This window comes from Cupriavidus sp. HE11, from assembly GCF_056097175.1.
The window spans coordinates 1,019,840-1,931,132 of the sequence record NZ_CP184464.1 but is presented as its reverse complement, the minus strand read 5'-3'; the positions used below and the strand labels follow the sequence as shown (position 1 = coordinate 1,931,132).

The following is a 911,293-nucleotide window of genomic DNA, read 5'->3' as shown; positions in this document are numbered from 1 at the left end:
TGGCTTCGCCCTTGCCGACCAGCGCGCCTTCAGTCACCAGCGCACGGCCCACGCGGCCCGAGATCGGCGACGTCACCGTGGTGTAACCCAGGTTGATCTGGGCCGTGGTCACGGCGGCCTTGGCGGCGGCGATGTCGGCATTGGCCTGGCCGGCGGCGGCCACGGCTTCGTCATATTCCTGCTTGCTGACCGCGTTCACGGCCACCAACGGCTTGTAGCGCTCGGCCTTCTGGCGCGCGGAAACCGCGTTGGCTTCGGCACGCTCCAGCTGCGCCTTGGCCGAGGCCAGTTGCGCCTGGTACGGGGCCGGATCGATGCGGAACAGCACCTGGCCGGCCTTGACCTCGCCACCTTCGGTGTAATTGCGCGACAGGACGATGCCTTCGACGCGGGCGCGCACTTCGGCCGTGCGCACGCCTTCGAGGCGGCCCGGCAGTTCATTGACAACGGCAACAGCGGACGGCGTGACGGTGACCACACCCACTTCCGGCGGCGGCATCGCGCCGCCCTGGGCGGCTTTCTGGCCACAGGCGGACAGCGCCAGTGCCGCGGCGGTAACGGCGGCGGCAACGGCTGCGCAACGGATACGTTGGGACTTCCTCATCGATAACCCCATGATGAAAATTTGAGATCTGCCGCACCGCCCCCAACGTTGGGCTGGACGCAGGCGCGCCCCGGGGGCGGGGCGCGGCGGCTAAATAAAGTGATGCTTGAGTCAGGCGGACCCAGGGCGAGCGGGTGACGGGTCACCGCAACCGGGCAAAAAACGGCTTGGCCGAAGTCCGGACAGGCGAGTAGTATAGATACATTCGCGCATGTATGTAAGTCCCGGTTACGAATTTAGCGCTGTTCGCAACACATGGCACCTGTTGTGTGCATTGGAATGTTCCGCCCCTGTGAGCACGATTGTTCCATTCAAGGTACGATGCGGCCGCCGGTGCGATTGAGCAATTTGGAAAGAGAAGCCCTTCGGCGCATTTGCGCGTCGGGATCAGGAGACCCGGACGGCCACCCACTGGCCCCGGGGAAAGAGGAAATGGTCAGACGTACCAAGGAAGAAGCGCTCGAGACGCGCAACCGGATTCTGGATGCGGCGGAAGCCGTGTTTCACGCCCGAGGCGTGGCACGCCCGTCGCTGGCGGACATTGCCGAGGCGGCAGGTGTCACGCGCGGCGCAATCTACTGGCACTTCAAGAACAAGAGCGACGTGTTCGCCGCCATGGCCGACCGCGTCAATCTGCCCGTGGAAGCGCTGTGCGCGCCGGAGCGGCTGGCGCTGCAGGAAGACCCGCTCGGCGGCATCCGCGATATCTGTGCCTTCGTGTTCCGTCAGACCGTTACCAATCCGCAGTGGCGCCGCGTGTTCGAGATCATCTTCCACAAGTGCGAGATGGTGGAGGACAACGGCGCCATCTTCGAACGCCAGCGCGCGTCGCACCAGGACGGCACGGTCAAGATGCGCGAGCACCTGCGCCTGGCGATGGAGCGCGGCCAGTTGCCGGCGGACCTGGACCTCGACCTGGCCGTGATGGCATTCCACGCCGCAATCGGCGGCGTGCTGGCCCACTGGCTGTTCTCCCCGACCGATTTCGACCTGAGCCGCGAGGCCGAGCGCCTGGCGGACACCTTCATCGACACGCTGCGCCTGTCTCCGGCATTGCGCGTGGGCTATGTGCCGCGCCCGATGGCCCCGCTGGACCAGGAAATGGCGGCACTGTGCGAGCGCCAGCCGCAGGCCGTCGCCGAATAGTCTCCCGCCGGCTCGGCCCGACTCAGCCCTTGAGCGCCTGGCGCCAGCGCGCGAGAAAGGCCTTCTTGCGCAGGGCGTCCTGCGCGGCCAGCAGCCCCGGCCCCACGCTGATCGGCTTGAGCGCATAGCCAAGCCGCTCAGCCAGCGCATTGGCGGTGTGTGCGCTGTCGGTATCGGTGCGGATGGTATAGAGCTGCGACGTGGATTGCCCCAGCAGCGCCTGGCCCTCGCGCGACAACAGGTAATCCAGCCACAGCCGCGCCGCATTGGGCCGCGGCGCCCGGCGCGCGATGAACGCCACGCGCGACATCACCAGCGTGTAGTCGCGCGGTGCGATCACGCCGATGCCGGCGCCGCGCTCCATCAGCGACAGCGCGTACGAGCCCAGCAGGTTGTAGCCCAGCACCAGTTCACCGCTGGCGATACGCTCGACCATGTCGGCCGTCGATGCCGACAGCTGCACCTGGGCACGCCCGAGCGCCTGTGCCAGATACCAGAATTCGCTGCCCATGCGCGCGTCCTGCTGCGCCAGCAGGTACCCCACGCCCGACCGCTCCACATCGTACGTCACCACCTTGCCGCGCCACTGCGGCGCATTCTCCTGCAGCAGGCGCGCCAGCCCGCTGCGGCTGCCGGGCACATGCGCCGTCGCAAAATGCTTGCGGTTGTAGACGATGACCGCTGGCTCGAACGTGGTACCCCAGGCCTCGTCGCGCCACACGGCCCAACTTGGCAGGCCCGGGCGTTCGGGCGAGTCGTAGCGCTGGGCATGGCCGTCGTTGACGAGCTTGATCTGCAGGTCCATGGCCGTGCTCCACAGCACGTCGGCATAGGGGGCATCGCGACCCGGCTGGGCCGGTCCCATGCCCGCGCTCTCGGCCAGGAAGCGGTCGTGCAGTTCCAGGGTGTTGAGGTCCTGATAGTGCACGCGCACGCCGGGATAGCGTGTCTCGAAGCCCTGCATCAGCGGCTGCACCACTTCCAGGTCGGTCGACGCGTAGATCGTCACCCCGCCCTCGCGCTGCGCGCGCGCAATGACGTCGGCGTAGTCGCCCGGATAGCCGTCCGGCACGCGCGGCGCGGGCTGCGCCAGCGCCGGCACCCCCACGGCCATGGCCCCGCCTGCCAGCAGCAACTGGCGGCGCATGGCGCTGGACGGTTCCGGCAGGGATGCGGGTGCAGCAGGCACCGGGGGCGTGGAAGGCACGGCGGACAGGAAGATGGTGTGCGGACGATGGGATGGCAGCCGGCAGACACCTGCGGGCAGGGCGGGGGTATTATAGGCGCCCGCGGCACGCACGGGCGGCCCGCGAGACACACGACAAGAGCGGGCAGAGGAGGTCCGGCATGCGCATCCTGCTGGTGGAAGATGAAGTGGAACTGGCCCGCTGGGTGGCACGCGCACTGGAGCAGGGCGGCTTCGTCATCGAGCACGTCGCCGATGGCCTGCAGGCCGACGCGCGGCTGATGGCCGAGGAGTACGACGCCGTGGTGCTGGACCTGCGCCTGCCCGGCAAGGACGGCCTGGCCGTGCTCAAGTCCATGCGCGGCCGCGACGACCGCACACCGGTGCTGATCCTGACCGCCCAGGACACGCTCGACGAACGCGTGCGCGGCCTGAACCTGGGCGCCGACGACTACCTGCCCAAGCCGTTCGCCATCGCCGAACTCGAAGCCCGCATCCTGGCCCTGATCCGCCGCAGCCGTGGCCGCGCGCATCCGCGCCTGCAATGCGGCACGCTGGTATTCGATGGCGAGACCCGCAGCTTCACGCTGGGCGGTGCGCCGCTGTCGCTGACGCCGCGCGAATCGACGCTACTCGGCGCGCTGCTGGCCCGCAGCGGCCAGCCGCTGACCAAGGCGCAACTGCTGGACAAGGTGTTCTCGCTCGATGCCGACGTGAGCCCCGACGCCATCGAGGTGCTGGTCTATCGCCTCCGCAAGAAGCTGACCGGCCACGGCGTCACCATCGTCACGCTGCGCGGCTTCGGCTATCTGCTGGAACCCGAAGCCACGGATCCGCCCAGGGCTGGAGCCTGACATGTGGCGCCGCCATCTGCGCCAGCGCGCCCGCCTGCCGGTGCGGCTGTGGCTGCGCGGAAGCCTGCGCCGCCAGCTGCTGATCCTGCTGGTGCCGGCACTGGCGCTGATGATGGGCGTCGACACCTGGTTCACCTACGGCACCCTGCGCGACGCCGCCAACACGGCATACGACCGCTCGCTGTATGGCTCGATCCGCACCATCGACAACGCCATCGGCATGGCCGGCGAAAGCGTGCAGCTCACGCTGCCCGACGCGGCGATGGAGATGTTCGAGACAGCCGCGCAGACCCATGTGTTCTATCGCGTGTCGATGGAGCGCGGTGGCAGCATCGAGACCGTGACCGGCTACGACGACCTGCCGCTGCCGAAGGGCGCGCTGGCCAACAATGTGCCGCGCTTCAACGATGCCGTCTACCACGGCGATCCGGTGCGCGTCGCCACGATGGCGCGTCCCATCTACCGCCCCGACGCGAACATGCGCGTCATCATCCAGGTAGCCGAAACCGCCGAGCCGCGCGCCGCGCTGATCGGCAACGTCTGGCGCAGCGCGCTGCTGCGCGATATCGCGCTGATCGTGCTGTCGGCCGTGATCCTGGTCGGCGGCATTACCTACGTGCTCAAGCCGCTGCAACGGGTACGCGACGATGTCCGCGCGCGCTCGCCCGACGATCTCGCGCCGCTGGCCTTCGACGTGGTACCGGTGGAGGTGCGGCCGCTGGTCGACGCGGTCAACCTGCACGTGTCACGCTCGGAAGCCATGGCGCAATCGCAGGCGCAGTTCATCGCCGACGCCGCGCATCAGCTGCGCACGCCGCTGGCGATTCTCAAGACGCAGGCGGAGTTCGCGCAGCGCCAGTTGCAGATGCGGCATGACGAGCCCGCCCGCGAAGCCGCCGCCGAAGCCGTGGGCGGCATCGTCACGCAACTGGAACAGGCGGCGCGCCTGACGAACCAGCTGCTGGCGCTGGCCCGCGTACGGCAGCCGGGACGCGATGGCGCCGCGCAGGACGACGAAGCCGGCATCATCGACGCCGTCACGGTGGCCGAGCAGGTCGCGCTGGACTACCTGCCCCTTGCGCGCGGCAAGCAGCAGGATTTTGGATGGGAGCGTCCCGCCGCGCTGACGCTGCCGGTACGCGCGGACGCCGCGCTGCTGCGTGAGGCGCTGGCAAACCTGGTACACAACGCGATCCAGTATTCGGGACGCGGCAGCCGGATCACGCTGTCCGCCGCGCAACGCGACGGCCGCGCACTGCTGGTGGTCGAAGACGACGGCCCCGGCATTCCGGAGGACGAACGCGAGAAGGTGTTCGCCCGCTTCTACCGGCGCGTGGAGAACACCGAACCCGGGTCCGGGCTCGGACTGGCGATCACGCGCGAGATGGCGGCCAGGTTTGGCGGCAAGGTGACGCTACGCGATGCCACGCAGGGCAGGGGACTGCGGGCCGAGCTGAGTTTCGCGCTGGCGGATACCTAGCGCTGCCTTGCTCCCCTCTCCCAGTCGTTCAGACCGGGGAAACAATGCGACCAGGCGCTCACTGCTTCATCGGTTTGCCCATCACCGCGCCCTTGCACAGGTCCTCGCGCTCCATGGCCGGCACACGCACCACGACGTCGAAGCCCTTGGCGGGCGAATCCGATTCGATGTAGCCGACACTGAGCACGCGCTGTCCCTGCCCGGGCAGCCAGCGCGGCACGCCGATATCGCGCCGCACATGACCGTTGCCCGCGATCAGCACCGCACCCTGGCTGGCGTACGGCTGCAGCGTCTGCGCCATCACGGCGTCGCGTGCGGCCTGCGCGTTCAGCATGCCCGGCAACATGGCCTGCGGGAAATGGCCGCAGTGACCGGCGTCGAGCGCCGCGGTCTGCGCGGCCACGATATCGGCCGGCAACGCGCCGTTGAGCCCCAGTGCGGCCTGCTGGTCCTTCGCAAACACATCGCCATAGCCGCCGCGCACGATCCTTGCCGCATCGGCGCGCGACAGGTTGGCCGCACGCAGGGGCAGGTTGTACTGCAGCGCCAGCGCCACCACGGGCTTGTAAAGCGCCCAGTCCCATCCACTCTTGCTGCCTGCCGCCTGCTCGATCAGATAGTCGGCATCGTGCGGCCGTTCGCGCCGGGCCCGGTCGATATCGGCCTGACGTTCGCGGTCGAACTGTTCCATGGCGATGGCCGGACGCCAGCCCGCTTCCACGGCACGCGTCAGCGCCTGCAGGCGCTGCTGCTGGGCGGGCCCGCTGTCATGGACTTCGCCCAGCAGCACGTATGACTTGTCCGCGAACTTCAGGCTGATCGCCGCCGGGGTTGCGTTGGGCGTGGTCGATGCGCAGCCGGTGGCAAGCGTCACGGCCGCCATGACGGCGAGCCAGGAAAAAGATGTGCGCATCATGGCCTGGCGGGCTCCGGTTGCGTCTGGGCCTGGGTGGCCCCGGTGGCGGCGGCGCCATTCGCGGCGGCCGGCGTTTCGGGTACGTAGACCATCGATCCATCCTTCATGCGATAGGCCACGCCGGCCTTGATGCCGTCGCCGGACCCCACCTGGCCGCTGGCCTGGTAACGCACGATCTTCTCGCCCTGGCGCGACACGATTTCCATGTTCGGCTTGCCCGGGTTGGAAATGATCGTCACGTCCTGGTGAGTGAACGGATTGAGCGGGTTCTGCGCGATGGTCACCAGCAAGGCGGCAATCACCACCAGGAACACGTCGATCAGGTTGACGACCGACAGGATCGGATCGTCGGCCTCGCTTTCCTCCAGGAACTTCATGCCTCGGACTCCCATTGCGGGTGCGACTGGCCCAGCCAGACCAGTTCCTCGGCCAGCCAGCGGCGCCGCACATTGACCACCCAGAACGTGATGCTGGCCGCGATCAGCGCCAGGATCACGGCCGAAAACGCGATGGTCAGGTTCTCGCCCACATTCGCCAGATTGCCACCGGACAGCCCCTTGAGCGCCGGCCCCATCGGGATCATCGTAGCCACCAGGCCCAGCATCGGCGCCACGCGGGTGGCGATGCGCGGGCGCTCCAGCAGCCGGTGGGCCGTGACGTCGAGCGCGTCGGGGTGGCTGACCTTGTGGCGGCGCGCCCAGGCCACCAGCGGATAGCCCCGCCCCGATTCGATGCTGTTGCGACCGCGCAGCCAGGCTTGCATCGCAAAATCGCCAAGTGCCCAGAAGGCGTAGAGGAACAGCAGGCCGATCAGCACCAGCGTCGGATACAGGAACAGCTGGCCGACGTCATACATCAAGGTTTCGAGCAGGGTGGGGGTCATGGTCGAACGCAGTTACTTATATCGATGCGATAAATGTTTGATGGCAAATCTTCTCCATCAATATTCTTTTCATAAATTCTTTGACATATTTCGCCTGATCGGCCGCTCATTCGCCGCCGCCAGGCAATGCCGCCGGCCCGCCAAGATAGCACTGGCGCGTCGACATGAAAGGCTGTCAGGGCCTGTGGTCTTTCGTGTAAGGCGTGGGGAAGACGCGGGGAAGGCGAGGAAGGCGGTGCGCGAAAGGGAAAGAATGGGGAAAAGCCAGGCGCTGGCGGCAGGCGCCCCTCCCGCGCATGGGGAGGGGGATGCACTCGCAGTGTCAGTCAGTGCGCAACCGCCTCGGGTTGCTTTTCTTCCAGCGGATTGCCTTCCGAGTCGATCTGCAGCGGGCCGGTGCCCGAGTAGCGGTCCAGCGCCAGATAGATCACCGGCGTGATGAACAGCGTGATGACCTGCGAGAACAGCAGGCCACCCACCACGGCCAGACCCAGCGGCTGGCGCAGTTCGGCGCCAGCGCCCAGCCCCAGGGCCAGCGGCAGGGCACCCATCACTGCGGCGAACGTGGTCATCATGATCGGGCGGAACCGCAGCAGGCACGCCTGGCGGATCGCCTTGCCTGGCGCCATCCCCTGCTCGCGCTGGGCCGCCAGCGCGAAGTCGATCATCATGATCGCGTTCTTCTTGACGATGCCGATCAGCATCAGCACGCCGATTGTTGCAATCAGCGACAGTTCGACGTTGAAGATAAACAGCGTCAGCAGCGCACCAATGGCCGCCGAGGGCAGGCCGGCCAGGATGGTCAGCGGGTGGATGTAGCTCTCATAGAGCACGCCCAGCAGCGTGTAGATGACCGCGATGGCCGCCACCAGCAGCACCACCTGCGTGGCCTGCGACGACTGGAACACGGCCGCGTCGCCACCCCAGCTGGTGAAGATCGACGACGGCATCTCGATGTCGCGGCTGAAGCGGTCGATCAGCTTCGAGGCATCGCCCAGCGCCGCGCCCGGGGCCAGGTTGAACGACACCGTCACCGACGGCAGCTGGCCCTGGTGGTTGACCGCAATCGGACCCACCCGGCGCTCGGTCGTGGCGAACGCCGACACCGGCACCATCTGCCCGGTCTTGCTGCGCACGTAGAGCTTGGAGAACGCGGTCTCGTCCACGCGATCGACGTCGGCGGCGGTCAGGATCACGTAGTAGTTGTCGATGGGGGTGTAGATCGTCGACACCTGGCGCTCGCCGAACGCCGTGTACAGTGCGGCGCGCACGTCCTGCATCTGCACGCCCATCGCGTTGGCCTTGTCGCGGTCGATGGTCAGCTGTGCCTCCAGGCCCGATTGCTGCGAATCGCTGGTCACGTCGCGGAACACCGGCTCGGCGCGCATCTTCGCCATCAGCTTGTCGCTGTACTCCTGCAGCTGCCCCGGCTTCACGCTCTGCAGCGTGTACTGGTAGCGGCTCTTGCTCTGACGGCCGCCCAGGCGCAGGTTCTGCACCGGCGAGAAATAGACCTGCAGGCCGGGCACGCCCGACACATCCTTGCGCAGCGATTCCACCACCTGGGGCATCTTCGGACGCTGGCCCAGCGGCTTCAGCTCGACGAACATGCGGCCCGTGTTGATGGCCGGCGACGGCCCGCCGCCAATCGACGCCACCACGCTCTTCACCGCCGGATTGGCACGGATGCGCTCGGCCGCGTCGCGCAGGCGCTCCGACATTGCTTCGAACGAAATGTCCTGCGGGCCTTCGGCATTGACCTGGATCTGGCCGATGTCTTCCTCGGGGAAGAAGCCTTTCGGGATCTTCACAAACAGCACGGCGGTCAGCACGAACGTCAAACCCGCCGCCACCAGCACCACGCGCCGATGCGCCAGGCACCAGTCCAGGCCGTGCGCGTACTTGTGCAGCGTCCATTCGAACAGGTCTTCGAACCACTGCGTGGCACGCAGGCCGATGGTCTGCTTCTGCTGCACATGATGTGCCGGCGCGCCAGGCGCGTGATCGCCATACGTGTGTTGCGACTCATCGATCGGCACGTTCTCGGCCGACAGGAAGCGCGCGCACAGCATCGGGATCAGCGTCAGCGACACCAGCGCCGACACCAGGATCGACAGCGACACCACGGCGGCGAATTCGTGGAACAGCAGGCCGATCACGCCCGGCATGAAGAAGATCGGGATGAACACCGCCACCAGCGAGATCGAGATCGACAGGATCGTGAAGCCCATCTCGCGCGACCCCACCAGCGCGGCCTTGAGCGGCGGCACGCCTTCCTCGATGTGCCGCACGATGTTCTCCAGCATCACGATGGCGTCGTCCACCACCAGGCCCACGGCCAGCGTGATGGCCAGCAGCGACACGTTGTCCAGGCTGTAGCCGAACGCCTTCATCAGCGCCACGGTGCCGATCAGCGAAATCGGCAGCGATACGGTGGGGATCAGCGTGGCGGCCGCGCGGCGCAGGAACAGGAAGATCACCATCACCACCAGCGCCACGGTCAGCGCCAGCGTGAACTGCACATCGTGGATCGACTCGCGGATCGAGTTCGAGCGGTCGTTCACCACGCTCACGTTGACCGAGCCCGGCATCTGCTGCACCAGGCGCGGCAGGGCGCCCTTGATGGCATCGACCACGGCCACCGTGTTGGCGTCGGGCTGGCGCAGCACGGCCAGCACGATCGACCGCTCGTTGTTGAGCCAGCTGCCGGTCTTGATCGTCTCGACGCTGTCTTCCACGTCGGCCACGTCGGACAGCCGCACCACGGCGCCGCTGGGCTGGCTGGCGACGATGATGTTGCGGAACGCGTCGGCGTTGGTCATCTGGCGGTTGGCCTGGATGGTCAGCGTCTGACGCGCACCATCGAGCGTACCCACCGGCGTGTTCGCGTTGGCGCGGTTGAGCGCCGTAGCCAGTTCGTCGAGCGTCATGCCCCGGGCGGCCAGCGCGTCGGGATGGGCGCGCACGCGCACCGAGAAGCGTTTCTGGCCGAAGATCTGCACCTGTGCCACGCCGGGCAGGGTAGCCAGCGTGGGCGAGATCAGGTTGTCGCCGAACGCGTTCAGATCGCCCAGGCTCATCGACGGCGAGTTGATGGCGAGCAGGATCACCGGCGCATCGGCCGGATTCACCTTGCGGTACGACGGCGGCACCGTCATTTCGATCGGCAGCGACCGTTGCGCGCGGAACAGCGCGGCCTGCACGTCCACGGCCGCGTCGTCGATATTGCGGTCGCTGTTGAATTCGATCGTGATGCTCGAATTGCCAAGCGTGTTCGACGAACTGATCACCGTCACGCCGGGGATCGTCGCGAACTGCTTCTCCAGTTGCGTCGCCACCGACGCGGCCATGGTCTCGGGGCTGGCGCCGGGCAGCGTGGCCGTGACCTGGATCACGGGCGAGTTGAAGCTGGGCAGGGCCGCGATCGGGATGGTCGGGTACAGCACGATGCCCGTGACGATGACGGCCAGGCACAGCAGCACCGTCATCACGGGCCGGCGGATACAGAGCTCGGACAGCGACATGGTCTTAGTGTCCGCTATTGGCCGATGCCGGTGCCGCGGCGGCGGGCGCCGAAGCCCCGCGCGGCGCGGCCTCGCGCACCAGCGTGCCCGGGCGCAGGTTCTGCGCGCCCTCGGTCACCACGCGGGCGCCCGGTTGCAGGCCTTCCACCACGGCGGCGGCGGCGGTGGTCACCACCACCTTCACCGGCACGCGCGCCACCTTGCTGTCGGGCTGCACGGTATAGACAAAGCGGCCTTCAGGCCCCGTCACCACGGCCTGCGGCGGCACGCTCAGCGCGTTCTTCAGCACCTGCACGGTCGCGTTCACATTGGCATAGGTGCCGGGCCACAGCCGGTGCTCGTCGTTGGGGAACATCGCCTTGACGCGAATGCTGCCGTACTGCGGGTCCACCGTGTTGTCGACGAACGTGACCTTGCCGCTGACCGGGGCCGGGTTGCCGTCGTTCGGCTGTGCCGACACTGTGACCGGGCCCGCCTGCAGCGCTTCGCGCAGCGCGGCCAGCTGGCGCTCGGGCAGCGTGAACATGACCGTGATCGGTGCAATCTGGGCGATCGTCACCATCGCAGGGGTGGTCGTGGTGTTGGCCGGCGTCACCAGCGACCCCGGGAACACGTTGATCACGCCGGTGCGCCCGCCGATGGTGGCGCGGATCTGGCCGTAGCTGGTGGCAACCTGGCTGGCCTCGATGGCGGCCTGGTCGGCCCGGATCGTGGCTTCGAAGCCGTCGACCTTGGCCTGGGCGGTATCCACCGCGCTGCGCGAGATGAAATTGCGCTGCAGCAGTTCCTGGCTGCGGGCCAGCGTACGGCGTGCATCGGACAGGTCGGCCTGGTCGCGCATCAGCTGGGCGCGCGCCTTAGCCAGGTTGGCCTCGTCCATGCGCGTGTCCAGCGTGAACAGCAGGTCGCCCGGCTTCACGGACTGGCCTTCCTTGATATGAACCGTGCGCACGGTGCTGGAAACCTGCGGACGCACGTCCACGGTCTGCATCGCGGTCACGGTGCCGTTGGCGTTCACCTCCACCGGCACGTCGGACTGCCTGACCACGGCGGTGCTCACCGTGGTAATGGCCGGGCCCTTGGCCGCCGGCTTCGGTGCCAGCCACGTTTTCCACCCAAACCAGCCTGCCAGTGCCAGTACTACCAGCCCTGCAATGGCCACCCAGGGCGATATGCGGCCGCGACCAGTCGAAGTGGACGCGCTCCAGTTGCCATCGACAAAGCCTTTCGGCTGGTCGATCCCGTCTGTTTTCATGTGAGGACCCTCAAATGCCGCATGGCGCGCTCCCCCAATGGCCCCGGCTTCTTGGATCCGGTCGTGCCCGCGCAAATCGCTACTAGTACCGCATTGCCCTTTCTAGGCAAAGTGCGATGTATTACAAGCCATTACAGCATCAACAGGGGAGGATGTCTGGACCAGAGGGAAGGGTCGGCCGAATTGCTTGTATCAGAAGCAAAACATTAGCAGAAAAGCATGACGACTCAACTTGGGACTAACGCGTGCTCAGGCGCGATGCGGGCGGCAAGTGGCGACTCATGCCCCGGTACGCTGGTTCAGGCACGCCATCGAGATCTGGCGTGGGCCCGGTGTCAGCAGCATGTTGTCCCCGGCGCGGATCACGCCCGGCTGTGTCACGCTGAGGTACACACCGGAAAAGCCACTTTGGGTCATGTCCCGCACGGCCTGCGCGTACCCCATCACCGCGTTGAGCTTGTAACAGGGTCGACGTGGCGATTCCACCACAAGTTCGACCTCGCCCACACGCAGGCGGTCCCCCACCCACAACGCAGCTTCGAGCAGCCCCTGGATGGTCAGGTTCTCGCCCATCGCACCAAAGGCCAGCGGCCGTTCGGCTTCTTCCACGCCGGCCTCGCGGCGGCGTGCATTCCACCATGTGTAGTGTTCGATCGGATAGGCATACACGGCTCGCCCCGCACCGCCGTGGACGGTGCGGTCGACCTGCTCGTCACCGGCCAGGCCCAGGCGATGCACGCCCACGGCAATCGGGTGATGCAGGGTACTCAGCGGATGCTTGCGGATGGCCGACATGACCACCGCCTCGGTGCCAGCCCCGGCCACTACCAGTGGCAAGGCCACGCCAACATTGATCGCCAGTACGCGGCCGACGGCCGTGCCACCAGCGCCTGCGGGATTGGGACGCGGATCGGATTCGGCCACGGGACGCCCTCCTTGCGTGTGCGGGGCCTGCGCGTATGCTCCGGTACGCAAGGCCACGCGCTGACGTTTTGAACCGAGTGTACCGGCTCGTCCGCTTGTTTGAAGGGGTGGAATGTGGGGAAACAGACGCACGCAGGCCTGGCGTGCGTCGGGGTGCGTGCCTGGGGTGGCTGGCGCCGGGGGAGCCCCCCGGCCGGACTCAGCGCGACAGCGCGGGCGTAAGCGCCTTTGGGTTGACGATGCTGTCGTGCTTGCCGCCCAGCACGTCGAGGATGTTCTGGAAGGCCGTGCGGAAGTACAACTCGTAGCTGTCGCGCTCCACATAGCCCAGGTGCGGCGTGCAGATGCAGTTTTCCATGCGCAGCAACGCGTGGCCCTGCAGGATCGGTTCGGACTCGAACACATCGATGGCCGCCATGCCCGGACGGCCCCGGTTCAGCGCCGCCACCAGCGCGTTTTCCTCGATCAGCTCCGCGCGGCTGGTGTTGACGAACAGGGCCGTGGGCTTCATGCGCTGCAGGTCGGCCAGCTTCACGATGCCGCGCGTCTCGTCGTTCAGGCGCAGGTGCAGCGACAGCACATCGCTGTCGGCAAAAAGCTGATCGACAGATTCGGCCACGTTCAGGCCGTCCTCGCGGGCGCCCTGTTGCGATGCCTCGCGTCCCCAGACCAGCACGTTCATGCCGAAGGCGCGGCCATAGCCGGCCAGCAGCCGGCCAATCTTGCCGTAGCCCCAGATGCCCAGCGTCTGGCCACGCAACACCTGGCCCACACCGAAATTCGGCGGCATGGTGGTCGACTTCAAACCCGACTGCTGCCAGGCCCCGTGCTTGAGACTGGCCACATACTGCGGAATGCGCCGCTGGGCAGCCATGATCAGCGCCCAGGTCAGTTCGGCCGGCGCCACGGGCGAACCCACGCCCTGCAGCACCACCACGCCTCGGTCGGTACAGGCTTCCAGGTCCACATGGCTGCCGGCCCGGCCGGTCTGGCTGATGATCTTGAGCTTGGGCAGCTTTTCGAGCAACTGACGCGTCACCCGCGTGCGTTCGCGGATCAGCACCAGCGCTTCCACGTCGGAAAGTCGCGCGGCAAGCTGGCCCACGCCCTTGACGGTGTTGTTGAAGACCTTGACGTCGTGTCCTTCCATCAGGGAAAAGCACGGCAGCTTGCGTACGGCGTCCTGGTAATCGTCGAGAACGGCAATCTTCATGGGTGACTCTTTGACCTCGGGGGCTTGGTGCGCGCGGCCACAGAATCAGCGCGCGACCGACAGTATTGTTGACTTCCCTGACGCAACATTGACAGATGACAGTCCCGCGGGCCACCCCGCGCGGCCAGGTTGCGCGGGTCGATTCTGGCATTCCGGCAGGGGAGACAATGCTGCGCAGCAAAAAACAGGGTGTCCGTACAGTGGTATTCTTGCCCGCCTCCGCGGCGCAACAGTGCGGTCGAGCCAAGCTCCCGCCCCCTGTTCGCCGCCGGACAATGCCCGACCGGACCCTGCCGCCCGCCAAAAGCGGGCAAAGCGCAACTGTAGCGCAGCCGCAGGGACCCCCGCGACCATTTGCGCGGAATCGGTCGTCGCCGAGTTGTAACGGGATGTGACGGTCATCCAGCGAGTGCGCCATGCCCAACGCGGCATGCCGCTCCGGCGCCCGCCTTCCCCCGAGACACCGGCAACGCCCTGGTCGGACATGACAGATTTCCCTTTTGCTTTGGAGCAGTCAGATGAACCACCCCACCATGCAAGGCACCCCGGCACTGAACGTGCCGACCTGGGTAAAGAACCAGAAACTGGTCGCCTGGGTTGCAGAAATCGCCTCTCTCACCAAACCTGACCAGATCTACTGGTGCGACGGCTCGCAGGAAGAATACGACCGCCTGTGCGAACTGATGGTGACCGCGGGCACCATGCGCCGCCTGAACCCGGCCAAGCGCAAGAACTCGTTCCTGGCCCTGTCCGATCCGTCGGACGTGGCGCGCGTGGAAGACCGTACCTTCATCTGCTCCGAGAAGAAGGAAGACGCGGGCCCGACCAACAACTGGACCGCCCCGGCCGAAATGCGCACCACGCTGAGCGGCCTGTTCGACGGCTGCATGCGCGGCCGCACCATGTACGTGGTGCCGTTCTCGATGGGCCCGCTGGGTTCGCCGATCGCCCACATCGGCGTGGAACTGTCCGATTCGCCGTACGTGGCCGTCAACATGCGCATCATGACCCGCATGGGCCGGGCCGTGTACGACGTGCTGGGCGCCGACGGCGAGTTCGTGCCGTGCGTCCACACCGTGGGCAAGCCGCTGGCCACCGGCGAGAAGGACGTTGCCTGGCCGTGCAACCCGACGAAGTACATCGTCCACTTCCCGGAATCGCGCGAAATCTGGTCGTTCGGCTCGGGCTACGGCGGCAACGCACTGCTGGGCAAGAAGTGCTTCGCACTGCGCATTGCTTCGACGATGGGCCGTGACGAAGGCTGGCTGGCCGAGCACATGCTGATCCTGGGCGTGACCTCGCCCGAGGGCAAGAAGTACCACGTGGCCGCCGCATTCCCGTCGGCCTGCGGCAAGACCAACTTCGCCATGCTGATCCCGCCCAAGGGCTTCGACGGCTGGAAGATCACCACCATCGGTGACGACATCGCCTGGATCAAGCCGGGCCAGGACGGACGCCTGTACGCGATCAACCCCGAAGCCGGCTACTTCGGCGTGGCCCCGGGCACGAGCGAGAAGACCAACTACAACGCGATGGCGACCCTGAAGGAAAACGTCATCTTCACCAACGTGGCGCTGACCGACGATGGCGACGTGTGGTGGGAAGGCATGACCAAGGAAGCCCCGGCGCACCTGATCGACTGGCAAGGCAAGGACTGGACGCCTGCCATCGCCAAGGAAACCGGCGCCAAGGCCGCCCACCCGAACGCCCGCTTCACCGCACCGGCCTCGCAGTGCCCGTCGATCGACGAAAACTGGGACAACCCGGCTGGCGTGGCGATCGACGCGTTCATCTTCGGCGGCCGCCGCAGCACCACGGTGCCGCTGGTGACCGAGGCCCGCAACTGGACCGAAGGCGTGTACATGGCCGCCACGATGGGCTCGGAAACCACCGCCGCGGCTGCTGGCCAGCAAGGCGTGGTACGCCGCGACCCGTTCGCGATGCTGCCGTTCTGCGGCTACAACATGAGCGATTACTTCGGCCACTGGCTGGCGCTGGGCAAGAAGCTGGAAGCCGCGGGCGCCAAGCTGCCGAAGTTCTACTGCGTGAACTGGTTCCGCAAGGATGCCGACGGCAACTTCGTCTGGCCGGGCTTCGGTGAAAACATGCGCGTGCTGTCGTGGATGATCGACCGCGTGGAAGGCCGTGGCGAGGGCGTGGACCACGTCTTCGGCACGTCGCCGCGCTACGCCGACCTGAACTGGGACGGCCTGTCGTTCACGACCGAGCAGTTCGACCTGGTCACCTCGATCGACCAGGACGCCTGGCAGAAGGAACTGGCCCTGCACGACGAACTGTTCACCCAGCTCAAGCACAACCTGCCGCAAGCCCTGGTGGACACCAAGTCGGCACTGGCAAAGCGCCTGGGCTGATCGCCCCGGTAGCGCAACGCTGCATCGAAAGCCGACCGGCCTTGCCGGTCGGCTTTTTTGTTTGCCGGTGCCAGGGCAAGTCAGTGGGGCAGGCGCGGGGGAGGCGGCCCCGCGTTACGCAACTACACCGGATCGTTCTCGATACCCAGCTGCTGGACCGCGTACTTGACCAGTTCCGCGCGGCCTTCGATGCCGAGCTTGCGTTTCAGGTTGAGGCGATGGGTTTCCACGGTGCGCACCGATACGCCAAGGCGCGATGCGATGTCCTTGTTGGACTGGCCGCGGCCGATGCCGTGGAGGATGTCGCGTTCGCGCGGCGTCAGGGCATCGAGCGGGCTGATGGCATGTTCGGCCATGCCCCGGGCGATGCGGGCGCTGTAGAACACGCGGCCGGCCAGCACGGTCCGGATGGCGGCCATCAGTTCGTCGGCCGGCGCGTCCTTGAGCACGTAGCCGCGGGCGCCCGCCCGGATAGCCTGACGCACATATTCCAGGTTGTCGTGCATCGATACCATCAGCACGGCCACTTCGGGGTAAGTGTCGTGCAGCGCCCCGGCCAGCGCGATGCCGCCCATGCCGCGCATGCCGATGTCGGTAATCACCAGTTCAGGCAGGTTTGCCGGGCCGGCGCCGGCCAGCCACGCCAGCGCGGCTTCACCATCGTCGGCTTCGCCCACCACCTCCAGGCCGGGCTGCAGCGTCAGGTGCATGCGCATTCCATCGCGCACCAGCGCATGGTCGTCGATCAGCAGGACCCTGGCCGGGGCATTGGAAGGAGGACGGACGGGATCGTCGTCGTGCACAACGGTCATATTGGTCATGACAGCGGAATATCGGAAGGAGGATTGACCACCGGCAGCATCGCCACGAGCCGCGTGCCCGACGGCATCGACATGATGTCGAACTGGCCGCCCAGCGCCGCCATGCGTTCACGCAGGTTGCGCAGGCCGATGCCGCGCTGCGGGTCGTGCTGCATGCGGGCCACGTCGAAGCCGGTGCCGTTGTCGCGCACGGTCAGGCGGGTGGCCGATGGTGAAAATTCGAGTTCGACGTCCACGCGCGAGGCATGCGCATGGCGTTCGACATTGGTCAGCGCTTCCTGCGCGATGCGGAACAGCGCCGTCGCCTGTTCGTCGGCCAGTTCGTGGGGCTGCCCGCTCTGTGTGACATCCACCTGCAGCGTGCTGCCGGCCTGCATCTCGCGCGCCAGGTGCTGCAGGGCCGCGTACAAGCCCAGGTCGTCGAGCAGGGCGGGTCGCAGGTTGCGCGAGACGCGTCGTACTTCATTGAAAGCGGAATCGAGCCGGTTCAGCGCCATGCCCAGGATGGGCGCCACCGACGCGCCTTCGGATGGCGCCAGGCGGATGCGGTTGGTGGCGGCTTCCAGCACCAGCTTGACCGACACCAGCAACTGGCCGATGCCGTCGTGCAGTTCGCGCGACAACCGGGCGCGTTCTTCTTCCTGCGACTGCACCACGCGCTGGGCCAGCTGGCGCAGCTTGGCGTCGGCCTCGCGGTGTTCGCTGATATTGAGCGCGAGCCCGCTGGCGGCCACCAGCAGGATGCTGACGGCGGCAATCACGCCGATCCAGGCCATGGTCTCGCGGATATCGGTCTCGGCGCGAGCATCGAGCTGGCGCAGCGTCTGCTCGACATCGTCCAGGTAGATGCCAGTGCCCAGCATCCAGTTCCAGCCTGGCACGGCCACCACGTAGCCAAGCTTGGGCACGGTCTGTTTCGACGACGGCTTCTGCCACATGTAGCGCACCGAGCCACCCCCTGACCTGGCCGCCGCCACCAGTTTCTGGATCGTGAGCGCACCCTGCGGGTCACGCATGAGCCACAAATCCTGACCTACCAGTTCAGGCTGGCGCGGATGCATCAGATTCCGACCTTGCAGGTCATAAAGGAAGAAATAGCCGTCCGGGCCGTAGTCGAGCCTGGCCAGCGCCTCCATGGCAGCCTGGCGCGTGGCGGCGTCGGTGCGGCCCGACTGCACCATCGGCGCGATGGCGCTCTGCGCCAGATCCACGTAGTGGCGCAGTTCGGTTTCCTTGCTTTGCAGGTAGGCGGCCTCCACCAGCGCGCGTTCGTGACGGGCCAGCGCGGTGGCCTGGAAGCGCACGGCCAGCGCAATGCCCAACATCGCGACAGCCAGGGGCGCCACGGCGAGCAAAAGTATCTTTTGGCGGAGTTTCATCTGAACCGGGGGTAAACACCGATGCCGGGAAGGCCGCTTGATTTCGTCGGTCTAAGTACTACTACGCAAGGGTGTTGCGTAGTTTCGCGCTTGTGCCGACATGGGCGGGTGTCAATACTACACGCCGGATTGCGCCCGGGCCTGCCCGCCGCGCAAATCCGACGCAGTAGGTGCTCCCCGGCCCAGGCGATCCCGCCCCCTGGGAGCACTGCCTGCCTGCACGACAAGATCCGGGTCCAGACGAGAACAGACCGGACGCCGCAGACATCCAGGAGACTCCCTTTCCACGCGATCGTCGGTGGCGCCATCCGGCACCGCCCCCGCTGCCCGGGCTCCCTGTCGCCGCAGGTTCTTTCAGCCGGTCTGAGGAGACCCTTCAACATGAATCGCATCGGACAACACCTGTTGTGGCTGGCCGTCGCCGTACTCGGCGCATTTGCCTTCGCCACTGTCGCGCTGTCGCGCGGTGAAGCCGTCAGCGCACTGTGGATCGTGGTTGCCGCGCTCTGCATCTACCTGATCGCCTACCGCTACTACAGCCGCTTCATCGCCGACAAGGTGATGCAGCTCGACCCCAAGCGCATGACGCCCGCGTGGCGCCACAACGACGGCCTGGACTACGTGCCGACCAACAAGGCGGTGCTGTTCGGCCACCACTTTGCCGCCATTGCCGGCGCCGGGCCGCTGGTGGGCCCTGTGCTGGCCGCGCAGATGGGCTACATGCCCGGCATGCTGTGGATCCTGGCCGGCGTGGTGTTTGCCGGCGCGGTGCAGGACTTCATGATCCTGTTCATCTCCACGCGCCGCGACGGCCGTTCGCTGGGCGACCTGGTGAAGTCCGAAATGGGCACCGTACCCGGCCTGATCGCCCTGTTCGGCTGCTTCATGATCATGATCATCATCCTGGCGGTGCTGGCGCTGATCGTGGTGAAGGCGCTGGCGGGCTCGCCGTGGGGCACGTTCACCGTGGCGGTGACCATCCCTATCGCCGTCTTCATGGGCATCTACACGCGCTACATCCGTCCGGGCCGCATTGGCGAGGTATCGGTGATCGGCTTCGTGCTGCTGATGCTGGCCATCATCGGCGGCCAGTACGTGCATGAAAGCGCCGTGCTGGCGCCGCTGTTCACCTACGACGGCAAGGCGCTGACGTGGATGCTGATCATCTACGGCTTCATCGCCGCCGTGCTGCCCGTGTGGCTGCTGCTGGCACCGCGTGACTACCTGTCGACGTTCCTGAAGATCGGCACCATCATCGCGCTGGCCATCGGCATCCTGATCGTGGCGCCGGAGCTGAAGATGCCGGCCTTCACGCAGTTCGCACAGGGCGGTGGCCCGGTGTGGTCGGGCAACCTGTTCCCGTTCCTCTTCATCACCATCGCCTGCGGTGCGGTGTCCGGTTTCCACGCGCTGATCTCGTCGGGCACCACGCCCAAGCTGCTGGAAAACGAATCGCATGCGCGCTTCATCGGCTATGGCGCAATGCTGGCCGAGTCGTTCGTCGCCATCATGGCCCTGGTGGCCGCGTCGGTGATCGAACCGGGCGTGTACTTCGCGATGAACAGCCCGGCCGCCGTGATCGGCACCTCGCCCGAGGCCGTGGCGCACGTGGTTTCCACCTGGGGCTTCGTGATCACACCGGACGTGCTGATCCAGACCGCCAAGGACGTTGGCGAAAATACGATCATCTCGCGTGCCGGTGGCGCACCGACGCTGGCGGTGGGTATCGCGCACATCCTGCACCAGGTGGTGGGTGGCCAGGCCATGATGGCTTTCTGGTACCACTTCGCCATCCTGTTCGAGGCGCTGTTCATTCTGACCGCAGTCGATGCTGGCACGCGTGCCGGCCGCTTCATGCTGCAAGACCTGCTGGGTAGCTTCGTGCCGTCCCTGAAGCGCACCGAATCGCTGCCGGCCAACCTGATCGCCACCGCGCTGACCGTGGCGGCCTGGGGCTACTTCCTGTACCAGGGCGTGGTCGATCCGCTGGGCGGCATCAACACGCTGTGGCCGCTGTTCGGTATCTCGAACCAGATGCTGGCCGCCGTGGCGCTGGTGCTGGGCACCTGCGTGCTGGTGAAGATGAAGCGCGGCCAGTACGCCTGGGTGACGCTGCTGCCCACCTGCTGGCTGCTGATCTGCACGCTGACCGCCGGCTGGCAGAAGCTGTTCGACGCCGACCCGAAGGTGAGCTTCCTGACGCACGCGTCGAAGTTCAGCGCCGCAATTGCCGAAGGCAAGGTGCTGGCACCGGCCAAGACGATGGAGCAGATGCACCGCATCGTCTTCAACGACTATCTGGACGCCGGCCTGTGCGCGCTGTTCATGTTCGTGGTGCTGTCGATCGTCTTCTACGGCTTCAAGACCGCCATGTCGGCCCGCAACCAGGGCAAGCGCACCGACAGCGAAACGCCGTTCGAACCGCTGCCGGCCCAGGCGTCGGCCGCCTCGCACTAACCGGAAGGAGCCACACATGCTGGATCAGATCGGAAACATGGGACGTTACCTGGGCCAGTCGCTGCGGCTGATGGTGGGCCTGCCCGACTACCAGACCTACGTGGCCCACATGGAAAGCACCCATCCGGACCGCGCGCCAATGACGTACGAGGAATTCTTCCGCGAACGCCAGGAGGCCCGGTACGGAGGCGGGCAGGGCAAGTGCTGCTGACGGCAGCCAGCGCCTGACACCGGAAAGCGGCCCTGCGGGGCCGCTTTTTTCATGCCCGTTCGCCGGCCGGACTTTGTGACGTATCATTGCGCGCTGTTGCGCCGGAGCATCGCTTTTTAACGGTTGGATACCGTTTCTGCAGCGGGTTACAGCACCTCACAACTGGTTACAGCAAGGGTAGGGCTGCTTCTCTACACTCCGTTTCCAGATACACACCACATAAGGAAAATACGATGTCTCGCCATCCTCTCCGCAACCTGACTCTGGCTCTTGCCCTCTCGGCGGCTACGCTGCCGGCGTTTGCAGGAGGTGATCTGAACAACGCGCTCGGCGGTGGCCTGGGTGGCGTGGCAGGTGCCGCTGTAGGTGGTGCGCTGGGCGGCAGCACCGGATCGATCATCGGCGGTGCAGTCGGCGGTGGCGCCGGCGGCGCCCTGACGTCGAATCGCCGCGAACGCACTGGTGCCATCATTGGCGGCGCCCTGGGTGGCGGCGCGGGTACCGCAGCCGGCAACGCCATGGGCGGCCGTACGGGCGGCCTGGTCGGCGCCGGCCTGGGTGGTGCAGCAGGTGCCGCACTGGGCGGCAATGTGTCGCGCAGCAACTCGTATGACGATGACCGCCGCTATTACAAGCGCGGCAAGCATCGCCACCACCACGACTAAGTCGGGGCGGAAAATCAGGAACGGGCCAGATGGCCCGTTTTCTTTTGGGCAATCAGGCGGATTTCCGTCCCGAGCGCCCATGAAAAAAGCCCGTACCGGTTGGTACGGGCTTTTTGCGGATTACCTGGCGAATCAGATCTTGGCGCCGTCCGAGTACACGTCGAACGACTTGGCGCCATCGGTGAACGTATCGAACTTGCCAGCCTTGGCGCCGTCCGTGAACGTGTCGAACTTGCCGGCCTTCGCGCCGTCGGTGTACGGGTCGAAGCGGGTAGCCTTGGCGCCATCGGTGTAGGGGTCGAACTTGCCGGCCTTGGCAAAGGCAGGGGCAGCGGACAAGGCAACAACGGCTGCAGCGATCAGGGCGATTTGGCGCTTCATGGCGAATCCTTCACTTTATTCGAGTGATGCCGCCATTCTGGATATTGCTGCGTCGCGGCATCGGTTAGTGGGATATTAGGCATTCCCCTGATATGAATAAATATCCGCCTCCACAATGATTGATTGTGGTTTCAACAATAAACTACCCGTACCGTGTAAAAGTTCACGGCGGAAGCGGGAGACTATGTCATGGATCGGCTGCAATCGATGCGCGTCTTCGCCAAGGTGGTCGAACTTGGCAGCTTCGCCCGTGCGGCGCAGCAACTGGAAATGTCCAACGCCGTGGTCACGCGCTACGTGGCCGATCTGGAAAGCCACCTCGGCACCCGGCTGCTGAATCGCACCACGCGTAGCCTGTCGCTGACCGACGCCGGCGAAACCTACCTGCAGCGCTGCGCGCAGATCCTTGAAGACGTCGAGGAAGCGGAATCGATCGTCACCGCCCGCAGCCAGTCGCTGTCCGGCACGCTACGGCTCGTGGCGCCGGTCATGTTCGGCCTGCACCTGCTGCCAAAGACGCTGGAACGGTTTCACCAGCGCTATCCTGACGTGGTATTCGACGTGCAGCTGTCCGACCGCGTGATCGACATCGTCGAGGAAGGGCGCGACGTCGGCGTGATGCTGTCCGACCTGGGCCTCGGTTCGCACCTGGTGGCCCGGCCGCTGATCTCCGCCGAAATCATCCTGTGTGCCTCTCCGGGCTATCTGCGCGAGCATCCGCCGCTGCGCACCGCGCACGACCTGACCAACCACCGCGCCATCGCCATGCGACTGCCAACGGCCGAGCACGAATGGACGCTGTCCGGCCCGGAAGGGGAGGTGACCGTGCCGATTCGCCCGGGCCTGCTCTGCAGCAATGCCGAACTGGCGCACCAGGCCGCGCTGGCCGACATGGGCATCGCGATGCTGTCCTCGTACCTGGCCCGGCCCAATATCGAAGCCGGCCGCCTGATGCACATCCTGCCGCAGTACCAGCTGCCGCGCCGCGATGTCAGCGTGGTCTACCCAAGCCGCAAGTTCCTGCCCACCAAGGTGCGCGCCTTCATCGACTTCCTGCTCGACGAAGGCAAGCAGCGAGCCGGCGAGAACCTCGTCAAGATCGCCAGCAAATAAAAATGGCGAGGCAGATGCCTCGCCATTTCGTTTGGCGCCGGGACGGCTTGCGAGTGCTTACTCTTCAGCTTCCGCAGTCTGCTTCGCCTTCTTCGCCGCAGCCGTTTTAGTGGCAGTCTTTGCAGCCGTCTTCGTCGCCACCTTCTTGGCAGGAGCGGTCTTGGTGGCAGCCTTCTTGGCCGGGGCCTTCTTGGCGGCGGTCTTGGCCGGCGCGGCTTCCGCTTCCTCGCCCTTGGCGGCCGACTTCGCCGCCGCGGACTTGGCTGCAGGCTTGGCGCCCGCCTTGGGCTCGCGTGCCTCGAACTCGAAGCCGATCTTGCCGTCCGGCTGCTTGACCAGGAACGCCTTGAAGTTACGGCCGGTACGCGACGACTTGAAGCCGGTCAGCAGGTCCGTCTTGCCCGCAGTCAGCAGCTTGCCGATCTGCTCGCGCGAGATTTCCTGCTGCAGGATGATCTTGCCGGTCGTGAAGTCGCAGGTCTTCTCGCTGCCCACGGCGTTCTCGCACACGTACTTCATGCCGTGCTCGTAGACCGAGCCATTGCACTTCGGGCAATGGCCCACCGGCGTCTGCTCGCTGAAGTCCACCGGCTCGTCGTCTTCCTCGTCGTTCTGCCCGAAGTCGAACTCCATCTTCCAGTGGCCTTCGTCGTCCTTGGCCAGCTTCAGGATCGCCGCAAACGGACGGCCCATCTTGCTGCGGAAGCCCTGCAGCGGACCAATTTCCTTCTTCAGCAGCAGTTCTTCGACTTCGTCGATCTCGAACTGGCGTCCGCCCGGGATCTTGCTGATCGAGAATTCGCAAGCCGTGCAGGCAAAGCGCCGGTAGTTTTCCTTGACCTGGCCGCCGCACTGCGGACACGGGGTGTCCAGCGTGGCGTAGTCGCCAGGGATCGTATCGCTGTCGTATTCCTTGGCGCGCTTGACGATCTGCTGCGTCATCTGCGCGATCTCGCGCATGAATTCGTCACGCTTCAGGCGGCCGCGCTCGATCTGCGACAGCTTGTGTTCCCATTCGCCCGTCAGCTCGGCCTGCGTCAGTTCCAGCACGCCCAGGCCGCGCAGCAGCGTCATCAGCTGGAACGCCTTGGCGGTCGGAATCAGTTCGCGGCCCTCGCGCACCAGGTACTTTTCGGTCAGCAGGCCTTCGATGATGGCGGCGCGCGTGGCAGGCGTGCCCAGGCCCTTGCCGGCCATGGCCTCGCGCAGCGCGTCGTCGTCCACGAGCTTGCCGGCGCCTTCCATGGCCGACAGCAGCGTGGCTTCGTTATAGCGGGCCGGCGGGCGCGTAGACAAGCCGACCGACTCGACCTTGTCGGTCTTGACGCGCTCGTCCTTCTGCACGGGCACCAGGTTCGCGTCCTTGTCGTCCTTGCCCTGGGCTTCGCGGCCGTAGATCACCAGCCAGCCCGGATTGACCAGCACCTTGCCTTCGGTCTTGAAATGGTGGCCGGCTACCTCGGTGATCCGCGTGGTCACCTGGAACTCGGCCGCCGGGAAGAACACGGCCAGGAAGCGGCGCACGACCAGGTCGTACAGCTTCTGCTCGGGCTCTGACAGGTTCTTCGGCGCCTGCAGCGTCGGGATGATGGCGAAGTGATCGCTGATCTTGCTGTTGTCGAAGATCTTCTTGTTCGGCTTCACCCAGCCTTGCGACAGGATCTTCTTGGCATGCGTCAGGTAGTTCGGCGAGCTGTCGGCCAGCATGTCCATGGTCTGCTTGACCGTGTCCAGGTAGTCCTCGGGCAGCGCGCGGGCATCGGTACGCGGGTACGTCAGCACCTTGTGCTTTTCATACAGCGCCTGCGCCAGACCCAGCGTGTTCTTGGCCGAAAAGCCAAAACGCGAGTTGGCCTCGCGTTGCAGCGTGGTCAGGTCGAACAGGGCGGGGGACTGCTGCGTCGACGGCTTCGATTCCTCGGTGACCGTGCCCGGCTTGTCGCGGCAGGCCGCCACGATGCTCTTGGCCTCGGCCTCGCTCCATAGGCGCGACTCGCGCGCCTCGGCATCGAACTCGTTCTTCTTGAACTTCGGATCGAACCAGCGGCCCTCGTACAGGCCGGCGGCCGCGATGAACTCGGCGCGCACTTCCCAGTAGTCGCGCGGCACGAAGTGCTTGATCTTCTCTTCGCGCTCCACCACGATCGACAGCGTCGGGGTCTGCACCCGGCCCACGGTGGTCAGGAAGAAGCCGCCGCCCTTGCTGTTGAAGGCCGTCATGGCGCGCGTGCCGTTGATGCCGACCAGCCAGTCGGCCTCGGAGCGGCATCGGGCCGCATCGGCCAGCGGCATCATTTCCTCGTCTTCGCGCAGCGCGGCAAACCCGTCGCGGATCGCCTGCGGCGTCATCGACTGCAGCCACAGCCGGCGCACCGGCTGCTTGGCCTTGGCCTGCTGGGCGATCAGCCGGAAAATCAGTTCGCCTTCGCGCCCCGCGTCACAGGCGTTGATCAGCGCGGTCACGTCCTTGCGCTTGATGAGGCGGTTGAGCACTTTCAGGCGCGATTCGGTCTTGGCGATCGGGCGCAGGTCGAAATGCGGGGGGATCACCGGCAGATTGGTGAAGCTCCACTTGCCCCGCTTGACCTCGTAGTCGTCGGGTGCGGCGATTTCCACCAGATGGCCAACGGCCGAGGACAGCACGTAGTTGTCGCTCTCGAAATACTCGTCGTGCTTGGCAAAGCCCCCGAGGGCGCGCGCAATATCGGCGGCGACCGATGGCTTTTCCGCGATGATGAGGGCTTTAGACATTCAACGGGTCCTTGCGGCGCCACTGCCGGATGGGCAGTTTGCGCCTCTTGAAATTCACAGCAAACTATGTAAACAGCACGCCTGGGCTTTGAGGCGCCAATAATAAGCGCGGTTCCGACGGGCTTGCAAGCAAACGCCGTCGCCCACCCTGACCATGCTCAATCGTTACCAGCACCCCCGGCAAGCAACCAGGGCAGCACTTCTGGAATGTCTGGTGCTGCGCCGGCCATGGTACCCGCGCGCATCAGCATCCGCTCCAGCACATCGAGGTGGGGCAGCACGGTTCCGTAAAACTGCGGTGCGCCGCCAGCAATGGGCTGAATCAATACAGTAGGAAAGTTTTCGATGTCGATGTCCTCTCCGAGATAGTCAGAGTGGGTTTCGACATCGATCCAGACGAAACAGTCGTCCGGATAACGTGTCGCCAACGCCGCAAAGCCGGGCAGATACTCCTTGCACGTGCCGCACCATGCGGCGCAAAGGCATGCCACCAGCCGTCCCTGCGGACGGGCACGGAGCGCCTGGCGCAGGGCAACAGCATCCTGCTCGGGGAAGTAAACGGCCATTGGAGTCGAAAAGTGAGGCAAAGGCGATACCGCGGATCATGCCAGACGCCGGAAACGGCTGCCTGGCAGGCGCTCGGCCGCGCCGGCCAGCTCCAGTTGCAGCAGCGCGGCGGACACCGCCTCGGCCGTCATGCCAGTGCCGTCGCACAACGCATCGAGCGTGACAGGATCATAGGCCAGCGCCGCCCCGAGCGCGTCGGCAACCGGCGGCGTCAGGGTAGTTGCGGCGGGGCCGGCCATGGCTCCGGCCGTTGCCCTGGCCTCTCCCCCGGCGGCATGTCCGGCCGCCGTCGATGATGCCACGGGCGTCAGATCGGCAAACTCCTCGAACACATCGGCCGCCGACTCCACCAGCTTGGCGCCCTGTCGAATCAGCTTGTGGCAGCCTCGCGATAGCTCGGCGTGGATCGACCCGGGAATCGCAAACACCTCGCGCCCGATCTCCGATGCCAGCCGTGCAGTGATCAGCGAACCCGACCGCTCGGCAGCCTCCACCACCAGCACGCCGCGCGCCAGCGCCGCAATGATGCGGTTGCGACGCGGAAAATGGTTCGGCAGGCCCGGGGTACCCAGCGGGAATTCGCTGACGATAGCGCCCCCGGCATCCACGATCTGGTGCGCCAGCTTGTGGTGCCGCGCCGGATAGACGATGTCGACGCCGGTGCCGACAACGGCCACCGTGCCGCCGGGCCCCTCCAGTGCGGCCGCATGCGCCGCGGCATCGATGCCAAGGGCCAGCCCCGACACCACGGTCAGCCCGGCATCGGAAAACGCTGAAGCGAATGTCTGTGCATTGCGCACGCCCTGCGCCGTGGCATGGCGCGCGCCGACAATGCCCAGCGACGGCGCCTGGAGGCGTCCGGCGCAGCCATTGACGTAAAGCACCAGGGGCGGATCGGCAAGGTCGAGCAGCCGTGCCGGGTAGCCGGCATCCGCCATCGTGACCAGATGGTGGCCGGGGGCATCGAGCCAGCGCAGCGTGCGATCGATCCGGGCGGACACCTCGGCATCGGGCGGCGCGGCGAGCGCACGCGCCACCGCCGGCTCCGCGGCATCGCGCAGCCTTGCAGGGTCTAGGGCCAGCACGGCCTGTGGCAGGCCGAAGGCTGCCAGCAGACGGCGGCCGGCCTGAGCGGAAACACCCGGTGTTGCCGTCAGCCGCACCCAGGCAGCCACTTCGGCTGGGTCGCGAGTCGAATCGGTCATCGAACAACGCGGCAGCGCGTGCTCGCGCACGCGCCGGCCGGTTATTGCGGGGTGGTGGCGAGGTCGCCCACCTTCATCACGCTGCTGGCATCGGTGACCAGTGCGTAGGCGATACCCGGGAAGACGCGATAGACGTAGGCCAGGCCATAGCGGTCGTCCGGCAGCGTGATGCTGCGGTTGCCGTCGGTCGGATCCGGGACCACGCCGCCCAGGCGCGACAGCGCGAGCACGTGCCCCGGCTCCAGGCCGGCATTCGAACCCAGGTTCAGCACCACCACCTGCTTGGCGCCGCCGAATTGCACGCCGCCATACACGGCCGCGATACGGGCCTGGACGTTGTTGTCAGGGGCATGCGGCACATAGCGCACCAGCTCGCGGGCCGGTTGCGGCAGCAGCAGCGAGCCCGTGCCCATTTCCTGCGGCGACTGGGTGGCCTGGACCGTGGTGACCGCGTCCGGGCCTTCCGGGCCGCGCATCACGCGTACGCTGCCCTGGTACTGGGCTTCGAAGCCGATCACGTCGTTGCTGACCGGGTCATGCACCGGCAAGGCCGGCTTGAACGCCTGCCAGTCGCTGCCGACCGCTGCGTCGGTCGATGCAAGGCCGCGCACGAAGCCGGTATCGCCACGCCCCATGTAGACGCGGGCATCGGACAACGCCACGATGCGGGCCGATGTGTCGATCGCATCCTTTTCCACAACCAGCGGACGCGTCAGGAACGGCTCGATATCGGACGCCGGGATGCTCAGGATGGCTTCGCCGTCCGAGCCCTCGCCGCGCACGCGCGGCGACAGGCGGGCATCGCCATTGGCACCCCCCGGTGCCGTGGTCGACAGGTACGCGCGGCCATCGCGCTGCACCAGGTAAAGGATCTGGCCAGGGTAGATCAGGTGCGGATTGCGAACCTGCTGGCGGTTCATGCCCCACAGCGCCGGCCAGCGCCACGGCTGGCGCAGGTACTGGCCCGAGATACCCCACAGCGTGTCGCCCGAGCGCACGGTGTACTGGCCTGGCGCATTCGGCGCCAGTTCGGAAACGGGGATACCCTGCTGGGCGGTCGCGTCGGCCTGGGCGAGCTGTGCCGCCGAGACGTTCAGATCGGCCGCCTGAACGGCCATGCCGGCCCCGGCTGTGATGCCGGCGACACATAGCATGGCGAGGGTGAACGCGTGCAGCCTGCGGCCCGACGCCGCCTGTTCTTTGGTAAGATCGCGCATTTTCCTGAGCCGGTCGGGAGAACGACCGGATTGACCCTAGGTAGAGCGTGCCTGCTGCGGCGCGCCTTGAATTTTTGTACTAGCGCCCCGATTCTGCATGGAAACCCCGCACGCCGCAACGGCGGTCGGGCAGTGGACAGCACCCGGCGTTGCGCCCGAGCATCATGGCCAAACTCGACATCCTCACCTACCCCGATCCTCGCCTGCATACCGTGGCCAAGCCCGTGGCGGTGGTGGACGACCGCATTCGCCAGCTCGTCCTCGACATGGCCGAAACCATGTACGACGCGCCCGGCATCGGCCTGGCCGCCACGCAGGTGGACGTGCACGAGCGCGTGATCACGATCGACATTTCGGAAACGCGCGACGAACTGATGGTGTTCATCAACCCGGAAATCGTCTGGGCCAGCGACAACCGCAAGGTCTGGGAAGAGGGCTGCCTGTCGGTGCCGGAAGTCTACGACCGCGTGGAACGCCCCGACCGCGTCAAGGTGCGCGCCCTCAACGAAAAGGGCGAGACGTTCGAACTCGATGCCGACGACCTGCTGGCTGTATGTATACAGCACGAAATCGACCATCTGAACGGCAAGGTATTCGTCGAATACCTGTCCCCGCTCAAGCTCAACCGCATCAAGAGCAAGCTCCAGAAGCGCGTCCGCTCGCGCATGTAAGGATGTAACAGTGGCGTGCCACGCGGGTGGCGTCTGCTATCGTTACAACTTCTGAAGACACATCACGTACCGGCCGCTATGCGGCCGGTGTCGTTTCTACCCGCGGATTTCTGTCATGACTCAAGCCCAGCCACTGCGCGTCGCGTTTGCCGGTACTCCCGAATTTGCGCGCGTTGCCCTTGAGGCCATCCACGCCGCCGGTTTTCCGGTGGTAGCCGTCCTGACCCAGCCTGACCGGCCTGCGGGCCGCGGCATGCAGCTGCAGGCCAGCCCGGTCAAGCAGTTCGCCGTGGACACCGGGCTGGGCCCCGTGCTGCAACCGCGCTCGTTGCGCCGCCATGGCAAGTATCCCGAGGAAGCCGGCGCCGCCGTGGACACGCTGGCGCAAATCGCTCCCGATGTCATGGTGGTGGCCGCCTACGGCCTGATCCTGCCGGCCGAGGTTCTCGATCTGCCGCGCCATGGGTGCCTGAACATCCATGCCTCGCTGCTGCCGCGCTGGCGCGGCGCGGCACCGATTCATCGCGCCATCGAGGCCGGCGACGCCGAAACGGGCATCACGCTGATGCAGATGGACGAAGGGCTCGATACGGGCGCAATGCTGTCGCGCGAATCGGTAGCAATCGGGCCACTGGACAGCACCGGCAGCCTGCACGACACGCTGGCCGCACTGGGCGGCCGCATGATCGTCGATGCCCTGCGCCAGCTGGCCGCCGGCAAGCCGCTACCGGGCACGCCCCAGCCCGAAGCCGGCATCACCTATGCCGAGAAGATCGCCAAGGACGAAGCGCCGCTCGACCTGACCCGTCCGGCCGCCGCGCTGGCAAGCCAGGTACGTGCCTTCAACCCGTTCCCGGGGGCCACGATCCAGGTGGGCGACACCGTCATCAAGTGCTGGCAGGCCCTGCCGCTGGCGGCCGCCACGAGCCTTCCCCATCCGCCGGGCACCGTGCTGGCATCGGACGCCGCCGGCGTGATCATCGCCTGTGGCGACGGTAGCGCGCTGCAGGTGACCGAATTGCAGAAGCCTGGCGGCCGCCGCCAGCCGGCGCAGCAGTTCCTGCAGGGCACGCCGCTGCCGCCGGGCACGCGGTGCGTGGTCGGCGATACGGCGGCGTAAGTCGCGGGTGAGCGACGAGAGTGGCGTTTGCGTCATTCGACATCGTAAAACCCTGCTATCCGCATTGAATTCCTGCGGTCCTGACCCTATCTAACGAACATCGCGACCCGCAGGGGCGGGTACGCGCCCTGATCGATCTCTCTGGAGACCAAACCATGTTCAACTGGGTCAAGACCTTCATGCTGATGGCCGCCATCACGGCGCTGTTCATCGTCATCGGCGGCATGATCGGTGGCCGAAGCGGCATGATGTTCGCGCTGCTGATCGCGCTGGGCATGAACTTCTTCTCCTACTGGTTCTCGGACAAGATGGTCCTGCGGATGTACAACGCGCAGGAAGTGGATGCCAGCACCGCGCCGCAGTTCTACAACATGGTGCAGGAGCTGTCCCAGCGTGCCGGCCTGCCGATGCCGCGCGTGTACCTGATCAACGAGGACGCCCCGAACGCCTTTGCCACGGGCCGCAATCCCGAGCACGCGGCCGTGGCCGCCACCACCGGCATCCTGCGTGTGCTGTCAGACCGCGAGCTGCGCGGCGTGATGGCGCACGAGCTGGCGCACGTGAAGCACCGCGACATCCTGACGTCGACCATCGCCGCCACCATGGCCGGTGCGATTTCGGCCCTGGCCAACATGGCGATGTTCTTCGGCGGCCGCGACGAGAACGGCAACCGTACCAACCCGATCGCCGCGATCGCCGTGGCCATCCTGGCCCCGCTGGCCGCATCGCTGATCCAGATGGCGATCTCGCGTGCGCGCGAATTCGAAGCCGACCGGGGCGGCGCCGAGATCAGCGGCGACCCGCAGGCACTGGCCAGCGCGCTGGACAAGATCCATCGCTTTGCGCAGGGCATTCCGTTCCAGGCGGCCGAGGAACATCCAGCCACCGCGCAGATGATGATCATGAACCCGCTGTCGGGTGGCGGCATCGCCAACCTGTTCTCGACGCACCCTGCCACCGAGGAGCGCATCTCGCGGCTGATGCACATGGCGCAGACGGGCAGCTATCCGGCCTGATGCCCGCGCCCGCCACGGGATTTGGCCAGTTTGACCGGCCAGGCCCCGACAACAGGTAAACTGCCCGCTGTGTCCCCATGGGACCGGCGGGCATTCTCGTATCCGCCACGTCCCGACGCCCATTGCGTCACTCTTTTCCACGTTGCCTGTCTGATTTTTCCGTATGCGCCTGCCTCACGAATCCCTTGCCTTCCAGATGCTCGGTGCCGCCGCGGCTGTTCGCGGCGTGCATGAAGGCACGGCCCTGCCGCAGGCCATCGAAGACGTTGCCACCCACCTGCGGCTGGACCGCGTGCGCGACGCCGCCACGCGCGGCGCCATCCAGGACCTGGCCTATCGCTCGGTCCGCCTGTTCGGCACCACGCGCGCCCTGGTCACGCAGTTGGTGACGCGGCCGCCAGGCGCACTGGTCGATTCCCTGCTGGCCGTGGCGCTGGCCCTGCTGATCGAGGGCGAGGAAGGCGATGGCAGCAAGGTGGGGCGCGGCGGCTATTCCGAATTCACCGTGGTGGACCAGGCCGTCAGCGCGGCGGCCTCCGAGCCCAAGACCGCGCACGCGCGCGGCCTGGTGAATGCCGTCCTGCGCCGGTTCCTGCGCGAGCGCAAGGCACTGATGCCGAAGATCATGCAGGACGAGGAGGCGCGCTGGAACCTGCCGTCCTGGTGGCTCGCGCAACTGCGCAAGGCCTACCCGGACCAGTGGACGACGCTGGCCGAGAGTGTCAACGAACGGCCGCCAATGACATTGCGCGTCAATCCGAAGCGCATTTCGGTGCAGGAGTATCTTCGGGACCTGGCCAACGCCGGCCTGGCAGGTACGGCGGTGGGCGACCAGGCCGTGCGCCTGGCTCGGGCCTTTCCGGTATCGCAGATTCCCGGTTTTGCCGAAGGCGACGTATCCGTGCAGGACGCCGGCGCGCAACTGGCCGCGCCGCTGTGCGAAGTTTCCGACGGCATGCGCGTGCTGGACGCCTGCGCGGCGCCCGGCGGCAAGACCGGCCACCTGCTGGAGCTTGCCGACATCCACGTGACGGCCGTGGAAAGCGACGCGCAGCGCGCCGCGCGCATCCACGACAACCTGGCCCGCCTGGGACAACGCGCCGAAGTGATCGTGGGCGACGCAAGCCGCCCCAAGGACTGGTGGGACGGCCAGCAGTTCGACCGCATCCTGGCCGATGTGCCATGTTCCGCGTCGGGCATCGTGCGACGCCATCCCGATATCCGCTGGCTGCGTCGCGAGTCCGACGTAGCCAGGCTGATGACCGAGCAGCGCCGCATCGTTTCGCAGCTGTGGCCGCTGCTGAAACCGGGTGGCATCCTGGTCTACGTGACCTGTTCTATTTTCCCAACGGAAGGCGAGGAGCAGGCGCTCTGGTTTGGTGCGCAGCTTCCAGATGCGATACGATTGCAGGCGCCGGGGCAACTGCTGCCCGGCATCAAGGCGCCTGAGACAACCGGCAGCGGGACCGCCGGCAAGGCAAGCCTGCCATCGGATCACGATGGCTTCTACTACGCCCGCTTCCAGAAACGCGCCTGATATTTCCACCAATGCCGAACCTGCAGCGCCTGCTCGTCCTACGTGCCCCCGGCTGCGCGGTGCGCGAATGGCCGGCAGCACCGCTGGCCGGCATCCTGCGCACATGGTACGCAACCTCGTTGCTGCTGCTGGCGCTGCTGGTGTACGTGCCCCATGCTGGCGCACAGCTGATTGAAACCACCGAAGCGCGCATCGACTACCAGGACGGCGGCTTCGAGCTGGGCGCATCGTTCGACTTCGATCTGCCGCCCGCGCTCGAGGACGCCCTGCACAAGGGCATCTCGCTCTATTTCGTTGTCGACTTCCAGCTGTCGCGCTCGCGCTGGTACTGGTTCGACGAAAAGCCCGTCAACACCGCGCGATCGGTGCGCCTGTCGTACCAGCCGCTGACGCGGCAATATCGCGTGTCGACCGGCGGCCTGCAACTACCGTTCAACCGGCTCAAGAGCGCGCTGCAGTTCATCCAGCAGGTGCGGGGCTGGCGCGTGTTCGAACGCCGGGATGTGAAGGCCGGCGAGACGTATCACGCCGAGACGCGCATGCGGCTGGATCTGTCGCAATTGCCCAAGCCGTTCCAGATCAACGCGGTGAACACGCGCGAATGGAACCTGTCTTCGGAGTGGAAGCGGTTCAACTACACGGTGCCGACCAACCTGGACGCACCGCCGCCGCCTCCGCCCCCGCCACCACCGGTGGCACCGCCCGCGCCACCGGCCATGCCGGGGTCCGCGCCGTCCGCCGCATCGGCGCCCTCCGCAGAGTTGCGCGCACCGTTCGCGCAAACCGTGTCGAACGTGCTGTCGCCCAACCAACTGGTCCAGCCGGCCAGCCAGCCATGAACGGCAATCCGTGGGATAGCCGTTTCCGCCGCGTGCTCTACCGCGTGGTGGTTGGCATCATCGTCTTCCTTGCGCTGGTGCTGGTGGGCCTGCTGGCCGGGGCATCGGCCAATACCGAATTCTTCGATCGCTACTTCACGCTGCTGTTCAAGATCAACCTCGTAGTCGGGGTGTTGCTGGTTTTGACCGTAGGCGCGCTCGCGTTCACGCTGTGGGTGCGATACCGGCGAGGCAAGTTTGGTACGCGGCTGATGAGCAAGCTGGCCGTGTTCTTCGGTGTGGTGGGTGTTCTGCCTGGCGTGCTGATCTACCTGGTGTCGCTACAGTTCGTCTCGCGCAGCATCGAATCGTGGTTCGACGTGCGCGTGGAGAATGCGCTGGAGGCGGGGCTGAACCTGGGCCGCTCCACCATCGACAGCCAGCTGGCCGACCTGCAGGGCAAGGCGCGGCTCATGGCCGACCAGCTCACGGGCGCGTCGAGCATGGCCACGTCGCTGCAGCTGAACCGGCTGCGCGAGCAGTACGGCATTCAGGAAGCGGCGATCTTCACCGGCAGCGGGCGCGTGCTGGCCACGGCGTCGAGCAGCTACGCCACGCTGGTACCCGATATTCCTTCGGGCGTGCTCGCCGAGCAGGCCCGCATGGCGGGTGGATATGCGGCCGTGGAAGGCGGCTCCGATCCCAGCGGCAGCGACAAGGCGCCGGTCAATCTCGACAGCAGCCATCTGTACCGGATCCGCGTCATCATTCCGCTGGGCCCGGCGCCCACCCAGACCACGGCCGACGACATGGCACAGGCGCCAGTCAGCGCCAGCGCGGCGGCCGCCGCAGCAGCAGCACGGGCCCGCACGCGGCTGGCGCCGCCGGGCAGCCGCTGGGCCGGATCGGGGCTATCCATCGAGCGTCGCCCCGAGGATGCCCCGGCCACCGGTTTCGGGCTGGTCGGCGACACCGTGCGCGAGGAACGCTACCTGCAGGTGCTGCACCCCGTGCCGGCAGTGCTGGCGCGCAATGCCGACGAAGTGCAGCGTGCCTACCAGGAGTACCAGGAAAAGGCGCTCGGACGCACGGGCCTGCGCAAGATGTACATCGGCACGCTGACGCTGACGCTGTTCCTGGCGGTGTTCATCGCCGTGATGCTCGCGCTGTTGCTGGGCGGCCAGCTGGCCCGGCCGCTGCTGATGCTGCTGCAGGGCACGAAGGAAGTGGCCGAGGGCGACCTCTCGCCCAAGCGCGAACTGAAGAGCCGCGACGAACTGGGCCAGCTGACGCAGCAGTTCAACCAGATGACGCGCCAGCTGTCCGAAGCGCGCATCGCGGTGGAAGACAACCGCGTGGCGCTGGAGCAATCGAAGGCGTATCTGGAAAGCGTGCTGCAGAATCTGACCGCCGGCGTGCTGGTGTTCGACCGCCGCTTCACGCTGATCACGGCCAATCCCGGCGCCGAACGCATCTTCCGTCAGCCGTTCGCGGGTGTGCTGGGCCAGCCCGTGGAGCAGATTCCGGGCATGGGCGACTTTGCCGAAATCGTGCGCCAGGCATTCTCCGAGCAGACCACGCGCGAGGTGCTGGGCGGCTCGCAGCACTGGCAGAAGCAGATCGAACTGCCCCAGGGCGACGAAGAGCAGCCGCTCACCTTGCTGGTGCGTGGTGCACACCTGCCGGGCGGCAACCGCGACGAGCCCGGCTACGTGGTGGTGTTCGACGATATTTCCGACGTGATCTCGGCCCAGCGCTCGGTGGCGTGGGGCGAGGTCGCGCGTCGGCTGGCGCACGAAATCAAGAATCCGCTGACGCCGATCCAGCTTTCGGCCGAGCGCCTGCAGATGAAGTTGTCGCCCAAGCTGGAACATGCCGACGCCGAAGTGCTAAAGCGCGGGGCCACTACGATCGTTAACCAGGTAGCGGCAATGAAACGCATGGTGGACGACTTCCGCGACTATGCACGTACGCCGCCGGCGGTAATGCAGTCACTGGCGCTGAACGCCCTGGCGGCCGAAGTCCTGCATCTGTACGGCATCGACGATCCCTCCGTGCATGAACATCCGGTGATTCATGCGGCGCTGGGCGCGGATCTGCCTGAAATAAAGGGCGATCCGACGCAGTTGCGTCAGGTGATCCACAACCTCCTGCAGAATGCGCAGGATGCGGCGGCAGACAACGTGGCGGCCGGTAGGGCGGCGCCCCATATCACTCTGCACACCGAGACTGTAGAATACAAAGATTCCGCCGGCGAAGATCGGCAAGCCGTCAAGTTGTCCATTACGGACAATGGTCCTGGATTCGCGCCACGCATCCTGAGTCGTGCGTTCGAACCGTATGTGACCACGAAAGCCAAGGGTACGGGTCTCGGGCTTGCGATGGTGAAGAAGATCATTGACGAACATGGCGCGCGCATTGAATTGCGCAATCGCATGAACGGTACCGAGATCACGGGAGCCCAGATCTCGATCCTGTTCGTTAAACTGGCTTAAATCTTGCGCGCCGGCGCCTCCGGTTAGCGCTGCGGTGGGGTTAAGAGGGGAAGTATGGCAACCATCCTCGTAGTCGATGACGAAATGGGAATCCGGGAACTGCTCTCGGAAATTCTCAGTGACGAAGGACATGTGGTCGAACTTGCGGAAAACGCGCAGAAGGCGCGTGATTTCCGTGCGAACGCCACACCTGACCTGGTGCTGCTCGATATCTGGATGCCGGATACCGATGGCGTAACGCTGCTCAAGGAATGGTCCGCGCAGGGCTATCTGACGATGCCCGTCATCATGATGTCGGGGCACGCCACGATCGATACGGCCGTGGAAGCCACGAAGATCGGCGCGCTGAATTTCCTTGAAAAGCCCATCGCGCTGCAGAAGCTGCTGTCTGCCGTGGAAGCCGGCCTGGCCCGCGGCATCGAGCGCCCACGCACCGCGCCCGCCGCGGCCGCACCGCTGACCGCCGCAGGCACACCCGAAGCGGCCACCGCGACTGTTGCTCCGGCGGAGGCACCTGCCGAGGCGGCCACCAATGGCAATCCGTCGCGCGGCGTACCCGAGGGCGAAATGCAGTTCTCGTTCGACATGCCGCTGCGCGAGGCGCGCGACCTGTTCGAACGCGCGTATTTCGAGTACCACCTGGTGCGCGAGCATGGCAGCATGACCCGCGTGGCGGAAAAGACCGGCCTGGAGCGTACCCACCTGTATCGCAAGCTCAAGCAGCTGGGCGTGGAACTGGGCCGCAACAAACCGGAACCGACCGAACAGTAAGCAGTGGCGCAGAAAACGCTTGACGAGGGCCAGCCCCCCAGTTATAGTTTCGCTTCTTTGGCCCGGTAGCTCAGTCGGTAGAGCAGAGGATTGAAAATCCTTGTGTCGGCGGTTCGATTCCGTCCCAGGCCACCAGATTCAAGAAAACGGACGCTTCGGCGTCCGTTTTTGCTTTCTGGCGCCGGTTTTCGGCATGCGCGCCTTCCGCCGATCATCTCCCCCCAAAAGCTGCGGCAATGGCCCCCGGAACAACCCCGGCCTGGGCGTGTGGGCGGCGATGCCCTGCGGCATCTGTCTGGCGCTGGGTCGCCCACTACGCCCACCTGGCCTAGTGTCTGTTGGCTAGCCGAACAACTCCTCGGCTACCGTCGGATGCAACGGCATGGTCGTCTTCAGGTGCGATGCCTTCGCACCGAGCCGTAGCGCCAGGGCCATTGTCTGGACGATTTCCGGTGCCGCTCCATCCATCAGGTGTACGCCCAGCACGCGGCCACTGCGCGCGTTGAACACGAGTTTGAACACCGACTGCTGCGGCACGCCGCCGAAGCGGCTTTCCAGCGAGACAAAGCGTTTGATCTCGGTGCGAATGCGGTCGGCCTTGCCGCCGGCTTCCTCGACGGCCTGAGACTCGGTCAGTCCCACCGCGCCAATCGCGGGCTCGCAGAACACGGCCGTGGGCAGGAACTCGAAGTCGGCCATGTCCCCGCGCCTGCCGAATAGCCGGTCGGCCAGCCAGCGGCCTTGCGCAATGGCTACCGGCGTCAGGTGTACGTTGTCGGCCATGCAATCGCCGATGGCGTGGATCGATCGCACGTTGCTGCGGAACTGCCTGTCCACCTTGATGCCACCCTTGTCGTCGCGCTTTACGCCAAGTTCATCAAGACCCAGTCCATCGACATTCGGCTTGCGGCCGATTGCCGCCAGCACCGCCTGCGTACGCACAGTCTGCGTACGGCCGCGATTGTCTTCCTGCATGTAACAAACATCGAACGCTCCGTTCGACTGCGACACCATTGTGACCTCTGCGCGGAAATGTATGCGTATGCCCTTGGCAATCAGCGCTTGTGCAAGCGCGCCGGCGATATCGTGGTCGAATTTCGGCAGCAGCCGGTCTTCGCGCACCAGCAGATCCACCTTCACGCCATAACGTGACAGGATCGATGCCATCTCCACGGCGATATAGCCACCGCCGATCACGACAATCGAAGCAGGCAGGGTCTGCCACGTGAACACGTCGTCCGAAGAACTGACCAGTTCGCCGCCGGGTACCGGCAGGTCGATCGGGCTGGCGCCCGTGGCGATCAGCGTCTTGCCGGCGCGAATGACTTCATTGCCGACGACGACATCGCCGCGCTCGTTGAAATGCGCCTCGCCGTGCCAGACCTCCACGCCAGCCTCGTTGAGCCGCTGCTTGTACGATGCGTTGAGCCGTGCCACCTCGGCATTCACGCGCACGATGGCATCGCGCCAGTCTTCCTTGCCACCCGTGTGCGACAGGCATGTGGAAAGGATCGACGCCCATCCCGCGCCATACGACAGCATTTTCTTTGGCACGCAGCCGCGATTGACACAGGTGCCGCCAACCGCATCACGCTCCACCAGGATCACGCGGGCCCCGTGCGTTGCGGCACGGCGCGCGGCAGCCACGCCCCCGGAGCCCGCGCCAATCACCACGAAGTCGGCTTCGCGCGCCTTGGGCCGCACATCACGTTTGCGCGGCACGCGCTCGACAACGGGTTCGGCGCTGGCCTCGCTGGCGCGCCGCCGTGTCTTCACGGTCCTTGCCTGGGTTGCGGTTTCGGTTGATGCCTGACGCTTTGTCATTCAATCCTCCTTGCCTGCGCGGCAACATCGCCGCATGCCAAACAATCGACCGGCGCCACGTGGCGCTTTTTGCTATGACGCCGGCAACAGGTCCTGCTGGATCGCGGGCCAGTCGCGCAGGAATTGCTCCGCGTCGCGCCGGCCCAGGTCATACGCATGCGTCATGGCTTCGGGCTTGGTGTAGTCCCAGCTCGAAATCGGCACGCGTTGTGACGGTTGCAGATACAGGCGGCGCTGGCCGCCCGTTTCGATAATGAAGCGGCGCGGACGCGGATACAGCCGCGTCACCAGCACCAGGACATTGCCCGGCGTGGCATCGAGCGCATCGACCGGCACGTTGTCGACCAGGCCGCCATCGAGCACCGCGTGGCCATTGCGGCGCAGCACCGGCGTAAAGGGCGGCGTCGACGCCGATTGCAATAGCAGATCGGCCAGATCCTCGGGCGATCCGCAGTCCTGCGCCAGCACGAATTCGGGATGGAAGCCCAGCTTGCGGCCCAGCCGCGGATGCAGCGTCTTCAGCAGGTGCTTGTCGATGTTGTACGCCAGCAAGCCCGCGGCCACCGCCAGGCGCGGGCCGGTCCAGAGCGGGATATGGGCCACGCCGATGCGAATCTCGGGCGCCTGCTGCAACCGGTGCAGGCGGTTGTCGCCAAACAGCGAGAGCAGGGCGTTTCGATAGATGCCGTAGTGCGGAAACACGCGCTCGCGCCGCAGCAGGTTGCCCCAGTACGCATTGCGCGAATTGTTGGCCAGCACCTCGCGGTAGTAGGCCATGGTCTGGTGCGAATCGTGCGCGTAGACCATGCACGCCGTGGCGGCGCCTGCCGAGATACCGGCGATGATGCGCGGCCGCAGGTGCAGTTCGGGCGCCACGGTGTCCCACCATCCGGCCTGCCACCAGCAGCGGTTGCCGCCGCCGGCAAAGACGATCTGGTCGAACGGCTGGGGATGGGAAGCCGGCATCGTGGTCACGGATTTCAAAGCAGCGCGTAGGTAGTGGTGGCCTGCACCGCGAGCTTGCCGTCCTGGCCGGTCAGTTCGATCTCGCCGAAGACCACGGTCTTGCCCAGGCGCAGCACATTGGCGCGCACCAGTACATCGCCGTCGATCACGGGGCGCATGAAGTTGGTGGTCAGCGTGACCGTGGTCATCGGCCGGAATTCGCCCAGGACGGCGGAGATGGCGACGATCATCGCGGTATCGGCAGCCGACATCAGCACCTGTCCGCAGACCACGCCGCCTGCATGGCGAAACGCTTCCTGGAAGGGCAGGCGCAGCGTCACGCCCGTGGCATCCGCGGCCTCGGCCCGCAGGCCAAGCTGGCGCACCCAGGGCGCCAGCACGCGTTCGAGCGTGGCATCGATATCCGCGATGGTAAAAATGGCAGGCACGTCCCGGTCTCCTCGGCGCGCGGCATGTTGTTTGCGCCAATGATACAGGGGGCCGGGAGATGTGGCTCCCCTCGCCCATGAAGTGGGAGAGGGGAGAAGCCGCTGCAGCCTTATGCCGCGTTGTCCGCCTCGGCGCGTGCCGTCGAGCGGCCGGCGTGCCAGCGCAGCACGCGCGGCACCACCACCACGGCCACCGTCATGGCCAGGATCGTGGCCGAGATCGGCTGCTTGATGAACAGGCTCCAGTCGCCTTGACCGATCGACAGCGCATTGCGCAGCTGCTTCTCGGCCATCGGCCCCAGGATCAGGCCGACGATCACCGGCGCGGTCGGGAAGTCGAAGCGGCGCATCGCCATGCCCAGCAGGCCGATCACGAACAGCAGCAGCAGGTCGAACCACGACTGGCGGATGCCGTACGCTCCCAGGCCGGCGAAGATCAGGATGCCGCCGTACAGCAGCGGGGTGGGCACGCGCAGCATGCGCACCCACAGGCCGATGGCCGGCAGGTTCAGCACCAGCAGCATCACGTTGCCGATGTACAGCGACGCGAGCAGGCCCCACACCAGGTCGCCCGAGGTCTGGAACAGCATCGGGCCCGGCTGCAGGTTGTAGTTCTGGAACGCCGCCAGCAGGATGGCCGTGGTGTTCGACGTCGGGATGCCCAGCGTCAGCAGCGGGGCCAGCGTGGCGGTCACGGCCGCGTTGTTGGCGGCTTCGGGGCCGGCCACGCCTTCGATGGCACCCACCTTGCCGAATTCTTCCTTGTGGTTCGAGAACTTTTTCTCGGTGGCATATGACAGGAACGTCGGGATCTCGGCGCCGCCCGCCGGGATCAGGCCGAACGGGAAGCCGATGACCGTGCCACGGATCCACGCCGGCACGGACCGCTTCCAGTCGGACTTGTTCATGTGCACCGAACTGAGCTTGTTGAACGAACCCTCCGGCTGCGGGAAGAACGCGTTGAACAGCGCCTCGCCCACCGCGAACAGGCCCACGGCCACCACGACGATGTCCACGCCGTCGTACAGCTCCTGGATGTCCATCGAATAGCGCGTCTGGCCCGACAGCGAATCCATGCCGATCAGGCCGATGCCCAGGCCCAGGAACAGGCTCGTCATGCCGCGCAGCAGCGACGAACCCAGCACGGCCGACACCGTGGTGAAGGCCAGCAGCATGATCATGAAGTACTCGCCCGGCCCGAACTGCAGCGCGACATCGGCCGCCACCGGCGCGAACATCGACAGCAGCACCGTGGCGATCGTACCGGCCACGAACGAGCCGATCGCGGCGGTTGCCAGCGCGGGGCCCGCACGGCCATTCTTGGCCATCAGGTTGCCTTCCATCGCGGTAACCATCGTCGACGATTCGCCCGGCGTATTCATCAGGATCGACGTGGTCGAGCCGCCGTACATGGCGCCGTAGTAGATGCCGGCGAACATGATCAGTGCGGCGGTGGGTTCCACCTTGGCCGTCAGCGGCAGCAGCATCGCCACGGTAAGGGCCGGGCCGATACCGGGCAGCACGCCGATGGCGGTGCCCAGGAAGCAGCCCACCAGGGCCCACATCAGGTTCAGCGGCGTGATGGCGACGGCAAAGCCGTGCATCAACTGGTTCAGGGTATCCATGTCAGTGTCTCCCGTAGGGCGTGGATCAGAAGCCCGCGACGGGCAGCAGCGGCAGGTTGATGCCGAGCAGGAAATCGAACAGCGCCCACATCGGCAGCGTCAGCAGCAGGCCGATCAGCGTATCGCGCACGATGCGGCGGCTGCCATAGCCGCGCGCCACGCACACCATCATCAGCGTGGACGAGAACACGAAGCCCAACGTGCCGATCAGCGCCATGTTGGCCACCAGTCCGGCGGCCACCCACAGGAAGCCCTTGAAATTGTGCGGTGCCGAAGGCAGCTCGGCATCTTCCTCGGGCATGTTCCTGAAGCCGCCGCGCACGCCCTGCCACAGCAGCAGCGCACCGCAGACGGCCAGGCCGATGGCCACCAGCGTGGGCACGAAGCGCGGCGACAGGCCGGCATAGCCCTCGTCGCCAGAAATGCCCGGTATGCCGGCGAAGAAGAACACGGACAACGCCAGGATGGCGACGCCGATCGATACGTGGGATGGTTTCATGGTGGGGCTCTCGGATGGTCCTGCCACCCGCGCGGTCACGGGGCCCGGTGACGTTATTGGTCTGGTTTTCGGTGTTGCGCAGGTGATGGCGGCACCGGGGCCCCGCGCCGTCCTCCGTGCGTGCCAATCATGGATCGGCAGCCGGGCGGGAACGACAGGGTGAAGCAAACTTCCGCGACTTGGGTTACGACTTCCCGTACTGCTGTCTCGTACTACGTTCTCGTACTTCTACTCATTCTTTGACTGCATCGGCGGCGATTACCACCGGCTGCCGAAAGGCGGGACCGGCGCTGCATGGCCGATATACGGCGTGGCCTGCGCCCGGTCCCTGGGGCGTCTTACTTGGCTACGCCCAGTTCACGCAGCGTGGCGCCCAGGCGCGTGGATTCGGCTTCCACGAACTTGCCGAACTCGTCGCCGGTCAGCAGGAACGGCGTCCAGTCGTTCTTCTGCAGCGCGTCCTTCCAGACCTGGTTCTCGGTGCCCTTCACCACGGCGTCGATCAGGGCCTTGCGCTGGTCGGCGTTGATGCCGGGCGCGCCGTACACACCGCGCCAGTTGTAGATCTCGACGTTCACGCCCTGTTCCTTCAGGGTCGGGATATCGGCGGTGCGATCCTTCGACGTCACGGCCAGGGCGCGCATCTTGCCCGTCTTGATGAACGGCAGGAATTCCGACACGCCGGCAATGCCCACGGTCACGTGACCACCCAGGATCGACGCCGAGGCCTCGCCACCGCCCTGGAACGGCACATAGTTGATCTTCTTCGGATCGACGCCGATATCCTTGGCGATCAGGCCGGCCAGGATGTGGTCGATCGAACCTTTCGAGCCGCCGCCCCAGCTGACGCTGCCCGGATTGGCCTTGAGCTGCGTGGTCAGGTCCTTCATGGACTTGATCGGCGAGCTGGCCGGCACCGTGATCACCATCGTATCGGCGAACAGGCGCGCGATCGGCGTGGCGTTCTTGAGCGTCACCGGCGGGTGGTTGGTCTCGATGGCACCAACCATCACGGCGCCCGTGACAACCAGCGCGTTCGGGTTGCCCTTGTCGCTGTTCACAAACTGCGTCAGGCCGATGGTGCCGCCCGCGCCGCCCTTGTTGTCATACGAAGCCGACTTGGCCGTACCAGCTGCCACCATGGCCGCGCCGATCGAGCGGCCGGTCTGGTCGTAGCCGCCGCCGGGGTTGGCGCCGATCATCACCTTGAGGTTGTCGACGGCATAGGCCGGAGCGGCCACCACGGCAGCAGCCAGCGCGGCCGATGCGGCGAAGACATGGGTAAAGCGGGCAAGCGTGCGAGGCATCGCGTGTCTCCTGTCTTATTGGAATGTTGGTTGTGCTTTTAAGTGTCTGGCGATTGACTGCTGTCCCTTGAAGACAGAGCAGTAGCCATGGCCTGAATTCTAGAAGCGTGAAACTGTCAAAACCCTGTCAAAACGTCTGCTTGAAGCTCGGGGTTTACGTGGTGTTGTCTGCTTTGTCTGCGTTGCCTTATGTCGAGACGAGGCGCGGCGCCTGTCGTTTTTTGGCATCGTTGCATCCGCCAGATCAGATCTGCACATCTTTGACTTGGCTCAGGTCGGACATCTCACTACGATTTGTCTCAGTTGCCTGCCGCACTGACTGCCTCGCGCAGCAATCGCGTCACGGCAGCCAGAAACAATGAAGAACAGATGACATGGACCCGCGCACAACGAGGCGCTGGCCGATTCGGGATATCCGGTTTTTTTCGGTTTTCGGGTGAAGTGACAAAAAAGAAGTCTCAGGGGTCAATCATGGATACAACGATCAAGGCGGCCGACGGCTGGCCGCCGGAACTCGACGCGGGGGCCGACCGCGGCCTGTGGAAAAGCACGGTTGCCGCCGCCAACCAGGCGCTGGAAGCAGCCAAGGGCATGCAGGCTGCCGTGGGGCAGACGCTCAAGCTGCAACACAAGATCATGGCGCTGCGTGACGAACTGCATCGCGCCGAGGCCGAGCGCGACATGTATCGCGACCTGCATGCGCGTACCGTCGACGAACTCAATCACACACTGGACCTGAGCCCTGCCGAATGGCAGCGCCTGCGCGCCGACAACGAGACGCTGCAGATCCGGCATCGCGCCTACAAGCTGCTGGTGCAACACTACGCGCGTGCCGGCACGCCGATCGAGCCCGCCACGTTCGCCGAGCAGCGCAGCCGCGTGCAGCAGCACATCCTGTTCCAGCGTCGCAAGGGCATTCCGGTGTCGGTCATCACGGCCGACGACATCGCATTCCTGTTGCGCTGACCGCGTCGTCGGAGGAGACGTCCATGAACTGCGTTATCCCTGGACAGTTTGCGCCACTGTATTGCCGGCCGGCGCATCAGCCGCGCACACCTGGTTACGGCCCGCTTGCTTGGCGGCATATAGACGGCGGTCGGCCATCGCCAACATGGCATCGAGTGTCTGGCAATCGTCGCTCACGGCTTCTGCGACGCCAATCGATACAGTGAAGTGAATGTGTCCGTCGCCCTCGCCAGGCGGCGGCGCATCGGGTGCCGGTGCCACAGGCGTGTCCTGCACGGCGGCACGCAGCCGTTCGGCCGTTGCCACGGCATCGGCCAGCGTGGTCTGCGGCAGCAGCACCGCGAATTCCTCGCCGCCCAGCCGCGCGGGCAAGTCTGCCTCGCGCAGGTTCCGGCGTAGCACACCGGCCAGCGCCACCAGCACGTCGTCGCCACTGGCATGGCCCCAGCGGTCGTTGACGCGCTTGAAGTAGTCGATGTCGAGCATCAGCATCGAAAAGGGCCCGCTTGAAGAGGCGTCGACCGGGGCGGCATTGGCGTCGCCAATGGCTGCGTCGCCGTTCCCACCGCCTGACCCCGACTCGCGCCGTCGCCGCGCCGATTCCCTGCCGAACGCCTCGCCGAAGTGCCGGCGATTCGCCAGCCCGGTGAGCGGGTCGGTCTCGGCGAGCCGCTGCAGCGTCTCGCCGGCCTCCACGTAATGCCGGAACAGCAGCGTCACCACCCGCAGCGTCACAAACATCAGAAGCGGCAGGGCCAGCCAGATCGACAACAGCGGGGCGCTGGTGCGTTGCAGGACTGCGCGCCACACATCGGCATCGCTGAAGGTCTCCACCAGCAGCCAGGTGCCGCGCTGCCCCACTGGCTGATAGATCAGGTACTGGCCATCCACGTGACGGATGCCGGCGCCTGCGCCGAACAGCTCCTGCACCGGAACCCGGCGCCAGGCCGTGCCCACATCATCAGGCCAGTGCATATCGATGCGGACGTTGTGCTGGCTCGACGCGATGATGCCGCCGCGATAGTCGATCAGGTACCGCGTGGTGCCGGCGTCGTCAGGCACGCCGATCAGATCGCGCAGGCGCCACAGTTCCACGTCGACGGCAACCACGCCACGAAAGCGGTCGGCCACGTAGACCGGAATGCTCAGCGTCGTGCGCAGCTGCGTGCTTTCGAACTGCGTGTACACGCGCGTCCAGCGAATCTCGCGGGAGCTGTCGCGCTCGGGCAGCACGTCGCGGTAATACGAGATGTCGCTGAATCGCTTGAAGAGTGCCGGCGCCTTGTCCGGCGGGAGCGGGGGATAGGTGACGTAAAGCCCGTTGCTGGAGATATAGCTCACCGTGCCATCGGCGTCCTTGCCATCGCGCAGGCGCAGGCTCAGGCCGAGCACATGGCTCAGTTGCCGCGCCGCGTAGAGGTCGGCGCGCAGATCGGCGTCGCGGCGATCGAAACCTTCAAGGTCGTCGAGCAGCGCTGGCGCTGCACCGATCACCGGCGCATCGCCAAGCGGCACCTCCATTTGCCAGACGGGGTCATTGCGCTGGGCAAAGGCGCGCTCCACGGCCGGATCGGCCGGCGCCACGCCACTGGCGTAGAGGGTGATCAATTGCTGCGCGTAGTCGCGCACGAAGACGAGCTTGGAGCGTTCGGCGGCGAATACCGCTTCGCCCCCCAGTGCACGCAATGTCAGGTCGTGCTGGCGCGATGACAGCACGCGTTCGCGCAACAGGTACAGGTCGCGCGCGCCGACGATAAGCATCAGCAGCATCGCCAGGCCGAAGCCGACGATCACCACGCGCTGCGGGTGCATCAGCGCCGCACGCGGTAGCCAGCGCGGCCGCGGCAGCAGTTTGCGCCATGACATCGAACGTCTCCCCGGCAAGGCCCGCCCAGGGGCGGGTAGTGAAACGGCGACTTTCGCCTGCAACATCGACGGCGGGACACGCCACGGTGTGGCGCGCCGGCTCAGTGTAGTGCAGCCGCGTGGCGCGTGCCATCATGAAAGCCTGCCAATCATCAAGGAGCGTTCTCATGCCACAGCACATCGGCATCGCGGCCTGTTCCGCCGAAGGGGCGGCACTGTGCTATCGCACGATCTGCATGGAAGGCGCCGGCCACCTCGGCGCGCACGGACATCCGGAAATTACGATGCATACGCCGTCGCTTTCCGCCTATGTGGCATGCCTCGATCGTGGCGACCTCCAGGGCGTGGCGAACCTGATGCTGCGCTCGGCGTACAAGCTGGCGGCAGCCGGCGCCGATTTCGTGATCTGCCCCGACAACACGATCCACGCGGCGCTGGGCCTGGTGCAGCCAACGTCGCCGCTGCCATGGCTTTCCATCGCCGACGTAGTGGCCGACGCCGCCCTGGAACGCGGCTTCCGTCGGCTGGGCATCACCGGCACGCGATGGCTGGTGGACAGCGAGGTCTATCCGGCGGCGCTGGCCACACGCGGGCTGGTGGCAGTGCGGCCTCCCGTGGAAGACCGCGCGGTGATCGACCACGTGATCATGAACCAGTTGGTACCTGGCATCGCCACGCCGGAAGGGATAGCCACGTTCCAGCGCGTGATCGACGGCCTGCGGGACAGTGGTTGCGACGCAGTGGTGCTGGGCTGCACCGAGATTCCACTGATCATCGACGATGGCAATTCGTCATTGCCGACGCTCGACTCCACGCGCCTGCTGGCGCGCGCCGCGTTGCGCCGCGCGGTGGCATCGTAGCTGAAACTTCAATCTTTGCGGCCTGACCAGGCCGGCAGAATTAGCCGATCAACGACGTTCCGTACGGAAGTACAGCAGCGCGATGGCGGGCAGGGCGAAGCCGATCCAGCTTGCCAGCGGCCAGCCGGCGCGCGCATAGGCCCAGGCACCCACCGACGAGCCGATGGCGCCGCCCACGAAGAAGATGGCCATGTAGAGACCATTCAGGCGGCTGCGATGTTCGTCGGACAGCGAGAAGATGGCGCGCTGGCCGATCACCAGGTTGGTCGACACAGCGAAGTCGAGCAGCACGGCGGCCACCGTCAGCGACAGCAACGACAGCAGCGAGCCCTCGGTGCCCACCCGGCTCAGCAGGAACGATGCCGCGCCCAGCGCAAGCGCCAGCGCGGTCATTTGCCGGCTGTGGCCACGGTCGGCGTAGCGGCCCGCCATGGGCGCGGCAATCGCCCCGGCCACACCCACCAGCGCGAAGATGGCGATGCCGGTTTGCGACATGTGGAAGGCTGGCCCGGCCAGGTACAGCGGCGTGGTGGTCCAGAACAGGCTGAACACGCCGAACATGGCGGCCTGGTAGGCGGCGCGGCGGCGCAGCACCGGCTGGGTACGCAGCAGATGGCGCATCGAGCCAAGCATCTGGATGTAGTTGACGCCTGGCGCAGGCTGGCGCTGCGGCAGCTTGCGCGCCAGCACGATGCCAAGCAGCACCATCGCCACGGCCGACGCGGCAAAGATCGCGTGCCAGCCGAACAGGTCCGACACCAGGCTCGATACCGGACGCGCAAGCATGATGCCCATCAGCAGTCCGCTGGTGACATTGCCGACCGCTCTGCCGCGCGCATGTTCGGGCGCCAGATGCGCCGCAAACGGCACCAGCACCTGCACCGCCACCGAGCACAGCCCGATCGCGCAACCTGCCACCAGGAACACGCCGGCATGCGTAGCCAGCGCCGCCGCCAGCAGGGCCATCGCGCAGCCGCCCACCAGCGTCAGCACAAGCTTGCGGTTCTCGACGATATCGCCCAGCGGCACCAGCAGCAGCAGGCCGACACAGTAGCCGATCTGGATCAGCGTGACGATCAGGCCGGCGATTTCCGGCGACAGCTGCAGCGCGCGTGCAATCGGCCCGACCAGCGGCTGCGCGTAGTACAGGTTGGCAACGATCATGCCGCAGGCCACGGCCAGCAAGGGCGTGATCCAGGCGGCAGGGGCAGCGGTAGGTTGGGCGGTGACGGCGGATGTGCTCATGGGGCGCGCTTGGGGCGGAGGTGGAGCAGGGCGCTCTCGGTCTACGCCCGTCGAAGCCGCCGATTCTACCGGGAGATAGATAGGGCCGTATGACGTGGGGGCTTTTGGCGGGCTCAGCCCTCCGCCTCGTCGTCGAAGCGGAATTCTTCCTGCACCGGGGCCGGATCGTCGCCCTGCTCGGCGGCCGGCAGCAGGGCGCTGACGCGCACGCCCAGCAGCCGGATGCGCCGCTCCAGCGGAATGCGCTTCAGGCACTCGGTGGCACCGCGCCGGATCATCGCGCCATCGGCAGTGTGGGCTGTCATCGTCAGGTCGCGCGTGACGGTATGGAAATCGTCAAAGCGCAGTTTGATGCCCACAGTGCGCCCCACGTATCCCTTGCGCCGCAGGTCGTCGGCCACCCGCATGCACAGCCTGGTGAACTGTTCCGACAGCATGGGGCGGTCGGTACGGGGATGCAGGTCACGTTCGAACGTGGTTTCGCGGCTCATCGACTTGGGCTCGGAACTGACCACCACCTGGCGATCGTCGCGGCCATGGGCCACTTCCACCAGCCAGCCTGCGTAGTTGCGGCCGAAATGGGCCTGCAGCAGCGCGAGATCGGCTTCGGCCAGGTCTCCCACCGTGTCGATGCCGATGGCCTGCAGCTTCTCGGCCGCCTTGGGCCCGATGCCGTTGACCTTGCGCGCGGCCAGCGGCCAGACGCGCGTGGGGATATCGGCAGGCGTCAGGATGGTCAGCCCGTTGGGCTTGTCGAGCTCGGAGCCGATCTTGGCCAGCAGCTTGTTCGGTGCCACGCAGATCGAGCATGTCAAACCCGTGGCTTCGTGAACGGCGGCCTTGATACAGCCGGCTACCTCGTGCGGCTCGCCTTCTATATCACTCAGATCGATATATATCTCATCGATACCGCGATCTTCTATTTGTCCGGTGAATGTTCTGACCGCTGCCTTGAACAGTCCGGAGTAGCGACGGTAGGCGTCGAAGTCCGTGGGCAGCAGAATCGCGTCGGGTGCCAGCTTCGCCGCCTTCATCATGCCCATGGCCGAAAACACGCCCAGGGCACGGGCCTCGTAGGTGGATGTGGTGACCACACCCCGGCCCACATAGTCGCGCAGGCGCGCATAGCGGCGCGATCCGTCTGGCAGCACCTCGGGCACCGCATTACGGCCGCCGCCGATCACCACCGGCTGCCCGCGCAGGTCCGGATAGCGCAACAGTTCCACCGAAGCGTAGAACGCGTCCATATCGAGATGGGCAATGCGCCGGGAGGCGTTCGGGGGCATGGCTGAGGAAAGGGAATCAATACTGTATAAACGTACAGTATAGTGGGGCGACCTTGTTTCCGAAATAGGGGTTGGCCGCCTCAACTATTCGCATGACGGATGATTACTGCCTATTTTTATGCGGCCTCATTTTTTGTATCGATGGATCGTTTGCTGGTGAACCGGCTGACCAGCAGACCCTCGGTCGCGTAGATCGCCAGCGAGATCCAGATCAGCGCATAGCCAATCTGCTTCTGTGCCGGAAATGGCTCGTGATAGAGCCAGATGCCCAGGCCCAGCTGGATCGTCGGCCCCGCGTACTGCAACAGGCCAAGCAGCGACAGCGGAATGCGGCGGGCGCCAGCGGCAAAGAACAGCAGCGGCACCGCCGTGACCGGGCCGGCCAGCAGCAGCAGGATCTGCGTACCCGTGGCTGCGCTGCGCGTGGTGTCGTGCCCGGTCAGTACCAGGAAACCCAGGGCCGCCGCTGCCAGCGGAAACAGGATCAACGTTTCCAGCGACAGACCTTCCAGCGCGCCGAGCGCACCGGTCTTGCGCAGCAGGCCATAGCCACCAAACGACGCCGCCAGTCCCAACGCAATCCACGGCAGTTGTCCCGCCGACCATGTCAGCCAGAGCACGCCAGCGGCCGCAATGGCGATCGACAGCCACTGCACCGGACGCAGCCGCTCGTGCAGCAGCAGTACGCCCAGCAGCACGCTGAACAGCGGGTTGATGAAGTACCCAAGGCTGGCATCCACGACGCGGTCGGCCGACACCGCCCAGATATAGAGGAACCAGTTGCAGCACAGCAGGCCGGCACTGGCCGCAAAGTTCAGGATCAGGCGCGGATTGGCCGCCACTTCGCGCAGCCAGCCGAAGTGCCGGCGCCACAGCAGTATTGCGCCCAGGAATACCAGCGACCACACCATGCGGTGCAGCAGGATTTCCAGCGGCGCCACGCCGTGCAGGGACTTGATGTAGAGGGGCAGCAGGCCCCAGATGATGTACGCCAGCAGGGCGTAGAAAATGCCAAGTTGCATGGGAATATTCCGGGTAGAAGTCCGGTTGTGGGGCGGATTCTACCGGGGTGTGGACCGGTGCGTGGCGCCATGAAAAAACCCGGCCGAAGCCGGGCTTTTCGAGTAACCGGAATGGCCTAGTGGCCAGAACGGCTCCGCTTACAGCTTGCGCGCGTAGCTGAATTGCGCGAATGCCTGCTCGGCCACGTTGAACCAGGCGGCCTCGTTGTTGCGGAAGACGCGCCAGTCGTCGAAGATCTTCTTGAACGACGGATTCTTGGCGCTTTCGTCGGCGTACGCTTCCTGCGTGGCCTTGAAGCAGGCTTCCATGATCTCCTTCGAGAACGGACGCAGCTTCACGCCGTTTTCGAGCAGGCGGGCCAGCGCCTGCGGGTTCACGGTATCGTACTTGGCCATCATGTTGGTATGCGCCTCGATGGTGGCCGTCTCCAGCGCACGCTTGTAGAGCGCCGGCAGCTTGTCGTACTCGGGTTGCGATGCGTAGAACGACAGCTGCGCGCTGCCTTCCCACCAGCCCGGGTAGTAGTAGTACGGCGCCACCTTGTAGAAGCCGAGCTTCTCGTCGTCGTACGGGCCCACCCATTCGGCAGCGTCGATCGTGCCCTTTTCCAGCGCCGGGTAGATGTCACCACCGGCAATCTGCTGCGGCACCACGCCCAGGCGCGACAGCACCACGCCGGCAAAGCCGGCCACGCGGTACTTCAGGCCCTGCAGGTCGGCCACGGTCTTGATTTCCTTGCGGAACCAGCCGCCCATCTGGGCATTCGTGTTGCCGCCCATGAAGTTGACGACGTTGTATTCCTTGAAGAACTCGCGCATCAGCTTCATGCCGTTGCCCTGCATCATCCAGGCGTTCTGCTGGCGTGCGGTCAGGCCGAACGGAATCGTCGTATCGAAGCACAACGTCGGGTTCTTGCCGAAGTAGTAGTAGCCGGCCGTGTGACCGATCTGCACGGTCTGGTTCTGCACGGCGTCCAGCACCTGCAGGCCCGGCACGATTTCACCGGCGGCGAACACCTTGATGTTGAACTTGCCGTCGGTCAGTTCCTTCACGCGCTGGCTCAGCAGTTCGGCCGCACCGTAGATGGTGTCCAGCGACTTCGGGAAGCTCGACGCCAGGCGCCATTCCACCGCCGGATTGCTGCCGATGACGGCGGGCGCACCCGGTGCGCTGGCCGATGCGGCGGGGGCTGCGGGCTTGTCTTCCTTGCCACAGGCGGCAAGCGCACCCGTGGCTGCTACGGCCGAAGCCTTCAACAGGAAGGAACGACGTTCCATGGACATCTCCTCTTTTATAGATATGTATGCGTGACTGCCTTGCACCCGATAATTGTGTTACGCGGAAGACAGGTCGGTCGATTATAGCGGTGGCGTTTTAAGCACGGACGCCCTGCCGGATGGGGGTTTTCGCTAGGAATTCAGCACTTCTGCAACGGTTTTGCCATGGCGCGGGGGCATGCTTCGGAGCGGTGCATCGCATCTTCCGCAATGTGGGAATCCCGACGCATTTCCAACGCTTTGTGACGGCATCGCGGGATTTTGTAACCCGGCTTGCTGTCAAAAAGTTCGCCTGTTAAAAACTGAGCCCTCCCACCCGGAGTTCGTCCACGCCGGTCCAGTTGTGTCCATGCTGCAATCCGTACTGCCTCCCTCCCGCCCATTCGCCCGCCGCCGCCTGACCTTTGCCGTCCTGGCCGCGTGGGGGCTCAGCGCATGCGCACAAACGGGCACTTCGGTGGCACCTCCGCCGATGATTGCGGAGAGTACGACCCAGCAGGTGACGTCCGCAGTCGCCGCAGGTGCCGTGCCTGTCACGGCATCCACCGCCTCCACCGCCTCCACGGCCACCGCCGTACCTGCTGCCGTACCTGCTGCCGCGCCAGTTGCTGCCGTACCCACCGCTGCGTCTGCCGATCCGCTGGCGGACCTGATCCAGTCGGCCAATGCCGGCAGCGAAGGGTCCAGTCCCGCCGAGGCCGGCGCCACGGTAGCCCAGGCCCCGGCCAACGAGAATCCGGACTTTGTCGGGCCGCCCGATTCACTGGCGCCGCCGCCCCCTCCGCCACCGCCCGTGGTGCTGTTTCCGCATCGGCTGGGCGAATTCCCGGCGCTGCCGCAGCACGACATGCAGGCAGCGGCACGCAATCCGGAAGACGCCGACATCACGCCCGAGACGCCATCCGACGCCCCGCCAGTGCTGCGTTCGCAACTTCCGGCTGACGATCTCGCGGGCGATTCGGTCTGGCGGCTCGGCTATAGCGGCCGCGCCGCCGTGGAAGACCGCTCCGGCACGCAGCGCGCGTGTCCGGGCGGCGGTACGCCATCGGCAGGGTTCGGGCAGGGTCTGGCGTGCACCAGCTCGGGCGAGGTCAAGATCCGCGAATCCGTGGCGGATATCGGCGGTGGCGCGCAGGTCCAGCTGGTTGCCCAGGCCAAGGGCACCAATGCCACGTCGATCAATGGCAATGCCGCAGCGGTGGACCCGTACGCGCTGGTGCCAAACTTCTATACCTCGGTCAGCGGCCTGTCCGGACTGACCGTGCTCGACGGCGCCAGCGTCTGGGCGGGGCGCCGCGACAGCAATCCGTTCCTGATGTCGTCCGGACTGCTGCCGCCGAATTCGCCGTCGATGCGTTTCGGCATCGACAACGCCAAACTGGGCGAATTCGGTGTGAGTTATCAATACACCGCGCGTAACGACCTAAATGGCGCCAAGCTTCCCAGCTATCACTCGGTGCTGTCGGCACCGATCGACACAAACGACAAGGGTTCGGTCCGCGTCGGTTTCACGCGGGTAGAGCCGCTGTCGCAAATCGAGGACACCGGCAGCGCGTGGTGGGCATCGGCCATGCATGAGCAGAAGGGCGTGCTGTACGGTACCAACCGGCTTGGCTTCCAGTACGGGCAGGGTTCGCGCACGGCCATGACCGGCTATTCGGGCATGGGCAACGCACTGTCGCGGGTACGCGTTTCGGAATCGATGGAGTGGAAGGGCCGGTCTGGCCTGGCCGGTTCGGTGGAATCGAGCCTGCAGCTCGATCGTTCCGGCGTCGGCACGCTGCAATGGGCCGCCACGCGCGTGCGGCCGGCCTTTGTCGCCAACGACCAGTTCAAGCTGACCTTCGAAGTGGCGCACGACCAGATTTCATCGGGGTTTGGCGTCGGTGGCCAGCGCACCGCATTCACGGTGGCGCCCACGATGACGCTGGGCAAGGCCACCGGCAACGCCAACCTGCGTGCGTTCTATACCTATAGCCGCGCCAACGACGTGGACGGCATCACCTTCGCGGCGCCGGCCGACGCCTGGGCTACGCAGACCAGCGGCTCGATCTTCGGCGTGCAGCTCAATCGGCGCTGGTAAGCCTGGCACGGCCTTTCCATCGGCCCCGGGACACCACGCGTAGCTCGGTCGGCAACGGCGGGCAAAGCCAGTGGAATAACAGCGTCGCATTCATAGCACCAAATATCTGAGCCAGAATAAACGCTGGAATATCGATCATACGAATACCAGTGAACGTATCTGTCAGCGCGCAGGCCAACGTCAGGGCCGGGTTTGCGAAGGATGTCGACGACGTGAACCAGTAGCCCGCCGTGATGTAGCCCGCCACGACAAACGGGACCAGCCCGGGCCGCGAGCGGCCGGTGGCAATGGCAAGGCCGATCAGGCCGAACGATGCCAGGCATTCGCTCCACCACATCGGCGCCCCCGTGCGCGCCTGCGTCGACATCGACAGCGCTGGCAGGCCGAACATCGCATGCGCGGCCATCACGCCCAGCACGGCACCTGTCAGCTGCACCAGCACATAGCCGGCCGCTTCGCGCGGCGACAGCCGGCCCTGGATCAGGCTCGACAGGCTGACCACCGGATTGAAGTGTCCGCCCGACACCGGCCCCAGTGATACCAGCAGCGCCACCAGCCCGGCCCCGGTAGCCAGGGCGTTGCAAAGCAGGGCCAGGGCGGTATCGCCTGCAGCCAGCCGTTCCGCGCGGATGCCGGAGCCAACGACGATAGCCACCAGCAGGGCCGTACCCAGTGCTTCGGCCACCAGGCGGCGCGCGATGTCGGGGGTGGAATGGGGGGCGGACGGGGAGGAAGAGGGCGCTGCAGCGGACATGCGAAAAATCGTCGAAATACGATCGCGCAGTGTTTCGCGGCAGGGGAATCCCCGTCAATGCAACGGGGCGATGTTGAGAAACTACCGCCGGTACCGAATCGGCCTGCCAGCGGCAGTTATTGCTGCATTTACTGCAGGTCGTTGCGCAGGATCAGCAGCCACGGCATGTGCGAGTTCGTAAAGCCGTCGAGCTGTCCGGCGTCGTTCAGGTCGATGACATCCATCGAGACGGATTGCTGGACGTTGCCGCCAATCGCCTTGACCACGTTGGCGGCACGATCTACCTCGACCACGATGTCGCAGTGCATGGGCGTGGTGCCAAAGCCGATTTCGGAAGGATCCGACAGGTATTTGTCGCGCCCCCGGCCTGCGCAGATCATGTCACCAGGACGTGGCACGGCCGGCACCGGCTCCACATGGAAGGCCGGGCGCGGCAGGATGCCATCGCGCGCATCCACCACGTACATCGAATGAGACTGGCCCGTCAGGAACTGGTCGTTGTCGAGGCCGGCCTTGCGCATCACCCAGGAAATGAACACGGCCGACCACGCCCACGCACCCTGCGTGACCTGGCGGCAATCGGGCGCCTCGCCGACGATGCCCCAGTAACGCTGGGCCATCCGGCATCCCTGCGGCGTGGCTTCCATGCCCGTGCCATCGGGAAAACGCAGGCACTGGCTGTCGCCGTCCTCTTCCATGTCGATATCGGCTGACGGCTGTACCGCCGCGCCATTGCCGCCGGCGCCATTGGCCGGCAGCGCCGCCGCCGGGGCGGGCAGGGGGCTCTGCGTCACGCAGGCCGTATCGTCACGGCCGATGCGCACCACCTGGCTGCCCCATTTGCGCCATTCCTGCCGGGCGATATCGACGATCCGTTCACGCGCCGTGGCGCCGGGCGGCGTGACCACGCGCTCGTAGTCCGGCAACGGCACCGCCTGTGGTCGGGCCGGACGCGGCGGCGAGGTACTGCAACCGCACAGGACGGCGAGCGCCACCACCGCCATCAGCCCCTGCCAGATACGCGTGCGCGCCTGTGGAGAATGCTGTGGAAGTTTGTGTGGAAAGCGCTGTGAATAAGGCTGTGGAAATGTGCGCTGCGGCAAGCGGAACGGCATGTCAGGCTCGTGATTCCTGATCTCGCGCAAGGCCTTGATCAGCCAAGCGTGGATGACATTTTCGCGTGGTTGCCACAGGCCTGTGAAGTGGCCGTGCCGGCTGTGCGATTCTCCACGCGGAGCTGGGGGAAAAATGGTGTGGATAACGTCCCCGCGCGCTGCGCACCTGCGCCGCTTTCGGGCTCTGGCGGCGGCACGGCGGGGTCATGCGAACCGGGCAACAGCTTGCCCGTCGGCATTACTGGTTGACGGCGTCCTTGAACTTCTGACCTGCCTTGAACTTCACGGTCTTCGCAGCTTCCACCTTGATTTCTTCGCCGGTGCGCGGGTTGCGGGCCATGCGCTCGCCACGTTCGCCCTTGCTGAAGGTACCAAAGCCGATCAGGCTCAGGGTCTCGCCCTTGGCCACGGCATCCATGATGGCGTTCAGGGTCACATTCAGGGCCTGCTCGGCCTTGGCCTTCGTCAGACCGTCCACGCCAGCTGCGATCGCGTCGATCAGTTCAGTTTTCGTCATGCTTCACTCCGTATCGAGTTGAAAAAACACTGACGTCCTGGCCGGAGGACTTGGCTGGAAGCCGCCCCGGCAAAGACGCCGCGGGCCACATCATACCGTGTCGGACACGCCGCACCGGGAACAGTTTGTTACCGGCACCTGGCCCGCAGGCCGCGTCAGGTCAAGGTTGGCGGGTTTTTTGCGGAAAAGGCGAGCGGCAGGAACAGCCGTATACGCCCTGGCGCCCAAGTGTCGGCAATCTGCCGTAAACGTCCCTGGATCTGCGTATACGCCTCAGGACGCGTTCTGGCGCCCGTGAGCATCCCGGAGGGGGTGATGGGACGTATACGCCCTCAGGGGCCCGCTCAGGGCGTATACGGCCTGCGCACGACGGTCAGGTGACGGTCAGGCGACGTATACCGCGCGGCCTGACCGTTTCGCCATGGATCACGGCACGTGCATGGGCGACAGCCCTGCCTCTTTTTTCATCGGGACCAGAAAAAGCAATCCAGGCGGCAGTCGCCGTGTCGCGATCGGATCTGCGGCGTATACGTCCCCGGCGGCAGTCCTCTGCGTATGGTTTACATCTTTCTTTCATGTATACAGATAGTAGTGATAGGTAAACCACCCCTGTTTCTGTGGATAACCCCGTATACGTCAATCGGATCAAGCGTTTACGTATACCGAAAGCACAGGGATGAAATGTTGGCCCGCGTGGATGACTCATCCTTCGGGATGGGATGAGGGGCGTATACCTGCCAAGTTGTTCGTATACGTTCCCCATGCCAGCCCCAGGCAGCCCACATCAAACCCATGCGCTTATCCACAAAAACAGGCCGGGTTATCCACACCGGTATACGTGGGCGACGCCGTAAACCTGTCGCTGCCCGCACGGGCGATGATGCGTATACCTGACACAGCCACGCGGGTATCATCCGGTTCGCGCCGGACTGGACCGGCCCACCACCGCAGGAACATCAGAATGTCGGACAAGGCCAAGGACGCCAACGAACTGAAGCCGGGCAAGAAGAAGACCGCCAGCGATCGAATCGAGGTGCGCCAGTCAGGCGTGCATGGCAGGGGTGTCTATGCGATTGGAGCGATTGCCGAGGGCGAGCGCGTGATCGAATACAAGGGCGAGCACATTTCCTGGAAGGAAGCGCTCAAGCGCCATCCGCACGATCCGACGGATCCGAACCACACGTTCTATTTCAGCCTGGACGACGGCAACGTGATCGACGCCAAGTTCGGCGGCAACCGTGCGCGCTGGATCAACCACGCCTGCGAGCCGAACTGCGAGGCGCGCGAGAAGAAGGGCCGCGTCTTCATCCACGCATTGCGCGATATCGCCGAGGGCGAAGAGCTGTTCTATGACTACGGCTTGGTCATTGACGCGCGCTATACGAAGAAGCTGAAGAAGGAATACGAGTGCCGTTGCGGCAGCCCGAAGTGCCGCGGCACGATGCTGGCGCCCAAGGAAAAGTCGGGCAAGTAACCGGCTCGGCCGGGATCCCGGCCGCTCAGGCGTTCAGGCGTTCAGCCCCTTCTGGCCATTCAGGCAGTGCAAGCCGCTCAGGCGGCGATGGTCCCGGGTGCCTCGCACGGGATCCGGATCACAAAGCGCATCGACGCGCGGCGCGCCGCCGAATCTGGCCCGGCCCCATCGTCCGGCCCCCCGGCCAGGGCCGTCGAGACCGATGCAGGCGCCGCAGCCGGCACATCTTCGATCCGGATCGTTCCCTGGTGCAGGGTGATGATCTCGTGAACGATGGCCAGGCCCAGGCCGGCCCCGCCAGGCGAAGCCTGCAGGGCGGGGGTTCCTGGCGTGTGGTCGCCACGGAAGAACCGCTTGAAGACTTCCTCGCGGCGGGCAGGCGGAATGCCGGGCCCGTTGTCTTCCACCATCACCACGGCCATGCCTCGGTGGCCCATGGCCTCGCCGCCGGCACGCACCGTAATGCGTCCGCCGGCCGGCACGTACTTCACGGCGTTATCGATCAGGTTGGACAGCGCTTCGCGCATCAGCAGCCGGTTGCCGCGCACCACGGCCGGGGCACCGCCGGTGAACGTGGGGCCGGGCAGCACCTCGAAACCCAGGTCCACGCGGCGCGCCAGCGCCTGCGGCACCCATTCGGCGCCAATCTCGAAAGCCATTTCCGCAAGGTCGAAGTGTTCGACCGGACCCAGCCGTTCCAGCGACAGTCCGGGCTCGGCGCGGGCCAGCGACAGCAGCTGGTTCGACAGCCGCACGGCACGGTCGGCGGCCGTCTGCACCTCGCGCAACGCATGCCGCGCCACGTCCAGCGAATCGGCTTCCACGGCGCGGTCGGCATGGAGCTTTACCGCGGTCAGCGGCGTGCGCAGCTGGTGCGCGGCATCGGCGATGAACTTGCGCTGGGCATCCAGGGCATCGCGCAGCCGTGACAGCAACGCATTCAACGCCCGGATCAGCGGCTCGACCTCGGCCGGCACCTGGGTTTCGTCCAGCGCCGCCAGCGACCGCGCGGTCTGGCGGTTCAGCTTGTCGGTGAGGATCTGCAGCGGCACCAGCTCTTCCTTGAGCACGTGCGACAGGATCAGGCTGCCAACCAGCAGCAGCAGGATCAGCGGCACCGACACCGACAGCAGGATCTCGTTGGCGGCCGTTTCGCGGCGGTCGAGCAGTTCGGCAACCTCGACCACGATCGGCCCGCGCGGGATCTGCGCCTCGGCAGGCGTGGTCGCCAGTTCGTCGGCAGCCGGGCTGGGCAGGTTCACCGGCAGCCGCACCGCCCGTACCTGGCGGCCGCTGAACCACGCATAGAACAGCCGTGCATCGTGCAGCGAGGTCTGGCCGGTGCCGTAGCCCAGCCAGGTGTCCATGCCACCGATCAGCCCGTCCGGGCCGTGGATGCGCCAGTAGATGCGATCCGTGCCTTCGGCCTCGACCAGCGTCTGGGCGATGATCGGGATGTCCTGCTCCAGTCGCGGGCCGGCAATGCGGATCTGCTGGGCGATGTTGTTGGCGACGCCATAGAGCGCACGATCGAAGACCTGCGTGGTGTAGTGCGCCGCGAGCCAGTACGACAGCGAACCGCTGGTCAGCACCAGTGCGAACAGCGGCGTTGCCAGTGCGCGCAGCAGGTGGATGCGCAGGCTCAGGTTCGATGTGCCGCGCGCCGCCGCGCCGCTACGGCTGCGTCCGCCGCGTGTGCGCTTGCCCGTGGCGCTCGCATCGCCAGGCGGGGCAGAAGAAGATTGCGAACGCGGCCACATGGCGGGTCAGGACTTCCGTTGAGGGCGGCCGCCACCCGGGCGGCGCATGCCGGCCAGGCTCAGTGGCCGGCGCGGATTTGTAGCAGGTAACCGAAGCCGCGCACCGTCACGATCTCCACGTCGGCATCCTCGAGCTTCTTGCGCACGCGATGCACGTAGACCTCGATGGCGGTGTCGCCCACCGTATCGCCGCCTTCGCCGGCAGGATGCGCAAAGGTGGCCAGGTGGTCCTGCAGCTGCGCCTTGCTGACCACACGGCCCTGCCGCTGCAGCAGCAGTTCCAGCACGGCAAACTCGCGCGGCGACAGTTCCAGTGGACGGCCGTCGACGAACATGCGGCGGTCGTTGCCCGACAGCCGCAGCCGGCCCAGCCGCACGTCGCGTTCCGGGGCGGCCTCGCCGTGCTGGCTGCGGCGCAGCAGCACGCGGACGCGCGCTTCCAGTTCGGGCAGGGCGAAAGGCTTGACCAGGTAGTCGTCGGCGCCGGCGTTCAGGCCCGACAGCTTGTCTTCGAGCTCGTCGCGCGCGGTCAGGATCAGTACGGGGGTGGTGCGATTGCGGGCGCGGTAGCGCGCCAGCAGCGTCATGCCGTCGATGCCCGGCAGGCCCAGGTCCAGGATGACCAGGTCGTGCTGTTCTTTCAGCAGATGGTCGGTGGCGTAGACGCCGTCATGCACCACGCGTACCTGGTGGCCGGCGCGGGACAACCCGGCTTCCACGCCGCTGGCGATTTGACGGTCGTCCTCGATCAGCAGGATACGCATGGCGGTACAGGTGACATTGAATCGGAAACAATGTTACCGATTGTACAGGGCAGGCCCAAGGCCTGCCTTTCAGTTGGCCTACAGCCGCGCGGGAACCGGTTTCAGCGCGCCAGGCCGGCGGCGGCCTGTTCGATGAAGCGGGCCAGGTCGATATCGCGCTGGGTCAGGCCGTTGGCGTCGTGGGTGGACAGTGTGATGTCCACGCGGTTGTACACGTTGAACCACTCGGGATGGTGGTCCACCTTGTCGGCTTGCAGCGCCACACGGGTCATGAAGCCGAAGGCGGCGTTGAAATCGGCGAACTTGAACGATTTCTGGATGGCGTCACGGTCCTGGACGGGGGTCCAGCCGGGCAGCGCCGCCAGCAGCGGCTGGCGGGCGTCTTGCGAAAGAGGCGTCATGATGGGCTCGATCTGAAGGGTTGTCTGTTGCAGCACTGGGAACACGACAAAAGCCGGCCCGCCCCGGCGCACGCCGGATAACCGGCGGCCGGGGCATTCCGGCATTGTTTCACAAAGCGGGACAGGTGGCGGGGCGCCGACGGGCCGTGGGCCAGGCCGCCTGGAAGCGGCCTTCACGGCGGCAAGCCGTCAGATATCGTCGCTGCTGGCCCAGCCTTCGCGGTTACCGACGTTGATGACCTGGTCGCCTTCGGCGATGTCGCCGGCGCCCAGCGTCGGCAGGGCACGCAGCGCCGGGTACATTTCGGTGAAATCCGGGCGCGTGGCGTCGAACAGCTGTTCGAAGCTGTCGATCACGAAGTACGTCTTCTGGAACGTGTCGATACGGTAGCGGGTGCGCATGATCCGGTGCAGGTCGAAGCCGATGCGGTTCGGGCTGGCCGAATCGAGGCTGTAGATCGACTCGCCCTGGCTGGACAAGATGCCCGCGCCGAAGATGCGCAGGCCCTGCGGCGTGCGGATCAGGCCGAATTCCACCGTGTACCAGTACAGGCGCGCCAGCATGTCCAGCGCGCCCAGCCGGGCGGCCTTGAGCCCACCCTTGCCGTACGCTTCCATGTAATCGGCGAATACCGGGTTGATCAGCAACGGCACATGGCCGAACACGTCGTGGAAGCAGTCGGGTTCCTGCAGGTAGTCGAGCTGTTCCGGCTTGCGCATCCACCAGCTGGCAGGAAATCGCCGGTTCGCCAGATGATCGAAGAACACTTCGTCGGGCACCAGGCCCGGCACGGCCACCACCTGCCAGCCGGTGGCGCGCATCAGCATTTCGTTGAGCTGGTCGAACTCGGGCACGCGGTCGCGCTCCATGCCCAGCGTGGCAAGGCCCTGCAGGAATTCGTCGCAGACACGGCCCTGCAGCATCGATGCCTGGCGGTCGTACAGCTTGCGCCACATCGCGTGGTCGGTATCGGTATAGCGGTGTACCGGCTGGGCGATGGTGAAATCGGGGCGCAGTTCCTGGCCGGACAGCAGGCCGGCGTCGAACTGTTCCTTGAGCTTGGCGGTCATCGTGCCGGCAAAGTTGCCGGTGTCGGGGGTGGCGGCCGAGGGCGTCATGCGTTACGTCTCCAACTTTGTGGTCTGGATTCCGATCGGATGCGGAATTTATGTATAGTCTATCGACCGCCCTCCGAAAAATGGCCGCAAAATCAGCGGATTCCGCAAATGCAGCGCATATAATCCGCACATAATCGCCACTCCATGCGGGATATATGCGTTCATGAACCAAGCCAGCCTCGACCCCTATGACCTGGCCCTGCTGGCCGCCCTCCAGGCCGACGGCCGCTCCACCCATCAGCAACTGGCCGAGCGCGTGCACCTGTCGCCCAGCCAGGTGGGGCGTCGGCTGGCCCGGCTGGAGGCCGATGGCGTCATCACCGGCTACCGCGTGAACCTGTCGCCGCAGGCGCTGGGGCTTGGGGTAATGGTCTTTATCAGCGTGAAGCTGGCGCACCATGGCGACACCATGGTCGAGCGCTTTGCCGAGGAAATCCTGCTGCTGGAAGAGGTGCAGGAGTGCTATTCGGTGGCCGGCGAGGCCGATTACCTGATCCGCGTGGTGGTTGCCGACCTGCCCACGCTGGCCGATTTCACGATGAAGCGGCTGATGCGCGTACCCGGCGTGGAGAGCGTGCGGTCGAACATCGTGCTGACGGCACTCAAGCGCGAGGGCCCGCTCCCGCTGTCTCATTTGCGCTAAACCGCAAGGCAGTTCTCCTGAAATGTGCAGAGGCTTGCGCTTGCCACCTGCGCATGTCACGCTCGCGCGGAGCCAATTCGGGAGAAGGCAGCATGATCGGGAGGATCGCCACGGCGGCCACGGCCACCGCAGCAGGTCTTGTATTGAGTGCGTTGACATGGGCGCCAGCCGTATCGGCCGCGCAGATCACGCGTTTCTCACCCGAAGGGGTGAATCCGCAGGTTCGCCAGGTGGCCATCCGGTTCGACGAACCGATGGTGCCGATGGGCGACCTCAAGGCCGCCGCGCCGGCATCGGTGTCCTGCGTGGGTGGGGTGGGTGGCAGCGGACGCTGGGTCAACGCCACGAACTGGGTCTACGACTTCGAGCGCGACCTGCCGCCCGGCGTGCGTTGCACGGTACAGATCACGCCTGCCCTCAAGAGCGTGGCCGGCAAGGCCTTCAGCGGCAAATCCGAATACCGGTTTGAAACGGGCGGCCCGATCGTGATCTCCGCACGCCCGTCCGGCGGCCAGGTCGAGGAAGACCAGGTCTTTGCGCTGCGTTTCAACGGCGCGGCTACGGCCGGATCGATCCGCGCGCATGCGTGGTGCCAGGCCGAGGGCCTGGGCGAACGCATCCCGGTGCGGCTGCTCGCGGGCAAGGAACGCGACAGCGTGATCGAGGCGCTGAACTGGAAGGAAGTGGTCAAGCGCGAAGGCGATGCCGTGCATCTGCTGGCCTGCCAGCAGCGACTGCCGGCCGGCGCCCGCATGCAGCTGGTGCTCGATGCGGGCATTGCCACGCCGTCGGGCCTGGCAACCACGGCGGCCCGCCGCTTCGACTTCCAGGTGCGCGACCCCTTTGCGGCGGGTTTCACCTGCGAGCGCGAGCGCGCCGAGGCGCCCTGTACGCCGCTGCGCCCGATGACCGTCACGTTCACCGCGCCGATTTCGCGCAAGGCGGCCGAAGGCATCGTGATGAAGACGCCGTCCGGTCCGAAGACCCCGTCGTTCGATCCGGACGACGCGCCCGATGCGCCGGTGTCCACGGTCACGTTCAAGGGCCCGTTCCCGGAGAAGGCCAGCCTGACAATCGAGGCGCCCAGGGATCTCAAGGACGAAAGCGGCCGTGCGCTCAGCAATGCCGACCTGTTCCCGATCAAGCTGACCACCGCCGCACTGCCGCCGCTGGCCAAGTTCGCCGCCGCGCCGTTTGGCGTGGTCGAGCGCTTTGCCGACCTGCCGCGCGGAAAATCGGCAAACGACTATCCGCCGCTGCTGCCGGTAACGCTGCGCAATGTCGAAGCCGACCTGCCGACGCTGGCCGTGCGTGCCGAGGCCGGCACCGTGGCGCGGCTCAAGGTCGATGACGACGGTGCCATCCTGCGCTGGTTCGGCATGGTCAGGCGCATGGACGAGAACAGCTGGACCAAGGAGCAGATCGCCGCCATCCGCGCCGGTCAGGCACCGTATTCCGTCCAGAGCCCGCGCAATGCGCCGTCCATCGAGACGCGTTCGGTGTCGCTGCTCGAAGGCGTGGCGGGTGCGAAGAAGCTGGCGATTCCGAAGTCCACCGACAACACGCCGCGCCCGTTCGAGGTGGTCGGCATTCCGCTGCCCGAGCCCGGTTTCCACGTGGTGGAGATTGCCTCGCCGATGCTGGGCGAGGCACTGCTTGGCAAGAAGGCGCCGATGTACGTGCGCACGGCGGCGCTGGTCACCAACCTTGGCGTGCATTTCAAGCTTGCGCGCGGCGAGGGTGACGGCGACATGAGCGGCCTGGCATGGGTCACCACGCTCGATGACGGCAAGCCCGTGCCCAATGCCAAAGTGGCCGTGCGCAGTTGCGAGGGCGAACTGCTGGGGCAGGGCACCACCGACGCCACCGGCGTGGCGCGCTTTGCCAAGCTGGCCGACCGTCGCTACAAGGACTGCGCCAACGGCATGAACGGCTATTTCGTGTCGGCCCGCATCGCCGCCGACCATGCCCAGGCACGCGGCAAGGCCGACATGGCGTTTGTGATGTCGGACTGGAATCGCGGCATCGAGACGTGGCGCTTCAACGTGCCCACCGATCTGAGCCCGAGGCAGACCGTACGCGCCCACACCGTGTTCGACCGCACGCTGCTGCGCGCCGGCGAAACGGTGTCGATGAAGCACCTGATCCGCAACGAGACCGCGCAGGGCTTTGCGCTGCCGCAGGCCATGCCGGCGAAGCTGCTGATCACCCACGAAGGCAGCGGCCAGAAGTACGAGATGCCGCTGACATGGCGCACCACCGCCACGGGCGGACGCAGCGCCGAGAACGCGTTCCAGGTACCGTCGTCGGCCAAGCTTGGCGTCTACGACGTGGCGCTGGTCTACGACAACGATCGCACGCTCGACAGCGGCAGCTTCCGCGTCGAGGCCTTCCGGCTGCCGGTGCTGTCCGGCACGTTGTCGGTGACCAAGGACCCCAAGGCCAAGGGCAACGCGCTGGTGGCGCCCGCCGAGGTGCCGGTCGGCGTGGAGATCCACTACCTGAATGGTGGCGGTGCCGCCGGCCTGCCGGTGCGCCTGTCCGCGCTGATGCGCAGCAAGGCGGTGAACTTCCCGGACTACGACGACTACGCTTTCAACCCGCCGCGCGTGCAGCAGCAGAGCAGCAGTGGCGACGAGGAAGACGACCAGGACAGCGAAGGCTCGCGCGACGAATCCGAAAAGCTCGTGGCCGACAAGTTGCCGCTGACGCTGGACAAGGACGGCAACGGCAAGCTGACCGTGAAGAACCTGCCGAAGGTGGACGCGCCACGCGACCTGGTGCTGGAGGCCGGCTTTGCCGACCCGAATGGCGAGATCCAGACGCTACGCCAGACCGTACCGCTGTGGCCGTCCGCCGTGGTGGTCGGCATTCGCGCGGCCAACTGGGTGTCGGTCAGCCAGAAGCTGGCCGTACACACCGTGGTGCTCGACACGCAGGGCAAGCTGGTGGCCGAGTCGCCGGTGCAGATCAAGGCGCGCGCCCGCATCACCACGTCGGCACGCAAGCGCGTGGTGGGCGGCTTCTACCGCTACGACAACCGCAGCGAGACCAGGGACCTTGGCGTGGTGTGCGATGCGCGCACCGATGCCCAGGGCCGCGCACGCTGCGAGGTGGAACTGTCGCAGGCCGGTGAAGTGGAGCTGATCGCCAGTGCGCGCGATGCCGATGGCCGCACCGCGCAAGCCGCCACCACGGTGTGGGTCACGCGCCAGGGCGAGCTCTGGTTCGGTGGCGAGAACCACGACCGCATGGACGTGCTGCCCGAGAAGAAGGCGTATGCGCCGGGCGATACCGCCGTGTTCCAGGTGCGCATGCCGTTCCGTCGCGCCACGGCGCTGGTGGCCGTGGAACGGGAGGGCATCCTCGATACGCAGGTGGTGGAGCTGAACGGCAGCGATCCTACGATCAAGCTCAAGGTCAAGCCGGAATGGGGCCCCAACGTCTACGTGTCGGTGCTGAGCCTGCGCGGCCGTCTGCGCGAGGTGCCGTGGTATTCGTTCTTCCAGTGGGGCTGGCGCCAGCCGCTGGACTGGTGGCACGCGTTCCGCAGCGAAGGGCGCGAGTACGTGGCGCCGTCGCCGCTGGTGGACCTGTCGAAGCCGGCCTTCCGGCTGGGACTGGCGCAGATCCGTGTCGGCAACGACGCGTACCGGCTCGACGTTGCCGTGACGCCCGACAAGGCCAGCTACCCGGTGCGCGGCAAGGCGCGCGTGACGGTGCAGGTCAAGCTGCCCGACGGCAAGCCCGCGGCCAATGGCGAGGTGGCACTGGCCGCCGTGGACCAGGCGCTGCTGGAACTGATGCCGAACACGAGCTGGAACCTGCTTGACGCGATGGTGCAGCCGCGCAGCTATGGCGTGGAAACATCGACGGCCCAGATGGAAATCATCGGGCGCCGCCACTATGGCCGCAAGGCGGTGCCGGCGGGCGGTGGCGGGGGCAAGAGTCCCACGCGCGAACTGTTCGACACGTTGCTGCTGTGGAATCCGCGCGTACAGCTCGACGGCGAAGGCAAGGCCACGCTGGAGGTGCCGCTCAACGATTCGCTGACCAGCTTCCGCATCGTGGCCGTGGCCGACCTGGGCGTGAACCGCTTTGGCAGCGGCAGCGCCAGCATTGCCGCGACGCAGGACCTGCAGATGATCTCGGGCCTGCCGCTACTGGTGCGCGAGGACGACAAGTACCGGGCGATGTTCACGCTGCGCAACACCACGCAGCGCGCGATGACCGTGGAAGCCACGGCACGCGCCACGCTGGTCGACGCGCAGACGCTGCCGGCGCAGACCGTGCAGATTCCGGCCGGCGAGGCGCGCGAGATCGGCTGGGATATCACCGCGCCCGCGCTGCTGGCATACAGCCGCAGCGGCACGATTCTGTGGGAGGTGGCTGCGGCCGAAAAGGGCACGGGCGGCGCCAGCGACAAGCTCAAGGTATCGCAGCAGATCGTGCCGGCCGTGCCGGTGACGGTGCAGCAGGCGATGCTGGCGCAGCTGACGCCGAACATGTCCGTCCCGGTGCAGGCGCCGGCCGGGGCGCTGGCCGATCCGGCCGGCAAGCTGCGCGGTGGCATGCAGGTGTCGTTGCAGTCGTCGCTGGCCGGCGGCATGCCCGGCGTGCGGGAATGGTTCCGCAACTATCCGTTCAGCTGCCTGGAGCAGCGCTCGTCGAAATCGCTCGGCCTGGGCGATGCCGCGGCCTGGGATGCGCTGATGGCGCAGCTGCCGGCGTACCTCGACACGAACGGGCTGGCGTCGTACTTCCCGCTGCGCAGCGATAGCCAGTCGGGCAGCGAAGTGCTGACGGCCTACCTGTTGGCGATTGCCGACGAGGCGTCGCGCGCAGGGCTGCCGATGCGCATCCCCGACGCACAGCGCGAGCAGATGGAGCGTGGCCTGATTGCCTTCGTCGAAGGGCGCATCGCGCCGCCGCGCTGGGCACCGTCGTCGGCGACGATGGATCTCGACGTGCGCAAGCTGGCGGCCATCGAGGCGCTGTCGCGTTCCGGCAAGGCGCAGGGCCGCATGCTGGGATCGATCCAGATCCTGCCCGACCAGTGGCCCACCTCGGCGCTGATCGACTGGCTGGGCATCCTGTCGCGCGTGCAGGACATCCCCGAGCGCGACAAGCGCATCGCCGATGCCACGCAACTGCTGCGCAGCCGCCTGACCGTGCAGGGCACGCGCCTGGTGTTCTCCACCGAGCGCACCGACAACTGGTGGTGGCTGATGTCGGGCGGCGATGTCAACGCGGCCAAGCTGCTGGCGCTGGCGTCGCAGCTGCCGGCCTGGAAGGAAGACGTGCCGCAGCTCGTGACGGGCCTGCTGGGCCGGCAGACGCGCGGTGCGTGGTCGACGACCACCTCCAATGCCTGGGGCGTGATGGCGATTCGCCGCTATGCGCAGGTGTACGAGAAGACACCCGTGGCGGGCAGTGCACGTGCCACGCTGGGCGAGGTGTCGCGCACGTTCGACTGGTCGAAGGCAACACATCAGGACGGCGTGGCAAGCGGCATGGTCGACCTGCCATGGCCGGCGGCTTCCGCCAGCGCGCCGCTTGCGCTGCAGGTGGAGCAGCAGGGCACGGGCCGGCCGTGGGCCACGGTGCGTGCGCTGGCCGCCGTGCCGCTGCGCGAACCGGTGGCGGCTGGCTATCGCATCCGCCGCAGCATCACGCCGGTGGACCAGGCGGTGGCGGGCAAGTGGTCGCGTGGCGACACATACCGCGTCAAGCTCGACATCGACGCGCAGGCCGACATGACGTGGGTGGTGGTCAGCGACCCGGTGCCTACCGGCGCGACGATCCTGGGCAGCGGCCTGGGCCGCGATTCGGTGATCGCCACGCGCGACCAGAAGTCGGCATGGTCCGATTACACCGAGCGTACGCCCGAGGCCTACCGCGAGTACTTCAGCTATGTGCCGAAGGGTGGCCTGTCGGTGGAGTACACGGTGCGGCTCAACAATGCCGGCGAGTTCGCGTTGCCGCCGACGCGCGTGGAGGCGATGTACGCGCCGGACGTGTTCGGTGAAACGCCAAACGCGAAACTGACGGTGGGAGCTGCCAAGTGAGCTGGATCGCCATGCGGATGCCCCCACGCGTGCGCGAATGGTGGATGGCCGGCGCGCTGGCCGGCATCACCTACGGTGTGCTGCTGTTCCAGGCGTCGCTGGAGCTGCCGCCCAATGCGCCGCTGGCCGGCCAGATCGCGTACCAGCCGGTCTGGAAGACCGCGATGGCGCTGCTGCTGGCGCGCGCGGCGTGGTTCCATCGCCCGCCCGGCGAGCGGCGCTGGCTGGTGATCGCGCTGGTCTTCTCGGGGCTGGGCGATTTCCTGCTGGCGTTGCCCGGGCTCAGGGTCTCGTTCGTCGGTGGCCTGGGTGCCTTCCTGATGGCGCACCTGGCCTACCTGCGGCTGTTCGTGCCGCTGGGCAGCGACATGCGTCCGCATCGGCTGGTGGGCTGCGGCCTGGTGCTTGGTGCCGCAGGCGCGTTGCTGGGACGCTTCTGGCCCAATCTCGGGCCGTTGATGTGGCCCGTGACGGTGTATATCGGCGTGCTGGCCGCCATGGCGTGCGCGGCACTGCTGGCGCGGTTGCCGACGCCGCTGGCGGCACTGGGCGCGCTGTTCTTTGTGGTGTCCGACGCGTTGATCGGCACGGCGAAATTCCTGTCGCCGTTCGACACGTACCAGCTGGGCATCTGGTGGACGTACGCCATCGCGCAGCTGCTGCTGGTGGCCGGCGTGGTGGCAGCGCGCGACTAGGGCGTTGGGTGCGGGCAAGGCAGGACGAAGCATGCGATTGAAGCGAAGTGCGTGGGTGGTGACAAGTCTGCTGCTGTGGTCGGCAGGCGTGGCCCATGCCGTGCCGGGTTTCCGCGAGGTGCGCGACAACTGGCGCAGTGCCGACATCGTCGTCACGGATCGGCACGGGCAGACCGTGGCGCGTGTGCGTGACGACTTCCAGGCACGGCGCGGCGACTGGGTGACGCTGGCCGATACGTCGCCGGCCTTGCGCACGGCCATCGTGCTGTCCGAGGACAAGCGCTTCTATGTGCATAGCGGGGTGGACTGGCAGGGCGTTGCGGCGGCGGCCTGGGCCAACCTCTGGAACACGCGCACGCGCGGGGCATCGACATTGACGATGCAGCTGGCGGGCTTGCTCGATGCCGATCTGCGTGCCGGCCGTGGCCGCAGCTTCGGCCAGAAGATGGGGCAGGTGGTCAGTGCGTCATCGCTGGAGCGGGGCTGGAGCAAGGACCAGATTCTTGAGGCCTACCTGAACCTGGTGCCGTTTCGCGGCGAACTGGTGGGACTGTCGGCGATGTCGCAGACGCTGTTCGGCAAGGTGCCGAGCGGGCTCGATGCGCGCGAGTCGGCGCTGGCCGTGGCGCTGGTGCGCAGCCCGAATGCATCGGCGCTGCAGGTGTCGAAGCGCGCGTGCGGCATCCTGCGTGACATGAAGGTTCCACGCGAGTGCGACGGGCTCGACGGCTTTGCCACGCTGGTGCTGGCAAAGTCGTCCGGCGCGGCGGGCGATGCGATGAACGCGCGCCGCGACGTCAACCTTGCACCGCATCTGGCACGCCAACTGGTGGCGCAGGCACGGGCCGCCATGCCGGCGGGCAAGCCGCTGCCGCCACGCATTGTGTCGACGCTCGACGCCGAACTGCAGCGCGTGGCGTCGGACAGCCTCGACCGGCATCTGCGCGAACTGGCGGGCCGCAATGCCGAGGACGGCGCCGTGGTGGTGATCGACAACGCCAGCGGCGACGTGCTGGCCTATGTGGGGTCGTCGGGTGCGCTGTCGGCGGCGGCGCAGGTCGATCATGCGGCCGCGCTGCGCCAGGCCGGTTCGACGCTGAAGCCGTTCCTCTATGCGCAGGCCATCGAGGAACGCAGGCTTACCGCCGCATCGCTGCTTGATGACCGGCCCGTCAACCTGCCGACCGGCGGCGGTCTCTACATTCCTCAGAACTACGATCATCGATATGCCGGCTGGGTCAGCCTGCGCGCCGCGCTGGGTTCGTCGCTGAACGTACCCGCCGTGCGCACGCTGGTGATGGTGACACCGCACCGCTTTCATCGGCGGCTGGTGTCGCTGGGCTTGCCGCTGACGCAGTCGGGCGACTACTACGGGTACAGCCTCGCACTGGGCAGTGCCGACGTGTCGCTGCTGTCGCTGACCAATGCGTATCGTAGTTTCGCCAATGCGGGCGCGTTTGCGCCGCCGCGCACGACGATGGGTGCGGCAACGCCGGCAAAGCGCCCGGTGATGATGCCCGAAGCCACCTATGTGATTGGTGACGTGCTGTCGGATCGCCATGCCCGCGCGCGCACGTTCGGGCTCGACAGTCCGCTGACCACGCGCTTCTGGACGGCCGTGAAGACCGGCACCAGCAAGGACATGCGCGACAACTGGTGCGTAGGCTGGTCGCAGCGCTACACGGTGGGCGTATGGGTCGGCAACGCCAGCGGGGCGAGCATGCATGACGTGTCGGGTGTGTCGGGCGCGGCGCCCGTGTGGCATGAGGTCATGGAGGCGTTGCATCGCGGCACGCCAAGCCGGCCACCGGCGATGCCGGCCGGCGTGGAACGCGTGGCGTTGCAGTTCGAGGATGAACTGGAGCCCGCGCGCGACGAGGTGTTCCTGGCGGGTACGGCCGTGCAGCAGATCCGCATCGGCAAACCCGGCAAGACACAAGGCACACCGGCGATTGCCAGCCCGGCGGACGGCACGATCTTCGCGCTCGATCCCGATATCCCGCCGGCCGCGCAGCGTGTCTGGTTTCATGCCGATGGCCTGACCGGGCAGACCGCCAATGCCGTGACATGGCGTATGGACGGCAAGCCGCTGGGGCGTGGCGGGCAGGTGGGCTGGCTGCCATGGCCGGGACGCCATCGCGTGCAACTGGTGGATGCCGGCGGCAAGGTCGTGCACGAGATCGGCATCGAAGTGCGCGGCGCCAGCGTGCGCGAGGGGAAGGCGCAGAAGGTGTCGCTGCAGCGCTGAGTCCGCCCGCACGGCCGGGCGCTACAACGGCGATTGCGGCAGCTCGCGCGCCTTGAGGAAATCGACGAACACGCGCAGCTTGGGTGGCATCAGCGCGCGGCTCGGATAGTAGAGATAGAAGCCCGAGAACGGGAGCGTCCAGGCATCGAGCACGGTGACCAGCGCCCCCGAAGCCAACGGCTCGGCGATGTGGTGCGGAAACTCGTACACCAGGCCCAACCCCGCCAGCGCGGCCTGATGGAGCATGGTCTTGTCGTTGGCGATCAGCGCGGCGTGCGTGTCCACGGTGAACGGCCGGCCGCCCGCACGTGAAAACTCCCAGCGGTACACCGACCCCATCGGCCCGAAGCGATATTGCAGGCAGGCATGCCGATGCAGGTCGTGGGGCGTTTCGGGCGTGCCGTGCGCGGCCAGGTAGCCGGGCGAGGCGGCCACCACCATGCGCAGCGGGCCGGTGACCGGAATCGCGACCATGTCCTGTTGCAGCGCTTCGCCCAGGCGCAGGCCGGCATCGAAGCCTTCGGCAATCAGGTCGATGAAACGGTCGTCGGTCACCAGGTCGACGCAGATCGACGGATACTCGCGCATGAATTCGGTCAGGATCGGACGCAGCGCAATGACCACGGCCGAGTGCGAGCTGGTCAGGCGTAGCGTGCCCACCGGTACGTCGCGCTGCTGACGCACATCGTCGGTGGCGGCATGGATCTCGGCCAGCGCCGGTGCCACGCGCGCCAACAGGGCCGCGCCGGCTTCGGTCAGGCCTACCCGGCGCGTGGTCCGTTGCAGCAGGCGCACGCCAAGCCGGTCTTCCAGATGGCGCACGGTCTGCGAGATTGCCGACGGGCTGACGCCGAGCGCGGCGGCGGCAGCCGTGAAGCCGCCGAGTTGCGCCACGCGCGTGAAGGCCGCCAGGGCGGGCAGGGAATCGGGATCGATTGTGAAGTCTGGCTTCATGATGCGTGCAGCGTAGCACGCTGTTTCCCGGCGCGCGGGATCGCGATACTGGCGCTCATCCGGTTGGGGCTGCCCTGCATGTTCGGGCACCGGCCGCGATGTGAAGTCCATGACGTGAACGACAAGGAGTCTTCCGATGACGGCAATGCGCAAGCTGGGGCAGGTTGGCCCCGAAGTCTTCCCCCTGGGCCTCGGCTGCATGGGTATGAGCGAGTTCTACGGCGCCCACGACGACGCTGAATCCATTCGCACTATTCATCATGCAATCGATAATGGAATCAACTTAATCGATACGGCTGATATCTACGGGCCGCATACCAATGAGGTGCTGGTTGGCCGTGCGCTGGCCGGGCGCCGCGACAAAGTGGTGCTGGCAACCAAGTTCGGCATCGTGCGCGACTCCGCCAACCCCGGCGCGCGCGGTGCCAACGGGCGGCCCGAGTACGTCCGAGCGTCCTGCGATGCAAGCCTGAAGCGGCTGGGCGTGGACCATATCGACTTGTATTACCAGCACCGCGTCGATCCGGACACGCCAATCGAGGAGACCGTGGGTGCGATGGCCGAACTGGTCAAGGCCGGCAAGGTGCGCTGGATCGGGCTGTCGGAGGCTGGCCCGGCCACCATCGAACGCGCCCATGCGGTGCATCCGGTCACGGCGCTGCAGAGCGAGTATTCGCTATGGACACGCGATGTGGACGAGAACGGCATCCTGGCTATCTGCCAGCGGCTGGGCATCGGCTTTGTCCCGTACAGCCCGCTCGGGCGCGGTTTCCTGACCGGCGCCATTCGCACGCCCGACGATTTCGCGCCGGACGACTACCGCCGCACCAATCCGCGATTCATGGGCGAGAACTTCGCGCGCAACCTGAAGCTGGTGGATGCGGTGCGGGAGCTGGCAGCCGCCAAGGGCTGTACGGCGGCGCAACTGGCGCTGGCCTGGGTGCTGACGCGTGGCGAGCAGGTGGTGCCGATTCCGGGCACGCGGCGCATCGGCAATCTCGACGACAACCTGGGTGCATTGGAAGTGACGCTGTCGGCGCAGGACGTGGCCGACATCGACGCGGTGTTCCCGCTGGGCGCAGCGGCGGGTACGCGCTACGCCGAGCAGGTGATGTCGCTGCTGTCGCGCTGATTGAAGGGGGCGACAGGGGGGCGAGGGGCCCGGCTGGGTGACAATGTCGGCCTTCGCTCGTTATTGCCTGTACAGGCCGACACCGATGACTGCCAAGCCGTCCGTTCCCCTGACCGCCCTGGACGCCGCTGCCACCGCGGCGCGCCTGCCATATCCCGAACTCGCCCGGGCCATTGCATCGATGCTGGGCGAACTGCGCGACGGTACCGCGATGGCGCCGCCGCGTATCGCGCTGCCCGTGGGCGACGCCGCGCGCGGGCAGGGCACGCTGCTGGTGATGCCGGCCTGCAACCGCGACATCGTGATGACCAAGAACATCACCGTGCATCCGGGCAATCCGCAGCGGGGCCTGCCCAATATCCTGGGCGAGGTGGTGGTAGCCAACGCGCATACGGGCGAACGGATCGCCATGCTCGACGGCCCGACCGTCACCGGGCGCCGTACCGCCGCCGTATCGTTGCTGGCGGCACAATCGTTTGCACAGGAAATAGACGGCGAATTGCTGATCGTCGGGGCAGGCGTGCAGGCGCAAACCCATCTGGAGGCCTTCGTGGCCGGTCTGCCGGTGCGCAAGGTCTGGCTGCAGTCCCGCACGCGCGACAAGGCCGAGGCGCTGGCCGCGCAGGCGCGTGCCCTGGGCGTTGAGGCCGAGGTGATCGACGATGTCGCGGCGGTGCTGCCCCGGGTGTCGATGGTGGTCACCGTGACGTCGAGCCGGTCGCCGGTGCTGCCCGATCTGGACAGCGGGCTCTGGACCGACCGTCATTTCGTGGCGGCGGTGGGCGCGTTCCGACCCGACATGTGCGAACTGCCGCCCCAGTTGTGCCAGATGGCTTCGGCGCAGGGCCGGCTGCTGGCGGACACGCTGTTTGGCATCGAGGACGAGGCTGGCGACCTGCTGCAGGCGGGTATCGACTGGAACACGGTGCAGCCGTTCGAGACGGCCATTCTCGAAGCCGAAGTGCTGCGCGCCCGAAGTGGCAGCCCGCTGGTGTTCAAGAGCGTGGGCTACGCGTTGTGGGACCTGGCTGCGTGCATCCTGGCCAGCCAGAAGTGACGCGGGCATGGCCCTGAGAAAAGTCCGAACGCTTGTTTGAGAAAACGGCTATGCAGCAATAAAACCACTCAGAAAGAGTGGTTTTTCATTTGTGAAACGGAACCGTTGTGCTGACGCGTCGTTTTGGATGCAAAAACGCTGAAATCGCACGCCGTCTTTTGGGTTAACCCTGTCTTTAGGGCATTTCTTCTATCATCCCGTCCCGTGTTTGAAACAGTCCGCGCAAGCCGCGCAGGATAATTGCCGCCAGCAGTGGCTGTATTCAGAAGAAAGAGGATGGAGTAAGAGGAACAATGAAAAAGATCTATAAGAACATGCTGATGGCGGGTGCCGCCATGGCAATGGCTGGCGCCGCACAGGCCCAGTCCGCGGGCAGTAACGTAGTGAGCCTTGGCTGGATGCGCGTGATGCCCACGGGCGACTCGCAGCTGCTGACGATCGATTCGATCGCTGGCCGTCCGGCCGGCGTGCAGCGCCCGAACACCGGTGCCAAGATCGACGGCGCGGACACCGCCGGCCTCACGTTCGGGCACTTCTTCACCGACAACATTTCGGCCGAATTCGTGGTGGGCATTCCGCCCCAGCACGATGTCAGCGGCGACCGGGGCTATGCGCAGTACGGCAAGCTCGGCGAAGTGCGTCAGTGGAGCCCGGCCATCGTGGCGAAGTGGCACTTCTTCGACGCCAAGACCAAGTTCCGCCCGTACGTTGGCGTTGGTGTGAACTACACCTGGTTCACCGGCGAGACCGTCACGAACCAGACCTTCGTGCAGCGCGAATTCGGCCCGGGCTCTACCATGACCGCGAGCGCCAGCTCGTCGTGGAACCCGGTGTTCAACGTCGGTGCGAACTACGCCATCACCGAGAAGTGGTTCGTTGGCTTCTCGGTGTCGTACGTGCCGATCTCGGCCACGGCCCACTTCACGACCACGCTGGCCAACGGCGCCAAGGTGGAGTCGCACACCAAGATCAAGATCGATCCGGTGGTGACCTACCTGAACGTCGGCTACAAGTTCTGATTCTTCGCGGACCAGACGCCGAATGGCGAAAAGGGCACCTTCGGGTGCCCTTTTTCATGGCCGGCGCCGGATCTCAGGCCACCGACTTCACCGGATAGCCGGCCTCCTCGATGGCCTGCTGCAGTGCCTGGCGATCCGCGCCCGATTCGACCTTCACGGACTGGGCCGGCACATCGGCGGCTACCTGCGCGGCCGGATCGACGGCCTGCACTGCGCGGGTGATCGCGCCGACACAATGGTTGCAGGACATGCCTTCGACCTGGAACTGGATCATGGTGTGACTCCTTCTGGATGATTGGAACCGGAAACGACTTCGGATGGAGTATGAACCTTCCCACCATGGGAAGCGCAAGCCCGCGCCGGTGACGCGGCAATAACGCGGGCGACCTTGACCTTCCAATGATGGTAAGGTCCACAGTACAGTTGTCGCGCCACGTGCGCCTTGCCGGATTCCGTCCATGTCCACGCCTGCGTCTTCCCTGAATCCCGTCCCGAACACCACATCGAACGCCACCCGGAATGCGCCCGGTGCGGCCGAGTGGCGCCTGCCCGTCGAGGGCATGACCTGCGCGTCGTGCGTGGGCCGCGTGGAACGTGCGCTGGCGAAGGTGCCCGGCGTGCATGACGTGGCCGTCAACCTTGCCACCGAGCAGGCCACGCTCCATGCCGAAGGCGGGGCTGCCCTGGCCGCCGCCGCGCAGGCGGTGGCCGATGCAGGCTACGAGGTGCCGCGCGACGAGATCGAACTGGAGATCGCCGACATGACCTGCGCGTCATGCGTGGGCCGTGTGGAGCGCGCGCTGCGTGCCGTGCCGGGCGTGCAGGACGCCCAGGTGAACCTTGCCACCGAGCGTGCCACGGTGACGGTGCTGCGCGGCACGGCCGATGCCACGGCGCTTGCCGCCGCCGTGACGCGCGCCGGGTATGGCGCGAAGGCGGTGGTCGATGCGGTGGCCGCTGCATCGGGTACGGACGCGCGGGCCGATTTCTGGTCGGGCCCGTGGCCCGTGGTGATCTCCGCCGCGCTGTCGCTGCCGCTGGTGGCCCCCATGGTGCTGGAATGGTTCGGCATCCACGCGATGCTGCCGGGCTGGCTGCAATGGCTGCTTGCCACGCCGGTGCAGTTCGTGTTCGGCTGGCGTTTCTACAAGGCCGGCTACAAGGCCGTGCGCGCCCGCGCCGGCAATATGGACCTGCTGGTGGCGCTGGGTACATCGGCGGCCTACGCGTTGTCGATCTGGCAGATGTTCGATGCCGAACCCGGCGCGATGCCTCATCTCTATTTTGAAAGTGCTGCGGTGGTGATCACGCTGGTGCGGCTTGGCAAATGGCTGGAGGTGCGCGCCAAGCGCCAGACGGCCGATGCCATCCGCTCGCTGGCCGCGTTGCGCCCCGACACGGCGCGGGTGGTCCGTAACGGCGCGGAGCAGACCGTGCCGCTGGCAGAGGTGCGCGTGGGCGACGAGATCATCGTGCGGCCCGGCGAGCGGATTCCCGTCGACGCCGAGGTGGTGACCGGCAGCAGCCATGCCGACGAATCGATGCTGACCGGCGAATCGCTGCCGGTGCCCAAGCAGCCAGGCGACCGCCTGACCGGTGGTGCGATCAATTTCGAAGGGCTGCTGGTGGCGCGCACCGTTGCCGTGGGTGCCGAGACAGTGCTCGCCAGGATCATCCGCATGGTGGAGCATGCGCAGGCGGCCAAGGCGCCGATCCAGCGCATGGTGGACCAGGTCAGCGCGGTGTTCGTGCCCGTGGTGCTGGGCATTGCGCTGGCGACGTTGCTGGGCTGGGGCGTGATTGCCGGCGACTGGAGCCAGGCGCTGCTCAACGCGGTGGCGGTGCTGGTCATCGCGTGCCCCTGCGCGCTGGGCCTGGCCACGCCGACCGCGATCATGGCGGGTACGGGCGCCGGCGCGCGTGCCGGCATCCTGATCAAGGACGCCGAGGCGCTGGAAGTGGCGCATCGCGTGTCGATCGTGGCCTTCGACAAGACCGGCACGCTGACCGTGGGCAAGCCCGAAGTGGTGGCGCTGCACGCCGTCGATGGCAACGACAACGCGCTGCTGGAAAAGCTGGCTGCGCTGCAGGCTGGCAGCGAGCACCCGCTGGCGCGTGCCGTGGTGACGCTGGCCGCGGAGCGCGGCATCACGGCGCCCGTGGCTGTCGACGTGCGCGCGCTGCCGGGCCGCGGCATTGCCGGGGTGGTGGCAGGACAGGCGCTGCAACTGGGCAGTGAAGGGCTGCGCGCATCGCTGAATGCCGATGCGGGTGCGCTGCAGGCCGATGCCGAACACCTGCGCGGCGAAGGGCGTACCGTGTCATGGCTGATCGATGCCCAGCAGCAGACCGTGCTGGGGCTGGTGGCATTCGGCGATGCGCTCAAGCCGGGCGCCGCAGCCGCCATCGCACGGCTGCGCGAGGCCGGCATCCGCACCGTGATGCTGACTGGCGACAATGCCGGCGCGGCGGCTCGTGTAGCCAGCGTGCTGGGCCTGGACGATGTGCAGGCCGAGGTATTGCCGGAAGACAAGGCTGCTCGCGTGACGGCACTGCGGGCGGACGGCAAGGCCGTGGTGGCGATGGTTGGCGATGGCATCAACGACGCGCCGGCACTGGCGGCGGCCGATGTCGGCATCGCGATGTCCACCGGCACCGACGTGGCGATGCACGCGGCCGGCATTACGCTGATGCGCGGCGATCCGGCGCTGGTGGCCGATGCGCTGGCGGTGTCGCACCGCACGGTGCGCAAGATCCGCCAGAACCTGTTCTGGGCCTTCATCTATAACGTGATCGGCATTCCGCTGGCCGTGGCGGGGCTGCTCAATCCGGTGGTGGCGGGTGCGGCGATGGCGTTCTCCAGCGTCAGCGTGGTCAGCAATGCGCTGCTGCTGCGCCGCTGGCATCCGCTGGCCGGCAAGCAAGCAAAGGAGTAACGATGAATATCGGCGAAGCGGCGGACGCCTCGGGCGTATCCGCCAAAATGATCCGGCACTATGAATCGATCGGCCTGGTCGATGCGCCGCCGCGCAGCGAGGGCGGCTACCGCCGCTACGACGAACGCGCGGTGCATACCTTGCGCTTCGTGCGGCGCGCCCGTAATCTCGGATTCTCGCTCGACGAGATTCGCAACCTGCTGTCGCTCTGGCATGATCGCGGCCGGGCCAGCGCCGACGTCAAGGCGCTGACGCTGCGGCATGTGGCAGAACTGGAGGTCAAGATTGCCGAGCTGGCCGCCATGCGCGACACATTGCGCGCGCTGGCCGAGGCCTGCAGCGGCGACGACCGGCCAGACTGCCCGATCCTGTCGGACATCGCATCGGACTGTCCGGCATGCCATTCCTGAGCGCGGACAAGCAGGCAGCAGCATAACGACAAGCAGGTCCCAACAAGGAGAGATTGGGATGAACGAACCTGTGACGGCCTTTGCCATGGCGTCCACGCCGGCGCCATCCATCGTGCCGACCGAATCGCGCCAGCGCATGCGCGATGGCACCGAACTGCTGCTGCGTACCTGGCTGCCCGACCCGCTGCGCTTTGCCGATCCCGTTGGTACCGTCCTGCTCGTCCACGGACTGGCCGAGCACAGTGGCCGCTATGGGCATGTGGCGGCCGCGTTGTGCGCACTGGGGCTGCGCGTGCGGGCCTATGACCACCGGGGGCATGGCGCGAGCGGCGGCCCGCGCATGGTGGTGCCGCATCCCGACAGCTATCTCGACGACCTGGCCGAAATCCACGATGCCGCAGTGCGGCAATGGCAGGAATTGCCGATCGTGCTGGGCCACAGCATGGGCGGGCTGGTGGCGGCGCGCTTTGCCACGGCGCGCGTGCGACCGGTCCGCGCCTTGATCCTGTCGTCGCCGGCGCTGGCGTTGAAGTTGTCCAACAGTATGCTCACGCTGCATCGCGTGCTGCTGGCGCTGGTGCCGCGTATGCGCGTGCCGAATCCCATCGACGCCCATCTGCTGTCGCACGATGCCGAAGTGGCGCGGGCCTATCGTACCGATCCGCTGGTGCAGGGGATGATCAGCGCCAGTGTGCTGGAGTCTTTCCTGCGCGGCATGGCCCAGGCCCAGGCCGATGCGCCAAGGCTGGAGGCGCCCATGCTGATGCTGGTGGGCGGCGCCGACAGCATCGTCGATCCGCAGGGCAGCCGCACCTTCTTCGACAACGCGCCCGAGGACCTGCGCGACATGGCCTGGTTCGACACCGGCTTCCACGAGATCTTCAACGAGGCCGAGCCGCTGCGTGGCGAGGTGTTCGCGACACTGGCCGACTGGCTTGTCCGGCACCTGGAGACTCCGGCAAAGCCCTGACGACGGGGGCTGCCAAGTCGTGCGATGATGCCCGGCATTCCACAAGAAAAACAAAAGGCCCTCAGGGCCAGCAAAGGAAGCAAGGGATATGGAGACGTACGACTACATCATCGTGGGTGCCGGCTCGGCCGGCTGCGTGCTGGCCAATCGCCTGACGCAGGACGCCGACGTCAACGTGCTGCTGCTGGAAGCCGGTGGCAAGGACGACTATCACTGGATCCACATTCCGGTGGGCTACCTGTACTGCATCGGCAATCCGCGCACCGACTGGCTGTACCGCACTGTGGAAGAGGCGGGCCTCAACGGCCGTTCGCTGGGCTATCCGCGTGGGCGCGTGCTCGGGGGCTGCTCGTCGATCAACGGCATGATCTACATGCGCGGCCAGCGCGAGGATTACGACGACTGGGCGCGCATTACCGGTGACGACGGCTGGCGCTGGGACAACGTGCTGCCGCTGTTCAAGCGTAGCGAGGACCATCATCGCGGCGCCAACGACTTCCACGGCGCCGGCGGGGAATGGCGCGTGGAAGGGCAGCGGCTGCACTGGGACATCCTGGAGCGGTTTATCGACGCGGCCGAGCAGGCCGGCATTCCGCGCACCGACGACTTCAACCGCGGCGACAACTTCGGCGTGGGCTATTTCGAGGTGAACCAGCGGCGCGGCATTCGCTGGAACACGGCCAAGGCATTCCTGCGCAAGGCGTCGGACCGGCCCAACCTGACCATCGTCACCGGGGCCCAGGTCAGCGGCCTGGTCTTCGATTCGCCGGACGGCCGGCGCTGCACCGGCGTGCAATACCTGGGCGGCGGCCAGCAGCTGGAAGCGCGCGCCACGGAAGAAGTGATCCTGGCCGCCGGCGCGATCAATTCGCCCCAACTGCTCGAACTGTCGGGCATCGGCCAGCCGGAACGGCTGCAGGCGCTGGGCATCCGCGTGCGCCAAGCCTTGCCCGGCGTGGGCGAGAACCTGCAGGACCACCTGCAGCTGCGCACGGTCATCAAGGTGCAGGGTGTGCGCACGCTCAATACGCGTGCGTCGAAGTGGTGGGGCAAGCTCGGTATCGGGCTGCAGTACGCATTCAACCAGAGTGGGCCGATGAGCATGGCGCCCTCTCAGCTGGGTGCGTTTGCGCGTAGCGACGACAGCCAGACCCGCGCCAACGTCGAATACCACGTGCAGCCGCTGTCGCTGGACAAGTTCGGCGAGCCGCTGCACGACTTCAACGCTTTCACTGCCAGCGTGTGCAACCTGCGGCCCACGTCGCGCGGCAGCGTGCATATCGATAATGCGGACTTCCGCCGCGCCCCGCTGATCGCACCGAACTACCTGTCGACCGAAGCCGACCGCAAGGTGGCCGCCGATTCGATTCGCCTGACGCGACGCATCGTGGCATCGCCGGCGCTGGCGCCATACCAGCCCAGCGAATGGCTGCCGGGCCCGGCGTTCCAGACCGACGAGCAGCTGGCGGAAGCGGCCGGCGCCATCGGCACCACGATCTTCCATCCGGTGGGCACCTGTCGCATGGGCACCAGCGACGACGCCGACGCGGTGGTCGACAACCGGCTGCGCGTACGCGGCATTGCCGGCCTGCGCGTGGTGGATGCTTCGGTCATGCCGCTGATCACATCTGGCAACACCAACTCGCCGACGATCATGATCGCGGAGCGGGCCAGCGACATGATTCGTGCCGACCGCAAGGCGCGTGCGAGCGGTGCAGCAAATGCACCGGAAATCGTCACGTCAGTCCCGGCGTAAGGGTCTTCCACGATACCTGGCGAAGCCGATGCCCGCAGACGTCGGTACGGCTTCGCACATCGGATTGCTGTCACGTCGTTAATGTATTACGCCTAGTGCAAACCCCGATGTTTTGCGACGCAGCAGGCGCACACAATAGTCGCCGGTATACGGTGCCGCAGCCTTCACTTCACGCACCGTCATCCACGGTAGCCGCACCGTTCCCACCTATACCTAAAGCGGCAAACATGGCGACAAAGCGCCGTAGTTCGAACCATTGTCAGTAGCCGGGCACAACCTGGCATGCAGCAAGAGGGCGGGCAGGAGACTATGACTCAGGAAATCATCCTGGAAACGAAGAACCTCACGAAGGAATTCAAGGGGTTCACTGCGGTGAGCGACGTCAACCTGCGCGTGCGTCGCGGCTCGATCCATGCATTGATCGGACCGAACGGCGCGGGCAAGACCACCTGCTTCAACCTGCTCACCAAATTCCTGGAGCCCACCACGGGCACCATCCTTTTCAACGGCATCGACATCACGCGCGAGAAGCCCGCACAGATTGCGCGGCGCGGCGTGATCCGGTCGTTCCAGATTTCCGCCGTGTTCCCGCACCTGAGCGTGCGCGAAAACGTGCGCATCGGCCTGCAGCGCCAACTGGGCACCGCGTTCCAGTTCTGGCGCAGCGAGCGGTCGCTCGACGTGCTCGACGCGCGCGCCATGGAACTGCTGGACCAGGTGGGCCTGACCGAGTTCGCCGAGACCACCACCGTCAACCTGCCGTATGGCCGCAAGCGCGCGCTGGAGATCGCCACTACGCTGGCGATGGAGCCCGAGCTGATGCTGCTGGACGAACCCACGCAGGGCATGGGCCACGAGGACGTGGACCGTGTGACGCAGCTGATCAAGAAGGTGTCGGCTGGCCGCACCATCCTGATGGTCGAGCACAACATGAACGTGGTGTCGTCGATTGCCGACAAGATCACGGTGCTGCAGCGTGGCGCCATCCTGGCCGAAGGCCCGTACGCCGAGGTGTCGAAGGACCCGCGCGTGATGGAAGCCTACATGGGCACCGCCGATGCCGAACTGCAGGGAGCGCACTGATGACCGCGAATATTCCCGCACTCGAAATCAAGGACCTGCACGCCTGGTACGGCGAATCGCACATCCTGCACGGCGTGGACCTGACCGTGAACCGTGGCGAGGTGGTGACGCTGCTGGGCCGCAATGGCGCGGGCCGCACCACCACCATGCGCGCGATCATGGGGCTGACCGGCACGCGCAAGGGATCGATCAAGATCAACGGTAACGAGACCATCGGCCTGCCCACGCACAAGATCGCGCACTACGGCATCGGCTACTGCCCGGAAGAGCGGGCAATCTTCTCCAGCCTGTCGTGCGAGGAAAACCTGCTGCTGCCGCCGGTGCTCAAGGGCGCCCGTGGCGGCGACACCCCGGGCATGAGCGAGGCCGAGATCTACGAGATGTTCCCGAACCTGCGGGAACGCAAGCAGAGCCAGGGCACGCGGCTGTCCGGCGGCGAACAGCAGATGCTGGCCGTGGGCCGCATCCTGCGCACGGGCGCGAACCTGCTGCTGCTCGATGAAATCTCCGAGGGCCTGGCGCCGGTGATCGTGCAGGCGCTGGCGCGCATGATCCTGATGCTGAAGAAGAAGGGCTACACCGTGGTGATGGTGGAGCAGAACTTCCGCTTCGCCGCGCCGCTGGCCGACCGCTTCTACGTGATGGAGCACGGCGCCATCGTCGAGCGCTTTGCCGCCAGCGAGCTGCAGGCCAAGATGCCGGTGCTGAACGAACTGCTTGGGGTCTGACCCACTGCGCCAGACCGGCGCCAGGGTCGCAATTTTCGGATCGTGTTGGATCGTATTTTTACGAGATGGCAGGAACGGGTGGCTGCTCGCCGCCGCAACTCAGGAGACAAGACATGAAGATGACTCGGCTGGCTGTCGCAGTGGCGGCAACTGTCTTTGGTGCGTTTGCAGGGGGCGCCTCTGCGCAGGTATCGAACGATACGGTGAAGATCGGCTACATCACCGACATGTCGGGCCTGTATGCCGACATCGACGGCCCGGGCGGCCTCGAAGCGATCAAGATGGCCATCGAGGATCACGGTGGCAAGGTGCTGGGCAAGCCGATCGAACTGGTCAGCGCCGATCACCAGAACAAGGCTGACATCGCTGCGTCGAAGGCGCGCGAATGGATGGACCAGCAGGGCCTGGACATGCTGCTGGGCGGCACGAACTCCGCCACAGGCCTGGCCATGAACAAGGTGGCGCAGGAAAAGAAGCGCGTCTACTTCAACATTGGCGCCGGCACGGCCCGCCTGACCAACGAAGAGTGCTCGCCGTACACGGTGCACTACGCGTATGACACGGTGGCGCTGGCCAAGGGCACCGGCAGCGCGGTGGTGAAGCAGGGCGGCAAGAAGTGGTTCTTCCTGACTGCCGACTACGCGTTCGGCCATTCGCTGGAAAGCGATACGGCAGCCGTGGTGAAGGCCAACGGCGGCACGGTGGTGGGCCAGGTGCGCCATCCGCTGTCGGCGTCGGACTTCTCGTCGTTCCTGCTGCAGGCGCAGGCATCGAAGGCTGACATCCTGGGCCTGGCCAATGCCGGTGGCGACACGATCAATGCGATCAAGGCGGCCAAGGAATTCGGCATCACCAAGACCATGAAGATTGCCGGCCTGCTGATGTTCATCAACGACGTGCACAGCCTGGGCCTGAAGAACACCGAAGGCCTGCTGATGACCGACAGCTGGTACTGGGACATGAACGACGACACCCGCAAGTTCGCGAATCGCTTCTTCGGCAAGATGAAGAAGATGCCGAGCAGCCTGCAGGCCGCCGACTACTCCGCCGTCAGCACGTACCTGAAGGCCGTGGAAGCCGCCAAGACCGACGACCCGGACAAGGTCATGGCCGAGTTGAAGAAGATGAAGATCAACGACTTCTACAACAAGAGCTACATCCGCGCCGATGGCCGCAACATCCACGACATGTACCTGATGCAGGTCAAGGCGCCGGCAGAGTCGAAGAAGCCGTGGGACTACCTGAAGGTGGTGGCAACGATCCCGGGCGACCAGGCGTTCACGACGGTGGCCGATTCGAAGTGCTCGCTGCTGAAGAAGTAAGCAAGGCAGGCGAACCCAGGATGGTTTGCTCCCCTCTCCCGTGCGCGGGAGAGGGGCAGGGGGGGAGGGTCAGCATATCAACATGCGAGGGTGGCAGATTGAGCCGCCAAGCCCTCTCCCCCGACCCCTCTCCCACTTGTGGGAGAGGGGAGACCCAGAAGGCAATTTAAGCCATGGATATTTTCGGAATTCCACTACCCGCCATGCTGTCCCAGCTACTGCTGGGCCTGGTCAATGGCGCTTTCTACGCGATGCTGAGCCTGGGGCTGGCCGTGATCTTCGGTCTGCTCAACGTGATCAACTTCGCGCACGGCGCGCTTTTCATGCTCGGGGCGGTGCTGGCCTGGGCGGGCATGGAATACGCCGGACTCAACTACTGGGTGATGCTGGTCCTGTCGCCGCTTGTGGTGGGCCTGGTGGGCGTCATCATCGAGAAGACGATGCTGCGCTGGATCTACAAGCTCGATCACATCTACGGCCTGTTGCTGACGCTGGGCATCACGCTGATCATCGAAGGTATCTTCCGCTCGATCTACGGGGTCTCCGGCCTGCCGTATTCGCCGCCCGACGCGCTGCAGGGTGCCACGGACCTGGGCTTCATGATCCTGCCGAACTATCGTGCATGGGTGGTGGCCGCGTCGGTGGTGGTGTGCCTGGCTACGTGGTTCACGATCGAGAAGACCAAGCTGGGCGCGTACCTGCGTGCCGGCACCGAGAACCCGAAGATGGTGGAAGCCTTCGGCGTCAACGTGCCGCTGATGGTGACGCTGACCTACGGCTTTGGCGTGGCGCTGGCCGCGTTTGCCGGCGTGCTGGCGGCGCCGGTGATCCAGGTATCGCCGCTGATGGGCCAGAACCTGATCATCATCGTGTTCGCCGTGGTGGTGATTGGCGGCATGGGTTCGATCATGGGGTCGATCATCACGGGCCTGGGGCTCGGTGTGATCGAGGGGCTGACCAAGGTGTTCTATCCGGAAGCATCGTCGACCGTGGTGTTCTTCATCATGGTGATCGTGCTGCTGCTGCGCCCGGCCGGGTTGTTCGGGAGGGAAAAGTGATGAGCGGACAAACTGGACAAACGGCTGTGGCCGTCGAGGCCAAGGGCTTCAAGGAAGGTACGGGATTGCAGAAGAAGGTGCTCTACAGCCTGCTGCTGCTGGGCCTGATCGTGGCGCCGCTGGCCGGCGCGTACCCGGTGTTCGTGCTGAAGGTGCTGTGCTTCGCACTGTTCGCATGCGCGTTCAACCTGCTGATCGGCTTTACGGGCCTGCTGTCGTTCGGCCATGCGGCGTTCTTCGGCGGTGCGGGCTATGCGGCCGGCCATGCCATGAAGGTGTGGGGCGTGACGCCGGAACTGGGCCTGCTGTTCGGCACGCTGTCCGGCGCGGCCATCGGCTATGTGGTGGGTTCGCTGGCGATTCGCCGCCAGGGCATCTACTTCTCGATGATCACGCTCGCGCTGGCGCAGATGCTGTTCTTCTTCTGCCTGCAGGCGCCGTTCACGGGCGGCGAGGACGGGCTGCAGGGCATTCCGCGCGGCAAGCTGTTCGGGGTGCTGCCGCTGGCCGACGACATGACGCTGTACTACGTGGCCCTGGTGATCATCGTGGCGGCCTTTGCGCTGATCGTGCGCACCGTTCACTCACCGTTCGGCCAGATCCTGAAGGCGATCCGCGAGAACGAACCGCGGGCGATCTCGCTGGGTTACGACGTGGACCGCTTCAAGCTGCTGGCCTTCGTCATCTCGGCGGCGCTGTCGGGCCTGGCTGGATCGATCAAGGCGCTGGTGCTGGGCTTTGGTACGCTGACCGACGTGCACTGGTCGATGTCGGGCTCGGTGATCCTGATGACGCTGGTGGGCGGCCTGGGTACGCTGTCGGGCCCGATCGTCGGTGCCTTTGTGGTCGTGGCACTGGAAAACAAGCTTGGCGATATCGGCACGTTCCTGGCGAACCTGACCGGCATGGGCTGGTTCAACGCGCTAGGCGAGTCGGTGACGATGGTGACGGGCGTGATCTTCGTGATCTGCGTGCTGACGTTCCGCCGGGGCATCATGGGCGAGCTGATCGCGCTGACTGGCCGCAAGTCGGACAAGCATTAGCCGGCGCCCCGAGTGAAGATGGGGCGACATGCCCGATTTTGGGGCTAGGGTTATTGCTGACTTGTTTCATACGCACCGGTTCGTTACATTGCATATACGGTTTTCGCAGGTTACTTGGAGGCGGAAGCGAGGAGACGACAGGCGCGCACCCGGTGTCGGGTAGCAGCAGCCAATACGATAAAGAGGCGTTGCTGGGTGATCCCCGGCAACGCCTTTTTCATTTCCAGCCCCCGGAAACCGCCGTTCACGACACCCGCCACGGCCGATGCGCCGGTCGATGCATGTTGGGCATGACCCCCCGCCAGCCCCCATGCGACAATGCCGGCCAGCTTTCCTGGCCGGCCATGTCCTCCCCATCCGATCCCCCGAATTCCTCAAAAGTGCAGTATCAGGTGCTTGTAGGCGTCAGTGCCGATGGTTTCGCCATCGACGCCTGGCTGGACGCCCGCGCGCCGCTGCCGGTGCCCGAGGCGCGCGCCCGGCGGCTGTCGCTGGACGCGTTGCTGGAGCAGGGCGGCCACGGTATCTGCCTGCTGGGCGGCGGCACCAGCGCGGTGCGCGATTGCATCGATCCCGGCGACTCTTCGGCGGCGCTGGCCTGCCTGATGCCGGTCACGCTCGTCCACAGCCTTTCGCTGGGCGGTCGCGTCGCCATGGCTGCCGAGTGGTGGCCGCCGGCCGCCGATGCTGCGGGCTGGCTCGAAGCCACCTGCCAGACGCTGGCCGACTGGTGCCGTGCCCATGGCATCCGCCATATCCGCCTGGCGCCGGGGCTGGTGGCCGACGGCGAAAGGGCGCCGCAGGGCTTCCAGCGCGATGCCGATGGCCTGTGGCTGCGCAGCCTGGTCCCGACGCCAAAACGGCTGGGCTGACGACCCTGGCGGCCGGGATGCCCTCGTAGCGGGTCTGGCGCCACCTGTCCCGCCTCTTTCGATTCCTTCGATCCTCTCCGCCCCCTTACTCTTTCGACCGTTCGGACTGTTCAACCATGGAGTTTGCATTTCTGGCCGCGGCCGCCTTTCTGGCCGGCATGATCGACGCTGTGGCGGGCGGAGGCGGCCTTGTGCAGGTGCCGGCGCTGTTCTCGACCTATCCCAATATGTCGCCGGCCACGCTGATCGGCACGACCAAGGTGGCGTCGCTGGCCGGGACATCCAACGCCGCCTTCCGCTTTGCGCGCAGGGTGCGGATCTACTGGGGGGCCACCGGTCCCGCGATGCTGGCAGCCTTCGTGTTCTCGATGGCCGGTGCGTGGACGCTGACGATGATTCCGGCCGAACCGCTGCGCAAGGCGCTGCCTTTTGTACTGCTGGTCCTGCTGGTCTACACGGTGGTGAAGAAGGATCTGGGCACCGAGCATGCGCCGACGCTGTCGGGCGGACGCGAACGGCTGGCGGCACTGCTCGCCGGCGCCGCGATCGGGTTCTATGACGGCGTGTTCGGGCCGGGTACGGGTAGCTTCCTGATGATCGTGTTCGTGCGCGTGTTCGGCTACGACTTCCTGCACGCGTCGGCTTCGGCCAAGATCGTCAACCTGGCTACCAACCTGGCGGCGCTGCTGCTGCTTGCGGCAAAGGGCCATGTCTGGTGGCAACTGGGCATCGTGATGGCACTGGCCAATGTGGCCGGCAGCCAGGTGGGCAGCAAGCTGGCGCTGCGTCACGGCAGCCGCTTCGTGCGCAAGGTGTTCATCGCGGTGGTCAGTGCGCTGATCCTGAAGACCGCTTACGACGCGTTCCTGCGCTAGGGCCGCGACGGGTCGGCAAGTCGCCTGAAAGGGCTGCCGGACAACGGAAACCCTCGACTGTTGCGCCCGTGCTGCTGCGGGTTAATCCGGCCTTTTCGTATCACATCGCTGTGTTAGACTCGATTCGCATTCCCGACCGAGCGGTCGGGGAATGCAACTGCGCAATCCGGGGGTAATGGCGCAGGACGGGAAAAAACGGGACGAACTTCGATGTTCCCGGCTGAGATCGGATGCCAGCGTTGCATCTGCCAAAGAGCCTGCCAGAGTGGGCCACAAAAAAACTGAAGGCATCCGTCGGCCGGAAGCCGGCGGATGCCTTTTTCCGTTTTTGGAATCGAAGGAGACAAGCCATGACGTTCAAGCGCGCCAGCTTGCTGGCACTTGCCGCCGCCAGTCTGTTCTCGGGCGCGGTCAGCGCCCAGGTAAAGGTTGGGGTCACGGTTTCGGCCACCGGGCCGGCCGCCTCGCTCGGCATCCCCGAGAAGAACACCTTCACGCTGTTGCCCAAGGAAATCGCCGGCAAGAAGATCGAGTACATCGTGCTTGACGATGCCACCGACACGACCACGGCGGTCAAGAACACGCGCAAGCTGATCAGCGAAGACAAGGTGGATGTGGTGGTGGGCTCCACCGTCACGCCCAATTCGCTGGCGATGGTGGACGTGGCGGCTGAAAGCGAAACGCCGATGATCTCGATGGCCGCCTCGGCCCGCATCATCGAGCCGATGGACAGCAAGCGCGCCTGGATCTTCAAGACGCCGCAGAACGACTCGCACATGGCAACCGCCCTGGCCGAGCACATGACCAGCAACAACGTGAAGACGGTGGCGTTCATCGGCTTCGCGGACGCCTATGGCGACAGCTGGGCGCAGGAATTCGCCAAGGTGGCGGAAATGCGCAAGATCAAGGTGGTGGCCAACGAGCGCTTTGCCCGTACCGACAACTCGGTGACGGGCCAGGTGCTGAAGATGATGGGCACCAATCCGGACGCCGTGCTGATCGCGGGCTCGGGCACGCCGGCCGCGCTGCCGGCCAAGGCGCTCAAGGAGCGCGGCTACAAGGGCAAGATCTACCAGACGCACGGCGTGGCCAACCCCGATTTCCTGCGCGTGTGCGGCAAGGATTGCGAAGGCACGTTCCTGCCGGCCGGGCCGTTGCTGGTGGCCGAGCAGCTGCCCGACAGCAATCCGGTGAAGAAGCCGGCCATGACCTACAAAGCGGCCTACGAGAAGGCGTTTGGTGGACAGGTGTCGACCTTCGGCGGCCATGCCTGGGATGCCGGCCTGCTGCTGCAGAACGCGATTCCCGAGGCGCTCAAGAAGGGCCAGCCCGGCACCAGGGAGTTCCGCAAGGCCCTGCGCGATGCGCTGGAGCAAACGAAGAATCTGCCCGTATCGCACGGCATCATCAACATGAGCCCCACCGACCACCTCGGCATGGACCAGCGCGCGCGCGTGATGGTGCAGATCGTCGATGGCAAGTGGAAGCTGCAGAAGTAAGCCGGCAGACGACCGGCTGGCAGGGGTCACACGCTGGGCAACGTAGCAACGCAGGGCGCATGGCAGACCATGCGCCCTTTTTTTGCCCCCGCGATTTCCCGCCACCCTCTAGGCATTGCGCGGTGGAGTCTCTAAGCTGAAGCTGCGGTAGCGGCAAGCACAGGCGCCAACCACGCGCGCACATAACACGGGCAGACAATGGACCTATCGATTGCGGCCATTCTGGCGCAGGACGGCATCACCTCCGGCGCGATCTACGCGCTGCTGGCACTGGCACTGGTGCTGGTGTTCTCGGTGACGCGCGTCATCTTCATCCCCCAGGGCGAGTTCGTGGCCTACGGCGCGCTGACGCTGGCCGCCATGCAGGCCGGCCATGCACCGCAAACCACGTGGCTGCTGCTTGCCATGGGGGTGCTGACGTTCCTCTACGATGGTGTGGCGGTGTTGCGCAGCCCAGAGCTGCGGCTGACCGCGCCGCGCCGGATCCTGATTCTGGCGGGCAAATACCTGCTGTTTCCCGGGGCCGTGCATGTCCTGGTGCAGCAGTACGGCGGCGAGCCACTGCCGATGCTGGTGCAGATCGCGCTGACGTTGCTGATCGTGATCCCGCTCGGGCCGATGCTCTATCGGCTGGCCTATCAGCCGCTGGCCGAAGCCAGCACGCTGGTGCTGCTGATCGTGTCGGTGGGCGTGCATTTCGCGCTGGTGGGGCTGGGGCTGGTGATGTTCGGCGCAGAAGGTTCGCGCACGAATCCGTTTTCGGATGCGCGCTTCGACGTGGGCAGCCTTAGCGTGTCGGGGCAGAGCCTGTGGGTGGTGGTGGTGTCCGGCGTGCTGATCGCCGCGCTGTACTTCTATTTCGAACGCACGCTGCAGGGCAAGGCCTTGCGCGCCACCGCCGTGAATCGGCTGGGCGCACGGCTGGTGGGCATCGGCACGACGCAGGCCGGCCGCCTGTCGTTCACGCTGGCCGCCGCAATGGGCGCGCTGTGCGGCATCCTGATCGCGCCGCTGACAACGATCTATTACGAGTCGGGCTTCCTGGTGGGGCTCAAGGGCTTCGTGGGCGCCATCGTCGGCGGGCTGGCGAGTTACCCGGTGGCGGCTCTCGGTGCGCTGCTGGTGGGGCTGCTCGAATCGTATTCATCGTTCTGGGCCAGTGCCTTCAAGGAGGTCATCGTCTTCACGCTGATCATTCCGGTGCTGCTGTGGCGTTCGCTGACGAGCAAGCACGTCGAGGAAGAGGAGTAAGCCATGACGATGCTGACCGACAAGCCGCTGGAGAAGAACGTGGAGTCGCAGAACGGGAATTCGCAGGGCAGGCCGCAATCGCGCCACGCAAGTCACCTGCGCGGTGTCATGCGCAACCGGTTGCTGGCGCTGGGCTTTGCTGTTGTCCTGGCGCTGTTGCCGGTGTTGCCGACGCCGGAGTTCTGGATCACGCTTGGTAACTACATCGGGCTGTACAGCATCGTGGCTATCGGCCTGGTGTTGCTGACCGGCGTGGGCGGCATGACCTCTTTCGGGCAGGCCGCGTTCGTGGGGCTGGGCGCGTACAGCACGGCGTACCTGACCACACAGTTCGGGCTGTCGCCATGGCTGGGGCTGATCGTGGGGCTGGTCATCACGATTGCGTCAGCCTACGTCATTGGCCTGATTACGATGCGCATGTCGGGCCACTATCTGCCGCTGGCGACGATTGCCTGGGGCCTGTCGCTGTTCTTCCTGTTCGGCAACCTCGAATTCCTGGGCAAGTACGATGGCCTGAACGGCATTCCGGTGCTGTCGTTCATGGGCGTCGAACTGCAGTCGGGCCGCTCGATGTTCTATCTGATCTGGGCCGTGGTGCTGCTGGCCGTGGTGGCGATGCAGAACCTGCTCAATTCGCGCCCGGGCCGTGCGATTCGCGCGCTCAAGGGCGGCGGCACGATGGCCGAGGCGATGGGCGTGAACACCGCGTGGATGAAGGTGGTGATCTTCGTGGTGGCGGCGATCCTGGCGTGCGTGTCGGGCTTCCTGTACGCGCATCTGCAGCGGGCCGTGAACCCGACGCCGTTCGGGCTCAACTACGGCATCGAGTACCTGTTCATGGCCGTGGTGGGGGGCGTGGGGCATGTCTGGGGCGCCGTGCTCGGCGCGGGCATCCTCACGATCCTCAAGGACGTGCTGCAAGGCCTGCTGCCCCGGCTGCTTGGCAGCACGGGCAACTTCGAGATCATTGTCTTTGGCGTGCTGCTGGTGCTGCTGCTGCAATACGCCCGTGACGGCATCTGGCCATTCCTGCGCAGGCTGATGCCATCGGGCCCGCCTGTGGTGGCGCCAGATCACGCAGAAGCACTGACGGTGCGGCAGAAGCCCGAAGCCGGTGAACTGATCCTCGATGTGTGCGCGGTGCGCAAGCAGTTCGGTGGCCTGGTGGCGGTGAACGACGTGAGCTTCCAGGTGCATGCCGGCGAAATCATCGGTCTGATTGGCCCGAACGGTGCCGGCAAGTCCACCACTTTCAATCTTGTGACCGGCGTGCTGCCACTCACGCGCGGCGAGGTGCGCTATCGGGGCGAGGTGATCTCGGGGCTGCCGTCGCGGGAGATCGTCAAGCGTGGTGTGGGCCGTACCTTCCAGCATGTGCATTTGCTGTCCACGATGACGGTGCTCGAGAACGTCGCCATCGGCGCGCACCTGCGCGGCGATTTCCGCGCACAGGGTGGCGTATCGGCGGCAATCCTGCGCATGAACCGCGCCGAGGAGCAGAAGCTGCTGTTCGAGGCGAAACGCCAGCTGGAACGCGTGGGCCTGGCCGACTGCATGTACATGGAAGCCGGCAGCCTGGCATTGGGCCAGCAGCGCATTCTGGAGATCGCGCGCGCGCTTTGCTGCGATCCCGCGCTGCTGCTGCTTGACGAGCCTGCGGCAGGGCTGCGCTACAAGGAAAAGCAGGCGCTGGCCGAACTGCTACGCAAGCTGAAGGGCGAGGGCATGAGCGTGCTGCTGGTGGAGCACGACATGGACTTTGTGATGAACCTGACCGATCGCCTGGTGGTGATGGAGTTCGGAACGCGCATCGCCGAAGGCGTGCCGGAAGACGTGCAGAAGAATCCGGCCGTGCTGGAGGCCTATCTCGGCGGCGTCGAGTGAGGAAATGAGATGAGTCTGATTCTGGAGGTGAAGGACCTGCACGTGCGCTACGGCAAGGTGGAGGCCGTGCACGGCGCCAATCTGCAGGTCCAGGCCGGCAAGATCGTCACGGTGATCGGGCCGAACGGTGCCGGCAAGTCGACCATGCTCAACGCGATCATGGGGGCGCTGCCGGTCAGTGGATCGTCCACCGGTACGGTGCGCTACCTGGGTCACGACATGGCCGGTATCCCCGTGGAGGGGCGGGTGGCACGCGGCATGTGCCTGGTGCCCGAGAAGCGCGAGCTGTTTGCCACGATGACCGTCGAGGACAACCTGCTCCTGGGTGCCTTCCGGCGCAAGCGTGCGGGCGAGCGCAACTACCTCGATCAGATGGACGTGGTCTATGACCTGTTTCCGCGCCTCAGGGAACGCGCGAAGCAGGAGGCAGGCACGCTGTCCGGCGGCGAACGGCAGATGCTGGCTGTGGGCCGGGCGCTGATGGCCAAGCCGCAACTGCTGATGCTGGACGAACCAAGCCTGGGCCTGGCGCCGCTGATCGTGAAGGAAATCTTCCACATCATCAGCAATCTGCGTCAGACCGGCGTGGCGACGCTGCTGATCGAGCAGAACGCCCGCGCGGCGCTGCAGGTGGCCGACTATGGCTATGTGGTCGAAACCGGCGACATGGCGATGGAGGGCGAGGCCGCCGCGCTCGCCAGCAATCCGAAGGTCATCGAGACGTATCTGGGGCTGGCGAAGAAAGCGGCCTAGCGTAAGCCAGGGGCAGGGCCAAGGCACGCCTTCGGCACGTATACATCGGTTTGGAAAATAACGGCGCCTAGATTGGCGCCGTTTTTATTCACGGAACCGATGTTGTTCACAAAACTATCCACAGTGTGGATAACTACTGGCGAACTAGCTCGGTGATATCGATTGCGGCGGCCGAAAGCAGCCATTCCCGGAACACTGCCAGGGCCCGATGTTCGCCTTTTTCACGTGGCGCACAGAGGAAATATCCCCGGTTCAGCGTGACCGGAAGATCGAATGGCGCCACCACCTGACCGGCCTGCAACGCATCTCTGACAAGGCATCGCTGCAAAACGGCCACGCCCATATCGGCCTTCACGGCCTCCAGCAGAATCGACACCTGGTCGAATCCGCGGGCAAGCGCGGGCGCAGCGTTGGGTACGCCCGTGGCGCGCAACCAGTTCTCCCAGTTCCTGGGGGCAGTTGTGTGGAAAAGCAGCGGCTCACCCATCAGGTCCGATGGACTTTTCCACAGATTGGCAGCCTGCCGTGCATGGGCCCGGGCGGGGTGGCAAACCGGCACCATTTCGCGGCCGATGACATAGTCGACCTGCAGGTGGGGCCAGTGGCTGGCTTCGCCGGTCAGGATCGCCGCATCGGGTTTTGCGCCGGAAAAGTCTTCGTCACGACGATAGGGGACGAAGTCGAGCCGGATATCGGGATGCTTGCGGTGGAAGTCGGGCAGGCGGGGCACCAGCCAGACGCTTGCGAGCGTGGGCACGGCAGACAACGTCAGGTGATGCTGGCGATCCTCGCCCAGCATGGCCGCACTGGCGCTCTCGATGGCAGCAAGCGGGCCGGTGATAGTGTCCAGATATTGGCGTCCCGCCTCGGTCAAAGTGAGTTTGTGGGCGTTGCGATGGATCAGCGGCTGCCCGAAATGGGACTCCAGCCGGGAGATGGCGCGGCTGATCGCCCCCTGTGTCACGCACAGCGTTTCCGCCGCTCGCGTAAAACTGCCAAGCCGGGCCGCCGTCACAAATGCGTGAAGCTCGGACATCGAAGGTGAGCGTATACGCATGGCGCTTGAGCATGAGCTTTGGTGATGGAAGCGTGCAATATAGTCGTTTGTGCAGGGCCGGTAAACTGTCGAAACTCCCCAGCTCGGTACCCCGATTCGAGAACGAAAATACGAGGAGTTTTACGCCATGAACCGAGCCCTGCCTGCCTGCGCCACGCGTCGTCGGCTGATGTTTTCCACAATGTTGTCCACAGCCGTAGCCGCCGTTTTTGGCGGCGTTGCGATGCCGGTGGCAGCACAATCCAACTATCCCAACAAGCCGATCCGTCTGGTCGTACCGTTCGCCGCGGGTGGTACTACGGATCTGTCGGCACGCCTGGTGGCCGAGTACGCGGGACGCGAGCTGGGCCAGACCATCGTGGTCGACAACAAGGGTGGGGCGGGCGGCTCGATCGGCATGGAGCAGGTAGCCCGGTCGGCACCAGATGGCTACACGATCGGGATGGCGACGGTCAGCACGCATGGCTCCAATCCGGCCGTATACCCCAAGCTGGGTTACGACCCGATCAAGGACTTTGCACCAGTGACCAATGTGGCGGCCGTCCCCAGCGTCTTTGCCGTGCATCCGAGCGTACCCGCCAAGAACATGCAGGAGTTTGTGGCACTCGCCAAGGCCAATCCCGGTAAGTACACGTTTGCGTCGCCCGGCGCCGGATCGCTCGGTCACGCAAACATCGAAAACTTCATGATGCTGGCCAAGATCGACCTGCTGCACGTGCCGTACAAGGGCGCGGGCCTGGCGCTGAACGACGCGCTGGCAGGGCAGGTGAACGCGATCACTGACAATCTGTCGACCACGCTACCGCACGTAAAGGCCGGCCGGCTGCGCGCGCTAGCCCTGCTGGGCGCGCAGCGCTCGCCACAACTGCCGAACGTGCCGACGTACGCCGAGCTTGGCTACAAGGATATGGGTGATGGCGGCTGGTTCGGTATCGTTGCGCCGGCGGGTACGCCCCAGCCCATCATCGACAAGCTGAACGCCGCGATCCACAAGGCGATGCTGAATCCCGAGTTCAAGCGCAAGATCGAGGAGTCGGGCGGCACGCTGGTGCCGACCACGCCGGACCAGTTCAAGGCGCAGATCCAGCAGGCCATGGCGCGCTATGCGCGTGTCGCCAAGGCCGCCAACATCAAGCTGGATTGAGCCATGGCGATGTTCGACACACCTTACCAGGCGGTACAGGGCGATGCGCCGGGCGGCCCGTTTACGCTTGCTCTACCGGAAGGGCCGGCACTGCCGCTGGTCTGCGATTCGCCGCATAGCGGTGTCCATTACCCGGCCGATTTCCTGGCAGCCGTGCCGCAGGCGCGGCTGCGTGGCGGCGAAGATACTCACATCGATACGCTGTGGGCGGCCATCCCCAAGGTTGGCGGCACCCTGATTGGTGCGACGTTCCCGCGCGTCTACATCGATCCCAACCGTATGCTGGAGGACCTGGACCCGGAACTGCTGGATGCGCCATGGCCGACGCCGCTGTCGCCGGGCGAGAAAACGCGCCTGGGCTATGGCCTGATCTGGCGGAAGGTGGATGCGGCCACGCCGATCTACGACCGGCTGCTCTCGGTGGCAGAGGTCCAGAACCGCATCGGGCGTTACTACCGGCCGTACCACGCGGCGCTGTCCGAAGCCGTGGAGTCCGCATACCGCCAATTCGGCGCGCTTTGGCATCTGAACCTGCACTCGATGCCGAACAACGCCTACGAGCGGCTCAAGATCAATAGCCCGCACCCGCTGGCGGACTTTGTACTGGGCGACCGTGACGGCACGACCTGCGAGCCGGGTATCGTGGATCTGGTGGAGCGGGAACTGAAGTCGATGGGCTACACGGTGTCCCGCAATGATCCGTACAAGGGCGTGCAGTTGATCGCCCAGATCGGAAGGCCGGCAGAGAGGCGCAACAGCCTGCAGATCGAGATCCGCCGCCCGCTGTATATGGACGAGGCGACCAAGGCGCCAAACGCAGGGTTCGCGACTCTGCAGCGTGATCTGGCATTGTTGTCGGAAAGCATCGCCGGCTATATCGGCAGCCAGATCTGAACCATGTTTCACGTGAAACAGTGGCGGTAGGGAAGGGCCCCGTGCAAGCGGGGCCTTTTCTTTTGGCTCCGCGATGGATCGAGTGTTTCACGTGAAACACACTTGGCCGTCCGCGGAGTACCGTTCACGCCATGTTTCACGTGAAACATGGCCGTGGGCAGAGTCCGCCAAACGATTGCCGCTATAATTCGTCATCCCGATTTTTCCCGCCCAGCCTCCCGGAGGAGGTGTCCCATGCTTTACCCGAAAGAATTCGACGTCATTGTCGTCGGCGGTGGTCACGCCGGCACCGAAGCTGCCCTCGCCGCCGCGCGCATGGGCTGCCAGACGCTGCTGCTCACGCACAACATCGAGACGTTGGGCCAGATGAGCTGCAATCCGTCGATTGGCGGCATTGGCAAGGGGCATCTGGTCAAAGAAGTGGACGCCATGGGCGGCGCGATGGCAGCCGCCACCGACGAAGCCGGCATCCAGTTCCGGATCCTCAATTCCAGCAAGGGCCCGGCCGTGCGCGCCACGCGTGCCCAGGCTGACCGCGTGCTGTACCGCAAGGCCATCCGCACGCGCCTGGAGAATCAGCCCAACCTGATGCTGTTCCAGCAGTCCGTGGACGACCTGATGGTGGAGGGCGACCGTGTTGTGGGTGCACGTACCCAGGCGGGCATCGATTTCCGCGCTCGTGCCGTGGTGTTGACCGCCGGTACCTTCCTCGACGGCAAGATCCATGTGGGCCTGGACAACTACACGGGCGGGCGTGCCGGCGACCCGGCTGCGGTATCGCTGTCGGCTCGCCTGAAGGAATTGAAGCTGCCGCAGGGCCGCCTGAAGACCGGTACGCCGCCCCGGATCGATGGTCGGACCATCGATTTCTCGGTCATGGAAGAGCAGCCCGGCGACCTGGACCCGGTGCCGGTGTTCTCGTTCCTCGGCCGCCCGGAGCAGCACCCGCAGCAACTGCCGTGCTGGATCACCCATACCAATAGCCGTACCCACGACATCATCCGCAGCGGTCTCGACCGGTCGCCGATGTACACCGGCGTAATCGAAGGGGTGGGGCCGCGCTATTGCCCGAGCATCGAGGACAAGATCCATCGCTTTTCGGGCAAGGAAAGCCATCAGATTTTCCTTGAGCCGGAAGGGCTCACGACTAACGAGTTCTACCCGAACGGCATTTCCACGAGCCTGCCATTCGATGTGCAACTGGATCTGGTGCATTCGATCCGGGGCATGGAGAACGCACATATCCTGCGCCCAGGCTACGCCATCGAATATGACTACTTCGATCCGCGAGGCCTGAAGGCGTCGCTGGAAAGCAAGGCGATTCAGGGTCTGTTCTTTGCCGGTCAAATCAACGGTACGACTGGCTACGAAGAGGCCGCGGCTCAAGGTCTGCTGGCCGGTATCAATGCAGGGTGCTTCGTGCGAGAGCGCGATGCGTGGACGCCGCGCCGCGATCAGGCGTATCTGGGCGTGCTCGTCGACGATCTGATTACGCGTGGTGTGACTGAGCCGTACCGCATGTTCACGAGCCGCGCCGAGTTCCGCCTGAGCCTGCGCGAAGATAACGCCGATATGCGTCTGACCGAAGCCGGCCGCGAACTGGGCGTGGTGGATGACGCACGCTGGGATGCCTTCAACCGCAAGCGCGACGCTGTTTCACGTGAAACAGAGCGCCTGAAGTCGACGTGGGTCAACCCGACACTGCTGCCCGAAGCTGACGCCGTACCGCTGCTGGGCAAGGCCATCGAGCGCGAGTACTCGCTGGCCGACCTGCTGCGCCGCCCGGAAGTCCGCTACGAAGCGCTGATGGCCCTGCAGGATGGCCGTTATGCACCGGAAACGCCGCTCGCTGACGATGCCATGCTGGCCGAACAGATCCGCGAGCAGATCGAGATCGGCATCAAATACCATGGCTACATCGCCCGCCAGGCTGCCGAGGTGGACAAGCTGGGCGCCAATGAAGCCACCAGGCTGCCGCTGGACTTCGACTACACGGAAGTCCGTGGCCTTGGCTTCGAAGTCAGCCAGAAGCTGAACCAGCACCGTCCGGAAACGCTGGGCCAGGCTTCGCGGATTTCGGGCGTCACGCCGGCGGCGATCTCGCTGCTGTTGGTCCATCTCAAGAAGAAGGGCATGGGACGCACGGCGCAGGCGAACGGAAAGGCCGGTGACGGCCAGGAGGCTGCCTGAGTGGGCGGCTACCGATACACCGTGGTCGACGAGGCCGCCCAACGCCAACGCCTGGAAGCCGGGCTTGCCGCCATCGGCCTGGCGCTGGCTCCCGCGCAGATCGAGACGCTGTTCGCGTACCTGACGCTGCTCCGCAAATGGAACAGTGTCTACAACCTCACCGCCATCCGTCATCCCGACGAGATGTTGACCCACCACATGCTCGATTCGCTGGCGGCAGTCCCCGCGCTGGCGGAGGCTGCCCGCAGTACATCCGTACCGGATGCTGCGCGGGGGCGGGTGCTCGACGTTGGCTCGGGCGGCGGCATGCCGGGCATGCCCCTGGCTATCGCCTGTCCGGATGTGTCCGTGCTGATGGTCGATATCGTGCAGAAGAAGACTGCGTTCCTCACGCAGTGCCGTGCGCAACTGCATCTGACCAACGCGGCCGCGCATTGGGGGCCGGTGGAGAAGATCGAAGATGCCAATGGCTATGCCGTCATTACGTCGCGCGCATTTGCCGAGCTGACGGACTTCGTGAACCTGTCCGGCCACCTGCTGGCGCCGGGCGGCAAGCTGCTGGCGATGAAGGGTGTTTATCCACAGCCCGAGATCGACCGGATGGAAGCTGCCGGCCTGATGCAGACGTGGCAAGTGGAATCGGTGCCGAAAATCGTCGTCCCCGAGCTGGACGCGGAGCGGCATCTCGTAGTGTTATCGCGGCGTTGAATCCGCAGGTTTGAATTTGGGAAGTGTTATTCGTCGCATGAATATGAATGGCACACACAGGGAGCTGCAAGCGCATATGGCCAAGGTATTTGTGATCGCAAACCAGAAGGGCGGCGTCGGCAAGACCACCACCACGGTGAATCTGGCCGCCGGTCTGGCCGCGCAGGAGCAGCGTGTGCTGCTGGTCGACCTGGACCCGCAGGGCAATGCCTCGATGGGTTCGGGCATCGACAAGCAGTCGCTGGAACACAGCGTGTACCAGGTGCTCGTGGGGCTGGCATCGGTACAGCAGGCCACCCGGCGATCGGAGTCGGGTCGCTACGACGTGCTGCCGGCCAACCGCGAACTGGCCGGTGCCGAAGTGGAACTGGTGGAACTGGACCAGCGCGAGCGGCGCCTCAAGCAGGCGCTGGCCGAGGTGGACGACCAGTATGACTTCGTACTGATCGACTGCCCGCCGTCGCTGTCGCTGCTCACGCTGAATGGCCTGTGCGCCGCGCACGGCGTGATCGTGCCGATGCAATGCGAGTACTTCGCGCTCGAAGGGCTGTCCGACCTGGTCAACACGATCAAGCAGGTGCATGCCAATCTGAATCGTGACCTGAAGGTGATCGGCCTGCTGCGCGTGATGTTCGACCCGCGCGTGACGCTGCAGCAGCAGGTGTCGGCGCAACTGGAGGCCCACTTCGCGGAGAAGGTATTCAAGACCGTGATCCCGCGCAATGTGCGGCTGGCCGAGGCACCGTCTTATGGCATGCCGGGCGTGGCATTCGATGCGTCCTCGAAGGGCGCCAAAGCGTATCTCGATTTCGGCGCGGAGATGATCGCGCGCGTACGCCAGCTCGGTTGAGCGGCACGAACAGACAGGGAAGGGTGGCGAGCATGGTGACCGCTAAGAAGAAGGGTCTGGGCCGGGGGCTGGAAGCACTGCTCGGCGGGCCGGCCGAGATTGTCGAAACCGCGAAGCAGGATGGCGCGCCGTCGGTGCTGAGCGTCAATCAGCTCCAGCCCGGCAAGTACCAGCCGCGCACCCGCATGGACGAGGGCGCGCTGCAGGAACTGGCGGCGAGCATCCGTGCGCAGGGGCTGATGCAGCCGATCCTGGTGCGCCGCGTGGCGGAGCCGGATCGCTACGAGATCATCGCCGGCGAACGTCGCTTCCGTGCGTCGAAGCTGGCGGGGCTCGACAAGGTGCCGGTCCTGGTCAAGGACGTGCCCGACGAGGCCGCCGCCGCGATGGCGCTGATCGAGAATATCCAGCGCGAAGACCTGAATCCGCTGGAAGAGGCGCAGGGCATCATGCGCCTGATCCGCGAATTCAGTTTCACGCACGAACAGGCGGCAGAATCGGTCGGCCGTTCGCGCAGCGCGGTTTCGAACCTGCTGCGCCTGCTGAACCTGGCGTCGCCGGTGCAGACCATGCTGATGGCGGGCGATCTCGACATGGGCCACGCGCGCGCGCTGCTGGCCGTGGACGGCGCCAACCAGATCACGCTGGCCAACCAGATCGTGAACAAGCGGCTGTCGGTACGCGAAACCGAGAAGCTCGTCGCGTCGACGCTGAAGCCGTTCGACCTGAAGTCGCTCAAGCAGAAGCAGGGTAACGGTACCCGCGATGTGGCACGGCTCGAAGAAGAGCTGTCGGACACGTTGGGGCTGGCCGTACAGATCAAGCTGGGTGCACGGGGCAAAGGCCAGCTGACCATCCACTTCAGCACCAACGACGCACTCGATGGCGTGCTGACCCGCCTGCGCGAGCCGGCTGCCAGCGCCTGACGTCAGGCCCGGCCGGGTTCCGTATACGTTTACGCGGTATACGGCAATCGTTTTGCCGATGATATTGCCAGGCTGTCGACAGCGCGCGACAGCCTGCAGTCCATGCACCGTGCCGCAGCATGAATCTGCGCGATAACCGCACGGCGCACCGGAGATGACCTTTCGGAATACACGCCCTAAGGGACGCAAGCGCTGGCCGATTCGCCATCATGCACGCGCCAGCGTGCGCAATCCAATTACGTTACGCATCATTGCCGCGCAATTTCGCACCATCCATCATGAATGCGTGATAGCAACCGTTGTGCGAAATTCGCTGCAAGCTAACTGAAAGCAGATTGACTCGTGTTGCTGATTGCTAATAGAATCGTGCGGTTTGAATTCTGGCCGGACGCAAAAAGTTCCGGCCTGGAACGAGGCTAGGCAGGTGGTGGTACGAGACCGTCAGCAGGAAAAATCGCAAGCCGGCACGGCATCCCGCGACAATCGTCGAGATGATGATTGGCGTGATGACTGGGATGATAGCGCCGCGCGCGAAGATGAAGCTGTCGATCCGCTGTCGCATGCCGAAGCGGTGACACTGCTTGGCGAGCGCGCGTTGCGCCCGTCGCGCATGACACCGGGCAAGGTCGTGCTGGCGCAGGTCGTCGTGACGCTGCTGTCGGCCGTCGCCTGGGCGGTGTTCGCGCATGAGCATGCACCGTCGGGCTGGTCGGCCTTCTTCGGCGGCATGGCGTGTTTTGTCCCCAGCGGCTTCTTTGCGCTGCGTCTGTATATGTCGCGCAAGCAGCCGTCGGTCGGCGGTCTGGTGGCCGGCGAGGCAATCAAGGTCTTCGGCACGATGGCACTGCTGGTGCTGGTGATCGTGCTGTACCGCGATCTGCGCTGGGTGCCGATGCTGGTCACGTTCCTGTTGGCGCTCAAGACTTATTGGGTGGCGCTCGCGATCCGCTAAGCGGAGATACGCGAATCCCGTCGCCCTTGGCAATGCATGAAGCAGGGCCACGGCGTGGGGTTCGGTCTCAGATGAGGCACCCATCCGGAATATCAAGTGGTTTTACGCGCAGGGCGTCACAACGGTGAAGCGCTGCGTGAGTAAGGTTTTGCCCAGAACAATAGCGCGGGCTTGCCCAGGCGGTGACCGGTCACTTGACCGAAGGCCAAAGCAAGACGCATACCGGGTGACCGCCCAAGCGGTTGCCGGAAACAAAGATTTCGCAATATACCGATCGTTTCGACATGTCAGCTGAAGCTACCCAAGGCGCTGGGCACACGCTCACACCCTCAGGCTATATCGCCGAACACCTGCAGAACTTTAATTCGGTCGGCGGCAAGCAGCATTCCGTCGTCGATTTCAGTGTGCTCAACTACGACACCGTGTTCTGGTCGGTGCTGTGCGGCGTCATCGCCTTGCTGTTCCTGTATGTTGCCGCCCGCCGTGTCACGGCCGGCGTGCCGGGCCGCTTCCAGGCCTTCGTGGAAATGATCGTCGAGATGGTCGACGACCAGGCCAAGGGCATCATTCACGGCGACCGCTCGTGGATCGCTCCGCTGGCGCTGATGGTGTTCTGCTGGATCACCATGATGAACGCGATCGACCTGATCCCCGTGGACTGGGTTACCGGCCTGAACAACGTGCTGGGCATCTTCCACATCCATCTTCCGCACCACCGCGCCGTGGCCACGGCCGACCTGAACGGCACGCTGGGCATGTCGTGCTCGGTTCTGGTGCTGATGATCTACTACAGCTTCAAGATCAAGGGCGCAGGCGGCTTCATGCACGAGCTGTTCTCCGCACCGTTCGGCGCCAAGTGGTACCTGGCCCCGTTCAACCTGATCCTGAACATCATCGAATTCCTGGCCAAGGCCGTGTCGCTGGGCATGCGGTTGTTCGGCAACATGTACGCCGGCGAACTGGTGTTCCTGCTGATCGCCTTGCTGGGTTCCATCTGGACGTTCAGCGCCGACCTGTCGGCCCTGGGCTTCGTCGGACACGTGGTTGCCGGTACCGTATGGGCCATCTTCCACATCCTGATCGTGCTGCTCCAGGCATTCATTTTCATGATGCTGACGCTGGTGTACATCGGCCAGGCTCACGATCACCACTGATTTTCCGGTTCTTCGTTTTTTGGTTTTTTGGTTCTAAGTCTCTCTAAATTAAAGGAGTCATCATGCAAGCATATCTCGCCAACATCCAGGGTCTGACCGCAATCGGTATCGGCATCATCATCGGTCTGGGCGCTATCGGCGCCTGCCTGGGTATCGCCCTGATGGGTGGCAAGTACATCGAAGCCTGCGCACGTCAGCCCGAGCTGATGAACCCGCTGCAAACCAAGATGTTCCTGCTGGCTGGCCTGATCGACGCTGCATTCCTGATCGGTGTGGGTGTTGCAATGCTGTTCGCCTTCGCCAACCCGCTGCTGTCGGTCATTCAGTAAGTCTTTTCGGTCTGCATGATGCTGACGGGCGGCGCAGGCCTCAGTCCGATGGCCTGGCCGCCCTTGTGCATTTATCTGTAGTTTGATTACCGAAAGGAACACACCATGAATCTGAACGCAACGTTTTTTGCGCAGATGGTCGTGTTCTTCATCCTGTGGTGGGTTGTTGCCAAATTTATTTGGCCGCCGCTGGTGAAGGCGCTCGACGAACGCGCAAAGAAGATCGCCGATGGCCTCGCCGCTGCCGAAAAGGGCAAGGCGGAGCTTGAGCTCGCCAACAAGCGTGTGGACCAGGCCATGGCCGAAGCCCGCACCGAAGGCGCACAACGTGTGGCCGACGCTGAAAAGCGCGCCCAGGTTGCCGCTGACGAGATCAAGCAGAACGCCCAGGCAGAAGCCGCACGCATCATCGCCCAGGCCAAGGCCGAGGCAGAGCAGCAAGTGACCCGCGCCCGCGAAACGCTGCGCGACCAGGTCGCCGTGCTTGCCGTGAAGGGTGCAGAGCAGATCCTCAAGCGTGAAGTGAACGCGCAGGTGCATGCAGACCTGCTCAATCAACTCAAGGCTGAGCTCTAATCATGGCTGAAACCGCAACCATTGCCCGTCCCTACGCCGAGGCGCTGTTCCGCGTCGCGAGCGAAGCCGGTGCAGGCAACCTGGGTGCATGGTCCGAGCTGGTGTCGGAGATGGGGCAGGTTGCCGCCAACCCCGACATGCAGGCGCTCGCCACCGATCCGAACGTCCCGGGCGAAAAGCTCCAGGAAGTGTTCCTGTCGGTGCTGAAGAGCCCGGTGAACGATGAAGCGCGTCGCTTCGTCAACCTGCTGGTGGAAAACAACCGCCTGACGGTGCTGCCGGAAGTCGCCGAACAGTTCCATGCGCTCAAGAATGCCCGCGAGGGTTCGTCCGACGTCGAGATCATCAGCGCTTTCCCGCTGGACGATTCGCAGACGAAGGAACTGGTCGCCGTACTCGAACGCAAGTTCGGTCGCAAGCTGTACGCAAAGGTGGCGGTAGACCCGTCGCTGATTGGCGGCGTGAGCGTCAAGGTCGGCGACGAAGTGCTCGACACCTCCGTGCGCGCGCGCCTGGCTGCCATGCAAGCCACGCTGACCGCCTGACTGCAACGGCCGACGGATTGAAGAATTAGGAGCATTGTGATGCAACTGAACCCCTCAGAAATCAGCGAGCTGATCAAGTCCCGCATCTCGGGTCTTGGCGCCGACGCTGAAGTGCGCAACACCGGCACGGTGATTTCCGTGACCGATGGTATCTGCCGCGTGCATGGCCTGTCCGGCGTGATGCAGGGCGAGATGCTGGAATTCCCGGGTAACACGTTTGGCCTGGCACTGAACCTCGAGCGTGACTCGGTGGGTGCCGTGGTGCTGGGCGATTACGAACACATTTCGGAAGGCGATACGGTCAAGTGCACCGGCCGCATTCTGGAAGTGCCGGTTGGCAAGGAACTGCTGGGCCGCGTGGTCAACACGCTGGGTCAGCCGATCGACGGCAAGGGCCCGATCAACGCCAAGGAAACGGACGTGATCGAGAAGGTGGCTCCGGGCGTGATCGCACGTCAGTCGGTGAGCCAGCCGGTGCAGACCGGCCTGAAGTCGATCGACGCCATGGTGCCGATCGGCCGTGGCCAGCGCGAGCTGATCATTGGCGACCGCCAGACCGGCAAGACCGCCGTGGCCGTCGATGCCATCATCAACCAGAAGGGCAAGGGCGTCTTCTGCGTGTACGTGGCAATCGGCCAGAAGGCTTCGACGATCTCGAACGTGGTGCGCAAGCTCGAAGAGCACGGCGCCATGGAATACACGATCGTCGTGGCCGCATCGGCTTCGGACTCGGCCGCCATGCAGTACCTGGCTGCCTACGCCGGCTGCACGATGGGCGAATACTTCCGCGACCGCGGCGAAGACGCGCTGATCGTTTATGACGATCTGACCAAGCAAGCCTGGGCCTACCGCCAGGTGTCGCTGCTGCTGCGCCGCCCGCCGGGCCGTGAAGCCTACCCGGGTGACGTGTTCTACCTGCACTCGCGCCTGCTGGAGCGTGCAGCCCGCGTGAACGAAGACTACGTGGCCAAGTTCACGAACGGCGCCGTCACCGGCAAGACCGGTTCGCTGACCGCGCTGCCCGTGATCGAAACGCAGGCCGGCGACGTGTCCGCGTTCGTGCCGACCAACGTGATCTCGATTACCGACGGTCAGATCTTCCTGGAAACCGACCTGTTCAACGCCGGTATCCGTCCCGCTATCAACGCCGGTATTTCGGTGTCGCGCGTGGGTGGTGCCGCTCAGACCAAGGTCATCAAGAAGCTGTCCGGCGGTATCCGTACCGACCTGGCCCAGTACCGTGAACTGGCTGCGTTCGCGCAGTTCGCCTCGGACCTGGACGATGCCACCCGCAAGCAGCTGGAGCGCGGCCGCCGCGTGACGGAACTGCTGAAGCAGCCGCAATACCAGCCGCTGCAGGTGTGGCAACTGGCCGCGTCGCTGTATGCCGCGAACAATGGCTTCCTCGACAACGTCGACGTGAAGGACATCCTGCCGTTCGAAAAGGGCCTGCACGACCATCTGAAGACCAAGTTCGCCGACCTCGTCAACCGCATCGAAGATACCAAGGATCTGTCGAAGGACGACGAAGCCGCCCTGCGTGCAGCGCTCGAGGATTTCAGGAAGTCCGCCGCGTTCTAACCGCGTGATTCCACGGACCGCGCCGTAGCTGCCGCAAGGCATGCGGCGCGGCACGAATGGAGAGGAAAGATATGGCCGGAACGAAAGAGATTCGAACCAAGATCAAGAGCGTGCAGAACACGCGAAAGATCACCAAGGCGATGGAAATGGTCGCCGCATCCAAAATGCGCAAGGCGCAGGAACGGATGCGCAACGCCCGTCCGTACGCTGAAAAAGTGCGCAATATCGCAGCGCACTTGGCCACTGCCAACCCCGAGTTCAAGCACCCGTTCATGGTGGAGCGCGATGTAAAGCGCGTCGGCATGATCGTGGTGACGACCGACAAGGGTCTGTGCGGCGGCATGAATACCAACGTGCTGCGAGCCGTGACCAATGAACTGAAGACCCTGCAGAACCGTGGCGTGGACGTGCAAGCGACCGCCATCGGCACCAAGGGCATGCAGTTCCTGGGTCGCATTGGCGCCAAGGTGGTCTCGAACGTGGTGCACCTCGGTGACACCCCGCATCTGGAAAAGCTGATCGGCGCGATCAAGGTCCAGCTGGATGCCTTTACCAACGGCGAAGTCGATGCGGTGTACCTGGCTTATACCAGGTTCATCAACACGATGAAGCAGGAGCCGATGGTCGAGCAACTGCTGCCGCTGGCCGCAGACAAGCTGAGCCAGACCGAAGATGAAAAGCGCGCCTACTCGTGGGATTACATCTACGAGCCCGACGCCCAGACGGTTGTGGAAGAGCTGCTCGTCCGCTACGTCGAAGCGCTGGTGTACCAGGCCGTGGCCGAGAACATGGCGTCGGAGCAATCCGCGCGCATGGTGGCCATGAAGGCGGCTTCCGACAATGCCAAGAACGTGATTGGTGAACTGCAGCTGGTCTACAACAAGACCCGCCAGGCAGCGATCACGAAGGAACTGTCGGAAATCGTCAGCGGCGCAGCTGCGGTCTAAGGCGTCAAGAATTCAAGCTATCGGAGATACGAAATGAGTATCGGAAATATTGTGCAGTGCATTGGCGCCGTGGTGGACATCGAGTTCCCGCGTGACGCAATGCCGAAGGTGTACGACGCACTCGTGCTCGAAGAGGGCAACGACAAGTCGTTCGCCGAGAAGGGTCTGACCTTCGAAGTGCAGCAACAGCTCGGTGACGGCGTGGTGCGTACCATTGCCCTGGGCTCGTCGGACGGCCTGCGCCGTGGCATGTCGGTGAAGAGCACCGGCGCCCCCATCTCCGTGCCGGTTGGCCACGGTACGCTGGGCCGCATCATGGACGTGCTGGGTCGCCCGATCGACGAAGCCGGCCCGATCGCCGCTGACGAAAAGCGCGCGATTCACCAGAAGGCACCGAAGTTCGACGAACTGTCGCCGTCGGTTGACCTGCTGGAAACCGGCATCAAGGTGATCGACCTGGTGTGCCCGTTCGCAAAGGGCGGCAAGGTGGGCCTGTTCGGTGGCGCCGGCGTCGGCAAGACCGTGAACATGATGGAGCTCATCAACAACATCGCCAAGCAGCACAGCGGTCTGTCGGTGTTTGCCGGCGTGGGCGAGCGTACCCGTGAAGGGAACGACTTCTACCACGAAATGAAGGACTCGAACGTGCTCGACAAGGTGGCCATGGTGTTCGGCCAGATGAACGAGCCGCCGGGCAACCGTCTGCGCGTGGCGCTGACCGGCCTGACGATGGCCGAGCGCTTCCGTGACGAAGGCCGTGACATCCTGTTCTTCGTCGACAACATCTACCGCTACACGCTGGCCGGTACCGAAGTGTCGGCACTGCTGGGCCGTATGCCTTCCGCCGTGGGCTACCAGCCGACGCTGGCCGAAGAAATGGGCAAGCTGCAGGAGCGTATTACGTCGACCAAGACTGGCTCGATCACGTCGATCCAGGCCGTGTACGTGCCTGCCGATGACTTGACCGACCCGTCGCCGGCTACCACCTTCCTGCACCTGGACTCGACCGTCGTGCTGTCGCGTGACATCGCCGCGCTGGGTATCTACCCCGCCGTCGATCCGCTCGATTCGACCTCGCGCCAGCTGGATCCGCAAGTCGTGGGTACGGAACACTACGAAGTGGCCCGCCGCGTTCAGCAGACCCTGCAGCGCTACAAGGAACTGCGCGACATCATCGCGATTCTGGGCATGGACGAACTGTCGCCGGAAGACAAGCTGGCCGTGTCGCGCGCTCGTAAGATCCAGCGCTTCCTGTCGCAGCCGTTCCACGTGGCCGAAGTGTTCACGGGTTCGCCGGGCAAGTACGTGCCGCTGAAGGAAACCATCCGTGGTTTCAAGATGCTGGTGGATGGCGAGTGCGATCACCTGCCGGAACAGGCCTTCTACATGGTCGGTGCGATCGACGAAGCCTTCGAGAAGGCCAAGAAGCTTCAGTAAGCGGCGTCTTTCGCCTTTGCGTCAAAGCGTGGCTGCCGTGCCCCGGCAGGCAGCCGCAACCGGCGCGAAGGCGAAGATCGTGCTTCCTGATTTGCGGGAAGCCAACGCTTTCTGGAGAAAGGATCTTATATGGCAACCATTCTTGTAGACGTCGTCAGCGCCGAAGCGTCGATCTTCTCCGGTCAGGCGAAGTTCGTGGCGCTGCCGGGCGAGACGGGTGAACTGGGCATTCTGCCGGGCCACACGCCGCTGATCACCCGCATCCAGCCGGGTGCGGTGCGCATCGAGAAGGAAGACGGCAACGAGGAATTCGTGTTCGTTGCTGGCGGTATTCTCGAAGTGCAGCCTCAGCACGTGACCGTTCTGGCCGACACCGCCATCCGCGGTAGCGACCTGGACGAAGCCAAGGCGCAGGATGCCAAGCGTGCCGCAGAGGAACTGATGCAGAACCAGAGCAGCGATCTGGATCTGGCTCGCGCCCAAAGCGAGCTGGCCGTGGCCGCCGCGCAACTGGCTGCAATCGCCCGCTTGCGTCGTAAGAAGTAAGCAATACCTGCAGTCGCCACGCTGTTGTTTTTCGGCGTGGCAAATGAAAAAGGCAGCCGATCAGGCTGCCTTTTTTGTCTTCCGGACGCTATATTTCGTTGCCTGGACCACAAAAAAAAGCGCGCGGGCCGGGGAGGCTCCGCGCGGACGGGAAAATCCCTTCGAGGGGTCAATTCGAAGGAACGGGTTCGGTCCAGGATTCACTTACAAGCGCAGCGGAACTTCATGTCCGCATCATTGGCGAGTTTCCAGTTATCGGAATCTCAAGCCACGCGCTACCGGTCTTCCTGGTAGTCCGGATCAGTCGATTTTGATCGGCTGGTCCGGATAAATCGGGAACTGCTCAGGCTTTCTTCCACACCCCTTATTTTTCAAGGCTTTAGCGGCGGGGGTGCCTCACACCAAGCGCTGGTCTGTCAATGCATTGTGGGGGAAACTTCTGGGGATGGCAGTAACAAAATGTATCCTTTTGCAAGAAGATGAAAGGCCGGGCGGAAAAAATCCGGCGTTTTGGACACTTTTATTCGTTTTTGAAAGCGTTTTCACAACGCCAACTAGCGATTTGCCTAGTCAAAAATGTTAAGACATTACCGGCGTAGTGTACTGAATGCATTACGTTTTTTCGGCTAGCGCTTAATACCTTCCCCACTTTCGTGGGATGTCCGAAATGGGCCCCTGAAAAGTGTGTTCGGTGGCGCATTCAGCGTTACGATTGGAAACGGTTCCAAGGGCATATTCCGACACAGTCAAAGAGTCCCGGCACGCGCACCACAGACGCTACACTGGCGGACGTTCGTCATTCCGCCAGAATTCCCCGCCATGGCCATTGATCCCCAGCTGCAAGCCTATTACCGCCAGATGGCGGAAGTGTATGCCGGCCAACCCGTCGCGCAGAGCGCCGTCGAGCGTCGCGCCCGTTTTGTGGACGTGGCTGCGCGCTCGCAGTTGCCCGACCCTGAAGGCCTGGCGGTCACGGATCTTGATCTGCCGGTGGAGGGCGCATCTCTGGCCGTTCGGCTATTCCGTCCGGTCGACGTCGACCATCCGCGACTGATCGTTTATTTTCACGGCGGCGGCTGGGTCGTCGGATCGCCGTCAACCCATCACACCGTGGCGGCCTTGCTGGCGGCCGATACTGGCTGCGCAGTCGCCAGTGTCGACTACCGGCTTGCACCTGAGCAGGCATTCCCGGCGCCTTGCGACGACGCCATTGCAGCGGTCCGGTGGCTCGCCAATGCACGTGAGGACTTTGGATTCGCGCCTGGATTCCTTGCCGTCGCCGGCGACAGCGCAGGCGGCCACCTGGCTGCCGTCGCCGCGCGGCATCTCAACGATGAAGCCGGCAGCCACGTGGTCAACGCCCAGCTGCTGATCTATCCGGTGGCCGCGCCAGTGCTGACAACCGAGAGCTACCGCGCTTTCGCCGATGGCCCGGGCCTGACCCGTGACGAAATGGCGTGGTTCTGGACCCAGTACATCGGTGCCGATGCCCTGGCGCTCGGCGCCGCACATACCGACCCGCGCATCCACCTGATGGCGACCCCGCCGCGCCATCTTCCGCCTGCCAGCGTGGTCATCGTGGCATCCAACGACGTGCTGCGCGACGACGGCCTGGCCTACGCCGATTTCCTGGTGCGCCACGATGCGCCCGTGGTCACGATCGAGGCCAGCGGCATGACCCACGGATTCGCCCGGCTGCAGCCCGACGCCCTGCGTGCGCGCGAGTGGATGCGTCGCGCGGCCCAGGCCTTTGTCGCCGCGTTCGACGAAACCTGACGTACGCGTGCCGGAAGCTGGCACGGATATGACGGCCATCATCCCCCGGGGCGGCTGCTCGCGGCGGCGTTCCCGTAGAATGGCGGTCTTACGAGGATGACCATGACCGTACTGCAGAACGACACCTTCCTGCGCGCGCTGCGCCGGCAACCCACCGAATACACGCCGCTCTGGCTGATGCGTCAGGCCGGCCGCTACCTGCCCGAGTACAACGCTACGCGCGCTCGCGCGGGCAGCTTCCTGGGGCTGGCGAAGAACCCGGCGTATGCCACGGAAGTCACGCTGCAGCCGCTCGACCGTTATCCGCTCGATGCCGCGATCCTGTTCTCGGACATCCTGACGGTGCCCGACGCGATGGGCCTGGGCCTGTCGTTTGCCCAGGGCGAGGGCCCGCGCTTCGCCCATCCGCTGCGTACCGAAGCAGATGTGGCAAAGCTGGCGGTGCCGGACATGTCGTCGCTGCAGTACGTATTCGACGCGGTCAGCGAGATCCGTCGCGCCCTGGTGCAGGATGGCGCCCAGCGCGTGCCGCTGATCGGATTTTCGGGCAGCCCGTGGACGCTGGCCTGCTATATGGTCGAAGGCGGCGGTTCGGACGACTTCCGCACCGTCAAGGCCATGATGTACGCCCGGCCCGACCTGATGCACCGGATCCTGGAGATCAACGCGCAAGCCGTCTCTGCGTATCTGAATGCCCAGATCGAGGCAGGCGCGCAGGCCGTGATGGTGTTCGACACCTGGGGCGGCGCGCTGGCCGACGGCATGTACCAGACGTTCTCGCTCGCCTATATGCGCCGCGTGCTGCAGGGCCTGAAGCGCGAGCACGATGGCCAGCAGATTCCGGTGATCGTGTTCACGAAGGGCGGCGGTATCTGGCTGGAGCAGATCGCGGCCATCGAACCCGATGCGATCGGTCTGGACTGGACGGTCAACCTGACCCAGGCGCGCCGCCGCACCGAGGGCAAGGTCGCGCTCCAGGGCAACATCGATCCCACCGTGCTGTTTGCGTCGGAATCGGCAATCCGCGAGCAGGTGCGCGGTGTGCTCGATAGCTACGCGGCAGGTGGCGGCAGCGACGGCCATGTCTTCAACCTCGGGCATGGCATTTCGCAGTTCACGCCGCCGGAAAACGTCTCGGTGCTGGTGGACGAAGTGCACAGCCACAGTCGCAAGCTGCGCAGTGCGAAGGTTGCACCTGCCGCCTGACCTGGGCGTTTTCCCCGCGACGCAGCGATGTGATGGGTATTTGCCGCGCTGTGCCGCAGCAGGCGCTGCGTGCGTCCTGTCAAGTAAACTATTTAGCGATATTTCGCCAAAAAGGTGCTAGGCGCTTGTTCTCAAGGCTTGACTTATGCACACCGATAGGTTTGCGGCACTGCACGAGCGGGTTACCCCTTAACTCAGTTGGGGGGTCTTTGCAAGTCCTTGATTCATAAGGCTTTGAATGTTCTGCAATGGTGGGTGCAAGGTCGATGAAAGCCTTGTGCCAGGCGCCTTGCCGGGAAGTTGGTGCGACTTTTCAACAAAGTTATCCACAGGGCCGATCGAAGGGGTGGAAAACCATCCGTGGATCATCGACTTAGGGTCACATTTGAAGTTTTACTTTAAGTTGATGTTGCGCCGCACACAGACACTCGCCCCCGTTCTCTGCTCCTCGCGCATGCACAATGACAGCGCAACCGGGCTGCACCATGCAGGGGTCTGCGCATGACCTCGCGCGTGCCCGATTCCGCTCAAGCGGGCCTTGACCCGCAACTTGTAGCGTCCTCCCCACACGTATCCTCCGTTCGCATTGTTCGCGTCGCCCTGGACACGCCAGCCGACGACTGTTTCGACTATCTGGCCGATGCCGGCGTGACGCCTGGCGAACTCGTGGTGGTGCCCTTTGGCAAGCGCCAGGCGGTCGGGGTGGCGGTTGCGCTTGTGGATAACTCTGACGTGCCGGAGGACAAGCTCCGTCCTATCGTCCAGCGGATAGGCTGGATGTCGCCGTTGTGTGCCGAATGGCTCGCATTGGCGCGCTTTGCCGCTCGCTACTACCATCGCCGGCTCGGCGAAGTGATGCTGCCGGCGCTGCCGCCGTCGCTGCGGGAGTCAGACACCTGGGAGCGCCTGGGGCAGCGCGCGCGCACTACGCAGTACCGGGTACGCCCGGGCCACGCCGAAGCATTGCGCGAGGCCGCCCCGCCGCGTGCGCGCACCGTTCGCGCGCTGGCGGACGCCCTGATCGACGCGCAGGACTGGGTACGCCTGGCCGATGCCCGCGAACTCTGCACGGCGGCACCGGCACGGCTGGATGAATGGACGGACGCCGGCTGGCTCGAATGCGTGCATGCCGATCGGCCGCTGCTGGAAACGGATACGACCCGCGAGGCGTCCGTCGCGCCCAACTTGCATGCGGAGCAGCAGCTGGCGGTGGATGCCATCGCTGCCGTACAAGGCTATGCCGCCTTCCTGCTGCATGGGGTGACCGGCAGCGGCAAGACCGAGGTCTACCTCCATGCCATGGCACAGCGGCTGGCTGCCGATCCCAAGGCCCAGATGCTGATGCTGGTGCCTGAGATCAATCTCACGCCGCAACTGCAATCGCGCATTGCCGAACGCTTTCCGCATCTGCCGCTGGCCGTGCTGCACAGCGGGCTGGCCGACCAGGAACGCAGCCTGCAATGGCTGGCGGCCCATCGCGGCGAGGCCCGCATCGTACTGGGTACGCGCATGGCGGTGATGGCGTCGCTGCCGCGGCTGAGCCTGATCGTGGTCGACGAAGAGCACGATACGTCCTACAAGCAGCAGGAGGGCCTGCGGTACTCGGCACGTGATCTGGCCGTCTGGCGCGCCAACCAGCTGGGCATCCCCGTGGTGCTGGGTTCGGCAACGCCCTCCATGGAGACCTGGTATCGGGCGGAACAGGGCGCGTACCGCAAGCTGGTGCTGCGCGAGCGCGCGCAGACCGATGCGGCCTTGCCGGTCGTGCGTCTGATCGACCTCAATCACGAGCGGCAGCGTCAGCGCACGCTGTATGAAGGCCTGTCGGTGCCGCTGCTTGATGCGATCCAGCAACGACTGGACCGCGGCCAGCAGAGCCTGCTGTTCCTGAACCGGCGAGGCTATGCACCGGTGCTTGCCTGCGACAGTTGCGGCTGGCTTTCGGGGTGTCCGCGATGCTCGGCGTACCTGGTGCTGCATCGCCCCGAGCGGCGCCTGCGCTGCCACCACTGCGGTCTGGAATCGCCGGTGCCTCATCATTGCCCCGATTGCGGCAACGTGGATATTGCGCCACTTGGGCGCGGCACGCAGCGGATCGAGGAAGCATTGGCCGCACGCTTTCCACAAGCCCGCGTCGCCCGTATCGATGCCGACTCCACGCGGCGCAAGGGCAGTGCCCAGGCGATGTTCGACGAAGTCCATGCGGGCGAGGTCGATATCCTGGTGGGCACGCAGATGGTGGCGAAGGGGCACGACTTCCAGCGCGTGACGCTGGTCGGCATCGTCCATCCGGACGCCGCGATGTTCAGCCACGACTTCCGCGCCGCCGAGCACCTGTTTGCATCGCTGATGCAGGTGTCCGGTCGGGCGGGCAGGGCGGGGCTGGGCGGCGAAGTCCTGATTCAGACCCGCTACCCGGACGCCCCCGCATTGCAGGCTCTGGCGCGCCATGACTATGATGGATTCGCGGCCAGCCAGTTGCGCGAGCGGCGGCAGGCCGGGTTGCCCCCATTTGCCTACCAGGTGCTGATTACCGCCGAGCATGGCCAGCTGGAACGGGCGCTGGCGTTTCTGCAGGCGGCGCGTGAACAGGCCGATACCTGCGCGATGGCGCCCGAGGTGCAACTGCATGACCCGGTGCCGATGTCGATGGTCCGGTTGTTCAACAAAGAACGCGCCCAGATGCTGGTGGAGGCGGGCTCCCGTCCCGTCTTGCAACGCTTCGTGAGCGAGTGGGTGCCAACTTTCGATGAAGTTGGCACGCGTGTGAAGGGGGTGCGCTGGCAGTTGGAAATCGATCCGCTGCGGATCTGAGGGCCCGCCGAAGCAAGCGGAAATGTTGCGTCAGTGCAACCTTTTCGGGGCGGTAGAACTAAGTGGTTGCACTAGGTTGCACCTAGTAAATCTCCGAGAGTAAGATCGCGCCAGCCCGGTAGTCTGGCCGGTACGCTCGCGCGTATCGTCGGCACTGCCAACCGTCTTACCAAGATCCGCTGGAGAACTGCCCGCATGGCCACCACCACCCTTGGCGTCAAGCTTGACGATGCTTCGCGCGAACGCCTCAAACGTGTTGCCCAATCGATCGACCGCACGCCGCACTGGCTGATCAAGCAGGCGATCTTTACGTACCTGGAGCAGGTGGAACGTGGTCATCTGCCGCACGAGACCGGTTCGGCCGGGCTGGCCGACGGCGACGGCACCGACGCCGGCGATGCCGCGCACGGCGACGCCATGCCGCAGCCGTTCCTGGAATTCGCCCAGAGCATCCAGCCGCAGTCGGTGCTGCGCGCAGCCATTACCTCGGCCTACCGCCGCCCCGAAACCGAATGCGTGCCGGTGCTGCTGGAGCAGGCCCGCCTGCCGCAGGCCCAGGCCGACGCCGCCATCAAGATGGCCAAGGCGCTGGCGCAAAAGCTGCGCGAGCAGAAGGTAGGTACGGGCCGCGAAGGCCTGGTGCAGGGCCTGATCCAGGAATTCTCGCTGTCGTCGCAGGAAGGCGTGGCGCTGATGTGCCTGGCCGAAGCCCTGCTGCGCATCCCCGACAAGGCCACGCGCGACGCGCTGATCCGCGACAAGATCAGCGGCGCCAACTGGCAGTCGCACCTGGGCCAGAGCCCGTCGCTGTTCGTCAATGCCGCTACCTGGGGCCTGCTGCTGACCGGCCGCCTGGTGGCAACGCACACCGAAGCCGGCCTGTCGAAGGCGCTGACGCGCATTATCGGCAAGGGCGGCGAGCCGCTGATCCGCAAGGGCGTGGACATGGCCATGCGCCTGATGGGCGAGCAGTTCGTGACCGGCGAGACCATTTCCGAAGCGCTGGCCAACGCCCGCAAGTACGAAGCCGAAGGCTTCCGCTATTCGTACGACATGCTTGGCGAAGCGGCGATGACCGAGGCCGACGCGCAGCGCTACCTGGCGTCGTACGAGCAGGCCATCCACGCCATCGGCCAGGCATCGCGCGGCCGGGGCATCTACGAAGGCCCGGGCATCTCGATCAAGCTGTCGGCGCTGCACCCGCGCTACAGCCGCGCCCAGCACGAGCGCGTGATCTCCGAACTCTATGGCCGCCTGAAGAGCCTGACGATGCTGGCCCGCCAGTACGACATCGGCATCAATATCGACGCCGAGGAAGCTGACCGCCTGGAAATCTCGCTCGACCTGCTCGAACGCCTGTGCTTCGAGCCCGAACTGGCCGGCTGGAACGGCATCGGCTTTGTGGTGCAGGGCTACCAGAAGCGCTGCCCGTTCGTGATCGACTACCTGATCGACCTGGCCCGCCGCAGCCGCCATCGCCTGATGATCCGTCTGGTCAAGGGCGCCTACTGGGACAGCGAAATCAAGCGCGGCCAGGTGGACGGCCTGGAGGGCTATCCGGTCTACACGCGCAAGGTCTATACGGACGTGTCGTACGTGGCCTGCGCGCGCAAGCTGCTGTCGGTGCCGGACGCGATCTACCCGCAGTTCGCCACGCACAACGCGCACACGCTGTCGGCCATCTACCAGATCGCCGGGCAGAACTACTATCCCGGCCAGTACGAATTCCAGTGCCTGCATGGCATGGGCGAGCCGCTGTACGACCAGGTGGTGGGCGCCAAGGCCGACGGCAAGTTTGGCCGCCCGTGCCGGATCTATGCCCCGGTGGGTACGCACGAGACGCTGCTGGCGTACCTGGTGCGCCGCCTGCTGGAAAACGGCGCCAACACGTCGTTCGTGAACCGGATCGCCGATGAAACGATTCCGCTCGACGAACTGGTGGCCGACCCGGTGACCGTGGTCGAGCAGATGCACAAGACGGAAGGCACGATGGGCCTGCCGCATCCGCGCATTCCGCAACCGCGCACGCTGTATGGCAACTCGCGCGCCAATTCGGCCGGTATCGACCTGTCGAACGAGCACCGCCTGGCGTCGCTGTCGTCCGCGCTGCTGGCGGGTACCAGCGATGTGCTGCGCGCCGACCCGCTGCTGGGCGCCGATGTGGACCGTGCCGATGCCAGGACAGAACCGGTGCTGAACCCGGCCGACCACCGCGACGTGGTGGGCCATGTGAGCGAAGCCACGCCGGCCGAGATCGAAGCCGCGCTGACGGCTGCCGTCAATGTGGCGCCGATCTGGCAGGCCACGCCGCCCGAGGTGCGCGCCGCCGCGCTGGAACGCGCCGCGGACCTGATGGAAGCCCAGATGCAGTCGCTGATGGGCATCATCATGCGCGAGGCTGGCAAGACGTTCTCGAACGCCATTGCCGAAGTGCGCGAGGCCGTCGACTTCCTGCGCTACTACGCCGTGCAGGTGCGCGAGACGTTCTCGAACGACACGCACCGCCCGCTGGGTCCCGTGGTCTGTATCAGCCCGTGGAATTTCCCGCTGGCGATCTTCACCGGCCAGGTTGCCGCCGCGCTGGCCGCCGGCAATCCAGTGCTGGCAAAGCCGGCCGAACAGACCCCGCTGATCGCCGCCGCTGCCGTGCGCTTGCTGCGCGATGCTGGCGTGCCGGCCGGTGCCGTGCAATTGCTGCCGGGCCGTGGCGAAACGGTGGGTGCCGCGCTCGTGGGCGATGCCCGCGTCAAGGGCGTGATGTTCACCGGCTCGACCGAAGTGGCACGCCTGCTGCAGCGTAACGTGGCGGGCCGCCTGGACGCCGCCGGCCGTCCGATTCCGCTGATCGCCGAAACCGGCGGCCAGAACGCGATGATCGTCGACTCGTCGGCGCTGGCCGAACAGGTGGTGGGCGACGTCGTGAACTCGGCGTTCGATTCCGCCGGACAGCGCTGCTCGGCACTGCGCGTGCTGTGCCTGCAGGAAGACGTGGCCGACCGCATCCTGGAAATGCTCAAGGGTGCGATGGGCGAACTGACGCTGGGCAACCCGGATCGCCTGTCGACCGACGTCGGCCCGGTGATCGACGACGAAGCGCGCGGCAATATCGTGCGCCATATCGAGGCCATGCGTGCCAAGGGCCGCCGTGTGCACCAGGCCGACCTGGGTGCCGCGCAATCGGCGGCCTGCCGCAACGGCACGTTCGTGCCGCCGACGCTGATCGAACTCGATTCGATCGAGGAACTCAAGCGCGAGGTGTTTGGCCCGGTGCTGCATGTGGTGCGTTACCCGCGCTCGGCACTGGACACGATGATTGGCCAGATCAATGGCACCGGCTACGGGTTGACGTTGGGCATCCATACGCGTATCGACGAAACCATCGCGCATATCGTTGACCGTGCGCATGTGGGCAACCTCTACGTGAACCGCAATATCGTGGGTGCCGTGGTGGGCGTGCAGCCGTTTGGCGGCGAAGGCCTGTCCGGTACCGGCCCCAAGGCCGGCGGCCCGTTGTACCTGCATCGCCTGCTGTCGGTCTGCCCGCAGGATGCGGTGGCCAATGTCGTGCGTGCATCGGATGTCAACGGCGGCGCCGCAGACGCGCCGGCATCGCCCGAACTGGCCGCGCTGAAGGCGTGGGCGCAGTCGGCACAGCCGGAACTGGCTGCCGCCTGCGACCGCCTGGCGGCCGCATCGGCTTCGGGCCTGTCGGTGACGCTGCCCGGCCCCACGGGCGAGCGCAATACGTACTCGCTGCTGCCGCGCGAGCGCGTGCTGTGCCTGGCCCAGCAGGAATCCGATCTGGCGCTGCAACTGGCGGCCGTGCTGGCCGTGGGTTCCGAAGCGTTGTGGACTGACACACCTGTTGCAAAGGCGCTGTTGGCGCGCCTGCCTGCCGCAGTACAATCGCGCGTCCGCGTGGTTTCCGACTGGCTGGGCACGGACATCGCCTTCGATGCCGTGCTGCACCACGGCGATTCCGACCAGCTGCGCACGGTCTGCGAACAGGCGGCCACGCGTCCCGGCCCGATCGTCGGCGTGCAGGGCCTGGCCCAGGGTGAACCGAATATCGCGCTGGAGCGTTTGTTGATCGAGCGTTCGCTGTCCGTCAACACGGCGGCGGCGGGCGGCAATGCAAGTCTGATGACGATCGGCTGAGGCCACGGGCCACTGCGGATTGTCAGCAAAGTGTGTGGCGGGGGCCGGCGATCCCGACCCTGCCGCGCAACCCAGGAACGGAACGGTGCTGCCAACGCCGATCCGCAAATATGCCGACACCGGCACCATATGGCACCCTATGGGACCCAAGGAGAACTGATGAGCTCGACATTCCGCAAGACGGCCATGGCCGTTGCAGGCCTGACCGCTGCCTCGGCCGCTTTCGCCCAGGCACAGGAAATCAAGCTGGGCTACGCCGGCCCGCTGACCGGCGGCCAGGCACAGTACGGCAAGGACATGCAGAACGGCATCGTCCTGGCAATCGACGACATGAACGCCACCAAGCCGAAGATCGGTGGCAAGGAAGTCAAGTTTGTCCTGATCTCCGAAGACGACCAGGCCGATCCGAAAACCGGTTCGGTGGTGGCCCAGAAGCTGGTGGACGCCGGCATCCAGGGCATGCTCGGCCACTTCAATTCGGGTACCAGCATTCCCGCGTCGATGGTCTACAACCGCGCCGGCATTCCGCAGATCGCCATGGCGACGGCGCCTGAATACACCCGCCAGGGTTTCAAGACCACGTTCCGCATGATGACGTCCGACACCCAGCAGGGTTCGGTGATCGGTGCCTTCGTGGTGAAGAAGCTGGGCGCCAAGAACATCGCCATCGTCGACGACCGCACCGCCTACGGGCAGGGCCTGGCCGACGAGTTCGAGAAGGCGGCCAAGGCCGCCGGCGGCAAGATCGTGCGCCGCGAGTTCACGAACGACAAGGCCGTTGACTTCAAGGCCGTGCTGACCAACATCAAGCGCAGCAACCCGGACGTGATCTTCTACGGCGGCGCCGAGACCCAATCGGCCCCGATGGCCAAGCAGGTCAAGGAACTGGGCATGAAGGCACCGATCGTGTCGGGCGAAATGTCCAAGACCGACAACTTCCTGAAGCTGGCCGGCCCGGCTGCCGAAGGCACCGTGGTGTCGCTGGCCGGCCTGCCGCTGGAACAGATGCCGGGCGGCAACGCCTACGAGAAGAAGTACGAGAAGCGCTTCGGCTCGAAGGTCCAGACGTACTCGCCGTACGCCTATGACGGCGCCACGGCGATGATGACCGCCATGATCAAGGCCGGCTCGGCCGATCCGGCGCGCTACCTGCCGGTGCTGGCCGCCACGAACATGCAGGGCGTGACCACCAAGACCCTGGCCTACGACGCACGCGGCGACCTGAAGGACGGCGGTATCACCGTCTACAAGGTCCAGGGCGGCAAGTGGACCGTGCTGGAAACGGTCGGCGGCAAGTAATCGCCACGATTGCCACAGCTTTGATGCATTTCCTGTAGTACTTCAGCACGCCGGACGGCTTTCCTACGGACGGCGTGTTCTGAACGGGTAGCACTGACGCCACCCGGGCCTGGCCCGTGGTGGCGTTTTTTATGGTGTCTGCCCATGGGCATGGGTCTGTTCTGCCCTGGAAGACCCCAGTCCCCGCCACCGTCAACCCAAATCAGACCCCTTTCCGCCCCTGTTCTCTTCCAAGCGAGTCACGCCAATGGCGCATAATTCCGCTTTTGCCGAATTCTGAAGGAGCGGGCCGTGCAGGATGTCCGTTACGAGCACGCGATCGCGCTGGCCAATGCCGGGCGCCATGACGAGGCGCTGCAGATTGCCGACCAGCTGTGGGAGGCACACCCCGAAGTAGTGGATTACGCCGCGTTGCGCGCACAGATCCAGTCCGACCGTGGCGATGTGGCTGCCGCGCTGGCTGCGCTGGACGAAGCCATGGCGCGTCTGCCCGAATTGCCGCTGGCGCCGATGCACCGCTGGGCGTCGCGTGGCGCGCTGGTCCATATGTATGGCACCTTGCTGATGCGCGACGGACGCGACACCGAGGCGCAGCCGTGGCTGCACGAGGCGGCACGCCGCAACGGGCTGGCCACCGGCGAATGGGCCGCGCACTTCTATGCGGGCTTTGTCGCGTTCCGGCTGAACGACTTCGCGCTGGCCGGCCGTTACTGGCACGACCTGCTGTACCGTGCCCCCGACCTGGGTGCCGGCGACATCCTGCCGCTGGTGCAGGATTACGTGGCACGCAGCGATGCCGCCGAGCTGCTCGGCGAGCCGCTGCTGCGCATTTGCCTGGGGCGCATCGCGCTTGATTCCCCGGAACTGCTCGACCTGACGCCTGCGCAAGGCGATGCACTGGCGGCCGCCCAGGCCGAGCGCGTGCTGGCCGAACAGCCCGATCACGCCGAGGCACGGCGCCTGCGCGCGCCGCTGCGGCTGGGTTCCGAACCCGCCGCTGCGCTCGACGATCTGGAAACCTATCTGCGCCAGCGCCCCGATCCGCTGGCCCAGGTGCGCGCGCTGACGTGGCGCCACCAGGCCAATGTGGCCGCCGGTGCCAGCGCCCCGGCGCAACCGGCATGGACCGGCTTTGCCGTGACGGCCGATGCCGACGACGGCGCCCTGTACTTCCATGCGGCCACCGCGCTGGGCAGCTTCATCGATGAGGTTCCCGCCTCGCAGGCGGCGCTCAAGCCGATGCTGGAAGCCATGTGCCGCAAGGGGCTGTCCTGCTTCGAAGCGTATTTCGAGACCGGCGAGGGCGATGCCCAGGGCCACGGCGGCAACGCCGACCCCCATCTCTATTCGCTGCTGTGCCGCCTGATGGCGCGCACGCTGCCGGCCGGCGCCGCGAACCTGGAAGAAAAGGTTGCGCTGCACCGCAAGGGCATGGCGGCCAGCGACTTTATCGATCACTGGATCGACCTGCTCGACGCCTACGCATCGGCCGGCCAGCACCAGCAGGTGGTGGATATGGCGGGCGAGGTGCTGAACCGGTATCCGGTGGAGCGCAATCCGGCGGATGTCAGCTGGGCCTTCAGCCGCCTGGTGGCGGCCTGGGCGGCGATCGGCGGGCGCGAGGCCACCGAATCGGCCAGCGCCGCGCTGGCGCATATGGATGCCCGGCTCGATGCGCTGCCCGTTGAGGCCCGCACCGAAGGCGCCCATGCGATGGCCCATGCACGTGCCCATTACGGCACGCTGCTGCAGACCGGCATGGGATCGATGGACGAGCACGACAAGGCCGATGCCATCGCCGAACTTGAGGCACTGCAACGGCGCTCGCTGCTGATCGACGACGCCTGGGTGTCGGGCCGTTTCGGCCAGATCTGGCGCGACCTTGGTGACCATGAGCGGGCCATGCCGCTGCTGGAGCAGGCTGTGCAACTGGGCGAGGGCGATGCGCGTCAGCAGGCACCCGCGCGCGTGCAGCGCGCCAGGCTGCTTGTGGACCTGGAGCGCCATCCCGAGGCGCTGACCGACTTCCAGATCGCCTTTGCCGCGCGCGACGACTGGGACGCGCAGACCTGGCTGGCCGCCGTCCAGGCCGCTCTGGGCATGGGCCAGCGCGAAACGGCGTTGGGATGGTTCGAGCGGGCACGCGTGCTCGACGCCGAAAAGGGCGGCACGCGTGGCTTGTACGCCAAGGTGGAAACGGCACTGAAGGCCACGCGGCCCAAGTGGAAGCTCTGGGGTATTTGAACGCCCGGCCGGAGAATGTGAGCCACCGCACGCGGGACAAATCTGATTTTGCAAGTCCTACAAAAGCGCTATCGGAGACGATGGCGCTTTTTCATTGGAGAAGGCGAGAGTTGTCGGCATGTTCTGGAAAGTGTCGGACAAGCACTTACATTTCCTGACGTGTCCTTCCGTTACCATGTCGCGCATGAACGGATTGAGCCAACTATTTCCCTCGCTGCCGCTGGCGCCGGGCGGACTCTTCTGGGTAGGCCTTGCGCTGGTTGGCGCGGGCCTTGCCGGTGAAGTCTGCCGCCGCTGGCTGGGCTGTCCACGTATCGTCGGCTACGCGGTGGTAGGGCTGTTCGCCGGCATGCTCGGGCGCAGCATCGTCGACGACAACATGATCGCGCAGACCCGCGTGCTGATCGACATGGCGCTGGCTCTGGCGCTGTTCGAGCTGGGTCACCGTCTGTCGTTGTCATGGCTGCGCGCCAACCCGTGGCTGCTGATCACAAGTGCCGCCGAAAGCCTGCTCACCTGGGGCCTGGTGTCCACGGTGCTGCAGTGGATGGGGGCGTCGCCAGGGGTGGCGATCCTGGCCGGCGGTATCGCGGTCAGCACCTCGCCCACCATCGTGCTGCAGCTCAAGAACGAACTGCGTGCCGACGGGCAGGTGACCGAGCGGCTGATGGCAATGTCCGCGCTCAATTCGATCTACGCCGCGGCCATCGTGCAGGTGGCTACCGGCTGGCTTCATTCCGAATACGGCAACCTCGGTGCGGCGCTGCTGCATCCGCTGTACCTGCTGGTGGGCTCGTGTCTGCTGGCGTGGATGGTGGGCAAGTTCGGCCATGCCATCTACGCGCGCATGTCCGCCGACGACCACTACAGCTTCCTGGTGCTGGTGGGACTGGTGTTGTTCACGCTGGCGCTGACCCGGGTGCTGAAACTGTCGATGCCGCTGACGCTGATGCTGGCCGGCGTGGTGTTCAAGCACCAGGACCGCCAGCCGCATGTGTGGCCCACGCACTTCGGCAGTGCAGGCAGCCTGCTGATCATCGTGATGGTGGTGTCGCTGGGCCTGCCGCTGACCGCCAAGGACTGGGTAGTGGGCGGATCGCTGGCCGTGGCGCTGGTGGTCTTCCGCCACATTGCCAAGCTGGCCGGTGTGGTATCGCTGGGATCGTTCTCGGGGCTGAGCCTGCGCCAGTGCGCGGCGCTGGGGCTCGCGCTGGCGCCGATGTCCGGGCTGGCTTATCTTTTGATGAGCGACGTTGCCCGCCTGTACCCGGGCACAGGGGCGCCGCTCGCATCGATCATCCTGTGCGCGCTCGCAATCGAGCAGCTGCTTGCCCCGATCATCGCGGCATGGGCGCTGCGCTACGCCGGCGAGTCGCGTGACCATGGAGGAGGGCGCTGATGTCGCTCGAACCGTTCAAGCATTCCGATGCACTGACCTTTGGCGTCGAGCTGGAACTGCAGCTCGTCAACCGGCACGACTATGACCTGGCGCCGTTCGCGCCAGACCTGATCCGCGCGCTGAAAGGCGCCCAGCACGCTGGCGATATCAAGCCTGAAATCAGTCCGTCGATGATCGAGATCAGCACGGGCATCTGCCGCAACTACGCACAGGCGCTGGAGGAGCTGACCGTGATGCGTGACCTGATGGTCAATGCGTCGCGCGGGCTGAACCTTGGCATCTGCGGCGGCGGCACGCATCCGTTCCAGGTCTGGTCGGATCGCACGATCTCGAACTCGCCGCGCTACCAGTACATTTCCGAGCTCTACGGTTACCTGGCGAAGCAGTTCACGGTGTTTGGCCAGCACGTTCACATCGGCTGCCCGAGCGCGGACGAATCGCTGTTCCTGCTCCACGCGATCGGGCGCTACGTGCCGCACTTTATTGCACTGGCCGCGTCGTCGCCTTACGTGCAGGGTGTGGATACCGGCTTCGCGTCGGCGCGCCTGAATTCGGTGGCAGCGTTCCCGATGAGCGGACGCGCCCCGCACGTGCTGACCTGGGACGGCTTCAGGGCGTACTTCGACAAGATGCGCGCCACCGGCGTGATCGAGAGCATGAAGGACTTCTACTGGGATATCCGTCCCAAGCCGGAGTTCGGCACGATCGAGGTGCGTGTGATGGACACCCCGCTGACCGTGCAGCGCGCCTGCGACATTGCCGCCTATATCCAGGCGCTGGCGCGCTACCTGTTGCTGTCGCGGCCATTCATGCCGCAGGAAGACGACTACCTGGTGTACACGTTCAACCGCTTCCAGGCTTGCCGTTTCGGCCTGGAAGGCGAGTATGTGCATCCGAACGAACTCACGCGGATGCCGATCGCGGACCATATCCTGTCGATCTGCGATGCGCTGGAGCCGCACGCCGAGGCGCTGGGGTCGCTCCAGGCGCTGGCCAATATCCGCGCCCAGGCGGCGGCACGCGACAACGATGCACGCCTGGTGCGCACGGTGAACGACGAGGCGCACAGCCTGCGCGACACGGTGCGCCGCACTTGCGAGTTGTGGGAATCCTGAAGCGCCGCCCGGGCTGACGCAGGGCGGCGCCTGGCAGGCGTGCCGAAAGCGGCCCGCCCTAGATGCCGTGCGGCACGCTCTCTCCGTCGCGGCCGCTTGCCAGCCCCAGCTGCTGGTTGGCCGGGACGGCAATGTCGATCAGCTTGGGCCGTGGCAGGTTCAGGCTGCGCATCATCACGATGAACTCGTCGCGTGTGCGGCCGGCCACCCGGCTGTTGGTGGCGCGCTCATGGCCGATCGTCGATTCGGTGCGGCCCTTGTAGTCGTGCGCGGGAAAGACGCGCGTGTCGTCGGGCAGGCGGAAAAGCTTCTGCGTCAGGCTGTCGAACAGCGTGCCGGCATCGCCCGACTGGAAGTCGGTGCGGCCACAGCCGTCGATCAGCAGCGCGTCGCCGGTGAAGATGCGCCGCGTCACGCCCTCGGGCGATGACTCCTCCCACAGGTAGCTCATGCTGCCGGCGGTATGGCCGGGCGTGTGGATCGCGCGCAGCACCTGGCGACCGAACGGAATCGTATCCCCATCGATCAGTTGTTTCAGCGCAGGCTTGATGTCGCAGCCCGAAGGCGCCGCCGTGCTGGCGCCCGTCAGCTGGGCAAGGTGGCCGGCCGACGTGATGTGGTCGGCGTGTGCGTGGGTTTCCACCACCCAGACGAGCTTGGCGCCAGTCTGCTCCAGCAGCGCAAGATCGCGGGCGTACTGGCGATCGACGGGGTCGATCAGCACGGCCTCGTGCGTGTCGGCATCGATCAGCAGGTAGGTGAAAGTGGACGATGTTTCGTCGAACAGCTGGTGAAAGGTCTGCATGGCAGTATTTTTCTGGCAAACCGAAAGTGCTTCCATGATACGTCGCCGGCGAGCGCCGGCAACCGGAATCCACTGCATCAGCACTCGACGATGTTGACGGCCAGCCCGCCGCGCGCGGTTTCCTTGTACTTGGTCTTCATGTCGGCGCCGGTCTCGCGCATCGTCTTGATGACCGAGTCCAGCGACACATAGTGCGTGCCGTCGCCGCGCAAGGCCATGCGTGCCGCGTTGACGGCCTTGACCGATGCCATGGCGTTGCGCTCGATGCACGGAATCTGCACGAGGCCGCCCACCGGATCGCAGGTCAGGCCCAGGTTGTGCTCCATGCCGATCTCGGCCGCATTTTCCACCTGCTCCGGCGTGCCACCCAGCACCGCGGCCAGCGCCCCGGCTGCCATCGAGCAGGCCACGCCGACTTCGCCCTGGCACCCTACCTCGGCGCCGGAGATCGACGCGTTGAGCTTGTAGAGCAGGCCGATGGCGCCGGCGGTCAGCAGGAAGTCGACCACACCCTGGGCGTTGGCGCCGGGGACGAAGCGGTCGTAGTAGTGCAGCACGGCGGGAATGATGCCGGCCGCGCCATTGGTCGGCGCCGTGACCACGCGGCCGCCGGCGGCGTTCTCCTCGTTGACGGCGATCGCGTAGAGGTTGACCCAGTCCATGACGGACAACGGGTCGGAGAGCGTGCGCTCGGCACGCAATGTCAGGTGTCGATAGAGTTCCGGCGCGCGCCGCTTGACCTTGAACGGGCCGGGCAGTTCGCCGTCAGTCCGGCAGCCGCGTGCCACGCACAGCTGCATCACGTCCCAGATATGCAACAGACCGTCGGTGACCTCGTTCTCCGGGCGCCATGTCAGCTCGTTTTCGAGCATGAGCCGGGCAATCGACTTGCCGCTGGCATGGGCCATGTCGAGCATCGCCCGCCCCGTACGGAACGGATGCGGCAACTGCTTGCCGGCGGCCAGCACCTGGGTATTGGGCGCGCCGGCGGTGACGACAAAGCCGCCGCCTACCGACAGATAGCGCGCTTCGCGCAGCGATACGCCATCGGCGTCGTAGGCGTGGAACTTCATGCCATTCGGATGCTCGGCCATCGCCTCGCGCCGATAGAACACGATGTGCTCGCGTTCCACGAACGGTATCGCGTGCTGGCCCAGCAGCGACAGCTGCTTGCTGGCACGCAGCGCCGCCAGCCTGCTGTCGATCGCGTCGGGGTCGACCGTGTCGGGGGATTCGCCCATCAGCCCCAGGATCACGCCCTTGTCGGTGCCGTGCCCTTTGCCGGTGGCGCCGAGCGATCCGTAAAGCTCCACGCGCACACTGGCCACCCGGGGCAGCAGGCCATCGCGCTCCAGGCCATGCGCGAACATCAGGGCCGCCCGCATCGGGCCCACCGTGTGAGAGCTCGACGGGCCAATGCCCACCTTGAACAGATCGAAGACGCTGACTGCCACGGCTGAACTCCAGTGTTGTTACCGGTTCGGGCCCACGAAGCCCGTGGACCGTTGGCCCGCTAGGCCGGCTTGTCCTGATCGGAACGCCCCGGATGACGCCATAGTGCGCCGGGTACGGCGGAAGCGGAAGCGTCGGGGGCGTGCTCTTTCATCTTCACGCTGATGGAGCCGTCCGTTTCGAGAATCGCGAAATGCACGTCTTCCACGCGGGCGCAGCCATTGCGGCGCAAGATCTTGTGCAATTCGTGCGTGCTGATGCGTTCGCGGCGCATGACTTCCTCAAAAACCTCGCCCTGGTGGATCACGATCTGCGGGCGGCCGTCGACAAGCATCTCCACCGGCCGGCTGCGCCACGTCACATACCCAAGCAGCGAGTCGGCCGCGAACAATGTGGCCGCCAGAATCAGACCGGCCAGCACCGAGTTGTCGCCGGCGTTCATCGCGTTCTGCACCGCATTCGAGATGATCAGTAGCAGAACCAGGTCGAACGGCGTGAGCTGCCCGATCTGCCGCCGGCCCGAAATGCGCATCAGCACCAGAATCGCGCCATAGACGATCAGTCCGCGCAGGACGAATTCCCACCAGGGCGCGCTGAGATTCCACATGAATGAGGCCTCCGCTCAAGGGCGGCGCCGGACGCCGACGCCTGCTTTCCCGAGCATAATCCGTCGGCGGCATCCGCGTGTATCGGATGCCGCCTGACAGGCCGGGCACTCACTCGTCGGCGTACTCGCTCATCGGCACGCACGAGCAGAACAGGTTGCGGTCGCCGTACACGTTGTCGGCACGGCCAACCGGCGGCCAGTACTTCTGCGTGCGCAGCGATGCCACCGGGTATGCGGCTTCCTCGCGCGTGTACTTGCGGCTCCACTCGTTACCCACCACCACGGCGGCGGTGTGCGGGGCGTGCTTGAGCGGGTTGTCCTCGCGATCGAAGCTGCCGTCTTCCACGCGCGCGATCTCGCCACGAATGGCGATCATGGCGTCGATGAAGCGGTCGAGCTCGTGCAGCGATTCGCTCTCGGTCGGTTCGATCATCAGCGTGCCCGGTACCGGGAAGCTCATGGTCGGGGCGTGGAAGCCATAGTCCATCAGGCGCTTGGCCACGTCCTCGTTGGAGATGCCCGTGGTCTTCTGCAGCGGACGCAGGTCCAGGATGCATTCGTGTGCCACCAGGCCGTGCTGGCCCGTGTACAGCACCGGGAAGTGCGGCGACAGGCGGCGCGCCACGTAGTTGGCGGTCAGGATCGCGTTCTCGGTGGCGGCGGTCAGCCCGGCCGAGCCCATCATCGCGATATACATCCACGAAATCGGCAGGATGCTGGCCGAGCCGAACGGCGCGGCCGAGATGCCGCCGATGCCGTTGTCGTCGCGACGATAGCCGACGCTGTCCTGGTTCGGCAGGAAGTCGGCCAGATGCGCACCCACTGCTACCGGACCCACGCCCGGGCCGCCACCGCCGTGCGGAATGCAGAACGTCTTGTGCAGGTTCAGGTGCGACACGTCGCCACCGAACTGGCCCGGTGCGGCCACGCCCACCATCGCGTTCATGTTGGCGCCGTCGACATAGACCTGGCCGCCATGCTTGTGCACGATGTCGCAGATCTGCTGCACGCCCTGCTCGAACACGCCATGCGTGGACGGGTACGTGATCATGATCGCGGCCAGGTTCTTGCTGTGCTGCTCGGCCTTCTTCGCCAGGTCGTCCAGGTCGACGTTGCCGTTGTCGTCGCAGGCCACCACCACCACCTTCATGCCGGCCATCTGGGCCGACGCCGGGTTGGTGCCGTGTGCCGACGACGGAATCAGGCAGATGTCACGATGGCTTTCGCCACGGCTGGCGTGGTACGCGTGGATGATCAGCAGGCCCGCGTACTCGCCCTGCGAGCCGGCGTTCGGCTGCAGGCTCACTGCGGCGTAGCCGGTGGCGGCGCACAGCATCGCTTCCAGCTGGTCGATCATTTCGCGATAGCCGACGGTCTGGTCCAGCGGCGCGAACGGGTGGATGTTGCTGAACTCGGGCCACGTCACCGGAATCATCTCGCTGGTGGCGTTGAGCTTCATCGTGCAGGAGCCCAGCGGGATCATCGTGCGGTCCAGCGCCAGGTCCTTGTCGGCCAGCGAACGCAGGTAGCGCAGCATCTCGTGTTCGGCGTGATGCGTGTTGAACACCGGATGCGTCAGGTAGGCGCTCTGGCGCGCCACCTTGGCCGGGAAGCCGTCGCCCACCGACGCCTCGATCTTGTCGAAGTCGGGTACCGGCTTGCCGTGCGCGAAGATTTCCCACAGCGTGACCACGTCGTCGCGCGATGCGGTTTCGTCCAGCGAGATGCCGATGTGCGATGCGCCGGCGTGGCGCAGGTTGATGCCGCGCTGGGTGGCCGTGGCGTGGAACGCCTCGGTGTTGAAGCCGGTTTCCAGCGTCAGCGTGTCGAAGAACGTCTCGTTGACCGGCGCCAGGCCCAGCATCTTCAGGCCGGCGGCCAGCGTGGCGGTCAGGCGGTGCACGCGTTGCGCAATGCGTTTCAGGCCCTGCGGGCCGTGGTAGACCGCGTACATCGACGCCATCACGGCCAGCAGCACCTGCGCGGTGCAGATGTTCGACGTGGCCTTCTCGCGGCGGATATGCTGCTCGCGCGTCTGCAGTGCCAGGCGATAGGCCTTGTTGCCCTGCGCGTCGATCGTGACGCCGACCAGGCGGCCCGGCATCGAACGCTTGAATTCATCCTTGACCGCCATGTAGCCCGCGTGCGGACCACCGAAACCAAGCGGCACGCCAAAGCGCTGCGAATTGCCCACGGCCACGTCGGCGCCCCATTCGCCCGGGGCGGCGATCAGCGTCAGCGCCAGCAGGTCGGCGGCGGCCACCACGCGGCCACCGGCCGCATGCACGGCATCGGCGATGGCGCGGTAGTCGGCCACATCGCCATTCACCCCCGGGTATTGCAGCAGCACGCCAAAGGCATGCGACTGCGCGGCGTCGGCGGCGGGGCCAACCTTCACCTCGATGCCCAGCGGCAGCGCGCGCGTGCGTACCACTTCCAGCGTCTGCGGCAGGACGTCGTCGGCCACGTAGAACGTGTTCGACGCATGCTTGTGCACGCGCTGCAGCAGCGTCATGGCCTCGGCGGCCGCCGTGCCTTCGTCGAGCATCGACGCGTTGGCGATGTCCAGGCCCGTCAGGTCCGTGATCATCTGCTGGAAGTTCAGCATCGCTTCCAGGCGGCCCTGCGAGATTTCCGGCTGGTACGGCGTGTAGGCGGTGTACCAGGCCGGGTTTTCGAAGATGTTGCGCAGCACCACGCCCGGCGTGAGCGTGTTGTAGTAGCCCTGTCCGATGAAGCTCTTCAGCACGCGGTTCTTGGCGGCCAGGCCGCGCAGGCGGGCCAGTGCGGCTTCCTCGGTCAGCGGGGCGGTGAACTCGCCCAGCGACATGCCGTCGCGGCGGCGGATGGCGGCGGGCACCACGGCGTCGATCAGCGCGGCGCGGCTGTCGAAGCCCAGCACCTTGAGCATGTGTTGCTGTTCGGCGCTGTCGGGACCGATATGGCGGGCGGCGAAGGCGTCGCGCGCCTCCAGTTCGGCCAGCGTGGGCCGTGTACCTTGGGCGGCGGCATTCATGGGAAACGGGGCGTTCATGGCAAGGAATCTCGGGGAGCGGGCGGCGGGCAGGTGGTCAGACTGCCCGCCGCGCGTGGCATCAAACAGTCAGCGCCATCAGGCGCCGACGCTGGCCTTGTAGGCGTCGGCGTTCATCAGGCCGTTCACGTCGTCGGCGTTGGCTGGCTTCAGCTTGAACAGCCACGCGTCGAAGGCGTTGGCGTTGACCGATTCCGGCGACGCCGAGGCGGCGTCGTTGACGGCGATCACTTCGCCAGCCACCGGGGCGTAGATGTCGGAAGCCGCCTTGACGGACTCCACCACGGCCAGGGCGTCGCCGGCACCAACCGACTTGCCGACTTCGGGCAGTTCCAGGAAGACGATGTCGCCCAGGGCATCCTGTGCGTGGTCGGTAATGCCGATCGTCAGCGTGCCGTCGGCTTCGACGCGCACCCACTCGTGCGACTCGGTGTACTTCAGGTCAGCGGGGAAGTTCATGAGGTTCTCCGTCAATACAGTTTGTTTCTTGTTTCATTCACCCAGGTCCGCAGCAGGTTGGGCTCGAGCGGACGGGTGGAGGGGCGACCGTTTGATGTGAAGCCGGGCGATGCCTCAGCTCACGAGTGCCTTGCCATTACGCACAAACGGCAGTTTAACCACAGTCGCGGTCAGTTTGCGGTCACGAATCTCGACCTGGACGTCGGTGCCGGGCGCCACGTCCTTCGGCAGGCGGGCAAACGCGATCGACAACTGCAGGCTCGGGCTGAACGTGCCGCTGGTGATTTCACCAGCTCCGGCGGCGGTGATTACCTTCTGGTGCGCACGCAGCACGCCGCCCTTGTCGCGCAGGATCAGGCCCGCGAATGTCTGTTTCTGGCCGCCGGCCACCAGGGCCTGCTTGCCGGTGAAGTCGCGCTCGCTCTGCAGGTCGACCGTCCAGGCCAGGCCGGCGTCGAGCGGCGACGTGTTGATATCCATGTCCTGGCCATACAGGTTCATGCCGGCTTCCAGGCGCAGCGTGTCGCGCGCGCCCAGGCCAGCCGGGCGCACGCCCGCCGCGGACAGCTTTTCCCAGATGCCGGCAACGTTTTCGGCCGGCACCACCAGTTCGAAGCCGTCTTCGCCGGTGTATCCGGTGCGGGCGATCATCAGCTCGCCCATTTCGGGGTCCTGCACCACAAGCGCGTTGAACGGCTTGAGTGCGTCGGCGGGCTGGGTGGAGGGGAAAGCCTGGTAGACCTTGGCGCGCGCATTGGGGCCCTGCACGGCCACGATGGCCAGCTTGCCGGCGCCGGCCGGCGCAACGTCGCCACGGCGCGGCGTGATCGTCACGCCGCTGCCGGTGGCCGCGTTGCGCGACTGGATCCATTCGATGTCGCCGATGGCCGTGCTGGCGTTCACCACAAGGCGGAAATGATTCTCGGCAAAGAAGTAGACGATCAGGTCGTCGATGACGCCGCCCTTGTCATCGAGCATGCAGGAATACAGCGCCTTGCCCGGCGTTTGCAGCTTGTCGACGTTGTTGGCCAGCAGGCCGCGCAGGAAGGCGCGCGTCTGGGCGCCGTGCAGGTCGACCACGCACATGTGCGACACGTCGAACATGCCGGCATCGGCACGCACGGCATTGTGTTCCTCGATCTGCGACCCGTAGTTGACCGGCATGTCCCAGCCGCCAAAGTCGACCATGCGGGCGCCAAGGGCGCGGTGGATAGCGTTGAGGGGCGTGGCCTGGAGCGTCATGGATATCCTCGGGGGCGGTTCGAAAACGAAAAAAGGGTCATCCGCCGCAACGATCGGTGCACCAATGTGCAACCAATCCGCTGCGGCGGATGACCCCTCTGTCCTCGATACCTGAGAGATTACGAAGCGTCGGCGTGCCGCGCGCTTCGTGCGCCCCTTCGGTGGACATGCTCACCCTGCGTCAGGGCAGTGGCGGATGTCGCTCTCCAGAGTGCGGCATGCATCGTGTGCATGTTGCATGCCGATCCGGTCGGTCCATGGTGCCTGAGAGTTTTTGGGTAGTTCCCCTTCGGCGGCGCAGTCGCTGCGCGCTCTCCCGGCCGGATGCGCGAGAATGTACGGGACCGGTCTGCCTTTGTCAAACGCAAGCCTGACGCCGGCCACCGGCCACGCCCCCGGATCTGGAACTTGTTGCCGGCCGGTTATCGGTGGTCCTTCGTCACGACGTTACCGATCACACCGCCCACGGCCGCACCGCCCAGCGTACCCAGCGCACTGCCGTCGGTCAGCACGGCACCGCCCAGCGCACCGGCGCCCGCGCCAATGGCCGTGTTCCGCTGCTTCGGCGTCATGTCCGCGCAGCCGGCAAAGCCCACCAGCGTCACGCCGATCAGGGCAACTTTCGAAAGGGTGCGAAGCGTCTTCATGATTGGCTCCTTTGTTGTCATCGAGCATCGTTTCCGATTTGTGGATCTGTCCCGAACCGGTCGCGCCACGCGCAAGACCCGCGCGGTCCTGCCCGACAAGAGGCAAGCTCCATGCCCCGGGATCCGCCGTTTTACGATTGTTACCAGCCTGAAACGCCTCTTGTCGGACGCCGCCCGACAACCGGTCCAGGCCTGAAGCGCGTGTTAACATCGACGCCTTTGGCGCGCAGCCCCTCAGGTGCGCCTTGAGCCATCCCGCCCGCAACGTTCCCCCTGCCTCATGACTCACGGACTCAATGCCGCGCAATCCGAAGCGGTTCGCTATCTGGACGGCCCCTGCCTTGTGCTGGCGGGCGCCGGCTCGGGCAAGACGCGCGTGATCACGCAGAAAATCGCCCACCTGATCGAGGACAAGGGGTTCGAGCCACGTCACATCGCGGCCGTCACGTTCACGAACAAGGCGGCGAAAGAGATGCAGGAGCGCATCGGCAAGCTGATGGAAGGCAAGACCACGCGCGAAGGGAAGCGCATTCCACTCAAGCAGCTGACGGTTTGTACGTTTCACTCGCTGGGCGTGCAAATCTTGCGCATGGAAGCCGAGCATGTCGGGTTGAAGCCACAGTTCTCGATCATGGATGCGGACGACTGCTTCGGCCTGATCCAGGAGCAGCTCGGCACGACCGACAAGAAGCTGATTCGCAGCGTGCAGGGCACGATTTCGCTGTGGAAGAACGGCATGGTCGATCCCGAGACGGCACTCGCGCAGGCCGCCGATGCCGACGAACACCAGGCCGCGATGGTCTATCGCAACTACGTGGCCACGCTGAATGCCTACCAGGCGGTGGACTTCGACGACCTGATCCGGCTGCCCGCCGAGCTGTTCGCGCGCGACGAGGCCGTGCGCCTGAAGTGGCAGAACCGCCTGCGCTATTTCCTGGTCGACGAATACCAGGACACCAACGCGTGCCAGTACCAGCTGCTGAAGCTGCTGGCGGGTGGCTCGCACCTGCGCGCGCCGGCATTTACGGCGGTGGGCGACGACGACCAGGCCATCTACGGCTGGCGCGGCGCCACGCTGGACAACCTGCGGCTGCTGCAGACCGACTTTCCCGACCTCAAGGTGGTCAAGCTGGAGCAGAACTACCGCTCCACGGTGCGCATCCTCGAAGCGGCCAACGCGGTGATCGCCAACAATCCGAAGCTGTTCGACAAGAAGCTGTGGTCGGAACACGGCATGGGCGATCCGATCGCGATCCACCCGATGAACGACGAGGAGCACGAGGCAGAGTCGGTGGTGTTCCGCCTGTCTGCGCACAAGTTCGAGCGCCGCGCACAATTTCGCGACTACGCCATTCTCTATCGCGGCAACCACCAGGCGCGGCTGTTCGAACAGATCCTGCGCCGCGAGCGCATTCCGTATGTGCTGTCGGGCGGCCAGAGTTTCTTCGACAAGGCCGAGATCAAGGACATCTGCGCCTATCTGCGCCTGATCGCCAACCCCGACGACGACCCCGCGTTCATCCGCGCCATCACCACGCCGCGCCGTGGGGTGGGCAACACCACGCTCGAGGCGCTGGGCACGTTTGCGGGCCAGGCCAAGGTGTCGCTGTTCGAGGCGGCAATGATGGGCGGCATCGAGGCCAAGCTGCAGCCGCGCCAGCTGGAGCCGCTGCGTACGTTCTGCGAATCGATGGTGCGCCTGGCCGACCGCGCGGCGAACGACCCCGCCACCGTGGTGCTGGACGATCTGATGGAAGGCATCCATTACGAGGCCTACCTGTACGACACCTTCGACGAACGGCAGGCGCAGTCGCGCTGGACCAACACGCTCGAATTCCTGGACTGGCTCAAGCGCAAGGGCACCCGTCCCGAGGCCGAAGGCGAGGGCGAGGCCACCGGCTTTGACACGGCCGACGGTTTTGGCGACGAAGGCAAGAACCTGCTCGAACTGACCCAGACCGTGGCGCTGATGAGCATGCTCGAAGGCCGCGAGGAAGACCCGGATGCCGTGCGGCTGTCGACGCTGCACGCGTCGAAGGGCCTCGAATATCCGCACGTGTTCCTGGTGGGCGTGGAAGAGGGCATCCTGCCCCACACGCGCGAGGACGAAGACCTGGGCGACGAGAAGATCGAGGAAGAACGCCGCCTGATGTATGTGGGCATCACGCGTGCGCAGCGCAGCCTGCAGATCAGCTGGTGCAAGAAGCGCAAGCGGGCACGCGAAACCTATTCGGTCGAACCGTCGCGCTTCATTGCCGAGATGAAGCTCGAGGAAGCCCCGGCACCGCAGGACAACACGCCGGCGATGAGTCCGAAGGACCGGCTCGCCGGCCTGAAAGCCTTGCTCAACAAGCCCGCCGCGGGCTGACTTGATACAAGGCTGACAAGACACATAGGCACGCGCTCACTAGGATTGGCGGCGCGTGGAAACGTCTCTCGGACGTTCCTGCGACACACCGCGCCCGCCCTTCGGTTGCGGTGTGGCTGGGCGCATGCGAGCCCGGCTTCTTCCCTGTTGAACGCTCCCGGATGCGGCAGCACCGGGGGCGTATTTTTCTCCCCGGGACCTTGCCCTGCGTGAACCTGCGCAGCGCCCCGCCCCGCGCCTCCTTGTGCGCTTCGCTGCACGTATCAAAATTGATACAAAGCCGGCATCGCCTGTAATCTCCCGACTGGTACATTGGCCGATCGGATGTCCCGCGTATTCCTCACTTTTTTCCCATGGACCTGTCGCCCAACCTGCCCATTCGTCTGCTGATCGTCGATGACGATCCCCAGATCCGTTCCATGCTGGCCGAATACCTGGCCACGTTCGGCATGGAGGCGGAGGGCGCGGAAGGCGGCTCAGCGATGCGCGCGGCAATGGGCCGGCAGGAATACGATCTCGTGATCCTGGACCTGTCGCTGCCCGGCGAGAACGGCCTGACGCTGTGCCGCGAGATCCGCGAGCAGAGCAACCTGCCCGTGATCATGCTGACCGCCCGTGCCGAGCTGGCAGACCGCGTGGTGGGCCTGGAGGTGGGTGCGGACGACTACGTGACCAAGCCGTTCGAAATGCGCGAGCTGGTGGCCCGCATCCACACCGTGCTGCGGCGCAGTCGCGGCGAGGTGCGACGCACGACGCCGGCCACGGCGGGGCACGAGATGCGCTTTGGCTGCTGGCGCCTGAATGCCACGTTGCGCCAGCTGGTCGATGCCGAAGAGACGGTGGTGCCGCTGTCCAACGCGGAATTCCGACTGCTGCTGACGTTCATCGAGAATCCGAACCGGGTGCTCGACCGCGAGATGCTGATCAACAATGCACGCGGCCGCGACCTGGACGTCTTCGACCGCAGCATCGACCTGCTGGTATCACGGCTGCGCCAGAAGCTGCGTGACGATCCGCGCGATTCGTCGCTGATCCGCACCGTGCGTGGCGAAGGATACGTCTTTACCGGCAACGTGGAGCACTGAAGGCATGGCTGCTGCGATCCCGCCGTCAACCGGCGGTGCTTCGGCGATGCGGCCCGAACCGCGCGCCGTGGAACCGGCCAGACGCCGCCGGTTCAACTCGATGTTCATGCGGTTGTTCTTTGTCATGACCGCCATCATGCTGGCCGTGCACGTGCTGGGCGTGACCGTGATCGAGAGCGTGTTTCCGCGCCCCGGATCGGAACGCTACATGGAGCGCATGCGCCGCGCGGCCTCCGATGCAGAGGCGGCTGGCCAGCTGCTGCCCAACGGGCCGCCCCCGCATCCGCTCGAAGGCGTCTTCATGCCCGACCGGCCGCCTGGCCCGCCGCCCGGCATGCGAGGCAATGAGCCGTTCGATTTCGATGGCCCGCCGCTGCGCCCCGAGGCCTTCGGCGAGCGCCCGCCATTCAGTCGCCCGCCCGGCCCGCCGAAGGGATTCCATATCCGTGGCATCTGGCCGCCGCACCTGGGCCTGATCTTCCAGCTTGCGGCCATCCTGATCGCGTCATGGGTGGGTGCCCGCCTGCTGGCGCGGCCGGTGCAGCAACTGGCCAGCGGCGCGAACCGCCTGGCGCAGGACGTGCACGCGCCGCCGCTGGACGAGGACACCGGCCCAGCCGAAGCCCGCGATGCCACGCACGCACTGAACCTGATGCAGCAGCGCATCCGCACCCAGCTGGCGCAGCAGTCGCGCTTTCTGGCAGCGGTATCGCACGACCTGCGCACGCCGCTGACGCGCATGAGCCTGCGCATCGAACGCATCGAGGACAACGACGTGCGCTATCGCCTGCGCCAGGATCTGGCCGAGATGAATGGCCTGATCGATGCCACGCTCTATTACCTGCGCGAGCGCGACGATGGCGCCGGCCCGCGCCAGCGCGTGGATGTGCTGGCGCTGCTACAGGCCGTGGTCGACGATGCCCAGGAGATCGGGCAGGACGTGCGCCTGTCTGGCGAAGCGGCACCGCTGCTGGCCTATCCGACCGAACTGCGTCGCGCCGTGGTCAACCTGGTGGAAAACGCGCATCGCTATGGCGGCGCCGCGCACATCATCCTGACCGACAGCCCCGAGCGCGTATCGATCGATGTCTGCGACAACGGCCCCGGCATTCCGCCGGCCGAACTGTCGCGCGTGCTTGAGCCGTTCTATCGCGTGGAATCGTCGCGCAGCCGCGCCACCGGCGGCGTGGGCATGGGCCTGTCGATTACCGCCGATATCGTGGCGCGCCACGGCGGTGACCTGAAGCTGTCCAACCGCGTCGAAGGCGGCCTGCGCGTCAGCATCACGCTGCCGCGCGCCTGACGCTGCGGCGGATACTGACGCCCTTGCTCAGGCGCGCTGCGGCAGGCCGCTCTTGCCGATCGGTGCCAGCTGCACGTACTGCGAGCCGCGCAGCCCGCGCGTGAAGTCCAGCGTGAAGTCGCCCACGTCGATACGGGCCTGCAGGGCACGCCGCAATTCGGTCGTGCCCGATCCCTTCATGCCCGCAGCCGATCGCGCCAGCCAGGCCGCGCCGATATAGCCGGCCAGCGTGGCGGGCGAGGGCGGCTCGTCGAGATACTGCTTCATGCGGGCCACGTGCTCCTTCACCACACGCAGCGTCGACTCCTGCGGACCCGGGGCAATCTGCGTCACGACCATGCCGCCCGCGTAGTTGGCACCGAGGATTTCGCGCGCCGACGACGGGCTGACCGCCGAGAGTCCCACCAGGAAGCCGTACCAGTTCTGCGCTGCCAGCGCGCGGCCCAGGCTGCCATAGGCCAGCGTGTCGCCTGCCACGATCACGGCGCCGGGCCGGGCGGCGGCAATACGTTTCGCGCTGTCGTCGAAGTTGCCGGTCAGCGCTACCGCGCGCGTCGAGATGTCTTTTTCCAGACGGGCCAGCCATGGCGTACCGGCGCCAAGCGTGCCCGCCGCAAAGTCGGGTGACACGGCCAGCGCGATGCCCGACAGTCCGTAGCTGCGCAACTGATGCACGGCGGCGTCCAGCTCGGCCTGGTAGTCGGCGCGCGTGAACCACACGTTGTCGGCCGCCATGGTCAGCCCCGACAGCGGCGCCACGATCTGCACCCCACGCCGCGTCAGGTCGGCAGAGCCTGCCAGCGTGGGCAGCAGGCTGTCACCGGGCCCGAACAGTACTTCCGCGCGTTCATTGTCGGCCAGCGCCACGGCCTGTGCGACGGCCGCGCGCGGGTTCGAAGCGTCGGCGTCGCGCACCACATGGACGATGCGCAGGCCGCCGTTGCTGGCCGGCGACGCATTGAAGGCATCGAACATCACCTTGGCGCCCGCCAGATAATCGCGCGCCTGATCGGCCTGCGGGCCCACGCGGTCTACCAGATGACCCACCACAAGCTGGCGGCGCAGCACCTGGCCGGCGGGCTGCGCAAACGCGGGCAGCACGGCGGCGGAAGTCAGGGCGCCAAGCATCTGCAAGGCGCGGCGGCGGCCCGGGAAAGCGGGCAGACACGCGAGGGTCGACTGCGGCGAGGCTGGGCGCATGGCAGTGGAAAGATCAAGTGGGACGGGATGTGCTTCGGAAAGCGAATACGGGCGGGACTTCGAGAGTCGGACCCGAGACTATCGGCCCTTCATGACGCTTCCGTGACTTTCACCAGACTTGAGGCCCCCCGTTGGCGGGGCTGGCAGGTGTAGGGTTGCCGTGATCTTGATGCGCATCAAGGTTGTTGCATCGGGCCAGGCATAGGATCGATCGTCATTCCGCCCACAAATCGAGTCTCCGCATGTCCGCCCCCATTCCAGACGTCGCCGGCACGGCTTTCGACCGCCGCGCGCTTGCCGATTTCCGCAGCCTGGCCGGCCGCATCGACGGCAACGGCCCCCGCTATACCTCGTATCCCACGGCCGACCGCTTCCACAACGAAGTTGGCGATGCCGGCTACCGGACCGCGCTGCAAGCCTGCCGCGCCGATTCGCCGGCCCCGCTGTCGCTGTATCTCCATATCCCGTTCTGCGAGAACATCTGCTACTACTGCGGCTGCAACAAGATCATCACCAAGGACCACAGCCGCAGCGCGCTATACGTCGATTACCTGTCGCGCGAGATGGCCATGGTCGCCGGACGCCTGGGCGAACGGCGCGCCGTGATGCAATCGCACTGGGGCGGCGGTACGCCGACCTTCCTCGATCCCGATGAAATGCGCCGTGTGATGGCAGCGCTGCACGAGCATTTCGTGCTGCTGCCCGAAGGCGAGCATTCGATCGAGATCGATCCGCGCCGCGTAACGGACGAGCGAATGGACCTGCTGGCCGAACTGGGCTTCAACCGGATCAGCCTGGGCGTGCAGGACTTCGATCCCGAGGTGCAGGAAGCCGTGCACCGGGTGCAGTCCTATGAAGAAACGCGCGCCGTGGTGCTGGCGGCGCGCCGCCTGGGCTTCCAGTCGGTCAGCGTCGACCTGATCTACGGATTGCCACACCAGACTACCGCACGCTTTGGCGAGACTATCGAAAAGGTGCTGGAACTGCGGCCGAACCGGCTGTCGGTCTACAGCTACGCGCATCTGCCGCACGTGTTCAAGCCGCAACGCCGTATCGATGCCGCAACACTGCCGCCGGCCGCCGAGAAGCTCGATATCCTGGTGTCGACCATCGAACGGCTGACTGCCGCCGGCTATGTCTACATCGGCATGGATCACTTTGCGCTGCCCGACGACGACCTGGCGGTGGCCCAGCGCGAAGGCCGCCTGCAACGCAATTTCCAGGGCTATGCCACGCATGCCGGCTATGACCAGATCGGGCTGGGGGTGTCGGCCATCGGCGCCGTGGCCGGGCACTATGTGCAGAACGCCCGCACCACGGACGAGTACTACGCTGCCATCGACGCAGGGCGCCTGCCGGTGGTGCGCGGCTTCGAGATGTCCGCAGACGATCATCTGCGCAAGGCCATCATCGGCGCGCTGATGTGCAATGGCACGCTCGATATTGCCGAGGTGGAACAGACGTACGGCATCGACTTTGCCGCCACCTTCGCGGCCGAACTGGCCGATCTGGACAAGCTGGCCGTCGATCACCTGGTGCGCCGAACGCCGGACCGCATCGACATCACCGAACTGGGTCGCCTGCTGGTACGCCGTGTGGCGATGGTGTTCGACCGCTACCTGCGTGACGATGCCGCGCGCCCGCAACCGGCGCCGAATGCCGCAAACGATGCCAGGGTGATACCGCTGGTACGCTATTCACGCGTGGTCTAGCGTCGCAGATTCGCCAGAAACTAAAAAGCCCGCGAATGTCTCGCGGGCTTTTTGCTGGGCCAAGGCCCGGTATCGGGCCTTGGCCTGGACTTCCTGCAAAGCTTATTTCGCTGCGTTGGCCATGTAGTCCGATGCGGCGATCACGTCTGCATCCGGGCCGGCGTAGCCACCCTTGGGCGGCATCACACCCTTGCCCTTGAGCGCGTAGTTGTGAACCACGTCCATGCCTTCCTTCAGGCGCGGGGCCCAGGCTGCCTTGTCGCCAAACTTCGGCGCACCAGCCACGCCAGCTGCGTGGCATGCGGCGCAAACCTGTTCGTAGACCTTCTTGCCGGTGTCCGCCGATGCCGCGGCTGGCGCGGCAGCCGGTGCGGCCGGTGCAGCGGCTGCCGGGGCGGGAGCCGCAGCTGCGGCGGGTGCCGGTGCTGCTGCCGGAGCTGCGGGCGCCTCCGGGGCCGAAGCCGCAGCCTGGGCGGTGGCGCCCTGGGCCGGGGCAGCCGGCTCGGGGAACTTGGCGCCGCCGGCATCGGCCATGTAGACCACGGCGCGTCCCAGTTCGTAGTCGCTGAGATCGTCCGGCGACGTGCCGGCGCGGGCAGGCATCGCGCCCTTGCCGTTCAGCACCGACTTCAGCAGGCCGTCAAAGCCCTGGCCGATACGGGCCGTCCAGTCGCCGGCCGTGCCGTACTTCGGCGCACCAGCCGCGCCCGTGGCGTGACACGCGGCGCAAACTTCCTTGTAGACCTGCTCGCCCGTCTTGAAGACGCGCGGGGCATTGGGGTCCTTGATCTCGAGTGACGCTACCGGCGCGATACGGCTGTTCACCGCTTCCACGCTCTGGGTGGAGCCGGCGCCCTCGCGGGTGCCATGTCCGACAAAATTGACCAGCAGGATGATGACGATAATCGGCACCAGAAAGGCGGCGATCACAACAGCGATAAGCTGCTTAGGGGTCTTGATTGGCGACTCGTGGTGGTCGTTTTGATGGACGTCACTCATACAGAACTCTCGATTTTGCGGGAAACCTATTGCACAGCACGTGGGGGCGGCTTGCTTGTCTGGCCCTGTCTTCGGGGATGAATCTGTCGGTCTTCGCGTCCGGGGCCGTCTCCTGCCCCGCTACGTCTCTGGTACGACGCAAATAGCTGCCGATTATAGACCCAAGACCCGGCCCACGGGGCCAAAAGCGACGGCTCAGAGACCTGTGAAAACCCGGGTTTCGCAGCCCCCGGCGCATCCCGCATGGACGGGCACCAACAAGTCGGGTATCCTATGCGACTTTCCGACGACGGCACTCGCTGTTGTCAACGCAGCTCACATCGCGCCCGTAGCTCAATGGATAGAGTACTGCCCTCCGAAGGCAGGGGTTGCTGGTTCGATCCCAGCCGGGCGCGCCAAGAATTTTTCCCGCCTTGATTTCCCGCTGTACCTCCCCGTACGCCACGGTTCAGGACCGGTACCGGCCAGGTCTGCTCGCCTCTTTCCCAGGCCGAGAGTCCCTTGCCACTTGCGGTTAGCCGACACTGCTTCCCCTATCTGGCGGCCATTCGCACCGGGCCCGCAATCCGTTTCCGGATGTCGGGAGCCGGGTCTCTGGCAATCGGCGGGCTCGGCGTCGTTCCGCCCGAAACGCAGTTTCCCGGTGGCTGGGATGGAGGCTATTGGGCACGGAAACAGGGGAAAGGCGGGGAGTTCTGCGACTGAATGACCGGGAAGGAAATCGGCCGTTGCGATGCGTTCGCAACGGCCGCTTTGCGTTACCGTCCCATCCGCCGTTGATAGCTTTGCGTGATCCGGTTGACCAGCCCCGGATCGCGCGAATCCGCCGCCTGGAATTCCACGCGCACGCTGCCGTCAGCCTGCTGGCGGATCATTGCCGCTACGGGGGTACTGCCGTAGTAGCCGGTGATATTGCCGGTTGTCGGTTCCTGCGTCTGGACTGCCACGCCCTGGTCGCGCATCGCATCGGCCGCCGCATAGAACGAGCGGTCGTAGCTGGTGGGTCCGGGCACGGGCCCGGGGGGATATCCGTAGTAGCAGCCGGCAAGCAGCAGGGCCGTCCAGAGGGCAAGGATCAGTGGCAGGCGTTTCATGGCATCCCCAATTATTTTGTCGGCGCCGAGCTTCCGTTCTAGCACCAGGCCGGGGGCGCCGGATATTGGGCGGAAGGCCCGGATGCGGAACGGCCCGGCAGGCGCCAGGCCCAATGGACAGGGAAATCGATGCGCGGCGCGTCGGGACAGTGGCAGACAGGATGCAAGATGAGTGAGAAGACCGATTACCAACTGATGACGCTGGCCAATGGCAGGCCAGTCAAGATGTGGACGGTCGGTGTGCCCGTCGAGGAAGACGCACGCCGCCAACTGCAGAACACCGCACGCATGCCGTTCGTGTTTCGCCATCTGGCCGTGATGCCGGATGTACATCTGGGCAAGGGATCTACGATCGGCACGGTAATTCCTACCCAGGGGGCGATCATCCCCGCTGCAGTGGGAGTCGATATCGGCTGCGGCATGATGGCAGCGCGCACCACGCTCAAGGCGAAGGACCTGCCCGATTCATTACACGGGCTGCGTGGCGCCATCGAGCGTGCGGTGCCGCATGGCCGCGCGCCGGGCCGGCGGGCCCCAGGCGCCTGGGGCGATCGTGCGCCCCATCACGTGGACGAAATGTGGAGAACGCTGGTGCCGGGCTTCGAACGCATCTGCGAGAAGTACCCGAAGCTGGCGCGGACCAACAACCACGTTCATCTGGGAACGCTCGGCACGGGAAACCACTTCATCGAAGTCTGTCTCGACGAGAGCGACACGGTCTGGTTCATGCTGCATAGCGGATCCCGGGGCGTGGGCAATGCCATCGGCACGCAGTTCATTGAACTGGCGCAGCAGGACATGCGTCAGCACATCGCCAACCTGCCCGACCGCGACCTGGCGTACTTTGAAGAGGGCAGCAAACACTTTGACGACTACGTCGAGGCCGTGGGCTGGGCGCAGGAATACGCGCGTCGCAACCGCGAAGTCATGATGGCCGCCGTCATCGGCGCCGCACGGGCGGCGATCGGCAAGCCGTTCGATGTGGACGAGCACGCGGTGAACTGCCACCACAACTATGTGCAGAAGGAGCGCCACTTCGGCGCGGACATTTTCGTGACGCGCAAGGGCGCGGTGTCGGCGCAGAAGGGCCAGCTCGGCATTATCCCGGGATCGATGGGCGCGAAGAGCTTTATCGTACGCGGCCTGGGAAACGCCGAAAGCTTCTGTTCCTGCAGCCACGGGGCCGGCCGCACCATGAGCCGCAACGAGGCCAGGCGCCGCTATACGGTGGCGGACCAGGTCAAGGCCACCGCGCACGTCGAATGCCGCAAGGACGCGGACGTAATCGACGAGATTCCGATGGCCTACAAGGATATCGACGCCGTCATGGCCGCCCAGAGCAGCCTGGTAGAGGTTGTCCACACGCTGCGGCAGGTGGTTTGCGTGAAGGGGTAGGGTGGCCGGCCCACTTGCCTGTTCATTCGATGCGTCGGCCTGGCTCGGCAGTGACCATGCCGCGCCCGCTGCGATCCGCGCCGATGTCTCTCCCCCGCCGCCTCAAGAGTGCAACAGATTGTGCCGGCCGCCCGGTCATAAGCACGCACACCATCGCCGCAACCGTTGCAGCGAAGCCGTTCTGCGGCGCCTGGCGCGTGCCTTGCATGACTGACTTTTCCCAGGAAGATCTTCAATACGAAGAAGGGAGGGTCATCATGCCCACGCTTGCCGCCGACCACATCGACATGCTGCGCAAGGCCGTGCGCGGCAAGGTACTGCTGCCGCACGACGCCGGCTACGACGTCGCGCGCACCGTCTGGAATGCCACCGTCGACCGGCGGCCCGCGGTCATCGTCCAGTGCACGGGCACGGCGGACGTCATGCAGGCCGTCAACTTCGCGCGCGATCATGGCCTGGCGATCGCCGTACGCGGCGGTGGTCACAACATTGCCGGCAGCGCCATCTGCCATGACGGGCTGGTTGTCGACCAGTCGGCGCTGCGTAGTGTCCATATCGATCCGCGCGACAACGTGGCCTGGGTCAGCCCCGGCGCCACGCTGGGTGATTTCGACCACGAGGCGCAGGCCCTGGGCCTGGCCACGCCGCTGGGCATCAACTCGACAACTGGCGTGGCCGGGCTGACGCTGGGCGGCGGCTTCGGCTGGCTGACGCGCCAGTACGGCATGACCGTCGACAACCTGCTGGGCTGCGAGGTGGTGACAGCCGATGGTCAGCGTCGCTGGGCCGACGCCAACCATGAGGCGGAACTGTTCTGGGCCCTGCGCGGTGGCGGCGGCAACTTCGGCGTGGTCACGCTGTTCGAGTTCAAGCTGCACGCGGTGGGCCCGCTGGTGACGGCCGGGCTGATCGTGTTTCCGGCCGCGGAAGGCAAATCGGTGCTGCGCCAGTACCGTGCTTTTGCGGAATCGGCCATGCCCGAAGACATGAACGTCTGGGTTGTCCTGCGCAAGGCGCCGCCGCTGCCGTTCCTGCCGTCGTCGGCACATGGTGCCAATGTGGTGGTGCTGGCGGTCTTCCATAACGGCGACCCCGGCAAGGCCGAAAAGGCGATCGATCCGCTGCGCGGGTTTGGTCAGGCCATAGGCGAGCATGTCGGGCAGATGCCCTATGCGGCGTGGCAGCAGGCGTTCGATCCGCTGCTGACGCCGGGCGCGCGCAACTACTGGAAGTCGCACAACTTCACGCGGCTGGACGACGCGGCCATCGACCTGATGACCGATTACGCGGCGCGCGGGCCATCGGCCCATGCCGAGATCTTCATCGGCCAGGTGGGCGGCGTTGCCAACCGCGTGGCGCCCGACGCCACGGCGTACCACCATCGCGATGCCCGCTATGTGATGAACGTCCATTCGCGCTGGGACCGCACCGACGAGGACACCACCTGCATCAGCTGGGCGCGCGATTTCTTCAACGCCACGGCGCCCTATGCCACTGGCGGCGTGTATGTGAATTTCATGACGGAGGACGAAACCGCGCGCGTCAGCGCGGCCTACGGCCACAATTTCGACCGGCTGGCGCGCGCCAAGCGGACGTACGATCCGCAGAACCTGTTCTGCTCGAACCAGAACATCAAGCCGGCGCCGTGACACGATCCGGCGCACACCGTCGCGCCATGCGTTGCTATGATGCGCCGCATGGCCGACGACCTGTTCATCCCTCACCACGAATACGAGATCACCGCAATCCGCGCGCAGGGCGCGGGCGGGCAGAACATCAACAAGGTGTCCAATGCGGTACACCTGCGCTATGACGTGCGAACGTCGTCGCTGGCCGCCGATCACAAGGACCGGCTGCTGGCGCTGCACGACCACCGCATCACGCGCGACGGGGTCATCGTCATCAAGGCGCAGCAGCACCGCAGCCTGGAGATGAACCGCGAGGAAGCCGTCCGCCGCCTGCACGAACTGGTGCGCAGCGTGGCCGAGCCGCCGCGCATCCGGCGGGCCACGCGGCCTACCCGCGCGTCGAAGGTACGGCGGCTCGATGCCAAGGTCCAGCGCGGCCAGATCAAGGCGCTGCGTGGGCGGGTGGTCGATTAGAGGTCCGCCTCTGAACTCGAACAAATATTTCAAACGGACGAAGAGTGGGCGGGACAATGCGGCGATAGACAGGCATGCTCTGGCATCACGCTGCCCAGCCATTTCCGATCTCGACAAGGGAAGCCCCATCCATGTCATCCGTCACTGCCGCCGCCGCCCTGGAACCGATCCCGCGCGACCCGGGCTGGCCCATCGTCGGCAACCTGTTCCAGATCACGCCCGGCGAAGTCGGCCAGCATCTGCTGGCGCGCAGCCGCCATCACGACGGCATCTTCGAGCTCGACTTTGCTGGCCGGCGCGTGCCATTCGTGTCGTCGGTGGCGCTGGTGGCCGAAGTGTGCGACCCGGCGCGCTTTCGCAAGATCATCGGCCCGCCGCTGTCGTATCTGCGCGACATGGCCGGCGACGGCCTGTTCACCGCCCATAGCGACGAGCCGAACTGGGGCTGCGCGCATCGCATCCTGATGCCCGCGTTCAGCCAGCGTGCGATGAAGGGCTACTTCGACGTGATGCTGCGCGTCGCCAACCGGCTGGTGGACAAGTGGGACCACAAGGGGCCCGACGCCGACATTGCCGTGGCCGACGACATGACGCGGCTGACGCTCGACACCATCGCGCTGTCCGGCTTCGGCTACGACTTCGAATCGTTCGCCAGCGAGCAGCTGGACCCGTTTATCGTGGCGATGGTGGGTGCGCTGGAGGAGGCCATGCGCAAGCTCACGCGGCTGCCGGTCCAGGACCGTTTCATGGGCCGCGCGCATCGCCAGTTCGCGGACGATGTGGCCTATATGCGCAACCTGGTGGACGACGTGATCCGCCAGCGCCGCGCCGCGCCCCGGCCGGGCATGGACCTGCTGAACCTGATGCTCGAGGCGCGCGACCCCGAAACGGATCGCCAGCTCGACGACGCCAATATCCGCAACCAGGTCATCACATTCCTGATCGCCGGCCACGAGACCACCAGCGGCCTGCTGACCTTCACGCTGTACGAACTGCTGCGCAATCCGGCCGTGCTGGCCCAGGCCTATGCCGAGGTGGATGCCGTGCTGCCCGGCGATGCCCCGCCCGTCTACGCCGACCTGGCACGCCTGCCCGTGCTGGACCGCGTGTTGAAGGAAACACTACGCCTGTGGCCCACCGCGCCGGCTTTCGCGGTGGCGCCGTTCGACGATGTGGTGATCGGCGGCCGCTACCGCTTGCGGCAGAACCGTCGCATCTCGGTGGTGCTGACGGCGCTGCATCGCGATCCGAAGGTGTGGGAAAACCCGGAGCGGTTCGACATCGACCGCTTCCTGCCCGAGAACGAGGCGAAGCTGCCCGCGCATGCCTACATGCCGTTCGGCCATGGCGAGCGGGCCTGCATCGGCCGCCAGTTCGCGCTGACCGAGGCCAAGCTGGCACTGGCGCTGATGCTGCGCAACTTCGCGTTCCACGACCCTTACGACTACCAGTTCCGGCTCAAGGAAACACTGACGATCAAGCCCGACAATTTCGTGCTGCGCGCCCGGCGGCGGCGTCCGCACGAGCGGATTGCCGTGCCGGCCGTTGCCGGGGAGGTGGCCGACGCCGCGCAGGCCGACGTGCGCGGCAACGGCCAGAACATGACCGTGCTGTGCGCGTCGAGCCTGGGCACTGCGCGCGAGCTGGCCGAGCAAATCCACGGCGGCGCCGTGGCGGCCGGGTTCGACGCCACGCTGGCCGATCTGGACGATGTGGTGAATGCCTTGCCCACATCGGGCCTGCTGGTCGTGGTGGCGGCCACCTACAACGGCCGCGCTCCGGATTCCGGTCGCCGGTTCGAAGCGATGCTCGATGCCGGCAGCGCCAGCGGTTACCGCGCCGAAGGCCTGCGTCTGGCGCTGCTGGGTTGCGGCAATTCGCAATGGGCGACGTACCAGGCCTTCCCGCGCCGCGTGTTCGACTTCTTCTCGGCCGCCGGCGCCGTACCGCTGCTGCCGCGTGGCGAAGCCGATGGCAACGCCGACTTCGACCAGGCGGCAGAGCGCTGGCTGGCGCAGCTGTGGCAGGCGCTGCAGGCCGATGGCGCCAGCGCGGGCGGCATCAGCGTGGACGTGCAGTTGCGCAGCGTCGATGCCATGCGCGCCGACACGCTGCCGGCCGGCACGCAGACCTTCACGGTGCTGACCAATACCGAACTGGTTGGCGATCCGGCCGGGCTTTGGGACTTCGCCATCGAGGCGCCGCGCACGTCGACGCGCGACATCCGGCTGCAACTGCCGCCGGGGACCACCTATCAGACGGGCGATCATGTCGCCGTCTGGCCACAAAACGATGCCACGCAGGTGATGGCGCTCTGCGAACGGCTCGACCTCGATCCCGATGCCATGGTCACGCTGTCGGCCCCGCAAGGTGCCGGGCGCGGGCTGCCAATTGGCGAAACGCTGCCATTGCGGCAACTGCTGACGCACTTTGTCGAGTTGCAGGATGTAGTGTCGCGCCAGACGCTGCGGTCGCTGGCCCAGGCCACGCGCTGCCCGTTCACGCGGCAGGCGCTGGAGCAACTGGCCGCGGACGATGCCGATACCGGCTACGCCGCCCAGGTGGCCGCGCGGCGCCTGAACGTGCTCGATGTCCTGGTCCGCTTCCCGGCCATCACGCTGATGCTCCCGCAACTGCTGGCCTGCACGGTGCCGATGCGGCCGCGCTTCTATTCGATTGCGTCGTCGCCGCTGGTCTCACCCGACGTCGCCACGCTGCTGGTGGGTACGGTCTGGGCGCCGGCGCTGTCGGGGCACGGCCAGTTCCGGGGTGTGGCATCGACATGGCTGCAGGCGCTGCCGCCAGGCGCACGCGTGTCGGCGTCGATCCGCACGCCGAATCCGCCATTCGCCCCGCCAGCCGATCCGTCGGTGCCGATGTTGCTGATCGGCCCCGGTACTGGCATCGCGCCGTTTCGGGGCTTTCTGGAAGAACGCGCCGCCCAGCGGGCGGCCGGGCAGCCGCTCACGCCGGTGCAGTTGTATTTCGGCTGCCGCCATCCCGGGCACGACTGGCTGTTCCACGACGAAATCGCAGCCTGGGCCGAAGCCGGCGTTGCCGAGGTCCACACCGCGTATTCGGTGCTGGCGGGCAAGGCGCGCTATGCGCAGGACCTGCTCTGGCAGCGGCGCGCGCAGGTCTGGGTACAGCTGCAGGCCGGGGCGATGGTCTATGTCTGCGGCGACGGCCGCCGCATGGCGCCTGCCGTGCGGCAGGTGCTGATCGAGATCGGCGCGGAGCAGGGCGGCATGACCCCCGAGGCGGCGTCGGACTGGTTCGCCGGTCTGGTCGCGCAGGGCCGCTACCGGCAGGACGTGTTCAACTGACAACCCCTGGAGCGCCGGGTTGGTGCCGGGGGTGACCCCGGCGCTTGGCAGGATTCCGCTGAACATTGTCCGTCGGCCGCCTGGCCGGGGCCGTACGCTGGAAAGCATCCCATTTCCAGAATCCGGAGACTCCGATGGCTTCCCCTGCGATGCGGCAAGCGCGCGTGCTGGCGCTGTGCCAGGCCCTGTTCACGTCCGCCATATCCGTCGACCTGACACTGACCGGGCTGGTCGGCTATACGCTGGCGCCCGCCAAGGCGCTTGCCACGCTGCCGTTCGCGCTGATTACCGTGGCGGGCGCGGCCACGGCCATGGGCGTGCCGTTCGTGATCGAGCGCTTCGGGCGCCGCTTCGCGTTCTGCCTGGGCGGCGTGGCCTGCATGCTGGGCGGATGGGTGTCGGTGGCGGCCATCTGGCGCCATGACTTCTGGCTGTTCTGCGTTGGCACGGCGCTGGTGGGCGTGTTCCAGTCGTTCGCCCGCTTTTACCGGCTGGCCGCCGCCGATGCCGCGCCCGCGCCAGAAAAGCCCCGTGTGATCTCGGTGGTGCTGACCGGAGGCGTGGTCGCTGCCGTGTGCGGCCCCGCCATCGCTGCGTGGAGCGCCGACATGATGCTGCCGACACCGTTTGCCGGGTCCTACGCGGTGGTGGCGGTCTTCGGCGCGCTGACCGTGATGCTGCTGATGCTGGCGTACCGCGAATCGCCGGCCGCCCTGGCCGCCGCCGCGGCGGACACCCGGCCCGCGCGCCCGCTGGGCGAGATTGTCCGGCAGCCGGTATTCCTGGCGTCGTTTGCCAACAATGGCATCGGCAACGCCGTGATGATGTTCGTGATGACGGCCACGCCGATTGCGGCCATCGCCTGCAACCACACCATCACACAGGGCGCGCAGATCATCGAATGGCACCTGGTGGGCATGTACGCGCCGTCGTTCTTCTCGGGATGGTTGCTGCAGCGTTTCGGCAATCCGGTGATGCTGGTGGCCGGCATCGCGCTGTCCGCAATGGCTGCCGTGGTGGCGCTGTGCTCGACGTCGCTGGCGGCGTTCTATGTGGCACTGCTGTGCCTGGGCATGGGCTGGAACTTCATGTCGGTGGGTGGCACGACGCTGCTGGCCGGCAGCTACCGGCCCAGCGAACGGGCGCGCACGCAATCGGTCAGCGAGTTTTCCTCGGCGGTGCTGACTGCAATCGCCACGCTGGCGGCGGGTCAGGTACTGACGGTCTGGGGCTGGCAGGGGGTGAACCTGGCGGTGCTGCCGGCGCTGGGCGTCGCGTTGGTCGTGACGCTGGCGTGGCAGCGCCGGGAACGGGCGGCGGCGATGGCGGCGGCAGTATGATCGTGGCAACGCAAGCGCCAGCCCTCTGCCCCGACCCCTCTCCCGCAGGCGGGAGAGGGGAGCGCACCAATCACCCATCACGCAACACATCATGCACCTCGTTCCAGACCCGCCGCGCGTCGTGGTGATCGTCGCGCCAGATCCATCTCAGGAACTCGACGTCACCGGACCGACGGCGGTCTTCAGTACGGCGAACAAGCTGTGCGGCCGCGACCAGCCGGCGTACGAGGTTCACGTGGCCAGCGTCAGCGACGATGCCATCGTGCATACCGAATGCGGGCTGCGCTTGCTGGCCGAGGCGCCGTACCACCAGATCGCCAGCCGGACCGGCAAGCCCATCGATACGCTGCTGATCTCCGGCGGTGCTGGCTCGCGCGCCGCGGCCGATGATGCGCGGCTGATCGGCTGGCTGCGCGAGCAGGCCGGCACGGTACGGCGCATGGGTGCCGTATGCACTGGTGCCTTCGCGCTGTGCCGCACCGGCCTGCTCGACGGCCAGCGCGTGACCACGCATTGGCGGCACGCCGAACGGCTGGCACAACGCCACCCGGAACTCACCGTGGATGCCGATCCGATCTGGATTCGTGCAGGACGCTTCTACACCTCGGCCGGCGTCACCGCTGGCATGGACCTGTCGCTGGCGCTGGTCGAGGAAGACCTCGGGCATGCGGTGTCGCTGGAAGTGGCGCGCGAGCTGGTGATGTTCCTGCGCCGTCCCGGCAGCCAGGCGCAGTTTTCCACCGTGCTGCGCGCACAGGCCGCGCAAAGCCCGGAACTGCGTGCGCTGCAGACGTGGATCGCGGATAACCTCGGTCGTGATCTGTCGGTCGGCGTGCTGGCCGAACAGGCGGCCATGAGCCCGCGCAACTTCGCGCGGGTCTTTGCCAAGCAGGTAGGAGAAACGCCAGCACGCTACGTGGAGCGGCTACGCGTGGAAGCCGTGCGGCGGCTGCTGGAAGGCACCAACCGCCGGCTGGAGGCGATCGCGCATGCCACCGGGTTCGGCAACGCCGATGTCATGCGGCAGGCGTTCCTGCGCCATGTGCAGACCACGCCCGAGCGCTATCGGGCTGCGTTCCGATCTGACGGGATGGCGGAAGGGGAAGACGGGCTGGCGGCGTAGCCGTACTGGCGACGCCGCCGGCCGTACCCGCGTCAGCGGGCGTTCTGCAGCGCGGCGATACGCGATTCGATCGGCGGGTGGCTGGAGAACAGCGCCATCCACGACTTGCCGCCCGAGATGCCCATGGCCTGCATGTTCTGCGGCAGGCCGTCTGCGTCCAGGCCGCCCAGGCGACGCAATGCGCCCACCATCGGCACGGGCGTGCCCATCAGGCCTGCCGCGCCGGCATCGGCGCGGTACTCGCGGTGGCGCGAGAACGCTGCCACGATAATGCTGGCCAGGATGCCGAACACGATCTCGCAGACCACCACCGTGATCATGTAGCCGATGCCGGGGCCGCTCGATTCCTCGTCATTGCGGCGCAGCCACGAGTCGACAAAGTAGCCGACCACGCGTGCCATGAAGATCACGAACGCGTTCACCACGCCCTGGATCAGCGTCAGCGTGACCATGTCGCCATTGGCGATGTGGGCCACTTCGTGCGCCAGCACGGCCTCCACCTCGTCGTGCGACATCGATTGCAGCAGGCCCGTGGATACGGCCACCAGCGAGCTGTTCTTCGACGCGCCCGTGGCAAATGCGTTGGGCTCGCCGTCGTAGATGGCTACCTCGGGCATCGGCAGGCCGGCGCGCGTGGCAAGTTTCTGGACGGTCTGCACCAGCCAGAGTTCGGTGCTGGTGCCCGGATGGGTGATGACCTGGGCACCGGTGGACCACTTGGCGATGGTCTTGGACATCAGCAGCGAGATGAACGAACCGCCAAAGCCCATCAGCGCGGCAAAGGCCAGCAGCATGCCGAGGTTCAGCCCGTTGGACGTCAGGAAGCGGTTCACGCCCAGCAGGCTGGCCGTGATACTGAGTACGAGCATGACGGCGATGTTGGTCGCCAGGAACAGGAAAATACGTTTCATGGTTGTGGGGCAGTACAGGTAAGGACGCGGACGGGCCGCAGGCGCGCACGGCACGCATCCGGCGTGCCAGGCGACAAGGGTAGGCGCGGCAATGTCGGCCGCGCGCAAGCGGGATCAGCCGCGCGGCGGGCGCGGCAGCAGGGGCAGGTCGGGATCGGGCAGCGCAGCGGCCGCGTAGCGCGGCACGGCGCCACGGGCGGCCGATGTCACCACGCGCGGCAGGGGCGCGGGCAGCAACTGCTCGGCAAAGTCGGCGCCGGGCGGCGTAGGCTCTGCCTGATCGGCTGGACTGGAAGTGTCGGACGATGCCGGCGTGGCGGAAAAGTCAGCCTGGTCGGCGGCCACCGCCACGTTGTCTTGCGCTATGGCGGCCACATGAGGCGCCTGCACCATGTCGGGGCCTACCGTGGACATGCCAATGCCGGCCCAGGCCTGCAGCGGCAGGAAGGCAAGCAGCACGATCATCAACAGGAGGCGAAGCGGATGCACGGGGGCGGGTGACGCACAAGACAGGAAACGATGGCGTCGATTCTACAGGATGGCGCGCCGGCCGGCAGGGCGCCCGATGCGCGCGCCGGTGACTATCCGACGATTCTCAAGGCGGCACGCGTGCCCCACCAGGCCGCTTCCTCGAACACCGACAGGCCGGACAGGTCGGCGTGTGCGAACAGCACCGGGCCATCGGCTGCGCGCAAGGCGGCCAGACCCGCATTGGCAAGGAAACCTGGCACCGGCGTCGCCATCGCATGGCCGCGCGCGGTGATTTCCACGGCGTCGGCGTGGCGCCAGAATTCGCGTCCGTAGACAGCCTGCAGGTCGGCGACGGCCAGATCCATCAGCGCGGACGGCGACGCCTCCACCAGCCAGCGCCGAACGGCATCGGGGCTGCTGCCGGCGGCCAGGCCGGCCTGGGCATCGAGCGGCGTATATGCGGTGAACGCGGTTTGTGCCGGGCGCGCCTGGCGAATCCACTGGTGCGTGGCGACCACATAGCCCAGCCCGCGCGAGCCATGGACGACGTTGTCCCACGCCAGCGGCACGCCCGCCTGTTCTTCCGGAAAGCCGCGCAGGCGGAAGGTCGAGACCAGCCACGGCGCGTGGTGCTGCAGGTGAATGGCGGGATCGAACCCCAGTGGCTGCAGCGGCATCAGGTGCGCGGCCACGTGCAGGGGCATGGCGCAGATCACGCGGCGCGCCACGATGCGCGACAGTCTGGGCGGCCGGCCAGGGCCATCGGGCCATTCGGCACACAGCACGCTTGCGCCCGCGCCGTTCGTGTCCGGCTCGATCCGAACCGCCATGCCGCCGCGCCGCCACGGGCGCCCGGCGCCCATGCGCGCATCGATCCGGGCCATCAGCCGCGTGACCAGCCCGTGCAAGCCATCGGGCCAGGTCAGCACGGCGCCATCGGCCGCATTGCTGGCATGCCCGCCACGGCTGGCGAAGTAATGCAGCCCGGCCCAGGCGGAGACCACGTCGGCCCCGGCGCCATAGTCGTCGCGGCAGCAGTAGTCGGCATACCAGTGCAACGTGGGCGCGTTGTAGCCCTGCGCGGTCAGCCATTGCCGGAAGGTCTGGCAGTCGAGCGCCAGCCAGGCCGCGTCGCGCGACGACTGGGCCAGCGGAATCGCGAACACCTTGCGGCCGTCGCTGCCCACGGCAGTGCGCAGCTTGTCCACCTGCGCGAGAAAGCGCGCGTGCTGGTCGTGGTGGGTGTCGCTGTCGGGCAGCAGGCCGTCCTGCCATGTACCGTCGAAGAACAGGCGCTCTTCGGGGGCATGCACCAGCGCGCGTTCGTCGAAGCGTGGCCGGGCATCGAACGGGTCGCGCTCGATCACGCCCACGTCGGCCAGCATCTCGCGGACGTGGGTGGATTCGGCCGAAGGCAGCGGCAGGTAGTGCGCGCCGCGCGGAAAGCCGATGTCGCCGAATTGTCCGCCCGAGGCATTGCCGCCAAACTCGGGGCCGTCGAGCATGACGAAGTTGCGCAGGCCGGCGCGCGACAACTGCCAGGCCGCCGACAGGCCACCGACGCCACTGCCCAGGATCGCCACATCCACGCGCTGCTCGCCCACGGGCGGTGCCCAGCGGTGCGCGTCGCGCAGCGCGTGCCCTTCGGCCATGCCGGGCCGCAACACCACCGGTGTTGGCTCGTGCAGGCCAAGCCCGGCCAGAAAGTGCGCGGCATCGTTGCCGATGCGCTCGCAGCCGGCCAGCGCGGTGCCGGCCGCGGCAATCAGGAAGCGACGTCGATCCATGGCCGTTGGCGGTTACCGGATCACGTTGCGCCAGTCCCGCTCGAAGTCATGCACCAGCGTCTGTTCGTTGAGCCGGTTCGCCTGGCCTTCGCGCGGCGCCATGTCGGCAGGGAAGCTGAACATCAGCTTCGTGCTGTCGGCATCGAGAAATTTCAGCGGCACGTCGTAGCGCGCGGGCGGCGTGTAGTCGGCGCGCTTGCCGGCCAGGATAAAGCCCCATTCACCGAATGACGGTACATAGGTGTGGTACGGCCACGTGTGCAGGCCGGCTTCGCGCAGCGTGGCGGCGATATCCCAGAACGAGCGCGGCGCGTAGTAGGGCGAGGTGGACTGCACCACCGCGTAGCCCTTCTCGGCCAGGTGGCGCGACAGCAGGCGGTACATCGGCACCGAATAGAGCTTGCCGAGCCCGAAGTTCGACGGATCGGGCAGGTCGACGATGATCGCGTCGAAGCTGTCCTGGCTCTGCTCCAGCCATTGCGCGGCGTCGGCGTTGACCACCGTCACGCGCCGGTCGGTCAGCGACCCCTGGTTCAGCGCGCGCAATGGCTCGCTGCGCGAGAACAGCGTGGTCATGGCGGGGTCCAGATCCACCAGCGTCACGTGCTCGATCCCCTGGTACTTGAGGATCTCGCGCAGGGCCAGCCCGTCGCCGCCACCGATCACCAGCACGCGGCGCGCCCATGGCAGTGCCTGCAGCACCGGATGCACCAGCGCCTCGTGATAGCGATGCTCGTCGCGCGACGAGAACTGCAGGTTGCCGTTGATGTACAGCCGCAGGTCGTCCTTCCAGCGCGTGATCACCAGTCGCTGGTAGGGCGTGGTCTCGCTGTGGATGATCTCGTCGCCGAACATGCCGCGCTCGGCCCAGCGCGTCAGGTGCGTGGAGCCGGCAAAGCCCGCGGTCAGCAGCGCGAACACGATGCCGGCCCGCATCGTGCGCAACGTCGTGCCCTGGATCTCGTTACGGAAGATGCGCAGCGTGAACAGCGCCACGGCCACGTTGAGCATGCCGAACAGGAAGCCCGTGCGCGACAGCCCCAGGCGTGGCGCCAGCACGAGCGGAAACACCAGCGAGACGGCCAGCGCGCCCAGGTAGTCGAACGTCAGCACGCGGCTCACCAGCTCGCTGAACTGGGTCTTGCGCGCATTGAGAATGCGCATCACCAGCGGGATCTCCATGCCCACCAGCAACCCGATCACGAACACCAGCGCGTAGAGCGCGGTGCGGAACGGCGCGGACAGCCAGGCGAACACCACGAACAGCAGCGCCGCAGAGATGCCGCCCAGCAGGCCGACCAGGATCTCGATGTCGATAAAACGCGACAGCACGTCCTCGTCCTTCACATACCGCGACAGCCAGGAGCCCACGCCCATGGCGAACAGGTAGCAGCCTATGATGGAAGAGAACTGGAGGATCGAATCGCCCAGCAGATAGCTGGACAGGGCGCCGGCAATCAGTTCGTAGCCAAGCCCGCAAGAGGCTACGATCAACACCGACAGGACTAGGGTACGGTCGCGCATGGGGCGGCGGCGTGCAGCAGGAGATGGGCCGGTACGCAACAGCGTCCGGCAATGTCATAAATACTGGTATTGGGAAAAATGCGACTGCGGATATACTTTGCCGCTATCTTAATGCGGCATCGCATCGGCAGGGCGGGACCACCCCAAACACACGTCAGAAACGACCCGAAACATGCTACCAATCTATGCCTACGTCGAGCATCTGCTGGCAAGCCTTGTGCTGCTGGTCGTGTTCGTCGGAGTCTACACCAGGATCACGCCGTTCCACGAGTTCACGCTGATCCGCCAGGGCAACGTGGCGGCCGCGCTGTCGCTGGGCGGCAGCACGCTTGGCTTCTGCTTCACGCTGTCATCGAGCATCCAGCATAACGACACCTTCCTGATGTTCCTGGTGTGGTCGCTCGGAGCGATGGTGGTGCAGGCCGTGGTCTACGCCGCGCTGGCGCGCGCGCTGCCGGACATGGACGCGGCCATCGAATCGAACAACATCGCCATGGGCGGCCTGATGGGCACGATCTCGGTCACGGTCGGGGTGCTCAACGCGGCCTGCCTGTCCTGACGCCTGGCGGGCGCGCGGCAAAGCATTCACCCTTCGAGAGGTGCTGAAATGAGTATCGGGTCATTTATCAAGAAGCAGTTCATCGACATCCTCCAGTGGACCGAGGATACGGACGGCGTGCTGGCCTGGCGCCACCCGATGGAGGACATGGAGATCCAGTACGGCGGCAGCCTGACCGTGCGCGAATCGCAGATGGCGGTCTTCGTCAACGAAGGCAAGATCGCCGACGTGTTCGGGCCCGGCATGTACAAGCTGACCACCCAGACGCTGCCGGTGCTGACGTACCTGAAGAACTGGGACAAGCTGTTCGAATCGCCGTTCAAGTCGGATGTCTACTTCTTCAGCACCCGCCTGCAGATCGGCCGCAAGTGGGGCACGGCCCAGCCGATCACGATCCGCGATGCGGACTTCGGCATGGTGCGGCTGCGCGCGTTCGGGCTGTACTCGTACAAGATTGCCGACCCGAAGCTGTTCTATACCGAGATCAGCGGCACGCGCGCCGAGTACACGCGCGACGAGGTGGAAGAACAGCTGCGCAACCTGCTGATCGCCACCATGACCAGCACGCTGGGCGCGTCGTCGATTCCGTTCCTGGACATGGCGGCCAACCAGACGCTGATGGCGCAGGCCATCCGCGACAAGCTGGTGCCCGAGTTCGCGCGTTATGGCGTGGCGCTGGACAACTTCGCGGTGACCAACGTGTCGCTGCCCGAGGAACTGCAGAAGGCCATCGACACGCGTATCTCGATGGGCATGATGGGCGATATGGCGAAGTACACCCAGTACCAGGTAGCCAGCTCGATCCCGCTGGCGGCGCAGAACGAAGGCGGCGTGGCCGGCCTGGGCGCAGGCCTGGCGGCCGGTGCGGCGATGGGCCAGGCCATGGCCGGTGGGCTGGTGGGCGGCGTGGCGGGCATCCCGGGCGTGGCGGGCGCTACCCCGGCGGCTGCGGCTGCGGGCGCTGCAGCCGGTGCGGCGGCCGCCGACGACCCCGCCGCACGGCTGGGCAAGCTCAAGGAACTGCTCGACAAGGGCCTGATCTCGCAGGTGGAATTCGATTCGGCCAAGGCGGAGATCCTGAAGAAACTGGTCGGCTGATTCCGGATGCAAACGGTCAACTGTCCGGGCTGCGGCGCGGAGGTCAGCTTTCGTTCGTCCGCCGCGGTCATGGCGGTCTGCGAGTACTGCCACACCACCTTGCTGCGCGAGGCCGACCAGGTGCGCGACATCGGCAAGATGTCGGCCGTGCTGGAGGACTACACGCCGCTGCAGCTCAACACCAGCGGGGTCTGGCAGGAGCAGGGCTTCACGCTGGTGGGCCGCATCCAGCTGCGCTATGACGCCGGGCTGTGGAACGAGTGGTACCTGCTGTTCGACGATGGCAGCGACGGCTGGCTGGCCGATGCATCGGGCCAGTACATGCTCACGCGGCGCGTGCCGGCGGAGGACGCCAGGAAGGCATCGGTTAGCCGGGCACCTGCCTTCGAGCACCTGCGCCCCGGCGAGCCGATGTACTACGGCAACCTGCGCTTCGAGGCCAGCGACGTGCGCGCGGCGCGCTGCACCGGCGGCGAGGGCGAGCTGCCGTTCCAGGTGGGCGCCGGCTGGACCGCCCAGGTGGCCGATTTCCGCGCCGCCGACAAATTCCTGACGCTCGACTATGCCGATGGCTACCCGCCCGCGTACTACACGGGCGACATGGTCACGCTGCCGCAGCTCAAGGCCCAGTTCCTGCGCGAAACCGATGCCATCAGCGCCACCGCCGACCGCTATCGCGGCAAGGCCGTGCCGCTGTCGTGTCCCCACTGCGGCAGCCCGATCAGCTGGCGCCCCGGCGTGGCGAACTTCGTGGTCTGCCCAAGCTGCCATAGCGAGGTGGACTGCACCACGTCCACGGCCATCGTGCTCGAAAAGCACGCCGAGATCGAGGCGCTGCAGACCAGCCTGACACCGGGCGAGGTGGGCCAGATCGACGGCAAGCCCTATACGGTGCTGGGGCTGGTCCAGTGCATCGACGATGACGACGAAGATGCGTCGACATGGGTCGAGTACCTGCTGTTCAACGAGCAGAGCGGGCTCATCTGGCTGGTGGAGCAGGATGCCGGCTGGGACCGCGTGCAGGTGCTCGATGTCTGGCCCGATACCTCGAAGCCGGCCGCGGTGACGCTGGCCGGGCAGAAGTACGAAAAGGGCTTCCACTACAAGAGCACGGTGCTCTATGCCGCCGGTACGTTCAACTGGCGCGTGCAGGCTGGCGACGCCACGTGGCTGACGGAATACGGGCCGCCCGTACGACGCCTGACGCGCGAGGCGTCGCCGACCGAGATCGTCTGGACCCGCTCGACCATGGTCAGCCGCATGCAGCTGGCGCAATGGTTCAAGGGCAACAAGGCGCTGGTCGCGCTGAAGAACGAGCGCGACGGCAAGCGTGCCGCGGCGCCGGCCGGTGATCTGGCCTATTGCCGCAATACGGCCTGGGGCGTGGCCGTCGTCATGTGGCTGCTGAACGGGCCGCTGGCGCTTTTTGGCAACGGCAACTTCACGGGGCTGATGATGGGCACGCTGCTGCTGTGGGCGCCGCTGTGGGTGGTGCAGTACGTGACCGATCCGGAGTCGCGCAGCCGTGACCGCGATGTCGGCGGGGATGCGGATGGCGACGGCGATTAAGAGAGGCTGATACGTGCGTTTCCTGTTCCTGGTCTACGGAATCATCATCCTGTTCGGCGTCACGTTCTACACGATGGCGTCGATGGGCGATTCGTCCTCGTCGGGCAAGGGGGGGCGCTCGTCGGCACGCGGCTGGAGTGGCTCCAGCGGCAGCGGCTGGTCGTCCGGCGGTGGCCACAAGTAAGCGACGAGCCCGCCATGAACGCCCCAAAGCCGATCTGTCCACCCGTGCTGGGCCACCATCTGCTGCTCGACATGCAGGGGGTGGCTGCGCCATTGCTGACCGACGCCACGCTGATCGAGCGCGTGCTGCGCGATGCCGCGCACGCCGCCGGCGCCACGCCGCTGGACGCACGGCTCCATCATTTCGGCCCCGGGCTGGGCGTCACGGGCGTGCTGCTGCTCAAGGAATCGCATATCAGCATCCACACCTGGCCCGAGTACGGCTTCGCCGCGGTGGATATCTTCATGTGCGGCACGGCCCGGCCGGAACTGGGCGTCGATGTCCTGGTGCGGGCGCTGTGCCCGGCCAACTGGCACGTGCGAGACCATGCGCGCGGCCCGGGTACTGCACGTCCGGCCTGACGGGTCTACACTATCGCTGAACCCTGTAATTGCTACAGGGATGAATCACCGATTCCAGTGCGGAGACCTGACCATGCGCATCGGCGAACTGTCGCGCCATAGCGGCTGCGACGTGGAAACCATCCGGTACTACGAGCGCGAAGGGCTGCTTGATGCCCCGCAGCGCGAGGACAACGGCTACCGCCGCTATGGCGATGGCCATCTGGTGCAACTGAATTTCGTGCGCCACTGCCGCTCGCTGGGCATGAGCCTGGCCGATGTGCGCCGGCTGCGGGATTTCCAGCGCAATCCGTCGCTGGCCTGCGACGACATCGACACGTTGCTGGATCGCCAGATCGAGCAGATTCACGCCCAACGTGTGGCGCTTGAGGCTCTTGAGGGCCAGCTCCGCGCCTTGCGCCACACCTGCGAGAACCCGAATCCGCATCCGGCCAGCGAATGCGGCATCCTCCAGAACCTGCAGCAGGCCGCCGAAGGCGCTGGCTGCGAGTGCCACCCGAGCCACGTACGGCACTGAACCGCCTGGCAGTTCACGCACGGTGAGTCCCTGCGAGAGCAGGGGATGTTTCTCATCGGCCATGTCGGGATGGCTGTGCTAGCATGGCCGTTCGCGTCCGAGAGACGCCTTTTTCCGAAATTTCCTACGATGTCTCGCCACTTTCCGTCCGCCGCCCTTGTCCTGGTTCGCACTATGCGACCGGCGCGCGCGCGCACGGTGGCGCAGCCCATCACCGCCACCCGCCGGATCAACGCCCCGCTTGATCCTGCCCGGTTCCCGGCCTGACCGACCCCACTCCTGAGCAGCAAGGGTCCGGTGCCGAACCGGGCCCGAGCCACCACGCTTTTCCGCTGTAACACCACCGGCGCCTGTGCGCGCCGGCCCGACCGATTTCCCAACGGCTGCCGCCTGCGCCGGATCGTTGTACCGACACGCGGCCGCCGCTTTTGCGAGAGGCACTGCCATGGCAAAGACCAAGAACCCGACCCTCTACCTGACCGAACTGGACGTGACGCGCCTGGAGGGCATCGCCAGCCGCGCCGGCACCGCCGAGCTTGACGAGATGCTCGACGAACTGCTGGCCCGCGCAGCCATCGTGTCGCCCGATGCCATTCCCAAGGATGTCGTGACGATGAACTCGCGCGTCGTCTGCACCCTGGAAGGCGAAGCCGCGCCGCGTGAGTGGACGCTGGCTTATCCCGACGACGCCGACCTGGCGGCCGGCCGCCTGTCGGTGCTGTCGCCGATCGGTCAGGCTCTGCTGGGCGCGCGCGCCGGCAAGACCGTGGACTATCGCCTGCCCAATGGCAACGCCCAGCGCGTGACCATCGTCAGCATCGCCTTCCAGCCCGAGGCCAGCGGCCACTACACGCTCTGAGCCCCTCTGCGCCTTGCGCGCGCTGCGAGTCCGGAAGCCTCGCAGCGCCTGTCACCTGCCCGTGCGCGTACCGCAGGGTAGGTGCCCAGTTCCGTACCGCGGAATAGCCCGCCTGGCGGCCATTCGGTCGCCAACCCCTACCGTTCATCCACAGACCCGGCATTTCACGGCGAGCAACGCACCATTCGTCGCAGCGGTATTTCTCGTAGAAGTGCTAGCCACTAACCTTCAGTCCGTGCTCGCATCGCTACACAGATAGCGCGTCCGGGCAGTTGTCAGCTGTATCCATAAAAAAGTTGTGAATCAGTTGAAGGAGTCCCAGATGAACGCCAAACGTATCCTTGGCGGCGCTCTCGTGCTCGCCGCGTTTGCCGCGTCGGCCGCTATCGCCGCGCCCGCCACGACCAAGAAGGTCGGAAAGTTCGACGTGTATGCCGATGCCGCGCGCCAAGGCAAGTTCGACACGTACAGTGAAGGCTCGAAGATCGGCAAGTACGATTTCTTCAGCGACGGCCAACGCAAGTTCGACACCTACACGGACGGTGCCCGCCAGGGCAAGTTCGACAGCTTCGGCGAAGGCGCACGCAGCTTCAGTGGCGAGATCTCCGGCTCCGCGCTGGACAACTCGCGCAACGGCGATCTGTACGGCTACAAGGTCTGATGACCTGTCAGTCCGCCAGAACGCAAATCGGCGGTTCCGGGTCACCCCCGGGCCGCCGATTCTGATTTCCGGTTTCTCTCCCACCTGCGCGACCGACCTCCTCCTTCTCTCTCAAGTCGCGCAGGTGATTTTTGCCCCGCCTGCAGTCCTCGTCGTTCCCCTCGTAGTACTTTCCTGATTTTTCCGAAGTACCGTCAGAGTTGCCGCTGCGCGAACGTGTCGCACTTGCGGATGTCTCCGGTCGTCAGGCCCTGGCGCAGCCAGCGCACGCGTTGTTCGCTGGTGCCGTGCGTGAACGCCTCGGGCACCACATAGCCCTGCGACTGCTTTTGCAGCCGGTCGTCGCCGATGGCGGCGGCAGCCTTCAGGCCCTGTTCGATATCGCCCGGTTCCAGCAGCTGCTGGTTGAGCTTGCCGGCCGTGGCGGCCCAGACACCGGCCAGGCAGTCGGCCTGCAGTTCCATGCGCACGGAAAGCTGGTTGGCCTGCGCCTCGCCCATGCGGCGGCGCGCGGCGTCCACCTTGTTCGATACGCCAAGCAGGTTCTGTACGTGATGGCCGACTTCGTGCGCGATCACATAGGCCTGCGCAAAGTCACCGCCGGCGCCAAAGCGCTGGCGCAGTTCGTTGTAGAACGACAGGTCGATATAGACTTTCTGGTCGGCCGGACAGTAGAACGGCCCCATGGCCGACTGCCCCGTGCCGCACGCGGTGGGCGTGGCACCGGTGAACATCACCAGCGTGGGCGGTGCATAGCGGCGGTTCAGGTCGGTTTCGAAGATGTGTTCCCAGGTGCGCTCGGTATTGCCCAGCACCTTGCGCGTGAACACGGACAACTGGTCGGCGGCGGGCGGCCGGTGCGGCTGCGCCTGCGATTGCGGTGCCGGTTGCTGCTGGCCCTGGATCACCGACGCGCCCTGGAAAATCAGCGACGGATCGATGCCAAAGAAGTACGACGCGGCCAGCGCAATGATGACCGTGCCAATCCCGATCGACTTGCCGCCGATCGGCAAGCCGAATCCGCCACCTCCACCGCGGCGGTCCTCCACATTCTGGCTTTCGGCTTCGTCATCGAGACGCATCTTGTTACGCTCCGTCGGCGGTTCTGTTATGCCGATGGAGTATAGCAACGGCAATGGCAACCGCGCCTTGCGCCCCGGCGGCACGCACGTATCGCGATGTCAAAAAAAGCGCCGCCCGCGCCAATCGGGCTGGATCGGCGCGGGCGGCGGGTTGGACAGGGGGTCAGCCCGTCCTACGCAAGGGAAATCGCGATGTGTCGTGCAGTCGTCAGACGGTGGCCGATGCGGGGGCCCTGCTGATGTCCAGCGCGGCCACTTCCGTGCCTACCTCTGCGACGCGCAGCAGGTTGGTCGTGCCGCCCTGGCCGAACGGCATGCCGGCCGCGATGGTGATCTGGTCGCCCGGTGCGGCATAGCCTTCCACCAGCGCGGCGCGTGCCGCGGCCTCCACCATCTCGTCCACGCTCTGCACGTCCGGGCTCACCGTCGAATGCACACCCCATGTGATGGCCAGCCGGCGTGCGATGTCCAGGTTCGGCGTGATACTGACGATCGGTGCGCACGGCCGTTCGCGTGCGGCGCGCAGTGCGGTGGCCCCAGACGACGTGTACGTCACCGTGGCCTTGGCGCCGATGATGTGCGTGACCTCGCGCAGCGCGGCGCAGATTGCGTCCTGGCGCGTGGAAAGCGGCACCTCGTGCTGGGCGTCGATCATGTTGCGGTAGAGCGGATCGCGCTCCACCTCGGTGATGATGCGATCCATCATCGACACGGCCGGCACCGGATGGCGACCGTTGGCCGACTCGGCCGACAGCATCACCGCATCGGCGCCGTCGTAGATGGCGCTGGCCACGTCCGAGGCCTCGGCGCGCGTGGGCACCGGCGAATCGATCATCGATTCCAGCATCTGCGTGGCGATCACCACCGGCTTGCCCAGCTGGCGGCAGACGCGCAGGATGCGCTTCTGCACGCCGGGCACGCGCTCGGGCGGCAGTTCCACGCCCAGGTCGCCACGCGCCACCATCACGGCATCGGACACGCGCACGATCTCGTCAAGCTGCTGCAGCGCGGCCGGCTTCTCGATCTTCGACAGCACGCCGGCACGCGTGCCGATGATCTCGCGCGCCTCGACGATATCCGACGGCCGCTGCACGAACGACAGCGCAATCCAGTCGGCGCCCAGTTCCAGCGCGAACGCCAGGTCCTTGCGGTCCTTGTCGGTCAGCGCGGGGATCGGGATCACGGCGTCGGGCACGTTCACGCCCTTGCGGTCGGACAGCGTGCCGTTGTTGGCCACGCGCGTGGTGATGCTGCCTGCCGACACCGACTCGATGTTCAGGCGCACCTTGCCATCGTCGATCAGCAGCGACTGTCCCGAGCTGGCGGCCTTGAACAGCTCCGGGTGCGGCAGGTAGACGCGCGTGCCGTCGCCGGGTGTGGGGTCGCTGTCCAGCACGAACGTGTCGCCGGTGCGCACCGCAACCTTGCCCACGGCAAACGTGCCGATGCGCAGCTTGGGGCCCTGCAGGTCGGCCAGGATTGCGATGGGGCGGCCGGTCTCGGCCTCCACCTGGCGCACGGCGTCGTAGCGGGCGCGATGGTCATCGTGCGTGCCGTGGCTGAAGTTCAGGCGGAACACGTCGGCTCCGGCGTCGAACAGCTGGCGGATCACCGCGATGTCCGAGCTGGCCGGGCCCAGGGTGGCCAAGATCTTCGCTTTGCGCTGGCGTCTCATGAAAGTCTCCTTCTCCATCCTCTTTTATGCTGCAGCTCGCGATCTCAGACGATCAGGATCGCGCGGAAATCGTTGACGTTGGTGCGGGTCGGGCCGGTCACGATCAGGTCGTCGATACCGGCAAAGAAGCCGTACCCGTCGTTGTTGTCCAGGTGGGCGCGGGCCGACAGGCCACGTGCGGCGGCGCGCGTCAGCGTGTCGGGGCCCAGCAGCGCACCGGCGTTGTCTTCGGAACCATCGATGCCGTCGGTGTCGCCGGCAATCGCATGTACGCCGGGCAGGCCGTCCAGTGCCACGGCCAGCGACAGCAGGAATTCGGCATTGCGGCCGCCCCGGCCGTTGCCGCGCACCGTGACCGTGGTCTCGCCGCCGGACAGGATCACGCACGGCTTCTGGAACGGCTGCCCGTGGGCGACGATCTGGCGGGCGATGGCCGCATGCACTTCGGCCACGTCACGGGCTTCGCCTTCGATGCTGTCCGACAGGATGTGCGCGGTCAGGCCCAGTTCGCGCGCGCGGGCCGCAGCGGCTTCCAGCGACTGCTGCGCGCTGGCGAGCGTGACGCTGCGGTGGCCGTCGAAGCGGGCATCGCCGGGCTTGGGCGTTTCACCGGCGCCAGACTCCAGATGTGCGCGCACGTTGGCGGGCAGGTCGATGTCGTACTTGGCAATGACCGCAAGCGCGTCGGCGCACGTGGTGGCGTCGGGCAGCGTGGGGCCGCTGGCGATCAGCGTCGGATCATCGCCGGGGATATCGGAAATCAGCAGCGTTTCCACGCGGGCCGGTGCGCAGGCCAGGGCCAGGCGGCCACCCTTGAGCGCGGAAAGATGCTTGCGCACGCAGTTCATCTCGCCAATGCTGGCACCGCTGCGCAGCAGCGCCTTGTTCACGGCCTGCTTGTCGGCCAGCGTGATGCCGGGCGCAGGGGCGGCCAGCAATGCCGAGCCGCCGCCAGAAATCAGGCAAAGTACGAGGTCATCGGCAGTCAGGCCCTGCACCAGTTCCACCATGCGCTGCGCGGCCTGCTGGCCTGCGGCATCGGGCACGGGGTGCGCGGCCTCTACCACTTCGATGCGGTGGCAGTCGGCGCCATGGTCATAGCGCGTGACCACCAGACCCGACAGTTCGCCTTGCCAGTGCGCGTCCACGGCCTGTGCCATCGCGGCGGCGGCCTTGCCTGCGCCGATTACCACGGTGCGGCCCTTTGGCGGCTGCGGCAGGTGCGGCGGCAGGCAATGGCTGGCACTTACAGCGGCCACTGCCGTATCGAACAGGTCGCGCAGCAGCGTGCGGGCCTGGGCGGGGTTGCGATAGTCGGTCTGCCGCTGTGGCGAAAGCAGGGCGGCGTTGGCGTCGGTGGCGAACATGCGAATCCTGAGGAATCTTGGGGAAAAACGATGCAGTCGCCTTCACGCGAAGGCGACTGCAATACTGCTATTGCACTAGCAATTACTTCGCGGCCTTGGCGATTTCGTGATTCGACATGATCTCGATCGCGCGGCACAGCGCCGAGTGGTCGAGCTTGCCGAAGCCGTTGGCGGCGCATGCGTTGAACAGTTCCTGCGCGGCCGACGTGTTCGGCAGCGACACGCCCAGCGCCTTCGCGCCCTGCAGTGCCAGGTTCAGGTCCTTCTGGTGCAGTTCGATGCGGAAGCCCGGATCGAACGTGCGCTTGACCATGCGCTCGCCATGCACTTCAAGAATCCGCGATGCCGCGAAGCCGCCCATCAGGGCCTGGCGCACCTTGGCCGGATCGGCGCCAGCCTTCGAGGCGAACAGCAGCGCTTCGGACACGGCCTGGATGTTCAGCGCCACGATGATCTGGTTGGCCACCTTGGTGGTCTGGCCGTCGCCGTTGCCGCCCACCAGCGTGATGTTCTTGCCCATCAGGTCGAACAGCGGCTTCACTTCGTCGAACGCTTCCGACGGGCCGCCCACCATGATCGTCAGCGACGCGGCCTTGGCACCCACTTCGCCGCCCGACACCGGGGCGTCCAGGTACGACGCGCCCAGCTTGTTGATGCGCGCGGCAAAGTCCTTGGTGGCGATGGGCGAGATCGAGCTCATGTCGACCACGATCTTGCCGTAGGTGGCTTCCTTGCCGGCGGCCTTGTAGGCGGCGGCAATGCCCTTTTCGGCGAACAGCACGGCTTCCACGTGCGGGGTGTCCGGCACCATGACGATCACGATGTCGGCGCGCTTTGCCACTTCTTCGGCGCTGGTGCAGACGGTGACGCCTGCGTCGACCAGGGCCTGCGGGGCCGGGTTCACGTCATGCACGAACAGCGTGTGGCCGGCGGCGCGCAGGTGACCTGCCATCGGGGCGCCCATGATGCCCAGGCCGATAAAGCCGACGTTGCGTTGGTTTGCCATGTTGATGTCTCCAGAGGATCAGATTGAGATTGTTTTCTCCCCTCTCCCATGAATGTGAGAGGGGCGGGGGAGAGGGCCAGCCGTTCAAATTGCCACTATCGGCAAGCAGGGCCTTGTTGCCCTCTCCCCCAACCCCTCTCCCGCCTGGCGGGAGAGGGGAGCAATTCAGCGGTACTTCAAATGCCGTGTGCGGCGCGCCAGCCCAGGCCGGCTTCGGTCGTGGTCTTCGGCTTGTATTCGCAGCCGATCCAGCCCTGATAGCCGATCTCGTCAAGGAAGCGGAACAGGTACTGGTAGTTCAGTTCGCCGGTGCCCGGTTCGTTGCGGCCGGGGTTGTCGGCCAACTGCACATGCTTGATCTTCGGCAGGTTGGCGCGGATCGTGTTGGCGATCTCGCCCTCCATGCGCTGCATGTGATAGATGTCGTACTGCACGTAGAGATTGGGCGCGTTGACCTGGCCGATCAGGTCGACGGCCTGCTGCGTGCGCGACAGGAAGAAGCCGGGAATGTCGAACGTGTTGATCGGCTCGACCAGCAGGTCGATGTGTTCCTTTGCCAGCGCGTTGGCGGCAAAGCGCAGGTTCTCGACCAGCGTCTCGTTGGCCTGCTCGCGCTTGACGTTCTGCGGCAGGATGCCCACCAGGCAGTTCAGTTGCCGGACACCCAGCACCTTCGCGTACTTGATGGCCTCGCCCACGCCGTCCTGGAATTCACCCACGCGATCCGGGTGGCAGGCAATGCCGCGCTCGCCGGCTTCCCACTTGCCGGCCGGCAGGTTGTGCAGCACCAGGTCCAGCTGGAAGCGGCTCAGGCGGTCGGCGATCTGGTCGGCGTGAAAGGCGTACGGGAACAGGAACTCCACGCCACGGAACCCGGCGCGGGCGGCGGCCTCGAAGCGGTCCAGGAAACCCACTTCGTTGAACAGCATCGTCAGGTTGGCTGCGAGCTTTGGCATTGTGATGTCTCTCTCGGTGTTGGGAAAAACGGTGGCCCAGCCGCCCCGGTGGAGCGGGGCGGAGGGCGTACTGCGGAAACGGCTTGTGATTGCGGCCTTGCGCCGCAGACTTACGCGGTGGTGGCCTCTTCGGCCAGGATCGCTTCTTCGGCGTCTTCCAGGTCTTCGATCGGCTCGAACTCGTTGATGTTGTCGATCTCGGTGCCCATCGCGATATTGGTCACGCGTTCCAGGATCACCTCCACGACGACCGGCACCGAGAACTCGGCCATCAGGTCGCGCGCTTCGGCAAAGGCCGGGGCGATGTCTTCCGGCTTGAACACGCGGATCGCCTTGCAGCCCAGGCCTTCCACGACCTTCACGTGGTCCACGCCATAGCCTTCCAGTTCCGGCGCGTTGACGTTGTCGAAGGCCAGCTGCACGCAGTAGTCCATCTCGAAGTTGCGCTGTGCCTGGCGGATCAGGCCCAGGTACGAGTTGTTCACCACCACGTGGATGTACGGCACCTTGAACTGCGCGGCCACGGCCAGTTCCTCGATCATGAACTGGAAGTCGTAGTCACCCGAGATGGCAACGATGTCCGAGTCCGGCGAGGCGGTCTTCACGCCGATGGCGGCGGGAATCGTCCAGCCCAGCGGGCCGGCCTGGCCGCAGTTGATCCAGTGGCGCGGCTGGTTCACCGACAGGAACTGCGCGGCGGCGATCTGCGACAGGCCGATCGTCGTCACGTAGCGCACGTCGCGCGGGAAGTACTGGTTCATCTCGCGGTACACGCGCTGCGGCTTGACCGGCACGTTGTCGAAGTCGCTCTTGCGCTTCATGGTGCGGCGGCGCTTCTGCACGTCGGCCACCCAGGCCTTGCGGCACGGCAGGCGGCCGGCCATCTTCATTTCGCGGGCCACTTCCACGAACAGTTCCAGCGCGGCCTTGGCGTCCGAGACGATGCCCAGGTCCGGGCCGAACACGCGGCCGATCTGCGTGGGCTCGATGTCCACGTGCACGAACTTGCGGCCCTTGGTGTAGACGTCGACGCTGCCGGTGTGGCGGTTGGCCCAGCGGTTGCCGATGCCCATCACGAAGTCCGAAGCCAGCAGCGTGGCGTTGCCGTAGCGGTGCGACGTCTGCAGGCCCACCATGCCGGCCTGCAGCGGGTGGTCATCGGCCAGCACGCCCCAGCCCATCAGCGTCGGCACGACCGGCACGTTGACCAGTTCGGCAAACTCGACCAGCAGTTCGTTGGCGTTGGCGTTGATCACGCCGCCACCGCAGACGATCAGCGGGCGCTCGGCCTGGTTCAGCATGCTGATGGCCTTCTCGATCTGCGCGCGGCTGGCGGCCGGCTTGTACGGCTGCAGCGGCTGGTACGTTTCCGGATCGAATTCGATCTCGGCCACCTGCACGTCGAACGGCAGGTCGATCAGTACCGGACCCGGGCGACCCGAGCGCATCAGGTGGAACGCCTGCTGGAACACCTGCGGCACCAGCGCCGGCTCGCGCACGGTCACGGCCCACTTGGTGACGGGCTTGGCAATCGATTCGATATCGACGGCCTGGAAATCCTCCTTGTACAGGCGGGCGCGCGGCGCCTGGCCCGTGATGCAGAGGATGGGAATCGAGTCGGCCCAGGCCGAGTACAGGCCCGTGATCATGTCGGTGCCGGCGGGGCCCGAGGTACCGACGCAGACGCCGATATTGCCCGGTTCTGCACGGGTATAGCCCTCGGCCATGTGCGAGGCGCCTTCCACGTGGCGGGCCAGCAGGTGGCGGATCGAACCGGCCTTGCGCATGGCCGAGTAGAACGGGTTGATGGCGGCGCCAGGCACGCCGAACGCGGTGGTGATGCCTTCCTTTTCCAGTACGGCGATGGCCGCGTCGACTGCTCTCATCTTCGGCATGTCTCTCTCCAAAACGCTTAAATGAATGGGTGGGATTCGTTCTGGCGTTGATCCTATGCCCGCAGCGGGTGGGGATAAACAGAAGGGCGATCAGTTGATTCGATACCTGCCGTAAGGAATGCCGCAGCAAATGCCGCGCCAATGTGCATCTGGAGATACATATGGAGGGTACGGCAAGCCACTCCCCCGATACGTGGGGTTGGGGCAATTTGCTACGGTTTTCCCCTATCGGGGGCAACGGCGCCCGGGTCAAAATAGCGGGTTTGGAATTGCCTTGTCCCGCCATGTACACACGGCTGCCGACCACCTACGAACTGATGGAAGCGTTGCAGACCGCGCCGGCCGAAAAATCGCCGGACGGCCGGCTGGCAATGGTGTTGTGGGCCGGCTTTGTCCTGGCGCTGGTACCGACGCTGGTGGCGGGCGGGGCGCTGGTCTGGTGGCATCAGGTGCTGGCGCAGACACCGCCGGCCTGGCTGCCGCAGGCGTTTCACGTGCTGCTGGCCGTTAGCGGCGTGTTCTATGCCGGCGCATGGCTGGCGCGGCTGCTGGCCGGCCGTGATGCACTGCGTCATCCGATGCGCTGGCTGACCCGCCGAGTCGATGCCCAGAGCGCGGTCGAGAATGCGTTGCTGCTGCGCCTGGGCCGGATTCCGGCGCTGCAGCTGCGCGCGCGCGAACGCCGCGTCCTGCTCCAGGCGCGGCTGTGGGAAGGGGGCGCGCGCACGGTGGCGCTGGTCCTGGCACTGGCCCCGGCCGCCGTGGTGCTGGCCGATGGCCTGGCGGTGATGGCCCCCGGCCATGGGCCGACGCTGGTGGCGCTCTATGGCGTGGTGCTGGTCGGCGGCGGCGCGCTGGCGCTATTCGCCCAACTGCAATGCAGCGCGCCCCTGCGGCGTCTGGCCCACGTGCTGGGCGAGGCCGCCGAGATCAGCGAAAAGCTTGGCCGCTAGGCCGGGCCGCGTTTGTCCGGCGCCACCTCCGGCGTCATCCATAGCGTGAGACGGATGCACGGCATCGCCGTGCGGGGATGCGCACCATGGCGTCAATGCCTCACAATGTGACGGCAGGAGACAAATGGCGTTATGGACAAACTCAAACAAATCGAAGCATTCATCGCCGTGGTGGAACACGGCAGCATGGCCGCCGCGGCGCTGACGCAGAACGTGACGCCGGTCATGATTGGCCGGCGCATCAACGCGCTGGAAGCGCGCATCGGCGTCAAGCTGCTGCACCGGTCCACCCGTCGCATCGTGGTGACGGAGCAGGGCGCGGCGTTCATGGAGCAGTGCAAGAAGGCGCTGGCCGACCTTGACCGCGCCGAGATGCTGATCGCCGAAGGCAAGCACAAGGCCACCGGGCACCTGATCGTCTCGGCGCCGGCCGCCTTTGGCCGCAAGCACGTGGCGCCGCACGCGCCGGCTTTCCTGGCGGCCAATCCCGAAGTCCAGATCTCATTCAACCTGACCGACCGCGTGGTGGACCTGGTGCGCGAGGGCTATGACCTGGGCATCCGCATCGGCGGCGCCATCGACCCGAATTTCGTGGCGATCAAGCTCGCCACCAACAAGCGCGTGGTGTGCGGCACCCCCGCCTACTTCGCCAAACACGGCGTCCCGCATACGCTGGAAGACCTGGAAAAGCACAACTGCCTGGCGTTCAACCTGCAGGGCGGCCAGCAGCGCGGCTGGTACTTCCAGCAGAACGGCAAGACCGTGACGGTGCGGGTCAGCGGCAATCTCGACTGCAACGACGGCGAACTGCTGCACCGCTGGACCGGCGAGAGCCTGGGGCTGGGATGGCGGTCGACGTGGGAAATCCTGCCTCAACTGGAAAGCGGCGAACTGATCACCGTGCTCGATGAATTCGCGCTGCCCGACTACGACATCCTGGCCGTGTACCCGCAGCAGCGGCCCGTGCCGGCCAAGATCCGCTTCTTTATCGAACACCTGAAGCAGGCGTTCGCCAAGCCGGGCTACTGGACCGAGCGCGGCAGCAGCTGGACAGACGCCGCGCTGCGGCAGTCGGCCTGAGGGCAGGGACAGCTACAGGGAAAAGGAACGGGAAAGGGAAAAGGAGAGGGGTAGGGCAGGAAATCAGGCGGACGGCACCGAAACAACCGGTGGCCGGAAACGGGAGCCCCAAAAGAAAAAGCCCGCAGCCATTGCGGTCTGCGGGCAGCCCTTCTTGCGAAGGACGGGGAGAGCTCATGAAGTGCGCCCCCGCAACTTCATGGCGAGAGGAATCATGCGCCTCCCACCCCGTCCTCGTCCTTGATGGCGATCAATCCGATTGCACTGCGGCGGGACTGTCTCAGGCCAGCAACGCGGCAACCAGATCCTTGCTGCGCGCAGCGGCCGGTGCTTCCTCGAAATGCAGCGCGCTTTCGACGTGATTCAGGTGTTCCACCATCAGCGCCACGGCGCGCTCGGCGTCGCCCGCCTTGGCGGCATCGATGAACGCACGGTGTTCGTCCGACGAACACGTGGCATCGCGCCGGCTTTGGTACAGCATGGTGATGACCGCGCTGCGCATCGACAGCTCACGCATGATTTCGGTCAGCACATTGTTGCCCGCCACTTCGGCCAGCACGATATGGAAGTCGCCCAGCAAGCGCGTCCGCGTCTGCGCATCGTTGCCGGCCAGCGACTTGCGCTCGGCCACCAGATGCTTCTCGATGCGCTTGTAGTCGGCTGGCGTGGCGCGGGCCACGAACTCGCGCGCCAACGCGGCTTCCAGGATGCGCCGCACGGCAAAGACCTCGCGCGCTTCTTCGGCGCTGGGCTTGGCGACGAACGCGCCCTTGTCCGGCACGATCTGGATGACCTTGTCCTTGGACAGCATCAGCAGCGCCGCCCGCACCTTGGTACGGCTGACGCGGTAGACGCTGGCCAGCGCTTCCTCGCGCAGCTTGGTACCTGGCGGCAGCCGGTGGGAGACGATGGCCGCGACGATATCGTCGGCAATCGCCTCGGCGGTCATGTCTGGATCGATATGCTCGGGCATGGTGTGCGCGTCTCTTGCCGGACCTGCGCGTTGACTGGGATGGCGTGATTCTAGCGCCCCGAGGCCACCCCGGGCAGCGGCGCTGGCACCGGGACTTCCCGGACGCCATCCACCACGGCCGACAGGCCTTCGTCCAGTTCGCCAACCGGGATGGTGCCGTTGAGCACGCCGTGGGCACGTTCGCGGTCGATATCGTGCTCCCAGGCCGCCACCACGACGGTAGCCACGCAATTGCCGATCAGGTTGCCAACGGCGCGGGCGATGCCAATGAACCAGTCCACCGACAGCACCAGCACCAGGCCGATGGCGGGAATGGCCGGGTGGGCCGACAGCGTGGCCGCCAGGATCACGATTGCCGAGCCCGGAATGCCGTGCGCCCCCTTCGACGTGACCAGCGCCACGGCCAGGATGCCGAGCAGGTCGCCCAGCGCCAGCGGCGTATTGGTCGCCTGCGCGATAAACACGGCCGCCAGCGTCAGGTAGATCGAGAACGCGTCAAGGTTGAACGAGTAGCCGGTGGGTATCACCAGGCCCACCACCGACTTCTTGATGCCCATGTATTCGAGCTTCTTCATGACCTGCGGCAGCACGCTGTCCGACGACGCCGTGCCCAGCACCACCAGCAGTTCGGCGCGCAGGTAGCGGATCAGCTTCAGCACCGAGAAGCCGCACAGGCGCAGGATCAGCCCCAGCACGCCCAGCACGAAGATCGCCACGGCGCCGTAGAACAGGATCACCAGGAAGCCCAGCTGCTTGAGCGACCCGATGCCGTACTTGCCCACGGTGAACGCCACGGCGCCCAGCACCCCCAGCGGCGCCAGCTTGATGATGAAGCCCATCATCTTGAACAGCGTGGCCGAGAAGTTGTCGATCATCCGCACCAGCGGCTTGCCCGGTTCGCCCACCACCGACAGCGCGCAGCCGAACAGCACCGATACAACCAGCACCTGCAGCACGTCGCCGCTGGTGAACGCGCCCATGATCGTGTTCGGGATCAGCTTCATCAGGAAGTCCACCATGCCGGCGCTCTTCACCTTGTCGGCCGACTCGATGTACGCCGCCATGGCCGAGATATCAAGGCTGCGCGGATTCACGTTCATGCCCGTGCCCGGCTGGAACACATAGGCCAGCACGATGCCCAGCGCCAGCGCGATGGTCGTCACGACTTCGAAGTAGACCACCGCCTTGATGCCCACGCGGCCCACCTTCTTGAGTTCGCCGGCGCCGCAGATGCCTGCCACCACCACGCAGAACACCACCGGCCCAATCAGCATCTTGATCAGCTTGATGAAACCGTCGCCCAGCGGCTTGAGCTTGGCTGCGAATTCGGGAAAGGCGAGCCCCAGAAGGGTGCCGAGCGCCAAGGCAATCAGTACCTGGCCAAACAACGAACGGGTGAAGCGCGTGTGCAGGCGGCCAGCGGCGCGCTGCGTGGGTACGGCATGCTGCATTGTTGTCTCCGTGCCGGGCGGGTCCGTGGCGCATCGGTTGCCATCGGCCTGCCCTGATCTGGTTCAGGGGTGCCCGCCGTCACATGCCTGCCGACGCCGGGCTGGATGCACCTTCCGGAAAGACCGGCGGCCAAACTGCCCGCCTGCCTTGCCCCACGCGGAAAGCCCCCCTGTTGAGGCGGAATCCACGCAATCCACTTGTCCGGACCGGATTGTCCGCGGCGGATTGTCGGTGCGTGGAGGCCAATATAGTGCATATCATTTTTGTATGCAATTTTTGAATTCACTGTGCTACTATGAATCGCACAGAATAGAGAGCACGGCCCCGGGCGCCCGCCCGGACTGGCAGGTTTGCCAGGCATCCCCGGACCGGCTCAGGCACCACCAGCAGGAGAGACACGCACATGGCAGCAACCCCTACGCCGTTGTCCGCTGACACCGGCACCCGCATCATGGCCTGGGCCGACAGCCTGGCCGTTCATACCGACCAGCCCGGGCTGCTCACGCGCACGTACCTGACCGACGCCCACCACGGCGCGGCCGCGCAGTTGACCGAGTGGATGCAGGCGGCCGGCATGACCGTGCGCCGCGATGCCGCTGGCAACGTGATCGGCCGCTACGAAGGCACCGAACCCAATGCCCCTGCATTGCTGACCGGTTCGCACTTCGACACCGTGCGCGACGCCGGCCGCTTCGACGGCAACCTGGGCGTGATCCTGCCGATTGCCTGCGTGGCCGAGTGGAATCGCCAGGGCAAGCGCTTTCCGTTTGCGCTGGAAGTGGTCGGGTTTGCCGAGGAAGAGGGCGTGCGCTTCAAGGCCACGCTGCTGGGCAGCCGTGCCATCGCCGGCACGTTCGACAACAACGTGCTTGACAACGTCGATGATTCCGGCAAGACCATGCGCGAAGTCATGCGCGCCGCCGGCTTCGACGCCGCCCAGCTGCCGGCCGCCAAACACGATCGCAGCAAGGTGCTGGCCTTTATCGAGGTGCATATCGAGCAGGGCCCGGTGCTGCTGAACGAAGGCCTGCCCGTGGGCGTGGTCACCGCGATCTCGGGTGCCACGCGCTTTATCGTCGAACTCGAAGGCCTGGCCGGCCACGCCGGCACGGTGCCGATGGACATGCGCCGCGACGCCGCGATGGCCGGCGCCGAGATTGGCCTGTTCATCGAGAAGCGCTGCGGCGGCAAGCCGGGCCTGGTCGGCACGGTGGGCCAGTTCAACGTGCCCAATGGCGCCACCAACGTGGTGCCGGGCCGCGCGACGTTCTCCATTGATATCCGTGCCGGCATCGACGCCGAGCGCGAGGCTGCCGTCAACGACGTGCTGGCCGAAATCGAACGTGTCTGCGCGCGCCGCAACGTGCGCGTGCAGATCCGCAAGACGCACGAGGCGGCCAGCGTGCCGTGCGCGCCGTGGCTGCAGTCGCAATGGGCCGCCGCCGTGGAGCGCCAGGACGTACCCGTGCGTCACCTGCCCTCCGGTGCCGGCCATGACGCCATGGCCATCGCCGCCATCGCCGATGTGGCCATGCTGTTCGTTCGCTGCGGCAACGGCGGCATCAGCCACCATCCCACCGAGACCATGACGGCCGAAGACGCCCAGACCGCGGCGCGCGTGTTCGCGGACTTCGTCGAACACTTCCACCGTCCTCAATAAGCCCACCCGGCAACCAGAAAACTCCGAGATACAGAGATGACCGCACGAGACAACATGAATCCCATCGAATCCACGCTGACCCAGTACATCGACCAGCACCGCCCGCAGCAGGAAGCGTTCCTGGCCGAACTGGTCAAGGTGCCCTCGGACAACCCCGCCGGCGACTGCGAGGCCCACGGCAAGCGCGCCAAGGAACTGCTGGAAGGGCTGGGCTTCAAGGTGGAGGCGCACTCGGTGCCTGACGAACTGGTCAAGGCGGCCGGCATGATCAGCGCCACGAACCTGCTGGTGCGCAAGACGTTCGGCAGCGGCGGCCCCACCATCGCCATGAACGCGCACGGCGACGTGGTGCCTCCGGGCCTGGGCTGGACCAAGGACCCGTACGGCGGCGAGATCGCCGACAGCGAGCACGGCCCGGTCATGTACGGCCGCGGCGTGGCGGTGTCGAAGTCGGACTTCGCCACCTACGCCTACGCCGTGCTGGCGCTGCAGGAAGCCGAGAAGCAGGGCGCGAAGATCAACGGCACCGTGGAACTGCAATTCACGTACGACGAGGAAACCGGCGGCGACATCGGCCCGAAGTTCCTGCTCGACGAAGGCTTGACCAAGCCCGACTACGCGATCTCGGCCGGCTTCTCGTACGGCATCACGTCGGCGCATAACGGCTGCCTGCATGTGGAAGTGACCGTCAAGGGCAAGCAGGGCCACGCCGCCATGCCGCACACCGGCGTCGACGCCATCGAAGCCGCCACGCATATCCTGCACGCGGTGTACGGCCTGCGCGCCGAGCTGGCGACGCGCAAGAGCAAGGTGCCGGGCATCGACACCGCCACGCTGAATGTCGGCCTGATCAAGGGTGGCATCAACACCAACGTGGTGCCTGACCTGGTCACGTTCCGCGTGGACCGCCGCATGATTCCGGAAGAGATCGGCTTCGACGCCGAAGGCGAGCTGCGCGCCGTGGTGGAAAAGGCCGCCAAGGACCGTCCGGGTATCGAGGTCAAGGTCGAGCGCATCATCCTGGCCGAGCCGCTGTCGGAACTGCCGGGCGTGGACAAGCTGATCGGTGCACTGAAGACGCGCGCCGAATCGGTGTTCGGCGTGGAGATCCCGGTGCAGGGTGTGCCGCTCTACACGGATGCGCGCCACTACACGAGCCGTGGCATCCCCACCGTGCTGTACGGCGCCGGCCCGCGCACGCTGATGGAAGCCCGCGGCCACAACTCCGACGAGAACCTGCGCCTGAACGACCTGAACCGCGCCACCAAGGTGGTGGCCCTGGCGCTGTCCGACCTGATGGGCTGAGCCATCGGCTTCGGCAACCCCGCAGAACCCTGTAGCACCCCCTTGTTGTGATGATGGCCCGCTGGCGTTTGCCGGCGGGCCTTTTTTCATCGGAGGCGCGAGTCGCGCGTGGCTATTCGGCCAGATTTTCTCCGGGCACGGCCAGGCTCACCAGCCAGCGCCGCACCACGGCTTCCTCGTCGGATGTCAGCCCCGCACGCAACTGCCGGTCGACCTCGCCCGCGCGTACCTTGCACTGCGCCAGCAGCGCCTTGCCGGTCTCGGACAGCGCGATGGTCTGGATACGCCCATGCACCGGATGCGGCTGGCGCACGATTGCACCCATCTTCTCCAGGTTGCCCATGATGACGCTGACGGTCTGCGGCGTCAGCAGCGCCAGCCGCGCGACATCGGCGCCGGAGATGCCGGGATAAGCCCCGAGCATGGTCAGCACAAAGAACTGGGGCAGGGTGACGCCCAGATCGGCCAGCGCGCGCTCCATATGCAACCGGTTGGCCGCGCTGGCCTGCCGCAGCAGGTAGGCCAGGTAACCGCTTTCGCCACGCTTGCCTTCGCCCGGTGCCGGAATCGCCACGGTGTCGGCCGCCTTGCTGTCCGGTTTCGCCGGGTTCTTCCCCGCGTTCTTGCCGTCGTTTTTCCCTTTGCCCGGCAGGGTCTTTGCCATGATATCAGAGCTCTTACATTAATCTTCGAACTCTGACATCTTACCCGAAGGAGTTCGACATGGATTTCCAGGCTTTCACGCAGACCGCGCCCGATGTGTACGCGTCGCTGGGTGGCGTCAGCAAGGCGGTGACCGCGTCCGGCATGGACAAGGCGCTGACCGAACTGGTCAAGCTGCGCGTCTCGCAGATCAACGGCTGTGCCTTTTGCCTGCAGTTCCATCTGAACATCGCGCGCAAGCTGGACATCGACCCGCGCAAGTTCGACCTGCTGGCCGGCTGGCGCGACGCCGGGATCTATGCCGAACGGGAAATGGCCGCGCTGGGCTGGGCCGAAGCCCTGACACAGCTGACCGATCCGTCGGCCCGCGATGGCGCGCTGGCCCGGGCGCAGGCCGTGTTCGACGAGAAGGAACTGGTGTTCCTGGCCGCGACCATTGCCTCGATCAATGCCTGGAATCGTATCGCTGTCGGGCTGCACTTTCCGCCGCCGCCGGCCGAAGCCAGTCGGAGCCAGGCATGAGCGCGACCGTCGCCGGACAAGTCCCCGGGGAAATCGCCGGGCAAATCCGGATCCGCCGCCTGGAAACGGCTGCCGAGGTGGCCGACGCCTTTCCGCTGATGCACCAGCTGCGCCCCCACCTGGCCGATGCCGCCGAGCTGGTCACGCGCTGGCGCCGCCAGACCGGCGACGGCTACCACCTGGCCGGCCTGTGGGACGACGGCAGGCTGGTGGCGCTGGCCGGTTACCGCTTCGCCGACAACCTGATCGTCGGTCACCATATGTATGTGGATGATCTGGTCACCGACGCCAACGCACGCAGCGGTGGGTACGGCCGGCAGCTGATGGACTGGCTCAAGGCCGAGACCGAGGCGGCCGGGTGTACCCAGCTTGTGCTTGATACCCCGCTTACCAACGTGCTGGGGCATCGCTTCTACTACCGCAACGGCCTGCTGGCGCGGGCCCTGCGCTTCTACTTTCCGATCGACTGATCCGATTCACCTGAGCGAAACATGGCAACCCTGCTTCACCTGAACGTCAGCCCGCGTGGCGACGGCTCCACCAGTCGCCGCGCGGGTCAGCTCGTGCGTGCGGAACTGGCCGCCCTCCATGGCGAACTGACCGTGATCGAGCGCGACCTGGCCGCCCAGCCGCTGCCCCCCATCGACGCCGCCTTTACCGACGCCAACATGGCGGTGGCCGCCGGGCGCACCGACGCCGATCCGGCCGCGCTGGCGCTCTCGGAAACGCTGATCGCCGAGTTGCAGGCCGCAGACTTGGTGCTGATCACATCGCCGATGCACAACTTCACGGTGCCGGCATCGCTGAAGACCTGGATCGATCTCGTCGTCCGGTCAGACCGCACGTTCGCCCGTACGCCGCAAGGCAAGCAGGGCCTGCTGCGCGACCGCCCGGTGCTGGCCGTGGTGTCGTGCGGGGGCCGGTTCTCGGACGACGCCGCGAGCCAGCGCGACTTCTTCAGCCCGTACCTGACCTACGTGCTGGAAACGATCGGGCTGAAGCGCGTGGAGATCCTGCGCATGGAAAGCACGTCGCGCGGCCCCGAGCATGTGGCGCGCGCCTTCGACAAGCTGCAGTCGTGGTGCGCCACGGCCGTGCCGGCGCTGCTGGCGCAGGGGTTGCCTGGCGACTAGCGCAGGGCGTCGGGGTCGGGCAGCGTCGTGTCGCCCGCGCCCAGCGGGCGCTGCATCAGCACGGTGTCGATCCACTGGCCGTGCTTGAGGCCCACCGATTCCAGCCGGCCGACGGTGCGAAACCCCAGCCGTTCATGCACGGCCACCGATCCCGCCCCTTCGCCGCTGGATGTCAGCGCCACCACGGCCACCATCTGGCGCCACGGGCCGGTCTCGCAGCGCGCGATCAGCTCGGCCAGCAACGCACGGCCCAGGCCTTCGCCGGTATGGCGATGGTCGATATAGATCGAGTCCTCGATGGCGAACCGGTAGGCACTGCGGGCGCGGTAGCTGGACGCATAGGCGTAGCCCAGGATCTCGCCATCGCGCTCGGCCACGATGTAGGGCAGGCCCTTGCGCAAGACCTCGGCAAAACGCAGCCGCATGTCGTCGGCCGTGGGCGCGACCTCCTCGAACGAGGCACGGCCGTGCTGCACATGGTGCGCGTAGATGGCGTGGATGGCGGGAACGTCGGCGGGCGTGGCATCGCGCAGGCTGAACGGCTTGCGGACGGGAATGGCAGTGGCTTCGGGCAGGGCGGACACGGTTTCTCTGAATAGTGCAGGGCAGCGCCGGCAGGGTGCCGGCGGCCCTGAAAGACGGGTGGTCATGCCCATGCACGATGCATGCCCGCCACATCCCGTACCTTACCGCGCCAGCGTGGTGCGTGCGCGCGGCACGGCTGTATAGTGCGGGATATTCGAACGCACCGAAAGCAGGCAGAAGGAGCCGCCATGATCACGATCTACCACAACCCCCGTTGCTCCAAGTCCCGCGAAACGCTGGCACTGGTGGAGACGGCGGCGCAGCGCCTGGGCGAACCGGTGGAGATCGTCGAATACCTGAAGGCGCCCCCCACGCTGTCCACGCTGCGCCAGTTGCATACGATGCTGGGCGTGCCGGTGCGCGAGATGATCCGCGACGGCGAGGCCGTCTACAAGGAACTGGACCTGGCCGATTCGGGCCTGACCGACGCCGAACTGCTGGCGGCGGTGGCCGACAACCCGATCCTGCTGCAGCGTCCGGTGGTGGTGCGCAACCGCCGCGCCGCGATCGGGCGCCCTCCCGAGAACGTGTCGCCACTGCTGAAGTGAGCCGCCCGCTGTTGCGGCGCACAAAATAGAACCGGCCTCCCCAAGGGAGGCCGGCCGGTCAGTTGGCGATTCGCTTCAGGCGAGTCGTCGTTATTCAACACCCAGCCAGTGCATGGCCTCCTGACCGAAACTGATGCCTGCCAATACGAACAGCAGCACGATCGCGGTGACCGCGCTCACATAGATCAGCGCCTTGGCGACTTCGGCATCTTCCGTTGAGGAATGGAAATGCGAAACGACGTTGGTACGCGCGTGGGAGCGATGCGGCCAATGCAGCCTGCCTGACAGGTCCTTGAGATGAAGGTCTGGATGGAAACGCATGGTCATACCTCCTCGGCATGCCGCCGCGCATCGGGGACGGCCGCTCTCGTGGCCCGATCAGGCCATCGCACGCTTCCAATATAGGAGACGCCGCGCAAATGTGGTGCCCTTGTCGCCACTGCCGGCCGCCAATGGCCGCCGGTGCTTGTGGGCTAGCGCACCGATTTGCCCGGACCTCCCGATGGATGTGAGGCATCGCTTTCGCTGGGACCCTCTTCAGGCAACGCGTCAGGCGATGATGCAAGCGCCGCCAGGCGCGCTTCGCGCGTGCGCAGTTCTGCGAGCATGTTGCAGAACAGGGCGCCTTGCTCCAGGGCATCGTCCAGCGCCACGTGGGTATGCGGCAACGGATCGTGCCAGTGTTCCGGAAAGGCGGCCTTGACCGACTTCCGGTACGGCCGGCCCGTCAGCGCGAAGCCCAGCGTCTTGATGTCCAGCGCAGCCCAGCCAAACGGCGAGCGGCCGGCAAATCGCATCATGTACCAGAACATCCAGGTGAAATCGAACCCTGCCGGAAAGGCGATGAAGACCGGCTTGCCCGGCAGCTTCTCGACCCACTCCACGTAGCGCGGCAGCACGTCCTCGGGGCGTTCCAGGTCGCGCCGGCAGGCTGCCCAGGCAGCGGGCTGGGTCTTCCACCACTGCATCTGCACCGGATGGCCCGCCGCGCCGGGCAGGGTCTCCAGGTTGGCCGAGAACGTGCTGATGACGGTCTTGTCCGCCAGCATGGCGGCGGATGCGAACGACAGCATCGAATGCGGTCCCGGAATCGGGCCGTCGGCCTCGACGTCGGTGCTGACGTAGATCTCAGGGCGCGCGTCTGGCGGCTGCTTCTTGGCCATGCGTCAGGCCGCGTCGATCAGGTGGTCGGCCACAAACGGGTTGTTGCGGCGCTCCTCGCCGAACGTCGACGCCGGGCCGTGCCCGGGAACAAAGGTGACGTCGTTCCCCAGCGGCCAGAGCCGCGTGCGGATCGAACGGACCAGGTCGGCATGATTGCCGCGCGGGAAGTCGGTACGGCCGATCGATCCGGCGAACAGCACGTCGCCGACGATGGCCAGCCGGTTTGCGCGGGAGAAGAACACCACGTGACCCGGCGTATGGCCCGGGCAGTGGTAGACCTCCAGCGTTTCGCTGCCGAAGGTGACCGTGTCGTCGTTCTGCAGCCAGCGGTCGGGCTCGAAGACTTCCGCCTGTCCAAAGCCGAAGCGGCGCGTCTGCTCGGGCAGCTGTTCGATCCAGAAACGCTCGTCCTCCTGCGGGCCTTCGATCGGCACGCCGTACTGGCGCGCCAGCGCGGCGGCGCCCGCGCAGTGATCCACGTGGCCATGGGTCAGGAAGATCTTTTCCAGCGTCACGCCCTGTTCGTTGATGGCTTCGGTGATGCGGCTCAGGTCGCCACCTGGATCGCAGACGGCGGCGCGCTGCGTGGCTTCATCGATCAGCAGCGAACAGTTCTGCTGGAAGGGCGTCACGGGGATCAGAATGACTTTCATTTTTGTGATCTATCAGCCTGTTCTGGCGGGTGCTTTCGTGGGGGTCAGGGTCGCCCGGAGGGTGGTCCATTGTAGCCGCCGATAGCGACCCCGACAGATCGTGCAACGTTTGAATCGAGCCCGAAAATCGTCTGAAAGTTACGTTGTGCGCACTCTGATTTCGCGCCGCGGCAATCGGCGCAATCCCTTGCCAGGCGGTGGATTGCGGGGAATTGCACGGCGTTGTAACAGATTTCGTAACAAAATCAAGGCACTAGCTTGAAACGACCGGTGTTAGACTTCGCGCCATGTCCAGTCTGCCCCTTTTTCGTCCGGGGTCCGTGCGCGAAGCAGCGCCCGGGTCCAGCCGCTTCCTGCGTCAGTGCGCGATCATCGTATCGGCGCTGCTGCTGGCTGCGTGCGCGACGCCGCCGGGCGGCGACACCGACAACGCCACGAACACCACTGGCGCACTTTCCACGAAGGCGGCCAAGACGGCGCGGTCCAACGCCAATGCGAAGACCGACGATCGCGGCAACTGGAACCTGTTCGGCTGGCAGGACGAGAACGCCCCGTCGCAACCGTCGATCGACGGCCTGCGCGCTGACATGGGTACGTTCGAGCAGCGCGGCATGGCATCGTGGTACGGCAAGGGCTTTCATGGCCGCAAGACGGCCAACGGCGAACGCTTCGACATGCGTGCCATGACGGCGGCGCACCCGTCGCTGCCGCTCGACAGCTGGGTACTGGTGCGCAACCTGCGCAACAACAAGGTGGCCGTGGTCCGTATCAACGACCGTGGCCCGTACCACGGCAACCGGATCCTCGACCTGTCCTACGCTGCGGCCAAGCGCCTGAGCTTTGTCGACCACGGCGCCACGCAAGTGGAAATCCGCCGGCTGTCGCGCACCGAGGTGGCGGCGCTGGGTCCGAACCTGGAAGCGGGTGGCATGGAAGCCGGTGACGGCAGCGGCGCCGACGAGGTGCCCGATACCGCCAACACACTGGTGCCGGCGAAGTCGAAGGCCAAGGCCAGGCCCGGCAAGACTGCCGTCAAGCACAAGCACAAGTAAGGCGATGCGGACCGGCCGGAACCCGATTCTCGCGCTCCCGTCCTCCCGCCCGCTGCTTCCCTCGCAAGTAAGAAAATTCTCAAAAGGCACGATCTCCCGGATCGTGCCTTTTTGTCTTTCAGGCGTCCCCGTCTTCCGCACCGTCCGCGCGCTGCGCCAGCGCCAGCTTGTACAGCGCATCGGTCCTGGCGCCGGTAATGGCCGCGGCCAGCTTGGCGGCGCGCTTGGCTGGCAGCTCCGCCAGCAACAGCTTCAGCACGCGCTGGGCCTCGGCATCGGGCGCATCGGCGTCGCCGCCTTCGGCGCGGCCAGCCCCTTCCACCACCAGTACGAATTCACCCTTGCCGCGCGTCGCTTCGGCGGCCAGCCAGGCAGGCGCCTCGGCCACGGTCAGCATCGGCGTTTCTTCAAACAGCTTGGTCAGTTCGCGCCCGATCAGCAGCCGGCGCGTGCCAGGCAGGCCGGCTGCCAGTGCGGCAAGGGTTTCGGCGATGCGGTGCGGGGCCTCGTAGAACACCCATGCGTGATCGAGCGTCGCCAGGCCGGCGACGGCGTCCTGGCGGGCCTTGGGCTTGCCGGGCAGGAATCCGACGAACGTGAAGCGGCCTTCGCCGGCTTCGAGCATGTCGCCAGCCACGGAAAGCGCCGTCACGGCCGCGCTGGGCCCCGGCAGGGGCACCACGTTCAGGCCGGCCTTGCGCACGGCTTCCACGAGCCGGGCGCCGGGGTCGGAAATGCCGGGCGTGCCGGCATCCGATACATACGCGATGCGCTCGCCGGCCGACAGCCGTTCGACGATGCGTACGGCGGCCTCGCGCTCGTTGTGCTCGTGGACGGCCACCAGCGGCCGCTGCAGCCCCACGCGCGACAGCAGCTGGCCGGTGTTGCGGGTGTCCTCGCAGGCGATGGCGTCGGCCAGGCCGAGCACATGCAGCGCGCGCAGCGACAGGTCGGCCACGTTGCCAATGGGCGTGGCCACCACGTAAAGGGTGCCGGCAGGGTACGTCTGGCCGGCGGCCAGCTGGGTCCAGTCACTCATGCTTGAGAACTTCCGTTGAATCACTCATTCAAATCCACCACGCAAGCCAACGTGCGCACGACGACGCAACGCGGCGCGCTGGCCGAAGACCGCGCGCTGGCCTATCTTCAGCGGCAGGGGCTTGCGCCGCTCGTCCGCAATTATCGCTGCAAAGGCGGCGAGATCGACCTGATCATGCGTGCCGCCGACGGTACGCTGGTGTTTGTGGAGGTCCGGCAGCGCCGCGGCCGCGGGTTTGGCGGGGCGGCGCAGAGCATCACGCCGGCCAAGCAGCGGCGCGTGCTGCATGCGGCGGCACACTACCTGTCCGCGCTGGACGACGTGCCGCCATGCCGCATGGACGTGGTGGCCATGGACGCCGGCCGGATCGACTGGCTGCCAGGCGCGTTCGATCTTACGTCGGCCGACGGGAACAGTGGCGCGGGCGCTGCGTCATAATGCGCGGGATAGTGCAGATGTCACCAGACCATGAGTATTGAAAGTATCGAGCAGCATTTCCTGGACAGTGCCGACACCAAGCGGCAGGCCGCCACGCTGATGGCGCCGCATATCGACGCCGCCGTGGAGCGGATGGTGACGGCGCTGACCAGCGGCAACAAGATCCTGGTGTGCGGCAACGGCGGGTCCGCTGCCGACGCCCAGCACTTTGCCGCCGAACTGATCGGGCGCTTCGAGCGCGAGCGCCCGGGGCTGGCCGCCATCGCCCTGACCACCGACAGTTCGATCCTGACCGCCATCGGTAACGACTACGACTTCTCGGTGGTGTTCTCGAAGCAGGTGGAAGCCCTGGGCCAGCCCGGCGACATCCTGCTGGCACTGTCCACGTCTGGCGATTCGGCCAACGTGGTGGCCGCCATCCAGGCGGCCCACCAGCGCGACATGGGCGTGGTGGCGCTGACCGGCAAGGGCGGCGGCCGGATTGCCACGCTGCTCGACGAATTCGATATCCACCTGTGCGCGCCCAGCGACCGCACGGCCCGCATCCAGGAAGTGCATCTGCTGACACTGCACTGCCTGTGCGATGGCATCGACGAAGCGTTGCTGGGCGAAGCATGAAGCCCGGGCGGCCCGGAACGGAACAAGTTATCCCCGGATATCCACAACGCTGCCCACAACCTATGCACAGGATTCGCCACGTCTTCCACAGCCTTATCCACAGGCATGGCGAAAACCTGAAACCGCAACCTGTTTCACGCATCCTTACGGCATCCACCCAGAACCCAAGAACCGCATGACGAACGTGACCACCCAAAAGAAGACCTCTCCCGCCCGCCTGGCCCGTACGGCCGTCACAGTGGCCGCACTGCTGGTGTCGGCCACGCAGCTCGCCGGTTGCTTCCCTGTACTGGCCGGCGCCGTGGGCACCGGCGTGGTGATGGCCACCGATCGCCGTCCGACCGGCACGCAGGCCATCGACCGTGGCCTGCAGGTGGAGATCGACAGCACGCTGAGCCAGCGCTACAGCGACAGCCAGGCGCGCGTGAGCACCACCGTGTTCAACCGCAAGGTGCTGCTGACCGGCGAGGCCGCGAATGCCCAGATCAAGCAGCAGATCGAGCAGTACGTGCGTGGGCTGTCGAATACGCGTGACGTGGTCAACGAGCTGGAAATCACGGCTTCGCCGGACTTCATGACCCGCAGCAACGACACCTACCTGACCAGCAAGGTCAAGACGCTGCTGGTGACGGCCGACGGCGTGCCGGCCAACTCGATCAAGATCACTACCGAAAAGGGCGTGGTGTACATGCTTGGCGTGGTCACCAATGCAGAAGGCGACAAGGCCACCGACGTGGCCCGCAACGCCAGCGGCGTGCAGAAGGTGGTCAAGGTGTTCGACTACGTGAGCGAAGCCGAGCGGGCACGCCTGGACCAGGCCGCCTCGTCGCAGAACGGCAACGCGGGCAGCGACGCCGTGGGTACGCCTGCGCCGGTGCAGGCCGTACCGGGCAGCCAGCCGAACGCGCCGGTGACGTCGGATGCGCCGGCATCGATGGGCACCTCGGGTGCCACGACCAGCCCCGTTGCCGCGCCGGTGTCGTCGCCGGTGGCGCTGCCGCCGGGCCGCAATCTCCCCTGACTTATCTAAGGAAAGTGCCATGACACCCCTGTCGCGACTCCCGATCTCCCTGCGTTGGATGGCCGGTATCGCGGCGGGACTGTGTGCCGCGCCGCTGCTGGCGCAGACGCCGGCAGTGGCGCCGGCGCCGTCATCGGCACCCTCGGCACCCATGACCACCGGCCCCGCCGACGCCGGCAAGATGACGATCGAGGTCCAGCGGTCGCGCACCGAGCAGGCGCGCAACCAGGCGGCATCGTGCGCCGTCTGCCATGGCCCGGACGGCAAGCCGCCGGCCGATAGCCAGGTGCCCCGGCTGGCTGGCCGTCCGCAGGCAGAGCTGGTCGAGCTGATGCTCAACTTCAAGAATGGCAAGCGTCCCGGCACCGTGATGCCGCAGATTGCCAAGGGCTACAGCGACCCCGAGATCATCGCCATCTCCGCGTGGTTCGCGGACCAGAAATAGACCGATGCACCGACGATCCGTACTGAAGGCGGCGCTGGCCGCGACGGCGCTGGGCGGACTGACCGCGCGCCAGGCACGTGCCGCCGCCCCGGCGAAGGTCGTGGTCATCGGCGGCGGCTACGGCGGCGCCACCGCCGCGCGCTACCTGCGCACCTGGAGCCGAGGCGCCGTGGACGTGACCCTGGTGGAGCCCGATGCCGCCTTCGTCTCGTGCCCGCTGTCGAACCTGGTGGTGGCCGGCTACCGCCAGATGGCCGACATCACCGTGCCCTACGACACGCTGGTCAGGCGCCACGGCGTGAAGCACGTGCGCGATTCGGCCTCGGCCATCGACCTCGGCAAACGCACGGTGCGGCTGGCCGGCGGCGCGACGCTGCCCTATGACCGGCTGGTGCTGTCGCCGGGCGTGGAAATGCAGACCGGGGCAATCGACGGGCTGTCGGCGCCCGGTGGCGATCAGATCGTCCATGCGTGGAAGGCCGGCCCGCAGACCGATATCCTGCGCCGGCAGCTGGCCGCCATGCGCGACGGTGGCACGTTTGCCATCACGATTCCGCTGGCGCCGTACCGCTGCCCGCCTGGGCCGTACGAGCGCGCCTGCCTGGTGGCCGACTACCTGAAGCAGCACAAGCCGCGCAGCAAGGTGCTGGTATTCGATGCCAATCCCGATATCACGTCGAAGGGCGCGCTGTTCCGCCAGGTCTGGCAGACCCGCTATGCGGGCATGATCGAGTACCGGCCCCAGCACGAGACGGTGGGCATCGACCCGGCCACCCGTACCATCCGCTTCGACGTGCAGGACGACGAGCGCGTGGACGTGGTGAACCTGCTGCCGCCGCAACGGGCCGGCGCCATTGCGGTTGCTGCCGGACTTGCCACGGCCAACGGCCGCTGGTGCGAGGTGGATTTCCTGACGATGGCGTCGCGGGTGGCGTCGGACGTACATGTGCTTGGCGATGCCGTCCAGATTGCGCCACTGATGCCCAAGTCCGGCACCATGGCAAACCAGCACGGCAAGGTGGCCGCCGCCGCCATCCTGCAACTGCTGGCCGGACGGGCCCCGGATCCGTCGCCGCTCTATACCAATACCTGCTACAGCTTCACGTCGTCGACCGAGGCTATCCACATCGCCAGCGTGCATCGCTACGATCCCGCCGAGCGGACGATGCTGACGGTGCCGGGGTCCGGCGGGCTGTCCACGGCACCGAGCGCACTGGAAGGCCAGTACGGCCTGGCCTGGGCCCGCAGCATCTGGGCCGACATGCTGGGGTAGGCCGGGGCTACCGTGCGGTGTGGCGCCAGCGCCACGATCAAAAACCGCAGGATCGTGCAATGCGTAGCCGGCGCGGGCTGCTACGCTAGCCGTGCCGAACGTCCATGCCCCCTGTCTGGCCACAATCAGGACGCGGCCTTCTCTCAACGATCATGCAAGCCAAAGACCGTCTGCTCGCCCTCGCCATCATCGTGGTCTGGGGTGTCAATTTCGTCGTCATCAAGGTAGGCCTGTCCGGCGTGCCCCCGATGCTGCTGGGTACGCTGCGCTTCAGCCTGGTGGTGTTCCCGGCCATCTTCTTCATTCCGCGCCCGCGCATTCCGTTGCGCATGCTGGTGGCCTATGGCGCGTCGATCAGCCTGGGGCAGTTCGCGTTCCTGTTCTATGCCATGGCCGTGGGCATGCCGGCCGGGCTGGCGTCGCTGGTGTTGCAGTCGCAGGTGTTCTTCACCGTGGCCATTGCCGCGCTGTGGCTGGGTGAGCCGGTACGCTGGCACAACCTGGCCGGCATGGCGATTGCCGCCGGCGGGCTGGCACTGATCGGCAGCGCCGCGGCGCACGGTCCCGGCGGCATGACGGTGGCGGGCTTCCTGCTGACGCTGTGTGCGGCGCTGTGCTGGGCAACGGGCAATATCGTCAGCAAGAAGATCGGCCCGGTCGACCTGCTGGGGCTGGTGGTGTGGGGCGCGCTGATCCCCATCGTGCCGTTTGCGCTGCTGTCGCTCTGGTTCGAAGGCCCGGCCCGCATCGCCGACGCGCTGACCCATGTCTCGGGCAACGCCTTATTCGCCGTGGCCTACCTGGCCTTTGCCGCCACGCTCTTCGGCTACACCATGTGGGGCCGCCTGCTGACGCGCTACCCGGCAAGCAAGGTGGCGCCGCTGACGCTGCTGGTACCGGTGGTGGGGCTGTTGTCGGCCCACCTGCTGCTGGGCGAGGACCTGGCTGCCGCGCAATGGGCCGGCGCCGTGGTGGTCATGGCCGGCCTGCTGCTGAACGTGTTCGGCAACCGGCTCTGGCCGGGCCGGGCACTGGCACGCCGATAGCGGCCAACTGTGGCGCAAGCGCCAGCCAGACTGCGGGTTAACCCGCAATAGGGCGACATTTCCCACCCGTTTTGCGCATATGGTTATCACTGTCGCATCCGTATACGCGCCTTGACTTCAGGCAAAATAGCGGACTGGCCGCATATGCCCGGGAGCCCTCAACGATCACCGCAGGGCGCTCCTGAGAAGCCCGCCCCAACGGCGGCCAGCGCGCGCCGCGCCGTGGAGCAATCCGAGCGCGGGCATTTGCCGTCCCCACGGCTCTCATACAGTTTGGAGCACAACACATGAAGCAGTTTGTCATCGCCGCCGCGCTGCTGGCCGCCGCCGCGTCCGCGCACGCCGCCGTCGACGCCGCCAAGGCCCAGGCCATCGCCAACAAGAACGCCTGCATGGGCTGCCATCAGGTAGACAAGAAGCTGGTTGGCCCGGCCTTCAAGGACGTGGCCGCCAAGTACAAGGGTGACAAGGATGCCCTGACCAAGTTGTCGGCCAAGGTGAAGAACGGCGGTTCGGGCGTCTGGGGCCCGGTGCCGATGCCGGCCAACGCCGCCGTCAGCGACGCCGATATCAAGACCGTGGTGGAGTGGGTTCTGGCCGGCGCACCGGCCAAGTAATCCAGGCTCTCGCCTGGGCGGGCGGCTGGCAGTGCCGGCGGCCCGCCACGTTTAACGTATTCGCATAATGCATGCATGGGCCGGCGACGCACCGGCACGGCAGGGGTCGACAGGAAACCGGGTAGTACGGAACACAGCAAGATGAACGCAAAACGACGAGATGTACTGCGGATGACCGCCGTATTGTCGCTGATGGCCGCCACCGGCCTGATCAGCGAGGCACAGGCCGCGGAATGGAACAAGACCGCCTTTGACGGCAAGAGTGTGGCCGACGTGATCAAGGCCCTGGGCGGCAGCGGCACCGAGAAGAGCAGCGCCATCACCTTCAACGCCCCGGACATCGCCGAGAACGGCGCCGTGGTGCCGGTGGCGGTGACCAGCAACATCCCGGACACCGAGCAGATCGCGATCCTGGTGGAAAAGAACCCGAACACGCTGGCGGCCGATTTCACGATCCCGGCCGGCACCGAGCCGTTCGTGTCCACGCGCGTGAAGATGGGCCAGACGTCGGTCGTCCATGCCGCGGTCAAGGCCGGCGGCAAGTGGTACGTGGCATCGAAGGAAATCAAGGTCACGCTGGGCGGTTGCGGCGGCTGAACGCCGCTGGACCGTTGCACCGTTCGAGACCAGATTTCCAGATAACTGCTGACAGGAGAAGCACATGGCAGACCCGATGCGCGTTCGCGCCACTGAAAACGGCGGCGTCGTAGACGTCAAGATTCTGATGAAGCACGACATGGAAACCGGCCAGCGCAAGGATTCGGCCGGCAAGATCATTCCGGCCTGGCATATCCAGACCGTGGTGGCATCGTGCAAGGGCAAGGAAGTGTTCCACGCGCAGTTCGGCGCGGCCGTGTCCAAGGACCCGTTCCTGAACTTCAAGTTCAAGGGCGGCGCCAAGGGCGACAAGGTCACGGTGACCTGGGTCGACAACCGCGGCGACAAGCGCACCGACGAAGCCACCATCGCCTGATGGCCTGAAACTGGCCTGATACGGGCGAAGGAGAAGCAGTATGCGTCGAGCATTCATTCGTGCCACGGCGGCCCTGGCCGCCATCGGGCTGTCGGCCAAGGCCGGAGCCCAGCAGGCCCCGGCGGCTTCGTCGGGCAAGGGCCGCGTCAAGGTCGTGTACCAGTTGTCGGACGGTATCGACCAGGCCGTGCGCGCCATGTCGAACCTGCGCAACCACCTGAACGGCGCACCCGACACCAGGATCGTGGTCGTGGCGTTCGGCTATGGCGTGGACTTCCTGGTGGAAGGCGCCAAGGATGCGCGTGGCAACACGTTCGAGGCCGCCGTGGCGGCGCTGACGTCGTCGGGCGTGGAGTTCCGCGCCTGCCGCAACACGCTGACCGCGCGCCGGATTTCCGAGCAAAGCCTGCTGATGGACGCCAAGGTGGTGCCGGCGGGCGTGGTGGAAATCGCGCGCCTGCAGTTCGACGAAGGCTACGCCTATATCAAGCCGTGATGGATCGGGGCGGCCGCTGCGGATCGTCGCGGGCCGCCCGGGTTCACTGACAAGCCGTCCGGCAACGAGCCGCCGGACCCGCACAAGAAGGCCGTCCGTCCGCCAGCCATGCGGCGCGATGGCGAGGAGAATCCCCCAATGGTTACCGTGCGCAACATCCGCCGTCTGCGCCGCACCGTGGCCCCCGCGCTGGTGGCGCTGGGCGCCGTGGCTGCCGCCGTCACCGCGACGCTGTCCGGCCCCGCGCTGGCGCAGGACAACACCGCCGAGGAAATCGCCAAGTACCGTCAGATGCTGGCCGAAGGCAATCCTGCCGAGTTGTGGGAAGCCGCCGGCGAGGAACTGTGGAAGAAGCCTGCCGGCCCGAAGAACGCATCGCTGGAGCAATGCGACCTGGGCAAGGGCCCCGGCGTGACCAAGGGCGCCTACGCCGAGCTGCCGCGCTACTTCAAGGACACCAACAAGGTGATGGACCTGGAGCAGCGCCTGGCGTACTGCCGCGTGACGCTGCAGGGCCTGACGCAGGAAGAGGCCACGAAGAACCACTTCGCATCGCAGGGCAAACCTTCGGACATCGAGCGCCTGGCCGCCTTCCTGACCGGCGAATCGCGCGGCGTGAAGATGAACGTCCAGCTGACGCACCCCGAGGAAAAGCGCGTCTACGCCCTGGGCCAGAAGATGTTCTTCTACCGTGCCGGCGCCTATGACTTTGCCTGCGCCACCTGCCACGCCGTGGACGGCCAGCGCATCCGCCTGCAGGACCTGCCGAACCTGATGACCCAGAAGGGTGCTCAGGCCGCGTACACCACGTGGCCGGCGTACCGCGTGTCGCAGGGCGAGGTCCGCACGATGCAGCACCGCCTGTACGACTGCCTGCGCCAGCAGCGATTTCCCGAACCGGCCTACGGCTCCGACGTGATCACCGCCCTGACGATGTTCCTGGCGAGGAACGCCAACGGCGGCACGTACGACGGCCCGAACATGAAGCGCTGAGCACGGAGCAGAACAACATGAAGACACTCCATACGATGGCCGCCGCCGCGCTGGTGCTGCTGGCCGCCTCGGGCGCGCATGCGCAGACCGCCGCCAAGGGCGCCAAGGCCGACAAGCCGGTGAAGGTTTCCGACGCCGACGTGCGCCAGATGATCGAATCGTCGTTCACGTCGAAGGGCCCGGCCACGGTCGAGGGCGTGATCAACCAGGACGCCACGCAGAAGGCCTGCAGCCAGTACCCGGATCGCCTGCACGTGCCGGCCGCCGTGGCGAAGAAGGTAGAGGCCGCCGAGCTGAAGCAGGTGAAATACCCGGCCGACAACAACTTCATCGGCGACTGGAAGGAAGGCGAGAAGATTGCCCAGAATGGCCGCGGCATGCAGTTCTCGGACCAGGTGGGCGCGCCCAACGGCGCCAACTGCTACGCCTGCCACCAGCTGACCAAGGCGGAGATCTCGTTCGGCAATATCGGGCCGTCGCTCTACAACTACGGAAAGCTGCGCGGCAACTCGCCCGACGTGGTGCGCTACACGTGGGGCAAGATCTGGGATTCAAACGCGTACAGCGCATGCTCGAACATGCCGCGTTTTGGCCACAAGGGCATCCTGACCGAACAGCAGATCCGCGACGTGATGGCTCTGCTGCTGGACCCGGCCTCGCCGGTCAACCAGTAAGGGCGGCGTGATGCGCGCGCGGCGGGTGGCGACGATGTGGCTGCTGGCCGTGCTCGGCATGGCCGGCGCACTCGCCCATGCCGCCGAGGTGGGTGACACCATCCACCTGCCCGACGTAAAACTGCTCGACGGCCGCACGGTGCCTGCCTCGCAATGGGCGGGCAAGCCGGTGGTGATCGAGTTCTGGGCGTCGTGGTGCCCGTTCTGCGCGCTGCAGAATCCGCGCCTGCAGGCGCTCTACGACAAGACGCGCGGCACCAGGCTGCAGGTGCTGACCATCAGCATCGACAAGCAGCCGCAGGACGCCGTGGCGTACCTGAAGCAGCGCGGCTATACATTCCCGGCGGCGATGGATTCGGATGCGCTGCGCCGTGCCTTCGGTGCCCGCAAGGGCCTGCCCGAGCTCTACGTGCTCGATGCCCAGGGGCGTGTGGTGCAGAAGGAAGTCGGCGAGATGATCGACGACGACGTGGCCGCGCTGGCGCGCTACGGCAAGCCGTAGCCGCGCGCTGCGGATCAAACGGATAACAGCATGAACCGACGCGAGTTCCTGCAGGTGCTGGCCGTGGCCGGCGCCGGAGGCATGACATTCCCCGGCGGCGACGCCCAGGCGGCCCAGGCTGCCGCGCGGCTTTATGACGTGCCGCGCTTCGGCAACGTCCACCTGCTGCACTTTACCGATTGCCACGCGCAGTTGAAGCCGGTGCATTTCCGCGAGCCGAACGTGAACCTGGGCGTGGCCGAGTGGGCCGGCAAGCCCCCGCATCTGGTGGGCGACGCATTCCTGCGCCAGTACGGCATCGCGCCGGGCAGCGCCACCGCGCACGCGTTCACATACCTCGATTTCACGGAAGCGGCGCGCCGCTACGGCAAGGTGGGCGGGTTTGCCCATCTGTCGACGCTGATCCAGCGCATGAAGGCCAGCCGGCCCGGTGCACTGCTGCTGGACGGTGGCGACACCTGGCAGGGATCTGCCACGGCGCTGTGGACCAGGGGGCAGGACATGGTCGATGCCGCGCTGCAGCTTGGCGTCGACGTGATGACGCCGCACTGGGAAATGACGCTTGGCGCGGACCGCGTCAAGCAGATCGTCGACAACGACTTCAAGGGCAAGGTGTCGTTCCTGGCCCAGAACGTGAAGACCAACGACTTCGGCGACCCGGTCTTCGATCCTTACGTGATTCGCGAGATGAATGGTGTGCCGGTGGCCATCATCGGCCAGGCGTTCCCGTACACGCCCATCGCCAACCCGCGCTACCTGGTGCCGGACTGGACCTTCGGCATCCAGGAAGAGAACCTGCAACAGGTGATCGACGAAGCGCGCGGCAAGGGTGCGAAGGTAGTGGTACTGCTGTCGCACAACGGCATGGATGTCGACCTGAAGCTGGCGTCGCGCGTGCGCGGGCTCGATGCCATCCTGGGCGGCCATACCCACGACGGCGTGCCGGCGCCGGTTCCGGTGAAGAACCCTGGCGGCGTCACGCTGGTGACCAATGCGGGGTCGAACGGCAAGTTCCTGGGCGTGCTGGACTTCGATGTACGCAACGGCAAGGTGACCGACTTCCGCTACAAGCTGCTGCCGGTCTTCGCCAACTTCCTGCCGGCCGATCCGAAGATGAACGCGCTGATCCAGAAGGTGCGTGCGCCCTACGAGAGCAAGCTTGGCGAAGTGCTGGCGGTGAACCGCGGCCTGCTGTACCGGCGCGGCAACTTCAACGGCACCTTCGACCAGCTGATCCTGGATGGCCTGATGGCCGTGCAGGACGCCCAGATCGCATTTTCGCCAGGTTTCCGCTGGGGCACCACGCTGCTGCCCGGCGAGAACATCACGATGGAAGCGCTGATGGACCAGACGGCCATCACGTACCCCTACACCACCGTGACGCCGATGACCGGCGAGACGATCAAGACCATCCTGGAAGACGTGGCCGACAACCTGTTCAACCCCGACCCGTACTACCAGCAGGGTGGCGACATGGTGCGCGTGGGCGGGCTGCAATACACCATCGACCCGAACCAGCCGATCGGCAAGCGCATCACCGACATGCGCCTGGCCGGCCAGCCCGTGGATGCCGGCAAGACCTACAAGGTGGCCGGCTGGGCCCCCGTTTCGGAGGAAGCCCGCCAGACCGGCGGCGCCCCGATCTGGGACGTGATGGCCCAGTGGCTGCGCGCCAGCAAGGAAGTCAGCGCCCGCCCACTGAACCTGCCAACGGTGCGCGGCATGGATGGAAATCCAGGCATGGCAGCCGCCTGAATCGAGGACAAAGTGTTGGATCGATGCGATTGAAAGGCCGCTCGGGATTCGGCTACAATCAGTCGCGATGGGCCGATAGCTCAGCTGGGAGAGCGCTGCGTTCGCAATGCAGAGGTCGGGAGTTCGATCCTCCTTCGGTCCACCAGGATTTCTCTTGTAAAACAACGCACTACGTCGAAAGATGTCGTGCGTTGTTTTGCTTTGGGGGCCAGGAAAATCCATCGCCGGGAGCCATGCCCTGATGGACTATTTGCCGCGCGGAGATTTCGAACACCTGTGCCTGGCATGACGGCGAAACCGATGTGCCAGCGGGGAATGAGACGGCTCCGCGTCCCCCAGGAAATGCTACCGTTCCACCTATCGCCCACCCTCTGTCTTCATCCATGCGCGAACCGCACGTCGCCCCCGCCATTGGCGCCGATACCCTTGATGCCGAAGCCCGCCACCTGGCCGGGCGGCGGTCCACGCTGGTCAGCGTTTTCGTCAATATCGGCCTGACGATTGCCCAGGGCGCCATCGGCATCATCGCCGGCTCCCAGGCGCTGGTTGCCGATTCGCTCCATTCGCTGTCCGACCTCGTATCCGATTTCGTTGTGCTGTTTGCCGGCCATCACAGCCGCAAGGGGGCCGATGCCGACCATCCGTACGGGCATCAGCGGTTCGAGACGGCGGCTTCGCTGGCGCTGGGCGCGCTGCTGCTGGCGGTAGGCGTGGGCATGCTGTGGGCCGCGATTGGCAAGATCCAGCATCCGGAGGGGGCGCAGCCGGTGCAGACGGTGGCGTTGTGGGTGGCGCTGGGTGCGCTGGCCGCCAAGGAGGGGCTGTTCCGCTACATGTTGCGGGTGGCAGAGCGCGTCAGGTCGAGCATGCTGGTAGCGAATGCGTGGCACGCGCGGTCCGATGCTGCGTCGTCACTGGTGGTGGCGCTGGGCATTGGTGGCAACCTGCTTGGGTATCACGTGCTCGATCCGGTGGCGGCCATCGTGGTGGGGTTGATGGTGTCGCGCATGGGCCTGCGATTTGGCTGGGATGCGATGAACGACTTGATGGACCGCGCCGCCGACGAGGACGTGGTCGCCAGTTTGCGCGACGCGATGCAGGATACGCCCGGGGTGCTTGGTCTGCATGACCTCAAGACGCGCAAGATGGGGGACATGATCCTGGTCGACGTGCATCTGGAGATCCAGGCGGACCTGACGGTCGAGCAGGGGCACGCGATTGCCACCGAAGCGCGCCGCCGCGCGATGGAGCGCGACGACGTGCTGAACGTCATGACGCATGTAGACCCGGTCAGGGTGCCGCGCACCCAGCCGGCGCCGGCCGAGTCAGCGTAGGTCGCTGCGCCGGTACAGGCTCAGGCCCACGGCCAGGAACGCCAGCATGCCGGCGCAACCCCGGTTGATCCATTGCACCGCGCGCGCCGACAGGGTGCGGACGGCATGGCGGCCGCCGAAGGCGTAGATCGCCATCATCACGATATCCATTAGCGCCGCGATCACGGCCAGGATCACGTACTGGATAGCCACCGGCTTGTCCGCGTGGACGAACTGCGGCACGAAGGCCGAGGTGAACAGGATGGTCTTGGGGTTCGACAATGCCACGAACAGCGCTCGCAGGAAGGCGGCGCGTCCGCTGGCCGAGGTGGCGTCCGATGTGGCAACCAGTTCCCGCGTGGGGGCCCGCCACATCGAGACCGCCAGATAGAGCAGGTAGGCCGCGCCGATCCACTTGATGGCGGTAAACAGGTGCTCGGATGCCTGCAGCACGGCGCCAAGCCCGCAGCCCACGGCGCCAATCAGGATCAGGTCGGCCAGCGCGGCGCCGGCGATGCCGCACGCGGCCACGCGCATCGGACGGGTGGCGCCGTTGCTCAGGGCCAGCAACATCGTCGGCCCGGGCGTAACCATGACCGCGGCCACGGCAATCAGGTACAGAAACAGGGTTGTGCTGTCCATCGAAGTGCTCCGGCGGCTCGGCATTGGCGAGGCGCCAGTGTGAGCCGATTCGCGCCGATATGCACGCGCTTCCTGTGGACAACTACGTGAACAAGTCTGTGGGCTGGTCTGGGGGCGACCTGTGGGGCGGCTGTGGGACGTATACGTACAACATGACACGTATACGTCGACGGCCGCGCGCCGCGCCGCAATTACCCACGGCCATCCACGTATACGCCGCACGGTTTCCCAAAGGGTTATCTGTTTGATAACACCATGATCCGAAAGGGAAAAACAGGGTTATCCACGGTCAGGCCCTAGTGTTAACCATTACTACTACTATTTATGTATACGTAAACAATACCGGTATACGTATACGGACCATTGTGCGGAGCGAGCCAGTGCCGGGTGTCCACGGACGTTGCGCTATCGCAATACCCCTCCAGAGCGTGTCCCGGCTGGCAGGAGCCCCATCCTAGAATGTCGGCTTCCCTGCACTGCACGCTGCAATGTCCCGATGAACCGTCCTGCGTCCGATATCCAGCCCATCTCGTTGCAGTGGGCGCTGGCCCTGACCTTCGTTGCCTGGTTTGTGGAACTGATGGTGGCGACGTTGCTGCGGCCGATGCTGGTCCGCAGTGGCCTGGAGGTATCGGCGGCGGCATCGCTGGTCCGCATCCTGGCATGCGGCATCGTGTTCAGCGTGTTGCTGCACCAGAGCGGGCTGACCTATCGGCGGCTGTTCCACGATAGCCGGTCAAGCGCAGTCGCTACCGTTGGTCTGCTGGGACTGCCCATCCTGATGACCGTGCCGCTGATCGTGCTGCTCGACGGCGTGATGATGACGGCGCTCGAAAAGGTGTTCCCGCTGTCGGCCAGCGAGGTGGCGATGTTCGAGTCGATGACCGGCGGCCTGGGCAACTGGGTGCTGTCCTGTGCCATCGCGCCGATGGTCGAGGAGATGTTCTTCCGCGGCATCCTGCTGCGCGGCATGCTCAAGCGCTATGCCACGGCCGATGCCATCGTCTACTCGGCATTCGTCTTCGGCCTGATGCACCTGAACGTCTACCAGTTCGTGATTGCCTTTGCCGTGGGCATCCTGGCCGCCGCGTTCTACGTGCGCACCGGTTCGCTATGGCCCGGCATCGTGCTGCATGCCGGCATCAATACGACGATTACCGTGATGAGCGAGGCCGGCACCGACGCCGGTACCGAGTATTCGTTGTGGACGTGGGGCCTGGCTGTGGCCGCTGGCGTGGTGGGTGCGGTGGCGTTGCGCCGGATGTTGTGGGGGCCGGCGCGGGGACAGCAGGCCGGTGCGGACGAAGCGGACGATGCGGACCCGGAGGGCCCGCCGCCGGACGCCGCGTAATCCCCGCGGATGCCGCGTGACATGATCCGCCCTAGCGAGGCACCTTGAACGCCTTGCGCGCACGCAGCACCGCAGTGCGCGTCGAGCAGCCGTCCATATGGTCGTTGACCAGCCCCATGGCCTGCATCAGCGCGTACATCGTGGTCGGGCCGACGAACTTCCAGCCGCGCTTCTTGAGATCCTTCGACAACGCCGTCGATTCCGGGCTGATCGCCATCGTGCGCAGCACTTCGGGCGTCAGTGTCTTCGGCCGGCTTTTCGGGTCGGGTTCGAACTTCCAGAAATAGGCGGCTAGCGACGGCTCGGTCTTCAGCAGTTCCTGCGCGCACTTCGCATTGTGGATGGCGGCTTCGATCTTGCCGCGATGGCGCACGATGCCGGCATCGCCCAGCAGCCGCTCCACGTCGCGCTCGGTAAAGCGCGCCACCTTGTCGATCTCGAAATTGGCGAAGGCCTTGCGGAACGCCTCGCGCTTGCGCAGGATGGTCAGCCAGCTCAGGCCGGACTGGAAGCCCTCCAGGCACAGCTTCTCGAACAGGCGCCGGTCGTCGTCCACCGGAAAGCCCCACTCGTTGTCGTGATAGTGGCAGTAGTCCTCCAGATCACCACACCAGCCGCAGCGTACCTGGGTCTGCGGCACGGACTTCGTCGTCATTCGCCTTCGCTCCTTTGTCGATGGCGCGCATCGGCGCCGCAGCGATCATGCGCCCGGAACACCACGCCGTAAAGACCGCAACCGGCTGCTTCCGGACATCCAACTGACAAACCGGTGCCAGGATTGCGGGCACAAAAAAAGCCAACCCGGAGGTTGGCTTTCGTGCGGCGGCAGGCTGGCAGGTCAGTCCAGCTTCTTGCCCGTGCGGTCGTGCATGAACACCAGTGCCACGAAGCTGATGGCGGCGGCGGCAATCACGTAGAAGGCCGGGGCCAGCTTGTTTTGGGTCGACTCGATCAGCCACGTCACGATCAGTGGGGCGAAGCCGCCGAAGATCGTCACGGCGAAGTTGTAGGCCAGCGACAGGCCGGTGGAGCGCACTTCGGTCGGGAACTGCTCGGCCAGCACGGCCGGTGCCGGGCCTGTGAAGGCGGCCAGCAGGATGCCCAGCACGATCTGCACCTGCAGCAGCGTGGCGGTGGTGGGCGACACGTTGAGCCAGTGGAACAGCGGATAGGCCAGCACCAGGATAGCCAGCGCCACCACGCTCAGCATGCGCTTGCGGCCCACGCGGTCGGACAGCATGCCCATCAGCGGGCACAGCACCAGGATGATGGCGCCGCAGATGGCCGTGGACTGGAACGTGGCGCCCAGCGGCAGGCCCAACTGCTGCTTGGCGTACGACGGCATGTAGAACACCAGCACATAGGTGCAGACCGTCCACAGGATGGTCACGCCCAGGCCGGCCAGCACTTCGCGCGGATGGTCGCGCAGCACCTGCGACAACGGCGAGAACTTCACGTTGTTGGCGCGGCGCTCGGCCTGGCGCTGCTCGAACTCGGGCGGTTCCTCCAGGTGCGAGCGGATATACATGCCCACCGGGCCGATCAGCAGGCCGAACAGGAACGGAATGCGCCAGCCCCAGGCATCGATCTGGGCCTGGTCCAGGCCGTTCGTGACCAGCGCGCCCATGGCGGCGCCCAGCATGAACGAAATCCCCTGGCTGGCCTGCTGCCAGCTGGCGTAGGCGCCGCGCTCCTCGTCGGGTGCATGCTCGATCAGGAACGCCGTGGCGCCGCCGACTTCGCCACCAGCCGAAAAGCCCTGGATCAGGCGTGCCAGCACGATCAGCGCCGGTGCCCACAGGCCGATCGACTCGTAGGTGGGGGCCAGGCCGATGATGGCCGTGCCGAGCGCCATCATCAGGATGGTCAGCGTCAGCGCTGCCTTGCGGCCCACGCGGTCGGCGTAGACGCCCAGCACGATGGCGCCTACCGGACGCATGAAGAAGCCCACGCCGAACGTGGCCACGGTCAGCAGGAACGATGTCAGGTCGTTGCCGGTGGGGAAGAACAGCTTGGCGATGATGACCGCGAAGAAGCTGTAGACGGTGAAATCGAACCACTCCAGGCCGTTGCCGATGGTCGCGGCGATGATCGCGCGTCGTCGGGTGGCTTTGGACAGGTCGTTGGCGGATGCTGCGGTAACGGACATGAGGCTGGCTACAACGATGAAAGAACCGGTGGATGCCCCCGCCAGTGTGCCCCGGCGGTGACGCAAGCCAGCATCTTAAGCGATTCCTTACATCAATTTGTCATACGTGCGTTCTGGGGAAGGTTGTCAATGCATCACCTGCTACCCTTGGTCCCGGGCCGCGCCGCGCTATCCGGCGCCGTGCCCGTGATGGTTGGGCGTGCGTGGCGTCTGGGTGGGTGCCGCCAGATCGAGCGGGGTCACGTCCCGTGCCGGCGCCGCACGCTTGCGCGTGAACCACAGCCAGGCGGCGCTTGCCAGCCAGCCGATGACGAACACGGTGTCGCCGGCGTGGTTGAGCAGGGCGGGCGCGGAGGGGGTGCCAAACACGTCGGCCAGCATGTCGGCCGGCAGGCGCGCGATGATCCAGAGCAGCACGGCCGGGCCGCTGCCGTAAACGCCGGGCTGCCACCACAACGCGTGGGGCAGGGCGTGCAGGGGATCGAATCGCTTGGACACGGGCTTTCTCCGGCGGACGCGTGAGTCGCATCTCTGGAGCTCATCATAGGCCGATTCATGTTACGGCCGCTGTCGGTGTTGCGGGAAATCGCGCGGAGTGTGTGCGGTATCCAACGCCCAGCACGCGCGGCGCGCCTGACCTTCAAGTTTTTTGCAGGACTTGTCCGCAAAAGCCATGCGTCACGGCGTGACATCTTTGCCAGACTGCATCCATTGGATCAATCCGCTGAACGGCCCTACGCCATGACTACCCTGTTGCCCGCCATCTATGTGTCACACGGATCGCCGATGCTGGCGATCGACCCCGGCCCCACCGGCGCCGCGTTCGACGCGCTGGGCACCCGCCTGCGCGCGCTCAGGCCCAAGGCCGTTCTGGTGATTTCCGCGCACTGGATCTACAGCACGCTGGCCGTCAGCACGCGTACCCGGCAGGAAGCCTGGCACGACTTCGGCGGCTTTCCGCGCGAGCTGTACGCGCTGCGCTATGACGCGCTGGGATCGCCCGACCTGGCCGCACGCGTGAAGTCGCTGATCGAGGCCGCCGCCATTCCCGGCGCAGGCTTTGTGGCGGAAGACGAAGATCGTCCGCTCGACCACGGCGCCTGGATGCCGCTGCGCCACTTTTTCCCCGATGCCGATGTGCCGGTGGTGCAACTGGCCTTCAACCCGTACCTGAGCCCGGCCACGCAGATCGAGATCGGCCGTGCGCTGGCGCCGCTGCGCGAGGAAGGCGTGCTGGTGATCGGTTCGGGCAGCTTTACCCATAACCTGCAGGAAGTGTTCGGCGGCGGCGCACGCAAGGCCCAGCATGGCCCGGAGACCGAGCCCTATGTGGACGCCTTCCGCAGCTGGATGGCCGACGCGCTGAACGAGGCGCTGGCTACCGGCGACGTGAGCCGGATTGCCGACTACCGCACCCAGGCGCCGTTTGCGCGCCGCGCCCATCCGACTGACGAGCACTTGCTGCCGTTCTACGTGACGCTGGGCGCTGCCATGGGGCCGGAAGCCACGGCCAGCAAGGACGCCAGCGTGACCCGCGTGGCCGACGAGGTTACCTACGGTGTGCTGGCGATGGACACCTTCGTGTTCGACGGCATTGGCACCGGCCACGCGCCGTTGCCACTGGCGGCCTGATCCGCGCGTGATCCGCGTGTGACCCACGCGGTGATCCTTGCTGGCGCCGGTCAGGTCGTCAGGTAACGCCGCGCCGACCGCGCGCCGAACAGCGCGATATAGCCCATCGTCAGCGCCACCACGGCGATGCCGGCGCGCAGGTTTGCCAGGTGCGCCACGCCGCCGATCATCACCGGCCCCAGCAACAGGCCCACATAGGCAAAGCGCGCCACGCGCGCGATGGCTTCGGCCGCGCTTACGCCAGGCAGGCGCGACGCCGCCACGAAGAAGATCGGCACCATGTTGGCGGCGCCCAGGCCCATCAGGCTGAAGCCAACCAGCACGGCCAGCGGCCAGGGTATGGCAATCGCCAGCGCGATGCCGGCAAAGCCAAGCCAGGCGCTGCCGGTCAGCGTGCGTGCATCGCCGAAACGGGCACGCAGGCGGTCGCCGCCAAAGCGGCCGCAGGCCATGCCGCCCGAGAAAGCCGCGTAGCCGAAGCTGATCCATGCCAGCGGTGCCTCGGCTATCTCGCGCATATAGACGGTAGTCCAGTCGTACATCGCGCCTTCGCCCACCAGCCCCAGGAACGCCATCAGGCCCAGCAGCCACAGCCCGCGCGTGGCGTGTTCCTTGTGATGGTCGGCCGTGGGCAGCACCGGATGGTCGGCCAGCAGGCCCCGATGCGTGCCGAGTGCCACCGCGGCTGTCATGGCCGCGATCAGTGCGGTATGCAACAGCGGCGGCACCTGCAGGCTCAGCATCAGTCCGCCGAATGCCGCACCGATCATGCCGCCCAGGCTGAACATGCCGTGCAGTGCCGACATCACGGGCCGCGTGCTGCGGCTGGCCTCGACGGTGGCGGCCTGCGCGTTCATGCCGACATCGAACATCGCATTTGCCATGCCGAACACCAGCAGCGCGGGCAGCAGCAGCGCAAAGCTGGGCATGGCAAGGATCAGCAGCGTCATGCAGGCAAACGCGACGCCGCCGAGCATCGATGCCCGCGCGCTGCCCATCTTGCCCACCCAGCGCCCCACCGGCCCCATGACCAGGATCGCACCGCCGGCCACGGCCAGCATGGCGAGCGACAGCATCGCGTCGGACAACCCGAAGCGGGCCTTGATGGTGGGAATGTGGACCCCCCAGGTGGCAAAGGTGGCGCCGTTGGCAAAGAACAGCGCCATGGTGCCGCGCGTGGCGCGCGACACGGCCGACGGGGAGGGGGCGGGAACGGAAACGGGAGGCGAAGTGGTTTCGATCGAGTAATCGGACAGCAGGACAACCGGATACAGCCGGTACAACAAGACAACAAGTTGGAAGCACTCACGCGGGTGCGGCGCCGGGGCGCAGCAGGCCGCGCTGGTGCAGCGCGAAGGCAAACGCGCCGAGCGCGCCCACGGCCAATGCCACCATGACCCACAGCATCAGCCAGTAGCCGCCGGCCACGCGCCAGAGCAGGGCGCCAATCCACGGCGCGGCCGCCTGCATCAGCAACACCGGGGTCATCATTAACCCGTTCAGCGTTGCATAGTGATGACGCGAGATCAATTCGGGCATCGCCATCGCGCGCAGCATGGTGTTGACGCCATTTGCGCAGCCATAGCCGACGGCCGCCAGCATCAGCCAGTAGCCGTCGCCAAGCGTCAGGCACAGCAGGCCCAGGCTCATGACGATATATACCGGCATCGACAGCCGTACCGGATGATCGATGGGCAGCCGCGCCATGGCCAGGCGGCCCGCCACCTGGGCCGGCCCGATCAGCGCCGCGACGACCAGTTGCTGGCCTACCGGCATGCCCTTCTCGGTCAGCATCGGAATGAGGTGGGCGCCCAGCAGCGAAGCAATCACGGCGGTGGCCGTGAAGGCCATCACCACGGCCCAGAACACCGGCTGGCGCAGCGTGGTGCGTGTGATGCTGGGCGAGGCGGTGCCAGCCAGCGGCGTGCTGGTGTGGGCGCCGGTGTGTGCATAGCTCGGATGCACCACGTAGCGCAGCCTGGCGTGGAGCGGGGCGCAGACGAACAGGTTCAGTGCCGCGAAGATGACCAGGGTTTCGCGCCAGCCCAGATGCAGCACCAGCCACTGGCCAATCGGGATGAAGATGGTGCTGGCAAAGCCGGCAAACAGCGTTACCTGGACGATCGGCTTCTGGTAACCGTCGCCGAACGCCTGCCGCAGCACCACGAACGCCGGCTCGTAAAGCGTGGACGCCATGGCAAGCCCCAGCGGAATCCACATCAGCAGGAACAGCGTCGGCGACGGACACCAGGCCCACAGCACCAGTCCGATGGCGGCAAGCACCGACCCGATCCCCATGACCTTGCGCGCCGGCACGCGGTCGAGCAGGCGCCCCACCGCAAACGAGCACATCGCCCATACCAGCAGCCCCAGCGAGAATCCGCCGGCCAGGAACGGCTTGTCGTAGCCCAGCGTGTCATGCATCGGGCCGATGAAGACGGTGAACGTGAAGTAGAGCGTGCCCCAGCTGATGATTTCGGTGATGCCGAGCGTCCAGACGATCTGGCGGGGCGAGAGCGGCGCCGGCGGCGCGGCAGGCGGTGCTGCGGAGGATTCGGGGGCGGCGGAAGCGGTCATGGCGCGCCCGGCGCAATTGGGGGGCGCCGGTGGCGATGCGGTCAGTGGAGCAGAAATTGTATCGGCGCCGCCGCTGGTGAGGGAAGGCGCACGCCGGGGGGTATCACGGGCCTGTCAGCCCCCCGAATGGGTGCCGTCCGGCGGGCCCTTCAGTTCGACGGTGTTGCCGTCGGGGTCCTTTACGTAGATCGACGGTCCCTCGCCTTCGGCCCCATAACGGCGTTCGACCGGGCTGGTATCGACATCATGAATATTCATGTGCTTAAAAATCGCATTGGAATCGAACGGATCGATACGCAGGCAGAAGTGATCGAGATTACGGCCTTCCGTACCCGGCCCTGCGCCGCCTGCCCGGCCGATGGGGCCGTCCAGCGATACCAGGTCGATCAGGCTGCCGCCGGCCCGCAACTGGGTGAGGCCGAAGGCGGGCTGTTCCTTTTCCACGGTGCAGCCCAGCACATCGACATAGAAGCGCACCATCCGCGCAACGTCGGCGGTGCGCAACACCAGGTGGTCGATGCCCCGGATCGCGAACATGGCGTTCAGTCCCGTGTGTGGTTACTTGTGCAGGCCGTCGTACTCGATGACCTTGAGGCTGGCCAGGTCCACGCCGTCCAGGCAGCGCACGTTCACGGCCGCCGTAGGGTTGCCCTGCGGGTCGGTGGCCTCCGAGTACGGCCCGATGCCGCAGGTGGGGCAGAACCGATGAGCGATCTTCATCGTGTTGAAGCGATAGGTCGACGCGTTCTCGTCCGGCGTTTTCAGCCGGAAGTTGGTCTTGGGCACGAACCAGAGCAGGTGGCCGCGCCGGCGGCACATCGTGCAGTTGCATTGCAGCACTTGCGTCAGCTCGCCGTCCGCCTCGAAGGCGACGCGGCCGCAGTGGCAGCTTCCCTGGTACGTGGTCATGGTGTCTCCGGTTCGTTGGCTTGTTCGCCGGCTGGCCCGATCACTGGTCCGGGATCAGCCGCTTGCCCAGGCTTACCGCCGCATCGCGGCCATAGCCAAGGCGATCGTAGAACGCCAGCACGGCCTCGTTGGTGTCGCGCACCAGCAGGTTGATCTTGGGGCAGCCGCGCTCGGCCAGCAGGGTCTCGGCATGCGCCATCAGCATACGCCCGTAACCGCGCCCCTGAAACTCCGGATGCACGGCCAGGTAGTAGACCCAGCCGCGGTGGCCGTCGTAGCCGATCATCGCCGTCGCTACCAGCCGCCCGTCCACTTCGCCCACGCGGAACAGCTCGGGCTGGGTGGTCATTTTGCGCGCGATGTCCTTGTGCGGGTCGTTCCACGGCCGGGTCAGGCCGCAGGCGTTCCACAGGTCGACAACGGCGGATTCATCGGTGGGGCGGTAAGGGCGGAGCTGCATGGCATGGCTGCGGGTTTGGTGAACGCACAGTGTAGCCATGGCAGTGGGCCGTGCAAATCAAGCGCGGTTTCGCCCCTCTCCCTTGATTGGGAGAGGGGCGCATAACGGGCTGCGCCCCATCAGGCCGCCTGCTGGCCCGCCTGCGGGTCGCGGAACAGCTTCAGCAGCCGGTCCCACTTGCCGCGCGCGGCCTTCAGGTTGTTGTCCTTGACGTGGCCAAAGCCGCGGATGTCGTCGGGCACATTTGCCAGCTCCACGGCGGTGCCGTGGTTGGCGGCCGTCAGGCCCTTCGACAGCTCGTCCAGCAGCGCGCGGTACTCGCCGATCAGCGCACGTTCGGTGCGGCGTTCCTCGGTCTTGCCGAAGATGTCCAGCGCACCGCCGCGCAGGCCCTTGAGCCTGGCCAGGATGCGGAACAGCGTCATCGTCGACGGACCAAAACGGCGCTTGACCAGGTTGCCCTTGTCGTCGCGCTTGGCCGTGGTCGGCGGCGCCAGCCAGAAATTCAGCTGGTAGTCGCGGCCCGGCTCGCCTTCGAACTGCGCGCGCAGCTTGTCGAGGAAGACCGGGTCCGTGTACAGGCGCGCCACCTCGTACTCGTCCTTGTACGCCATCAGCTTCGCCAGGTTGCGTGCGGCGGCCTCGGTCAGCGGCAGGGGCTTGCCGGCACCCACCAGCGCGCTCTCGGCCGCGCGCACGCGGTTCACGGCTTCGCGATACTGCCCGGCGTAGGCTGCGTCCTGGTACTTGGTCAGCAGGTCCACGCGATTGGCGATCAGCTTTTCCAGCAGCGCGCCGCTCGACGTCGGCAGCTTCACCACATCGGCGCCTTCGGTCTGCGTCTTGAGCTTGCCGGTCAGCGACAGCACGTGATCGGGGTCGTGCGCCATATGGCGGCCCCAGTCGAACGCGGCCTTGTTCTTGTCGACCGACACGCCGTTCAGTTCGATGGCGCGCTCCAGCGCTTCGAGCGTCAGCGGGATCCAGCCCTTCTGCCATGCATAGCCCAGCACCAGCGGGTTGGTGTAGATGGTGTCGCCCAGCAGTGCCACGGCCAGTGCGCTGGCGTTGATGAAATCGCACTGCTCGCCCACGGCGTTACGGATGTCCTGCTCCGCCGACAGGCCCGGGAACTGCCACTTCGGGTCCTTGATGAACGCGGCGGTGGGCGTTTGCGCGGTGTTCACCACGGCGCGCGTGCGGCCCGACTGCGTCTTCGAGATGACTTCATCGGTGGCCGACACGATGGCATCGCAGCCGATCACCAAGTCGGCCTCGCCCATGGCGATGCGCGTTGCATGCAGGTCGTCGGGCCTGGCCGCGATCTGCACGTGCGACAGCACAGCGCCACCCTTCTGCGCCAGGCCAGCCATGTCGAGCACGGTCACGCCCTTGCTTTCCAGATGCGCCGCCATGCCCAGCAGGCCGCCGATCGTCACCACGCCGGTGCCGCCCACACCCGTTACCAGGATGCCGTAGGCGCGCCGCATGTCCGGCAGCGCCGGTAGCGGCAGGTCGGGCAGGCCGCTCATCGACACGCCATTGGCCTTGGGCTTGCGCACCTGTGCGCCTTCCGCCGTGACAAAGCTCGGACAGAAGCCGTTCACGCACGAGAAGTCCTTGTTGCACGACGACTGGTTGATCTGGCGCTTGGTGCCCAGCTCGGTTTCCAGCGGTTCCACCGACAGGCAGTTCGACTTGACCGAGCAGTCGCCGCAGCCTTCGCAGACGGCGTCGTTGATGAACGCGCGGCGTGCCGGGTCGGGGAAGGTGCCGCGCTTGCGGCGGCGGCGCTTCTCGGTGGCGCAGGTCTGGTCGTAGATCAGGATCGTGCAGCCGGGCACTTCGCGCAGTTCGCGCTGGATCGTGTCGAGCTGTTCGCGCGGATGCACGGTCAGCCCTTCGGGCAGCTTGATCGCGCCGTTGTACTTCTCCGGCTGGTCCGTGACGATGACGATCTTCTTCGCGCCTTCGGCGGCCACCTGGTACGCGATGTCCTGCACCGACAGCTGGCCGTCCACCGGCTGGCCGCCGGTCATGGCTACGGCGTCGTTGTAGAGGATCTTGTAGGTGATGTTCACCCCGGCCGCGATCGATGCGCGGATCGCCAGCAGGCCCGAGTGGAAATACGTGCCATCGCCCAGGTTGGCAAACACGTGCTGGTCGCCGGCAAACGGCGCCTGGCCGATCCAGGCCACGCCTTCGCCGCCCATCTGGCTGAACGTGCTCGTGTTGCGGTCCATCCAGACCGTCATGTAGTGGCAGCCGATGCCGGCCAGCGCGCGCGAGCCCTCGGGCACGTTGGTCGACGTGTTGTGCGGGCAGCCCGAGCAGAACCAGGGCTTGCGTTCGGCGGTCACACGCGGCGTGGACAGCGCGCGTTCCTTGGCATGGATGATCGCCAGCCGCGATTCGATCCGCGCGCGGATATCGGCGGGCAGGTCGAACTTTTCCAGGCGCGTGGCGATGGCCTTGGCGATGATCGCCGGCGACAGCTCGTAGTGCGCCGGCAGCAGCCAGTTGTTCTGCGGGATCGACCATTCGCCGCCCGCGTTGTCCTTTTCGTCGAACTTGCCGTAGACCTTGGGGCGCACGTCGTCGCGCCAGTTGTACAGCTCTTCCTTGAGCGCGTACTCCATGATCTGGCGCTTCTCTTCGACCACCAGGATTTCCTGCAGCCCTTCGGCAAAGGCGCGCGCGCCGTGTGCTTCCAGCGGCCAGACGCAGCCCACCTTGTACAGACGGACGCCCAGCTGCGCGCAGGTGGCGTCGTCGAGGCCCAGGTCGGACAGCGCCTGGCGCGTGTCCAGATAGGCCTTGCCGGCGGTCATGATGCCGAAGCGGGCGTGCGGCGAATCGATCTCGATGCGGTCGATCTTGTTGGCGCGCACGTAGGCCAGGCCGGCGTACCACTTGAAGTCGAGCAGCCGGGCTTCCTGTTCCAGCGGCGGGTCGGGCCAGCGGATATTGAGGCCGCCCTGCGGCAGGATGAAATCGTTGGGCAGCACGATCTGCACGCGGTGCGGATCGAGTTCGACCGAGGCGGACGACTCCACCACATCGGTCACGCACTTCATGGCGACCCACAGGCCCGAGTAGCGGCTCATGGCCCAAGCGTGCAGGCCGTAGTCCAGGTATTCCTGCACGTTGGACGGATAGAGCACGGGCAGGCCGCAGGCCTTGAAGATGTGCTCGGACTGGTGCGCCAGCGTGGAGGACTTGGCCGAGTGATCGTCGCCGGCCAGCACCAGTACGCCACCGTACTTGCTGGAGCCGGCGGAGTTGGCATGCTTGAAGACGTCGCCGGTGCGGTCGACGCCGGGGCCCTTGCCGTACCACATGCCGAATACGCCATCGAACCTGGCGTCCGGATACATGTTGACCTGCTGCGAGCCCCAGACCGACGTGGCGGCCAGGTCCTCGTTCAGCCCGGCCTGGAACACGACATTGTGCGCCGCCAGGTGCTTCTTGGCCTTCCAGAGCGATTGGTCGAGGGCGCCGAGCGGGGACCCGCGATAGCCGGAAATGAAGCCGGCGGTATTCAGGCCGGCGGCACGGTCGCGTTCCTGCTGCAGCATCGGCAAGCGCACCAATGCCTGCGTGCCGCTGATGTAGATGCGGCCACGCTCCAGCGTGTACTTGTCTTCGAGGGAAACGTTTTCGAGCGCGCGGCGGATGGCGTCGCTGACCGGTGGGGTCAGGGGGGCATTCATATGTGCTCCTCTTTGGGCCCTGCCTGGGGCATGCTGTCGGGATCACCGACACATCATTTATGGGCAGCCGTTCGTGGTCTCTTGTGGAGGCGTTGAGCGGCCGTGTCTCTGCGCGGCATGGTAGCACCGGCGTGCAGGCCGCGGTACCGTGCGATGCAGCATAAAGTGCGCCAGATACCCCCGTGCTTTCCCGTATACGCCTATGCTGCACGTGTACACTGCGGTGCATCCAAATGGCGCGCGTCCGTGAACGATGATGTCTGCGCGCCACACGCCGGGAAACCCGCCATGGTGCAACCCGGCCCATCCAGAAGAACCGAACATGACCAATTCTCCCCGCCAGGGTGCCACCCTGGCCGTGCTGATCGACGCCGACAACGCGGCGCCCGCCATCGTCGAAGGCCTGTTGGCCGAAGTGGCCAAGTACGGCGTGGCCGCCGTCAAGCGTATCTATGGCGACTGGACGCGCCCGAACCTGTCGGGCTGGAAAGACCGCCTGCTGGCCCACTCGATCCAGCCGATCCAGCAGTTCCGCTACACCGTGGGCAAGAACGCCACGGACAGCGCGATGATCATCGACGCGATGGACCTGCTCTACACGGGCCGCTTCGACGGCTTCTGCATCGTGTCGAGCGATAGCGACTTCACGCGCCTGGCGTCGCGCATCCGCGAGCAGGGCCTGACCGTCTACGGCTTCGGCGAGCGCAAGACGCCCAAGCCGTTTGTGACCGCCTGCGACAAGTTCATCTACGCCGATGTGCTGCGCGGCGATGCGGATACCGATGCCGAAACCGAGGCTGCGCCGGCCAAGCGCCGCAGCACGCAGGAACTGCGTCAGGATTCGCGCCTGGTGCGGCTGCTGCAAAGCGCGTCGCAGGCCGTATCGGACGAGGACGGCTGGTCCACGCTGGGCGGCATCGGCAACTACATCGCCAAGCAGGCGCCCGAGTTCGACTCGCGCAACTATGGCTACGGCAAGCTGTCCGAGCTGGTCGCCGCGACCAACCTGTTCGAGGTGGAAGCGCGTAACGGCGGCAACAACAAGACACTCTGGGTACGGCTGAAGAAGCGCGGCAAGAATGAAGGCCAGCAGGGCGGCCAGCAGGGTGCCCAGGCAGGCGGTCAGGCCCAGCCAGCCAGCCAGCCGCAGCCGTCACAGCCGCAGCCGCAGCCGCAGGCCCAGCGTCCCGCACCTGTGAAGCCGGCGCCAGCGCCGCTGCCCGCCCAGACCGTGGCGCAGCCGGTGCCGCCTGTGGAAACGCCCGCGCCGGTGGTGGATATGGACGCCATTCCCGAACCCGCGCCTGCGCTGTGGGCCGACGACGATGAAGCCGCCGGATCGGCCTCGACGCTGATCGCGGAAACCGTGGAAGCCGTCGACGAAAAGCCGGCGCCACGCGGCAAGCGCGCCCGGCGCCCCGACGTGAAGCTCAGCGAGACCCCGTGGCCGATCGACCAGTCGGTATTCGCCGCGCCGGGTACGACGGTGCTGGCTGCACAGGTGACGGAGCAAGCGCCGGCTCCGGTGGCGGAAGCTGCCGATGTGGTGGACGACTCCGCCGATATCGCGGAGGCCAGCGTGGAAACCAACGCCGAAGCCAAGGCCCCCGCCAGAAAGAAGCCCGCCGCGAAGAAGGCCGCGCCGCGCAAGCGCGCGCCCGCGAAGAAAGCGGCCAAGGCTGCGGAGTAAGCGCTATCGGGCCTGGACGCGCTGGCCCTTTCCCCCGACCCCTCTCCCGCGGTGCGGGAGAGGGGAGAACACCGAGGGCATTGCGCGGTTTCTGCTGGTTTGCTCCCCTTCCCGCTGTTGTTCAGACCGGACACATGGCTGACAGGTGTGCGGGAGAGGGGCTGTGGGAGAGGACAGCGTTTGAAGACCTGCAGCGCGGCCAGGCTAGCGCGAGCGAGCCCTATCGCACCAGCTGATTGATCTCGATAATCGGCATCAGCACGGCCAGCACGATCAGCAGCACCACCACGCCCATTGTCAGGATCAGCAGCGGCTCCAGCAGGCTGGTCAGGAACAGCGTGCGGCGCTCCAGTTCCTGGCCTTCGCCGGTGGCCGCGCGCTCCAGCATCACTGGCAGGTTGCCCGTGGCCTCACCCGAACGGATCAGGTGCACCAGCACCGGCGGAAACTGGTTCTGCGCGGCCAGCGCGCGGGCCAGCGAGGCGCCCTCGCGCACGCGCGTGGTGGCGTCGTCGACGTTGTTCTTGAGCGCCACGTTGGTCAGCGTTTCGCCCGCAGCCTGCAGGCTGCGCAGGATCGGCACGCCGGCCGATACCAGGATAGCCAGCGTGCTGGCAAAGCGCGCGGTGTTGTAGCCGCGAATCAGCTTGCCCACCAGCGGCGCGGTCAGCAGCCAGCGATGCCATGACAGCTTGATATCGGGCTGCTTCAGCAGGCTGCGGATGATCGCCGCGATCACCGCGAACACGGCCACCGCGGCCCACCACCAGTTGCGCACGAAATCTGACAGCCACAGCATGACGATGGTCAGCGTGGGCAGCTTCTGCTTGGTGTTGGCAAACACGCTGACCACCTGCGGCACCACGTACGACAGCAGGAAGATCACGATGGCAAACGCCACGACCGTGACGATGGCCGGATAGGTGAACGCCAGCCGGATCTTCGACGTCAGCTGGTTGCGCGTCTCGATATAGGTAGCCAGCCGCTCCAGCACCACGCCAAGGTGACCCGAGTGCTCGCCCGCCGACACCAGCGCGCGATAGATGTCCGGAAAATCCTTCGGATGCTGGGCCAGCGCCACGGACAGCGAACTGCCGCCCATGACCTCGGCGCGAATGCCGGCCAGCAATTCATGTACGTACTGGCGCTCGGCCTGGTCGGCCAGCGCGCCCAGCGCTTCGTCGAGCGGCAGGCCCGACACGATCAGGCTGGCAAGCTGGCGCGTGAACAGCGCCTGTTCCTGCGTGGAAAGCCGCCGCACGAACATGGTGCTGCCGCTGCGCTGGGCCAGGCCGGCGCCGGCCAGCGGATCGACGGTAAGCGGGGTCAGGCCGCGCGCACGCAGTTGCGCGCGCGCCTGCTTGGGACTGTCGGCCTCGATCACGCCCCGGTCGGCGCGGCCAGAGGCATCGGCGGCTTCGTAGCGATAGGCGGGCATGCTGCGGTCCCCGGCTTATTCGCGTGTCACGCGCAACACCTCTTCCAGCGAGGTGGCGCCGCTGTCGATCCAGCGCTGCGCGTCGCCGCGCATCGTGTGCATGCCCTTGGACAGCGCCACCTGCTTGATCTCCGATTCCGGCTGCTGGCGATGGATCATCGTCTGGATCTCATGGTCGACGGTCAGCAGTTCATAGACCCCCATTCGGCCCTGATAGCCCGAATGGCCGCATTTGTCGCAGCCCACCGCGTGCCACACGCGCTGCAGCGGCTTGCCCTGCGCGCGCAGGGCATCCGTCTCGGACGGCGTGACCTCGATCACTTCCTCGCGCTTGCAGTGCGGGCACAGGCGCCGTACCAGCCGCTGCGCCAGCACGCCAAGCAGCGACGACGACAGCAGGAACGGCTCGATGCCCATGTCCACCAGACGCGTGACCGCCGATGCCGAATCGTTGGTGTGCAGCGTCGCCAGCACCAGGTGGCCGGTCAGCGATGCCTGCACCGCGATCTGCGCGGTCTCCAGGTCGCGGATTTCGCCGATCATCACCACATCCGGGTCCTGGCGCAGGATCGCGCGCAGCGCCTTGCCGAACGTCATGTCGATACGCGGGTTGACCTGCGTCTGGCCGATGCCGTCGAGGTCGTACTCGATCGGATCTTCCACGGTCATGATGTTCGTGGTGTGCGAATCGAGCCGCGACAGCGCTGCGTAGAGCGTGGTGGTCTTGCCGGAGCCGGTCGGGCCCGTCACCAGCACGATGCCGTGGGGCTGGCGCACCAGGTGGTCGAAGCCGCCCAGCGTCTCGGGCGCCATGCCCAGCTTGGCCAGGTCCAGCCGGCCCGCTTCCTTGTCCAGCAGACGCAGTACCGCGCGCTCGCCGTGGCCGGTAGGCAGCGTCGACACCCGCACGTCAACCGGACGCCCGCCCACGCGCAGCGTGATGCGGCCGTCCTGCGGCAGGCGCTTCTCGGCAATGTCCAGCTGCGCCATGATCTTGATCCGCGAGATCAGCGCGCCGTGCAGCGCCTTTTTTGGCCGAACCACGTCGCGCAGCGTGCCGTCCACCCGGAAGCGCACCACCGACGCCGATTCGAACGGCTCGATGTGGATATCCGAAGCCTGCTCGCGCGCCGCCTGGGTCAGCAGCGCGTTGATCATGCGGATGATCGGGGCATCGTCTTCGGATTCGAGCAGGTCTTCCACGGCCGGAATGTCCTGCATCAGGCGCGACAGATCGACCTCGCCCTCTACCTCGCCCACCACCTGCGCGGCCGAGCCGTCCTGGCGGTTGTAGGCGTCCGACATCGCGGCGTCCAGCGCGGCCGGTTCCAGCACGCGCAGGTGCAGCGCACCATGCACGCGTGCCACTTCGGCCAGCGCGGCCGGCGACGTCTTGCGGCTGACCCAGACTTCGAGCCCGTCGGGGCGCTGGTGCGCGATCAGCAGCGGTGCCTCGCGCGAGAACGAATACGACACGAGCCGCGCCGCCATCGGCGACGGCGGCTCCAGGGGCGCTTCGGCTCCGGTGGCGGAAGGGGCGAGTGTTTCGGTAGCCATGGCGGTGATGCTCAGCTCTGCGGGGCCTGACGCTTCGCGAACGATTCGTCGTTGAACGACAGCGGCCTCGGCGTCACCGACTGGGGTGCCTGCTGGGGCGCCTGCTGCGGCACGGGCTGCGGTGCATTCGGGCCAGGCGCCTGGTCCAGCGGCAGCGGACCCTGCTGCAGGTAGCCGCCACGCGGATCCACGAACGGCGTGGTCGGCGCGTTGGCCGGCGGCAGCACCGGCGTGACCGCGTCATTCACGATCATGTTAGGCGACACGAAGCCTTGCTGCTGCGTGCGCATGTAGTCGTAGCGGTCCTGCGTCAGGCGATCGGTGGCGGCAGTCGTGCGCATCACATACGGGCGCAGGAACACCAGCAGGTTGGTCTTGGAGCGGTTCTTGTTCTCGTAGCGGAACAGCGAGCCGATCCACGGGATGTCGCCCAGCAGCGGCACCTTCTGCACGCCGTCGCCGTAGTTGTCCTCGATCAGGCCGCCCAGCACGATGATCTGGCCGTCGTCCACCAGTACGTTCGTCTCGATCGAGCGGACGTTGGTGGTCGGGCCCGATGCGTTGGCCAGCGTGCCGGCGACCACCGACGACGATTCCTGGTAGATCTGCATCTTGACCAGGCCGCCTTCGCTGATCTGCGGGCGCACGCGCAGCGTGATACCGACGTCCTTGCGGTCGAAGGTCTGGAACGGCGTCACCGTGGCGCTGCTGCCGGTCTGCGAATACGAGCCGGTCGTGATCGGAATGTTCTGGCCGATCAGGATCTTGGCCTCTTCGTTCTCGAGCGTGATCAGGTTCGGCGTGGACAGCAGGTTCACGCTGCCGTTGGTGCCCAGTGCACGCAGCAGCGCGCCAAGGCCCAGGGCCTTGTTCACGACACCAAGGTTCAGGCCGCCCGCCGTGGGCAGCAACTGCTGGATCGCCGCCAGGCCGGCAGTCTTGTTTTCGCCGTAGAGCACGCCGGCCGCGGTCAGGTTGACGATGTTCTGGCCGCCGGTGCCGAAGTTCGTGCCGGCAAAGCCGGTGACGCTGCCGCCGTTATTGACCAGGCCCTGCCACTGGATGCCGAGTTCGCTGGCCTGCGTGGAGGTGACCTCGACGATCATCGATTCGATATAGACCTGCGCGCGCCGCGCGTCCAGGTCCTCGATCACGCCGCGCAGGTTGCGGTAGACCGGCTCGCTGGCCGTGATGATCAGCGAATTGGTCGACGGATCGGCCTGGATGATGCCGCCCGTTGTGGGCTGCTGGTTCACGGCGAACGACGACGAGAACGCGTTCGACCCGCCGCCCATGCTGCCAAAGCCCGACGAGCCCGAGCTGCTGCGGTTGTAACCGCTGCTGCTGCCACCGGTGTACTGGCCGCCCTGCGGCAGCGAGGTGGTCTGCGACGTAGCGCCCGCTGCGCCGCCAACAGCGCCTGCCTGTCCGCCCTGCGTCGAACTCGTAAAACTGCTATCCGCCGCGACAATGGCGCGCAGCGTGGCCGCCAGCTTCACCGCATCGGCGTTCTTGAGCGGCACCACCCAGATATTGCCGGGGCGCGCGTAGGGCTGGTCGATCTTCTCGATCAGCTGGCGCGCTTGCTGCACGCGGGCGCGGCTGGTGGCGCGGATCATCAGCGAATTGCTACGCGGCTCGGCCACCACGGTCGTGCGCAGCGACGCATCGCCGGCCGCCGCGCCGCCACCGGCACCGCCGGCCGTCGACGGGTCGAGCAGCTTCTGCAGCACCAGGGCCGCATCGCTCGCCACAGCATTCTTGAGCGGGATCAATTCGACTTCGCCCGATGCCGGCGCATCCACGGCCGCGATGATGCGGGCCAGCCGGCGCAGGTTGTCGGCGTAGTCGGTGATCACCAGCGTGTTGTTGGCCGGATAGGCGGTGATGGTGTTGTTGGGCGCGATCATCGGCCGCAGCACCGGCACGAGGTTATTGGCCGACTCGTAGTTCAGCCGGAACACCTGCGTCACCACCTGGTCGCCCCGGCCCGCCCCGGCGCCGATCATGGTCGGCGAGCCCTGCAGCTTGGCATCGGCTTCCGGTACCACCTTCGTGAAGCCGTTGGATTCCACCATCGCGTAGCCCTGCATGCGCAGCACCGAGCCCAGCGTTTCCAGCGCCTGGGCGCGCGATACGGGCTGCTCGGTCACCAGGTTCACGGTGCCCTTCACGCGCGGGTCGATCACGAAATTCTTGCCCGTGGCCTGGCCCACGGCCTTCACCACCGATTCGAGGTCGGCATTGACGAAGTTCAACACCACCTGGTCACGGTTGTTGCGCGGTGTGATGTCGTTGGGTTGCGGTACCGGCTGCTGCGGCTGGGCCCACACCATGGCGGGCGACAGCAGCGACAGGCTGCACAGCAGCGCGGTGGCGCGGGCGCAGACGGTACGAACGAGGTGGTGGTGTGCTTGCGTTGTCATCATCGGTTTCAGGCTTGAGCTTCGGCAGCTTCGGCAATCAGAAGCGCAGCCTTGTCACGTTGTTTTCTGTTCGTCCCAGCAGGCTTAACAGGCCCGCCAGCTGGGTGGCCGCCTCGGGGTCGGCGTGGGCCGTGCCTTCGAAGCGGGACTGCCGGCCGAGTGTGCCGCTGCCCTCCAGGTGCAGCGGTCCGGCCGTGGTCTTCAGTTGCAGGCGGCCGTCGGCGCCGGTCAGGTCGACCTCCGCACGATAGCTGCCCAGCGGGCGCAGGCGGCTCACCGCCGCCGACATCTGATCCAGCTGCAGGGTCAGACGTCCGAATTTCTGGTTGCCGGCAAACTTGCCTTGCAACGCCGTCCAGTCGATCCGCATCGTGCCGTCAGGCCGCAGCGTGTTGAACGGGGCGCCAATGCCTTCCAGCAGCGACGCCGGCAGGCGGATGCCGCCGGACTGCACGGTCCAGCCGGCGGGCGTCACCGCCACCGTCACCGGCGCGGCCATCGCCATGTCCTGTTCCAGCACGATGCGCAGCGTGCCCGTCAGCAATGGCCAGAACGCCACGTCCCAGGTCAGCCGGCCCGGCAGCACGGTCGATGTCTGGCTGCCCGCGCCGGCCGACAACGCCAGCGTGGCGCTGCCATGCCACAGCGAGCCCGCCGCATCGGCCAGCAGCACGCGGCGGCCGCTTTCCGTGGCGATGCGCTCGGCCATCCAGGTGGCTGGCAGCGACGCCATCACGGTGACCACCACCGTTGCCACGCCGAGCAGCGCCCAGCGCAGCCATTGCCAGCCGCGCGACGCGCGCGCGCGGCGGCGGGGCAGGCGCAGGGCCTCCAGGCGCGCCATCAGTTGCGGCCACCGGCGCCAGGGCCTTGCAGCGTTGCCGTGACGTTGACCAGCGCCGTGGCGCCGACATAGCTGATGCGGGCGTCGGTGACCTTCAGCCGCTGCTGGGCGCGTACGTCCTGCAGCCAGCTGGCCACCGCCCCAAAGGCCACCTTGTCCAGCTGAACCTGCACGGCGTTGTCGCCCGTGGCCGCCAGGCGCGTAGCCTTCAGGCCGTGTTGTCCGAGGTTGTCCTGCAGCGCCTGGGTCAGCGCGTCGCCGCGCAGCGACGGTGCCGGGCTGGCCTGCAGACCGCGTGCTTCCTGCACCAGCGTTTCCATTTCCGCCAGGTCGGCGCGCTGCGCCGGCAGGTTGCGCATCAGGCGGTCGCGGCCGGTCGCGGCCGGCTCCCACAGCACCAGGTAGCCGAACACCAGCACCAGCACCACCGCGCCGCCGCCAAGGATGGCCTGTTCGCGGGGGTTGCGGGCGCTCCAGAAGGTGTCGAACCGTTCGCGCCAGGCGTCGGGGACACGCGGGCGCAGCCTGCCCAGGCGGCCTGCGGGCGTACCCGTTGCAGCGGTGCCAGCGGCCGGGCGATTGGCGGATTTACCGAATTTCATGCGCCGGCCCTGCCTTGCGCCGGGTTGTCGGCGCGCGATTCGGTCTTGATCGTCCAGCGCGAGCCGGGCGGTGTCGGGGTGCCGCCCGCGCGGACGGAGGCGTCCGGCGGTGACTTGTCTTCTTCCATCTGCAGGCCTGCTTGCCGCGCCGCATTGCGCAGCGCATTGGTATTGGTACCCGCCTTGAGCGTGACGTAGAGCGCGCCGGCGCGATAGTCGAGCTGCAGCAGCGCGTCGGGCGGCAGGTCATGGGCGGCGCGCGCAAAGCCATCGGCCAGCGGCAGGAAATCGCTGGGCGTGCTGCGGCCGTTTGCCGTGCGCAGCTGTTCCATCTGGCGACGCATCAGCAGCGGTGGCTCCGCCACCGGCGGCACGTTAGGGAAGGCGGTATGCAGGAGATCGATCTGGGCCGCGTCGATGCGCCGGGATTCGTTGCGCAGCATCAGCCATTGGGCGTTCATGCCGATGATCTGCACCAGTACCAGTCCCACGACCAGGGCCACCGGCAGACGCCAGGCCAGCACGTTCCAGCGGTCCATGCGGCCCTGGGCGAATTCGAACTGCGCCAGGTCGAGCTGCGGATCGCGCAGGCACGTCTCGGCGCCAGCCAGCCAGATGCGCCAGTTTTCGGAAATCCGCGATGCGCGTGCGACAGGCCGCTGCGTACGCAGCGCGGGTACCGGAGCATGGGCCAGCGCGGCAGGGTCGCCATGCCATTCGCCGGACGGAGCCAGCGCCTGCCAGGCGCCAAGGGCCTGGTCATTGAGCAGCAGCCCGTAGCCGTCGTAAGGGCCGGTGCGTACCGTCAGTTGCCAGAGGCGCGCGGTGTCCGCGGCCGCGGGCGGCGGCGCGGCGGCGTCCAGCAGCGAGGCAGACTGGGCTAGCGCCGAGGTCGCGGCTTCCACTACCAGCGTGGCGGGCTGGGCCGACTCATCGGTGGTGGCCGGGACTTCGGGGACGGACGGCTGCGGCGCGGGCGCCGGGGCAAGGCCGTCGGCCAGGGCCGGTTCAGGGGTCTCCGGGGCTTCAGCCGGAACCAGGGCCGGAGCGGCGGCCTCCGTCAGCGGCAGGCACAACTGGGCCGGCAGCACGCTGCGGCGGCGGTGCTTGTGTTCGGTGAACTGGTCCAGCGCGGCGCGCAGCCAGGCGCGGTCGGTGACCATCAGCAGGCGGCGGCGCGGACCACGCGCCGGGGCGGCCGGATCGAGCGCCGGCCCCAGGGCGATATGGCATGGCGCCGCGTCCGTCGCCAGCATGTCTTCCGCCAGGTTCGGCAGGGCCAGCCTCAGGCGGGCCGGCGGCAACGGCGGCACCATGGCCGCCGTGAGCAGCACATCGCTGGCGGCCAGGATCAGGACCAGGCGGTCTGCCGCGGGCATTTCCGCGGCCAGGGCGTGGCCTTCGCGCAACAGCTCGGGCGTCGGGGAAGGGCTGCCGGCGCGGGTTTTTTCCGCGGAGGCGCGTACCAGCGCAAAAGGCATCGCGCCAAACTGCCACGGTTGCGGCTGGTCATGCGGCCGGTGCGGCAGGCGGACGTAGAGCGTGGTACTCAAGATTTCCCTGTTATCTATGGCGAAGATGCGCTGGAGGCGCGTGGCTGGCCGGTCAGCCGCCCGTTGGCGCCCCGTGCCACGCGTCGGGACGGGCTGGGGCGGACTGGCGGGCACAATCTGTGGCCCGGCGGCAGTTGGCTGCACCGGACCCGGCTCGGCGCAGCAGCATACCTTGCCTGTGTGACTTACGCGCGTCAATAGCGGTCCGACTGATTCTGCAGAACGATGCGCGCCTACACGCACCCGGGCAAAAACGGCTTGCGGCGCGACCCCGTTTCAGCGTTGCTCGGGCATGGCGTCCGCGTCGCGGACCCAGATGATCCGGGTGGTATTGCCACTGCCGAAGACGTCTTCGCGCTTGACCAGCGATACCTTCAGGCGCCGCGCGCGTTCGTGCCGGACCAGCCCGTAAATCAGGAAGTAGTGGGTACGTACATCAACCACGTCGCCGGGGGTGACGGCCTGCGGGGCGATGCTCTGCAATTGGGACGTCACGTCGCCGGTGTTGTTGAAGTAGCTGCGGTCACGCTGGCGCACCAGTTCGCGCGCCCGGTCCAGTGGCAGTTTGTCTATGACGGCGGACAGGACTTCGGCCTCGGCGGTATTGGCATTGACCTTGGTACGTTCCGGCAACACTGTGACAAAGGGTTCCATCGCCGCCACCATCGCCGGCGTATAGCCGGGCACGGCGAGCAGGTCTTCCACACTGTCGGGCGGGCGTGGCGCGGGCTGGCCGTTGGTGGGGACCCCCCGGGCCGCACGCAGGAAATACTGCGCCGTTGGCTCGGCCAGGCCGGCGTTCATGCCGAGCGTTTGAAGCAGTCGTCTGAAGGCCAGCAGCGACGGCTGGTCGATATTCGCCACGCGGCCGGTGCCGTCGGCCTGCCAGATATAGAGGTTGGTCAGGTTGAAGCGCGCCTGCGCGTCGAGGATGCGCCCGGAGACGAACGATGTCTCGCCGCCTTCGGACGTGCTGACGCCGGCCCCCAGGAAGTCGGACAGCCGGGTCTCGGCCACGGGCACCGACCACGGTTCGCCCAGGTAATCCACCTGCGAGCGGCGCTGGTCGTCGCGCAGGATCAGGCGCGACCAGTCCACCGCGGCGCGTTCGATCCAGGCAGCCTGGGCCACCAGCCGCTGGTTTTCGATCGAGCGGATCTGCACCTGCTGGCGCCACAACATGCCGGATACCACCACCACGGCCAGCGTCACCATCAGCAGGGCCGTTACCACGGCGGCACCTTGCTGGCGGCCGGGCCGCGTACGGAGCGACAGGGGGAAGGGCGCGCGCGTCATCACATCCCCGTCATGCAGATTTTCTGGAACTGGCGCGTCGCATCGCCATCGCCCATGCGCGCAAAGACTTTCAGTTCGACGGCACGCACGGCGACGGTGTTCGAGATGGTGCCGATCCCGGCCTGCGCGTCGCTGGCACCGGAGGCGGCGGCAGCGGCCTCGGTCGCGTTGGCTACGGCGCTGCCTTGCAACAGCGCGGTGCGCACCCGGCCCGTATCGACCAGCCAGCCCACCGGCTCTACCCAGGCGCGCGCCGACAGCTGGTCGGCATCGCCAAGCAACGGGCGGATCTGCAGGCCCGCGCTGCCCGGCTGGCGCAGGGCCAGCAGCGCGCTCTGCACGTCATTGCGGGAATAGGCGGCACGGCTGGCCGCGCGCACCACGGTATTGCCGTCGAGCCGGTAGGCCACCACCTGCCAGGTCGGCGGCTGGCCTTCGTCGCGGCGGTCGCGCACCAGCAGCAACTGGTTGGGGCCGATTTCCACCGGACTGGCCTGCAACTGGGCCGGCTGGGCCAGGTGTTCGCAATCGGACTGGAACTGGCCGTAGAGCACCTTCAGCGCATCGAGCCGGGCGTCGTGATCGGTCAGCCGTTCGCGGCTGCGGGTCAGGGAATCCAGTGCGCGCCAGCCGATGACGGCCATCACGGCCAGTAGCGTGATGGCGACCAGCATTTCCAGCAGCGTGAACCCGCGCTGGCCGCCGGACCGGAAGCGGCGCTCAGAGGACATTGCGGGTCTCATTGGGTACCAGCGTGACCAGCCACGCCAGTCGCACCGACTTGTTGCCGGCGGACGGATAGACCGCGACTTCCACGCGGCGGAACGACGGATTGGGGGTGCCCGAGACCGATTCCTCGCACCACAACGCCACGCCGCCCTGAGGGCAGTCGTAGCCGCGTGTGCCCGGTTCGGGCCAGGTCTTGGAAAGCCGCAGTGTAGCCAGATGGTTCTCGGCGCTGAATTCGGCCAGCATGCGCTGCTGCAGCGAGGCGCTCGACTCGACCATCGACCCCATCGCCCGCATGGCGGCGGTGAGCGCCACCGCCAGGATGGTCAGCGCAACCAGCACCTCGATCAGCGTGAAGCCCCGGGCGCGCGGGTGACGCGTGCGTGTGGTCATTGCGTCACCGTTGCCACGTAGCGGCCGCTACCGTCGCCGTTCACGTCCACGCGGATATCGCCGCGCGTCAGCACCAGCCGCTGGGGTTCGTCGATCAGTTCGCGTCCGAAGATCAGCCGCACGGGGCCCGTGCCAAGCTGGCGTCCACCCTGGACGATGACCGCGCCGTCCAGCGGAATGCGCCAGCGGCCCGGCGCGAAGACGTCGGTGCGCATCGGCACCCAGCCCTGCGGTGTGGATTCAAGAAAACGCCAGCCGGTGGCGTCGCCTTCCCAGGCCAGCGGCCGGGCGCCCAGCTGGGCGTCTTCCTGGGCCAGTTCGAACAGGCGCGCGATGCGCTGGCCATCGTCGAGCACGCGGCCGCGATCATTTGGCGTGGCGTTGACCGCCACAAGGGAGATGACGATGCCGGCGATCACCATGACCACCAGCAGTTCAAGCAGCGTGAAGCCGTGCAGCCGGCGGCGCTGGAGTAGGGCGGCCTGGCCGCGCGGCGTCGCCGGAGTCATGAAGGGCAGGGGACGGGCTTATTCCCAGTTGCCGATATCGGCGTCGTTGCCGCTGCCGCCGGCCTGGCCGTCGGCGGCGAAGCTGAATACATCGATCTCGCCGCGCACGCCCGGGTTCAGGTACTGGTACGGATGGCCCCACGGGTCCTTGGGCAGCTTTTCCAGGTAGCCGCCGCCCTTCCAGTTGTTGGGGATGGGCTCGGTCGTCGGCTTGTTGACCAATGCCGCCAGACCCTGTTCGGTGGTCGGGTAGCGGCCATTGTCCAGGCGGTAGAGCTTGAGCGCCTGCATGATCGAGGAGATGTCCTGGCGCGCGGCAACGATACGGGCCTCGTCGGGACGGCTCATGATCTTGGGCACCACCAGTGCCGCCAGCACGCCCAGGATCACGATCACCACCATGATTTCGATCAGGGTGAAGCCGCGGGCGAGGCGGCGACGGCGTTGCGTCCGGGGGGCGGCAGTCTGGGTGACGGTTCTGCGCATCGGTTGTGTGCCTTGATGGTCGGGGTATGGCCGGAGAGTATAACCCCCGCCAGATGACCGTTTGGTGTGCCGCCGGGGTATCAGGACCGGATTAATGTACCAAGGTGCAACTGCAACAAAAATCTTGCATTGCAGATGCACGTTATCTATGATTCCAGGCACGATGCAACTGACCCGATTCTCAGACTATGCCTTGCGCCTGCTGATGTATGTATCGCGCGGCGACGGCACCCGTCCGATCACGATCGCTGAAGTCGGCCAGCAATTCGAAATCTCGCACAACCACCTCGTCAAGGTGGCAGCGCGGTTGTCGAAGCTGGGCTGGATTTCGGCCACGCGTGGGCGGCATGGCGGGCTGCAACTGGGGCCGGGCGCAGAAAAGCTGTCGATCGGCACGATCCTGCGCGAGCTGGAAGGACACAAGTCGGTGATCGACTGTTCCGATCCGCCATGCGCCTTGAACGGCAATTGCCGTCTGAAGCGTGCGCTGGATCAAGCCGAAGAGGCGTTCTACCAGGCGCTTGACGGCGTCACGCTGGCCGAAGTCTCCGGCAACAGCCGGACGGCCGAGTCGATTATCAGCCTGCATCGAGATTTCCTGAGCCGGCGCGTGGCCTGAGGCAGCGGGGCGAGACCCCTGCCGCAGTCTGTCGCCGGCTTTATTGTGCGCAAAAACATGCATTCTAAATGCATGAATTCACAGGAGTTTTTGCTGATGTTGTCCGCTGCTTCCCGCCCCTATATCGATGCCAGCGTCCCCGTGCTGCGCGAGCACGGTCTTGCCATTACCACGCACTTCTACCGCGAGATGTTCGCGGCGCGCCCCGAGCTGAAGAACCTGTTCAACATGGGCAACCAGGCCAATGGCTCGCAGCAGCAGTCGCTGGCGTCGGCTGTGTTCGCCTATGCCGCCAACGTCGACCGAGCCGATGTGCTGGCGCCGGTGGTGGAACGCATCGTCCACAAGCACGTGGCCGTCGGCCTGACGTCGGCCCACTATCCGATCGTCGGCAAGTATCTGCTCGAAGCCATCGCGGCGGTGCTGGGCGATGCCGCCACCCCGCCGCTGCTGGCGGCCTGGGACGAGGCTTACTGGCTGCTGGCCGGCGAACTGATTGCCGCCGAGGCGCGCCTGTATGACCGGAATAACGTCAAGGCCGGCGAACTGCAGCGCGTGCGCGTGATCGCCCGCGAGCAGGAAGGCGACCAGGTGGTCTCGCTCACCCTGGGCGCTGACGACGGCAAGCCGCTGCGCGACTTTGCGCCGGGTCAGTACATCAGCGTCGAAGCCATCCTGGCCGACGGCCAGCGCCAGCTCCGCCAGTACTCGCTGTCTGGCGAGCGCGGCCTGCCCACGTGGCGCATTTCGGTCAAGCGCGAAGACGGCAACGCCGAAACGCCGGCCGGTGCGGTCTCTAACTGGCTGCATGACAACGCTCATGTCGGTACCACGCTGCATGTCAGCACGCCGTGGGGCGAGTTTGCGCCGGCCATCGACGACCGCCGTCCGATCGTGCTGATGTCCGCCGGCATCGGTGTGACGCCGATGGTATCGGTGCTGCGCACGTTGGCCAAGGAAAATCCGCACCGCCCGGTGTTGTTCGCCCACGCGGCACGCCATGGCCGCCATCACGCACATCGCGGCGACCTGACCTGGGCGCGCGAACGGATGCCGAACCTGCGTACCCATATCAGCTACGAGACCCCGCAGGCAGCCGATGTCTCGGGCCGCGACTTCGACCATGCCGGCACGATGCCGATTGCTTCTGTGCTGAAGGCCGAAGACACCGCGGCATTCAACGACGCGCGCTTCTACCTGTGCGGCCCGCTGGGCTTCATGCAGGCCCAGCGCCACGCGCTGATCAACGCGGGGATTCCGGTGGGGCACATCCACCGCGAAGTGTTCGGTCCCGACCTGCTCGACGACCTGCTCTGATCGGCCCCGATCCGGGCCATCTGTCGGGTCGGCACGACTGACAGACAATCGACGCATGCGTCTGGTACGCTAGGCGACCTCTTGAATTCTGCCGCCTGGCGTACTGCTCGTGCCAACCCTGACCCGGCCTGCCCTCCGCTTCGACCTTTCGGCCCCCTGGCTGCCCCGCGCAGCCAGTCTGTTGCTATTTGTCGCACTGTGCGCGCTGGTCACGCACTGGGTGTTGGTGTTCAGCGCGATGCGGACGATTCCCGTACCCAAATCGGCGCGTATCGCCCAGACCGAGGCCGTGGAAACCGGCGCGGTGGCGACGCTGTTTGGCGGTAGCGCGCAGTCGGGTGTGCGGGATATCCAGCTGATCGGCGTGGTGGCGGATGTCGATGGCGTGGGCCCGGCGGCGGCCATCCTGTCCCTGGATGGCGGGCCGCCCAAGGCCGTGCGCGCCGGTGCCTCGCTCTCGCCGCAGATACGCCTGACCGAAATCCATGGCCGCAATATCGTGATCGAGCGCAACGGCGTGCGCCAGGAAATCGCGCTGCCGCTGCAGAACACCGTCTCGGTCGGCCGTCCGGGCAATGCCCCGGCGGCGCCGCCGTCCGGTGCGGCTGCTCCGCTGTCGACGCCGATGCCCGCTCCGGTGCAGTCGGCGCCGCCACCGGTTGCCAGTGCGCCGGTGCAGCCGGCACCGCAACAGCCGCCGCAACAGTTCCAGCAGGGTGCCCCGCAACAGCAGGGCTTTGCGCCGCAGGACTTTCAACAGGTGCCCCCGCACGGCGCCGAGAACCAGCTGCCAAAAGACTAATCAAATCGTAAAAATACGATTTCGGATCATTGCGCAATCTTTGACTGTATTGCGGCGGTTTACGCCGCTAGTCGATTCTGTGAGGCCCGTAACATCGTATTAAAAGTGCCAACTTGGCGTGGTTGTCTGCGTTCTAATCCGTACATGCCCAACGTGATGAAAAGGAGCACAGACATGCAACGCAATCACAAGACGCACATCCTCAAGAGCTTTATCGCCGCCTCGGCCGTGTTCATGGCCGCGGGTGCCGCCTTTGCACAAACCACGCCGGCCCCGGCTGCGCCGCAGGCTGCTCCGCAAGGTGGCCCGGCACCTCACCACCGCATGGGCGGCCCTGGCGAGCATCACCATGGCGGCATGATGTGGATGAAGTCGGTCGACACCGACGGCGATGGCATGATCTCGAAGGCCGAAGCCGACGCGCTGTTCAACAAGATCGACACCAACCACGATGGCAAGCTCGACAAGAACGAGCTGGCTGCCTATCGCAAGACTGCCTGGGAGCAGCGTCGCGCCGAGATGAAGGCCGAGTTCGAGGCCAAGTTCAAGGCTGCGGACAAGAACAACGACGGCGCGCTGACGCGTGACGAGTTCAAGGCCGCCTTCCCGCGCATGGCCGATCGCTTCGACAAGCTCGACGCGAATCATGATGGCAAGGTGACCATGGCCGAAATCCAGTCGGACATGCAGAAGATGCACAAGGACCGGATGGACCGCATGCAGCGTCGCGGTCCGGGCGGCGCCTCGGGCCCGTCCGTCCCGTCGCCGAGCGGCAACTAAGCCATTCTTCGGCAACTGCAAGAACGCGGCCTTCGGGCCGCGTTTTTTGTTGGCTGGCACCATCCTTGCCTCGCCCCACGTGACGCAAGCGCCCGCTGTATATGACTGCAGTACTTGTCCTTACATGAAATAAATTGCGGACTTGTGCACGACTTGTTAAATTTGCGCAAAAAAATTGCCGACAAACATATTGCGGAGCAACAAAACGTGAGCAAGGTGGAGCTGGACAAGATCGACCGGAAAATTCTGGAGGTCCTGCAGACCAACGGGAGGCTGACCAACCTGGAAGTGGCGGAGCGCGTGAATCTGTCGCCGAGCCCCTGCCTGCGTCGCATCCGTCGGCTCGAGGAGATTGGCGTGATCCGCCAGTACGCGGCGTTGCTCGAACCGAACAAGATCGGCCTGGGCCTGCTTGCCTATATCAATGTGCGGCTGGAAAAACAGGGTGGCACGCCCAAGGGCAAGGCGCCGCTGGACCTGTTCCGGGCGGCAATCCAGACTTGGCCGGAAGTGGCGGCCTGCCATGCCATGACGGGCGAGATGGACCTGCTGCTCAAGGTCTACGTCGAAGACATGGAGCACTTTGCGCGCTTCATGCAGGAACAATTGCTGGCACATCCTTCGGTGATCGATGTGCGTTCCAGCTTTGCGCTGGAGTCGATCAAGGACACCACGGCGCTGCCCGTGGCCGGCGGGGCCTGACGGCGGTTCACGCCGTACATCGGCCGCACCAAACAGAAACGGCGCACCTTGCGGGTGCGCCGTTTTGCATTGTGATCTCCGAGCCGGATCAGGCGGTGCCCTTCTGTGGCACCAGCGAGCGCCAGAAGCGCAGGCCGAAGCGCCGGACATCGCGCAGGTTGCGACGAACCAGGTAGTCCAAATCAGCCACCTGCTCGTCGATGGCCTCGGTCAGGCGGCTCACCGTGTCGGCGGGCGGCAGTTCCAGGTAGGCATCGGCTTCGCCATAGGCGTACTGCACCTTCATGCCGGCCTTCTTGGCGATGTGCATCATTGCGGCGTTGCGCGACAGGCAGTGCATGTACAGCGTGCGGACGCTGGTATTGCGGCCATGCATGGCGGCGCGCTGGAACAGGGCGCTGCCGATGCCGCGGCCCCGGGCGCTCTTCGACACCGACACGCCGAACTCGGCGACCCGGCCCTGGGCGTTGTCGCGCAGGTTTGCGAAGTGGCCGACGCCAACCAGTTCCAGGTGCTCGTCATAGACGCCAAACACGCTGTCGTGGTCGAAATCGATGCTCTCCACATAGGCCTCGATCACGTGGTTGCCAACCGACTGGCCGAAACGGAGCAGGCGATCTTCCTCGCCCAGGGCGAGAAAATGCTTTTGCAGGCGCGAGCGATGATGGGCAGCCAGCTCGCGCACCAGGGTGGTGTGACGCTGGGTTGCCTGGCTCGCTTCGGCTGCGCGGCGAAGATCTTCGTCGGTGACTGCGCCGACGGCCTTGCTCAGTTCGAGCGGGTTCACTTGGTTTCCTTCTTCAGTGATCGGTATAAAAATAGCACCATCGCAGTGGTCGGCCCTGCACTTGCATCAAATGCCGTGCGGTGGGAATCCGGTTTGTGATCCACAATGCTGGATTCGGGCAAACACTAGGTTGCTGCGACGCGAAAAGTATTGTAGTGGAATTGTCAGTCTCGCGTAAGCTTCTGGGCCGCCTAACCACGGCACGTAAGCGGCGCCAATCAAAAAGTACTGATAATTCAACAGGTTATATGCGCGGCTGGGACGTCGCAGGTGCATGGGTTGTGGATTTGCTGCAACGCCGCACCGGCTGGCTTGTCTGTCGCATCGGTCCCCTACGGGAAAGACAAAGCCCCATTCATGAACGAACCACCGATTGTTGTGATCTATGCGCATCCCGCGCCCCGACGCTCGCGCGTCAACCATCCTCTTGCCGAAGCCCTTGCCGAATTGCCCCATGTGGCGGTGCGCGAGCTCTACAACCTCTATGTCGACTATGACATCGACGTCGTAGCTGAACAGCGGCTGCTGTCGACTGCCGAAACCGTGGTGTTGCTGTTCCCGGTGCGCTGGTACAGCGTGCCGGCCCTGATGAAACTCTGGCTCGACGATGTGCTGGAGATGGGCTGGGCCTATGGCCCGGGCGGCACGGCGCTGCGCGGCAAGTCGATGCTGGCGGTGGTCAGTGCGGGCGGGCAGGCGGATGCCTACGGTCCAGACGGCGCCCACGGTCATCCCATCAGCGATTTCCTGCTGCCGCTGGAACAGACCGCCCTGCAGTGCGGCATGAGCTGGATGCCCCCGATTGTGCTGCACGATGCCGACCGGGCAGACACCGACGCCGTGGCGTTGCACATCGAACACGTGGCGCGCCATCTGGCTGCGCCGCCATTGCCTCCGGAAACACAGGAATGGCCGGCATCCGAGGCCACCGGGGAGGACGCGCAATGAATCAGCATGACTTTCTGATTGCCCTGCTGGTGTTCCTGGTGGCGGCCGTGGTGGCCGTGCCGGTCGCGCGTCGTTTCCAGCTGGGCGCGGTGCTGGGCTACCTGATCGCGGGCGCCGCCATTGGCCCGTTTGCCTTGCGCCTGGTGACCAATGTCGAGTCGATCCTCCATTTCTCGGAGTTCGGCGTCGTGCTGATGATGTTCGTCATCGGGCTGGAGCTGGAGCCGCGCAAGCTCAAGGCCCTGAAGCAGAGCATCTTTGGCTATGGTTCGATACAGATGGGGACGTGCGCGCTGGCCCTCGGCATCGTGGCGGCGCTGTTCGGCGCGCCTTGGCAGGTAGCCATTGTCGCGGGCCTGGGCCTGGCGCTGTCGTCCACGGCGATCGCATTCGCCACGCTGGCCGAGCGCAACCTGATGCAGACCGGTGCCGGGGCGGCCAGCTTCGGCATTCTGCTATTCCAGGATATCGCGGCAATTCCGATGATCGCGCTGCTGCCGCTTCTGGCCGCGGATGGCGCGGGCGCCACGGCCCATGGGCCCGAGAACTGGCAGACTGCCGCGAAGGCCGTGGCCGTGATTGGCGCGGTCGTGGTGGGTGGGCGCTACCTGGTGCGGCCGGCGTTGCGCGTGATTGCCCGGACCGGCATGCGCGAGATGTTCACCGCGTTCTCGCTGCTGCTTGTGGTGGGTATCGCGCTGATGATGGATGCCGTGGGCCTGTCGATGGCGCTGGGCACCTTCGTGGCCGGCGTGCTGCTGGCGGACTCGGAATATCGCCATGCGCTGGAGGCCGACATCGAGCCCTTCAAGGGCCTGCTGCTGGGTCTGTTCTTCATGGCGGTGGGCATGTCGATCGATTTCGGCATCCTCGCGCAGCAGCCGGGCAAGGTGATGGGCTTCGTGGTGGCGTTCGTGCTGGTCAAGACGGCCGTGCTGACGATGCTCGCGAAGCGATTCCGGGTGTCGCGCGGGCAGTGGCTGCTGTTTGGCCTGCTGATCTCGCAGGGCGGCGAATTCGCGTTCGTGGTGTTCGCCGAGGCCCGCTCGGTGGGCCTGCTGCCGAAGGACACCGAGGCGTTGCTGGTGCTGATCGTGGCGCTGTCGATGGTGGCCACGCCGCTGTTGCTGCTGTTGTTCGACCAGTTGCTGGCGCCGCGCCTGAACGCGATGTCGAAGCGGCCCGATGACGAGATCACCAATCATCACAATCCGGTGCTCATTGCCGGGTTTGGCCGTTTCGGCCAGATTATCGGGCGCCTGCTGTATGCCCAGGGGATTGGCGTGACCGTGCTGGACCATGATCCCGACCAGATCGAATTCCTGCGCCAGTACGGTTTCAAGATCTTCTATGGCGATGCCACGCGCATGGACCTGCTCGAAGCCGCCGGCGCCGGCGAGGCCAGGATCCTGATCGTTGCGATCGAGGACCTGGACGACAACCTCGGGCTGATCGACAAGGTGCGCCACCGCTGGCCCGACCTGAAGATCTACACGCGGGCGCGGCACGTGTCGCACGTCTACCAGCTCATGGATCGCGGCATCGACGCCAACAGCTACGAGCGCGAGATGTTTGAAGGTTCGCTGATGTTGGGACGCAAGGTGCTGGAAGGGCTGGGCTTCGACCGGGTGGAGGCGCGCAGTGTGGCGCTGCGCTTCCGGCGCCACAATATCGAGGCTATCGACCGCTTCTACCCGTACTACAAGGACCAGAAGAAGCTGGTGTCCCTTGCCAAGCAGGCGCGCGACGAACTTGAGGAAATGTTCCGGCAGGACCGCGACCAGCGCCGCAAGCAGGAAGATGCCGAATGGTCCTGACGCCGGGCCGGGTCAGGAGGGGCAGGCCGGGGCGGGGCCCCGCTCAGGCCTGGCTGGCCGGTCCGGGCCGCCCTGGCTGGCCGGCGCCCGGCATACCCGGAGCCAGGCCGTTTTCGAGCAGTCCGACCACCATCTCGGCAAACGCCGCGTATGACAGCCGGCCACCGGGCTTGAGCCACGTGAACGTCCAGTTGATCATGCCGAATACGGTCATGGTCAGCGCGGTCTGGTTGTCGCGCGTCACGCGCTCCGGATAGGCACGTTGCAGCAGGCGGGCAAACGCCGCCACGACATCGCGCTCGCGCTGCAGGATCTGGTCGCGCTGCTCCTCGGCCAGGAACTTCACATCGTTGATCAGCGCGATATGGCGCGTCTGCGAGGTCTCGTACTCGGCCAGGAAGGCGCGCAGGAGATGGCCGAATGTCTCGCGATGGCTGCGCGACTGGCGCATGCCTTCAGCCTCCACATCGGTGACGATCTGCATCAGCTGCCGGGTGTAGCGGTCCAGCAGGTCGAACAGGATCGCTTCCTTGCTTTCGTAATAGTGGTAGAGCCGGGCCTTGGACGTGCCGCAGGCCGCGGCGAGGTCGGCCATCGATGTGCTGGGATAGCTGGAGGCGGCAAAGGCGGCGGCCGCCAGGTCGAGAATCTGTTCGCGTTGCGCCTCGAAATCGGGCGCCTTGGTTCTTGCCATAGGGGTCGGATCGATCCGCCTGTTGTTCTGTTATCGGTACGGCGTCAATCGGTGCTGGCAGCAAGGTGGTTGCGGCGGATATCGCAGGATTCGAGGCTTTGCGGGTCGCCGCGCAACTCCAGCTGCCCGGTGCTGACCAGTTCGCGGCAGCGCCAGAAGACGAACCAGTCGCTGGCAAGCAGGCCTTCGATGGCGCCCATCACGCTGCCCACCACCTGCGCGGCTGGCGTCCAGTCGTCGGGGCCGCGCTCCAGGATCACGTCGTCGACGTTGTGATAGGCCGCCGGCACCAGCGTATTGCCCTTCCACAGCCGCACATCGGCGTTTTCCTTGACGTTCTGCTGCCACTCGTAGCCCAGCCGGCCCAGGCGCAGCACCGATACCGGGGCGATGGTCGAGAAGCGTCGCGCCAGGCGGGCGGCCGGATACATGCCGATGGCGGTCAGGCTGCCGTGCGTGGGGGCTTCCAGTTCGCGCAGGTCCATCGCCACTTCGTTGATGCGCTGCGGTGCCTGATAGAGGTGGAAGACCACCCGGCGCAGCATCAGCTGGTCGGAGGCGCTCTGGCCGTGCCAGATGGCAACTTCCATGTCGTCGCGGCGCAGTTGCTGGAGCTGGTCCAGCGCCTGGCGCATCTCCGCGCCGAAGTCGATATCGGTGTGCGGCGCCACGCGCTGCCAGAAGCCCGAGCGGATCAGGCCGGTGCTGTCGATATCGGCGATCGGACCCACGGCGAGGTCGTCGCGCAGGACGACCACCGGGTCGGGGCGGGCCGCCTGGGCCAGTGCCTGGCGCAGCGTGTTGCCCGCGACATCGCCGTTGACGACATGTATGTATTGCATGACCGTGATTGTATAGGGTGCGACGGGTGCCGGACCTCCGGACGCGGCCGCCGCCACCGCCTGCAGGCGGCCGCTTGGCGGGTGATGCAACGCCTGAAGCGTGTTCCGCCATTGTAATCACGGCTCGCCACCGGCCGGGCATCGGCGGCTGTCTGACATGTGGGATTCCCGCCATAGCCTCGACACCCTTGACACCGGTCATTTGCCCAGGTCAGCCGTCAGCGTTCGTCGTAGCTGACCACCACCCGCGGCGTCAGCGCGCGGGCCTGGCATGTCAATACAAAGCCCTTTTCCATCTCCCACGGTTCGAGCGTGTAGTTCTTTTCCATCTCGACCTCGCCCTCCAGCACCTTGGCGCGGCAGGTACAGCAGACGCCGCCCTTGCAGGCATAGGGCAGGTCCAGCCCGGCGGCCAGCGCGGTGTCCAGCACTTTGGCGTCGGTCAGCGGCAGGCGCATCTTGTGCTGCTTGCCGTCCAGCACCACCACCAGTTCGGCGGTGCCGGCCTGGTCGGCATGGGCCGGCGCGGCGCGCCGGGGCTGGGTCAGCGGCACGCCAAAGCGCTCGGCATGGATCTGGTGCGGGTCCAGGCCGGCGGTTTTGAGGGCTTCCTCTACTTCGTCGATCATTGACGCGGGGCCGCATACGAAGGCGGCGTCGATATCGTCCACGGGCAGCAGGGTCTGCAGGAAGGCGGTCACGCGCTCGCGGTCGAGCCGGCCATGCAGCAGATCCACCTCCTGAGGCTGGCGCGACAGCACGTGGTACAGCGTGAAACGCGACAGGTACTGGTTCTTCAGGTCTTCGAGCGCCTCGGAAAAGATGATCGTGTCGACGCTGCGATTGCCGTAGACCAGCGTGAAGCGGCTGCGCGGTTCCACGGCCAGCGTGGTGCGGATCAGCGACAGCACAGGCGTGATGCCGCTGCCCGCCGCAAACGCCACATAGTGGCGCGATGCCTCGGCATCGAGCGGCACGTGGAAGCGGCCATCGGGCGTCATCACATCGAGCACCTGGCCGGCGGCAACGGTGTCGTGGACCCACGTGGAGAACACGCCGTCGTCCACCAGTTTCACGGCCACGCGCAGTTCGCCGCGGTCGTCGTAGTCCTGCACGCCGCAGCAGATCGAGTACGAGCGGCGCACGTCCTTGCCTTCGACGGGGGCCTTGATCGTCAGGAACTGGCCTTGCGTGAAGCGGTAGGCATCGCGCAGTTCCGGCGGCACCTCGAAGGCGATGGAGACCGTGTCCGGGGTCTCCGGGCGAACCTGTGCCACGCGTAGCGGATGGAACTGTGGGGTCATGGGCCGGCGGTGCTCAGTAGGGTTTGAAGTAGTCGAACGGCTCGCGGCAATCCAGACAGCGATAGAGCGCCTTGCAGGCCGTGGAGGCAAAGCGCGACAGCTCCTGCGTATGGACGCTGCCGCAGCGCGGGCATGCAACGGTGGGTACAACGGGTGGAGCTATGGCAGGCGCCCGCGGCTGGCGCGGCACGAAGCGCAGCGGCCGCACGTTGCCGACACGCGGCGCCTGGCTGGCGCACTGGCCCGGGGGCGCAATACCGAACGCGCGCAGGCTGGCGCGGCCGGCTTCGGTGATCCAGTCGGTGGTCCACGCCGGGGCCAGCACGGTGCGCACGCGCCACGGCGACAGCCCGGCCGCTTCCAGTGCGCGTCCGACGTCTTCCTCGATCTGCGACATGGCCGGGCAGCCCGAATACGTGGGCGTGATGATGGCCTCGACGGTCTGGCCGTTATCGGCCAGCACCACGTCGCGCAGGATGCCAAGGTCGCGGATCGACACGACCGGGATCTCCGGGTCGGGCACGGCTTCCAGGGCAGCCCAGGCGCGGGCCAGCCGATCCTCGGGCGATGCCGGGCATTCGGCGGGCGCGGCGTCATCGCGCCGCGCGAAGGTTGGTGCGAACGGGGATGTTATCGGCGTGGGATGCGTGCGCATGGTCGGTCACCCTCGCGTTACCACTGCGCACCCGGATGGGCCCGCGCCAGGCCCTGCAGTTCGGCCAGCAGGTAGCTCATATGCTCGGAATGCACGCCTTGCTTGCCGGTGGACACGAATGCCGACGGCGCCGGGCGCTGCAGCGTGGCGTCGTCGAGCGTGTCGGCAACCGTGGCTTCCCAGGCTTCGCGCAGGCTCGACGTCAGCGCGCCCACGCCTTGCGCGGCCACTTCCTGTTCCACGGCATCGACGGCGAAGCACTCGTTCATGTACGGCAGCAGATGGTCCAGCGCGCGCTGCATGCGCGCATGCGATGCCTCGGTGCCGTCGCCCAGCCGCACCACCCAGTCGGCGGCGTGGTGCAGGTGGTAGCGCACCTCCTTGGCCGACTTGGCCGCGATGGCCGCCAGGTCGGTGTCGGTGCTCAGTTCCAGCGCCGGCCAGAGTTCGGCCATCAGCGCGCTGTACAGGAAGTTGCGCATGATGGTGACCGCATAGTCGCGGTCGGCGCGCGCCGTGCCGGCCAGCGGGCCGTGGTGCGGCAGTTCCTGCAGCGTCCAGTTGCGGAATTCCGGTTCGCTGCGCCAGTAGGCGTAGTCGTCCTCGTGCCGCACGCGGCCGGTCAGCCGGCCTTCCAGCGCGCCGGCATGGCTGTACAGCAGGCGCGCCTGGCCGATCAGGTCGAGGCTGATGTTCGCCAGCGCGATGTCTTCTTCGAGCGCGGGGCCGTGGCCGCACCATTCGGCATTGCGCTGACCCAAAATCAGCGCGTTGTCGGCCAGGCGCAGCACGTATTGCAGGGGGGCCGTCTGCGCCAGTGGCAGGCGCGCCAGGGCGATGCCGTCGGCTACGTTGGTTTGCGTCATGGGGCCGGCCTTACATATGGTTCACTTCGTCGGGCAACTGGTAGAACGTGGGATGGCGGTAGATCTTGTCGGCCGCCGGGTCGAACAGCTCGGCCTTTTCGGCCGGCGCGCTGGCGGTGATGGCTGCCGATGGCACCACCCAGATCGACACGCCTTCCTGGCGGCGCGTGTAGACATCGCGCGCCATGTGCAGCGCCTGCTGGGCGTCGGCTGCGTGCAGGCTGCCGCAGTGCTTGTGTTCCAGGCCCTGCTTGCTGCGGACGAATACTTCCCACAGCGGCCATTCCTTCTGTTGTGACATGGTGGTCTCCGGGTCTGCTGGTCTGCCGGCGGTTTGCTGGTCTGCGCCGGGTCGATTCAGGCGGCCTTGGCGGGCGCTTCGCGCCGGGCGCGTTTTTCGGCATGGGCCAGCGCCGCCTCGCGTACCCAGGCGCCGTCGTCGTGTGCCTTTACGCGCGTTGCCAGCCGTTCGCGGTTGCAGGGGCCGTCGCCGTTGATCACGCGCCAGAATTCTTCCCAGTCCAGCGGGCTGTAGTCGTAGTGGCCGCGCTCGGCGTTCCAGACCAGCCCCGGGTCGGGCAGCGTCACGCCCAGCACCTTGGCCTGCTCGACCGTGGCGTCGACAAACTTCTGGCGCAGGTCGTCGTTCGAAATGCGCTTGATGCCCCAGGCCATGGTCTGGGTGCTGTTGGTAGACGCCGCGTCGGGCGGCCCGAACATCATCAGCACCGGAAACCACCAGCGGTCCACGGCGTCCTGCACCATGGCGCGCTGGGACTCGGTGCCGCGCATCATGCTCAGCAGGGCGTCAAAGCCCTGGCGCTGGTGGAACGACTCTTCCTTGCAGATGCGGATCATGGCTCGCGCGTAGGGGCCATACGAGCAGCGGCACAGCGGGATCTGGTTCATGATCGCCGCGCCATCCACCAGCCAGCCGATCACACCGACATCGGCCCAGGTCAGCGTGGGGTAGTTGAAAATCGACGAGTACTTGGCCCGGCCGGTGTGCAGGCCGTCGACCAGTTCGTCGCGCGATGCATTGAGCGTTTCCGCCGCGCTATACAGATAAAGGCCGTGGCCGCCTTCGTCCTGCACCTTTGCCAGCAGGATGGCCTTGCGCTTGAGCGACGGCGCGCGGCTGATCCAGTTGCCCTCGGGCTGCATGCCGATGATTTCCGAATGCGCGTGCTGCGAGATCTGCCGTACCAGCGTCTTGCGGTAGGCCTCGGGCATCCAGTCCATCGGCTCGATCTTGGCGTCTTCGGCGATGCGCGCATCAAAGGCGGCCTGCCTGGTTGCCTGGTCGGCGTCGGCCGATGTGGGCGCAGGCTGCGGCTGGCCCGGCAGGTCGAGGCTCTGTGTGTACATCACGTCTCCTTGACTTTCGTCTTTGGCGGGGGCCGACCTGCTTGTTGTGCCGGGCGCGATATGACTTCGATTGGCGCGGGATGTTGTAGGGTCGGGCAGTCTGCTAAATATAAATATAAACCGACCGGTCGGTCAATTTAACTGTGCGGCGATGGACACGTGAGTCCGGCGCCACGTGTAGTATCGAACCTCCACGTCTTAATTGAGGGCAACGCTATGTCGAGCAAGGCTTACAGCAAGATCGCGGTGGCTGTGGATGGCAGCACCACGTCGGACCTGGCACTGCAGGAGGCGATCCGGACGGCCAGCGGCGGTGGGGGTACCGTGCTGGCGCTTTATGTGGTCGACAACGGGGTAATGCTGTTCGATGCAGGTTTCTACGATCCCACCCAGATCGAGCGGGCCTTTGTGGATAGCGGCAAGAAGGCCCTGGAAGCCGCCAGCCGCGTACTCGGCAATGCTGGCGTGACCTTCGAGACCAAACTGGTGACCGATCCGGCCGTCATTGGCGATATCGCGGGGTCGATCAATGCGGCGGCCAGCGAGTGGGGTGCGGATCTGCTGGTGATCGGCACGCACGGCCGCCGTGGCGTGCGCCGCCTGGTGCTGGGCAGCGTTGCCGAGGCCGTGATTCGGCAGTCGACGACCCCGGTACTGCTGGTACGCGGCAAGGAATCCGCCGACTGAAGGATGGACGCTGCGAAGGTGCGGTGGTCAGCCGGCAAACCGGAAATGGCCGCCGCGCAGCACGATCTCGCGCGCTTCGGTCAGCTCGAACAGCGATTCGGCGAGCTGCTCGATGCGCTTGCGATTACTCGTGAAGGCGCGCACCAGGTCTTCCTCGCGCGCCGATTGTGCCCCGCAATAAGCCTCAAGCGCCTCTGCCGTGACCGAGTATTGCGACCGGTTGCCGTTCACGGTGGCGGGGCAGGACAGCGTCAGGCTGGCCCCGCAGTAGGTGGGAACGGTGCTGGGGAAGGTGATATCGACCATGGCGTACCTCGTCTTGCCGGGAACGGGGAAATCGCGAATATCCCTTCAATATAGGCAATCGCGGGTTCCAGGCAAGGCGGCTGGCCGGTGTCTCAGGGCAAGCCCCGATCCGCGTCAGCCGGCGCGGGCACCCGGCAGCCGTATGCGCCCTGCCTCTGCCTGTTCCGCCGCCAGCGCACGCAGGCCGGCAACGGTGCGATGGGCGCAGTCGATATGCGCATCCGCGTAGGTGCACTGTTCGGCCAGGAAGTGTTCAAACGGGGCATCGGAGGGCGTCAGCGGCGCCATGCGCGCGGAGGCAACTGCCGCACTGACCCCGGTGCGGCCGGGGCGCACAGCCACCTCGGCCAGCCGGGCTTCCAGGTCCGTCAGCAAGAACTGGATGGCGGCGCCGGGCGCGGCATGCACTTCGCCGGATTCCGTGCCCGCCCGGACCAGACCGGCCAGCGAAGCCATACGGCGTGCCGTGACATGCAAGGCCGCGTGGGCCGCACCCAGCCGTGGGTCGAGGTCTGCGGCGCACTGCGCCAGCGTGTCTTCGGCTCGGGTGGACGCCCGCCCGGCGGCCACGCGCAAGGCTTCCAGACGCATGCGGGCCGGCGTGACGCTGCGGGCGGTGCTGATGGCGGCACGCAGGTAGACCGCATTGACGGACAAGGCATCCAGGCTATGCCGATAGGCGCGCGACAGCTCGGCGCGCGGTGCCAGCACGTAATAGCTGGCAAGCGCGATCAGGCATCCGATCGCGGTATCCATGCCGCGCAGCGCCGCCACGTGGCTGCTGCTCGACGCGGGCTCGCCCAGCCAGGAAAAGAGGATCACCGCCGGCGTCAGGCAGAAGGCAAAGCCACCCGCGCTGCCGGCCAGGCGCAGCGCGTAGGCCGCCGCCAGGAACATCGCGCTCAGGCCAAGCGCCAGCGTCGGGCCCGGATGGGCCAGGCCCACCACGCAGGCCAGCAGCGCGCCGGCCAGCGAACCGGCAAAGCGATGGAACGAGATCTGCCGCGTGGTCTGCAGGCGCGGACTCAGCACCATGATCACGGTCACGGCCACCCAATAGCCATGGTCGACCTGCAGCAGTTGCGACGGCAACAGGCTCAGGCCGCCGGCAAAGGCCAGCCGCAGCGCGTGGCGCGTCACGCGGGCATCGCGCGCGGCGATGTCGGCCAGCGTATGGCCCACCCGGTCGACGATGCCCGCCAGTCCGGCATTCGGCCAGACAAACGACTCGCGCCAGCGATCGAACGACGGATGCTGGGCCAGCGCCGCCAGCGCGGACTGGTAGGCCGGCGGCGCGCCGGCGTTGGCGCGCTGGCCGATCAGCCGGCGCACATCGCGATCGAGCATGGCGCTCAGGGCGGGCAGGTCGGGCGCATGCCGGGCCAGTGCCTGCCGTACCTGCGCCTGCGTATCGGCCAGGCAGCGCGCGGCATACACCAGAGGCAGGCTGTGTTGTTCGCCCGCGCGTTCGCGCAGCTCGCCGGCGACGATCAGCAGGGCGAAGATGGCGTCAGCCACGGTCACGGCATAGGCGTAGTGCAGCATCCCGACCGGATCGACCATGCCGCGCCGGCCGATGACTGCAGCGCGCGCCGCTTCGATCCGCAGGCGGATTTCCTTCTTGTATAGCGAGGTGTCTTGCAGCCCCGGTGCCGCCAGGTGTTCGGCAAAGCGCTGCAGTGCGTCGTATGCGGCGGTGATCTCGGGCCGGGGACGCGCATCGCGCTGCGAGGGAATCAGCACCAGCGAGATCAGGCACGCAAATACGCCACCGCGCAGGTAGTCCACGCCCGCCGTCCAGGCATGAACAAGTACGGATGCCTCGGCCACCGGCTGCAGGCAGGCGGCAATCAGCACCACATAGAGCAGCTTGAAGCACAGCGCGGCGGCCGGGCCTCGTATTTCCGCCAGCCCGGCGATCAGGCCGGCGCAGACGACGACGGCCAGTGCGGCAAGCGGCGAGGTCGCCAGGCTGGCGCCGATCACACTGGCGACGGCCCCGCCGATGCCAACCGCGCCAAGCCCGCGCATGCGTGCGCCAGCCGTGCCTTGACGGTCGGCCAGGCATGTCCAGATCGACGCAGTGGCCGACCAGAGATAGCCGTTGTCACCGGTCAGCCAGGCAATGCCAGCCAGCGCGAAGAACGACAGCGCATAGACCACGCCGCGCTGCAGGAACGCGGAATCGGGCCAGAAAGAGAGGGAGCGCGGGACACGGCGCATGATCGGGGGCGGTTTGGTGGATGTCTCAGGGTGAGTACGGATTCCACTCTACGGGGACTATTGTTGCGTCGCAACATTTCCGTAGATTCGAGGCACTTTGCCCGGCAGTAGTGCCGCATCGCACCAGGGGCGGGAAATGTGATGCAAGACGGTGCAATTGTCACATTTCCGAAGTTCTGCGATTGAAAGAACTTCAGTCGGGGCGAGATTCCCCAGATTTTGGGTAAAAAAAACCCGCGCAGGTTGTGCGCGGGTTGGAATCCACCGAGGTGGTGGAGGAGACAGACTTCACTATACACGACTTGTTGCGACGCACCAAGTGGCTTCGAAAGAAATGCCTGCAAGACAGCACAATATCCGTTGTTGTCGTACAACAAGCGCGAGATTGCTTATCGAAAGAGGTAGGCAATCCACACGGCCGCCGCCATGCCGACGACATCGGCGAACAGGGCGCACCCCAAGGCGTGTCGGGTATTTCGCACATTGACGCTACCGAAATAGACCGCCAGCACGTAGAAGGTGGTTTCGGTCGATCCCTGGATGATGGCGGCCAGCCGCCCCTGGAAGGAATCCACGCCGTAGGTGGTCATCACGTCCACCATCAGGCCGCGGGCACCGGCGCCGGAGAGGATTTTCATCAGCCCCACCGGCAGCGCGGGGACGAAGTCGGTGTTGACGCCAAGCCACGTGAAACCGGCGGTCAGCCCGTGCATGACCACGTCCATGCACCCGCTGGCCCGGAAAAGTCCGATCGCCACAAGAATCGCGACCAGATAAGGAATGATCTGCACGGCCACGCCGAAGCCTTCCTTGGCGCCGTCGATAAAGGCGTCGTAGACATTGACGCGCCGGATCGCGCCACACACCAGGAACAGCGTGATCAGCGACAGGATGAAGCCGCTGCCCGCCAGTGCTGTCATCTGGCTGACCTGCTCGGGCGGGGCGTGACGCAACCAGGCGAACAGGCCGGCCACCGCAAGGCCAGCCACAGCAAAGGCGGCCAGTACCGCCGGCTTGAGCAGGTTCAGCCGCTGCACCCAGGCCACGGCCAGCAGCCCGGCCAGGCACGACGCGCCGGTGGCAAGCAGCGTGGGCAGGAAGATGTCGGCGGCGTTGAAATTGACCAGGCCCTGCTTGACGGCCATGGCCTGGCGAATGGCAATGACCGATGTCGGGATCAGCGTCAGCCCGGCCGTGTTCAGGACGATGAACATGATCTGGGCGTTGGTGGCCGTGTCCGGCTGGCGATTCAGCGACTGCAGCTCGCGCATCGCGTTCAGGCCCAGCGGCGTGGCTGCGTTGTCCAGCCCCAGCATGTTGGCGGACACATTCATCATCATCGCGCCCTGAGCCGGGTGCCCCTGGGGCACGCCCGGAAAGAAATGGCGCAGCAGTGGGTTCACCAGCCGGGCGAACAGGTCGATCACCCCGGCGCGCTCGCCAATCCGCATGATGCCGATCCACAGGCTCATCACGCCGACCAGGCCCAGAGAAATCTCAAATGCCGTGCGGGAGCTGTCGAAAAGGCTGGTCAGCAGGGCGGGAAACACCGTGGTGTCGCCGCCAATGAGCCGCACGCAGGCGGCCAGGAAGGAAAGTAGGAAAAATCCGAGCCAGACGAGGTTCAGTGCCATCGACGTAAGTAAGGCCAGTGGAAGGCTCCGCCTCGTGGGTCGCGGCGAAGCCTCGCATCATAGCCTGCCGGTCTCACCCGATGTCGGCTCCGCGCTCCGCCAACAGCGCCCGCAGGATCGAACGATGGCAGTGCGCCTCATCCTCGCAATAGCAACCCAGCGAAAAATTCGTCTGATGAGAGAAGGCGGCCAGCAGATCCAGCGTGCGGCTGGCATCCGGCTGGTTCATCTCGGCCCGAAAGTGTTTTTCGAAGGCGCGCCAGGCCTTGGGGTCATTGGCCGCCTGCGCTTCCTGGGCTTGCGACACCAGTTCGGCAGACGGGGAGAGCACCGGATACCAGACGTCATAGAAATCGCGGCTGGCAAACTCGGCTTTCGGCACACCGCGCGGCGGACGCCGGACGGTGCCCATGCGGAGCCCTTCGTCCCTGGTGCGCGGTTCGCCCAGCCTGACGATGCGGATGGTCATCGCAATATCTCCAGGATTACGCCGTGACGGCTTGTTTCAGCCCCAGATCGTGAATCATGGTGTCACGCATGACGAATTTCTGCACCTTTCCCGTCACAGTCATCGGCATTTCCTCAACAAAGCGGATGTAGCGCGGAATCTTGTAATGCGCGATCTGGTCACGGCAGAAGGCGCGGATATCGTCCTCGGTGGCAGTCTGTCCGGGTTTGAGCACGATCCACGCGCAGACTTCCTCGCCGTATTTGGCGTCGGGCACGCCGAACACCTGCACCGCCTGGACCTTCGGATGGCGGAACAGGAATTCTTCGATCTCGCGCGGATAGATGTTCTCGCCGCCACGGATCAGCATGTCTTTTACGCGTCCGACGATGTTGCAATAACCGTCAGCGTCGATGGTCGCCAGGTCGCCGGTATGCATCCAGCCGTCGCGGATGGCCTCGCGCGTCCGTTCGTCGTCATCCCAGTAGCCCTGCATCACGGAATAGCCGCGGGTGCAGAGTTCGCCGGTTTCGCCACGCGGCACGATCTCGCCCATGGCATCGACCACCTTGCATTCCAGATGCGGCTGCACGCGGCCAACCGTGGCGACGCGCTTGTCGAGCGGATCGTCGGTAGCGCTCTGAAATGACACCGGGCTGGTTTCCGTCATGCCGTAGGCAATCGTCACTTCGGCCATATGCATGTCAGTGACTACTCGCTTCATTACTTCGATCGGGCACGGGGCGCCGGCCATGATGCCGGTGCGCAGGGTCGAGAAATCGAACTGGCGGAATTCCGGATGATCGAGCTGGGCGATAAACATGGTCGGCACGCCATGCAGTGCGGTGCATCGTTCGTCGGAAACGGCCTGCATTGTGGCCAGCGGATCGAATGCCTCACCGGGAAATACCATGCAGGCACCGACAGAAACACAGGCCAGTACTGACAGGACCATGCCGAAGCAGTGGTACAGCGGCACGGGGATGCACAGGCGGTCGTCCGCGCCCAGGCGCATCGCCATGGCGACGAAGCGCCCGTTGTTGACCACATTGTGATGGGTCAGCGTCGCACCCTTCGGGTTGCCCGTGGTGCCGCTGGTGAACTGGATATTGATGGCGTCGTGCGCAGCGAGCTGGCCGGTGATGGCATCGAGCGCACCGGGCGCTGGCGGCTGAAGCAGGCTTGCATAGTTGAGCATGCCGGACGTGATGTCGTCGCCCATGCGGACCACTGACTGGAGGCAGGGCAGGCGGGCTGCGTTCAACTGGCCGGGCGTTGCCTCGGACAATTCCGGGGCCAAGGCCTGCAACATACCTATATAGTCACTGGACTTGAAGCGCGTGGCCGTAATCAGCATCCGCACGCCGGCCTTGTTTAGCGCGTACTCGAGTTCTGCCTGGCGGTATGCGGGGTTGATATTGACCAGGATCGCGCCAATGCGGGCGGTCGCGAACTGCGTAACCAACCACTCGGCCCGGTTGGGCGACCAGATGCCTACCCGGTCGCCTCGGGCAATGCCCCGGGCCAGCAGGCCGGCGGCAAGCTGGTCGACCTGATCGGAAAACTCCTGCCAGGTCCAGCGGATGGACTGCTCCCTGAAGATCACTGCGTCACGGCTGGGGTTTGCCGCGACGGCGCGCGCCAGCAGCGCGGGGATCGTGTCGTCGGACAGCGGGATATCGGTCGCCCCAACCACGTGTGAACGGTCGACGGGCACGGATTGCTTCATGAGTGTCTCCTTCAGCAGCGTCTTCTGACAGGTTGGCTGCCAGCTTAGGACAGTTCCGAAACCAAGGCTGTCGCCGCCGTGACAGTTGCGCTGATTCGGGCACCTTGAACTTTTTTCCGAAAGGGCTTGCGCACCTGCCGAAAGCCATCTAATATTCGCCCCCTCGCAACACGAAGCGCACTGCAAACGCAGCAGCGACAAGGGTTTGCGGGGTCAGCAGGGGGTTGGGGTTGCGAGGGTTTGCAGCGCTGACCGGCAGAAAAAAGTTCTGCAAAAACTGTTGACGAAACGTTGAATGCTCTGCATAATCTCGTTTCTCCGCTGCAACGAAATGACGAAACGTCAGCGACGCAGCGACAGCGAACGGCAAAGCCGGCGCTGAAGTTCTTTAACAACCAAACAACCGATAAGTGTGGGCGCTTGATGGCGAACGCCACGGAGACCTCGGTCTGCGTGATGCTTCAAAAGTTATCAGTGCTCGCACAGTAAAACATGTTGGTTTGCGTCGCGAGACGTGAGCCAGTCAGTTTTCTGAGAGTGAGCGACCGCTCGAAAGAGCGAGGTGCTTCGGCACCACACAGAGATTGAACTGAAGAGTTTGATCCTGGCTCAGATTGAACGCTGGCGGCATGCCTTACACATGCAAGTCGAACGGCAGCGCGGACTTCGGTCTGGCGGCGAGTGGCGAACGGGTGAGTAATACATCGGAACGTACCCTGTTGTGGGGGATAACTAGTCGAAAGATTAGCTAATACCGCATACGACCTGAGGGTGAAAGCGGGGGACCGAAAGGCCTCGCGCAGCAGGAGCGGCCGATGTCTGATTAGCTAGTTGGTGGGGTAAAGGCCCACCAAGGCGACGATCAGTAGCTGGTCTGAGAGGACGATCAGCCACACTGGGACTGAGACACGGCCCAGACTCCTACGGGAGGCAGCAGTGGGGAATTTTGGACAATGGGGGCAACCCTGATCCAGCAATGCCGCGTGTGTGAAGAAGGCCTTCGGGTTGTAAAGCACTTTTGTCCGGAAAGAAAACGCTCTGGTTAATACCTGGGGCGGATGACGGTACCGGAAGAATAAGCACCGGCTAACTACGTGCCAGCAGCCGCGGTAATACGTAGGGTGCGAGCGTTAATCGGAATTACTGGGCGTAAAGCGTGCGCAGGCGGTTTTGTAAGACAGGCGTGAAATCCCCGAGCTCAACTTGGGAATTGCGCTTGTGACTGCAAGGCTAGAGTATGTCAGAGGGGGGTAGAATTCCACGTGTAGCAGTGAAATGCGTAGAGATGTGGAGGAATACCGATGGCGAAGGCAGCCCCCTGGGACGTCACTGACGCTCATGCACGAAAGCGTGGGGAGCAAACAGGATTAGATACCCTGGTAGTCCACGCCCTAAACGATGTCAACTAGTTGTTGGGGATTCATTTCTTCAGTAACGTAGCTAACGCGTGAAGTTGACCGCCTGGGGAGTACGGTCGCAAGATTAAAACTCAAAGGAATTGACGGGGACCCGCACAAGCGGTGGATGATGTGGATTAATTCGATGCAACGCGAAAAACCTTACCTACCCTTGACATGCCACTAACGAAGCAGAGATGCATTAGGTGCTCGAAAGAGAAAGTGGACACAGGTGCTGCATGGCTGTCGTCAGCTCGTGTCGTGAGATGTTGGGTTAAGTCCCGCAACGAGCGCAACCCTTATCTTTAGTTGCTACGCAAGGGCACTCTAGAGAGACTGCCGGTGACAAACCGGAGGAAGGTGGGGATGACGTCAAGTCCTCATGGCCCTTATGGGTAGGGCTTCACACGTCATACAATGGTGCGTACAGAGGGTTGCCAACCCGCGAGGGGGAGCTAATCCCAGAAAACGCATCGTAGTCCGGATCGTAGTCTGCAACTCGACTACGTGAAGCTGGAATCGCTAGTAATCGCGGATCAGCATGCCGCGGTGAATACGTTCCCGGGTCTTGTACACACCGCCCGTCACACCATGGGAGTGGGTTTTGCCAGAAGTAGTTAGCCTAACCGCAAGGAGGGCGATTACCACGGCAGGGTTCATGACTGGGGTGAAGTCGTAACAAGGTAGCCGTATCGGAAGGTGCGGCTGGATCACCTCCTTTCCAGAGGCTTGTGTTCACAAGTCAAGCGTTCACACTTATCGGTTGTTTGCTGTTACAGCCAAGGGTCTGTAGCTCAGGTGGTTAGAGCACCGTCTTGATAAGGCGGGGGTCGTAGGTTCAAGTCCTACCAGACCCACCAAGTTATCACGCGGGGGATTAGCTCAGCTGGGAGAGCACCTGCTTTGCAAGCAGGGGGTCGTCGGTTCGATCCCGTCATCCTCCACCACTTACCTGGATCAAGGATCGGGGTAACGAGATTACTTGGTTGGTAGCCAAATGAAAGCATTCAATGCTGAGTGCTTTCATTTGGCATTGCCAAGCGACGCAAGTCGGCTGTTCTTTAACAATATGGGATGTAGTAAAGGTGTCGCGAAGCGTTGATGAGACGCTGCAGTACAAACGCGATACCGGGTTGTGATTGTATCAACCAAAATGTATTTAAGTGATCGAAAGATGACTTGGAATACGGCACAAACGCGAGAACTCAGACCTGTAGCCAGCGTGGATAACGGAAGCGTTAGACACACTCGTTATAGGGTCAAGCGAACAAGTGCATGTGGTGGATGCCTTGGCGATCACAGGCGATGAAGGACGCGGTAGCCTGCGAAAAGCTTCGGGGAGCTGGCAAACAAGCTTTGATCCGGAGATGTCCGAATGGGGAAACCCGGCCCGAATGGGTCATCCCTGACTGAATACATAGGTCAGGGAAGCGAACGCGGCGAACTGAAACATCTAAGTAGCTGCAGGAACAGAAATCAACCGAGATTCCCAGAGTAGTGGCGAACGAAATGGGAAGAGCCTTGCACTCTTTAGCAGAACTGTTAGCAAAACGGGATGGAAAGCCCGGCCATAGCAGGTGATAGCCCTGTATGCGAAAACAGATTTGTGGAACTAGGTGTGCGACAAGTAGGGCGGGACACGTGAAATCCTGTCTGAAGATGGGGGGACCATCCTCCAAGGCTAAATACTCGTGATCGACCGATAGTGAACCAGTACCGTGAGGGAAAGGCGAAAAGAACCCCGGGAGGGGAGTGAAATAGATCCTGAAACCGCATGCATACAAACAGTCGGAGCCTGGAAACGGGTGACGGCGTACCTTTTGTATAATGGGTCAGCGACTTACATTCAGTGGCAAGCTTAACCGATTAGGGAAGGCGTAGCGAAAGCGAGTCCGAACAGGGCGTTGAGTCGCTGGGTGTAGACCCGAAACCAGATGATCTATCCATGGCCAGGTTGAAGGTGCGGTAACACGTACTGGAGGACCGAACCCACTAACGTTGAAAAGTTAGGGGATGAGCTGTGGATAGGGGTGAAAGGCTAAACAAATCTGGAAATAGCTGGTTCTCTCCGAAAACTATTTAGGTAGTGCCTCGTGTCTCACCTTCGGGGGTAGAGCACTGTCATGGTTGGGGGGTCTATTGCTGATTACCCCGCCATAGCAAACTCCGAATACCGAAGAGTGCAATCACGGGAGACAGACATCGGGTGCTAACGTCCGGTGTCAAGAGGGAAACAACCCAGACCGCCAGCTAAGGTCCCCAAATATAGCTAAGTGGGAAACGAAGTGGGAAGGCTAAAACAGTCAGGAGGTTGGCTTAGAAGCAGCCACCCTTTAAAGAAAGCGTAATAGCTCACTGATCGAGTCGTCCTGCGCGGAAGATGTAACGGGGCTAAGCTATATACCGAAGCTGCGGACGCGCGTAAGCGCGTGGTAGGAGAGCGTTCTGTAAGCCTGTGAAGGTGTCTTGTAAAGGATGCTGGAGGTATCAGAAGTGCGAATGCTGACATGAGTAGCGATAAAGGGGGTGAAAGGCCCCCTCGCCGTAAGCCCAAGGTTTCCTACGCAACGTTCATCGGCGTAGGGTGAGTCGGCCCCTAAGGCGAGGCAGAGATGCGTAGCTGATGGGAAGCAGGTTAATATTCCTGCACCGTCGTATGATGCGATGGGGGGACGGATCGCGGAAGGTTGTCCGGGTGTTGGAAGTCCCGGTCCCTGCATTGGAGAAGGCGCTTAGGCAAATCCGGGCGCGGAATTCAAGGATGTGGGGCGAGCGGCTTTATGCTGCGAAGCAATCGGAAGTGGTTCCAAGAAAAGCCTCTAAGCTTCAGTCATACGAGACCGTACCGCAAACCGACACAGGTGGGCGAGATGAGTATTCTAAGGCGCTTGAGAGAACTCGGGAGAAGGAACTCGGCAAATTGGTACCGTAACTTCGGGATAAGGTACGCCCTGGTAGCTTGACTGGCCTGCGCCAGAAGGGTGAAGGGGTTGCAATAAAATGGTGGCTGCGACTGTTTAATAAAAACACAGCACTCTGCAAACACGAAAGTGGACGTATAGGGTGTGACGCCTGCCCGGTGCCGGAAGATTAAATGATGGGGTGCAAGCTCTTGATTGAAGTCCCGGTAAACGGCGGCCGTAACTATAACGGTCCTAAGGTAGCGAAATTCCTTGTCGGGTAAGTTCCGACCTGCACGAATGGCGTAACGATGGCCACACTGTCTCCTCCCGAGACTCAGCGAAGTTGAAGTGTTTGTGATGATGCAATCTCCCCGCGGCTAGACGGAAAGACCCCATGAACCTTTACTGTAGCTTTGCATTGGACTTTGAACCGATCTGTGTAGGATAGGTGGGAGGCTTTGAAGCGTGGACGCTAGTTCACGTGGAGCCGTCCTTGAAATACCACCCTGGTTTGTTTGAGGTTCTAACCTTGGCCCGTGAATCCGGGTCGGGGACAGTGCATGGTAGGCAGTTTGACTGGGGCGGTCTCCTCCCAAAGTGTAACGGAGGAGTTCGAAGGTACGCTTGGTACGGTCGGACATCGTACCTAAAGTGCAATGGCAAAAGCGTGCTTAACTGCGAGACCGACAAGTCGAGCAGGTGCGAAAGCAGGACATAGTGATCCGGTGGTTCTGAATGGAAGGGCCATCGCTCAACGGATAAAAGGTACTCTGGGGATAACAGGCTGATACCGCCCAAGAGTTCATATCGACGGCGGTGTTTGGCACCTCGATGTCGGCTCATCTCATCCTGGGGCTGTAGCCGGTCCCAAGGGTATGGCTGTTCGCCATTTAAAGAGGTACGTGAGCTGGGTTTAAAACGTCGTGAGACAGTTTGGTCCCTATCTGCCGTGGGCGTTGGAATCTTGACGGGGGCTGCTCCTAGTACGAGAGGACCGGAGTGGACGTACCGCTGGTGTACCTGTTGTCTCGCCAGAGGCATCGCAGGGTAGCTATGTACGGAAGAGATAACCGCTGAAAGCATCTAAGCGGGAAACTTGCCTGAAGATGAGGATTCCCTGGAGGCTTGACCTCCTTGAAGGGTCGTTCGAGACCAGGACGTTGATAGGCTGGGTGTGGAAGCGCAGTAATGCGTTAAGCTAACCAGTACTAATTGCCCGTAAGGCTTGATCCTATAACCAGTGTGTTTGACCTGGTTGGACGAGAGTCCGCGTGTGCCGAAGGCATACAAACACAACCTCTTTACTACACCCAGATTCGCTGCGCTGACCTCGGTCAGTGCGGCAACCAGTCATGCCTGGTGACCATAGCGAGTTGGAACCACCCCTTCCCATCCCGAACAGGACCGTGAAACGACTTTGCGCCGATGATAGTGCGGACTACCCGTGTGAAAGTAGGTCATCGCCAGGCTCTTATACCCAGAACCCCCAAGCCCAAAAGCTTGGGGGTTTTGCTTTTGCGCGAAACAAACGCGAAGGCGCCGAATCGGCCTCTCAGAGCCGCTGGAAGCCGCTTCCGGCGTGCCCTATAGGGTGAGAGCGTCGATTTCAGATCGATGATTCTGGTCCGCATACGCAGCCTTCCGGCCACGTAATGCAGGCTTCTGGAGCAAACCGCAAAGTTGCTTCCTTCAACGGAAAGCACTTGACAGCACCAGCAAGTTACACCATAATCACAAGTTCTCTGCGGAGAGGTGCCCGAGTGGCTAAAGGGGGCAGACTGTAAATCTGTTGGCTTACGCCTACGCTGGTTCGAATCCAGCCCTCTCCACCAGAATGCAAGACAACAACCTGGCGAAAGCCGGTGAAGCAGGAAGTAACCGGGCGGGTGTAGCTCAATGGTAGAGCAGAAGCCTTCCAAGCTTACGACGAGGGTTCGATTCCCTTCACCCGCTCCAGTCTCCAGGTTGCCGTCGCAAAAGTAAGTCAAGATTCGCCCATGTGGCTCAGTGGTAGAGCACTCCCTTGGTAAGGGAGAGGTCGGCAGTTCGATCCTGCCCATGGGCACCACCAATCCCGCACTGGCAATTGCTACCGAGACAGGAGTCGCGAAATGGCAAAGGAAAAGTTCGAGCGGACCAAGCCGCACGTGAACGTAGGTACGATTGGTCACGTTGACCACGGCAAGACGACGCTGACGGCAGCGATTGCCACGGTGCTGGCTGCGAAGTTCGGCGGCGCCGCCAAGAAGTACGACGAAATCGACGCAGCGCCGGAAGAAAAGGCACGCGGCATCACGATCAACACCGCACACGTGGAATACGAGACGGCCAACCGCCACTACGCCCACGTTGACTGCCCGGGCCACGCTGACTATGTGAAGAACATGATCACGGGCGCTGCGCAGATGGACGGCGCGATCCTGGTTTGCTCGGCAGCTGACGGCCCGATGCCGCAAACGCGCGAGCACATCCTGCTGGCCCGCCAGGTTGGCGTGCCGTACATCATCGTGTTCCTGAACAAGTGCGACATGGTGGATGACGCCGAGCTGCTGGAACTGGTGGAAATGGAAGTGCGCGAACTTCTGTCGAAGTACGACTTCCCGGGCGACGACACCCCGATCATCAAGGGTTCGGCCAAGCTGGCGCTGGAAGGCGACAAGGGCGAGCTGGGCGAAGTGGCGATCATGAACCTGGCCGACGCACTGGACTCGTACATCCCGACGCCGGAGCGCGCCGTTGACGGTACGTTCCTGATGCCGGTGGAAGACGTGTTCTCGATCTCGGGCCGCGGTACCGTGGTGACGGGTCGTATCGAGCGTGGCGTGGTCAAGGTCGGCGAAGAAATCGAAATCGTGGGTATCCGCCCGACGGTGAAGACGACTTGCACGGGCGTGGAAATGTTCCGCAAGCTGCTGGACCAGGGTCAGGCTGGCGACAACGTGGGTCTGCTGCTGCGCGGCACGAAGCGCGAAGACGTGGAGCGTGGTCAAGTTCTGTGCAAGCCGGGCTCGATCAAGCCGCACACGCACTTCACGGGTGAGGTCTACATCCTGTCGAAGGACGAAGGTGGCCGTCACACGCCGTTCTTCAACAACTACCGCCCGCAGTTCTACTTCCGTACGACCGACGTGACTGGCTCGATCGAGCTGCCGAAGGACAAGGAAATGGTCATGCCGGGTGACAACGTGTCGATCACCGTCAAGCTGATCGCCCCGATCGCCATGGAAGAAGGCCTGCGCTTCGCTATCCGCGAAGGTGGTCGTACCGTCGGCGCCGGCGTTGTGGCAAAGATCCTCGACTAAGCAATTAGTCGAACTGGCGGACGCGATACCAACCGGTCGCGTTCGTTTGCCAGAGGGGTTGGCTTGAAGCCGGCCCCAAAGTTGTTTTAGGGGTATAGCTCAACTGGCAGAGCGTCGGTCTCCAAAACCGAAGGTTGGGGGTTCGATTCCCTCTGCCCCTGCCAAATCAATCAGCCGCGTCGCGAGGAACACTCGTGACGCGGCTTAGTCTCGTTTGCGAAACATGGCTAATCCCAATGTCGAAACCGTAGGTGCCTCGAGCGGCAAGTGGATGCTCGCGGTAGCGGTGCTCCTGGTGGTTGCCGGAGTCATCGGTTTCTACGCGCTGGCTCAGCAGCCGTCGTACGTCCGTGGCGCCGCGCTCTTTGCTGGCCTCGCCCTTGGCGTCGTCGTGGCGCTGGTCTCCGCGCCGGGCAAGGACTTTGTGGGATTCGCGCGTGAATCGTACCGGGAAGTTCGCAAGGTCGTCTGGCCGACGCGCAAGGAAGCCGGTCAGATGACGGGCCTCGTGTTTGCCTTTGTGGTGATCATGGCGCTGTTCCTGTGGTCGGCCGACAAGCTCATCGAGTGGGTGATCTTCTCCCTTGTCCTGGGCTGGAAATAAGAGGTAGCACATGACGGATAACGCTCAGCAGGAAACCACGGCCGCAGAATCGCCTTCGTCGAAGAAGCGCTGGTACGTGGTACACGCCTACTCCGGCATGGAAAAGAGCGTGCAACGCGCGCTGCAGGAGCGCATCGAGCGCGCCGAGATGCAAGACAAGTTCGGTCGCATCCTGGTGCCTTCGGAAGAAGTTGTAGAAATCAAGGGTGGTCACAAGTCGGTGACCGAGCGTCGTTTCTTCCCCGGCTATGTCCTGGTGGAAATGGAAATGACCGACGAAACCTGGCACCTGGTGAAGAACACCAGCAAGGTGACTGGCTTCGTGGGCGGTGCACGTAACCGTCCGAGCCCGATTTCCCAGCGGGAAGTCGACAAGATCATGACCCAGATGCAGGAAGGGGTCGAGAAGCCGCGTCCCAAGACGCTGTTCGAAGTGGGCGAAATGGTGCGCGTCAAGGACGGCCCGTTCACCGACTTCAACGGCAACGTCGAAGAAGTGAACTACGAAAAGTCGCGCCTGCGCGTGACGGTCACGATCTTCGGACGCGCAACGCCGGTCGAGCTCGAGTTCGGCCAGGTCGAGAAGGTTTAAGGATTTTCTCCGCTGCGGCCCGTCAGGGTGGCAGCGGATGGATAGGGCGGCCGCAAGGCCGGCTCGAAGAGGAGCGTGAGGTCGTGCCCCGGCATGGCGATAGCGCGTTACGACTCAACAGGATCTGATTTCCGCAACAGGAACGGATCCGGATTGGAGTAAAGATGGCCAAGAAGATCATTGGCTTTATCAAGCTGCAGATTCCGGCTGGTAAGGCAAATCCCTCCCCGCCCGTTGGTCCCGCACTGGGTCAGCGTGGTCTGAACATCATGGAGTTCTGCAAGGCGTTCAACGCCCAGACCCAGGGTATGGAACCCGGTCTGCCGGTGCCGGTGGTGATTACCGCCTTCGCCGACAAGAGCTTCACGTTCGTGATGAAGTCGCCGCCGGCGACCGTGCTGATCAAGAAGGCAGCAGGCATCACCAAGGGTTCGCCGAAGCCCCATACCGACAAGGTTGGCAAGATTACCCGCGCCCAGGCTGAAGAAATCGCCAAGGCGAAGAACGCTGACCTCACCGCCGCTGACCTCGACGCCGCAGTGCGTACGATCGCAGGTTCGGCGCGTTCGATGGGCATCACCGTGGAGGGTCTGTAAATGGCTAAGGTTTCCAAGCGCGTCGCCGCCAACAAGGCGAAGATCGAGCGTACCAAGTTCTACCCGATCGACGAGGCCCTGGGCCTGGTGAAGAGCTGCGCTTCGGCGAAGTTCGACGAGTCGATCGACGTGTCCGTGCAACTGGGCATCGACGCCAAGAAGTCGGACCAGGTTGTTCGCGGTTCCGTCGTGCTGCCGGCTGGTACCGGCAAGAGCGTCCGCGTGGCCGTGTTCGCCCAGGGCGAAAAGGCCGAGGCCGCCAAGGCTGCTGGCGCTGAAGTGGTCGGCATGGAAGACCTGGCCGAGCAAGTCAAGGCCGGTAACCTGAACTTCGACGTCGTGATCGCTTCGCCGGACACGATGCGTATCGTCGGTACGCTGGGTCAGATCCTCGGCCCGCGCGGCCTGATGCCGAACCCGAAGGTTGGCACCGTGACGCCGGACGTGGCCCAGGCCGTGAAGAACGCCAAGGCTGGTCAGGTGCAATTCCGTGTCGACAAGGCCGGTATCATCCACGCCACCATCGGCCGCCGTTCGTTTGACGACGCCGCTCTGAAGAGCAACCTGAGCGCCCTGCTGGACGCCCTGGTCAAGGCCAAGCCGGCAACCAGCAAGGGTGTGTACCTGCGCAAGGTGGCCGTGTCGTCGACGATGGGCGTTGGCGTCCGTGTCGAACAGACCTCGCTGGCAGCCTGAGCTGACGGCAATCCTCTGACCGGCTCCCGATAACACCGGCCAGGGTAAGAATTGGGGATCGCGGCAATGCCACGGTCGTCGCAAGGCTTTGGGCAGTGGCATCCGTGGCGCGCATGGCGCGCGGCAGGTGCCGCTGGTTATCAAAGACCGCTGGTGTTCACACCGCCTCTGGCAGCGTGGACTTAATCGGTCGGCACATGCGGGGCTTGCCCCGATGGCAGCCGGCCCGCCAGCGCAGATGGCGCACCCGAAGGGATTGATGACGCCGGAGCAATCCGGTGGATTCGGGCCAATCGGACGCCGTTCGTTTGGACTGATGCGCCGTTCGGCGGGTAACTGTCGGATACGCATCGTTTTGGAGCTTAACCGTGCCACTCAATATTGAAGATAAGAAGGCCGTCGTTGCTGAGGTCTCGGCGCAAGTCGCCAAGGCCCAGACCATCGTCGTGGCCGAATATCGCGGCATTGCGGTTGGCGATCTGACCAAGCTGCGTGCCAACGCTCGTCAGCAAGGCGTGTACCTGCGCGTTCTGAAGAACACGCTGGCTCGCCGTGCCGTCGAAGGTACGCCGTTTGCAGGCCTCGCAGAGCAGATGACCGGTCCGCTGATCTACGGTATTTCCGAAGATGCAGTGGCCTCGGCCAAGGTTCTGAACGACTTTGCCAAGACCAATGACAAGCTGGTCCTGCGCGCTGGGTCGTACGACGGCAAGGTGCTCGACGCTGGTGCTGTCAAGGCCCTGGCTTCGATCCCGGGCCGCGAAGAACTGATCTCGCAGCTGCTGGGCGTGATGCAGGCGCCGGTGTCGGGCTTCGCCCGCCTGCTGGCCGCACTGGCTGCCAAGAACGCCGAAGGCGCTCCCGCGGAAGCGGAAGCCCCGGCCGCCTGAGCTGCCGCATAGACAGATCGCAATACCGATCCCGAATCAAATCTAGTAGGAGTAATCCAAATGGCAATCACTAAAGACGACATCCTGGAAGCCGTTGGCGCGATGTCCGTGATGGAACTGAACGACCTGGTCAAGGCGTTCGAAGAGAAGTTTGGCGTGTCGGCTGCTGCCATGGCTGTGGCTGCTGCCCCGGGCGCTGGCGGTGCTGCCGCTGCTGAAGAAAAGACCGAATTCAACGTGATTCTGGCCGAAGTCGGCGCCAACAAGGTTGGCGTGATCAAGGCCGTGCGCGAGATCACCGGTCTGGGCCTGAAGGAAGCCAAGGACCTGGTCGATGGCGCACCGAAGCCCGTGAAGGAAGGCGTGGACAAGGCCGCTGCAGACGAAGCCAAGAAGAAGCTGGAAGACGCCGGCGCCAAGGTCGACGTCAAGTAAGTGGTACCGCGCGTGCCTCTGTGGCACGCGGCAGGGGCTGGCAAAGGGAAATTCCCGGCGCCAGCCTTTTTGCGCTTCTGCGGAGGTGTTCGATCAGGCACCTGAAAGCGGCGCAAACCGGCCCGGATGGGTGAAATGTGAATTAGGATATGCTCGGGCAGGCGACAATCCATCGCTGGCTCAGCAGAAGCCAAACATCAGTGGCACACTAGGTGGTTGCTGATGTTTGTCTTCTGAACCGACTGCAGAAGACAAGTTTGGTCGGGTGTCCCCCGGACGTGTGCAGGCATTGCGCCGTGCAATGACCACACCGTCCGCAGCGTGCGGGCACCGTCAGCCAGAGGTTGGTAGCGGCCAACCGCCAAATCCCCTCCCAGTCGCTGAACACCTCAGGCGCCGGCCAGGTCCAGCCAGCCCTGCGATGATTCGGAGATCCCATGGCGTACAGCTTCACCGAAAAGAAGCGCATTCGCAAATCCTTTGCGAAGCGCGCGACGGTTCATCAGGTTCCATTCCTGCTTGCCACACAGATTGAATCCTACACCCAGTTCTTGCAAGCGGAAACGCCGACCGCGCGTCGCAAAAGCGAGGGTCTGCAGGCCGCTTTCAACGCGATTTTCCCAATCTCCTCCCATAACGGGCTTGCCCGTATGGAGTTTGTCTCGTATCACCTGTCCAACCCGCCGTTCGACGTCAAGGAATGCCAGCAGCGTGGCCTGACGTTCCATTCGGCCCTGCGCGCCAAGGTTCGCCTGATCATCAACGATCGCGAAAACCCGGGCAAGGTGAAGGAAGTGAAGGAGCAGGAAGTCTACATGGGCGAAATTCCGCTCATGACGTCGACCGGTTCTTTCGTGATTAACGGCACCGAGCGTGTCATCGTTAGCCAGCTGCACCGTTCGCCGGGCGTGTTCTTCGAGCACGACAAGGGCAAGACGCACAGCTCGGGCAAGCTGCTGTTCTCGGCACGGATCATTCCGTACCGTGGCTCGTGGCTCGACTTCGAATTCGATCCGAAGGACATCCTGTACTTCCGCGTCGACCGCCGCCGCAAGATGCCGGTGACGATCCTGCTGAAGTCGATCGGCCTGACGCCGGAACAGATCCTGGCGCACTTCTTCGTGTTCGACAACTTCACGCTGCAGAGCGAAGGCGCGCAACTCGAGTTCGTGCCCGAGCGCCTGCGCGGTGAAGTCGCGCGCTTCGACATCGCCGACAAGAACGGCCGCGTCGTCGTGGAGAAGGACAAGCGTATCAACGCCAAGCACATTCGTGACCTGGATTCCGCCGGCACCAAGCTGATCAGCGTGCCCGAGGACTACCTGCTGGGTCGCGTGCTGGCCAAGAACATCATCGACCCGGATACCGGCGAGGTGATTGCCAACGCCAACGACGAGCTGACCGAGTCGCTGCTAGAAAACCTGCGCGAAGCCGGCGTCAAGCAGATCCAGACGCTGTACACGAACGATCTGGACCAGGGTCCGTACATCTCGCAGACGCTGCGCGTGGACGATACGGCCGACCAGACGGCCGCGCGTATCGCCATCTACCGCATGATGCGTCCGGGCGAGCCGCCCACCGAGGACGCCGTGGAAGCGCTGTTCCAGCGCCTGTTCTACAGCGAAGAGTCGTACGACCTGTCGCGCGTTGGCCGCATGAAGGTCAACAGCCGTCTGTCGCGCCCGAGCGGCGAGGGCAGCATGGTGCTGCAGGACGAGGACATCCTCGAGACGATCAAGATCCTGGTGAACCTGCGTAACGGCAAGGGCGAAGTCGATGATATCGATCACCTGGGCAATCGTCGCGTGCGTTGCGTCGGCGAACTGGCCGAAAACCAGTTCCGCGCCGGCCTGTCGCGCGTGGAGCGTGCCGTCAAGGAACGTCTGGGCCAGGCCGAGACCGAGAACCTGATGCCGCACGACCTGATCAACTCGAAGCCGATTTCGTCGGCGATTCGCGAGTTCTTCGGTTCGTCGCAGCTGTCGCAGTTCATGGACCAGACCAACCCGCTGTCGGAAATCACCCACAAGCGCCGTGTTTCGGCCCTTGGCCCGGGCGGTCTGACGCGCGAGCGCGCCGGCTTTGAAGTCCGTGACGTGCACCCGACCCACTATGGCCGCGTGTGCCCGATCGAAACGCCGGAAGGCCCGAACATTGGTCTGATCAACTCGCTGGCACTGTACGCCCGCCTGAACGAATACGGCTTCCTGGAAACGCCGTACCGCAAGGTGGAAAACAGCAAGCTGACCGACCAGGTGGATTACCTGTCGGCCATCGAGGAAGGCAAGTACGTGGTGGCGCAGGCCAACGCGACCGTTGACGGCGAAGGCAACCTGACCGACGAACTGGTGTCGGCGCGTGAAGGTTCCGAGCGTGAAACGCGTATGGTCACGCCGGACCGCGTGCAGTACATCGACGTGGCGCCGTCGCAGATCGTGTCGGCCGCAGCATCGCTGGTGCCGTTCCTGGAACACGATGACGCGAACCGTGCACTGATGGGCGCGAACATGCAGCGTCAGGCCGTGCCTTGCCTGCGTCCGGACAAGCCGCTGGTGGGTACCGGCATCGAGCGTACCGTGGCAGTTGACTCGGGTACGGCCGTGCAGGCGATGCGTGGCGGCGTGGTGGACTACGTCGACGCGATGCGCGTGGTGATCCGCGTGAACGACGACGAAGCCGTGGCCGGCGAAGTTGGCGTGGACATCTACAACCTGATCAAGTACACGCGTTCGAACCAGAACACCAACATCAACCAGCGTCCGATGGTGAAGGTTGGCGATATCGTTGCCCGCGGCGACGTGATCGCTGACGGCGCCTCGACCGACCTGGGCGAGCTGGCACTGGGCCAGAACATGCTGGTGGCGTTCATGCCGTGGAACGGCTACAACTTCGAGGATTCGATCCTGATCTCGGAGCGTGTGGTTGCCGAAGACCGCTACACCTCGATCCACATCGAGGAACTGTCGGTTGTCGCCCGCGACACGAAGCTCGGACCTGAAGAAATCACGCGCGACATCTCGAACCTGGCCGAAGCGCAACTGGCGCGTCTGGACGAGTCGGGCATCACGTACATCGGCGCCGAAGTGGAAGCCGGCGACGTGCTGGTGGGCAAGGTCACGCCGAAGGGCGAGACCCAGCTGACGCCGGAAGAGAAGCTGCTGCGCGCGATCTTCGGCGAGAAGGCTTCGGACGTGAAGGATACGTCGCTGCGTGTGCCGTCGGGCATGAGCGGCATCGTGATCGACGTGCAGGTCTTCACGCGTGAAGGCGTGACGCGCGACAAGCGCGCCCAGTCGATCATCGACGACGAACTGAAGCGTTACCGCCTGGACCTGAACGACCAGCTGCGTATCGTGGAAGGCGATGCCTTCCAGCGTCTGGAGCGTCTGCTGCTCGACAAGACCGTCAACGGCGGTCCGAAGAAGCTGGCCAAGGGCGCCAAGCTGACCCGCGAGTACCTGGCCGACCTGGACAAGTACCACTGGTTCGACATCCGTCCGGCCGACGAGGAAGTAGCTGCCCAGCTGGAAGCCGTCAAGGAAGCCATCGAGCAGAAGCGTCACGAGTTCGACCTGGCCTTCGAAGAGAAGCGCAAGAAGCTGACGCAGGGCGACGAACTGCCGCCGGGCGTGATCAAGATGGTCAAGGTGTACCTGGCCGTCAAGCGCCGTCTGCAGCCTGGCGACAAGATGGCAGGCCGTCACGGTAACAAGGGTGTGGTGTCGAAGATCGTGCCGATCGAAGACATGCCGTACATGGCCGACGGTACGCCGGCGGACATCGTGCTGAACCCGCTGGGCGTGCCGTCGCGGATGAACGTGGGCCAGATTCTGGAAACCCACCTGGGCTGGGCCGCACGCGGTCTGGGCCAGCGCATCGGCGACATGCTCAAGGCTTCGGCCAAGGCGCAGGAACTCCGTCCGCTGCTCGCGCAGATCTACAACGAGAGCGGCAAGGCCGAAGACCTGGACAGCCTGAGCGATGCCGAAGTGCTGGAACTGGCAGGCAACCTGAAGAAGGGTGTCCCGTTCGCCACGCCGGTGTTCGACGGCGCGCACGAAGCCGAAATCCGCCGCATGCTCGACCTGGCCTACCCGGACGAGATTGCCAAGGAGAAGGGCCTCACGGCGTCGAAGCAGCAGGTCACGCTGCACGACGGACGCACCGGCGAAGCGTTCGAGCGTCCGGTCACGCTGGGTGTGATGCACATGCTGAAGCTGCATCACCTGGTGGACGACAAGATGCACGCCCGTTCCACCGGCCCGTACTCGCTGGTGACGCAGCAGCCGCTGGGCGGTAAGGCCCAGTTCGGTGGCCAGCGTTTCGGTGAGATGGAAGTGTGGGCACTGGAAGCCTACGGCGCGTCGTACGTGCTGCAGGAAATGCTGACGGTCAAGTCCGATGACGTGAACGGCCGTACCAAGGTGTACGAAAACATCGTCAAGGGCGAGCACTCGATCGATGCCGGCATGCCGGAGTCGTTCAACGTGCTGGTGAAGGAAATCCGCTCGCTGGGTATCGACATCGATCTGGATCGTTACTGATCCGCAGATTGATACGGGTGCCAGCCTCGGCGGGCACCCACCAGCGCAGGTTTCCCACAGGATTGAATGCCGCTGCCCCGGACAGACTCCGGGCCGGCGGCGAAACAAGGAGTTGCAATGAAAGCATTGCTCGATCTCTTTAAGCAGGTTCAGCAGGAAGAGCAGTTCGACGCGATCAAGATCGGCCTGGCCTCGCCCGAAAAGATCCGTTCGTGGTCGTACGGCGAAGTGAAGAAGCCGGAAACGATCAACTACCGTACGTTCAAGCCGGAACGCGATGGTCTGTTCTGCGCCAAGATCTTTGGCCCGATCAAGGACTACGAGTGCCTGTGCGGCAAGTACAAGCGCCTGAAGCACCGTGGCGTGATCTGCGAGAAGTGCGGCGTGGAAGTGACGCTGGCCAAGGTGCGCCGCGAGCGCATGGGCCACATCGAGCTGGCTGCGCCGACCGCGCACATCTGGTTCCTGAAGTCGCTGCCGTCGCGTCTGGGCATGGTGCTCGACATGACGCTGCGCGACATCGAGCGCGTGCTGTACTTCGAAGCGTTCGTGGTGCTGGAACCCGGCATGACCCCGCTCAAGAAGAGCCAGATCATGTCGGAAGACGATTACCTGGCCAAGTGCGACGAGTACGGCGAGGGTGAATTCGTGGCAATGATGGGTGCCGAGGGCATCCGTGAACTGCTGCGCGGCATCGACATCGAGAAGCAGATCGAACAGATCCGCGCCGAGCTGCAGGCCACCGGTTCCGAAGCCAAGATCAAGAAGTTCGCCAAGCGCCTGAAGGTGCTGGAGGCGTTCCAGCGCTCGGGCATCAAGCCCGAGTGGATGATCCTGGAAGTGCTGCCGGTGCTGCCGCCCGAACTGCGTCCGCTGGTTCCGCTCGATGGTGGCCGTTTCGCCACGTCGGACCTGAACGACCTGTATCGCCGCGTCATCAACCGTAACAATCGTCTGAAGCGTCTGCTGGAGCTGAAGGCCCCTGAAATCATCGTGCGCAACGAAAAGCGCATGCTGCAGGAAGCCGTCGACTCGCTGCTGGACAACGGCCGTCGCGGCAAGGCGATGACTGGCGCCAACAAGCGTCCGCTGAAGTCGCTGGCCGAGATGATCAAGGGTAAGGGCGGTCGTTTCCGTCAGAACCTGCTGGGCAAGCGCGTGGACTACTCGGGCCGTTCGGTCATCGTGGTGGGTCCGACGCTGAAGCTGCACCAGTGCGGTCTGCCCAAGCTGATGGCGCTCGAGCTGTTCAAGCCGTTCATCTTCCACAAGCTGGAAACGATGGGCATCGCCACCACCATCAAGGCGGCGAAGAAGGAAGTGGAAAGCCAGACGCCGGTGGTGTGGGACATCCTCGAAGAGGTGATCCGCGAGCACCCGGTGATGCTGAACCGTGCGCCGACGCTGCACCGCTTGGGTATCCAGGCGTTCGAGCCGGTGCTGATCGAAGGCAAGGCCATCCAGCTGCACCCGCTGGTCTGCGCGGCATTCAACGCCGACTTCGACGGTGACCAGATGGCCGTTCACGTGCCGCTGTCGCTGGAAGCCCAGATGGAAGCCCGCACGCTGATGCTGGCGTCGAACAACGTGCTGTTCCCGGCCAACGGCGATCCGTCGATCGTGCCGTCGCAGGACGTTGTGCTGGGTCTGTACTACACGACCCGCGACAAGATCAACGGCAAGGGCGAAGGCATGACGTTTGCTGACATCAGCGAAGTCATCCGTGCCTACGAGAACAAGGAAGTCGAGCTCGCATCGCGCGTGAACGTCCGTATCACCGAGTACGAAGTGGTGGACAAGGACGCCGACGGCGACGCACGTTTCGCACCCAAGATCACGCTGCAGGCCACCACGGTCGGCCGCGCGATCCTGTCCGAGATCCTGCCGAAGGGCCTGCCGTTCTCGGTGCTGAACAAGCCGCTGAAGAAGAAGGAAATCTCGCGCCTGATCAACACGGCATTCCGCAAGTGCGGTCTGCGCGAAACCGTGATCTTCGCTGACAAGCTGCTGCAGTCGGGCTTCCGCCTGGCTACGCGCGCCGGTATCTCGATCGCCATCGACGACATGCTGGTGCCGCCGCAGAAGGAGAAGATCATCGCCGACGCGGCAGCGAAGGTGAAGGAATACGACAAGCAGTACATGTCGGGTCTGGTGACCGACCAGGAGCGTTACAACAACGTCGTGGACATCTGGGGTGCCGCTGGTGACCAGGTGGGCAAGGCGATGATGGAGCAGCTCCAGCACGAAGACGTGGTCGATCGTACGGGCGCTACCGTCAAGCAGGATTCGTTCAACTCGATCTACATGATGGCGGACTCGGGTGCTCGCGGTAGCGCGGCCCAGATTCGTCAGCTGGCAGGTATGCGTGGCCTGATGGCAAAGCCGGATGGCTCGATCATTGAAACGCCGATTACGGCGAACTTCCGTGAAGGCCTGAACGTTCTGCAGTACTTCATCTCGACCCACGGTGCCCGTAAGGGCCTGGCCGATACGGCACTGAAGACCGCGAACTCGGGTTACCTGACCCGCCGTCTGGTCGACGTGACGCAGGATCTGGTCGTGGTGGAAGACGATTGCGGCACCACCAACGGCGTGGCCATGAAGGCCCTGGTCGAAGGCGGTGAAGTGATCGAAGCCCTGCGCGACCGTATCCTGGGCCGTGTGACCGTTGGCGACGTGGTGAATCCGGAAACCCAGGAAACCGCGATCGAGAACGGCACGCTGCTGGACGAAGATCTGGTCGAGCTGATCGACAACATCGGCGTGGACGAAGTCAAGGTCCGTACGCCGCTGTCGTGCGACACGCGCTACGGCCTGTGCGCCATGTGCTACGGCCGTGACCTCGGCCGCGGCGTGCTGGTGAACTCGGGCGAAGCAGTGGGTGTGATCGCTGCACAGTCGATTGGTGAGCCGGGTACCCAGCTGACCATGCGTACGTTCCACATCGGTGGTGCGGCATCGCGTGCGGCAGTGGCATCGAGCGTGGAAGCCAAGGCCACCGGTACGGTGCGCTTCACGGTGACCATGCGTTACGTGACGAACGCCAAGGGCGAACTGATCGTGATCTCGCGTTCGGGCGAGGCACTGATCACGGACGACCACGGCCGCGAGCGCGAGCGCCACAAGATCCCGTACGGCGCCACGCTGCTGGTGCAGGACGGCCAGGCCATCAAGGCTGGTACGCAGCTGGCCACGTGGGACGCACTGACTCGTCCGATCGTTTCCGAGTACTCGGGCACGATCAAGTTCGAGAACGTGGAAGAAGGCGTGACCGTTGCCAAGCAGATGGACGAAGTCACGGGCCTGTCGACCCTCGTGGTGATCGACGCCAAGCGCCGTACGGCTGCCACCAAGGGTCTGCGCCCGCAGGTGAAGCTGCTCGACGCGAACAACCAGGAAGTCAAGATTCCGGGCACGGACCACTCCGTGACCATCGGCTTCCAGGTGGGCGCGCTGATTACCGTGAAGGACGGTCAGCAGGTGCACGTGGGTGAAGTGCTGGCACGTATCCCGACCGAATCGCAGAAGACCCGCGACATTACCGGTGGTCTGCCGCGAGTGGCCGAGCTGTTCGAAGCCCGTTCGCCGAAGGACGCCGCCGTGCTGGCGGAAGTCACCGGTACGGTGTCGTTCGGCAAGGACACGAAGGGCAAGCAGCGCCTGGTGATCACGGACCTGGACGGCAACGCCCACGAGTTCCTGATCGCGAAGGAAAAGCAGGTGCTGGTGCACGACGGCCAGGTGGTGAACAAGGGCGAAATGATCGTGGAAGGTCCGGCGGATCCGCACGACATCCTGCGCCTGAAGGGCATCGAAGAGCTGGCGCACTACATCGTGGACGAAGTGCAGGACGTGTACCGTCTGCAGGGCGTGAAGATCAACGACAAGCACATCGAAGTGATTGTTCGTCAGATGCTGCGCCGCGTGCAGATCCAGGACGTGGGCGATACCAAGTTCATCCCGGGTGAACAGGTGGAGCGTTCGGAACTGCTCGACGAGAACGATCGCGTGATCGCCGACGGCAAGCGTCCGGCTATCCACGAGAACCTGCTGCTGGGTATTACCAAGGCGTCGCTGTCGACCGACAGCTTCATCTCGGCGGCATCGTTCCAGGAAACCACGCGCGTGCTGACCGAAGCCGCGATCATGGGCAAGACCGACGACCTGCGTGGTCTGAAGGAAAACGTGATTGTGGGTCGTCTGATCCCGGCCGGTACCGGCCTGGCCTACCACCGTGCCCGCAAGGCACGCGAGGCAGCCGAGCGCGAACGCGCCCAGGCGATCAGCGACGAAGAGCAATCGCTCTTCATCGAGCCGCCGGTGGTGCAAGCCACCGAGGGCGACGGCGACGCAGTCTGATCGCGATCCTCGCAGTTACCGCTGCAATGAAAAACCCGGCTCGATCGCGCCGGGTTTTTTTTCGTCCGGAGCCTTTGGCTTGGTGTGGATCAATCCACCGGCTCGCCAACGGCGCTACGGTAAGGGAGCCTTGACTTCTGCTGCACGACAGCCTCGATCATGCCGCTCCGGATGCCTGCAACCTCGATTTTCCGCCTGCTGAGCGCCGTTGGTTGCGCCGGCATGATCGCAGCGGTGCCCGTGGCCCATGCTTTCCAGCTGGACCTTTCCCCGAAACCGCCGCAGACCGTTGAAGACGAGCGCGATCAGCGCTACGAGCAGCGTCGCGACTGCGCCGCCGGCAAGGCCGATGCCCGCCAGTGCGCCATGCTTGAGCAGCAGGCGCGGCAAAAGCAAGTCGATGCAGTGCGGCGAGATACGTCGCCGGCGGGCATGCCTCCGCCCGTGAATCCCGACACGCTAAACAGGCGCGACAATCCGCTTTCCGATGGACGTGAATAGGCGGCTACCCGCATCAGCGCGTCAGGCACCGGCCGACGAAGCGGGCGCGATCATGACGACGAGGCTCCCCACGTCGATCAACGGTTCGTCGCCGATCAGGATGCTGCCCCCGAAAACCACCATGTTTGAACGTAGCCGCTCGATCCTGACGTCGAGGGTCAGGACCGTGTCGTACGGAATGGGCCGGTGCAGCGTGACATCGCGCATCAGTCCCACCAGTGCGTGGGTCGGCGCATCGCCCGTCTGGCTCAGATAGAAAAGCGTCACGCCGGCCTGCCCGAACGACTCGATTGCCAGCGTGGCCGGATAGGCCTGCGGCGGCTGGCGCCCAAGTATCGGGGATTCCCGGTTGACGACCTTGGTGGCCCGGATGCGCTCGCCCGGTCGGTATGCCGATACCGTATCAAGCAACAGAAATGGATACCGATGCGGCAACAGCCGGGCGATATCACGATGCGTCAATGCCGGTGCCGCCGCGCTCACCTCGGGCGCGCCGAGTCGAGCCGGATCGTCGGAGCCAACGCCGCACACAATGGTTGCCCGGACACGCGCATCCCCTGCGACGCAGGCGACGGCTTCGCAAGTTAGCTCGCTACCTGAATCGCCACCGCCAATCGCGCAAAGGGTGACTTCCAGAGCCACCACGTCGCCGGGCACGACCACGCCGAGGTATTGCACGCGCCTGACGGCAATGGGCCGGGCCGGCTCGCCCAGCGTGCGGCGGGCCAGTTCCGCAGCCATCGTCAGCATCCGGTCGAGCATCAGCGCGCCAGGGTAGACCGGGTTTCCGGGGTAGTGGCCCAGCGCGAACAGGTCGCTGCCGCTCACGAACAGGGTTTCACGGACGGTAGGGATGGAATCGGTGACGGGGCTCGATGTTGGCATACGGGGTGTGCGAATGGGCGGGGCGCAGGTTGCCGGATCGTAGTCCACCTCCGGTGGAGAACCCTTGCGCTATCGCAACTACGCCGGGGTTTGCGAAACGGCCGTGGGCGGTGGGCGACAGGACGACGAATCGGCCAACCGTACCCATCGCATTTCCAGTCGCATCCCCAAAGGCGCACGGGCACGCAGTGGCACATTGATCTCGTCGTTACTACTCAAACTACCCACGGAGGACCTGAACGATGCTTGCCAGGACTGTAGTTGCCGCCATGCTTGCCAGTGTGTCTGGCACGTTGTGCGCCATGACTGCCGAAGCGCTGCAACGCGCAGACGCGCTTTACCAGGCCAATTGCGCGGTCTGCCATTCCGCCAGCCGGGGCGGTTACGTCGGGCCGGCCCTGCACAAGGACAGGCTCGTGCAGAGCGAGGCCGCGCTACGTGGCGCCATCATGACCGGTATTCCCGACACGCTGATGCCGCCGTTTCATTCGCGCATGTCCGATGCGGACATACGGCTGGTGGCCGAGTACATCCAGACCCAGCCCGTGGGCAAGCCGGAATGGTCGATGCAGCAGATTCGCGACAGCCTCGAAGTGCTCGTCGACGAATCCGCGCTACCGTCGAAGCCTACCTATCAGATCGGCTCGGTCTACGACCTGATGGTGGTCATGGCGCGTGGCCGCTATGGGCGCGGCACAGGCGCCGACAATGCGAAGACCGTCTTTCTGGATGGCACGACGAACAAGGTGGTTGGCGAAATTGCTACGCCGATCGCTCCCCACATCATGGAGTTCAGCCCGGTCGACGAGCGATGGTCCTGGCTGAAGAGTGACGATGGCCACGTCTACAAGATCGACCTCTACTCGCTCAAGGTCGTGCGCAAGGTCAAGACGGGTTTGACGGGGCCCGGTATCGCCGTGTCCATGGATGGCAAATGGCTGGCGGCCAGTTCGTTCGTGCCGAACCTGGTGGTGATTCTGAAGGCCGACACGCTGGAGCCCGTGAAGTACCTGCGGCTCGAAGGCAAGGATCCTGACGGCAAGTTCATCCAGTCGGCGGGCGGCCCGGTCATCGGTAGTCGCATCAACAACAAGTTTGCCCTGACGCTGCGCCAGGCCGGCCAGATCTGGATCGTCGATCCGGACCGGGAAGGCATGCCGGTGACGAGGCTGGAAGGCGTAGGCCGCATGCTGCACGACACGTTCCTGACGCCCGACGGGCGGTACTCGATGGTGGCGTCCTACGGCGATCACAAGATCGTGGCGATCGATCTCAAGGAAGACAAGGTGGCACGCGATATCCCGGCGGGCTGCCAGCCGCATGTGGGCTCCGGTGCCGTGACCCCGGTGAACGGGCGGATGCTGGCGTTCGGCACCAATATCGGCAAATGCGACAAGGGCGATGTCGTGACGGTGTGGGATACGAGCGACTTCTCGGTGGTGAAGAACATCAAGGTGGATGGCCCTACCGAATCGCCGGCCGCGCACCCCGATGCGCCGTATGTGGCCGTGGATATCGTCTCGAAGGACAGGAAGGCCGCGCACATCCAGCTGATCGACAAGCAGTCGCTCGAAGTCGTGCGCACCCTGGATGCCGGCGGTCATGCGTTCTTCCCCGAGTACACCCGGGACGGCAAGTACATGTATGTCAGCGCGGGTTACTACGGTGACCGACTGCGCGTGTACGACAGCAAGTCCCTGGCACTGGTGGCCGAACACAGGATGGAAAGCCCGGCGGGCATCTTCTCGCGTGCGCGCACGCAGTGGATCTCGGTCGGTTTGCCGCCGACGAGAAAGCACTGAGGAGAGTGGCCATGATCAAGCATCGAGGGAACAAGCTGGCCGCGTTGCTCGCCCTGTTGGCGGCCTCCACGGTCGCGCATGCGGCAACTGGCGCCACGGCCACGGCCACCGCGCCGGCTGCACCGTCCACGCCAGCCGCACCAAAGCTTGCCGATCAGGTGGCGGCCATCCTGCCGCTGTGCGCGTCGTGCCATGGTATCGACGGCATCAGCAGCGTCGGCCTGTATCCCAATCTTGCGGGACAGAAGCCGGAGTATCTCGCCAAGCAGTTGCGCGACTTCAAGGCCGCGCGGCGGGACGACGCCGTGATGCGCCCGATGGCCGAGCCGCTGGATGATGCCGCCATCGAAGCGTTGTCGCGGCATTTCGGCACAATGCCCGGCGCGCACTGAGGCGTCACACGGCCAGGCTGGCCGGTGCATTGGTGCCGGGTTGCTGCGAACGGCAACGGGTCACCGCCAGCCTGAGCCTGGCCATCGCCTCGCGGATCTGCGTAACGTTCTGCGATGCATAGCCAAGCAGCAGCACGCGGCTGCCGGACGCTGGAATATGCCCGCAGGCAGCCTCGTCCATGCGGTATAGCCTGACACCCTGCGCCAATGCGCTGTTGGCGATGTCGGTCGCATTCGGCTCGTCGGCCGGCAGGTGCAGTGCGACATGCATGCCTGTGCCGGTGCCACTGATCTGGCAACGGGCTCCCCAGACGTCGCGCAACCCCAGAAGCAGCGCGTCGCGCTGTTCTCGATAGCGACGGCGCAGCCGGTACAGGTGGCGGCTGTAGTCACCGTATTCGAATAGTCGGGCAAGCACGGCCTGTTCCAGCCAGGGGCATCCGTGATTGAGCAGCGCCTTGCGATGCGCGATGGCCTCCGTCAGCCACGGCGGGCACGCCATGAAGCCGAGCCGCAGGCCCGGCCCGAGCACCTTCGAGAACGAACCAATATAGACGACACGCGCGGGATCGAGCGCCATGAGCGGAGGCGGTGGTGCGCTGTCGTAGGCGAAGTCGCCGTCATAGTCGTCCTCGATGACGCAGGCGCCAACGTTTGCAGCCCAGTCGAGCAAGGCCCGCCGGCGGTCCAGCGACATCGTGTAGCCGAGCGGGTACTGATGCGATGGGGTGGTGTACGCCAGTTGCACCGGCGCATCCGGCAGCGCATGCGTGCATAGCCCGTCTGCATCGACGGGCACGGCGATCCGTACCGCGTGCGTGAGTTGGGGCAAGTTGCAGAAGCCCGCATAGCCGGGCGATTCCACCACGACGCGGTCGCCGTGCTGAACAAGTTGCGCGGCAAGCAGGTGCAGCGCCTCCTGGACACCGGCGACGATCAGGATCTGCGTGGGATCGACCGCCAGCGCCCGGGTGGCCGCCAGGTAATCGGCGATCTGCATGCGCAGTCCCCAGAGGCCTTCCGCCGACGGGTATTCGCTGATCGCATGCCGCATCTGGCGCAGCAGCGGGTTCGACAGCATCGCCCAGCGCCGGGCCGGAAACGCATCGGGCGCGGGACGCCCGATCTTGAAATCGAAGCTTACGGGACAGCGGGGCGGCGCGGCATGCACACCGGGCGGGAAGATGCCGGCGCCCGCCGGCGACGATCGCGATGAACGGGGCAGCGCATCGGGCTTGCTCGGCGTTGCAGCGGCCGTTGCCGGAGCTGTCACCGGCAGCGACGACGCACGGGGAATCGCCTCCGCCACATAGAAACCGCGACCGGGCTCGCCACGCAGCAGGCCGGCATCGGTCAGGCCTTCGTAGGCGCCGACGACGGTGTTTCGCGAAACACCCAGCATGGCAACCAGGCAGGCGATGGACGGGAGCCGGTCGTCTGGCTGGAGCCGGCCGGACAGGATCATGTGTTCCACCTGCCGCATGATCTGCCGCTTGTACGGCGCCGACCCATCGCGCAGGATCTCGATCGGCAGGGAAAAGGAATGGCGCTGCATGTGGCTGTATTGGGGACCTCGCCAGCCATCGTATGGCCGGTGCGCCGGACCATGCTTGTGCTGGCGCAAGACTATCGGCGGCGTGGCCGATTCCCGGGTGACGATTGGCGGCAGTGCCACACCGGCGCATACACATTCCGTCCGACGCGGCATGGAGTGGTATGGTTACGCCTTTCCCGGCTTTCCGATCTATTGCTGTCCCATGTCGCGCGCCCTGGCGATCCTCAAAGAAGTCTTCGGCTACCACGCATTCCGTGGTACGCAGGCGGAGATCATCGACCATGTAGCGGACGGCGGCGATTGCCTGGTGCTGATGCCCACGGGCGGTGGCAAGTCGCTCTGCTACCAGATTCCGGCGTTGCTGCGCCAGCAGGCCGGGCAAGGCGTGGGCATCGTGGTGTCGCCGCTGATCGCGCTGATGCAGGACCAGGTGGCGGCGCTGACCGAAGCCGGCGTCCGCGCGGCGGTGCTGAACTCCACCCTGAGCAGCAGCGAGGCCTCGGCGGTCGAGCGCGACCTGCTGGCTGGCCGGCTGGACATCCTCTATGTGGCGCCGGAGCGGCTGATGACGCCGCGCTTCCTGGATCTGCTGGACCGGACCCGCGTGGGTTTGTTCGCCATCGACGAGGCGCACTGCGTGTCGCAATGGGGCCACGACTTCCGGCCGGAATATATCCAGCTGTCGGTGCTGCACGAGCGCTTCCCGAATGTGCCGCGCATTGCGCTGACGGCCACGGCCGATGCGCTGACGCGTAACGAGATCATCGAGCGGCTGGCGCTCGACGATGCGCGGGTCTTCATTTCCAGCTTCGATCGTCCGAACATCCGCTACCGCATCGTCGAGAAGGACAACGCGCGGAACCAGCTGCTGGCCTTCATCAAGGCCGAGCACATGAATGGCGATGGCGGGCACGACAGCGGCATCGTCTATTGCCTGTCGCGCAAGAAGGTGGAAGACACCGCGCAATGGCTGGCAAGCCACGGCATCAATGCGCTGGGCTACCACGCCGGCATGGATGCGCAGGTGCGGCAGCATCACCAGGCCCGCTTTCGCGAGGAAGAGGGCATCGTGATGGTCGCCACCATCGCCTTTGGCATGGGCATCGACAAGCCCGATGTGCGGTTCGTGGCCCACCTGGACCTGCCGAAGAGCATGGAAGGTTACTACCAGGAAACCGGCCGGGCCGGCCGCGACGGGCTGCCTGCCAACGCCTGGATGGCCTACGGGCTCGGCGATGTCGTGCAGCAGAAGCGCATGATCGATGAGTCGGAGGCCGATGATGCCCACAAGCGCGTGTCATCGTCGAAGCTCGACGCGCTGCTGGGCCTGTGCGAAACGGCGGGCTGCCGGCGCGTGCGCATCCTGGCCTATTTCGAGGAATCGGCAGGCCCCTGCGGCAACTGCGATACGTGCCTTGAGCCGCCTGCCACCTGGGACGGCACACGCGAGGCGCAGATGGCGCTGTCGTGCGTGTACCGCACGGCACAGGCCAGCCGCGTGCATTTTGGCTCGACCCACCTGATCGACGTGCTGCGCGGCAATGCCAGCGAGAAGATCCGCCAGTGGGGCCACGACAAGGTGTCGACGTTCGGCATCGGCAAGGACCTGTCGGTGGCCGAATGGCATGCCATCTTCCGGCAACTGATCGCGCACGGCCTGCTGGTGATCGACCACGGCGGCCACGGCGCACTGCTGCTTGGCGATCCGGCGCGGTCGGTGCTCAAGGGCGAGCAGTCGGTCACGCTGCGGCGCCAGGTCAGCAAGCCGGGCAAGTCCGGCGAGCGGGCAGGGCGCGGCGGTCCTCGTACCGATCACACGGCCACGATGGATGCCGATACGCTGTCCAACTGGGAGGCGTTGCGTGCCTGGCGCACGGCTACCGCCAAATCGCACGGCGTGCCAGCCTATGTCATCTTCCACGACGCCACGCTGGCCGAGCTGGCGCGTAGCGCGCCGGAATCGCTGGACGAACTGGCCGAGGTGCCCGGTATTGGTGCATCCAAGCTCGAGCGATACGGCGAGGAAATCCTCGAAACGCTGCGCGAGGTCTGAGCGCGCCAGCCCGCTGCGGGCTGCCAGAAGGTATACGTCGCGTATACCCCTTGACCGTTGCCAACTGGCCTGCTAGAGTGCCAGATTCGAGTTTTTGGCTTTGGATTTCGCGCGTCCCTCGGAATTGTGCCTTCAGCGGCGCAGCCAGGCAGGCGGCAGCGGGATCCGGGCGAGCTCGCGCTCTTTGGCAAGTCTGTCACTTCACAGCCCTTCCTTCAGAGCGTTCTGCTCGCCTTTCCCGTCCAAAACCCGTAGTTGCCCCTTGGCCAGCGTCTGGCACAGGGGTGTTTTTGTAAAACCAAGCTGGATTGAACAATGCCAACTATCAACCAACTGGTTCGCAAGCCGCGCGTCTCTGAAGTCATCAAGAGCAAGAGCCCGGCGCTTGAGAACTGCCCCCAGCGTCGCGGCGTGTGCACCCGTGTGTACACCACGACGCCGAAGAAGCCGAACTCGGCACTGCGTAAGGTCGCCAAGGTGCGCCTGACCAACGGTTTCGAAGTCATTTCGTATATCGGCGGTGAAGGCCACAACCTGCAGGAACACTCGGTCGTGCTGATCCGCGGCGGCCGTGTGAAGGATCTGCCGGGTGTGCGTTACCACATCGTCCGTGGTTCGCTGGATCTGCAAGGCGTGAAGGACCGCAAGCAGGCCCGTTCGAAGTACGGTGCAAAGCGTCCGAAGGCTGCCTAAGCTTCTACGCAAAGCAATATCCGACAGCCGTGACAGGACGTCATGGAGTTGTCACCAGGCGGCGGTACAACGGAGCGTTTTTTGTGCGCCGTGCCGTCGAGTAAGTGGTCACCCGGCGAATTTGTCCAGCCAGTAGCGCTGGCAAGCTAGTTGGTGGCCGGAGAGCGGAAATATTTATCCCGCCTCTCAACTGAATCTTAAGGAAAGAAGATGCCACGTCGTCGTGAAGTCCCCAAGCGGGACGTTTTGCCTGATCCGAAGTTCGGTAACGTTGAAGTTGCCAAGTTCATGAACGTGCTGATGCTGGACGGCAAGAAGTCGGTTGCCGAACGTATCGTTTATGGCGCGTTCGACCAGATCGAAAAGAAGGCAGGCAAGGCCCCCATCGAAGTGTTCTCCGTTGCCATCAACAACGTGAAGCCGGTGGTGGAAGTGAAGAGCCGTCGCGTGGGCGGTGCAAACTATCAGGTTCCGGTCGAAGTCCGTCCGTCGCGTCGTTTGGCATTGGCGATGCGTTGGCTGCGCGAGGCCGCGAAAAAACGCAGCGAGAAGTCGATGGCGCTGCGCCTGGCAGGTGAGCTGATGGAAGCTGCAGAAGGCCGTGGTGGCGCAATGAAGAAGCGCGACGAAGTACACCGCATGGCCGAAGCCAACAAGGCGTTCTCGCACTTCCGCTTCTAAGGCGCGCGAAAAACGCTGTTGGTTGCCGGGCGGGCTGTGTTTTCACACATCTCGCCCGTTTGTGTTAAAGGCGCAGGTCATGAGATTTCTGCGCCTCATGGACGAATAGAGGATTAAAGTGGCTCGTAAGACTCCTATTGAGCGCTACCGTAACATCGGTATTTCGGCTCACATTGACGCGGGTAAAACCACCACGACCGAGCGGATCCTGTTCTACACCGGTGTGAACCACAAGATCGGTGAAGTGCATGATGGCGCGGCCACCATGGACTGGATGGAGCAGGAGCAGGAGCGTGGCATCACGATTACCTCCGCTGCTACCACCGCCTTCTGGAAGGGCATGGGCGGTAACTACCCCGAGCACCGCTTCAACATCATCGACACCCCGGGCCACGTGGACTTCACCATCGAGGTGGAGCGTTCCATGCGCGTGCTGGACGGTGCGTGCATGGTGTACTGCGCAGTGGGTGGCGTGCAGCCGCAGTCGGAAACCGTCTGGCGTCAGGCCAACAAGTACGGCGTGCCGCGTCTGGCGTTCGTCAACAAGATGGACCGTACCGGCGCGAACTTCTTCAAGGTCTACGACCAGCTGAAGACCCGCCTGAAGGCCAACCCGGTGCCCGTCGTCGTGCCTATCGGCGCTGAAGACGGCTTCCAGGGCGTGATCGACCTGCTGGAAATGAAGGCGATCATCTGGGACGAAGCCAGCCAGGGCGTGAAGTTCGAATACAAGGACATCCCGGCCGAGCTGCAGGACGTCGCTGACGAATGGCGCGAGAAGATGGTCGAGTCCGCCGCCGAAGCCAGCGAAGAGCTGATGGAAAAGTACCTGGGCGGCGAAGAGCTGACCCGCGCCGAGATCGTCAAGGCGCTGCGTGACCGTACCATCGCTTGCGAAATCCAGCCGATGCTGTGCGGCACCGCGTTCAAGAACAAGGGCGTGCAGCGTATGCTGGACGCCGTGATCGACTTCCTGCCGTCGCCGGTCGATATCCCGCCGGTCAAGGGCGTGGACGAAAGCGACGACGAGAAGAAGCTCGAGCGCAAGGCCGACGACAACGAGAAGTTCTCGGCACTGGCATTCAAGATCATGACCGACCCGTTCGTCGGCCAGCTGATCTTCTTCCGCGTCTACTCGGGCAAGATCAATTCGGGCGACACCGTGTACAACCCGGTGAAGCAGAAGAAGGAGCGTCTGGGCCGTATTCTGCAGATGCACGCCAACCAGCGCGAAGAAATCAAGGAAGTGCTGGCAGGCGACATCGCCGCTGCCGTGGGCCTGAAGGACGCCACCACGGGCGACACGCTGTGCGATCCGGCTGCGCCGATCGTGCTCGAGCGCATGGTGTTCCCGGAGCCGGTGATCTCGCAGGCTGTCGAGCCGAAGACCAAGGCTGACCAGGAAAAGATGGGTATCGCCCTGAACCGCCTGGCCGCTGAAGATCCGTCGTTCCGCGTGCGTACCGATGAAGAATCGGGCCAGACCATCATTTCGGGTATGGGCGAGCTCCACCTCGAAATTCTGGTCGACCGCATGAAGCGCGAATTCGGCGTGGAAGCCAACATCGGCGCGCCGCAGGTGGCTTACCGCGAAACCATTCGCAAGAAGGCCGAGGACATCGAAGGCAAGTTCGTCAAGCAGTCGGGCGGCCGCGGCCAGTACGGTCACGCCGTGATCACGCTGGAACCGCAAGAGCCGGGCAAGGGCTTCGAATTCGTCGACGCCATCAAGGGCGGTGTGATTCCTCGCGAATACATCCCGGCGGTCGAGAAGGGTATCGTCGACACGCTGCCGGCCGGTATCCTGGCTGGCTTCCCGGTGGTGGACGTGAAGGTCACGCTGACGTTCGGTTCGTACCACGACGTGGACTCGAACGAAAACGCGTTCCGCATGGCCGGCTCGATGGCTTTCAAGGAAGCCATGCGCAAGGCCAGCCCGGTTCTGCTCGAGCCGATGATGGCCGTGGAAGTGGAAACGCCGGAAGACTACACGGGTACCGTGATGGGCGATCTGTCGTCCCGCCGCGGCATCGTGCAGGGCATGGACGACATGGTTGGCGGCGGCAAGATCATCAAGGCCGAAGTCCCGCTGTCGGAAATGTTCGGTTACTCGACCGCGCTGCGTTCGGCCACGCAAGGCCGCGCCACGTACACCATGGAATTCAAGCACTACGCTGAGGCACCGAAGAACATCGCCGAAGCAGTGATGACGGCCAAGGGCAAGTAATAAAGCTTCGCCGCCATGCATGATCTGCGTGGCGGCGCAAAGAATTGAATCTGACTGTATTCCATTAGGAGCTGAAACATGGCAAAGGAAAAGTTCGAGCGGACCAAGCCGCACGTGAACGTAGGTACGATTGGTCACGTTGACCACGGCAAGACGACGCTGACGGCAGCGATTGCCACGGTGCTGGCTGCGAAGTTCGGCGGCGCCGCCAAGAAGTACGACGAAATCGACGCAGCGCCGGAAGAAAAGGCACGCGGCATCACGATCAACACCGCACACGTGGAATACGAGACGGCCAACCGCCACTACGCCCACGTTGACTGCCCGGGCCACGCTGACTATGTGAAGAACATGATCACGGGCGCTGCGCAGATGGACGGCGCGATCCTGGTTTGCTCGGCAGCTGACGGCCCGATGCCGCAAACGCGCGAGCACATCCTGCTGGCCCGCCAGGTTGGCGTGCCGTACATCATCGTGTTCCTGAACAAGTGCGACATGGTGGATGACGCCGAGCTGCTGGAACTGGTGGAAATGGAAGTGCGCGAACTTCTGTCGAAGTACGACTTCCCGGGCGACGACACCCCGATCATCAAGGGTTCGGCCAAGCTGGCGCTGGAAGGCGACAAGGGCGAGCTGGGCGAAGTGGCGATCATGAACCTGGCCGACGCACTGGACTCGTACATCCCGACGCCGGAGCGCGCCGTTGACGGTACGTTCCTGATGCCGGTGGAAGACGTGTTCTCGATCTCGGGCCGCGGTACCGTGGTGACGGGTCGTATCGAGCGTGGCGTGGTCAAGGTCGGCGAAGAAATCGAAATCGTGGGTATCCGCCCGACGGTGAAGACGACTTGCACGGGCGTGGAAATGTTCCGCAAGCTGCTGGACCAGGGTCAGGCTGGCGACAACGTGGGTCTGCTGCTGCGCGGCACGAAGCGCGAAGACGTGGAGCGTGGTCAAGTTCTGTGCAAGCCGGGCTCGATCAAGCCGCACACGCACTTCACGGGTGAGGTCTACATCCTGTCGAAGGACGAAGGTGGCCGTCACACGCCGTTCTTCAACAACTACCGCCCGCAGTTCTACTTCCGTACGACCGACGTGACTGGCTCGATCGAGCTGCCGAAGGACAAGGAAATGGTCATGCCGGGTGACAACGTGTCGATCACCGTCAAGCTGATCGCCCCGATCGCCATGGAAGAAGGCCTGCGCTTCGCTATCCGCGAAGGTGGTCGTACCGTCGGCGCCGGCGTTGTGGCAAAGATCCTCGACTAAGCAACCTTCCTGGGACATGCCCGCGGGCATGTCCCCTATAATCCGGGCTCACTGCCCATCGCTCTTTTAAGGAACAATCATGCAGAACCAGAAGATCCGTATCCGCCTGAAGGCTTTCGACTATCGCCTGATCGACCAGTCGGCCGCCGAAATCGTGGATACCGCCAAGCGTACCGGCGCGATCGTCAAGGGCCCGGTGCCCCTGCCGACCCGCATCCAGCGCTTCGACATCCTGCGTTCGCCGCACGTCAACAAGACCAGCCGCGATCAGTTCGAGATCCGTACTCACCAGCGCCTGATGGACATCGTCGATCCGACGGACAAGACCGTCGACGCGCTGATGAAGCTCGACCTGCCGGCCGGCGTGGACGTCGAGATCAAGGTGTAAGTATGTTTCGGACCGCTCCGGCGGCCTGATCCAGCGAAAGCGGCGAACTTCGGTTCGCCGTTTTTGTTTTGTGGGCCGGCGCCGTGCCTGGCGTCCCGAACGTCCCTGTTCAGCCCCGTCCGCGCCGCCGCAACGTCTCGGCCGGGCACTCTCCGAATGCACGCCGATACTCGGCGCTGAACCGCCCCAGGTGGGCAAAGCCCCAGCGCAACGCTGCGGCCGTGACCGACGACAGCGTCGCGTCATTAAGCAGATCCTGCCGTACCCGTTCCAGCCGCACCGTGCGCAGATAGGCCATCGGGCTCAGGCCGCGATGCTCGCGGAATCCGGCATAGAGGCTGCGCAGGCTGACGCCAGCCATCTCGGCCAGCTGCGCCGGCGTCAACGCGGCGTCGGCATGTGCATGGATATATTCCTCGACCACCTTCACATGGCGCGGTGCCAGGGGCTTGCCGTGCTGGCGCAGCGTGTCCGACAGGCTGTGCGGCTGGCAGGTCAGCAGCGTACCGATCACCAGTTGTTCGAGCTGGCACGCCGTCAGCGGATGGCTGGCTGCTTCGGGCGCGCGAGCCAGCGTTTCGGCCAGGTACTGGATCAGCGCGTGCCAGCCAGCGCCGCGCCAGGCCATGTCCAGTTGAAAACGCAGCGGCTGGTACGGCTTGTGCCCCAGGTAGGCGGAGCAGACCCGCTCCAGCGCGCTACGCTCGATGCGGACGATCAACTGGTCGTTGTCGGCGCTCCAGCGCATGCGCAGCGGCTCGCTCGGGGTCAGCACCGAGGCCAGGCCGGGATCGGAAACGATGTGCTGGCCGCCGCAATGGATATCGGCCTGGCCGGCCATCGGCATCTGCACCAGCAGAAAGTCGCCAAGCGGGCCAGGGTCGATCGTCACGTCGCCGCCGTAGGCCAGCCGGTTGAACGAGACCGCCCCAAGCGGCGCGTGATGCATCCGCGCGTGCAGTGCGCTGCCATGCAGGGTAAGCCGATGGGGTTTGAAGACGGCGCCGACCCGGGCGCGCGTGGTGTCGAGATCGTCGGAATCGAACACGAGTCGCGCGGGGTCGTGAAGCAGGGCGCCTGCCAGCGGCGGCGCGGCCGGGGCAGTGGGGGGCAGCTGCAGCATGTCTCGCTCCTGGCGGGCCGGCCCGGGCGCTGCCGCCTTTACGGGGGATTGGCCGTCCCCGGCACAGCGTGCGCACCACATGATCCCGGCGGCAATTCCGCCGGCTGGCACGGTGCGCGGCGGCAGAATCGCTGCGCACCACTATAGCGGATTCGCAAGTCCCCCCGTCGCGCGGCTTGAACAGCAACGCACTTTCCTGCACTAATCGGATAGTCGCTGCAGCCGGCGGCTAGTTTGCTGCACTGCGGGTCTCCGATCATGAAGACAAGGGCGGAGGCCCGCAGCGGCCATATCCACCGAACCCACAGGAGCAAGAAAGCATGGGCCAGACCATCCAGATCGAGACCCAGGACGGCAGTTTCAGCGGTTACCTCGCCACCCCGGCGGCCGGCAAGGGCCCCGGCATCGTGCTGTGCCAGGAGATTTTTGGCGTCAATGCCACGATGCGCCAGGTGGCGGACTACTACGCCGAGGAAGGCTATACCGTGCTGGTGCCGGACCTGTTCTGGCGCATCGCACCGGGCATCGAACTGACGGACCGGGGCGCCGACTTCCAGCGCGCGCTCGGGCTGTACCAGCAATTCGACGAGGACAAGGGCGTGCAGGACGTCGGTGCCGCCCTGGCCGCGTTGCGCCAGCGCCCCGAATGCGTGGGCCAGACCGGTGTGCTGGGCTTCTGCCTGGGCGGCAAGCTGGCCTACCTGGCGGCATGCCGGTTGCCCGACGTGGCCTGCGCGGTGGGCTATTACGGCGTGGGCATCGAGCACGCGCTGGCCGAGGCCGACAAGATCCGTGGCCGGCTGGTGCTGCATGTCGCGGAGCGCGATGGCTTTTGTCCGCCAGAAGCGCAGGCGCGCATCCGCGCGGCGCTGGACGGCCGCGCCAATGTCGAGCTGTATGTGTACCCGGGTATGGACCACGCCTTTGCGCGCGCCGGCGGCGAGCACTTCGACAAGGCATCGGCGCTGATGGCGCACCAGCGGTCCATCGCGGCACTGCGCGCCGAAATGGGGCCGCACTACGACTTCTCCGGGCTCTGGGACAAGCACTGCGAATACGAATTCGCCACCCGCGACGTCGACGCCACCATGGCCACGATGGTGCCCCAGCCCTACGTCAACCACATCCCGACGATGACCGGCGGCGTGGGCCATCGCGAGCTGAAGCGCTTCTACCAGCATCACTTCGTCCACAGCAATCCGCCCGATACCGCGCTGATTCCGCTGTCGCGCACGATTGGCGCCAGCCAGGTGGTGGACGAAATGCTGTTCTGCTTCACCCACACCTGCGAGATCGACTGGATGCTGCCCGGCGTGCCGCCAACCGGCAAGCGCGTGGAGGTGCCGCTGATCGCCATCGTCAAGTTCCGGGGCGACAAGCTCTATCACGAACACATCTACTGGGACCAGGCCAGCGTGCTGGTGCAGATCGGCCTGCTGGACCCCAAGGGTTTGCCGGTGGCCGGTGTGGAAACGGCGCGCAAGCTGCTCGACGAGACGTTGCCGTCCAACACGCTGATGGCGCGCTGGCAGCAAAGCGAAGGCAAATAGCCACCGCCCGGGTGGCACCGCCAGGGCGGCACGCCAGAGGCCGTCCGGCATCTCAACAGGAGACACCATCATGAAGGGCTTGCAGGACAAGGTTGCCGTCATATCCGGCGGGGCCACGCTGATCGGCGCGGGCGTTGCCCGTGCCTTTGTGGAAGCGGGCACGCGCGTGGCGATCCTCGATATCGACGCCGAAGGCGGCGAGCGCGTGGCCGCGGCGCTGGGGCCCATGGCGATGTTCATCCATGCCGACATCACGCAGGACGATCGGGTCAGCGGCGCCGTGGCGCAGGTGGCGAAACGCTTTGGCCAGATCGACTTCCTGGTCAACCTGGCCTGCACCTACCTGGATGATGGCTTCCGGTCCACGCGGGCCGACTGGCTGGCAGCGCTGGACGTGAACGTGGTCTCGGGCGTGATGCTCGCGCAGGCCGTGCATCCGCACATGCGTGCGCGTGGCGGCGGCGCCATCGTCAATTTCACAAGTATCTCGTCACGCGTGGCGCAGACCGGACGGTGGCTGTACCCGGTGTCGAAGGCGGCCATGGCGCAGCTGACGCGCAACATGGCGATGGACCTGGCGCCCGACCACATCCGCGTGAATTCGGTGTCGCCAGGCTGGACATGGTGCCGGCTGATGGACGAAGTGAGCGGTGGCAATCGCGCCCGCACCGACGCCGTGGCAGCACCGTTTCACCTGCTGGGCCGTGTTGGCGAGCCCGACGAGGTGGCGCAGGTGGTGTTGTTCCTGTGCTCCGATCACGCGAGCTTCGTGACCGGCGCCGACTACGCGGTAGACGGCGGCTACGCCGCCATGGGCCCAGAGCAGAACGTGCCCGCCATCGGCAAGCTCGCCGGCTGAACCCCTTCGAACATAGATCACGGAGACAACCATGAGCCAACGCATTGCCATCGTCGGGGCCGGCCAGTCCGGATTGCAGATGGCCCTGGGCCTGCAGGCCAGGGGCTATCGGGTGACGCTGCTGTCGAACCGCACGCCGGAGCAGATCCGCGCGGGCAAGGTGATGTCCAGCCAGTGCATGTTCGACCGGGCGCTGCAGACCGAGCGCGAACTCGGCCTGAACTGGTGGGACGATGCCTGTCCGCCGGTGGAGGGCATCGGACTGGCCGTGCCGCATCCCGAACAGCGCGCCGCGAAAGCTATCGACTGGGCCGCGCGGCTCGACCGTCCGGCGCAGGCCGTAGACCAGCGGCTGAAGATGCCGGCGTGGATGGAAGCGTTCGTGGCGCGCGGCGGGGATCTGCGCATTGTCGATGTCGGCGTCGACGAACTGGAGGAACTGACCCGCGAGCACGACCTGGTGCTGCTGGCGGCCGGCAAGGGCGAGATCGTCAGCCGTTTCGAGCGCGACGCCGCGCGCAGTCCCTTTGCCACGCCGCAACGTGCGCTGGCGCTGACGTACGTGACCGGGATGATGCCCAGCACGCCGTTCTCGCGCGTCTGCTTCAACCTGATTCCCGGTGTGGGCGAGTACTTCGTCTTTCCGGCGCTGACATTGTCCGGCCCATGCGAAATCATGGTGTTCGAAGGGATTCCCGGCGGCCCGATGGACCGTTGGTCCGACGCCCGCACCCCCGATGCGCACCTTGACGAGAGCCTGCGCATCCTGCGCACCTACCTGCCCTGGGAAGCCGAGCGGTGCGAACATGTGGCGCTGACCGACGCCAACGGCATCCTGTCCGGCCGCTTCGCGCCTACCGTGCGCAAGCCGGTCATGACACTGCCTTCGGGCCGGGTGGTCTTCGGCATGGCCGACGCGGTGGTCGTCAACGATCCCATCACGGGGCAGGGCTCGAACAACGCGGCCAAGTGCTGCAAGGTCTATCTGGACGCCATCCTGGCCCATGGCGACGGCCCGTTCGACGCCGACTGGATGAACGCTACCTTCGATACCTACTGGCAGTATGCGCAGTCCGTGGTGACCTGGACCAACTCGCTGCTTACGCCGCCACCGCCGCATATCCTTGGCCTGCTCGGCGCAGCGGGCCAGTCGCCGGTGCTGGCCGCCCGCATCGCCAACGGCTTCGACAATCCGCCCGACTACTTCCCGTGGTGGACCGACGCTGCGGCGTGCCAGCAGCTGATCGACCAGCAACTGGTCAAGGCGGCCTGAGATGGCGCCGCCGATCATGGAGCGCGCCGCCGCACCGTCTGCTGTCCCGGATCCGCGCGCCTTGCGTCGGGTTTGCGGACGCTTTGCCACCGGGGTGGCCATCATCGGCGCATGCGGGCCCGAGGGCAGGGCGGTTGGCCTGACCATCAATTCCTTCGCCTCGCTGTCGCTGGACCCGCCGCTGATTCTATGGAGCCTGGCGAGGCACTCGCCGAATGCCGGCCTGTTCGCGCCGGGCGGCGCGTTCGGCGTCAGCATCCTGCGCGCGGGCCACGGCGAACTGGCACGCCGCTTTGCGACGCCCCAGCCCGACAAGTTCGCCGATGTGCCGCACTGGCGATGCCCGGCCGGGGTGCCCTATCTGGACGAAGCACTCGCCACGCTGTCATGCAGCGTCCAGCGGGCCGATGCGCTGGGCGATCACCTGCTGATCGTCGGTGCCGTCGAAGGTTTTTCGGCCTCCGAGGGCGATCCGCTGGTGTTCTACGGGGGCGATTTCGTCCGCCTGGCTGCCTGAATTGCCTGCTTCGGCGGCTATCGCGTCGCCGCAAGTCGGCTTCGCGCCGCAATTTCACTAAATTCTGACGCCAGACGCACGGTCCGGCGCGGAATTCGGCAAATCATCTTGCCCTTTCCAAACTGCTGGGTTATATTGTAAGGCTACCCGTTTCTCCGGGTAGTGGGGGCCGTTTTGGTCAGCGCAATCCTTTTCGCGCAACCCGCAAATCGCACAGTTTCGTGTATCAATCAGCCCCGGCCAATCGCAGCTGGGAATGGAGCAAACCATGAGCCTTGGCCTTGTAGGTCGCAAGGTTGGCATGACCCGTATTTTCACGGACGACGGTGATTCGATTCCCGTTACCGTGGTCGAGGTCGGCGACAACCGCGTGACGCAAATCAAGACGGACGAGACCGACGGTTATACCGCGGTTCAAGTCACCTTCGGCAGCCGACGCGCAAGCCGCGTCACCAAGCCGCTGGCGGGTCATCTCGCCAAAGCCGGCGTGGAAGCTGGCGAAATCATCAAAGAATTCCGCATCGATGCAGCCAAGGCTGCCGAACTGCAAGCTGGCGGTTCGCTGTCGGTCGACCTGTTCCAGGTCGGTCAGAAGATCGACGTGCAGGGCGTGACCATCGGTAAGGGCTACGCCGGTACCATCAAGCGCTACCACTTCGCTTCGGGTCGTGCCACCCACGGTAACTCGCGTTCGCACAACGTGCCGGGTTCCATCGGTATGGCGCAGGATCCGGGCCGCGTGTTCCCGGGCAAGCGCATGACGGGTCACCTCGGTGACGTCACCCGCACGGTGCAAAACCTCGAGATCGCCAAGATCGACGCAGAGCGCAAGCTGCTGCTGGTCAAGGGCGCCATCCCCGGTTCCAAGGGCGGCAAGGTCATCGTGACCCCGGCCGTCAAGGCCAAAGCTTAAGGAGCGCATGTAATGGAACTCAAGCTCCTCCAGGACAACGGTCAAGTCGGCGCTGGCGTTGCAGCCTCGCCGGAAGTGTTCGGCCGTGACTACAACGAAGCTCTGGTTCACCAGATCGTCGTTGCCTATCAGGCGAACGCCCGTAGCGGTAACCGCAAGCAGAAGGACCGCGAAGAGGTCAAGCACACGACCAAGAAGCCGTGGCGCCAGAAGGGTACGGGCCGTGCTCGTGCCGGTATGTCGTCCTCGCCGCTGTGGCGTGGCGGTGGCCGTATCTTCCCGAATTCGCCGGAAGAGAACTTCAGCCAGAAGGTCAACAAGAAGATGTTCCGTGCCGGTATGCGCTCGATTTACTCGCAGCTCGCACGTGAAGGTCGTATCAACGTAGTGGACGGTTTCGCTGTCGACGCACCCAAGACGAAGCTGCTGGCCGACAAGTTCAAGGCCATGGGCCTGGACTCGGTGCTGATCATCACCGACAGCCTCGACGAAAACCTCTACCTGGCTTCGCGCAACCTGCCGAACGTGGCAGTCGTGGAGCCGCGTCACGCTGATCCGCTGTCGCTGGTGCACTACAAGAAGGTGCTCGTGACGAAGGCAGCTGTCGCGCAGATCGAGGAGTTGCTGAAATGACGCAAGTAGCCAAGAACGATCATCGTTTGATGCAGGTGCTGCTCGCGCCGGTGGTTTCCGAAAAGGCAACCCTGGTCGCCGACAAGAACGAACAGGTTGTGTTCGAAGTGGCTCGCGATGCCAACAAGGCAGAAGTGAAGGCCGCCGTCGAACTGCTGTTCAAGGTCGAGGTGCAGTCCGTTCAGATCCTGAACCAGAAGGGCAAGCAAAAGCGCTTTGGCCGCTTCATGGGCCGTCGCAACCACGTCAAGAAGGCATACGTGGCGCTGAAGCCGGGTCAGGAAATCAATTTTGAAGCGGAGGCCAAGTAATCATGGCACTCGTCAAGACCAAGCCGACTTCCCCGGGTCGTCGCTCGATGGTGAAGGTGGTCAACAAGGACCTTCACAAGGGCGCCCCGCACGCTCCGCTGCTGGAAAAGCAATTCCAGAAGTCGGGTCGTAACAACAACGGTCATATCACCACCCGCCACAAGGGCGGTGGTCATAAGCACCACTACCGCGTGGTCGACTTCAAGCGCAGCGACAAGGACGGCATCGCCGCCAAGGTCGAACGCCTGGAATACGATCCGAACCGCAGCGCAAACATCGCGCTGGTGCTGTTCGCCGACGGCGAGCGCCGCTACATCATCGCCACCAAGGGCATGGTAGCTGGCCAAGCTCTGATGAACGGCTCGGAAGCCCCGATCAAGGCCGGTAACAACCTGCCGATCCGCAACATCCCGGTTGGTACCACGATCAACAACGTGGAAATCCTGCCTGGCAAGGGCGCGCAAGTTGCCCGTGCTGCTGGTGGTTCCGCCGTGCTGCTGGCCCGTGAAGGCCTGTACGCTCAGGTTCGTCTGCGCTCCGGTGAAGTGCGTCGCGTGCATATCGAATGCCGCGCCACCATCGGTGAAGTGGGCAACGAAGAGCACAGCCTGCGTGTGATCGGCAAGGCCGGTGCCACGCGCTGGCGCGGTATTCGCCCGACCGTTCGCGGCGTGGTGATGAACCCGGTGGACCACCCGCATGGTGGTGGTGAAGGCAAGACTGCTGCTGGTCGCGACCCGGTTTCGCCGTGGGGTACCCCGGCCAAGGGTTACCGTACCCGCAGCAACAAGCGCACGGACAGCATGATCGTCCAGCGCCGCCACAAGCGCTAATCGGTAGGTAGGAGCTAAAGATATGACTCGTTCCGCAAAAAAGGGTCCGTTCTGCGACGACCATCTGCTGAAGAAGGTAGAAGCAGCTGCAGGCGGCAAGGACAAGAAGCCCATCAAGACATGGTCGCGTCGTTCGACGATCATGCCTGATTTCATCGGGCTGACGATCGCCGTTCACAACGGCCGTCAACACGTGCCTGTGTACGTGACGGAAAACATGGTTGGCCACAAGCTCGGCGAATTTGCGATCACTCGCACGTTCAAGGGCCATGCGGCTGACAAGAAAGCGAAGAGGTAAGGTGCCATCATGGAAGTGAAAGCGATTCATCGCGGTGCCCGTATCTCCGCCCAGAAGACGCGCCTGGTTGCTGACCAGATCCGCGGTCTGCCGATCGAGCGCGCGCTCAACATCCTGACGTTCAGCCCGAAAAAGGCTGCCGGGATCGTTAAGAAGGTGGTCGAATCGGCCATCGCCAACGCCGAGCACAACGAAGGCGCCGACATCGACGAACTGAAGGTCAAGACGATCTTCGTCGACAAGGCAACCTCGCTCAAGCGCTTCACCGCACGGGCGAAGGGCCGCGGCAACCGCATCGAGAAACAAACCTGTCACATCACTGTGACGCTCGGCAACTAAGGAGTCACGATGGGACAGAAGATTCATCCGACTGGCTTCCGTCTGGCCGTCAGCCGTAACTGGGCTTCGCGTTGGTACGCCAACAACACGAAGTTCGCCGGCATGCTGAAAGAAGACATCGAAGTTCGCGAGTTTCTGAAGAAGAAGCTCAAGAACGCATCGGTTGGCCGTGTTGTGATCGAGCGTCCGGCCCGTAATGCACGTATCACCATTTACAGCTCGCGTCCGGGCGTGGTGATCGGCAAGAAGGGTGAGGACATCGAACTGCTGAAGGCCGAGCTGCAACGTCGCATGGGTGTGCCCGTGCACGTGAACATCGAGGAAATCCGCAAGCCGGAAACCGATGCGCAGCTGATCGCCGATTCGATCACGCAGCAGCTCGAGCGCCGCATCATGTTCCGTCGCGCCATGAAGCGCGCGATGCAGAACGCCATGCGTCTGGGTGCCCAGGGCATCAAGATCATGAGCTCGGGTCGTCTGAACGGTATTGAAATCGCACGTACCGAGTGGTACCGCGAAGGCCGTGTGCCCCTGCACACCCTGCGTGCCGACATCGACTACGGCTTCTCGGAAGCCGAAACCACCTACGGCATCATCGGTGTCAAGGTGTGGGTCTACAAGGGCGATCACCTGGGCCGCAATGACGCGCCTGTGGTGGAAGAGCCGCAAGAAGACCGTCGTCGTCGTCCGGGTCGCCCGGAAGGCCGCCGCCGTGAAGGCGAAGGCCGTCCGTCGGGCAACCGCCGCGGTGGTGCCGGTGCTGGTCGTCGCGCTGCGCCTGGCGCAGACGCGAAGAGTGGAGAATAAGAATGCTGCAACCTAAGCGTAGGAAGTATCGCAAGGAGCAGAAGGGCCGCAACACGGGTAAGGCTACCCGTGGTAACGCCGTGTCTTTCGGCGAATTCGGCCTGAAGGCAATGGGCCGTGGCCGTCTGACCGCTCGCCAGATCGAGTCGGCACGTCGTGCGATGACCCGTCACATCAAGCGTGGCGGCCGCATCTGGATCCGGATTTTCCCGGACAAGCCGATTTCGAAGAAGCCTGCCGAAGTCCGTATGGGTAACGGTAAGGGCAACCCGGAATACTACGTGGCTGAAATTCAGCCGGGCAAGATGCTGTACGAAATGGATGGCGTGAGCGAAGAGCTGGCACGTGAGGCGTTCCGTCTCGCCGCCGCCAAGCTGCCGATCGCCACGAATTTCGTGGTGCGTCAGGTCGGTACGTAAGGAGATTGGGATGAAAGCATCCGAACTGCGCGGCAAGGACGCCGCTGGCCTGAACCAGGAGCTCTCCGAGCTGCTGAAGGCCCAATTTAGCCTGCGCATGCAAAAGGCCACCCAACAGCTGCAGAACACCAGCCAGCTGAAGAAGGTGCGCAAGGACATCGCGCGTGTGCAAACCGTGCTGACCGAGAAGGCGAACGCGAAATGACCGAAGCTGCGAAGACTGAAGCAAAGCTTCACCGGACCCTCGTGGGCCGTGTCGTGAGCGACAAGATGGACAAGACCGTTACGGTCCTGATCGAAAACCGCGTCAAGCACCCCCTGTACGGCAAGTACGTGCTGCGTTCGAAGAAGTACCACGCACACGACGAAGCCAACCAGTACAAGGAAGGCGACAAGGTTGAAATCCAGGAAACGCGTCCGCTGTCGCGGACCAAGTCCTGGGTGGTTTCCCGGCTGGTAGAAGCTGCGCGCGTCATCTAAGTACAACAGTACTTTGCTGACTTGCAAGTCCAGGGTTATGTTGCTATAATCCTGGACTTCCGCTTTATTGCGTTCGCCTTAGCAGTATCACCCGGGCGGGCCTGTGGGGCGAGCAAGGGCTGGCATCCGGTAGTTTTGGGTGCGGGCACTACCGACTTCCAAGTTGATCAACCCAAGCGGTGCTGGCGCAATGCCTGGCTCCGACGGGACCAAGACTGACCGATGGGCTTCATATCAGAAGACCTGACGGATTAAGTTGGGAAGATAACACCATGATTCAGACAGAAAGCCGGCTCGAAGTGGCCGATAACACCGGTGCGCGCGAAGTGCTGTGCATCAAGGTACTGGGTGGGTCCAAGCGCCGCTACGCGAGCGTGGGCGACATCATCAAGGTGACCGTGAAGGACGCAGCGCCGCGCGGTCGCGTGAAGAAGGGCGACATCTATAACGCAGTCGTCGTGCGTACCGCCAAGGGCGTGCGCCGCGCTGACGGTTCGCTCGTCAAGTTCGACGGCAATGCCGCCGTACTGCTGAACAACAAGCTCGAGCCGATCGGCACCCGTATCTTCGGGCCGGTGACTCGTGAACTCCGTACCGAGCGCTTCATGAAGATCGTGTCGCTCGCTCCGGAAGTGCTGTAAGGAGCCGCCATGAACAAGATTCGCAAAGGCGACGAAGTCATCGTGCTGACCGGCAAGGACAAGGGCAAGCGCGGTGCCGTCCAGGCAGTGCAAGGCGACAAGGTCGTGGTTGAAGGCGTGAACGTTGCCAAGAAGCACGCTCGTCCGAACCCGATGCTGGGCACCACCGGTGGCGTGGTCGACAAGCTGATGCCGCTGCATATTTCCAACGTTGCGCTCGTGGATGCCAATGGCAAGCCGTCGCGTGTCGGTATCAAGGTCGAAGACGGCAAGCGCGTGCGCGTGCTGAAGACGACCGGTGCCGTCCTGGCCGCTTGATTCTGGGCACAGATAGGAGTTGAGCATGACAGCACGTCTGCAAGAGTTTTACAAAGAACAGGTTGTGCCGGCGCTGATGAAGCAGTTCGGCTACAAGTCGGTCATGGAAGTGCCGCGTTTCACCAAGATCACCCTGAACATGGGTCTGGGCGAAGCGATCAATGACAAGAAGGTCATTGAGCTGGCAGTCGGTGACCTGACCAAGATCGCCGGTCAGAAGCCCGTTGTGACGAAGGCCAAGAAGGCCATCGCCGGCTTCAAGATCCGTCAGGGCTACCCCATCGGCGCGATGGTGACCCTGCGCGGTGAGCGTATGTTCGAATTCCTGGACCGTTTCGTGACCGTGGCCCTGCCGCGCGTGCGTGACTTCCGTGGCGTTTCGGGCAAATCGTTCGACGGTCGTGGTAACTACAACATCGGTGTGAAAGAGCAGATCATTTTCCCCGAAATCGAGTACGACAAGATCGACGCACTGCGTGGTCTGAACATCAGCATCACGACGACGGCTAAGAACGACGAGGAAGCCAAGGCTCTCCTGAACGCGTTCAAGTTCCCGTTCCGTAATTAAGGGGTAACCGTGGCTAAACTGGCTCTGATTGAACGTGAGAAGAAGCGCGCAAAGCTCGTGGCGAAGTACGCCGACAAGCGCGCAAACCTCAAGGCCATTATTGACGACCAAGAAAAGTCGGAAGAAGAGCGTTATCTGGCGCGCCTCGAGCTGCAGAAGCTCCCGCGCAACGCTAACCCGACTCGCCAGCGTAACCGCTGCGCGATCACCGGTCGTCCCCGCGGTACCTTCCGCAAGTTTGGCCTGGCGCGTAACAAGATCCGCGAAATCGCCTTCAAGGGCGAAATCCCGGGTCTGACGAAAGCCAGCTGGTAATTACGCACAGGCTACAGGAGAAACAGTATGAGCATGAGCGATCCTATCGCCGATATGCTGACGCGCATTCGCAACGCCCAGGGCGTGCAGAAGGCGTCGGTGGTCATGCCCTCGTCCAAACTGAAGGTTGCGATCGCCAAAGTCCTGAAGGACGAAGGCTACGTCGACGACTACTCGGTTCAGGAAGATGGCGGCAAGGCGCAACTGACCATTGGTCTGAAGTATTACGCCGGCCGTCCGGTGATCGAGCGCATCGAGCGCGTTTCGAAGCCGGGTCTGCGCGTGTACAAGGGCCGCAGCGACATCCCCCAAGTGATGAACGGCCTGGGTGTGGCGATCATCTCGACCCCGCAGGGTCTGATGACCGACCGCAAGGCACGTGCCACTGGCGTGGGCGGCGAAGTTCTCTGCTACGTCGCGTAAGGAGCAAACATGTCCCGTGTAGGTAAGGCTCCCATCGCGCTGCCGAAAGGCGCGGAAGTTAATGTGGCGGCTGGCGTGCTCTCCGTTAAGGGCCCGCTCGGTACGCTGACCCAGCCGATTCACAGCCTGGTGAAGGCCAACGTTGCCGATGGCACGCTGACTTTCGAACCGGCTGACGAATCGCGTGAAGCAAACGCCCTGCAAGGCACCATGCGCGCCCTGGCGGCAAACATGGTCAAGGGCGTGACTACCGGTTTCGAGCGCAAGCTGCAGCTGGTTGGCGTGGGTTACCGCGCTCAACTGCAAGGCGCCGCGCTGAAGCTCCAGCTTGGTTTCTCGCACGATGTGATTCACGAAATGCCGGAAGGCGTGAAGGCCGAAACGCCGACGCAGACCGAGATCGTGATCAAGGGTGCTGACAAGCAGAAAGTCGGTCAGGTTGCCGCGGAAGTTCGCGCGTACCGTCCGCCCGAGCCCTATAAGGGCAAGGGTGTTCGCTACGCTGACGAGCGCGTCATCCTGAAGGAAACCAAGAAGAAGTAAGGGGTCCAGAGATGAACAAGAAAGACGCTCGTTTGCGCCGTGCACGTCAGACCCGCGCGAAAATCGCGGAACTGAAGATCAATCGTCTGACCGTGTTCCGTACGAATACGCATATTTACGCTCAGGTGTACTCGCCGTGCGGCACGCAAGTGCTGGCTTCGGCTTCGACCGCCGAGGCAGAAGTGCGCAAGGAACTGACTGGCAGCGGTGCTACCGTTGCCGCCGCCACCCTGGTGGGCAAGCGCGTTGCCGAAAAGGCAAAGGCTGCTGGCGTGGAAACCGTCGCGTTCGATCGTGGTGGCTTCCGCTTCCACGGCCGCGTGAAGGCCCTGGCTGATGCCGCGCGTGAAGCCGGCCTCAAGTTCTAAGCGCTCAAAGAGAGATACGTCATGGCAAAGATGCAAGCAAAAGTCCAACAGGACGAACGCGACGACGGCCTCCGCGAGAAGATGATCTCGGTCAACCGTGTCACCAAGGTGGTGAAGGGTGGCCGTATCCTCGGTTTCGCTGCGCTGACCGTGGTGGGTGACGGCGATGGCCGCATCGGCATGGGCAAGGGCAAGGCCAAGGAAGTTCCGGTGGCCGTGCAGAAGGCAATGGACGAAGCCCGTCGCAAGATGGTCAAGGTCTCGCTGAAGAACGGCACGCTGCAACACGAAGTTGTTGGCCGTCACGGCGCCGCCAAGGTGCTGATGATGCCCGCCAAGGAAGGTACTGGCGTGATCGCCGGTGGTCCGATGCGCGCGATCTTCGAAGTGATGGGTGTGACGAACGTTGTGACCAAGTCGCACGGTTCGACGAACCCGTACAACATGGTTCGCGCCACCATCGATGGTCTGACCAAGATGAGCACGCCGGGCGAAATCGCCGCCAAGCGTGGCAAGTCGGTCGAAGACATCCTCGGCTAAGGTGAACGAAATGTCGCAGAAAACCGTAAAAGTGCAACTCGTGCGTAGCCTGATCGGTACGCGCGAGGATCATCGCGCCACCGTACGTGGCCTGGGCCTGCGTCGCCTGAACTCCGTTTCGGAGCTGCAGGACACGCCCGCCGTGCGCGGCATGATCAACAAGGTCTCGTACCTGGTCAAGGTTCTGGCCTGATCGGGACTCGGAGAGCAACATGCAACTGAACAACCTGAAACCGGCCGACGGTTCGAAGCACGCCAAGCGTCGCGTCGGCCGCGGTATCGGCTCCGGCCTGGGCAAGACGGCTGGTCGTGGTCACAAGGGTCAGAAGTCGCGTTCGGGCGGCTTCCACAAGGTTGGCTTCGAAGGCGGTCAAATGCCGCTGTATCGTCGCCTGCCGAAGCGTGGTTTTACCTCGCTGACCAAGGCCTTCACCGCTGAAGTGACCCTGCGCGACATCGAACGCCTGGAAGCTGCCGAAGTGGACCTGCTGGTCCTGAAGCAAGCTGGCCTGGTGGGCGAGCTGGTCAAGAGCGCAAAGGTCATCAAGGCCGGCGAACTGTCCCGCAAGGTGACGATCAAGGGTCTGGGCGCCACCGTTGGTGCCAAGGCTGCGATCGAAGCCGCTGGCGGCCAGATCGAAGCGTAATTACGCAGTAGCATTCGCAGCATAGGCGAAGTCACAGTCGGAGCATCGTTTGGCCACGGCGAAACCCAATGCAAGCGCGCAGGCCAGGAACACGGCTAAGTACGGCGATCTCAAGCGCCGGCTTATGTTCCTGGTGCTGGCCCTGATCGTCTACCGCATCGGTGCACATATTCCGGTGCCGGGAATCGATCCGGACCAGCTTGCGAAGCTTTTCCAGAGTCAGTCGGGTGGCATCCTCGGGATGTTCAACCTGTTCTCGGGCGGTGCGCTGTCGCGCTTTACCGTCTTCGCGCTCGGCATCATGCCGTACATCTCGGCGTCGATCATCATGCAATTGCTGACGATCGTGCTGCCGCAGCTGGAGTCGCTGAAGAAGGAAGGGCAGGCAGGGCAGCGGAAGATTACGCAATACACACGCTACGGCACCGTGGTTCTGGCCACGTTCCAGGCGTTGTCGATTGCGGTGGCACTGGAGTCGCAGCCAGGGCTGGTTATTGATCCGGGTCTGATGTTCCGGGCCACGGCGGTAATCACGCTGGTGACCGGTACGATGTTCCTGATGTGGCTGGGTGAGCAGATTACCGAGCGCGGTCTGGGCAACGGTATTTCGATCATCATCTTCGGTGGTATCGCGGCGGGCCTGCCCAATGCGATCGGCGGACTGTTTGAACTGGTCCGTACGGGTTCCATGAGCATCATCGCGGCGATCCTGATCGTGGCGATCATTGCCGGTGTGACCTACGCCGTGGTGTTTATCGAGCGTGGCCAGCGCAAGATCCTGGTGAACTATGCCAAGCGTCAGGTCGGCAACAAGGTGTACGGCGGTCAGTCGTCGCACCTGCCGCTGAAGCTGAACATGGCAGGGGTGATTCCGCCGATCTTTGCATCGTCGATCATTCTGTTCCCGGCGACGATTGCAGGCTGGTTCACGTCTGACTCGACGGGTGCGGTTGGCCGGTTCATCAAGGACCTGGCTGCCACGCTGTCGCCGGGCCAGCCGGTCTACATCCTGCTGTATGCGACTGCAATTGTATTTTTCTGCTTCTTCTACACGGCTCTGGTCTATAACAGCCGTGAAGTGGCAGACAACCTGAAGAAAAGTGGAGCCTTCATTCCGGGCATCCGTCCGGGCGAGCAAACGACGCGCTATATCGACAAGATCCTGGTGCGCCTGACGCTGGCTGGTGCGATTTACATCACACTGGTCTGCCTGTTGCCGGAATTCCTGGTGCTGCGCTGGAACGTTCCGTTCTATTTCGGCGGAACCTCGCTGCTGATCATCGTGGTTGTCACGATGGACTTCATGGCACAGGTGCAGTCCTATGTCATGTCGCAGCAGTACGAGTCGCTGCTGAAGAAGGCGAATTTCAAGGGTAACCTGACCTTGCGCTAGCGAAGCGGCGGGGTCGGGACGGGCACCAGGTATGGCAAAGGACGACGTCATCCAGATGCAAGGGGAGGTCCTGGAAAATCTCCCCAACGCGACGTTCCGTATCAAATTGGAGAATGGCCACGAAGTACTCGGGGCACATCTCCGGCAAGATGCGAATGAACGACATCCGGATTCTTCCGGGTGACAAGGTGACGGTTGAGCTGACTCCATATGATCTGTCTCGCGCACGTATCGTCTTCCGGACGAAGTGAAGCGAACTGGAATTGAAGGAAGAGGAAAATCATGAAAGTGCTGGCTTCTGTTAAGCGCATTTGCCGCAACTGCAAAATCATCAAGCGCAACGGTGTCGTGCGCGTGATCTGCTCGTCGGATCCCCGCCACAAGCAACGCCAAGGCTAATCGGAAAGAGGATTGACGAATGGCACGTATCGCAGGGGTTAACATCCCGAACCACAAGCACACCGAAATCGGCCTGACGGCTATTTATGGTGTCGGCCGCTCGCGCGCCCGCAAGATTTGCGAGGCCACCGGTGTACCGTTTGACAAGAAGGTCAAGGATCTGACCGACGCCGACCTGGAAAAGCTTCGTGACGAAGTGGGCAAGGTCACGGTCGAGGGTGACCTGCGTCGTGAAACCACGATGAACATCAAGCGTCTGATGGACCTTGGTTGCTATCGTGGCATGCGTCACCGCAAAGGTCTGCCGCTCCGCGGCCAGCGTACCCGCACCAACGCCCGTACCCGCAAGGGTCCGCGCAAGGCCGGCGTGGCACTGAAGAAGTAAAGCCGAAGGCAGAGGAATAGACGAATGGCAAAAGGTCCGAACAACGCCGCCCAGCGCGCGCGTAAGAAGGTCAAGAAGAACGTTGCCGACGGCATTGCGCACGTCCACGCTTCGTTCAACAACACCATCATCACGATCACCGACCGCCAGGGCAACGCCCTGTCGTGGGCGACCGCTGGTGGCCAGGGCTTCAAGGGTTCGCGCAAGTCAACCCCGTTTGCAGCCCAGGTTGCCGCCGAGAACGCCGGCCGCGTGGCGCAAGACCAGGGTATCAAGAACCTGGAAGTGCGCATCAAGGGCCCGGGCCCGGGTCGCGAATCGGCTGTCCGTGCGCTGAACGCGCTGGGCATCAAGATTTCGGTGATCGAAGATGTGACGCCGGTGCCGCACAACGGCTGCCGTCCGCCGAAGCGCCGCCGTATCTAAGCGCCAGGCTTGCCGGAGATGCGATCAGGGTCTTACCCCGTATCTCCGGACTGTGGTAGTATCCCGCGTTGGCCTGCTGCAATTTTTTGCGGCGGGCTTTCGTTTTGCGTCCGCGCCTTGAGACTGCTGTCTCGGCGAGGGCGATATCGTCATGCTTTTGCGTTGCCTCCGCGTGGTCTGGCCATTGCGGATGAAGAACCATAAGCCCACCGTCCGTCACAGTAGGTGACGGACTCGCGGCGCGTCCTGATGGCGTCGCGATCGATCAAAGGAAGATAAAGTGGCACGTTATACCGGCCCGAAGGCCAAACTTTCCCGCCGCGAAGGCACCGATCTGTTCCTGAAGAGCGCACGTCGCTCGCTGGCCGACAAGTGCAAGCTGGACAGCAAGCCGGGCCAGCATGGCCGCACCTCGGGCGCCCGTACGTCCGACTACGGCAACCAGCTGCGCGAAAAGCAGAAGGTCAAGCGCATCTACGGTGTGCTGGAGCGTCAGTTCCGCCGCTACTTCGCTGAAGCCGACCGCCGCAAGGGCAACACCGGCGAAAAGCTGCTGCAACTGCTGGAATCGCGTCTGGACAACGTCGTGTACCGCATGGGCTTCGGCTCGACCCGCGCTGAAGCGCGCCAACTGGTGTCGCACAAGGCGATCCTGGTGAACGGTCAGCCGCTGAACGTGCCGTCGGCCCAGGTCAAGGCTGGTGACATCGTGTCGATCCGCGAACAATCGAAGAAGCAGGTTCGTATCGCCGAAGCCCTGTCGCTGGCCGAGCAGTCGGGCTTCCCGACCTGGGTTGCCGTGGATTCCAAGAAGTTCGAAGGCACGTTCAAGCAGGCTCCGGATCGCGCCGATATTTCGGGCGACATCAACGAAAGCCTGATCGTCGAACTGTATTCGCGTTAATCGCGGACCGAGATTCGAACGGTTCAGCGCTTGCCTTATCCACAAGGCTTCGCTTTCAGCCCGGCGCGCCATGCGGCGCGCCGGGCTTATTGCCCATCATGCGATGGGTTTTCTCAGGTTCCAAACGTCAGCCTTATCGGTGTAACGAGCCGAGGGTATTGAAAAGGACAACCTAATGCAAACAGCACTCCTCAAGCCAAAAATCATCGCCGTCGAACCGCTGGGCGACCACCACGCCAAAGTCGTGATGGAGCCGTTTGAACGCGGTTATGGGCATACGCTTGGTAACGCGCTGCGTCGCGTCCTGCTGTCGTCGATGGTCGGCTATGCGCCGACTGAGGTCACGATCGCTGGGGTCGTCCACGAGTATTCCACCATCGATGGCGTTCAGGAAGACGTCGTCAACCTGCTCCTCAACCTGAAGGGCGTGGTGTTCAAGCTGCACAACCGCGACGAAGTCACGGTATCGCTGCGCAAGGATGGCGAAGGCGTGGTCACGGCGGCCGATATCGAGCTGCCGCACGATGTCGAAATCATCAACCCGGGTCACGTCATTGCCCACCTGTCCGCAGGCGGCAAGCTCGACATGCAGATCAAGGTCGAGCAAGGCCGCGGCTACGTGCCGGGCAACGTGCGCAAGTTCGGCGACGAGTCGGGCAAGGTGATCGGCCGTATCGTGCTGGACGCCTCGTTCTCGCCGGTGCGCCGCGTTTCGTACGCCGTGGAATCGGCTCGTGTGGAACAGCGTACCGACCTGGACAAGCTGGTGATGAACATCGAAACCGACGGCGTGATCTCGCCGGAGGAAGCGATTCGCCAGTCGGCCCGTATCCTGGTAGACCAGCTGTCGGTGTTCGCCGCGCTGGAAGGCACCGAGTCGGCAGCCGAGGCTGCTTCGAGCCGCGCACCGCAGATCGATCCGATCCTGTTGCGCCCGGTGGACGACCTCGAACTGACGGTGCGTTCGGCCAACTGCCTGAAGGCCGAAAACATCTACTACATCGGCGACCTGATCCAGCGTACCGAGAACGAACTGCTCAAGACCCCGAACCTGGGTCGCAAGTCGCTCAACGAGATCAAGGAAGTCCTGGCTTCGCGTGGTCTGACGCTCGGCATGAAGCTCGAGAACTGGCCGCCCGCAGGTCTGGAGAAGTAATTGGCGGGTGGAGCCGTCGCAAGGCGGCTCCACTGTCAACGCGCCGCTGGCAATTCCGCCTGCGGCACCGTAGCAATACCGGCCCGCGCACGAGCCCGCTTCCAGCAGGCCAAGGCGATAGAAGAGCTGGTCAAACACTGTAATCGAAAGGAATCATCATGCGTCACCGTCATGGTCTGCGGAAACTGAACCGCACCTCGTCGCACCGTCTCGCGATGCTGCGCAACATGTCCAACTCGCTGTTCCAGCACGAGCTGATCAAGACCACCCTGCCCAAGGCCAAGGAACTGCGCAAGGTTGTCGAGCCGCTCATCACGCTGGCCAAGAAGGACACCGTTGCCAACCGCCGTCTGGCTTTCGCCCGTCTGCGCGACCGCGACATGGTCACCAAGCTGTTCACCGAACTGGGCCCGCGCTACGCCACCCGTCCGGGCGGCTACACCCGTATCCTGAAGTTCGGTTTCCGTCAGGGCGACAATGCGCCGATGGCGCTGGTCGAGCTGGTGGACCGTCCGGAAATCACCGAAGCCCCGGCTGAAGAAGCTGCGGAATAAGTGATGACCGATCCCGTCCCCGCTGACGGGTAATCGGACACGGCACTACAATCGAGCCAGGCTTTTGCCTGGCTCTTTTGTTTTGTGCCCGTATCCACGCATGACACTCTCAGACTCCTCTCATGGCGCCAAGGCCCCGGAACCGGCAGAATCGGTCTGGATGGCGATGACCAACCTGCCTGACGAGGCATCCGCCGCCCGCGTGGCGCGCGCCGTGCTGGAAGCCAGGGTAGCGGCCTGCGTGAACCGGCTGGCACCGTGCCAGTCCGAGTATTGGTGGCAAGGCCAGCTGGAGCAGGCGCAGGAATGGCCGCTGCTGATCAAGACCACGCAGGGCCAGTATACGGCGCTGGAAGCCGTGATCCGCGCCGAGCATCCCTATGACGTGCCAGAGCTCATTGCGTGGCCGCTGGCGGCCGGATTGCCCACTTACCTGGGGTGGGTCCGCGCGGAAGCCACCGGGGTGCCAGGCAGGCCCTGAAGCCAGAACAACAAGTATCGGAACAACTCATGGGAATGTCGGGGATCAGCAGGAACGGAACATGGCTGGACGGTGCCACGCGCGCCTTCGGGGCACGCTCCGATGCGGCGCAGGGCGCGCTTCAATGGGGGCGTGCGTTGCGTCATATTGTCGCAACCGTCCTGGTGCTCCTTGTGTGCCTTGTGACCTGGAGCGGTGCCCGCGCAGCGACGGAAGACGACTTCCTGCCACCCGAACAGGCGTTCAAGTTTGCCGCCCGGCAGATCGATCCCCAAACCATCGAGGTCCGGTTCGACGTCGCGGATGGCTACTACCTGTACCGCGAGCGCTTCGCCTTTGCCGCGCAGCCCGCCGGCGTCAAGCTGGGCGCGCCGGCCATGCCGCAGGGCAAGGTCCATTTCGACGAGACCTTCGGCAAGGACATGGAGACCTACCGGGGCGCCGTCGTCGTCAAGGTGCCGGTCGAGCAGGCGCCAGCCGATGGACGCTGGACGCTGGTGGTGACATCGCAGGGCTGCGCGGACAAGGGGCTGTGCTACCCGCCGATGGAAAGCGTGTACAAGGTTGGCGGGTCGGCGCTGGGCAATCTTTTCGGTGACCGCAGTGCGCCCGCCCGGTCGACGCCCGCCGCACCCCAGGCGGATACTCCCGCGAACGAGATACCGCGGTCATCTGCGGTACGCGGCGCCCAGATCGACGAGAACGATCGCATTGCCGGTGCGCTGGCGAGCCGCAGTCTCCCGCTTATCGGCGCGCTGTTCTTCGGGCTCGGACTGCTGCTGACATTTACGCCCTGCGTGCTGCCGATGGTGCCCATCCTGTCGTCGATCGTGGTTGGCGAGCACGTGACGCGGGGCCGCGCCTTTGTCGTGTCGCTGGCCTATGTGCTGGGCATGGCCGTGGTCTACACCGCCGTGGGCGTGGCGGCCGGGCTGGCCGGCGAAGGTCTGTCGGCCGCGCTGCAGACGCCGTGGGTGCTGGGCCTGTTTGCGCTGCTGATGATCGGGCTTTCCTTGTCGATGTTCGGCCTCTATGAACTGCAACTGCCCCAGCGCTGGCAGACCCGCCTGACCGAGTCGTCCAATCGCCGGCAAGGCGGCCAGGTTGCCGGTGCGGTGGCGATGGGCGCCCTTTCGGCACTGATTGTCGGGCCGTGCGTGACCGCGCCGCTGGCGGGTGCCCTGGCCTATATCGCCCAGACCGGCGATGCCTTGACGGGCGGCGCCGCGTTGTTGGCGATGGCGCTGGGCATGGGCGTGCCGCTGCTGCTGGTGGGCGTGGGCGCCGGCAACCTGCTGCCGCGTGCGGGCAAATGGATGGAGGCCACCAAGCGCTTCTTCGGCTTCCTGCTACTCGGCGTGGCGATCTGGATGGTCACGCCTGTGCTGCCGGCCTGGGTGGTAATGCTGGCCTGGGCGGCCTTGCTGCTTGTCGCGGCCGTGTACCTGGGTGCGTTTGACGCGCTGGGGCCGGATCCGCGCGGGTTGCTGCGCTTGGGCAAGGGTCTCGGATTGCTGGCCGCGCTGGCCGGCGCGATCCAGATCGTGGGTGTGGCGTCCGGTGGACGCGATCCCCTGCAGCCACTGTCGCATCTGAGTGGCCTGGCCGGGGCGCAGGGCCAGCCGGCCACCAAGGACGCGGTGCGCTTTGATCGCGTGCGCAGCGTGGCGGAACTGGACGCGCGCGTTGCGCAGGCCGCTGCGGCGGGCCGGCCGGTGCTGCTCGATTTCTATGCGGATTGGTGCGTCAGCTGCAAGGAAATGGAAAAGCTGACGTTTCCCGACGCGAAGGTCAAGGCCCGCCTGTCCAACGTCGTGCTGCTGCAGGCCGACGTCACGGCCAACAACGCCGATGACAAGGCGCTGCTGAAGCGCTTTGGCCTGTTCGGCCCGCCGGGGATCATCCTGTTCGGAGCGGACGGGCGCGAGCGGCCTGTGCGCGTGATCGGCTATCAGTCGGCGAACCGCTTCCTGGACAGCCTGGAGCGCGCGTTCGGCAAGGCGCCGCAGACCTGAGTACGCTCCGATGGGCGTCGGGCCGGGCGAAGTCTATCGATCCAGCCAGCGCCCCAGCGCCCAGATACCTCCAATGGTGGCCACCACGCCGCCCATCAGGCCGATCGACCACCAGAAGCCGTCCGGCTCCTGCAGCCACGGCATGCGCGCGAAATTCATGCCGAACACGCCGGTAATCAGCGTCAGCGGCATGAACAGGGCGGTAATGATCGTCAGCGCCCGCATGGTGCGGTTGGTGCGGTGCGCCACCGCCGAGAAATGGATCTGCACGGCCGACTCGATCGAATCCTCAAGCCGCCGGGCGTGCGCCAGCACCCGCATGATGTGCTCCATCAGGTCGGTCAGTCGCACGAGCAGCACTTCGTCACGACTGGCGGCACCGGGGTCGCCGTCGCCGGTGCTGTAGCGGTTGTCGAGCAGGCTGTCGCGGAATTCCTGCAGCGCGTCGCGCTGCTCTTCGCTCAGGTTTTCAAGTCGGCGCAACTGGATACGTGCGTCGAGCAGGCCTTCCCAGCTCGAAAAGCTCTGCCGGGCGCTCAGCAGCGCGCGCTGCCAGCGGTCAAGTTGCCGCGTGAGCGGCGTCCGCAGATCCAGGTAGCGGTCCACCATGGCGTTCAGCATCCGCAACATCAGGTCTTCCGGCCGAGTGGGCGGTCGGACGCCATGCATCAGTGACGCGGCACCGTTGGCGCGCGCGGCGCGGACTGCGGCGAGCCGCAGGTGTCCAGCAGCCGTTGCCTGACCTGGTCGATGGTGCGCGACGGCGACGGGCGTACCGTGACCAGCACGTTGTCGAACACGAAAAAAGCCACCGGCTGGGTGTCGATGCGCGCCAGTGCGGGCAAAAAGCCGGGTGCGTACTTGCGCGATGCCTTGCGAGGCGCCGGCATCGGCACGGCCGTCGCGCCGGCCTGTTGCGGCGTAGCGACAGTCGGCGTGGTGGTCGTGGCAGTTGTGGCGGTGGTCGAGGCCGTTGTGACTGCCATGGCGGTATCGCCGGCTGCACCGGCCTGCGCGGCGTCCGCCTCGGCAAACTGCCGGCTGGTCTCGAAGGTCAGCTTGCGGAAGATCACCATGTCATACGCATTGGTCGTGTCAAAGAACGACGGATGCGCAGGATTGGTGGCGTCGGCCAGGTGCAGGTCCAGAATGGGCGCACCGGTCAGTGCCACCAGACGGTCACGCCACGCGCCAGGCGCGGGCGTTACCTCGTCGGTGGCGAAGTCGGCCCAGACAAAGCGCGCCGCGGCATTGCCGGAGAGAAAGTCGCGCGCGGCGTCCAGCGTCGCGAGCGGGTGTACCTGGCTGGCCGAGAAGCCGAGTAGCTGCATGCGGCGATGTCGGCCGGTCAGCCGGCGGTCTTCAGCAGGCGCGCGGCATCGCGTGCAAAGTAGGTAAGGATGCCGTCGGCGCCAGCGCGGCGGAACGCCAGCAGCGATTCCATCATGACCTTGTCGTGATCCAGCCAGCCGTTCTGGGCGGCGGCCTTGAGCATCGCGTATTCGCCACTGACCTGGTAGACGTAGGTCGGATAGCGGAACTCGTCCTTCACGCGGCGCACGATGTCCAGGTACGGCATGCCGGGCTTCACCATCACCATGTCGGCGCCTTCCATGATGTCCTGGCCCACTTCGCGCAGCGCCTCATCGGTGTTGGACGGGTCCATCTGGTAGGTCATCTTGTTGCCCTTGCCCAGATTGGCGGCCGAGCCGACTGCATCGCGGAACGGGCCATAGAAGGCCGACGCGTACTTGGCCGAGTAGGCCATGATGCGCGTATGGATGTGGTTGGCTTCTTCCAGCGCGGCGCGTACTGCACCGATACGGCCGTCCATCATGTCCGACGGCGCGACGATGTCCACGCCGGCCTCGGCCTGGACCAGCGCCTGCCTGACCAGGATGTCGACGGTGATGTCGTTGATGACATAGCCGTTCTCGTCCAGCACGCCGTCCTGGCCGTGGCTGGTGTACGGGTCGAGTGCCACGTCGGTCAGCACGCCGAGTTCGGGGAAGCGGTCCTTCAGCGCGCGCACGGCGCGGGGCACCAGGCCTTCGGTACGGGTGGCCTCGATGCCATCGGGGGTCTTCAGCGACGGATCGATGACCGGGAACAGGGCGATCACGGGAATGCCCAGCTTCACGCAGTCTTCGGCCACCGGCATCAGCAGGTCCACCGACACGCGTTCCACGCCGGGCATCGACGCCACGGACTCGCGCTTGTTCTGGCCGTCCAGGATGAACACCGGATAAATCAGGTTGTCGGGCGACAGGCGGTTCTCGCGCATCATGCGGCGCGAGAAGTCATCGCGACGCATGCGGCGGGGACGGTACTCGGGGAACGTGGACATGGCGGAATCGGGGGGAGGAGAAAGTCGTGGACGAATGCGTGGCGCACGTCACCGCAGCGGGCTGCGGGCAATGACGAAACACGTGCGCCAAAAGAAGAAAGAACTTTTGTGCGTGCCCGCTATCATACTCGCGGACACTCTGTGTTGCTTCGCGCAGCGCGGTGTCCCCCGCTACTCCTCCCTGAGCGGGTACCCGCCCTGAACCGGTGGGAAAGTTCGTCCCCGTTGCTTGCAACGGGGCTTTTTTTTGCCCGGTCCGGGTACGGAAGACGAGAAATCTGGCGTACCTACGCCTGCGGGGCGCCGGCGGCAGCCTCGGGCGGCAGGGCCTCGGGCAGTGCCAGCCATCCTGCCACCACGCGCTGGGCTTCCTCGATGCCGCGCCGCTTCAGGCTGGAGAACAGCTGTGCGGTCATGGCCGGCGGATTGTCCATCTGGGCCGCGTAGTCGGCCAGCATGCGCTTCGTTTCGCGCAGTGCCGTGGCGTTTTCGCTGTTGGTCAGCTTGTCGGCCTTGGTCAGCAGCACATGGATCGGCTTGCCGGTGGGCAGGAACCACTCCACCATCTGGCAATCGAGGTCCGTAAACGGGCGGCGCGCGTCCATCATCAGGATCAGGCCGGCCAGCTGGGTGCGGCTCTGCACGTAATCGGACAGCAGGCCTTGCCAGTGGTACTTGGCGCTGCCCGAGACCTCGGCGTAGCCATAGCCCGGCAGGTCGACCAGGAACCCGAGCGGATCGGTCGCCTTGACCGGGGCGACGGTGAAGTAGTTGATATGTTGCGTGCGGCCAGGGGTGCGGGACGAAAACGCCAGCCGCTTCTGGTTGCACAGCGTGTTGATGGCCGTCGACTTGCCGGCGTTGGAACGCCCGGCGAACGCCACCTCGGGAACTGCCGTGGCCGGCAGGTCGCGCAGATGGTTGACGGTATCGAAGAAACGGGCCTGTTGTAGAAGGGACATGCGCAAATACGTGGAGCTGGCGGGCAGGGCGCTGGCAAGGGGCCAGTGCAGACGTCGCCACAGACACTGACCTAAGTCAATCCGGAAAGCGATTTATTGTACAATAACCCGGTTTACGGTCTCCTGAGCGGGTGACGTGTGGCATCCTTGCCGGATGTCATCGGCGAACTCTGAAAAAGGATCGGGCATATTGTCCTCGATCAAGAATAGGACGTCGCGCATACGCGTTACCGGCTCCTGCCCCATGGCGCTTCCTCACCGCCGGGCAGGGGGATAAGGACGACCGGCATGCATTACGGTGTTCATAACAAAATCTCACAAGGTGTAAGGATGAACCGCATTGCGAAACTTTTGGGAGTCATGGCGCTGGCAGTTCCGCTGGGCGCGATGACAGGGCTGGTATCTGCCGCAGAGCAGGCCCCCGCCAAGGCGGATCCCGCCAAGGGCGAGACGCTTTACACGCAAGGTGTTCCCGATCGCAATGTCCCGGCATGCTTCTCCTGCCACGGTACAGCCGGCAACAGCACGGCCGCCGTCAATCCCAAGCTGGCGGGTCAGCAGGGCGATTACGTTCACAAGCAGCTCGCTGATTTCAAGGCCAAGTCTCGCGATAACGCCATCATGTCGCTGTACGCCCAGGCACTGAGCGACCAGGACATGAAGGACATCGGCGCCTACCTTGCCAAGCAGCAGCTCAAGCCGGCCACGGCCAAGAACAAGGTAACGATCGAGGAAGGCCAGAAGATCTACCGCGGGGGTATTGCCGCCAAGGGCGTGCCGGCCTGTGCAGGCTGCCACGGGCCGACCGGCGCCGGTATTCCGGCACAGTATCCGCGCATTGGAGGCCAGTATTCCGAGTACACCGAAGCGCAACTGGTGGCATTCCGCCAGGGCACCCGAAAGAACAATTCGGTCATGAGCACGATTACCGCCAGGATGTCGGATGCCGAGATCAAGGCGGTGGCGGACTACGTCGCCGGCGTCCGTTAAGTCGTATCAGGCCCGCCTGTCAGGAGATTCCCTCGGGGGATGAACCGGACGCGTGGGCAACAATCGAAGAGGGTGGCCTGCTTGCCAAAGCATGTCCACCCTTTTTTATTTTCAGCGGCACCACATCGCGTCACACCGGCGCGCAACACTGGCGCCGACCACAAATAGCGCCAAACCGGCTTTCAGGCTTTACCGCACATGTCGACCCCATCCACTTCAGGGCTGCACCTGAAGACCCAACACCGCGTGCTGCGCGATGCCGTCGAACTGCTGTCCTCGATGCGCTTTGCGATCACGCTGCTGACGGTGATTGCCATCGCCAGCATCATCGGCACCGTGCTCAAGCAGAACGAACCGTACCCGAACTATGTGAACCAGTTCGGGCCGTTCTGGGCGGACCTGTTCCATACGCTGTCGCTGCAGAAGGTGTACAGCTCCTGGTGGTTCCTGCTGATCCTGGCGTTCCTGGTGATCTCCACGTCGTTGTGCATCGCGCGCAACGGACCGAAGATGATCGTGGACATGCGCTCGTGGAAAGACCACGTGCGCGAGCGCAGCCTGCGGGCATTCCACCACCGCGGAGAGTACGAGGCGCCGCGCGGCCGCGCGGAAGCCGTGGCCCGCCTGGGCGCGCTGCTGCGCAACCGCGGATTCCGCGTCAAGCCAGTGGAGCATGATGGCGCGACGCTGCTGGCCGCCAAGGCAGGTGCGGCCAACAAGCTTGGCTACATCCTGGCGCACACCGCCATCGTCGTGATCTGCGTGGGCGGCCTGCTGGACGGCGACATGCTGATCCGCGCGCAGATGTGGTTCGGCGGCAAGACGCCCATCGCCGGCAACGCCATCATCAGCGAGATTCCCGCCAGGCACCGCCTGTCGCCGGCCAATCCCGGATTCCGCGGCAACGCGTTCGTGCCCGAGGGCGCCACCGTCTCCACGGCCATCCTGAACATTGCCGATGGCGCGCTGGTGCAGGATCTGCCGTTCACGATCACGCTCAAGAAGTTCACCGTCGACTACTACTCCACCGGCATGCCGAAGCTGTTCGCGTCGGACGTGGTGGTAACCGACCGCGCCACGGGCAAGCAGACCGCGGCGACGATCAAGGTCAACGAGCCGTTGATTGTCGATGGCGTGGCGATCTACCAGTCCAGCTTCGAGGACGGCGGCTCGAAACTGAAGTTCGTTGGCTACCCGATGACGGGCAGCACGCACGGCACGTTCCCGATCGCGGGCACCGTGGGCGGCAACGTGGAGCTGACCGGTACGGGCACGGCCGCGGACCAGGACAGCCTGACCGTCGAATTCAGCGATTTCCGGCAGATCAATGTCGAGACCGTCACTGACGCTTCGGGCAAGGCCGATGTGCGCGGTGTGGCGCGCAAGTCGTCGCTGGGGGCGCTGGAGCAGCACCTGGGCGCGGCGGCCAGCCTGGACAAGGAGAAGAACCTGCGCAACGTGGGTCCGTCGGTCCAGTACAAGTTGCGCGACCGCACCGGGCAGGCGCGCGAGTTCAACAACTACATGCTGCCGGTGCAACTCGACGGCCAGACCGTGTTCCTGGCCGGCATGCGCGATTCGCCGAGCGAACAGTTCCGCTATCTGCGCATTCCCGCCGACGACCAGCGCAGCGTGGCCGACTGGATGCGACTGCGCGCCGCGCTGCAGAGCAGTGGCATGCGCGGCGAGGCTGCGCGCCGCTTTGCGGCCGTGTCGATGCCCGGCGACGACAAGGCGGTGCTGCGCAAGCAACTGGCGGAAAGCGCCCAGCGGGCCATGGACCTGTTCGCTGGCGCCACGCGCTCGTCGCCCGATGCGCCGCCGGGAGGCTTTACCGCCATTGCGGCCTTCCTCGAAAAATCGGTGCCGCAGGGCGAGCAGCAGAAGGCAGCCGATGTCCTGCTCAAGATCCTCAACGGCTCGATGTGGGAACTCTGGCAATTGGCGCGCGAGCAGGACAAGCTGCCCGTGATTCCCAACGACGCGCAAAGCGGCCAGTTCCTGCAGCAGGCCATCAACGCACTGTCGGACAGTTTCTTCTACGCGGCGCCCGTTTTCCTGCAGCTCGACGACTTCCAGGAGGTCAAGGCCAGCGTGTTCCAGATGACCCGTGCGCCGGGCAAGAACATCGTGTATCTTGGCTGCCTGCTGCTGGTGCTGGGTGTGTTCTCGATGTTCTATATCCGCGAGCGCCGGGTCTGGATCTGGGTCAAGGACAAGCAACCTGACGACGCAGGAAACTCCGCCGGCAGTCACGTGCTGATGGCCATGTCCACGCAGCGCCGCACGATGGATTTCGAGAAGGAATTCGTCACATTGCGCGACGACGTCGGCCGTGCCGTGGGCGCGGAAGTGACGCCTGCGCAAGCGGACGGCACCGCGCCGATGACGCACTCGGCACCGCGATCCGACGCATCAGGGCCGGATGATAAGCAGGGGCCGTCGCTATAGTAGAAAGAGGGCTTTCCGGCGGCCGGAAGTGCGAGATTCCCGGCCTGCCGCGCCACGTTGATACCGCAGACATTACAGGTGCGTTGCACCGCAGAGCAGGAACGCCATGTCCTCCAATCTCAACCACGCCTCCTCAGGCCTGACGCCGCGACAAAATGCCGCGGCTGGCAATGTGCCGAATGACCCGGCACAGCTGGAAGCCGATTTCCTTGAACCCTCGTTCCTGCGTCGGCTGACTTGGGTCGACTGGGCGTTTGCGCTGCTGCTGGTACTGGGTGCCGGGTTTGCGCTGGCCCGCTATGGCCACTGGATGAACGTGTACGACAAGGCCGTGCTGATTGCCGCCGTGCCCACGTTCGCGCTGCTTGGCTGGCACTGGAAGGCGGTGCGGCCGCTGATGCTGGGTATCGCGGTGCTGTCGCTGCTTGCCATCCAGATGTACCAGGGCAACCTGGCGCGCGCCGAGCAGGCGTTCTTTCTCAAGTACTTCCTGTCGAGTCAGTCAGCCATCCTGTGGATGAGCGCACTGGTGTTCCTGTCAACGCTGTTCTACTGGGTCGGGTTTGCCTCGAAATCGGACACCGGGTCGAGCATCGGCAGCAAGCTGTGCTGGGCGGCGGTAGTGCTGGGTTTCACGGGCCTGATGGTGCGCTGGTACGAGTCGTACCTGATTGGCGCAGATATCGGCCACATTCCCATCTCGAACCTCTACGAGGTCTTTGTCCTCTTCACGCTGATCACCTCGCTGTTCTACCTGTACTACGAGCGCCGTTACGCCACGCGGGCGCTGGGGTCGTTCGTGATGCTGGTGGTATCGGCGGCCGTGGGCTTCCTGCTCTGGTACACGGTCAGCCGCAATGCGCAGGAGATCCAGCCACTGGTGCCGGCGCTGCAGAGCTGGTGGATGAAGATCCACGTACCGGCCAACTTCATCGGCTACGGCACGTTTGCGCTGGCCGCGATGGTGTCGGTGGCATACCTGCTCAAGCAGCGGGGCATCCTGGCTGAGCGCCTGCCGTCGCTGGAGTTGCTTGACGATGTGATGTACAAGGCCATTGCAGTAGGCTTTGCCTTCTTCACGATTGCCACGATCCTTGGCGCACTGTGGGCGGCCGAGGCCTGGGGCGGCTACTGGAGCTGGGACCCGAAGGAAACCTGGGCGCTGATCGTCTGGCTCAACTACGCGGCATGGCTGCACATGCGGCTGATGAAGGGCCTGCGCGGCACGGTGGCCGCCTGGTGGGCGCTGGTGGGCCTGCTGGTCACGACCTTTGCGTTCCTGGGCGTGAACATGTTCCTGTCCGGCCTGCACAGCTACGGCGAACTCTGATTCGTCGTCGGCCCCAAATCAAAAGCCTGTCCTTGCGACAGGCTTTTGTTCTTTCCGGACCGGCCGATGTGCACGGCATACCTCATCAAAAGTTTACTAAAGGGCACTTAACGCCCGAAGGCGCCACTTTTTTTCGGGCCAAACGGAATAAGGACGTCACATCGGGTGTTTACTGAAGGTACACGGCGCCGACGGTCGGCACCGCCCCGGAGAAGGAGACCTGAAGATGAATACTCGCCACACTGCTGTATCCGCACTTCGTCCGTTTGTCATCGCCGCTGGCGCCGCAACGATCCTGCTGGCTGGCTGTTCCGGCATGGGCATGGGTTCGGGGGCAGGCGAAATGCCACCGACCGTGAAGGTGACCAACGGCGTGCTGACCGATCCGCAGGGCCTGACGCTCTATACGTTCGATCGCGATCCCGCCAACGGAGGCAAGAGCGCCTGCAACGGCATGTGCGCCACCAACTGGCCGCCGCTGCTGGCAGAGCCGGGCAAGTCGGCATCGGGCAGCTACTCGATCATCACGCGTGACGACGGTACGCGCCAGTACGCCTACAAGGGCATGCCGCTGTACCGATTTGCCAAGGATGCCAAGCCGGGCGACCGCGCGGGTGACAACCTCAACAACGTCTGGCACGTGGCGAAGCCCTGATTCCCGGGGGGCTGAACGCACGGCAACCACGGCATGGATGGATTCGAACGCCAGCTGGTGGCGCTGGCGCCGCGACTGCGGCGCCACGCGCGCGGCCTGACCGGCGACGCCGCGCGGGCCGACGACCTGGTGCAGGACACGCTGGAGCGTGCCCTGCGCTACCGCTGGCGCTTCCGCCTGCGTCCCGGATCGCTCTGGGGCGACGGCGCCGACGGTCTGTTGCCGTGGCTGCTGACATTGATGCACCGGTTGCGCCTGAACGGGCTGCGTCGCGCGGATCTGATCAGCGTGACCGACGAGCCGCCCGACGTAGCCGTTCCCGGCGACGATCCGGGCCTGCGCCGCGACCTGCTCAGGGCGCTGGACGCGTTGCCGGAAGCGCAGCGGGCGGTGTTGCTGCTGGTCAGCCTGGAGCAGTTTTCGTACGCGGAAGCTGCCCAGGTACTTGAAGTCCCCATCGGCACGGTGATGTCACGCCTGAGCCGTGCACGTGAACAGATGCGCCGTCTGCTCGATGGCGGCGCGAAGGACGTTGCGGCGCCGAGTGTGCTGCAACGGGTGAAATGATGAGCCCCCAGACACCGGTGAGCGAAGCCGATCTCCACGCCTATGCCGATGGCCAGCTGCACGGCCCGCGCCGCGCGGAGGTCGAGGCGTACCTGGCCGCCGATGCCGAGGCGGCAAGCAAGGTGGAAGCCTGGCGGCAGCAGGCCGCCGCGCTGCACGCCGGGCTGGATGGCGTGCTCAACGAAGCCGTGCCGCTGGCTGCGCTGCCGCGTCAGTTGCATGCCCAGGGTGGCCGTGCCACCCGCGTGCGCCTGGCGTGGCCGATGGCGCTGGCCGCCAGCCTGTGCGCGCTGGTGGTGGGCGCCGCTGGCGGATGGTATGCCCGCGACCGTGTCGGCGCCGATGCCGTGGCAGCGGCGCCGATGGAGCGCTTTGCGCGCGAGGCGCTGGCCAGCTACGTGGTCTATGCGCCAGAGGTCAGGCATGTTGTCGAGGTGCCCGCCAGCGACGAGGCCCATCTGATCGCCTGGCTGTCAAAGCGGCTCGGGGCGTCGCTGCAGGTGCCCGACCTGCATCCGCAGGGCTTCCGGCTGATTGGCGGGCGCCTTGGCGCGTCCGAGGGCGGCCCGATGGCGATCCTGATGTACGAGGACGACGCCGGCACGCGCGTGTCGCTGCAACTGCGGCGCATGGCGCAGGGCACCCCCGACACTGCGTTCCGGCTTGAACGGATGCCGCCACACACCACTGCCCGGAGTCCCGCCGGGCACGCCACGATGGCGTTCTACTGGGTCGATCGCGACCTGGGCTTCGCGCTGGCGGGCCCGCTGGAGCGCGAACGGCTGCTGGCGCTGGCCCAGGTGGTCTACCAGCAATACCAGCGGGGATAGCCGCCCCGCACGACCCGCCAGACAGCCGGGCGGCTCCGCACCTTCCCGTGGCTTTTGATGTCCAATGCTGCAAGTCCTACCCAACGCTGCGAAACATGCTGATTCCTTCTCCCAAATGGTTGCGCGGTGACGATATCGCCGCGTCGGAAATCACGCCCGAACGGCTGTACCGGTCGCGCCGGCGCCTGCTGGCGATGGGCGGTGCCGCGGCAGCCGCCGGCCTGGCCTCGCCCTGGTTTGCGCGCCAGGCATTCGCGCAGGAGGCACCGGGCAAGCTGCCGAAGCTGCCTGCCACGCTCAACAGTGCCTACGCCGTGACCGAAAAGCGCACGCCGTACACGGACGTCACCACTTACAACAATTTCTACGAGTTCGGCACCGACAAGTCCGACCCGGCGCGCAATGCCGGCACGCTGCGGCCGCGTCCGTGGCAGGTGACCGTGGAAGGCCTGGTCAAGCATCCCAAGGTCTACGATCTCGACGAACTGCTGAAGCTCGCGCCGATGGAAGAGCGCGTCTACCGCCTGCGCTGCGTCGAAGGCTGGTCGATGGTGATTCCGTGGATCGGCTATCCGCTGGCCGAGTTGATCAAACGCGTCGAACCGCAACCGGGCGCGAAGTTCGTGCAGTTCATCACGCTGGCCGACAAGAAGCAGATGCCGGGCCTGAGCAGCGGCGTACTCGACTGGCCGTATAGCGAAGGCCTGCGCATGGACGAGGCGATGCATCCGCTGGCGCTGCTGACATTCGGTCTCTATGGCGAGGTGCTGCCGAACCAGAACGGCGCGCCGGTACGGATGGTGTTGCCGTGGAAATATGGCTTCAAGAGCGCCAAGTCGATCGTGAAGATCCGCTTCGTCGACAAGCAGCCGCCCACCAGCTGGAATCTGGCCGCCGCCAACGAGTACGGCTTTTATTCGAACGTGAATCCCGACGTGGATCACCCGCGCTGGAGCCAGGCCACCGAGCGCCGCATCGGCGAAGACAAGGGCGGCGGCGGGTTTTCCGCGCTGTTCGCCCCCAAGCGCAAGACGCTGCCATTCAACGGCTACGGCGCGCAGGTGGCATCGCTGTACCAGGGCATGGACCTGAGGAAGAACTTCTGATGGCCGAGCGCGATTCGCGTGCGGCGTCGCCGGTACGCGCATCCCAGGCCAGCCAGCGTTCGCCGGGCGGTCTGGTGATGCTCGCACCGGCGAGCGTGAAGAAACTGAAGGTGCTGGTCTGGCTGCTGGCGCTGCTACCGTTCCTGCGCCTGATGTACCTGGGCACGACCTCGCAGTTTGGCGCCAATCCGCTGGAATTCGTGACCCGCTCGACGGGCACCTGGACGCTGGTGATGCTGTGCGTGACGCTGGCGGTCACGCCGCTGCGCAGGATCACGGGCTGGCACTGGCTGCTGCGCCTGCGCCGCATGCTGGGCCTGTTTGCGTTCTTCTACGCGGTGCAGCATTTCCTGCTCTGGCTGGCGGTGGACCGTGGGTTTGACTTGGCCTACATGATCAAGGACATCGGCAAACGGCCATTTATCACGATGGGTTTCGCCGCGTTCGTCCTGATGACTCCGCTGGCCGCCACGTCGACCAATGCCATGGTCCGCTGGCTTGGCGGCAAGCGCTGGCAGTTGCTGCATCGATCGATCTACGCCGTCGCCGTGCTGGCTATCCTGCATTACTGGTGGCACAAGGCCGGCAAGCACGATTTTGGAGAAGTTTCGATTTATGCGGCCGTGGTGTTCGTGCTGCTGGCCACCCGGATCTGGTGGTGGCTGCGCCGGCCGCGCACTGTTGTTGCGGCACCATAGAAAAAGGGCGACACCGCAGTGTCGCCCTTTCTTTATTGCGGCCTGAACCGAAATCAGGCGTTCAGCAGGCGCTCGGCGCGGAACAGGTCGGCCGGCAGTTCGCGTTCGCGCACCAGGTGCACGGTGTCGCCGTCGACCATCACCTCGGCCGCGCGGCCGCGCGTGTTGTAGTTCGAGCTCATCACGAAGCCGTACGCACCGGCCGACATCACGGCCAGCAGGTCGCCCGGCTGCACCGCCAGTGCGCGGTCGCGGCCGAGCCAGTCGCCCGATTCGCATACCGGACCCACCACGTCGTAGGTGATCGTGGCATCCGCACGCGGCGCCACCGGCTCGATGCGGTGGTAGGCCTCGTACATGGCCGGGCGGGCCAGGTCGTTCATCGCGGCATCGACGATGCAGAAGTTCTTGGCCGCGCCGGGCTTCAGGAACTCCACGCGTGTCAGCAGCGCGCCGGCATTGCCCACCAGCGAGCGGCCCGGCTCGAACAGCACCTCGCGGTGACCATGGCCGCGTGCGGCCACGCGATCGATCAGTGTCGTGGCAAAGCCGGTGATGTCCGGCGGGGTTTCGTCGTCATAGGTGATGCCCAGTCCGCCGCCCACGTCGATATGTTCAAGCTTGATGCCCTCGGCCTCGAGCGCTTCGACCACGTCCAGCACCTTGTCCAGTGCTTCCAGATACGGCGCCACTTCGGTGATCTGCGAGCCGATATGGCAATCGATACCGGTCACTTCGAGATGCGGCAGTGCAGCGGCGGTGCGGTAGGTGGACAGCACGTCCTCGAACGCCACGCCGAACTTGTTGCCCTTGAGGCCGGTGGAGATATAGGGGTGGGTCTTCGCGTCGACGTCCGGATTGATGCGCAGCGACACGCGGGCGCGCTTGCCCAGGCGGCCGGCCACGGCGTTCAGGCGATCCAGTTCCGGGATCGATTCCACGTTGAAGCCGCGCACGTCGTGCTCGAGCGCCAGCGTCATGTCGGCTTCGCTCTTGGCCACGCCCGAGAACACCACCTTGCGCGGGTCGCCGCCGGCGGCAATCACGCGCAGCAGTTCGCCGCCCGATACGATGTCGAAACCGGCGCCCAGCTTAGCGAATACCTGCAGCACGGCCAGGTTGGAATTGGCCTTGACTGCGTACTGCACGTGCGCGTTACGTCCCTTGCAGGCGGCGGCATACGCGTTGTACGCCGTGGTCAGCGCGGCGCGCGAATAGATGTACGTGGGCGTGCCGAATTCGTCGGCAATGCGGGCCAGCGGTACTTGTTCGACGGTCAGGGTGCCGTCTTCACGGCGATGGAAAAAATCAGTCATGTTCTGGCTTGCACTCAGCGTGCGGAGGGGGCGGAGCTGCCCTTTGCGGGTTCGGCGACGGCGGGCGTGGACGTGGCGGGCTCGCCCATCGGACGCGCCGCGGGCGGGGTAGCGCCCGGCTGGCCCAGGCCCGGATCGGACACCGTGGGCGGCGTGGGCTCCGCCGGTACGCGGGGCATATAGAGCGGGCCGCGAATGCCGCACCCGGCAAGGGGCATCGCGAGCAGGGCGGCAAAGGCCGATACAATCGCACCACGACGCAGCATCGGGGAGTCTTTCATTGTCTGGATGGCTTTCGGATGGCTGCGGAAAGCGCACGGCTTTCCCGTTTTCCATCAATCTGATTTGCCGGTCCGAATACCCGTGGAAACGGGCTGCCGGCGGCCTTGGAGTGTAGCATGCCCCCCCTCAACGAGACCGAGTTCCTGGCGCTGGCCGGTGCGGCCCTGGACAAGCTGGAAGCAGATATCGAAGCTGCCGCCGACGCCGCCGACGCCGATGTGGAAATCAACCGTACCGGCAATGTGATGGAACTGGAGTTCGAGGACGGTTCCAAGATCATCGTCAACAGCCAGGCGCCGATGCAGGAACTGTGGGTGGCGGCCAAGGCCGGTGGTTTCCATTTCCGCCACGATGGCGCCCGGTGGGTGGACACCCGCAGCGGGGCCGAGCTGTACGCGGCGCTGTCGGGCTACATGAGCCTGCAGGCGGGCACCACGCTGACGCTGAAGTAAAGCGCACGCGGCGCAACAAAAAACCGGCCACCAGGGCCGGTTTCTTGTTGCTGGCGAACGCCTTCAGGCGCCGCCGAACATTTCCAGGATCTTCTTCTTTTCCTGCTCGGTGTCCTGCGGCGGGCGCGAGCTTTCCTCCGGCTTGCCGGGCCACGGATCGCCCAGGCCCACCGACGCCACCCCGGCGCCGGCCGCGTTCTCTTCCAGCGTCCAGTCGCCGGCCGCCATGACCACGCCTTCGGGCGGCTGGCGATCCGGGCTTTCGGGGACGCCCTTGAGTGCCTTGCTCATGTAGCCGACCCAGATCGGCAGCGCCAGGCCACCACCGGTCTCGCGCACGCCCAGGCTCTTGGGCTGGTCGTAACCCATCCACGCGATCGCCACGAGCTTGGGCGTGTAGCCTGCAAACCAGGCATCCACGGCATCGTTGGTGGTACCGGTCTTGCCGGCCAGGTCGTTGCGGCCCAGGCGCTGCTTGGCCGGGTTGGCCGTGCCGCTGCGCACCACTTCGCGCAGCATGCTGTCGGCGATGAAGGCGGTGCGGGCGTCCAGCACGCGCACGGCGTCTTCACCGGCCTTCTGCGGATGGGTCTCGGAAATGACCTTGCCGCGCGAGTCTTCCACACGCTGGATCAGGTACGGATTCACGCGGTAGCCACCGTTGGCGAACACCGAGTAGGCGCCGGCCATCTGCAGCGGCGTCACGCTGCCGGCGCCGAGCGCCATCGGCAGGTAGGCCGGATGCTTGTCGGCCTCGAAGCCGAAGCGCGTGATGTAGTCCTGGGCGTACTGCGTGCCGATCGCGCGCAGGATCCGCACCGACACCAGGTTCTTCGACTTGGCCAGCGCGCGGCGCATGGTCATCGGGCCCTCGAACTTGCCGTCGTAGTTCTTCGGCTCCCAGACCTGGCCGCCGGTGTCCGGGCCGATCGTCAGCGGTGCATCGTTGATCACCGTGGCCGGCGAGAAACCCTTTTCCAGTGCCGCCGTGTAGATGAACGGCTTGAAGCTGGAACCGGGCTGGCGCCAGGCCTGCGTCACGTGGTTGAACTTGTTGCGGTTGTAGTCGAAGCCGCCCACCATCGAACGGATCGAGCCGTCCTCGGGGCTCAGCGAGATGAACGCCGCGGCCACCTCGGGCAGTTGCGTCACCGACCACGAGTTGTCCTTCGGATCCTGTGTCACGCGGATGATCGCGCCAGGGCGGATCTTGACCTTGGGCTGGGCATTGGCCGACAGCGACGGGGCGATGAAGCGCAGTGCCGTGCCTTCGATGGTCGCCACCTCGCCGGACAGCAGCGTCGCCTTCACCTGCTTCGGCGTGACGCCGGTCACCACGGCAGAACGCAGGTCGTCGCTGCCCGGATGCTCCACCAGGGCGTCGTCGATGGCCTGCTCGCGCTCGGCCGCGTCGGACGGCAGGTCGATGAATGCCTCGGGGCCGCGATAACCGTGCTTGCGCTCGTAGGTCATGATGCCGTTGCGCACGGACTCGTAGGCGGCGTCCTGGTCGGCCTTGTTCAGCGTGGTGTAGACGGTCAGGCCACGCGTGTAGGTCTCTTCACGATACTGCGCGTACATCAGCTGACGCACGATTTCCGCCACATACTCGGCGTGCGTGGAGAATTCGTTCCCCTCGCTGCGTACCTTCAGTTCCTCGCGCACGGCCTGGTCGTACTGCTCGGGGGTGATGTAGCGCAGGTCGCGCATGCGCTGCAGGATGTACTCCTGGCGCACCTTGGCGCGGCGCGGATTCACCACCGGGTTGTAGGCCGACGGCGCCTTCGGCAGCCCGGCCAGCATCGCGGCCTCGGCCGGGGTCACGTCCTTGATCGACTTGCCGAAGTAGACGCGCGCCGCACTGGCAAAGCCATAGGCGCGCTGACCCAGGTAGATCTGGTTCATGTACAGCTCGAGGATCTGGTCCTTGGTCAGGTTGGCCTCGATCTTGTACGCCAGCAGCATCTCGTAGATCTTGCGCGTGTAGGTCTTCTCGCTCGACAGGAAGAAGTTGCGCGCCACCTGCATCGTGATGGTCGACGCACCCTGCGACAGCCCGCCACGCAGGTTCGCCAGGCCGGCACGCATCACGCCCACGAAGTCGACGCCACCGTGCTCGTAGAAGCGGTCATCCTCGATGGCGAGCACGGCCTTCTTCATGACGTCGGGGATATCGGTGATCGGCACGAAGTTGCGGCGCTCTTCGCCAAACTCGCCGATCAGCACGTTGTCGGCGGTATAGATGCGCAGCGGAATCTTGGGCCGGTAGTCGGTGATGGTGTCCAGCGACGGCAGGTTCGGCGCCGCCACGACCAGCGCATAGCCCACCAGCAGTGCAACGGCTACGAGACCGGCAGCAAGCAGCCCGAATACCCAGAACGTGATGCGCGCCCACAACGGACGGCGGACGGGAAGGGACGGCTTCTGTTGTGCTGTGGCCATAAGGGTTTACCTAACAAGAGTGCCCGGGATTATATCGTCGGTACCTGACTGCTCCCGCGGGGCTGTGCCGCGAAAGTCGCTACCGCGCTGTTACAAGATGTAATGTCGTTGAGATCAGTCTGTCACGTGCTGCAGGACGCAGGCGTGGCGCGGGCTGGCGGGCGATGCCTCAGGGCGGGGTGCGTGTTGCGGCGGAGAGCGGAAGTTGGCGCGCACCGATCGTGTCAGGACGATGCCACCCGATGGCGGGGTTGCAGACCGTCGGATTTTGGCAACGGATTCGTGAGGACCTTCCGAAAAAGAAAGCGTGGTCAAACCGGCACATTGCCAGCGCCTCCGGATTTTGTAAGAATCCACGAACATAAAAGAGCAAACGTTTCATCCAAGAAACTGGCTCGCACCATTAGAGCGGACATGCCGTGGGCGAGTTCAAATGTCAGGGGGTCAACCTTGCGACGGGGCATCTTGTCGGGTCTTCTGCGCCGGACTACGGTCGGCGTGGATATTGGTTCGTCCAGCGTCAAGGTCGTTGAGCTGTCCGTTGGGGCAGGCAAAAACGACTATCGGCTGGAGAAATGCGCCAGCGAACTGCTGGACCGCAACGCCGTTGCCGATGGCAACGTGGTCAACATCGAAGCCGTCGGGATCGCGCTCAAGCGCGCGCTTGGCAAGGCCGGCATCCGCACCAAGGACGTAGTCCTGGGCGTGCCGTCCATGCTGACGGAATCCCAGACGGTCAGTCTGCCGGACAACCTGTCCGAAGACGAACTCTATTCGCAGGTCGAATCCGAGGCGCACCGCCTCTATCCGCCGTCCCAGGCGGTGAATTTCGACTTCGCGGTGATTGGTCCCAGCGAAACGGAAGGCGGCATCGGCGTACGCGTCACGGCCGCCAACAGTGATCGTGTCCAGGAGCGTGTGACGGCCGCCGAGATGGCGGGCCTGAAGCCGCAGGTGATGGACGTGGAAGAGTACGCCGTGCAGCGCTCGGTCGTGCAGATGCTCGGCGTCCCCGCCAGCCTGAACGAAACCGATGCCAAGGACCTGCCCGTGGTGGCCGTGGTCCATCTGGGCGGCAGCCGCTCCAAGGCCATCTTCTACCAGGGCTGGAAGGAACTCTACGAGCAGCCGCTGAACAGCTATGGCGACCAGCTGACGCAAAGCGCCGCACGCATGTTCACGCTCGATGCGCTCAAGGCCGAAATCAAGAAGCGCAAGAACACGCTGCCCGAAGCGTGGCGGGGGCAACTGCTCAAGCCGTCGCTGGAAGCGCTGGCCATGGAGGTGCAGGGCGCCATCGGCAATTTCATTGCCAGCTCCAGCCTCGGCCGCGTCGACGAGATCCTGCTTTCCGGCGGGCACGCGTCGCTGCTTGGTGTACAGGCGGCGATCCAGCAACAGACGCAGATCACGACCACGCTGGCCAATCCCTTCGCAAACATGACGACCGCAGGCAAGGTCAACGAGCGCTATCTTCAGCGCGACCTGCCTGCCTACATCGTCAGTGCGGGACTGGCGCTGCGCGGCCTGCAATAAGCCACCGGGGGGACTCGCATGTCCACGACGACGAATACCATTCCGTCGGTCAACCTGCTGCCGTATCACGAGGCGCGCAAGGCAGCCCGGCGCAAGAAGGTCTACAGCATGCTGGGCGGTGCGGCGGGCGCAGGTGCGCTTGTCGTGCTGATCGGCGGCTTCTACATCGATTCGAAAATCGATGAGATGACCCATCTCAACCAGACGCTGGCGACCGAGAACTCCCGCATGGACGGGCAGATCAAGGAAGTCATGACGCTCAAGAAGGATATCGAGGCACTGCTGGATCGCCAGCGCGCCATCGAAAGCCTGCAGGCCGAGCGCAACCTGCCCGTGCAGCTGCTGGAAGAGCTGGTGCGCCAGGTACCCGAAGGCGTGTACCTGACCTCGCTCAAGCAGACGGGCGACACCTTTGTCGTCGCTGGCGTCGCACAGTCCAACGAACGCGTGTCGGAACTGCTGCGTAACATCAGCCAGGTGCAATGGCTGGATCGCGCGGAGCTGGTGGAGTCGAAGGCGATCGTGATGACCAACAACCTGCGTGAACAGCGCCGGCTGTTCGATTTCTCGATGCGTTTCGCCTATCGTGCGCCGGAGCCGCCGGCTGACAAGAAGAAGGCAGGTGCACCGGCAGCTGCGGCCAAGCCGGCGAAGGGCAAGGTCTGATCATGGCGCTGAATTCCAATATCTCACTGCAGGACCTGACCACGCAGTTCCGCGGGCTGAACCTGAACGAGCCGGAAACCTGGCCGGCCGCGCCGCGCGTGCTGTTCTCGGTCCTGGCTGCCGTTATCGTGCTGGGGCTTGGCTGGCAGTTCTACTGGAGCGACAAGAGCGACGAGCTCGAGCGCAAGCACGCCGAACACGAGCAGCTGAAGCAGCAGTTCAAGTCGAAGGTGTCGCAGGTAGCCAATCTCGAAGAACTGCGCAAGCAGAAGGCCGAGGTCGAAAAGCGCGTGGCCCTGGCCGAACGGCAACTGCCGAACAGCACGGAAATGGATGCGCTGCTGGCAGACGTCAACCACGCCGGCGTGGCGCGTGGCCTGCAGTTCGAGCTGTTCAAGCCGCAGGCGGCCACCATCAAGCCGTACTTTGCCGAAATCCCGGTCAACCTGAAGGTCACCGGCCGCTATCACGACGTCGCACTGTTCAATGCCGACGTGGCGGCCCTGTCGCGGATCGTTTCCATGCGTAACTTGAACATGTCGGTCGGCAAGGACGGCACGCTGTCGATGGAAGGGGTGGCGATGGCCTATCGCGCACTGGATCCGGACGAGCAGGCCGCGCAGCGCAGGGCTGCCGCCGACGCCGCCGCGAAGAACAAGAAGGACAAGAAGGGAGGCGCCAAGTGAGCCGCCTGACCCGACGTCCACCCGCCGCGCTGCATACGCTTGCGGCCGCCGCGCTGGCCGTGGTGGCACTGGCCGGCTGCGGCCAGAGCGATGACGATGACCTGCGCCAGTGGATGACGCAGACGCGCGCCGCCAAGGCGCCAGCGCCGGAACCGTTGCCCGAGGTCAAGTCGTACACGCCACGCGAGTACGGCGGGCGCGCGTCGCCGGAGCCGTTTGCGCAGACCAAGATTGGCGATCTGAACAAGACGATGTCTGAGTCGCCGGAGGCCGGACGGCGACACGAGCCGCTTGAAGACTATCCGCTGGAGAACTTCAAGATGCTCGGCATGCTGAAGAAAAACGGCGAGACCTACGGTGTCGTACGCGTAGATAACAAGATCCATCACGTCAAGGTGGGTCAGTATCTCGGCCAGAGCTATGGCCGGGTGGTCCGCATCAGCGATCAAGAGATCGTGTTGCGCGAATTGGTTCGGGAAGGGGTCTCAGATTGGAAAGAGAAAATGACCAGCCTGAAGCTGGAGGCATCCGCATGATCACGGCACGTTGGGTCCGGGCGCTTGCGGGCGCTTCAGCGATGGCGCTCGTGCTGGCCTCTCCGGCCGCACTGGCACAGAACAACCAGCTCAAGCAGGTAGACGCCAACGTGGTTGGCGAGCAGACCGTCTTTACGGTCGACCTGCAGGGTCCGCTATCTCAGAAGCCGGCGGACTTCACGACGCAGAATCCGGCAAAGATCGCGATCGATTTCTTCGATACCGGGTTTGCGAAGGGGCGCGCGCAGTACGAGTACTCGGGCAAGCTGCTCAAGAGCGCCAACGTGATGCAGATCGGTGACCGCACCCGCGTGGTGCTGAACCTGGCCCGCAACGCCACGTATCGTACGGAAATGCGCGGCAACCAGTTCGTGGTGCTGATGGATAACGTGGCGCAATCGGTGGCCGCTGCCGTGCCCACGTTCGCGCCGACGGCGCCGGCGATGCAGCCCGTGGCGGCAAACCGTACGCTGATCCGCAACATCGACTTCCGCCGCGGCACCGATGGTGCCGGCCGGGTGGTGGTGGACCTGTCGTCGCGGGAGTCGGGCGTCAATATCCAGCAGCAGGGCCAGCACCTGGTGGTGGACTTCCTTGGCACCGGACTGCCAAACGATCTGCGCCGCCGCTTCGACGTGACCGACTTCGGCACGCCGGTACAGGCCATGCGCGCCAGCGATGCCAACGGCTCGGCACGGCTGACGATCGAGCCACGCGGCAACTGGGAGTACAGCTCGTACCAGACTGACAACCAGTTCGTGGTCGAGGTGCGCCAGGTCAAGGAAGATCCGAACAAGCTGATCTCGGGGCAGGGCTACCGGGGCGAGCGCCTGTCGCTGAACTTCCAGAACATCGACATCCGCTCGCTGCTGCAGGTCTTTGCCGACTTCACGAACCTGAACATCATCACCAGCGACACGGTGCAGGGCAACCTGACGCTGCGCCTGAAGGATGTGCCGTGGGACCAGGCGCTGCAGATCGTGCTCGATTCCAAGGGCCTGGCATCGCGCCGTAACGGCAACGTGCTGTGGGTGGCGCCCAAGGCCGAACTGGCCACGAAGGAAAAGCTCGAGCTGGAAGCGCAGCAGCAGATCAACGAGCTTGAGCCGATCCGCAGCCAGGTATTCCAGCTGAACTACCAGCGCGCCGACGACGTTCGCCGCATGCTGCTGGGCCTGCCAGTGGCCGGTGGTGCCGGCGGCGGTGGCGCTGCCACCCCGGCGATGGGTGGCGCAGGGACTTCCGCCATCACGCGCATGTTGTCCAAGCGTGGCTCGCTGACGGCAGACCCGCGTACCAACCAGCTGTTCGTGTCGGACATCGGTTCGAAGCTCCAGGAAGTGCAGGTCTTCCTGCAGAAGATCGATATCCCGGTACGCCAGGTGATCATCGAGGCACGTATCGTCGAGGCTAGCGACACCTTCAGCCGTAACCTCGGTGTCAAGCTCGGCTTTGCGTTGCCGAAGTCGGGCAGCTCGCTGAGCACCAACTACGGCAACTCGCTGCCGGGCGCCACGAACGACCTCTCGCCGGCGCTGAGCCTGCCGGCCGCGGCCATCAATGGCGCGAACCCGGCTACCGCGGCGTTCAGTATCTTCAATGCTGCTGCGGGCCGGTTCCTGGACGTGGAACTGTCCGCGCTGGAAGCCGATGGCAAAGGCAAGATTATCTCCAGCCCGCGTGTCGTGACCGCCAACAACATCAAGGCGCTGATCGAGCAGGGTACCGAACTGCCGTACCAGTCCGCCACGTCGAGCGGCGCCACGTCGGTCCAGTTCCGCAAGGCCAACCTGAAGCTGGAAGTCACGCCGCAGATCACGCCGGAAGGCAATGTGCTGCTGGACGTCGACGTCAACAAGGACAGCGTCGGTATCCAGACCGTCAGCGGCTTCGCCATCGACACCAAGCACGTGCAGACGCAGGTGCTGGTGGAGAACGGCGGCACCGTGGTGATCGGCGGGATCTACAGCCAGGACGAGTCGAACACCGTCAACAAGGTGCCCTGGCTGGGCGACATCCCGGTGCTGGGCAACCTGTTCAAGAACAACGCCAAGGTCAACAACCGGACCGAGCTGCTGGTGTTCCTGACGCCGCGTATCCTGAACGACAGCGTATCGTTGAAATAACACCGTCCGGGTGCAGCAGGGGGCCCGGATGCAGTAGACTGGCAGGCCGCGTCGGCATCCGACGCGGCCTTTTTCCTTTTCGCGGCATCGTTGGCGGTACCGACGGCCAGCCGGAACCGGACCGCAATGATGCACAATGGCGTATGAATCACGCCAGCGAGGTGGCCCGGGCGGCGTGCCAATGCCCCGAGCCTTTTCGCGCAAGACAGTCCAGTGACAGCCAATCGCCCGAATCTTTTCTTTGTTGGCCTGATGGGCGCCGGCAAGACCACCGTCGGCCGCTCGGTGGCCCGACGTCTCGATTACCCGTTCTTCGACTCGGATCACGAGATCGAAGCGCGTTGCGGCGTGAAGATTCCGGTGATTTTCGAGCATGAGGGCGAGGCCGGTTTCCGGGACCGCGAGGCGCAGGTCATTGCAGAACTGACCGGCCGCACGGGCATCGTGCTGGCCACAGGCGGCGGTGCGGTGCTGCGCGAGACCAACCGCGAGGCCCTGAAAGCCAACGGAACGGTGGTCTACCTGCGCGCCAGTCCGCATGACCTGTGGCTGCGCACGCGCCACGACCGCAACCGCCCGCTGCTGCAGACCGAAGATCCCAAGGGCCGGCTGGAGGCGCTTTACGCCCAGCGCGACCCGCTTTACCGCGAAGTGGCGGACTTCATTATCGAAACCGGCAAGCCGACCGTGGCACAGCTTGCTAATATGGTTCTCATGCAACTTGAAATGGCCGGCTTTACGTTTCCGCCCGCGGAAACCGCCCCCGACACCGAAGTGGTGGCAGGGCAGCCGGCGCAGGACACCCATTCATGATCACGCTGGAAGTCGACCTCGGGGCGCGTAGCTACCCGATCCACATCGGCGGCGGCCTGCTGGACCGCGCCGACCTGCTGCAGCCGCATGTGCGCGGCCAGCATGCCGTCATCGTCACCAACGAGACGGTGGGCCCGCTCTATGCGGCCCGCGTCGAAGCGGTGCTGGCTGCCCTGGGCAAGACCGTGCGTACGGTGGTGCTCCCGGACGGCGAGCGCTTCAAGCAGTGGGAAACGCTGAACCTGATCTTCGACGCCCTGCTACGGGCGGGCGCCGACCGCAAGACCACGCTGATCGCGCTGGGCGGTGGCGTGGTGGGCGACATGACCGGCTTTGCCGCCGCCTGCTACATGCGCGGCGTGCCGTTCGTGCAGATGCCGACCACGCTGCTGTCGCAGGTGGATTCGTCGGTCGGCGGCAAGACCGGCATCAACCACCCGCTTGGCAAGAACATGATCGGGGCGTTCCATCAGCCCAACGCGGTGATCGCCGACATCGACACGCTGAAGACCCTGCCGCCGCGCGAGCTGGCCGCAGGGCTGGCCGAAGTCATCAAGCACGGCGCGATTGCCGATGCCGGGTATTTTGGCTGGATCGAGGACAACATCGCGGCGCTCAACGCATGCGACACCGGTCTGATGGCCGAGGCGGTGCGCCGCTCGTGCGAGATCAAGGCCGCCGTGGTGGCGCAGGACGAGCGCGAAGGCGGCCTGCGCGCCATCCTGAACTTCGGCCACACGTTCGGCCATGCCATCGAAGCCGGCATGGGCTATGGCGAATGGCTCCATGGCGAGGCGGTGGGCTGTGGCATGGTGATGGCGGCCGATCTGTCGCATCGCCTGGGGTTCATCGACGTCGAGACCCGCGCACGCATCCGTACGCTGACGCAGGCGGCGCTGCTGCCAGTGGTGGCGCCGGATCTGGGTATCGACCGCTATATCGAACTGATGAAGGTGGACAAGAAGGCCGAAGCCGGCAGCATCAAGTTCATCCTGCTGCGCAAGCTTGGCGAGGCCTTCATTACCACCGTTCCGGACCCGGACCTGCGTGACACGCTGCGCCACGCCATCCTGAAACCTCCCGCAGAGGCACCGGTCGCGTAAGCGCCTGGTTATGCCTTGCAACCCTGAACCAGCAACGGAATAACGGATTGCCCGCATGACCACCACCGCTCCAGCGACCGATCTCGAAGCCCATCTCGCCCCCTACGCCGCGCGCTCCGCAAAGACGCGCGGCCGGGTGCATGCCGAACCGGCCTCGTCCTCGCGCAGTGAATTCCAGCGCGACCGCGACCGCGTGATCCACAGCACGGCGTTCCGCCGGCTCGAATACAAGACCCAGGTCTTCGTCAACCACGAAGGCGACCTGTTCCGCACGCGGCTGACGCACAGCCTGGAGGTGGCGCAGATCGCCCGCTCCATCGCGCGCAACCTGCGGCTCAACGAGGATCTGGTCGAGGCGATCTCGCTGGCCCATGACCTGGGCCATACGCCGTTCGGCCACGCCGGACAGGACGCGCTGAACGGCTGCATGAAGAACCATGGTGGGTTCGAGCACAACCTCCAGAGCCTGCTGGTGGTCGACGAACTGGAGGAGCGCTACGGCGGCTTCAACGGGCTGAACCTGACGTTCGAGACGCGTGAAGGCATTCTCAAGCACTGTTCGCGCGTCAATGCGGCGGCGCTGGGCGAGCTGGGACGGCGTTTCCTGGAGGGGGCACAGCCTTCGCTGGAGGCCCAGCTGGCCAATCTGGCCGATGAAATCGCCTACAACAACCACGATATCGACGATGGCCTGCGCTCCGGCTTGCTGACGCTGGAGCAACTGGACGAAGTGCCGATGTGGGGCCGCCACCGCGCCGAGGTGGTAGCGGCGTTCCCGGGTATCAACGGGCGCCGGGCGATCAACGAGACTGTTCGGCGCATGATCAATACGCTGATCGTCGACCTGATCGAGACCACGGGGCGTAATATTGCCGCCGCCAATCCGAAGTCGATCGACGACGTGCGGGCGGCGGGGCCGCTGGTGTCGTTCAGTCCGAAGATCCACGAAGAAGCCGCCGCGCTGAAGCGCTTCCTGTTCCGGCATCTGTACCGGCACTACCTGGTCATGCGCATGTCGGCCAAGGCGCAGCGCATCATCACGGACCTTTTCGGCGCCTTCATGCAGGATTCGCGTCTGCTGCCGCCCCAGTACCAGGCAGGCCATGGCGCCGACCAGCCGCGCCTGATTGCCCACTACATCGCCGGCATGACGGATCGCTATGCCATCCGCGAGCACCGGCGCATCTTTGCCGTTAGCGAGAGCAACTCGATCGCCTGACCTAAAAACGGGGACAGATCAGGTTATGATGCGGGCATCTTTCAACCGGGATGCCCGATGGCCCGCCTTCCCCGTTTCTCTCCCGCCGGCTTGCCCGCCATGGTGTTGCAGCGCGGCAACAACCGCCAGCCCGTGTTCCTGGGGACAGACGACTACCTGCATTACCTCGATTGCCTGCGCATGGCGGCACGCGAGCATGAACTGGCCATTCATGCCTATGCGCTGCGCCCCAACCATATCCATCTGGTAGCTACCCCCAAGGGCCCCGATTCGCTGAGCCTGACCATGCAGGCGGTAGGGCGTCGCTACGCCCGACATTTCAACCGCGTAGCCGAGCGTACCGGCACCCTCTGGGAGGGACGCTTCCGCTCGGCTGTCATCGAGGCTGATACCTGGCTGCTTCCAGCCATGCTCTATGCGGAGGGCAATGCCGTACGGGCCGGCGAAGTCATCGCGCCTGAGGCTGACCGGTGGAGCAGCTACCGCCATCACGCCGGCTTCGAGTCCAATCCGATTGTGAGCGATCACTCCATCTACTGGGATCTTGGCAATACGCCATTCGAGCGGCAGTCCAACTACCGCGCGCTGACGGCCGAGGGTTTGTCGGGCCGCACGCTCGCCACACTGCAGAAGCACGCCCACAGCGGCTGGCCCCTGGGTAGCGACGCGTTCCTGGCGCAACTTGAACGTCATGCGACGCGACGCGTCCAGCCGCTGCCTAAAGGCCGACCAAGAAAGTTGGTTATTTCGGATGCTGAAGCGGCGGAGAGCGAGTCCGCGTAGTTGTGCTGATATTGCGCACCAATATGGTGCTAATGTGAGTCAAAACTAATGTGTCCCCATTTAAAATGGAGGTCGCGATGGTGCAATATTTAATGTGTTCTGACCCCATTTAATATTTTTGCGAGGCTCGGACGATTCTCTTATAGTTGCTCCACCCACAGTCATTGTGCGGCGCGTCACGCTCGTGTACGCCGCTGCGGTCCCAGCTGTCTGCCACGCCCGATAAAGAGGCCCCCTGCAACAGCCACCCCGTTCGGTCTATGCCCTTGCTGGCTGCGCAGCCTTCACCGGAATTCAGCCCGTGGACCACTCGCAACAATCTTCCGACCTCGCCGCCCGCCCGCAGGCCCAGGGCCTGTACGACCCCACCAACGAGCACGACGCCTGCGGCGTCGGCATGGTGGCGCATATCAAGGGCAAGAAATCCCACGAGATCATTTCGCAGGGTCTGAAGATCCTTGAGAACCTGGACCACCGGGGCGCAGTCGGCGCAGACGCGCTGATGGGCGATGGCGCCGGTATCCTGATCCAGGTCCCCGACCAGTTCTACCGCGAGGAAATGGCCAAGCAGGGCGTGACACTGCCGCCCGCTGGCGAATACGGCGTCGGCATGATCTTCCTGCCGAAGGAACACGCCTCGCGCCTGGCCTGCGAGCAGGAGCTCGAACGCACCGTGCGCCTGGAAGGCCAGGTCGTGCTGGGCTGGCGCGATGTGCCGGTGGACTGCAACATGCCGATGTCCCCGACCGTGCGCACCACCGAGCCGGTGATCCGCCAGATCTTCATTGGCCGTGGCCGCGACATCATGACCACGGACGCGCTGGAACGTAAGCTCTACGTGATCCGCAAGACGGCCAGCCACGCCATCCAGGCGCTCAAGCTCAAGCACGGCAAGGAATACTTCGTGCCGTCGATGTCGGCCCGTACCGTCGTGTACAAGGGCCTGCTGCTGGCCAACCAGGTGGGCGAGTACTACCTGGACCTGCAGGATTCGCGCGCCGTGTCGGCCCTGGCCCTGGTGCACCAGCGCTTCTCGACGAACACGTTCCCGGCCTGGGAACTGGCCCACCCGTACCGCATGGTCGCCCACAACGGCGAAATCAACACGGTCAAGGGCAACGTGAACTGGGTGAACGCACGTACCGGCGCGATCTCGTCGCCGGTGCTGGGCGACGACCTGCCCAAGCTGTGGCCGCTGATCTATCCGGGCCAGTCGGATACGGCATCGTTCGACAACTGCCTCGAACTGCTGACGATGGCCGGCTACCCGCTCGTCCACGCGATGATGATGATGATCCCGGAAGCCTGGGAACAGCACACGCTGATGGACGACAACCGTCGTGCCTTCTACGAGTACCACGCCGCGATGATGGAGCCGTGGGACGGCCCCGCCGCCATCTGCTTCACCGATGGCCGCCAGATCGGCGCCACGCTGGACCGTAACGGCCTGCGTCCGGCCCGCTTCTACGTGACCGAGGACGACTTCGTCGTGCTGGCCTCGGAAGCCGGCGTGCTGCCGTTCCCCGAGTCGCGCATCGTCAACAAGTGGCGCCTGCAGCCGGGCAAGATGTTCCTGATCGACATGGAGCAGGGTCGCATCATCGACGACAAGGAACTCAAGGACAACCTGGCGAACGCCAAGCCGTACAAGAGCTGGATCGACGCCGTGCGCATCAAGCTCGACGAGCTGGATGCCAAGCCCGAAGACGTGGCCGCCGAGAAGAAGCCCGTGTCGCCGCTGCTGGACCGCCAGCAGGCGTTCGGCTACACGCAGGAAGACGTCAAGTTCCTGATGGCGCCGATGGCGCTGGCCGGCGAGGAAGCCACCGGCTCGATGGGCAACGATTCGCCGCTGGCCGTGCTGTCGTCGAAGAACAAGACGCTGTACCACTACTTCCGCCAGCTGTTCGCCCAGGTGACCAACCCGCCGATCGACCCGATCCGCGAGAACATGGTCATGTCGCTGGTGTCGTTCATCGGCCCGAAGCCGAACCTGCTGGAACTGAACAACATCAACCCGCCGATGCGTCTCGAAGTGTCCCAGCCCGTGCTGGACTTCAAGGACATCGCCAAGATCCGCAATATCGAGCACTACACCGGCGGCAAGTTCCGTTCGTACGAACTGAACATCTGCTACCCGGTGGCCTGGGGCAAGGAGGGCATCGAGGCCCGCCTGGCATCGCTGTGCGCCGAAGCCGTGGACGCCGTGCGTTCGGGCTACAATATCCTGATCGTGTCCGACCGCCGCGTCGACGACACCCAGGTTGCGATTCCCGCGCTGCTGGCGACGTCGGCCATCCACCATCACCTGGTGGAAAAGGGCCTGCGCACGTCGGCCGGCCTGGTCGTCGAAACCGGTTCGGCCCGTGAAGTGCACCACTTCGCGCTGCTGGCCGGCTACGGCGCCGAAGCCGTGCACCCGTACCTGGCCATGGAAACGCTGGCCGACATGGCCTCGGGCCTGTCGGGCGACCTGTCGCCGGAAAAGGCGGTCAAGAACTTCGTCAAGGCAATCGGCAAGGGCCTGTTCAAGGTGATGTCGAAGATGGGCATCTCCACGTACATGTCGTACACGGGCGCCCAGATCTTCGAAGCCATCGGCCTGTCGCGCGAGCTGGTGCAGAAATACTTCCACGGCACGCCGTCGAACGTCGAGGGCATCGGCATCTTCGAAGTGGCCGAGGAAGCCCTGCGCCTGCACACCGACGCGTTCGGCAGCAACCCGGTGCTGAGCAGCATGCTCGACGCCGGCGGCGAGTATGCGTTCCGTATCCGCGGTGAAGAACACATGTGGACCCCGGATTCCATTGCCAAGCTGCAGCACTCGGTGCGCGCCGACGATGGCAAGGGCCAGTACCAGACGTACAAGGAATACGCGAACATCATCAACGACCAGAGCCGCCGTCACATGACGCTGCGCGGCCTGTTCGAGTTCAAGGTCGATCCGGCCCGCGCCATTCCGCTGGAAGAAGTGGAATCGGCCAAGGAAATCGTCAAGCGCTTTGCTACCGGCGCCATGTCGCTGGGCTCGATCTCGACCGAAGCCCACGCAACGCTGGCCGTGGCGATGAACCGCATCGGCGGCAAGTCGAACACGGGCGAAGGCGGCGAGGACGAGAAGCGCTACCGCAACGAACTGCGCGGCATCCCCATCAAGCAGGGCGACTCGCTCAAGAGCATCCTGGGCGACCACGTGGTGGAGAAGGACCTGGAACTGAAGGCCGGCGATTCGCTGCGCTCGAAGATCAAGCAGGTGGCGTCGGGCCGTTTCGGCGTGACCGCCGAATACCTGGCATCGGCCGACCAGATCCAGATCAAGATGGCGCAGGGCGCCAAGCCGGGCGAAGGCGGCCAGCTGCCGGGCCACAAGGTGTCGGACTACATCGGCAAGCTGCGTTACTCGGTGCCGGGCGTGGGCCTGATCTCGCCGCCCCCGCACCACGACATCTACTCGATCGAGGATCTGGCACAGCTGATCCACGACCTGAAGAACGTGAACCCGGCGTCGGACATCTCGGTGAAGCTCGTGTCCGAGGTGGGCGTGGGTACCGTGGCTGCCGGCGTTGCCAAGGCCAAGGCCGATCACGTGGTGATCGCCGGCCATGACGGCGGCACCGGCGCATCGCCGTGGTCGTCGATCAAGTACGCCGGTTCGCCGTGGGAACTGGGCCTGGCCGAAACGCAGCAGACGCTGATGCTGAACGGCCTGCGCAACCGCATCCGCGTGCAGGCCGACGGCCAGATGAAGACCGGCCGCGACGTGGTGATTGGCGCGCTGCTGGGCGCCGACGAATTCGGCTTCGCCACGGCACCGCTGGTGGCCGAGGGCTGCATCATGATGCGCAAGTGCCACCTGAACACCTGCCCGGTGGGCGTGGCCACGCAGGATCCGGCGCTGCGCAAGAAATTCCAGGGCAAGCCCGAGCACGTGGTGAACTTCTTCTTCTTCGTTGCGGAAGAAGCGCGCGAGATCATGGCCCAGCTGGGTATCCGCACGTTCGACGAACTGATCGGCCGTGCCGACCTGCTCGACATCCGCAACGGCATCGATCACTGGAAGGCGCGCGGCCTGGACTTCAGCCGCATCTTCTTCCAGGCACCGATCCCGGCCGACGTGCCGCGCTATCACACCGACGTGCAGGATCACGGCCTGTCGGTGGAAGCCGGCAAGGCGCTGGACCACACGCTGATTGCCAAGGCGCGCCCGGCAATCGACAAGGGTGAGCGCGTGTCGTTCATCCAGCCGGTCAAGAACGTGAACCGCACGGTGGGCGCGATGTTGTCCGGCGTGGTGGCCAAGCAGTACGGCCACGATGGCCTGCCTGACGACACGATCCACATCCAGTTCCAGGGCACGGCCGGCCAGTCGTTCGGCGCGTTCCTGGCGCATGGCATCACGATGGATCTGGTGGGCGACGCCAACGACTACGTGGGCAAGGGCCTGTCCGGTGGCCGCGTGATCGTGCGCGCACCGCACGAATTCCGTGGCGACCCGACCCGCAACATCATCGTGGGTAACACCGTGCTGTACGGCGCGCTGGCCGGCGAGGCATTCTTCAACGGCGTGGGCGGCGAGCGTTTCGCGGTGCGTAACTCGGGCGCCACCGCCGTGGTGGAAGGCACCGGCGACCATGGCTGCGAGTACATGACGGGCGGTACGGTGGTCGTGCTGGGCGGCACGGGCCGCAACTTCGCGGCCGGCATGTCGGGCGGCGTGGCCTACGTCTATGACGAGGACGGCCTGTTCGACAAGCGCTGCAACACGTCGATGGTGGCGCTGGAAGCCGTGCTCGCCTCGGCCGACCAGCAGAAGGGCCAGCCGGAATCGCAATGGCACAAGTTCAACGGCACCCGCCAGCTGGACGAAGTGATCCTGCGCAACCTGATCGAGCAGCATTTCCGCTACACCGGTTCGGAGCGCGCCAAGGCGCTGCTGGCCGACTGGACCACGGCACGCCGCAAGTTCGTCAAGGTCTTCCCGACCGAGTACAAGCGCGCCCTGGGCGAGATGTTCGAAAAGGAACAGGCAGCCCGCGACAGCGATCGCGAAGCGGTAGCCGCCTGACCGGCAGCCACACCACGAGAGGCGCCGCCGCCACGGCTGCGGCGCCAACAAGATACTGACCCCACGCGAGGCCGGCCCGGCCGCCTCGCGCCAGCAAGACCAAGGATGCAACATGGGTAAGGCGACAGGCTTTCTCGAATTTCCGCGCCAGAACGAAGGCTACGAACCCGTAGTCAAGCGCGTGAAGCACTACAAGGAATTCGTGTTCGCGCTCTCCGACAGCGAAGCGAAGGTCCAGGGTGCCCGCTGCATGGACTGCGGTATCCCGTTCTGCAACAACGGCTGCCCGGTCAACAACATCATTCCCGACTTCAACGACCTGGTGTATCGCCAGGACTGGAAGTCGGCGATCGAAGTCCTGCACCAGACGAACAACTTCCCCGAGTTCACGGGCCGCATCTGCCCGGCACCGTGCGAGGCTGCCTGCACGCTGGGCATCAACGAACTGCCGGTGGGCATCAAGTCGATCGAGCACGCGATCATCGACAAGGCCTGGGAAGAGGGCTGGGTCGCGCCGCAGGTGCCGAAGCACAAGACCGGCAAGACGGTGGCCGTGGTGGGCTCGGGCCCCGCTGGCATGGCGGCTGCCCAGCAACTGGCGCGCGCCGGCCACGACGTGACCGTGTTCGAGAAGAACGACCGTGTCGGCGGCCTGCTGCGCTACGGCATCCCCGACTTCAAGATGGAGAAGGACCTGATCGACCGCCGCATCGAGCAGATGCAGGCCGAAGGCGTGACCTTCCGCGCGGGCGTGATGGTGACCGACGGCGCGCTGCCGGCCGGCATCAAGAACTACGCGCGTGAAACCATCTCGGCACAGGCGCTGATGGACCAGTTCGACGCCGTGGTGCTGGCGGGCGGTTCGGAAGTGCCGCGCGACCTGCCGGTGCCGGGCCGTGAACTGGCCGGCGTCCACTACGCGCTGGAATTCCTGATCCCGCAGAACAAGGAAGTGGCTGGCGACGGCGTCAACGACATCCGCGCCGAAGGCAAGCACGTGATCGTGATTGGTGGCGGCGATACGGGTTCGGACTGCGTGGGCACGTCGAACCGCCACGGCGCCGAATCGGTCACGCAGTTCGAACTGCTGCCGCAACCGCCGGATGAAGAAAACAAGCCGCTGGTGTGGCCGTACTGGCCGATCAAGCTGCGCACGTCGTCGTCGCATGACGAGGGCTGCTCGCGTGACTGGTCGGTGGCGACCAAGGAGCTGATCGGCGAGAACGGCAAGGTCACGGCACTGAAGGCCTGCCGCGTGGAGTGGAAGGACGGCCGGATGCAGGAAGTGCCAGGCAGCGAGTTCGTGCTGAAGGCCGACCTGGTGCTGCTGGCGATGGGCTTCACGAACCCGGTGGGCTCGATGCTGGAAGCCTTCGGCGTGGACACCGACGCTCGCAAGAACGCCAAGGCATCGACCGAAGGCGAGCGTGCCTACCACACGAACGTGCCGAAGGTCTTCGCTGCCGGCGACGTGCGCCGTGGTCAGTCGCTGGTGGTCTGGGCCATCCGCGAAGGCCGCCAGGCCGCCCGCTCGGTCGACACATTCCTGATGGGCCATTCGGAACTGCCGCGCTAAGCTGCCAGTTCCGGCCCTGGCTGGAAAAAACCCCCGCGTGCCGGAAGGCAGCGGGGGTTTTGTTTTGGACGATGGCTCGGAAAGCTCCTGCCTACAGCAGGCACCCCATCAACACCGCCCCCTCCCCGTAAGCCGCCAGCTTGGCAGCATGCCTGCCGGCCGCCAGCGGGGCGTACCCGAGCCTGCGCCAGTATCCGTCGGCCGACTGCACGGCGATGAGTCGTGACGACCGCAGCCCGGCCTTCGTCGCCACGTCGCGCGCCGCATCGTGGAGTTGGGAGGCCAGTCCCGTGCCGCGCCCGATTGGCGCAACGGCCATGTCGTGGATAAACCACGTCAGCCGTTCGGTATCGGGCCAGTCGCAAACAAGCTGGCCGTTCCAGGGTGGCAGCGATGCCTCGGGCCAGGCGTGGGTGAAGAGATAGGCGGCCAGCAAAGGATCGGAATGGCCGTTTTGCGATGGCGAGGACACGGCCGCAATCCAGCAGGTGGAAGGAGACAACGCAAGCCGGCTTTGCAGGGCATCGGCGGACTCGACCAGCGCTTCGCCGTAGCACTGCGCCTGGATGGCGAGTACGGCGGGCAGGTCGGCGGCACGCATGGGCCGCAAGACGAATTCAGGCATCAACCGATTATACGGGCGCTCACATTGGGGTCCGCCCGGAGAGCGTTTACGCGGTCTGGGCGCTGCCACGCAATGTCCCTACAATTTCCTCAAACTAGATAAGAAGAGACTGCCTCGAAATCCTTTCAGCCGATTTGGTGCCGTAGCGGTGGGGTACGGCCCGGAGGAAATTGATGCCCGAAGTACGCAAATGCATGCGGCTTTGGCGAGGTATAGCGAAGTTGCCAATACTCGCTGCCAGATGGTCGGGGTGTACGGTTGCCGTGGCGCTTTGCACGGCGACGGCCCTTGCTCAACCTCCCGCTGTCGCCCAGCTTGCCAGCATTCCGCCTGCCGCTCGCGCGGAGCCGCCGAGTCGCCCGGTGTCGTTCCCGGCCCGGCCGCTGCGCATGATCGTGCCGTTCCCCGCCGGCGGCGTTGCCGACGCCGTGGCGCGTCTTGTGGCGGAACGGCTATCCCAGAGGCTTGGCGTGCCGGTCGAGGTGGACAATCGCCCCGGCGCAGCAGGCACCATGGCCGGCGATCTCGTCGCCAAGGCCAGTTCCGACGGCCATACGCTGCTGTTCCATCAGGCGAACATGCTGATCCAGCCCGGGCTGGAACCGGTCCCCTATGACGTGATGCGCGACTTCACCCCCGTGGCGCGGGTGGCCGCGACGCCGTTGTTCCTGGTGATCGATGGTCATTTGCCGATGACTACGCCCCAGCAATGGGTCACGGCGGTGCGGTCAAGCCCGGCGTCGTACAGCTACGGCTATGGCCAGGCGGGCAGCCCATCGCACCTGTATGCCGAGTACGCCGTGCGCGGCATGCCGCCCAGCGTTCCGCTGGTGGTAGCCAAGGGCGAGAGCGCAGTCGTGCAGGAAATGCTTGCGGGTCGAATCAGCGCCTGCTTTTGTTCCTGGGCCGCCGTGCAGACTCACGTGCGTTCGGGGACACTCAGAATCCTGGGCGTGACCGGGCCGGTTCGCTCGCCGCTGTCGCCGCAGGTACCGACGCTGCAGGAAGCCGGCATGGAAGGGTACGGCGCGCTTGCCTGGTATGGGGTGATGGCGCCGGCCAAGACGCCGCGCGCCATCGTGGCGCGACTGGCTACGGAGCTGGACAGTGTGACCAACGAACGCGGCGTGCAGGCCCAGTTGATGGCCGCCGGCCTGACCCCGGTGCGCGACTCGCCCGACGCCTTTGCCACCGCCATCCGCGCAGAATCGGTGCAGTGGCAGGCGATCCTGCGCCAGACCGGGCCGCGCGCCGAACCCTGAGCGCGCGCCCGGCCGCTCCGACCTGTGCCGGGGTGGCGTCACACCTTTGTCTCGGATTGTTGTCGGCTGTGCAATGGTGAGATCACCACACAGGACGGCGACCGATAGGTAGTAGCCCTTATAATGGCCGCCTGTTCAAATCCGGTGACATCGTGACCGCTAACGTGCCGAACCCGTCTGGCCAGGCCTTTACAGGCCCCAACGTCGTCGAACTCGCGGATGTCGATTTTGCATACGCGGCTGGCGACAAGCCCATCCTTTCCGGCCTTTCCATGCGTTTTCCGCGCGGGAAAGTGGTGGCCGTCATGGGCGGGTCGGGCTGCGGCAAGACCACGGTGATGCGCCTGGTGGGCGGCATGGTGCGCCCGCAACGCGGCCGCGTGACGTTCAACGGCGCCGATATCGACGCCATGGACCAGACCGCGCTGTATGCGGTGCGCAGGCAGATGGGCATGCTGTTCCAGTTTGGCGCGCTGTTCACTGACCTGTCGGTATTCGACAACGTCGCATTCCCGCTGCGCGAGCACACAGACCTGCCCGAATCAATGATTCGCGACCTGGTGCTGATGAAGCTCAACGCGGTGGGGCTGCGCGGGGCGCGCGACCTGATGCCGGCCCAGATCTCGGGCGGCATGGCGCGGCGCGTGGCGCTGGCGCGGGCCATTGCGCTGGACCCGGCGCTGCTGATGTACGACGAACCGTTCGCGGGGCTGGACCCGATCTCGCTCGGGCTGACGGCCAACCTGATCCGCGACCTCAACGACGCGCTGGGCGCCAGCACCATCATCGTCTCGCACGATGTGCAGGAAACCTTCCAGATCGCCGACTACGTCTATTTCATCGCGAACGGCAAGATTGCCGCCGAAGGGGCACCCGACGACCTGCGCGCGTCGAGCGATCCGTTCGTGCGCCAGTTCGTACACGCCGAGGCCGATGGCCCGGTGCCTTTCCATTACGCCGGCCCCACGCTGGCCGAAGATTTCCTGGCCGGAGGCGCGCGTTGACCGGCTTCTTCACTACCATCGGCGCCGCGGTGCGCCAGTTCGTGGGCGGCCTGGGCCGCGCCACGCGCATGTTCCTGTCCGTGCTGGCGCTGTCGCCGGCCCTGCTGCGCCGTTTCCGGCTGATTTCGGACCAGGTGTTCTTCGTCGGCAACCTGTCGCTGGTCATCATCGCCGTATCGGGCCTGTTTGTCGGCTTCGTGCTGGGCCTGCAGGGGTACTACACGCTGAACCGCTATGGATCCGAGCAGGCACTGGGCCTGCTGGTGGCGCTGTCGCTGGTGCGTGAACTGGGGCCGGTGGTGTCGGCCCTGCTGTTCGCGGGCCGCGCCGGCACCTCCCTGACCGCCGAAATCGGGCTGATGAAGGCCGGCGAGCAGCTGACCGCCATGGAAATGATGGCCGTGAACCCGTTGCAGCGCGTGATCGCGCCGCGCTTCTGGGCCGGTGTCATCGCCATGCCGATCCTGGCTGCGATCTTCAGTGCCGTGGGTATCCTGGGCGGCTACCTGGTTGGCGTGCAGCTGATCGGCGTGGATGCCGGCGCGTTCTGGTCGCAGATGCAGGGCGGCGTGGACGTGCGCGCCGACGTGCTGAACGGCGTGATCAAGAGCTTTATTTTTGGCATTGCGGTGACGTTCATCGCGCTGTACCAGGGATTCGAGGCCAACCCGACGCCCGAGGGTGTCTCGCGCGCCACCACGCGGACCGTGGTGATGGCGTCGCTGGCCGTGCTCGGCCTGGATTTCCTGCTGACCGCGCTGATGTTCAGCTGACAAGCATTCGACAAGAGACTCGCATGAAGAAAAATTCGCTCGACTACTGGGTGGGGTTGTTCGTGGTGGTGGGATTCGCCGCCCTGCTGTTCCTGGCGCTGAAGGCCGGCAACATGAGCAGCCTGTCGTTCCAGGATACCTACGCGGTCACCGCGCAGTTCGACAATATCGGCGGCCTGAAGCCGCGTGCGCCGGTCAAGAGCGCCGGCGTGGTGGTGGGCCGTGTGGCGTCGATCAACTTCGACGACAAGCAATACCAGGCCACCGTGACGATGAACCTGGAAAAGCGCTACGAATTCCCGCGGGACACGTCGGCCAAGATCCTGACCTCGGGGCTGCTCGGGGAGCAGTACATCGGGCTGGAAGCCGGCGGTGACGACAAGATGCTGGCGCAGGGCAGCAAGATCACGATGACGCAGTCCGCCGTGGTGCTGGAAAACCTGATCGGCCAGTTCCTGTACAACAAGGCGGCCGATGCCGGCGCCGGCGGCAACAGTGGCAGCGCGCCGGCCGCGGCCCCGTCTTCCTCCTCGTCTTCGACGAAAGCGTCTGGCTCGGGTGCGGCGGCCCTGCCAGCCGCGCCGGGAATGGGCGGTAGCAAATGAGTACTTTTCATCGCCTGGCCGCGGCATCGCTGGCCGCGCTGGCCCTGGCCGGCTGTGCCACCGGGCCCAGCGCCAACCCGGCAGACCCGCTGGAGCCGTTCAACCGCGGCGTTTCCACGTTCAACGACAATCTCGACAAGTACGCGCTGAAGCCGGTGGCCGAAGGCTACCAGGACTACGTCCCGTCGCCGGTGCGCACGGCGGTGGGCAATTTCTTCTCGAATGTCAGCGATGTCTACTCGGCGGCCAACAACCTGCTGCAGGGCAAGCCGTCGCGGGCCGCGGAAGACACGATGCGCGTGGCAATCAACAGCGTGCTGGGCCTGGGCGGCCTGATCGACATCGCCACGCCGGCCGGCCTGCCGAAATACAAGGAAGACTTTGGCCAGACCATGGGCGTGTGGGGTGTGCCGCCGGGGCCGTACCTGGTGCTGCCGTTGTTCGGGCCAAGCAGCGTGCGGGACGGCACGGGCATGGTGGTGGACCGCTTCATGGACCCGACCACCTATATTTCGCCGTGGTACGCCAGCCTGTCGGTGTCGACCGTGCGCGTGGTTGACGGCCGGGCCCAGCTGCTTGGCGCCACGAACTTGATCGAAGCCGCCGCGCTGGATAAATACGCGTTCCTGCGCGATTCGTACCTGCAGCGCCGCGAATACCTGATCCACGACGGCAATCCGCCGTCGCAGGACGACGAGGACCAGCCGCAGGAGCCCCAGCAGAAGGTGCCGCAGGACCAGGATGGCGGCGGCAAGGCCGCGCCGGCCAGTTCGGATACCAGGGAGGGCTGAAGCGCGTGGGCAGCCCGCGAGGTCTGCCTGCCAGCCTTGGCCGGGTCATGGCCTGGCCGGGCCTGTGAGCGCGCTGTGAGCCCTGAAACAAAGTGTATGAAAGTGGCGTTTGAGTCATGCGTGTGTACCATGCCCCGCTGACGCCTGTGTTTCAATGATTTCCGATGGTGGTGCATTGTTGCCCTGTCGGATGGGCGTGAATCTGCCGATACCCTGCAGGTGCCGTCCCGGAAAGAAAGGATAAATTCACATGATCAAGCGACTGTTGCTCCCCTTCCTTACTGTTGTCGCCTTTGCCGGTGCCAGCGCCGCGCAGGCCCAGCAGGCTGACGCCTCGACGCCGGATGGCCTGGTCAAGGGCGTGGTGAACGAGGTGATGTCCACGGTGCAGGCCGACAAGGACATGCAGGCTGGCAATATCGGCAAGATTACCCAGCTCGTCGAGCAGAAGATCCTGCCGCACGCCAACTTCACGCGTACCACGCAGATCGCCATGGGCCGCAACTGGTCGAAGGCCACGCCGGAACAACAGAAGGTGATTGCCGACGAATTCAAGACGCTGCTGATCCGCACGTATGCCGGTGCCATCGCCCAGATCCGCGACCAGAAGGTGCAGTTCCGTCCGTATCGCGGCACGGCTGACGACACCGATGCCACGATCCGCACCCAGGTCATCAACAAGGGCGAGCCGATCCAGATGGATTACCGCCTGGAAAAGACCCCCGAGGGCTGGAAGGTCTATGACATCAACGTGCTGGGCGCCTGGCTGACCGAAGCGTACAAGGGCAGCTTCAACACCATCGCCAACCAGCAGGGCGTGGACGGCGTCATCAAGACGCTGCAGGACCGCAACCGCCAACTGGCCAACGCCAAGAGCTGAACGGCCAGTTCATGTGATTCTGGTTGCGCTGCAGCACGGCGCGGCCAAACTGGTCTACAATGGTCGGACGCTCCCGCCCCCGGGCGGGAGTTTTCATTTTCGACACGCCCGTCTCACGTTTCCAGCGCCTTTCATCCATGCCCGCCCTCGGCTCCTCGCTGACCAACCGCAACGCCGCCATCGTGCTGCGTGACGGCCTGTCACGCGTGCAGCAAGGCGACGTGACGGTGGATTGCAGCGCGCTGACGCAGGTGGATTCCTCCGCCGTGGCCGTGCTGCTGGCCTGGCAGCGGGCTGCCGCCGCGCGCGGACAGTCGCTGGCCATTGCCGGCGCCTCGCCGCAACTGCGGTCGCTGGCCAGCCTCTACGGGGTCGATGGCCTGCTGGGCCTGGCCGCCGCCACCGCTACCCACCCGGAACACCACCACCACCGACATTGAACCGGCATCCGTCGCCGCGCGTGCCATTGCGTGCGGCCATGCGATGCCACGGCGTCGGGCCGAGGGCCTGGCGCCGCGCCGGGCAAAGCGGGGGAACCCCCGCATCCCCTATAATTCCGGGTTGTTCGTCCCCAAGTCGCCCCCAAGTGTCCTGACACAATTCCACAGGTGCTGCGCGGCTAACCTCAGGGGCGCTCCCCCAAATCCAGGTAAGGCTGACCGCCAAGCGGCCCCATCCCAAGACATTCGGCCATGAAAGCCATCGAAATTACCGATGTCCGCAAGCGCTACCGCAACCTGCAGGCGCTCAAGGGTGTCAGTTTCAGCGTCGAGCGCGGCGAATTCTTCGGCCTGCTCGGTCCCAACGGCGCGGGCAAGACCACGCTGATCTCCATCCTGGCCGGCCTGAATCGCGCCGATTCGGGTACGGTCAGCGTGCTGGGCCACGACGTGGTGGATGACTACCGGATGGCGCGCCGCATGCTGGGCGTGGTGCCCCAGGAGCTGGTTTTCGATCCGTTCTTCACGGTGCGCGAGACGCTGCGGCTGCAGTCCGGTTATTTCGGCCTGAAGCGCAACGACGACTGGATCGACGAGATCATGGCCAACCTCGATCTCACCAACAAGGCCGACAGCAACATGCGCCAGCTTTCGGGCGGCATGAAGCGCCGCGTGCTGGTGGCCCAGGCGCTGGTGCACCGTCCGCCCGTGATCGTGCTGGACGAACCCACCGCCGGCGTGGACGTGGAACTGCGCCAGACGCTGTGGAAGTTCATCTCACGGCTGAATCGCGAAGGCCACACGATCATCCTGACCACCCACTACCTGGAAGAAGCCGAGGCGTTGTGCGACCGTATCGCCATGCTCAAGTTCGGCGAGGTGGTGGCGCTGGACCGCACCAGCAGCCTGCTGAACCAGTTCGCGGGCCTGCAGCTGGTGCTGACGCTTTCGAAGGGCACGCTGCCAGCCGAACTGGAAGCGCTGCGCACGCCGGGCAACCCGGGCGAGCGCGCGCATCGCCTGCGGCTGTCGGGCTACGAGGCCGTGGAGCCCATCCTGGCCGCGCTGCGCGCTGCCGGTTGCGAAGTCGAAGACATGGAAATCAGCAAGGCAGACCTGGAAGACGTGTTCGTGCAGATCATGCGCCGTGAAGGCCAGATGCCCGGCAGTACGCCGAACGCCGCCATGGAGGCCGCGGCATGAAGAATCCCGTGGAGGTCAACATGGCCCAGCGCGAGGAACAGCGCCTCGCGTCGATGGGTGTCGGCGGCCTGGTCGGCTTCCGCACGCTGCTCTACAAGGAAGTGCTGCGTTTCTGGAAGGTGTCCTTCCAGACCGTGGCCGCGCCGGTGCTGACCGCCGTGCTGTACCTGCTGATCTTCGGCCATGTGCTCGAAGACCGGGTGCGCGTCTACGACCAGATCAGCTACACCGCCTTCCTGGTGCCCGGCCTGGTGATGATGAGCGTGCTGCAGAACGCATTCGCCAACAGTTCGTCGTCGCTGATCCAGTCAAAGATCACGGGCAACCTGGTGTTCATCCTGCTGCCGCCGCTGTCGCACTGGGAAATGTTCGGCGCCTACGTGGTGGCGTCGATCGTGCGTGGACTCTGCGTGGGCCTGGGTGTGCTGCTGGTGACGGCCTGGTTTGCGAACCTGCATTTCGCGCATCCGCTCTGGATCCTGGTGTTCGGGCTGGCCGGTGCCGGCATCCTGGGCACGCTGGGGCTGATCGCCGGTATCTGGGCCGAGAAGTTCGACCAGCTGGCCGCGTTCCAGAACTTCCTGATCATGCCGGCCACGTTCCTGTCCGGCGTGTTCTATTCGATTCATTCCTTGCCGCCGTTCTGGCAGGCCGTGTCGCACGCCAACCCGTTCTTCTACATGATCGATGGGTTCCGCTTCGGCTTCTTCGGCGTGTCCGACGTGCCGCCGCTGCACAGCCTGGCCGTGGTGGCCGTGGCGTTCGTGGTGCTGGCCGCGCTGGCGCTGCGCCTGCTGCGCAAGGGTTACAAGCTGCGGCACTGATTTGCCGCAAATCACCGAATTCACAGAGACAGACATGCTGCCTACTCCGGAACAAGTCAGGGACTACATTGCCCAAGGATTGCCCTGCGAACATCTGCACGTGGAGGGCGACGGCCAGCACTTCTTCGCCACGATCGTGAGCGGGGAGTTCGAAGGCAAGCGCCTGATCCAGCGGCACCAGCGCGTCTATGCGGCGCTGGGCGACCGCATGCGTGCCGAGATCCATGCGCTGTCGATGAAGACCCTGACGCCGGCCGAATGGCAGGCCGACGGCGCCAGGTAAGGCGCGTCGACACTCCAACAGACAACACCCCGGCGGATGCAAGCCCGCCGGCTGACAAGACAGAAACATGGACAAATTCCAGATCCAGGGCAACGGGCCGCTCAAGGGCGAAGTCCGCGTCTCGGGCGCCAAGAACGCCGCGCTGCCCATCCTGTGCGCCGGCCTGCTGACCGCCGATACCGTATCGCTGTCCAACGTGCCGGACCTGCAGGACACGCGCACGATGCTCAAGCTGCTGCGCCAGATGGGCATGCAGGCCGACATGGAAAGCGGCGTGGCCACGCTGAACGGGGCCGACATCAATTCGCCGGAAGCCTCCTACGACCTCGTGAAGACGATGCGTGCGTCGATCCTGGTGCTGGGCCCGCTGGTGGCCCGCTTCGGCGAGGCCCGCGTGTCGTTGCCGGGCGGCTGCGGCATTGGCGCCCGCCCCGTGGATCAGCACATCAAGGGCCTGCAGGCCATGGGTGCCGAGATCAACATCGAGCACGGCTTCATCCATGCCCGCGCCGGCCGCCTGAAGGGCGCCCGCGTGGTGACGGACATGATCACCGTGACCGGTACCGAGAACCTGCTGATGGCCGCGACGCTGGCCGAAGGCGAGACCGTGCTGGAAAACGCCGCCCGCGAGCCCGAGGTGACCGATCTGGCCGAACTGCTGGTCAAGATGGGCGCGAAGATCGACGGCATCGGCACCGACCGCCTGATCGTGCAGGGCGTGGACAAGCTCCACGGCGCACAGCACAGCGTGGTGGCCGACCGCATCGAGGCCGGCACGTTCCTGTGCGCCGCCGCCGCGACGCTGGGTGACATCGTCGTGCGCGACATCCCGCCGCTGATCCTGGACGCCGTGCTGGTCAAGCTGCGCGAGACCGGTGCCACGATCGAGACCGGCGACAACTGGATCCGCCTGGCCATGCCGCAACGCGCGCAGGCCGTGAGCTTCCGCACGTCGGAATACCCGGCCTTCCCGACCGACATGCAGGCCCAGTTCATGGCGCTGAACGCGGTGGCCGAAGGCACGGCACGCATCACCGAGACGATTTTCGAAAACCGCTTCATGCACGTGCAGGAGCTAAACCGGCTGGGCGCGAACATTACGGCCGAGGGCAATACGGCCGTGGTGACCGGCGTGCCGCGCCTGTCCGGCGCCAACGTGATGGCCACCGACCTGCGGGCATCGGCCAGCCTGGTCATCGCCGGCCTGGTGGCAGATGGCGAAACGACGATCGACCGGATCTACCACCTGGATCGCGGCTACGACCGCATGGAAGACAAGCTGTCGGCAGTCGGCGCGAAGATCCGCCGCATCGCCTGAGCCAGAAACAGCCGCCTCAAGCCGCCTCAAGCCGCCCCGAACCTAGAAGAATTGACGATGAGCCCCGCATTCAACGCCTCGCCCAACCAGCTGACGCTGGCACTGTCCAAGGGCCGCATCTTTACCGAAACGCTGCCGCTGCTGGCCGCGGCCGGCATCCAGGTGACCGAGGATCCCGAGACCTCGCGCAAGCTGATCCTGCCGACTTCGGATCCGGCTGTGCGCGTGATCATCGTGCGTGCATCGGACGTGCCGACCTACGTGCAATACGGCGCGGCCGACTTCGGCGTGGCCGGCAAGGATGTGCTGATGGAACACGGCATGACCGGCCTGTACGCGCCGATCGACCTGAACATCGCGCGCTGCCGCATGTCGGTGGCGGTGCCGGCCGGGTTCGACTACGCCAAGGCGGTACGGCAGGGCGCGCGCCTGGCCGTGGCCACCAAGTACGTGCAGACGGCGCGCGAGCACTTTGCCAAGAAGGGCGTGCACGTCGACCTGATCAAGCTGTACGGCTCGATGGAGCTGGGCCCGCTGGTGGGGCTGTCCGATGCCATCGTCGACCTGGTCAGCACCGGGGGCACGCTGCGTGCGAACAATCTGGTCGAAGTGGAAGAGATCGTGCAGATCTCGTCGCGGCTGGTGGTCAACCAGGCCGCGCTGAAGCTCAAGCGGGAACGGCTGACGCCGATTCTCGAAGCATTCGAACGTGCCTCGGCGGCGCTCGCCTGAGGTACGCACAAGTTGAACCCGACCGGGAATCCGTCAGGGATTCTGCGAGGACAAGCAGTCATGAACGAAACCGATATGGAAAACCTGTCGATCCGCCGGCTCGACTCGACCGAGCCCGGTTTTGCCGATGCCCTGCGCCAGGTGCTGGCGTTCGAGGCGTCGGAAGACGAGGCCATCGATCGCGCCGCGGCCGACATCCTGGCTGACGTGCGCCGCCGTGGCGACGATGCCGTGCTCGAATACACGCGCCGTTTCGACCGCCTGGAAGCTGCCTCGATGGGCGCGCTGGAACTGTCGCAATCCCAACTGGAAGCGGCGCTGGAAGACCTGGAGCCGAAGCGCCGGGCCGCACTGGAGGCCGCCGCCGCACGGGTGCGCGCCTACCACGAGAAGCAGAAGATCGAATGCGGCAGCCATAGCTGGGAATACACCGAGGCCGACGGCACCATGCTGGGCCAGAAGGTGACCCCGCTGGACCGCGTGGGCCTGTACGTGCCCGGCGGCAAGGCGGCGTATCCGTCGTCGGTGCTGATGAACGCGATTCCGGCACGCGTGGCCGGCGTCAAGGAAGTGATCATGGTCGTGCCCACGCCCGGTGGCGTGCGCAACGAACTGGTGCTGGCCGCCGCGCAGATCGCCGGCGTGGACCGTGTGTTCACGATCGGCGGCGCGCAGGCCGTGGGCGCGCTGGCGTTCGGTACCGCCACGCTGCCGCAGGTGGACAAGATCGTCGGCCCGGGCAATGCCTATGTGGCTGCCGCCAAGCGCCGCGTGTTCGGCACGGTCGGCATCGACATGATCGCCGGCCCGTCCGAGATCCTGGTGATCTGCGACGGTACGACCGATCCGGACTGGGTGGCCATGGACCTGTTCTCGCAGGCCGAGCACGACGAGCTGGCACAGTCGATCCTGCTGTGCCCGGACGAGGCCTACCTGAACCGCGTGGAAGAAAGCATCCAGCGCCAGCTGCCGACGATGCCGCGCCGCGAAGTCATCGCCGCTTCGCTCGCGGGACGCGGAGCGCTGATCAAGGTGCGCGACATGGAAGAGGCCTGCGAGATCGCCAACGCCATCGCGCCCGAGCACCTGGAGATTTCCGCCGAAAACCCGCGCCAGTGGAGCGAGAAGATCCGCCATGCAGGCGCCATCTTCCTGGGTCGCTATACCAGCGAATCGCTGGGCGACTACTGCGCGGGCCCCAACCACGTGCTGCCCACCTCGCGCACCGCGCGCTTCTCGTCGCCGCTGGGCGTATATGACTTCCAGAAGCGTTCGAGCCTGATCGAGGTCAGCGAGGGTGGGGCGCAGATGCTGGGCCAGATCGCCGCCGAGCTGGCCTATGGCGAAGGCCTGCAGGCGCATGCCCGATCTGCCGAGTACCGTTTCAAGCGTTAAGAAACCACTTCAAAATGATTCTGGCGTCGTTGCGCGGCCTTGCCGTACTGCTTGTGCTGTCTGCGGCCGCGCGCCTGGCCAGAACCGCTTCGCTTCATTGTGAAGCGGTTTCCTGAAATGCCCGCAAAGCACGAAACCATAGGACCATCATGTCAGCCGTAGACCCATCCCTGATCGAACGCATCATCCGTGACGACGTGCGCGCCATGGGCGCCTACCATGTCGCCGATTCGCACGGACTGGTGAAGCTCGACGCGATGGAGAACCCGTACCGGCTGCCGCCCGACCTGCGCGCGCAACTGGCCGCGCGGCTGGGCGAGGTGGCCCTGAACCGTTATCCGGTGCCGAGCAGCGAAGCGCTGCGCGCGCAACTGAAGTCGGTCATGAAAGTGCCGGCCGGCATGGACGTGATGCTGGGCAACGGATCGGACGAACTGATCAGCATCATTTCGCTGGCCGCGGCGAAGCCGGGCGCCAAGGTGCTGGCGCCGGTGCCGGGCTTCGTCATGTATGCAATGTCGGCGCAGTTTGCCGGCCTGGGGTTTGTCGGCGTGCCGCTGCGCGCCGATTTCACGCTGGACCGCGCCGCCATGCTGGCCGCGATGGCCGAGCACAAGCCCGCCATCATCTACCTGGCCTACCCGAACAACCCCACTGGCAACCTGTTCGACGCCGCCGACATGGAAGCCATCGTGCGCGCCGCGCAGGGCGAGGTTTGCCAGAGCCTGGTGGTGGTGGACGAGGCCTACCAACCGTTTGCCCAGGAAAGCTGGATGCCGCGCCTGACCGAGTTCGGCAACCTGCTGGTGATGCGCACGGTGTCAAAGCTGGGCCTTGCCGGTATTCGCCTGGGCTACATGGCGGGTTCGCCGGAATGGCTGGCGCAGCTGGACAAGGTGCGCCCGCCGTACAACGTCAACGTGCTGACCGAAGCCACCGCGCTGTTCGCGCTGGAGCATGTGGACGTGCTGGACGATCAGGCCGCCCAACTGCGCGCCGAGCGCACGAAGCTGGCCGACGCCATGGCAGCCATGCCCGGTGTGACGGTCTACCCCAGCGCCGCCAACTTCCTGCTGGTGCGCGTGACGGATGCGGCACAGACGTTCGAGCGAGTGCTGGCGCGTAAGGTATTGATCAAGAACGTGAGTAAAATGCACGCATTGCTGGCCAACTGTCTGCGCGTGACGGTCAGCACCCCCGAAGAAAACGCGCAGTTTCTTGAGGCTTTCAACGCCTCGTTGCAGGATTAACCCCACCATGCGTGTTGCAGAGGTCACCCGCAATACCTCGGAAACGCAGATCCGCGTTTCGCTGAACCTTGATGGCACCGGCCGCCAGAAGCTGGCTTCCGGCGTGCCGTTCCTCGACCACATGCTGGACCAGATTGCCCGGCATGGCATGTTCGACCTGGAGGTCGAGGCCACGGGCGACACCCATATCGACGACCACCATACGGTGGAGGACGTCGGCATTACGCTGGGCCAGGCCGTGGCGCGCGCCATCGGCGACAAGAAGGGCATCACCCGCTACGGCCACAGCTACGTGCCGCTGGACGAATGCCTGTCGCGCGTGGTGATCGACTTCTCGGGCCGTCCGGGCCTGGAATTCCATGTGCCGTTCACGCGCGCCCGGGTGGGCAGCTTCGATGTCGACCTGACGATCGAGTTCTTCCGCGGCTTCGTCAACCACGCCGGGGTGACGCTCCATATCGACAACCTGCGCGGCATCAATGCCCACCACCAGTGCGAGACGGTGTTCAAGGCCTTTGGCCGTGCGTTGCGCATGGCGGTGGAGCTGGACCCGCGTGCGGCCAACCAGATTCCATCGACCAAGGGTACGCTCTGACCCATACTGTCTACTGACCTGAACCACTGACCTGCGCCCCCATAAAAGCAGGCGTGCCGGCTGGTTGCGGCGACGCTGACAACCTTCGACACACCCGCATCCGATGGATACGCTCAAGTCTTTCATCTCGCTGCTGGCGCTGATCAATCCGATCGGGGCGATCCCGTTCTTCATCAGCCTGACCAGCCAGCAGACAGAGGCGGAAAAGCTGAAAACGATCAAGACGGCGTCGATTGCCGTGGCGATCGTGGTGGGATTGTCGGCGTTGCTGGGCCAGCAGATCATTGAGTTCTTCAATATCTCGGTGGCGTCGTTGCAGGTGGGCGGCGGGCTGATCATGATCATGATGGCCATGAACATGCTGAACGCCCAGACCGGCCGCACCAAGGCCACGCCCGAGGAAGAGGACGAGGCCGAGGCCAAGACCAGTATCGCGGTGGTGCCCCTGGCGCTGCCGCTGCTGACCGGGCCGGGGTCGATCAGTACCGTGATCGTGTATGCGGGCAAGACGCACCACTGGTACGAGCTGCTGATCCTGGTGGGTATCGGCGTGGTGCTGGGCCTGGTGGTGTATGGCACGTTCCGTGCGGCGGATCCCATCGCACGGGTGGTTGGCAGGACCGGGATCAATATCGGCACGCGCCTGATGGGCTTGATCCTGTCGGCGCTGGCCGTTGAATTCATTGTGGACGGGCTGAAGACATTGTTGCCTGTTTTGAAATCATGACTACCATAGCAATTGTGGATTACGGCATGGGCAACCTGCGCTCGGTGGCGCAGGCTCTGCGTGCCGCGGCACCGGAAGCGGACGTGCAGGTTGTGGACCGCCCCGAAGCGATCCGCGCGGCCGACCGCGTGGTGCTGCCGGGGCAGGGTGCGATGCCCGACTGCATGGGCGCCCTGGGGGAATCGGGCCTGCAGCAGGCCGTGCTGGAAGCCGCGGCGTCGAAGCCGATGCTGGGGGTGTGCGTTGGCGAACAGATGCTGTTCGAACGCAGCAGTGAAGTCAGGTCGGGTGCGGACAGCACGCCGGCGCTGGGCCTGATGCCGGGCGAGGTGATCCGCTTTGAACTGGAAGGGATGACGCAGCCCGATGGCTCGCGCTTCAAGGTGCCGCAGATGGGCTGGAACCGCGTGCGTCAGGCGCTGCCCCATCCGATGTGGCAAGGCATCCCGGACGACAGCTGGTTCTACTTCGTACATAGTTATTATGTGCAGGCGCAGGAGCCCGCGCATATCGCCGGCGAGACTGAGTATGGCGTCGTGTTTACCAGTGCGGTGGCACGCGATAATATTTTCGCCACGCAGTTCCACCCGGAGAAGAGCGCCGCGATGGGTTTGCAGCTATACCGGAATTTCGTGCACTGGAATCCGTAAAGCGTCAGAAGCACCTGTTACCAGAAGCGCCACAAGATCAACAGCGATACCTGTCGTTCAGAGCCACCGACCCAGACTGCATCCACTGCAAAACTGACATGACCTGAGCGCCCGCGCAGCCGCGCTGGCATCGCTGCCCTTTTCCTTTTTACACAACCACCACGCTCGTTACGCTATGTTGCTCATTCCGGCCATCGACCTGAAGGACGGTCAGTGTGTACGCCTCAAACAAGGCGATATGGACCAGGCTACCGTCTTTTCCGAAGATCCCGCCGCCATGGCACGCCACTGGGTGAACCAGGGCGCGCGTCGCCTGCATCTGGTCGACCTGAACGGCGCTTTCGTTGGCAAGCCCCGCAATGAGGCGGCCATCAAGGCCATCATCGCCGAAGTGGGCGACGAAATCCCCGTGCAGCTCGGCGGCGGTATCCGCGACCTTAACACCATCGAGCGCTGGCTCGACGACGGCCTGTCATACGTGATCATCGGCACCGCTGCCGTGAAGAACCCCGGGTTCCTGAAGGACGCCTGCTCGGCGTTCGGCGGCCACATCATCGTCGGGCTCGATGCCAAGGACGGCAAGGTGGCCACCGATGGCTGGAGCAAGCTGACCGGCCACGAAGTGGCGGATCTGGCACGCAAGTACGAAGACTACGGCGTGGAAGCCATCATCTACACCGACATTGGCCGCGACGGCATGCTGCAGGGCATCAACATCGACGCCACGGTCAAGCTGGCCCAGTCGATGTCGATCCCGGTGATCGCCAGCGGCGGCCTGTCGAACATGGCCGACATCGACCAGCTCTGCGCCGTGGAACGGGAAGGCGTGGAAGGCGTGATCTGCGGCCGCGCGATCTATTCGGGCGACCTGGTCTTCTCTGACGCCCAGGCGCACGCAGACAAGCTGGGCGCCGAGTAACGCCGCCAGGCAGGCCGCCACAACCAGCCGCTCCCGGGCAAGGGGGCGGCAGGCAAGGAATCACATGCTAGCCAAACGTATCATCCCCTGCCTGGACGTCACCAACGGGCGGGTGGTCAAGGGTGTCAACTTCGTCGAACTGCGCGATGCGGGAGACCCTGTGGAAATCGCTCGCCGCTACGACGAGCAAGGTGCCGATGAAATCACATTTCTCGACATCACCGCGACCAGCGATGGGCGCGACCTGATCCTCCACATCATCGAGGCCGTGGCTTCGCAGGTGTTCATTCCGCTGACGGTTGGCGGCGGCGTGCGTGCCGTGGAAGACGTGCGCCGGCTGCTCAATGCCGGTGCGGACAAGATCAGCGTGAATTCGTCCGCCATCGCCAATCCGCAACTGGTTTCGGACGCCACCGGCAAATATGGCTCGCAGTGCATCGTGGTCGCCATCGATGCCAAGCGCAGCTCGGCCCCGGGCGAGCCGGCCCGCTGGGAAGTCTTCACCCATGGCGGCCGCAAGGCCACCGGCCTGGACGCCGTGGAATGGGCGTGCGAGATGGCGCGCCGCGGCGCGGGCGAGATCCTGCTGACCAGTATGGACCGTGACGGCACGAAGAGCGGATTCGACCTGGAACTGACGCGCGCGGTCAGCGACGCAGTACCGGTACCCGTTATTGCGTCAGGTGGCGTGGGCGGCCTGCAGGATCTGGCCGACGGCATCAAGCTCGGCCACGCCGACGCCGTGCTGGCTGCCAGCATCTTCCACTATGGCCAGCACACCGTTGGCGAAGCAAAGGCATTCATGGCCCGCGAGGGCATCCCCGTCCGGATCTGATCATGGCAAAGAAGTGGTTGAACAAGGTGAAGTGGGACGACAACGGCCTGGTGCCGGTGATCGTCCAGGAGACGGGCTCCAACGACGTGCTGATGTTCGCGTTCATGAACCGCGAGGCGCTGCAGCGTACGGTAGAGCTGGGCGAGGCCGTGTTCTGGTCGCGCTCGCGCAAGCGCCTGTGGCACAAGGGCGAAGAGTCGGGCCACGTGCAGAAGGTGCATGAAATCCGCCTGGACTGCGACGAGGACGTGGTGCTGCTGAAGGTTACCCAGGTCGACAGCATCGCCTGCCATACCGGCCGGCACTCGTGCTTCTTCCAGAAATTCGAAGGCGATGTCGAGTCGGGCGACTGGCATACCGTTGAGCCGGTGCTCAAGGACCCGTCCACGATCTACGCCGGCAAGCCATGAGCCAGGACAACCAGACGACCGGCCTGGCTGGCTCGGCAGACATATTGGCCCGCGTGGCCGCCACGCTGGAATCGCGCAAGCCCGAAAACGGCGGCGATCCCGACAAATCCTATGTGGCCAAGCTGTTCAGGAAGGGCGATGACGCCATCCTGAAGAAGATCGGCGAGGAAGCCACCGAGACCGTGATGGCCGCCAAGGACGCCCGTGCGGCCGGCCTGGGCGACGAAGCCGTCGGCAAGGTGATCTACGAAGTGGCCGACCTGTGGTTCCACACGATGGTGCTGCTCTCGCACATCGGGGCCACGCCGGCTGACGTGGTCAACGAACTGGCGCGCCGCGAGGGGCTGTCGGGGCTGGTCGAGAAAGCCAGTCGCAAGGAGTAGCATTGAGCCTATGGCCGCCCGGAAATGTTCCGGGCACGGCATACGCGCTGTAACGCTGGAGGGCACGATGGCGACGGACTACACCACGCAGGTGACCACAACCGCTGATGCGGACAAGCTCGACGGATTGCGCAAGCTGACGCACATCCTTTACGCGCTCTATGCGATCCACTGGTTTACTGGCGGAATTACGGCGCTGATCGCGATCATCGTGAACTACGTGAAGCGCGACGATACTCGCGGTACGGTCTATGCCTCGCACTTCGCCTGGCAGATCCGCACGTTCTGGTGGTCGATCGTCTGGTACGTGGTGGGCGGCTTCATGTTCGTGACAGTGTTGCTGTTCCCGGTGGCAATCGCCGTTTTCTGCGTTTTGTCACTGTGGATACTGTATCGTATCGTCAAGGGCTGGCTGTACCTGAACGACCGCAAGCCGATGTACCCGGGCGAGGCGTTCTGAGGCCGGACCGGCAAGATCAAGAGAAAAGTGGCAGCAGGGCGGCACGATTTCCTGCAATGTGCTGACAGGCTGCAACAAGAACTTCATGAAATCCCAGGACAATTGCATTTTCTGCAAGATCGTGGCCGGCCAGATCCCGTCCAGCAAGGTGTATGAGGACGACGATCTGCTGGCGTTTCACGATATCCATCCCAAAGCGCCGGTACACTTTCTGGTAATTCCGAAATCGCATGTGGATTCGCTGGCTGAATGCGGACCCGGCGATGCGGGTGTGCTTGCTAGAATAATGCTCAAGGTGCCCGAACTGGCACGCCTGGCCGGCTGCGACAACGGCTTCCGTACGGTGATCAACACCGGCACGGACGGCGGACAGGAGGTGTCCCATCTCCATCTGCACGTACTTGGCGGCCCGCGCGACCAGTGGAAGTCACCGGCGTTCTGAACGGCAATCCAGGACAGCCAGGGCATGAGAAAGGGGCTGGGACAGTGATGTCCTGGCCAGATGTTGCGTCGGGTACCGTCGCCCCGGCGCAGCCTTTGAAGGACGGAACTACGGGGCCGGGCGATCAAATTCCGACGCCCGCGGCTTTATCAGGAGCAAGAAATGGGTTCGTTTAGCATTTGGCACTGGCTGATCGTGCTGGTGATCGTCATGCTCGTCTTCGGTACCAAGAAGCTGCGCAACATCGGCCAGGACCTGGGTGGTGCGGTAAAGGGCTTCAAGGACGGCATGAAGGACGGTAACGCGGAGGAACCTGGCGCCAAGCCGGCCGCGGCCAAGGAACTGCGCGACACCACCACGATCGACGTGGAAGCCAAGGAAAAGCAGCGCCAGGAATAATCCGCCGGCTGATCTTTCCTTGTCAGTCATCCTCCCGGCGGCCGCGCACGGCGCGGCCCGCCTGTCCTGTGTCTCAGTTCCGGTTTTCGCATGATCGATCTCGGCATTTCCAAGCTGGCACTGATTGGCGCCGTGGCGCTGATCGTGATCGGCCCCGAGCGTCTGCCGAAGGTGGCGCGCACGGTCGGCGCACTGGTCGGCCGCGCGCAGCGCTATATCAATGACGTGAAGGCCGAAGTCAGCCGCGAGGTGGAGCTCGAGGAACTGCGCAAGATGCGCACGGAATTCGAGAACGCCGCGCGCGACGTCGAGCAGACCATCCACAAGGAAGTCAACGAACACACCCAGGCGCTGAACGAGGCGCTGGGCGGTGTGGAGGCTTCCGGTACATCCGGCTCCGATGCCAGTGGCATCAGCGCCGGGTACGTGCCCAGCTGGGACAGCGCGCACAAATCGCACAACGGCCGCAAAAGCTGGCGCGTCAAGCAAGGCGCCCGGCCGGTCTGGTTCAAGCGTCAGCAGAACGTGCGCGTCTGGGTGCAGTCGGGCGCAGCCCGCGTGAAGCGCCATCGCCCGGCCAGCGGCCGTAACCGTTCCTTCTTCGAGTAAGCATGGCGGGCACCCAAGACCCCAACGATCCTAACGATCCCAACGGCGAGTCCCAGCAAGAGACTTTCATTTCCCACCTGATCGAGCTGCGCGAGCGGCTGGTGAAGGCGGTGGCCGGGGTCATCATCGTCTTTCTCGGCCTGGTTTACTGGGCGGCGGAGATCTTCAACCTGTTCTCCAAGCCGCTGACGCAGTCGCTGCCCAAGAACGGCCGCATGATCGTGACCGATGTCACCGGCTCGTTCTTCGTGCCGATGAAGGTCACGATGCTGGTGTCGTTCCTGATCGCGCTGCCGTGGGTGCTCTACCAGATCTGGCGCTTTGTCGCGCCGGGCCTGTACCAGCATGAGAAGAAACTGATCATGCCACTGGTGAGCAGCAGCTATCTGCTGTTCCTGTGCGGCGTGGCATTCGCGTACTTCCTGGTGTTCCCGACGGTGTTCCATTTCATGGCGCACTACAACGCGCCACTCGGGGCCGAGATGTCGACCGACATCGACAAGTACCTGAGCTTTGCAATGACCACGTTCCTGGCATTCGGCATCACGTTCGAGGTGCCGGTGGTGGTGATCGTGCTGGTGAAATTCGGCGTGGTGGAGCTGGAAAAGCTCAAGCAGATCCGCCCGTACGTGATTGTTGGCGCATTCATCATCGCCGCCGTTGTCACGCCACCTGATGTGATGTCGCAACTGTTGCTGGCCGTGCCGCTGGTCATGTTGTACGAACTGGGCTTGCTGATGGCCCGTTTTGTGACCAGGCAGCCGCTTGGCACCCCCGCCGAAGGCGAAACGCAGGCTGACTAAGTTCCTGAGCAGTTGTTAACGGGCTGTATCCCCACGGTCTGAATGCTGCGTTTCGCACCAAAATGGTGAATTTCACGTTGTTTGCTGTTGCTTCGTCACAACAAGAAGCGTCGGTAAACCGTGTTTACGGCGAAAAAGACTTCTGACGCGCTGGGGGGGTGACACATAATACGACGCAGACGTGAAGGTTAATGCGTCGCCCAAGCACTTGGGCAACCAAGATTTCCCAATCAGTTGACAAGGAAAGTGTCGATATGAAGATGAAACTGTTTGCAGCTGCCGTTGCCGCTCTGGCCGCCGGCGGTGCCTATGCCCAGTCGAGCGTGACCCTGTACGGTGTGGTTGACGCTGGCGTTGAGTACCAGAACCACGCGCCGAACGTCGCCGGTCAGACTGGTAGCCATGATGTGGTCCGTCTGAACTCGGGCAACATGTCGGGCAGCCGTTGGGGCCTGCGTGGCGTGGAAGACCTGGGCGGCGGCCTGAAGGGCGTGTTCGTCCTGGAAAGCGGTTTCAGCGTTGACACCGGCAACTCGGGCCAAAACGGCCGTCTGTTCGGCCGTCAAGCCTTCGTTGGTGTGCAAAGCCAGTTCGGCACGCTGACCCTGGGTCGCCACCAAACGCCGTTCTATGACTTCGGTCTGGCCTTCGACCCGATGGCCATCTCGACGAACTACTCGATCACCAACCAAGGTGTTGAGTTCCAAAGCCGCGCCGACAACTCGATCAAGTACACCGGCACGTTCGGTGGCCTGACCGGCTCGCTGCTGTACAGCACCGGCGCCAACACGGTTGCTGGTACGCAAACGGCTAACCAGTACGGCGGTTTCTCGGGTGAAGTCCCGGGTTCGTACAAGACCGGCCGTGAGTACAGCGCCAGCCTGATCTATAACGGCGGTCCGTTCTCGATCGGCGCGGTCTTCGACGAAACCAACCAAGGACAGAACCCGTACACGACCACCCTGGGCAGCGCCAAGATCCAGCGCGCTTCGGTTGCCGGTTCGTACGCTTTCGGTCCGGCCAAGGTGTTCGCTGGCTACCGTTACGCACACGCTCTGCAAGGCGCAGTTCTGCCGGGTGCAGTGCTGGCTGGCCAAACGGCCGCTCAGCCGGGCGTAAACGTGTCGAACCTGTACTGGCTGGGCATGGGTTACCAGCTGACCCCGGCTCTGTCGCTGACGGGCGCCGCTTACTACCAAGACTTCCGCAACACCAAGGCTGATCCGTGGTCGTTCGTGGTGTCGACGGACTACGCTTTCTCGAAGCGTACCGACGCATACTTCAACGTCGCCTACACGAAGAACAAGGACGGCTCGACCCTGGGCGTAGCTTCGGCGAGCTCGGGCGCAGGTGGCTCGGGCTTCGGTACGACCAACGGTTCGTACAACCAGTTCGGCGCTGTGGTTGGTGTTCGCCACAAGTTCTAATTTGACGCGGGTGTAAGCCCGCTTCAGATTCGGCTTGATCAAAACGCCGGCATCCGCAAGGATGCCGGCGTTTTGTTTTGTGACGCGGGACGCCCCGCATCACAAGCGACGCGCTCGGCGTCAGACCCGGCCGATCGTTCCCGATGGCATTTGTACAGCATTGGGCGGGAGGGAAGATCCCCGCGCAATTCGGTCTCGTGTTGCGTTCCTGTCCTGCGCCCTTGTCACAGGCCTCCTGCCAGATGGTGCACAGCTGGTGCGAGGCGAGATCGATTGCCGCGACCGTGGTCGCATCATCGGTTCGCAGCCCATATTGCAGGTCGTATCGATTACCGGCAGGCACCTGCCAGAATACAAAAAAGCCCCAGCCATCACTGGCGGAGGCTTTTGCAATGAAGCTGTAACGCTTTGGCCCGGCTGACCGTCAGCCAGCCGAAGGGCGGCTGCGAAGCCGCCTGCAAACCATCACTCTTCCTCATCCAGCGGCATGGCGCGGCGCGGCGGAGGCGGGCGCTTGCCGATCATCACGGCGAGTTCGGCCGGCTTGCCGCGGCGAATGACCTTCATCTTGACTTCGGCGCCGGGCTTGAGCTGCGCGATGGCATTGAGTAGCGCAGTCGTATCGGAAATCACCTGGTTGTCGACCGATACCAGTACGTCGCCAGGCTTCACGCCGGCCTTGTCGGCAGGGCCGCCCTGGACAACGGCCGCGATCAGCGCGCCTTCCTTCGCGTCCAGGCCAAACGATTCAGCGATCTCGGGGGTCAGGTCCTGGGGCTCCACGCCGATCCAGCCGCGCGTCACACTGCCAGTCGAGATGATGGATTCCATCACCTGCTTGGCGGTCGACACCGGGATGGCGAAGCCGATACCGAGCGAACCGCCCGAGCGCGAATAGATGGCGGTGTTGATGCCCAGCAGGTTGCCCTGCGCGTCCACCAGCGCGCCGCCCGAGTTGCCCGGGTTGATGGCTGCGTCGGTCTGGATGAAGTTCTCGAAGGTATTGATACCCAGGTGGCTGCGGCCCAGCGCGGAAACGATACCCATCGTCACGGTCTGGCCCACGCCAAACGGATTGCCGATGGCCAGCACCACGTCGCCGACCTTCACGTTCTCGATGCGGCCCAGCGTGATCGCAGGCAGATCCTTGAGCGTGATCTTCAGCACGGCCAGATCGGTCTCGGGGTCGGAGCCGACGACCTTGGCGTTGGCCTTGCGGCCATCGGTCAGCGCCACCTCGATTTCATCGGCGCCATCCACCACATGGTGGTTGGTTAGAATGTAACCCTCGGCGCTGACAATCACGCCCGAACCCAGGCTGGACACCGGCTCCTGGCGTTCCGGCAGCCGATCGCCGAAGAAGAACCGGAACCACGGATCCTCCGCCTGCGGATTGGGTGACCGCTTCGTGCCGTTCTTGCTGGTGAAGATGTTGACCACGGCGGGCATGGCTTCCTTGGCGGCATCGCTATAGGAACCCTGTGCCGCAGAGCCGGCCACGCTTGGCACCACTTCCTTCAGTGCCACGATGGGCGACCCCGACTGCACGGCCACCCGCCCACGCTGCAGCCACTCGGGTTTGAGCGTGGCTACCACGAACCACACGGCCAGCACGACCGTGACGGCCTGAGCAAAGAACAGCCAGAATCGGCGCAACATATCGGAGTTTTGACCAGAAAATGAAAACCAAAGAGCTGGAATTGTACTTGAACGACCTGCTGGAAGTTTCCCGCTTCAAGGACTATTGCCCGAACGGGCTCCAAGTGCAAGGTCGACCCGAAGTCACCCATATCGTCACTGGCGTAACAGCTAGCCTCGCGCTGATCGACGCAGCCATCGAGGCCGGCGCCGATGCAATCCTGGTGCATCACGGTTACTTCTGGAAGAACGAAGATGCACGGGTCATCGGTCAAAAACACGCAAGATTGAAGAAGCTTCTTGCGGCCGATATCAACCTGATGGCCTTTCACCTGCCATTGGACAATCACGCAGAATTGGGCAATAACGCGCAACTGGGCCTGCAGCTGGGCGTCGCACCCAACGGCCGTTTCAGCGACGATCAACTTGGCTGGACAGGCACGCTGCCGCAGCCGATGCCGCTGCATGCGTTCGCCGCGCACGTAGGCGGCGTGCTCGATCGCGAGCCGCTGACCATTGGAGATCCGGATCAGATGATTCGAAGCGTGGGCTGGTGCACGGGCGGCGCGCAGGGGTATTTCGCGGCCGCCGTGGCGGCCGGCGTGGATGTTTACCTGAGTGGGGAAGTGTCCGAGCCCACTACGCATCTGGCGCGCGAGAGCGGTGTGGCCTATATCGCGGCCGGGCATCACGCAACAGAGCGCTATGGCATCCGGGCCGTGGGCGAACATCTGGCGCAGCGCTTCGACCTGCGCCATACCTTCATCGATATTCCGAACCCGGTCTGAGCGCCCGGGTCCGGAAACGTCAGCAATCCAGGTCAGGCACCATCAGGCGCCCGGGGCCTTCAGGCTGTCGCGGATTTCGCGCAGGAGCTTGATGTCCTCGGGTGTTTCGGCCGGCTTCGGGGCTTCCTGCTCCTTCTCCCGCATGTTGTTGAACGCGCGGACCATCATGAAGATGATGAATGCGAGGATGACAAAGTTGACCACGATGGTCAGGAAATTGCCGTAGGCGAACACGGGCACGCCGGCCTTCTTCAAGGCATCGAGCGTGTGCGGCACGCCCGGGGGCGGCTCGGCCAGCACGACAAACATGTTGGAAAAATCGAGTTTGCCCACCACGCGGCCCACCAGCGGCATGATCAGGTCGTTGACGACAGAATCGACGATCTTCCCGAACGCAGCGCCGATGATCACACCCACGGCCAGGTCGATCACGTTGCCACGCATCGCAAAAGTTCGGAACTCGCTCATCATTCCCATCGGTTTTTCTCCAATTTGTTGTTCCAGATTAACGTTTGTGTTTGACAAAGCCTGCATCATCGCAACCTCGAGTGCAAGTCTGGATGCCGCATCAGAACGCTTTCCGCAGCGATCCCACATCCGTTCCCATGACCGATTATCGGCGCCACGGCTATCAGTAGTTCGCCTATCGTCGCCAGATGTGCCTCAGGTATAATTTTTTGTTGACGCAGGATTCAATTGATGACATCCCCTGGGGTTTGGAATGAGTGACCAGCAAGACGTGAAGAACGTAGACAAAGGTCGCCGCAATTGGTTGATCGCGACATCCGTCGCGGGCGGCGTAGGAGGCGTTGCAGTAGCAGTACCGTTTGTCAGCACCTTTGCACCGTCGGAAAAGGCCAAGGCCGCCGGCGCGCCTGTTGAAGCCGACGTTGGCGGCCTGAAACCCGGCGAGATGATGACGGTTGAATGGCGGGGCAAACCGGTCTGGATTCTGCGCCGTACCCCTGAAATGCTTGCCTCGCTCAAGAAGACCGATGCAGAGGTAGCGGATCCCGATTCCGACGTTCCCTTCACGATGAAGACGCCGGACTATTGCAAGAACGAGACCCGCTCGCGCGCCGAACACAAGGACCTGCTGGTCGTGGTCGGCATCTGCTCGCATCTTGGCTGCTCTCCCTCCGGTCCGTTCGCCTCGGGTTCCAACCCGCAGCTTGGCGCAGACCCTGGCTTCCTGTGCCCGTGCCACGGTTCCACCTTCGATCTTGCAGGCCGCGTGTTCAAGAACAAGCCTGCACCGCAGAATCTTGACGTACCCCCGTACCAGTTCCTGTCCGACACCAAGATCGTGATCGGCAAGGACGAGAAAGGAGAAGCGTGATCATGGCGGCCGAAAAAGAAGTCAAGACTACCGGGCTGCTGGGCTGGATCGACGCCCGTTTCCCTGCGACCCAGCTCTGGGAAGACCACCTCTCCAAGTACTACGCACCGAAGAACTTCAACTTCTGGTACTTCTTCGGATCGCTGGCGCTGCTGGTGCTGGTGATCCAGATCGTCACCGGTATCTTCCTGGTGATGAACTACAAGCCGGACGGCACGCTGAATGCCGCCGGCATTCCCGTGGCGTTCGCCAGCGTGGAATTCATCATGCGCGAGGTACCGTGGGGCTGGCTGGTGCGCTACATGCATTCCACCGGCGCCTCGGCATTCTTTGTCGTGGTGTACCTGCACATGTTCCGCGGGCTGCTGTACGGCTCGTACCGCAAGCCGCGCGAACTGGTCTGGATCTTCGGCTGCCTGATCTTCCTGTGCCTGATGGCCGAAGCGTTCATGGGCTACCTGCTGCCCTGGGGCCAGATGTCGTACTGGGGCGCGCAGGTGATCGTGAACCTGTTCTCGGCAATTCCCGTGATCGGCCAGGACCTGTCGCTGTTCATCCGCGGTGACTATGTGGTGAGCGATGCCACGCTGAACCGCTTCTTCTCGTTCCACGTCATTGCGGTGCCGCTGGTGCTGCTGGGCCTGGTGGTGGCGCACATCATCGCGCTGCACGAAGTGGGTTCGAACAACCCGGACGGCGTGGAAATCAAGGCGAAGAAGGACGCGAACGGCGTGCCGCTGGACGGCATCCCGTTCCACCCGTACTACTCCGTGCACGACCTGCTGGGCGTGGCCGGCTTCCTGATCCTCTTCTCGGCCGTGATCTTCTTCTTCCCGGAAGTGGGCGGCTATTTCCTGGAAGCCAACAACTTCTTCCCGGCTGACCCGCTGAAGACGCCGCCGCACATCGCGCCGGTGTGGTACTTCACGCCGTTCTACTCGATGCTGCGGGCTACGACGTCGAACTTCCTGCCGATCCTGTGGCTGTTCTTTGCGTTCGTGCTGGGCATGGTGTTCCTGCGCAGCAAGGATGTGCGTATCAAGATCGGTTCGGTGGTCATCCTGGTCATCCTGGCCGCAGGCTTCAAGTTCATCGACGCCAAGTTCTGGGGCGTGCTGGTGATGGGCGGCTCGGTCATCGTGCTGTTCTTCATGCCGTGGCTGGACTGCTCGCCGGTCAAGTCCATCCGCTATCGTCCCGCTTTCCACAAGTCGATCCTGGTCGTCTTCGTGGTGGTGTTCCTGGTCCTGGGTTATCTGGGCGTGCAACCGCCGTCGCCGGTGGGTGAGAAGGTGTCGCAGCTCGGTACGCTGCTGTACTTTGCCTTCTTCCTGACCATGCCGCTGTGGAGCCGTGCCGGCACGTTCAAGCCGGTGCCGGAGCGCGTCACGTTCCATCCGCACTAAGACGCTGCGCGACCCTACAAGAGGACAAGGACACAAGATGAAAAAGTTGCTTTCGATCTTCGCACTGGTCGGCGCATGCCTTGCCGCGCTGCCCGCGATGGCCTCAGAAGGCGGTTATCCGCTGGAACCGGCTCCGCTGGACACTAGCGACGTCTCGTCGCTGCAGCGTGGCGCCAAGCTGTTCGTCAACTACTGCCTGAACTGCCACGGCGCGTCGATGATGCGCTACAACCGGCTCAAGGACCTGGACCTGACGGACGACCAGATCCGTCAGAACCTGCTGTTCTCGGCCGACAAGGTTGGCGAAACGATGACGATCGCCATGCCGCCGAAGGATGCCAAGGCCTTCTTTGGTGCCATTCCGCCGGACCTGTCGGTTATCGCCCGCGCCCGCGGCAACGACTGGCTCTACACCTACCTGCGTACCTTCTACCGCGACGACGCGCGCGCCACGGGCTGGAACAACCTGGTCTTCCCGAGCGTGGGCATGCCCCACGTGCTGTGGGAACTGCAGGGCCAGCGCGCGCCGAAGTACGTCGAAGCGGAAGAGCACGGTGAAAAGGTGCACAAGCTGGCCGGCTGGGAGCAGATCACGCCGGGCAAGATGAGCACGCAGGAGTACGACCAGGCCGTGGCCGATCTGGTGAACTACCTGAACTGGATGGCCGAGCCGGCTCAGAGCCACCGCAAGCGCCTGGGCGTCTGGGTGCTGCTGTTCCTGGGCGTGTTCACCGTGTTCGCATGGCGCCTGAACGCCGCGTTCTGGAAGGACGTGAAGTAAGGCCGTGGCCGCGCGGGGCCCCGTAGTTGTAACCGAATATGTAACAACGCAGGACTCGCCGCCCAAAGGGCCGGCGCGGAAGTTGCAGCAGTGCAGCACCGCGCCGGCCCTTTTATTTTGCGCTCTCCGGGGAGAAAGTGCCCCAAAGGACGCTCATCGGCCCGGCTGGCTATTTGTAACTAATTTGCTTTTCAATGGGCCGTTCTGACAGAATGTTTGCCCTGTCCAGACCTAGCACCGCCAAGTTCGTCAAATTTCCATAGATTTGGCGCACTTCACACCCAAGGAATTCAACCATGATGGTGTTGTATTCGGGTACCACTTGCCCGTTTTCCCAACGTTGCCGCCTTGTCCTGTTCGAAAAGGGCATGGACTTCGAGATTCGCGACGTTGACCTGTTCAACAAGCCGGAAGACATTTCGGTGATGAACCCGTACGGCCAGGTGCCGATCCTCGTCGAACGCGACCTGATCCTGTACGAATCGAACATCATCAACGAATACATCGACGAGCGCTTCCCGCACCCGCAGCTGATGCCGGCCGATCCGGTGCAGCGCGCCCGCGCCCGCCTGTTCCTGTTCAACTTCGAAAAGGAACTGTTCACCCACGTCTACGTGCTGGAGAACGAAAAGGGCAAGGCTGCCGAGAAGAACCACGAGCGTGCCCGCGCCGCCATCCGCGACCGCCTGACGCAACTCGCGCCGATCTTCGTCAAGAACAAGTACATGCTGGGCGAAGAGTTCTCGATGCTGGATGTGGCCATCGCCCCGCTGCTGTGGCGCCTGGATCATTACGGCATCGAACTGTCGAAGAACGCCGCGCCGCTGCTGAAGTACGCGGAACGCATCTTCAGCCGCCCGGCCTACATCGAGGCACTGACCCCGTCTGAAAAGGTCATGCGTCGCTAAGACGGACCCGACGCCACCGCACAAGCGTAATGCCAGAAACTTCCACCAAGCCCTACCTGATCCGCGCCATTTACGAATGGTGTACCGATAACGGCTTCACGCCGTATGTCGCAGTCTTTGTCGACGGCAATACCAACGTGCCGCGCGAGTTCGTGAAAAACAACGAAATCGTGCTGAACGTGAGCTTCGATGCGACCAGCGGCCTGGACATGGGCAACGAGTGGATTACCTTCAGTGCACGCTTTGGTGGCGTCTCGCGCAAGATCGACGTGCCCGTGGAAAACGTGCTGGCGATCTACGCACGCGAAAACGGCCAGGGCATGGCATTCCCGGTGGAACGCAGCGTCCCCGAAACCCAGGCCGCCACGGAGCGTGAAAACAGCCCGCCCCCGAAACTGGCCCCGGTAGACGCCGACACGCCAGCACCGGTCACGGCGGAAGAGGGCGCAGAGGGCTCGGACGACGACCCGAACCCGCCGCCCGTACCGCGCATCGGCGGCAAGAAGCCTTCCCTGAAGGTGGTCAAATAAGCCATCGCCAAGACACACCGCATGAAGTAGAATCGCGGTCTGCACCAAACATGCCGGCTTAGCTCATCAGGTAGAGCAGTTGATTTGTAATCATCAGGTGGCGGGTTCGAGTCCTGCAGCCGGCACCAGATTCATGTGAAAAAGCCACGCGAGAGCGTGGCTTTTTTTCGTTTTACGCTTCTCGCGCAGCTACGATCTTCCGAAGCTTCTCGTTTTCCGCGTGGCCATCCAATCCAAAGTGGATATTCCGATGGCAAGTAGGGCAAATGCCCCCGACGTGTAACGGATGGTCCGGACCGCCGTCTGAGACGCGATTGATGTGGTGTGGCTCGAGGTATGGACTCCCGTCCTTCTTCTTGAACGGCGCAGGTGCGTTGCATAGCTCGCAATGTCCCGCCGCTCGAGCCAAAACGTAACGCTTCACCTGGGCGCTGCGATGGTAAATCGCTCTTATGGCCTCCTTCGGGGCAATGCTGCCTGTCGGTACTGTGCAGGCGCTCAGTGCCTTTGCGCGTAGGGCCGCGAGGTCTTGGGGTTCAGAGTCAGAATTTTCAAAGGCGCGACCGTCATCTTCTAGGTCTTCTTCTCGCTCAAAACGCATCGGCAAATCCACGGGAACGAGGCAAAAAACGATTACGTCGCGTAATTCACCTTTTCGATCAGGGCCCCGCTCAACGGCGTGGGAAGCATAGACAAATTCGCCCAGATAGATATATGGCTTGCCTTTCCCGGTGTACTCAAATAAGTGGAGAGCCTTGCCCTTCGAGGTATGGGTGGTAATCGCACGGTTGCCGCCGCTCAGCGTCATGGGGCCAACTTGACCCTCACCGGAATATCGGAAATAACCGTCGTTGGTGAATCCGTCGCGATAGCCGTATTTCTCGCCACTGGTTCCAGTAAAAAGGAATATCGCGGGCGACTGGTCGGATGGCGCGATGCCGCTTTGCCAACTGCCTCCGAACCGTCCAGTGATCTCTTCACGCCGGCTATAGGCTTTGCCTACTACGAAGTGTGGCAGTTCCAGGGGCGAATTTGGGGGCGATCCGGTGGTCGGCATTGATAGTTGCCTCATTCTGATTGGTTATCAGAATTTTCTCAAAGCAAGCCATCTAGTCAACCCTACCACTGCGGCTCCAACCGCTGCTCGACCCGAGCATCCCTTCAGTTTGCCCACCCTCATCCGATAACGCTAAAGCAGACAAGTCCCCTCCAGGGTTGCGGCGTCTGGTGCGATGGATGGGGCGGTCAACCTCGAAGCTATGGCATCAGCGCTTGTCTCGCGCATAATCGGCGTCACGCCAAATCGACCCTTTCCAAAAAGGGCAATACATAGCTGGTAGTTCTTTGTTGGGTACAACAGGAGAGGTCAAACATGCAAAGCAAACTGGCAGGCCGTCGTCCGGTGCGACTGGCCCTGGCAAGTCTCGTCGCCACGTTGGCCGCTTGCGGCGGTGGCGGTGACGATAGTGGTGGATCGGTGGTGCGCGTTTCCGAGGCATCCACGCTTTCGACGCAGGCCGTCAGCAGTAGCGTTACCGCCAGCCCCACGCGGTGGATGCCGTCGGTCACCGACACATGGCAGCTTCAGCTGCAAGGCACGATCAACACCAGCTACAACGTCGCGGTCTACGACATCGATCTGTTCGATACGCCGCAAGCCACCATCAATGCGCTGAAGGCGCAGGGCAAGCGGGTGGTGTGCTATTTCTCGGCGGGCAGCAGCGAGGATTGGCGCCCCGATTTCTCGAAGTTCAAGCCGGCGGATATGGGCAATGCGTTGGACGGCTGGGCCGGAGAGCGTTGGCTCGACACACGCTCGGCCAACGTGCGCGCCATCATGCAGGCCCGCATGGACCTGGCGAAGTCGAAGGGTTGCGATGGCATCGATGCGGACAACGTCGACGGCTATACCAACAACCCGGGTCTGCCGCTTACGGCTGCCACGCAGCTCGACTACAACCGCTTCCTGGCCGACCAGGCGCATGCCCGGGGCCTGGCCATCGGGCTGAAGAATGCCGTCGCCCAGTTGAGCGACCTGGCGCCGTCGTTCGATTTCGCGGTGAACGAGCAGTGCTTCCAGTACAACGAGTGCAGCGGCTATTCGGCCTTTACGGTGCAGGGCAAGCCCGTGTTCAACGTCGAATATCAGTCGAAGTGGAAGGATGCCGCCACGCGGCAGAAGCTGTGCGCCAAGGCGCAGGCGCTGAACCTGCGGACGCTGGTGCTGCCGCTCGCGTTGAACGACAAGTTCCGCTACAGCTGCGACTGACCGTTTGAATATTGAAGAAACGACTACAAAGTAGTCAGGGGCGGGCGGCTTCGCGGCTGTCCGCCTTTTCCGTTTCCCGCCACGCCAGGAACAGCCGCGTATCGAACTCCAGCTGGTGATACTGCGGTTCCATATGCTCGCAGAGCCGGTAGAACGCCTTGTTGTGGTCTGATTCCTTCAGGTGCGCCAGTTCGTGCACCACGATCATGCGCAGGAATTCGGGCGGCGCTTCCTTGAATAGCGACGCCACGCGGATTTCCTTCTTCGCCTTCAGCTTGCCGCCCTGCACGCGCGAGATGGCCGTATGCAGGCCCAGTGCGTGCTGCGCGGTGTCCAGCCGCGCGTCATACCCCACCTTGTGCAGCGGCGGGGCGCTGCGCAGGTATTCCTGCTTGATTTCGGCGGTGTAGTCGTCGAGCGCGCGGTCGGTCTGGATCGTGTGACGCGCGGGGTAGCGGCGCGCGATGTGGTCGCCCAGCGTGCCGGCAGCCATCGCGGCGCGCACCTGGTCGAGCACATTGGGCGGATAGCCGCCCAGGAATCGCATCGGGTCCTTGACGCCCGGCCGCCAGCCTTCGGTCATCTTAGTGATGGTGATGGTGGTGATGCATCCAGCTGTTATCCATCGAATGCACGAAGGACTCCACGGCATCCTTGTCGCCGGTGGCGTGGCGCATCATCTCGCCGCACTTGCAGAAGCCCTGGTACGGGGTGATGTGCGAGCACGCCGAGGTCTTCTGCAGATACAGTGTGACGGGTTTTGCGCACTTCTTGCACTTGAACTTGAGAGTCAGGGCGGGTTTGCTCATGGGAATCCGGATGAAAACTGCGTCGATGCAAAACCCGCCATTGTACCGGCCGCGCCCATTGGCTGCCGGGCAGGGCGCAGTGGGCGTGATGCGGGCTCGATGTGGGCTCGATGTGGGCGCGATGTGGGTTATCGGCGCAATCCGGCCCGGTCCGTTTGCTACACTCCCGCCATTCGCCGCATTCCAACCGAATCCAACCGACACGCTCCATGGCACAGTACGTTTTCACCATGAACCGCGTGGGCAAGATCGTTCCGCCCAAGCGTCACATTCTCAAGGACATCTCGCTGTCCTTCTTCCCGGGTGCCAAGATCGGCGTGCTGGGCCTGAACGGCTCGGGCAAGTCCACGCTGCTGAAGATCATGGCCGGTCTCGACAAGGAGATCGAAGGCGACGCCACGCCGATGCCGAACCTGAACATCGGCTACCTGCCGCAGGAACCGCAGCTCGACCCCGAGCAGACCGTTCGTGAATCGGTGGAAGAAGCGCTGGGCGGCGTGTTCGAAGCCCGCAAGAAGCTCGACGAAATCTACGCGGCCTATGCCGAGCCGGACGCCGACTTCGACGCGCTGGCGGCCGACCAGGCCAAGTACGAGGCCATCCTGGCCGCCAGCGATGGCAATAACGTCGAACTGCAGCTGGAAATCGCCGCCGACGCGCTGCGCCTGCCGCCGTGGGACGCCAGGATTGGCAACCTGTCGGGTGGTGAAAAGCGCCGCGTGGCGCTGTGCCGCCTGCTGCTGTCGCGCCCCGACATGCTGCTGCTCGACGAACCCACCAACCACCTGGACGCCGAATCGGTGGACTGGCTCGAACAGTTCCTGACGCGCTTCCCGGGCACCGTGGTGGCCGTCACCCACGATCGCTACTTCCTGGACAACGCCGCCGAGTGGATCCTGGAACTGGACCGCGGCCATGGCATTCCCTGGAAGGGCAACTACAGCTCGTGGCTGGAGCAGAAGGAAGACCGCCTGAAGCAGGAAGAGGCCACGGAGTCGGCCCGCCAGAAGGCGCTGAACAAGGAACTGGAGTGGGTGCGCCAGAACCCGAAGGGCCGCCAGGCCAAGTCCAAGGCGCGTCTGGCCCGTTTCGACGAGCTGAACAGCCAGGAATACCAGAAGCGCAACGAAACCCAGGAAATCTTCATCCCCGTGGGTGAGCGACTGGGTAACGAGGTTATCGAGTTCGACAACGTCAGCAAGGGTTTTGGCGACCGCATGCTGATCGAGAACCTGAGCTTCAAGGTGCCGCCGGGCGCCATCGTCGGCATCATCGGCCCGAACGGCGCCGGCAAGTCGACGTTCTTCAAGATGCTGACCGGCAAGGAACAGCCTGATAGCGGCGAGATCAAGATCGGACCGACGGTGAAGATGGCGTTCGTGGACCAGAGCCGCGACGCGCTGGATGGCAGCAAGACCGTGTTCGAGGAAATCTCGGGCGGCTCGGACATCCTGACCGTGGGCCGGTACGAAACGCCGTCGCGCGCGTATATCGGCCGCTTCAACTTCAAGGGCGGTGACCAGCAGAAGACCGTGGGCACGCTGTCCGGTGGTGAGCGCGGCCGTCTGCACATGGCCAAGACGCTGATCGCCGGCGGCAACGTGCTGCTGCTGGACGAACCGTCGAACGACCTTGACGTGGAAACGCTGCGCGCGCTGGAAGACGCGTTGCTGGAATTCGCCGGCTGCGTCATGGTGATCTCCCACGACCGCTGGTTCCTGGACCGTATCGCCACCCACATCCTCGCCTTCGAAGGCGATTCGCATGTGGAGTTCTTCCCCGGCAACTATCAGGAATACGAAGCCGACAAGAGGAAGCGCCTGGGCGAAGAAGCCGCCAAGCCGAAGCGCATCCGCTACAAGCCGATTACTCGCTGATTGGCGAAAGTGTTGGTTTTCTCCCCTCTCCCGCGCGCGGGAGAGGGGCGGGGGAGAGGGCCCGGCGGTTCAAACTACGACACGCCGGCAAGCAGCACCTCCATGCCCTCTCCCCCAACCCCTCTTCCACCCATGGGAGAGGGGAGCAACCCCGACGCATCGAATCAACCCCTCACCAGCCTCACCAGCGTGATCTCCGACGGCGCGCCAAACCGCTTTGGCGGCCCCCAGTAGCCCGTTCCGCGGCTCACGTAGATCCACATGCTTTCATGCCGGTTCAGCCCATGCACATAGGGCTGCTGCATCGGCACGAACAGGTTCCACGGCCAGAACTGCCCGCCGTGGGTGTGCCCCGACAGTTGCAGGTCGAATCCGGCCGCGGCGGCAGCCGGCGCCGAGCGGGGCTGGTGCGCCAGCAGCACGCGTGCCGCGGCATTGGCCGGCGCACCGTGCAGCGCGCGCACGGGGTCGCTGCGGTGGCTTTCGATAAAGCCGCCGGCAGTGAAATCGGTCACGCCGCCAAGTACCAGCGACGCATCGCCCCGGGCCACCACCACGTGCTCGTTCATCAGCACGCGCAGGCCCAGCCGGGTCAGTTCCTCGATCCACGGCTCCGCGCCCGAGTAGTACTCGTGGTTGCCGGTCACAACGTAGGCCCCGTGCGGTGCCGATAGCCGTGCAAACGGCGCCGTGTGGGCCGACAGCTCGCGCACCGAACCATCTACCAGATCGCCGGTAATGGCGATGGCGTCGGGCTTCAGCCCGTTCACGCTGTCGACGATGCGGTTCAGGTAGGGCGCCTTGATGGTCGGCCCCACGTGGATATCGCTGATCTGCGCGATCGTAAAACCTTCAAATTCTTGCGACAGGTTGGCGATCGGCACATCTACCTTCTTCACCCGCGCCAGGCCGCGCGCATTGAAGTAGCCGATCACGGACACGGCAACCGCCAGCCCCACCACCGCCGACGCACTGTAGAACGCCAGGCCGGCTGGCTGCCAGCGGGCCAGCATCGCCACCAGCAGGAAGATGTCACGCGCAAACGTCAGCACCAGCAGCGATGAGAAGAATCCCATCGCGAGCATGCCGATCCAGCTCAGCTTGTCGGCCCATCCGCTGGCCAGCCGCCGCGCCATCAGTGCGGCCGGAATCAGCAATGTCGAGGCAATCAGCCACAGCACGGCCAGCATATGGATGGCGGCCGGCAGGGGCAGTGCAGGCAGCAGCCGCGCGCCGATATAGGCATGCAGCGCGGCAACGATGGCGGTAGGAACCAGCAGGGAACGGCGGGAGCGCCTGGTACTCATGGCAGGGGGCGTCAGAGTCGGATTCAAGTGTAGGTGAGGCTGCGCAGGCGGGGCTTCAAGGGTCTGTTTCAAACGAAAAAGGGATCATGCACCACTTTAAGGCGTGCTTGTGATCTGTCCGGTTTCCGCGGGTCCGATGAATGTTTTCGCCGCACATTGTTCCTGCAACCGCACTAATTTAGATTCATCTGACGCCGAACGCTGGAGATTCCATGTCCTTTGCGAAGCCCGCCCGTCTGGGCCAGACGTTGCTTGCCGCGGCGCTGGTTGCCGCGCTGCCGCCGGCGGTGCTGGCGACCACGTCCGCCACCAAGTCCGCCACCACCCCCAGTGCCGCGCAGAAGCTGGCGCCACTGAGCTGGCCGCGCAATTTCGAGGTGGCTGGCGATCACGTGGAGCTCTACCAGCCCGAAATCGAGAAATGGGACGGCAACCGGATGTCGGGCCGTGCCGCCGTGGCCATTGGCGCCAAGGACGGCACGCCGGTCTATGGCGTGGCGCGGTTCTCGGCGCAGGCCGATATCGACAAGCCGTCGTCGCTGGTGCAACTGACGAATATCCAGATCGACAGCGTGGACGTGCCCACCCGCCCCGACGCCGCCGACAAGGTGCGGCAGGCGTTGATCAACCGGCTGTCGCCGCAGGGCCTGACCGTGCCGCTGGAAGAACTGCAGGCCAGCTACGCGGTGTCGCAGCAGCTGGCGAAGGCGCAGCGCGTGCCGGTGAAGAACGACGCCCCGCAGATCCTGTTTGCGACCACGCCCACGGTGATGGTGCATGTCGACGGCGACCCGGCATGGCGCCAGGTGGCCGGCACATCGTACGAGCGCGCCATCAACAGCCGCGCGCTGCTGCTGCGCGATCAGGGCGGCGAACTGTGGCTGCAGGCGGCCGGCTACTGGTATCGCTCGGAATCGGCCGGCGGCACGTGGGAGCCCGTTGCCAGCCCGCCCGCCGCGTTGGTGGGTGCGGCCGGCAAGATGACGGCGTCGAAGGACGAGCCAAAGCCTGATCCGATGATGCCTGCCGACGGCAAGAAGCCGTCGCGCGCGCCGGCGGTGCTGATGGCCACGCAGCCGGCCGAACTGATCCTGACATCGGGCGAGCCGCAGATGACGCCGGTGGGCGGCACCGGCCTGCTGACGATGTCGAACGCGGATCATGCGGTGTTTATCGATCCGTCCGGCAATCAGACCTATGTGCTGATCTCGGGCCGCTGGTTCCGCGCCGCGATGCTCAATGGGCCGTGGGAATACGTGCCCGGCGCGCAACTGCCGGCCGAGTTCGCGAAGATCTCGCCGCAGGACCCGAAGGCAAACGTGCTGGTATCGGTGCCCGGCACGCCGCAGGCCCGCGAGGCCGAGATCGCCGCGACGATCCCCCAGACGGCGTCGGTGTCGCGCACCAAGGCCGTCACGGCGGTGACCTACGATGGCACGCCGAAGTTCGAATCGATCACCGGCACGTCGCTGCGCTACGCGGTCAACACCGGCACGCCCGTGATCGAGGTCGATCCATCGCACTACTACGCAGTGGTCAACGGCGTCTGGTTCACGGCCAGCGCGCCGGGCGGCCCCTGGCAGGTAGCCATCGAAGTGCCATCGGCCATCTACACCATCCCGCCCAGTTCGCCGCTTTACTACGTGACGTACGTGCGCATCTACTCGGTCACGCCCACCACGGTGGTGGTGGGCTATACGCCGGGCTACCTGGGCGTGGTGGTCAACCCGGACGGCACCGTGGTCTACGGCACCGGCTATGTCTATCCGCCGTACGTTGGCACGTATTACTACGGCTATCCCGTGACCTATGGGTATGGCGCGGGCTTTGGCATCGGCATTGCCGAAGGGTTTGCGTTCGGATTCGCGGCCGGCGCCATCTGGGGCACTGCCGCGCCGTACTGGGGCCCGTACTGGTATGGCGGCGGCAGCTTCGTCAATGTCAACCAGGCGAATTTCTATGGCCGATGGGGGCAGGGCACGGTGACCCATGCCGAAGGCTGGAACGCCTGGACGGGCACGCAGTGGCGCGGTACGGCCGGTGCCGGCTACAACCCGGCCACGGGCGCGCGCTTCCAGGGCAGCCAGGGCGCCGCGTTCAATCCGTATTCGGGCAACTACGCGGCGGGGCGGCAGGGATCGTTTGCCAATCCGTCAACAGGGCGCGAGGGCGCCGCGCGCGGCGGCGTGGCTGGCAACGAATACACGGGCAACTATGCGGCAGGCCGGCAGGCGGCCGGATACAACGCCCAGACCGGGCGCATCGGCGCAGGCGAGGCGGGCATCGCCGGCAATACGCAGACCGGCCAGTACACGGCCGGCAGCCGTGGCTTTGTTGCCAATCCGAACAAGGACAATGCCGTGGTCTGGAACAACGGCAACGTCTACGCGGGCCATGACGGCAACGTCTACCAGCACACCGACGACGGCTGGCAGAAGCACACCACCAATGGCTGGGAACCCGTGCAGCAGAACAGCGAAATGCAGGGGCGCCTGGATCAGCAGCGCCAGGCGCGGCAGGCCGGGCAGCAGCGCTTCAGCAGCGCGGCGGCGCAGCAGTGGCAGGGGCGGTTTGCGGGAGGCGGCGGAAGGTTTGGTGGCGGTGGTGGCGGTGGCCGGTTCCACGGGGGATTCCGGCGATAGGGGCTCCTCGCCCATTGTTTGCGCCCGTCTCCCGCGCGGGAGAGGGCCGGGAGAGAGGGCAAGGCGGTTCAAATGATGGCCATCGCCCTTTGAGCCGCCCGCCTTCTCCCTGAACTTCTCTCACAAGTGGGAGAGGATGCCCATCAGCTTCAGCTTCAGCTTCAGCTTCAGCTACGCGGCGACCACTCGCCCTTGCGGACGCCCATCGCTGTCACCAGCCCATAGGCGGTAATCCCCAGCGCAACGCCCAGGAAATGGCCATCGAGGCCCATCCCTGCCACGTTGGCGAGCACCCAGCCGCCGCCGGCGGCCAGGCCGATCCGGCTCAGGCCGGCGACGATCGGCCAGCGCATGCGCGCGGCACCCAGCGACGCGAAATAGAGCGCCATGCCAAGCCCGAACCCGCCGAATGCCGGGCCGACCCACGACAACGCGCGCGCCGCGATGGCAGCCACTTCCGCATCCTTGGTGAATAGCGCGGCGAACTGCGCCGGCGCCAGCCCAACCGCCGCGCCGACACTGCCCGCCAGCAGCAGCGCCAGCAGCGCCCCCACCCAGGCAGTGCGGCGCGCCGTGTGCCAGTCGCCAGCGCCCACCGAGCGGCCCACCAGCGCCGTCAGGGCCGAGCCTACGCCGAAGGCCAGCGGAATCATCAGGAATTCCAGCCGCGCCGAAATGCCATAGGCTGCCACGGCGGTCGTACCGTAGTGGCGCAGTTGCGCCGTGACCAGGATCGTCGTCAGGTTGGCGACCGACGCCAGCGCGCAGGCGATCAGGCCGACCGCCAGGATCCGGTGGAACAGCGCGCCCGACAGCTTCACGCGCAGTGTCGGCACAAAGCCCGCGCCACCGCGCATCACCACCCAGGCCATCATCAGCGCCGCCGCCCACGATGCCACCGCCAGTCCCGCGCCAATCCCGGCCAGGCCCATGCCCAGCCCTTCGGCAAACCACCATGCCAGCACCGGGAACACGATCCACATGCCGGCCAGCACGCGGGCGGCCAGCGCGTGGCGGCCGCCACCGCGCAGCACCGACGCCAGCGTGTTCGCCAGCCACGCCGGCACCGCACCGAGGCCGAACAGCCAGATTGCATAGGTTGCTGCCGCGTCGGCCGCCGTGCTGCCGCCCACGGCGCCAAACACCTGGCGCGGGAAGCCCGCCAGCGCAATGGCGAAGGCCAGGCCGGCCGTCACCGCGATGATCATCGCGTGCATCACCAGCGACGATGCGTCGTCGCGCTTGCCGGCGCCCAGCGCACGGGCGATGGCCGACACCACGCCGCCGCCCATCGCCCCGGCAGACATCTGCTGCAGCAGCAGCGCGAACGGCAGCACCACTGCCCAGCCGGCCAGCGCCGCCGTCCCCTGGCGGGCGGCCAGCCAGGTTTCGATCAGCTGGGAGCCGGCCTGCAGGAAGGCCACGAGGCTGGTGGGCGCCGCGAGCACGGCAATGCGCCGGGCGATCTCGCCGTTCGACACCGGTTCGACGGCGGCGCGCGCGCCGTCCAGGGTCAATGCGTCAGGCTTGCTCATCGGCGGCCTCCGCAACGGGTTGTCCGCCAAAGCGTTCGCGCAGATACCGGCCGGCGCCGGGGCCAGGCCGCACGCGCAGGTCGTCGACGGTGATCGTGCTGCCATCGGCCCGGGTCAGGCACCCCGCCACGATTTCGCCGCCATCGCGCTTGTCTTCCAGCACGGTCAGCGGGCCCTTGTCATCGGCCAGCCAGCGGTCGGCCCAGGCCTTGAGCGACACGTAGACCGGAAAGAAGTCGCGTCCCATCTCGGTCAGCTGGTACACCTGCCGCGCGCCACCACCGGGCGCCGGCACCTTTTCCAGCAACCCATGCTCGACCAGGGTCTTGAGCCGCGCGCTGAGGATATTTGGCGCAATGCCCAGGTGCTTCTCGAATTCGTCGAAACGCGAGCTGCCGTAGTAGACCTCCCGCATCAGCAGGATCGCCCACCGCTCGCCCAGCATCGCCATCGACCGCGCCACCGGGCACGGCATATTGGCAAAGTCCGTGTGTGCCATCGTCTCCTCTTTTTACTTTTGATATGCAAGTAAAAGGGATGATAGCTTGCGATTTGAAAGTCGGCAGGCGATTTTTGTCAGGCTTGTGCGAATACCGGCAACCCGGTCACGGCCTCGCGCAGGAACCCGATCAGCGCCCGCGTGGCCATCGACAGGTGCGGGTTTGGCGTGGTGATGATGTAGAGCCGGTTGCCCAGCCCTTCGGGTTTCCAGTCGGGCAGCACCGGCACCAGCGTGCCCCGGCGCACATCGTCCCAGCCCATGTAGACCGGCAGCAGGCTGATGCCGTGGCCCTGGCGCACCGCGTTCATCAAGAACGGGAAGTGTTCGGATTGCAGGTAGGGCGTGATCTCCACATCGTGCCGTTCGGGCCCGCATGCCGAATCGCGGCCCAGGGTCAACAGGAAGCGTCTCGAAGTGTAGGGCGGGCACAGGAAACGGCACTCGGCCAGGTCCGACGGCTTCTGCAGCGGCGGCGTGCGCGCCAGGTATTCGGGCGACGCGCACAACTGCCAGCGGATGGCGCAGACCTCGCGCGCCACGGTGTCCAGCGGTGGCACCGACGTCACCTTCAGCGCTACATCGATCTCGGCCGCAATCAGGTCGGTGACGCGGTTGGCGAAGAACACGCGCAGCGAGATGCCCGGATGCAGTTCGGCAAAGCGCAGCAGCAGCGGGGCGATAAAGGCGTCGCCCAGGCCGGTGGGCACGCTCACGCGCACATGGCCGCGCAGCGTCTTGCCCAGGCTGTCGATCTCGGCCTGTGCGGCGGCCATCTCCTGCAGAATGCGCAGGCCGTGCTCGTAGAGCGACTGGCCCGCATCGGTCATCTCCAGCCGACGCGTGGTCCGGCGCAGCAGCATGGCGCCGGCCTGCTCCTCCAGTTGCCCAAGCTGCCGGCTGATCTGCGACCGGGTGACACCGCGCCGGCGCCCGGCTTCGGCCAGGTTGCCCGCTTCGACGATATCCACGAAGGCCTGCACAAGGTTGAGGTCCATGCGACGATTCTGAAAGCAATGTCAAGTTTGACGCAACATTGTGATTCGGTCAGATGGGATTGTCGATGCCAGCGCGCCTCGCTAAAGTGACCAGTCATCGGTGCAGAAGGGTCGTAATCCTTCGCCACCCGCCGTACTGGAACGCACCCGCCTGCCATACAAGGAGCCCCCGCATGCCCGCAGACCTCTGGTTCGAATCGTTGCAGCGCCCCGGCGCGGAGGTGCTGGACCGCGGCATGCGGCTCGCGGGCGGGCTGCGGCGGCTGGGACTGGAAGAAGGCGGCGTGGTGGCGGTGCTGCTGCGTAACGATCCGGTGTTTGCCGACGTGGTGTTTGCCTGCCGTACCGCCGGCACCTATTACTGCCCGATCAACTGGCATTTCATGGCCGAGGAGGTGCGCTACCTGCTGGAAGACAGCGGCGCGGGCGCGCTGATCGTCCACGCCGACCTGTTGCCGGCCGTGCAGGCCGTGGTGCCTGCCGGCATTGCGGTGCTGGTGGTCGGCGGCACGCATCCCGATGCCATCGAATACGAGCCGTGGCTGGCTGTGCAGGCCGCCTACGATGGCCCGCGCGTGGCGCCGCGCGGGCATCTGGCCTATACGTCCGGTACCACTGGCAGGCCCAAGGGCGTGCTGCGCCAGGCGGTGCCGCTGGCTGACCTGGAAGCGCAGCAGGAACGCCTGCGCTCGCTGATCCGGCAGGCGTACGGCATCGTGCCCGGCTGCCGCGCGCTGATGTCCGCACCGCTCTATCACAGCGCGCCAAGCGTCTACGTGCAGAACGCGCTGCAGATGGCCGATCGGCTGGTGCTGGCGCCGCGCTTCGATGCCGAGCAGGTGCTGGCGCTGGTGGAAAAGCACCGTATCGACGTGCTCTACCTGGTGCCGATCATGTATGTGCGGCTGCTGAAGCTGCAGCCCGAAGTGCGCGCCAGATATGACCTGTCGTCTATCCGCTTTGTCGCGTCCACCGGCTCGCCGTGCTCGCCGGAGGTCAAGCGCGCCATGCTCGACTGGTTCGGCCCGGTGATCCACGAAACCTACGCGTCGAGCGAGGCCGGGCTGGTTACGGTGGCGACGCCCGACGATGCCGCGGCCCGCCCCGGGACGGCGGGGCGCCCGGTGGATGCAGGCAGCGTGCGCATCATCGACGAACAGGGCAAGCCGTGCGCGCCGGGCGAAGTGGGCCTGGTCTACGTGCGCCAGCCCGCCTATCCCGACTTCACCTATCTGAACAACGACAAGGCCCGCCGTGCGATCGATATCGACGGCCGTGTCACGCTGGGCGACATGGGCTACGTCGATGCCGACGGCTACCTGTTTATCTGCGACCGCGCGTCGGACATGGTCATCTCGGGCGGCGTGAACATCTATCCGGCCGAGATCGAGCACGAACTGGTGCGCTATCCGGGCGTGGCGGATTGCGTGGTGTTTGGCGTGCCCGACGACGAATACGGCGAACGCCTGCACGGCGTGATCGAGCCGGTGGCAGGCGCCGACGTGCAGTCTGCGGCGGTGATCGAATGGCTGCGCGGCCGGCTGTCCGGCTTCAAGGTGCCGCGCTCGATCGAGATCGTCGAGCGGCTGCCGCGTGACGAAACCGGCAAGCTCGCCAAGCGCCGGCTGCGCGACCAGCACTGGGCAGGCCGCCAGCGGCGCGTCTGATCACGACCTGCCCCACGGTTTCTGTTTGCTCCCGCTTGCGGGGGCAGAGCAGGCGAGAGGGCAGGCGTTGGCATTGCGATTCCATTCCTATAAAGCAGGAGACAACCATGCACCGTATCGCCATCAGCTTCTGTGCCGCCTTGCTGGGGGCCGCGTTTGCCGCCCCGGCCCTGGCCGCCTATCCCGACCGGCCGATCAAGCTCGTCGTCCCGTACACACCGGGTGGTTCGACCGACCAGTTTGGCCGGGCGATGGCCGAAGGCATGGCGCGCGAACTGAAGCAGCCCGTGGTGGTGGAGAACCGCCCCGGCGCCAATACGATGGTCGGCACGCAGGGCGTGGCCCGCGCGCAGCCGGATGGCTACACGGTCCTGATGGGCAGCAGCGCCAGCATGGTGCTGAACCCGATGCTCTACAAGAAGACCGGCTATGACCCGAAGGACTTCAAGGTCATCCTGATCGGGATCGAGGTGCCGCTGGTGGTGGTGACCAACAACCAGGTGCCGGCCGGCAGCATCAAGGACTTTGCCACCTATGCCAGGGCCGCGGGCGGCAAGCTCAACTATTCGTCGGTGGGGCTCGGCAATCCGTTGCAGCTGGCGACGGAGATGCTGAAGTCCGAACTGGGCATCGAAATGACGCATGTGCCGTACAACGGCAGCGCGCCGGCGCTGGCGTCGCTGCTGGCGAATGACACGCAGTTGATGGTGGACGTGGTCAGTACTTCGCTGCCCCATATCAAGGCCGGCAAGCTGAAGGCGCTGGCCGTGACGGGGCGCTCGCGGCTCGAAGTCCTGCCCAATGTGCCCACCGTGGCCGAAAGCGGGTATCCGAACTTCCACGCCGCCACATGGTTCGGCCTGGCCGTGCCGGCACAGACGCCACCGGAGGCGGTGGCGAAACTGCAGGCCGCCGCGTCGCACGTGCTGACCGAGACGCCGTTCCGCAACACGTTCAATGCGCTGGGACTGATCGTGCAGCAGCCGCGCAGCCAGGCGGAGATCGACCGCTATGTGCAGGCCGACCGCGAGAACTGGGGCAAGGTCATCCGTGCCAACAGCATCAGCCTGGACTGAAGCCAACGGCGCGGGGAAGGTGCAGGACCGGTCGCGGCGACGGACGGGGAGCGTATAGTGGAGGGCGTTTTGCCACGCCCCCGCCTGCTTCCCGCCTGCTTTCCGCAGCGACGCCATGACCGATCCTGTCGACCCGCCTGATTCGAACCCTCCCGATTCCAATTCGCCATCCGAGCCCGCGGCGCGTCGCGACCGGCTTGGCGAACTCCGTTTTCACGCGCGTCGCGCGGCGCACCGCAAGACGCGCCAGGTGGGGCGGATCTCGCGCGTGTCGATGCGCTATGCGGTGTTCATGTGCGGCGCGGGCGGGGTGGCGCTGTTCTCGATGGTCTTTGCCTACATTGCCGAAGTCGCTCTGCGCTGGAATGCGAAGCTGACCACGGCCACGCCGTGGCTGGCCTTCGTGATGCTGCCATTCGGGCTGGCCGCGCTGCGCTGGCTGACGATCCGGCTGGCGCCGCAGGCGCGCGGCTCGGGCATTCCGCAGGTGATCGCGGCCGTGACGCTGCCGCCGGCCGGCGTGGCGCAGACCGTGCTCGTGTCGTTCCGGCAATCGATGTGGAAGGTGCTGCTGACCGCCGGGGCACTCCTGGCCGGTGCATCGGTGGGACGCGAGGGGCCGTCGGTCCAGGTGGGCGCCGCCGCCATGCTGGCCTGGGGGCAGTGGTGCCAGCAGAAGCTGCGCTTCCGCATCGGCTTTCATCCGAGTTCGCTGATCGCGGCCGGTGCGGCGGGCGGCCTGGCCGCGGCATTCAACACGCCGCTGGCCGGGGTGGTCTTCGCCATCGAGGAACTGGGGCGCGGCACGGCCGTGCGGTGGGACAGGCTGGTGCTGTCCGGCGTGCTGACGGCTGGCTTCCTGTCGCTGGCCGTGCTTGGCAACAACCCATACTTCAGCGTCAAGGTGCCGATGCTGGTGCTGCACGACGCGTGGGGCCCGGTCATGTTGTGCGCGGTGGTCAACGGCGTGATGGGCGGGCTGTTCGCCAAGCTGCTGATTCGCGGCGTGCCCGGGCTGGTGCCCTCGGCATGGCGTGGCTGGACGACTGCGCATCCGGTGTGGGTGGCCTTCCTGTGCGGGCTGGTCGTGGCGGCGGTGGGCTGGGCCACTGCCGGTGCCACGTTCGGTACGGGCTACGAACAGGCGTCCGGATTGATCAACGGCGAGCCGCACAGCACGTTGTGGTTCGGGGTGGCGAAATTCGTGGCGACAGTGGTGTCGTACTTTGCCGGCATCCCGGGCGGGATCTTCACGCCGTCGCTGGCTATTGGCGCAGGCATCGGTGCCAATATTGCCGATTTCGTGACCCATTTCATGTCAGGCATGGCCGAGCCGCGCGTGCTGGCGCTGGTGTCGATGGCGGCCTTCCTGGCGGCAGCCACCCAGGCCCCGATCACCGCCAGCGTGATCGTCATGGAAATGACGCGCACGCAGGACCTGACCATTTACCTGCTGGCGGCATCACTACTGGCGTCGTTCCTGTCGCGCCAGTTCAATCCGCATCCGTTCTATCACCACATGGGCCATGCTTTCCGCCGGGAGGCGATGGCGATCGCCCGCAAGGAAACCGCCACGTGACGTGCGGAAAACGGGTCGGATAGTGGCGCAAACTTCTCTCCAGTCGTGACGTAACAGGCGGTTACAAACTTCCCTTGGCGGACGCTCGCAGAAGTGTGGGTTTGGCATCGAAGCGCCGTAGCGGACGCATGCGCGATGTCTTAACATCTGCTGCGCATTGACCGGCGGCAGTAGATCGGCCGGCAGTGCATGTGTACCGGCGGCACAGATCTCGTCGGCCAGGCATTCGATGCATTTCGGGGGGAGCAGGAGATGGCCACACAACGTCCGGGCGGCACGCGCCCGTCCACGCCGCGCACTGGCGCACCGCACACCGCGCACACCAGCAAGTCCCGCGACAGCGCCCAGGGGCTCGACCTTGCCGCGGACACTGCCATCTGGCATACACGTGGCCTGCAGACCAACAGCCGCATGCGCGCTCCGGTAGCCCGGCGCACGGCGGCGCCACGCCAACTGCCGCCGAGTCCGGTGCCGAAGCTGATCCTGTGGGCGGTGCTGATCGGCGTCGCGCTGGTATGCTTCCATGCCGTGAGGCGTATGTTCTGACCCCGCCTGTCGACCCGGCATCACACCGTTGATGCCGCGTATCCCCGGCAGGAACCCTCGGGACGGAGCCGGCTCCAACGCGGAGCCGTTTTCAGGAGTGTGTTTTGAGATTTCCATTTGCCGGGCTGGCCGTTGCCGCCCTGCTGGCGACGTCCGTCGCCCAAGCCGCGGCGGCTGCGCCCGCCGCACCGGTCGCACAGGCAGCGCAGCCTGCCGCCAAGGCCCCGAGTGCCGCTGCGGCAGCCCTACTCGACGGCAAGGACCGTTTCTCGACGATGCTCGACACGCTCGAGATCGGCAGTCCGTTGCCCGCGTTGCCCGATTGCGCAGACCACCGCACCCCCGACGGCAAGGACGTGACCGCGTACTGCGTGGAATTGCGTGGCGACGGCGTGATGCGCCAGGTCGGGGTGCCGCGCGACCAGCGGCCCGCGTTCATGGACGGGCCGCGCCTGGTGGCACTGGTCGATGGCAATGCGCTGGTCGGTGTCATCGTGCCGACCGACGGCATCCGGTCGCAGGACGCCGCAGCCCAGGCGCTCAATGCCCGCTACGGCAAGCCGTTCCGCCAGGAAATGGTGGACATGAAGGACACGGCCGGCAAGAGCGTGCGGAGCATCCACGCGGGCTGGATGCGCAAGCCGCTGACCGTGGAGCTTTACGCGATTCCCGAGAACCCGGCCGAAGGCACCATCGAACTGCTGCTGCCGCAGGCGCGCGCGCTGATGGCAAACCGCGATGCCGAAGTGGCAAAGTCGTTGGCGCCGCCGCCTGCCCCGGCGGGCAAGGGCGGCAAGTCCGACAAGGCGGAGAAGGCCGCCGAAAAGACGGACAAGGCCGACAAGAAGGCCCCGGCCAAGCCGGTCAACCCGGGTAGCTGGTAAATCGGCGGCCAGGCGGCCAGGCGGCAGGGCAGCAGCCTGCCGCCAGATCCGCGGGACGCGCCAGCGTCAGAGGCCTTCCATCACCTTGTCCAGGCCGCGCACCACGCCGCGCACGGTGTGGACCTTGCGGATGGCCAGCAGCGCGCCGGACACATAGGGCTTGGAGCCGTCGCCGGCTTCGTGCCTGAGGTGCAGGCGCTGCCCATCGGCACCGAAGATCACCTCGACACCAAGCTGGTATCCCGGCAGCCGCACGGCATGCACCTGCGTGCCGGACATCGTGGCGCCGCGCGTTTCCTGCGGGCCGTTGACCTGGTCCACTGGCACGGCCTGTGCCGCCTGCTTGATCTGACCTAGCCGAAACGCCAGTTCGCGCACCGTGCCGGACGGCACGTCGACCTTGCCAGCCTTGGCGTAATCGATGATTTCCCAGTGGTCGAGGTGGCGCGCCGCCATCTCGGCAAACTTCTGCAGCAGCACCACCGTGATCGCGAAGTTGCCGCAGGCCAGTACGCCGCGGTCGGCCTTGCGCGCGGCGGCGTCGATCTCGGCGTAGTCGTCATCGGACAGGCCCGACGTACCCACCACCACATGCGCGCCGTGCGCCAGGGCCTGCAGGATGTTGTGCTTGGCGATGACCGGCTTGGTGTATTCGACGTAGACGTCGTACGGCGTCTTGCCCAGTTCCTCGATGCTGGCCGCCGCCACGCCCGGCGTGTCCTTGTGGCCGGTCAGGCCTGCCAGCGTCTGGCCCGCCGCGCCGCGCGACAGCCCGGCCACCAGCGTCATGTCGGCAGCATGCGCCACGCCGCGTGCCAGTTCGCCGCCGGCCCAGCCCGTGACGCCGCCTACGGCAACGCGAATGGTTTCACTCATAGTTGTTCTCCTGAATCCATGGCGAGGGAGGCAAGCATAGCGCGCCCGGTTCAGGCGCGCTGGCTGCGCCTTCGCGCACCTTTGCGCCCTTGCACCTTCGCGTCCAGGCGAATCGGGGGGTTAGCCCGCCGCGCGCCGCCGGTCGATCTTGCGGGCCAGCACGATCGACGTGGTCGTGTGGTTCACGCCGTCGAGCATGCCGATCTCGTCGAGCAGCTTGTCCAGCCGCGCGTGGGTGTCGCACCGGATCACGGCCATATAGTCCACCGGCCCGCTGACCGAATTCAGTTCCTCCACCTCGGGAAACCGCTGCAGCGCGCGCACCACGGCCGGCGCCGCCTTTGGCTGCACCGACAGCCCGCAGAACGCCAGGATCGCGTTGTCCTCCATCTGGCTGCCCAGCCGCACGCCGTACCCGGCGATCACGCCCGTGCGTTCGAGCCGGGCGATGCGCGCCACCACCGTCGTGCGCGCGATACCCAGCGCGCGCGACAGGTTGGCCGCGCTTTCCCGCGCATTGGCCTGCAGCAAGGCCAGCAGGTGCCGGTCGGTCTGGTCGAGGTCTGCCATGGTCGTCGATGACGATTCGTCAAATTGCTATGTCAATACGACCGATTATGCCGGGGTTTCGTCAATCTTGTGGCTACAAAACGTGCGCGCGGCTGCCCATACTTCAGTCACCAACAACAAGTTTCTGACGGAGTCAGCCATGCAGGCTTCCACGCTCGGTCCCGCCTCGGTGCGCGACCTGACTCTCGCCCCCCGTCCGCTTTCGGTGGTCGTGCTCGGGGCCGGCAAGATCGGCCGGGTGATCGCCACCATGCTTGCCGATACCGGTGACTACCGCGTCTGCCTGGTCGATCACGACGCGCACCGGCTCGATGGCGTGCCGCGCAACATCGAGGTACGGGCCGGCGACCCGACCGAGCCGGGCACCTGCGCGGCGCTGCTGGCCGGGGCCGACGCGGTGATGAACGCGCTGCCGTTTCACGCCGCCATCCATGTCGCCACGGTGGCCGCGCGCCTGGGCGTGCATTACTTCGACCTGACCGAGGACGTGGCGGCCACCCATGCCATCCGCGCGCTGGCCGGTGGCGCGCGGTCGGTGCTGATGCCGCAATGCGGGCTGGCGCCGGGTTTCATCGGTGTGGTCGGGCATGACCTCGCGCAACGCTTCCTGCGCGGCGGCGGCGAACTGCACGACCTGCGCATGCGCGTAGGGGCGCTGCCGCGCTACCCCAGCAATGCGCTCAAGTACAACCTGACGTGGAGCACCGAGGGGCTGATCAACGAATACTGCAACCCGTGCGAGGCCATCGTGGACGGGCGTCGCGTGGAGCTGCCAGCGCTGGAGGGGCACGAGACCTTCGCACTGGACGGCGTGGAGTACGAAGCCTTTAATACCTCTGGAGGACTGGGCACGCTGCCCGACACGCTGGCCGGCCGTGCGCGCCAGGTCGACTACAAGTCCATCCGCTATCCCGGCCACTGCGCACAGATGAAGCTGCTGCTGAACGACCTGCGGCTGCGCGAGCGGCGCGAATGGCTGCGCGAGATTTTCGAGCACGCCATTCCGGTGACCGCTCAGGACGTGGTGGTGGTGTTCGCCAGCGCCACCGGCCATCCGCCCGGCGCGCGGGGCGAGGGCAAGCGCGGACCGCTGACGCAGGCGTCGTTTTCCGCGCGCATCGGCGGTATGGACGATTTCGCGGGCATCGGCCATGTCAATGCGATCCAGCTGACCACGGCGGCCGGTATCTGCACCGCGCTGGATCTCGTGGCGACCGGCGTATTGCCGCAGTCGGGATTCGTGAAACAGGAAGCCATGCCGCTCGACCGCTTTCTGGCCAACCGCTTCGGCCAGCATTACGCGCGGCACCCACTACAGGAGACGCTCGCATGAAAGCGCAGGAATTCGCCGAATGCTGGCAGGCCATGGGCCTGCCGCTGCCATGGGCCGCAACCAGCGCGGCCGCGCCGGGCACGCTGGCCGTAAGCTCGCCGATCGACGGCGAGGTGTTCGGCCAGTTGCCGGTGTGCTCGTCCGCCGATGCCGATACGCGCATCGCCCGCGCGCATGCGGCGCAGAGTGTCTGGGCGCTGATGCCGGCGCCGGCGCGCGGCGAGGTGGTGCGCCGCCTGGGCGAGGCGCTGCGCGTCCACAAGGCGGCGCTGGGCCGGCTGGTGTCGCTGGAGGCCGGCAAGATCCTGCAGGAAGGGTTGGGCGAAGTGCAGGAGATGATCGATATCTGCGACTTTGCCGTGGGCCTGTCGCGCCAGTTGCATGGGCTGACGATTGCCTCGGAGCGCCCCGCGCATGCGATGCGCGAGACCTGGCATCCGTACGGACTGTGCGGCGTGATCTCGGCGTTCAACTTCCCGGTGGCCGTGTGGGCGTGGAATGCCGCGCTGGCACTGGTGTGCGGCAATGGCGTGGTGTGGAAGCCTTCGGAAAAGACGCCGCTCTGCGCGCTGGCCGTGCAGGGCCTGCTCGACCGCGTGTTCGATGACCATGCACCGCAGCTTGCGGGCCTGTGCTGCGTGCTGATGGGCGGACGCCAGCTGGGCCAGGCGCTGGTGCAACATCCGTCGGTAAGGCTGATGAGCGCGACCGGCTCCACGCGCATGGGCCGCGAGGTCGGCATGGCCTGCGCCGCGCACTTCAAGCGCGCCATCCTGGAACTGGGCGGCAACAATGCCGCCATCGTCGCGCCATCGGCCAACCTGGAACTGACGATCCGCGCGATGACGTTTGCCGCAGCCGGCACGGCCGGGCAGCGCTGCACCACGTTGCGCCGCGCGTTTGTGCATGCTGATCTGATCGAGGCAGTGACGCAGCGCCTGCGTCAGGTGTATGCGCGCCTGCCAGTGGGCGATCCGCTGCAGGACGGCACGCTGGTCGGGCCATTGATCGATGCGGCTGCCGGCGATGCCATGGCTAACGCGCTGGCCAGCTGCCGCGCGCAGGGCAACGTCGTGCATGGTGGCGAACGGCTGCTGGCCGACCGCTTTCCGCGTGCCTGCTACGTGCGGCCGGCGCTGGTGCTGACCGACACCCAGCATGACACGATGCTGACCGAAACCTTCGCGCCCATCCTCTACCTGATGCCATATACATCGCTGGATGAAGCCATCGCGCTGAACAACGCGGCATCGCATGGCCTGTCGTCGTGCATCTTCACGGAGTCGTTGCGCGAGGCGGAGATGTTCATGTCGGCGGCGGGCAGCGACTGCGGCATCGCCAACGTCAATATCGGTACCAGCGGCGCGGAGATCGGCGGTGCGTTCGGCGGCGAGAAGGCAACGGGCGGAGGCCGCGAATCGGGATCCGATGCGTGGAAGGGCTATATGCGCAGAGCCACCAATACCATCAACTATGGCGACAACTTGCCGCTGGCCCAGGGCATCCGTTTCGACGTGTGAACGGGCTGGCCGCTTACATGCATGGAGTCGTTGCGAATCGTAACAAGCGTTACAGCGCCTTGACGCTGTATTACCGGACCCACCCGTATAACGTTCTTAAGGACAGCGCATTGAGATGACGCAATGCCTGGGACAAAAAGGACGTTGTGATGAAAACGAAAGCGATGGTATTGGGTCTGGCAGTGACTGGCGCGGCCATGCTTGGCGGCTGCGCGGTGTATCCCACGCCGTACGGGCCTGAAGTCGGCCCGGCCCCGGTCGCGGTAGCGCCGGCGCCGGTGTACGTATCACCGCCGGCGGTGGTGGTGCGGCCCGCGTATGGCTACTACGGTGGCGGGTACTACGGTGGTTACTATGGTCGCCGGTACCGGCACTGGTAAGCAGCGGCGCGTGAGCGCCTGAAGAATGATCCTCTCTTCCACGCGTGGGGGAGGGGAGGAAAGCAAGGGGCAAAGGTCAGTCGCTCGCGCTGCCGTTCAGCCCGCCCCATCCCGGCGCGAGCGTTTCTCCGATATCGCGCAGATCCACCAGGTCGAGCACGCGGCCGACAGTATGGTCGACCAGCTCGGCGATGCTTTGCGGCTTCTGGTAGAACCCGGGCACTGGCGGAAATACGATGCCGCCCATCTCGGTAACCGCAGTCATGTTGCGCAGGTGGGCCAGGTTCAGCGGGGTCTCGCGCACCATCAGCACCAGCTTGCGACGTTCCTTGAGCGTAACGTCGGCGGCGCGGGTGATCAGGTTGTCTGACAGGCCATGGGCCACGGCGGCCAGCGTGCGCATCGAGCACGGTGCCACGATCATGGCGTGGGCACGGAACGATCCGCTGGCAATGGTTGCGCCGATATCGCGCACGTTGTGAACCACATCGGCCAGCGCTTCCACTTCCGCGCGGCCGATGTCGAGTTCGTGCTGCAGGTTCATGATGCCGGCGGGCGACATCAGCAGGTGCGTTTCCACACCGCTCACATCGCGCAGCACCTGCAGGAGCCGGACGCCGTAGACGGCGCCGGTGGCACCCGTGATGGCGACGATCAGCCGTTGCGGCGCGCCGCCTTGATTCACAGGCATGGCAGTTCCAGACAGGCTCAGGCCTTCAGCAGCGATTGCAGTTCGCCGTTCTGGTACATCTCCATCATGATGTCCGAGCCGCCGACGAACTCGCCGTTCACGTACAGCTGCGGAATCGTGGGCCAGCTGGCGTATTCCTTGATGCCCTGGCGGATGGCCTCGTCTTCGAGCACGTTGACGGTGGTCGGTGCGTCGACGCCGCAGGCCTTCAGGATCTGGATCGCACGGCCCGAGAAACCGCACATCGGGAACTGGGCGGTGCCCTTCATGAACAGCACGACGGGGCTGCCCTTCACGATCTGGTCGATCTTCTGTTGTACGTCACTCATGATGAAAACGGTCCGGTTGCATGGGGGATCATCGGATTTTACCGGAATCGCGCGCCGGCATCAGGTAGGGGTATCAGCCAGTCGCCGGCCAGCTTTCAGCCGGGCAGCCGGCCGCCGCTGCAGCGCTCGTTACCGCCCAGGTCGCGTGCCGTGAAGACCTCGGCAAAGCCGGCGCTGGTCAGCAGGTGGCGGGTGGCGTAACCCTGGTCGTAGCCATGCTCCATCAGCAGCCAGCCCTTCGGCAGCAGCCGCTGCGTGGCGCCGGCGACGATGGCCCGCAGGTCGGCCAGGCCGTCCTCGTGGTCGGTCAGGGCGTCGATCGGCTCGAAACGCAGGTCGCCTTCGGCCAGGTGCGGGTCGCCCGCCGCGATATAGGGCGGATTGCTCACGATCAGGTGAAACCGCTGCCCCAGCGGCAGCGCGTGATACCAGTCCGACACCAGGAAGCGGATATTGTCGGCCTGCAGCGCGCGGGCGTTGTCCTGCGCCACCATCAGGGCGCCGCGCGAAATGTCGGTGGCCCAGACCTCGGCGTCGGGCCGCTCGCGGGCGATGGTCACGGCCAGGATGCCCGAACCGGTGCCCATGTCCAGCACGCGCGGCGTGTGGATGCCGGCCAGGCGGGCCAGCGATGCCTCGGCAGCCACTTCGGTGTCGGGGCGCGGAATCAGCACATCGGGCGTGACGCGGAACGTGCGGCCGAAGAACTCGCGTTCTCCCAGCAGGTAGGCCATTGGCTCGCCGGTCAGGCGGCGCGCCAGAAACGTGGAAAATGCATCACGTTGTGCGTCATTGAGATGGTCCTGGTCGCGGGTGATCAGCTGCGTGCGCGTGAGCCCGGTGACATGGGACAGCAGCATGCGCGCCTCCAGCGCCGGCAGGCCGGCCATGGCGGCAAGCGTCTGCGCTTCGCGCAGGGTGGGCGTGGACGGCAGGGGCGGAAAATCGCCCGGAGGATTCGAGGACATCGGCGGTACGTCTGGGACAATCGGCGGCCGGTTTGCAAAAAACCCCGCCGGGCCTGGGCCTGGCGGGGTTCTGCGTGGCTCTGCTTTCAGGCGCCTAGTGTAAGCCCAATCGGGCCTTATTTCCGCGCGCGCCTGCGTAGGGCTATTACTTGTTGACGGCGTCCTTGGCCTTGTCGGCCGTGGTGTTGACGGCGTCCTTGGTGGCTTCCTTGGCGTGGGCCATGGCGTTGCCGGCGTCTTCGCGGGCCTTGTCGGCGGCGGCGGAGACATCCGAGGCCACGCCGCTGGCGGCGGCCTTGGCGGCGTCGGCGGCGTTCGAGGCCGCAGCTGCGGCGTCGCTGGCAGCGGCCTTGGCCGATTCGGCGGCGTTCTGCATGGCGCTGTCAGCGTTGGATTGCGGAGCCTCTTCCTTCTTGCCGCAGGCGGCAACGGAAATGGCGGCGGTAAGCATCAGCACGGCGAGCAGCTTGTTCATGATTTCGTCCTTGTGTGTCTGTTGGAGGAGTGACATCCACCCAGACTTCGATGCCCCAATCCGTCGTTGCTGCAATGTCTTGCAAAAGTGACGTATTGGGGTGGTCTGGTCGAAATCGATTATAGACACCGCTTTTTTACAAGCCAGTGCTGTTTCAAGCATTTACCTAGGTTACAAACTTCGGCGGCACCCGGATTCGGTCAGGATTCCTCGCCCAGCGCCGCCAACTGGTCGGCCTGGTGCTCGGCGGCCAGCGATCCCACCAGCTCGTCGAGATCGCCGTCCATGATCATGTCGATCTTGTACAGCGTCAGGTTGATGCGGTGGTCGGTGACCCGGCCCTGCGGGAAGTTGTACGTGCGGATGCGGTCGCTGCGGTCGCCCGAGCCAATCAGGTTGCGACGCGTGCTGGCTTCCTTGGCCTGCGCCGCGCGCAGTTGCCCGTCCTTGATCCGCGCGGCCAATACCTTCATGGCTTTTTCCTTGTTGCGGTGCTGGCTGCGGTCGTCCTGGCATTCGACCACGATACCGGTGGGCAGGTGGGTCAGACGCACGGCGGAGTCGGTCTTGTTCACGTGCTGGCCGCCTGCGCCCGACGCGCGGAACGTGTCGACGCGCAGGTCGGACGGGTTGATTTCCACCTCGCCCACTTCGTCGGCTTCCGGCATCACGGCCACGGTGCAGGCCGACGTGTGGATGCGGCCTTGCGCCTCGGTGGCGGGCACGCGTTGCACGCGGTGGCCGCCCGACTCGAACTTGAGCTTCGAGAACGCGGCAGCACCGGCAATGCGCACGATGACTTCCTTGTAGCCGCCCAGGTCGGACTCGGATTCGCTCATGACTTCCACCTGCCAGCGCTGGCGTTCCGCATAGCGCGTGTACATGCGCAGCAAGTCGCCCGCGAACAGCGCGCTTTCCTCGCCGCCGGTGCCGGCGCGGATTTCGAGCAGCAGGTTGCGGTCGTCGTTGGGGTCCCTGGGCAGCAGCAGCGTCTGCAGGGACTTTTCCAGGCCTTCGAGCCGGTCTCGCGCGGCGGCGATCTCGTCGGCGGCAAAGTCCTTCATCTCGGGATCTTCCAGCAGTGCCTGCGCGGTGGTCAGGTCGTCCTGCGCCTGGCGATACTGCCCGTACTGCTCGGCCACCGGCGACAGTTCGGCATGTTCGCGCGACAGCTTGCGGTACTGGTCCATGTCCGCCGTTGCCGTTTCGCTGGCAAGCAGGGCGTTGACTTCATCGAGTCGCTCGGCCAGCTGGTCGAGCTTGTGGAGCATGCTGGGTTTCATCGGTAGCGGAATCGGGATGCTGGGGAACGCGGTGGCGCGGCCACGGCGCGGATCGGCGGGCGGATGCCCGGCTGCGCCGGCGGACGCCAGCGCGACATGGACGGCGCGGCTAGCGCTCGGAGTGACTGCTGTGGCGGAACAGACCCGGCACCAGGCGCAGCAGCGCGTCGCGGTCTTCGCCCTGGGTGTGGTTCAGCGCGTGCGTGGGGCCGTGCAGGAACTTGCGGGTCAGCGCGCCGGACAGTGCGTCGAGCACGGCGGCCGGATCGTCGCCACGCGCCAGCATGCGGCGGGCGCGCTCCAGTTCGGCCTGGCGGATGGCTTCGCCGCTGGCCTGCAGGTCGCGGATCACGGGCACCACGCTGCGGGTTTCCAGCCAGTGCATGAAGTTCTGCACGCGCGATTCGATGATCGCCTCGGCCTGCGCCACGGCAGCCTGGCGCATCGCGTTGCCTTCGCGTACCACGGCGCCCAGGTCGTCGACGGTGTAGAGGAACACGTCGTTCAGGCGCGCCACCTCGGGTTCCACGTCGCGCGGCACGGCCAGGTCGACCATCATGATCGGGCGGTGCTTGCGGCGCTTGACCGCACGCTCCACGGCACCCAGGCCGATGATCGGCAGCGAGCTTGCGGTGCACGAAACGACGATATCGAATTCATGCAGGCGCTCGCCCAGGTCCTGCAGGCGGATGGCCTGCGTGGTCAGGCCCTGCCCGGCCAGCTGCTCGGCCAGCTTCTCGCCGCGTTCCACGGTGCGGTTGGCTACCACCACCTGGCGCGGCTTCTGCGCGGCAAAGTGCGTGGCGCACAGTTCGATCATCTCGCCCGCGCCGATGAACAGCACGCGCTGCGTCGACACGCTTTCGAAAATCCGCTGGGCCAGACGCACGGCGGCGGCAGCCATCGATACGGAGTGCGCGCCGATCTCGGTCTGGCCGCGCACTTCCTTGGCCACCGCGAACGTGCGCTGGAACAGCTGGTTCAGGTACGTGCCCAGCGCGCCGGCTTCGCCAGCGGTGCGCACCGCGTCCTTGAGCTGCCCCAGAATCTGGGTTTCGCCCAGCACCATCGAGTCGAGCCCGCTGGCCACGCGGAAGGCATGGCGCACGGCTTCGGACTGGGGCAGGGCGTACAAATGCGGCGCCAGGTCGCCTGCGGGCACGTTGTGATGCTGGGCCAGCCAGCGCAGCGTGTGCTCGAACCCCTCCTGACCCGGCTGCAGCACATCGGTGGCGCAGTAGATCTCGGTACGGTTGCAGGTGGAAAGAATGGCGGCCTCGGTGCCATTGCGCCCAGCCAGGTGGGTGCGCAGCGCGCCAAGTGCGGGTTTGATCTGCTCAAGCGGAAACGCCACACGCTCGCGGAGCGAGACGGGTGCCGTGGTGTGATTGATACCGATCGCGAGCAGTTGCATTTGTGGGGTTGGGTTGCCATCCGGAACGGTGCCGGAAGCGCTGGTCATTATACCGCCACGTTACAAAGTTGCAGGGAACCCCGAGCGCCGTCGGGCAACTGCAGTATCGTTACGCCACATCCACTTTTGCTGTGGATCAAAAGACATGGGAGTTGTGATGTTCGGACTGGCAATAGTGGGCGCAGTGGTGGGATTCGCCGGACGGCTGTTGCACCCGGCCGGCCGCGTCGTCACCGTGCCGGCCGCGCTATTGCTGGGCGTGCTGGGGGCGCTGGGGGCGTTCTACGGCGGGCGCGCCGCGCATCTGTTCACCGATGGGCAGATCCTGGGATGGGGCGCCGCCATTGCCGGCGCCGCGCTGCTGGTGGCGGTCTGGGGCGTGGCCCGCCCGCGCCGGTAATTTCAGAACGAACCAAATTGGCGGGAATCGGAATTTCGACCCGATGTGCCCCGTCAGGCCCTTGCATCCAGGAACCGGCGCAGGATGGCACTGGAATAGTGGCTGGCCACGTCGCGCAAGAACGACGAGAAATCGACATGTGCCGTATCGTCCGCGCGGTCCGAGACGGTACGCATCAATGCGTAGGGCACGCCATATTCGTAGCAGATTTGCGCCAACGCGGCGCCTTCCATCTCCACGGCCAGCAAGTCCGGCAATGCCTGTCGCAAATTGGCAACGTCCGCTGGCGCGTTGATGAACTGGTCGCCACTGGCAATCATGCCGACGTGCAGGCGCGGCTGGTCGACGCCAAAACGGGCCAGTACGCCATCAGGCACCTCGGTGGCGAGATCGTCGCGCAGGAACTGCTCGGCCGCTCTGCGTAGCGCAGCGGTGAGTACGGGGTCGGCCGGAAATTCGGCCTGGCCCAGCAACGGCACCTCATAGCGCGGAAACAGCGGGCGGGCGTCCAGGTCGTGCTGGATGGTGCGGTCGGCCACGACGATGTCCCCAACCTGCACGTCAGCGCCCACTCCGCCTGCAAGCCCCGTAAATACGATCTCGTCGACGCCAAATTCCCGGATCAGCGTAACCGTGGTGGCCGCGGCCGCCACCTTGCCGACACGCGCCAACACCAGCACCACGGGCTGGCCGTGCAGCGTGCCGCGGTAGTAGTCGCGCATGCCGATGGTCTGCATGGTGGCGCGTGCGTCTTCGTGGCGCATGGCGGCGATCAGGCCGTCAACTTCGTGATGCAGGGCGGCGAGGATGCCGAGAGTCATGGTGCTGTGGGGAACGGAATCGAAAACGGCGCCAGCTTACCGGCGACCGGATCGATGCGAAAGCCGGGGCGAACTGTGGGCAGCGTACGACATTCGAACATGACAATCGTGTCCGATTGTGTGCTCCGCAATACATGGCGTTACAATCCGTTGCGTTTAATGCGAGTCATTCGCATTCTTATTTTCAATAAGCAACGAGAGAGAAATCCATGTCAGTCTGCGCCCGGGGCCGCGTTCGCCGCTCGCACGTCCTTCAGATGACCACCCTTGCACTGAGCATGCAGGCCGCCAGCCTTGCCATTGCCCAGGAACAGGTGCCGGCCGCCGAGCCGGCCCACCACAGCCTGCCCGTGGTGACGGTCAGCGGCAGCAGCGGCGTGGAATCGCCCACGGGCCCGGTGCAGGGTTTTGTCGCCAGGCGGGCGGTGACGGCCACCAAGACCGATACGCCGATCATCGAGACGCCGCAGTCGATCACGGTCATCACGCGCGACCGCATGGAATTGCAGGGCGCGCAGTCGGTGGCGCAGGCGGCCGGCTACACGGCGGGCGTGACCACAGCCGGGTTTGCCAATGACAACCGCACCGATACGATCAAGATCCGCGGAACCGATTCCACCCAGTACCTGGACGGCCTGCTGAATGCCGTGGGCTTCTACAACAACACGCGCCCCGACCCGTACGCGCTGGAGCGCATGGAAATCCTGAAGGGGCCGTCGGGCATGCTGTACGGCCAGGGCGCCGTTGGCGGCATCGTCAACCTGGTGTCGAAGCGGCCGCAGGCCGAGGCGGCGCGCGAGATCGGCGTGAGCTTCGGCAACTACAACCGCAAGCAGATCCAGGCCGACTTCACGGGCCCGATCGATGCCGATGGCAAGTGGCTGTACCGCTTCGTGGCGATGGCCCGCGACAGCGATGCGTCGGTGGATTACGTGAAGGACAACCGCTATTTCATCGCGCCGTCGCTGACCTACCGGCCGAACGCCGACACCGAGTTCACGCTGCTCGCCAATTTCCAGAAGGACGACAGCGGCACGATGATCGGTTTCTTCCCGTGGCGCGGGACGCTGATCGAGAACCCGGCCGGCCAGATCCCGCAGAATTTCTTTGTCAGCGAGCCGGGCTTCGACAAGTACACGGCCGAACAGCACGCCGTGGGCTACCAGTTCTCGCACCGCTTCAACGACACCTTCACGGTGCGCCAGAACCTGCGCTACTCGCACAGCACGGTGGACTATCGCAGCATCTACACCACCGGCTTCACCGGCGCCACGCATGGCTGGGTACCGGGCAGCGACACCATGCTGCGCCGCGTGCTGTACATGAACCAGCCAACGCTGAACCAGTTTGCCGTGGACACCCAGGGGCAGGCGAAATTCCGCACCGGCCCGGTCGGCCACACGTTCCTGGCGGGCATGGACTACCAGAACAGCGAAAGCACGGGCCGCACCAATGCCAATGCCAATGGCTCGGCCGCGCCGATCAACGTGTTCAACCCGGTCTACGGCAACTACGTGGCGCCCACGGCCTTCCGCGACGTGCCGGCCGCCAAGCAGATCCAGACCGGCGTGTACCTGCAGGACCAGCTCGAATGGAACAAGTGGTTGCTGATGCTGGGGCTGCGTTACGACTGGTCGCGCGCGGCGCAGGACAACACGCCGTCGGGGTCGCGTGACGACAGCGAACTGACCAAGCGCTTTGGCCTGATGTACCGCTCCGACTTCGGCCTGAACCCGTATGTCAGCTATGCCGAGTCGTTCCAGGGCCAGGCTGGCTTCAATGTCGACGGCACGGCATTCAAGCCGCTGCGCGGCAAGCAGTGGGAGGCGGGTATCAAGTACCAGCCGCTGGGCAGGAACATGACGCTGACGGCGGCCGTGTTCGACATGCGCGAGGAAAACCGCAAGGTGGCCGGCGTGGTCAACGGCATGGCGGGCACGGTGCAGATCGGCGAGGCCCGCACGCGCGGCGCCGAACTGGAGGCGCTGGTGTCGATAGGCCGGCTGGACCTGGTCGCCGCCTACACGTTCCTGAATGCCAAGACGATCGAAGGCTCGGCTGCCGAACAAGGCCAGCGGCTTGCCAGCGTGCCGGCCAACACGGCGTCGCTGTGGGCCAACTACCGCTTCAGCCTGTTCGACATCCCCGGCTTCCTGGCGGGTGCCGGCGCGCGCTACAACGGCCCGAGCACCGACGGCACGGGCAACAACCGCGTGGGCGGCTTCACGGTGTTCGATGCCGTGGTGGCCTATGATCGCGGCCCGGTGCGCGTTTCGCTGAACATGAACAACGTGTTCGGCAAGCAGTATGTCTACAGCTGTATCGCGCGCGGCGACTGTTTCTTCGGCACGCAACGCTCGATCATCGGCAACGTGACCTACCGCTTCTGACGGGATGGTTTCCGGCCCGGCGGCACCCCCGGGAGACTTCGGCGTGCCGGTTTGCTAGCATGCAGTCCATGCCGACTCTCTTGGGGATCGCCGGTTGGAAACTTTCACTTCTCGCCGCACCATCCAGCAGGCGCTGGCCGACTGGCGTGCCCAGGGCCGCCTCGGCGCCGCCGACCTGCTGGCCGCCTGGGCGCCGACGCTGCCCGGCCGCGCGCACTGGCATCTCTGGCTGGATCGGGCGCTGCTGATCCTCGGTACCGCGCTGCTGTGCGCAGGCGTTATCGTCTTCTTCGCCTTCAACTGGGCGTCCCTCCATAAATTCGCCAAGTTCGGTCTGCTGGCCGGTCTGCTGACAGTGCTGGCCGGGTTTGCCGCATGGCGTCCCGCCGGCGACATGGCGGGGCGGGCGGCGCTGGGCGGCGCGCAGATCGTGTCTGGCGTGCTGATGGCAGTGATCGGTCAGACCTACCAGACCGGCGCCGATGCCTGGCAGCTGTTCGCGCGATGGACGCTGCTGGCCGTGCCCTGGGCGCTGGCGGCACGTGCCGCGCCGCACTGGTGGATCGTGCTGACCATTGGCAACGTGGCGCTGCTGCGGTTCTGCAGCGTGCGGCTGGGCATCGGCGGCATGTTCGAACTGCTGTTCTCGGCGCGATTCGCGCGCGAAACGATGATGTTTCTGCTCGGTGCGTCGATCCTGCAACTGGCCGTGTGGTACCTGCTGGCGGCCCGGGCCGGACGCTGGGGCTTCCAGGGTGCCACTGGCCCGCGGCTGCTGGGCCTGCTGGCCTGTGGCTATGCGGGATGGGTGGGGCTGATGAGCGTGCTGACCGACCACGTGAATGCCACCGGCCTGCTGGTCAGTGCCGTGGCGCTGGTTGGCCTGGCGGCCTGGTTTCGCTGGCGCGCTTTCGATATCGTGGTGCTGAGCCTGGTGTGCCTGACCGGCATCGGCGTGATCATCTCGGCCGTGGGGCGCTGGCTGGTGGACTTCCACGGCGACTTTGGCGCCTTCCTGTTGCTGGCCTTGCTGACCATCGGCCTGGCCGTGGCGGCGGCCACGTGGCTGCTGCGTGCATGGCGCGAGACGTCGGGGAGCCCCGCATGAGCCAGCCCCAGATCGACCGGACGGCACAGGCCGAACGCCCGCTATGGCGCCTGCTGGCCGCGCGCGGCGCGGTACAGGGCGACTATGCGCCGACGCTGCGCACCCCGTGGCCGATCCGCCTGCTGATGGGCGGCGCAGGCTGGCTCGGGGCACTGTTTTTCCAGATGTTCCTGATCGGCACCGTCTTCGCCACCACGCGCGGCAACGGCCCGGCCATGGCCGTGACCGGCTTGGTGATGATCGGTATCGCCATCGCGCTATACCGCGTGACCACGCGCGAAAGCGGCCGCATTGCGCTGGGGCAGTTCGCGCTGGCGCTGAGCCTGGGCGGGCAGGGCATGGCGATTGCCGGCGTGGGCGAGGCGCTGGGGTTCCATCGTTTCCTGGAGACGGCGCCGTTCTGGTTGGGCGTGGCGCTGTTCGAAGTGGTGCTCTTCGCGATGGTGCCGGACCGGTTGCACCGCTTCCTGGCGATGCTCGCCGTGTGGACTACGCTGGGCATTGCCGCGTGCGTGGCACTGGGCGACCTGATGGCGCCGCGCTGGACCGCGATCCCGATGGCGCTGGGTCCGATGACGGCCCTGGCATTTGCCGCGCTGCTGGCATTTGTCGTGCGCGAGGATCGGCTCGCGGCGGCGGGGCGCCTGCAGATGGTCGAGCCTGCCGCCGATGCCACGCTGCTGACGGCGCTGCTGGGCGCGCTGGTGGTGACCGGTTTCGCACATCCGGCCGATCTGATTTTCGGGGTCGACACGCCCTGGCGCGCCCAGGGCGGATGGCTGGCCGGCGCGCTGATCGGGGCGGCGCTGGTGGTCATGGCGCTGCTGGAGTGCAGGCGGCTGGCGTGCAGCGTGCCGGTTGCTGCGGCCGTGCTGGCGGTGACCATCGCGTTCAGTGCATTGATGGTCTACGCCCCGGCGGTAACGGCCGGCGTGCTGGCACTGGCCGTGGCGCTGCGGCGCGGCTCGCTGCCGTGGCTCGGACTTGCCGTCGCCACGGTGCTGATCGGCTTTGTCTGGTACTACAGCACGCTGCAGTGGACGCTGCTGGCAAAGTCCGCCACGCTGGTGGCCGCCGGCGCGCTGCTGCTGGCAGCCCGCGTCGCGCTGGGCCGCATTGCCAACCAGGAGGTCGTGGCATGAAGCGCTGGATCGTCGTGGGATGGCTGCTGGCGGTGGGCATTGCCCTGGCGGGCATCGCCGGCAAGGAACGGCTGATGGCACGCGGCGACGTGGTCTACCTGCGCCTGGCCCCGGTAGACCCGCGCTCGCTGATGCAGGGCGACTACATGGCGCTGAATTTCTCGGTCGCCAACGAGGTGCGCGTGGCACATGGTACGGAGCAGACCCGTCTGGCACGCGAGGAAGTCATCGTGATTCGCCGTGACGACCGCAACGAAGGCCACTTCGTTCGCCTGCACAAGGGCGGGCAGCTGGCCGCCGACGAGCGGCTGCTGCGTGTGCAGAATGTGCCGGCGCGCTGGGGCGGCAGCGGCGTGCAGGTGTCGACGGACGCGTGGTTCTTCCAGGAAGGGCAGGCCGAACGGTTTGCCAGGGCGAAATTCGGCGAATTCCGCGTGGATGCCGACGGTCAGGCGTTGCTGGTGGGCATGCGCGACGAAGCGCTGCGCGGGATGTAGCCGGGCGGTCATGGCCTGCAGCCGACCGGCTGCTGGTTGGACAGGGGCCCCCCTTTGTGGCATAAGAGGTCTTTCGCCCCCGATTCCTCTGCTGCCCCAGCTGCCTTGCACTCCGCAACCATGATGTTCGCCAACAGCCTTCTTTCCAGCCCGTGCGGTGCCATGCACCGTGGGCAGGAACGCGCGCTGTCGCTGCATCGGGCCCTGGGCCTGCTGACTCAACGAGTGGCTCGCGCCGGCCTTTTCCAGGCCGTGCGGGGCGCTCGGCCATCACTTCCACAGGTCTGAGCCCTCCCGTACGGCACCTTGCCAGATGTGGTCCCCAACGGACCACCCCGTCAACGTGAACCCTGGAGTCGCCATGCCACCCATCTATCGCCATACCCTGCTCGCCATGCTGGCCGTTGCCGTGCTGTTCGTCGTACTCGACTAGCAGGGGGCCGTCATGAAGCCATCGTTCATTGCCAGATGGGGAGCCAGGCCGTGCGGATCGACGTAGAGGTCGGCGCGCACGACATCCGGCAACAACTCGAAATCGTCCACGGCCGGCTAGGCCAGCACGGCGCCACGCATACGCAACTGAAGCTTGCGGCCATGCAGGGGCTGCGACTGCGGCTGCGCAAGGCCGACGGCGAGTACTACGTCTATGTCGAGGATGAAGTCCATCAGCGACTGGCCGGGTACATCGTGTTCAACCGGCTGATCGAGGTCGACCGCCGCGCCGACCGCCACCTGCGATCGCCGCACGCCAGGATCCTGGCCGACTACCAGCGCCGGGGTATTTCGAGCCTGGTCTACCGGATGTTGCTGGAGCGCGGCGTCTGCCTGGTCAGCGGCGCCAGGCAATCTGCGGCAGCCCATGCGCTGTGGCGGTCGCTGGCCCGGCGCTATCCATGCGGGTATGTCGACGTGCGCGACAAGGCCCTGACCTGGCTGGGCACCGCGGTAGATCCGCAGCGCTTCGACGACCTGCACACGCGCATGCTGCTGCTGGGCAAGGGATGGACGCTGCCCGACCTGGCCCGCGCCATCAGGCTGGGCGGGGCGTCCGATGCCCCTGCCTGGAACCCCTGAAATGAAAATCGCCCGCAACCATCACGGCTGCGGGCGATCTCGACCACGCGGGCAGGGGAGGAAGCCGCCCCGCGCGGCTTAGACGTTGAACAGGAAGTTCATCACGTCGCCGTCGTGCACCACGTATTCCTTGCCTTCGGCGCGCATCTTGCCGGCTTCCTTGGCGCCCGTCTCACCCTTGAACTGGATGTAGTCGGCGTAGGCGATGGTCTGGGCGCGGATGAAGCCGCGTTCGAAGTCGGTGTGGATCACGCCGGCGGCCTTCGGGGCGGTGTCGCCCACGTGGATCGTCCAGGCGCGCACTTCCTTCACGCCTGCCGTGAAGTACGTCTGCAGGCCCAGCAGAGTGAAGCCGGCGCGGATCACGCGGTCCAGGCCCGGTTCTTCCATGCCCAGGTCGGCCAGGAATTCGGCCTTGTCGGCGTCGTCCAGGTCGGCGATCTCGGCCTCGATGGCGGCGCACACTGCCACCACCGGCGAACCGGTGGTCTTGGCGTATTCGCGCACGGCGTCCAGGTGCGGGTTGTTCTCGAAGCCGTCTTCACGCACGTTCGCCACGTACATGGTGGGCTTGGCGGTGATCAGGCAGAACGGGCGCAGCGCTTCCCACTCTTCCGGGGACAGGTCCAGCGTGCGCACGGCCTTGGCCTGGTCCAGCACGGCCTGGGACTTTTCCAGCACGGCCACCAGGCGCTGGGCTTCCTTGTCGCCAGCGCGGGCCGGCTTGATGTAGCGCGCCAGGGCCTTCTCGACGGTAGCCAGGTCGGCCAGCGCCAGTTCGGTGTTGATGACCTCGATGTCCGACAGCGGATCGACCTTGCCCGCCACGTGGATCACGTTGTCGTCCTCGAAGCAGCGCACCACATGCGTGATGGCGTCGGTTTCGCGGATGTTGGCGAGGAACTGATTGCCCAGGCCTTCACCCTTCGATGCACCGGCCACCAGGCCTGCGATATCGACGAACTCGACCGTCGCCGGCAGGATGCGCTCGGGCTTGACGATTTCCGCCAGCTTGGCAAGGCGCGGGTCCGGTACTTCCACCACGCCCACGTTGGGCTCGATGGTGCAGAACGGATAGTTTTCGGCGGCGATGCCGGCTTTCGTCAGGGCATTGAACAGCGTGGACTTGCCGACGTTGGGCAGGCCGACGATGCCGCATTTGAGGCTCATGGGAAACCTTTAGAAATCAATGGGTTGCAGTGCGTCTCTGCGCGGCGGATGGGCGGTCGGACAAGCGAACTGCGATGCCGGGGCAGAGTGGGTCAGGCGGACAGGACCAGCAGATCGGGGCTTTGCTCAACGATCTGTGCTGGATGCGGTCGCCGGAAAACCGCCATTGTAACCCTGCCGGACGCTGCTCTGGCACGGTACGAAGGCCCGGGGCCGGAGCCGCCCGGTGCGAGAAGATACGTACGCATCACATGTGGCGTGCCTGGTGGTTTCACGGGCAGTGCCTGCGTCTGCCAATGATCGACGGCACACACCAGAGTTCCGCGGCTTGGTTCGCTATCCCTCATAACGACCAGCTTTCCGGCGATTCCCAAAGATCACACCGCCTAGAATTCGTTCCTTGTCGTGCGCGATACCGCACGCCGATTATGTCGGGCGGTTCTACGGATTCATTGGTGATTCTTGATGCAGTTGGGCCAGAAAGGTGCGGACTATGTCGAGGGACTATCGAAGGGAACTTGATGGACTGAGGGCCCTGGCGGTATTGGCGGTCATCGTGAACCACCTGGAACGGCAGTGGCTGCCAGGTGGCTATCTTGGCGTGGACATATTCTTTGCCATTTCCGGATATGTCATCACCGCGTCGCTGTTTTTCAGAAACGATCGCGGCCTGCGCGATTTGCTGCTGAATTTCTACGCCCGGCGAATCAAGCGACTTGCGCCGGCGCTTATCGTTTTCGTGCTGGCGACGTCGGTCGCCATCGTCTTGTTCGATCCGCGTCCGTGGGGGCATCTGAAAACCGGCGCCGCCGCACTATTTGGCCTGTCCAATATCTACCTGATCGCGCAGGCGGCCGATTATTTCGGCGATTCGGCACAGCTCAATGTCTTCATGCATACATGGTCCCTCGGCGTGGAGGAACAGTTTTACGCGGTATTCCCGTTCATGGTGTGGCTGCTGGGTTTCGGGCAAGGCAATGGCGGCCGGTCGGGCCGGCTCCATTGGGTGCTCGGGGTGCTTGCCGTGCTGTCGCTGGCGGCATTTGTCTGGTTCGGCAACAGCAAGCCAATCCTGTCCTATTACTCGATGCCCACGCGTTTCTGGGAGCTTGCGGCAGGTGCCCTGGCTTTCGGATTGTTGAACCGGAGCGACACCAGCGTGTCGGCGCAGACCATGGGCCGGGTTGCCGCACTGGCCCTTGCTGGCATGGTGGCGGTGCTGTTCGTGCCGGAGACGTATCACGCGCTGTCGACGATCGCGGTGGTGGCGGCCACCGTCGCGTTCATCGTCGCCGTTCGGCGCGATACGGCCGTGTATCGCCTGCTCACGCGCCAGCCGGTGGTCTATATCGGCCTGATTTCGTACTCACTGTATTTGTGGCACTGGGGCGTGATTGCCGTGAGCCGGTGGACTGTCGGCGTGCACTGGTGGACCGTGCCATTCCTGCTGTTGGCAATGTTCGGGCTGGCGGCCATCTCCTATCACTGCATCGAGCGTCCGCTCCGTGCGGCAACGTGGTCGCTCAGGCCGGCGATCACGGTCGGCTACGGGCTGGCAGCCTCGACTTGCGTCTTGCTGGTGCTGGTGCTCGTCCTGAAACCGATGAGCGGCCGGTTGTATGCCGGCACGCTGCCGGCGATGGCGGCGGTGGGTACGGCAACGCTGACCGACCCTTATTCGGTAAAGGGCACCGATTCGGTCTGGATGGGCGAGCCATGCGTATTGTCGGATAACAACCAGGTGGGGAAGGCAATACCGCGAGGCCGCTGCACGCTGGGCAATTATGAAAATGCCAGCAAGCATCTCCTGGTAATTGGAAATTCGATGTCGACCGCCTTTATCCAGGCGTTCGATGACCTGGTGCTGCGGGACGGATACTCGGTCACGCTGGTGTCGTCGTGGGGGGCTTCGCCGGTGCGGGAGATCGCCAATCGAGGCGCATGGGACCGCGCCAACGACGATTACTGGGCGCGTGTGGTGCCGGAGTCAATCCAGGGCCTCAGGTCGGGCGACTGGGTGTTCATGATCAACGACGTGGCTGAATTATCTCCGAAGGTGGTGACACCGGAGAGTATCCAGACCCTGCAGACTTTATCGAATGGCCTGGAGGTCTTTTCCGACAATCTGGCCAGCCGGGATATTCATCTCGCCGTGCTTCACGGCAATCCGTTTGCCAGGGATGCGAACTGCGAACCGGTATCGGCCGTCCGGCAATGGTTTTCGCCGTTCGATACCGTTTGCAAGTTCTATACGAAGGCCGACACCCTGAAACGGCGCGAGAATCTCGACCGCGTATTGCGGGGCCTGGAGGCGCGGCAAAAGCTCAAGGTCGTGGATCTGATCGATATCTTCTGCCCCGGTGATGTCTGCAGTTACAACGCGGCGAACGGGCAGATCCTGTATCGGGACGTCTGGTCCCATCCGTCGGTGGAAGGGGCCCGGCTCTCCAGCGCGTCCATCCGGCAGGTCTTCATGGCCGACGTTCATTAGGCGGTGGTTCGGATTCCCCGCGATGGCGCGGCGGACAGGGATCGGGGGCGGTCGGGATCTGGCGGCGGTGCGGCCTGGCGTCGCGTTGCCAATGCAGCACCCGTCACGTCGCTATAATCCAGCCATGTCCGGACCTGCCGTGCCGGCGCCTAGCGCCGCCGCCCAATAGATGTCGTCGAATCCTTCTTCCCGCTTCCAGATCGCCGTGGTCGGCGGTGGCATTGTCGGCAAGGCCTGTGCGCTGCTGCTGGCCCAGCAAGGCATGCAAGTGGCGCTGGTGGCGCCGCGCCCCGCGGGCGATACCGCGCGCACCGGCGAAGATGACTGGGATAGCCGCATCTACGCGTTCTCCGCCAGTTCGCAGGCGCTGCTTGAGCGGCTGCGGGTCTGGGAAGCGCTGGATCCGGCGCGCGTGCAGCCCGTGCGCGACATGCGCGTCTATGGCGACGAAAGCGCCTGCGAGACCGATCCCTCGCCGCATGGCGACCTCCATTTCTCGGCCTATGCCGCCGCCGTGCCGCAACTGGCCTGGATCATCGAATCGGGTCATGTCGAGCGTGTGCTCGATACCGCGCTGCGATTCCAGCATCAGGTCAAATGGTTCGACGACACGGCCGGGCAACTGGAGCGCGATGTCGACGGCGTGACGCTCACGCTGGCTGGCGGCGAGCGCGTGCGTGCCAATTGCCTGGTGGGCGCCGACGGCGCGCGGTCGTGGGTGCGCCAGCAATGTCATATCGGCACCACGCAGCGGCGCTACCGCCAGCTGGGCGTGGTCGCCAATTTCCGCTGCGAGCTGCCGCACCAGGAAACCGCGTGGCAGTGGTTCCTGGGCTGCCCCGAAAAGCTGATGGCCGACGAGGAATCGGCCAATGGCGAGATCCTGGCGATGCTGCCGCTGCCCGGCAACCGGGTGTCGATGGTGTGGTCGGCCGACGAGGCCCATGCCCGCGACCTGCTGGCCCTGACACCCGAAGCGCTGGCCGCCACGGTGGCCCAGGTCGCCAGCGGCGCCGTGGGCGCGCGGTTCGGCGCGCTGCGCTGCATCACGCCGGCGCAGGGATTTCCGCTGGTGCTGCAGCGGGCAGATCACTTTGCCCAGCCACACGTGGTGCTGGTGGGCGATGCGGCGCACGTGGTGCATCCGCTGGCCGGGCAGGGCATGAACCTGGGTCTGCGCGACGTGGTGGAACTTGGGCGGGTCATGGCCGACAAAGAGTCGTTCCGTCATGAGGGCGACTTGCGCCTGCTGCGCCGCTACGAACGGGCCCGCGCCACCGACCTGCTGTCGCTGACCGCGGCCACGGACGGCCTGCACCGGCTGTTCTCGCTGCCCGGCACGCCGGCCCGTGTGATGCGCAATCTGGGGATCCGCGCGGTGGGCAGCCAGGGGTTGCTCAAGCGGCTCCTGATTGGCCGCGCGCTCGGCTAGCCCGGCAGGCGCGGCCCGTTCCACCCGGATCGCCCGGATACACCGAATCCCCGGAAAGCGCGACAATCTCGCCATCCGGCCGCACGGTATGCGGCCAATCCCGCTTTCGGCGATTTACCGATGACACGCAAAGCCGGCACACTGACCGGCATATCGTTACCTGGAGTCAATATGTTGCAACTGTTCCGCCGCCGATCCGCCCGCGTTGCCGCGATCGCCGCCTTTGCCAGCGGTGTGGCCGCAGCGGGCTACGCCCTTCACGCGCTGGCCGCGGACGAACCGGGCACGGACAAGATCAGGCAGTCGATCCAGAAGATGCTGGGCGGCCGTGCCGAGGTGAAGAGCGTGACCAAGGCGCCGGTGCCGGGCCTGTACGAGGTCAACGTCGGCGGCCAGCTGGTCTACACCGACTCCACCGGCCGCTACATCATCAATGGCGAGCTGATCGATACCAAGACCAATACCAACCTGACCGAAGAGCGCCTGGCCGAGATCAACAAGATCAAGTGGTCGGACCTGCCGCTGACCCGCGCCATCAAGTGGACCAAGGGCGACGGCAGCCGCACCGTGGCCGTGTTCTCGGACCCGAACTGCGGATACTGCAAGAAGATCGAGCAGACCTTCCAGCAGATGGACAACATCACCGTCTACACCTTCCTGTACCCGGTGCTGTCGCCGGACTCGTCGGTCAAGGCCAAGCAGGTCTGGTGCTCGACGGATCGCACCAAGGTATGGCGCGACTGGATGCTGAACCATGTGGCGCTGGTGGGCAACGGCAGCTGCAAGACGCCGATCGACGACAACCTGGCCCTGGGCCAGAGCCTGAACATCTCGGGCACGCCGGCGGTCTTCTTTACCGACGGCACGCGTATCCCGGGCGCGGCAGACGCCGCCACGCTGGAGCGCAGGCTCGCAAGCCTCAAGAAATAACCAGGACGCCGGGCCCCGCCGGCTGTCAGGAACGGCCGGCACTGCCCGGCCGTTTTTCATTTCCGGACGCCCCTGTCCGGACGCCCCTTTTGCCCATCCACAAAAACACGGGAGACACCATCATGACGTTCCAGGCATTGCTGCTGACCCAGGCCGACGACAAGTCCACGCAGGCGCAGATCGCACAGCTTGAAGAAAGCCAGTTGCCCGAGGACGGCAACGTGCTGGTGGCCGTCGACTATTCGACGATCAACTTCAAGGACGGGCTGGCGATTACGGGCCGCTCGCCCGTGGTGCGCAAATGGCCGATGGTGGCTGGCATCGACGGCGCGGGCACGGTGCTGGAGTCCGGCGATCCGCGCTGGAAGACGGGCGACCGCGTGGTGCTGAACGGCTACGGCGTGGGCGAGGCGCACTGGGGTTGCCTGGCACAGCGGGCCAGGCTCAAGGGCGAATGGCTCGTGCAGCTGCCCGATGCGTTCACCACGCGCCAGGCCATGGCGATCGGCACGGCCGGCTACACGGCCATGCTGTCGGTGCTGGCGCTGGAGCGCGGCGGCGTCAACGGCCCGGTACGGCCCGGCGATGGCGACGTACTGGTGACCGGCGCCTCGGGCGGCGTGGGGTCGGTGGCAATCGCCATCCTGTCGAAGCTCGGGTATCGCGTGACGGCATCGACCGGCAAGGCTGCCGAGGCCGACTTCCTGCGCGCGCTGGGCGCTGCCGACGTGATCGACCGCGCCGAACTGAGCGCGCCGGGCAAGCCCTTGCAGAAGGAACGCTGGGCGGCCGTGGTGGATTCGGTGGGCTCGCATACGCTGGTCAACGCCTGCGCCCAGGTGCGCTACGGCGGTGTGGTCACGGCATGCGGGCTGGCGCAGGGCATGGATTTTCCGGCATCGGTGGCGCCGTTCATCCTGCGCGGCGTGACGCTGGCCGGCATCGACAGCGTGATGGCAGCGATGCCGCTGCGCGAGACCGCATGGCAGCGGCTGGCCCAGGACCTGGCACCCGACCGCCTGCAAGCCATCACGCGAGAGATCCGGCTGGGCGAGGCTATCGAGGCGGGTCGCAAGATCATGGAAGGCGGCATGCGCGGGCGGGTTGTCGTCGATGTGAACGGCTGACGCGCGCGGCTCGGAGAAATCGCACGTCCCCGGCGGGTCCGGGGTGTGACGCTACAATCGTGACCATGACGCCGATCCGCTACGCCATCGCCCCGCTTCAACCGGAAGCCCATCTGTTCGCCGTTACCGTGACGGTGGATGTCCCCGACCCGGCCGGCCAGGTCTTCACGTTGCCCGCGTGGATTCCGGGCAGCTACATGATCAGGGACTTCGCACGCAACATCGTCCGCATCCGTGCCGATGCGGGCCGCGTGAGCGTGCCGCTGACCAAGCTCGACAAGCAGACCTGGCAGGCCGCGCCGCTGCCGCCGCAGGCGGGACCGCTGACGCTGAGCTACGAAGTCTATGCATGGGACCTGTCGGTGCGCAGCGCGCATCTCGACACCACCCACGGCTTCTACAACGGCAGTTCGGTGTTCCTGCGCGTGGTGGGGCAGGACGAGCATCCGTGCACGGTCGATATCCATCCGCCCGCCGGCGAGGCCTATGCCGACTGGCGCGTCGCCACGGCGCTGCCCGAAGCACGCGGCCCGGGCGGTGCCCGCCGCTACGGGTTTGGCCGCTACCAGGCATCCGACTACGACGAGCTGATCGACCACCCGGTGGAGATGGGCACATTCGCGCTGGGCACCTTCCGCGCCTGCGGCGCCCAGCACGACGTGGTGTTCACGGGCCGCGTGCCGCAGCTGGACATGGCGCGCATCTGCCGCGACCTGAAGCAGATCTGCGAGGCGCAGATCCGCCTGTTCGAGCCCCGTTCGGCCCGCGCGCCGTTCCTGGACAGCAACCGCCGCTACGTCTTCATGACGATGGTCACCACCGATGGCTATGGCGGCCTGGAGCACCGTGCCAGCACGGCCCTGATGTGCGCGCGCAACGATCTGCCCGTGCGCGGCAACAGCGAGACCAGCGAGGGCTATCGCACGTTCCTGGGCCTGTGCAGCCACGAGTACTTCCATACGTGGAACGTCAAGCGCATCAAGCCGGCCGCGTACGTGCCGTACGACCTGACGCAGGAAACCTACACACCGCTGCTGTGGCTGTTCGAGGGCTTTACCAGCTACTACGACGACCTGATCCTGGTCCGCACCGGGCTGGTCACCGAGCAGCAGTATGTGGACATGCTGGCCAAGACCTGGAACGGCGTGCTGCGTGGCAACGGCCGCACCAAGCAGAGCGTGGCCGAAAGCGCCTTCGATGCCTGGACGAAATACTATCGCCAGGACGAGAACGCGCCGAATGCCATCGTCAGCTACTACACCAAGGGTTCGCTGGTGGCGCTGGCGCTGGACCTGACGATCCGCGAGAAGACGCGCGGCCGCCGGTCGCTGGACGACATCATGCGGGCGCTGTGGCAACGCTTTGGCCGCGACTTCTACGCGCCGGGCACCACGCAGCGCGGCGTGACCGAGGCCGAGGTGCATGCGCTGTTCGACGATGTGACCGGCCTGCGCCTGGGCAAGCTGCTGCGTGCGCTGACCGAGGGCACCGACGAGATCGGCCTGGCGGCGCTGTTCCGCGGCTTCGGCATCGTGGCCGAGCCGCAGAAGCCGGGCGGCAGCGCCGCGCTGGGCATCAAGACCCGTACCGACGACGGCTGGGTGCGCGTGAGCCAGGTGCTCGATGGCAGTGCGGGCCAGCGGGCCGGCGTGTCGGCGGGCGACCTGATCGCGGCCGTGGACGGCCTGCGCGTGGCGCCGGGCCAGCTCGACAAGCTGCTGTCGCGCTACCGCCCGGGCGACCGGGCCGAGCTGCACGTGTTCCGGCGCGACGAGCTGCAAGTGCTGCCGGTGACACTGGCGCGCGAGCCGGCCTCGCAATACAAGGTCAAGCTGGAACCTGGCAAGCATGCGGGGCGAGCGCGCTGGCTGGGCCAGTAACCTGCCTGTCACGGCGCCGTGTCCATCATGATGACGGCGCCCGCCCCCCGCCTGCCCCCAATTTATCCGTATCTGCCCGGCTTCTAGCCCCCGCCCCATGGAATACGCGCACGACCCCCGCACATTCCTGTTTTCGCATTACATCTACCGTGGCCTGAGATCGGCGACGGGTGTGATCGGCCTGACGCTGATCGCCATGCAGTTCATGGACCTGCCCAGTGCCATGGTGGTATCGGTGGGTGCGCTCTGCACGAGCCTGATGGACCTGCCCAGCCCGTTGCCGCACAAGTTCAACGAAATGCTGGCGAGCGTGCTGCTGTGCACGGCGGTGACCGCGCTGGTGGCGCTAGCCACGCCATTCCCGCGCGTGATGCCGTTCGTGCTGGTGCTGGTCACGTTCCTGGCCGGCATGATGACGGTCTACGGCAACAAGACCATGCCGCTGCAGTTCTCGATGCTGTTCGTCATGACGCTGACGATCAACGAGGAATTCGTGGTGCGCAAGGCGCTGGAGCACTCGGCGTTGTTCGGGGCCGGCGCCCTGGGCTACCTGCTCTATGCGATGACCGTCAGCTGGATCATGGAGCGCCGTACGAGGCAGCAGATTCTGGCGGAATCGCTGTACGAGATGGCGGGGTACCTGGAGATCAAGGCCGCCTTCTACGACGCAGGCACCGACTACGACGAGCAGTTCAACCGGCTGGTGCGCCAGCAGATCGTGGTGGCCGAGCGCCAGCAGGCCGCCCGCGACATGGTGCTGCGCGGCAACAAGACGCCGCACGACGGGCTGCTGGTGCAGGTTCACCTGCGCATGCTCGACATCTACGAATACCTGCTGTCGACCAATACCGACTACGCGCTGCTGCGCCAGACCTTTGGCGGCACGCCGGTGCTGGACGGGCTGCGCCGGCTGGTGCTGGGCCTGTGCAAGGACCTGGAGGAAATCGCCTACGACGTCACGCGCGGCCGGCCTTCGTACAGCGCGTTCGACTATCGTCCCGACCTGCGCAAGGTGGAGGAGGAGATCGAGCAGCTGCGCCATCACCATGTGTCGCCGGCGGCGATGAACGCGCTGCGCGACACGCTGGAGATGATTCGCGGTGCCATCACGCTGGTGGGCCAGCTGCACGAGGCATCGCGTACGCCGGTGGAGCCGGCCCAGGTGCTGCCGGGATCGGACATGACGCCGTTCCTGACACGGCAGAAGTACGAATTCGGCGTGGTGCGCGACAACCTGCACTGGCGCTCGCCCGCCTTCCGCTTCGCGCTGCGCATCACGATGGCCGTGGCCGTGGGGCTCTGGCTGGGCGACCGCCTGCCGTATGCGTCGCACAGCTACTGGATCCTGCTGACCATCGTGGTGATCCTGAAGCCGAACTTCAGCATGACCAAGCAGCGGTACAACGACCGCCTGATCGGCACGCTGATCGGCTGCATTGTCAGCGTGGGCATCCTGCGCTGGGTGCACGAGCCGCTGCTGCTGATCGGCATCCTGTACCTGGCACTGGTGGCCAGCGCCGCGTTCGTTCAGATCAAGTATCGCTATACGGCCATTGCCGCCTGTATCCAGGTGCTGATCCAGATTAACCTGCTGATCCCGGGCAGCCAGACCGTGGTGGGCGAGCGGCTGGTGGATACGGTGATCGGCGGCATCATCGCGTCGATTTTCAGCTTTGTACTACCAAGCTGGGAATACCGGGCGATTCCGAAGCTGGTCGAGAACGTGCTGCAGGCCAACCGCCGCTACATCGCGGCCACGCGCGACCTGCTGACGCGCAAGGCCAAGGACGACTTTGCCTATCGCGTGCAGCGCAAGCAGTTCATGGACAACCTGTCGGCGCTGATCGGGTCGTTCCAGCGCATGCTCGACGAACCGCGCAGCCGGCACCGCGCCGTGGACAACCTGAGCCGCTTTATCGTGCAGAACTATCTGGTGGCGGCGCACGTGGCGGCCGCGCGTATCCAGGTGCGGCAGCACTACGGCGAACTCGATGTGCCGGCGGCCGAGACCGCGATCGAGCAGGCTACCAATGCCGCGCTGCGTTCGCTGACGCTTGCCAGTGAACGGTTGGCAGGCGAGGAACGGCACGGCCCGCGCGGCGCGGGCTTTATCCGGACGCCGGCCGAGACGGCGGTGGCTGGGGTGGGGCTGGTGCATGAAACCGTGCCGGCGTCGGCCACGGCTGGCGCGCCCGCTCCGGCGCAGCAGGTGTCGGACGACGAAGCCAGCGAACGCCGTGCCCGCATCGCCGATTCGGCGGATCGTCGCAAGGCCGACGTGCTGGCGCAGGCCGCCGCCGCCGGCGAGATTGGCGCCAACGAACCGCTGCAGAAGACGCAGGACCAGCATGCGGCCTCGTCGGCCAGCGCGTCGGGCCGCGCCTCCAATGCGTTGCTGGAACGGCGCCTGCGTGCGCTGCGGGAAGATGCGGCCAAGATCGCGCTGCGAACCGGCGCCATTGGGCGGGCGATCAGGGTGCCGCTGAAGACGTGAGGTGCCGGCGGCCGCCGGTTGATTCTTGCGGCGGCGGGCATGCCTTGGACGTCGGGCGTCGGAGGACTTGCTTTGGGCGGTTGGGGCTTGCCTCGGGCGGTAGGGGCTTGCCTCGGGCGGTGACGGTTTTCTCCCCTCTCCCGCAGGCGGGAGAGGGGCGGGGGAGAGGGCAGGCGTACGGAGTGCTAACCAGGCTAGCCAAGTACGACGCGCTTGCCCTCTCCCCCAACCCCTCTCCCGCGAGCGGGAGAGGGGAGCACGCTTACAGCGCCTGCGCGCGCTGCGGGAAGATGCGGCCAGGATCGCGCTGCGAACCGGCGGCCCAGATTGCGCTGCGAACCGGCGCCATCGGCCGGGCGATCAGGGTGCCGATGAAGACGTGAGGTGCCGGCGGCCGCCGGTTGATTCTTGCGGCGGCGGGCTTGCCTTGGACGTCGAGCGTCGGAGGACTTGCTTTGGGCGGTAGGGGCTTGCTTTGGGCGGTAGGGGCTTGCTTCGGGCGGCGACGTTTTTCTCCCCTCTCCCGCGAGCGGGAGAGGGGAGTAGCCCTCAGGCACGCAAGAGGCCAACATCTCCCGCAGGGGGGGAGGGGGCAGAGGGCCAGGCCTCACTCGGCTGCTGCGCCCCCAGCATTTTCTTCTTCCGGCAGCGTCAGCATCCCACTGTTGAAGGAATAGCCGTACACCTCGCCGTAGCGTCCCCAGTCGATGGCGATCTTGAGCACGCGTTCGGCTTCCTCGGGCTTCAGCAGGGTCTCCATCGCACGCAGGATGGCCTCTTCGCCGACTTCGCCGTTCTCGCTGTGCTCCAGTTCGCGCCGGATGTGCGCGGCCAGCGCCACGTGGGTCAGCAGCTGCTTGCCGAACAGCACCTTGCGCTCGGGCGGCTCGGTCTCGTAGTAGCTGCGGCCCAGCGCCGTGGCCGTGATGTCGCCACGCTCGATGGCTGCCAGGCCCAGCAGCTGCATTGCTTCGCAGGCGGGCAGCAGGTCGTCGTCGGTCAGGCCGGCTTCCTCGGCCAGGTGCGGCAGGTCGGCGCGGCCGAAGAATGGCGACTCGTGCAGCAGGTCGAGCACGGCTTCCATCTGGCTGATATCGGCGTCCGGCAGGCGATAGCCGATCTGCGCGGCGGCCATGGCCGGCACGCGCGGCCCCAGTGCGGCGGGCGACGTCATCAGCGTGTAGACCTCGTCGATCAGTGCACGCACCTGGGCGTCGTCGCGGTTGCGCGGGCGCGGGAACGGCACCGGCACCTCGGCGCGCACCCGGCCCGGATCGCTGGACAGGATCACGATGCGGTCGGCCATCATTACCGCTTCCTCGATGTTGTGCGACACGATCAGGATGCTCTTGATATTGGCGCGGCCCGATTCCCAGAGGTCAAGCATTTCGTCGCGCAGCGTCTCGCCGGTCAGCACGTCCAGTGCCGAAAACGCCTCGTCCATCAGCAGCAGGTCGGGTTCGGTCACCAGCGCGCGGGCGATACCCACGCGCTGGCGCATGCCGCCCGACAGCTCGCGCGGCAGCGCGCTGTTGAAGCCGGACAACCCGATCATGTCGATGGCCGCCTCGGCGCGGCGCGTGCGTTCGGCCTTGGCGACGCCCTGGGCTTCGAGCCCAAGTTCCACGTTCTGCTGCACGGTCAGCCAGGGGAACAGCGCGAACGACTGGAACACCATCGCGATGCCCTCGGCCGTGCCAGCCAGCCGCTGGCCGCGAAAATGCACCTCGCCACGGTCGGCGCCCACCAGGCCGGCCATGATGCGCAGCAGCGTCGATTTGCCCGAGCCGGACTTGCCCAGCATGGCTACGATCTCGCCCTCGCGCAGGGTCAGGTTCACGCCTTCGAGCACGGCGCGGTCGGTGTGGTCGGCGGTGCGGAACATCTTGCCCACGCCGCGCAGATCGATCACCGGACGGGCGTTGTCTTGCAGTGCCATCGTAAATTCCTTAATTCCGGTCGTTCATGCCGGCTTCACAGCCGGGTGCGCGCCTGCGCCAGGTCGTAGAGCCGGTTCCACAGCAGCCGGTTGAAGCCCACCACGAACAGCGCCATCACGCCAATGCCCAGGGCAATGCGCGGAAAGTCGCCGCGTGCGGTCATCTCGGCGATATAGCTGCCCAGGCCCGTTGCCACCAGCGTACGGTCGCCCCAGGTCACGTATTCGGACACGATGCTCGCATTCCATGATCCGCCGGCCGCCGTGACCAGCCCGGTCAGCAGGCTCGGAAACACGGCCGGCACCAGGAAGCGCCGCCACATCAGCCAGCCCTTGAGCCCGAAGTTGCGCGCCGCCAGCCGCAGTTCGGTGGGAATGCCCGACGCGCCGGCCACCACATTGAACAGGATGTACCACTGCGTGCCGAAGATCATCAGCGGACTGAGCCAGATCTCGGGGTTCAGGCCGAATTTGGCGATGGCCATCACGGCCAGCGGGAACATCAGGTTGGCCGGGAAGGCCGCCAGGAACTGGGCGATCGGCTGGGCGATCCGGGCCAGCGACGGGTTGAGCCCGATGCGGATGCCTACCGGCACCCAGACCAGCGCGGCCAGCGCGATCAGTACGATCACGCGCAGCATCGTCAGCGTGCCCAGCCACAGCACGTGCGCGGCCTCGGCCCAGCCCACCTCGCTGTGCACGAAATGGAACACGCGATACAGCGCGGCCAGGGCGATGACGATGATGACGGCGTCGCGCAGCCGGTCCAGCCACGGCGCCCAGCGTACCGGCGCGGCTGGCAACGCCACCACATTGCGATGGCGCGCGCTCCAGGCCAGCGTGCGGCCGGCCAGCGCGGCCGTCCGTTTCAGCAGCGCATGCACCCAGGCCGAGCGGCGCAGCAGGTTGAGCAGCCACGACTGCGGCACGGTGTCCTGTGCCAGCGTTTCGAAGCGGAAGCGGTCGGCCCAGGCCACCAGCGGGCGGAACAGGAACTGGTCGTAGAGCACGATGCCGACCAGCATCGCCAGGATCGCCCAGCCGATGGCGGCCAGGTTCTGCTGCTGGATCGCCAGGGCGATATACGAGCCGATGCCGGGCAGGCGGATATCGTGGCCGGACACGGCAATGGCTTCTGACGCCACCACGAAGAACCAGCCGCCCGACATCGACATCATCATGTTCCACAGCAGGCCCGGCATGGCATAGGGCACCTCGAGCCGCCAGAACCGCTGCCACGGCGACAGCCGGAACATGGCCGCCGCTTCGAGCAGGTCGCCGGGGATGGTGCGGAACGACTGGTACAGGCTGAACGCCATGTTCCAGGCCTGCGAGGTAAAGATCGCGAAGATGGCCGCGCATTCCACGCCGGCCAGATTGCCGGGGAACAGCGCGATAAAGCCAGTGACGGTGATCGACAGGAAGCCGAGCACGGGGATCGACTGCAGGATGTCCAGCGCCGGCACCATCACTTTTTCGGCGGTGCGGCTGCGCGACGCCAGCGCGGCAAAGGCGAACGAGAACACCAGCGAGGCGCCCAAGGCGGCCAGCATGCGGATGCTCGTGCGCATCAGATAGTAGGGCAGCCACGCCACGTCGAGGTGGATTTCCAGTGACTCGCCCGGCTGATAGGGCACGTCCATCTGGCGCGCGGCATAGGCCACGATGACGATGGCGGCCAGGATGATCGGCAGCAGCGCGAAGTCGAAGCGGTTCGGCGGGGCGGTCAGCAGCGGGCCGACGTAGCCGGGCGCTTGATTGTTTTGCGTTGGTGGCATGGGCACGGCCTCGGTGGTGTGTCATGCGCCATGCCCTCTCCCCCGACTCCTCTCCCGTACTGCGGGAGAGGAGAGAGCGTCACCAGTGAATCACATGCAGCGGTTTTGCTTCCCTCTCCCGCAGGGCGGGAGAAGGCAGAGGCCACCAGTGAACCGGATGCAGCTGTTTTGCGCCCGGCTCCCGCATGACGGGAGAGGGGCTGGGGGAGAGGGCAAAGGCATCGTATGCTGACGTCCTAACGCCCAACCGGGCTAGGTAGTTTACCTATGGATGAAACGAATCATGACAGCATCGACGGAAACCTGGCAGCTGGTGGCCCACGGTCGCGTGCAGGGCGTGGGCTACCGTGGCAACTGCGCAGACCGGGCAAGGGCGCTGGGGCTGGGCGGATGGGTGCGCAACCGCATGGATGGCACGGTGGAAGTCATCGCCACGGGGTCGCGCGAGCAGCTCGAAGCGCTGCGGCTGTGGATGGAGCAGGGCCCGCCGGCCGCGCAGGTGTCGCGCGTCGACGTGAAGACGGCGCCACCCGAAACCTTCGATGGTTTCGAATGGCGCCCGACCGCTTAGGTTTTCTGCCAGTCGATTCCGGGCCGCCCGTGGCGTTCCAGCCAGTCGTTGGCCTGCCTGAAATGCCCGCAGCCCAGAAAGCCGCGATGGGCCGATAGCGGTGACGGATGTGGTGCTTCCAGCACACAATGTGTCTGGCCTTCCAGCAGGGCCCGCTTGGCCTGGGCATGGCTGCCCCACAGCATGAAGACGAGGTTGGGCCGCGACATGGCGAGCGCGTGGATCAGGCAGTCGGTCACGGCTTCCCAGCCGCGTTTGGCGTGGCTGGCCGCATTGGCCTGCTCCACGGTCAGCACCGTGTTCAGCAGCAGCACACCCTGGCGCGCCCAGCCTTCGAGGTTGCCCGAGGCACGCACCGGATCGCCACCATATTCGGCGGCGATCTCCTTGAAGATATTGCGCAGGCTCGGTGGCACCTTGATGCCATCGGGCACCGAGAACGCCAGGCCATGCGCCTGCGGCATCTCCACTCCGCCAACCGTGCCGGTGCCGTGATACGGGTCCTGTCCCAGGATGACGACCTGTACCGCATCGGGCGGCGTCAGGTGCAGCGCGTGGAAGACCGCATGCGGGAATACCGGCTTGCCGGCGGCGCGCTCGCCGTCGACGAATTCGCACAGCGATGTCCAGTCGCCATTGCCGATGCATGGCGCCAGCAGCTTGCGCCACGCGGCGGGCAGGGCGTCGACCTGGTCTTGCAGGCAGTCGATGGAAGGGGCGGGTTTTGAAGTTTCGGTGACGAAGAGGTCAGCTTGCATCGGACGCGTCGGTAAGTCGGTAGCCGCGAGCGGCCTTGCTGAGATCCATGGGGGCCAGCGGTGCCACGTGGCCCAGGCGCTGGCTGAAGGCGCGCAGCGCGGCTTCGGCGCGCGCGTCGTCCTGGTCAGACTGCGCGCCCTCGCCCGGCAGCCATTCGAGTTCCAGTTCCTGGATGTGCTCGGTCTTGGCGGTGCCGGGGGCGCTGATCGTGCCGGTATCGATGGCGGCCTCGATCCGCTCGCCGTCCTGCTCCACGATCCACGTGCGGCGCACGAAGTCGGTACGGAAGACCGGCGCGAGCCGGTCTGCCAGCGGGGCCACCACGGCGCGTGCCTGGGCGTCGAAGTGGTCCAGCTCGATGGCTTCTCCGCCAATTTCGGTTTCCCACTCGTGCCGCGCGGCCAGGCCGCCGCCGCTCTTGCCGGCGGTCTTCAGCGTCTGCAGCCATTGGCTGTCTTTCCGGCGCAGCCGCAGCGCGGCGCGTGCGCGGGCCAGGTCGCGTGCGGGCGTGTCCAGGTAAACGTTCAGCATTGTGACTTCGCCACGCGCCTCGCCATGGGCGTCGAGCCACGCCGCCACGGCCGCTAGTGCGGCATCGGGCAGGGCCAGCTTCAGTTCGATCTCTTTTGCCATCGCCGTGCTCAGTCGTGGGTCAGTCAGTCGCGGATGAATCGTCGTTCAGCCAAACAGCCGCGCCAGTTCCACGCCCGGCTCGGGCGCGCGCATGAACGCTTCGCCCACCAGGAAGGCATTGACGTTGGCATCGCGCATGCGCTTCACGTCGGCAGGGCCCAGGATGCCCGATTCGGTCACCACCAGGCGGTTGTCCGGCATGTGCGGCAGCAGGCCCAGCGTGTTGTCGAGCGACACCTCGAACGTGCGCAGGTTGCGGTTGTTCACGCCCACCAGCGGGGTCTGCAGCTTCAGCGCGGCGTCGAGTTCGTCGTCGCCATGCACTTCCACCAGCACGTCCATGCCCAGTTCCAGCGCGCAGTCTTCCAGTTCGGCCATCAGGCCGTGGTCCAGCGCGGCCACGATCAGCAGGATGCAGTCGGCGCCCCAGGTGCGTGCTTCATAGACCTGGTACAGGTCCATCATGAAGTCCTTGCGCAGCGCCGGCAGGTCGCAGGCGGCGCGCGCGCGCTTCAGGTAGTCGGCGTGGCCCTGGAAGAAGTTCACGTCGGTCAGCACGGACAGGCAGGCCGCGCCGTGCGTGGCGTAGCTCTCGGCGATGGCTTCGGGGACGAAGTTCTCGCGCAGCACGCCCTTGGACGGCGACGCCTTCTTGACCTCGGCGATCACCCCGGCGTGGCCGGCGGCAATCTTCTCGCGCAGCGCGCGTTCGAAGCCGCGCGGGGCCAGGCCGGGCTCGGCGCGCAGGCTCTCGGCCTCGGCGCGCAGGCTCGGCAGGTCGCGCTTCTTGCGCGCCGCGTTCACTTCGTCGGCCTTGACGGCCAGGATCTTTTCGAGAATGTCGGACATGGCGATTTACTTAAATTGCTGCGTGGCGCGCACGAACTGATCGAGCTTCTCGCGTGCGGCGCCGCTGGCGATGGCCTCGCGCGCGCGTTGGATGCCGTCTTCGATCGAACTGGCGACGTTGGCTGCATAGAGCGCGGTGCCGGCGTTCAGCGAAACGATCTCGCGTGGCGTACCCGGTACGTTGCCCAGTGCTTCGAGTAGCATTTCCTTTGATTCAGTGGCGTCGGCCACCTTGAGGCCACGGTTCGAGATCATCGACAGGCCAAAGTCTTCCGGATGGATCTCGTACTCGCGCACCTCGCCATCCTTCAGCTCGCCCACCAGCGTGGCAGCGCCCAGCGATACCTCGTCCATGCCGTCCTTGCCGTAGACCACGATCGCGTGCTGCGCGCCCAGGCGCTGCATCACGCGTACCTGGATACCCACCAGATCCGGGTGGAACACGCCCATCAGGATGTTCGGCGCATCGGCCGGATTGGTCAGCGGGCCCAGGATGTTGAAGATCGTGCGCACGCCCATTTCCTTGCGGATCGGCGCCACATTCTTCATGGCCGGGTGGTGCGTCGGTGCAAACATGAAGCCGATGCCGGTTTCCTCGATGCACTGGCCCACCTGCCCGGGCGTCAGCATGATGTTGACGCCCAGCGCCTCCAGCACGTCGGCGCTGCCTGATTTGGACGAAACGCCACGGTTGCCGTGCTTGGCGATCTTTGCGCCCGCAGCGGCCGCCACGAACATCGACGCGGTGGAGATATTGAACGTGTGCGACCCGTCGCCGCCGGTGCCGACGATATCGACGAAGTTCTGGCGGTCCTTCACATCCACATGGTTGGCAAACTCGCGCATCACCTGCGCGGCGGCCGAGATCTCGCCGATGGTTTCCTTCTTCACGCGCAGGCCGGTCAGGATGGCGGCGGCCATCACGGGGCTGATCTGGCCCTGCATGATCTGCCGCATCAGGTGCAGCATCTCGTCATGAAAGATCTCGCGGTGTTCGATGCAGCGCGTCAGCGCTTCCTGCGGCGTGATGGACATGGCGGATTCTTCAGTATTGTGGGCGGCTGGATGGTCGGCGGAGTAGGCTGAGAAGTCGGTGCGCCTCATCGGGGCGCCTTGATGAAGTTCGCCAGCAGCGCATGGCCGTGCTCGGACAGGATCGACTCCGGGTGGAACTGCACGCCTTCCACGTTCAGCGTCTTGTGGCGCACGCCCATGATCTCGCCGTCCGGCGTCCAGGCCGTGACTTCCAGGCAGTCGGGCAGCGTTTCGCGCTCGATGGCCAGCGAATGATAGCGCGTCACGTCGAAGTGCTTCGGCAGGCCCGCGAACACGCCTTTCTGCGTGGTTTCGATCGTGCTGACCTTGCCGTGCATCACCTGCTTGGCGCGGATCACCTTGCCGCCAAACGCCTCGCCGATGGCCTGGTGGCCCAGGCACACGCCCAGCAGCGGCACCTTGCCGGCGAAGTGCTTGAGCACATCCACCGAGATGCCGGCTTCGTGTGGGCTGCACGGGCCCGGCGACACACAGATATGGTCAGGCTTCAGGGCCTCGATCTCTTCGATCGTGATCTCGTCGTTGCGATAGGTGCGCACGTCGGCGCCCAGTTCGCCAAAGTACTGCACGAGGTTGTAGGTGAACGAATCGTAGTTGTCGATCATCAGCAGCATGTCATCTCTCCCGGGGGCTCAGAGGTCGGCGTCCAGGCCGTCCTGGACCTGTTCGGCGGCACGGATCACGGCGCGCGCCTTCGCCTCGGTTTCCCTCCATTCGGCCTCGGGGTCCGAGTCCGCCACGATGCCGGCCGCGGCCTGCACGTAGAGATTGCCGTCCTTGATCACGCCCGTGCGGATGGCGATCGCCAGGTCCATCTCGCCGCCGAACGACAGGTAGCCCACGGCGCCGCCGTAGATGCCACGCTTGCGCGGCTCCAGTTCGTCGATGATCTCCATCGCGCGCACCTTGGGCGCCCCGGACAGCGTGCCGGCCGGGAAGGTGGCGCGCAGCACGTCGAGATTGCTCATGCCTTCGCGCAGCGTGCCTTCCACCGAACTGACGATGTGCTGCACGTGCGAGTACTTTTCGATCACCATCTTGTCGGTGACCTTGACCGAGCCGGTCTCGGCGATGCGGCCGATGTCATTGCGCGCCAGGTCGATCAGCATCACGTGCTCGGCGATCTCCTTCGGGTCGCTGAGCAGTTCGGTGGCAAGCTGGGCGTCGCGGTCCGGCGTGCTGCCGCGCGGACGGGTGCCGGCCAGCGGGCGGATCGTGACGATGCGCGCGGTCTCGGTGTCGCCGTTCTGGGGCGTGCCGACCTTGCGGGTTTCCTGGCGCACCAGGATCTCGGGCGACGCGCCCACCACCTGGAAATCGCCGAAGTTGTAGAAATACATGTACGGCGACGGATTCAGCGAGCGCAGCGCGCGGTATAGCGACAGCGGCGAGTCGCGGTACGGCTTCATCAGGCGCTGGCCCACCTGCACCTGCATCATGTCGCCGGCCATGATGTATTCCTTGGCCTTGTGCACGGCCGTCAGGTAGTCGGCCTTGGCGAATTCGCGATACACCTCGGTCTGCACCGACGGGCTGGTCACCGGCACGTCCACCGGCTGGCGCAGCTTCATGCGCAGTTCGCGCAGGCGCTGGCGGGCGCGGGAATAGGCTTCGGGCGTGGTCGGGTCGGCGTAGACAATCAGGTAGAGCTTGCCGGACAGGTTGTCGATCACGGCCAGTTCTTCGCACAGCAGCAGTTGAATATCGGGCAGGCCCAGGTCGTCGGGCATCTGCTTGTCGGCCAGCTTCTTCTCGATATAGCGCACGGCGTCATAGCCGAAGTAGCCGGCCAGGCCACCGCAGAAGCGCGGCAGGCCGGGGCGCAGCGCCACCTTGAAGCGGCTCTCGAACGTGGCGATGAAGTCCAGCGGGTTGCCTTCGTGGGTTTCCACGACCTTGCCGTCGGTGACCACCTCGGCGCGCTGGCCGTAGGCGCGGATCAGCGTGCGCGCATGCAGGCCGATGAACGAATACCGGCCGAAGCGCTCGCCGCCCACTACCGATTCCAGCAGGAAGGTGTTCACGCCGCGCGTCTGCGACTGCGCCAGCTTCAGGTACAGCGACAGCGGGGTTTCCAGATCGGCCAGCGCCTCGGCGATGATCGGGATGCGGTTGTAGCCCTGGTCGGCCAGCGATTTGAATTCCAGTTCGGTCATGTCGATCCTCTACTTGCGGCGCCGGCCAGTATGGTCGGGTCAGGCGGCACCGGGATGTCGTCAGCGGGATGGGAGGGCGACAAGCTGCATCAACCCGCCTCCCCCAGGGGGCGGACCGTGGCGCACACGTGAATCGATGAGGCTGCACACGGCCAGGGGCGGCGCGTGGCACGTTCTCGAGGCTAACCGTAGCACAGGCGCAAGCAGGAGCAACCGGAACTACGGCGCTGGCGGAAGGATCTGCCGGGGAAGCCGGTCGTCAGGACATCGGGACCGGTCCGGCGGAGCCTGGGCGGGGGGAGATCCGCAGTCTGCGGAAGTCCGGGCGACCCAGGCCCGTCAGGAAACTCGCGAACGCACTTTACGCCTGTTCAGAGGCGCGCCAGCGACGCCAGGGCCAGGCCTGCCGATCACTGCCAGAAAAGATGCGTTTGCGGTTGAGGAACATTGATTGTTCAGCGGGGATTAACCGTGATGGTTTGACCGGTGTGCAGCAAGAATCGCTGCGACGCGGGCAATGTCGGCGACTATACCATCGGCGTCGACGCCTTGTACAGGGTTCCCATGGTTGTAGCCATAGGGCATCAACAGCACACCCATGCCCGCCGCGCGGGCCGCGCGGGCGTCGTTTTCGGAGTCGCCAATGGCCAGCACGGCCGCCGGATCCATGCGGAACGCCTCGGCCACCTTGAGCAGCGGATACGGGTCGGGCTTGCGCAGCGCAAAGGCATCGCCGCCGTAGACCAGCTCGAAATACTGGGCCAGGCCGGTCTTGGCGAGCAGCGGCTCGGTGAAGTTCCACGGCTTGTTGGTCACGCAGGCCATGCGCAGGCCAAGCGCCTTCAACGCCGCCAGGCCTTCGCGCACATTCGGGTAGACATTGGAGAACTGGCCGTTGATGCGCACGTACTCGCGGTCGTAGAGCGCGTAGGCGTCGGCAAACAGGCCGTTGGCGTGCAGCGGGCTGAAGCGGGCGTCCAGCACGCGGCGGATCAGGTTTTCCGACCCCTTGCCCACGAAGCTGACGATCTCCTGGGCGGACATCGGCTCCACCGGGCCCAGGTGCGGATGCTGGTGCACCAGGGCCAGCAGCATCGCGTTGACCGATGCATGGAAGTCGCCAGCGGTATCGACCATGGTGCCGTCCAGGTCGACGATCACCGCCTGGATGCCGCGCCAGTCGGTGCGGCGCAGGATTTCGCTCGTCATCGTCCGGGCCCGCCTTACTTGCCGACCTTGGACAGCACGTCGCGGAACGTGCCGATGATGCCCTTGTAGCCGCCGTCGGCGTCAGGCTTGCCGAACACGGCGGAGCCGGCCACGAAGGTGTCGGCGCCCGCGGCGGCGATCTCGGCGATGTTGTCCGGCTTCACGCCGCCGTCCACTTCCAGCAGGATCTGGCGGCCGGTGCGGGCCGTGTAGGCGTCGATCCGGGCACGCACGGCGCGCAGCTTGTTCAGCGTCTCGGGGATGAACGACTGGCCACCGAAGCCCGGGTTGACGCTCATCAGCAGGATCACGTCCAGGCGATCCATCACGTGGTCCAGGTGGTGCAGCGGCGTGGCCGGGTTGAACACCAGGCCGGCCTGGCAGCCGTTGTCGCGGATCAGGGCCAGCGAGCGGTCGATGTGATCGCTGGCTTCCGGGTGGAACGTGATGATATTGGCGCCGGCCTTGGCAAAGTCGGGAATGATGCGATCCACGGGGCGCACCATCAGGTGGACGTCGATCGGGGCGGTCACGTGCGGGCGGATGGCCTCGCAGACCAGCGGGCCCACGGTCAGGTTGGGCACGTAGTGGTTGTCCATCACGTCGAAGTGGATCCAGTCGGCACCGGCTTCGGTGACGCGGCGCACTTCCTCGCCCAGGCGGGCAAAGTCGGCGGACAGGATGGACGGGGCGATGCGGTAGGTGGGCTGGCTCATGGCTGTTCGGGCGCTGGATTGAGGCTCTGAAGGCGGCGGATGCGGGGTGATCCGCGAGAATGGCGCGTATTTTACGCCCGTCGGGCCCGATCCTGCCCGACAGCGCGTGCTTGCCCCTGCCAAGCCCTTGCCGCACAATGCGACACACCCGGCCGCGCCCCCCAGCGGGACGCCGGCCTGCCGACCATTCTCATCCGTCGAACAATGAGCGAGTACGCTTTTTCCGTGGCCGTGCGCACCCAGTACATGGCCGACCAGTCGGACCCGGACCGCGGACGCTACGCGTTCGCCTACACCATCACCATCCACAACATCGGCGAAGTGGCCGCGCAGCTGATCTCGCGCCACTGGATCATCACCGACAGCGACAACGCCACGCAGGAAGTGGCCGGGCTGGGCGTGGTGGGCCACCAGCCGCTGCTCAAGCCGGGCGAGCACTTCGAGTATTCGAGCTGGGCCACGATCTCGACCCCGGTGGGATCGATGAAGGGCGACTATTTCTGCGTGGCCGAGGACGGCCACCGCTTCGAGGTGCCGATTCCCGAGTTCGCGCTGGTGCTGCCGCGCATGCTCCACTGAGCTGGCGCGGGCAGGGCAGGACGGGCGGCGCGCGGAACCTATGCGTCCGGCGCCTTGTCCGTCACCTGCGGCGCCTTGCCGGCGCGCGACGGGTGGTCCTGCGGCGCACGGGTGGGACGCGGATGCTTCTTCGCGGTGCCCATCGTCCAGACCACGATGAAGATCAGCAGCAGCAACGCCAGGCCGGCTTCGGCTGCCAGCAGCAGGGTGGGATGGTTTTCGAAAAACTGGCTCATCGCGTTGGGGCAGTCTGTGACAGTCGGCGGGTCGGGTTGAGATTGTAGGCAAAGAACGAACAAGATGGCATATCCGTATTCCCCGCGCGCGCCGCGTGCGTCTTCCCGAGGCTGGCTGGCGCTGGCGGCCTCCACCCTGGGCGCCGCGCTGCTGGCCGGCTGCATGAGCGGCGGCCCGATCCGCGTGCAGCAGGGCGGCACGGCCGGCACCCCGGCACCGTCGACATCGCCGAACGCCGGCAAGCTGCAACCGGCCACCTGGGCCGAGATCGGCGGCTGGAGCCAGGACGACGTGCGCGCCGCCTGGCCGGCCCTGCAGGCCAGCTGCCAGGCGCTGAAGAAGAAGCCCGAATGGAGCCGCGTCTGCGCCACCGGCCTGATGGTGGACGCCGGCGACCTGGTCGCCATGCGCGCGTACTTCGAAACCAACTTCCAGCCGTTCCGCGTGGTCAACGTCGATGGCACCGATAGTGGTCTGATCACCGGTTACTACGAACCCATCCTGCATGGGTCCCGCACGCGCCAGGGCCAGTACCAGGTGCCGCTGTACCGCCGCCCCGCGCAACTGCGCGGCGCCATGCCCCCGCGCGCCGACCTGCTGCAGATGCCGGCGATGCGCGGCAGCGAACTGGTCTACGTGGACGACGCCGTCGAGGCGGCCTTCCTGCAGATCCAGGGTTCGGGCCGTATCCGCCTGCCAGACGGCACGATGATGCGCGTCGGGTTTGGCGGCACCAACGACCAGCCGTTCCGCTCCTTCGGCAAATGGCTGCTCGACCGCGGCGAGATCACGCCCGCGCAGGCGACGATGCAGGGCATCAAGGCCTGGGCGCGCAACAACCCGGCGCGCGTCGACGAAATGCTGAACGTGAATCCGCGTTTCGTGTTCTTCCGGGAGCTGCCGCCGAACAATGACGGCCCGGTCGGCGCGCTCGGTGTGCCGCTCACCGCGGAACGCTCCATCGCCGTCGACCCGGCCACGATCCCGCTGGGCGTGCCGGTCTTCCTGTCGACGACCCGTCCGCTATCCACCGAGCCGATCCAGCGCCTGATGTTCGCCCAGGACACCGGCTCGGCCATCAAGGGCGGCGTGCGCGCCGACTTCTTCTGGGGCGCAGGCGACGCCGCCGGCGAAACCGCCGGCCGCATGAAGCAGGGCGGCCGCATGTGGGTGTTGATGCCGCGCAGCTGATGGCTGTCGCTGGCCCACGGTTATCTCCCCTCTCCCGCAAGGCGGGAGAGGGGCTGGGGGAGAGGGCCGGGCGCTTCCATTCGTGTCGTCGGCAAGCAGCACCTCAACGCCCTCTCCCCTGATCCCTCTCCCGCGCGCGGGAGAGAGGAACCAGAAACCTTCGGCGATCCACCTTCGGCGATCCGCCACCTTCCTCCCTCCCAATCCCTCTCCACGCCCAGGGTCTTTCGCCATCCCCGCGTTTCCGTTTCGCATTTCCCCAACACCGCTCTCGCATTCCGTCACGCTGTGACGCATCCCTCGGGCCGAGTTCCGTGTGAACTGTCATCGGCTTGACTGCCATCAATCCTTGGTCATCGCATTTTCACGATGATGGGCACATCCGACGTGCACCAGCACGCCACCGCATTCCCCACTCTCGCTGAGCAGAGACATGAAGGCGAAACACAGGATGTTCCCCGCAATGGCGGCGCTGCCGCTGTTCCTCTGGATGGCTCATGGCCAGGCCGAAACGGCGCCACCGCCGAATCCGGTTCCTACCCTCACGGCGGACGAGTTCAACCACGCCAGACAGATCTACTTCGAGCGGTGCGCGGGCTGCCACGGCGTGCTGCGCAAGGGCGCCACGGGCAAGCCGCTGACGCCTGACATCACGCGTGCACGCGGTACCGAATACCTGAAGACGTTCATCAAGTACGGCAGCCCGGCCGGCATGCCGAACTGGGGCACGTCGGGCGACCTGTCCGATCCCGAGGTGGACCTGATGGCGCGCTACGTGCAGCTGGAGCCGCCGACTCCGCCGGAATTCTCGCTGGCCGACATCGAGAAATCGCGCAAGGACATCGTGCCCGTGGCAAAGCGGCCCACGCGCAAGATGAACAACTACAACCTGGACAACCTGTTCTCGGTCACGCTGCGCGATGCGGGCGAAGTGGCGCTGATCGACGGCGATTCCAAGAAGATCATCAATATCGTCAAGACCGGCTACGCGGTGCATATCTCGCGCATGTCGGCGTCGGGCCGCTACCTGTACGTGATTGGCCGCGATGCCCGCCTGAACCTGATCGACCTGTGGATGCCGGTGCCCGACAACGTGGCCGAGGTCAAGATCGGCCTGGAAGCGCGCTCGGTGGAGACGTCGAAATACAAGGGCTTCGAAGACAAGTACGCCGTGGCGGGCTCGTACTGGCCGCCGCAGTACGTGATCATGGAAGGCGACACGCTCAAGCCGCTGAAGGTAGTGTCCACGCGTGGCATGACTGTCGACAACGAGTACCACCCCGAGCCGCGCGTGGCGTCGATCGTGGCCAGCCACTACCGGCCCGAGTTCGTCATCAATGCCAAGGAAACCGGCAAGATCCTGATGGTCGACTATTCGGACCTGAAGAACCTGAAGACCACCACGATCGATTCGGCCAAGTTCCTGCATGACGGCGGCTTCGATTCCACGGGCCGCTACTTCCTGGTGGCCGCCAATGCGTCGGACAAGATTGCAGTGGTCGACACCAAGGAAGACCGCCTGGCGGCGCTGGTGGACGTGGGCAAGACCCCGCACCCGGGCCGGGGCGCCAACTTTGTCCATCCGAAGTACGGCCCGGTCTGGGCCACTAGCCACCTGGGCGACGAAACCGTCAGCCTGATCGGCACCGACCCGGTGAAGAACAAGGCCAACGCCTGGAAGGTGGTGCAGACGCTCAAGGGCCAGGGCGGCGGATCGCTGTTCATCAAGACGCATCCGAAGTCCCACAACCTGTGGGTGGACACGCCGCTGAATCCCGACACCAAGCTGAACCAGTCGGTGGCCGTGTTCAACACCCAGAAGCTCGAAGGCGGCTACGAGATCCTGCCGATCGCGGAGTGGGCCAACCTGAAGGGCGAGGGCGCCAAGCGCGTGGTGCAGGCCGAGTACAACAAGGCCGGCGACGAGGTGTGGTTCTCCGTCTGGGGCACCAAGGACCAGGAATCGGCGCTGGTGGTGGTCGATGACAAGACGCGCAAGCTCAAGACCGTCATCAAGGACGCGCGCCTGATCACGCCGACCGGCAAGTTCAACACCCATAACACCCAGCACGACGTCTATTGATGTCCGGGCAGCCGGCGCCCGGCGGCGCTGGCTGCCTGTCCGGAATCCGACATACCAGGAGAAAGCACATGCATCCCGCAAAAGTGATGGTTGCCGCCTTGCTGGCGGCGGCAATGCCGCTGGCCGCCCACGCCAGCGCCGACCTTGCCAAGAGCAAGAACTGCATGGCCTGCCACAGCGTCGACAAGAAGCTGGTTGGCCCGGCGTTCAAGGACGTGGCCGCCAAGTACAAGAGCGACAAGGACGCCGCGGCGAAGCTGTCGCAAAGCATCCTGAAAGGCAGCACCGGCAAGTGGGGCCCGATCCCGATGCCGGCCAACGCGGTCAGCGATGCCGATGCCGGTGCGCTTGCAAAGTGGGTGCTGACCCTCTGACCTCCAACCCCTTGAACCCTTGATTCGCCGATCCATGGCCCGATCCATCGCATGGCACCTGGTGCTGCTCGGCACGCTGGCCGCGCCGGCCGCGCTGGTGCATGCGGAGCCGTCCGCGGTACGCCAGGCGCAACTGGCGCGCTGGTTGCGCGACGACTGTGGTGCCTGCCATGGCATGACGTTGCAGGGCGGGCTTGGTTCGCCGCTGACGGCCGATGCACTGGCCGGAAAGCCGCGTGACGGCCTGGTGGCAACTGTGCTGCAAGGCCGGCCCGGCACCGCCATGCCGCCGTGGCAACCGTTCATGACGCAGGAAGAAGCCCAATGGCTGATCGACAGACTCCAGGCGGGCAAGCCGCCGCCCGTGCTCCCCACATCGTCCGCCAGCGCATTGCGCGACTGATCCGCTTCACGGCGGCTGCGCTGGGGGTGTCATGCCTGATGGCTGCCTGTGCCGGCTTGCCTGCCGAACCGGCACCCATCACGCGTGGCACCGGCGACCTCGGCGTGGTCATCGAGCGCGCCGCCGGCCGGCTGCAGGTGGTGGAAACCAGCGGCATGACGAGCCTGGGCACCATCGACGGCCTGGGCGACCTTTCCCACGCCAGCGTGGTGTTCTCGCGCGATGGGCGGTACGCCTACGTCTTTGGCCGCGATGGCGGCCTGTCCCGCGTGGATCTGCTGGCGCAACGCATCACGCATCGCGTGAAGCAGGCCGGCAACAGCATCGGTGGTGCCATCCTGCAGAACGGCAACGTGGTGGCTGCGCAGAACTATGCGCCGGGCGGCATCAAGCTATTCGACGCCGGGACGCTGGAGCTGCTGTCCGAGATTCCCGCCATCGGTCCCGATGGGCGCCGTTCCAAGGTGGTGGGGCTGGCTGACCTTCCCGGCCAGCGCCTGGCGGCCAGCCTGTTCGAGGCAGGCGAAATCTGGGTCATCGACGCGTCGGATCCGCGGCAGCCGCAGGCCACGCGCCTGCCCGCGGGCCGCGAGCCGTATGACGGCCTGGTGACGCCGGACGGGCGCTGGTACCTGGCCGGCCTGTTCGGCGAAGACGGCCTGTCGCTGGTGGATCTGTGGCAGACGCCGCCCGCCGCGCGCAAGGTGCTGTCTGGCTACGGCCGGGGCGAGGCGCCGCTGCCGGTCTACAAGATGCCGCATCTGCGCGGCTGGGCCATGGCGCAGGGGCAGGCGTGGCTGCCGGCCATTGGCCGCCACGAACTGCTGGTGGCCGACCCAGCGCGCAACTGGCAGGAACAGGTACGCGTGGCCGTGGCCGGGCAGCCGGTATTTGCGATGGCCCGCCCCGATGGCCGCCAGGTGTGGGTCAACTTCGCCTTTCCGAAGAACGACTCGGTGCAGGTGGTGGATACCGCCACGCGGCAGGTGGTGAAGACGCTGACGCCCTGCCATGGCGTGCTGCACATGGAGTTCACGCCCAAGGGGGAGGCGCTGTGGCTGTCCTGCCGCGACGACAATCGCGTGGAGGTCTACGACACCACAACGTTCCGGCGCATCGCCACGCTGGCGGCCGATCAGCCGAGCGGCATCTTCTTCACGGTGCGCGCACAGCGCATCGGCATGTAATCGCCCTATGTGCCTGCCATAACTGCCATGTTCGACGAGCAACGTTTCTACGACTGTATCCAGCGCGATTTCCCGATCGTGCCGCGCCCGTTCCAGAGCGCGGGCGCGGCGCTGGACCTGAACGAACGCACGGTGCTGAGCCTGCTGGCGCGCGACCTGGGCGCCGGCCGCGTGAGCCGGATCGGCGCCGTGTTCGCGCCCAACGTGATCGGCGCCAGCACGCTGGCTGCGCTGGCGGTGCCGCCAGAAGCGCTGCCCAGGGTTGCGGCGCGCGTCAATGCCTACGGCGCGGTCAGCCACAACTATGCGCGGCTCGGCCACCGCTACAACCTCTGGTTCGTGGCCGGCGCACGCACTCGCGCCGCGCTGGACGTCGTGCTGGGCAGCATCGCCGACGACGTCGGCCAGGCACCGCTGGACCTGCCGATGGAGCGCGAGTACCACATCGACCTGGGTTTTTCGATGTCTGGCGCGCACGACACGCCGCGCGGCAGGCGCACGCCTGCGCCGGCGTCGACGCATCTGGACGAGGACGACTGGCGCCTGGTGGCGGCCCTGGAAACGGGGCTGCCGCTGACGCCGCAGCCGTTCCACGCGCTGGCCCGGTGCAGTGGGGTGCCGCTGCACCGGGTGCTGGCGCGTATTGCGCAGTGGCATGCCAGCGGGGTGATACGCCGCTTTGGCGTGATCCTGCATCACCGCCGCTTTGGCTATCGCCATAACGCCATGTGCGTGTGGAATGTGCCCGATGCCCGCGTGGATGCCATCGGCACGCGGCTGGCGCGCGTGGCGCCGGTGTCGCTGTGCTACCGGCGCACACGCTGCCAGCCCACCTGGCCATTCAACCTGTTCGCGATGGTGCATGCGCGCAGCGAAGACGAACTGCAATCCGCGCTGGAGCATTTCGACCGGCAGGCCGGCATGGGCACGCTACCGGGCAGGGTGCTGCGTAGCGGCACGTGCTTCAAGCAGTGCGGCACGCGCTATAGCTGGGAGGCGCCGCTGGCATGACCCAACCCGCCATTGTCGATGCGCCCGCTGCCGTCGACTCCCTTGATGCCCTCGACCGGCGCATCGTCAACGCGCTGCAACGTGGGCTGCCGCTGACGCCCCGTCCCTATGCCGATGCCGCCGCTGCGCTGGATATCGACGAGGCCACGCTGATTGCCCGGCTGCGGGCGCTGCTGGCGCGGGGTGTGCTGACGCGCTTTGGCCCGCTGTTCCAGATCGAGCGCGCGGGCGGCCAGTTCGTGCTGTGTGCCTGCCACGCCCCAGCCGACCGGCTGGACGCAGTGGTCGCCGCCATCAATGCCTTCCCCGAGGTGGCCCATCACTACGCGCGCACGCATCACCTGAACCTGTGGTTCGTGCTCGCGGTAGCCGATGCTGGCGACGTACCCGGCGTGCTGGCCCGTATGACGGCCAGCGCCGGCGTCGAGATCCTGCCCTTCCCGAAGGAACGCGAGTTCTTCGTCAATCTGTACCTACCGGTGTAGCGACCATGCCCCTCGCCCCCAGCATTCCCCTTGCCACTGCAATCCGCGCCAGCGACCTGGACGCCATCGACCGCGCGCTGGTCCAGGCCACGCAGGCCGGCCTGCCGCTGGTGCCGGCGCCATGGCAGGCGCTGGGCGACCGGATCGGCATTCCGGAAGACGAGGCGCTGGCCCGTTTTGCCGCCATGCACGAGCGCGGCGTGCTGCGCCGGGTGGGCGCCGTGCCGAACCACTACGCGCTGGGCTGGCGCGCCAACGGCATGACGGTGTGGGATGTCGATGACGCACGGATTGCCGAGCTTGGCGAACGCGTGGGCGCGTTGCCATGCGTCAGCCATTGCTACCAGCGGCCGCGCCGGCTGCCGGACTGGCCCTACAACCTGTTCGCCATGGTCCATGCACGCACGCGCGAAGAGGCCGCTCCGCACATCGCACAAATACGAGATTTGCTGGGCCAGGCATGCCGGGCGCGCGACGTGCTCTGGTCCACCCGCATCCTCAAGAAAACCGGCCTGCGCCTGCGGGCTTCCGGAGATTGACACATGTTCAGACTTTCCCGCTTCATGGAAGCATTGCGCGATGGCGGCCCGGTACCGGCATCACGCCGCGCCGGTGGCCCGGTGGTGATCTGGAATCTGGTGCGGCGCTGCAACCTCAACTGCAAGCATTGCTATTCGACGTCGGCCGATACCGATTTCAAGGGCGAGCTGTCGACCGCCGAAGCCATCGGCGTGCTCGAACAGCTGAAGGCAGCCGGCGTGCCCGCGCTGATCCTGTCTGGCGGCGAGCCGTTGCTGCGGCCGGACCTGTACGAGATTGCCGCACACGCCAAGCAGATGGGCTTTCATCTGTCGCTGTCGTCGAACGGCACGCTGCTGGACACCCGGCACGCCGCCAGGCTGCTGGTGGCCGGCTTCGACTACGTGGGCGTGAGCCTGGACGGCATGGAGGCCACGCACGACCGCTTCCGGCGCTGCCCCGGCGCGTTCCGGCAGGCGCTGGATGGCCTGCGGGTGGCCCGGCAATGCGGTCTGCGCGTGGGCGTGCGCATGACGCTGACTGAAGCCAATGCCGACGAATTGCCCGATGTGGTGGCGCTGACCGAGGCCGAAGGCATCGACAAGTTCTATTTATCGCATTTCAACTATGCCGGACGTGGCAGCAGCCATCGCGGCGACGACGCGCACCATGCCCATACGCGCGTGGCCGTGGATTGGCTGTTCGACCACGTGTGGGACCGCGCCCAGGAAGGCCGGGCTGGCGATTTCGTTACAGGCAACAACGATGCCGATGGCGTGAGCCTGTTGCACTGGATTGCGCGGCGCCAGCCCGGGCGGCTGGCCGACATGCGTCAGCGCCTGGTCAACTGGGGCGGCAACGCCACGGGCGTGGGCGTTGCCAATATCGACAACCTTGGCAACGTGCATCCGGACACGATGTGGTGGCACGTGTCGATCGGCAATGTCCGCGAGCGTGCGTTTGGCGATATCTGGGCCGACCGCAGCCATCCGCTGATGCGCGGGCTCAAATCGAGCCCCCGGCCGCTGGAAGGGCGCTGCGCCACCTGCGTGCATCGCGACATCTGCAACGGCAACACGCGCGTGCGCGCCTATGCCGTCAGCGGCAATCCATGGGCCGAGGACCCGGGCTGCTATCTGTCCGATGAGGAGATCGCCGAACCGCTCGGCCGGGAGGTGGTTGCATGAAGCGCCTGATTGCGGGGATGGCGATGGCCGCCTGGGTGTGGTCAGGCGCCCATGCTGGCACGACGCCCGGTGCGGTGGCCGACGTGGCGGCCACCTTCCGGCAGCACTGCGCGGCCTGCCACGGCGCCGACCGCCTGGGCGGCATGGGCCCGGCGCTGCTGCCCGAAAGCCTGGAGCGGCTCAAGCCCGATGCCTTGCGCGATGTGCTGCGCAATGGTCGGGCGGCCACGCAGATGCCGGGTTTCGCCGGTCAGTTGCCAGAGGCCACGCTGGACCAGATCGCCACGTGGCTGCGCACGGCACCGGCGCAGGCGCCGCACTGGGAGGCGGCGGATATCCGCGCATCGCGCGTGGTCCATCACGCGCCGGGCAGCCTGCCGGACAAGCCGGTGTTCCGTGCCGACCCGTCCAACCTGTTCCTGGTGGTGGAGTCGGGCACCCACCACCTGAGCGTGCTCGATGGCGACAGGCTGGAGCCGATCCACCGCTTCCAGACGCGCTTTGCGCTGCACGGCGGCCCCAAGTTCAGCCGTGACGGCCGCTATGTATATGTGGCCAGCCGCGACGGCTGGATCAGCAAGTACGACCTGTGGAACCTGACGCTGGTGGCCGAGATCCGCGCCGGCTTGAATACGCGCAATGTGGCGGTCAGCGACGATGGCAAATGGGTGCTTGCCGGCAATACGCTGCCGCAGACCATGGTGCTGCTGCGTGCCGATGACCTGTCGCTGGCGCGGGTGTATCCGGTGACCGGGGCGAACGGCAAGGCATCGCGCGTATCGGCGGTTTACGATGCCGCGCCGCGCGGCTCGTTTATTGCGGCGCTGCGCGACATCCCCGAAGTCTGGGAGATTCCGTACGCGACGCTGGAGCCGCGCGTGATTGCGCTGGACGATGTGCTCGACGATTTCTTCTTCGACCAGTCGTATCGCCATATTCTTGGCGCGTCGCGCGGCGGCGCCGGGCAGGTGATCGATCTCGATGCCGGCCGCAAGGTGGCAGACCTGGCACTGTCCGGCATGCCGCACCTGGGCAGCGGCATCACCTGGCAGCGTGACGGGCGCGACGTGATGGCGTCGCCGAACCTGAAGCAGGGCGCGCTGAGCGTGATCGACATGCAGACGTGGCAGACCGTTGCCACGATCTCCACGAACGGGCCGGGGTTCTTCCTGCGCAGCCACGAGGCCACGCCCTATGCATGGACCGACGCAATGATGAGCCCGCGCCGCGACACGCTCCAGGTCATCGACAAGCAGACGCTGAAGGTGGTGGGCAGCGTCACGCCGTCGCCGGGGCGCACGGCGGCGCATGTGGAGTTCACGCGCGACGGGCGCCTTGCGCTGGTCAGCCTGATGGAAGACGAGGGCGCCATCGTGGTCTACGACGCCGCCACGCTGAAGGAAGTTAAGCGATTACCGATGGACAAGCCGGTGGGCAAATACAACGTGTTCAACAAGACCACGCGCTCGTCGGGCACGAGCCATTGAACCGGGAGAAGGCATGATGACACCGTGGAACATCGACGTGCGGCGTGCAGCGCAAGGCGCCGACGGCAGGAAGACAGGCAAGGTCTGGCTGGTGGGTGTCGGCCCGGGCGATCCGGACCTGGTGACGGTCAAGGCCGCGCGGGCATTGTCGGAAGCCCAGGTCTGGCTGATCGACGATCTGGTGCCGGAGATGATGGGATGCTACGCAAGCCCGGGCACCGAGATCATCTCCGTTGGCAAGCGCGGCGGGCGCTGCTCGGTCAGCCAGGCCAGCATCCACGCCCAGACGCTGGCGCACGCGCTGGCGGGCCGCTGCGTGGCGCGCGTGAAGGGGGGCGATCCGCTGATGTTCGGCCGGGGCGGCGAAGAGGCGGCGTTCCTGCGCGGGCATGGGATCGATGTCGAGGTGGTCAACGGCATCAGCAGCGGGCTGGCCGCCGCCCAGGCGCTGGGCATCGCGCTGACGCATCGCGCCCATTGCCACGGGGTGACGTTCGTGACCGCGCACACGCGCGGCGATGGCGAACCGGACTGGCGCGCGCTGGCCGCCAGCGGCACCACGCTGGTGATCTACATGGGCATGCATCGCATCGCGTTGATCCGTGCGGCGCTGCTGCAGGCGGGGATGCGTCCTGACATGCCGGCGGGCGTGGTGATGCACGCCAGTTGCGCCGATCAGCGAAGCTGGACCGGCACGCTGGGCACGCTGACCGATGCGGTGGGGGCCGGGCTGGCGAGCCCGTCGATCATTCTCGTGGGCGAAGTGGTGGCGACGGCCCTGCGTCGCCCTGCCGTTTGCTTGCCTCTCCCGCGAGCGGCAGAGGGGCCGGAGGAGAGGGCGGGCATTTCAGGTTGTGACTTCGCCGTTTGAACGGCCTTGCCGACTTCCCAACCCCTCTCCCACAACGCAGGAGAGGGGTGGCAGTCACCGGAGTGCCACCGCTTTCGCAGGCACCTGCTCCCCGCCACGCACGTTTCTTCCATCCCCATTACAATAGCCGCCTGATCACCCAACACAGAGGTATTGGTCCCATGCGCCATTGATGCCGCCGTCGACAAGACGGCCAGTCTCCACCCGCCCCCGCAAGCTGGGGGAGTTCCTGGCATCTCTGGAATGTACGCATGACCGATCCCTATCTCAGGCTCGAAGGCCTGTCCTATGTCCTGCCCGACGGCAGGACGCTTTTCTCCGATCTCGACGAAATTTTCGACCAGCGCCCCACTGGCCTGGTCGGCCGCAATGGCGCGGGCAAATCCGTGCTGGCGCAGATGCTGGCGGGGCAGCTACTGCCAACGCGCGGGCGCTGCGTGTGCGCGGGCAGCGTGCGCTATCTGGCCCAGCAGGTGTCGCCGCCAGCGGATGCCACGGTAGCCAGCCTGGCCGGGGTGCAGCACACGCTCGACGCCCTGGCGCGCATCGAGGCGGGCAGTAGCGCGCCCGAGGATTTCGATGCCGTAGGCGGCTGGGATGTGCGGCAGCGGCTGCAACAGGCACTCGAACGCAATGGCCTGGGCCATCTCGACGCCGGCATGACCGCAGATGCACTGAGCGGCGGCGAGGCCATGCGGGTGGCGCTGGCCGGCGCGATGCTTTCCGATGCCGACTTCCTGATCCTGGACGAGCCCAGCAACCATCTCGACCGTCCGGCGCGTCACGCACTGATCGAACAACTGCGCCAGTGGCCGCGCGGGCTGCTTGTGGTCAGCCATGACCGGGCGCTTCTGGATACCCTGCCGCGCATCGTGGAACTGTCGTCGCTGGGCCTGCGCAGCTATGGCGGCAACTTCACGTTCTATGCGCAATGCAAGGCGGATGAGCGGCAGCACGCGATCGACCAGCTTGAACAGCGCAAGCTTGACCGCAAGCGGGAGCAGCGGTCCATGCGCGACCAGCGCGAGCGCCAGGAGCGGCGCCAGGCGCGCGGCAATCGGGAAGGCAAGACGTCGAACCAGGCCAGGATCCTGCTGGGCGGCCAGAAGGCACGCAGCGAAGTCTCGGCAGGCAAGCTGCGGCAACAGCAGGCCGCCAGCCAGGCCAGCCTTGACCAGCGCGTGCGCGAAGCCGCGCAGCAGGTGGAAGACGCGGCGCGCATCACGATGCACGCCGTGCCGGGCGCGCAGGCCGAGTGGGCCGGCAGGGCCGCACACCGACGCGTGGCCGAACTGGATGCCGTGGCGCTGCCGTTCGTGTCGGGCGCCACCCGCCGCGTCAGCCTGATCGTCACCGGACAGCAGCGCGTGGGCGTGGTCGGCCCGAACGGCTGTGGCAAGTCCACGTTGCTCAAGACGCTGGCCGGCCAGCTTGCGCCGCTGGCGGGCGCCTGCAGGCAGCCGGCCGATACGGTCTACCTTGACCAGCAATTGGCGAATCTCGATCCGGGGCAGTCGGTGCTGGCGCAGTTCCAGGCCGCCAACGGCACGTCGACCGAAGCCAACCTGCGCATGCTGCTGGCCCATCTTGGACTCGATGCACAAAAGATCGTCGCGCCCAGCGGCGCGCTCAGCGGCGGCGAACGGCTGAAGGCGGCGCTGGCCTGCACGCTCTACGCCGACCCGCCGCCGCAACTGCTGCTGCTCGACGAACCGAGCAATCACCTGGACCTGCCATCGGCACAGGCCCTGGAAGCCATGCTATGCGGCTACCAGGGCGCACTGGTGGTGGTGTCGCACGACGATGCCTTCATGGCCGGCCTGGCATTGACCCACCGGCTGGCTGCCACCGACGAAGGCTGGCAGCTCGATGCCTGGTAAGCGAAACCCGGGGCGCAAAAAAGCCGCCGGGCCCTGACAGGCGCCCGGCGGCTTCATTGCGGCGTTACAGCATTACTGGCGAGCGAGACGGCCTTCCGGAACCTCGCGGGCCGGGCCGCGCGAGAGCAGTCCCAGCACCACTTGCAGCGCAAAGGTCAGGGCACCCACCAGGAACACCACGTCGCCGAAGGTGCGTACCCAGCGCAGCGTCTGCAGGATCGGCTGCTGGACGAACGCTTCGCTGCGCGCGTACCAGAGGCCCTGGCTGATGCTGGCCAGCGCCTGGATGATGCCCACCGGCAGCAGGCTGGTGCCGATCATCAGCACCAGGCCGCCGTTCAGGCCCCAGAACGCGATCGACATCATGCGCGGGCTCAGCTTGTAGTCCGGGCGGACATAGCGCAGCACCAGCAGCGTGAAGCCGAGCGCCAGGAAGCCATAGACACCGAACAGCGCGGCGTGCGCGTGGACGGGGGTGGTATTCAGGCCCTGCACGTAGTACAGCGAGATCGGCGGGTTGATCATGAAGCCGAAGACCCCGGCGCCGAGCATGTTCCAGAACGCCACGGCAGTGAAGCACATCACCGGCCAGCGCAGGTTGTTCATCCACGGGGCGCGTTCCTTGAGGCGCCAGTTTTCCCAGGCTTCGTGGCCCAGCACGATCAGCGGCATGACTTCCAGCGCCGAGAACGTGGCGCCGATGGCCATCACGGGTGTGGTGGTGCCGGCAAAGTACAGGTGGTGGAACGTGCCCGGAATGCCGCCAAGCATGAACAGCGATGCCGAGGCCAGGCTGGCCGCCGTCGCCATCGGGCGCGATACCAGGCCCAGCGTGGAGAAGATGAAGGCCAGTGCCGTGGTGGCGAATACCTCGAAGAAGCCTTCCACCCACAGGTGGACCACCCACCAGCGCCAGTACTCCATCACCGTCAGGCTGGTGCGCTCGCCGTAGAACAGGCCCGCGCCGTAGAACAGGCCGATGGCAACCACGGACGACGTCAGCAGCGCCAGCAGGTTCTTGTCGCCGCCGCTACGCGCCTTGAGCGCCGGGGCGATGCCGCGCAGCATCAGCACCAGCCAGATCACGATCCCGGCCAGCTTGCCGATCTGCCACAGACGGCCCAGGTCCACATACTCGTAGCCCTGGTGGCCCAGCCAGAAGTTCAGGTTGGCCGGCATCTTCTGCGCGATGGCCAGGTAGTTGCCGGTGAACGAGCCCACCACGACCACCACCAGCGCCCAGAACAGGATGTCGACGCCCAGCCGCTGGTACTTCGGGTCCTTGCCGCCGTTGATCAGCGGCGCCAGGAACAGGCCCGCCGCCAGGAAGCCCGTGGCGATCCAGAACAGCGCGCTCTGGATATGCCAGGTGCGCACCAGCGAGTACGGGAACCACTGCGACATGTCGATGCCGTAGAACTTCTGGCCCTCGACCGTGTAGTGCGCAGTGAAGCCGCCGATCAGCACCTGGAAGGCGAACAGCGCCACCACCAGGAACACGTACTTGCCCAGCGCGCGTTGCGACGGCGTCAGCGCAAAGGTCGACAGCGGATCGCGGGCCGGTGCGGGCGGCAGCGGCTCTTCCTTGCCGCGCAGGAATGCCCACGCCCAGATCAGCAGGCCCACGCCGGCCAGCAGCACCACCACGCTGGCCACCGACCAGACCACGTTCTCGGCGGTCGGGCGATTGTCGATCAGCGGCTCATGCGGCCAGTTGTTGGTGTAGGTGGCGGTGTGTCCGGGGCGGTCGGTGGCGGCGGCCCATGCGGTCCAGAAGAAGAAATGCGTCAGTTGCACGCGCCGCTCGGGCGACGGCAGCGTGTTTTCCTTCATCGCGAAGCTCACCCGGCTCTTGTGCAGTTCGGGGGCGTCGGAGAACAGGCGCTGGTAGTAGTCGGCCGTCATCTCGATGGCCTTGGCGCGGCGCGGCGACACCGTCAGCACGTTGCTGGCGTCGGTGTGGTTGCCGCGGTACTCGGCCTTCAGGTGCGCGCGCAGCACGGCCTGGTCGCCGACGTCGAGCGCGGCAAAGTCCTTGCCGAAGCGCTCGCGCGCGGCCAGGTCCAGCCAGGCCGTGAGTTCGCGGTGCAGCCAGTCGGCCGTCCAGTCGGGCGCCTGGTAGGCGCCGTGGCCCCAGATGGAGCCAATCTGCATGCCGCCCACCGACTGCCATGCGGTCTGGCCGTCAAGGATGTCCTCGGACGTGAACAGCTTCGTGCCGTCGGCGGTGACGACCTGCGCCGGGATGGGCGGCTGCTGCCGGTAGACCTCGGAACCGTAGTAGCCAAGGAGAGCGAACGTGACCGCCAGCACGGCGATCAGCGTGAACCATAGTTTCTTGTAGGGGCCCATGATGGGTGCGTATCGGTACGCGTGTATGGGTTGGCAGGATGCGAGATGGCTCGCGGGTCAGTGATCGCGATCAGTGCGCACGCGCGGCGTTCTCGAACAGCACGTTGTTTTCCAGGTGGATGTGTTCCATCAGGTCTTCGCGGAACGTGCGCAGGCCCAGGTACAGCGCGCGCCAGGTGTTGCAGGCGGCGCGCGGCAGCGTGATGTCGTGGGTCAGGTCGGACAGCCGTTGCAGCGCGGCGCCGTGGTCGTCGTGCTCCATGCGCATGACCGTGATCGGCGCCGACGCCATGGCGCCCATGCCGCGCGACAGCATCGGGAACAGCACCTGCTCTTCCTTCTGCATATGGCTCAGCAGTTCCTGCAGCATCACGCTCAGGTGATCGGCCAGGCCTACCGGGCATTCGGGCCGGTCGCCATGCACTTCCTCGACCCGGCGCGCCAGGCGGATCAGTTCCGGCAGTTGCTCGCGGTGGCGCTCGTGGAAACGCGCCAGGATGAAGCCGATCAGTTCCTCGGCCGGCGCTTCGCTCCAGTCGTGGCCGTCGGCCGGGGCCTGGGCCTGGAGCGCCTGCAGGCGGGCTTCGATCGCGGTGGCGTCGAGCCCCTTGGCCTGCGCGGCATCGCGCAATGTGTGCGATCCGCCACAGCAGAAGTCGAGGTCGTAGTCGTGAAAGATCTTCGTCGCACCGGGGATCCGACGGGCCAGCTGGCCCAGAGACTGGTCTTGCATGCTCATGATTTGCTCCTTCTCAATAAAAGCCGACGTCTCTTGTGCGAATCTCGTGCCCAACAGAAAGATTCAAAGATTCAATGATTTACCTGTCGGTAGGGTTTTTTGGACCGCGAGCCGGCATGGTGAATCGAACCTGAGTGGGGTGTTTTTGACCATGATTTGCGAGCTACTACAGGCCGACCTGTGCGCGGATCTGCCGCAGGCGGTACGGATGCAGAGACTGGTGGGCAGCCTGCGCGCGCATTTCCGTTGCGGCGCCGTGGCGCTGCTGCGACTGGAGGAAGACCAGCTCCGGCCGGTGGCCGTCGACGGACTGGTACGCGACGCGCTGGGGCGCCGCTTCGCGGTGAGCCTGCATCCACGGCTGGCGGCCATCCTGGCGCGCCGTGGCGTGACGTGCTTCCACCACGACAGCGCGCTGCCGGACCCTTACGACGGCCTGATTGACGAACACGTGGGCGAGCCGCTGCCGGTGCATGACTGCATGGGCATCAGCCTCGAAGCCGAAGGCAAGACGTGGGGCGTGCTGACGCTCGATGCGCTGCAAGTGGGCACGTTCACCGATGCCGCGCAGGTCGAACTGCAACGGCTGACGCCGGTGGTCGAGGCCGCCATCCGCATCACGCGGCTGGAGGCGGAGATCCGGGCGCTACGGCAGGGGCGGATCGACGAGCCCGCCGGCGACGTGGTGCGCGACGATGGCGAGATCATCGGCCAGAGCCAGGCCATCAGCCATCTGCTGCACGAACTGCGGGTGGTGGCCGATTCGGAGTTGCCGGTGTTGCTGCTGGGCGAGACGGGCGTGGGCAAGGAATTGTTCGCGCACCGCCTGCACCGGCTGTCGCGGCGCCGCAACCGGCCGCTGATCCATGTGAACTGCGCGGCGTTGCCGGAATCGCTGGCCGAGAGTGAACTGTTCGGCCATGCGCGCGGCGCGTTCTCGGGCGCCACTGGCGAGCGGCCAGGCCGGTTCGAGGCCGCCGATGGCGGCACGCTGTTCCTGGACGAGGTGGGCGAACTGCCACTGTCGATCCAGGCCAAGCTGCTGCGCACGCTGCAGAACGGCGAGATCCAGCGGCTTGGCTCCGACCGGCCGCGGCGCGTGGATGTGCGCGTGATCGCCGCAACCAACCGCCATCTGCGCGAACACGTGCGCGATGGCTCGTTTCGCGCCGATCTCTATCACCGGCTGTCGGTGTACCCGATCCCCATCCCCCCGCTGCGCGAGCGCGACAACGACGTGCTGCTGCTGGCCGGCCATTTCCTGGAACTGAACCGGGCGCGGCTGGGGCTGCGCAGCCTGCGCCTGTCCGCCGCCGCGCAGGACGCGCTGCGGCGCTATCCGTGGCCGGGCAATGTGCGTGAACTGGAACACGTGATCAGCCGCGCGGCGCTGAAGCTGGTCAGCCGGGGCGCCAATCGCGTCGACATCCTGACGCTCGACGCCGACCTGTTCCGCGACCTGTTCGATGCCGATGGCGTGGGCGGCGGGCTGGCACCGGCCGCCGTGGCGCCCGTCGAACCCGCGCCTCCGGTAGTGGTGCCGGCCGTTTCGCTGCGCGAGGCGGTGGATTCGTGCCAGCGGCGCTGCATCGAACAGGCCCTGCTGACACAGGACGGCAACTGGGCGCAGGCTGCGCGCCAGCTTGGCGTGGATGCCAGCAACCTGCACAAGCTGGCCCGCCGGCTGGGCTTCAAGCGCGAGACGCGCCGCGCTGCCCGCGCAGGCTAGCGCGGGCGGTTATCGACGATGCGCCGCGCCTTGCCCACCGACCGCTCGACGCCGCCTTCCGGCAGGATCTCGATACCCGCCGTGACGCCGATATACGCCTTGATGTCGTGCGTCAGCTGCTCGCGCGCATGGGCCGCCACCGACGGCTCGGCGCCATGGGCGCATTCCACGCGCACGATCAGGGTATCGAGCGGCCCCTCCTTGCCCAGCACGCACTGGTAGTGCGGCGCCAGTTCGGTGTGCTTGAGGATCAGTTCCTCGATCTGCGACGGAAAGACGTTCACGCCGCGCACGATCATCATGTCGTCGGTGCGGCCCGTGATCTTCTCCATGCGGCGGAAGGCCGCCCGCGCGGTGCCCGGCAGCAGGCGCGTCAGGTCGCGCGTGCGATAGCGGATGACCGGCATCGCCTCCTTGCTGAGCGACGTGAAGACCAGTTCGCCGAATTCGCCGTCGGGCAGCACGTCGCCGGTATCGGGATCGATGATCTCCGGATAGAAATGGTCTTCCCAGATGGTCGGGCCGTCCTTGGTCTCGGCGCATTCGTTGGCCACGCCAGGGCCCATCACTTCCGAAAGGCCATAGATGTCGACGGCCGAGATGCCCATGCGCTTTTCGATCGCCAGGCGCATCTCCGGCGTCCACGGCTCGGCGCCGAAGATGCCGATGCGCAGCGACGTCGACGCCGGGTCGATGCCCTGGCGCTCCAGCTCGTCGGCAATCGCCAGCATGTAGCTGGGCGTCACCATGATGACCTCGGGCTTGAAGTCCTGGATCAGCTGCACCTGGCGCTCGGTCTGGCCGCCGCCGAACGGGATGGCCGTCAGGCCGGCCTTTTCCACGCCATAGTGCGCGCCGAGCCCGCCCGTGAACAGCCCGTAGCCGTAACTGATGTGCACCTTGTCGCCGCGCCGGGCGCCCGATGCGCGGATCGAGCGCGCCATCACCGTGGCCCAGGTATCGATGTCCCGCAGCGTGTAGCCCACCACGGTGGGCTTGCCGGTGGTGCCCGACGATGCGTGGACCCGCGCCACGCGGTCCTGCGGCACCGCGAACATGCCGAACGGGTAGTTGTCGCGCAGGTCCTTCTTCGTGGTGAACGGAAAACGCGCCAGGTCGGCCAGCGACTGCACCTGGTCGGGATGCACGCCCGCCTCGTCGAACTTGCGCCGGTACACCGGCGAGTTTTCGTAGGCATGGCGCAGCGACCATTTCAGGCGCTCAAGCTGCAGGGCTTGAAGTTGCTGCCGGCTGGCAGTCTCGATCGGCTCCAGGGGCAGATCGGTGAGGCGCGTACTCATGATGTCTCCACGTTTCCGGGATGGGTGCGCTACGTTGGCGCAGGGTACCGCGTTTGTCTGGTATCAGGCCTCGGCTGGCGGGATGACGTGCCCCTTGATCTGGGCCGACTTGCCGCGGAACATCGCCACCGGCTCGCCGGCGCGGTTGGTCACCTTGATGTCGTACACGCCATGCCGGCCGGACAGGATCTGCTCCACGGCCTCGGCGGTCAGTACGTCGCCGCCGTGCACGGGGCGCAGGAATTCGATGCTGCAGCCCGACGCCACGGTGTTGATGTTATGGCTGTTGCAGGCGAATGCGAAGGCGGAATCGGCCAGCGTGAACATCAGTCCGCCGTGGCAGATGGCATGGCCGTTCAGGAACTCGGGCCGTATCGGCATCGACAGGCGCGCGTAGCCGGGCCGGACCTCCTCGATCACCATGCCCAGCCAGCGGCTGCAGGCGTCGGACTCGTACATGGCATGGGCGGTGGCCTGGGCCAGGGCCTGGGGGTCTTGGTTCAAGCGGGTCTCCTTGCTCGCGGGGGAACGGGATCAGGCGCCCTTGAAATGCGGGGCGCGCTTTTCAAGAAAGGCGTTCACGCCTTCGTTGTAATCGTGGGACTGGCCGAGCTGGCGCTGCAGGTCGCGTTCGAGGTCCAGCTGGGCGTCGAAGCTGTTGGTGGCGCTGGCGTGCATCGACTGCTTGATGGCCGCCAGCGCACGCGTGGGCTGTGCCGCCAGGTGCGTGGCCAGCGCGAGGGCCTGTTCCATGAGCAGGGGATCGTCCATCGTCTCCCAGATCAGGCCCCATTTTTCGGCTTCCTCGGCACTGAGCTTGTCGCCGGTCATCGCCAGCCCCAGAGCACGGGCCATGCCCAGGCGCTTGGGCAGCAGCCAGGTGCCGCCCGAATCGGGCACCAGGCCGATCTTGACGAATGCCTGGATAAAGCTGGCCGACCTGGCTGCCAGCACCATGTCGCAGGCCAGCGCCAGGTTGGCGCCGGCGCCGGCGGCCGTACCGTTGACCGCGGCGATCACGGGCAGCGGCATTGCCTGCAGGCGGCGCACGAGCGGGTTGAACCAGGTATCGATCAGTTCGCCGAGATCGGTGGCGTGGCCGGGCGTGAAGTCGAGATCGGCCAGATCCTGGCCCGCGCAGAAGCCACGGCCGGCGCCGGTCAGCAGCAGCGCGCGGGCACCGCCGGCTTGCGTCTGATCCAGCGCATGGACCAGCGCGCGATGCATGTCGCGGGTAAAGCTGTTGAGCTTGTCGGGCCGGTTGAGCGTGACAACGGCCACATCGCCGTGCCAGCGCAGCAGGATGGGGCCGGATTCGAGACTCGCACGCGCGGGGGCGTGCGCCGGGCTGGCCGGGCTAACCGGGGTTGGGGGCATGGTGGTCTCCTGCGCCATTTGTTCTTCGGGTCGGTATGCGGATCTGTTGCCGCGACGGGTCGCACGGCCATTGTAGATAGTGGCGTGCATTCGTTAAATTAACCGACCAGTCGGTCGGCAAATAGTAGTAGGGATGCCGGCAGGGCGCAAGAGGTGGCCGCCCGCCTTGACCAGCTTCACGGCGGCGGGCGAGTATCGATCCGCTTCTGTATAAGACAGATCACTGATTCCTCTCATCGCAAGGAGAAGACATGTCGTACGAGAACATCCTGGTGGAGACGCGTGGCCGCGTCGGGCTGGTGACGCTCAATCGCCCCAAGGCCCTGAACGCGCTCAATGACGCACTGATGGACGAACTGGGCACCGCGCTGACCGCGTTCGACGCGGACGAGGCCATCGGCTGCATCGTCATCACGGGCAGCGAGCGCGCCTTTGCCGCCGGCGCCGACATCGGCATGATGGCGAAGTATTCCTATATGGATGTCTACAAGGGCGACTACATCACGCGCAACTGGGAAACCATCCGCCGCATCCGCAAACCGGTGATCGCGGCGGTGGGCGGCTACGCGCTGGGTGGCGGCTGCGAGCTGGCGATGATGTGCGACATCGTGATTGCGGCCGACAGCGCCCGGTTCGGCCAGCCCGAGGTCAAGCTTGGCACCATGCCGGGCGCGGGCGGCACGCAACGCCTGCCGCGCGCAGTATCGAAGGCAAAGGCCATGGACCTGTGCCTGACCGCCCGCATGATGGACGCGGCCGAGGCCGAGCGTGCCGGCCTGGTGTCGCGCGTGGTGCCGGCCGACAAGCTGGTCGACGAGGCGGTGTCGGCGGCCGAGACCATCGCCAGCTATTCGCTGCCGGTGGTCATGATGATCAAGGAGTCGATCAATGCCGCCTATGAGACAACGCTCAACGAAGGCGTCCACTTCGAGCGGCGTTTGTTCCACTCGACCTTCGCCACCGAAGACCAGAAGGAGGGTATGGCCGCGTTTGTGGAGAAACGGGCACCCGATTTCAAGCATCGGTAAAACTTGAGTCGGGGAATACCCGAGGCAAGTTGAGGGGTATTGGTCGGTCCGGTAAATATTTATCGGGCCGATTTTCCTTTGTGATCAATGGTTTGAGCGGCATATCCCGAATATCTCTCCATGAGTTCGTGACATGCGTGTTGCAAAGGTCGCAGATCAGGCCTAATATTCGCCCCCTCGCAACACGAAGCGCACTGCAAACGCAGCAGCGACAAGGGTTTGCGGGGTTGGCAGGGGGTTGGGGTTGCGAGGGTTTGCAGCGCAGACCGGCAGAAAAAAGTTCTGCAAAAACTGTTGACGAAACGTTGAATGCTCTGCATAATCTCGTTTCTCCGCTGCAACGAAATGACGAAACGTCAGCGACGCAGCGACAGCGAACGGCAAAGCCGGCGCTGAAGTTCTTTAACAACCAAACAACCGATAAGTGTGGGCGCTTGATGGCGAACGCCACGGAGACCTCGGTCTGCGTGATGCTTCAAAAGTTATCAGTGCTCGCACAGTAAAACATGTTGGTTTGCGTCGCGAGACGTGAGCCAGTCAGTTTTCTGAGAGTGAGCGACCGCTCGAAAGAGCGAGGTGCTTCGGCACCACACAGAGATTGAACTGAAGAGTTTGATCCTGGCTCAGATTGAACGCTGGCGGCATGCCTTACACATGCAAGTCGAACGGCAGCGCGGACTTCGGTCTGGCGGCGAGTGGCGAACGGGTGAGTAATACATCGGAACGTACCCTGTTGTGGGGGATAACTAGTCGAAAGATTAGCTAATACCGCATACGACCTGAGGGTGAAAGCGGGGGACCGAAAGGCCTCGCGCAGCAGGAGCGGCCGATGTCTGATTAGCTAGTTGGTGGGGTAAAGGCCCACCAAGGCGACGATCAGTAGCTGGTCTGAGAGGACGATCAGCCACACTGGGACTGAGACACGGCCCAGACTCCTACGGGAGGCAGCAGTGGGGAATTTTGGACAATGGGGGCAACCCTGATCCAGCAATGCCGCGTGTGTGAAGAAGGCCTTCGGGTTGTAAAGCACTTTTGTCCGGAAAGAAAACGCTCTGGTTAATACCTGGGGCGGATGACGGTACCGGAAGAATAAGCACCGGCTAACTACGTGCCAGCAGCCGCGGTAATACGTAGGGTGCGAGCGTTAATCGGAATTACTGGGCGTAAAGCGTGCGCAGGCGGTTTTGTAAGACAGGCGTGAAATCCCCGAGCTCAACTTGGGAATTGCGCTTGTGACTGCAAGGCTAGAGTATGTCAGAGGGGGGTAGAATTCCACGTGTAGCAGTGAAATGCGTAGAGATGTGGAGGAATACCGATGGCGAAGGCAGCCCCCTGGGACGTCACTGACGCTCATGCACGAAAGCGTGGGGAGCAAACAGGATTAGATACCCTGGTAGTCCACGCCCTAAACGATGTCAACTAGTTGTTGGGGATTCATTTCTTCAGTAACGTAGCTAACGCGTGAAGTTGACCGCCTGGGGAGTACGGTCGCAAGATTAAAACTCAAAGGAATTGACGGGGACCCGCACAAGCGGTGGATGATGTGGATTAATTCGATGCAACGCGAAAAACCTTACCTACCCTTGACATGCCACTAACGAAGCAGAGATGCATTAGGTGCTCGAAAGAGAAAGTGGACACAGGTGCTGCATGGCTGTCGTCAGCTCGTGTCGTGAGATGTTGGGTTAAGTCCCGCAACGAGCGCAACCCTTATCTTTAGTTGCTACGCAAGGGCACTCTAGAGAGACTGCCGGTGACAAACCGGAGGAAGGTGGGGATGACGTCAAGTCCTCATGGCCCTTATGGGTAGGGCTTCACACGTCATACAATGGTGCGTACAGAGGGTTGCCAACCCGCGAGGGGGAGCTAATCCCAGAAAACGCATCGTAGTCCGGATCGTAGTCTGCAACTCGACTACGTGAAGCTGGAATCGCTAGTAATCGCGGATCAGCATGCCGCGGTGAATACGTTCCCGGGTCTTGTACACACCGCCCGTCACACCATGGGAGTGGGTTTTGCCAGAAGTAGTTAGCCTAACCGCAAGGAGGGCGATTACCACGGCAGGGTTCATGACTGGGGTGAAGTCGTAACAAGGTAGCCGTATCGGAAGGTGCGGCTGGATCACCTCCTTTCCAGAGGCTTGTGTTCACAAGTCAAGCGTTCACACTTATCGGTTGTTTGCTGTTACAGCCAAGGGTCTGTAGCTCAGGTGGTTAGAGCACCGTCTTGATAAGGCGGGGGTCGTAGGTTCAAGTCCTACCAGACCCACCAAGTTATCACGCGGGGGATTAGCTCAGCTGGGAGAGCACCTGCTTTGCAAGCAGGGGGTCGTCGGTTCGATCCCGTCATCCTCCACCACTTACCTGGATCAAGGATCGGGGTAACGAGATTACTTGGTTGGTAGCCAAATGAAAGCATTCAATGCTGAGTGCTTTCATTTGGCATTGCCAAGCGACGCAAGTCGGCTGTTCTTTAACAATATGGGATGTAGTAAAGGTGTCGCGAAGCGTTGATGAGACGCTGCAGTACAAACGCGATACCGGGTTGTGATTGTATCAACCAAAATGTATTTAAGTGATCGAAAGATGACTTGGAATACGGCACAAACGCGAGAACTCAGACCTGTAGCCAGCGTGGATAACGGAAGCGTTAGACACACTCGTTATAGGGTCAAGCGAACAAGTGCATGTGGTGGATGCCTTGGCGATCACAGGCGATGAAGGACGCGGTAGCCTGCGAAAAGCTTCGGGGAGCTGGCAAACAAGCTTTGATCCGGAGATGTCCGAATGGGGAAACCCGGCCCGAATGGGTCATCCCTGACTGAATACATAGGTCAGGGAAGCGAACGCGGCGAACTGAAACATCTAAGTAGCTGCAGGAACAGAAATCAACCGAGATTCCCAGAGTAGTGGCGAACGAAATGGGAAGAGCCTTGCACTCTTTAGCAGAACTGTTAGCAAAACGGGATGGAAAGCCCGGCCATAGCAGGTGATAGCCCTGTATGCGAAAACAGATTTGTGGAACTAGGTGTGCGACAAGTAGGGCGGGACACGTGAAATCCTGTCTGAAGATGGGGGGACCATCCTCCAAGGCTAAATACTCGTGATCGACCGATAGTGAACCAGTACCGTGAGGGAAAGGCGAAAAGAACCCCGGGAGGGGAGTGAAATAGATCCTGAAACCGCATGCATACAAACAGTCGGAGCCTGGAAACGGGTGACGGCGTACCTTTTGTATAATGGGTCAGCGACTTACATTCAGTGGCAAGCTTAACCGATTAGGGAAGGCGTAGCGAAAGCGAGTCCGAACAGGGCGTTGAGTCGCTGGGTGTAGACCCGAAACCAGATGATCTATCCATGGCCAGGTTGAAGGTGCGGTAACACGTACTGGAGGACCGAACCCACTAACGTTGAAAAGTTAGGGGATGAGCTGTGGATAGGGGTGAAAGGCTAAACAAATCTGGAAATAGCTGGTTCTCTCCGAAAACTATTTAGGTAGTGCCTCGTGTCTCACCTTCGGGGGTAGAGCACTGTCATGGTTGGGGGGTCTATTGCTGATTACCCCGCCATAGCAAACTCCGAATACCGAAGAGTGCAATCACGGGAGACAGACATCGGGTGCTAACGTCCGGTGTCAAGAGGGAAACAACCCAGACCGCCAGCTAAGGTCCCCAAATATAGCTAAGTGGGAAACGAAGTGGGAAGGCTAAAACAGTCAGGAGGTTGGCTTAGAAGCAGCCACCCTTTAAAGAAAGCGTAATAGCTCACTGATCGAGTCGTCCTGCGCGGAAGATGTAACGGGGCTAAGCTATATACCGAAGCTGCGGACGCGCGTAAGCGCGTGGTAGGAGAGCGTTCTGTAAGCCTGTGAAGGTGTCTTGTAAAGGATGCTGGAGGTATCAGAAGTGCGAATGCTGACATGAGTAGCGATAAAGGGGGTGAAAGGCCCCCTCGCCGTAAGCCCAAGGTTTCCTACGCAACGTTCATCGGCGTAGGGTGAGTCGGCCCCTAAGGCGAGGCAGAGATGCGTAGCTGATGGGAAGCAGGTTAATATTCCTGCACCGTCGTATGATGCGATGGGGGGACGGATCGCGGAAGGTTGTCCGGGTGTTGGAAGTCCCGGTCCCTGCATTGGAGAAGGCGCTTAGGCAAATCCGGGCGCGGAATTCAAGGATGTGGGGCGAGCGGCTTTATGCTGCGAAGCAATCGGAAGTGGTTCCAAGAAAAGCCTCTAAGCTTCAGTCATACGAGACCGTACCGCAAACCGACACAGGTGGGCGAGATGAGTATTCTAAGGCGCTTGAGAGAACTCGGGAGAAGGAACTCGGCAAATTGGTACCGTAACTTCGGGATAAGGTACGCCCTGGTAGCTTGACTGGCCTGCGCCAGAAGGGTGAAGGGGTTGCAATAAAATGGTGGCTGCGACTGTTTAATAAAAACACAGCACTCTGCAAACACGAAAGTGGACGTATAGGGTGTGACGCCTGCCCGGTGCCGGAAGATTAAATGATGGGGTGCAAGCTCTTGATTGAAGTCCCGGTAAACGGCGGCCGTAACTATAACGGTCCTAAGGTAGCGAAATTCCTTGTCGGGTAAGTTCCGACCTGCACGAATGGCGTAACGATGGCCACACTGTCTCCTCCCGAGACTCAGCGAAGTTGAAGTGTTTGTGATGATGCAATCTCCCCGCGGCTAGACGGAAAGACCCCATGAACCTTTACTGTAGCTTTGCATTGGACTTTGAACCGATCTGTGTAGGATAGGTGGGAGGCTTTGAAGCGTGGACGCTAGTTCACGTGGAGCCGTCCTTGAAATACCACCCTGGTTTGTTTGAGGTTCTAACCTTGGCCCGTGAATCCGGGTCGGGGACAGTGCATGGTAGGCAGTTTGACTGGGGCGGTCTCCTCCCAAAGTGTAACGGAGGAGTTCGAAGGTACGCTTGGTACGGTCGGACATCGTACCTAAAGTGCAATGGCAAAAGCGTGCTTAACTGCGAGACCGACAAGTCGAGCAGGTGCGAAAGCAGGACATAGTGATCCGGTGGTTCTGAATGGAAGGGCCATCGCTCAACGGATAAAAGGTACTCTGGGGATAACAGGCTGATACCGCCCAAGAGTTCATATCGACGGCGGTGTTTGGCACCTCGATGTCGGCTCATCTCATCCTGGGGCTGTAGCCGGTCCCAAGGGTATGGCTGTTCGCCATTTAAAGAGGTACGTGAGCTGGGTTTAAAACGTCGTGAGACAGTTTGGTCCCTATCTGCCGTGGGCGTTGGAATCTTGACGGGGGCTGCTCCTAGTACGAGAGGACCGGAGTGGACGTACCGCTGGTGTACCTGTTGTCTCGCCAGAGGCATCGCAGGGTAGCTATGTACGGAAGAGATAACCGCTGAAAGCATCTAAGCGGGAAACTTGCCTGAAGATGAGGATTCCCTGGAGGCTTGACCTCCTTGAAGGGTCGTTCGAGACCAGGACGTTGATAGGCTGGGTGTGGAAGCGCAGTAATGCGTTAAGCTAACCAGTACTAATTGCCCGTAAGGCTTGATCCTATAACCAGTGTGTTTGACCTGGTTGGACGAGAGTCCGCGTGTGCCGAAGGCATACAAACACAACCTCTTTACTACACCCAGATTCGCTGCGCTGACCTCGGTCAGTGCGGCAACCAGTCATGCCTGGTGACCATAGCGAGTTGGAACCACCCCTTCCCATCCCGAACAGGACCGTGAAACGACTTTGCGCCGATGATAGTGCGGACTACCCGTGTGAAAGTAGGTCATCGCCAGGCTCTTATACCCAGAACCCCCAAGCCCAAAAGCTTGGGGGTTTTGCTTTTGCGTGAAACAAACGCGAAGGCGCCCATTGACGGCAAAATGCCCGTCCCCGTTTCTGTCCCCGTTTCTGTCCCCGTTGCCCTCCCGCCCCGCTGCAAATGCCCGGCCGCGCGCGCCCTGTCCATCGAACTAGTTCGAAAAGCACAGCCCGTCATGTTGGCTGTTGTATTCAGGGTACCCGAGCATTCCGGGTACTCCGCGCATCTGATATGGTCTGCCCCAAGCGCTGAAAAATTCAGCACGAAGCAGTCAGCAATACCAATCCTCGGCACCAAATAGCCAGGATGTTGGGATTTCGACGAACGGGTAAGTATCAGGTATCAGGGTCCAGGGGGTTATCGTGGCCATGAAGTTTCGGCCAGCACTGGCTTGTGTGGTGAGCGCGTTCGTGCTCGCCGGTTGTGCATCATCGACGGTCGCACCGACCGATTCATCAAAGTTGGCTGCCGTTTCAGACGGCAATTGCGCGACGTTCGCAGAAAAAGGCTTGTTGAAGGCTGCCGTTCGGAGCCAGCCGGCCGATCAGCTGGAACTCGCCAATCGCGCGGCGAATGCCGCGGCGGAAGCGGAGTCCGGAGGCGACGGCGAGGCGGAAGCCGATGCTGCGTCGTTGCCGTTGCTGACAGACTTGCCGCTGTTCTCCGCATCTTCCGTTCCCAGTACGCTCCCGACCGGCTGGCAACCCTGGAAGGTTAATCGCAACAAGACGCCCACACGATATTCGCTGACCGAAGTCGACCAGCGCACGGTGCTGCATGCAGAGGCGGATGGGTCTGCTTCTGGGCTCTATGTCCCGCTGACGCAGCGCGATCCCGGGACGCTGCGCTGGATGTGGAAGACGCGCGATGTGATTCGTGTCGCGGATAACGCGGTGGGCCATCGCGAGGATGCGCCGCTGCGAATTTTCGTGGCGTTCGACGGTGATCGCAGCACGTTGTCGCTGAAAGACCAGTTGATGTACGAAATGGCGCGCATTACCACCGGCCGGGAAATGCCGTACGCCACGCTGATGTACATCTGGGGCGGCAAGCGTCCGGTAGGCAGCGTTCTGAACAATCCTCACACTGACCGCGTTCGCATGATCATCGTGGACTCGGGCACACGCCATACCAACGAATGGCGGTGTCACGAGCGCGATCTGCGCGCCGACTATCGCAAGGCGTTCGGCGCCGATCCGGGAAAGATCCTGGCGGTTGGCCTGATGACCGATACCGATAACACCAGGAGCCGCGCCGAAGCCTGGTACGGCGATATCGCGCTGGACTGAGCTCGCCCCCGCCGCCGGACCGAGGCTTGCGAGGCGTCACCCGACGCTCAGGTCTTCCAGCGCCAGCAGCGCGAAGGTGGCAAGCCAGTGCGTCGCCACGTAGTGGCCCTCCACCGCCTGCGGCAGCGACACCTCCAGATGGTCGGACCACGCCCGCACGGCCAGCGGCTGCAATGGGGGCGGCAAGGCCGGTCCCAGCAGGCGCCAGCACCAGGCGCGGGACAGGTTCAGCCCGTCCAGATGGGACATCTTCGGATCGGTCCGGTCCGCGACGGACACCGGCGTCAACCAGGTGCCAAGCTCGGCCTGTCCCGGCGAGAACAACTCCCACCATTCGGCAAAGCCACAGTCGTCCATTACCTGTTGCATCAGCACGGCCTCCATCAGGCCGCCTGACAGGAATTCGTCGCCGCCCGGCTCGTAACGGGCCGGGTAGCGCAGGTCGTGCGCGAACCAGCGATGGGCCCTGCGCACGATCGACTTGCGCAGGGCGGGGTGCTGGTCCTGCCTGGCGTAGAACAGCGCCATGACCAGCGCAAACGCGCTGTTGAAATGGGTGCCGGTGCGAACCGGGAAATCGGCGACGTCGATGTAGTCCATCAGGCGTTGTGCCAGATGGTTGGCCAGCGGTGCACAGGCGGCGGCCCATCTGGCGGCCTGCGGGTCCTTGAGCCCCAGCGCGCCCAGTTCGGCCTGCAGCCGTAGCACCCACGCCCAGCCGTACGGCCGCTCGAAGGTCCGGGAGCCCGGCCGCTCGAAGTACGCCAGTTCCGTGGCAAAGGCCTCCGGGCGAAACTGGGTGTCAAGTGTCTCGCGAATGCGGCCGGCATCCGCCAGGTTCGGGCGCAAGACCAGCAGCCGCACCAGCAGCCAGTGCATGTGTACCGACGAATGCCAGTCGTAGCTGCCGTAGAAGACCGGGTGATTGACGGCGGGCGCGGCCAGGTCGTTGGCGTCCACCATCAGGTGGTCCACCTTGTACGGGTACGGACGCACGATGTTGTCGAGCGCCACCTGGGCAAATCGCGCCGCCGTGGTGTCATCCAGCAGCGTATGGGGCATCGTGCGTCGCCTGGAAGGTCAGTCCGTGCCGGCTCAGGCCGGCGCCAGCCATTTCTCCACCAGCTTGACGAAGAACGTGGAGCCCACGGGCAGCAGTTCGTCGTTGAAATCGTAGCTGGGGTTGTGCAGCATGCACGGGCCCATGCCATGGCCGGCTTCGCGATGCGAACCTTCGCCGTTGCCGATGAACAGGTAGCAGCCCGGCTTTTCCTGCAGCATGAACGAGAAGTCCTCGGCGCCCATGGTCGGTTCCACGTTGCCGTCGACGTTGTCCGCACCCACCAGCTCGCTGGCGATACCCACCGCGAATTCGGCTTCCGCCGCACTGTTGATGGTGGGCGGGTAGTTGCGGCGGAATTCGAAATCGATCGTGCAATCGAACGCCTGGGCCACGGCGCGCGACACCTCTTCCATGCGTCGCTCGATCAGGTCCAGCACCTCCACGGTGAACGTGCGCACCGTGCCGCCCAGCCAGACTTCATTAGGCACGATGTTGGTGGCATCGCCGCCATGAAACTGCGTGACCGAGATCACGGCGGTGTCGATCGGGCGCTTGTTGCGCGTGATGATGCCCTGCAGCGCCGACACGATCTGGGCGCCCGTGAAGACCGGGTCGCAGCCGTTGTGGGGCATGGCCGCGTGCGCGCCCTTGCCGCGCACGGTGATCTTGAACTCGTTGCTCGACGCCATCAGCGGGCCGGCCGTGGTGCCGAACGAACCGACCGGCATGCCCGGCCAGTTGTGCATGCCGAACACGGCATCGCACGGAAAACGGTCGAACAGCCCGTCCTTGATCATCTCGCGGGCGCCGCCGCCGCCTTCTTCGGCCGGCTGGAAGATCAGGTGAACCGTGCCGTCGAAATTGCGGTGCTCGGCCAGGTAGCGTGCCGCACCGAGCAGCATCGCCGTATGACCATCGTGGCCGCACGCGTGCATCTTGCCCTCGTGCTGCGAGCGATGACCGAAGGTGTTTGCTTCCTGCAGCGGCAGCGCGTCCATGTCGGCGCGCAGGCCAATGGTTTTGGCGCTTTTGCCATTGCGGATGATGCCGACCAGGCCGGTGGTGCCCAGGCCGCGGTGGACTTCGATGCCCCAGGATTCCAGGTTCCTGGCCACCACGTCGGCGGTGCGCTGTTCCTCGAAACACAGCTCGGGATGCGCGTGGATGTCACGTCGGATAGTGCGGATTTCGGCTTGCGCCTGAAGGATTTCGGGGATGAGCTTCATGATGCCGGTCCGGGCAAATGGGGCAATTGGATACCCCCGATCATACGACGCCTATCGTAGAAGCGCCAAAACAAGGCGTTCCAGGCACCTGCCGGCGACGCCGTTCGCATGCCGGTGCACGGTGCCGGAGCGGGCATACATTTGCCGGGACAGGCGCACGGGCAGGCGGCCATCGGCAGGCCGGCAGTGGCGCAGCGCACCATGGCCAATGCCCTCCGGGCGGGTGGGTTTCCCCGCATGGCGGACGTCTTGTACTGCTGGAACAGTTCATGCTTGAAGTGCCCGGCCGGTCGCGCGCCACGTTGCCCAGCAGAACGCCGCACCAAAATGCGGCGCTCCCGCGGGGACATTTGAAGACGAGCGCGACTGATCCTTATCGTCATTTCAAGACTTCCCACTGGGAGAATCGTGCGATGTCCCTTCGTCACGTCAAGAAGGCTGTCGGCAAGGCGGTCGGTGCTGTCCTGCTGACCGGCGCCCTCGGTCTCGGCCTGGCCGGCCAGGCCCAGGCGGTCGATCTCAAGATCGCCATGAGTTCGCCGCCGACCTCAATGGATCCGCATTTCTACAACCTGTTCTCGAACATCAATGTGTCCGAACACGTGTTCGAGACGCTGATCAAGCTCGACCCCGACAGCAAGGTGGTGCCGGGGCTGGCCGAGTCGTGGAAGCTGGTCAACAACCTCACGTGGGAGTTCAAGATCCGCAAGGGCGTGAAGTGGCATGACGGCACCGAACTGACCACCGACGACATCGCGTGGTCGCTGGACCGCCCGGCCACCATCGTCAACAGCCCGGGCAAGTTCGATGTGTACACCAAGGCGATCATCAACAAGAAGATCATCGACAAGTACACGATCCAGCTGACCACGAACCAGCCGTACCCGCTGATGCTCAATGACCTGACGTCGGTGTTCATGGTCCAGAAGAAGGCCACGCAGGGCCTGTCTTCGGACGACTTTGCACAGGGCAAGGGCATGATCGGCACCGGGCCGTTCAAGTTCGTCAGCTATGCGCGCGACGACCGGGTGGAACTGGTGAAGAACCCCGACTACTGGGGGGCCAAGCCGGCCTGGGACAAGGTGACGCTGCGCTTCATCCCGAACCCGGCCACGCGCCTGGCCGCGCTGCTGTCCGGCGACGTGCAGGCCATCGAGAACGTGCCCACGCCCGACCTGCCGAAGGTGCGCACCGATCCCAAGCTGTCGGTCTTCTCGAAGATCTCGCACCGCGTGATCTACCTGTACTTCGACGTCAAGCGCGACAAGTCGCCGTTCGTGACGACCAAGGACGGCCAGCCGATGGACAAGAACCCGCTGAAGGATGCGCGCGTGCGCATCGCCATCAGCACCGCCATCAACCGGCAGGGCATCAAGGACCGTCTGATGGAAGGCCTGTCCGAGCCGACCAACAACCTGGTGCCGCCCACGCTGTTCGGTTACAACCCGGCGCTCAAGACGCTCAAGTACGATCCGGAGGCGGCCAAGAAGATGCTGGCCGAGGCCGGCTATCCGAACGGTTTCGGACTGACGCTGCATACGCCGAACAACCGCTACGTCAACGACGAGAAGATCGCGCAGACCATCGCGCAGAACCTGACCCGCATCGGCATCAACACCAAGGTGGAAGGCATGCCGATGGCCACGTACTCGTCGAAGGCGATCAAGCATGAGTGGTCGTTCGGCCTGGTGGGCTGGGGCGCCCAGACCGGCGAAGTCAGCTCGCCGCTGCGCGCGCTGGTGGCGTGCGAAGACTCGAAGAAGGGCTTCGGCACGACCAACTGGGGCGAGTACTGCAATCCGAAGATGGATGCGGTGCTGGAAAAGGCCCTGGCTACCGTGGATGACAACGAGCGGTCCAAGCTGCTGCAGGAAGCCACGGCCATCGTGGTGCTGGACGGCGGCATCATCCCGGTTCACCATCAGGTGACCACGTGGGCCACGCAGAAGGGCATCACGTACGTGCCGCGTACCGACGAACGCACCTACGCGCACCTGTTCAAGCCTGCCCAGTAAGCCAGCCGGACAGGGCGGCGCCGCCAATGGATGGCGGCTCCGGTATGATCGCGGCCCCGGTCGTCCACGAGACGCCGGGGCGATGTTCCCACGATGTCCCCCGTGGGCCGCGAACCCGCCGGCAGTGCGCCACCGCGCGCCGGTGAAAGGATAGGCGTCTGGAAAATGCTGGTCTTCATCATCCGGCGACTGATGCAGAGCGTGGTTGTGCTGCTGGTCATGTCGTTGCTCGTGTTTCTTGGCGTTTTTGCGATCGGCAATCCGATCGACATCCTGATCAGCCCGCAGGCCGACCAGGAAGACATCAAACGCACCATTGCCGCGCTCGGCCTCGACAAGCCACTCTGGGAACAGTACTGGATCTTCCTGCAGAACGCGCTGCACGGAAATCTGGGTACGTCGTTCGCGCATGGCACGCCGGCGCTCAAGCTGATCTTCGAACGCATGCCGGCCACGCTGGAACTGGCGGTGTGCGCCATCCTGCTGGCTATCCTGCTGGGCATTCCGCTGGGCCTGTGGGCGGGCCTGCGGCCGAACGGCGTGGCCGGCAAGACCATCATGACCGTCTCGATCCTGGGCTTCTCGCTGCCCACGTTCTGGGTGGGGCTGATGCTGATCATGGTCTTTGCCGTGCAGCTGGGCTGGCTGCCGTCGAATGGCCGGGGCGAGACCGTCAGCGTGCTCGGCGTGCCGCTGAGCTTCCTGACCGTCGACGGTATCCGCCACCTGATCCTGCCCGCCGTGACGCTGTCACTGCTGAATATCGCCATGGTGATCCGGCTCACGCGCGCCGGCACCCAGGAGGCGATGCTGCAGGACTACGTGAAGTTCGCCCGCGCCAAGGGGTTGTCCAATACCCGTATCGTCGGGGTCCACGTTCTTAAGAATATTCTGATCCCGATCGTCACCGTGATCGCGCTGCAGTTCGGCTCGATCATCGCGTTCGCGATCGTGACCGAATCGATCTTCGCGTGGCCCGGCATGGGCAAGCTGATTATCGATTCGATCCAGTTGCTAGACCGCCCGGTGATCGTGGCCTACCTGATGGTGATCGTGACGCTGTTTATCCTGATCAACCTGATGGTGGACATCGTCTACAGCATGCTCGATCCACGCGTGCGCATTGCCGACAACAAGGGCTGAGCCATGAGCACATCGACCGTCCCCCAGCAAGCCCCGACCCAGCCGAAGCCGGCAGCCAAGGACCAGACCCCGTGGCGCCGCTTCGCGCAGCAGTTCTTCGAAAGCAAGCTCGCGGTGGTGGGCCTGGTGACGCTGCTGCTGATCATCCTGATCGCGATCTTCGCCCCGCTGCTGGCACCCCAGAATCCCTATGACCTGGCTACGCTGGACGTGCTCGACGCGCGCCTGGCGCCGGGCGAGCAGGCCGGCAGCGGCATGACGTTCCTGCTGGGCTCCGACGAGCAGGGCCGCGACATGCTGTCGGCCGTGATGTACGGCCTGCGCATCAGCGTGGGCGTGGGCGTGGTCAGCACCGTGATTGCCCTGCTGCTGGGCGCCACCCTGGGGCTGCTGGCCGGCTTTGTCGGCGGGCGCACCGAGGCGTTCATCATGCGTGTGGCCGACCTGCAGCTGTCGTTCCCGCCGATCCTGCTGGCGCTGATTCTTCTGGCGTTCTTGCGACCCGGCATCGGCAATATCGTGATCGCGCTGGTGGCGGTGCAGTGGGCCTACTATGCCCGCACCACGCGCAGCGCGGCGCTGGTGGAGCGGCGCAAGGAATATATCGAGGCGGCCACCTGCCTGGGGCTGCCCCCGCAGCGCATCATGTTCCGGCACCTGCTGCCCAACTGCCTGCCGCCGCTAATCGTGATTGCCGCACTGCAGGTGGCGTCGGCCATCACGCTCGAAGCCACGCTGTCGTTCCTGGGGCTGGGCGTGCCGGTCACGGAGCCGTCGCTGGGCATGCTGATCGCCAACGGACAGCAGTACATGTTGTCCGGCAAGTACTGGATCAGCTTCTTCCCGGGTATCGCGCTGGTCGTCACCATCGTGGCGATGAACCTGGTGGCCGACCAGTTGCGCGACGTGCTGAACCCGCGCCTGCAGACGCAGTAAGACACCAGGAGAGCCGATATGACCCAGCCAACCCTGGTCGTAGAAAATCTAAAAACGCAGTTCTTCACGCGCGCCGGCGTGGCAAAGGCCGTCGACGACGTGTCTTTCTCGGTGGGCCGTGGCGAAATCATGGGCCTGGTCGGTGAATCAGGCTCGGGCAAGTCGATGACCGGCTATTCGATCATGGGATTGATCGATCCGCCCGGCAAGGTGGTGGATGGCCGCATCGCCCTGACCAGCCGCGACGGCGTGACGCGCGACCTGCGCGCCCTGACACCGGCACAGCAGCGCGACGTGCGCGGCAATCGCATCGCCATGATCTTCCAGGACCCGATGATGACGCTGAACCCGGTCCTGCGCATCGACACACAGATGATCGAGGCCGTGCGCGCGCACGACGACGTCAGCAAGGCTGCCGCCCGCGAGCGCGCCCGCAACGCGCTGGCGCGGGTGGGCATTCCGTCGCCGGACGAGCGCCTGCAGGCCTATCCGCACCAGTTCTCGGGCGGCATGCGCCAGCGCGTAGCCATCGCCATCGCGCTGCTGAACAAGCCCGACCTGATCATCGCCGACGAGCCAACCACGGCGCTCGATGTGACCATCCAGGGCCAGATCCTCTATGAAATGCAGACGCTGTGCCGCGAGTCGGGCACGGCGCTGATCTGGATCACCCACGACCTGTCCGTGGTGGCCGGCCTGGCCGACAAGGTCTGCGTGATGTACGCGGGCAAGATCGTCGAATCGGGCGATGTGCGCCAGGTGCTGGAGCGTCCCCATCATCCGTACACGCACGGGCTGATCGGCTCGGCGCCGTCGCGCAATCCGCGCGGTGCGCCGTTGCGGCAGATTCCGGGCATGACGCCGTCGCTGCTGAACCTGCCCGGCGGCTGCTCGTTCCGCAATCGCTGTCCGTACGCCACCGACGTGTGCAAGAACGACCCGCCACTGGCTATTTCGCCAGACGGCCGGCAGTTGCGCTGCTTCCACCCGGTGCATGCCCAGCAGGAGGCCGCATGAGTACGCCCGTGATCGATACGCCGAAGGCCACCGCGGTGGACGCGCCGCCCGACGCCGCCACGCCACCCGCGCCGTTGCTGGAGTTGCGCGGGGTGTCCAAGCGCTTCGTCAAGTCGCTCGACGTGGCGGCGAAGATCGCCAATGTGTTCGGCGCGAAGCAGAAGATGGAAGTGGTGCATGCCGTCGACAAGGTCGACCTGGCGATCCGCACCGGCGAGGTGGTTGGGCTGGTCGGCGAGTCGGGCTGCGGCAAGTCCACGCTCGGCCGCATGGCGGTGGGGCTGCATTCACTGACCGAGGGCGAGCGGCTCTGGCGCGGCACCGACCTGGACCGCCTGCCGCCCGACAAGCGGCGCGAGAAGCAGCTGGCGATCCAGATGATTTTCCAGGACCCCTACGCGTCGCTGAATCCGCGCCTGCGGGTGCTCGATATCGTCGGCGAGGCGCCCGTCGTGCACGGCATGGTCGAGAAGGGCGCGCAGAAGGCCTATGTGGAAGACATGCTCGTGCGCGTGGGGATGGACCCCACGGTGCTGCGGCGCTTTCCGCACCAGTTCTCGGGCGGACAGCGTGCGCGCATTGGCATTGCCCGGGCCCTGGCCGTGAAGCCGGAATTCCTGGTGTGCGATGAATCGGTGGCCGCGCTCGACGTGTCGATCCAGGCCCAGGTGCTGAACCTGTTCATGCGCCTGCGCGAAGAGCTGAACCTGACCTACCTGTTCATCAGCCACGACCTGGGGGTGGTCAAGCACATCAGCGACCGCGTGGTGATCATGTACCTGGGGCGCGTGGTGGAGTCGGCACCAACCGAGGAAGTGTTTGCGTCGCCCAACCATCCCTACACCCAGGCGCTGCTGGCCGAGGCGCCGAAGCTGGAGGTTGGCAAGAAGACCTATGTGGCGATCCGGGGCGAAATCCCGTCGCCGCTCAATCCGCCGCCGGGCTGCCATTTTCACCCGCGCTGCCCGCATGCGATGCCGCGCTGCAAGGAGGAACAGCCGGTGCTGAAGGAGATTGCGCCGCTAAGGTGGTCGGCGTGTCACCTGAATGACATGGCGTGAAGCGGCGGGCGGCGTTTTCTCCACTCCCCGTGACTTCCTGTTGCCTGTGCCAGCCCGGCCGGTCCTGTCCACGTCGGGTTTGCAATTGCTTTGGGCGAACACTAATGTGGATTGCGGCATGATCTGAAAGTCCGCTAGCCCCGCGTTGGCCGTGGGCGGGCAATTCAGTCAGTGTGCTGCCCTGTCCGTCCCTGGTAACAAGAAGGAGAACGTCATGAATAGGAAGACGCTGTTGGGCCTGGCCGTGATGATGGCGGTAGCCGGCGCTGCGCGGGCGCAGCCTGAAACCAAGGTGGATGTGACCCGAGGGCCCGAGAATATGACGGCCACAGGGACCGCGACGACGACGGCCAAGGTTGTCAAGATTGTGCCGGTGACGAGAACCGTCACGCTGAAAACGGACAAGGGCAAGGAAATGGACGTGGTGGTAGGCGAGGAGGCCAGGAACTTCGACCAGATCCATCTCGGCGACGTGGTCACGGTGGAGTACAAGGAAGCCCTGACGCTCAGCCTCAAGAAGGGCAGCGGGCCGCTATCCCGGCATGAGCGCGCGATCTCCGACCGCTCCGTGCCTGGCGCGAAGCCCGGTGGGACGATGGGCCGGGAAGTCACCGTCACGGCAGACGTTGTCGCGGTGAATGCCGATGCCAGGACCGTGACTGTGAAGGGCCCCAAGGGACACACGGTAGACCTGATGGTCGAAGACCCGGAACGGCTCGCGAAGATAAAGAAGGGGGACCGGGTCGAGGCCGTCTATACGGAGGCCACGGCGATTTCCGTGCGGCCTGGCAAATAGCGTCACCCGGTAGCTGCTCCCCTGTGAGCGCAGGGCTCGCAGGGGATTCCCGGCGCCGTCCTTCCCGTCAGCGAATGACCACGCCCCGCGAGTTGATGATCGTCATTTCGACGAATTTCGATCCCACGTGGCTGTCCGGACCGAACTGGACGATAAAGCCGCCCAGGTCCACGTTGCGCATGCTTTCCAGCGCCATGACGAAGCGCTCGCGGGTCAGGTCCTTGCCGGCGCGGCGCAGGCCTTCCACGAATGCCTTGGCGGCGATGAAGCCCTCGATGCTGGCGTAGTCGAAATCGTTCTGCTTGCCGGCGGCCTGCAGCAGGCGCAGGTATTCGCGCACCACCGGCAGGGTGGCGTTGCCCGGATGCGGCATCACCTGCGAGATGATCACGCCGCTGCCCTGCGGGCCCACTTCCTTCGCCAGCGCCTGCGTGCCCACGAACGACACGTTATAGAACTGCCCGCTGTAGCTGCGGCGCAGGGCTTCCTTCACGAAGGCACCCGCCGTGCGGTAGGCGCTGATCAGCACCACGGCATCGGGCTTGGCCTTCATGGATTCCTGCATCGCATCGCCGATTTCCACGGTGTTGCGGACCACGGTGGACTGCGCCACCAGCTTCACGCCACTGTCGGCAGGCAGCGCCTTGATGGCGTGCTCGATGCCCGCCAGGCCGGCCTTGCCGTAGCCGTCGTCGTTGTAGACCACGGCAACGCGCTTCAGGCCCGTGGTGCGGATCTGGCGCACGATGGCGGCGGTCTCTTCCTCGTAGCCCGCGCGCACGTGGAAAACGTAGCGGTTGGATGGGTCGCGCAGCGTCTGCGCGCCGCTGAACGGGGCGAAGAACGGAATGCGGGCCTGGGCGACCAGCGGCAGCGCGGCCTGGCTGGTGGGCGTGCCCACATAGCCAAACAGCGCAAAGACGCGGTCTTCCTCGATCAGCTTCTTCGTGTTCTTGACGGCCTCGTCGGGCTCGTACGCATCGTCCAGCGCCTTGAGTTCGATCTTGCGGCCGAACACGCCGCCATGGCTGTTGATGTAGTCGAAGTAGAGGCGCGCGCCGGCATTCATCTGCTTGCCCAGCACGGCCGTGGGGCCGGTCAGCGCGGCCGATTGTCCCAGCAGGATCGTATCGGCGGTTACGCCGGTCTCGGCAGGCGTGGTATTGGCGGCAAACGCGGCGCCTGGTACGCCGCTGGCCGCGAGCGCGGCCGCCATCATCAGGCCGACCAGCTGCCGGCGCTTGACCCCAGAAGTGAAACCCATGTGAATCCCCGTCAAAAATCCGTAAAACGTTCTTCGTTGCTTCTTTGCTGCTTTCGGACCCCGCGGATGCCGTCCGGATCTTGTGCCGGTACGGCTCCCGGCCCTGCGGGGCCGGACAGTCCACGGCCTTGGCCGGACTGCGCCGGCACATCATAATCGAATACAATCGGAGCCAAACAATTTCTCCCGGTCAGCAATGTTTGGCCGACGCCACTGCGCCACAGTCACGCCGTTGACAAACGCCACGCCGTCGGCCCGCCCAATGCGCCGTACCGGGCGCCCCACCCGCCGTATCTGACTGCCGAAGCCCACCATGGCCACCCGCATCGTCCGCGCCGCCTGCCCCCACGATTGTCCCGATACCTGTGCGCTGCTTGTCACCGTCGAGGACGGCCGCGCCGTCAAGGTGGCCGGCGATCCGGAACATCCCACCACCGGCGGCGTGCTCTGCACCAAGGTGTCGCGCTACGCCGAACGCACCTACCACGCCGACCGCCTGCTGACGCCGTTGCGCCGTGTCGGCAAGAAGGGCGAGGGCAAGTTCGAGCCCATCTCGTGGGAAGCCGCGCTCGACGAGATCGCCACGCGGCTGGGCACCATCGCCGCGCGCAACCCCGAGGCGATCGTGCCGTACAGCTACGCGGGCACCATGGGCCTGGTGCAGGGCGAAAGCATGGCCGCGCGGTTCTTTCACAAGCTCGGTGCGTCGCTGCTCGATCGCACGATCTGTGCCAGTGCCGGCGCCACGGCGCTGCGCTACACCTATGGCGCCAGCGTCGGCATGGACATGGAGCACGTGGTCGATGCCAGGCTGGTAATCATCTGGGGCGGCAACCCGATTGCGTCGAACCTGCATTTCTGGACCCGCGCGCAGGAAGCCAAGCGCCGCGGCGCCACGCTGGTGGCGATTGATCCCTACCGCTCGCTGACGGCCGAAAAGTGCCATCGTCATATCGCGCCGATGCCGGGCACCGACGGCGCGCTGGCGCTGGCGATGATCCACATCCTGATCCGCGACGACCTGCTGGACCACGACTACATCGCGCAGCACACGGTCGGTTTCGATGCGCTGCGCGAGCGCGCGATGGACTATCCGCCGGCCCGTGCGGCCGAGATCTGCGGCGTGCCGGTGGAAGACATCGAATGGCTGGCCGGCCTGTACGGCCAGCTGGCAGTCAAGGAACGCCAGGCCGTGGCAATCCGCCTGAACTATGGCGTGCAGCGCGTGCGGGGCGGCGGCCAGGCCGTGCGCGCCGTGGCATGCCTGCCGTCGCTGGTCGGCGCCTGGCGCCAGCCGGCGGGCGGCCTGCAGCTGTCCACGTCGGGCTTCTTCCCGGTCGATACGGCTTCGCTGCAGCGCCCGGACCTGCTGCCCGGCTGGCCCAGCCTGCCCCGCACCGTGAACATGAGCACGATCGGCGATGCGCTGCTGGACGACGGCACGCGCGGCAACGGCCCGAAGATCGAGGCCGTGGTGGTCTACAACAGCAACCCGGTGGCGGTGGCGCCCGAGTCGGCCAGGGTGGCGCAGGGTTTTGCACGCGAAGACCTGTTCACGGTGGTACTGGAGCACTTCCGCACCGATACGGCCGACTATGCCGATATCGTGCTGCCCGCCACCACGCAGCTCGAACACGTGGACGTGCACAAGACCTACGGCCACGTCTACTTCATGGCCAACAACCAGGCCGTGGCGCCGCTGGGCCAGGCATTGCCGAACACGGAGATCTTCCGCCGGCTGGCCGCGCGCATGGGGTTTGCCGAGCCGTGCTTTGCCGATTCCGACGAGGAAATCGCCAGCCAGGCCATCCTGCGCGACGACAAGCGAGCCGCCGGCATCAGCTGGGACACGCTGAAGGCGCGCGGCTGGCAACGACTCAATATCGACGCGGCGCCGTTTGCCAACGGTGGCTTCCCGACGCCTTCGGGAAAATGCGAGTTCTATTCGGAAGCCATGGCGCGCGACGGGCTCGATCCGCTGCCAGCCTATGTGGCGCCGTACGAGACCCCGTCGTCGGCGCCGGAACTGGCGGCACGGTATCCGCTTGCCATGATCTCGCCGCCGGCTCGGAATTTCCTGAACAGCTCGTTCGTCAACGTCGACAGCCTGCGCAACACCGAAGGCGAGCCGCACCTGGATATTCATCCGGCGGACGCCGCCGCGCGCAACATCGCCCATGGCGACCTGGTCCGTGCCTACAACGACCGCGGCAGCATGCAGGCGCGCGCCCGCGTGACCGATCGCGCCAAGCAAGGCCTGGTGGTGGGCCTGTCGATCTGGTGGAAGAAGCTGGCCCCGGACGGCAAGAACGCCAACGAACTGACCAGCCAGCAGCTGACCGACCTGGGCCGCGCGCCGGTCTTCTATGACTGCCTCGTGGAAGTGGAGGCGGTGCGGGCCGAGGCCCTGGCATCATGAACCGGTGGCCGGCCCGCCGGCGCCTGGCGGGGATCCTCGCGATACTCGCCCTGGCGGTGCTGGCGGCCGGCTGCGATACGGTCGGCTATTACTATCAGTCGATCGGCGGCCACCTGGGCGTGATGGCTTCGGCGCAGTCGCTGGACGATGCCATCGCCACCGCCAACGGTGCCAATGACCAGAAGCTGGCGCAGCGGCTGGAACTGGCGCGCCGCATCCGCGATTACGCATCGCGCGAACTGAAACTCCCCGACAACGGCAGCTATCGCCGTTACGCCAATTTGCACCGGCCCTATGTGGTGTGGAGCGTGTTCGCCACCCCCGAGCTGTCGCTGGACCTGCACCAGTGGTGCTTCCCGATTGTTGGCTGCATCACGTACCGGGGCTACTACAGCCAGGACGATGCCGATCACTATGCCCAGGGATTGCGCCGCGACGGCTTTGAAACCTACGTGGCAGGCATCCCGGCCTATTCGACGCTTGGCTATTTCGACGATCCGCTGCTCAATACCTTTGTCTACCAGCCAGAGGGCGAACTGGCCCGGCTGATCTTCCACGAACTGGCACACCAGGTGGTGTACGTGCGCAACGACACCGCCTTCAACGAGTCGTTTGCCACGGCCGTGGAAGTGGCCGGCGTGGAGCACTGGCTGGCGCAGGAAGGATCGGCCGACGCGCGCGCCAGCTACAAGATCTATGACGGCCGGCGCCGCCAGTTCCGCGCGATGCTGCTCGGCACCCGCGACAAGCTCGTGGCGCTGTACAAGTCGCCGCTCGACGACGAAGCCAAGCGCCAGGGCAAGGCGCGCATTTTCGACGAACTGCGGCAGGAGTACGCGGCGCTGAAGGTCGAATGGGCCGGCTATACCGGCTACGACCGATGGTTCGATCAGCCGCTGACCAATGCCCACCTGGCCGCCGTGGCCACGTACCAGCAATGGGTGCCGGCCTTTACCGCGCTGCTGGCGCAGTGCGGCGGCGACTGGGAGCGCTTCTATGCCGCCGCGCGCAAGATTGGCGACCTGCCGCCTGCCGAGCGCGAAGCCGCGCTGCGCAAGCTGGCGCCGCCGGCCACCGAAGTCACGCCACTGACCGCGCGTGGCAGCACCGGCACCGCAGCCGATACGCCAAAACCCTGACGCGGGAGTTTCCCGATGGTGGCACGCGCCCCGCATGCGAAAATGGCGGCCATGTCTCATGCCCCCAAGAAAACCGGCAATCTGCCGCGCGCAACCGCCGCCGCCACGCTGAGCGACGACGGCCCCGCGCGCTCGCACGTGGCCGAGCGCCAGGAAATGCGCCGCCGCCAGATCCTGGATACCGCCGCGCAGCTTTTCTACACGAAAGGCTATCCGGGCATGACGATGAACGACCTGTGCCAGGCGCTGGGCGTGACCAAGCCGGCGGTCTACTATTACTTCGCCGACAAGTACGAGATCTTCGACATCCTGTGCCGCGAATCGGCGCAGACCTGCCTGCCGGTGATTCGGGAAACGGCCAACCCGGCGTTGCCGGTGCGCGAGCGCCTGCACGCCTGCCTGCTGGAAATGGCGCGCCGCTGCGTCAGGTGCCATGTGGCCGCGGCGCTGAGCTTCCGCGACAACCAGTACCTGAAAGACGACACGGTCGAGTGGCTCAACAGCATGGCCCGCGAGTTCTACCGTGACCTGTACGTGCTGCTGGAGGAAGGGCGCGCCGCGGGCGTGTTCGCGTTTGGCGATGCACGCGTGACGGCGCATTCCATGGGCGGCGTCATCGGCTTCATGTACACATGGCATGAGCCGGGGCGCATGGATCCGGAGTTGCTGGCCCACGAGCTGGCGCAGAACATGATGAAGCTGGTGCTGCCGCCGGCTTGATCGGCAGCAGGGCCTGCGGCTTTCTCCGCCAGTTTCATCAGGGTATTCCCTCGATCCCACCAATGGGTGGCGCATAATTCACGATTTCGACGGTCCAATTCGTGGAGGACTTCGTCTAACGGGTTGTCTTCGCATGGGACACGCGTTTAGCATTCCCAAAAAATCGAACGACCATTCAGAAATTCAGGAGACGGTATGGAAAAGCTGTGGCTGAAAAACTATCCGGCAGGCGTACCGGCAGAGATCGACGCCAGCCAGTTCCGTTCGCTGGCCCAGTTGCTCGAGCATTCGTTCCGTACCTACGCCGACCGCCGTGCGTTCATCTGCATGGACCGCGCCATCACCTATGGCGAACTGGACCAGCTGTCGCGCCAGTTCGCGGCCTGGCTGCAGTCGCGCGGCCTGCGTCCCGGCGCACGCGTGGCCATCATGATGCCGAACGTGCTGCAGTACCCGGTGGTGCTGGCCGCCGTGCTGCGCGCCGGCTACGTGGTGGTCAACGTGAATCCGCTGTACACGCCGCGCGAACTGGAGCACCAGCTCAAGGACAGCGGCGCCGAAGCCATCGTCATCCTTGAGAACTTCGCGGCCACCCTGCAGGCCGTGCTGCCGGCCACACCGGTCAAGCACGTGGTGGTGGCCAGCATGGGCGACATGCTGGGCGGCCTGAAGGGCACCATCGTCAATTTCGTGGTGCGTAACGTCAAGAAGATGGTGCCGGCCTGGGAACTGCCCAACTGCGTGCGCTTCAACGACGTGCTGGCCGAAGGGCGCAGGATGGAACTGAAGCCCGTGAGCACGGGCCCGGACGACATCGCGTTCCTGCAGTACACGGGCGGTACCACGGGGGTGTCGAAGGGCGCCACGCTGCTGCACCGGAACATCGTGGCGAACGTGCTGCAGTCCGAGGCCTGGATGCAGCCGGCGCTTGCCAAGGGCGCCCATATCGACCAGGTGGTGACGATCACCGCGCTGCCGCTGTACCACATCTTCGCGCTGACGGTCTGCTGCCTGCTGGGCATGCGCAGCGGCGGCCTGAGCATCCTGATTCCGAATCCGCGCGACATCCCGGGCTTTATCAAGGAACTGCAGAAGTACAAGTTCCACATGTTCCCGGCCGTGAACACGCTGTACAACGCGCTGCTGAATCATCCGGACTTCGGCAAGGTCGACTGCTCGGGCCTGCGCGTCGCCAATGGCGGCGGCATGGCCGTGCAGGAAGCCGTGGCGAAGAACTGGCTCGCCAAGACGGGCTGCCCGATCATCGAGGGCTACGGCCTGTCGGAAACCTCGCCGTCGGCTACCTGCAACCCGACCGATTCCGACGCGTTCTCGGGCACCATCGGGCTGCCGCTGCCTTCCACCGAAGTATCGATCCGCGACGACGACGGCAATGAACTGCCGCTGGGCCAGCCGGGCGAGATCTGCCTGCGCGGCCCGCAGGTGATGGCCGGTTACTGGAACCGCCCGGACGAGACCGCCAAGGTCATGACCCCGGACGGCTTCTTCAAGACCGGCGACATCGGCGTGATGGACGAGCGCGGCTACACGAAGATCGTCGACCGCAAGAAGGACATGATCCTGGTGTCGGGCTTCAATGTGTATCCGAACGAGGTGGAAGGCGTGGTCGCCGAATGCCCGGGCGTGCTCGAGGTGGCGGCCGTGGGCGTGCCCGACCAGCACTCGGGCGAGGTGGTGAAGCTGTTCGTGGTCAAGAAGGACCCGGCCCTGTCGGAAGCCGACGTGATCGCGTTCTGCAAGGACCGCCTGACCGGCTACAAGCGCCCGAAGTATGTCGAATTCCGCACCGAGCTGCCGAAGACCAACGTCGGCAAGATCCTGCGGCGCGAGCTGCGCGACAGCCGCAAGGCTGCCTGAACGCTCAGGGCCAGGTGTCCGTCGTCAGCACTCGTTCGACGGCGCCATCTGCGGCTGGGTCGATCCATCAGGATAGTTCAGCCGCACGCACGTGCCGGGTTCCAGCCCCGGCGCGGCCGGGCCGTTCACTTGGGCCACCGTGCCATCGGTGGTCCGGACCTTGTACTGGTACAGGTCCATCTGCACGGGCGGAGGCGGCGGATTGAGCAGCCTCGACAGGTCTACCGAGAACCCCACGCCCACACCGCCGCCGCCACCCCCACCGCCTGCGGCCACGCCGCCCACTCCCATCCCATAGCCGCCGTAGCTGCTGCCTTGCGGCACATCCACACGTGACAGGAAGGTTTTCTCGGTCACATGGCCAAGCTTGATCGTGGCGTTGACCGGCGTGATCTGCGGGCCGGCCGGTGTGCTGCTGCATCCCGCGCCAAGCGTGGCCAGCGTGGCTGCGCACAGTGCGGGCATCCATCGGATTGCGGGAATTGCGATACGGGTCATGGCGTGGTCGTCAGGCTGGACTTGAGGCGGCCCAGCAGTCGGAAAAGGGCGCGCCGATCGGTTTCGGCAAGTCCGGAGAACATTTGTTCCACCCACGTTTCGTGCGCGCGCGCCATGCGCGAGAACGCCTCGCGCCCCGCCGGCGTCAGGCGGATCAGATAGGCCCGGCGGTCCGTGGGCAGCGCCTCGCGCGTCACCAGGCCTTCCTGCTGCAGCTGATCGGTAATGCCCGTGACATTGCCGCCGGTCACCATCATGCGGCGCGACAGTTCGCCCATCTTGAGCCCTTCGGGATGGCGGTCCAGTTGCGACATCAGGTCGAAGCGGGGCAGCGTCACCGCAAAGTCCTGGCGCAGCCGCGAGCGGATATCGCCCTCGATCAGCGTGGTGCAGGTCAGCAGGCGCAGCCAGAGCCGCAGCGCCTCGTGGTCCGATTCGCCGGCGCTGGTTTCCAGGTCAACCGGGGTGTCATCGGCGGCGCCGCTGGCGGCGGAAGGAATGGGCATCGGGATCGGGGCAGCTCGAACATTTGATGCCTCAAGTATATGCGCTGCCCGGCGATCTCCCTATTGCCCGTACTTGCGGATGGCGGTGCCGGTCAGTCGACCTTGGCGCCCGAATCCTTGACGACCTTGGCCCACTTGGTGGTCTCCGACCGGATCAGCGCGGCGAACTGCTCGGGCGTGTTGCCCACCGGGTCGGCACCCTGTGCCATCAGCCGTTCGCGGACGGCCGGCGTGTTCAGGCTCTTCGCCACTTCCTGCTGGATGCGATGGATGATCTCCGGCGGCGTGCCTGCCGGCGCCAGCAGGCCAAACCACGAGCTGGCCTCGAAGTTGGGCAGGTTGGCCGCCTGTGCCACGGTGGGCACGCCAGGCAGGGCCGGTGACGGCTTGGCGCTGGTCACGGCCAGCGCCTTGAGCTTGCCCGCCTTGATCAGCTGCATCGACGAGGGCAGGTTGTCGAACATCACCTGCATCGTGCCGCCGGACAGGTCGGTCAGGGCAGGGCCGCTGCCGCGGTACGGGAAGTGGACCATGAAGGTCTTGGTCTGCGTCTTGAACAGTTCGCCGGCCAGGTGGATCGACGTGCCGTTGCCGCTCGACGCCATGTTGAGCTTGCCCGGGTTGGCGCGCGCATAGGCAATCAGGTCGTTGACGCTATTGATCTTGTTCTGCTGGGCGAAGGCGGGATTGACCACCAGCACGTTGGGCACCGCTGCCACCAGTGTGATCGGCGCGAAGTCCTTGATCGGGTCGAACGGCAGCTTGCCGTAGAGCGACTGGTTGATGCCGTGCGTGCCAACCGTGCCCATCAGCAGCGTATAGCCGTCGGGGGCCGACTTCGCCACGATGTCCGAGCCGATGTTGCCGCCCGCGCCGGGTTTGTTGTCGACCACCACGTTCCAGCCCGGCAGCTTCGACAGTTCGGCCGATACCGCCCGCGCCATGATGTCGGTGGTGCCACCGGCCGGGAAGGGCACGACCAGCCGGATCGGGCGGGTCGGGTAGGCATCGCTGGCCGTGGCCGTGGCGGCGGCCAGCGGGCCCAGGGCAACCGACAGGAGCAGGGCGAGGGTGCGCCGGCGAGGTTGATGCATGGCAATGTCTCCAGGTAAGGCGGCCGGGTGTTCCGGTCTGCAGGCCATTCTAGTCGGGCGCGCGCCACTTCGCGGATGAGGTGAAACCCGTTGAGACATTCACGGCGGGCCATGAAAAAAGGCGCCCGGAGGCGCCTTGAAGAAAAGGAACAATGTCGAACTGCGTGAAGCTTCGATCAGAACTTGTGGCGGATACCCACTGCCACGCCGACCTGGCTGGTCGAGCCTTGCTGCAGGAAGTAGCCGTTGGCGAAGCTCACTGCCGAGGTGTCGAAGTTCAGGCCCGAATTCTTCACGTAGCCGGCCGTCAGGTAGACGTCGGTGCGCTTCGAGAAGTTGTAGTCGGCCACGAAGCTGATCTGCCACGGGTTCTTCGGGTTGTTCGAAGCCAGGGCCGGGCCGCCGATCGTCGGATTCGGCGCGCGCAGCTGGGTGATGTCGTCGTAGAAATAAGCCAGCGTCAAGCCCAGCGGTGCGGTGACCTGGTAGTTCAGGCCCACCCAGTAGTAGTTGTCGCGCTGCAGTTCGGTGCCGTCGGAGCCGGTGACGCGGCCGTAGCGGTAGCCTGCCATCAGCTTGGCCGGACCCCACGAGTAGCTGCCCGCCGTACCGATCTTGCGCGAGCGGCCCGGAGAGCCGATCTGGGTTGCGGGGCGCCATTCGTCATAGGCCACGGTCAGGCCGAACGGGCCGCTCAGGTACAGCACGCCGGCACCACCGCCCGCGTTGTTGTTGAAGTTGCCCGGCACTTCGCCAGCACCGCCGCCGGCCAGCGCCGTGGTGCCGATGGCTGCCACGCCCGTACCGAAGCTCCAGTGGGCTTCGGCGGTAACCGGGCCGAACACGGCCGTGTACTTGGCGGTGTTGTCCGAACGGAAGTTGGTACCCAGCTGGGCCACCACCGGTTCGTAGATCGTTGCGTAGCCGGTCGGCGAGAAGTTCGCGAACATGTCGAACATGGTCGTGTACTGGCGACCGAAGGTCACGCGGCCGTAGCTGTCGCTCTGCAGGCCCACGAATGCCTGGCGGCCGAACAGACGGCCACCCTGTTGCGACTTGCCGTCGTCAAGGCCGAAGCCGCTTTCCAGCACGAACAGTGCCTTGAGGCCGCCGCCCAGATCCTCGGTGCCGCGCAGACCCCAGCGCGAGCCGGACAGGCCGCCACCGGTCTGCAGGCCCACGCGGCTGCCGCCGCCCGGTGCCGATTGCGGAATGCCGCTGGCATTTGCAGTGGTGGAAAGGCCTGGTGCCAGATGGTTGTTATATTCGATTGGCAGGTCGACGACGCCGTACAGGGTCACGCTGGTTTGCGCATTTGCAGCCGTGGCAAAAGCGCTCATCGCGGCAAGCGCGAGTAGCGATTTTTTCATGCTGGGTGATCTCCACTTAAGAATTATTAGTTGAAGCTATGCGGAAGGACCTCCTGTCAGCCCTCTTCATCCTTCCGTGCTTGACTTCCTTGGAAGCTGCCGACCACTCTAGCAAAGTCACTATTTTTTTGACCCTGTGGTAAACGTCTTGTCTGGTTTTCACAACTCAGGGTTATTGGGGACCCGGGCTTAGCGAATTCGCTTCATTGCAGGTGAATGCGCAAACCTGCACAAAATCGCACGGGTACAATGCGGGAAATCCCGGTGCGCCATCGAGGTAATGCTCTACTTGTCAGTGGGGCACGCGCGTATGGCGCCCGCAGACCTTTCATTGACACCTATGGATACGTTGATCCAAGAATTCGATGTCGCGCTGCGCGCGATTGCCGGCGCGACCCGCGCGGGCCGCGACAATCCCGCTGACCGGCTGACGCCCGATACGGAGCAGATGAGCGCAGAGGAACGCCGCCATGTGGCCGGACTCATGCGCATCAACCATGTGGGCGAGGTCTGCGCGCAGGCCCTGTACCAGGCGCAGAAGCTGACGGCGCGCAGCGCACCGGTGCGCGCGCAGATGGATGCCGCGGCGCGCGAAGAGGAAGACCACCTGGCATGGTGCGCCGAGCGTCTGCGCGAACTGGGCTCGCGGCCGAGCCTGCTCAACCCGCTCTGGTATGCCGGCGCCTTTGCCATCGGCGTCGTGGCGGGCCGGGCGGGCGACCGTATCAGCCTGGGCTTCGTGGCCGAGACCGAACGCCAGGTCGAGCATCACCTGACCGGGCACCTGGACCGTCTGCCGCCCGCCGATGGCCGCTCGCGCGCCATCCTCGAACAGATGCGCGACGACGAGATCCGCCACGGCGATGCCGCGCGCGATGCCGGCGGCGTGCCGCTGCCCGGCCCGGTGCGCGCACTGATGCGCGCCGCTTCGAAGATCATGACCACCACTGCCTATCGTATCTAGCGCCAGACGATCTGGCGCCGGCGACGAGGGCGCATTGCAAATGGCGACGGGCGTGTACGCATCGTTGCCATTTTCATTTTCGCGCAACGGTTGATCGTTGCCTCTCACAGCTGTGGAAAACTGCCGCCAGCCCTTGTTTGGGCGGGGCTGGCGGCAAAACGTTGTATCCTTCCCGACGGCGCGGAACTGGATGCGATTCCCGCCATCGGCAGTCCTCCCTCAGATAGTTCTCAGGTGGTTTCTCTGCTTTCTTCCCCAAGTGCTTCATTTCATTAAGGATTCACTGTTGCGGTGCGTGAAGTTGACGCGCTAAGTCTTTGTTCTGATTAAAAAAACCCTGTTTTTTGCCCCATGACGAGCCTTGACCCGCCAAAATGCTTCCTCTAAAGTGGGAAATAGTGTGAGGAAGTGTATTTTTGTGTGAAATACCGCCCTGTCTCTGCGATGATTCGCATCTGACCGGACGGTTGCGGACAAGGACGAATCGACCTGCCAATGGCTGAAAAAGCCGGCGGTTACCGGGGGAAAGAGCTTGTTTCAGGGAGCATCGGCACTATCGCTGGATGCCAAGGGCCGGATGTCCATTCCGGCCAGGCACCGCGAAGCGCTGCAAACGCAGGCCGAGGGCCGGGTAACGCTGACCAAGCACCCGGATGGCTGCCTGTTGCTCTTTCCAAGACCCGAATGGGAGGTTTTCCGCGGCCGCATCGCGGCGCTGCCAATGGATGCCCACTGGTGGAAGCGGATCTTTCTCGGCAACGCCGCCGACGTGGATATGGACGGCGCGGGCCGTGTGCTGATTGCACCGGAGCTGCGCAGTGCCGCCATGCTCGACAAGGAAGTGATGCTGCTCGGCATGGGCAGCCATTTCGAAGTCTGGGATGCCGCTACGTACGCCGCCAAGGAACAGGCGGCGATGGCGCAAGGCATGCCGGACGCATTGAAGAATTTCTCTTTCTGAAGAGGTCATGACCCCTACCGAAACGCCGGGGACCACCGCCCTGCGCCATCGCACCGTGTTGCTGGACGAAGCCGTCGACGCGCTCGTCTGGCGGCCCGACGGCGCCTACGTGGACGGCACCTTCGGAAGAGGCGGTCACAGCCGTGCCGTGCTGGCGCGGCTGGGGCCGGCCGGCAGCCTGGTCGCGTTCGACAAGGATCCGGCAGCAATCGCAGAAGCGGGCACCATCAAGGATGCCCGCTTCTCCATTGAGCACGCGAGCTTTGCGGAGATGGGCGAACGGCTGGCCGACCGCCCGCCCGTGGCTGGCGTGCTGCTCGACCTGGGCATCAGCTCGCCCCAGATCGACGAGGCGGCGAGGGGATTTTCCTTTCGTTTCGAGGGCCCGCTGGACATGCGCATGGACACCACGCGCGGCGTCACTGCCGCCGAGTGGCTTGCACAGGCGGACGAGCAGGACATTGCCAGGGTGATACGAGACTATGGGGAAGAACGGTTTGCTGTACAGATTGCAAAGGCGATTGTTGCTCGCCGGAGCGAACCCGGCGATGGCGGACCAGTCGCCACTACTTCAGAGCTTGCCGCGCTCGTGGCGAAAACCGTCAAGACACGTGAGAAGGGTCAGGACCCTGCGACCCGCACCTTTCAAGCTCTACGGATTCACGTCAATCAAGAGCTTGCGGACCTCGAAAGAGGCCTGAAGGCGGCGTACGAGCTGCTGCAGGTCGGAGGCCGCCTCGTGGTGATCAGCTTTCACTCGCTCGAGGACCGCATCGTCAAGCGGTTCATGCAGGCGCACGCCCATCCGGATCGCGATGCCGACCCGGCGCTGCGCCGCGCACCGCTGCGCGCGGCCGACTTGCCGCAGCCGACGATGAAGCTGCTGGGCCGCTTCAAGCCCGGCGCCCAGGAAGTGGCCGATAACCCGCGGGCGCGCTCGGCGGTGATGCGCGTGGCAGAGAAACTCGGAGGCCAGTCGGCATGAACCGCCTGACCTTCTTCCTGCTGGCCGCGCTGATGCTGTGCGCGCTGTCGCTCGTGAGCGCGCAGCACCAGGCCCGCACGCTGTTCGTGGCGCTGGAACGCGCACAGTCCGAGGAAAAGCAGCTCGACATCGACTGGTCGCGCCTGCAGTACCAGCAAAGTTCGCTCAGCAAGAGCGCACGCATTGCCGATTCGGCGCGTGCGCAGCTCAAGATGGCGCCGGCCATGGCCGGGCGTACCCAATACCTGCAGGGCGTGGTGCTGCCTGATACCCCGCCCGACGCCCAGCAACCCGCTGGGGGAGCCGCCAAATGAGCCTGGCCCGTCCGAGCCTGAACCGCGCCCGCGCCGGCAACAAGCCGCGCGGCGAAGCCGCGCGTCCGCGCACCGGACAGTTCTCGGCCAGCCCGGTACTGGGCTTGCGCCTGCCGATGTGGCGCTCGAAGTTCGTGGTGTTCCTGATGTTTGCCGCGTTCCTGGCGCTGGCCGCGCGCGCGATGTGGATCCAGGGCCCGGGCAACCAGTTCTACGAACTGGAGGGCAAGAAGCGCTTCCAGCGTACGCTGGAGCTGCCGGCCACGCGCGGCAAGATCCTGGACCGGAATGGCCTGGTGCTGGCCACCAGCCTGCCGGTCAAGGCGATCTGGGCCGTGCCCGAGGACGTGCCCGATCTCGACCCGCAGCGCATGCGCCAGCTGGCCAAGCTGCTGGACATGTCCGAGAAGGACCTCCGCGCCAAATTCAATGAAGACAAGAGCTTTGTCTACCTGAAGCGCCAGGTGCTGCCCGATGCCGCGGACAAGATCGCCGCGCTGAAGATCGAAGGCGTGCACCAGACCCGCGAGTACAAGCGGTTCTACCCGGAAGGCGAGGCGATGGCGCACATCGTCGGCTTTACCAACGTCGAGGACAAGGGCCAGGAAGGCGTGGAACTGGCCCGCGAAGGCGTGCTGGCCGGCAGCCCCGGCGCGCGCCAGGTGATCAAGGACCGCCTGGGCCGCGTGGTGGAGGACGTCGGCATCCTGAAGACGCCGCGCGACGGCCAGGACATGCAGTTGTCGATCGACGCCAAGATCCAGTACCTGGCCTACAACGAGGTCAAGGCCGTGGTGGAGCGCAACAAGGCCAAGGCTGCCAGCGCCGTGGTGCTCGACGCCCAGACCGGCGAGGTGCTGGCGCTGGCCAACTGGCCCACGTACAACCCGAACGACCGCAGCCGCCTGTCGGGCGAGCAGCTGCGTAACCGCGTGCTGACCGACACCTTCGAGCCGGGATCGATGATGAAGCCGATCACGATCGGCCTGGCGCTGCAACTGGGCCGCGTGACGCCGGCCACGACGGTGGTCACGACCGGCAAGTTCAATTTCGAAGGCGCCACGATCTCCGATACCCACAACTACGGCACGCTCACGGTGGGCGGCGTGATCCAGAAGTCGAGCAACATCGGCACGACCAAGATCGCGATGATGATGAAGCCGCAGGAGATGTGGGACATGTTCACCAGCGTCGGCCTGGGCCAGGCGCCGAAGCTCGGCTTCCCGGGCGCGGTGGCCGGCCGCGTGCGGCCGTGGAAGAGCTGGCGCCCGATCGAGCAGGCCACCATGTCCTACGGCTATGGCCTGTCGGTGTCGCTGTTCCAGGTGGCGCACGCCTATACGATCTTTGCCCACGACGGCGAGCTGATCCCGGTGTCGATGTTCAAGACCAATGGCCCGGTGACCGGCGAACGCATCCTGACGCCGCAGATCGCGCGTGAAGTGCGCGGCATGCTGGAAACCGTGACCGCCCCGGGCGGCACGGCGCCGGAAGCCCAGGTGATGGGCTACCGCGTGGGTGGCAAGACCGGTACCGCATACAAGCACGTGGGCCGCGGCTACGACCGCAGCAAGTACCGCGCGTCGTTCATCGGCCTGGCGCCGATGTCCAACCCGCGCGTGATCGTGGCGGTCAGCGTCGACGAACCGACCGCCGGCAGCCACTACGGTGGCGCCGTGGCCGGCCCGGTCTTCTCGGCGATCACCGGCGGCGCGCTGCGCTCGCTGAATGTACAGCCCGATTCGCCGATCCGGCAGCTGATGGTCACCGACAAGGTCCAGGAAAGCGAACCACCCTGGAGCGCTACGCCATGACGGCCAAGCCGCTGCTCCCGATCGAGGTGTCCACCCAGGCCAGCAACGCGCTGGCCTGGCTGCATGCGCACGCGCCGGCCGGTGCCAGGCTGACTGGCGACACCCGCCGCCTGCAGCCGGGCGACGTGTTCTTTGCCTATGTGCTGGGTAACGAGCGCCTGGCGACCGATGGCCGTCCGCATATCGACAAGGCCATCGCCGCCGGTGCGTCGGCCGTGATCTACGAGGCCGATGGCTTCGACTGGCCGCACGGCGACACCGTCCCGCACCTGCCGATGTCGCAACTGCACTGGCTGGCCGGCCCGATTGCGGCTGGCTGGTATGGCATTGGCGCGCGCAACGTGGCGGTGACCGGCATCACCGGCACCAATGGCAAGACATCGTGCGCGCAGTGGCTGGCGCGCCTGCTGCAGGCTGCCGGCACCCCGTGCGCGACGATCGGCACGCTGGGCACGGGCTTTCCCGATGCACTCCGGATCACCGGTTTCACCACGCCCGACGCCGTGCAGCTCCAGGCCAGCCTGGCCGAGCTGAACGATGCCGGTGCGCGCGCCATCGCCATGGAAGTCTCGTCGCACGGCCTGGAGCAGGGCCGCGTGGCCGGCACCGGGTTTGGCGTGGCGGTGCTGACCAACCTGACGCAGGACCACCTCGACTACCACGGCACGATGGCCGAGTACGAGGCGGCCAAGGCCATGCTGTTCCAATGGGACGGCCTGCGCACGGCGGTGATCAACCGCGACGACGCCATGGGCGGCCGCCTGCTGGCCGGCAATGCCGCCGCCGTCAGCGCGCCGCAGGTGATCGAATATGGCATCGATGGCAAGGCCGGCGCCACGGCGGCACGCGGCCAGTGGCTGCGTGCGACCGATGTGCGCGCCACGGCCTCGGGCACGGCGTTTCATGTCGATGGCAGCTTCGGCAGTGCCGACGTGACCACGCCGATGATCGGTGCCTTCAACGTCAGCAACCTGCTGGCGGTGCTGGGCGCCGCGCTGGCGCAGGGCGTGGCCTGGGGTGCCGCCATCGCCGCGCTGCGCAGCCTGACCCCGGTCGATGGCCGCATGGAACTGTTCGGCGGCCACGACGCGCCGCTGGCCGTGGTCGACTACGCCCACACGCCCGACGCGCTGGTGCAGACGCTGACCGCGCTGCGCCCGGTGGCCGATGCCCGCCAGGGCCGGCTCTGGTGCGTGTTCGGCTGCGGCGGCGACCGCGACGCCACCAAGCGCCCGCTGATGGGCGGCGTGGCCGAGCGCCTGGCCGACGATGTGGTGCTGACCAGCGACAACCCGCGCAGCGAAGATCCGCTCGATATCCTCGGGCAGATCGCCGACGGCATGCAGGATCGCAGCCGCGTGCGGCTGATCGAAGACCGCGCCGCGGCCATTCTTTACGCAATCAAGCACGCCGCCCCGGCCGACGTGGTGCTCGTGGCCGGCAAGGGCCATGAAGCCACGCAGGAGATCCAGGGCCGCAAGCGGCCGTTCTCGGACCGCGAACATGTGCGCCTGACCCTGGGCACGCGGGGGGTGTCGGCATGAACGGACACCAGATGACGAATTTGCAGCAAGCCGCCGGCTGGATGGCCGGCGCACGTATTTCCGGCGATGCCACGCGCACGTTTGCGCGCGTGCATACCGACAGCCGTACCGTACAGCCGGGCGACCTGTTCGTGGCGCTCAAGGGCGACCGCTTCGACGCCCATGACTTCCTGCCCGATGTGGTGGCGCGCGGCGCCGCCGCCGTGCTGGTGAGCCGCGAGATCGACCTCGACGTGCCGGCGCTGATCGTGCCGGACACGCGCATCGGCCTGGGCGAACTCGGTGCCGGCTGGCGCCGCCAGTTCACGCCGCCGACGGTGGCCGTGACCGGCAGCAACGGCAAGACCACGGTCAAGGAAATGATCGCGGCAATCTTTGCCGCGGCCGTGGGCGAGGACGACCGGCTGGCGACGGGCGGCAATCTGAACAACGATATCGGCCTGCCGCTGACGGTGCTGCGCCTGCGCGCGCACCACAAGCTGGCGGTGCTGGAACTGGGCATGAACCACCCGGGCGAGACGGTCTACCTGGCCGGCATCGCCCAGCCGACCGTGGCCGTGATCACCAACGCCCAGCGCGAGCACCAGGAATTCATGGTCAGCGTGGAAGCGGTGGCGCACGAGCACGCCAGCGCCATCGCCGCGCTCCCGGCCGATGGCGTGGCCGTGTTTCCGGTGGATGCCGAAAGCGGCGGCGAACATGCCGCGATCTGGCGCCAGGCCGCCGGCAAGCGCCGCGTGCTGGCGTTCGGCACCGATGCATCGGCCGATGTGCGCGCGACCGTGACGCTCGAAGACGGCGTGCAGGTGCTGCACGTGACGGCGCCGGGAAAGACGTTCGACCTGCGGCTGCAGCTGCTGGGCGCGCACAACGTGCGCAATGCGCTGGCGGCAACGGCATGCGCGCTGGCGGCCGGCGTGGCGGTGGACGCGATCCAGCGCGGCATCGCGGGCTTCTCGGCCGTGAAGGGGCGCCTGCAGGTCAAGCACACGCCGGCCGGCACGGTGGTCATCGACGATACGTACAACGCGAATCCCGATTCCATGCGCGCCGCCATCGACGTGCTGGCCGGGTTTGCGGCCCCGCGCGTACTGGTGCTGGGCGACATGGGCGAAGTGGGCGACCAGGGCCCGGCGTTCCACACCGAGATCGGCGCCTACGCACGCGAGCGCGGCATCGAGACGCTGTGGACGCTGGGCGAGCTGGCGCCGCATGCCGTGCAGGCATACGGCCCGGGCGCACGCCATTTTGCCGGCGCGGAAGACCTGGTGCAGGCGCTGAAGGAAGACAAGGAGGGCGTGGTAGCTGGTGCAGCCGCCGTGCTCGTGAAGGGATCGCGCTTCATGCGCATGGAACGGATGGTCGATGCGCTTGTCGCATCACCTTCCGCTCACTAAGAAAGAAAGACGATGTTATTGGCACTGGCCCAGTGGCTGCAAAACGATTACAGCTTCCTGCGGGTCGTTAACTACCTGACCTTCCGCGCGGTGATGGCCAACCTCACCGCGCTGGTGATCGGCCTCGGTTTCGGGCCGTGGGTCATCCGTCGCCTGACCGAACTGAAGATCGGCCAGGCCGTGCGTACCATCGGCCCGCAGACGCACCTGGTGAAATCCGGTACGCCTACCATGGGCGGCGTGCTGGTGCTGATCTCGATCTGCGTGTCGACGCTGCTGTGGTGCGACTGGGGCAACCGCTTTATCTGGGTGGTGCTGCTGGTTACGCTGGGCTACGGCGCCGTGGGCTGGGTCGACGACTACCGCAAGGTGGTGTATCGCGACCCGCGCGGCATGTCGAGCCGCGAGAAATTCTTCTGGCAGACGCTGATCGGCCTGGTAGCCGCCGTGTACCTGGCGTTCTCGGTGACCGAGGCCAGCAACGTGCGCGTCTGGAGCCTGTTCCTGAGCTGGATCGAAGGCGGCATGTTCGCCGACGTGCCGTACAAGACCAACCTGATCGTCCCGTTCTTCAAGGAAATCAGCTACCCGCTGGGCGTCACCGGCTTCATCGTGCTGACGTACCTGGTGATCGTGGGCTCCAGCAATGCGGTGAACCTGACCGATGGCCTGGACGGCCTGGTGATCATGCCCGTGGTGCTGGTGGGCGGCGGCCTGGGCGTGTTCGCCTACGTGATGGGCAACGCGGTCTACAGCAAGTACCTGCTGTTCCCGCATATCCCGGGGGCCGGCGAACTGCTGATCTTCTGCTCGGCGATGGCCGGCGCGGGCCTGGCCTTCCTCTGGTTCAACGCGCACCCGGCGCGCGTGTTCATGGGCGATGTCGGCGCGCTGGCGCTGGGCGGCGCGCTGGGCACCATCGCCGTGATCGTGCGCCAGGAAATCGTGCTGTTCGTGATGGGCGGCATCTTCGTGGTGGAAACGCTGTCGGTGATGCTGCAGGTCACGTGGTTCAAGTTCACCAAGAAGCGCTATGGCGAAGGCCGGCGCCTGTTCCGCATGGCGCCGCTGCACCACCACTTCGAACTGAGTGGCTGGAAGGAAACGCAGGTCACCGTGCGGTTCTGGATCATCACGATGCTGCTGGTGCTGATCGGTCTGTCGACGCTGAAGCTGCGCTGAGACGTCCCCGAAAAACTGAAGCTCTCTATATAAAGACAGGAAATCGAAGTGTTCGGCGTGTTGCAGAAACCTCATGTGCTGGTACTTGGCCTCGGTGAATCGGGGCTGGCCATGTCACGCTGGTGCGGCCTGAACGGCTGCCGCGTGCGCGTGGCCGACACACGCGAGGCGCCCGCCAACCTTGCCTTCCTGCAGGCCGAACTGACCGCGGCGCAGTTCGTGGGCGGCCCGTTCGCCGAAAACCTGCTCGACGATATCGGCCTGGTGGCGATCAGCCCGGGCCTGTCGCCGCTGGAAGCCGGAACGAAGGCGCTGCTCGATGCCGCCCAGGCGCGCGGCATCCCGGTCTGGGGCGAGATCGAACTGTTCGCCCAGGCGCTGGGTTACCTGGAAGCCACGTCGGGCTATGCGCCGCGCGTGCTGGCCATCACCGGCACCAACGGCAAGACCACGACCACGGCACTGACCGGCCGCCTGATCGAACGCACGGGCAAGACGGTGGGTGTGGCCGGCAACATCAGCCCGTCGGCGCTGGACAAGCTGTCGGCCTGCATCGCCAGCGCCACGCTACCCGATGTCTGGGTGCTGGAACTGTCGAGCTTCCAGCTGGAATACACGTTCTCGCTGGCGCCGCATGCGGCGACGGTGCTCAATGTCACGCAGGACCACCTGGACTGGCACGGCAGCATGGAAGCCTACGCCGCCGCCAAGGCCCGTATCTTCGGCCCGGCCGGCAAGGGCTGCGTGCAGGTGCTGAATCGCCAGGACAAGCTGACGATGGACATGGCCCGCCCGGGTGCCAAGCCGGTGACCTTCGGCACCGACCTGCCGGAAACCGCCGGCAGCTACGGCGTGCTGCGCGATGGCGGCATGCCGTGGCTGATCGTGGCCGAGCCCGATCAGGAAGCCGAGGCGGAGCAGAAGCCGCGCCGCCGCAAGAAGGAAGAGGTGGCCGAGGAAGCCGTGCCGGTGCGCCACAAGCGCCTGATGCCGGCCGACGCCCTGCATATTCGCGGCCTGCACAACGCCACCAACGCCATGGCGGCGCTGGCGCTGTGCCGCGCCATCGACCTGCCGCTGAACGCGCTGCTGCATGGCCTGCGCGAGTATCGCGGCGAGCAGCACCGCGTGGAGTGGGTCGCCACCATCGATGAAGTCGAGTACTTCGACGACAGCAAGGGCACCAATGTGGGCGCCACCGTGGCCGCGCTGAACGGGCTGGACAAGCACGTGGTGCTGATCGCAGGTGGCGAAGGCAAGGGCCAGGACTTCTCGCCCCTGGCTGCACCGGTGACGCAATATGCACGCGCCGTGGTGCTGATCGGCAAGGACGCCGGCGCCATCCGCGAGGCGCTGGCCGCCACGGGTACGCAGATCGTTGACGCCGCCTCGCTGGAAGAGGCCGTCGAGAAATCGGCGGGCCTGGCCGAGTCGGGCGATGTCGTATTGCTGTCGCCAGCCTGTGCCAGCCTCGACATGTTCCGCAATTACGTGCATCGCGCGCAGGTGTTCCGCGGCGCGGTGGAAGAACTGGCCCTGTCCCGGGGGATCATGCCATGAGCGACTCGCAGGTCAAGCGCAGCGGATTCATCGGCGCCACCATCGGCAATGCCTGGGGTGGCCTGCGTGACGCGGTGTCGGGCGTCAAGCCGACCCGTTCGCGCATGATGGAGTACGACCAGCCCCTGCTCTGGGTGGCTATCGTGCTGCTGACGTTCGGCCTGGTGATGGTCTATTCGGCATCGATCGCGCTGCCGGACTCGCCGCGCTACGCCAACTACCGCGAGGTGCATTTCCTGGTGCGCCATGCGTTCGCGCTGTTCATCGGCCTGTCGGTGGGGTTGGCGGCGTTCCAGGTGCCGGTCAAGGTGTGGGACAAGTACGCGCCCAAGCTGTTCATCATCGCGCTGGTGCTGCTGGTGCTGGTGCTGGTGCCGTTCGTGGGCAAGGGCGTGAACGGCGCACGGCGCTGGATTCCACTGGGCGTCATGAACTTCCAGCCGTCGGAACTGATGAAGCTGGCCGTGGTGCTGTACGCGGCCAACTACACGGTGCGCAAGCAGGAATGGATGCAGACCGTCAGCAAGGGGTTCCTGCCGATGGGCGTGGCCGTGGTGGTGGTGGGCATGCTGCTGCTGCTGGAGCCCGACATGGGCGCGTTCCTGGTGATCGCGGCCGTCGCCATGGGCATCCTGTTCCTGGGCGGCATCAACGGCAAGCTGTTCGCCGGGCTGGTGGGCGTGGCCGTCGGCGCGTTCGCGCTGCTGATCACGGCATCGCCGTGGCGTCGCGAGCGGATCTTTGCCTACCTGAACCCGTGGGAAGAGAGCAACGCGCTGGGCAAGGCGTATCAGCTGACGCACTCGCTGATCGCCTTTGGCCGTGGCGAATGGACCGGCGTGGGGCTGGGCGGCAGCATCGAGAAGCTGCACTACCTGCCCGAAGCGCATACCGACTTCATCCTGGCGGTGATCGGCGAGGAATTCGGCTTTATCGGCGTGCTGGTGATGATCGTGCTGTTCTACTGGCTGGTGCGCCGCTGCTTCAACATCGGCCGCACGGCGCTGCAGCTCGACCGCACGTTTGCCGGGCTGGTGGCGAAGGGCATCGGCGTCTGGGTCGGCTGGCAGACCTTCATCAACATGGGTGTGAACCTGGGCCTGCTGCCCACCAAGGGGCTGACGCTGCCGCTGGTGAGCTACGGCGGTTCGGGCATCTTGATGAACTGCGTGGCGCTGGCGATTGTCTTGCGAATCGATTACGAGAATCGGGTGCTGATGCGCGGAGGCAAGGTATGACCGACCGCACCCTTCTCGTCATGGCCGGCGGTACCGGGGGCCACGTGTTCCCGGGGCTGGCGGTCGCGCGTGCCCTGCGCGACGAGGGCTGGCGTGTGGTCTGGCTGGGCAATCGCTCGGGCATGGAGGCCACGCTGGTGCCCCGGCACGACATCCCGATGGAGTACATCCAGTTTGGCGGGCTGCGCGGCAAGGGCCTGGTGACCAAGCTGCTGCTGCCGCTGAACCTGCTGCGCGCGTTCTGGCAAAGCATCGGCGCGTTGCGCCGCGTGAAGCCCGACGTGGTGCTGGGCATGGGCGGCTACATCACGTTCCCGGCCGGGATGATGGCGTCGCTGCTGGGCCGGCCGCTGGTGCTGCACGAGCAGAATTCCATCGCCGGACTGGCGAACAAGGTGCTGGCCAAGGTGGCGGATCGAGTGCTGTGCGCGTTCCCGGACGCGTTGCCGGACAGCGAATGGACCGGCAACCCGGTGCGCGCCGAACTGGCGGCGATCCCGGAACCGGAGTCGCGCTACGACCATCGCACCGGCCCGCTGCGCATCCTGGTGGTGGGCGGCAGCCTGGGCGCGGCGGCGCTGAACGACGTCGTGCCGAAGGCGCTGGCTTTGCTGCCAGAGGCCACCCGGCCGACGGTCAGGCACCAGGCCGGGGCCAAACAGATCGACCAGCTGCGCGCGAACTACGTGGCGGCGGGCGTGGCCGGCGAGACCGTGCCCTTTATCGACGACATGGCGGCGGCCTATGCCGACGCCGACCTGGTCATCTGCCGCGCTGGCGCGATGACGGTCTCGGAAGTGGCGGCCGCCGGAGTGGCCGCGCTGTTCGTGCCGTTCCCGCACGCGGTGGACGACCACCAGACCACCAACGCCAGGTTCCTGTCGAAGCAGGGCGCGGCGTTGCTGGTGCAACAGAACGCATTGACCGCGGAGGGCCTGGCGCAAACGATCGCCGGGCTGGACCGCGGCCAGTTGAAGGACATGGCGCGCGCTGCGCGCAACCTGGCCAAGCCTGAGGCAACCCGGCGAGTCGCCGAGATCTGCCGTCAGATGGCAGGCGAAAAATGAAACGGAAGCAATGAAGCATATCGTCAAGAACATCCACTTCGTAGGAATCGGCGGGGCCGGCATGAGCGGCATCGCGGAGGTCCTGCTGAACCTGGGCTACAAGGTCTCGGGCTCCGACATGGGCAGCAACGCTGCCACGCGGCGCCTGGCCTCGCTCGGCGCGCGCGTGTGCCACGGCCATGACGCCGCCAACGTGGAAGGCGCCAATGCCGTGGTCGTGTCGACGGCCGTGACCAACGACAACCCCGAAGTGCTGGCCGCCCGTGCCAAGCGAATTCCCGTGGTGCCGCGCGCCGTGATGCTGGCGGAACTGATGCGCCTGAAGCAGGGCGTCGCCATTGCCGGCACGCACGGCAAGACCACCACCACCAGCCTGGTGGCATCGGTGCTGGCCGAGGGCGGGCTCGATCCGACCTTCGTGATCGGCGGCCGCCTGAATTCGGCCGGTGCCAACGCGCGCCTGGGCACCGGCGACTTCATCGTGGCCGAGGCTGACGAGTCGGACGCATCGTTCCTGAACCTGTTCCCGGTGATGGAAGTCATCACCAATATCGACGCCGACCACATGGACACGTACGGGCACGACTTTGCCCGTCTGAAGCAGGCGTTCGTGGAGTTCACCCAGCGCCTGCCGTTCTACGGCATTGCCGTGCTGTGCGTGGATGACCCGAACGTGCGCGAGATCATGCCGTTCGTGTCGAAGCCCGTGGTGCGCTACGGCTTTGCCGAGGACGCCCAGATCCGCGCCATCAACGCCCGCGCGGTGGACGGCCAGATGCATTTCACCGTGCTGCGCCAGCTCAACGGCCACGCCGAGCCGCCGCTGGACGTGGTGCTGAACCTGCCCGGCCTGCACAACGTGCAAAACGCGCTGGCCGCCATCGCCATTGCCACCGAACTGGAGGTGCCGGACGCCGCCATCGTCAAGGCGCTGCGCGAATTCCACGGCGTAGGCCGCCGCTTCCAGCGCTACGGCGAGGTTGCCACGCCCGACGGCGCCGGCACGTTCACGCTGGTGGACGACTATGGTCACCACCCGGTGGAAATGGCCGCCACGCTGGCCGCCGCACGCGGCGCGTTCCCGGATCGCCGGCTGGTACTGGCCTTCCAGCCGCACCGGTTCACGCGGACGCGCGACTGCTTCGAGGATTTCGTGAAGGTGCTTGGCACCGTTGATGCGCTGCTGCTGGCCGAGGTGTATGCCGCCGGCGAGGCACCCATCGTGGCTGCCGACGGCCGCGCGCTGACCCGCGCGCTGCGGGTTGCCAACAAGGTAGAACCTGTCTTTGTGGAACAGATCGAAGATATGCCCCAGTCGATCCTGGATGCCGTGCGACCTGGCGATGTGGTCGTGACCATGGGCGCCGGCACGATCGGTGGCGTACCGGGACAGCTGGTGTCGCATCAGACGGGAGGCCAGCAATGAGCTTCGTGGCCCATCCCAACATCGATCCGAAGTCGCTGGGCAAGGTTGGCGTGCTGCTGGGCGGCCGTTCGGCCGAGCGCGAGATTTCGCTGATGTCCGGCAACGGCGTGCTGGCGGCACTGAAGTCGCGCGGCGTGGACGCCCATGCTTTCGATCCTGCCCTGCAGTCCGTGGCCGAGCTGGCAGCAGCCAAGTTCGACCGCGTCTTCATCGCGCTGCACGGCCGTTACGGCGAGGACGGCACGATGCAGGGCCTGCTGGAGCAGCTGGGCGTGCCTTACACGGGCAGCGGCGTGCTGGCGTCGGCGCTGGCCATGGACAAGCAGGCCACCAAGCGCCTGTGGATGACGCACGGCCTGGCCACCCCGCGCTTTGCGATGTTGTACGCCAATACCGATTTCGACGCCGTGGTGCGGGATCTGGGCCTGCCGCTGATCGTCAAGCCGGCGCGCGAAGGGTCGTCGATCGGCCTGACCAAGGTCACCGAAGCCGGCCAGATGCGCGAGGCGTTCGAGAAGGCGGCGGGGCTCGATGCGGACGTTATCGCCGAGACTTTCATCGATGGCGACGAGCTGACCTGCCCCGTGGTGGGAGAGGGCGCAACGGCCGAAGCGCTGCCTGTTATCAAGATTGTCGCGCCCGAGTCGAACTACGACTATCAAAATAAGTACTTTACTGACGTTACCCAATACCTGTGCCCGTCAACTTTGCCGGAAGCGCTGGAGAACGAAGTACGGGCTTTGGCCGTCGAAGCGTTTCGCGTGCTGGGTTGCCGTGGCTGGGCCCGCGCTGACGTGATGCTGACCCGCGACGGCCGCCCGCACCTGCTCGAAATGAACACGTCGCCCGGCATGACTGGCCATTCGCTCGTGCCGATGGCGGCGCGGGCGGCTGGCATCAGCTACGAGGATTTCGTGATGCAGGTGCTGGCCGCCGCCACGCTGGACCTGCATCCGAACGAGCACTGGAAACCCGAATAACCGCAACACCAACCGGCTGACCGCCCGACCAAACGACCATGTGGCACAACGCGCGCCTGCTCAACCTGATCGCCTCAGCGCTCTATGCGCTGGTGGCGCTCATGGCGCTTGGCGCCGGCCTGCTGTGGCTGGCGCAACGGCCCGTGTTCGCCATCACCCACGTGGAACTGACGTCGCTGGACGGCAGCCAGCTGCGCCATGTGAACGCGCCGAGCGTGCGGGCCAACGCGCTGAACAAGCTGTCGGGCAACTTCTTCACGCTGGACCTGAACGCCGCGCGCCAGGCATTCGAGTCCGTGCCCTGGGTGCGCCATGCCAGCGTGCGCCGCGAATGGCCGAACGGGCTGGCGGTGCAGGTGGAAGAACACGAGGCGCTGGGCACGTGGGGCGGATCGGACAGCGGCAGGTTGATCAATACCTACGGCGAGGTGTTCGTGGCCAACACGGCCGAAGCCGAGGAAGACGCGCAGCTGCTGGCGCTGGACGGCCCGCCGGACAGCGAGGAAGACGTGGTCGAGAAGCTGGAGACCATGCGCGAGTGGTTCAAGCCGATCAAGGTCGAGCCGCTGGCGGTGGCCCTGTCCGGCCGCTATGCCTGGCGCGCGAAGCTGTCCAACGGCATGGTGATCGAGTTCGGGCGCGAGCAGAACGACGAGGATCGCGCGTCCATGGAGGCGCGGGTCAAGCGCTTCGTGGCGTCGTGGCCGCAGCTGACGCAGCAGTGGGGCAAGCAGATCGAGTACGCCGACCTGCGTTATCCCAATGGTTTCGCCATCCGCACGGCCAGCGTGCGCTTCCTGACCGATGCCCAGGCGCAGGCCGCGGCCAAGGCAGCGGCCAAGGCGGCAGCGGGTGCGGCAGGTTCCCAGGCGGCTTCGGCCGGCAACACCAACAACAATCCGACGCGACTCAAGAGTAAGAACGCGGAGAAAACTCGATGAGCAAGGAATACAAGGACCTTCTGGTCGGTCTCGACATCGGCACCTCGAAGGTGGCGGCCGTGGTGGCGGAACTGCGCCCCGACGGCAGCTATGAGGTCATCGGGATGGGCCAGTCAGAGTCCAAGGGTTTGAAGAAGGGGGTCGTGGTCAACATCGAGGCCACCGTGCAGTCGATCCAGCGGGCGCTGGAAGAGGCCGAGCTGATGGCCGATTGCAAGATTGCGGAGGTGTTTACGGGCATTGCCGGCAGCCACATCCGCAGCTTCAACTCCAGCGGCATGGTGGCCATCAAGGACAAGGAGGTCACGCAGACGGACGTGGCCCGCGTGATCGAGACCGCCAAGGCGGTGAACATCCCGACCGACCAGCAGATCCTGCACATCCTGACGCAGGAATTCATCATCGACGGCCAGGAAGACGTGCGCGAGCCTATCGGCATGAGCGGCATCCGCCTGGAAGTGAAGGTGCATATCGTCACGGGCGCGGTCAGCGCGGCGCAGAACATCGTCAAGTGCGTGCGCCGCTGCGGCCTGGAAGTGCATGACCTGATCCTGCAGCCGCTGGCGTCGAGCCTGGCGGTGCTGACCGAGGACGAAAAGGAACTGGGCGTGGTGCTGGTCGACATCGGCGGCGGCACCACCGACATCGCCATCTTCAGCGAAGGCGCGATCCGCCATACGGCCGTGATCCCCATCGCCGGCGACCAGATCACCAACGACATCGCCATGGCGCTGCGCACGCCGACGCCCGATGCCGAGGACATCAAGATGCAGTACGGCATTGCCAAGCAGGCGATTGCCGACCCCGAAGACATGATCGAGGTGCCCGGCGTGGGCGACCGCGGCACGCGCACGCTGAGCCGCCAGGCGCTGGCCGCCGTGATCGAGCCGCGGATCGAGGAACTCTATTCGCTGGTGCACCAGGTGGTGCGCGAATCGGGCTACGAGGAACTGCTGTCGTCGGGGGTGGTGATTACCGGCGGCACGGCGATGATGCCGGGCATGGTCGAGCTGGGCGAGGACATTTTCCTGAAGCCGGTGCGCGTGGGCGTGCCCGAGTACCGCGGCAACCTGCACGAGGTGGTGAAGAGCCCGCGCTATTCGACCGTTATGGGTCTGCTGCAGGAAGGCTGCGTGCAGCGCATGCGTGGCCGCAAGGTGGCCGTGCAGAGCGGCCAGGTGAAACAGGTGTGGACGCGCATGAAGGAATGGTTTGTTGGCAACTTCTGAGCCACAAGCGTGTCAGGACTTTTTTAAGTGTGACGATCTTGTTGCAGTCAGCCGAACGGATCGTGGCACGTTGAGCAGGTCAAGCGGTTTTTCTTGCTTTATTGGCTAGTAGTTCTTTGATGGTTTCTTGTTCAGAAACCAAGGGTTGCGGCGGGGAGGCCGCAGCGTTTGGGGACTGATTTTTCTCGGAGGCAGTGATGGACTTTGACATGATCGAAACGGAGATTCAGGACGGCACCATCATCAAGGTGGTGGGCGTGGGCGGCGCGGGCGGCAATGCCGTGCAGCACATGATCAGCCGTGGCGTGCAGGGCGTGGAATTCATCTGTATGAACACCGATGCCCAGGCGCTGAAGCGTTCGACCGCTTCGCGCGTGCTGCAGCTTGGCAATTCCGGCCTGGGCGCTGGCGCCAAGCCTGAAGTGGGCCGCAACTGTGCCGAGCAGGCGCGCGAGCAGATCGCCGACTCGCTGCGTGGCGCCCACATGGTCTTCATCACTGCCGGCATGGGCGGCGGTACCGGTACCGGTGCCGCGCCGATCGTGGCGCAGGTGGCCAAGGAAATGGGCATCCTGACGGTGGGCGTGGTCAGCAAGCCGTTCGACTTCGAAGGCGCACGCCGCGCCAAGGTGGCCGAACATGGCTCGGGCGAACTGGAATCGTCGGTGGACTCGCTGATCGTTGTGCTCAACGAGAAGCTGTTCGAGGTGATGGGCGACGACGCCGAGATGGACAAGTGCTTCCAGTGCGCCGATGACGTGCTGCACAACGCCGTGGCCGGTATCGCCGAAATCATCAATGTCGATGGTCTGGTGAACGTCGACTTCGAAGACGTGAAGACGGTGATGGGCGAGCAGGGCAAGGCCATGATGGGCACGGCAACCGTGTCTGGCGTGGATCGCGCCCGCCTGGCCGCCGAGCAGGCCGTTGCCAGCCCGCTGCTGGAAGGCGTGGACCTGTCCGGCGCGCGTGGCGTGCTGGTCAACATCACGGCTAGCCGTTCGCTGAAGCTGTCGGAAACCAAGGAAGTCATGAACACGATCCGCAGCTACGCCGCGGAAGATGCAACCGTGATCTTCGGTACGGTGTACGACGACTCGATGAGCGATGCCCTGCGCGTGACCGTGGTGGCTACGGGCCTGGGCCGTTCGGCCAAGAAGCAACAGCCGATGACGCTGCTGAAGACCGGCACGGATAACATCCCGGTGCAGATGATGGCGGGCCTGACGGCTGCGCCGGCGCATGCATCGCCGGACTACAGCAATCTGGATACCCCGGCGGTGTGGCGCAGCTCGCGTGAGTCGGCATCGGCCCACGTGGCGGCACTGCAAGAAAAGGGTGTGGATACGTACGACATCCCGGCCTTCCTGCGCAAGCAGGCGGACTAAGTTGGGAACCGGCAGGGCAGCGGCAACCGCCGCGCGCCTGGCAGGCTGTCAGAGGTCCGTCACGCATCGCCTGGGCGCTCCCTATCCGCCCGGCGTTTGCCTGGACTGACGCAACCCGTCAGCGCGTGCGGCTGCGCCGCGCCACGCCGCATGTTGTCCGTCGCATCCCGTTGCCGGGCAGGCAGGCCATCGGCCGCCTCCCCGGACTGGTTTCCCGCCCCCGGCGGCGGGATGTCTCCGTCCGCGCGGCGCGTTTACCCACCGCGCCGCGCGGCGTTTTGAATCCCAGGTATTTCCTGCTGCACCCGCATGCCGCGCCGCTTGGTGGCGGCGGCATCCGCCCCTATGATGCAGGCAGGTTTTCGATCCACAGCAGACACGCTAGAGGACTGTTCAAAATGATCGCCGTTGGCCAGCGCGTCCCCGACGCCACGTTGTACGAATTCTTTGAAACCGAGACCGGCGGCTGCGCGCTCGGCCCCAATGCCTTCCCGGTGGCCGATCTGGTCAAGGGCAAGAAGATCGTGGTGTTCGGCCTGCCTGGCGCGTTCACGCCTACCTGCTCGGCCAAGCATGTGCCGGGCTTCGTCAAGCTCAACGACCAGCTGCGTGCGGCTGGCGTGGACGAAGTGTGGTGCCATTCGGTCAACGACGCCTTCGTGATGGGCGCCTGGGGCCGCGAACAGAAGACCGACGGCAAGGTCCGCATGATGGCCGACGGCGCCGGCCAGTGGGCCAAGGCGCTGGGCCTGGATCAGGATCTGAGCCAGCGCGGCCTGGGCGTACGCGCCAAGCGCTATGCCATGGTTATCGACGACGGCGTGGTCACGCATCTGGCCGTCGAGGAACCTGGCGAATTCAAGGTCAGCAGCGCCGAAGCCATTCTGGAAGCGTTGCGCGCCTGACACGAAGCGTGTCAATAAAAGTGATGTATTGGGCGTCTCATTAACAATGCATAACACCCGGACACAAAGTGGTGCAGCGCAATACATCCAGAAATGGTAGTATCGCGTTATTGGAAATTACGCCCAATAGCTTTTAATAATAGTTGAGGCCGTCATGCTCAAACAGCGCACTATCAAATCCGTGGTGAAGACGGTCGGCATCGGTTTGCACTCGGGTCGCAAGGTGACGCTGTCGCTGAGGCCGGCCCCCGCCGATACCGGCATCGTCTTTACGCGCGTCGATCTGCCGGAAGCGGTGGAAATTCCCGTGGCCGCCAGCGCCATTGGCGATACCCGCCTGGCGTCGGTCCTGCAGAAGGACGGCGCTCGCGTTTCGACCGTCGAGCACCTGATGTCGGCTTGCGCCGGCTTGGGCATCGACAACCTCTACGTCGACGTCGACGCCGAGGAAATCCCGATCATGGACGGCAGCGCGGCTTCGTTCGTGTTCCTGCTGCAGTCGGCAGGCATCGAGGAACAGCCGGCCGCCAAGCGTTTTATCCGCGTCAAGAAGGCAGTGGAAGTGCGCGAGGGCGACAAGCTGGCCCGCCTGGAGCCGTTCTTCGGTTTCAAACTCGCGTTCACGATCGACTTCCGTCATCCGGCCGTCGACAAGACCGGCCAGACGTTCTCGATCGACTTTGCCGATACGAGCTATGTCCGCGAGATCGCGCGAGCCCGCACCTTCGGCTTCGCCCACGAGGTGGAAGCGCTGCGCGAGATGGGCCTGGCCCGTGGCGGCAGCCTGGATAACGCGATCGTGCTCGACGAGCACCGCATGCTGAACAACGAGGAATTGCGCTACGGCGACGAGTTCGTGCGCCACAAGATCCTCGATGCCATCGGCGACCTGTATGTGGTGGGCCATCCGTTGATCGGCTCGTACATTGCCCACAAGTCGGGCCATGGCCTCAACAACCAGTTGCTTCGCGCATTGCTGGCCGACCAGGAAGCCTACGAGATCGTGACCTTCGACAAGGTCGAGGAAGCGCCGACGGCCTTCCTGCCGCAAGTCCAGCCAGCCTTCGCCTGATCGTCGACAGTCGGATCTGACAGCACGCAAAAAGCCCCCGTTCGAAAGAGCGGGGGCTTTTTGTTTGGGCCGGAGTCAGGCAGGCAGGGGCTTCGCCGGTTTGGGTCCCGCAACGGCCAGCACGATCCCCAGTGCGACACCAAGCACCGCCGCAAACAGGATCTGGGAATCGGGCGGCAGCAGGAAGGTCAGCCCATGGGCGGGTATCCAGAACAAGGGAATGGTCTTCTTGAATACAAAGCCCCATTGCGTCTGCCAGTCGAGTGCCTTCAGGTGTTCCACGACGGCGATCGGCCGGCACAATGCCCGCAAGGATCCCTGATATCGGGCGATATGCATGTCAGTGATCTTGTGGGCGGTCATCATCACTGGCGAGAACGTCAGGTTCATCAGGGTGCTGATAATCAGTGCGCCCACCAGTTTCAGCATCGTGAACCCGCCTGCCATGGCCGCGACGATGCCTTCGATGCCCAGGTATTCCGCAAAATAGGGCGAGCCGACGGCAAAGACCTTGAAAGCCATGCTGATAAAGAGGCCGAGAATTCCCCAGACAACCATTCTCGGCACTATGCCGAATCCCTTCCCCAGATAACGCCCGGTGCGAATGCGCTGCCCGATGACTTCGCCCAGCGTCGCCAGGATGCCAAACTTGATAAACGCCATCACCATGCCATGCTGCCCGTTGAACGTCTTGTAGGCAGCGAGCCATTCGGGGAAAACGGCAAACGGCAGAAGTATCAGGCAGAGCAGCGCCACCAGCGCCAGGTCCTGTGTTTTCATCGGAAGCGCCTCTGAATCCGGACTGGGCCCGGGTTATTTGAGAAAGCGCTCGGCCATTGCGCACCAGTATGCGGCGGCAGGCACCAGGCATTTGTCGTTGAAGTCGTAACCCGGGTGATGCACCATGCAATACCCCGGCTCGTCGCCGCTGCCGATCAGCATGTAGCTGCCGTTCGGGTTGGCCTCCAGCATGAAGGCGAAGTCCTCGCTGCCGGGCAGTTGAGGCGCATCGGTATGTACCTTGTCCATGCCGAACACATCGCGCGCCACCTCGGCGGCGAACTCGGTGGCCTGGTCGTCGTTGACCAGCACCGGGCTGCCGTTCACATGCATGACTTCGGCGCTAGCGCCAAAACTCTGCGCCTGCATCTGGGCAACTTCGCCAATCCGCTTGAGCAGCAACGTGCGGACGGCTGGATTCAACGAGCGAACGCTCAGTTTCATGAGCGCCTTGCTGTTGATAATGTTCGGCGCCTCTCCGGACTGGATGCTGCCGATGGTGATTACCGCCGCTTCAAAAGGCGAGACATTGCGCGAGACAATGCTCTGCAGCGCCGTGCCGATATGGCAGGCGACCAGCGTGGCATCGATGGTTTTCTCGGGAATCGCACCATGGCCGCCGACGCCGGTGATTTCTATGTGGAGCGTATCGGACGACGCCATGAACGCGCCTTTCCTGAAATAGAACTCGCACTCCTTGAATCCCGGCATGTTGTGCATCGCGAAAATGGCATCGCAGGGAAACTGCTCGAACAAGCCGTCATGCACCATGACTTTCCCGCCGTAGAGCAATTCTTCTGCAGGCTGGAAAATCAAATGCAGCGTGCCGTCGAAATTCCGTGTCCTTGCCAGATACTCCGCGGCGCATAACAGGATCGCAGTATGTCCGTCATGGCCGCAGCCATGGAATTTGCCGGGAACGGTGCTGCTCCATTCCTTTTGACTGTTTTCGGTCATCGGCAATGCGTCCATATCGGCGCGGATGCCCAGGCGCTTGCTGCCGGTGCCGACCTTCAGTGTGCCGACCACCCCGGTTTTGGCTAAACCGCGATGAACTTCGTAACCCCAGCCTTCTAGCATTTCTCCTACGAGATCACTGGTCCGGGTTTCCTCGAAACCGATTTCCGGGTGCTGGTGGATCTGTCGTCGAATGCGGACGAACTTGTCCTCGCTTTCGGCAATGGCTTTCAGAATGCTCTGGTACATGGTGCTTCTCCTTTGAACGATGCAAAGGGTCGTGATGTACGCCCGAGGCCATTCTATGGGCCGGAAGGATTTGTCAAATTGCTCGACGTCATGCTTTTGCCCGCGGCAAACATGACGTGCATGGCAGGACAGGCATTTTAAAAATGCGGGGAAATATCAGGATTTGCGATGTCCGCCGTATTTGCGCCATCGACGCAAATAGCGTGGATTATCGTGAAGCGGAAAAATAAAACGATTCAGGAATTTTGCTGCTTCAGCGATGACGCGCCAGCAATGCCTGGACGGCATCCTTCAGCGGTGAATCCTCGAGGTCGTGCGCCAGCGCGTCCATGCTCTGCAGCCCGGCCTGCGACAGGTTCTGCGTGCGCGGCTTGCGCTCGGCCGGACCGGTGTCCCAGTCGCCGCGGCCCACCTCGGGTTGTACCCGCACCCGGATTGAAGTAACCTGCGAGCCTCGTTGTTGCAGCCGGGTAAGCAATGTGGGAACCACTTGCCTGACCCGCGCGGCGGCCGCTCCATGGGCGGCCAGCAACAGCAGCGTCTGCTCCGCCTGCGGGCCCCGGTTGTCGGTCTTGATGCCGCCCACCGCAATGCCGCTGCGCAGGGCGGGTGGCAGCAATGCAAAGACTTCCGCTTCCAGTGACGCCAGTTGCCGCGCGGTCTGCATCAGCGCGGAAACCGGCCCGGACTTTGCCAGCCAATCGTTGAGAGGCTTGGCGTTCGGGGTCTGGAGAGCGTGGTGGGTGAACAAGCGCATGCGCGCATTCTAGCGCGCAATCCTTGCCCGTCCGAGAGCCGGGATGCGATGCCTGCATGCGCGCCGGTGCCTTCTGGCGCCGTCCTTTGGGAATTGGGGAACGGTCATGCAGATCATCGTGCTGCATCCGCGCGAGCCGCGGGTGTTTCGCTTTCAATTGACGCGGGCGCGCGTCGTGCTCTCGGGCCTGGTGCTGTGCGCGCTGGTGGCGGCGGCTTCGTCGGGGCTGACCTGGCTGGTGGCCCGCAACGCGTCGGCGCCGGAAATCACCCGTCAGACGCGCGACAACGCCTTCCTGCGCGAGAACCTGGCCGTAATGGCCACCCGGCTGGGCGAACTGCAGGCTCAGATGGTGCGCCTTGACGCGCTCGGCGAGCGCGTGTCCGGCCTGGCCGGCATCTCTCCCCGGGATTTCGATTTTCGCCATCGCCCGGCACGCGGCGGCCCGGCCAGCCCGGCCCAGTCCAGCGACCTGACGATGCCCGAACTGCGCGACGAACTGGCGCGGCTGGGCCGGCAGGCCGACCATCGGGCCGACTATTTCGACGTGATCGAAACCGCGCTGATGGACCGCCAGCTGCGCGAGCGGCGTCAGCCCAGCGTGCTGCCGGTGGCGTCGGGCTACGACGGATCGGGCTTCGGCACGCGCATCGATCCCTTTACCGGCCGCCGGTCGCAGCATGATGGCGTGGACTTCGTCGCGCCCACCGGCACGCCGATCGTGGCCGCCGCCGGCGGGGTCGTGGTAGCGTCGGAATGGCACCATGAGTACGGCAACATGATCGATATCGACCATGGCAACGGCCTCAAGACCCGCTACGCCCATGCGTCGAAAGTGCTGGTAAAGGCAGGTGACCTGGTCCGGCCGGGCCAGCTGATTGCCCGGGTGGGCAGCACGGGCCGGTCTACCGGCGCGCATTTGCATTTCGAAGTCCACGTGAACGGCGTACCCCGCAATCCGGGCGGTTTCCTGACCGCTGCGGCGCCCGCTCCGGCCCAGGCGCCCCTGGCTGCAGCCCCGGTGCCGACCGACCGGACGGCCACCCGCTGATGGTTACGTACCGCCGTGGGGCCACGCGGCCGGAACATTGAAGCCGGCGCGCCTGTCCCAACCTGCTGCACAGGCCGCCAGTCAAGGGGGCCGGGCTGTAGTACCTGTACGGAATCCGTGCTGGCGACAGGTCCGGTCAGGACATCGGCACATGATAAACTCGGCGTTTTGCGCCAATCTACCCATTCCTCGCGCGGGTTTGGCGGGTCTCGTACCGGTCTGCCGCGCAGGTGAAAGCACTCGATGATCACGGGCCTTCTCAAGAAAGTCTTCGGCAGCCGCAATGAGCGGCTGATCAAACAATATCGCCACACGGTCACGCAGATCAACGCGCTCGAGCCGAAGTTCGAGGTGCTTTCGGACGACGAACTGCGTGGCATGACGGAGACGTTCCGCCAGCGCCATGCCGGCGGGGAATCGCTCGAATCCCTGCTGCCTGAAGCCTTTGCCGTGTGCCGCGAAGCCAGCAAGCGCGTGATGAAGATGCGCCACTTCGACGTCCAGATGATTGGCGGCATGGTGCTGAACGACAACAAGATCGCCGAAATGCGTACCGGCGAAGGCAAGACGCTGACCGCCACGCTGGCCGTGTACCTGAATGCGCTGACCGGCAAGGGCGTGCACGTGGTGACGGTGAACGACTACCTGGCCCAGCGCGACGCCGAGTGGATGGGGCGCCTGTACAACTTCCTGGGCCTGTCGGTGGGTGTGAACCTGTCGCAGATGCCGCATGACCAGAAGCAGGTGGCCTACAACGCCGACATCACGTATGGCACGAACAACGAGTTCGGCTTCGACTACCTGCGCGACAACATGGTCTACGACCCGTCGCAGCGCGTGCAGCGCCCGCTGCACTACGCGATCGTCGACGAAGTGGACTCGATCCTGATCGACGAGGCGCGTACGCCCCTGATCATCTCGGGCCAGGCCGAGAACCAGACCGACCTGTACCAGCGCATGAACGGCATTCCGAAGCTGCTCGAGCGCCAGATCGGCGAGGAAAAGGCCGACGGCACGGGCGTCGAGAAGCCGGGCGACTACTACGTGGACGAGAAGGGCCACCAGGTCTACCTGACCGAGGCCGGCCACGAGAAGGCCGAGCAGATCCTGGCCGCGCAAGGGCTGATCGGCGAGGGCGAATCGCTCTACGCGCCGCAGAACATCACGCTGATGCACCACCTGTACGCCGCCCTGCGTGCGCAAAGCCTGTTTCATCGGGACCAGCACTATGTGGTGCAGAACGACGAAGTGGTGATCGTCGACGAATTCACGGGCCGCCTGATGACGGGCCGCCGCTGGTCCGACGGCCTGCACCAGGCTGTGGAAGCCAAGGAAGGCGTGACGATCCAGCAGGAAAACCAGACGCTGGCGACGATCACGTTCCAGAACTACTTCCGCATGTACGAAAAGCTGGCCGGCATGACCGGTACGGCCGATACCGAAGCGTACGAATTCCAGGAAATCTATGGCCTGGAAGTGGTGGTGATCCCGACCAACCGTCAGGCCCAGCGCAAGGACCTGCAGGACCAGATCTACAAGACGTCGAAGGAACGCTACGACGCCGTGGTGCGCGATATCCGCGATTGCTACGACCGTGGCCAGCCGGTGCTGGTGGGTACGACGTCGATCGAGACGTCCGAGTACCTGTCGGACCTGTTGAACAAGGAAAAGCTGCCGCACCAGGTGCTGAACGCCAAGCAGCACGAGCGTGAAGCCGAGATCGTGGCGCAGGCGGGCCGTCCGAAGATGATCACGATCGCCACCAACATGGCCGGTCGCGGTACCGACATCGTGCTGGGCGGCAACGTCGAGAAACAGGCGGGCTTCATCGAGGCAGATCCGAACCTGTCGGACGCCGAGAAGGCCGCGAAGATCGAGCACCTCAAGGGCGAATGGCAGTCGCTGCACGAACAGGTCAAGGCATCGGGCGGCCTGCATATCGTGGGCACCGAGCGCCACGAGTCGCGCCGGATCGACAACCAGTTGCGCGGCCGTGCCGGCCGCCAGGGCGACCCGGGCTCGTCGCGCTTCTACCTGTCGCTGGACGACCAGCTGCTGCGCATCTTCGCCGGCGACCGCGTGCGCGCGATCATGGAACGCCTGAAGATGCCCGAGGGCGAGCCGATCGAGGCCGGCATCGTCACGCGCTCGATCGAATCGGCGCAGCGCAAGGTGGAAGGCCGCAACTTCGACATCCGCAAGCAGCTGCTGCAGTACGACGACGTTGCCAACGACCAGCGCAAGGAAATCTACAAGCTCCGCAACGACGTGCTGGAAGCCAAGGACGTCGGCGACATGGTTGGCAACCTGCGTGAAAGCGTGATCGTCGAGATGTTCCGCGATTACGTGCCGGCCGAGAGCATGGAAGAGCAGTGGGACATCACCGGGCTGGAGCAGCGTCTGCGCGACGACTGGAGCCTGGACGTGCCGCTGGCGAAGACCATCGAGGGCGCGCAGAGCATCGAGGACGAGGAGCTGCTGAACCTGATCCTGAAGACGGCGCGCGAGACCTACGACGCCAAGGTGGCGCAGGTCGGCCGCGATTCGTTTGCAGGCTTCGAGCGCTCGGTCATGCTGCAGAGCATCGACACGCACTGGCGCGAGCACCTGGCCGCGCTGGACCACCTGCGCCAGGGCATCCACCTGCGCGGCTACGCACAGAAGGATCCGAAGCAGGAATACAAGCGCGAGTCGTTCGAACTGTTCGCCCGCCTGCTGGACGTCATCAAGAACGAAGTCACGCGCGTGGTGTTCAACGTGCAGATCCAGTCGCCCGAGCAGCTGGAACAGGCATCCGAGGAAATCGAGGAAGGTCTGTCGCACCTGGCCAACGTGCAGTACAAGCACGATGAATTCGCCGAGGGTGGCGAGCCGGTGGAAGAGGTTTCGCATCGCAGCAGCACGGCCGCAGCCGCGATGGCCGCGATGGCGGGTAGCGATGTGGCGCTGGCCGGCATGCCCAAGGTCGGCCGCAACGACCCGTGCCCGTGCGGATCGGGCAAGAAGTTCAAGCAGTGCCACGGCAAGCTGAGCTGAAGCCAGCCCGTCACTGCCGGTGACGCGCCGATGCGGCGCGGCACCGACCGAATCCCTGGACATGCCCGCTTGAGCCTGCCGCTCAAGCGGGCATGTTCATCAGGTGCATCACACAATTTGCAGCAAAGGAAACGAACATGCCCGTGAACTTGCCCCTGCCGCAGGCAGAAAACCTGAAATCCGTTGCTGGCGTAGAACTCGGCTGGGCCGAGGGCGGCATCCGCAAGGCCAATCGCAAGGACGTGCTGGTGGTGAAGGTTGCCGACGGCAGCACGGTGGCGGGCGTCTTCACGCAGAACCGCTTCTGCGCAGCGCCGGTGCAGGTTTGCCGTGAGCACCTGGCTGCCGGCGCGGGCATTCGCGCGCTGGTGGTCAATACCGGCAATGCCAACGCCGGCACCGGCGAGCCGGGCCTGGCCGCGGCTCGCGCCACGTGCGACGCGCTGGCGAAGCAACTCGGCATTGCCGCCAACCAGGTGCTGCCGTTCTCGACCGGCGTGATCCTGGAGCAACTGCCGGTGGATCGCCTGACCGCAGCGCTGCCCACGGCCATCGCCAATGCGCGTGCAGATAACTGGCTGGCCGCTGCCGAATCGATCATGACCACCGACACGCAGCCGAAGGCCGCGTCGCGCACGGTGCAGATCGACGGCAAGACCGTGACCCTGTCGGGCATCAGCAAGGGCGCCGGCATGATCCGCCCGAACATGGCGACGATGCTTGGCTTTATTGCCATGGACGCTGCCGTGGCGCAGCCCGTGCTGCAGAAGCTGGTGTCGCACGCGGCCGATCATTCGTTCAACAGCATCACGATCGATGGCGATACGTCGACCAATGACTCGTTCGTGCTGATCGCCTCGGGCAAGTCCGGCGCCAGCGTGACCGGCGCCGATGGCGCGGCCTTCGAAGCGCTGCGCGACGCCGTGACGTCGCTGGCCCAGGAACTGGCCCAGATGATCGTGCGCGATGGCGAAGGCGCCACCAAGCTGATGACGATCCGCGTGGAAGGCGGCAAGGACGTGGCCGAATGCCGCCAGATTGCCTATGCCGTGGCCCATTCGCCGCTGGTCAAGACCGCGTTCTACGCGTCGGACCCCAACCTGGGCCGTATCCTGGCTGCCGTCGGCTATGCCGGCGTCAACGACCTCGATGTGAACCGCGTCAACCTGTGGCTGGACGACGTCTGGGTGGCACGCGACGGTGGCCGCAACCCCGAATATCGCGAGGAAGACGGCCAGCGCGTGATGAAGCAGGCCGAGATTACGGTGCGTATCGCGCTGGGCCGCGGCAATGCCGAGGCCACGGTGTGGACCTGCGACCTGTCGCACGATTACGTGTCGATCAACGCCGATTACCGTTCGTAAGTCGTAAAACCTTCAAGTTTTCGCCTGTCGTCTTTCGTATCCTGTCTTTCGTCTGAGAAGAAGCGCCCCATGTCCGACCTTGCTGCCCGCCTCGACAACTTCCTTGCCCGCCTTGAACAATGGCTGCCGCCCGAACTGACCGAGGCGGACTGGAAGGAGGCGGTGGCATTCCGCTGGCGCAAGCGGCAGAGCCTGTTTGGCAACATCGGCTATCTGCAGGCGATCCGCCAGCTGCCGCCGATTCACCTGACGGACCTGAAGAACATCGATCGCCAGAAAGACGCGATCGTGGCCAACTCGCGCCAGTTCGTCAAAGGCCTGCCGGCCAACAACGTGCTGCTGACCGGCGCACGCGGCACGGGCAAGTCGTCGCTGATCAAGGCCATCCTGAACGAATTCGTGCAGGACGGACTGCGCCTGGTGGAAGTGGACAAGGACGACCTGGGCGACCTGGGCGATATCGTCGAGAAGCTGGCTTCGCGCCCGGAGCGCTTTGTGATCTTCTGCGACGACCTGTCGTTCGAGGACGGCGAGTCGGGCTACAAGTCGCTGAAGTCGGCGCTCGACGGCTCGGTGGCCGCGCAGTCGGACAACGTGCTGATCTATGCCACGTCGAACCGGCGCCATCTGCTGCCCGAGTACATGAAGGACAACGAGACGTACCAGCACACGTCCGATGGCGAGATCCATCCGGGCGAGGTGGTGGAAGAGAAGATTTCGCTGTCCGAGCGCTTCGGCCTGTGGCTGTCGTTCTACCCGCCGAAGCAGGACGAATACCTGGCGATCGTCGGACACTGGCTGTCGCACTTCGGCTGCACGCCGGCCGATATCGAGGCGGCGCGTGGCGATGCGCTGGTCTGGGCACTGGAGCGCGGTTCGCGTTCGGGCCGGGTGGCCTGGCAATTTGCGCGCGACTGGGGCGGCAAGCATGGCAAGCCGTTCGTGGCTGACAAGGAATAACGGGCAATGACGGCGCAGGTGGAAACCGTGACGACGGCCGACGGACAGACGCGCAAGGTCACCGAGGTGGCCGTGGGCGTGATGATCCAGCCCGATGGCCGCTTCCTGCTGGCCCAGCGCCCGGCGGGCAAGCCGTACGAGGGGTACTGGGAATTCCCTGGCGGCAAGCTGGAACCGGGCGAATCCGTCGAGGACGCGCTGGCGCGCGAACTGCACGAGGAACTGGGGCTCGACATCCTGCGCAGCGAACGCTGGCACACGCTAGAACATGATTACCCGCATGCCTATGTGCGGCTGTATTTCTGCAAGATCACCGACTGGCGCGGCGAACCGGTCGGCAGGGAAGGCCAGGCATTTTCCTGGCAGGCGGTGCCCGTGGACGTTGGGCCGCTGCTACCGGCGACGATCCCGGTCGTCGACTGGCTGGCGCAGGAATCCAGCGCCAGCTGAATGCAGGTAAAGCATGCCCGGCCAAAAGCCGGGCATTTTCGTTAACCATCCAGAAAACGAATCAGGAGGCTCCATGCAACGTGTCGATCGTATCGATGACGCTGTCTCGTTGCCCGAACTGACACTGCGCGGCATCATCCTTGGTGCCCTTATCACGGTGGTGTTCACCGCTTCCAACATCTACCTTGGCCTCAAGGTGGGGCTGACGTTCTCGTCGGCCATCCCGGCCGCCGTGATCTCGATGGCCGTGCTGCGGCTGTTCCCCGGCGCCAATATCCTCGAAAACAACATGGTGCAGACGCAGGCTTCGGCTGCGGGCACCTTGTCGTCGATCATTTTCATCCTGCCTGGCCTGGTGATGCTGGGGCACTGGCAGGGATTTCCGTTCTGGCAGACGCTGGCGATCTGCGCGGCCGGCGGCATGCTGGGCGTGATTTTCAGCATTCCGCTGCGCCATGCGATGGTGGTGCAGAGCGACCTGCCGTACCCCGAAGGCGTGGCGGCGGCCGAAATCCTGCGTGTGGGCAGTGCCGGGCAGGACGCCTCGGGCAAGAAGCAGGCGACCGGCCTGGCCGACCTGATGGCCGGTGGCCTGGCGGCCGGACTGTTCAGCTTTGCCGCAGGTGGCCTGCGGGTGCTGGCCGAAGGCGCCAATGCCTGGCTGGCGGCGGGCGCATCGGTGGTGCGGCTGTCGATGGGTTTCTCGCTGGCACTGGTCGGTGCTGGCTATCTGGTAGGCATCGTCGGGGGGCTGGCGATGCTGCTGGGCCTGGTGCTGACCTGGGGGGTCGCGGTGCCGTGGCTGACCGCCATCACGCCGATGCCGGCGGGCGCGACGCTGCAGAGCTTTGGCACGTCGATCTGGAGTACGCAGGCGCGCTTTATCGGCGCCGGTACGATCGGCATCGCCGCGATCTGGACGCTCGGTACGCTGTTCAAGCCGATGGTGGAAGGCGTGCGTGCATCGATGGGCGCGCTGCGCGGCGGCCCGGCTGGTGCCGGTGGCCAGATGCCGCGCACGCAGCGCGACATGCCGGCGGCCTGGATCGGCGCCATCACGCTGGTGCTGCTGGCAGTGCTGGCCGTGACGTTCGGACATTTCCTGGCGCCTGCGCCGCTGGACAGCAGTGCCACCTGGAAGCTGGTGGCATGCGCGGTGCTGTTCGCTTTCGTCTTCGGCTTCCTGGTGGCGGCCGCGTGCGGCTATATGGCCGGCCTGGTCGGTTCGTCGGCCAGCCCGATTTCCGGCATCGGCATCATTGCGGTGATCCTGGTGTCGCTGCTGATCCTGGGCCTTGGCACGCTGGAGGGGCTGCTTGATACGCCCGAAGGCGGCAAGTTTGCGATTGCGCTGGCGATCTTCACAACATCGGCGGTGGTGGCCGTGGCATCGATCTCGAACGACAACCTGCAGGACCTGAAGACCGGCTGGCTGGTCGGGGCCACGCCGTGGCGCCAGCAGGTGGCACTGCTGATTGGTTGCGCGGTGGGTGCGGCGGTGATCCCGCCGGTGCTGGAACTGCTTTATCACGCCTACGGATTCGCCGGCGCGCTGCCGCGTGCCGACATGGATCCGAACGCGGCACTGGCCGCGCCGCAGGCCACGCTGATGACGGCGATTGCCACGGGCATTTTCACGCACCAGTTGAACTGGACCATGATCCTGATCGGTGTCGGCCTGGGCGTGGTGCTTATTGCCATCGACGAAATGCTGCGGCGGCGCGGCGGCACGGCGCGCCTGCCGGTGCTGGCGGTGGGTATCGGCATCTACCTGCCGCCGACCATCAGTTCGGCGCTGGTGGTGGGCGCGGTGCTGTCGTGGTGGCTGCTGCGTACCGAGCGCCGCCGTGCCGAGGCGCGCGGCGACGACGTGAAGACGGTGCTTGAACACGCCGAGCGGCGCGGCACGCTACTGGCATCGGGCCTGATCGTCGGGGAAAGCCTGGTCGGCGTGGCGCTGGCCGCGGTGATCGGCCTGTCAGGCAGGGAATCGCCGCTGGCGCTGGTGGGCGAGGGGTTTGCCACCACGGCGCAATGGCTGGGGCTGGCAGCGTTTATCGCCGTGTGCGTGGGGTTCTGCCGAAGGGTGCTGGCGGCGCGGTAACGCGCCTGCGGTTGCTTTGCGATCCCTTCTCCCGCCATGTGGGAGGGGGGAGCAAACCAGGCGACGAGTGGTCAGTCTTCCTCGTCCGCCGGCAGGTCTGGCGACGGCGTTTCGTCCGGCTTGCCGCCGATGACGTATTTCTCGGATGCCCAGGCGCCCAGATCGATCTGCTTGCAGCGATCGGAGCAGAACGGGCGGAACTTGTTTTCCGGCACCCAGGCAACATCCTTGCCGCAGGTGGGACACTTGACGACGGCTGGCATCGCGAACTTCAGAAGTTACAGAGTTTGAGCAGGAAGGGGATGTCCGCGTCGACCGAGCGCGGCCGCATGTCGCCGTCCTGCTGGGTAAAGCGCACCCAGAGCATGTACTTGTTGGCGCTCATCTCGGGGATGAAGGCCAGCAGCGATTCGTCCAGGTACACCTGCATCAGCTGGTAGCTGCGGCCAGACAGCATCTGTTGATAGCTGCCGCCCGTGGCGATGACCTTGCCGCTCTGGCCTGACTCGCGCAGCAGGCGCAGCACCATGGTCGCGCCCATGCGCAGCGAGGTCAGCGGCCGGGCCCACTTGAGGATATCGGCGCGGCGGTCTTCGGCGGGACGGTGTTGCCAGGCGTAGTACGCCGGCAGGTCGAATTCGCAGGTGCCGCCCGGAATGATGGCGCGGCTGCGGATGCTGGTGAGCCACTCGTTGTCGGTCAGCAGCTGACCGGCCTTGCCAACGGTCTGGTTCAGCGCGGCAATGCCCTGTTCGACTTCGGTGACGACGGCGACCAGCGCATCCTGGTCGATATGCGGATTGGCACGCAACGGCGCCAGGGCCTGGCGCTGACGCTCCAGTTCCTTGATCAGGTCGGTCTTGAGGTCGGCACGGCCGGCCACGTCGATGATCTCGAAGATCGTGGTGATGGCAACGTGGTGCTGCAGCGGATGTTCCTGCCCGAGGAAATAATCCAGCCGATCGAACAGGTCTTCCAGGCGCAGGAGCGTCCTGATGCGTTCGTTGAAAGGATATTCGTACAGGATCAAGTCGTTATCCGTGCTGCGCGCCGAATGGCGGTTCGTAGGCGAGGGCGCCCGGCGGTCATGCGGCCGGTTTCTCTGCGCACGCTGGTGGCCCAGTCGTAGCTCAGAGGCCGGGAGCCGTCACTCGGTGCTTTTTCCCCGGCATGTTTCAGCGCATTCTATGCGAGTCGGAGCCCAAGGACAAATCGAAAGTTCCCCGGACTACCCAGACCGAACAGCCCCGGCGCCGCGAGATACCCAACCGGGTGATCCTTGGGTCGTCTCAGGCGCCGGCCGGGCTCGCCGACAGGCGGCGATACAGCGCATCGAACCGCGCCACCTGCGGCGCGAGTGCTTCGGGCGGGCCATCGTTATCGATCACGTCGTCGGCGACGGCCAGGCGTGCCGCCCGGGTGGCCTGCTTGTGCATGATGGCCAGTACCTGGTCACGCGTGAACCCGTTGCGGCCCATGACCCGCGCCACCTGCGTTTCTTCCTGGCAGTCGACCACCAGAACGCGCCCGACGCGCGCGCGCCACGTACCCGATTCCACGAGCAGTGGCACTACATAGATCAGATAGGGATGCGCGCCCGCAGAACGGACGGCGGCGGCGCGCGCTTCGGTCAGCTGGCGGATCAGGGGGTGGGTGATGCCTTCGAGCCGGGCTTTGGCCGAAGGATCGGAGAACACCAGCGCGCGCATCGCGTCGCGGTCCATCGCGCCATCGGAGCGCAGGCAGCGCGGGCCGAAGGCTTCCACCAGCGGTGCGATGGCCGCGCCGCCGGGCGCGGTGATCTCGTGGGCGAGCAGGTCGGTATCGATCAACGCGGCACCGCGCCCGGCAAACATGTCCGCGACGCGGGTCTTGCCGGAGCCGATACCGCCTGTAAGGCCGATTTCCAGCATGGGGGCAGGCAGGGGAGTCATTGGCGAATGGTGCCAACGATACCAGTTTTGGATCTCCTGATTGCGATGCCGGCGGTCTGGCGACCCTAGTGGCCCGCGATCAGGCCCAGCGGCAGCACGTCCGGGCCCAGGAACAGCACGATCAGCCCGGCCCCGGCAATGTACGGGCCGTACGGGAACGGCGTGTCCCGGCCCTTGCGCTGGACCACCAGCATCAGGCCGCCAATGACGGCGCCAACAATCGACGACATCAGAATCAGCGCCGGCAGTGCCTGCCAGCCAAACCAGGCGCCCAGCGCGCCCATGAGCTTGAAGTCGCCATTGCCCATGCCAGCCTGTCCGCGCACCAGCGTGAACACCAGGTTGACGGTCCACAGCACCATGTAGCCTGCGGCGGCACCGATCACGGCGTCGGCCAGCGGCGCAAACCAGCCCTGCAGGTTCAGCAGCAGGCCCAGCCATAGCAGCGGCAGCGTGATCTGGTCAGGCAGCAGCTGGGTATCGGCGTCGATCAGGAACAGCGCCACCAGGGCCCAGATCATGACGATGGCCGCCAGGGCCTGCACGGTCGGGCCGAATTGCCACATCGCCAGCGCGGTCAGGGCCCCGCTCACGGCCTCCACCAGCGGGTAGCGGACGCTGATCGGCGCCTTGCACGACGAACACTTGCCGCGCAGGAACAGGTAACTGACGACCGGGACGTTCTCCCAGGCTGCGATCTGGTGCCCGCAGTGCGGGCAGGCCGAGCGCGGCACCATGAGGTTGTAGCGCCCGGGATGCGGCAGCGGCTCGTCGCGGAGTTCGGCAATGTAGTTGGCCTCTTCGTAATCCATCATCTTCGGCAGGCGATGGATCACGACATTGAGGAAACTGCCCACGAGCAGGCCCAGCAGGCCGGCCGCGACGATCAGGAAAGGCGCCGGCAGCGCCGCCAGCGAATCGAGCGTGGCGGCGCCGGCCGGTCCAAAAACTGCATGCATGCGAAATACCCGTTGTTAGACCACCTGGCCAAGCTTGAAGATCGGCAGATACATGGCGACCACCATGCCACCGATCAGCACGCCCAGGATCACGATGATCAGCGGCTCGATCAGGCTCGAAATGGCGGCCACGGCGTCGTCTACCTCACGCTCGTAGAATTCCGCCACCTTCAGCAGCATGTTGTCCAGCGCACCCGATTCCTCGCCGATCTGCGTCATCTGCAGCACCATGTTGTCGAACAGGTGCGTGGCCTGCATGGCGTTGGTCAGGCTGGTGCCGATGCGCACGGCCTGCTCGATTTCACGCGTGGCATCGTAGTACAGCCAGTTGCCGGCCGCGCCGCCGACCGACTCCATCGACTCCACCAGCGGCGTGCCGGCCGCGAACATCGTGGCCAGCGTTCGGGTCCAGCGTGCGACCACGGCCTTGCGGAACAGGCTGCCGAAGATGGGCATCTTCAGCAGCATCTTGTCGTGCCAGCGCTGGACTTTTTCTGATTTTTTGCGGGCCCGGAAGTAGAAGATGATCGAGAAGACTGGCGCGCCGACGATCAGGTGCCAGTACGCGACAAAGAAATCGGACATGCCGATCACCACCTGCGTCGGGGCAGGCAGCGCCGCGCCAAAGCTCGAGAACACGCCCTTGAAGGCCGGGATCACGAACAGCATCAGCACCACGGTCACGGCAAAGGCCACGGTCAGCACGGCGATCGGGTAGATCATTGCCGACTTGATCTGGCTCTTCAGCGCGATGCTCTTTTCCATATACAGCGACAGGCGCTCGAGCAGTGCATCGAGAATACCGCCCTGTTCGCCGGCATCGATCAGGTTGCAGTACAGCGCGTCGAAGTACCTCGGATGGCGTCGGAAGGCCTGCGCCATGCTGCTGCCGGCCTCGATGTCGAAGCGGATGTCGTTCAGCAGCTGGGTGAAGTTCGGGTTGGAGTGGCCGCGCGCAATGATGTCGATCGATTGCAGCAGCGGAATGCCGGCCTTCAGCATGGTCGACAGCTGGCGGGTGAAGTACGCGATGTCCTTCTCGGTAATCTTCTTGCCGCGCGCCGCCTTGCGCTTCTTCATCTTGACGACGGTCAGGCCCTGCTTGCGCAGGGTGGAGGTTACCTCCGCCTGGCTCTCGGCCCGCTGCTCGCCCTTGAAGGCCTTGCCCTTGCGGTCCTTGGCCTCCCACTCGAAGATGTATTGCGTGGGCGCCTTCCGCCCTGTCCTGGCCCGTGACGGCGCTGCCGTCCGGGCGCCCGCCGCTGGTGCGCGCGTCGCCATGATTTGACCCCCGAAATAATGCTATTGCTATTGTTTTTGGGCCCCGCAACCCGATGCGGATGCCCGTTTGCGCGGCCGGCTTCATGCCTTGTACTGCCCCGGCCGCGCGCCTGGTCAGTACCGCCTTGATCCGTTGCTAGGAGTTCGTGGTCGCCAGCACTTCTTCCAGCGACGTGACCCCCTGTTTTACCTTCTGCAGGCCGGCTTCGCGCAACGATAGCACGCCCTCTTTACGGGCCTGTTCGGCGATCTGCAGGGCCGTGCCATGCGACAGGATGATCTGCTGCATGGCTTCCGAGATGGGCATGACCTGGTAGATACCGCAACGCCCCTTGTAGCCGCTGCCGTTGCAGCGCTCGCAGCCCACCGGGTGGTAGGGTTTCCAGCTGCCATCGACATCGCCTTCCGTAAAGCCGGCATCGAGCAGCACCTGCGGCGCCAGTTCGCCCGCGCGCTTGCACGTGCAGAGCCGGCGGGCCAGGCGCTGCGCGGTGATCATCAGCACCGACGACGCAATGTTGAACGGCGCCACGCCCATGTTCATCAGGCGGGTCAGCGTGGTCGGCGCGTCGTTGGTGTGCAGCGTGGACAGCACCAGGTGGCCCGTCTGGGCGGCCTTGATCGAAATGTCGGCGGTTTCCAGGTCGCGGATTTCGCCGACCATGATGATGTCCGGATCCTGCCGCAGGAACGACTTCAGCGCGGCCGCGAAGGTCAGGCCCGCCTTGTCGTTGACGTTCACCTGGTTGATGCCCGGCAGCTGGATTTCCGCAGGGTCCTCGGCTGTGGAGATATTGATGTCGCCCTGGTTCAGCATGTTCAGGAACGTGTAGAGCGACACGGTCTTGCCGCTGCCGGTGGGGCCGGTGACCAGCACCATCCCGTACGGGCGCTTGATGACCTCGAGCAGCAGTGCCTTCTGCTGGGGCTCGTAGCCGAGCTGGTCGATATCGAGCTTGTCGGTGGACGAATCCAGAATCCGCATCACGATCTTCTCGCCGAACAGCGTCGGCAGGGTCGATACGCGGAAGTCGATCGCCTTCTCGATGATCTCCTTGCTGTCCTTGTCCTTGGGCACGGAGATCAGCAGCTTCATCCGGCCGTCCTGCGGCACGCGCTTTTCGGAGATGTCCAGCCGCGACAGCACCTTGATACGGGTGGCGATCTTGTCGCGGATGTCCAGCGGCGGGCGGGCAACTTCCTGCAGCACGCCGTCCACACGGAACCGGATGCGGTAGAAGAATTCGAACGGCTCGAAATGCAAGTCGGACGCGCCGCGATTGAAGGCTTCGTTCAGCAGCTTCTGCAGGAAGCGCACCACCGGCGCGTCGTCGATCTCGTTGCCCGGTCCCTTGCGCGCGGCAGCCGCGGCCGACGGGTCGTATTCGATCATCTTCTGCGCGGTCGGCGTGACCGGCGAGATGTTCTTGAGCGTGCCAAGCGCCTCGCTGGCGGCTCGCACATGCTTCATGAGCTTGTCGTGCTCGACCACGACCGTTTCCACCGGCAGGTTCATCTTCTGCCGGATGGCCTCGACGCCGGCCTGGTTGGCCGGGTCGGACATCGCCACGATCAGCCGGTTCTCGCGCCGGCCCAGCGGCAGCAGCCGGTGGGCGTGGAATTCGCGGTTGCCGGCCAGCGCCGGCGGCACGCGGCCGAGGTTGTATTGCGACAGGTCCAGCAGCGGCAGCTGGTATTTGTCGGCGGCAAAGATCGCCACGTCGTGGGCGGACATCGTGCCGCTGCCAATGATCTCGTCGATCAGCTGCGTTTTCTTTTCCCGTGCCGATTGCTCCAGCTGGGCGAGCAGCGCCGGTGCGATCCGCCGGCTCTGGGCAAGCGCAAGACCTAGTGTCATGGCGAAATACGATACAAGGTGCGCAGGCTGCCGAAGGCTGGTCGGAAAACGGCGGGCGGCGCGGTTGACAGCGGCGGGACGGCACAGGGCGCGGGTCCCAGGATCGGGGCAGTTTGCCGCCGGGGTCACTTTTTGTAAAGCTGGCTCGCGTGCGCGTTGGCGTTTGCGCGACACGGCTGCAACCCTACTTGCGCGGGGGACGGAAACGGAGGTGATCCGGCCGGGTGGGGAGGGAGAAAGGTGGGGGACAAAAACAAAAAAGCCGCACATTGCTGTGCGGCTTTCTGCTGATACCTGTGATGCGCGGCGTTGCCGTACATCGAAATCTGGTCGGGGTGAGAGGATTCGAACCTCCGGCCTCTACGTCCCGAACGTAGCGCTCTACCAGGCTAAGCTACACCCCGATTTCTGTTGCCGGCTGACGTTGCGTCGTCAGCAGCAAAGAACAAAATTCTAGCGGCGTTTCTTGAGGTTGGCAAGCACCATCTCAAGAAAAAGTGCTGGCCGCCGTCAGCTCTGTCGCTGCAGCGAGAATGCGCACAGCTCGATCAGCGTGTTCTTGAGCGGCGAATCCGGGAATTGCATGGCGGCCCGCTCGGCGGCTTCGGCCTCGTGGCGGGCCGCCGCGAACGTTACATCCAGCGCCCCGCTGGCGTGGATGGCCGAGAAGACGGCGTCGAAGTGCTCGGTGCCGCCTTGCACGATGGCGTCGCGCGCCAGTTCCCGCTGCTCGGTCGTGCCGTGCTCCAGCAGGTGCAGCAGCGGCAGCGTGGGCTTGCCTTCACGCAGGTCGTCGCCGGCGTTCTTGCCCATCTGCTCGGCGCTGGCCGTGTAGTCGAGCATGTCGTCGATCAGCTGGAACGCCGTGCCGATGCGTCGGCCATACTCGGCGGCGGCTTCCTCCATGGCGGCATCGGCGCCGGCCAGCACGGCGCCCAGTTGCGCCGAGGCCTCGAACAGCTTGGCCGTCTTGTACCGGATCACCTGCAGGTAGCGCTCTACCGTGACGTCGGGGTCGTGCATGTTCAGCAGCTGCAGCACCTCGCCCTCGGCAATCACGTTGGTGGCGTTGGAGAGAATCTCCATGATGCGCATGCTGCCGGCGTCCACCATCATCTGGAAGGCGCGCGAATAGAGGAAATCGCCCACCAGCACGCTGGCGGCGTTGCCGAACACGGCATTGGCGGTCTGGCGGCCGCGCCGCAGCTCGGATTCGTCCACCACGTCGTCGTGCAGCAGCGTGGCCGTGTGGATGAACTCCACCACCGCGGCCAGTTCGTGATGGCGATGGCCCTCGTAGCCGAACGCGCGTGCCGACAGCAGCAGGATGACCGGGCGCAGGCGCTTGCCGCCCGCGCTGATGATGTATTCGCCAATCTGCTCGACCAGCGGGACTTCGGACGACAGGCGACGGCGGATGACGGCGTCAACGGCGCGCATGTCGGCAGCGACCGGGGCAAGCAAGGCAGTGGCGGAAGACTGGGACAAGATGAGATCACCGTTTCGCAAAACCGGTGGATTATATGCGATGCAGGTGTGACTATGGCCCTCGGTGGAGTGCGATGGAAGGGAATGTCAGGCGTGCCGGCGCGCGGGCGTGGGCCTGGGCATGCGCGCATCTATAATGCCGCCATGGACAAGCCCCATGCATCCCGACGGCATGTCCGCCGCACAGCCTGGTGGGTGGCGTTCGCTGCCCTGGCCGGGTTCCTGCTGGCCGACCTGACCTGATCCCTCGCACGAAGCGGGAAGTGCGCTGCCCGCCCCAGCAGGCGCCCAGCGGGCTATCTTCTTGTTTTCTTTGCGCTTTTCCGTAAACCGGATTATAATTTGCGGTTCCTTCGGTCGCGCTTCATGCGCGCGCCGTCTGCGGCGCACGAAACGGCGCCGGCTCCGGGCCTCCCGGAGCAGCATTCATCGTTTCAATCAACATCGAGAGGTTCGACAATGTACGCGGTCGTAAAAACCGGCGGCAAGCAATACAAGGTTGCTGCTGGCGAAAAACTTAAAGTAGAACAGATACCGGCTGACATTGGCGCAGAAATCACGCTGGACCAGGTGCTCGCAGTGGGCGCTGGCGACCAAATCAAGTTTGGTACGCCGCTGGTGAGCGGGGCTTCCGTCAAGGCTACCGTTATCGCCCAAGGTCGTCACGACAAGGTGAAGATCTTCAAGATGCGCCGTCGCAAGCACTACCAGAAGCGTCAGGGCCATCGTCAGAATTACACCGAACTGCGCATCGAAGCCATCGTTGCCTGAGCCCCGGCTCGGACACAGGTTTCATCGCATCAGGTCAACAGGAGTTAAGACATGGCACAGAAAAAAGGCGGCGGCTCTACGCGGAACGGACGTGATTCGGAATCGAAGCGTCTGGGCGTGAAGGTGTACGGTGGCCAGGCCATCAACGCCGGCGGCATCATCGTTCGTCAACGCGGTACGCGCGTGCACGCTGGCGACAACGTGGGTGTTGGCAAGGACCACACCCTGTTCGCGCTGGTGGACGGCCACGTGCAGTTTGCCGTCAAGGGCGCTGCCAAGAAGCAGCAAGTCAGCGTCGTTCCGGCGGCCTGATAACAGCCTTTGCAGCACGAAAGGCCCCGCAGCACATGCGGGGCTTTTTTTATTTTCGGCTCGCCGGCAAAAACGCTTCTGGCGTCGTTGCGCGGCCTTGCCGTAACATTTGTATTATCTGCGGCCACGCGCCCTGGCCAGAACCGCTTCGCTTCGTTTCCTGGCGTTTCGCGGGCGCAAGCCAGATCCTCATCGGAAGACCAACATGAAGTTCATTGACGAAGCCCGTATCGAAGCGATCGCCGGCAATGGCGGCAACGGAAGCGCTTCGTTCCGGCGCGAGAAATTTGTGCCCTTCGGTGGCCCCGATGGCGGTGACGGCGGCCGTGGCGGCAGCGTGTTCGCGCAGGCCGACCGCAATATCAATACGCTGATCGACTTCCGCTACGCCAAGAAGCACGTGGCGCGCAACGGCGAGAACGGCCGTGGCGCCGACTGCTATGGCGCCGCCGGCGAAGACGTCACGCTGCGCATGCCAGTGGGAACGCTGATCACCGACATGGATACCGGCGAAGTCATCGCCGACCTGACCGAGCACGGCCAGCGCGTCTGCCTGGCCGAAGGCGGCATGGGCGGCTGGGGCAACCTGCATTTCAAGTCGAGTACCAACCGCGCGCCGCGCCAGCAGGTCGACGGCAAGCCGGGCGAGCGCCGCATGCTCAAGCTCGAACTGAAGGTGCTGGCCGACGTGGGCCTGCTGGGCATGCCCAACGCGGGCAAGTCCACGTTCATCTCGCATGTGTCGAACGCCCGCCCGAAGGTGGCGGACTACCCGTTCACCACGCTGCATCCGAACCTGGGCGTGGTCCGCGTGGACCATGAGCAGTCGTTCGTGGTGGCGGACATTCCCGGCCTGATCGAAGGCGCCGCCGAAGGCGCCGGCCTGGGCCACCAGTTCCTGCGCCACCTGCAGCGTACCGGCCTGCTGCTGCATATCGTCGATATCGCGCCGTTCGACGAGAACGTCGACCCCGTTGCCGAGGCCAAGGCCATCGTCAACGAACTGAAGAAGTACGACGAGACGCTGTACGCGAAGCCGCGCTGGCTGGTGTTGAACAAGCTCGACGTGGTGCCAGACGACGAACGCGCCACACGGGTGAAGGACTTCATCAAGCGCTACAAGTGGAAGGGCCCGGTGTTCCATATCTCGGCGCTGACCGGCGAGGGCTGCCGCGAGCTGGTCTATGCGATCAAGGACCACCTGGCTGCGCTCAAGGCTGAAGAGGCCGCCGCGCTGGCAGAGCCCGACATCCGGCTGGATGACCGTCTGCACAACGTCGACCGGGGCGACGAGCAGGCGTAAGCTGTCACACCCCAACACAATAACCACGGCTCGGAGACAGGAAACCCGTCATGCAATCGGTCATCGCCCAGGCAAAACGTATTGTCGTCAAAGTGGGTTCGAGCCTGGTCACCAACGACGGCAAGGGGCTGGACCATGACGCCATAGCGCGCTGGGCGGCCCAGATCTCCAAGCTGCGCGGCACTGGCAAGGAAGTGGTGCTGGTCAGTTCGGGCGCAATCGCCGAAGGCATGCAGCGCCTGGGCTGGTCGCGCCGGCCGAAGGAAATCCACGAACTGCAGGCCGCCGCCGCCGTGGGCCAGATGGGTCTGGCGCAGGTCTACGAAAGCCAGTTCGGTCGCTACGGCATCCGCACGGCTCAGGTGCTGCTGACCCATGCCGACCTGGCCGACCGCGAACGCTATCTCAATGCGCGGTCCACGCTGCTTACGCTGCTGAGCCTGGGCGTGGTGCCGATTATCAACGAGAACGACACCGTGGTCACCGACGAAATCAAGTTTGGCGACAACGACACGCTCGGCGCGCTGGTCACGAACCTGATCGAAGGCGATGCGCTGGTGATCCTGACCGATCAGCGTGGCCTGTACACGGCCGATCCGCGCAAGGACCCGAATGCCGAATTCGTCGACGAGGCGCTGGCCGGCACGCCGGAGCTGGAGGCCATGGCGGGCGGCGCGGGCACGTCCATCGGGCGCGGTGGCATGCTGACCAAGATCCTGGCGGCCAAGCGTGCCGCCAAATCCGGCGCCCACACGACGATTGCGTCGGGCCGCGAGCAGGATGTGCTGGGCCGCCTGGCGGCTGGCGAGGCCATCGGCACGCAACTGCTGGCGCCCACGGGCCGGCTGACCGCCCGCAAGCAATGGATGGCCGACCACCTGCAACTGCGCGGCCGCGTGGTGATCGATGCCGGCGCCGTCGAAAAGCTGACGGCCGGCGGCAAGTCGCTGCTGCCCATCGGCGTGACGGAAGTGCAGGGCGAGTTTGCGCGTGGCGAAGTGGTGGCCTGCGTCGACAATGCCGGCCGCGAGGTGGCGCGAGGCATCACCAACTATTCCAGCGCCGAAGCCCGGCTGATTGCGCGCAAGCCGTCGTCGGAAATTGAGACGGTGCTGGGCCATCTGAACGAGCCCGAGCTGATCCATCGCGATAACCTCGTGCTGATCTGACGCACTTTAGGTATCCGGAAGCGGCCAGATCGGGCCGTAACCCATGAAAAAAGGCGAGTCCCCACGGGTACTCGCCTTTTTTTTGTGCCCGGAGCGCTGGTCAGTGGCTGGGCGCGTAGGCCTTCAGGTCGCGAACCATCTGTTCCGGCTTGCCGGCCACGGTGCGGCCCTCGCAGAAATAGTCCGTTGCCAGCGTGGCCGCGTAGGCGTTGCGGGCGCGGGTCTGCATGCGGATCCACAGGTCGCGGTCTTCGCCCAGGTTCGGCACCCACTCCGTGGCGCCCTTGGGCAGCGTAGCGTAGATGCGGCGCTCGAACGCGTCGCAGCGCATGCCTTCGTAGCTGACGTTGCGGCCGCCGCCGGCACTGGTGATTACCACCGTGTAGCGCACCACGCGGTCGGGGCCGACCGAAATCGACTTCGGATCGACCATGAACCGGAAGTCGGACGAGTCGTTGACCTTGAACGGGATCAGGTCCGCGTCCTGGGGCAGCGCCGGCAGCGCCGCCTGCACTTCCTTGAATGGCCGGTCCTCGAAGGGATTGATGAAGCCGCTGTCGGACGCCTTCTGTTCTTCCTCGGGCATGCCCTTGCCAGTGGTCTTGCAGCCGGCAAGCGCCAGGCAGGCTGCCGCCAGCAACAGGCCGGAGCGAAGGCCCCGGCCGCTGAAACTAGTCATCCATGACTCCGTTTGTTGGTCGCCGGCTGGTCCGGCGAAAGAGTGGTTTCGGGCGCTATGGCCGCGGTATCCAGGGTCGCCGTGTCACCGGTGGCGTGGTCGCTGTCGGCCGTGGCTGCCTGCAGCGCCGCTGGCGCGGCATCCGGCTGCCGGGGCGGGCGCACGCCTTCGCCATGCCGGCCGTGCCCCATATGGTGATGGCCATACGGGCTCAGCGGCACGCGTCCACGGTTCAGGAACCGCGACAGTTCGGTCAGCGCCAACTGGTAGACGTCGCGCTTGAATTCGATCACGGCGTCCAGCGGCACCCAGTACTCGCTCCAGCGCCAGGCATCGAATTCCGGATGGTCACTCGCGCGCAGGTGGATGTCGCAATCGCGACACACCATGCGCAGCAGAAACCAGATCTGCTTCTGGCCCTTGTAGTGGCCGCGGATCTCGCGGCGAATGAACTTGTCCGGCACCTCATAACGCAGCCAGTCGCGCGTGCGACCGACGATCCTGACGTGCTCCGGAAGCAGCCCGACTTCTTCTTGCAGCTCGCGGAACATGGCCTGTTCCGGCGTCTCGCCGTACTTGATGCCACCTTGCGGAAACTGCCAGGAGTGTTCGCCGATTCGCTTGCCCCAGAAAACCTCGTTACGTGCGTTGATGAGGATGATGCCGACGTTCGGGCGAAAGCCTTCACGATCGAGCATGACTGCACCTCGAATCCTTTAGAATTACGTCGATTATAAGGGATGCGCGCGCATCGGCCCGACCCCGGGAATGCTGGTTTTCCCGACCAGATGGGCAGTTTCAGGCGCGTCCCCCCGTGAACCGAAAGCCCTTTGCTGCCGTCCGGCGGCGCGGCCGATCCGGCCCGCCACGACCAGCCTTACGAGAAACCAACGGATGAAAGCCTCGCATTTCTTCATTTCCACCCTCAAGGAAGCCCCCGCAGACGCGGAAATCGTGTCGCACAAACTGATGATGCGGGCCGGCATGATCAAGAAGCTGGGCGCCGGCATCTACAGCTATATGCCGGTGGGCTTGCGCGTGATCCGCAAGGTGGAGAACATCGTTCGCGAGGAAATGAACCGCGCCGGCGCCGTGGAACTGCTGATGCCGGTGGTCCAGCCGGCCGAGCTGTGGCAGGAAACCGGCCGCTGGGACAAGATGGGCCCCGAGCTGCTGCGCCTGAAAGACCGCCACGAGCGCGATTTCGCCTTGCAGCCGACCTCGGAAGAGGTGGTCACCGATATCGCCCGGGGCGAAATCCGCAGCTACAAGCAGCTGCCGGTGAACTTCTACCAGATCCAGACCAAGTTCCGCGACGAGCGCCGCCCCCGCTTCGGCATCATGCGCGGCCGCGAATTCACGATGAAGGACGCCTATTCGTTCGACCGTGACGTCGAGGGCCTGAAGGTCTCGTACAAGAGCATGTACGACGCCTACCAGCGCATTTTCACGCGTTTCGGCCTGGAATTCCGTGCCGTGGCGGCCGATAACGGCGCCATCGGCGGCTCGGGCTCGCACGAATTCCACGTGATTGCCGACACCGGCGAAGACGCCATCGTCTACTGCCCCACGTCGGAGTACGCCGCCAACATGGAAGCCGCCGAGGCGCTGCCGCTGACGGCCCAGCGCGCCGCGCCGGCCGAGGCCCTGGCCAGGACGTCGACGCCGGGCAAGGCCAAGTGCGAGCACGTGGCCGAATTCCTGGGCATGCCGCTGGACCGCACGGTCAAGTCGATCGTGCTGGCCACCGATGGCGATGCCGGCGCGCAGATCTGGCTGCTGCTGATCCGTGGCGACCACGAACTGAACGAGGTCAAGGCATCGAAGGTGCCGGGCCTGGCCGAATTCCGATTCGCCACCGAGACCGAGATCGTCGACGCCTTCGGCTCGCCCCCGGGCTACCTGGGCCCGATCGGCACCAAGAAGCCGGTCAAGGTGGTGGCAGATCGCACCGTGGCCAACATGAGCGATTTCTGCTGCGGCGCCAACGAGCGTGACTACCACTACACCGGCGTGAACTGGGGCCGCGACCTGCCCGAGCCGGCCGTGGCGGACCTGCGCAACGTGGTGGCTGGCGATGCCTCGCCGGATGGCAAGGGCACGCTGGAAATCTGCCGCGGCATCGAGGTGGGTCACGTCTTCATGCTGGGCACCCGCTATTCGGAGTCGATGAATGCGGTGTTCCTGGACGAAACGGGCAAGAACCAGCCGATGCAGATGGGCTGCTATGGCATTGGCGTCACTCGTATCCTGGGCGCGGCCATCGAACAGAACTACGACGAGCGCGGCATCATCTGGCCGGCTTCCATCGCCCCGTTCGCGGTGGTGGTGTGCCCGGTCGGCTATGACCGCAACGAAGCCGTGAAAGCCGAGGCGGACCGCATCCATGCCGAACTGCTGGCAGCCGGCGTGGACGTGATCCTGGACGACCGCGGCGAGCGCCCGGGCGTGATGTTTGCCGACTGGGAGCTGATTGGCGTGCCGCACCGCGTGGTGGTGGGCGACCGCGGCCTCAAGGAAGGCAAGGTCGAATACCAGGGCCGCCGCGATGCGCAGGCTACCCCGGTGGCCGTGGCCGACGTGGTGGCGCACGTGCGCAACCTGCTGTCCAGCTAAGCGACGGTCGAAGCGTCATGCGCGCCGCTGGCCTGCCGATGTCCCGCCGCTGGGCTGCCGCCCTGGCTGGCGGCGTGTTTTGTGCCGTGTTGTCCACGGCAGCCTGCGCCGGCGCGCAGAAGGAAGAGGCGCTGGCCGATTCCGTGCGGGGCGCGCTGGCTGCGGCGATTGCCGACAACCGGCCGGTGCGTCCGACGTTTGCGTCCGGCGGCGAGAAGCTCGGCTACCTGAAATGGCTGGGCGAGATGTCGCGGCGGCTGGAATCGCGGATGCCCGATCCGCAGACGCGCGTCGAACTCATCGAAACGGTCTATTACGAAGCCAAGCGTGCCGGGCTGGAGCCGTCGCTGGTGCTGGGTCTGGTGCAGGTGGAAAGCGGGTTCCGCAAGTACGCCATCAGTTCGGCCGATGCACGCGGGCTGATGCAGGTGATGCCGTTCTGGGTACGCTCTATCGGCGACGGTGACACGCGCAAGCTGTTCCACCTGCAAAGCAACCTGCGCTACGGCTGCACGATCCTGCGCCACTATCTGGATCGCGAGAACGGCGACCTGTTCCTGGCGCTGGGCCGTTACAACGGCAGCCGGGGCCGCCCCGAGTATCCCAATGCGGTGCTGGGTGCCTGGAAGCGCTGGCAGTATTCCGAGGCCACGGTCACGATCGCCGGCGATCCTGACGGCGCGGCGCCTGCGGCCACGGCGCCGGCACGCCGCACGCTGCCGCCCGAATCGCCCGCGCGCAACCCCTTCTCGCCGCAGCGGCTGGCGAATCCGTCATGACACGTGAGTCCCGCGTAGGGTATCGCGCCACATCTCCCGAACTCGAACTATGGCTGAAGCGCCATATCGAGCAGGGCTTCGATGCCGAATCGCTGGTGCTGTCAATGTTGCGGTCGGGCTACGACGCCACGTTCTCGCGCGATACCGTCAATGCCGCGCTGGGCCACCGCCCGCCGCCCAGGCAGGCGCCGGCACCCGCGCCGGTGGTGACCCGGCATGCGGGCCAGCCTGCGGCGTCGGCAGTTCCGGCTGCTGGGGCTGCAGCGGCTGCAGCAGCCACGCCGGCGTCCGGCAGCAACGCCTTCCGCCACGAAGGGCGCGAGATGCCGATCCTTTTCGCGCTGGAGGCGCCGCGCATCCTGCTGCTGCAGAATCTGCTCGATGGCACCGAGTGCGACGCGCTGATCTCGCTGGCGCGCGACCGCCTGCAGCGCTCTCCCGTGGTGAATCCGGACACCGGCGATGAAAACCTGATCGACGCCCGCACCAGCATGGGCGCGATGTTCCAGGTGGGCGAGCATGCGCTGATCCAGCAGATCGAGGCCCGGATCGCCGCCATCACCGGCTTGCCGGTCGAGCATGGCGAGGGCCTGCAGATCCTCAACTACAAGCCCGGCGGCGAGTACCAGCCGCATTTCGATTTCTTCAATCCGCAGCGTCCCGGCGAAGCGCGCCAGCTGCGCGTGGGCGGCCAGCGCGTGGCTACGCTGGTGATCTACCTGAACAGTCCGCCGGCCGGGGGCGCCACGGCGTTTCCACGGGTTGGCCTGGAGGTGGCGCCGGTCAAGGGCAATGCGGTGTTCTTCCGTTACAAGCAGCCCGATGGCACGCTCGATGACCGTACGCTGCATGCCGGACTGCCCGTGGCGTCCGGAGAGAAGTGGATTGCCACCAAATGGCTGCGCGAGCATCCGTATCGCAGCCGGGGCTGACCCGCTTCTGGTTCGACCCGGCGCTGCCCGTGGTCGAAAGCCGGCGCGCCTGCGATAGCCAGGCCGCCTACCTTCCGCATTCGCATCCCACGCTGTCGGTCGGCGCCGTCGACGGCGGCGCCAGTGTCTTCGGGCATGACCAGTACAACGTCCGGCGCGATACCCGGCTGGCGCCGGGCGCAGTGGTGTGGGTGCCCGCCGGCTGCGTGCATGCCTGCAACCCGGTGCCCGACGGGCGCTGGAGCTACCAGATGATCCACATCGACGCGGCATGGGCCGATGCGGTGCTGGACGAGGCGGGCCGGGCCCGCGTGCGGCGGGTTCACGTCACCGATGATGCCGCGCCGTACGCGCTGGTCTGCGCGCTGAACGCGATGCTGTTTTCTGACGCCGAAGTGGTGGAGAAGGAGGCGGCGCTGGTGGCATTCGTGGGCGACATGCAGGGCTGGCTGGCTGAGGATGGGCAGGGCATGGCGGCAGATGGGCAGCCTGCGGACGGCCCGCTTGATCGCGTGACCGCGCTGCTGCACGACCGCCATGGCGACGCGTTGCCGCTGGCCCGGCTGGCCGAGGTGGCGGGGATGAGCCGCTATCAATTGATTCGCCATTTCCGGGCGCGGTTCGGCATGACGCCGCATGCGTTCCAGATCGATCTCCGCATCCAGCACGCGCGGCGGCTGCTGCGCCGTGGCGATGCCCCGGCCGATGTGGCCCAGCAGCTTGGGTTTGCCGACCAAAGCCACTTTCATCGCGCATTCCGCCAGCGCGTGGCGCTGACCCCGCGCGCGTATCAGCGGGCGGGCTAGGCAGCTTTCAGGTCTCCGGGGCCTCCGCGCCCCGCGCAATTTTCTTCAATCCTTGCTGCGCCGGTGCCGCCAGACTGCCCGCCTTGACACGTGTTCAATGGCAGGGAGGCTGGGATGGGATTCGATCAGGCGTCGTGGCAGCAGTTTGCGGTGGTGGCCGGTGCGCACGGGCTGGCGTTGCTGAGTCCGGGGCCGGACTTCTTCCTGGTGGTCAGGGCGTCGATGGTCGACGGCGTGCGCAGCGCCATCGGCGTATGCCTGGGCATCGCGCTGGGCAACGGCGTCTATATTGCGCTGGCGCTCGCGGGACTGGCTGCCACGGCCGGCATGCACGGCCTGTTCGGCGCGCTGCAATGGGCCGGTTGCGCCTATCTGGCGTGGATGGGATGGAAATTCCTGCGTGCACGTGGTGCCGTGCGGCTGCCCGTCGATCCCGCCGATCCCGTCGATCCCGCCGGCCCCGCCGATATTGCCGATGCACCCCGTACATCTGGCGCAATGCCCGGCCACGCGTATCTGGCGCAGGTTGGCTCGGGCTTTCTGTCGGCTGTTCTCAATCCCAAGAACGGGCTGTTCTACGCCAGCCTGTTTGCCGTGCTGGCGGGGCGGTCTACGCCGCTGACCACGCAGACCGCCTATGGGGTGTGGATGTTCGCAACGGTACTGCTGTGGGATATCGCCGTGGCGGCGGCCGTGCGGCATCCGGCCGTGATGGGGCGGTTTGTACGGTCGGTGCGTACCGTCGAACGGGCTACCGGCGTGGTGCTGTGGGGGATGGCCGTCGCGGTCGCCATCCATGCCGCTGGGCGCTAGCGCGGCAGCGTGACCAATGCCGTACCGGCACTTTTCGCCCTAACTGTATCGGTACTGTACTGAGCAGTGTCCCTAGACTGAGCGCCTGTTTTCGATTTTCAGGAGCGCCGTCATGGCTCTGACCCTTCCCCCCGAACTTGCCGCCAGTACCGGCGCGTTGATGGCCTACAGCGCCTTCGTGCTGGTCTCGTCGATCACCCCTGGCCCGAACAACACGATGCTGCTGGCTTCGGGCGTCAACTTCGGCCTGCGCCGCACGGTGCCGCATCTGCTCGGCATCTGCATCGGCATGGTGGTGATGATGGTCATCGTGGGGTTGGGCCTGGGCTCGGTCTTCACGGCGTTTCCGTGGACGTGGAGCGTGCTGCGCGTGGCGGCCACGGCCTATCTGGTCTGGCTGGCGTGGAAGCTGGCCACGGCCGGTGGCCTGCAGGACCGCGAGGTGGCGCGGCCCATGACTTTCCTGCGCGCGGCGGCGTTCCAGTGGGTGAATCCGAAGGCGTGGGTGATGGCGGTTGGCGCGTGCAGCGCCTATGTGCTGCATCCCAACCTGTGGACCAATGCGGCCCTGATGGCGGTGCTGTGCGGGGTGGTGAACCTGCCAAGCATCACCACGTGGGCGGTGTTTGGCGCGGCGTTGCGCCGCTGGCTGGCGAATCCGCGCGCGCTGCGCGTGTTCAATGTGACGATGGCGTTGCTGCTGCTGGCATCGCTCTGGCCCATCCTGGGCGCCCACCCGCACTGAGCGCAGTGCGGGCAGACGGGGCTTCAATGGCCCCGGTATCGTTCAGACCAGGGCGCGGATGGCGCCCAGGTTGCGCCAGTAGCCCTTGACGTCCATGCCGCAGCCAAAGACGTAGCGGTCGGGCACCTTGAAGCCGCAGAAGTCGGGGTGCATCGGCTTGAGCTTGGTCAGCGTCTTTTCGCACAGCACGGCGGCGTGGAATTCCTTGGCGCCCATGTCCATGATGCGCTGGCGGATGGCCGCCATGGTCTCGCCTTCGTCGAGGATGTCGTCAAGCACCAGCACCACGCGGTCCTTGACCGATTCGCGCGGCGCCACGCGCCACTGCATCTCGCCGCCCACCGTCTTGTTGTTGTATCGCGAGAGGTGGATGTAGTCGAATTCCAGCGGGAACTGCAGCTTGGGCAGCAGCATGCCAGTGAAGACCACGGCGCCGCCCATCACGGACAGCACCAGCGGGAAGTCGTCGCCCATCTTGTCGGTAATCTCGCTGGCCATGCGGTCCAGCGATTGCTGCACCTCTTCGGCGCTGACGATTTCCTCGGAGCTGGCCCAGAGTTCGCGGGCCTGTTCGGCGGTCATCATGATCGGTGTCCTGTTACTTGTCTTTTGCGGGAATCAGTGTCGGCAGCGGGTCAGCGGTTGAAGAGGCCCTTCATGCCGCCCTTCATGGCACCCATCTGGCGCATCATCTTCATCATGCCGCCGCCCTTGAGCTTCTTCATCATGCCCTGCATCTGGTCGAACTGGTTCAGCAGGCGGTTCACTTCCTGTACCGGCACGCCGGCGCCCGCCGCGATGCGGCGCTTGCGGCTGGCCTTGATCAGTTCGGGCTTGGCGCGTTCGGCGGCCGTCATGCTGTTGATGATGCCCTCCATGCGGCGCACCTGCTTTTCGGCCTGGTCCATGTTGGCGCCCTGCGCCTGCTGCGCGAACTGGGCCGGCAGCTTGTCGACCAGGCTGCCCAGGCCGCCCATCTTCTTCATCTGGCCGATCTGCGCCTTGAAGTCCTCAAGGTCGAAACCGCCGGTCTTCTTGATCTTCTTGGCCAGCTTCTCGGCCGCTTCCATGTCCACGCCGCGCTGGGCTTCTTCCACCAGCGCGAGGATGTCGCCCATGCCCAGGATCCGCTGGGCCATGCGGTCCGGATAGAAGGGCTCCAGGCCGTCGAGCTTTTCGGCCACGCCGACGAACTTGATCGGCCGGCCGGTGATGTGACGTACGGACAATGCGGCACCGCCCCGGGCGTCGCCGTCCAGCTTGGTCAGTACCACGCCGGTCAGCGGCAGGGTGTCGTTGAACGCCTTGGCGGTGTTCACGGCGTCCTGGCCCAGCATGGCATCGACCACGAACAGGGTTTCGGCGGGCTTCAGTTCGGCGTGCAGCGCGGCGATTTCCTGCATCATCGCCTCGTCGATACCAAGGCGGCCGGCCGTATCGACGATCAGCACGTCGTGGTAGTGCTTGCGGGCCCAGTCCAGTGCCGCGCGGGCAATGTCCACCGGCTTCTGGTCGGGCTGCGACGGGAAGAAGTCCGCGCCCACCTGTTCGGACACGGTCTTGAGCTGGGCGATAGCGGCGGGACGGTACACGTCGCACGACACCGTCAGCACCTTCTTCTTCTTGTTTTCCTTGAGCCACTTGGCCAGCTTGCCGGACGTAGTGGTCTTGCCCGCACCCTGCAGGCCGGCCATCAGGATCACGGCGGGCGGCTGGACGTTCAGGTTCAGCTCGGTAATCTTCGGGTCGGCAATGGCGTCGTCGCCACCGATGATTGCGGTCAGCTCGCGCTGCACCACGCCCACCAGGGCCTGGCCCGGGGTCAGGCTTGTGACCACGTCCTCGCCAAGCGCCTTTTCCTTGACGCGGGAGATGAAGTCACGCACGACCGGCAGCGCCACGTCGGCTTCGAGCATGGCAAGGCGCACTTCGCGCAGCATCTCGGCGGTGTTGGCCTCGGTCAGTCGGGCCTCGCCGCGCATGGTCTTGACGACCCGCGCCAGGCGTTGTGTGAGGTTATCCAGCATGGCAGAAAAGGGGAGGAAATCGGCTTGAATGCGGGGCGCAGCCGGCTCGGGGCAGGGGCGGTGTGGCGGGAATCCCATCGCCAGAACCACCCTTGATGGCACTAAGGTAAACTGCGCAAATGGTCATTGTACTGTATGCCTTGACGGCAATTCTCTACTGCGGCCTGGCCTTTCACGGCTGGGCGACGCGCAACCCGCAACTGGCGGCAGCCGGCGGGGCCACGGTCGGGCCATCCGGGCGTCCTGGCGCCGGCGCCACGGCCGTGCTGATGCCATCGCCCACGCCCAACGGCGGGCGTACAGACGGCCAGCCCGCCTGGTGGCATGGGCTGGTCATGGCCGCACTGGTCAGCCACGGCGTGTTGCTGCACGAGACCATCTTCCCGGCAGACCACATGATGTTCGGGTTTGCCTTCGCGCTGTCGGCCATGCTCTGGCTGGGGGTGGGCATCTACTGGATCGAGAGCTTCTTCTTCTCGCTGGCCGGGCTGGGGCTGATCGTGTTTCCGGTGGCGATGCTGGCAAGCCTGATGCCGCTGGCGTTTCCGGGAGCGCAGATCCTGGGCTACGCGGCGCGGCCGCTGTTCAAGCTGCATTTCGTGATTGCCAACGTGGCCTACGGCCTGTTCACGCTGGCGGCCTTCCATGCCTTCCTGATGCTGCTGGCCGAGCGCCGGCTGCACGGCTTCACCCGGCCCGCGGCGGGCGAGCCCGCGTCCGGGCAGTGGCTGGGCCGCTGGCTCGACCTGCTGCCGCCGCTGCTGACGCTTGAAAAACTGCTGTTCCGCCTGATCGCTGCCGGCTTCGTGCTGCTGACGCTGACCATTGCGTCGGGCTTCCTGTTTTCCGAGCAACTGTTCGCCCGGGCGTTCCGGGTGGATCACAAGACCGTTTTCGCGATCATTTCCTGGCTGATGTTCGGCGGCATCCTGATCGGCCGGCATTTCCGCGGCTGGCGCGGCCGCACGGCATTGCGCTGGGTCATTGCATCGTTCGGCATCCTGTTGCTGGCCTATGTGGGCAGCCGCTTCGTGATCGAAGTGGTGCTGCACCGGATTACCTGACCGGGCTCCTTCGCCCCTTCTCCATCGTCCCTTCCCCAGGCCAACCCGTTCCTGTATTTCCGATCCATGGCAAGAATCTTCATCCTGCTGGCTGTCGTGCTGGGCGTTCTCTGGTGGCTGCGCGAGCGCGCCAGTGCGCGCCAGGACTCCGGGCCGGCGCGGCGCGATGCCGCTGGCGGCCGCGAACCGGCCAGTCCGGACGCCAGCCAGCCGATGGTGCAGTGCGCCCATTGCGGCGTGCACCTGCCGCGCACTGACGCCATTGCCTGGCAGGGGCAGCACTACTGCCGCCGCAGCCACCTTCCGGATTCGGCCGGCGAAGGCGGGGCATGATGCGGCGGGCGTCGGTCTGGTCCCGGCTGAGCGGCTGGCATACGCTGGTCGATCTCTGGCGCCAGCCCGAACCGCCCGACTTCCACTGGCGCCTGCTGCGCTATTTCTGCTGGACCCGCGCGGCCGTGGCCGTGCTGCTGCTGGGCTACGCCTGGCTGCCGCTGGAGCGCGCCGCTGCCGGCGTGGCCGTGACCGACCTGGCGGCCACCGCGCGCACGGCGGCCGCCATCCCGGTGGTGGTGCCGTATCTGTGCATCGCGCTGGTGACGCTGCTGGGCACGCTCTGGCGACGCCATTTCCATGTGCGTGTGCGGGTGCAGGTCATCGTCGACCTGGCGCTGCTGGCCGCCATCTATGTGGTGCTGGGCCGCAGCGGCAATCATGGCGAAGGTCTGGCGATGATCTTCCTGCTGCCCGCGCTGGAGGCTGGTGCGCTCACCAGCCTGATGTTCGCGCTGCTGACCGCCGCGGTGTCGGCCATGCTGGTCATGGCAAATCCGTTCGTCCAGACCCTGCTGGTGCGCCAGGCCGATGCCAACCTGCTGGGCTCCGGCCTGTTCGGCCTGGTGTTCATGATCGCCGCGCTGCTGATGTATATGCTGGCAAACCGCCAGATCGCGCAGGAGCAACTGGCGCTGGCACGCGAGCAGGAACTGCGCATGCAGCAGCTGGTGAACCGGCTGATGGTCAACGACATGCAGGACGGCGTGATGCTGGTGCGGGCCCACGGTGCCGTGGTGGCCGCCAACCCGGCGGCATTCGTGCTACTGGGCGTGCAGCCGCACGAGCGGGTCAGGCAGGGACAGGTGCGGGCCGGCGAGCGCGAGAACGTGCTGTTCGACCTGCGGCGGATTCCGCGCCTGCAGCCACTGATGGAGATGTTGCGCGACTGGATCCAGCGCAAGGACGATGTGCCGCGCATTCTGCAGTTGCTGCCGCTGCCATCGCGCCCGTCGGCCAGCCGCACACCGATGCTGCACACCCGCCTGCGCCTGCGCTTCGTGCTGCCTGGCCTGGCGGGGTTGCGGGCCACCCTGAACGGCGTGTCGTCGCTGGGCGGCGATACCACGGGCCTGCACGACATGTCCGCCGAAGGCGCCGCGCGGCTGCGCCTGGCAATTGCCCAGAACGAGGCCATGGCCTGGAGCCCCGAGGACGAAACCCTGCTGCGCAGCGAAATGCGCGACACGGTGCTGGTGCATATCGAAAGCTGGGAACGGATCGCCGAACAGGTGCAGCAGGAAAAGCTGGCCGCGATGGGCCGGCTGGTGGCCAGCGTGGCGCACCAGATCCGCAATCCGCTGGCTGCCATCAGCCAGGCCAACGAACTGCTGGCCGATTCTGGCGGCGGCGAGGGCTCGTCGATCGATGCCCGGCTGCTGCGCATCATCAGCGACAACGTGCGCCGGCTGGACCAGGTGGTGTCCGACGTGCTGCAGCTGTCGCGCCGCCCCAAGGCCGGCCATAGCGCGGTGGAGCTGGGCCACGCGCTGCCCGAGATCGTGGATCGCTGGCGCCTGGAGATGCGCTCGCGCGCCGGTGCCCGCGCCGAGGTCAATCCCAATGCGGTGCGCGTGGTCGTGGACCTGCAGGGGCCGGTAATCTTCGACGCGTCGCAGCTGCAGCAGGTGCTGGGCAACCTGCTGGACAACGCCTGGCGCTACTGCAGCCGGTTGCCGGGATCGATCCGCCTGCTGGCCCACGCGCTGGACCAGCACCACGCCGAACTGATCGTCTGGAACGATGGGGCCGAAGTCACGCGCGAGCAGCAACGCAGCCTGTTCGAGCCGTTTTTCACCAGCAATCCGCAGGGCACCGGGCTGGGCCTGTTCATGGCGCGCGAACTGTGCGGCGCGAACGACGCCCAGGTGCGCTATGGCGCAATCGTGCTCGATGCGTTGCTGGATCGCACCGGGATGCTGGGCGGCGGGGCTCGCGATACACTGCCGGCCAAGGCATTCGTGCTGACGATGCGCATCGAGACCCCCGACGTGGTCGACGCGGCCATCGCCGGCTAGTTCGCATCACACAACAACAACCGGACATTCCATCGTCATGCCAGCCAGACCGCCCGCCCCCGCCCCGATACTTGTCATCGACGACGAGGCCGACCTGCGCGAGCTGCTGGACATTTCGCTGCGCCGCATGGGCCATGACGTGGTGATGGCCGGTTCGCTGGCCGAGGCGCGCCTGCGCCTGGCCGAGCGCCGCTACAGCCTGGTGCTGACCGACATGCGCCTGGGCGACGGGCTGGGCATCGACATCGTGCGCCAGTTGTCGGCATCGCCCGAGCGGACGCCGGTGGCGGTGATCACGGCCTACGGCAGCGCCGACAACGCCGTGGATGCGCTGAAGGCCGGCGCGTTCGACTACATTGCCAAGCCGGTCTCGCTGGATCAGCTGCGCACGCTGATCCTGAACGCGCTGGGCCGCCAGCAGCGCGCGCCGGCCGATGGCGGCAGCCCGGCCGAGCCGCCGGAGCTGGCCGACCGCGCGGCGCAATTGCTGCCAGGCGTGTCGGCGGCCGTCAACGAGGTGCGGCGCTCGCTGTCGCGGCTGGCGCGCAGCATGGCGCCCGTGGTGATCAGCGGGGAGTCCGGCAGCGGCAAGGAGCGCGCCGCGCGGGCCATCCACGCCATCAGCGCCCGGTCGGCGCATCCGTTCGTGGCCGTGAACTGCGGCGCGATTCCGGAAACGCTGATGGAGTCGGAGTTCTTTGGCTATGTGAAGGGCGCCTTCACCGGCGCCGATGCCGAGCGCGGCGGGTTCTTCCAGGCCGCACATGGCGGCACGCTGTTGCTGGACGAAGTGGCGGACCTGCCGCTGGCCATGCAGGTCAAGCTGCTGCGCGCGCTGCAGGAACGCCGCGTGCGCAAGATCGGCGCCAGCAAGGAAGACAGCGTCGACGTGCGCGTGATGTGCGCCAGCCACAAGGACCTGGCGGCGATGGTGGCGGCCGGACTGTTCCGGCAGGATCTGTATTACCGGCTCAACGTGCTGGAACTGCGCATGCCCACGCTGCGCGAGCGCGGCGAGGACGTACCCGTGCTGGCGCACGCGATCCTGGAACACCTGGCTACCCGCTATGGCGACGCGCATCCCAAGCGGCTGTCACGTGCCGCGCTGGAACGGCTGACGGCGTACCCGTTCCCGGGCAACGTGCGGGAACTGGAAAACCTGCTGGAGCGCGCCTACGCGTTTGCGGAAACCGACGAAATCGCCGTGGCCGACCTTGGGCCGCTCGACGCCGGCATGGAGCGCGCGAGCCTGTTGCAGACCGGCATGTCGCCCATGCCGGCTGGCGCGCCCGTGGCCGCACCGGCCGGCTATCACGCCTGGGGCAGCCCGATGACCTGGCCGGCCGCCGGCGCTGCGGCACCGGGTGGCGCAAATCCGGAACTGGCGCCCGAGCCAGGCGCGGATGACGGCGAAGCCGGGCAGGGCGACAGCGTGGCGGCCGACCCGCTGGGCGCGGCGCTGGCCGACCTCGATTTCCCGATCGACCTGCCTGCGCGGCTGGAAGCCGTGGAGCGCGAGCTGATCCTGCGCGCGCTGCGCCAGACCGGCTTCAACCGCACGGCGGCCGCGCCGCTGCTGGGCCTGAACTTCCGTCAGCTTCGGTACCGCATCCAGCAACTAGGTATTCGCGACGAACGCGATGGCCGGGACGGCCGCGATGCCGCCGACGATGGCGAATCGGTGGCCGAGGGCGAGGGACGCGGCGATGCGTGACGCTACCGGCGCCCACGACTTCATGCCTGACGCCGAAGGCTGGGTGCCCGCCGCCCGGCACGTGCCGTCGCCGAATTTCGATGCGCGGCCCGATGGCGCGCCGCTCGACGTGGTGGTCATCCACAACATCAGCCTGCCACCCGGCCAGTTCGGCAGCGGCGACATCGAGGCGTTCTTCCAGAACCGGCTCGATGCGTCGCGCCATCCGTTCTTCGAGACCATCCGCGATGTGCGCGTGTCGGCCCACTTCCTGATCGCCCGCGACGGCGAGCTGGTGCAGTTCGTGGCCTGCACGCAGCGCGCGTGGCATGCGGGACAGTCTGCGTACTGCGGACGCCAGCGCTGCAACGACTTCTCGATCGGCATCGAGATCGAGGGCGCCGACGACCAGCCGTTCACGCTGGCCCAGTACGACACCGCCGCCGCGCTGGTGACCGCGCTGCGCGCCGCCTACCCGATCCAGGGCATTGCCGGGCACAGCGATATCGCGCCCGGACGCAAGACCGATCCGGGCCCGCATTTCGACTGGCATCGGTTCGCGACGCAGGCGGACCTGCCTGCGGAATTGCTGCCGTATCGGCACGGATGACCCAGTCTGTGTAGGGATAATCACTGTGTTGCACAAACGCCGCAAAACGCGCGGCGGCCTCAAGACGGTGAATGTGGCGCCAACAAAACCCCGAACCCCGCAGGTTGTCATCGCACTGAAAAATACCTGTGCAGTTACGTGAACGCCGCTTCATTTCGGCGCAATGGCGGCTACAATCGCGCCCCCGGCGGTTGCAGGCGCGCCCCATCCTGGGTCACCTATCGGTGATCCATTCCCATTAAAAAATTTTCGAAATTTTGTGCGCCACCGAACGTGACGCCGCGAAGCCTTGAGGCAGCGCGCTTTGCGGGAATGTGGCGCCGCCGCACCGGACCGCCCAGACCCCACGCCGCGCTTGTCAAGACTGGTCATGCTGTCTCTTTTCACTATACTTAGGCCCAGTTTCGAACGGCACCACAACATCTAGTGGTGCCGCCGGGGGACCGGCCCGGAAGTGCAGAAAACGTCGCGGCAGCATGCGGCATTTAATGCAGATGGGTTAGTGGGCCGGCGCAGTACCGAAAGTCCCTAGCAAAGTGTCCGCACGAGCAGTTTGGTTCGCATCTGGCATGGCCTGAATCAAGTGACTTATAAAGCGCATTTTGCTAGGGACTTTGTCGTCTCAGTACAAGAACAGAAGTATTCATTTCAGGGTTAATACCGGAGTTACCTCATGCAAACGGCCCAAAACGAACAACAAACCACCGGCGTGACTGGCGCAACTGGAATTGGTGGCGCAGCAGCCGGTAGCTCGCAGCAGAGCCCTGCCGCTGCAGGTGTTTCGTATCAGGACTACAAGCTGATCCGCCGTAACGGCTCGGTGGTGGCGTTCGAACCGAACAAGATTGCCGTGGCCGTGACCAAGGCTTTCCTGGCCGTCAACGGTGGCCAGGGTGCGGCATCGGCTCGCGTGCGCGAGCTGGTGGAGCAACTGACGCAGTCCGTGGTGCGCGCGCTGGTGCGCAGCCGCCCGAACGGCGGCACCTTCCATATCGAAGACGTGCAGGATCACGTGGAACTGGCGCTGATGCGCTCGGGCGAGCATGAGGTGGCCCGTGCCTACGTGCTGTACCGCGAAAAGCGCACGCAGGAGCGTGCCCAGGCCAACGCGCAGGCCGTGGCCCGCGTGCAGGAAGCCGGTGCGTCGTTCAACGTGACCGACAACGGCGCAACCCGTCCGCTGGACCTGGTGGCGCTGCACGCGCTGATCGACAACGCCTGCAGCGGCCTTGGCAAAGCTGTCAGCGCCGAGCCGATCCTGAAGGAAACGCTCAAGAACCTGTACGACGGCGTGCCGATGACGCAGGTCTACGATTCGGCCATCCTGGCCGCGCGTACGCTGATCGAGAAGGACCCGGCCTACAGCCAGGTGACCGCCCGTATCCTGCTGCACACGATCCGCAAGGAAATCCTGGGCGCCGAAGTGACCCAGACTGAAATGTCGACGAAGTACGCCGAGTACTTCCCGAAGTTCATCGCCCGCGGCATCGAAGCCGAGCTGCTGGACGAAAAGCTGGCCACGTACGACCTGACCCGCCTGGGTGCCGCGCTGGACGCCTCGCGCGACTTCCAGTTCAACTACCTGGGCCTGCAGACGCTGTACGACCGCTACTTCCTGCACGTTGACGAAGTGCGCATCGAAATGCCGCAGGCCTTCTTCATGCGCGTGGCGATGGGCCTGGCGCTGGAAGAAAAGGACCGCGAAGCCCGCGCCATCGAGTTCTACCAGCTGCTGTCGTCGTTCGACTTCATGTCGTCCACGCCGACGCTGTTCAACTCGGGCACGCGCCGCTCGCAGCTGTCGTCGTGCTACCTGACCACGGTCTCGGACGACCTGGAAGGCATCTACGAAGCCCTGAAGGAAAATGCGCTGCTGTCGAAGTTCGCCGGCGGCCTGGGCAACGACTGGACCAACGTGCGCGCACTGGGCTCGCACATCAAGGGCACCAACGGCAAGTCGCAGGGCGTGGTGCCGTTCCTGAAGGTGGTCAACGACACGGCCGTGGCCGTGAACCAGGGCGGCAAGCGCAAGGGCGCGGTCTGCGCGTACCTGGAGACGTGGCACCTGGACATCGAGGAATTCCTGGAGCTGCGCAAGAACACCGGCGACGACCGCCGCCGCACGCACGACATGAACACGGCCAACTGGATTCCGGACCTGTTCATGAAGCGCGTGATGGAAAACGGCGAATGGACGCTGTTCTCGCCGGCCACCTGCCCGGACCTGCACGACAAGGTCGGCAAGGCATTCGAGCAGGCCTACCTGGGCTACGAAGCCAAGGCTGCCAACGGCGAACTGAAGCTGTTCAAGAAAGTGCCGGCCATGCAGCTGTGGCGCAAGATGCTGGGCATGCTGTTCGAGACCGGCCACCCGTGGATCACGTTCAAGGACCCGTGCAACATCCGCAGCCCGCAGCAGCACGTGGGCGTGGTGCATAGCTCGAACCTGTGCACGGAAATCACGCTGAACACGAACGAAAGCGAAATCGCCGTGTGCAACCTGGGTTCGGTGAACCTGGTGGCCCACCTGAAGCAGCAGGCCGACGGCACGTACGTGCTGGACCACGCCAAGCTGCAGAAGACGATCCGCACCGCGATGCGCATGCTCGACAACGTGATCGACATCAACTACTACGCGGTGGAGAAGGCGCGCAATTCGAACCTGCGCCACCGTCCGGTGGGCATGGGCATCATGGGCTTCCAGGACTGCCTGCACGTGCTGCGCACGCCGTACGCCAGCGACGCCGCCGTGAAGTTTGCCGACACGTCGATGGAAGCGGTCTGCTACTACGCGTACCACGCATCGACCGAACTGGCCGAAGAGCGCGGCCGCTACAGCACCTACCAGGGTTCGCTGTGGGACCGTGGCATCCTGCCGCAGGACTCGCTGAAGCTGCTGGCCGACGAGCGCGGCGGCTACCTGGACGTGGACCTGTCGTCGACGATGGACTGGGACAGCCTGCGCGCCCGCATCAAGCAGCACGGCATGCGCAACTCGAACTGCATCGCGATCGCCCCGACCGCGACCATTTCGAACATCATCGGCGTGTCTGCCTGCATCGAGCCGACGTTCCAGAACCTGTACGTGAAGTCGAACCTGTCGGGCGAATTCACGGTGGTGAACGACTACCTGGTGCGCGACCTGAAGGACCGCGGCCTGTGGGACGAAGTGATGGTTGCCGACCTGAAGTACTTCGACGGTTCGCTGGCCCGCATCGACCGCATTCCGCAAGAACTGCGCGACATCTACGCCACGGCCTTCGAAGTGGAGCCGACCTGGCTGGTGGAAGCCGCAAGCCGCCGCCAGAAGTGGATCGACCAGGCCCAGTCGCTGAACATCTACATGGCCGGCGCATCGGGCAAGAAGCTGGACGACACGTACAAGCTGGCCTGGCTGCGTGGCCTGAAGACCACGTACTACCTGCGCACGATCGCTGCCACGCACGTGGAGAAGTCCACCGTGACGCGCGGTTCGCTGAACGCGGTGTCGTCGGGTGCCGACGGCCAGTCGGGCATCGACGCGGCCGCCGCCGCGGCCCCGGCCATGCCGGAAGCCGAAGGCGCGGTCTGCACGATGCGTCCGGGCGACCCCGGCTTCGAAGAGTGCGAAGCCTGCCAGTAAGACATTGAGTCACCCTCGGGCTGTCCCCCTTTCCCGCCGCGCGGGAGAGGGGCCGGGGGAGAGGGCGAGCGTATCGAATGCCGACGCGCAGCCGCCAAGCCGCCCCTAATCGAATTTTCGGAGAACACAACATGCTGAGCTGGGACGACGACGTTCAAGCCACGCCGCAAGCTGCCCCGCAGCCTGCCCTGCAACCCGCCGTGCCGTCCGCCACGGTCGACCAGCAAGGCGTACTGCCGCCGGCCGCCACGGCGCCGTCGGGCATCCTCGGCAACAACCCGAACGCCGCCGCCGCCCAGAGCACGCGCCGCGTGAACGCCGCCGACAAGCGCGTGATCAACGGCGCCACCGACGTGAACCAGCTGGTGCCGTTCAAGTACAAGTGGGCGTGGGAAAAGTACCTGGCCGGCTGCGCCAACCACTGGATGCCGCAGGAAATCAACATGTCGCGCGACATCGCCCTGTGGAAGGACCCGAACGGTCTGACCGAGGACGAGCGCCGCATCATCAAGCGCAACCTGGGCTTCTTCGTGACGGCCGACTCGCTGGCCGCCAACAACATCGTGCTGGGCACCTACCGCCAGATCACGGCGCCGGAATGCCGCCAGTACCTGCTGCGCCAGGCCTTCGAGGAGGCCATCCACACGCACGCGTACCAGTACATCGTGGAGTCGCTGGGCCTGAACGAGGCCGAGATCTTCAACGCGTACCATGAAGTGCAGTCGATCCGCGACAAGGACGAGTTCCTGATCCCGTTCATCGACACGCTGACCGATCCGTCGTTCAAGACCGGCACGCCGGAGAACGACCAGAAGCTGCTGAAGAGCCTGATCGTCTTCGCCTGCATCATGGAAGGCCTGTTCTTCTACGTGGGCTTCACGCAGATCCTGGCGATGGGCCGCCAGAACAAGATGACCGGTGCCGCCGAGCAGTACCAGTACATCCTGCGCGACGAATCGCTGCACTGCAACTTCGGCATCGACCTGATCAACCAGATCAAGCTCGAGAACCCGCACCTGTGGACGCCCGAGTTCAAGGCCGAGATCACCGAGCTGTTCAAGAAGGCCGTGGACCTGGAATACCGCTACGCCGAGGACACCATGCCGCGCGGCGTGCTGGGCCTGAACGCGCCGATGTTCAAGGGCTACCTGCGCTACATCTGCAACCGCCGCTGCCAGCAGATCGGCCTGGAGCAGCTGTTCCCGAACGAGGAAAACCCGTTCCCGTGGATGAGCGAGATGATCGACCTGAAGAAGGAACGCAACTTCTTCGAAACGCGTGTGATCGAGTACCAGACCGGCGGCGCGCTGTCGTGGGACTGATTGGTGGGTACTACGTACCAGGCACCATCGATTGAAGGGTCGGCTGCACGGCGGTAACTACATGCATTGAACAGTCCACGCAGCCAGGACGGGTGAGGAGCGGCCATCGGGTGAGAACCCGGTGGCCGTTTTTCTTTTGGGGCGGCGGGGTATCGGGGGCCTGGTATGGGGGTCGGGCCGGAAACCGGGCGAGCTCCCGGTTTCCATCGGCTTAATCCGCCGTCGCGCCCGACCGCTTCACCACGGCCGACCACTTCCTGATTTCGCCGTCGACGAACTTGCCCGTCTCGGCCGGCGTCATCGGCATCGGTTCCGAGCCGCGGTCGGTGATGAACTTGTGCAGTTCGGGCGATTGCAGCGCCTTCACCGTCTCGGCATTGAGCTGGGCGACGATGGCCGGCGGGGTGGCGGCGGGGGCCATCATCACGGCCCAGCCAAGCGCCTCGAAGCCCGGCACGCCCTGTTCGCGCACGGTGGGCACCGATGGCAGCTGCGGCACGCGCCTGGCCGTGGTCACGGCCAGCGGCAGGGCCTTGTTGGTCTGGATCAGCGGCATGGCGGCCGTGACCGAGTCCACCATCAGCGGAATCTGGTTGCCCAGGAAGTCGGCCTGCGCGGGGCCGCTGCCCTTGTACGGGATATGGACGATAAAGGTGCCGGTCTGCGCCTTGAGCATCTCGGCGGACAGGTGCTGGGTGCCGCCGATGCCCGCGCTGGCGTAGCTGTACTTGCCCGGCGCGGCCTTGGCCTTGGCGATCAGGTCGCGCAGCGACGTGAAGCCCGATTGCGGCGTGGCAAGGAACACCAGCGGCACCGAGAACACGCCCGACACCGGCGCAAAGTCCTGGCGCGGGTCGTAGTTGAGCTTTTTGTACAGCGTCTGGTTGATTGCCATGGCGCTGCCGGCCATCACGATCGTGTAGCCATCGGCCGGGGCCTTGGAGGCCACTTCCATGCCGATATTGCCGCCGGCACCGGCGCGGTTCTCCACGATCACCGACTGGCCCAGCTGCTTGCCGAGCTTCTCGGCCAGGGCGCGGGCAAAGATGTCGGTGGCCTGTCCGGGCGGGAACGGCACGATGAGCTTGATGGGGCGGTCCGGCCACGCGGCGTGGGCGGTGCTGGCGGCGGCCAGCAGCAGGGCGGCCAGCGCACGAGGGGCGAATGCCGGGCTGGCGAGAGGGCGCAACGACTTCAAGGGGGATCTCCTCAACTGGTTGGAAAGGCTGTGACGTCTTTGTCCGTGGCGTCTTGTTGCTCTTTTGACCAGATTCTACGCGTGCTTCGCTTTCAGAATTGGCTCAAAGACGCCCGGCAAATGGCCGCATACGATCGTTCGCGGATCTCAACCAAGGAGAACGACACGATGCGAGCCGTTGTAGTGCAACAGCTGGGCGATGTCCCGCGCTTTACCCAATTCCACGATCCGGACCTGCGTGCCGGGGAAATCCTGGTGCGCGTGTGCGCGGCGGTGATCCGCCCGGCAGACCTGGCTATCGCACGCGGGCACCATGCCTGCATGCCGCTGGAACTGCCCTATGTCTGCGGGCGTGACGGCGTTGGCTACCTGGCCGATGGGCGGCGCGTGTATTTCCGCGCCGGCCGCAGCCCGTTCGGTGCGATGGCCGAGTTCGTGCCGGCCGAATGGGTGGTGCCGGTGCCGGACGCGGTGGATGCCGCCGCCGCAGCCGCGCTGGTGGGGCCGGCGCTGGCGGCCTGGCTGCCCCTGGCGGCGCGCGCGGACCTGGCCCCCGGCGAGACGGTGCTGATCCTGGGGGCGTCGGGGCAGGCTGGCAGGCTCGCGGTGCAGTCGGCGCGGCTGCAGGGCGCCGGGCGCATTATCGTGGCGGCGCATCGGATCGATCTGCCGGCGATGACCGAAGCCGACGCGCAGATCGATCTCGGCCAGGCGCCCAGCCTGCTGCAGCATGCGTTTGCCACCCATGCCGCCGATGGCATCGACGTGGTCCTGGATTTTGTCTGGGGCGAGACGCTGGAGCTGCTGCTGTCCGCGCTGGTCCAGGCCGGTGGAGAGCCGGCCCTGCCGGCCGACCACGGCACGCGGGTGGTGTCGGTCGCCGACAGGCGGGCAGGCAGCGTGATGCTGGCGCCTGCGGCGCTGCGCGACTCACGTGCGGTGCTGATGGGGTGCGGCCCCGCCAATCATCCGCCGGCGGAAGACCTGCGGTTCCTGGTGGAGGATGTGCTGGGCTGCATGCACGCCGAATATCTGACGATCGACGCGCCCGAGCAGGTGCCGATGCGCGACGTGGAGGTGGCCTGGCGACGCGCGGGCGAGCCCGGATTGTGTGTGGTGCTGACGCTCGACTGAGCTGGCCGCCGGCCCGGCGGGGCGCCGGGCGGTGGCTCAGGGGGTGCGCGCAAGCGCGATCAGGCGGCCTTGCGCTGATCGGCCTGGACGGCGCCTTCGGCCTTGCGCTGATCGGCCTGGACGGCGCCTTCGGCCTTGCGCTGATCGACCTGGACGGCGCCTTCGGCCTTGCGCTCGCCGCCGAGCGCGTCGGTCAGGTCGGCCAGCATGTCCGCGAGTTCGCCGGCCATCAGCGCGAAATCGGCGTCAAAGCGCTCGTTCTCGTCGTGGAGCGTGGCGTCGGCCTGTTCCTTGATCACGTCGAGCGGATTGACGCGCTTGACCGCCAGCGCATCGGTCAGCACAAACGATACGCGGTCGTTCCATGTCATGGCCAGCCGTGTGCAGCGCTTGCCGGCTTCGATATGACGACGCAGGTCCTCGGGGTCGAGCGGATGGCGCACGTAGCGCACGGTTGCCTTGGTCTCGCTGCTCGATTGCAGCTCGATTTCCTGGTCGACCGTGAAGCCGGCCGGCGCCGTGTCGGTGGCGAGCCACTCGGTCATGGCCGCGACAGGCGAGAGGTTGACCTGCAGGCCAACCACGGGCAGCGGATCGATGGCCTTGAACAGCATGCCGCGCACTTCATCGGCCTTGGCCGTGCCGGCCGCGTCGATCGCCAGCCAGCCGTTGACCGGGTCGATCCACACGCGCGTGTCGCGGCGGATGGCGAAGGCGCGCGGCAGCAGTTCCTCCGTGACCTGTTCCTTCAGCTCCTTCAGCTGCTTGCGGCCAGGCTTGAAGCCCTGCTGCTCTTCGATCTCGGCGGCACGCGCCTTGGTCACCTGATTGACCACGGTGGTGGGCAGCAGCTTCTTTTCGGTGCGCAGCACCAGCAGCATCTGCTTGTTGACGCAATGCACGAGCTGGTCGTTGTCGCGCGGCGACGCCCAGCCCTGGGTCTGCATTTCAAGGCTGGTGCCCGGATAGAACGCGTGTTTGGCCAGGCAGGCCTCCACATCTTCGGCACTCAGCGTCCACGGGGCGGAGAAACGATGAATCTGGAGATTCTTGAACCACATGAGAATTCGGCCTCGCGTACGGGTTGGAAAATTGGCAAGGGACGAATTCTAACGGTTGGAGGCGGGGGTGAAAGCAAGAAAAACGGCGCCCATGTTACGGAATGCAAGCGTTCCGCAACCTGGGCGCCTTGTGCTAGGCCGCCGGTTGGCGCCCGGTGGGCGCCAGGCCCATCTGTCAGATATTCAGCTTCGAGATCTTCGTGCCTTCCAGGCTCAGGCCGGCCATCAGGCCAGCGTTGGTCATGGCAAAGCCGATGATGGGCTGCTGGGCCGTATTGGTGTCGATCTGGCCGTTCGCGCCGATCGTGGCCAGTGCCACGGTGGCGTCGGCGCCAACCTGCCAGCCGCTGCTGCGCACGAACTTGTCGTAGGCGTCCTGCGTCATGAACATCAGGACGAAGGCCTTGGACTGTGCGCCGATCTGCCAGCCGACCGATCCAGAAATGGCCCGGTAATAGCCGTGGTCCGCACCGCCGGAACGCAGCACGCCGTCGCCGTACTCGCCACCGACGATAAAGCCCGCCGACAGCAGTTTCGGGAAGATCAGGATGCCCTTGGCCTTGGCGCCCAGGTCCCGCGCGCCACTGGCGGTGGAATAGAGGCGGTTCAGCGTGTCGGTGGCGCCCGTGTCGATCTCGCGCCGTTTGGACGCCGCGTCGCCCGAGTCTTTGGGGCCGGTGAAGCTACATCCTGTAAGCGACAGGGCGCCCACGGAAAGACCGGTGAGGCCGACAAGCCCAGCGCTGCCGGCGGACAGGAAGGTTCGACGTTTCATTATTTCCTCCAGGAGGGTTCATGTGTTGCAACCGCCTCTAAAGCATAGGCGCGCAAGGCACATCCGCAAATGCGATTTTGTCTGACAAGGAGGGTAGGGGACTCTGACATGACCTCGTCATACTTTCTTGCAAATCCGGGGAACTTGTTCCGGAACCCGGCCGTTAACATACCGGTCTGTCGAGCATGCATAAGCCAACCGCGTTCAAACTCATGTCCTTCCAGAAGTCCCCCCGCCAGGCCAATTCCCAATCGTCGATTTCGCGTGCTGCAGTGCAACGCTCCCGTGGCTGGGTGCGTGCCGGCGCGCTCGCCACGCCCCTGGCCGCGTTGCTGTTGGCCGCATGTGCTTCCCAGCCCGCGGTAGAGACGCCCGAGGCCCAACAGGCAACTGCGCAGATGAATTCCGGCTGGCAGGCCGAGCGCGCCAAATATATGGATTGCGTGCAGGACCGCGCCAATGACGGCGCCAAGGGCAAGGGCACGTCGAAGGATGTGGCGGCCGGGGCGATCGATGCGTGCAAGGGCCAGCTGAAGGTCATGCACGATGCCTTCCAGTCGTACCTGTCGGCGCAGATGAGCAGCGCCCACGGCCAGACCAGCGCCCGCCAGGCCGCCGAGCGCGTGACCACCGATACGCGCGAGAAGGCCCGCACCTACCTGACGCGCTACGTCGAAGTGGAACGCTACAAGGCCGGCCAGCGCTGAGCCGGTGGCAGCTTTCCCGTCATCTCTCCTTGAAACGCGCCCTGCGTTTCAAGGATTCAAGGTTTTCACGATCTACAGCATTGCCAGCGGCTGCGCGTGACGCGGCGGCGGAAACAGCTTGTCCAATTCGGCCAGCTGTTCCGGCGTCAGCGTGATGTCCAGCGCGCCAATGTTGTCGCGCAGCCGGTCGCGGTGGCCGGTCTTCGGAATCGCAATGATGTCGTCCGATGCCAGCAGCCAGGCCAGCGCGGCCTGCGCTGGGGTCATGCCATGTTGCTCGGCAAAGCGCTTCAGGCCAGCGTTGCGTAGCAGCCGGGCCTGCTCGATGGGCGAGTAGGCCATGACCGGCACGTTGCGTTCGCGCAACCATGGCAGCAGGTCGAACTCGATGCCGCGCCGGCTCAGGTTGTAGAGCAGCTGGTTCACCGCAACGGCGTCGCCGCCCGGGGTGTCCCAGAATTCCTCCATATCGGACAGGTCCAGGTTGCTGACGCCGAAATGGCGGATCTTGCCGGCGGCCTGCAGCGCCTGGAACGCCTCGATGGTGTCCTCGAACGGCACGTCGCCGCGCCAGTGCAGCAGGTACAGGTCCAGATGGTCGGTGCCCAGCCGGCGCAGGCTACGCTCGCACGCGGCCACTGCGCCCTTGCGGCTGGCGTTGTGCGGATAGACCTTGCTGACCAGGAACGCGTCGTCGCGGCGCCCGGCCAGCGCCTCGCCGATCAGCGATTCCGACAGCCCTTCGCCATACATCTCGGCGGTGTCCACCAGCCGCAGCCCCATGTCCAGGCCCATCTGCAGCGTGGCGATTTCTTCGGCACGCGTGGCGCGGTGGTCGCCGATATTCCAGGTGCCCATGCCCAGCGCGGGAACGCGCTCGCCGCCGGGCAGCGTGACTTGCTTCATGCGATGCCTCCGGTATCGGGAAACTTGCCCTCCACACTAGTGAACATCGCCACGCGGCACAAGCACGCCGCCCGCACGGCACTTTTTACCTGGCTGCAGCAATCGCCGCCGCGCGGGCGCGCCCGGGGGATCAGCGGTGCTGGTGCCGGAACTCCTGCGTCTTGCCGCCATAGCCGTAGGCGGCTGCGCGCGCGTCGATCACATGGATATACGACACCGGGTTGACGTCGCCGATCAGTTCCGACAGCGCCGCGTACGACTGGCGCAGGTACTCGGCCTTCTCGGCCTTGGTGTTGGTCTCGTCGGTCACGCTGATGTCGAGCTGGAAGGCGTTGCGCCCCGTGTCGTATTCCGACAGCGGCTTGCCGCCGATAAACCACTGCTCGCGCGGAATGAACGTCACGGTGGTGGCAATCACGGGGGCTTCCTTGCCCAGCACGCGCTGGGTCAGTTCACCCACCACGGCCACGGCGCGGCGCGTCAGTTCGGTATCGGGATGGCCGGAAATCTGCAGGGAAACGTGGGGCATGACAGGCTCCTTTCGGGTTTGGATTCACGTTGCGGCGCGCGTGTGTATCTGGGTGTTTGCGTGCTGCGGTGATGTCATCGTAGGTGCTGCCTTGAAATCGGAAAAGCGGGAATATACGATGTCATCTATCGGAATAGCCGAAACTTTAAATCATGCGTGGATTCGAAACGGACCAGCTCCGGACCTTTGTTGCCGTGGCCGAAAGCGGCAGCCTGTCGGCCGCAGCGCCCCGGCTGTTCCTGTCGCAATCGTCGGTCAGCGAGCAGTTGCGCAAGCTGGAGGAGCGTGCCGGCGTGCCGTTGCTGACACGCGGCAAGAAAGGCGCGGCCGTGACGCCGGCGGGTGCGCGGCTGCTGGACTATGCCCGGCGGATCCTGTCGCTGAACGAGCAGGCGCTGGCGGAACTGCGCGGTCAGACGCTCGATGGCGAGCTGCGGCTGGCGGTGACCGACTATTTCCGCCCCGGCGAGATCGCCGGCATGCTGCGGCGGCTGCGTGACCGCTATCCCTACCTGAAGCTGCACGTCACGGTCATGAAGAGTGCCGCCATCGAGGCGGCGGCCGAGATGGATGCGTTCGATATCGGCCTGAGCATGCGGTTGGTCGGCGCGCGCGGCACGGAGAAGACCGCTGGCGGTGCGCGTGGCGGCACGGTGCTGCGACGCGAGGCGCTGGCCTGGGTGGCCGCGCCGGAAATCTCCGAAATTCCACAGACCACGCTGCCGCTCGTGCTATTGCCCGATACCTGCTCGATGCACCAGTTCGTCGTGCAGTTGCTGATGCGGCGCCGACGCGAATTCGAGATCGCGCACTCGGCCTCGGGCGTGGCAGGCCTGCATCTGGCACTGGCCGCCGGGCTCGGCGTGTCGTGCCTGAATGCTTCGGCCATCGGTCCCGGCGTGACACCGCTGGATGCCGCGGGCGTGGCCAGCTGGAAGCTGCCGGCATTGCCGGCTGCGGAGTTCTATCTATTAGGGGCGCGCCGGGGCGAGAGCGAATTCATCGGCCAGGCGCGGCAGGCGCTGGCAGAGCAATTTGGCTGAACGGCTACGTCAATTTGCCGGGCCTGGGCCGTGTGCTCAGGTCTCGCTCCACTGCCGCAGCAGGTTGTGATAGCAGCCCACCAGGCTGCGGCGCGCGCGCTCGTCGGCGTTGGTCTGGTTGAGCGTCTGGATCGCGTTGTCCATGTCGAACAGCAGGGCGCGCTGGCCGTCGTCGCGGATCAGGCTCTGGATCCAGAAGAAGCTGGCTACCCGCGTGCCGCGCGTGATCGGCGTCACCTGGTGCAGGCTCGTGGCGGGGTAGATCACCATATCGCCAGCGGCCAGCTTGACCGAATGCACGCCGTAGGTATCTTCCACCTGCAATTCGCCGCCGTCGTAGCTGGCGGGGTCCGACAGGAACAGCGTGGCGGACACATCGGTGCGCAGCTTGCGCCCAGTGTGCGGATGGATGCGCACGCCGCCGTCCACATGGGCGCCGAACGTCATGCCCTCGCTGTAGCGGTTGAACATCGGCGGATAGACGATGTTCGGCAGCACCGCACTAATAAATAGGGGATGGCGTTCCAGCGCGGACAGGATCAGGTGCTGGCACTGCGCCGCCACCTCGGATCTTTCGTCGATCTGCTGGTTGAACTTGACCGGCGCGCCGGAGTAGCCGGCCGACACGCGGCCGTCCACCCATGCATCGCCGGCATGTTCCAGCTGGGCCAGTACCACGGCCACCTGCTCGGCGTTGAGAACCTTCGGAATACGAACCAGCATCTGAGGAATCCGGTTGAAGCCGCCGGGGCCGGCCGTGGCAGGCTAGCCAGGCGCGGCGTGCGGCTCCGGCGGCGCTTACATGCGATAGGTGAACGACAGCATCGCGGTACGGCCCGTGCCCGGCACCGACCGGCCGCCGTCCGACTGGATCAGCGCATCGTAATACTTCTTGTCGAAGATGTTGAACAGATTCAGGCGCACGTCGTACTTGGGCTGGTGATAGGCAATCATGCCGTCCCAGCGCACAAAGCCGCCAACCTGCACTGTATTGGTATTGTTGGCATAGCGCTGTGACATGTAGAACGCGCCGCCACCCACTTCCCAGCTTGGCAGGATGGAATAGCTGGTCCAGGCCGTGGCGGTGTGCTTGGGCGTGTTGGTCGGCACCATGCCCTGCGTGCCGGCCGCGATTCCGCTCTTGATCTCGGCGTCCAGGTAGGTATAGCCCGCGAACACCTGCCACTTCGGCGTGATGCGGCCGGTCACGCCGGCACGGAAGCCATCCACCTGGATCTTGCCGGTCAGCGCGTACGTGGTGGCGTCGATCTGGCTGCGCGCGTTGTCCTTGGTGATGCGGAAGATGGCCGACGTCACCGACAGGTTGCCGCTCATCAGGTCCCACTTGCCGCCAGCCTCGTAGGCCTTGTTCTTCTCGGGGTCCAGCGATTGCTGGCCCACCGTGCCCACCAGCTGTTCCAGCGACGGGTTGAACGAGGTGCCGTAGGAAATGTAGTACGACTGCGCCTCGGTCGGCTGCCAGATGCCGCCCAGCCGCACGCTGGTGAAGTGGACGTCCTGGCTGGCGTTGGGCAGCACCGTGCTGCCGGCCGTGTTGCTGGAATTGATCGAGTTGCTGATGCTGGCGATGTACTTGTCGTAGCGCAGGCCGGCCACCGCCTTCCATTGCTTCGAGAACTCGATCGAATCGTTCGCGTAGACCGCCACGGTGTTGGCCGAGCCGCCCTGCAGGTTGCCGGTGCTGGAGGCCACGTTGCCCGGCGAGTCGCGGTACGGCGGGTCGATGACCGGCGTGCAGGCCACGTAGCCGGACGTGCCCGTGGCCGGGTTCAGCGCCGTGCTGCCGCAGCTGCCGTTGCGGTAGTAGTTCTGGTTGTTGTAGCCGTCGTGGCCGAACTCCAGGCCGGTCAGCAGCGTGTGCTTGACCGGGCCCGTATCGAACTTCGCGGTCAGCTCGGTCTGGTTGAAGATCGAGTAATCGCGGATGTTGCGGTCATGGCTCTGCTGGCGCACGTACAGCTGCGACAGCGGCAGGTTGGTCGTGGTCAGTGCGGTAAATGCGCCGGCCGCGTTGATCGATCCCACGGCGTTCGGCGCGGTCTCGCGCGCATCGGTTTCCACATAGTTGAACGCGGTGACGTTGCGCAGGCGCAGGTTGGGCGAGAACTTGTGGTCGATGGCGCCATTGAGCGACACGATGTTCTGGCGCGTGCGGTCGTTGTTGAAGCCGTAGTACGTATTGCGGTCGACATTGACCGGATGGCCGTTGATGGCGGGCAGGCCGTAGTCGGGCATGTCCTCGTTGTGCTGGAGCAACGCCGAAAGGGTGATCTCCGTCGAGGTACCGATGCCAAAACGCCACGATGGCGCGATGCCGAAATCCTGCACGGTCATCTCGTCGCGCGTGCTCGGCTTGCCGTCCTGGGCCATGGCCGAGATGCGGAACGCCGAGGTGTCGCCGGTGGGCGTGTTCACATCCGCCGTGGCGCGCACCAGACCGTTGGTCGTGACCGATCCGGTGACCTCGGTGGCGGCCTGCAGCTTCGGCTTCTTGGTGACCTGGTTGATCACGCCGCCCGTGGAGCCGCGCCCGAACAGCATCGACGACGGACCCATCAGCACTTCCACCTGGTCCAGCGCGAAGGTGTCGCGGTAGTACTGGCCGCGGTCGCGGAAGCCGTCCAGGTAGATGTCGGTGCGCGCCGAGAAGCCGTTCAGGTTGATGTTGTTGCCGATCTGGCCGCCTTCGGCGCCGCCGATGGTGATGCCGGGCACGTTGCGCAGCGCATCGGCCAGCGAGCTTGCCCCCTGCGATTCCATCAGCGCCCGGTTCACGATGGTCACCGATTGCGGCACGTCGCGCAGGTCAGCGGGCAGCTTCGACAGCTGGCTGCCCGTGGGGTTGAAGTCGTCACGGGCGGAGGATCCCTGGACAGTCACCTCGCGCAGCGTCTGGGGCACGGATTCGCCCTGCTGCGGCGTCGATGTGGCGGTCGAGGGGGCAGGGGCTGCGACGGGCGCTGCGGGCGCCTGTGTGGCGGGCTGGACGGCCTGCTGCGCGAAGGCGGCGGGTGCGGCAAAGAGGGCCACCAGCGCGGTGGCCACAGGGGTGCGACGGAGCATTGTCAGTTCCAGTGCGCCCCGTACTGCCGGGCCCTTTACCGGCTTCACCACCGGGGCTAAATGTTCGGGCGATCGGGAATATAAATAGGAACCATTCGCGTTGCAATCTCGCCGCAAACACGTTGCGCTGCGCTCACAGACACGCTACATGGTGGTCAGATGTCTGCAAGTTCAAACATCGAATGCGGCCTCTGGCACATGCAGGGCAGCGACGCGCACATTGCATGCGCGATATGTCAAATTTGGCAAGATTTGGACACCTGCAGGCGGCTCGCATGTCGCGGGCCGCCTGCAGACATTTGACCACCCGGGCCGGTGATCTCATCCAAAAAAGTTTCGGACGGTGCGCTGGCGGAGTCATGAGCCGGACCTGAAGTCCGTGCCACCCGCGCGCCTTGCTTCGACCGATTAATCGGCCGTCATGTTGGCGTTCTTGGCGATACGGCCAAGGCGTTCGCGCTCCGACTTGATGAAGGCCACGAAGCTCTCCACCGAACCACCGGCCGGCTCGATACCGTTCTGGATCAGGCGCTCGCGAATCTCGGGGTTCTGCATGCCGGCGGTCAGCTCGGCGTTGAGCTTCTTGATGATGGCGGGGTCGGTACCCTTCGGCGCGAAGATGCCGGCCCAATGGCCGATGCGCACTTCAGGCAGGCCCTGCTCGGCCGTGGTGGGGATGTTCGGTGCCGCGGGCATATGCTTGTCCCACGTCGCGCCCAGCGCCTTGAGCTTGCCGGCCTTGATCTGCGGCAGCACCACGATCGACGCCTCGGACGTGGCGGCCACCTGGTTGCCGATCACGGCGGTGATGCTCTCCGATCCGCTCTTGTACGGCACCACGGTCAGCTGCGCGCCTTTTTCCTTAAGCATTTCTTCGACGAAATGCGGCGTGCTGCCGCTGCCGGCGGTGGCAAACGGCACGCCACCCTGCTTCTTCGAATACTCGACCAGTTCCTTCACGTTGTTCACCGGCAGCGACGGCGATGCCACGATCACCGACGGGCTGACGGCGATCAGTCCCACGGGCACCAGGTCGTCCGGCTGGTAGGGCATCTTCGTGCGGATCAGGCTGTTGGTGACCGTGCCCACGGCACCCACCAGGAACGTGTAGCCATCGGGCTTGCTCTTGGCCACGTAGTCGGCGCCCACAATGCCGCCCGCGCCCGGACGATTCTCGATCACCACGGGCTGGCCAATCCGCTTGCTGACGGCCTCGGCACCGGCACGCGCCACGAGGTCATTGGCGCCACCGGCCGTGAACGGCACGACGAACTTGATGACGTGGCTGGGCCACGCATCGGCGGCGTGTGCCGTGGTGGCGATCAGTGAGGTGGCGGCGAGTGCCAGCGCCAGCGTACGGGCGCGAGGGGAGAAATGCATGCTTCGTCTCCGGTAGTTGTTGTAAAGAGGATCGGGGAGTCGATCTTACCGAAGGAAGCTGTCAGTTTGCTGAATGGGCGGCGGGCGGCCGCTTGCTGCCTGTGCCCTGTCTTGCCTGGCCTGCCGTGCCTCTTCTCTCTCCCATACGGGCGGGGAGAGAGGCACGCCCGTGATGGCATCAGAACGTCACTGCTGGCGCACCCAGGTCTGTGTCCGGCCGATCAGGCTGATGCCGATGAAGCCGCGCACATTGAGCTTCTTGCCGTCGTCGGCCATCGACATCTTGCACTTGTAGAGCTTGCCGGTTTCGGGGTCCAGGATTTCGCCGCCGGTCCATTCGTTGTCGCCGGTCTTGCGCAGGCCGGTGAGCAGGGTCATGCCGATGATGGGCTGGTCCTTGCGTGCATCGGTGCATTTGTCGCAGACCTTGGGCGGGCCTTCGGTCGGCACCAGGCTCTTCACGAGCTTGCCGCTGTACACGCCATCCTTCTCGGCAATCTCGATCACGCCGCGCGCCTTGCCGGTGGTGTCGTCGATGGTGTTCCATGTGCCCGCCGGCGTGGCTTGCGCCATCGCAAAGGTGCTGGCGGTGAGTGCGGCGGCGAACGCGGCGGCACGGGCGGTGTGGCGAAGCAGGGCGCGGGGGTCGGTCATGCGCATGAAGATCTCCAGTTCAATGTCGCGATGGCGGATTCACCAGATCGCGGCGCGGTTTTTTCCGGTCGGCAAGGTTGTGGCCAGGCTGCAGGTCTGACACGCAAGTCGTACACGACGTGCAGGATGTCGGCACCGGACCAGGACGATTGCAGCGGTTCGCAATGAACCGCGTTCCTGCTGGCCGGCATCGGCATCGCGCGACGCCAATCTACTGGCGCCTGTCGTTCGCTGCAATCTCCCGTATCCGTTTGCGTACGCACCAGAGCGTAACGCACCACCACCTGCAATCGCCCGCCTGGCGGCGGCTGGCCTGGATTTTGTCCTGCAACAAGCACCGCGCGGGAAGCGTACCCGAGACATTCCTCTAGCCGGCCTGCCCGATGGCGCAACCGCGCCACACCGGCGCGTCACCGACGCCGGTGGACGCGCAGCAAAGCCCTGGCGACGGCATCGGTAGGAACCCGGATACGCGCGTGAGACAGCGGCTCATTGCTCATGCCTGGCAGATGGTTGACCTGGCAGCGGATTGGCGGCGACGTGTGGGGCGCGCCAGACGCCGATGATCGATCTGCCGACCGATCCGCCGAGCGATGCGAAGGCCGATGGGAGGGCGATGGGCGGGCGATGGGAGGGTGGGTCGACGGCTGGTGCGACGAACATCGCGGTGGCCATGGCGCGCAGCGATCGTTCGACCAACGACACGACGCGATGGTGGACGAGTGCGGTGTCGCGACCACCGGTTCGTACGTGCGCCGACACATCATCGATCGTGCGACTGACGTCAAAACGCAGGTGTCGATGTACGTCGAACAGAGAAACCGTTGCGTAGGCGCATCACTCTTTCGTCGTGCTCGCGCAACTGTCTGATCGACGCACGCGAGACCGGCCGAAGCATCGACGCGATCGTCGCGTGATTGGTCTGTCGCAGTGGCCGCACGCGTCGCGCAATCGCACCGAAGTGTGATCGTCGACGTCCGTACTCACGCTGCGCGATGTGGCTGTCGAGCGCGTCTTCGTCTGTGTGTGCGTGTGTCGGAAAGCCACTATTCATGCGGGTTTCCAGTCAGTACCAGGCAATGCGAAGCGGCGCGAAGATGTCGTGGACGGGCACGCCGCGCATGCCGTTTGAAGGCGCGCACGCGGGGTGCGGGTACGCGTTGCGCAGCACTGTCGCGAGGTGGTCTCCGACCATCGAAACACACGCGTGATGGAACTTCGTTTGGTGTGCGCGCGTCATGATGAGAGAGCGTATCGATGGTGTCGTGATCGCAGTGCTCGCGTGAATTAGATCGATTCGTTCTTGCGCGCAAGTTTTTTTGCACTTTTTTCTTAACATCATCGAACAAACGAATTATGATTCGCCTTGACAAGAGTCTCACTTCATTGCATCGATGTGTTTGACGAAGCGAGCGTCGCAAGAAGGCAAGCAAGAAGCAACGATGACGCGATGCTTCGTCGCAGTGAATGCGGGTAGCCGAGGAGCACCAGAACTTTGACGCAGACCGGGCCGATCAGGCTTCTTACAACGCGTGCAGTCTCCTGTAGCCCAGTGACGGGATGGGCAAGCTACCCCCGTGGAATTGATGTCTGCAGTGCGCGAGGCCAAGCCCGTGCTGCAGGCTTGCTGACCGATATCTCCTCTATTCAGGCAGCGCGCCGCCACGATGGGCGGCGCGGGCCGATCGAATATTCCAGGGCACGGCATGCCCCGGAAATCCGCCTGTACGCTGGCTTTGCAGCCAGCGCGCGGATTTCGCGCTGCCGTGAAGACACCGCGTTGCGCGACACGGGTCGCGGCGGTATCCCTGCTACCGAATTCATTAGCGTGCGGTTCAAGCTGTCGTGCGCCGATGAATCGCTCGCTCGATTGGGGCATGCATCCATGCGCCTCGGATCGGTCGGGTCGTCCATTTAGGTCATTCGACATTTCACGCTAGTGAAGGAGTTATCCATGGCAACTGCTGCAAAGAAAAAGCCGGCCGCCAAGAAGGCTGCCAAGCCGGCCGCCAAGAAGGCCGCTGTGAAGAAGGTCGCCGCCAAGAAGGCTGCACCGGCCGCCAAGAAGGCTGCTGTGAAGAAGGTTGCGACGAAGAAGGTTGCTGCCAAGAAGGCTGCTCCGGCTGCCAAGAAGGCTGCAGTGAAGAAGGTTGCCGCCAAGAAGGTCGCAACCAAGAAGGTCGCCGCCAAGAAGGCAGCACCGGCCAAGAAGGCTGCAGTGAAGAAGGTTGCCGCCAAGAAGGTTGCAACCAAGAAGGTCGCCGCCAAGAAGGCAGCACCGGCCAAGAAGGCCGCAGTGAAGAAGGTTGCTGCCAAGAAGGCCGCACCGGCCAAGAAGGCTGCTGCTGCCAAGAAGCCTGCTGCGAAGAAGGCTGCCGCCAAGCCTGCTGCCAAGAAGGCCGCTGCCAAGCCTGCTGCCAAGAAGGCCGCTGCCAAGCCTGCTGCCAAGAAGGCTGCTGCCAAGCCTGCTGCGAAGAAGGCTGCTGCCAAGCCGGCTGCGAAGCCCGCTGCGAAGAAGGCTGCCAAGAAGGCTGCCAAGCCTGCCGCTGCTCCTGCCGTTGCACCGGCTGCTGCCGCACCCGCCAAGACCGCGCTGAACCCGGCAGCGGCCTGGCCGTTCCCGACGGGCAACCGTCCGTAATTGCCTCGCCTTCGTGCGAGCGATCACAACCGGGAAACGCCTGGGCACGCATTGCGTGCCACACTGACCGGATACGCCGTATCCGGTCCGCAAGACAACGAGTCTTGCCAACCCGCCGATGGCATCCGTGCCCGGCGGGTTTTTTATTCGCTCTGGCGGCCGCGCCAAATGAAAAACGCCGCGGCCCAAGGGCACGCGGCGTTTCTTTCTGACAGGTGTGTAATGTTCTTCAGTGCGAGACGCGTGTCACGCCACCTGAAGACAGCAGGCGCACGCGGTCGCCGGGACGGAACACCTCGTCGGCTTCCTGCGTGATGGCGCGCATGTCGCCGTCTTCGAGCTGCACCGTGATCTCCAGGCCGCGGCGCTGCGTGATGCGGTTCTCTGCCGCACTGCCGACAATGCCGCCAAGCACGGCGCCGAGCAAGCCTGCTGCCACCGATCCTCCGCCGCTGCCGATGGTGCTGCCCGCCGCGACACCGCCGATGGCACCGCCGGCCAGCGTGCCGGCTCCCGTGGAGCCGCCCTGGATCATGACTTCGCGCACACCCTGGACCACGCCATAGCGCACCGTCTGCTCGCGCTGCGCCTGGCCCGGTGAATAGACGCTGCCGGAGTTGGAGTAGTTGGCACAGCCGCTGACCAGGGCCGCGGTGGCCAGCACCACGAGACCACCGATTCGAAGGATCTGATTCATCGCAACTCCCGTCTGTGAATGCCGCGCCCTTCGTGCTCGTCCGGTGTGCGCGGTTCACCGTTTCATCTTAGGCGTATTGGTAGCCGAACGCCGCCGCAAAGCGGCTGCCGATCTCCTCACGCGAAATCCAGTGATTCTGGGGGCCCTGCTGGGCAATCTTGAGCGCACCCATCAGCGATGCGAGGCGGCCGGTGGTTTCCCAGTCCATGCCCTGCTCGATGCCGTAAAGGAGGCCGCCGCGGAAGGCGTCGCCACAGCCGGTGGGGTCCACCACGCGCTCGGCCTGCACGGCCGGGATGGCGTACTGCTGGCCATCGGCAAAGATGCTGGCGCCACGTTCGCCGTGCGTCACGATGAACGCGCGAACCTTGGCGGCCACTTCGGCGCTGGTCCAGGCGGTGCGGGACAGCATGACCTGTGCTTCGTAGTCATTGACCGTCACGTAACTGGCGAGTTCAATGAACGCCCGCAGATCCTCGCCGTTGAACAGCGGCATGGCCTGGCCCAGATCGAAGATGAACGGAATGCCTGCCTCGGCGAACTGCTGTGCATGGTGCAGCATGCCTTCGCGGCTGTCCGGTGCCACGATGCCCAGTGCCGGGCGCTTGCCGGCGCCGAGCGCGTCCTGCACGCTGTTGATCTGCGACTGGCCCATGGCGCCCGGGTGGAAGGCGGTGATCTGGTTGTTGTCCAGGTCGGTGGTGATCATCGCCTGCGCCGTGAACGTGTCGGGCAGCGTGCGGATGTGGTCGGTGGAAATGCCCAGGTCGCGCAGGTACTGCAGGTACGGGCCGGCGTCCTGGCCCACGGTGGCCATCACGAACGGATCGCCGCCGAGCATCTTCAGCGTATATGCGATGTTGCCGGCGCAACCGCCGAACTCGCGCCGCATGCCGGGAACCAGGAACGAAACGTTCAGCATGTGGATCTGGTCCGGAAGAATGTGTTCACGGAACCGGCCGTCGAACGTCATGATGGTGTCGTAGGCGACGGAACCGCAGATCAGGCTGGACATCTCTTCTCCAAATGGCCCCGCGACGGGCCGCAACAGATACGTTAAATAATTCCGCCCGTGCATGACGGGCGGAAGCGCTTGTACAACTGTGTTCTACCGCACAGATTATTTCAGTGCAGCCAGAGCAGCGTCGTAGTTTGGCTCCTGCTTGATTTCAGGCACCAGTTCGCTGTACTTGACGGCGTCGTTCTCGTCGACGACCACCACGGCACGCGCGCAAACGCCGGCCAGCGGGCCGCTCTTGATGTCCACGCCGTAGGCGTTCTTGAAGTCGGCGCCGCGCATCGTCGACAGCGTCACCACGTTGGCCAGGCCTTCGGCGGTGCAGAAGCGGCCCATGGCGAACGGCAGATCGGCCGAGATGGTCAGCACCACGGTGTTGGCCAGGCTGCTGGCGGCCTCGTTGAACTTGCGTGCCGATGCCTGGCAGACGGGCGTGTCCAGGCTCGGGACGATGTTCAGCACCTTGCGCTTGCCTGCGAAGTCAGCCAGCGTCACGTCCTTCAGGTCCTTGCCGACCAGCGAGAAGGCCGGGGCCTTGTCGCCAGCATTGGGAAACTTGCCGCCAACTTCGATGGCGTTGCCGCCAAGGGTCACATTGCTCATGGTTGCTCCTGTCAGAAAAGTACAGCCCGCCGGCCCGGTGCATTGCCGGCCGGCGTGGCGAGGGGGGCGTTGGAATTCAGGGGTAGAAGATCAGCACGCGGTAATTGGCAGCCGCCTGCTGCGTTCGGAATCGTACCCGAACCGGCAGTTCGCTGCCCGCGCGCAGGCCCGTGGCGGCAAAGCCGCGCTGGACGGGCTCCAGGTATTCGGCTGGCAGCAGCACGCGGCGCAGCAGTAACTGGTCCTGCAGATCGGTCATGACGAGCTCGATCGCCGGCAGCGCCGTGGTGGCGCGGCCCTGGTTGCGCAGGGTCACCGCCAGCAGGTAGACGTCGCTGGCCTCGTCCTGCTTCTGCAGTTGCGAGCTGTCGATGCGTAGCGCGTCGAGATCGCGCCACGGCGGCACATCGCAGCCGAATGGTGCGCAGGCCGCTTCAAGTACCGGGCGCAGCGCCGGCATGCTGCCGGCAATCTGGCTGCGCGCCAGATAGATGCCCTGCACCAGGATGCCGAGCCCAAGCACGACGGCTGCCGCACGCATCCAGGTGCGCCGGCTGCCCGGCATCGACACCTTTGCGCTGGGCGCGCGTGCCTGGTCTCGCTCGCGCGTATGACGCAGGAAATCAGGCGCGAAGACCGGCCCGCTGGCTGCCGTGCCGGACGCCGTGGTGGGCGTGCCCTGGTTCAGCCAGTGGCGCGTGGTGGTCTCGCGTGCCACGGCGTCGGGGGTGCCATCGCGCAACGTGACGCCGAGGTCGTGTTCGATGACGTCCTTGGCCTGCGCGGCCCAGGCTTCGGCTTCGGGATCGGCCGGATCTTCGGCACGCAGGAAACCACTGGCGCTGGGCACCGGGTCGGCCTGCGGGAACGGCTCGGGTGCAGGCAATGCATCGCCGGACATACCGGGCGACGCATCGGCAGACACATGGGTCACATCGGATGCTTCCGATGTGACAGTCGAATCGGTCGAATCAGTCGTGTCAGACGTTTCTTCCGCGCGCGCGTCATCCGACACGGTATCGGACAACGCTTTCGAATCTGCGGACGCAGTCGCGTCGGGCGTTGCGGCACCGGCTTCGGCCATGGGCCGGGTCGATGGCGCGTCGGCGGGGCGCAGCGGCGGCCAGCTGGCCTTGGCGCTGTACGCGCCGTAGGGCGGCATGCCGGACGGGTTCTTCGGCGCGAATGCCGCGGCCGGGTCCAGCGAGGAGTGCGATGCCTGGGATGCGTGCGATGCGTCCGGTGCCGTCGACTGCGGCGCCAGCATCGGCTCGTCGTCGAATGCCGAGTGATTGAGCGTCGGCCATGGCAGCGGCGGTTCGGTCAGCGGGGTTTCCGCTTCCGGCGCCGTGTCGGCTGATGCGGGTGTCGATGCTTCGGACACCAGTTCTACGTTGGCTTGCGGCGCTTCAGTCTCGATGGCCGCAGCTTCGGCGGTCTCCGGCGCGACGGCATGCCCGACTTCCGGATCGGGTTCGGGTTCCGGTTCGGGTTCGGGCGAGATTTCAGGGCTGGCGGTGCCGCCATCCGCAATCGCTTCCGCCGCTTCGGCATTCACGCGATCCTCTGCAGCCGCGTCCTGGCGATCTTCGCCGGTGATATTCCCGGCAACGCTCGCGACGCTCGTCTCCTGCACCGGCGCCTCTTCGTCGGGCGACGGCTCCGACATCATCGTCGTCGGCGAATCAAGCGCGGGGACTTCATAGCCCGGATCAAAGCCCGGCTGGAACGGCGTGTCGTCTTCGCGCGCGCGGGCCGTTGCCTGCGTCTGCTCGGCATGGGCCAGCGCGGCGGCCATCGTCACGGCAGGCGCAGCCGGTGCTGTCGGCGTAGCCGGCGTGGATGCCTTGGCCGAAGCCGCAGCGGGGGCGGGCACCTCGATCAGGTGTTCGCGTGCATCGAAGACGGTGTCGCATTGTCCGCAGCGAACCAGGCCCTGGCGCAGCCGCAACTGATCCGCAACGAGCCGGAACGCGGTGCGGCAGGCCGGGCAGCGCGTGACGAGCTTGGCGGCGGCCATGATGACGAATCAGGAACGGTTGGCAGTCAACGGGCGCGTGCCGTGCAGGCAGACCCAGCCTTCCTCGCTGCGCCAGACCGACATGGCGAGCCACGGCGCGTAGGCGGCGGCCACTTCATCGGCCTGCCGTTCCAGCACGCCGGACAGCACCAGCCGGCCGCCCGGACGCACGCGCGCCGACAGCATCGCGGCCATCAGCTTGAGCGGATTCGAAAGAATGTTGGCTACCACCAGGTCGTAGGTGGCTTCGGATACCGATTCCGGCAGCGCGAAGCTTGCTTCCACGTGGTTGCGTTCGGCGTTGTAGCGCGATGCCTCGACCGCGTTCGGGTCGATGTCGATGCCGATTGTCTCGCCCGCGCCGAGCTTCCTGGCCACAATGGCCAGAATGCCCGAACCGCAGCCGTAGTCGAGTACGGTCTCGCCGGCCTGCACGTGCTGCTCCAGCCATTGCATGCACAGGCGCGTGGTCGGATGGCTACCCGTGCCGAAGGCCAGGCCCGGATCGAGTTCCAGGATGACCGCGTCGGGCTCCGGCGCCTCGTGCCACGACGGCACGACCCAGATCTTTTCGCCCACGCGGATCGGTTCGAATTGCGACTGGGTCAGGCGTACCCAGTCCTGGTCTTCCACCGCGCGCAGCGTGAACGCCGGCACGGGGTCGACATTGAGCGCGTTCGCGGCAGCGGTCACCACCAGCGCGGGGTCGGTCTCTTCGTCGAAGAGCGCCACCACGCGCGAGCGGTTCCACGCCAGCCGCGTCGGCTCCAGCCCGGGCTCTCCAAAGAGCGGTTGCTCGTCGGGCGTATCGGCGTCGGCGTCTTCCACCGATACCGACAGCGCGCCGAGGTCGAACAATGCATCGGACCAGGCTTCTGCCTGATCCTGCGCAATTTCGATCACACATTCCTGGAATGCCACGGATTTCCTTTAAGACTGCAAGCCGGGCCGGTCAGGCCCCCGCTTCAGGGTTTCTGGCCCTGGGCGTTGGCCTTCTGGGCCAGGCGGTGTTCAAGATAATGGATGCTGGTGCCGCCTTCCACGAAGTTGGCGTCGAGCATCAGTTCGCGGTGCAGCGGCACGTTGGTCAGGATGCCATCCACCACCATCTCCGACAGCGCGATGCGCATGCGGGCGATGGCCTGGTCACGCGTGGCGCCGTACGTGATGATCTTGCCGATCATCGAGTCGTAGTTGGGCGGCACGAAGTAGCCATCATACGCGTGCGAGTCCACACGGACACCGGGGCCGCCGGGCATGTGCCAGGCGGTGATGCGGCCCGGCGACGGCGTGAACTTGAACGGGTCCTCGGCGTTGATCCGGCATTCGATCGCGTGACCGCGCAGTTCCACGTCCTTCTGGCGGAAGCGCAGCTTCTCGCCGTAGGCGATGCGGATCTGTTCCTGCACGATGTCGATGCCCGTGATCATCTCGGTGACCGGGTGCTCGACCTGCACGCGCGTGTTCATCTCGATGAAGTAGAACTCGTTGTTCTCGTACAGGAATTCGAACGTGCCGGCGCCACGGTAGCCGATCTTCTTGCAGGCATCGGCACAGCGGTCGCCGATACGCTCGATCAGGCGGCGCGGAATGTGCGGTGCCGGCGCTTCCTCGATCACCTTCTGGTGGCGGCGCTGCATCGAGCAGTCGCGCTCGCCCAGCCAGATGGCCTGCTTGTGCTGGTCGGCCAGGATCTGGATTTCCACATGGCGCGGGTTCTCAAGGAACTTCTCCATGTAGACCTCGGGGTTGCCGAAGGCACGGCCGGCTTCCTCGCGCGTCATGTTGACGGCGTTGATCAGCGCAGCCTCGGTATGCACCACGCGCATGCCGCGGCCACCACCGCCACCGGCGGCCTTGATGATCACCGGGTAGCCCACGCGGCGCGCGGTTGCCAGGATTTCCTTGGGATCGTCGGGCAGGGCGCCTTCCGAACCCGGCACGCACGGCACGCCCGACTTGATCATGGCCTGCTTGGCCGACACCTTGTCGCCCATCAGGCGGATGCTGTCGGACGTCGGGCCAATGAACACGAAGCCGGACTTCTCCACGCGCTCGGCAAAGTCGGCGTTTTCCGACAGGAAGCCGTAGCCCGGGTGGATGGCCTGGGCGTCGGTGACTTCGGCTGCCGAAATGATGGCCGGCATGTTCAGGTAGGACAGCGGCGACGGGGCCGGGCCGATACAGACGGCTTCGTCGGCCAGCTTGACGTACTTGGCTTCCTTGTCGGCTTCCGAGTACACCACCACGGTCTTGATGCCCAGCTCGCGGCAGGCGCGCTGGATGCGAAGGGCGATTTCGCCGCGGTTCGCGATCAGAATTTTTTCAAACATGGTCTCTCTCTGCGAGAACAGGGGCGGGCCCGCGCACGCCTGGATGGCGTATCGGGCCAACGCATGCGGCAGGAGCCCCCCGGGGGCCCGCCTGCCGCGCCAGCCGGCTGACGGCTTAGCCGATCACGAACAGCGGCTGGCCGTATTCCACAGCCTGGCCGTTTTCGACGAGGATTTCCTTGATCACGCCAGCCTTGTCGCACTCGATTTCGTTGAGCAGCTTCATGGCTTCGATGATGCAGACGGTCTGGCCTTCCTTGACGGTATCGCCCACGTTCACGAACGGCGCGGCACCCGGCGACGGCGCGCGGTAGAACGTGCCGACCATCGGCGACGTCACCACGTGGCCGGCCGGCAGTTGCGGGGCGGCTTCGGCGGCGGCCGGGGCGGCAGCGCCGGCCATGGGAGCAGCGGCGGGCGGCAGGGCCTGAAGCTGGGGCATGGCAACCGGCGCCAGCACCTGCGGCGGTTGCTTGACGATGCGAACCTTGCCGTCGCCCTCGGTCACTTCGAGCTCCGAAATGCCGGATTCGGCCACCAGGTCGATCAGCGTCTTCAGCTTGCGCAGGTCCATCTTCTTATCCTCCAGAATCGGGTTGTCCGGTCACCTTCATGTCAGGGAAGGGGACGGCGGCGGTCAGTCATTGTTGATTTGGCCTGCCACGCAAGCGTGCCAGGCCGCGGTTGTCTCGCTCTTGCAGATGCGGTGCGGGCGTTAGCTGTCCTGTTCCTGCGCCAGCGCGTATTCCAGCGCCAGCAGGTATCCCTGCCAGCCCAGGCCGCAGATCACCCCGATCGCCTGATCGGAAAAATACGAGTGATGGCGGAACGGCTCGCGGCGATGCACGTTGGACAGATGTACCTCGACAAAGGGGATTGCCACGCCGGCCAGCGCATCGCGCAGCGCCACGCTGGTATGCGTGAAGGCCGCGGGATTGATGATGACGAGATCTACCCCTTCGCCGCGCGCGGCATGGACGCGATCCACAAGGGCGCCCTCATGGTTGGACTGGAACGTGTCCAGCCCGATACCTGCGGACGCCGCGCGTTTTGCCAGCGCGTCGTTGATGTCGGCCAGCGTGGTATGTCCGTAAGTCTGCGGCTCGCGCGTGCCCAGCAAATTCAGGTTCGGACCATGCAGAACCAGCACTTTGCGGTAACGGGCGGAGCGGCTGACGGTAGGGGTAGAAGACACGGCGGCTCGACCAGTTCAACGAAATTGCGCGGAGATTACCGTAGCTTAGAGGGATTTGTCTAGCTCGGGATACAAGGCTGAATGTCGCCTCTAAGACATTTCTGACCCGAAAAGCGACGCTTTAGCCACAAAACTGGCGTTGATGGGGGTTTGCCCGCACGTTGGCAGTGGGTTGGGCGGGTTTTGGCCGGAGATCGGCTCAAATTCCCGCTATTTGGCTAAACCCGTCGTTGCCAGGCTATCAGGCGCCCGGCAATTCCTTGCGTAGTTCGTCGGCGTGGACGCGGCCCATCTTGCGGTACTTCACGCCGCCCTCGGGCGTGATGATGACCGTATAGGGCAGGCCGCCCTGCGCATTGCCAAAGCTCTTTGCCAGCTCGGTACCGGTAAAGCCGGCCACGGCCAGCGGGTACTTGACCGGCACTTTCTTGAGGAATTCCTGGATGTTGCTGGCCGAATCGATGCCAATGCCGATGAATTCGACGTTGCGCTGGGCGTATTCGCCATGCAGGGCGGTCAGCTCGGGCATCTCTTCCACGCAGGGGCCGCACCACGGCGCCCAGAAGTTGACCACCAGCGTCTTGCCGCGAAACTTCGACAGATCCAGTTCCGTGCCCGACGGATCGGGCATTTTTGCCTGAAACAGCGATTCAACGGCCTGGTCGGACGCCTGTTTGGGCGCCAGCGCAAAATTTGCCACCAGGACGCCAGCGGCCGCGGCCACGATGGCCACGACGATCCAGATAACGAGGGATGAGCGGGGAGCGGGTGTGGAGCCGGGCGTCGATGCAGTCATGTTCGGGTGGCGTTGATGACAGTTCTATATAGATAGGGGCGATGGGCCGGTCCGGGAATCAATGGCCGCCGGTGATCTCGCTGACCAGGTTGCGGACGGCGTTGGCGTCGGCCCGGGTCACGCGGCCGCTGGCATCGGCCCGCGCCGCGCCGCGTTCATCGTTGGCATCATACAGCGCGATATGGATGCCGACCGGCGCACCCAGCGTGGCGCGGATCTCGCCGGCCAGCTGGCGCGCCTCGCGCAAGGCCGGCCACTGGCCGCGCCACAGGAAGCTCAGCGTCTCCACGTCGGCCCGACCGGCAAAATGCCGGCTCTCGCTGGTCTCGAAATCCACGCCGGCGTTGAGCAGGTGCAGCGCCACGTCCTTGGGGCTGTCGCAGAAGCACTGTATATAGACGTCGGAATGCTCGGTGGCCGTGCCGTTGAGCACGGCGCCCACTAGGTACGGGCGGAACGGGGCCAGGTCTTCCATGGCAAACAGCGCCAGCTGGCGCAGCAGGGCCAGGATGCGCGGCTGCTCCTCGCTGTGGAACAGGGCCTGATAGGCACGCACCTCTTCCTCGATCATGTCATTGTCGGGCAGCCATTCGCCGGCCACGCGGGTGTCGCCAAGCAGCTGGCGCGCGGCCTTGCGCTTGGCGGTGGCGTAATCGGCGCCATCTTCGGCGATCATGCGCGCAGCGGCCTGGGCGATTTCCTCGCGCAGGCGGGCGGGGTCGGAGGGGGTACGTCTGGACATGGTGTCGATGATACCCGCATGGCCGTTCGACGAAGTCTGTGGCACGGTGGCGCAGCCCGGGGAACCCCGCGCATGCAGGTACAATCAGAGCCTTCTTTCCAGTGCCGCGCGGCCCGGCCGCCGCGGCCCCACGCTTTCCCGAAGCTCCCATGCATATTCATATCCTTGGCATCTGCGGTACGTTCATGGGCGGCCTTGCGGTCCTGGCGCGACAGGCGGGTCACCGCGTGACCGGCTGCGACGCCAATGTCTATCCGCCCATGAGTACCCAGCTCGAGGCCCAGGGCATCGACCTGATCGAGGGGTTCGATCCGGAGCAGCTGTCGCTGAATCCCGACCTGTACGTGATCGGCAACGTGGTGTCGCGGGGCAACCCGCTGATGGAAGCCATCCTGGACCGCAACCTGCCATACGTGTCGGGCCCGCAATGGCTGGGCGAGCACGTGCTGAGCGGCAAGTGGACGCTGGCCGTGGCCGGTACGCATGGCAAGACCACCACCACGTCCATGCTGTCCTGGCTGCTTGAGGATGCCGGCTACAACCCCGGCTTCCTGGTGGGCGGCGTGCCGCAGAACTTCGGCATTTCCGCCCGGCTGACCGAGTCCGACTTCTTCGTGATCGAGGCCGACGAGTACGACACCGCCTTCTTCGACAAGCGCAGCAAGTTTGTCCACTACCGCCCGCGCACGGCCATCCTGAACAATCTGGAATACGATCACGCCGACATCTTCCCCGATCTTGCGGCGATCGAGACCCAATTTCACCATCTGGTGCGTACAGTGCCGGGGCAGGGCCGTCTGGTCGTGAACGGCAACGAGCCGGCGCTGGCCCGCGTGCTGGAGCGCGGCTGCTGGAGCGAGGTGGAGCAGTTCGGCATGGGCGACTGGCGCGAGGGCGATGCCCGTACGGCCGCGCCGGCCGGCAAGGACGCCTTCGACGTGTACTTCCGTGACGAGCTGCAGGGCACCGTGGTCTGGGACCTGCAGGGCACGCACAACCGTATGAACGCGATTGCCGCAATTGCCGCCGCGCGCCACGTGGGCGTGCCGCCGGCCCAGGCCATCGAGTCGCTGGGCCGCTTTGCCAACGTCAAGCGCCGCATGGAAGTGCGCGGCGTGGCTAACGGCATTACGGTGTACGACGATTTCGCGCATCACCCGACCGCCATCCAGACCACCCTCGACGGCCTGCGCCGCCGCGTGGGCAACGCCCGCATCCTGGCCGTGCTGGAACCGCGTTCCAACACGATGAAGCTCGGCGTGATGGCCGCCCAGCTGCCTGCCAGCCTGGAAGCCGCCGACCTGGTATTCGGCTACGGCGCGCCGTCCGGCAAGGATGCGCTGGGCTGGAACCTGGGTGACGCGCTGGCGCCGATGGGCGACAAGGCCGCCGCCTTCCAGGATCTGGGCGAACTGGTGGCTGCGGTCACCGCCGCCGTGCAGCCCGGCGACCAGGTACTGGTAATGAGCAATGGCGGCTTCGGTGGCGTCCACCAGAAGCTGCTCGACGCCATCAAGGCCCGCGCCTGACAACGGTAGGACATCACATGCTGCTGTACCTGCACGGTTTCCGCTCCTCGCCGCAGTCGATGAAGTCGCGGCTGGTGCAGGACCGGATGCGCGCCTGGGGGCTGGAAAAGTATTTCGCCTGCCCGATGCTCAACGTGTCGCCGTCCGAGGCGATTGCCCAGGCGGAGGCCGCCATCCGTGGCGCCCGCGCCGGTGGCGAGACCGATATCGCCATCGTCGGGTCGTCGCTTGGCGGCTTCTACGCGCGCTGGCTGGCCGAAAGGCACGGCTGCCGCGCGGTGCTGCTCAATCCGGCCATCCATCCGTGGACCGACCTGGAGAAATACCTGGGCGAGCAGCCGCTGTACCACGGGGGCGGCTCGGTCGTGGTCCGGCCCGAACACCTGCAGGAACTGCTGGCGCTGCGCGTGGACGCCATCACGCGGCCCGAACGCTATTACCTGCTGGCCGCCACTGGCGACGAAGTGCTCGACTATCGCGAGATGGTCGAGGCCTGCCAGGGCGCCAATATCCGCATCATCGAAGGCAGCGATCACGGCATCAGCGAATTCGAGGACTACGTCGACGATGTACTGGCCTTCTGCGGCTATGTACCGGGCGGAAAACTCCAGGTATGACGGCCGCGAGCGGCCTCAAGGGCCTGCGCGCCGCCTGGCACGCCCATCTGCCGCATGACGCGGCCATTCCGCTGAACCAGCGTCGCTGGATTGCCGGCGAGGGCTCGCTGACGGCGCGGCTGATGTCGGCATCGTCGCGCTTTTGCGTGCAACGTCTGGCGCAGGCGCCGCAACTGCCGTTTGCCGACGAATGGCGGGCGCTGGGCCTGATCCGCCCGGTACCGGCCATCACGCGCGAAGTGCTGCTGATCTGCGACGATGTGCCGGCGGTGTTTGCCCATACCATCGTCGATCCTTACCGGGCGCGGCGCGACTGGCCGTTCCTGCGCGGGCTGGGCAACCGTCCGCTGGGCGGTGCGCTGTTCGTGGACCCGCGTGTGCGGCGCGATCCGTTCCAGTTCGCGCGGCTTTCCATCAACCACCCGCTGCGCCAGGCGCTGCAGCGGGTGTTGCCGGCGTTTGCGTCGGTGCCGATGCTGCCTGCGCGGCGTTCGGTATTCCGGCGCGGCGGCGGCGCCATGCTCGTGACAGAGGTTTTTCTGCCAGACCTGCTGGCACGGGCGGCGCCTGCCAACATTGGCGCGGGCGGCACCAGACTGCCCCGTCGTATCGACACACACAGCAAGGAAGAGAGACAAGCATCATGAAATTGGAAGGACGGGTCGCCATCATCACCGGTGCAGCCGCCGGTATCGGGTTTGCCACGGCGGAGCGCTTTGCCGCCGAAGGCGCGAAGCTTGTGCTTTGCGATGTGAATGAAACGCGCGTGCGCGAGGCCGCCGAACGCCTGGCCGCCACCGGCGCCACCATCGACGCGCACAAGGTCGACGTGACCAGCCGCGACGAAGTGGATGGCGTGGTCGCCGCCACGCTGGCGCGCCATGGCCGCATCGACATCCTGGTCAACAACGCCGGCATCACCAAGGACGCGCGGCTGGCGAAGATGACCGAAGCCCAGTTCGACGCCGTGATCGACGTCAATCTCAAGGGCGTGTTCCACTGCGCCCAGGCCGTGGCCGCCGTCATGACGGAGCAGGGCAAGGGCGTGATCCTGAACGCGTCGAGCGTGGTCGGCCTGTATGGCAACTTCGGCCAGACCAACTACGCGGCCAGCAAGTTCGGGGTGATCGGCTTCACCAAGACCTGGGCCCGCGAACTGGGCCCGAAGGGCGTGCGCGTGAACGCGGTCTGCCCGGGCTTTGTGAATACCGAGATCCTGCAGAGCGTGCCGGAAAAGGTGCTCGACGGCATGAAGGAGCATTGCTGGATGCGCCGCCTGGCCGAGCCGTCCGAGATCGCCGCCATCTACGCATTCCTTGCCAGCGACGACGCCAGCTATGTGAACGGCACGACGATCGAGGCCAGCGGAGGCATGTCGCTCTGACCCGCCCGGCCCGGCTGGCCTTTTCTGGCCCGGAAGTGCCGCCGTTGCCGCAAGGCGCGGTGCGGTATCATCCCGGGTCGTATATCCGCCCGGACAGGTCGTGTTTTGCGCGCTGTAGCGCACTCCACGCCGGCCTGTCCCGGCACTTCTGAAAGTATCGATCCATGCAGTTGCTGTTCGAAGAAGGCGGCGAGATTCGCGCCGGCACCGTACTTGCCCAGCAGGGCGAGGCCTACCAGGTAGAGTTGCCTGCGGGCAAGCGCACCAAAGTCAAGGCCAAGGACGTGCTGCTGCAGTTTGCCCAGCCTTCGGCAATCGAAATGGTGCGGCAAACCGGCGAACTGACCGCCGAGATCGATCTCGACTTCCTCTGGGAGTGTGCGCCGGCCGAGGAATTCGGCTTCGGCGAACTGGCCGCCGAGTACTACGGTGCCGATGCCGGCGCCGTGCAGCAGGCTGCGCTTGCCATGGCGCTGCATGGCAATCCCGTCTATTTCCGCCGCAAGGGCCGCGGCCGCTACATGCGCGCCCCGGAAGACCAGCTCAAGGCCGCGCTGGCCGCGGTGGAGCGCAAGAAGCAGCAAATGGTGGTGCAGGCCGAGTACGAGGAACAGCTCAAGGCGCGCAAGCTGCCCGACGCGTTCCGCGGCAAGGTGCTGCAACTGCTGTTCAAGCCGGACAAGAACAGCCTTGAATACAAGGCCATGGATGCCGCCTGCACGGCGCTGGGCATGACCCCGATGCGGCTGATGGTGGCGGTGGGCGGCGTGGAAAGCCCGCGCGCGCTGCACGAGGCCAAGTTCCTGGCCGAGTGCTTCCCGAAAGGCACGGGCTTCCCCGATGTGGACGTGCCCGAGCCCGCCGGCGACCTGCCCGTGGCCGACGTCCAGGCATTCTCGATCGACGACGTCACCACCACGGAAATCGACGATGCGCTGTCGGTGACGCGCACCCCCGACGGCAAGCTGCGGGTGGGTATCCACATTGCCGCCCCGGGGCTGGGTATCCGGCGCGGCGAGCCGCTCGACGCCATCGGGCGCCACCGCCTGTCGACCGTGTACTTCCCGGGCGACAAGATCACGATGCTGCCCGACAGCGTGGTGGACAAATACACGCTGCAGGAAGGGCGCACCTGCCCGGCCCTGTCGCTGTACGTGACGGTGGACATGGACGGCCCCGACGGCGTGGAGATCCTTGGCAGCGAAACGCGCGCCGAGCTGGTGCCGATCGCCGCGAACCTGCGCCACAACCTGCTTGAGGACGTGGTGACCGAACAGGCGCTGGCCGCCGGCACGGGCGACTATCCGTTCCGCGAGGCGCTGACCGAGCTGTTCCGCCTGGCCAACCACCTGCATGACGAGCGCCAGAAGGCGCGACTGGCAAGCGGCCTGCGCCCGGAAACGCACAACCGCGCGGACTTCAACTTCTATATCGATCCCCTGGCGGGTGGCGGCGAGCGCGTGCGTATCGAGCAGCGCCGCCGCGGATCGCCGCTGGACAAGATCGTGGCCGAGCTGATGATCCTGGCGAACAGCACGTGGGGCAAGCTGCTGGCCGATCACGGCGTGCCGGGCATCTATCGCACGCAGAAGGCCTGGGGCATGCACCGAACGCGCATGCAGACCTACCCGGCGCCGCACGAAGGCCTGGGCGTGGCGCAGTACGCGTGGAGCACGTCGCCGCTGCGGCGCTATGTCGACCTGGTCAACCAGTGGCAGATCCTGGCGGTGGCCCAGCATGGTGTCACGGCCAAGCTGGTGGCGCCGTTCAAGCCCAAGGACGCCGACCTGCTGGCGGCCGTGGCCGATTTCGAGGGCACCTATGCCGCCTATGCCGACCACCAGTCGACCATGGAACGCTACTGGTGCCTGCGCTGGCTGGCCCAGGAGAACCGCGACAAGCTGATGGCGACCGTGCTGAAGGACGGCGCGGTGCGCTTCACCGAGATTCCGCTGGTAACGCGCGTGCCGGAACTGGCGCACGCCAACCGCGGCACCCAGGTGCTGCTGGAAATTGCGTCGACCGACGAGATTTCGCTCGAAGTGTCGTGCCGCGTGCTGGAAGTCTTCGCCGGCGAGGGCGAGGTACCCGAGGAAGAGCTCGAGGGCGACAGCGACGACGACCAGCAGGAAGGCCAGCAGGAAAGCCCGACGGAGGGTCAGGAACTGGCCGAGGTTTCCGCCGAGGCGGCGGCCGAGGCGGCTGCCGAAGATGCCTCGGAAGCTGCAGCCGAGGGTGGCGCCAGCCCGGAGGCGGGCCCGGATGGCGACGATGCGTCGGCGCCACGCGACACCGGCGCCAACCCCCCCGTCTGAGTCCTTCGGTAAACGGGGCGGCTCCCGTACAATCGAAGTCGGTTCCGGCCCCCCTCCGCCGTGGGGTGGCCGGTTTTCGAGCGAGCCCCCCCATACCGACCGCCCAGGTTCCTGACCCATCGTGAACGCCGTTCTCCCAGCTTCCCGCCACATGCATCCGCGCGACTGGTGGCAATCCAGCAACACGCTGGTCAAGGCGCTTGCCGTGTCCGTGGTCATCCATGCGGTGCTGCTGATGGTGCGGATTGCCGCGCCGGAGGTGTTCGAGATCAAGCGTTCCGATCCGCAGCTCGACGTGGTGCTGGTGAACTCGAAGTCCGCCGAGAAGCCGCGCAACCCGACCGTGCTGGCGCAGGCCAACCTCGACGGCGGCGGCGACCACGATGCGCAGCGCGCCACCACGCCGCTACCGGCGCAGACCGAATCGAAGGAAGGCGACCTCATCAAGCTGACGCAGCGCCGGCTGCAGGAACTGGAGGAAGAGCAGCGCCGCCTGATGACGCAGGCCCGCGAGGCCGCGCCATCGGTACGCAGCCAGCCCATGAAGCCGGGTGAGCAGCGCACCGACACCCCGACGCGCGGGCAGGACGAGCGCACCTCCACCGACGAGATGGCCAAGCTCGAAGCCGAGATCGGCCGCAACCTGGAGCACTACGCCAAGCGGCCCAAGCGCATGCAGCTGACGGCCACCAGCGCCCAGGGCGTGGATTACGCGCAGTATTACGACCGCCTGCGCCGCAAGATCGAGGCGCGCGGCACCAGCGATTTCCCGCAGAAGAGCGGCAAGCCTCTCTATGGCCAGCTGATCCTGGTGATCAATGTGAACCGTCAGGGCAAGCTGGGCTACAACCGCGACGGCTACAACATCGAGTCCATCGACGTGGCAAAGAGCTCGGGGGATCCCGCGCTCGACCGCCAGGCCGTGGCGATCGTCCGCGCTGCTGCACCGTTCGGCGCCTTCACGCCCGAGATGCAGGCGAAGCAGGACATCCTCGAAGTCATTTCCACTTTCAAGTTCACACGCAGCGGGCTCGACGTCCGGCTGCAAGGACGCTGATGACCGCAGAACAGCAATCCGCCGACCGCTACGTCGTGGTTGGCAACCCCGTATCGCACAGCCGCTCGCCGGCCATTCATGCCGCGTTCTCGCGCCAGACCGGCGAGGCCGTCGAATACGATCGCCTGGAGGCGCCGCTCGACGCGTTTGCCGACACCGTGCGCAAGTTCCTGGCCGACGGCGGCCATGGCTTCAACGTCACCACGCCGTTCAAGCTCGAAGCCTATGACCTGGCGGATCGCCTGACGCCGCGTGCGGAAGCCGCCGGCGCGGTCAACACGATGTGGATCGAGGACGGAATGATCCATGGCGACAATACCGACGGTGTCGGCCTGGTGCGCGATATCCAGGACAACCTCGACGTGCTGCTGGAAGACAAGCGCATTCTGGTGCTGGGCGCCGGTGGCGCGGCCATGGGTGCGCTGCTGCCGCTGATCGAATGCCGCCCGGCGCGGATCGTGGTCGCCAACCGCACGGCGCAGAAGGCCAGCGACATGGTCGAGCAGTTCGTGGAAGCGGCCGACCAGTACGGCGTGGAACTGTGGGCTGGCGGTCTGGATGCGTTGAACGCGCTGTCCGAGGACGAGGGCTGCGACGTGGTCATCAACGCATCGGCCAGCAGCCTGCAAGGCGAACTGCCGCCGGTGCCCGACTACCTGCTGGGCGAGGGCGTGCTGGCCTACGACATGATGTACGGCGCCAAGCCGACCGTGTTCCTGGCCTACGCGGCCAAGTGCGGCGCCCGCACGTCCGACGGGCTGGGCATGCTGGTGGAGCAGGCCGCCGAGGCATTCTACAACTGGCGCGGCGTGCGTCCGAGCACCGCCCCGGTCCTGGCCGAGCTGCGCGCCGCGCTGCAGGCCGAAGCCACCCGCTGATCCCCGCGCGGAGCCGACTTGGCACGCCAGCGAAGCGGCGCCGCGCGCGCACCTGCCAAGGTATCCGGCGCGGCCAGTCCGCTGCGCTGGATCGGCTATCTGGGCGAATGCCTGATCATCGGCGTGCTGGCGCTGCAGCTGTACTTTTTCCTGCAGATTGCCGCCTGGCAGTACCTGAATCCGTCATCCACGTCATTCATGCGCGCCGAACGCTGGCGCCTGTGCGGCTTCAATTTCTGGAGCTGCTCGATCGACCGCAAGTGGGTGGGGTATGACCAGATGTCGCGCAATATCAAGCGCGCGGTGATTGCCAGCGAGGATGCCGACTTCGTCAACCATCCCGGCTACGAACTCGACGCGATGCTGGACGCGTGGGAGCGCAACAAGAAGCGCGGCCATATCGAACGTGGCGGATCTACGATTACCCAGCAGCTTGCCAAGAACCTGTTCCTGTCTTCGGAGCAATACTACGTACGCAAGGGCCAGGAGCTGGCTATCACGTGGATGCTCGAATTCTGGCTCGACAAGCAGCGGATCTTCGAGATCTACCTGAATTCGGTGGAATGGGGCGAGGGCGTGTTCGGCATCGAGGCCGCCGCGCAGCACTACTTCCACACCTCGGCGTCGAAGCTGACCGTGGGCCAGGCCGCGCGGCTGGCGGCGGCGCTGCCAGCGCCGAAGTGCTTCGACAAGAAGGAATACTGCGCCAACGTGCGCGTGAACTTCCGCGTCAAGGCATCGATCATCGCCCGGCGCATGGGCGCGGCGACACTGCCGGATTAGCGGCGCGGGGGAGAGGCCGGCAGTCCAGATTGCGACAGGCCGGCAGGCGGAACGGCCCTGCCCTCGCCCCTGACCCCCGTCTTGCGTCGGGGGACGGGGAGAGCTGACGCCCGTTCAGCTGAGCCAGCCCTTGCGCTTGAAATACACCAGTGGAATTGCCGCCGACACGGCCATCAGAGCGATGGCCCACGGGTAGCCGATGGCCCAGTCCAGCTCCGGCATGAGCTTGAAGTTCATGCCGTAGATGCTGGCAATCAGCGTGGGCGGCATCAGCGCCACCGACACCACCGAGAACAGCTTGATGATCTTGTTCTGGTTGATGTTGATGAAACCGACCGTGGCATCCATCAGGAAGTTGATCTTGTCGAACAGGAACGCGGTGTGGTTCTCGATCGAATCGATGTCGCGCAGGATCTGGCGCGCCTCGTCCTGCTGTTCGGCAGACAGCAGCTGGCTGCGCATCAGGAACGACACCGCGCGGCGCGTATCCATGACATTGCGGCGGATGCGGCCGTTCAAGTCTTCCTCGCGTGCGATGGTCTCAAGCACGTCGGCCGCGGCGGCATCGGTCACGTTCTCGGCCAGCACGCGGCGGCTGGCTTCTTCCAGCCGCTCGTAGATCTCCTCGATCGAATCGGCCGAATACTCGGCGTCGGTCGCGTAGAGATCCATCAGCACGTCCTTGGCGTTGCGAACCGAACCGGGCCGCATCCGGGCGCGCAGCCGCACCAGGCGGAACACGGGCAGGTCTTCGTCGTGGATCGAGAACAGGACGTCGCGCGTAAGCACGAACGCCACGCGCACGTTGCGCGAGGCCTCGTCTTCCGCCAGCAGGAAGTCCGTGCGGATATGGATATTCTCGTCCTCGCCCTCGAAATAGCGCGCCGATGCCTCGAGGTCACCGAGGTCTTCGAGTTCCGGCAGGACTACGCCGTAGGCTTCCTTGATCCATGCCAATTCCTCGTCGTCGGGGCTGACCACGTCGATCCAGATGGGCTTGTGCTGCAGCAGCTCATTGCGCTCGTCGACCTGCTCCTGGGCGAGCCGACCTTTCTGCAGGACGAACAGATTGATCATCCCTTGGATTCCTTGTTACTGATTGCGCGATGTCCGGAAACAGGCGCAGGCAAGGCATCGCCAGCAAAGCGACCATGGGGCGGCCGGCAAGCGTGATCGCGCTGCGTGCGGATGGCGGATGCCGGGTCCGTTGCAAGGCGATGACGTTTGCCTGTTGCCTGTATCTGGCTGGCAAGCCGGGGGAGGGAAGATCCGCAGCGCGCGGCAGCCGGAAGGCGGCCGCAGGAGGAACGGAAAGACACACTCACCCGCAGGTGTCTGCGGGCAAGTACGGCGACGAGCAAGGCAATGGCCCCGCGCGGATCGGCGTTACGCAGCCCGCAGTGACATGGCATCCGGCGATGACGCGGCCTGGCCGCTACAACCCGAACACCCGATGCTACTGCCCACGTAGTTTCTCCGGGATTCTGATGGCCGCGAGTGTAATCCAACGCGGGGGGGCTTGTTAAGCGAAATCTCTGCACCGGTGTTGCTCAAAGGCGCCGACGCAGCAGCGGGGCGAGCATCACGGACGACAGCGCCGCGAACATCAGCACGATGGCCGCGTAGTCCTGCCAGTGGGGCGTCTCGCCCAGCAGCCACATGCCCGAGAACACGCCTACCACTGGAATGAACATGATCGACAGGCTCGACACCACGGGCGGCAGGCTGCGTGCCAGCGCGAACCAGACCAGGTGGCAGTACGCGAATACCACCACGGCGTTGTAGCCGATGGCGGCCCATTCGATGCCGGTGGGCATGCGCCAGCCAGTCTCGAACAGCAGCGAGCCGATGGCCAGGAACGGCAGCGTGACAGCCAGCATCCAGAAGGTCAGCGCGCCGATCGGCACATCGATCTGCGTGCGCTTCATCAACTGGGTGCCGAAGCCCCAGCCGGCGGCCGCCACCAGCATCAGCAGCGTGCCGGCCGGGCTGCCGGTCAGCGCGGCGATCTCGCCCGACAGCAGCAGCACGGTGCCGGTCAGCGCGCAGGCAATGCCGATCCACGCCGACAGCGCGATCCGCTCGCGGAAGATCATCAGGCCCCAGACCACGGCCCAGATCGGCATGGTGTAGCCCAGGATGGCGGCCCGGCCCGACGACAGCAGCTTGACCGCGCAGATTGCGAACAAATGCCAGATCACCATGTTCGGGATGGCCAGCTTGACCACTGTTGCCCAGGCCTGGCGCGGCACCCGCAGCGAATCGCCGCGCAGCTTCAGGGCAAGGCCCAGCGCCACCAGCCCGCCGGCCATGCAAAGCAGCCGGAATCCCATGGCCGGGAAGTGCGCGACGCCGACTTTCATGATTGGCCAGTTCAGGCCCCAGGCGATCGTCAGGATGACGAGCAGGATGAGACCGCGGCGGTCAAGGTGCATGGCTCTGGTGAAATGGCGACCTGATGTGATGGGGTCGCTTCTTTTAAGCGGAAGCTCCAGACAATAGCACGCCAGCAGGTAGAATGCCGCCCACGCCATACGGCGCGCCGCGGTATGCCTCGTTCGCCCCGCCGCGCCAACCGGCCGGTGCCTACCCGCGTTATGCTGTGAAGACTGTCGAACACAGCCGGGCCGCCGGCTTCACCCGAATACCGAGCATCCCATGACCTTTACCGAGCTGCTGTCCAATGCCTGGCAGCGAAACGATTCCCTGCTGTGTGTCGGGCTCGATCCGGACCCGGCCAAGCTGCCGCTGTCGATGACCGGCACTGGCGGCGCAATCTTTTCGTTCTGTCGCGAAATCGTCGATGCCACGGCCGACCTGGTCTGCGCCTTCAAGCCGCAGATTGCCTATTTCCACTCCCAGCGTGCCGAGGACCAGCTCGAGCAGCTGATCGAGTACATCCACGACGCCCATCCCGGGATTCCCGTGATCCTCGACGCCAAGCGCGGCGATATCGGCTCGACGGCCGAGCACTACGCGATCGAGGCCTTCGAGCGCTACAAGGCCGACGCGGTGACCGTCAGCCCGTACATGGGTTTCGATTCGATGTCGCCGTACCTGGCGCATCCGGGCAAGGGTGTGATCGTGCTGTGCCGTACGTCGAACCCCGGCGGGTCGGACGTGCAGTTCCTGCAGGTCGACGGCAAGCCGCTGTACCAGGTGGTGGCCGAGGCCGCGCGCGAGCGCTGGAATACCAATGGCCAGATGGGCCTGGTGGTGGGCGCGACGTTCCCGAACGAAATCGCCAAGGTGCGCCAGATCGTGGGCGACATGCCGCTGCTGATTCCTGGCATCGGCGCCCAGGGCGGCGACATCGAGGCCACCGTCAGGGCGGGCCGCACGGCCGATGGCACCGGCATGATGATCAATTCCTCGCGCGCGATCCTGTACGCCAGCCGCGACAAGGATTTTGCCGCCGCAGCCCGCAACGTTGCGCTGCAGACGCGCGAGACGATCAACCGTTACCGCCACGGCTGATCGCTGCCTTCTTCCCTTGCCCGGCCGGGTGAGGGAAGAAACGCCGCCGGTATTCCGGCGGTATGGTCTTTATTCCTCGTTCCGGATCATCTCGATCAGCCCGCGCATGGCGTGCTCGGCCGCCTGACGGCGGATCTGGGCGCGGTCGCCCTTGAAACGCTGGGTTTCGGTGCGGGTGGTGATGCGGTTGCTCCAGCCGAAGCACACCATGCCCACCGGCTTTTCGGGCGAGCCGCCGTTCGGCCCGGCCACGCCGGTAATCGACAGCGATACCTGCGCGCGGCTGTTCAGCAGCGCGCCCTCGGCCATGGCATGGGCCACTTCCTCGCTGACCGCGCCGTGGTCGCGAATCAGCTTGGCGGGCACGCCGATCATGGTGGTCTTGGCTTCGTTCGAATAGGTCACGAAGCCGCGCTCGAACCAGCCCGACGACCCCGAGACATCGGTGATGGCCGCCGCCACCAGCCCGCCCGTGCAGGACTCGGCGGTGGCCAGCATGAGCGAACGTTCCGCAAGGGTGGCTCCGGCCTGGATGGCGAGCTGGTCAAGCAGGCGGCTGACGGACATGGCGACGGTTCCCGGAAATCCTGATGCAGTGGTGACGAAAGGGGTGGGCGCTCAGAACGAGCGCCACAGGGCAAAGACGAGCAGCGTGTAGAACGCCGCAAAGATATCGTCGAACATCACGCCGAATGCCCCCGTGAAGCCGGGCCCCTTGAGCGTGCGGTCGTAGTAGCGGATCGGCGCCGGCTTGACGATATCGAAGAAGCGGAACCACAGGAAGGCCGCGAACTGGCCCCAGAAGCCGGTGGGCATGACAAACACGAGCACCAGCCAGAAGGCCACGATCTCGTCCCAGACCATGCTGCCGTGGTCGTACACGCCCATGTCCCGCGCGGTGCGCAGGCAGGCCCAGATGCCGACCAGGAACCCACCGGCAATAATCCACAGCCACGTATTCGGCTCGATCCACATCGAGATCACGACGTACGACAGCCAGCCATACAGCGTGCCGACCGTGCCCGGGCTCACCGGCGACAGGCCGGAGCCAAAGCCCAGCGCGATCAGGCGGGCAGGATGGCCGAGCATGAAGCGGGAGGTCGGGCGCATGACCTTGGCGGTCTGGCCGGCTTCCAGCGTGACGGGCTCGGCAGGATTGGCGGGGTCGCGCGGCGCGGCCCCGGGTGGGTAAGCGGACATCAAGAACCTGGCTCGACTTTCTAGTGATATATGGCGCGCAAGCTTGCAACTCTCCCTGTTGCACGCATGGCTGGCATCATGACACGGCTTTCGGGCGATGTGTCAGGGGGCGCTGAAATGATCGAACGACGTGCCAGTGAACGTGAACGGGTCGCCATTGGCGTCGACGATGCGCAGGCCGGCTTCCGATGTGATCGAGCCGGCACGGGTAAGCGGCAGGCCGAGTTGCCGGCCGATGGCGGCGATGGCCTCGCGATTGCCCACCGGGGCGGTGAAGCACAGTTCATAGTCGTCGCCGCCAGCCAGCACGCATTCGCGCTGCAGTGGCAGCGGCTGTGCGCCAAGGATCTCGGATCGGGGCAGCGCGTCGACATCCACGATTGCGCCCACAGAGGAGCGCGCCAGGATATGGCCCAGGTCGCCAATCAGGCCATCGGAAATATCCAGTGCAGCATGCGCCACACCGCGCAGCGCCATGCCCAGCGCCACGCGTGGGGCAGGCGTATCCATGCGTGGGCGGATCACCGTGAAATCAGGCTCGGGCAGCAGCCATTCGCCGCGGCAGTCGCCCAGCGCCAGCCGTGCATCGCCAAGCGTGCCGGAAATCCAGATATCGTCGCCAGGGCGCGCGGCGTCGCGGCGCAGCGCCTGGCGCGGCGGCACGTCACCAAATACCGTGATCGACAGCGTCAGCGGCCCCTTGGTGGTATCGCCGCCGATCAGCTCGCAGCCGTGGTCGTCTGCCAGTGCCAGCATGCCCCCGGCAAATGCTTCGAGCCAGGCCGGATCGGCTTCCGGCAACGCCAGCGCTAGCGTGAACGCGCGTGGCTCGGCGCCCATGGCGGCGAGGTCCGACAGGTTCACCGCCAGCGCCTTGTGTCCAAGTGAGCGAGGCGGCACGTCCGGGAAGAAATGGCGGCCACTGACCAGCATGTCGGTGCTGATGGCGAGCTGGTGGCCCGGCCGGGCGTCGATCAGCGCGCAGTCATCGCCCACGCCCAGCGCGGCCTTTTGGACGGGGCGCGTGAAGAACCGGCGAATCAAATCGAATTCGGACAGGGAAGCGGGGGTGGGATCTGGCATGAGGTGGGAGCATACCGGCTGGTCAAGCCCATCGGCATGCGGCATATTGTACCGAAACGCAAAGGTGCCCCGCGCAAAACGCCCATTGTGAAATAGTTTTTCACAATATAAAATGCGCCATCCTTTAGCGTGCAAATCAAAAGCGCGTACAAGCGGAGACAACGGGTTCGTGGAGCCGGCCCGTGATCTCCCAGCGTTATTCAGTGCGGCTCCACCGATCGGAAGATGCGCAGATGACAAGCCCTCAGCAGTCCCCGTCCCAAGACGATCTGAAACAGCAGCAGCGTGAGGCGCTGCGCAAGGCCGCACTCGAATACCACGAGTTTCCGACCCCCGGCAAGATTTCCGTCACCCCGACCAAGCCGCTGTCGAACCAGCGCGACCTGGCCCTGGCCTATTCGCCGGGCGTGGCCGCCGCTTGCGAGGAAATCGTGGCCGACCAGGCCAATTCGTTCCGCTACACCGCGCGCGGCAACCTGGTGGCCGTGATCACCAACGGTACCGCCGTGCTGGGCCTGGGCGACATCGGCGCCGCAGCGTCGAAGCCGGTGATGGAAGGCAAGGGCGGCCTGTTCAAGAAGTTCGCCGGCATCGACGTCTTCGACATCGAGATCGACGAAAAGGACCCCGAAAAGCTGGTGGACATCATCGCGTCGCTGGAGCCGACGTTCGGTGGTATCAACCTCGAAGACATCAAGGCGCCGGAATGCTTCTACGTGGAGCGCAAGCTGCGCGAACGGATGAAGATTCCCGTCTTCCACGATGACCAGCACGGCACCGCCATCGTGGTGGGCGCGGCAGTCATCAACGGCCTGAAGGTCGTGGGCAAGGACATCTCCAAGGTCAAGCTGGTGGCATCGGGCGCCGGTGCGGCCGCACTGGCCTGCCTGGACCTGCTCGTCGACATGGGCCTGCCCATCGAGAACATCTGGGTGACCGACCTGGCTGGCGTGGTCTATGAAGGCCGCACCGAGCTGATGGACCCGGAAAAGGCGCGTTTCCAGCAGAAGACCGACAAGCGCAAGCTGGCCGAAGTCATCGACGGCGCCGACATCTTCCTGGGCCTGTCCGCCGCCGGCGTGCTGAAGCCCGAGATGGTGCAGAAGATGGGCGAGAACCCGCTGGTGCTGGCGCTGGCCAACCCGAATCCGGAAATCCTGCCGGAACTGGCCAAGGAAGTGCGTCCGGACGCCATCATTGCCACGGGCCGTACCGACTACCCGAACCAGGTCAACAACGTTCTCTGCTTCCCGTTCATCTTCCGTGGCGCGCTCGATTGCGGCGCCACCACGATCACGCGTGAAATGGAAATCGCCGCCGCCAATGCCGTGGCGGAACTGGCGCGCCAGGAACAGAGCGATATCGTGGCCTCGGCCTACGGTATCCAGGACCTGTCGTTCGGCCCCGAATACCTGATCCCGAAGCCGTTCGACCCGCGCCTGATCGTCAAGATCGCACCGGCCGTGGCCGAAGCCGCCGCCAAGTCGGGCGTGGCCGCGCGTCCGATCGAGGACATGGACGCCTACCGTCTGCAGCTGCAGCAGTTCGTCTACCACTCGGGCACGCTGATGAAGCCGATCTATGCGGCCGCGCGCAAGGTGGAGATGGAAAAGAAGCGCATCGTCTTTGCCGAGGGCGAAGAAGAGCGCGTGCTGCGTGCCGTGCAGGTGATCGTCGACGAAAAGCTGGCGAACCCGATCCTGATCGGCCGTCCGGCCGTGCTGGCGCACCGCATCGAACGCTTCGGCCTGCGCCTGCGCATGGGCGTCGACTTCACCGTGGTCAACCCCGAGCACGACGACCGCTTCCGCGATTACTCGGACGCCTACTACCGCATGATGGCGCGCGAAGGCATCACGCAGCAGTACGCCAAGCTGGAAATGCGCCGCCGCACCACGCTGATCGGCGCGATGCTGCTCAAGAAGGGCGAGGCCGACGGCATGATCTGCGGTACGGTCAGCACCACCGCGGCCCATCTGCGCTACATCGACCAGGTGCTGGGCGGTACCAACTGCGTCTACGCCGCGATGAATGGCCTGGTGCTGCCGGGCCGCCAGATCTTCCTGGTGGACACGCACGTCAACATCGATCCGACCGCCGCCGAGCTGGCCGAGATCACGCTGATGGCCGCCGAGGAACTGAAGCGCTTCGGCATCGAGCCGAAGGTTGGCCTGCTGTCGCATTCGAACTTCGGTACGTCGGAAGCCCCGTCGGCCCGCAAGATGCGCGAAACGCTGGCCATCCTGCGCGAGCGCGCGCCCGATCTGGAAGTGGACGGCGAAATGCACGGCGACAGCGCGCTGGACGAAAAGCTGCGCGATTCGCTGGTGCCGGATGGCTCGCTCAAGGGCGAAGCCAACCTGCTGGTCTGCCCGAACATCGACGCGGCCAACATTTCGTACAACCTGCTCAAGGTGGCAGCCGGCAACAACGTTGCCATCGGCCCGATCCTGCTGGGCGTGAAGGCGCCGGTTCACATCCTGACGCCGTCGGCAACGGTGCGCCGTATCGTCAACATGACGGCGCTGGTGGTGGTGGACGCCGCCGCCAAGGCCTGATCGGCAGTTTTTACCGGCGGCCGTTTCTGGCCGCCGGAGCCAAGTGGTGCAAGAGCCGGGTTCGCCCGGCTTTTTTCATGTCCGTGTCAGATTGCCGTCTGCGCGGTTAGTATGCGCACACATATCAATAACATGTTGAAACAATTGAGGAAATTCGGGCCGCCAGGGTGCGGGGATTGATTAATGATGGACTTGCGCGTAACCTTACGCCTTTGAATGCGGACGCTCGCCTGGGCGTGCCGGCAGCCGCTGGGCGTCCATAAAGAGACTGAAGCGATGCCGGAATGACCCGCCATCAACTTTCGCCAACGATTCATTCACTATCGTGGGTTCCCGGATTTCACAAAGCCAGTCGCAGCGGCAGTCACATTGGCAGTCCCTGAGCCTGGCGCGAAGCCTGGGCCACGTGTTGGCCGGCGCGGCGCTGTCGATGGCGCTGGCCCTGTCGCCGCAAGGCGCGATGGCAAGGCAGTCGCCCGACGTGTCCGGGGTGGGAACCACCGACGTGTCCGGGGTGGGAACCATCCAGGCACAGCAGTTGCCCAACGATGCGCGGCAAACGATGGACCTGATACAGGCAGGCGGCCCGTTCCCGTATGACAAGGATGGTTCGCGGTTCGGCAACTACGAACGCATCCTGCCGCAGCAGCCTCGTGGGTATTACCGCGAATACACCGTCAAGAACAGCAAAAGCCGGAATCGGGGAGCCAGGCGGATAGTTTGCGGTGGCGATCAACGCGCCGCCAACGACTGCTATTACACGGAAGACCACTACAACAGTTTCAAACGGATAACCAAATGATGACTGACATTTTCGGATTGGGCGACGCCCTTGCCGCCCGCGAGGAGCGCGGCGCCGGAGATGGCTGGCAAAGGGCTCACCATCAGGCCCAGAACCTTTATGACAATGTGCTGATGATGCCGCGCCAGGATCTGACGCCCCGACTTCCGCCCACCTGTGCCCCTGTCATGGCTACATGGGCTGACGACGGCACCAACGAGGGAGCCATGAATCTGTTCAAGACGGTGCGCCCCAACATCGTCCAGTCGATCCGCGCATTCCGCGTGCCCGAGCTGGCCCAGGCAGCCGCCGCGCTGAATCAGCATTTCCTGTACGCAAACTGTGCCGACTGCGCCAGCAAGGCCGAGATCCTTGAGCGCATTGCCACCGAGTTCACGTTCCCGAAGCATTTCGGCAAGAATTTCGATGCCTTGTCCGACTGCCTGACCGACATGATCCACAAGTCGGGGCCGCAGCCGGGTTTCGTGATCGTGCTCGAAGGCCTGCCGATTGCCCAGAAGTTCGACAAGGAGGCACGCGAAGTGCTGCTGGACGTGTTCCGCGACGCCGCCGAGTTCTGGAGCGAGCGCAAGGTGCAGTTCCGGGTGTTCTACTCGTTCGCCTGACCGTCTCGAACGGACTATCCGATTAAAAAAGCCCGCTGGTGTCAGCGGGCTTTTTGTTTGTGGCCTGGTCGGCCGTACATACGTACGGGGCGTCAGGCTGCGGGTGGTACCTGGCCGTTCGGCGTCAGCCGGTCGATCAGCTCCGGCAGGCCTTCGCTGAGGTTGGCCGCCACATCATCCGACGACATCCCGGTGGTCTCGGCCAGCGACTGCAGTGCGCCGGTGTTGCCCAGCGCGGCCGACAGGTCGTTGGCGCTGACGGCCTGGTTGGTGCCGGTGCCGATCCAGGAGTCGACCTGCTGACCCAGCCCGGCCTGGGCCAGGATGTCGCGCAGCGCACCGATGCCGCCCGAGGCCGCACCCATGGCCTGGGCGGATGCGCCGGCTTCGCCTTGTCCGCCGAGCAGGCCGCCCAGCAGCGAACCGAGGTCGAGCCCGCCCGGTGCCGGTGCGCTGCCGCCGCCCAGCATGCCGCCGAGCACGCCGCCCAGGCCACCAAGCCCGCCCAGCGGGCTGTCACCGGCATCGGCCGGCGCCACGCTGCCGTCGGCGCCCTGGCTCTTGTGCCGCATCGCCAGCATCGCCAGCAGGCCCAGGGCCATCATCAGCTTCGGATTGATGCCGCCGGACTGGCCTTCATGCTGCTGGCCGCCAAGCTGGCCGAGCACGCCACCGAGTACGCTATCGAGTAGTCCCATCTTAGACTCCTTATCTCAAAATCCGCCAAGAATGGCGTTCAGCGTTGCCAGGCAAGCCAGCCCGGCCGTTTCCGTGCGCAGGATGCGCGGTCCCAGTGACACGCCGATAAAACCGGCACGCCGCGCGGCGTCTTCCTCGTCAGGGGAAAGTCCCCCCTCGGGGCCGATCAGCAGTGTCACGCCTTCCGCACGCCAGGCGTCGCGGTGGGCGTGGGCCAGCTCCGGCAACGACCCCGTGGCGCGTGGCGACAGCAGCAGCCGGGCACCCGTGGCCGGCGCCGCCGCCAGCCACGCTTCAAAAGTAGCGACCGGCGCCAGCGCCGGCAAGCGATTACGGCCACATTGCTCGCACGCAGCTTGCACCAGCGCCTGCCAGTGCGCCTGCCGCTTGAGCGCCCGGTCGCCCGACAGGCGCACCACCGAGCGGCTGGCCTGCAGCGGCTGGATGGCGGCCACGCCAAGTTCCACGGCCTTTTCGATCAGCCAGTCCATCTTGTCGCCGCCGGCCAGGCCTTGCGCCAGCGTGATCGCGAACGGGGTTTCGGCCTCGGCGGCGTCATGGGCACCGATCTGCGCCGTCGCGTGACGCTTGCCGATCTCGCCGAGCGTGGCGGCATGGCTGCCGCCCTGGCCGTTGAACAGCGTGATGGCGTCGCCGGGGGCCAGGCGCAGCACCTGCACATGGCGGACCACGGTTTCGGGCAAATCAAGTACGGCATCGGCGGCCAGCGCCGCATCGACAAAGAATCTGGGTGGCATCAGGGGGTGGGTTTGGCGTCCGGAGCCTTGGCCAGCGGCGTGGCAAAGCCCCATCGGTATCCATCGGGATCTTCGACCATGCAGTATCTGTCGCCCCAGAACTGGTCGGCGGGCGGCGTGACGCTGATGGCACCGGCGCCGGTGGCGCGGGCGTACATGGCATCGACATCCTCGCAATACAGGTAGAACGTCTGCGGTGCCTCCACGCCCATCGAGCGCGGCGTGCGGGCCGTGCTGCCCCAGGCGCCCTCGGGCGCGAACATGATGACGATCTGGCCCTGGTAGTGCATTTCGGCGTGCGTGGGCACACCGTTCTCATCGACGACATGCCCGGCATCGAAGCCGAATGCCCTTTGGTAGAAATCAAGGGCGGCGCGTCCGCTGGCGACCGTGAGATAGGGCGTCAGCCAGGGCGTGTTGGGCGGTCTGGACATGCGGGTCTCCCGGATGGCACGAAGGCCCCGCGCGCGCGGCAGCGGCGGGGCGTTTGTGCATGTTACGCGGGACGGCCTGCGCTGTCGAAGATCGCCTGCAAATGGCGCGGATGGTTGAACAGCGCCGGGTGCAGCCCGGCGTGGTACGCCCGCAGCGCGCCATCGAGTTTCCACTGCTGCAGCCGCGCCGCAATGCGCTCCGGCGGATGGGCGGCAATGTCCAGCGCATCGCTGGCAAGCGCGATTCCCCACAGCGCACCGTACGCCGGCACGAACGTGGCAAGCGGCGCCACGTGGCGGAACACCTGGCGCAGGCGCGACAGCAGCAGTCGCGCCGCCTCCGTCCGGTGCCAGGGCGGGCCCAGATGCAGCGACATCGCACCGCCGGCGGTCAGGCAACGCCGCGCCGTCTGCAGGCCGTGCGGCGAGAAGAGGGCGGCGGCCGGGCTGCCATCGTCGGCTTCGGTCAGGTCGTAGACAATCAGGTCGAACTGGCGCCCGGCGCGCGCAAACGCTTCCATCAGGCCCAGCCCGTCGCCAATCGCCAGATGCAGGCGCGGATCGCCCGGTTCGTCGAGGGCGCCCCGGTGAATGCCGGGCAGCCATTCGCGCGCCAGGCGCACCACTTCAGAATCGAGTTCGGCCACTACCACTTCCCGCATGGTGGGAATTCGCAGCAGTTCGAAGGCCGACCCGCCGTCTCCGCCGCCCACCACCAGTGCGCTACGTGGCGAACCGTGCACTGCGGCCATCGGCACGGTCATCAGTTCGTGCTGGATATATGCGTCAGCTTCGGTGCTCATCACGCGGCCATCCAGCCGGAAAATGCGACCAAAGCGCGCGTTCTCGCCGATTTCCACCTGCTGGTGCGGCGTACGCGCCGCCGCCAGCACGGCAATGTCGCCCAGCGTGGTGCCCGCGCCGGGCACCAGCCATTCGGTCCACGTCTGAGACCCCCTTCGAGCCGCGTCTGCGCGCCCGGAAATGCCGCCTGCTTCTGCTAAAATTGCGGTTTTCCCGCCGTCAGGTTCTCGCATGTCTGCCCTCGCCCATCCCGCCACCAGTCCTTTTGCCAATCAACCCGTCAAGCTGATGGCCGATGCCATCCGCGTGCTTGCCATGGATGCCGTCCAGCAGGCCAACTCCGGTCACCCCGGCGCGCCGATGGGTATGGCGGACATCGCCGTGGCGTTGTGGGGCCGGCACCTGAAGCATAACCCGGTCAATCCGCACTGGGCCGACCGTGACCGCTTCGTGCTGTCTAACGGCCACGGATCGATGCTGATTTATGCCTTGTTGCATCTGACCGGCTACGACCTGCCGGTGGCAGAGCTGCGCAACTTCCGCCAGCTGCACAGCAAGACCGCCGGCCACCCGGAATACGGCATCACCCCGGGCGTGGAAACGACCACCGGCCCGCTGGGCCAGGGCATCACCAACGCGGTGGGCATGGCACTGGCCGAGCGCCTGCTGGCCGAGGAATTCAACCGCCCGGGCTTCGACATCGTCAACCATCACACCTACGTGTTCATGGGCGACGGCTGCCTGATGGAAGGCATCAGCCACGAGGCCTGCTCGCTGGCCGGCACGCTGAAGCTGAACAAGCTGATCGCGCTCTGGGATGACAACGGCATCTCGATCGACGGCGACGTGGTGCACTGGTTTGCCGACGACACGCCGAAGCGCTTCGAAGCCTACGGCTGGAACGTGATCCGCGGCGTGGACGGCCACGACGTGGTGGCAGTGGACAACGCCATCGCCCAGGCCAAGGCCAGCGACAAGCCGACGCTGATCTGCTGCCGCACGATCATCGGCAAGGGCGCCCCGAACAAGGAAGGCGGCCACGACGTGCACGGCGCCCCGCTGGGCGGTGCCGAAGTGCTGGCCACGCGCGAGGCGCTGGGCTGGGCCCACGCCCCGTTCGAACTGCCGGAAGACGTCTACACGGCCTGGAACGCCAAGGCCACCGGCGGCGCGCTGGAAAGGGCCTGGGACGCGCTGTTCGACGCCTACGCCGAAGTGCATCCGTATGAAGCCGGTGAATTCAAGCGCCGCATGCGCGGCGAGCTGCCCGGTTCGTTCGATGCCGCCGTCGATGCCTTCATCGCCAAGTGCGAGGAAAAGGCCGAGACGATCGCCACGCGCAAGGCCAGCCAGAACACCATCGAGGCCTTCGCGCCCGTGCTGCCGGAATTCCTGGGCGGCTCGGCCGACCTGACCGGCTCGAACCTGACCAACTGGTCGGGCACCAAGGCCGTGCGCTTCGATGCGTGGGGCAACCACATCAACTACGGTGTGCGCGAGTTCGGCATGAGCGCCATCATGAACGGCATCACGCTGCACGGCGGCTACGTGCCCTATGGCGCCACGTTCCTGACGTTCTCGGACTACAGCCGCAATGCACTGCGCATGGCCGCGCTGATGAAGATCCGCACGCTGTTCGTGTTCACGCACGATTCGATCGGCCTGGGCGAAGACGGCCCGACGCACCAGTCGATCGAGCACGTGGCCAGCCTGCGCCTGATCCCGAACATGGACGTCTGGCGTACCGCCGACACGACCGAAACGGCCGTGGCCTGGGCCGAGTCGATCCGCCGCACGAACGGCCCGAGCTGCCTGATCTTCAGCCGCCAGAACCTGCCGTTCCAGAAGCGTGACGACGTCACGCGTGCCAACATCGCCCGCGGCGGCTACGTGCTGCGCGATGCGAAGAACCCGCGCACCAAGCGTCCGGACGCCGTGATCCTGGCGACGGGCTCGGAAGTGGGCCTGGCCGTGGGCGCCGCCGATGCGCTGGCCGCCGAAGGCGTGCATGTGCGCGTGGTATCGGTGCCGGCCACGACGGTGTTCGACAAGCAGGACGCCGCCTACAAGGCCAGCGTGCTGCCGGCAGGCGTGCCGCGTATCGCCGTGGAAGCCGGCGTGACCGATTTCTGGTGGAAGTACCAGGTCCAGGCGGTTGTCGGCATCGACACGTTCGGCGAATCGGCCCCGGCCGGCGTGCTGTTCAAGCACTTCGGCTTCACGGTAGACAACGTGGCGGACACGGTTCGCGCCACGCTCGCCCAGTAATTTCCGCCCGCGCGGTCAGCCGGTGCGATGCGCCGGCGACCGGCGCCGGCCACCGGCTTTATCGATTGCACTCTAGGAGATAGACATGACCATCAAGATCGGCATCAACGGCTTTGGCCGTATCGGACGCATGGTGTTCCGCGCCGCCGCCGCGAACTTCAAGGACATTGAAGTCGTTGCCATCAACGACCTGCTGGAGCCGGACTACCTGGCCTACATGCTGAAGTACGACTCGGTCCATGGCCGCTTCGATGGCGAAGTGTCGGTGGAAGGCAACACGCTGGTCGTGAACGGCAAGAAGATCCGCCTGACCGCCGTGAAGGATCCGTCGGAACTGAAGTGGGGCGAAGTCGGTGCGGACGTGGTCATCGAATCGACCGGCATCTTCCTGACCAAGGAAGGCGCGCAGAAGCACATCGACGCCGGCGCCAAGAAGGTGATCATGTCGGCCCCGTCGAAGGACGACACCCCGATGTTCGTGTACGGCGTGAACCACGAGACGTACAAGGGTGAAGCGATCATCTCGAATGCCAGCTGCACCACGAACTGCCTGGCCCCGGTGGCCAAGGTGCTGAACGACAAGTGGGGCATCAAGCGCGGCCTGATGACGACCGTGCACGCCGCCACGGCCACGCAGAAGACCGTTGACGGCCCGTCGAACAAGGATTGGCGCGGTGGCCGCGGCATCCTGGAAAACATCATCCCGTCGTCGACCGGCGCTGCCAAGGCCGTGGGCGTGGTGATTCCGCAGCTGAACAAGAAGCTGACGGGTATGTCGTTCCGCGTGCCGACGTCGGACGTGTCGGTGGTCGACCTGACCGTCGAACTGGAAAACCCGGCAAAGTACGAGGAAATCTGCGCCGAGATGAAGGCCCAGAGCCAGGGCGCGCTGAAGGGCGTGCTGGGCTACACCGAAGACAAGGTTGTTGCCACGGATTTCCGCGGCGATGCCCGCACCTCGATTTTCGACGCCGAAGCCGGTATCGCGCTGGACGGCACGTTCATCAAGGTCGTGAGCTGGTACGACAACGAATGGGGTTATTCGAACAAGTGCCTGGAAATGGCACGTGTCGTTGCCAAGTAATTGGCATTCGCCTCATGAAAAACGCGCCTTCGGGCGCGTTTTTTTATTGCTGGCCGGTGCCGGGTTCAGGGCGTCAGCGGTTTCGCATCGACGGTATCGCCATCCACCAGGAAATGTCCGCCAGCCACATGGTGGATGGTGCGAAGGTTGTCATGGCCGGTAAAGTGCCAGCGGCCCTCACTGAACACGCGGCTGTCGGCTTGGGCGGCAACCACTTCGCCCAGGAACAGGTCGTAGCCGGCCTGGATGGCGGGCTCGGGCAGCAGCCGGCATTCGAGCCAGGCGGCGCAGCCTTCCAGCAATGGCGCACCGACCACGCTACCGGCAAAGGTCTGCAGTCCGTAGGCGGCAAACTTGTCGATGCCTTGCTGTTCGAGCATGGTCAGGCCTGAGCTGGAGCCGAGCGCCTGGGTGATATCGACCTGGCTGACCGTGGGTACCTGCAACGCGAACTCGCCGCTGGCTTCCAGCAGCTGGCGCGTCCAGGTGGCCTTGTCCAGCACCACCGCCACCTTGGGCGGCGCGAAATCGAGTGGCATCGCCCAGGCGGCAGCCATGATATTGCGCTGGCCGTCGTGGGCCGCGCTGACCAGTACCGTGGGGCCGTGATTGAGCAGCCGATACGCTTTGGCGAGATCAACGCCGAGACGAGGGGAGGTCATGATGCGAATCCGAAAATTCCGAGGTAATGTGCGTGGGCGCAAGGCAGGATCGAGCCCCTTCAGGTGAATATAGCGGGGTTCGTACGCGTCAGGGTCGCGGTTTTTGACATTATCTGTCTCGAAGTTGTCAAAAATCCGCTGATTACCAATCCGCGTAGTGCAAGAAATGCTGAATTTGCTTTTCCCTGCCGTTTTTTTCTCTTACACTCGGAAGAATCTGTTGATATCTGATGTGCAGCCAGTGAAAGTGGTGGGGCCATCGAAGCGCGAGACATTACAACCGGGCCTGATCATGGTGAACGTGGATACCAAGCTGCTGGTGATTTTTACCGAGCTGCTGAGCAAGCGGAACGCCACTTATGTGGCGGAGAAGATGCATATGACGGCGCCCGCCGTGTCGCACTCGCTTGGCCGCCTGCGCGAAATCTTCGACGACCCCCTCTTCATCCGTGTGCCCCACGGCCTGACGCCGACGCCGCGTGCGCTGGAGCTGGGTCCGAAGATTCGGGACATGCTCGACCTGTGGTCGTCCATCAATGAAGGCGATGCGGACAATTTTGATCCGGCGGTTGCCACCGGCACGCTGAGCATCGGCTTTGCGGCCGAGCTGGGCGATACCGTGTTCAACCGTTACGTGCTGCGCATCAAACAACTCGCGCCGGACCTGCATATCCGGCTGGTGGAATCGCACTCGTGGGAAAGTGATGTGGCGTCCATGCGCGCCAACGAGCTGGACCTGGCATTTTCTCCGTTCCCGACGCGCCATCCGGAAATCGTCGAGGAAATGGTGACGTCGCTGAACCTGTGGGTCTGCGCGCGCAAGAATCATCCGCTGCTCAAGAACGATTGCACGCTGGAGCAATACCTGGAGTGCAGCCATATCTTCATGGCGCATTCGGGTGGCGCGGGCCGTCCGGCGCCGGCGCTGATTCCGCTGGACTACGCGCTGCAGCAGCGCGGCCTGAAGCGCAATGCCACGCTGACGGTGCATTCGTGGCGCGCCCAGGCCGAACTGGCCGCGCAGACGGACATGATCTTCACGGTCAACGCACTGACCAAGGACATGGCTTGCGAAACCTACGGCCTCAAGGCGTTCCCGCTGCCGGCCGAGCTGAACACGACGCTGGGCCTGAACATGTTCTGGCATCGTAGCCGCAATACGCATCCGATGCTGGTCTGGGCGCGCCACCTGTTTCGTCAGGTGGTCGGAGAATTCGTAGGCCTGCCGCAAGTGGCCGCCGCCCGCAATCTGCGGGTGGTGACCGAGGCCGAACAGGACAACCTGCCTCAGGAATAACCGGCCTCCAGAACGGAGGGCCCCAACAAAAAACCGGCGCCATGGCGCCGGTTTTTTGTTGCCTGCATGGTCGGGGCCGGTACATGCCAGCCCCGCGCGGCTTATCGTTTGGGTCTGTGGGGACAGTCGTTCTTGGTGCAGTTGCCATACAGCGACAACGCATGTTCCTGCAGGGCAAAACCGCGCTCGCGCGCAATGCTTTGCTGGCGCTGCTCGATGTCGCCATCGAAGAATTCCTCGACGCGGCCGCAGTCCAGGCACACCAGGTGATCGTGGTGCTTGCCTTCATTGAGTTCGAAAATCGCCTTGCCCGATTCGAAGTTGTTGCGGGACAGCAGGCCCGCCTGTTCGAACTGGGTCAGAACGCGATAGACCGTGGCGAGACCGATATCCATGTGCTCGTTGAGCAGGATCCGGTAGACGTCTTCCGCGCTCAGATGGCGCTGCTCGCTGGTCTGGAAGATTTCAAGGATCTTCAGGCGGGGGACGGTCGCCTTGAGGCCGATATTTTTGAGGTCCGCCGGACTCGGCATGGGCGTGACTCCCTAGAGTACAATGTCTGGATAGTTGAATCATAAGGGTTTTGGCGACAAAAGTCGCCCCGGTGCCATGGCGCCCGGCCGCCACTCGCAAGGTGGCGTACCCGCGATGCGCCTGGCCGTGCCGGCCGCCCCGTCTTTTTGCGGAGCGTCGGGTCCGGCACAGAACCATTCCCGTCTGGAAGCGAGATACATGCGTTCATTCCGTTCGTCCGCCATGCGCCCGGCGCTGGTGTCTTCCCTGCTGGCCGCCGCGCTGCTGGCTGGCGCCTGCTCGGCCTACGACAGCACGTCGCGCAAGGTGGCAGAGGCCATCACGCCATATCGCATCAACATCGTACAGGGCAACTTCGTGTCCCGCGAGGCGGCTTCGCAACTGCGCGAAGGCATGACGCGCGACCAGGTACGCTTCCTGCTGGGCACGCCGCTGCTGCAGGACGTGTTCCACGGCAATCGCTGGGACTACTATTTCTCGTTCCGCCGGGGCAGCACGCCGGTGGTGCAGTCGCGCCAGTTCACGGTGTTCTTTGACGAGGACAAGCTGGTCAAGTGGCAGGGCGACGATTTGCCGTCGGAATACGAGCTGATTGCGGAAATTGACGGCATGAAGGCTGCACAACGCAACCAGAAGATCGGTTTGGCGACGGCCAGCGCCAGTGCGCCGAAGGACGCTTCCGCACCTGCTGCCGCCGCCGCGTCGGCACCCGAGGCGACGCCGGCACCGGCGGCTGAATCGACGCCTCCCGCCTCCGAACCGGCCGCCCAGGCACCGGCCACGAGCGCCACCCCGGACAAACCGGCCAGCTGACCCGGAACCGGCTCCCGCCGGTTGCCGCCAATCGCATTCGCGCGCCCGGCCGGTCTGGCCGGGTTGCAGTCTTCCCAGTCTTTCCGACACCGCAACGCCACGTCATGAAAATCGCCATCGCAGGTGCCTCCGGCCGCATGGGCCGCATGCTGATCGAAACCGTTCTGAACACCGACGGCGTCACGCTCGCGGGCGCACTGGAGCATGCATCGTCGCCCGCGCTGGGCCAGGATGCCGCCATGTTCCTGGGCCGTGCGACGGGCATCAAGATCTCGTCCGATATCGAGGCCGTGCTTGGCGCCGCCGATTGCCTGATCGACTTCACGCGCCCCGAAGGCACGCTGGCCCACCTTGACGTGGCAAAGCGCCTGGGCAAGAAGATCGTGGTCGGCACCACGGGTTTCGACGCCGCCGGCAAGCAGGCCCTGACCGACGCCGCCAAGTCGATCGGCGTGGTATTCGCGTCGAACTTCAGCGTGGGCGTGAACGCCACGTTCAAGCTGCTGGAAGTGGCGGCCAAGCTGCTGTCGACCGGTTATGACATTGAAGTGATCGAGGCGCATCATCGCCACAAGGTCGATGCCCCGTCGGGCACCGCGCTGACGATGGGCGAAGTGATTGCAGGCGCCCTTGGTCGCAACCTCGACGATTGCGCCGTGTACGTCCGCGAAGGCCACACGGGCCCGCGCGATCCGAACTCGATCGGTTTCGCCACCATTCGTGGCGGCGACATCGTGGGCGATCACACCGTGCTGTTCGCCGGCATCGGCGAGCGGATCGAGATCAGCCACAAGTCTTCGAGCCGCCAGTCGTATGCCGATGGGGCGGTGCGCGCCGCCCGCTTCCTGGCCGACAAGCCCAGCGGCCTGTTCGACATGCAGGATGTGCTGGGCCTGAAGTAACGCGCTGTTTTTCGCGGCTCGCCCTGGCGGGCCGTTTGCGCCTTTGGGCGCCACCGTGGCGGGCCGGAATCATGGTCGGCCACGGTTATAATCGTCTCTTTCGCCTATCCGATCCCCCCGGCCGTCCGGCGCGCCAGTCGCCGCGCGCGACCGTTGCCCTGACCGTCGTCCCGACCATGCAAGACAAATATCTTCCGTCCGCCGTTGAACAAGCCGCCCAGCAGCACTGGCAAGCGATCGATGCCTACAAGGTATCGGAGCACGCGGTCGGGCCTGACGGCAAGGAAAAGCAGAAGTTCTACGCCTGCTCGATGCTGCCGTATCCGTCGGGCAAGCTGCACATGGGCCACGTGCGCAACTACACCATCAACGACGTGATGGCGCGCTACCTGCGCATGAATGGCCGCAACGTGCTGATGCCGATGGGCTGGGATGCGTTCGGCATGCCGGCGGAAAACGCCGCGCTGAACAACAAGGTGGCGCCGGCCGCCTGGACCTACGACAACATCGCTTACATGAAGAAGCAGATGCAGTCGATGGGCCTGGCGATCGACTGGTCGCGCGAGGTTGCCACCTGCAGCCCCGACTACTACCGCTGGAACCAGTGGCTGTTCCTGAAGATGCTGGAAAAGGGCATCGCCTACCGCAAGACCGGCACCGTGAACTGGGACCCCGTGGACCAGACCGTGCTGGCAAACGAGCAGGTGATCGACGGCCGTGGCTGGCGTTCGGGCGCGGTGGTCGAAAAGCGCGAAATCCCGATGTACTACCTGCGCATCACCGACTACGCGCAGGAACTGCTGAGCGACCTGGACGGCCTGGGCTGGCCCGAGCGCGTCAAGATCATGCAGCAGAACTGGATCGGCCGCAGCGAAGGCGTGCGCTTTGCCTTCCCGCACCAGATCCAGGGTGCCGATGGCAAGCTGATCAATGACGGCAAGCTGTTCGTGTTCACCACGCGCGCCGACACCATCATGGGTGTCACGTTCTGCGCCGTGGCTGCCGAGCACCCGCTTGCCACCCACGCCGCCGCCAACAACCCCGAACTGGCCGCGTTCATCGACGAATGCAAGCACGGTTCGGTCATGGAAGCCGACATGGCGACCATGGAGAAGAAGGGCATGCCCACCGGCCTGAAGGTCACGCATCCGCTGACCGGCGAGCAGGTGGACGTGTGGGTCGGCAACTACGTGCTGATGAGCTACGGCGATGGTGCCGTGATGGGCGTGCCGTCGCATGACGAGCGCGACTTTGCGTTTGCGAAGAAGTACAACCTGCCGATCAGGCAGGTCATCGACGTCAAGGGCCAGCCTTATTCGACCGACGCCTGGCAGGAATGGTACGGCGACAAGGAGCATGGCACCTGCGTGAACAGCGGCAAGTACGATGGCATGGGCTATCAGGCCGCCGTCGACGCGATCTCCGCCGATCTGGCCGCCAAGGGCCTGGGCGAGAAGAAGGTGACCTGGCGCCTGCGCGACTGGGGCATCTCGCGCCAGCGCTACTGGGGCACGCCGATTCCGCTGATCCATTGCGATAGCTGCGGCGTGGTGCCGGTGCCCGAGAAGGACCTGCCCGTGGTGCTGCCGGAAGACCTGGTGCCGGATGGCAGCGGCAATCCGCTGAACAAGGACCCGCGCTTCCTGGAGTGCTCCTGCCCGTCGTGCGGCAAGCCGGCCCGCCGCGAGACCGACACGATGGACACGTTCATCGACTCGTGCTGGTACTACATGCGCTACACGTGCCCCGATGCCGGCACGATGGTGGATGGCCGCAACGACTACTGGATGCCGATGGACCAGTACATCGGCGGCATCGAGCACGCGATCCTGCACCTGTTGTACGCGCGTTTCTGGACCAAGGTCATGCGCGACATGGGCCTGGTCAAGTTCGACGAGCCGTTCACGAACCTGCTCACGCAGGGCATGGTGCTGAACGAGACGTTCTACCGTGAAGACGCGTCGGGCAAGAAGACCTGGTACAACCCGGCCGAGGTCGACGTGCAGACCGACGAGCGCGGCCGTCCGCTGGGCGCCACGCTGAAGGCCGACGGCCAGCCCGTGGTGATCGGCGGCGTGGAAAAGATGTCGAAGTCGAAGAACAACGGCATCGACCCGCAGGCGCTGATCGACCTGCATGGCGCCGATACCGCGCGCCTGTTCGTGATGTTCGCCGCGCCGCCCGAGCAGCAGCTCGAGTGGAGCGGTTCGGGCGTGGACGGCGCGTCGCGCTTCCTGCGCCGCGTGTGGAACTATGGCTACGCCAACGCCCAGGCGATTCGTGACGGCGCGGGCACGCAGCCCACGGCTGCCGATGCCGACCTGCGCCGCGAACTGTACACGGTGCTCAAGCAGGCCAACTACGACTACGAGCGGATCCAGTACAACACCGTCGTGTCGGCTACGATGAAGATGCTGAACGCACTGGAAGATGCCAAGGCGGCGTCGCCGGCCGCGCGCCGTGAAGGCTTCAGCATCCTGCTGCGGGTGCTGTATCCGGTAGTCCCGCATATCGCGCACGGTCTGTGGGCCGAACTCGGTTACGCGGCCGAAGCCGGCGACATCCTCGACGCGGCCTGGCCCCAGGTGGACGAAAGCGCCCTGGTCCGCACGGAAATCGAGCTGGTGCTGCAGATCAACGGCAAGGTCCGTGGCAGCCTGACGGTGTCGGCCGATGCCGACCGCGCCGCCATCGAGGCCGTGGCCGCCGGCAGCGAAATCGTGGCGAAGTTTGCCAATGGCGCCGCGCCCAAGAAGATCGTGGTGGTGCCGGGCCGGCTCGTCAACGTGGTGCTCTGAGCCACATAGCCAGGAAGACACAAGCAATGGATCGACCGGACATGGGACGCCGCGGATTTCTCGCCATCGGTGCTGCAATGGCGGCGGCCGGCTTGCTGGCCGGCTGCGGCTTTCACATGCGCGGGAACGCCGATTTCGCGTTCAAGCGGCTCTACATCGGCATTCCGGCCGGTACGCTGATGGGTGCGGACCTGCGCCGCAATATCCGCAACGGCTCGGACACCAAGGTCGTGGAGGAGCGCGAGGAAGCGGATGCGTTGCTGGACGTGCTGGCCGATACGCGCGGCAAGTCGATCCTGTCGATCACGGCTCAGGGCGTGGTGCGCGAATACCGGCTGACGCAGCGCTTCAGCTTCCGGCTGCGCGATGCTGCGGGCAAGGAACTGATCGCCCCGTCGACGCTGGTCCTGACCCGCGACCTGACGTACAACGAAGCCAATACGCTGGCCAAGGACTACGAAGAGCAACAGCTGTACCGCGACATGCAGAAGGACATCGTGCAGCAGCTGATGCGCCGTCTGGCGTCGGTCAAGGCGATCTGAGCGCGGCTGCGCGCAGACCGGATCGCAGGCACAGGGCAATACGATGCAGCTCAAGCTCGACGGACTCGATGCACACCTGAAGCAGGCACAGGCCAGGGGCCTGGCGCCGCTCTACGTGGTGCATGGCGACGAGCACCTGCTGGTGCTCGAGGCGGTGGACCGCCTGCGTCGCGCCGCGCGGGAAACGGGCTACACCGAGCGCGAGGTGCTGGTGGCCGAGCGCGGTTTCCAGTGGGGCCAGGTCACCGAGGCCCAGCAGTCGATGTCGCTGTTCGGTGATCGCAAGATCGTGGAACTGCGTGTGCCGTCGGGCAAGCCCGGCAAGGACGGCGGCGAGGCGTTGCGCGCCGTGGCGGCCCAGCCGTCGCCCGACGTCGTGATGCTGGTCACGCTGCCGCGGCTCGACTTCGCCACGTCGAAATCGGCCTGGTTCCAGGCGCTGGAATCGGCCGGGGTATCGATCAAGGTGGATGCCGTGGACCGCACGCGGCTGCCCGCCTGGGTGGGCGAACGCCTGGCCCTGCAGCAGCAGCGCGTGGAGCCGGGCGAGCCCGGCCGGCGTTCGCTGCAGTTCATTGCAGACAAGGTGGAAGGCAACCTGCTTGCCGCGCACCAGGAAATCCAGAAACTCGGACTGCTGTACCCGGCCGGCGTGCTGACGTTCGACCAGGTACACGATGCGGTGCTGAATGTGGCCCGCTACGACGTATTCAAGCTGTCCGAGGCGATGCTCGGCGGCGATGTGCCGCGCCTGACGCGCATGCTCGAAGGGCTGCGCGGCGAGGGCGAGGCCACGGTGCTGGTGCTGTGGGCGCTGACCGAGGAAATTCGCGTATTATCCAAGGTCCGGCAAGGGCTGGCGGCCGGCAAGCCGGCGGGCGTTCTGATGCGCGAACTGCGCGTCTGGGGCCCGCGCGAGCGCCTGGTGCCACAGGCCGCGCAACGGCTGTCGATGCCGCAGCTGGAGGCCGCGCTGGCCATGGCCGCGCGGCTGGACCGCCAGGTCAAGGGCCTGGCCGACCTGCCAGGCGTGGGTGGTGCGGCGGGCAGCCTGCCAGCCGAGCCGTGGGACGGCCTGCTGCAGCTGGCGCTGATGATCGCGCGGCCAGCCTGACGTCCCGGACCCAGGCAGCGCACCAACCAGAATACTGCCGGCGAGCCGCGCCGGCGACTCGACATCGCGGCACCCACAGTAGACCGGGCTGGGCCCGGACACCATCATGACCGAGTTCGATCTCCACGCTTACATGAACCGCGTTGGCCAGCAGGCCCGCGCGGCATCGCGCGCCATGGCGCGTGCCTCCACGGCCGACAAGAACCGTGCGCTGCTGACGATTGCCGCGGCCATCCGGCGCGATGCCGGCAAGCTCAAGGCCGTCAACGCCCGCGACGTGGAACGTGCGCGCGCCAACGGCCAGGATGCCGCCTTTGTCGATCGCCTGACGCTGTCGGACAAGGCCATCGACACCATGGCTGCCGGGCTGGAACAGATTGCCGCGCTGCCCGACCCGATTGGGGAGATCAGCAACATGAAGTTCCGTCCCACGGGCATCCAGGTGGGACAGATGCGTGTGCCGCTGGGCGTGATCGGCATCATCTACGAATCGCGTCCCAACGTGACCATCGACGCCGCGGCGCTGTGCCTGAAGTCGGGCAACGCCACGATCCTGCGCGGGGGCTCGGAAGCGATCGAATCGAACACGGCATTGGCCGCGCTGGTGGCCGAGGGCCTGGCTGGCGCAGGACTGCCGGCCGAAGCCGTACAGGTCATCGAGACGACCGATCGCGCTGCCGTGGGCCGCCTGATCACGATGACCGAGTACGTCGACGTGATCGTGCCGCGCGGCGGCAAGAGCCTGATCGCGCGCCTGATCGAGGAAGGCCGCGTGCCGATGATCAAGCACCTGGACGGCATCTGCCACGTCTACATCGACGTCGACGCCGATGTGGAAAAGGCCGTGCGTATCTGCGACAACGCCAAGACGCAGCGTTACGCGCCGTGCAACACGATGGAAACGCTGCTGGTGTCGCGCCAGATTGCCGCCACCGTGCTGCCGCCGCTGTGCCGCATCTACCAGGAAAAGGGCGTGGAGCTGCGCGTCTGCGCCGATACGCGTGCCACGCTGGAAGCCGGCGGCTTCAGTGGGCTGGTGGACGCCACCGAAGAAGACTGGAGCCTGGAATACCTGGCGCCGGTGCTTGCCATCCGGACCGTCGACGGCCTGGACGCCGCGATCGCGCACATCAACACCTACGGCTCGGCCCACACCGATTCGATCGTGACCGAGAACTACAGCACCGGCATGCGTTTTATCCGCGAGGTGGATTCGGCCAGCGTGATGATCAATGCGTCGACGCGCTTTGCCGATGGCTTCGAGTATGGCCTGGGCGCTGAAATCGGCATCTCGAACGACAAGCTGCACGCCCGTGGCCCGGTGGGGCTGGAAGGGCTGACGTCGCTCAAATACGTCGTGTTCGGTCACGGCGAAGTGCGTACATAAGGGAAGACGGGAACGCAGATGCTCTGGGTCAAGGCCTTCCATATACTGTTCGTCGTCTCGTGGTTCGCGGGACTGTTCTATCTGCCGCGCATCTTCGTCAACCTGGCGATGGAAACCGATCCGGCCAGCGTGCGCCGTCTGCTGCTGATGGCGCGCAAGCTGTTCCGTTTCATGACCATGCTGGCGGTGCCGGCCGTGGTATTCGGGCTATGGCTCTACCTCGGCTATGGCATCGGGCGCGGCGCGGGGCAGGGCTGGATGCATGCCAAGCTGGCGCTGGTGCTGGTGCTGATCGGCTACCACCACGGCTGCGGCGTGCTGCTGCGCAAGTTCGAACGCGGCGCCAATACCCGCTCGCACACGTTCTATCGCTGGTTCAACGAGCTGCCGGTGCTGGTGTTGCTGGCGATCGTGATTCTGGTTGTCGTAAAGCCGTTCTAAGCTGTCGGGTTCCTACTGTTTTCGATGAGGTCGTGATGAGCAAGCAGGTCGAGTACTTTCTGGCGCCGCAATCGCCGTTCGTCTACCTGGGCCATGCCCGCTTTGTGGAAATCGCCAACCGCCACCAGGCGCAGGTGCTGCTGAAGCCGGCCGATCTGGGCAAGGTCTTCTCGGTGTCGGGCGGCCTGCCGCTGGCGCAGCGCCCGCCGCAGCGCCAGGCGTACCGGCTGGTCGAACTGGAGCGCTGGAGCCAGTTCCTGGGCATCCCGCTGAACCTGCATCCGACGTACTTCCCGGTGTCGGGCGATGCGGCGGCCAAGCTGATCATCGCAGCCCAGCTGGCGCACGGCACGGCCCGGGCGCTGGCGCTGACCGGCGCCATCACGCGGGCCGTCTGGGCCGAGCAGCGCAATATTGCCGATGCGGCCACGCTGGCGCAGATTGCCGACGAGAACGACCTCGACGGTACCAGCCTGCTCAAGGCCAGCGAAGGGCAGGCCGTGCAGGCCGCCTATGCGCAGAACACGCAGGATGCGATTTCCGCCAACGTGTTCGGCGCCCCGTGGTTCGTCCATGACGGCCAACCGTACTGGGGCCAGGACCGGCTCGATTTCCTCGACCGCGCCCTGGCGGCAGGCTGATCGGCAAACCGGATCCACGCCTTACCCGTCCGCGTTGCGGACGTTTTTGTTTTCAGGAATGACTCGCCATGACCCAAGCCTTCTTTGCTCCTTGCCCGCGTGGCCTTGAACCGGCACTGGCCGAGGAGCTGCGCGAGATTGCGCAGTACCCGGCCGTGGTGGCTGCGGCGCCGTTCGAGGTGCATCGCGAAATGCCGGGTGGCGTGACGTTCTCGGGCGAGATGGCCGCGGCCTATGCGGTCAACCTGCATTCGCGGATTGCCAGCCGTGTGCTGCTGCGCGTGGCACAGCGCGGCTACCGCCACGAGGACGATATCTATTCGCTGACGCGCCAGCAGCGCTGGGAGCAATGGTTCTCGCCCGACGAGACGCTGCGCGTGGACATTACCGCCCACAAGTCGCAGCTGCGCAGCCTCAATTTCACGGCGCTGCGTGTCAAGGACGGCGTCTGCGATGCCATGCGCGAGCGCCTGGGCGCCCGCCCCAGCGTCGATACGGTCAGCCCCGACGTCCGCATCTACGCGCACCTGACCGAGACCGATTGCACGCTTTACCTGGACACCACGGGCGAGCCGCTGTTCAAGCGCGGCTGGCGCATGGAAAAGGGCGAGGCGCCGCTCAAGGAAAACCTTGCCGCCGGCATTCTGCGCCTGGCCGGCTGGGTGCCCGGTCAGACCAACCGGCCGTTCTTCGATCCGATGTGCGGCAGCGGCACGTTCCTGGTGGAGGCCGCACAGGTGGCGCTGGGTATTGCGCCGGGTGTGGGCCGCACGTTTGCGTTTGAATGGCTCAAGGGCGCGGACACCAGGGCTTGGCAGGCATTGCGTGCCGATGCGCAACGCGCGCGCGAATCCGCCGCCAGCCGCACGGCGGAGCTGCAGATCGCGGGCTCCGATATTTCGACCGACATGCTGTCCATGGCGCAGGCCAACTGGCGGCGCGCCGGGCTGCCCGACGATGTGGCGCTGAAACAGGTGGATGCCCGCTTCGTGCAGCCGCCGTTTGCCGAACCGGGCCTGATGATGATGAATCCGCCGTACGGCGAGCGTATCGCGGTGCGCGGCAATCGGCGCGATGCCATGCAGGACGCCCCGCCGGACGAAGCGGAAGAGGCGGCCGCCAACCAGTTTGCCAGCGCCTTTGCCACGACGCTCAAGCAGAATTTCGCGGGCTGGCAGGCCTGGGTGTTCACCGGTGACCTGACCATCCCCAAGCGGTTGCGCCTGAAGGAATCGCGCCGCACGCCGCTCTACAACGGCAATATCGAATGCCGGCTGTTCCGCTTCGACATGGTTCGTGGCGGCAATCGGGACGGGCAGAAGGACGGCCCGAAGGAAGATCCGAAGAAGGATTGATGCAGGGGAAGCGGCTTCTCCTTTTCCGCACGCTTTGGCGGAAAGGAGCAAGCCGCGCGCAGCTTATGCGAGCTTGTTGCGGCCGGTCATCGCCGTGCCGTTGCGCGAGAATTCCGACAGGAAACTCTGCAGGCTGACCACCGGTTCCTGCAGCATGTGGCGCGGCAGGTCGAACAGCGCGTAGAAATATTCCTCGTTGCCCTCGCAGCGCTCTGCGGGCAGGCAGTACTGTTCCCAGTCCACGCAGGCCGGCGTGTACATGCCGTTGCCGGGCCAGAAGAACGGCACGATACGGCCCTCGCGCAGCCCCTCGATCAACGCCGCCGGCGCCTCGTATGCTTCGGCCGATTCCACCTGGCTCATCAGTCCGGCGCGGGTTTCGATCACCATCAGCGTGGCATGGCCCTGTGCGGTCAGCAGCAGCATCCCCACCGGGTTCGGAAACAGGTAGTACTCGATGAAGCCATAACGCGCGGCCGTCTGGCGTACACGGTCGGCCATGATCGGGTCCGACAGGAACGAGTACGAATGGCGCGTGAGCAGGTCGCGCAGCGTGCGGGAGATCGACGCAAAGTACTGCTGCTGCAGCGCATCGATTTCGTCGTTCAGGCGCGCGACCATGTTCGGATCGTGCTTCTTCACGTAACGGTCGATCAGCCCGTGATTGAAGCCCTGCACGGCGATGCTCTCATCGGCGGTGCCGGTCAGCAGAATGGTCTTGCACGGCAGGTCTTCCAGCGCCTGGCAGAATTCGAGCCCGTCCATTTGCGGCATGGAGTAGTCAACCACCACCACGCCCGGCTGCAGGAAGCGATGCACGTCGTGGATCTGCCGATGGATGCGGTCGACATCGAGCTGCACCGTGCGGCGTTCGGACAGGAAGGTCAGGTCGTCGTGCGTGACACGCACCGGCAGGAATGCCGGATGGCGCGTGGCATACGCTTCGCGAATCCATGTCAGCGCGTCGCGCGGATCAGTGAAGCTGACCACCGCGCGCGATGCATCCATCTGGAAAGCCAGGCTGTCGATAAACGACTTGCTATCGTCCACCAGTACCGTCAGTACGGGGTGATGGAAAACCGACAGGTTCCGGTCGTGCGCGGGGAATGTCATGGTGCGATCAAATCTGGCCGCCGGCCGCAAGGGGGAAAAAGAACGGGGCAAGCCAGTATAGCGCCTGCATCTGCATGCGCAACCAGACCACGCAAAAGGAAACGGCCAGCGTTGGTTGCTGGCCGCACTACTTCGATTTTATTGATTACAGGTCTGCGCGTTGCTTTATTCACTCGGCAGAACTGCGGGCCTGACGGCCACTACCGGACATTAACGGCAGCTTATTCCACGGCCTTGAACATGTCCTCAACCACCTTCTTGGCGTCGCCGAACACCATCATGGTCTTGTCCATGTAGAACAGCTCGTTGTCCAGGCCCGCGTAGCCGGCGGCCATCGAGCGCTTGTTCACGATGATGGTCTTGGCCTTGTAGGCTTCCAGGATCGGCATGCCGGCGATCGGCGATTTCGGGTCCGTCTTGGCAGACGGGTTGACCACGTCGTTGGCGCCCAGCACCAGCACCACGTCGGCCTGGCCGAATTCGCTGTTGATGTCCTCCATCTCGAAGACCTGGTCGTACGGCACCTCGGCTTCGGCCAGCAGCACGTTCATATGGCCCGGCATGCGGCCCGCCACGGGGTGGATGGCGTACTTCACCGTCACACCGTGCTCGGTCAGCTTCTCGGTCAATTCTTTAAGTGCATGCTGCGCACGGGCCACCGCAAGGCCGTAGCCCGGCACGATGATCACGGTTTCGGCGTTGCTCATCACGAACGCGGCGTCGTCGGCCGAGCCGGACTTCACGTTGCGCTGCGCCTGCGCGCCAGCCGGGCCGGCCGACGATGCCTCGGCACCGAAGCCGCCCAGGATCACGTTGAAGAACGAGCGGTTCATCGCGCGGCACATGATGTACGAGAGGATGGCACCGGACGAGCCCACCAGCGAACCGGCGATGATCAGCATCGGATTGTTCAGCGAAAAGCCGATGCCCGCCGCCGCCCAGCCCGAGTACGAGTTCAGCATCGACACCACCACGGGCATGTCGGCGCCACCGATCGGAATGATGATCAGTACGCCCAGCACGAAGGCGATCGCCAGCATGATCAGGAACGGCAGCCACGACTGCGACATGAAGAAGATCACGCCGAAGCCGATCATGGCGATGGCCAGCAGCAGGTTCAGCCAGTGCTGGCCGGGGAACACCACCGGCGCGCCCTGGAACAGGCGGAACTTGTAGCGGCCCGACAGCTTGCCGAACGCGATGACCGAGCCCGAGAACGTGATTGCACCCACAAAGCAGCCGATGAACAGTTCGATACGGTTGCCCAGCGGAATCAGGTGCGTGCCGGCCGGCGTGATGCCGAACGCGGCGGGCTCCGCCACGGCGGCCACGGCGATGAACACCGCAGCGAGACCGATCAGCGAGTGCATCGCGGCCACCAGCTCGGGCATCTTGGTCATCTCGACCTTGCGTGCCACGTAGGCGCCAATACCGCCGCCCACCACCAGCGCGCCGAAGATCAGCGCCAGGCCGGTGCCCACCGACGATTGTGCAGCGCCCACTGCCAGGAACTCGTTCTTGAGCTTGACGATCAGCACCAGCGTGGTCACCACGGCAATTGCCATGCCGATCATGCCGAACGCATTGCCCTTGCGGGCCGATGCCGGATGCGACAGCCCCTTCAGGGCCTGGATGAAGCAGACCGACGCCACCAGGTACAGCAGCGTCACAAGGTTCATGCTGATGCCTTCCATCACGCACCTCCCTTGGCGGCTTCGGCACCGGCCTTGGCGCGGGGTTCCTTCTTCTTGAACATCTCCAGCATGCGCTGGGTCACCAGGAAGCCACCGAACACGTTCACCGCGGCCAGTGCCACGGCCAGCGTGCCCATCACGCGGCCCACGCCGCCTTCGGTCAGGCCGGCTGCCAGCATGGCACCGACGATGATGATGGCCGAGATTGCATTGGTCACGGCCATCAGCGGGGTGTGCAGCGCGGGCGTGACCGTCCACACCACGTGGTAACCCACGTAAATTGCCAGCACGAAGATGATCAGGTTGATCACCGTGTGGTTCACCATCTCCATCGACTTCTCCTCCGTTGCTTTTGAATACTGCCGAGCGTCGCGTCCGCGCAGGCGGGCTGAAACTGCAGGATCAAACTTGCCGGGGACGCGGCGGGCCGTGGCGCAGGGCTCGTTGCGCGCCGCGGCATCATCAGACGGGAATGTCAGGCGGCCTGTTGCCTGACTACCTGGCCGTCCTTGCACATCAGGCAGGCGGCAACGATGTCGTCTTCCAGGTTCAGCGTGTAGCGGCCGTCCTTGTCGACGATCAGCTTGAGGAAGTCGAGCACGTTGCGCGCGTAGAGCGCGGACGCGTCGGCCGCCACCATGCTGGCCAGGTTGGTATGGCCGATCAGGACCACGCCGTGGCGTTCCACCACTTCGTCGGCCACGGTCAGCGGGCAGTTGCCGCCTTGCGCGGCAGCCAGGTCGACCACCACGGAACCGGGCTTCATCTGCTTGACGGTGTCCTCGGCCAGCAGCACCGGGGCGCGGCGGCCGGGGATCAGGGCCGTGGTGATGATGATGTCGGCCTGCGTGGCGCGCTGGTGCACCAGTTCGGCCTGACGGCGCATCCAGTCGGCAGGCATCGGGCGCGCATAGCCGCCCACGCCCTGCGCGATCTCGCGCTCCTCGTCGGTCACGAACGGCACGTCCAGGAACTTGGCGCCCAGCGATTCGATCTGTTCCTTCACGGCGGGGCGCACGTCGGAGGCTTCGATCACGGCGCCCAGGCGCTTGGCGGTGGCGATGGCTTGCAGGCCCGCCACGCCGGCGCCGAGGATCAGCACGCGGGCGGCCTTGACGGTGCCGGCGGCGGTCATCAGCATGGGCATGAAGCGCTGGTAGTGGTGCGCGGCCACCAGCACGGCCTTGTAGCCGGCAATGTTGGCTTGAGACGACAGTACGTCCATGCTCTGCGCGCGCGTGGTGCGCGGTGCGGCTTCGAGCGCGAACGCCGTGACGGCAGAGGTAGCCATGCGGGCGTTGTTCTCGACGTCGAACGGATTGAGCATGCCGACCAGTACCGAGCCGGGCTTCATCTGCCCGCGCTCGGCATCGTCGGGTGCACGCACCTTGAGCACGAGTTCGGCGCCCAGCGCATCGGCTGCGGAGCCTACGCGGGCGCCGGCCGCCTCGAACGCGGCATCGGGAATGCTGGCACGTACTCCGGCGCCGGCTTGCACCGTCACCTGATGGCCTTGCGCTACGTACTTCTTGACGGTCTCCGGGGTGGCGGCGACACGAGTCTCACCTGCCCGCGTCTCAAGCGGGATACCGATATGCATCGTCAATTTCTCCTGTCTGGCGTCGTTCGTAATCTGGTCGGGTCAACGTCCTCGCCCGTTGATGCATTGCAAAAGATGCGTCAATTTTTGCGCAGCTTACCCGAAACTTACGTTCGGTGGTGACTCACCGGTCGGGTATATGTGCTTTTACAGAGACTCATTTTTTCCGCTCATGAAATGGCCTGTTTGATGCACATCGTATTACCTTGAATATTTGCTATTGATGAAATGACATCGGCGTCACCTGCATTCTTGATGCCGATTTGATGCGCGGCTGCGTATCGTGGCGTTCACGTCTCTTTCGAGGCGTTTCTCCCACTACGCCCACGTTTTTTCATCGATGATTGCAACCCGCCTGATGACCTCGGCGCCGGCCACGCTGGCCGCCGCCATCCTGCTTGCCGCCCCGTTTTCCAGTGCATTCGCGCAACAGGCTTCCCCCGACAATGCCCAGCCGGCATCGCCGCATACGTTCACGGCCAACGTGTCCGTGGTATCCGATTACCGCTACCGCGGCATCAGCCAGACCGACCGGCGCCCGGCCATCCAGGGGGGCTTCGACTATGCCCACGAGAGCGGCTTCTACGTCGGCAACTGGAACTCGAGTATCAGCTGGCTTGGCGATGCCGACGCGTCTGTGTCCGCGCCCGTCGAGATGGATTTCTATGGCGGCTTCAAGAACACGTTCAAGCTGGCCGACCAGGAATTCAACTACGACCTGGGCGTGCTCGAGTACTACTATCCGGGCGGCTACACGGCTACGCGCCCCTACACCACCGAGCTGTATGCCGGCATCGGGTGGGGGCCGGTCTTCCTGAAGTACTCGCACGCCGTGACCAACCTGTTCGGGTTTGCCGACAGCAAGAACAGCTACTACGTCGACCTGACGGCCAACCTGCCGCTGAATGTGTGGGGACTCACGCTGAACGCGCATGTCGGCTACCAGGGCGTGCAGCATTTCAGCGATGCGTCGTACAGCGACTGGAAGATCGGACTGACGAAGGACCTGGGCAACGGCTTCGCGCTGGCCGTCGCCTATATCGACACGAACGCCAGCAAGGCCGCCTACACGAACACGCGCGGGCGCTATCTGGGCAAGGCCACGGCTTTCGCGTCGATCACGAAGACATTCTGAGCGCCCCAGGCCCGCCAGAGCGCCTGCGTCTTTACGCGTTCTTAATGGCGGGCCGGCCAAACGCTGCATCAAATTGAGGCCGCTCTCCCTAGCATGGAGCCATGTTCAACAGACGATCCGCCCCGCGCGGATCCTCGCTTCATGCGACAGTCATCGAGTCTCGCCATGGCCTTTGCATCGGTTCCGCGACGCCGTGTCATTGCCCAGGATCCATGGATTCGCCTGCGGCTGGCCGTCTCGTCGTCACAGGTATTCGCGCTGCGCCAGACACTGCATCGCGCGATTGGCAACATGGCGCGCATCTACGTGGTGGAAGTGGACCATCGCAACGGCGAGACCACGCTGCACGTGGAGGTGGAACGCGGTGACCGCGACGCCGCCATGCACGCCATCATGGCGGCCTTGCCCGCAGCCGAATTCGGCGTGGCCACGGTGCTCGGAGACGACCATGGCACGCATTGACCCGCAGCGCGGCGCGATTGCCGATGGCCTCTGGCTGCCGATGGTCACGCCGTTGCGCAATGACCAGGTGGATCTGGATGCAGCGCAGCGCCTGGCGTCGCACTACGCGGCAGCCGGTGTCGATGGCCTGATCGTGCTGGGCACGACAGGCGAAGGCGGCCTGCTGACCGATGCCGAACGATTCATGCTGACGGCGGGCGTGCTCGAAGCTGTCGACGGCACGGTGCCAGTGATGGCAGGTGTGGGCGGCGTAGCTACCCACGCCGTATGCGAGCAGGTGCGCCGGCTCGACCGCCTGCCACTGGCCGGCTACCTGGTGCCCCCGCCGTATTACCTGCGCGTATCGGACGAAGGCATCGCCTGGCATATGCGCAGCGTGGCGGCCCAGACCGGCAAGCCGCTGATGCTCTACAACGTGCCCCGGCGCACCGGCTGCACGATTTCCCCGGAACTGGCGTGGCGCCTGGCCGCCCATCCGCAGATCGTGGCCGTCAAGGAATGCGACTCCGCCGGCATGCGCACGCTTGCCATGCAGGACCTGATCGGCGTGTATTGCGGCGACGATGCGTCGATGCTCGACCACCTGCTGCGCGGCGGCCAGGGCATCGTGCCGGCTGCGGCACACGTGCGGCCCGACCTGTTCCTGCGGCTGCTGCATCTGGCGCGCACCGGCCGCGACGAGGCCGCCCGGGCACTGTTCCGGCAGCTGTCGCCGCTGGTAGGGCTGATGTTCGCCGAGCCCAATCCCGCCCCCGTGAAGGCCGCGCTGGCGCTGGCCGGCATGACCACGGCAGAAGTGCGCCGCCCGCTGACACCGGCGTCGAAGTCACTTGTGGCCCGCATCGACGCGGCCATCGCCTTGCTGCCCCCGATGCTCACGGCCGAGGCCGCCTGAAACTCCGCGCGCAATGCACGTTCCAACGGCAACCGGTAAAATGCCGGATTGCTTAAAAAATGTGCATCATGTCACGTGAATGGATTGCCAGCGTCACCGTTGCCGCCGTCATTGAACGCGGCGGCCGCTTTCTGCTGGTGGAAGAGGAAACGGCCGATGGCCTGCGCCTGAACCAGCCCGCGGGCCACCTGGAGCCTGGCGAGAGCCTGATCCGCGCCGTTGTCCGCGAAACGCTCGAAGAAACCGCCCACACGTTCGAACCGCGCGCGCTGCTTGGCTGCTACATGAGCCGCGGCCGCTCGTCGCGCGACGGTGGCGATACCACCTACATCCGCTTCGGGTTCACGGGCGACCTGGGCTCGCTCGACGCCGGCCGCCAGCTGGACACCGGCATCGTCCGCACCGTCTGGATGACCGCCGAGGAACTGCGTGCCTGCGCCGACCGCCATCGCTCGCCGCTGGTAATGGCCTGCGTCGACGACTACCTGGCCGGCAAGCGCTTTGCGCTGGACCTGCTGCACACCCATCCCACCGCCATCGCCAGCGCTACCGACGTGGCCGTGGCCGCAGCGACGGGGCAGTCACCGGGGGCAGCACTGTGAGCGGCAAGCGAGTGGTGGTGGGCATGTCGGGCGGCGTGGATTCGTCGGTCACGGCATGGCTGCTCAAGCAGCAGGGATACGAGGTCATCGGCCTGTTCATGAAGAACTGGGAAGACGATGACGACAGCGAGTATTGCTCCACGCGCCAGGACTGGCTCGACGTGGCATCCGTGGCCGACGTCATTGGCGTGGACGTGGAAGCCGTCAACTTCGCCGCCGAATACAAGGACCGCGTGTTCGCCGACTTCCTGCGCGAATATTCGGCCGGCCGTACGCCGAACCCGGATGTGCTCTGCAACGCCGAAATCAAGTTCAAGGCCTTCCTGGACCACGCGATGTCGCTGGGCGCCGAACTGATTGCGACGGGCCACTATGCGCGCGTGCGCCAGGCATCCAACGGCAAGTTCGAATTGCTCAAGGCATTCGACCACACCAAGGACCAAAGCTACTTCCTGCACCGGCTGAACCAGGCACAGCTATCGCGCACGATGTTCCCGCTGGGCGAAATGCCGAAGACCCGCGTGCGCGAAATCGCCGCCGAAATCGGCCTGCCCAACGCGAAGAAGAAGGACTCCACCGGTATCTGCTTTATTGGCGAACGCCCGTTCCGTGACTTCCTGAATCGCTACTTGCCGACCAAGCCCGGCCCGATGGTGACCGACGAAGGCAAGGTCGTTGGCGAACACATCGGCCTGGCGTTCTATACCCTGGGCCAGCGCAAGGGCATCGGCCTGGGCGGCAGCAAGGACGGCAGCGGCGACGCGTGGTACGTGGCCCGCAAGGACATGGCGTCGAACACGCTCTACGTGGTGCAAGGCCACGACCACCCGTGGCTGCTGAAACCCGAACTCGACGCAGCCGACCTGTCGTGGGTAGCCGGCGAACCCCCGCTCGCCGGCGCAACGATGGCCGCCAAGACGCGGTATCGGCAGAGCGACGCCCCCTGCACGGTCATCAAGGCCGAAGACGATGCACTGCGGCTGTCATTTGCCGAGGCGCAGTGGGCAGTGACGCCTGGACAGTCCGCCGTGTTGTATGACGGGGAGGTTTGTCTGGGTGGGGGGATTATTCGGTAGGGGGAAAGGGCCAAGGCACCTTTCTTTGTTGTAGAAGGCTTGCTTGGTTCGTTCAGCACCGGGTATCCACGACAAATATCGCACCATGAACTCTAGCGACCTCATTGAAACCAGCAAATTCCTCAGCTATGTGCTTCGGCACGAGCCGGAAGCTGCAGGGCTTCAACTCGATAGCGAAGGCTGGGCCGATGTCTCGGCGCTGATTGAGGGCGCCAGGCTACGGGGGCGCACCCTTGAAGTTTCGCTAATTGTCGAAGTCGTCAATACTAGTGACAAGAAGCGCTTCAGCTTGTCGCCTGACGGCCAGCGTGTTCGCGCGGTACAAGGACATTCAACGGTCAGCGTCCAGCTCAAACATGCGGAAAAAGAGCCGCCCGACTTTCTTTACCACGGGACGGCGACTCGTTTCCTGCCTTCCATCATGGAGCATGGCCTGGTCCCCGGATCTCGCCATCACGTCCATCTTTCGGCCGACCGGGAAACCGCCATCGCCGTGGGAAAGCGGTATGGTAGTCCGGTGATATTGAAAATCGCGGCTTCCAAGATGAGGTTGGAGGGGATTAAGTTCTTCCAAGCCGAGAATGACGTCTGGCTGACGGATTGGGTGGCTGCCAGATTTATTGATCAAGACAGTTCGGATTTATAGTTGGGCGATTCGACCTGAGCGGCTTCCATCCAGGTAGTGAAATTATCATAAGAGAGGTTTTCCCACGGCAGCGTCTTTGGCGTGGCATAGTCGTATACGAAGACAGACGGATCACCCGACGTGTCCGTCCCGTCAAAACACGCCAGCACCACCCACCCATCGTTATAGAAGCCAGTCTGATCGTCGATCATGGCGAATGGGATTGCGTACCCAGGCTTTGCAGGTAGTTGACCGCCGCGCCTTGCAGCATGCCGGCCGTGCTGCCGGTGACATTGGCGCCTGCGGCGGCGGACAAGGCAGTGACGATATTGCGGCCCGCTCCACCTACCCCCCAGGTAGCGTTGTCCTTGAGCACCTGGCTCAATTGACTGATCCGGGCCGGATCACGTTCCGCCTCTGGCTTCTTGAATTCCCGATCGAGTTCCTGCTGGGCAGCAGTCGCCTCCTTCGCCCGATTATTCAAAAACGCCCCGGTCTCCCGCTGCAGCGCACCGACGATCTCGAAGCCGGCCTTGATCTCCTTCTCGTTGAAAATTGGCTTGAGCGCGTTGGTGCCGTCGACTTCGCTGGAGACATCACGGTTGAGGCTGGCCAGGCTTTCGTCGATCGATTGGCCGGTCAGGGCCTGTTGCTGGTCGCCATTCCCGATCGTCACCGCCGCACCGCTGATGCCGCTGCGTGTGGTGCTGCGCGAACTGCCGCTGGCGCCCAGCACCACCGGCGGCGCAGCGCTGATGCCGCCGAGAGACGGCAGGTCGCTGCCAGGGACCTTCTCGCCGCCGGTGGCGGCCTGGCCCTGCTGGTCCGTCCCGACGGCGTTGCCATTGCCAGTGTTGCCGCCACCGGCATCGGTGCTGCCCGCGCCCTCGCTGGAATCGCGCGATGAAAAGCCGGCGCCGAGGCTGAAGCCACTGGCCTTGTAGTCAGCCCGGTTCTCGATGTCGGCGGTGGTCAGGGTGCCTGTATCGAAGCGGTTGAGCCCGGCGGCTACCGCTGGCTTCGTCGAGGTGATGACGCCGCCCTTGAGCGCCGTGTTGCCGCCAACCCGTATGTCGAAGCCCCCGTCGCCAGCCCGGATGCCCGACTGCTCTGTCACGCTCGCGTAATTGCTATCAATCTTCTGCTGGCCAACATTCAGGCTGCCCGATACGGCGCCGCCGCCGAATGTCAGGCTGCCGCCCAGGCTCCGGTCCTTGCTGCGGTAGCCGTGCAGGTCCTGCAGGCTTTCGATATTGAGGTTGCCGCCGATGCCGGCCACGACGCGGTTTCCGCCCACCACCGCGCCGGCCAGCGTCGTGTCGCCGCCGGATTCGATCACCAGCGTCTTGCCGGCGTTGACATGGGTATTCCGCCATGTCACGTCCTGTCCGGATCCGTTGCCCCGTGATCCGCTCGCGCTGACCGTCACGCCGACCTGCGCCGGCCCCTTCGCGCCAATCTGCGCCGATACGCCCACCCCTGCGCTGGAGCCGCTGCTTTTGCGGTCCATGTCCGAGGTGTTCTTCGCCGCGAGCAGCGCCACCTTGCCGTCGGCTTTCAGGCCGAGATTGCCTCCTGCGCTGACATCGCTGCCACGAATCGTCAGGGTCGAATCGACTCCCGCTCCGGTCGCACGAATGCGTACGTCCCCGCCTGCTGCGATGGTCGATCCGGCGGCCTTATCGCTGCGGGTCGTGGTCCGGCTGTCGTTCCGGCTGATGCCGAGCGACACGGAAACGCCGATGCCACCGGCTGCCTTGGGATCCGCCTTGATCGCGTCAGCGGTGTTCTTCGCTGCCAGTGCGGTGGTGACCCCTGCCAGCGCCTTCATGCGGGAATCGGACGTCTGGCCCGCCGCGCGCGACATCTGCTGCGCGGTCTGTGCCATCGAGATCACTGGCGAAGTCACTGCCACGGTCAGGCCCGATTGCCGGAATCGGCTCTCCTCGACGCTGTGGTCGGTCTCGCGTGCCGCGACGATTTCGATCTTGCGCGCCAGGATGTCGACATCGCCCTTGGGTGCCAAGACGTGGCTGCCGGCTTGCCGATAGGCGTTTCCGGCGACGATGGTGACGTCGCCGGCGGTCGCGCCCACGGTCGATGCCGCCGCCGAGGTCCGCGTGCTGCGTGCATCCGTGCTCTGCTGCTGGGTGCCGAGCGTGACCGCCGCACCGCCGCCATGCAGCAGGCCGCTCTTCTTCGTCTCCGTGAAGTGGGTCTCGGTCGCGGTGTTTTGCGCTGCACCGATGTAGATGTCGTGCTTTGCGAGCAGCGTCGTGCCGGCGTCCGAAACCACCTGGCTGCCAATCACATGGAGGTCGTTGCCGGCGTGCACGTCGACGGTGTGGCCGCTGAATGTCGTCGCCTGGGCGGCCGTCTGCGTCAGGCTGTCGCGCGTGGTGGTGCGCGACCGACCCAGCAGGCCGCCGCTTCTGCGCTGTCGGCCTTCGCCAAGGTGGTTCGTGGCTTGGCCCGCCGTCAGGCGCACATCGCGGCCGGCCACGGCGGCCACCGCGCCCCGGTCACTCGTGACCTGAGCCGCGCGCGCGGTGAGATCCCGGCCGGCGGAGAGCGTTACGTCGCCGCTGGTCTGAATCGCCGTGCCGACTTCCCGCGTGCTGGATTGCCGTAGATAGTTGTTTGCATTGCGGACGCTGTTTTCCTCGACGTTTGTCCGCACGGTGTCGAGATGCAGATCACGTCCGGCCGCGATCACGGTCTTGCCACCCTCGCCAGCGTTGGCGATCTGCGCGCCTTGCAGCTTCACATCGCGTCCGGCCATCGCCGCCAGCTCGCCACCAGGCCCTGTCACGTAGAGGCCGGCGACGCGGTCGACGTGGGTGCGTGCGAAGTGGCTCTGGCCCGATGCCCTGGTATCGCTGCGCGTGGTGGATGCGACGATCAGGTCGCGGCCAGCCATCGCAGCCAGCGATGCGCTGGCGTCAATCGTGCCTCCGGTGTTGTCGATGTCCTCGCGTGCCTGCAGCGCGACGGACTGGCCCGTGATCCGGCCGCCCAGGTTGCGCAAGGTCTCGCCGCTGATACGCACCGCCGAGCGGCCCGCGATCGTGCCTTGGTTGGAGAGATCCGATTGCAGTTGCAGGTTGACCACGTCGGCGGCGATGAGCGTGCCATCGCCCTTGAGGTCGCCCGGGCGGGTGCGCACGTAGACCTGCGGCACCAGCGCGGTGGTGTGGGTGCCGTCGGGCAGGGTGACGGGGCGCTCCACCAGCCAGACGATGTCGCTGGTCAGTTGCGCCATCTGCTCGGCTGACAGCGCCACGCCGGGTCGCAGGTTCCACTGCAGGGCGACTGTCGCGCCTTCGCTCAGCAGCGCGCGGTACTGCGCTTCGTCGCTGGCATGGCCTTCGAGGAAGCGCCGGCCTGTCAACTGGCCGATCTGCTCGCGCACGAGTTTCTGTTCGTGGAAGCCATCGCCAAGGCGCTTCTGGATACTGGCCGGGTCGATGCCGAGCTGCCCAAGCAGGTAGTCCGACGACAGCCACTGGCGATAGTCGGCAAAGCGGGGGTCAGTCTCGATCAGGTAGCCACGAGAATCCGGCGCGGGCCGGAACAGCGTGCTGGCGGGAATATCGGTTCCGGGCGCCACCGTGCGGATCACGCTGCGTCCATCGCCGGTATCGAGCGGGATCTCGGTGATGGGGCGGGGGCCGTCCGTGCGGCGGTCGTCGATAGTGCGTCCACTATCCGTGAGGCCAACGTGCTCGCGCGTGGCGGCCACGCCCAGCTTGATCGACGTCACCACGTCGGCTGGCGTGTAGGCGACTTCGGGGTCCCAGTTTCTCTCGTGGTGCCTCTTGAAGCCCCCTCGCCACCTCGAATAGCTGTACCGACTCGTCCCTTCGCGCTGCAAGACGTGCTTGCCTTCGGCGTCGAGCGTCTGCAGCCGGTCAAGCGTGCCTGTCAGGGCGCCGCCGGCAAGAATCTGGCTTTTGTCGTTGACCAGATCGTCGCCGTCGAGCCACATCGCCCCGCCCGAGCGGATGATGGCCGGCGCGCTTTGCGTGACGCGGTCCTCATGTTCGGTCGAGGTGATGTCGTACTGCGTCCAGGCCGTGACCTCGCTGCCATCCCTGGCGCGATAGCGTCCAGCCTTGCTCCAGTTTTCCCACGTGAATTCGCTGGCGTCGTACTGATCGGGATTGCCCCGAGGCTGGATCGTCTGGTTGCGCGTGGGACCCTTGACCTGCACCCGTTCGGTGGCGAAATGGGTGTTGGTGTTTTGCAACTGCCCCGCGCTCAGGCTTAGCCCGCCGAGCGATTCGATGGTCGCGCTGTCGTTGCGCACTTGTTCCGCGCGGCCCGTGGCGTGTCTGTCCGCATCGAGCGATCTGCCGATATTGAGTGCCTCCGCGTCGGCGCCTGCGCTGAAAATCAGCGCCTGCTCGCGGTTGACCAGTTGCCTTGCGCCAATGTCCAGCCGTTCGCGGGCGGCGATGGTGGCCGCGCTGACCTGCCCATCCGACGCCTCTTCGCGGTTGTGCACGGTGTCGGCCTGGATGGCCAGATGATTCCCATACAGCCGGCCGCTGCCCACGTTGTCGACCGTGTGCGCACCAATGCGCGTGCTGGCGCCGTCGATCAGTCCGCGGTTCGTCAGGGTGGCGCTGGCCGTAAGGCGCGCGCGTCCTCCAGTGATTTCGCCCGTCGCTGTGTTGTCGATCGATTGCGCGCGCAGGTCCAGATCGCTGGCTTGCACCGTGCCCCGATTGCGCAGCGCACCGGTAGCTGCAAGGTCGGCCTTTCCGGCGGCGGCGATCTCGCCCTGGTTATCGATGTCGCTGGCCTCGACGGTCAACGTTCCGGCCGATTGCATCCGCCCGGCATTGTTCAGCGCCCCGGCACGGATGCTCAGCGTGCCATCCGTGGCCGCAAGCGCTCCGTCGGTGTTGTCGAGCGCGTGGCCTTGCGTGTCGATCGACGCATGCGCGCCCACGATGGCACCTCGCGCATTCGACAGACCGGCACCGGCCACGGCAAGTTGGCCCTGCGCCTGAAGCGTGCCGTCTTCGTTATCGACTGTGCCTTGGGCCGCCAGCGAGAGGTTGCCGGATGCCGACGCGATCACGCCCTGCGCGCGGTTGGACAGGGTGCCCGCCTGCACGGATGCGTCGCCGTTGGCGATGATTTCGCCGCCCGCGTTGTCGAGCGTCCGCCCGACCGTTGCCGATAGCGCGGCGCCGGCGATGATCTGGCCAGCATGGTTGTCGAGCGTGCCGGCACCCACCATGAACTGCGAGGTATTGCTGCCGATGACGCCGCCCGTGTTGTCGAGTTGGTCCGCGACCCGCAGCGAGCCGTCTTCGGCGGCGCCTTGCAACAGCTTGCCGCCCCGGTTGGAGAGCGACCCAGCCGACACGTCGAGCGCGCCGCCCACGGATAGCTGGCCGTTGTCGTTGGCAAGATGGTCTGCCTGTAGCGTGGCCGCAGCGCCGATTGTCAATGCGCCGCCACGATTGAGCAGATCGCCGCCAAGCGTCGTCAGGTTGCGCAGCGCGATGTGCCCGCCATCGTTGTCGAGCCCTGCGGCGGCTTGCAGGTCCGTCGCACCGCCAGCACGGATGTGGCCGGCCTCGTTGTTGAGGTGGCCCACGATGCGAACGACGCCGTCGGCCAGCAACGTCGGCGCGTCGGGCGACGTGGCGGCGGTATTGTCGGCCGGCACATCTGGCGTTCCACCGGCGTCGTCGGACCCGCCATCGGCGGTGCCAGCCTCGGGCGATCCAGGAAGTGGGCCTTCGCTGGCGCCTTCCGCGCCATCGTCCTCTGCCGCCGCGGCACCGATCCGTCCGCCGTCCCGATTCGACAGCGTTCCCGCATGCAACGCCAGCGCCTGCAGGCCGGTTTGCTCGATGTTGCCGCCCCGGTTGTCCAGCGATGCGGCCCCGACGTCGAGACGCAGGGCGTTCAGCGTGCCGCCCCGGTTGTCGACGTCGGCAGGGGTGTCGATCCGCAGCGTGCGCGCCGCGCTGATCGTGCCGGCGTTGCGCACGCCACCGTCCGCGGCGATCCGCACATCGTGCTGCGACTGCAGCGTGCCCATATTTTCGAGCCGGCCGTCGGCGGTCACCACGAGCTCGCCGGCCTGCGCGCCGATATGGCCCACATTGCGCATCCCCAGCCCGTGTTCGGTGCCCACCAGCGCGATCTTGCCGGCATACATGCCGCCCAGCGCGCTGACGTCGAGTGAGTAGCCAGGCGCTGGGCCGGTGCCGGCGATCCGCCGGATTTCAACGGTGCCGGCGGTCCCGGCAGTCCCGGCAGTCACCTCGTTGGCCCCGGTTGTCACTTGCAGCTGGTTGGCCCAGATGCCGGCATTCACGCGCACGGCCCGCCCAATGATGTCGGTGTAGTCGGCGCGGCTGCCGTCCATGCCCGCCCCGGTGATGTCGACGATGCCGCGCTGCACGCGGTAGCCGTCCAGGTTGCCGCCATTCAGGATCGGCGTGCCGGTGGTCAGCGTCACGCGATTCGCGTTCAGGAAGCCGCAGCCGTCGCAGGTGATGCCGGCCGGATTGGCGATGACGACCTGGGCGCGGCCGCCCGCCACTTCCATCGGTCCGCGCAACTGGCTGGGGTTGCTTGCGTTGACCTCGTTGAGGATCACGCGCGCCTCGCCGCCTGCCAGCCACGGGTTGCCCTGCACCCATCCACCGAGCTGCGTCTGCGCGTTGGTGCGCGAGTTGTTCAGGATCGCGCCATTTGCATGGACGTCGAACTGGCCATAGGTATTTCGCGAGACGCCGGCCGCGCTGGGCGTCTGGATGTTGACCAGCGGCGTGCCGTTGGGCGCGGTGAGCACGGTGGGCTGCTGGGTGCGCGGGGCGCCGGGATCGGCAACGATCTGGGCATTGGCCGAGGGCAGTGCGAGAAGAACGGCCAGCGCCAGCGGCCGCAGCCGCAGCCGGATGATGGTGTGATGCGATGGTTTCATGACCCTGATTCCCTGGAAGATCGCCGCGAGGTCAGTACGACCAGCTGACGTTGAATCCGGCCGTGGTGCTGGCCGTGAGGAAGCCCGCGGGCTTGCGAAGCGGCTTGCCGACGAACGCATCGGCATAGAGACCCTTGAAGCCGCCGCGTATGCCGATGACGGCACCGGCCAGGCGTGTTCCCGCCAGGAATTGCGCGGACGGGCCGCCGACCTGCCCGTAATCGGCGCCGGCATACAGTTCGAGCCCGCTTTGCCAGAGCGACCAGCCGATTTCGTTGCGGAGGAACCACCCCCGGTCTCCGATCAGCGTCGAACTGCCGTCGAAGCCGCGCACGGTGTAGCGATTGCCGATCGAAAAGCGGTCCTGGGGCACCAGCGGCGTGAGGTTCCATTGGGCGCGGAGGGCGCCGGTGTAGCGGACGCGCTGTCCGCCCAGCAGGAACGGCAGGTGCGCCTGGACGTCTGCGTTGAGGATCTCGGGGCGCGATGTGCCCTCATCGAACTGTTCCTCGGGTGCCCGCAGGGATTCGAAGGCGCCAGTGCCGCGCCGGTATCCGACATTCAGGTCGAGCGAGGCCGGGCCGATGAACTCGCGGTGGGTCAGGCCGATTTCCCAGCCGGCCATGCGGCGGCGCTGGACCTCGATCTCGGTGTCGTCGATGTAGTTGCTGGAATTGCGTGTCCAGCCGCGCAGCCAGGCCGTGGTCTTGCGGACGGCATCGCGATGGAGCAGGCGCGACAGCCGGACCTCGGCGTTCTGGCTCTTGCCGCTGTAGCGATAGCTCTGGCTGGCTCCGGCCACGGACTGGTAGTAGTCGTTGCCGCTGGCGGTGATGCCGAGCTGCCAGTATCGATAGGGCACCGAATAGTGGACGGTATAGCCCTGTGTGCCACGCGCACCGGGATCGCCGCCGCCAAGGTCGTGGTTCAGGCTGGCGTAGAACAGGTCGTTGAGCGTCCACCAGTCGTCGAATGAAAGCGTGGCGCTGCCGAGGTACTTGCCGGTCTGCCGGCTGCCCGAGTCGTCGACGGCCACGCTGAAGCGCAGCGGCATCCCCTGGTGCCAGCGGATCACCAGGTCGCTCTCGCCGGGCCGTGCGTCGGCGCCGACGGCGGGCACGATCTGGATGTCCGCCTCGGCGGTGGGTACGCGCTTGAAGTTCTCCAGGCCCTGTTCGATGTCGCGCAGATTCAGGATGTCGCCGGGGCGGGCCGGCAGGGCGTTCCATTGCGTGGCGCGCGGGCTGGAATCGTCGGTAAAGCGGATCGCTCGGATACGTCCCGGAATCACGGTCAGCGTAAGCGTGCCGGACGTCAGGTCCTGCGGTGCGGCCAGTACACGGGTGGTGACGTAGCCCTGCTGTACCAGCGCGTTCTGGATGCGCGTGATGACGATATTGATGCCGTGGGCGCCCAGGCAGCGGCCAGTGGCGGCGTCGCCCGGCGCGTCGGCGGCAACGATGGCCCACTGGAAGCGATCGGCAGTGTCGCCGTCCAGCGAGATCCGTTCGATCCTGAAGCAGGGCGTTTCATCGCTGGGCAGCGTGTCGGCGACGGTGGCTGCCGGTCGCTCCAGCCGGGCTTCGGGCTCCGCCTCCATGCGTTCGCGCAGGGCGCGCTCGCGGTCCTGCTGGCGCAACAGTTCGGGGGTAGCGGGCGATGTTGCCGCTGGGCGCGGGCCGGGCTGCGCCAGGACAGGACCGGGCAGGGCCGTCGGCAGGCCGAGTGCGATGAGCTGGACCAGTGGCGCGAGCGCCGTGAGCACGCCTGGCGCGCGCAGCCGCCATCGCGCACGCGAGTGACCTGTATCGAGATGTCTTGTCGTGACCCTGTGATGCCCCACAATCCCGCTCCGACGTTGGATCGGCGCAAGATGAGTGTGCTTGTCGGAAGGGTGGTGGACGTTGCGTCCACTGACCGTCCACGCGCCAGATCAGCGCGGGACGTTAGCGGGGAGCGCGATGGCCGGAAATCATAGAAATCTTGAAGATTTCCGGCGAACAGTAAAAATACGTCTACCGTTGTATCGCGCTGACGATGTGTGTCAGAAATGCGGCACTTTTTGCCGCAGGGTCACGCCGCCGGCGGTGCCGTGTCGATGAACGACTGGCGTTTCTCGATCTTGTCCTGGAACGCCACCAGGTTGGCGTACTGGTCACGCCAGGCGATGTCGGGGAAGCGGAAGTCCAGGTAGGCCAGTGCGCAGCCTACGGACACGTCGGCCAGGGTGTAGTGGATGCCGGTGCACCACGGCTTGTCGGCCAGGCCCTTCGACATGGCGGCCAGTGCGGCGTCGATCTTGCCGCGCTGGCGTGCGACCCAGCTTTCGCTGCGTTCGGCGGGCTGGCGCTGGGTGCCTTCCAGGCGAACCAGCAGGGCGGCGTCCAGCAGGCCATCGGCCAGCGCTTCCCAGCAGCGCACTTCCATGCGCTCGCGGCTGCCCTGCGGAATCAGGCGGCTGACGGGCGACAGCGTGTCGGCGTACTCGGCAATCACGCGTGAATCGAAGATCGCGCCACCGTCTTCCATGATCAGGCACGGTACCTTGCCGAGCGGGTTGAACTGACCAATGATGGTGTCGGGCGACCAGACGTTCTCCTCGATCATCTGGTAGTCGATCTTCTTCTCCGCCAGCACCACGCGCACCTTGCGCGCATACGGGCTGGTCTGGGACGCATACAGCTTCATGTTCTCCCCTTGAGCTTGTTATGAAGTGCATCGGCGCTCGGTGGCACGGGGTGCGCTGGCAGGCGCGGCGGCGTGCCCGATGGACTTCATAACAGGCTAACGGATGGGCGAGCGGGAGTATACATGCGGAGTGTCGGGAATGCGCCATCAATGCGGCCTTGCGCACGCTTGGATGGCTGGCGCCCACAGCGACCCGCACAGCGCCATGGGGCGATGGTAAAATCCCGCGTTGCGCGTTTGGCGCGGCGCTTGCGCCGTCTGCCGAACCGGCCCTTGCATCGGCAGGGCGATGCGGCGGATTCGCCGCATCAGGGCCTTGTCGCGTGGTTCCCAGCGCCCCCGCTCGAACCTCCACATTCCTCTTTTCTCCCGGTTGCCAGCATGTCCACGTCTTCCCTTTCGCCGCTCTCCGCCCTGTCTCCCATCGATGGCCGCTATGCCGCCAAGGCCGATGCACTGCGCGAATGGCTGTCCGAGGCGGCTTTCATGCGCAATCGCGTGAAGGTCGAGGTCAACTGGCTGATCGCGCTGGCCCAGGCCGGCCTGCCCGACGTGCCGAAGTTCTCGGCCGCTTCGGAAGCGAAGCTGCAGTCGCTGGTGGACAACTTCACCGAGGCCGACGCCGCCCGCATCAAGGAAATCGAAGCGGTCACGAACCACGACGTGAAGGCGGTCGAATACTGGCTCAAGGAGCAGGTCAAGGGCAACGCCGAGCTGGAAGCCGCCAGCGAGTTCATCCACTTCGCCTGCACCTCGGAAGACATCAACAACACGTCACACGGCATGATGCTCAAGGGCGCCCGTGACGGCGTGATCGTGCCGGCGCTCAAGCGCGTGCTGGCCCGCCTGGTGGAACTGGCGAAGCTGAACGCCACGCAGCCGATGCTGTCGCGTACGCACGGCCAGCCGGCCAGCCCGACCACGCTGGGCAAGGAAATCGCCAACGTGGCAGCCCGCCTGGCACGTGCCATCGAGCGCGTGGAGCGCGTGGAACTGCTGGGCAAGATGAACGGCGCCGTTGGCAACTACAACGCGCACCTGTCGGCCTACCCGTCGTTCGACTGGGAATCGTTCTCGAAGCAGGTGATCGAGCAGCGCCTGGGCCTGACGTTCAACCCGTACACCATCCAGATCGAGCCGCACGACTACATGGCCGAACTGTTCGATGCCATCGCGCGCGCCAACACCATCCTGCTGGACCTGAACCGCGACGTGTGGGGCTACATTGCGCTGGGCTACTTCAAGCAGAAGACCAAGGCCGGTGAAATTGGCTCTTCGACGATGCCGCACAAGGTCAACCCGATCGACTTCGAGAATTCGGAAGGCAACGTGGGCCTGGCCAACGCCGTGCTGCGCCACCTGTCGGAAAAGCTGCCGGTTTCGCGCTGGCAGCGTGACCTGACCGATTCCACCGTGCTGCGCAACATGGGCGTGGCCTTCGGCTACAGCCTGCTGGCCTACGAGGCCTGCCTGCGCGGCCTGGGCAAGCTGGAAACCAACCCCGAGCGCCTGAACGAAGACCTGGACAACTGCTGGGAAGTGCTGGCCGAGCCGGTGCAGACCGTGATGCGTCGCTTTGGCGTGCCCAACCCGTACGAGCAGCTGAAGGAACTGACGCGCGGCAAGGGCATCTCGCGCGAGGCACTGCAGACGTTCGTGCAGGGCCTGGCGATTCCCGACGACGCCAAGCAGTTGCTGATGGAAATGACTCCGGCCAGCTATATCGGCAAGGCCGTGGAACTGGCAAACCGCATCTGATCGCCGTCACGGGCGTTGCGGTATGCCGCGGCGCCGCAAGGCTGCAGCAAAGGGCTGACCCCGAGGGGTCGGCCCTTTTTGTTTGGCGCGCAAGTTTCGAAAGAAATTACCCGGCTGATACCAGCGGCCAATGCCGCACGGCTCCCGGTGGCGTTACGATCGGTTCCCGGGCGCAGGGTGCGACATCTCGACACATCAAATGATTTGAACAACTTCATGAAGTTCGGCGCTTCCAACGCAGGGCCGGTCACCTAATAATGCGAGAATTGGCAGCGAATGACCGGACCGCTACTGCAACAGACTGTCTTGGCGCCGACATAGCAGAATAAGTAATAAAGATCGAAGGGATTGACTGACATGGGTTTCAAAGCATCCGGGCCGGGGGGCCAGGCGACGTACACGGCCACCGCCATCGGCCTGCACTGGCTGATTGCCTTCGGCATCTTTGCCGCGTTCGGGCTGGGCCTGTACATGACGGGCATTCCCGGGCTGACGCCGACCAAGCTCAAGCTGTTCTCGTGGCACAAATGGCTGGGCGTGACGATTTTCGTGGTGGCCGTGCTGCGCGTGCTCTGGCGCGCCACCCACGCTGCCCCGCCCGTGGCACCCGGTACGCCGGCCTGGCAGGCCAGGGCCGCCGCCGCGGCGCACCATCTGCTCTACCTGCTGATCCTGATCGTGCCGATCACGGGCTATCTCTACAGTTCGGCCGCCGGCGTGCCGGTGGTGTACCTGGGCCTGTGGAAGCTGCCGTCGCTGATCGAGGCCAGCGACACGCTGAAGCCGATCCTGAAGTTCGCCCATGTCTGGCTGAATTACCTCATGGCCGCGATCGTGGTGGTGCATGCCGCCGCGGCCATCAAGCACCAGTTGGTGGATCGCGACGGCACGCTGGCCCGCATGATCCCCTTCCTGCGCTGATTTGCCGTTGTTCTTCGACCGCTTTGCCTGACCAACCGGCCGTGATGGCCAGTCACCACTGGAGTTCCAGATGAAACGCATGTCCCGTCCCGGCACGATCTTCGTGGCGGCCGCCCTGGCAACGGCTGGCCTGGCCGCCAATCTGGCATGGGCGCAGATCGATGCCGCAAAGAGCACGGTCACGGCCACCGCCAAGCAGATCGGCGTGCCGATGGAAGGCAAGTTCAGGAAGTTCGACGCCACCGTCGACTTCGATCCGGCCAAGCTGGCCACGTCGTCGGCCAAGGTCGAGATCGACGTGTCGACCTTCGAGATCGGCGATGCCGAGACCACCAAGGAAGTGAAGGGCAAGGACTGGTTCGACGCCGGCAAGTATCCGAAGGCCGTGTTCCAGTCGACCAGCATCAAGGCCGGCGCCGCCGGCAAGTATGACGTGGCCGGCAAGCTGACCATCAAGGGCAAGACGGTGGATGTGACCGTGCCCGCCACGTACAAGCAGGAAAACGGCAGCCAGGTGTTCGATGGCGTGCTGCCGATCAAGCGCACCACGTTCAACATCGGTGACGGCGAGTGGAAGGACACTTCCGTCGTGGCCGATGAAGTCCAGATCAAGTTCCACCTCGTGACCCCGGCAAAGAAGGGCTGAGGCAGGCTTTGCCGCGCTCACAGCTCCTTGGCCGTTTTTTTACCGACCTTCCTCTCCAACTTCTTGACGGGAAACCCAACATGAAAATCCGCACCCTGATCGCCGCCGTTGCAGCAGCCTCCGCCGCCCTCGCCGCCGGTACCGCCATGGCCAACGCCACGACGTACAACATCGACCCGACCCATACCTACCCGAGCTTCGAAGCCGACCACCTGGGCGGCCTGTCGAAGTGGCGCGGCAAGTTCGACAAGTCCAGCGGCGTTGTGACGCTGGACCGCGCGGCCAAGGCCGGTACGGTCGACATCAAGATCGACGCCGCATCGATCGACTTCGGCAACAGCAAGCTGAACGAGCACGCCAAGAGCCCGGAAATGTTCGACGTGCAGGCCTTCCCGGATGCCACCTACAAGGGCAAGTTCTCGAAGTTCAAGGGCGACGTGCCGACCGAAGTGGATGGCGTGCTGACGCTGCGCGGCGTGTCGAAGCCGGTCAAGCTCGAGATCAAGGAATTCAAGTGCATCCAGCACCCGATGCTCAAGCGTGAGGCTTGCGGCGCCGACGCCGTGGCCCAGTTCAACCGTGCCGATTTCGGTATCGACTACGGTGCCAAGTACGGCTTCAAGCAGGACGTGAACCTGGCGATCCAGGTGGAAGCCGTCAAGGCCGACTGATCACGTTACGACACACTTCTGGCGGAAGTTGCGCCAGTGGAGAAATTGTCATTTCTCCAATACATAGTGGAAAAATGAGCCAGCAGCGTTGCTGGCTCATTTTTTTTGTGGTTTGCATACCCCCCTTCATTCCGCAAGTGGATTGTTGTACGGTTCAGAATTGCCACAGTACAATGGTTTGCCGCAGTCCCACCCTCAGGGGCGGCGTTCGCCCCGGTCTCCGCCGGCTGGCGCGCTCGTCCCCGCAACAGGTCACGCGCATCGATATGAGCATTGGCTGCATTCCCTGATTGGTTGTTTCGCCGCAAGACCCTTGCATTGAGCTGTACCCGGCCGACGCCCGCGGGCGCCGTGTCCCGCAGCGTTTCTCGGATTTCCCTGGCGCGATACCGTGTACTCCAAAACGCAAATCGATCCGGTAGTTAGCTTCCGCAACTCGCAGGGCGAGCAGGTGCGGGGCACGATCATCAATCTCCAGCGCAAGTCGCTGGTGATGGAAATCTACAATCCCTACTCGATTGTCCAGGTCAGCGAAGTATTGAGCGAGCTGAGCGTGCGCATGGGCGCGAAGAACGCGTACCTGGGCAAGGCTGTGGTCATGAGCCTGGTGAACACCGGCCTGACGGCCGTGGTGTCGCTGACGCTGATCGACGAGTGGCGCGAACTGACCGACGTGAACGATGCACCGAAATCGGTCGCACGCGAAGCCGAGATGTTCGTGCAGGACTGGGATACGCGCTTCAACATCCGCCGCGACTACCAGATCGTGGTCAACGAGATGCGCGCGTATCTGTCGGAAGTGTCGCGCTGGGTGGAACAGGTGGACCTGACCGAGTCCCTGCCCAAGCGGGAAGGGCGCCTGCGCGAGGACGTGTTCTACGAACTGGCCACCCCGCTGATGGGAAAGGTGAAGACTTACCTCGACTGGCTCGAGGACGAGGCCCAGCGCGTGGATCAGGAACTGGCGCCGGTGCACCGCACCTATGCCCAGGCCGCGCTGCACCCGTTGCTGCTGCGCGCGCCGTTCGTGTATCGCACATTTACGAAGCCGCTCGGCTACGCGGGCGACTACGAGATGGTGAACCAGATCCTGAGCGATCCGCAGCAGGGTCCCACCACCTACTTCCAGATCGTCAACACGGCATTCCTGAAGGCGGCGGTGGCTACGGCGCACCGCAACCGGATCGACCTGCTGGTGGATTACCTGACCCGCCAGGCCGAACGGGCCCGGGCCGAAGGGCGGCAATTCCGCGTGCTCAACGTGGGTTGCGGGCCGGCATTCGAGATCCAGCGCTTTGTCCGCGAGTATCCGAACCCCGAGCTGCTGTCGTTCCAGCTGGTCGATTTCAGCGAGGAAACGCTGGGCTACACGCGGGCGTCCGTGGAGCGTGCGGCCGCTGGTGCGGGCCACAAGGTATCGGTCGAGATGGTGCACCAGTCGGTGCACGACCTGCTCAAGCGCCGCATTACTGCGGACGACCCGAGCGTGCGCGAGTTCGATGCCGTCTACTGCGCCGGGCTGTTCGACTATCTGTCCGACAAGGTCTGCGCGCGCCTGCTCCAGTATTTTGCTTCGCGCTCGAAGCCGGACGGCCAGCTGCTGGTGACCAACGTCCACTCGGACAATCCCGAGAAATTCGGGATGGAACACCTGCTTGAGTGGTATCTGATCTATCGCGACGAGGCCGGGATGTCCTCGCTCTTGCCGGAGAACTCGCATGCCCACCGACTCTATGTCGATGAAACCGGCGTCAATGTCTTCGCCGAAGCCACTGTCCGTTGAGGTTTCGGACGCCGAAGACGCGGCACCCCCCGCCAAGGTCATGAGCTCGAATCAACTTTACGCCGGATACCAGTCCGAGCTGGCCGATTTTCGCCTGGCGTTCAGCCGCGGCGGCGCCTACACGGCCATCGCACTGGTACTGCTGGGCGTGGGGCTGGACTACGGCCAGTATCCGCATTTCCAGCTGCCGTTCGCGATTGCGCGCGTGGTGGTCTCGCTGATGATCGCCGGTGTCATCGTGGCGTTGTACAGCCAGGCCGGCCGGCGTTTCGCGCCGTGGCTAACCATGACCTGGCTGCTGCTGCCGCAGATCATGATCGCCTGGATGATCTCGCGCACCGAAGGCGTCGAGTCGCCGTACTATGTGGGCCTGAACCTGGCGATCTTCGCATCGGGCATCGCGCTGCCATTCGGGCTCTGGCAAAACCTGGTGTTTGGCGTCCTGTCGTACGTGCTCTACGCGGCCGCATGCCTGCTGCATCCGGGCGGTGTCGAGCCGATGGGCACATTTATCGTCAATTCGCTATTTCTGCTGTTTGCGGCGGCGGCCAGCGGCGTGTACACGTTCTTCAATGAACGTGCACGCTTCATGCTGTTCCGGCTGAAGGCCGAGGTGGCGGACAAGAACACCGAGCTGGAAGTCATCAACCGCAAGCTGGTCGACATCAAGGGCCAGATGCTGCAGCAGGAAAAGATGGCGGCGATCGGTACGCTGGCCGCCGGCCTGCTGCACGAGGTCAACAACCCGGTGAACTTCTGCCTGATGGCTATCGAGGTGGCCATGGAAGAGCCGGCAGCCAAGTCGGAGCCGATGCTGCAGGAATGCCTGGTCGACGCCAAGCAGGGCATGCAGCGCATCCAGCATATCGTGTCCGACCTGAAGACCTTCGCGTATCGCAAGCCTGGCGCCGAGGTGGAAGGCACGCCATTCCTGTTCGAAAAGGCTCTGGATTCGTCGCAACGGCTGACTGCGCACGAACTGCGCGGGGTCAAGATGACGCGTGAAATGCCTGAAGATACGCTCGTAATGGGCGACGAAGCGGCGATCATTGGCGTCCTGATCAACCTGTTCTCGAACGCTGCGCTGGCGATGCGCAAGGCCGGCACCAAGGACCCGGCCATCCATACGACCGTGCGCTGGCAGGACAAGCGCCTGCACGTAACGGTCAAGGACAACGGCCCCGGCATTGCCGCCGAGCATCTGGCGCGCGTATTCGAACCGTTTTTCACCACACGCGAGGTGGGGCAGGGCCTGGGCCTCGGGTTGTCGATCAGCTATGCGGTGATCGAGCGCCACGAAGGCGTGCTGTTTGCCGAAAGCGAAGTTGGCCACTGGGCCGCGTTCAGCTTCGACCTGCCGCGTGCGGAGTAATGCTGTCATGACTGATACCACGCAGACGCGCCCCACCATTCTCTACGTCGATGACGAGGAGATGGCCTGCAAGTATTTCGCGCGGGCGGTCGGTAGCGAATACGAGGTGCTGTCGGCTAGTGGCGCCGACGAGGCAGTGGGCATCCTGCGCGCGCACCATGCGCGAATTTCGGTGCTGGTGACCGATTTCCGCATGCCCGGCCGCGACGGCGGCGATCTCCTGCGCCAGGTGGCGCAGGAGTATCCACAGATCGTGCGCATCCTGGTCACGGCCTATGCCGACAAGGACATGCTGCTGGAAACCGTCAATTCCGGCGAGGTATTCCGCATCCTCGAAAAGCCGATTGGCGTGGCCGATGTGCGCGAGATCCTGCGGCTGGCGGGCGACCGTTTCCGCGAGCGCGCGGTGCGCCAGCAGCGGTTGATGGCGATCGACGAGACCCTGGCCTTCCTGGCACACGAGCTGAACACGCCGCTGGCGGCCATCGCCAATTTCGCGCTCGGCATCGGGTCGCGGGTCGGCGGCGAGTACAGCGAGCAGCGCCAGCAGGAAATTGGCCGGGCGGCCAGTGCGATGCACGACAACGCCCAGTATTGCCTGGCGGTGCTGTCGTCATTTCTCCAATCGGTGCGCAGCAGCGCTGGTGGCGCCACGCCGAAGCCGGGTATTGGGCAGGAAGTCAGCGCGGGTGCGCTGGTGGCATCGCTGCTGGATACCTATCCATTTGCCGATAACCAGCGTAGCTGGGTACAGGTGGAGCTGGAGGGCGACTTCCCGGTGCCCACGCTGCCCAACTGCGTGGCGCTGGTGCTGTCGTCGGTCATGAGCAACGCGTTGCGCGCGTTGGCCGATGTTGGCGCCCCGTCGCTGCGCTTCGTGGTGGTGGCGGGCGACCGTCCCGAGATCCGCATTGCCGACAACGGCCCGGGCATCCCGCCCGAGATCATGGGACGCCTGCTGGTGGACCCCGTGACCACGCACGCATCGGCGGGCGGCAGCGGGATGGGCATGATTTTCTGCAATCGCGTGATGCAGTCGTTTGGCGGCGGCATCCGGATTGCCTCGGCATCCGGAGCGGGCACCACCGTAACCCTCGATTTCCCCAATTTCAAGAATCGTATGCACAGGAGTGATCGATGAGCGAACTGAATACCACGCAGGCACCCCCGGCGATTCTGTTCGTCGACGACGAAGCGACTGCGGTCAAGTATTTCCAGCGGGCCATCGGCCAACTGGCGCCGGTGGTGACCGGCCAGTCCGTGGAAGAGGGCAAGGCCATGCTGGACGCCCACGCCGACAGCCTGGCCGTGCTGGTGTCCGACCAGCGCATGCCGGGCGAGTACGGTAACGAACTGCTGCGGTATGCGCGCGAGCGCTATCCGCATATCGTACGGATCCTGACCACGGCCTATTCCGAGCTGGACCAGACCGTCGAGGCCGTGAACCAGGGCCAGATCCATCGCTATATCAAGAAGCCGTGGGACATTACCGCGCTGCGCATGGAACTGAAGCAGGCACTGGAGCTGTCCGGGCTGCGCAAGGAGCGCGACCAGCTGGTGCGCGAGAAGCTGATGGTGCTGCAGAAGCAGACCGTGGCGTCGCGCGTGGGCATGATCCACGCGCTGTGCGCCAGCCTGATCGGTCCGGGCCGCTTCCAGCCTGTGGAAACCTATCTGTCCGGCACCTATCTGGCCGGGGCGCAGAACGCCGAGCCCGACTGGCAGCGCCTGGACTACGCTGACCTGGTGGGCGCGGAAAGCCAGCGCAGCGGATCGTTCGGCCATGCCGTGGCGACCACGCTGTCCAGGCTGCGCGGCGCTGGCCGGTCTGCTGGCGATGCCGCGGCGGTGCTGGCCGAAACGCTGGGCGCCTCGGTACGCCGCGACGGCGATGTTGTCACATGGACGTCGGCCGCCACGCTGAACGAATTTGTGTCCCGCCCCGTGGCCGAAGTGGTATCGGCCGAGCATGCCGGATGGCTGGCCGTGCTGCTGTGGCTGGAAGAGGCCGGTGGCGCGCTGCAACTGGTGCGCGAAGGCGACGCGATTGCCGCACGCGCCGGCACCCGGGCAGATTCGTTCGCCTCGGACCGCCTCGCGGTGTGGATCGAGCAATTGACCGAAGCGTAGGCGTAGGTTGCACCGCTCTCCCCCGTTGCATGTATTCAGAGCGGGGAGGGGAGCTAACCAGACAAAGAAAAAGGCACCCGAAGGTGCCTTTTTTGTTTCTGCCTGCTCAGGCCGTCAAGCCTGCGCCCCGAAGTTCGGGTCGTTGCGGTCGGTGACGTCGCCTTTCTTCTCGCCCTTGATCAGGTCTTCGCGCTTCACGCCCAGCCACATGGCCAGCGCCGCAGCCACGAACACCGACGAATAGATACCGAACAGGATGCCCACCGTCAGGGCCAGTGCGAAGTAGTGCAGCGTGGGACCGCCGAAGAAGAACATCGACAGCACCATCATTTCGGTCGAACCGTGGGTGATGATGGTCCGCGACATCGTGCTGGTAATCGCGTGGTCGATCACCTCGTGCGTGCTCATCTTGCGGTACTTGCGGAAGGCCTCGCGGATCCGGTCGAAAATCACCACCGACTCGTTCACGGAGTAGCCCAGCACCGCCAGAATGGCCGCCAGCACCGACAGCGAGAATTCCCACTGGAAGAACGCGAAGAAGCCCAGGATGATCACCACGTCGTGCAGGTTGGCGATGATGCCGGCTACCGCGAACTTCCATTCGAAGCGGAACGACAGGTAGATCACGATACCGGCCACCACGCACAGCAGCGCCAGCAGGCCGTCGGTTGCCAGTTCCTTGCCCACCTGCGGACCCACGAACTCCACGCGCTGCAGCTTCACGTCGGGGGTGGCCGCCGTCAGGGCGCCCATCACCTGTTCGCTTTGCTGTGCCGACGTCACCTGCTTGCCGTCCGGACCCTTCTGCAGCGGCAGGCGGATCATCACGTCACGCGAGGTGCCGAAGTTCTGCACCTGCACGTCGGTGTAGCCAAGCTTGCTGACCTGGCCGCGGATCTTTTCCAGATCGGCGGTCTGCGAGTAGTTGACCTCCATCACCGTGCCGCCCGTGAACTCGATCGACAGGTGCAGGCCCTTGTGCCAGAGGAAGAAAACAGCGGCGGCAAACGTCAGGAAGGACACCACGTTGAAGATCAACGCGTGCTTCATGAACGGAATGTCGCGCTTGATGCGGAAAAATTCCATGATGTGTTCCTGATATGTCCTGGCTTACTTGGCGACCGGGGTGTCGGTGCCCGGCTTCCAGATCTGGCCGATAGCCAGGCTCTGGAGCTTCTTCTTGCGGCCATACCAGAGGTTGACCAGGCCGCGGTTGAAGAAGACCGCCGAGAACATCGAGGTCAGAATACCCAGGCAGTGCACCACGGCGAAGCCGCGCACCGGGCCCGAGCCAAAGGCCAGCAGCGCCAGGCCGGCGATCAGCGTGGTCACGTTCGAGTCCAGGATGGTGGCCCAGGCGCGGTCGAAGCCGACGGCGATTGCCATCTGCGGCGACGCGCCGGCGCGCAGTTCCTCGCGGATCCGCTCGTTGATCAGCACGTTTGCGTCGATCGCCATGCCGAGCACCAGCGCGATAGCGGCAATGCCGGGCAGCGTCAGCGTGGCCTGCAGCATCGACAGCACCGCGATCAGCAGCAGCAGGTTGATGCCAAGCGCCGCCACCGAGAACACGCCGAACAGCATGTAGTACAGGATCATGAACGCGGCGATGGCGGCAAAGCCGTAGGCCACCGAGTCGAAGCCCTTCTGGATGTTGTCGGCACCCAGCGACGGGCCGATCGTGCGCTCCTCGATGATTTCCATCGGGGCGGCCAGCGAACCGGCGCGCAGCAGCAGGGCCAGGTCATTGGCGGCTTCGGTCGAATACGAGCCGGTGATCTGGAAGCTGGAGCCGAGTTCGGACTGGATCGTTGCCACGGTCAGTACTTCGCCCTTGCCCTTTTCGAACAGCACGATGCCCATCGGCTTGCCGATGTTCTCGCGCGACACGTCGCGCAGCACACGGCCGCCCTGGGCGTCGAGCTTGATGTTCACGGACGGGCGCTGGTTCTGGTCGAAACCGGCCGAGGCGCTTTCGATGCGGTCGCCGGTGAAGATCACCTGCTTGCGCAGCATGACCGGGGCGCCGTTGCCTTGGGTGAACAGTTCGTCGCCAAACGGCACGGGATCGCCCGGACGCGGGTTGCGCACGGCCGGGTCGGCCAGGCGGGCTTCCAGCGTGGCGGTGCGGCCGATGATGTCCTTGGCCTTGGCGGTGTCCTGCACGCCCGGCAGCTGCACGACGATACGGTCGGAGCCTTGCTGCTGGATCACGGGTTCTGCCACGCCGAGTTCGTTCACGCGATTGTGCAGCGTGGTGATGTTCTGCTTGACCGCGGCGTCCTGCACGGTCTTGCGGGCGGCGTCGGTGAACACGCCCACCACGTTGGTGCCGTCGATCGAGAAGGCCAGTTCGCGCAGGTTGTCGCCCAGGATGCCGCGTGCGCGGTTGGCGTCGTCGGCGTTGCTGAAGCGCACGGTCAGGCGATCGCCGTCACGCTCGATGCCGCCGTGGCGCACGTTCTTGTCGCGCAGCAGCGTGCGCGCGTCGCCGGACAGGCTGTCGAGCTTCTTGTCGACGGCGCCCTTCATGTCCACCTGCAGCAGGAAGTGCACGCCGCCGCGCAGGTCCAGGCCCAGGTACATCGGCAGCGCGTGCAGCGCGGTCAGCCAGCGCGGCGAGCCCGACAGCAGGTTCAGCGCCACCACGTACGTGGGGTCGTTGGCGTCCGGGTTGAGCGACCGGGACAGCACGTCCTTGGCCTTGAGCTGCTCGTCGGTGGTGCGGAAACGCGCCTTGACCGAGCCAGATTGGCCGGCGACGTCAAAAAAGACGCCGTCCGGCTGCAGCTGGTTCTGCGCCAGGATTTCCTCCACATGCTTCTGCATGGACAGGTCGACCTTGACCGTGGCCTTGGCCGACGAAACCTGGACAGCGGGGGCCTCGCCGAAGAAGTTCGGCAGGGTGTAGGTGATGCCGATGGCGAGAGCCATCAGGATCACGATGTATTTCCAAAGCGGATAGCGATTCATCTTTGGCCAGTCATTGCAGTTGGCATGCCGACAAGTCGCGCACAAGGCGCGCCGGTTCGGCCGGACCGGTTGGCAAACAGCCGCCCGGCAGCCCTGTCACGAGTCCCGAAGGACCGTGGGGGCTGGTGCAGGCGGCTGCGCAGGGCAGGGTCGGCGGAGCGTCTGGCGCCACACGACACCTGCCGGGATCAGGCTGGAGAGACCGTCCGGGATCAGAGCGACTTCAGCGAGCCCTTCGGCAGCACGGTGGTCACGGCGTTCTTCTGCACGGTGATTTCCGTGCCTTCGGCTATTTCCAGCGTCACATAGCTCTCGTTGACCTTGGTCACACGGCCCAGGATACCGCCGGCGGTCACGACTTCGTCGTTCTTGGCCAGGGCTTCCAGCATGGCCTTCGATTCCTTCTGGCGCTTCATCTGCGGGCGGATCATGATGAACCACAGCACCGCGAACATCAGGATGATCGGCAGGAAGCTCATCAGGCCACCGGCCGCGCCGCCGGCACCGGCGGTCTGCGCAAAAGCGTTCGAAATCAGCACGTTACTTCTCCGTCACAAAGGTCAATCAGGGAATCGGGCATTCTATCACCCGGTTGTTGTCCCGCCTTGGCATTCTAGGGCGAATTACGGGTTTGTTCGGGGTGCTTTCAAAGTACTTTGCGTACGTTGCAGAAAACACCTGAAGGCTTCCGTTGCGGGCAGTTATTCGACCAGCAGGCCGCCAAAAGTTCGGTTGCCTGTCTGGTTTTCAGAACATTCTCTATTTGGTGCCGCGGGCGCGGTTTTCAGCGAACTGGCGGCGGAACGCCTCGAAGCGGTGTTCCTCGATGGCCGTGCGCATTTCGCGCATCAGTTCCAGGTAGTAATAGAGGTTGTGGATCGTGTTCAGGCGGGCGCCCAGGATCTCGCCCACGCGGTGCAGATGGTGCAGATAGGCGCGCGAGAAATTGCGGCACGTGTAGCAGCCGCACTGTTCGTCCAGCGGGCGGGGGTCGTTGCGATGTGCCGCATTGCGGATCTTGACGTCGCCAAACCGGGTGAACAGCCAGCCGTTGCGGGCATTGCGCGTCGGCATGACGCAGTCGAACATGTCCACGCCATGCGCCACGCCGGCCACCAGGTCTTCCGGTGTGCCCACGCCCATCAGGTAGTGCGGCTTGTGGGCCGGCAGGCGCGGGCCCACATGCTCCAGCACGCGCATCATGTCTTCCTTGGGCTCGCCCACGGACAGGCCGCCGATGGCGTAGCCGTGGAAGTCCAGTTCGGACAGGCCGGCCAGCGATTCGTCGCGCAGGTCCTCGAACATGCCGCCCTGGACGATGCCGAACAGCGCGTTCGGGTTGGCCAGGCGGTCGAATTCGTCACGCGAGCGCTTGGCCCAGCGCAGGCTCATGCGCATCGAGCAGGCCGCTTCGTCATGCGTGGCCGGGCGGCCGTCGATCTCGTAGGGCGTGCATTCGTCGAACTGCATGACGATGTCCGAGTTGAGCGTGCGCTGGATCTGCATCGAGATCTCGGGCGACAGGAACAGCTTGTCGCCATTTACCGGCGACGCGAACGTGACGCCTTCTTCGGTGATCTTGCGTAGTTCTCCAAGCGAAAATACCTGAAAACCACCCGAATCGGTCAGGATCGGCTTGTCCCAGCCGATGAACTTGTGCAGGCCGGCATGGGTATCCACCACGTCCAGGCCCGGGCGCAGCCACAGGTGGAACGTGTTGCCCAGGATGATCTGGGCGCCGATCTCGTTCAGCTCCAGCGGCGACATCGCCTTGACCGATCCGTAGGTGCCCACGGGCATGAAGATTGGCGTTTCCACTACGCCATGGTTTAGCGTGACGCGGCCACGTCGCGCGTTGCCATCGGTGGTCAGCAGTTCGAAGTTCAGCATGTTCGGTTCTCGAAATCGGTCAGTCGCGGCGGGTCAGCAGCATGGCGTCGCCGTAGCTGAAGAAGCGGTAGCGTTGCGTCACGGCATGGCGGTAGGCGGCGCGGATGGCCTCCACGCCGGCCAGCGCGGACACCAGCATCAGCAGCGTCGACTTGGGCAGGTGGAAGTTCGTGATCAGCGCGTCCACCGCGCGGAAGCGGTAGCCGGGGGTGATGAAGATGTCGGTGTCGCCGGTGCCGGGGCGTAGCGTGCCATCCTCGGCCGCGGCCGATTCCAGCGCGCGCAGCGACGTGGTGCCCACCGCGATCACGCGTCCGCCACGGGCGCGCGTGTCGCGTACGGCTTCGGCCAGTTCCGGAGTGACGGCGTACCACTCCGAGTGCATCTTGTGCTCGGACAGGTCTTCGGTACGCACCGGCTGGAAGGTGCCGGCGCCCACGTGCAGCGTCAGGAAGGCGCGGCGGATGCCGGCTGCGTCGAGCCGCGCGAACAGTGCATCGTCGAAATGCAGGCCGGCCGTGGGTGCGGCCACGGCGCCCGGATTGCGCGCGTACACGGTCTGATAGCGCGTTTCATCATAGGCGTCGGGATCGTGCGTGATATACGGCGGCAGCGGCAGGCGGCCATAGCGTTCGATCAGGTCGAGCGCGGGCTCCGGAAAGCGCAGCGTGAAGAACTGGTCCACGCGCGGGCCCACGGTGACCGTGAAGGCGCCATCGGCCAGATGCAGCGGGCTGCCTTCGGCCGGGGTCTTCGACGCGCGCACCTGGGCCAGCACGGTGTGGCTGTCCACCACGCGCTCGACCAGCACCTCGATGCGGCCGCCGCTGGGCTTCTGGCCGAAAAAGCGCGCCTTGATCACGCGCGTGTCGTTGAAGACCAGCAGGTCGTCCGGGCTCAGGTATTCGAGGATGTCGCTGAACGCGCGGTCCACCAGCCGCACCGCGTCGGCGGTGTCTTCCGGGGCTGTTCGCTCCACCACCAGCAGGCGGCTGGCGGTGCGGTCGGGCAGGGCGGACTGCGCGATCAGCTCGGGCGGCAGCGGGAAATCGAAATCGGACAGGGTCAGCATTGCGGTTCAGCGGGTATTCGGGGGGTAAAGCGCCAGGCAATACGCGGGCGGGGCAGCACTCCGGAACGAAGTGCCGCCGCAGGCATCGGTACGGCATGGGTACAATCGGCGAATCCGATATTGTAAGGCTTGGGCGCCCGGCTTCGCCCGATGCCCGCTTGTGACCCCTATATTCCCGCGCTGATGCCAGGCACTGCCACCGACCCGATCGACGATCCTGCCCCGACGGCCGCCCAGTCCACCTCGTCCGCTGCGCCCACGCCGTCCCCCGCCAAGCCGGCGCGACGCGGCCCGGCAAAGGCCGGGACCGGCAGTGACGCCAAGGGGGATGCCAAGGCCGGCGACAAGCCCGATGCCAGGGCCAAGCCGTCGTCGGCCGTGGCCCGGCTGGCCAAGCTGGGCCTGCGGCGGCCGGTAGACCTGGTGCTGCACCTGCCGCTGCGCTACGAGGACGAAACCACGCTGGAGCCGATCCGCGACGCCATTCGCCGTGCGGGCATGGGCCTGGCTGCCCAGGTGGAGGGCGAGGTGGTGTCGAACGAGGTGACGTTCCGCCCGCGCCGCCAGCTGGTGGTGAAGGTTGCCGACGAAACGGGCGAACTGACGCTGCGCTTCATCAATTTCTACGGCAGCCAGACCAAGCAGATGGCCGAAGGCGTGCGGCTGCGCGTGCGCGGCGAGATTCGCGGGGGCTTCTTCGGCGCCGAGATGGTCCATCCCACGGTACGGCCGATCATGCCCGACGAACCGCTGCCAGACCGGCTGACGCCGGTGTATCCGGCCACGGCGGGCATTTCGCAGGCCTATCTGCGCAAGGCCATCGGCGGGGCGATGTCGCGCACGCCGATGCCCGAGACCTTGCCCCAGGCCATCCTGCGCGGGCCGCTGGCGCCGCTGAAGCTGACGCCGCTGATCGACTGCCTGCGCCTGCTGCACAACCCGCCGCCGCAGGAAAGCGAGGCAGCGCTGGCCGACCGCTCGCATCCCGCCTGGGTCCGCATCAAGTTCGACGAATTGCTGGCGCAGCAGATCTCGCTGCGCCGCTCGCAGGCCGCCCGCAAGGAGAAGAACGCCCCGTCGATGCCGCGCCGTGCCGACGGCCTGCTGACGCGCTTCCAGGCGGCGTTGCCGTTCAGGCTGACCGGCGCCCAGCAGCGCGTGGTGGAGGAAATCGCGGCCGACATGGCGCTGCCGCACCCGATGCACCGGCTGCTGCAGGGCGACGTGGGCAGCGGCAAGACCATCGTGGCCGCGCTGGCTGCCTGCCAGGCCATTGATGCCGGCTACCAGGCGGCGCTGATGGCGCCGACCGAAATCCTGGCCGAGCAGCACTACCGCAAGCTGTCGGCGTGGCTGGAGCCACTGGGCGTGCCCGTGGCATGGCTGGCGGGCAGTCTCAAGACAAAGGCCAAGCGCGAGGCCGTGGCGCGGGCCGAATCGGGCGAGGCGCGGCTGGTGATCGGCACGCACGCGCTGATCCAGGACGGGGTGAAGTTCGCCAACCTGGGCCTGGCCGTGGTCGACGAGCAGCACCGCTTTGGCGTGGCGCAGCGGCTGGCGCTGCGCGGCAAGGCTGCCGAAGGCGAAGCGCCGGCGCCCGTCGACGAGAAAGTGCCGCACCAGTTGATGATGTCGGCCACGCCGATCCCGCGCACGCTGGCGATGACGTACTACGCCGATCTCGACGTGTCGGTGATCGACGAATTGCCGCCGGGCCGGACGCCGATCGTGACGCGGCTGGTCAACGATGCCCGCCGCGACGAGGTGATCGAGCGCGTGCATCACGCGGCCGCCGAAGGGCGCCAGGTCTACTGGGTCTGTCCGCTGATCGAGGAAAGCGAGGCGCTGCAGCTGCAGACCGCCGTGGAAACCTTCGAAACGCTGGTGGCGGCGCTGCCCGACCTGCGCGTCGGGCTGGTCCACGGCCGCCTGCCGCCGGCCGAGAAGGCCGCCGTGATGGATGACTTCAGCGCCAACCGCCTGCAGGTACTGGTGGCGACGACCGTGATCGAAGTGGGGGTGGATGTCCCCAACGCATCGCTGATGGTGATCGAGCATGCCGAGCGCTTCGGCCTGGCGCAGTTGCACCAGTTGCGCGGCCGGGTGGGGCGCGGCAGCGCGGAATCGGTCTGCCTGTTGATGTACCAGGCGCCGCTGTCACCCACGGCGCGTGAACGCCTGGCAACGATGCGCGAGACCACCGATGGCTTCGAGATCGCCCGGCGCGACCTGCAGATCCGCGGCCCAGGCGAATTCCTTGGCGCGCGGCAGTCGGGCGAGGCCATGTTGCGATTTGCCGACCTGGAAACCGACGCCTGGCTGGTCGACTATGCCCAGGAGGCGGCCGAACAGATGCTTGAACGGTTTCCGGAGGCGGTTGAGGCACATTTGACGCGCTGGCTTGGCGGGCGCGAGCACTTTCTGAAGGCGTAGATGCTGTCAGGCCGGGTCGTCTGACGGGTCAGAAAAAGTGGTTCATGACCGACATTGCTTCGACGATCTGACAGACGACGCAATCGAAGCTAAAATCTATCGCCTAACCGGATTTGATTGATCATGACGCTCACCGAACTCAAGTACATCGTCGCCGTAGCGCGCGAGCGCCATTTTGGCCGGGCGGCCGAGGCGTGCTTCGTTTCGCAGCCGACGTTGTCGGTTGCCATCAAGAAGCTGGAAGACGAGCTGACCGTGCAGATTTTCGAGCGCGGCACGTCCGAGGTGTCGGTGACGGCCATCGGCGAGCAGATCGTGGCGCAGGCCCAGCGCGTGCTGGAACAGACCATGGCGATTCGTGAAATCGCCAAGCAGGGCAAGGATCCGCTGGCCGGGCCGCTGCGTGTGGGCGTCATCTACACGATCGGGCCGTACCTGCTGCCGGCGCTGGTCAAGCAGATGATCGACACCGTGCCGCAGATGCCGTTGATGCTGCAGGAAAACTACACGAACAAGCTGATCGAGCTGCTCAAGCAGGGCGAGATCGACTGCGCGATCATGGCCGAGCCGTTCCCGGATTCGGGCCTGACGGTGCGCCCGCTCTACGACGAGCCGTTCGTGGTGGCGGTGCCGCGCGGGCACAAGCTGGCCGAGCAGGCCAAGGTAGACCCGGACGAACTGAAGCAGCAGACCATGCTGCTGCTGGGCAGCGGCCATTGCTTCCGCGACCATGTGCTGGGCGTGTGCCCGGAGCTGTCGCGCTTTTCGCAGGCGGCTGACGGCATCCAGAAGACGTTCGAGGGCTCGTCGCTCGAAACCATCCGCCACATGGTGGCCAGCGGCGTCGGCATCACGGTGCTGCCGCGCACTTCGGTGCCCGATCTCAAGCCGCGCAACGACATGCTGTCCTATGTGCCGTTTGCCGAGCCCGTACCCGACCGCCGCGTGGTGCTGGCCTGGCGCAAGAGCTTCACGCGCCTGCCCGCCATGGAGGCGCTGGCAAATGCCGTGACGGCCTGCGAACTGCCTGGCGTGCGCAAGCTCGGCAGCACGCAGGCCGAAGAGGCCGTAGCGGCCTGATTTCGCCGGCTTGATCTGCCGGCATGATTCGCTGGCCTGGGCAATGTCATCGAACGGCAGGGGAGACCCTGCCGTTTTGCATGAAGCGCCTCACTCATCACAAAAATGCAATTCCATCAGCTCGGCAAGGTATAGCTATCGCCTATTTGATAGGTTTAAATTATCAAATAGTCACATCGATAGCGTAAGAATAGACTTCTTCCATCGGTCGCAGCGCACATCAGGCGGATGTGCCGGACCCTCGAAACAGATGTGGAGAATCGTCATGGCAATGTTGAATCTTTTCGTCAGCGAATTCCGGCAACTGAAGGCCGACGCGGCGCGCGATGGCGATGCCGGACGGCTGCACCGCAAGGTGTTGCGCAAGGAAATCGGCATGGCCGTCGTGGCGCTCGGCGCCATGGTCATGTTCCTCGACGCGGCGCAGGGGCTGTCCGTCCTTGTGACTTGAACCTGATACGATAATGGCCGCTGCTCGTCCGTGTAGCGCGGGCGGTCGATCCTCGTGGCCAGACCAGAATGGAGCTTAGAAAAATGGCAAAGAAGAATGAGATGAGCGTGAACATCGGTATTTCGGACAAGGACCGCAAGAAGATCGCGGAAGGCCTGAGCAAGCTGCTGGCTGACACCTACACCCTCTATCTCAAGACCCATAACTTCCACTGGAACGTGACGGGCCCGATGTTCAACACGCTGCATACCATGTTCGAGACGCAGTACACCGAACTGGCGCTGGCGGTTGACGCGATTGCCGAACGGATTCGCGCGCTGGGCTACCCGGCGCCGGGCACCTACAAGGAATACGCAAAGCTGTCGTCGATCGCCGAGGAAGAGGGCGTGCCCGAGGCCACCGAGATGATCCGCAAGCTCGTGGAAGGCCAGGAAGCCGTGGTGCGCACCGCCCGCTCGCTGTTCGCCGTGATCGACGCCGCCGGTGACGAGCCGTCGGCCGACCTGCTGACCCAGCGCATGCAGACGCACGAGAAGACCGCGTGGATGCTGCGCTCGCTGCTGGCCTGATTCCGGCCATGCCACACACCGGTTGATCCGGTACGACGCGCCCTCGGCATGCCGGGGCGCGTTTTTGCTTTGTATTGCCCGAAGTATCGTCAGAAGTCCGCCGCCATGTCCCATCCGTCCGCCGCCCCTCATCATCCGAGCCGTCTCGCGCTGTATGCGCGACTGGTGCGCATCGACAAGCCAATCGGCACGCTGCTGCTGCTGTGGCCCACGCTGTGGGCGATGTGGATGGCTGCCGGCGGCCCGCCGTCCTGGCAGATTTTCTGGATTTTCTTCGCCGGCACTTTCCTGATGCGTTCGGCGGGCTGCGCCATCAACGACTGGGCCGACCGCGATTTCGACAAGCATGTGAAGCGCACCAAGGAGCGGCCGCTGACCGCCGGCCTGATCGCCAGCTGGGAAGCGCTGGCCGTGGCCGCCGTGCTGGCACTGATCGCGTTCGCGCTGATCCTGCCGCTGAACGGGCTGACCAAGTGGCTGGCCGTGGTGGCGGCAGTGCTGGCCGGGACCTATCCGTTCTTCAAGCGGTTCTTCGCGATTCCGCAGGCGTACCTGGGTATCGCCTTCGGGTTTGGCATTCCGATGTCGTTTGCCGCGATCCAGGGCGAGGTGCCGTTCGTGGCCTGGCTGATGCTGCTGGGCAACGTGTTCTGGGCCGTGGCGTACGACACGGCCTATGCGATGGTCGACCGCGACGACGACCTGCTGCTGGGCATGAAGACGTCCGCCATCACGTTCGGGCGCTTTGACGTGGCCGCGATCATGATCTGCTATGCGGTCTTCCTGGGCCTGATGGCCTGGGCCGGTGCGCTGCTGGGCCTGGGCTGGGCCTACTACGCGGGGCTGGCGGCCGCAGCGGTGCTGGCCTGCTACCACTACACGCTGATCCGCGAACGGGACCGCATGAAGTGCTTTGCCGCATTCCGGCATAACAACTGGCTGGGAGCCTGTGTGTTTGCGGGAACGTTCGTGGCTTACCTGCTGAAGTAACCCCGATTGTTTCGCCCCTCTCCCGCACGGCGGGAGAGGGGTGCAAGAAACGTCAATCCTTGCCGAAATCCGCGCCCATCTCGCGTCCGCGCGCGGCGGCGGCGTGCATGGCCTTGACGAAGGCGTCCTTCATGCCGCTGGCGTCCATGGCCGTCACGGCGGCATAGGTCGTGCCGCCCTTGGACGTAACGCGCTCGCGCAGCGTGGCTACGGGCTCGGGCGACTCGGCAGCCAGCGCCGCTGCTCCGCGGAACGTTTCCACGGCCAGTTGCCGGCCCTGTTCGGCGGACAACCCCATTTCCACGGCCGCGCGCTCCATCGCCTCGACAAAATAGAAGACATAGGCCGGGCCGCTGCCCGAGATCGCGGTGACGGCGTCGATCTGGTCGTCGTTCTCCACCCAGACGCACTGGCCGACGGCTTCGGCCACGGCCGTGGCGATATCGCGGTCGGCGCCCGACAGCCCGGGAGCGGCGGCCAGCCCGGTCATGCCCATGCCGGCCAGCGCCGGCGTGTTCGGCATGGCGCGCACCAGGCGCGTGCGGCCCATCCAGCGGGTCACATCCTGCAGCCGGATGCCGGCCGCGACGCTGATGATCAGGTTGTCGGTCAGCAGCGGCACCAGCGGAGCGATGGCATCACGGAATTGCTGCGGTTTGACGGCCAGCACGATCACGTTACTGGCGCCGAAGGCGGCATCGGGCGCGGCCAGGGCCTTTACGCCGCTCTGCGACAGGCGCTGACGGGCATCTTCCGAGGGATCGACCACGCGGATCGAGCCGGCCGGCACGCCACGGGCCACCAGGCCGCCGATCAGGGCAGAGGCCATGTTGCCGCCGCCGAGGAAGCCGAAGGTGAGGGAATCGAGCATCAAGTTTCCTGGTCTGCCAGCGCGATACGTGTCGGCTGGCTTTTTTTCATGTCATGGGGGGGTTGCGAAAGGCCGGCGCGGACCCTGTCGGGAGCCATCAGCTCCGCGCGCCGAAAATCGCGGTGCCGATACGCACCAGCGTGGCGCCCTCGGCAATGGCCGCGTCCATGTCGGCGGACATGCCCATCGAGAGCGTGTCCACCTTTAGCCCGGAATGCCGTAGTTGATCAAGCAACGCACGGAGGGCGGCAAACGGTTGACGCTGGGTTTCCGGGTTGGCCGCCGGCGCCGGAATGGCCATCAGGCCGCGCAGTTGCAGGTTCGGCAGTGCCGCGATGGCCTGGGCCAGTGCCGGTACCTCGGCCGGCGCCACGCCGCTCTTGGTGTCCTCGTCGCTGATATTGACCTGGATGCAGACCTGCAGCGGCGCCATGCCGGCCGGACGCTGGGCGGACAGCCGCTCGGCGATCTTCAGCCGGTCGACGGCGTGGACCCAGTCGAACTGCTCGGCCACCGGCCGCGTCTTGTTGCTTTGCAGGGGGCCGATGAAATGCCACTGGATCTGGCTGCGCAGGGCGTCCAGCGCGGCAATCTTCTCTACCCCTTCCTGGACATAGTTCTCGCCGAAAGCCCGCTGGCCGCCGTCGAAGGCCTCGCGGACCCGATCCGCCGAAACCGTCTTGGAAACCGCCAGCAATGTGACATCGGCAGGCGCCCTCCCGGCTTGTTGTGCGGCCGCCGCGATGTCATTTTTCACGGCTTGCAAGTTGGCGGCGATTACAGACATAATCCAGCGGAAATATTCCAAGAAGTAAAACTAGAAGTACAACAATAAACCTGTGAAGGCCCGCCAGATCGATATTCGGCCAGGGCCTCTTTAGGGTGGGGTCATTATAGATGGACATCGCACAGCTTCTGGCCTTCGCGGTCAAGAACAAGGCTTCCGATCTTCACCTCTCGGCCGACATGCCGCCGATGGTGCGTATTCACGGGGACATGCGCCGCATCAACGTCGCGGCCATGACGCACAAGGACGTTCACGCCATGGTGTACGACATCATGAGCGACGTTCAGCGCAAATCCTATGAAGAACGGCTGGAGGTCGATTTCTCGTTCGAGATTTCGGGCCTGTCCCGTTTCCGGGTCAACGCCTATACCACGCAGCGCGGTTCGGCCGCCGTATTCCGTACCATTCCGTCGAAGGTGCTGACGCTCGACGACCTGCACGCGCCGGCGGTGTTCGCCGACCTGTGCATGAAGCCGCGCGGGCTGGTGCTGGTGACGGGGCCCACCGGTTCGGGCAAGTCCACCACGCTGGCGGCGATGGTCGACCATCGCAACGAAAACGACATGGGCCACATCCTCACGGTGGAGGACCCGATCGAATTTGTCCATAACTCCAAGAAGAGCCTGATCAACCAGCGCGAACTGGGGCCGCACACGCATTCGTTTGCCAACGCGCTGCGTTCGGCGCTGCGTGAAGACCCGGACGTGATCCTGGTGGGCGAATTGCGTGACCTGGAAACGATCCGCCTGGCGCTGACCGCGGCGGAAACCGGCCACCTGGTCTTTGCCACGCTGCACACGAGTTCGGCCGCCAAGACCATCGACCGGGTGGTGGACGTGTTCCCGCCCGAGGAAAAGGACATGGTCCGCACCATGCTGTCCGAATCGCTGGAAGCGGTGATCTCGCAGACGCTGCTCAAGACACGCGACGGCAACGGCCGTACTGCCGCGCACGAAATCATGATCGCCACGCCCGCCATCCGCCACCTGATCCGCGAGAACAAGATCGCGCAGATGTACTCGATGATGCAGACGTCCAGCGGCATGGGCATGCAGACGCTGGACCAGTGCCTGAGCGACCTGATCAAGCGCGGCATGATCAACTTCAACGATGCCAGGGCGATCGCGAAGAATCCCGACGCCTTCGCGGGCTAGGAAACCGCAGGCTGATTCTGGCGGCGTTGGGCGGCCTTGCGTACTGTTTGTACTGCGGCCGCCCGCCTGGCCAGAACCGCTTCGCTTCACCCTGAAACGGTTTCCAGGCTAAAAGGACAGAACCATGCTCGACCGCGAATCTGCATCGAAGTACATCAACGACCTGCTCGAGCTGATGGTGAACAACCGCGGCTCGGACCTCTTCATCACCTCCGAATTCCCGCCGGCCATCAAGGTCGACGGCAAGATCACGCCGGTATCGCAGCAGCCGCTGAACCCGACGCAGGCGCTGGGCCTGGTGCGTTCGATCATGAACGAGCGCCAGGTGAAGGAATTCGACGACACGCGCGAGTGCAACTTCGCCATCACGGCGCCCAATGCGGGCCGCTTCCGGGTGTCGGCGTTCATCCAGCAGGGCCGCGCCGGCATGGTGGTGCGGACCATCAACACGCGCATCCCGTCGGTGGAAGACCTGGACCTGCCGTCGTCGCTCCATGACATCGTGATGTCCAAGCGCGGGCTGGTGATCGTGACCGGCGCCACGGGCTCGGGCAAGTCGACCTCGCTGGCGGCCATGCTGGACCACCGCAATGCGCATTCGTACGGCCACATCATCACGATCGAGGACCCGATCGAATACGTGCATGCGCACCAGAACTGCATCGTTACGCAGCGCGAGGTGGGTATCGACACCGAGTCGTGGCACATCGCGCTGAAGAACACGCTGCGCCAGGCGCCGGACGTGATCCTGATTGGCGAAATCCGCGATCGCGAGACCATGGAGTACGCGATGCAGTATGCCGAAACGGGCCACCTGTGCCTGGCGACGCTGCACGCGAACAACGCCAACCAGGCGATCGACCGGATCGTCAACTTCTTCCCCGAGGAAAAACGCCAGCAGCTGCTGATCGACCTGTCGCTGAACCTGAAGGCGATGATCTCGCAGCGCCTGCTGCCGCGCGCCGGCCGCAAGGGCCGGGTGCCGGCCGTGGAAATCATGATCGGCACGCCGCTGGTGGCCGACCTGATCTTCAAGGGCGAGATCCACGAGCTGAAGGAAGTCATCAAGAAATCGCGCGAACAGGGCATGATCTCGTTCGACCAGGCGCTGTTCGAACTGTACGAGTCCGAGAAGATCGCGTACGAGGATGCGCTCAAGAACGCCGACTCGCTGAACGACCTGCGCCTGATGATCAAGCTCCACAGCGCGCGGCACCGCGACACCGACCTTGGGGCCGGCACCGAACACCTGAACGTGATCTGACGCGGGCGGCCGGGGCGCGGTATCCTTGCGCCCATCACCATTCAGGAGACCGACGATGAGCAACGTCTACCAGTTCGAAGCCAGTTCGCTGGCGGGCCAGCCAGTGCCGCTGGCCGACTTCCAGGGCAAGGTGCTGCTGATCGTCAACACGGCCAGCGAGTGCGGATTCACGCCCCAGTACGCGGGCCTGCAGACGCTGCAGGACACATACCAGACGCGCGGCTTCGACGTGCTGGGCTTTCCGTGCAACCAGTTCGGCAAGCAGGAGCCGGGCGATGCCGAACAGATCGGGGCGTTCTGCGAATCGCGCTTCCACGTCACCTTTCCGATGTTCGGCAAGATCGACGTCAATGGCGCCGACGCGCACCCGCTCTACAAGTGGCTGACGTCGGAAAAGCCAGGGCTGCTGGGCACGCAGGCGATCAAGTGGAATTTCACCAAGTTCCTGCTGCGCCGCGACGGCACGATCTTCAAGCGCTACGCGCCGACCACCAAGCCTGACGAAATCCGCGGCGATATCGAGACGCTGCTGAACGATCCGGGCGCCTGAACAGCCGTTGCCGGCCGCCGGCCTTGTCAGCCGTGCGAGTCCGCGCGGACCGCGCGCAGGAAGCCATTGAGCGAACGCTCCGGCGTCTCGTGGAAACGCTCGTTCAGCATGGTCAGCTTGCGGCAGCGGTCCAGCCGGAAGCTGCGGTAATCCTCGCGCGCCGTGCACCAGGCCGCCACCAGCCAGACATTGCCCCAGAAGAACAGCCCGAGCGGCTGCACCACGCGCACCGTGTCGCGCTGTTGCGCGTCGCTGTAGTCGATCTGCAGCAGCCGTTGCGCGCCGATGGCCGTGTGGACGATGTCGAACGCCTCGCGCACGGCGGGCTGGTTGGCGTACTCGGGCGCGAAGATGCGGCTCTGCTGCGCGGCCAGGCGCCGTTGCGGCGGCAGGGCGGCCATCAGCTTTTCCAGCGACGGCTCGGCCGCGGCGGCCAGTGCGCCGCCGCCCCAGGCCTTGAGCAGACGCAGGCCTGCCACCATGGCCTCGACTTCCATCGACGTGAACATCAGCGGCGGTACATCGTAGTCCGGCCGCAGGCGGTAGCCGATGCCGGCTTCGCCCTCCACGGGCACGCCTGACAGCGACAGTGCCTGGATATCGCGGTAGACAGTGCGCTCGGACACGCCCAGCCGCTGCGCGAGCAGGGCCGCCGTGGTCAGGCGGCGCCCGCGGAGGACCTGCACGATCTGGAAGAGGCGGTCGGCGCGTCGGCTCATGGCGGTGTCAGTGCGCGACGGCGGCCGGGACGTCGGCCATGGCCGGCTCGTGCAGGCCGATCCGGTTGCCTTCGCTGTCGGTGATATGGGCGAAGCGGCCCATGTTGTCGGGCAACTGCACGGGCCCGCGCACGGTGCGGCCGCCGGCGTAGGTCACGCGTGCCAGCACATCGTCGAGTTGCTGTGCGTTGAAATACGGCACCGGGCCGTAGAACGCGCTGGACCGGTACTGCTCGCCGCGCACCAGCGCGCCGGCCGATTCGGCATGGGTGAACACCGCGATGTCGAGATCGCCGACCGTGCCACGACGCAGCGGATGCTCGAACACGGTTTCATAGAACTGCATCGCGCGCTTCATGTCGGTCACCGGGATTTCCAGCCAGTTGACCAGGGCATTGGACGGGTTGGCCATGGTGGCTCTCCTCTTCGTCATGTCGGGAGACCGGATGATGCGCGGGCACTCCTGACAGCGTGCTGTCAGGAGCATGTCAGGGGCGTCAGTGGGGCATCCAGGCGGCCATCACCGGCACCAGGATGGCCGTCAGCACGCCATTCAGGCCCATGCCCAGCGCCGAAAACGCGCCGGCTTCCTGGCTGACCTGGAATGCGCGGGCGGTGCCGATGCCATGGGCGGCCACGCCGGTGGCAAAGCCGCGCACGGTGTAGTCGCGCACCCGCAGCAGGTTCAGCAGGCCGGTGGCGCTGACCGCGCCGATGATGCCGGTTGCCATCACCAGCACGGCGGTCAGCGACGGCAGGCCGCCAATCTTCTCCGACACGCCCATCGCGATGGGGATCGTTACGGATTTCGGCGCCAGCGACCGCACTACCTCGGGCGATGCACCGAGCAGGTATGCAATGCCGACCGCCGACACCACGGCCGCCACCGACCCCGCCAGCAGCCCCGCCAGCAGCGGCAGCACATGGCTGCGCAGCTTCGGCAGCTGGGTGTACAGCGGCACGGCCAGCGCCACGGTGGCCGGGCCCAGCAGGAAGTGCACGAACTGCGCGCCGTCGAAATAGGTCTTGTAGGGCGTGCCGGTCACGGTCAGTACCGTGACCAGGATAGCCACCGAGATCATCACCGGATTCGCCAGCGGCGAGAACCTGGCGCGTTCGTAGATGCGGAAGGCGAACACGTAGGCGATCAGCGTGGCGGTCAGCCCGATCAGCGGACTGGCAGCCAGGTACACCCAGATTTCATTGAGACGCGGCGACATCATGGCTGGGCGCCTCCTTCCACGGTATCGGTGGACGGCTGCCCCGCCGGCGGCTTGCGCATCAGCGCACGCGTGACCAGCGCGGTAACGGCGATGGCCACCCACGTGGAGATCACCAGCGCGATGACGATCGGCATCCATTCGCTGCCGATGCGGTGGGCATGCACCATGATGCCGACGCCGGCCGGAACGAACAGCAGCGACAGGTGCTTGAGCAGGTCATTGGCAGCACCCTGGATCACGGGCAGAAGCCGGTTGTCGAATACCAGCCAGCCGAACAGCAGCAGCATGCCGATCACGGGACCGGGCACGGGCAGGCGCAGTGCATAGCTGATGACCTCGCCCACGGTCTGGAAGACCAGCAGAATGGCAAACGTCTGGAGCATGGGGGCAGCTTGGGAGACCAAATGGGATCAAATGTGCCGACATGGTACTCCCGTACAAGATGCGTGCAAGATGACGCATCAAGCGGTACCCGTATTCTCGGGTTGGCGCCCCTCTCCCACTTTTGGGAGAGGGGCGGGGGAGACGGCGGGCCGTTGCGGCACGAACACGTTTGTTGTGGTGGAAACGCTTGCCCACTCCCCGAACCCCTGTCCCGCCGAGCGGGATAGGGGAGACAACGACACTAGGCGGCCTGCACCGCCACCGTCGGTGCCAGCATCCGGTCCACCAGTTCCACCCAGTGGATCACCGGCGTCTCGGTGCCGCTTTGCAGGTGCGTGATGCATCCGATATTGGCCGTGGCGATGGCATCGGGCGACGTGGCCTGCAGCTTGTTCAGCTTGTCGTCGCGCAGCTTGTATGACAGTTCCGGCTGCAACACCGAATACGTGCCTGCCGAGCCGCAGCACAGGTGGCTGTCGGCGCAGAGCCGCACGTCCACGCCCAGGCGCGTCAGCAGGGCCTCCACCTTGCCGCGGATCTGCTGGCCGTGCTGCAGCGTGCAGGGCGGATGCCATGCCACGCGGCGGCCGTCGCGCGGTACCGCGCCGGCCAGGCGGTGCAGGTCGTCGGCAAAATCGGGCAGCAGTTCCGACAGGTCGCGCGTCAGCGCCGACACGCGTGCGGCGCGTTCGGCGTACTTCGGATCGTTGCGCAGCAAGTGGCCGTAATCCTTGACCATCGCGCCGCAGCCCGACGCCGTCATGACGATGGCCTCGGCGCCGGCCTGGATATGCGGCCACCAGGCGTCGATATTGGCGCGCATATTGTCGAGCCCGCCGGCATGGTCGCCCGTGTGGAAGCGGATGGCGCCACAACATCCGGCCTCGCGCGCCAACACCAGTTGCACACCAAGTTTGTCGAACACGCGTGCCGTTGCGGCATTGATGTTGGGCGACATTGCCGGCTGCACACAGCCGTCGAGCAACAACATCTTGCGCGGATGTTCGTTGCGCGGCCAGGTGCCCGGCGGGGTCGGATGGGCCGGCACCTTGTTGCGCAGCGTCTGCGGCAGCAGCGGGCGCACGATCTGGCCCAGCTTGAGCGCCGGGCCGAACAGCCCGGGGCGCGTCAGGCCCTCGCGCAGCATCCAGCGCGCAATGCGCTGCTTCGCGGGCCGCTGTATCCCCTGTTCGCCCAGCCGGTCATCGACGATCTGCCGGCCGATGTCGACCAGGCGCCCGTACGTAACCCCCGACGGACAGGTCGATTCGCAGTTGCGGCAGGTCAGGCAGCGGTCCAGGTGCAGGCGCGTGCTTTCGGTCACCGCGCTGCCTTCCAGCACCTGCTTCATCAGGTAGATGCGGCCGCGCGGGCCGTCCAGCTCGTCGCCCAGCAGCTGGTAGGTGGGGCAGGTGGCGGTACAGAAGCCGCAGTGCACGCATTTGCCGACGATCGATTTCGCCTCTTCGCCTTCGGGCGTGTTGCGCAGGAATTCGGCCAGTGTGGTTTGCATGGTGGGGATCGTTTTCGTTGGGGACCGTGTGCGGACGGTGGCTCAGAGCCCGCTGTACATGCGCTGCGGATTGAAGATGCCGGCCGGATCGAAGCTGGCCTTCAGCCGCTGGTGGATCGCGGCCAGCGGCGTCGAGAGCGGCGTGAACACACCCACGGCCTTGTCGCCATTGCGGAACAGCGTGGCATGACCACCCGCGGCCTGGGCGATGGCGCGGACATGGTCGGCCGACGCCGTGCTGTCATCCTGTGCCAGCCACCAGCGCTGGCCGCCGCCCCATTCCACGAGCTGTTCGCCGGGCAGGTCCAGCGGCCTGGTCACCGGCGGTACGGCAATGCGCCACAGCGCGCGGCCGGCGTCGCGCGCCGGGGTGAAGAACGGATAGGTCTGCTCGCGCAGCGCGGTCCACAGCTGCCCGGCGTGGCTGGCGTCGACCACCTCGCCGCCCAGGCTGTCGCGCGCCGCGCAAACGGCGGCGGTGGCACCGCTCAGGCGCACACACAGCACGCCGTCGTGCCAGGCCGATGCGGCGATCGGCAGCGGCTTGCCGCCCCACTTGTTGAGCTGGTCGATGGCGTCGGCCTGGGACAGCGCAAAGCGCAGCGTGGCGTCGTCGAACGGCACCGGCAGCACCTTCAGCGATATCTCGGTGACCAGGCCCAGCGTGCCCAGCGAGCCGGCCAGCAGGCGCGACACATCGTAGCCGGCCACATTCTTCATGACCTGCCCGCCGAAGTTCAGGATCTCGCCCTTGCCGTCCATCAGTTGCGCGCCAAGCACGAAATCGCGCAGGGCGCCCACCGACTGGCGGCGCGGTCCCGACAGCCCCGCCGCGAAAGCACCCCCAAGCGTGGCGGTGCTGGCCTGGCCGCGCGTGGCGAAGTGGGGTGCCTCGAAGGCAAGCATCTGGCGGTGTTCGGCCAGCACGTCCTCGATCTCGGCCAGCGGTGTGCCGCAGCGTGCGGTAATCACCAGCTCGGCCGGGTCGTAGTCGACGATGCCGCGATACGCGCGCGTGTCGAGCACGTTGCCGACCAGCGCCTGACCATAGAAATCCTTGCTGCCGCCGCCGCGCAGCCGCAGCGGGGTGCGGCTGTCACCGGCCTGGCGAATCGCGTCGCGGAAGGTCGCGAGTGTGGCGTCGAGGGTGGCTTGCATGAGGACGTATGGTTATTGGGGTTGGTCGGTCGGCGGCGCGGCCGGGGCGAATCAGTTGCGTGACGGCTTTGGCGGCGGCCGGTTCTCCACGGCGCCTTCGAGCCGGCCCTCCAGGCCGGGCTCGCTGCGGTACTCGGGCAGCGCACTGCCGCAGTGCTGGCAGTATTTTGCGGACGGCTCGTGTCCTTCGGTCAGGCAGTGCTCGCACGAGCGCGTGGTCAGCGGCCGCTTGATGATGCTGGCGGCCAGTTCGGCGCCGACGATGCCGGTCGGGAAGGCGATGATCCCGTAGCCCAGCAGGATCGTCAGCGACGTGATGAACTGCCCGATCGGCGTTTTCGGCACCATGTCGCCAAAGCCCGTGGTAGTCAGCGTGACGATGGCCCAGTACATGCTGAGCGGGATGCTGGTAAAGCCGTGCTCGGGGCCTTCCACCACGTACATCACGGTGCCCAGGATCACCGTGATGATGAACACGGTCGCCAGGAACACGAAGATCTTGCGCCGGCTGTTGGCCAGCGCGCGCGCCAGGATCTCGGCCTCCTCGAAGTACACGGTGAGCTTGAGGATCCGGAACACCCGCAGCAGGCGCAGCAGCCGTACATCGATCAGGAACGCCAGTTCGGGCACGAAGAACGACGCCCAGGTGGGCATGATCGAGATGAAGTCGATGATGCCGTAGAAGCTCAGCGCGTAGCGCAGCGGCCGCTTCACCACGCACAGCCGCATGATGTACTCGGCCGTGAACAGCAGGGTGAACATCCATTCCAGCGCCGTGAACGCCGCGCCCAGCCGCGCGTGCACCGACGGCACGCTGTCCAGCATCACCACGCCGACGCTGGCGACGATGGCGATCAGCAGCACGACGTCGAACAGCCGCCCCAGGCGCGTGTCGGCTTCGAAGATGATCGTGTACCAGTGCTGGCGCCAGCCCGATTCGGGCTGGCCCAGGCGCTGGCGGATCATGGCGTTGGTGTGGCGTTGTGGCATATCTGACGAAACGGGTAAGCGGGTGAGCAAAAAAGGCGGCGCGCCGCCATCCCCGCCGGGCCCCGCGCGTCGATCAGAATCGCGGGATGTCGGGATGCGGCAGCAGGCCGCGCCTGACGTGCATCTTGCCGTATTCGGCGCAGCGCGCCAGCGTGGGGATGGCTTTATCCGGGTTGAGCAGCCGCGCCGGATCGAACGCCGCCTTCACGCCGAAGAACGCCTCGCACTCCTCGCGCGAGAACTGCACGCACATCGAATTGAGCTTTTCGACGCCCACGCCGTGCTCGCCGGTCACGGTGCCACCCAGTTCGACGCAAGTCTCCAGGATGTCGGACCCGAACAGCTCGGCGCGGTGCCATTCATCGACGTCGCCGCCATCGAACAGGATCAGCGGGTGCATGTTGCCATCGCCGGCATGGAACACGTTGATGCACCGCAAGCCGTATTTCTGCTCCATCTGTTCGATGCGCTTGAGCAGCGTGCCGATGTGCTTGCGCGGGATGGTGCCATCCATGCAGTAATAGTCCGGCGAGATGCGGCCGGCTGCGGGGAAGGCGTTCTTGCGGCCGCTCCAGAAGCGCAGGCGCTCGGCCTCGTTCTGCGACACCGTGATGCGCGTGGCGCCCGATGCGCGCAGCACCTCGCTCATGCGGCCGATTTCCTCGGCCACTTCCTCGGGCGTGCCGTCGGACTCGCACAGCAGGATGGCCGCTGCATCGAGGTCGTAGCCGGCCTTGACGAATTCCTCCACGGCGGCCGTGGCGGGGCGATCCATCATTTCCAGCCCGGCCGGGATGATGCCGGCGGCGATCACGTCGGCCACGGCATTGCCGCCTTTCTCCACGTCGTCGAAGCTGGCCATGATGACCTGTGCCAGCTGCGGCTTGGGAATCAGCCGCACGGTGACCTCGGTGACCACGGCCAGCATGCCTTCGGAGCCGATGATCGTCGCCAGCAGGTCCAGGCCCGGCGAATCGGGCGCCTCGGAGCCGAACACCACGACGTCGCCCTCCATCGTCACGGCGCGCACACGCAGCACGTTGTGCACGGTCAGGCCGTACTTCAGGCAATGCACGCCGCCCGAGTTCTCGGCCACGTTGCCGCCGATCGAGCAGGCGATCTGCGATGACGGGTCGGGTGCGTAATAGAGATTGTGCGGCGCCGCCGCTTCGGAAATGGCAAGGTTGCGCACGCCGGGCTGGACCACGGCCGTACGCGAATACGGATCGACCGACAGGATGCGCTTGAACTTGGCCAGCGACAGCACCAGGCCGCCCGCAATGGGCATGGCGCCGCCAGACAGGCTGGTGCCCGATCCGCGCGGTACCACGGGCACGCCCAGTTCATGGCACAGGCGCAGCACGGCGCAGACCTGGTCCTCGGTGTCGGGCAGTACCACCGCGTCGGGCACCTGCCGATAGGCGGCCAGGCCGTCGCACTCGTAGGGAACGGTGTCTTCGGCGCGCCACAGCACGGCGGCGTCGGGCAGGATGTCCGCCAGCCGGGCCAGCAGCGTGGCGCGGCGGGTCTCTGCGGATACATCCGCCACGGTATGGGCGTCTTGCGGGGCGTTCATGGCAGCAACTCCTGTGACGGACCGGGCGCCGCACGCTGCTTCGCAGGCACGCGGCCGGGACGGCAGACTATAGCGCAGGCACCTCGCCAGGCGGGTGCCCGGGCACGTGAATTCCGCATGCCGACCCGATCAAAATGGTTCATGCCGGCAGGGCACCGGAGGCGGCTTGCCGGCGCAACCGTCGTCGGGCAGGGACGCTTCCAGCGTAGTGGCTGCGGCGCTACCAGTCCAGCCCGAGCAGCCAGTCGATGAAGTAGCGCGCCTCGGGCATCAGCGGCGCCTGTTCGCGCTCGACGATGTAGTAGCCGTGCGGCGAGATCGATTCCACGTCCAGCAGCTTCACCATCTGGCCGGCTGCCAGCCACTGGCGCGCCATGCGCTGGCGCACCAGGCCCACGCCCTGGTTCGACGCGATGGCCTCCAGCATCAGGCCGATGTCGTTGAACTGGGCGCCGGTCTGCGGCTCCGGCCAGTCCAGCCCGGCCGTTTCGAACCACGGGCGCCACGGCTCCAGCGGACTGCGCAGCAGCGTCAGGTTGTGCAGGTCCTCGGGTTTCGTGATCGCGAAGCCGTTCACGCGCTCGTAGTATTCGCGGCCGCACGCCGGGAACACGGGCTCCACCAGCAGCTTGGTGGTCCTGAGGTCAGGGTAGCGGCCCGTGCCGTAGCGGATCTCGATATCGGTGTCCTCGGCCTTCACGTCCAGGAACGGCACGGCCAGGTGCAGCTCCAGGTCGATATGCGGATACAGCGCGCTGAACTCGGGCAGGCGCGGCACCAGGTGCTGGCGGCCGAAGGTGGGCGGAATGGCCACGCGCAGGCGCGTGCGCAGCTTGTTGTACTCGGGGCGCGCCAGTTCGTTGAGCGATTTCAGCGCATCCTGCACGTTGCGCTGGTAGCGCGTGCCGGCTGCCGTGAGCCGCAGCGCGGCGTTCGAACGCACGAACAGATCCTCGCCCCAGAGCTCCTCCAGGTTCTTGATGCGATGCGAGACCGCGCTGGGCGTGACCGAGAGTTCCTCGGCCGCGCGGGCAAAGCTGCCCAGGCGCGCCGCCGACTCGAAGGCGATCAGCAGGTGCAGCGGCGGAACGCGTTGGAAGACCGAAGCCATGGCCGCGCCGGCTCAGCGCGTGGCGCTGAAGATCTTGCCCGGGTTCAGGATATGGTTCGGGTCCAGCGCATCCTTGATGGCGCGCATCAGGTCCAGCGCATCCTCGCCATGCTCCTGCACCAGGAAGCCGATCTTGTGCAGTCCCACGCCGTGCTCGCCGGTGCAGGTGCCGCCCATCGACAGCGCCCGCTCCACGATCCGGCGGTTGATGTCCTCGGCCTCGGCCATTTCCTCGGGCTTGCTGGTATCGACCAGGATCGCCACGTGGAAATTGCCGTCGCCGACGTGGCCCACGATCGGGCAGGGCAGCGACGACGCGTTCAGGTCGCGCTCGGTCTCGGTCACGCAATCGGCCAGGCGCGAGATCGGCACGCAGACATCGGTGGTCACCGCGCGGCAGCCGGGCTTCAGCTGCAGCATTGCAAAGTAAGCCGTGTGGCGCGCATTCCAGAGCCGCGTGCGGTCTTCGGGGCGCGTGGCCCATTCGAAGCCCTGGCCGCCGTGCTCGGCCACGATTTCCTGCACGGTTTCGGCCTGCTCGCGCACGCCGGCCTCGGTGCCGTGGAACTCGAAGAACAGGTGCGGGGTTTCGGGCAGCGTCAGGTTGTCGTGGCGGTTGATCGCGCGGATAGCCAGCGCATCGACAAATTCCACGCGCGCCACGGGCACGCCCAGCTGGATGGTCTGGATGGTCGCGCGCACCGCGTCACCCATGCTCGGGAACGCGCACACGGCAGCCGAGATGGCCTCGGGCTGCGGGTACAGGCGCACCGTGACTTCGGTGATGATGCCCAGCGTGCCTTCGCTGCCGATGAACAGGCGGGTCAGGTCATAGCCGGCCGACGACTTGCGCGCATTGGTGCCGGTGCGGATCACCCGGCCATCCGCCGTGACCACGGTCAAGGCCAGCACGTTCTCGCGCATGGTGCCGTAGCGCACGGCGTTGGTACCCGACGCCCGCGTGGCGCACATGCCGCCCAGCGATGCGTCCGCGCCCGGATCGATCGGGAAAAACAGGCCCGTGTCCTTGATTTCCTGGTTCAGCTGCTTGCGTGTGACGCCGGGCTGCACGGTGACGGTCAGGTCCTCGGGGTGGACGGCCAGCACGCGGTTCATTTGCGACAGATCAAGGCTGACCCCGCCGGCGACAGCCAGCAAATGGCCTTCCAGCGAAGAACCCGCGCCGTAGGGAATCAGCGGCACGCCATGGGCGTTGCACAGTTTGGCGACCTCGGCCACTTCCTCGGTGCTGTGGGCAAAGACCACGGCATCGGGCAGGGCGGCCGGAAATGGCGATTCATCGCGGCCATGGTGCTCGCGCACGCCGTTCGAGGTGGTAAACCGGTCGCCGAAGCGGGAGGTCAGGGCATCGGCCAGCGCAGACGGGAACGGACGGCGCGCCAGGGCGGCGGCAGGTGTGGGGTGGTTCATGCGGGTCTCCGGGCGGGCCGTATGGCTCTGTATGCAGTGGAATGCCGCTATTCTACGACTCGCCTACGCCGTGCGCGCCACCTGATGGGCGGGCATTGGCGGCCGGCCGGCCGATAAACGGCCATCCGGGGCCGGAAGCAGGCCATAATTGCGCCACTTCGAGGTACCAACCCCAGAAAACAAGGAGACCGGCATGGGCAACCGCCTGTCCAAGATTGCCACGCGCACCGGCGATGCCGGCACCACCGGCCTCGGCGATGGCAGCCGCGTGGGCAAGAACAGCCTGCGCATCGCCGCGATTGGCGATGTCGACGAGCTGAATTCCCAGATTGGCCTGCTGCTGACCGAACCGGACCTGCCGGCCGACGTGCGCGATGCGCTGCTCCATATCCAGCACGACCTGTTCGACCTGGGCGGCGAGCTGTCGATCCCGGGGTACACGCTGCTCAAGGAACCCCAGGTGGCGCAACTCGACACGTGGCTGGAGCACTACAACGCCAGCCTGCCGCGCCTGGCCGAGTTCATCCTGCCGGGCGGCAGCCGTACCGCAGCCCACGCCCACGTCTGCCGCACCGTGTGCCGGCGCGCCGAGCGCTCGCTGGTGGAACTGGGCGCCGCCGAAGCGCTCAACGAGGCGCCGCGCCAGTACCTGAACCGGCTGTCGGACCTGCTGTTCGTGCTGGCCCGCGTGCTGAACCGGGTGGGCGGCGGCACGGACGTGCTGTGGCAGCGCGAACGGAAGTCCTGATTTGTGACTAATTAATTACTTTTAGGCGGCCGGGCGACCTGGCCGGATAAACCGAGAAAATTACTCGGAATTGCAGATTACACCCTTGAAATGGCCCGGGACGGCCACATTTCGCTCTCAGTCGAGATTGCAGTCCCTGACTGAGAGACAGGGCATTAGGAGAGAACACTATGGGTAAGATCATCGGTATCGACCTGGGTACCACCAACAGCTGCGTGTCGGTTCTGGAAGGCAACACGCCAAAAGTCATCGAAAACTCGGAAGGCACGCGCACCACGCCGTCGATCATCGCCTACATGGAAGACGGCGAGATCCTGGTCGGCGCCCCGGCCAAGCGCCAGGCCGTGACCAACCCGCGCAACACGCTGTATGCCGTGAAGCGCCTGATCGGCCGCAAGTTCGAGGAGAAGGAAGTCCAGAAGGACATCGGCCTGATGCCGTACTCGATCGTCAAGGCCGACAACGGCGACGCCTGGGTTGGCGTGCGCGACCAGAAGCTGGCCCCGCCGCAGGTGTCGGCCGAAGTGCTGCGCAAGATGAAGAAGACCGCCGAGGACTACCTGGGCGAGCCCGTGACCGAAGCCGTGATCACGGTGCCGGCGTACTTCAACGACTCGCAGCGCCAGGCCACCAAGGACGCCGGCCGCATCGCGGGCCTGGAAGTCAAGCGCATCATCAACGAACCGACCGCCGCGGCGCTCGCGTTCGGCATGGACAAGAACGAGAAGGGCGACCGCAAGATCGCCGTGTATGACCTGGGTGGCGGCACGTTCGACATCTCGATCATCGAAATCGCCGACGTGGACGGCGAGAAGCAGTTCGAAGTGCTGTCGACCAACGGCGACACGTTCCTGGGCGGCGAAGACTTCGACCAGCGCATCATCGACTACATCATCGGCGAGTTCAAGAAGGAACAGGGCGTCGACCTGTCGAAGGACGTGCTGGCCCTGCAGCGCCTGAAGGAAGCTGCCGAAAAGGCCAAGATCGAACTGTCGAGCTCGCAGCAGACCGAGATCAACCTGCCGTACATCACGGCCGACGCCTCGGGTCCGAAGCACTTGAACCTGAAGATCACGCGCGCCAAGCTCGAAGCGCTGGTGGAAGACCTGATCGCCCGCACGATCGAACCGTGCCGTACCGCGATCAAGGACGCCGGCGTCAAGGTCAGCGACATCGACGACGTGATCCTGGTGGGCGGCATGACCCGCATGCCCAAGGTGCAGGAACAGGTGCGCGAGTTCTTCGGCAAGGAAGCCCGCAAGGACGTGAACCCGGACGAAGCCGTGGCCGTGGGTGCCGCCATCCAGGGTTCGGTGCTGTCGGGTGACCGTACCGACGTGCTGCTGCTGGACGTGACGCCGCTGTCGCTGGGCATCGAGACGCTGGGTGGCGTGATGACCAAGATGATCTCGAAGAACACGACCATCCCGACCAAGCACGCCCAGGTGTTCTCGACCGCTGACGACAACCAGCCGGCCGTGACGATCAAGGTGTTCCAGGGCGAGCGCGAGATGGCCAGCGGCAACAAGCTGCTGGGCGAGTTCAACCTGGAAGGCATTCCGCCGTCGCCGCGCGGCATGCCGCAGATCGAGGTCTCGTTCGATATCGACGCCAACGGCATTCTGCACGTGGGCGCCAAGGACAAGGCCACCGGCAAGGAAAACCGCATCACGATCAAGGCGAACTCGGGTCTGTCGGAAGACGAGATCCAGCGCATGGTCAAGGACGCCGAGGCCAACGCCGAGGAAGACAAGAAGGCCCGCGAGCTGGCTGATGCCCGCAACCAGGCCGATGCGCTGATCCACTCGACCCGCAAGGCCCTGACCGAGCATGGCGACAAGCTCGAGGCCGGCGAGAAGGAAAAGATCGAAGCCGCGATCAAGGAACTGGAAGACGCCGCACGCGGCGGCGACAAGGCCGAGATCGACGCCAAGGTCAACGCACTGTCCGAAGCCAGCCAGAAGCTGGGCGAGAAGGTGTACGCCGACATGCAGGCCAAGGCCGGCGAAGCCGGTGCGGCGGGTGCAGGCGCGGCCGGTGCCGGCCAGCAGCAGGCCCAGCCCCAGGACGATAACGTCGTGGACGCCGAGTTCAAGGAAGTGAACGACAAGAAGTAAGCGGGAAGGGGGCGGCGGCGCGGGTGATGCCGGCGCCGCCGCCCGTTCCCGACGCCGGGCGACGGTGGTCTGACTCAGGGTGCAAACCACGGTCGGACACCGCGCTCGGCTTTTTTGCTTATCGCCCGACGGGTGTTTTCGCACCTGCCGGGCCCATCAGGTATTGAGCCACCATGGCAAAACGTGACTACTACGAAGTGCTCGGGGTAGGCAAGAACGCGACCGAAGACGAGATCAAGAAGGTCTATCGCAAGCTCGCGATGAAGTACCACCCGGACCGCAATCCGGACAACAAGGAAGCCGAGGAAAAATTCAAGGAGGTCAAGGAAGCGTACGAGATGCTTTCCGACCCCGAGAAGAAGGCTGCCTATGACCAGTACGGCCATGCGGGCGTGGACCCGAACATGGCGGGCGGCTTCGGCGCCGGCGGGTTTGGCGGCGGCGGCTTTGCCGAGGCGTTTGGCGACATCTTCGGTGACATCTTCGGCCAGGCGGCCGGTGGTGGCGGCCGGCGCGGCAACGGCCCGCAGGCCTACCGTGGTGCCGACCTGCGCTACAGCATGGAGATTTCGCTGGAGCAGGCCGCGCACGGCCACGAGGCGCAGATCCGCGTGCCGCACTGGGACGATTGCGATCACTGCCACGGCAACGGCGCCGAGCCGGGGTCGTCGGTGGAAACCTGCCCGACCTGTAACGGCGTGGGCCAGGTGCGTGTGTCGCAAGGCTTCTTCACGATGCAGCAGACCTGCCCGAAGTGCCACGGCAGCGGCAAGTTCATTCCGAAGCCGTGCACCAAGTGCCATGGCCAGGGCAAGCTGAAGTCGCAGAAGACGCTTGAAGTGAAGATCCCCGCAGGGATCGACGAAGGCATGCGCATCCGCTCGTCGGGCAATGGCGAGCCGGGCATCAACGGCGGGCCGCCGGGCGATCTGTACGTCGAAGTGCATATCAAGGCGCACGAGGTGTTCGAGCGTGACGGCGACGACCTGCACTGCCAGATGCCGATCTCGTTCGCCACGGCGGCGCTGGGCGGCGAACTCGAGGTGCCGACGCTGGGCGGCAAGGCCAGTTTCCCGGTGCCCGAAGGCACGCAGGCCGGCAAGACGTTCCGCCTGCGCGGCAAGGGCATCAAGGGCGTGCGCTCGGGCTATCCTGGCGACCTCTACGTGCATGTGAACGTGGAAACGCCGGTCAAGCTGACCGACGCCCAGAAGGAACTGCTGCGCCAGTTCGATCGCTCGGTGCATGAGGGCGGCTCGCGCCACAGCCCGCAGGAGCAATCCTGGCTGGACAAGGTGAAGAGCTTCTTCAGCTAAGCCTGCGCGCCGCTGGAAACAGAAACCGGCTACGTGAGCAACGTGGCCGGTTTTTTTATGTATCGTTGGTGCTGGAACGGCTCGCCGTCTCCGCCCTCTCCGCTTGCGGAAGCGGGGCTGGGGGAGAGGGCAAGCGGTTCGTTTTTTGACCACGCTCGCCAGATTGATGTCTCCCACCAACCCCTTCGTCCTGCTCGACGATGCCCACGCGCCGGGCGTTGCCGCGTCGCGCCTCTACACCGGTTTCGTGCGCGAAGACGCCGTGCCGTCCGGTACCGATGCCGCCGCACTCGACGCGCTGCTGGCGCAAGGCTGGCGCGACGGCCTGCATGTAACGCTATTCGCGCCATATGAATTCGGCGGCCACCTGGTTGGCGCCCCGGTCCATCTGGACGCGCGGGTGGACGAATCACTACCCTTCCATGATGGCGCGTTGCGCCTGTTCTGGTTTCGTGCACTGACACTGCTCGATGCCGGACAGGTGAAGCAGTGGGTGGACGCGCAGGCGCTGCCTGGCCCGGCCGGTGTGTTCGACGTGGCGGGCAATTTGTCACGCCAGCAGTACACCGACGCCATCGCGCGCATCCATGCGTACATCGAAGCGGGCGATACGTACCAGGTCAACTTCACGCAGCGGCTGCGTTTCCAGGCTTTCGGCGATCCGGTGGCCTTTTACGCCGCCCTGCGCGATGCCCAGCCCGTGCCGTTCGGCGCGCTGGCGCGATTGCCCGGCGACGGCTGGGTGCTGTCGGTGTCGCCGGAACTGTTCGTGGCGCACGATGGCGATGGCCATCTGGTGGCGCGCCCGATGAAAGGCACCGCGCCGCGCACCGGCGATGCCGAAGTCGATGCACGATCCGCAAAGGTCCTGGCCGCCGATCCGAAGAATCGTGCCGAGAACGTGATGATTGTCGACCTGCTGCGCAACGACCTCGGTCGTCTGGCCGTGCCCGGCAGCGTGACGGTGCCCAATCGCTTTGTCGTGGAGCCATTTGGCCGCGTGCTGCAGATGACGTCGACCGTCACCGCCACGGCGCAGCCCGGCACGTCGTTCGGCGCACTGATGCAGGCGCTGTTTCCGTGTGGGTCGATCACAGGCGCGCCCAAGCGCCGCACCATGCAGATCATTGCCGAGCTGGAATCGTCGCCGCGCGGTCTCTACACGGGGTCGATCGGCTGGCTCGACGCGCCGCAAGCCGGCGCCAGGCTGGGCGCTTTCGGCATGTCCGTGGCAATCCGCACGCTGGTGCTTGCTTCCGCCGACCAGGGCGGACTGCGGCGCGGCGAGATGGGGGTGGGCGGCGGCATCGTCCACGACAGCGTGGCGGACGACGAATTTGCCGAGTGCGGTTGGAAGGCGCGTTTTCTCACCGCGCACGATCCGGGATTCACACTGTTCGAAACCATGCATGCGCACGATGGCGTGGTGCTGCATCGCGAGCGGCATCTTGCGCGCATCGCCAAATCTTCAAGAACGTTCGGATTCGCTTTCGACTTGCCTGCGGCACGCGCGGCATTGCAGGCCGAGGCGGCGCGGCTGGGCGATGGCGACTGGCGGCTGCGGATGAGCGTCGACAAGCGTGGTGCCATGGCGTTTGCAAGCGGGGCGCTGGTGCCGCTGGCCGCCGCGACGGCCGATATCGAATTGGCGGAACTGCGATTGCCCGTGGCCGATCCGCTGCGCCGTCACAAGCTCAGCGCGCGCAGCACGTTCGATCAGGGCTGGCAGGCAGCGGAACGCACGGGCGCATTCGATTGCCTGTTCTTCAACACGCGCGACGAACTGCTCGAAGGTGGCCGCAGCTCGGTGTTCGTCAAGGTCGATGGGCAGTGGCTGACACCGCCGCTGTCGGCCGACATCCTGCCCGGCGTGATGCGTGCCGTGGTGCTGGAAGAGGGCGATGCGCTGGTCGACGGGCCGGTGGCCGAAGCCGCCGTGACGCGCGAGATGGTGCTGCGGGCCGAGGCGATCGTTATCGCCAATGCGCTGCGGGGAGCGATGCCGGCGCGGCTGCGTATCAAAAGTTGAGGGGTTTCTCCCCTCTCCGATTTATGGGAGAGGGGAGTCAAACACGCCGGCAAGCGATCCGAATCAAGCCGAGAACGTGTGTTCCACCGCCGGGAAGCTGCCGTCCTTGACGGCCGCCACATAGGCGCGCACGGCGCCTTCGATCGAGGCCTGGCCGTCCATGAAGTTGCGGACGAACTTGGCCTTGCGGCCCGGGTAGATGTTCAGCATGTCCTGCAGTACCAGCACCTGGCCCGAGCAGTCCACGCCGGCGCCGATGCCGATCGTCGGCACCTTCAACATCGCGGTCACCTCGCCAGCCAGCTTGGCGGGCACGGCTTCCATCAGGATCACCTGCGCGCCGGCCTGCTCCAGCGCCTGGGCCTCGCGCTTCAGCTGCGCGGCGCCGGCTTCGGTCTTGCCCTGCACCTTGAAGCCGCCAAACGCGTGCACCGACTGCGGGGTCAGGCCGATATGGGCGCACACCGGGATGCTGCGCTCGACCAGGAATTTCACGGTGGGTGCCAGCCACTCGCCGCCTTCGAGCTTCACCATCTGCGCGCCGGCGCGCATCAGCGTGGCGGCGCTTTCGAAGGCTTTCTCGGGCGTGGGATAGGTGCCGAACGGCAGGTCCGTCACCAGCAGCGCGGTCTGGTTACCGCGCGCCACGCATTCGGTGTGATACGCCATATGCTCAAGCGTCACAGGCAGCGTGGTCTGCTGGCCTTGCATCACATTGCCCAGCGAATCGCCAACCAGGATCATCTCGACGCCGCAGTAGTCGAGCAGTGCGGCGAAGCTGGAATCGTAGGCGGTCAGCATGGCGATCTTGTCGCCGGCGTCACGCATGGCTTGCAGTTTGGGGGCGGTGACGGTCTTGCGGGAAGGGTCGAGGAGGTAACTCATGGCAGTGCCCGTAGGAGTGGCGGCCGTGTGTCGCACGAACAAGCTTCGGCGGCGGCCGTTGTCGTTATCGTGTTGTGCTGCCGGGGGCCTTAGGCGCGTCTTTGCAGCGGCTTTGGAGCAGATCAGCGGGCAGCGAGATTCAGGAAGGCCTTGCGGCCCCGCATGTTCTCGATGCGCGACAGTAGTGTACGGAAATCGCTGTCGTTGTCTACCGGATTGAAGTGGGCGGTATCGACGATCAGCACCGGGGCGTCGTCGTAGCGGTGGAACAGCTCGCCGTAGGCATCGTGCAGCCGTTGCAGGTACGACTCGTCGATGGCGGTTTCGCCAGGCAGGCCGCGCCGCAGAATGCGTTCGCGCAGCAGCGACGGCGTGGCCTGCAGCATGATGACCAGGTCCGCGCGTTGCGCGGGCACCTGCAGCCGTGCCGCCAGCGTGTCGTAGAGCGCCAGCTCGTCGGCCTCCAGCGTCAGCGACGCATAGAGACGGTCACGCGCAAAGAGGAAATTCGTAATCATGCGATGGCCGGCAAGCATCGCCGTCTGCCATTGCTGCAACTGCGTGGTGCGCTGGTTCAGGCAGGTTAGCTGCATCGCCAGCGCGTAGCGCTGCGGCTCGCGATAGAAACGTTCCAGGAAGGGATTGTGGCGTGCGCCGTCGGGCAATTCGCCGGCCCGCAGGTACTGCGCCAGGCGCTGGGCCAGTGCGGATTTGCCCGATCCAACCGGGCCTTCGATGACGATGCGTCGCAGATGGTCGAGCATGCGTCAGTTGCGCTGCGCGCTCAGGAGGGGGTGTTGCCTTCCTGCAGGCGCGTGCATTTGCATGAGGAAAGCTTCTCGATGCGCTGGGCCTGCACGCCGGGCAGGAAGTCGGTCGCGCGGCCGCGGCCGGGGATCTCCAGCGTGGCATCCAGTTCAAGCAGCGGCACCAGCACGAAGGCGCGTTCCGTGATGCGCGGATGCGGCACGGTCAGGGCCTCGCTGTTGATCGACTCGGCGCCGAACAGCAGCAGGTCCAGGTCCAGCGTGCGTGGTGCGTTGTGGAACGGCCGCTCGCGGCCGAACTGGTCTTCGATGTGGTGGCAGATGCGCAGCAGTTGCGACGCCGTGAACGTCGTCTCGATCTTGATCACGGCATTGAAGTAGTCGTCGCCGCTGGCGTCGACCGGGGCCGTGCGATAGAACGACGACCGCGCAACAACCGTGATCCCGACCTGCTGGGCCAGGCACACGATGGCGTCTTTCAACGCCTGGCGCGCATCTCCAAGATTGGCGCCGATGCCGATGAAGGCAAGCGTCATGTTATTCCTCCGGCTGGCGGCGCGGTCCCGGCTCGGGCTGACCTCCATCGGCCCCGTCAGTCGATTGCGCCTCGCTGCGGGAAGACACTTTATCCGATTTCCGCGGACCGCGTCGGCGGCGCCGTTTGCGCGCCGGCGCGTCGCCGTCGTGGCCGGTGCCGTCCTCGGCGCCTTCCGCGCCGCCGTCCTGGCCGCCGTCCTGGCTGTCACCGGAACTGCCCCGGGCACCCTTGCCGGACTTGCCGCGCGCGGGCCGGGCCGATTCGATCAGCGTCTCGCGCTCGTCGGGGTGGGCATTCTGGAAGTCGGTCCACCACTGGCCCACCTCGGCCGGCTGTTCGCCAGCCTCGCAACGCAGTTGCAGGAAGTCGTAGCCGGCGCGGAAGCGCGGCGACTCCAGCAGGCGGTACGGCATGCGGCCCACGCGCTTTTCAAAGCGCGGCTGCATGCCCCAGATATCGCGCATGTCGGTGACAAAACGGCGCTGGATGGCCAGCTGGCCGGTCTGCTTTTCCAGCACCATGTCCATGGCCGTGTTCAGCGCGGCAATCGGGTGCTCGCCTTCTTCGCGCAGCTTGGTCCAGCGCTGCAGCACGTGGTGCCACAGCAGCGACGCAAACAGGAAACCCGGCGATACCGGCTTGCCGGCCTGAACGCGCCGGTCGGTGTTGTCGAGCGCCAGCTGCACGAAGCGCTGGCCCATCGGCTGTTCGATCGCCACATCCAGCAGCGGCAGCAGGCCCTTGTGCAGGCCGGCCTTGCGCAGTTCCTGCAGCGATGCCCAAGCGTGGCCCGACATCAGCAGCTTGAGCATCTCGTCGAAGAGGCGCGCGCTGGGCACGTTGTGGATCAGCGGTGCCAGTTCGGCGATCGGCGCACGCGTTTCCTCGTCGATGCCGAAGCTGGTCTTGGCGGCAAAGCGCACCACGCGCAGCATGCGGACCGGATCCTCGCGGTAGCGCGTGACCGGGTCGCCGATCATGCGCAGCGTGCGGGCGCGGATGTCTTCCATGCCGTGATGGTAGTCATGCACGGTCTGCGCGGCCGGATCGTAGTACATCGCATTGATCGTGAAGTCGCGGCGCTCCGCGTCCTCGGCCTGCGATCCCCACACGTTGTCGCGCAGCACGCGGCCGCTGGCGTCGATCGCATGCGTCTTGCTGTCAAGCTCGGCGCGCTTCAGGCGGCGGCCTTCGGGCAACGTCTCGCTGGCCACGGCATCCACCAGCGCGCGGAACGTCGAGACCTCGATGATCTCCTGCTCGCGCCCGCCGTAGAACGTGACGTGCACGATCTGGAAGCGGCGGCCAATGATGCGCGAGCGGCGGAACAGCGCCTGCACCTGCTCCGGCGTGGCATTGGTGGCCACGTCGAAATCCTTGGGCTTGATGCCGAGCAGCAGGTCGCGCACGGCGCCGCCCACGATGTAGGCCTGGTAGCCGGCCTGCTGCAGCGTGGATGTGACCTTGACCGCGTTGCGCGAGATCAGCGCCGGGTCGATCTTGTGTTCTTCCACGCCAACCACGCGTGGGGTATGGGCGCGGCCCGTGCGGCGCTGTTTCGGCCCCGGTTTGCCTAGCAGCCGGGTGATGAGCTTCTTGATCACGTCAGAACAGGTCCATGATGCGCCAGCCAGCTGCCGCGGCGTGGTTGCGCAGGCGGTCGTCGGGGTTGGCGGCAATCGGCTCGCTGACCTTTTCGAGCAGCGGCAGGTCGTTGGCCGAATCGCTATAGAACGTGGTGGTGCCGAAGTCGTCCCACTTGGCGCCCAGGCTCTTGAGCCAGCTTTCCACGCGAGTGATCTTGCCTTCGCGGAAGCTTGGCACGCCGAAAACCTCGCCGGTGAAGGCGCTTTCGGCCTTGCCGTCGACCGTTTCCGGATCGGTGGCGATCAGGTGCTTGATGCCGAACGCCTGGGCGATCGGCGCCGTGACAAAGCTGTTGGTGGCGGTGACTACCGCGCACAGGTCGCCGGCTTCCAGGTGCTTGTACACCAGGGCCTTTGCCTGCGGCGTAATGACGGGCTCGATGACCTCGTGCATGAAACGCACGCGCCATTGATCCAGGCGGTCGCGCGGGTTGGCCGCCAGCGGGGCCAGCGCAAAGCGCAGGAATTCCTGGATATTGAGCGTCCCAGCCTTGTATTGGCTGTAGAACTCGTCGTTCTTGCGACGATACGATTCCTCGTCGACGACGCCCATGCGGACCAGGAAGCGGCCCCATTCGTGGTCGCTATCGGTCGGGATCAGGGTGTGGTCGAGGTCAAACAGTGCCAGATTCATGGGGCGCGATTTTACATTAAGGTGCCACGGGCGGTCGGCCAGGCCCGGGCTGAAGTGGGGTGGCGTGTCGCCGGCCCCACGAAAGAAGGATGGGCGTCCGGTGGTTACTCCCGGAATTCGGCGAACATTTCGCGCAGCAGCGGCAGCGTCACCGCGCGCTTGCGCTCCAGCGAATACATGTCCAGCGCGTCAAGCAGTGCCATCAGGCTGGGCATGTCGCGATAGTGGCGCGTCACGAGCCAGTGCGGGATTTCGGGTGACAACTGCAGCCCGCGCTCCTTGGCGGCTTGCACCAGTGCGGCCATCTTGTCCTCGTCGGACAGCGGCTGGAGCTGGTAGACCAGCCCCCAGCCCAGCCGTGTGCGCAGGTCTTCACGCACCGGCATGGCGCGCGGCGCCAGCCCGCCCGCCACCACCAGCGCGCAGCGCACATGGGCGCGTACCTCGTTATAAAGCGAAAAAACGGCGATCTGGCGTGCCTCGTCCAGCAGGTCGACGTTGTCGACGGTATAGATCTGGCAGGTCGGGTCGAACATGAAGTCGGCCAGCGCGTGGTGCGGGCTCAGGTAGCGGCAGTTCAGGCCGGCGTGGATCGCGGTGTCGCATACGGCATGCAGCAGGTGGGTACGGCCGGATCCCATGTCACCCCACAGGTAGAACAGGCGGTCGTTGGCCTGCTCGCGCGCCACCAGGCCGGGCAGGTCGCGCAGGCGCTGCACCGGCTCGCGATTGGCCGACACGAAGAAATTGTCGAACGTGGAAGGGGGCGGGCTGCCCAGTTCCAGCGACAGCTGCTTATGACTATGACGCGGTGACATGACGAATCCGTTGCTTGCGCGATACGTGCCTGCAGTATGCCTAGTTCCGGCCTAGTGCCGATAGAGGTCGCTGGCCAGGTAAACGCGTCGCAGCTGACGCGCGCCGACCAGCAGCACCGCACAGGTTGGCAAGGCCAGCAGCACGCCAAAGAAGCCGAACAGCTGCCCGAACGCCAGCAGCGCGAAGATCACCACCAGCGGATGCAGGCCGATGCGCTCGCCCACCAGGCGCGGTGTCAGGTAGAAGCTCTCCACGAACTGGCCGATGCCGTATACCACCGCCACGGCGCCCAGCCCGTACCAGTTGCCGAATTGCAGCAGCGCGGCCACCACCGCCAGCGCGAGCCCGATGCCGAAGCCGATATACGGGATGAACACGGCCAGGCCGGTGAAGATGCCCACCGGAATGCCCACGTCGAAGCCGGCCACGGTCAGGCCGATCGAGTAGATCGCGGCCAGGATCACCATGACCAGGATCTGGCCGCGCAGGTATTGCGACAGCAGCGCGTCGGTCTCGGCAGACAGTTCATGCACCTTGGGCACCCAGCGGCGCGGCACCAGGCGCTCGATACGCCGCATGACCATGTGCCAGTCCATCAGCAGGTAGAACATCAGGATCGGCACGATGAACAGCAGGCCGGCGAACTCGATCAGTGCCGAACCCGACACCCGCACGTAATCCAGCAAGACCTGCACCAGGTCTTCGGGGCTGGCCGCGAAGCGGTTCTGCAGCATGCTGCGCAGGCCCGGGAAGTCGAAACGCACCCGCACGCCCAGTTCGGCTAGCTTGGGCGCCAGCACGCTGTTGAGCTTTTGCAGCAGGATCGGCACCTGTTCGCGCAATTGCGGGATCTCGCGCTGGAGCACGGCGATCAGCAGCAGCACCAGCAGCAACAGGACCACGCCCAGCAGCCCGATCATCAGCGCCACGCCGAGAAACCGGGGCACCCGGCGGCGTTGCAGCCAGTCCACGCCCGGATTGAGGATGTACGCGAAGATGAAGGCGACCAGAAACGGCGTCAGAACGGGCGCCAGGGCCAGAATCACGGCGAACAGGGCGGCGGCGACAACTATCCACAGCAGGATGCGCTTGGTGTCTTGGGAAAGCAGGGGAGCGGTCATCGGAGGGGCCGGCGGGTCATGGGTTGGCAGTGTGGCAGGTGGATTCGTCCGCGATCACTGGTCGCCGGGAGCCTGTATCCGTTAAAATCGCGATTTTACTGGACTCGCGTCCGTGCTCCGCCCCAGATTGGCCCACCGGCCCGGGACGCAGCGAAAAAGCGACGGATTCCACACTTCACCCTCATCCAAGACAAGCAGGTTCTCATGAGCGCTACCCCGACCGCCGGCCAGGCAGGCCTTTCCTACCGCGATGCCGGTGTTGACATCGATGCCGGCGACGCCCTGGTCGACCGCATCAAGCCGTTTGCCAAGCGCACCATGCGCGAAGGCGTGATGGCTGGTATCGGCGGATTCGGCGCCCTGTTCGAACTGTCGAAGAAGTTCCAGGAACCGGTGCTGGTGTCCGGCACCGACGGGGTGGGCACCAAGCTCAAGCTGGCGTTCCAGCTGAACCGCCACGACACCGTGGGCCAGGATCTGGTTGCCATGAGCGTCAACGACATCCTGGTGCAGGGTGCCGAGCCGCTGTTCTTCCTCGACTACTTCGCCTGCGGCAAGCTGGACGTGGATACTGCCGCCACCGTGATCCAGGGCATCGCCCATGGTTGCGAACTGTCGGGCTGCGCGCTGATCGGTGGCGAAACCGCCGAAATGCCGAGCATGTACCCGGACGGCGAATACGACCTGGCCGGTTTCGCGGTCGGTGCCGTGGAAAAGAAGAAGATCATCGACGGTACCACGATCCGCCCGGGTGACGTGGTGCTGGGCCTGGCCTCGTCGGGCGCGCATTCGAACGGTTACTCGCTGGTGCGCAAGATCATCGACGTCGCCAAGCCGGACCTGAACGCCGACTTCCACGGCCAGCGCCTGCAGGACGCCATCATGGCGCCGACGCGCATCTACGTGAAGCCGCTGCTGTCGCTGATCGACACGCTGCCGGTCAAGGGCATGGCCCACATCACCGGCGGCGGCCTGACCGAAAACGTGCCGCGCGTGCTGGCCGACAACCTGACCGCCGTGATCCAGCGCGATGCCTGGACGCTGCCGCCGCTGTTCCAGTGGCTGCAGGCGCAGGGCAACGTGGCCGACGCCGAAATGCACCGCGTGTTCAACTGCGGCATCGGCATGGTCGTGATCGTGGCAAAGGAAGACGCCGAACGCGCCATCCGTCACCTGCAGGCCGCTGGCGAAGCCGTGTGGCAGATCGGTGAGATCCAGGAGCGCGCCGAAGGCCAGGCGCAGACCGTGGTGGTCTGATTCCCGTCCTGCCCGGAATGCAAAAGCCCGATCGAGAGATCGGGCTTTTTTGTTTTGCGGTGGCGTCCGTGCGGCGTTATTCGACGCTGCCAAGCCGGGTCAGCGCGTCGCCCGTCACGCGGCAGATCCGCCAGTCCGGCATCACGTCGGCACCCATCGCCTGGTAGAAATCGATCGACGGCTGGTTCCAGTCCAGCACCGACCACTCGAAGCGGCCGCAGCCGCGTTCCACGGCCAGCGCCGCCAGATGCTTGAGCAGGGCCTTGCCCAGCCCATGGCCGCGCCAGGCCGGCTCGACGAACAGGTCTTCCAGGTACAGCCCGGGTTTGGCAAGAAAGGTCGAGAAGTTGTGGAAGAACAGGGCAAAGCCCACGGCCTGCCTCGCGCCGTCCTGGTCGACTTCCACGATCACCGCTTCGGCATGGGGCCTGGCGCCGAACAGCGCGTCGCCAATCTTCTGCGGCGTGGCTTCCACCAGATGCGTCAGTTTTTCGTATTCGGCCAGGTCCGAGATCAGGCGGAACAGCGTGGCGCTGTCGGCGGGCGTGGCGGGGCGGATCGAGAAGGCGGTCATCGCAATTCGCTTAAAAAACGGAAGCGATGATTATCGGTCACTCTGCGTGCGATCACCAGCCCGCGGCCTGTGCCACCTGCGCCACGTAGTCGGGCGCCAGGGCATCGACGCTGATGCGCTCCGGCGTGCTGCGCAGCCACGTCAGCTGGCGTTTGCACAGCTGGCGCGTAGCGGCGATGCCGCGCTCGCGCATCGTGGCGGCATCGCAGTCGCCATCGAGGTATTCCCACACCTGCCGGTAGCCGACGCAGCGCATCGACGGCAATCCCAGGTGCAGGTCGCCGCGTGCGCGCAGCCGCTGGACTTCGTCGATCAGCCCGCCGGCCAGCATCGCGTCGAAGCGGTCGGCGATACGGGCGTGCAGCACGGCGCGATCCGACGGCTCCAGCGCGATCACGCGGTAGCGCGCATCGGCCGCGCCCGTAAAGGTCCGCGCATCGGCCTGACGTGCCAGCAGCGCCGACATCGGCTGGCCGCTCAGTCGGAAAATCTCCAGTGCGCGCTGGATGCGCTGCGCATCGTTGGGCGCCAGGCGCGCGGCCGTGACCGGATCCACCTCGGCCAGCATCGCATGCAGCGCGGGCCAGCCGCGCTCGGCGGCCAGCGCATCGAGTTCGGCGCGCACCGTGGCATCGGCCTGCGGCAGGTCGTTCAGGCCCTGCGTCAGCGCCTTGTAATAGAGCATCGTGCCGCCGACGATCAGCGGCGTGTGTTCGCGCGCCTGGATTTCGTCGATCAGCCGCTCCGCATCGGTCACGAATTGCGCGGCCGAATAGCTGTCGAGCGGATCGATGATATCGATCAGATGGTGCGGCACGCTGGCCAGTTCGGCCGGCGTGGGCTTGGCAGTGCCGATATCCATCTCGCGATAGACCAGCGCCGAATCGAGGCTGATGATCTCCACCGGCTTGCGCGCGGCCAGCGCCAGCGCGGCAGCGGTCTTGCCGGACGCAGTGGGCCCCAGCAGGCAGACGATGGGGGGAAAGTCGGAAAGCTGCGATGACATCATCAAACGGCCAAAAGGCGCCTACTGGCCGCGCAGGAACAGGCGGTCGAGTTCGGTCACGGTCAGTTGCACCCAGGTGGGACGGCCGTGATTGCACTGGTCGGCGCGCTCGGTCTGTTCCATCTGGCGCAGCAGCGCGTTCATTTCCTCGACGGTCAGCTTGCGGTTGGCGCGCACGGCGCTATGGCAGGCCAGCGTGGCGAGCAGTTCGTTCTGGCGCTCGGCCAGTACGCGCGAGCCACCATACGACTGCAGATCGCGCAGCACGTCGCGCGCCAGCGCTTCGGCATCGGCCTGCTTGAGCAGGGCCGGAATCGCGCGCACGGCCAGCGTGGTGGGCGAGACTGGTGCAATGTCGAAGCCCAGCAGCTGCAGGGTTTCCTGATGCTCTTCGGCCGCGCCGATTTCCACCGGACTGGCCGGCAGCGTGACCGGGATCAGCAGCGGCTGCACGGCCAGCTGGCGGGCGGCCAGGCCGTCCTTGATCTGTTCGTACAGGATGCGTTCGTGGGCCGCGTGCATGTCCACCAGCACCAGGCCACGGGCGTTCTGCGCCAGCACGTAGATGCCGTGCAACTGGGCGATGGCGTAGCCGAGCGGATGGTCGGCATCGCCCGCTTCGGCATCGGCACCCGGCAATTCCGAGATGCGCGGCGGCAGGCGGTCGAGCAGGCTGGGCGGCTCGTCGGCACGGGCGGCCTGGGCGTCGGCCAGCCAGGCGGGCGGGCGCGACGAAGGCTGCCACGCCCCGGGATTGGCCGACCCCGGCGAGGTGGCTTCGCGCACCATGCCCAGGTAGGCCTGGCGCGGCTGCGCGATACCCAGCTCGGTCTGGCGGCCCGCCGAATAGTTGATCCATTGCGGCGCGGCGCCGGGCACCCCGGGTGCCGGCGTGGCCGGGCGCGCGGACGGCATCGGCATCAGGCCGGCGCCGTCGTCGGTATCGGAATGCAGGCTGTCGCCCTGTTCGCCGGCCTGGCGTGCCAGGCAGCGCTGCACGGCGTGATAGACGAACTGATGGACGGCGCGCGATTCGCGGAAGCGGACCTCGATCTTCGACGGGTGGACGTTGACGTCGACCAGTTCGGGCGGCAGGTCCAGGCACAGCACGTACGACGGGAAGCGATCACCGTGCAGCACGTCCTGGTAGGCGCTGCGCACGGCGTGATTCAGCAGCTTGTCGCGCACGAAGCGCCCGTTGACGAAGAAATACTGCTGGTCGGGGCGTCCGCGCGAGGCCGTGGGCAGGCCGGCAAAGCCGTACAGGTGCAGCGCGTCGGCATCTTCGTCCAGCGCCAGTCGCGCACGGGCAAAATCGCCACCCAGCACCTGCGCGGTACGCGTGGACACATCGCCGGCATTCCAATGTTCCAGCGGCTTGCCGTTATGGTGGACGGAGATCGTGACGTCGGGCCGCGCCAGCGCCGCGCGCCGGATCATTTCCAGGCAGTGGCCCAACTCGGTTTGTTCCGATTTAAGGAACTTTCTACGTGCTGGCGTGTTGAAGTACAGGTGCTGCACATCGATCATCGTGCCCACGCCGCCCGAGGCCGGCTGCAACTGGCCGCTGTCGGCGCTGATCTGGGTGGCGTGTGCGGCGGTGGCGGTACGGCTGGTCAGCACCAGGTGCGAGACCGAGGCAATCGACGCCAGGGCCTCGCCCCGGAAGCCGAGGGTCAGGACCGACTCGAGTTCGTCTAGCGAGGCGATCTTGCTGGTGGCGTGGCGCATCAGCGCAACGGGCAGTTCGTCGGCAGGAATGCCGCAGCCGTTGTCGGTGATGACAATGCGCCTCACGCCGCCTTCCTCGAGCCGGATGCCAAGCTGCGTGGCGCCCGCATCGAGTGCGTTTTCGAGCAGTTCCTTGACGACCGATGCCGGGCGCTCCACCACCTCGCCAGCGGCAATCTGGCTGATCAGTTGATCAGGCAACGGACGGATCGGGCGGCCAGGCTGGGTGGTGCGAAGGGGGTTTTGGGCGTCGGGCAGGGCGGCGTCGGCAGGCATGCGGGCGATTATACGTGCGCGTGGACACGTTTTCGGCACAAGTCGGGACAAGAGGTGACGGATTGTCGCAATGGCTCTTGTATGATGGGGGCCTTCTTTGGAGAGAGGCTAATTTGGATACCGTATTGCATCTGATCGACATGGTGCTGCATGTCGACAAATTCCTGGGACAGTTCGTCCTGGACTATGGGGTCTGGGTCTACGGCATCCTGTTTGCCATCGTCTTTGCCGAGACGGGGCTGGTGGTTCTGCCGTTCCTGCCGGGCGACTCGCTGCTGTTCATTGCCGGCGCCATGTGCGCTGCCGGCGCCATGAACGAGTGGATGCTGGCGGGGCTGCTGTTCGTGGCCGCCATCACCGGCAACACGGTCAACTACTTCGTGGGCAGCTGGATCGGCCCCAAGGTGTTCGACCAGCACTGGCGCTTCCTGGACCAGCAAGCCCTGCGCAAGACGCATGACTTCTATGAACGCCACGGCGGCAAGACGCTGGTGATGGCGCGCTTCATCCCGATCGTGCGCACCTTTGCGCCGTTCGTGGCGGGCGTGTCGCAGATGACGTTTGCGCGCTTCCAGCTGTTCAATGTGATCGGCGCGGCCACCTGGGTATTCGGCCTGGTGTTCGCCGGCTACTTCTTCGGCAACCTGCCGTTCATCAAGCAGTACCTGAACCTGATCGTGCTGGCTGGTATCGGCGCGGCGGTGGTGCCGCTGGTGCTTGGCGGCCTGTGGAAGCTGGTGCGCGGCAAGGGCCGCACGCGCGCCCCGGCCGACCGCTGAGCCGTACGCCCGGGCAGCCCGGGCGCCGTGGCCTGAAATCAGTTCAGGCTGCGGCTCATCATGCGCAGGGCCGGCATGCGGTCGCGGATCTGCGTGGTGTCGGCGGCGTCGGGACGGGCCTGGACATAGGCTTCCAGGTCTTCCAGCGCCGGCCGGAAGCACTCCAGGTTGGCATACGCCAGGCCGCGGTCGCGGACTTCCTCGATCGAATCGGGCAGCAGGATCACCAGCCGGTTCTGCACCGCCAGCAGCCGCTGCCAGCGCGATTCCTGCAGATAGATGGCTTTCAGGTTGCGCAGTATGCGCGCCACGATCTCGCGATGGCCGGCGACCTGCAGGAACAGCCCCAGCGGCACTTCATTCGACCCCGTGATGCCTTCGCGCTCCAGGAACGGGTCAAGCATCTCCTGCAACTGTTCCTTCGACAACGTTTCGCCGGTCAGCGGGTCGAGCACGACTTCGCCGGCGGGAATCGTCATGCGCACCAGGAAATGATTGGGAAACGACACGCCCTTCAGCGGCAGCCCGATCTGCTGGCCCAGTTCCATATAGAGCACGGCCAGCGAGATGGGAATGCCACGGCGCTGCTTGAGCACCACGTTCAGGTACGAGTTGTCCGGGTCGTAGTAGTCGTTGGCGTTGGGTCCGAAACCCAGGTCGCGGTAGAAGAAATGGTTCAGCAGGCGCAGGCGCTGGATGGCCGGCGTGCCTTCGGCGATCCGCCGCTTGAGGCGCACCGCCAGCACGTCGAGGGCGGCCAGTTCGGCCTGCAGGTCAAGGTCAGGGTAGGCGTCCTGGGCGATCGCCAGCGCGGTCTCCGTCAGCGGGATCGCATCGTCGTCGGCCACGAGGCTGGCGAAGTAATCCAGGACTTTCGTGGAGGTCATGGGGCGGTGTTCCTGACTAGCCGGCGCGGCGCCGGAAGGCTGCGTAGCGCAGGCCCATGAGCCACAGTGTACCGAAGTAGACCGCCGCCGCAAGTACCAGGCAGGCAGCCATCAGCGCGATGCGCAGCCACGGCGTGGCACCCATCGCCACCCAGTCGAAATTACGCGAGAACCACAGCAGCATGCCGGACAAAATCAGCATGGCCGCTGCCAGCCGTAGCAGGAAGATGCCCCAGCCCGGTGCCGGATGGTAGAAGCCGCGCCGGCGCAAGCCGAAGAACAGCAGCAGGGCATTGACGGTGGCGCCAAAGCTGATCGACAGCGGCAGGCCCGCATGACCCAGCATCGGTACGAACACGAAGTTCGACAACTGCGTGATCGCCAGCACCAGGATCGCGATCTTGACCGGCGTGCGGATATCCTGTCGCGCATAGAAGCCCGGCGTCAGGATCTTGATGAGAATCAGTGCCAGCAGGCCCACGCCATAGGTGGCCAGCGCCTGGCGCGTCATCTCCACTGCATGGGCATCGAAGCGGCCGTAGTTGAACAGCACGGAGGTGAGCGGCGCACCGAACAGCATCAGTGCGGCCGCGCAGGGCAGGGCCAGCAGGAAGGTCAGCCGCAGGCCCCAGTCGAGCAGGCCCGAGTATTCCTCGCGGTTGCCGTCGGCATTTGCGCGCGACAGGCTCGGCAGCAGGATGGTGCCCAGCGCCACGCCCAGCAGCGCCGTCGGAAACTCCATCAGGCGGTCTGCATAGGTGATGTACGACACGGCACCGGCGCCCAGGCGCGACGCGATATTGGTATTGATGATCAGGCTGATCTGGGCCACCGACACGGCCAGCAGGGCCGGCGCCATCTGCTTGACCACGCGCCGCACGCCCGGGTTCGCCCAGGCCTCGCGCAGGTTCAGCGAGATCCGTGGCAGCACGCCGAGGCGCCGCATGGCGGGCACCTGGATCGCGAGCTGCAGCACGCCACCGATCAGCACGCCCCAGGCCTGCGCGTAGATCGGCTGCTTCATGTGCGGCCCCACCCAGACCGCGGCCACGATCAGGCAGAGATTGAGCAGCACCGGCGTGAACGCCGGCACCGCGAAGTTGCGCCAGGAGTTCAGGACCCCGGACGCCAGCGCCACCATCGAGATCAGGCCGATGTACGGAAACATCACCCGCGTCATGAACACCGCCGAGTCGTAGGTCTCGGCATCGCCACGGAAGCCCGTGGCGACCACGGTCATGACGATCGGCGCGGCAATCACGCCCAGCAGCGAGACGGCGGCCAGTACCCAGGCCATGACCGTGGCCACGGCGTCGATCAGCAGATGGGTCTCCGCCTCGCCGCGCTTGCCGTGGTATTCGTTCAGGATCGGCACGAAGGCCTGCGAGAAGGCCCCTTCGCCAAAGATGCGGCGCAGCAGGTTGGGGATGCGGAACGCCACGTTGAAGGCGTCGGTCATGTCCGAGGCGCCAAAGGCCCGGGCAATCAGGATTTCGCGCATCAGGCCGGTGATGCGCGAAAGCATCGTCAGGCCGCTGATGGTGGCAAGCGCTTTGAGAAGGTTCAAGGTGGTATTCGGGGAAAGCTTCAGGCCGGCCGGCGGGTGCGCAGCCAGGGCGGAACGCGGTTCAGACGCCCGTTTGGCCCCAAAAGTTGCCACGGCGCCACGGTCTGCGGCCAGGCGGCGCCGGATGTGGCGCTTATTATACGGATCGGCCGTTGTTGGGCGACCGTCAGCACGGGTATACGAATCGCCCTTGCCTGTGATGCCGGCATGTGTGTATAATCGCCGATTCGCAAGGACAGTCGCGTCCAGGATTCGTTTGTCGAAACATCCCGGGTCGCAAGATGTGACTTAATTGTTGCGTCCCAAATTATTGCGTCGCCCCGGGCGCGCATTCTGAATTCAGGAAGAGAAACATGGCAAATTCCGCACAAGCTCGCAAGCGCGCGCGCCAAGCCGTCGCCGCGAACGCCCACAACTCCAGCCTGCGCTCGCGTCTGCGCACCGCCGTCAAGGCAGTCCGCAAGGCTATCGACGCTGGTGACAAGGCTGCTGCTGCAGAGATTTTCAAGCAGTCGCAAACGATCATCGACAGCATTGCTGACAAGAAGATCGTGCACAAGAACAAGGCTGCACGTCACAAGTCGCGCCTGTCGGCCGCCATCAAGGGCATGGCCGCCTAAGTCTGCCTGGGCCACCTCGGTGGCCTGCAGAAAAGAAAAGCTCGTCTCCGGACGGGCTTTTTTGTTTTCTGGCTTGCCACTGGCATGCCGCCTGTCGCGGGCGGTGCGGCCGGCCAACAAAAAACCCGGCTGGCGCCGGGTTTTTCATTTGGAGGTGTCGCCCTCGGTGTCAGTTATCGACCGAGCAGGCTTCCACCACCTGGAGGTTGTTGTCCCGCGCGAAGTTCAGGACGAAATCGAGCGCCTTGGGCTCGATGTCGCGCAGCCGGGTATCGACCACCACGTTCTTGACGCCGGCCACGATCACCGGACGCACATACGGCGAGTAGGTCAGGCGGGGATCGCCGGTATCGCCTTCGGGACGGAATTGCGCCATCACGCCGCACAGCCGCTCGGCCCAGTCGCTGGGGCGGAAGGTCTTGCCTTCCTTCGTAACGCCTTGGATGAAATATTCGCGGACTTGGGGGGTGGTCATGGGACTGCGGGGATCTGCTTGGTGACTCGACGGTAAACCCGCTTCAACGGGCGCACCGTTTGACGCATCCGGTGGGCGATTGGTTCGCGAATTCCGGACGGGACCAGCGGGGCGGTGGTGTCTGCGGGGGCACTTTTGATGCCGGCGGCGGGCTGGTGGCATGGGTATGCCGGGCCCCGCGTGAATCAGCGAGTATTATATCTTATATAAGACCTGCGCATAAGGCTGAATCCTGTCGGGAACCTGTCAGTGGCCGCCAGTGCTGCCTCTGGACGTTAACGGCCCGGGCTCGCCAAAGCTGGAATAATCCCTTATGATCTTTGCAATTACATTGCGTAAGCGACGCGAAAGGCGGCTCCGCGACACGCTCCGGCCCTGAAAGATTGCCCATCCGCGCAATCGGGCTGCGTGTCCCAAGCGAGCCGCCTTCTTTGTTTTATGAGCCCAACCCCGATCAAGCATTACCTCCAGTTCAGCGACCTCGGTGCCGACGAGTACGCGTACCTGCTGGACCGCGCGAGGATCCTGAAGGCGAAGTTCAAGAACTACGAGACATGGCACCCGCTGCACGACCGCACGCTGGCCATGATTTTCGAAAAGAATTCCACGCGTACGCGCCTGTCGTTCGAGGCCGGTGTCCACCAGCTGGGTGGGCATGCGGTGTTCCTGAACACGCGCGATTCGCAGCTGGGCCGTGGCGAGCCGATCGAAGATGCCGCGCAGGTGATCTCGCGCATGGTCGACATCATCATGATCCGTACCTACGGCCAGGACATCATCGACCGCTTTGCCGCGCATTCGCGCGTGCCGGTGATCAATGGCCTGACCAACGAATACCACCCCTGCCAGGTGCTGGCCGATATCTTCACGTACATCGAGCAGCGCGGCAGCATTGCCGGCAAGACCGTGGCCTGGATTGGCGACGCCAACAACATGGCGTACACCTGGATCCAGGCGGCCGAGCGGCTCGACTTCACGTTCACGTTCTCGGCGCCCCCGGGCTACCAGCTCGATCCGGCCATGGTGCCGGCGTCGGCCGCCCCGCGCGTGAAGGTGTTCGCAGATCCGCTGGAAGCCTGCCAGGGTGCGCACCTGGTGACCACCGATGTCTGGACCAGCATGGGCTTCGAGGCCGAGAACGAAGCGCGCAAGCGCGCGTTCAAGGACTGGATGGTGACCACCGCGATGATGGACCGCGCCGCTGACGACGCACTGTTCATGCACTGCCTGCCGGCGCACCGTGGCGAGGAAGTGGAAGCCGCCGTGATCGACGGCCCGCGCAGCGTGGTCTGGGAAGAGGCCGAGAACCGCCTGCATGTGCAGAAGGCACTGATGGAATATCTGCTCTGCGGCCGTTACTGAGCCGGCGCAGGAGTCAGAAAAAGTTGGAAAGTGGAAAAAGGGGGCCGCCATGGCTCCCTTTTTTACGTCCCTGATTTACGTCTTTACGAAACCGCAAGATCCGAGGAGATTGAGATGAGCCAGTTCGACAATGTATCGGTCGTCAAGAAGGCCAACCTGTATTTCGATGGCAAGTGCGTGAGCCACACCGTGCTGTTTGCCGATGGCACGCGCAAGACGCTGGGCGTGATCTTCCCGGCCGCGCTGACGTTCAGCACTGGCGCGCCGGAAGTCATGGAAATCAACGCGGGCAGCTGCCGCGTGCGCCTTGCCGGCTCGGAAGAGTGGAAGACCTACGATGCCGGCCAGCAGTTCGACGTGCCGGGCAACAGCAGCTTCGATATCGAAGTGACCGACACGCTGGACTACGTCTGCCACTTCAAGTGATGCGGGCGGTCGTGCCGGAACTCAGAGAATCACTGGTTCCGGCTCGATCCTGACGCCAAAGCGTGCCTGGACCGTATCCGCGATGCGGTTCGCCAGTTTCAGCAGCGCGGCGCCCGTGCCGCCGCCATGATGGACCAGCACCAGTGCCTGCTTGCCATAGACGCCCACCGGGCCGTCGTCCAGGCCCTTGAAGCCGCACTGGTCGATCAGCCAGCCCGCCGCCAGCTTGTAGCGGCCGTCGGGCTGCGGATAGCTGACCAGCGCCGGATGCTCTGCCAGCAGCGCATCGCGCTGCACCGATTCCACCACCGGATTCTTGAAGAACGATCCCGCATTGCCGATCTGTGCGGGGTCGGGCAGCTTGCGCGACCGGATGGCGATTACCGCGTCCCGCACCTGGGCTGCGCTGGGCGATGCAATGTCTTGCAGTTCGCGCGCCAGTTCGCCGTAGTTCAGCACCGGCTGCCAGTCCTTCGGGAGGCGCAGCGTCACGGCCGTGATGATGTAGCGGTCGCGGCCCTCGCGCTTGAACAGGCTGTCGCGGTAGCCGAACGCGCAGGCGTCCAGGTCGAGCGTGACGAATTCGCGTGCCTGCCGGTCGTAGGCGCGCAGCCGCGCAAAGCGGTCGCGCAATTCCACGCCATAGGCGCCAATGTTCTGGATCGGGGCGGCACCGGCGGTGCCCGGGATCAGGGCCAGGTTTTCCAGGCCCGGCCTGCCGTCGGCGACCGTGCGGCCCACCAGGTTGTGCCAGTTTTCACCGGCGCCGGCCGTCACGAGCCAGTCGGCGCCGTCTTCGGCGATGTCGTAGCCAGGGATCTCCATCAGCAGCACGCAGGCGTCGAGATCGCCCGTCAGCACGACGTTGCTGCCACCGCCGAGCACCACCACGGGCATCCCGGCCGCGCGCGGGTCGGACAGGGCCGAAACCAGGTCCGATTCGCTGCGAATATGCGCCGCAAGACGCGCGCGCGCATCGAACCCGAATGTATTGTGGGTGCGCAGGGGATAAAATTCGTAAAAATCTGCCATGAAGGACGGGGAAAGCACCCCGGACCGGGGCAGGCCAAGATTATACGTAACCGCATGGACCGGCCGCCGGGGCAAACGGCGAGCCGCGCAAGACCAGGAGAATCGATATGCCGTCGTTTGACGTAGTGTGTGAAGCCAATATGGTGGAAGTGAAGAACGCCGTGGAGCAGTCCAACAAGGAAATCTCCACGCGCTTCGACTTCAAGGGGTCCGATGCTCGCATCGAGCAGAAGGAAGGTGAACTGACCGCGTTTGCCGACGACGACTTCAAGCTCGATCAGGTCAAGGACGTGATGATCAACAAGATGGCCAAGCGCAACGTGGATGTGCGCTTCCTGGACTACGGCAAGGTAGAAAAGGTCAGCGGCGACAAGGTCAAGCAGGTCATCACGATCAAGAAGGGCGTGACCGGCGATCTGGCCAAGAAGATCGTGCGCATGATCAAGGACAGCAAGATCAAGGTGCAGGCCAGCATCCAGGGCGACGCCGTGCGCGTGTCGGGCACCAAGCGCGACGACCTGCAGTCGGTGATCGCGCTGCTGCGCAAGGACGTGAGCGACGCGCCCCTGGATTTCAACAACTTCCGCGACTAGGAAACACTGTCACCGGTTCTGGCGTCGTTGCGCGGCGTGGCCGTACCAGTTGTACGGTCCCCGGCGCGGGTCCAGCCAGAACCGCTTCGCTTTGACAGCGTTTGCTGGAAAGGCGGGCCGGGCAGGGGGCTATTGCCCCTGCCGCGCCTGCGGCAGTCCGCCGATCTTTGCGCCGGGCTTGATGCCCTTTTGCGCAAACCAGCCCTTGTTCATCTCCAGCGCATAGCGCACGGCCGCGCGCGGGCAGTGGTTGTCTTCGGTTTGCGGCTTCATGTCCTCGATGTTCACGATGCTGCCGTCATCGGCCAGGAAGGCGATCGACAGTGGCAGGTCCGTGTTGCGCATCCAGAAGCAGTGCCCGGCCTTTTCCTCGAACACGAACAGCATGCCGGCGTTGGCGGGCATCGACTTGCGGAACATCAGCCCGCGCTCGCGCGCTTCGGACGACGCAGCCACTTCGGCCTGGATGGCGTACATGCCGGCGGTCAGCGGGATGACGGGCAGCGCGGATTGCGCCTGGGCCAGGCTCGTCAGCGCGGCGGCGCCTACGGCCATCAGGGTCTTGAAGACGGAATGCATGGCGGATCTTGTCGTTGGAGGTCTTGCTGCAGGCGAGAGCATAGCGCAGCCATGCCGGCCGTGCCGGTGCGCCGGACATGAAAAAAGGCAGGTCGCATGGGCGCCTGCCTTTCTACAGACGCGCGGACACGGGCCCGCGCGCTAGCCGCCTTACTGGGCGGCCGGTGCCGAAGCTTCCGCCTTCTTGGCGTGGTGCTTGGTCGAGGAATGCTTGTGGTGGGTGGACTTCGCGGGCTTCGCGGCTTCCTTGGCGGCCGGCGCGGCTTCAGCAGCGGGAGCCGAAGCCTGGGCAAAAGCGCCGGTAGCGAACAGGCCAACAACCAGGGCAGCGATCAGTTTTTTCATTGCGAGTACCTCAGAGATGAATCCAGTATTTGGAAGGTTCGACGCGCGTAGACGTGTCACTCGCAAAAACGAGACGCCATCTTTTGCCGTTGACGTCATGTTTATCACTATTTGTAACTGCGTTTTACTGACGCCTGCGCACTTGTATTGCGTCACGAACATGTGAAGCCACGGCCGGAAGTCCCAGTGTGCGGACATCCGTCTCGCACCATTGCCCCGGAATCAGGCCAAGATCGGGCAGCGACAGCTTGCCGATGGCTACGCGGATCAGCCGAAGCGTGGGGTAGCCCACGGCGGCCGTCATCCTGCGCACCTGGCGGTTCTTGCCTTCGCGAATCTGAAGTTCGACCCACGTGGTGGGAATGGCCGCGCGATAGCGGATCGGCGGATCGCGGTCCCACAGCCAGTCGGGCGTGTCGACCACGCGCACGGCCGCCGGCAGCGTCGTGAAATCTCCAAGATCCACGCCCGCGCGCAGGCGGGCCAGTGCGGCGTCGTCGGGCACGCCTTCCACCTGTGCCAGATAGGTCTTGGTCAGCTTGTGCCTTGGATCGGCGATACGCGTCTGCAGCGCGCCATCGTCGGTCAGCAGCAGCAGGCCTTCGCTGTCGGCATCGAGGCGTCCGGCCGGATAGACGCCGGGCACGTCGACGCAATCGGCCAGCGTCGCCCGCGACGGATGCGCGGAGAACTGGCTCATCATCTGGAAGGGCTTGTTGAGGGCGATCAGGGTCATGGGCGCGCATTATCCACCAGTGCCGCCACGGCCTGCGCGCAAAGGTTGGCGCGTGATATCGCTTTATGCATAATATACGGATAGTCTTATGTCTTATATAAGACTGATGTGCGATCCTTGGTGCGGTGAGTGCGGGCGCCCAAGGTCATTGGCCGGTGTCACGTGACGGTGGCGAAACGCCCGTTACAATGCCTCGCACAACACAATCGCGTCGCTGGGCTCTGCGGCCTGGTGCCAGTCATCACCCCCATCCGCAGTTGGAGACGAAAATGTATCAGCACATCAAGGTGCCGGCAGGCGAGAAGATTACGGTCAACGCCGATTTCTCGCTGAACGTGCCGGACAACCCCATCATTCCGTATATCGAAGGTGACGGCACGGGTGTCGATATCACCCCGGTGATGCTGAAGGTGGTGGACGCTGCCGTGGCCAAGGCCTACGGCGGCCAGCGCAAGATCGCGTGGATGGAGGTCTTTGCCGGCGAGAAATCGACGCGTATCTATGGTCCGGATGTGTGGCTGCCCGACGAGACGCTCGACGTGGTCAAGGAATATGTGGTGTCGATCAAGGGCCCGCTGACCACGCCGGTCGGCGGCGGCATCCGGTCGCTGAACGTGGCGCTGCGCCAACAGCTCGATCTCTACGTGTGCCTGCGCCCGGTGCGCTATTTCAAGGGCGTGCCGTCGCCGGTGCGCGAGCCCGAAAAAACCAATATGGTGATCTTCCGCGAAAACTCGGAAGACATCTATGCAGGCATCGAGTGGGAGGCCGGCAGCGAGGGCGCGAAAAAGCTGATCGCCTTCCTGCAGGACGAAATGGGCGTCAAGAAGATCCGTTTCCCGGATACGTCGGCCGTTGGGGTGAAGCCCGTGTCGAAACAGGGCACGCAGCGGCTTGTGCGCAAGGCGATCCAGTATGCGATCGACAACGACAAGCCGTCGGTGACGCTGGTGCACAAGGGCAACATCATGAAATTCACCGAGGGTGGATTCCGTGACTGGGGCTACGAGCTGGCACAGGAAGAGTTTGGTGCCGAACTGGTCGATGGCGGCCCGTGGTGCAAGTTCAAGAACCCCAAGACCGGCCGCGATATCGTGATCAAGGACGTCATCGCCGATGCGTTCCTGCAGCAGGTGCTGCTGCGTCCGGCCGAATATTCCGTGATTGCCACGCTGAACCTGAACGGCGACTACATCTCCGACGCGCTTGCCGCGCAGGTGGGCGGCATCGGCATCGCGCCCGGCGCCAATATGTCCGACGAGGTGGCGATGTTCGAGGCTACGCACGGCACCGCGCCGAAGTACGCCGGCAAGGACTATGTGAATCCGGGCTCGGAGATCCTGTCCGCCGAAATGATGCTGCGGCACATGGGCTGGACCGAGGCCGCCGACCTGATCATCAATTCGATGGAAAAGTCGATCCAGTCGAAGAAGGTCACGTACGACTTCGCGCGCCTGCTGGAAGGCGCCACGCAGGTGTCGTGCTCGGGCTTTGGCCAGGTGATGATCGACAACATGTAAGGCTGGCAAACCAGACGGCAAACGCCCCGGCACCGCAAGGTGGCCGGGGCGTTTTTCGTTGGGTGCTCTGGTGCTCTGGTGCTTGGGTACGCTGGTTGGCCCTCAGTCGCCGGACAGCACCTCGCGGCCGTCCAGCGGCTGGACCGGCCGCGCGTTCATCGGATAGCGGGTGCGAAACGCGGCCAGCTGTTGCGGCGAGACCGTCAGCGGTTGCTTCATCACATACCACTGGACGTCCTCGGTGCAAGGCGGCGTGGTCAGGCTGCCCGGGAACGTGTAGTAGTTTTGCGATGTGGGCAGCAATCCTGCGATGTTGAGCCGGCCGGGAATCGGCACCGGCTGCGCACCTGGCCTGGGCAGCGTACGGAACAGCGTAGCCAGCTGCGGATTGGGTTTGCCCATCCGGAACATGACCGCGACCACGGCGACGACGCGGCCCTGGTTGTCCTGGTGGACAAAATGTGCCGACAGCGGATACGCCTTGCCGTGAAAGCGCGTTTCGCTGGGCGTGTGAAAGTGGAATTGCGCCAGCCGGTAGCTGCCGGCCGACGTTGCCAGCGTCTCGTCGCTGGTGGGGCGGACCTCGATCGTATGCCCGGTATTGGCGACCTTCGCCCGCGTGGGCCGATAGAGAAACGTCAGTGCCGGCAGGGGGGCCGGTGTCGCACCATCGATATCGAGCGGCGATTGCCGCTTGCCCGTGGCGCATTGGAAGAAGTCGGGGGCCAGTTCGCCCCAGTGGGAAGGGTCCGTGGCGCCTTCGTAGGACCAGGCATGGGCGTCGTGGCCCGATGGCTCGGCGCCGGTTGCACTGGCTGACGCCATGGCGATGGCGCCTGCGAATGCGGCAACCCGTAGCTTGTGTGTCATTTGGCGAAACTCCGATGGTCTAAAGCACCCACGCGCAACACGCGCGGGATGGCTCGGACCAGTCTAGAAAGCCGCCATCGATGCAGAAATCGCGCTCCTACGAAAGCGGCGCGCCGCTGGGAAGTTTCCTTGACGTGGACTACAACTTCAGCACGACACCGATGCCGGAGACCCGAAATGGAAGACCCGTTCAAGCGAGCCGCCCTGGGCGCGGCGGTCTATTACAAGGACCCGAAGTCCGCGCTGGACTGGCTCGAACGCGCGTTTGGATTCCAGCGCGTGATGGTGATCACCGACAAGGACGGAAACCTTGCGCATTCCGAAATGCGCTTCCGTGACAGCTACCTGATGGTGGGTAGCGAATGGGCGGACTACACGGCCAGCCCGGCGTCGGTGGGCGGCAAGAACACCCAGGCGGTCCACGTGCAACTGGCCGAAGGGCTCGACGCGCATTGCGAACGCGCTCGCGCAGCCGGGGCGCAGATCGTGCGCGAGCCCGAAGACCAGTTCTACGGCGATCGCGTCTATGCGGCGCGCGATCCAGAAGGCCATGTCTGGAGCTTTGGCCAGTCCGTACGCAAGGTCAGCCGGGAAGAGGCCGAGGACGTATCGGGTCTCAGGATCGACGGCTGGTCGGAATAGCGTCCGGCGCAGACAGCGCCGGGGATGCGGCAGGCGGACGACGACGAACGCAAACGCTGAAAACAGAAACGCCCGGCACATGGTTCACATGGGCCGGGCGTCTTGCCGGATGCTTGGCGTACGCGCTTGGCGCGTGCCCCGGGCTGGCATGCCAGCCGTGGCACAGGATCCCGTTCCGAAGGGAGCATGCCCCCTTCACATCCGCATTGGCCGACGCTGCTCTGTATGGCGCGTTCGGCCGCGGCGCACTTTACTGGGCGGCGTCCTGGATGTTCGTGGCTTGCTTGCCCTTCGGGCCTTGCACCACCTCGAACGAAACGCGCTGGCCTTCCTTCAGCGTCTTGAAGCCCGACATCTGGATTGCCGAAAAGTGCGCAAACAGTTCTTCCTCGCCATCGTCCGGCTTGATAAAACCGAAACCCTTGGCGTCATTGAACCATTTGACGATACCGCTTGCCATAAACTCCCCCAACGAAAAAGCTGATTTCAAGCGGGGAAACCAATGGCCAGCTGAAAACCACCCTGGCGGGCTCAGGCATGCCGCTCCTGACGGATCGGCTGCGAAAAGCGCCGCGCAAATGAAATTCGCGTGGACAGCCGCCGCGTCCGCCCGGAAACGAAACCGCCTCCGGAAACGAACTGCAAATGGCTGACCTACGCCGGTCGTGGGCCTCCCTGCTCACGGATACATCCGATCTGGACTTTTTGCTTGGCTCGCTGACCAGGCCCGGATGTGCAAACGATTTTTCTGTCAAACCTACATACTGTCAAGCTGGCAGATTCCCCACTCGGCGTGGGGTGTGGCGGGATTGAAACGGCTCGGGATGGTACCTTTGTCGCCGTGGTGCATGGAATTTTGAAAACGCCGCCTGGCGGCCGGCCCGATGCCCCGGCAGGGGTCGGCGGGCACGTACCATGCACCGTGAACGTGCGCGAGGCGCCCTTTGTGCGGTAGCCCACGCTAGGATTTTTCCGAAGGGCTGCCCTTGAATACCGGGTCAGTTCCCCAAATTGCAGACTTGTGAGTAAGAGTTAGAATAAAAGCCATGGCGACACGGCTGGCGAACACCCCCCAACGCGAAGCAGGCACAGTCATCGAGCGGAAAGAGCAGCAGCTCAAGCCGCCGGCGATGTACAAGGTGCTCCTGCTCAATGACGACTACACTCCGATGGAGTTTGTCGTGATGATCCTGCAGCAGTATTTCAGCAGGGACCGGGAAACGGCGACGCAGATCATGCTCACCGTCCACCGGGAAGGCAAAGGCGTTTGTGGTATCTACACGCGGGATATTGCGGCGACCAAGGTCGAGCTTGTATCAACCCATGCGCGGCAGGCGGGCCACCCCCTGCAGTGCGTGATGGAGGAAGCATGATTGCGCAAGAATTGGAAGTAAGTCTGCACATGGCCTTTGTCGAGGCTCGCCAGGCGCGCCACGAGTTCATTACCGTGGAACACCTGTTGCAGGCGTTGCTCGACAACCCCACAGCAGCCGAAGTGCTGCGCGCGTGCGCGGCCAATATCGAGGACTTGCGCACCAGTCTGAAGAATTTCATCGCAGACAACACGCCTGTCGTGCCAGGCACCGACGAAGTGGACACGCAGCCCACACTGGGCTTCCAGCGTGTGATCCAGCGCGCCATCATGCACGTGCAGTCGACGTCGAATGGCAAGAAGGAGGTGACCGGCGCCAACGTGCTGGTGGCCATCTTCGGCGAAAAGGATTCCCACGCGGTGTACTACCTGCAGCAGCAGGGCGTGACGCGCCTGGACGTGGTCAACTTCATCAGCCACGGCATCCGCAAGGACCAGGCCGAACCGGCCAAGCACGGCGAGGGCAACCCCGAAGGCGAGGGCGGTGACGGCAAGGAAAGTCCGCTCGAGCAATACACCCAGAACCTGAATGCGCTCGCCAAGGCCGGCAAGATCGATCCGCTGATCGGCCGCGACAGCGAGGTGGAGCGCGTGGTGCAGGTACTGTGCCGCCGGCGCAAGAACAACCCGCTGCTGGTGGGCGAGGCTGGCGTTGGCAAGACCGCCATCGCGGAAGGTCTGGCCTGGCGCATCACCAAGAACGAAGTGCCCGATATCCTGGAAAAGGCTACCGTGTACTCGCTCGACATGGGCGCGCTGCTGGCCGGCACGAAGTACCGCGGTGATTTCGAGCAGCGCCTGAAGGGCGTGCTGAAGTCGCTCAAGGACAATCCGCACGCGATCCTGTTCATCGACGAAATCCACACGCTGATCGGCGCGGGCGCCGCATCGGGCGGCACGCTGGACGCCAGCAACCTGCTCAAGCCGGCGCTGTCGTCGGGCCAGCTCAAGTGCGTGGGTGCCACCACGTTCACGGAATATCGCGGCATTTTCGAGAAAGATGCGGCCCTGTCGCGTCGTTTCCAGAAGATCGACGTGGTCGAGCCGTCGGTGGACCAGACCGTGCAGATCCTGCGTGGGCTGAAGTCGCGCTTCGAGGAGCACCATGGCGTCAAGTACGCGGCTTCGGCGCTGACCGCCGCCGCCGAACTGTCCGCCCGCTTCATCACCGACCGTCATCTGCCTGACAAGGCGATCGATGTGATTGACGAGGCAGGTGCTGCCCAGCGCATCCTGCCGAAGTCGAAGCAGAAGAAGACCATTGGCAAGGGCGAGATCGAGGACATCGTGTCGCGCATTGCCCGCATCCCGCCGCAGAGCGTGAACCAGGACGACCGCAGCAAGCTGCAGACGCTGGAACGCGACCTGAAGTCGGTGGTGTTCGGCCAGGACCCGGCCATCGAGGCGCTGGCATCGGCGATCAAGATGTCGCGCGCCGGCCTGGGCAAGACCGACAAGCCGATCGGCTCGTTCCTGTTCTCGGGCCCCACAGGCGTGGGCAAGACCGAAGTCGCCAAGCAGCTCGCGTTCATCATGGGCATCGAACTGCTGCGCTTCGACATGTCCGAATACATGGAACGCCATGCGGTCAGCCGCCTGATTGGCGCGCCGCCGGGCTATGTCGGGTTTGACCAGGGTGGCCTGCTGACCGAGGCCGTCACCAAGAAGCCGCATTGCGTGCTGCTGCTCGATGAGATCGAGAAGGCACATCCGGATATCTTCAATATCCTGCTGCAGGTGATGGACCACGGTTCGCTGACCGACAACAACGGCCGTCGTGCCGACTTCCGCAACGTGATCATCATCATGACCACCAACGCGGGGGCCGAGACGATGAACCGCGCCACGATCGGTTTCACCACGGCGCGCGAGCAGGGCGACGAGATGGCCGACATCAAGCGCATGTTCACGCCGGAGTTCCGCAACCGCCTGGATGCGACCATCAGCTTCCGTGCGCTGGACGAGGAAATCATCCTGCGCGTGGTGGACAAGTTCCTGATGCAGCTGGAAGAGCAGCTCCACGAGAAGAAGGTGGAAGCCAGCTTCTCGGAAAAGCTGCGCAAGTACCTGGCGAAGAAGGGTTTCGATCCACTGATGGGCGCACGTCCGATGCAGCGCCTGATCCAGGACATGATCCGCAAGGCACTGGCGGACGAGCTGCTGTTCGGCAAGCTGGTCACCGGCGGCAAGGTGGCCGTGGATCTGGACGACGAGAACCAGATCAAGCTGACGTTCTCGGAAGCCGATCCGGAGCCGCCCGAGGCGCCGGAAAGCGAGCAGCGGGCGGAAGTCTGAGCGCTGCTGTCGCGCAACGCCGCAACATGGAAATGGCCGGGTTCGTCCCGGCCATTTTTTTGGCCGGCTTGCGGCGGATCGTGGTGCGATTGTTCCATTTCTGGGCGATCAGCGAAGGGTACTCCTGCAAGTTGCGCGATCATCGGGCAAAATACGCGGCGGCGGCATGCCGCCCTTTTCCTGATTCCGCGGCCGTCTGGCCGCCCAGCCCGAGTCTCTGATGTCTTCTCCCGACCGCATGCGGCTGCGCCGCCTGCTGCTCAAGTCCCTGCCGATGAGCGCCATGCCCGTGGCGTCACTCGCCGGCCTCGCCCAGGTTTCCCATGCTGCCGAGCCGTCGGCAACCAGCCGGCCGATTTCGATGGTCCTGCCGTTCCCGCCCGGGGGCAGCGTGGATATCGTGGCCCGGCAATTGCAGCCGGGACTGAAGACGAGCCTGGGGCAGACCGTGGTGGTGGACAACAAGCCCGGCGCCGGCGGCCTGATCGCCAGCAGTACCGTGGCCCGCGCCAAGCCGGACGGCAATACGCTGCTGATGGCGTTCGACACGCATGCCATCAACCCGTTTGCGTACAAGAACCTGCCGTACGACACGTTCAAGGATTTCACGCCGATCACGCAACTGGTGCGCTTCCCGCTTGTTATCGCCGCTAACCCAGCGCTATCGGCGTCGAACGTGCGCGAATTGATCGAGTTGGCGAAGTCCAGCCCGAATGGTGTGCGCTATGCGTCGTCGGGCATCGGCAGCCTGAACCAGCTGGCCGCCGAAGCGCTGGCGACCGAAGCCGGCGTGCATTTCCTGCACGTGCCCTACAAGGGCGGCGGCCCGGCCGTGCAGGCCGTGCTGGCCGGCGAGGTGGACCTGTTCTTCAGCAGCTACGCGGCCGTGCAGGCTCACGTCGCCGCCAAGACGATCAAGGTGCTTGGCGTCACCGGCACCAGCCGCATCAAGCAGATGCCCCAGGTGCCGACCGTGGCCGAGCAAGGCTACAAGGGTTTCGAGGCCTATTCGTGGATCGGTGTTTTCGGTCCCGCGCATATGCAACAGGACACCGTGATGCGGCTGCACGATGCGCTGGGCGCGTCGATCAGGCAGCCCCGGGTGGTGGAAGCGCTGACGGCCCAGGGGTTCGAGATCGCCGTGGGTTCGCCGGCCGACCTGGGCAACCTGGTGCGCCACGAACACGACAAGTGGCAGGCCGTGGCCCGCAAGGCCAACATCCAGTTCGACTGATCCCATGCAGACGTTGCCCGAACCGTTCGACCACGCGGTCATCGTGTGCGCGGACCTGGATGCCGCTGCCGACCGTTGGCGCGCACTCGGTTTCACGCTGACGCCCCGCGGCTATCACACGCTGGGATCGCAAAACCACTGCATCATGCTGGCGCGCGACTACCTGGAACTGCTGCACGTGACGGCGCCCAGCCCGAGTCGCCAGTATTATTGGGATGCCCAGCAGCGCGGCGGCGGATGTGCGGCCATGTCGTGCAAGAGCAGCGATGCGTTTGCCACGGCCGACCGGTTGCGTGCTGCCGGACTACAGCCCTCGGACCCGATCGAATTCTCGCGCCCGGTGCGCCTTGACGATGGCTCCGAGCACCCGGCCACATTCCGCGTGACCGCGCTGGACCAGGCGCCGGGCGCCCGCTACTTCGTTTGCGAGCATCGCACGCCCGAACTGCTGTGGCGGCCGGAATGGCTGACGCACGCCAATGGCGCAACGGCGATTGCGGCGACGTATCTGGTGGTGGAAGCGGGGCAGGTGGCGGCAACGGCCCAAGCCTATGCCACGCTGACGGGCGCGTCGATTGCACGCGCCACTGGCGAAACGGCGATGCTTGACATCGATGGCGCATCGTTCGTGGTCACCGCGCCGCAGGCGCTGGCCGATGCTGCCGACGTGCCGGGGCTGCGGCACGGGGCGACGGGCTATGCGGCGATCCGGCTTGCAACCAGCGATCTGGAAAAGGCCCGTACGTACTGGCGGGCCAATGGGGTGCAGGCCAACGACCTGTCGCCGTCGATCACGCTGATCCCGGCCGAACAGGCCAACGGCGTGGCGCTGGTCTTCGAGCAGCGCTGAGAAAATGCGGTTCCCCTCTCCCGCGTGCGGGAGAGGGGTAAGGGAAGAGGGCGGTTCAACTTGCGACTTGTCGCTGGTTCAACCTCAATGCCCTCTCCCCCGACTCTTCTCCCATTGCATGGGAGAGGAGCGACACCCGGCCTCGGTTCCGGCGTTACGCCTTCGCGTGCGCCACGCCGGTCGAGCCGAAACCTCCGGCGCCACGCACCGAATCCTCCGAAAACGCTTCCACCGTCGCGAACACCGGGCGCAGCACCGGCACGAACATCATCTGGGCGATACGCTCGCCGGGCTGGATCACGATCGGCTCGGTGCCGGGTGCGTTGCGGTTCCACACGCTGACCATGATCTGGCCCTGGTAGTCGGCGTCGATCACGCCGATCGAGTTGCCCAGCACCAGGCCCTTCTTGTGGCCCAGGCCCGAGCGCGGCACGATCGTCGCGCACATGAACGGGTTGGCCATATGCACCGCGAAGCCGGCCGGCACCAGTTGTGCCGGCGTGCCGGGTTCGATGGTCACCGGGCCGTCCACGCAGGCGTGCAGGTCGATGGCGGCGGCCATGTCGCTCTGGTAGGCGGGCAGGCCCCAGTCGTTCAGGCGGGCGTCGAGCACCTTGATCTCGACAGTCGGATTGGCGGCTACGGTCATGGATTCGGATTCGTTCGATGGGACAAAGGCGGCATGATACCGCGCCGCCCGCCCCTATCCGCCACTTCGATTCGCCATACGGCGTGGCGCTTCCGCGCCGGCGCCGATCAGCCTTGCAGGTCGAAGGCCTCGGCCAGCAGTTCGTACGTGCGCATGCGCGCCTGGTACGACGCCGTCACGCTCAGCACCACCAGTTCGTCTGCCGCGAAGCGGTCCTTCAGCGCCAGCATGCGCTCGGCCACCTGCGCGGGCGTGCCGCAGATCGTGCGGGGCCGCTCGCGTTCGATGATCAGGCGGTCGCGCTCGGTGGGCGTGAAATCGGCGGCCTGGGCCAGCGACGGGATCGGTGCGTTGACGCCATAGGCCATCTGCAGCCGGCGGATGTCGACGGCGCGCTCCAGCGCCGACGCCTCGGCCTCGGTATCGGCGCAGATCACGAACACCGCTGCGGCGCTGTACGGCTTGTCTTCATAGCCGGGCTCGAAATCCTCGCGGTACTGCCGCGCCACCATGTCGCCGCCGTGCGCATTGATGAAATGCGCGAAGGCAAACCGCAGGCCAAGCCGCGCCGCCAGCGCTCCGCCGAAATCACTGGAACCCAGCACCCATATCTCGGGCTGGGTGTCGATGGCCGGTTGCAGCAGCACGCCCTCGGCCAGATGGTCGGGCGGCACCTCGCCGCGCAGCAGGAACGACAGGTCCTGCACCTGCTGCGGAAACTGGTCGCCCCGGTTGTACTGGCCCATCGCCACGGCCTGCGCCGTGCGCATGTCGCCGCCCGGGGCGCGGCCCACGCCAAGGTCGATCCGGTTCGGGAACAGCGCTTCGAGCATGCGGAACTGCTCGGCCACCTTGAACGGGCTGTAGTAGGGCAGCATCACGCCGCCAGACCCCAGGCGGATGCGCATGGTCACACTGCCCAGCCGCGCCAGCATGACTTCGGGCGCCGGGTTGCACACGCCTTGCAGGCCGTGGTGCTCGGCGCACCAGTATCGGGTAAAGCCGAGGCTGTCGGCCATCTGGGCCAGATCGACCGTGGCGGCCAGGGCGTCGCGGGCCGTATGGCCGTGGATGACCGGACTCTGGTCCAGCACGGACAGGCGCAGGGTAGGACGGGTAGGGCTCATGACTTGGGTGCGGCGGTGTTACACGGACTTGCGCGGCAGGCGCTGACCGATGGCGGCCACCAGTTCGCGCGCCAGCGACAGCTTGTCGGCACGCGGTAGGCGCGTCATGCCGTCGGCATCGAACAGCACGATCTCGTTGTCGTCGAGACCGAAGGTATGGTGGCCGATATTGCCCACCAGCAGCGGCACGCCCTTGCGCTGGCGCTTCTGCTCGCCGTACTGCTCCAGGTTCTCGCTTTCGGCCGCGAAGCCCACGCAGTAGGGGGCATCGGCACGCGCCGCCACGGCGGCAAGGATGTCGGGGTTCTGCACGAACTGCAGCGTCGGCGTGTCGGTGTCGTTGGCCTTTTTCAGCTTCTGCCGGGCCACCTCGGCCGGGCGCCAGTCGGCCACGGCGGCCACGGCGACGAACACATCGACATCGCGCAGCTGCGCCATCACGGCATCGTGCATCTGCTGGGCGCTGCGGATATCGGTACGCGTCACGCCGCGCGGCGTGGGCAGTGAAGTGGGGCCGGCCACCAGCAGCACGTCGGCACCGGCCTCGCGCGCCGCACGGGCGATCGAAAAGCCCATCTTGCCCGACGACAGGTTGGTGATGCCGCGCACCGGGTCGATGGCCTCGAAGGTCGGGCCGGCGGTAATCAGCACCCGCTTGCCCTGCAGCGGCTTGGGCTGGAAGAACGCGATCAGGTCTTCCACAAGCTCCTCGGGCTCCAGCATCCGGCCGTCGCCAATTTCGCCGCAGGCCTGGTCGCCGGTGCCGGGGCCCAGGATCGTCACGCCATCGGCGCGCAGCTGGGCGGCATTGCGTTGGGTCGGCGCGGCGGCCCACATCTGGCGGTTCATGGCCGGAGCTACCAGCAGCGGGCACTCGCGCGCGATGCACAGCGTGGTCAGCAGGTCGTCGCAGAGGCCGTTGGCAACCTTGGCAAGGAAATCGGTGGAAGCGGGGGCGATCAGGATGGCGTCGGCCTCGCGCGAGAGGTCGATATGCGCCATGTTGTTGTCGATGCGCGCGTCCCATTGCGACAGGAACACCGGGCGCCCGGACAGCGCCTGCATCGTGACCGGCGTGATGAAGTGCGTTGCCGCCTCGGTCATTGCCACCTGCACGGTGGCACCGGCCTTGGTCAGCAGCCGTACCAGTTCGGCCGACTTGTAGCAGGCGATGCCGCCGGTCAGGCCAAGGACAATGTGCTTGCCGCGCAAATCCATGGGAAAGGCTCTTGGAGAGGAACTGAGTTCCGCATGATACCGCTGGCGCGCCCGGCGTGCCGGGGCCGATCGCGGGCGAAAAAAATGCCCCTGCGGGCAGGGGCATTCTTGCGGTGCATCGCGCGGATCGGCCTCAGTGCCGCCGCACCCGCCGCAATTCGTCCACGATGAGCAGGATCGCGCCCAGCGTAATCGCGCAATCGGCCACGTTGAAGGCCGGGAAATGGGTGTTGCGCCAGTGGAAGTCCAGGAAATCGATCACATGGCCATGGATTACGCGGTCCACCACATTGCCCACGGCGCCGCCCAGGATCAGCGACACGGCCAGGCAGAACATCTTCTGGCCCGTGTGGCGATACAGCAGCCAGATGATGAAGCCGCCCACCACCACGCCCAGCAGCGTGAAGAACCAGCGCTGCCAGCCGCCGGCATCAGCCAGGAAGCTGAACGCCGCGCCCTTGTTGTAGACCAGCACCAGGTTGAAGAAGCTGGTGACGGGGCGCGATTCCGCATACTGGAACGAGCGCGAGATCACGATCTTGAAGAACTGGTCGATCATGACCACCAGCAGCGCGAAGGCCATCCACAGCCACGGCGTGACGTTGGCGCTGGCCTTGCTCTTGCTGCGCGCCGCCGGGCGCGAGGAACGGGTCGAGGACGATGCCATCAGGCGTGGCTCCTGTGCTCACCGGCGCCGAACAGGTTGCTGTCGCAGCGGCCGCAAAGGGTGGGATGCGCGGGGTTGTGGCCCACGTCGGCACGGTAATGCCAGCAGCGCTCGCACTTGGCGTGCTGCGACGGCGTGACCGTCACCAGCAGGTCGCCGCCTTCGGGCGCCGGCGTGACCTTGGCCGCCGACGTCAGCAGCACGAAGCGCAGGTCGTCGGACAGGCTCTGCAGCGCGGCCAGCACCGGGCCGCCCGCCGCGATCGTGACCTCGGCCTGCAGCGACGAACCGATGTCGCCTTCCACGCGCACGGCTTCCAGCTGGCGCGTGACTTCGGCTCGCACCGCACGGATTTCGTGCCACTTCTGCAGCAGGTCGTCGGCTTCGCTGACCGGCGGCAGATCGTAGTACGTGCTCGTGAAGATGGTGTCGGTGTGCTCGGTGCCGTGCGCGAACACCTGCCAGGCTTCCTCGGCCGTGAACGACAGGAACGGCGCCATCCAGTGCAGCATGGCCTGGGTGATGTGATACAGCGCGTTCTGCGCGGCGCGGCGTGCCTGCGAGTCCGCCGCCGTGGTGTACAGGCGGTCCTTCAGCACGTCGAGATAGAAGCCGCCCAGGTCTTCGGAGCAGAACGTCTGCAGCTTGGCAACCACCGGGTGGAACTCGTACGCCTGGTAGTGCGACAGCACTTCCTTCTGCAGGCGGTCGGTCAGCGCCACGGCGTAGCGGTCGATTTCCAGCCATTCCGACGCTGGCAGCGCGTGCTTCGCGTGGTCGTAGTCGGTCAGGTTTGCCAGCAGGAAGCGCAGCGTGTTGCGGATGCGGCGGTAGCCTTCCACCACGCGCTTGAGGATTTCTTCCGAGATCGACAGCTCGCCCGAGTAGTCGGTCGATGCCACCCACAGGCGGATGATTTCCGCGCCCATCTTGTTCGAGATGTCCTGCGGCGCCACCGTGTTGCCCACCGACTTCGACATCTTGCGGCCTTCGCCGTCCACCGTGAAGCCGTGCGTCAACAGCGCCTTGTAGGGCGGCTTGCCGTACAGCATCGAGGCGGTCAGCAGCGACGAATGGAACCAGCCGCGGTGCTGGTCCGAGCCTTCCAGGTACAGGTCGGCCAGGCGCCCCTCGGGTGTATCGGCCGACGGATCGTAGAGTTCGTCGCGATGCGAGCCGCGGATGACGGTCCAGTGCGTCGTGCCGGAATCGAACCAGACGTCCAGCGTGTCGCGGTTCTTCTCATAGGACGCGGCTTCGTCGCCCAGCAGGTCCTTCGGGTCCAGCGTCTGCCAGGCCTCGATGCCGTGCTGTTCCACACGCTTTGCCACTTCCTCCAGCAGCTCCGGCGTACGCGGATGCAGTGCGCCGGTTTCCTTGTGGACGAAGAACGCCATCGGCACGCCCCATTGGCGCTGGCGCGACAGCGTCCAGTCCGGGCGGTTGGCGATCATGTTGTGCAGGCGCTGCTTGCCCCACGACGGGTAGAACTCGGTCGCCTCGATACCGGCAAGAGCGGTTTCGCGCAGCGTCGGGCCGTTGTCGACCGGATCGACGTCCATGCCTGCGAACCACTGCGACGTGGCGCGGTAGATGATCGGCGTCTTGTGACGCCAGCAGTGCATGTAGCTGTGCTCGTACTTGTGCGAGTTGAACAGGTTGCCCGACTCACGTAGTACTTCGACGATTTTCGGGTTCGCGTCCCAGATCGACAGGCCGCCGAACAGCGGCAGCGTGCTGGCATAGACGCCATCGCCCATCACCGGGCTGATGATTTCCGAATCCGGCATGCCGTGCGCCTTGCACGACTGGAAATCCTCCACGCCGTAGGCCGGCGCCGAGTGGACGATGCCGGTACCGGTGTCGGTCGTGACGTAGTCGCCCAGGTACACCGGCGACGTGCGCGCATAGCCGGCGTCCATCTTCGCCAGCGGATGGTGGAAGCGCACCTCGGTCAGCGCATCGCCGCGCGCGGTGGCGACGATCTGGCCTTCCAGCGCGTAGGTCTTCAGCTGTTCCTCGACGCGGTCCTTCGCCAGGATCAGGAAGCCGCGCGGCGTGTCGACCAGCGCGTATTCCACTTCCGGATGCATGTTCAGCGCCTGGTTGGACGGGATCGTCCACGGCGTGGTGGTCCAGATCACGATCCAGCCCGGCTTGCCTTCCAGCTGGGCCAGCGGCACGTGGAATGCGTGGGCGATCTTGTCGGTCTCCGCAAACGGGAAGCCCACGTCGATCGACAGGTCGACCTTGTCCTTGTATTCGACTTCCGCTTCGGCCAGTGCCGAGCCGCAGTCGAAGCACCAGTTCACCGGTTTCAGGCCGCGGAACACATAGCCCTTTTCCATGATCTTGCCCAGCGCACGCAGCTCGTCGGCCTCGTTGCTGAAGTTCATGGTCAGGTACGGATTGTCCCAGTCGCCAAGCACGCCCAGGCGCTCGAAATCCTTCTTCTGGCGGGCGATCTGCTCGGTGGCGTAGGCGCGCGCCTTGGCCTGGACTTCCTGCACGGGCAGTCCCTTGCCGAACTGCTTCTCGATCTGGATCTCGATCGGCATGCCGTGGCAGTCCCAGCCCGGCACGTAGACGGCGTCCAGGCCGGTCAGGCCGCGCGCCTTGATGATCATGTCCTTCAGGACCTTGTTCACCGCATGGCCGATGTGGATATCGCCGTTGGCGTACGGGGGGCCGTCATGCAGCACGAACTTCTTCGCACCCTTGCGCGCGGCGCGGATCTTCTTGTAGAGCTGCTTGTCCTGCCATTGCTTGACCCACAGCGGCTCGCGCTTCGGCAGGTCGCCGCGCATCGGGAACGGGGTATCCAGCAGGTTGACCGGATACTTGCTTTTTTCGGGCTTGGCGCGTTTGTCGTCGGACATGGTTGATTCTCGGGGCAATTCGTTTGGGCGCGGACCGGTGGATGACCGCCGCGCGCGTGTCATTTCGGGGCAAGGCAGGGCGGGTCCCGGCGGCGCGCCTGCATGGGGCGCGCTGCCGGCCGCTAGCTAATTCGGTCGGTGGCGGAGGTGGCGAAGTCGCGCCGGTCGCCGGCCTTGCCGGCGGGATCGGCCGGATCGGCTGGGTTGGCTGCCTCCAGGCCGAAGAACGCACGCGCTTCGCGGGCATCCTTGGCGATGGCCTCGGTCAGTGCCTCCAGCGTGTGAAAGCGCTCTTCGTCGCGCAGCTTCTTCATGAATTCCACGCGCACCAGCTTGCCGTACAGGTTCGCGTTGAAGTCGAACAGATGCACTTCAAGCAGTACGCGGCCGGCGTCCTCCACGGTCGGGCGCACGCCGATGCTCGCCACGCCTGGCAGCGGGTGGTCGGCAATGCCGTGTACCTGCACCACGAAGATGCCGTTCACGGCCGGACGCTTGTGCGTGATCCGCAGGTTCAGCGTCGGGAAGCCCAGGTTGCGGCCCAGCTTGCGGCCGTGGATCACGTGGCCGCTGATGGCATAGCCGTGGCCCAGCAGCCGGCGCGCATGTTCCAGGTCGCCATCGGCCAGCGCCTGGCGCACGGCCGAACTCGAAATGCGGATGCCGCCTTCGGAGACCGAGCCCATCTGCTCCACATCGAAGCCAAACTCGCGGCCGGCCTGCTGCAGGTAGCCGAAATCGCCGGCGCGCTTGGCGCCAAAGCGGAAATCGTCGCCCACCAGCACCCAGCGCGCGTGCAGGCCGTGCCAGAGCACGTTCTCGACGAACTGCTGCGGCGACTGGGCGGCAAAATGGGCGTTGAAGTGTTCCACCACCACGCGGTCCACGCCGTTGCGGCGCAGCGCATCGAGCTTGTCGCGCAGCAGGGCAATGCGGGTGGGGGCGTGCTCGGGCGCAAAGAATTCGCGCGGATGCGGCTCGAACGTCATGACGCACAACGGCAGGCCGCGTGCATCGGCAGCCGCGCGGGCGCGCGCGAGCAGCGACTGGTGGCCGCGATGCACACCGTCGAAATTGCCGATGGTGAGCGCGCAGGGCGCCCGGCTTTCGGCGTTGGGCAGGCCGCGGAAGACTTTCACGAGGACGGCGGACGAGCTTTTCAGGGAAAGCGAGCATTATAAGGCGAATGGCCCCGTGTGCCGCCGGATTGCCTGTTTTGGCGGCACCGGCCTTGTGCCGTTGTATGCAAGCTGCCCACAAATGGCGAATTTGTGGGCCTATCCGCCACTCCACGATGGCGCAGCGCCGCAAAAGGCGGCATGATATGCCCGATTCAGAACAAGAACCGCGCGATTCCTGCAACAGTCGCCGCACCCCGGGTCTGTCGCAGCGGAATGTCGTCGCCTTACATGCCAGGCCACACTTGAACGCGCTGCTTAACAAGATATTGCCGCCCCCCGGGCCGCAACTGGATACCGAGACGCGGGCCAAGCTGCTGGCCACGGTCCATCGCGTCTCCCCCACCGCGATTGCCTCGTCCGTGCTCCTGCCGGGCCTGACCGCATGGGCATTCTGGAACGAAGCCAGCCACGTTGCCCTGCTGATCTGGTGCGCCATCATGCTGCTGCTGACGGCCGGTGGCAGCTGGTTCTATTTCGGCTACCAGCGAGACAGCGGCAAGATGAGCCGTTCGGCGCACACGCGCAAGTGGTGGAACAACATGCGCGCGATTGCCTTCCTGACGGGGCTTACCTGGGGAAGCTCGGCGCTGCTGCATCTGTATACAGGCTCGGTAGTGTTCTCCAGCGTGTTGTACCTGCTGACGCTGGGCGTGCTGGCGGGCGGCGCCACATCGCAGTCGCCGATCCCCTCGAACCTTGTCTTCGCTGGCGTGCCAATCCTGGTACCCAATATCCTGCTGGCGGAGATCGCCTTTCCGGCCCACGGCGGCTATGTGCAACTGCTGCTGGTGGTCTATGCGCTGATGCTGGCGCGCCATTCACTGAACCTGCAGCACACGCTGGTGCGCGCCATCCAGCTCGAATCGGAAAGCCGGCGCCTGGCCAAGCAGTTCCAGGAGGAAAAGGAGCGGGCGCTCCATGCCAGCGAGGAAAAATCCCGCTTCCTGGCCGCCGCCAGCCACGACCTGCGCCAGCCCGTGCATGCGCTGGTGATGCTGGTCGAGGCGCTGCGCGCGCGCAATCAGTCCAGCGCGCTGCATCCGCTGGTGGAGCAGGTGGCCGCGGGCACGCAGACCATCGACCTGCTGTTCCGCTCGCTGCTGGACCTCTCCAAGCTTGAAGGGCGCAAGGTGCTGCCCACGCTGGAACCCTGCGAGCTGCACGCGCTGATCCACGACGTCATGAGCCAGTTCGCCGCCGATGCGCGCGAGAGCGGCCTGACGCTGACGCCGCGCGTGCCCGACGAACTCTACGCGATGGCAGAGCCGGTGCTGCTGCGGCGCGCGCTGTTCAACCTCGTGCAGAACGCGCTGCGTTACACCAAACGCGGCGGCATCCTGGTCACCGCGCGCCAGCGCCGCAAGCATGTGCGCGTGGAAGTCTGGGACACCGGCGCCGGTATTACGCCCGAGCACCTGCCCGAGATTTTTTCGCCGTACTACCAGGTGCATAACCCCCAGCGCGATCCGTCTCAGGGCCTGGGGCTGGGGCTCGCCATCTTCAAGGAATGCGTGCGGCTGATGCGCGGCACGTACGGCGTGCGCTCCGTGCCGGGCAAGGGCTCGGTGTTCTGGTTCGCGCTGGCGCCGGTACCGGCCGAGACCGTGGACAACGTGCGCGCCATGCGCGCCAATGCCCAGGCCGAGGAGGCGCGGCAGGACCGTCTGCGCGGCACGGTGCTGGTGGTGGACGACGACAGCCAGATCCGCAAGGCGTGGATTGCGCTGATGGAGGCATGGGGTATCCGCGTGGCCTGTGCCGCGCATGGTCAGGAAGCCGATGCGCTGTTTGCCAAGGGCCTCAAGCCGGACATCATCTTCTGCGACCTGCGCCTGCCGGGGAACGAGAATGGCCTGGACCTGCTGGAACGCTGGCAGACCACGCAGCCGCAGGCGCGCAGCGCCTTGCTGACCGGTGACCTGAAATCGGCGGCACTGCTGGCTGCCGAGGACGCCGGCTATTTCGTGCTGCCCAAGCCGGTGGACCCGGCCAATTTGCGCATGCTGCTGCGTCGCTGGCTGCAGGCGGGCTGAAGTCGTCGCCGTTCGTCCAAACAAAAACGCCGCCTTCGATACTGCAGAGGCGGCGTTTTCCGTTGTGGCTGGCGAGGCAGGGGGCTTACTGGCGCAGGCGGAAGCGTTCCATGCGCGACATCACCTGCATGCGCGTGCGCACGCCCAGGCGCTGCAGGATTGCCGAGACGTGTTCCTTGACCGTGTTCTCGGTCAGCCCCAGCTTGCGTGCGATAACCTTGTTCGGCAGGCCTTCCAGCACCAGTGCCAGCACCGAGCCCTGACGCGGTGTGAGGCCCAGTTCGGCCGGCGTGACGGGGATACCGTGAGCCGGGCCGAATGACTGCGAGCGTCCGGACAGCGCTTCGTCCGACGGAAAGCTCGTATCGCCGGCCAGCACCTTGCGGACGGCGGCCGTGAATGCATTGGCATCGAGATGCTTGCCGACGAAGCCGCATGCGGACAACGCACGCGCACGGCCCACGATCTCGGGCGTGGCTTCGGCAGACATGAAGATGAAGCGCGCGCCCGGAATCACGGTCTTGAACGCCTGCATGGCATCAAAGCCAGTGCCGTCATTCAGCCAGATATCGAGCAGCACGATATCGGGACGAAGTCCCTGGTTCAGCGAGTGGAGAGCCTCCTTGGCGCTCCCGGCAGCGTGGACAGCAACGTCGGGCATCACCTCCGCCAGAAAGGCGGTGGTGCCGGAAAGAGCCATAGGATGATCATCGACCACCAACAAAGTCGGTGCAGCGTTCGACATGCGTGTTCCCGTCTAATTTCCCGTTTCGTCCTTGTTGTCACCGTTTCCGAGGAAGCGGCGCGTGGACGTAGGGCCCACTCTAACAGAGCGGGGTGCGCGTCACAATCGGTGGCATTGGGGTATTTCTTCTTGCAGTCTGCGCCAAAAGCGTTGTGGGAGGCGCGTTTCGCGGTAATTAAGTACGTATTGAGCACGGATTGCCAGCGTTTGCACCACAGCTTGGTAGAATCGCGGCGATGAAAAATATTGTCATATTGATTTCCGGGCGCGGCTCCAATATGGAAGCCATTGTCCGGGCCTGCGCAGCCGAGCGATGGCCGGCGCGCGTGGCCGCAGTGCTGTCGAACCGGCCCGATGCCTCGGGCCTGCAGTTTGCCGCCGATCACGGTATTGCTACCGGTGTGGTGGACCACAAGCAGTTTCCCGATCGCTCCAGTTTTGACGCGGCGATGCGCGATGCCATCGACGCTTACCAGCCCGACCTGGTCGTGCTGGCTGGTTTCATGCGCATCCTGACGGACGATTTCGTCGGGCACTACGCGGGCCGGATGCTGAATATCCATCCGTCGCTGCTGCCGAGCTTTCCGGGCATGCATACGCACCGGCAAGCGCTGGAAGCCGGCGTCAAGCTGCATGGCGCGACCGTGCATTTCGTCACGCCCGAGCTCGATCATGGCCCGATTGTGGTGCAGGCTGCGCTCGACGTTCTGCCTGGCGATACGCCCGACTTGCTTGCCGATCGTTTGCTCGATAGCGAACATGTCATTTATCCACGCGCCGTGCGCTGGTTTGTCGAAGACCGCCTGCATGTGCAGGACGGCGTAGTTCAAGTTCAACCGGCCGAACCCCAGTGGTTCATGGCCATCTCGCCCGCAGCGGCAGGAAAACAGCCATGAGTCGCCAACAAGAAAACACGACCTCCCGCGACAACCGCCAGCGCCCGCGCGGCAGCAAGAGCAAGTCGCCGATCCGCAAGCCGCAGGGCCAGGCCAATCAAGCCTCGCGCACGCCCGGCGCGCTGCAGGCGTTCCACCTGCAGCACATCGACCGCCTGATCGGCAAGGTGCTGCTGTTCGCGCGTCCCGCGGATGCCGTGGTGAGCCACTACTTCCGTGAAAATAGCAAACTTGGTCATCGTGACCGCGGAATCATTGCTGAAGCAGTTTTCGCAGTGTTGCGTCGACGCGTCGAATTTGGTCAGTTTGCCGAAAGCGGCACCGGCTCGGCCACGCGCCGCCTGGGTCTGCTGGGCCTGGCCGCGACGCTGGGCCGCGACACGCTGACGCCGTTCCTGTATCCCGACGAAGCCGAGTGGCTGGACCGCCTGACCACGATCGAACGCTCGAGCCTGGCACCGCGCGTGCGCGCCAATCTGCCCGAATGGCTGTACGACGATCTGGTCGCACGTCATGGCGAAGCGTTCACGGCCGCGATGGGCGATGCCTGGCTGCGCCCGGCACCGCTGGATCTGCGCGTCAACACCGCCAAGCTGTCGCGCGAGGAAGCGCTGGCCGAACTGGAGACGGCCGGAATCGCTGCCGAACCCGCGCCGATGGCACCGGCCGGCATCCGCCTGAAGGGCAAGCCCGCGCTGAACCAGCTGCCGCTGTTTATCAATGGCGGGGTCGAAGTGCAGGATGAAGGCAGCCAGCTGCTGTGCCATCTGCTGGCACCGAAGCGCGGCGAAATGGTGGTCGACTTCTGCGCGGGCGCGGGCGGCAAGACGCTGGCGCTGGGCGTGGCCATGCGGTCGACGGGCCGTCTCTATGCCTTCGATGTGTCGGAAAAGCGCCTGGCAAACCTGAAGCCGCGTCTGGCCCGTAGTGGTCTGTCCAATGTCCATCCGGTGCTGATCGACTCGGAGCGCGATACCAAGGTCAAGCGCCTGGCGGGCAAGATCGATCGTGTGCTGGTCGATGCACCTTGCAGCGGCCTGGGCACCCTGCGCCGCAATCCGGACCTCAAATGGCGCCAGACGCCGGAATCGGTGCTGGAGCTGACCGCCAAGCAATCGGCGATTCTTGAAGCGGCTGCCAAGCTGGTGAAGGGTGGCGGTCGTGTCGTGTACGCCACTTGCAGCGTGCTGGAGGCCGAAAACGAAGCGATCGTCCGCGATTTCCTCGCCAAGAACGAAAACTTCCGCCTGGTTCCGGCGGCGGAAGTGCTGGCCGAGCAGAAGATCACGGTGCCTGATTTGCCCGCAGAAGGCGGCATGTTGGCGCTGTATCCGCAAGTGCATCAGACCGACGGCTTTTTCGCGGCCGTGCTGGAACGCACGCGTTAAGCCGGATATGCGCGAAACCATGCAGAAGGCAGCACGATGAACCCCGATACGCTCGCGGCGCTGACCCGCTCGCACTCGGTCATGGGCAAGATGCTCGACGACCTGATCCACGATGCGGGCGGGCAGGGGTTCTTCTGGCAAGTCGGCATCCTGGCCGCCTGCCTGCTGGTGGCTTGGCCGCTGGCGCGCAATGTGGTCAAGCGACTCGAAGCCCGGCATGAGACGTCGAGTTTCGCGCTGCGCCTGGCGGCAGTCAGCCTTGAGCGCGCCATGTTCCCGCTGTTCGCATGGCTGCTCGTGCTGGTGGCCCGCTATGCGCTGGCGCCGTTTGCATCGATCAGCGTGCTGCGGCTGGCGCTGGTGCCGCTGTTCGGCATCACGGCCCTGTATTTCGCGTTCTACATCCTGCGCCGGGTGATGTCCGCCAACGGCCAGCTCCACGGCATGCTGGTGCTGGTGGAAAAGGTGCTGACCACGCTGGTGTGGATCGGCATGGCGCTGTACGTGGTGGGACTGCTGCCCGATGTGGTGCACTGGATGGAGGCCGTACGGTTCTCGGTGGGCGGCAAGCACCCGATCAGCATTGCCGATGCGCTGCTGGGCGTGGTCTGGATCCTGCTGACGGTGCTGGTGGCGATGTGGTTCGGCTCGTGGCTCGAAGACCGCCTGATGCGCGCCCAGACGCTGGACGCCAATCTCAAGGTGGTGTTGACGCGGATTGCCAAGGCGCTGCTGTTGCTGGTGTCGCTGCTGGTGAGCCTGTCGCTGGTGGGGATCGACCTGACCGTGCTGTCGGTGTTTGGCGGCGCGCTAGGCGTGGGTCTGGGGCTGGGTCTGCAGAAGATCGCCAGCAACTACATCTCGGGTTTCATCATCCTGCTGGACCGCTCGATCACGCTCGGCGACCAGATCACAGTGGACAAATACACCGGGATCGTGTCGCAGATCCGTACGCGCTACACGGTGCTGCGCAATGGCGACGGCGAGACGCTGCTGCCGAACGAGCAGCTGGTGGCGCAGTCGGTGCAGAACCATTCGTTTTCGGGCACCAATGTGCGCGTGGCGGTGCGGGTGCAGGCCGACTACAACTCGGACCCCGAAACGGTGATCGCGCTCCTGCAGGAGTGTGTGCGCGATATTCCACGTGTGCTGGCAACGCCGGCCCCGGCCGCCTTCCTTGTGGCGTTTGCCGACAGCGGCATCGAGTACGAAGCCGCCGTCTACATCGCCGATCCGCAGAACGGCAAGCTTGGTGTGCAATCGGCGATGAACCGTGCCATCTGGCGAACTTTCCAGCAACATGGCGTGTCGATCCCATATCCGCAGCGCGAGCTGCGGGTGCTGAACCCGTCCCCGGGTGCCTTGCCCGCCGCAGCGGTCAACGTAGACTGAGTTCCTCGCGCATCACCTGCGGAACGAAAGCCGGTGGGCAGTATCAAAGTCGGGGAAAAAGCGGATGTCCCTCTCGCGCCGATCCGGTAGAATACCGGGTTGTCGCGGGTATACGGATGCCCCGCAGCCCCACACCAGACAACCGCCAGATTGCAGCGGTTCGTGCCTCGGCCAGGCTCCCCTCAGGGATGCAGCCCGCGCCAGAAAGCTATCGCAATCGATAAATTTGCAGTCTTTTTTCTGCGCGACAGGTGCGCCGCACGGTGGTGCCGCGCTGCAAACACTCGTTTTACGACGGAGAACATAGTTTGTTCGACACAATTCTTGACTGGGCCGCCAACGGCCTCGCCAACTGGACCTGGTGGGAGATCGTGATCTACACGCTCGTGGTGACGCACATCACGATCGCCGGTGTCACCATCTTCCTGCACCGCTGCATGGCGCATCGGTCGCTGGACCTGCATCCGGTCGCCCAGCATTTCTTCCGCTTCTGGCTCTGGATGACCACGGGCATGGTGACCAAGGAATGGACCGCCATCCACCGCAAGCACCACGCCAAGTGCGAAACCGAGGACGATCCGCACAGCCCGCAGACCCGCGGCATCCGCAAGGTGCTGCTGGAAGGCGCCGAGCTGTATCGCGCCGAGGCCAAGAACAAGGAAACCATCGCCAAGTTCGGCCACGGCACGCCCGATGACTGGGTCGAGCGCAATGTGTATTCGCGCTTTGGCTGGCAGGGTGTGGGCCTGATGCTGATCATCGACCTGGCGCTGTTCGGCCTGGTCGGCATGAGCGTGTGGGCCGTGCAGATGCTGTGGATCCCGATTCACGCCGCCGGCATCATCAACGGTCTGGGCCACTGGTGGGGTTATCGCAACTACGATTGCGAGGACGCATCGACCAACGTGTCGCCGTGGGGCTTCATCATTGGTGGCGAAGAGCTGCACAACAACCACCACACGTACCCGACGTCGGCCAAGTTCTCGATCAAGTGGTACGAGATCGACGTGGGCTGGTGGTATATCCGCGCGATGCAGTCGGTTGGCCTGGCGAAGGTCAAGAAGACCCCGCCCAAGGCTCGACTGGTGGAAGCGCGTCCGGTGGATCACAACACGCTGGAAGCGATCATCGCCAACCGCTACGACGTGATGGCCCGCTACGCCAAGGCGCTGAAAAGCGCGTACAAGGCCGAACTGCGCAAGCACAAGGAAGGCAATTCGCCCGAGTACAAGAGCTACAAGCCGGCCCGCAAGTGGTTCCACCGCGAGGAAGTGAAGCTGGGCGCGCCGCAGCGCCAGCAACTGGCAAGCATCACCGAGCAGAACAAGATGCTGCACACCTACGTGGAAATGCGTCGCGAGCTGGCCGTGATCTGGGGCCGCTCGAACATGACGCGCGAGCAACTGCTGGCCCAGCTGCAGGCATGGTGCCATCGCGCCGAAGCCAGCGGCATCCAGGCACTGCAGGAGTTTTCGCTGCGCCTGCGCCGGTACGCCTGATACAATCGCCGACGCGCCCGTCATGGCTAAAAGCCCCGCCCCAGGCGGGGCTTTTCTTTTGGCTACACTCCCCCATGTTTGCGGCATAGATCGCGCGTTCGAGCGCGGCGGCCGACGGGTGCCCCGAGGAGTACTGCACAAATGACCCCACAATCGATCAAGACCGTCGAGTTCGAAAAGCCGAACCTGGCGGATGCCGACAACGCCACCGGCGGCAGCTGCGTGGCCCACGCCTGGGCCAAGGTGCCCCCGACGCTGACGCCGGACGAGCGCAGCGCGCTCAAGGACCGGATCCGCAAGCTGCTCAAGGAGCGCAATGCGGTGCTCGTGGCGCACTATTACGTCGACGCCGACTTGCAGGACCTGGCCGAGGAAACCGGCGGCTGCGTGTCCGATTCCCTGGAGATGGCCCGCTTCGGCCGCGATCACGAGGCCCAGACTCTGGTCGTGGCCGGCGTGCGCTTCATGGGCGAGACGGCCAAGATCCTGAGCCCCGAAAAGACCATCCTGATGCCGGATCTCGACGCCACGTGCTCGCTGGATCTGGGCTGCCCGGCCGACGACTTTGCCGCTTTCTGCGACGCGCATCCGGATCGCACCGTGGTGGTCTACGCCAACACCAGTGCCGCCGTGAAGGCGCGTGCCGACTGGATGGTGACGTCGAGCATCGGCCTGAAGATCGTCGAGCATCTGCACGCACGCGGCGAAAAGATCCTGTGGGCACCGGACAAGCACCTGGGCAGCTACATCCAGCAGCAGACGGGCGCCGACATGCTGCTGTGGCAGGGCTCGTGCCTGGTGCATGACGAGTTCAAGGGCATCGAGCTCGATCTGCTGCGCCGCGAGCACCCGAAGGCCAAGATCCTGGTCCATCCGGAGTCGCCCGCCAACGTGGTGGCGCAGGCCGATGTGGTGGGCTCCACGAGCCAGCTGATTGCCGCGGCCCAGCAGCTCGATGCCAACGAATTCATCGTGGCAACCGACAACGGCATCCTGCACAAGATGCGCATGGCCGCGCCGGGCAAGATGTTTATCGAGGCCCCGACCGCAGGCAACAGCGCCACCTGCAAGAGTTGCGCGCACTGCCCGTGGATGGCGATGAATGCGCTGACCAATCTGGCTGAAGTGCTAGAGACCGGCCGCAATGAGATCCACGTCGATGCCGATATCGGCAAGCGTGCCGTCACCTGCATCAACCGCATGCTCGATTTCGCCGCGCAGCAGAAGGCCAATGTGCGTCCCGTTGCCGATCTCGCCAAAGAAGCGGCGCTGTTCCAGGGAGTGGGCCCGGCATGAGCGTGAATCCGGTATTCGATAGTTACGGCGCGGCGCTCAAGTCTGCGCTGGAAGCCAATGTGCGGGCCGCCATTGCCGAGGACGTGGGCACCGGCGACCTGACGGGCCTGCTGGTGCCGGCCGACAAGCCGGTGCATGCGCGTGTGATCGTGCGCGAAGCGGCCGTGCTGTGCGGACGCCCGTGGTTCGAGGCCTGCATGAAGGCCGTGGACGAGCGCCTGCAGGTGACGTGGCTCAAGGAAGAGGGCGCGCCCATGGCGCCCGATGACGTGGTGTGCGAGATCACGGGGCCGGCCCGCGCGCTGCTGACCGCCGAGCGTCCGTCGCTGAATTTCCTGCAGATGCTGTCAGGCGTGGCGACGGCCACGCGTCGCTATGCCGATCTGATCGCCGATACGCGCGCACGCGTGCTCGATACACGCAAGACGCTGCCCGGCCTGCGGCTGGCGCAGAAGTACGCGGTGAAGATTGGTGGTGGCGAGAACCAGCGCCTGGCGCTGTACGACGGCATCCTGATCAAGGAAAACCACATCGCGGCCGCAGGCAGTATCACGGCGGCGATGGAGGCCGCGCTGGCGCTGCGTACCGAGGCATCGATCCAGATCGAGGTGGAGTCGATTGCCGAACTCGAAGAAGCGCTGGCCGCTGGCGCGAAATCGGTGCTGATCGACAACTTCACGCTGGAGATGATGCGCGAAGCCGTGGCGCTGAACCACGACCGCGCGTTGCTGGAGGTTTCCGGTGGCGTGAACTACGAGACGATCCGCAGGTTTGCCGAAACCGGCGTCGACCGCATCTCGGTGGGTGCGCTCACCAAGGACGTGCGCGCGACCGACTACTCGCTGCGCATCATCGGCTAAGCCCCGGCCCGGACGTCAGCTCCTGTGCTGACGGTGGCGGGCCGCCCGGCCCGTCTCGGGCTGCAACACCGTGGGCAGCGCCTTCGGCAGGGTTTCCGGGTAGTCGCGGCTGTAGTGCAGCCCGCGGCTCTCGTGGCGCGAGTACGCGCCGTCCACGATCAGCGACGCCACTTCCACCAGGTTACGCAGTTCCAGCAGGTCGCGCGTGACGCGGAAGTTCGCGTAGTACTCGGCAATCTCCTCGCGCAGCAGGCCGATGCGGTGCTGCGCGCGCTCCAGGCGCTTGTCGGTGCGCACGATGCCCACGTAGTTCCACATCATCCGGCGCAGCTCGTCCCAGTTGTGCGACACCACCACTTCCTCATCCGCGTCCGAGACCCGGCTTTCGTCCCAGGCCGGCAGCGAGATATCGGGCGCGCCGGACTTGCCGTGCGTGGCGATGTCCGAGGCGGCGGCCTGGCCGATCACCATGCATTCGAGCAGCGAATTCGATGCCAGCCGGTTGGCGCCATGCAGGCCCGTGCAGCCCGTCTCGCCGACCGCGTACAGGTTGCCGATATCGGTGCGGCCCGCCGTGTCCGTGACCACGCCACCACAGGTGTAGTGCGCGGCGGGCACCACCGGAATCGGTTCGTGGGCGATGTCAATGCCCAGCTCCAGGCAACGCGCGTGGATGGTGGGAAAGTGCTCTTTCAGGAACGACTCGGGCTGGTGCGTGATATCGAGATAGACGCAATCCAGGCCGCGTTTTTTCATTTCGAAGTCGATGGCGCGGGCCACCACGTCGCGCGGCGCCAGTTCGGCGCGCTCGTCGTGCTCGGGCATGAAACGCGTGCCGTCGGGCAGCTTCAGCAGGCCGCCTTCGCCCCGCACGGCTTCGGAGATCAGGAACGACTTGGCGTACGGGTGATAGAGGCAGGTCGGGTGGAACTGGATGAATTCCATGTTCGCCACGCGGCAGCCCGCGCGCCAGGCCATGGCGATGCCGTCGCCGGTGGCCGTGTCGGGGTTGGTCGTGTAGAGATAAACCTTGCCCGCGCCGCCGGCGGCCAGCACCGTGTGCGTGGCCGTGATGGTGCGCACCTCGTCGGTGGCCACGTCGAGCACATAGAGGCCGTAGCAGCGGTTGCCCGGCAGTCCCAGCTTGGCCGACGTGATCAGGTCAATCGCGAACTGGTCTTCCAGGATCGTGATGTTCGGATGCTTGCGCGCCTGCTCGGCCAGCGTGGTGACCACGGCGTGGCCCGTGGCGTCGGCCGCGTGGATGATCCGGCGGCGGCTATGGCCACCCTCGCGCGTCAGGTGGAAGCCCAGCTCGGCCTGGTCGTCGCGCGTGAACGGCACGCCGCGATCGATCAGCCACTGGATGGCCTCGCGCCCATGTTCCACGATGAAGCGCGTGGCTTCCTCGTCGCAGAGTCCCGCACCGGCGACGAGCGTGTCCTGCGTGTGCTCGTCGTGGCTGTCACCGGAATCGAGCACCGCCGCAATGCCGCCCTGTGCCCAGTCGCTGGCCCCCGTTGTCATGGCACGCTTGCTAAGGATGACAACCCGGTGGGTGTCGGCCAGTTGCAGCGCGACGGTAAGGCCGGCCAGACCGCTGCCGACAATCGCGACATCGAAGTTCATGGTGCAGGGGGATCGCTTCTGGGGCGAAAGCGTGATGGGGAAAGCTGGCAAGTCTACACCGGCTTGCCACGAAACTGACATCTTTCCCTTGTCTGACAAGGGTTGGCGGGGGAGTGGCGAGGTTGACGCCACAACGCCGGCAGCGCGCAAGCCCTTGCAATCGGATGCCCCAAAGCAAAAAGCCCCGCGAGGGCGGGGCTTTCGGCTGAAGACCACGGATCAATTACTTGATCTTGGTTTCCTTGTAAGGCACGTGCTTGCGGGCGATGGGATCGAACTTCGAGATCTCCATCTTTTCCGGCATGGTGCGCTTGTTCTTGGTGGTCGTGTAGAAATGACCCGTACCTGCGGTCGATTCCAGCTTGATCTTGTCGCGTCCGCCTTTGCTGGCCATGATTTACTCCTTATTAGACTTCGCCGCGTGCGCGCAGGTCTACGAGCACGGCGTCGATGCCTTTCTTGTCGATCAGGCGCAGACCGGCGTTCGAGACGCGCAGGCTCACCCAGCGGTTTTCCGATTCAACGAAGAAGCGGCGGTTCTGCAGATTGGGCAGAAAACGGCGCTTGGTCTTGTTGTTTGCGTGGGAAACGTTGTTGCCGACCATCGGCGCTTTCCCGGTCACTTGACAGACGCGTGCCATGAAGCACTCCTAAATCTTATTCGTGGACAATGTTCGCAACAGATCAACAAAAGGCGCGCGGGCCCGGACTGCAGCGGATTGGTACTTCAGCGAAACGAGCATTATAGACCGGAATCGGGCGACGAATCAATGCCTTCCGACAGATTCGGAAGTGGGCTGTTGCGCCGTGCCGCCTGCGTCACGTGGCGTGACGTATGGAAACCGGTCCTGCTTTGGATGCACCGCGCACAAACGCGGTGCGGGCCACACTGTAATGGGGGCAGGGCGGCGTGTCCAGTCCGGTGATGGCGGGCAGACTTAGTGGATTTCCGACGCGCGGGCGCGGCCGGACCCGGCGGCGGATGTCCCAGTCGCATACAATGGCGGCTGTTGACCGGTTGACTCCCATGACTTTGCAAACTTCTTCGGCGCAACCCGCCGCTGGTGGCGCGTCCGCCCGCAAGACCGTCCAGGCCGATTCCTTCCTGACGCTTCATTACAGTATCGCCCTCGAGAATGGCACCGAAGTGGTGAGCACGTTCGAGGAAAAGCCCGCCACGCTGCTGCTGGGCCAGGGTCAGCTCGCCCCCACGCTGGAGCAGGCCCTGCTGGGCATGCCCGAGGGCGACCGCACCACGTACCGCCTGGAAGCCGAACACGCGTTCGGACCGCGCAATCCTGAACTGCTGCAGTGGGTCTCGCTGGCCACGCTGCGCGAGAACAGCTCGTTCGAAGAGGAATACACGCCCGGCGATCTCGTCGAATTCAATGCGCCTGGCGGCGGCAAGTACGCCGGCGTGCTGAAGGAATACGGCGCAACCGCGGCGCTCTTCGATTTCAACCACCCGCTGGCCGGACAGACGATCTTGTTCGACGTCCAGCTGATCGGAATTCTCTGATGTCCGCCGTGGCGATGGAACGCAGCATGACCGAACTCACTACCTCTGCCGACGCCGAAATCCTGATGGCGCAGCCGCGCGGCTTCTGCGCCGGCGTGGACCGCGCCATCGAAATCGTCGAACGCGCGCTGTCGCGGTTTGGCGCGCCGATCTACGTGCGTCACGAGATCGTGCACAACGCCTATGTGGTGGCCGACCTGCGCAAGAAGGGCGCGATCTTCATCGACGAACTGGAGGAAGTGCCAGCCGGTTCGACCGTCATCTTCAGTGCGCACGGCGTGTCGAAGGAAGTGCGTGCCGATGCCACGCGCCGCGGCCTGACCGTGTTCGATGCCACCTGCCCGCTGGTGACCAAGGTCCACGTGGAAGTGGGCAAGATGCGCGCCGAAGGCTGCGAGATCATCATGATCGGCCACAAGGGTCACCCCGAGGTGGAAGGCACGATGGGTCAGTCCGAGCAGGGCATGCTGCTGGTGGAGTCGGTCGACGACGTCAACCGCCTGGTGGTGAGCAATCCGGCGCAACTGGCCTATGTCACGCAGACCACGCTGTCGGTGGACGAGACGGCCGAGATCGTGTCCGCGCTCAAGTCGCGCTTCCCGCAGATCCGCGAGCCCAAGAAGCAGGACATCTGCTATGCCACGCAGAACCGCCAGGACGCCGTGAAGTTCATGGTGCCCCAGGTGGAGGTGGTGATCGTGGTGGGCAGCCCGAACAGCTCGAACTCGAACCGCCTGCGCGAACTGGCGGATCGCCTGGGCGTGCCGGCCTACATGGTGGATGACCCCGAGCAGCTCAAGCCCGAATGGGTAGCCGGCAAGCGCCGTATCGGCCTGACCGCCGGTGCGTCGGCGCCCGAGGCGCTGGCGCAGGCCATCGTCGAACGCCTGCGCACGTTTGGCGTCAGGAGCGTGCGTGCGCTGGAAGGCGTGGAAGAGAACATGTCGTTCCCGCTGCCGCGCGGCCTGGCGAGCGTGTCGGTCTAGTCCTGACGACCCTGCCTGCTCCCTGAATTTCCGAACGCCGCTGGCCTGCCGCCAGCGGCGTTTGCTTTTGGGGCACCTCCTCCACATGGCGCCCGGCCGCTGGCGCTGCCTCGCGGTCGCCCACCCTGCTGCACTGCACTGGTGCGCGCGTCAGTATCTTCTTCAATACATTGCAAAACGGCTTTCATCGTGCAAAGCCTTATTTGGCGCGATTATCCCGTGGTACCTGTCCGCACACCCAGACAATATCAGGGTAATCCCGGGGAATGGGGTTTTCCCTATTATGGTGCGGCGCTACATTCTGCACATTAGAGCAAGCGGCTGTTAATTCGAATGAAATGCCTAATTAATACCGGGGCATTATAGGTGGCGCCGGGACGGCTTGTTTCGTGGCCTGTGCGGCGCCTCAGGCGCTGCAGGCATGATTCTTGAAAGGGAAGGAGACGGGTCTGCCAAATGGGCGGAGATTGCCCCAATCTGTGCATTGGGGAAATTCCCTAGCTCAAATGGCGGGTAAATGGTTCAGGTTGTTGCGTCGCGTATTGCATCCGCAAAGAAAGGGGATACAATGCGCGCGTTTCAAATTGAAACTAAACAAAGGCGGTCCAGGGAATACGTCCGGGAGGCGTAGTATTTCCCTGTTTTTGTGAATCCTAGGAGATCACTCATGCAATTCACGTTTGCCAAGATTCTGCCGATCGCGGCCGCTGTGGCGCTGGTCGCTGCATGTGGCAAGAAGGAAGAAAAGCCGGCCGATGCGGCAGCATCTGCACCGGCGGCCGCCGCGGCCCCCGCCGCAGCCGGTGGTGGTGAAACCGTCGTCAAGATCGGCCACGCCGCGCCGCTGACGGGCGGCATTGCCCACCTTGGCAAGGACAACGAAAACGGCGCCCGCCTGGCCGTCGAGGAAGTGAACAAGACCGGTCTGGAGATCGGCGGCAAGAAGATCAAGCTGGAACTGGTGGGCGAAGACGACGCCGCCGATCCGAAGACCGGCACCGCCGTGGCCCAGAAGCTGGTGGACGCACACGTGGTGGCCGTGGTCGGTCACCTGAACTCGGGTGTGTCGATCCCGGCCTCGAAGATCTACAGCGACGCCGGCATCACGCAGATCTCGCCGTCGTCGACCAACCCCGACTACACGAAGCAAGGCTTCAAGACCACTTACCGTGTGGTGGCTACCGATGCCCAGCAGGGTCCGGCACTGGCCAACTACGCCGCCAAGAGCCTGCACGCCAAGAGCGTGGCGATCGTCGACGACGCCACCGCCTACGGCAAGGGCCTGGCCGACGAGTTCGAGAAGACCGCCAAGGCGGCAGGCGTGAACGTGGTGGCACGTGAAGCCACCAACGACAAGGCCACCGACTTCAAGGCCATTCTGACCAAGATCAAGGGCAAGAAGCCTGACGTGATCATGTACGGCGGCATGGACGCCACCGGCGGCCCGTTCGCCAAGCAGGCCAAGGAACTGGGCATCACGTCCAAGATCGTTGGCGGCGACGGCGTCTGTACCGACAAGGTGGCCGAACTGGCGGGCGACGCAGTAAGCAACATCATCTGCTCGGAAGCCGGCCTGGCCCTGTCGAAGATGGAAACCGGCGCCGATTTCGAGAAGCGCTACCAGGCTCGTTTCAACTCGCCGGTGCAGATCTACGCACCGTTCACCTATGACGCCGTCATGGTGATCGTGGACGCGATGAAGCGCGCCAACTCGACCGAACCGGCTGCCATCCTGGCCGAAATGCCCAAGACGAACTACAAGGGCGTGATCGGCAACATCGCCTTCGACGAGAAGGGCGACATGAAGGAAGGCACCATCACGCTGTATGAGTACAAGGACAAGAAGAAGTCCGTCCTCGACGTCGTGAAGATGTAATCCGGGGCTTACCGTCCCAGACGAACGGCACCGTGAGTACATTGCGGTGCCGTTCTTTTTAGTCTCGCCAACGTGTTATGAGCATCCTTACCATGGGTGGAACAGGGCGGGCAGCACACCAGCAAAACTGATTACCAACCTACCCGACCTATCCAACATTACCGTCCCATCCGCGGCATCCACACCATGCCGGCCGGAGCGGGGCTGAAGCAGGAGTTTTCATGGATATCTTTATCCAGCAGATCGTGAACGGTCTGGTGCTCGGCAGCATCTATGCGCTGATCGCACTGGGCTACACCATGGTCTACGGCATTCTGGGCATCATCAACTTCGCTCACGGCGACGTCCTGATGATTGGCGCGCTGACCGCTTTGTCGGCAATCATGGGGTTGCAGAAATTTGCCCCCGGCCTGCCCGAATGGCTGACGCTGGTGATCGCCACGCTGATCGCCATGCCCGTCTGTGCAGTGCTTGCCTATACGATTGAACGCGTGGCTTACCGGCCGTTGCGCAATGCGCCGCGCCTGGCCCCGCTGATTACCGCGATCGGTGTCTCGATCATCCTCCAGACCATGGGGATGCTGATCTGGTCGCGCAACCCGCTCACGTTCCCGCAACTGCTGCCCTCGGAACCGATCGACATCGGCTCCACCGGCGCCACCATCACCGGCAAGGAAATGGTCATCATCGGCCTGGCCGTGATGGTCATGGCGGGCCTGCTGGCCCTGGTGAACCGCACCAAGCTCGGCCGCGCCATGCGCGCCACCGCCGAGAACCAGAAGGTGGCGGGCCTGATGGGCGTGAACCCCAACTTCGTGATTTCGGCCACGTTCATGATCGGCGCCACGCTGGCGGCGCTGGCTGGCGTGATGATGGCCACCAACTACGGCAACGCCCACTTCTACATGGGCTTCATCCCCGGCCTGAAGGCGTTCACCGCCGCCGTGCTGGGCGGCATCGGGAACCTGGCGGGTGCCATGGTGGGTGGCATGCTGCTGGGGCTGATCGAGGCGCTGGGCGCCGGCTACATCGGCGACCTCACCAATGGCGTGTTCGGTTCGAACTACCAGGACGTGTTTGCCTTCATCGTGCTGATCATCGTGCTCGTGTTCCGTCCGTCCGGCATCATGGGCGAACGTGTCGCAGACCGCGCCTGAGGGGAGAGAATCCATGAATACTCCGATTCCATCCACGGCCGTGGCGGCACCGTCGCGTGTCCCGGCCAAGACCCTGGCGGCCCTGGTGGCCTTCCTGGTCGTGGCGCTGTGCGCGCCGTTCTTCGTCCAGATCTTCGGCGGCAACTACTGGGTGCGCGTGCTGGACTTCGCGCTGCTCTACATCATGCTGGCGCTGGGCCTGAACATCGTGGTGGGCTTTGCCGGCCTGCTTGACCTGGGCTATATCGCGTTCTACGCGGTGGGCGCCTACAGCATGGCACTGCTCGGTTCGCCGCACCTTGCCAACCAGTTCGAGTGGATCCACCAGCTGTTCCCGAACGGCCTGCATCTGACGATGTGGCTCGTGCTGCCATGCGCGGTGCTGATCGCGGCCACCTTCGGTGTGCTGCTGGGGGCGCCGACGCTGAAGCTGCGCGGCGACTACCTGGCCATCGTGACCCTGGGTTTCGGCGAGATCATCCGGATCTTCATGAACAACCTGGACCGTCCGGTGAACATCACCAACGGCCCCAAGGGCATCACCGCGGTCGACCCGGTGCATATCTTCGGCTTCGACTTCTCGAAATCGCACGAGATCTTCGGGTTCAAGTTCACGCCGGTGTTCATGTACTACTACCTGCTGGTCGCGTTGGTGATCGTGATCGTGTTCATCTGCCTGCGCCTGCAGAACTCGCGTATCGGCCGTGCCTGGGTTGCCATCCGTGAAGACGAGATCGCTGCCAAGGCCATGGGCATCAACACCCGCAACATGAAGCTGCTGGCCTTTGCCATGGGCGCGTCGTTCGGCGGCGCCTCGGGTGCCGTGTTCGGCGCGTTCCAGGGCTTTGTCTCGCCGGAATCGTTCACGCTGTGGGAATCGATCTACGTGCTGGCCATCGTGGTGCTGGGCGGCATGGGCCATATCCCGGGCGTGATCCTGGGCGGCATCCTGCTGGTTGGCTTCCAGGAGTTGCTGCGCGCCGTGGCCGGGCCGATCCAGACCACCCTGTTCGGCCAGATCATCGTCGATGCCGAAGTGCTGCGGCAGCTGCTGTTCGGCCTGGCCCTGGTGGGGGTGATGCTGTATCGCCCGGCAGGCCTGTGGCCATCGCCGCGCAAGGAAGACCGCCCGGTGGCGCGTCGCGCCGGCAGTGTCGGTCGTTTCTGAACAGGAGGACAACATGAGCAATTCCGAATTCCTCCTGTCCGTGCAGGGAGTCAACAAGCGTTTCGGCGGCCTGCAGGCGCTGTCCGAGGTGGGGCTGCAGATCAAGCCCGGCGAGATCTATGGCCTGATCGGCCCGAACGGTGCCGGCAAGACCACGTTCTTCAACGTGATCACGGGCCTGTATACGCCCGATTCGGGCGAATTCGTGCTGGGCGGCAAGCCGTACCAGCCGACCGCCGTGCATGAGGTAGCCAAGACCGGCATCGCGCGGACGTTCCAGAACATTCGCCTGTTCGGCGACATGACCGCGCTGGAGAACGTGATGGTGGGCCGCCACGTGCGGACCAAGGCCGGCCTGTTCGGCGCCGTGTTCCGCCCGCCTTCGGTGCGCCGGGAGGAAGAGGCCATCGAGGACATGGCGCACGACCTGCTGGACTACGTCGGCATTGGCAAGTACGCCAATTTCACGTCGAAGAACCTGTCGTACGGTCACCAGCGCCGTCTGGAGATCGCCCGCGCGCTGGCGACCGAGCCCAAGCTGCTGGCGCTGGACGAACCGGCGGCCGGCATGAACGCCACCGAGAAGGTGGAACTGCGCGGCCTGCTGGAAAAGATCAAGAACGATGGCAAGACCATCCTGCTGATCGAGCACGACGTGAAACTGGTGATGGGCCTGTGCAACCGCCTGACCGTGCTGGACTACGGCAAGGTCATCGCGCAGGGCCTGCCGCATGAAGTCCAGAGCAATCCTGCCGTGATCGAGGCCTACCTCGGCGCGTCGGCGCACTAAGGCGGGAGAGAAGCAATGCCACAAACGATTCTGAAGATTGCAGGCCTGAAGGTGGCCTATGGCGGCATCCAGGCCGTCAAGGGTGTCGATCTGGAGATCCAGGACGGCGAACTCGTGACGCTGATCGGTGCCAACGGCGCCGGCAAGACCACGACCATGAAGGCCATCACCGGCCTGCAGGGCTGGGCTGGCGGCGACGTGGAGTACATGGGCAAGTCCATCAAGGGCGTGCCCAGCTACAAGCTGCTCAAGCAGGGCCTGGCGATGGTGCCGGAAGGCCGCGGCGTGTTCGCGCGCATGACGATCACCGAGAACCTGCAGATGGGTGCGTACACGCGCAACGACGAGGCCGGCATCAAGGCCGACATCGACCGCATGTTCGAAACGTTCCCGCGCCTGAAGGAGCGTGCCAACCAGCTGGCCGGCACGATGTCGGGCGGCGAGCAGCAGATGCTGGCGATGGCGCGTGCGCTGATGAGCCAGCCCAAGCTGCTGCTGCTGGACGAGCCGTCGATGGGTCTGTCGCCGATCATGGTCGAGAAGATCTTCGAGGTGGTGCGTACCGTGTCGGGGCAGGGCGTGACCGTGCTGCTGGTGGAGCAGAACGCGCGCCTGGCGCTGCAGGCAGCCCACCGCGGCTACGTGATGGAGTCGGGCCTCATCACGATGAGCGGCGACGCCAGGCAGATGCTGGACGATCCGAAGGTGCGGGCAGCGTATCTGGGGGAGTAAGGTACCAACGGTTGTCGATCCTCTCCCACTGGGTGGGAGAGGGGAGCGAACACCGGGTACACAAAAAAACGCCTCGCGGTTGCGAGGCGTTTTTCATTGAGGCGTCGAGACTTGAAGAACTCAGGCCAGCTTCTTCAGCAGTTCGCGCAGCATGCCGATCATCTGGTCGATTTCCTCGCGCGTCACGTTCAGGGCCGGCATGAAACGCAGCAGGTTCGGGCGCGGGGCGTTCAGCAGCAGGCCGGTCGGGTTCATCTCGCGCGCTTCTTCCACGATCTGCGGGCCGATGTCCTTGCCCAGTACCAGCGCGCGCAGCAGGCCTTCGCCGCGTTCGCCGCCCAGGCCGAACTCGGCCGACAGCGCCAGCAGCTGCTCGCGCAGGTATTCGCCCTTGGCCTTCACGTCGTCCATGAAGCCCGGGGCGGTCAGCTGCGAGATCACCGAGCTGCCCACGGCCGTCATCAGCGGGTTGCCGTTATACGTGCCGCCCTGGTCGCCGGCCTCGAAGCTCGCCACGTCGGCCTTGCACAGCAGCGCCGACAGCGGTACGCCGCCGCCAATGCCCTTGCCCAGCGTCATGATGTCCGGCTCCACGCCCGACAGCTCGTACGCGAACAGCGTGCCGCAGCGGCCGCAGCCGGTCTGCACTTCATCCACGATCAGCAGCAGCTTGTGCTTGTCGGCCAGCGCACGCAGGCCCTGCATGAATTCGCGGCTGGCGGGGATCACGCCGCCTTCGCCCTGCACCGGTTCCAGCATTATGCCGACGGTCTTGTCGGTGATCAGCTTTTCCACCGATGCCAGGTCGTTCAGGTCGGCCTTCGGGAAGCCCGGCACCTGCGGTGCGAAGATGGTGTCCCAGCCGGCCTTGCCCGATGCGCTCATGGTCGCCAGCGTGCGGCCATGGAAGCTGTGGTCCATCGTGATGATCTCGAACGCGCCGTTCTTGTGCTTGCGGCCCCATTTGCGCGCCAGCTTGATCGCGCCTTCGTTGGCTTCGGCGCCGCTGTTGGCGAAGAACACCTTGTCGAAGCAGCTGTTGTCGGTCAGTTGCTGCGCCAGCTTGAGCATCGGCTCGTTGTAGAAGGCCGGGCTCGGGTTCAGCAGCTTGCGCGCCTGCTGTTCCAGCGCCTGGATCATGCCTTCGTTCGAGTGGCCCAGCGCGTTGACTGCCCAGCCCTGCACGAAATCCAGATAGCGCTTGCCGTTATGGTCCGTCAGCCACGAACCCTTGCCTTCGGTGAAGACCAGTTCGGGGCGGTTGGTGATGTACATCAGCGATTGGACGGGAAACTCAGCAAATGCCATGGCGGACTCCTGGGATCGGCATGAAAAGAGGGACGGAGAAAAGCAAAAAGCCACGGGGGCTGCCCGTGGCTTGTTGACCTGAACAAACGCTGTCTACGGTCAGCCGCGCGGCACCCCGGAGGGGAGCAACGTACGTGCGCGGCGTCGGATCATGGCGGTGTTCATGGCGGCCAATATAAGACGCATGCGCCCGGGTGTCAAAGCGAAATTTGGCAGACCCGGGTGGCATTGTTGTGTCGACGGAACGGCAGCGGGGCCGGTCAGGCGGCGCCGGCCGCGTGCAGATCGGCCTCGGACGTGAACGAATCGGCGAAGAACGCGTCCTCGTGCAGGCGGCACTGGGCCGAGAAATCGGTGCGCGCGGCGTTGACCATGACCGGCGCGCCGCAGGCGTAGACCTCGTGGCCCGACAGGTCCGGATGGTCGGCCATCACGGCCTGGTGGACAAAGCCGGCACGGCCCGGCCAGTTGTCTTCGGCGCGGGCGTCGGACACCACGGGCACGTACTTGAAGTTCGGCAGGTCGCGTGCCCACTGCTCGCACAGCGCGTGCATGTACAGGTCGGCCGGACGGCGGCCGCCCCAGTACAGCGTCATCGGGCGCGTGATGCCGGTGTAGGCGGCGTGCTCGACGATGGCCTTGATCGGTGCGAAGCCAGTGCCCGAGGCCAGCAGGATGATCGGCTTGTCCGAATCCTCGCGCAGGAAGAAGCTGCCCAGCGGGCCCTCGAAGCGCAGGATGTCGCGTTCCTTCATGGCCGGCATGCCTTCCTTCGCGCCGAACACGTAGTCGGTGAACGCGCCGCCGGGCATATGGCGGATATGCAGTTCGATCGGGCCTTCCTCGTGCGGCGGCGTGGCGATCGAATAGCTGCGGCGCTTGCCGTCGCGCAGCAGGAATTCCACGTACTGGCCGGCCAGGAACTGCATGCGCTCGGTGGCGGGCAGTTGCAGCCTGACCGAGATCACGTCATCTGCCAGGCGCTCCATGGTGGCGACGCGGCACGGGATCTTCTTGATGGGGATGTCGCCGGCGCCATGCACCTCGCGGCATTCGATGGTGATGTCCGAGGTGGCGTTGGCGCAGCAGAACAGCGCGCGGCCCTCGGTCTTTTCCTGGGCCGTCAGGGCCGACGCGGCGTGGTCGCCCTGGTTGATCGTGCCTTCGACCACACGGCCCTTGCACGACCCGCAGGCGCCGTTCTTGCAGCCGTACGGCAGGCCGATGCTATGGCGCAGCGCGGCGCCCAGGATGGTTTCGTCGGCAGCCACTTCGAACTTGTGGCCACTCGGCATGACGGTAACTTGATAAGCCATAATCGGGTCTATGAACCAAATTCTGTCGCCGCAAGCGGCGTTGTCTTCCCCACGGGGCGTTCGGCGTCGGCGGCTGGGCCGTCCGCGCCTGCTGATCGTTGGCTGCGGCGATGTTGGCACCCGCATCCTGCGCGTGCTTGCCACGCGCATGCGCGTGTTCGCCGTAACGTCGCAACCATCGCGCCAAGCGGAACTGCGCGAAGCCGGCGCGATTCCGCTGGTGGCCAATCTTGATCAGCCGGCCACGCTGGCACGTCTGTCGCGACTGGCCGACCGGGTCATCGACCTGGCGCCGCCGCCCGGACAGGGCGATGGCGATCCACGCACGAAAGCGTTGCTGGGTGCGCTACGGCGCACCAGCTGGCGCAGCGCGCGCGCGCTGCGGCCCGGTGTCAGCGAGGCCGCCATTCTACCCGAGCGGAGCTGGCACCGTGCGTTTGAGGCGTCCACGCGCCACCGTGCCGCCGGGGCCTTCATCTATGCCAGCACCACGGGCGTCTACGGTGATCGGGGCGGGGCCCGCGTGCAGGAATTTCATGCGGTGCGTCCGCAGACGGCACGGGCCCGGCGGCGCGTGGCGGCGGAAGCGGCGGTGCGCGCCTTTGGCCGCGACGCCGGCTGGCGCACCGGCATCGTCCGCATCCCCGGCATCTATGCCGAAGACCGGCTGCCCGTGGCGCGCCTGCACAAGGGCACGCCGGCGCTGGCGCCCCAGGACGACGTCTACACCAGCCACATCCATGCCGACGACCTGGCGCGGGCCATGATCGCCGCGCTCTGGCGTGGCCGGCCGCAGCGGGTGGTGCATGCCAGCGACGACACCGAACTGCGCATGGCCGATTACTTCGACCTCGTGGCAGACCGCAAGGGCCTGCCGCGCCCGCCGCGCATCACCCGCCAGCAGGCGCGCGACACCATCGACCCCACGCTCCTGAGCTTCATGAGCGAATCGCGCCGGCTCGACAACCGCCGGCTCAAGCGCGAACTGCGCCTGCGTTTGCGTTATCCCACCGTCACTTCCTTCTTCGATCGATAGGCTCGATCGCTGAATTTCGCTGAGCCATGCCCGCCGGCGCCATTGTCGGCAGGCATGGCGATTGCGTGGCATTGCGCCGTTCCAGCCTGTCTATACAAGAATGGTGCCTGCGCGGTGCAGCCCCTGATTCCCATGGTTGCCTTCGGTGCGCCGCAATACACCCGTGCACCGGGATTGCGCGCCACGATTCGGATTCCGCAAGGCGCATTTGCCAGATGACTCAGGTAAACCCCGGGTTTGACTTGTATATACAGCGTTGATAGATTGCGTTCACCCCACGACTGATGGAGCCGACAGCATGAAGCTGCCCCTGCCGTTCCGTTTTGCCGCAGTTGCGTCCACCCTTGCCGTCGCGGCCCTGGCCGCGCCCGCCCACGCCGAGAACACGCCAGTGACCCTGGGCATGAGCGGCTGGACCGGTTTTGCGCCGCTGACGCTGGCCGACAAGGCAGGCATCTTCAAGAAGCATGGCGTGGATGTGGATATCAAGATGATTCCGCAGAAGGACCGCCACCTGGCGCTGGCCTCGGGGGCTATCCAGTGCGCTGCGACCACCGTGGAAACCCATGTGGCCTGGAATGCCAACGGCGTGCCCATCACTCAGATCGTGCAGCTCGACAAGTCGTACGGCGCCGACGGCCTGGCCGTGCGCGGCGACGTGAAGTCGTTTGCCGATCTCAAGGGCAAGACCATCGGCGTGGACGCCCCGGGCACCGCGCCGTACTTTGGCCTGGCCTGGATGCTGAAGAAGAACGGCATGACGCTCAAGGACGTCAGGCTGACCACGCTGTCGCCGCAGGCGGCCGCGCAGGCGTTCGTGGCGGGCCAGAACGATGGCGCCATGACTTACGAGCCGTACCTGTCGACGGTGCGCGCCAATCCGGACAAGGGCAAGATCCTGGCCACCACGCTCGACTACCCGATGGTGACCGATACCCTGGGCTGCGCGCCGAAATGGCTCAAGGACAATCCCAAGGCCGCCCAGGCACTGGTCGACAGCTACTTCGAGGCGCTGGAGATGATCCGCAAGGAGCCGGAGAAGTCCAACGAGATCATGGGCGCGGCGGTCAAGCAGACCGGCGAGCAGTTCGCCAAGTCGTCGGCCTACCTGCGCTGGCAGGACAAGGCGGCCAACCAGAAATTCTTCTCGGGCGAGCTGGCAAGCTTCAGCAAGGAAGCGGCCGATGTGCTCAAGGACATCGGCGTGATCCGCCAGGTGCCCGATGTGACGGCGATCTATGACGCCCGATACCTCAAGTAAGCCGGAGTCCGTGATGTCGTCGTCCGTGCAAGGTTCCGCCTCCGCCCGCCCGCCCGCGCCCATCGCCGCGCAGCCGGTGAACCGCGCGACGCGCGCGCGCCATCCGTGGCTGTCGCCGCTGGTGCCGGTGTCGTCGCAGGCCCGCTGGGTGCTGGGCCTGTCGTTCTTCGGCGTGTTCTTCGCGGTCTGGGCCGTGGTCACGCTGGGCGGCTTCGTGCCGCGCACGTTCCTGGCCGATCCGCTGACGATGGCGCACGAGGGCTGGCTGCTGTTCACGCAGTACGGCTTTATCGGCGATATCGGCATGACGGTCTGGCGCGTGGTGGGCGGCTTCGTGCTGGCGGCGGTGCTGGCCGTGCCGCTTGGCATCTTCATGGGTGCCTACAAGGCGGCCGAGGCGTTCTTCGAACCGTTCGTGTCGTTCTGCCGCTACCTGCCGGCGTCGGCGTTCATTCCGCTGCTGATCCTGTGGGCCGGTATCGGCGAGACGCAGAAGCTGCTGGTGATCTTCATCGGCTCGTTTTTCCAGATCGTGCTGATGGTGGCGGTCACGGTGGGCGGTGCCCGCAAGGACCTGGTCGAGGCTGCCTACACGCTGGGGGCCACGCCGCGCGGCATCGTGCGCCGCGTGCTGGTTCCGGGCGCAGCGCCGGAGATTGCCGAGACGCTGCGGCTGGTGCTGGGCTGGGCGTGGACGTATGTGATCGTGGCCGAGCTGATCGGCTCGTCCTCGGGCATCGGCCACATGATTACCGACAGCCAGGCGCTGCTGAACACCGGGCAGATCATCTTCGGCATCATCGTCATCGGCTGCATCGGGCTGGTGTCCGACCTGGTCTTCAAGCAGGCGAACCAGCGCCTGTTTCCGTGGAGTTCGATCAAATGAGCGCGCTGTCGATCCAGCAGGTTTCCCGTACGTTCGAGAATCCGCGCGGCGGCAGCACGCAGGCGCTGCTGCCAGTGGACTTCGACGTCCGCGACAACGATTTCGTGACGATCCTGGGCCCGTCGGGCTGCGGCAAGTCCACGCTGCTGCGCATCGTGGCCGGGCTCGATACCCCAAGCGGCGGGCGCGTGCTGCTGGACGGCCAGCCCGTGGCCGGCCCGGGCGCCGACCGTGGCATGGTGTTCCAGTCGTACACGCTGTTTCCGTGGCTGACGATCGAGCAGAACGTGCGCTTTGGCCTGCGCGAACGCGGCATGAGCGCGGCCGAGCAGAAAGAGCGCAGCGACTTCTTTATCGCCCGCGTGGGGCTGCGCGGGTTCGAGCAGCACTATCCGAAGCAGCTGTCGGGCGGCATGCAGCAGCGCACGGCGATTGCACGCGCGCTGGCTAACGATCCGAAGATACTGTTGCTCGACGAGCCGTTCGGCGCACTGGACAACCAGACGCGCGTGCTGATGCAGGAACTGCTGCTCGGGATCTGGGAGTCGCACCGCAAGACGGTATTATTCGTGACGCACGATATCGACGAGGCCATTTTCATGGCTAACCGCGTGGCGGTGTTTTCCGCGCGGCCCGGTCGGATCAAGAGCGAGATCGCGGTGGACTTTGCCCATCCGCGCCATTACACGATCAAGACATCGCCCGAGTTCTCCGTGCTCAAGGCACGGCTCACCGAGGAGATTCGCGCCGAAGCCATGGCTTCGGCCGAGCACTGAACCGGCAGGCAATTCGCAACAGGCCATGAATCAGTCCGCCAATCCGGCACCTTCCCCGTCCAACGCTCCGGCTGCGCTGTACCAGCAGGTCAAGGAGTACATCGCGCGCCAGATCCAGAGCGGCGCGTGGCAGCCTGGCGACCGCGTGCCGTCCGAGCAGGAACTGGTGAACCGGTTCTCGGTGTCGCGCATGACGGTCAACCGGGCATTGCGCGAGCTGTCGGAGCAGGGCAGGGTGGTGCGCGTGGCCGGTGTGGGCACGTTCGTGGCCGAGCACAAGCCGCAGTCCACGTTGCTGTCGGTGGTGAACCTGCAGGACGAGATCCGCATGCGCGGCCATGACTACGCCTGCGACGTGATCCTGGTGGAGCGCGTGTCGGCGTCGATCGAGGTAGCCGCCGCGCTGGAACTGCGCACCGGCGAATCGGTGTACCACTCGATCTGCATCCATCGCGAAGACGGCTTGCCGGTGCAGCTGGAAGACCGCTACGTGAACCCGCGCGTGGCGCCCGACTTCATCACGCAGGATTTTGCCGACACGCAGCCGGGCGAGTACCTGCTGCGCAACGTGCCCTATGACCAGGTGGAGCACGTGGTCGATGCCATCGCCGCCACGGCCGAGCAGGCCGTGCAGCTGGAGATGCCGCCCACGCAGCCCTGCCTGCTGCTGACACGCCGCACCTGGACTCATGGCGTGCCAGTCACATTTGTTCGCTGCCTGCACCCGGGCAACCGGTATCGGCTGGGCAGCCGGTTTCGCGCCGACGGCAATCCAGCCTTCGGCTAGGGCAGTCGCCCGACGCCCGGGGCCAGTCAAAAGCTGGCCATCGGGTTTATTTTTCGACTAACCTGTATAGACAGGCTCATACAACATAGACGCACGCAGATGACCAACGATTCCCGCTCCCTCCTGACCCTGAACCCTGGCCACGTGTCGCTGGACGACCTGCGCCGCATCTATCGTGGCGAAGTGCGCCTGGCGATGGCCGAATCGGCCTGGGCCGGCGTGCGCGCCGCGCAGGCCACGGTGCAGGACATCATCGACGCCGACGCCGTGGTCTATGGCATCAACACCGGCTTCGGCAAGCTGGCGCAGTCGCGCATCCCCCACGACAAGCTGGCCGAACTGCAGCGCAACCTGGTGCTGTCGCACAGCGTGGGCACCGGCGCCGACCTGCCGGCCGATACCGTGCGGCTGATCCTGGCGATCAAGGCCGTCAGCCTGGCGCGCGGCCATTCGGGCGTGCGCCCCGAACTGATCGAAGCGCTGCTCGCGCTGGCGAACCACGGCGTGTCGCCGTGCATCCCGGCCAAGGGATCGGTGGGCGCCTCGGGCGACCTGGCGCCGCTGGCCCATATGTCCTGCACGCTGATCGGCGTGGGCGACGTGATGATCGACGGCCGCCGCGTGCCGGCTGCACAGGGCCTGGCCCATGCCGGGCTGGACGCCTTCACGCTGGGACCGAAGGAAGGGCTGGCGCTGCTGAACGGCACGCAGGTGTCCACCGCGCTGGCGCTGGCCGGCCTGTTTGCCGCCGAGGATGCCTTCGCGGCTGGGCTGGTGGCCGGCGCGCTGTCGCTGGAAGCGATCAAGGGATCGGTCAAGCCGTTCGATGCCCGCATCCATGAGGCGCGCGGGCAGGCGGGCCAGATCGCCGTGGCCGGCGCCGTGCGCGCGATGCTCGACGGCAGCGAGATCGTCGACTCGCACAAGGCCTGCGGGCGCGTGCAGGACCCGTATTCGATCCGCTGCCAGCCGCAGGTGATGGGCGCGTGCCTGGACAACCTGGGCCACGCCGCGCGCGTGCTGCGCATCGAGGCCAATGCCGCGTCGGACAATCCGCTGGTGTTTTCCGAGCAGGGCGACGTCGTGTCAGGCGGCAACTTCCACGCCGAACCGGTGGCGTTTGCCGCCGACATCATCGCGCTGGCGATCGCCGAGATCGGCGCCATTTCCGAACGCCGCCTGGCGCTGCTGCTCGATACCGGCCTGTCCGGCCTGCCGCCGTTCCTGGTGCGCGACGGTGGCCTGAATTCGGGTTTCATGATTGCCCAGGTCACGGCTGCGGCGCTGGCCTCCGAAAACAAGTCGCTGGCGCATCCGTCCAGCGTGGACAGCCTGCCCACGTCGGCCAACCAGGAAGACCACGTATCGATGGCGACCTACGGCGCGCGCCGCCTGGGCGACATGGCCGCCAACACGGCGGTGATCGTGGGCATCGAGGCCATGGCCGCCGCGCAGGGCATCGAATTCCACCGCCCGCTGAAGTCGTCGCCGCTGGTGGAACAGGAACTGGCCCGCATCCGCAGCCGTGTGGCGTTTGTGGAAGCCGACCGCTATCTCGCGCCCGATATCGAGGCGATGAAGCAATGGGTGGTGCAGGGCGACGCCGGCGCGGGCTGGCCCGAGGCCGTGAGGGAGATCCTGCCGACGAACGTAGCCGTTTGACGCACCAGCCCGCTCCCGCTCCTTTCCCGTCCCTCACCCGCTGCGCGGGACAGGAGCCAGGGGAGAGGGCCAGCGGTTCCTGACCGAAACAGTATTGAACAGACGCGAGACACGACATGAACGCCAACGAACACCAATTCACCGACACGCAGCGCGGTCAGCGCGAGATCCGCGCTCCGCGCGGCAGCCAGTTGCATTGCAAGAACTGGCTGATCGAAGCCGCCTATCGCATGATCCAGAACAACCTGGACCCCGATGTGGCCGAACGCCCGCAAGACCTGGTGGTCTACGGCGGCATCGGCAAGGCCGCGCGCAACTGGGAGTGCTTCGACGCCATCCTCGACAGCCTGCGCCGCCTGGGCGAGGACGAGTCGCTGCTGGTGCAGTCGGGCAAGCCGGTGGGTGTGTTCCGCACCCATGCCGATGCGCCGCGCGTGCTGATCGCCAACTCCAATCTGGTGCCGCACTGGGCCACGTGGGACAAGTTCAACGAACTCGACCGTGCCGGCCTGATGATGTACGGCCAGATGACGGCCGGTTCGTGGATCTACATCGGCACGCAGGGCATCGTGCAGGGCACGTTCGAAACGTTCGTGGAGGCCGGCAACCAGCACTACAACGGCGACCTGACCGGCAAGTGGATCCTGACCGCCGGGCTGGGCGGCATGGGCGGCGCACAGCCGCTGGCCGGCGTGCTGGCGGGCGCCTGCGTGCTGGCGATCGAATGCCAGGAGTCGCGCATCGACTTCCGCATCCGCACGCGCTACCTGGACAAGAAGGCCACCACGCTGGACGAAGCGCTGGCGATGATCGAAGACGCGACGAAGAAGGGCCAGGCCATCTCCGTGGGCCTGCTCGGCAACGCTGCCGAAATCGTGCCCGAACTGGCACGCCGTGCGCAGGCCGGCGGCATGCGGCCGGATATTGTTACCGACCAGACCTCGGCGCATGACGTGATCAACGGCTACCTGCCCGAAGGCTGGACCGTCGCGCAATGGGAAGACCTGCGTGCGCGCGACCCCAAGGCAGTGGAAGCCGCTGCACGCAAATCGATCGTCAGGCATGTGCAGGCCATGCTGGCGTTCCAGCAGATGGGCGTGCCGACCGTGGACTACGGCAATAACATCCGCCAGGTGGCGTTCGAGGAAGGCGTGAAGAACGCGTTCGATTTCCCGGGCTTTGTGCCAGCCTATATCCGTCCGCTGTTCTGCCGCGGCAAGGGGCCGTTCCGCTGGGTAGCGCTGTCCGGCGACCCGGAGGACATCTACAAGACCGATGCCAAGATGAAGGAGCTGTTCCCGGACGACAAGCCGCTGCACCGCTGGCTGGACATGGCGCGCGACCGCATCGCGTTCCAGGGCCTGCCGGCGCGCATCTGCTGGGTGGGCCTGGACGAACGCCATCGCGCCGGCCTGGCCTTCAACGAGATGGTGAAGAACGGCGAACTCAAGGCGCCGGTGGTGATCGGGCGCGATCACCTCGACTGCGGCTCGGTGGCATCGCCGAATCGTGAAACCGAGGCGATGCGCGATGGTTCCGATGCGGTGTCCGACTGGCCGCTGCTCAACGCGCTGCTGAACACTGCCGGCGGCGCCACGTGGGTCAGCCTGCACCATGGCGGCGGCGTGGGCATGGGCTTCTCGCAGCATTCGGGCGTGGTCATCGTCTGCGATGGCACCGATGCGGCGGCCAAACGTATCGAACGCGTACTCTGGAACGATCCGGCCACCGGCGTGATGCGCCATGCCGATGCCGGCTACGACATCGCCATCGACTGCGCCCACGAAAAGGGCCTGAACCTGCCGATGGTGAAGCGCTGATGGCCGTCACGCGGTTCTCGCTCGACGCCATCGCCCCCACGCCGTGGAAGAACGGCGGCGGCACCACGCGCGAGATTGCCGCGTGGCCGCCGGGTGCCGGCATGGATACGTTCGACTGGCGTATCAGCGTGGCGGATATCGCGGCGGACGGGCCGTTCTCGGCCTTCCCGGGCATCGATCGACAGATCGTGCTGATCGACGGCGCGGGCGTGCATCTGCAGGCCCAGGACGATTCGTTCAGCCACAAGCTCGTGCGCGTGGGCGAGCCGTTTGCGTTTTCTGGCGAGACGACTATCCACGCCGCACTGGTCGATGGCCCGACACGCGACTTCAACGTGATGACGCGCCGTGGCCGCTGCCGCGCCGAAGTCAGCCTGATGCGGCAGCCGTTCACGGCGGTGCCCTCCGAAGCCACCGTGATGGTGCTGGCGCTGCGCGGCGACTGGGACACTGCCAACAGCGGCGACGGCCAGCACCTGTCGGCTGGCGAGGGCATACTGATGCCGGCCGGTTCGCCGGCCGTCACCCTGAGCCACACCGAACTTTCCGCGCTGTGCCTGCGCGTGATACTGCATAGGGAGCAGGACCGATGAACTTCCACGATGCGCCTTCCGCCGATGGCGTCTGGCATCACTGCCACCTGCTGCCCGATGCGGACCCCGACCGGGCCATCCGCGACGGCGCGCTGGTGGTCGAACACGGCCGGATAGCCTGGCTTGGGGCGCTGGCCGACCTGCCGGACAGCTACCGCCATCTCGATCGGCACAATGCCGGTGGCGCGTGGATAACCCCGGGCCTGGTGGACTGCCATACGCACCTGGTGTACGGCGGCCAGCGCGCCGACGAATTTGCGATGCGCCTGGCGGGCGCCAGCTACGAAGACATTGCACGCGCCGGTGGCGGCATTGTGTCGACCGTGCGCGCCACGCGCGAGGCCGACGAGGCCACGCTGTTCGCGCAGGCCGCCGTGCGGCTGGAGGCGCTGCTGGCCGAGGGCGTGACCACCATCGAGATCAAGTCCGGCTATGGGTTGTCGCTCGAAGCCGAGCGCAAGCAACTGCGCGTGGCGCGCCAGCTTGGCGAAGCCTACGGCGTGACGGTCCATACGACGTTCCTGGGGGCGCACGCGCTGCCACCCGAATATGCGGGCCGCGCCGACGACTATATCGACCTGGTCTGCAACACGATGCTGCCGGCGCTGGCCGAGGAAAAGCTGGTCGATGCCGTCGATGCCTTCTGCGAGGGCATCGGATTTTCGCCAGAACAGACGGCGCGCGTGTTCGAAGCCGCCGCGCGTCACGGCCTGCCCGTCAAGCTGCATGCCGAGCAGTTGAGCAACCTGGGCGGCGCGGCACTGGCGGCGCGGCACAAGGCGCTGTCGGCCGACCATCTCGAACATCTGGACGAGGCCGGCGTGATGGCGATGGCCGAGGCCGGCACGGTGGCGGTGCTGCTGCCCGGTGCCTACTATTTCCTGCGCGATACCCATCTGCCGCCGCTGGGGCTGCTGCGCCAGCATGGCGTGCCGGTTGCCATTTCCACCGATCACAACCCGGGCACGTCGCCCACCACATCGCTGCTGCTGATGATGAACATGGCCTGTACCTTGTTCCGCATGACGGTGCCCGAAGCGCTGGCCGGCGTGACCACGCATGCGGCACGCGCGCTGGGCGCGGCGGATCGGCACGGGCGGCTGGCCGTGGGCCGTGGCGCCGACTTCGCGCTGTGGCGCGTGGCGTCGCCTGCCGAACTGGCCTACTGGTTCGGCCGCAATCCGTGTGCCGGCGTGGTGCGGCAAGGCAAGGTGTTCCGATGAGCGCCGGCCAACTGTTCGCCCGCCACGCGCTGCTGCCGGACGGCTGGGCGCGCGATGTGCTGCTGGAGTGGGGTGCCAACGGCGCGTTCACGACCATCACGGCCGGTGCCACGCCAGCGCCTGCGGTGCCGCAGGCGGCTGGCCCGGTGCTGCCGGGCATGCCCAACCTCCATTCGCATGCATTCCAGCGCGGCTTTGCCGGACTGACCGAATACCGCAGCGTGTCGCCCGACGACGACCCGGCCGGCGGTGACTCGTTCTGGAGCTGGCGCACGTTGATGTATCGCTTCGCGCTGCGGCTGTCGCCTGATGCGCTGGAGGCCATCGCCACGCAGCTTTATATCGAGATGCTGCGCGCCGGCTACACCAGCGTGTGCGAATTCCACTATGTGCATCACGACCCCGACGGCAAGCCGTACGCCGATCGCGCCGAGATGTCGCTGCGGCTGCTGCGTGCGGCGCAGGCCGCAGGCATCGGCATGACGCTGCTGCCCGTGCTGTACCAGACGGCCGGGTTTGGCGAAAAGCCGGCCCAGCACGACCAGCGCCGTTTCCTGAACGACACCGATGCCATGCAGGCGTTGCTGGAAAAGCTGGCGCCGCACTGCGCCGCCTTTGGTGCGCGGCTGGGCCTGGCACCCCATTCGCTGCGCGCGGTGCCGCCGCGCAGCCTGGTGCAGGCCGTTACCGCGCTGCACGCAATGGACGCCACGGCGCCCGTGCATATCCACATCGCCGAACAGCAGAAGGAAGTGGATGACTGCCTGGCCACCAATGGCGTGCGGCCCGTGGAATGGCTGCTGGACCACGCGCCCGTGGACCAACGCTGGTGCCTGGTCCACGCCACGCACATGGACTGGGACGAGCGGCGGCGGCTGGCGCATAGCGGTGCCGTGGCCGGTATCTGCCCGACCACCGAAGCCAACCTTGGCGATGGCGTGTTCGAGGCCGCGCCCTACCTGGCGCAGCAGGGATGGTGGGGTATCGGGTCGGACAGCCATGCCAGCGTCAGCGTGGCCGAGGAACTGCGCACGTTCGAATACGGGCAGCGGCTGGGCCTGCAGCGGCGCAACGTGCTGGCATCCGACAGCCATCCGCAGGTGGCCGACCGGCTCTGGCTCGAAGCCGTGGCCGGCGGCGCGCGGGCGGCGGCGCGGCCGGTGGCGGGGCTGGCCGCCGGACAACGTGCCGATTTCCTGGTGCTGGACGGCCAGCATCCGACGCTGGCCGGGCTCGACGGCGCCCATGCGCTGTCCACTTACGTGTTCGCCAGCCACGGACATGAGACACTAGCGGAAGTCCGCACGGGCGGCACGTGCCGCGTGCAGCACGGCGCGCATCCGCTACAAGGGGATGCGGGCCGGTTGTTCGCCGAGGCGCGCGCCCGCCTGCTGGCCGACTGAAGGGTCCCGAACCCGCCACATACAAAGCAGCCCCGAGACAAGATGTCCTCCTCCTTCACCACCGATATTCCCGCTTTCACGCTGCATCGCGGCACCCGCCCGTTGCTGGTGTCGATGCCGCACGTCGGCACCTACGTACCCGCCGGACTGGCCGAGCGCCTGACGCCCGAGGCGCGTACCGTGCCCGATACCGACTGGCACATGGACCGCCTGTATGACTTTGCCCGCGAACTGGGCGCGTCGATCCTGATGGCCACGCACTCGCGCTACGTGATCGACCTGAACCGTCCGCCAGACAACGCCAACCTGTACCCGGGCCAGGACACCACGGGCCTGTGCCCGGTCGATACCTTCGACAAGACGCCGGTGTACGCCGACGGCGCCAGCGGCCCCGACGACGCGGAAATCGCGCTGCGCCGTGGCGCGGTCTGGCATCCGTACCACAACGCGCTGCAGGAAGAGCTCACGCGCCTGCGCGCCGAGCACGGCACGATCGGCCTGTGGGATGCGCATTCGATCCGCTCGGTGCTGCCGCGCTTCTTCGAAGGCAAGCTGACCGACTTCAACCTGGGTTCGGCCGACGGCAAGAGCTGTGACACTGGTCTGGCGGCCGACGTGGTCGAGATCGCCGAAGCGGTGCCGAACCATACGGCCGTGCTCAATGGCCGCTTCAAGGGCGGCTATATCACGCGCCAGTACGGCAACCCGGCTGACGGCGTGCATGCGATCCAGCTGGAACTGACGCAATCGTCGTACATGGAAGAGGTGTACCCGTTCGCGTACGACCCGGCCAAGGCGGCCAACGTGCAACCGGCCATCCGCAAGATGCTGGAGACGGTGCTGGCCTTCGTGGAAGCGCACTGAGGATTGGTGTTGTGTGTTTCTCCCCTCTCCCGCAAGCGGGAAAAGGGGAGAAAGGCCGATGCAAGCGCAAAAAAAACAGCCCGTGGTGGCTGACCTTGCCACAGACGGGCCGATTTGCTGCGGTGACGCTCCCCTTGTAGTTCGTAGTAATTCCCTTATTTCTTCGTCACGTTCTTGTCCGCCTTGCTGCCGGTGGCCTCGTTAAAGCGGCCCACGTAGTCTTCGAACAGCTTGCGGATCGACTTGCCGATCTTCGCGTAGTCCGACTCGTTGAGGTTTGCCAGCGACACGCGGCCCGACGGATGGCGCGTGCCGAAGCCACGTCCCGGCAGCAGCACCACGCCGGCTTCCTCGGCCAGCCGGAACAGCAGTTCGGTGGGTTCCGCCGACGCCAGCACCCATTTCACGAACTCGGGCCCCAGCGCCTTGCCGCCAAGCTGTTCGATATCGAGCAGGGTGTAGTAGTCCACCACGTTCGGATCGTCCGTGTCCTCGGGCGCAATGCCGATCTCGCGGAACAGCGCCGCCTTGCGGTTGCGGATCAGCCGCTTCATGGCCTGCTTGTACGCGTCCGGCGTGTCCATGAGCGAGAACAGCGAGAACAGCACCATCTGCACCTGCTGCGGCGTGGACAGGCCCGCCGTATGGTTCAGCGCCACAGTGCGGCTGTCGGCCACGATGCGGTCGATGAACTTGAGCGTGTCCGGCGTGGTCGTGATCGAGTTGTAGCGCTTGTGCAGCTGCTGGCGCTTGTCCTCTGGCAATTCCGCCAGTTTCTGGTCGAAGATATTGTCACGGTGCGTGGCGATCACGCCGAGCCGCCAGCCTGTGGCGCCGAAGTACTTCGAGAACGAATAGACCAGGATCGTGTTGCGCGGACAGAGCGCGAACAGCGACACGAAGTCGTCGGCAAAGGTGCCGTACACGTCGTCGGTCAGGATGATCAGGTCAGGCCGTTCCTCGATGATCGACGCCAGGTATTCCAGGCTTTCGTCGCTCATGCGCACCGACGGCGGGTTGCTCGGGTTGACCAGGAAGAAGGCCTTGACGCTGGGGTCGCGCAGCTTGTCGAGTTCCTTGTTCGAATACTGCCAGCGCGACTCCGGATCGGCGTCGATCGACAGTTCCACGAGCTGGTAGTCGTTGAGTTCCGGAATCTCGATATAGGGCGTGAAGATCGGCATGCCCAGCGCGATCTTGTCGCCGGCCTTGAGCAGATGGTTCTCGCGCATCGAGTTGAACAGGTACGTCATCGCGGCCGTGCCGCCTTCCACGGCGAACAGGTCGAATTCGCCGATAAACGGGTGCTTGCCGATCATCTCCTTGCGGATGTACTGGCCGACGATGATCTCGCTCAGCCTGAGCATGCGATCCGGCACCGGGTAGTTGCAGGCCAGGATGCCTTCGCACATCTCGTACAGGAAATCGGCGGCGCTCAGGCCCAGCTGGTCGCGCACATACGACACGGCGCCGGCCAGGAACTTCACGCCGGGGATGTCGTGGTTTTCGCGCGCAAACAGATCGAAGCGCTCTTCGATGCCTTCGCGGCGCGGAAAGCCGCCCACGCCTTCGGGCATGTACTGGAACGAGCGTTCCGATTCGCGCATCGCAAAAAGTCCAAGTTGCCAGAAGCCGTGGCGCGGTACGGTGGCAAGGAAATTGGGATTGCCGCGGCCGGCGTTCAGCATCAGGCGGTTGGCGTCGCTGCTGGCCAGCTTGATCAGCTCGTCCTTGAGTTCGAACGGCGAGAGGCTGGACAGCGTGGACAGATCCGGTTTGCTCATGGCGTTGCTCCGTTGAAGAATGCGATCAATCGGGGTAGGCGTCAGACAAAGCCGACAACAAGGGGGCCCAGCAGTGTCAGCAACACGTTGGCGAGGGCATAGGTGATGGCAAACGGCACGGTCGGCACGGGGCTTTCGGCCTTGTCCAGGATGCCGCCGAACGCCGGGTTGGCACTGCGCGAGCCGGCCAGCGCGCCGGCCAGCAGCGCGGCGTTGTCGTACTTGAGCACGTAGCGGCCGAACAGCATCGTCAGGAACAGCGGCAGCAGCGTGACCACGGCGCCGAGCAGGAAGATCGTCAGACCGCTATGGCGCAGGGTGTCGACAGCCTGCAGCCCAGAGTTGATACCGACGATTGCCACGAACGCCGCCAGGCCGAAGTCTTTCAGCAACTGGCAGGCCGCCGTCGGCATCGCGCCATACATCGGATGCTTGGATCGCGCCCAGCCGAACACCAGGCCCGACAGCAGTGCGCCGCCGCCCGCGCCCAGCGTCAGCGGGATCGAACCGATGCGCACCACCAGCAGGCCGATCAGCAGGCCCACCAGCACGCCCGCGCCAAAGTAGACGAAGTCGGTCTTCTCGCTCGGCACCAGTTCATAGCCGGCGCGCTGGGCAGCGCGCTTGGTGTCGGCCGGGGTGCCGTAGAACGTGATGATGTCGCCGTGCTGCAGCTTCAGGTCGGGCAGGATCGGCAACGCGTGGTCGTAGCGCTCGATGCGCTCCAGGTACACGCCGTGGCGCATCTCGCGGCTGATATTGGCGACGATCTCGCCCAGCGGCTTGTTGTTCAGGCCCTTGCGCGTGAACACGGCGCGGCGCGTCTGCATGACCATGCCCATGCCATCGGCATCGGCCACTTCCTCGCCAATTACCAGCGCGGTGGGCACCATGGCGTCGCGCCGGCCCACCAGCAACACCAGGTCATCGGCTTCGAGCACGGTGTCCTGCGTGACATCGAGCGGCTTGCCGCCGCGCTGGAGCTTCTCCACGGTGACCAGGTCTTCGCCGCCGATCTCGATGTCCTTGACCGTCTTGCCTGCGGCAGTCGTCACGCGGAACATGCGGCCCACCAGCCGGGGCAGCGCGCCGGCCTGGCCCGGGCCGAACTGCGGCAGGCCGCCGTGCATGGCCGCTTCCACCTTCTTCGAGTCGGACTTCAGGTCCGCTCCCATGAAGCGTGGCAGGATGTTCACGCAGACGATGATGGCGCCCAGCGATCCGAACACGTAGGTCACGGCGTAGCCGATGGCGACATTGGCCTGCAGCGTCTTCACCTGGTCGGGCGGCAGGCCGAGCTTGGTGATGGCATCGCCGGCTGTGCCGATGATGGCCGACTGCGTCATGCCGCCGGCGGCCAGGCCCGCGGCAATACCCTTGTCGAGATCGAAGATCTTGGCCAGCACCACCACGGTGACCAGTCCGGCTACGGCCATGAACACGGCCATCGCGATCTCGCGCAGCGAACTGCGGTTCAGCGAGTTGAAGAACTGCGGGCCGCTTTCGTAGCCCACCGCGTAGATGAAGACCGCGAACATCACGGCCTTCACGCCGTTGTCGATCTCCACACCCACCTGGCTGATGATGACCGCCGCGAGCAGCGAGCCGGCGACGCCGCCCAGCTGGAACTTGCCGAGCGTGAACTTGCCGATGGCATACCCGATCGCCAGCGACAGGAACAGCGCTGACTCGGGCGATTTCTGGAAGATGTCATGCAACCAATCCATAGGGAACTCCTGTAAAGCGTGACACGGGTGACAGGGGCGCATGCGCAGGCACTCGTGGTGCCCGGCATGCCGGGCACAGCTACTGCGGCGCAGATGCCAGCGCGCCGGCCATTGCCACGGCGATCGGGCCGAGCAATGGCAGCAGGACATTGGAAATGGCGTAGGTGATCGTGTAGCCGATAACGGGCGTGCCATTGCCGGCGGCGTTGGTGAGCGCCATGATCGTGGGAGTGCTGCAATGCTGGCCGGCCACCGCGCCCAGCAGGACAGGCATGTCGAGCTTCAGCCAGCGATGGCCGATGTACAGCGAGATGGCGGCCGGGATGACCGAGATCAGTACGCCCGCCACAGGCAGGATCAGGCCGAACTTCTGGATCAGCCGCAGCGCGTCGGGGCCGGCCGAGAGGCCCACGGCTGCGATGAACGTTGCCAGCCCGAAGTCCTTGAGGATTTCGGCGGCAGGTGCGGGCAGGGAGCCCATCACCGGCAGCCGTGCGCGCAGCCAGCCGAAGGCCAGGCCCGATACCAGGCACCCGCCGCCTACGCCCAGCGTCAGGTCGGCCTGGCCCACCTTGACGTTCCACGACCCGATCAGCATGCCGAGCAGCACGCCGATGCCGAGGAAGACGAAGTCCGTGCGGATCGTCGGGATGACCGGATAGCCCAGTTCGGGCACCACGCGCCGCAGGGCCTGGTCGGGGCCGGACAGCGTGACGACGTCGGCGCGCTCCAGTACGGTCTCGGGCAGGATCGGCACGGCGTGCTGCATGCGCGTGATGCGCGACACATACACGCCGCGCCCCATGCCGACATCCACGCTCTGGCGCAGCCGCGCCAGCGATATGCCGACAACTTCGCGGCGCGTCAGCAGCACCGACTGCTCCGCCTGCACCACGGCATCCATGCCGGGTTCCTCGGGCATCTCGGGGCCCACGGCGGCGGCAAACGGCACCATCGCGTCACGCCGGCCCACGGCCAGCACGACGTCGCCGGCACGCAGCACTTCCTCGGGTGTGGGGCGGAAGGTATTGCCATCGCGGCGAATGCGCCGGATCGTCACGCCCAGCGCTACCTCGTGCTCGGCTTCCACGACGGTCTTGCCGGCCATATGGTCCACACGCAGCACGCGCGCCACGATCAGCGGCAGCGCGGTCATCTGGTTGTCGGCCATATCGTTCTGCCCACCCAGCTTCTGCCACAGCCGGGTGGCCGACTCACGCAGATTCTGACGCAGCAGGAATGGCGCCAGCTGGCTGGTGAACAGCACGATGGCGATCAGGCCGAACAGGTAGGTCACGCTGTAGGCCGTGACGATATTGGTCTGCAGAACGCGGATGGCATCGGCCGGCAGGTCCAGCCGCGCAATGGCCTCGGAGGCCGTGCCGATGACGGCCGACTCGGTGGCCGCACCGGCCAGCAGGCCTGACGCCGTGCCAGGGTCCAGCCGCAGCAACGGCACCGCAACTGCCAGCAATGCCAGCAATACGAACACCTCGACCAGTGACAGCACGCCGATCCGCCATTCGCGCGCCACGTTTGCGAAAAACTGAGGGCCGCCCGTAAAACCGAGCGCAAAGATGAACACGGCGAATGCCACATTCTTGACATCATTGTCCAGCCGCACGCCGCTCTGGCCGATAACCAGCGAGACAATCAGCGTGCCGCAGATGCCACCAAGCTGGAACGGTCCGAAACGGATCGCGCCCACTGCATGGCCCACAGCCAATGCCAGGAACAGGGCAATCTCCGGTTGTCCGGCAAGCAGGGCGGAAACGGACTCCATGACGCTGCGCAAGCCTCCCTATGGCTCATGGCAAGCCATGCGGACGGTCCGCAGGCGTGAGGCATTATCCGCAGGGGCGGCGTTGGCGCGTACTGAAAGCTTTTGAATGCGTATTAAACGCAATCAAACAAACGGCTATGTCTTGGGGGAGGAGGAGATGGGGAGGAAGCCCCTTGCCGCATGGGTGGCTGGCGGCAAGGGGCGGGATCGCGTGACAACAGATTGTGTGCGGCACAGAACGGTGCCGCCGTGCCGAAGGACGGCAATTACTTGCCGCTGTTGATCCGGTCCTGGATATGCCTGGCCCGCGCATCGGAGCCCGGGTGCGAGCTGAGCAGGCCCGACTGTCCGCCATCGAGCTTTGCCAGTTTCTGGAAGGCAGTGACCAGCGCCTGCCGGTTGGCGCCGTTCTTCGTCAGCAGGTTGAACGAGTAGTCGTCCGCCTCGCTTTCCTGGCGTTGCGAGAATTGCGCATTGATAAAGGTTTCGCCAAGTTCGCCAATCTGCGATGTCGACAGCGCCGTCAGCGTGGCGTAGCCGGTGGAGCCCAGCGCGCCGCGCGCGGCCGCTGCTGCGTAGGCTACCTGCATGGCCTTCTTTGTATGTCCCAGCGCCACGTGGCCGATCTCGTGGCCCAGCACGCCGCGCACTTCGTCGTCGGTCATCAGGTCCATCAGGCCGCTGTAGACGCGTACGCAGCCATTGGCCATGGCCCACGCGTTCACGTCCTTGGTCATGTAGACCTTGGCATCGAGCGGCAGCCCGGTGTTCTGCAGGCCGCCCATGATGTTCACCAGCCGTTTGGCGTAGGTGCTGTCCGCCGTGGCTAACGTATTCTTCTTGTCCATGTCGGCACAGGACTGGTCGGACAGCTGCTTGACGTTGGCGTCGCTGAGTGTGGCGGCGCTGAACAGGCTGCCACCGGCCTGGCTCAGGCTGTTCATGTCGGCGCCGGCACAGCCCGCGAGCAGTGTTGCGCAGCCGATGGCTGCAGCCGTAGCAATATAACGATTCATCTTTCGATTCCCTGATGGTCGGTCGTTGTCATGGAGGCGCAGGCAGAAAGCATAAGCAAGTGATTGCATGGCCGCCAGTGGAGTACGTCTGACAGGGCGGGCGGTGTAAGGTGGCGGCAGGGTGGCGACAAAGCCGGTGGCAACCGGGGCGTTCGCGCGAACCGGTGTTGGCGGGAATGGCGGTTATGTGGGCGATCGCACATAGCCATGTCGCAATCGAACGGTCCAGACGGCCTGCCTTGACTAACCTGAGAAAACGTCAGCGGCGCCAATAGCGCGTGGCACCATCGGAATCGTCGGTTTGTTCCGGTTGCGCTGTTCAGGCATCTCTGGCATTTCGGACAAGTGTCCGATCCGTATCAGCTTTTTGCGACACGCGATGCGCGGGAACCGGCCAGTTACGAGCGGGACCGCACATAATCTGGCGTTAATCCTGTCGCAAGATACATCCGTAGTAAATCCAGATGTATTGAAGATAGAACAAAAACAAGAACAATTGTTGTCGACACTGGGAATTGGCCGGCCGCAAGGCACGAGGGGCAAGTCATGTTTTGGCGCGCTGTGCATCAGGCTCCATTTCCGAATTTCGGCGACCAGTGCATGGGCGAGGCGGTAGCGGGCCGCGCCGTGGCTGGTGAAATCACGAAGGGAGAGGACTGGAGAACTGGAACATGCGCAGCCTGATCATCAATGCCGATGACTTCGGCCTTGATCGCGAAACCTTCAATACGACAGTGGACTGCTTCGAGGCGGGCCTGCTGACCAGCGCCACGATCATGGTCGGCTGCGACGCGTCTGCGCTGGCCTACGACTTTGCCCGGCAGAACCGCAAGCGCTTTTCGTTCGGACTGCATTTCAACATCGTCGATGGCTTCAAGCCGGTGGCGCCGGAGATCGACACGTCGCTGTGCGACGAGCCTGGTGCCTTTCGCGAAAGTGTGGACCAGCGCTATGCGGCCCTGATCGGCATGCTGACCACTTCGGACATCCGCCGCGAATTTCGCCTGCAAGTGGAGGAGCTGCGAGATCACCACGTGGAGGTGACGCATGTCGACAGCCACGGCCATCTGCACAAGTTCCCGAGCGTCATCTATTCGCTGCGCCAGGAAATGCGCCGTGCCGGCCTGACCTGGGTGCGCCGGCCGCAAAACATGTTCCTGAATCCGAACGGCAAACGGCGCATGGTGAACAACGTCTTCATGATCCCGTTCTGGGGAATGATGTACACCGACTACTACTGTGCGGTGGACCAGTGCGACGACACCTGGGCGAACCGCCTGCCCGACGTGCTGCCGAACGGGCTCACCGAAGTCTCCGTCCACCCTGGCCGCGCCGAAGCATGGCGGCTCAACGAGGCCGCGCCACTGCTGGCACCACGGGACCTGTCGAAGGCGCTGAAAAAGGCGGATATCTCGCTGACACGATATCGGGCCTGGGGCTGAGGCTCGGGGTACTGCGGCTCGGGGTACTGGAGACGGGGAAGCTGCTGCGGAAGACGTCCGGATCGGCGTCTCAAGAAAATCTGGTGCCCGGGGTCGGACTCGAACCGACACGCCTTGCGGCGGGGGATTTTGAGTCCCCTGCGTCTACCTGTTTCACCACCCGGGCATGGGCTTGGCGATGGACGGAAATGCACATCGCGCGCTGATGAACCGCCGATTATGCCGCAATTCCACTACATGGACAACAAGCGAACGCCCTGACCGGGCCACTGGGCAGCCAATCTCCGGCCAATCCCTGGCCGGCCCGGTTGGCCGATTGCCTAGCGTCCGCGCCGCGCATTGGTGGTGCGGCTGCGGTCATGGAAGCCGGGTGGCTTGCGGGCGATCCAGCGGATGAAGTCGGCCATGGCGGGATGGGCGCGCAGCATGTCCCAGTCGTGATAGGTGGTTGCCAGTTCGGCTTCGGTGAAGACCGAATGGATCTTCTGATGGCAGACGCGATGCATGGCGATGACCTCGCGCCCGCCCCGGCTGCGGGGTACGGGGTGGTGCAGGTCGGTGCTGGCGTCGTCGAGCAGCAGCCGTCCGCACAGCGGGCAGCGGGCCGGTCCCGGATCGGCGCCATCATCGGGGGCAATATCGGGTGGTCCGAGCTGCGGACCCTTGCCGGCGCGCAGCCGGCGCTTGACGACCATACGCAAATCCGCTGAAAAGAGGGTGCCTTGGCAGTTGCGGTAGGATAGCGCGCAACCGTCCCATGCCGTGTCGCCGCGACCTCACCGGAGCCGAGAGCCATGTCTGCCCAGCCGACCCTCGATGCCACGCCCACCGCCAGCCTTGCATCGCTGGCGGCCCTGCCTTCGCAGGATCCCGCCTTCTATGCCCAGGCCTACAACAATCGCGCCAATGTGCCGGACAATGCCGTTCATATGGCGCGCTGGGCGGCGGATTCGGCACTGGTGCGGGCCGGTATGGTGACGTACTTCGAGAACCTGGCCTATGGCGATGCGGATTCGCCGCTTGCCGAGACCGAGACGCTCGACTACTTCCCGGCGGCGCTGCGCGATGACGATGCGCCACCCCTGCTGGTGTTCCTGCACGGCGGCTATTACCGTGCGCTGGACAAGCGCGACCACAGCTTCGTGGCCAGCGTCCCCACGCGTCGCGGTGTGTCGGTGGCCGTGGTCAACTACGCGCTGTGCCCGGTGGTGACCGTGGAAACCATCGTGTGGCAGGTCATGCAATCGGTGGCGTGGCTGTATCGCGAGGCCGACCGGCTGGGCCACGATCGCAATCGCATGTTCCTGGCCGGGCATTCGGTGGGCGGACACCTGGTGACGATGCTGATGGCCGCGCTGTGGCCGCAGTTTTCCGACGACCTGCCGGCAGACCTGATCAAGGGCGGACTGTCGATCAGCGGTCTTTACGATCTGGAGCCGCTGCGTCGCGCCGAATTCCTGCAGGCCGACCTGCAGCTCAGCGAGGCCGATGTCGCGCGCCTGTCGCCGGCCTTCATGGTGCCGGCCACCGACGCGCCGCTGATTACTGCCGTGGGCGAACTTGAATCCAGCGAGTACCAGCGTCAGCACGCGCTGATCCGCGCGGCGTGGCCGGGCAACGCGCGTGACGATATCGCGCTGCCGGGCCGCCATCATTTCAACGCAATGGACGATTTGATGCGCGACGACAGCCAGTTGTCGCGTGCGTTGCTGGGGATGATCGCGGGCGTCTAGCCTGCATTCGCCACGCGCCTACTGCTTTTTCAGTTCCAGTACCTTCAGCAGCGACGACGTGTCGTCCTTGCCCCAGCCCTGATCCATCAGTTCGCCCAGCTGGGCGGCCGTGGCGCGCATGGCGGGCAGGTCCAGGCCGATTTCACCGGCGATATCGGCGGCCAGGCCAAAGTCCTTGGCGTGCAGCCGCGATTCGATGCCGGCGGAGAAATCGCGCGACACCATCTTCGGGCCCAGCAGGTCGAGCATGCGGCTGCCGGCAAAACCGGTGGACAGAGCCTGGAAGACCTTGCCGGTATCCACGCCCTGCGCACCGGCAAAGCGCATCGCCTCGGCAATGCCTTCGATATTGACTACCTGGGCAATCTGGTTGCACAGCTTGGCTACCTGGCCGGCACCATGGTCGCCGATATGGGTAATCGTCTTGCCCACGCATTCCAGTAGTGGTCGCACTTTCTCCAGATTATCGGCTTTGCCGCCGACCATGATTGTCAGCGTGCCGGCCTGCGCGCCGATGGTGCCGCCCGATACCGGGCAGTCGAGTGCCTCGATGCCCCTGGCGGCCAGCGCCTGGGCGATCTCGCGCGTGACGATGGGCGAGATCGTGCTGTGATCCACGCAGATGGTGCCCGGCGCGGCACCTTCGATCACGCCTTGCTGGCCCAGCAACACCTGGCGCACGTCTTCCGACGAGGTCACGTTGGTGAAGACGACGGCTGCGCCCTGTGCCGCCTCGGCGGGCGTGAAGAACGGCTCGGCGCCAAGCTGGCGCGCGGCGTCGGCCGCTTCGGGGCGGCGCACAAAGGCGCGCACGGTGTGGCCGGCGCCGATCAGGTGACCGACCATCGGCGCGCCCATCGCGCCCAGGCCGATAAATGCCACGGTAGTCATGAATGCTTCCTTGTTACTTGTCGCCTGCATAGGCGAACTTGCCCTTGCGGATGGTGCCCATCACGCGGGCACGCTGGTCAAAACCCTGGTGGTCCTGCGCGCTGAGGTTCAGCACGCCATTGGGCACGGTCAGGTTCCTTGTCGATTCGATGGCGTCGCGCAGTGCGCTGCGGAACGCCGGGGTGCCGGGCCGGGCGCCGGTCTTCAGGGCGCGCCGGCTGGCATCGTCCAGCAGCAGCCAGGCGCCCCAGGCGTCGCCGGCGAATTGCGTGACGGTGTCGGCGCCGTACTTCGCTTCATAGCGCTTGACGAAATCCAGCGCCACCTTCTTCGCCGGATGACTGTCGGGTAGCTCCCGCGCCACCACGACAGGCCCGGTGGGAAACAGCGTCCCTTCCACGTCCTTGCCGCCAATGCGCAGGAAATCCCACGAGGCAATGCCGTGCGTCTGATAGATGCTGCCTTTGTAGCCACGCTCGTTGAGCGCCTTCTGTGGCAGCGCGGCCGGCGTGCCCGAACCGGCGATCAGAATGGCATCGGGGTTGGCCGCAATCAGCTTGAGCACCTGGCCCGTGACCGATGTGTCCATGCGACCGAAGCGCTCCTGCGCCACCACGCGCAGGTGTCGCATCTCGGCCATTTTCGAGAATTCGCGCCACCAGCTTTCGCCGTAGGCGTCGTTGAAGCCAATAAAGCCGACGGTCTTCACGCCGTGGTTGACCATGTACTCGGTCAGCAGCGTCGCCATCAGTGCGTCGTTCTGCGGCATCTTGAAGGCCCAGCGGCGGCGCGTATCGGCCTGCGGTTCGACGACGCTGGCGGACGCAGCCAGCGCCACCATTGGCGTGCCGGTCTCGGCGAGCGCATCGAGCGCGGCGATCGCGTTCGGCGTGATGTTCGGGCCGACGATCACATCGACCTTGTCTTCGGCAATGAACTTGCGCACGTTGCGCACCGCGGCGGCCGGGTCGGTGCCGTCGTCCAGCGCGATGTACTGGGCGCGCTGGCCGCCCAGCGTCTGCGGCCACAACTGCACGGTATTGGCCGACGGAATGCCAATGGCCGCGGCGGAGCCTGTCAGTGACAGGTCGACCCCGACGCGGATATCGGCACGCGCGGCACCGATCAGGCACATCGACATCACAGGCAGCAGGAACTGACGCAGGCGCATGGACAACCTCCGAAACGTGACAGCATGACAGCGGTGGAAGAAAAAACGTCGATCTGGCGCTTGCTCCAGGGCCGGACTTCTCGCCCCTTGTTTCGCGCCCTTACTTCTCGTCCTTACTTCTCGTCCTTACTTCGCGGCCCTACTTCGCGGCCAGTCGCCACAGCGACGTGACCTCGGCCTTGCGCGCGGCAAACAGCGGATCGTCGGCGTCGGCGGCCTTGGGGTGCCGTGGCCGGATATCGGAGCGGCCCAGTACCTTGAGCCCCGCCGTATCAATCCAGCCCAGCAGTTCGTCGCGCGAGCGCAGGCCCAGATGCTCGGCAAAGTCCGACAGGATCAGCCAGCCCTGACCGCCCGGCTCCAGATGCGCGGCCAGGCCGTTCAGGAAGCCACGCAGCATGCGGCTGTCGGGGTCGAACACCGCATGCTCGATCGGCGAGCTTGGCCGTGCCGGCACCCAGGGCGGGTTGCAGACCACCAGCGGGGCGCGGCCCTCGGGGAACAGGTCGGCCTCGATAATCTCGACCTGTTTCGCCAGGCCAAGCCGGTCGATGTTCTCGCGTGCGCAGCCCAGCGCGCGCGGGTCCTGGTCGGTGCCGACCACGCGCTTTACGCCGCGCTGGGCCAGCAGGGCAGCCAGCACGCCGGTGCCGGCGCCGATGTCGAAGGCCAGTGCCGTGGACGGCAGCGCTTCCCTGGCTACCAGTTCGATGTATTCGCCGCGTACCGGCGAGAACACGCCGTACCAGGGATGGATGCGCTCGCCCAGCACCGGGATCTCGACACCCTTCCTGCGCCACTCGTAGGCGCCGATCAGGCCCAGCAGCTCGCGCATCGACGCCACATAGGGCCCGTCGCTCTTGCCATAGACCTGTTCGCAGGCTTCATGCACGTCGGGCGCGCGGCGCAGCGGCACCACATGGCCGGCCTCGAACGGCAGCAGCAGCATGCCCAGCGTACGGGCACGTTGCGACTGCGCCAGCCGGTGCTTGTGGAACGACTCGGTCAGGCTGGCCGGCGCCTTGGTGGCGCCGCGCGCCTTGCGCTGGGGTTTGCGGTCCACACGGCGCGCCATGGCCTGCAGCAGCTGGCGGGCATTCTGGAAATCACCGCGCCAGAGCAGGGCGGTGCCCTCGCTGGCAAGCCGGTAGGCCGTATCGGCCGGGGTCTGGTCGTCGGCAATCACCACGCGCTTCGGCGGCGGCAGGCCGGCCTCGGAACGCCACGGCGCGCTGCGCTCGGCGCCATCCTCGGTCCAGTGGATAGTGGGGAGGGAATCCATCGTTTACTTATATAGGTAGAGTTCTCGCGCGCCGTGAGTGGCGTCAAGAAGATGAAGCGAAGCGGTTCTGGCCAGACACGCGACCGCAGACGGTGCAAGTGGTACGGCAAGGTCGCGCAATGACGCCAGAATCATTTTGTTGGTGCCTCTTACAGCTCGTAAGCTTCGTGGTCGCCGGACATCGCTTGCTCGACGAGCTTGCGGTTCAGTGTCGGCGAAAACAGCTCGATGAAGGTATAGACGAAGCTGCGCAGGTAGGCGCCCTGCTTTACAGCCAGATGGGTTACGTTGGTGCCGAACAGGTGGCCGGCAGGGATGCCGCGCAGGTTGCGGTCGCGTTCGGGGTCGAAGGCCAGGCCGGCCACGATGCCGACACCGAGGCCGACTTCCACGTAGGTCTTGATCACGTCGGCGTCGATGGCTTCGAGCACGATGTCCGCCTCCAGGTGACGCAGCGCGAACGCCTTGTCGATCTTCGGCCGACCGGCAAAGTTCACGTCGTACGTGATCAGCGGATAGCCGGCCAGATCCTCCAGCGTCAGGTGCTTCTTTTCCAGTAGCGGGTGATCAGGTGGCGCAATCACCACATGTTGCCATTGATGGCCGGGCAGCGACACCAGCGCCTTGTCGCTGGAGATGCCCTCGGTGGCGATGCCGATATCGGCCTGGTCGTGCAGGATCATGTCGGCGATCTGCGCCGGCGTGCCCTGCTGGATCGACAACCGCACCTTCGGGTAGCGCTTGGTGAACTCGGCAATCACGCGCGGCAGGGCATAGCGGGCCTGGGTGTGCGTGGTGGCGATGGTGAAGTTGCCCTGGTCCTGCGCGGCGTAGTCCTTGCCCACGCGCTTCAGGCTTTCCACCTCCTGCAGGATCTTTTCCACCGACACGAGGATGCGCCGGCCCGGTTCCGTGAGGCTCCGGATGCGCTTGCCGTGGCGTGTGAAGATATCGACACCCAGCTCTTCCTCCAGCTCGATAATCGCCTTGGAAACGCCTGGTTGTGATGTGTAGAGCGCTTTTGCGGCCTCTGTCAGGTTGAAATTCTGGCGGACGGCCTCGCGCACGAAGCGAAACTGGTGAAGATTCATATAACTTCGCTCGTATAAACAAACAACTTCTTATTAGTTTGAGATATGAGGCGAGTTTATTACGATTCTCGAACTTTGTTAAACGTTCGCCTGCCCGAATTGCGTCTGCGCCCAGCCTGAAAAGGTGGTGCCGGCACCACCGGAGCAAAGGCGCAGTCGAGAAGCCCCCGATGTCCCTTGCCTATACCGTTTCCGGTCTGCTGGTAGGTCTCCTGGTCGGTCTGACCGGGGTAGGCGGGGGTTCGCTCATGACGCCGCTGCTGACGCTGCTGTTCGGCTTCTCGCCGGCCACGGCGGTCGGTACCGACCTGGCGTTCGCTTCCATTACCAAGGGTTTCGGCACCATCGCCCATCGTGCACACGGCCATGTGCAGTGGCAGGTGGTGCGCCGCCTGTGCCTGGGCAGCCTGCCCGCCGCGCTGGCCGCCATCCTGGTGCTCAAGAGCGCCGGCGAACTCAATGCCCAGTGGCTGCACGCGATCCGCGTGACGATCGGCGTCTCGGTGCTGCTGACCGTGCTGTCGCTGCTGTTCCGCAAGCAGATGCTGGCGTGGCTGGAACGCAACCCGCGCTTCCAGCTGGAAGGCCGCGCGCAGGTGGTGGCAACGGTAATCGTTGGCGCCGTGATCGGCGTGCTGGTCACCGTGTCGTCGATTGGCGCAGGTGCCGTTGGCGCCACGCTGATCCTGCTGCTGTATCCCCACATGAAGCCGGCCGAAGTGGCTGGCACCGATATCGCCTATGCCGTGCCGCTCACGGCCGTGGCCGGGCTGGGCCACGTGTGGCTTGGCACCGTCGACTGGAATTTGTTGCTGGCGCTGCTGGTGGGCTCGATCCCCGGCATCTGGCTCGGTGCGCAACTGTCGCGGGCGCTGCCCGAACGGCTCGTGCGCGCCGCACTGGCGACGACGCTGACCCTCGTCGCCATCAAGCTCGTTTCCTAAGCATTCAACGAATACTGAACGGACCCACACCATGTATCAGTACGATCAATACGACCAGCGCATCGTCCAGGAACGTGTCGCGCAATTCCGCGACCAGGTGCGCCGCCGCCTGTCGGACGAACTGACCGAGGAAGAATTCCTGCCGCTGCGCCTGCAGAACGGCCTGTACATGCAGCGCCACGCGTACATGCTGCGCGTAGCCATTCCGTACGGCCTGCTGGCCTCGAAGCAGCTGCGCATGCTGGGCCACATCGCCCGCGAGTACGACCGTGGCTATGGCCATTTCTCCACGCGCCAGAACATCCAGTACAACTGGATGGACCTGGAGCGCGTGCCCGACGTGCTGGCGGACCTGGCCAGCGTCGAGATGCACGGCATCCAGACCTCGGGCAACTGCGTGCGCAACATCACCACCGACCAGTTTGCCGGCGTGGCGCCGGACGAGTCGGTAGACCCGCGCGTGCTGGCCGAACTGCTGCGCCAGTGGAGCACGTTCCAGCCCGAATTCGCGTTCCTGCCGCGCAAGTTCAAGATCGCGATCTCGGCCACCAAGGATGACCGCGCCGTGGTGCAGATGCACGACATCGGCATCTATGCGTACAAGAACGCAGAGGGCGAGACGCGCCTGCGCATCCTGGCCGGTGGCGGCCTGGGCCGTACGCCGATCCTGGGCACGATCATCAAGGAAGACCTGCCGTGGCAGCACATGCTGACCTACGTGGAGTCTGCCATCCGCGTGTACAACCGCTATGGTCGTCGCGACAACAAGTACAAGGCCCGCATCAAGATCCTGGTGAAGGCCATCGGCGCCGAGAAGTTCGCCGCCGAAGTGGAAGAAGAGTGGAAGTTCAGCAAGGACGGCCCCGGCACGCTGACGCAGGCCGAGTTCGACCGCGTGGCGCAGTACTTCGCGCCGCCGGCCTACGAAAAGCTGGCCGACACCGACGCATCGTTCGAAAAGCACCTGCTCGAGAACAAGGCATTCGCACGCTGGGTCAGCCGCAACGTGCGCGCGCACCGCGTGCCGGGCTACGCATCGGTCACGCTGTCGACCAAGCCGGGCCCCGTGTCGCCTCCGGGCGACGCCACGGCCGAACAGATGGAAACGGTGGCCGACTTCGCCGACCGCTACGGCTTTGGCGAACTGCGCGTGGCGCACGAGCAGAACCTGGTGCTGCCGGACGTGAAGAAGCACGACCTGTTCGCGCTGTGGGAAGAGGCAAGGAAGGCTGGTCTGGCAACGGCCAATATCGGCCTGCTGACCGACATCATCGCCTGCCCGGGCGGCGACTTCTGCTCGCTGGCCAATGCCAAGTCGATTCCGATCGCGCTGGGAATCCAGGAACGCTTCGACGACCTCGACTATGTCTATGACCTGGGCGAAGTGTCGCTGAACATCTCCGGCTGCATCAACGCCTGCGGCCACCACCATGTGGGCAACATCGGCGTGCTCGGCGTCGACAAGGACGGCTCGGAGTGGTACCAGGTCACGCTGGGTGGCGCCCAGGGCAACGACTCGGCGATCGGCAAGGTGATTGGCCCGTCGTTCAGCGCCGAGGAAATGCCCGAAGTGGTGACCCGCATCATCGACACGTTCGTGACCAACCGTGCCGGCGACGAGCGCTTCATCGAAACGTTTGCCCGTATCGGCATCGCCCCGTTCAAGGAGCGCGTGTACGCCGACAAGCAGCGTGAAGAGCGCGCCGAAGCCTGACGAACGAGAGACATTGAACATGGCAAAGATCATTCAACTGCAACGCGACGACGCAGGCCAATTCCGTCCCGTCATCGTGGAAGACAACTGGACCGTGCTGCGCGCGACCGAGGAACAGCCGCTGGACGAAGCCCGCATTGCCGCCGTGGCAAAGGGCACCGACGCCGTGCTGTTCCCGCTGTCGGCGTGGAAGGCCCATGAGGCACTGCTGGCTGGCCGCGACAAGGCCATCACCGGCGTGTGGCTGGCGCCGGAAGACGAGCCGGGCGATGTCGAGGCGCTCTTTGACCGCGTGTCGGTCGTCGCCGTCGATTTTCCGGTGTTCCGCGATGGCCGCGGCTTCTCGTCGGCCTACCTGCTGCGCACCCGCTACCACTGGGCCGGCCAGCTGCGCGCCATCGGCGACGTGCTGCGCGACCAGCTGAATTTCATGAAGCGCTGCGGCTTCGATACGTTCGCCGTGCGTGCGGACAAGAACATCGAGGACGCGATCAAGGGCTTTACCGAGTTCACCGTGGCCTACCAGGCATCGGTGGACGAGCCGCTGCCGCTGTTCCGCCGTGCACGCGCCGACGTGACCGACGCAACGGCCCGGGGCGCGGCATGAGCTCCGTGATTTCCGCAATCCCCGTGGTCGATGAATCGGCTTCGGTCTCGTCGCTGCGCCCGCCAGCGCTGTGGACGAAGCCCGAGTACACGGGTTCGGTCGAGGCGCTCGAAGCCAAGGAGCGCGAACTGGCCGAGCGCCTGTCGGGCATCGCCGCACGCTTCTTCCGCGCGCGCTTTGCCACGAGCCTGGCTGCCGAAGACATGGTGCTGACCGATGCGATCCTGCGCGGCGGCGAAGCGGTGCGCGCCGGCATCCGCGTGTTCACGCTGAACACGGGCCGCATGCACGCCGAGACGCTGGCCGTGCTGGACCAGGTGAAGGACCACTACGGCTACTCGGTCGAGCAGTTCACGCCCGACCAGGAAGCGGTGGACAACTACCTGCGCAACCATGGCCTGAACGCGTTCTACGACAGCGTGGACCTGCGCAAGAGCTGCTGCGGCATCCGCAAGGTGGAACCGCTGAACCGCGCGCTGTCGCATGCCGACGCCTGGATGACCGGCCAGCGCCGCGAACAGGCCGTGACGCGCGCCGAGCTGCCGTTCGAGGAAGTGGACGACGCACGCGGCATTCCCAAGTTCAACCCGCTGGCGGACTGGACCGAGGCCGAAGTATGGGCCTACCTGACGCGCCACAACGTGCCCGTCAACGCGCTGCACGCCAAGGGCTACCCCAGCATTGGCTGCGAGCCGTGTACGCGGGCGGTGAAGGCCGGCGAGGACGTCCGCGCGGGCCGGTGGTGGTGGGAAAGCCGGGATTCGAAAGAGTGCGGGCTCCACGAACAGAACATCAAGCACTGAACAGAATTAGTAGAGGCCAGAACGACATGGGCATCATGAACGACATCGCAGACGCAGGCGTGGCCGCCAACGTGGAACACCTGCTGCAGGTCCAGAACGACCACCTCGACCGGCTCGAAGCCGAGTCGATCTACATCATCCGCGAGGTGGTGGCCGAGTGCCGCAACCCGGCGCTGCTGTTCTCGGGCGGCAAGGATTCGATCGTCATGCTGCACCTGGCGCTGAAGGCCTTCCGCCTGGGCGACCGCAAGGTGGAGCTGCCGTTCCCGCTGGTACATATCGACACCGGCCACAACTACCCGGAAGTGATCACGTTCCGTGACCAGCGCGTGGCCGAACTGGGCGCGCGCCTGGTGGTGGGCCATGTGGAAGATTCGATCAAGCGCGGCACCGTGCGCCTGCGCAAGGAAACCGACTCGCGTAACGCCGCACAGGCCGTGACGCTGCTGGAAACCATCGAGGCGCACCAGTTCGACGCGCTGATGGGCGGCGCCCGCCGCGACGAAGAGAAGGCCCGTGCCAAGGAGCGCATCTTCTCGTTCCGCGACGAGTTCGGCCAGTGGGACCCGAAGGCCCAGCGCCCGGAACTGTGGAGCCTGTACAACGCCCGCATGGCGCAGGGCGAACAGATGCGCGTGTTCCCGATCTCGAACTGGACCGAGCTGGATGTGTGGCAGTACATCGCCCGCGAAAACCTGGCCCTGCCGCCGATCTACTACGCGCACCAGCGCGAAGTAGTGCGCAAGAACGGCCTGCTGGTGCCGGTGACGCCGATCACGCCGAAGCAGGATGGTGACGTCAGCGAAGTGATGTCGGTCCGCTTCCGTACCGTGGGCGATATCAGCTGCACCTGCCCGGTTGCCAGCGTTGCCGCATCGCCGGTGGAGATCATCGCCGAGACCGCGGTGACCGAGATCACCGAGCGCGGTGCCACCCGCATGGACGACCAGACGAGCGAGGCCTCCATGGAGCGCCGCAAGAAGGAAGGCTACTTCTAAGCCGACGCAGCAGAGGAATACGACAATGTCTCACCAATCCCAACACCAAGGCCTGCTGCGTTTCATCACCGCGGGTTCCGTCGATGACGGCAAGAGCACGCTGATCGGCCGCCTGCTGTTCGACAGCAAGGCTGTGCTGTCCGACCAGCTGACCGCGCTGGCCAACGCCAAGAACAAGCGCACTGCCGGCGAGGAGATCGATTTCTCGCTGCTGACCGACGGCCTGGAGGCCGAGCGCGAGCAGGGCATCACGATCGACGTGGCGTATCGCTATTTCTCCACGGCGCGCCGCAAGTTCATCATCGCCGACACGCCGGGCCACGAGCAGTACACGCGCAACATGGTCACGGGCGCCTCGACCGCCCACGCTGCCATCGTGCTGGTGGACGCCACGCGCGTCACGGTCACAAATGGCCGTGCCGAACTGCTGGCCCAGACCAAGCGCCATTCGGCGATCCTGAAGCTGCTGGAACTGCAGCACGTGATCGTGGCCGTGAACAAGATGGACCTGGTCGAATACAGCGAACAGCGCTTCAACGAAATCCGCGCGGCCTACGGCGAGCTGGCCGAGCAGCTGGGCCTGAAGGATGTGACGTACGTGCCGGTGTCGGCGCTGCGCGGCGACAACATCGTGCACGCCAGCGACGCCATGCCGTGGTACCAGGGCGAGCCGCTGCTGCCGCTGCTGGAAGCCCTGCCGGTGGAAGACGTGGCCCCCGAGGGCGACGCCGCGCTGCGTTTCCCGGTGCAGCTGGTGGTGCGCCAGGACGGCTCTGCCGCCGATGATTTCCGTGGCTACGCCGGCCGCGTGGAAGCCGGTACCGTGCGCGTGGGCCAGAAGCTGCGCGTGCTGCCGGCCAACCGCGAAGCCGTGGTGGCCGAGGTGCTGACGCCCAATGGTTCGGCCGATTCGGCCAACGCCGGCGACACGGTGACCGTGCGCCTGGCCGAAGACGTCGATGTATCGCGCGGTGACATGTTCGTGGCCGTCGACGCCTCGGCAGCATCGGCCAGGAAGCTGACGGCCGACCTGTGCTGGTTCGACGACGAATCGCTGAACCCGTCGCGCAAGTACGTGCTCAAGCACACCACGGCCAGCGTGTTCGCGCGCGTGTCGACGGTGGATCGCGTGCTGGACGTGCATACGCTGTCGCACGAGACCGGTCGCCACGAGATCAACCTGAACGACATCGGGTCGGTGCAGCTCTCGCTGCAGAAGCCTATCGTCTGCGACACGTACGGCGACAACCCCGCTACGGGCGCCTTCGTGCTGATCGACGAAGCCACCAACCATACGGTGGCGGCGGGCATGATCCGTGCGTATGCCTGATATCGTCCAGGCTGGACAGATCGGATAACGGTGGCAAAGATGAACGCGCAGAAGGCAACGTCGACCGGCAAGGTGTACCTGATTGGTGCAGGCCCCGGTGCGGCCGACCTCATTACGGTGCGTGGCGCACGGCTGTTGGGCGAGGCCCAGGTCGTGTTGCACGACGCGCTGGTGTCGCCCGAGATGCTGGCCTGGTGTCCCCAGGCCGAGCTGATCGAGGTGGGCAAGCGCTGCGGCCAGCGATCGACCGCGCAGCTGTTCATCAACCGCCAGATCGTCGACCTGGCCAGCAAGTACGAGCGCGTGGTGCGCCTGAAGGGCGGCGATCCGATGCTGTTCGGCCGTGCCGACGAGGAATTGCAGGCGCTGGAAGCGGCTGGCATCGAGTATGAAGTGGTGCCGGGCATTACCGCTGCCCTGGCGGCGGCCAGCGCCATCGCACGGCCGCTGACCAAGCGCGGCGTATCGCGCAGCGTGGCGTTTGCCACCCAGGCCAAGGCGGCCGATGCAATCGACGTCGAGGCTGACGTCAAGGCCGACACCATCGTCTATTACATGGGCCGCGACCAGGCGGCCAATATTGCCGCGCAGCTGATGGCGCGCGGCAAGCCGGCATCCACGCCCGCCTGGGTGGTGGAGGCGGCAACCACGTCAAACCAGCGCAGCCGGCAGTTCACGCTGCGCCAGATGGCGGCGGGCGAGGCGGCGCGCTGGATGGATCCGGTACAGCCGAGCCTGCTGATGATTGGCGAGGCGTTGGGAACCCGCGCAACCGAGCTTGTCGAAGAACAGGCGCAGGACGAGCGGGCGGCGTGAGGGGTAGCAGTAGATAGCAAAAAGGCCAGGAAGCGATTCCTGGCCTTTTTCATTCGGGTTGTCCTTCAATGGCTGCCGGTGGGCGCGGCCGATGGGCCCGAGGAGACCGCCTGCGCGCAATAGGCCGCAATGGCATCGAGCACGCTATCGATCTCGCCCACTGCGGTAGCGGCCTCGATCCGCACGCCGGGATACTTTGCCCGGCATTCGTCGATCAGCAACGGGAAGTCTCGCCGCAGATGGCCGCCCTGGCCAAAGAAGACCGGCACCACGGTCATCGTATCGACGCCAGCGCCGGCCAGTTCGTCAATGGCGTCCGCCAGCGACGGCGCCATCAACTCCAGAAAGGCCAGCCGGACCGCACAACCGGGCAGCAGCGCCGAAAGCCTGGCGTGCAACCGGTCGAACGGCTCGCGCCAGCGGGCGTCGCGGGCGCCGTGGCCAAACAGGACGATGGCTTGCCTGGGCGCGGTCATCGTCAATGCCGGTCCACCCAGCGCAACGATGTCAGCGCAATGGTCAGGTAGAGCGTGCCGGGCACCAGCGCCGAGACGATCGGCGGCCAGGTATGCAGCAGGCCCACATGCGAGAACAGTGTGTTGGCAAGGTGGAACGACAGGCCCAGCATGATGCCGCCGAAGACCTTCACGCCCACCGCGCCGGCCCGCGCATGCAGGTAGGCAAACGGCAGGGCCAGCGCCACCATCACGAACAGCGTCAGCGGATAGACCACCTTCTTCCAGAACGCGATCTCGTAGCGCTGCGTGTCCTGCTTGTTGTCGCGCAGATGGCGGATATAGCGGAACAGGTCCAGCGTCGACATCCGTTCCGGAGTCACCAGCAGCACCGAGAGGATCTGCGGCGTCAGTTCGGAGTGCATCACCATGTTCGGGAACAGGGCCTGCTCGGCGCGGAAGTCGGGCGCCAGCGCGTCGCGCTGGGCGGCCGGCTGCTGGCTTGCTGGCAGATCGCGCAGTTCGGCAAAACGGGTCTCGTTGACGTCGTTGAGCTGCCATTGCTGCCCGCCCTGGTAGCGGCCCTCCTTGGCGACGCGGATCACGCGCAGGCGGTAATCCTTGTCGAACTCGTAGATCGTGATGCCGGTGATCGACTGGTCCGCCTTCAGGCCCTGGACGTTGACAAAGCGAGTGATCTCTCCGCCACCCGCAGCGTCACGGTCGCGGTCCTTGACCCAGACCCCCGACCGGAAGCCCGACGATACCGTGGCGCCAATCGCCTCAAGCTTGATCTTCTGCGCGTACTGCTCGGCCGCCGGGCCGATGAACTCGCCAAAGATGAAGGTCACCACCGCCAGCGGCACGGCGAGCTTGAACAGCGAGAACAGCGCCTGGCGCGTGTTCAGGCCGGCCACGCGGAAGATCGTGTACTCGGACTGGCTTGCCAGCTGCGAGAACACGTAGATGGCGCTGATCAGCACGGCAATCGGCAGCACCTCGTAGACCCGCGTGGGCGCCTGCAGCATGACGTGGACGAACGCCACCAGCGACGTGTAGTTGCCCTGCACGCTCTCCAGTTCGCTGAGCATGTCGAAGAAGATGAACAGCGCCAGCACCGCGAACAGGATGAACGCGAAGACGCCATAGATCAGCCGCGCGAAGTAGCGCTCATAGACGGCCAGGATCCTCATGCCTTGCTCCCGCCGCTTGCGCCATTTGCGACCTTGGCCGGCTTCCTGAGCCGGTGCAGGCCGAACACCGCCCGCCAGCCGCCCAGGCTGCGGTTCGCGCGGTATCGGAACATCATCAGCGCGCACAGGAACACGATGAGGTGGATCGGCACCAGCGCCCCCCAGAACGACAGCGATCCCGAGCGCACCCAGGCCTGGGCCAGGTTGATCAGGTTGCTGTACGTCAGGTAGATCAGCACGGCGAACACCAGCGGCGTATAGCGGCCCAGACGCGGGTTCACATACGCCAGCGGGATGGCGATCATCACGAAATTGAAGGCCAGGATCGGCAGCGACACGCGCCACAGCAGCTCGCCCAGGTTTTCCCGGGTGGGATTGCGCAGCAGGTCGATCGTGTCGCGGCTCTTGGCGGGCAGGTCGGCTTCGGTCTCGGGCGGCTTGTTGTCAACCTTGACGGCATATTTATCGAATTCGATGATCCGATAGTTAAGCTGGCCCGGGATGCCGGCGTAGCGGCGGCCGTGCTCCATGACCACCAGCCGGTCGCCGTTCGGCTGGGTCTCGAACTGGCCCTGGTGCGACAGCGCCACCCCGATCTTGCCGGCCTCGGAATTTGCAACAAAAACGTTACGGGCGTGCTTCATGTCGGCGTCGATGCCTTCGATGAACAGCACGTAGTTGCCGTTGGCGGGCTCGATGAAGCGCCCGGAGGCGATCATCGACAGCACGCCACGCTGCTGGAAGCGGTCGCGGAACAGTGCGCTCTGCTGGTTGGCCCACGGCCAGGCGAACGTGCCCAGCAGCAGCGCCATGATGAAGAAAGGCGTGGCGAACTGCAGCACCGGCTTGACCAGGTCGCGCAGCGAGATGCCGGCCGAGAACCACACCACCATCTCGGAGTCCTTGTACCAGCGGGTCAGGACGATCAGCGTCGAGATGAACAGCGTGGCCGACAGCAGGATCGACAGGTAGCCAATGGTGGCCAGGCCGATCAGCATCAGCACGTCGTTGGGGCTGGCCTTGCCGTTGGCGGCCATGCCCAGGATGCGGATCACGAGTGACGTCAGCATGAACGTCAGCATCACCAGGAACACCGCACCGGCGGTGTAGGCGAGCTCGCGTCGCAGGGCTTGTTGAAAAATCATGCACCAATCGCTTCCGGCTTCCGGCCGGAACGGGCGATATGCCGGGGGCCGAGAGACTGGCAGGACCGCGGGCTGTCAGCTTGCAGGATCGGCGGTGGCAGATCGCGGATGAAAATCGCGGATAATGGGGGCTTTCTTTTCGACGAGCCCCTGGAAGGAAGCGCGATGGAATTTAGCACAAAAGCCCTGGATCTGAGCAAAGCCGGCCAAAATGGTTTCCTGGCCACCAAGACCGACTGCCTGGTGGTGGGCCTTTTCGAGGGCCAGAATCTTGCCGGTGTAGGCAAGGCGCTGGACGTGGCCACCAAGGGGCTGGTGGCGCGCCTGGTCAAGCAGGGCGACTTCGAAGGCAAGCGCGGCACCCATCTGATGCTGCACGAAGTGGCTGGCATCGGCGCCGCCCGCGTGCTGCTGGTGGGGCTGGGCAAGGAAGTCGAATTTACCGACAAGGCCTTTGCCGAGGCCGTGCGCACGGCCATGCGTGCGCTGGGCGGCACGCGCGCCACATCGGCGCTCTGGTGCCTGGCACAGCAGGTGCCGTCGCAGCGCGACGTGGCCTGGGCCGTGATCACGACGATCAGCATCGTGCGCGAGGCCGGCTACCGCCTGCTGGAGCGCCATCCCGAACTCAAGCGCCCGACCAAGGGCGCCGGCACGGCCGACAAGCCCACGCTGCGCAAGATCGTGCTGGCCGTGGACGCCGCCGACGCCAAGACGGCCACCCAGGCCGTGGTGCGCGGCACGGCCATCGCCAACGGCATGGAACTGACGCGCGACCTAGGCAACCTGCCGTCGAACATCTGCACGCCGACCTACCTGGCCAATACCGCGCGCGGCATCGCCAAGAAGCACAAGCTCAAGGTGGAAATCCTGGGCCGCAAGCAGATCGAGGCGCTGAACATGGGCGCCTTCCTGGCCGTGACCAAGGGCAGCGTGGAGCCGCCGCAGTTCATCGTGCTGCGCTATGACGGCGCCAGCGCCAAGGCCGCGCCGGTCGTGCTGGTGGGCAAGGGCATCACGTTCGACACCGGTGGCATCTCGCTGAAGCCGGGCGAGGGCATGGACGAGATGAAGTACGACATGTGCGGCGCGGCGTCGGTGCTGGGCACGATCCAGGCCGTGGCCGAGATGGGCCTGAAGCTGAACGTGATCGCCGTGGTGCCCACCTGCGAGAACATGCCGGCCGGCAACGCCACCAAGCCGGGCGACGTGGTGGTCAGCATGTCGGGCCAGACCATCGAGATCCTGAATACGGATGCCGAAGGCCGCCTGATCCTGTGCGACGCGCTGACCTACGTGGAGCGCTTCAAGCCCGCGGCCGTGGTCGACGTGGCAACCCTGACCGGCGCCTGCATCATCGCGCTGGGCCATGTGAACAGCGGCCTGTACGCCCGCAGCGACATGCTGGCCGACCAGCTGCTCAACGCCGGCCGCAAGGCCATGGACACCGCCTGGCGCCTGCCGCTGGACGACGACTACCAGGACCAGCTCAAGTCGAATTTCGCCGACATGGCGAACATTGGCGGCCGTCCGGCGGGCAGCGTCACGGCGGCGTGCTTCCTGGCGCGCTACACCGAAAAGTACGACTGGGCTCACCTGGACATCGCCGGTACCGCCTGGAAGAGCGGCGCCGCCAAGGGGGCCACCGGCCGTCCGGTGCCGCTGCTGACGCAGTTCCTGATGGACCGTGCCGGGTAACCGGCCAATCGAAGGCAGCACAGGATGACGCGCATCGACTTCCACAGCAACGTGCCGGATACGCTGGCCTACGTCTGCCGCCTGGTCCGCAAGGCCTATGGGGCAGGGCAGAAGGTGGTGGTGTTTGGCGCCCCGCAGCAGCTGGCGCAGCTTGACGCGCGGCTGTGGTCGTTCTCGCCGCTCGACTTCCTGCCGCATTGCGGGCTGGACAGCCCCAATGCGGCGGTGACGCCGATCATCCTGGCGGCCACGCTGGAATCGGTGCCGCACCACCAGCTGCTGGTGAACATTGCGCCGGAAGCCCCGGCGCAGTTCGCCAGCTTCGAGCGGCTGATCGAGGTGGTGGGCGCCACCCCCGACGCCCGCGACGCGGGCCGCGAGCGCTATCGTTTCTATCGTGAGCGCGGGTATCCGCTCACGCACCATGACATCGGGCAGGCCAAAGGAGAATCGGCATGAGCGAACGCACGACATCGCGGGTGATTCCGCGGTTGGGCCCCAATGACAGCGTGCCGTTGCTGACCGAAATCGTCGAACTGCCAGACGCGGCATTCGATGCCCCAACCCAGCCGCTGGGTCAGCCGCTGGATTACCCGCAGCCGACCACGCGCCACGGCGCCACGGTCATCGATACCGCCGACATGCCCGATTCGGGCGTGGTAACGGCGGTCGGCGACATCGGTTCCGTGGCCGGCACCGCAGCCGACACCGAGGCGCCGATGGTCGACACGGCCGCCTTCCTGCCCGGCGAGGATGACTTGCGCGCCGTACGCACCGAACTGCTGACGCGCGTGATGATGCGCTTTCGCACCGAATGGCCGCAGGTGGTGGAGGCGCATACCGAGGCCACGCTGCAGTCACGCCTGGCCCCGCTGACCGCGCAACTGGCCAGCGAACTGACGCAGGCGCTGGAGGCCCGGCTCGTGGAGTGGCTCGACGCCACGCTGGAAGAGATCGAAAGGGATCCGGGCGGGGTTTGACGCCAACCTGTGATGGATTTCTCCCCTCTCCCGCCGCGCGGCAGAGGGGACCAGGTCAGCGGTACTTCAACTTCAGTCCGTCACCGCCCCCTTGCTGGCCGTCGACGCCAGTTTCAAGAACTTCGCCAGCACGCCACGGGTATAGCGCGGCGACGGCTGCTTCCAGGCGGCACGCCGTTTGGCCAGTTCGTCGTCCGGCACGTTCAGTTGCAGCACCAGTTGATGGGCGTCGATCGTGATCGAATCGCCTTCCTGCACCAGCGCGATGGTGCCGCCGACATAGGCTTCCGGCGCCACGTGACCCACCACCATGCCCCAGGTACCGCCCGAGAAGCGGCCGTCGGTGATAAAGCCCACCGATTCGCCCAGGCCCTTGCCGATAATCGCCGAAGTGGGCGCCAGCATTTCCGGCATGCCCGGGCCGCCCTTGGGCCCCAGGTAGCGCAGCACGAGGATATCGCCCGCCTTGATGCGGTCGCCCAGGATGGCCTCCATCGCGCTCTGCTCGTCCTCGAACACGCGTGCGGGGCCGGTGATGACCGGGTTCTTGAGCCCGGTGATCTTGGCTACCGCGCCTTCCTCGGCCAGGTTGCCCTTCAGGATCGCCAGGTGCCCTTGCTTGTAGAGCGCGCGGTCGAGCGGCATGATCACGTCCTGGTCGGTGCGCGGCTGGTCGGGCACGTGCTCCAGTTCCTCGGCCAGCGTGCGGCCGGTGATGGTCAGGCAGTCGCCATGCAGCAGGCCCGCGTTCAGCAGGATCTTCATGACCTGCGGAATGCCGCCGGCGCGGTGCAGGTCGGTCGCCACGTAGTCGCCCGACGGCTTCAGGTTGCAGATCACCGGCACGCGGCGGCGGATACGCTCGAAATCGTCGATCGTCCATTCCACCTCGGCCGAGTGAGCGATGGCCAGGTAGTGCAGCACGGCGTTGGTGGACCCGCCCGTTGCCATGATCAGCGTCACGGCGTTCTCGATCGACTTGCGCGTGATGATGTCGCGCGGCTTGATGTCCTTCTTGACGGCCTCCACCAGCACACGGGCCGATTCGGCGGCGCTGTCGACCTTTTCCTGGTCCGGGTTCGCCATGGTCGACGAGTACAGCAGCGACATGCCCAGTGCCTCGAACGACGAACTCATCGTGTTGGCCGTGTACATGCCCCCGCACGATCCGGTGCTCGGGCAGGCGTTCTTTTCCACCCCCTCGAAGTCTTCCTCGCTCATGCGGCCAGCCGTGAACTCGCCCACGGCCTCGAACGACGACACGATGGTCAGGTCCTTGCCCTTCCAGTGGCCCGGCTTGATCGTGCCGCCGTACACGTAGATGCCCGGCACGTTGGTGCGCGCCAGCGCGATCATGCCGCCCGGCATGTTCTTGTCGCAGCCTCCGATGACCACCACGCCATCCATCCACTGGCCCTGGGCTGCAGTCTCGATACAGTCAGCGATCACTTCGCGCGAGATCAGCGAGTACTTCATGCCTTCGGTGCCCATCGACATGCCGTCCGAGATCGTCGGCGTGCCGAAGATCTGCGGATTGGCGCCGGACGCGCGCACGGCATCCACGGCGGCATCGGCCAGGCGCTGCAGGCCGGCATTGCACGGGGTAATCGTCGAATGCCCATTGGCGATGCCCACCATCGGCTTGTCGAAGTCTTCCTTCTTGTAGCCGAGCGCGTAGTACATCGAGCGGTTGGGGGACCGCGCCACGCCTTGCGTGATGTGCTGGGAGCGTTTGTTGAAAGCCATGAAGTCTCTCCGGGGGGAAGCCGGCCCAGGCGCGAGCCATTGGTGCGCCAGCCGTGTTGTGGTGTTGTGCCGGAAAGCATGCGCTTGGCGTTTTAGCGTGTCAAATATATTATTCGACCGTTATTAGGTCGAAAAACATATCAGTTGCGGAGGGCTCACCCGTTGGATCTGCGCCAGTTGCGTTACTTCGTCACCGTGGCCGAGGAGCTGCATTTCGGGCGGGCGGCCCGGCGCCTGGCCATGACCCAGCCGCCGCTGTCGCAACAGATCCAGGCGCTGGAAGAGGAGATTGGCGTGCAGTTGTTCGTGCGCACGCGGCGGTCGGTGATGCTGACGCCGGCGGGCCAGCAGTGGCTGCCCGAGGTGCGGCGCGTGCTGGCCGATGCCGGCGCGCTGCCCGGACTGGCGCAGCGGCTGGCGCGGGGCGAGGTGGGATCGCTGGCACTGGCCTTCGTCAGCACGGCCGACTACGGCATCCTGCCCGCCCTGCTGCGGCATTTCCGCGCGCAGCACCCGGACGTGCAGCTGCAGTTGCGCGAGGCCACCAGCGACGTTCAGCTTGAAGCGCTGGCCGAGGGCACCATCGATGCCGGGCTGGTCATCCGGCCGCAACTGCCCGTGATGCCGCATGGCCTGTCGTACTTGCCGCTGGTGCGCGAACCGCTGGTAATGGCCGTGCCGGACGGGTGGCGGCCCGCCGGAAGTACCTCGGTGCCGCAGGCGGTGGCGCTGCGCGATGCCGCGCGCGAGCCGCTGGTCATCTTCCCGCGCCGAAGTGCGCCAGCGTTTTATGACATCATTACGGGCTACTATGCGCGCGACGGCCTGACGCCGGTGATTGCCCAGGAGGCCATTCAGATGCAGACGATCGTGAGCCTGGTTTCGGCCGGCATGGGCGTGGCGCTGGTGCCGGCGTCGCTGCGCAACCTGCGGCGCACGGGCGTGTCCTACCTGACGTTGCTCGATGCCGGCCCCGAGATCGAGACCGGCCTGGCCTGGCGCGAGGGCGCGGCCGGGGTGGCGCCGGTGCTGCGGTCGTTTATCGACATCGCCACCGGGCTGGCCGGCGCCATCGGACTGACGCATGACCATGGCATAAACACCTAGAACCGTCGCGCAGCACGCCGCGCGCCCAAAATTTACCGCTACTCTCCCGCTTTCAACATGCTCGTTCATCCGCAATTCGATCCGGTTGCCATCCACCTGGGACCGCTGGCCATCCGCTGGTACGGACTGATGTACCTGGCCGGCTTCATCATGTTCCTGTGGTTCGGCCGGCTGCGTATCAAACAGCCCCATATCGCGGCGCGAGGCTGGGTGTCGCGCGACCTTGACGACATGCTGTTCTATGGCGTGCTGGGCGTGATCCTTGGCGGCCGGCTCGGCTATGTGCTGTTCTACAAGCCAAGCTACTACCTGACGCATCCGCTGGAGATCTTCAAGGTCTGGGAAGGCGGCATGGCCTTCCATGGCGGGTTCCTGGGCGTGCTGGTGGCGATGTGGGTGTTTGCGAAGGTACGGCGCCGCCACTGGATGGAAGTGACCGACTTCATCGCGCCGCTGATTCCGTGCGGGCTGGCGGCTGGCCGTATCGGCAACTTCATCAACGGCGAACTCTGGGGCCGTCCGACCGACCTGCCGTGGGGCATGATCTTCCCGCAGGCCGGCGACAACATTCCGCGCCATCCGTCGCAGCTGTACCAGTTTGCCGGCGAAGGCGTGGCGCTGTTCATCATCCTGTGGCTGTTTTCGCGCAAGCCTCGGCCGATGGGCGCGGTATCGGGCGTGTTCCTGATCGGCTATGGCGCGTTCCGCTTCCTGGCCGAGTTCACGCGCGAGCCCGACAGCTTCCTGGGCCTGCTGGCGCTGAGGCTGTCGATGGGCCAGTGGCTGAGCCTGCCGATGATCCTGATTGGCGTGGCGCTGGTGGTGTGGGCGTATCGCCGCCAGGCCAACGGCGCGGCGGCAGGGGCGGCGCGGTAACCGGGACTGACCGCCGGTTGCGCCCCCTCACCCGCGCACGGGCGGGAGGGCGCGGCGGTTCAACTTGCGATCACTGGCAAGCAGTGCCGCAATGCCCTCTCCCCCGATCCCTCTCCCATTTCATGGGCGAGGGGAGCAGGAAAATCGCGTATTACTGCGCATTCCGGATCGCATCGATCCGCTCTCTGGTCATCGGGTGGGTCGAGAAGAATCCATCCTCCTCATCGTCCCGGTCGGCCCGCCCGGATTGCTTGCGGCGGGCGCCGTGGGCGTCTTCCAGCAGCTGTAGTGCGTCGGCCAGCGCGGCCGGCGGCAGGCGGTTCTCGCGCAATACCTCCACGGCAAACGCATCGGCCTCGCGCTCGTGATCGCGCGAGTAGCGCATGGCCAGCATCGCCGTGGGCACCGTGGCGAGCAGCGAAGACACGTCGCCCAGCACGTACGCGGTCAACGCGCCCACCGCCGACGCCTGGAACACCTGCTGCAGCCCGTGGCGTTGCGTGACGTGGCCAGCCTCGTGCGCCAGCACGCCCATCATTGCCGGACCCGTGCCAAGCAGCTTCACCAGTTCGTCTGTCACGACGATGGTGCCGCCGGGCAGCGCCAGCGCGTTGGCGCCGATGCCGCCACCATAGCGGAACAGGATCTGGTAGTCGTGGCCGGGATCGGCGGGACGGCGCAGCGCCGCGAAATTGTCGCGGATGCGTTGCTGTTCGGCCGCCGGCAGCGTGCTCGGCTTGACGATGCCGCGGTCCAGGCTGTCGAGCGTGGTGCGGCCCAGCTGGGCTTCGAGCGAAGCCGGTATCGTGCGTGCAACCAGAACCGCAGTCCAGGGCAGCAGGTAGAAATACGAGACCGCCACGAACAGCACCAGGCCCAGCATCGACGCACCCACCAGGCGCCAGCTGTTCTGCGCGCGCGACACCCAGCCTTCGCGATGGCCGGTGGCCGCCAGCATCGCGTCAAAGCCGGCGTGGTCGGTGATTTCGCAGTAGGCGCCGTCGTCGAACGTCACCAGGCGCGGGCCGCGCCGGATGCGCTCGGAGACGCGCAACGACGCCAGCGGCGCGCGGCGCAGTTCGTCGCCGCCGGCATCCTGCAGCACGGCGTGGCCGTCCCGGACCTGCAGCACGACCGGATGCGCGCGCGACGTGCGGCCATCGAAGTATTGCGCGGCAATCATGGTGACCCGCTCCTCCGCTTACAGCGCGATGTCGATGTCGTACCAGTCGGCCGCGGCATCGCCCAGCGCACCCACGTGCTGCTTTTCGCCAACCACGAAGGCATCGAGCTGGCCCACGGCCACCATCGTCATCGATTCGACGCGGTAGCGTACCGAGCGCACGCGCGCGAACGGGTAGAACAGCCCCAGCGTCAGCGCCGTGAGAATCAGGTTCGTGACCGAGATCAGGAACAGCGTGCGTGCCTTGACTTCGCTACGGAAGTGATGCGGCGCCAGCGTGGTGTGGTTCCACACCGCGTTCTGCAGCTTGGCCTGGAAGAACGGGCCGATCAGCAGGAAGCCCGCATACATCGCCAGCGCCATCAAGATGACGACGAATACGACCGCCGCCTTGCCGCCAGCCGCCGCTGCCATCGCGCCACCGGCGAGGCCGCCGGCCACCAGGAACAGCAGCACCACGCCGGCGGTTACCAGATAGACACGGTAGAAATCGCCTGCCGTGCCGTCAAAGGCGAATTGCGCGGTGCCAAAGCGCGTGTTGTTGTGCTGGTAGCGCTTGAGGCGCTGGTGCGCCATCGGCCCCAGCAGCCACAGCGTCAGGCCTGTCAGCAGCGGCCACAGCAGGAAGACCGTGTAACCGTCGCGGTCGGTGCCGGTGAATGCGAAGCGCAGGCCACGGTAGCTGGAATTGGCCATCCGGAAGCGCAGCGACCGCACCAGCAGCAACGGGAACACGACGGCCAGCGCCAGCGCCAGCACTGCGCCCAGTGCTGGCGAAAGCTCCAGCACCAGCTGATACACCGCGAACAGGCCGAAGACGATGCCACGTCCCTTGAGGATTGCTTTCGCGTTGCCGTGGTAGTCGAAGGCGGCGCCGTCGAGCTGTGTACTGCGATAGAAGTACTGCTGCGTGCGCACCTTGGCCCAGGCCGAATAGATGCCCAGCGTGACGATGGTCAGCAGCGTGTTGACGATCCAGATCCGGAAGTACTCGGACCCCGACCCGGTAAATACGAACTTCAGGTTGCGCGGCACATGGCTGTCCGGTGCGCGATCCGGTGCGACGGGGCTGTCCGGCAGCCCGGCTTGATCTTCCCAGTTCATCTATTCGACCTCTCCAGTTGTTACGGGGCGCTTTTTTCCCGGCCAGCGCTTGTTTCAGGTTTGCAACCAGTTGGCACGCGACATTCGTGCGTCAGGCAACACATTTTCGCACTGCAGCGTATCGCTGCGGTCACAAAAGACCATATGAATCGCGTCAGATACAACGCGGAGGGTAACTGAGGTCGTAACGACAAAGAAACATCCTGTTACATGCTCGGGCGACTGTCACAAGTTGTGTTTCGTCCGCGTCAATGAAATCAATGACTTAGGTGCGATGGCACGGTCCTCGCTATTAAGCCTGTTACAAGATCGGTCGGGGCAGGCAAACGCACTGCCCAACACGGCGCCAGAGGGGAGGGTGCGCACGACGATGCGCCGGCACCGTGGCAACGACTAAAAAGCCGAACGGGAAAAGGCACGGGAAAATCCGCACTCCATGACGAGTGCTTCAACGGGGCAGGCGCGGGGCCAGCGCCAGCAAATGAATCTGACCCGCAAGCGTCCGGCACATCTCGCCCGGCGCCCAAGCAGAAGACCACAGCGGTTCTTTCATGCGCGGGCAATCTTCCTGCAGGGAGGCAGGAGGATTGCCCGCCGCACCTCTCGATTTCCCTGAGTTTCCGATCCGCCACGCTTGCTGCCTTGCAGCATCGAAAGCGCTTGCAGCGTCCGGCGCAATCCATAATTATGAATTATTGCGGCTTAATCGCCTCTCGCGAGGCCGCATCGGCGCGCAGGTCCCGTGGTGGTTTTCTCCCCATATCCAAGGCAGGCAGGAGGCACGATGCGTATCGTCAGGCAGGCGCTGTACCTGGAGGTGGCAGACCGGCTGCGCGCGATGATCGACGACCGCACGCTGATGCCCGGTGCGTGGATCGACGAGGTGGCGCTGGCGGCCTCGCTGGGGACGTCGCGCACGCCGTTGCGCGAGGCGCTGAAGGTGCTGGCCGCCGAAGGGCTGGTGCGGCTGGAGCCGCGGCGCGGCTGCTTTGTCAACGCGCTGACCGAGCAGGACCTGGACGACATCTTCCCGTTGATGGCGCTGCTGGAAGGGCGCTGCGCCTACGAGGCCGCGCATAACGTCACGCAGGCCGACCTCGACGCGCTCGAAGGCCTGCATGCGGACCTGGCGCGCTATGCGCAGGCCGGCGATATCGATGCCTACTACGAGACCAACTACCAGATCCATGAAGCAATCCAGCGGCTGGCAGGCAACCGCTGGCTCTCCGGCGTGGTCAGCGACCTGCGCAAGGTGCTGCGATTGTCGCGCCACAAGAGCCTGCGGCTGCCCGGGCGCATCCACGAGTCGTGTGCCGAACACCTGTCGGTGTTCTCGGCGTTGAAGGCCCATGACCCCGAAGGGGCCGAGGCCTTGATGAAGACCCATGTGCTGCGCCAGCGCGGCGCATTGCGCATGCTCGATGCGGCCGAGCACGAGGCCGCGGAAGGTGCCGGGCCGGGCGCCGCCCCGGCCGCCGGCCATCTGCGCCTGGCCGGACAAGGCTGACGCCCGATCGATCCGCGCCACCCCATTTTCCACCGACCTCGCAGGACACGACCATGACTGCCCTCGATCCCGCAGACCAACAGAAAGTCAGCGCCCCGCTCGATGCCAGCGAGCCTGCCGGCGACTCGCTGTTCTCGCGCTTTGGCCGATGGTGGAACCGCAAGGGCGACGACGCGCCCAAGGCTGCCACGGCGGACGCTGCGCAGCAGACGCTTTCCACGCGCGCGATCAAGCGCCAGCGCGAGCAGCTGCGCCAGTGCTTCGAGGCCCGGCTGACCGACGGTGCCGCCAACGCCGCGGCACTGGCCTGGCAGGACGAATACCAGGCAGCGGCCGAGCCGCTGCGCCAGGCCATGCTGGGTGTGCTGGCCGATGTGGCGGCCGGGCGCGATGCGCCGGGTGGTGGCGCAGGCGGCGGATCGGCGGGCGCCGCCGGTGCGGCATCGGGGCTGTCGCAGGCGCTGTCCAACGCGCGCATTCGCTTCTTCAAGCGCTTTGCCGCCCATCATGGCAAACGTGGCGACAGCGCGTGCGGCCTGCATTTCCTGATCCAGTTGCGTTCGGACATGCTGCGCTGGCAGAAGCGCATTCCCGGCCTGCGCGCGCTGGACGAAGACCTCGAGGCGTTGTTCTCGAACTGGTTCGACGTGGGCCTGCTTGAACTGCAACCGATTACCTGGGATTCGCCGGCGTCGCTGCTCGAAAAGCTGATCCGCTACGAGGCCGTTCATGAAATCTCGTCGTGGAACGACCTGCGCAACCGGCTCGATTCCGACCGCCGCTGCTATGCGTTCTTCCATCCGCGCATTCCGCGCGAGCCGCTGATCTTCGTGGAAGTGGCGTTCGTGCCCGAGATGGCCGCCAACGTGCAGGCGCTGCTGGACGAGGCCGCGCCGCTGGAAGACCTGCGCCGCGTGAAATGGGCCATCTTCTATTCGATCTCGAACACGCAGGCAGGCCTGCGCGGCGTCAGCTTCGGCAATTTCCTGCTCAAGCGCGTGATCGAGGAACTGCAGCGCGAATTCCCCAAGCTCAAGCAGTTCGCCACGCTGTCGCCGATTCCCGGTTTTGCCGACTGGCTGCGCAAGCAGGATGGCGAGTCGGTTGCACGCATCCTGGGTGACAAGCGGCTGTCGCGCTGGCGCGAACGGCATGGCGATGCGCCGGCCGACGGCGCCGCATGGTTGGGCGCACTGCCCGCCGACGCGCAGGACCCGGTGATCCGCGACACGGCGCTGGCGCTGGTGGCGCACTACCTGGTGCGCGAAGGCGACAAGGGCGTGCCGGCCGATCCGGTGGCGCGCTTTCACCTTGGTAACGGTGCATGTGTCGAGCGCGTGAACTGGGGCGCCGACCTGTCGCGAAAAGGCCGCGCCCAGTCGTGCGGGGTGATGGTGAATTATCTTTACGTGCCCGAGGCGCTGGATGACAATCTGGCTCGCCTTGGCGATGGCAACCCCCGCGTCAGCCGCGCGGTGGCCAAGCTGCTGTAGCCCTCGGGTCGGGCGCGGACGCCAGGCAGGTTTCTTGTCGGGTGGGTAGCAGTAGGCAGTACTTCGATTGACTTTCCACGCAGTAAATAGAGAGAGGAGACAGTACATGAGTCGTCAGCGCAAACTGACCGCGTTCGCACGCGTCTTTGCAATCGCCGGCATGGTGGCCGGTGCCGGGGTGAGCCTTTATGCGCCGGCCGCGCAGGCCGCGGATCCGTGGCCGAACAAGCCCGTCACCGTGATCGTGCCGTTCCCGGCCGGCGGTGGCACCGACGCGTTCGCGCGTCCGTTGACCGCGCAGCTTTCGAAGCAGCTGGGCAAGCAGTTCGTGATCGACAACCGCGGCGGTGCCGGCGGCACGGTGGGCGCCAGCCTGGCGGCCAAGGCCGCGCCGGACGGCTACACGGTCTTCATCGGCGGTGCGCACCACGCCATCGCGCCGTCGTTCTACAGGAAGCTCGACTACGACATCGAGAAGGATTTCGTACCGATCACGGTGATCGCCCAGCCGCCGCAGGTGATCGTGGTGAATCCGTCGAAGGTGCAGGCCAATTCGGTGAAGGACCTGATTGCCTATGCCAAGGCGCACCCGGGACAGCTCAACTATGCATCGGCAGGCAATGGCTCGGCCCACCATCTGGCCGGCGAGCTGTTCAAGCTGCAGACGCAGACCGAGATCGCGCACGTGCCCTACAAGGGCGCCGGCCCGGCGCTGTCCGACCTGATCGCGGGCCAGGTCGACCTGATGTTCGACGGTCTTGGCTCATCGGCGCAACATATTCGCGCCGGCCGCATCAAGGCCCTGGCCGTGGCGTCGAAGACGCGTTCGGCGGCGTTCCCGAACGTGCCGACCGCCGCCGAGGCCGGTGTTCCGAACTATGAAGTATCTACCTGGTACGCGCTGTGGGCGCCCAAGGGCACGCCCAAGGACATCGTCGACAAGCTCTATGCCGAGACCACCAAGGCGCTGAACAGCCCCGAGATGAAGGCGATCTGGTTGCAGAACGGCTCTGAGATCCCGCAGTTCACGCAGGAGCAGTTCGCGCAGTTCCAGCACGCCGAGATCAAACGCTGGGCCGAGGTGGTGCAGCGCTCGGGCGCGAAGATCGACTGATGGGCGGCACGGTCACGTTCGCACGCGAAGGCCTGGTGGCGACGGTCACGCTGTCGCACCCGGGCAAGCTCAACGCCATTTCGGCGGGCATGTGGCAGGCGCTGGCCACGGGGTTTGCCGCGCTGGCCGCCGAGGTGGCGGCCGCCGATCCGGCCGCCCGTCCACCGCGCTGCGTGGTGGTGCGTGGTGCCGACGGCAACTTCGCCGCCGGCGCCGACATCGCAGAATTTCCAGTGGTGCGGGGCGACGAAGCCGCGGTGCGCCGCTACCACACGGAAATCATCGCACCAGCGCTGCGCGCCATCGCCGAATGCCCATTGCCGACGCTGGCGGCCATCCAAGGCGTCTGTGTGGGCGGCGGGCTGGAAATCGCGTGCAACTGTGACCTGCGCGTCGCTGCGGCTGGCAGCCGCTTCGGCGTGCCGATCAACCGGTTGGGGTTTCCGATGGCGCCTGGCGAACTGCAGGGGCTGCTGGCCCTGGCAGGGCGCGCCGTGACGCTGGAAATCCTGCTGGAAGGCCGCGTCTTCGACGCTGCCGAGGCGGCCGCCAAGGGCTTGCTGACGCGCGTGGTGCCCGAGGCGGCCCTGCACGACGAGGTGGCGGCCACGGTGCAGCGCCTGTGCGCGGGGGCACCGCTGGCGGCGCGCATCAACAAGGCGACCATCCGCCGCCTGTCGCCGGTGCCGGCGCCGCTGACCGCGGCGGAGCTGGACGCCCACTTTGCCTACGCCGGCAGCCGCGACCATGCCGAAGGCGTGGCCGCCTTCCTGGCGCACCGGCCTCCGGATTTCACCGGGGAGTAATATGTCGGCCGGCCGGCTATCATGGCCGGCTGCCCTGGCGCAACGCCTGCCATCCCCGGGCATGCCATTCCCTTTTGCTCTGTACCATGAACGCCAATCTGTTCGCCCTGTTCGAATCCCGTTTTCCCGCCGACCGCAGCGCCTGCTGCATCGAAACGCATGACGGCCTGTACTACACGTGGGACGACCTGGACCGCGCCACGGCCAAGCTTGCCAACCTGCTGACCGCGCTGAAGCTGCCGGCCGGCGCGCGCGTGGCCGTGCAGGTGGAAAAGTCGCCGGAAGCGCTGTTCCTGTACCTGGCCACGCTGCGAGCGGGCTATGTGTACCTGCCGCTGAACACCGCGTACCAGGAAGCCGAAATCGACTATTTCGTCGGCAATGCCGAGCCGGCGGTGGTGGTCTGCAGCAGCAACAACTTTGGCTGGGTATCGAAGGTGGCCTTCGCGCACAACACGGCGCACGTGTTCACGCTGGACGAAAACCGTACCGGGTCGCTGCTGCAGCGCGCGGCGGCGCAGCCGGATACGTTCGAGACCGTGCAGCGCGCGGACGACGACCTGGCGGCCATCCTGTACACCTCTGGCACCACCGGCCGCAGCAAGGGCGCGATGCTGACGCATCGCAACCTGGCATCGAATGCGCTGACGCTGAACGAATACTGGGGCTGGCGCAGCGACGACGTGCTGCTGCACATGCTGCCGATCTTCCACGTCCACGGCCTGTTCGTGGCATCGCACGGCGCGCTGCTGGCTGGCGCCAAGATGATCTGGGCGCCGAAGCTGGACATGGGGCAGATCCTGAAATTCATCCCGCGCTGCACGGTGATGATGGGCGTGCCGACCTACTACGTGCGCATGGTGCAGGAGTCGCGTTTCGACATGGAACTCTGCAAGAACATGCGCCTGTTCGTGTCGGGATCGGCGCCGCTGCTGCTGGAGACGTTCGACGCCTTCCGCGAGCGCACCGGCCACACGATCCTGGAACGCTACGGCATGAGCGAAACCGTGATGCTGGTCTCGAACCCGTACGACACGGCGCTGGGTGACCGCATCGGCGGCACCGTGGGTATGCCGCTGCCGGGCGTGTCGGTGCGCGTGATGGACGGCGAGGGCAACGCTTGCCAGCCCGGCGTGATCGGCAATGTCGAGGTAAAGGGCCCCAATGTGTTCAAGGGCTACTGGCGCATGCCGGAAAAGACCGCCGAGGAATTCACTGCCGACGGCTGGTTCAAGACCGGCGATGTGGGCCGCTTTGGCGGTGCCATCGTTAGCCAGGCCGGCGAGCGCAAGGTGCCGGACAACTACCTGACCATCGTCGGCCGCAGCAAGGACCTGATCATCTCGGGTGGCTACAACGTCTACCCGAAGGAAATCGAGAGCTTTATCGACGAGATGCCCGGTGTGGTGGAATCGGCCGTGATCGGCGTGCCCCATGCCGACTTTGGCGAAGCCGTGGTGGCCGTAGTGGTGCGCAAGCCCGGCGCGGACATCGACGAAGCCGGCATGATCGGCACGCTCAAGGGCCGCATCGCCAACTTCAAGGTGCCCAAGCGCGTGCATGTGGTGGACGAACTGCCACGCAACACGATGGGCAAGGTGCAGAAGAACGTGCTGCGCCAGCAGTTCGCGGCGCTGTAATCCGACGCACCGCGAAAAAAGCCCCGCCCCATGAAATGGGAGCGGGGCTTTTTTTGATTCCTTTGCCGGGAAGCCGTAGCGCCAGTGCGCTTACTTCACCATCTGCACCGACCCGTTGACCGACACGGTCACCTGGGTCTTGCCGCCTTCCACCGGAATCGGCGCGCCGGAATCGGACGACATGGCCTTGGCCGCATACATGCGCGGCACCGGCGGCATCACGCCGCCCGATTCGTTGAGCGACACTTCGCGGATGGTGTAGCCGCTGAAGCCGAACAGCTTCGTGGTGGCCTGTGCCTTGTCACGGAATGCTGCCACGGCCTGGTCGGCCAGCTTCTGTTCGGCCGCCCGACGCGCCTCGCGCGACAGCGAGAAGCCGATATTCTGCACCTGCATCTGGTTGGCCAGTTCGCCAGCCAGCTTCGACACGGCGGCAAAGTCCTTCGACTTGAGGACGATCTCGGAACGCCCGCGCCACGTGCTGATCTTGCCGTTGCGATCGGTATTCGGATGAATCGTAAAGCCGCCGGACTGCGCTTCCACGCCCGACACGCGCTTGGCCTGCGCCAGCGCCGCCTGGGTGCGCGACGACAGCGCATTCGAAATGGCGGTGGGCTCCGGGCCTTCCTGCTCGGCGGCCAGGACCAGCGTGACCACATCGGTCGGCACCTCGGTCATCGCGTCGGCGGACAGCGACAGCACGCCCGAAGGCGGCGGCACGGCAACGGTCTGGGCCGTGGCAACGGCGGCGACGGTGCCCAGCAGCGAGGCGGCAAGCAATTTCTTCATATTATTCTCCGATCAATGTGATGGCTATCAGATGCGAAGCCCCGCATTTCGTTCCATGCGGGCCTGCATGGGAGATCTAACGAACGGATGGCCGGATCGGGGTTAAGGCGGGAGAAAAAAATGCGGTGCGGCCAAATCACTGTGGCCGCAGAAGCTACTTCATCAGCTTCCCAGTGATGAAACGCCATTCGGCCGGCGTGACCGGCGTGATCGACAGGCGGTTGCCCTTGCGCAGCACTACCATGTCGGCCAGCGCATCATGTTCGCGCAATGCCGGCAGCGGGATCAGCGCGCTCTTGCTGACGAAGCGCACATCCACCAGCGACCAACGCGGCGCTTCCTGCTTCGACGCCTTGTCGTAGTAGTCGCTCTTCGGGTCGAACTGCGTGGGATCGGGGTAGGGCTGCGAGCAGACCTCGGCAAGGCCGGCAATGCCCGGTTCGGGACACGACGAGTGATAGAACAGCACGCCGTCGCCAATGCGCATCTGGTCGCGCATGAAGTTGCGCGCCTGGTAGTTGCGCACGCCGGTCCATGGCAGCGTACCTTCACGGGCCAGGTCGTCGATGCTGGCTTCGTCCGGTTCGGACTTCATCAGCCAGTACTGGCGGGCACGTTCGTCGGCCATGAATCGATGACAGGTCAGGAGTTGAAATGAAAAAGGCGGTGGTTCATTGAAACCACCGCCTCTTCACCACTTGAAGGGGGTCCCCGCCTCGGCCGCTGGGTCGGCATCCTGAACCCAAGTGAGGTTCAGAGTGGCTGCGGAAGTCGTATTTCGGGTACATCGCCCACTCAGGGAGTCCGGACCGAAGCCAGGACTATGAATGCGGTAACGCGCTCGCCCACACGACATGATCCCGCACCATGCAATGCATATCGGTTCAAGGAGTTTATGACCCTCACGAACCAGGCAGGGAAACTGTCAAACGTCTGACTTGAGTTCCTGTGCGTGCAACACGCTTGGGATGTCAGACGTTTGCCGTTTCAAACTAGGATGGGATGGAAACGGCGGCCAGGCCCGATAACCCGACCATCCAACTGCTTCGGTCAGTCTCGCCGCGCAGTGGCTCCACTATACACCGCGACGTCAGTGATACCAAGCCGGATACGTCGAGGCGTTACATTTTCCACAACAACCGGCATATCCATGCACATCGTGAGGCCGTGCGCGGCATCGGCTTCACATGGATGACATATCTGGCCGCGGCCGCGCAATTCAAGTGTTGCCGTCAGGGTTTTTTCGCGGCTCAGCGCGTGCCCACGTGCGCGTACTGGCGCAGCGCCTCGTCGGCGCGCTCGTTCAGTTCGCGGATACGCGCGCGCACCGCGTCGACCGGAATCGAGCCGTCTTCTTCCTGCTTGCGGCGGATCGCCAGCAGGTCCGACGCAATGCTGATGGCAGCCATCACGGCCACGCGTTCCACGCCCTTGGCCGACACGCTGCCCTTGAGCTTGTTCATCTTGTCGTCGACCAGCGCGGCGGCCTCGAGCAACGCGGCCTCGTTCTCCGGCGAGATCGCGAAACGATAGGGCTGGCCTGCGATGTTCAGTTCCACTTGCTTGTTGCTCATGCGTGTTCTCCGGGGGCTTGCTGCGAACCTTCCGATGCGGTGCGGGCCTGGCCGTCGCCCAGCAGGTCGAGCTGGCGCGCATCGCTGGCCGTAGGCAGCTTGTCCAGGATGGACTGGATGCGCAGCTGCGCTTCCTCGATCTTGATATTGAGCAGCTCGCGGTCGGCCGCCATGGCTTCGCGGTCCGCGCGCAACGTGCTCGCCTCGGCCTGCAGGCGGTCGATCTCCGCGCGCAGCCGCTGGTTTTCCGCCGCCAGGGTGTCCGCATGATGCAGCACGCGCCCGATCTTGGCGGCCAGTTGTTCGAGTTCGTTGAGCATAGTGCCTGTCGTGTCCGGTAGGAGTAAGGGTCAGGTTTCGGGATTCTAGCCGATGCACGCGCGGGGGCTACCGTCAACGCGCCCGGTGAGACTTGCGTGCCGCACGGAAGTTGCACCGATCTGCGGCGAACGGCGTGATTTCGCGTGTCAAACACGGTCATCGGCAACTTGACCCATCGCATTGACGCCAACTTTGAAACTCCCTACACTCGCGCACGTTCCAGGTGCTCGCGGCCTCCACGCAGGGGCTGCAGTTCAACGGGAAACAGGGAGCCGGGTACCGCCCGCCAGCCCGGGGCGATGTCGATCGGCCAGGCTGGACGCGAGCGGAGCAGGCCAACCTGTGCTGCCCCCGCAACGGTAAGCGACCGCGAACACGCCTTGTGCGCATTCGCAGGGCGGGCCAAGCGCCACTGACACGGACTCGCCGGAGGTTGCGGGGAGCCGGTCGGGAAGGCGGCCTGCCTGATGTCGTCAGCCCGGATACCGGCCTGAAGAACGCGGGCGTCCGCACCCCATGCGGCACGCCAATTCGCCATCAGGTCCGCGGGGGAACGGGCCCGGCCGTTCTCATCCATCCTGCTCATGCGTTCCACGCTATCCAGGTCGACCGTCGCGGCAAAGCCGCCGGTTCGCCCGTCCGTGCCCGCCATCATGGCGGCCGTTGCCGTATTTTCCGCATCCCATGTTCCGGCCTTCGCCCAGGAGGCGTCCGCCGAGTCTGCACCCGCCGCATCTGCAGCACCCGCCGAGCAGCCGCAGGCCCAGCTGGCGCCGGTGGTGGTCACCGCCTCGCGCACCGCGCAAAGCGTGACCGAGGCGCTGCCGCACACCACGGTGGTCACCCAGGAAGACATCGTCAACTCGCAGGCACCCGACCTGCGCTCGCTGCTGCGCGGCCAGGCCGGTGTCGAATTCGCCGCCAATGGCGGCATGGGTGCCAATACCTCGCTGTTCATGCGCGGCGCCAATTCCAACCAGGTGCTGATCCTGATCGATGGCGTGCGAGTGGCCGGCGTCAGCGGCGGCACGGCCCAGCTCGCGAACATCCTGCCCGACCAGATCGACCATATCGAAGTGGTGCGCGGCAACGTGTCGGCGCTGTACGGGTCGGACGCCATCGGCGGCGTGGTGCAGATCTTCACCAAGAACGGCGTCGGTCAGGCACCGGCGGCCAACGCGCAGGTGGAGTACGGCAGCAACAACACGCGCCAGGGCACCGTGGGCTACGGCGGCCAGATCGGCGACACATCGTTCAACCTGACCGGCTCGATCTTCAAGACCGACGGCTTTTCGTCGATCAACTATAACCAGTGGGCCGCCGCCAACGCCGCGGCCGTGCGGCGCGGCACGGGGCCGAACCCGGGCGACAACCCGTACGAGAACAAGAGCGTGTCGGGCCAGATCCGTCACAAGTTCACATCCGACTGGGATGCCGGCTTCGCGGCGTACTACTCGAAGAGCGACCTGTCGTATGACAGCACCAGCGGCAAGCCGACCGACGATTTCCGCATGAACAGCGAGCTGTACACGCTGTCGGCGTTCGTCAACGGCAAGGTGACGTCGGCCTGGACCACGCACTTCAAGCTGTCGCAGAGCGAGGACCGCAGCGAAGGTACCAAGAACGGCCTGTTCGACAGCCTGTTCAGCACCCGCAACCGCCAGTTCAACTGGCAGAACGAATATGCGCTGACGCCCGACCACAAGCTGCTGTTCGGCACAGACTGGCTGCAGCAGACGCTGGCGTCGAGTTCGTACAACGCGCCGTCGCGCAATGTGTTTTCGGTCTACGGTGGCTATGAAGGCCGTATCGGACGGAACCAGCTGCAGCTGAACGGCCGTAACGACCACTATTCCGATTTCGGCAACCAGGGCAGCTTCTTTGCCGGTTATGGCTTCAACGTGACCGAACAGGTCAAGCTGATTGCCAACGTCAGCAACGCGTTCCGCGCGCCGACGTTCAACGAACTGTACTACCCGGGCTTCGGCCAGCCGAACCTGCAGCCCGAGCGCGCCAAGTCCGCCGAGGCGGGCGTGCAGGTCGACACGGCCAGCGCCGGCCTGCTGCGCGTGACCGCGTTCGAGACGCGCTATGACGACCTGATCGTGTCGACGGCCGTGGGCAGCGGCGTGTTCCTGGCGCAGAATGTCAACAAGGCCAAGGTGCAGGGTATCGAGGCGTCGTGGCGGGCCACCATCTGGGGGACCGACCTCGGCGCCGCCGTGACCTTCCAGAATCCGGTGGACGAGAGCAGCAACACCCAGCTGCTGCGCCGGGCGAGGCGCCATGCATCATTCGACGTGGGCCGCAATTTCGGCAACTGGCGCTTTGGTGGCGAATGGCTGCTGTCGTCGGAGCGGCTGGACAGCAGCGGGCGCATTCTGGGCGGATACGGTATCGTCAACCTCAATGCCCGCTACAACATCGACAAGCAATGGTTCGTGGCCGCCCGCGTGGAAAACCTGTTCGACAAGAACTACCAGCTCGCCTGGCCCTACAACACGCAGGGCCGCGCCGGGTTCATCACGCTCGGCTGGCGCCAGAAGTAGGGCGTAACCTCACGCCATGACAGAGCTGCGCCGCGCGCTGACCGTCTGGACCGTCCTGGCCTTGGCCGGGGCGGCGGTGTTCGCCCTGTCGCTGGCCGTCGGCAGCGTCGCGCTGGACGGCGCGCAGGTCTGGCAGGCGCTGACCGGCGCCGATACCGGCACGGCCGGCGCCATCGTGCGCGAACTGCGTTTGCCGCGCGCGGCGGCCGCGTTTGCCTGCGGCGGCCTGCTGGCACTGTCTGGCGCAATGATGCAGGTGCTGCTGCGCAATCCGCTGGCCGAGCCCTATGTGCTGGGCGTATCCGGCGGGGCGTCCACGGGCGCGCTGCTGGCGATGCTGCTGTCGCTGCCGCTGTGGGTGGTGCAGACCGGTGCGGCGGGCGGCGCGCTCTGTTCGATGTTGCTGGTAGCCACGCTGGCGCGGCGCGACCTGCTGCATCCGCAAGTGCAGGGCGGCCATCACGAGGCCGGCGCGCGGCTGCTGCTGACGGGCGTGATCCTGGCGGCCGGCTGGGGCGCGCTGATCACGCTGATCCTTGCCATCGCGCCAGAATCCCGGCTGCGCGGCATGCTGTTCTGGCTGACCGGCGACCTGAGCGGCACGGCCAGCTACGGCTGGGCCCTGGCCACGCTGGTGGTGGCGCTGGGGCTGGCGATGCCGCTGGCGCGCGCGCTTAACGTGATGCTGCTCGGTGAAACCGTGGCGCAATCGCTGGGCGTGCGCGTGGGCCGCGTGCGGCTGGCTACGTTCCTGATTGCCTCGTTTGCCATCGCCGCCGCCATCACCACGGCCGGTTCCATCGGCTTTGTCGGGCTGGTGGTGCCGCATATGGTGCGGCTCGCGTGGGGCAACGACCAGCGCCAGTTGCTGCCCGCGTCTGTGCTGCTGGGCGGCACGCTGCTGATGGCGGCGGACCTGATCGCCCGCACCGTGATCGCGCCGGCGCAGTTGCCGGTGGGTGTCATCACGGCGCTGCTGGGCGTGCCGACCTTCCTCTACCTGTTGCTGCGGAGGCCGCGATGAGCGAGACAAGCCCGACGCGCCCGTGGTTCGAGCCGCTGGCCCCGTGCCCGGTCCTGTCGCTGCGCGACGTGCGCCTGCGCGCGGGCCGGCGCGTGCTGGTGGATGGCTTGTCGCTGTCCATCGAGGCGGGCCAGCTCTGGTGCATCGTCGGCCCCAACGGCGTGGGCAAGTCGACGCTGATGGGCGTGCTGGCCGGCCTGCGCGCACCCGATGGCGGGGCCGTGGGCATCGATGGCGTGGCCGCCATGCAGGTTGCGCCGGCCACGCTGGCACGCCAGCGCGCCTACCTGCCGCAAGCCGTGCATGACACGTTTTCGATGGCTGTGGAGGATGCGGTGCGCATCGGCCGCCATCCGCACATGAGCGGCTGGGGCTGGGGCAAGCGCGACGACGACCGCGTGGTGCGCGACGTGATGGCCCAGTGCGATCTCGACACGCTGGCCGCGCGCGACGTGCTGACCCTGTCCGGCGGCGAGCGCCAGCGTGTGTCGCTGGCCGCCGTGCTGGCGCAGCAGGCGCCGCTGCTGCTGCTGGACGAACCGGTCTCGCACCTGGACCTGCGCCACCAGATCCTGGTGCTCGACCTGCTGCGTCGCCTGACCAGTGCCGGCCGCCACGCCGCCGTGGTGATCCTGCACGACCTCACACTTGCGCGCCGCCATGCCACCCATGCCTTGCTGATGTCCGAAGACGGCGTCGCGCTGCATGGCCCGGCGCCCGAAGTCCTGACCCCCGCGCAGTGCTCGCGAGCGCTGCGTACCCCGATTATCAGTATCAGCGACGGCACGCACACCGCGCTGATCCCCGATGGAAAGACACCATGAGCGATACCGAACAAGCCAGCCCGACCGACGACGGCCGCGACGAGCGCCACAAGAACCGCATGGTCCGCAAGAAGGAAGTGGTCGATGCCAAGATTGCCGCCGCGCAGACCGAGCGCGGCGTGATCGTCATCACCACCGGCAACGGCAAGGGCAAGTCGAGTTCGGGCTTCGGCATGGTGGTGCGCGCGATGGGGCACGGCATGCGCACGGGCGTGGTCCAGTTCATCAAGGGCGCCATCCCGAGCGGCGAGGAAATGTTCCTGCGGCGCTTTCCGGACCAATGCGAATTCCACGTGATGGGCGAGGGCTACACCTGGGAAACCCAGGACCGCGCACGCGACGTGGCAAAGGCCGAGGCCGCGTGGGAGGTGGCGCGCGGCATGCTGCGCGACCCTGCCATCGGCCTGGTGCTGTTCGATGAACTGAACATCGCGCTGAAGTTGCACTATCTTGATGTCGAGACCGTGATTGCCGACCTGCGGGCGCGTCCCGCGATGCAGCATGTGGTGATCACGGGCCGTGGTGCGCCGCCCGCGCTGGTGGAAGCCGCCGACACGGTGACCGACATGACGCCGGTCAAACACGCGTTCCAGCAAGGCATCAAGGCGCAACGTGGCGTAGAAATGTAGTAGGACGGCACCGGCAAGCCGATTTGCCTTGCCGGCGTTCTCCAAGGATTTGTAAAAGATTGATGACCCATATTTCCGACTTTGCGCTGACCCTGCCGCCCATCGCGCCGCTTGATGAATCGCTGCGTGGCGTGCTGCAGGCCGCTATCGACGACAAGACCAAGCCGCCCGGGTCACTGGGCCGGCTCGAATCGCTGGCCCTGCAGATCGGGCTGATCCGTGGCGAGACCGTGCCCGAGCTGAACCGGCCCGCCATCATCGTGTTCGCGGGCGACCATGGCGTGGCCGATGCCGGTGTCAGCGCCTTTCCGGCCGAAGTCACCGCGCAGATGGTGCTGAACTTCCTGAACGGCGGGGCGGCCATCAACGTGTTCACGCGCCTGCACGGGATGGCGCTCGAAGTGGTCGATGTGGGCGTGCGTGCACCGCTGCCGGCGTCGCCGGGGCTGGTGAACGGCCGCATCGCCAATGGCACGCGCAATTTCGTCGAGCAGCCGGCCATGACCCCGGCCGAGGCTGGCGCGGCGATCAACACCGGCATTGCACGCGTGCTGCGCCATGCGCAACAGGGCACCAACGTGATCGGCTTTGGCGAAATGGGCATTGCCAATACCTCGGCGGCGGCGTGTGTGATGAGCCGCCTGACCGGACTGCCGCTGGAAGCCTGCACGGGACGCGGCACGGGGCTGGACGACGCTGGCGTGGCGCGCAAACGCGAGATCCTGGCGCAGGCGCTGGCGCGGCATCCGGGCGCCACCGATCCGCTCGACGTGCTCGCCACGTTCGGCGGCTTCGAGATCGCGGCGATGACAGGCGCCTACCTGGCCGCGGCCGCCAGCCGCATGGTGATCCTGGTGGATGGCTTTATTGCCTCGGCGGCGCTGCTGGTGGCCGCGCGCATCGATCCGGCCGTGCTTCAGTACTGCGTGTTCTCGCATTGCTCGCACGAACAGGGCCACCGCGCGCTGCTGGCCGAATTCAAGGCAGAACCGCTGCTGGCGCTGGACCTGCGCCTGGGCGAGGGCACGGGTGCCGCACTGGCCTGGCCGCTGGTGGCGTCCGCCGTCGCGTTCCTGCGCGAGATGGCGACATTCAGCGGCGCCGGCATCAGCAACGCTTCCGCGTAGATCCCCGCAGACGCCATGGCTGACGAACTCCGCTACTTCCTGACCGCCGTAGGCTATTTCACACGCGTGCCGATGCCCCAGCAGCTGGCGGTCTGGGTCGGGTTCGCGCCGCACTACCTGAACGCTGCGGCGCGCTATTTCCCGGCCGTGGGCCTGATGGTGGGCGTGGCCGGGGCGCTGGTGACGGGCATCGCATGGCAGCTCTGGTCGCCGTCGGTGGCGATCGTGCTGGGCATGGCCGCCACGCTGCTGCTGACGGGCGCGTTCCACGAGGATGGGCTGGCCGATTGCGTGGATGCCTTCGGCGGCGGCTACCGGCCCGAGGACGTGCTGACGATCATGCACGATTCCCGCGTGGGCGCATTCGGTGCCATTGCCATCGTGGTGGCGCTGCTGCTGAAGTGGCAACTACTGGTGTCCGTGGGAGAAGTCCACGGTGGCATGATGCTGCTGGCGGTGCTGGTTGCCGGCCACGGCGCCAGCCGCGCCATGGCGATCACGTTCCTGGCCACGCACGACTACGTGCGCCACGAAGGCAAGGCCAAGCCGGTGGCGCAGCGGCTGGAGACCCGCAGCCTGGTGTTCGCGCTGGCGTGTGGCGTGCTGCCGCTGCTATGGATCTCGCCGTGGTTCGCCATCGTGACCGTGCTGGTGCTGGCCGGGCTGCGTGCCGCGCTGGGCGCCTATTTCGTGCGGCGCATCGGCGGCTATACCGGCGATTGCCTGGGCATGGCCCAACAGCTTGCCGAGTTGTCGATCTACCTGGTGGCCGCGGCATGGAAGTTCTACTAATTCGCCACGCACAGCCCGAGGTGGCGGCGGGCATCTGCTATGGCAGCCTCGACCTGTCGCTGACGACGCCGGTGACGCCAGACCCGGCGCGGGTGGTTGCCGGCCTGGCACTGCCGCATCGCATCGTCACCAGCCCCGCGCTGCGCGCCCGCGACACGGCCGCGCAACTGATCGCCTGCATGCCGGACCTGCCGGCCGCCGATGTGGAGCCGCGCCTGCGCGAGATGGATTTTGGTACGTGGGAAGGCAAGCCCTGGGCCGAAATTCCGCGCGATGCACTGGATCTGTGGGCGGCCGACCTGATGGGTGCCTGCCCCCACGGCGGCGAAAGCCCGGCGCAGGTGACGGCGCGCGTGGCCGAGTGGGCCGATGCGCTCGATGCCGGATCTGACGCGCGGTTATGGGTGGTGACGCACGCGGGACCGATGCGCATGCTTGCCGCGCACTGGCTGGGCATCACGCTGGCGCAGACGCTGCACTGGTCGCTCGACTTCGGCGCCACCTGCAAGTTCACCCTGGGCGATGGCACGCCCAGGCTGGGGTGGTGGAATCGCGTGACGGGCTGATGGACGGCACGCCCTCTTCCCCGGCGCCTCTCACGCGCAGCGGGAGAGGGGGGCACCCCAACGGAATATCCATTCCCTCCCGGTGTTCTCCCGTCTCAGGCTGATCACTTCCCCCGCCGCGACCGCGCGAGATCGAGATCCTTGCAGATTTCCGCCGCGCCGTTCACCACGCGCGGGCCCGCACGGTTGACCAGGTCGCCGTCGATGATGAACAGGTTGTTGCGCGCCACGGCGGTGACCTGCTTCCATTTCTCCCACATCGCAAAGTCCGCCAGCGATTTGTCAGGGCGCGTAGCGCCCATGCCCGCCGTCAGCATGACCTCCGGGTTGCCAGCCACCACCGCTTCCACCGACACGGTGGGCACCAACGGGGTTTCTTTCGCGAACAGGTTGCGGCCGCCACACAGCGTCAGCAGGTCACTGACCAGGTGCTGGCCGTTCAGCGTCATCAGCGGCTGCTGCCACACCTGATAGAACACCGTCACGGGCGGGCGATCGGCATAGGTCTTGCGCAGCGAGGACACCTGCTGGCGGAAGTCGGCGGCGGCACGGGTGGCAACGGCCTCGGTGCCCATCAGCGTGCCGAGCTTTTCAAGATTTTCCGGGATGGACTCCAGGCGGCGCGGCTCGCTGTAGAACAGCGGCATGCCCAGCGCGCGCAGGCGGTCGGTCTGCTTCTGGGCGTTGCCGTGGCGCCAGACCACGATCAGATCGGGCTTGAGCGCGGCAATGCGCTCCAGGTCCAGGGCCTTGTTGTCGCCCACGCGCGGGATGTCGCGTGCCTGCGGCGGGTAGTCGCTGTAGCTGACCGTGCCGACGATGCGATCGCCGCCGCCAGCCGCGTAGATCAGTTCGGTCACATGCGGTGCCAGCGAGACGATACGCCGCGCGGGCTGGGCCAGCGTGACGGTCTGGCCGGCGTCGTCGGTAACGGTGACGGCAGCGTGGACACAGGGGCTGGCGAGCAGCGCCGCGGCGAGCAGGAGGGAGGCCTTCATCGGAATCATCAGAGGGTGGGATGCGGTACGGCAGCCAGTGCGGTGATCAATGCGGCATCAAGCCGCTGCCACGCAGCGTCGTTGTCGGGTGGCAGGCCCAGGCGCAGGCTGGCCGGACAGCCGCCTGCGGCGTCGAACAGGCGCGTCCAGACGCCTTGTTGTGCCAGGGCCTCGTGCAGCGCGGGCGCGCGGACTTCGGGCACCCAGCTGAACAGCGGCTGCGATACCGGCGCAAGCCCGTGTTCGCGTAGCAGTATCGCCAGTCGCTGCCCCTGCCGATGCAGGGCCGTGCGGGTGGCTGCCTGCCAGGCGGTGTCGGCCAGCACCAGCCGCGCCACGGCGCGGGCGGGCCCGGAGACCGTCCAGTGTCCAAGCCGGTGTGACAGTGCATCGAGCAGATCGGGCGCGGCCAGCACGAAGCCGCAGCGCATGCCCGCCAACCCGTAGAACTTGCCGATCGACCGCAACACCACCAGCCCCTGCAGGCCGGTGTGCGCGGCCAGCGACGGCGCGGTGGTGCTGTCGAGAAACGCTTCGTCGACGATCAGCGTGGTCAGCCTTGCATGCCAGCGCAGCAACTGCCCGGTGGAGAGCAGCCGTGCGGTCGGATTGTTCGGATTGACGACGACCAGATGATCGAGCCCGGCCGGCAAGTCGTCGCGCGCGAAATCGCGCTCATCGAGCGGCACCACCGTGTGCCCGGCAAGCGCGAAGGCGGGCGCATATTCGCTGTAGCCAAGCGCGGCAATGCCCACGCGCCCCGGGCGCAACAACGTGGGCAGCGTGCGGATGGCCGCCTGCGAGCCGGCCACTGGCAACGCGTGCGGCGCACCGTAGGCCTGTGCGGCAATTTCTGCCAGGCCGTCGTCGTCCTGCGGCAACCGCTGCCAGGCGTCGGCGGGCAGCGCGGGGACCGGATAGCCGGCCGGATTGATGCCGGTGGACAGGTCGAGCCAGTCTTCCGCCGCGCGGCCGTAACGGCGCACGGCGGCCAGCAGGTTGCCGCCGTGGCGGATCGGCGCCGGGCTGCCGCTCATGCCGCCCCCCATTTCGAGATCGATCCCGAGACCCACGCCGACAGCAGCGGCACGCTCAGCATCGCCACGCCGAGCCACAGCCACAGCGTGCGTTGCACGAGCCGCAGGCACGCGTGGACGTGCGCGGCGCGTGGTGCGTCGCCGATGCCCAGCGGTGGGCGTTCTTCCCACTCGCCGTGGTAGCGCGCGCCGCCGCCCAGGGCCACGCCCACCGCGCCGGCGCCGGCGGCCATCACGGGACCGGCGTTCGGGCTCGACCAGGCAGGGGCCTGGGTGCGCCAGCAGCGCATCGCCTGGGCGGTAGCGCCCAGCAGTGCGTACGACAGCGCGGTCAGCCGCGCCGGCACCAGGTTCAGCACGTCGTCGATACGGGCCGCGGCCCAGCCGAACATTTCCCAGCGCGGTGTGCGGTATCCCCACATGGCGTCGAGCGTATTTGCCAGCCGGAACATGATCACGGCCGGCGCGCCGCCCACCAGGAACCAGAACAGCGCGCCGAAGATGGCATCGTTGCCGTTTTCCAGCGCCGATTCGCAGGCGGCGCGCGCCAGTGCTTCGGCATCGGCATCGGCCGTGTCGCGCGACACGATGCGCGCCGTCAGCGTGCGCGCGGCGGGCAGGTCGTTGCGCGATAGCGCGTCGGCAATCGGCGCGATGTGTTGCGTCAGGCTGCAGGCGCCCAGCGCAAAGTAGAGCGCCACCGCGTGCAGCGCCCAGGCCAGCAGCGGATGGACATCGGCCGCCAGTGCCACCAGCCATGCGGCCAGCGCGGCAGGGCCGAGCACCACCAGCGACCACGCGGCCAGGCCGGCCACGCGCTGGCGCAAGGCACTGCGTTCGGGACGGTTAAGACGGTTGGCGACGGCCGACGCGATGCGGCCAAACCCGATCAACGGATGCCAGCGGCGCGGTTCGCCAAGCCAGCGGTCCAGCAGCACGCCGGCAAGTGCGGCCGCCACGCAGGCTGGCCAGGACAGCATGATCATCGTGTGTGATTGCCGCGTGCCTGGGACGGAGCGGGATCCTTGATCGATACCGGGATGCCGGCGACCAGTAGTCGCACGCGATCCGCGGCGGCGGCCAGTTTCTGGTTCAGGCGGCCCAGTTCGTCGACGTAGAAGCGCGTGATGGCGCCCATCGGCACCACGCCGAAGCCAATTTCGTTCGACACCAGGATCACATGGCCGGGCAGCATTGGCAGCGCCGTCATCAGCGCGTCGATTTCCTCGGTAAAGGCCGGTGGCGGGGTGATGACGCCGTGTTCCGGGTATGCGCGGTTTTCGCCGAAGACGAGGTTGTTGAGCCACAGCGTCACGCAGTCCACCAGGATGCAGCCGTCGTGGCGCGCATGGGCGTAGAGCGCATCGGCCAGATGGACCGGCTCTTCCACCAGCGTCCAGTCGGCCGGCCGGCGGGCGCGATGCAGCGCGATGCGGACTTCCATTTCCTGGTCGGCCGCTTCGGCATCGTGCCGGGCCGTGGCAATGTAGGTGACCGGGCCACGCGTCAGGGCCGCATGATCGGTAGCCAGCTGCTCGGCAAAGTGGCTCTTGCCCGAACGCGCGCCGCCCAGCACCAGCGTCAGTTCGCGCGGCGCGGCGGTGCCGGCCAGCGGTTGCGCTGCGGCTTCGGTCGCCGGATCGGCGTCCGTGGCCGCGCCTGCCGAAGCTGGCTCGGACGTGGCCGAGAGATTGAGCGCCTGAGGCGGGGCGTGGGTCTTCATCCCGCGTATTGTAGCCGTCGCATCCCCCGGCCGCATGCATGGATCTTGCAGAGTGACGGCCGACAAGCGGCGTGCGGATGCCCCGGCGCTACTGCCATAATCGCGCGATGCGAAACGATCCTTCTGCCAAACCCTTCCCATTTGCGGCGCGTGCCCTGCGCGGCACCCTGATGGTCCAGGGCACCACGTCCGATGCGGGCAAGAGTACCGTCGTGGCCGGCCTGTGCCGCATCCTGGCGCGCGCCGGCGTGGCCGTGGCCCCGTTCAAGCCGCAGAACATGGCGCTGAACAGTGCGGTTACCGTTGACGGGGGCGAAATCGGGCGTGCCCAGGCGCTGCAGGCCCAGGCGGCCGGCCTGGCGCCCCATACCGACATGAATCCGGTGCTGCTCAAGCCCAGCAGCGACATTGGCGCGCAGGTCATCATCCATGGCCGGGCGCGCATGGACCTGGATGCGCGGGCCTATCACGCCTACAAGCCGCAGGCGATGGCGGCCGTGCTGGAAAGCCACGAACGCCTGAAACAGGCGTACGGCGTGGTGCTGGTGGAAGGCGCGGGCAGCCCCGCCGAGGTGAACCTGCGAGACCGCGATATCGCCAACATGGGCTTTGCCGAGCGCGTGGACTGCCCGGTGGTACTGGTGGCCGATATCGACCGCGGCGGCGTGTTCGCGCACCTGGTGGGCACGCTCGACTGCCTGTCCGAATCCGAGCGGGCGCGCGTGAAGGGTTTCATCATCAACCGCTTTCGCGGCGATATCGCGCTGCTGCAGCCGGGCCTGGACTGGCTCGTGGCGCGTACCGGCAAGCCGGTGTTCGGTGTGCTGCCGTACCTGCACGGGCTGCATCTCGATGCGGAGGACGCCATCGCCAGCGCGCAGGTGGCCAGCCGTGACGGCGACGTGCTGCGCGTGATCGTGCCGGTGCTGCCGCGCATTTCAAACCATACCGATTTCGACGCGCTGCGGGCGCACCCGAACGTCGACCTGCAGTTTATTGGCCCCGGCATGCCGATTCCGCCGGCAGACCTGGTGATCCTGCCCGGCAGCAAGAGCGTGCGTGCCGACCTGGCCTTCCTGCGCGCCAACGGCTGGCACCAGGCGCTGCTGCGGCACCTGCGCTACGGCGGCAAGCTGATGGGCATCTGCGGCGGCATGCAGATGCTGGGGCGTTGCATCCACGATCCAGACGGCCGGGAAGGGCCGGCGGGCACCAGTGACGGGCTGGGCCTGCTCGATTTCGAGACCACGCTGGCGCCCGAGAAGCAGCTGCGGCGCGTGTCCGGCAAGCTCGATGCGGAAACGGGCGACGCGGCGGTCCAGGGATACGAGATCCATCTGGGCGTGACGCACGGACCGGCGCTGGCGCGCTCGGCACTTTGGCTGGATGGGGCGGAAGGCTTGGCCGAGGCAGGCGGCACGCCCAGGCCGGACGGCGCCGTGTCAGGTGACAACCAGGTGCTGGCTACCTATGTGCACGGCCTGTTCGACCATCCGGAAGCCTGCGGCGCGCTGCTGCGCTGGGCCGGGCTGGAGCGGGCCGAGGGCGTGCATCTGGATGCGCTGCGCGAAGCATCGATCGACCGGCTGGCCGACAGCATGGCCGAGCATCTCGACCTACGGGCGATGTTCGCGCCGCTGGCGGCCGCTACGGACCCGGCGCCAGCAGGTTGACCAGCGCGTCCACGTCGTCCCAGCTCACGCGGCGGATGGCGACCATGAGGTCGGTGCCGGGAAACGGATCGTTGAAGCTGTCGGATTCCACGCCGCCCAGGCGCCGGTAGAACTCGCGCGCCTGCGTGTTGCCGTCCAGCACGTAAAGAAACAACGGCTTGCCGGGCCACTGGCTGGCGACACGCGTGGCGCAATGCGCCATCAGCGTCTTGCCGTAACCGCGTCCATGAAACGCCTGCATCACATGGAGGTTGTCCAGATAGATGCCATACCCCGGCTCGGCCAGCGGCATCAGGCACGAGAAACCAGCCGGCTGCCCGTTCACGCGCAGGATGGTGGCTTCCAGCGGTGCCTCGGCGCCTTCGAGCATGCGGGCGCGCCAGGTGGTCAGCCGTTCGGCCAGGGCATAGGTTTCCAGGTAGTCGGCCGGAATCAGGCCGCCATAGGCATCGCGCCAGCTGTCGGCATGCATGGCGGCTAGCAGATCGGCGTCGGCCGGGGTGGCGGGAACCAGTTCAATCAGGGGCATGGCAGGGCAGGGCGGCACTGGATGGGCGCAAGGGATGACGCGTCCACGATCTTAGCGGCACGCTGCTAGAATCGCGAATTCTTCGCATTTGCATTTGGGTGTTGCCGCACAGATGGGCCGTGAAAGGCATATCAAACGTGTGTCAAGAGCCACATTTCACAAGAAAGCTCCCAATGGTCTCCGGTCGTTTGCGTACAGTCCTCGTCAAGCTGCACCTATATATCGGGCTGGTTTTCGGCCTGCTGTTCATCATGATGGGCCTGACCGGCACGCTGATTTCCTGGCGCGACGACATCGACAAGTGGCTCAATCCAGACTTGTTGCAGGGCGTGTCGGCCACGCGCATCCCGGTGGGCGCGGCCACCGTGGAATCGGTCACGGCCAAGCTGATGGCCGATCCGAAATATGGCAAGCCCAACCTGCTGATGCTGCCGATCGACGAGCACGACGTGTTCACCGCCTACTACCCGATCAAGGGGCCCGAGGCGATGCCGGGGCGCTCGCGGCAGGTCATGATCGACCCGATCACGCTGGCCGTGAAGGGCGAGCGCCTGTTTGGCGTACCGGGGGTGTCGCGCCAGCAGATCATGCCGACGCTGTTCCACCTGCATCGCTACCTGCTGTCCGGCGATACGGGCAAGACCATCATCGGCGTGACCGGGATGGTGCTGTTCCTCACGGTGCTGCTTGGCGTGGTGCTGTGGTGGCCCAAGATGAAGGTGCGGGCGCTGAAGCAGTCGGTGCGGATCACGCATGGCGGCTCGTGGTCGCGCTTTTTCTACACCTTCCATCGCGCCGGCGGCATCTTTGTGGCGCCAGTGCTGGCCACCATCGCGTTTTCGGGCTGGTATCTGAACCTGCCGAAATGGGTGACACCGATCATCAGCACGGTCATGACCGTGAGCCCGCAGGTGAAGCACCAGTCCGATACGCCGCCGGCCGGCGCCCACGCGATCACGCCGGCCCAGGCCATGACGGCTGCGCAGCAGCAGTTCCCGGGAGCGCAGGTCACGCGCATCAGCCTGCCGCGCAAGCCGGGCGATGCCTACGAGGTGCGGTTGCGTCAGGAGGGCGAACTGCAGGCAGACAGCGGCGCCACGCGGCTCTGGCTCGACGCCTACACCGGCCGTCCGCTGGGCGCGCGCGATCCGCGCGATGCCCAGTCCGGCGACGCCTTTATCCTGTGGCTGTTCCCGCTGCATACGGGCGAGGCGTTCGGTACCTACGGACGCGCGTTCATCACCGCGTTCGGCCTGATGCCGCTGGCATTTGCCGTGACTGGCGTGCTGATCTGGTGGAAGCGCCGCCGCGGCCACAAGCGCCATCTGGAGCGGGAAAAAGCCCGGCTGAAGCGGGCTTGAGCATGTGAGGCGGGGGTCTTCTCCCCTATCCCACATGTGGGATAGGGGCGGGGGAGAGGGCTAGCGTGTCAATCCGCGACCAGTCGCAATTTGAACCGCTGTGCCCTCTCTCCCAACCCCTCTCCGGCTTGGCGGGAGAGGGGAGCAAACAATCGGAGAATCTTCAGATTTCCAGGTTGTCGATCAGGCGCGTATTGCCGAGCTTGGCCGCAGTCAGTACCACCAGCGGTTCGCCGGCGGCGAATTCCTCGCGCGTCGGGGCCTGCAGGTTGCTGCGCTTGCGGATCGACACATAGTCGGGATTCCAGCCGCGTGCCTGCAGCCGGCCCAGCGCATCGGCCTCCACGGCCAGCAGGTCGACGTTACCGTTACCCAGCACGGTGTCGCGCACCTCGTGCAGCGTCTTGTACAGGACCGGCGCTTCCTTGCGCTCGGCTTCGCCCAGATAGCGGTTGCGCGACGACAGCGCCAGGCCGTCTTCGTCCCGCACGGTCTCGGCCGGGATGATGTCCACGGGCAGCGCGAACTGCTGCGCCATGCGCCGCACGATCATCAGCTGCTGGTAGTCCTTCTTGCCGAACACGGCTACGCGCGGCTGCACGCAGCAGAACAGCTTCATCACCACGGTGCACACGCCCTTGAAGAAGCCCGGGCGGAACTCGCCTTCGAGGATGTCGCCCAGGTCGTGCGGTGGCTCCACGCGGTATTCCTGCGGCACCGGGTACATGTCCGACTCGGTCGGCGCGAACAGCACGTACACGCCTTCGCTCTGCAGCTTTTCCACGTCATCCTGCAGTGTGCGGGGGTACTTGTCGAAATCCTCGTTCGGGCCGAACTGCAGGCGGTTGACGAAGATCGACGCCACCACGGGGTCGCCATGCTGGCGCGCCAGGCGCATCAGCGACAGGTGGCCTTCATGCAGGTTGCCCATGGTCGGAACGAATGCCACGCGGTTCTGGCCGCGCAACTGGTCCCGCAACTCCTGGATGGAAGGAATGACTTTCATGAATGTGGTGTGCCGTCGTGGTTGGAGCGTGCCGCTGCGTGGCAGCTGGCGTGCCGGCTCTCTGGGTATGCTTTGGCCGACTGTCGGCGGATTGTAGAGCATCCGCGCCGGTTCGGGCCCGGCGCCCGCGGGGAATTGTTCCGCGGGGTGGAAGGATCAGGCCGGCGTGTACGCCAATCGCACATAAATCGGTGCGAACGGCTCTGCCTGGGTGATCTCGACCAGTGCCTCGCGCGACAGTTCGAGCATGGCGATGAAGTTCACCACCACCACTGGCACGCCCTTGCCGGAGCGGATCGCATCCTCGAACAGCTCGCTGAATTCCATGAAGCGGGCGTGCTGCAGGCGGCGCAGGATCTGGCTCATATGCTCGCGCACGGACAGTTCCTCGCGCGAGATCTTGTGGTGCTGGTTCAGCTTGGCGCGCTTGAGCACGTCGGCCCAGGCGGATTGCAGGTCCACCGTTTCCACGTCGGGGAAACGCTGCACCAGGCTCTGTTCGATATAGACCTGCGAACGCAGGAAATCGCGACCCAGCTGCGGCACGGTGTCCAGGCGCTGGGCGGCCAGTTTCATCTGCTCGTATTCGAGCAGGCGGCGCACCAGTTCGGCACGCGGATCCTCGGCCTCTTCGTCGCTGTCGGCCTTCTTGACCGGCAGCAACATGCGCGACTTGATCTCGATAAGCATCGCCGCCATCAGCAGGTACTCGGCCGCCAGTTCCAGGTTGGTCTGGCGGATCTGGTCGACGTACGAAAGATACTGGCGCGTCACCTGGGCCATCGGAATGTCCAGGACGTTGAAGTTCTGCTTGCGGATCAGGTACAGCAGCAGGTCAAGCGGGCCTTCGAAGGCCTCCAGGAAGACTTCCAGCGCATCGGGCGGGATGTACAGGTCCTGCGGCAGCTTGAACAGGGGCTCGCCATACAGGCGGGCGAACGCCATCCCGTCGACCATGTCGGCCGGATTGGCGCTGGCCCCGACAGGCTGCGCCACGCTGGGCAGTTCGACAGGCAGCGTCAGTTTTTCCTGCGCGCCGGGGTCCAGCGGATCGCTTGGATGCATCGGGATGGTCGTCGGAACGGCCAGGCGGCCGATCAGTTGTCGGACGAGTAGACGTACGGCTTCTGGGCCACGCGCGAGGCGTTGGCGCGCGCGCGTTCTTCGAGGTCGATCGGGGTCTTGTCCCACAGCAGGCCGCGGCCTTCGCGCTGCTCTGCTTCCAGCGACGGGCGCTCCTGCTTGAGCGTCTTCAGGAACTGGGTGATATCCGATTCGTACATGGCCATGATGAAACCTGTGCCCTCTGGGCGGCGTTGGGGGTGACGGGGCAAGATTTTACCGTATCGGCAAGCCCCGCTGCCGACGCGGGTGCCGGAAACCTGAATTTTGGCGTCGGGATGGCCTTGCGGCGTCAGCGGTGTGGTCAAATAGCGACTTGATTCGGGAGCCACAAGGACGGATGACGACTGCTTTGGGCCGCTTGGCCGCACAGCCCGCCACAGCCAAGGCGCCAGGCACCCGCGGCGGTGCCCGCCGGCTCTCGCACATGGCAGCCACCCGCGTCGCCACCCATGCCGCCGTTCTGGCCGCCGCCCTGATCCTGCTGGTGGCCCCCTGGCTGCCCGCGCATGCCGCCAAGGCCCAGTACAAGGTCGAGATCGACGCCCCCAAGGCGCTCAAGGACATTCTCGAAGAACACCTCGACCTGTCGCGCTACACCACGCGCACCGATATCTCCGACGACCAGTTCCAGTACATGGTGGAGACCGTGGGCGACCAGGTGCGCCAGTTTGCTTCCACTGAAGGCTGGTTCGACCCGGTCACCAAGGCCACCGTGGAAGGCGAGGGCGACCATCGCGTGGTCCATATCAGCGTGGACCCGGGCGCCCGCACCGTGATCCGGCGCGCGGATGTCGATGTAAGTGGTCCAGCCGCCACTCAGTCGCCCGAGCAAGTGGAGCAGATGCGCAAGAAGTGGGGCCTGCCGGTGGGTAATCCATTCCGGCAGGCCGACTGGGACAAGGCCAAGGAAGACGCGCTGGTGCAGCTGCAGAGCAAGAGCTACTACGGCGCGCGGCTGGCGTCGTCGCAAGCGCGCATCGAACCCGACGAACAGGCGGCCGACCTGCGCGCCAAATACGAAAGCGGCCCGGCCTATGTGCTCGGGCCCCTTGAGATCGAGGGCACGCGCCGCTACCCGGCCCAGATCATCCGCAACGTGAATCCGCTGAGCGAGGGAGAGCCCTACCGGGTGGAACGGCTGCTGGAGTTCCAGCGCGCCGTCCAGAACCAGCCCTATTTCTCGAACGTGCAGGTGGAATTGCAGGAGCCGCCCGCCGCCACGTCGGCCGAGGCGCAGCAGCAGACCGTGACGGCGCCGGTCAAGGTGAAGGTACGCGAATATCCCACGCACCGGCTCAGTTCCGGCGTCGGCTTCACCACCGATACCGGCGCGCAGGTGGAAGGCCGCTATTCGTACTACAACCTGTTCAACCGTGCCTGGGTGCTCGACACGCAGGCGCGGATCGAACAGAAGCGCCAGTACGGGTTTGTGGAAATGGCGATGCCGCCAGATCCGCACACCTACCGTAACAGTGTCTATACCAGCTACGAGCGCCTGATCGACGTCGAGAGCACCGACACGAAGAGCTGGCGCGCGGGCCTGAAGCGCTCGCGTTCGCGCGAAAAGTACGACACCACGGTGTCGCTGGACTTCTACTATGACGTGCTGACGCCTTACGGCGAGGCCCCGCAGTACTCGAAGGCGCTGGTGCCGGCATTCGCGTGGACGCGCCGCGACGTGGACAACCCCGTGTTCCCGCGCCGGGGCAACGTGATCAACACCCAGATTGGCGTGGCGGCCAAGGGCCTGCTTAGCGACGCCACGTTCCTGCGCGTGTACGGCCGGATTCGCCAGTACGTGCCGGTGGGCAATCGCGACCTGTTCGTGGCGCGGCTGGAACTGGGCGCGGACATGACGTCGAACGATCCGTCGCTGATCCCGGCCACGCTGCGGTTCCGCGCGGGCGGTACCGATTCGATCCGGGGCTACAGCTACCAGTCGATCGGCACGCCGTCCGGCCAGAGCGTGCTGCCGGCGCGCTACCTGGGCACGGGCAGCCTGGAATACCAGTACTGGTTCAAGCCCGATTGGGGCGCGGCGGTGTTCTGGGACATGGGTACCGCCACCAACAACCTGAACGGCATCACGATCTACCACGGTGTGGGCGTGGGCGCGCGCTGGCGCAGCCCGGTGGGGCCGGTGCAGCTTGATGTCGGCTACGGCATCCAGCAGAAGCAGTTCCGGCCGCATATCTCGCTGGGGGTGGCGTTCTGATGAACATGCCGGACATGCCGCCCGTGCCGCGCGAGGATCGCGACAGGCCCCGCCAGCCCCGCCGTCCGCGCCGCCGGATCTGGAAGGTGCTGGCCTGGCTGGTGGGCATCCTGCTGGTAGTGGTGATCGCGCTGGTCGCCACCGCCGTGACGGCGCTGCGCACCGAGACCGGGACGCGCCATCTCTGGAACGTCGCCACGCGGCTGTCCGCGGGGATGCTCGCCGGCCAGTTCGATGGCGGCACCGTGACCAGCGGGCTGCGGCTGCACGATGTGGTGTTCGCCAGCGGCGACACGCGCGTCACCATCGACCGGATCGACTCGAAGTGGGAAATATCGTGGTCGCCCACGCGGCTGCATGTGGCATGGCTCAAGCTGGGCAAGATCGACGCACGCCTGCCCGCTTCCGCGCCGAGCACCGAGCCTGCGAAGATGCCGCAGTCGCTGGAGCTGCCGCTGGCCGTCGACGTGGACACGCTGACCGTCAGCGAACTGTCGCTGCTGCAGGGGCCGGCAGCCACGTCGAGCCCGCTGGTGCTATCGGACCTGTCGGGCGCGCTGCATAGCGACGGCCAGCGTCATCGCGTGGTCGTGGACAAGCTTGTCACGCCGTACGGCAAGCTGCAGGCCAATGCGCAGATCGGCAGCAAGACGCCGTTCCCGCTGACTGCCGAAGCGCTGCTGGAGGGCCGGTGGAAGGAAGAGGCCTATGCGGTGTCCGCCAACGCCAGCGGATCGCTTGCAGAACTGCGGGCCGAGCTGGAAGCCAATGGCGACCGCATCCGGGCGCGCGGCAATGCCGACGTGACGCCGTTCGGCAAGGTGCCGTTCACGCACCTGATTGTCGATGGCGAACGCATCAACCCGCGCCTGTTCAGCCCGACCGCGCCACAGGCCAACCTGACCGTCCATGCGGAGTTGCGCCCGGTGGAATCGGTGCCGCCTCCGCCAGAGGTTGCAAAGCCCAAGCCCGGCGAATCGACGGCCAGCGCGGTGGCCGCGGCATCGGCCGCGTCGGCGTCGGCGCCCGTGCCCACGCCGGCCGCCCCCACGAAGAACCCGCTGGCCGTGGCGGGCGAAGTCACCATCCGCAACCTGGAGCCGGGCCCGATCGACAAGGAACGCCTGCCGGTGCATGCGGTGCAGGCGCGCGTCGAGCTGAGCGAACTGACGCAGACGCTGCGCGACGTGCGGATTACCCTGCCGGGCCGGGCCGAGATCGTCGGCCAGGGCACGCTGCGCGAAGGGCGTGGCGGCTTCGATCTCGATGTCCGGCATCTCGACGCCGCCGCGCTGCACACGGGCATGGTGGCAACGAACCTGTCGGGCCCGGTGATCCTGCGCCTGGAGCCCGGCCGCCAGAGCGTGGCGCTGGACGTGGCGGGCGGCGAGATCAAGCTGTTCGCCGACGCCAGGATCGATGAAGACGCCGTCACGCTGACGGCGCTGCGCGCGGGCCTGGGCAGCGGCACGCTGACCGCGGACGGCAAGCTCGGGCTGAAGGACCAGCAAGCCTTCGACTTCAAGGGCAAGCTGGCCAACTTCGACCCGGCGCGGCTGGCCAAGGTGGCGCCGGGCCGGATCAACGCCGAGTTCTCGACCAAGGGCTCGCTGGCGAAAGTGCTACGCGTGGCGCTCGATTTCGCGTTGGGCGAGAGCGAGTATGCGGGATTGCCGATGACCGGCAACGGCAAGGTGCGCCTGGAAGGCGAGCGGCTGCTGCCGAGCCAGGCGTCACTGCTGATGGCCGGCAACCAGGTGAACCTGAATGGCAGCTTTGGCGCTCGCGGGGACAGCCTCAAGGTCAATATCGACGCGCCGCAGCTGGATCGCCTGAAGTTCGGCGTCGGCGGCCACGCCAAGGTGGATGCCGTGGTCACCGGCACGCTCAAGAAGCCCGAGGTGGTGGGCGACTACAGCGCCCAATCTCTGGTGGTGGGGCCGCACAAGGTTGCCAGCGCCAACGGCCATGTGGAACTGCGTGGCGGACTGGACGGCACGCTGTCGGCGCAACTGGCTGCGCGCGACTACCACGGGCCGCAGGCCACGATCCGCACACTCGATGCCAACCTGAGCGGCACACAGGCCAACCACAACTTCGACGCCAAGGCTGCGGGCACGATGCATGAACGCCCCCTGCAGCTGTCGCTGTCGGGGCAGGGTGCCTGGCGCGGCGACCAGGGCTGGACCGGCACGATCCGCACGCTTGAGGAGCGCGGCACGGCCAACGTCAGGCTCGTTTCGCCCACCCAGCTGATGGTGGCGGATCGCCATATCCGGCTGGGCCAGACGCGGCTGCAGTTCGACCGCGCGACCATGAGCATCGAAGGCTTCGAATTCGATCATGGCCGTATCCGCACGCAGGGCAATTTCAATGGCGTGGAAGTGGGCAACATCATCAAGCTGATGGAGACCTTCAGCGGGGAATCGCAGCCGGTGCGCTCGGACCTGGTGCTCGATGGCGGCTGGAACCTGAACCTTGCCGAGACCGCCACCGGGTTTGCCGAAATCCGGCGGCGCAGCGGCGATGCGTCGGTCAATGCGGGCCGGGGCTGGACCACGCTGGGCCTGGGCGAGACCGCGCTGCGGGCGGACTTTAGCGGCAACCGCGTGACGCTGCGCGGCGGCTCCACATCGCAACGGATTGGCAAGGTGGCCGTCGATGCGTCGGCGGGGCTGGTCAGCGAAGAGGGCCTGCTGACCGTGGGGCCGGGGTCGACGCTCGGCGGCACGGTCACTGCCGACATCCCGCGCCTGAAATCGCTGGAGGCGCTCAGTGGTCCGCAATACGCGCTCGAAGGCAAGCTGGCGGCGGCCCTGCAGCTGGCCGGCACGGTGGGCAGCCCGCTGCTGACCGGTGCCATCGACGGCAGCGGCATCGGCATCACGCTCTATGACCTGGGCATCCGGCTGACCGATGGCGAGGTTCACGTGGTGCTGGACAAGAACACCGTGGAACTGAAGCAGGTGCGGTTCCGTGGCGGCGACGGCACGCTGACGGCCACCGGCGCGGTGAAGCTGGGCGAGACCGATCCGAACCTGACCGGCCGCATCGTCGCGGACAAGCTGCAGCTGTTTGCCAGCCCCGAGCGCACGCTGATCGTGTCCGGCGAGGCTGGCATCGCCAACGAGAACAAGCTGATCGCCATTCGTGGCAAGTTCCGCGTGGATCGTGGCCTGTTCGACCTGCCCAAGGCCAGCGCGCCGGTGCTGGGCGACGATGTGGTGGTGGTGCGCCGCAAGGACGAGCGCGAACTCAAGACCGCCGCCACGCCGGTGGTGCCCGAATCCAAGCCGGCCAGCCGCTTCAGCCCGCTGATCGACGTGACGATCGACCTGGGCGACAGCTTCCGCTTCCGCGGGGCCGGCGCCGATATCCTGCTGGCCGGCCAGCTTGGCATCAAGAGCGAACCGCTGACGCCGATGCGCGCAACGGGCACCGTGCGCGTGGTGGAGGGCACCTACGAGGCCTTTGGCCGCAAGCTCGAAATCGACCGCGGCACGATCAACTTCAATGGCCCGGTGGACAACCCGAACATGTTCATCCGCGCCCTGCGCCGCAACCAGGAGGTGGAGGCCGGCGTGGAAGTCACGGGTACGGTGCGGCTGCCGCGCGTGCGGCTGGTGTCGGAGCCGAACGTGCCGGACGAGGACAAGCTGTCGTGGCTGATGTTCGGCTATGGCGCCGAAAGTGCCGGGTCCAGCCAGCAGCGCCAGCTTAGCGGCGGCGCGATTGGTGGCGCTGCGCTGGGCATGATCGGTGGCAAGGCCGGCAAGAGCGTGGTGTCGCATTTCGGCATCGACGAATTCTCGATCGGCCCCAGCACGGCCGGCCTGAACGACCAGCAGGTGGTGAGCATCGGCAAGGCGGTATCCGACCAGATTTCGGTCGGCTACGAGCAAAGCCTGACGTCGGCATCCAACGTGGTGAAACTGACCTGGGCGTTCTCGCGGCGCTGGTCGCTGATTGCCAAGGGCGGATCGATCAACGGCCTGTCGGTGCTGTTCAACCGCCGGTTCAACAATTGGGATACGCTGTTTGCCGGTGATTCGGGCCGGCGCAGGAATGCCGCGGCCGACGCCACCGTGGAAGGCGCCAGCGCGCCCGCCGGCGATCCCGTCGAAGCCATCAAACGATGAAGCCAATCCTTGCGAGGCTTGCAATGCCACCCTTCAACCACGCGTCTCGCAGACGCCTTGCCGCCATGGGACTGATTGCCAGCCTGCTTGCCCTGTTCGGATGCGACCAGCAGAAGGTCGACGAAGCCATGAAGAAGGCGAAATCGGTTGCCACCGACACCTGGAACAGCGTCAAGCCCGACAGCCAGCTGTTCAAGGGCATCGAGATCGGCAAGTCAACCGAGGACGACGTGCGGCGCCAGGCCGGCAAGCCCGAGATCGTCTGGGAAGAACCGGACGGCGGCCGTCGCCTGGAATACCCGCGCGGCCCCGAAGGCGCCACGACCTGGATGGTGACGACCAACGCCGATGGCACCGTGCGCGCGATCGAGCAGGTGCTGACGGCCGAGAATTTCGCAAAAGTACGACCCGGCATGAACAAGGACCAGATCCGCCGGATGCTGGGCAAGCCGACCAAGGTGGAAGCGTTCCGCCTCAAGCAGGAAGAAGTGTGGGGCTACCGCTGGTTTGAAAGCCCGACGGATCGGGCCTTCTTCAACGTGCATTTCAACAACGACGGCACGGTGACTACCACGTCGCGCAGCGACGATCCGTCGAAGCGGCAGGGCGGCTGAATAACCAGCTGAGGTATTGAGGGATTTTCCCCCTCTCCCACTTGTGGGAGAGGGGCGGGAGAGAGGGCAGGCCGTCCACATTGCGACAAGTCGGCAAGCAGAACCTCGATGCCCTCTCCCCCCAACCCCCGTCCCGCAGGGCGGGAGAGGGGAGCAACAACAGCAGAGAGCGCCAGATCAGCGAATGCGCATGCCCGGCACGGCGCCGCTGTGCGGTTCCAGGATGTACAGGCCCGGATTGGCCTTCTCATCCGCGGCCGACGCGGCCAGCACCATGCCTTCGGACATGCCGAACTTCATCTTGCGCGGCGCCAGGTTGGCGACCACCACGGTCAGCTTGCCCACGAGTTGCTCGGGCGTGTAGGCCGACTGGATGCCCGAGAACACGTTGCGCGTCTTGCCTTCGCCCAGGTCCAGCGTCAGCTGCAGCAGCTTGTTCGAGCCTTCCACCTTCTGGCATTCGACGATCTTGGCCACGCGGAGGTCGATCTTCGCGAAGTCGTCAATGGTGATCGTGTCGCCGATCGGCTCGATCGAGGCGGCGGCATCGGCAGCCGGAGCGGCGCCCGAAGCCTGCAGCGATTCCTTGTTGGCGGCCAGCAGCGCGTCGATCTGCTTGGTGTCCACGCGCGTCATCAGGTGCTGGTACGCCTGGATCGGACGGTCGGCGGACAGCTGCTTGTCGATGCCACGCCAGTCGAGCGGCTCGATGTTCAGGAACGACTCCACGCCGGCGGCCATGGTCGGCACCACGGGCTTCAGGTAGACCGTCAGCAGGCGGAACGCCTCGAGCGAGACCGAGCATGCTGCGTGCAGGGCATCGCGCTTGCTTTCGTCCTTTGCCAGTTCCCACGGCTTGTTGGTGTCGACGAACGCGTTCACGGCGTCGGTCAGCTCCATCACCAGGCGCAGCGCCTTGCTGTACTCGCGGCCTTCGTAGAACGCGGCCACCTGCGGCGCGGCCTGGCGCAGCTGCTCCAGCAGCGGGTTGGCCAGCGCGGCCTCGTTGACCTTGCCGTCGAAGCGCTTGACCAGGAAGCCGGCCGCACGGCTGGCAATGTTCACGTACTTGCCGATCAGGTCGCTGTTCACGCGGGCGACGAAGTCGTCCAGGTTCAGGTCCAGGTCTTCCATGCTCGCGTTGAGCTTGGCGGCGAAGTAGTAACGCAGCCATTCCGGGTTCATCCCGGTGTCGATGTAGCTTTGCGCGGTGATGAATGTGCCGCGCGACTTGCTCATCTTGGCGCCGTCTACGGTCAGGAAGCCGTGCGCGAACACGTTGGTCGGGGTGCGATAGCCCGAGAACTTGAGCATCGCGGGCCAGAACAGCGTGTGGAAGTACAGGATGTCCTTGCCGATGAAGTGGTACTGCTCGGCGGTCGAATGCGGGCCAACCCAGGCGTCGAAGTCGATGCCGCGCTTCGCTGCCAGGTTCTTGAAGCTGGCGTAGTAGCCGATCGGGGCGTCCAGCCACACATAGAAGTACTTGCCCGGCGCGCCCGGGATCTCGAAGCCGAAGTAGGGCGCGTCGCGCGAGATATCCCAGTCGGACAGCGTCGAGGCCTCGCCTTCGGCGCCCAGCCATTCCTGCATCTTGTTGCTGGCTTCGGGCTGGGCCAGGTCGGCCACCCATTCGCGCAGGAACGTCTCGCAGCGCGGATCGGACAGCTTGAAGAAGAAATGCGTCGACGACTTGCGTACCGGCGTGGCGCCCGACACCACCGAGTACGGGTTCTTCAGGTCGGTGGGCACGTACGTGGTGCCGCATACTTCACACGAATCGCCGTACTGGTCCTTGGCGCCGCACTTCGGGCACTCGCCCTTGATGAAGCGGTCCGGCAGGAACATGTTCTTGACCGGGTCGAAGAACTGCTCGACATCGCGCTCGGCGATCAGGTCCTGGCCTTTCAGCGACAGGTAGATCTTCTCGCAGAGTTCGCGGTTTTCCTCGGCGTCGGTGCTGTAGTAGTTGTCGAACGACACCAGGAAGCTGTCGAAATCGCGCTTGTGTTCGGTCCAGACGCGGTCGATCAGCTGCTTGGGCGTGATGCCTTCCTTTTCCGCACGCAGCATGACCGGGGTGCCATGGGTGTCGTCGGCGCCGACGTAGTAGACCTCGTTGCCCATCATGCGCTGGAAGCGCACCCAGATGTCGGTCTGGATGTACTCCACCAGGTGGCCGATATGGATCTGGCCGTTGGCGTACGGCAGGGCAGAGGTAACGAGAATGCGGCGTGCGGTCATGAAAAGAGCCGTTCAGTGGGTGTCGATGCGCGCCCGGCGGCTGCCGGACGAAGGAACCGGCTATTTTAGCAACTGCCCGCGCAGATTGCTCGGATTGGCGTCGAACGCGGCACAATCGGCGCCCAATATCGCTGAATTGGCAGGCCAAATGCCGCATCGGCAATCAAACGGGCAAAAAAAAGCGCCGGTTAGTCACCGGCGCAGCTTTCCACAACGGAAAAGGAGGAGAAATCAGGTACCGCCCGGGAGGTCAGCCACCCATCGCGAGCCAGCAACGGTGGCAAGCGGTACCTGAACTCTATGACTGGTCACCCCGAAATTGGTTTCAAGAAAATTTCGACGCGACGATTTTGTGCCCGTCCGGCCTCGGTAGCGTTGTCCGCCACGGGCTGGGTCTGGCCCCGTCCTTCGGCCGTCAGGCGGTTGCGGGTCACGCCGTGGTCACCCAGATAGGCAGCCACGCTCTGGGCGCGGCGCTGCGACAGCTGCATGTTGTAGCTCGGGTTGCCGGTGCTGTCGGTATGGCCCACGACGTTGGCGGTCACGTCCTGGTGCTGGCTCAGCGTCTGCGAGACCTGGTCCAACACGTTGCGGAACGACGGCTTGATCGTGGCGCTGTCGGTATCGAACGTCACCTGGCTCGGGATATTGACCTTCAGCGAGCCGTCCGGCTGCTCGGTGATCTGCGTGCCGGTGCCGGCGGTGTCCTTGTTCAGCTTGCCGCGGATGGCATTCCAGTTGTAACCGGTAGCGCCGCCCAGCGCGCCGCCCACGGCAGCGCCGACCAGCGTGCCCGTGGTGTTGCCGCCGATCAGGTTGCCCAGCCCAGCCCCCACGGCCGCGCCTACGCCGGTGCCGACCGCGGTATGGGTCTGCTGTTCGGTGGCGCACCCTGCCAGGGCCGCAGCGGCGACGATCGAGACGGTAACGAGCTTGAGGTTCATGCTTTCTCCTTCTGGTGATACCCGTAAATGTTTGGCCAACGCCATGTCGCATGGTAACGCCTGCCGCCAGGGGGCGGCCGGGGCGCGACAAGTTTCAACATGCGTATGAAAACGCTCAGGGTCTTCCACGCGCTGACGCACATGGCCGGAGCGCCGCTAGGCCGGCGCACTACAATAGGCAGATGGCGCCAGCCGCACAAGCCCAGGAGTGTGAGAGATGTAAATGTCTGTAAATCCACACTTAACCAAGGGTTAAATCAGAAGGCGTGCCACGGTCTGCGCGGACCTGCTACCGTGGCCCCTGCCGGATGGCGTTCTTTTGCTACATTACGCGCCTCGCATCCCCCACTATTTCATTCCAAGAGCGGAGTCTGTCTTGAGCCTCACCATTGAACAGGTAACCGAAGTCCTGCGTACGGTCATCGATCCCAACACGGGCAAGGACCTCGTCTCCACGCGGTCGGCGCGCAACGTGCGGGTCGACGGCAGCAACGTGTCCGTGGAGGTGGAGCTTGGCTATCCGGGCAAGAGCCAGTTCGACCTGATCCGCAACCTTGTGACCGATGCCGTGCGCAAGCTGGATGCCGCGGCCAATGTCAGCGTGGCGGTGTCGATGAAGATCGTCGCCCACGCGGTGCAGCGCGGCGTGAAGCTGCTGCCCGGCGTGCGCAACGTGATTGCCGTGGCATCGGGCAAGGGCGGCGTGGGCAAGTCCACGACGGCCGTGAACCTGGCCCTGGCCCTGGCCGCCGAGGGCGCGCGCGTGGGCATGCTGGATGCCGATATCTATGGCCCGAGCCTGCCGATGATGCTGGGCATCAGCGGCCGCCCCGAATCCACCGACGGCCAGACCATGATGCCGCTGCAGGGCCACGGCCTGCAGGCCAATTCCATCGGCTTCCTGATCGAACAGGACAATCCGATGGTCTGGCGCGGCCCGATGGTGACCTCCGCGCTGGAGCAACTGCTGCGCCAGACCAACTGGACTGACCTGGACTACCTGATCGTCGACATGCCGCCGGGCACCGGCGATATCCAGCTGACGCTGTCGCAGAAGGTGCCGGTCACCGGTGCCGTGATCGTGACCACGCCCCAGGACATCGCGCTGCTGGACGCCCGCAAGGGTCTCAAGATGTTCGAGAAGGTCGGCATCCCGATCCTCGGTATCGTCGAGAACATGGCGGTCTACTGCTGCCCGAATTGCGGCCATACGGAACATATCTTCGGTGCCGGCGGCGCCCAGAAAATGAGCAGCGAATACAGCGTGGACGTGCTGGGCAGCCTGCCGCTGAACCTGTCGATCCGCGAACAGGCCGATTCGGGCCGTCCTACCGTGGTAGCCGAGCCCGATGGCGCGATCGCCGAGATCTACCGCGAAGTGGCGCGCAAGGTAGCCATCAAGGTTGCCGACAAGGCGCGCGACATGAGCAACAAGTTCCCGAGCATCGTCGTCCAGAACACCTGACCGCCTGCCGGACAGCCAAAAATGGGAGGCTGTCCGACATTGTCGTGCCGGGCGCCTGTCCTACAATCCACACGGCAGGCGTCGACGTTCACGCGCGGGCATCGCGCATACAAGCAAGAAGAGGAGGAACGGCATGAAACGTGTACTTTTCGGATTGACGGTGGGTGCTGCCGCGTTGCTGGCAGCCGGATGCGCGCAGACGGACAAGAGCCCTTCGGCGGCGCCAACGGCCAGTGCCGCCATGGCCGCCCCGGGTGCCACCCGGGCCGCCGCCCCGCTGGCGCCCAAGAGCGGCACCAATACAGGTGGGCGCGTCACGTTTGAGCAGCAGCCGGGCGGTGGCGTGATGGTGGTGGTGGCGGTAACGGGCCTGCCGCCGGGCACCACGCATGGCTTCCATATCCACGAAAAAGGTGATTGTTCGGCGCCGGACGCCATGAGCGCGGGCGGCCACTTCAACCCGGGCGCCAAGCCGCATGGCCAGATGTCGATGCCTGACCATCATGCCGGCGACATGAACAACCTGACGGCCGACTCCGCCGGCAACGCGCGCGCGCAGTTCGTGATGAGCGACGTGACCGTGGGGGCGGGCCCGAACAGCGTGGTGGGCCGCGCGGTGGTCGTCCACAAGGACCCGGACGACTATCGCACACAGCCCACGGGCAATTCGGGCGGCCGTATCGCTTGCGGCGTGATCGCGGCGACCTGATTGGCGGTACCTGGCTGGCACCTGGCCGCGCGACCTGACCGGCCGCGTGGCCGCGAGGCCGCGTCCACGGGCCCTTTTCCCGCCAGACGGGAGAAGGGCGCCCGGCCTTGACCGCCTGCGCCGGGTCCGTGCCGCGAATGGTTGTACAATGCGCCCCATTCCAGCGGCGCCGGGTATGGCCGGCCAGCCGTCCGACCATCCTGCCACGTCTATATGAGCATCAAATCCGACAAGTGGATCCGCCGCATGGCGGAACAGCACGGCATGATCGAACCGTTCGAGCCCGGCCAGGTGCGGGAGTCGGACGGGCGCAAGATCGTTTCCTATGGCACGTCGAGCTACGGCTACGACATCCGGTGCGCCGACGAATTCAAGATCTTCACGAACATCAACAGCACGATCGTCGATCCGAAGAACTTCGACGAGAAGTCGTTCGTGGACTTCAAGGGTGACGTTTGCATCATCCCGCCGAACTCGTTCGCGCTGGCCCGCACGATGGAGTACTTCCGGATTCCGCGCAGCGTGCTGACCATCTGCCTGGGCAAGAGCACGTACGCGCGCTGCGGCATCATCGTCAACGTGACGCCGTTCGAGCCCGAGTGGGAAGGCTATGTGACGCTGGAGTTCTCGAACACCACGCCGCTGCCCGCCAAGATCTACGCCGGCGAGGGCTGCGCGCAGGTGCTGTTCTTCGAATCGGACGAGGTCTGCGAGACCTCGTATGCGGACCGCGGCGGCAAGTACCAGGGCCAGCACGGTGTCACGCTGCCGAAGACCTGACGGCCTGTCATTTTCCTGCCTCACAATCCCGGCGTGTGAATCGCGCCGGTGGCGCCGCCGGGCTCGACCGCCCGCGGGCCAGACCTGACGAACGAGCCACATGTCGCCGCTGCGGGATCCTCCCGCCGGCCATGTGGCTCAAGTCTTTACAAGCACCCTCATCAAGGATTGCCCGATGAAATTCCGCTTCCCCGTCATCATCATCGATGAAGACTTCCGTTCCGAGAACATTTCCGGCTCGGGCATTCGCGCACTGGCCGAGGCCATCGAGCGCGAGGGCATGGAAGTGATGGGTCTGACCAGCTATGGCGACCTGACATCGTTCGCCCAGCAGGCCAGCCGGGCTTCCACGTTCATCGTGTCGATCGACGACGACGAGTTCGTGCGCGCCGACGACCAGCCCGAAGCCGCCGCCATCGAGAAGCTGCGCGCGTTCGTGAACGAGGTGCGTCGCCGCAATACGGACCTGCCGATTTTCCTGTACGGCGAAACGCGCACTTCGCGTCACATTCCGAACGATATCCTGCGCGAACTGCACGGCTTCATCCACATGTTCGAGGACACCCCCGAATTCGTGGCGCGCCACATCATCCGCGAAGCCAAGGTCTACCTGGACACGCTGGCCCCGCCGTTTTTCAAGGCGCTGATCGACTACGCGCAGGACAGCTCGTACTCGTGGCACTGCCCGGGCCATTCGGGCGGCGTGGCGTTCCTGAAGAGCCCGGTGGGCCAGGTATTCCACCAGTTCTTTGGCGAGAACATGCTGCGCGCCGATGTCTGCAATGCCGTGGAAGAGCTGGGCCAGCTGCTGGACCACACCGGCCCGGTGGCGGCATCGGAGCGCAATGCCGCGCGCATCTTCAACTCGGACCATATGTTCTTCGTGACCAACGGCACGTCGACGTCGAACAAGATGGTATGGCACGCCAACGTGGCCCCGGGCGACATCGTGGTGGTGGACCGCAACTGCCACAAGTCGATCCTGCACGCGATCATGATGACCGGCGCGATCCCGGTGTTCCTGATGCCGACGCGCAACCACTACGGCATCATCGGCCCGATTCCGAAGAGCGAGTTCGATCCGGAGACCATCCGCAAGAAGATCGAGAACCATCCGTTCGCCAGCAAGGCCAAGAACCAGAAGCCGCGCATCCTGACGATCACCCAGGGCACGTACGACGGCGTGCTGTACAACGCCGAGCAGATCAAGGAAATGCTGACGTCGGAAATCGACACGCTGCATTTCGACGAAGCCTGGCTGCCGCACGCCGCGTTCCACGACTTCTATCGCGACATGCATGCGATCGGCCGCGACCGTCCGCGCAGCAAGGACGCGCTGGTGTTTGCCACGCAGTCCACGCACAAGCTGCTGGCCGGCCTGTCGCAGGCATCGCAGATCCTGGTGCAGGATTCCGAGACGCGCAAGCTTGACCGCTACCGCTTCAACGAGGCCTACCTGATGCATACCTCGACGAGCCCGCAGTACTCGATCATTGCTTCGTGCGACGTCGCCGCGGCCATGATGGAAGCGCCGGGCGGCACCGCGCTGGTCGAGGAGAGCATTGCCGAGGCGCTGGACTTCCGCCGCGCCGTGCGCAAGGTCGAAGCCGACTACGACGTCATGAACAATGGCGACTGGTGGTTCAAGGTCTGGGGCCCGGACACGCTGGCCGAGGAAGGCGTGCCCGACCGCGACGAATGGATGCTCCAGGCCAACGAGCGCTGGCACGGCTTCGGCGACCTGGCCGATGGCTTCAACCTGCTGGACCCGATCAAGGCCACGATCATCACCCCGGGCCTGGACGTGGACGGCGAGTTCAGCGAACGCGGCATCCCGGCGGCCATCGTCACCAAGTACCTGGCCGAGCACGGCATCATCATCGAGAAGACGGGCCTGTACTCGTTCTTCATCATGTTCACGATCGGCATTACCAAGGGCCGCTGGAACTCGCTGGTGACCGAGCTGCAGCAGTTCAAGGACGACTACGACCAGAACCAGCCGCTGTGGCGTGTGCTGCCCGAGTTCGTGGGCAAGTACCCGCAGTACGAGCGGATGGGCCTGCGCGACCTGTGCGATGCCATCCACAGCGTGTACAAGGCCAACGACGTGGCCCGCGTGACCACCGAGATGTACCTGTCGGACATGGAGCCGGCGATGAAGCCGTCGGACGCCTGGGCGATGATGGCGCACCGCGAGATCGAGCGCGTGCCCGTGGACGAGCTGGAAGGCCGCGTGACTGCCATCCTGCTGACGCCGTATCCGCCGGGCATCCCGCTGCTGATCCCGGGCGAACGCTTCAACCGCACCATCGTGCAGTACCTGAAGTTCGCGCGCGAGTTCAACAAGCTGTTCCCGGGCTTCGAGACCGATATCCACGGCCTGGTGGAAGACGAGATCGACGGCCAGACGGCGTACTTCGTGGACTGCGTGAAGCAGTAAGGGTTTCGCGCTTCCTCAATGAAAAACCCCCGGACCGCAAGGCCGGGGGTTTTTGTTTGGGCGTGGTCTGTTGGGAGAGGCTTTGCCCTCTCCCCCGCCCCTCTCCCGCAAGCGGGCGAGGGGAGAACACCAGGGGGAACATCAAGGTCTGCCGGTTTGCTCCTACTTGCTCTTCTCGAACTGGAACTGCGGCGCCGCCGGCTCGCTGTCGGTGCTGCTGCCCGGCAGTTCCAGCGTACCCGGCGTCGATGCCCCTCCGCCCGGTTTGCTCTCTTCCCCGCCTAGCGGAATGCTGACTTCGGCGGAATTACTATGCTTGAGCGATCCCTTGTCGAGCAGCCCGGTCACCATGCCCGGCCAGAACATCACCAGCAGCACCATGATGAGCTGCAGGCCGACCCAGGGCAGCGCGCCCCAGTAGATGTCCGAGCTCTTCACTTCCTTCGGCGCGATGCCGCGCAGGTAGAACAGCGCGAAGCCGAACGGCGGATGCATGAACGACGTCTGCATGTTCACGCACAGCATCACCCCGAACCAGACCAGCGCGGCGGTGGCGGCGGCCTCGGGGTTGCCGCCCATCGAATCGGCCACCACGGGCGCCAGGACCTTGACGGCCACCGGGGCAAGCATCGGCACCACGATGAACGCGATCTCGAAGAAGTCCAGGAAGAACGCCAGGAAGAAGATGAACAGGTTCACCACGATCAGGAAGCCGATCCAGCCGCCCGGCAGCGAGGTGAACAGGTGCTCGACCCACGCGCCGCCATCCACGCCCTGGAACACTACCGAAAAGCAGGTGGAACCGATCAGGATGAACACCACCATCGCCGTGATCCGGGCGGTGGACTGGTACGCCTCGACAATCAGCAGGCGCAGTTCGGTCAGCTGTCCGGCGCGGATCAGCAGCCAGAGCACCACCAGGTAGGCCACGGCCAGGGGAATCCGGAACGCATGCGAACCGAACGCGAACACACCCACTGCCGCCGCCACCAGCGTGGCGCCGATGCCGATGCGGTAGATATTGCGGTCGATCCGGTTGAAACCCTTGTCGCGGATCACGGCCAGCACCAGCGCGCCGACGGCGCCCATCGCGCCCGATTCGGTCGGGGTGGCGATGCCCAGCATGATCGTGCCCAGCACCAGGAAGATCAGCACCGCGCAGGGGATGATGCCGCGCAGGCACTTGGCCCACAGCGCCCAGCCGCGCAGCGTGCGGGCTTCGGGCGGCACCGGCGGCAGCCAGTCGGGCTTGATCCGGGTCAGGACGAAGGTGTACAGCGCGAACAGCGCGATCTGCACGACCGAGGGGCCCCAGGCGCCCAGGTACATGCTGCCCACGTCGGCGCTGCCGGCCGGCGTCTTGAGTTGGTCGGCCAGTACCACCAGCACCAGCGACGGCGGCACCAGCTGCGTGATCGTGCCCGATGCGGCCAGCACGCCCGTGGCGTACTTCATGTTGTAGCGGTAGCGCATCATCACGGGCAGCGAGATCATCGCCATGGCAATGACCTGCGCGGCCACCGTGCCGGTGATCGCCCCCAGGATAAAGCCGACGATGATCACCGAGTAGCCCAGGCCGCCCCGCACCGGGCCGAACAGCTGGCCCATCGAGTCGAGCATGTCCTCCGCGAGCCCGCATTTTTCCAGGATCGCGCCCATGAACGTGAAGAACGGGATCGCCAGCAGCAGTTCGTTTGCCAGCACGCTGCCGAACACCCGGCTGGGCACGGCCTGCAGGAACTGCAGCGGGAAGTACCCCCATTCGATGGCCAGGAAGCCGAAGGCGAGGCCCACCGCCGAGAGCGAGAATGCGACCGGGAACCCGATCAGCATGAATACCACCAGGCCGCCGAACATCAGCGGCGGCATATATTCCAATGGAATCATTATTGCACCGGCCTTTCGTATTTTGATTCGATGCGCACCAGGCCCTTCAGGGCGGCAAAGCGCTTGATCAGTTCGGAAATCCCCTGCAGCGTAAGCAGGGCAAAGCCGATGGGCACCACGAGCTTGATCGGGTAACGGGGCAGGCCGCCCGAGTTGCCCGACTGCTCGAGAATGCGCCACGAAGGCAGGAACAGCGATTCCCACGACAACCACGTGAACAGGATCGTGGACGGCAGCAGGAACACGACGATGCCGAAGATGTCGATCCAGTGCTGCGCGCGCTCGGACACGTTGCCGTAGATCAGGTCCACGCGCACGTGCTCATTGCGCTGGAACGTGTACGACGCGCCGAACATCACGGAAATGGCAAACATGTACCACTGCAGTTCCAGCGGCCAGTTGTCGCTAAGGTTGAAGCCGTAACGAAGCAGGGCGTTCCCTGCGCTGATCAGACACGACAGCAGGATCATGATGTTTGCAAGCCTGCCCGTGTGCTGATTCAACCTGTCGATCTGTCGTGACAGACCAAGCAAGTAATTCATGGGTTGTCTCCCCCCGGTTTTATGCGCCGATTAGTGTATCTGTAACAAATTATGTGAGCGCTAGGGGATTGTCCTACCGATGTGGCAATTCGGTGCCAAGCCCCGGAAAACAAACGAAAAACCAAAGAAAAAGCCGCCGGAGCCCGAAGGCCACGGCGGCTTTTTTACGACGCAGGCTTACGTGAAACTTACACGGTCACAGCGCCTTGCGTGCGGCGGCGATGGCGGCGCGGACCTGGTCCGGCGCGGTGCCACCAATATGGTTGCGCGATGCGACCGAGCCTTCCAGCGTCAGCACGGCATGCACGTCGTCGCCGATCAGCGAAGCCTTGTCGCCCAGGCCGGAAACCTGGCGCAGCTCCTCGACCGTCAGGTCGGCCAGGTCGCAATGGCGGTCGTCGCAGGCACGCACGGCGTGGGCCACGGCCTCGTGCGCGTCGCGGAACGGCAGGCCGCGCTTGACCAGGTAGTCGGCCAGGTCGGTGGCGGTGGCGTAGCCCTGCAGCGCGGCGGCGCGCATGTTGTCGGGCTTGACGCTGATGCCCGGCACCATGTCGGCGAAGATGCGCAGCGTGTCCACCACGGTGTCCACCGTGTCGAACAGCGGCTCCTTGTCTTCCTGGTTGTCCTTGTTGTAGGCCAGCGGCTGGCCCTTCATCAGCACCAGCAGGCCGTTCAGGTGGCCGTACACGCGGCCGGTCTTGCCACGCGCCAGTTCGGGCACGTCGGGGTTCTTCTTCTGCGGCATGATCGAGCTGCCCGTGCAGAAGCGGTCGGCGATGTCGATGAAGCCGACGCGCGGGCTCATCCAGATCACCAGTTCCTCGCTGAATCGCGAGATATGGGTCATGACCAGCGACGCGGCGGCCAGGAATTCGATGGCGAAGTCGCGGTCGGACACGGCGTCCAGCGAATTGCGGCACACGCCGTCGAAGCCCAGCTGCTGGGCCACGAATTCGCGGTCGATGGGGTAGCTGGTGCCGGCCAGCGCGGCGGCGCCCAGCGGCAGGCGGTTCACGCGGCGGCGGCAGTCGGCTATGCGCTCGGCGTCGCGCGTGAACATCTCCACGTAGGCCATCAGGTGGTGGCCGAACGTGACCGGCTGTGCTACCTGCAGGTGGGTGAAGCCCGGCAGGATGGTGTCGGCGTTCTTCTCGGCCAGGTCCAGCAGCGCACCGCGCAGGTCGCCCAGCAGGCCGATGATGTTGTCGATCTCGCTGCGCAGCCACAGGCGGATGTCGGTGGCCACCTGGTCGTTACGCGAGCGGCCCGTGTGCAGGCGCTTGCCGGCATCGCCGACCAGCGCGGTCAGGCGCGCTTCGATATTGAGGTGGACGTCTTCCAGGTCGAGCTTCCACTCGAACGCGCCGGACTCGATCTCGCCCCGGATCTGCGTCATGCCGCGCTCGATCTCGGCGCGGTCGGCGTCGGCGATGATGCCCTGCTTCGCCAGCATGGCCGCATGCGCCAGCGAGCCCTGGATGTCGAACAGCGCCAGGCGCTTGTCGAAGAAGACCGACGCGGTGTAACGCTTCACCAGGTCGGACATCGGTTCGGAGAAGCGGGCGGACCAGGCTTCGCCTTTCTTGGCAAGTTGGGAGGTCATGTCAGGGGCAGGGCGGAAAATCGGAAACGGCGATTATATCGCCAGAGGGCAGGGCAAATGCGGGTGGGTGGCTCCCCTCTCCCGCAGCGCGGGAGAGGGGCTGGGGGAGAGGGCAGGCCGCTCAACGTGCGAAGTCGGCAACCGGAACCGCTTTACCCTCTCCCCCGACCCCTCTCCCGCTGGGCGGGAGAGGGGAGAAAAGCGGCGACAACGCAACAAAAATCAGCCGCTATTACGCAACCCCGCCGCCACCCCATTGATCGTCAAGTGAATCCCGCGTCGCACGCGAACGTCGTCGGCGTCCTTGCCGGCGCGGTAGCGCTTGAGCAGTTCCACCTGCAGGTGGTTCAGCGGGTCCAGGTAGGCAAAGCGGTTCTTGATCGAGCGCGCCAGCAGCGGGTTATCGGACAGGCGTTCCGTGCGGCCCGTGATCAGCGACAGCATTTCGCTGGTCAGATGCCACTCGGCGCTGATGCGCGAGAACACGGCCTTGCGCAGCGCCGGGTCGTCGCACAGCCCCGCGTAACGCGACGCCACGGCCAGGTCGGTCTTGGCAAGCACCATGTCCATGTTCGACAGCAGCGTGCGGAAGAACGGCCAGGTCTTGACCATGCGCTTCAGCGTGGCCACGGCCACCTTGCGCGACTTTTCGTCCGGTGCCGCGTCCAGCATGGCCTTGACCGCGCTGCCAAAGCCGTACCAGCCCGGCAGCAGCAGGCGGCACTGGCCCCACGAGAAGCCCCACGGAATCGCGCGCAGATCCTCGATCTTGCGGCTCTTCTTGTCCATCAGCTTGCGCGAGGCCGGCCGCGAACCCAGGTTCAGGTCGGCAATCTCGGTGATCGGCGTGGTCGCGAAGAAATAGTCCTTGAAGCCCGGGGTCTCGTACACCAGGTGCCGGTACGCGCGGAACGCGTGGTCGGACAGCTGCTGCATGACCGCTTCGAACGTGGCGAGCCCGGCCGGCGCGTTCTGCGTGGGCAGCAGCGACGCCTCCAGCGTGGCCGCGATCACCGTTTCCAGGTTGCGCCGGCCGATTTCCGCATTGGCGAACTTGCTATTGATGATTTCGCCCTGCTCGGTCAGGCGGATCTGGCCGTTCACGGTGCCCGGCGGCTGCGACAGGATGGCCTCGTAGGTCGGGCCGCCGCCACGGCCCACGGTGCCGCCGCGGCCGTGGAACAGGCGCAGCTTCACGCGGCGTGCCTCGAACAGCTTCACCAGCGCCAGTTCGGCCTTGTAGAGTTCCCAGTTCGACGTCAGGAAGCCGCCGTCCTTGTTCGAATCCGAATAGCCGAGCATCACTTCCTGCTCGACGCCATGGTGCCTGATCACCGAATCGAAGCCCGGCAGGTCCAGCAGCGATTGCATGATGCCGGCCGCGTTGCGCAAGTCCTCGATGGTTTCGAACAGCGGAATGACCATCAGCTCCATGCGGGCCGGATCGGTCTTGCTGCCCAGCGCGCCGCGCAGCATGCCGGTTTCCTTCTGCAGCAGCATCACCTCCACCAGGTCGGACAGCGTCTCGGTGTGCGAAATGATGTAGTTGCGGGCCACGCGGTTGCCGTAGCGGGCCCGCAGGTCGCGCGCCATGGCGAAGATCGCCAGTTCCTTGCGGGTCTGCTCGGAATAGTCGTGCCATGGCAGCGTCAGCAGGCGCGGCTGGCGCAGTTCGGCCAGCAGCAGTTCCACCTTGCGCTCTTCGGGCAGCCCCGCGTAGTTGGCTTCGATGCCGGCGGCCTTGAACAACTCAGCCACCACGGCTTCGTGCACGTCGGACACCTGGCGCATGTCCACCGACGCCAGATGGAAGCCGAAGATGGCGATGGCGCGCGCCAGCGAGTCGATGCGGCCACGGGCCAGCGCCTGGCCGTGGTGCGAGCGCAGCGAATCGAGCACGACCTGCACGTCGGCGGCGAACGCTTCGGCGTTTTCGTACGGCGCCACGTCGGCCACCGGATGGCGCTGGGCCACATGGCCGGTCAGGCGTTCCGTGGTGGCGGCCAGGCGGGCATAGATGCCAATCAGCGCGCGTCGGTACGGTTCGTCGGCGCGATGCTCGGAATGGTCGGGCGATGCCTCGGCCAGCGCCAGCAGCTCGGGGCTGGCGTCGACCATCAGCGACGACAGCGGCAGCTCGGCGCCCAGCGCATGCACTTCGTCCAGATACCACAGCATGATCAGCGTCGACTGCTGCTGGGCGGCGTGCTCCAGCGTTTCGGCCGTCACGTTCGGATTGCCGTCGCGGTCGCCGCCGATCCACGAACCCATCTGCAGGAACGGCGCCAGCGGCGCGGGTGCCGTGCCGGCCTTGCCGCGGCGCGGGAAGACATCGGCGATATCCTCTTCCATCTCCGCCATCAGGCGCGGGATGCCCTGCAGGAACGTGGTTCGGTAGTAGGAGAGGGCGTTCTCGATCTCGTCCACCACCATCAGCCGCGTGTTGCGCAGCATGCGGGTCTGCCACAGCGTGGTCACGCGGGCGCGCAGCTGTGCGGTGTTGTGGTCGCGCTCGCGCGCCGTCATCGGCAGGTCGCGCTCGGCCAGCAGGCGGGCGATCTCGCGCTCGGCGTCGAGGATCGACTTGCGTTGCACTTCGGTCGGGTGCGCTGTCAGCACGGGCATGATCAGCGCGCCATCCAAAAAGTCGCGCACCTGCTTGCCGGTGACGCCGGCGGCGTCGATGGCCTGCAGCGCGCGAGCCAGGCTGCCCGGTTGAGGCGGCGATCCGGCCAGCGCATGCACGCGGCGGCGGCGGTTGTGGTGCTGGTCCTCGGCGATATTGGCCAGGTGCGAGAAATAGCTGAAGGCGCGTACCACCGAGTTGGTCTGGTCGCGCGACAGCCGCTTCAGCAGGCGGTCCAGCTCGGTGCCGGCCGCACGGTCGTTCTCGCGGCGGAAGCGCACGGCGGTCTGGCGGATCGTCTCGACCAGGTCGAAGGCGGCATCGCCTTCCTGCTCGCGCAGGCATTCGCCGAGCAGGCGGCCCAGGAAGCGGATGTCCTCGCGCAGTGGCAGATCCTTGTCGGCGGTGCGGCGGGCCGGGGCGACGGTAATGCCTTCGGGCGTTACCACGGACAGCGTCGGCTTGGCCGATGCCCTGGCGTTGCGGGTGGGGGATTTCTTGGGGGTGGCGCCCGGGGTGGTGCCATTCACGTCATGCTGGCCTGAGGCTGGCGTAACTGACTTGCGGCCGGTGGAACGGGCACGGCCGGTGGGGCGCGCAGCAGGCTGCGTCATCTACTTATCTCCTCGTCTCACTGCGTTGCTTATATGTATCGAACCCCATACACGTGGCGGGGGATTCGACCGGCATCAATCGCGTGCCGGAAAGTCACTTCGGGTCTGGCAATCTGGCGGTTTTGCGAGGGGGTGCGTGCTAACATGCGCGCATGCAAGCACCCGCCCAACCGTCGTCTTCGTCCGCTGCAGCGTCACGCAGCATGCCACACAAGCTCGTCATCGCCTCGCGCGAAAGCCGGCTGGCGATGTGGCAGGCTGAACATGTGCGTGCTGCGTTGCAACAATACTATCCCCAGTGCGATGTGTCCATTCTCGGCATGACGACAAGGGGTGATCAAATTCTCGACAAGACCTTGTCAAAGGTAGGCGGCAAGGGCCTGTTCGTGAAGGAGCTTGAAGTGGCCATGGCCGAGGGTCGTGCCGACCTGGCCGTGCATTCGCTCAAGGATGTGCCGATGGAGCTGCCCGAGGGGTTTGCGCTGACGGCTGTCATGGAACGCGAGGACCCGCGCGATGCGCTGGTTTCCGCGCAATTCGCCTCGCTCGACGAGATGCCGGCCGGCACTGTGGTCGGCACGTCGAGCCTGCGCCGCGAGGCTGCACTCCGCAGCCGTTATCCGCATCTGGTCATCAAGCCGCTGCGCGGCAATCTCGATACGCGTCTGGGCAAGCTCGACCGCGGCGAGTATGGCGCCATCATCCTTGCCGCAGCAGGTCTGAAGCGCCTGGGCCTGGGCGACCGCATCCGCGCGCTGATCGAGCCCGACAGTTCGCTGCCCGCCGCAGGGCAGGGCGCGCTGGGTATCGAGATCCGCGCCGACCGTCCCGAACTGGTCGAATGGCTGGCGCCGCTCAACCACGTGCCGACGCTGCTGGCGGTGTCGGCCGAACGCGCCGTATCGCGCCGTCTGGGCGGGTCGTGCCAGGTACCGCTGGCCGCGCACGCGCGCTGGCATGACGCCACGCTGCAACTCGACGCCTTTGTCGCGCTGCCCGATGGCACCCGCAACGTGCGCGCCCACGCTACGGCACTGGTGGATTCGTTGCAGGCCGCCGAGCAGCTGGGCGCCGCCGTGGCGGGTGACCTGCTGGGCCAGGGCGCCGATGCCGTGCTGGCTGCGCTGTCGACTGCCGGACCCGCCTGAGGAACGCCCGATGCCTCGCCCGACCGTCGTAGTCACGCGACCCGCCGGGCAGTCCCGGCAACTGACCGAGGCCTTGCATGCCGCCGGTCTCGATGTGCTCGGCTTCCCGCTGCTGGCAATCGGCCCGGCCGCCGACGATACGCCGCTGCGCGCAGCGCTGGCCCGCCTGACCGACTATGCGCTGGTGGTGTTCGTCAGCCCGAACGCGGTGTCGTTCGCGCTGGACGCGCTGGCGCAGGTGCAGAACACCGCCGGCCAGGCGCAATGGCCGTCTGACGTTCCCGTGGCCGTGGTAGGCCCGTCGAGCGTTGCGGCGCTGGCCGAACGCGGCATCGCACCGCCGACCCATCGCGTGATTGCCCCCGCTGGCGCGCAGGGCGAGGCCGATACCACTGCTGACGCCCCGCGTTTCGACTCCGAGGCCCTCTGGACCGAACTCGACACCACGCCCGGCGCGTTCGCGGGCCGCAGCGTGCTGATCATCCGTGGCAACGGCGGCCGCGACTGGCTGGCCGACCGCCTGCGCGAAGCCGGCGCCACCGTGGACGCCGTGGAAGCCTACAGCCGCACGCTGCCCGAGCCGACCGGCATGCAGTGGCAGGCCGTGCGCGACAGCCTGAAGCCCGATGCGCCGCTGTACGCCTGGCTGCTGACCAGTTCAGAAGCCGTCCGCAACCTCGATGCCCTGGCGCGCCTGCACCTGTCGCCCCAGGAACACGAACGCCTGAAGCAGATGCAGTGCATTGCGCCGCATGCGAGAATTGCGGCGCAGGCCCAGTCGCTGGGTTTTGCGCACGTGCTGCCCGCCGCGCCCGGCGATGCCGGACTGCTGGCCGCATGTACGCAATGGGGCAATGCCCACGCTGGCCCGTCGGCGCCCGAGCCCGTGGCGCCGGTGCCCGCACCCGCCCCGGTCGAACCGGTGTCGGTGCCTGCGCCCGCACCGGCAGCCTCAGAATCAACAGGGTCCGAAGGACCCACGAAAACGAAGGTCGAACGCGTGACGCCAGAGACTACGTCCCCCTCGTCTAGCCATGCCGCACCGTCCGGTGCTGCCGGCACGTCTTTTACTGCGCATCCGCCCGCCGGACACGCCGCCGCCCGCCGCGGCATGGCGGCCTGGTGGGTGGTCGCTGTCGTCCTGGTCCTGGCCATTGCTGGCGGCTTTTTCTGGCTGCAGATGCGCGTGGAACACCTGACGCAGGAGCTTGCGCGGCGCCAGCAGAGCAATGACGCGCTGGTGCAGGAAACGCGTGTGCTTTCGAAGAATGCGCAGGATACGGTCAAGGAACTGCAAGCCAAGGTCGGCGCACTTGACGGCCAGGTGGTGGAAGCCCGCGACAAGCAGGCCGCGCTGGAACAGGTCTACCAGGACCTGATGCGCAACCGCGACGACTGGGAAATCGCCGAGATCCAGCAGCTGCTGACCAACGCCGGCCAGCAACTGCAGCTGACGGGCAACGTGCAGGTGGCGCTGGCGGCGCTGCAGAGCGCCGACGCGCGCCTGGCCCGCGCGGACAAGCCGCAGTACAACCAGCTGCGCCGCGCCATTGCCCGCGACATCGCGCGCATGAAGGCGGTGCCCGATACGGACCTGACCGGTGCGGCGATCAAGCTCGATGAATCGATCAACCAGATCGATGCGCTGCCGCTGCTGTCGGGCGAACGCATGCTCGACCGCGTACCGGGCGAGAACGAGAAGCCTGCCAGGGCCGATGCCAAGGGTGCTTCGGCCCCGGCTGCCACGGGCAACGTCCTGACGCGCACCTGGGACTACGTACTGGCCGAACTGGGCCAGGTCATCCGCGTGCGCAAGGTGGATGACACCAATGCGCTGCTGTTGTCGGGCGACCAGGGCTGGTTCCTGCGCGAGAACGTCAAGCTGCGGCTGCTCAATGCGCGGCTGGCGCTGCTGTCGCGTAACGAACCGGTCTTCCGCAACGACCTGGCCGCTGCCCAGGCGATGATCGGCCGCTATTTCGATACCCGCTCGCGCCGCGTGCAGGGCGTGCTGACGCTGCTCAAGCAGTCGCAGGCCAGCGCGGTGAGCGTGTCGCTGCCGACCATGGCCGAGAGCCTTGGCGCGCTGCGCGCCCTGAAGAAGGAGTAGCCGCATGCGACTGCTTTTCTGGGTGGCCGTACTGTTTGGCGGCGCGGTGGGGTTGGCGCTGTTCACGCAGTTCAATCAGAGCAACGTGGTGCTGTTCTATCCGCCGTACCGCGTGGAGATGTCGCTGAACCTGACGCTGGCGCTGCTGCTGCTGGTGTTCTTCGTGGTCTGGACTGTCATGACGACGATGCGGCATCTGTCGGAAATGCCGCGCCGGGCCGCCGCGTACCGCGAGCGCAGCCGCATGAGCAAGGCCCAGGCCGCGCTGCGCGAGTCGATCGAGAACCTGTTTGCCGGCCGTTTTGCCCGCGCCGAACGCGCCGCCAAGGAAGCCCAGTCGTGGCCGGAGCAGGCGCAGACGGCCGCGCTGGTGGGCGCGCGGGCGGCGCACCGGATGCAGGAATCGGAACGTCGTGACGCATGGATGTCGCAGGTCACCGATCCCGAACGCGAGCAGGCCCGCCTGGTGTCGATGGCCGAACTGCTGGTGGATGCCCGCGACCCAGAGGGGGCGCTGGAAACCATCGCCCAGCTGCAGGAAAAGGGCGGACGCCAGATCCACGTGCAGCGGATTGCGCTGCGTGCGCACCAGCACCTGAAGAACTGGACCGAGGTGCTGCGCCTGGCGCGTTCGCTGGAAAAGCGCAACGCGCTGCACCCGGTGCTGGCGCTGCGGCTCAAGCAGATGGCCGTGGAAGCCATGCTCGAGGAACGCCGCCATGACGCGGAGTCGCTCTATCACTTCTGGCGCTCGCTGTCGGCCGACGAGCGGCATGCGGTGCGCATCGCCGAGCAGGCCGCACGCTATTTCTCGGCGCTGAACCGCCAGAACGAGGCCCGCCGGATCGTCGAGGAAGCCCTAAAGGTCAATTGGGACAGCCGGCTGGTGCAGCGCTACGCCGATTGCGCGGAGCCGGGCAAGGCGCTGCCGCAGATCCAGCAGGCCGAAAAATGGCTGGTCGACCATCCGAACGATGCCGACCTGTACTACACGCTGGGCGTGCTCTGCCTGGGCGAGCAACTGTGGGGCAAGGCGCAGTCGAACTTCGAACGCGCGCTGCGCTACGCCGACCGCGACGCGCAGCGGCGCATCTGCGTACGCGCCCACCTGGCCCTGGCCCGGCTGTTCGAGGAAACCGAGCGTCCTGAGGAAGCCCAGAAGCACTATCGCGAAAGTGCGATGCTGGCGGCTTAGGGTTTGTCGTCCGGCAGCCCCGTGTGTACCGCACCCCGCACGTTGATCTTGCGGAATATGGTGCTATTTGCACATCGCTATATCAATGCAACGGCTTGCTGCGCTGTAGAAATGCGAGCCTGCTTTCTTGTTACGATTGATAGATTCGGGCGCCGATTCCTCGCTTAAAATACTGCCTTCGCCAGAAACAGCACATTCGAGATGGGAATTATCCTGGCCAGCACTTTTCTGTTGGTAGCAATCCTGCTGCTAGCCATATCTAGGTTATTCCAACAACCGAAGGTCTTTCTGCTGTCTCCAGTGATGGTTTTTGCCACCGTGTGGGCAATCAGCAGCCTAATTTACCTGTCAGGTGACGATTTCATCAGGGATGACACGTTCGGCGTGATGCTGGGTTTCTACCTGGCCTTTGTCATCCCGGGACTCTGGATCATGATCTCACGGTCGTGGACACCAATGACGCTGGAGCCGGTACAGCTTGGCAAGCGCACCATCAAGGGGCTTCCACGAGCGCTGCTTTGCATGCAGATCCTGGCGGCCGTCGCCGCGGTTTCCTATCTGCTTAGTGCGATGGTCTTTGCAGGCATGAGCTTTGACAGCATGCCGAATATGTCAGCGTTACGCGGGGTCTTGGCGACGCAAAAATACGAGGTGCCTCTGCCATTCCGGCTGCTGAGCCAACTTCGCTACGTCAATTATTTCGCGCCCGTCGTAATGCTGATGATTTCGCGTGACGGCTACGCATCCCGAAGCGCGGTCGCGCTTTCGATCTTCCTGGCATGCCTGTATCCGCTCTGCTTTCTCGAGCGATCCGGGCTTTTGCGAATCCTGATTCTGACGCTGTTCGGATACCTGCTCGTAACCGACGTCAAGGTCACCAAGTTGCTGCGCCTTGGGGCATTCCTGTCGCTATTGGTCGCCTTCTTCGCGGTTGCGGTCCCAATATTCCGGGGCCAGGGAGACGAGGGGGGCGGTAATCTCTATAACTACGTCTCAGGCGCCTGGTCCGGTTTTGATAATTTTGTCTCCGGTGCGGGAACTGGCTCGGTTGTCGTGCTCGAAGACCAGGAAGTATTCGTGAAGGCAGGTGGATACGACTTCGAGCACTCGGAATCGCCGCCGCTGGTGAATACCATGACCGAGGCCTATCGGCTCTGCAATGCCATTGGCGCCTGCGAGGTGAAGTTGGCCAACTTCGGGGAGTATATCTACGACCCGATCTACACGAACATTTATACCGCTGCACGGTCCTTTTATCAGGACTTCGGCCCACTTGGCATGATCCCTGCCGTGGCTGTCGTCTCGATGCTGTTTACCTTTCTGTATTTGGGGGCGGTGCGCAATCCGGGTGCTATCTGGGTCTATACGGCAGGCTATGTTGCTTATACCTGTGCGATGTCGATACTCTCGGACACATTCCTGCTGCGTGATCTGGTCTTTCCGATGGTATTCATGTACCTGCTGGCATGGGTTTTCGGTGGCAGAGAATTGTTGATTGGCCGTGGTTTCTGGCGGTCGGCACTGCCAGAAACCAAAAGCCCCGTGCCAGACCAGGGCAAAGCCGTGAGCATCAATCACTAGGGGCTGGTGTCGTTGTCTGGTATCCCGGCTGCGGATTCCGAACGTCGAGGATCGCGCGCCGTGTGCCACGGCGTCAGTCTTTGTGCCCCTTCACCGCCCCATACCGCTCCAGCGCCTCCATCCGTGCCACCTTGTGCTGGACGATCGGCTGCGGATAGTTGTCTCCCAACGTCACCCCTGCTGCGGCCAGCACGTCGTCCGGCGCTGTCCATGGTGCGTGGATGTATTTGTCGGGCAGGTTCGCCAGCACCGGCAGGTATTTGCGGATAAAGCGGCCCTGTGGATCGAATTTTTCCGACTGGGTGACCGGGTTGAATATGCGGAAGTAGGGCTGCGCGTCGCAGCCGGTTGAGGCTGCCCATTGCCAGCCCCCGTTGTTCGCCGAGAAATCGAAATCGTTGAGCTGGTCGGCGAAGTATTGTTCGCCACGGCGCCAGTCCACGCCAAGGTCCTTGATCAGGAAGCTGGCCGTGACCATGCGCAGCCGGTTGTGCATGTAGCCGCTCTGGCTGATCTGCAGCATGGCGGCGTCCACCAGCGGGTAGCCGGTGCGGGCCTGGCACCAGGCGTCGAAATACTCGTCGCCGGTGTGGATGTCGACCCAGCGGATGGCGTCGTATTCCGGATGGTAGGACTTGCCCTCGGCCAGGCGCGGGTGGTGGTGCAGGATCATGAAATAGAAATCCCGCCAGATCAGCTCGGACAGCCAGACGGCGGCGCCCGCAGCGGCAGGCCCACCACGCTGCGCGGCATCGTGCGCGGCACGTGCGAGCTTGCGGATCGAGATCGTGCCGAAACGCAGGTGTACCGACAGGTAGCTGGGGCCACGCAGCGCCGGGAAGTCGCGACGATGTCCGTATTCGCCCATGCGGCCCTGGAACTCGTGGAATAACGATTCGGCACCGTCCATGCCTGTCGGCATGGCAATTTCCTTGAGGTTGCTGGGCGCAAAGCCCAGCGATTCCAGCGTCGGCAGCGCCTTCCGGTGTGCGGCCGGCACCGGGGCCAGCGCCTTCCGGTATTTGTCGACAGGGTAGGGCCGCAGGTCGAACGGTCGCACCGCCTTCAGCCACGCGTTCTTGTATGGCGTGAACACGCTGAAAGGGTGGTCCTGGCCGGTCAGGATCTCGTTCGCCTCGAAGATTACCTGGTCCTTGAACGTGAACAGTTCACGCCCATCTGCCGCCAGCGCCTGGCGCACCGTGACGTCGCGGTCGTTGGCGATCGGTTCGTAGTCGTGGTTGGTGAACACTGCCTCGGCGTCGAGTTCGGCCGCCAGGCGCGGGATTGCCTTGCGCGCCTGCTCGTCGAGCACGATCAGGCCGCTGCCGGCATCGGTCAGCGCCTGCCGCAGCGGATCGAGCGATTTCAGGATGAATTCGATGCGCCGGTCGGCCTTGAGCCCGCGCTTGAGCAGCGGATCGAGGATTTCGCGGTCGAAGACGAACACGCACCATACCTGCCGGCAGTGCTTGAGGGCATAATGCAGCGCCGCGTGGTCGTCCATGCGCAGGTCGCGCCGGAACCAGACCAGGCCGCGTGCGAATTCCCGGTCAATCCGGTAAGGCAGACGTTCGCCCGGTGCGGGCGCAGGGGAAGGTGATCTCGGCATCGCCATAACCTAACATAGCCTCCAGATACTTCCGTACCGTTTACAAGCAGTTTTCAGATCACTCATGGCCATTACACTCGACCGTATCCTGCAATCCCAAGGCTTCGGCACCCGCCGCTATTGTGGCGACCTGGTGGAGGCCGGGCTGGTCGAGGTCAACGGCGAACTGTGCGAAGACCCGGGTGCACGCTTCGAGGTTGACGGTCTGCGCCTGACCGTCGATGGCGAGGAATGGCTGGCCTGCACCAAGGCGTACCTGATGCTGAACAAGCCCGCCGGCTACGAATGCTCGCAGCGGCCGCGCCATCATCCCAGTGTCTACAACCTGCTGCCGGTGCCGTTGCGCCAGCGCGAGGTGCAGGCCGTGGGGCGGCTCGACCACGACACCACGGGCCTGCTGCTGCTGACCGACGACGGCCAGTTCATCCACGCCCAGACGTCGCCGAAGAAGCAGGTACCCAAGGTGTACGAGGTGACCACGTTCGATCCGGTGACGCCGGAACAGGTGGAAGCCCTGCGCGCTGGCGTGCAACTGGACGACGAACCGGCCCCGATTGCCGCGCATGCCTGCGAGGCCACCGGCGAGCGCAGCCTGCGGTTGTCGCTGCTGCAGGGCAAGTATCACCAGGTCAAGCGCATGGTGGCCGCCACCGGCAACCATGTGACGGCACTGCATCGCAGCGCTATCGGCGGCTTGCGGCTGGACCCGGCGCTGGCGCTGGGCGAATGGCGCTGGCTGACGCCCGAAGACATGGTGGCGCTGAAGTCGTCGGGCGACTGAGCCCCGGCGGGCAGGCGCCGCAAAGTGCGCTTGCGGGCAGAAGTTTTCCACAGCAGCCGGGGTCCGATTTGGTAGAATGCAAGCCATGGCGACGCCCGAAGCTTCTATCAATCTCACCAATCAGTTCCTGATTGCCATGCCCGGCATGGCCGATCCGACGTTTTCGGGTTCCGTTGTCTACCTCTGCGAGCATAACGAGCGTGGTGCGCTTGGCCTGGTGATCAACCGGCCGATCGACATCGACATGGCCACGCTGTTCGACAAGATCGATCTCAAGCTCGAAATCCAGCCTGTTGCCCACCAGCCGGTGTATTTTGGCGGCCCGGTGCAGACCGAACGCGGCTTTGTGCTGCACGACCCGGTTGGCATCTATGTGTCGTCGCTGGCGGTGCCCGGCGGGCTGGAAATGACCACTTCCAAGGACGTGCTCGAAGCCGTGGCCAACGGCAGCGGCCCGCACCGGTTCCTGCTGACGCTCGGTTACGCGGGCTGGGGTGCCGGGCAGCTGGAGGACGAGCTGAGCCGCAACGGCTGGCTGACCGTCCAGGCCGATCCCGAAATCATTTTCAGCGTGCCGCCCGAAGAACGCTTCGCGGCTGCCGTGCGCCTGCTTGGCATCGACGTGACGATGTTGTCGGGCGAGGCCGGGCATGCCTGAGCAGGCGGGGCGCGAGACGCCCCGCGACGGCACGGTGCTCGCCTTCGACTATGGCGAGAAAAAAATCGGCGTGGCGCTTGGGAATTTCATCACCCGGCAAGCCAGCGCGCTCACCATACTCCCGAACGTGACGGTCGAGGCCCGCTTTGCCGCGGTTGGCGCCCTGATTCAGGAATGGTCGCCAGTGCGGCTCGTGGTCGGCATGCCGGTCAATCCCGATGCCGGCCCCGACGACGAGGAACAGGCTTCGGTGCGACTTGCGCGTCGCTTTGGCAACCAGCTGAACGGACGCTACAACCTGCCCGTGGATTGGGTGGACGAGCGCTATTCATCGCGCGCCGCCTCGATGGCCGGGGCCAAACGTGGTGCGCTGGACGCCGAGGCCGCACGGATCATCCTGCAACAGTATTTCGACGAAATCCCGCTATGACCCAGACCTCCACACCCGACGCCGAGGCGCTATACCACGCGCTACGCGACCAGGCCCAGGCCCTGATGCCATCCGGCGACCGCGCACGCTGGTCCGTGGCGGGCATCCATTCCGGCGGTGCCTGGATTGCCGAACGGCTGGCGGCGGACCTGAAGCTGGGCGAGCACGGCGTGATCAATGTGGCTTTCCATCGCGACGACTACGCCAAGAAGGGCCTGCACAGTCAGGCCCAGCCCACCACGCTGCCGTTTTCCGTGGAAGATCGAAACGTGCTGCTGATCGACGATGTGCTGGCCACGGGCCGCACGATCCGCGCCGCTGTGAACGAACTGTTCGACTACGGCCGGCCGGCGCGTGTGGCGCTGGCCGTGCTGGCCGACCGCGGCGGCCGCGAACTGCCGTTTGCCGCCGACTATGCTGCCGCGACCGTCGAGCTGCCCCAGGACAAGACGCTGGTGCTGTCGCGCCAGGGCGAAGGCGCCGCGACGCGCTTTGCCTTCGCAACCGAAGCGCGTACCTGAGTGTCAACCCGAGACGCCGCCAGAACGTCAAGCACCGAAGCCGTACCCAGACTGAATCCGCCAGACCGAACCCGCGCCCGACCCACCTGCCCATGACCAAGATGTTCCGCAACCCGCAGCTCACCCGGAACGGCGAGCTCAAGCACCTGTTGTCGATCGAGGGGCTGTCGCGTGACATGATCACGCACATCCTCGACACCGCCAGCCAGTTCGTTTCGCTGTCCGATTCCGACCGCGATGTGAAGAAGGTGCCGCTGCTGCGCGGCAAGAGCGTGTTCAACCTGTTCTTCGAGAACTCCACGCGGACACGCACCACGTTCGAGATTGCCGCCAAGCGTCTGTCGGCGGACGTGCTGAACCTCAATATCAATGCGTCGTCGACCAGCAAGGGCGAGTCGCTGCTGGACACCATCAACAACCTGTCGGCGATGTCGGCCGACATGTTCGTGGTGCGCCATGCCAGTTCGGGCGCGCCGTACCTGATCGCCGAACACGTGGCGCCGCACGTCCACGTGATCAATGCCGGCGACGGCCGCCATGCGCACCCGACGCAGGGCCTGCTGGACATGTACACGATCCGGCATTTCAAGAAAGACTTCACGAACCTGACGGTGGCCATCGTCGGCGACATCCTGCACTCGCGCGTGGCCCGTTCCGACATCCACGCGCTGACCACGCTGGGCGTGCCCGAAGTGCGCGCCATCGGCCCGCGCACGCTGCTGCCGTCGGGGCTGGAGCAGATGGGCGTGCGCGTCTTCCACAACATGGAAGAAGGCCTGAAGGGCGTAGACGTGGTGATCATGCTGCGCCTGCAGAACGAGCGGATGAGCGGCGCGCTGCTGCCGTCTGCGCAGGAATACTTCAAGGCCTACGGCCTGACGCCGGAGCGCATGGCGCTGGCCAAGCCGGATGCCATTGTGATGCACCCGGGCCCGATGAACCGCGGCGTGGAGATCGACTCCGCCGTGGCCGACGGCCCGCAATCGGTGATCCTGAACCAGGTGACCTTCGGCATCGCGGTACGAATGGCCGTCATGGGCATCGTGGCTGGAAATAACGACTAAGAGTCACTATCAAAATGATTCTGGCGTCGTTGCGCGACCTTGCCGTACCACTTGTACTGTCTGCGGCCGCGCGCCTAGCCAGAACCGCTTCGCTTCCTTTTGATAGCGCCTCCCAAGGCGGCAAACCAAAAACCGAATAGACGCCAGCGAACTAGACATGAAGATTCAAATCCAGGGTGGCCGCCTGATCGATCCGGCCGCGAACGTCGACGCCGAACAGGACCTGTATATCGCCGCCGGCAAGATCGTCGGCGTGGGCCAGGCGCCTGCCGATTTCAACGCCAACAAGACCATCGACGCCAGGGGGCTGATCGTCTGCCCGGGCCTGGTGGACCTGTCCGCGCGCCTGCGCGAGCCGGGCTACGAATACAAGGCGACGCTCGAATCCGAGGTGGCCGCAGCCACTGCCGGCGGCGTGACCAGCCTGGTCTGCCCGCCCGACACGGACCCCGTGCTCGATGAACCGGGCCTGGTCGAGATGCTCAAGTTCCGTGCGCGCCGGCTGAACCAGACCCACGTCTATCCGCTGGGTGCGCTGACAGTGGGCCTGAAGGGCAAGGCGTTGACCGAAATGGGTCAATTGACCGAAGCCGGCTGCGTCGGTTTCAGCCAGGCCGAGATGCCAATCGAGGACACCAAGGTCCTGCAGCGCGCGATGCAATACGCGCAGACGTTCGGCTTTACGCTGTGGCTGCGCCCCGAGGACCCGTTTCTGGGTGGCGGCGTGGCGGCCAGTGGCGCCGTGGCGTCGCGGCTGGGCCTGTCGGGCGTGTCGGTGATCGCCGAAACGGTGCGTCTGCATACCATCTTCGAGTTGATGCGTGCCACGGGCGCGCGCGTTCACCTGTGCCGCCTGTCTTCGGCGGCTGGGCTGGAACTGGTTCGCCAGGCCCGCAAGGAAGGCCTGGCGGTGACCTGCGACGTGAACATCCACCATGTGTCGCTGACCGACATGGACATCGGCTTCTTCAACAGCCAGATGCGCTTTACGCCGCCGCTGCGCAGCGGGCGCGACCGCGATGCCATCGTGGCGGCGCTGGCCGATGGCACGATCGATGCGTTGTGTTCCGACCACACTCCGGTGGATGACGACGAGAAGCTGCTGCCGTTTGCCGAAGCCACGCCGGGCGCCACCGGCCTGGAACTACTGCTGCCGCTGACGCTGCGCTGGGCGGCCGAACACAACGTGCCGCTGGTGAAGGCGCTGGCCCGCATCACGAGCGATCCGGCTCGCGTGATTGGCCTGCATGCCGGGTCGCTGACTGCTGGCAATGCCGCCGACATCTGCGTATTCGATCCGAAGCAGATGTGGAAAGTGGAGCGTTCGGCACTGAAGAGCCAGGGCAAGAACTCGCCATGGCTCGGCTACGAGATGGAAGGGCGTGTGCGCATGACGCTGGTCGACGGCCAGGTCGTGTACGAGCAGCGCTGACCGGCGGCTCGCCTTCCGGAGTTTGAAGATGATCTGGTTACGCAAGCTGCGGCTGGGCTTTCATCTGCTGCGCGGGATGTTGTTTTGCGCAACGGTCTTCCCGTGGGCGAGCGCTCATCTGCGTGAACGCCTGATCCGCGCCTGGTCGCGCAAGCTACTGGCCATCTGCGGCATCGAGGTGGAAGTGCAGGGTTTGGCGCCCGGCGAAGCTGCGCCGCGCGGGGCAATGCTGGTGTCGAACCACATTTCGTGGCTGGACATTTATGTGATCCACAGCTGGCAACCGGTGCGTTTCGTCGCCAAATCGGAAATCCGCAACTGGCCGTTGATCGGGTGGCTGTGCGACAAGACCGGCACCATCTTCATCGAACGCGCCAGCAAGCGCGACGCACACCGGGTGCTGCACCACATCGCCGACGTCATGCGGCAGGGCGATCTGGTGTGCGTGTTCCCCGAAGGCACGACGACCGATGGCAGCAAGGTGCTGCCGTTCCACGCCAACCTGATGCAGGCGCCTCTGGTGGGCGGATTGCCCGTCCAGCCGGTGGGCCTGAGCTATCTGGACGCGGCCACCGGTCAACCGACGCTGGCGCCCGCGTATATCGACGACATCACGCTGGTGGAATGCCTGAATGCCGTCCTGAAGTCGCCGCCGATCAAGGTACGGCTGACGCTGGGGCCGCAGTTGTTGGCCAGGGAGGCGAGCAGGAGGGAGCTGGCAGAGGCCGCGCGGGAGGTGGTGGTGCATTTGGTGGAGGGTACCCCCGACGCCGCTGCCAATGTGGCTGACAGGTTGCATCAGTCCCTGTCGGCGGCGCCCCAACCCGCGACTGCCACGTCCTGACCGTCTAGTCGTCCCCGCTCGCGCGGGGATTTTCGTTTTCAGGCCAGCGGATCAGAATACTGCGGGCAATCGACCTGGATAACCGTTCGCGCGTCCGGATCGCGCGCCAGCCTGGCAGCGGTTAGCTTGCCGCCCCAGACGCAGCCGGTATCGAGCGCCATCAGATCCGGGCGCATGACGAGGCCGAGCGTCGACCAGTGTCCGCACACCACGGTGACATCCCCGGCAGTACGCCGACCCGGGACATCGAACCAGGGCATCACGCCGGCGGGGGCCTTGCCAAGCCCTTCCTTGGTTTTCAGGTCCATGACGCCGTCCCTGGAGCAAAAACGCAGGCGGGTGAGCGCGTTGACGACCACCCGGTGACGCTCGATGCCGCGCAGGCTGTTGTCCCAACGGTCAGCAGCGTTACCGAAGATATCCGCAAGGAAGCCCTGCCAGTTCGGGCCCTGCAGTTCGGCTTCGACTTCCTGCGCCAGGTCGATGACCTGGCTCGCCGTCCACTGGGGCAGGACGCCAGCGTGGACGATGAGGAAGCCATCTTCGGCGATAGCCAGCGGCTGGTGGCGAAGCCATGTGAGTAAATCATCACAATCAGGCGCCTTGAGGATGTCGTCGAGCGTGTCTGACTTTCCCTTCTTGCGGACGCCGGCGGCTACCGCGAGCAGGTGGATGTCGTGGTTGCCGAGGACGGTTTTGGCACGCGGCGCCAGGGCTTTCACGGTCCGCAGGGTTTCGAGCGAGGCGGGCCCGCGGTTGACCAGGTCGCCGACGAACCGCAGGGTGGCGTCCGCGGGCAACTGCGCAAGCAGTTCATGGAGGGAGGGGGCGCAGCCCTGAAGGTCGCCGATGGCGAATACGTTGTCAGACGGAGTTTGATTCACACGCATTAAGAATTGCCGCAAATATCAGGAAGGCCAGAAAAGTGCCAGAACAGGCATTCTTATATCGGCACATAATCGATTTGGCGATTCGTTACAAGACGCTACAAAAAGTTGGGTACCACCCCAAGGATGGGCGGTGGGGTCAGATAGAATAGCGCCACTTCCACGAGGACTTAAAAAAGCCGCTATCCCCCACTGGATCAGGCGGACACCCGACTATTGTCGGGCACTCGAAACATATCGATAAGCAGGGAGCAAAAGTTTGTCGCACATTCTTGTCACAGGTGGGGCCGGGTTCATCGGGGCAAATTTTGTCCTGGACTGGCTTGTCCAGCCGGGTGCCGACAGCATTGTCAACGTCGACAAGCTGACGTACGCCGGAAACCTGAAAACGCTGGCCTCGCTGGAGGGTGACAACCGTCACGTCTTCTCGCGGACTGATATTTGCGACCGTGCGGCGCTGGACGGACTGCTCGATCAGTACAAGCCGCGTGCAGTGGTCCATTTCGCCGCGGAAAGTCATGTTGATCGGTCAATTCACGGCCCGGCGGAGTTCATCCAGACCAATATCGTCGGCACTTTCACGCTGCTGGAGGCCGTGCGCGCCTATTGGAGCACGCTCGACGACAGCGCCAAGGCCGCTTTTCGCTTCCTGCACGTTTCCACCGACGAAGTGTTCGGTTCGCTGGGCCCCACCGACGCGCAGTTTTCCGAAACCACTGCGTACGCGCCGAATAGTCCTTATTCGGCATCGAAAGCCGCGTCGGACCATCTTGTGCGCGCCTATCACCACACTTACGGCTTGCCGGTGGTGACGACCAACTGCTCGAACAACTACGGCCCATATCACTTTCCCGAGAAGCTGATCCCGCTGATGATCACCAATGCCCTGACGGGCAAGGCGCTGCCAGTCTACGGTGATGGCCAGAACGTGCGCGACTGGCTCTACGTGCGCGACCATTGCAGCGCGATCCGCGAAGTGCTGGCGCGTGGCCGGCTGGGCGAGACGTACAACGTGGGCGGCTGGAACGAGAAGACCAACCTCGATGTCGTGCATACGCTGTGCGATCTGCTTGACGAACTGAAGCCCAGGGCGGCGGGTTCGTATCGCGACCAGATCTCGTTTGTGAAGGACAGGCCCGGCCATGACCGCCGGTACGCCATCGACGCACGCAAACTGGAGCAGGAACTCGGCTGGAAACCGGCCGAAACGTTTGAGACCGGGCTTCGCAAGACCGTGCAGTGGTACCTCGATCACCAGGCATGGGTGCAGGACGTGGTTTCGGGGGATTACCGGAACTGGGTGGCGAAACAATATGCAGCGTAAGCCGACTACCGCTCCCACCATTCTTGTAACAGGAAGCAACGGTCAGGTCGGATTCGAACTGCGCCGCAGCCTGGCACCCCTGGGTCAAGTCGTGGCGCTCGACCGGGCTGGCTGCGATCTGTCGGAGGTCGAGGGCGTGCGCCGCGTGGTGCGTGACCTTCGCCCGGCCGTCATTGTGAATGCGGGCGCCTATACGGCGGTTGACAAGGCCGAGACCGAATCCGATCTGGCTTTCGCGGTGAATGGCGCGGCGGCCGGCGCGCTCGCCGAGGAGGCGCGTGCGCTGGGCAGCCTGCTTGTCCACTACTCAACGGACTACGTCTTCGACGGCACTGGTCAAGGCGCCTATGTCGAGACCGATGCCGTCAATCCGCAATCTGTCTACGGCAAGAGCAAGCTTGCCGGCGAACAGGCTGTCGCAGCGTCGGGCGCACAGGCGCTGGTGCTGCGCACTTGCTGGGTGGCCGGGGCACATGGCGGCAATTTCGCCAAGACGATGCTGCGTCTGGCTGGCGAGCGCGACAGCCTGCGCGTGATTGCAGACCAGTTTGGCGCGCCTACCACGGCGGCGCTGATTGCCGACGTCACGGCTCAGATCGTGGCCCGCCATTGGCTGTCAGGGGCGCGCGAATCGTTCCCGTCTGGCGTCTATCATCTGGCGGCAGCCGGGGAGACGAGCTGGCACGGTTATGCGGTGGAGGTCCTACGCTATGCCCGCACGCTGGGTGTCGCGTTGAAGGCCGGCCCGGACGACGTCGAAGCCATTCCGGCGACGGCCTACCCGCTGCCAGCGCCGCGTCCCGCGAATTCGCGACTCGATACGACGCTTCTGCGCGAAACGTTCGGCATTCACCTTCCGTCCTGGGAGCAGGGTATTCACCACCTGCTCGACCAGATCCTCCTGTAACGGACATCAATATGCGTAAAGGCATCATCCTGGCCGGCGGTTCCGGCACGCGGCTCTATCCGATTACCCGATCGGTCTCGAAGCAGCTTCTGCCGGTGTACGACAAGCCGATGATCTACTACCCCCTGTCGACGCTGATGCTGGCAGGGATTCGGGACATCCTCATCATTTCGACGCCGGAGGATACCCCGCGTTTCGCCGAAATGCTCGGTGATGGCAGCAGCTGGGGTATCAATCTGCAATACGCCGTGCAGCCGTCGCCCGATGGCCTGGCGCAGGCGTTCATTATCGGTCGCGATTTTGTTGGCAACGATCCGTCGACGCTGATCCTTGGCGACAACATTTTCTTCGGGCATGACCTTGTTCGCCAGCTCGAGCGCTCCGCTGCCCAGCAGGACAGCGCTACGGTCTTCGCCTATCACGTACACGACCCCGAACGTTACGGCGTGGTGGAGTTTGACGAGAAGTTCCGCGCCGTATCGCTGGAGGAGAAGCCCGCCAAACCGCGTTCTCATTATGCGGTGACCGGTCTGTATTTCTACGATAACCAGGTCTGTGATATTGCCGCCGATATCAAGCCTTCGGCGCGTGGCGAGCTGGAGATCACAGACGTCAACAAGCGTTATCTGGAGATGGGTCAGCTCGAAGTCGAGATCATGGGGCGCGGGTATGCCTGGCTCGACACCGGCACGCACGATTCACTGCTGGAGGCGGCCAGCTTCATTGCAACCCTCCAGAAGCGGCAGGGTCTGATGGTGGCCTGCCCGGAAGAAATTGCGTTCCGAAGCAAATGGATCAGCGCCGAACAGGTGGAGGCGCTAGCCAGGCCGTTGCTGAAGAACGGCTACGGCCAGTATTTGCAGCACATTGTTTCGGAGGCGATCAAGTGAGCCTGAACGTCATCCGTACCGCTATTCCGGAGGTACTGGTCATCGAGCCGAAGGTATTCGGCGATGCCCGGGGTTTCTTCCTGGAGAGCTTCAACCAGAAGGCGTTTGCCGAGGCAACGGGCCTCGACGTCAACTTCGTCCAGGACAACCACAGCCGAAGTGGCAAGGGCGTGCTGCGTGGCCTGCATTACCAACTGCAGCAAGCCCAGGGCAAGCTGGTGCGGGTTGTGCGCGGCAAGGTATTCGATGTGGCTGTTGACGTCCGTCAACATTCCAGTACTTTCGGCCAATGGGTCGGGGTTGAACTCAGCGAAGACAATCATCGTCAATTCTGGGTACCCCCGGGTTTCGCCCATGGTTTCCTGGTGATGTCGGATTCCGCGGATTTTCTGTACAAGACCACCGATTACTACGCACCTCAGCATGAGCGGTGCATCGCCTGGAACGATCCGCAGATCGGCATCGAATGGCCGGATCTGGGCATGGCGCCGATGTTATCGGCAAAGGACCAGGCAGGCTCCAGTCTTTCCGGGGCGGAACTATTCGCCTGACACAGTCCGGGCGCGCGCCTTGTGCAGTCGGGCGCGTGGTCTCCAACTGTATTACGTATCTTCTTCGCGTATGAACCTGAACCAAGCAAAAATCGCTGTCATCGGCCTGGGCTATGTGGGGTTGCCTCTTGCGGTCGAATTTGGCAAGTGCCGCCCGGTAATCGGCTTCGATATCAATCCGGCCCGCATTGCCGAACTTGAATCTGGCCAGGACGGCACGCTGGAGGTTAGCCCCGAGGAACTGGCCGAAGCCGGGCAGTTGCAGTTTACGGACAAGATCGACGATTTGCGCGAGTGCGGTGTGTTCATCGTGACCGTGCCGACCCCGGTCGACAAGGCCAATCGTCCCGACATGACGCCGTTGATCAAGGCCAGCGAAACCGTTGGCCGGGTCATGCCGCAGGGTGCCGTGGTGATCTATGAATCGACCGTGTACCCGGGCGCCACGGAAGAGGTGTGTGTTCCGGTGCTGGAGAAATTCAGCGGCAAGACGTTCAACACTGATTTCTTCTGTGGCTACAGCCCCGAACGGATCAATCCGGGCGACAAGGAGCACCGCCTGCCGACGATCCGCAAGGTGACCAGCGGCAGCACGCCGGATGTGGCGGACGCCGTGGACGGCATCTATGCGCAGATCATTACGGCAGGCACGCACAAGGCCAGCAGCATCAAGGTGGCGGAAGCGGCGAAGGTCATCGAGAACACGCAGCGTGACGTCAATATCGCGCTGATGAACGAGCTCAGCCTCATCTTCCACCGTCTGGGCATCGATACGCTCGAAGTTCTGGAAGCCGCCGGCACCAAATGGAATTTCCTGCCGTTCCGGCCAGGCCTGGTGGGCGGCCACTGCATCGGCGTCGATCCGTACTACCTGACCCACAAGGCCCAGGAAGTGGGATATCACCCTGAAGTTATCCTGGCCGGACGCCGGATCAACGACAACATGGCGAGCCACGTTGCCGATGAGACCGTCAAGCTCATGCTTCGCAAGAACCTGCCGGTGCTGGGCAGCAAGATCCTGGTGCTGGGTATCACGTTCAAGGAAAACTGCCCGGACGTGCGCAACACCAAGGTGGTGGATATCGTGACCACGCTGCGCGGCTACAACGCGCAGGTGGACGTCTATGACCCGTGGATCAACCTGGCGGATGCCGAACACGAGTACGGCCTGCAGTGCCTGCCCGAGATGCCTGCAAAGGGCACCTACGCGGCCATCGTGCTGGCGGTTGGACATCGCGAATTCGTGGCGATGGGCGAGCAGGGCATCAAGGCGTTGGGCGTTCCGGATGTGGTGCTGTTTGATGTCAAGGGCATTCTTCCCTACGGCTCGGCTGACGGACGGCTGTAAGCAGGTCCAATCAGCGTCAGCACACCGAACTGTGAATATTGAGATGGCATTCCAATGACAACACCATTTGAGCAACTCAAGCAACGCCTTGGCAACGAAGCGCGTACATGGCTGGTGACTGGAGTGGCGGGCTTCATCGGCAGCAATCTGCTGGAAGCCTTGCTGCAACTGAATCAGCGCGTGGTGGGGCTGGACAACTTCGCGACCGGTCACCAGCGCAACCTCGACGAGGTGCAGGGCGCAGTTTCCGATGCGCAATGGCGAAACTTTCAGTTCATCCGGGGCGATATCCGCAATCTGGACGACTGCCGACGCGCGATGCTGTTTCAGCAGCCGGACGCGCCCGATGGCGGCACGCAGGACTATCCTGTGGAGTACGTCTTGCACGAGGCGGCATTGGGCTCGGTGCCCCGCAGTCTGAACGATCCCATTACAACGAACGGCGTCAATATCGACGGGTTCCTCAACATGCTGGTCGCCGCGCGCGACGCCAAGGTCAGGAATTTCGTCTATGCCGCCAGCAGCAGCACGTATGGCGATCACCCTGGTCTGCCGAAGGTGGAAGACCGTATTGGCAAGCCGCTGAGCCCGTATGCAGTCACAAAATACGTGAACGAGCTGTACGCAGACGTCTTTGCGCGCTCGTATGGGTTCAACACCATTGGCCTGCGTTACTTCAACGTTTTTGGCAAGCGCCAGGATCCGGAAGGTGCATATGCCGCGGTAATTCCGAAATGGACGTCGGCGCTGATCAAGGGCGACGAGGTCTTCATCAACGGTGATGGAGAAACCAGCCGTGATTTTTGCTATGTGAAGAACGTGGTGCAGATCAATCTGCTGGCCGCGATGACCGAAAGTAGCGAGAGCCTGAACCAGGTTTATAACGTGGCAGTGGGCGACCGCACTACGCTCAACACGCTGTTTGACCTGCTGAAAGAGAACCTGCTGGAGCGTGGGGTGAGTGAGGGCGCGCGGCCCACCTATCGGGACTTCCGGGCTGGCGACGTTCGCCATAGCCAGGCCGATATTGGCAAGGCACAACAGCTGCTGGGCTATGCGCCCACTCACCGTTTGCGTGACGGTATCGCTGAAGCAATGCCCTGGTACGTGGCGTTCGTCTGACCACCGACCGGAGATTTGCTTTGAAGCGTGCTTTGTGGCTGATGGCCATCACGGCGTTGAACACTGGTGCTCTGTTTGCGTACCAGTGGTTCGTTGTCACGCGATTAGGCGCAGGACAAGGAACCGACGCGCTTTTTGCGGGGATGGTCATGCCGCAACTCGTGCTGAACGTCATCAGCGGCTCACTCGGTTATGTTCTGATACCGCTGCTGGCGGTTATCGACAAGAACGCCCGCTCGTCGGCCATCTGGACCTTTGCCGTGGCGTTGGCCCTTATATTTGGCGGCCTCGCGGCAGTGCTTTGGCTGCTGGCACCGTGGTGGGTACCGCTTTCGGTGCCGGGATTCGATGCCGCTGCTGTTCAGCAAACCGTGACGCTGACCCGAATCCAGTTGGTCGGGATGCTGTTTGCCGGGCTGGGCGCTCCGTTCAATGCGGCTTATCAGGCTGAGCACCGCTTCATCTATCCGGCATTCATGGTCCTGCTGTCGGGCCTGTTTGCGTTGGCGTTTGTCGTGATTTTCCTTGGGCAGGGCGGGGTGGAAATCGCCGCCTGGGGTCTCACGCTACGTGCCGTGGGGCAGTTTTTGCTTCAGATGCCTGCCGGCCTCCCGTTTGCGGCGCCGAACTTCAAGGACAAGCATTTTATTTCTGCACTGCGCAGGATAAAGCCGCTGATTGCCGGAACTATCTACTACAAGACTGACCAGCTGCTGGACAGATTTCTCGCGTCGATGACGCCGAGCGGCTCTTTGTCTTTGCTGCACCTTGCCCAGCAGATCTATGCCGCTGGCAATCTGGTACTGACCAACGCAATCGCGATGCCGTTGACGCCAAAGCTGGCAAAGCACGCAGAAAATGGCGAATGGGATTCCTTTCGGCATGAAGTAAAACGGGCGCTCCATATCCTAATGGCGCTTGGGCTGCTTGTACTCGTGCTGATTGCGTTTCCGGGTCGGTATTTGCTTGAGTTCGCTTTTGTATACGGAAATCTCACGGTCGAAGCCGTAGACAGGCTTTGGGAAATCATGCTCGCGCTGGGGATGGTCTGGCTCTCCGGGCTGAGCGGACAGGTGTTATCCAGTAGCTTCTATGCCATGTCGGATACCAAGACTCCGACAAGAATCGGCGTAATTGGATTCACACTTGGTATTGGACTCAAGGTAGTGGGCCTGATGCTGGGTGGCGTTATAGGCGTGGCGATAGGCTCTGGCGTGTATATGGTCTTCAATTCCGTGGCGATGTATGTTCTGCTGTTTCGCCAGCTTGATGGCGGCGCACGTATCTCACAAAAAGGATAACAATGAAGATTGCGGCGCTGACCAGCGGCTTGAACGTGCCTTCGGCAAGGTTTCGTGTGCGGCAGTACCTGCCGGCATTGCGCCAGGCGGGTATTGAAGTAACGGACTATTGCCCGGCAATCAGCCAGGGCGCCAGACTGCCCGGCAAATTGGGGCAGATCCGGGCGCGCTATTTTCCGCCGTTGCTGGTCGGGCAGGCACTGACGAATCTCGCATGTCGTGTCCCCGGTATTCTCGGCAGCTACCAGGCCGACGCAACCTGGCTTGAACGCAGCTTCGTGCCGGGTCTCGATTCGCTGGCGGGCCTGGTGAAAGCGCCCTTGGTACTCGATATTGACGATGCGATTTGGCTCTATAACCCGATGGGTAGTCGGGCAATTGGCCGGTTGATCGGCCGGGCCGACATGGTGCTGGCGGGCAATCAATACCTTGCCGACTGGTGCTCCGGTTTCTGCGACAATATTCGGATTGTGCCGACGGCAATCGATACCGATCGCTTTACGCCACGGAATCAGGTCAAGCCGGAAAACGCGCCGTTCGTGGTTGGCTGGACTGGTACTTCTGGTAATTTCAGATTCCTGGAGATGATCAAGCCGGCGCTTGTCTCGTTTTTCGAGGCGGAGCCGGATGCCCGCTTCCTGATCGTCGCCGATAGGAGACCGGAACTGACCGGGTTTCCGCAGGACCGCATCGATTATGTGCGCTGGAGTGCATCCCAGGAGCACCTGTTGGTCCAGGAGATGGACGTCGGCTTGATGCCGATCGATGACTCCGACCTGTCGCGCGGGAAATGTAGCTTCAAGATGCTGCAATACATGTCCGCCGGGCTTCCAGTAATTGCCTCACCGTTTGGAATGAACGGCGAAGTATTCGACATGGGGGATATCGGGTACGCGGTGAAGACGCATGATCAATGGGTGGAGGCACTTCATCAATCAAAACGGGATGCGGATGGGCGCAGGCGTCAGGGGGCGAAGGGTCGAAGCATCATTCTCGACAGGTTCTCGACGGAATGCGTGGCAGCTCGGATCAATGAGTCGTTTCGCTCACTACTTCGTGTAAATCGCGATGCGCAACGAGAGCCCGGCAGGTAGTGCCGTTACCACGCTGCGATAAAGGCGACGGACGGCGCGATAGCGCATGGGAAGCAGTCGCGCATGGCGCCGATGGTTGGCGAACAGAATTCGCGGGCGAATGGCCGTGGCCCTATGTCGGGTAGTGAGGATGCGGATGGCGTGACCAAGGTCAATTTGTGCCGGTGAGCGTCCCGGACGTCAGAATCGAGACAGGCCAGCGGTTGTTGGTCGATGAATGTATTTGTTATTGAAGGGGATAGCTGATGTGTGGAATTGCCGGGCTATTTGCAGATAGCAGCGTCGGCAGTGCTAGGGAGCATGTTGGCAAGATGTTGGAAGCCTTGCATCATCGCGGCCCAGACGGAAGTGGCATCTGGTCCGACGAGGAAAGCGGGGTGGTGCTGGGCCACCGACGCCTGGCGATCATCGACCTCTCTCCCGCCGGACATCAGCCAATGGCATCGGCCGGTGGCCGATATCATGTCGCCTACAACGGCGAGATCTACAACTTCGCCGCGCTGCGTGAGGAACTGGAAGCCTCAGGCAGCGCGCCGTCGTGGCGTGGGCATTCCGATACCGAGGTGCTGCTGGCCGCGGTCGAGGCCTGGGGTGTCGATGCGACGCTTCGACGTCTGGTCGGGATGTTCGCGATTGCCCTGTGGGACAGAACCAGTCGTACCCTGGTTCTCGCACGCGATCGGATGGGAGAGAAGCCGCTTTACTACGGCTTCGTCGGCACACAGTTTGTTTTTGCTTCCGAACAGAAGGCAATTCGCGCTGCTTTCGGTGACCATTTGCAGATAGACCGGGAAGCGTTGGCCGAATTCATGCGGTTCGGCTATATCCCGGCGCCCAGGTCGATCTACAGCGGCATTTCGAAGCTACCTGCCGGTCATTACCTGCGGCTGGCTCCCCATCGTAGCCGTGAACCGGAAATGCAGGCTTATTGGGAACTCGGCGGGGAAAGTCAGGACGCGCTGCGGACGCGGCTGGCAACAAGTAGCGATGAAATTCTAATCGACGAAGTTGACAGCTTGCTGCAGGACGCGGTGCGACTGCAGATGGTCTCCGATGTCCCGCTTGGTGCTTTTCTGTCAGGCGGGGTCGATTCCAGTACGGTGGTGGCGCTGATGCAGGCGCAGAGTTCGCGCCCTGTGCGGACGTTCACGATCGGATTTGCCGAAGAAGGCTTTGATGAGGCGCCCTATGCGAGGGAAGTTGCCCGGCATCTGGGAACGGATCATACCGAACTCTATGTGACCGCCGCGGATGCCGAGGCCGTTATACCGGTGCTGCCTCAAGTCTACGACGAACCGTTTGCAGATTCGTCGCAGATCCCGACTGTGCTGGTTTCGCGACTGACGCGCGAGCATGTTACGGTTTCATTGTCGGGTGACGGCGGCGACGAACTGTTTTCAGGGTATCCAAGATATCCCATCACGGAAGCCCTGTGGCATCGCGTCGGCCGGTATCCGCATGCGATGCGCCGTCCTGCAGCGGCGGTACTTTCCAGCGCGTCTGCGCGGAATTGGGATCGTGTTCTGCAAGTGATGCCTGGTGGCATCCGGCAACATGTCAATGGACGTCGAATTCATCGTGCGGCCCAATTGATGACTGCGTCCAGCGTGGCCGAGATGTATGTCCGCCTGATGTCGCAGTGGCAGCCCGAAGATAGTGTTGTATTGGGTAGCCGCATGCCTGAATGCTTCGCGCCAAAGTGGAAGGCCGAGGACGATGCGGTCTTCGCGATGCGACGCTGGGACGTGAATCAATATCTGCCTGATGACCTGTTGGTCAAGGTCGACCGTGCAAGTATGAGTGCAAGTCTGGAAACCCGCGCGCCGATGCTCGACCATCGGCTCGTGGAGTTGGCTTTCGCTCTGCCTCGCCGCGTGCTGCTGCGTGATGGCGTCGGGAAATGGGTGCTTCGTCGCGTGTTGGATCGATACGTGCCACGTAGCTTGATCGATCGCCCCAAGGCAGGATTTTCCATTCCGCTTGCCCAATGGCTACGGGGTCCGTTGCGCGGTTGGGCGGAGTCGTTGCTCGATCCTTCCTTGCTCGGGCAGGCGGGTCTCCTCGACGTGCGCAAGGTCAGGGATATGTGGCAGCAGCATGTGGACGGGCATTTCGACAGAAGCCTTTTCCTGTGGAACGTGTTGATGTTCCAGGCATGGCTCGTCGCGCAAGGAAAAACGAAATGAAGATCGTTATTAACGCACTGTCGGCGCGTTTGGGCGGTGGCCAGACTTACCTGAGAAATCTCCTCGCATATCTTCCGGACGGCGCGGATCTTGAGATCGTGGTATTTGCTCCGGCATATCTGGCGCTGCCCGATGACCGCAGGATCCGTCGCGGCGAAACCAGATGGCCGACCGAGAACCCGCTGCTGCGGACGTTCTGGGAGAAGTTGCTGTTGCCCGGCGTCCTGCGTCGGGAAAAGGCGGACGTCCTGTTTTGTCCGGGCGGCGTTGTGGCGACACGCGCGCCCCGGAACTGCAAGGTTGTGACGATGTTCCGCAACATGATTCCGTTCGACAGCGAAGTGCTTGCGCGCATGCCGCCTGGACTGCAGAAACTGCGAAACATGATCTTGCGACGGGTAATGCTGCGAAGCATGGGCGAGGCGGATTTGACCATTTTCATCTCGGACTACGCGCGCAAGATTATCGAGAACCTTGTGGCAGTACCACATGCCGTCACGATTCCTCACGGCATCAACGAAGCCTTCCGCACCTACGACAAGGTGCTTGAGCGGCCGCAGTGGCTACCGCAAGGGGAGTATCTCCTTTATGTCTCGAAGTTCGATGTCTACAAGCATCAGCGTGAAGTGGCGCTCGCCTACGCGTCGCTTCCCGCAGAACTGCGTGCGCGGTACAAGCTCGTGCTTGTTGGGGAAGCTGACGAGCGTCTGACGAGCGATGTCATGCAGCTGATCAAGGACAAGAAGCTGGATGATGAGGTCATTCTTGCTGGTCCGCGTGCCTATGAAGATCTGCCCGCCGCATACCGCAATGCTGCTGTGAACCTGTTTGCGTCGTCGTGCGAGAACTGCCCTAATATCCTGCTCGAAGCACTGGGCGCCGGTAGGCCAGTGCTTTCGTCGAATATCCCGCCAATGCCGGAATTCGGCGCCGATGCCGCGGGTTACTTTCGGCCTACGAGTCCGGAAAGCATACGGGAAGCCATGGAGCAGGTTCTGTCCAGCGAAAGCTACCGAAGCGATCTCGCGTCCGCTTCGGCGCGGCGAAGTGACGATTACAGCTGGCGATTGACTTCGCGGCGGACCTGGCAAAGCATTGGCGCATTGGTTTGACCGTCCTGCGTCCCGAACTGGCATTGGCTGCTGTTCGGTGGGCATGGTAACCGTCAAAGTGCGTCCTTGATATTAAGGATCGTGGGACCGAGGGATTGGTATCCCCGATGAAGTTGCGTTCAGGAGTTTGATTTGATGACGAACAGACCTATGCGGGTCCTGGTATTGGGAGCCTCGGGCATGCTGGGCAACGCAGTGCTGCGAGAGTTTGCCCAGAGCCCGGGCTTCGAGGCATTTGGCTCGGTTCGCTCGGCAGCAGCACGAAGCCTTTTGCCGAGTGAGCTGTGGCCGAATATTGTCGTTGGTGTGGATGTGGAGAATTCCGACAGCCTGGCAAAGCTGTTTGGAACAGTACGCCCGGATATCGTCATCAACTGTGTGGGCCTGGTCAAGCAGGTGGCCGAGGTCGAAGATGCATTGTCTGCGATTCCGATCAATAGTCTGCTGCCGCACCGGCTGGCGCGCCTGTGCGAGATTGCGGGTGCGCGTCTGGTTCACATGAGCACCGACTGCGTATTCGCCGGTGTGAAGGGCCTCTACAGGGAGGATGATCCATCGGACGCGAAAGACCTGTACGGACGTAGCAAATACCTTGGCGAAGTGGACTATGCACATGCCATTACGCTGCGCACATCGATAATCGGTCATGAACTCGACGGCGCACGCAGTCTTGTCGGATGGTTTCTCGCACAGAGCGGAGCCGTGAAAGGTTTCCGCCGTGCTATCTTCTCCGGTTTGCCTACCGTAGAAATTGCACGCCTTATTCGCGATCGCGTAATTCCACACCCCGAGTTGCATGGCGTGTATCACGTGTCTGCAGACCCCATAAACAAGTTCGACCTGCTGACTCTCGTGGGACAGGTTTATGGTAAAGCCATCGAGATCGAGCCTGACGACGGGCTCGTGATCGATCGTTCGCTCGATTCCACTCGTTTTCAGCTGGCCACCGGCTATCGGCCGAAGCCATGGCCGGAACTTGTGCGGGCCATGCATGAATTTCGTTGAAGATTAGCTGCTGGATACCCGAATATGTTCAAGAACAAGGTCTTGTTGATTACCGGTGGAACCGGTTCGTTTGGTAACGCTGTACTGCGCCGCTTCCTGGATTCGGATTTGCGTGAGATCCGCATTTTCAGCCGGGATGAGAAAAAGCAGGACGATATGCGCAAGCGTTACAACCACCCCAAGCTCAAGTTTTATATTGGGGACGTGCGCGATGCCAACGGTGTGGCATCGGCCATGCGCGGCGTTGACTTCGTATTCCATGCCGCAGCGCTGAAGCAGGTGCCGTCCTGTGAGTTTTACCCGATGGAAGCGGTTCGGACCAATGTCCTTGGCACGGAGAATGTGCTGGAGGCTGCCATTCGTGCCGGCGTCAAGCGCGTGGTGTGCCTGAGTACTGACAAGGCCGTCTACCCGATCAATGCCATGGGTATCAGCAAGGCGCTGATGGAAAAGGTGATGGTGGCCGCGAGCCGAAACCTCGACGGCACGGGCACCGTCATTTGCGGGACCCGGTATGGCAATGTCATGGCATCTCGCGGTTCTGTCATTCCGCTGTTCGTGGACCAGGTCCTGGCGGGCAGGGAAATCACTGTGACAGACCCCACCATGACCCGCTTCATGATGACGTTGGCGGATGCGGTGGATCTGGTTCTCTACGCGTTCGAGCATGGCAACAATGGGGATATCTTCGTGCAGAAGGCCCCGGCTGCCACGGTCGAGGTGCTCACTCGCGCGATTCTCGATCTGATGGGCAAACCGGAACATCCGGTCCGGGTCATCGGCACGCGGCACGGTGAGAAGCTCTACGAGGCGCTGCTCAGCCGCGAAGAAATTGCGTGCGCAGAGGACATGGGCGACTACTTCCGGGTGCCGCCCGACGGTCGCGACCTGAACTACAGCAAGTTTTTCGAAGAGGGCGAAGCGCGTCTGACCCAGAGTGCGCATGGCGAGGACTACAACTCGCACAACACGACGCGCCTCGACCTGGACGGCATGAAGAAACTTCTGCTCAAACTGGAATTCATGCAACGCATAGCGCGTGGCGAACACGCCATTGCGGAGGAGTGACAGCATGAAGAAGCTCAAGGTCATGACGGTAGTTGGTACGCGTCCGGAGATTATCCGGCTCTCACGCGTCATGGCGAAACTGGACCAGTATTGCGACCACGTTGTCGTCCACACTGGCCAGAACTACGACTATGAACTGAACCAGATCTTTTTCGAAGACCTGGGTATTCGCAAGCCGGACCACTTTCTGAATGCCGCTGGCGGAAGTGCTGCCGAGACGATCGGCAGAGTCATTATTGCTGTCGATGGGGTGCTGGAAACGGAGCGTCCGGACGCTCTGCTGGTACTGGGCGATACCAACAGCTGCATGGCCGTGCTTCCTGCAAAGCGCCGCAAGGTGCCGATTTTCCATATGGAAGCCGGCAATCGTTGCTTTGACATGCGCGTGCCGGAGGAAATCAATCGTCGAATTGTCGACCATACGGCGGACGTCAATCTGACCTACAGCTCAATTGCGCGTGAGTGCCTGTTGCGCGAGGGCCTGCCAACGGATCTCGTGATCAAGACTGGCAGTCCGATGACTGAAGTGCTGGCGCATTATCGGCCCCGCATCGAAGCGTCCGACGTCCTGGACCGCCTTGGCTTGACGGCCGGTCGCTTCTTTGTAGTCAGTGCGCACCGCGAAGAGAATGTCGACTCGGAAACGAACTTTCGCAAGCTCGTGCAACTCCTGAATGCCGTGGCACAGACGTATGAAATGCCCGTCATTGTGTCGACTCACCCGCGTACGCAAAAGCGGGTCGATGCCATTGGCGCGACGTTTGATCCCCGTGTTCAACTGCTCAAGCCGCTGGGATTCACTGACTATAACCGGCTGCAGTTGTCGGCCAAGGCGGTACTTTCGGACAGCGGAACGATCAGCGAAGAATCATCGATCCTGAATTTCCCGGCGTTGAATCTGCGCGAGGCGCAAGAGCGGCACGAGGCAATGGAGGAGGGCTCGGTGATGCTGGTGGGCCAGGACATCGACCGGGTAATGCAGGGGCTCGCTATCCTGGATGATCAGTCGCGCGGTTCGGACCGCACGCTGCGGCAGGTCGCGGACTACGGCATGCCGAACGTGTCCGATAAGGTACTTCGTATCATCCACAGCTACACCGATTACGTGAACCGCGTAGTGTGGAAGAAATACTGAGCAATTGATTTATGCGATTGCTTATCGTCACCCAATATTTCTGGCCGGAGAATTTCCGCATCAATGACCTGGTAGCCGAACTGGTTCGTCGCGGCCATCAGGTCACGGTCCTGACAGGCTTGCCCAATTACCCGGACGGAGACATTTTCCCCCAGTATCGGGAGGATTCCGCCCGCTTTTCGCGCTACGAGGGAGCAGACATCGTCCGAGTGCCGATGATGCCGCGCAAGTCAGGCAGCTTCCGTCTGATGCTGAACTATTTGACGTTCGCGCTCAGTGCGTCGACCGTCGGCCTATGGAAGTTGCGTGGCAGAAAGTTCGATGCCGTGTTTGCCTATGAGCCGTCTCCAATTACGGTTGGCATTCCGGCTGCTTTCATGCGCGCCGCCAAGCGAGCTCCCATGGCGTTCTGGGTGCAGGATCTGTGGCCAGAAACGCTTGAGGCAATCGGCGTCGTCCGTTCGCCGGCGGTATTGCGCATGGTTGGCAAACTGGTGGGCTGGATCTACGCACGTAGCGACCTGATTCTCGCTCAATCGCACAGTTTTATTCCGCAGATACGCAAGTACGCGCCGCCCGAGGCAAGGGTGGAGTATTTCCCGGGATGGGCTGAATCGCTTTTTGACATGCGGCATGTGACGGCCGCCAGCGAGGTGCCTGAAAAACCAGGCAGCTTTAATGTCATGTTCGCGGGCAATATTGGCGTGGCACAGGATTTTCCCGCGATTCTGGCTGCTGCCAAGGCACTGAAGGACGAATCGCACATCAGGTGGCTGATCGTTGGCGATGGACGGATGGCTGGATGGGTTGCCGATGAAATCAAGCGACATCAGCTTGAGGACCGCGTGTTGATGCTGGGGCGCCATCCGCTTGAGAGGATGCCTTCATTTTTCAAGCACGCGCAGGCGTTGCTTGTCAGCCTGAAGGACGAGCCCATATTTTCGATGACCATCCCAAGCAAGCTGCAGTCGTATCTGGCGGCAGGCATCCCCGTGGTCGCGATGTTGAACGGGGAAGGTTCGGCGGTGGTGCAGTCATCCGGCGCAGGCCTGGCCTGTCCGGCTGGCGATCATGAAGGGCTGGCAAGGGCAGTACTGGAGTTGTCGCGGATGTCGCCCGAGGAGCGCGAGGCCATGGGTTCCCGTGGACTGGGCGTCAGTGCGCGCGAGTTCGATCGGGACACCCTCATCGGCCGGCTCGAGGCATGGTTCGAGCAACTGCGTCCCGCGCAGGGCGTGTCTGCCGAATCCGGGGAGTCAACATGATTCTGGTCACGGGCGCGACAGGTTTTGTCGGCAGGGCGCTGGTAAGCAGGCTGGTTCGGGAAGGTATGTCGACGCGCGCATCGACGCGTCGAACTGATGTGAATTTTCCCAAGGGCGTTGAACTGGCGCAGGTCGGTGATCTGTCCGGGGACACCGACTGGCGGGAAGCCCTGCGCGGTGTGGACGTGGTTGTGCATGCAGCGGCGCGGGTCCATGTAATGGACGAAACTGCTGGCGATCCGCTGGCCGAATTCCGACGCGTTAATGTCGCTGGGACGTTAAATCTTGCCCGACAGGCTGCAGAGGCTGGCGTTCGGCGTTTCGTTTTCGTCAGCTCGATCAAGGTGAACGGGGAACGCACGTTGGCTGCACGCCCGTTCTGCGCGGACGACGTGCCGGCGCCGGAGGACCCTTACGGTCTTTCCAAGCTCGAGGCGGAGCAGCAGTTGAGCGAGTTGTCGCGACAGACCCGTATGGAAGTGGTCATTGTTCGTCCGCCACTCATTTATGGACCCGGCGTGAAGGCCAACTTTGCTTCGATGCTGCACTGGCTCAGGCGTGGCGTGCCATTGCCGCTCGGGGCTATTCACAATGTCCGGAGTCTGGTGGCACTGGAGAATCTTGTGGACTTGCTGGCAACGTGCATTGTGCATCCCGCTGCCGCAGGACAGATCTTTCTCGTCTCGGATGGCGAAGATGTATCGACCACGGAACTGTTGGTGCGCGCGGCCCGCGCAATGGGCCGGCAGGCGCGACTGATTCCAGTTCCAGCCCCGTGGCTGGAGGGCGCCGCTGCTGCACTGGGCAAGCGCCATGTGGCCCAACGGCTCTGTGGCTCATTGCAGGTGGACATAGCCAAGACCCGCAGCATCTTGGGCTGGACGCCGCCACTGACGTTGGATGAAGGACTGAGGAAGGCCATGGAGGATCCGAGGCTGTGAAGCGATTGTTTGATTTGTTTCTGGCGCTTCTTGCCGCCGCTGTGCTGGCAATACCGGTGCTCGTCATCGCGTTGTTGGTGCGTCTGACTTCTGCTGGGCCGGCCCTGTATTGGTCTGACCGGGTTGGGCGAAACAACAAGATTTTCAAGATGCCCAAGTTCCGGAGCATGCGTGTGGGCACGCCGGCCGTGGCGACTCACCTGCTGGCGGATCCGCGTTCGCATCTCACACCTATTGGATCATTTCTGCGCAAGAGCAGTCTGGATGAACTCCCGCAATTGTGGAGTATCTTGACGGGGCACATGAGTTTCGTAGGACCGAGACCTGCACTTTTCAATCAGGACGACCTGATTGCATTGCGGACTGAATCCGGCGTGCACAAGCTGGTTCCCGGACTGACCGGTTGGGCGCAAGTGAATGGTCGGGACGAGCTGCCCATCCCCGAGAAGGTCAACCTCGACGTCGAATATATGCAGCGTCAGTCGCTATGGTTGGACATCCGCATTCTGTGGATGACTTTTGTGAAGGTTCTGCATCGCGATGGAGTATCACACTAATGAAGCGATTGCTGATCGTAGGTGCCGGAGGGCACGGCCGTTCTGTTGCGGAGGCTGCCAGGCTGGACGGCAAATTCACGCTGGCGGGCTTCGTAGACGATGCAGCGCCCGGTGCGGAGAACAGGCCTGGTTGGCCACCCGTGCTCGGACCGACGAATGACCTGGCGGCATACCGAGCCCAGGCGGACGTGGCCATCGTCGCCATTGGCAACAATGGCGCACGCGAGGCGTTGTGCAAGCGGCTGGGCCACGCGGGGTTCGAACTGGTGACGATTGTCCACCCGCGTGCCTTCGTCTCGCCATCCGCTATGATTGGAACTGGCAGTGCGATCATGGCCGGAGCAATCGTAGGTACTGAGGCTGTGCTGGGGCTCGGTACCATAGTCAACAGCGGCGCAGTGGTCGACCACCATTGCCAGGTTGAAGATTTTGGACACTTGGGCGTGAACGCAGCCATGGCAGGTGGGGCGGTCTTGGGCCACGGGGCGTGGATGCAAGCGGGATCCGTTCTGGGATACGGCGTAAGAATTCCGGCGCGAGAAGTGCTGCAGCCGGGCCAGGCCATGCGCGTGAACTGACAGATTGAAGACCCCAATAATGCGATTCCATAAATCAGCGGCGCCACTACTGGCACTGCCACGCCCTGCCAAGCGCCTGCTCGTCATGATGCTGGACCTGATGCTGGCGCTGATCTCTGTTTGGGTTGCGTATTACCTGCGCATTGATCAGGTTGGATTGCCTCAGCAGCAGCAAGGCTATGTTTACTTGCTGGCTCCAGTGCTTGCGTTTCCGATATTTGCTCGTTTTGGTCTGTATCGCGCCATATTCAGGTATACGGGGATGGCGGCCCTGGCCAGTACGGCGAAAGCGGTGGGTATTTACGGTGCGCTGTTCTTTGCTGCGCTGGTCGCTTTCAAATGGGATGGCGTGCCGCGAAGCGTCGGGCTGATCCAGCCGATGCTGTTCCTGCTGCTCGTTGGTGCAAGTCGGGCCATGGCGCGTTTCTGGCTGGCCGGCGGGACCGCCAAGATATACCAGGCCAGAAGACGTCTGCTGATCTACGGCGCGGGAGAAGCCGGCGTGCAGACTGCGCTTGCGCTTGGCGCCGCACGGGAGTTCGCATTGCTGGGTTTTGTCGACGACGACAAATCCAAGGTGGGCCGTACCATCAATGGCCTAGACGTCATGTGTCCGGAGGATGTCCCCGACGCAGTGGAGCGGATGGGTGTTACCGACATCCTGCTTGCCGTCCCTTCGCTGGGCCGGGCTCGTCGCAATACGATCATCGCTGGGCTGCGCGAGTTGCCCGTTCACGTGCGCACGCTTCCTGGCATGGTCGATCTTGCATCGGGCAAGGTGACCGTGCGGGATTTCCAGGAATTGGATATCGAGGATTTGCTTGGCCGCGGTCCTGTGCCGCCCGACGAAACGTTGCTGGCACGCAATCTCCTGGACAAGACCGTGCTGGTAACGGGTGCAGGTGGCAGCATCGGAAGCGAGCTATGCCGGCAAATCCTGCAGGAAAGGCCGACCCGGCTTCTTTTGGTCGACCACAACGAATTCGGCCTCTACAGCATCCATCACGAGCTTGAGGGGCAGCGCCTCAAGCACGGACTTGCCGTGGAAATCGTGCCATTGCTTGCAAGTGTGGCGAACCTCGAACGCATGCGCGAAATATGCCGGCAGTATCGACCTGCGACGGTTTATCACGCAGCGGCGTACAAGCACGTGCCACTGGTTGAGTTCAATCCGGCTGAGGGCGTGCTCAACAACGTGTTCGGCACGCTGAATGTGGCGCGCGCAGCGATGGAACATCAGGTTCACTGCTTTGTGCTGGTGTCGACTGACAAGGCGGTTCGCCCTACCAATGTAATGGGCGCATCCAAGCGGATGGCGGAATTGGTGCTCCAGGCATTCGCAGCGAGCAAATCCGTGAGTATTGGTCTCCTTGACGGTCAGGCGGACGAGCCGGTGCAAAACGGTACCGTCTTCGCTATGGTGCGATTCGGGAATGTGCTTGGCAGCAGTGGAAGCGTGGTGCCCTTGTTCCGTCGACAGTTGTCCGAGGGCGGCCCCCTGACGGTGACACATGCCGAGGTGACGCGCTACTTCATGACGATTCCGGAAGCAGCACAACTTGTGCTGCAGGCGGGCGCAATGGCCAAGGGCGGGGAAGTGTTCGTTCTTGACATGGGGCAACCGGTCAAGATCATGGACCTCGCCAGGCGCATGATCCAGCTCTCAGGTCTGGCAGTGCGGGACGAACGCACGCCCGAAGGCGATATCGACATCCGGGTAACGGGGCTGCGACCAGGCGAAAAGCTCTATGAGGAACTGCTGATTGGCGACAATCCGGAAACGACTGCCCACGAACGCATCATGATGGCGCGGGAGGATCATGTCGAATGGTCGGACTTTGGCCCTGTCCTGAAGCAAATGCGCCTGGCGGCAGAACGCAGTGACGAGGCCATGATCAAGGAGATTCTTCGGCGCTACGTCCATGGGTATGGTTCGCAGCCAAATGAGGGCGCGACGGCCGTCGCGCTGGCGTAAGACGATTCTTGTGGCCGGAAGCCGTTGAGAACAAGCGGCTTCCGGCGCTGCCGGGAATCTGAAATCAGGCGTTGATTAACCGGCGTATCGGCTGCGCCTCGAGGTGGCCATTATCACTGTCAGCAATCCCAGCACCATACCAATTGCGGCGCCGGCGGCGAAGTACGTAAATCTGCCTGGAGTGCTGGGACGCTCCGGAACATAAACTGCGCCGACAATCCTGGTGGGATAACTACGCGACGGATCCAGCGATTCCTGCAGTTCGGTGGCTTGCTGCCGCAATTGAGTTATTTGCGCATTCGAGAGTACGGCCATATTGGTCAGAAGAATATCCCGGGTATTGCTTGTGGAATCATTCTTCTTTTGCGGGCCTTGCTGCAGCCATGTAAGGCTTTTTGCGTAATCCGTTTCGGCGGCCTTCAATTGACCTGTAGTGGAGATCAACTCGCTATTCAATCTGGCGACGGCGGGCTCGAAGATTTTCTGGTGATCGAGAGAAAGTGCTCCAAAAGATGCTTTCAGCGCATCTCCGGCGGCCTTTGGCGAAAATCCGGAAACCTGCAGATTAATAATGTCAGGGCTCTTGCCCATTGCCGCGCGAAGCGTATTGAAGACCAGGCGTGCGTCCTTGCTTTGGCCACTCTCGGGTGCAGGCAACCCGAGGTTGCGCAGTATGCCCAGCCGATAGGACGGGAGATTGAAGCGATCAACTGCTGTCAGGGGGTTTTCCAGCGTCCGTTGAGATACGGGCTCTCCCGCTTTGCCAGGCTTGGTGATTTGTCCGACCTGCACGGCCAATACCGCGGTCCATCGTGGAGACGAGATCTGGTACGCCCCCAGCCCAACCAGTGCCCCGGCGATGCCCGCCGCAACAACTATGCCAATCGGTTTCGAGTAGCGGTGAGCGGAATTTCTTGGGACATGTGGATCTTCAGATCGCATTGTTTGTTTGTTGGCTTGTCGAACTTGGGTCATTGTACCTTGGCTCCTGCGAGCGCAAGCCAGGCTAACAGTAAATTTCAAATTACAATCTACAAGGCTGTACCTGGCACTCGGACGATCCGAAAAAATCGGGAGCTTTCCGGCGTAGCGTGGAACAAGCTGAAAATGCCTCAGAAAAGCCTGAGGTGCAGTGATGTCGGGCAGTCCGACAGCGGTGCCTAAGCGAGCAGGCTATGGTTTTGCCCGTGCAACAACGCAAGCCATTGTGACATGACGACACCGACATCACGTTTGCTCGCATCGTCACGGGCATTGGAAGCGAGCGCGTCGCCCAGATTCTTATCCCGGATTAGTCGGGACAATGCCATTGCAAGGGCCTGAGAATCGTCTGTAGGTACCTGAAGCCCATTGACGCCATCGCAGATTATTTCCTTTGGGCCTGCTTCGCAGTCTGTGGAGACGATGGGTAACCCGAATGCCATTGCCTCGAGCAGGACAAGGCCAAATCCTTCGTATCGTGAGCTGAGGCAGAATATGGAAGCCTCCTGATAATAGGTGGCAATTTTTGCCTGCGCCCCCGGCATTTCCACATGACGCCCGAGTCCGGTCCTGTTCACCTGGTCTTCGAGACCGGAGCGTTCCTCTCCTTCGCCGACGATGACCAGCCGCCAGTCGGGTTGTCCGGCCACGACCTGCTTCCACGCGTCTAGGAGCACATCGAAACCCTTGGCAGGAACGAGTCGTCCTACCGCAAGCACTGTCCGGCTACGCCGCACGGCGGGTGCTTCGGGGAAAGGAAACGGCAGCGGATTGCCAATCGCTTCCACGCGGCTGCGAGGTCCCAATGCTTGCAGCCAGCGCTGCCTGTCGCGCTCGGTCAGGACGACAATTGCGGCACAGGTTCGAGCCGAAATCCTGCGTGCGAGGCGACGCAGGGGGTTGCCCAGATCCTCGTCAAAATGACAATGCTCCCACGCAATCCGCCGCACTTTCAGGCCTGCGGTAGCCGGCAGCGTGAACAGCGTCAGCATTGTGTCGACCTCGATCAGCACATCGACCTTGTGCTGGCGAACGAACCGGCGGATGCCTGCTACCGTGGCAAGGTATTGGCGTTTGAACGATGGCCGCGTCTCGAACAGAGCGTCGTGCACAACATCCGCGTGCAGCGGAAACACGCTGGCGCGATCCCACAGGCTCAGTATCCGCACGCGATAGCCGCGTTCCGCGAGCGCATTGGCGATGACGGCCGTCATGCGTTCGGCGCCGGCAAAGGCGTTCAGCGTGCCGGTCAGGAAGCAGACGGTGGGCAGCTTGCTCATGCCGATGCCATTTGCCGCGCGGGCCGGTGCCGCCACCAGAGCACGGCGCCAACCATCACGGCGACGGCGTTGCCCAGCGCATAGCCGGCGATTGCGCCCCAACTGCCGAGGCGGGGGATCATCACGAGGTCCCACACCAGGATCGTGGCCAGGACCAGCGCCCACTTGATGGCCACCCAGCGCGGCTTGCGCAGGTGGGCGGCCAGCAGGGTCAGCGCGACGTCGGCGAACACCAGCGCGGAAATGATCGCCGCCATACGCAGCAGCCCGACCGTGGCCGCGAACGCATGGCCATACAGCAGCGCCACGATCCACGGTGCGCACGCGGCAATGGCCAGACCACCGGCAAGCCCCAGTGCTGCCAGGCCCAGCGCAATGCGGCCGATGCTGGCGTGCGCATCGTCAAAGCGCTGGCGCGCGTAGACATAGCTCGGTGCGATGCCGGCCGCGAGGATCGTCGCCACCATCGTGAAATTGTCCAGGATCTGCATGCACGCGGCGTAGGCGCCGAACTCGGCGGCCGGCACGGCGGGCTGCAGGATCAGCTGGTCGATGCGGCGTGCCCCCATCATCAGGATGAAGCTGATCCAGAACAGTGTGCCGGCGCCCAGCAGTTCACGGGCCAGCGCTGGCTGCCATCGGGCAACGCCCGTGGCGCGTTGGCGGAAGTAGAAGGCGGCGAGCAGGGCAGCAAGCACGACGGCTTCCACCGTGAACGCGACCGCATATGCGGCCACGTCCGTGACATGCGCTGCGAACAGTGCGCCGACCAGCGACGCCTTGATCGCCAGGGCGGCCAGGCTGAACAGCGTGCCGGGTCGGTTGTTGGTATGGGCCTGCATCCAGGCTGTCACCACGCCCACCGGTTCGCGCAACAGAATGGCGATGCCGAGCACTAGCGCAGCGTGCCAGATGTCGGCCAGAGGCGTGGTGATGCCAAGATACGCGCACATCAGCAGATATCCGAGGAAACCACCCGCCAGGCGCAGTGCAAAGGCTTGCCAGAGCAGTTGATGCTCCGCAGCTGGCGTGGGAGCTGCAACCAGCCGGGGTACCACGACTTCTGCGCTACACACCAGCGCGAACGAAGCCGCGATCAGCACGATCGACTGGGCATACTGGAAATGCGCAAAGCCCTCGGGCCCCAGCGCGCGTGCCAGCATCGCCACTACGCCGATGCCTACGCCCACCTGCAGGCCGCGTTCTGCCAGCATCCAGAGCAGATTGCCTGCTACGCGTCGCCGCATCAGGCTGCCTCCGGATGCGGCATGACGGCCGTGCCGGGCAGGCTCGCGTAGAGGGCGAGCCAGCGCTGTGCCACGGCGTCGATCGAGAACTTTGCAAGTGCGCGTTCGCGCCGGGTGGCTTGCATGGCGGGCGTTCCGCGGCCAGGCCGCAGGGTATCGCCAAGGGCGGCAGCCAGTGCCTCGACATTGCCGCGCGGCACGATGGTGCCGAGGTCGCCGACCACTTCCGCCACGCCAGGCGCATCGGTCGAGACAACCGGGCAGCCGCATGCCAGCGCTTCCACCAGCACCATTGGCAGGCCTTCGACGTTTGACGACAGCGCAAAGGCGTCGGCGGCGTTCAGTAGTGCGGGGATGTCGTTGCGCTGCCCGAGCAGCGTCACGCGGGACCCGATACCCAGGGACGCCACGAGGTCAGCCAGAGACTGGCGCAGCGCACCGTTGCCGGCAATCAGCAAGTGGGCGGAAATGGCCGGTTCGGCGCGGGCAAAGGCGCGGATCAGTGTCTCCTGCGCCTTCTCCGGCACCAGCCGGCCAACGTTGAGCAGCAACCGGGTGTCGGCGCCAACGCCAAGCTGGGCGCGGGTTGCCAGGCGCGCGTCCGGGTCAGGCCGGAAGCGGTCGGTGTCGATGCCATTGGGCATCACGATAATGCGCGAAGCCGGCACGCCGCCTGCGGCGATCATCCCGTCGCGGCCATCATTGCTGACATGCGTGGTAATTGCCGCCCAGCTATCGGTCACCCGGTAGGCCGCCATGCGCAGCCGTCCGCCTTCGCGGAAGCTATGTCCCGTGCAGACCAGCGGCGGACACTTCACGATGCGCGTGAGGGCCCGGGCAAACAGATTGGCATGGACCATATGCGCGTGGATGGCGTCAGGCTGCCAGTTGCGGACCAGTGCCCGCGCCTGTCCAAGCGCCCGCAGCATGCCGGCCGGAGTCTTGCGCATATTGAGTTCGACCACGTGCGCGCCCGGCGGGATGTCGATCTCGCACCCCGGCGACAGGCTCAGGATGGCAACGGCATGGCCCATTGCCAGGAAGGCACGGGCCAGCGCCACCACCTGGTGCTCGGCACCGCCGACCTTGAGTCCGGTCGTGACAAGCATGATGCGCATCGGCGAGCGCCCCGCAGGCGCGGTCGATGTCATCAACGCGCTCCGTACCCTGTCAGCAGCGTGCGTATGGTCTTCACCGCGATCAACAGGTCCAGCGCGAACGAGCAGTGCTTGACGTAGTACAGGTCGTAGCTGAGCTTGGTCACCGTTTCGGCATGGGTGCCGACATATCCCTGCTGCACCTGCGCCCAGCCCGACAGGCCCGGGCGCACCAGGTGCCGGTACGGGTAGTACGCGATGGTGTCCGAGAATTCATCGACCATCGGCACCTGCTCCGGGCGCGGCCCGATAAAGCTCATCTCGCCAACCAGCACGTTCCACAGCTGAGGAATCTCGTCGAGCCGGTACTTGCGGATGATGCGGCCCACGCGGGTCACGCGCGGATCCTGGCGCAGCGCAAACTGTGCCGGCGCCTGCTTGTCCGCGCCCATGCTGCGGAACTTCAGCATCGTGAACGGCTTGCCGAACAGGCCCACGCGGCGTTGGCGGAACAGCGCGCCACCCGGGGTTTCCATACTGACCGCCAGCGCCACGGCCAGGCCGATGGGGATGGCCAGCGGGGCGAGCGCGATCACCGCGACGATGTCGGTCAGGCGCTTGATGTAGTCGAACAGGTAGTGGTCGGCGTAGTCGTCGAAGAAGTTCTCGTCGATATGGTCCAGGCCCACGCGTCCTGTCAGCATCTCGCCGATCCGCTCCACGGAGTACATGCGCAGGTGGCCAAGCCGGTATTGCGTCAGCAGCCGCGTGCGCGCCGGATCGGCGGTCAGGCCGCGTTCCACCAGGATGCCGTCGCAATGCACGGCTTCCTCGGGCGAGCCAATCTGCTCGAAGCGCGTGGTGGCGGGCGGGTTGGCACCGGGCATCGAGATGATGCGGTTGAGGTGCTGCAGGGTTTCGGGGTCCATGTAGCCGAACACCGGCACGTACTTCTGCACGTAGCGGCGATAGCCGAGCCACGTCCAGGCCAGCGTGGTGATGTAGCCCACCAGCACGGCGCCGCGCGAGTACTCGATATGGAACCCCGCATAGACGATCAGCAGTAGCGCGAACGGCAGGGTGGCTGCCACGCCGACAATGCTGGCGCCTTCCATGGCCGGCAGATGCAGCGCGCGGTGCACCAGCAGGAACGCCGCCAGGTAGGGCAGCATCGACCACAGCAGCGTGCGCGGGAAGATGTGGGTCACAAAGCCTGCCTGGTGAGCGGCTTCAGACAATGCGGCGTTGATGCCGAACAGCACCAGGCCGACGGCGGCCCAGGCAATCATGCGGCTGGCCCGCCGGATCGTCTCCGACCGGGCCGGCGTGCCCGAACCATTGCGCCGCAGGGAGCCGGTGTGCAGGGTATTCATGATGCTTGAGCGCGTGCGTCGGCCTGGCGGCTGCCGGCCAGCACCTGTTGATAGACCGCCCAGGTGGCACGGACCATGGGCTCCAGGCCGTACGCCTGCTCCCAGCGCAGGCGGCCGGCCGCGCCTGCCGCAGCGCGCCCCGGCGCGTCGGCGGCGGCCTTGCGCAGTGCGTCGGCAAAGGCACGCGGGTCGTTGCCCGGCAACAGCACGCCGCAGCACCCGTCGCCAAGCTGTTCGCGAATGCCCGGCAAATCGCTGGCGATCACCGGCAGCCCGGCGCGCATGGCTTCGAGAATGGAAATGGGCAATCCCTCGTGGTCGGAGGCCAGCAGGAACAACTGCGCACTGGCCAGCAGGGCGGGAACGTCGCCGATGCTGCCGGCAAAACGCACGCGTCCGGGGGCCAGTTGACCGGCCAGTCGTTCCAGGCTGGCGCGCTGCGGTCCGTCGCCGGCGATGACCAGTTCGCAGTCGGGCAACTGCGCAGCCGCAAACGCCTCGATCAGGACGTCGGGACGCTTCGGGGGCGCCAGCCGCATGACGGTGACCACGCGCCGCATGGCGTCGGCCGGATTGGCGCGAGGCGCCACGTCGGCGATGCCATTTGGAATCACGCTGATATTGCCGCCGCGGATCGGCAGGCTGCGCGCCATCGCCCGCTCGGCCTCCGCCACGCAGATGACGTGGCTGGTCAGGGGTGCAAGCAGCCATTCGACCATCCGCGCGATGGTGCGCCGCTTCCACGGCGCCGCCGGCTTGTACGCAAAGCCATGGACCGTATAGACCACCGGTATGCCAAGCAGCTTGCCGGCGATGCGGCCCAGCGCGCTTGCCTTGGCGCTGTGCGTATGAAGGATGTCGGGCGCCGCCTCGCGCAATGCGTGCATCAGTTCGCGCAATGCCCCGACGGCCTTGAATGGCGACAGGGCATTGTTCATCGTGGCCAGCCGGATGGCAGGAATGCCCAGGTCGCGGGCCAGGTCGAACAGCGGCCCGTCACCGCCGGCCAGCAACGTCACGTCGGCCTGCCCGCGCAGGGCGCGCAGCAGGTCGGCAACGTGGCTCTGGGCGCCGCCGGTCTCGGAATTGGTGATGAGACAGGCGATGCGAGGCCGTTCAGTCGACGTGATCAAGGACAATGGCGGAGGTCTCGAACAGGGGATGGCACGCGCAGCAATGCGGCGGACACCCGTCGGCCGCCTCTGATTGGATCGGTTGTCGGAAAAAACGTGCGCGGGCAGACCGATGGCAGTCAAAAAGCGCCGAAAAATTCCCCTGAAGGGGCGGCTGATGGCGATTATAGCGCCTGCGCCACGCGCAATCCGGCACAATACGGCTTTTTGGCGCCCTGCCCGCGCCCCTCCCGAGGCGTCCCGCCAAGGGGTGGAATCGCACGATGAACCTTGTTTCCAGGAAGCCACATGCAAATTGATCCCTCGATCTTCAAGGCCTATGACATCCGCGGCATCGTCGGCAAGTCGCTGACCCCGGAAGTGGCCCGCCATATCGGCCTGTCGTTTGGCTCGGCCGCCGTCGAACTTGGCGAAAAAGCCGTGGTGGTCGGCCGTGACGGCCGTCTTTCGGGCCCGGATCTGCTGGGAGGGCTGGTCGAAGGCCTGCGCGCTGCCGGCCTGGATGTGATCGATCTCGGCATGGTTGCCACGCCGATGGTGTATTTCGGTACCAATATCGAGCTGGATGGCCGCCGCGCCACGTCCGGCATCATGGTCACGGGCAGTCACAATCCGCCCGACTACAACGGTTTCAAGATGGTGCTGGGCGGCAAGGCCATCTATGGCGAGCAGATCCAGGCACTGCGCCAGCGCATCGACGCGGGCAACTTCACCAAGGGTGGCGGCAGCTACAAGCTGGTGGATGTCCGCCAGCAGTACCTGGACCGCATCGTTGGCGACGTCAAGCTGGCCCGCCCGATGAAAATTGCCCTGGATGCCGGCAATGGCGTGGCCGGGGCGTTCGTCGGCGACCTGTTCCGCGGGCTGGGTTGCGAGGTCGTGGAGCTGTTCTGCGACGTCGATGGCCATTTCCCGAACCATCATCCCGATCCCGCGCACGTTGAAAACCTGCAGGACCTGATGAAGTGCCTGCGCGAGACCGACTGCGAGCTGGGCCTGGCCTTCGATGGCGATGGCGACCGCCTGGGCGTCGTCACCAAGGACGGGCAGGTCATCTTCCCGGATCGGCAACTGATGCTGTTTGCCGAGGAAATCCTGTCGCGCAATCCGGGTCAGCAGGTGATCTACGACGTGAAATGCACGGGCAAGCTGGCACCGTGGATTCGCGAGCATGGCGGTGAACCGCTGATGTGGAAGACCGGCCATTCGCTGGTAAAGGCCAAGCTCAAGGAAACGGGCGCGCCGATCGCCGGCGAGATGAGCGGTCACGTGTTCTTCAAGGACCGCTGGTACGGCTTTGACGATGGCCTTTACACGGGTGCGCGCCTGCTGGAGATCCTGTCGCGCCATGCCGACCCGAGCGCCGTGCTGAACGCGCTGCCGAACTCGAACTGCACGCCGGAACTGCAACTGAAGTGCGCTGAGGGCGAAGCCTTCACGCTGCTCGACAAGATCCGAGCCAATGCGAAGTTCGAGGGCGCGAAGGAAGTGATTACGATCGACGGCGTGCGCGTGGAGTATCCGGACGGCTTTGGCCTGGCCCGGCCGTCGAACACCACGCCCGTGGTGGTCATGCGCTTCGAGGCCGACAACGATGCCGCGCTGGCGCGTATCCAGGCCGAATTCAAGCGCGTGATCCTGGCGGAAAAACCGGATGCAAAGCTCCCGTTCTGAGGTCGTGCAGCCATCGGCCAAGACCCCACCGCAGCCATTGGCGGCGGTGGGGGCGTTTGCGTTGCCGGCCCGGCCACGCATCCTGATCGTCAAGGTGTCGTCGCTGGGCGATGTCGTGCACAACATGCCGCTGGTGCATGATCTGCGCGCGCGCTGGCCCGAGGCCGAGATCGACTGGGTGGTGGAAGAGGGCTATGTCGATCTGGTGAAGCTGCTGCCCGAAGTGCGCCGCGTGATTCCGTTTGCGTTGCGACGCTGGCGCAAGCGCTTCTGGCAGGGCGAGACCTGGGCCGAGGTGGGGGCGTTGCGCGCGGCCATCCGTGAACAGGCCTACGACGCAGTGCTGGAAACCCAGGGGCTGCTCAAGACGGCCATCGTCGCGTACACGGCTGCGCGCGCTGCAGGCGCCCCGGTCATTGGCCTGGGCAATGCCACGCAGGGCTCGGGCTACGAGCCGGCGGCGCGGCTGTTCTACACGGCGCCGGTCAAGGTGCCCCGCCAGACCCATTCCGTGCGGCGCTCGCGCCTGCTCGGGGCGGCGCTGACGGGCACCACGCCGCCGGAGCCGCCGCGCTTCTTTGGTCCGGCCGCCAGCACGCTTCATGTCGATGATCCGCTGTGGGCCGGCCTGCCGGCGCGCTATGCGGTCTGCTTCCATGCGACAGCGGGCGCGAAGAAGCGCTGGCCGGTGGCGAACTGGCATGCGCTGGGCCAGAAGCTGCATGCCGAAGGGCTTGCCGTGCTGTTGCCGTGGGGCAGCGAATCGGAAAGGCGCGACGCCGAGGCATTGGCCGCCGGCATGCCCGGCGCGCAGGTGCTGCCGCGCTTCTCGGTGATGCAGGGCTTTGGCCTGATCAACCGGGCCGAGGTGGTGATCGGTGTCGATACAGGTCTCGTGCATATCGCTGCGGCATTGTGTCGGCCGACCGTCGAAATCTACACAGCCACATGGCGCTGGAAGACCGAGGGCTATTGGTCGGATCGCATCGCCAATGTGGGCGACGACGGCATCGTGCCCGACGTCGATGAGGTCTATGCCGCCGCGCGGCGCGTGCGCGGAGTCTCCGTCTGATGCTTCGGTTTGTTTATACCCTGCTGTGGCTGGTGATCCTGCCACTGGCGCTGCTGCGCCTGACGTGGCGGTCGCGCAAGGAACCTGGCTATCTTCATCACGTGGGGGAGCGCCTCGGGCGCTATGACGACCTGCCGTCAGACGGCCCATGGCTCTGGGTTCATGCCGTGTCGGTGGGCGAGACACGCGCCGCGCAGCCGCTGATCGACGCATTGCTGGCCGCCTATCCGCAACACCGGCTGCTGCTCACGCACATGACGCCTACCGGGCGGCAGACCGGCGCGCAGCTTTACGGCAGCAACCCGCGCGTGCAGCAGTGTTACCTGCCGTATGACGTGCCCTATATGGTGCGGCGCTTCCTGTCGCACTTCCGGCCGGACGCCGGGCTGATCATGGAAACGGAGGTCTGGCCGAACCTGGTGCATGTGACCCGGCGTGCCGGCGTGCCGCTGTTCCTGGTCAACGCCCGGCTGTCGCCGCGCAGCTATCGGCGCACCGCGCGCTTCGGCAGCGCGGCGGCTTCGCTATATAACGATTTCACGATGGTGTTGGCCCAGACGCCGGGCGATGCCGAGCGCTACCGGGCGCTGGGCGTGAAATCGGTGCAGATCACCGGCAACCTGAAGTTCGACATGCAGCCGCCAGAGGTAGGCATGGCGCGAGGGCAGCTTCTGCGGCGCGCCTTCGGCGGCCGCCAGGTGTTGGCCGCTGCCAGCACGCGCGAGGGCGAGGAGCCGTTGATCCTGGAGGCCTTCTCGCGCTGGCCGGGCGCCACGCGTCCCGCGCTGCTGCTGGTGCCGCGCCATCCGCAGCGGTTCGATGAAGTCGCCGCCATGGCTACGCGCGCCGGCTTCACGGTGCAGCGCCGCAGTGCGCTCGACATCGAACAGGCGACCGCGCCCATTACGGCCGACATCGTGCTTGGCGATTCGATGGGCGAGATGGCGATGTACTACGCGGCATCGGACATCGCCTATATCGGCGGTAGCCTGATCCCGCTGGGCGGCCAGAACCTGATCGAAGCCTGCGCGGTCGGTACGCCGGTGCTGATGGGCCTGCACACGTTCAATTTTGCGCAGGCCACCGAAGATGCCATCGCCGCCGGCGCCTGCCTGCGCGTGGCCAATGCCGACGAGCTGATGGCCGCGGCGGCCGGCGTGCTGGGCGAACCGGCCCGGCTGGCCGAGATGCGGGCAAACGCGCTGACGTTCGCGGGGCTGCACCGGGGGGCGACAGCTCGGACACTTGGCGCGCTGGCGCCAGTGTTGCGCTGACATACAGACGGCGCGCAGGGCGCTAGACTGGTCGGGATTTGTGGATTTTGCTGCGCTTGCGCGGCAATCTGAAGGAGTCGACCCATGCAAAGCGTTCTGCGTCCCCTTGTCATGACTCTGTTGCTTGGCGCCGCCGCCATGCTGTCGGCCTGCGCCACGGGCCAGCCGCCTGACAATCCATCGGCCAGCGCCAGCCTCAACGAAACCCGCTCCAGCGGCCCCAGTCGCTGGGAACTGGTGCGCTGGCAGATGCCAGACGGCACGTTGCGTGACATTCCGCATGGCGACAACGGCGAGCCCATCGTCTTCAATTTCAGCGATGGCATTGACTCGTCGCAAGGCGCCGTCAATGGCACCAGCGGTTGTAATCGCTTCACCGGAGGCTATGGCAAGACCGATACCGGCATCCGGTTCGACCGTGTCGCCGGCACGCGCATGGCCTGCCCGGGCCCGCGCATGGAAACGGAATCGGCGCTGCTGAAGGCGATGCAGTCGCCGTTCACCACCGTCGGTACGCAGCCATCCGCCGGAGCCATGGGCCGCCAGATCATCTGGAAGACGGCCGACGGCGATCTGCTGCAGTTTGTCGAACGCGAAGGCGTGGGCCGGCGCGGCGACAAGGTGGACCCGGCCACCGGCGGTGTGCCCGGCCGCGAAAAGATCGTCTATATCGATTCGCAGCGCGTGGAATGCACCGGCGCTGGCAAGCTGCAATGCTACCGCTGGCGGGAATCGGCCGATGCGCCGTGGCAGCTCTGGTACGGGCCGATCGAAGGCCTCGATTTCGAGCCGGGTATCACCTACAAGCTGCGCGTGAGGGAATACCAGGTGCCGAATCCCCCGGCTGATGCCTCGGCCATCCGCTGGCAATTGCTTGAAGTGGTTGAGCGGCGTAGGGGGAAGTGAAAGGGCGATCGATTAGAATGCTGGGTTGATTTGGCGTGTCGCCAGCGATGCATCCTGGTCTGTATGTGCATTGTGCGTCACTACACAGTACCCTATGTCTATCCGCAATAACCGGCTGTCAACGATGGCCGATGCCCTTGTCTTTGCGTTTCCCATCCTGGCGCTGTGCGTGCCGCGTGGCGCCGGCGTATTTCTCGCCGGAGTCGTCTTGCTGGCAATCGTTGGCTGGCGCGAGCTGGGCCAGGCGTGGCGGCAGCATGTGAACGTCATGCGGCCTCTGGGACTTGCGGTGCTCGCGTTCCTGGTGGTCGTCCTGCTGTCGAAGTTCATCCACCAGACGCCGTGGAATGTCATCGACAACCCCTCGCGCATACTGCTTGCGATCCTGACCTGCTGGGTGGTGGTTCGCACGGCGCCCAACCCGGCATGGTTGTGGCGCGGCATTTCCGTAGCCCTGGTCCTGGCGCTCCTGATCGTGGGCTACCAGAAGTTCGTGCAGGGCGAGCCGAGGCCATCGGCGTGGATTCAGGCGATTGCGTTTGCCAATATGGTGGCGGCGCTGGCGCTGATTGGTTTTGCGCGGCCGGGCGACACGCGACAGGCGCATGCCCAGGCATGGCTCAATGTCATCTGCGGGGTCGCGATTCTGATGCTCAATGGCACCCGGGGGGCCATGGTTGCCATGGTGCTGACGCTGGTGCCGATGCTGATGATCCGCTACCGCCGGGTGGGCGTCAGGATGTTCCTGGCGGCGCTTGCGGGCATTGTCGTGCTGGCGGTTGGCGCCTATGTGATGCCGGGCAGCCCGGTGTCGAGCCGGGTGGACCTGGCGCTCAACGACGTCCATGAGTTCGGGCATGGCAACTACGAGACCTCGGTGGGGGTGCGGCTCAAGATCTGGGAACTGGGCGTCGGGTATTTCGCGCAGCATCCGCTGGATGGCATCGGTGTGGGCCAGTTCGCCCGGATCTTGCATGCCACGCCGTATTGCCACGAGCAGCCAAAATCGACAGTCTGCGTCCTCGAGCATGCGCATAACGATATTGTCGAGGTAGCCTCGACAACCGGCATCTTCGGGCTCGCCACGTTCCTGGCGCTGTTCCTGGTGCCTGCGCTGCTGTTCTGGCGTGCGCTTCGGCAAAGCCGAAACGGGCGCTCGGCCTCAGGCGTGAGCCTGGGCGGGGCAGGGATGGGGTTTGTGATGGCGACGCTGATTTGTGGGCTGACGCAGGTCACGATGGCGCATCAGGCCAATGTCGTGTTCTATGCGGGCCTTCTTGGCCTGCTGCTGGGGATGGCAAGCTGTGCCGCGCGCGTGGAGAGCGTCGCCAAAAACGGGACGAAGCCCCGCTCGGCCTCGACGGTGGGTACGGCAGCCTGAGCCGGCGCTCCCGTAACGGCAATCAGCTGCGCGGGGCGCTCGGGACGATTCCATTCTCGCGGCGTCCCCCGGTCCCACGTCCCTGCACCGCCCCCGACACCGCCCCCACCCGCGCCTTCGCCGGCAACTTGTACATCGCCCCCGGCAACTGCGTCAGCAGTGTGTTGATCTGCACCACATCGTCTTCGGACAACGTGCCGGTCGACGCCTTCAGGCGCATGCCGTTCATGATGGCGTCGTAGCGGGCCTTGAACAGGTCACGGCGCGTGGAGAACAGCTGCGCTTCGGCGTTGAGCACGTCGATATTGATCCGCACCCCCACCTCGTAGCCCAGCTGGTTCGATTCCACCGCGCTCTGCGCCGAGCGTTCGGCGGCTTCCAGGGCCTTGACCTGGGCCAGCCCGTTGAAAACGCCGGAGTACGTCTGCCGCGCCTGTTGTGCCGCGGTACGGCGGGCGAACTCGAGGTCGCTGGCGGCCTTGTCGGCCAGCGCCAGGGTCTCGCGCACGCGCGACTGGATCTGGCCGCCCGTGAAGATGGGAATATTCAGCTGTACGCCTACCACGCCGGAGTTGTAGCGGCTGCCCACGTTGCTGAGTTGCGTAGCCGTGCCCTGGGCGTTGGTGTAGCCGTACGACGCCACGAGGTCCACGGAGGGCAGGTGGCCCGCCTTGGCCTTGTTGGTCTCGCGCTGGGCGGTCTCCAGGTTGTAGCCTGCCAGCCCCACCTGCGGATTGGTCTGCTCGGCCTGCGATGCCCACGCGTTCACATCGGCCGGCTGTGGGCCAGGGATCTGGGCCTCGGGCCGTAGTCCCATGAGGTCGTCCACGGGTTTGCCGGTGATTTGCTGCAGCGTTGCCCGGGTCACCTCCAACGCGCTCTGGGCTGCGATTTCCGTCGACGTCGCCAGGTCATAGCGGGCCTGCGCGTCATTGGCATCGGTAATCGTGGCCGTGCCCACCTCGAAATTCCGCTTGGCCTGTTCCAGCTGTTCGCCGATGGCCTTTTTCTGTGCGCCGGCCAGGTAGAGATTGTCTTGCGCCGCCAGTACGTCGAAGTACGCCTGCGACGCCCGCGTAATCAGGTCCAGCTGCGCCTGCTGGAACGTGACTTCGCCCGCCAGCGACGCAAGTTCGCCCTGCTTGTACGTTTCCCACCGGTCCCAGCGGAACAGCGGCTGCGTGAGCTGCAGCGCCCAGGTATTGGCGTTGAAGTAGCGCGTGGTGTCTACCGGCGAGCTGTAGTCGGCCATGGTCCGTTGCGCGCCAGCCGTACCGGCGACCTGCGGCAGCAGGCCCGCGCGGCCCTGGGGCAGCTTTTCACGCGTGGCAAGCAGCTGGGAGCGGGCACTGGCGAACTGGGCGTCGTTGGCTTGCGCGTCGCGATACACCTGCAGCAGATCGGCGGCCAGCGCAGACGGCATGTGCAGCCACGTGAGCAGGGCGGCCGCCAGCACCAGGGGTTTCCTGGCCGCTACGGGCACGGCGGAAAGCGCAAAACTCATGACATCTCCAGCTCGGCCAGCGGCACGCGCGGCCAACGATCGATAGGTTGCGACGGGTGGTACTGCCAGGGACGGGGTACTTCGGATGTTGCGGATGCTGCGGGTACGGCTGGGGTGCTGCGCGGTGGTACGGCCCCGGCGGGCTGCCGGGACCGTTTCCGGATCAATACTGCGGAACGGACGGATCGACCTGGGTCGACCAGGCGTGGATGCCGCCGGTCAGGTTCCAGACCTTGGCGTAGCCCTGGCGCTCCAGGAAGCTGGCTACCTGCATGCTGCGCGCACCGTGGTGGCAGATGCAGACAATCTCGGCGTCTTCGTCGATGTCGTTCAGACGGGCCGGAATCTGGCCCATCGGGATATGCGTGATGCCGGGCATCGCGGCGGTGCGCACTTCCAGGTCCTCGCGCACATCCAGCAACACCGGCTTGGCGCGGTTGGCATCAGACAGCCATTGCGCCAGTTCGGGGGCGGTGATTACCTGCATGGCTGGCTCCGGTTCAGAACTTGAAGCGGGACGGCTGCGCGGCGCCTTGCAGCGGCTTGACCAGCGTCTCGAACAGGTTCACCACCTGATACTCGGTCTCGGACACGCGCGTGATGATGCGGGCTTCCATCACGGGTGCCTCGCCGACGATGGCGGCGATACGGCCACCAACCTTGACTTGCGACAGGATCGACTGCGGCAGTTCCGGCAGCGAGCCGGAGATGCAGATCACGTCGTACGGGGCGGCCACTGCCCAGCCTTCGGCAGCATTGCCTTCTGCCACTTCCACATTGGTCACGCCGGCATTGGCCAGGTTCTGGCGGGCCAGTGCCACCAGTTCCGGGCGGATGTCGACGGTCACCACGTGGCGGCCGCGGGCAGCCAGCAGCGCGGCCATATAGCCCGAGCCGGCGCCGATTTCCAGCACGTTCTCGTGCTTGCGCACGTTCAGGTCCTGCAGAAGGCGGGCCTCCACGCGCGGCGGCATCATGTTCTCGCCGCCCGGCAGCGGAATCTCCATGTCGACAAAGGCCAGCGCGGCGTAGGCCTGCGGCACGAACTGCTCACGCTTGACCACGGCCAGCAGGTCCAGGATTTCCTGGTCCAGCACGTCCCATGGGCGGATTTGCTGTTCGATCATGTTGAATCGGGCTTTTTCGAGATCCATCTTGCCTTTCCTTCCAGATGCTTGCGGGGTTGCGCCGCCAGCCGGGTTTGTCCCGCCGTCAGCGCTGTTGTTTCGATTGATGCCGGATTTGCCATGTCCCGCCGGGTGCCAGAGCCGCCGCGTGTCGGGATGTTACGCAAAAGCCCACTATTTTACCCCCGCCAACGGGGCTGGCATGTTTACAAACGGTTAGCGTTGCGCCGTGGCACGCGGGCCGGTGTCCGGCGTGGGGTGTCTTCATGTCGGATTGGCCTGTGCTTCGTCCTGGCCGGACTGCCCCGATTGCGCGGTGGCGCGCTCCGCCATCAGCTCGTCGCGGATCCGTTCCCAGACAAAAGGGCCTTGAGGCACGGGCAGCGGGGTGTCGCGGGCGGCGCCCGTGGTCAGGCCGAACAGCAGCGTATGCAGCAACTGATCCAGGAAAGCGTCGGGGTCGATGACCGGCACGTTCACCTGGCTGAAGGCGCTGCGCCAGAGCATCAGGAACACCAGCGGCGCGCACAGCAGCGTGGTCGTGGGGTTGGCAGGCGCCTGGCGAAACTCGCCGCGCGCCACCCCACGGGCCAGCACGCGGGCAAACAGTTCGTCGCCAGGCCCCATGACTTCGTCCTGGTAGAACTGTGCGATATCCGGAAAATTGCCGGATTCGGCAATGATCAGCTTGGTAAGGCCCGCCACCGGTGTAGCGCCAATCAGGCCCCACCAGCCCAGCAGCAGCTCGCGCAGCAGCTCCGGCGTGGAACCTTCGTAGGTGTCGACGAGATCCGTGCCCTTGGTCAGGGCCGGCACCATGTTCTCGCGGACCACGGTCTTGAACAGCTCTTCCTTGTTCGCGAAATACAGATAGACGGTGCCCTTCGAAACGCCGGCTGCTGCCGCCACGTCTTCCAATCGGGTGGCCGCGTAGCCGCGCTCAACGAATAGTGTCAGCGCGGCAGCCACCAGCTCTTGCGGGCGTGCGGCCTTGCGCCGGCTCCAGCGGCGGGTGTCGGGATCTTTCTTGGGCAGGGCAGGGCTCACGGGACAGGCGCCAGAGCGATTGCATCGGGGTGCATCGCGATATTAATAACTTGTCGGTCAGTAATGTAGAGGACCGGAATTGCGGGGTCAAGCGGCGTGCGACGAACGGTAAAAGTGACTCATGTTACTCAAGTTGCGCTTTGTTGCAGGTCTCGCGGATCGGGTCAGGCACAATGCCGACGTGGCGCCGTATTGGCGCCGTCATTGTATTGTCGGCATCCTGCCGCTGAACCTTCACCATGTCGTGCCAGTCTGAACCCACCTGCCGTGCCGGCTGCGGCGCCTGCTGCATCGCGCCTTCCATCACGTCACCCTTGCCGGGCATGCCGAATGGCAAGCCGGCCGGTCAGCGGTGCGCGCAACTGATGGCGGACATGCGCTGCGCGGTGTTCGGGCAGCCGGAGCGGCCGGCGTTCTGCGGCGGACTTCGTCCGTCGGCCGAAATGTGCGGGGATTCCCGCGAATCAGCGATGGTCTGGCTGACGCGGCTTGAGCAGGCGACCGCGCCGGCTGCAGCAGTGGCCTGACCAGGCTGTTTGATGGAGAGGCATGCATGATTGCGATGACGCGCCGGCGTTGGCTGGCCGCTGCGGGTGTAACCGCGCTGGCAGCCACGGGCTGGCTCGCGGGCTGCAGCGTATTCCGCAGCGAGTACACATTCTCGCAAAGCCAGCTGCAAGACGCACTGGCGAAAAAATTTCCGTTCAACAAGCGCTATATGGAAGTGTTCGACATCCAGCTTGCCAATCCGCAGCTGGCGCTCGACTCCACGCGCAATCGTGTGCTCGTCAGCTTCGATGCCACGATCGATAACCGGCTGTTTTTCCGCCAGCCGCTGACCGGGCGCTTTGCACTCGACAGCGCACTGCGTTACGACCCGCCCAGCCATTCGCTGGTACTGCAGGACCCCGAAGTCAAGCAGTTCGACGTGCAGGGATTGCCGGGCCAGTTTTCACGCCAGTTGAATGCTTTGGGCGGTATCCTGTCAGAGCAGTTGCTGCAGGACTATCCGCTGTATACGTTCAAGCCGGAGCAGTTGCGGTTGGCTGGCACCAGCGCGGAGCCCGGTACAATCACGGTCCTGCCTGACGGTATCAACGTCAAGATTAATCGGCCGTAAATCCAGAGCAACAATAATGCGATGCCTTCGGGCAACGCTGGCGGGCACGCCGCCATTCGCGCCTACTTTTTGAGTCCATATGGATATTGCACTCGCCCTCAAGGCTGTGATTCTCGGCATCGTCGAAGGACTGACCGAGTTTCTTCCCATTTCCAGCACCGGCCACCTGATCCTTGCCGGGCAACTACTGGACTTCAATGACGAAAAGGGCAAGATCTTCGAGATCGTGATCCAGTTCGGCGCGATCCTGGCAGTCTGCTGGGAGTTCCGGCGCCGTATCGGCGCCGCGCTGGGCGGCCTGGTCTCGGATCCGAAGCAGCAGCGCTTTGCGATCAACGTGATCGTTGCCACGGTGCCGGCCATCGTCCTGGCGCTGGTGTTCGGTAAATGGATCAAGGCCCATCTGTTCAACCCGATCACCGTGGCCCTGGCATTCATTGTCGGCGGCGTGGTGATTCTCTGGGCAGAATGGCGCGAAGGGCGCCGCGGCACCGTATCGCATCCGCAGGGCAATGCGCTGCTGGAAGCAGCCAAGGCTGGCGCTCCGCGCATCGAATCGATCGATGACCTGACCTGGCGCGATGCCCTGAAGGTGGGCCTTGCCCAGTGTTTCGCACTCGTGCCCGGCACCTCGCGCTCTGGCGCCACGATTATCGGCGGCATGCTGTTCGGTTTGTCGCGCCAGGTAGCGACCGAATTCTCGTTTTTCCTGGCGATTCCCGTGATCTTCGGCGCTACGGTCTACGAGCTGTACAAGGCGCGGGCGCTGCTGTCTGCAGATGACCTGGGCATTTTCGGTATCGGCTTCGTGTTCGCGTTCCTGTCGGCGTTCCTGTGCGTGCGCTGGCTGCTGCGGTTCGTGGCCACGCACGATTTCAAGCCATTCGCCTGGTACCGGATTGCCTTCGGGATTATCGTGTTGCTGACGGCCTGGACGGGGTTCGTGTCCTGGCACGCGTGAAGTGCTGAAAGCTTCCCACTATTTTCGCATGGGGAGATATAGGGGGTGCGGTTCGGCAATATAGGTAACGTGTCGGCGTCCACTTTTGATGTGTGCGGGTCGATCTCTACCTTTCCGAACCGCACTGTTGGTTGGCACGACAAATGTGCTGCGTTCGATTTGCGGACATGCCAGATCCGGTTATATCCTTGTATTCTCAGATGCGCTGATATCCATTTCCCCTGTTGTGCCGGAAGTGGCTTCTTCCGGCAAACCATCCTTCCTTCCCATATTGCTGATCGGCGGTGCGGATTATTTTGTTGTAAATGGTTCGCGATTAAATGCTGTCAGAATATAAGGCCTAACGTCGGGCGAATTTCATCCAAATCGCCGAGCAGCTGTAACCATAAATAGGAAGCGGTTCAGGTGCGCTCGCTTCAGTGGTCAGTGCTTCTGGTGATGGCCCGGGCCTGAGGTGGGCATGAATGCACCTGCCATTCGCGGCCAGCGCGATGCCGCTCCCCGTCTACGCTGCGGCGTGTTCAGCCCGTCGATTGCGCCGCATGACGTCTGTCGCTGCGCAGCCATACGGGAGTTAATGTTGGCGACTACGCATTGCATTAGCACTGAGCGAAGTTGCACGCAAAAGACGATTTATCCCATCCGCATATCCTCACTTTCCCTGCTTTTTGGTGAAGTCAACGGGCTGGGGTCTTTGTTGTTTGGATTGGGACGATCCGGTTCCTGCCCGACACATTGTGTGCGATAATTTCTGTTGCAGACAAGATAATTGGGGCGGCGAGTGACAGAACTAGCAATTGATGGGGGCTTTCCTGTTCGGCAAAAAATGCTCGCATATGCACGGCAGATCATCGATGAACAAGACCGATTGGCGGTTGATGAAGTGCTGCGAGGAGATTGGCTGACCACTGGCCCGATGGTGCGGCGATTTGAAAATGCCGTGGCTGAATATACAGGCGCCACGGCAGGGGTCGCCGTCAATACAGGGACGGCTGCGCTTCATGCTGCAGTCTGGGCTGCGGGCGTCGGTCCCGGTGATGAGGTCATCGTTCCGCCCCTGACTTTCGTCGCCAGCGCCAATTGCGTGCTTTACATGGGCGCGAAACCTGTTTTTGCCGACGTGTCGCCCGACACATTGAACCTCGATCCTGCGGACGTCGAACGCAAGATCACGTCCAAAACCAAGGCAATAGTGGCCGTAGACTTTGCTGGTCATCCGGCGGATCACGACGCGATTCGCGCTGTGGCACAGAAGCACGGGCTGACGGTCATCGAGGATGCTGCACATTCGCTTGGCGCGACCTACAAGGGGCGCAAGGTCGGAACGCTGCAGGATATGACCACCTTGAGTTTTCACCCGGTCAAGCATTTGACGACGGGCGAAGGCGGGATGGTTCTTACGAACGACTTGAAACTTGCGAATAGCATTCGCTCGTTCCGGCACCACGGGATTGATCTCGATCTGCATGAACGTTCAAAAGCGCAGTCCTGGCTCTATGACGTAAATACTCTTGGTCATAATTACCGTATCCCGGATATCAATTGCGCTTTGGGCGTGAGCCAGATGGCAAAGGCCGATAGCTGGCTGGAGCGCCGTCGCGCCATTGCTGCGATCTACCAGAGTGCATTTGCGAATCTGCCTGGCCTGCAGCGACCCCAGGTGCGCCCTGATTGTGACTCTGCATGGCATCTCTATGTCGTGAGGCTTCAACTGGAAAAACTCCGGGTGGGACGAGATCGCGTGTTCGAGGCCCTGCGGGCGGAGAATATCGGCGTAAACGTGCACTACGTGCCGATCCCCTGGATGAGCTACTACGCGTCGCTTGGATACACGCGAGGTAACTGGCCAGTGGCGGAAGATGCCTACCAACGGTTGATTACCTTGCCATTGTTCCCGGCAATGACGGATCAGGATGTCAAGGACGTGGTGGATGCCACGACCAAGGTGGTTCAGCATTACACCGTATAGCCATGTCTGCCCTGGTCGTGCGCCTCGCAGCAGAGGGTGATTGCCTTGATATTCTACGGTGGCGCAATGACCCCACGAGCCGGGCAATGTCTCGGAATACCGGCGTGCTGGATGAGCAGCAACATCGCCAGTGGTACTCGAAAGCACTGAGCGATCCGCAGAGGTTGCTCCTCGTGGGTGTTGACGAAGCATGCAAGATCGGGATGGTTCGTTTCGATCTGCTTGACGCCGAGCACTGGGAAATCAGCATCGTAGTGGCGCCGGAAGCACGCGGGAAGGGGGCAGGCAAATCCTTGCTCGGCCGCGCGCTGTCGTATTTTTTCTCCATGAGGCCCGAAATCGTGGTGCTGGCCGAGATTCGAGAAAACAATACAAATAGCGAACGCCTTTTTCGATCGGTTGGCTTCGTGGCGTCCCACAGGGAAGGCGGAATCAACAAATATATAGTGGACAAGCTCGGATTCGAGCGAAGTGCACATCCTTCCAAGAGTCGCGTTGATCAATCGCGTTTTTATTAACGACAAGATCTCGCATTTGAGAATTTATGAGAATCCTTATCGTTATCCCTGCTCACAATGAAGCAGAGAATCTGCCGGCACTTCTCGCGGAAGTGAAACTTTCCGGGCACGATGCCGTGGTGGTCAATGATGCCTCGACCGACGCGACGGAAGAGGTTGCGCTGTCGTTGGGAGCGCCGGTGCTGTCCTTGGCCGCCAATCTTGGTATTGGAGGCGCGGTTCAGACCGGGTTTAAATACGCGGTGCGCAACAACTACGATGTCGTCGTTCAACTAGATGGAGACGGCCAGCACAATCCTGCATGGCTGGAAAGAGTCCTCGATCCGATTCGCCGCGGTGTCGCGGACTGTGTGATTGGCTCGCGCTATTTGCCCGACGATTTCGATCGCGATTACAAGACGTCATTTCCTCGCCGGATGGGCATGTACTTCTCATCGGGAATCCTGTTTCTGGCGACGAAGTTGCGCATCACCGATACCACATCGGGGTACAGGGCGTTAAATCGGGCGGCGTTCACTTATTTTGCGCGTGATTATCCCGTGGAGCATCCGGAGGCATTGGCGCTCTGTATGCTGCATCGCGCCCGTTTTCGTATCACCGAAGTTCCGATCAAGATGCGTCGCCGCGCTGCAGGTGAATCTCTTTTCACCATCGGAAAAGCGGCACTCTATCCCTTCAAGGTGATAGTCGGATTTATCGGCTTGATGGTCGTTGCAGCCTGAATCCGCGCGAAGCGCTGTAGATTGACGCTCAGGCTGCCATAGCCGTGCTTGAGCTCGTGGGCCACTCGGGCCTCTGTGCGGACCAGGAGCATGGTTGCATGGCCGCGGGTCCGGCGAAAGTCGAAGCATCGAAATATGGCATCTGGATTCCCGCCGTCATTCTCTGCGGGATGCGCGACATCGGGTTTCAGGGGGCTCAGCGGCAGTTCAGGCGGGCGAGCTTGAGCCCATTGCTGAACTCGCGCGCCAGCGTTCCTGCTGTGTTGCCGAGATTCGGCTTCACCAAGGTATCTCCGCCGTCAAATTCAATCTATGCAACACACCGGTTGATGCCGGGCAGATATAAAAGGTAACCGAAATGCTGAGTACGCTGAAGCTTAACTTACCAGAGCTGCTGATTGTTATCGTACTTTTCATGTATGCGCTGAAGCAGCTTCGGCGGAATCGCATCAGTACGCAAGTGGGCGTCGGCTGGCTCGTCGGATTGGTCGCGCTGGGCCTGCTGTACGTTGGCAGCGAGTGGGCAACTCGCATTGTGGCCAGAGTGGGTGGAGGCGACATCTTGCGCGGAATGATCGATCTCGGCGTGGCATTGCTGGCCTTCGTCGTCCTGAACATTCAATCGAAAGTGTCAATGCAGACGGAGAAGCTGAAGTTGCTCGATCAGGAACTCGCACTCGTGAGCGAGCAACTGCGCAGAGCGCGAACAGTGGGCGAATCCACCATGGGCCCGGCTCAGGAAGATGGTGCGGCCCTCGGTGCAATCGATGTTGCATCGAACATGGAGTCGCCGAAATCTGCCTCGAAGGCGCAAAAGTCGATAACCCAGCAGATTGTTTCATGCCTTTGGGTGGGGCTGGTCATTTACATGTTTGGGCTGTATACGGGCGATTTCACTGCCAAAGACTCCTTGTCGCAGACGCTTGTCTCGTTCATGGACTCTTTGCAGGCCGAATATCTGCACTAAGCCATGGAGCATCTCGTATCAGTTTTCTTTCCGATCCTCCTCTTCTCTCTGGCGTGCATTGGTGCCGGCGCCGCAGTGTTCAGGCTGGTGCCTGGCCGCGCAATTGAATCTCCGTCGACTGAACTCCTGCTCTTCTTTCTCCTCGGGCAAGGCGTATTTGGCAGCGCCACGCTGCTGATTGCACTGGCAGGAGTATTCACAAAGGGCGTCTTGCTGTCGTTGGCGGCGCCTTTCGCAGCCTATGCCGTCCTTCCGCTGTACCGGGCAGCAAAGAAAGTCCCGGGCGGACTCATCGACGGCGGTATTGCCTTCTGCCGGGCGCCGCTGCCGTGGAAGCTGGTTGCCCTGGCAGCAACCTTTCTGCTGCTGAGTTGGAGTGCCTCGATATCGAGTTTCGTGGACGGGGATGCTCTTGCTTATTATCTCGCGCTTCCGAAAGTCGTAGCCGCGTCTCACCGGCTGGTTCCCCTGCCCGGTTACGAGACGTTTACCAATGTCGGGATGCTTGCAGAAATGCAGCTGGCATCCCTGTTTCTTTTGGGAATGCCCGACGCTTCACCGCGGTTATTCGGTTGGATAACGCTGTTGGCCGGTCTTGGCATACTCATGGCAGTTGGCAGGACGGCTGGGCTCGGGCGGCGTGCCCAGGTGATCGTCGTGACGATTGTCGTCACCTCGACCGCTATCGCCATTCTGATGACCGGCAAGACGGATTTTTTTGCGGCATCGTATGGTGTCGCGGCTATCTATTGCGCCCTGAAATGCTGGGATGGTCCCAGCCGTAGATCGTCGCTAATTCTGCTTGGCCTGTTTACTGGTTGCGCGCTGATAGCAAAGCTCAGCTATGTGGTCGCTTTGCTGCCGAGTATTGCAATATTGATGTACTACCGGGAATTGCGTCAGCTGGCCACGTGCTGGCACGAGCCACGTGAGCGCGTGGCGCTGCTGCGGGCCGGGTTTTACGACGGACTTATTGTTGCGCTGACATCGTCGCTCGCTTTTATCCCGCATTTTGCCAAGAACTATGTCTTGCTGGGTTCGCTAGCCGGTGCGAGTCAATCGTTCAGCTATTTTTCCGCAGAAACGACGCGCCATATCGTGCTTACCTATCCGTTCACGATCGTGTTCGGAAAATACTGGGGCCAATTGGGCAACATGTCGCCGTTGCTGCTGGCATTCTTGCCGCTTCTGTTGTTGCTGCCGCTAAAAAAGAATGCCGTCCCGTCGCAAGTCACGGCCTTGCTTGTTGCCAGCGTAGCGGGTCTGGTGGCATGGGTGCTTCTTTTCCCGTCGGTGCCGATGCCCCGATATTTTCTGGCGACGTTGCTGATACTGGCAATCCCGATAGCCTTTGCGGCGGATCGCCTTTGTCGTCTTGGCTGGGCTGCGAGCGATGTGATCGCGGCGCTTGTTCTGGTCAGCTGCTATCTGTTTTACCAGCACTGGTCGCGGGTGGTATTTCCGGTCGATCTTGCTTCCAAGTATCTGTTTGCGGAGCAAACACCGGAAGAAGCAGGGCGAACGCTCAGTACCAGCGAAATGCTCTCACGAGATAGCTATGTTGCGTTGAATAACGACGCGCCTCTTGGCGCTCGTGTATTTCTCGACTCGTATTACAGGTTCTGGTTAAGGCCTGACCTGATCCAGACCACAAATAACAAGGTCGAGAATGATTCCATCAAATGGAATCCTGATAACTCCGAGAGATTCTGGCGTCAAGTGCACGAACACGGCTTCCAGTACATCTACATGGACGGAGGTCAGCGCCTGAAAGGCGCGATTGAATCTCCGCCCGCATGGGTATCAGTGGAGCAGATATTCCCGCTGGGCGATGCCGCCAAGGAACTCGGTCATGGCAGCGTTTATCGCCTGAAATTCAGGGATGCCCCCGGTACGGTCGCATACAAGACCAAGGAAGTCTCGCCGGGTGCATGGAATGTCATCGGCAGGACGGGCGCCGCCTCTTCTTCCCGGCAACGATAGTCGCTTCGGTGGCATTGCTCGCGTAGCCATACTGGCGGATGCCCGGAGGGAGAGATCACGATCCCGGCTGGAGGCCGGTATGGTGATGGGACTAGCGCGTCGACTTACGCGCTGGTCCGATAACAGTCTTTACCGCTTCCGGAATACCACGTCCCAAACCCCATGGCCTAGCCGCACGCCGCGCTTTTCGAATTTGGTCACCGGGCGGTAATCGGGGCGTTCTGCAAATCCGCCCGCAGCCTTCGATGTATTCTCCAGCGTCGGCTCGCCGTCCAGTACTTCCACCATCTGGTGCGCGTACTCTTCCCAATCCGTGGCGCAATGGAAATAGCCACCCGGCTTCAGGCGGCTGGCCAGCACCTTTACCAGGGGTGGCTGCACCAGGCGGCGCTTGTTGTGGCGCTTCTTGTGCCAGGGGTCGGGAAAGAAGATATGCACGCCGTCCAGCGACTGCTCGGTCAGCATATGTGCGATGACTTCCACGGCGTCGTGGTTCATGATCCGCACGTTCTGCAGATCGTTCTCGCCGATCAGCTTGAGCAGCGCGCCTACGCCGGGCTCATGGACCTCGCAGCCCAGGAAATTGTCCTGAGGACGCAATTTGGCGATATGCGCGGTCGTTTCGCCCATGCCGAAGCCAATTTCAAGAATCGACGGTGCCTCGCGGCCGAACGTGGCGGCCCAGTCCAGCGGCTCGGCCTGGTAGGGCACGATGAACTTCGGACCGAGATCGTCGATGGCGCGCTGCTGGCCGGTGGACGTGCGTCCGGCACGCCTGACGAACGAGCGAATGCGGCGCGGATGCGCGACCTCGTCACCCGGATTGGCAGGGGTGGCGTCTGCAGGTTGTCCGCTGGCGCCGTCGGCGTCGTCGCCCGGCAGCGTGTCGGTGTTCGTGTCTTGGGGAAGCATGGCAACAAAAAACCGCCGGGCGGATCGCCGGTCATCCATTGACCGGGTGCCAGAGGCGGCTTGTCAGATGAGAAGTGGAGCGGGCGATGGGAATCGAACCCACGTCTTTAGCTTGGGAAGCTAAGGTAATGGCCATTATACGACGCCCGCCATGGCTTACTGGGGGCGGATTGTAGCATGGTTGGATGGCCGGGCCGGCTGGCGTGGCCGCCCCGGCATCCGTGCCTACATCCTCCTGTACGACAGCACCACGCGGTTTGCCTCGCGCCGCAGCTCGACCTGCAGGGCCGGGGATGCTTGCCAGCGCACGGCATCGCGGTTCGAGGCGGTAGGCGGCAGGTTGCCGAAGCGGCCCTTGAGCATGTCGCCCAGCCGTTCCACGTCGGTGTCCGGCGGAAAGATGTAATCCGCCGACACGAAGCTGCCGTCGCCCCGGTAGCGCACATCGAGCTGGCTGGCGTTGGCCATTTCCGGGCCGGGTTTGTAGCTGTCGATGCCGTCAATCAGGTCGAGCCGGATCGGCATGAGGCCGTTTTCCTGGATGGCGCGGCGTAGCGCGGGTCGTGACGCCTGCTCCAGCACAACGCCATAGAGCCGGCTGGCGGGAGAGGCCTGGGCCGGCGCGTTGGGGGCACCGGATCCTGGCTGCTGCTGGGCCAGGGTCGCCATGATGCGGTTGGTAGCCAACGCCGAGGCCGAGGGTTCGCGTGGCACCATGGCAGTCCACGGGCCCGGTCCGATCTTGCACGGATGACCGCCCGGCGTGTCGTCGCACACGACGGCGGCTGCGAGGATGCCAATCCAGCGACGTTGTTCTTCGAGCGTCACCGGCACGCGGTCGGCAGGCGGAAAGCGCCAGATGCGATGCGCCGCATAGAGGTTCTCGCGGCCCCGGATGAACTTGCCGATCGAATACGATGCCTTGCCTTCGCCATCGTTGGGGCAGAACAGCACGTCCATCGCGGCGGCATAGCCGTTCGCCGGTTCGCTGTCGTTGTACATGACTTGCGGGGTCACGCGGCAGAGACTGGTGTGCAACTCGGTCTGCGACTTGCGTCCGCGCGCTACCGCTGCGGCGGTGTCGTAGCCAGCCCCGCGCACCACGGTGACCACCAGCGACTCGTCCCAGTCGGGCTGCCATGGCGCCGTGGGAACGTACTTCTTGCCCAGCAGCAGGATGGTGCCGGCCGGCACCGAGACGGTCGCCTGCGCGGCCTCGCTCCAGCCAGCGGGCGGGCGCGGCTGGAACAGGATTTTCTCGTCAGGCGGCATCTGCGGACGGGCCGATGGAGCCCCTGGCGCCGCCTGTGCCCCCGGTGCCGACGCGGGCGCGTCGGCGTGTGCGATGCCGGCCGTCAGGGCCAGGGCCATGGCGGCCGCCGCAGCGGTTCGCGTGGCGATGCCCGCGCCTACTGCGCGATTGAAAAGGCTAGCTTGAATCGATCCCACCATCCAGTCCCCCATTGCTTCAGCCGCGACACGTAGGCCATCTTTGCCGGGTCGCGTGCGATATTCGGTCCATACCAGTCGGATTCGCGGAAGGTCGTAGCCGGTGCCGAAGTCAGTTGTTCCTGTTCCGGACTGAACATGTACGACACATCGAGTACTTCGGCCTTGCTCGCGCGATGAAACTGGACCGTGACGAAATCCTGCGGATAGGCGACGTTGCGCAGCGACAACTCGCCGGCCGCGGCGCGCTCCACCTGGCCGATGCGAACGCCACGATCATCCCAGCGCGTCCACGGCAGCGTGAAGGTGTTGTGCATCAGCCAGCAGGCCTGGCTGCCGTTGGCGATGTTCGATTCGTTGGCGATGTAGAGCGAATTGCCGTCATTGCAGGCCTGCGACGCCGGAAAGCCGGCCGGTGGCGTGGAATTCGATACCGCCGACACGACGACGATCGCGCCTGCCAGCCGCTGCCGTTCGATACGCGCCAGGAACCATGAGTAGCTGGCTGCCTCGGGGCGATTGCCGCGAATCTCGGCTAGCACGGTCCAGCTGCCCGGCGGCAACGGCAGGGGATGGCCGTTGATCACAAATTTGTCGCGGAACGAGCGGCCCATCATGGTTCCGGGCGACGCCCCGGCTGACGCCTGGATCTGTGCAGTCATCGGCGTCGCATGGACTGGCTTGTCGGCCGTGATGGCAGGCGCAGCGGCGGGAGCGGGGCGCGGCGGTCTGGCGGGTGTTACGGGTGCTGGCGCGGCACTTTCCAGTGGCGCCAGCGCGGGCTTCGTCGCTGCGGCGGGCTGAGGGGTGGCCGGCGGGCTGGTCGACGGCATCGTCGGCGGATCGACCGTCGGATTGACCGACGCCTGGATTGGCGGATTGGGTCGGGGCGGTGGCGTGTAGCTGGCGTTGGCCGTCGCGCTGTCGGCGGGGGGGCCGGTATGCCGCGCTTCCGGCGGGAACGCCACGAACGCCGCGGTGGACGCCAGCGCAAGCAGCAGCGACGCGCGCCAGAGCCCCGCACGCTGCCAGAGCCGGCGTCCTGCGGTGGTCCACGTGGTCGGCTGCGGTGTCATGCGGCGGGTCGCGCCTTGATCGATGCGGCCGATGCCACTAGCGCGATGCGCGTGTGGCCCTTCTGGCGGGCCTCGATCAGCGTATCGGCAATCGACTCCTCGGCCGCGCGCACGAGGTCGCGTGACGAGGCGCCGCCGCCGAGTCGCGCCTGGCGGTGCATCAGCGAGATCAGTACCTCGGGATCGATGCCGCCTTCCACCACCTCCAGGCCGTAACCCTGGATCATTGCCTCGATTTCCAGCGCGGTCACGCGGGCCACGTCCATGCCCGACAGCGGCCGGAATACGAAGATGCGGTCGATGCGGTTCAGCACTTCGGGTGCAATGCCGGCCTCACGCAGGGCATGCGTTGCCGACTGGCGCATGGCATCGGGATCGTGCGCCAGGCGGGCGGCAATATCCTGCAGCGCGTCGGTAGCGGCGTTGGTGGTCAGGACGAAGATGGCTTGCGCGGTGGCAACCTGCCGCCCGTCCGAGGCCTCGGTAATGAAGCCGTCGTTCCAGGCGGTCAGGAAATTCTTGTGGACTTCGCTGTGGGCCTTCTCGAACTCGTCGAGCAGCACCACGGATTCGGGGGCATCGCGCATGGCCGCAGTGAGCTTGCCGTAGCTGTCCGATCCCACGTAACCCTTGGACGAGCCGAACAGCGACGAGGCCGCAAAGCCACCGCGCGAGAATTGCGTCATGTCCAGATGCAGCAGCGTCCGCTGCAGTTCATGCGCCAGTCGCTTGGCAAGGTAGGTCTTGCCGGTGCCGGGCGGGCCGGCCAGCAGGAACACGCCCACGGGTTTGCCACGCTGCCGGAGCGCCAGCCGGCGGCGAATCTGCATGGCCATGTCGTCGCAAACCGCGTCCTGCCCGATGACCTTGCCCTTGAGCGAAGCGGCAAGCTGGCCGGCGTCGATAAAGACTGCCGCGGATTCCGCCGCGAGCTTTTCTTCGATCACGCGTTTGTTGGTCAGGCGATCCAGCACATCCATTCCCCATCCCCCTTGCTTCGCGCGACCCGCGCGCTCATGAAACAGCCCCGCGAACACCAGAAACCACAACACGCCGGCCAGCACGAACAGGTACCAGGCCTTGCCACGCAACCACGCGCCGGCATCTTGCAGGCCATGCTGCATCGTGGCGGCGGATGGGCCGTTCTGCATCCAGAATTGCGCGATGGCCAGCGAGGCCATCACCAGGAAAACCAGCGGCAGCCAGCGGCTGGCAACGCTCAGCAAGGCGCGCATCGGGTCAGCCCTTGATATGCAGGCCGATGGTCTGGCCCACGCTCATGATCGGCAGCGTGACACGCGATGTGCCAGATGCCACCCCAATCGTCACGCCGCCCCCTTCGCCATCGCGCACGCCGGCCACGTCGACCACGCCCGACGGCAATACCGGCACCGCAAAGGTGACCGGCTCGCGCGTGAGTGCCACCACGCGTGAATAGCCCTGGCTATGAATGCGCACGACATCGCCGTCTTCGTCATCGGTATCCCACAGCGTGATCCAGACAAGCCGCGCGGCAGCGCGGACGGGCTTGGGCGCTGGTACAACGGCCGCACGCGGTGCTGGCGTCGGCGTCGGCGCCGTGGCGGGCGTCGCGACGGCTGCCTGTCCGGTGGGTGCTGCGGCTGGCGTGGGATTCGGTGTCGGGGGCGACGTTGGCGATGACGTGGGCAGCGGCGTGGATAGTGATGCGGGGAGTGATGCGGGAAGCGCCACCGCATCGGCATCGGCGCGGAGTTCGTGCGCCAGTGCCTGGCGGGCGGGCGCGTCGAGCTGCATGCCGGCCAGCGCGCGGCCGATGTCCTTGTCCTCGACAGCAGCCACCGGCAATGCCTCAACGGCATTGAACGCCTCGATACGCGCCTGTTGCTGTGTGGACGTCAGCCGGTCGGCGCCATGCAGCAGGAACGGAGGAAGGATGCGGCCGAATGCACCGGAGCCGGCCAGCGTACCTGCCATGACGAAGGTGGCAAGCACTGCGGGGACGGCGAATGGGCGGTGTCTTGCGGCCGGCGCGGTGGCGGGCCTTGCATGCAGTCGCTGCGGCTCGACAGGAGCGTCGTGGTCCATCGGATGCGGTTCTTGTTGTGTTGTTCGCGATACTGCGACTGCGCGTAATCCGGCGATACGCTATCACCGTGCTATCGATTCGGCGGCGCACCGAAGAGGGGTATGTTGCTGCGGACCAACAATCGATGGCGGTGGCGTAAAGGCATGCCGCGAACCTGCATCGCGAAGCCTTGCTTGGATGTCTGGCTATGCGGACATGCAGCGCGGGCGCACCACGGAAGAGCGACCCGGCGCACAATAGCCCCCATTGCCCACACGAGACGCCCCCGCCCGTGCACCCAGTTCCCGCCCAACGCTTCAATTCCGATCTGCTCCCGCGCATTGTCGAGCGCGTGCAGCGTCTGTCCCGCGGCATGTTGCATACGGATATCCTGCCGGCAGCCGCGCCGGACCAGCCCGCCTGCCTGCGCGTCTGGGCGGCGGCCCGGCCTGATGGCGGCCGCTACGCGCATCCGATCGACATCACGTTATCGTGGGACAGCTTCGAAGTGGATCGCCTGTTTGCATCGGGTGGCGATGTGCGCTTCGACGCGTACCTCGAAGCCTTGCCGGCCAAGCTTGATGCCTGGCAGGAACCCCGGCAGATCGATTTCAACTCGCGCACGCAGGCAGAGCCCACGGTGCTGATCGGCGGGCTCGATTTCGAGCATCTGGTGCATTGACGGCGATCGACGAGGCTATCGAATGACCAGCCGGCACGTCGCGGTCTCTTCCGTCCCGCCCGGCAGCCATCGCAACCCGTGTCCGTGGTGGATGGCGTTCGGCAGGCCGAGCCACGGCTCGACGCAGTAGAAGTCGGAGTCGTCGCGCTCGGTCCAGGTGGTCACGGCATACCAGGGCACTGCGTCTGGGGCATCGAGCGCGATCTCGATCGTGCAGGCGGGCAGTTCCAGTCGCGCAGCGCCAGCATCGCCTGGCGTGGCCTGCAGGACATGGAAGGTGTCCTGCAGCCGCGGATCGTCCAGTCGATAGGCGGGCTCGCCCGGCTCGGGCGCCGTCAGGCTGCCATCGGCCTGCTGCCGCACGCGCCCTGCGGGCGGCATGACGATGCGGCTCTGTCCGCGCGCCTGATGCGGCAGGGCGAAGTAGAAATGATGGCCCGCGTAGTAAGGCAACGGGGGCAGCGCCACGTCCCCGGTATTGCGGATGTGCAGCGAGACGTCGAGCCCGTTGGGCACCAGCCGATACGTCGCCGTGAACACAAACGCGAACGGATAGCCCGGCCGGGTCAGGTCCGACGATGTCAGCGACAGGCTGACGGTATCCTCCGATAGCGCCGAGACAGAGAATGGCAGGTCGCGCGCAAAACCATGCTGGGGCAGTTCGTGGACCACGCCGGCGCTGTCGCGCCAGCGGCCCGCTTCGCCATCGAAGAAGTGCCGGCCGATAAACGGAAACAGCAGCGGATTGCCGCCACGCACCTTCGCGACGCGGGCCCAGTCCGCGTCGTCGGGCCAGTAGAGGATGTCGTGTCCGCGATGCACCCAGCGTACGAGCCGCCCGCCGTGCGCGGGGGCCAGCAGCAGGTAGTGGTCGTCATGGCCGACCCGGAGCAGGTCCTGGCCCTGGAAGCGCTGTGTCGTGGTCATCGTCGGCATCCGTGGCGTGTCGAAAACCGCAAGCGTAGCGCAAGTGCGGCGCCGGCTTGGTGCGGCCAGCCTCTCACACGCTCACGGCCCCTACCGCCGGATGTCGTCGCTCATGTAGATGGTTTCGCGTACCAGCGGGTAGATCTGTGCCTCCCAGTGCCTGCCGTTGAATACGCCGTAGTGGCCGACTCCGGTCTGGATGTGATGCATGCGCAGGTAGGGGCGCAGGCTCGAACACAGGTCCTGCGCGGCCATGGTCTGCCCGATGGCGCAGATATCGTCGCGCTCGCCTTCGATGGTCAGCAGTGCCGTGCGGCAAATGGCGCGCGTCGATACCCGTCGCCCGCCCACGTCCAGCAGGCCCTGCGCCAGCAGAAAGCGCTGGAATATCAGGCTGACCGTTTCCAGGTAGAACTCGGCCGTCAGGTCCATCGTGGCGAAGTACTCGGTGTAGAACGCCTGGATGGCATTGGCCTTGGCGTGCTCGCCACGGGTGCGCAGTTCGTACAGGTCGCGCAGCGCCTGCTCGTGCCGCTCGCGGTTCATGCTCATGAAGGCGATCAGCTGCACGAAGCCCGGATACACGCGCCGCATGGCGCCGGCAAACCGCCAGGGTACATAACCAATCAGCGTGTTCTCGAACCATTCGATGGGGCGGCTGGTGGCCAGCGCGTTGACGCGCGTCGGATTTACGCGGGCGTCGATCGGGCCGGCCATCAGGGTCAGGCTGGGCGGCTGCATCGGGTCGCCATCTTCGGCCATCAGCGCGGCGGCAGCCAGCGCGGCCACGGTGGGCTGGCATACGGCCACCAGGTGCGTGTTGCCGCCCAGTGCGTGCAGGAAGGCGATCAGGTGCTGCACGAATTCGTCGAAGCCGAATCGGCCGCACGCCAGCGGCACATCGCGCGGGTTGTGCCAGTCGGTAATGTAGACGTCATGGTCGCGGAGCATGGTTTCCACGGTGCCGCGCAATAGCGTGGCAAAGTGGCCCGACATTGGCGCCACCAGCAGCACACGTGGCTGCTGCGGCACGCCCTCGCGGCGAAACCGCAGCAGCGTGCAGAACGGCGTGCGCGTTACCACTTCCTCGACAACTGGCACGTCCTGCCCATGGATGCGCACGCTGTCGATGCCAAAGGGCGGGCGGTAGTGGGTGAGTCGGGCCAGCGCCAACACTTCACATGCCGCGCGCAGCGTGCGCAGCGGCTCGGATTGGTCGCCACGGCGCCATGCACCGAGCAGCGTGGCCGTGATGTCGGCCAGCGAGCACGCCGGCTGCATCAGGTCTGCGTATGTCTGGTAGGACTGGTAGAGCATGGCTCGATCTCCCGCTTGCGATCCTTGGCGCCGCAATTAATGTGCCATCGCCCTTCATGTTGGCACGCAGGTTGCGGATCGGGAATCGGTTCCGTGCGCCGGAACACACGCGGTGCATCGGGTGGCTTTGCCATCGCGCGGCAGCAGTGCGCGATGTGGCAGGCGCATCGGGCTGGTGCCAACCATGCAGCAGGCGCACCGGCCGGGTGCGTACTGGCGGAACGCGTCCGGGCCGCCGATACTGCAAGCGGACGTTACGCCCCGGGGGCGGAGGAGGCAAGATGGCCAAGACAACCCTGACCATCAGCAGCAAGACCTATTCATCGTGGTCGCTACGCGGCTGGCTGCTCGCGCGCTTTGCGGGGCTGGAGTTCGACGAGGTGCTGGTGCCGCCCGACGATCCCGCCGTGCGCGCCGAAATCCTGCTGCTCTCGCCGTCGATCCTGGTGCCGTGCCTGCGGCATCAGGGCGTGACCGTGTGGGACACGCTGGCGATTGCCGAATACCTCAACGAGATCAAGCCGAAGGCCCGGCTGCTGCCCGACGAACTGGTTGCGCGGGCCCATTGCCGCGCCATCTGCGGCGAGATGCACTCCGGGTTTGCCGCCATGCGCGCGGCGCTGCCAATGAACCTCAAGGGCCATTTCCCGGGCCTCAAGGTGTGGTCGCGGGCGCAGGCCGACATCGACCGCATCACCACGATCTGGACCGAATGCCTGACGCGCTACGGCGGCCCCTACCTGTTCGGCAAGCATCGCACCGTGGCCGATGCGATGTATGCGCCGGTGGTCACCCGCTTCGTCACCTATGGCGTGCAGCTGGAAGCGCCGCTGGTGGAGTTCTGCAAGACCATCCTGGCGATGCCGGAGATGCAGGAATGGATTGGCGCGGCGCGCGAGGAGCCCGACGAGATCAGCGAACTCGACGTGGAGTTCTGACGCCGGGCCGCCTGCCAGCCGCGCCGCTCAGGCCACGCGGGGCTGGCGCGTCAGATAGTCGGCTGCATAGGCGAAGTACCACGCCAGGCAGTCCGGATTGGCCATAGCGTCCGGATTGGCGATCCGGTCCGGCGCATGGCCCAGCAGCAGCTTCTTGATCGGAACTTCCATCTTCTTGCCCGACAGCGTGCGCGGCACGCCGGGCACCTGCACGATCTCGTTCGGCACGTGCCGGGAAGACAGCGCCGCGCGGATGCGGGCACGCATGGCGTCGCACAGGGCATCGTCCAGCGTCATGCCGTCGCGCAGCACCACGAACAGCGGCATATACGATTCGCGCCCCAGGTATTCGAGGTCGACCACCATGCTGTCGAGCACTTCGGGCAACTCCTCCACCACGCGATACAGCTCGCTGGTGCCCATGCGGATGCCGTGGCGGTTGATCGTCGCGTCGGAGCGCCCGTAGATGATGGCGCCGCCGCGTGGCGTGATGCGGATCCAGTCGCCATGACGCCACGCGTTCGGGTACACGTCGAAGTAGCTGTCGCGATAGCGCTTGCCATCGGCATCGCCCCACAGGAACAGCGGCATCGACGGCATCGGCTCGGTGCAGACCAGTTCGCCCACCTCGTCGATCAATGTGCGGCCGTGCTCGTCGAACGCTTCCACCTTGGCGCCCAGGCATCGGCATTGCATCTCGCCGGCGTAGACCGGCAGCACCGGGCAGCCCGCCACGAACGATCCGGCAAAGTCGGTACCGCCCGACATCGGCGCCAGCCAGACGTCTTCGCGGACATGGGCATAGATCCAGGCATAGGCGTCTTCCGACAGCGGCGAGCCGGTGGAGCCGATGCCGCGCAGGCGTGACACATCGGCAATCTGCGTCGGCTCCACGCCCGCCTTCATGCAGTTGGTGAAGAACGCGGCGCCGGCGCCGAACAGCGTCATGCGGGCATCGTCAACGAAACGCCAGAGCACGCCGGCATCGGGCCACGCCGGATTGCCGTCGTATAGCGCGATGGTCGTGCCCAGCAGCAGGCCGGCCACCTGTGCGTTCCACATGATCCAGCCGCTGCTGCTGTACCAGTGAAATACGTCGTCGGCGCCCAGGTTGTTGTGGAAGGCCATCAGCTTGAGCTGCTCGATCACGATGCCGCCGTGGCCGTGCACGATTGGCTTTGGCATGCCCGTGGTGCCCGACGAGTAGACGATCCACAGCGGATGGTCGAACGGCACCGGATCTACCTGCAGCGGTACGTCGTGCGCGAGCACTTCGGCCCACGCGTGGCGGCGCAGGCGCGTATTGGTGCGGCCGATGGCCGCGTCGATGTCGCTGCCCAGCGTCGGCACGATCACGATATCGGTCAGCGAGGGCAGGGCGGCCACCAGGTCGGCGATGACGGGTGCGCGGTCGTACGCCTTGCCGCCATAGCGGTAGCCGTCCACCGCGATCAGTGCCTTCGGCTCGATCTGCCGGAAGCGGTCGATCACGGCCACCTGGCCCATGTCCGGCGCGCAGCCGGACCAGATGGCGCCGATGCTGGCCGTGGCCAGGAAGGCCACGACGGTTGCCGGGATGTTCGGCAGGTAGCCCGCCACGCGGTCGCCACGCGTCACGCCCATCTGGCGCAGCGCATGCGCCAGCGAGGCCACTTGTGCTTCAAGGGTGTCCCAGCTGATGTCGGCCAGCGGCTGCGCCTCGCCGGCATGGCGGATGGCCGTGCGTGCGCGGGCCGGGCCCGTGCCTGCGTGGCGGAATACCTGCTGGACGTAGTTGAGCGTGGCGCCTTCGAACCAGCGTGCACCGGGCATGGCGCGCCGGGCCAGGACGGCGCTGGCCGGCGTGTCGAAGCGCACGTCGAAATAGTCGACGATGGCTTGCCAGAATGCCTCGATATCGGTGACCGACCACTGCCACAGGCTGGCGTAGTCGCGGAAATCCAGCGCACGCTCGTGGCGCAGCCAGTGCATGAAGGCGGCCAGCTGGCTGCCGTCGGCGAACGCCTGCGTGGGCGTCCACATCAGCTTCCCTGCAAGGGTCATTTGTCTCCTCCGCGGCCCGTCTGACGCAGGCCCTTAGAGTGATGGGTGGTCCGCAAATGATAGCGGACCACCGCCCCGCCCGTGCGGGGGCTACCTGGGTGGCAACTTGCCGGCTACTTGCCGGATTCGAACAGCGTGCCCCAGATTTCGTCGACGCGCGTCTTCACGGCCGGGTCCATCTTGATCGGCGTGCCCCACTCGCGCGCGGTTTCGCCAGGCCACTTGTCGGTGGCATCGATGCCCATCTTCGAACCCAGGCCCGAGACGGGCGAGGCGAAGTCGAGGTAATCGATCGGGGTGTTGTCGACCATCACCGTGTCGCGACTGGGGTCCACGCGCGTGGTGATGGCCCAGATCACTTCCTTCCAGTCGCGCGCGTCGATGTCGTCGTCCACCACGATGATGAACTTGGTGTACATGAACTGGCGCAGGAAGCTCCACACGCCGAACATCACGCGCTTGGCATGGCCGGCGTATTGCTTCTTCATGCGCACCACCGCCATGCGGTAGCTGCAGCCTTCGGGCGGCAGGTAGAAGTCGGTGATCTCCGGAAACTGCTTCTGCAGCAGCGGCACGAACACTTCGTTGAGGGCCACGCCCAGCACGGCCGGCTCATCGGGCGGCTTGCCGGTGTAGGTGGAGTGGTAGATGGGGTCGCGCCGCATGGTGATGCGGTCGATCGTGAATACCGGGAACCAGTCCTGCTCGTTGTAATAGCCGGTGTGGTCGCCGTACGGGCCCTCCAGCGCGTGCTGGTACCCGGACGGATGGTTCGGGTCGGGCTGGATATGGCCTTCGAGCACGAATTCGGCCGATGCCGGCACCGACAGTTCGGACAGGGTCGGCGTGATGCAGTTCGCCAGCGCGGTACGGCTGCCGCGCAGCAGGCCGGCAAACTGGTACTCGGACAGCGTATCGGGCACCGGGGTGACCGCGCCCAGGATCGTGGCCGGGTCGGCGCCCAGTGCCACGGCGATCGGGAACGGCTTGCCCGGATTTGCCAGCGCGTGTTCGCGGAAGTCGAGCGCGCCGCCGCGATGCGCCAGCCAGCGCATGATCACCTGGTTGCGGCTGATGACCTGCTGGCGATAGATACCCAGGTTCTGGCGCTTCTTGTGTGGGCCCTTGGTCACGACCAGGCCCCATGTAATCAGCGGTGCGGCGTCGCCGGGCCAGCAGGTCTGGATCGGCAGCCGCGCCAGGTCGACGTCGTTGCCTTCCCAGACGATTTCCTGGCAGGCGGGGCTGCTGACGCGCTTGGGGGCCATGTCCCACACCGATTTTGCCAGCGTGAACAGCTTGCCGGCTTCACGCAGGCCGCGTGGTGGCTCGGGCTCCTTGAGCGCCGACAGCACGCGGCCGATATCGCGCAAATCTTCCAGTGTCGACGCGCCCATGCCAAGCGCTACTCTTTGTGGCGTCCCGAACAGATTTGCCAGGACCGGCACTTTATAGATATCACCATCGTCGCGGCGCGGATGTTCGAACAGGACGGCCGGGCCTTCCGCACGCAACAGGCGGTCGCAGACCTCGGTCATTTCCAGGTTCGGCGATACCGGTGCGGTCACGCGCTTGAGGTCACCGCGCTGTTCGAGCTGACCGATGAAATCGCGCAAATCTTTGTATTGCATAGTGAATTTGGTTCGGAGATGTGGCGTCGCGCCATCCCATGGCACGCTGCAGCGATGTGTGTGACGATACACACGCCACCTCAAAGGCGCAAAAAAAACGTGCCAGCGGACGCAGAGAAATTGTAAGTAATTGATGACGATAGTCATTTGTTCAGACAATTGCCAGCCTAAGCGGGGCTTGCCCTCGGAGGGCAGTGGTCAGCCCCGGAGTGTCTAAAAAGGCCTTGTTACATATTTCCAAAAGTAGGAATTTTTGCTTTTCTTATGCTTGACGGGTTATAAAAGCGTTCCTACAATCCGGTCTGCTCTAAGGAGTGTTGCGCTGCAACATAGCTTCGGCCCTCGTGTCAAGAGGGCGGCAGCGAAAAAAGCAACGTCGACATTTCCGAATCGACTGTCCATCAAGCGGCCCCAGGGAGGAGCCCGGTGCGCAGTCCTCTGGCGGGATGCCAGAGTCGATTGAGTGAGTCTTAGTGGCAGGGTGCGGCTCCCCAAGCTGTACCCTGTTTCTCGTTGGGCGCATGGGGAGCGCCCGCCAACAGATGCTGGACACCCCTGCTAGGTGGCGCAGCATCCTTACTTGAATACGTTGAGATCGGGCACGTGCAGTTGTCAGGCGCGCGCAGCGGGCGACGGATGGAGGTAAGCATGAGCGGTTGGAAAACCCTTCATCTTCCCGGCATCGGGCGGGCATTGCAGGTCCGCCTCAGACAGCCGGTACCCGGTGTGAGCCGTGCACTGCAAGTGCGACTGGCCCATCCGGTGGCAGGTCGCGCGTTGCTGCGCGGCGGCCGCACAACCTTGAAGTACACCCTGAACAGTCTCGGGGTGTTGTCGGTGGCCGCAGCGGTCACCCTCACTGTCAGCCAGCAATGGCGGACGTCGCTCGCCGGGGCACTGGCGGGCAATGAAGCGCCTGCCGTGCTGGTGGACGCCGCCGTGGCGAATGCCGAAGCGGCGAATACGGTGCACACGGTGGCAAGCACCTCGGTGCCGGCCATGTCGGCTGACGCCGCCGCTGCAAGGCTGCTGGCCGCAGTGCCGGCAACGGCCAAGGGCCTGCCGACCGTGTCGGGCGTCGACGAATGGAGCCAGACCCCTGCGGGCAAGGTTCCGTCGGTGGCGCACCTGGCTGCCCAGATTCCGGTGCAGCGCGTGGCGCTGGACGCGCGTAATACGAGCGCGCTGGGATCGGCACGCGAACAGGCCGCCGTGGCGGAGTACATCGCGCGCAAGTACCGCGTGGCCAGCCAGGCGACCGCCCAGCTGGTCAAGGCTGCCTACATGACTGGTCGCGAGGTCGGTATCGATCCGCTGCTGATCCTGGGCGTGATCGCCATCGAGTCCAGCTTCAATCCGTACGCCGAAAGCGGCGTCGGGGCGCAGGGCCTGATGCAGGTGATGACCAAGGTCCATCAGGACAAGTACGAGGCCGTGGGCGGCGTGACCGCCGCGCTGAATCCGTACGCCAACATCAAGATCGGTGCGCTGGTGCTGAAGGACTGCATCGCCCGAGCCGGTTCGATCGAGGGCGGCCTGAAGTACTACGTGGGTGCCACGACCAACACCGACGGCGGCTATGGCGCCAAGGTGCTGGCCGAACGGGCGCGTCTGCGCGCGCTGCTTGGCCTTCCGGCCACGGCAGCCGGCGATGCCAAGACGCAGGCCGAGCATCACCAGAACGGCGAAAAGCTGGAAGCCTCCGGCAATACCGCGCAGGCGGCCTGACCCTCCGGTCGGTTCGATCCTGCAAGAAGAAAGGCACCCCTCGGGGTGCCTTTCTGTTTTTCCGGTGCAGGTCCGCGTCCGCTGCCCGGATAAGACCTAGCGCAGGAAATGATGCATGCGGTCCATCGCTTCCTCGATATTGGCCATCGACGTCGCATACGAGATCCGGATGTAGTCGCGCGCCGTATGCGGGCCGAAGTCCGTGCCCGGCACCATCACCACACCGGCATCGTGCAGGATGGCCTGCGTCAGCTTGTCGGCGTCGCCCGCGGCCGGGTGGTTCACGTGGCGGCAGTCGGCGTAGACATAGAACGCGCCGTCGGGCTTCACCGGCACGCGCAGCCCTAGCGCTTCAAGCGCGGGCAGGATCGCGTCGCGGCGCCGATGGAATTCGGCCTTGCGCTCGTCGTAGATTGCCAGCGCCTCGGGCGAGAAGCAGGCTACGGCCGCATGCTGGGCCACCGCCGATGCGCAGATGAACAGGTTCTGCGCCACCTTCTCGAACGCCGGCACCAGCGCATCGGGCACCACCAGCCAGCCAAGCCGCCAGCCGGTCATGTTGAAGTACTTCGAGAAGCTGTTGACGGTGATCACATTGTCGTCGAGCGCCAGTGCCGAGACGGGTGGGGCATCGTACGACAGGCCCTGGTAGATCTCGTCGAGGATGGCGAAGCCGCGGCGCTCGCGCACTTCTGCCAGGATGGCCTTGAGCTCGTCAGGCAGGATCGACGTGCCGGTCGGGTTCGATGGCGATGCCAGCAGCACGCCGCGCGTCTTTTCGCCCCAATGGGCTGCCACCTGGGCGGCCGTCAGCTGGAAGCGCTCCGCCGGGCCGCTCGGGATCATTTTCGCCTGGCCGTCGAACGCCGCCACGAAATGGCGGTTGCACGGGTAGCTTGGGTCCGGCATCAGCACTTCGGCGCCGATTTCCACCAGCACCGCGCAGGCCAGCAGCAGCGCGCCCGAGGCACCGGCCGTGACGATCACGCGCCGCTCGGGGATATCCAGCCCGTAGGCGGTCTTGTAGTAGCCGGCAATGGCCTCGCGCAGCGAGTGAATGCCCAGGGCGCCGGTGTACTGCGTCACGCCGCGCCGCATCGCGGCCTCGGCCGCGTGGATGACGGGCGCGGCGGCCGTGAAATCGGGCTCGCCAATGCCCATGTGGATGATGTGCCGGCCGGCACGTTCAAGCTCGGCGGCCTGCTTGGCCAGTTCCATCACGTGGAAGGCCTCGATGTTGGCAAGTCGGGAAGCGGTGGCGATACGCTGGTAGTCCATGGCGATAGGGACGAAAGCACAGGGTTGAAACAAAAACACCCGCCGGAGCGGGTGTCATGCCGGTGACTGGCATCATGGGATGCCGGACGCCGGATTGCAACATCCAGTCAGTGGATGCGTGTTTAGCGGCGCGCTGCCACCTCGGGCGCGCGCACCTGGGCGGCCAGCTTGTCGAGCACGCCATTCACGTACTTGTAGCCTTCCACGCCGCCGAAGGTCTTGGTCAGTTCCACGGCTTCGTTGATGACGACCTTGTACGGGATGTCCAGGCAGTGCACCAGCTCGTAGCTGCCCACCAGCAGGGCGGCGCGTTCCACCGGCGACAGTTCGTCGACGGTACGGTCCAGGAACGGCTCGAAGGCGGCCGTCAGGCGCGCTTCCTCGCGTACGGCGCCGCCCAGTAGCGCGTCGAAATGCTCGCGATCGGCCTTGTTGAAGCCTTGCGCGTCATGCAGGTGGGCCTGAATCGCACCAATATCGTTGCGATTCAGCAGCCACTGATACAGGCCTTGCAGGGCCAGTTCCCGGGACCGGCGGCGCGCGCTCTTGGGCGGTGCCTTGGGTTCGGTGCGCGCCTTGGCGCCGGCCGGCTTGCCGGCGGCGTCTTGCGCGTCGCCGTTATCGGGGGCATTACTCATCATCTTCCTCGTCATCTTCATCGCGGCCGTCGTTCTCGCGCAGGGAGTCCAGCGCGACGACCAGGTTGGCCATTTCCACGGCGGTGCGGGCGCAGTCACGGCCCTTTTCGCGCGTGCGGGCATGCGCCTGCGCGTCGGTGTCGACGGTCAGGATGCCGTTGGCGATGGGCACGTTGAAATCCAGGCCCACGCGCGTGATGCCGGCGCCCGATTCGTTCGAGACCAGTTCGAAATGATAGGTCTCGCCGCGCACCACGGCGCCCAGTGCGATCAGGGCGTCGAACTGGCCGCTTTCGGCCATCTTCTGCAGGGCCAGCGGCACTTCGAGCGCGCCAGGCACGGTCACCAGCAGCGTGTCTTCGCCCTCGACACCGAGCTTTTCCAGTTCCGCCGTGCAGGCTTCGCGCAGCTCGTCGCAGACAGGCTCGTTGAAACGGGCTTGCACAATACCGATGCGCAGGCCTTCACCGTCGAGGTTGCTCTCGTAGAAGCCGTGATCCATTGTCAGTTCTCCATTCATTCGGTCAGGCATCGGCAGGAATGCCGGTGCCGCGTGATTCCGTACCGCGGGCGGGTGCTTCGTTCAGTCGCCTTCAATCGCGTTCAATCGCAATTCGGCTCGCCATCCATGGGCTGGCAGCCGACGATTTCCAGATCGTAACCGGTCATGCTCGGCATCTTGCGCGGCGAGCCCAGCACGCGCATCTTGCCCACGCCGATATCGCGCAGGATCTGGGCGCCCACGCCGTACGTGCGCAGGTCGGGCTTGCGGCGCGGGCGGTTGTGCGGGGCGTCCAGCGCGGCAAACTGTTCGAACAGCTGCTCGGGCGCGTCGCCGCAGTTCAGCAGCACCATCACGCCCTGTTCGGCGCCGTGCAGCGTTTCCAGGGCCGCCGGCAGGCTCCACGAGTGCGTGGTGCGGCCGGCTTCCAGCAGGTCCAGCACCGACAGCGGCTCGTGCACGCGCACCAGGGTTGCCGTATCCGGATGCGGCTGGCCCTTGACCAGCGCCAGATGGGCGCGGCCCGACGGCTTGTCGCGGTACATGACGCTGCGGAACTTGCCCCACGGCGTCTGCATGTCGCGCTCGCCCGTGCGTTCGATAATGCTCTCGGTACGGCTGCGGTAGTGAATCAGGTCAGCGATCGTGCCGATCTTCAGGTCGTGTTCGCGTGCGAATTCGATCAGGTCGGGCAGGCGCGCCATCGTGCCATCGTCCTTCATGATCTCGCAGATCACCGCCGCCGGGGTCAGGCCGGCCAGTGCGCCCAGGTCGCAGCCGGCTTCGGTATGGCCGGCGCGGATCAGCACGCCGCCGGGCTGGGCCGTCAGCGGGAAGATATGGCCCGGCTGTACGAGGTCGGAGGCCTTGGCATCGCGGGCCACGGCGGCCTGCACGGTGCGCGAGCGGTCGGCGGCCGAGATGCCTGTGGTCACGCCCTCGGCGGCCTCGATCGATACCGTGAAGTTCGTGCCGTGCACGGTGCCGTTGCGCGACACCATCGGATACAGCTCAAGCTGGCGGCAGCGCTCGGCGGTCAGCGTCAGGCAGATCAGGCCGCGGCCGTACTTCGCCATGAAGTTGATGGCTTCGGGCGTCACGAAGTCGGCCGCCAGGACCAGATCCCCCTCGTTCTCGCGGTCTTCCTCGTCAACGAGGATGACCATGCGGCCGGCGCGAATGTCGGCAATGATGTCTTCAGTACGGGCGATAGTCATGGCTTGGGACGGCGTTCAATGAGGGGCGGGTGCGGATGCGAGCAATCGGACAAGCAGTCAGGCGGGCAGGGCCGGCGCGGATGCCGCGAGACCGGCGAAATCAAGGCCGCTATTGTACGCCATGCCGTTCGACGATGCCCCGGCTTCAGGGGCGGCCCCGACCGCCGGCAGCAGGGTCCGGGTTGGTCCGGGTTGCGGGAATGTGAGCAAGGCGGCATATCGGAAGGGTTGCGCCGCCAGACTTCGGGACGGCCGGCCAGATCACTGGGAGATATCAGATGCATCCACCACTGCAGGGCATCCGTATTGTCGAGTTCGAAGGCCTCGGTCCCGGGCCGCTGGCTGGCCGGATGCTGGCCGACATGGGCGCCGAGGTCACAGTCATCGCCAGGCGCCAGCGCACGGCCGTGGCCGACCAGCTGGGCGGCAGCAAGCTTAGCCCGCTCAGGCGCGGCAAGACCATCGTGCCGCTGGACCTGAAGCAGCCGGCCGACCTGGCCGAGGCCCTGCGCCTGGTCGGCATGGCCGATGGCCTGATCGAAGGCAACCGGCCTGGCGTGATGGAGCGGCTGGGGCTGGGCCCGGCCGACTGCGCCGCCCGCAATCCCGCGCTGGTGTACGGGCGCATGACAGGCTGGGGCCAGACCGGGCCGCTGGCGCAGACCGCCGGACATGACCTGAACTACGTCGCGCTCACTGGCATGCTGTCGCTGGCGGCGCGGCCCGGTCAGGCGCCGATCACCCCGCCCACGGTGCTGGGCGACGCGGGTGGCGCGCTGGGGCTGGCCTTCGGCATGGTCTGCGCCATGCTTGACGCCCGCGCCACGGGCCGTGGCCGCGTGGTGGACGGTGCCATTGTCGACATGGTGGCGATGCTCGGCAGCATCGCCCTCTGGGTGCGCAACAACGGCCAGCTGGACGGAGACCAGCCCAGCCCGTTCCATCAGTCGCCCTTCTACGATGTCTACGCCTGCGCCGATGGCGAATTCATCACGATCGGCGCCCTGGAGCCGCAGTTCTACGCGTTGCTGCTGACGAAACTGGGCCTGGAAGACATCGATCCGGCAAGCCAGTATGACCACGCCGCCTGGCCCGCCCTCAAGGCGCGCTTCACGGCGCTGTTCCTGAGCCAGCCACGCGCCCACTGGGACGGCCTGCTGGGCGGGACGGACGTGTGCTACGCGCCGGTGCTCAGTATTGCCCAGGCGGCCCGGCATCCGCACAACGTTGCGAGGGGCCTGTTCGTGGAGCGCGAGGACGGCACTCTGGATACGGCTGGCGCGCCCAGGTTTCTGGCGCCCGATGCCTGAAGTCCGGGTCGTTGATCAATAGAAGAGATGATTAAAGCTCTTGTTATGGGTGCCGACAATACGGATGCGGCGTCATGGCGCAGTCGTACGCGCCGTGCGGTCGCACTTTTGATCAACTCGTCAGGTAATTCCTATGGTGACTTCTCTCGTCAGTTCGCTGGGCGCAGCCGATGCCGGCAGCGATCCGGTCGCGCTGCTGATGCTGCGCAAGACGCTGGACCTGCAGGCGCAGAGCATGACCCAGCTGCTCCAGTCGGCGCCGGCCGTCTCCGGCGGCAGTAATCCGCCGCATCTGGGCAACAACATCGACATCAAGGTGTAAGTCCGGCGCGCCGTTGGCGCCGGCGCAAACGGCCTCCGCTATGCTGGCTGGAGGCCGTTTGCCTTTTGATGGACGGTAATTTAAGAAAAATGCGTCGAGGAGGGGAATCATGCTGCGAGCCATCCGATATGCCCTGGCCATGGGGGGACTCTGTCTGGGGCTGGCGGCGTCCGCACAGGAAGCGGCGCTGGACGAAAGTATCGTCACTGTCAGCCTGCCACGCGGCACGGAACTCGTTCTCGTGGTCAGCAAGAAACCTGGGTCGAAGCCGACGACCGCCGCCTTGCTGTTCCCCGGTTATCCCGGGGTGCTGAGGGTGGAAGCGCAGGCCGGTGGCGCACCGGAATTCCAGTTGCGCGGGAATTTTCTGGTCCGCGCGCGCCGGCATCTGGTCAGCGACAGTGTCATGACGGTACTGGTGGATTGTCCCAAGGACCGCTGGACGAATTGCGATGACAGCTACCGCGAGTCGGACCAGTACGCCGCCGACATCGGCGCGGCCATCGACAAGCTCAAGGCGGACCAGGGCGTCAGCAAGGTCTACCTGATCGGTACGAGCTACGGCACGGTATCCAGCGCATTCCTGGCCCGCAAGCTCGATGGCCGGATCGACGGCGCCGTTCATACGTCAACGTTCACCGATCCGCGCGCCGGACGGGGCCGGGGACCGGTGCACGGCCTGGCGATGTGGGATTTCGACTGGACTGCCGCGCATGTGGACCAGCTGTTCGTTCATCACCAGGATGACCCCTGTCCACTGACCCAATATCGCACCATCGCCGCGCGCCACGGCAGCATTCCGCTGATCACGGTGCAAGGCGCGAAGGGCGTGCGTGGTGAGCCGTGCGAAGCGTTCTCGCAACACGGCTTTGCCGGTCGCGAGCGGCCCGTGATGCTGGCCATCGGCGACTGGATCGCCACGCGCAAGGTGACCGAGACGGTCGGGACGAAGGGCGACGAGTGAAGTGCCGGATGAGGCGCCTGACGATGCGTGCCGGCCGGATGCCAGGTGTGGTGCCGGCCGTGTTCCCTGGCGAGCGCCAGCCGGGGCGGGCGCCCGGGCTGGCCACGGCGCGTGCCGTTCAGATCGCCGGCTTGGCCACCCCGTCGGACGCCGACAGCATCCGTTCCACATATCGCGCGATCAGGTCGATTTCCAGGTTCACGCGCTTGGCCGGGGCCAGTTCGTTGAGCGTGGTCACTTCCACTGTATGCGGGATCAGGTTGATCGAGAACTCGCAGCCGTCGGCCCCGTCGCTGACGCTGTTGACGGTCAGCGAGACGCCATTCACCACCACCGAGCCCTTGTACGCCAGGTAGCGGCCCAGCTCGCGCGGTGCGCGGATGCGCAGTTCGTGCGACTCGCCCACGGGGGCGAAGCGAACCACTTCACCCAATCCATCGACATGGCCGGAGACCAGATGGCCGCCCAGGCGATCGGCCAGGCGCAGGGCCTTTTCGAGATTGACGCGGCCCGGCTGCGCCAGCCCGACGGTCTTGTCCAGCGATTCGCGCGAGACGTCCACGTCGAAGTGGCCGGCTTCCAGCGTGACCACGGTCATGCAGGCACCCTGGATGGCGATGCTGTCGCCGATGCCCACGTCGGACAGGTCCAGGTCGCCAGCCGCCACCCGCAGGCGCACGCCCGCGTTGGCATCGCCCAGCGGCGAAACGGTTTCGATGCGGCCCACGGCCGCCACAATGCCAGTAAACATGCTTGCCTCTGTCTGAATACGATGAATACGGTTGTCAGTCCTTGCTGTCGGCACGGCGGGCGATCAGGCGCAGGTCGTCGCCGATCTGCCGCACCTCGTGCCAGCGGAATTGCGCGGCGTCTTCCAGCCTGGTCAACGGGGGCAGGTTGAACATGCCCTGTGCGTCGCCCAGCAGCCGGGGCGCCATGTAGACCAGCAGTTCGTCGGCACAGCCTTCACGGATCAGCGATCCGTTGAGCTTGTAGCCAGCTTCCACATGCAGTTCGTTGATGCCGCGCTGGCCCAGTGCTTCGAGCATGCGGCGCAGTTCCACCTTGCCGTGCCGGTTGGGCAGCACCACGACTTCGGCACCCCGGTCTTCCAGCGCACGCTGGCGGGTCTTGTCCTCGACGGCGCAGAACACCAGTACGGGCTTGGCGAAGTCGCCCGTGTCGCGATTCAGGATCTGCGCGTCAAGCGGTACTTCGAGCCGGGAATCGACCAGCACGCGTTGCGGCTGGCGCGGGGTGTCCACGGCCCGCACGGTCAGCGCGGGGTTGTCGTCCCGTACGGTGCCGATGCCGGTGAGGATCGCGCAGGCACGGGCCCGCCAGGCGTGGCCGTCATCACGCGCAGCCTGGCTCGTGATCCACTGGCTGGTGCCGTCGTGCAAGGCGGTGCCGCCATCGAGCGACGCGGCCACCTTGACGCGCACCCACGGCAGGCCGCGCGTCATGCGCGAGACAAAGCCGATATTGAGGTCGCGTGCTTCCTTTTCGAGCAGTCCGCAGCGCACGTCGATGCCCGCGTCACGCAGGCGCTGCAGGCCTCGGCCAGATACGCTCGGATTCGGGTCCTCCATGGCGGCCACCACGCGGGCGATGCGCGCGCGCACCAGCGCATCGGCACACGGCGGCGTGCGGCCAAAATGGCTGCACGGTTCCAGCGTGACGTAAGCCGTGGCACCGGCGGGGTCGTGACCTCGCGCAATGGCGTCCTTCATGGCCTGGATTTCAGCGTGATCCTGGCCGGCCGGCTGTGTATAGCCCTGTCCGATGACCTGCCCGTCCTTCATCAGCACACAACCGACGCGAGGGTTTGGCGTGGTGGTGTACATGCCCCGCGCGGCGAGTGCCAGGGCCTGTGCCATGGCGGTATGGTCGGAATCGGAAAACATGGTGTGGCGAGTCGGGCCTGAAGTGGTGTGTCCGGTCAATCGAAATTCTGGGAATTCAGGATCGGCGGTGCGGCCCCTGGCGCCTGCGGAATGGTCAGTCGCAATCGGCGTCGGCGCCGGGCCGGCAGATCCGGATGCGTCCCTGGGCGCCGAGCCGTACCTGGCGCTGCGCCTGGTGGCAACGCACCAGGAATGTGGCGGCCAGAAAGCCACCACGCTCAGATCGTGAGTATCCCACAGGTGTCAAGCGCAGGCTTTGGGTGGTTGCGGTGCCGGCGGTGGCACGCAGCGTGATGCGCAGGCAGCGGTCATGCAGGGCGACCACCGAGAACGGCGGCGTCCGGTCGCCGGCAGGAGCGTCGCCCATCGCTGTCAGCTGCCAGCCGCGTGCCAGGGTATCGGCACCGTGGATCGGCTCCAGCCGCACCTCGGCACGCCTTGCCGACGCCGTGGTGCGGGCCAGGGCCAGCGATGCCGCCAGGCGATCCGCAGCGTGGCCGGCGCTATGCTCGGCGACGAGCGAGCCGATGGTGGGCCATGCTGCCACCGCGAGAAATGCCGATACCGCCAGCGATACCAGCAGTTCGGTCAGCGTCACGCCATGCTGCTGCCACAACCTTGATCGTGTCATGGCGCTAGCACCCCGGCGGCAGGGCACGCGCACGTTCGTCCGGCGTGGGCAGATAAAGCCACTCTCCGGTGCTGCGCAGCACAAGGGTCCCGCAAAGCGGGTCGGGCTTCACCGGGGCTGCACGAACTTCCACGCAGCGCGACAGCGAAATGCCCTGGCAACTGGTGGCTATTAGCCAATGATGCGTACGGGCAGGCAGCGGCGGTACGGCCTTGGGCCATTCGCCAGCGGGTGTCGTGTCATCGGCAGCGCTGGCGAACGTCAGGTTGATCAATGCATGGCGCTCAAGCGCGAGCATGGCCGACACCAGTTCGGCACGCGCCTGCATTCGCCAGCCGCGCTCGGTATGGCGCTGCCACGCGGGCGCGGCCAGCATCGTCAGCACGACGACGATGGTCACCACGACCAGCAGTTCGACCAGGCTGAAACCGGCGCCCTGCGCGACACGATCAGGCAGACACGGCGTCATTGTGGTGACCTCACCAGTTCCCGCCAGCCCAGTCGTCCGCGCCGCCGATGCCAGCGTGCCTGTTGCAATGGCGTCGCCGCGTTGACGTCCACCTGCCAGAGATCCAGTCCGAACGCGTCGCGTGTCGCTGCACCGGGTGCCGTGGCGTGGCCCGTTGCGAGTGTCGATATGACGCCGATGGGGGTGGCCGTGCCGCCGGTCCACGGCAATCCCGTCACGGCGTGGATGGGGGCCCCATCGCTGCCCCGTGTGGTGACCGACTCGCCGCTGGCAGCATCGACGAGGTAGCTGCGACGTTGTCCATCGATATCGACGGTTGTGAAGCCGAGGTGAACCGGGCTGGCACGGTACAGGGCATCCACGCGTTCGCCGGGCCGGGGCAGCATCAGCGTCCAGCCGTCTGCGGCCGCGCCGCCGCGGACTTGTGCCGACCGGAGTACCACGCCATCGTCCTTGCGTAATGCCTGAATGCTGGCCGGGGCGCGCGAGGCACCCGTGCGATCCGGTATCGCGGACAGTTCTTGGCCGACGCCGTAGACCACCAGCGGTGCGGTGCCGGTCTGCACGACAAGCGGCGCTTCGGTGGCGTCACCAGCCGCAGCTCGCTGCCGATGCATGCAGGTAGGGGGCGATGCACGAGCGCCGGTAGACAAATGTTCAAGGCCGAATCGCCAAAGCCTGCCCGCCGTATCGGTGGCGTAGGCCGTGTGTGCCGCGCCACTGGCCTTGCTGCGGATCGTCACGGCCAGCAGGGGGACCGACGCAGTTGTCGCGTTGCAACCGGAGTCGGGCAAGGTCATGCGTGGGACGCTTGCCGTCGCAGACCAGCGCCGCGCAGAGCGATCAAGCGGCAGCAGGGCAAGCCCGGCGTGGGCGCCCGCTTCGGCATCGGGTGCGACGATTGCCACTGCCGCCCAGCGCCGCTCGCCATGCTCTTGCCACATGGCCGCCCCGATGGGACCGCTTCCCGACAGCGGCAGCGCACGGCTGGCCTCGACTTCCCACAGCAGTTGGATCGGGGTTTCCGCATCGGGCGTCGATACGTCGAGCACGAACACCGACCCGGTCTGGCGTAACGACGATGTCTGTCGCGCCGGAACGCCGCACAGCAGCAGCGTTCTCCACGTGCCTGAAGGGTCAGCATCGATGCTGGTGGGGCGCGGGCACGTTGCGGATGGCATCGCGCCTGCGGGATCGGTCAGTGCGGCGGCGCTGGCGAGCGCGGCACGTGGCAGGTAGCCGGCGCGCTCGCGGCCCGTCACGGCGTCGAATGCATGCAGCAGCCCGTCACGTGTCCCCAGCCACACCATGGTTGGACGCCTGGCATGGCGTTGCCTGAAATCGGTATGGCCCGGTTGCATCGGCAGCCAGGCAGGCGGCGGCACCACATGCGCGCGCGCCCCGGCAGCATTGCCAAGGCGCGTGTCGCGCGGCCGCAGGGCAGGGTCTCGCAAATCGCCTTGCAACCATGCCAGCCGCGCCTGACCGGACCCGGTGGGGGCGACGCCATCAAGCAATGCCCGCGCGTCGTCATCCATCTCGAACCAGCGTAGCCGGGCGAGTTGATGGCCGCCCAGGTAAAGCCGCCGGGCATCCAGAGCCTGCCGATCGAGTTGCTCGCTGGCTTCCCAGGGCATTTGCAGAGGCGACAGAGACAACGCGGCAGTCCGGAATGCGAGCGCATGCAGCCGGCCCGTCCACGGATAGGCGCCGGTGGAGATCCGGTATCCCAGTGGCAACTGCCCCGGGGTTGCGAAGCTGGCCGGCATTGCACACGCCACCAGGACCCCGCCCAGCAGCCAGCGTGCGACACAAGGGTGGATGCTCATGGCTGGAACTCCGTCTGCAGCAATACGCGCACGCCGGCGTCCCGCCCCACACCCAGTGCAACGATGCGCATGCGCGGCCACATGCCGGGCGCCGGCGGATCATCGCGGACTTCGATCAGGTAGCGGGGCAGTGTCGTGGCGCCGATCACGCCTGCAGGCAGCACGGGCAGTTGCGCGCCGGTGAATGTCCCCAGCGCAACGCCAAGGTCGGCGCCAGCGTCGCCCGCATTCCCGACATTGCCGTCGAGCCAAGGCTGCCACGCTCGGTGGTCGCCATCGGCCATGCAGATGCCGCGCTGCGGACCATCCGCGCAGGTACCCGGTGCCGGGAGGTGGGCCAGGCGTGGACTGCCGGCTGCAACGGCGGCGATCAGATCGGCTTCACCATCGAGCAGTGCCGCTTCGGCTGCGCGGAAGGCGATCTCGCGGTCGATTGGCTGGCTTGCCAGTTGCCTGCCGGCCAGCAGAAAGTGGGTGGCGGCAGCGCAGATGCCCCCCATCAGCAGCATCAGCGTGGCAATGAACGCGAGCAGCGCCGCACCTGCCTGCTGGCGATGCCTCAGCATAGCGGGGCCTCCAGGCATGGCGACGGATTGCGCAGCCGAATGGTGGTGGCGAACACCCGGCGCCGCAGGCGCGGTTGCCTGGTTGGCACGAAAACGTGATCGTTAGCGTGGCTGTCGTCATCGGCTGGAAAGAGCGTGAGCCGCTGTGCGGACCCGGACGGGACGGTAGCCCGGTCTCCACGCACGACCATGGCGATCTGCACGGCGTGCACGCGGTGCCAGATGTCCGGGCCCTGGGTGGGCAATTCACGTGCCGGCATAAATTGGTCAATCCGGCCGTCGCCGTCGAGGTCTACGCCATAACGCAGTTGCAGTGTCTCCACGCCGCGTACCAGGGTGCCGGCCGTCAGCGTGTCCGCGAGCAGCCGGCTGCCCTGGCGGCGTGGATAGCGGCACAGCAACTGTGGCGCGCCATCGCTGGACACGCCTATGTAGAAGAAATTGGTTGACGCATGGTGGGGCAGGCTTGTCCCTTTTGTCGGGACGATGGCGACGGCGGGCAGTGCGTAGCCGCCGCAGTCGCTCATGGTGCCGTCGGGTATTGTCGGGTCGGCGGCCAGGCCGCTGCCGGACACTCGCACCAGCAAGGCGTCGCTGCCATGCACGCCGGCGCGTGTGCATTCCATCTGCGCCTGCAAAGCCGGCTGGCGTGAAGGCAGCGCGCAGTTGTCGCGCCCTTCGATGGGTGGCACCGGTGCGGGGTGTGCAGGCGCCAGCGCGACCCGTGCGGGAATCCATCCTGCCTGCCGGATCGTGTGGGTCAGGATGGACAGCGCGCGCTGCCCCCGTTCCTCGATCAGCACGCCGTCCACCACGATGGCGTACGCGTCGCGCATCACCTGGAAGGTGGCAAGCGCAGCGAACGTGGCGATCAGGCCCAGCGCCATGCCCACCATCATGCTGGCGAGCGTAAAGCCCCGCGCATGCTTGAGGCGGCGGCGCATCATGGGCGCACCCAGAGGGCGATGTGCGTGACCGGCATTGCCTGGCCTGGCGAGCGGGTCATCGGGTCGGGAGGAAGGCTGCCCAGCGCGATGCGGTTGCCGTGCCTGCAGCCGGTGCCGGCGGAAGCGATGTCGCACAGCGCGGCACGCGCAGCATCGCCACCGATCAGCCGCCAGCCATCGTCACGTGCCTCGGCCTGTTCGGCCGCCAGCCGCAGCGTGACGCCTAGCCGTTCATGCTGTCCGCCCCAGCGCAGCCACGCGCTGCCAAGCGTAGCCAGCGGTATCGCGCCCAGGCCAACGATGGTCAGGCAGACCAGCGCCTCGACCAGCACGTCACCGCTGGCCTGTCGACGGCAAGGGCCACGGGCTGGCGCAGGGCAGCGGAGCAGCTGGCAGGAGAGTCGGGTGGCGGGGGCAGCGGGCGCGGCAGGGGGATAGAAAGCCGAGGAAGGCATGGCGCATCGGTTCGACAGGAACGGATGACCACGATAGCGGCGGGAAGGGGGTTAAAACGTGTCCGGATGTGACGGGGTTGCGTCAATGTGTGTCCGAGCGGCGCTCCGAACCTTCCGGATGCCGCTCGGCGCTGCGATGCGTGGCTGCCAGTCCTTTACCAGCAGGTGCCAGCGGTGCCGGTGCCTGTCGACAGCTTTTCGTTCAGGTTGCTTACCGTGAAGTTGCCGCACACGGGGTCCTGGCGATTGGCGACTGGTGCGGCGGTGAGCAGGAACGCCGTGGAAATGGAGCCGCCGTTCGGCACGCTGATCGTGATGATGTAATTGCTGGCGTCGCAGGTGTCGCCGGACGGGGTCATGGCGTCATCGCACCTCGTCAGGTGGAGTGCCTGCGGGTCGGTGGTGTAGGTGTTGTTGACCGTGAAGTACCGCTCCAGCGCACCCTGCACGCGTGCCAGCCCCGCCTTGGCCTCGGCGCGGCGGGCCTTGGTCACGTACTGCTGGTATTGCGGAATGGCCACCGCCGCCAGAATCCCGATGATCATCACCGTGATGATCAGTTCTATCAGCGTGAAGCCCCGGGCGCCGGGGCGGCGCCCGCCGCGGGTTTTTCCAAACTTCTTCATGGCAGTTCTCCTGTCATTCTGCCTCGGCATCAACGCTGGATCTGCCGCCACGACACGCGGCCGATCGGGTAGCCGGTGTTGATGGTGGTGCGGTTGATACCGTTCACGCCGTTGCCACCGCTGTCGCCACTGTCGCTGCCGCTGCCGCTGGTGTACGAGTTGTTGCCGATGACGGTCGAATTCGTCAGGATGCCGTTGCTCGACTTCTTGCCGTTTACTGCCTGGCCGGCAGTGTTGCCGCTGCCACCGACAACGTCCGAACTGTCGAATTTGCCATCGTTGTTGGCGTCGAACATCGTTACCGTCTGGCCGCCAGTCAGGCCATCGATCAGCATCTGCCAGCCGGTACCACCGTTTGCGCACAGGTCGGTCGACGGAATCAGCGTGGAGAACAGCAGTCGCGTGCCGCTGATCTGCGGGTCATAGACCACGCGCTCGCCTTGCGGGTCCGTGCCGGGAGATAGCAGGTTCAGGTACCAGCCCATGGCTCCGTTTGCATAGTTCACGGCGTTCTTGCTCAGCACCCGGTACCAGTCGCCGCCGTTGTACTGCGCCTCCTGGGTAATGGACTGCTGCACCAGTTGCGTCCGGGTGATCTTGGGCTGCGCAGAGCTGTTCTTGTCCCAGATTCCATACACCGTCTGGGTGTTCATGTTGGCGGGGTCGCTCACGTCCACGTACCGGCCGGTGCCGAACATGATGATGTAGCCACCCAGGCGGTTGCGCACACCGCCGAACGACGTCGTGATCGGCTGGGCGGTACCGCTGGCATCGGTCGCGTTGAATAGCAGCTGTGCCGTCTGGTAGTCGGATGTCTTCTCGCTGTGGACGTCGAACTTCCAGACATTGCCGAGAAGGTCGCCTGCGTAGATAGCATCGGCCACGTAGTCGCCGTCGGTATCGGTCACGTACACCTGCGTGATGCCGTTCGACTTGGTCAGGGCATCGTTGGCGTCGTTGACGGTCAGCTTGAGGTAGTCCGTACCCAGCTTCCAGGACTTGCTGCCGGCCGGACGGTCCAGGAAGACGATGAAGACCGAGCCGCGTGCCGCCGTACTGTTCAGGCCGTTGCCGAAGACCGCAGCCCACTTCTTGTTGCCCAGCCGCACAATCTTCGGCCGGCCGTAGGTGTAACCCAGATCCGCATCGTCGGCGCTGGTGAATTCCCAGAGCACGGTCGATGCGGCGCTGGCCTCGCTGATCGCGGCCGGATTGGTCACGTCGAGCGCGTAGACGCCCTTGCCGCCGCCGCCCAGACCGCCCACGAGCACGGTCTTCCAGTCGTTGTTGACGACGGCATCGGTGATCGACGGCGTGGCGTCGACGTAGTAGCTGTGGGTGTAGTCGTTGGCCGTCAGGTTGGCCAGCTTGCCATACAGCGGCGACGGCACGTAGGCGAACAGCTCCTTGCCGCCATCGCCACCAGTGCTCATGTCCGCCGAGAACCCGTGCAGCATGCCGTCATTGGCGCCCACATAGATCATCGGCTTGCGCTTGCTCTGTGCCGTGACGAATGCCACGTAGCTGGCGTCGCCATATCCGGCGCCGGGCGTTCCCACGTATTGCGGGCTGGAGTTCACGATGTCGCCCAGCACGGTGACCGGACGGGTGCGGAACTGCGAGGCGCCGTCGCCCTCGTTCGACTTGTCGCCACGCAGCCAGAGCAGGCGCTTGCTGCCGAGCGAGTCGTTGGTGTTCAGCGCGGTCTGGTACGCGGTGGGCAGGTTGCTCCACCGGAACGGAATGCCGGAGCTGGTGTTGTCGGCGGTGTTGTAGGTCAGGATCTTGCGGCTGTCCTGGTTGACGCCTTGAAGCTTGGCGCCGGCGTCCCACTTTTCCGGCGTGACGATGTCCCCAGTCGACGTCAGGCCGTAGGCCAGCAATTGGCCGGACCAGTCGGCGCCATTGAATCGTGCCTGGAAGATGTTGGCTCCGGTCTGCAGCGACGATGTGCTGGCAGCCACTGCGGCGGCGGACGACGTCTTCAGGATCGACAGGAACGCGCGTTCCAGCGCCGAAGCCAGCGCGCCCGGATTGGTGGCGTAGAAGTAGTTGTCGGGCAGGCCGTCAGAACCGCTCGTGCCGTTGGACAGGCGCACATCCCATTCGGAAGCCTGGTCGGGAATGCCGTTGCCGTTCAGGTCCTTGAAGCCACCCCACTTGGCGGCGTAGAGCAGCGGATCCTGGAACTGCGAACCTGCCTTGCCGTTGGCCGCGTAGGTCACGCTGGTTTCCGGGTCGCCGAAATTACACTTGTTGCAGCCACCGGTCGAGTTGATCGGCGCGCTGGTCGGCGTCACCTTGATGCCGGTCGGGTCGCTGTACTGAAAATCGTAGATCCCCGAGTGGAAGTGCGGGCCGTCCTGGGAGGTACCCGAGATCGTGTAGCCGAAGCCCTGGCCGTTGGCCGAGGAGCCCGACACCACGCGCGTCGATATGGTGATGTTGTCGCCGCTGACGCTGTAGCTCAGGATCCCCCAAACGTCCTGGTCATAATCGCCGCCGGCGATCGAGTCTTCCCAGTTCACATAGAACTTGCCGCTGGTGGCAGTCTGCGAGATGACCTTGAAGTCCACCAGCGTACCGGTGCTGGCATCGGCGGTCACACTGTTGGGTGATTGCGGATGCAGCTGGTAGGCCGGCATGATCGTCACGGTCTTGCCGTTCACGTTGACGCTGATCTTGGGCGTGTTCGTGGCCAGCTGCACCGCATAGGTGCTCATCTTGAGCGACGTGGTGTCCTGGGTCGGCACACCCAGTGCCGCAGCGTCGGCGGTCGAACGCAGGCGGTTCGTCTTGGCGAACAAGGCGGCGCCGGCGATCTGGAAGGTGCCCTTTTGCGACGGGCCTTCCGGGCAGATGCCCAGTACATCGCTGAAGTTGGTAACTGCCTTGGCCGAGCACAGGTTGTTGATCGTGCCGCCATTGATACCGCCCGCGAACCAGGAATTGCCGGGGACCCCTTCGCCGGCGCCCACCTTGTTCGTATAGGTGCTGATGTCTGGCGAGCCGTTCAGCGCGCTCATGCCGCTGAGCTGGTCGTTATCGTACGAGGACACGCTGGAGTTGAAGACCAGTGCGTTGAGAGGCGAACAGTACGGCGCCCGGTTCGCATTCGTCTTCGGCAGGTCCATCGGATTGGCCCAGGCCGGCTGGGTCAGGCCCAGCGTGGCGTCCTTGCCACTGCTGGACGGCTGGAACGCGCTGGTTGCCGTCTTGCCGCCGAAATAGCGCAGCGTTTCAACGTAGATTTCCGAAATCGGGTTGCCCCACGTGGAACAATTGCCTTCCGTGGCGGGCTTGTTCTGGGCGTTGGTGCCGCCGCTGGGTTGGATGCCCGTCTGCTGGTAGTTGCATTGGTCAGCGTTCAGGTAGCTGCCGTCGCTGTAGCTGTAGCCGTACGGGCGCAGCTTGTCGATGTTCCAGACGATGCCCTTGACCGCATTGCTGGTCGCCGCGTAGGTAAAGACGCCGGTGTCCGGGTTGATTTCCGACGCGAAATTGGTCACGTTGCGACGCAGGACTCCGCCGGAGATGTTCTTGTCGTAGCTGCCGGTCATCAGGCCGAACAGCATCTGGCCGGTTTCGCCGTACTTTTGCAGCAGGCCATACGGCTTGTAGTTGCTGCCGTACTGCTTGCAGTTCTCCGAGCCGATCAGGCTCGGCACGCACACCTGCACGCGGGCGTTGAACGTGCCGACATCCTGGCCGGTACCGAGACCGCGAACCGACTGCGACGGATTTTCAGCCGAAGAGTTGATGCCGGACAGTGCCGCTCGGTTGCCGTTCGACGATCCCGATACCGTTGTGCTGCCGATTTTCGGCAGGAACGATCCCTGCGTGTTGCTGGCCTCTGCATACCAGTTGCACTGCCATTTCTCCGACGCACCCCACGTGGCGTAGTTGCCCGCCACCACGCGGATCTGCGGGGCCTGCTGGTTGGTCTGCGAATTCAGGTTGTTCGAGTCTTTTGGCGTGACGTTGCACAGCGTCAAGCCGCCTCGCGTGAGGTTGGTCACTTTCCAGGACGAGAATTTCGAACTGGTATTGCCCGGGTTCGATACGCCATCGGCGTAGAACGCCATGTTGACCGAGCCGGTATTGACCTTCATCACCCAGCCCGTCATCGAACTGCCGGCCGTGGCGCCCGATGTCGGCTCGAACTTGAGCTGGTCGCCGATCTGCACCTTGCTGACGTCATTGAGCGCGATGCTCGACGCCGCGGCGGCAGCGAGGGACATCGACGTGCTCGATGTCAGCGTGCCGACGGCGGACGCGACTTCAACCGTCACCGGCACCAGGTTCGCCACGTCGGAACCGTTATAGAACTTGGCCCAGGCGTGCGCGTCCATCGGCAGCAACGCTCGTTCCAGCACGGTGGTGGTCGTGGTATCGGTCGAGCGCGAGCCACCGTAGAGGATCTTGCGCACCTCGTCGATGCGGCTCATCGTGGCCCAGTTCAGGAAGTTGCCGCTCCAGGTCTTGCCATCGCAATACTTGGTGGTCGTGATCGACTTGGGGATGAAGCCCTTGATCGTGGTCTTGTCGTAGTCGTAGCACTTGTACGAATCGAAGTACCCGGCGTAGTCGATGCTGTTGGTGTACGTCGTATCGAGCTGGCCGTCGCCGTTCAGGTCCGTATAGTCGTTGTACGCTTTCTGGTGCAGCGTGTGATCCTTGGTCAGGTCGATCATCACCATCGGCGGCACGTTGCCACCGGCGAAGAGCGGGCGCTGGGTCAGGGTGAGCTGAGGGCCCGCGGCCGAGGCCGTGGCGATGGCGAGCATGCTCGACGCCGCAAGCAGGGCAGCCTGCACGCGGCTCACGAAGCGTCGGGAAGAGATGGGATAGGTCATGGTGCGCCTGACAGTAAGGGTTTGCGCAAGACAGTGCCGAGTTGTCAATGGGTCGTCGTCAGCGGACGCGGACGACTTCCTGCACCATTACCTTGGTGCTGGGGTTCACGCCGTAGCCGATTGCGGTAATGCGGTACACGTACTTGTTGGAGCCGAACTCGATATCGTTCGGTTCCTTGAGCGGTTCGATCAGGTAGCGCGGCTGCTTGGAGACACCGTTGGCACCGGCGGTATCCACCGTCGCCATCTTCTGGGCAGCAGTCAGGGCGGTCATTTCGCCAAGCTCCACCGACCGCTTGGGGTCCTCGATATACAGTTCCCAGACCTGCTGGCCCGACGTGGCGTACTGGCAGTAGCCCTTGTACCCTTCGATGTCGCAGGTGGGCGACGAGCCGGTCAAGCCGTTCAGCTGGCGGGACGTGGAGATGTCCACGCGCGCATCGCGCAGCGCGGATTCCGCCGCCTGCAGCGCCACGCTCTCGTCGCGGGTGTTACGGGCCAGGCGCTCCGAATTCATGCTCATCGTGCTGGCGGCCAGGCCGGCGAGCGTCAGGATGACCAGGAGCAGCAGCACCAGGATCAGCGACATGCCACGCTGCCCGGAGCGGAGGGATGTTAGGGGGATGCGGTGTTTCATGGCCGGCCTATGTCAGTCGGTTGCGAAGGGCGATGTAGAACGTGAAGTGCTTGTGCAGGCGGCCATTGGCGGCCAGTTGCAACACGCTGCCGGCATCCCCGTTGGGCGCCAGGTCCTTGGGGGCATACGTGGCGCCGAAATGGCTGATGGCCGTCTTGATCATGTCGGGATTGGTGGTGCCATTGCCGCGCAACACGACGGACACGCGCACGGCCAGCACGTTGTCCATGTTCGACGTTGCCCCCGGCGGCACGAAACGGTTCACCACCAGGTCGTTGTCGGTGTCTTCGCCCAGCAGGACCTGGAACGCTTCGACGTTGCGGAACAGCGGTGTCGCGGTGCCATTGACCTCGCATTGCAGCCAGGGAACACCATCGGCGTCCTTGACGATCGAATAGACCTCGGTGGTCTGCACGTTGCCGTTCACGTCATTTCCGCTGCAATCGACCGAGCTGCCGTCAGCTTGCGGAAACGTGAGGGCGTCGGATGCTGCAAACGGATCGCCACCGGCCTTCGAAGAGCCGTAATAGCGCAGGGTCAGGGTGTCGCTGGTGTTTGCGCCACCGTCGTTGGTGGCTTCCAGCGTGGGTTTCGCGAAGTCGTTATTCGTGTACAGGAAATCGGAATACCCGATCTGGCGCGCCTGCCGCTGCAGCAGCTGGGCGATGGCGCGGGCGTTTTCCTGGATCTCGCCCACATCGCCCTGCGTGCTGTTGGAGCGGCGCTGCGAGATATAGAGCGAGCTGGCCGCAAGGATCAGCAGCATGCTGATTACCATGCCGACCATCAACTCGACCAGCGTGAACCCGCTGGCCGCGCGGCGGCGGAACTGACGGTTTTGCGTAGTCATGGGATAAGCGCAGTCGAGAAAAGCTGTGGGGTTGCGCCGCTGTCTTCGCGCCAGAAGATCTTGATGACGTACGGTGCGTTGGCGTTCTTGTCGCAGCCGTTCTTGCCATCTGCCGCACTGGTGCCGTCATTGGGCGTGCTGTCCTTGCATACGACTCCATCGCCACCGGGCATGCTTTCCTGGACGTCCGCGAGCCATGTGGCATAGGCGGTGGTGGCCATCTGGTCCGGCGTGCAGCCATCCTTGGTAAAGCACTCCGCGATCGGCTCTGCCGTGGGCACATTGAAGGTGCCGTTGGTCACGGCCACGGCATTGCTGCGAATCTGGTCCGCCAGGTTGTAGGCCATCAGCGCGGCGTAGTTGCGCATCGCCGCCGTGCGCGAATCCACCAGTGTCTGCAACTGCAGGTTGGCGAGCGCCAGCATGCCGATCGACAGCACCACCAGCGTGACTAGCGCCTCGATCAGCGAAAAGCCGCGCGCCGCAGTCCGCGCACGCGACAGCCGGCATCGATCCGCCATCGGAGTAGGGGAGGGATAGGGCGTCATGGCGTCAGGAACACGTCGACTGCAGCTGGGTGGAGGGCCGGCCGCTGCCGGTGATGGAAACTGTCTGCCCGGCTTCCGTGGAGTTGCGCTCACAGAATTTCCAGCTTGCGGTGGGCGTGTTGGAGCTGCCCGTCGATCGCAGGCGCACGCGGTTTGGCGAGTCGCCGAGGTTGGCGGCCGTCAGGTCCGTGGTGGCCTGCAACGGATCGCTGTAGCGGATCAGCTCTTCGGTGTTCGAGTAGGTGCCGTCGTTGTCTGCGTCGACAAACACGATGCGGCGCAGCGTCCAGTCGTCGGAGCAGGTGTTGCCGGTGTCCAGCGGACAGACCGTGACTGTGGCGTTGCGGCGCGCGGCTTCGCTGCGGGCGAGTTCGAGGTCCGCGAACAGGCGCGTGGCATCGGCCGACAGCCGGCTGTTATGGAGGAATGACTTGAAATTCGGCGCGGCTGCGGCGGCCAGCACGACCAGCACCGCAATGGCCACCATCAACTCGATCAGCGTGACCCCGCTGGCGCGCCGCCGACGGCATCGTTGGCCTGCACGCGTGTGAACAGCCCCTGGCGCATCTGCTACAACGCCGGCGGTAACCCCAGGCGTAGACAGCAAAGGCGTCAGCAAGCCCGCTGCCTCTCGGCAGAAAGACTGACCCATTTGTAACTCCCGTCCAAAAAAACGACAGTTCTTTTTGTTCTTTGCGCGGCGCGCTGGAATTCTGTTGCGTCCGGACCTCTGCTGGGCCTGGTTCCGCGTGGCGGCGCTGCCATGTTGCAGCGCTTGGTTTCTATGCGATTTAAACGCGCGCTCGTCCGCCTGCCTCCTTACCCGAAGGAGGTCAGTGCAGATTAGACAGCTTTTCTAGGGAAGTGGCTACCCCTTTCGTGGGGTAGGGGTCGAAAACTCGTCCAGTACGTCGCGGAATTCAGACACATCTTCGAAGCTTCGATAAACGGAAGCAAAGCGGATATAGGCGATCTTGTCGAGCTTTCGCAATTCGCGCATGACCAGTTCGCCCACCTGGCTGCTCGGGATTTCCTTCTCGCCCAGCGCCAGCAGCTTTTCCTCGATGCGGAGGATGGCTTCGTCGATGGCCTCGGCCGATACCGGCCGCTTGCGCAGGGCCAGCCGCATCGAATCCTTGAGCTTGGCCCGGGAGTAGTCGACGCGCGAGCCGTTCTTCTTCACGATGGCCGGAAAGAAGAGCTCGATGCGCTCGTAAGTGGTGAAACGGCGGTCGCAGGCCTCGCAACGCCGGCGGCGGCGCACGGCTTCGCCGTCCTCGGAGACGCGACTGTCAAGGACCTGGGTATTGGAATGACCGCAGAAGGGGCATTTCATGCCTGACCACCTGAAGAAATATGCCAGCCCGCATTTTGCATCTTTGAGTTCTGCTGCGGGGTTGTGGCGGGTCAACCGGCGCCGCCGACCAGGGGAGGGCGGCGCCGTTGGTGCGTACTAACTATAGATACGCTTCAGATCGCGCGGGGCGATCCATCCATCCGTCCGATCAGCCGTAGACCGGGAAGCGGCGCGTCAGCGCTGCCACCTGCTCGCGAACCTTGGCGATGTTGGCTTCGTCGTGCGGGTTGTCCAGCACGTCGGCGATCAGGTTGGCCACCTGGCGGGCTTCCTCTTCCTTGAAGCCGCGCGTGGTCATGGCCGGTGAGCCCAGGCGGACGCCCGAGGTCACGAACGGCTTTTCCGGATCGTTCGGGATGGCGTTCTTGTTCACCGTGATATGCGCGTCGCCCAGGATCTTCTCGGCTTCCTTGCCGGTGATCTGCTTGGCGCGCAGGTCCACCAGCATCACGTGGCTTTCCGTCTTGCCCGACACGATGCGCAGGCCGCGCGAGATCAGCGTCTCGGCCAGCACGGCGGCGTTCTTCACCACTTGCTGCTGGTATTCCTTGAATTCCGGCTGCAGCGCTTCCTTGAACGCCACGGCCTTGCCGGCGATCACGTGCATCAGCGGACCACCCTGGATACCCGGGAAGATGGCCGAGTTGATGGCCTTCTCGTGCTCGGCCTTCATCAGGATCACGCCACCGCGCGGGCCACGCAGGCTCTTGTGGGTGGTGGTGGTCACGAAGTCGGCGTGCGGCACGGGGTTCGGGTACACGCCGGCGGCGATCAGGCCGGCGTAGTGGGCCATGTCCACCATGAAGTAGGCGCCCACTGCCTTGGCAACCTTGGCGATGCGTTCGAAGTCGATGCGCAGCGCGAAAGCCGAGGCGCCGGCGATGATCATCTTCGGCTTGGTTTCGTGGGCCTTCTTTTCCAGCGCGTCGTAGTCGATGTCTTCCTGGGCGTTCAGGCCGTAGCTAACGACGTTGAACCACTTGCCGCTCATGTTCAGCGCCATGCCGTGGGTCAGGTGACCGCCTTCGGCCAGGCTCATGCCCATGATGGTGTCGCCCGGCTTGAGCATGGCGAAGAACACGCCCTGGTTGGCCTGCGAGCCCGAGTTCGGCTGCACGTTGGCGGCGTCGGCGCCAAACAGCTGCTTCACGCGGTCGATGGCCAGCTGCTCCACCACGTCGACGTACTCGCAGCCGCCGTAGTAGCGCTTGCCGGGATAGCCTTCGGCGTACTTGTTGGTCAGTTGCGAACCCTGGGCGGCCATCACTGCCGGCGAGGTGTAGTTCTCGGAGGCGATCAGCTCGATATGATCTTCCTGGCGCTGATTCTCCTTCTGGATCGCGGCGAAGACTTCGGGGTCGATCTGTTCGATCGTGAAACGGCTGCGTTCAAACATGGCGTGACTCGTCTGTAAAAAGGAAAGCGGACGGCAATATCGATAGGAACATCGGTTGCAAGTCGGCGCTATCGTATTAAAGCGGGAATTACTTCGCGGATAGGGCGCGCGGGAAGGCACTGGCGTCCAGCGCCGGGCTGCCGAATGCGGCGGACCGGCACAGGGCGCACCCTGCTTCCCATTCGCTGCCCAGGCGAGCGGCAGGCGCTTTTTACTTCACGCCCAATGAACTTGCGCTTCCTCGTGGTAGTACCCACTGACTTCGCCAGTCGCGCAAGATGGAATGGTTGCGGCAGAGTTTATGCGAACGCGTCGCAGGCCGCAACCCGGCGGAGGCCCGGCCGGAAGCGCACGCCGCTTGCGCCGTCAAGGGCTTGTGGTCCATGGCTCGCAACTTGCTGTTGCAAAGTCGCATACGGGTTAACCAGTGCGCTCCGTTACAATGCGGCCCATGCCAAATTTCGTGTGGCCGCTGCGCGTGTACTGGGAAGACACGGACGCGGGCGGCGTGGTGTTCTACGCCAACTATCTCAAGTTCTTCGAGCGGGCCCGCACCGAATGGCTGCGCTCGCTCGGCATCGAACAACAGGCCCTTGCCGATACATCTGGCGTGGTCTTCGTCGTACGCAGTACCGCTGTGGAATACAATGCGCCCGCCCGGTTGGATGACCAGCTGGAAATCCGTACGCATATCGAACGGGTCGGGCCTGCATCGGTCCAATTCGCCCAGGAAGCCTGGCGCGGGGACCTGCTGCTGGCCAGCGGCAAGATCCGTGTGGGATGTGTCGATAAAGGCACGTTCCGTCCGGCCCCGATTCCTGCTCCTGTTCTCGCTACTATTAAAAACGCTCGATGAATCCGGTGACCGTCACACAAGACCTGTCGATCATTTCGCTGGTCCTTCACGCCAGCCTGCTGGCACAGGCCGTCATGGCGCTGCTGCTGGTGATGTCCCTGTTCTCGTGGACCTATATCTTCCGCAAGCATCTGGCGCTGCGCTCGGCGCGCACCCAGACGGAAGGCTTCGAGCGGGATTTCTGGGCCGGCGGCGACCTGCAGGCCCTCTATAACAGTGCCGTGAACAACCGCCACAACACGGGCGCGCTGGAACGGATCTTCGAATCGGGCATGGGCGAGTTCCTGAAGGCCCGCGAGCGCAGCAACGACGCCGGCGCACTGCTGGACGCCGCCCGCCGTGCCATGCGCGCCGCGTACCAGCGCGAGATGGATGTGCTGGAATCGCACCTGCCGTTCCTGGCGTCGGTGGGTTCGGTCAGCCCTTACATCGGCCTGTTCGGCACTGTGTGGGGGATCATGAACGCGTTCCGCGGCCTGTCAAATGTGCAGCAAGCGACTCTTGCATCGGTCGCCCCCGGCATTGCCGAAGCGCTGGTCGCCACCGCGATCGGCCTGTTTGCCGCCATTCCGGCCGTGATTGCCTACAACCGCTACGCCACGGAGATTGATCGCCTGGCCATCCGGTTTGAAAGCTTCATGGAAGAATTTCTGAACATCCTGCAACGCCAGACGCGTTAAACAGACAGGGGAGCATCAGCCATGGCAGCCATCCAGCGCCGCGGCGGTTCGCGCCGCCGGGCCAGCGCCGAGATCAACGTCGTGCCGTATATCGACGTCATGCTCGTGCTGCTCGTCATCTTCATGGTCGCGGCACCTATCGTGAGCCCGGCGGTGGTGGACCTGCCGTCGGTGGCCAACGCCACGCCGCAGCAGCAAACGCCGCCAATCATCGTCACCGTGCATGAGGACGGCCAGCTGACCGCGCGCGGCAAGGACAGTTCGGGCGGAACGTTCGAGCGCAAGCTCGACAAGCGCGGTCTGACCGATTTCGTGCGTCAGCGCCAGAACGAGAATCCGGACCAGCCGGTGGTGATTGCTGCCGCCAAGACTGTCAAGTATGAAGCCGTGCTGGACGTTATGTCAGAGCTCAAGGCCGATGGCGTGAAGCGCGTCGGCCTGATGGTCAAGTCCAAGTAAGCGATATCGCGTCTCAAAGTGGCCAGCCTCTCGTCACGTCATCCGCAGCATGGGCCTTCGCGCGCGAAGGCCGCCGCCTATCCGTATCAGCCGGTCAAGGAACGCGGCACGATGCGGTCGTTCCTGCTCGCGCTGCTGATGCACCTGTTGCTTGGCATCGTGCTGTACTACGGCGTGCATTGGCAGAGCAGCACGCCCGTGGGTGCCGAGGCCGAGCTTTGGGAAGAGGTTCCCGACGTCACGCCCCCGCCGCCGCCGCGCCCGGTGG

General features: G+C 65.2%; 815 protein-coding genes, 15 tRNA genes, 6 rRNA genes, 1 other RNA gene, 3 pseudogenes and 4 riboswitches (2 of these 844 cut by a window edge). Of the genes and pseudogenes, 510 read left to right on the top strand and 330 right to left on the bottom strand.

Translation table 11 applies throughout. The features are described 5' to 3' along the window. A protein-coding gene (locus tag ACOABP_RS08965) for an efflux RND transporter periplasmic adaptor subunit (RefSeq protein ID WP_474224566.1) crosses the window boundary here: on the bottom strand, positions 1-604 show its 5' end (the start). The gene continues 656 nt to the left of window position 1, outside the view; the window shows 604 of its 1,260 coding nt (coding positions 1-604); the start codon lies at positions 602-604; the stop codon falls past the left edge of the window. Between the two features lie 432 nt (positions 605-1,036). Between ACOABP_RS08965 and ACOABP_RS08960 the strand changes: the two genes are divergently transcribed. Continuing rightward, complete coding sequence (locus ACOABP_RS08960) at positions 1,037-1,750, top strand: TetR family transcriptional regulator (RefSeq protein ID WP_066734526.1); 714 nt, start codon at positions 1,037-1,039, stop codon at positions 1,748-1,750. 22 nt (positions 1,751-1,772) lie between these two features. On the opposite strand, the gene ACOABP_RS08955 is transcribed toward ACOABP_RS08960, so the two are convergent. Further along, the gene (locus ACOABP_RS08955; protein ID WP_474227800.1) at positions 1,773-2,864 is read right to left on the bottom strand and encodes an ABC transporter substrate-binding protein; all 1,092 of its coding nucleotides are present in this window, start codon (positions 2,862-2,864) and stop codon (positions 1,773-1,775) included. 233 nt (positions 2,865-3,097) lie between these two features. Here ACOABP_RS08955 and ACOABP_RS08950 point away from each other — a divergent pair, with 233 nt between their 5' ends. After that, positions 3,098-3,790, top strand: coding sequence for a response regulator (locus ACOABP_RS08950; RefSeq protein WP_474224564.1), 693 nt, complete (start codon positions 3,098-3,100; stop codon positions 3,788-3,790). A 1-nt stretch (position 3,791) separates the two neighbouring features. Beyond that, the gene (locus ACOABP_RS08945; RefSeq protein WP_474224562.1) at positions 3,792-5,270 is read left to right on the top strand and encodes a sensor histidine kinase; all 1,479 of its coding nucleotides are present in this window, start codon (positions 3,792-3,794) and stop codon (positions 5,268-5,270) included. 58 nt (positions 5,271-5,328) lie between these two features. On the opposite strand, the gene ACOABP_RS08940 is transcribed toward ACOABP_RS08945, so the two are convergent. The 7 genes from ACOABP_RS08940 to ACOABP_RS08910 all read right to left on the bottom strand — a co-directional run bounded on the left by ACOABP_RS08940 (position 5,329) and on the right by ACOABP_RS08910 (position 13,985). Then, a complete protein-coding gene (locus ACOABP_RS08940; RefSeq protein WP_474224561.1) occupies positions 5,329-6,186 on the bottom strand; it encodes a ChaN family lipoprotein in 858 nt (285 codons plus the stop codon). Continuing rightward, the gene (locus ACOABP_RS08935) at positions 6,183-6,563 is read right to left on the bottom strand and encodes a DUF2149 domain-containing protein (protein WP_474224560.1); all 381 of its coding nucleotides are present in this window, start codon (positions 6,561-6,563) and stop codon (positions 6,183-6,185) included. The genes ACOABP_RS08940 and ACOABP_RS08935 overlap by 4 nt, the downstream gene beginning before the upstream one ends. Beyond that, positions 6,560-7,069 carry a MotA/TolQ/ExbB proton channel family protein gene (locus ACOABP_RS08930; RefSeq protein WP_474224559.1) on the bottom strand — a complete coding sequence of 170 codons (510 nt, stop codon included), beginning with the start codon at positions 7,067-7,069 and terminating at the stop codon, positions 6,560-6,562. Before ACOABP_RS08930 ends, ACOABP_RS08935 begins: the two co-directional genes overlap by 4 nt. 326 nt (positions 7,070-7,395) lie before the next feature. Continuing rightward, on the bottom strand, positions 7,396-10,593 hold the full coding sequence (locus ACOABP_RS08925) for an efflux RND transporter permease subunit (RefSeq protein WP_474224558.1): 3,198 nt from the start codon (positions 10,591-10,593) through the stop codon (positions 7,396-7,398). A gap of 4 nt (positions 10,594-10,597) precedes the next feature. Further along, on the bottom strand, positions 10,598-11,848 hold the full coding sequence (locus tag ACOABP_RS08920; RefSeq protein WP_474224556.1) for an efflux RND transporter periplasmic adaptor subunit: 1,251 nt from the start codon (positions 11,846-11,848) through the stop codon (positions 10,598-10,600). 279 nt (positions 11,849-12,127) lie between these two features. Beyond that, positions 12,128-12,772: an MOSC domain-containing protein gene (locus tag ACOABP_RS08915; RefSeq protein WP_474224555.1), complete on the bottom strand. Its 645-nt coding sequence runs from the start codon at positions 12,770-12,772 to the stop codon at positions 12,128-12,130. A gap of 199 nt (positions 12,773-12,971) precedes the next feature. After that, positions 12,972-13,985, bottom strand: a complete 1,014-nt coding sequence (locus ACOABP_RS08910; RefSeq protein WP_474224554.1) for a D-2-hydroxyacid dehydrogenase family protein — start codon at positions 13,983-13,985, stop codon at positions 12,972-12,974. 518 nt (positions 13,986-14,503) lie between these two features. Here ACOABP_RS08910 and ACOABP_RS08905 point away from each other — a divergent pair. After that, positions 14,504-16,357, top strand: coding sequence for a phosphoenolpyruvate carboxykinase (GTP) (locus ACOABP_RS08905; protein WP_474224553.1), 1,854 nt, complete (start codon positions 14,504-14,506; stop codon positions 16,355-16,357). 122 nt (positions 16,358-16,479) lie between these two features. On the opposite strand, the gene ACOABP_RS08900 is transcribed toward ACOABP_RS08905, so the two are convergent. Then, positions 16,480-17,169 (bottom strand): response regulator, encoded by a 690-nt coding sequence (locus ACOABP_RS08900; protein ID WP_474227799.1) that lies wholly within the window; start codon positions 17,167-17,169, stop codon positions 16,480-16,482. 5 nt (positions 17,170-17,174) lie between these two features. Continuing rightward, positions 17,175-18,557, bottom strand: coding sequence for a cache domain-containing protein (locus ACOABP_RS08895; protein ID WP_474224551.1), 1,383 nt, complete (start codon positions 18,555-18,557; stop codon positions 17,175-17,177). Between the two features lie 381 nt (positions 18,558-18,938). Between ACOABP_RS08895 and ACOABP_RS08890 the strand changes: the two genes are divergently transcribed. The 3 genes from ACOABP_RS08890 (at position 18,939) to ACOABP_RS08880 (ending at position 21,890) form a co-directional block, all read left to right on the top strand. Next, positions 18,939-21,014, top strand: a complete 2,076-nt coding sequence (locus tag ACOABP_RS08890) for a carbon starvation CstA family protein (protein WP_474224550.1) — start codon at positions 18,939-18,941, stop codon at positions 21,012-21,014. Between the two features lie 16 nt (positions 21,015-21,030). Next, complete coding sequence (locus ACOABP_RS08885; RefSeq protein WP_066734504.1) at positions 21,031-21,225, top strand: YbdD/YjiX family protein; 195 nt, start codon at positions 21,031-21,033, stop codon at positions 21,223-21,225. A 233-nt stretch (positions 21,226-21,458) separates the two neighbouring features. Continuing rightward, on the top strand, positions 21,459-21,890 hold the full coding sequence (locus ACOABP_RS08880) for a hypothetical protein (protein ID WP_474224549.1): 432 nt from the start codon (positions 21,459-21,461) through the stop codon (positions 21,888-21,890). A gap of 132 nt (positions 21,891-22,022) precedes the next feature. Here the strand turns inward: ACOABP_RS08880 and ACOABP_RS08875 are convergent, their stop codons facing one another. Continuing rightward, positions 22,023-22,271, bottom strand: a complete 249-nt coding sequence (locus ACOABP_RS08875) for a hypothetical protein (RefSeq protein ID WP_066734493.1) — start codon at positions 22,269-22,271, stop codon at positions 22,023-22,025. Positions 22,272-22,460: 189 nt separating this feature from the next. Between ACOABP_RS08875 and ACOABP_RS08870 the strand changes: the two genes are divergently transcribed. Continuing rightward, positions 22,461-23,384: a LysR family transcriptional regulator gene (locus ACOABP_RS08870; RefSeq protein WP_474224548.1), complete on the top strand. Its 924-nt coding sequence runs from the start codon at positions 22,461-22,463 to the stop codon at positions 23,382-23,384. Between the two features lie 57 nt (positions 23,385-23,441). Here the strand turns inward: ACOABP_RS08870 and ACOABP_RS08865 are convergent, their stop codons facing one another. The 4 genes from ACOABP_RS08865 to ACOABP_RS08850 all read right to left on the bottom strand — a co-directional run bounded on the left by ACOABP_RS08865 (position 23,442) and on the right by ACOABP_RS08850 (position 29,124). After that, complete coding sequence (locus tag ACOABP_RS08865) at positions 23,442-26,135, bottom strand: DNA topoisomerase III (protein ID WP_474224547.1); 2,694 nt, start codon at positions 26,133-26,135, stop codon at positions 23,442-23,444. A 158-nt stretch (positions 26,136-26,293) separates the two neighbouring features. After that, a complete protein-coding gene (locus ACOABP_RS08860; protein WP_474224545.1) occupies positions 26,294-26,701 on the bottom strand; it encodes a thioredoxin family protein in 408 nt (135 codons plus the stop codon). A 36-nt stretch (positions 26,702-26,737) separates the two neighbouring features. Further along, positions 26,738-27,907, bottom strand: a complete 1,170-nt coding sequence (gene dprA / locus ACOABP_RS08855) for a DNA-processing protein DprA (RefSeq protein WP_474224544.1) — start codon at positions 27,905-27,907, stop codon at positions 26,738-26,740. A gap of 41 nt (positions 27,908-27,948) precedes the next feature. Beyond that, positions 27,949-29,124 carry a LysM peptidoglycan-binding domain-containing protein gene (locus ACOABP_RS08850; protein ID WP_474224542.1) on the bottom strand — a complete coding sequence of 392 codons (1,176 nt, stop codon included), beginning with the start codon at positions 29,122-29,124 and terminating at the stop codon, positions 27,949-27,951. A 164-nt stretch (positions 29,125-29,288) separates the two neighbouring features. Here ACOABP_RS08850 and def point away from each other — a divergent pair, with 164 nt between their 5' ends. From def to ACOABP_RS08810, 8 genes are all read left to right on the top strand, one after another. After that, positions 29,289-29,795: a peptide deformylase gene (def, locus tag ACOABP_RS08845; RefSeq protein ID WP_474224540.1), complete on the top strand. Its 507-nt coding sequence runs from the start codon at positions 29,289-29,291 to the stop codon at positions 29,793-29,795. 115 nt (positions 29,796-29,910) lie between these two features. Then, complete coding sequence (gene fmt, locus ACOABP_RS08840) at positions 29,911-30,915, top strand: methionyl-tRNA formyltransferase (protein WP_474224538.1); 1,005 nt, start codon at positions 29,911-29,913, stop codon at positions 30,913-30,915. Positions 30,916-31,070: 155 nt separating this feature from the next. Continuing rightward, positions 31,071-31,931 (top strand): zinc metalloprotease HtpX, encoded by an 861-nt coding sequence (gene htpX / locus ACOABP_RS08835; RefSeq protein ID WP_066734467.1) that lies wholly within the window; start codon positions 31,071-31,073, stop codon positions 31,929-31,931. 163 nt (positions 31,932-32,094) lie between these two features. Continuing rightward, positions 32,095-33,468 (top strand): 16S rRNA (cytosine(967)-C(5))-methyltransferase RsmB, encoded by a 1,374-nt coding sequence (gene rsmB / locus ACOABP_RS08830; RefSeq protein WP_474224537.1) that lies wholly within the window; start codon positions 32,095-32,097, stop codon positions 33,466-33,468. A gap of 11 nt (positions 33,469-33,479) precedes the next feature. After that, positions 33,480-34,307 carry a DUF4390 domain-containing protein gene (locus tag ACOABP_RS08825; protein ID WP_474224536.1) on the top strand — a complete coding sequence of 276 codons (828 nt, stop codon included), beginning with the start codon at positions 33,480-33,482 and terminating at the stop codon, positions 34,305-34,307. Next, entirely contained in the window at positions 34,304-36,781 is a 2,478-nt protein-coding gene (locus tag ACOABP_RS08820; protein ID WP_474224535.1) for an ATP-binding protein, read from the top strand. Before ACOABP_RS08825 ends, ACOABP_RS08820 begins: the two co-directional genes overlap by 4 nt. Before the next feature lie 54 nt (positions 36,782-36,835). Then, positions 36,836-37,552, top strand: coding sequence for a response regulator (locus ACOABP_RS08815; protein ID WP_474224533.1), 717 nt, complete (start codon positions 36,836-36,838; stop codon positions 37,550-37,552). 59 nt (positions 37,553-37,611) lie between these two features. Then, positions 37,612-37,687, top strand: a tRNA-Phe gene (locus tag ACOABP_RS08810). A 207-nt stretch (positions 37,688-37,894) separates the two neighbouring features. Here the strand turns inward: ACOABP_RS08810 and ACOABP_RS08805 are convergent. The 6 genes from ACOABP_RS08805 to ACOABP_RS08780 all read right to left on the bottom strand — a co-directional run bounded on the left by ACOABP_RS08805 (position 37,895) and on the right by ACOABP_RS08780 (position 44,201). Then, positions 37,895-39,376: a dihydrolipoyl dehydrogenase family protein gene (locus ACOABP_RS08805; RefSeq protein ID WP_474224531.1), complete on the bottom strand. Its 1,482-nt coding sequence runs from the start codon at positions 39,374-39,376 to the stop codon at positions 37,895-37,897. Positions 39,377-39,448: 72 nt separating this feature from the next. Next, entirely contained in the window at positions 39,449-40,342 is an 894-nt protein-coding gene (locus tag ACOABP_RS08800; protein WP_474224530.1) for a patatin-like phospholipase family protein, read from the bottom strand. A 14-nt stretch (positions 40,343-40,356) separates the two neighbouring features. Next, the gene (locus ACOABP_RS08795; RefSeq protein WP_474224529.1) at positions 40,357-40,770 is read right to left on the bottom strand and encodes a PaaI family thioesterase; all 414 of its coding nucleotides are present in this window, start codon (positions 40,768-40,770) and stop codon (positions 40,357-40,359) included. A gap of 110 nt (positions 40,771-40,880) precedes the next feature. Continuing rightward, positions 40,881-42,395, bottom strand: coding sequence for a tripartite tricarboxylate transporter permease (locus ACOABP_RS08790; protein ID WP_474224528.1), 1,515 nt, complete (start codon positions 42,393-42,395; stop codon positions 40,881-40,883). A gap of 25 nt (positions 42,396-42,420) precedes the next feature. Then, complete coding sequence (locus tag ACOABP_RS08785; RefSeq protein WP_474224527.1) at positions 42,421-42,894, bottom strand: tripartite tricarboxylate transporter TctB family protein; 474 nt, start codon at positions 42,892-42,894, stop codon at positions 42,421-42,423. A 338-nt stretch (positions 42,895-43,232) separates the two neighbouring features. Further along, positions 43,233-44,201: a Bug family tripartite tricarboxylate transporter substrate binding protein gene (locus tag ACOABP_RS08780; protein WP_474224526.1), complete on the bottom strand. Its 969-nt coding sequence runs from the start codon at positions 44,199-44,201 to the stop codon at positions 43,233-43,235. A gap of 471 nt (positions 44,202-44,672) precedes the next feature. On the opposite strand from ACOABP_RS08780, the gene ACOABP_RS08775 reads away from it, so the two are divergent. Then, positions 44,673-45,167: a hypothetical protein gene (locus ACOABP_RS08775; protein ID WP_474224525.1), complete on the top strand. Its 495-nt coding sequence runs from the start codon at positions 44,673-44,675 to the stop codon at positions 45,165-45,167. A gap of 33 nt (positions 45,168-45,200) precedes the next feature. On the opposite strand, the gene ACOABP_RS08770 is transcribed toward ACOABP_RS08775, so the two are convergent. After that, positions 45,201-47,033 (bottom strand): diguanylate cyclase, encoded by a 1,833-nt coding sequence (locus ACOABP_RS08770; protein WP_474224524.1) that lies wholly within the window; start codon positions 47,031-47,033, stop codon positions 45,201-45,203. A gap of 167 nt (positions 47,034-47,200) precedes the next feature. Here ACOABP_RS08770 and ACOABP_RS08765 point away from each other — a divergent pair, with 167 nt between their 5' ends. Then, positions 47,201-47,893, top strand: a complete 693-nt coding sequence (locus ACOABP_RS08765; protein WP_474224522.1) for an aspartate/glutamate racemase family protein — start codon at positions 47,201-47,203, stop codon at positions 47,891-47,893. 48 nt (positions 47,894-47,941) lie between these two features. On the opposite strand, the gene ACOABP_RS08760 is transcribed toward ACOABP_RS08765, so the two are convergent. The 4 genes from ACOABP_RS08760 to ACOABP_RS08745 all read right to left on the bottom strand — a co-directional run bounded on the left by ACOABP_RS08760 (position 47,942) and on the right by ACOABP_RS08745 (position 52,724). Then, positions 47,942-49,138 carry an MFS transporter gene (locus tag ACOABP_RS08760; RefSeq protein WP_474224521.1) on the bottom strand — a complete coding sequence of 399 codons (1,197 nt, stop codon included), beginning with the start codon at positions 49,136-49,138 and terminating at the stop codon, positions 47,942-47,944. A 113-nt stretch (positions 49,139-49,251) separates the two neighbouring features. Then, positions 49,252-50,424, bottom strand: a complete 1,173-nt coding sequence (gene dinB / locus ACOABP_RS08755; protein WP_474224520.1) for a DNA polymerase IV — start codon at positions 50,422-50,424, stop codon at positions 49,252-49,254. A gap of 116 nt (positions 50,425-50,540) precedes the next feature. After that, a complete protein-coding gene (rarD, locus tag ACOABP_RS08750; protein ID WP_474224518.1) occupies positions 50,541-51,446 on the bottom strand; it encodes an EamA family transporter RarD in 906 nt (301 codons plus the stop codon). 138 nt (positions 51,447-51,584) lie between these two features. Further along, positions 51,585-52,724 carry a TRAP transporter substrate-binding protein gene (locus ACOABP_RS08745; protein ID WP_066737803.1) on the bottom strand — a complete coding sequence of 380 codons (1,140 nt, stop codon included), beginning with the start codon at positions 52,722-52,724 and terminating at the stop codon, positions 51,585-51,587. Positions 52,725-53,073: 349 nt separating this feature from the next. Between ACOABP_RS08745 and ACOABP_RS08740 the strand changes: the two genes are divergently transcribed. Next, positions 53,074-54,807, top strand: a complete 1,734-nt coding sequence (locus tag ACOABP_RS08740; protein ID WP_474224516.1) for a carbohydrate porin — start codon at positions 53,074-53,076, stop codon at positions 54,805-54,807. Here the strand turns inward: ACOABP_RS08740 and ACOABP_RS08735 are convergent. The 3 genes from ACOABP_RS08735 to ACOABP_RS08725 all read right to left on the bottom strand — a co-directional run bounded on the left by ACOABP_RS08735 (position 54,791) and on the right by ACOABP_RS08725 (position 57,193). After that, positions 54,791-55,561: an aquaporin gene (locus ACOABP_RS08735; RefSeq protein WP_474224515.1), complete on the bottom strand. Its 771-nt coding sequence runs from the start codon at positions 55,559-55,561 to the stop codon at positions 54,791-54,793. The two genes, ACOABP_RS08740 and ACOABP_RS08735, sit on opposite strands and share 17 nt — an antisense overlap. A gap of 128 nt (positions 55,562-55,689) precedes the next feature. Continuing rightward, positions 55,690-56,676: a DUF2272 domain-containing protein gene (locus tag ACOABP_RS08730; protein WP_474224513.1), complete on the bottom strand. Its 987-nt coding sequence runs from the start codon at positions 56,674-56,676 to the stop codon at positions 55,690-55,692. A 238-nt stretch (positions 56,677-56,914) separates the two neighbouring features. Further along, on the bottom strand, positions 56,915-57,193 hold the full coding sequence (locus ACOABP_RS08725; protein ID WP_066737795.1) for an HU family DNA-binding protein: 279 nt from the start codon (positions 57,191-57,193) through the stop codon (positions 56,915-56,917). Between the two features lie 961 nt (positions 57,194-58,154). Here ACOABP_RS08725 and ACOABP_RS08720 point away from each other — a divergent pair. After that, the gene (locus ACOABP_RS08720; protein WP_066737793.1) at positions 58,155-58,667 is read left to right on the top strand and encodes an SET domain-containing protein; all 513 of its coding nucleotides are present in this window, start codon (positions 58,155-58,157) and stop codon (positions 58,665-58,667) included. Positions 58,668-58,744: 77 nt separating this feature from the next. Here ACOABP_RS08720 and ACOABP_RS08715 read toward each other — a convergent pair whose 3' ends face one another. The 4 genes from ACOABP_RS08715 to phhA form a co-directional block, all read right to left on the bottom strand. Next, positions 58,745-60,427 carry a sensor histidine kinase N-terminal domain-containing protein gene (locus tag ACOABP_RS08715; RefSeq protein ID WP_474224512.1) on the bottom strand — a complete coding sequence of 561 codons (1,683 nt, stop codon included), beginning with the start codon at positions 60,425-60,427 and terminating at the stop codon, positions 58,745-58,747. A gap of 59 nt (positions 60,428-60,486) precedes the next feature. Beyond that, positions 60,487-61,191, bottom strand: coding sequence for a response regulator transcription factor (locus tag ACOABP_RS08710; protein WP_066737789.1), 705 nt, complete (start codon positions 61,189-61,191; stop codon positions 60,487-60,489). A gap of 101 nt (positions 61,192-61,292) precedes the next feature. Beyond that, positions 61,293-61,604, bottom strand: coding sequence for a 4a-hydroxytetrahydrobiopterin dehydratase (locus ACOABP_RS08705; protein ID WP_255366035.1), 312 nt, complete (start codon positions 61,602-61,604; stop codon positions 61,293-61,295). Between the two features lie 177 nt (positions 61,605-61,781). Beyond that, on the bottom strand, positions 61,782-62,711 hold the full coding sequence (phhA, locus tag ACOABP_RS08700; protein WP_474224511.1) for a phenylalanine 4-monooxygenase: 930 nt from the start codon (positions 62,709-62,711) through the stop codon (positions 61,782-61,784). Between the two features lie 163 nt (positions 62,712-62,874). Here phhA and ACOABP_RS08695 point away from each other — a divergent pair, with 163 nt between their 5' ends. The 4 genes from ACOABP_RS08695 (at position 62,875) to pbpC (ending at position 72,365) form a co-directional block, all read left to right on the top strand. Continuing rightward, positions 62,875-63,354, top strand: a complete 480-nt coding sequence (locus ACOABP_RS08695) for an Lrp/AsnC family transcriptional regulator (RefSeq protein WP_474224509.1) — start codon at positions 62,875-62,877, stop codon at positions 63,352-63,354. Positions 63,355-63,446: 92 nt separating this feature from the next. Next, a complete protein-coding gene (locus ACOABP_RS08690) occupies positions 63,447-69,422 on the top strand; it encodes an alpha-2-macroglobulin family protein (RefSeq protein ID WP_474227755.1) in 5,976 nt (1,991 codons plus the stop codon). Next, positions 69,419-70,117, top strand: coding sequence for a lysoplasmalogenase (locus ACOABP_RS08685; RefSeq protein ID WP_474227754.1), 699 nt, complete (start codon positions 69,419-69,421; stop codon positions 70,115-70,117). Before ACOABP_RS08690 ends, ACOABP_RS08685 begins: the two co-directional genes overlap by 4 nt. Before the next feature lie 31 nt (positions 70,118-70,148). Then, on the top strand, positions 70,149-72,365 hold the full coding sequence (gene pbpC / locus ACOABP_RS08680) for a penicillin-binding protein 1C (protein WP_474227753.1): 2,217 nt from the start codon (positions 70,149-70,151) through the stop codon (positions 72,363-72,365). Between the two features lie 21 nt (positions 72,366-72,386). On the opposite strand, the gene ACOABP_RS08675 is transcribed toward pbpC, so the two are convergent. Beyond that, entirely contained in the window at positions 72,387-73,319 is a 933-nt protein-coding gene (locus tag ACOABP_RS08675) for a LysR family transcriptional regulator (protein ID WP_474227752.1), read from the bottom strand. A 136-nt stretch (positions 73,320-73,455) separates the two neighbouring features. On the opposite strand from ACOABP_RS08675, the gene ACOABP_RS08670 reads away from it, so the two are divergent. The 3 genes from ACOABP_RS08670 (at position 73,456) to ACOABP_RS08660 (ending at position 76,527) form a co-directional block, all read left to right on the top strand. Then, entirely contained in the window at positions 73,456-74,451 is a 996-nt protein-coding gene (locus tag ACOABP_RS08670; protein ID WP_474227751.1) for an aldo/keto reductase, read from the top strand. An 85-nt stretch (positions 74,452-74,536) separates the two neighbouring features. Further along, positions 74,537-75,508 carry a delta(1)-pyrroline-2-carboxylate reductase family protein gene (locus ACOABP_RS08665; protein WP_474227750.1) on the top strand — a complete coding sequence of 324 codons (972 nt, stop codon included), beginning with the start codon at positions 74,537-74,539 and terminating at the stop codon, positions 75,506-75,508. Positions 75,509-75,801: 293 nt separating this feature from the next. Then, on the top strand, positions 75,802-76,527 hold the full coding sequence (locus ACOABP_RS08660; protein ID WP_066737774.1) for an OmpW/AlkL family protein: 726 nt from the start codon (positions 75,802-75,804) through the stop codon (positions 76,525-76,527). A 73-nt stretch (positions 76,528-76,600) separates the two neighbouring features. On the opposite strand, the gene ACOABP_RS08655 is transcribed toward ACOABP_RS08660, so the two are convergent. Further along, complete coding sequence (locus tag ACOABP_RS08655) at positions 76,601-76,801, bottom strand: heavy-metal-associated domain-containing protein (RefSeq protein WP_215528859.1); 201 nt, start codon at positions 76,799-76,801, stop codon at positions 76,601-76,603. Positions 76,802-76,985: 184 nt separating this feature from the next. Here ACOABP_RS08655 and ACOABP_RS08650 point away from each other — a divergent pair, with 184 nt between their 5' ends. The 15 genes from ACOABP_RS08650 to ACOABP_RS08580 all read left to right on the top strand — a co-directional run bounded on the left by ACOABP_RS08650 (position 76,986) and on the right by ACOABP_RS08580 (position 94,967). After that, a complete protein-coding gene (locus tag ACOABP_RS08650; RefSeq protein ID WP_474227749.1) occupies positions 76,986-79,463 on the top strand; it encodes a heavy metal translocating P-type ATPase in 2,478 nt (825 codons plus the stop codon). Positions 79,464-79,465: 2 nt separating this feature from the next. After that, a complete protein-coding gene (gene cueR / locus ACOABP_RS08645; RefSeq protein WP_474227748.1) occupies positions 79,466-79,873 on the top strand; it encodes a Cu(I)-responsive transcriptional regulator in 408 nt (135 codons plus the stop codon). Between the two features lie 58 nt (positions 79,874-79,931). Further along, positions 79,932-80,843 (top strand): lysophospholipase, encoded by a 912-nt coding sequence (locus ACOABP_RS08640; protein ID WP_474227747.1) that lies wholly within the window; start codon positions 79,932-79,934, stop codon positions 80,841-80,843. An 88-nt stretch (positions 80,844-80,931) separates the two neighbouring features. Further along, positions 80,932-82,599, top strand: coding sequence for a GMC family oxidoreductase (locus ACOABP_RS08635; RefSeq protein WP_474227746.1), 1,668 nt, complete (start codon positions 80,932-80,934; stop codon positions 82,597-82,599). Positions 82,600-82,908: 309 nt separating this feature from the next. Next, complete coding sequence (locus ACOABP_RS08630) at positions 82,909-83,682, top strand: ABC transporter ATP-binding protein (protein ID WP_474227745.1); 774 nt, start codon at positions 82,909-82,911, stop codon at positions 83,680-83,682. Further along, positions 83,682-84,410, top strand: coding sequence for an ABC transporter ATP-binding protein (locus ACOABP_RS08625; RefSeq protein WP_474227744.1), 729 nt, complete (start codon positions 83,682-83,684; stop codon positions 84,408-84,410). The genes ACOABP_RS08630 and ACOABP_RS08625 overlap by 1 nt, the downstream gene beginning before the upstream one ends. A 113-nt stretch (positions 84,411-84,523) precedes the next feature. Then, entirely contained in the window at positions 84,524-85,732 is a 1,209-nt protein-coding gene (locus ACOABP_RS08620) for an ABC transporter substrate-binding protein (RefSeq protein ID WP_474227743.1), read from the top strand. 173 nt (positions 85,733-85,905) lie between these two features. Further along, a complete protein-coding gene (locus ACOABP_RS08615) occupies positions 85,906-86,790 on the top strand; it encodes a branched-chain amino acid ABC transporter permease (RefSeq protein WP_474227742.1) in 885 nt (294 codons plus the stop codon). Beyond that, positions 86,790-87,833 carry a branched-chain amino acid ABC transporter permease gene (locus ACOABP_RS08610; protein WP_474227741.1) on the top strand — a complete coding sequence of 348 codons (1,044 nt, stop codon included), beginning with the start codon at positions 86,790-86,792 and terminating at the stop codon, positions 87,831-87,833. Before ACOABP_RS08615 ends, ACOABP_RS08610 begins: the two co-directional genes overlap by 1 nt. A 392-nt stretch (positions 87,834-88,225) precedes the next feature. Next, entirely contained in the window at positions 88,226-88,705 is a 480-nt protein-coding gene (locus ACOABP_RS08605; protein WP_474227740.1) for a hypothetical protein, read from the top strand. Between the two features lie 116 nt (positions 88,706-88,821). After that, entirely contained in the window at positions 88,822-89,580 is a 759-nt protein-coding gene (locus ACOABP_RS08600; RefSeq protein WP_474227739.1) for a sulfite exporter TauE/SafE family protein, read from the top strand. Positions 89,581-89,930: 350 nt separating this feature from the next. After that, on the top strand, positions 89,931-91,079 hold the full coding sequence (locus ACOABP_RS08595) for an ABC transporter substrate-binding protein (RefSeq protein WP_474227738.1): 1,149 nt from the start codon (positions 89,931-89,933) through the stop codon (positions 91,077-91,079). 198 nt (positions 91,080-91,277) lie between these two features. Next, complete coding sequence (locus ACOABP_RS08590; protein WP_474227737.1) at positions 91,278-92,330, top strand: branched-chain amino acid ABC transporter permease; 1,053 nt, start codon at positions 91,278-91,280, stop codon at positions 92,328-92,330. A gap of 108 nt (positions 92,331-92,438) precedes the next feature. Continuing rightward, the gene (locus ACOABP_RS08585) at positions 92,439-94,214 is read left to right on the top strand and encodes a branched-chain amino acid ABC transporter ATP-binding protein/permease (protein WP_474227798.1); all 1,776 of its coding nucleotides are present in this window, start codon (positions 92,439-92,441) and stop codon (positions 94,212-94,214) included. 9 nt (positions 94,215-94,223) lie between these two features. After that, positions 94,224-94,967 carry an ABC transporter ATP-binding protein gene (locus ACOABP_RS08580; protein WP_066736830.1) on the top strand — a complete coding sequence of 248 codons (744 nt, stop codon included), beginning with the start codon at positions 94,224-94,226 and terminating at the stop codon, positions 94,965-94,967. A gap of 133 nt (positions 94,968-95,100) precedes the next feature. Here ACOABP_RS08580 and ACOABP_RS08575 read toward each other — a convergent pair whose 3' ends face one another. Then, positions 95,101-96,024, bottom strand: a complete 924-nt coding sequence (locus tag ACOABP_RS08575) for a LysR substrate-binding domain-containing protein (RefSeq protein WP_474227736.1) — start codon at positions 96,022-96,024, stop codon at positions 95,101-95,103. 127 nt (positions 96,025-96,151) lie between these two features. Here ACOABP_RS08575 and ACOABP_RS08570 point away from each other — a divergent pair, with 127 nt between their 5' ends. From ACOABP_RS08570 to ACOABP_RS08460, 23 genes are all read left to right on the top strand, one after another. Next, on the top strand, positions 96,152-97,168 hold the full coding sequence (locus tag ACOABP_RS08570; RefSeq protein WP_474227735.1) for a Bug family tripartite tricarboxylate transporter substrate binding protein: 1,017 nt from the start codon (positions 96,152-96,154) through the stop codon (positions 97,166-97,168). Between the two features lie 9 nt (positions 97,169-97,177). Next, a complete protein-coding gene (locus ACOABP_RS08565) occupies positions 97,178-98,062 on the top strand; it encodes an N-formylglutamate amidohydrolase (protein WP_474227797.1) in 885 nt (294 codons plus the stop codon). A 234-nt stretch (positions 98,063-98,296) separates the two neighbouring features. Continuing rightward, on the top strand, positions 98,297-100,252 hold the full coding sequence (gene mnmG, locus ACOABP_RS08560) for a tRNA uridine-5-carboxymethylaminomethyl(34) synthesis enzyme MnmG (RefSeq protein WP_474227734.1): 1,956 nt from the start codon (positions 98,297-98,299) through the stop codon (positions 100,250-100,252). Further along, positions 100,253-100,960, top strand: coding sequence for a 16S rRNA (guanine(527)-N(7))-methyltransferase RsmG (rsmG, locus tag ACOABP_RS08555; RefSeq protein WP_474227733.1), 708 nt, complete (start codon positions 100,253-100,255; stop codon positions 100,958-100,960). It begins immediately after the preceding gene. 76 nt (positions 100,961-101,036) lie between these two features. Next, positions 101,037-101,810: a ParA family protein gene (locus tag ACOABP_RS08550; protein WP_066736867.1), complete on the top strand. Its 774-nt coding sequence runs from the start codon at positions 101,037-101,039 to the stop codon at positions 101,808-101,810. A gap of 32 nt (positions 101,811-101,842) precedes the next feature. Further along, on the top strand, positions 101,843-102,736 hold the full coding sequence (locus ACOABP_RS08545) for a ParB/RepB/Spo0J family partition protein (protein ID WP_474227732.1): 894 nt from the start codon (positions 101,843-101,845) through the stop codon (positions 102,734-102,736). Between the two features lie 424 nt (positions 102,737-103,160). Then, positions 103,161-103,688 carry an ATP synthase subunit I gene (locus tag ACOABP_RS08540; RefSeq protein WP_474227731.1) on the top strand — a complete coding sequence of 176 codons (528 nt, stop codon included), beginning with the start codon at positions 103,161-103,163 and terminating at the stop codon, positions 103,686-103,688. Positions 103,689-103,972: 284 nt separating this feature from the next. Further along, the gene (gene atpB, locus ACOABP_RS08535) at positions 103,973-104,842 is read left to right on the top strand and encodes a F0F1 ATP synthase subunit A (RefSeq protein ID WP_474227730.1); all 870 of its coding nucleotides are present in this window, start codon (positions 103,973-103,975) and stop codon (positions 104,840-104,842) included. Positions 104,843-104,904: 62 nt separating this feature from the next. Beyond that, the gene (gene atpE, locus ACOABP_RS08530) at positions 104,905-105,171 is read left to right on the top strand and encodes a F0F1 ATP synthase subunit C (protein ID WP_008650162.1); all 267 of its coding nucleotides are present in this window, start codon (positions 104,905-104,907) and stop codon (positions 105,169-105,171) included. Between the two features lie 105 nt (positions 105,172-105,276). Then, entirely contained in the window at positions 105,277-105,747 is a 471-nt protein-coding gene (locus tag ACOABP_RS08525) for a F0F1 ATP synthase subunit B (protein ID WP_066736810.1), read from the top strand. A 2-nt stretch (positions 105,748-105,749) separates the two neighbouring features. After that, a complete protein-coding gene (locus tag ACOABP_RS08520) occupies positions 105,750-106,292 on the top strand; it encodes a F0F1 ATP synthase subunit delta (RefSeq protein ID WP_474227729.1) in 543 nt (180 codons plus the stop codon). Between the two features lie 39 nt (positions 106,293-106,331). Beyond that, positions 106,332-107,873 carry a F0F1 ATP synthase subunit alpha gene (gene atpA / locus ACOABP_RS08515; protein ID WP_474227728.1) on the top strand — a complete coding sequence of 514 codons (1,542 nt, stop codon included), beginning with the start codon at positions 106,332-106,334 and terminating at the stop codon, positions 107,871-107,873. Between the two features lie 71 nt (positions 107,874-107,944). Then, positions 107,945-108,820 (top strand): F0F1 ATP synthase subunit gamma, encoded by an 876-nt coding sequence (atpG, locus tag ACOABP_RS08510; protein ID WP_474227727.1) that lies wholly within the window; start codon positions 107,945-107,947, stop codon positions 108,818-108,820. Positions 108,821-108,853: 33 nt separating this feature from the next. Then, positions 108,854-110,257: a F0F1 ATP synthase subunit beta gene (atpD, locus tag ACOABP_RS08505; RefSeq protein WP_474227726.1), complete on the top strand. Its 1,404-nt coding sequence runs from the start codon at positions 108,854-108,856 to the stop codon at positions 110,255-110,257. 129 nt (positions 110,258-110,386) lie between these two features. Further along, positions 110,387-110,803: a F0F1 ATP synthase subunit epsilon gene (locus tag ACOABP_RS08500; protein ID WP_474227725.1), complete on the top strand. Its 417-nt coding sequence runs from the start codon at positions 110,387-110,389 to the stop codon at positions 110,801-110,803. Between the two features lie 819 nt (positions 110,804-111,622). Then, positions 111,623-112,579 carry an alpha/beta hydrolase gene (locus ACOABP_RS08495; RefSeq protein WP_474227724.1) on the top strand — a complete coding sequence of 319 codons (957 nt, stop codon included), beginning with the start codon at positions 111,623-111,625 and terminating at the stop codon, positions 112,577-112,579. A gap of 102 nt (positions 112,580-112,681) precedes the next feature. Further along, positions 112,682-113,785: a uroporphyrinogen decarboxylase gene (gene hemE / locus ACOABP_RS08490; RefSeq protein WP_474227723.1), complete on the top strand. Its 1,104-nt coding sequence runs from the start codon at positions 112,682-112,684 to the stop codon at positions 113,783-113,785. A 501-nt stretch (positions 113,786-114,286) separates the two neighbouring features. Next, positions 114,287-116,599 (top strand): primosomal protein N', encoded by a 2,313-nt coding sequence (locus ACOABP_RS08485; RefSeq protein ID WP_474227722.1) that lies wholly within the window; start codon positions 114,287-114,289, stop codon positions 116,597-116,599. A 195-nt stretch (positions 116,600-116,794) separates the two neighbouring features. After that, positions 116,795-120,757 (top strand): trifunctional transcriptional regulator/proline dehydrogenase/L-glutamate gamma-semialdehyde dehydrogenase, encoded by a 3,963-nt coding sequence (gene putA, locus ACOABP_RS08480; RefSeq protein WP_474227721.1) that lies wholly within the window; start codon positions 116,795-116,797, stop codon positions 120,755-120,757. 159 nt (positions 120,758-120,916) lie between these two features. Beyond that, complete coding sequence (locus ACOABP_RS08475; RefSeq protein WP_474227720.1) at positions 120,917-122,056, top strand: branched-chain amino acid ABC transporter substrate-binding protein; 1,140 nt, start codon at positions 120,917-120,919, stop codon at positions 122,054-122,056. Positions 122,057-122,347: 291 nt separating this feature from the next. Further along, positions 122,348-124,300, top strand: coding sequence for a hypothetical protein (locus ACOABP_RS08470; protein ID WP_474227719.1), 1,953 nt, complete (start codon positions 122,348-122,350; stop codon positions 124,298-124,300). A 184-nt stretch (positions 124,301-124,484) separates the two neighbouring features. Further along, entirely contained in the window at positions 124,485-125,699 is a 1,215-nt protein-coding gene (locus ACOABP_RS08465; protein WP_474227718.1) for a cation:proton antiporter, read from the top strand. Then, positions 125,699-126,814, top strand: coding sequence for a YbdK family carboxylate-amine ligase (locus ACOABP_RS08460; RefSeq protein WP_474227717.1), 1,116 nt, complete (start codon positions 125,699-125,701; stop codon positions 126,812-126,814). Before ACOABP_RS08465 ends, ACOABP_RS08460 begins: the two co-directional genes overlap by 1 nt. 58 nt (positions 126,815-126,872) lie before the next feature. Here the strand turns inward: ACOABP_RS08460 and ACOABP_RS08455 are convergent, their stop codons facing one another. From ACOABP_RS08455 to ACOABP_RS08425, 7 genes are all read right to left on the bottom strand, one after another. Further along, positions 126,873-127,619 carry an MBL fold metallo-hydrolase gene (locus ACOABP_RS08455; protein WP_474227716.1) on the bottom strand — a complete coding sequence of 249 codons (747 nt, stop codon included), beginning with the start codon at positions 127,617-127,619 and terminating at the stop codon, positions 126,873-126,875. Positions 127,620-127,696: 77 nt separating this feature from the next. Next, on the bottom strand, positions 127,697-129,073 hold the full coding sequence (locus ACOABP_RS08450; protein WP_474227715.1) for an L-serine ammonia-lyase: 1,377 nt from the start codon (positions 129,071-129,073) through the stop codon (positions 127,697-127,699). A gap of 59 nt (positions 129,074-129,132) precedes the next feature. Then, a complete protein-coding gene (locus tag ACOABP_RS08445; RefSeq protein ID WP_474227714.1) occupies positions 129,133-129,678 on the bottom strand; it encodes a DUF421 domain-containing protein in 546 nt (181 codons plus the stop codon). Between the two features lie 109 nt (positions 129,679-129,787). Continuing rightward, positions 129,788-132,712: an aminomethyl-transferring glycine dehydrogenase gene (gene gcvP / locus ACOABP_RS08440; RefSeq protein ID WP_474227713.1), complete on the bottom strand. Its 2,925-nt coding sequence runs from the start codon at positions 132,710-132,712 to the stop codon at positions 129,788-129,790. 78 nt (positions 132,713-132,790) lie between these two features. Then, the gene (gene gcvH / locus ACOABP_RS08435) at positions 132,791-133,171 is read right to left on the bottom strand and encodes a glycine cleavage system protein GcvH (RefSeq protein ID WP_066736792.1); all 381 of its coding nucleotides are present in this window, start codon (positions 133,169-133,171) and stop codon (positions 132,791-132,793) included. 114 nt (positions 133,172-133,285) lie between these two features. Then, positions 133,286-134,413 carry a glycine cleavage system aminomethyltransferase GcvT gene (gene gcvT, locus ACOABP_RS08430; RefSeq protein WP_474227712.1) on the bottom strand — a complete coding sequence of 376 codons (1,128 nt, stop codon included), beginning with the start codon at positions 134,411-134,413 and terminating at the stop codon, positions 133,286-133,288. An 88-nt stretch (positions 134,414-134,501) separates the two neighbouring features. Further along, a riboswitch (glycine riboswitch) is annotated at positions 134,502-134,633 on the bottom strand. 21 nt (positions 134,634-134,654) lie between these two features. Next, positions 134,655-134,742: riboswitch (glycine riboswitch) on the bottom strand. A 93-nt stretch (positions 134,743-134,835) separates the two neighbouring features. Continuing rightward, complete coding sequence (locus ACOABP_RS08425; RefSeq protein ID WP_474227711.1) at positions 134,836-135,060, bottom strand: glycine zipper 2TM domain-containing protein; 225 nt, start codon at positions 135,058-135,060, stop codon at positions 134,836-134,838. 280 nt (positions 135,061-135,340) lie between these two features. Here ACOABP_RS08425 and ACOABP_RS08420 point away from each other — a divergent pair, with 280 nt between their 5' ends. The 3 genes from ACOABP_RS08420 to ACOABP_RS08410 all read left to right on the top strand — a co-directional run bounded on the left by ACOABP_RS08420 (position 135,341) and on the right by ACOABP_RS08410 (position 139,816). Then, entirely contained in the window at positions 135,341-137,428 is a 2,088-nt protein-coding gene (locus ACOABP_RS08420) for a UvrD-helicase domain-containing protein (RefSeq protein ID WP_474227710.1), read from the top strand. A gap of 353 nt (positions 137,429-137,781) precedes the next feature. After that, a complete protein-coding gene (locus ACOABP_RS08415) occupies positions 137,782-138,513 on the top strand; it encodes a response regulator (RefSeq protein WP_474227709.1) in 732 nt (243 codons plus the stop codon). A gap of 4 nt (positions 138,514-138,517) precedes the next feature. Further along, positions 138,518-139,816: an ATP-binding protein gene (locus ACOABP_RS08410; RefSeq protein ID WP_474227708.1), complete on the top strand. Its 1,299-nt coding sequence runs from the start codon at positions 138,518-138,520 to the stop codon at positions 139,814-139,816. Between the two features lie 27 nt (positions 139,817-139,843). Here the strand turns inward: ACOABP_RS08410 and ACOABP_RS08405 are convergent, their stop codons facing one another. Continuing rightward, a complete protein-coding gene (locus ACOABP_RS08405; protein WP_474227707.1) occupies positions 139,844-141,016 on the bottom strand; it encodes an ABC transporter substrate-binding protein in 1,173 nt (390 codons plus the stop codon). 242 nt (positions 141,017-141,258) lie between these two features. Here ACOABP_RS08405 and hemN point away from each other — a divergent pair, with 242 nt between their 5' ends. After that, a complete protein-coding gene (gene hemN / locus ACOABP_RS08400; protein ID WP_474227706.1) occupies positions 141,259-142,728 on the top strand; it encodes an oxygen-independent coproporphyrinogen III oxidase in 1,470 nt (489 codons plus the stop codon). Positions 142,729-142,830: 102 nt separating this feature from the next. Here hemN and ACOABP_RS08395 read toward each other — a convergent pair whose 3' ends face one another. Continuing rightward, positions 142,831-143,727, bottom strand: a complete 897-nt coding sequence (locus ACOABP_RS08395) for a c-type cytochrome (RefSeq protein ID WP_474227705.1) — start codon at positions 143,725-143,727, stop codon at positions 142,831-142,833. A gap of 322 nt (positions 143,728-144,049) precedes the next feature. On the opposite strand from ACOABP_RS08395, the gene ACOABP_RS08390 reads away from it, so the two are divergent. After that, positions 144,050-144,125 (top strand) — tRNA-Arg (locus tag ACOABP_RS08390). 360 nt (positions 144,126-144,485) lie between these two features. Here the strand turns inward: ACOABP_RS08390 and ACOABP_RS08385 are convergent. Next, positions 144,486-144,821 carry a hypothetical protein gene (locus ACOABP_RS08385; RefSeq protein WP_066736769.1) on the bottom strand — a complete coding sequence of 112 codons (336 nt, stop codon included), beginning with the start codon at positions 144,819-144,821 and terminating at the stop codon, positions 144,486-144,488. Positions 144,822-144,989: 168 nt separating this feature from the next. Here ACOABP_RS08385 and ACOABP_RS08380 point away from each other — a divergent pair, with 168 nt between their 5' ends. The 6 genes from ACOABP_RS08380 to ACOABP_RS08355 all read left to right on the top strand — a co-directional run bounded on the left by ACOABP_RS08380 (position 144,990) and on the right by ACOABP_RS08355 (position 154,107). Beyond that, a complete protein-coding gene (locus ACOABP_RS08380; RefSeq protein ID WP_474227704.1) occupies positions 144,990-146,216 on the top strand; it encodes an RtcB family protein in 1,227 nt (408 codons plus the stop codon). 257 nt (positions 146,217-146,473) lie between these two features. After that, complete coding sequence (locus tag ACOABP_RS08375) at positions 146,474-147,865, top strand: FAD-binding oxidoreductase (RefSeq protein WP_474227703.1); 1,392 nt, start codon at positions 146,474-146,476, stop codon at positions 147,863-147,865. A 48-nt stretch (positions 147,866-147,913) separates the two neighbouring features. Beyond that, positions 147,914-148,318: an alternative ribosome rescue aminoacyl-tRNA hydrolase ArfB gene (arfB, locus tag ACOABP_RS08370; protein WP_474227702.1), complete on the top strand. Its 405-nt coding sequence runs from the start codon at positions 147,914-147,916 to the stop codon at positions 148,316-148,318. A 131-nt stretch (positions 148,319-148,449) separates the two neighbouring features. Next, positions 148,450-151,644 (top strand): bifunctional cytochrome P450/NADPH--P450 reductase, encoded by a 3,195-nt coding sequence (locus ACOABP_RS08365; RefSeq protein WP_474227701.1) that lies wholly within the window; start codon positions 148,450-148,452, stop codon positions 151,642-151,644. 134 nt (positions 151,645-151,778) lie between these two features. Then, positions 151,779-152,984 (top strand): MFS transporter, encoded by a 1,206-nt coding sequence (locus tag ACOABP_RS08360; RefSeq protein WP_474227700.1) that lies wholly within the window; start codon positions 151,779-151,781, stop codon positions 152,982-152,984. Positions 152,985-153,075: 91 nt separating this feature from the next. Then, positions 153,076-154,107 carry a GlxA family transcriptional regulator gene (locus ACOABP_RS08355; RefSeq protein ID WP_474227699.1) on the top strand — a complete coding sequence of 344 codons (1,032 nt, stop codon included), beginning with the start codon at positions 153,076-153,078 and terminating at the stop codon, positions 154,105-154,107. Positions 154,108-154,139: 32 nt separating this feature from the next. On the opposite strand, the gene htpX (ACOABP_RS08350) is transcribed toward ACOABP_RS08355, so the two are convergent. The 4 genes from htpX (ACOABP_RS08350) to ACOABP_RS08335 all read right to left on the bottom strand — a co-directional run bounded on the left by htpX (ACOABP_RS08350) (position 154,140) and on the right by ACOABP_RS08335 (position 158,800). After that, positions 154,140-155,018: a protease HtpX gene (gene htpX, locus ACOABP_RS08350; RefSeq protein WP_474227698.1), complete on the bottom strand. Its 879-nt coding sequence runs from the start codon at positions 155,016-155,018 to the stop codon at positions 154,140-154,142. A 114-nt stretch (positions 155,019-155,132) separates the two neighbouring features. Beyond that, positions 155,133-155,507 carry a hypothetical protein gene (locus tag ACOABP_RS08345; protein ID WP_474227697.1) on the bottom strand — a complete coding sequence of 125 codons (375 nt, stop codon included), beginning with the start codon at positions 155,505-155,507 and terminating at the stop codon, positions 155,133-155,135. Positions 155,508-155,599: 92 nt separating this feature from the next. Beyond that, the gene (locus ACOABP_RS08340) at positions 155,600-157,276 is read right to left on the bottom strand and encodes an NAD(P)-binding protein (RefSeq protein ID WP_474227696.1); all 1,677 of its coding nucleotides are present in this window, start codon (positions 157,274-157,276) and stop codon (positions 155,600-155,602) included. A 12-nt stretch (positions 157,277-157,288) separates the two neighbouring features. Then, positions 157,289-158,800, bottom strand: a complete 1,512-nt coding sequence (locus ACOABP_RS08335) for a polyamine aminopropyltransferase (protein WP_474227695.1) — start codon at positions 158,798-158,800, stop codon at positions 157,289-157,291. Between the two features lie 172 nt (positions 158,801-158,972). Here ACOABP_RS08335 and ACOABP_RS08330 point away from each other — a divergent pair, with 172 nt between their 5' ends. The 8 genes from ACOABP_RS08330 (at position 158,973) to ACOABP_RS08295 (ending at position 164,648) form a co-directional block, all read left to right on the top strand. Next, positions 158,973-159,359, top strand: a complete 387-nt coding sequence (locus tag ACOABP_RS08330; protein WP_474227694.1) for a DUF350 domain-containing protein — start codon at positions 158,973-158,975, stop codon at positions 159,357-159,359. 48 nt (positions 159,360-159,407) lie between these two features. Then, complete coding sequence (locus tag ACOABP_RS08325) at positions 159,408-160,457, top strand: SPFH domain-containing protein (protein ID WP_474227693.1); 1,050 nt, start codon at positions 159,408-159,410, stop codon at positions 160,455-160,457. Positions 160,458-160,463: 6 nt separating this feature from the next. Then, positions 160,464-162,026, top strand: coding sequence for a DUF4178 domain-containing protein (locus ACOABP_RS08320; protein ID WP_474227692.1), 1,563 nt, complete (start codon positions 160,464-160,466; stop codon positions 162,024-162,026). Between the two features lie 13 nt (positions 162,027-162,039). Further along, entirely contained in the window at positions 162,040-162,210 is a 171-nt protein-coding gene (locus tag ACOABP_RS08315; RefSeq protein WP_474227691.1) for a hypothetical protein, read from the top strand. Between the two features lie 14 nt (positions 162,211-162,224). After that, a complete protein-coding gene (gene speD, locus ACOABP_RS08310; RefSeq protein ID WP_474227690.1) occupies positions 162,225-162,611 on the top strand; it encodes an adenosylmethionine decarboxylase in 387 nt (128 codons plus the stop codon). A gap of 73 nt (positions 162,612-162,684) precedes the next feature. Next, positions 162,685-163,128, top strand: coding sequence for a Cd(II)/Pb(II)-responsive transcriptional regulator (locus ACOABP_RS08305; protein WP_474227689.1), 444 nt, complete (start codon positions 162,685-162,687; stop codon positions 163,126-163,128). A 445-nt stretch (positions 163,129-163,573) separates the two neighbouring features. Further along, positions 163,574-163,987, top strand: a complete 414-nt coding sequence (rnk, locus tag ACOABP_RS08300) for a nucleoside diphosphate kinase regulator (RefSeq protein WP_066736736.1) — start codon at positions 163,574-163,576, stop codon at positions 163,985-163,987. A 322-nt stretch (positions 163,988-164,309) separates the two neighbouring features. Beyond that, positions 164,310-164,648: a hypothetical protein gene (locus ACOABP_RS08295; protein WP_066736734.1), complete on the top strand. Its 339-nt coding sequence runs from the start codon at positions 164,310-164,312 to the stop codon at positions 164,646-164,648. Positions 164,649-164,842: 194 nt separating this feature from the next. Here the strand turns inward: ACOABP_RS08295 and ypfJ are convergent, their stop codons facing one another. The 6 genes from ypfJ to gcl form a co-directional block, all read right to left on the bottom strand. Beyond that, positions 164,843-165,730: a KPN_02809 family neutral zinc metallopeptidase gene (gene ypfJ, locus ACOABP_RS08290; RefSeq protein WP_066736729.1), complete on the bottom strand. Its 888-nt coding sequence runs from the start codon at positions 165,728-165,730 to the stop codon at positions 164,843-164,845. A gap of 208 nt (positions 165,731-165,938) precedes the next feature. After that, entirely contained in the window at positions 165,939-167,405 is a 1,467-nt protein-coding gene (pyk, locus tag ACOABP_RS08285) for a pyruvate kinase (RefSeq protein WP_474227688.1), read from the bottom strand. 44 nt (positions 167,406-167,449) lie between these two features. Then, positions 167,450-168,772, bottom strand: coding sequence for a glycerate kinase type-2 family protein (locus tag ACOABP_RS08280; RefSeq protein ID WP_066736727.1), 1,323 nt, complete (start codon positions 168,770-168,772; stop codon positions 167,450-167,452). Between the two features lie 82 nt (positions 168,773-168,854). Beyond that, positions 168,855-169,778 (bottom strand): 2-hydroxy-3-oxopropionate reductase, encoded by a 924-nt coding sequence (gene glxR / locus ACOABP_RS08275; protein WP_474227687.1) that lies wholly within the window; start codon positions 169,776-169,778, stop codon positions 168,855-168,857. A 176-nt stretch (positions 169,779-169,954) separates the two neighbouring features. Next, a complete protein-coding gene (gene hyi, locus ACOABP_RS08270; protein WP_474227686.1) occupies positions 169,955-170,734 on the bottom strand; it encodes a hydroxypyruvate isomerase in 780 nt (259 codons plus the stop codon). A gap of 110 nt (positions 170,735-170,844) precedes the next feature. Further along, a complete protein-coding gene (gene gcl, locus ACOABP_RS08265) occupies positions 170,845-172,629 on the bottom strand; it encodes a glyoxylate carboligase (RefSeq protein WP_474227685.1) in 1,785 nt (594 codons plus the stop codon). 284 nt (positions 172,630-172,913) lie between these two features. On the opposite strand from gcl, the gene ACOABP_RS08260 reads away from it, so the two are divergent. Continuing rightward, on the top strand, positions 172,914-173,582 hold the full coding sequence (locus tag ACOABP_RS08260; RefSeq protein WP_066736718.1) for a hypothetical protein: 669 nt from the start codon (positions 172,914-172,916) through the stop codon (positions 173,580-173,582). Positions 173,583-173,714: 132 nt separating this feature from the next. Then, positions 173,715-174,662, top strand: coding sequence for a LysR family transcriptional regulator (locus ACOABP_RS08255; RefSeq protein WP_474227684.1), 948 nt, complete (start codon positions 173,715-173,717; stop codon positions 174,660-174,662). A gap of 280 nt (positions 174,663-174,942) precedes the next feature. Here ACOABP_RS08255 and ACOABP_RS08250 read toward each other — a convergent pair whose 3' ends face one another. Next, positions 174,943-175,635, bottom strand: a complete 693-nt coding sequence (locus ACOABP_RS08250) for a GntR family transcriptional regulator (RefSeq protein WP_474227683.1) — start codon at positions 175,633-175,635, stop codon at positions 174,943-174,945. Positions 175,636-175,685: 50 nt separating this feature from the next. Further along, on the bottom strand, positions 175,686-177,086 hold the full coding sequence (locus ACOABP_RS08245; protein WP_474227682.1) for a C4-dicarboxylate transporter DctA: 1,401 nt from the start codon (positions 177,084-177,086) through the stop codon (positions 175,686-175,688). 404 nt (positions 177,087-177,490) lie between these two features. On the opposite strand from ACOABP_RS08245, the gene ACOABP_RS08240 reads away from it, so the two are divergent. Together ACOABP_RS08240 and ACOABP_RS08235 are read left to right on the top strand one after the other, a co-directional pair. Continuing rightward, complete coding sequence (locus ACOABP_RS08240; protein ID WP_474227681.1) at positions 177,491-178,747, top strand: allantoate amidohydrolase; 1,257 nt, start codon at positions 177,491-177,493, stop codon at positions 178,745-178,747. 36 nt (positions 178,748-178,783) lie between these two features. Further along, positions 178,784-180,052 (top strand): M20/M25/M40 family metallo-hydrolase, encoded by a 1,269-nt coding sequence (locus ACOABP_RS08235; protein WP_474227680.1) that lies wholly within the window; start codon positions 178,784-178,786, stop codon positions 180,050-180,052. Between the two features lie 112 nt (positions 180,053-180,164). On the opposite strand, the gene ACOABP_RS08230 is transcribed toward ACOABP_RS08235, so the two are convergent. Then, entirely contained in the window at positions 180,165-180,716 is a 552-nt protein-coding gene (locus ACOABP_RS08230) for a MarR family winged helix-turn-helix transcriptional regulator (protein ID WP_474227679.1), read from the bottom strand. Between the two features lie 59 nt (positions 180,717-180,775). On the opposite strand from ACOABP_RS08230, the gene ACOABP_RS08225 reads away from it, so the two are divergent. Genes ACOABP_RS08225 through ACOABP_RS08215 form a run of 3 tightly spaced genes read left to right on the top strand, consistent with a single transcriptional unit; the run spans position 180,776 to position 182,370 of the window. Further along, positions 180,776-181,237 (top strand): carboxymuconolactone decarboxylase family protein, encoded by a 462-nt coding sequence (locus ACOABP_RS08225; RefSeq protein ID WP_474227678.1) that lies wholly within the window; start codon positions 180,776-180,778, stop codon positions 181,235-181,237. Continuing rightward, positions 181,234-181,707: a GNAT family N-acetyltransferase gene (locus ACOABP_RS08220; RefSeq protein WP_474227677.1), complete on the top strand. Its 474-nt coding sequence runs from the start codon at positions 181,234-181,236 to the stop codon at positions 181,705-181,707. The genes ACOABP_RS08225 and ACOABP_RS08220 overlap by 4 nt, the downstream gene beginning before the upstream one ends. Before the next feature lie 21 nt (positions 181,708-181,728). After that, on the top strand, positions 181,729-182,370 hold the full coding sequence (locus tag ACOABP_RS08215) for an FMN-dependent NADH-azoreductase (RefSeq protein ID WP_474227676.1): 642 nt from the start codon (positions 181,729-181,731) through the stop codon (positions 182,368-182,370). Here ACOABP_RS08215 and ACOABP_RS08210 read toward each other — a convergent pair. Further along, entirely contained in the window at positions 182,367-182,954 is a 588-nt protein-coding gene (locus ACOABP_RS08210) for an N-acetyltransferase family protein (protein ID WP_474227675.1), read from the bottom strand. The genes ACOABP_RS08215 and ACOABP_RS08210 overlap by 4 nt on opposite strands. A gap of 189 nt (positions 182,955-183,143) precedes the next feature. Between ACOABP_RS08210 and arsC the strand changes: the two genes are divergently transcribed. Then, positions 183,144-183,503, top strand: coding sequence for an arsenate reductase (glutaredoxin) (arsC, locus tag ACOABP_RS08205; RefSeq protein WP_066736700.1), 360 nt, complete (start codon positions 183,144-183,146; stop codon positions 183,501-183,503). A gap of 90 nt (positions 183,504-183,593) precedes the next feature. On the opposite strand, the gene ACOABP_RS08200 is transcribed toward arsC, so the two are convergent. From ACOABP_RS08200 to ACOABP_RS08190, 3 genes are all read right to left on the bottom strand, one after another. Continuing rightward, a complete protein-coding gene (locus tag ACOABP_RS08200; protein WP_066736699.1) occupies positions 183,594-183,824 on the bottom strand; it encodes a hypothetical protein in 231 nt (76 codons plus the stop codon). A 152-nt stretch (positions 183,825-183,976) separates the two neighbouring features. Continuing rightward, a complete protein-coding gene (locus ACOABP_RS08195) occupies positions 183,977-184,666 on the bottom strand; it encodes an exonuclease (RefSeq protein WP_474227674.1) in 690 nt (229 codons plus the stop codon). A gap of 3 nt (positions 184,667-184,669) precedes the next feature. Continuing rightward, positions 184,670-185,320, bottom strand: coding sequence for an MBL fold metallo-hydrolase (locus ACOABP_RS08190; RefSeq protein ID WP_474227673.1), 651 nt, complete (start codon positions 185,318-185,320; stop codon positions 184,670-184,672). Between the two features lie 287 nt (positions 185,321-185,607). Here ACOABP_RS08190 and ACOABP_RS08185 point away from each other — a divergent pair, with 287 nt between their 5' ends. Next, entirely contained in the window at positions 185,608-186,372 is a 765-nt protein-coding gene (locus ACOABP_RS08185) for a septal ring lytic transglycosylase RlpA family protein (RefSeq protein WP_474227672.1), read from the top strand. Positions 186,373-186,490: 118 nt separating this feature from the next. Here ACOABP_RS08185 and rsmI read toward each other — a convergent pair whose 3' ends face one another. After that, positions 186,491-187,411, bottom strand: a complete 921-nt coding sequence (gene rsmI, locus ACOABP_RS08180) for a 16S rRNA (cytidine(1402)-2'-O)-methyltransferase (protein ID WP_474227671.1) — start codon at positions 187,409-187,411, stop codon at positions 186,491-186,493. 15 nt (positions 187,412-187,426) lie between these two features. On the opposite strand from rsmI, the gene ACOABP_RS08175 reads away from it, so the two are divergent. The 16 genes from ACOABP_RS08175 (at position 187,427) to ACOABP_RS08100 (ending at position 199,596) form a co-directional block, all read left to right on the top strand. Further along, positions 187,427-187,849, top strand: a complete 423-nt coding sequence (locus tag ACOABP_RS08175; protein WP_474227670.1) for a YraN family protein — start codon at positions 187,427-187,429, stop codon at positions 187,847-187,849. A gap of 30 nt (positions 187,850-187,879) precedes the next feature. Beyond that, positions 187,880-188,467, top strand: coding sequence for a phosphoheptose isomerase (locus tag ACOABP_RS08170; protein ID WP_474227669.1), 588 nt, complete (start codon positions 187,880-187,882; stop codon positions 188,465-188,467). Positions 188,468-188,642: 175 nt separating this feature from the next. Then, entirely contained in the window at positions 188,643-189,488 is an 846-nt protein-coding gene (locus tag ACOABP_RS08165) for a BON domain-containing protein (RefSeq protein ID WP_474227668.1), read from the top strand. A gap of 19 nt (positions 189,489-189,507) precedes the next feature. Continuing rightward, entirely contained in the window at positions 189,508-189,933 is a 426-nt protein-coding gene (locus tag ACOABP_RS08160) for a c-type cytochrome (RefSeq protein WP_474227667.1), read from the top strand. A 4-nt stretch (positions 189,934-189,937) separates the two neighbouring features. After that, positions 189,938-191,206 (top strand): NAD(P)/FAD-dependent oxidoreductase, encoded by a 1,269-nt coding sequence (locus ACOABP_RS08155; RefSeq protein ID WP_474227666.1) that lies wholly within the window; start codon positions 189,938-189,940, stop codon positions 191,204-191,206. Positions 191,207-191,358: 152 nt separating this feature from the next. After that, a complete protein-coding gene (locus ACOABP_RS08150; protein ID WP_474227665.1) occupies positions 191,359-192,252 on the top strand; it encodes an EamA family transporter in 894 nt (297 codons plus the stop codon). Positions 192,253-192,539: 287 nt separating this feature from the next. Then, the gene (locus ACOABP_RS08145; protein WP_066736677.1) at positions 192,540-192,869 is read left to right on the top strand and encodes a c-type cytochrome; all 330 of its coding nucleotides are present in this window, start codon (positions 192,540-192,542) and stop codon (positions 192,867-192,869) included. Positions 192,870-193,010: 141 nt separating this feature from the next. Further along, a complete protein-coding gene (gene soxY / locus ACOABP_RS08140) occupies positions 193,011-193,466 on the top strand; it encodes a thiosulfate oxidation carrier protein SoxY (RefSeq protein WP_066736675.1) in 456 nt (151 codons plus the stop codon). A gap of 64 nt (positions 193,467-193,530) precedes the next feature. Then, positions 193,531-193,842, top strand: a complete 312-nt coding sequence (gene soxZ, locus ACOABP_RS08135; protein WP_474227664.1) for a thiosulfate oxidation carrier complex protein SoxZ — start codon at positions 193,531-193,533, stop codon at positions 193,840-193,842. A 40-nt stretch (positions 193,843-193,882) separates the two neighbouring features. Continuing rightward, complete coding sequence (locus ACOABP_RS08130) at positions 193,883-194,338, top strand: DsrE family protein (RefSeq protein WP_066736671.1); 456 nt, start codon at positions 193,883-193,885, stop codon at positions 194,336-194,338. Positions 194,339-194,476: 138 nt separating this feature from the next. Then, entirely contained in the window at positions 194,477-195,331 is an 855-nt protein-coding gene (gene soxA / locus ACOABP_RS08125) for a sulfur oxidation c-type cytochrome SoxA (RefSeq protein WP_474227663.1), read from the top strand. Between the two features lie 17 nt (positions 195,332-195,348). Further along, positions 195,349-196,005, top strand: coding sequence for a sulfur oxidation c-type cytochrome SoxX (soxX, locus tag ACOABP_RS08120; protein ID WP_474227662.1), 657 nt, complete (start codon positions 195,349-195,351; stop codon positions 196,003-196,005). A 10-nt stretch (positions 196,006-196,015) separates the two neighbouring features. Beyond that, positions 196,016-196,507, top strand: a complete 492-nt coding sequence (locus ACOABP_RS08115; RefSeq protein WP_474227661.1) for a TlpA disulfide reductase family protein — start codon at positions 196,016-196,018, stop codon at positions 196,505-196,507. Between the two features lie 30 nt (positions 196,508-196,537). Next, entirely contained in the window at positions 196,538-198,262 is a 1,725-nt protein-coding gene (soxB, locus tag ACOABP_RS08110) for a thiosulfohydrolase SoxB (RefSeq protein WP_474227660.1), read from the top strand. 69 nt (positions 198,263-198,331) lie between these two features. Further along, a tRNA-Ala gene (locus tag ACOABP_RS08105) sits at positions 198,332-198,407 on the top strand. 238 nt (positions 198,408-198,645) lie between these two features. Beyond that, a complete protein-coding gene (locus tag ACOABP_RS08100; protein ID WP_474227659.1) occupies positions 198,646-199,596 on the top strand; it encodes a cation diffusion facilitator family transporter in 951 nt (316 codons plus the stop codon). Here ACOABP_RS08100 and ACOABP_RS08095 read toward each other — a convergent pair. Beyond that, positions 199,588-200,217 carry a LysE family translocator gene (locus tag ACOABP_RS08095; protein WP_474227658.1) on the bottom strand — a complete coding sequence of 210 codons (630 nt, stop codon included), beginning with the start codon at positions 200,215-200,217 and terminating at the stop codon, positions 199,588-199,590. The two genes, ACOABP_RS08100 and ACOABP_RS08095, sit on opposite strands and share 9 nt — an antisense overlap. A gap of 496 nt (positions 200,218-200,713) precedes the next feature. Between ACOABP_RS08095 and ACOABP_RS08090 the strand changes: the two genes are divergently transcribed. After that, positions 200,714-201,568, top strand: coding sequence for a lysostaphin resistance A-like protein (locus tag ACOABP_RS08090; protein ID WP_474227657.1), 855 nt, complete (start codon positions 200,714-200,716; stop codon positions 201,566-201,568). A gap of 31 nt (positions 201,569-201,599) precedes the next feature. Here the strand turns inward: ACOABP_RS08090 and ACOABP_RS08085 are convergent, their stop codons facing one another. From ACOABP_RS08085 to ACOABP_RS08075, 3 genes are all read right to left on the bottom strand, one after another. Then, positions 201,600-202,223 carry a DNA-3-methyladenine glycosylase I gene (locus ACOABP_RS08085; protein WP_474227656.1) on the bottom strand — a complete coding sequence of 208 codons (624 nt, stop codon included), beginning with the start codon at positions 202,221-202,223 and terminating at the stop codon, positions 201,600-201,602. Positions 202,224-202,406: 183 nt separating this feature from the next. Continuing rightward, a complete protein-coding gene (locus ACOABP_RS08080; protein WP_474227655.1) occupies positions 202,407-203,717 on the bottom strand; it encodes an MFS transporter in 1,311 nt (436 codons plus the stop codon). A 168-nt stretch (positions 203,718-203,885) separates the two neighbouring features. Further along, on the bottom strand, positions 203,886-204,173 hold the full coding sequence (locus ACOABP_RS08075) for a hypothetical protein (protein ID WP_474227796.1): 288 nt from the start codon (positions 204,171-204,173) through the stop codon (positions 203,886-203,888). Positions 204,174-204,467: 294 nt separating this feature from the next. On the opposite strand from ACOABP_RS08075, the gene ACOABP_RS08070 reads away from it, so the two are divergent. Then, positions 204,468-205,349 carry a DODA-type extradiol aromatic ring-opening family dioxygenase gene (locus ACOABP_RS08070; protein ID WP_474227795.1) on the top strand — a complete coding sequence of 294 codons (882 nt, stop codon included), beginning with the start codon at positions 204,468-204,470 and terminating at the stop codon, positions 205,347-205,349. Between the two features lie 50 nt (positions 205,350-205,399). Here ACOABP_RS08070 and ACOABP_RS08065 read toward each other — a convergent pair whose 3' ends face one another. The 6 genes from ACOABP_RS08065 to ACOABP_RS08040 all read right to left on the bottom strand — a co-directional run bounded on the left by ACOABP_RS08065 (position 205,400) and on the right by ACOABP_RS08040 (position 213,008). After that, positions 205,400-206,515 (bottom strand): MFS transporter, encoded by a 1,116-nt coding sequence (locus ACOABP_RS08065; protein ID WP_474227794.1) that lies wholly within the window; start codon positions 206,513-206,515, stop codon positions 205,400-205,402. A gap of 139 nt (positions 206,516-206,654) precedes the next feature. Continuing rightward, positions 206,655-207,926 carry an MFS transporter gene (locus ACOABP_RS08060; RefSeq protein ID WP_474227654.1) on the bottom strand — a complete coding sequence of 424 codons (1,272 nt, stop codon included), beginning with the start codon at positions 207,924-207,926 and terminating at the stop codon, positions 206,655-206,657. A gap of 114 nt (positions 207,927-208,040) precedes the next feature. Then, entirely contained in the window at positions 208,041-208,463 is a 423-nt protein-coding gene (locus ACOABP_RS08055) for a VOC family protein (protein ID WP_474227653.1), read from the bottom strand. Positions 208,464-208,484: 21 nt separating this feature from the next. Next, complete coding sequence (locus ACOABP_RS08050; protein ID WP_066736630.1) at positions 208,485-208,835, bottom strand: GFA family protein; 351 nt, start codon at positions 208,833-208,835, stop codon at positions 208,485-208,487. Between the two features lie 40 nt (positions 208,836-208,875). Further along, on the bottom strand, positions 208,876-209,295 hold the full coding sequence (locus ACOABP_RS08045; RefSeq protein ID WP_474227652.1) for a GNAT family acetyltransferase: 420 nt from the start codon (positions 209,293-209,295) through the stop codon (positions 208,876-208,878). 119 nt (positions 209,296-209,414) lie between these two features. Next, positions 209,415-213,008 (bottom strand): indolepyruvate ferredoxin oxidoreductase family protein, encoded by a 3,594-nt coding sequence (locus ACOABP_RS08040; protein ID WP_474227651.1) that lies wholly within the window; start codon positions 213,006-213,008, stop codon positions 209,415-209,417. A gap of 322 nt (positions 213,009-213,330) precedes the next feature. Here ACOABP_RS08040 and ACOABP_RS08035 point away from each other — a divergent pair, with 322 nt between their 5' ends. Beyond that, positions 213,331-214,698 carry an NYN domain-containing protein gene (locus ACOABP_RS08035; protein WP_474227650.1) on the top strand — a complete coding sequence of 456 codons (1,368 nt, stop codon included), beginning with the start codon at positions 213,331-213,333 and terminating at the stop codon, positions 214,696-214,698. A 220-nt stretch (positions 214,699-214,918) separates the two neighbouring features. On the opposite strand, the gene gspF is transcribed toward ACOABP_RS08035, so the two are convergent. From gspF to gspG, 11 genes are all read right to left on the bottom strand, one after another. Continuing rightward, positions 214,919-216,136 (bottom strand): type II secretion system inner membrane protein GspF, encoded by a 1,218-nt coding sequence (gene gspF, locus ACOABP_RS08030; RefSeq protein WP_474227649.1) that lies wholly within the window; start codon positions 216,134-216,136, stop codon positions 214,919-214,921. Positions 216,137-216,151: 15 nt separating this feature from the next. Continuing rightward, on the bottom strand, positions 216,152-217,627 hold the full coding sequence (gene gspE, locus ACOABP_RS08025) for a type II secretion system ATPase GspE (protein ID WP_404851377.1): 1,476 nt from the start codon (positions 217,625-217,627) through the stop codon (positions 216,152-216,154). Positions 217,628-217,704: 77 nt separating this feature from the next. After that, positions 217,705-220,119, bottom strand: coding sequence for a type II secretion system secretin GspD (gspD, locus tag ACOABP_RS08020; RefSeq protein ID WP_474227793.1), 2,415 nt, complete (start codon positions 220,117-220,119; stop codon positions 217,705-217,707). A gap of 37 nt (positions 220,120-220,156) precedes the next feature. Next, complete coding sequence (locus tag ACOABP_RS08015) at positions 220,157-220,963, bottom strand: type II secretion system protein N (RefSeq protein WP_474227648.1); 807 nt, start codon at positions 220,961-220,963, stop codon at positions 220,157-220,159. Continuing rightward, complete coding sequence (locus tag ACOABP_RS08010; RefSeq protein ID WP_474227647.1) at positions 220,963-221,565, bottom strand: type II secretion system protein M; 603 nt, start codon at positions 221,563-221,565, stop codon at positions 220,963-220,965. Before ACOABP_RS08010 ends, ACOABP_RS08015 begins: the two co-directional genes overlap by 1 nt. Beyond that, on the bottom strand, positions 221,562-223,118 hold the full coding sequence (gspL, locus tag ACOABP_RS08005; protein ID WP_474227645.1) for a type II secretion system protein GspL: 1,557 nt from the start codon (positions 223,116-223,118) through the stop codon (positions 221,562-221,564). The genes ACOABP_RS08010 and gspL overlap by 4 nt, the downstream gene beginning before the upstream one ends. Before the next feature lie 276 nt (positions 223,119-223,394). Continuing rightward, complete coding sequence (gene gspK / locus ACOABP_RS08000; protein WP_474227644.1) at positions 223,395-224,414, bottom strand: type II secretion system minor pseudopilin GspK; 1,020 nt, start codon at positions 224,412-224,414, stop codon at positions 223,395-223,397. Then, positions 224,414-225,145 carry a PulJ/GspJ family protein gene (locus ACOABP_RS07995; protein WP_474227643.1) on the bottom strand — a complete coding sequence of 244 codons (732 nt, stop codon included), beginning with the start codon at positions 225,143-225,145 and terminating at the stop codon, positions 224,414-224,416. The genes gspK and ACOABP_RS07995 overlap by 1 nt, the downstream gene beginning before the upstream one ends. After that, positions 225,135-225,536, bottom strand: coding sequence for a type II secretion system minor pseudopilin GspI (gspI, locus tag ACOABP_RS07990; RefSeq protein WP_474227642.1), 402 nt, complete (start codon positions 225,534-225,536; stop codon positions 225,135-225,137). The genes ACOABP_RS07995 and gspI overlap by 11 nt, the downstream gene beginning before the upstream one ends. Then, positions 225,533-226,045 (bottom strand): prepilin-type N-terminal cleavage/methylation domain-containing protein, encoded by a 513-nt coding sequence (locus tag ACOABP_RS07985; protein ID WP_474227641.1) that lies wholly within the window; start codon positions 226,043-226,045, stop codon positions 225,533-225,535. Before ACOABP_RS07985 ends, gspI begins: the two co-directional genes overlap by 4 nt. 18 nt (positions 226,046-226,063) lie before the next feature. Next, positions 226,064-226,531, bottom strand: coding sequence for a type II secretion system major pseudopilin GspG (gene gspG / locus ACOABP_RS07980; protein WP_474227640.1), 468 nt, complete (start codon positions 226,529-226,531; stop codon positions 226,064-226,066). 163 nt (positions 226,532-226,694) lie between these two features. On the opposite strand from gspG, the gene ACOABP_RS07975 reads away from it, so the two are divergent. The 5 genes from ACOABP_RS07975 to ACOABP_RS07955 all read left to right on the top strand — a co-directional run bounded on the left by ACOABP_RS07975 (position 226,695) and on the right by ACOABP_RS07955 (position 230,751). Continuing rightward, on the top strand, positions 226,695-227,150 hold the full coding sequence (locus ACOABP_RS07975) for an RrF2 family transcriptional regulator (RefSeq protein ID WP_474227639.1): 456 nt from the start codon (positions 226,695-226,697) through the stop codon (positions 227,148-227,150). 96 nt (positions 227,151-227,246) lie between these two features. Further along, positions 227,247-228,467: a globin domain-containing protein gene (locus ACOABP_RS07970; RefSeq protein ID WP_474227638.1), complete on the top strand. Its 1,221-nt coding sequence runs from the start codon at positions 227,247-227,249 to the stop codon at positions 228,465-228,467. A gap of 160 nt (positions 228,468-228,627) precedes the next feature. Then, entirely contained in the window at positions 228,628-229,269 is a 642-nt protein-coding gene (locus ACOABP_RS07965; RefSeq protein ID WP_474227792.1) for a hypothetical protein, read from the top strand. Positions 229,270-229,443: 174 nt separating this feature from the next. Then, positions 229,444-230,049, top strand: a complete 606-nt coding sequence (locus ACOABP_RS07960) for an EF-hand domain-containing protein (protein WP_474227637.1) — start codon at positions 229,444-229,446, stop codon at positions 230,047-230,049. A 207-nt stretch (positions 230,050-230,256) separates the two neighbouring features. After that, positions 230,257-230,751 (top strand): Lrp/AsnC family transcriptional regulator, encoded by a 495-nt coding sequence (locus tag ACOABP_RS07955; RefSeq protein ID WP_029051418.1) that lies wholly within the window; start codon positions 230,257-230,259, stop codon positions 230,749-230,751. An 88-nt stretch (positions 230,752-230,839) separates the two neighbouring features. On the opposite strand, the gene ACOABP_RS07950 is transcribed toward ACOABP_RS07955, so the two are convergent. Continuing rightward, positions 230,840-231,538 (bottom strand): GNAT family N-acetyltransferase, encoded by a 699-nt coding sequence (locus ACOABP_RS07950; RefSeq protein ID WP_066736593.1) that lies wholly within the window; start codon positions 231,536-231,538, stop codon positions 230,840-230,842. 357 nt (positions 231,539-231,895) lie between these two features. On the opposite strand from ACOABP_RS07950, the gene kefF reads away from it, so the two are divergent. Together kefF and kefC are read left to right on the top strand one after the other, a co-directional pair. Continuing rightward, the gene (kefF, locus tag ACOABP_RS07945; RefSeq protein ID WP_474227636.1) at positions 231,896-232,486 is read left to right on the top strand and encodes a glutathione-regulated potassium-efflux system oxidoreductase KefF; all 591 of its coding nucleotides are present in this window, start codon (positions 231,896-231,898) and stop codon (positions 232,484-232,486) included. After that, complete coding sequence (gene kefC / locus ACOABP_RS07940; RefSeq protein ID WP_474227635.1) at positions 232,483-234,303, top strand: glutathione-regulated potassium-efflux system protein KefC; 1,821 nt, start codon at positions 232,483-232,485, stop codon at positions 234,301-234,303. Before kefF ends, kefC begins: the two co-directional genes overlap by 4 nt. Before the next feature lie 43 nt (positions 234,304-234,346). Here the strand turns inward: kefC and ACOABP_RS07935 are convergent, their stop codons facing one another. From ACOABP_RS07935 to paaA, 7 genes are all read right to left on the bottom strand, one after another. Continuing rightward, positions 234,347-234,997: a TetR/AcrR family transcriptional regulator gene (locus ACOABP_RS07935; RefSeq protein ID WP_474227634.1), complete on the bottom strand. Its 651-nt coding sequence runs from the start codon at positions 234,995-234,997 to the stop codon at positions 234,347-234,349. 44 nt (positions 234,998-235,041) lie between these two features. Continuing rightward, positions 235,042-235,839 carry a DUF1835 domain-containing protein gene (locus ACOABP_RS07930; RefSeq protein WP_066736582.1) on the bottom strand — a complete coding sequence of 266 codons (798 nt, stop codon included), beginning with the start codon at positions 235,837-235,839 and terminating at the stop codon, positions 235,042-235,044. A 218-nt stretch (positions 235,840-236,057) separates the two neighbouring features. Then, positions 236,058-237,143, bottom strand: a complete 1,086-nt coding sequence (gene paaE / locus ACOABP_RS07925; RefSeq protein ID WP_474227633.1) for a 1,2-phenylacetyl-CoA epoxidase subunit PaaE — start codon at positions 237,141-237,143, stop codon at positions 236,058-236,060. Between the two features lie 13 nt (positions 237,144-237,156). Further along, on the bottom strand, positions 237,157-237,798 hold the full coding sequence (gene paaD / locus ACOABP_RS07920; protein WP_474227632.1) for a 1,2-phenylacetyl-CoA epoxidase subunit PaaD: 642 nt from the start codon (positions 237,796-237,798) through the stop codon (positions 237,157-237,159). Positions 237,799-237,815: 17 nt separating this feature from the next. Next, positions 237,816-238,664 (bottom strand): 1,2-phenylacetyl-CoA epoxidase subunit PaaC, encoded by an 849-nt coding sequence (gene paaC / locus ACOABP_RS07915; protein ID WP_474227631.1) that lies wholly within the window; start codon positions 238,662-238,664, stop codon positions 237,816-237,818. 10 nt (positions 238,665-238,674) lie between these two features. Beyond that, on the bottom strand, positions 238,675-238,965 hold the full coding sequence (gene paaB, locus ACOABP_RS07910) for a 1,2-phenylacetyl-CoA epoxidase subunit PaaB (RefSeq protein ID WP_066736577.1): 291 nt from the start codon (positions 238,963-238,965) through the stop codon (positions 238,675-238,677). 56 nt (positions 238,966-239,021) lie between these two features. Next, positions 239,022-240,032, bottom strand: coding sequence for a 1,2-phenylacetyl-CoA epoxidase subunit PaaA (gene paaA / locus ACOABP_RS07905; protein WP_474227630.1), 1,011 nt, complete (start codon positions 240,030-240,032; stop codon positions 239,022-239,024). 216 nt (positions 240,033-240,248) lie between these two features. On the opposite strand from paaA, the gene ACOABP_RS07900 reads away from it, so the two are divergent. Further along, positions 240,249-240,719, top strand: a complete 471-nt coding sequence (locus tag ACOABP_RS07900; RefSeq protein WP_474227629.1) for a universal stress protein — start codon at positions 240,249-240,251, stop codon at positions 240,717-240,719. A 27-nt stretch (positions 240,720-240,746) separates the two neighbouring features. Here the strand turns inward: ACOABP_RS07900 and ACOABP_RS07895 are convergent, their stop codons facing one another. The 5 genes from ACOABP_RS07895 to ACOABP_RS07875 form a co-directional block, all read right to left on the bottom strand. Next, positions 240,747-241,025 carry a DUF1488 family protein gene (locus tag ACOABP_RS07895; protein WP_066736573.1) on the bottom strand — a complete coding sequence of 93 codons (279 nt, stop codon included), beginning with the start codon at positions 241,023-241,025 and terminating at the stop codon, positions 240,747-240,749. A gap of 114 nt (positions 241,026-241,139) precedes the next feature. After that, positions 241,140-243,248, bottom strand: coding sequence for an FUSC family protein (locus ACOABP_RS07890; RefSeq protein ID WP_474227628.1), 2,109 nt, complete (start codon positions 243,246-243,248; stop codon positions 241,140-241,142). Between the two features lie 389 nt (positions 243,249-243,637). Further along, complete coding sequence (locus ACOABP_RS07885) at positions 243,638-244,882, bottom strand: nucleoside recognition domain-containing protein (RefSeq protein ID WP_474227627.1); 1,245 nt, start codon at positions 244,880-244,882, stop codon at positions 243,638-243,640. A 73-nt stretch (positions 244,883-244,955) separates the two neighbouring features. Next, positions 244,956-245,351 (bottom strand): DUF488 domain-containing protein, encoded by a 396-nt coding sequence (locus ACOABP_RS07880; RefSeq protein WP_474227626.1) that lies wholly within the window; start codon positions 245,349-245,351, stop codon positions 244,956-244,958. Positions 245,352-245,367: 16 nt separating this feature from the next. Continuing rightward, positions 245,368-247,059: an AMP-binding protein gene (locus ACOABP_RS07875; protein WP_474227791.1), complete on the bottom strand. Its 1,692-nt coding sequence runs from the start codon at positions 247,057-247,059 to the stop codon at positions 245,368-245,370. Between the two features lie 586 nt (positions 247,060-247,645). On the opposite strand from ACOABP_RS07875, the gene ACOABP_RS07870 reads away from it, so the two are divergent. The 19 genes from ACOABP_RS07870 to ACOABP_RS07780 all read left to right on the top strand — a co-directional run bounded on the left by ACOABP_RS07870 (position 247,646) and on the right by ACOABP_RS07780 (position 267,878). Continuing rightward, a 16S ribosomal RNA gene (locus ACOABP_RS07870) occupies positions 247,646-249,177 on the top strand. Positions 249,178-249,239: 62 nt separating this feature from the next. Further along, a tRNA-Ile gene (locus ACOABP_RS07865) sits at positions 249,240-249,316 on the top strand. A gap of 11 nt (positions 249,317-249,327) precedes the next feature. Next, positions 249,328-249,403: transfer RNA gene (locus ACOABP_RS07860), tRNA-Ala, on the top strand. A 310-nt stretch (positions 249,404-249,713) separates the two neighbouring features. Next, positions 249,714-252,592 (top strand): 23S ribosomal RNA (locus tag ACOABP_RS07855). Positions 252,593-252,714: 122 nt separating this feature from the next. Beyond that, a 5S ribosomal RNA gene (gene rrf / locus ACOABP_RS07850) occupies positions 252,715-252,828 on the top strand. Together the 16S, 23S and 5S rRNA genes with 5 tRNA genes alongside form the textbook arrangement of a ribosomal RNA operon. 277 nt (positions 252,829-253,105) lie before the next feature. Further along, positions 253,106-253,191, top strand: a tRNA-Tyr gene (locus ACOABP_RS07845). A 50-nt stretch (positions 253,192-253,241) separates the two neighbouring features. After that, positions 253,242-253,315, top strand: a tRNA-Gly gene (locus ACOABP_RS07840). A 37-nt stretch (positions 253,316-253,352) separates the two neighbouring features. Then, a tRNA-Thr gene (locus ACOABP_RS07835) sits at positions 253,353-253,427 on the top strand. A gap of 43 nt (positions 253,428-253,470) precedes the next feature. Then, positions 253,471-254,661, top strand: coding sequence for an elongation factor Tu (gene tuf, locus ACOABP_RS07830; RefSeq protein ID WP_029051586.1), 1,191 nt, complete (start codon positions 253,471-253,473; stop codon positions 254,659-254,661). Positions 254,662-254,749: 88 nt separating this feature from the next. After that, a tRNA-Trp gene (locus ACOABP_RS07825) sits at positions 254,750-254,825 on the top strand. 59 nt (positions 254,826-254,884) lie between these two features. Beyond that, on the top strand, positions 254,885-255,265 hold the full coding sequence (gene secE, locus ACOABP_RS07820; protein WP_474227625.1) for a preprotein translocase subunit SecE: 381 nt from the start codon (positions 254,885-254,887) through the stop codon (positions 255,263-255,265). A gap of 10 nt (positions 255,266-255,275) precedes the next feature. After that, entirely contained in the window at positions 255,276-255,857 is a 582-nt protein-coding gene (gene nusG, locus ACOABP_RS07815; RefSeq protein WP_008649197.1) for a transcription termination/antitermination protein NusG, read from the top strand. Between the two features lie 164 nt (positions 255,858-256,021). Next, a complete protein-coding gene (rplK, locus tag ACOABP_RS07810) occupies positions 256,022-256,453 on the top strand; it encodes a 50S ribosomal protein L11 (protein ID WP_010810467.1) in 432 nt (143 codons plus the stop codon). After that, positions 256,454-257,149 carry a 50S ribosomal protein L1 gene (rplA, locus tag ACOABP_RS07805; RefSeq protein ID WP_215528741.1) on the top strand — a complete coding sequence of 232 codons (696 nt, stop codon included), beginning with the start codon at positions 256,454-256,456 and terminating at the stop codon, positions 257,147-257,149. A 368-nt stretch (positions 257,150-257,517) separates the two neighbouring features. Further along, entirely contained in the window at positions 257,518-258,039 is a 522-nt protein-coding gene (gene rplJ, locus ACOABP_RS07800; protein ID WP_474227624.1) for a 50S ribosomal protein L10, read from the top strand. Between the two features lie 60 nt (positions 258,040-258,099). After that, positions 258,100-258,474 (top strand): 50S ribosomal protein L7/L12, encoded by a 375-nt coding sequence (gene rplL / locus ACOABP_RS07795; RefSeq protein WP_029051590.1) that lies wholly within the window; start codon positions 258,100-258,102, stop codon positions 258,472-258,474. A 437-nt stretch (positions 258,475-258,911) separates the two neighbouring features. Beyond that, a complete protein-coding gene (gene rpoB, locus ACOABP_RS07790) occupies positions 258,912-263,018 on the top strand; it encodes a DNA-directed RNA polymerase subunit beta (protein WP_066734344.1) in 4,107 nt (1,368 codons plus the stop codon). A 117-nt stretch (positions 263,019-263,135) separates the two neighbouring features. Beyond that, positions 263,136-267,377 carry a DNA-directed RNA polymerase subunit beta' gene (rpoC, locus tag ACOABP_RS07785; protein ID WP_474227623.1) on the top strand — a complete coding sequence of 1,414 codons (4,242 nt, stop codon included), beginning with the start codon at positions 263,136-263,138 and terminating at the stop codon, positions 267,375-267,377. Between the two features lie 222 nt (positions 267,378-267,599). Beyond that, positions 267,600-267,878, top strand: a complete 279-nt coding sequence (locus ACOABP_RS07780) for a hypothetical protein (protein ID WP_474227622.1) — start codon at positions 267,600-267,602, stop codon at positions 267,876-267,878. Positions 267,879-267,899: 21 nt separating this feature from the next. On the opposite strand, the gene ACOABP_RS07775 is transcribed toward ACOABP_RS07780, so the two are convergent. Further along, complete coding sequence (locus ACOABP_RS07775) at positions 267,900-268,706, bottom strand: 3-hydroxyacyl-ACP dehydratase FabZ family protein (RefSeq protein ID WP_474227621.1); 807 nt, start codon at positions 268,704-268,706, stop codon at positions 267,900-267,902. Positions 268,707-269,005: 299 nt separating this feature from the next. Here ACOABP_RS07775 and ACOABP_RS07770 point away from each other — a divergent pair, with 299 nt between their 5' ends. Both ACOABP_RS07770 and ACOABP_RS07765 read left to right on the top strand, forming a co-directional pair. After that, positions 269,006-270,565, top strand: a complete 1,560-nt coding sequence (locus tag ACOABP_RS07770) for a cytochrome D1 domain-containing protein (RefSeq protein WP_474227620.1) — start codon at positions 269,006-269,008, stop codon at positions 270,563-270,565. Between the two features lie 11 nt (positions 270,566-270,576). Then, on the top strand, positions 270,577-270,957 hold the full coding sequence (locus ACOABP_RS07765; protein WP_474227619.1) for a c-type cytochrome: 381 nt from the start codon (positions 270,577-270,579) through the stop codon (positions 270,955-270,957). Positions 270,958-270,961: 4 nt separating this feature from the next. Here the strand turns inward: ACOABP_RS07765 and pdxR are convergent, their stop codons facing one another. After that, on the bottom strand, positions 270,962-272,512 hold the full coding sequence (gene pdxR, locus ACOABP_RS07760; RefSeq protein ID WP_474227618.1) for a MocR-like pyridoxine biosynthesis transcription factor PdxR: 1,551 nt from the start codon (positions 272,510-272,512) through the stop codon (positions 270,962-270,964). Positions 272,513-272,714: 202 nt separating this feature from the next. Here pdxR and recQ point away from each other — a divergent pair, with 202 nt between their 5' ends. The 6 genes from recQ to rpsJ all read left to right on the top strand — a co-directional run bounded on the left by recQ (position 272,715) and on the right by rpsJ (position 279,823). Then, on the top strand, positions 272,715-274,565 hold the full coding sequence (gene recQ, locus ACOABP_RS07755; protein WP_066734319.1) for a DNA helicase RecQ: 1,851 nt from the start codon (positions 272,715-272,717) through the stop codon (positions 274,563-274,565). Positions 274,566-274,880: 315 nt separating this feature from the next. Beyond that, the gene (gene rpsL / locus ACOABP_RS07750; protein ID WP_006576501.1) at positions 274,881-275,258 is read left to right on the top strand and encodes a 30S ribosomal protein S12; all 378 of its coding nucleotides are present in this window, start codon (positions 274,881-274,883) and stop codon (positions 275,256-275,258) included. A 210-nt stretch (positions 275,259-275,468) separates the two neighbouring features. Then, positions 275,469-275,939, top strand: a complete 471-nt coding sequence (gene rpsG, locus ACOABP_RS07745) for a 30S ribosomal protein S7 (RefSeq protein WP_066734316.1) — start codon at positions 275,469-275,471, stop codon at positions 275,937-275,939. 118 nt (positions 275,940-276,057) lie between these two features. Then, complete coding sequence (fusA, locus tag ACOABP_RS07740) at positions 276,058-278,166, top strand: elongation factor G (RefSeq protein ID WP_474227617.1); 2,109 nt, start codon at positions 276,058-276,060, stop codon at positions 278,164-278,166. A gap of 78 nt (positions 278,167-278,244) precedes the next feature. Next, positions 278,245-279,435 carry an elongation factor Tu gene (tuf, locus tag ACOABP_RS07735; RefSeq protein WP_029051586.1) on the top strand — a complete coding sequence of 397 codons (1,191 nt, stop codon included), beginning with the start codon at positions 278,245-278,247 and terminating at the stop codon, positions 279,433-279,435. 79 nt (positions 279,436-279,514) lie between these two features. Then, the gene (gene rpsJ / locus ACOABP_RS07730) at positions 279,515-279,823 is read left to right on the top strand and encodes a 30S ribosomal protein S10 (protein WP_006160488.1); all 309 of its coding nucleotides are present in this window, start codon (positions 279,515-279,517) and stop codon (positions 279,821-279,823) included. Positions 279,824-279,932: 109 nt separating this feature from the next. Here rpsJ and ACOABP_RS07725 read toward each other — a convergent pair whose 3' ends face one another. Beyond that, the gene (locus ACOABP_RS07725) at positions 279,933-280,946 is read right to left on the bottom strand and encodes an AraC family transcriptional regulator (protein ID WP_474227616.1); all 1,014 of its coding nucleotides are present in this window, start codon (positions 280,944-280,946) and stop codon (positions 279,933-279,935) included. A 320-nt stretch (positions 280,947-281,266) separates the two neighbouring features. Here ACOABP_RS07725 and ACOABP_RS07720 point away from each other — a divergent pair, with 320 nt between their 5' ends. The 34 genes and pseudogenes from ACOABP_RS07720 to dsbD all read left to right on the top strand — a co-directional run bounded on the left by ACOABP_RS07720 (position 281,267) and on the right by dsbD (position 302,254). Then, complete coding sequence (locus ACOABP_RS07720; RefSeq protein ID WP_474227615.1) at positions 281,267-282,496, top strand: dienelactone hydrolase family protein; 1,230 nt, start codon at positions 281,267-281,269, stop codon at positions 282,494-282,496. A gap of 70 nt (positions 282,497-282,566) precedes the next feature. Then, positions 282,567-283,355 (top strand): SDR family oxidoreductase, encoded by a 789-nt coding sequence (locus tag ACOABP_RS07715; protein ID WP_474227614.1) that lies wholly within the window; start codon positions 282,567-282,569, stop codon positions 283,353-283,355. Between the two features lie 31 nt (positions 283,356-283,386). Then, positions 283,387-284,628: a styrene monooxygenase/indole monooxygenase family protein gene (locus ACOABP_RS07710; RefSeq protein WP_474227613.1), complete on the top strand. Its 1,242-nt coding sequence runs from the start codon at positions 283,387-283,389 to the stop codon at positions 284,626-284,628. A 1-nt stretch (position 284,629) separates the two neighbouring features. Then, positions 284,630-285,145, top strand: coding sequence for a flavin reductase family protein (locus ACOABP_RS07705; RefSeq protein ID WP_474227612.1), 516 nt, complete (start codon positions 284,630-284,632; stop codon positions 285,143-285,145). A gap of 268 nt (positions 285,146-285,413) precedes the next feature. Next, positions 285,414-286,058, top strand: coding sequence for a 50S ribosomal protein L3 (gene rplC / locus ACOABP_RS07700; RefSeq protein WP_066731279.1), 645 nt, complete (start codon positions 285,414-285,416; stop codon positions 286,056-286,058). Positions 286,059-286,070: 12 nt separating this feature from the next. Then, positions 286,071-286,691: a 50S ribosomal protein L4 gene (rplD, locus tag ACOABP_RS07695; RefSeq protein WP_066731257.1), complete on the top strand. Its 621-nt coding sequence runs from the start codon at positions 286,071-286,073 to the stop codon at positions 286,689-286,691. Continuing rightward, positions 286,688-287,002 (top strand): 50S ribosomal protein L23, encoded by a 315-nt coding sequence (rplW, locus tag ACOABP_RS07690; protein ID WP_061956557.1) that lies wholly within the window; start codon positions 286,688-286,690, stop codon positions 287,000-287,002. Before rplD ends, rplW begins: the two co-directional genes overlap by 4 nt. Positions 287,003-287,004: 2 nt before the next feature. After that, the gene (rplB, locus tag ACOABP_RS07685; protein WP_092602202.1) at positions 287,005-287,835 is read left to right on the top strand and encodes a 50S ribosomal protein L2; all 831 of its coding nucleotides are present in this window, start codon (positions 287,005-287,007) and stop codon (positions 287,833-287,835) included. 22 nt (positions 287,836-287,857) lie between these two features. Next, the gene (gene rpsS / locus ACOABP_RS07680) at positions 287,858-288,133 is read left to right on the top strand and encodes a 30S ribosomal protein S19 (protein ID WP_066731252.1); all 276 of its coding nucleotides are present in this window, start codon (positions 287,858-287,860) and stop codon (positions 288,131-288,133) included. Between the two features lie 9 nt (positions 288,134-288,142). Next, positions 288,143-288,472, top strand: coding sequence for a 50S ribosomal protein L22 (gene rplV, locus ACOABP_RS07675; RefSeq protein ID WP_066731251.1), 330 nt, complete (start codon positions 288,143-288,145; stop codon positions 288,470-288,472). Between the two features lie 9 nt (positions 288,473-288,481). Then, positions 288,482-289,279 carry a 30S ribosomal protein S3 gene (gene rpsC / locus ACOABP_RS07670; protein ID WP_066731250.1) on the top strand — a complete coding sequence of 266 codons (798 nt, stop codon included), beginning with the start codon at positions 288,482-288,484 and terminating at the stop codon, positions 289,277-289,279. A 2-nt stretch (positions 289,280-289,281) separates the two neighbouring features. Next, entirely contained in the window at positions 289,282-289,698 is a 417-nt protein-coding gene (gene rplP / locus ACOABP_RS07665; protein WP_006576240.1) for a 50S ribosomal protein L16, read from the top strand. 10 nt (positions 289,699-289,708) lie between these two features. Then, on the top strand, positions 289,709-289,903 hold the full coding sequence (gene rpmC / locus ACOABP_RS07660) for a 50S ribosomal protein L29 (RefSeq protein ID WP_008642937.1): 195 nt from the start codon (positions 289,709-289,711) through the stop codon (positions 289,901-289,903). Beyond that, positions 289,900-290,178 (top strand): 30S ribosomal protein S17, encoded by a 279-nt coding sequence (gene rpsQ, locus ACOABP_RS07655; RefSeq protein ID WP_066731249.1) that lies wholly within the window; start codon positions 289,900-289,902, stop codon positions 290,176-290,178. Before rpmC ends, rpsQ begins: the two co-directional genes overlap by 4 nt. A gap of 272 nt (positions 290,179-290,450) precedes the next feature. Beyond that, on the top strand, positions 290,451-290,819 hold the full coding sequence (rplN, locus tag ACOABP_RS07650) for a 50S ribosomal protein L14 (RefSeq protein WP_006576237.1): 369 nt from the start codon (positions 290,451-290,453) through the stop codon (positions 290,817-290,819). Between the two features lie 9 nt (positions 290,820-290,828). Then, a complete protein-coding gene (gene rplX, locus ACOABP_RS07645; protein WP_066731247.1) occupies positions 290,829-291,137 on the top strand; it encodes a 50S ribosomal protein L24 in 309 nt (102 codons plus the stop codon). A gap of 25 nt (positions 291,138-291,162) precedes the next feature. Continuing rightward, positions 291,163-291,705 (top strand): 50S ribosomal protein L5, encoded by a 543-nt coding sequence (gene rplE / locus ACOABP_RS07640; protein ID WP_008642941.1) that lies wholly within the window; start codon positions 291,163-291,165, stop codon positions 291,703-291,705. A gap of 9 nt (positions 291,706-291,714) precedes the next feature. Next, on the top strand, positions 291,715-292,020 hold the full coding sequence (gene rpsN / locus ACOABP_RS07635) for a 30S ribosomal protein S14 (RefSeq protein WP_008642942.1): 306 nt from the start codon (positions 291,715-291,717) through the stop codon (positions 292,018-292,020). 27 nt (positions 292,021-292,047) lie between these two features. After that, a complete protein-coding gene (rpsH, locus tag ACOABP_RS07630) occupies positions 292,048-292,443 on the top strand; it encodes a 30S ribosomal protein S8 (protein ID WP_019451029.1) in 396 nt (131 codons plus the stop codon). 9 nt (positions 292,444-292,452) lie between these two features. Beyond that, positions 292,453-292,986, top strand: a complete 534-nt coding sequence (gene rplF / locus ACOABP_RS07625; RefSeq protein ID WP_066731245.1) for a 50S ribosomal protein L6 — start codon at positions 292,453-292,455, stop codon at positions 292,984-292,986. An 11-nt stretch (positions 292,987-292,997) separates the two neighbouring features. Continuing rightward, positions 292,998-293,354, top strand: coding sequence for a 50S ribosomal protein L18 (rplR, locus tag ACOABP_RS07620; RefSeq protein WP_066731243.1), 357 nt, complete (start codon positions 292,998-293,000; stop codon positions 293,352-293,354). A 21-nt stretch (positions 293,355-293,375) separates the two neighbouring features. After that, on the top strand, positions 293,376-293,894 hold the full coding sequence (gene rpsE, locus ACOABP_RS07615; protein ID WP_066731242.1) for a 30S ribosomal protein S5: 519 nt from the start codon (positions 293,376-293,378) through the stop codon (positions 293,892-293,894). Positions 293,895-293,904: 10 nt separating this feature from the next. Further along, complete coding sequence (gene rpmD / locus ACOABP_RS07610; protein ID WP_008642953.1) at positions 293,905-294,087, top strand: 50S ribosomal protein L30; 183 nt, start codon at positions 293,905-293,907, stop codon at positions 294,085-294,087. A gap of 19 nt (positions 294,088-294,106) precedes the next feature. Then, positions 294,107-294,541: a 50S ribosomal protein L15 gene (rplO, locus tag ACOABP_RS07605; RefSeq protein ID WP_474227611.1), complete on the top strand. Its 435-nt coding sequence runs from the start codon at positions 294,107-294,109 to the stop codon at positions 294,539-294,541. A gap of 49 nt (positions 294,542-294,590) precedes the next feature. Further along, positions 294,591-295,934, top strand: a complete 1,344-nt coding sequence (gene secY / locus ACOABP_RS07600) for a preprotein translocase subunit SecY (RefSeq protein ID WP_474227610.1) — start codon at positions 294,591-294,593, stop codon at positions 295,932-295,934. Between the two features lie 31 nt (positions 295,935-295,965). Continuing rightward, positions 295,966-296,185, top strand: a pseudogene (infA, locus tag ACOABP_RS07595) (translation initiation factor IF-1). Positions 296,186-296,216: 31 nt separating this feature from the next. After that, entirely contained in the window at positions 296,217-296,333 is a 117-nt protein-coding gene (gene rpmJ / locus ACOABP_RS07590; RefSeq protein ID WP_008642959.1) for a 50S ribosomal protein L36, read from the top strand. A 19-nt stretch (positions 296,334-296,352) separates the two neighbouring features. Continuing rightward, complete coding sequence (gene rpsM / locus ACOABP_RS07585; protein WP_011299299.1) at positions 296,353-296,718, top strand: 30S ribosomal protein S13; 366 nt, start codon at positions 296,353-296,355, stop codon at positions 296,716-296,718. Positions 296,719-296,742: 24 nt separating this feature from the next. Continuing rightward, positions 296,743-297,144 (top strand): 30S ribosomal protein S11, encoded by a 402-nt coding sequence (gene rpsK, locus ACOABP_RS07580; RefSeq protein ID WP_066731240.1) that lies wholly within the window; start codon positions 296,743-296,745, stop codon positions 297,142-297,144. Positions 297,145-297,424: 280 nt separating this feature from the next. Then, positions 297,425-298,048 (top strand): 30S ribosomal protein S4, encoded by a 624-nt coding sequence (gene rpsD, locus ACOABP_RS07575; RefSeq protein ID WP_215528726.1) that lies wholly within the window; start codon positions 297,425-297,427, stop codon positions 298,046-298,048. 175 nt (positions 298,049-298,223) lie between these two features. Continuing rightward, positions 298,224-299,204, top strand: a complete 981-nt coding sequence (locus ACOABP_RS07570; protein ID WP_066731234.1) for a DNA-directed RNA polymerase subunit alpha — start codon at positions 298,224-298,226, stop codon at positions 299,202-299,204. Between the two features lie 158 nt (positions 299,205-299,362). Continuing rightward, positions 299,363-299,758, top strand: a complete 396-nt coding sequence (gene rplQ, locus ACOABP_RS07565) for a 50S ribosomal protein L17 (RefSeq protein WP_008642987.1) — start codon at positions 299,363-299,365, stop codon at positions 299,756-299,758. Between the two features lie 100 nt (positions 299,759-299,858). Then, a complete protein-coding gene (gene cutA, locus ACOABP_RS07560) occupies positions 299,859-300,239 on the top strand; it encodes a divalent-cation tolerance protein CutA (protein ID WP_474227609.1) in 381 nt (126 codons plus the stop codon). Between the two features lie 29 nt (positions 300,240-300,268). Continuing rightward, on the top strand, positions 300,269-302,254 hold the full coding sequence (gene dsbD / locus ACOABP_RS07555; protein WP_474227608.1) for a protein-disulfide reductase DsbD: 1,986 nt from the start codon (positions 300,269-300,271) through the stop codon (positions 302,252-302,254). A gap of 33 nt (positions 302,255-302,287) precedes the next feature. On the opposite strand, the pseudogene ACOABP_RS07550 reads toward dsbD, so the two are convergent. From ACOABP_RS07550 to yihA, 3 genes and pseudogenes are all read right to left on the bottom strand, one after another. After that, positions 302,288-303,585, bottom strand: a pseudogene (locus ACOABP_RS07550) (magnesium transporter CorA family protein). A 17-nt stretch (positions 303,586-303,602) separates the two neighbouring features. Next, positions 303,603-304,601: a porphobilinogen synthase gene (gene hemB / locus ACOABP_RS07545; protein ID WP_474227607.1), complete on the bottom strand. Its 999-nt coding sequence runs from the start codon at positions 304,599-304,601 to the stop codon at positions 303,603-303,605. Positions 304,602-304,888: 287 nt separating this feature from the next. Next, positions 304,889-305,563 (bottom strand): ribosome biogenesis GTP-binding protein YihA/YsxC, encoded by a 675-nt coding sequence (gene yihA / locus ACOABP_RS07540; protein WP_474227606.1) that lies wholly within the window; start codon positions 305,561-305,563, stop codon positions 304,889-304,891. A 330-nt stretch (positions 305,564-305,893) separates the two neighbouring features. On the opposite strand from yihA, the gene ACOABP_RS07535 reads away from it, so the two are divergent. The 8 genes from ACOABP_RS07535 (at position 305,894) to msrQ (ending at position 314,190) form a co-directional block, all read left to right on the top strand. Then, the gene (locus tag ACOABP_RS07535; RefSeq protein WP_066731224.1) at positions 305,894-306,553 is read left to right on the top strand and encodes a c-type cytochrome; all 660 of its coding nucleotides are present in this window, start codon (positions 305,894-305,896) and stop codon (positions 306,551-306,553) included. 198 nt (positions 306,554-306,751) lie between these two features. After that, positions 306,752-309,004 (top strand): cytochrome c biogenesis protein ResB, encoded by a 2,253-nt coding sequence (locus ACOABP_RS07530; RefSeq protein WP_474227605.1) that lies wholly within the window; start codon positions 306,752-306,754, stop codon positions 309,002-309,004. Positions 309,005-309,110: 106 nt separating this feature from the next. Beyond that, positions 309,111-310,334 carry a c-type cytochrome biogenesis protein CcsB gene (gene ccsB, locus ACOABP_RS07525; protein ID WP_474227604.1) on the top strand — a complete coding sequence of 408 codons (1,224 nt, stop codon included), beginning with the start codon at positions 309,111-309,113 and terminating at the stop codon, positions 310,332-310,334. Between the two features lie 226 nt (positions 310,335-310,560). After that, positions 310,561-310,989 carry a COG4315 family predicted lipoprotein gene (locus ACOABP_RS07520; RefSeq protein WP_474227603.1) on the top strand — a complete coding sequence of 143 codons (429 nt, stop codon included), beginning with the start codon at positions 310,561-310,563 and terminating at the stop codon, positions 310,987-310,989. A 33-nt stretch (positions 310,990-311,022) separates the two neighbouring features. Then, positions 311,023-311,556, top strand: a complete 534-nt coding sequence (locus ACOABP_RS07515; RefSeq protein ID WP_474227602.1) for an RNA polymerase sigma factor — start codon at positions 311,023-311,025, stop codon at positions 311,554-311,556. Further along, on the top strand, positions 311,556-312,386 hold the full coding sequence (locus ACOABP_RS07510) for an anti-sigma factor family protein (protein WP_474227790.1): 831 nt from the start codon (positions 311,556-311,558) through the stop codon (positions 312,384-312,386). The genes ACOABP_RS07515 and ACOABP_RS07510 overlap by 1 nt, the downstream gene beginning before the upstream one ends. A 95-nt stretch (positions 312,387-312,481) precedes the next feature. After that, positions 312,482-313,492, top strand: a complete 1,011-nt coding sequence (gene msrP / locus ACOABP_RS07505) for a protein-methionine-sulfoxide reductase catalytic subunit MsrP (RefSeq protein ID WP_474227601.1) — start codon at positions 312,482-312,484, stop codon at positions 313,490-313,492. Continuing rightward, positions 313,492-314,190 carry a protein-methionine-sulfoxide reductase heme-binding subunit MsrQ gene (gene msrQ, locus ACOABP_RS07500; RefSeq protein WP_474227600.1) on the top strand — a complete coding sequence of 233 codons (699 nt, stop codon included), beginning with the start codon at positions 313,492-313,494 and terminating at the stop codon, positions 314,188-314,190. Before msrP ends, msrQ begins: the two co-directional genes overlap by 1 nt. A 53-nt stretch (positions 314,191-314,243) precedes the next feature. Here the strand turns inward: msrQ and lysA are convergent, their stop codons facing one another. Next, complete coding sequence (gene lysA / locus ACOABP_RS07495; RefSeq protein WP_474227599.1) at positions 314,244-315,506, bottom strand: diaminopimelate decarboxylase; 1,263 nt, start codon at positions 315,504-315,506, stop codon at positions 314,244-314,246. A gap of 14 nt (positions 315,507-315,520) precedes the next feature. Beyond that, a complete protein-coding gene (gene lptM / locus ACOABP_RS07490) occupies positions 315,521-315,787 on the bottom strand; it encodes an LPS translocon maturation chaperone LptM (RefSeq protein ID WP_474227598.1) in 267 nt (88 codons plus the stop codon). A gap of 117 nt (positions 315,788-315,904) precedes the next feature. Here lptM and cyaY point away from each other — a divergent pair, with 117 nt between their 5' ends. Continuing rightward, on the top strand, positions 315,905-316,240 hold the full coding sequence (cyaY, locus tag ACOABP_RS07485; RefSeq protein WP_101680491.1) for an iron donor protein CyaY: 336 nt from the start codon (positions 315,905-315,907) through the stop codon (positions 316,238-316,240). 63 nt (positions 316,241-316,303) lie between these two features. Here the strand turns inward: cyaY and ACOABP_RS07480 are convergent, their stop codons facing one another. Further along, positions 316,304-318,682, bottom strand: a complete 2,379-nt coding sequence (locus ACOABP_RS07480; RefSeq protein WP_474227597.1) for a penicillin-binding protein 1A — start codon at positions 318,680-318,682, stop codon at positions 316,304-316,306. A gap of 465 nt (positions 318,683-319,147) precedes the next feature. On the opposite strand from ACOABP_RS07480, the gene pilM reads away from it, so the two are divergent. The 11 genes from pilM to ACOABP_RS07425 all read left to right on the top strand — a co-directional run bounded on the left by pilM (position 319,148) and on the right by ACOABP_RS07425 (position 334,791). Then, complete coding sequence (gene pilM, locus ACOABP_RS07475) at positions 319,148-320,218, top strand: type IV pilus assembly protein PilM (RefSeq protein ID WP_474227596.1); 1,071 nt, start codon at positions 319,148-319,150, stop codon at positions 320,216-320,218. Positions 320,219-320,236: 18 nt separating this feature from the next. Beyond that, positions 320,237-320,884: a PilN domain-containing protein gene (locus ACOABP_RS07470; RefSeq protein ID WP_474227595.1), complete on the top strand. Its 648-nt coding sequence runs from the start codon at positions 320,237-320,239 to the stop codon at positions 320,882-320,884. A 2-nt stretch (positions 320,885-320,886) separates the two neighbouring features. Beyond that, positions 320,887-321,570: a type IV pilus inner membrane component PilO gene (locus ACOABP_RS07465; protein ID WP_474227594.1), complete on the top strand. Its 684-nt coding sequence runs from the start codon at positions 320,887-320,889 to the stop codon at positions 321,568-321,570. Beyond that, positions 321,567-322,106 carry a pilus assembly protein PilP gene (locus tag ACOABP_RS07460; RefSeq protein WP_082926171.1) on the top strand — a complete coding sequence of 180 codons (540 nt, stop codon included), beginning with the start codon at positions 321,567-321,569 and terminating at the stop codon, positions 322,104-322,106. Before ACOABP_RS07465 ends, ACOABP_RS07460 begins: the two co-directional genes overlap by 4 nt. Next, positions 322,103-324,232, top strand: coding sequence for a type IV pilus secretin PilQ (locus tag ACOABP_RS07455; RefSeq protein ID WP_474227593.1), 2,130 nt, complete (start codon positions 322,103-322,105; stop codon positions 324,230-324,232). Before ACOABP_RS07460 ends, ACOABP_RS07455 begins: the two co-directional genes overlap by 4 nt. Before the next feature lie 213 nt (positions 324,233-324,445). Then, positions 324,446-325,045 (top strand): shikimate kinase, encoded by a 600-nt coding sequence (locus ACOABP_RS07450; protein WP_474227592.1) that lies wholly within the window; start codon positions 324,446-324,448, stop codon positions 325,043-325,045. Further along, a complete protein-coding gene (gene aroB / locus ACOABP_RS07445; RefSeq protein WP_474227591.1) occupies positions 325,042-326,148 on the top strand; it encodes a 3-dehydroquinate synthase in 1,107 nt (368 codons plus the stop codon). Before ACOABP_RS07450 ends, aroB begins: the two co-directional genes overlap by 4 nt. Before the next feature lie 55 nt (positions 326,149-326,203). Beyond that, positions 326,204-327,367, top strand: coding sequence for a deoxyguanosinetriphosphate triphosphohydrolase (locus tag ACOABP_RS07440; RefSeq protein ID WP_474227590.1), 1,164 nt, complete (start codon positions 326,204-326,206; stop codon positions 327,365-327,367). Between the two features lie 57 nt (positions 327,368-327,424). Further along, positions 327,425-328,150, top strand: coding sequence for a transposase (locus ACOABP_RS07435; RefSeq protein WP_474227589.1), 726 nt, complete (start codon positions 327,425-327,427; stop codon positions 328,148-328,150). A gap of 397 nt (positions 328,151-328,547) precedes the next feature. Further along, positions 328,548-333,215: a glutamate synthase-related protein gene (locus ACOABP_RS07430; RefSeq protein ID WP_474227789.1), complete on the top strand. Its 4,668-nt coding sequence runs from the start codon at positions 328,548-328,550 to the stop codon at positions 333,213-333,215. 112 nt (positions 333,216-333,327) lie between these two features. Further along, positions 333,328-334,791, top strand: coding sequence for a glutamate synthase subunit beta (locus tag ACOABP_RS07425; RefSeq protein ID WP_066731194.1), 1,464 nt, complete (start codon positions 333,328-333,330; stop codon positions 334,789-334,791). Between the two features lie 91 nt (positions 334,792-334,882). Here ACOABP_RS07425 and ACOABP_RS07420 read toward each other — a convergent pair whose 3' ends face one another. Continuing rightward, entirely contained in the window at positions 334,883-335,416 is a 534-nt protein-coding gene (locus tag ACOABP_RS07420; RefSeq protein WP_474227588.1) for a GNAT family N-acetyltransferase, read from the bottom strand. 173 nt (positions 335,417-335,589) lie between these two features. Here ACOABP_RS07420 and ACOABP_RS07415 point away from each other — a divergent pair, with 173 nt between their 5' ends. From ACOABP_RS07415 to ACOABP_RS07285, 27 genes are all read left to right on the top strand, one after another. Beyond that, on the top strand, positions 335,590-336,678 hold the full coding sequence (locus tag ACOABP_RS07415) for a tripartite tricarboxylate transporter substrate binding protein (RefSeq protein ID WP_474227587.1): 1,089 nt from the start codon (positions 335,590-335,592) through the stop codon (positions 336,676-336,678). A gap of 152 nt (positions 336,679-336,830) precedes the next feature. Then, positions 336,831-337,682 (top strand): ABC transporter ATP-binding protein, encoded by an 852-nt coding sequence (locus ACOABP_RS07410; RefSeq protein WP_066731187.1) that lies wholly within the window; start codon positions 336,831-336,833, stop codon positions 337,680-337,682. Beyond that, the gene (gene mlaE / locus ACOABP_RS07405) at positions 337,679-338,455 is read left to right on the top strand and encodes a lipid asymmetry maintenance ABC transporter permease subunit MlaE (RefSeq protein WP_066731185.1); all 777 of its coding nucleotides are present in this window, start codon (positions 337,679-337,681) and stop codon (positions 338,453-338,455) included. The genes ACOABP_RS07410 and mlaE overlap by 4 nt, the downstream gene beginning before the upstream one ends. A 23-nt stretch (positions 338,456-338,478) precedes the next feature. Beyond that, positions 338,479-339,060, top strand: coding sequence for an outer membrane lipid asymmetry maintenance protein MlaD (gene mlaD, locus ACOABP_RS07400; protein WP_474227586.1), 582 nt, complete (start codon positions 338,479-338,481; stop codon positions 339,058-339,060). Beyond that, the gene (locus tag ACOABP_RS07395; RefSeq protein ID WP_474227585.1) at positions 339,057-339,851 is read left to right on the top strand and encodes an MlaA family lipoprotein; all 795 of its coding nucleotides are present in this window, start codon (positions 339,057-339,059) and stop codon (positions 339,849-339,851) included. The genes mlaD and ACOABP_RS07395 overlap by 4 nt, the downstream gene beginning before the upstream one ends. 250 nt (positions 339,852-340,101) lie before the next feature. After that, positions 340,102-340,731 carry an MlaC/ttg2D family ABC transporter substrate-binding protein gene (locus ACOABP_RS07390; RefSeq protein ID WP_474227584.1) on the top strand — a complete coding sequence of 210 codons (630 nt, stop codon included), beginning with the start codon at positions 340,102-340,104 and terminating at the stop codon, positions 340,729-340,731. A 137-nt stretch (positions 340,732-340,868) separates the two neighbouring features. Further along, positions 340,869-341,171, top strand: coding sequence for an STAS domain-containing protein (locus tag ACOABP_RS07385; RefSeq protein ID WP_474227583.1), 303 nt, complete (start codon positions 340,869-340,871; stop codon positions 341,169-341,171). Positions 341,172-341,423: 252 nt separating this feature from the next. After that, the gene (locus tag ACOABP_RS07380; protein WP_474227582.1) at positions 341,424-342,374 is read left to right on the top strand and encodes an ABC transporter ATP-binding protein; all 951 of its coding nucleotides are present in this window, start codon (positions 341,424-341,426) and stop codon (positions 342,372-342,374) included. 20 nt (positions 342,375-342,394) lie between these two features. Then, positions 342,395-343,198, top strand: a complete 804-nt coding sequence (locus ACOABP_RS07375) for an ABC transporter permease (RefSeq protein ID WP_474227788.1) — start codon at positions 342,395-342,397, stop codon at positions 343,196-343,198. 34 nt (positions 343,199-343,232) lie between these two features. Then, the gene (locus ACOABP_RS07370; RefSeq protein ID WP_066731174.1) at positions 343,233-343,481 is read left to right on the top strand and encodes a BolA family protein; all 249 of its coding nucleotides are present in this window, start codon (positions 343,233-343,235) and stop codon (positions 343,479-343,481) included. A 67-nt stretch (positions 343,482-343,548) separates the two neighbouring features. Further along, positions 343,549-344,799: a UDP-N-acetylglucosamine 1-carboxyvinyltransferase gene (murA, locus tag ACOABP_RS07365; RefSeq protein WP_474227581.1), complete on the top strand. Its 1,251-nt coding sequence runs from the start codon at positions 343,549-343,551 to the stop codon at positions 344,797-344,799. Positions 344,800-344,856: 57 nt separating this feature from the next. Next, positions 344,857-345,531, top strand: a complete 675-nt coding sequence (gene hisG, locus ACOABP_RS07360; protein ID WP_474227580.1) for an ATP phosphoribosyltransferase — start codon at positions 344,857-344,859, stop codon at positions 345,529-345,531. A gap of 60 nt (positions 345,532-345,591) precedes the next feature. Then, complete coding sequence (gene hisD, locus ACOABP_RS07355) at positions 345,592-346,926, top strand: histidinol dehydrogenase (protein ID WP_474227579.1); 1,335 nt, start codon at positions 345,592-345,594, stop codon at positions 346,924-346,926. A 149-nt stretch (positions 346,927-347,075) separates the two neighbouring features. Then, positions 347,076-348,176 (top strand): histidinol-phosphate transaminase, encoded by a 1,101-nt coding sequence (gene hisC / locus ACOABP_RS07350; RefSeq protein ID WP_474227578.1) that lies wholly within the window; start codon positions 347,076-347,078, stop codon positions 348,174-348,176. 7 nt (positions 348,177-348,183) lie between these two features. After that, on the top strand, positions 348,184-348,771 hold the full coding sequence (hisB, locus tag ACOABP_RS07345) for an imidazoleglycerol-phosphate dehydratase HisB (protein WP_066731163.1): 588 nt from the start codon (positions 348,184-348,186) through the stop codon (positions 348,769-348,771). Between the two features lie 103 nt (positions 348,772-348,874). After that, the gene (locus ACOABP_RS07340; protein ID WP_066731160.1) at positions 348,875-349,498 is read left to right on the top strand and encodes a YchE family NAAT transporter; all 624 of its coding nucleotides are present in this window, start codon (positions 348,875-348,877) and stop codon (positions 349,496-349,498) included. Continuing rightward, positions 349,495-350,148, top strand: a complete 654-nt coding sequence (gene hisH / locus ACOABP_RS07335) for an imidazole glycerol phosphate synthase subunit HisH (RefSeq protein ID WP_066731158.1) — start codon at positions 349,495-349,497, stop codon at positions 350,146-350,148. Before ACOABP_RS07340 ends, hisH begins: the two co-directional genes overlap by 4 nt. Positions 350,149-350,323: 175 nt before the next feature. Beyond that, positions 350,324-351,067 carry a 1-(5-phosphoribosyl)-5-[(5-phosphoribosylamino)methylideneamino]imidazole-4-carboxamide isomerase gene (hisA, locus tag ACOABP_RS07330; RefSeq protein WP_474227577.1) on the top strand — a complete coding sequence of 248 codons (744 nt, stop codon included), beginning with the start codon at positions 350,324-350,326 and terminating at the stop codon, positions 351,065-351,067. Between the two features lie 64 nt (positions 351,068-351,131). Further along, positions 351,132-351,902, top strand: coding sequence for an imidazole glycerol phosphate synthase subunit HisF (gene hisF / locus ACOABP_RS07325; RefSeq protein WP_474227576.1), 771 nt, complete (start codon positions 351,132-351,134; stop codon positions 351,900-351,902). 2 nt (positions 351,903-351,904) lie between these two features. Next, on the top strand, positions 351,905-352,312 hold the full coding sequence (hisI, locus tag ACOABP_RS07320) for a phosphoribosyl-AMP cyclohydrolase (RefSeq protein ID WP_066731150.1): 408 nt from the start codon (positions 351,905-351,907) through the stop codon (positions 352,310-352,312). Further along, positions 352,309-352,695 carry a phosphoribosyl-ATP diphosphatase gene (locus tag ACOABP_RS07315; protein ID WP_474227575.1) on the top strand — a complete coding sequence of 129 codons (387 nt, stop codon included), beginning with the start codon at positions 352,309-352,311 and terminating at the stop codon, positions 352,693-352,695. Before hisI ends, ACOABP_RS07315 begins: the two co-directional genes overlap by 4 nt. A 67-nt stretch (positions 352,696-352,762) precedes the next feature. After that, positions 352,763-353,155: a DUF4870 family protein gene (locus ACOABP_RS07310; protein WP_066731145.1), complete on the top strand. Its 393-nt coding sequence runs from the start codon at positions 352,763-352,765 to the stop codon at positions 353,153-353,155. A gap of 85 nt (positions 353,156-353,240) precedes the next feature. Then, positions 353,241-353,597 carry a histidine triad nucleotide-binding protein gene (locus tag ACOABP_RS07305; protein ID WP_474227574.1) on the top strand — a complete coding sequence of 119 codons (357 nt, stop codon included), beginning with the start codon at positions 353,241-353,243 and terminating at the stop codon, positions 353,595-353,597. 162 nt (positions 353,598-353,759) lie between these two features. Beyond that, on the top strand, positions 353,760-353,996 hold the full coding sequence (tatA, locus tag ACOABP_RS07300; RefSeq protein ID WP_066731139.1) for a Sec-independent protein translocase subunit TatA: 237 nt from the start codon (positions 353,760-353,762) through the stop codon (positions 353,994-353,996). 90 nt (positions 353,997-354,086) lie between these two features. Continuing rightward, a complete protein-coding gene (tatB, locus tag ACOABP_RS07295) occupies positions 354,087-354,605 on the top strand; it encodes a Sec-independent protein translocase protein TatB (RefSeq protein ID WP_474227572.1) in 519 nt (172 codons plus the stop codon). A 2-nt stretch (positions 354,606-354,607) separates the two neighbouring features. After that, positions 354,608-355,408, top strand: a complete 801-nt coding sequence (tatC, locus tag ACOABP_RS07290) for a twin-arginine translocase subunit TatC (protein ID WP_066731137.1) — start codon at positions 354,608-354,610, stop codon at positions 355,406-355,408. Between the two features lie 254 nt (positions 355,409-355,662). Then, on the top strand, positions 355,663-356,835 hold the full coding sequence (locus ACOABP_RS07285) for a porin (protein WP_474227571.1): 1,173 nt from the start codon (positions 355,663-355,665) through the stop codon (positions 356,833-356,835). Positions 356,836-357,300: 465 nt separating this feature from the next. Here ACOABP_RS07285 and ACOABP_RS07280 read toward each other — a convergent pair whose 3' ends face one another. Next, on the bottom strand, positions 357,301-358,494 hold the full coding sequence (locus ACOABP_RS07280) for a Do family serine endopeptidase (protein ID WP_066731135.1): 1,194 nt from the start codon (positions 358,492-358,494) through the stop codon (positions 357,301-357,303). A 20-nt stretch (positions 358,495-358,514) separates the two neighbouring features. On the opposite strand from ACOABP_RS07280, the gene ACOABP_RS07275 reads away from it, so the two are divergent. Then, entirely contained in the window at positions 358,515-359,261 is a 747-nt protein-coding gene (locus ACOABP_RS07275) for a Nif3-like dinuclear metal center hexameric protein (protein ID WP_066731133.1), read from the top strand. A gap of 42 nt (positions 359,262-359,303) precedes the next feature. On the opposite strand, the gene mscL is transcribed toward ACOABP_RS07275, so the two are convergent. Then, on the bottom strand, positions 359,304-359,738 hold the full coding sequence (gene mscL / locus ACOABP_RS07270) for a large conductance mechanosensitive channel protein MscL (protein ID WP_066731130.1): 435 nt from the start codon (positions 359,736-359,738) through the stop codon (positions 359,304-359,306). Between the two features lie 244 nt (positions 359,739-359,982). Here mscL and petA point away from each other — a divergent pair, with 244 nt between their 5' ends. From petA to ACOABP_RS07240, 6 genes are all read left to right on the top strand, one after another. Then, entirely contained in the window at positions 359,983-360,600 is a 618-nt protein-coding gene (petA, locus tag ACOABP_RS07265) for a ubiquinol-cytochrome c reductase iron-sulfur subunit (RefSeq protein WP_066731128.1), read from the top strand. Positions 360,601-360,602: 2 nt separating this feature from the next. After that, entirely contained in the window at positions 360,603-362,006 is a 1,404-nt protein-coding gene (locus tag ACOABP_RS07260; RefSeq protein ID WP_474227570.1) for a cytochrome b, read from the top strand. 37 nt (positions 362,007-362,043) lie between these two features. After that, positions 362,044-362,787: a cytochrome c1 gene (locus ACOABP_RS07255; protein ID WP_066731124.1), complete on the top strand. Its 744-nt coding sequence runs from the start codon at positions 362,044-362,046 to the stop codon at positions 362,785-362,787. Positions 362,788-363,083: 296 nt separating this feature from the next. Beyond that, positions 363,084-363,695, top strand: a complete 612-nt coding sequence (locus ACOABP_RS07250) for a glutathione S-transferase N-terminal domain-containing protein (RefSeq protein ID WP_008643086.1) — start codon at positions 363,084-363,086, stop codon at positions 363,693-363,695. Between the two features lie 29 nt (positions 363,696-363,724). After that, complete coding sequence (locus ACOABP_RS07245) at positions 363,725-364,225, top strand: ClpXP protease specificity-enhancing factor (RefSeq protein WP_474227569.1); 501 nt, start codon at positions 363,725-363,727, stop codon at positions 364,223-364,225. Positions 364,226-364,277: 52 nt separating this feature from the next. Next, a tRNA-Thr gene (locus tag ACOABP_RS07240) sits at positions 364,278-364,353 on the top strand. Between the two features lie 44 nt (positions 364,354-364,397). Here the strand turns inward: ACOABP_RS07240 and ACOABP_RS07235 are convergent. Next, positions 364,398-365,282: an HNH endonuclease gene (locus tag ACOABP_RS07235; RefSeq protein WP_474227568.1), complete on the bottom strand. Its 885-nt coding sequence runs from the start codon at positions 365,280-365,282 to the stop codon at positions 364,398-364,400. 315 nt (positions 365,283-365,597) lie between these two features. Here ACOABP_RS07235 and ACOABP_RS07230 point away from each other — a divergent pair, with 315 nt between their 5' ends. Further along, positions 365,598-366,494, top strand: a complete 897-nt coding sequence (locus ACOABP_RS07230; protein ID WP_474227567.1) for an endo alpha-1,4 polygalactosaminidase — start codon at positions 365,598-365,600, stop codon at positions 366,492-366,494. Between the two features lie 34 nt (positions 366,495-366,528). Here the strand turns inward: ACOABP_RS07230 and ACOABP_RS07225 are convergent, their stop codons facing one another. Further along, the gene (locus ACOABP_RS07225; protein WP_474227787.1) at positions 366,529-367,041 is read right to left on the bottom strand and encodes a M48 metallopeptidase family protein; all 513 of its coding nucleotides are present in this window, start codon (positions 367,039-367,041) and stop codon (positions 366,529-366,531) included. Positions 367,042-367,078: 37 nt separating this feature from the next. Further along, positions 367,079-367,303: a hypothetical protein gene (locus ACOABP_RS07220; protein ID WP_066731071.1), complete on the bottom strand. Its 225-nt coding sequence runs from the start codon at positions 367,301-367,303 to the stop codon at positions 367,079-367,081. Positions 367,304-367,512: 209 nt separating this feature from the next. Here ACOABP_RS07220 and ettA point away from each other — a divergent pair, with 209 nt between their 5' ends. After that, entirely contained in the window at positions 367,513-369,180 is a 1,668-nt protein-coding gene (ettA, locus tag ACOABP_RS07215) for an energy-dependent translational throttle protein EttA (RefSeq protein WP_101680534.1), read from the top strand. 164 nt (positions 369,181-369,344) lie between these two features. On the opposite strand, the gene ACOABP_RS07210 is transcribed toward ettA, so the two are convergent. Then, positions 369,345-370,487, bottom strand: coding sequence for a metallophosphoesterase (locus ACOABP_RS07210; protein ID WP_474227566.1), 1,143 nt, complete (start codon positions 370,485-370,487; stop codon positions 369,345-369,347). A 212-nt stretch (positions 370,488-370,699) separates the two neighbouring features. On the opposite strand from ACOABP_RS07210, the gene ACOABP_RS07205 reads away from it, so the two are divergent. Then, positions 370,700-373,129, top strand: a complete 2,430-nt coding sequence (locus ACOABP_RS07205) for a carbohydrate-binding family V/XII (protein ID WP_474227565.1) — start codon at positions 370,700-370,702, stop codon at positions 373,127-373,129. 167 nt (positions 373,130-373,296) lie between these two features. Here the strand turns inward: ACOABP_RS07205 and ACOABP_RS07200 are convergent, their stop codons facing one another. The 3 genes from ACOABP_RS07200 to ACOABP_RS07190 form a co-directional block, all read right to left on the bottom strand. Beyond that, complete coding sequence (locus tag ACOABP_RS07200; protein WP_474227564.1) at positions 373,297-374,664, bottom strand: MATE family efflux transporter; 1,368 nt, start codon at positions 374,662-374,664, stop codon at positions 373,297-373,299. Further along, positions 374,651-375,163, bottom strand: a complete 513-nt coding sequence (locus tag ACOABP_RS07195; protein WP_474227563.1) for a winged helix-turn-helix transcriptional regulator — start codon at positions 375,161-375,163, stop codon at positions 374,651-374,653. Before ACOABP_RS07195 ends, ACOABP_RS07200 begins: the two co-directional genes overlap by 14 nt. A gap of 77 nt (positions 375,164-375,240) precedes the next feature. Next, positions 375,241-376,161, bottom strand: a complete 921-nt coding sequence (locus ACOABP_RS07190) for a LysR family transcriptional regulator (RefSeq protein WP_066734110.1) — start codon at positions 376,159-376,161, stop codon at positions 375,241-375,243. Between the two features lie 173 nt (positions 376,162-376,334). Here ACOABP_RS07190 and ACOABP_RS07185 point away from each other — a divergent pair, with 173 nt between their 5' ends. From ACOABP_RS07185 to ACOABP_RS07165, 5 genes are all read left to right on the top strand, one after another. Then, entirely contained in the window at positions 376,335-377,828 is a 1,494-nt protein-coding gene (locus ACOABP_RS07185; protein WP_474227562.1) for an acyl-CoA synthetase, read from the top strand. 107 nt (positions 377,829-377,935) lie between these two features. Next, positions 377,936-378,904 (top strand): Bug family tripartite tricarboxylate transporter substrate binding protein, encoded by a 969-nt coding sequence (locus ACOABP_RS07180; protein ID WP_474227561.1) that lies wholly within the window; start codon positions 377,936-377,938, stop codon positions 378,902-378,904. A 115-nt stretch (positions 378,905-379,019) separates the two neighbouring features. After that, positions 379,020-380,483 carry a chloride channel protein gene (locus tag ACOABP_RS07175; RefSeq protein ID WP_474227560.1) on the top strand — a complete coding sequence of 488 codons (1,464 nt, stop codon included), beginning with the start codon at positions 379,020-379,022 and terminating at the stop codon, positions 380,481-380,483. A gap of 252 nt (positions 380,484-380,735) precedes the next feature. After that, complete coding sequence (locus ACOABP_RS07170; protein WP_474227559.1) at positions 380,736-381,029, top strand: hypothetical protein; 294 nt, start codon at positions 380,736-380,738, stop codon at positions 381,027-381,029. A gap of 104 nt (positions 381,030-381,133) precedes the next feature. Then, the gene (locus ACOABP_RS07165; protein ID WP_474227558.1) at positions 381,134-381,913 is read left to right on the top strand and encodes a hypothetical protein; all 780 of its coding nucleotides are present in this window, start codon (positions 381,134-381,136) and stop codon (positions 381,911-381,913) included. Positions 381,914-381,979: 66 nt separating this feature from the next. Here the strand turns inward: ACOABP_RS07165 and dapB (ACOABP_RS07160) are convergent, their stop codons facing one another. Further along, positions 381,980-382,789 (bottom strand): 4-hydroxy-tetrahydrodipicolinate reductase, encoded by an 810-nt coding sequence (dapB, locus tag ACOABP_RS07160; RefSeq protein ID WP_474227557.1) that lies wholly within the window; start codon positions 382,787-382,789, stop codon positions 381,980-381,982. A 120-nt stretch (positions 382,790-382,909) separates the two neighbouring features. Continuing rightward, positions 382,910-383,359, bottom strand: a complete 450-nt coding sequence (locus ACOABP_RS07155; protein ID WP_474227556.1) for an Lrp/AsnC family transcriptional regulator — start codon at positions 383,357-383,359, stop codon at positions 382,910-382,912. A 139-nt stretch (positions 383,360-383,498) separates the two neighbouring features. Between ACOABP_RS07155 and ACOABP_RS07150 the strand changes: the two genes are divergently transcribed. The 3 genes from ACOABP_RS07150 (at position 383,499) to ACOABP_RS07140 (ending at position 386,592) form a co-directional block, all read left to right on the top strand. Next, positions 383,499-384,692 carry a saccharopine dehydrogenase family protein gene (locus ACOABP_RS07150; protein ID WP_066734079.1) on the top strand — a complete coding sequence of 398 codons (1,194 nt, stop codon included), beginning with the start codon at positions 383,499-383,501 and terminating at the stop codon, positions 384,690-384,692. Next, on the top strand, positions 384,689-386,212 hold the full coding sequence (gene amaB / locus ACOABP_RS07145) for an L-piperidine-6-carboxylate dehydrogenase (RefSeq protein WP_474227555.1): 1,524 nt from the start codon (positions 384,689-384,691) through the stop codon (positions 386,210-386,212). The genes ACOABP_RS07150 and amaB overlap by 4 nt, the downstream gene beginning before the upstream one ends. 149 nt (positions 386,213-386,361) lie before the next feature. Then, positions 386,362-386,592, top strand: a complete 231-nt coding sequence (locus ACOABP_RS07140) for a hypothetical protein (protein ID WP_231906860.1) — start codon at positions 386,362-386,364, stop codon at positions 386,590-386,592. 76 nt (positions 386,593-386,668) lie between these two features. Here ACOABP_RS07140 and ACOABP_RS07135 read toward each other — a convergent pair whose 3' ends face one another. The 6 genes from ACOABP_RS07135 to hemA all read right to left on the bottom strand — a co-directional run bounded on the left by ACOABP_RS07135 (position 386,669) and on the right by hemA (position 391,752). Further along, positions 386,669-387,283 carry a UbiX family flavin prenyltransferase gene (locus ACOABP_RS07135; protein WP_474227554.1) on the bottom strand — a complete coding sequence of 205 codons (615 nt, stop codon included), beginning with the start codon at positions 387,281-387,283 and terminating at the stop codon, positions 386,669-386,671. 17 nt (positions 387,284-387,300) lie between these two features. Next, positions 387,301-387,612 (bottom strand): Grx4 family monothiol glutaredoxin, encoded by a 312-nt coding sequence (grxD, locus tag ACOABP_RS07130; protein WP_029050703.1) that lies wholly within the window; start codon positions 387,610-387,612, stop codon positions 387,301-387,303. Between the two features lie 95 nt (positions 387,613-387,707). Then, complete coding sequence (gene prmC / locus ACOABP_RS07125) at positions 387,708-388,580, bottom strand: peptide chain release factor N(5)-glutamine methyltransferase (protein ID WP_474227553.1); 873 nt, start codon at positions 388,578-388,580, stop codon at positions 387,708-387,710. 145 nt (positions 388,581-388,725) lie between these two features. Further along, positions 388,726-389,055 (bottom strand): hypothetical protein, encoded by a 330-nt coding sequence (locus tag ACOABP_RS07120; protein WP_474227552.1) that lies wholly within the window; start codon positions 389,053-389,055, stop codon positions 388,726-388,728. A gap of 200 nt (positions 389,056-389,255) precedes the next feature. Next, the gene (prfA, locus tag ACOABP_RS07115; protein ID WP_474227551.1) at positions 389,256-390,338 is read right to left on the bottom strand and encodes a peptide chain release factor 1; all 1,083 of its coding nucleotides are present in this window, start codon (positions 390,336-390,338) and stop codon (positions 389,256-389,258) included. 109 nt (positions 390,339-390,447) lie between these two features. Continuing rightward, a complete protein-coding gene (hemA, locus tag ACOABP_RS07110) occupies positions 390,448-391,752 on the bottom strand; it encodes a glutamyl-tRNA reductase (RefSeq protein ID WP_474227550.1) in 1,305 nt (434 codons plus the stop codon). Between the two features lie 157 nt (positions 391,753-391,909). Here hemA and ACOABP_RS07105 point away from each other — a divergent pair, with 157 nt between their 5' ends. After that, positions 391,910-392,152 (top strand): hypothetical protein, encoded by a 243-nt coding sequence (locus tag ACOABP_RS07105; protein WP_474227549.1) that lies wholly within the window; start codon positions 391,910-391,912, stop codon positions 392,150-392,152. Positions 392,153-392,205: 53 nt separating this feature from the next. Here the strand turns inward: ACOABP_RS07105 and ACOABP_RS07100 are convergent, their stop codons facing one another. Further along, positions 392,206-392,973: a 5'-methylthioadenosine/adenosylhomocysteine nucleosidase gene (locus ACOABP_RS07100; RefSeq protein ID WP_474227548.1), complete on the bottom strand. Its 768-nt coding sequence runs from the start codon at positions 392,971-392,973 to the stop codon at positions 392,206-392,208. Positions 392,974-393,230: 257 nt separating this feature from the next. On the opposite strand from ACOABP_RS07100, the gene ACOABP_RS07095 reads away from it, so the two are divergent. From ACOABP_RS07095 to ACOABP_RS07075, 5 genes are all read left to right on the top strand, one after another. After that, positions 393,231-395,363, top strand: coding sequence for a TonB-dependent siderophore receptor (locus ACOABP_RS07095; RefSeq protein ID WP_474227547.1), 2,133 nt, complete (start codon positions 393,231-393,233; stop codon positions 395,361-395,363). A gap of 94 nt (positions 395,364-395,457) precedes the next feature. Then, the gene (locus tag ACOABP_RS07090) at positions 395,458-396,471 is read left to right on the top strand and encodes a DUF2157 domain-containing protein (protein ID WP_474227546.1); all 1,014 of its coding nucleotides are present in this window, start codon (positions 395,458-395,460) and stop codon (positions 396,469-396,471) included. Next, positions 396,468-397,613 (top strand): DUF4401 domain-containing protein, encoded by a 1,146-nt coding sequence (locus tag ACOABP_RS07085; protein ID WP_474227545.1) that lies wholly within the window; start codon positions 396,468-396,470, stop codon positions 397,611-397,613. Before ACOABP_RS07090 ends, ACOABP_RS07085 begins: the two co-directional genes overlap by 4 nt. Continuing rightward, complete coding sequence (locus tag ACOABP_RS07080) at positions 397,610-398,110, top strand: GDYXXLXY domain-containing protein (RefSeq protein WP_474227544.1); 501 nt, start codon at positions 397,610-397,612, stop codon at positions 398,108-398,110. Before ACOABP_RS07085 ends, ACOABP_RS07080 begins: the two co-directional genes overlap by 4 nt. 483 nt (positions 398,111-398,593) lie before the next feature. Beyond that, positions 398,594-399,184 (top strand): N-acetyltransferase, encoded by a 591-nt coding sequence (locus tag ACOABP_RS07075; RefSeq protein ID WP_474227543.1) that lies wholly within the window; start codon positions 398,594-398,596, stop codon positions 399,182-399,184. A gap of 78 nt (positions 399,185-399,262) precedes the next feature. Here ACOABP_RS07075 and ychF read toward each other — a convergent pair whose 3' ends face one another. After that, entirely contained in the window at positions 399,263-400,354 is a 1,092-nt protein-coding gene (gene ychF, locus ACOABP_RS07070; RefSeq protein ID WP_066734038.1) for a redox-regulated ATPase YchF, read from the bottom strand. A 556-nt stretch (positions 400,355-400,910) separates the two neighbouring features. Here ychF and ACOABP_RS07065 point away from each other — a divergent pair. The 6 genes from ACOABP_RS07065 (at position 400,911) to ACOABP_RS07040 (ending at position 410,708) form a co-directional block, all read left to right on the top strand. Next, positions 400,911-402,845 (top strand): acyltransferase family protein, encoded by a 1,935-nt coding sequence (locus ACOABP_RS07065; protein ID WP_474227542.1) that lies wholly within the window; start codon positions 400,911-400,913, stop codon positions 402,843-402,845. Between the two features lie 169 nt (positions 402,846-403,014). Continuing rightward, positions 403,015-404,277: a UbiH/UbiF family hydroxylase gene (locus tag ACOABP_RS07060; RefSeq protein WP_474227541.1), complete on the top strand. Its 1,263-nt coding sequence runs from the start codon at positions 403,015-403,017 to the stop codon at positions 404,275-404,277. 171 nt (positions 404,278-404,448) lie between these two features. Beyond that, a complete protein-coding gene (locus tag ACOABP_RS07055) occupies positions 404,449-405,207 on the top strand; it encodes a DsbC family protein (protein WP_474227540.1) in 759 nt (252 codons plus the stop codon). Between the two features lie 122 nt (positions 405,208-405,329). Beyond that, entirely contained in the window at positions 405,330-406,334 is a 1,005-nt protein-coding gene (acuI, locus tag ACOABP_RS07050; protein ID WP_474227539.1) for an acrylyl-CoA reductase (NADPH), read from the top strand. Positions 406,335-406,399: 65 nt separating this feature from the next. Next, positions 406,400-408,214 carry a M61 family metallopeptidase gene (locus ACOABP_RS07045; protein ID WP_474227786.1) on the top strand — a complete coding sequence of 605 codons (1,815 nt, stop codon included), beginning with the start codon at positions 406,400-406,402 and terminating at the stop codon, positions 408,212-408,214. Between the two features lie 97 nt (positions 408,215-408,311). After that, positions 408,312-410,708 carry an FUSC family protein gene (locus ACOABP_RS07040; RefSeq protein ID WP_474227538.1) on the top strand — a complete coding sequence of 799 codons (2,397 nt, stop codon included), beginning with the start codon at positions 408,312-408,314 and terminating at the stop codon, positions 410,706-410,708. A 607-nt stretch (positions 410,709-411,315) separates the two neighbouring features. Here ACOABP_RS07040 and ACOABP_RS07035 read toward each other — a convergent pair. Both ACOABP_RS07035 and ACOABP_RS07030 read right to left on the bottom strand, forming a co-directional pair. Further along, on the bottom strand, positions 411,316-412,647 hold the full coding sequence (locus ACOABP_RS07035; RefSeq protein WP_474227537.1) for an ABC transporter ATP-binding protein: 1,332 nt from the start codon (positions 412,645-412,647) through the stop codon (positions 411,316-411,318). A 35-nt stretch (positions 412,648-412,682) separates the two neighbouring features. Next, positions 412,683-414,425, bottom strand: a complete 1,743-nt coding sequence (locus tag ACOABP_RS07030; RefSeq protein WP_474227536.1) for an ABC transporter permease — start codon at positions 414,423-414,425, stop codon at positions 412,683-412,685. 283 nt (positions 414,426-414,708) lie between these two features. On the opposite strand from ACOABP_RS07030, the gene ACOABP_RS07025 reads away from it, so the two are divergent. Then, positions 414,709-414,996, top strand: coding sequence for an acylphosphatase (locus ACOABP_RS07025; protein ID WP_474227535.1), 288 nt, complete (start codon positions 414,709-414,711; stop codon positions 414,994-414,996). Here ACOABP_RS07025 and ACOABP_RS07020 read toward each other — a convergent pair. The 8 genes from ACOABP_RS07020 to rpe form a co-directional block, all read right to left on the bottom strand. Further along, on the bottom strand, positions 414,993-415,754 hold the full coding sequence (locus tag ACOABP_RS07020; protein WP_474227534.1) for a uracil-DNA glycosylase: 762 nt from the start codon (positions 415,752-415,754) through the stop codon (positions 414,993-414,995). The genes ACOABP_RS07025 and ACOABP_RS07020 overlap by 4 nt on opposite strands. Continuing rightward, positions 415,744-416,388: a CYTH domain-containing protein gene (locus ACOABP_RS07015; protein WP_474227533.1), complete on the bottom strand. Its 645-nt coding sequence runs from the start codon at positions 416,386-416,388 to the stop codon at positions 415,744-415,746. Before ACOABP_RS07015 ends, ACOABP_RS07020 begins: the two co-directional genes overlap by 11 nt. Before the next feature lie 45 nt (positions 416,389-416,433). Next, a complete protein-coding gene (gene trpC / locus ACOABP_RS07010; RefSeq protein WP_474227532.1) occupies positions 416,434-417,237 on the bottom strand; it encodes an indole-3-glycerol phosphate synthase TrpC in 804 nt (267 codons plus the stop codon). Positions 417,238-417,243: 6 nt separating this feature from the next. Then, positions 417,244-418,272: an anthranilate phosphoribosyltransferase gene (trpD, locus tag ACOABP_RS07005; protein WP_066734021.1), complete on the bottom strand. Its 1,029-nt coding sequence runs from the start codon at positions 418,270-418,272 to the stop codon at positions 417,244-417,246. 65 nt (positions 418,273-418,337) lie between these two features. Further along, positions 418,338-418,907 (bottom strand): aminodeoxychorismate/anthranilate synthase component II, encoded by a 570-nt coding sequence (locus ACOABP_RS07000; protein ID WP_474227531.1) that lies wholly within the window; start codon positions 418,905-418,907, stop codon positions 418,338-418,340. 18 nt (positions 418,908-418,925) lie between these two features. Then, positions 418,926-420,449, bottom strand: a complete 1,524-nt coding sequence (gene trpE, locus ACOABP_RS06995) for an anthranilate synthase component I (protein WP_474227530.1) — start codon at positions 420,447-420,449, stop codon at positions 418,926-418,928. A gap of 465 nt (positions 420,450-420,914) precedes the next feature. After that, positions 420,915-421,658, bottom strand: coding sequence for a phosphoglycolate phosphatase (gph, locus tag ACOABP_RS06990; RefSeq protein WP_474227529.1), 744 nt, complete (start codon positions 421,656-421,658; stop codon positions 420,915-420,917). A gap of 14 nt (positions 421,659-421,672) precedes the next feature. After that, complete coding sequence (gene rpe, locus ACOABP_RS06985) at positions 421,673-422,374, bottom strand: ribulose-phosphate 3-epimerase (RefSeq protein WP_066733975.1); 702 nt, start codon at positions 422,372-422,374, stop codon at positions 421,673-421,675. 204 nt (positions 422,375-422,578) lie between these two features. On the opposite strand from rpe, the gene apaG reads away from it, so the two are divergent. Continuing rightward, positions 422,579-422,953: a Co2+/Mg2+ efflux protein ApaG gene (gene apaG, locus ACOABP_RS06980; protein WP_101680573.1), complete on the top strand. Its 375-nt coding sequence runs from the start codon at positions 422,579-422,581 to the stop codon at positions 422,951-422,953. A gap of 38 nt (positions 422,954-422,991) precedes the next feature. Here the strand turns inward: apaG and ACOABP_RS06975 are convergent, their stop codons facing one another. Then, a complete protein-coding gene (locus ACOABP_RS06975) occupies positions 422,992-423,189 on the bottom strand; it encodes a hypothetical protein (RefSeq protein ID WP_474227528.1) in 198 nt (65 codons plus the stop codon). A 64-nt stretch (positions 423,190-423,253) separates the two neighbouring features. On the opposite strand from ACOABP_RS06975, the gene mltA reads away from it, so the two are divergent. The 12 genes from mltA (at position 423,254) to ACOABP_RS06915 (ending at position 435,868) form a co-directional block, all read left to right on the top strand. Continuing rightward, entirely contained in the window at positions 423,254-424,381 is a 1,128-nt protein-coding gene (mltA, locus tag ACOABP_RS06970) for a murein transglycosylase A (RefSeq protein WP_474227527.1), read from the top strand. Between the two features lie 433 nt (positions 424,382-424,814). After that, complete coding sequence (locus tag ACOABP_RS06965; protein WP_474227526.1) at positions 424,815-426,464, top strand: cytochrome D1 domain-containing protein; 1,650 nt, start codon at positions 424,815-424,817, stop codon at positions 426,462-426,464. A 68-nt stretch (positions 426,465-426,532) separates the two neighbouring features. Next, positions 426,533-426,838, top strand: coding sequence for a c-type cytochrome (locus ACOABP_RS06960; RefSeq protein ID WP_474227525.1), 306 nt, complete (start codon positions 426,533-426,535; stop codon positions 426,836-426,838). A gap of 34 nt (positions 426,839-426,872) precedes the next feature. Further along, entirely contained in the window at positions 426,873-427,241 is a 369-nt protein-coding gene (locus ACOABP_RS06955) for a c-type cytochrome (protein WP_474227524.1), read from the top strand. Continuing rightward, entirely contained in the window at positions 427,163-428,428 is a 1,266-nt protein-coding gene (locus ACOABP_RS06950) for a cytochrome D1 domain-containing protein (RefSeq protein WP_474227523.1), read from the top strand. Before ACOABP_RS06955 ends, ACOABP_RS06950 begins: the two co-directional genes overlap by 79 nt. A 27-nt stretch (positions 428,429-428,455) precedes the next feature. Next, positions 428,456-429,439, top strand: a complete 984-nt coding sequence (gene ahbB / locus ACOABP_RS06945; RefSeq protein WP_474227522.1) for a siroheme decarboxylase subunit beta — start codon at positions 428,456-428,458, stop codon at positions 429,437-429,439. Continuing rightward, on the top strand, positions 429,436-429,924 hold the full coding sequence (locus tag ACOABP_RS06940; protein ID WP_474227521.1) for an Lrp/AsnC family transcriptional regulator: 489 nt from the start codon (positions 429,436-429,438) through the stop codon (positions 429,922-429,924). Before ahbB (ACOABP_RS06945) ends, ACOABP_RS06940 begins: the two co-directional genes overlap by 4 nt. Before the next feature lie 5 nt (positions 429,925-429,929). Then, on the top strand, positions 429,930-430,463 hold the full coding sequence (gene ahbB / locus ACOABP_RS06935) for a siroheme decarboxylase subunit beta (RefSeq protein ID WP_474227520.1): 534 nt from the start codon (positions 429,930-429,932) through the stop codon (positions 430,461-430,463). Positions 430,464-430,466: 3 nt separating this feature from the next. Beyond that, positions 430,467-431,630 (top strand): heme d1 biosynthesis radical SAM protein NirJ, encoded by a 1,164-nt coding sequence (gene nirJ, locus ACOABP_RS06930; protein WP_474227519.1) that lies wholly within the window; start codon positions 430,467-430,469, stop codon positions 431,628-431,630. A gap of 17 nt (positions 431,631-431,647) precedes the next feature. After that, complete coding sequence (locus tag ACOABP_RS06925; RefSeq protein WP_474227785.1) at positions 431,648-433,117, top strand: cytochrome D1 domain-containing protein; 1,470 nt, start codon at positions 431,648-431,650, stop codon at positions 433,115-433,117. Between the two features lie 16 nt (positions 433,118-433,133). Further along, positions 433,134-433,988 (top strand): uroporphyrinogen-III C-methyltransferase, encoded by an 855-nt coding sequence (cobA, locus tag ACOABP_RS06920; RefSeq protein WP_474227784.1) that lies wholly within the window; start codon positions 433,134-433,136, stop codon positions 433,986-433,988. A gap of 251 nt (positions 433,989-434,239) precedes the next feature. Further along, positions 434,240-435,868: an ABC-F family ATP-binding cassette domain-containing protein gene (locus ACOABP_RS06915; RefSeq protein WP_474227518.1), complete on the top strand. Its 1,629-nt coding sequence runs from the start codon at positions 434,240-434,242 to the stop codon at positions 435,866-435,868. A 72-nt stretch (positions 435,869-435,940) separates the two neighbouring features. Here the strand turns inward: ACOABP_RS06915 and ACOABP_RS06910 are convergent, their stop codons facing one another. Beyond that, complete coding sequence (locus ACOABP_RS06910) at positions 435,941-438,220, bottom strand: nitric-oxide reductase large subunit (RefSeq protein WP_474227517.1); 2,280 nt, start codon at positions 438,218-438,220, stop codon at positions 435,941-435,943. Positions 438,221-438,290: 70 nt separating this feature from the next. Continuing rightward, positions 438,291-438,959, bottom strand: coding sequence for an iron-sulfur cluster repair protein YtfE (ytfE, locus tag ACOABP_RS06905; RefSeq protein ID WP_474227516.1), 669 nt, complete (start codon positions 438,957-438,959; stop codon positions 438,291-438,293). A gap of 151 nt (positions 438,960-439,110) precedes the next feature. Here ytfE and norR point away from each other — a divergent pair, with 151 nt between their 5' ends. Continuing rightward, the gene (gene norR / locus ACOABP_RS06900) at positions 439,111-440,688 is read left to right on the top strand and encodes a nitric oxide reductase transcriptional regulator NorR (RefSeq protein WP_474227783.1); all 1,578 of its coding nucleotides are present in this window, start codon (positions 439,111-439,113) and stop codon (positions 440,686-440,688) included. Here norR and paaK read toward each other — a convergent pair. The 3 genes from paaK to paaG all read right to left on the bottom strand — a co-directional run bounded on the left by paaK (position 440,685) and on the right by paaG (position 443,366). Next, on the bottom strand, positions 440,685-441,989 hold the full coding sequence (gene paaK / locus ACOABP_RS06895; protein ID WP_474227515.1) for a phenylacetate--CoA ligase PaaK: 1,305 nt from the start codon (positions 441,987-441,989) through the stop codon (positions 440,685-440,687). The two genes, norR and paaK, sit on opposite strands and share 4 nt — an antisense overlap. Before the next feature lie 63 nt (positions 441,990-442,052). Then, complete coding sequence (gene paaI / locus ACOABP_RS06890; RefSeq protein ID WP_066733918.1) at positions 442,053-442,493, bottom strand: hydroxyphenylacetyl-CoA thioesterase PaaI; 441 nt, start codon at positions 442,491-442,493, stop codon at positions 442,053-442,055. Positions 442,494-442,523: 30 nt separating this feature from the next. Further along, complete coding sequence (gene paaG, locus ACOABP_RS06885) at positions 442,524-443,366, bottom strand: 2-(1,2-epoxy-1,2-dihydrophenyl)acetyl-CoA isomerase PaaG (RefSeq protein ID WP_474227514.1); 843 nt, start codon at positions 443,364-443,366, stop codon at positions 442,524-442,526. 251 nt (positions 443,367-443,617) lie between these two features. Here paaG and ACOABP_RS06880 point away from each other — a divergent pair, with 251 nt between their 5' ends. The 7 genes from ACOABP_RS06880 (at position 443,618) to ACOABP_RS06850 (ending at position 451,490) form a co-directional block, all read left to right on the top strand. Next, the gene (locus ACOABP_RS06880) at positions 443,618-444,394 is read left to right on the top strand and encodes an enoyl-CoA hydratase (protein WP_474227513.1); all 777 of its coding nucleotides are present in this window, start codon (positions 443,618-443,620) and stop codon (positions 444,392-444,394) included. A gap of 600 nt (positions 444,395-444,994) precedes the next feature. After that, positions 444,995-446,526, top strand: a 16S ribosomal RNA gene (locus ACOABP_RS06875). Positions 446,527-446,588: 62 nt separating this feature from the next. After that, positions 446,589-446,665 (top strand) — tRNA-Ile (locus tag ACOABP_RS06870). 11 nt (positions 446,666-446,676) lie between these two features. Beyond that, positions 446,677-446,752, top strand: a tRNA-Ala gene (locus ACOABP_RS06865). Between the two features lie 310 nt (positions 446,753-447,062). Next, positions 447,063-449,941: ribosomal RNA gene (locus tag ACOABP_RS06860) — 23S ribosomal RNA — on the top strand. Between the two features lie 122 nt (positions 449,942-450,063). Continuing rightward, a 5S ribosomal RNA gene (rrf, locus tag ACOABP_RS06855) occupies positions 450,064-450,177 on the top strand. Positions 450,178-450,563: 386 nt separating this feature from the next. After that, positions 450,564-451,490, top strand: a complete 927-nt coding sequence (locus ACOABP_RS06850) for a DUF3047 domain-containing protein (protein ID WP_474227512.1) — start codon at positions 450,564-450,566, stop codon at positions 451,488-451,490. A gap of 36 nt (positions 451,491-451,526) precedes the next feature. Here the strand turns inward: ACOABP_RS06850 and ACOABP_RS06845 are convergent, their stop codons facing one another. Together ACOABP_RS06845 and ACOABP_RS06840 are read right to left on the bottom strand one after the other, a co-directional pair. Beyond that, on the bottom strand, positions 451,527-452,552 hold the full coding sequence (locus tag ACOABP_RS06845; protein WP_474227511.1) for a DUF2891 domain-containing protein: 1,026 nt from the start codon (positions 452,550-452,552) through the stop codon (positions 451,527-451,529). Positions 452,553-452,585: 33 nt separating this feature from the next. Continuing rightward, a complete protein-coding gene (locus tag ACOABP_RS06840; protein WP_474227510.1) occupies positions 452,586-453,779 on the bottom strand; it encodes a M20 aminoacylase family protein in 1,194 nt (397 codons plus the stop codon). A 413-nt stretch (positions 453,780-454,192) separates the two neighbouring features. Between ACOABP_RS06840 and ACOABP_RS06835 the strand changes: the two genes are divergently transcribed. From ACOABP_RS06835 to ACOABP_RS06810, 6 genes are all read left to right on the top strand, one after another. Further along, positions 454,193-455,794 (top strand): ABC transporter substrate-binding protein, encoded by a 1,602-nt coding sequence (locus tag ACOABP_RS06835; RefSeq protein WP_474227509.1) that lies wholly within the window; start codon positions 454,193-454,195, stop codon positions 455,792-455,794. Positions 455,795-455,959: 165 nt separating this feature from the next. Next, complete coding sequence (locus ACOABP_RS06830) at positions 455,960-456,937, top strand: ABC transporter permease (RefSeq protein WP_474227508.1); 978 nt, start codon at positions 455,960-455,962, stop codon at positions 456,935-456,937. A 3-nt stretch (positions 456,938-456,940) separates the two neighbouring features. Beyond that, entirely contained in the window at positions 456,941-457,873 is a 933-nt protein-coding gene (locus ACOABP_RS06825; RefSeq protein WP_474227507.1) for an ABC transporter permease, read from the top strand. A gap of 18 nt (positions 457,874-457,891) precedes the next feature. After that, the gene (locus tag ACOABP_RS06820; RefSeq protein ID WP_474227506.1) at positions 457,892-458,890 is read left to right on the top strand and encodes an ABC transporter ATP-binding protein; all 999 of its coding nucleotides are present in this window, start codon (positions 457,892-457,894) and stop codon (positions 458,888-458,890) included. Beyond that, complete coding sequence (locus ACOABP_RS06815; RefSeq protein WP_474227505.1) at positions 458,887-459,951, top strand: ABC transporter ATP-binding protein; 1,065 nt, start codon at positions 458,887-458,889, stop codon at positions 459,949-459,951. Before ACOABP_RS06820 ends, ACOABP_RS06815 begins: the two co-directional genes overlap by 4 nt. A 214-nt stretch (positions 459,952-460,165) precedes the next feature. Further along, positions 460,166-460,747 carry a hypothetical protein gene (locus tag ACOABP_RS06810; RefSeq protein WP_474227504.1) on the top strand — a complete coding sequence of 194 codons (582 nt, stop codon included), beginning with the start codon at positions 460,166-460,168 and terminating at the stop codon, positions 460,745-460,747. A 67-nt stretch (positions 460,748-460,814) separates the two neighbouring features. Here the strand turns inward: ACOABP_RS06810 and ACOABP_RS06805 are convergent, their stop codons facing one another. Next, positions 460,815-462,011, bottom strand: a complete 1,197-nt coding sequence (locus ACOABP_RS06805; protein WP_474227503.1) for an ABC transporter substrate-binding protein — start codon at positions 462,009-462,011, stop codon at positions 460,815-460,817. 313 nt (positions 462,012-462,324) lie between these two features. Here ACOABP_RS06805 and ACOABP_RS06800 point away from each other — a divergent pair, with 313 nt between their 5' ends. The 4 genes from ACOABP_RS06800 to ACOABP_RS06785 all read left to right on the top strand — a co-directional run bounded on the left by ACOABP_RS06800 (position 462,325) and on the right by ACOABP_RS06785 (position 468,167). After that, on the top strand, positions 462,325-464,430 hold the full coding sequence (locus ACOABP_RS06800) for a molybdopterin-containing oxidoreductase family protein (protein WP_474227502.1): 2,106 nt from the start codon (positions 462,325-462,327) through the stop codon (positions 464,428-464,430). Beyond that, positions 464,427-465,569: an aminopeptidase gene (locus tag ACOABP_RS06795; RefSeq protein WP_474227501.1), complete on the top strand. Its 1,143-nt coding sequence runs from the start codon at positions 464,427-464,429 to the stop codon at positions 465,567-465,569. Before ACOABP_RS06800 ends, ACOABP_RS06795 begins: the two co-directional genes overlap by 4 nt. Before the next feature lie 51 nt (positions 465,570-465,620). Next, positions 465,621-466,289: a TetR/AcrR family transcriptional regulator gene (locus ACOABP_RS06790; protein WP_474227500.1), complete on the top strand. Its 669-nt coding sequence runs from the start codon at positions 465,621-465,623 to the stop codon at positions 466,287-466,289. A 195-nt stretch (positions 466,290-466,484) separates the two neighbouring features. After that, entirely contained in the window at positions 466,485-468,167 is a 1,683-nt protein-coding gene (locus ACOABP_RS06785; protein ID WP_474227499.1) for a long-chain-fatty-acid--CoA ligase, read from the top strand. A 24-nt stretch (positions 468,168-468,191) separates the two neighbouring features. On the opposite strand, the gene ACOABP_RS06780 is transcribed toward ACOABP_RS06785, so the two are convergent. From ACOABP_RS06780 to ACOABP_RS06765, 4 genes are all read right to left on the bottom strand, one after another. Further along, the gene (locus ACOABP_RS06780; RefSeq protein WP_474227782.1) at positions 468,192-468,632 is read right to left on the bottom strand and encodes a hypothetical protein; all 441 of its coding nucleotides are present in this window, start codon (positions 468,630-468,632) and stop codon (positions 468,192-468,194) included. A gap of 29 nt (positions 468,633-468,661) precedes the next feature. Continuing rightward, a complete protein-coding gene (locus ACOABP_RS06775; protein ID WP_474227498.1) occupies positions 468,662-469,171 on the bottom strand; it encodes a MarR family winged helix-turn-helix transcriptional regulator in 510 nt (169 codons plus the stop codon). Between the two features lie 92 nt (positions 469,172-469,263). Further along, the gene (locus tag ACOABP_RS06770; protein ID WP_474227497.1) at positions 469,264-470,265 is read right to left on the bottom strand and encodes a Bug family tripartite tricarboxylate transporter substrate binding protein; all 1,002 of its coding nucleotides are present in this window, start codon (positions 470,263-470,265) and stop codon (positions 469,264-469,266) included. 176 nt (positions 470,266-470,441) lie between these two features. Further along, positions 470,442-471,635, bottom strand: a complete 1,194-nt coding sequence (locus tag ACOABP_RS06765) for a porin (protein ID WP_474227496.1) — start codon at positions 471,633-471,635, stop codon at positions 470,442-470,444. Between the two features lie 340 nt (positions 471,636-471,975). Between ACOABP_RS06765 and coq7 the strand changes: the two genes are divergently transcribed. From coq7 to lpxC, 18 genes are all read left to right on the top strand, one after another. After that, positions 471,976-472,599, top strand: coding sequence for a 2-polyprenyl-3-methyl-6-methoxy-1,4-benzoquinone monooxygenase (gene coq7 / locus ACOABP_RS06760; RefSeq protein WP_066732447.1), 624 nt, complete (start codon positions 471,976-471,978; stop codon positions 472,597-472,599). A 532-nt stretch (positions 472,600-473,131) separates the two neighbouring features. Continuing rightward, complete coding sequence (gene mraZ, locus ACOABP_RS06755) at positions 473,132-473,560, top strand: division/cell wall cluster transcriptional repressor MraZ (RefSeq protein WP_474227495.1); 429 nt, start codon at positions 473,132-473,134, stop codon at positions 473,558-473,560. Between the two features lie 7 nt (positions 473,561-473,567). Continuing rightward, the gene (rsmH, locus tag ACOABP_RS06750; protein ID WP_474227494.1) at positions 473,568-474,545 is read left to right on the top strand and encodes a 16S rRNA (cytosine(1402)-N(4))-methyltransferase RsmH; all 978 of its coding nucleotides are present in this window, start codon (positions 473,568-473,570) and stop codon (positions 474,543-474,545) included. Then, on the top strand, positions 474,542-474,859 hold the full coding sequence (gene ftsL, locus ACOABP_RS06745) for a cell division protein FtsL (RefSeq protein ID WP_066732441.1): 318 nt from the start codon (positions 474,542-474,544) through the stop codon (positions 474,857-474,859). Before rsmH ends, ftsL begins: the two co-directional genes overlap by 4 nt. Continuing rightward, positions 474,856-476,673 (top strand): peptidoglycan D,D-transpeptidase FtsI family protein, encoded by a 1,818-nt coding sequence (locus tag ACOABP_RS06740; RefSeq protein WP_474227493.1) that lies wholly within the window; start codon positions 474,856-474,858, stop codon positions 476,671-476,673. The genes ftsL and ACOABP_RS06740 overlap by 4 nt, the downstream gene beginning before the upstream one ends. Further along, the gene (locus tag ACOABP_RS06735) at positions 476,670-478,217 is read left to right on the top strand and encodes a UDP-N-acetylmuramoyl-L-alanyl-D-glutamate--2,6-diaminopimelate ligase (RefSeq protein WP_474227492.1); all 1,548 of its coding nucleotides are present in this window, start codon (positions 476,670-476,672) and stop codon (positions 478,215-478,217) included. Before ACOABP_RS06740 ends, ACOABP_RS06735 begins: the two co-directional genes overlap by 4 nt. Next, positions 478,214-479,614, top strand: a complete 1,401-nt coding sequence (locus ACOABP_RS06730) for a UDP-N-acetylmuramoyl-tripeptide--D-alanyl-D-alanine ligase (RefSeq protein ID WP_474227491.1) — start codon at positions 478,214-478,216, stop codon at positions 479,612-479,614. The genes ACOABP_RS06735 and ACOABP_RS06730 overlap by 4 nt, the downstream gene beginning before the upstream one ends. 12 nt (positions 479,615-479,626) lie before the next feature. Then, positions 479,627-480,796, top strand: a complete 1,170-nt coding sequence (gene mraY / locus ACOABP_RS06725; protein ID WP_066732432.1) for a phospho-N-acetylmuramoyl-pentapeptide-transferase — start codon at positions 479,627-479,629, stop codon at positions 480,794-480,796. 48 nt (positions 480,797-480,844) lie between these two features. Beyond that, positions 480,845-482,356 carry a UDP-N-acetylmuramoyl-L-alanine--D-glutamate ligase gene (murD, locus tag ACOABP_RS06720; RefSeq protein ID WP_474227490.1) on the top strand — a complete coding sequence of 504 codons (1,512 nt, stop codon included), beginning with the start codon at positions 480,845-480,847 and terminating at the stop codon, positions 482,354-482,356. Further along, positions 482,353-483,594, top strand: coding sequence for a putative lipid II flippase FtsW (ftsW, locus tag ACOABP_RS06715; protein ID WP_215528601.1), 1,242 nt, complete (start codon positions 482,353-482,355; stop codon positions 483,592-483,594). The genes murD and ftsW overlap by 4 nt, the downstream gene beginning before the upstream one ends. After that, positions 483,591-484,661 (top strand): undecaprenyldiphospho-muramoylpentapeptide beta-N-acetylglucosaminyltransferase, encoded by a 1,071-nt coding sequence (murG, locus tag ACOABP_RS06710; RefSeq protein ID WP_474227489.1) that lies wholly within the window; start codon positions 483,591-483,593, stop codon positions 484,659-484,661. Before ftsW ends, murG begins: the two co-directional genes overlap by 4 nt. A 10-nt stretch (positions 484,662-484,671) precedes the next feature. Next, on the top strand, positions 484,672-486,087 hold the full coding sequence (murC, locus tag ACOABP_RS06705) for a UDP-N-acetylmuramate--L-alanine ligase (RefSeq protein WP_474227488.1): 1,416 nt from the start codon (positions 484,672-484,674) through the stop codon (positions 486,085-486,087). Next, positions 486,084-487,067 (top strand): D-alanine--D-alanine ligase, encoded by a 984-nt coding sequence (locus tag ACOABP_RS06700; protein WP_474227487.1) that lies wholly within the window; start codon positions 486,084-486,086, stop codon positions 487,065-487,067. Before murC ends, ACOABP_RS06700 begins: the two co-directional genes overlap by 4 nt. 38 nt (positions 487,068-487,105) lie before the next feature. Beyond that, a complete protein-coding gene (locus ACOABP_RS06695) occupies positions 487,106-488,008 on the top strand; it encodes a cell division protein FtsQ/DivIB (RefSeq protein ID WP_474227486.1) in 903 nt (300 codons plus the stop codon). After that, positions 488,005-489,237: a cell division protein FtsA gene (gene ftsA, locus ACOABP_RS06690; protein ID WP_061955279.1), complete on the top strand. Its 1,233-nt coding sequence runs from the start codon at positions 488,005-488,007 to the stop codon at positions 489,235-489,237. Before ACOABP_RS06695 ends, ftsA begins: the two co-directional genes overlap by 4 nt. 197 nt (positions 489,238-489,434) lie before the next feature. Next, a complete protein-coding gene (gene ftsZ / locus ACOABP_RS06685) occupies positions 489,435-490,625 on the top strand; it encodes a cell division protein FtsZ (protein ID WP_066732415.1) in 1,191 nt (396 codons plus the stop codon). Between the two features lie 398 nt (positions 490,626-491,023). Next, positions 491,024-491,530, top strand: coding sequence for a redoxin family protein (locus tag ACOABP_RS06680; protein ID WP_474227485.1), 507 nt, complete (start codon positions 491,024-491,026; stop codon positions 491,528-491,530). Positions 491,531-491,684: 154 nt separating this feature from the next. Beyond that, on the top strand, positions 491,685-492,602 hold the full coding sequence (lpxC, locus tag ACOABP_RS06675) for a UDP-3-O-acyl-N-acetylglucosamine deacetylase (RefSeq protein ID WP_474227484.1): 918 nt from the start codon (positions 491,685-491,687) through the stop codon (positions 492,600-492,602). A gap of 75 nt (positions 492,603-492,677) precedes the next feature. On the opposite strand, the gene ACOABP_RS06670 is transcribed toward lpxC, so the two are convergent. The 3 genes from ACOABP_RS06670 to ACOABP_RS06660 all read right to left on the bottom strand — a co-directional run bounded on the left by ACOABP_RS06670 (position 492,678) and on the right by ACOABP_RS06660 (position 495,345). Beyond that, positions 492,678-493,382 (bottom strand): hypothetical protein, encoded by a 705-nt coding sequence (locus ACOABP_RS06670; protein ID WP_474227483.1) that lies wholly within the window; start codon positions 493,380-493,382, stop codon positions 492,678-492,680. 33 nt (positions 493,383-493,415) lie between these two features. Further along, a complete protein-coding gene (locus tag ACOABP_RS06665; RefSeq protein ID WP_474227482.1) occupies positions 493,416-494,588 on the bottom strand; it encodes a M20 aminoacylase family protein in 1,173 nt (390 codons plus the stop codon). A gap of 253 nt (positions 494,589-494,841) precedes the next feature. After that, complete coding sequence (locus tag ACOABP_RS06660) at positions 494,842-495,345, bottom strand: DciA family protein (RefSeq protein ID WP_474227481.1); 504 nt, start codon at positions 495,343-495,345, stop codon at positions 494,842-494,844. Positions 495,346-495,451: 106 nt separating this feature from the next. Between ACOABP_RS06660 and ACOABP_RS06655 the strand changes: the two genes are divergently transcribed. The 6 genes from ACOABP_RS06655 to ACOABP_RS06630 all read left to right on the top strand — a co-directional run bounded on the left by ACOABP_RS06655 (position 495,452) and on the right by ACOABP_RS06630 (position 504,310). Beyond that, the gene (locus tag ACOABP_RS06655) at positions 495,452-496,396 is read left to right on the top strand and encodes a M23 family metallopeptidase (protein WP_474227480.1); all 945 of its coding nucleotides are present in this window, start codon (positions 495,452-495,454) and stop codon (positions 496,394-496,396) included. Between the two features lie 243 nt (positions 496,397-496,639). Further along, a complete protein-coding gene (secA, locus tag ACOABP_RS06650) occupies positions 496,640-499,432 on the top strand; it encodes a preprotein translocase subunit SecA (protein ID WP_474227479.1) in 2,793 nt (930 codons plus the stop codon). 137 nt (positions 499,433-499,569) lie between these two features. After that, entirely contained in the window at positions 499,570-500,796 is a 1,227-nt protein-coding gene (gene argJ, locus ACOABP_RS06645) for a bifunctional glutamate N-acetyltransferase/amino-acid acetyltransferase ArgJ (RefSeq protein WP_474227478.1), read from the top strand. Positions 500,797-500,865: 69 nt separating this feature from the next. Further along, positions 500,866-501,756 (top strand): ATP-binding protein, encoded by an 891-nt coding sequence (locus ACOABP_RS06640; protein ID WP_474227477.1) that lies wholly within the window; start codon positions 500,866-500,868, stop codon positions 501,754-501,756. 6 nt (positions 501,757-501,762) lie between these two features. Beyond that, positions 501,763-502,206: an NUDIX domain-containing protein gene (locus ACOABP_RS06635; protein WP_474227476.1), complete on the top strand. Its 444-nt coding sequence runs from the start codon at positions 501,763-501,765 to the stop codon at positions 502,204-502,206. Between the two features lie 73 nt (positions 502,207-502,279). Further along, a complete protein-coding gene (locus ACOABP_RS06630) occupies positions 502,280-504,310 on the top strand; it encodes an OPT family oligopeptide transporter (RefSeq protein ID WP_474227475.1) in 2,031 nt (676 codons plus the stop codon). 71 nt (positions 504,311-504,381) lie between these two features. Here the strand turns inward: ACOABP_RS06630 and ACOABP_RS06625 are convergent, their stop codons facing one another. From ACOABP_RS06625 to ispB, 8 genes are all read right to left on the bottom strand, one after another. After that, the gene (locus tag ACOABP_RS06625; RefSeq protein ID WP_066732392.1) at positions 504,382-504,573 is read right to left on the bottom strand and encodes a DNA gyrase inhibitor YacG; all 192 of its coding nucleotides are present in this window, start codon (positions 504,571-504,573) and stop codon (positions 504,382-504,384) included. A gap of 8 nt (positions 504,574-504,581) precedes the next feature. After that, positions 504,582-505,340: a cell division protein ZapD gene (zapD, locus tag ACOABP_RS06620; RefSeq protein WP_474227474.1), complete on the bottom strand. Its 759-nt coding sequence runs from the start codon at positions 505,338-505,340 to the stop codon at positions 504,582-504,584. A gap of 259 nt (positions 505,341-505,599) precedes the next feature. Next, positions 505,600-506,223, bottom strand: coding sequence for a dephospho-CoA kinase (gene coaE, locus ACOABP_RS06615; protein ID WP_474227473.1), 624 nt, complete (start codon positions 506,221-506,223; stop codon positions 505,600-505,602). An 86-nt stretch (positions 506,224-506,309) separates the two neighbouring features. Then, positions 506,310-507,203, bottom strand: coding sequence for a prepilin peptidase (locus tag ACOABP_RS06610; protein ID WP_474227472.1), 894 nt, complete (start codon positions 507,201-507,203; stop codon positions 506,310-506,312). A gap of 15 nt (positions 507,204-507,218) precedes the next feature. Beyond that, entirely contained in the window at positions 507,219-508,484 is a 1,266-nt protein-coding gene (locus ACOABP_RS06605) for a type II secretion system F family protein (protein ID WP_474227471.1), read from the bottom strand. Between the two features lie 136 nt (positions 508,485-508,620). Beyond that, positions 508,621-510,342, bottom strand: coding sequence for a type IV-A pilus assembly ATPase PilB (pilB, locus tag ACOABP_RS06600; RefSeq protein WP_474227470.1), 1,722 nt, complete (start codon positions 510,340-510,342; stop codon positions 508,621-508,623). 327 nt (positions 510,343-510,669) lie between these two features. Further along, positions 510,670-510,746: transfer RNA gene (locus ACOABP_RS06595), tRNA-Pro, on the bottom strand. A 106-nt stretch (positions 510,747-510,852) separates the two neighbouring features. After that, positions 510,853-511,782 carry an octaprenyl diphosphate synthase gene (ispB, locus tag ACOABP_RS06590; RefSeq protein ID WP_474227781.1) on the bottom strand — a complete coding sequence of 310 codons (930 nt, stop codon included), beginning with the start codon at positions 511,780-511,782 and terminating at the stop codon, positions 510,853-510,855. A 507-nt stretch (positions 511,783-512,289) separates the two neighbouring features. On the opposite strand from ispB, the gene rplU reads away from it, so the two are divergent. From rplU to proB, 4 genes are all read left to right on the top strand, one after another. Beyond that, a complete protein-coding gene (gene rplU, locus ACOABP_RS06585) occupies positions 512,290-512,601 on the top strand; it encodes a 50S ribosomal protein L21 (protein ID WP_008647259.1) in 312 nt (103 codons plus the stop codon). A gap of 51 nt (positions 512,602-512,652) precedes the next feature. Continuing rightward, entirely contained in the window at positions 512,653-512,913 is a 261-nt protein-coding gene (gene rpmA / locus ACOABP_RS06580) for a 50S ribosomal protein L27 (RefSeq protein ID WP_066732378.1), read from the top strand. 205 nt (positions 512,914-513,118) lie between these two features. After that, complete coding sequence (gene obgE, locus ACOABP_RS06575; protein WP_474227469.1) at positions 513,119-514,216, top strand: GTPase ObgE; 1,098 nt, start codon at positions 513,119-513,121, stop codon at positions 514,214-514,216. A 50-nt stretch (positions 514,217-514,266) separates the two neighbouring features. Then, a complete protein-coding gene (proB, locus tag ACOABP_RS06570) occupies positions 514,267-515,385 on the top strand; it encodes a glutamate 5-kinase (RefSeq protein ID WP_474227468.1) in 1,119 nt (372 codons plus the stop codon). 100 nt (positions 515,386-515,485) lie between these two features. On the opposite strand, the gene ACOABP_RS06565 is transcribed toward proB, so the two are convergent. Both ACOABP_RS06565 and ACOABP_RS06560 read right to left on the bottom strand, forming a co-directional pair. Further along, positions 515,486-516,064, bottom strand: coding sequence for a CNP1-like family protein (locus ACOABP_RS06565; protein ID WP_474227467.1), 579 nt, complete (start codon positions 516,062-516,064; stop codon positions 515,486-515,488). Further along, positions 516,061-516,762, bottom strand: coding sequence for an RNA pyrophosphohydrolase (locus tag ACOABP_RS06560; RefSeq protein ID WP_474227466.1), 702 nt, complete (start codon positions 516,760-516,762; stop codon positions 516,061-516,063). The genes ACOABP_RS06565 and ACOABP_RS06560 overlap by 4 nt, the downstream gene beginning before the upstream one ends. A 196-nt stretch (positions 516,763-516,958) precedes the next feature. Between ACOABP_RS06560 and ACOABP_RS06555 the strand changes: the two genes are divergently transcribed. From ACOABP_RS06555 to ACOABP_RS06530, 6 genes are all read left to right on the top strand, one after another. Beyond that, positions 516,959-518,680 (top strand): proline--tRNA ligase, encoded by a 1,722-nt coding sequence (locus tag ACOABP_RS06555; protein ID WP_474227465.1) that lies wholly within the window; start codon positions 516,959-516,961, stop codon positions 518,678-518,680. 17 nt (positions 518,681-518,697) lie between these two features. Beyond that, positions 518,698-519,459, top strand: a complete 762-nt coding sequence (locus ACOABP_RS06550; protein WP_066732364.1) for a lytic transglycosylase domain-containing protein — start codon at positions 518,698-518,700, stop codon at positions 519,457-519,459. After that, on the top strand, positions 519,456-520,391 hold the full coding sequence (locus ACOABP_RS06545) for a 2OG-Fe(II) oxygenase (RefSeq protein ID WP_474227464.1): 936 nt from the start codon (positions 519,456-519,458) through the stop codon (positions 520,389-520,391). The genes ACOABP_RS06550 and ACOABP_RS06545 overlap by 4 nt, the downstream gene beginning before the upstream one ends. Continuing rightward, a complete protein-coding gene (locus tag ACOABP_RS06540) occupies positions 520,355-521,197 on the top strand; it encodes an AraC family transcriptional regulator (protein WP_474227463.1) in 843 nt (280 codons plus the stop codon). Before ACOABP_RS06545 ends, ACOABP_RS06540 begins: the two co-directional genes overlap by 37 nt. 114 nt (positions 521,198-521,311) lie before the next feature. Further along, positions 521,312-522,010, top strand: coding sequence for a LysE family translocator (locus ACOABP_RS06535; protein ID WP_474227462.1), 699 nt, complete (start codon positions 521,312-521,314; stop codon positions 522,008-522,010). Between the two features lie 112 nt (positions 522,011-522,122). Then, the gene (locus ACOABP_RS06530; RefSeq protein ID WP_474227461.1) at positions 522,123-522,755 is read left to right on the top strand and encodes a LysE family translocator; all 633 of its coding nucleotides are present in this window, start codon (positions 522,123-522,125) and stop codon (positions 522,753-522,755) included. A 42-nt stretch (positions 522,756-522,797) separates the two neighbouring features. Here ACOABP_RS06530 and ACOABP_RS06525 read toward each other — a convergent pair whose 3' ends face one another. Continuing rightward, positions 522,798-523,340: a hypoxanthine-guanine phosphoribosyltransferase gene (locus ACOABP_RS06525; RefSeq protein WP_474227460.1), complete on the bottom strand. Its 543-nt coding sequence runs from the start codon at positions 523,338-523,340 to the stop codon at positions 522,798-522,800. Between the two features lie 50 nt (positions 523,341-523,390). Next, complete coding sequence (gene ffh, locus ACOABP_RS06520; RefSeq protein WP_474227459.1) at positions 523,391-524,782, bottom strand: signal recognition particle protein; 1,392 nt, start codon at positions 524,780-524,782, stop codon at positions 523,391-523,393. Positions 524,783-524,901: 119 nt separating this feature from the next. On the opposite strand from ffh, the gene ACOABP_RS06515 reads away from it, so the two are divergent. The 7 genes from ACOABP_RS06515 (at position 524,902) to ACOABP_RS06485 (ending at position 535,444) form a co-directional block, all read left to right on the top strand. After that, positions 524,902-525,846, top strand: coding sequence for a cytochrome C assembly family protein (locus tag ACOABP_RS06515; protein WP_474227458.1), 945 nt, complete (start codon positions 524,902-524,904; stop codon positions 525,844-525,846). A gap of 66 nt (positions 525,847-525,912) precedes the next feature. Continuing rightward, positions 525,913-526,179, top strand: coding sequence for a PP0621 family protein (locus ACOABP_RS06510; protein ID WP_474227457.1), 267 nt, complete (start codon positions 525,913-525,915; stop codon positions 526,177-526,179). Continuing rightward, positions 526,176-528,197, top strand: coding sequence for a sensor histidine kinase (locus tag ACOABP_RS06505; RefSeq protein WP_474227456.1), 2,022 nt, complete (start codon positions 526,176-526,178; stop codon positions 528,195-528,197). The genes ACOABP_RS06510 and ACOABP_RS06505 overlap by 4 nt, the downstream gene beginning before the upstream one ends. Positions 528,198-528,234: 37 nt before the next feature. Continuing rightward, positions 528,235-529,911, top strand: coding sequence for a sigma-54-dependent transcriptional regulator (locus ACOABP_RS06500; RefSeq protein WP_474227455.1), 1,677 nt, complete (start codon positions 528,235-528,237; stop codon positions 529,909-529,911). Beyond that, on the top strand, positions 529,904-530,500 hold the full coding sequence (ampD, locus tag ACOABP_RS06495; RefSeq protein ID WP_474227454.1) for a 1,6-anhydro-N-acetylmuramyl-L-alanine amidase AmpD: 597 nt from the start codon (positions 529,904-529,906) through the stop codon (positions 530,498-530,500). Before ACOABP_RS06500 ends, ampD begins: the two co-directional genes overlap by 8 nt. A 673-nt stretch (positions 530,501-531,173) precedes the next feature. Continuing rightward, positions 531,174-534,122, top strand: coding sequence for a ribonucleoside-diphosphate reductase subunit alpha (locus ACOABP_RS06490; RefSeq protein WP_474227453.1), 2,949 nt, complete (start codon positions 531,174-531,176; stop codon positions 534,120-534,122). Positions 534,123-534,253: 131 nt separating this feature from the next. Then, the gene (locus ACOABP_RS06485) at positions 534,254-535,444 is read left to right on the top strand and encodes a ribonucleotide-diphosphate reductase subunit beta (RefSeq protein WP_066732347.1); all 1,191 of its coding nucleotides are present in this window, start codon (positions 534,254-534,256) and stop codon (positions 535,442-535,444) included. Positions 535,445-535,655: 211 nt separating this feature from the next. Here ACOABP_RS06485 and ACOABP_RS06480 read toward each other — a convergent pair whose 3' ends face one another. After that, a complete protein-coding gene (locus ACOABP_RS06480) occupies positions 535,656-536,642 on the bottom strand; it encodes a tripartite tricarboxylate transporter substrate binding protein (protein WP_474227452.1) in 987 nt (328 codons plus the stop codon). 168 nt (positions 536,643-536,810) lie between these two features. Between ACOABP_RS06480 and ACOABP_RS06475 the strand changes: the two genes are divergently transcribed. Further along, a complete protein-coding gene (locus tag ACOABP_RS06475) occupies positions 536,811-537,776 on the top strand; it encodes an MDR/zinc-dependent alcohol dehydrogenase-like family protein (protein ID WP_474227451.1) in 966 nt (321 codons plus the stop codon). Between the two features lie 164 nt (positions 537,777-537,940). Here ACOABP_RS06475 and ACOABP_RS06470 read toward each other — a convergent pair. Both ACOABP_RS06470 and ACOABP_RS06465 read right to left on the bottom strand, forming a co-directional pair. Next, a pseudogene (locus tag ACOABP_RS06470) lies at positions 537,941-538,837 on the bottom strand (recombination-associated protein RdgC); the annotation flags it as partial. 175 nt (positions 538,838-539,012) lie between these two features. After that, positions 539,013-539,612 carry a BPSL1445 family SYLF domain-containing lipoprotein gene (locus tag ACOABP_RS06465; RefSeq protein ID WP_474227450.1) on the bottom strand — a complete coding sequence of 200 codons (600 nt, stop codon included), beginning with the start codon at positions 539,610-539,612 and terminating at the stop codon, positions 539,013-539,015. Between the two features lie 272 nt (positions 539,613-539,884). Between ACOABP_RS06465 and ACOABP_RS06460 the strand changes: the two genes are divergently transcribed. Continuing rightward, on the top strand, positions 539,885-540,319 hold the full coding sequence (locus tag ACOABP_RS06460) for a hypothetical protein (RefSeq protein ID WP_474227449.1): 435 nt from the start codon (positions 539,885-539,887) through the stop codon (positions 540,317-540,319). Positions 540,320-540,391: 72 nt separating this feature from the next. Here the strand turns inward: ACOABP_RS06460 and ACOABP_RS06455 are convergent, their stop codons facing one another. After that, positions 540,392-541,225: an aldo/keto reductase gene (locus ACOABP_RS06455; protein ID WP_474227448.1), complete on the bottom strand. Its 834-nt coding sequence runs from the start codon at positions 541,223-541,225 to the stop codon at positions 540,392-540,394. A 130-nt stretch (positions 541,226-541,355) separates the two neighbouring features. After that, entirely contained in the window at positions 541,356-541,754 is a 399-nt protein-coding gene (locus ACOABP_RS06450; RefSeq protein WP_066732340.1) for a tautomerase family protein, read from the bottom strand. Positions 541,755-541,906: 152 nt separating this feature from the next. On the opposite strand from ACOABP_RS06450, the gene ACOABP_RS06445 reads away from it, so the two are divergent. After that, positions 541,907-542,797 carry a LysR family transcriptional regulator gene (locus tag ACOABP_RS06445; RefSeq protein WP_474227447.1) on the top strand — a complete coding sequence of 297 codons (891 nt, stop codon included), beginning with the start codon at positions 541,907-541,909 and terminating at the stop codon, positions 542,795-542,797. Positions 542,798-542,833: 36 nt separating this feature from the next. Here the strand turns inward: ACOABP_RS06445 and ACOABP_RS06440 are convergent, their stop codons facing one another. The 4 genes from ACOABP_RS06440 to ACOABP_RS06425 all read right to left on the bottom strand — a co-directional run bounded on the left by ACOABP_RS06440 (position 542,834) and on the right by ACOABP_RS06425 (position 547,921). Beyond that, entirely contained in the window at positions 542,834-543,520 is a 687-nt protein-coding gene (locus ACOABP_RS06440) for a Fe2+-dependent dioxygenase (protein WP_474227446.1), read from the bottom strand. 75 nt (positions 543,521-543,595) lie between these two features. Further along, a complete protein-coding gene (locus ACOABP_RS06435; RefSeq protein ID WP_474227445.1) occupies positions 543,596-545,881 on the bottom strand; it encodes a TonB-dependent receptor in 2,286 nt (761 codons plus the stop codon). A 408-nt stretch (positions 545,882-546,289) separates the two neighbouring features. After that, positions 546,290-547,261, bottom strand: coding sequence for a Bug family tripartite tricarboxylate transporter substrate binding protein (locus tag ACOABP_RS06430; protein ID WP_474227444.1), 972 nt, complete (start codon positions 547,259-547,261; stop codon positions 546,290-546,292). Between the two features lie 186 nt (positions 547,262-547,447). Beyond that, positions 547,448-547,921 carry a DUF2147 domain-containing protein gene (locus tag ACOABP_RS06425; protein ID WP_474227443.1) on the bottom strand — a complete coding sequence of 158 codons (474 nt, stop codon included), beginning with the start codon at positions 547,919-547,921 and terminating at the stop codon, positions 547,448-547,450. A 1,618-nt stretch (positions 547,922-549,539) separates the two neighbouring features. Here ACOABP_RS06425 and ACOABP_RS06420 point away from each other — a divergent pair. Together ACOABP_RS06420 and ACOABP_RS06415 are read left to right on the top strand one after the other, a co-directional pair. Further along, on the top strand, positions 549,540-549,833 hold the full coding sequence (locus ACOABP_RS06420) for a hypothetical protein (RefSeq protein ID WP_474227442.1): 294 nt from the start codon (positions 549,540-549,542) through the stop codon (positions 549,831-549,833). 36 nt (positions 549,834-549,869) lie between these two features. Continuing rightward, positions 549,870-550,556: a histone H1-like DNA-binding protein gene (locus ACOABP_RS06415; protein ID WP_474227441.1), complete on the top strand. Its 687-nt coding sequence runs from the start codon at positions 549,870-549,872 to the stop codon at positions 550,554-550,556. A 229-nt stretch (positions 550,557-550,785) separates the two neighbouring features. On the opposite strand, the gene ACOABP_RS06410 is transcribed toward ACOABP_RS06415, so the two are convergent. From ACOABP_RS06410 to ACOABP_RS06365, 10 genes are all read right to left on the bottom strand, one after another. Beyond that, positions 550,786-551,253, bottom strand: coding sequence for an outer membrane lipoprotein (locus tag ACOABP_RS06410; protein WP_474227440.1), 468 nt, complete (start codon positions 551,251-551,253; stop codon positions 550,786-550,788). 67 nt (positions 551,254-551,320) lie between these two features. Continuing rightward, complete coding sequence (locus ACOABP_RS06405) at positions 551,321-552,268, bottom strand: carbohydrate kinase family protein (RefSeq protein WP_474227439.1); 948 nt, start codon at positions 552,266-552,268, stop codon at positions 551,321-551,323. A gap of 105 nt (positions 552,269-552,373) precedes the next feature. After that, positions 552,374-552,874 carry a thiol peroxidase gene (tpx, locus tag ACOABP_RS06400; RefSeq protein WP_474227438.1) on the bottom strand — a complete coding sequence of 167 codons (501 nt, stop codon included), beginning with the start codon at positions 552,872-552,874 and terminating at the stop codon, positions 552,374-552,376. 76 nt (positions 552,875-552,950) lie between these two features. Beyond that, entirely contained in the window at positions 552,951-554,894 is a 1,944-nt protein-coding gene (locus tag ACOABP_RS06395) for a DUF3426 domain-containing protein (protein ID WP_474227437.1), read from the bottom strand. A 9-nt stretch (positions 554,895-554,903) separates the two neighbouring features. Beyond that, positions 554,904-555,815, bottom strand: coding sequence for a 50S ribosomal protein L11 methyltransferase (gene prmA, locus ACOABP_RS06390; protein WP_474227436.1), 912 nt, complete (start codon positions 555,813-555,815; stop codon positions 554,904-554,906). Between the two features lie 44 nt (positions 555,816-555,859). Continuing rightward, complete coding sequence (accC, locus tag ACOABP_RS06385; RefSeq protein WP_474227435.1) at positions 555,860-557,227, bottom strand: acetyl-CoA carboxylase biotin carboxylase subunit; 1,368 nt, start codon at positions 557,225-557,227, stop codon at positions 555,860-555,862. 115 nt (positions 557,228-557,342) lie between these two features. Next, a complete protein-coding gene (accB, locus tag ACOABP_RS06380) occupies positions 557,343-557,801 on the bottom strand; it encodes an acetyl-CoA carboxylase biotin carboxyl carrier protein (protein WP_474227434.1) in 459 nt (152 codons plus the stop codon). A gap of 141 nt (positions 557,802-557,942) precedes the next feature. Next, entirely contained in the window at positions 557,943-558,422 is a 480-nt protein-coding gene (gene aroQ, locus ACOABP_RS06375) for a type II 3-dehydroquinate dehydratase (RefSeq protein WP_066732317.1), read from the bottom strand. Between the two features lie 241 nt (positions 558,423-558,663). Further along, positions 558,664-559,218 (bottom strand): TlpA family protein disulfide reductase, encoded by a 555-nt coding sequence (locus ACOABP_RS06370; protein WP_066732315.1) that lies wholly within the window; start codon positions 559,216-559,218, stop codon positions 558,664-558,666. Between the two features lie 58 nt (positions 559,219-559,276). After that, positions 559,277-559,960, bottom strand: a complete 684-nt coding sequence (locus ACOABP_RS06365) for a UDP-N-acetylmuramate--alanine ligase (RefSeq protein ID WP_474227433.1) — start codon at positions 559,958-559,960, stop codon at positions 559,277-559,279. Between the two features lie 149 nt (positions 559,961-560,109). Here ACOABP_RS06365 and mpl point away from each other — a divergent pair, with 149 nt between their 5' ends. The 8 genes from mpl to mtgA all read left to right on the top strand — a co-directional run bounded on the left by mpl (position 560,110) and on the right by mtgA (position 568,523). Further along, positions 560,110-561,489, top strand: coding sequence for a UDP-N-acetylmuramate:L-alanyl-gamma-D-glutamyl-meso-diaminopimelate ligase (gene mpl / locus ACOABP_RS06360; protein WP_474227432.1), 1,380 nt, complete (start codon positions 560,110-560,112; stop codon positions 561,487-561,489). A gap of 17 nt (positions 561,490-561,506) precedes the next feature. After that, positions 561,507-562,106: a YqiA/YcfP family alpha/beta fold hydrolase gene (locus ACOABP_RS06355; protein ID WP_474227431.1), complete on the top strand. Its 600-nt coding sequence runs from the start codon at positions 561,507-561,509 to the stop codon at positions 562,104-562,106. Then, a complete protein-coding gene (locus ACOABP_RS06350) occupies positions 562,103-562,753 on the top strand; it encodes a chorismate--pyruvate lyase family protein (RefSeq protein WP_474227430.1) in 651 nt (216 codons plus the stop codon). The genes ACOABP_RS06355 and ACOABP_RS06350 overlap by 4 nt, the downstream gene beginning before the upstream one ends. Continuing rightward, complete coding sequence (gene fabG, locus ACOABP_RS06345) at positions 562,750-563,490, top strand: 3-oxoacyl-ACP reductase FabG (RefSeq protein ID WP_474227429.1); 741 nt, start codon at positions 562,750-562,752, stop codon at positions 563,488-563,490. The genes ACOABP_RS06350 and fabG overlap by 4 nt, the downstream gene beginning before the upstream one ends. 164 nt (positions 563,491-563,654) lie before the next feature. Then, the gene (locus tag ACOABP_RS06340; RefSeq protein ID WP_474227428.1) at positions 563,655-565,805 is read left to right on the top strand and encodes a ribonuclease catalytic domain-containing protein; all 2,151 of its coding nucleotides are present in this window, start codon (positions 563,655-563,657) and stop codon (positions 565,803-565,805) included. 151 nt (positions 565,806-565,956) lie between these two features. Beyond that, entirely contained in the window at positions 565,957-566,862 is a 906-nt protein-coding gene (locus tag ACOABP_RS06335) for an energy transducer TonB family protein (RefSeq protein ID WP_474227780.1), read from the top strand. Further along, positions 566,862-567,740: a shikimate dehydrogenase gene (gene aroE / locus ACOABP_RS06330; protein ID WP_474227427.1), complete on the top strand. Its 879-nt coding sequence runs from the start codon at positions 566,862-566,864 to the stop codon at positions 567,738-567,740. Before ACOABP_RS06335 ends, aroE begins: the two co-directional genes overlap by 1 nt. 81 nt (positions 567,741-567,821) lie before the next feature. Further along, a complete protein-coding gene (gene mtgA, locus ACOABP_RS06325) occupies positions 567,822-568,523 on the top strand; it encodes a monofunctional biosynthetic peptidoglycan transglycosylase (protein ID WP_474227779.1) in 702 nt (233 codons plus the stop codon). A gap of 114 nt (positions 568,524-568,637) precedes the next feature. On the opposite strand, the gene corA is transcribed toward mtgA, so the two are convergent. After that, the gene (gene corA / locus ACOABP_RS06320; protein WP_066732294.1) at positions 568,638-569,600 is read right to left on the bottom strand and encodes a magnesium/cobalt transporter CorA; all 963 of its coding nucleotides are present in this window, start codon (positions 569,598-569,600) and stop codon (positions 568,638-568,640) included. Positions 569,601-570,073: 473 nt separating this feature from the next. Further along, a complete protein-coding gene (locus tag ACOABP_RS06315; RefSeq protein ID WP_474227426.1) occupies positions 570,074-570,958 on the bottom strand; it encodes a DMT family transporter in 885 nt (294 codons plus the stop codon). 223 nt (positions 570,959-571,181) lie between these two features. On the opposite strand from ACOABP_RS06315, the gene pyrF reads away from it, so the two are divergent. After that, positions 571,182-572,000 (top strand): orotidine-5'-phosphate decarboxylase, encoded by an 819-nt coding sequence (pyrF, locus tag ACOABP_RS06310; RefSeq protein ID WP_474227425.1) that lies wholly within the window; start codon positions 571,182-571,184, stop codon positions 571,998-572,000. 69 nt (positions 572,001-572,069) lie between these two features. Here pyrF and ACOABP_RS06305 read toward each other — a convergent pair whose 3' ends face one another. From ACOABP_RS06305 to thiL, 3 genes are all read right to left on the bottom strand, one after another. Then, the gene (locus ACOABP_RS06305; protein WP_474227424.1) at positions 572,070-572,567 is read right to left on the bottom strand and encodes a CinA family protein; all 498 of its coding nucleotides are present in this window, start codon (positions 572,565-572,567) and stop codon (positions 572,070-572,072) included. 51 nt (positions 572,568-572,618) lie between these two features. Further along, positions 572,619-573,200, bottom strand: coding sequence for a phosphatidylglycerophosphatase A family protein (locus tag ACOABP_RS06300; RefSeq protein WP_474227423.1), 582 nt, complete (start codon positions 573,198-573,200; stop codon positions 572,619-572,621). A 102-nt stretch (positions 573,201-573,302) separates the two neighbouring features. After that, complete coding sequence (gene thiL / locus ACOABP_RS06295) at positions 573,303-574,283, bottom strand: thiamine-phosphate kinase (RefSeq protein WP_474227422.1); 981 nt, start codon at positions 574,281-574,283, stop codon at positions 573,303-573,305. A gap of 233 nt (positions 574,284-574,516) precedes the next feature. Between thiL and ACOABP_RS06290 the strand changes: the two genes are divergently transcribed. From ACOABP_RS06290 to ACOABP_RS06280, 3 genes are all read left to right on the top strand, one after another. Then, complete coding sequence (locus ACOABP_RS06290; protein WP_474227421.1) at positions 574,517-576,841, top strand: NADP-dependent malic enzyme; 2,325 nt, start codon at positions 574,517-574,519, stop codon at positions 576,839-576,841. Positions 576,842-577,271: 430 nt separating this feature from the next. Next, a complete protein-coding gene (locus tag ACOABP_RS06285) occupies positions 577,272-577,643 on the top strand; it encodes a guanyl-specific ribonuclease (protein ID WP_474227420.1) in 372 nt (123 codons plus the stop codon). Continuing rightward, entirely contained in the window at positions 577,640-578,248 is a 609-nt protein-coding gene (locus tag ACOABP_RS06280) for a barstar family protein (RefSeq protein ID WP_066732280.1), read from the top strand. The genes ACOABP_RS06285 and ACOABP_RS06280 overlap by 4 nt, the downstream gene beginning before the upstream one ends. A 92-nt stretch (positions 578,249-578,340) precedes the next feature. On the opposite strand, the gene ACOABP_RS06275 is transcribed toward ACOABP_RS06280, so the two are convergent. The 4 genes from ACOABP_RS06275 to ACOABP_RS06260 all read right to left on the bottom strand — a co-directional run bounded on the left by ACOABP_RS06275 (position 578,341) and on the right by ACOABP_RS06260 (position 581,068). After that, positions 578,341-578,946, bottom strand: coding sequence for a YidB family protein (locus ACOABP_RS06275; RefSeq protein ID WP_474227419.1), 606 nt, complete (start codon positions 578,944-578,946; stop codon positions 578,341-578,343). A 15-nt stretch (positions 578,947-578,961) separates the two neighbouring features. Then, on the bottom strand, positions 578,962-579,705 hold the full coding sequence (locus ACOABP_RS06270; RefSeq protein WP_474227418.1) for a 16S rRNA (uracil(1498)-N(3))-methyltransferase: 744 nt from the start codon (positions 579,703-579,705) through the stop codon (positions 578,962-578,964). Continuing rightward, complete coding sequence (locus ACOABP_RS06265; protein WP_474227417.1) at positions 579,705-580,139, bottom strand: VOC family protein; 435 nt, start codon at positions 580,137-580,139, stop codon at positions 579,705-579,707. Before ACOABP_RS06265 ends, ACOABP_RS06270 begins: the two co-directional genes overlap by 1 nt. Positions 580,140-580,201: 62 nt before the next feature. Next, positions 580,202-581,068, bottom strand: a complete 867-nt coding sequence (locus tag ACOABP_RS06260) for a spermine/spermidine synthase domain-containing protein (RefSeq protein WP_474227416.1) — start codon at positions 581,066-581,068, stop codon at positions 580,202-580,204. Positions 581,069-581,123: 55 nt separating this feature from the next. Here ACOABP_RS06260 and tkt point away from each other — a divergent pair, with 55 nt between their 5' ends. Together tkt and gap are read left to right on the top strand one after the other, a co-directional pair. Further along, the gene (tkt, locus tag ACOABP_RS06255) at positions 581,124-583,211 is read left to right on the top strand and encodes a transketolase (RefSeq protein ID WP_474227415.1); all 2,088 of its coding nucleotides are present in this window, start codon (positions 581,124-581,126) and stop codon (positions 583,209-583,211) included. 85 nt (positions 583,212-583,296) lie between these two features. Next, positions 583,297-584,295 (top strand): type I glyceraldehyde-3-phosphate dehydrogenase, encoded by a 999-nt coding sequence (gap, locus tag ACOABP_RS06250; protein ID WP_153947266.1) that lies wholly within the window; start codon positions 583,297-583,299, stop codon positions 584,293-584,295. A 65-nt stretch (positions 584,296-584,360) separates the two neighbouring features. On the opposite strand, the gene ACOABP_RS06245 is transcribed toward gap, so the two are convergent. Next, positions 584,361-584,957, bottom strand: a complete 597-nt coding sequence (locus ACOABP_RS06245) for a flavin reductase family protein (RefSeq protein ID WP_474227414.1) — start codon at positions 584,955-584,957, stop codon at positions 584,361-584,363. Positions 584,958-585,249: 292 nt separating this feature from the next. Here ACOABP_RS06245 and ACOABP_RS06240 point away from each other — a divergent pair, with 292 nt between their 5' ends. Continuing rightward, on the top strand, positions 585,250-586,254 hold the full coding sequence (locus ACOABP_RS06240) for a LysR family transcriptional regulator (RefSeq protein ID WP_474227778.1): 1,005 nt from the start codon (positions 585,250-585,252) through the stop codon (positions 586,252-586,254). Positions 586,255-586,355: 101 nt separating this feature from the next. On the opposite strand, the gene fur is transcribed toward ACOABP_RS06240, so the two are convergent. Then, positions 586,356-586,787: a ferric iron uptake transcriptional regulator gene (fur, locus tag ACOABP_RS06235; RefSeq protein WP_066732268.1), complete on the bottom strand. Its 432-nt coding sequence runs from the start codon at positions 586,785-586,787 to the stop codon at positions 586,356-586,358. Between the two features lie 199 nt (positions 586,788-586,986). On the opposite strand from fur, the gene ACOABP_RS06230 reads away from it, so the two are divergent. The 9 genes from ACOABP_RS06230 (at position 586,987) to ACOABP_RS06190 (ending at position 596,781) form a co-directional block, all read left to right on the top strand. Further along, positions 586,987-587,601 (top strand): outer membrane protein assembly factor BamE, encoded by a 615-nt coding sequence (locus ACOABP_RS06230; RefSeq protein WP_474227413.1) that lies wholly within the window; start codon positions 586,987-586,989, stop codon positions 587,599-587,601. 104 nt (positions 587,602-587,705) lie between these two features. Continuing rightward, positions 587,706-588,503, top strand: coding sequence for a 4-hydroxy-tetrahydrodipicolinate reductase (gene dapB / locus ACOABP_RS06225; protein ID WP_474227412.1), 798 nt, complete (start codon positions 587,706-587,708; stop codon positions 588,501-588,503). Between the two features lie 176 nt (positions 588,504-588,679). After that, the gene (gene leuS, locus ACOABP_RS06220) at positions 588,680-591,301 is read left to right on the top strand and encodes a leucine--tRNA ligase (RefSeq protein ID WP_474227411.1); all 2,622 of its coding nucleotides are present in this window, start codon (positions 588,680-588,682) and stop codon (positions 591,299-591,301) included. 26 nt (positions 591,302-591,327) lie between these two features. Then, positions 591,328-591,843 carry an LPS-assembly lipoprotein LptE gene (locus ACOABP_RS06215; RefSeq protein ID WP_474227410.1) on the top strand — a complete coding sequence of 172 codons (516 nt, stop codon included), beginning with the start codon at positions 591,328-591,330 and terminating at the stop codon, positions 591,841-591,843. A 43-nt stretch (positions 591,844-591,886) separates the two neighbouring features. Next, the gene (gene holA / locus ACOABP_RS06210) at positions 591,887-592,957 is read left to right on the top strand and encodes a DNA polymerase III subunit delta (RefSeq protein ID WP_474227409.1); all 1,071 of its coding nucleotides are present in this window, start codon (positions 591,887-591,889) and stop codon (positions 592,955-592,957) included. A gap of 106 nt (positions 592,958-593,063) precedes the next feature. Continuing rightward, positions 593,064-594,344: a glutamate-5-semialdehyde dehydrogenase gene (locus ACOABP_RS06205; protein WP_474227408.1), complete on the top strand. Its 1,281-nt coding sequence runs from the start codon at positions 593,064-593,066 to the stop codon at positions 594,342-594,344. 18 nt (positions 594,345-594,362) lie between these two features. Continuing rightward, positions 594,363-594,785 carry a CopD family protein gene (locus tag ACOABP_RS06200; RefSeq protein WP_474227407.1) on the top strand — a complete coding sequence of 141 codons (423 nt, stop codon included), beginning with the start codon at positions 594,363-594,365 and terminating at the stop codon, positions 594,783-594,785. 35 nt (positions 594,786-594,820) lie between these two features. Further along, entirely contained in the window at positions 594,821-595,426 is a 606-nt protein-coding gene (locus ACOABP_RS06195) for a DsbA family protein (RefSeq protein ID WP_474227406.1), read from the top strand. A gap of 68 nt (positions 595,427-595,494) precedes the next feature. After that, positions 595,495-596,781 (top strand): THUMP domain-containing class I SAM-dependent RNA methyltransferase, encoded by a 1,287-nt coding sequence (locus ACOABP_RS06190; protein WP_474227405.1) that lies wholly within the window; start codon positions 595,495-595,497, stop codon positions 596,779-596,781. Positions 596,782-596,844: 63 nt separating this feature from the next. Here the strand turns inward: ACOABP_RS06190 and ACOABP_RS06185 are convergent, their stop codons facing one another. The 4 genes from ACOABP_RS06185 to ACOABP_RS06170 all read right to left on the bottom strand — a co-directional run bounded on the left by ACOABP_RS06185 (position 596,845) and on the right by ACOABP_RS06170 (position 601,188). Continuing rightward, positions 596,845-597,894, bottom strand: a complete 1,050-nt coding sequence (locus tag ACOABP_RS06185; RefSeq protein WP_066732247.1) for a response regulator — start codon at positions 597,892-597,894, stop codon at positions 596,845-596,847. Positions 597,895-598,115: 221 nt separating this feature from the next. Then, positions 598,116-599,588: an NAD(P)(+) transhydrogenase (Re/Si-specific) subunit beta gene (locus ACOABP_RS06180; RefSeq protein WP_066732245.1), complete on the bottom strand. Its 1,473-nt coding sequence runs from the start codon at positions 599,586-599,588 to the stop codon at positions 598,116-598,118. After that, on the bottom strand, positions 599,588-599,920 hold the full coding sequence (locus ACOABP_RS06175) for an NAD(P) transhydrogenase subunit alpha part 2 (protein WP_066732243.1): 333 nt from the start codon (positions 599,918-599,920) through the stop codon (positions 599,588-599,590). Before ACOABP_RS06175 ends, ACOABP_RS06180 begins: the two co-directional genes overlap by 1 nt. Before the next feature lie 143 nt (positions 599,921-600,063). After that, on the bottom strand, positions 600,064-601,188 hold the full coding sequence (locus tag ACOABP_RS06170; protein ID WP_474227404.1) for a Re/Si-specific NAD(P)(+) transhydrogenase subunit alpha: 1,125 nt from the start codon (positions 601,186-601,188) through the stop codon (positions 600,064-600,066). A 340-nt stretch (positions 601,189-601,528) separates the two neighbouring features. Here ACOABP_RS06170 and ACOABP_RS06165 point away from each other — a divergent pair, with 340 nt between their 5' ends. From ACOABP_RS06165 to ACOABP_RS06140, 6 genes are all read left to right on the top strand, one after another. Continuing rightward, positions 601,529-602,323 (top strand): TorF family putative porin, encoded by a 795-nt coding sequence (locus ACOABP_RS06165; RefSeq protein WP_474227403.1) that lies wholly within the window; start codon positions 601,529-601,531, stop codon positions 602,321-602,323. Positions 602,324-602,464: 141 nt separating this feature from the next. Next, positions 602,465-602,785: a hypothetical protein gene (locus tag ACOABP_RS06160; RefSeq protein ID WP_066732237.1), complete on the top strand. Its 321-nt coding sequence runs from the start codon at positions 602,465-602,467 to the stop codon at positions 602,783-602,785. Beyond that, a complete protein-coding gene (dapA, locus tag ACOABP_RS06155) occupies positions 602,772-603,680 on the top strand; it encodes a 4-hydroxy-tetrahydrodipicolinate synthase (RefSeq protein WP_474227402.1) in 909 nt (302 codons plus the stop codon). Before ACOABP_RS06160 ends, dapA begins: the two co-directional genes overlap by 14 nt. Positions 603,681-603,739: 59 nt before the next feature. After that, entirely contained in the window at positions 603,740-604,282 is a 543-nt protein-coding gene (locus ACOABP_RS06150) for an NUDIX hydrolase (protein WP_474227401.1), read from the top strand. Then, a complete protein-coding gene (gene mnmA, locus ACOABP_RS06145; RefSeq protein ID WP_474227400.1) occupies positions 604,279-605,358 on the top strand; it encodes a tRNA 2-thiouridine(34) synthase MnmA in 1,080 nt (359 codons plus the stop codon). Before ACOABP_RS06150 ends, mnmA begins: the two co-directional genes overlap by 4 nt. An 85-nt stretch (positions 605,359-605,443) precedes the next feature. Further along, entirely contained in the window at positions 605,444-606,004 is a 561-nt protein-coding gene (locus tag ACOABP_RS06140) for an RNA 2'-phosphotransferase (protein ID WP_474227399.1), read from the top strand. On the opposite strand, the gene ACOABP_RS06135 is transcribed toward ACOABP_RS06140, so the two are convergent. The 4 genes from ACOABP_RS06135 to ACOABP_RS06120 form a co-directional block, all read right to left on the bottom strand. After that, positions 605,983-606,195, bottom strand: coding sequence for a hypothetical protein (locus tag ACOABP_RS06135; RefSeq protein WP_474227398.1), 213 nt, complete (start codon positions 606,193-606,195; stop codon positions 605,983-605,985). The two genes, ACOABP_RS06140 and ACOABP_RS06135, sit on opposite strands and share 22 nt — an antisense overlap. Further along, complete coding sequence (locus ACOABP_RS06130; RefSeq protein WP_474227397.1) at positions 606,192-612,938, bottom strand: hemagglutinin repeat-containing protein; 6,747 nt, start codon at positions 612,936-612,938, stop codon at positions 606,192-606,194. Before ACOABP_RS06130 ends, ACOABP_RS06135 begins: the two co-directional genes overlap by 4 nt. A 31-nt stretch (positions 612,939-612,969) precedes the next feature. After that, positions 612,970-614,703: a ShlB/FhaC/HecB family hemolysin secretion/activation protein gene (locus ACOABP_RS06125; RefSeq protein WP_474227396.1), complete on the bottom strand. Its 1,734-nt coding sequence runs from the start codon at positions 614,701-614,703 to the stop codon at positions 612,970-612,972. 308 nt (positions 614,704-615,011) lie between these two features. Continuing rightward, positions 615,012-615,626 carry a glutathione S-transferase C-terminal domain-containing protein gene (locus tag ACOABP_RS06120; RefSeq protein WP_474227395.1) on the bottom strand — a complete coding sequence of 205 codons (615 nt, stop codon included), beginning with the start codon at positions 615,624-615,626 and terminating at the stop codon, positions 615,012-615,014. Positions 615,627-616,007: 381 nt separating this feature from the next. Between ACOABP_RS06120 and purB the strand changes: the two genes are divergently transcribed. The 8 genes from purB to ACOABP_RS06080 all read left to right on the top strand — a co-directional run bounded on the left by purB (position 616,008) and on the right by ACOABP_RS06080 (position 624,907). After that, entirely contained in the window at positions 616,008-617,384 is a 1,377-nt protein-coding gene (purB, locus tag ACOABP_RS06115; protein WP_066732212.1) for an adenylosuccinate lyase, read from the top strand. 357 nt (positions 617,385-617,741) lie between these two features. Further along, positions 617,742-618,305, top strand: a complete 564-nt coding sequence (locus ACOABP_RS06110; protein ID WP_474227394.1) for a cytochrome b — start codon at positions 617,742-617,744, stop codon at positions 618,303-618,305. A 70-nt stretch (positions 618,306-618,375) separates the two neighbouring features. Beyond that, positions 618,376-618,951 carry a YceI family protein gene (locus ACOABP_RS06105; protein ID WP_474227393.1) on the top strand — a complete coding sequence of 192 codons (576 nt, stop codon included), beginning with the start codon at positions 618,376-618,378 and terminating at the stop codon, positions 618,949-618,951. An 80-nt stretch (positions 618,952-619,031) separates the two neighbouring features. Next, complete coding sequence (locus ACOABP_RS06100) at positions 619,032-619,622, top strand: YceI family protein (protein WP_066732208.1); 591 nt, start codon at positions 619,032-619,034, stop codon at positions 619,620-619,622. A gap of 391 nt (positions 619,623-620,013) precedes the next feature. Beyond that, on the top strand, positions 620,014-621,405 hold the full coding sequence (locus ACOABP_RS06095) for a class I SAM-dependent methyltransferase (protein ID WP_066732206.1): 1,392 nt from the start codon (positions 620,014-620,016) through the stop codon (positions 621,403-621,405). A 40-nt stretch (positions 621,406-621,445) separates the two neighbouring features. After that, positions 621,446-622,777, top strand: a complete 1,332-nt coding sequence (locus ACOABP_RS06090) for a sensor histidine kinase (RefSeq protein WP_474227392.1) — start codon at positions 621,446-621,448, stop codon at positions 622,775-622,777. A gap of 7 nt (positions 622,778-622,784) precedes the next feature. Continuing rightward, positions 622,785-623,918 (top strand): hybrid sensor histidine kinase/response regulator, encoded by a 1,134-nt coding sequence (locus ACOABP_RS06085; protein WP_474227391.1) that lies wholly within the window; start codon positions 622,785-622,787, stop codon positions 623,916-623,918. After that, entirely contained in the window at positions 623,915-624,907 is a 993-nt protein-coding gene (locus ACOABP_RS06080) for a response regulator (protein ID WP_066732201.1), read from the top strand. The genes ACOABP_RS06085 and ACOABP_RS06080 overlap by 4 nt, the downstream gene beginning before the upstream one ends. 114 nt (positions 624,908-625,021) lie before the next feature. Here the strand turns inward: ACOABP_RS06080 and secF are convergent, their stop codons facing one another. The 5 genes from secF to queA all read right to left on the bottom strand — a co-directional run bounded on the left by secF (position 625,022) and on the right by queA (position 630,842). Then, positions 625,022-625,993: a protein translocase subunit SecF gene (secF, locus tag ACOABP_RS06075; protein WP_474227390.1), complete on the bottom strand. Its 972-nt coding sequence runs from the start codon at positions 625,991-625,993 to the stop codon at positions 625,022-625,024. A gap of 24 nt (positions 625,994-626,017) precedes the next feature. Further along, a complete protein-coding gene (secD, locus tag ACOABP_RS06070; RefSeq protein WP_474227389.1) occupies positions 626,018-627,880 on the bottom strand; it encodes a protein translocase subunit SecD in 1,863 nt (620 codons plus the stop codon). A gap of 212 nt (positions 627,881-628,092) precedes the next feature. Further along, positions 628,093-628,419 (bottom strand): preprotein translocase subunit YajC, encoded by a 327-nt coding sequence (gene yajC, locus ACOABP_RS06065; RefSeq protein ID WP_474227388.1) that lies wholly within the window; start codon positions 628,417-628,419, stop codon positions 628,093-628,095. Positions 628,420-628,639: 220 nt separating this feature from the next. After that, positions 628,640-629,770 (bottom strand): tRNA guanosine(34) transglycosylase Tgt, encoded by a 1,131-nt coding sequence (tgt, locus tag ACOABP_RS06060; protein ID WP_474227387.1) that lies wholly within the window; start codon positions 629,768-629,770, stop codon positions 628,640-628,642. Between the two features lie 19 nt (positions 629,771-629,789). After that, positions 629,790-630,842, bottom strand: a complete 1,053-nt coding sequence (queA, locus tag ACOABP_RS06055) for a tRNA preQ1(34) S-adenosylmethionine ribosyltransferase-isomerase QueA (protein ID WP_474227386.1) — start codon at positions 630,840-630,842, stop codon at positions 629,790-629,792. Positions 630,843-631,025: 183 nt separating this feature from the next. On the opposite strand from queA, the gene recG reads away from it, so the two are divergent. From recG to ubiA, 5 genes are all read left to right on the top strand, one after another. Continuing rightward, entirely contained in the window at positions 631,026-633,275 is a 2,250-nt protein-coding gene (gene recG / locus ACOABP_RS06050) for an ATP-dependent DNA helicase RecG (RefSeq protein WP_474227777.1), read from the top strand. Positions 633,276-633,398: 123 nt separating this feature from the next. Then, positions 633,399-634,355 carry a LysR substrate-binding domain-containing protein gene (locus tag ACOABP_RS06045; RefSeq protein WP_066732186.1) on the top strand — a complete coding sequence of 319 codons (957 nt, stop codon included), beginning with the start codon at positions 633,399-633,401 and terminating at the stop codon, positions 634,353-634,355. 265 nt (positions 634,356-634,620) lie between these two features. Continuing rightward, the gene (locus ACOABP_RS06040) at positions 634,621-634,806 is read left to right on the top strand and encodes a hypothetical protein (protein WP_474227385.1); all 186 of its coding nucleotides are present in this window, start codon (positions 634,621-634,623) and stop codon (positions 634,804-634,806) included. An 83-nt stretch (positions 634,807-634,889) separates the two neighbouring features. Continuing rightward, complete coding sequence (locus ACOABP_RS06035; RefSeq protein ID WP_066732182.1) at positions 634,890-635,375, top strand: Dps family protein; 486 nt, start codon at positions 634,890-634,892, stop codon at positions 635,373-635,375. 105 nt (positions 635,376-635,480) lie between these two features. Then, complete coding sequence (gene ubiA / locus ACOABP_RS06030) at positions 635,481-636,365, top strand: 4-hydroxybenzoate octaprenyltransferase (RefSeq protein WP_474227384.1); 885 nt, start codon at positions 635,481-635,483, stop codon at positions 636,363-636,365. Positions 636,366-636,417: 52 nt separating this feature from the next. Here the strand turns inward: ubiA and proC are convergent, their stop codons facing one another. Next, positions 636,418-637,236, bottom strand: coding sequence for a pyrroline-5-carboxylate reductase (proC, locus tag ACOABP_RS06025; RefSeq protein WP_474227383.1), 819 nt, complete (start codon positions 637,234-637,236; stop codon positions 636,418-636,420). Between the two features lie 97 nt (positions 637,237-637,333). Next, positions 637,334-638,023: a YggS family pyridoxal phosphate-dependent enzyme gene (locus ACOABP_RS06020; RefSeq protein WP_474227382.1), complete on the bottom strand. Its 690-nt coding sequence runs from the start codon at positions 638,021-638,023 to the stop codon at positions 637,334-637,336. A 110-nt stretch (positions 638,024-638,133) separates the two neighbouring features. Here ACOABP_RS06020 and ACOABP_RS06015 point away from each other — a divergent pair, with 110 nt between their 5' ends. From ACOABP_RS06015 to ACOABP_RS06005, 3 genes are all read left to right on the top strand, one after another. After that, positions 638,134-639,177 (top strand): type IV pilus twitching motility protein PilT, encoded by a 1,044-nt coding sequence (locus ACOABP_RS06015; RefSeq protein ID WP_474227381.1) that lies wholly within the window; start codon positions 638,134-638,136, stop codon positions 639,175-639,177. 124 nt (positions 639,178-639,301) lie between these two features. Then, entirely contained in the window at positions 639,302-640,441 is a 1,140-nt protein-coding gene (locus ACOABP_RS06010) for a PilT/PilU family type 4a pilus ATPase (protein WP_066732173.1), read from the top strand. Between the two features lie 55 nt (positions 640,442-640,496). Further along, on the top strand, positions 640,497-640,991 hold the full coding sequence (locus ACOABP_RS06005) for a glutathione peroxidase (protein WP_066732171.1): 495 nt from the start codon (positions 640,497-640,499) through the stop codon (positions 640,989-640,991). 26 nt (positions 640,992-641,017) lie between these two features. Here the strand turns inward: ACOABP_RS06005 and ACOABP_RS06000 are convergent, their stop codons facing one another. The 10 genes from ACOABP_RS06000 to ACOABP_RS05955 form a co-directional block, all read right to left on the bottom strand. After that, entirely contained in the window at positions 641,018-641,710 is a 693-nt protein-coding gene (locus tag ACOABP_RS06000; RefSeq protein WP_474227380.1) for a helix-turn-helix transcriptional regulator, read from the bottom strand. Between the two features lie 7 nt (positions 641,711-641,717). After that, positions 641,718-642,122, bottom strand: coding sequence for a VOC family protein (locus ACOABP_RS05995; protein WP_474227379.1), 405 nt, complete (start codon positions 642,120-642,122; stop codon positions 641,718-641,720). Between the two features lie 85 nt (positions 642,123-642,207). Further along, positions 642,208-642,933 carry an LrgB family protein gene (locus tag ACOABP_RS05990; protein ID WP_066732167.1) on the bottom strand — a complete coding sequence of 242 codons (726 nt, stop codon included), beginning with the start codon at positions 642,931-642,933 and terminating at the stop codon, positions 642,208-642,210. Continuing rightward, the gene (locus ACOABP_RS05985) at positions 642,930-643,316 is read right to left on the bottom strand and encodes a CidA/LrgA family protein (protein ID WP_474227378.1); all 387 of its coding nucleotides are present in this window, start codon (positions 643,314-643,316) and stop codon (positions 642,930-642,932) included. The genes ACOABP_RS05990 and ACOABP_RS05985 overlap by 4 nt, the downstream gene beginning before the upstream one ends. Positions 643,317-643,558: 242 nt before the next feature. Further along, complete coding sequence (gene glcF / locus ACOABP_RS05980; RefSeq protein WP_474227377.1) at positions 643,559-644,830, bottom strand: glycolate oxidase subunit GlcF; 1,272 nt, start codon at positions 644,828-644,830, stop codon at positions 643,559-643,561. A 42-nt stretch (positions 644,831-644,872) separates the two neighbouring features. Continuing rightward, a complete protein-coding gene (gene glcE / locus ACOABP_RS05975) occupies positions 644,873-645,988 on the bottom strand; it encodes a glycolate oxidase subunit GlcE (protein ID WP_474227376.1) in 1,116 nt (371 codons plus the stop codon). 51 nt (positions 645,989-646,039) lie between these two features. Continuing rightward, the gene (locus tag ACOABP_RS05970; protein WP_474227375.1) at positions 646,040-646,978 is read right to left on the bottom strand and encodes an ion transporter; all 939 of its coding nucleotides are present in this window, start codon (positions 646,976-646,978) and stop codon (positions 646,040-646,042) included. 73 nt (positions 646,979-647,051) lie between these two features. Further along, positions 647,052-648,554, bottom strand: a complete 1,503-nt coding sequence (locus ACOABP_RS05965; protein ID WP_474227374.1) for an FAD-linked oxidase C-terminal domain-containing protein — start codon at positions 648,552-648,554, stop codon at positions 647,052-647,054. Positions 648,555-648,774: 220 nt separating this feature from the next. Further along, complete coding sequence (locus ACOABP_RS05960; protein WP_066732155.1) at positions 648,775-649,665, bottom strand: LysR substrate-binding domain-containing protein; 891 nt, start codon at positions 649,663-649,665, stop codon at positions 648,775-648,777. 12 nt (positions 649,666-649,677) lie between these two features. After that, positions 649,678-651,096, bottom strand: a complete 1,419-nt coding sequence (locus ACOABP_RS05955) for an FAD-binding oxidoreductase (protein WP_066732153.1) — start codon at positions 651,094-651,096, stop codon at positions 649,678-649,680. Positions 651,097-651,289: 193 nt separating this feature from the next. Here ACOABP_RS05955 and ACOABP_RS05950 point away from each other — a divergent pair, with 193 nt between their 5' ends. The 4 genes from ACOABP_RS05950 (at position 651,290) to ACOABP_RS05935 (ending at position 657,306) form a co-directional block, all read left to right on the top strand. Beyond that, positions 651,290-651,844: a cob(I)yrinic acid a,c-diamide adenosyltransferase gene (locus ACOABP_RS05950; protein ID WP_474227373.1), complete on the top strand. Its 555-nt coding sequence runs from the start codon at positions 651,290-651,292 to the stop codon at positions 651,842-651,844. Between the two features lie 170 nt (positions 651,845-652,014). Beyond that, positions 652,015-653,961: a molecular chaperone DnaK gene (gene dnaK, locus ACOABP_RS05945; protein ID WP_474227372.1), complete on the top strand. Its 1,947-nt coding sequence runs from the start codon at positions 652,015-652,017 to the stop codon at positions 653,959-653,961. A gap of 173 nt (positions 653,962-654,134) precedes the next feature. Beyond that, positions 654,135-655,277, top strand: coding sequence for a molecular chaperone DnaJ (gene dnaJ / locus ACOABP_RS05940; protein WP_066732149.1), 1,143 nt, complete (start codon positions 654,135-654,137; stop codon positions 655,275-655,277). A gap of 166 nt (positions 655,278-655,443) precedes the next feature. Next, positions 655,444-657,306 carry a chorismate-binding protein gene (locus ACOABP_RS05935; RefSeq protein WP_474227371.1) on the top strand — a complete coding sequence of 621 codons (1,863 nt, stop codon included), beginning with the start codon at positions 655,444-655,446 and terminating at the stop codon, positions 657,304-657,306. 63 nt (positions 657,307-657,369) lie between these two features. Here the strand turns inward: ACOABP_RS05935 and panB are convergent, their stop codons facing one another. The 7 genes from panB to ACOABP_RS05900 all read right to left on the bottom strand — a co-directional run bounded on the left by panB (position 657,370) and on the right by ACOABP_RS05900 (position 663,716). Next, positions 657,370-658,191, bottom strand: coding sequence for a 3-methyl-2-oxobutanoate hydroxymethyltransferase (gene panB, locus ACOABP_RS05930; protein WP_474227370.1), 822 nt, complete (start codon positions 658,189-658,191; stop codon positions 657,370-657,372). A 122-nt stretch (positions 658,192-658,313) separates the two neighbouring features. Beyond that, complete coding sequence (locus ACOABP_RS05925) at positions 658,314-658,955, bottom strand: deoxynucleoside kinase (RefSeq protein WP_474227369.1); 642 nt, start codon at positions 658,953-658,955, stop codon at positions 658,314-658,316. A 20-nt stretch (positions 658,956-658,975) separates the two neighbouring features. Further along, complete coding sequence (folK, locus tag ACOABP_RS05920) at positions 658,976-659,494, bottom strand: 2-amino-4-hydroxy-6-hydroxymethyldihydropteridine diphosphokinase (protein ID WP_474227368.1); 519 nt, start codon at positions 659,492-659,494, stop codon at positions 658,976-658,978. Position 659,495: 1 nt separating this feature from the next. Beyond that, positions 659,496-661,100, bottom strand: a complete 1,605-nt coding sequence (gene pcnB, locus ACOABP_RS05915; protein ID WP_474227367.1) for a polynucleotide adenylyltransferase PcnB — start codon at positions 661,098-661,100, stop codon at positions 659,496-659,498. A gap of 1 nt (position 661,101) precedes the next feature. Then, positions 661,102-661,776: a histidinol-phosphatase gene (locus ACOABP_RS05910; protein ID WP_474227366.1), complete on the bottom strand. Its 675-nt coding sequence runs from the start codon at positions 661,774-661,776 to the stop codon at positions 661,102-661,104. Between the two features lie 104 nt (positions 661,777-661,880). Beyond that, positions 661,881-662,594 (bottom strand): DnaA regulatory inactivator Hda, encoded by a 714-nt coding sequence (gene hda, locus ACOABP_RS05905; protein WP_474227365.1) that lies wholly within the window; start codon positions 662,592-662,594, stop codon positions 661,881-661,883. Positions 662,595-662,645: 51 nt separating this feature from the next. After that, positions 662,646-663,716 (bottom strand): AI-2E family transporter, encoded by a 1,071-nt coding sequence (locus ACOABP_RS05900; protein WP_474227364.1) that lies wholly within the window; start codon positions 663,714-663,716, stop codon positions 662,646-662,648. A 204-nt stretch (positions 663,717-663,920) separates the two neighbouring features. Between ACOABP_RS05900 and purM the strand changes: the two genes are divergently transcribed. After that, on the top strand, positions 663,921-664,973 hold the full coding sequence (purM, locus tag ACOABP_RS05895; RefSeq protein WP_474227363.1) for a phosphoribosylformylglycinamidine cyclo-ligase: 1,053 nt from the start codon (positions 663,921-663,923) through the stop codon (positions 664,971-664,973). A gap of 76 nt (positions 664,974-665,049) precedes the next feature. Here purM and ACOABP_RS05890 read toward each other — a convergent pair whose 3' ends face one another. Genes ACOABP_RS05890 through mutL form a run of 3 tightly spaced genes read right to left on the bottom strand, consistent with a single transcriptional unit; the run spans position 665,050 to position 668,560 of the window. After that, a complete protein-coding gene (locus ACOABP_RS05890; RefSeq protein ID WP_474227362.1) occupies positions 665,050-665,547 on the bottom strand; it encodes an N-acetyltransferase family protein in 498 nt (165 codons plus the stop codon). Between the two features lie 52 nt (positions 665,548-665,599). After that, positions 665,600-666,553 (bottom strand): tRNA (adenosine(37)-N6)-dimethylallyltransferase MiaA, encoded by a 954-nt coding sequence (miaA, locus tag ACOABP_RS05885; protein WP_474227776.1) that lies wholly within the window; start codon positions 666,551-666,553, stop codon positions 665,600-665,602. A gap of 21 nt (positions 666,554-666,574) precedes the next feature. Continuing rightward, the gene (mutL, locus tag ACOABP_RS05880) at positions 666,575-668,560 is read right to left on the bottom strand and encodes a DNA mismatch repair endonuclease MutL (RefSeq protein ID WP_474227361.1); all 1,986 of its coding nucleotides are present in this window, start codon (positions 668,558-668,560) and stop codon (positions 666,575-666,577) included. 140 nt (positions 668,561-668,700) lie between these two features. Between mutL and ACOABP_RS05875 the strand changes: the two genes are divergently transcribed. Continuing rightward, the gene (locus ACOABP_RS05875) at positions 668,701-669,339 is read left to right on the top strand and encodes a VTT domain-containing protein (protein WP_197497458.1); all 639 of its coding nucleotides are present in this window, start codon (positions 668,701-668,703) and stop codon (positions 669,337-669,339) included. A gap of 38 nt (positions 669,340-669,377) precedes the next feature. On the opposite strand, the gene ACOABP_RS05870 is transcribed toward ACOABP_RS05875, so the two are convergent. Further along, the gene (locus tag ACOABP_RS05870) at positions 669,378-670,226 is read right to left on the bottom strand and encodes a SirB1 family protein (RefSeq protein ID WP_066732121.1); all 849 of its coding nucleotides are present in this window, start codon (positions 670,224-670,226) and stop codon (positions 669,378-669,380) included. A gap of 16 nt (positions 670,227-670,242) precedes the next feature. Further along, positions 670,243-671,793, bottom strand: coding sequence for a murein biosynthesis integral membrane protein MurJ (gene murJ / locus ACOABP_RS05865; RefSeq protein ID WP_474227360.1), 1,551 nt, complete (start codon positions 671,791-671,793; stop codon positions 670,243-670,245). A 353-nt stretch (positions 671,794-672,146) separates the two neighbouring features. Here murJ and rpsT point away from each other — a divergent pair, with 353 nt between their 5' ends. Then, positions 672,147-672,413 carry a 30S ribosomal protein S20 gene (gene rpsT / locus ACOABP_RS05860; RefSeq protein ID WP_066732116.1) on the top strand — a complete coding sequence of 89 codons (267 nt, stop codon included), beginning with the start codon at positions 672,147-672,149 and terminating at the stop codon, positions 672,411-672,413. Between the two features lie 169 nt (positions 672,414-672,582). Here the strand turns inward: rpsT and ACOABP_RS05855 are convergent, their stop codons facing one another. Next, positions 672,583-672,888 carry a DUF3579 domain-containing protein gene (locus ACOABP_RS05855; RefSeq protein WP_066732114.1) on the bottom strand — a complete coding sequence of 102 codons (306 nt, stop codon included), beginning with the start codon at positions 672,886-672,888 and terminating at the stop codon, positions 672,583-672,585. A gap of 438 nt (positions 672,889-673,326) precedes the next feature. Between ACOABP_RS05855 and argF the strand changes: the two genes are divergently transcribed. Continuing rightward, positions 673,327-674,250: an ornithine carbamoyltransferase gene (gene argF, locus ACOABP_RS05850; protein WP_474227359.1), complete on the top strand. Its 924-nt coding sequence runs from the start codon at positions 673,327-673,329 to the stop codon at positions 674,248-674,250. Positions 674,251-674,364: 114 nt separating this feature from the next. Next, the gene (ppnP, locus tag ACOABP_RS05845; protein ID WP_474227358.1) at positions 674,365-674,676 is read left to right on the top strand and encodes a pyrimidine/purine nucleoside phosphorylase; all 312 of its coding nucleotides are present in this window, start codon (positions 674,365-674,367) and stop codon (positions 674,674-674,676) included. A gap of 21 nt (positions 674,677-674,697) precedes the next feature. Here ppnP and murB read toward each other — a convergent pair whose 3' ends face one another. Then, positions 674,698-675,708 carry a UDP-N-acetylmuramate dehydrogenase gene (gene murB / locus ACOABP_RS05840; protein ID WP_474227357.1) on the bottom strand — a complete coding sequence of 337 codons (1,011 nt, stop codon included), beginning with the start codon at positions 675,706-675,708 and terminating at the stop codon, positions 674,698-674,700. A gap of 107 nt (positions 675,709-675,815) precedes the next feature. Here murB and ACOABP_RS05835 point away from each other — a divergent pair, with 107 nt between their 5' ends. After that, positions 675,816-676,301, top strand: a complete 486-nt coding sequence (locus ACOABP_RS05835; RefSeq protein ID WP_066732108.1) for a YajQ family cyclic di-GMP-binding protein — start codon at positions 675,816-675,818, stop codon at positions 676,299-676,301. A gap of 129 nt (positions 676,302-676,430) precedes the next feature. On the opposite strand, the gene ACOABP_RS05830 is transcribed toward ACOABP_RS05835, so the two are convergent. From ACOABP_RS05830 to ACOABP_RS05820, 3 genes are all read right to left on the bottom strand, one after another. Further along, entirely contained in the window at positions 676,431-676,880 is a 450-nt protein-coding gene (locus ACOABP_RS05830; protein WP_474227356.1) for a DUF192 domain-containing protein, read from the bottom strand. Between the two features lie 150 nt (positions 676,881-677,030). Further along, positions 677,031-677,225 carry a hypothetical protein gene (locus ACOABP_RS05825; RefSeq protein WP_474227355.1) on the bottom strand — a complete coding sequence of 65 codons (195 nt, stop codon included), beginning with the start codon at positions 677,223-677,225 and terminating at the stop codon, positions 677,031-677,033. Positions 677,226-677,349: 124 nt separating this feature from the next. Next, positions 677,350-677,961: a pseudouridine synthase gene (locus ACOABP_RS05820; protein ID WP_474227354.1), complete on the bottom strand. Its 612-nt coding sequence runs from the start codon at positions 677,959-677,961 to the stop codon at positions 677,350-677,352. Positions 677,962-678,230: 269 nt separating this feature from the next. On the opposite strand from ACOABP_RS05820, the gene icd reads away from it, so the two are divergent. Continuing rightward, entirely contained in the window at positions 678,231-679,481 is a 1,251-nt protein-coding gene (gene icd, locus ACOABP_RS05815; RefSeq protein WP_474227353.1) for an NADP-dependent isocitrate dehydrogenase, read from the top strand. A 102-nt stretch (positions 679,482-679,583) separates the two neighbouring features. On the opposite strand, the gene ACOABP_RS05810 is transcribed toward icd, so the two are convergent. Next, on the bottom strand, positions 679,584-680,351 hold the full coding sequence (locus tag ACOABP_RS05810) for a carbonic anhydrase (RefSeq protein WP_474227352.1): 768 nt from the start codon (positions 680,349-680,351) through the stop codon (positions 679,584-679,586). A 177-nt stretch (positions 680,352-680,528) separates the two neighbouring features. On the opposite strand from ACOABP_RS05810, the gene ACOABP_RS05805 reads away from it, so the two are divergent. Then, the gene (locus ACOABP_RS05805) at positions 680,529-680,993 is read left to right on the top strand and encodes a VOC family protein (RefSeq protein WP_474227351.1); all 465 of its coding nucleotides are present in this window, start codon (positions 680,529-680,531) and stop codon (positions 680,991-680,993) included. 250 nt (positions 680,994-681,243) lie between these two features. Here ACOABP_RS05805 and ACOABP_RS05800 read toward each other — a convergent pair whose 3' ends face one another. Continuing rightward, on the bottom strand, positions 681,244-681,453 hold the full coding sequence (locus ACOABP_RS05800) for a cold-shock protein (protein ID WP_215528467.1): 210 nt from the start codon (positions 681,451-681,453) through the stop codon (positions 681,244-681,246). 586 nt (positions 681,454-682,039) lie between these two features. On the opposite strand from ACOABP_RS05800, the gene clpS reads away from it, so the two are divergent. The 4 genes from clpS to ACOABP_RS05780 all read left to right on the top strand — a co-directional run bounded on the left by clpS (position 682,040) and on the right by ACOABP_RS05780 (position 686,744). Beyond that, positions 682,040-682,366, top strand: a complete 327-nt coding sequence (gene clpS, locus ACOABP_RS05795; protein ID WP_049815983.1) for an ATP-dependent Clp protease adapter ClpS — start codon at positions 682,040-682,042, stop codon at positions 682,364-682,366. Then, complete coding sequence (gene clpA, locus ACOABP_RS05790; RefSeq protein ID WP_474227350.1) at positions 682,363-684,660, top strand: ATP-dependent Clp protease ATP-binding subunit ClpA; 2,298 nt, start codon at positions 682,363-682,365, stop codon at positions 684,658-684,660. Before clpS ends, clpA begins: the two co-directional genes overlap by 4 nt. 220 nt (positions 684,661-684,880) lie before the next feature. Then, the gene (locus ACOABP_RS05785) at positions 684,881-685,894 is read left to right on the top strand and encodes a Bug family tripartite tricarboxylate transporter substrate binding protein (RefSeq protein ID WP_474227349.1); all 1,014 of its coding nucleotides are present in this window, start codon (positions 684,881-684,883) and stop codon (positions 685,892-685,894) included. Positions 685,895-685,898: 4 nt separating this feature from the next. Then, positions 685,899-686,744 (top strand): VOC family protein, encoded by an 846-nt coding sequence (locus ACOABP_RS05780; RefSeq protein ID WP_474227348.1) that lies wholly within the window; start codon positions 685,899-685,901, stop codon positions 686,742-686,744. A 154-nt stretch (positions 686,745-686,898) separates the two neighbouring features. Here the strand turns inward: ACOABP_RS05780 and dut are convergent, their stop codons facing one another. The 6 genes from dut to ACOABP_RS05750 all read right to left on the bottom strand — a co-directional run bounded on the left by dut (position 686,899) and on the right by ACOABP_RS05750 (position 694,423). After that, positions 686,899-687,393: a dUTP diphosphatase gene (gene dut, locus ACOABP_RS05775; protein WP_474227347.1), complete on the bottom strand. Its 495-nt coding sequence runs from the start codon at positions 687,391-687,393 to the stop codon at positions 686,899-686,901. 107 nt (positions 687,394-687,500) lie between these two features. Next, on the bottom strand, positions 687,501-688,520 hold the full coding sequence (locus ACOABP_RS05770) for an LLM class flavin-dependent oxidoreductase (RefSeq protein WP_474227346.1): 1,020 nt from the start codon (positions 688,518-688,520) through the stop codon (positions 687,501-687,503). Between the two features lie 18 nt (positions 688,521-688,538). Beyond that, positions 688,539-689,738 carry a bifunctional phosphopantothenoylcysteine decarboxylase/phosphopantothenate--cysteine ligase CoaBC gene (gene coaBC, locus ACOABP_RS05765; RefSeq protein WP_474227345.1) on the bottom strand — a complete coding sequence of 400 codons (1,200 nt, stop codon included), beginning with the start codon at positions 689,736-689,738 and terminating at the stop codon, positions 688,539-688,541. Positions 689,739-689,871: 133 nt separating this feature from the next. Next, positions 689,872-690,405 carry a signal peptidase II gene (gene lspA, locus ACOABP_RS05760; protein ID WP_066732085.1) on the bottom strand — a complete coding sequence of 178 codons (534 nt, stop codon included), beginning with the start codon at positions 690,403-690,405 and terminating at the stop codon, positions 689,872-689,874. Next, positions 690,405-693,284: an isoleucine--tRNA ligase gene (ileS, locus tag ACOABP_RS05755; RefSeq protein ID WP_474227344.1), complete on the bottom strand. Its 2,880-nt coding sequence runs from the start codon at positions 693,282-693,284 to the stop codon at positions 690,405-690,407. The genes lspA and ileS overlap by 1 nt, the downstream gene beginning before the upstream one ends. Before the next feature lie 122 nt (positions 693,285-693,406). Beyond that, positions 693,407-694,423: a bifunctional riboflavin kinase/FAD synthetase gene (locus tag ACOABP_RS05750; RefSeq protein WP_066732082.1), complete on the bottom strand. Its 1,017-nt coding sequence runs from the start codon at positions 694,421-694,423 to the stop codon at positions 693,407-693,409. A gap of 284 nt (positions 694,424-694,707) precedes the next feature. Here ACOABP_RS05750 and ACOABP_RS05745 point away from each other — a divergent pair, with 284 nt between their 5' ends. After that, entirely contained in the window at positions 694,708-696,498 is a 1,791-nt protein-coding gene (locus ACOABP_RS05745) for an ATP-binding response regulator (RefSeq protein WP_474227343.1), read from the top strand. A gap of 85 nt (positions 696,499-696,583) precedes the next feature. Here ACOABP_RS05745 and ACOABP_RS05740 read toward each other — a convergent pair whose 3' ends face one another. Next, a complete protein-coding gene (locus ACOABP_RS05740; protein WP_029051234.1) occupies positions 696,584-697,243 on the bottom strand; it encodes a response regulator in 660 nt (219 codons plus the stop codon). Positions 697,244-697,479: 236 nt separating this feature from the next. Here ACOABP_RS05740 and purN point away from each other — a divergent pair, with 236 nt between their 5' ends. The 6 genes from purN to nadC all read left to right on the top strand — a co-directional run bounded on the left by purN (position 697,480) and on the right by nadC (position 704,574). Beyond that, on the top strand, positions 697,480-698,139 hold the full coding sequence (gene purN, locus ACOABP_RS05735; RefSeq protein WP_474227342.1) for a phosphoribosylglycinamide formyltransferase: 660 nt from the start codon (positions 697,480-697,482) through the stop codon (positions 698,137-698,139). Beyond that, a complete protein-coding gene (locus ACOABP_RS05730) occupies positions 698,136-699,527 on the top strand; it encodes an RsmB/NOP family class I SAM-dependent RNA methyltransferase (protein WP_474227341.1) in 1,392 nt (463 codons plus the stop codon). Before purN ends, ACOABP_RS05730 begins: the two co-directional genes overlap by 4 nt. A 36-nt stretch (positions 699,528-699,563) precedes the next feature. Beyond that, on the top strand, positions 699,564-700,919 hold the full coding sequence (locus tag ACOABP_RS05725; RefSeq protein WP_474227340.1) for a mechanosensitive ion channel family protein: 1,356 nt from the start codon (positions 699,564-699,566) through the stop codon (positions 700,917-700,919). A 308-nt stretch (positions 700,920-701,227) separates the two neighbouring features. After that, a complete protein-coding gene (locus ACOABP_RS05720; protein WP_474227339.1) occupies positions 701,228-702,418 on the top strand; it encodes a DesA family fatty acid desaturase in 1,191 nt (396 codons plus the stop codon). A 141-nt stretch (positions 702,419-702,559) separates the two neighbouring features. Next, positions 702,560-703,714 (top strand): quinolinate synthase NadA, encoded by a 1,155-nt coding sequence (gene nadA, locus ACOABP_RS05715; RefSeq protein WP_474227338.1) that lies wholly within the window; start codon positions 702,560-702,562, stop codon positions 703,712-703,714. Beyond that, the gene (gene nadC, locus ACOABP_RS05710) at positions 703,711-704,574 is read left to right on the top strand and encodes a carboxylating nicotinate-nucleotide diphosphorylase (RefSeq protein WP_474227337.1); all 864 of its coding nucleotides are present in this window, start codon (positions 703,711-703,713) and stop codon (positions 704,572-704,574) included. Before nadA ends, nadC begins: the two co-directional genes overlap by 4 nt. A gap of 15 nt (positions 704,575-704,589) precedes the next feature. Here the strand turns inward: nadC and nadB are convergent, their stop codons facing one another. From nadB to rpmB, 3 genes are all read right to left on the bottom strand, one after another. Further along, positions 704,590-706,203 (bottom strand): L-aspartate oxidase, encoded by a 1,614-nt coding sequence (gene nadB / locus ACOABP_RS05705; RefSeq protein ID WP_474227336.1) that lies wholly within the window; start codon positions 706,201-706,203, stop codon positions 704,590-704,592. A 223-nt stretch (positions 706,204-706,426) separates the two neighbouring features. After that, complete coding sequence (rpmG, locus tag ACOABP_RS05700) at positions 706,427-706,597, bottom strand: 50S ribosomal protein L33 (protein ID WP_029051226.1); 171 nt, start codon at positions 706,595-706,597, stop codon at positions 706,427-706,429. A gap of 13 nt (positions 706,598-706,610) precedes the next feature. Continuing rightward, positions 706,611-706,844, bottom strand: coding sequence for a 50S ribosomal protein L28 (rpmB, locus tag ACOABP_RS05695; RefSeq protein ID WP_101680788.1), 234 nt, complete (start codon positions 706,842-706,844; stop codon positions 706,611-706,613). 386 nt (positions 706,845-707,230) lie between these two features. Here rpmB and ACOABP_RS05690 point away from each other — a divergent pair, with 386 nt between their 5' ends. The 7 genes from ACOABP_RS05690 to ACOABP_RS05660 all read left to right on the top strand — a co-directional run bounded on the left by ACOABP_RS05690 (position 707,231) and on the right by ACOABP_RS05660 (position 714,431). Further along, positions 707,231-707,722, top strand: a complete 492-nt coding sequence (locus tag ACOABP_RS05690) for an FKBP-type peptidyl-prolyl cis-trans isomerase (protein WP_066732062.1) — start codon at positions 707,231-707,233, stop codon at positions 707,720-707,722. Then, the gene (gene ispH / locus ACOABP_RS05685; RefSeq protein ID WP_066732060.1) at positions 707,722-708,708 is read left to right on the top strand and encodes a 4-hydroxy-3-methylbut-2-enyl diphosphate reductase; all 987 of its coding nucleotides are present in this window, start codon (positions 707,722-707,724) and stop codon (positions 708,706-708,708) included. Before ACOABP_RS05690 ends, ispH begins: the two co-directional genes overlap by 1 nt. 667 nt (positions 708,709-709,375) lie before the next feature. Next, the gene (locus ACOABP_RS05680; RefSeq protein ID WP_066732059.1) at positions 709,376-710,584 is read left to right on the top strand and encodes a branched-chain amino acid ABC transporter substrate-binding protein; all 1,209 of its coding nucleotides are present in this window, start codon (positions 709,376-709,378) and stop codon (positions 710,582-710,584) included. A gap of 221 nt (positions 710,585-710,805) precedes the next feature. Further along, positions 710,806-711,741 carry a branched-chain amino acid ABC transporter permease gene (locus ACOABP_RS05675; RefSeq protein WP_066732058.1) on the top strand — a complete coding sequence of 312 codons (936 nt, stop codon included), beginning with the start codon at positions 710,806-710,808 and terminating at the stop codon, positions 711,739-711,741. Positions 711,742-711,754: 13 nt separating this feature from the next. Then, a complete protein-coding gene (locus ACOABP_RS05670; RefSeq protein WP_474227335.1) occupies positions 711,755-712,909 on the top strand; it encodes an ABC transporter permease subunit in 1,155 nt (384 codons plus the stop codon). A gap of 13 nt (positions 712,910-712,922) precedes the next feature. Further along, on the top strand, positions 712,923-713,699 hold the full coding sequence (locus ACOABP_RS05665; protein WP_474227334.1) for an ABC transporter ATP-binding protein: 777 nt from the start codon (positions 712,923-712,925) through the stop codon (positions 713,697-713,699). 15 nt (positions 713,700-713,714) lie between these two features. Beyond that, positions 713,715-714,431, top strand: coding sequence for an ABC transporter ATP-binding protein (locus ACOABP_RS05660; RefSeq protein ID WP_066732055.1), 717 nt, complete (start codon positions 713,715-713,717; stop codon positions 714,429-714,431). Positions 714,432-714,551: 120 nt separating this feature from the next. Here the strand turns inward: ACOABP_RS05660 and ACOABP_RS05655 are convergent, their stop codons facing one another. Both ACOABP_RS05655 and ACOABP_RS05650 read right to left on the bottom strand, forming a co-directional pair. After that, positions 714,552-715,739, bottom strand: coding sequence for an acetylornithine transaminase (locus ACOABP_RS05655; RefSeq protein ID WP_066732053.1), 1,188 nt, complete (start codon positions 715,737-715,739; stop codon positions 714,552-714,554). 260 nt (positions 715,740-715,999) lie between these two features. Then, entirely contained in the window at positions 716,000-717,055 is a 1,056-nt protein-coding gene (locus ACOABP_RS05650) for a CDP-6-deoxy-delta-3,4-glucoseen reductase (protein WP_474227333.1), read from the bottom strand. 10 nt (positions 717,056-717,065) lie between these two features. Here ACOABP_RS05650 and ACOABP_RS05645 point away from each other — a divergent pair, with 10 nt between their 5' ends. The 11 genes from ACOABP_RS05645 to hutG all read left to right on the top strand — a co-directional run bounded on the left by ACOABP_RS05645 (position 717,066) and on the right by hutG (position 729,366). Then, entirely contained in the window at positions 717,066-718,091 is a 1,026-nt protein-coding gene (locus ACOABP_RS05645) for an NAD-dependent epimerase/dehydratase family protein (protein ID WP_474227332.1), read from the top strand. Between the two features lie 298 nt (positions 718,092-718,389). After that, positions 718,390-719,352, top strand: coding sequence for an ABC transporter substrate-binding protein (locus ACOABP_RS05640; RefSeq protein ID WP_066732047.1), 963 nt, complete (start codon positions 718,390-718,392; stop codon positions 719,350-719,352). A 13-nt stretch (positions 719,353-719,365) separates the two neighbouring features. Beyond that, the gene (locus ACOABP_RS05635) at positions 719,366-720,238 is read left to right on the top strand and encodes an ABC transporter permease (protein WP_474227331.1); all 873 of its coding nucleotides are present in this window, start codon (positions 719,366-719,368) and stop codon (positions 720,236-720,238) included. Then, the gene (locus ACOABP_RS05630; protein WP_066732045.1) at positions 720,235-721,014 is read left to right on the top strand and encodes an ABC transporter ATP-binding protein; all 780 of its coding nucleotides are present in this window, start codon (positions 720,235-720,237) and stop codon (positions 721,012-721,014) included. Before ACOABP_RS05635 ends, ACOABP_RS05630 begins: the two co-directional genes overlap by 4 nt. 25 nt (positions 721,015-721,039) lie before the next feature. Next, positions 721,040-721,801 (top strand): histidine utilization repressor, encoded by a 762-nt coding sequence (hutC, locus tag ACOABP_RS05625; RefSeq protein WP_474227330.1) that lies wholly within the window; start codon positions 721,040-721,042, stop codon positions 721,799-721,801. Between the two features lie 99 nt (positions 721,802-721,900). Then, positions 721,901-723,463, top strand: a complete 1,563-nt coding sequence (hutH, locus tag ACOABP_RS05620) for a histidine ammonia-lyase (RefSeq protein ID WP_474227329.1) — start codon at positions 721,901-721,903, stop codon at positions 723,461-723,463. 116 nt (positions 723,464-723,579) lie between these two features. Further along, positions 723,580-725,283 carry a urocanate hydratase gene (gene hutU, locus ACOABP_RS05615; RefSeq protein ID WP_474227328.1) on the top strand — a complete coding sequence of 568 codons (1,704 nt, stop codon included), beginning with the start codon at positions 723,580-723,582 and terminating at the stop codon, positions 725,281-725,283. Then, on the top strand, positions 725,283-725,876 hold the full coding sequence (locus ACOABP_RS05610; protein WP_474227327.1) for a HutD/Ves family protein: 594 nt from the start codon (positions 725,283-725,285) through the stop codon (positions 725,874-725,876). The genes hutU and ACOABP_RS05610 overlap by 1 nt, the downstream gene beginning before the upstream one ends. Then, positions 725,873-727,099 (top strand): imidazolonepropionase, encoded by a 1,227-nt coding sequence (gene hutI / locus ACOABP_RS05605; RefSeq protein ID WP_474227326.1) that lies wholly within the window; start codon positions 725,873-725,875, stop codon positions 727,097-727,099. Before ACOABP_RS05610 ends, hutI begins: the two co-directional genes overlap by 4 nt. Beyond that, positions 727,096-728,502 carry a formimidoylglutamate deiminase gene (locus ACOABP_RS05600; RefSeq protein ID WP_474227325.1) on the top strand — a complete coding sequence of 469 codons (1,407 nt, stop codon included), beginning with the start codon at positions 727,096-727,098 and terminating at the stop codon, positions 728,500-728,502. Before hutI ends, ACOABP_RS05600 begins: the two co-directional genes overlap by 4 nt. A gap of 42 nt (positions 728,503-728,544) precedes the next feature. Next, positions 728,545-729,366 (top strand): N-formylglutamate deformylase, encoded by an 822-nt coding sequence (hutG, locus tag ACOABP_RS05595; protein WP_474227324.1) that lies wholly within the window; start codon positions 728,545-728,547, stop codon positions 729,364-729,366. 155 nt (positions 729,367-729,521) lie between these two features. On the opposite strand, the gene ACOABP_RS05590 is transcribed toward hutG, so the two are convergent. The 4 genes from ACOABP_RS05590 to loiP all read right to left on the bottom strand — a co-directional run bounded on the left by ACOABP_RS05590 (position 729,522) and on the right by loiP (position 735,676). Then, positions 729,522-731,150, bottom strand: coding sequence for a bifunctional aspartate transaminase/aspartate 4-decarboxylase (locus tag ACOABP_RS05590; RefSeq protein ID WP_474227323.1), 1,629 nt, complete (start codon positions 731,148-731,150; stop codon positions 729,522-729,524). A 41-nt stretch (positions 731,151-731,191) separates the two neighbouring features. Further along, entirely contained in the window at positions 731,192-732,877 is a 1,686-nt protein-coding gene (aspT, locus tag ACOABP_RS05585) for an aspartate-alanine antiporter (RefSeq protein WP_474227322.1), read from the bottom strand. A gap of 79 nt (positions 732,878-732,956) precedes the next feature. Next, the gene (gene aspT, locus ACOABP_RS05580; RefSeq protein WP_474227321.1) at positions 732,957-734,660 is read right to left on the bottom strand and encodes an aspartate-alanine antiporter; all 1,704 of its coding nucleotides are present in this window, start codon (positions 734,658-734,660) and stop codon (positions 732,957-732,959) included. Positions 734,661-734,926: 266 nt separating this feature from the next. Next, positions 734,927-735,676: a metalloprotease LoiP gene (gene loiP, locus ACOABP_RS05575; protein WP_474227320.1), complete on the bottom strand. Its 750-nt coding sequence runs from the start codon at positions 735,674-735,676 to the stop codon at positions 734,927-734,929. A 671-nt stretch (positions 735,677-736,347) separates the two neighbouring features. On the opposite strand from loiP, the gene ACOABP_RS05570 reads away from it, so the two are divergent. After that, entirely contained in the window at positions 736,348-737,118 is a 771-nt protein-coding gene (locus tag ACOABP_RS05570; protein WP_474227319.1) for a ChbG/HpnK family deacetylase, read from the top strand. Between the two features lie 81 nt (positions 737,119-737,199). Here the strand turns inward: ACOABP_RS05570 and ACOABP_RS05565 are convergent. Then, positions 737,200-737,284, bottom strand: a tRNA-Leu gene (locus ACOABP_RS05565). 154 nt (positions 737,285-737,438) lie between these two features. Further along, positions 737,439-737,813, bottom strand: a complete 375-nt coding sequence (locus tag ACOABP_RS05560) for an HNH endonuclease family protein (protein WP_474227318.1) — start codon at positions 737,811-737,813, stop codon at positions 737,439-737,441. Between the two features lie 99 nt (positions 737,814-737,912). Between ACOABP_RS05560 and ACOABP_RS05555 the strand changes: the two genes are divergently transcribed. Next, complete coding sequence (locus ACOABP_RS05555; protein WP_474227317.1) at positions 737,913-738,851, top strand: alpha/beta hydrolase; 939 nt, start codon at positions 737,913-737,915, stop codon at positions 738,849-738,851. Between the two features lie 18 nt (positions 738,852-738,869). Here ACOABP_RS05555 and ACOABP_RS05550 read toward each other — a convergent pair whose 3' ends face one another. From ACOABP_RS05550 to ACOABP_RS05535, 4 genes are all read right to left on the bottom strand, one after another. Continuing rightward, positions 738,870-739,742, bottom strand: coding sequence for an NAD(P)-dependent oxidoreductase (locus tag ACOABP_RS05550; protein WP_474227316.1), 873 nt, complete (start codon positions 739,740-739,742; stop codon positions 738,870-738,872). 13 nt (positions 739,743-739,755) lie between these two features. After that, on the bottom strand, positions 739,756-740,913 hold the full coding sequence (locus ACOABP_RS05545) for an ABC transporter substrate-binding protein (RefSeq protein ID WP_474227315.1): 1,158 nt from the start codon (positions 740,911-740,913) through the stop codon (positions 739,756-739,758). Positions 740,914-741,052: 139 nt separating this feature from the next. Beyond that, complete coding sequence (locus tag ACOABP_RS05540) at positions 741,053-742,195, bottom strand: methyltransferase (protein ID WP_474227314.1); 1,143 nt, start codon at positions 742,193-742,195, stop codon at positions 741,053-741,055. A gap of 149 nt (positions 742,196-742,344) precedes the next feature. Next, the gene (locus ACOABP_RS05535) at positions 742,345-743,286 is read right to left on the bottom strand and encodes a CysB family HTH-type transcriptional regulator (RefSeq protein WP_474227313.1); all 942 of its coding nucleotides are present in this window, start codon (positions 743,284-743,286) and stop codon (positions 742,345-742,347) included. Positions 743,287-743,456: 170 nt separating this feature from the next. Between ACOABP_RS05535 and ACOABP_RS05530 the strand changes: the two genes are divergently transcribed. The 7 genes from ACOABP_RS05530 to cobA (ACOABP_RS05500) are packed head-to-tail and all read left to right on the top strand — an operon-like array spanning position 743,457 to position 750,498. Then, the gene (locus tag ACOABP_RS05530; protein WP_066732011.1) at positions 743,457-744,230 is read left to right on the top strand and encodes a sulfite exporter TauE/SafE family protein; all 774 of its coding nucleotides are present in this window, start codon (positions 743,457-743,459) and stop codon (positions 744,228-744,230) included. A gap of 31 nt (positions 744,231-744,261) precedes the next feature. Next, entirely contained in the window at positions 744,262-745,944 is a 1,683-nt protein-coding gene (locus tag ACOABP_RS05525) for a nitrite/sulfite reductase (protein ID WP_474227312.1), read from the top strand. Positions 745,945-745,963: 19 nt separating this feature from the next. After that, a complete protein-coding gene (locus ACOABP_RS05520; protein WP_474227311.1) occupies positions 745,964-746,551 on the top strand; it encodes a DUF934 domain-containing protein in 588 nt (195 codons plus the stop codon). Then, a complete protein-coding gene (locus ACOABP_RS05515; RefSeq protein WP_474227310.1) occupies positions 746,548-747,354 on the top strand; it encodes a phosphoadenylyl-sulfate reductase in 807 nt (268 codons plus the stop codon). Before ACOABP_RS05520 ends, ACOABP_RS05515 begins: the two co-directional genes overlap by 4 nt. Before the next feature lie 26 nt (positions 747,355-747,380). Continuing rightward, positions 747,381-748,352 carry a sulfate adenylyltransferase subunit CysD gene (cysD, locus tag ACOABP_RS05510; RefSeq protein ID WP_474227309.1) on the top strand — a complete coding sequence of 324 codons (972 nt, stop codon included), beginning with the start codon at positions 747,381-747,383 and terminating at the stop codon, positions 748,350-748,352. A 25-nt stretch (positions 748,353-748,377) separates the two neighbouring features. Beyond that, positions 748,378-749,682: a sulfate adenylyltransferase subunit 1 gene (locus tag ACOABP_RS05505; RefSeq protein ID WP_474227308.1), complete on the top strand. Its 1,305-nt coding sequence runs from the start codon at positions 748,378-748,380 to the stop codon at positions 749,680-749,682. A gap of 39 nt (positions 749,683-749,721) precedes the next feature. Then, on the top strand, positions 749,722-750,498 hold the full coding sequence (gene cobA / locus ACOABP_RS05500) for a uroporphyrinogen-III C-methyltransferase (RefSeq protein ID WP_474227307.1): 777 nt from the start codon (positions 749,722-749,724) through the stop codon (positions 750,496-750,498). Between the two features lie 65 nt (positions 750,499-750,563). Here cobA (ACOABP_RS05500) and ACOABP_RS05495 read toward each other — a convergent pair whose 3' ends face one another. Genes ACOABP_RS05495 through lptF form a run of 3 tightly spaced genes read right to left on the bottom strand, consistent with a single transcriptional unit; the run spans position 750,564 to position 753,291 of the window. Next, on the bottom strand, positions 750,564-750,974 hold the full coding sequence (locus tag ACOABP_RS05495) for a sirohydrochlorin chelatase (protein WP_474227306.1): 411 nt from the start codon (positions 750,972-750,974) through the stop codon (positions 750,564-750,566). 2 nt (positions 750,975-750,976) lie between these two features. Then, the gene (lptG, locus tag ACOABP_RS05490; protein WP_474227305.1) at positions 750,977-752,146 is read right to left on the bottom strand and encodes an LPS export ABC transporter permease LptG; all 1,170 of its coding nucleotides are present in this window, start codon (positions 752,144-752,146) and stop codon (positions 750,977-750,979) included. Continuing rightward, entirely contained in the window at positions 752,143-753,291 is a 1,149-nt protein-coding gene (gene lptF, locus ACOABP_RS05485; protein ID WP_474227304.1) for an LPS export ABC transporter permease LptF, read from the bottom strand. Before lptF ends, lptG begins: the two co-directional genes overlap by 4 nt. Before the next feature lie 165 nt (positions 753,292-753,456). On the opposite strand from lptF, the gene ACOABP_RS05480 reads away from it, so the two are divergent. The 3 genes from ACOABP_RS05480 to ACOABP_RS05470 are packed head-to-tail and all read left to right on the top strand — an operon-like array spanning position 753,457 to position 755,969. Next, entirely contained in the window at positions 753,457-754,989 is a 1,533-nt protein-coding gene (locus ACOABP_RS05480; protein ID WP_474227303.1) for a leucyl aminopeptidase, read from the top strand. Between the two features lie 24 nt (positions 754,990-755,013). Then, positions 755,014-755,448 carry a DNA polymerase III subunit chi gene (locus tag ACOABP_RS05475; RefSeq protein WP_474227302.1) on the top strand — a complete coding sequence of 145 codons (435 nt, stop codon included), beginning with the start codon at positions 755,014-755,016 and terminating at the stop codon, positions 755,446-755,448. After that, positions 755,445-755,969, top strand: a complete 525-nt coding sequence (locus ACOABP_RS05470; RefSeq protein WP_474227301.1) for a hypothetical protein — start codon at positions 755,445-755,447, stop codon at positions 755,967-755,969. The genes ACOABP_RS05475 and ACOABP_RS05470 overlap by 4 nt, the downstream gene beginning before the upstream one ends. Before the next feature lie 72 nt (positions 755,970-756,041). On the opposite strand, the gene ilvD is transcribed toward ACOABP_RS05470, so the two are convergent. Further along, positions 756,042-757,715: a dihydroxy-acid dehydratase gene (ilvD, locus tag ACOABP_RS05465; protein ID WP_474227300.1), complete on the bottom strand. Its 1,674-nt coding sequence runs from the start codon at positions 757,713-757,715 to the stop codon at positions 756,042-756,044. Positions 757,716-757,877: 162 nt separating this feature from the next. Between ilvD and ACOABP_RS05460 the strand changes: the two genes are divergently transcribed. Both ACOABP_RS05460 and lgt read left to right on the top strand, forming a co-directional pair. Then, entirely contained in the window at positions 757,878-758,822 is a 945-nt protein-coding gene (locus tag ACOABP_RS05460) for a LysR family transcriptional regulator (RefSeq protein WP_474227299.1), read from the top strand. 57 nt (positions 758,823-758,879) lie between these two features. Further along, the gene (gene lgt, locus ACOABP_RS05455; protein ID WP_474227298.1) at positions 758,880-759,698 is read left to right on the top strand and encodes a prolipoprotein diacylglyceryl transferase; all 819 of its coding nucleotides are present in this window, start codon (positions 758,880-758,882) and stop codon (positions 759,696-759,698) included. 151 nt (positions 759,699-759,849) lie between these two features. Here the strand turns inward: lgt and ACOABP_RS05450 are convergent, their stop codons facing one another. Then, positions 759,850-760,881, bottom strand: a complete 1,032-nt coding sequence (locus ACOABP_RS05450) for a M48 family metallopeptidase (RefSeq protein ID WP_474227297.1) — start codon at positions 760,879-760,881, stop codon at positions 759,850-759,852. Positions 760,882-760,899: 18 nt separating this feature from the next. Next, positions 760,900-761,985, bottom strand: a complete 1,086-nt coding sequence (locus ACOABP_RS05445) for a YjgN family protein (RefSeq protein ID WP_474227296.1) — start codon at positions 761,983-761,985, stop codon at positions 760,900-760,902. 784 nt (positions 761,986-762,769) lie between these two features. On the opposite strand from ACOABP_RS05445, the gene ACOABP_RS05440 reads away from it, so the two are divergent. The 5 genes from ACOABP_RS05440 to ACOABP_RS05420 all read left to right on the top strand — a co-directional run bounded on the left by ACOABP_RS05440 (position 762,770) and on the right by ACOABP_RS05420 (position 768,545). After that, on the top strand, positions 762,770-763,492 hold the full coding sequence (locus tag ACOABP_RS05440; RefSeq protein ID WP_474227295.1) for a GntR family transcriptional regulator: 723 nt from the start codon (positions 762,770-762,772) through the stop codon (positions 763,490-763,492). A gap of 53 nt (positions 763,493-763,545) precedes the next feature. After that, on the top strand, positions 763,546-764,985 hold the full coding sequence (locus tag ACOABP_RS05435) for a malonyl-CoA decarboxylase domain-containing protein (protein ID WP_474227294.1): 1,440 nt from the start codon (positions 763,546-763,548) through the stop codon (positions 764,983-764,985). Positions 764,986-765,091: 106 nt separating this feature from the next. Next, positions 765,092-766,099 carry a Bug family tripartite tricarboxylate transporter substrate binding protein gene (locus tag ACOABP_RS05430; protein WP_474227293.1) on the top strand — a complete coding sequence of 336 codons (1,008 nt, stop codon included), beginning with the start codon at positions 765,092-765,094 and terminating at the stop codon, positions 766,097-766,099. Further along, a complete protein-coding gene (locus tag ACOABP_RS05425; RefSeq protein ID WP_474227292.1) occupies positions 766,099-766,905 on the top strand; it encodes an enoyl-CoA hydratase/isomerase family protein in 807 nt (268 codons plus the stop codon). The genes ACOABP_RS05430 and ACOABP_RS05425 overlap by 1 nt, the downstream gene beginning before the upstream one ends. A gap of 86 nt (positions 766,906-766,991) precedes the next feature. After that, positions 766,992-768,545, top strand: a complete 1,554-nt coding sequence (locus ACOABP_RS05420) for a malonate--CoA ligase (protein ID WP_474227291.1) — start codon at positions 766,992-766,994, stop codon at positions 768,543-768,545. Between the two features lie 90 nt (positions 768,546-768,635). Here ACOABP_RS05420 and ACOABP_RS05415 read toward each other — a convergent pair whose 3' ends face one another. The 5 genes from ACOABP_RS05415 to ACOABP_RS05395 all read right to left on the bottom strand — a co-directional run bounded on the left by ACOABP_RS05415 (position 768,636) and on the right by ACOABP_RS05395 (position 771,228). Then, entirely contained in the window at positions 768,636-769,334 is a 699-nt protein-coding gene (locus ACOABP_RS05415) for an SIMPL domain-containing protein (protein WP_474227290.1), read from the bottom strand. Positions 769,335-769,488: 154 nt separating this feature from the next. Further along, on the bottom strand, positions 769,489-769,962 hold the full coding sequence (locus tag ACOABP_RS05410; protein WP_474227289.1) for an EVE domain-containing protein: 474 nt from the start codon (positions 769,960-769,962) through the stop codon (positions 769,489-769,491). A 76-nt stretch (positions 769,963-770,038) separates the two neighbouring features. Then, positions 770,039-770,257: non-coding RNA, 6S RNA (gene ssrS, locus ACOABP_RS05405), on the bottom strand. 327 nt (positions 770,258-770,584) lie between these two features. Beyond that, a complete protein-coding gene (locus ACOABP_RS05400) occupies positions 770,585-770,908 on the bottom strand; it encodes a cell division protein ZapA (RefSeq protein WP_066731968.1) in 324 nt (107 codons plus the stop codon). Further along, the gene (locus ACOABP_RS05395; protein WP_066731963.1) at positions 770,905-771,228 is read right to left on the bottom strand and encodes a hypothetical protein; all 324 of its coding nucleotides are present in this window, start codon (positions 771,226-771,228) and stop codon (positions 770,905-770,907) included. Before ACOABP_RS05395 ends, ACOABP_RS05400 begins: the two co-directional genes overlap by 4 nt. Before the next feature lie 205 nt (positions 771,229-771,433). Then, positions 771,434-771,737: riboswitch (cobalamin riboswitch) on the top strand. A gap of 76 nt (positions 771,738-771,813) precedes the next feature. Here ACOABP_RS05395 and ACOABP_RS05390 point away from each other — a divergent pair. The 7 genes from ACOABP_RS05390 (at position 771,814) to cobC (ending at position 778,740) form a co-directional block, all read left to right on the top strand. Next, the gene (locus ACOABP_RS05390; RefSeq protein WP_474227288.1) at positions 771,814-773,778 is read left to right on the top strand and encodes a TonB-dependent receptor plug domain-containing protein; all 1,965 of its coding nucleotides are present in this window, start codon (positions 771,814-771,816) and stop codon (positions 773,776-773,778) included. 16 nt (positions 773,779-773,794) lie between these two features. After that, positions 773,795-774,802, top strand: coding sequence for a FecCD family ABC transporter permease (locus ACOABP_RS05385; RefSeq protein ID WP_474227287.1), 1,008 nt, complete (start codon positions 773,795-773,797; stop codon positions 774,800-774,802). Next, positions 774,799-775,626, top strand: coding sequence for an ABC transporter ATP-binding protein (locus ACOABP_RS05380; protein WP_474227286.1), 828 nt, complete (start codon positions 774,799-774,801; stop codon positions 775,624-775,626). The genes ACOABP_RS05385 and ACOABP_RS05380 overlap by 4 nt, the downstream gene beginning before the upstream one ends. Then, complete coding sequence (gene cobO / locus ACOABP_RS05375) at positions 775,623-776,255, top strand: cob(I)yrinic acid a,c-diamide adenosyltransferase (protein WP_474227285.1); 633 nt, start codon at positions 775,623-775,625, stop codon at positions 776,253-776,255. Before ACOABP_RS05380 ends, cobO begins: the two co-directional genes overlap by 4 nt. 62 nt (positions 776,256-776,317) lie before the next feature. Beyond that, the gene (cobT, locus tag ACOABP_RS05370) at positions 776,318-777,382 is read left to right on the top strand and encodes a nicotinate-nucleotide--dimethylbenzimidazole phosphoribosyltransferase (protein ID WP_474227284.1); all 1,065 of its coding nucleotides are present in this window, start codon (positions 776,318-776,320) and stop codon (positions 777,380-777,382) included. A 15-nt stretch (positions 777,383-777,397) separates the two neighbouring features. Continuing rightward, positions 777,398-778,174, top strand: coding sequence for an adenosylcobinamide-GDP ribazoletransferase (locus ACOABP_RS05365; RefSeq protein WP_474227283.1), 777 nt, complete (start codon positions 777,398-777,400; stop codon positions 778,172-778,174). Continuing rightward, positions 778,159-778,740 (top strand): alpha-ribazole phosphatase family protein, encoded by a 582-nt coding sequence (gene cobC / locus ACOABP_RS05360; RefSeq protein WP_474227282.1) that lies wholly within the window; start codon positions 778,159-778,161, stop codon positions 778,738-778,740. Before ACOABP_RS05365 ends, cobC begins: the two co-directional genes overlap by 16 nt. A gap of 104 nt (positions 778,741-778,844) precedes the next feature. Here the strand turns inward: cobC and ACOABP_RS05355 are convergent, their stop codons facing one another. Genes ACOABP_RS05355 through cobU form a run of 4 tightly spaced genes read right to left on the bottom strand, consistent with a single transcriptional unit; the run spans position 778,845 to position 782,498 of the window. Beyond that, positions 778,845-779,738: a cobalamin-binding protein gene (locus ACOABP_RS05355; RefSeq protein WP_474227281.1), complete on the bottom strand. Its 894-nt coding sequence runs from the start codon at positions 779,736-779,738 to the stop codon at positions 778,845-778,847. A gap of 8 nt (positions 779,739-779,746) precedes the next feature. Further along, positions 779,747-780,775 (bottom strand): threonine-phosphate decarboxylase CobD, encoded by a 1,029-nt coding sequence (gene cobD / locus ACOABP_RS05350; RefSeq protein ID WP_474227280.1) that lies wholly within the window; start codon positions 780,773-780,775, stop codon positions 779,747-779,749. Continuing rightward, a complete protein-coding gene (gene cbiB / locus ACOABP_RS05345) occupies positions 780,772-781,761 on the bottom strand; it encodes an adenosylcobinamide-phosphate synthase CbiB (RefSeq protein ID WP_474227279.1) in 990 nt (329 codons plus the stop codon). The genes cobD and cbiB overlap by 4 nt, the downstream gene beginning before the upstream one ends. Next, complete coding sequence (gene cobU / locus ACOABP_RS05340) at positions 781,758-782,498, bottom strand: bifunctional adenosylcobinamide kinase/adenosylcobinamide-phosphate guanylyltransferase (RefSeq protein ID WP_474227278.1); 741 nt, start codon at positions 782,496-782,498, stop codon at positions 781,758-781,760. Before cobU ends, cbiB begins: the two co-directional genes overlap by 4 nt. 170 nt (positions 782,499-782,668) lie before the next feature. Between cobU and ACOABP_RS05335 the strand changes: the two genes are divergently transcribed. Further along, complete coding sequence (locus ACOABP_RS05335) at positions 782,669-784,171, top strand: cobyric acid synthase (protein ID WP_474227775.1); 1,503 nt, start codon at positions 782,669-782,671, stop codon at positions 784,169-784,171. Here the strand turns inward: ACOABP_RS05335 and ACOABP_RS05330 are convergent. Beyond that, positions 784,146-784,700: an N-acetyltransferase family protein gene (locus tag ACOABP_RS05330; RefSeq protein WP_474227277.1), complete on the bottom strand. Its 555-nt coding sequence runs from the start codon at positions 784,698-784,700 to the stop codon at positions 784,146-784,148. The genes ACOABP_RS05335 and ACOABP_RS05330 overlap by 26 nt on opposite strands. A gap of 173 nt (positions 784,701-784,873) precedes the next feature. On the opposite strand from ACOABP_RS05330, the gene ACOABP_RS05325 reads away from it, so the two are divergent. Next, a complete protein-coding gene (locus ACOABP_RS05325) occupies positions 784,874-786,061 on the top strand; it encodes a PepSY-associated TM helix domain-containing protein (protein ID WP_474227276.1) in 1,188 nt (395 codons plus the stop codon). Between the two features lie 163 nt (positions 786,062-786,224). Here ACOABP_RS05325 and panC read toward each other — a convergent pair whose 3' ends face one another. The 3 genes from panC to ACOABP_RS05310 form a co-directional block, all read right to left on the bottom strand. Continuing rightward, positions 786,225-787,067, bottom strand: a complete 843-nt coding sequence (gene panC / locus ACOABP_RS05320) for a pantoate--beta-alanine ligase (protein WP_066731944.1) — start codon at positions 787,065-787,067, stop codon at positions 786,225-786,227. Between the two features lie 156 nt (positions 787,068-787,223). Beyond that, the gene (locus ACOABP_RS05315; protein WP_066731933.1) at positions 787,224-788,132 is read right to left on the bottom strand and encodes a segregation and condensation protein A; all 909 of its coding nucleotides are present in this window, start codon (positions 788,130-788,132) and stop codon (positions 787,224-787,226) included. 32 nt (positions 788,133-788,164) lie between these two features. Further along, on the bottom strand, positions 788,165-788,356 hold the full coding sequence (locus tag ACOABP_RS05310; RefSeq protein WP_066731922.1) for a DUF3460 family protein: 192 nt from the start codon (positions 788,354-788,356) through the stop codon (positions 788,165-788,167). Between the two features lie 260 nt (positions 788,357-788,616). On the opposite strand from ACOABP_RS05310, the gene ACOABP_RS05305 reads away from it, so the two are divergent. The 3 genes from ACOABP_RS05305 (at position 788,617) to bamE (ending at position 795,160) form a co-directional block, all read left to right on the top strand. Then, positions 788,617-790,407, top strand: coding sequence for an autotransporter assembly complex protein TamA (locus ACOABP_RS05305; RefSeq protein ID WP_474227275.1), 1,791 nt, complete (start codon positions 788,617-788,619; stop codon positions 790,405-790,407). Then, positions 790,407-794,546: a translocation/assembly module TamB domain-containing protein gene (locus ACOABP_RS05300; protein WP_474227274.1), complete on the top strand. Its 4,140-nt coding sequence runs from the start codon at positions 790,407-790,409 to the stop codon at positions 794,544-794,546. The genes ACOABP_RS05305 and ACOABP_RS05300 overlap by 1 nt, the downstream gene beginning before the upstream one ends. A gap of 65 nt (positions 794,547-794,611) precedes the next feature. Next, on the top strand, positions 794,612-795,160 hold the full coding sequence (gene bamE, locus ACOABP_RS05295) for an outer membrane protein assembly factor BamE domain-containing protein (protein ID WP_066731916.1): 549 nt from the start codon (positions 794,612-794,614) through the stop codon (positions 795,158-795,160). Between the two features lie 177 nt (positions 795,161-795,337). On the opposite strand, the gene metG is transcribed toward bamE, so the two are convergent. Together metG and ACOABP_RS05285 are read right to left on the bottom strand one after the other, a co-directional pair. Further along, the gene (gene metG, locus ACOABP_RS05290) at positions 795,338-797,404 is read right to left on the bottom strand and encodes a methionine--tRNA ligase (protein ID WP_474227273.1); all 2,067 of its coding nucleotides are present in this window, start codon (positions 797,402-797,404) and stop codon (positions 795,338-795,340) included. A 308-nt stretch (positions 797,405-797,712) separates the two neighbouring features. Continuing rightward, positions 797,713-798,348 carry a YiaD family glycine zipper/OmpA-like lipoprotein gene (locus ACOABP_RS05285; protein WP_474227272.1) on the bottom strand — a complete coding sequence of 212 codons (636 nt, stop codon included), beginning with the start codon at positions 798,346-798,348 and terminating at the stop codon, positions 797,713-797,715. A gap of 376 nt (positions 798,349-798,724) precedes the next feature. Here ACOABP_RS05285 and apbC point away from each other — a divergent pair, with 376 nt between their 5' ends. From apbC to ACOABP_RS05265, 4 genes are all read left to right on the top strand, one after another. Further along, entirely contained in the window at positions 798,725-799,813 is a 1,089-nt protein-coding gene (gene apbC, locus ACOABP_RS05280) for an iron-sulfur cluster carrier protein ApbC (RefSeq protein WP_474227271.1), read from the top strand. Between the two features lie 133 nt (positions 799,814-799,946). Further along, positions 799,947-800,522, top strand: coding sequence for a superoxide dismutase family protein (locus tag ACOABP_RS05275; RefSeq protein WP_474227270.1), 576 nt, complete (start codon positions 799,947-799,949; stop codon positions 800,520-800,522). A gap of 213 nt (positions 800,523-800,735) precedes the next feature. After that, positions 800,736-801,302 carry a dCTP deaminase gene (gene dcd, locus ACOABP_RS05270; RefSeq protein ID WP_066731905.1) on the top strand — a complete coding sequence of 189 codons (567 nt, stop codon included), beginning with the start codon at positions 800,736-800,738 and terminating at the stop codon, positions 801,300-801,302. 175 nt (positions 801,303-801,477) lie between these two features. After that, positions 801,478-803,742 (top strand): Orn/Lys/Arg family decarboxylase, encoded by a 2,265-nt coding sequence (locus ACOABP_RS05265; protein WP_474227269.1) that lies wholly within the window; start codon positions 801,478-801,480, stop codon positions 803,740-803,742. A gap of 162 nt (positions 803,743-803,904) precedes the next feature. Here the strand turns inward: ACOABP_RS05265 and ACOABP_RS05260 are convergent, their stop codons facing one another. The 4 genes from ACOABP_RS05260 to ppc all read right to left on the bottom strand — a co-directional run bounded on the left by ACOABP_RS05260 (position 803,905) and on the right by ppc (position 811,017). Then, entirely contained in the window at positions 803,905-805,629 is a 1,725-nt protein-coding gene (locus ACOABP_RS05260) for a TRAP transporter large permease (RefSeq protein WP_474227268.1), read from the bottom strand. Beyond that, the gene (locus tag ACOABP_RS05255; protein WP_474227267.1) at positions 805,629-806,171 is read right to left on the bottom strand and encodes a TRAP transporter small permease subunit; all 543 of its coding nucleotides are present in this window, start codon (positions 806,169-806,171) and stop codon (positions 805,629-805,631) included. Before ACOABP_RS05255 ends, ACOABP_RS05260 begins: the two co-directional genes overlap by 1 nt. Before the next feature lie 196 nt (positions 806,172-806,367). Continuing rightward, positions 806,368-807,777, bottom strand: a complete 1,410-nt coding sequence (gene argH, locus ACOABP_RS05250; RefSeq protein ID WP_474227266.1) for an argininosuccinate lyase — start codon at positions 807,775-807,777, stop codon at positions 806,368-806,370. Between the two features lie 222 nt (positions 807,778-807,999). After that, a complete protein-coding gene (gene ppc, locus ACOABP_RS05245; RefSeq protein WP_474227265.1) occupies positions 808,000-811,017 on the bottom strand; it encodes a phosphoenolpyruvate carboxylase in 3,018 nt (1,005 codons plus the stop codon). A 152-nt stretch (positions 811,018-811,169) separates the two neighbouring features. Between ppc and hemC the strand changes: the two genes are divergently transcribed. The 4 genes from hemC to ACOABP_RS05225 all read left to right on the top strand — a co-directional run bounded on the left by hemC (position 811,170) and on the right by ACOABP_RS05225 (position 817,051). Beyond that, positions 811,170-812,165: a hydroxymethylbilane synthase gene (gene hemC / locus ACOABP_RS05240; RefSeq protein WP_474227264.1), complete on the top strand. Its 996-nt coding sequence runs from the start codon at positions 811,170-811,172 to the stop codon at positions 812,163-812,165. A gap of 10 nt (positions 812,166-812,175) precedes the next feature. Next, positions 812,176-814,275 carry a fused uroporphyrinogen-III synthase HemD/membrane protein HemX gene (gene hemDX, locus ACOABP_RS05235; RefSeq protein WP_474227263.1) on the top strand — a complete coding sequence of 700 codons (2,100 nt, stop codon included), beginning with the start codon at positions 812,176-812,178 and terminating at the stop codon, positions 814,273-814,275. A gap of 4 nt (positions 814,276-814,279) precedes the next feature. Continuing rightward, positions 814,280-815,470: a heme biosynthesis HemY N-terminal domain-containing protein gene (locus ACOABP_RS05230; RefSeq protein ID WP_474227262.1), complete on the top strand. Its 1,191-nt coding sequence runs from the start codon at positions 814,280-814,282 to the stop codon at positions 815,468-815,470. A 201-nt stretch (positions 815,471-815,671) separates the two neighbouring features. Next, a complete protein-coding gene (locus ACOABP_RS05225) occupies positions 815,672-817,051 on the top strand; it encodes an O-antigen polymerase (protein WP_474227261.1) in 1,380 nt (459 codons plus the stop codon). Positions 817,052-817,124: 73 nt separating this feature from the next. Here the strand turns inward: ACOABP_RS05225 and ACOABP_RS05220 are convergent, their stop codons facing one another. Next, positions 817,125-818,669 (bottom strand): cryptochrome/photolyase family protein, encoded by a 1,545-nt coding sequence (locus ACOABP_RS05220; protein ID WP_474227260.1) that lies wholly within the window; start codon positions 818,667-818,669, stop codon positions 817,125-817,127. 58 nt (positions 818,670-818,727) lie between these two features. On the opposite strand from ACOABP_RS05220, the gene ACOABP_RS05215 reads away from it, so the two are divergent. From ACOABP_RS05215 to ACOABP_RS05185, 7 genes are all read left to right on the top strand, one after another. Continuing rightward, positions 818,728-819,444 carry a pseudouridine synthase gene (locus ACOABP_RS05215; RefSeq protein WP_474227259.1) on the top strand — a complete coding sequence of 239 codons (717 nt, stop codon included), beginning with the start codon at positions 818,728-818,730 and terminating at the stop codon, positions 819,442-819,444. An 85-nt stretch (positions 819,445-819,529) separates the two neighbouring features. Continuing rightward, a complete protein-coding gene (locus ACOABP_RS05210; protein ID WP_066731890.1) occupies positions 819,530-820,102 on the top strand; it encodes a YqgE/AlgH family protein in 573 nt (190 codons plus the stop codon). Beyond that, on the top strand, positions 820,095-820,532 hold the full coding sequence (gene ruvX / locus ACOABP_RS05205) for a Holliday junction resolvase RuvX (protein WP_066731837.1): 438 nt from the start codon (positions 820,095-820,097) through the stop codon (positions 820,530-820,532). The genes ACOABP_RS05210 and ruvX overlap by 8 nt, the downstream gene beginning before the upstream one ends. Further along, complete coding sequence (gene pyrR, locus ACOABP_RS05200) at positions 820,529-821,053, top strand: bifunctional pyr operon transcriptional regulator/uracil phosphoribosyltransferase PyrR (protein ID WP_474227258.1); 525 nt, start codon at positions 820,529-820,531, stop codon at positions 821,051-821,053. The genes ruvX and pyrR overlap by 4 nt, the downstream gene beginning before the upstream one ends. Positions 821,054-821,145: 92 nt before the next feature. Continuing rightward, positions 821,146-822,117 (top strand): aspartate carbamoyltransferase catalytic subunit, encoded by a 972-nt coding sequence (locus ACOABP_RS05195; protein ID WP_066731832.1) that lies wholly within the window; start codon positions 821,146-821,148, stop codon positions 822,115-822,117. Positions 822,118-822,274: 157 nt separating this feature from the next. Continuing rightward, the gene (locus tag ACOABP_RS05190; protein ID WP_474227257.1) at positions 822,275-823,549 is read left to right on the top strand and encodes a dihydroorotase; all 1,275 of its coding nucleotides are present in this window, start codon (positions 822,275-822,277) and stop codon (positions 823,547-823,549) included. Positions 823,550-823,577: 28 nt separating this feature from the next. Beyond that, positions 823,578-824,393 (top strand): lysophospholipid acyltransferase family protein, encoded by an 816-nt coding sequence (locus ACOABP_RS05185; protein WP_474227256.1) that lies wholly within the window; start codon positions 823,578-823,580, stop codon positions 824,391-824,393. Between the two features lie 38 nt (positions 824,394-824,431). Here ACOABP_RS05185 and ACOABP_RS05180 read toward each other — a convergent pair whose 3' ends face one another. Next, complete coding sequence (locus ACOABP_RS05180; RefSeq protein WP_474227255.1) at positions 824,432-825,283, bottom strand: symmetrical bis(5'-nucleosyl)-tetraphosphatase; 852 nt, start codon at positions 825,281-825,283, stop codon at positions 824,432-824,434. Positions 825,284-825,539: 256 nt separating this feature from the next. Here ACOABP_RS05180 and rfbB point away from each other — a divergent pair, with 256 nt between their 5' ends. The 18 genes from rfbB (at position 825,540) to ACOABP_RS05090 (ending at position 845,639) form a co-directional block, all read left to right on the top strand. Further along, positions 825,540-826,604 carry a dTDP-glucose 4,6-dehydratase gene (gene rfbB, locus ACOABP_RS05175; protein WP_474227254.1) on the top strand — a complete coding sequence of 355 codons (1,065 nt, stop codon included), beginning with the start codon at positions 825,540-825,542 and terminating at the stop codon, positions 826,602-826,604. Further along, positions 826,594-827,511: a dTDP-4-dehydrorhamnose reductase gene (gene rfbD, locus ACOABP_RS05170; RefSeq protein ID WP_474227253.1), complete on the top strand. Its 918-nt coding sequence runs from the start codon at positions 826,594-826,596 to the stop codon at positions 827,509-827,511. Before rfbB ends, rfbD begins: the two co-directional genes overlap by 11 nt. Positions 827,512-827,522: 11 nt before the next feature. Next, positions 827,523-828,401: a glucose-1-phosphate thymidylyltransferase RfbA gene (gene rfbA, locus ACOABP_RS05165; protein ID WP_474227252.1), complete on the top strand. Its 879-nt coding sequence runs from the start codon at positions 827,523-827,525 to the stop codon at positions 828,399-828,401. Then, on the top strand, positions 828,398-828,952 hold the full coding sequence (gene rfbC, locus ACOABP_RS05160; protein WP_474227251.1) for a dTDP-4-dehydrorhamnose 3,5-epimerase: 555 nt from the start codon (positions 828,398-828,400) through the stop codon (positions 828,950-828,952). The genes rfbA and rfbC overlap by 4 nt, the downstream gene beginning before the upstream one ends. Before the next feature lie 70 nt (positions 828,953-829,022). Beyond that, positions 829,023-830,300: a Vi polysaccharide biosynthesis UDP-N-acetylglucosamine C-6 dehydrogenase TviB gene (tviB, locus tag ACOABP_RS05155; protein ID WP_474227250.1), complete on the top strand. Its 1,278-nt coding sequence runs from the start codon at positions 829,023-829,025 to the stop codon at positions 830,298-830,300. A 54-nt stretch (positions 830,301-830,354) separates the two neighbouring features. Beyond that, a complete protein-coding gene (locus ACOABP_RS05150; protein WP_474227249.1) occupies positions 830,355-831,422 on the top strand; it encodes an NAD-dependent epimerase/dehydratase family protein in 1,068 nt (355 codons plus the stop codon). A 20-nt stretch (positions 831,423-831,442) separates the two neighbouring features. Continuing rightward, a complete protein-coding gene (locus ACOABP_RS05145; RefSeq protein WP_474227248.1) occupies positions 831,443-832,723 on the top strand; it encodes a lipid II flippase MurJ in 1,281 nt (426 codons plus the stop codon). A 2-nt stretch (positions 832,724-832,725) separates the two neighbouring features. Next, the gene (locus tag ACOABP_RS05140; protein WP_474227247.1) at positions 832,726-833,817 is read left to right on the top strand and encodes a glycosyltransferase family 4 protein; all 1,092 of its coding nucleotides are present in this window, start codon (positions 832,726-832,728) and stop codon (positions 833,815-833,817) included. Positions 833,818-834,062: 245 nt separating this feature from the next. Next, the gene (asnB, locus tag ACOABP_RS05135; RefSeq protein ID WP_474227246.1) at positions 834,063-836,003 is read left to right on the top strand and encodes an asparagine synthase (glutamine-hydrolyzing); all 1,941 of its coding nucleotides are present in this window, start codon (positions 834,063-834,065) and stop codon (positions 836,001-836,003) included. Continuing rightward, entirely contained in the window at positions 836,000-837,115 is a 1,116-nt protein-coding gene (locus ACOABP_RS05130; protein WP_474227245.1) for a glycosyltransferase family 4 protein, read from the top strand. The genes asnB and ACOABP_RS05130 overlap by 4 nt, the downstream gene beginning before the upstream one ends. Before the next feature lie 180 nt (positions 837,116-837,295). Beyond that, positions 837,296-838,120, top strand: a complete 825-nt coding sequence (locus ACOABP_RS05125; protein WP_474227244.1) for a dTDP-4-dehydrorhamnose reductase family protein — start codon at positions 837,296-837,298, stop codon at positions 838,118-838,120. A 24-nt stretch (positions 838,121-838,144) separates the two neighbouring features. Continuing rightward, positions 838,145-839,188, top strand: coding sequence for a polysaccharide biosynthesis protein (locus ACOABP_RS05120; RefSeq protein WP_474227243.1), 1,044 nt, complete (start codon positions 838,145-838,147; stop codon positions 839,186-839,188). A 4-nt stretch (positions 839,189-839,192) separates the two neighbouring features. Further along, positions 839,193-840,323, top strand: coding sequence for a non-hydrolyzing UDP-N-acetylglucosamine 2-epimerase (wecB, locus tag ACOABP_RS05115; protein ID WP_474227242.1), 1,131 nt, complete (start codon positions 839,193-839,195; stop codon positions 840,321-840,323). An 11-nt stretch (positions 840,324-840,334) separates the two neighbouring features. Further along, complete coding sequence (locus tag ACOABP_RS05110) at positions 840,335-841,588, top strand: glycosyltransferase family 4 protein (RefSeq protein WP_474227241.1); 1,254 nt, start codon at positions 840,335-840,337, stop codon at positions 841,586-841,588. Beyond that, a complete protein-coding gene (locus ACOABP_RS05105) occupies positions 841,585-842,529 on the top strand; it encodes a UDP-glucose 4-epimerase family protein (RefSeq protein WP_474227240.1) in 945 nt (314 codons plus the stop codon). The genes ACOABP_RS05110 and ACOABP_RS05105 overlap by 4 nt, the downstream gene beginning before the upstream one ends. Beyond that, on the top strand, positions 842,526-843,086 hold the full coding sequence (locus ACOABP_RS05100; RefSeq protein WP_474227239.1) for a sugar transferase: 561 nt from the start codon (positions 842,526-842,528) through the stop codon (positions 843,084-843,086). Before ACOABP_RS05105 ends, ACOABP_RS05100 begins: the two co-directional genes overlap by 4 nt. After that, positions 843,086-843,664, top strand: a complete 579-nt coding sequence (locus ACOABP_RS05095; protein WP_474227238.1) for a NeuD/PglB/VioB family sugar acetyltransferase — start codon at positions 843,086-843,088, stop codon at positions 843,662-843,664. Before ACOABP_RS05100 ends, ACOABP_RS05095 begins: the two co-directional genes overlap by 1 nt. Before the next feature lie 85 nt (positions 843,665-843,749). Beyond that, on the top strand, positions 843,750-845,639 hold the full coding sequence (locus tag ACOABP_RS05090) for a polysaccharide biosynthesis protein (protein WP_474227237.1): 1,890 nt from the start codon (positions 843,750-843,752) through the stop codon (positions 845,637-845,639). Positions 845,640-845,714: 75 nt separating this feature from the next. On the opposite strand, the gene ACOABP_RS05085 is transcribed toward ACOABP_RS05090, so the two are convergent. From ACOABP_RS05085 to ACOABP_RS05060, 6 genes are all read right to left on the bottom strand, one after another. Continuing rightward, positions 845,715-846,614: a hypothetical protein gene (locus tag ACOABP_RS05085; RefSeq protein ID WP_474227236.1), complete on the bottom strand. Its 900-nt coding sequence runs from the start codon at positions 846,612-846,614 to the stop codon at positions 845,715-845,717. 185 nt (positions 846,615-846,799) lie between these two features. Beyond that, complete coding sequence (locus ACOABP_RS05080; RefSeq protein ID WP_474227235.1) at positions 846,800-847,900, bottom strand: glycosyltransferase family 4 protein; 1,101 nt, start codon at positions 847,898-847,900, stop codon at positions 846,800-846,802. Then, on the bottom strand, positions 847,897-849,147 hold the full coding sequence (locus ACOABP_RS05075; RefSeq protein WP_474227234.1) for a lipopolysaccharide biosynthesis protein: 1,251 nt from the start codon (positions 849,145-849,147) through the stop codon (positions 847,897-847,899). Before ACOABP_RS05075 ends, ACOABP_RS05080 begins: the two co-directional genes overlap by 4 nt. Beyond that, entirely contained in the window at positions 849,147-850,298 is a 1,152-nt protein-coding gene (locus ACOABP_RS05070) for a glycosyltransferase (protein WP_474227233.1), read from the bottom strand. The genes ACOABP_RS05075 and ACOABP_RS05070 overlap by 1 nt, the downstream gene beginning before the upstream one ends. After that, positions 850,298-851,617, bottom strand: a complete 1,320-nt coding sequence (locus ACOABP_RS05065; RefSeq protein WP_474227232.1) for an exopolysaccharide biosynthesis polyprenyl glycosylphosphotransferase — start codon at positions 851,615-851,617, stop codon at positions 850,298-850,300. The genes ACOABP_RS05070 and ACOABP_RS05065 overlap by 1 nt, the downstream gene beginning before the upstream one ends. Beyond that, positions 851,614-852,750 (bottom strand): glycosyltransferase family 4 protein, encoded by a 1,137-nt coding sequence (locus ACOABP_RS05060; protein ID WP_474227231.1) that lies wholly within the window; start codon positions 852,748-852,750, stop codon positions 851,614-851,616. The genes ACOABP_RS05065 and ACOABP_RS05060 overlap by 4 nt, the downstream gene beginning before the upstream one ends. A 288-nt stretch (positions 852,751-853,038) precedes the next feature. Between ACOABP_RS05060 and ACOABP_RS05055 the strand changes: the two genes are divergently transcribed. From ACOABP_RS05055 to ACOABP_RS05035, 5 genes are all read left to right on the top strand, one after another. After that, entirely contained in the window at positions 853,039-854,424 is a 1,386-nt protein-coding gene (locus ACOABP_RS05055) for a phosphomannomutase/phosphoglucomutase (protein WP_474227230.1), read from the top strand. Further along, complete coding sequence (gene waaC, locus ACOABP_RS05050) at positions 854,405-855,496, top strand: lipopolysaccharide heptosyltransferase I (RefSeq protein WP_474227229.1); 1,092 nt, start codon at positions 854,405-854,407, stop codon at positions 855,494-855,496. The genes ACOABP_RS05055 and waaC overlap by 20 nt, the downstream gene beginning before the upstream one ends. Further along, positions 855,496-856,770 (top strand): lipid IV(A) 3-deoxy-D-manno-octulosonic acid transferase, encoded by a 1,275-nt coding sequence (gene waaA, locus ACOABP_RS05045; RefSeq protein ID WP_474227228.1) that lies wholly within the window; start codon positions 855,496-855,498, stop codon positions 856,768-856,770. Before waaC ends, waaA begins: the two co-directional genes overlap by 1 nt. Positions 856,771-856,854: 84 nt before the next feature. Then, complete coding sequence (locus ACOABP_RS05040; RefSeq protein ID WP_474227227.1) at positions 856,855-857,676, top strand: DUF4377 domain-containing protein; 822 nt, start codon at positions 856,855-856,857, stop codon at positions 857,674-857,676. Positions 857,677-857,770: 94 nt separating this feature from the next. Then, positions 857,771-859,057, top strand: coding sequence for an O-antigen ligase family protein (locus tag ACOABP_RS05035; RefSeq protein ID WP_474227226.1), 1,287 nt, complete (start codon positions 857,771-857,773; stop codon positions 859,055-859,057). A gap of 22 nt (positions 859,058-859,079) precedes the next feature. Here the strand turns inward: ACOABP_RS05035 and ACOABP_RS05030 are convergent, their stop codons facing one another. The 5 genes from ACOABP_RS05030 to ACOABP_RS05010 all read right to left on the bottom strand — a co-directional run bounded on the left by ACOABP_RS05030 (position 859,080) and on the right by ACOABP_RS05010 (position 863,060). Continuing rightward, the gene (locus ACOABP_RS05030) at positions 859,080-860,561 is read right to left on the bottom strand and encodes a TolC family outer membrane protein (RefSeq protein ID WP_474227225.1); all 1,482 of its coding nucleotides are present in this window, start codon (positions 860,559-860,561) and stop codon (positions 859,080-859,082) included. Positions 860,562-860,724: 163 nt separating this feature from the next. Beyond that, positions 860,725-861,048: a rhodanese-like domain-containing protein gene (locus ACOABP_RS05025; protein WP_474227224.1), complete on the bottom strand. Its 324-nt coding sequence runs from the start codon at positions 861,046-861,048 to the stop codon at positions 860,725-860,727. A 13-nt stretch (positions 861,049-861,061) separates the two neighbouring features. Continuing rightward, complete coding sequence (locus ACOABP_RS05020) at positions 861,062-861,715, bottom strand: protein-L-isoaspartate O-methyltransferase family protein (RefSeq protein WP_474227223.1); 654 nt, start codon at positions 861,713-861,715, stop codon at positions 861,062-861,064. A gap of 237 nt (positions 861,716-861,952) precedes the next feature. Further along, positions 861,953-862,735 (bottom strand): TetR/AcrR family transcriptional regulator, encoded by a 783-nt coding sequence (locus tag ACOABP_RS05015; RefSeq protein ID WP_474227222.1) that lies wholly within the window; start codon positions 862,733-862,735, stop codon positions 861,953-861,955. 124 nt (positions 862,736-862,859) lie between these two features. After that, entirely contained in the window at positions 862,860-863,060 is a 201-nt protein-coding gene (locus ACOABP_RS05010; RefSeq protein ID WP_474227896.1) for a hypothetical protein, read from the bottom strand. Between ACOABP_RS05010 and ACOABP_RS05005 the strand changes: the two genes are divergently transcribed. From ACOABP_RS05005 to ACOABP_RS04970, 8 genes are all read left to right on the top strand, one after another. Beyond that, positions 862,975-863,262: a YkgJ family cysteine cluster protein gene (locus ACOABP_RS05005; protein ID WP_474227221.1), complete on the top strand. Its 288-nt coding sequence runs from the start codon at positions 862,975-862,977 to the stop codon at positions 863,260-863,262. The two genes, ACOABP_RS05010 and ACOABP_RS05005, sit on opposite strands and share 86 nt — an antisense overlap. Before the next feature lie 26 nt (positions 863,263-863,288). Beyond that, positions 863,289-863,855, top strand: a complete 567-nt coding sequence (locus tag ACOABP_RS05000; RefSeq protein WP_474227220.1) for a DUF1439 domain-containing protein — start codon at positions 863,289-863,291, stop codon at positions 863,853-863,855. A 79-nt stretch (positions 863,856-863,934) separates the two neighbouring features. Then, the gene (locus ACOABP_RS04995; RefSeq protein WP_474227219.1) at positions 863,935-864,816 is read left to right on the top strand and encodes an undecaprenyl-diphosphate phosphatase; all 882 of its coding nucleotides are present in this window, start codon (positions 863,935-863,937) and stop codon (positions 864,814-864,816) included. A gap of 781 nt (positions 864,817-865,597) precedes the next feature. Then, positions 865,598-866,785 (top strand): UDP-4-amino-4,6-dideoxy-N-acetyl-beta-L-altrosamine transaminase, encoded by a 1,188-nt coding sequence (gene pseC / locus ACOABP_RS04990; RefSeq protein ID WP_474227218.1) that lies wholly within the window; start codon positions 865,598-865,600, stop codon positions 866,783-866,785. Between the two features lie 2 nt (positions 866,786-866,787). Then, complete coding sequence (locus ACOABP_RS04985; RefSeq protein ID WP_474227217.1) at positions 866,788-867,303, top strand: GNAT family N-acetyltransferase; 516 nt, start codon at positions 866,788-866,790, stop codon at positions 867,301-867,303. Between the two features lie 26 nt (positions 867,304-867,329). After that, positions 867,330-868,025, top strand: coding sequence for a glycosyltransferase family 2 protein (locus tag ACOABP_RS04980; protein WP_474227216.1), 696 nt, complete (start codon positions 867,330-867,332; stop codon positions 868,023-868,025). A gap of 358 nt (positions 868,026-868,383) precedes the next feature. Then, positions 868,384-868,992, top strand: coding sequence for a DUF2304 domain-containing protein (locus tag ACOABP_RS04975; RefSeq protein ID WP_474227215.1), 609 nt, complete (start codon positions 868,384-868,386; stop codon positions 868,990-868,992). A 3-nt stretch (positions 868,993-868,995) separates the two neighbouring features. Beyond that, positions 868,996-870,975 (top strand): hypothetical protein, encoded by a 1,980-nt coding sequence (locus ACOABP_RS04970; RefSeq protein ID WP_474227214.1) that lies wholly within the window; start codon positions 868,996-868,998, stop codon positions 870,973-870,975. Positions 870,976-871,104: 129 nt separating this feature from the next. Here ACOABP_RS04970 and trmB read toward each other — a convergent pair whose 3' ends face one another. From trmB to ACOABP_RS04940, 6 genes are all read right to left on the bottom strand, one after another. Continuing rightward, positions 871,105-871,887, bottom strand: a complete 783-nt coding sequence (gene trmB / locus ACOABP_RS04965) for a tRNA (guanosine(46)-N7)-methyltransferase TrmB (RefSeq protein ID WP_474227213.1) — start codon at positions 871,885-871,887, stop codon at positions 871,105-871,107. 75 nt (positions 871,888-871,962) lie between these two features. After that, positions 871,963-872,037: transfer RNA gene (locus tag ACOABP_RS04960), tRNA-Gly, on the bottom strand. 75 nt (positions 872,038-872,112) lie between these two features. Continuing rightward, on the bottom strand, positions 872,113-873,258 hold the full coding sequence (locus ACOABP_RS04955; protein ID WP_474227212.1) for a hypothetical protein: 1,146 nt from the start codon (positions 873,256-873,258) through the stop codon (positions 872,113-872,115). A gap of 38 nt (positions 873,259-873,296) precedes the next feature. Beyond that, positions 873,297-874,412 (bottom strand): hypothetical protein, encoded by a 1,116-nt coding sequence (locus ACOABP_RS04950; protein WP_474227211.1) that lies wholly within the window; start codon positions 874,410-874,412, stop codon positions 873,297-873,299. Beyond that, on the bottom strand, positions 874,409-875,647 hold the full coding sequence (locus ACOABP_RS04945) for an AAA family ATPase (RefSeq protein WP_474227210.1): 1,239 nt from the start codon (positions 875,645-875,647) through the stop codon (positions 874,409-874,411). The genes ACOABP_RS04950 and ACOABP_RS04945 overlap by 4 nt, the downstream gene beginning before the upstream one ends. 4 nt (positions 875,648-875,651) lie before the next feature. After that, positions 875,652-876,386 carry a hypothetical protein gene (locus ACOABP_RS04940; protein WP_474227209.1) on the bottom strand — a complete coding sequence of 245 codons (735 nt, stop codon included), beginning with the start codon at positions 876,384-876,386 and terminating at the stop codon, positions 875,652-875,654. A gap of 365 nt (positions 876,387-876,751) precedes the next feature. On the opposite strand from ACOABP_RS04940, the gene ACOABP_RS04935 reads away from it, so the two are divergent. After that, positions 876,752-877,141 carry a DUF5594 family protein gene (locus ACOABP_RS04935; RefSeq protein WP_474227208.1) on the top strand — a complete coding sequence of 130 codons (390 nt, stop codon included), beginning with the start codon at positions 876,752-876,754 and terminating at the stop codon, positions 877,139-877,141. A gap of 15 nt (positions 877,142-877,156) precedes the next feature. On the opposite strand, the gene ACOABP_RS04930 is transcribed toward ACOABP_RS04935, so the two are convergent. Both ACOABP_RS04930 and ACOABP_RS04925 read right to left on the bottom strand, forming a co-directional pair. Continuing rightward, positions 877,157-878,077 (bottom strand): aldose epimerase family protein, encoded by a 921-nt coding sequence (locus tag ACOABP_RS04930; RefSeq protein ID WP_474227207.1) that lies wholly within the window; start codon positions 878,075-878,077, stop codon positions 877,157-877,159. A gap of 81 nt (positions 878,078-878,158) precedes the next feature. After that, positions 878,159-879,385, bottom strand: coding sequence for a polyhydroxyalkanoate depolymerase (locus ACOABP_RS04925; protein ID WP_474227206.1), 1,227 nt, complete (start codon positions 879,383-879,385; stop codon positions 878,159-878,161). A 281-nt stretch (positions 879,386-879,666) separates the two neighbouring features. Here ACOABP_RS04925 and ACOABP_RS04920 point away from each other — a divergent pair, with 281 nt between their 5' ends. Continuing rightward, positions 879,667-880,323, top strand: coding sequence for a glutathione S-transferase family protein (locus ACOABP_RS04920; RefSeq protein WP_474227205.1), 657 nt, complete (start codon positions 879,667-879,669; stop codon positions 880,321-880,323). A 27-nt stretch (positions 880,324-880,350) separates the two neighbouring features. On the opposite strand, the gene ACOABP_RS04915 is transcribed toward ACOABP_RS04920, so the two are convergent. Together ACOABP_RS04915 and ubiD are read right to left on the bottom strand one after the other, a co-directional pair. Then, a complete protein-coding gene (locus tag ACOABP_RS04915; protein WP_474227204.1) occupies positions 880,351-882,366 on the bottom strand; it encodes an acetoacetate--CoA ligase in 2,016 nt (671 codons plus the stop codon). A 113-nt stretch (positions 882,367-882,479) separates the two neighbouring features. Next, on the bottom strand, positions 882,480-883,997 hold the full coding sequence (gene ubiD, locus ACOABP_RS04910) for a 4-hydroxy-3-polyprenylbenzoate decarboxylase (RefSeq protein ID WP_474227203.1): 1,518 nt from the start codon (positions 883,995-883,997) through the stop codon (positions 882,480-882,482). Positions 883,998-884,645: 648 nt separating this feature from the next. On the opposite strand from ubiD, the gene ACOABP_RS04905 reads away from it, so the two are divergent. Continuing rightward, positions 884,646-885,725 (top strand): lytic transglycosylase domain-containing protein, encoded by a 1,080-nt coding sequence (locus ACOABP_RS04905; RefSeq protein ID WP_066731882.1) that lies wholly within the window; start codon positions 884,646-884,648, stop codon positions 885,723-885,725. 96 nt (positions 885,726-885,821) lie between these two features. On the opposite strand, the gene ACOABP_RS04900 is transcribed toward ACOABP_RS04905, so the two are convergent. The 4 genes from ACOABP_RS04900 to ribBA form a co-directional block, all read right to left on the bottom strand. Next, positions 885,822-887,003, bottom strand: coding sequence for a pyridoxal phosphate-dependent aminotransferase (locus tag ACOABP_RS04900; protein ID WP_474227202.1), 1,182 nt, complete (start codon positions 887,001-887,003; stop codon positions 885,822-885,824). A 122-nt stretch (positions 887,004-887,125) separates the two neighbouring features. Next, positions 887,126-887,641, bottom strand: coding sequence for a transcription antitermination factor NusB (nusB, locus tag ACOABP_RS04895; protein WP_029051082.1), 516 nt, complete (start codon positions 887,639-887,641; stop codon positions 887,126-887,128). Continuing rightward, the gene (gene ribH, locus ACOABP_RS04890) at positions 887,634-888,143 is read right to left on the bottom strand and encodes a 6,7-dimethyl-8-ribityllumazine synthase (protein WP_029051081.1); all 510 of its coding nucleotides are present in this window, start codon (positions 888,141-888,143) and stop codon (positions 887,634-887,636) included. The genes nusB and ribH overlap by 8 nt, the downstream gene beginning before the upstream one ends. 101 nt (positions 888,144-888,244) lie before the next feature. After that, positions 888,245-889,360, bottom strand: coding sequence for a bifunctional 3,4-dihydroxy-2-butanone-4-phosphate synthase/GTP cyclohydrolase II (gene ribBA, locus ACOABP_RS04885; RefSeq protein ID WP_474227201.1), 1,116 nt, complete (start codon positions 889,358-889,360; stop codon positions 888,245-888,247). 278 nt (positions 889,361-889,638) lie between these two features. Between ribBA and ACOABP_RS04880 the strand changes: the two genes are divergently transcribed. From ACOABP_RS04880 to ACOABP_RS04870, 3 genes are all read left to right on the top strand, one after another. Beyond that, the gene (locus ACOABP_RS04880; RefSeq protein ID WP_474227200.1) at positions 889,639-890,670 is read left to right on the top strand and encodes a CaiB/BaiF CoA transferase family protein; all 1,032 of its coding nucleotides are present in this window, start codon (positions 889,639-889,641) and stop codon (positions 890,668-890,670) included. A gap of 133 nt (positions 890,671-890,803) precedes the next feature. Further along, positions 890,804-890,992 carry a YjfB family protein gene (locus tag ACOABP_RS04875; RefSeq protein WP_029051078.1) on the top strand — a complete coding sequence of 63 codons (189 nt, stop codon included), beginning with the start codon at positions 890,804-890,806 and terminating at the stop codon, positions 890,990-890,992. A 109-nt stretch (positions 890,993-891,101) separates the two neighbouring features. Further along, a complete protein-coding gene (locus ACOABP_RS04870) occupies positions 891,102-891,956 on the top strand; it encodes an alpha/beta fold hydrolase (RefSeq protein WP_474227199.1) in 855 nt (284 codons plus the stop codon). 118 nt (positions 891,957-892,074) lie between these two features. On the opposite strand, the gene ACOABP_RS04865 is transcribed toward ACOABP_RS04870, so the two are convergent. The 16 genes from ACOABP_RS04865 to glyA form a co-directional block, all read right to left on the bottom strand. Beyond that, the gene (locus ACOABP_RS04865; RefSeq protein ID WP_474227198.1) at positions 892,075-892,707 is read right to left on the bottom strand and encodes a riboflavin synthase; all 633 of its coding nucleotides are present in this window, start codon (positions 892,705-892,707) and stop codon (positions 892,075-892,077) included. Positions 892,708-892,741: 34 nt separating this feature from the next. Continuing rightward, the gene (ribD, locus tag ACOABP_RS04860; RefSeq protein ID WP_474227197.1) at positions 892,742-893,863 is read right to left on the bottom strand and encodes a bifunctional diaminohydroxyphosphoribosylaminopyrimidine deaminase/5-amino-6-(5-phosphoribosylamino)uracil reductase RibD; all 1,122 of its coding nucleotides are present in this window, start codon (positions 893,861-893,863) and stop codon (positions 892,742-892,744) included. A 94-nt stretch (positions 893,864-893,957) separates the two neighbouring features. Further along, positions 893,958-894,494: a GspH/FimT family pseudopilin gene (locus ACOABP_RS04855; RefSeq protein WP_474227196.1), complete on the bottom strand. Its 537-nt coding sequence runs from the start codon at positions 894,492-894,494 to the stop codon at positions 893,958-893,960. 4 nt (positions 894,495-894,498) lie between these two features. Next, complete coding sequence (locus ACOABP_RS04850; protein ID WP_474227195.1) at positions 894,499-894,963, bottom strand: type IV pilin protein; 465 nt, start codon at positions 894,961-894,963, stop codon at positions 894,499-894,501. Next, positions 894,960-896,792 (bottom strand): pilus assembly protein, encoded by a 1,833-nt coding sequence (locus ACOABP_RS04845; RefSeq protein ID WP_474227194.1) that lies wholly within the window; start codon positions 896,790-896,792, stop codon positions 894,960-894,962. The genes ACOABP_RS04850 and ACOABP_RS04845 overlap by 4 nt, the downstream gene beginning before the upstream one ends. Continuing rightward, entirely contained in the window at positions 896,789-897,358 is a 570-nt protein-coding gene (locus ACOABP_RS04840; RefSeq protein ID WP_474227193.1) for a pilus assembly PilX family protein, read from the bottom strand. The genes ACOABP_RS04845 and ACOABP_RS04840 overlap by 4 nt, the downstream gene beginning before the upstream one ends. Next, the gene (locus ACOABP_RS04835) at positions 897,352-898,305 is read right to left on the bottom strand and encodes a PilW family protein (RefSeq protein ID WP_474227192.1); all 954 of its coding nucleotides are present in this window, start codon (positions 898,303-898,305) and stop codon (positions 897,352-897,354) included. Before ACOABP_RS04835 ends, ACOABP_RS04840 begins: the two co-directional genes overlap by 7 nt. Next, positions 898,302-898,637 (bottom strand): hypothetical protein, encoded by a 336-nt coding sequence (locus ACOABP_RS04830; RefSeq protein ID WP_474227191.1) that lies wholly within the window; start codon positions 898,635-898,637, stop codon positions 898,302-898,304. Before ACOABP_RS04830 ends, ACOABP_RS04835 begins: the two co-directional genes overlap by 4 nt. A gap of 278 nt (positions 898,638-898,915) precedes the next feature. Then, positions 898,916-899,386, bottom strand: coding sequence for a type IV pilin protein (locus ACOABP_RS04825; protein WP_474227190.1), 471 nt, complete (start codon positions 899,384-899,386; stop codon positions 898,916-898,918). 29 nt (positions 899,387-899,415) lie between these two features. Further along, entirely contained in the window at positions 899,416-904,242 is a 4,827-nt protein-coding gene (locus ACOABP_RS04820; RefSeq protein ID WP_474227189.1) for a pilus assembly protein, read from the bottom strand. Positions 904,243-904,300: 58 nt separating this feature from the next. Then, positions 904,301-904,831 carry a pilus assembly PilX family protein gene (locus ACOABP_RS04815; RefSeq protein WP_474227188.1) on the bottom strand — a complete coding sequence of 177 codons (531 nt, stop codon included), beginning with the start codon at positions 904,829-904,831 and terminating at the stop codon, positions 904,301-904,303. Positions 904,832-904,886: 55 nt separating this feature from the next. Beyond that, positions 904,887-905,729 (bottom strand): PilW family protein, encoded by an 843-nt coding sequence (locus tag ACOABP_RS04810; RefSeq protein ID WP_474227187.1) that lies wholly within the window; start codon positions 905,727-905,729, stop codon positions 904,887-904,889. Beyond that, entirely contained in the window at positions 905,726-906,277 is a 552-nt protein-coding gene (gene pilV / locus ACOABP_RS04805; RefSeq protein ID WP_474227186.1) for a type IV pilus modification protein PilV, read from the bottom strand. Before pilV ends, ACOABP_RS04810 begins: the two co-directional genes overlap by 4 nt. 4 nt (positions 906,278-906,281) lie before the next feature. After that, on the bottom strand, positions 906,282-906,929 hold the full coding sequence (locus tag ACOABP_RS04800) for a GspH/FimT family pseudopilin (protein ID WP_474227185.1): 648 nt from the start codon (positions 906,927-906,929) through the stop codon (positions 906,282-906,284). Positions 906,930-907,145: 216 nt separating this feature from the next. Beyond that, a complete protein-coding gene (nrdR, locus tag ACOABP_RS04795; protein WP_029051311.1) occupies positions 907,146-907,613 on the bottom strand; it encodes a transcriptional regulator NrdR in 468 nt (155 codons plus the stop codon). Positions 907,614-907,782: 169 nt separating this feature from the next. Continuing rightward, positions 907,783-909,030 carry a serine hydroxymethyltransferase gene (gene glyA, locus ACOABP_RS04790; RefSeq protein WP_066731703.1) on the bottom strand — a complete coding sequence of 416 codons (1,248 nt, stop codon included), beginning with the start codon at positions 909,028-909,030 and terminating at the stop codon, positions 907,783-907,785. A 180-nt stretch (positions 909,031-909,210) separates the two neighbouring features. Continuing rightward, a riboswitch (ZMP/ZTP riboswitch) is annotated at positions 909,211-909,313 on the bottom strand. Positions 909,314-909,481: 168 nt separating this feature from the next. Between glyA and ybgC the strand changes: the two genes are divergently transcribed. The 4 genes in view from ybgC to tolA are tightly spaced (at most 21 nt apart) and all read left to right on the top strand, a layout consistent with a single transcriptional unit that may run on beyond the window. After that, the gene (ybgC, locus tag ACOABP_RS04785; protein ID WP_066731870.1) at positions 909,482-909,886 is read left to right on the top strand and encodes a tol-pal system-associated acyl-CoA thioesterase; all 405 of its coding nucleotides are present in this window, start codon (positions 909,482-909,484) and stop codon (positions 909,884-909,886) included. Beyond that, on the top strand, positions 909,883-910,566 hold the full coding sequence (gene tolQ / locus ACOABP_RS04780) for a protein TolQ (RefSeq protein ID WP_066731701.1): 684 nt from the start codon (positions 909,883-909,885) through the stop codon (positions 910,564-910,566). The genes ybgC and tolQ overlap by 4 nt, the downstream gene beginning before the upstream one ends. Before the next feature lie 21 nt (positions 910,567-910,587). Then, positions 910,588-911,025 (top strand): protein TolR, encoded by a 438-nt coding sequence (gene tolR / locus ACOABP_RS04775; RefSeq protein WP_066731700.1) that lies wholly within the window; start codon positions 910,588-910,590, stop codon positions 911,023-911,025. An 18-nt stretch (positions 911,026-911,043) separates the two neighbouring features. Then, a protein-coding gene (gene tolA / locus ACOABP_RS04770) for a cell envelope integrity protein TolA (protein ID WP_474227184.1) crosses the window boundary here: on the top strand, positions 911,044-911,293 show its 5' portion. It continues 833 nt past the right edge of the window; 250 of the gene's 1,083 nt are visible here — the first part of the coding sequence; its start codon is at positions 911,044-911,046; its stop codon lies off the right edge, out of view.

Excerpts from the sequence above, each read along its gene's own strand:
- ACOABP_RS05260 (WP_474227268.1), bottom strand. The coding sequence starts at position 805,629 with ATGATTCCATTGGAATATATGCCGCCGCTGATGTTCGGCGGCCTGGTG.
- ACOABP_RS08410 (WP_474227708.1), top strand. The coding sequence starts at position 138,518 with ATGGCTGCTGCGATCCCGCCGTCAACCGGCGGTGCTTCGGCGATGCGG.
- secE (WP_474227625.1), top strand. The coding sequence starts at position 254,885 with ATGGCTAATCCCAATGTCGAAACCGTAGGTGCCTCGAGCGGCAAGTGG.
- ACOABP_RS06540 (WP_474227463.1), top strand. The coding sequence starts at position 520,355 with ATGGCTGCGCGAGCATCCGTATCGCAGCCGGGGCTGACCCGCTTCTGG.
- ACOABP_RS07135 (WP_474227554.1), bottom strand. The coding sequence starts at position 387,283 with ATGCCTGTGAATCAAGGCGGCGCGCCGCAACGGCTGATCGTCGCCATC.
- ACOABP_RS05390 (WP_474227288.1), top strand. The coding sequence starts at position 771,814 with ATGCGTTCCACGCTATCCAGGTCGACCGTCGCGGCAAAGCCGCCGGTT.
- ACOABP_RS05330 (WP_474227277.1), bottom strand. The coding sequence starts at position 784,700 with ATGCCCCTGATTGAACTGGTTCCCGCCACCCCGGCCGACGCCGATCTG.
- ACOABP_RS04915 (WP_474227204.1), bottom strand. The coding sequence starts at position 882,366 with ATGACCCTTGCAGGGAAGCTGATGTGGACGCCCACGCAGGCGTTCGCC.
- cbiB (WP_474227279.1), bottom strand. The coding sequence starts at position 781,761 with ATGATCATGCTGTCCTGGCCAGCCTGCGTGGCGGCCGCACTTGCCGGC.
- ACOABP_RS07435 (WP_474227589.1), top strand. The coding sequence starts at position 327,425 with ATGGCCCGCCTTCCCCGTTTCTCTCCCGCCGGCTTGCCCGCCATGGTG.
- ACOABP_RS04825 (WP_474227190.1), bottom strand. The coding sequence starts at position 899,386 with ATGAAGAAGTTTGGAAAAACCCGCGGCGGGCGCCGCCCCGGCGCCCGG.
- ACOABP_RS07530 (WP_474227605.1), top strand. The coding sequence starts at position 306,752 with ATGTCGACCCCATCCACTTCAGGGCTGCACCTGAAGACCCAACACCGC.
- ACOABP_RS05830 (WP_474227356.1), bottom strand. The coding sequence starts at position 676,880 with ATGCATTCCGTCTTCAAGACCCTGATGGCCGTAGGCGCCGCCGCGCTG.
- hisG (WP_474227580.1), top strand. The coding sequence starts at position 344,857 with ATGAGCCCCGCATTCAACGCCTCGCCCAACCAGCTGACGCTGGCACTG.
- ACOABP_RS06365 (WP_474227433.1), bottom strand. The coding sequence starts at position 559,960 with ATGTCCAGACGTACCCCCTCCGACCCCGCCCGCCTGCGCGAGGAAATC.
- ACOABP_RS07455 (WP_474227593.1), top strand. The coding sequence starts at position 322,103 with ATGATCACGGCACGTTGGGTCCGGGCGCTTGCGGGCGCTTCAGCGATG.
- ACOABP_RS07100 (WP_474227548.1), bottom strand. The coding sequence starts at position 392,973 with ATGACTCTCGGCATCCTCGCCGCCCTGCATCACGAAGTTGACGGCCTG.
- ACOABP_RS07255 (WP_066731124.1), top strand. The coding sequence starts at position 362,044 with ATGAAAAAGTTGCTTTCGATCTTCGCACTGGTCGGCGCATGCCTTGCC.
- ACOABP_RS08305 (WP_474227689.1), top strand. The coding sequence starts at position 162,685 with ATGCGCATCGGCGAACTGTCGCGCCATAGCGGCTGCGACGTGGAAACC.
- ACOABP_RS06395 (WP_474227437.1), bottom strand. The coding sequence starts at position 554,894 with ATGGCCGCCGCCAAGCTCGTCACGCGCTGCCCGGCCTGCCGCACCGCG.
- ACOABP_RS06100 (WP_066732208.1), top strand. The coding sequence starts at position 619,032 with ATGAAAATCCGCACCCTGATCGCCGCCGTTGCAGCAGCCTCCGCCGCC.
- ACOABP_RS05535 (WP_474227313.1), bottom strand. The coding sequence starts at position 743,286 with ATGAATCTTCACCAGTTTCGCTTCGTGCGCGAGGCCGTCCGCCAGAAT.
- ACOABP_RS05890 (WP_474227362.1), bottom strand. The coding sequence starts at position 665,547 with ATGACCGCCTTCTCGATCCGCCCCGCCACGCCCGCCGACAGCGCCACG.
- ACOABP_RS05215 (WP_474227259.1), top strand. The coding sequence starts at position 818,728 with ATGGCCATTACACTCGACCGTATCCTGCAATCCCAAGGCTTCGGCACC.
- gspF (WP_474227649.1), bottom strand. The coding sequence starts at position 216,136 with ATGCCCGCCTATCGCTACGAAGCCGCCGATGCCTCTGGCCGCGCCGAC.
- ahbB (WP_474227522.1), top strand. The coding sequence starts at position 428,456 with ATGTTCGACGAGCAACGTTTCTACGACTGTATCCAGCGCGATTTCCCG.
- proB (WP_474227468.1), top strand. The coding sequence starts at position 514,267 with ATGCAATCGGTCATCGCCCAGGCAAAACGTATTGTCGTCAAAGTGGGT.
- rplP (WP_006576240.1), top strand. The coding sequence starts at position 289,282 with ATGCTGCAACCTAAGCGTAGGAAGTATCGCAAGGAGCAGAAGGGCCGC.
- ACOABP_RS08760 (WP_474224521.1), bottom strand. The coding sequence starts at position 49,138 with ATGAGCACATCCGCCGTCACCGCCCAACCTACCGCTGCCCCTGCCGCC.
- ACOABP_RS05385 (WP_474227287.1), top strand. The coding sequence starts at position 773,795 with ATGACAGAGCTGCGCCGCGCGCTGACCGTCTGGACCGTCCTGGCCTTG.
- ACOABP_RS08860 (WP_474224545.1), bottom strand. The coding sequence starts at position 26,701 with ATGGCCGTTTACTTCCCCGAGCAGGATGCTGTTGCCCTGCGCCAGGCG.
- ACOABP_RS07770 (WP_474227620.1), top strand. The coding sequence starts at position 269,006 with ATGCTTGCCAGGACTGTAGTTGCCGCCATGCTTGCCAGTGTGTCTGGC.
- hutH (WP_474227329.1), top strand. The coding sequence starts at position 721,901 with ATGACCAACGATTCCCGCTCCCTCCTGACCCTGAACCCTGGCCACGTG.
- ACOABP_RS06700 (WP_474227487.1), top strand. The coding sequence starts at position 486,084 with ATGAGCTTCGTGGCCCATCCCAACATCGATCCGAAGTCGCTGGGCAAG.
- accC (WP_474227435.1), bottom strand. The coding sequence starts at position 557,227 with ATGTTTGAAAAAATTCTGATCGCGAACCGCGGCGAAATCGCCCTTCGC.
- ACOABP_RS06410 (WP_474227440.1), bottom strand. The coding sequence starts at position 551,253 with ATGAATCAGATCCTTCGAATCGGTGGTCTCGTGGTGCTGGCCACCGCG.
- soxY (WP_066736675.1), top strand. The coding sequence starts at position 193,011 with ATGAACGCAAAACGACGAGATGTACTGCGGATGACCGCCGTATTGTCG.
- fmt (WP_474224538.1), top strand. The coding sequence starts at position 29,911 with ATGACTCAAGCCCAGCCACTGCGCGTCGCGTTTGCCGGTACTCCCGAA.
- ACOABP_RS06015 (WP_474227381.1), top strand. The coding sequence starts at position 638,134 with ATGGACATCGCACAGCTTCTGGCCTTCGCGGTCAAGAACAAGGCTTCC.
- ACOABP_RS05515 (WP_474227310.1), top strand. The coding sequence starts at position 746,548 with ATGAGCTCCGTGATTTCCGCAATCCCCGTGGTCGATGAATCGGCTTCG.
- ACOABP_RS08100 (WP_474227659.1), top strand. The coding sequence starts at position 198,646 with ATGCGCGAACCGCACGTCGCCCCCGCCATTGGCGCCGATACCCTTGAT.
- coaE (WP_474227473.1), bottom strand. The coding sequence starts at position 506,223 with ATGCTGGAAATCGGCCTTACAGGCGGTATCGGCTCCGGCAAGACCCGC.
- ACOABP_RS05825 (WP_474227355.1), bottom strand. The coding sequence starts at position 677,225 with ATGAAAAAACTGATCGCTGCCCTGGTTGTTGGCCTGTTCGCTACCGGC.
- ACOABP_RS06435 (WP_474227445.1), bottom strand. The coding sequence starts at position 545,881 with ATGCTCCGTCGCACCCCTGTGGCCACCGCGCTGGTGGCCCTCTTTGCC.
- tviB (WP_474227250.1), top strand. The coding sequence starts at position 829,023 with ATGAACCTGAACCAAGCAAAAATCGCTGTCATCGGCCTGGGCTATGTG.
- ACOABP_RS06695 (WP_474227486.1), top strand. The coding sequence starts at position 487,106 with ATGTGGCACAACGCGCGCCTGCTCAACCTGATCGCCTCAGCGCTCTAT.
- ACOABP_RS06120 (WP_474227395.1), bottom strand. The coding sequence starts at position 615,626 with ATGAAGCTGTATGCGTCCCAGACCAGCCCGTATGCGCGCAAGGTGCGC.
- ACOABP_RS08550 (WP_066736867.1), top strand. The coding sequence starts at position 101,037 with ATGGCCAAGGTATTTGTGATCGCAAACCAGAAGGGCGGCGTCGGCAAG.
- ACOABP_RS08060 (WP_474227654.1), bottom strand. The coding sequence starts at position 207,926 with ATGACCGCTTCCGCCGCCCCCGAATCCTCCGCAGCACCGCCTGCCGCG.
- ACOABP_RS07415 (WP_474227587.1), top strand. The coding sequence starts at position 335,590 with ATGCCCGAAGTACGCAAATGCATGCGGCTTTGGCGAGGTATAGCGAAG.
- paaB (WP_066736577.1), bottom strand. The coding sequence starts at position 238,965 with ATGTCACAACAGAAGGAATGGCCGCTGTGGGAAGTATTCGTCCGCAGC.
- phhA (WP_474224511.1), bottom strand. The coding sequence starts at position 62,711 with ATGACGCCCTCGGCCGCCACCCCCGACACCGGCAACTTTGCCGGCACG.
- ACOABP_RS06085 (WP_474227391.1), top strand. The coding sequence starts at position 622,785 with ATGACTGATACCACGCAGACGCGCCCCACCATTCTCTACGTCGATGAC.
- msrQ (WP_474227600.1), top strand. The coding sequence starts at position 313,492 with ATGGCCGAGCGCGATTCGCGTGCGGCGTCGCCGGTACGCGCATCCCAG.
- ACOABP_RS05630 (WP_066732045.1), top strand. The coding sequence starts at position 720,235 with ATGAGCGCGCTGTCGATCCAGCAGGTTTCCCGTACGTTCGAGAATCCG.
- grxD (WP_029050703.1), bottom strand. The coding sequence starts at position 387,612 with ATGAGTGACGTACAACAGAAGATCGACCAGATCGTGAAGGGCAGCCCC.
- ACOABP_RS05645 (WP_474227332.1), top strand. The coding sequence starts at position 717,066 with ATGAACCAAATTCTGTCGCCGCAAGCGGCGTTGTCTTCCCCACGGGGC.
- ACOABP_RS06680 (WP_474227485.1), top strand. The coding sequence starts at position 491,024 with ATGATCGCCGTTGGCCAGCGCGTCCCCGACGCCACGTTGTACGAATTC.
- atpE (WP_008650162.1), top strand. The coding sequence starts at position 104,905 with ATGCAAGCATATCTCGCCAACATCCAGGGTCTGACCGCAATCGGTATC.
- amaB (WP_474227555.1), top strand. The coding sequence starts at position 384,689 with ATGAAAGCGCAGGAATTCGCCGAATGCTGGCAGGCCATGGGCCTGCCG.
- ACOABP_RS08745 (WP_066737803.1), bottom strand. The coding sequence starts at position 52,724 with ATGGAACGTCGTTCCTTCCTGTTGAAGGCTTCGGCCGTAGCAGCCACG.
- cutA (WP_474227609.1), top strand. The coding sequence starts at position 299,859 with ATGACACTCTCAGACTCCTCTCATGGCGCCAAGGCCCCGGAACCGGCA.
- ACOABP_RS08660 (WP_066737774.1), top strand. The coding sequence starts at position 75,802 with ATGAAAAAGATCTATAAGAACATGCTGATGGCGGGTGCCGCCATGGCA.
- ACOABP_RS05010 (WP_474227896.1), bottom strand. The coding sequence starts at position 863,060 with ATGCCCGGCAAGGGTGACGTGATGGAAGGCGCGATGCAGCAGGCGCCG.
- ACOABP_RS06110 (WP_474227394.1), top strand. The coding sequence starts at position 617,742 with ATGGGTTTCAAAGCATCCGGGCCGGGGGGCCAGGCGACGTACACGGCC.
- rpsH (WP_019451029.1), top strand. The coding sequence starts at position 292,048 with ATGAGCATGAGCGATCCTATCGCCGATATGCTGACGCGCATTCGCAAC.
- ACOABP_RS07155 (WP_474227556.1), bottom strand. The coding sequence starts at position 383,359 with ATGGCAGACCTCGACCAGACCGACCGGCACCTGCTGGCCTTGCTGCAG.
- ACOABP_RS07375 (WP_474227788.1), top strand. The coding sequence starts at position 342,395 with ATGGCCCAGCGCGAGGAACAGCGCCTCGCGTCGATGGGTGTCGGCGGC.
- ACOABP_RS08905 (WP_474224553.1), top strand. The coding sequence starts at position 14,504 with ATGAACCACCCCACCATGCAAGGCACCCCGGCACTGAACGTGCCGACC.
- ACOABP_RS07060 (WP_474227541.1), top strand. The coding sequence starts at position 403,015 with ATGTCGTCGAATCCTTCTTCCCGCTTCCAGATCGCCGTGGTCGGCGGT.
- ACOABP_RS05105 (WP_474227240.1), top strand. The coding sequence starts at position 841,585 with ATGATTCTGGTCACGGGCGCGACAGGTTTTGTCGGCAGGGCGCTGGTA.
- ACOABP_RS06960 (WP_474227525.1), top strand. The coding sequence starts at position 426,533 with ATGCATCCCGCAAAAGTGATGGTTGCCGCCTTGCTGGCGGCGGCAATG.
- ACOABP_RS05025 (WP_474227224.1), bottom strand. The coding sequence starts at position 861,048 with ATGCAGGTAATCACCGCCCCCGAACTGGCGCAATGGCTGTCTGATGCC.
- ACOABP_RS05110 (WP_474227241.1), top strand. The coding sequence starts at position 840,335 with ATGCGATTGCTTATCGTCACCCAATATTTCTGGCCGGAGAATTTCCGC.
- ACOABP_RS04980 (WP_474227216.1), top strand. The coding sequence starts at position 867,330 with ATGAGAATCCTTATCGTTATCCCTGCTCACAATGAAGCAGAGAATCTG.
- ACOABP_RS06515 (WP_474227458.1), top strand. The coding sequence starts at position 524,902 with ATGGTCATTGTACTGTATGCCTTGACGGCAATTCTCTACTGCGGCCTG.
- ACOABP_RS05305 (WP_474227275.1), top strand. The coding sequence starts at position 788,617 with ATGGCAGCCACCCGCGTCGCCACCCATGCCGCCGTTCTGGCCGCCGCC.
- trpD (WP_066734021.1), bottom strand. The coding sequence starts at position 418,272 with ATGTCCATCACGCCGCAGGAAGCGCTGACGCGCTGCATCGAACACCGC.
- ACOABP_RS07285 (WP_474227571.1), top strand. The coding sequence starts at position 355,663 with ATGAAGATGAAACTGTTTGCAGCTGCCGTTGCCGCTCTGGCCGCCGGC.
- rpsJ (WP_006160488.1), top strand. The coding sequence starts at position 279,515 with ATGCAGAACCAGAAGATCCGTATCCGCCTGAAGGCTTTCGACTATCGC.
- ACOABP_RS07975 (WP_474227639.1), top strand. The coding sequence starts at position 226,695 with ATGCAACTGACCCGATTCTCAGACTATGCCTTGCGCCTGCTGATGTAT.
- ACOABP_RS04865 (WP_474227198.1), bottom strand. The coding sequence starts at position 892,707 with ATGTTTACTGGCATTGTGGCGGCCGTGGGCCGCATCGAAACCGTTTCG.
- folK (WP_474227368.1), bottom strand. The coding sequence starts at position 659,494 with ATGACGCTTGCCTTCATCGGCATCGGCGCCAATCTTGGAGATGCGCGC.
- ACOABP_RS08815 (WP_474224533.1), top strand. The coding sequence starts at position 36,836 with ATGGCAACCATCCTCGTAGTCGATGACGAAATGGGAATCCGGGAACTG.
- rpsL (WP_006576501.1), top strand. The coding sequence starts at position 274,881 with ATGCCAACTATCAACCAACTGGTTCGCAAGCCGCGCGTCTCTGAAGTC.
- ACOABP_RS05310 (WP_066731922.1), bottom strand. The coding sequence starts at position 788,356 with ATGGCCATGTACGAATCGGATATCACCCAGTTCCTGAAGACGCTCAAG.
- ACOABP_RS08365 (WP_474227701.1), top strand. The coding sequence starts at position 148,450 with ATGTCATCCGTCACTGCCGCCGCCGCCCTGGAACCGATCCCGCGCGAC.
- rpsK (WP_066731240.1), top strand. The coding sequence starts at position 296,743 with ATGGCAAAAGGTCCGAACAACGCCGCCCAGCGCGCGCGTAAGAAGGTC.
- def (WP_474224540.1), top strand. The coding sequence starts at position 29,289 with ATGGCCAAACTCGACATCCTCACCTACCCCGATCCTCGCCTGCATACC.
- ACOABP_RS05875 (WP_197497458.1), top strand. The coding sequence starts at position 668,701 with ATGGTGCTGCATGTCGACAAATTCCTGGGACAGTTCGTCCTGGACTAT.
- ACOABP_RS08425 (WP_474227711.1), bottom strand. The coding sequence starts at position 135,060 with ATGAAGACGCTTCGCACCCTTTCGAAAGTTGCCCTGATCGGCGTGACG.
- ACOABP_RS07395 (WP_474227585.1), top strand. The coding sequence starts at position 339,057 with ATGAGTACTTTTCATCGCCTGGCCGCGGCATCGCTGGCCGCGCTGGCC.
- ACOABP_RS08600 (WP_474227739.1), top strand. The coding sequence starts at position 88,822 with ATGGAGTTTGCATTTCTGGCCGCGGCCGCCTTTCTGGCCGGCATGATC.
- acuI (WP_474227539.1), top strand. The coding sequence starts at position 405,330 with ATGACGTTCCAGGCATTGCTGCTGACCCAGGCCGACGACAAGTCCACG.
- ACOABP_RS06610 (WP_474227472.1), bottom strand. The coding sequence starts at position 507,203 with ATGCATGCAGTTTTTGGACCGGCCGGCGCCGCCACGCTCGATTCGCTG.
- ACOABP_RS06780 (WP_474227782.1), bottom strand. The coding sequence starts at position 468,632 with ATGCCCGCACTGTGCGCAGCCACGCTGGCCACGCTTGGCGCGGGATGC.
- ACOABP_RS08865 (WP_474224547.1), bottom strand. The coding sequence starts at position 26,135 with ATGTCTAAAGCCCTCATCATCGCGGAAAAGCCATCGGTCGCCGCCGAT.
- ACOABP_RS06185 (WP_066732247.1), bottom strand. The coding sequence starts at position 597,894 with ATGACATTCCCCGCGCACGACCGGAACCTGTCGGTTTTCCATCACCCC.
- corA (WP_066732294.1), bottom strand. The coding sequence starts at position 569,600 with ATGATCAATCTGTTCGTCCTGCAGAAAGGTCGGCTCGCCCAGGAGCAG.
- ACOABP_RS08730 (WP_474224513.1), bottom strand. The coding sequence starts at position 56,676 with ATGCCGTTCCGCTTGCCGCAGCGCACATTTCCACAGCCTTATTCACAG.
- lysA (WP_474227599.1), bottom strand. The coding sequence starts at position 315,506 with ATGACTGATTTTTTCCATCGCCGTGAAGACGGCACCCTGACCGTCGAA.
- dcd (WP_066731905.1), top strand. The coding sequence starts at position 800,736 with ATGAGCATCAAATCCGACAAGTGGATCCGCCGCATGGCGGAACAGCAC.
- ybgC (WP_066731870.1), top strand. The coding sequence starts at position 909,482 with ATGCCAAATTTCGTGTGGCCGCTGCGCGTGTACTGGGAAGACACGGAC.
- ACOABP_RS05545 (WP_474227315.1), bottom strand. The coding sequence starts at position 740,913 with ATGCGCCTGCGTCAGTTCCTGCTGCCTGTGATGTCGATGTGCCTGATC.
- ppnP (WP_474227358.1), top strand. The coding sequence starts at position 674,365 with ATGAGCCAGTTCGACAATGTATCGGTCGTCAAGAAGGCCAACCTGTAT.
- murA (WP_474227581.1), top strand. The coding sequence starts at position 343,549 with ATGGACAAATTCCAGATCCAGGGCAACGGGCCGCTCAAGGGCGAAGTC.
- ACOABP_RS05925 (WP_474227369.1), bottom strand. The coding sequence starts at position 658,955 with ATGCTCGACCATCTGCGACGCATCGTCATCGAAGGCCCGGTTGGATCG.
- ACOABP_RS08340 (WP_474227696.1), bottom strand. The coding sequence starts at position 157,276 with ATGGATCGACGTCGCTTCCTGATTGCCGCGGCCGGCACCGCGCTGGCC.
- ACOABP_RS08230 (WP_474227679.1), bottom strand. The coding sequence starts at position 180,716 with ATGGCAAAGACCCTGCCGGGCAAAGGGAAAAACGACGGCAAGAACGCG.
- ACOABP_RS06355 (WP_474227431.1), top strand. The coding sequence starts at position 561,507 with ATGCTGCTGTACCTGCACGGTTTCCGCTCCTCGCCGCAGTCGATGAAG.
- ACOABP_RS08900 (WP_474227799.1), bottom strand. The coding sequence starts at position 17,169 with ATGACCGTTGTGCACGACGACGATCCCGTCCGTCCTCCTTCCAATGCC.
- dsbD (WP_474227608.1), top strand. The coding sequence starts at position 300,269 with ATGGGAATGTCGGGGATCAGCAGGAACGGAACATGGCTGGACGGTGCC.
- ACOABP_RS08615 (WP_474227742.1), top strand. The coding sequence starts at position 85,906 with ATGGATATTTTCGGAATTCCACTACCCGCCATGCTGTCCCAGCTACTG.
- ACOABP_RS05255 (WP_474227267.1), bottom strand. The coding sequence starts at position 806,171 with ATGAATTACTTGCTTGGTCTGTCACGACAGATCGACAGGTTGAATCAG.
- ACOABP_RS05550 (WP_474227316.1), bottom strand. The coding sequence starts at position 739,742 with ATGACTACCGTGGCATTTATCGGCCTGGGCGCGATGGGCGCGCCGATG.
- hisI (WP_066731150.1), top strand. The coding sequence starts at position 351,905 with ATGGCAAAGAAGTGGTTGAACAAGGTGAAGTGGGACGACAACGGCCTG.
- ACOABP_RS05335 (WP_474227775.1), top strand. The coding sequence starts at position 782,669 with ATGGTCCAGGGCACCACGTCCGATGCGGGCAAGAGTACCGTCGTGGCC.
- ACOABP_RS04945 (WP_474227210.1), bottom strand. The coding sequence starts at position 875,647 with ATGCGCGCCTTGCTGAGCGTTGCCAGCCGCTGGCTGCCGCTGGTTTTC.
- ACOABP_RS07140 (WP_231906860.1), top strand. The coding sequence starts at position 386,362 with ATGAAAACGAAAGCGATGGTATTGGGTCTGGCAGTGACTGGCGCGGCC.
- ACOABP_RS08820 (WP_474224535.1), top strand. The coding sequence starts at position 34,304 with ATGAACGGCAATCCGTGGGATAGCCGTTTCCGCCGCGTGCTCTACCGC.
- ACOABP_RS06560 (WP_474227466.1), bottom strand. The coding sequence starts at position 516,762 with ATGCTCGATCGTGAAGGCTTTCGCCCGAACGTCGGCATCATCCTCATC.
- murC (WP_474227488.1), top strand. The coding sequence starts at position 484,672 with ATGAAGCATATCGTCAAGAACATCCACTTCGTAGGAATCGGCGGGGCC.
- cobT (WP_474227284.1), top strand. The coding sequence starts at position 776,318 with ATGACCCATATTTCCGACTTTGCGCTGACCCTGCCGCCCATCGCGCCG.
- ACOABP_RS05210 (WP_066731890.1), top strand. The coding sequence starts at position 819,530 with ATGGCGACGCCCGAAGCTTCTATCAATCTCACCAATCAGTTCCTGATT.
- ACOABP_RS06525 (WP_474227460.1), bottom strand. The coding sequence starts at position 523,340 with ATGATGACCGCCGAACAGGCCCGCGAACTCTGGGCCAGCTCCGAGGAA.
- ACOABP_RS05090 (WP_474227237.1), top strand. The coding sequence starts at position 843,750 with ATGATGCTGGACCTGATGCTGGCGCTGATCTCTGTTTGGGTTGCGTAT.
- ACOABP_RS07385 (WP_474227583.1), top strand. The coding sequence starts at position 340,869 with ATGCCCGCCCTCGGCTCCTCGCTGACCAACCGCAACGCCGCCATCGTG.
- ACOABP_RS06415 (WP_474227441.1), top strand. The coding sequence starts at position 549,870 with ATGGCAACTGCTGCAAAGAAAAAGCCGGCCGCCAAGAAGGCTGCCAAG.
- lpxC (WP_474227484.1), top strand. The coding sequence starts at position 491,685 with ATGCTCAAACAGCGCACTATCAAATCCGTGGTGAAGACGGTCGGCATC.
- ACOABP_RS07000 (WP_474227531.1), bottom strand. The coding sequence starts at position 418,907 with ATGCTGCTGATGATCGACAACTACGATTCGTTCACCTACAACCTCGTG.
- ACOABP_RS08800 (WP_474224530.1), bottom strand. The coding sequence starts at position 40,342 with ATGCCGGCTTCCCATCCCCAGCCGTTCGACCAGATCGTCTTTGCCGGC.
- ccsB (WP_474227604.1), top strand. The coding sequence starts at position 309,111 with ATGTCCTCCAATCTCAACCACGCCTCCTCAGGCCTGACGCCGCGACAA.
- ACOABP_RS07715 (WP_474227614.1), top strand. The coding sequence starts at position 282,567 with ATGAAGGGCTTGCAGGACAAGGTTGCCGTCATATCCGGCGGGGCCACG.
- ACOABP_RS07520 (WP_474227603.1), top strand. The coding sequence starts at position 310,561 with ATGAATACTCGCCACACTGCTGTATCCGCACTTCGTCCGTTTGTCATC.
- ACOABP_RS06335 (WP_474227780.1), top strand. The coding sequence starts at position 565,957 with ATGCATCCGCGCGACTGGTGGCAATCCAGCAACACGCTGGTCAAGGCG.
- ACOABP_RS04850 (WP_474227195.1), bottom strand. The coding sequence starts at position 894,963 with ATGACGCCGTGTCTGCCTGATCGTGTCGCGCAGGGCGCCGGTTTCAGC.
- ACOABP_RS06195 (WP_474227406.1), top strand. The coding sequence starts at position 594,821 with ATGAGCAAGCAGGTCGAGTACTTTCTGGCGCCGCAATCGCCGTTCGTC.
- rplR (WP_066731243.1), top strand. The coding sequence starts at position 292,998 with ATGAACAAGAAAGACGCTCGTTTGCGCCGTGCACGTCAGACCCGCGCG.
- ACOABP_RS06730 (WP_474227491.1), top strand. The coding sequence starts at position 478,214 with ATGAACGGACACCAGATGACGAATTTGCAGCAAGCCGCCGGCTGGATG.
- ACOABP_RS07085 (WP_474227545.1), top strand. The coding sequence starts at position 396,468 with ATGAGCCAGCCCCAGATCGACCGGACGGCACAGGCCGAACGCCCGCTA.
- tatB (WP_474227572.1), top strand. The coding sequence starts at position 354,087 with ATGATCGATCTCGGCATTTCCAAGCTGGCACTGATTGGCGCCGTGGCG.
- rpmA (WP_066732378.1), top strand. The coding sequence starts at position 512,653 with ATGGCACAGAAAAAAGGCGGCGGCTCTACGCGGAACGGACGTGATTCG.
- gcvT (WP_474227712.1), bottom strand. The coding sequence starts at position 134,413 with ATGACGCTCCAGGCCACGCCCCTCAACGCTATCCACCGCGCCCTTGGC.
- ACOABP_RS07035 (WP_474227537.1), bottom strand. The coding sequence starts at position 412,647 with ATGGCACTGCAAGACAACGCCCGTCCGGTGATCGATCTGCGCGGCGTG.
- ACOABP_RS08655 (WP_215528859.1), bottom strand. The coding sequence starts at position 76,801 with ATGATCCAGTTCCAGGTCGAAGGCATGTCCTGCAACCATTGTGTCGGC.
- ACOABP_RS08165 (WP_474227668.1), top strand. The coding sequence starts at position 188,643 with ATGACGAACGTGACCACCCAAAAGAAGACCTCTCCCGCCCGCCTGGCC.
- ACOABP_RS05675 (WP_066732058.1), top strand. The coding sequence starts at position 710,806 with ATGGATATCTTTATCCAGCAGATCGTGAACGGTCTGGTGCTCGGCAGC.
- ACOABP_RS07150 (WP_066734079.1), top strand. The coding sequence starts at position 383,499 with ATGCAGGCTTCCACGCTCGGTCCCGCCTCGGTGCGCGACCTGACTCTC.
- ribBA (WP_474227201.1), bottom strand. The coding sequence starts at position 889,360 with ATGACTATCGCCCGTACTGAAGACATCATTGCCGACATTCGCGCCGGC.
- hemDX (WP_474227263.1), top strand. The coding sequence starts at position 812,176 with ATGCCTCGCCCGACCGTCGTAGTCACGCGACCCGCCGGGCAGTCCCGG.
- loiP (WP_474227320.1), bottom strand. The coding sequence starts at position 735,676 with ATGAATCGTTATATTGCTACGGCTGCAGCCATCGGCTGCGCAACACTG.
- ACOABP_RS05520 (WP_474227311.1), top strand. The coding sequence starts at position 745,964 with ATGGCAAAGATCATTCAACTGCAACGCGACGACGCAGGCCAATTCCGT.
- ACOABP_RS08925 (WP_474224558.1), bottom strand. The coding sequence starts at position 10,593 with ATGTCGCTGTCCGAGCTCTGTATCCGCCGGCCCGTGATGACGGTGCTG.
- ACOABP_RS06140 (WP_474227399.1), top strand. The coding sequence starts at position 605,444 with ATGAACTCTAGCGACCTCATTGAAACCAGCAAATTCCTCAGCTATGTG.
- aroE (WP_474227427.1), top strand. The coding sequence starts at position 566,862 with ATGACCGCAGAACAGCAATCCGCCGACCGCTACGTCGTGGTTGGCAAC.
- ACOABP_RS07510 (WP_474227790.1), top strand. The coding sequence starts at position 311,556 with ATGAGCCCCCAGACACCGGTGAGCGAAGCCGATCTCCACGCCTATGCC.
- ACOABP_RS06045 (WP_066732186.1), top strand. The coding sequence starts at position 633,399 with ATGACGCTCACCGAACTCAAGTACATCGTCGCCGTAGCGCGCGAGCGC.
- ACOABP_RS08670 (WP_474227751.1), top strand. The coding sequence starts at position 73,456 with ATGACGGCAATGCGCAAGCTGGGGCAGGTTGGCCCCGAAGTCTTCCCC.
- ACOABP_RS07095 (WP_474227547.1), top strand. The coding sequence starts at position 393,231 with ATGACCACCCTTGCACTGAGCATGCAGGCCGCCAGCCTTGCCATTGCC.
- cobA (WP_474227784.1), top strand. The coding sequence starts at position 433,134 with ATGACACCGTGGAACATCGACGTGCGGCGTGCAGCGCAAGGCGCCGAC.
- rpmG (WP_029051226.1), bottom strand. The coding sequence starts at position 706,597 with ATGGCCAGCAAAGGCGGACGCGACAAGATCAAGCTGGAATCGACCGCA.
- ACOABP_RS08130 (WP_066736671.1), top strand. The coding sequence starts at position 193,883 with ATGCGTCGAGCATTCATTCGTGCCACGGCGGCCCTGGCCGCCATCGGG.
- secD (WP_474227389.1), bottom strand. The coding sequence starts at position 627,880 with ATGAATCGCTATCCGCTTTGGAAATACATCGTGATCCTGATGGCTCTC.
- ACOABP_RS08460 (WP_474227717.1), top strand. The coding sequence starts at position 125,699 with ATGTCGCTCGAACCGTTCAAGCATTCCGATGCACTGACCTTTGGCGTC.
- ACOABP_RS07390 (WP_474227584.1), top strand. The coding sequence starts at position 340,102 with ATGATCAAGCGACTGTTGCTCCCCTTCCTTACTGTTGTCGCCTTTGCC.
- ffh (WP_474227459.1), bottom strand. The coding sequence starts at position 524,782 with ATGCTGGATAACCTCACACAACGCCTGGCGCGGGTCGTCAAGACCATG.
- ACOABP_RS06820 (WP_474227506.1), top strand. The coding sequence starts at position 457,892 with ATGACCCAGCCAACCCTGGTCGTAGAAAATCTAAAAACGCAGTTCTTC.
- thiL (WP_474227422.1), bottom strand. The coding sequence starts at position 574,283 with ATGCCAGATCCCACCCCCGCTTCCCTGTCCGAATTCGATTTGATTCGC.
- paaC (WP_474227631.1), bottom strand. The coding sequence starts at position 238,664 with ATGACGCAAACCAACGTAGCCGACGGCATCGCCCTGGCGCGCCTGCCA.
- ACOABP_RS07190 (WP_066734110.1), bottom strand. The coding sequence starts at position 376,161 with ATGGACCTCAACCTTGTGCAGGCCTTCGTGGATATCGTCGAAGCGGGC.
- ACOABP_RS07185 (WP_474227562.1), top strand. The coding sequence starts at position 376,335 with ATGCCCGCAGACCTCTGGTTCGAATCGTTGCAGCGCCCCGGCGCGGAG.
- ACOABP_RS06275 (WP_474227419.1), bottom strand. The coding sequence starts at position 578,946 with ATGGGACTACTCGATAGCGTACTCGGTGGCGTGCTCGGCCAGCTTGGC.
- gspK (WP_474227644.1), bottom strand. The coding sequence starts at position 224,414 with ATGACGCGCGCGCCCTTCCCCCTGTCGCTCCGTACGCGGCCCGGCCGC.
- ACOABP_RS07340 (WP_066731160.1), top strand. The coding sequence starts at position 348,875 with ATGGATACGCTCAAGTCTTTCATCTCGCTGCTGGCGCTGATCAATCCG.
- rpoB (WP_066734344.1), top strand. The coding sequence starts at position 258,912 with ATGGCGTACAGCTTCACCGAAAAGAAGCGCATTCGCAAATCCTTTGCG.
- ACOABP_RS08360 (WP_474227700.1), top strand. The coding sequence starts at position 151,779 with ATGGCTTCCCCTGCGATGCGGCAAGCGCGCGTGCTGGCGCTGTGCCAG.
- ACOABP_RS06305 (WP_474227424.1), bottom strand. The coding sequence starts at position 572,567 with ATGTCCGTCAGCCGCCTGCTTGACCAGCTCGCCATCCAGGCCGGAGCC.
- ACOABP_RS04950 (WP_474227211.1), bottom strand. The coding sequence starts at position 874,412 with ATGACACCGCAGCCGACCACGTGGACCACCGCAGGACGCCGGCTCTGG.
- glyA (WP_066731703.1), bottom strand. The coding sequence starts at position 909,030 with ATGTTTGAACGCAGCCGTTTCACGATCGAACAGATCGACCCCGAAGTC.
- ACOABP_RS08195 (WP_474227674.1), bottom strand. The coding sequence starts at position 184,666 with ATGGCCAAGAAGCAGCCGCCAGACGCGCGCCCTGAGATCTACGTCAGC.
- ACOABP_RS08565 (WP_474227797.1), top strand. The coding sequence starts at position 97,178 with ATGTTCGACACACCTTACCAGGCGGTACAGGGCGATGCGCCGGGCGGC.
- ACOABP_RS08850 (WP_474224542.1), bottom strand. The coding sequence starts at position 29,124 with ATGCGCGATCTTACCAAAGAACAGGCGGCGTCGGGCCGCAGGCTGCAC.
- rplD (WP_066731257.1), top strand. The coding sequence starts at position 286,071 with ATGGAACTCAAGCTCCTCCAGGACAACGGTCAAGTCGGCGCTGGCGTT.
- ACOABP_RS05870 (WP_066732121.1), bottom strand. The coding sequence starts at position 670,226 with ATGACCTCCACGAAAGTCCTGGATTACTTCGCCAGCCTCGTGGCCGAC.
- lptM (WP_474227598.1), bottom strand. The coding sequence starts at position 315,787 with ATGAAAGACTCCCCGATGCTGCGTCGTGGTGCGATTGTATCGGCCTTT.
- ACOABP_RS05785 (WP_474227349.1), top strand. The coding sequence starts at position 684,881 with ATGTCTTCTCCCGACCGCATGCGGCTGCGCCGCCTGCTGCTCAAGTCC.
- tatC (WP_066731137.1), top strand. The coding sequence starts at position 354,608 with ATGGCGGGCACCCAAGACCCCAACGATCCTAACGATCCCAACGGCGAG.
- ACOABP_RS06805 (WP_474227503.1), bottom strand. The coding sequence starts at position 462,011 with ATGGGTTTCACTTCTGGGGTCAAGCGCCGGCAGCTGGTCGGCCTGATG.
- rpsS (WP_066731252.1), top strand. The coding sequence starts at position 287,858 with ATGACTCGTTCCGCAAAAAAGGGTCCGTTCTGCGACGACCATCTGCTG.
- ACOABP_RS04835 (WP_474227192.1), bottom strand. The coding sequence starts at position 898,305 with ATGATGCGCCGCCGCCTCAAGCATGCGCGGGGCTTTACGCTCGCCAGC.
- ACOABP_RS05190 (WP_474227257.1), top strand. The coding sequence starts at position 822,275 with ATGAAGATTCAAATCCAGGGTGGCCGCCTGATCGATCCGGCCGCGAAC.
- ACOABP_RS05935 (WP_474227371.1), top strand. The coding sequence starts at position 655,444 with ATGTCTCCCACCAACCCCTTCGTCCTGCTCGACGATGCCCACGCGCCG.
- ACOABP_RS08045 (WP_474227652.1), bottom strand. The coding sequence starts at position 209,295 with ATGCAGCTCCGCCCTTACCGCCCCACCGATGAATCCGCCGTTGTCGAC.
- ACOABP_RS08235 (WP_474227680.1), top strand. The coding sequence starts at position 178,784 with ATGACCGCACGAGACAACATGAATCCCATCGAATCCACGCTGACCCAG.
- ACOABP_RS06135 (WP_474227398.1), bottom strand. The coding sequence starts at position 606,195 with ATGATCGACGATCAGACTGGCTTCTATAACGATGGGTGGGTGGTGCTG.
- ACOABP_RS08065 (WP_474227794.1), bottom strand. The coding sequence starts at position 206,515 with ATGGCGCTGTTCTTTGCCAACGGCGCCACCTTTGCCACCTGGGGGGTC.
- ACOABP_RS06640 (WP_474227477.1), top strand. The coding sequence starts at position 500,866 with ATGTCCGACCTTGCTGCCCGCCTCGACAACTTCCTTGCCCGCCTTGAA.
- ACOABP_RS06925 (WP_474227785.1), top strand. The coding sequence starts at position 431,648 with ATGGCGATGGCCGCCTGGGTGTGGTCAGGCGCCCATGCTGGCACGACG.
- ACOABP_RS06265 (WP_474227417.1), bottom strand. The coding sequence starts at position 580,139 with ATGTCCAGACCGCCCAACACGCCCTGGCTGACGCCCTATCTCACGGTC.
- ACOABP_RS04995 (WP_474227219.1), top strand. The coding sequence starts at position 863,935 with ATGGATATTGCACTCGCCCTCAAGGCTGTGATTCTCGGCATCGTCGAA.
- ACOABP_RS06845 (WP_474227511.1), bottom strand. The coding sequence starts at position 452,552 with ATGCCCCATACGCTGCTGGATGACACCACGGCGGCGCGATTTGCCCAG.
- lspA (WP_066732085.1), bottom strand. The coding sequence starts at position 690,405 with ATGGCATCGTCCTCGACCCGTTCCTCGCGCCCGGCGGCGCGCAGCAAG.
- ACOABP_RS05130 (WP_474227245.1), top strand. The coding sequence starts at position 836,000 with ATGAAGATCGTTATTAACGCACTGTCGGCGCGTTTGGGCGGTGGCCAG.
- rplF (WP_066731245.1), top strand. The coding sequence starts at position 292,453 with ATGTCCCGTGTAGGTAAGGCTCCCATCGCGCTGCCGAAAGGCGCGGAA.
- ACOABP_RS07015 (WP_474227533.1), bottom strand. The coding sequence starts at position 416,388 with ATGGCAAAAGAGATCGAACTGAAGCTGGCCCTGCCCGATGCCGCACTA.
- ACOABP_RS08920 (WP_474224556.1), bottom strand. The coding sequence starts at position 11,848 with ATGAAAACAGACGGGATCGACCAGCCGAAAGGCTTTGTCGATGGCAAC.
- ileS (WP_474227344.1), bottom strand. The coding sequence starts at position 693,284 with ATGTCCGACGACAAACGCGCCAAGCCCGAAAAAAGCAAGTATCCGGTC.
- ACOABP_RS05970 (WP_474227375.1), bottom strand. The coding sequence starts at position 646,978 with ATGCCACAACGCCACACCAACGCCATGATCCGCCAGCGCCTGGGCCAG.
- ftsA (WP_061955279.1), top strand. The coding sequence starts at position 488,005 with ATGAGCAAGGAATACAAGGACCTTCTGGTCGGTCTCGACATCGGCACC.
- dprA (WP_474224544.1), bottom strand. The coding sequence starts at position 27,907 with ATGACCGATTCGACTCGCGACCCAGCCGAAGTGGCTGCCTGGGTGCGG.
- speD (WP_474227690.1), top strand. The coding sequence starts at position 162,225 with ATGAACGCCCCAAAGCCGATCTGTCCACCCGTGCTGGGCCACCATCTG.
- ACOABP_RS05020 (WP_474227223.1), bottom strand. The coding sequence starts at position 861,715 with ATGGATCTCGAAAAAGCCCGATTCAACATGATCGAACAGCAAATCCGC.
- ACOABP_RS08455 (WP_474227716.1), bottom strand. The coding sequence starts at position 127,619 with ATGCAGACCTTTCACCAGCTGTTCGACGAAACATCGTCCACTTTCACC.
- ftsZ (WP_066732415.1), top strand. The coding sequence starts at position 489,435 with ATGGACTTTGACATGATCGAAACGGAGATTCAGGACGGCACCATCATC.
- cobD (WP_474227280.1), bottom strand. The coding sequence starts at position 780,775 with ATGAGCGGCAGCCCGGCGCCGATCCGCCACGGCGGCAACCTGCTGGCC.
- ACOABP_RS08485 (WP_474227722.1), top strand. The coding sequence starts at position 114,287 with ATGACCTCGCGCGTGCCCGATTCCGCTCAAGCGGGCCTTGACCCGCAA.
- ACOABP_RS06785 (WP_474227499.1), top strand. The coding sequence starts at position 466,485 with ATGGAAAAGCTGTGGCTGAAAAACTATCCGGCAGGCGTACCGGCAGAG.
- ACOABP_RS07220 (WP_066731071.1), bottom strand. The coding sequence starts at position 367,303 with ATGAGCAAACCCGCCCTGACTCTCAAGTTCAAGTGCAAGAAGTGCGCA.
- ACOABP_RS06440 (WP_474227446.1), bottom strand. The coding sequence starts at position 543,520 with ATGCTGGTTCGTATTCCGAAGGTTCTCAACGCCGAGCAGGTGGCCGTG.
- cobO (WP_474227285.1), top strand. The coding sequence starts at position 775,623 with ATGAGCGATACCGAACAAGCCAGCCCGACCGACGACGGCCGCGACGAG.
- mlaD (WP_474227586.1), top strand. The coding sequence starts at position 338,479 with ATGAAGAAAAATTCGCTCGACTACTGGGTGGGGTTGTTCGTGGTGGTG.
- kefF (WP_474227636.1), top strand. The coding sequence starts at position 231,896 with ATGAACGAACCACCGATTGTTGTGATCTATGCGCATCCCGCGCCCCGA.
- leuS (WP_474227411.1), top strand. The coding sequence starts at position 588,680 with ATGCAAGACAAATATCTTCCGTCCGCCGTTGAACAAGCCGCCCAGCAG.
- queA (WP_474227386.1), bottom strand. The coding sequence starts at position 630,842 with ATGCTGACCCTGTCCGATTTCGATTTCCCGCTGCCGCCCGAGCTGATC.
- mpl (WP_474227432.1), top strand. The coding sequence starts at position 560,110 with ATGCATATTCATATCCTTGGCATCTGCGGTACGTTCATGGGCGGCCTT.
- lgt (WP_474227298.1), top strand. The coding sequence starts at position 758,880 with ATGCTCGTTCATCCGCAATTCGATCCGGTTGCCATCCACCTGGGACCG.
- hemB (WP_474227607.1), bottom strand. The coding sequence starts at position 304,601 with ATGTCCACGTTCCCCGAGTACCGTCCCCGCCGCATGCGTCGCGATGAC.
- ACOABP_RS08395 (WP_474227705.1), bottom strand. The coding sequence starts at position 143,727 with ATGAGTGACGTCCATCAAAACGACCACCACGAGTCGCCAATCAAGACC.
- dut (WP_474227347.1), bottom strand. The coding sequence starts at position 687,393 with ATGACCGTAGCCGCCAATCCGACTGTCGAGATCAAGGTGCTCGACGCC.
- argJ (WP_474227478.1), top strand. The coding sequence starts at position 499,570 with ATGCCCGTGAACTTGCCCCTGCCGCAGGCAGAAAACCTGAAATCCGTT.
- ACOABP_RS07720 (WP_474227615.1), top strand. The coding sequence starts at position 281,267 with ATGGGCCAGACCATCCAGATCGAGACCCAGGACGGCAGTTTCAGCGGT.
- nirJ (WP_474227519.1), top strand. The coding sequence starts at position 430,467 with ATGTTCAGACTTTCCCGCTTCATGGAAGCATTGCGCGATGGCGGCCCG.
- ACOABP_RS07280 (WP_066731135.1), bottom strand. The coding sequence starts at position 358,494 with ATGTTGCGCCGATTCTGGCTGTTCTTTGCTCAGGCCGTCACGGTCGTG.
- ACOABP_RS05635 (WP_474227331.1), top strand. The coding sequence starts at position 719,366 with ATGTCGTCGTCCGTGCAAGGTTCCGCCTCCGCCCGCCCGCCCGCGCCC.
- ACOABP_RS08595 (WP_474227738.1), top strand. The coding sequence starts at position 89,931 with ATGACGTTCAAGCGCGCCAGCTTGCTGGCACTTGCCGCCGCCAGTCTG.
- ACOABP_RS07960 (WP_474227637.1), top strand. The coding sequence starts at position 229,444 with ATGCAACGCAATCACAAGACGCACATCCTCAAGAGCTTTATCGCCGCC.
- ACOABP_RS07970 (WP_474227638.1), top strand. The coding sequence starts at position 227,247 with ATGTTGTCCGCTGCTTCCCGCCCCTATATCGATGCCAGCGTCCCCGTG.
- ACOABP_RS05680 (WP_066732059.1), top strand. The coding sequence starts at position 709,376 with ATGCAATTCACGTTTGCCAAGATTCTGCCGATCGCGGCCGCTGTGGCG.
- ACOABP_RS06530 (WP_474227461.1), top strand. The coding sequence starts at position 522,123 with ATGGCTCTGACCCTTCCCCCCGAACTTGCCGCCAGTACCGGCGCGTTG.
- ACOABP_RS06950 (WP_474227523.1), top strand. The coding sequence starts at position 427,163 with ATGGCTGATCGACAGACTCCAGGCGGGCAAGCCGCCGCCCGTGCTCCC.
- tolR (WP_066731700.1), top strand. The coding sequence starts at position 910,588 with ATGGCAGCCATCCAGCGCCGCGGCGGTTCGCGCCGCCGGGCCAGCGCC.
- ACOABP_RS07880 (WP_474227626.1), bottom strand. The coding sequence starts at position 245,351 with ATGACCATCCGCATCGTCAGGCTGGGCGAACCGCGCACCAGGGACGAA.
- paaD (WP_474227632.1), bottom strand. The coding sequence starts at position 237,798 with ATGCGCACGCATCCCACGCCGATAACATCCCCGTTCGCACCAACCTTC.
- ACOABP_RS05965 (WP_474227374.1), bottom strand. The coding sequence starts at position 648,554 with ATGAACGCCCCGCAAGACGCCCATACCGTGGCGGATGTATCCGCAGAG.
- ACOABP_RS08675 (WP_474227752.1), bottom strand. The coding sequence starts at position 73,319 with ATGAAGCCAGACTTCACAATCGATCCCGATTCCCTGCCCGCCCTGGCG.
- ACOABP_RS05450 (WP_474227297.1), bottom strand. The coding sequence starts at position 760,881 with ATGATTGCCGCGCAATACTTCGATGGCCGCACGTCGCGCGCGCATCCG.
- ACOABP_RS06915 (WP_474227518.1), top strand. The coding sequence starts at position 434,240 with ATGACCGATCCCTATCTCAGGCTCGAAGGCCTGTCCTATGTCCTGCCC.
- ACOABP_RS05540 (WP_474227314.1), bottom strand. The coding sequence starts at position 742,195 with ATGGATTCCCTCCCCACTATCCACTGGACCGAGGATGGCGCCGAGCGC.
- purM (WP_474227363.1), top strand. The coding sequence starts at position 663,921 with ATGAGCGCTACCCCGACCGCCGGCCAGGCAGGCCTTTCCTACCGCGAT.
- hisF (WP_474227576.1), top strand. The coding sequence starts at position 351,132 with ATGCTAGCCAAACGTATCATCCCCTGCCTGGACGTCACCAACGGGCGG.
- ACOABP_RS05475 (WP_474227302.1), top strand. The coding sequence starts at position 755,014 with ATGACGCGCATCGACTTCCACAGCAACGTGCCGGATACGCTGGCCTAC.
- panC (WP_066731944.1), bottom strand. The coding sequence starts at position 787,067 with ATGAAAGTCATTCCTTCCATCCAGGAGTTGCGGGACCAGTTGCGCGGC.
- rfbD (WP_474227253.1), top strand. The coding sequence starts at position 826,594 with ATGCAGCGTAAGCCGACTACCGCTCCCACCATTCTTGTAACAGGAAGC.
- ampD (WP_474227454.1), top strand. The coding sequence starts at position 529,904 with ATGCGTGACGCTACCGGCGCCCACGACTTCATGCCTGACGCCGAAGGC.
- ACOABP_RS07175 (WP_474227560.1), top strand. The coding sequence starts at position 379,020 with ATGACCGATCCTGTCGACCCGCCTGATTCGAACCCTCCCGATTCCAAT.
- ACOABP_RS05095 (WP_474227238.1), top strand. The coding sequence starts at position 843,086 with ATGAAGCGATTGCTGATCGTAGGTGCCGGAGGGCACGGCCGTTCTGTT.
- ACOABP_RS04845 (WP_474227194.1), bottom strand. The coding sequence starts at position 896,792 with ATGAGCATCCACCCTTGTGTCGCACGCTGGCTGCTGGGCGGGGTCCTG.
- gph (WP_474227529.1), bottom strand. The coding sequence starts at position 421,658 with ATGACGAGCGAAATCCTGCGCCGCACCGACTGGCGCGGCATCCAGGCG.
- ACOABP_RS06630 (WP_474227475.1), top strand. The coding sequence starts at position 502,280 with ATGCAACGTGTCGATCGTATCGATGACGCTGTCTCGTTGCCCGAACTG.
- aspT (WP_474227322.1), bottom strand. The coding sequence starts at position 732,877 with ATGGATTGGTTGCATGACATCTTCCAGAAATCGCCCGAGTCAGCGCTG.
- dapB (WP_474227557.1), bottom strand. The coding sequence starts at position 382,789 with ATGAGTGAAACCATTCGCGTTGCCGTAGGCGGCGTCACGGGCTGGGCC.
- ACOABP_RS07025 (WP_474227535.1), top strand. The coding sequence starts at position 414,709 with ATGACAGCATCGACGGAAACCTGGCAGCTGGTGGCCCACGGTCGCGTG.
- rpsE (WP_066731242.1), top strand. The coding sequence starts at position 293,376 with ATGGCAAAGATGCAAGCAAAAGTCCAACAGGACGAACGCGACGACGGC.
- paaK (WP_474227515.1), bottom strand. The coding sequence starts at position 441,989 with ATGAGTACGCGCCTCACCGATCTGCCCCTGGAGCCGATCGAGACTGCC.
- ACOABP_RS08085 (WP_474227656.1), bottom strand. The coding sequence starts at position 202,223 with ATGACGACGAAGTCCGTGCCGCAGACCCAGGTACGCTGCGGCTGGTGT.
- ACOABP_RS04880 (WP_474227200.1), top strand. The coding sequence starts at position 889,639 with ATGCATCCACCACTGCAGGGCATCCGTATTGTCGAGTTCGAAGGCCTC.
- ACOABP_RS08870 (WP_474224548.1), top strand. The coding sequence starts at position 22,461 with ATGGATCGGCTGCAATCGATGCGCGTCTTCGCCAAGGTGGTCGAACTT.
- ACOABP_RS06150 (WP_474227401.1), top strand. The coding sequence starts at position 603,740 with ATGTGCATCATGTCACGTGAATGGATTGCCAGCGTCACCGTTGCCGCC.
- ACOABP_RS08320 (WP_474227692.1), top strand. The coding sequence starts at position 160,464 with ATGCAAACGGTCAACTGTCCGGGCTGCGGCGCGGAGGTCAGCTTTCGT.
- ACOABP_RS08955 (WP_474227800.1), bottom strand. The coding sequence starts at position 2,864 with ATGGCCGTGGGGGTGCCGGCGCTGGCGCAGCCCGCGCCGCGCGTGCCG.
- ACOABP_RS05990 (WP_066732167.1), bottom strand. The coding sequence starts at position 642,933 with ATGATGTCGCCGCGTCTCAATGAAATCTGGGTGTACCTGGCTGCCAGT.
- tatA (WP_066731139.1), top strand. The coding sequence starts at position 353,760 with ATGGGTTCGTTTAGCATTTGGCACTGGCTGATCGTGCTGGTGATCGTC.
- ACOABP_RS08725 (WP_066737795.1), bottom strand. The coding sequence starts at position 57,193 with ATGACGAAAACTGAACTGATCGACGCGATCGCAGCTGGCGTGGACGGT.
- ACOABP_RS05035 (WP_474227226.1), top strand. The coding sequence starts at position 857,771 with ATGTCTATCCGCAATAACCGGCTGTCAACGATGGCCGATGCCCTTGTC.
- ACOABP_RS06735 (WP_474227492.1), top strand. The coding sequence starts at position 476,670 with ATGACGGCCAAGCCGCTGCTCCCGATCGAGGTGTCCACCCAGGCCAGC.
- ACOABP_RS07200 (WP_474227564.1), bottom strand. The coding sequence starts at position 374,664 with ATGAGCAAGCCTGACGCATTGACCCTGGACGGCGCGCGCGCCGCCGTC.
- ACOABP_RS08225 (WP_474227678.1), top strand. The coding sequence starts at position 180,776 with ATGGATTTCCAGGCTTTCACGCAGACCGCGCCCGATGTGTACGCGTCG.
- ACOABP_RS08495 (WP_474227724.1), top strand. The coding sequence starts at position 111,623 with ATGGCCATTGATCCCCAGCTGCAAGCCTATTACCGCCAGATGGCGGAA.
- ACOABP_RS05080 (WP_474227235.1), bottom strand. The coding sequence starts at position 847,900 with ATGAGCAAGCTGCCCACCGTCTGCTTCCTGACCGGCACGCTGAACGCC.
- gspD (WP_474227793.1), bottom strand. The coding sequence starts at position 220,119 with ATGACAACGCAAGCACACCACCACCTCGTTCGTACCGTCTGCGCCCGC.
- wecB (WP_474227242.1), top strand. The coding sequence starts at position 839,193 with ATGAAGAAGCTCAAGGTCATGACGGTAGTTGGTACGCGTCCGGAGATT.
- tolQ (WP_066731701.1), top strand. The coding sequence starts at position 909,883 with ATGAATCCGGTGACCGTCACACAAGACCTGTCGATCATTTCGCTGGTC.
- ACOABP_RS05530 (WP_066732011.1), top strand. The coding sequence starts at position 743,457 with ATGTCCCTTGCCTATACCGTTTCCGGTCTGCTGGTAGGTCTCCTGGTC.
- ACOABP_RS08335 (WP_474227695.1), bottom strand. The coding sequence starts at position 158,800 with ATGCGCGACCGTACCCTAGTCCTGTCGGTGTTGATCGTAGCCTCTTGC.
- ACOABP_RS08610 (WP_474227741.1), top strand. The coding sequence starts at position 86,790 with ATGAGCGGACAAACTGGACAAACGGCTGTGGCCGTCGAGGCCAAGGGC.
- bamE (WP_066731916.1), top strand. The coding sequence starts at position 794,612 with ATGGGACTGATTGCCAGCCTGCTTGCCCTGTTCGGATGCGACCAGCAG.
- ACOABP_RS08930 (WP_474224559.1), bottom strand. The coding sequence starts at position 7,069 with ATGACCCCCACCCTGCTCGAAACCTTGATGTATGACGTCGGCCAGCTG.
- ACOABP_RS08200 (WP_066736699.1), bottom strand. The coding sequence starts at position 183,824 with ATGCGTTTCCATCCAGACCTTCATCTCAAGGACCTGTCAGGCAGGCTG.
- ppc (WP_474227265.1), bottom strand. The coding sequence starts at position 811,017 with ATGACGCAGCCTGCTGCGCGCCCCACCGGCCGTGCCCGTTCCACCGGC.
- ACOABP_RS07105 (WP_474227549.1), top strand. The coding sequence starts at position 391,910 with ATGTTCGGACTGGCAATAGTGGGCGCAGTGGTGGGATTCGCCGGACGG.
- ACOABP_RS06450 (WP_066732340.1), bottom strand. The coding sequence starts at position 541,754 with ATGCCCCACGTTTCCCTGCAGATTTCCGGCCATCCCGATACCGAACTG.
- rsmI (WP_474227671.1), bottom strand. The coding sequence starts at position 187,411 with ATGAGTGACTGGACCCAGCTGGCCGCCGGCCAGACGTACCCTGCCGGC.
- secA (WP_474227479.1), top strand. The coding sequence starts at position 496,640 with ATGATCACGGGCCTTCTCAAGAAAGTCTTCGGCAGCCGCAATGAGCGG.
- ACOABP_RS07205 (WP_474227565.1), top strand. The coding sequence starts at position 370,700 with ATGTCCTTTGCGAAGCCCGCCCGTCTGGGCCAGACGTTGCTTGCCGCG.
- ACOABP_RS05440 (WP_474227295.1), top strand. The coding sequence starts at position 762,770 with ATGCGTATCGTCAGGCAGGCGCTGTACCTGGAGGTGGCAGACCGGCTG.
- ACOABP_RS08690 (WP_474227755.1), top strand. The coding sequence starts at position 63,447 with ATGATCGGGAGGATCGCCACGGCGGCCACGGCCACCGCAGCAGGTCTT.
- ACOABP_RS06190 (WP_474227405.1), top strand. The coding sequence starts at position 595,495 with ATGACCCAAGCCTTCTTTGCTCCTTGCCCGCGTGGCCTTGAACCGGCA.
- ACOABP_RS08910 (WP_474224554.1), bottom strand. The coding sequence starts at position 13,985 with ATGAAGATTGCCGTTCTCGACGATTACCAGGACGCCGTACGCAAGCTG.
- metG (WP_474227273.1), bottom strand. The coding sequence starts at position 797,404 with ATGACCGCACGCCGCATTCTCGTTACCTCTGCCCTGCCGTACGCCAAC.
- ACOABP_RS05070 (WP_474227233.1), bottom strand. The coding sequence starts at position 850,298 with ATGACATCGACCGCGCCTGCGGGGCGCTCGCCGATGCGCATCATGCTT.
- ACOABP_RS06490 (WP_474227453.1), top strand. The coding sequence starts at position 531,174 with ATGCAAACGGCCCAAAACGAACAACAAACCACCGGCGTGACTGGCGCA.
- ACOABP_RS05120 (WP_474227243.1), top strand. The coding sequence starts at position 838,145 with ATGTTCAAGAACAAGGTCTTGTTGATTACCGGTGGAACCGGTTCGTTT.
- ACOABP_RS06550 (WP_066732364.1), top strand. The coding sequence starts at position 518,698 with ATGCGCGCCGCTGGCCTGCCGATGTCCCGCCGCTGGGCTGCCGCCCTG.
- ACOABP_RS06105 (WP_474227393.1), top strand. The coding sequence starts at position 618,376 with ATGAAACGCATGTCCCGTCCCGGCACGATCTTCGTGGCGGCCGCCCTG.
- ACOABP_RS08255 (WP_474227684.1), top strand. The coding sequence starts at position 173,715 with ATGGACAAACTCAAACAAATCGAAGCATTCATCGCCGTGGTGGAACAC.
- hemE (WP_474227723.1), top strand. The coding sequence starts at position 112,682 with ATGACCGTACTGCAGAACGACACCTTCCTGCGCGCGCTGCGCCGGCAA.
- ACOABP_RS08650 (WP_474227749.1), top strand. The coding sequence starts at position 76,986 with ATGTCCACGCCTGCGTCTTCCCTGAATCCCGTCCCGAACACCACATCG.
- ACOABP_RS06795 (WP_474227501.1), top strand. The coding sequence starts at position 464,427 with ATGAACCGGTGGCCGGCCCGCCGGCGCCTGGCGGGGATCCTCGCGATA.
- ACOABP_RS04955 (WP_474227212.1), bottom strand. The coding sequence starts at position 873,258 with ATGGCCCTGGCCCTGACGGCCGGCATCGCACACGCCGACGCGCCCGCG.
- ACOABP_RS07885 (WP_474227627.1), bottom strand. The coding sequence starts at position 244,882 with ATGGCACTGAACCTCGTCTGGCTCGGATTTTTCCTACTTTCCTTCCTG.
- rplK (WP_010810467.1), top strand. The coding sequence starts at position 256,022 with ATGGCCAAGAAGATCATTGGCTTTATCAAGCTGCAGATTCCGGCTGGT.
- ACOABP_RS05590 (WP_474227323.1), bottom strand. The coding sequence starts at position 731,150 with ATGAGCAAACCGGATCTGTCCACGCTGTCCAGCCTCTCGCCGTTCGAA.
- ACOABP_RS07245 (WP_474227569.1), top strand. The coding sequence starts at position 363,725 with ATGCCAGAAACTTCCACCAAGCCCTACCTGATCCGCGCCATTTACGAA.
- ACOABP_RS08885 (WP_066734504.1), top strand. The coding sequence starts at position 21,031 with ATGCTGGATCAGATCGGAAACATGGGACGTTACCTGGGCCAGTCGCTG.
- rplL (WP_029051590.1), top strand. The coding sequence starts at position 258,100 with ATGGCAATCACTAAAGACGACATCCTGGAAGCCGTTGGCGCGATGTCC.
- nadB (WP_474227336.1), bottom strand. The coding sequence starts at position 706,203 with ATGAACTTCGATGTCGCGATTGTCGGCAGCGGTCTGGCCGGCCTTACC.
- rpmB (WP_101680788.1), bottom strand. The coding sequence starts at position 706,844 with ATGGCACGCGTCTGTCAAGTGACCGGGAAAGCGCCGATGGTCGGCAAC.
- yihA (WP_474227606.1), bottom strand. The coding sequence starts at position 305,563 with ATGTCCCTTCTACAACAGGCCCGTTTCTTCGATACCGTCAACCATCTG.
- rpmC (WP_008642937.1), top strand. The coding sequence starts at position 289,709 with ATGAAAGCATCCGAACTGCGCGGCAAGGACGCCGCTGGCCTGAACCAG.
- ACOABP_RS04985 (WP_474227217.1), top strand. The coding sequence starts at position 866,788 with ATGTCTGCCCTGGTCGTGCGCCTCGCAGCAGAGGGTGATTGCCTTGAT.
- ACOABP_RS05855 (WP_066732114.1), bottom strand. The coding sequence starts at position 672,888 with ATGACCACCCCCCAAGTCCGCGAATATTTCATCCAAGGCGTTACGAAG.
- ACOABP_RS05800 (WP_215528467.1), bottom strand. The coding sequence starts at position 681,453 with ATGGCAAGCGGTATCGTCAAATGGTTCAATGACGCCAAGGGTTTCGGT.
- ACOABP_RS08570 (WP_474227735.1), top strand. The coding sequence starts at position 96,152 with ATGAACCGAGCCCTGCCTGCCTGCGCCACGCGTCGTCGGCTGATGTTT.
- ACOABP_RS06975 (WP_474227528.1), bottom strand. The coding sequence starts at position 423,189 with ATGAGCCAGTTTTTCGAAAACCATCCCACCCTGCTGCTGGCAGCCGAA.
- ACOABP_RS07875 (WP_474227791.1), bottom strand. The coding sequence starts at position 247,059 with ATGAAGCAATCCGTGCCCGTCGACCGTTCACACGTGGTTGGGGCGACC.
- ACOABP_RS05950 (WP_474227373.1), top strand. The coding sequence starts at position 651,290 with ATGGGCAACCGCCTGTCCAAGATTGCCACGCGCACCGGCGATGCCGGC.
- prfA (WP_474227551.1), bottom strand. The coding sequence starts at position 390,338 with ATGAAACCCAGCATGCTCCACAAGCTCGACCAGCTGGCCGAGCGACTC.
- ACOABP_RS06010 (WP_066732173.1), top strand. The coding sequence starts at position 639,302 with ATGCTCGACCGCGAATCTGCATCGAAGTACATCAACGACCTGCTCGAG.
- ACOABP_RS08635 (WP_474227746.1), top strand. The coding sequence starts at position 80,932 with ATGGAGACGTACGACTACATCATCGTGGGTGCCGGCTCGGCCGGCTGC.
- rpmD (WP_008642953.1), top strand. The coding sequence starts at position 293,905 with ATGTCGCAGAAAACCGTAAAAGTGCAACTCGTGCGTAGCCTGATCGGT.
- ACOABP_RS06465 (WP_474227450.1), bottom strand. The coding sequence starts at position 539,612 with ATGAAACGTCGAACCTTCCTGTCCGCCGGCAGCGCTGGGCTTGTCGGC.
- miaA (WP_474227776.1), bottom strand. The coding sequence starts at position 666,553 with ATGTCATCGCAGCTTTCCGACTTTCCCCCCATCGTCTGCCTGCTGGGG.
- lptF (WP_474227304.1), bottom strand. The coding sequence starts at position 753,291 with ATGATTTTTCAACAAGCCCTGCGACGCGAGCTCGCCTACACCGCCGGT.
- cueR (WP_474227748.1), top strand. The coding sequence starts at position 79,466 with ATGAATATCGGCGAAGCGGCGGACGCCTCGGGCGTATCCGCCAAAATG.
- hisH (WP_066731158.1), top strand. The coding sequence starts at position 349,495 with ATGACTACCATAGCAATTGTGGATTACGGCATGGGCAACCTGCGCTCG.
- ACOABP_RS08220 (WP_474227677.1), top strand. The coding sequence starts at position 181,234 with ATGAGCGCGACCGTCGCCGGACAAGTCCCCGGGGAAATCGCCGGGCAA.
- ACOABP_RS07045 (WP_474227786.1), top strand. The coding sequence starts at position 406,400 with ATGACGCCGATCCGCTACGCCATCGCCCCGCTTCAACCGGAAGCCCAT.
- ACOABP_RS08960 (WP_066734526.1), top strand. The coding sequence starts at position 1,037 with ATGGTCAGACGTACCAAGGAAGAAGCGCTCGAGACGCGCAACCGGATT.
- ACOABP_RS06475 (WP_474227451.1), top strand. The coding sequence starts at position 536,811 with ATGCGAGCCGTTGTAGTGCAACAGCTGGGCGATGTCCCGCGCTTTACC.
- recQ (WP_066734319.1), top strand. The coding sequence starts at position 272,715 with ATGTCGCGCGCCCTGGCGATCCTCAAAGAAGTCTTCGGCTACCACGCA.
- ACOABP_RS08880 (WP_474224549.1), top strand. The coding sequence starts at position 21,459 with ATGTCTCGCCATCCTCTCCGCAACCTGACTCTGGCTCTTGCCCTCTCG.
- nusG (WP_008649197.1), top strand. The coding sequence starts at position 255,276 with ATGACGGATAACGCTCAGCAGGAAACCACGGCCGCAGAATCGCCTTCG.
- rplB (WP_092602202.1), top strand. The coding sequence starts at position 287,005 with ATGGCACTCGTCAAGACCAAGCCGACTTCCCCGGGTCGTCGCTCGATG.
- ACOABP_RS05505 (WP_474227308.1), top strand. The coding sequence starts at position 748,378 with ATGTCTCACCAATCCCAACACCAAGGCCTGCTGCGTTTCATCACCGCG.
- tkt (WP_474227415.1), top strand. The coding sequence starts at position 581,124 with ATGCCGCCTGCTTCTGCTAAAATTGCGGTTTTCCCGCCGTCAGGTTCT.
- ACOABP_RS07210 (WP_474227566.1), bottom strand. The coding sequence starts at position 370,487 with ATGAGTACCAGGCGCTCCCGCCGTTCCCTGCTGGTTCCTACCGCCATC.
- waaA (WP_474227228.1), top strand. The coding sequence starts at position 855,496 with ATGCTTCGGTTTGTTTATACCCTGCTGTGGCTGGTGATCCTGCCACTG.
- ACOABP_RS05000 (WP_474227220.1), top strand. The coding sequence starts at position 863,289 with ATGATTGCGATGACGCGCCGGCGTTGGCTGGCCGCTGCGGGTGTAACC.
- ACOABP_RS05740 (WP_029051234.1), bottom strand. The coding sequence starts at position 697,243 with ATGTCGAACGCTGCACCGACTTTGTTGGTGGTCGATGATCATCCTATG.
- murG (WP_474227489.1), top strand. The coding sequence starts at position 483,591 with ATGACCGACCGCACCCTTCTCGTCATGGCCGGCGGTACCGGGGGCCAC.
- ACOABP_RS08150 (WP_474227665.1), top strand. The coding sequence starts at position 191,359 with ATGCAAGCCAAAGACCGTCTGCTCGCCCTCGCCATCATCGTGGTCTGG.
- ACOABP_RS04975 (WP_474227215.1), top strand. The coding sequence starts at position 868,384 with ATGCTGAGTACGCTGAAGCTTAACTTACCAGAGCTGCTGATTGTTATC.
- rnk (WP_066736736.1), top strand. The coding sequence starts at position 163,574 with ATGGCAAAGACCAAGAACCCGACCCTCTACCTGACCGAACTGGACGTG.
- ACOABP_RS07180 (WP_474227561.1), top strand. The coding sequence starts at position 377,936 with ATGCACCGTATCGCCATCAGCTTCTGTGCCGCCTTGCTGGGGGCCGCG.
- ACOABP_RS05395 (WP_066731963.1), bottom strand. The coding sequence starts at position 771,228 with ATGCTCAACGAACTCGAACAACTGGCCGCCAAGATCGGGCGCGTGCTG.
- ACOABP_RS06670 (WP_474227483.1), bottom strand. The coding sequence starts at position 493,382 with ATGAAAACACAGGACCTGGCGCTGGTGGCGCTGCTCTGCCTGATACTT.
- rplE (WP_008642941.1), top strand. The coding sequence starts at position 291,163 with ATGACAGCACGTCTGCAAGAGTTTTACAAAGAACAGGTTGTGCCGGCG.
- ACOABP_RS08775 (WP_474224525.1), top strand. The coding sequence starts at position 44,673 with ATGGATACAACGATCAAGGCGGCCGACGGCTGGCCGCCGGAACTCGAC.
- ACOABP_RS04820 (WP_474227189.1), bottom strand. The coding sequence starts at position 904,242 with ATGACCTATCCCATCTCTTCCCGACGCTTCGTGAGCCGCGTGCAGGCT.
- murB (WP_474227357.1), bottom strand. The coding sequence starts at position 675,708 with ATGGCAGATTTTTACGAATTTTATCCCCTGCGCACCCACAATACATTC.
- ACOABP_RS05180 (WP_474227255.1), bottom strand. The coding sequence starts at position 825,283 with ATGCGTGTGAATCAAACTCCGTCTGACAACGTATTCGCCATCGGCGAC.
- ACOABP_RS07040 (WP_474227538.1), top strand. The coding sequence starts at position 408,312 with ATGGAATACGCGCACGACCCCCGCACATTCCTGTTTTCGCATTACATC.
- nadA (WP_474227338.1), top strand. The coding sequence starts at position 702,560 with ATGACCCCACAATCGATCAAGACCGTCGAGTTCGAAAAGCCGAACCTG.
- htpX (WP_474227698.1), bottom strand. The coding sequence starts at position 155,018 with ATGAAACGTATTTTCCTGTTCCTGGCGACCAACATCGCCGTCATGCTC.
- rarD (WP_474224518.1), bottom strand. The coding sequence starts at position 51,446 with ATGCAACTTGGCATTTTCTACGCCCTGCTGGCGTACATCATCTGGGGC.
- ACOABP_RS07370 (WP_066731174.1), top strand. The coding sequence starts at position 343,233 with ATGCTGCCTACTCCGGAACAAGTCAGGGACTACATTGCCCAAGGATTG.
- ACOABP_RS08330 (WP_474227694.1), top strand. The coding sequence starts at position 158,973 with ATGCTACCAATCTATGCCTACGTCGAGCATCTGCTGGCAAGCCTTGTG.
- ACOABP_RS08620 (WP_474227743.1), top strand. The coding sequence starts at position 84,524 with ATGAAGATGACTCGGCTGGCTGTCGCAGTGGCGGCAACTGTCTTTGGT.
- rplQ (WP_008642987.1), top strand. The coding sequence starts at position 299,363 with ATGCGTCACCGTCATGGTCTGCGGAAACTGAACCGCACCTCGTCGCAC.
- fabG (WP_474227429.1), top strand. The coding sequence starts at position 562,750 with ATGAAATTGGAAGGACGGGTCGCCATCATCACCGGTGCAGCCGCCGGT.
- rpe (WP_066733975.1), bottom strand. The coding sequence starts at position 422,374 with ATGAGCCAGCCCACCTACCGCATCGCCCCGTCCATCCTGTCCGCCGAC.
- ACOABP_RS08590 (WP_474227737.1), top strand. The coding sequence starts at position 91,278 with ATGGACCTATCGATTGCGGCCATTCTGGCGCAGGACGGCATCACCTCC.
- ACOABP_RS07275 (WP_066731133.1), top strand. The coding sequence starts at position 358,515 with ATGAAAACCAAAGAGCTGGAATTGTACTTGAACGACCTGCTGGAAGTT.
- ACOABP_RS08785 (WP_474224527.1), bottom strand. The coding sequence starts at position 42,894 with ATGAAACCATCCCACGTATCGATCGGCGTCGCCATCCTGGCGTTGTCC.
- dinB (WP_474224520.1), bottom strand. The coding sequence starts at position 50,424 with ATGCCCCCGAACGCCTCCCGGCGCATTGCCCATCTCGATATGGACGCG.
- hutC (WP_474227330.1), top strand. The coding sequence starts at position 721,040 with ATGAATCAGTCCGCCAATCCGGCACCTTCCCCGTCCAACGCTCCGGCT.
- ACOABP_RS04970 (WP_474227214.1), top strand. The coding sequence starts at position 868,996 with ATGGAGCATCTCGTATCAGTTTTCTTTCCGATCCTCCTCTTCTCTCTG.
- ACOABP_RS08805 (WP_474224531.1), bottom strand. The coding sequence starts at position 39,376 with ATGACAAAGCGTCAGGCATCAACCGAAACCGCAACCCAGGCAAGGACC.
- ACOABP_RS08715 (WP_474224512.1), bottom strand. The coding sequence starts at position 60,427 with ATGTGGCCGCGTTCGCAATCTTCTTCTGCCCCGCCTGGCGATGCGAGC.
- ACOABP_RS06880 (WP_474227513.1), top strand. The coding sequence starts at position 443,618 with ATGTCGTACGAGAACATCCTGGTGGAGACGCGTGGCCGCGTCGGGCTG.
- ACOABP_RS07235 (WP_474227568.1), bottom strand. The coding sequence starts at position 365,282 with ATGCCGACCACCGGATCGCCCCCAAATTCGCCCCTGGAACTGCCACAC.
- ACOABP_RS07900 (WP_474227629.1), top strand. The coding sequence starts at position 240,249 with ATGTCGAGCAAGGCTTACAGCAAGATCGCGGTGGCTGTGGATGGCAGC.
- ACOABP_RS06175 (WP_066732243.1), bottom strand. The coding sequence starts at position 599,920 with ATGGAGATGGTGAACCACACGGTGATCAACCTGATCATCTTCGTGCTG.
- ACOABP_RS07440 (WP_474227590.1), top strand. The coding sequence starts at position 326,204 with ATGACCACCACCGCTCCAGCGACCGATCTCGAAGCCCATCTCGCCCCC.
- rplX (WP_066731247.1), top strand. The coding sequence starts at position 290,829 with ATGAACAAGATTCGCAAAGGCGACGAAGTCATCGTGCTGACCGGCAAG.
- ACOABP_RS05660 (WP_066732055.1), top strand. The coding sequence starts at position 713,715 with ATGCCACAAACGATTCTGAAGATTGCAGGCCTGAAGGTGGCCTATGGC.
- ACOABP_RS05650 (WP_474227333.1), bottom strand. The coding sequence starts at position 717,055 with ATGGCTTATCAAGTTACCGTCATGCCGAGTGGCCACAAGTTCGAAGTG.
- pbpC (WP_474227753.1), top strand. The coding sequence starts at position 70,149 with ATGCGATTGAAGCGAAGTGCGTGGGTGGTGACAAGTCTGCTGCTGTGG.
- glcF (WP_474227377.1), bottom strand. The coding sequence starts at position 644,830 with ATGCAAACCACACTGGCCGAATTCCTGCGCAACACGCCCGAAGGCGAA.
- ACOABP_RS06665 (WP_474227482.1), bottom strand. The coding sequence starts at position 494,588 with ATGTACCAGAGCATTCTGAAAGCCATTGCCGAAAGCGAGGACAAGTTC.
- ACOABP_RS05085 (WP_474227236.1), bottom strand. The coding sequence starts at position 846,614 with ATGACCCAAGTTCGACAAGCCAACAAACAAACAATGCGATCTGAAGAT.
- aroB (WP_474227591.1), top strand. The coding sequence starts at position 325,042 with ATGATCACGCTGGAAGTCGACCTCGGGGCGCGTAGCTACCCGATCCAC.
- ACOABP_RS06535 (WP_474227462.1), top strand. The coding sequence starts at position 521,312 with ATGGGATTCGATCAGGCGTCGTGGCAGCAGTTTGCGGTGGTGGCCGGT.
- ACOABP_RS07780 (WP_474227622.1), top strand. The coding sequence starts at position 267,600 with ATGATCGCAGCGGTGCCCGTGGCCCATGCTTTCCAGCTGGACCTTTCC.
- ACOABP_RS06660 (WP_474227481.1), bottom strand. The coding sequence starts at position 495,345 with ATGCGCTTGTTCACCCACCACGCTCTCCAGACCCCGAACGCCAAGCCT.
- ACOABP_RS07250 (WP_008643086.1), top strand. The coding sequence starts at position 363,084 with ATGATGGTGTTGTATTCGGGTACCACTTGCCCGTTTTCCCAACGTTGC.
- soxX (WP_474227662.1), top strand. The coding sequence starts at position 195,349 with ATGAAGACACTCCATACGATGGCCGCCGCCGCGCTGGTGCTGCTGGCC.
- rplN (WP_006576237.1), top strand. The coding sequence starts at position 290,451 with ATGATTCAGACAGAAAGCCGGCTCGAAGTGGCCGATAACACCGGTGCG.
- ACOABP_RS08665 (WP_474227750.1), top strand. The coding sequence starts at position 74,537 with ATGACTGCCAAGCCGTCCGTTCCCCTGACCGCCCTGGACGCCGCTGCC.
- ACOABP_RS05995 (WP_474227379.1), bottom strand. The coding sequence starts at position 642,122 with ATGGCCAACCCGTCCAATGCCCTGGTCAACTGGCTGGAAATCCCGGTG.
- ACOABP_RS08280 (WP_066736727.1), bottom strand. The coding sequence starts at position 168,772 with ATGTTCGCCACCGACGCCAACGCCGCCCTGCTTTCGCCACAGCGGCAG.
- ACOABP_RS07535 (WP_066731224.1), top strand. The coding sequence starts at position 305,894 with ATGAACCGCATTGCGAAACTTTTGGGAGTCATGGCGCTGGCAGTTCCG.
- ACOABP_RS06370 (WP_066732315.1), bottom strand. The coding sequence starts at position 559,218 with ATGACTGCATCGACGCCCGGCTCCACACCCGCTCCCCGCTCATCCCTC.
- atpG (WP_474227727.1), top strand. The coding sequence starts at position 107,945 with ATGGCCGGAACGAAAGAGATTCGAACCAAGATCAAGAGCGTGCAGAAC.
- rplV (WP_066731251.1), top strand. The coding sequence starts at position 288,143 with ATGGAAGTGAAAGCGATTCATCGCGGTGCCCGTATCTCCGCCCAGAAG.
- ACOABP_RS06180 (WP_066732245.1), bottom strand. The coding sequence starts at position 599,588 with ATGGAAGGCATCAGCATGAACCTTGTGACGCTGCTGTACCTGGTGGCG.
- ACOABP_RS06430 (WP_474227444.1), bottom strand. The coding sequence starts at position 547,261 with ATGCATTTCTCCCCTCGCGCCCGTACGCTGGCGCTGGCACTCGCCGCC.
- ACOABP_RS08090 (WP_474227657.1), top strand. The coding sequence starts at position 200,714 with ATGAACCGTCCTGCGTCCGATATCCAGCCCATCTCGTTGCAGTGGGCG.
- ubiD (WP_474227203.1), bottom strand. The coding sequence starts at position 883,997 with ATGCAATACAAAGATTTGCGCGATTTCATCGGTCAGCTCGAACAGCGC.
- ACOABP_RS06500 (WP_474227455.1), top strand. The coding sequence starts at position 528,235 with ATGCCAGCCAGACCGCCCGCCCCCGCCCCGATACTTGTCATCGACGAC.
- ACOABP_RS05410 (WP_474227289.1), bottom strand. The coding sequence starts at position 769,962 with ATGGCCGACGAACGTGCCCGCCAGTACTGGCTGATGAAGTCCGAACCG.
- petA (WP_066731128.1), top strand. The coding sequence starts at position 359,983 with ATGAGTGACCAGCAAGACGTGAAGAACGTAGACAAAGGTCGCCGCAAT.
- ACOABP_RS05195 (WP_066731832.1), top strand. The coding sequence starts at position 821,146 with ATGACCAAGATGTTCCGCAACCCGCAGCTCACCCGGAACGGCGAGCTC.
- hemC (WP_474227264.1), top strand. The coding sequence starts at position 811,170 with ATGCAAGCACCCGCCCAACCGTCGTCTTCGTCCGCTGCAGCGTCACGC.
- rpsQ (WP_066731249.1), top strand. The coding sequence starts at position 289,900 with ATGACCGAAGCTGCGAAGACTGAAGCAAAGCTTCACCGGACCCTCGTG.
- tpx (WP_474227438.1), bottom strand. The coding sequence starts at position 552,874 with ATGAGCAATGTGACCCTTGGCGGCAACGCCATCGAAGTTGGCGGCAAG.
- ACOABP_RS05075 (WP_474227234.1), bottom strand. The coding sequence starts at position 849,147 with ATGCGGCGACGCGTAGCAGGCAATCTGCTCTGGATGCTGGCAGAACGC.
- ACOABP_RS06215 (WP_474227410.1), top strand. The coding sequence starts at position 591,328 with ATGGATCGACCGGACATGGGACGCCGCGGATTTCTCGCCATCGGTGCT.
- ACOABP_RS08190 (WP_474227673.1), bottom strand. The coding sequence starts at position 185,320 with ATGAAAGTCATTCTGATCCCCGTGACGCCCTTCCAGCAGAACTGTTCG.
- hutU (WP_474227328.1), top strand. The coding sequence starts at position 723,580 with ATGAACGCCAACGAACACCAATTCACCGACACGCAGCGCGGTCAGCGC.
- ACOABP_RS08155 (WP_474227666.1), top strand. The coding sequence starts at position 189,938 with ATGCACCGACGATCCGTACTGAAGGCGGCGCTGGCCGCGACGGCGCTG.
- ACOABP_RS05230 (WP_474227262.1), top strand. The coding sequence starts at position 814,280 with ATGCGACTGCTTTTCTGGGTGGCCGTACTGTTTGGCGGCGCGGTGGGG.
- ACOABP_RS07985 (WP_474227641.1), bottom strand. The coding sequence starts at position 226,045 with ATGACTCCGGCGACGCCGCGCGGCCAGGCCGCCCTACTCCAGCGCCGC.
- ACOABP_RS08115 (WP_474227661.1), top strand. The coding sequence starts at position 196,016 with ATGCGCGCGCGGCGGGTGGCGACGATGTGGCTGCTGGCCGTGCTCGGC.
- ACOABP_RS06545 (WP_474227464.1), top strand. The coding sequence starts at position 519,456 with ATGACACGTGAGTCCCGCGTAGGGTATCGCGCCACATCTCCCGAACTC.
- ACOABP_RS07230 (WP_474227567.1), top strand. The coding sequence starts at position 365,598 with ATGCAAAGCAAACTGGCAGGCCGTCGTCCGGTGCGACTGGCCCTGGCA.
- ACOABP_RS07935 (WP_474227634.1), bottom strand. The coding sequence starts at position 234,997 with ATGGCAAGAACCAAGGCGCCCGATTTCGAGGCGCAACGCGAACAGATT.
- ACOABP_RS06315 (WP_474227426.1), bottom strand. The coding sequence starts at position 570,958 with ATGCACCTTGACCGCCGCGGTCTCATCCTGCTCGTCATCCTGACGATC.
- rpsT (WP_066732116.1), top strand. The coding sequence starts at position 672,147 with ATGGCAAATTCCGCACAAGCTCGCAAGCGCGCGCGCCAAGCCGTCGCC.
- ACOABP_RS05525 (WP_474227312.1), top strand. The coding sequence starts at position 744,262 with ATGTATCAGTACGATCAATACGACCAGCGCATCGTCCAGGAACGTGTC.
- ACOABP_RS06835 (WP_474227509.1), top strand. The coding sequence starts at position 454,193 with ATGTCCCTTCGTCACGTCAAGAAGGCTGTCGGCAAGGCGGTCGGTGCT.
- ACOABP_RS06965 (WP_474227526.1), top strand. The coding sequence starts at position 424,815 with ATGAAGGCGAAACACAGGATGTTCCCCGCAATGGCGGCGCTGCCGCTG.
- nrdR (WP_029051311.1), bottom strand. The coding sequence starts at position 907,613 with ATGAAATGCCCCTTCTGCGGTCATTCCAATACCCAGGTCCTTGACAGT.
- ACOABP_RS05325 (WP_474227276.1), top strand. The coding sequence starts at position 784,874 with ATGGTCTCCGGTCGTTTGCGTACAGTCCTCGTCAAGCTGCACCTATAT.
- hda (WP_474227365.1), bottom strand. The coding sequence starts at position 662,594 with ATGTCACCGCGTCATAGTCATAAGCAGCTGTCGCTGGAACTGGGCAGC.
- ACOABP_RS06775 (WP_474227498.1), bottom strand. The coding sequence starts at position 469,171 with ATGCCCATTCCTTCCGCCGCCAGCGGCGCCGCCGATGACACCCCGGTT.
- ACOABP_RS05495 (WP_474227306.1), bottom strand. The coding sequence starts at position 750,974 with ATGACCGCGCCCAGGCAAGCCATCGTCCTGTTTGGCCACGGCGCCCGC.
- ACOABP_RS05610 (WP_474227327.1), top strand. The coding sequence starts at position 725,283 with ATGGCCGTCACGCGGTTCTCGCTCGACGCCATCGCCCCCACGCCGTGG.
- ACOABP_RS05065 (WP_474227232.1), bottom strand. The coding sequence starts at position 851,617 with ATGAATACCCTGCACACCGGCTCCCTGCGGCGCAATGGTTCGGGCACG.
- ACOABP_RS08040 (WP_474227651.1), bottom strand. The coding sequence starts at position 213,008 with ATGAATGCCCCCCTGACCCCACCGGTCAGCGACGCCATCCGCCGCGCG.
- ACOABP_RS08640 (WP_474227747.1), top strand. The coding sequence starts at position 79,932 with ATGAACGAACCTGTGACGGCCTTTGCCATGGCGTCCACGCCGGCGCCA.
- ACOABP_RS05380 (WP_474227286.1), top strand. The coding sequence starts at position 774,799 with ATGAGCGAGACAAGCCCGACGCGCCCGTGGTTCGAGCCGCTGGCCCCG.
- ACOABP_RS08735 (WP_474224515.1), bottom strand. The coding sequence starts at position 55,561 with ATGTCCGCTGCAGCGCCCTCTTCCTCCCCGTCCGCCCCCCATTCCACC.
- ACOABP_RS08875 (WP_066734493.1), bottom strand. The coding sequence starts at position 22,271 with ATGAAGCGCCAAATCGCCCTGATCGCTGCAGCCGTTGTTGCCTTGTCC.
- icd (WP_474227353.1), top strand. The coding sequence starts at position 678,231 with ATGTATCAGCACATCAAGGTGCCGGCAGGCGAGAAGATTACGGTCAAC.
- ACOABP_RS06405 (WP_474227439.1), bottom strand. The coding sequence starts at position 552,268 with ATGTCCAGCCTGATCTGCGGTTCCGTCGCCTACGACACCATCATGACG.
- ispH (WP_066732060.1), top strand. The coding sequence starts at position 707,722 with ATGTCCGCCGTGGCGATGGAACGCAGCATGACCGAACTCACTACCTCT.
- nadC (WP_474227337.1), top strand. The coding sequence starts at position 703,711 with ATGAGCGTGAATCCGGTATTCGATAGTTACGGCGCGGCGCTCAAGTCT.
- lptG (WP_474227305.1), bottom strand. The coding sequence starts at position 752,146 with ATGAGGATCCTGGCCGTCTATGAGCGCTACTTCGCGCGGCTGATCTAT.
- ACOABP_RS08420 (WP_474227710.1), top strand. The coding sequence starts at position 135,341 with ATGACTCACGGACTCAATGCCGCGCAATCCGAAGCGGTTCGCTATCTG.
- ACOABP_RS06830 (WP_474227508.1), top strand. The coding sequence starts at position 455,960 with ATGCTGGTCTTCATCATCCGGCGACTGATGCAGAGCGTGGTTGTGCTG.
- ACOABP_RS05480 (WP_474227303.1), top strand. The coding sequence starts at position 753,457 with ATGGAATTTAGCACAAAAGCCCTGGATCTGAGCAAAGCCGGCCAAAAT.
- ACOABP_RS08095 (WP_474227658.1), bottom strand. The coding sequence starts at position 200,217 with ATGGACAGCACAACCCTGTTTCTGTACCTGATTGCCGTGGCCGCGGTC.
- ACOABP_RS06655 (WP_474227480.1), top strand. The coding sequence starts at position 495,452 with ATGCAGATCATCGTGCTGCATCCGCGCGAGCCGCGGGTGTTTCGCTTT.
- ettA (WP_101680534.1), top strand. The coding sequence starts at position 367,513 with ATGGCACAGTACGTTTTCACCATGAACCGCGTGGGCAAGATCGTTCCG.
- ACOABP_RS05910 (WP_474227366.1), bottom strand. The coding sequence starts at position 661,776 with ATGAATCTGGCACTGTTTGACCTCGACCACACCCTGATCCCGACCGAT.
- purB (WP_066732212.1), top strand. The coding sequence starts at position 616,008 with ATGTCCACGTCTTCCCTTTCGCCGCTCTCCGCCCTGTCTCCCATCGAT.
- ACOABP_RS06300 (WP_474227423.1), bottom strand. The coding sequence starts at position 573,200 with ATGTCCGCTTACCCACCCGGGGCCGCGCCGCGCGACCCCGCCAATCCT.
- ACOABP_RS08405 (WP_474227707.1), bottom strand. The coding sequence starts at position 141,016 with ATGCGCCCAGCCTCGCCGCAGTCGACCCTCGCGTGTCTGCCCGCTTTC.
- cobU (WP_474227278.1), bottom strand. The coding sequence starts at position 782,498 with ATGAAGACCCACGCCCCGCCTCAGGCGCTCAATCTCTCGGCCACGTCC.
- ACOABP_RS07895 (WP_066736573.1), bottom strand. The coding sequence starts at position 241,025 with ATGGTCGATATCACCTTCCCCAGCACCGTTCCCACCTACTGCGGGGCC.
- hutI (WP_474227326.1), top strand. The coding sequence starts at position 725,873 with ATGAACTTCCACGATGCGCCTTCCGCCGATGGCGTCTGGCATCACTGC.
- ACOABP_RS06955 (WP_474227524.1), top strand. The coding sequence starts at position 426,873 with ATGGCCCGATCCATCGCATGGCACCTGGTGCTGCTCGGCACGCTGGCC.
- ACOABP_RS05820 (WP_474227354.1), bottom strand. The coding sequence starts at position 677,961 with ATGACCCTGATCGCCCTCAACAAGCCCTTCCAGATGATGAGCCAGTTC.
- ACOABP_RS08770 (WP_474224524.1), bottom strand. The coding sequence starts at position 47,033 with ATGTCATGGCGCAAACTGCTGCCGCGGCCGCGCTGGCTACCGCGTGCG.
- ACOABP_RS06080 (WP_066732201.1), top strand. The coding sequence starts at position 623,915 with ATGAGCGAACTGAATACCACGCAGGCACCCCCGGCGATTCTGTTCGTC.
- ACOABP_RS07515 (WP_474227602.1), top strand. The coding sequence starts at position 311,023 with ATGGATGGATTCGAACGCCAGCTGGTGGCGCTGGCGCCGCGACTGCGG.
- ACOABP_RS08050 (WP_066736630.1), bottom strand. The coding sequence starts at position 208,835 with ATGACCACGTACCAGGGAAGCTGCCACTGCGGCCGCGTCGCCTTCGAG.
- ACOABP_RS06910 (WP_474227517.1), bottom strand. The coding sequence starts at position 438,220 with ATGGGCCCCTACAAGAAACTATGGTTCACGCTGATCGCCGTGCTGGCG.
- ACOABP_RS05805 (WP_474227351.1), top strand. The coding sequence starts at position 680,529 with ATGGAAGACCCGTTCAAGCGAGCCGCCCTGGGCGCGGCGGTCTATTAC.
- arsC (WP_066736700.1), top strand. The coding sequence starts at position 183,144 with ATGATCACGATCTACCACAACCCCCGTTGCTCCAAGTCCCGCGAAACG.
- ACOABP_RS06020 (WP_474227382.1), bottom strand. The coding sequence starts at position 638,023 with ATGTCTGTAATCGCCGCCAACTTGCAAGCCGTGAAAAATGACATCGCG.
- rplA (WP_215528741.1), top strand. The coding sequence starts at position 256,454 with ATGGCTAAGGTTTCCAAGCGCGTCGCCGCCAACAAGGCGAAGATCGAG.
- ACOABP_RS05030 (WP_474227225.1), bottom strand. The coding sequence starts at position 860,561 with ATGAGTTTTGCGCTTTCCGCCGTGCCCGTAGCGGCCAGGAAACCCCTG.
- ACOABP_RS07195 (WP_474227563.1), bottom strand. The coding sequence starts at position 375,163 with ATGGCACACACGGACTTTGCCAATATGCCGTGCCCGGTGGCGCGGTCG.
- ACOABP_RS05265 (WP_474227269.1), top strand. The coding sequence starts at position 801,478 with ATGAAATTCCGCTTCCCCGTCATCATCATCGATGAAGACTTCCGTTCC.
- ACOABP_RS08325 (WP_474227693.1), top strand. The coding sequence starts at position 159,408 with ATGAGTATCGGGTCATTTATCAAGAAGCAGTTCATCGACATCCTCCAG.
- ACOABP_RS05560 (WP_474227318.1), bottom strand. The coding sequence starts at position 737,813 with ATGGTCGTCAAGCGCCGGCTGCGCGCCGGCAAGGGTCCGCAGCTCGGA.
- ACOABP_RS08710 (WP_066737789.1), bottom strand. The coding sequence starts at position 61,191 with ATGCGTATCCTGCTGATCGAGGACGACCGTCAAATCGCCAGCGGCGTG.
- ispB (WP_474227781.1), bottom strand. The coding sequence starts at position 511,782 with ATGCGCGCCGTTGACGCCGTCATCCGCCGTCGCCTGTCGTCCGAAGTC.
- hemN (WP_474227706.1), top strand. The coding sequence starts at position 141,259 with ATGTCCGCCCCCATTCCAGACGTCGCCGGCACGGCTTTCGACCGCCGC.
- ACOABP_RS06285 (WP_474227420.1), top strand. The coding sequence starts at position 577,272 with ATGGCGCTGGCCCTGTCGCCGCAAGGCGCGATGGCAAGGCAGTCGCCC.
- ACOABP_RS06170 (WP_474227404.1), bottom strand. The coding sequence starts at position 601,188 with ATGCATATCGGTATCCCGCTTGAGACGCGGGCAGGTGAGACTCGTGTC.
- ACOABP_RS08780 (WP_474224526.1), bottom strand. The coding sequence starts at position 44,201 with ATGCCTCGCACGCTTGCCCGCTTTACCCATGTCTTCGCCGCATCGGCC.
- paaG (WP_474227514.1), bottom strand. The coding sequence starts at position 443,366 with ATGCCCCCAACCCCGGTTAGCCCGGCCAGCCCGGCGCACGCCCCCGCG.
- ACOABP_RS06350 (WP_474227430.1), top strand. The coding sequence starts at position 562,103 with ATGACGGCCGCGAGCGGCCTCAAGGGCCTGCGCGCCGCCTGGCACGCC.
- ACOABP_RS06635 (WP_474227476.1), top strand. The coding sequence starts at position 501,763 with ATGACGGCGCAGGTGGAAACCGTGACGACGGCCGACGGACAGACGCGC.
- ACOABP_RS05835 (WP_066732108.1), top strand. The coding sequence starts at position 675,816 with ATGCCGTCGTTTGACGTAGTGTGTGAAGCCAATATGGTGGAAGTGAAG.
- rplU (WP_008647259.1), top strand. The coding sequence starts at position 512,290 with ATGTACGCGGTCGTAAAAACCGGCGGCAAGCAATACAAGGTTGCTGCT.
- ACOABP_RS04875 (WP_029051078.1), top strand. The coding sequence starts at position 890,804 with ATGGTGACTTCTCTCGTCAGTTCGCTGGGCGCAGCCGATGCCGGCAGC.
- argF (WP_474227359.1), top strand. The coding sequence starts at position 673,327 with ATGAGCCCAACCCCGATCAAGCATTACCTCCAGTTCAGCGACCTCGGT.
- ACOABP_RS08740 (WP_474224516.1), top strand. The coding sequence starts at position 53,074 with ATGCTGCAATCCGTACTGCCTCCCTCCCGCCCATTCGCCCGCCGCCGC.
- ACOABP_RS05415 (WP_474227290.1), bottom strand. The coding sequence starts at position 769,334 with ATGAAGAAATTGCTTGCCGCCTCGCTGCTGGGCACCGTCGCCGCCGTT.
- rpoC (WP_474227623.1), top strand. The coding sequence starts at position 263,136 with ATGAAAGCATTGCTCGATCTCTTTAAGCAGGTTCAGCAGGAAGAGCAG.
- argH (WP_474227266.1), bottom strand. The coding sequence starts at position 807,777 with ATGACCTCCCAACTTGCCAAGAAAGGCGAAGCCTGGTCCGCCCGCTTC.
- ACOABP_RS05985 (WP_474227378.1), bottom strand. The coding sequence starts at position 643,316 with ATGCTCCAGACGTTTGCCATTCTGCTGGTCTTCCAGACCGTGGGCGAG.
- ACOABP_RS05420 (WP_474227291.1), top strand. The coding sequence starts at position 766,992 with ATGAACGCCAATCTGTTCGCCCTGTTCGAATCCCGTTTTCCCGCCGAC.
- ACOABP_RS05600 (WP_474227325.1), top strand. The coding sequence starts at position 727,096 with ATGAGCGCCGGCCAACTGTTCGCCCGCCACGCGCTGCTGCCGGACGGC.
- ACOABP_RS05690 (WP_066732062.1), top strand. The coding sequence starts at position 707,231 with ATGACTTTGCAAACTTCTTCGGCGCAACCCGCCGCTGGTGGCGCGTCC.
- ACOABP_RS08415 (WP_474227709.1), top strand. The coding sequence starts at position 137,782 with ATGGACCTGTCGCCCAACCTGCCCATTCGTCTGCTGATCGTCGATGAC.
- pilB (WP_474227470.1), bottom strand. The coding sequence starts at position 510,342 with ATGACACTAGGTCTTGCGCTTGCCCAGAGCCGGCGGATCGCACCGGCG.
- ACOABP_RS06740 (WP_474227493.1), top strand. The coding sequence starts at position 474,856 with ATGAGCCTGGCCCGTCCGAGCCTGAACCGCGCCCGCGCCGGCAACAAG.
- ACOABP_RS08385 (WP_066736769.1), bottom strand. The coding sequence starts at position 144,821 with ATGAAACGCCTGCCACTGATCCTTGCCCTCTGGACGGCCCTGCTGCTT.
- mltA (WP_474227527.1), top strand. The coding sequence starts at position 423,254 with ATGGCATATCCGTATTCCCCGCGCGCGCCGCGTGCGTCTTCCCGAGGC.
- panB (WP_474227370.1), bottom strand. The coding sequence starts at position 658,191 with ATGAGTTACCTCCTCGACCCTTCCCGCAAGACCGTCACCGCCCCCAAA.
- ACOABP_RS05040 (WP_474227227.1), top strand. The coding sequence starts at position 856,855 with ATGCAAAGCGTTCTGCGTCCCCTTGTCATGACTCTGTTGCTTGGCGCC.
- clpA (WP_474227350.1), top strand. The coding sequence starts at position 682,363 with ATGATTGCGCAAGAATTGGAAGTAAGTCTGCACATGGCCTTTGTCGAG.
- gspI (WP_474227642.1), bottom strand. The coding sequence starts at position 225,536 with ATGACCACACGCACGCGTCACCCGCGCGCCCGGGGCTTCACGCTGATC.
- ACOABP_RS07480 (WP_474227597.1), bottom strand. The coding sequence starts at position 318,682 with ATGGCCACAGCACAACAGAAGCCGTCCCTTCCCGTCCGCCGTCCGTTG.
- ACOABP_RS06200 (WP_474227407.1), top strand. The coding sequence starts at position 594,363 with ATGCTCTGGGTCAAGGCCTTCCATATACTGTTCGTCGTCTCGTGGTTC.
- ACOABP_RS05670 (WP_474227335.1), top strand. The coding sequence starts at position 711,755 with ATGAATACTCCGATTCCATCCACGGCCGTGGCGGCACCGTCGCGTGTC.
- coq7 (WP_066732447.1), top strand. The coding sequence starts at position 471,976 with ATGGATACGTTGATCCAAGAATTCGATGTCGCGCTGCGCGCGATTGCC.
- ACOABP_RS06245 (WP_474227414.1), bottom strand. The coding sequence starts at position 584,957 with ATGACCTCCCCTCGTCTCGGCGTTGATCTCGCCAAAGCGTATCGGCTG.
- fur (WP_066732268.1), bottom strand. The coding sequence starts at position 586,787 with ATGCCGAGTCCGGCGGACCTCAAAAATATCGGCCTCAAGGCGACCGTC.
- rpsC (WP_066731250.1), top strand. The coding sequence starts at position 288,482 with ATGGGACAGAAGATTCATCCGACTGGCTTCCGTCTGGCCGTCAGCCGT.
- hisB (WP_066731163.1), top strand. The coding sequence starts at position 348,184 with ATGCGTGTTGCAGAGGTCACCCGCAATACCTCGGAAACGCAGATCCGC.
- ACOABP_RS06605 (WP_474227471.1), bottom strand. The coding sequence starts at position 508,484 with ATGGCGACGCGCGCACCAGCGGCGGGCGCCCGGACGGCAGCGCCGTCA.
- ACOABP_RS07420 (WP_474227588.1), bottom strand. The coding sequence starts at position 335,416 with ATGCCTGAATTCGTCTTGCGGCCCATGCGTGCCGCCGACCTGCCCGCC.
- ACOABP_RS06625 (WP_066732392.1), bottom strand. The coding sequence starts at position 504,573 with ATGCCAGCCGTCGTCAAGTGTCCCACCTGCGGCAAGGATGTTGCCTGG.
- ACOABP_RS08355 (WP_474227699.1), top strand. The coding sequence starts at position 153,076 with ATGCACCTCGTTCCAGACCCGCCGCGCGTCGTGGTGATCGTCGCGCCA.
- nusB (WP_029051082.1), bottom strand. The coding sequence starts at position 887,641 with ATGAGTAATGCCCCCGATAACGGCGACGCGCAAGACGCCGCCGGCAAG.
- ACOABP_RS08055 (WP_474227653.1), bottom strand. The coding sequence starts at position 208,463 with ATGTTCGCGATCCGGGGCATCGACCACCTGGTGTTGCGCACCGCCGAC.
- ACOABP_RS06445 (WP_474227447.1), top strand. The coding sequence starts at position 541,907 with ATGCGTGGATTCGAAACGGACCAGCTCCGGACCTTTGTTGCCGTGGCC.
- ACOABP_RS06000 (WP_474227380.1), bottom strand. The coding sequence starts at position 641,710 with ATGAGCCGACGCGCCGACCGCCTCTTCCAGATCGTGCAGGTCCTCCGC.
- pyrR (WP_474227258.1), top strand. The coding sequence starts at position 820,529 with ATGACCCAGACCTCCACACCCGACGCCGAGGCGCTATACCACGCGCTA.
- ACOABP_RS04840 (WP_474227193.1), bottom strand. The coding sequence starts at position 897,358 with ATGCTGAGGCATCGCCAGCAGGCAGGTGCGGCGCTGCTCGCGTTCATT.
- ACOABP_RS06160 (WP_066732237.1), top strand. The coding sequence starts at position 602,465 with ATGCGACAGTCATCGAGTCTCGCCATGGCCTTTGCATCGGTTCCGCGA.
- ACOABP_RS06040 (WP_474227385.1), top strand. The coding sequence starts at position 634,621 with ATGGCAATGTTGAATCTTTTCGTCAGCGAATTCCGGCAACTGAAGGCC.
- ACOABP_RS06455 (WP_474227448.1), bottom strand. The coding sequence starts at position 541,225 with ATGAAGCAAGTCACGCTGCCCGGCGGCGAGCGCGTTCCCGCGCTGGGC.
- ACOABP_RS05365 (WP_474227283.1), top strand. The coding sequence starts at position 777,398 with ATGGCTGACGAACTCCGCTACTTCCTGACCGCCGTAGGCTATTTCACA.
- dnaK (WP_474227372.1), top strand. The coding sequence starts at position 652,015 with ATGGGTAAGATCATCGGTATCGACCTGGGTACCACCAACAGCTGCGTG.
- ACOABP_RS07465 (WP_474227594.1), top strand. The coding sequence starts at position 320,887 with ATGGCGCTGAATTCCAATATCTCACTGCAGGACCTGACCACGCAGTTC.
- msrP (WP_474227601.1), top strand. The coding sequence starts at position 312,482 with ATGCTGATTCCTTCTCCCAAATGGTTGCGCGGTGACGATATCGCCGCG.
- holA (WP_474227409.1), top strand. The coding sequence starts at position 591,887 with ATGCAGCTCAAGCTCGACGGACTCGATGCACACCTGAAGCAGGCACAG.
- accB (WP_474227434.1), bottom strand. The coding sequence starts at position 557,801 with ATGGACCTGCGCAAGCTGAAGACGCTGATCGACCTGGTGGCCGAATCC.
- ribH (WP_029051081.1), bottom strand. The coding sequence starts at position 888,143 with ATGGATCACGGCTTCTACGAGAGCAACCTCGACGGTGAAGGCCTGCGC.
- ACOABP_RS06555 (WP_474227465.1), top strand. The coding sequence starts at position 516,959 with ATGAAAGCCTCGCATTTCTTCATTTCCACCCTCAAGGAAGCCCCCGCA.
- ACOABP_RS08215 (WP_474227676.1), top strand. The coding sequence starts at position 181,729 with ATGGCAACCCTGCTTCACCTGAACGTCAGCCCGCGTGGCGACGGCTCC.
- ACOABP_RS08790 (WP_474224528.1), bottom strand. The coding sequence starts at position 42,395 with ATGGATACCCTGAACCAGTTGATGCACGGCTTTGCCGTCGCCATCACG.
- ilvD (WP_474227300.1), bottom strand. The coding sequence starts at position 757,715 with ATGGCTTTCAACAAACGCTCCCAGCACATCACGCAAGGCGTGGCGCGG.
- norR (WP_474227783.1), top strand. The coding sequence starts at position 439,111 with ATGATTTGCGAGCTACTACAGGCCGACCTGTGCGCGGATCTGCCGCAG.
- atpA (WP_474227728.1), top strand. The coding sequence starts at position 106,332 with ATGCAACTGAACCCCTCAGAAATCAGCGAGCTGATCAAGTCCCGCATC.
- ACOABP_RS05730 (WP_474227341.1), top strand. The coding sequence starts at position 698,136 with ATGAGTCGCCAACAAGAAAACACGACCTCCCGCGACAACCGCCAGCGC.
- hemA (WP_474227550.1), bottom strand. The coding sequence starts at position 391,752 with ATGCAACTGCTCGCGATCGGTATCAATCACACCACGGCACCCGTCTCG.
- ACOABP_RS08245 (WP_474227682.1), bottom strand. The coding sequence starts at position 177,086 with ATGCAGCATGCCGTACCCACGCAGCGCGCCGCTGGCCGCCTGCACACG.
- tuf (WP_029051586.1), top strand. The coding sequence starts at position 278,245 with ATGGCAAAGGAAAAGTTCGAGCGGACCAAGCCGCACGTGAACGTAGGT.
- ACOABP_RS05220 (WP_474227260.1), bottom strand. The coding sequence starts at position 818,669 with ATGGCGATGCCGAGATCACCTTCCCCTGCGCCCGCACCGGGCGAACGT.
- pdxR (WP_474227618.1), bottom strand. The coding sequence starts at position 272,512 with ATGCAGCGCCATTCCTTTTCCCTGCCGATCGAGATCCTGCGCGATGGG.
- ACOABP_RS04920 (WP_474227205.1), top strand. The coding sequence starts at position 879,667 with ATGGCCAAGACAACCCTGACCATCAGCAGCAAGACCTATTCATCGTGG.
- ACOABP_RS07225 (WP_474227787.1), bottom strand. The coding sequence starts at position 367,041 with ATGCGATTCCTGGGCGGCTATCCGCCCAATGTGCTCGACCAGGTGCGC.
- ACOABP_RS06485 (WP_066732347.1), top strand. The coding sequence starts at position 534,254 with ATGCTGAGCTGGGACGACGACGTTCAAGCCACGCCGCAAGCTGCCCCG.
- ACOABP_RS07305 (WP_474227574.1), top strand. The coding sequence starts at position 353,241 with ATGAAATCCCAGGACAATTGCATTTTCTGCAAGATCGTGGCCGGCCAG.
- hisA (WP_474227577.1), top strand. The coding sequence starts at position 350,324 with ATGTTGCTCATTCCGGCCATCGACCTGAAGGACGGTCAGTGTGTACGC.
- cysD (WP_474227309.1), top strand. The coding sequence starts at position 747,381 with ATGGGCATCATGAACGACATCGCAGACGCAGGCGTGGCCGCCAACGTG.
- ACOABP_RS08295 (WP_066736734.1), top strand. The coding sequence starts at position 164,310 with ATGAACGCCAAACGTATCCTTGGCGGCGCTCTCGTGCTCGCCGCGTTT.
- mraY (WP_066732432.1), top strand. The coding sequence starts at position 479,627 with ATGTTATTGGCACTGGCCCAGTGGCTGCAAAACGATTACAGCTTCCTG.
- ACOABP_RS06130 (WP_474227397.1), bottom strand. The coding sequence starts at position 612,938 with ATGAAACCATCGCATCACACCATCATCCGGCTGCGGCTGCGGCCGCTG.
- ACOABP_RS05005 (WP_474227221.1), top strand. The coding sequence starts at position 862,975 with ATGTCGTGCCAGTCTGAACCCACCTGCCGTGCCGGCTGCGGCGCCTGC.
- tgt (WP_474227387.1), bottom strand. The coding sequence starts at position 629,770 with ATGCTGAACTTCGAACTGCTGACCACCGATGGCAACGCGCGACGTGGC.
- kefC (WP_474227635.1), top strand. The coding sequence starts at position 232,483 with ATGAATCAGCATGACTTTCTGATTGCCCTGCTGGTGTTCCTGGTGGCG.
- ACOABP_RS07080 (WP_474227544.1), top strand. The coding sequence starts at position 397,610 with ATGAAGCGCTGGATCGTCGTGGGATGGCTGCTGGCGGTGGGCATTGCC.
- ACOABP_RS06770 (WP_474227497.1), bottom strand. The coding sequence starts at position 470,265 with ATGCATCAACCTCGCCGGCGCACCCTCGCCCTGCTCCTGTCGGTTGCC.
- ACOABP_RS08895 (WP_474224551.1), bottom strand. The coding sequence starts at position 18,557 with ATGAAACTCCGCCAAAAGATACTTTTGCTCGCCGTGGCGCCCCTGGCT.
- ACOABP_RS08160 (WP_474227667.1), top strand. The coding sequence starts at position 189,508 with ATGACACCCCTGTCGCGACTCCCGATCTCCCTGCGTTGGATGGCCGGT.
- ACOABP_RS06505 (WP_474227456.1), top strand. The coding sequence starts at position 526,176 with ATGATGCGGCGGGCGTCGGTCTGGTCCCGGCTGAGCGGCTGGCATACG.
- trmB (WP_474227213.1), bottom strand. The coding sequence starts at position 871,887 with ATGCTTCCCCAAGACACGAACACCGACACGCTGCCGGGCGACGACGCC.
- mscL (WP_066731130.1), bottom strand. The coding sequence starts at position 359,738 with ATGGGAATGATGAGCGAGTTCCGAACTTTTGCGATGCGTGGCAACGTG.
- ahbB (WP_474227520.1), top strand. The coding sequence starts at position 429,930 with ATGCCCCTCGCCCCCAGCATTCCCCTTGCCACTGCAATCCGCGCCAGC.
- ACOABP_RS08260 (WP_066736718.1), top strand. The coding sequence starts at position 172,914 with ATGTACACACGGCTGCCGACCACCTACGAACTGATGGAAGCGTTGCAG.
- ACOABP_RS05470 (WP_474227301.1), top strand. The coding sequence starts at position 755,445 with ATGAGCGAACGCACGACATCGCGGGTGATTCCGCGGTTGGGCCCCAAT.
- ACOABP_RS06280 (WP_066732280.1), top strand. The coding sequence starts at position 577,640 with ATGATGACTGACATTTTCGGATTGGGCGACGCCCTTGCCGCCCGCGAG.
- ACOABP_RS07470 (WP_474227595.1), top strand. The coding sequence starts at position 320,237 with ATGTCCACGACGACGAATACCATTCCGTCGGTCAACCTGCTGCCGTAT.
- ACOABP_RS06340 (WP_474227428.1), top strand. The coding sequence starts at position 563,655 with ATGCAGTTGCTGTTCGAAGAAGGCGGCGAGATTCGCGCCGGCACCGTA.
- ACOABP_RS08185 (WP_474227672.1), top strand. The coding sequence starts at position 185,608 with ATGTCCAGTCTGCCCCTTTTTCGTCCGGGGTCCGTGCGCGAAGCAGCG.
- ACOABP_RS05150 (WP_474227249.1), top strand. The coding sequence starts at position 830,355 with ATGACAACACCATTTGAGCAACTCAAGCAACGCCTTGGCAACGAAGCG.
- dapA (WP_474227402.1), top strand. The coding sequence starts at position 602,772 with ATGGCACGCATTGACCCGCAGCGCGGCGCGATTGCCGATGGCCTCTGG.
- glxR (WP_474227687.1), bottom strand. The coding sequence starts at position 169,778 with ATGGCAAACCAACGCAACGTCGGCTTTATCGGCCTGGGCATCATGGGC.
- ACOABP_RS07260 (WP_474227570.1), top strand. The coding sequence starts at position 360,603 with ATGGCGGCCGAAAAAGAAGTCAAGACTACCGGGCTGCTGGGCTGGATC.
- prmC (WP_474227553.1), bottom strand. The coding sequence starts at position 388,580 with ATGTCCTCGAATCCTCCGGGCGATTTTCCGCCCCTGCCGTCCACGCCC.
- clpS (WP_049815983.1), top strand. The coding sequence starts at position 682,040 with ATGGCGACACGGCTGGCGAACACCCCCCAACGCGAAGCAGGCACAGTC.
- ACOABP_RS08240 (WP_474227681.1), top strand. The coding sequence starts at position 177,491 with ATGGCAGCAACCCCTACGCCGTTGTCCGCTGACACCGGCACCCGCATC.
- ypfJ (WP_066736729.1), bottom strand. The coding sequence starts at position 165,730 with ATGCGTCTCGATGACGAAGCCGAAAGCCAGAATGTGGAGGACCGCCGC.
- paaE (WP_474227633.1), bottom strand. The coding sequence starts at position 237,143 with ATGACCCCACAGTTCCATCCGCTACGCGTGGCACAGGTTCGCCCGGAG.
- hisC (WP_474227578.1), top strand. The coding sequence starts at position 347,076 with ATGTCAGCCGTAGACCCATCCCTGATCGAACGCATCATCCGTGACGAC.
- ACOABP_RS05810 (WP_474227352.1), bottom strand. The coding sequence starts at position 680,351 with ATGACACACAAGCTACGGGTTGCCGCATTCGCAGGCGCCATCGCCATG.
- ACOABP_RS08525 (WP_066736810.1), top strand. The coding sequence starts at position 105,277 with ATGAATCTGAACGCAACGTTTTTTGCGCAGATGGTCGTGTTCTTCATC.
- ACOABP_RS07030 (WP_474227536.1), bottom strand. The coding sequence starts at position 414,425 with ATGCCACCAACGCAAAACAATCAAGCGCCCGGCTACGTCGGCCCGCTG.
- soxB (WP_474227660.1), top strand. The coding sequence starts at position 196,538 with ATGAACCGACGCGAGTTCCTGCAGGTGCTGGCCGTGGCCGGCGCCGGA.
- ACOABP_RS07890 (WP_474227628.1), bottom strand. The coding sequence starts at position 243,248 with ATGCGCCGTGTCCCGCGCTCCCTCTCTTTCTGGCCCGATTCCGCGTTC.
- ACOABP_RS07315 (WP_474227575.1), top strand. The coding sequence starts at position 352,309 with ATGAGCCAGGACAACCAGACGACCGGCCTGGCTGGCTCGGCAGACATA.
- ACOABP_RS06425 (WP_474227443.1), bottom strand. The coding sequence starts at position 547,921 with ATGCGCATGACCGACCCCCGCGCCCTGCTTCGCCACACCGCCCGTGCC.
- ACOABP_RS05225 (WP_474227261.1), top strand. The coding sequence starts at position 815,672 with ATGGGAATTATCCTGGCCAGCACTTTTCTGTTGGTAGCAATCCTGCTG.
- ychF (WP_066734038.1), bottom strand. The coding sequence starts at position 400,354 with ATGAGCCTCAAATGCGGCATCGTCGGCCTGCCCAACGTCGGCAAGTCC.
- ACOABP_RS06270 (WP_474227418.1), bottom strand. The coding sequence starts at position 579,705 with ATGCCACCCAGATTCTTTGTCGATGCGGCGCTGGCCGCCGATGCCGTA.
- rsmH (WP_474227494.1), top strand. The coding sequence starts at position 473,568 with ATGACCCCTACCGAAACGCCGGGGACCACCGCCCTGCGCCATCGCACC.
- ACOABP_RS04930 (WP_474227207.1), bottom strand. The coding sequence starts at position 878,077 with ATGCCGACGATGACCACGACACAGCGCTTCCAGGGCCAGGACCTGCTC.
- ACOABP_RS05430 (WP_474227293.1), top strand. The coding sequence starts at position 765,092 with ATGAGTCGTCAGCGCAAACTGACCGCGTTCGCACGCGTCTTTGCAATC.
- ACOABP_RS05055 (WP_474227230.1), top strand. The coding sequence starts at position 853,039 with ATGCAAATTGATCCCTCGATCTTCAAGGCCTATGACATCCGCGGCATC.
- ACOABP_RS06565 (WP_474227467.1), bottom strand. The coding sequence starts at position 516,064 with ATGACTAGTTTCAGCGGCCGGGGCCTTCGCTCCGGCCTGTTGCTGGCG.
- ACOABP_RS06510 (WP_474227457.1), top strand. The coding sequence starts at position 525,913 with ATGGCAAGAATCTTCATCCTGCTGGCTGTCGTGCTGGGCGTTCTCTGG.
- ACOABP_RS08170 (WP_474227669.1), top strand. The coding sequence starts at position 187,880 with ATGAGTATTGAAAGTATCGAGCAGCATTTCCTGGACAGTGCCGACACC.
- ACOABP_RS08500 (WP_474227725.1), top strand. The coding sequence starts at position 110,387 with ATGGCAACCATTCTTGTAGACGTCGTCAGCGCCGAAGCGTCGATCTTC.
- ACOABP_RS05185 (WP_474227256.1), top strand. The coding sequence starts at position 823,578 with ATGATCTGGTTACGCAAGCTGCGGCTGGGCTTTCATCTGCTGCGCGGG.
- rpsM (WP_011299299.1), top strand. The coding sequence starts at position 296,353 with ATGGCACGTATCGCAGGGGTTAACATCCCGAACCACAAGCACACCGAA.
- ACOABP_RS08575 (WP_474227736.1), bottom strand. The coding sequence starts at position 96,024 with ATGCGTATACGCTCACCTTCGATGTCCGAGCTTCACGCATTTGTGACG.
- ACOABP_RS04855 (WP_474227196.1), bottom strand. The coding sequence starts at position 894,494 with ATGACACGATCAAGGTTGTGGCAGCAGCATGGCGTGACGCTGACCGAA.
- rplC (WP_066731279.1), top strand. The coding sequence starts at position 285,414 with ATGAGCCTTGGCCTTGTAGGTCGCAAGGTTGGCATGACCCGTATTTTC.
- rplO (WP_474227611.1), top strand. The coding sequence starts at position 294,107 with ATGCAACTGAACAACCTGAAACCGGCCGACGGTTCGAAGCACGCCAAG.
- apaG (WP_101680573.1), top strand. The coding sequence starts at position 422,579 with ATGAGCGAGTACGCTTTTTCCGTGGCCGTGCGCACCCAGTACATGGCC.
- ACOABP_RS04925 (WP_474227206.1), bottom strand. The coding sequence starts at position 879,385 with ATGCTCTACCAGTCCTACCAGACATACGCAGACCTGATGCAGCCGGCG.
- ACOABP_RS08080 (WP_474227655.1), bottom strand. The coding sequence starts at position 203,717 with ATGTCCGTTACCGCAGCATCCGCCAACGACCTGTCCAAAGCCACCCGA.
- ACOABP_RS06940 (WP_474227521.1), top strand. The coding sequence starts at position 429,436 with ATGACCCAACCCGCCATTGTCGATGCGCCCGCTGCCGTCGACTCCCTT.
- ACOABP_RS08585 (WP_474227798.1), top strand. The coding sequence starts at position 92,439 with ATGCGCAACCGGTTGCTGGCGCTGGGCTTTGCTGTTGTCCTGGCGCTG.
- waaC (WP_474227229.1), top strand. The coding sequence starts at position 854,405 with ATGCAAAGCTCCCGTTCTGAGGTCGTGCAGCCATCGGCCAAGACCCCA.
- ACOABP_RS08520 (WP_474227729.1), top strand. The coding sequence starts at position 105,750 with ATGGCTGAAACCGCAACCATTGCCCGTCCCTACGCCGAGGCGCTGTTC.
- ACOABP_RS04905 (WP_066731882.1), top strand. The coding sequence starts at position 884,646 with ATGAGCGGTTGGAAAACCCTTCATCTTCCCGGCATCGGGCGGGCATTG.
- obgE (WP_474227469.1), top strand. The coding sequence starts at position 513,119 with ATGAAGTTCATTGACGAAGCCCGTATCGAAGCGATCGCCGGCAATGGC.
- ACOABP_RS07055 (WP_474227540.1), top strand. The coding sequence starts at position 404,449 with ATGTTGCAACTGTTCCGCCGCCGATCCGCCCGCGTTGCCGCGATCGCC.
- hyi (WP_474227686.1), bottom strand. The coding sequence starts at position 170,734 with ATGCCAAAGCTCGCAGCCAACCTGACGATGCTGTTCAACGAAGTGGGT.
- ACOABP_RS07765 (WP_474227619.1), top strand. The coding sequence starts at position 270,577 with ATGATCAAGCATCGAGGGAACAAGCTGGCCGCGTTGCTCGCCCTGTTG.
- ACOABP_RS08035 (WP_474227650.1), top strand. The coding sequence starts at position 213,331 with ATGACCAATTCTCCCCGCCAGGGTGCCACCCTGGCCGTGCTGATCGAC.
- atpB (WP_474227730.1), top strand. The coding sequence starts at position 103,973 with ATGTCAGCTGAAGCTACCCAAGGCGCTGGGCACACGCTCACACCCTCA.
- ACOABP_RS06205 (WP_474227408.1), top strand. The coding sequence starts at position 593,064 with ATGACCGAGTTCGATCTCCACGCTTACATGAACCGCGTTGGCCAGCAG.
- pyrF (WP_474227425.1), top strand. The coding sequence starts at position 571,182 with ATGACCTTTACCGAGCTGCTGTCCAATGCCTGGCAGCGAAACGATTCC.
- secF (WP_474227390.1), bottom strand. The coding sequence starts at position 625,993 with ATGGAATTTTTCCGCATCAAGCGCGACATTCCGTTCATGAAGCACGCG.
- hutG (WP_474227324.1), top strand. The coding sequence starts at position 728,545 with ATGTCCTCCTCCTTCACCACCGATATTCCCGCTTTCACGCTGCATCGC.
- ACOABP_RS08475 (WP_474227720.1), top strand. The coding sequence starts at position 120,917 with ATGAGCTCGACATTCCGCAAGACGGCCATGGCCGTTGCAGGCCTGACC.
- ACOABP_RS05125 (WP_474227244.1), top strand. The coding sequence starts at position 837,296 with ATGCTGGGCAACGCAGTGCTGCGAGAGTTTGCCCAGAGCCCGGGCTTC.
- ACOABP_RS07430 (WP_474227789.1), top strand. The coding sequence starts at position 328,548 with ATGGTGGCGCATATCAAGGGCAAGAAATCCCACGAGATCATTTCGCAG.
- dnaJ (WP_066732149.1), top strand. The coding sequence starts at position 654,135 with ATGGCAAAACGTGACTACTACGAAGTGCTCGGGGTAGGCAAGAACGCG.
- ACOABP_RS04800 (WP_474227185.1), bottom strand. The coding sequence starts at position 906,929 with ATGGGTCAGTCTTTCTGCCGAGAGGCAGCGGGCTTGCTGACGCCTTTG.
- ACOABP_RS08940 (WP_474224561.1), bottom strand. The coding sequence starts at position 6,186 with ATGATGCGCACATCTTTTTCCTGGCTCGCCGTCATGGCGGCCGTGACG.
- ACOABP_RS08765 (WP_474224522.1), top strand. The coding sequence starts at position 47,201 with ATGCCACAGCACATCGGCATCGCGGCCTGTTCCGCCGAAGGGGCGGCA.
- proC (WP_474227383.1), bottom strand. The coding sequence starts at position 637,236 with ATGCTCGATTCCCTCACCTTCGGCTTCCTCGGCGGCGGCAACATGGCC.
- aspT (WP_474227321.1), bottom strand. The coding sequence starts at position 734,660 with ATGGAGTCCGTTTCCGCCCTGCTTGCCGGACAACCGGAGATTGCCCTG.
- putA (WP_474227721.1), top strand. The coding sequence starts at position 116,795 with ATGGCCACCACCACCCTTGGCGTCAAGCTTGACGATGCTTCGCGCGAA.
- ACOABP_RS07425 (WP_066731194.1), top strand. The coding sequence starts at position 333,328 with ATGGGTAAGGCGACAGGCTTTCTCGAATTTCCGCGCCAGAACGAAGGC.
- ACOABP_RS05300 (WP_474227274.1), top strand. The coding sequence starts at position 790,407 with ATGAACATGCCGGACATGCCGCCCGTGCCGCGCGAGGATCGCGACAGG.
- gspE (WP_404851377.1), bottom strand. The coding sequence starts at position 217,627 with ATGGCGGCGCGGCTCGTGTCGTATTCGTTCTCGCGCGAGGCACCGCTG.
- ACOABP_RS06290 (WP_474227421.1), top strand. The coding sequence starts at position 574,517 with ATGACAAGCCCTCAGCAGTCCCCGTCCCAAGACGATCTGAAACAGCAG.
- ACOABP_RS05315 (WP_066731933.1), bottom strand. The coding sequence starts at position 788,132 with ATGCATCCAAGCGATCCGCTGGACCCCGGCGCGCAGGAAAAACTGACG.
- ACOABP_RS05435 (WP_474227294.1), top strand. The coding sequence starts at position 763,546 with ATGACTGCCCTCGATCCCGCAGACCAACAGAAAGTCAGCGCCCCGCTC.
- ACOABP_RS05640 (WP_066732047.1), top strand. The coding sequence starts at position 718,390 with ATGAAGCTGCCCCTGCCGTTCCGTTTTGCCGCAGTTGCGTCCACCCTT.
- ACOABP_RS05355 (WP_474227281.1), bottom strand. The coding sequence starts at position 779,738 with ATGAAGGCCTCCCTCCTGCTCGCCGCGGCGCTGCTCGCCAGCCCCTGT.
- recG (WP_474227777.1), top strand. The coding sequence starts at position 631,026 with ATGCCAGGCACTGCCACCGACCCGATCGACGATCCTGCCCCGACGGCC.
- ACOABP_RS07705 (WP_474227612.1), top strand. The coding sequence starts at position 284,630 with ATGGCGCCGCCGATCATGGAGCGCGCCGCCGCACCGTCTGCTGTCCCG.
- atpD (WP_474227726.1), top strand. The coding sequence starts at position 108,854 with ATGAGTATCGGAAATATTGTGCAGTGCATTGGCGCCGTGGTGGACATC.
- ACOABP_RS08695 (WP_474224509.1), top strand. The coding sequence starts at position 62,875 with ATGAACCAAGCCAGCCTCGACCCCTATGACCTGGCCCTGCTGGCCGCC.
- ACOABP_RS08015 (WP_474227648.1), bottom strand. The coding sequence starts at position 220,963 with ATGGCGCGCCTGGAGGCCCTGCGCCTGCCCCGCCGCCGCGCGCGCGCG.
- trpE (WP_474227530.1), bottom strand. The coding sequence starts at position 420,449 with ATGACCGAACTGGAATTCAAATCGCTGGCCGACCAGGGCTACAACCGC.
- ACOABP_RS07170 (WP_474227559.1), top strand. The coding sequence starts at position 380,736 with ATGGCCACACAACGTCCGGGCGGCACGCGCCCGTCCACGCCGCGCACT.
- ACOABP_RS06765 (WP_474227496.1), bottom strand. The coding sequence starts at position 471,635 with ATGAAAAAATCGCTACTCGCGCTTGCCGCGATGAGCGCTTTTGCCACG.
- rfbA (WP_474227252.1), top strand. The coding sequence starts at position 827,523 with ATGCGTAAAGGCATCATCCTGGCCGGCGGTTCCGGCACGCGGCTCTAT.
- pilV (WP_474227186.1), bottom strand. The coding sequence starts at position 906,277 with ATGACGCCCTATCCCTCCCCTACTCCGATGGCGGATCGATGCCGGCTG.
- ruvX (WP_066731837.1), top strand. The coding sequence starts at position 820,095 with ATGCCTGAGCAGGCGGGGCGCGAGACGCCCCGCGACGGCACGGTGCTC.
- hisD (WP_474227579.1), top strand. The coding sequence starts at position 345,592 with ATGAACGAAACCGATATGGAAAACCTGTCGATCCGCCGGCTCGACTCG.
- ACOABP_RS04900 (WP_474227202.1), bottom strand. The coding sequence starts at position 887,003 with ATGGACTACCAGCGTATCGCCACCGCTTCCCGACTTGCCAACATCGAG.
- mnmG (WP_474227734.1), top strand. The coding sequence starts at position 98,297 with ATGCTTTACCCGAAAGAATTCGACGTCATTGTCGTCGGCGGTGGTCAC.
- gcl (WP_474227685.1), bottom strand. The coding sequence starts at position 172,629 with ATGCCGAAGATGAGAGCAGTCGACGCGGCCATCGCCGTACTGGAAAAG.
- ACOABP_RS05960 (WP_066732155.1), bottom strand. The coding sequence starts at position 649,665 with ATGGCTTCGGTCTTCCAACGCGTTCCGCCGCTGCACCTGCTGATCGCC.
- ACOABP_RS08375 (WP_474227703.1), top strand. The coding sequence starts at position 146,474 with ATGCCCACGCTTGCCGCCGACCACATCGACATGCTGCGCAAGGCCGTG.
- ACOABP_RS08465 (WP_474227718.1), top strand. The coding sequence starts at position 124,485 with ATGAACGGATTGAGCCAACTATTTCCCTCGCTGCCGCTGGCGCCGGGC.
- ACOABP_RS08250 (WP_474227683.1), bottom strand. The coding sequence starts at position 175,635 with ATGCCCGAGCATATCGATCCAGACATGACCGCCGAGGCGATTGCCGAC.
- ACOABP_RS05425 (WP_474227292.1), top strand. The coding sequence starts at position 766,099 with ATGGGCGGCACGGTCACGTTCGCACGCGAAGGCCTGGTGGCGACGGTC.
- ACOABP_RS07120 (WP_474227552.1), bottom strand. The coding sequence starts at position 389,055 with ATGAACAAGCTGCTCGCCGTGCTGATGCTTACCGCCGCCATTTCCGTT.
- gcvH (WP_066736792.1), bottom strand. The coding sequence starts at position 133,171 with ATGAACTTCCCCGCTGACCTGAAGTACACCGAGTCGCACGAGTGGGTG.
- gap (WP_153947266.1), top strand. The coding sequence starts at position 583,297 with ATGACCATCAAGATCGGCATCAACGGCTTTGGCCGTATCGGACGCATG.
- ACOABP_RS07380 (WP_474227582.1), top strand. The coding sequence starts at position 341,424 with ATGAAAGCCATCGAAATTACCGATGTCCGCAAGCGCTACCGCAACCTG.
- trpC (WP_474227532.1), bottom strand. The coding sequence starts at position 417,237 with ATGTCCGACATTCTCGAAAAGATCCTGGCCGTCAAGGCCGACGAAGTG.
- ACOABP_RS07020 (WP_474227534.1), bottom strand. The coding sequence starts at position 415,754 with ATGCAAGCTGACCTCTTCGTCACCGAAACTTCAAAACCCGCCCCTTCC.
- cyaY (WP_101680491.1), top strand. The coding sequence starts at position 315,905 with ATGCCCCCCCTCAACGAGACCGAGTTCCTGGCGCTGGCCGGTGCGGCC.
- ACOABP_RS08545 (WP_474227732.1), top strand. The coding sequence starts at position 101,843 with ATGGTGACCGCTAAGAAGAAGGGTCTGGGCCGGGGGCTGGAAGCACTG.
- ACOABP_RS08630 (WP_474227745.1), top strand. The coding sequence starts at position 82,909 with ATGACTCAGGAAATCATCCTGGAAACGAAGAACCTCACGAAGGAATTC.
- ACOABP_RS05275 (WP_474227270.1), top strand. The coding sequence starts at position 799,947 with ATGAAACGTGTACTTTTCGGATTGACGGTGGGTGCTGCCGCGTTGCTG.
- rsmB (WP_474224537.1), top strand. The coding sequence starts at position 32,095 with ATGCGCCTGCCTCACGAATCCCTTGCCTTCCAGATGCTCGGTGCCGCC.
- ACOABP_RS08720 (WP_066737793.1), top strand. The coding sequence starts at position 58,155 with ATGTCGGACAAGGCCAAGGACGCCAACGAACTGAAGCCGGGCAAGAAG.
- purN (WP_474227342.1), top strand. The coding sequence starts at position 697,480 with ATGAAAAATATTGTCATATTGATTTCCGGGCGCGGCTCCAATATGGAA.
- cobC (WP_474227282.1), top strand. The coding sequence starts at position 778,159 with ATGGAAGTTCTACTAATTCGCCACGCACAGCCCGAGGTGGCGGCGGGC.
- ACOABP_RS06230 (WP_474227413.1), top strand. The coding sequence starts at position 586,987 with ATGCGTTCATTCCGTTCGTCCGCCATGCGCCCGGCGCTGGTGTCTTCC.
- ribD (WP_474227197.1), bottom strand. The coding sequence starts at position 893,863 with ATGTTTTCCGATTCCGACCATACCGCCATGGCACAGGCCCTGGCACTC.
- ACOABP_RS08010 (WP_474227647.1), bottom strand. The coding sequence starts at position 221,565 with ATGAAATTCGGTAAATCCGCCAATCGCCCGGCCGCTGGCACCGCTGCA.
- soxZ (WP_474227664.1), top strand. The coding sequence starts at position 193,531 with ATGGCAGACCCGATGCGCGTTCGCGCCACTGAAAACGGCGGCGTCGTA.
- ACOABP_RS05770 (WP_474227346.1), bottom strand. The coding sequence starts at position 688,520 with ATGAGCCCTACCCGTCCTACCCTGCGCCTGTCCGTGCTGGACCAGAGT.
- ACOABP_RS08445 (WP_474227714.1), bottom strand. The coding sequence starts at position 129,678 with ATGTGGAATCTCAGCGCGCCCTGGTGGGAATTCGTCCTGCGCGGACTG.
- ACOABP_RS05900 (WP_474227364.1), bottom strand. The coding sequence starts at position 663,716 with ATGACCGCTCCCCTGCTTTCCCAAGACACCAAGCGCATCCTGCTGTGG.
- ytfE (WP_474227516.1), bottom strand. The coding sequence starts at position 438,959 with ATGAGCATGCAAGACCAGTCTCTGGGCCAGCTGGCCCGTCGGATCCCC.
- ACOABP_RS06825 (WP_474227507.1), top strand. The coding sequence starts at position 456,941 with ATGAGCACATCGACCGTCCCCCAGCAAGCCCCGACCCAGCCGAAGCCG.
- ACOABP_RS06810 (WP_474227504.1), top strand. The coding sequence starts at position 460,166 with ATGAATAGGAAGACGCTGTTGGGCCTGGCCGTGATGATGGCGGTAGCC.
- ACOABP_RS08380 (WP_474227704.1), top strand. The coding sequence starts at position 144,990 with ATGAGTGAGAAGACCGATTACCAACTGATGACGCTGGCCAATGGCAGG.
- ACOABP_RS07995 (WP_474227643.1), bottom strand. The coding sequence starts at position 225,145 with ATGTCCTCTGAGCGCCGCTTCCGGTCCGGCGGCCAGCGCGGGTTCACG.
- ACOABP_RS06790 (WP_474227500.1), top strand. The coding sequence starts at position 465,621 with ATGTCTCATGCCCCCAAGAAAACCGGCAATCTGCCGCGCGCAACCGCC.
- gspG (WP_474227640.1), bottom strand. The coding sequence starts at position 226,531 with ATGCGCAGAACCGTCACCCAGACTGCCGCCCCCCGGACGCAACGCCGT.
- ubiA (WP_474227384.1), top strand. The coding sequence starts at position 635,481 with ATGTCCCATCCGTCCGCCGCCCCTCATCATCCGAGCCGTCTCGCGCTG.
- ACOABP_RS06800 (WP_474227502.1), top strand. The coding sequence starts at position 462,325 with ATGGCCACCCGCATCGTCCGCGCCGCCTGCCCCCACGATTGTCCCGAT.
- htpX (WP_066734467.1), top strand. The coding sequence starts at position 31,071 with ATGTTCAACTGGGTCAAGACCTTCATGCTGATGGCCGCCATCACGGCG.
- glcE (WP_474227376.1), bottom strand. The coding sequence starts at position 645,988 with ATGCAAGCCACCCTCGACGCCACACTCGCGACCTTCCGCGACGCGATT.
- ACOABP_RS08890 (WP_474224550.1), top strand. The coding sequence starts at position 18,939 with ATGAATCGCATCGGACAACACCTGTTGTGGCTGGCCGTCGCCGTACTC.
- dapB (WP_474227412.1), top strand. The coding sequence starts at position 587,706 with ATGAAAATCGCCATCGCAGGTGCCTCCGGCCGCATGGGCCGCATGCTG.
- rplW (WP_061956557.1), top strand. The coding sequence starts at position 286,688 with ATGACGCAAGTAGCCAAGAACGATCATCGTTTGATGCAGGTGCTGCTC.
- ACOABP_RS06240 (WP_474227778.1), top strand. The coding sequence starts at position 585,250 with ATGGTGAACGTGGATACCAAGCTGCTGGTGATTTTTACCGAGCTGCTG.
- ACOABP_RS06165 (WP_474227403.1), top strand. The coding sequence starts at position 601,529 with ATGATTGCAACCCGCCTGATGACCTCGGCGCCGGCCACGCTGGCCGCC.
- ACOABP_RS05570 (WP_474227319.1), top strand. The coding sequence starts at position 736,348 with ATGCGCAGCCTGATCATCAATGCCGATGACTTCGGCCTTGATCGCGAA.
- ACOABP_RS05400 (WP_066731968.1), bottom strand. The coding sequence starts at position 770,908 with ATGAGCAACAAGCAAGTGGAACTGAACATCGCAGGCCAGCCCTATCGT.
- ftsL (WP_066732441.1), top strand. The coding sequence starts at position 474,542 with ATGAACCGCCTGACCTTCTTCCTGCTGGCCGCGCTGATGCTGTGCGCG.
- ACOABP_RS07710 (WP_474227613.1), top strand. The coding sequence starts at position 283,387 with ATGAGCCAACGCATTGCCATCGTCGGGGCCGGCCAGTCCGGATTGCAG.
- paaA (WP_474227630.1), bottom strand. The coding sequence starts at position 240,032 with ATGTACACACAGAGCCTCGACCTGCCGGGCCAGCCGCAGCCTGCGCCC.
- ACOABP_RS08950 (WP_474224564.1), top strand. The coding sequence starts at position 3,098 with ATGCGCATCCTGCTGGTGGAAGATGAAGTGGAACTGGCCCGCTGGGTG.
- ACOABP_RS05140 (WP_474227247.1), top strand. The coding sequence starts at position 832,726 with ATGAAGATTGCGGCGCTGACCAGCGGCTTGAACGTGCCTTCGGCAAGG.
- ACOABP_RS05285 (WP_474227272.1), bottom strand. The coding sequence starts at position 798,348 with ATGAACCTCAAGCTCGTTACCGTCTCGATCGTCGCCGCTGCGGCCCTG.
- pyk (WP_474227688.1), bottom strand. The coding sequence starts at position 167,405 with ATGAGACGCCAGCGCAAAGCGAAGATCTTGGCCACCCTGGGCCCGGCC.
- mutL (WP_474227361.1), bottom strand. The coding sequence starts at position 668,560 with ATGCCTGCCGACGCCGCCCTGCCCGACGCCCAAAACCCCCTTCGCACC.
- ACOABP_RS06005 (WP_066732171.1), top strand. The coding sequence starts at position 640,497 with ATGAGCAACGTCTACCAGTTCGAAGCCAGTTCGCTGGCGGGCCAGCCA.
- ACOABP_RS08935 (WP_474224560.1), bottom strand. The coding sequence starts at position 6,563 with ATGAAGTTCCTGGAGGAAAGCGAGGCCGACGATCCGATCCTGTCGGTC.
- asnB (WP_474227246.1), top strand. The coding sequence starts at position 834,063 with ATGTGTGGAATTGCCGGGCTATTTGCAGATAGCAGCGTCGGCAGTGCT.
- coaBC (WP_474227345.1), bottom strand. The coding sequence starts at position 689,738 with ATGGATTTGCGCGGCAAGCACATTGTCCTTGGCCTGACCGGCGGCATC.
- ACOABP_RS04870 (WP_474227199.1), top strand. The coding sequence starts at position 891,102 with ATGCTGCGAGCCATCCGATATGCCCTGGCCATGGGGGGACTCTGTCTG.
- ftsW (WP_215528601.1), top strand. The coding sequence starts at position 482,353 with ATGAGCGACTCGCAGGTCAAGCGCAGCGGATTCATCGGCGCCACCATC.
- ACOABP_RS05725 (WP_474227340.1), top strand. The coding sequence starts at position 699,564 with ATGAACCCCGATACGCTCGCGGCGCTGACCCGCTCGCACTCGGTCATG.
- ACOABP_RS05555 (WP_474227317.1), top strand. The coding sequence starts at position 737,913 with ATGTCTGCCCAGCCGACCCTCGATGCCACGCCCACCGCCAGCCTTGCA.
- ACOABP_RS06035 (WP_066732182.1), top strand. The coding sequence starts at position 634,890 with ATGGCAAAGAAGAATGAGATGAGCGTGAACATCGGTATTTCGGACAAG.
- ACOABP_RS08580 (WP_066736830.1), top strand. The coding sequence starts at position 94,224 with ATGAGTCTGATTCTGGAGGTGAAGGACCTGCACGTGCGCTACGGCAAG.
- cobA (WP_474227307.1), top strand. The coding sequence starts at position 749,722 with ATGAACGCGCAGAAGGCAACGTCGACCGGCAAGGTGTACCTGATTGGT.
- ACOABP_RS07310 (WP_066731145.1), top strand. The coding sequence starts at position 352,763 with ATGGCGACGGACTACACCACGCAGGTGACCACAACCGCTGATGCGGAC.
- ACOABP_RS05445 (WP_474227296.1), bottom strand. The coding sequence starts at position 761,985 with ATGAACTGGGAAGATCAAGCCGGGCTGCCGGACAGCCCCGTCGCACCG.
- ACOABP_RS04810 (WP_474227187.1), bottom strand. The coding sequence starts at position 905,729 with ATGACTACGCAAAACCGTCAGTTCCGCCGCCGCGCGGCCAGCGGGTTC.
- ACOABP_RS06840 (WP_474227510.1), bottom strand. The coding sequence starts at position 453,779 with ATGAAGCTCATCCCCGAAATCCTTCAGGCGCAAGCCGAAATCCGCACT.
- gcvP (WP_474227713.1), bottom strand. The coding sequence starts at position 132,712 with ATGAACGCCCCGTTTCCCATGAATGCCGCCGCCCAAGGTACACGGCCC.
- arfB (WP_474227702.1), top strand. The coding sequence starts at position 147,914 with ATGGCCGACGACCTGTTCATCCCTCACCACGAATACGAGATCACCGCA.
- ACOABP_RS07930 (WP_066736582.1), bottom strand. The coding sequence starts at position 235,839 with ATGCAATACATACATGTCGTCAACGGCGATGTCGCGGGCAACACGCTG.
- ACOABP_RS07725 (WP_474227616.1), bottom strand. The coding sequence starts at position 280,946 with ATGCTGCAGCTGCCCCCCACTGCCCCGGCCGCGCCGCCGCTGGCAGGC.
- ACOABP_RS04815 (WP_474227188.1), bottom strand. The coding sequence starts at position 904,831 with ATGTCGCTGATCCTGGTGCTGCTGCTCCTGGTCATCCTGACGCTCGCC.
- soxA (WP_474227663.1), top strand. The coding sequence starts at position 194,477 with ATGGTTACCGTGCGCAACATCCGCCGTCTGCGCCGCACCGTGGCCCCC.
- ACOABP_RS05655 (WP_066732053.1), bottom strand. The coding sequence starts at position 715,739 with ATGGCATTTGCTGAGTTTCCCGTCCAATCGCTGATGTACATCACCAAC.
- ACOABP_RS08825 (WP_474224536.1), top strand. The coding sequence starts at position 33,480 with ATGCCGAACCTGCAGCGCCTGCTCGTCCTACGTGCCCCCGGCTGCGCG.
- ACOABP_RS07570 (WP_066731234.1), top strand. The coding sequence starts at position 298,224 with ATGCAAACAGCACTCCTCAAGCCAAAAATCATCGCCGTCGAACCGCTG.
- ACOABP_RS08945 (WP_474224562.1), top strand. The coding sequence starts at position 3,792 with ATGTGGCGCCGCCATCTGCGCCAGCGCGCCCGCCTGCCGGTGCGGCTG.
- ACOABP_RS05665 (WP_474227334.1), top strand. The coding sequence starts at position 712,923 with ATGAGCAATTCCGAATTCCTCCTGTCCGTGCAGGGAGTCAACAAGCGT.
- ACOABP_RS08625 (WP_474227744.1), top strand. The coding sequence starts at position 83,682 with ATGACCGCGAATATTCCCGCACTCGAAATCAAGGACCTGCACGCCTGG.
- ACOABP_RS05780 (WP_474227348.1), top strand. The coding sequence starts at position 685,899 with ATGCAGACGTTGCCCGAACCGTTCGACCACGCGGTCATCGTGTGCGCG.
- rpsG (WP_066734316.1), top strand. The coding sequence starts at position 275,469 with ATGCCACGTCGTCGTGAAGTCCCCAAGCGGGACGTTTTGCCTGATCCG.
- ACOABP_RS06090 (WP_474227392.1), top strand. The coding sequence starts at position 621,446 with ATGAGCTCGAATCAACTTTACGCCGGATACCAGTCCGAGCTGGCCGAT.
- ACOABP_RS08145 (WP_066736677.1), top strand. The coding sequence starts at position 192,540 with ATGAAGCAGTTTGTCATCGCCGCCGCGCTGCTGGCCGCCGCCGCGTCC.
- tuf (WP_029051586.1), top strand. The coding sequence starts at position 253,471 with ATGGCAAAGGAAAAGTTCGAGCGGACCAAGCCGCACGTGAACGTAGGT.
- ACOABP_RS06815 (WP_474227505.1), top strand. The coding sequence starts at position 458,887 with ATGAGTACGCCCGTGATCGATACGCCGAAGGCCACCGCGGTGGACGCG.
- ACOABP_RS05955 (WP_066732153.1), bottom strand. The coding sequence starts at position 651,096 with ATGAACCACCCCACACCTGCCGCCGCCCTGGCGCGCCGTCCGTTCCCG.
- rpmJ (WP_008642959.1), top strand. The coding sequence starts at position 296,217 with ATGAAAGTGCTGGCTTCTGTTAAGCGCATTTGCCGCAACTGCAAAATC.